At 62.5% G+C, this 922,746-nt stretch carries 788 protein-coding genes, 4 tRNA genes, 17 pseudogenes and 2 riboswitches (2 of these 811 cut by a window edge); of the genes and pseudogenes, 415 read left to right on the forward strand and 394 right to left on the reverse strand.

The annotated features are described in order from the left end of the window. The 6 genes from PVV54_RS13160 to PVV54_RS13185 all read left to right on the forward strand — a co-directional run. A protein-coding gene (locus tag PVV54_RS13160; protein ID WP_274905660.1) for an Ig-like domain-containing protein crosses the window boundary here: on the forward strand, positions 1-2,546 show its 3' portion. The gene continues 850 nt to the left of window position 1, outside the view; the window shows 2,546 of its 3,396 coding nt (coding positions 851-3,396); its start codon lies beyond the left edge, outside the window; its stop codon occupies positions 2,544-2,546. 134 nt (positions 2,547-2,680) lie between these two features. Continuing rightward, positions 2,681-3,658 carry an SCO family protein gene (locus PVV54_RS13165; RefSeq protein ID WP_274905661.1) on the forward strand — a complete coding sequence of 326 codons (978 nt, stop codon included), beginning with the start codon at positions 2,681-2,683 and terminating at the stop codon, positions 3,656-3,658. An 82-nt stretch (positions 3,659-3,740) separates the two neighbouring features. Then, positions 3,741-6,068 carry a bifunctional diguanylate cyclase/phosphodiesterase gene (locus PVV54_RS13170; RefSeq protein WP_274905662.1) on the forward strand — a complete coding sequence of 776 codons (2,328 nt, stop codon included), beginning with the start codon at positions 3,741-3,743 and terminating at the stop codon, positions 6,066-6,068. Continuing rightward, a complete protein-coding gene (locus PVV54_RS13175) occupies positions 6,056-6,928 on the forward strand; it encodes a phosphate/phosphite/phosphonate ABC transporter substrate-binding protein (RefSeq protein ID WP_274905663.1) in 873 nt (290 codons plus the stop codon). The genes PVV54_RS13170 and PVV54_RS13175 overlap by 13 nt, the downstream gene beginning before the upstream one ends. A 37-nt stretch (positions 6,929-6,965) precedes the next feature. Next, positions 6,966-7,091 carry a hypothetical protein gene (locus PVV54_RS13180; protein ID WP_274905664.1) on the forward strand — a complete coding sequence of 42 codons (126 nt, stop codon included), beginning with the start codon at positions 6,966-6,968 and terminating at the stop codon, positions 7,089-7,091. 55 nt (positions 7,092-7,146) lie between these two features. Further along, on the forward strand, positions 7,147-8,088 hold the full coding sequence (locus PVV54_RS13185; RefSeq protein WP_274905665.1) for a site-specific integrase: 942 nt from the start codon (positions 7,147-7,149) through the stop codon (positions 8,086-8,088). Here PVV54_RS13185 and PVV54_RS13190 read toward each other — a convergent pair. Together PVV54_RS13190 and PVV54_RS13195 are read right to left on the reverse strand one after the other, a co-directional pair. Next, the gene (locus PVV54_RS13190) at positions 8,078-9,187 is read right to left on the reverse strand and encodes an SMP-30/gluconolactonase/LRE family protein (RefSeq protein ID WP_446731464.1); all 1,110 of its coding nucleotides are present in this window, start codon (positions 9,185-9,187) and stop codon (positions 8,078-8,080) included. The genes PVV54_RS13185 and PVV54_RS13190 overlap by 11 nt on opposite strands. Then, a pseudogene (locus PVV54_RS13195) lies at positions 9,182-9,802 on the reverse strand (SDR family NAD(P)-dependent oxidoreductase); the annotation flags it as partial. The gene PVV54_RS13190 and the pseudogene PVV54_RS13195, both read right to left, overlap by 6 nt. Before the next feature lie 269 nt (positions 9,803-10,071). Here PVV54_RS13195 and PVV54_RS13200 point away from each other — a divergent pair. Next, on the forward strand, positions 10,072-11,043 hold the full coding sequence (locus PVV54_RS13200; RefSeq protein ID WP_274905666.1) for a LysR family transcriptional regulator: 972 nt from the start codon (positions 10,072-10,074) through the stop codon (positions 11,041-11,043). Here PVV54_RS13200 and asnB read toward each other — a convergent pair. The 7 genes from asnB to PVV54_RS13235 are packed head-to-tail and all read right to left on the reverse strand — an operon-like array spanning position 11,032 to position 18,968. Further along, entirely contained in the window at positions 11,032-12,867 is a 1,836-nt protein-coding gene (gene asnB, locus PVV54_RS13205; protein ID WP_274905667.1) for an asparagine synthase (glutamine-hydrolyzing), read from the reverse strand. The genes PVV54_RS13200 and asnB overlap by 12 nt on opposite strands. Before the next feature lie 10 nt (positions 12,868-12,877). After that, entirely contained in the window at positions 12,878-14,263 is a 1,386-nt protein-coding gene (locus PVV54_RS13210) for an amidase (protein ID WP_274905668.1), read from the reverse strand. Further along, positions 14,250-15,245, reverse strand: a complete 996-nt coding sequence (locus PVV54_RS13215; RefSeq protein ID WP_274905669.1) for an acyl-CoA synthetase — start codon at positions 15,243-15,245, stop codon at positions 14,250-14,252. Before PVV54_RS13215 ends, PVV54_RS13210 begins: the two co-directional genes overlap by 14 nt. Beyond that, positions 15,242-15,526: an acyl carrier protein gene (locus PVV54_RS13220; protein WP_274905670.1), complete on the reverse strand. Its 285-nt coding sequence runs from the start codon at positions 15,524-15,526 to the stop codon at positions 15,242-15,244. The genes PVV54_RS13215 and PVV54_RS13220 overlap by 4 nt, the downstream gene beginning before the upstream one ends. Further along, a complete protein-coding gene (locus PVV54_RS13225; protein WP_274905671.1) occupies positions 15,523-15,930 on the reverse strand; it encodes a hypothetical protein in 408 nt (135 codons plus the stop codon). Before PVV54_RS13225 ends, PVV54_RS13220 begins: the two co-directional genes overlap by 4 nt. 9 nt (positions 15,931-15,939) lie before the next feature. After that, positions 15,940-17,655, reverse strand: coding sequence for a prenyltransferase/squalene oxidase repeat-containing protein (locus PVV54_RS13230; RefSeq protein ID WP_274905672.1), 1,716 nt, complete (start codon positions 17,653-17,655; stop codon positions 15,940-15,942). Then, positions 17,652-18,968, reverse strand: coding sequence for an AMP-binding protein (locus PVV54_RS13235; RefSeq protein ID WP_274905673.1), 1,317 nt, complete (start codon positions 18,966-18,968; stop codon positions 17,652-17,654). The genes PVV54_RS13230 and PVV54_RS13235 overlap by 4 nt, the downstream gene beginning before the upstream one ends. Before the next feature lie 296 nt (positions 18,969-19,264). Between PVV54_RS13235 and PVV54_RS13240 the strand changes: the two genes are divergently transcribed. Both PVV54_RS13240 and PVV54_RS13245 read left to right on the forward strand, forming a co-directional pair. Further along, on the forward strand, positions 19,265-20,644 hold the full coding sequence (locus tag PVV54_RS13240) for a 3-deoxy-7-phosphoheptulonate synthase class II (RefSeq protein ID WP_274905674.1): 1,380 nt from the start codon (positions 19,265-19,267) through the stop codon (positions 20,642-20,644). Between the two features lie 23 nt (positions 20,645-20,667). Beyond that, entirely contained in the window at positions 20,668-21,855 is a 1,188-nt protein-coding gene (locus PVV54_RS13245; RefSeq protein ID WP_274905675.1) for an MFS transporter, read from the forward strand. Between the two features lie 58 nt (positions 21,856-21,913). Here the strand turns inward: PVV54_RS13245 and PVV54_RS26605 are convergent. From PVV54_RS26605 to PVV54_RS13270, 6 genes and pseudogenes are all read right to left on the reverse strand, one after another. Further along, positions 21,914-22,054 (reverse strand): annotated as a pseudogene (locus PVV54_RS26605) (DUF3304 domain-containing protein); the annotation flags it as partial. 41 nt (positions 22,055-22,095) lie between these two features. Continuing rightward, complete coding sequence (locus tag PVV54_RS13250) at positions 22,096-22,422, reverse strand: hypothetical protein (protein WP_342456597.1); 327 nt, start codon at positions 22,420-22,422, stop codon at positions 22,096-22,098. A 49-nt stretch (positions 22,423-22,471) separates the two neighbouring features. Next, positions 22,472-22,690, reverse strand: a complete 219-nt coding sequence (locus tag PVV54_RS13255; RefSeq protein ID WP_274905677.1) for a hypothetical protein — start codon at positions 22,688-22,690, stop codon at positions 22,472-22,474. After that, positions 22,687-22,911, reverse strand: coding sequence for a hypothetical protein (locus PVV54_RS13260; RefSeq protein ID WP_274905678.1), 225 nt, complete (start codon positions 22,909-22,911; stop codon positions 22,687-22,689). The genes PVV54_RS13255 and PVV54_RS13260 overlap by 4 nt, the downstream gene beginning before the upstream one ends. Positions 22,912-23,164: 253 nt before the next feature. Continuing rightward, the gene (locus PVV54_RS13265) at positions 23,165-24,304 is read right to left on the reverse strand and encodes a glycerate kinase (RefSeq protein WP_274905679.1); all 1,140 of its coding nucleotides are present in this window, start codon (positions 24,302-24,304) and stop codon (positions 23,165-23,167) included. A 110-nt stretch (positions 24,305-24,414) separates the two neighbouring features. Next, a complete protein-coding gene (locus tag PVV54_RS13270) occupies positions 24,415-25,512 on the reverse strand; it encodes a sugar diacid recognition domain-containing protein (protein WP_274905680.1) in 1,098 nt (365 codons plus the stop codon). A 163-nt stretch (positions 25,513-25,675) separates the two neighbouring features. Here PVV54_RS13270 and PVV54_RS13275 point away from each other — a divergent pair, with 163 nt between their 5' ends. Next, complete coding sequence (locus PVV54_RS13275) at positions 25,676-27,004, forward strand: MFS transporter (RefSeq protein ID WP_274905681.1); 1,329 nt, start codon at positions 25,676-25,678, stop codon at positions 27,002-27,004. 114 nt (positions 27,005-27,118) lie between these two features. Continuing rightward, positions 27,119-29,029 (forward strand): sigma-54-dependent Fis family transcriptional regulator, encoded by a 1,911-nt coding sequence (locus tag PVV54_RS13280; protein ID WP_274905682.1) that lies wholly within the window; start codon positions 27,119-27,121, stop codon positions 29,027-29,029. Positions 29,030-29,161: 132 nt separating this feature from the next. Here PVV54_RS13280 and aldA read toward each other — a convergent pair whose 3' ends face one another. The 6 genes from aldA to PVV54_RS13310 all read right to left on the reverse strand — a co-directional run bounded on the left by aldA (position 29,162) and on the right by PVV54_RS13310 (position 38,230). Next, on the reverse strand, positions 29,162-30,595 hold the full coding sequence (gene aldA, locus PVV54_RS13285) for an aldehyde dehydrogenase (protein ID WP_274905683.1): 1,434 nt from the start codon (positions 30,593-30,595) through the stop codon (positions 29,162-29,164). Between the two features lie 6 nt (positions 30,596-30,601). After that, positions 30,602-32,752 (reverse strand): PQQ-dependent dehydrogenase, methanol/ethanol family, encoded by a 2,151-nt coding sequence (locus tag PVV54_RS13290; protein WP_274905684.1) that lies wholly within the window; start codon positions 32,750-32,752, stop codon positions 30,602-30,604. A 207-nt stretch (positions 32,753-32,959) separates the two neighbouring features. Next, positions 32,960-34,384, reverse strand: coding sequence for a sigma-54-dependent transcriptional regulator (locus PVV54_RS13295; protein WP_274905685.1), 1,425 nt, complete (start codon positions 34,382-34,384; stop codon positions 32,960-32,962). Further along, positions 34,353-35,849: a sensor histidine kinase gene (locus tag PVV54_RS13300; RefSeq protein ID WP_274905686.1), complete on the reverse strand. Its 1,497-nt coding sequence runs from the start codon at positions 35,847-35,849 to the stop codon at positions 34,353-34,355. Before PVV54_RS13300 ends, PVV54_RS13295 begins: the two co-directional genes overlap by 32 nt. Positions 35,850-36,129: 280 nt before the next feature. Continuing rightward, positions 36,130-37,575 (reverse strand): ATP-binding protein, encoded by a 1,446-nt coding sequence (locus PVV54_RS13305; RefSeq protein ID WP_274905687.1) that lies wholly within the window; start codon positions 37,573-37,575, stop codon positions 36,130-36,132. A 70-nt stretch (positions 37,576-37,645) separates the two neighbouring features. After that, positions 37,646-38,230 (reverse strand): lytic transglycosylase domain-containing protein, encoded by a 585-nt coding sequence (locus PVV54_RS13310; protein WP_274905688.1) that lies wholly within the window; start codon positions 38,228-38,230, stop codon positions 37,646-37,648. A gap of 185 nt (positions 38,231-38,415) precedes the next feature. Between PVV54_RS13310 and gspG the strand changes: the two genes are divergently transcribed. Continuing rightward, positions 38,416-38,841, forward strand: coding sequence for a type II secretion system major pseudopilin GspG (gene gspG / locus PVV54_RS13315; RefSeq protein ID WP_274905689.1), 426 nt, complete (start codon positions 38,416-38,418; stop codon positions 38,839-38,841). An 11-nt stretch (positions 38,842-38,852) separates the two neighbouring features. Further along, complete coding sequence (locus PVV54_RS13320; RefSeq protein WP_274905690.1) at positions 38,853-40,043, forward strand: type II secretion system F family protein; 1,191 nt, start codon at positions 38,853-38,855, stop codon at positions 40,041-40,043. Positions 40,044-40,056: 13 nt separating this feature from the next. Here the strand turns inward: PVV54_RS13320 and PVV54_RS13325 are convergent, their stop codons facing one another. After that, positions 40,057-40,971 carry a site-specific integrase gene (locus tag PVV54_RS13325; protein ID WP_274905691.1) on the reverse strand — a complete coding sequence of 305 codons (915 nt, stop codon included), beginning with the start codon at positions 40,969-40,971 and terminating at the stop codon, positions 40,057-40,059. Positions 40,972-41,131: 160 nt separating this feature from the next. Between PVV54_RS13325 and PVV54_RS13330 the strand changes: the two genes are divergently transcribed. Further along, complete coding sequence (locus PVV54_RS13330; protein WP_274905692.1) at positions 41,132-41,782, forward strand: DUF1345 domain-containing protein; 651 nt, start codon at positions 41,132-41,134, stop codon at positions 41,780-41,782. Here the strand turns inward: PVV54_RS13330 and PVV54_RS13335 are convergent. After that, positions 41,705-42,934, reverse strand: a complete 1,230-nt coding sequence (locus tag PVV54_RS13335; protein WP_274905693.1) for a pyridoxal phosphate-dependent aminotransferase — start codon at positions 42,932-42,934, stop codon at positions 41,705-41,707. The genes PVV54_RS13330 and PVV54_RS13335 overlap by 78 nt on opposite strands. Positions 42,935-43,225: 291 nt before the next feature. Between PVV54_RS13335 and PVV54_RS13340 the strand changes: the two genes are divergently transcribed. After that, complete coding sequence (locus PVV54_RS13340) at positions 43,226-43,486, forward strand: DUF1652 domain-containing protein (protein WP_274905694.1); 261 nt, start codon at positions 43,226-43,228, stop codon at positions 43,484-43,486. Here PVV54_RS13340 and PVV54_RS13345 read toward each other — a convergent pair. From PVV54_RS13345 to PVV54_RS13395, 11 genes are all read right to left on the reverse strand, one after another. After that, complete coding sequence (locus PVV54_RS13345; RefSeq protein WP_274905695.1) at positions 43,483-45,570, reverse strand: putative bifunctional diguanylate cyclase/phosphodiesterase; 2,088 nt, start codon at positions 45,568-45,570, stop codon at positions 43,483-43,485. The genes PVV54_RS13340 and PVV54_RS13345 overlap by 4 nt on opposite strands. Before the next feature lie 311 nt (positions 45,571-45,881). Beyond that, complete coding sequence (locus PVV54_RS13350) at positions 45,882-47,369, reverse strand: efflux transporter outer membrane subunit (RefSeq protein WP_274905696.1); 1,488 nt, start codon at positions 47,367-47,369, stop codon at positions 45,882-45,884. Then, a complete protein-coding gene (locus PVV54_RS13355; protein WP_274905697.1) occupies positions 47,366-50,473 on the reverse strand; it encodes an efflux RND transporter permease subunit in 3,108 nt (1,035 codons plus the stop codon). Before PVV54_RS13355 ends, PVV54_RS13350 begins: the two co-directional genes overlap by 4 nt. Then, positions 50,470-53,568, reverse strand: coding sequence for an MdtB/MuxB family multidrug efflux RND transporter permease subunit (locus PVV54_RS13360; RefSeq protein WP_274905698.1), 3,099 nt, complete (start codon positions 53,566-53,568; stop codon positions 50,470-50,472). The genes PVV54_RS13355 and PVV54_RS13360 overlap by 4 nt, the downstream gene beginning before the upstream one ends. Further along, entirely contained in the window at positions 53,565-54,851 is a 1,287-nt protein-coding gene (locus PVV54_RS13365) for an MdtA/MuxA family multidrug efflux RND transporter periplasmic adaptor subunit (protein ID WP_274905699.1), read from the reverse strand. The genes PVV54_RS13360 and PVV54_RS13365 overlap by 4 nt, the downstream gene beginning before the upstream one ends. A 215-nt stretch (positions 54,852-55,066) precedes the next feature. Next, on the reverse strand, positions 55,067-55,567 hold the full coding sequence (gene tpx / locus PVV54_RS13370) for a thiol peroxidase (RefSeq protein WP_274905700.1): 501 nt from the start codon (positions 55,565-55,567) through the stop codon (positions 55,067-55,069). Positions 55,568-55,733: 166 nt separating this feature from the next. After that, positions 55,734-57,011: a serine/threonine transporter gene (locus PVV54_RS13375; protein WP_274905701.1), complete on the reverse strand. Its 1,278-nt coding sequence runs from the start codon at positions 57,009-57,011 to the stop codon at positions 55,734-55,736. Between the two features lie 211 nt (positions 57,012-57,222). Further along, positions 57,223-58,953 carry a hypothetical protein gene (locus tag PVV54_RS13380; RefSeq protein WP_274905702.1) on the reverse strand — a complete coding sequence of 577 codons (1,731 nt, stop codon included), beginning with the start codon at positions 58,951-58,953 and terminating at the stop codon, positions 57,223-57,225. 14 nt (positions 58,954-58,967) lie between these two features. After that, complete coding sequence (locus tag PVV54_RS13385) at positions 58,968-59,516, reverse strand: hypothetical protein (RefSeq protein ID WP_274905703.1); 549 nt, start codon at positions 59,514-59,516, stop codon at positions 58,968-58,970. 228 nt (positions 59,517-59,744) lie between these two features. After that, entirely contained in the window at positions 59,745-60,941 is a 1,197-nt protein-coding gene (locus tag PVV54_RS13390; protein WP_274905704.1) for an amino acid aminotransferase, read from the reverse strand. Positions 60,942-61,061: 120 nt separating this feature from the next. Continuing rightward, on the reverse strand, positions 61,062-62,087 hold the full coding sequence (locus PVV54_RS13395; RefSeq protein ID WP_274905705.1) for an Ldh family oxidoreductase: 1,026 nt from the start codon (positions 62,085-62,087) through the stop codon (positions 61,062-61,064). 126 nt (positions 62,088-62,213) lie between these two features. Here PVV54_RS13395 and PVV54_RS13400 point away from each other — a divergent pair, with 126 nt between their 5' ends. From PVV54_RS13400 to PVV54_RS13425, 6 genes are all read left to right on the forward strand, one after another. Continuing rightward, the gene (locus PVV54_RS13400) at positions 62,214-63,458 is read left to right on the forward strand and encodes an NAD(P)/FAD-dependent oxidoreductase (protein WP_274905706.1); all 1,245 of its coding nucleotides are present in this window, start codon (positions 62,214-62,216) and stop codon (positions 63,456-63,458) included. A 295-nt stretch (positions 63,459-63,753) separates the two neighbouring features. Beyond that, positions 63,754-64,560 (forward strand): gamma-glutamyl-gamma-aminobutyrate hydrolase family protein, encoded by an 807-nt coding sequence (locus tag PVV54_RS13405; protein WP_274905707.1) that lies wholly within the window; start codon positions 63,754-63,756, stop codon positions 64,558-64,560. Between the two features lie 452 nt (positions 64,561-65,012). Continuing rightward, positions 65,013-65,924, forward strand: coding sequence for a 5-dehydro-4-deoxyglucarate dehydratase (gene kdgD, locus PVV54_RS13410; RefSeq protein ID WP_274905708.1), 912 nt, complete (start codon positions 65,013-65,015; stop codon positions 65,922-65,924). Positions 65,925-66,027: 103 nt separating this feature from the next. Continuing rightward, on the forward strand, positions 66,028-67,389 hold the full coding sequence (locus PVV54_RS13415) for an MFS transporter (RefSeq protein ID WP_274905709.1): 1,362 nt from the start codon (positions 66,028-66,030) through the stop codon (positions 67,387-67,389). Between the two features lie 77 nt (positions 67,390-67,466). After that, positions 67,467-69,020 carry a galactarate dehydratase gene (gene garD / locus PVV54_RS13420; protein ID WP_274905710.1) on the forward strand — a complete coding sequence of 518 codons (1,554 nt, stop codon included), beginning with the start codon at positions 67,467-67,469 and terminating at the stop codon, positions 69,018-69,020. 148 nt (positions 69,021-69,168) lie between these two features. Then, positions 69,169-70,749: an aldehyde dehydrogenase (NADP(+)) gene (locus PVV54_RS13425; RefSeq protein WP_274905711.1), complete on the forward strand. Its 1,581-nt coding sequence runs from the start codon at positions 69,169-69,171 to the stop codon at positions 70,747-70,749. A gap of 151 nt (positions 70,750-70,900) precedes the next feature. Here PVV54_RS13425 and PVV54_RS13430 read toward each other — a convergent pair whose 3' ends face one another. From PVV54_RS13430 to PVV54_RS13440, 3 genes are all read right to left on the reverse strand, one after another. Next, positions 70,901-71,650 (reverse strand): FadR/GntR family transcriptional regulator, encoded by a 750-nt coding sequence (locus PVV54_RS13430; protein ID WP_274905712.1) that lies wholly within the window; start codon positions 71,648-71,650, stop codon positions 70,901-70,903. An 80-nt stretch (positions 71,651-71,730) separates the two neighbouring features. Further along, entirely contained in the window at positions 71,731-73,032 is a 1,302-nt protein-coding gene (locus tag PVV54_RS13435) for a cation:dicarboxylate symporter family transporter (protein WP_274905713.1), read from the reverse strand. A 62-nt stretch (positions 73,033-73,094) separates the two neighbouring features. Continuing rightward, positions 73,095-74,450, reverse strand: a complete 1,356-nt coding sequence (locus PVV54_RS13440) for a class-II fumarase/aspartase family protein (protein WP_274905714.1) — start codon at positions 74,448-74,450, stop codon at positions 73,095-73,097. Positions 74,451-74,567: 117 nt separating this feature from the next. Here PVV54_RS13440 and PVV54_RS13445 point away from each other — a divergent pair, with 117 nt between their 5' ends. Together PVV54_RS13445 and PVV54_RS13450 are read left to right on the forward strand one after the other, a co-directional pair. Then, positions 74,568-75,305 carry a GntR family transcriptional regulator gene (locus PVV54_RS13445; protein ID WP_274905715.1) on the forward strand — a complete coding sequence of 246 codons (738 nt, stop codon included), beginning with the start codon at positions 74,568-74,570 and terminating at the stop codon, positions 75,303-75,305. An 80-nt stretch (positions 75,306-75,385) separates the two neighbouring features. Beyond that, on the forward strand, positions 75,386-75,715 hold the full coding sequence (locus PVV54_RS13450) for a hypothetical protein (protein ID WP_274905716.1): 330 nt from the start codon (positions 75,386-75,388) through the stop codon (positions 75,713-75,715). Positions 75,716-75,759: 44 nt separating this feature from the next. On the opposite strand, the gene PVV54_RS13455 is transcribed toward PVV54_RS13450, so the two are convergent. Together PVV54_RS13455 and PVV54_RS13460 are read right to left on the reverse strand one after the other, a co-directional pair. Next, on the reverse strand, positions 75,760-76,974 hold the full coding sequence (locus tag PVV54_RS13455; RefSeq protein WP_274905717.1) for a YeeE/YedE family protein: 1,215 nt from the start codon (positions 76,972-76,974) through the stop codon (positions 75,760-75,762). 70 nt (positions 76,975-77,044) lie between these two features. Then, complete coding sequence (locus PVV54_RS13460; RefSeq protein WP_274905718.1) at positions 77,045-79,234, reverse strand: OsmC domain/YcaO domain-containing protein; 2,190 nt, start codon at positions 79,232-79,234, stop codon at positions 77,045-77,047. A 242-nt stretch (positions 79,235-79,476) separates the two neighbouring features. Here PVV54_RS13460 and PVV54_RS13465 point away from each other — a divergent pair, with 242 nt between their 5' ends. Then, positions 79,477-81,477, forward strand: coding sequence for a peptidase U32 family protein (locus PVV54_RS13465; RefSeq protein ID WP_274905719.1), 2,001 nt, complete (start codon positions 79,477-79,479; stop codon positions 81,475-81,477). A 124-nt stretch (positions 81,478-81,601) separates the two neighbouring features. Here the strand turns inward: PVV54_RS13465 and PVV54_RS13470 are convergent, their stop codons facing one another. From PVV54_RS13470 to PVV54_RS13480, 3 genes are all read right to left on the reverse strand, one after another. Beyond that, positions 81,602-82,984 (reverse strand): aspartate aminotransferase family protein, encoded by a 1,383-nt coding sequence (locus PVV54_RS13470; protein ID WP_274905720.1) that lies wholly within the window; start codon positions 82,982-82,984, stop codon positions 81,602-81,604. A gap of 16 nt (positions 82,985-83,000) precedes the next feature. After that, complete coding sequence (locus PVV54_RS13475) at positions 83,001-84,491, reverse strand: aldehyde dehydrogenase (protein WP_274905721.1); 1,491 nt, start codon at positions 84,489-84,491, stop codon at positions 83,001-83,003. Between the two features lie 65 nt (positions 84,492-84,556). Further along, entirely contained in the window at positions 84,557-85,405 is an 849-nt protein-coding gene (locus PVV54_RS13480) for a helix-turn-helix transcriptional regulator (RefSeq protein WP_274905722.1), read from the reverse strand. 232 nt (positions 85,406-85,637) lie between these two features. On the opposite strand from PVV54_RS13480, the gene PVV54_RS13485 reads away from it, so the two are divergent. Next, positions 85,638-86,549, forward strand: a complete 912-nt coding sequence (locus tag PVV54_RS13485) for a LysR family transcriptional regulator (protein WP_274905723.1) — start codon at positions 85,638-85,640, stop codon at positions 86,547-86,549. 6 nt (positions 86,550-86,555) lie between these two features. Here PVV54_RS13485 and madM read toward each other — a convergent pair whose 3' ends face one another. Genes madM through mdcA form a run of 9 tightly spaced genes read right to left on the reverse strand, consistent with a single transcriptional unit; the run spans position 86,556 to position 93,814 of the window. Next, positions 86,556-87,320, reverse strand: a complete 765-nt coding sequence (madM, locus tag PVV54_RS13490; RefSeq protein WP_274905724.1) for a malonate transporter subunit MadM — start codon at positions 87,318-87,320, stop codon at positions 86,556-86,558. A 2-nt stretch (positions 87,321-87,322) separates the two neighbouring features. Then, a complete protein-coding gene (madL, locus tag PVV54_RS13495; protein ID WP_274905725.1) occupies positions 87,323-87,745 on the reverse strand; it encodes a malonate transporter subunit MadL in 423 nt (140 codons plus the stop codon). A gap of 60 nt (positions 87,746-87,805) precedes the next feature. Next, the gene (mdcH, locus tag PVV54_RS13500) at positions 87,806-88,726 is read right to left on the reverse strand and encodes a malonate decarboxylase subunit epsilon (protein WP_274905726.1); all 921 of its coding nucleotides are present in this window, start codon (positions 88,724-88,726) and stop codon (positions 87,806-87,808) included. Continuing rightward, the gene (locus tag PVV54_RS13505; RefSeq protein WP_274905727.1) at positions 88,723-89,337 is read right to left on the reverse strand and encodes a malonate decarboxylase holo-ACP synthase; all 615 of its coding nucleotides are present in this window, start codon (positions 89,335-89,337) and stop codon (positions 88,723-88,725) included. The genes mdcH and PVV54_RS13505 overlap by 4 nt, the downstream gene beginning before the upstream one ends. 1 nt (position 89,338) lies before the next feature. Next, the gene (mdcE, locus tag PVV54_RS13510; protein WP_274905728.1) at positions 89,339-90,130 is read right to left on the reverse strand and encodes a biotin-independent malonate decarboxylase subunit gamma; all 792 of its coding nucleotides are present in this window, start codon (positions 90,128-90,130) and stop codon (positions 89,339-89,341) included. Beyond that, a complete protein-coding gene (locus PVV54_RS13515) occupies positions 90,127-90,975 on the reverse strand; it encodes a biotin-independent malonate decarboxylase subunit beta (protein WP_274905729.1) in 849 nt (282 codons plus the stop codon). The genes mdcE and PVV54_RS13515 overlap by 4 nt, the downstream gene beginning before the upstream one ends. After that, positions 90,968-91,267 carry a malonate decarboxylase subunit delta gene (locus PVV54_RS13520; protein ID WP_274905730.1) on the reverse strand — a complete coding sequence of 100 codons (300 nt, stop codon included), beginning with the start codon at positions 91,265-91,267 and terminating at the stop codon, positions 90,968-90,970. Before PVV54_RS13520 ends, PVV54_RS13515 begins: the two co-directional genes overlap by 8 nt. 1 nt (position 91,268) lies before the next feature. Next, on the reverse strand, positions 91,269-92,111 hold the full coding sequence (locus PVV54_RS13525; protein WP_274905731.1) for a triphosphoribosyl-dephospho-CoA synthase: 843 nt from the start codon (positions 92,109-92,111) through the stop codon (positions 91,269-91,271). 41 nt (positions 92,112-92,152) lie between these two features. Further along, the gene (mdcA, locus tag PVV54_RS13530; RefSeq protein WP_274905732.1) at positions 92,153-93,814 is read right to left on the reverse strand and encodes a malonate decarboxylase subunit alpha; all 1,662 of its coding nucleotides are present in this window, start codon (positions 93,812-93,814) and stop codon (positions 92,153-92,155) included. 288 nt (positions 93,815-94,102) lie between these two features. Between mdcA and PVV54_RS13535 the strand changes: the two genes are divergently transcribed. Beyond that, the gene (locus PVV54_RS13535; protein WP_274905733.1) at positions 94,103-95,173 is read left to right on the forward strand and encodes an enoyl-CoA hydratase/isomerase family protein; all 1,071 of its coding nucleotides are present in this window, start codon (positions 94,103-94,105) and stop codon (positions 95,171-95,173) included. A gap of 16 nt (positions 95,174-95,189) precedes the next feature. Continuing rightward, on the forward strand, positions 95,190-96,341 hold the full coding sequence (locus PVV54_RS13540; RefSeq protein WP_274905734.1) for an acyl-CoA dehydrogenase family protein: 1,152 nt from the start codon (positions 95,190-95,192) through the stop codon (positions 96,339-96,341). Positions 96,342-96,391: 50 nt separating this feature from the next. On the opposite strand, the gene cysS is transcribed toward PVV54_RS13540, so the two are convergent. Together cysS and PVV54_RS13550 are read right to left on the reverse strand one after the other, a co-directional pair. Then, the gene (cysS, locus tag PVV54_RS13545; RefSeq protein ID WP_274905735.1) at positions 96,392-97,774 is read right to left on the reverse strand and encodes a cysteine--tRNA ligase; all 1,383 of its coding nucleotides are present in this window, start codon (positions 97,772-97,774) and stop codon (positions 96,392-96,394) included. A gap of 9 nt (positions 97,775-97,783) precedes the next feature. Continuing rightward, positions 97,784-99,487: a glutamine--tRNA ligase/YqeY domain fusion protein gene (locus tag PVV54_RS13550; RefSeq protein WP_274905736.1), complete on the reverse strand. Its 1,704-nt coding sequence runs from the start codon at positions 99,485-99,487 to the stop codon at positions 97,784-97,786. Positions 99,488-99,722: 235 nt separating this feature from the next. On the opposite strand from PVV54_RS13550, the gene PVV54_RS13555 reads away from it, so the two are divergent. From PVV54_RS13555 to PVV54_RS13575, 5 genes and pseudogenes are all read left to right on the forward strand, one after another. Further along, complete coding sequence (locus PVV54_RS13555) at positions 99,723-100,223, forward strand: peptidylprolyl isomerase (protein ID WP_274905737.1); 501 nt, start codon at positions 99,723-99,725, stop codon at positions 100,221-100,223. Then, positions 100,220-100,942 (forward strand): UDP-2,3-diacylglucosamine diphosphatase, encoded by a 723-nt coding sequence (locus PVV54_RS13560; RefSeq protein ID WP_274905738.1) that lies wholly within the window; start codon positions 100,220-100,222, stop codon positions 100,940-100,942. The genes PVV54_RS13555 and PVV54_RS13560 overlap by 4 nt, the downstream gene beginning before the upstream one ends. Positions 100,943-101,169: 227 nt before the next feature. Next, a pseudogene (locus tag PVV54_RS13565) lies at positions 101,170-102,818 on the forward strand (MFS transporter). After that, complete coding sequence (locus PVV54_RS13570; RefSeq protein ID WP_274905739.1) at positions 102,815-103,948, forward strand: HlyD family secretion protein; 1,134 nt, start codon at positions 102,815-102,817, stop codon at positions 103,946-103,948. Before PVV54_RS13565 ends, PVV54_RS13570 begins: the two are co-directional and overlap by 4 nt. Before the next feature lie 122 nt (positions 103,949-104,070). Next, positions 104,071-104,703, forward strand: a complete 633-nt coding sequence (locus PVV54_RS13575) for a hypothetical protein (RefSeq protein ID WP_274905740.1) — start codon at positions 104,071-104,073, stop codon at positions 104,701-104,703. 96 nt (positions 104,704-104,799) lie between these two features. On the opposite strand, the gene PVV54_RS13580 is transcribed toward PVV54_RS13575, so the two are convergent. Then, positions 104,800-105,675, reverse strand: coding sequence for an AEC family transporter (locus PVV54_RS13580; protein WP_274905741.1), 876 nt, complete (start codon positions 105,673-105,675; stop codon positions 104,800-104,802). Between the two features lie 139 nt (positions 105,676-105,814). Between PVV54_RS13580 and PVV54_RS13585 the strand changes: the two genes are divergently transcribed. The 3 genes from PVV54_RS13585 to PVV54_RS13595 all read left to right on the forward strand — a co-directional run bounded on the left by PVV54_RS13585 (position 105,815) and on the right by PVV54_RS13595 (position 108,080). Then, positions 105,815-107,113, forward strand: coding sequence for an MFS transporter (locus tag PVV54_RS13585; RefSeq protein ID WP_274905742.1), 1,299 nt, complete (start codon positions 105,815-105,817; stop codon positions 107,111-107,113). A 63-nt stretch (positions 107,114-107,176) separates the two neighbouring features. After that, positions 107,177-107,479, forward strand: coding sequence for a hypothetical protein (locus tag PVV54_RS13590; RefSeq protein ID WP_274905743.1), 303 nt, complete (start codon positions 107,177-107,179; stop codon positions 107,477-107,479). Positions 107,480-107,528: 49 nt separating this feature from the next. Next, complete coding sequence (locus PVV54_RS13595; RefSeq protein ID WP_274905744.1) at positions 107,529-108,080, forward strand: YbhB/YbcL family Raf kinase inhibitor-like protein; 552 nt, start codon at positions 107,529-107,531, stop codon at positions 108,078-108,080. Between the two features lie 69 nt (positions 108,081-108,149). On the opposite strand, the gene PVV54_RS13600 is transcribed toward PVV54_RS13595, so the two are convergent. Next, positions 108,150-109,082: a LysR family transcriptional regulator gene (locus PVV54_RS13600; protein ID WP_274905745.1), complete on the reverse strand. Its 933-nt coding sequence runs from the start codon at positions 109,080-109,082 to the stop codon at positions 108,150-108,152. A gap of 123 nt (positions 109,083-109,205) precedes the next feature. Between PVV54_RS13600 and PVV54_RS13605 the strand changes: the two genes are divergently transcribed. Beyond that, complete coding sequence (locus PVV54_RS13605) at positions 109,206-109,475, forward strand: DUF2790 domain-containing protein (RefSeq protein ID WP_274910433.1); 270 nt, start codon at positions 109,206-109,208, stop codon at positions 109,473-109,475. 1 nt (position 109,476) lies between these two features. Here PVV54_RS13605 and PVV54_RS13610 read toward each other — a convergent pair whose 3' ends face one another. Beyond that, the gene (locus tag PVV54_RS13610; protein ID WP_274905746.1) at positions 109,477-110,172 is read right to left on the reverse strand and encodes a tRNA (adenine(22)-N(1))-methyltransferase; all 696 of its coding nucleotides are present in this window, start codon (positions 110,170-110,172) and stop codon (positions 109,477-109,479) included. Positions 110,173-110,316: 144 nt separating this feature from the next. On the opposite strand from PVV54_RS13610, the gene PVV54_RS13615 reads away from it, so the two are divergent. The 6 genes from PVV54_RS13615 to PVV54_RS13640 all read left to right on the forward strand — a co-directional run bounded on the left by PVV54_RS13615 (position 110,317) and on the right by PVV54_RS13640 (position 118,173). Further along, the gene (locus PVV54_RS13615) at positions 110,317-110,682 is read left to right on the forward strand and encodes a RidA family protein (RefSeq protein WP_274910434.1); all 366 of its coding nucleotides are present in this window, start codon (positions 110,317-110,319) and stop codon (positions 110,680-110,682) included. 54 nt (positions 110,683-110,736) lie between these two features. Next, a complete protein-coding gene (locus tag PVV54_RS13620) occupies positions 110,737-112,833 on the forward strand; it encodes a TonB-dependent receptor family protein (protein WP_274905747.1) in 2,097 nt (698 codons plus the stop codon). 185 nt (positions 112,834-113,018) lie between these two features. Continuing rightward, complete coding sequence (locus PVV54_RS13625; RefSeq protein ID WP_274905748.1) at positions 113,019-113,474, forward strand: (2Fe-2S)-binding protein; 456 nt, start codon at positions 113,019-113,021, stop codon at positions 113,472-113,474. Then, the gene (locus tag PVV54_RS13630) at positions 113,474-115,717 is read left to right on the forward strand and encodes a xanthine dehydrogenase family protein molybdopterin-binding subunit (protein ID WP_274905749.1); all 2,244 of its coding nucleotides are present in this window, start codon (positions 113,474-113,476) and stop codon (positions 115,715-115,717) included. Before PVV54_RS13625 ends, PVV54_RS13630 begins: the two co-directional genes overlap by 1 nt. A gap of 18 nt (positions 115,718-115,735) precedes the next feature. Next, complete coding sequence (locus PVV54_RS13635; protein WP_274905750.1) at positions 115,736-117,073, forward strand: c-type cytochrome; 1,338 nt, start codon at positions 115,736-115,738, stop codon at positions 117,071-117,073. A gap of 80 nt (positions 117,074-117,153) precedes the next feature. Then, complete coding sequence (locus tag PVV54_RS13640) at positions 117,154-118,173, forward strand: XdhC family protein (RefSeq protein ID WP_274905751.1); 1,020 nt, start codon at positions 117,154-117,156, stop codon at positions 118,171-118,173. Here the strand turns inward: PVV54_RS13640 and PVV54_RS13645 are convergent. The 6 genes from PVV54_RS13645 to PVV54_RS13670 form a co-directional block, all read right to left on the reverse strand. After that, positions 118,162-118,962, reverse strand: a complete 801-nt coding sequence (locus PVV54_RS13645) for a substrate-binding periplasmic protein (protein WP_274905752.1) — start codon at positions 118,960-118,962, stop codon at positions 118,162-118,164. The two genes, PVV54_RS13640 and PVV54_RS13645, sit on opposite strands and share 12 nt — an antisense overlap. Before the next feature lie 92 nt (positions 118,963-119,054). After that, complete coding sequence (locus PVV54_RS13650) at positions 119,055-119,591, reverse strand: PqiC family protein (RefSeq protein WP_274905753.1); 537 nt, start codon at positions 119,589-119,591, stop codon at positions 119,055-119,057. 27 nt (positions 119,592-119,618) lie between these two features. Continuing rightward, positions 119,619-121,250 carry a PqiB family protein gene (locus PVV54_RS13655; RefSeq protein WP_274905754.1) on the reverse strand — a complete coding sequence of 544 codons (1,632 nt, stop codon included), beginning with the start codon at positions 121,248-121,250 and terminating at the stop codon, positions 119,619-119,621. Next, positions 121,234-121,863, reverse strand: a complete 630-nt coding sequence (locus tag PVV54_RS13660; RefSeq protein WP_274905755.1) for a paraquat-inducible protein A — start codon at positions 121,861-121,863, stop codon at positions 121,234-121,236. Before PVV54_RS13660 ends, PVV54_RS13655 begins: the two co-directional genes overlap by 17 nt. A 2-nt stretch (positions 121,864-121,865) precedes the next feature. After that, entirely contained in the window at positions 121,866-122,450 is a 585-nt protein-coding gene (locus tag PVV54_RS13665; RefSeq protein WP_274905756.1) for a paraquat-inducible protein A, read from the reverse strand. Positions 122,451-122,647: 197 nt separating this feature from the next. Further along, on the reverse strand, positions 122,648-122,974 hold the full coding sequence (locus PVV54_RS13670) for a hypothetical protein (RefSeq protein ID WP_274905757.1): 327 nt from the start codon (positions 122,972-122,974) through the stop codon (positions 122,648-122,650). A 260-nt stretch (positions 122,975-123,234) separates the two neighbouring features. On the opposite strand from PVV54_RS13670, the gene PVV54_RS13675 reads away from it, so the two are divergent. Continuing rightward, a complete protein-coding gene (locus PVV54_RS13675; RefSeq protein ID WP_274905758.1) occupies positions 123,235-123,897 on the forward strand; it encodes a TetR/AcrR family transcriptional regulator in 663 nt (220 codons plus the stop codon). A 2-nt stretch (positions 123,898-123,899) separates the two neighbouring features. After that, complete coding sequence (locus PVV54_RS13680; protein ID WP_274905759.1) at positions 123,900-125,396, forward strand: MDR family MFS transporter; 1,497 nt, start codon at positions 123,900-123,902, stop codon at positions 125,394-125,396. Positions 125,397-125,401: 5 nt separating this feature from the next. On the opposite strand, the gene PVV54_RS13685 is transcribed toward PVV54_RS13680, so the two are convergent. Next, positions 125,402-126,229 (reverse strand): amidohydrolase family protein, encoded by an 828-nt coding sequence (locus PVV54_RS13685; RefSeq protein WP_274905760.1) that lies wholly within the window; start codon positions 126,227-126,229, stop codon positions 125,402-125,404. A gap of 124 nt (positions 126,230-126,353) precedes the next feature. Here PVV54_RS13685 and PVV54_RS13690 point away from each other — a divergent pair, with 124 nt between their 5' ends. Next, complete coding sequence (locus PVV54_RS13690) at positions 126,354-127,022, forward strand: class I SAM-dependent methyltransferase (RefSeq protein ID WP_274905761.1); 669 nt, start codon at positions 126,354-126,356, stop codon at positions 127,020-127,022. Positions 127,023-127,139: 117 nt separating this feature from the next. Here PVV54_RS13690 and PVV54_RS13695 read toward each other — a convergent pair whose 3' ends face one another. After that, positions 127,140-127,994 carry a hypothetical protein gene (locus tag PVV54_RS13695; RefSeq protein WP_274905762.1) on the reverse strand — a complete coding sequence of 285 codons (855 nt, stop codon included), beginning with the start codon at positions 127,992-127,994 and terminating at the stop codon, positions 127,140-127,142. Positions 127,995-128,184: 190 nt separating this feature from the next. Here PVV54_RS13695 and PVV54_RS13700 point away from each other — a divergent pair, with 190 nt between their 5' ends. The 7 genes from PVV54_RS13700 to PVV54_RS13730 all read left to right on the forward strand — a co-directional run bounded on the left by PVV54_RS13700 (position 128,185) and on the right by PVV54_RS13730 (position 134,942). Beyond that, entirely contained in the window at positions 128,185-129,165 is a 981-nt protein-coding gene (locus PVV54_RS13700) for an aliphatic sulfonate ABC transporter substrate-binding protein (protein ID WP_274905763.1), read from the forward strand. A gap of 16 nt (positions 129,166-129,181) precedes the next feature. Beyond that, on the forward strand, positions 129,182-130,546 hold the full coding sequence (locus PVV54_RS13705; RefSeq protein WP_274905764.1) for an LLM class flavin-dependent oxidoreductase: 1,365 nt from the start codon (positions 129,182-129,184) through the stop codon (positions 130,544-130,546). 132 nt (positions 130,547-130,678) lie between these two features. Then, the gene (locus PVV54_RS13710; RefSeq protein ID WP_274905765.1) at positions 130,679-131,515 is read left to right on the forward strand and encodes a bifunctional allantoicase/(S)-ureidoglycine aminohydrolase; all 837 of its coding nucleotides are present in this window, start codon (positions 130,679-130,681) and stop codon (positions 131,513-131,515) included. A 123-nt stretch (positions 131,516-131,638) separates the two neighbouring features. Then, the gene (locus PVV54_RS13715; RefSeq protein WP_274905766.1) at positions 131,639-132,238 is read left to right on the forward strand and encodes an START domain-containing protein; all 600 of its coding nucleotides are present in this window, start codon (positions 131,639-131,641) and stop codon (positions 132,236-132,238) included. Positions 132,239-132,340: 102 nt separating this feature from the next. After that, on the forward strand, positions 132,341-133,342 hold the full coding sequence (locus PVV54_RS13720) for an ABC transporter substrate-binding protein (RefSeq protein WP_274905767.1): 1,002 nt from the start codon (positions 132,341-132,343) through the stop codon (positions 133,340-133,342). Beyond that, positions 133,339-134,127, forward strand: a complete 789-nt coding sequence (locus tag PVV54_RS13725) for an ABC transporter ATP-binding protein (protein ID WP_274905768.1) — start codon at positions 133,339-133,341, stop codon at positions 134,125-134,127. The genes PVV54_RS13720 and PVV54_RS13725 overlap by 4 nt, the downstream gene beginning before the upstream one ends. Continuing rightward, positions 134,124-134,942: an ABC transporter permease gene (locus tag PVV54_RS13730; protein WP_274905769.1), complete on the forward strand. Its 819-nt coding sequence runs from the start codon at positions 134,124-134,126 to the stop codon at positions 134,940-134,942. Before PVV54_RS13725 ends, PVV54_RS13730 begins: the two co-directional genes overlap by 4 nt. Before the next feature lie 24 nt (positions 134,943-134,966). On the opposite strand, the gene PVV54_RS13735 is transcribed toward PVV54_RS13730, so the two are convergent. The 5 genes from PVV54_RS13735 to PVV54_RS13755 all read right to left on the reverse strand — a co-directional run bounded on the left by PVV54_RS13735 (position 134,967) and on the right by PVV54_RS13755 (position 140,287). Continuing rightward, the gene (locus tag PVV54_RS13735) at positions 134,967-135,920 is read right to left on the reverse strand and encodes an AraC family transcriptional regulator (protein WP_274905770.1); all 954 of its coding nucleotides are present in this window, start codon (positions 135,918-135,920) and stop codon (positions 134,967-134,969) included. 243 nt (positions 135,921-136,163) lie between these two features. After that, positions 136,164-137,207, reverse strand: coding sequence for a GlxA family transcriptional regulator (locus tag PVV54_RS13740; protein ID WP_274905771.1), 1,044 nt, complete (start codon positions 137,205-137,207; stop codon positions 136,164-136,166). Positions 137,208-137,337: 130 nt separating this feature from the next. Continuing rightward, entirely contained in the window at positions 137,338-138,366 is a 1,029-nt protein-coding gene (proX, locus tag PVV54_RS13745) for a glycine betaine/L-proline ABC transporter substrate-binding protein ProX (protein ID WP_274905772.1), read from the reverse strand. A 57-nt stretch (positions 138,367-138,423) separates the two neighbouring features. Further along, a complete protein-coding gene (proW, locus tag PVV54_RS13750; RefSeq protein ID WP_274905773.1) occupies positions 138,424-139,374 on the reverse strand; it encodes a glycine betaine/L-proline ABC transporter permease ProW in 951 nt (316 codons plus the stop codon). Between the two features lie 22 nt (positions 139,375-139,396). Further along, positions 139,397-140,287, reverse strand: coding sequence for a quaternary amine ABC transporter ATP-binding protein (locus PVV54_RS13755; RefSeq protein WP_274905774.1), 891 nt, complete (start codon positions 140,285-140,287; stop codon positions 139,397-139,399). Positions 140,288-140,610: 323 nt separating this feature from the next. Between PVV54_RS13755 and PVV54_RS13760 the strand changes: the two genes are divergently transcribed. Both PVV54_RS13760 and PVV54_RS13765 read left to right on the forward strand, forming a co-directional pair. Continuing rightward, positions 140,611-141,585 carry a LysR substrate-binding domain-containing protein gene (locus tag PVV54_RS13760; RefSeq protein ID WP_274905775.1) on the forward strand — a complete coding sequence of 325 codons (975 nt, stop codon included), beginning with the start codon at positions 140,611-140,613 and terminating at the stop codon, positions 141,583-141,585. A gap of 78 nt (positions 141,586-141,663) precedes the next feature. Beyond that, positions 141,664-142,548 carry an alpha/beta hydrolase gene (locus tag PVV54_RS13765; protein ID WP_274905776.1) on the forward strand — a complete coding sequence of 295 codons (885 nt, stop codon included), beginning with the start codon at positions 141,664-141,666 and terminating at the stop codon, positions 142,546-142,548. 4 nt (positions 142,549-142,552) lie between these two features. On the opposite strand, the gene PVV54_RS13770 is transcribed toward PVV54_RS13765, so the two are convergent. Beyond that, positions 142,553-143,284 carry a hypothetical protein gene (locus PVV54_RS13770; RefSeq protein ID WP_274905777.1) on the reverse strand — a complete coding sequence of 244 codons (732 nt, stop codon included), beginning with the start codon at positions 143,282-143,284 and terminating at the stop codon, positions 142,553-142,555. 96 nt (positions 143,285-143,380) lie between these two features. Further along, on the reverse strand, positions 143,381-144,172 hold the full coding sequence (gene hisN / locus PVV54_RS13775; protein ID WP_274905778.1) for a histidinol-phosphatase: 792 nt from the start codon (positions 144,170-144,172) through the stop codon (positions 143,381-143,383). Between the two features lie 142 nt (positions 144,173-144,314). Here hisN and PVV54_RS13780 point away from each other — a divergent pair, with 142 nt between their 5' ends. Continuing rightward, positions 144,315-145,205, forward strand: a complete 891-nt coding sequence (locus tag PVV54_RS13780) for a universal stress protein (protein WP_274905779.1) — start codon at positions 144,315-144,317, stop codon at positions 145,203-145,205. A gap of 82 nt (positions 145,206-145,287) precedes the next feature. On the opposite strand, the gene PVV54_RS13785 is transcribed toward PVV54_RS13780, so the two are convergent. From PVV54_RS13785 to ptrR, 3 genes are all read right to left on the reverse strand, one after another. After that, entirely contained in the window at positions 145,288-145,809 is a 522-nt protein-coding gene (locus tag PVV54_RS13785) for an acyloxyacyl hydrolase (RefSeq protein WP_274905780.1), read from the reverse strand. Positions 145,810-146,079: 270 nt separating this feature from the next. Beyond that, positions 146,080-146,523 carry a carboxypeptidase regulatory-like domain-containing protein gene (locus PVV54_RS13790; protein ID WP_274905781.1) on the reverse strand — a complete coding sequence of 148 codons (444 nt, stop codon included), beginning with the start codon at positions 146,521-146,523 and terminating at the stop codon, positions 146,080-146,082. 68 nt (positions 146,524-146,591) lie between these two features. Next, positions 146,592-147,458 (reverse strand): putrescine utilization regulator PtrR, encoded by an 867-nt coding sequence (gene ptrR / locus PVV54_RS13795; protein ID WP_274910435.1) that lies wholly within the window; start codon positions 147,456-147,458, stop codon positions 146,592-146,594. A gap of 105 nt (positions 147,459-147,563) precedes the next feature. Between ptrR and PVV54_RS13800 the strand changes: the two genes are divergently transcribed. Further along, positions 147,564-148,949, forward strand: coding sequence for an aldehyde dehydrogenase family protein (locus PVV54_RS13800; protein ID WP_274905782.1), 1,386 nt, complete (start codon positions 147,564-147,566; stop codon positions 148,947-148,949). Positions 148,950-149,085: 136 nt separating this feature from the next. On the opposite strand, the gene PVV54_RS13805 is transcribed toward PVV54_RS13800, so the two are convergent. Next, the gene (locus PVV54_RS13805; protein ID WP_274905783.1) at positions 149,086-150,090 is read right to left on the reverse strand and encodes an AraC family transcriptional regulator; all 1,005 of its coding nucleotides are present in this window, start codon (positions 150,088-150,090) and stop codon (positions 149,086-149,088) included. A gap of 171 nt (positions 150,091-150,261) precedes the next feature. Here PVV54_RS13805 and PVV54_RS13810 point away from each other — a divergent pair, with 171 nt between their 5' ends. Genes PVV54_RS13810 through PVV54_RS13820 form a run of 3 tightly spaced genes read left to right on the forward strand, consistent with a single transcriptional unit; the run spans position 150,262 to position 152,901 of the window. Beyond that, positions 150,262-151,446 carry an acetyl-CoA C-acyltransferase family protein gene (locus PVV54_RS13810; RefSeq protein ID WP_274905784.1) on the forward strand — a complete coding sequence of 395 codons (1,185 nt, stop codon included), beginning with the start codon at positions 150,262-150,264 and terminating at the stop codon, positions 151,444-151,446. Positions 151,447-151,458: 12 nt separating this feature from the next. Next, complete coding sequence (locus tag PVV54_RS13815; RefSeq protein ID WP_274905785.1) at positions 151,459-152,307, forward strand: 3-hydroxybutyryl-CoA dehydrogenase; 849 nt, start codon at positions 151,459-151,461, stop codon at positions 152,305-152,307. A 12-nt stretch (positions 152,308-152,319) separates the two neighbouring features. After that, complete coding sequence (locus PVV54_RS13820; RefSeq protein WP_274905786.1) at positions 152,320-152,901, forward strand: TetR/AcrR family transcriptional regulator; 582 nt, start codon at positions 152,320-152,322, stop codon at positions 152,899-152,901. Between the two features lie 174 nt (positions 152,902-153,075). Here PVV54_RS13820 and PVV54_RS13825 read toward each other — a convergent pair whose 3' ends face one another. Genes PVV54_RS13825 through PVV54_RS13845 form a run of 5 tightly spaced genes read right to left on the reverse strand, consistent with a single transcriptional unit; the run spans position 153,076 to position 159,557 of the window. Further along, positions 153,076-153,453, reverse strand: a complete 378-nt coding sequence (locus tag PVV54_RS13825; RefSeq protein WP_274905787.1) for a response regulator — start codon at positions 153,451-153,453, stop codon at positions 153,076-153,078. Between the two features lie 44 nt (positions 153,454-153,497). After that, positions 153,498-154,703 (reverse strand): hybrid sensor histidine kinase/response regulator, encoded by a 1,206-nt coding sequence (locus tag PVV54_RS13830; RefSeq protein ID WP_274905788.1) that lies wholly within the window; start codon positions 154,701-154,703, stop codon positions 153,498-153,500. Continuing rightward, positions 154,673-155,272 (reverse strand): chemotaxis protein CheB, encoded by a 600-nt coding sequence (locus PVV54_RS13835; RefSeq protein ID WP_274905789.1) that lies wholly within the window; start codon positions 155,270-155,272, stop codon positions 154,673-154,675. Before PVV54_RS13835 ends, PVV54_RS13830 begins: the two co-directional genes overlap by 31 nt. Beyond that, the gene (locus PVV54_RS13840; RefSeq protein ID WP_274905790.1) at positions 155,269-156,090 is read right to left on the reverse strand and encodes a CheR family methyltransferase; all 822 of its coding nucleotides are present in this window, start codon (positions 156,088-156,090) and stop codon (positions 155,269-155,271) included. The genes PVV54_RS13835 and PVV54_RS13840 overlap by 4 nt, the downstream gene beginning before the upstream one ends. Next, a complete protein-coding gene (locus PVV54_RS13845) occupies positions 156,087-159,557 on the reverse strand; it encodes a response regulator (protein ID WP_274905791.1) in 3,471 nt (1,156 codons plus the stop codon). Before PVV54_RS13845 ends, PVV54_RS13840 begins: the two co-directional genes overlap by 4 nt. Positions 159,558-159,808: 251 nt before the next feature. Between PVV54_RS13845 and PVV54_RS13850 the strand changes: the two genes are divergently transcribed. Together PVV54_RS13850 and PVV54_RS13855 are read left to right on the forward strand one after the other, a co-directional pair. Next, a complete protein-coding gene (locus PVV54_RS13850; protein WP_274905792.1) occupies positions 159,809-160,162 on the forward strand; it encodes a response regulator in 354 nt (117 codons plus the stop codon). 391 nt (positions 160,163-160,553) lie between these two features. Further along, on the forward strand, positions 160,554-161,966 hold the full coding sequence (locus tag PVV54_RS13855; protein ID WP_274905793.1) for a purine-cytosine permease family protein: 1,413 nt from the start codon (positions 160,554-160,556) through the stop codon (positions 161,964-161,966). 86 nt (positions 161,967-162,052) lie between these two features. Here PVV54_RS13855 and PVV54_RS13860 read toward each other — a convergent pair whose 3' ends face one another. From PVV54_RS13860 to glnT, 5 genes are all read right to left on the reverse strand, one after another. Next, positions 162,053-163,357, reverse strand: a complete 1,305-nt coding sequence (locus PVV54_RS13860) for an ammonium transporter (RefSeq protein ID WP_274905794.1) — start codon at positions 163,355-163,357, stop codon at positions 162,053-162,055. 53 nt (positions 163,358-163,410) lie between these two features. Further along, the gene (locus tag PVV54_RS13865; protein WP_274905795.1) at positions 163,411-164,736 is read right to left on the reverse strand and encodes an FMN-binding glutamate synthase family protein; all 1,326 of its coding nucleotides are present in this window, start codon (positions 164,734-164,736) and stop codon (positions 163,411-163,413) included. Between the two features lie 15 nt (positions 164,737-164,751). Further along, positions 164,752-165,426, reverse strand: coding sequence for a GltB/FmdC/FwdC-like GXGXG domain-containing protein (locus tag PVV54_RS13870; protein WP_274905796.1), 675 nt, complete (start codon positions 165,424-165,426; stop codon positions 164,752-164,754). A 27-nt stretch (positions 165,427-165,453) separates the two neighbouring features. Then, entirely contained in the window at positions 165,454-166,359 is a 906-nt protein-coding gene (locus PVV54_RS13875; RefSeq protein ID WP_274905797.1) for a class II glutamine amidotransferase, read from the reverse strand. Positions 166,360-166,425: 66 nt separating this feature from the next. Next, on the reverse strand, positions 166,426-167,760 hold the full coding sequence (glnT, locus tag PVV54_RS13880) for a type III glutamate--ammonia ligase (protein WP_274905798.1): 1,335 nt from the start codon (positions 167,758-167,760) through the stop codon (positions 166,426-166,428). 317 nt (positions 167,761-168,077) lie between these two features. Between glnT and PVV54_RS13885 the strand changes: the two genes are divergently transcribed. The 3 genes from PVV54_RS13885 (at position 168,078) to PVV54_RS13895 (ending at position 170,584) form a co-directional block, all read left to right on the forward strand. Further along, positions 168,078-168,671: a helix-turn-helix domain-containing protein gene (locus tag PVV54_RS13885; protein ID WP_258652312.1), complete on the forward strand. Its 594-nt coding sequence runs from the start codon at positions 168,078-168,080 to the stop codon at positions 168,669-168,671. 292 nt (positions 168,672-168,963) lie between these two features. Further along, positions 168,964-169,893: a DMT family transporter gene (locus tag PVV54_RS13890; RefSeq protein ID WP_274905799.1), complete on the forward strand. Its 930-nt coding sequence runs from the start codon at positions 168,964-168,966 to the stop codon at positions 169,891-169,893. 46 nt (positions 169,894-169,939) lie between these two features. Continuing rightward, positions 169,940-170,584: an isochorismatase family protein gene (locus tag PVV54_RS13895; RefSeq protein ID WP_274905800.1), complete on the forward strand. Its 645-nt coding sequence runs from the start codon at positions 169,940-169,942 to the stop codon at positions 170,582-170,584. A gap of 15 nt (positions 170,585-170,599) precedes the next feature. On the opposite strand, the gene PVV54_RS13900 is transcribed toward PVV54_RS13895, so the two are convergent. The 3 genes from PVV54_RS13900 to PVV54_RS13910 form a co-directional block, all read right to left on the reverse strand. Beyond that, positions 170,600-171,571, reverse strand: a complete 972-nt coding sequence (locus PVV54_RS13900; protein WP_274905801.1) for a 5-oxoprolinase subunit C family protein — start codon at positions 171,569-171,571, stop codon at positions 170,600-170,602. After that, entirely contained in the window at positions 171,568-172,455 is an 888-nt protein-coding gene (locus PVV54_RS13905) for a 5-oxoprolinase subunit B family protein (protein ID WP_274905802.1), read from the reverse strand. Before PVV54_RS13905 ends, PVV54_RS13900 begins: the two co-directional genes overlap by 4 nt. A gap of 89 nt (positions 172,456-172,544) precedes the next feature. After that, positions 172,545-173,303 carry a 5-oxoprolinase subunit PxpA gene (locus PVV54_RS13910; protein WP_274905803.1) on the reverse strand — a complete coding sequence of 253 codons (759 nt, stop codon included), beginning with the start codon at positions 173,301-173,303 and terminating at the stop codon, positions 172,545-172,547. Between the two features lie 119 nt (positions 173,304-173,422). Between PVV54_RS13910 and PVV54_RS13915 the strand changes: the two genes are divergently transcribed. After that, a complete protein-coding gene (locus tag PVV54_RS13915; RefSeq protein WP_274905804.1) occupies positions 173,423-174,340 on the forward strand; it encodes a LysR family transcriptional regulator in 918 nt (305 codons plus the stop codon). Positions 174,341-174,462: 122 nt separating this feature from the next. Here PVV54_RS13915 and PVV54_RS13920 read toward each other — a convergent pair whose 3' ends face one another. The 5 genes from PVV54_RS13920 to gtdA all read right to left on the reverse strand — a co-directional run bounded on the left by PVV54_RS13920 (position 174,463) and on the right by gtdA (position 179,528). Continuing rightward, positions 174,463-175,656 carry a 3-hydroxybenzoate 6-monooxygenase gene (locus PVV54_RS13920; RefSeq protein ID WP_274905805.1) on the reverse strand — a complete coding sequence of 398 codons (1,194 nt, stop codon included), beginning with the start codon at positions 175,654-175,656 and terminating at the stop codon, positions 174,463-174,465. A 25-nt stretch (positions 175,657-175,681) separates the two neighbouring features. Further along, positions 175,682-176,323, reverse strand: coding sequence for a maleylacetoacetate isomerase (maiA, locus tag PVV54_RS13925; protein ID WP_274905806.1), 642 nt, complete (start codon positions 176,321-176,323; stop codon positions 175,682-175,684). An 18-nt stretch (positions 176,324-176,341) separates the two neighbouring features. After that, positions 176,342-177,694 carry an MFS transporter gene (locus PVV54_RS13930; protein ID WP_274905807.1) on the reverse strand — a complete coding sequence of 451 codons (1,353 nt, stop codon included), beginning with the start codon at positions 177,692-177,694 and terminating at the stop codon, positions 176,342-176,344. Between the two features lie 61 nt (positions 177,695-177,755). Continuing rightward, positions 177,756-178,454, reverse strand: a complete 699-nt coding sequence (locus tag PVV54_RS13935; protein ID WP_274905808.1) for a fumarylacetoacetate hydrolase family protein — start codon at positions 178,452-178,454, stop codon at positions 177,756-177,758. An 18-nt stretch (positions 178,455-178,472) separates the two neighbouring features. Further along, positions 178,473-179,528: a gentisate 1,2-dioxygenase gene (gene gtdA, locus PVV54_RS13940; protein WP_274905809.1), complete on the reverse strand. Its 1,056-nt coding sequence runs from the start codon at positions 179,526-179,528 to the stop codon at positions 178,473-178,475. Positions 179,529-179,668: 140 nt separating this feature from the next. Here gtdA and PVV54_RS13945 point away from each other — a divergent pair, with 140 nt between their 5' ends. From PVV54_RS13945 to PVV54_RS13955, 3 genes are all read left to right on the forward strand, one after another. Then, complete coding sequence (locus PVV54_RS13945; RefSeq protein ID WP_274905810.1) at positions 179,669-180,598, forward strand: LysR substrate-binding domain-containing protein; 930 nt, start codon at positions 179,669-179,671, stop codon at positions 180,596-180,598. A 93-nt stretch (positions 180,599-180,691) separates the two neighbouring features. Beyond that, on the forward strand, positions 180,692-181,153 hold the full coding sequence (locus PVV54_RS13950) for a hypothetical protein (RefSeq protein ID WP_274905811.1): 462 nt from the start codon (positions 180,692-180,694) through the stop codon (positions 181,151-181,153). Positions 181,154-181,221: 68 nt separating this feature from the next. Next, entirely contained in the window at positions 181,222-181,680 is a 459-nt protein-coding gene (locus PVV54_RS13955; protein ID WP_274905812.1) for a hypothetical protein, read from the forward strand. Positions 181,681-181,902: 222 nt separating this feature from the next. On the opposite strand, the gene PVV54_RS13960 is transcribed toward PVV54_RS13955, so the two are convergent. The 5 genes and pseudogenes from PVV54_RS13960 to tssI form a co-directional block, all read right to left on the reverse strand. Beyond that, on the reverse strand, positions 181,903-182,325 hold the full coding sequence (locus tag PVV54_RS13960; RefSeq protein ID WP_274905813.1) for a hypothetical protein: 423 nt from the start codon (positions 182,323-182,325) through the stop codon (positions 181,903-181,905). A 242-nt stretch (positions 182,326-182,567) separates the two neighbouring features. After that, on the reverse strand, positions 182,568-183,035 hold the full coding sequence (locus PVV54_RS13965) for a YrhA family protein (RefSeq protein WP_274905814.1): 468 nt from the start codon (positions 183,033-183,035) through the stop codon (positions 182,568-182,570). 2 nt (positions 183,036-183,037) lie between these two features. Continuing rightward, positions 183,038-184,259 (reverse strand): annotated as a pseudogene (locus PVV54_RS13970) (PAAR domain-containing protein). Next, positions 184,256-184,846 (reverse strand): DcrB-related protein, encoded by a 591-nt coding sequence (locus PVV54_RS13975; RefSeq protein ID WP_274905815.1) that lies wholly within the window; start codon positions 184,844-184,846, stop codon positions 184,256-184,258. The pseudogene PVV54_RS13970 and the gene PVV54_RS13975 overlap by 4 nt, the downstream one beginning before the upstream one ends. Positions 184,847-184,868: 22 nt before the next feature. Continuing rightward, positions 184,869-186,707: a type VI secretion system tip protein TssI/VgrG gene (gene tssI, locus PVV54_RS13980; RefSeq protein ID WP_274905816.1), complete on the reverse strand. Its 1,839-nt coding sequence runs from the start codon at positions 186,705-186,707 to the stop codon at positions 184,869-184,871. A 371-nt stretch (positions 186,708-187,078) separates the two neighbouring features. Between tssI and treS (PVV54_RS13985) the strand changes: the two genes are divergently transcribed. From treS (PVV54_RS13985) to PVV54_RS14005, 5 genes are all read left to right on the forward strand, one after another. Further along, complete coding sequence (treS, locus tag PVV54_RS13985; protein WP_274905817.1) at positions 187,079-189,145, forward strand: maltose alpha-D-glucosyltransferase; 2,067 nt, start codon at positions 187,079-187,081, stop codon at positions 189,143-189,145. A 75-nt stretch (positions 189,146-189,220) separates the two neighbouring features. Next, on the forward strand, positions 189,221-192,205 hold the full coding sequence (locus PVV54_RS13990) for an autotransporter family protein (protein ID WP_274905818.1): 2,985 nt from the start codon (positions 189,221-189,223) through the stop codon (positions 192,203-192,205). A gap of 249 nt (positions 192,206-192,454) precedes the next feature. After that, entirely contained in the window at positions 192,455-194,872 is a 2,418-nt protein-coding gene (locus PVV54_RS13995) for a glucose/quinate/shikimate family membrane-bound PQQ-dependent dehydrogenase (protein ID WP_274905819.1), read from the forward strand. Positions 194,873-194,999: 127 nt separating this feature from the next. Then, positions 195,000-196,265, forward strand: a complete 1,266-nt coding sequence (locus PVV54_RS14000) for a carbohydrate porin (RefSeq protein WP_274905820.1) — start codon at positions 195,000-195,002, stop codon at positions 196,263-196,265. A 106-nt stretch (positions 196,266-196,371) separates the two neighbouring features. Further along, positions 196,372-197,874: an amino acid permease gene (locus PVV54_RS14005; protein ID WP_274905821.1), complete on the forward strand. Its 1,503-nt coding sequence runs from the start codon at positions 196,372-196,374 to the stop codon at positions 197,872-197,874. Positions 197,875-197,922: 48 nt separating this feature from the next. Here the strand turns inward: PVV54_RS14005 and argE are convergent, their stop codons facing one another. After that, entirely contained in the window at positions 197,923-199,083 is a 1,161-nt protein-coding gene (gene argE, locus PVV54_RS14010; RefSeq protein WP_274905822.1) for an acetylornithine deacetylase, read from the reverse strand. Beyond that, a complete protein-coding gene (locus tag PVV54_RS14015) occupies positions 199,076-199,753 on the reverse strand; it encodes a DUF1028 domain-containing protein (RefSeq protein ID WP_274905823.1) in 678 nt (225 codons plus the stop codon). The genes argE and PVV54_RS14015 overlap by 8 nt, the downstream gene beginning before the upstream one ends. Positions 199,754-199,946: 193 nt before the next feature. On the opposite strand from PVV54_RS14015, the gene PVV54_RS14020 reads away from it, so the two are divergent. Both PVV54_RS14020 and PVV54_RS14025 read left to right on the forward strand, forming a co-directional pair. Continuing rightward, positions 199,947-201,266, forward strand: coding sequence for a flavin-containing monooxygenase (locus PVV54_RS14020; protein WP_274905824.1), 1,320 nt, complete (start codon positions 199,947-199,949; stop codon positions 201,264-201,266). Continuing rightward, positions 201,266-201,682 carry a RidA family protein gene (locus tag PVV54_RS14025; protein WP_274905825.1) on the forward strand — a complete coding sequence of 139 codons (417 nt, stop codon included), beginning with the start codon at positions 201,266-201,268 and terminating at the stop codon, positions 201,680-201,682. Before PVV54_RS14020 ends, PVV54_RS14025 begins: the two co-directional genes overlap by 1 nt. 93 nt (positions 201,683-201,775) lie before the next feature. On the opposite strand, the gene PVV54_RS14030 is transcribed toward PVV54_RS14025, so the two are convergent. From PVV54_RS14030 to phnD, 5 genes are all read right to left on the reverse strand, one after another. Then, positions 201,776-202,681: a LysR family transcriptional regulator gene (locus PVV54_RS14030; RefSeq protein WP_274905826.1), complete on the reverse strand. Its 906-nt coding sequence runs from the start codon at positions 202,679-202,681 to the stop codon at positions 201,776-201,778. A gap of 117 nt (positions 202,682-202,798) precedes the next feature. Beyond that, the gene (gene psrA, locus PVV54_RS14035; protein WP_274905827.1) at positions 202,799-203,896 is read right to left on the reverse strand and encodes an iron-containing alcohol dehydrogenase PsrA; all 1,098 of its coding nucleotides are present in this window, start codon (positions 203,894-203,896) and stop codon (positions 202,799-202,801) included. A 27-nt stretch (positions 203,897-203,923) separates the two neighbouring features. Further along, a complete protein-coding gene (phnE, locus tag PVV54_RS14040; RefSeq protein ID WP_274905828.1) occupies positions 203,924-204,742 on the reverse strand; it encodes a phosphonate ABC transporter, permease protein PhnE in 819 nt (272 codons plus the stop codon). Between the two features lie 3 nt (positions 204,743-204,745). Then, positions 204,746-205,540 (reverse strand): phosphonate ABC transporter ATP-binding protein, encoded by a 795-nt coding sequence (gene phnC / locus PVV54_RS14045; RefSeq protein ID WP_274905829.1) that lies wholly within the window; start codon positions 205,538-205,540, stop codon positions 204,746-204,748. After that, on the reverse strand, positions 205,537-206,397 hold the full coding sequence (gene phnD, locus PVV54_RS14050; protein WP_274905830.1) for a phosphonate ABC transporter substrate-binding protein: 861 nt from the start codon (positions 206,395-206,397) through the stop codon (positions 205,537-205,539). Before phnD ends, phnC begins: the two co-directional genes overlap by 4 nt. A 111-nt stretch (positions 206,398-206,508) precedes the next feature. Between phnD and PVV54_RS14055 the strand changes: the two genes are divergently transcribed. From PVV54_RS14055 to PVV54_RS14065, 3 genes are all read left to right on the forward strand, one after another. After that, positions 206,509-207,363 (forward strand): LysR substrate-binding domain-containing protein, encoded by an 855-nt coding sequence (locus tag PVV54_RS14055; protein WP_274905831.1) that lies wholly within the window; start codon positions 206,509-206,511, stop codon positions 207,361-207,363. Positions 207,364-207,544: 181 nt separating this feature from the next. Next, positions 207,545-208,897, forward strand: a complete 1,353-nt coding sequence (locus PVV54_RS14060; protein WP_274905832.1) for a hypothetical protein — start codon at positions 207,545-207,547, stop codon at positions 208,895-208,897. A gap of 11 nt (positions 208,898-208,908) precedes the next feature. Next, on the forward strand, positions 208,909-209,661 hold the full coding sequence (locus PVV54_RS14065) for a DUF6708 domain-containing protein (RefSeq protein ID WP_274905833.1): 753 nt from the start codon (positions 208,909-208,911) through the stop codon (positions 209,659-209,661). Positions 209,662-209,755: 94 nt separating this feature from the next. Here the strand turns inward: PVV54_RS14065 and PVV54_RS14070 are convergent, their stop codons facing one another. After that, positions 209,756-210,667 (reverse strand): LysR substrate-binding domain-containing protein, encoded by a 912-nt coding sequence (locus PVV54_RS14070; RefSeq protein WP_274905834.1) that lies wholly within the window; start codon positions 210,665-210,667, stop codon positions 209,756-209,758. Between the two features lie 140 nt (positions 210,668-210,807). Between PVV54_RS14070 and PVV54_RS14075 the strand changes: the two genes are divergently transcribed. From PVV54_RS14075 to PVV54_RS14100, 6 genes are all read left to right on the forward strand, one after another. Further along, positions 210,808-211,557, forward strand: coding sequence for an SDR family NAD(P)-dependent oxidoreductase (locus tag PVV54_RS14075; RefSeq protein WP_274905835.1), 750 nt, complete (start codon positions 210,808-210,810; stop codon positions 211,555-211,557). Between the two features lie 75 nt (positions 211,558-211,632). Beyond that, a complete protein-coding gene (locus PVV54_RS14080; protein ID WP_274905836.1) occupies positions 211,633-212,931 on the forward strand; it encodes an MFS transporter in 1,299 nt (432 codons plus the stop codon). Between the two features lie 22 nt (positions 212,932-212,953). Then, the gene (locus PVV54_RS14085; protein ID WP_274905837.1) at positions 212,954-213,802 is read left to right on the forward strand and encodes a transketolase; all 849 of its coding nucleotides are present in this window, start codon (positions 212,954-212,956) and stop codon (positions 213,800-213,802) included. Next, positions 213,799-214,797 carry a transketolase family protein gene (locus PVV54_RS14090; protein WP_274905838.1) on the forward strand — a complete coding sequence of 333 codons (999 nt, stop codon included), beginning with the start codon at positions 213,799-213,801 and terminating at the stop codon, positions 214,795-214,797. The genes PVV54_RS14085 and PVV54_RS14090 overlap by 4 nt, the downstream gene beginning before the upstream one ends. A 223-nt stretch (positions 214,798-215,020) precedes the next feature. Next, entirely contained in the window at positions 215,021-215,407 is a 387-nt protein-coding gene (locus PVV54_RS14095) for a VOC family protein (RefSeq protein ID WP_274905839.1), read from the forward strand. A 37-nt stretch (positions 215,408-215,444) separates the two neighbouring features. Continuing rightward, positions 215,445-216,014 carry a hypothetical protein gene (locus PVV54_RS14100; RefSeq protein WP_274905840.1) on the forward strand — a complete coding sequence of 190 codons (570 nt, stop codon included), beginning with the start codon at positions 215,445-215,447 and terminating at the stop codon, positions 216,012-216,014. Between the two features lie 107 nt (positions 216,015-216,121). Here PVV54_RS14100 and PVV54_RS14105 read toward each other — a convergent pair whose 3' ends face one another. The 3 genes from PVV54_RS14105 to PVV54_RS14115 all read right to left on the reverse strand — a co-directional run bounded on the left by PVV54_RS14105 (position 216,122) and on the right by PVV54_RS14115 (position 219,417). Continuing rightward, positions 216,122-217,801: an MFS transporter gene (locus PVV54_RS14105; RefSeq protein WP_274905841.1), complete on the reverse strand. Its 1,680-nt coding sequence runs from the start codon at positions 217,799-217,801 to the stop codon at positions 216,122-216,124. A 212-nt stretch (positions 217,802-218,013) separates the two neighbouring features. Further along, positions 218,014-218,430, reverse strand: coding sequence for a VOC family protein (locus PVV54_RS14110; RefSeq protein ID WP_274905842.1), 417 nt, complete (start codon positions 218,428-218,430; stop codon positions 218,014-218,016). A gap of 60 nt (positions 218,431-218,490) precedes the next feature. After that, positions 218,491-219,417 (reverse strand): alpha/beta fold hydrolase, encoded by a 927-nt coding sequence (locus tag PVV54_RS14115; RefSeq protein WP_274905843.1) that lies wholly within the window; start codon positions 219,415-219,417, stop codon positions 218,491-218,493. Between the two features lie 191 nt (positions 219,418-219,608). Between PVV54_RS14115 and PVV54_RS14120 the strand changes: the two genes are divergently transcribed. Beyond that, complete coding sequence (locus PVV54_RS14120; RefSeq protein ID WP_274905844.1) at positions 219,609-224,450, forward strand: dermonecrotic toxin domain-containing protein; 4,842 nt, start codon at positions 219,609-219,611, stop codon at positions 224,448-224,450. A gap of 6 nt (positions 224,451-224,456) precedes the next feature. Here the strand turns inward: PVV54_RS14120 and PVV54_RS14125 are convergent, their stop codons facing one another. Then, positions 224,457-226,961 (reverse strand): UvrD-helicase domain-containing protein, encoded by a 2,505-nt coding sequence (locus PVV54_RS14125; RefSeq protein WP_274905845.1) that lies wholly within the window; start codon positions 226,959-226,961, stop codon positions 224,457-224,459. A 186-nt stretch (positions 226,962-227,147) separates the two neighbouring features. On the opposite strand from PVV54_RS14125, the gene PVV54_RS14130 reads away from it, so the two are divergent. Next, a complete protein-coding gene (locus tag PVV54_RS14130) occupies positions 227,148-227,846 on the forward strand; it encodes a pirin family protein (RefSeq protein ID WP_274910436.1) in 699 nt (232 codons plus the stop codon). A gap of 60 nt (positions 227,847-227,906) precedes the next feature. Here PVV54_RS14130 and pgm read toward each other — a convergent pair whose 3' ends face one another. From pgm to PVV54_RS14165, 7 genes are all read right to left on the reverse strand, one after another. Continuing rightward, positions 227,907-229,544: a phosphoglucomutase (alpha-D-glucose-1,6-bisphosphate-dependent) gene (pgm, locus tag PVV54_RS14135; protein ID WP_274905846.1), complete on the reverse strand. Its 1,638-nt coding sequence runs from the start codon at positions 229,542-229,544 to the stop codon at positions 227,907-227,909. Between the two features lie 84 nt (positions 229,545-229,628). Beyond that, complete coding sequence (locus PVV54_RS14140) at positions 229,629-231,890, reverse strand: ATP-dependent DNA helicase (RefSeq protein WP_274905847.1); 2,262 nt, start codon at positions 231,888-231,890, stop codon at positions 229,629-229,631. Beyond that, positions 231,887-233,539, reverse strand: coding sequence for a VRR-NUC domain-containing protein (locus PVV54_RS14145; protein WP_274905848.1), 1,653 nt, complete (start codon positions 233,537-233,539; stop codon positions 231,887-231,889). The genes PVV54_RS14140 and PVV54_RS14145 overlap by 4 nt, the downstream gene beginning before the upstream one ends. 106 nt (positions 233,540-233,645) lie before the next feature. Continuing rightward, positions 233,646-234,131, reverse strand: a complete 486-nt coding sequence (locus PVV54_RS14150; protein WP_274905849.1) for a GNAT family N-acetyltransferase — start codon at positions 234,129-234,131, stop codon at positions 233,646-233,648. A 67-nt stretch (positions 234,132-234,198) separates the two neighbouring features. After that, complete coding sequence (locus PVV54_RS14155) at positions 234,199-235,545, reverse strand: aminotransferase-like domain-containing protein (protein ID WP_274905850.1); 1,347 nt, start codon at positions 235,543-235,545, stop codon at positions 234,199-234,201. Then, on the reverse strand, positions 235,545-236,924 hold the full coding sequence (locus tag PVV54_RS14160) for a hypothetical protein (RefSeq protein WP_274905851.1): 1,380 nt from the start codon (positions 236,922-236,924) through the stop codon (positions 235,545-235,547). Before PVV54_RS14160 ends, PVV54_RS14155 begins: the two co-directional genes overlap by 1 nt. A 476-nt stretch (positions 236,925-237,400) precedes the next feature. Continuing rightward, positions 237,401-238,423, reverse strand: coding sequence for a zinc-dependent alcohol dehydrogenase family protein (locus tag PVV54_RS14165; RefSeq protein ID WP_274905852.1), 1,023 nt, complete (start codon positions 238,421-238,423; stop codon positions 237,401-237,403). 206 nt (positions 238,424-238,629) lie between these two features. Between PVV54_RS14165 and PVV54_RS14170 the strand changes: the two genes are divergently transcribed. The 3 genes and pseudogenes from PVV54_RS14170 (at position 238,630) to PVV54_RS14180 (ending at position 242,587) form a co-directional block, all read left to right on the forward strand. After that, a complete protein-coding gene (locus tag PVV54_RS14170; RefSeq protein ID WP_274905853.1) occupies positions 238,630-239,544 on the forward strand; it encodes a LysR family transcriptional regulator in 915 nt (304 codons plus the stop codon). A gap of 148 nt (positions 239,545-239,692) precedes the next feature. Next, positions 239,693-240,958 carry a tyrosine-type recombinase/integrase gene (locus PVV54_RS14175; RefSeq protein ID WP_274905854.1) on the forward strand — a complete coding sequence of 422 codons (1,266 nt, stop codon included), beginning with the start codon at positions 239,693-239,695 and terminating at the stop codon, positions 240,956-240,958. Positions 240,959-241,603: 645 nt separating this feature from the next. Beyond that, positions 241,604-242,587 (forward strand): annotated as a pseudogene (locus tag PVV54_RS14180) (IS5 family transposase). Positions 242,588-242,796: 209 nt separating this feature from the next. Here the strand turns inward: PVV54_RS14180 and mhpT are convergent. The 5 genes and pseudogenes from mhpT to PVV54_RS14205 form a co-directional block, all read right to left on the reverse strand. Continuing rightward, positions 242,797-243,990 (reverse strand): 3-(3-hydroxy-phenyl)propionate transporter MhpT, encoded by a 1,194-nt coding sequence (mhpT, locus tag PVV54_RS14185; RefSeq protein WP_274905855.1) that lies wholly within the window; start codon positions 243,988-243,990, stop codon positions 242,797-242,799. A gap of 107 nt (positions 243,991-244,097) precedes the next feature. Beyond that, positions 244,098-244,580: pseudogene (locus PVV54_RS14190) on the reverse strand (thiolase family protein); the annotation flags it as partial. A 32-nt stretch (positions 244,581-244,612) separates the two neighbouring features. Next, on the reverse strand, positions 244,613-246,490 hold the full coding sequence (locus tag PVV54_RS14195) for a feruloyl-CoA synthase (RefSeq protein WP_274905856.1): 1,878 nt from the start codon (positions 246,488-246,490) through the stop codon (positions 244,613-244,615). 121 nt (positions 246,491-246,611) lie between these two features. Further along, positions 246,612-248,060: an aldehyde dehydrogenase gene (locus PVV54_RS14200; protein WP_274905857.1), complete on the reverse strand. Its 1,449-nt coding sequence runs from the start codon at positions 248,058-248,060 to the stop codon at positions 246,612-246,614. A gap of 36 nt (positions 248,061-248,096) precedes the next feature. Then, positions 248,097-248,927 (reverse strand): p-hydroxycinnamoyl CoA hydratase/lyase, encoded by an 831-nt coding sequence (locus PVV54_RS14205; protein ID WP_274905858.1) that lies wholly within the window; start codon positions 248,925-248,927, stop codon positions 248,097-248,099. 216 nt (positions 248,928-249,143) lie between these two features. Between PVV54_RS14205 and PVV54_RS14210 the strand changes: the two genes are divergently transcribed. Beyond that, complete coding sequence (locus PVV54_RS14210; RefSeq protein WP_274905859.1) at positions 249,144-249,611, forward strand: MarR family winged helix-turn-helix transcriptional regulator; 468 nt, start codon at positions 249,144-249,146, stop codon at positions 249,609-249,611. A 10-nt stretch (positions 249,612-249,621) separates the two neighbouring features. Here the strand turns inward: PVV54_RS14210 and PVV54_RS14215 are convergent, their stop codons facing one another. Further along, positions 249,622-250,224 (reverse strand): TetR/AcrR family transcriptional regulator, encoded by a 603-nt coding sequence (locus PVV54_RS14215; protein WP_274905860.1) that lies wholly within the window; start codon positions 250,222-250,224, stop codon positions 249,622-249,624. Positions 250,225-250,351: 127 nt separating this feature from the next. Here PVV54_RS14215 and PVV54_RS14220 point away from each other — a divergent pair, with 127 nt between their 5' ends. The 9 genes and pseudogenes from PVV54_RS14220 to PVV54_RS14255 all read left to right on the forward strand — a co-directional run bounded on the left by PVV54_RS14220 (position 250,352) and on the right by PVV54_RS14255 (position 260,340). Next, complete coding sequence (locus PVV54_RS14220) at positions 250,352-251,584, forward strand: serine hydrolase domain-containing protein (protein ID WP_274905861.1); 1,233 nt, start codon at positions 250,352-250,354, stop codon at positions 251,582-251,584. A gap of 25 nt (positions 251,585-251,609) precedes the next feature. After that, positions 251,610-252,713 carry a polyamine ABC transporter substrate-binding protein gene (locus tag PVV54_RS14225; RefSeq protein ID WP_274905862.1) on the forward strand — a complete coding sequence of 368 codons (1,104 nt, stop codon included), beginning with the start codon at positions 251,610-251,612 and terminating at the stop codon, positions 252,711-252,713. After that, complete coding sequence (locus PVV54_RS14230) at positions 252,706-253,167, forward strand: DUF3237 domain-containing protein (protein WP_274905863.1); 462 nt, start codon at positions 252,706-252,708, stop codon at positions 253,165-253,167. Before PVV54_RS14225 ends, PVV54_RS14230 begins: the two co-directional genes overlap by 8 nt. A 178-nt stretch (positions 253,168-253,345) precedes the next feature. Continuing rightward, positions 253,346-254,188, forward strand: a complete 843-nt coding sequence (locus tag PVV54_RS14235) for a TorF family putative porin (RefSeq protein ID WP_274905864.1) — start codon at positions 253,346-253,348, stop codon at positions 254,186-254,188. An 80-nt stretch (positions 254,189-254,268) separates the two neighbouring features. Further along, the gene (locus PVV54_RS14240) at positions 254,269-256,140 is read left to right on the forward strand and encodes a CocE/NonD family hydrolase (protein WP_274905865.1); all 1,872 of its coding nucleotides are present in this window, start codon (positions 254,269-254,271) and stop codon (positions 256,138-256,140) included. 66 nt (positions 256,141-256,206) lie between these two features. Further along, a complete protein-coding gene (locus tag PVV54_RS14245; RefSeq protein ID WP_274905866.1) occupies positions 256,207-256,797 on the forward strand; it encodes a DUF3237 domain-containing protein in 591 nt (196 codons plus the stop codon). Positions 256,798-256,976: 179 nt separating this feature from the next. Continuing rightward, positions 256,977-257,669 (forward strand): annotated as a pseudogene (locus PVV54_RS26610) (cache domain-containing protein); the annotation flags it as partial. A 9-nt stretch (positions 257,670-257,678) separates the two neighbouring features. Beyond that, positions 257,679-258,530, forward strand: a complete 852-nt coding sequence (locus PVV54_RS26615; RefSeq protein WP_446731465.1) for a methyl-accepting chemotaxis protein — start codon at positions 257,679-257,681, stop codon at positions 258,528-258,530. Positions 258,531-258,594: 64 nt separating this feature from the next. Then, a pseudogene (locus PVV54_RS14255) lies at positions 258,595-260,340 on the forward strand (amidohydrolase). A gap of 343 nt (positions 260,341-260,683) precedes the next feature. Here PVV54_RS14255 and PVV54_RS14260 read toward each other — a convergent pair. From PVV54_RS14260 to PVV54_RS14315, 12 genes are all read right to left on the reverse strand, one after another. Further along, positions 260,684-261,463, reverse strand: a complete 780-nt coding sequence (locus PVV54_RS14260) for a LamB/YcsF family protein (protein WP_274905868.1) — start codon at positions 261,461-261,463, stop codon at positions 260,684-260,686. Then, on the reverse strand, positions 261,460-261,894 hold the full coding sequence (locus PVV54_RS14265; protein ID WP_274905869.1) for an acetyl-CoA carboxylase biotin carboxyl carrier protein: 435 nt from the start codon (positions 261,892-261,894) through the stop codon (positions 261,460-261,462). The genes PVV54_RS14260 and PVV54_RS14265 overlap by 4 nt, the downstream gene beginning before the upstream one ends. Continuing rightward, complete coding sequence (locus PVV54_RS14270) at positions 261,885-262,829, reverse strand: 5-oxoprolinase subunit C family protein (protein ID WP_274905870.1); 945 nt, start codon at positions 262,827-262,829, stop codon at positions 261,885-261,887. Before PVV54_RS14270 ends, PVV54_RS14265 begins: the two co-directional genes overlap by 10 nt. Beyond that, complete coding sequence (gene pxpB / locus PVV54_RS14275) at positions 262,826-263,485, reverse strand: 5-oxoprolinase subunit PxpB (RefSeq protein WP_274905871.1); 660 nt, start codon at positions 263,483-263,485, stop codon at positions 262,826-262,828. Before pxpB ends, PVV54_RS14270 begins: the two co-directional genes overlap by 4 nt. 113 nt (positions 263,486-263,598) lie before the next feature. Then, positions 263,599-264,843: an OprD family porin gene (locus PVV54_RS14280; protein WP_274905872.1), complete on the reverse strand. Its 1,245-nt coding sequence runs from the start codon at positions 264,841-264,843 to the stop codon at positions 263,599-263,601. A gap of 105 nt (positions 264,844-264,948) precedes the next feature. After that, complete coding sequence (locus tag PVV54_RS14285) at positions 264,949-266,316, reverse strand: MFS transporter (protein WP_274905873.1); 1,368 nt, start codon at positions 266,314-266,316, stop codon at positions 264,949-264,951. 320 nt (positions 266,317-266,636) lie between these two features. Continuing rightward, positions 266,637-267,983: an acetyl-CoA carboxylase biotin carboxylase subunit gene (gene accC, locus PVV54_RS14290; RefSeq protein ID WP_274905874.1), complete on the reverse strand. Its 1,347-nt coding sequence runs from the start codon at positions 267,981-267,983 to the stop codon at positions 266,637-266,639. A 16-nt stretch (positions 267,984-267,999) separates the two neighbouring features. Continuing rightward, positions 268,000-268,461 carry an acetyl-CoA carboxylase biotin carboxyl carrier protein gene (accB, locus tag PVV54_RS14295; protein ID WP_274905875.1) on the reverse strand — a complete coding sequence of 154 codons (462 nt, stop codon included), beginning with the start codon at positions 268,459-268,461 and terminating at the stop codon, positions 268,000-268,002. Between the two features lie 191 nt (positions 268,462-268,652). Further along, positions 268,653-269,564, reverse strand: a complete 912-nt coding sequence (locus PVV54_RS14300; RefSeq protein ID WP_274905876.1) for a LysR family transcriptional regulator — start codon at positions 269,562-269,564, stop codon at positions 268,653-268,655. Positions 269,565-269,789: 225 nt separating this feature from the next. Next, entirely contained in the window at positions 269,790-271,064 is a 1,275-nt protein-coding gene (locus PVV54_RS14305; RefSeq protein ID WP_274905877.1) for a cation:dicarboxylate symporter family transporter, read from the reverse strand. Positions 271,065-271,153: 89 nt separating this feature from the next. Continuing rightward, positions 271,154-272,353, reverse strand: a complete 1,200-nt coding sequence (locus PVV54_RS14310) for a pyridoxal phosphate-dependent aminotransferase (protein WP_274905878.1) — start codon at positions 272,351-272,353, stop codon at positions 271,154-271,156. A 30-nt stretch (positions 272,354-272,383) separates the two neighbouring features. Next, complete coding sequence (locus tag PVV54_RS14315) at positions 272,384-273,028, reverse strand: RraA family protein (protein ID WP_274905879.1); 645 nt, start codon at positions 273,026-273,028, stop codon at positions 272,384-272,386. Positions 273,029-273,238: 210 nt separating this feature from the next. On the opposite strand from PVV54_RS14315, the pseudogene PVV54_RS14320 reads away from it, so the two are divergent. Then, positions 273,239-273,475: pseudogene (locus tag PVV54_RS14320) on the forward strand (aldehyde dehydrogenase family protein); the annotation flags it as partial. A 1,253-nt stretch (positions 273,476-274,728) separates the two neighbouring features. Further along, a complete protein-coding gene (gene mobH / locus PVV54_RS14325; RefSeq protein WP_274905880.1) occupies positions 274,729-276,399 on the forward strand; it encodes a MobH family relaxase in 1,671 nt (556 codons plus the stop codon). 60 nt (positions 276,400-276,459) lie between these two features. Here the strand turns inward: mobH and PVV54_RS14330 are convergent, their stop codons facing one another. Next, the gene (locus PVV54_RS14330) at positions 276,460-277,617 is read right to left on the reverse strand and encodes a DUF3320 domain-containing protein (protein ID WP_274905881.1); all 1,158 of its coding nucleotides are present in this window, start codon (positions 277,615-277,617) and stop codon (positions 276,460-276,462) included. A 266-nt stretch (positions 277,618-277,883) separates the two neighbouring features. On the opposite strand from PVV54_RS14330, the gene PVV54_RS26620 reads away from it, so the two are divergent. Continuing rightward, positions 277,884-278,282, forward strand: coding sequence for a phage integrase central domain-containing protein (locus PVV54_RS26620; RefSeq protein WP_446731466.1), 399 nt, complete (start codon positions 277,884-277,886; stop codon positions 278,280-278,282). Further along, complete coding sequence (locus PVV54_RS14335) at positions 278,225-278,620, forward strand: tyrosine-type recombinase/integrase (protein WP_274905882.1); 396 nt, start codon at positions 278,225-278,227, stop codon at positions 278,618-278,620. Before PVV54_RS26620 ends, PVV54_RS14335 begins: the two co-directional genes overlap by 58 nt. Positions 278,621-278,961: 341 nt before the next feature. On the opposite strand, the gene PVV54_RS14340 is transcribed toward PVV54_RS14335, so the two are convergent. From PVV54_RS14340 to PVV54_RS14350, 3 genes are all read right to left on the reverse strand, one after another. After that, a complete protein-coding gene (locus tag PVV54_RS14340) occupies positions 278,962-281,133 on the reverse strand; it encodes a malate synthase G (RefSeq protein ID WP_274905883.1) in 2,172 nt (723 codons plus the stop codon). Between the two features lie 89 nt (positions 281,134-281,222). Beyond that, positions 281,223-282,455, reverse strand: coding sequence for a glycine hydroxymethyltransferase (locus tag PVV54_RS14345; RefSeq protein WP_274905884.1), 1,233 nt, complete (start codon positions 282,453-282,455; stop codon positions 281,223-281,225). Between the two features lie 2 nt (positions 282,456-282,457). Continuing rightward, positions 282,458-283,192: a GntR family transcriptional regulator gene (locus PVV54_RS14350; RefSeq protein ID WP_274905885.1), complete on the reverse strand. Its 735-nt coding sequence runs from the start codon at positions 283,190-283,192 to the stop codon at positions 282,458-282,460. Between the two features lie 153 nt (positions 283,193-283,345). Between PVV54_RS14350 and PVV54_RS14355 the strand changes: the two genes are divergently transcribed. From PVV54_RS14355 to PVV54_RS14365, 3 genes are all read left to right on the forward strand, one after another. Beyond that, positions 283,346-284,557 (forward strand): pyridoxal-phosphate-dependent aminotransferase family protein, encoded by a 1,212-nt coding sequence (locus PVV54_RS14355; RefSeq protein ID WP_274905886.1) that lies wholly within the window; start codon positions 283,346-283,348, stop codon positions 284,555-284,557. Positions 284,558-284,670: 113 nt separating this feature from the next. Next, entirely contained in the window at positions 284,671-285,969 is a 1,299-nt protein-coding gene (locus PVV54_RS14360; RefSeq protein WP_274905887.1) for an MFS transporter, read from the forward strand. Positions 285,970-286,018: 49 nt separating this feature from the next. Then, positions 286,019-286,783, forward strand: a complete 765-nt coding sequence (locus PVV54_RS14365; RefSeq protein WP_274905888.1) for a 2-keto-4-pentenoate hydratase — start codon at positions 286,019-286,021, stop codon at positions 286,781-286,783. A gap of 129 nt (positions 286,784-286,912) precedes the next feature. Here the strand turns inward: PVV54_RS14365 and PVV54_RS14370 are convergent, their stop codons facing one another. Together PVV54_RS14370 and PVV54_RS14375 are read right to left on the reverse strand one after the other, a co-directional pair. Continuing rightward, positions 286,913-288,580: an NAD-dependent malic enzyme gene (locus PVV54_RS14370; protein WP_274905889.1), complete on the reverse strand. Its 1,668-nt coding sequence runs from the start codon at positions 288,578-288,580 to the stop codon at positions 286,913-286,915. Between the two features lie 64 nt (positions 288,581-288,644). Continuing rightward, entirely contained in the window at positions 288,645-289,562 is a 918-nt protein-coding gene (locus PVV54_RS14375) for a LysR family transcriptional regulator (protein WP_274905890.1), read from the reverse strand. Between the two features lie 113 nt (positions 289,563-289,675). Here PVV54_RS14375 and gcl point away from each other — a divergent pair, with 113 nt between their 5' ends. The 7 genes from gcl (at position 289,676) to PVV54_RS14410 (ending at position 298,046) form a co-directional block, all read left to right on the forward strand. Then, the gene (gcl, locus tag PVV54_RS14380) at positions 289,676-291,457 is read left to right on the forward strand and encodes a glyoxylate carboligase (RefSeq protein ID WP_274905891.1); all 1,782 of its coding nucleotides are present in this window, start codon (positions 289,676-289,678) and stop codon (positions 291,455-291,457) included. Positions 291,458-291,467: 10 nt separating this feature from the next. Beyond that, positions 291,468-292,250 carry a hydroxypyruvate isomerase gene (gene hyi / locus PVV54_RS14385; protein ID WP_274905892.1) on the forward strand — a complete coding sequence of 261 codons (783 nt, stop codon included), beginning with the start codon at positions 291,468-291,470 and terminating at the stop codon, positions 292,248-292,250. Between the two features lie 39 nt (positions 292,251-292,289). Next, a complete protein-coding gene (locus PVV54_RS14390) occupies positions 292,290-293,183 on the forward strand; it encodes a 2-hydroxy-3-oxopropionate reductase (RefSeq protein WP_274905893.1) in 894 nt (297 codons plus the stop codon). A gap of 164 nt (positions 293,184-293,347) precedes the next feature. Continuing rightward, positions 293,348-293,995, forward strand: coding sequence for a GntR family transcriptional regulator (locus PVV54_RS14395; RefSeq protein ID WP_274905894.1), 648 nt, complete (start codon positions 293,348-293,350; stop codon positions 293,993-293,995). A 186-nt stretch (positions 293,996-294,181) separates the two neighbouring features. Continuing rightward, positions 294,182-294,928, forward strand: a complete 747-nt coding sequence (locus PVV54_RS14400; protein WP_274905895.1) for a gluconate 2-dehydrogenase subunit 3 family protein — start codon at positions 294,182-294,184, stop codon at positions 294,926-294,928. Beyond that, on the forward strand, positions 294,928-296,703 hold the full coding sequence (locus tag PVV54_RS14405) for a GMC family oxidoreductase (protein WP_446731467.1): 1,776 nt from the start codon (positions 294,928-294,930) through the stop codon (positions 296,701-296,703). Before PVV54_RS14400 ends, PVV54_RS14405 begins: the two co-directional genes overlap by 1 nt. An 11-nt stretch (positions 296,704-296,714) precedes the next feature. Further along, a complete protein-coding gene (locus PVV54_RS14410; protein WP_274905897.1) occupies positions 296,715-298,046 on the forward strand; it encodes a c-type cytochrome in 1,332 nt (443 codons plus the stop codon). A 65-nt stretch (positions 298,047-298,111) separates the two neighbouring features. Here the strand turns inward: PVV54_RS14410 and PVV54_RS14415 are convergent, their stop codons facing one another. Both PVV54_RS14415 and PVV54_RS14420 read right to left on the reverse strand, forming a co-directional pair. Beyond that, positions 298,112-299,755 carry an acetolactate synthase large subunit gene (locus PVV54_RS14415; protein ID WP_274905898.1) on the reverse strand — a complete coding sequence of 548 codons (1,644 nt, stop codon included), beginning with the start codon at positions 299,753-299,755 and terminating at the stop codon, positions 298,112-298,114. A 39-nt stretch (positions 299,756-299,794) separates the two neighbouring features. Then, positions 299,795-300,382 (reverse strand): annotated as a pseudogene (locus PVV54_RS14420) (transporter substrate-binding domain-containing protein); the annotation flags it as partial. A gap of 195 nt (positions 300,383-300,577) precedes the next feature. On the opposite strand from PVV54_RS14420, the gene PVV54_RS14425 reads away from it, so the two are divergent. Beyond that, positions 300,578-301,495, forward strand: coding sequence for a bifunctional helix-turn-helix transcriptional regulator/GNAT family N-acetyltransferase (locus tag PVV54_RS14425; RefSeq protein WP_274905899.1), 918 nt, complete (start codon positions 300,578-300,580; stop codon positions 301,493-301,495). 238 nt (positions 301,496-301,733) lie between these two features. Here PVV54_RS14425 and PVV54_RS14430 read toward each other — a convergent pair. Next, a pseudogene (locus tag PVV54_RS14430) lies at positions 301,734-303,168 on the reverse strand (IS1182 family transposase). Positions 303,169-303,632: 464 nt separating this feature from the next. Between PVV54_RS14430 and ligD the strand changes: the two are divergent. From ligD to PVV54_RS14455, 5 genes are read left to right on the forward strand one after another with little or no spacing between them, the layout of a single operon-like run. After that, positions 303,633-306,110: a DNA ligase D gene (gene ligD / locus PVV54_RS14435; RefSeq protein WP_274905900.1), complete on the forward strand. Its 2,478-nt coding sequence runs from the start codon at positions 303,633-303,635 to the stop codon at positions 306,108-306,110. Beyond that, positions 306,101-307,123 carry an acyl-CoA dehydrogenase gene (locus tag PVV54_RS14440; RefSeq protein ID WP_274905901.1) on the forward strand — a complete coding sequence of 341 codons (1,023 nt, stop codon included), beginning with the start codon at positions 306,101-306,103 and terminating at the stop codon, positions 307,121-307,123. Before ligD ends, PVV54_RS14440 begins: the two co-directional genes overlap by 10 nt. Further along, a complete protein-coding gene (locus PVV54_RS14445; RefSeq protein ID WP_274905902.1) occupies positions 307,120-307,890 on the forward strand; it encodes a PIG-L deacetylase family protein in 771 nt (256 codons plus the stop codon). Before PVV54_RS14440 ends, PVV54_RS14445 begins: the two co-directional genes overlap by 4 nt. Beyond that, positions 307,887-308,486 carry a class I SAM-dependent methyltransferase gene (locus PVV54_RS14450; RefSeq protein ID WP_274905903.1) on the forward strand — a complete coding sequence of 200 codons (600 nt, stop codon included), beginning with the start codon at positions 307,887-307,889 and terminating at the stop codon, positions 308,484-308,486. The genes PVV54_RS14445 and PVV54_RS14450 overlap by 4 nt, the downstream gene beginning before the upstream one ends. Next, complete coding sequence (locus PVV54_RS14455; protein ID WP_274905904.1) at positions 308,483-309,145, forward strand: glycosyltransferase; 663 nt, start codon at positions 308,483-308,485, stop codon at positions 309,143-309,145. Before PVV54_RS14450 ends, PVV54_RS14455 begins: the two co-directional genes overlap by 4 nt. Before the next feature lies 1 nt (position 309,146). Here the strand turns inward: PVV54_RS14455 and ku are convergent, their stop codons facing one another. From ku to PVV54_RS14470, 3 genes are all read right to left on the reverse strand, one after another. Then, positions 309,147-309,983: a non-homologous end joining protein Ku gene (ku, locus tag PVV54_RS14460; RefSeq protein WP_274905905.1), complete on the reverse strand. Its 837-nt coding sequence runs from the start codon at positions 309,981-309,983 to the stop codon at positions 309,147-309,149. Between the two features lie 9 nt (positions 309,984-309,992). After that, positions 309,993-310,130: a PSPA7_2676 family Cys-rich small protein gene (locus tag PVV54_RS14465; RefSeq protein ID WP_274905906.1), complete on the reverse strand. Its 138-nt coding sequence runs from the start codon at positions 310,128-310,130 to the stop codon at positions 309,993-309,995. Positions 310,131-310,256: 126 nt separating this feature from the next. Further along, positions 310,257-310,715, reverse strand: a complete 459-nt coding sequence (locus PVV54_RS14470; protein WP_274905907.1) for a carboxymuconolactone decarboxylase family protein — start codon at positions 310,713-310,715, stop codon at positions 310,257-310,259. A 223-nt stretch (positions 310,716-310,938) separates the two neighbouring features. Here PVV54_RS14470 and pdxR point away from each other — a divergent pair, with 223 nt between their 5' ends. Together pdxR and PVV54_RS14480 are read left to right on the forward strand one after the other, a co-directional pair. Next, positions 310,939-312,357, forward strand: a complete 1,419-nt coding sequence (gene pdxR, locus PVV54_RS14475) for a MocR-like pyridoxine biosynthesis transcription factor PdxR (RefSeq protein WP_274905908.1) — start codon at positions 310,939-310,941, stop codon at positions 312,355-312,357. Positions 312,358-312,458: 101 nt separating this feature from the next. After that, positions 312,459-313,079 (forward strand): LOG family protein, encoded by a 621-nt coding sequence (locus PVV54_RS14480; protein WP_274905909.1) that lies wholly within the window; start codon positions 312,459-312,461, stop codon positions 313,077-313,079. 16 nt (positions 313,080-313,095) lie between these two features. Here the strand turns inward: PVV54_RS14480 and PVV54_RS14485 are convergent, their stop codons facing one another. Further along, positions 313,096-313,809 (reverse strand): hypothetical protein, encoded by a 714-nt coding sequence (locus tag PVV54_RS14485; protein ID WP_274905910.1) that lies wholly within the window; start codon positions 313,807-313,809, stop codon positions 313,096-313,098. Between the two features lie 343 nt (positions 313,810-314,152). Here PVV54_RS14485 and PVV54_RS14490 point away from each other — a divergent pair, with 343 nt between their 5' ends. Then, positions 314,153-314,416, forward strand: a complete 264-nt coding sequence (locus PVV54_RS14490; protein ID WP_274905911.1) for a stress-induced protein — start codon at positions 314,153-314,155, stop codon at positions 314,414-314,416. 58 nt (positions 314,417-314,474) lie between these two features. On the opposite strand, the gene PVV54_RS14495 is transcribed toward PVV54_RS14490, so the two are convergent. The 6 genes from PVV54_RS14495 to pstS form a co-directional block, all read right to left on the reverse strand. Next, positions 314,475-315,065, reverse strand: coding sequence for a hypothetical protein (locus tag PVV54_RS14495; protein WP_274905912.1), 591 nt, complete (start codon positions 315,063-315,065; stop codon positions 314,475-314,477). Continuing rightward, the gene (locus PVV54_RS14500) at positions 315,065-315,763 is read right to left on the reverse strand and encodes a hypothetical protein (protein ID WP_274905913.1); all 699 of its coding nucleotides are present in this window, start codon (positions 315,761-315,763) and stop codon (positions 315,065-315,067) included. The genes PVV54_RS14495 and PVV54_RS14500 overlap by 1 nt, the downstream gene beginning before the upstream one ends. A 39-nt stretch (positions 315,764-315,802) precedes the next feature. Then, positions 315,803-316,564: a phosphate ABC transporter ATP-binding protein PstB gene (gene pstB, locus PVV54_RS14505; protein ID WP_446731468.1), complete on the reverse strand. Its 762-nt coding sequence runs from the start codon at positions 316,562-316,564 to the stop codon at positions 315,803-315,805. Between the two features lie 75 nt (positions 316,565-316,639). Then, positions 316,640-317,533, reverse strand: a complete 894-nt coding sequence (gene pstA, locus PVV54_RS14510) for a phosphate ABC transporter permease PstA (protein WP_274905914.1) — start codon at positions 317,531-317,533, stop codon at positions 316,640-316,642. After that, a complete protein-coding gene (pstC, locus tag PVV54_RS14515) occupies positions 317,533-318,498 on the reverse strand; it encodes a phosphate ABC transporter permease subunit PstC (RefSeq protein WP_274905915.1) in 966 nt (321 codons plus the stop codon). The genes pstA and pstC overlap by 1 nt, the downstream gene beginning before the upstream one ends. A gap of 75 nt (positions 318,499-318,573) precedes the next feature. Continuing rightward, the gene (pstS, locus tag PVV54_RS14520; RefSeq protein WP_274905916.1) at positions 318,574-319,602 is read right to left on the reverse strand and encodes a phosphate ABC transporter substrate-binding protein PstS; all 1,029 of its coding nucleotides are present in this window, start codon (positions 319,600-319,602) and stop codon (positions 318,574-318,576) included. A gap of 535 nt (positions 319,603-320,137) precedes the next feature. Here pstS and PVV54_RS14525 point away from each other — a divergent pair. From PVV54_RS14525 to cysC, 5 genes and pseudogenes are all read left to right on the forward strand, one after another. Further along, on the forward strand, positions 320,138-321,460 hold the full coding sequence (locus tag PVV54_RS14525; RefSeq protein WP_274910438.1) for an NAD(P)/FAD-dependent oxidoreductase: 1,323 nt from the start codon (positions 320,138-320,140) through the stop codon (positions 321,458-321,460). 54 nt (positions 321,461-321,514) lie between these two features. After that, a pseudogene (locus PVV54_RS14530) lies at positions 321,515-321,676 on the forward strand (twin-arginine translocase TatA/TatE family subunit); the annotation flags it as partial. Positions 321,677-321,694: 18 nt separating this feature from the next. Then, positions 321,695-321,896: pseudogene (gene tatB / locus PVV54_RS14535) on the forward strand (Sec-independent protein translocase protein TatB); the annotation flags it as partial. A gap of 70 nt (positions 321,897-321,966) precedes the next feature. Next, complete coding sequence (tatC, locus tag PVV54_RS14540) at positions 321,967-322,701, forward strand: twin-arginine translocase subunit TatC (protein WP_274905917.1); 735 nt, start codon at positions 321,967-321,969, stop codon at positions 322,699-322,701. Positions 322,702-322,780: 79 nt separating this feature from the next. Then, on the forward strand, positions 322,781-323,347 hold the full coding sequence (gene cysC, locus PVV54_RS14545; RefSeq protein ID WP_342456598.1) for an adenylyl-sulfate kinase: 567 nt from the start codon (positions 322,781-322,783) through the stop codon (positions 323,345-323,347). Here the strand turns inward: cysC and PVV54_RS14550 are convergent. The 11 genes from PVV54_RS14550 to PVV54_RS14600 form a co-directional block, all read right to left on the reverse strand. Next, on the reverse strand, positions 323,331-324,827 hold the full coding sequence (locus PVV54_RS14550) for a TolC family protein (RefSeq protein WP_274905918.1): 1,497 nt from the start codon (positions 324,825-324,827) through the stop codon (positions 323,331-323,333). The genes cysC and PVV54_RS14550 overlap by 17 nt on opposite strands. 61 nt (positions 324,828-324,888) lie before the next feature. Next, positions 324,889-334,119 carry an Ig-like domain-containing protein gene (locus PVV54_RS14555; protein WP_274905919.1) on the reverse strand — a complete coding sequence of 3,077 codons (9,231 nt, stop codon included), beginning with the start codon at positions 334,117-334,119 and terminating at the stop codon, positions 324,889-324,891. A 127-nt stretch (positions 334,120-334,246) separates the two neighbouring features. Next, positions 334,247-334,834, reverse strand: coding sequence for a phage tail protein (locus tag PVV54_RS14560; RefSeq protein WP_274905920.1), 588 nt, complete (start codon positions 334,832-334,834; stop codon positions 334,247-334,249). 56 nt (positions 334,835-334,890) lie between these two features. Continuing rightward, positions 334,891-335,361, reverse strand: a complete 471-nt coding sequence (locus PVV54_RS14565; RefSeq protein WP_274905921.1) for a GNAT family N-acetyltransferase — start codon at positions 335,359-335,361, stop codon at positions 334,891-334,893. A gap of 171 nt (positions 335,362-335,532) precedes the next feature. Continuing rightward, positions 335,533-336,507, reverse strand: coding sequence for a sulfotransferase family protein (locus PVV54_RS14570; protein ID WP_274905922.1), 975 nt, complete (start codon positions 336,505-336,507; stop codon positions 335,533-335,535). Further along, on the reverse strand, positions 336,495-337,295 hold the full coding sequence (locus tag PVV54_RS14575; protein WP_274905923.1) for an aspartyl/asparaginyl beta-hydroxylase domain-containing protein: 801 nt from the start codon (positions 337,293-337,295) through the stop codon (positions 336,495-336,497). The genes PVV54_RS14570 and PVV54_RS14575 overlap by 13 nt, the downstream gene beginning before the upstream one ends. Before the next feature lie 18 nt (positions 337,296-337,313). Continuing rightward, a complete protein-coding gene (locus PVV54_RS14580) occupies positions 337,314-339,410 on the reverse strand; it encodes an HlyD family efflux transporter periplasmic adaptor subunit (RefSeq protein ID WP_274905924.1) in 2,097 nt (698 codons plus the stop codon). Next, a complete protein-coding gene (locus tag PVV54_RS14585; RefSeq protein WP_274905925.1) occupies positions 339,407-340,723 on the reverse strand; it encodes an efflux RND transporter periplasmic adaptor subunit in 1,317 nt (438 codons plus the stop codon). Before PVV54_RS14585 ends, PVV54_RS14580 begins: the two co-directional genes overlap by 4 nt. Further along, positions 340,720-341,469 (reverse strand): efflux RND transporter periplasmic adaptor subunit, encoded by a 750-nt coding sequence (locus PVV54_RS14590; protein ID WP_274910440.1) that lies wholly within the window; start codon positions 341,467-341,469, stop codon positions 340,720-340,722. Before PVV54_RS14590 ends, PVV54_RS14585 begins: the two co-directional genes overlap by 4 nt. 267 nt (positions 341,470-341,736) lie before the next feature. Further along, the gene (locus PVV54_RS14595) at positions 341,737-343,011 is read right to left on the reverse strand and encodes a glucarate dehydratase family protein (RefSeq protein ID WP_274905926.1); all 1,275 of its coding nucleotides are present in this window, start codon (positions 343,009-343,011) and stop codon (positions 341,737-341,739) included. Then, positions 343,008-344,393 (reverse strand): MFS transporter, encoded by a 1,386-nt coding sequence (locus PVV54_RS14600; protein WP_274905927.1) that lies wholly within the window; start codon positions 344,391-344,393, stop codon positions 343,008-343,010. Before PVV54_RS14600 ends, PVV54_RS14595 begins: the two co-directional genes overlap by 4 nt. Before the next feature lie 106 nt (positions 344,394-344,499). Between PVV54_RS14600 and PVV54_RS14605 the strand changes: the two genes are divergently transcribed. From PVV54_RS14605 to PVV54_RS14645, 9 genes are all read left to right on the forward strand, one after another. Continuing rightward, positions 344,500-345,417 carry a LysR family transcriptional regulator gene (locus tag PVV54_RS14605; protein ID WP_274905928.1) on the forward strand — a complete coding sequence of 306 codons (918 nt, stop codon included), beginning with the start codon at positions 344,500-344,502 and terminating at the stop codon, positions 345,415-345,417. Between the two features lie 134 nt (positions 345,418-345,551). Continuing rightward, positions 345,552-346,496 carry a D-isomer specific 2-hydroxyacid dehydrogenase family protein gene (locus PVV54_RS14610; protein WP_274905929.1) on the forward strand — a complete coding sequence of 315 codons (945 nt, stop codon included), beginning with the start codon at positions 345,552-345,554 and terminating at the stop codon, positions 346,494-346,496. A gap of 253 nt (positions 346,497-346,749) precedes the next feature. Further along, positions 346,750-348,312, forward strand: coding sequence for an NAD(P)/FAD-dependent oxidoreductase (locus PVV54_RS14615; RefSeq protein WP_274905930.1), 1,563 nt, complete (start codon positions 346,750-346,752; stop codon positions 348,310-348,312). A gap of 17 nt (positions 348,313-348,329) precedes the next feature. Beyond that, complete coding sequence (locus PVV54_RS14620; protein WP_274905931.1) at positions 348,330-348,824, forward strand: RidA family protein; 495 nt, start codon at positions 348,330-348,332, stop codon at positions 348,822-348,824. A 33-nt stretch (positions 348,825-348,857) separates the two neighbouring features. Beyond that, positions 348,858-351,269, forward strand: coding sequence for a TonB-dependent receptor plug domain-containing protein (locus tag PVV54_RS14625; protein ID WP_274905932.1), 2,412 nt, complete (start codon positions 348,858-348,860; stop codon positions 351,267-351,269). A gap of 109 nt (positions 351,270-351,378) precedes the next feature. Next, positions 351,379-351,912 carry a DUF3455 domain-containing protein gene (locus tag PVV54_RS14630; protein WP_274905933.1) on the forward strand — a complete coding sequence of 178 codons (534 nt, stop codon included), beginning with the start codon at positions 351,379-351,381 and terminating at the stop codon, positions 351,910-351,912. 94 nt (positions 351,913-352,006) lie between these two features. Then, positions 352,007-352,555 (forward strand): sigma-70 family RNA polymerase sigma factor, encoded by a 549-nt coding sequence (locus PVV54_RS14635; RefSeq protein ID WP_274905934.1) that lies wholly within the window; start codon positions 352,007-352,009, stop codon positions 352,553-352,555. Next, the gene (locus tag PVV54_RS14640; protein WP_274905935.1) at positions 352,552-353,247 is read left to right on the forward strand and encodes an anti-sigma factor; all 696 of its coding nucleotides are present in this window, start codon (positions 352,552-352,554) and stop codon (positions 353,245-353,247) included. Before PVV54_RS14635 ends, PVV54_RS14640 begins: the two co-directional genes overlap by 4 nt. Positions 353,248-353,354: 107 nt before the next feature. Continuing rightward, a complete protein-coding gene (locus PVV54_RS14645) occupies positions 353,355-353,771 on the forward strand; it encodes a GNAT family N-acetyltransferase (RefSeq protein ID WP_274905936.1) in 417 nt (138 codons plus the stop codon). A 108-nt stretch (positions 353,772-353,879) separates the two neighbouring features. Here the strand turns inward: PVV54_RS14645 and PVV54_RS14650 are convergent, their stop codons facing one another. Then, the gene (locus tag PVV54_RS14650) at positions 353,880-354,032 is read right to left on the reverse strand and encodes a DUF2986 domain-containing protein (protein ID WP_274905937.1); all 153 of its coding nucleotides are present in this window, start codon (positions 354,030-354,032) and stop codon (positions 353,880-353,882) included. A 259-nt stretch (positions 354,033-354,291) separates the two neighbouring features. Here PVV54_RS14650 and PVV54_RS14655 point away from each other — a divergent pair. Together PVV54_RS14655 and PVV54_RS14660 are read left to right on the forward strand one after the other, a co-directional pair. Further along, a pseudogene (locus tag PVV54_RS14655) lies at positions 354,292-354,672 on the forward strand (GFA family protein); the annotation flags it as partial. Positions 354,673-354,806: 134 nt separating this feature from the next. Then, positions 354,807-355,076 (forward strand): DUF3630 family protein, encoded by a 270-nt coding sequence (locus tag PVV54_RS14660; RefSeq protein WP_274905938.1) that lies wholly within the window; start codon positions 354,807-354,809, stop codon positions 355,074-355,076. Between the two features lie 63 nt (positions 355,077-355,139). Here PVV54_RS14660 and PVV54_RS14665 read toward each other — a convergent pair whose 3' ends face one another. Together PVV54_RS14665 and PVV54_RS14670 are read right to left on the reverse strand one after the other, a co-directional pair. Beyond that, positions 355,140-355,328, reverse strand: coding sequence for a DUF1737 domain-containing protein (locus PVV54_RS14665; RefSeq protein ID WP_274905939.1), 189 nt, complete (start codon positions 355,326-355,328; stop codon positions 355,140-355,142). A 163-nt stretch (positions 355,329-355,491) separates the two neighbouring features. Beyond that, positions 355,492-356,118 (reverse strand): VOC family protein, encoded by a 627-nt coding sequence (locus PVV54_RS14670; RefSeq protein WP_274905940.1) that lies wholly within the window; start codon positions 356,116-356,118, stop codon positions 355,492-355,494. Between the two features lie 164 nt (positions 356,119-356,282). On the opposite strand from PVV54_RS14670, the gene PVV54_RS14675 reads away from it, so the two are divergent. After that, a complete protein-coding gene (locus tag PVV54_RS14675; RefSeq protein ID WP_274905941.1) occupies positions 356,283-357,182 on the forward strand; it encodes a LysR family transcriptional regulator in 900 nt (299 codons plus the stop codon). Here PVV54_RS14675 and PVV54_RS14680 read toward each other — a convergent pair. Beyond that, a complete protein-coding gene (locus PVV54_RS14680) occupies positions 357,179-358,312 on the reverse strand; it encodes a porin (RefSeq protein ID WP_446731416.1) in 1,134 nt (377 codons plus the stop codon). The genes PVV54_RS14675 and PVV54_RS14680 overlap by 4 nt on opposite strands. Before the next feature lie 380 nt (positions 358,313-358,692). Here PVV54_RS14680 and PVV54_RS14685 point away from each other — a divergent pair, with 380 nt between their 5' ends. The 3 genes from PVV54_RS14685 to PVV54_RS14695 all read left to right on the forward strand — a co-directional run bounded on the left by PVV54_RS14685 (position 358,693) and on the right by PVV54_RS14695 (position 362,417). Continuing rightward, entirely contained in the window at positions 358,693-360,012 is a 1,320-nt protein-coding gene (locus tag PVV54_RS14685) for an MFS transporter (RefSeq protein WP_274905942.1), read from the forward strand. 3 nt (positions 360,013-360,015) lie between these two features. Next, positions 360,016-361,191: a M20 aminoacylase family protein gene (locus PVV54_RS14690; protein WP_274905943.1), complete on the forward strand. Its 1,176-nt coding sequence runs from the start codon at positions 360,016-360,018 to the stop codon at positions 361,189-361,191. A gap of 92 nt (positions 361,192-361,283) precedes the next feature. Then, complete coding sequence (locus PVV54_RS14695) at positions 361,284-362,417, forward strand: aminotransferase class V-fold PLP-dependent enzyme (RefSeq protein ID WP_274905944.1); 1,134 nt, start codon at positions 361,284-361,286, stop codon at positions 362,415-362,417. Positions 362,418-362,653: 236 nt separating this feature from the next. Here PVV54_RS14695 and PVV54_RS14700 read toward each other — a convergent pair whose 3' ends face one another. From PVV54_RS14700 to PVV54_RS14715, 4 genes are all read right to left on the reverse strand, one after another. Next, positions 362,654-363,424: an IclR family transcriptional regulator gene (locus PVV54_RS14700; protein ID WP_274905945.1), complete on the reverse strand. Its 771-nt coding sequence runs from the start codon at positions 363,422-363,424 to the stop codon at positions 362,654-362,656. Between the two features lie 129 nt (positions 363,425-363,553). Next, positions 363,554-364,873, reverse strand: a complete 1,320-nt coding sequence (locus PVV54_RS14705) for an MFS transporter (protein ID WP_274905946.1) — start codon at positions 364,871-364,873, stop codon at positions 363,554-363,556. A 179-nt stretch (positions 364,874-365,052) separates the two neighbouring features. Next, positions 365,053-366,255: a CaiB/BaiF CoA transferase family protein gene (locus PVV54_RS14710; RefSeq protein WP_274905947.1), complete on the reverse strand. Its 1,203-nt coding sequence runs from the start codon at positions 366,253-366,255 to the stop codon at positions 365,053-365,055. Beyond that, a complete protein-coding gene (locus PVV54_RS14715; RefSeq protein WP_274905948.1) occupies positions 366,252-367,193 on the reverse strand; it encodes a hydroxymethylglutaryl-CoA lyase in 942 nt (313 codons plus the stop codon). The genes PVV54_RS14710 and PVV54_RS14715 overlap by 4 nt, the downstream gene beginning before the upstream one ends. Positions 367,194-367,584: 391 nt before the next feature. On the opposite strand from PVV54_RS14715, the gene PVV54_RS14720 reads away from it, so the two are divergent. From PVV54_RS14720 to PVV54_RS14735, 4 genes are all read left to right on the forward strand, one after another. Beyond that, positions 367,585-368,517, forward strand: a complete 933-nt coding sequence (locus PVV54_RS14720; RefSeq protein ID WP_274905949.1) for an SMP-30/gluconolactonase/LRE family protein — start codon at positions 367,585-367,587, stop codon at positions 368,515-368,517. Positions 368,518-368,623: 106 nt separating this feature from the next. Continuing rightward, positions 368,624-369,910 (forward strand): CitMHS family transporter, encoded by a 1,287-nt coding sequence (locus PVV54_RS14725; protein ID WP_274905950.1) that lies wholly within the window; start codon positions 368,624-368,626, stop codon positions 369,908-369,910. Between the two features lie 228 nt (positions 369,911-370,138). Continuing rightward, positions 370,139-370,840: a TerC family protein gene (locus PVV54_RS14730; RefSeq protein ID WP_274905951.1), complete on the forward strand. Its 702-nt coding sequence runs from the start codon at positions 370,139-370,141 to the stop codon at positions 370,838-370,840. Between the two features lie 88 nt (positions 370,841-370,928). Then, positions 370,929-372,176: an OprD family porin gene (locus PVV54_RS14735; RefSeq protein ID WP_274905952.1), complete on the forward strand. Its 1,248-nt coding sequence runs from the start codon at positions 370,929-370,931 to the stop codon at positions 372,174-372,176. Between the two features lie 156 nt (positions 372,177-372,332). Here the strand turns inward: PVV54_RS14735 and PVV54_RS14740 are convergent, their stop codons facing one another. Further along, on the reverse strand, positions 372,333-372,503 hold the full coding sequence (locus PVV54_RS14740; protein WP_274905953.1) for a DUF1289 domain-containing protein: 171 nt from the start codon (positions 372,501-372,503) through the stop codon (positions 372,333-372,335). A 2-nt stretch (positions 372,504-372,505) separates the two neighbouring features. Further along, positions 372,506-372,862 (reverse strand): hypothetical protein, encoded by a 357-nt coding sequence (locus PVV54_RS14745; protein WP_274905954.1) that lies wholly within the window; start codon positions 372,860-372,862, stop codon positions 372,506-372,508. 229 nt (positions 372,863-373,091) lie between these two features. Here PVV54_RS14745 and PVV54_RS14750 point away from each other — a divergent pair, with 229 nt between their 5' ends. From PVV54_RS14750 to PVV54_RS14765, 4 genes are all read left to right on the forward strand, one after another. Then, positions 373,092-373,505: a RidA family protein gene (locus tag PVV54_RS14750; RefSeq protein ID WP_274910442.1), complete on the forward strand. Its 414-nt coding sequence runs from the start codon at positions 373,092-373,094 to the stop codon at positions 373,503-373,505. Between the two features lie 93 nt (positions 373,506-373,598). After that, positions 373,599-374,108, forward strand: a complete 510-nt coding sequence (locus tag PVV54_RS14755) for an RNA polymerase sigma factor (RefSeq protein ID WP_274905955.1) — start codon at positions 373,599-373,601, stop codon at positions 374,106-374,108. A gap of 3 nt (positions 374,109-374,111) precedes the next feature. Further along, complete coding sequence (locus tag PVV54_RS14760) at positions 374,112-374,945, forward strand: FecR family protein (protein WP_274905956.1); 834 nt, start codon at positions 374,112-374,114, stop codon at positions 374,943-374,945. Between the two features lie 89 nt (positions 374,946-375,034). Further along, on the forward strand, positions 375,035-377,458 hold the full coding sequence (locus PVV54_RS14765) for a TonB-dependent siderophore receptor (protein ID WP_274905957.1): 2,424 nt from the start codon (positions 375,035-375,037) through the stop codon (positions 377,456-377,458). A gap of 624 nt (positions 377,459-378,082) precedes the next feature. Here the strand turns inward: PVV54_RS14765 and PVV54_RS14770 are convergent. Both PVV54_RS14770 and PVV54_RS14775 read right to left on the reverse strand, forming a co-directional pair. Then, entirely contained in the window at positions 378,083-378,943 is an 861-nt protein-coding gene (locus PVV54_RS14770; RefSeq protein ID WP_274905958.1) for a DMT family transporter, read from the reverse strand. A 57-nt stretch (positions 378,944-379,000) separates the two neighbouring features. Then, positions 379,001-379,510, reverse strand: a complete 510-nt coding sequence (locus PVV54_RS14775) for a GNAT family N-acetyltransferase (RefSeq protein WP_274905959.1) — start codon at positions 379,508-379,510, stop codon at positions 379,001-379,003. 247 nt (positions 379,511-379,757) lie between these two features. Here PVV54_RS14775 and PVV54_RS14780 point away from each other — a divergent pair, with 247 nt between their 5' ends. Beyond that, a complete protein-coding gene (locus tag PVV54_RS14780; protein WP_274905960.1) occupies positions 379,758-380,318 on the forward strand; it encodes a helix-turn-helix domain-containing protein in 561 nt (186 codons plus the stop codon). A gap of 120 nt (positions 380,319-380,438) precedes the next feature. Here PVV54_RS14780 and PVV54_RS14785 read toward each other — a convergent pair whose 3' ends face one another. Further along, entirely contained in the window at positions 380,439-381,359 is a 921-nt protein-coding gene (locus PVV54_RS14785; protein ID WP_274905961.1) for a LysR family transcriptional regulator, read from the reverse strand. A 116-nt stretch (positions 381,360-381,475) separates the two neighbouring features. Here PVV54_RS14785 and PVV54_RS14790 point away from each other — a divergent pair, with 116 nt between their 5' ends. Then, positions 381,476-382,390, forward strand: coding sequence for an alpha/beta hydrolase (locus PVV54_RS14790; RefSeq protein WP_274905962.1), 915 nt, complete (start codon positions 381,476-381,478; stop codon positions 382,388-382,390). 157 nt (positions 382,391-382,547) lie between these two features. On the opposite strand, the gene PVV54_RS14795 is transcribed toward PVV54_RS14790, so the two are convergent. Beyond that, positions 382,548-383,462 (reverse strand): LysR substrate-binding domain-containing protein, encoded by a 915-nt coding sequence (locus tag PVV54_RS14795; protein WP_274905963.1) that lies wholly within the window; start codon positions 383,460-383,462, stop codon positions 382,548-382,550. A gap of 143 nt (positions 383,463-383,605) precedes the next feature. On the opposite strand from PVV54_RS14795, the gene PVV54_RS14800 reads away from it, so the two are divergent. Then, the gene (locus tag PVV54_RS14800) at positions 383,606-384,001 is read left to right on the forward strand and encodes a RidA family protein (RefSeq protein WP_274905964.1); all 396 of its coding nucleotides are present in this window, start codon (positions 383,606-383,608) and stop codon (positions 383,999-384,001) included. Between the two features lie 93 nt (positions 384,002-384,094). Here PVV54_RS14800 and PVV54_RS14805 read toward each other — a convergent pair whose 3' ends face one another. Continuing rightward, positions 384,095-385,738 (reverse strand): GGDEF domain-containing protein, encoded by a 1,644-nt coding sequence (locus tag PVV54_RS14805; RefSeq protein WP_274905965.1) that lies wholly within the window; start codon positions 385,736-385,738, stop codon positions 384,095-384,097. Between the two features lie 220 nt (positions 385,739-385,958). On the opposite strand from PVV54_RS14805, the gene PVV54_RS14810 reads away from it, so the two are divergent. Beyond that, positions 385,959-386,222, forward strand: a complete 264-nt coding sequence (locus tag PVV54_RS14810) for a hypothetical protein (protein ID WP_274905966.1) — start codon at positions 385,959-385,961, stop codon at positions 386,220-386,222. A 66-nt stretch (positions 386,223-386,288) separates the two neighbouring features. Here PVV54_RS14810 and PVV54_RS14815 read toward each other — a convergent pair whose 3' ends face one another. Then, positions 386,289-386,720, reverse strand: a complete 432-nt coding sequence (locus PVV54_RS14815; RefSeq protein WP_274905967.1) for a GFA family protein — start codon at positions 386,718-386,720, stop codon at positions 386,289-386,291. A 105-nt stretch (positions 386,721-386,825) separates the two neighbouring features. On the opposite strand from PVV54_RS14815, the gene PVV54_RS14820 reads away from it, so the two are divergent. Further along, positions 386,826-387,728, forward strand: coding sequence for a LysR family transcriptional regulator (locus PVV54_RS14820; protein ID WP_274905968.1), 903 nt, complete (start codon positions 386,826-386,828; stop codon positions 387,726-387,728). 167 nt (positions 387,729-387,895) lie between these two features. On the opposite strand, the gene PVV54_RS14825 is transcribed toward PVV54_RS14820, so the two are convergent. After that, positions 387,896-388,681 (reverse strand): transporter, encoded by a 786-nt coding sequence (locus PVV54_RS14825; protein ID WP_446731469.1) that lies wholly within the window; start codon positions 388,679-388,681, stop codon positions 387,896-387,898. Between the two features lie 304 nt (positions 388,682-388,985). Here PVV54_RS14825 and PVV54_RS14830 point away from each other — a divergent pair, with 304 nt between their 5' ends. Next, on the forward strand, positions 388,986-390,476 hold the full coding sequence (locus PVV54_RS14830) for a DUF1254 domain-containing protein (protein ID WP_274905970.1): 1,491 nt from the start codon (positions 388,986-388,988) through the stop codon (positions 390,474-390,476). Between the two features lie 63 nt (positions 390,477-390,539). Continuing rightward, positions 390,540-391,835: a DUF1254 domain-containing protein gene (locus tag PVV54_RS14835; protein WP_274905971.1), complete on the forward strand. Its 1,296-nt coding sequence runs from the start codon at positions 390,540-390,542 to the stop codon at positions 391,833-391,835. A 38-nt stretch (positions 391,836-391,873) separates the two neighbouring features. Here PVV54_RS14835 and PVV54_RS14840 read toward each other — a convergent pair whose 3' ends face one another. From PVV54_RS14840 to PVV54_RS14855, 4 genes are all read right to left on the reverse strand, one after another. Beyond that, entirely contained in the window at positions 391,874-393,493 is a 1,620-nt protein-coding gene (locus tag PVV54_RS14840) for a sulfatase-like hydrolase/transferase (protein ID WP_274905972.1), read from the reverse strand. 51 nt (positions 393,494-393,544) lie between these two features. Then, a complete protein-coding gene (locus tag PVV54_RS14845) occupies positions 393,545-394,312 on the reverse strand; it encodes a DUF3313 domain-containing protein (protein ID WP_274905973.1) in 768 nt (255 codons plus the stop codon). 507 nt (positions 394,313-394,819) lie between these two features. Then, the gene (gstA, locus tag PVV54_RS14850; RefSeq protein ID WP_274905974.1) at positions 394,820-395,425 is read right to left on the reverse strand and encodes a glutathione transferase GstA; all 606 of its coding nucleotides are present in this window, start codon (positions 395,423-395,425) and stop codon (positions 394,820-394,822) included. 45 nt (positions 395,426-395,470) lie between these two features. Then, the gene (locus PVV54_RS14855) at positions 395,471-395,875 is read right to left on the reverse strand and encodes a DUF6632 domain-containing protein (protein ID WP_274905975.1); all 405 of its coding nucleotides are present in this window, start codon (positions 395,873-395,875) and stop codon (positions 395,471-395,473) included. 431 nt (positions 395,876-396,306) lie between these two features. Between PVV54_RS14855 and PVV54_RS14860 the strand changes: the two genes are divergently transcribed. Continuing rightward, entirely contained in the window at positions 396,307-396,813 is a 507-nt protein-coding gene (locus PVV54_RS14860; RefSeq protein ID WP_274905976.1) for a hypothetical protein, read from the forward strand. Between the two features lie 226 nt (positions 396,814-397,039). Here PVV54_RS14860 and PVV54_RS14865 read toward each other — a convergent pair whose 3' ends face one another. Then, complete coding sequence (locus PVV54_RS14865) at positions 397,040-397,777, reverse strand: hypothetical protein (protein WP_274905977.1); 738 nt, start codon at positions 397,775-397,777, stop codon at positions 397,040-397,042. Between the two features lie 286 nt (positions 397,778-398,063). On the opposite strand from PVV54_RS14865, the gene PVV54_RS14870 reads away from it, so the two are divergent. The 5 genes from PVV54_RS14870 to PVV54_RS14890 all read left to right on the forward strand — a co-directional run bounded on the left by PVV54_RS14870 (position 398,064) and on the right by PVV54_RS14890 (position 403,008). After that, positions 398,064-399,053 carry an aldo/keto reductase gene (locus PVV54_RS14870; protein WP_274905978.1) on the forward strand — a complete coding sequence of 330 codons (990 nt, stop codon included), beginning with the start codon at positions 398,064-398,066 and terminating at the stop codon, positions 399,051-399,053. Positions 399,054-399,068: 15 nt separating this feature from the next. Then, positions 399,069-399,560 (forward strand): (R)-mandelonitrile lyase, encoded by a 492-nt coding sequence (locus tag PVV54_RS14875; RefSeq protein ID WP_274905979.1) that lies wholly within the window; start codon positions 399,069-399,071, stop codon positions 399,558-399,560. Positions 399,561-399,602: 42 nt separating this feature from the next. Further along, complete coding sequence (locus PVV54_RS14880; protein WP_274905980.1) at positions 399,603-400,658, forward strand: alpha/beta hydrolase; 1,056 nt, start codon at positions 399,603-399,605, stop codon at positions 400,656-400,658. A gap of 68 nt (positions 400,659-400,726) precedes the next feature. Beyond that, on the forward strand, positions 400,727-401,620 hold the full coding sequence (locus tag PVV54_RS14885) for a LysR family transcriptional regulator (protein WP_274905981.1): 894 nt from the start codon (positions 400,727-400,729) through the stop codon (positions 401,618-401,620). A 158-nt stretch (positions 401,621-401,778) separates the two neighbouring features. Further along, on the forward strand, positions 401,779-403,008 hold the full coding sequence (locus PVV54_RS14890) for an MFS transporter (RefSeq protein WP_274905982.1): 1,230 nt from the start codon (positions 401,779-401,781) through the stop codon (positions 403,006-403,008). A gap of 6 nt (positions 403,009-403,014) precedes the next feature. On the opposite strand, the gene PVV54_RS14895 is transcribed toward PVV54_RS14890, so the two are convergent. From PVV54_RS14895 to PVV54_RS14915, 5 genes are all read right to left on the reverse strand, one after another. Further along, positions 403,015-403,989 carry a LysR family transcriptional regulator gene (locus PVV54_RS14895; protein ID WP_274905983.1) on the reverse strand — a complete coding sequence of 325 codons (975 nt, stop codon included), beginning with the start codon at positions 403,987-403,989 and terminating at the stop codon, positions 403,015-403,017. Positions 403,990-404,006: 17 nt separating this feature from the next. Continuing rightward, on the reverse strand, positions 404,007-404,516 hold the full coding sequence (locus tag PVV54_RS14900) for a flavin reductase family protein (protein WP_274905984.1): 510 nt from the start codon (positions 404,514-404,516) through the stop codon (positions 404,007-404,009). A gap of 25 nt (positions 404,517-404,541) precedes the next feature. Then, positions 404,542-405,573, reverse strand: coding sequence for a methionine synthase (locus PVV54_RS14905; RefSeq protein WP_274905985.1), 1,032 nt, complete (start codon positions 405,571-405,573; stop codon positions 404,542-404,544). A gap of 19 nt (positions 405,574-405,592) precedes the next feature. Continuing rightward, on the reverse strand, positions 405,593-406,579 hold the full coding sequence (locus PVV54_RS14910) for a DUF1852 domain-containing protein (RefSeq protein ID WP_274905986.1): 987 nt from the start codon (positions 406,577-406,579) through the stop codon (positions 405,593-405,595). A gap of 163 nt (positions 406,580-406,742) precedes the next feature. Then, a complete protein-coding gene (locus tag PVV54_RS14915; protein ID WP_274905987.1) occupies positions 406,743-408,881 on the reverse strand; it encodes a TonB-dependent receptor in 2,139 nt (712 codons plus the stop codon). 107 nt (positions 408,882-408,988) lie between these two features. Then, positions 408,989-409,195, reverse strand: a riboswitch (cobalamin riboswitch). Positions 409,196-409,345: 150 nt separating this feature from the next. Between PVV54_RS14915 and PVV54_RS14920 the strand changes: the two genes are divergently transcribed. Further along, positions 409,346-410,050 (forward strand): SDR family oxidoreductase, encoded by a 705-nt coding sequence (locus PVV54_RS14920; RefSeq protein ID WP_274905988.1) that lies wholly within the window; start codon positions 409,346-409,348, stop codon positions 410,048-410,050. Here the strand turns inward: PVV54_RS14920 and PVV54_RS14925 are convergent, their stop codons facing one another. Then, on the reverse strand, positions 410,051-410,938 hold the full coding sequence (locus PVV54_RS14925) for a LysR substrate-binding domain-containing protein (protein WP_274905989.1): 888 nt from the start codon (positions 410,936-410,938) through the stop codon (positions 410,051-410,053). A gap of 141 nt (positions 410,939-411,079) precedes the next feature. Here PVV54_RS14925 and glsB point away from each other — a divergent pair, with 141 nt between their 5' ends. From glsB to PVV54_RS14960, 7 genes are all read left to right on the forward strand, one after another. Next, positions 411,080-412,000: a glutaminase B gene (gene glsB, locus PVV54_RS14930; protein ID WP_274905990.1), complete on the forward strand. Its 921-nt coding sequence runs from the start codon at positions 411,080-411,082 to the stop codon at positions 411,998-412,000. A gap of 191 nt (positions 412,001-412,191) precedes the next feature. Then, a complete protein-coding gene (locus PVV54_RS14935; protein ID WP_274905991.1) occupies positions 412,192-413,745 on the forward strand; it encodes an ABC transporter ATP-binding protein in 1,554 nt (517 codons plus the stop codon). 12 nt (positions 413,746-413,757) lie between these two features. Next, the gene (locus PVV54_RS14940) at positions 413,758-414,858 is read left to right on the forward strand and encodes an ABC transporter permease (RefSeq protein WP_274905992.1); all 1,101 of its coding nucleotides are present in this window, start codon (positions 413,758-413,760) and stop codon (positions 414,856-414,858) included. Between the two features lie 57 nt (positions 414,859-414,915). Next, positions 414,916-415,842 (forward strand): ABC transporter permease, encoded by a 927-nt coding sequence (locus PVV54_RS14945; RefSeq protein ID WP_274905993.1) that lies wholly within the window; start codon positions 414,916-414,918, stop codon positions 415,840-415,842. Between the two features lie 55 nt (positions 415,843-415,897). Then, entirely contained in the window at positions 415,898-416,980 is a 1,083-nt protein-coding gene (locus tag PVV54_RS14950) for a BMP family ABC transporter substrate-binding protein (protein WP_274905994.1), read from the forward strand. A 71-nt stretch (positions 416,981-417,051) separates the two neighbouring features. Then, positions 417,052-418,008 carry an isopenicillin N synthase family dioxygenase gene (locus PVV54_RS14955; protein WP_274905995.1) on the forward strand — a complete coding sequence of 319 codons (957 nt, stop codon included), beginning with the start codon at positions 417,052-417,054 and terminating at the stop codon, positions 418,006-418,008. A gap of 193 nt (positions 418,009-418,201) precedes the next feature. Then, positions 418,202-420,055 (forward strand): ABC transporter ATP-binding protein, encoded by a 1,854-nt coding sequence (locus PVV54_RS14960; RefSeq protein WP_274905996.1) that lies wholly within the window; start codon positions 418,202-418,204, stop codon positions 420,053-420,055. 11 nt (positions 420,056-420,066) lie between these two features. On the opposite strand, the gene PVV54_RS14965 is transcribed toward PVV54_RS14960, so the two are convergent. Genes PVV54_RS14965 through PVV54_RS14975 form a run of 3 tightly spaced genes read right to left on the reverse strand, consistent with a single transcriptional unit; the run spans position 420,067 to position 422,638 of the window. Further along, positions 420,067-420,222, reverse strand: a complete 156-nt coding sequence (locus PVV54_RS14965; RefSeq protein ID WP_274905997.1) for a DUF2256 domain-containing protein — start codon at positions 420,220-420,222, stop codon at positions 420,067-420,069. Next, on the reverse strand, positions 420,219-420,761 hold the full coding sequence (locus PVV54_RS14970) for a chalcone isomerase family protein (RefSeq protein ID WP_274905998.1): 543 nt from the start codon (positions 420,759-420,761) through the stop codon (positions 420,219-420,221). Before PVV54_RS14970 ends, PVV54_RS14965 begins: the two co-directional genes overlap by 4 nt. A 2-nt stretch (positions 420,762-420,763) precedes the next feature. Further along, on the reverse strand, positions 420,764-422,638 hold the full coding sequence (locus PVV54_RS14975; protein ID WP_274905999.1) for a sigma 54-interacting transcriptional regulator: 1,875 nt from the start codon (positions 422,636-422,638) through the stop codon (positions 420,764-420,766). Positions 422,639-422,838: 200 nt separating this feature from the next. Between PVV54_RS14975 and cynS the strand changes: the two genes are divergently transcribed. Together cynS and PVV54_RS14985 are read left to right on the forward strand one after the other, a co-directional pair. Beyond that, the gene (cynS, locus tag PVV54_RS14980; RefSeq protein ID WP_274906000.1) at positions 422,839-423,279 is read left to right on the forward strand and encodes a cyanase; all 441 of its coding nucleotides are present in this window, start codon (positions 422,839-422,841) and stop codon (positions 423,277-423,279) included. Between the two features lie 66 nt (positions 423,280-423,345). Beyond that, on the forward strand, positions 423,346-424,164 hold the full coding sequence (locus PVV54_RS14985) for a formate/nitrite transporter family protein (protein WP_274906001.1): 819 nt from the start codon (positions 423,346-423,348) through the stop codon (positions 424,162-424,164). 32 nt (positions 424,165-424,196) lie between these two features. Here the strand turns inward: PVV54_RS14985 and PVV54_RS14990 are convergent, their stop codons facing one another. Continuing rightward, positions 424,197-425,117, reverse strand: coding sequence for a LysR substrate-binding domain-containing protein (locus PVV54_RS14990; RefSeq protein WP_274906002.1), 921 nt, complete (start codon positions 425,115-425,117; stop codon positions 424,197-424,199). Positions 425,118-425,242: 125 nt separating this feature from the next. On the opposite strand from PVV54_RS14990, the gene PVV54_RS14995 reads away from it, so the two are divergent. The 9 genes from PVV54_RS14995 (at position 425,243) to PVV54_RS15035 (ending at position 436,059) form a co-directional block, all read left to right on the forward strand. After that, on the forward strand, positions 425,243-426,121 hold the full coding sequence (locus PVV54_RS14995) for a sugar phosphate isomerase/epimerase family protein (protein WP_274906003.1): 879 nt from the start codon (positions 425,243-425,245) through the stop codon (positions 426,119-426,121). Further along, the gene (locus PVV54_RS15000; protein ID WP_274906004.1) at positions 426,118-426,897 is read left to right on the forward strand and encodes an SDR family NAD(P)-dependent oxidoreductase; all 780 of its coding nucleotides are present in this window, start codon (positions 426,118-426,120) and stop codon (positions 426,895-426,897) included. The genes PVV54_RS14995 and PVV54_RS15000 overlap by 4 nt, the downstream gene beginning before the upstream one ends. A 45-nt stretch (positions 426,898-426,942) precedes the next feature. Then, the gene (locus PVV54_RS15005; protein ID WP_274906005.1) at positions 426,943-428,241 is read left to right on the forward strand and encodes an MFS transporter; all 1,299 of its coding nucleotides are present in this window, start codon (positions 426,943-426,945) and stop codon (positions 428,239-428,241) included. Between the two features lie 446 nt (positions 428,242-428,687). After that, a complete protein-coding gene (mtlD, locus tag PVV54_RS15010; RefSeq protein ID WP_274906006.1) occupies positions 428,688-430,859 on the forward strand; it encodes a bifunctional mannitol-1-phosphate dehydrogenase/phosphatase in 2,172 nt (723 codons plus the stop codon). A gap of 309 nt (positions 430,860-431,168) precedes the next feature. Next, positions 431,169-432,188: a branched-chain amino acid aminotransferase gene (locus tag PVV54_RS15015; protein WP_274906007.1), complete on the forward strand. Its 1,020-nt coding sequence runs from the start codon at positions 431,169-431,171 to the stop codon at positions 432,186-432,188. 138 nt (positions 432,189-432,326) lie between these two features. Beyond that, positions 432,327-433,007, forward strand: coding sequence for a response regulator transcription factor (locus tag PVV54_RS15020; protein ID WP_274906008.1), 681 nt, complete (start codon positions 432,327-432,329; stop codon positions 433,005-433,007). Next, positions 432,985-434,376: a sensor histidine kinase gene (locus tag PVV54_RS15025; protein ID WP_274906009.1), complete on the forward strand. Its 1,392-nt coding sequence runs from the start codon at positions 432,985-432,987 to the stop codon at positions 434,374-434,376. Before PVV54_RS15020 ends, PVV54_RS15025 begins: the two co-directional genes overlap by 23 nt. Before the next feature lie 105 nt (positions 434,377-434,481). Then, positions 434,482-435,399, forward strand: coding sequence for an AEC family transporter (locus PVV54_RS15030; RefSeq protein ID WP_274906010.1), 918 nt, complete (start codon positions 434,482-434,484; stop codon positions 435,397-435,399). A 48-nt stretch (positions 435,400-435,447) separates the two neighbouring features. Beyond that, positions 435,448-436,059, forward strand: a complete 612-nt coding sequence (locus PVV54_RS15035) for a cell wall hydrolase (RefSeq protein WP_274906011.1) — start codon at positions 435,448-435,450, stop codon at positions 436,057-436,059. On the opposite strand, the gene PVV54_RS15040 is transcribed toward PVV54_RS15035, so the two are convergent. Then, the gene (locus PVV54_RS15040) at positions 436,056-438,221 is read right to left on the reverse strand and encodes a TonB-dependent receptor (RefSeq protein WP_274906012.1); all 2,166 of its coding nucleotides are present in this window, start codon (positions 438,219-438,221) and stop codon (positions 436,056-436,058) included. The genes PVV54_RS15035 and PVV54_RS15040 overlap by 4 nt on opposite strands. Positions 438,222-438,482: 261 nt before the next feature. Between PVV54_RS15040 and PVV54_RS15045 the strand changes: the two genes are divergently transcribed. After that, positions 438,483-439,334, forward strand: a complete 852-nt coding sequence (locus PVV54_RS15045) for a CAP domain-containing protein (RefSeq protein WP_274906013.1) — start codon at positions 438,483-438,485, stop codon at positions 439,332-439,334. Between the two features lie 151 nt (positions 439,335-439,485). Here PVV54_RS15045 and PVV54_RS15050 read toward each other — a convergent pair whose 3' ends face one another. Next, positions 439,486-440,448, reverse strand: a complete 963-nt coding sequence (locus PVV54_RS15050; protein ID WP_274906014.1) for a GlxA family transcriptional regulator — start codon at positions 440,446-440,448, stop codon at positions 439,486-439,488. A 99-nt stretch (positions 440,449-440,547) separates the two neighbouring features. Here PVV54_RS15050 and PVV54_RS15055 point away from each other — a divergent pair, with 99 nt between their 5' ends. After that, a complete protein-coding gene (locus tag PVV54_RS15055) occupies positions 440,548-441,159 on the forward strand; it encodes a LysE family translocator (protein ID WP_274906015.1) in 612 nt (203 codons plus the stop codon). Here the strand turns inward: PVV54_RS15055 and PVV54_RS15060 are convergent. Then, a complete protein-coding gene (locus tag PVV54_RS15060; RefSeq protein ID WP_274906016.1) occupies positions 441,142-442,344 on the reverse strand; it encodes an MFS transporter in 1,203 nt (400 codons plus the stop codon). The genes PVV54_RS15055 and PVV54_RS15060 overlap by 18 nt on opposite strands. 113 nt (positions 442,345-442,457) lie before the next feature. Next, positions 442,458-443,354: a LysR family transcriptional regulator gene (locus tag PVV54_RS15065; RefSeq protein WP_274906017.1), complete on the reverse strand. Its 897-nt coding sequence runs from the start codon at positions 443,352-443,354 to the stop codon at positions 442,458-442,460. Between the two features lie 117 nt (positions 443,355-443,471). Here PVV54_RS15065 and PVV54_RS15070 point away from each other — a divergent pair, with 117 nt between their 5' ends. Beyond that, positions 443,472-443,828, forward strand: coding sequence for a cupin domain-containing protein (locus tag PVV54_RS15070; protein WP_274906018.1), 357 nt, complete (start codon positions 443,472-443,474; stop codon positions 443,826-443,828). Between the two features lie 79 nt (positions 443,829-443,907). Then, on the forward strand, positions 443,908-444,528 hold the full coding sequence (locus PVV54_RS15075) for a riboflavin synthase subunit alpha (RefSeq protein ID WP_274906019.1): 621 nt from the start codon (positions 443,908-443,910) through the stop codon (positions 444,526-444,528). A gap of 7 nt (positions 444,529-444,535) precedes the next feature. Here PVV54_RS15075 and proP read toward each other — a convergent pair whose 3' ends face one another. The 6 genes from proP to PVV54_RS15105 form a co-directional block, all read right to left on the reverse strand. Next, positions 444,536-446,038 carry a glycine betaine/L-proline transporter ProP gene (gene proP / locus PVV54_RS15080; RefSeq protein WP_274906020.1) on the reverse strand — a complete coding sequence of 501 codons (1,503 nt, stop codon included), beginning with the start codon at positions 446,036-446,038 and terminating at the stop codon, positions 444,536-444,538. Positions 446,039-446,240: 202 nt separating this feature from the next. Further along, a complete protein-coding gene (gene hemB / locus PVV54_RS15085) occupies positions 446,241-447,215 on the reverse strand; it encodes a porphobilinogen synthase (protein WP_274906021.1) in 975 nt (324 codons plus the stop codon). A 186-nt stretch (positions 447,216-447,401) separates the two neighbouring features. Continuing rightward, the gene (locus PVV54_RS15090) at positions 447,402-448,295 is read right to left on the reverse strand and encodes a PA4780 family RIO1-like protein kinase (protein WP_274906022.1); all 894 of its coding nucleotides are present in this window, start codon (positions 448,293-448,295) and stop codon (positions 447,402-447,404) included. 42 nt (positions 448,296-448,337) lie between these two features. Beyond that, complete coding sequence (locus tag PVV54_RS15095) at positions 448,338-449,909, reverse strand: aldehyde dehydrogenase (NADP(+)) (protein ID WP_274906023.1); 1,572 nt, start codon at positions 449,907-449,909, stop codon at positions 448,338-448,340. Positions 449,910-450,061: 152 nt separating this feature from the next. Beyond that, positions 450,062-451,051 (reverse strand): AraD1 family protein, encoded by a 990-nt coding sequence (gene araD1 / locus PVV54_RS15100; protein WP_274906024.1) that lies wholly within the window; start codon positions 451,049-451,051, stop codon positions 450,062-450,064. A gap of 28 nt (positions 451,052-451,079) precedes the next feature. Then, positions 451,080-452,387, reverse strand: coding sequence for an MFS transporter (locus tag PVV54_RS15105; RefSeq protein WP_274906025.1), 1,308 nt, complete (start codon positions 452,385-452,387; stop codon positions 451,080-451,082). A 186-nt stretch (positions 452,388-452,573) separates the two neighbouring features. On the opposite strand from PVV54_RS15105, the gene PVV54_RS15110 reads away from it, so the two are divergent. Next, complete coding sequence (locus tag PVV54_RS15110) at positions 452,574-454,307, forward strand: IlvD/Edd family dehydratase (RefSeq protein WP_274906026.1); 1,734 nt, start codon at positions 452,574-452,576, stop codon at positions 454,305-454,307. Positions 454,308-454,472: 165 nt separating this feature from the next. Beyond that, entirely contained in the window at positions 454,473-455,195 is a 723-nt protein-coding gene (locus tag PVV54_RS15115) for a FadR/GntR family transcriptional regulator (protein WP_274906027.1), read from the forward strand. Position 455,196: 1 nt separating this feature from the next. Here PVV54_RS15115 and PVV54_RS15120 read toward each other — a convergent pair whose 3' ends face one another. Both PVV54_RS15120 and PVV54_RS15125 read right to left on the reverse strand, forming a co-directional pair. After that, positions 455,197-456,081, reverse strand: a complete 885-nt coding sequence (locus PVV54_RS15120; RefSeq protein ID WP_274906028.1) for a DUF2950 domain-containing protein — start codon at positions 456,079-456,081, stop codon at positions 455,197-455,199. Beyond that, positions 456,078-457,421 carry a DUF3300 domain-containing protein gene (locus PVV54_RS15125; RefSeq protein WP_274906029.1) on the reverse strand — a complete coding sequence of 448 codons (1,344 nt, stop codon included), beginning with the start codon at positions 457,419-457,421 and terminating at the stop codon, positions 456,078-456,080. Before PVV54_RS15125 ends, PVV54_RS15120 begins: the two co-directional genes overlap by 4 nt. Positions 457,422-457,572: 151 nt before the next feature. On the opposite strand from PVV54_RS15125, the gene PVV54_RS15130 reads away from it, so the two are divergent. Both PVV54_RS15130 and PVV54_RS15135 read left to right on the forward strand, forming a co-directional pair. Next, positions 457,573-457,830 carry a hypothetical protein gene (locus PVV54_RS15130; protein WP_274906030.1) on the forward strand — a complete coding sequence of 86 codons (258 nt, stop codon included), beginning with the start codon at positions 457,573-457,575 and terminating at the stop codon, positions 457,828-457,830. Positions 457,831-457,899: 69 nt separating this feature from the next. After that, positions 457,900-458,619, forward strand: a complete 720-nt coding sequence (locus tag PVV54_RS15135) for a TorF family putative porin (protein ID WP_274906031.1) — start codon at positions 457,900-457,902, stop codon at positions 458,617-458,619. 168 nt (positions 458,620-458,787) lie between these two features. Here PVV54_RS15135 and PVV54_RS15140 read toward each other — a convergent pair whose 3' ends face one another. The 4 genes from PVV54_RS15140 to PVV54_RS15155 all read right to left on the reverse strand — a co-directional run bounded on the left by PVV54_RS15140 (position 458,788) and on the right by PVV54_RS15155 (position 462,847). Beyond that, on the reverse strand, positions 458,788-459,669 hold the full coding sequence (locus tag PVV54_RS15140) for a LysR substrate-binding domain-containing protein (RefSeq protein WP_274906032.1): 882 nt from the start codon (positions 459,667-459,669) through the stop codon (positions 458,788-458,790). Positions 459,670-459,732: 63 nt separating this feature from the next. After that, positions 459,733-461,514, reverse strand: coding sequence for a gamma-glutamyltransferase (gene ggt, locus PVV54_RS15145; RefSeq protein ID WP_274906033.1), 1,782 nt, complete (start codon positions 461,512-461,514; stop codon positions 459,733-459,735). A 62-nt stretch (positions 461,515-461,576) separates the two neighbouring features. Next, positions 461,577-462,329 carry an anti-sigma factor family protein gene (locus tag PVV54_RS15150; RefSeq protein WP_274906034.1) on the reverse strand — a complete coding sequence of 251 codons (753 nt, stop codon included), beginning with the start codon at positions 462,327-462,329 and terminating at the stop codon, positions 461,577-461,579. Next, a complete protein-coding gene (locus PVV54_RS15155; RefSeq protein WP_274906035.1) occupies positions 462,326-462,847 on the reverse strand; it encodes a sigma-70 family RNA polymerase sigma factor in 522 nt (173 codons plus the stop codon). The genes PVV54_RS15150 and PVV54_RS15155 overlap by 4 nt, the downstream gene beginning before the upstream one ends. A 129-nt stretch (positions 462,848-462,976) precedes the next feature. Between PVV54_RS15155 and PVV54_RS15160 the strand changes: the two genes are divergently transcribed. The 4 genes from PVV54_RS15160 (at position 462,977) to PVV54_RS15175 (ending at position 466,465) form a co-directional block, all read left to right on the forward strand. Then, complete coding sequence (locus PVV54_RS15160; protein ID WP_274906036.1) at positions 462,977-464,023, forward strand: catalase family peroxidase; 1,047 nt, start codon at positions 462,977-462,979, stop codon at positions 464,021-464,023. Continuing rightward, positions 464,020-464,553 (forward strand): cytochrome b, encoded by a 534-nt coding sequence (locus PVV54_RS15165; protein WP_274906037.1) that lies wholly within the window; start codon positions 464,020-464,022, stop codon positions 464,551-464,553. Before PVV54_RS15160 ends, PVV54_RS15165 begins: the two co-directional genes overlap by 4 nt. 87 nt (positions 464,554-464,640) lie before the next feature. Next, entirely contained in the window at positions 464,641-465,840 is a 1,200-nt protein-coding gene (locus PVV54_RS15170; RefSeq protein ID WP_274906038.1) for an MFS transporter, read from the forward strand. A 79-nt stretch (positions 465,841-465,919) separates the two neighbouring features. Further along, the gene (locus PVV54_RS15175; protein ID WP_060507436.1) at positions 465,920-466,465 is read left to right on the forward strand and encodes a cupin domain-containing protein; all 546 of its coding nucleotides are present in this window, start codon (positions 465,920-465,922) and stop codon (positions 466,463-466,465) included. Between the two features lie 118 nt (positions 466,466-466,583). Here the strand turns inward: PVV54_RS15175 and PVV54_RS15180 are convergent, their stop codons facing one another. Together PVV54_RS15180 and PVV54_RS15185 are read right to left on the reverse strand one after the other, a co-directional pair. After that, a complete protein-coding gene (locus tag PVV54_RS15180; RefSeq protein WP_274906039.1) occupies positions 466,584-467,177 on the reverse strand; it encodes a 2-hydroxychromene-2-carboxylate isomerase in 594 nt (197 codons plus the stop codon). Between the two features lie 20 nt (positions 467,178-467,197). After that, positions 467,198-467,929, reverse strand: a complete 732-nt coding sequence (locus PVV54_RS15185) for an SDR family oxidoreductase (RefSeq protein WP_274906040.1) — start codon at positions 467,927-467,929, stop codon at positions 467,198-467,200. Between the two features lie 88 nt (positions 467,930-468,017). On the opposite strand from PVV54_RS15185, the gene PVV54_RS15190 reads away from it, so the two are divergent. Both PVV54_RS15190 and PVV54_RS15195 read left to right on the forward strand, forming a co-directional pair. Further along, positions 468,018-468,581, forward strand: coding sequence for a TetR/AcrR family transcriptional regulator (locus PVV54_RS15190; protein WP_274906041.1), 564 nt, complete (start codon positions 468,018-468,020; stop codon positions 468,579-468,581). After that, positions 468,568-469,161 (forward strand): eCIS core domain-containing protein, encoded by a 594-nt coding sequence (locus PVV54_RS15195; protein ID WP_274906042.1) that lies wholly within the window; start codon positions 468,568-468,570, stop codon positions 469,159-469,161. Before PVV54_RS15190 ends, PVV54_RS15195 begins: the two co-directional genes overlap by 14 nt. Positions 469,162-469,176: 15 nt before the next feature. Here the strand turns inward: PVV54_RS15195 and PVV54_RS15200 are convergent, their stop codons facing one another. Continuing rightward, a complete protein-coding gene (locus PVV54_RS15200; RefSeq protein ID WP_274906043.1) occupies positions 469,177-470,169 on the reverse strand; it encodes a bile acid:sodium symporter family protein in 993 nt (330 codons plus the stop codon). A 119-nt stretch (positions 470,170-470,288) separates the two neighbouring features. Here PVV54_RS15200 and ampC point away from each other — a divergent pair, with 119 nt between their 5' ends. Together ampC and PVV54_RS15210 are read left to right on the forward strand one after the other, a co-directional pair. Further along, complete coding sequence (gene ampC, locus PVV54_RS15205; protein WP_446731417.1) at positions 470,289-471,467, forward strand: class C beta-lactamase; 1,179 nt, start codon at positions 470,289-470,291, stop codon at positions 471,465-471,467. 262 nt (positions 471,468-471,729) lie between these two features. Further along, a complete protein-coding gene (locus PVV54_RS15210) occupies positions 471,730-472,062 on the forward strand; it encodes a hypothetical protein (RefSeq protein ID WP_261940294.1) in 333 nt (110 codons plus the stop codon). Between the two features lie 303 nt (positions 472,063-472,365). Here PVV54_RS15210 and PVV54_RS15215 read toward each other — a convergent pair whose 3' ends face one another. From PVV54_RS15215 to PVV54_RS15225, 3 genes are all read right to left on the reverse strand, one after another. Further along, positions 472,366-472,554, reverse strand: a complete 189-nt coding sequence (locus tag PVV54_RS15215; protein ID WP_274906044.1) for a hypothetical protein — start codon at positions 472,552-472,554, stop codon at positions 472,366-472,368. Between the two features lie 139 nt (positions 472,555-472,693). Then, positions 472,694-473,014: a YbjQ family protein gene (locus tag PVV54_RS15220; RefSeq protein ID WP_003258990.1), complete on the reverse strand. Its 321-nt coding sequence runs from the start codon at positions 473,012-473,014 to the stop codon at positions 472,694-472,696. 49 nt (positions 473,015-473,063) lie between these two features. Next, positions 473,064-473,948 carry an EamA family transporter gene (locus tag PVV54_RS15225; RefSeq protein WP_274906045.1) on the reverse strand — a complete coding sequence of 295 codons (885 nt, stop codon included), beginning with the start codon at positions 473,946-473,948 and terminating at the stop codon, positions 473,064-473,066. Positions 473,949-474,183: 235 nt separating this feature from the next. Between PVV54_RS15225 and PVV54_RS15230 the strand changes: the two genes are divergently transcribed. The 7 genes from PVV54_RS15230 (at position 474,184) to PVV54_RS15260 (ending at position 482,544) form a co-directional block, all read left to right on the forward strand. Further along, the gene (locus tag PVV54_RS15230; protein WP_274906046.1) at positions 474,184-475,581 is read left to right on the forward strand and encodes a purine-cytosine permease family protein; all 1,398 of its coding nucleotides are present in this window, start codon (positions 474,184-474,186) and stop codon (positions 475,579-475,581) included. Between the two features lie 74 nt (positions 475,582-475,655). Further along, positions 475,656-476,495, forward strand: coding sequence for a glutathione-dependent disulfide-bond oxidoreductase (yghU, locus tag PVV54_RS15235; RefSeq protein WP_274906047.1), 840 nt, complete (start codon positions 475,656-475,658; stop codon positions 476,493-476,495). A 128-nt stretch (positions 476,496-476,623) separates the two neighbouring features. Further along, positions 476,624-478,327 carry an amidase gene (locus PVV54_RS15240; RefSeq protein ID WP_274906048.1) on the forward strand — a complete coding sequence of 568 codons (1,704 nt, stop codon included), beginning with the start codon at positions 476,624-476,626 and terminating at the stop codon, positions 478,325-478,327. 164 nt (positions 478,328-478,491) lie between these two features. Next, complete coding sequence (locus tag PVV54_RS15245) at positions 478,492-479,589, forward strand: carboxynorspermidine decarboxylase (RefSeq protein ID WP_274906049.1); 1,098 nt, start codon at positions 478,492-478,494, stop codon at positions 479,587-479,589. A gap of 32 nt (positions 479,590-479,621) precedes the next feature. Further along, the gene (locus tag PVV54_RS15250) at positions 479,622-480,866 is read left to right on the forward strand and encodes a saccharopine dehydrogenase family protein (protein WP_274906050.1); all 1,245 of its coding nucleotides are present in this window, start codon (positions 479,622-479,624) and stop codon (positions 480,864-480,866) included. A 221-nt stretch (positions 480,867-481,087) separates the two neighbouring features. Then, positions 481,088-482,002 (forward strand): endonuclease/exonuclease/phosphatase family protein, encoded by a 915-nt coding sequence (locus PVV54_RS15255; protein WP_274906051.1) that lies wholly within the window; start codon positions 481,088-481,090, stop codon positions 482,000-482,002. After that, on the forward strand, positions 481,999-482,544 hold the full coding sequence (locus PVV54_RS15260) for a hypothetical protein (protein WP_274906052.1): 546 nt from the start codon (positions 481,999-482,001) through the stop codon (positions 482,542-482,544). Before PVV54_RS15255 ends, PVV54_RS15260 begins: the two co-directional genes overlap by 4 nt. 72 nt (positions 482,545-482,616) lie before the next feature. Here the strand turns inward: PVV54_RS15260 and PVV54_RS15265 are convergent, their stop codons facing one another. Beyond that, entirely contained in the window at positions 482,617-483,663 is a 1,047-nt protein-coding gene (locus tag PVV54_RS15265; protein WP_274906053.1) for a class I SAM-dependent methyltransferase, read from the reverse strand. A 250-nt stretch (positions 483,664-483,913) separates the two neighbouring features. Here PVV54_RS15265 and PVV54_RS15270 point away from each other — a divergent pair, with 250 nt between their 5' ends. Further along, the gene (locus PVV54_RS15270) at positions 483,914-484,654 is read left to right on the forward strand and encodes a hypothetical protein (RefSeq protein ID WP_274906054.1); all 741 of its coding nucleotides are present in this window, start codon (positions 483,914-483,916) and stop codon (positions 484,652-484,654) included. A 102-nt stretch (positions 484,655-484,756) separates the two neighbouring features. Here the strand turns inward: PVV54_RS15270 and mqo are convergent, their stop codons facing one another. Further along, complete coding sequence (gene mqo, locus PVV54_RS15275; protein WP_274906055.1) at positions 484,757-486,334, reverse strand: malate dehydrogenase (quinone); 1,578 nt, start codon at positions 486,332-486,334, stop codon at positions 484,757-484,759. Positions 486,335-486,475: 141 nt separating this feature from the next. Here mqo and PVV54_RS15280 point away from each other — a divergent pair, with 141 nt between their 5' ends. The 4 genes from PVV54_RS15280 (at position 486,476) to PVV54_RS15295 (ending at position 491,440) form a co-directional block, all read left to right on the forward strand. After that, positions 486,476-487,696, forward strand: coding sequence for a putative DNA modification/repair radical SAM protein (locus PVV54_RS15280; protein ID WP_274906056.1), 1,221 nt, complete (start codon positions 486,476-486,478; stop codon positions 487,694-487,696). Next, positions 487,687-488,529 carry a TIGR03915 family putative DNA repair protein gene (locus tag PVV54_RS15285; protein ID WP_274906057.1) on the forward strand — a complete coding sequence of 281 codons (843 nt, stop codon included), beginning with the start codon at positions 487,687-487,689 and terminating at the stop codon, positions 488,527-488,529. The genes PVV54_RS15280 and PVV54_RS15285 overlap by 10 nt, the downstream gene beginning before the upstream one ends. Positions 488,530-488,671: 142 nt before the next feature. Beyond that, positions 488,672-490,846 carry a TonB-dependent siderophore receptor gene (locus PVV54_RS15290; RefSeq protein WP_274906058.1) on the forward strand — a complete coding sequence of 725 codons (2,175 nt, stop codon included), beginning with the start codon at positions 488,672-488,674 and terminating at the stop codon, positions 490,844-490,846. A 90-nt stretch (positions 490,847-490,936) separates the two neighbouring features. Further along, a complete protein-coding gene (locus tag PVV54_RS15295; RefSeq protein ID WP_274906059.1) occupies positions 490,937-491,440 on the forward strand; it encodes a GNAT family N-acetyltransferase in 504 nt (167 codons plus the stop codon). On the opposite strand, the gene PVV54_RS15300 is transcribed toward PVV54_RS15295, so the two are convergent. Further along, on the reverse strand, positions 491,433-492,311 hold the full coding sequence (locus PVV54_RS15300; RefSeq protein WP_274906060.1) for a LysR family transcriptional regulator: 879 nt from the start codon (positions 492,309-492,311) through the stop codon (positions 491,433-491,435). The two genes, PVV54_RS15295 and PVV54_RS15300, sit on opposite strands and share 8 nt — an antisense overlap. Before the next feature lie 110 nt (positions 492,312-492,421). Here PVV54_RS15300 and PVV54_RS15305 point away from each other — a divergent pair, with 110 nt between their 5' ends. Then, positions 492,422-493,483 carry a YeiH family protein gene (locus PVV54_RS15305; RefSeq protein WP_274906061.1) on the forward strand — a complete coding sequence of 354 codons (1,062 nt, stop codon included), beginning with the start codon at positions 492,422-492,424 and terminating at the stop codon, positions 493,481-493,483. 50 nt (positions 493,484-493,533) lie between these two features. Then, a complete protein-coding gene (gene ppnN / locus PVV54_RS15310; RefSeq protein ID WP_274906062.1) occupies positions 493,534-494,907 on the forward strand; it encodes a nucleotide 5'-monophosphate nucleosidase PpnN in 1,374 nt (457 codons plus the stop codon). 166 nt (positions 494,908-495,073) lie between these two features. On the opposite strand, the gene PVV54_RS15315 is transcribed toward ppnN, so the two are convergent. Both PVV54_RS15315 and pssA read right to left on the reverse strand, forming a co-directional pair. Continuing rightward, positions 495,074-496,228: a GGDEF domain-containing protein gene (locus PVV54_RS15315; protein WP_274906063.1), complete on the reverse strand. Its 1,155-nt coding sequence runs from the start codon at positions 496,226-496,228 to the stop codon at positions 495,074-495,076. Between the two features lie 104 nt (positions 496,229-496,332). Continuing rightward, a complete protein-coding gene (gene pssA / locus PVV54_RS15320) occupies positions 496,333-497,646 on the reverse strand; it encodes a CDP-diacylglycerol--serine O-phosphatidyltransferase (RefSeq protein WP_274910444.1) in 1,314 nt (437 codons plus the stop codon). Positions 497,647-497,806: 160 nt separating this feature from the next. Here pssA and PVV54_RS15325 point away from each other — a divergent pair, with 160 nt between their 5' ends. Further along, complete coding sequence (locus PVV54_RS15325; protein WP_274906064.1) at positions 497,807-498,799, forward strand: GlxA family transcriptional regulator; 993 nt, start codon at positions 497,807-497,809, stop codon at positions 498,797-498,799. A gap of 24 nt (positions 498,800-498,823) precedes the next feature. Here the strand turns inward: PVV54_RS15325 and PVV54_RS15330 are convergent, their stop codons facing one another. From PVV54_RS15330 to PVV54_RS15340, 3 genes are read right to left on the reverse strand one after another with little or no spacing between them, the layout of a single operon-like run. Beyond that, positions 498,824-500,152 carry a c-type cytochrome gene (locus tag PVV54_RS15330; RefSeq protein WP_274906065.1) on the reverse strand — a complete coding sequence of 443 codons (1,329 nt, stop codon included), beginning with the start codon at positions 500,150-500,152 and terminating at the stop codon, positions 498,824-498,826. A gap of 12 nt (positions 500,153-500,164) precedes the next feature. Next, positions 500,165-501,934 carry a GMC family oxidoreductase gene (locus PVV54_RS15335; RefSeq protein ID WP_274906066.1) on the reverse strand — a complete coding sequence of 590 codons (1,770 nt, stop codon included), beginning with the start codon at positions 501,932-501,934 and terminating at the stop codon, positions 500,165-500,167. A 36-nt stretch (positions 501,935-501,970) separates the two neighbouring features. Continuing rightward, positions 501,971-502,690: a gluconate 2-dehydrogenase subunit 3 family protein gene (locus tag PVV54_RS15340; protein WP_274906067.1), complete on the reverse strand. Its 720-nt coding sequence runs from the start codon at positions 502,688-502,690 to the stop codon at positions 501,971-501,973. Positions 502,691-503,186: 496 nt separating this feature from the next. Between PVV54_RS15340 and PVV54_RS15345 the strand changes: the two genes are divergently transcribed. Then, positions 503,187-504,017 carry an alpha/beta fold hydrolase gene (locus tag PVV54_RS15345; protein WP_274906068.1) on the forward strand — a complete coding sequence of 277 codons (831 nt, stop codon included), beginning with the start codon at positions 503,187-503,189 and terminating at the stop codon, positions 504,015-504,017. A gap of 3 nt (positions 504,018-504,020) precedes the next feature. On the opposite strand, the gene PVV54_RS15350 is transcribed toward PVV54_RS15345, so the two are convergent. Beyond that, positions 504,021-506,897 carry an HD domain-containing phosphohydrolase gene (locus PVV54_RS15350; protein WP_274906069.1) on the reverse strand — a complete coding sequence of 959 codons (2,877 nt, stop codon included), beginning with the start codon at positions 506,895-506,897 and terminating at the stop codon, positions 504,021-504,023. 217 nt (positions 506,898-507,114) lie between these two features. Between PVV54_RS15350 and PVV54_RS15355 the strand changes: the two genes are divergently transcribed. The 6 genes from PVV54_RS15355 to PVV54_RS15380 are packed head-to-tail and all read left to right on the forward strand — an operon-like array spanning position 507,115 to position 512,055. Beyond that, positions 507,115-507,537 carry a nuclear transport factor 2 family protein gene (locus tag PVV54_RS15355; RefSeq protein ID WP_274906070.1) on the forward strand — a complete coding sequence of 141 codons (423 nt, stop codon included), beginning with the start codon at positions 507,115-507,117 and terminating at the stop codon, positions 507,535-507,537. After that, positions 507,534-508,286, forward strand: a complete 753-nt coding sequence (locus PVV54_RS15360) for an SDR family NAD(P)-dependent oxidoreductase (protein WP_274906071.1) — start codon at positions 507,534-507,536, stop codon at positions 508,284-508,286. The genes PVV54_RS15355 and PVV54_RS15360 overlap by 4 nt, the downstream gene beginning before the upstream one ends. 2 nt (positions 508,287-508,288) lie before the next feature. After that, positions 508,289-509,536, forward strand: a complete 1,248-nt coding sequence (locus tag PVV54_RS15365; protein ID WP_274906072.1) for an NAD(P)/FAD-dependent oxidoreductase — start codon at positions 508,289-508,291, stop codon at positions 509,534-509,536. Continuing rightward, a complete protein-coding gene (locus tag PVV54_RS15370) occupies positions 509,533-510,330 on the forward strand; it encodes a DUF1365 domain-containing protein (RefSeq protein WP_274906073.1) in 798 nt (265 codons plus the stop codon). Before PVV54_RS15365 ends, PVV54_RS15370 begins: the two co-directional genes overlap by 4 nt. Then, on the forward strand, positions 510,305-511,564 hold the full coding sequence (locus PVV54_RS15375; RefSeq protein ID WP_274906074.1) for an SAM-dependent methyltransferase: 1,260 nt from the start codon (positions 510,305-510,307) through the stop codon (positions 511,562-511,564). The genes PVV54_RS15370 and PVV54_RS15375 overlap by 26 nt, the downstream gene beginning before the upstream one ends. Before the next feature lie 2 nt (positions 511,565-511,566). Further along, complete coding sequence (locus PVV54_RS15380) at positions 511,567-512,055, forward strand: DUF2878 family protein (RefSeq protein ID WP_274906075.1); 489 nt, start codon at positions 511,567-511,569, stop codon at positions 512,053-512,055. 11 nt (positions 512,056-512,066) lie between these two features. Here the strand turns inward: PVV54_RS15380 and PVV54_RS15385 are convergent, their stop codons facing one another. Then, positions 512,067-513,968, reverse strand: a complete 1,902-nt coding sequence (locus tag PVV54_RS15385; RefSeq protein WP_274906076.1) for a potassium transporter Kup — start codon at positions 513,966-513,968, stop codon at positions 512,067-512,069. Positions 513,969-514,287: 319 nt separating this feature from the next. Here PVV54_RS15385 and PVV54_RS15390 point away from each other — a divergent pair, with 319 nt between their 5' ends. Beyond that, on the forward strand, positions 514,288-514,731 hold the full coding sequence (locus PVV54_RS15390) for a DcrB-related protein (protein WP_274906077.1): 444 nt from the start codon (positions 514,288-514,290) through the stop codon (positions 514,729-514,731). 71 nt (positions 514,732-514,802) lie between these two features. Here the strand turns inward: PVV54_RS15390 and ttdB are convergent, their stop codons facing one another. The 3 genes from ttdB to PVV54_RS15405 are packed head-to-tail and all read right to left on the reverse strand — an operon-like array spanning position 514,803 to position 517,669. Continuing rightward, positions 514,803-515,411, reverse strand: coding sequence for a L(+)-tartrate dehydratase subunit beta (gene ttdB / locus PVV54_RS15395; RefSeq protein WP_274906078.1), 609 nt, complete (start codon positions 515,409-515,411; stop codon positions 514,803-514,805). Further along, positions 515,408-516,307, reverse strand: a complete 900-nt coding sequence (gene ttdA / locus PVV54_RS15400) for a L(+)-tartrate dehydratase subunit alpha (protein ID WP_274906079.1) — start codon at positions 516,305-516,307, stop codon at positions 515,408-515,410. Before ttdA ends, ttdB begins: the two co-directional genes overlap by 4 nt. 42 nt (positions 516,308-516,349) lie before the next feature. Further along, positions 516,350-517,669, reverse strand: coding sequence for a dicarboxylate/amino acid:cation symporter (locus PVV54_RS15405; protein ID WP_274906080.1), 1,320 nt, complete (start codon positions 517,667-517,669; stop codon positions 516,350-516,352). A 161-nt stretch (positions 517,670-517,830) separates the two neighbouring features. On the opposite strand from PVV54_RS15405, the gene PVV54_RS15410 reads away from it, so the two are divergent. From PVV54_RS15410 to PVV54_RS15445, 8 genes and pseudogenes are all read left to right on the forward strand, one after another. Continuing rightward, positions 517,831-518,730 (forward strand): LysR family transcriptional regulator, encoded by a 900-nt coding sequence (locus tag PVV54_RS15410; RefSeq protein WP_274906081.1) that lies wholly within the window; start codon positions 517,831-517,833, stop codon positions 518,728-518,730. A gap of 175 nt (positions 518,731-518,905) precedes the next feature. Continuing rightward, positions 518,906-521,131 carry a TonB-dependent receptor gene (locus tag PVV54_RS15415; RefSeq protein WP_274906082.1) on the forward strand — a complete coding sequence of 742 codons (2,226 nt, stop codon included), beginning with the start codon at positions 518,906-518,908 and terminating at the stop codon, positions 521,129-521,131. A gap of 301 nt (positions 521,132-521,432) precedes the next feature. Continuing rightward, positions 521,433-523,514, forward strand: a pseudogene (locus PVV54_RS15420) (TonB-dependent siderophore receptor); the annotation flags it as partial. A gap of 141 nt (positions 523,515-523,655) precedes the next feature. Continuing rightward, the gene (locus tag PVV54_RS15425; protein WP_274906083.1) at positions 523,656-524,474 is read left to right on the forward strand and encodes an HDOD domain-containing protein; all 819 of its coding nucleotides are present in this window, start codon (positions 523,656-523,658) and stop codon (positions 524,472-524,474) included. A 64-nt stretch (positions 524,475-524,538) separates the two neighbouring features. Beyond that, entirely contained in the window at positions 524,539-524,922 is a 384-nt protein-coding gene (locus tag PVV54_RS15430; RefSeq protein WP_274906084.1) for a tautomerase family protein, read from the forward strand. Positions 524,923-524,968: 46 nt separating this feature from the next. Continuing rightward, the gene (locus tag PVV54_RS15435; protein ID WP_274910445.1) at positions 524,969-525,532 is read left to right on the forward strand and encodes a nucleotidyltransferase family protein; all 564 of its coding nucleotides are present in this window, start codon (positions 524,969-524,971) and stop codon (positions 525,530-525,532) included. A 53-nt stretch (positions 525,533-525,585) separates the two neighbouring features. After that, complete coding sequence (locus PVV54_RS15440) at positions 525,586-526,209, forward strand: glutathione S-transferase family protein (protein ID WP_274906085.1); 624 nt, start codon at positions 525,586-525,588, stop codon at positions 526,207-526,209. 142 nt (positions 526,210-526,351) lie between these two features. After that, positions 526,352-528,241, forward strand: a complete 1,890-nt coding sequence (locus PVV54_RS15445; protein WP_274906086.1) for a restriction endonuclease — start codon at positions 526,352-526,354, stop codon at positions 528,239-528,241. A gap of 69 nt (positions 528,242-528,310) precedes the next feature. Here the strand turns inward: PVV54_RS15445 and PVV54_RS15450 are convergent, their stop codons facing one another. After that, positions 528,311-528,598 carry a DUF1330 domain-containing protein gene (locus PVV54_RS15450; RefSeq protein ID WP_274906087.1) on the reverse strand — a complete coding sequence of 96 codons (288 nt, stop codon included), beginning with the start codon at positions 528,596-528,598 and terminating at the stop codon, positions 528,311-528,313. 78 nt (positions 528,599-528,676) lie between these two features. On the opposite strand from PVV54_RS15450, the gene ribBA reads away from it, so the two are divergent. From ribBA to PVV54_RS15505, 11 genes are all read left to right on the forward strand, one after another. Then, entirely contained in the window at positions 528,677-529,798 is a 1,122-nt protein-coding gene (ribBA, locus tag PVV54_RS15455) for a bifunctional 3,4-dihydroxy-2-butanone-4-phosphate synthase/GTP cyclohydrolase II (RefSeq protein ID WP_274906088.1), read from the forward strand. 284 nt (positions 529,799-530,082) lie between these two features. Next, positions 530,083-531,108 carry an ABC transporter substrate-binding protein gene (locus PVV54_RS15460; RefSeq protein WP_274906089.1) on the forward strand — a complete coding sequence of 342 codons (1,026 nt, stop codon included), beginning with the start codon at positions 530,083-530,085 and terminating at the stop codon, positions 531,106-531,108. After that, positions 531,105-532,013: an ABC transporter permease gene (locus tag PVV54_RS15465; RefSeq protein ID WP_274906090.1), complete on the forward strand. Its 909-nt coding sequence runs from the start codon at positions 531,105-531,107 to the stop codon at positions 532,011-532,013. Before PVV54_RS15460 ends, PVV54_RS15465 begins: the two co-directional genes overlap by 4 nt. Before the next feature lie 6 nt (positions 532,014-532,019). After that, positions 532,020-532,829, forward strand: a complete 810-nt coding sequence (locus PVV54_RS15470) for an ABC transporter permease (protein WP_274906091.1) — start codon at positions 532,020-532,022, stop codon at positions 532,827-532,829. A 19-nt stretch (positions 532,830-532,848) separates the two neighbouring features. Beyond that, the gene (locus PVV54_RS15475; protein ID WP_274906092.1) at positions 532,849-533,997 is read left to right on the forward strand and encodes an ABC transporter ATP-binding protein; all 1,149 of its coding nucleotides are present in this window, start codon (positions 532,849-532,851) and stop codon (positions 533,995-533,997) included. Between the two features lie 222 nt (positions 533,998-534,219). Then, complete coding sequence (locus tag PVV54_RS15480) at positions 534,220-535,386, forward strand: DUF1624 domain-containing protein (RefSeq protein ID WP_274906093.1); 1,167 nt, start codon at positions 534,220-534,222, stop codon at positions 535,384-535,386. Positions 535,387-535,415: 29 nt separating this feature from the next. Next, a riboswitch (cobalamin riboswitch) is annotated at positions 535,416-535,614 on the forward strand. 109 nt (positions 535,615-535,723) lie between these two features. Then, positions 535,724-536,731 (forward strand): ABC transporter substrate-binding protein, encoded by a 1,008-nt coding sequence (locus tag PVV54_RS15485; RefSeq protein ID WP_274906094.1) that lies wholly within the window; start codon positions 535,724-535,726, stop codon positions 536,729-536,731. Next, positions 536,731-537,747: a FecCD family ABC transporter permease gene (locus PVV54_RS15490; RefSeq protein ID WP_274906095.1), complete on the forward strand. Its 1,017-nt coding sequence runs from the start codon at positions 536,731-536,733 to the stop codon at positions 537,745-537,747. Before PVV54_RS15485 ends, PVV54_RS15490 begins: the two co-directional genes overlap by 1 nt. After that, positions 537,744-538,532 (forward strand): ABC transporter ATP-binding protein, encoded by a 789-nt coding sequence (locus PVV54_RS15495; RefSeq protein ID WP_274906096.1) that lies wholly within the window; start codon positions 537,744-537,746, stop codon positions 538,530-538,532. Before PVV54_RS15490 ends, PVV54_RS15495 begins: the two co-directional genes overlap by 4 nt. 15 nt (positions 538,533-538,547) lie before the next feature. Then, positions 538,548-538,982 carry a pseudoazurin gene (locus tag PVV54_RS15500; RefSeq protein WP_274906097.1) on the forward strand — a complete coding sequence of 145 codons (435 nt, stop codon included), beginning with the start codon at positions 538,548-538,550 and terminating at the stop codon, positions 538,980-538,982. Continuing rightward, on the forward strand, positions 538,979-540,310 hold the full coding sequence (locus PVV54_RS15505; protein WP_274906098.1) for an OprD family porin: 1,332 nt from the start codon (positions 538,979-538,981) through the stop codon (positions 540,308-540,310). The genes PVV54_RS15500 and PVV54_RS15505 overlap by 4 nt, the downstream gene beginning before the upstream one ends. 46 nt (positions 540,311-540,356) lie before the next feature. Here PVV54_RS15505 and PVV54_RS15510 read toward each other — a convergent pair whose 3' ends face one another. Then, a complete protein-coding gene (locus tag PVV54_RS15510) occupies positions 540,357-541,184 on the reverse strand; it encodes a hypothetical protein (protein ID WP_274906099.1) in 828 nt (275 codons plus the stop codon). Then, entirely contained in the window at positions 541,185-542,021 is an 837-nt protein-coding gene (locus PVV54_RS15515; protein ID WP_274906100.1) for an ion channel, read from the reverse strand. It lies immediately after the preceding gene. A 446-nt stretch (positions 542,022-542,467) separates the two neighbouring features. On the opposite strand from PVV54_RS15515, the gene PVV54_RS15520 reads away from it, so the two are divergent. Then, on the forward strand, positions 542,468-542,824 hold the full coding sequence (locus tag PVV54_RS15520) for a hypothetical protein (RefSeq protein WP_274906101.1): 357 nt from the start codon (positions 542,468-542,470) through the stop codon (positions 542,822-542,824). A 65-nt stretch (positions 542,825-542,889) separates the two neighbouring features. On the opposite strand, the gene PVV54_RS15525 is transcribed toward PVV54_RS15520, so the two are convergent. Beyond that, positions 542,890-543,396, reverse strand: a complete 507-nt coding sequence (locus tag PVV54_RS15525) for a GNAT family N-acetyltransferase (protein ID WP_274906102.1) — start codon at positions 543,394-543,396, stop codon at positions 542,890-542,892. Positions 543,397-543,725: 329 nt separating this feature from the next. On the opposite strand from PVV54_RS15525, the gene PVV54_RS15530 reads away from it, so the two are divergent. The 5 genes from PVV54_RS15530 to PVV54_RS15550 all read left to right on the forward strand — a co-directional run bounded on the left by PVV54_RS15530 (position 543,726) and on the right by PVV54_RS15550 (position 549,419). Next, complete coding sequence (locus tag PVV54_RS15530; protein WP_274906103.1) at positions 543,726-544,205, forward strand: hypothetical protein; 480 nt, start codon at positions 543,726-543,728, stop codon at positions 544,203-544,205. A 75-nt stretch (positions 544,206-544,280) separates the two neighbouring features. After that, positions 544,281-545,855, forward strand: coding sequence for a sensor domain-containing diguanylate cyclase (locus PVV54_RS15535; protein WP_274906104.1), 1,575 nt, complete (start codon positions 544,281-544,283; stop codon positions 545,853-545,855). A 95-nt stretch (positions 545,856-545,950) separates the two neighbouring features. After that, positions 545,951-546,727: a ParA family protein gene (locus PVV54_RS15540; RefSeq protein ID WP_274906105.1), complete on the forward strand. Its 777-nt coding sequence runs from the start codon at positions 545,951-545,953 to the stop codon at positions 546,725-546,727. A 77-nt stretch (positions 546,728-546,804) separates the two neighbouring features. Next, positions 546,805-547,215 (forward strand): DUF2946 domain-containing protein, encoded by a 411-nt coding sequence (locus PVV54_RS15545; RefSeq protein ID WP_274906106.1) that lies wholly within the window; start codon positions 546,805-546,807, stop codon positions 547,213-547,215. 53 nt (positions 547,216-547,268) lie between these two features. Continuing rightward, positions 547,269-549,419: a TonB-dependent receptor gene (locus tag PVV54_RS15550; RefSeq protein WP_274906107.1), complete on the forward strand. Its 2,151-nt coding sequence runs from the start codon at positions 547,269-547,271 to the stop codon at positions 549,417-549,419. 123 nt (positions 549,420-549,542) lie between these two features. On the opposite strand, the gene PVV54_RS15555 is transcribed toward PVV54_RS15550, so the two are convergent. From PVV54_RS15555 to PVV54_RS15575, 5 genes are all read right to left on the reverse strand, one after another. After that, positions 549,543-550,271, reverse strand: a complete 729-nt coding sequence (locus PVV54_RS15555; protein ID WP_274906108.1) for an amino acid ABC transporter ATP-binding protein — start codon at positions 550,269-550,271, stop codon at positions 549,543-549,545. After that, positions 550,258-550,908 carry an amino acid ABC transporter permease gene (locus tag PVV54_RS15560; RefSeq protein WP_274910446.1) on the reverse strand — a complete coding sequence of 217 codons (651 nt, stop codon included), beginning with the start codon at positions 550,906-550,908 and terminating at the stop codon, positions 550,258-550,260. The genes PVV54_RS15555 and PVV54_RS15560 overlap by 14 nt, the downstream gene beginning before the upstream one ends. Continuing rightward, positions 550,905-551,570 carry an amino acid ABC transporter permease gene (locus tag PVV54_RS15565; protein ID WP_274906109.1) on the reverse strand — a complete coding sequence of 222 codons (666 nt, stop codon included), beginning with the start codon at positions 551,568-551,570 and terminating at the stop codon, positions 550,905-550,907. Before PVV54_RS15565 ends, PVV54_RS15560 begins: the two co-directional genes overlap by 4 nt. A 22-nt stretch (positions 551,571-551,592) precedes the next feature. After that, a complete protein-coding gene (locus PVV54_RS15570; RefSeq protein WP_274906110.1) occupies positions 551,593-552,378 on the reverse strand; it encodes a transporter substrate-binding domain-containing protein in 786 nt (261 codons plus the stop codon). A 68-nt stretch (positions 552,379-552,446) separates the two neighbouring features. Continuing rightward, positions 552,447-552,581 (reverse strand): hypothetical protein, encoded by a 135-nt coding sequence (locus PVV54_RS15575; RefSeq protein WP_274906111.1) that lies wholly within the window; start codon positions 552,579-552,581, stop codon positions 552,447-552,449. 74 nt (positions 552,582-552,655) lie between these two features. On the opposite strand from PVV54_RS15575, the gene PVV54_RS15580 reads away from it, so the two are divergent. The 3 genes from PVV54_RS15580 (at position 552,656) to PVV54_RS15590 (ending at position 555,789) form a co-directional block, all read left to right on the forward strand. Beyond that, the gene (locus tag PVV54_RS15580; RefSeq protein WP_274906112.1) at positions 552,656-553,339 is read left to right on the forward strand and encodes a FadR/GntR family transcriptional regulator; all 684 of its coding nucleotides are present in this window, start codon (positions 552,656-552,658) and stop codon (positions 553,337-553,339) included. A gap of 42 nt (positions 553,340-553,381) precedes the next feature. Then, a complete protein-coding gene (locus PVV54_RS15585; RefSeq protein WP_274906113.1) occupies positions 553,382-554,125 on the forward strand; it encodes a hypothetical protein in 744 nt (247 codons plus the stop codon). A gap of 308 nt (positions 554,126-554,433) precedes the next feature. Continuing rightward, entirely contained in the window at positions 554,434-555,789 is a 1,356-nt protein-coding gene (locus PVV54_RS15590; protein ID WP_274906114.1) for an MFS transporter, read from the forward strand. On the opposite strand, the gene PVV54_RS15595 is transcribed toward PVV54_RS15590, so the two are convergent. Together PVV54_RS15595 and PVV54_RS15600 are read right to left on the reverse strand one after the other, a co-directional pair. Beyond that, the gene (locus PVV54_RS15595; protein WP_274906115.1) at positions 555,736-556,353 is read right to left on the reverse strand and encodes a LysE family transporter; all 618 of its coding nucleotides are present in this window, start codon (positions 556,351-556,353) and stop codon (positions 555,736-555,738) included. The genes PVV54_RS15590 and PVV54_RS15595 overlap by 54 nt on opposite strands. 74 nt (positions 556,354-556,427) lie before the next feature. Continuing rightward, a complete protein-coding gene (locus PVV54_RS15600; RefSeq protein WP_274906116.1) occupies positions 556,428-557,231 on the reverse strand; it encodes a helix-turn-helix transcriptional regulator in 804 nt (267 codons plus the stop codon). A gap of 125 nt (positions 557,232-557,356) precedes the next feature. Between PVV54_RS15600 and PVV54_RS15605 the strand changes: the two genes are divergently transcribed. From PVV54_RS15605 to PVV54_RS15635, 7 genes are all read left to right on the forward strand, one after another. Further along, positions 557,357-557,884 (forward strand): sigma-70 family RNA polymerase sigma factor, encoded by a 528-nt coding sequence (locus tag PVV54_RS15605; protein WP_274906117.1) that lies wholly within the window; start codon positions 557,357-557,359, stop codon positions 557,882-557,884. Next, the gene (locus tag PVV54_RS15610) at positions 557,881-558,843 is read left to right on the forward strand and encodes a FecR domain-containing protein (RefSeq protein ID WP_274906118.1); all 963 of its coding nucleotides are present in this window, start codon (positions 557,881-557,883) and stop codon (positions 558,841-558,843) included. Before PVV54_RS15605 ends, PVV54_RS15610 begins: the two co-directional genes overlap by 4 nt. Before the next feature lie 102 nt (positions 558,844-558,945). Then, on the forward strand, positions 558,946-561,351 hold the full coding sequence (locus tag PVV54_RS15615) for a TonB-dependent siderophore receptor (RefSeq protein ID WP_274906119.1): 2,406 nt from the start codon (positions 558,946-558,948) through the stop codon (positions 561,349-561,351). A gap of 264 nt (positions 561,352-561,615) precedes the next feature. Beyond that, complete coding sequence (gene mrdA / locus PVV54_RS15620; RefSeq protein ID WP_274906120.1) at positions 561,616-563,508, forward strand: penicillin-binding protein 2; 1,893 nt, start codon at positions 561,616-561,618, stop codon at positions 563,506-563,508. A gap of 86 nt (positions 563,509-563,594) precedes the next feature. Then, the gene (locus PVV54_RS15625; RefSeq protein WP_274906121.1) at positions 563,595-564,902 is read left to right on the forward strand and encodes a phosphate ABC transporter substrate-binding/OmpA family protein; all 1,308 of its coding nucleotides are present in this window, start codon (positions 563,595-563,597) and stop codon (positions 564,900-564,902) included. A 158-nt stretch (positions 564,903-565,060) separates the two neighbouring features. Beyond that, positions 565,061-566,116 (forward strand): TerC family protein, encoded by a 1,056-nt coding sequence (locus tag PVV54_RS15630; RefSeq protein ID WP_274906122.1) that lies wholly within the window; start codon positions 565,061-565,063, stop codon positions 566,114-566,116. A gap of 111 nt (positions 566,117-566,227) precedes the next feature. Beyond that, complete coding sequence (locus PVV54_RS15635; RefSeq protein ID WP_274906123.1) at positions 566,228-567,580, forward strand: SPFH domain-containing protein; 1,353 nt, start codon at positions 566,228-566,230, stop codon at positions 567,578-567,580. A gap of 27 nt (positions 567,581-567,607) precedes the next feature. Here the strand turns inward: PVV54_RS15635 and PVV54_RS15640 are convergent, their stop codons facing one another. After that, complete coding sequence (locus PVV54_RS15640; RefSeq protein ID WP_274906124.1) at positions 567,608-568,837, reverse strand: acyl-CoA dehydrogenase; 1,230 nt, start codon at positions 568,835-568,837, stop codon at positions 567,608-567,610. A 138-nt stretch (positions 568,838-568,975) separates the two neighbouring features. Here PVV54_RS15640 and PVV54_RS15645 point away from each other — a divergent pair, with 138 nt between their 5' ends. After that, positions 568,976-569,902: a LysR family transcriptional regulator gene (locus PVV54_RS15645; RefSeq protein WP_274906125.1), complete on the forward strand. Its 927-nt coding sequence runs from the start codon at positions 568,976-568,978 to the stop codon at positions 569,900-569,902. Positions 569,903-570,053: 151 nt separating this feature from the next. After that, positions 570,054-571,208, forward strand: a complete 1,155-nt coding sequence (locus PVV54_RS15650) for an aminotransferase class V-fold PLP-dependent enzyme (protein ID WP_274906126.1) — start codon at positions 570,054-570,056, stop codon at positions 571,206-571,208. A gap of 65 nt (positions 571,209-571,273) precedes the next feature. On the opposite strand, the gene nfsB is transcribed toward PVV54_RS15650, so the two are convergent. Beyond that, entirely contained in the window at positions 571,274-571,927 is a 654-nt protein-coding gene (gene nfsB, locus PVV54_RS15655) for an oxygen-insensitive NAD(P)H nitroreductase (RefSeq protein ID WP_274906127.1), read from the reverse strand. Positions 571,928-572,031: 104 nt separating this feature from the next. Between nfsB and PVV54_RS15660 the strand changes: the two genes are divergently transcribed. The 5 genes from PVV54_RS15660 (at position 572,032) to PVV54_RS15680 (ending at position 578,362) form a co-directional block, all read left to right on the forward strand. Then, positions 572,032-572,934 carry a LysR family transcriptional regulator gene (locus PVV54_RS15660; RefSeq protein WP_274906128.1) on the forward strand — a complete coding sequence of 301 codons (903 nt, stop codon included), beginning with the start codon at positions 572,032-572,034 and terminating at the stop codon, positions 572,932-572,934. A gap of 57 nt (positions 572,935-572,991) precedes the next feature. Then, positions 572,992-573,822 (forward strand): AraC family transcriptional regulator, encoded by an 831-nt coding sequence (locus tag PVV54_RS15665; RefSeq protein WP_274906129.1) that lies wholly within the window; start codon positions 572,992-572,994, stop codon positions 573,820-573,822. A gap of 49 nt (positions 573,823-573,871) precedes the next feature. Beyond that, positions 573,872-574,456 (forward strand): LysE family translocator, encoded by a 585-nt coding sequence (locus PVV54_RS15670; RefSeq protein ID WP_274906130.1) that lies wholly within the window; start codon positions 573,872-573,874, stop codon positions 574,454-574,456. Between the two features lie 133 nt (positions 574,457-574,589). Beyond that, the gene (locus PVV54_RS15675) at positions 574,590-577,430 is read left to right on the forward strand and encodes a toxin VasX (RefSeq protein WP_274906131.1); all 2,841 of its coding nucleotides are present in this window, start codon (positions 574,590-574,592) and stop codon (positions 577,428-577,430) included. Further along, entirely contained in the window at positions 577,427-578,362 is a 936-nt protein-coding gene (locus PVV54_RS15680; RefSeq protein WP_274906132.1) for a DUF6708 domain-containing protein, read from the forward strand. Before PVV54_RS15675 ends, PVV54_RS15680 begins: the two co-directional genes overlap by 4 nt. 107 nt (positions 578,363-578,469) lie before the next feature. Here PVV54_RS15680 and PVV54_RS15685 read toward each other — a convergent pair whose 3' ends face one another. Next, a complete protein-coding gene (locus PVV54_RS15685; RefSeq protein WP_274906133.1) occupies positions 578,470-579,675 on the reverse strand; it encodes a sugar transporter in 1,206 nt (401 codons plus the stop codon). Between the two features lie 271 nt (positions 579,676-579,946). Further along, positions 579,947-580,999 (reverse strand): vanillin reductase, encoded by a 1,053-nt coding sequence (calA, locus tag PVV54_RS15690; protein ID WP_274906134.1) that lies wholly within the window; start codon positions 580,997-580,999, stop codon positions 579,947-579,949. A gap of 180 nt (positions 581,000-581,179) precedes the next feature. Here calA and PVV54_RS15695 point away from each other — a divergent pair, with 180 nt between their 5' ends. Continuing rightward, positions 581,180-582,085 (forward strand): AraC family transcriptional regulator, encoded by a 906-nt coding sequence (locus PVV54_RS15695; RefSeq protein ID WP_274906135.1) that lies wholly within the window; start codon positions 581,180-581,182, stop codon positions 582,083-582,085. Between the two features lie 16 nt (positions 582,086-582,101). Here PVV54_RS15695 and PVV54_RS15700 read toward each other — a convergent pair whose 3' ends face one another. Then, complete coding sequence (locus tag PVV54_RS15700; protein ID WP_274906136.1) at positions 582,102-582,698, reverse strand: TetR/AcrR family transcriptional regulator; 597 nt, start codon at positions 582,696-582,698, stop codon at positions 582,102-582,104. Between the two features lie 77 nt (positions 582,699-582,775). Between PVV54_RS15700 and PVV54_RS15705 the strand changes: the two genes are divergently transcribed. Then, positions 582,776-583,375 (forward strand): NAD(P)H-dependent oxidoreductase, encoded by a 600-nt coding sequence (locus PVV54_RS15705; protein ID WP_274906137.1) that lies wholly within the window; start codon positions 582,776-582,778, stop codon positions 583,373-583,375. A gap of 5 nt (positions 583,376-583,380) precedes the next feature. Here the strand turns inward: PVV54_RS15705 and thpR are convergent, their stop codons facing one another. Continuing rightward, positions 583,381-583,926, reverse strand: coding sequence for an RNA 2',3'-cyclic phosphodiesterase (gene thpR, locus PVV54_RS15710; protein WP_274906138.1), 546 nt, complete (start codon positions 583,924-583,926; stop codon positions 583,381-583,383). Positions 583,927-584,083: 157 nt separating this feature from the next. On the opposite strand from thpR, the gene lpxO reads away from it, so the two are divergent. The 3 genes from lpxO (at position 584,084) to PVV54_RS15725 (ending at position 586,066) form a co-directional block, all read left to right on the forward strand. Beyond that, entirely contained in the window at positions 584,084-584,983 is a 900-nt protein-coding gene (lpxO, locus tag PVV54_RS15715) for a lipid A hydroxylase LpxO (RefSeq protein ID WP_274906139.1), read from the forward strand. 90 nt (positions 584,984-585,073) lie between these two features. Continuing rightward, positions 585,074-585,418 carry a carboxymuconolactone decarboxylase family protein gene (locus PVV54_RS15720; protein ID WP_274906140.1) on the forward strand — a complete coding sequence of 115 codons (345 nt, stop codon included), beginning with the start codon at positions 585,074-585,076 and terminating at the stop codon, positions 585,416-585,418. Positions 585,419-585,496: 78 nt separating this feature from the next. Further along, positions 585,497-586,066, forward strand: coding sequence for a GNAT family N-acetyltransferase (locus tag PVV54_RS15725; RefSeq protein ID WP_274906141.1), 570 nt, complete (start codon positions 585,497-585,499; stop codon positions 586,064-586,066). Here PVV54_RS15725 and PVV54_RS15730 read toward each other — a convergent pair whose 3' ends face one another. Beyond that, positions 586,067-586,969 carry a LysR family transcriptional regulator gene (locus PVV54_RS15730; protein WP_274906142.1) on the reverse strand — a complete coding sequence of 301 codons (903 nt, stop codon included), beginning with the start codon at positions 586,967-586,969 and terminating at the stop codon, positions 586,067-586,069. A gap of 116 nt (positions 586,970-587,085) precedes the next feature. On the opposite strand from PVV54_RS15730, the gene PVV54_RS15735 reads away from it, so the two are divergent. Beyond that, entirely contained in the window at positions 587,086-588,156 is a 1,071-nt protein-coding gene (locus PVV54_RS15735) for an AbrB family transcriptional regulator (RefSeq protein WP_274906143.1), read from the forward strand. Here the strand turns inward: PVV54_RS15735 and PVV54_RS15740 are convergent. Continuing rightward, positions 588,153-588,632, reverse strand: a complete 480-nt coding sequence (locus tag PVV54_RS15740; protein WP_274906144.1) for a VOC family protein — start codon at positions 588,630-588,632, stop codon at positions 588,153-588,155. The two genes, PVV54_RS15735 and PVV54_RS15740, sit on opposite strands and share 4 nt — an antisense overlap. Positions 588,633-588,851: 219 nt before the next feature. Between PVV54_RS15740 and PVV54_RS15745 the strand changes: the two genes are divergently transcribed. Then, positions 588,852-590,081: a hypothetical protein gene (locus PVV54_RS15745; protein WP_274906145.1), complete on the forward strand. Its 1,230-nt coding sequence runs from the start codon at positions 588,852-588,854 to the stop codon at positions 590,079-590,081. Between the two features lie 36 nt (positions 590,082-590,117). Here the strand turns inward: PVV54_RS15745 and PVV54_RS15750 are convergent, their stop codons facing one another. The 5 genes from PVV54_RS15750 to PVV54_RS15770 all read right to left on the reverse strand — a co-directional run bounded on the left by PVV54_RS15750 (position 590,118) and on the right by PVV54_RS15770 (position 595,567). Continuing rightward, the gene (locus tag PVV54_RS15750; RefSeq protein ID WP_274906146.1) at positions 590,118-590,600 is read right to left on the reverse strand and encodes a copper chaperone PCu(A)C; all 483 of its coding nucleotides are present in this window, start codon (positions 590,598-590,600) and stop codon (positions 590,118-590,120) included. Continuing rightward, positions 590,601-591,209 carry an SCO family protein gene (locus PVV54_RS15755; RefSeq protein WP_274906147.1) on the reverse strand — a complete coding sequence of 203 codons (609 nt, stop codon included), beginning with the start codon at positions 591,207-591,209 and terminating at the stop codon, positions 590,601-590,603. A 186-nt stretch (positions 591,210-591,395) separates the two neighbouring features. Next, positions 591,396-591,980, reverse strand: coding sequence for a Fe-S biogenesis protein NfuA (gene nfuA, locus PVV54_RS15760; RefSeq protein ID WP_138217419.1), 585 nt, complete (start codon positions 591,978-591,980; stop codon positions 591,396-591,398). A 58-nt stretch (positions 591,981-592,038) separates the two neighbouring features. After that, positions 592,039-593,073, reverse strand: a complete 1,035-nt coding sequence (locus PVV54_RS15765; protein ID WP_274910447.1) for an acyltransferase family protein — start codon at positions 593,071-593,073, stop codon at positions 592,039-592,041. Positions 593,074-593,266: 193 nt separating this feature from the next. Next, entirely contained in the window at positions 593,267-595,567 is a 2,301-nt protein-coding gene (locus PVV54_RS15770) for a fatty acid cis/trans isomerase (RefSeq protein ID WP_274906148.1), read from the reverse strand. A 168-nt stretch (positions 595,568-595,735) separates the two neighbouring features. On the opposite strand from PVV54_RS15770, the gene metH reads away from it, so the two are divergent. Both metH and PVV54_RS15780 read left to right on the forward strand, forming a co-directional pair. Beyond that, a complete protein-coding gene (metH, locus tag PVV54_RS15775) occupies positions 595,736-599,443 on the forward strand; it encodes a methionine synthase (protein ID WP_274906149.1) in 3,708 nt (1,235 codons plus the stop codon). 166 nt (positions 599,444-599,609) lie between these two features. Next, complete coding sequence (locus PVV54_RS15780; protein WP_274906150.1) at positions 599,610-599,816, forward strand: DUF2970 domain-containing protein; 207 nt, start codon at positions 599,610-599,612, stop codon at positions 599,814-599,816. A 265-nt stretch (positions 599,817-600,081) separates the two neighbouring features. On the opposite strand, the gene PVV54_RS15785 is transcribed toward PVV54_RS15780, so the two are convergent. Continuing rightward, positions 600,082-601,158: an ABC transporter substrate-binding protein gene (locus PVV54_RS15785; RefSeq protein ID WP_274906151.1), complete on the reverse strand. Its 1,077-nt coding sequence runs from the start codon at positions 601,156-601,158 to the stop codon at positions 600,082-600,084. A gap of 215 nt (positions 601,159-601,373) precedes the next feature. Here PVV54_RS15785 and PVV54_RS15790 point away from each other — a divergent pair, with 215 nt between their 5' ends. The 5 genes from PVV54_RS15790 to PVV54_RS15810 all read left to right on the forward strand — a co-directional run bounded on the left by PVV54_RS15790 (position 601,374) and on the right by PVV54_RS15810 (position 607,379). Further along, positions 601,374-603,026: a nitrite/sulfite reductase gene (locus PVV54_RS15790; RefSeq protein ID WP_274906152.1), complete on the forward strand. Its 1,653-nt coding sequence runs from the start codon at positions 601,374-601,376 to the stop codon at positions 603,024-603,026. Continuing rightward, positions 603,010-603,504 (forward strand): DUF934 domain-containing protein, encoded by a 495-nt coding sequence (locus tag PVV54_RS15795; RefSeq protein WP_274906153.1) that lies wholly within the window; start codon positions 603,010-603,012, stop codon positions 603,502-603,504. Before PVV54_RS15790 ends, PVV54_RS15795 begins: the two co-directional genes overlap by 17 nt. 134 nt (positions 603,505-603,638) lie before the next feature. Next, positions 603,639-605,129 (forward strand): methyl-accepting chemotaxis protein, encoded by a 1,491-nt coding sequence (locus tag PVV54_RS15800; protein WP_274906154.1) that lies wholly within the window; start codon positions 603,639-603,641, stop codon positions 605,127-605,129. 167 nt (positions 605,130-605,296) lie between these two features. Further along, positions 605,297-606,037 (forward strand): response regulator, encoded by a 741-nt coding sequence (locus tag PVV54_RS15805; protein ID WP_274906155.1) that lies wholly within the window; start codon positions 605,297-605,299, stop codon positions 606,035-606,037. Then, complete coding sequence (locus tag PVV54_RS15810; protein WP_274906156.1) at positions 606,030-607,379, forward strand: ATP-binding protein; 1,350 nt, start codon at positions 606,030-606,032, stop codon at positions 607,377-607,379. The genes PVV54_RS15805 and PVV54_RS15810 overlap by 8 nt, the downstream gene beginning before the upstream one ends. Positions 607,380-607,459: 80 nt before the next feature. On the opposite strand, the gene PVV54_RS15815 is transcribed toward PVV54_RS15810, so the two are convergent. From PVV54_RS15815 to PVV54_RS15830, 4 genes are all read right to left on the reverse strand, one after another. Further along, a complete protein-coding gene (locus PVV54_RS15815; RefSeq protein ID WP_446731418.1) occupies positions 607,460-609,415 on the reverse strand; it encodes a TonB-dependent receptor domain-containing protein in 1,956 nt (651 codons plus the stop codon). A 77-nt stretch (positions 609,416-609,492) separates the two neighbouring features. After that, positions 609,493-610,515 carry a histone deacetylase family protein gene (locus PVV54_RS15820; protein ID WP_274906157.1) on the reverse strand — a complete coding sequence of 341 codons (1,023 nt, stop codon included), beginning with the start codon at positions 610,513-610,515 and terminating at the stop codon, positions 609,493-609,495. Then, entirely contained in the window at positions 610,515-611,756 is a 1,242-nt protein-coding gene (locus tag PVV54_RS15825) for a Zn-dependent hydrolase (protein ID WP_274906158.1), read from the reverse strand. The genes PVV54_RS15820 and PVV54_RS15825 overlap by 1 nt, the downstream gene beginning before the upstream one ends. A 15-nt stretch (positions 611,757-611,771) precedes the next feature. Beyond that, complete coding sequence (locus tag PVV54_RS15830) at positions 611,772-613,076, reverse strand: MFS transporter (protein WP_274906159.1); 1,305 nt, start codon at positions 613,074-613,076, stop codon at positions 611,772-611,774. 155 nt (positions 613,077-613,231) lie between these two features. On the opposite strand from PVV54_RS15830, the gene PVV54_RS15835 reads away from it, so the two are divergent. After that, complete coding sequence (locus PVV54_RS15835; RefSeq protein ID WP_274906160.1) at positions 613,232-614,152, forward strand: LysR family transcriptional regulator; 921 nt, start codon at positions 613,232-613,234, stop codon at positions 614,150-614,152. Positions 614,153-614,438: 286 nt separating this feature from the next. Next, positions 614,439-614,981 (forward strand): WYL domain-containing protein, encoded by a 543-nt coding sequence (locus PVV54_RS15840; protein WP_274906161.1) that lies wholly within the window; start codon positions 614,439-614,441, stop codon positions 614,979-614,981. Between the two features lie 6 nt (positions 614,982-614,987). Here the strand turns inward: PVV54_RS15840 and PVV54_RS15845 are convergent, their stop codons facing one another. Further along, the gene (locus PVV54_RS15845) at positions 614,988-615,722 is read right to left on the reverse strand and encodes a hypothetical protein (RefSeq protein ID WP_274906162.1); all 735 of its coding nucleotides are present in this window, start codon (positions 615,720-615,722) and stop codon (positions 614,988-614,990) included. An 80-nt stretch (positions 615,723-615,802) separates the two neighbouring features. Further along, positions 615,803-616,546 carry a sulfite exporter TauE/SafE family protein gene (locus tag PVV54_RS15850; RefSeq protein WP_274906163.1) on the reverse strand — a complete coding sequence of 248 codons (744 nt, stop codon included), beginning with the start codon at positions 616,544-616,546 and terminating at the stop codon, positions 615,803-615,805. Positions 616,547-616,720: 174 nt separating this feature from the next. On the opposite strand from PVV54_RS15850, the gene PVV54_RS15855 reads away from it, so the two are divergent. Together PVV54_RS15855 and PVV54_RS15860 are read left to right on the forward strand one after the other, a co-directional pair. Further along, the gene (locus tag PVV54_RS15855) at positions 616,721-619,000 is read left to right on the forward strand and encodes an AAA family ATPase (protein ID WP_274906164.1); all 2,280 of its coding nucleotides are present in this window, start codon (positions 616,721-616,723) and stop codon (positions 618,998-619,000) included. Beyond that, on the forward strand, positions 618,993-619,802 hold the full coding sequence (locus PVV54_RS15860; RefSeq protein WP_274906165.1) for an HNH endonuclease: 810 nt from the start codon (positions 618,993-618,995) through the stop codon (positions 619,800-619,802). The genes PVV54_RS15855 and PVV54_RS15860 overlap by 8 nt, the downstream gene beginning before the upstream one ends. Positions 619,803-619,854: 52 nt before the next feature. On the opposite strand, the gene codA is transcribed toward PVV54_RS15860, so the two are convergent. From codA to PVV54_RS15895, 7 genes are all read right to left on the reverse strand, one after another. Continuing rightward, positions 619,855-621,093, reverse strand: a complete 1,239-nt coding sequence (gene codA / locus PVV54_RS15865) for a cytosine deaminase (RefSeq protein ID WP_274906166.1) — start codon at positions 621,091-621,093, stop codon at positions 619,855-619,857. Between the two features lie 6 nt (positions 621,094-621,099). Beyond that, positions 621,100-622,317 carry a PucR family transcriptional regulator gene (locus tag PVV54_RS15870; RefSeq protein WP_274906167.1) on the reverse strand — a complete coding sequence of 406 codons (1,218 nt, stop codon included), beginning with the start codon at positions 622,315-622,317 and terminating at the stop codon, positions 621,100-621,102. Continuing rightward, complete coding sequence (gene codB, locus PVV54_RS15875; protein ID WP_274906168.1) at positions 622,314-623,579, reverse strand: cytosine permease; 1,266 nt, start codon at positions 623,577-623,579, stop codon at positions 622,314-622,316. Before codB ends, PVV54_RS15870 begins: the two co-directional genes overlap by 4 nt. Before the next feature lie 381 nt (positions 623,580-623,960). Next, complete coding sequence (locus PVV54_RS15880) at positions 623,961-626,357, reverse strand: TonB-dependent receptor (protein ID WP_274906169.1); 2,397 nt, start codon at positions 626,355-626,357, stop codon at positions 623,961-623,963. Between the two features lie 66 nt (positions 626,358-626,423). Further along, positions 626,424-627,368, reverse strand: a complete 945-nt coding sequence (locus PVV54_RS15885; RefSeq protein ID WP_274906170.1) for a FecR domain-containing protein — start codon at positions 627,366-627,368, stop codon at positions 626,424-626,426. Beyond that, positions 627,368-627,874: a sigma-70 family RNA polymerase sigma factor gene (locus PVV54_RS15890; RefSeq protein WP_274906171.1), complete on the reverse strand. Its 507-nt coding sequence runs from the start codon at positions 627,872-627,874 to the stop codon at positions 627,368-627,370. The genes PVV54_RS15885 and PVV54_RS15890 overlap by 1 nt, the downstream gene beginning before the upstream one ends. An 86-nt stretch (positions 627,875-627,960) precedes the next feature. After that, positions 627,961-628,845, reverse strand: coding sequence for a LysR family transcriptional regulator (locus PVV54_RS15895; protein ID WP_274906172.1), 885 nt, complete (start codon positions 628,843-628,845; stop codon positions 627,961-627,963). A 146-nt stretch (positions 628,846-628,991) separates the two neighbouring features. Here PVV54_RS15895 and PVV54_RS15900 point away from each other — a divergent pair, with 146 nt between their 5' ends. After that, positions 628,992-630,011 carry an alpha/beta hydrolase gene (locus PVV54_RS15900; protein WP_274906173.1) on the forward strand — a complete coding sequence of 340 codons (1,020 nt, stop codon included), beginning with the start codon at positions 628,992-628,994 and terminating at the stop codon, positions 630,009-630,011. Between the two features lie 130 nt (positions 630,012-630,141). Here the strand turns inward: PVV54_RS15900 and PVV54_RS15905 are convergent, their stop codons facing one another. Both PVV54_RS15905 and PVV54_RS15910 read right to left on the reverse strand, forming a co-directional pair. Then, the gene (locus PVV54_RS15905) at positions 630,142-630,543 is read right to left on the reverse strand and encodes a hypothetical protein (protein WP_274906174.1); all 402 of its coding nucleotides are present in this window, start codon (positions 630,541-630,543) and stop codon (positions 630,142-630,144) included. Next, complete coding sequence (locus PVV54_RS15910; RefSeq protein WP_274906175.1) at positions 630,515-631,579, reverse strand: polymorphic toxin type 44 domain-containing protein; 1,065 nt, start codon at positions 631,577-631,579, stop codon at positions 630,515-630,517. The genes PVV54_RS15905 and PVV54_RS15910 overlap by 29 nt, the downstream gene beginning before the upstream one ends. A gap of 244 nt (positions 631,580-631,823) precedes the next feature. Here PVV54_RS15910 and PVV54_RS15915 point away from each other — a divergent pair, with 244 nt between their 5' ends. From PVV54_RS15915 to PVV54_RS15925, 3 genes are all read left to right on the forward strand, one after another. After that, positions 631,824-632,546 (forward strand): pirin family protein, encoded by a 723-nt coding sequence (locus tag PVV54_RS15915; RefSeq protein WP_274906176.1) that lies wholly within the window; start codon positions 631,824-631,826, stop codon positions 632,544-632,546. A 348-nt stretch (positions 632,547-632,894) separates the two neighbouring features. Beyond that, a complete protein-coding gene (locus tag PVV54_RS15920) occupies positions 632,895-634,253 on the forward strand; it encodes an 8-oxoguanine deaminase (RefSeq protein WP_274906177.1) in 1,359 nt (452 codons plus the stop codon). Between the two features lie 100 nt (positions 634,254-634,353). Next, positions 634,354-635,862 carry a nucleobase:cation symporter-2 family protein gene (locus PVV54_RS15925; protein ID WP_274906178.1) on the forward strand — a complete coding sequence of 503 codons (1,509 nt, stop codon included), beginning with the start codon at positions 634,354-634,356 and terminating at the stop codon, positions 635,860-635,862. 34 nt (positions 635,863-635,896) lie between these two features. Here PVV54_RS15925 and nhaA read toward each other — a convergent pair whose 3' ends face one another. After that, complete coding sequence (gene nhaA / locus PVV54_RS15930; protein WP_274906179.1) at positions 635,897-637,243, reverse strand: Na+/H+ antiporter NhaA; 1,347 nt, start codon at positions 637,241-637,243, stop codon at positions 635,897-635,899. Between the two features lie 284 nt (positions 637,244-637,527). On the opposite strand from nhaA, the gene PVV54_RS15935 reads away from it, so the two are divergent. After that, positions 637,528-638,826, forward strand: coding sequence for an MFS transporter (locus PVV54_RS15935; protein ID WP_274906180.1), 1,299 nt, complete (start codon positions 637,528-637,530; stop codon positions 638,824-638,826). Positions 638,827-638,902: 76 nt separating this feature from the next. On the opposite strand, the gene PVV54_RS15940 is transcribed toward PVV54_RS15935, so the two are convergent. The 3 genes from PVV54_RS15940 to PVV54_RS15950 all read right to left on the reverse strand — a co-directional run bounded on the left by PVV54_RS15940 (position 638,903) and on the right by PVV54_RS15950 (position 641,710). Continuing rightward, positions 638,903-639,733, reverse strand: coding sequence for a sugar phosphate isomerase/epimerase family protein (locus PVV54_RS15940; protein ID WP_274906181.1), 831 nt, complete (start codon positions 639,731-639,733; stop codon positions 638,903-638,905). A gap of 10 nt (positions 639,734-639,743) precedes the next feature. After that, the gene (locus tag PVV54_RS15945) at positions 639,744-640,796 is read right to left on the reverse strand and encodes a Gfo/Idh/MocA family protein (RefSeq protein WP_274906182.1); all 1,053 of its coding nucleotides are present in this window, start codon (positions 640,794-640,796) and stop codon (positions 639,744-639,746) included. 137 nt (positions 640,797-640,933) lie between these two features. Further along, positions 640,934-641,710 (reverse strand): IclR family transcriptional regulator, encoded by a 777-nt coding sequence (locus tag PVV54_RS15950; RefSeq protein ID WP_274906183.1) that lies wholly within the window; start codon positions 641,708-641,710, stop codon positions 640,934-640,936. Positions 641,711-641,878: 168 nt separating this feature from the next. Between PVV54_RS15950 and PVV54_RS15955 the strand changes: the two genes are divergently transcribed. Continuing rightward, positions 641,879-643,585, forward strand: a complete 1,707-nt coding sequence (locus PVV54_RS15955; RefSeq protein ID WP_274906184.1) for an FAD-dependent oxidoreductase — start codon at positions 641,879-641,881, stop codon at positions 643,583-643,585. Positions 643,586-643,807: 222 nt separating this feature from the next. On the opposite strand, the gene PVV54_RS15960 is transcribed toward PVV54_RS15955, so the two are convergent. The 5 genes from PVV54_RS15960 to PVV54_RS15980 all read right to left on the reverse strand — a co-directional run bounded on the left by PVV54_RS15960 (position 643,808) and on the right by PVV54_RS15980 (position 647,802). Beyond that, on the reverse strand, positions 643,808-644,419 hold the full coding sequence (locus PVV54_RS15960; protein ID WP_274906185.1) for a GAD-like domain-containing protein: 612 nt from the start codon (positions 644,417-644,419) through the stop codon (positions 643,808-643,810). After that, complete coding sequence (locus PVV54_RS15965) at positions 644,412-645,041, reverse strand: GAD-like domain-containing protein (RefSeq protein WP_274906186.1); 630 nt, start codon at positions 645,039-645,041, stop codon at positions 644,412-644,414. The genes PVV54_RS15960 and PVV54_RS15965 overlap by 8 nt, the downstream gene beginning before the upstream one ends. Before the next feature lie 74 nt (positions 645,042-645,115). Then, positions 645,116-645,781 (reverse strand): GAD-like domain-containing protein, encoded by a 666-nt coding sequence (locus PVV54_RS15970; RefSeq protein ID WP_274906187.1) that lies wholly within the window; start codon positions 645,779-645,781, stop codon positions 645,116-645,118. A gap of 50 nt (positions 645,782-645,831) precedes the next feature. Next, positions 645,832-646,452, reverse strand: coding sequence for a GAD-like domain-containing protein (locus tag PVV54_RS15975; protein ID WP_274906188.1), 621 nt, complete (start codon positions 646,450-646,452; stop codon positions 645,832-645,834). 12 nt (positions 646,453-646,464) lie between these two features. Further along, positions 646,465-647,802, reverse strand: coding sequence for a DUF6861 domain-containing protein (locus PVV54_RS15980; RefSeq protein ID WP_274906189.1), 1,338 nt, complete (start codon positions 647,800-647,802; stop codon positions 646,465-646,467). A 231-nt stretch (positions 647,803-648,033) separates the two neighbouring features. Here PVV54_RS15980 and PVV54_RS15985 point away from each other — a divergent pair, with 231 nt between their 5' ends. From PVV54_RS15985 to PVV54_RS16000, 4 genes are all read left to right on the forward strand, one after another. Then, positions 648,034-648,609: a biliverdin-producing heme oxygenase gene (locus tag PVV54_RS15985; protein WP_274906190.1), complete on the forward strand. Its 576-nt coding sequence runs from the start codon at positions 648,034-648,036 to the stop codon at positions 648,607-648,609. 286 nt (positions 648,610-648,895) lie between these two features. After that, complete coding sequence (locus PVV54_RS15990; protein ID WP_274906191.1) at positions 648,896-650,188, forward strand: OmpP1/FadL family transporter; 1,293 nt, start codon at positions 648,896-648,898, stop codon at positions 650,186-650,188. Positions 650,189-650,239: 51 nt separating this feature from the next. Further along, complete coding sequence (locus tag PVV54_RS15995) at positions 650,240-650,908, forward strand: DUF3313 domain-containing protein (RefSeq protein WP_274906192.1); 669 nt, start codon at positions 650,240-650,242, stop codon at positions 650,906-650,908. Between the two features lie 79 nt (positions 650,909-650,987). Continuing rightward, on the forward strand, positions 650,988-652,001 hold the full coding sequence (locus PVV54_RS16000; protein ID WP_274906193.1) for an AraC family transcriptional regulator: 1,014 nt from the start codon (positions 650,988-650,990) through the stop codon (positions 651,999-652,001). 128 nt (positions 652,002-652,129) lie between these two features. On the opposite strand, the gene PVV54_RS16005 is transcribed toward PVV54_RS16000, so the two are convergent. From PVV54_RS16005 to PVV54_RS16055, 11 genes are all read right to left on the reverse strand, one after another. After that, on the reverse strand, positions 652,130-653,749 hold the full coding sequence (locus tag PVV54_RS16005; protein WP_274906194.1) for a mechanosensitive ion channel family protein: 1,620 nt from the start codon (positions 653,747-653,749) through the stop codon (positions 652,130-652,132). Positions 653,750-653,804: 55 nt separating this feature from the next. After that, entirely contained in the window at positions 653,805-656,345 is a 2,541-nt protein-coding gene (locus tag PVV54_RS16010) for a fused MFS/spermidine synthase (protein ID WP_274906195.1), read from the reverse strand. 151 nt (positions 656,346-656,496) lie between these two features. After that, the gene (locus tag PVV54_RS16015) at positions 656,497-658,065 is read right to left on the reverse strand and encodes an arylsulfatase (RefSeq protein ID WP_274906196.1); all 1,569 of its coding nucleotides are present in this window, start codon (positions 658,063-658,065) and stop codon (positions 656,497-656,499) included. A gap of 84 nt (positions 658,066-658,149) precedes the next feature. Further along, entirely contained in the window at positions 658,150-659,160 is a 1,011-nt protein-coding gene (locus tag PVV54_RS16020) for an HAD family hydrolase (protein ID WP_274906197.1), read from the reverse strand. Positions 659,161-659,187: 27 nt separating this feature from the next. Further along, entirely contained in the window at positions 659,188-660,495 is a 1,308-nt protein-coding gene (locus tag PVV54_RS16025) for a hypothetical protein (protein WP_274906198.1), read from the reverse strand. Next, a complete protein-coding gene (locus PVV54_RS16030) occupies positions 660,492-662,081 on the reverse strand; it encodes a VWA domain-containing protein (protein ID WP_274906199.1) in 1,590 nt (529 codons plus the stop codon). Before PVV54_RS16030 ends, PVV54_RS16025 begins: the two co-directional genes overlap by 4 nt. Continuing rightward, positions 662,078-663,058: a vWA domain-containing protein gene (locus tag PVV54_RS16035; RefSeq protein ID WP_274906200.1), complete on the reverse strand. Its 981-nt coding sequence runs from the start codon at positions 663,056-663,058 to the stop codon at positions 662,078-662,080. The genes PVV54_RS16030 and PVV54_RS16035 overlap by 4 nt, the downstream gene beginning before the upstream one ends. Next, entirely contained in the window at positions 663,045-663,542 is a 498-nt protein-coding gene (locus PVV54_RS16040; RefSeq protein WP_274906201.1) for a DUF4381 domain-containing protein, read from the reverse strand. Before PVV54_RS16040 ends, PVV54_RS16035 begins: the two co-directional genes overlap by 14 nt. Further along, the gene (locus PVV54_RS16045) at positions 663,539-664,489 is read right to left on the reverse strand and encodes a DUF58 domain-containing protein (protein WP_274906202.1); all 951 of its coding nucleotides are present in this window, start codon (positions 664,487-664,489) and stop codon (positions 663,539-663,541) included. Before PVV54_RS16045 ends, PVV54_RS16040 begins: the two co-directional genes overlap by 4 nt. A gap of 11 nt (positions 664,490-664,500) precedes the next feature. Beyond that, on the reverse strand, positions 664,501-665,475 hold the full coding sequence (locus PVV54_RS16050) for an AAA family ATPase (RefSeq protein WP_274906203.1): 975 nt from the start codon (positions 665,473-665,475) through the stop codon (positions 664,501-664,503). A 231-nt stretch (positions 665,476-665,706) separates the two neighbouring features. Continuing rightward, entirely contained in the window at positions 665,707-667,986 is a 2,280-nt protein-coding gene (locus PVV54_RS16055) for a tetratricopeptide repeat protein (protein ID WP_274906204.1), read from the reverse strand. A 137-nt stretch (positions 667,987-668,123) separates the two neighbouring features. Between PVV54_RS16055 and PVV54_RS16060 the strand changes: the two genes are divergently transcribed. The 7 genes from PVV54_RS16060 (at position 668,124) to PVV54_RS16090 (ending at position 688,102) form a co-directional block, all read left to right on the forward strand. After that, positions 668,124-668,867, forward strand: a complete 744-nt coding sequence (locus PVV54_RS16060) for an efflux RND transporter periplasmic adaptor subunit (RefSeq protein WP_274906205.1) — start codon at positions 668,124-668,126, stop codon at positions 668,865-668,867. Further along, complete coding sequence (locus tag PVV54_RS16065; protein ID WP_274906206.1) at positions 668,864-670,210, forward strand: efflux RND transporter periplasmic adaptor subunit; 1,347 nt, start codon at positions 668,864-668,866, stop codon at positions 670,208-670,210. The genes PVV54_RS16060 and PVV54_RS16065 overlap by 4 nt, the downstream gene beginning before the upstream one ends. Then, positions 670,210-672,330: an HlyD family efflux transporter periplasmic adaptor subunit gene (locus PVV54_RS16070; protein WP_274906207.1), complete on the forward strand. Its 2,121-nt coding sequence runs from the start codon at positions 670,210-670,212 to the stop codon at positions 672,328-672,330. The genes PVV54_RS16065 and PVV54_RS16070 overlap by 1 nt, the downstream gene beginning before the upstream one ends. Before the next feature lie 21 nt (positions 672,331-672,351). After that, positions 672,352-682,881: a VCBS domain-containing protein gene (locus PVV54_RS16075; RefSeq protein WP_274906208.1), complete on the forward strand. Its 10,530-nt coding sequence runs from the start codon at positions 672,352-672,354 to the stop codon at positions 682,879-682,881. 37 nt (positions 682,882-682,918) lie between these two features. Next, complete coding sequence (locus PVV54_RS16080) at positions 682,919-684,427, forward strand: TolC family protein (protein ID WP_274906209.1); 1,509 nt, start codon at positions 682,919-682,921, stop codon at positions 684,425-684,427. A 196-nt stretch (positions 684,428-684,623) separates the two neighbouring features. Next, positions 684,624-685,487, forward strand: a complete 864-nt coding sequence (locus PVV54_RS16085; RefSeq protein WP_274906210.1) for a sensor domain-containing diguanylate cyclase — start codon at positions 684,624-684,626, stop codon at positions 685,485-685,487. A gap of 80 nt (positions 685,488-685,567) precedes the next feature. Next, positions 685,568-688,102 (forward strand): HWE histidine kinase domain-containing protein, encoded by a 2,535-nt coding sequence (locus tag PVV54_RS16090; protein ID WP_274906211.1) that lies wholly within the window; start codon positions 685,568-685,570, stop codon positions 688,100-688,102. Positions 688,103-688,105: 3 nt separating this feature from the next. Here the strand turns inward: PVV54_RS16090 and PVV54_RS16095 are convergent, their stop codons facing one another. From PVV54_RS16095 to PVV54_RS26515, 3 genes and pseudogenes are all read right to left on the reverse strand, one after another. Then, positions 688,106-688,447: a hypothetical protein gene (locus PVV54_RS16095; protein ID WP_274906212.1), complete on the reverse strand. Its 342-nt coding sequence runs from the start codon at positions 688,445-688,447 to the stop codon at positions 688,106-688,108. A gap of 81 nt (positions 688,448-688,528) precedes the next feature. Next, positions 688,529-688,804, reverse strand: a pseudogene (locus PVV54_RS16100) (transporter); the annotation flags it as partial. Further along, a complete protein-coding gene (locus tag PVV54_RS26515) occupies positions 688,786-689,355 on the reverse strand; it encodes a DUF1254 domain-containing protein (protein WP_342456618.1) in 570 nt (189 codons plus the stop codon). The gene PVV54_RS26515 and the pseudogene PVV54_RS16100, both read right to left, overlap by 19 nt. Before the next feature lie 177 nt (positions 689,356-689,532). On the opposite strand from PVV54_RS26515, the gene PVV54_RS16110 reads away from it, so the two are divergent. Further along, positions 689,533-690,969, forward strand: coding sequence for a PucR family transcriptional regulator (locus PVV54_RS16110; RefSeq protein WP_274906213.1), 1,437 nt, complete (start codon positions 689,533-689,535; stop codon positions 690,967-690,969). 124 nt (positions 690,970-691,093) lie between these two features. On the opposite strand, the gene PVV54_RS16115 is transcribed toward PVV54_RS16110, so the two are convergent. The 10 genes from PVV54_RS16115 to PVV54_RS16160 all read right to left on the reverse strand — a co-directional run bounded on the left by PVV54_RS16115 (position 691,094) and on the right by PVV54_RS16160 (position 705,971). Then, complete coding sequence (locus PVV54_RS16115; protein WP_274906214.1) at positions 691,094-692,605, reverse strand: CoA-acylating methylmalonate-semialdehyde dehydrogenase; 1,512 nt, start codon at positions 692,603-692,605, stop codon at positions 691,094-691,096. Positions 692,606-692,632: 27 nt separating this feature from the next. After that, a complete protein-coding gene (locus tag PVV54_RS16120; protein WP_274906215.1) occupies positions 692,633-692,983 on the reverse strand; it encodes a cupin domain-containing protein in 351 nt (116 codons plus the stop codon). 11 nt (positions 692,984-692,994) lie between these two features. Beyond that, entirely contained in the window at positions 692,995-694,377 is a 1,383-nt protein-coding gene (locus PVV54_RS16125; protein WP_274906216.1) for an NAD(P)/FAD-dependent oxidoreductase, read from the reverse strand. A 25-nt stretch (positions 694,378-694,402) separates the two neighbouring features. Continuing rightward, positions 694,403-695,800: an amino acid permease gene (locus PVV54_RS16130; RefSeq protein WP_274906217.1), complete on the reverse strand. Its 1,398-nt coding sequence runs from the start codon at positions 695,798-695,800 to the stop codon at positions 694,403-694,405. A 325-nt stretch (positions 695,801-696,125) separates the two neighbouring features. Continuing rightward, a complete protein-coding gene (locus PVV54_RS16135; protein ID WP_446731419.1) occupies positions 696,126-698,663 on the reverse strand; it encodes a TonB-dependent siderophore receptor in 2,538 nt (845 codons plus the stop codon). Between the two features lie 92 nt (positions 698,664-698,755). Next, positions 698,756-699,727: a FecR domain-containing protein gene (locus tag PVV54_RS16140; RefSeq protein WP_274906218.1), complete on the reverse strand. Its 972-nt coding sequence runs from the start codon at positions 699,725-699,727 to the stop codon at positions 698,756-698,758. Further along, on the reverse strand, positions 699,724-700,257 hold the full coding sequence (locus tag PVV54_RS16145; protein ID WP_274906219.1) for a sigma-70 family RNA polymerase sigma factor: 534 nt from the start codon (positions 700,255-700,257) through the stop codon (positions 699,724-699,726). The genes PVV54_RS16140 and PVV54_RS16145 overlap by 4 nt, the downstream gene beginning before the upstream one ends. Positions 700,258-700,346: 89 nt before the next feature. After that, the gene (locus PVV54_RS16150; RefSeq protein ID WP_274906220.1) at positions 700,347-703,484 is read right to left on the reverse strand and encodes an efflux RND transporter permease subunit; all 3,138 of its coding nucleotides are present in this window, start codon (positions 703,482-703,484) and stop codon (positions 700,347-700,349) included. A 16-nt stretch (positions 703,485-703,500) separates the two neighbouring features. Then, on the reverse strand, positions 703,501-704,721 hold the full coding sequence (locus PVV54_RS16155; RefSeq protein WP_274906221.1) for an efflux RND transporter periplasmic adaptor subunit: 1,221 nt from the start codon (positions 704,719-704,721) through the stop codon (positions 703,501-703,503). Positions 704,722-704,762: 41 nt separating this feature from the next. After that, complete coding sequence (locus tag PVV54_RS16160) at positions 704,763-705,971, reverse strand: TolC family protein (RefSeq protein ID WP_274906222.1); 1,209 nt, start codon at positions 705,969-705,971, stop codon at positions 704,763-704,765. 196 nt (positions 705,972-706,167) lie between these two features. On the opposite strand from PVV54_RS16160, the gene aroQ reads away from it, so the two are divergent. Continuing rightward, positions 706,168-706,617: a type II 3-dehydroquinate dehydratase gene (aroQ, locus tag PVV54_RS16165; protein WP_274906223.1), complete on the forward strand. Its 450-nt coding sequence runs from the start codon at positions 706,168-706,170 to the stop codon at positions 706,615-706,617. Further along, positions 706,614-707,462: a shikimate dehydrogenase gene (locus PVV54_RS16170; protein WP_274906224.1), complete on the forward strand. Its 849-nt coding sequence runs from the start codon at positions 706,614-706,616 to the stop codon at positions 707,460-707,462. The genes aroQ and PVV54_RS16170 overlap by 4 nt, the downstream gene beginning before the upstream one ends. Before the next feature lie 83 nt (positions 707,463-707,545). Here the strand turns inward: PVV54_RS16170 and PVV54_RS16175 are convergent, their stop codons facing one another. Continuing rightward, positions 707,546-708,079, reverse strand: coding sequence for a thioredoxin family protein (locus tag PVV54_RS16175; protein ID WP_274906225.1), 534 nt, complete (start codon positions 708,077-708,079; stop codon positions 707,546-707,548). After that, positions 708,069-708,344, reverse strand: a complete 276-nt coding sequence (locus PVV54_RS16180; protein ID WP_274906226.1) for a DUF2790 domain-containing protein — start codon at positions 708,342-708,344, stop codon at positions 708,069-708,071. Before PVV54_RS16180 ends, PVV54_RS16175 begins: the two co-directional genes overlap by 11 nt. Positions 708,345-708,562: 218 nt before the next feature. Between PVV54_RS16180 and PVV54_RS16185 the strand changes: the two genes are divergently transcribed. Beyond that, positions 708,563-709,303, forward strand: a complete 741-nt coding sequence (locus PVV54_RS16185; RefSeq protein WP_274906227.1) for a response regulator — start codon at positions 708,563-708,565, stop codon at positions 709,301-709,303. After that, complete coding sequence (locus PVV54_RS16190; protein ID WP_274906228.1) at positions 709,300-710,583, forward strand: sensor histidine kinase; 1,284 nt, start codon at positions 709,300-709,302, stop codon at positions 710,581-710,583. Before PVV54_RS16185 ends, PVV54_RS16190 begins: the two co-directional genes overlap by 4 nt. Positions 710,584-710,670: 87 nt before the next feature. Here the strand turns inward: PVV54_RS16190 and PVV54_RS16195 are convergent. Beyond that, positions 710,671-711,120 (reverse strand): annotated as a pseudogene (locus tag PVV54_RS16195) (OmpA family protein); the annotation flags it as partial. A gap of 347 nt (positions 711,121-711,467) precedes the next feature. On the opposite strand from PVV54_RS16195, the gene PVV54_RS16200 reads away from it, so the two are divergent. Next, positions 711,468-712,088, forward strand: a complete 621-nt coding sequence (locus tag PVV54_RS16200) for a ferric reductase-like transmembrane domain-containing protein (RefSeq protein WP_274906229.1) — start codon at positions 711,468-711,470, stop codon at positions 712,086-712,088. 15 nt (positions 712,089-712,103) lie between these two features. Further along, positions 712,104-712,595, forward strand: a complete 492-nt coding sequence (locus PVV54_RS16205; protein WP_274906230.1) for an HvfX family Cu-binding RiPP maturation protein — start codon at positions 712,104-712,106, stop codon at positions 712,593-712,595. A 10-nt stretch (positions 712,596-712,605) separates the two neighbouring features. Here the strand turns inward: PVV54_RS16205 and PVV54_RS16210 are convergent, their stop codons facing one another. From PVV54_RS16210 to PVV54_RS16225, 4 genes are all read right to left on the reverse strand, one after another. Further along, the gene (locus PVV54_RS16210; protein WP_274906231.1) at positions 712,606-713,157 is read right to left on the reverse strand and encodes a DUF4174 domain-containing protein; all 552 of its coding nucleotides are present in this window, start codon (positions 713,155-713,157) and stop codon (positions 712,606-712,608) included. Between the two features lie 186 nt (positions 713,158-713,343). Continuing rightward, positions 713,344-717,786 (reverse strand): NEL-type E3 ubiquitin ligase domain-containing protein, encoded by a 4,443-nt coding sequence (locus tag PVV54_RS16215; protein ID WP_274906232.1) that lies wholly within the window; start codon positions 717,784-717,786, stop codon positions 713,344-713,346. A gap of 77 nt (positions 717,787-717,863) precedes the next feature. Continuing rightward, positions 717,864-720,224 (reverse strand): DNA polymerase II, encoded by a 2,361-nt coding sequence (locus PVV54_RS16220; RefSeq protein ID WP_274906233.1) that lies wholly within the window; start codon positions 720,222-720,224, stop codon positions 717,864-717,866. Positions 720,225-720,266: 42 nt separating this feature from the next. After that, the gene (locus tag PVV54_RS16225; protein ID WP_274906234.1) at positions 720,267-721,187 is read right to left on the reverse strand and encodes a LysR substrate-binding domain-containing protein; all 921 of its coding nucleotides are present in this window, start codon (positions 721,185-721,187) and stop codon (positions 720,267-720,269) included. A 160-nt stretch (positions 721,188-721,347) separates the two neighbouring features. Here PVV54_RS16225 and PVV54_RS16230 point away from each other — a divergent pair, with 160 nt between their 5' ends. From PVV54_RS16230 to PVV54_RS16270, 9 genes are all read left to right on the forward strand, one after another. Further along, positions 721,348-722,130 (forward strand): YqcI/YcgG family protein, encoded by a 783-nt coding sequence (locus PVV54_RS16230; protein ID WP_274906235.1) that lies wholly within the window; start codon positions 721,348-721,350, stop codon positions 722,128-722,130. Positions 722,131-722,132: 2 nt separating this feature from the next. Then, a complete protein-coding gene (locus tag PVV54_RS16235) occupies positions 722,133-722,759 on the forward strand; it encodes a LysE family translocator (protein WP_274906236.1) in 627 nt (208 codons plus the stop codon). A gap of 24 nt (positions 722,760-722,783) precedes the next feature. Beyond that, positions 722,784-723,872 (forward strand): hypothetical protein, encoded by a 1,089-nt coding sequence (locus PVV54_RS16240; RefSeq protein ID WP_274906237.1) that lies wholly within the window; start codon positions 722,784-722,786, stop codon positions 723,870-723,872. A 144-nt stretch (positions 723,873-724,016) separates the two neighbouring features. Beyond that, the gene (locus PVV54_RS16245) at positions 724,017-724,706 is read left to right on the forward strand and encodes a sel1 repeat family protein (protein ID WP_274906238.1); all 690 of its coding nucleotides are present in this window, start codon (positions 724,017-724,019) and stop codon (positions 724,704-724,706) included. A 92-nt stretch (positions 724,707-724,798) separates the two neighbouring features. Further along, a complete protein-coding gene (locus tag PVV54_RS16250; protein ID WP_274906239.1) occupies positions 724,799-725,500 on the forward strand; it encodes an AzlC family ABC transporter permease in 702 nt (233 codons plus the stop codon). Then, positions 725,497-725,811 carry an AzlD domain-containing protein gene (locus PVV54_RS16255; protein ID WP_274906240.1) on the forward strand — a complete coding sequence of 105 codons (315 nt, stop codon included), beginning with the start codon at positions 725,497-725,499 and terminating at the stop codon, positions 725,809-725,811. Before PVV54_RS16250 ends, PVV54_RS16255 begins: the two co-directional genes overlap by 4 nt. Then, positions 725,808-726,641: an AraC family transcriptional regulator gene (locus tag PVV54_RS16260; RefSeq protein ID WP_274906241.1), complete on the forward strand. Its 834-nt coding sequence runs from the start codon at positions 725,808-725,810 to the stop codon at positions 726,639-726,641. The genes PVV54_RS16255 and PVV54_RS16260 overlap by 4 nt, the downstream gene beginning before the upstream one ends. A gap of 39 nt (positions 726,642-726,680) precedes the next feature. Continuing rightward, positions 726,681-726,908 (forward strand): hypothetical protein, encoded by a 228-nt coding sequence (locus PVV54_RS16265; protein WP_274906242.1) that lies wholly within the window; start codon positions 726,681-726,683, stop codon positions 726,906-726,908. 335 nt (positions 726,909-727,243) lie between these two features. Further along, on the forward strand, positions 727,244-727,894 hold the full coding sequence (locus PVV54_RS16270; protein WP_274906243.1) for a TIGR04211 family SH3 domain-containing protein: 651 nt from the start codon (positions 727,244-727,246) through the stop codon (positions 727,892-727,894). Between the two features lies 1 nt (position 727,895). Here the strand turns inward: PVV54_RS16270 and PVV54_RS16275 are convergent, their stop codons facing one another. The 3 genes from PVV54_RS16275 to PVV54_RS16285 form a co-directional block, all read right to left on the reverse strand. After that, on the reverse strand, positions 727,896-728,588 hold the full coding sequence (locus PVV54_RS16275) for an MOSC domain-containing protein (RefSeq protein ID WP_274906244.1): 693 nt from the start codon (positions 728,586-728,588) through the stop codon (positions 727,896-727,898). 141 nt (positions 728,589-728,729) lie between these two features. Then, the gene (locus PVV54_RS16280) at positions 728,730-728,993 is read right to left on the reverse strand and encodes a hypothetical protein (protein ID WP_274906245.1); all 264 of its coding nucleotides are present in this window, start codon (positions 728,991-728,993) and stop codon (positions 728,730-728,732) included. An 82-nt stretch (positions 728,994-729,075) separates the two neighbouring features. After that, positions 729,076-729,996, reverse strand: coding sequence for a LysR family transcriptional regulator (locus PVV54_RS16285; RefSeq protein ID WP_274906246.1), 921 nt, complete (start codon positions 729,994-729,996; stop codon positions 729,076-729,078). Positions 729,997-730,119: 123 nt separating this feature from the next. On the opposite strand from PVV54_RS16285, the gene PVV54_RS16290 reads away from it, so the two are divergent. Together PVV54_RS16290 and PVV54_RS16295 are read left to right on the forward strand one after the other, a co-directional pair. After that, the gene (locus PVV54_RS16290; RefSeq protein WP_274906247.1) at positions 730,120-730,854 is read left to right on the forward strand and encodes an SDR family NAD(P)-dependent oxidoreductase; all 735 of its coding nucleotides are present in this window, start codon (positions 730,120-730,122) and stop codon (positions 730,852-730,854) included. Positions 730,855-730,872: 18 nt separating this feature from the next. Then, positions 730,873-731,079 (forward strand): tautomerase family protein, encoded by a 207-nt coding sequence (locus PVV54_RS16295; RefSeq protein WP_274906248.1) that lies wholly within the window; start codon positions 730,873-730,875, stop codon positions 731,077-731,079. Here the strand turns inward: PVV54_RS16295 and PVV54_RS16300 are convergent, their stop codons facing one another. Continuing rightward, positions 731,080-731,961 (reverse strand): LysR family transcriptional regulator, encoded by an 882-nt coding sequence (locus PVV54_RS16300; protein ID WP_274906249.1) that lies wholly within the window; start codon positions 731,959-731,961, stop codon positions 731,080-731,082. It lies immediately after the preceding gene. A 121-nt stretch (positions 731,962-732,082) separates the two neighbouring features. On the opposite strand from PVV54_RS16300, the gene argC reads away from it, so the two are divergent. Both argC and PVV54_RS16310 read left to right on the forward strand, forming a co-directional pair. After that, on the forward strand, positions 732,083-733,024 hold the full coding sequence (gene argC, locus PVV54_RS16305; protein ID WP_274906250.1) for an N-acetyl-gamma-glutamyl-phosphate reductase: 942 nt from the start codon (positions 732,083-732,085) through the stop codon (positions 733,022-733,024). A 65-nt stretch (positions 733,025-733,089) separates the two neighbouring features. Next, positions 733,090-733,776 carry a GNAT family N-acetyltransferase gene (locus tag PVV54_RS16310; RefSeq protein ID WP_274906251.1) on the forward strand — a complete coding sequence of 229 codons (687 nt, stop codon included), beginning with the start codon at positions 733,090-733,092 and terminating at the stop codon, positions 733,774-733,776. 54 nt (positions 733,777-733,830) lie between these two features. Here PVV54_RS16310 and PVV54_RS16315 read toward each other — a convergent pair whose 3' ends face one another. Then, a complete protein-coding gene (locus PVV54_RS16315) occupies positions 733,831-734,373 on the reverse strand; it encodes an RrF2 family transcriptional regulator (protein ID WP_274906252.1) in 543 nt (180 codons plus the stop codon). Positions 734,374-734,568: 195 nt separating this feature from the next. Here PVV54_RS16315 and PVV54_RS16320 point away from each other — a divergent pair, with 195 nt between their 5' ends. Beyond that, positions 734,569-735,765, forward strand: coding sequence for an NAD(P)/FAD-dependent oxidoreductase (locus PVV54_RS16320; RefSeq protein WP_274906253.1), 1,197 nt, complete (start codon positions 734,569-734,571; stop codon positions 735,763-735,765). Positions 735,766-736,010: 245 nt separating this feature from the next. After that, on the forward strand, positions 736,011-737,621 hold the full coding sequence (locus PVV54_RS16325) for a methyl-accepting chemotaxis protein (RefSeq protein WP_446731470.1): 1,611 nt from the start codon (positions 736,011-736,013) through the stop codon (positions 737,619-737,621). A 106-nt stretch (positions 737,622-737,727) separates the two neighbouring features. Here the strand turns inward: PVV54_RS16325 and PVV54_RS16330 are convergent, their stop codons facing one another. Beyond that, on the reverse strand, positions 737,728-739,131 hold the full coding sequence (locus tag PVV54_RS16330) for a purine-cytosine permease family protein (protein ID WP_274906255.1): 1,404 nt from the start codon (positions 739,129-739,131) through the stop codon (positions 737,728-737,730). A gap of 318 nt (positions 739,132-739,449) precedes the next feature. On the opposite strand from PVV54_RS16330, the gene PVV54_RS16335 reads away from it, so the two are divergent. The 10 genes from PVV54_RS16335 (at position 739,450) to PVV54_RS16380 (ending at position 749,034) form a co-directional block, all read left to right on the forward strand. Beyond that, positions 739,450-739,935: a flavin reductase family protein gene (locus PVV54_RS16335; RefSeq protein WP_274906256.1), complete on the forward strand. Its 486-nt coding sequence runs from the start codon at positions 739,450-739,452 to the stop codon at positions 739,933-739,935. 66 nt (positions 739,936-740,001) lie between these two features. After that, on the forward strand, positions 740,002-741,045 hold the full coding sequence (locus PVV54_RS16340) for an LLM class flavin-dependent oxidoreductase (RefSeq protein WP_274906257.1): 1,044 nt from the start codon (positions 740,002-740,004) through the stop codon (positions 741,043-741,045). A gap of 331 nt (positions 741,046-741,376) precedes the next feature. Further along, on the forward strand, positions 741,377-741,973 hold the full coding sequence (locus tag PVV54_RS16345) for an amino acid synthesis family protein (protein WP_060478410.1): 597 nt from the start codon (positions 741,377-741,379) through the stop codon (positions 741,971-741,973). Positions 741,974-742,038: 65 nt separating this feature from the next. Continuing rightward, complete coding sequence (locus PVV54_RS16350; RefSeq protein WP_274906258.1) at positions 742,039-742,872, forward strand: alpha/beta fold hydrolase; 834 nt, start codon at positions 742,039-742,041, stop codon at positions 742,870-742,872. Continuing rightward, positions 742,869-744,350, forward strand: coding sequence for an aldehyde dehydrogenase (locus PVV54_RS16355; RefSeq protein ID WP_274906259.1), 1,482 nt, complete (start codon positions 742,869-742,871; stop codon positions 744,348-744,350). Before PVV54_RS16350 ends, PVV54_RS16355 begins: the two co-directional genes overlap by 4 nt. Before the next feature lie 13 nt (positions 744,351-744,363). Continuing rightward, positions 744,364-744,849 (forward strand): flavin reductase family protein, encoded by a 486-nt coding sequence (locus tag PVV54_RS16360; protein ID WP_274906260.1) that lies wholly within the window; start codon positions 744,364-744,366, stop codon positions 744,847-744,849. Between the two features lie 106 nt (positions 744,850-744,955). Continuing rightward, positions 744,956-745,345, forward strand: a complete 390-nt coding sequence (locus tag PVV54_RS16365; protein WP_274906261.1) for a carboxymuconolactone decarboxylase family protein — start codon at positions 744,956-744,958, stop codon at positions 745,343-745,345. 88 nt (positions 745,346-745,433) lie between these two features. After that, positions 745,434-746,186 carry a GntR family transcriptional regulator gene (locus PVV54_RS16370; protein WP_274906262.1) on the forward strand — a complete coding sequence of 251 codons (753 nt, stop codon included), beginning with the start codon at positions 745,434-745,436 and terminating at the stop codon, positions 746,184-746,186. 2 nt (positions 746,187-746,188) lie between these two features. Further along, complete coding sequence (locus PVV54_RS16375; protein ID WP_274906263.1) at positions 746,189-746,752, forward strand: NUDIX hydrolase; 564 nt, start codon at positions 746,189-746,191, stop codon at positions 746,750-746,752. A 101-nt stretch (positions 746,753-746,853) separates the two neighbouring features. After that, positions 746,854-749,034: an ATP-binding protein gene (locus PVV54_RS16380; protein ID WP_274906264.1), complete on the forward strand. Its 2,181-nt coding sequence runs from the start codon at positions 746,854-746,856 to the stop codon at positions 749,032-749,034. Positions 749,035-749,042: 8 nt separating this feature from the next. On the opposite strand, the gene cobF is transcribed toward PVV54_RS16380, so the two are convergent. Both cobF and PVV54_RS16390 read right to left on the reverse strand, forming a co-directional pair. Further along, the gene (cobF, locus tag PVV54_RS16385) at positions 749,043-749,792 is read right to left on the reverse strand and encodes a precorrin-6A synthase (deacetylating) (RefSeq protein ID WP_274906265.1); all 750 of its coding nucleotides are present in this window, start codon (positions 749,790-749,792) and stop codon (positions 749,043-749,045) included. Between the two features lie 66 nt (positions 749,793-749,858). Beyond that, complete coding sequence (locus PVV54_RS16390; RefSeq protein WP_274906266.1) at positions 749,859-751,148, reverse strand: OprD family porin; 1,290 nt, start codon at positions 751,146-751,148, stop codon at positions 749,859-749,861. Between the two features lie 335 nt (positions 751,149-751,483). On the opposite strand from PVV54_RS16390, the gene PVV54_RS16395 reads away from it, so the two are divergent. The 3 genes from PVV54_RS16395 to PVV54_RS16405 all read left to right on the forward strand — a co-directional run bounded on the left by PVV54_RS16395 (position 751,484) and on the right by PVV54_RS16405 (position 752,915). Then, the gene (locus tag PVV54_RS16395) at positions 751,484-751,843 is read left to right on the forward strand and encodes a histone-like nucleoid-structuring protein, MvaT/MvaU family (RefSeq protein ID WP_274906267.1); all 360 of its coding nucleotides are present in this window, start codon (positions 751,484-751,486) and stop codon (positions 751,841-751,843) included. A 222-nt stretch (positions 751,844-752,065) separates the two neighbouring features. Next, on the forward strand, positions 752,066-752,593 hold the full coding sequence (gene gloA, locus PVV54_RS16400; RefSeq protein ID WP_274906268.1) for a lactoylglutathione lyase: 528 nt from the start codon (positions 752,066-752,068) through the stop codon (positions 752,591-752,593). Positions 752,594-752,675: 82 nt separating this feature from the next. Then, the gene (locus PVV54_RS16405; RefSeq protein WP_274906269.1) at positions 752,676-752,915 is read left to right on the forward strand and encodes a hypothetical protein; all 240 of its coding nucleotides are present in this window, start codon (positions 752,676-752,678) and stop codon (positions 752,913-752,915) included. 119 nt (positions 752,916-753,034) lie between these two features. On the opposite strand, the gene PVV54_RS16410 is transcribed toward PVV54_RS16405, so the two are convergent. After that, positions 753,035-753,856, reverse strand: a complete 822-nt coding sequence (locus PVV54_RS16410) for a shikimate 5-dehydrogenase (protein WP_274906270.1) — start codon at positions 753,854-753,856, stop codon at positions 753,035-753,037. 161 nt (positions 753,857-754,017) lie between these two features. Between PVV54_RS16410 and PVV54_RS16415 the strand changes: the two genes are divergently transcribed. The 3 genes from PVV54_RS16415 (at position 754,018) to pbpG (ending at position 755,802) form a co-directional block, all read left to right on the forward strand. Next, positions 754,018-754,356 carry a hypothetical protein gene (locus PVV54_RS16415; protein WP_274906271.1) on the forward strand — a complete coding sequence of 113 codons (339 nt, stop codon included), beginning with the start codon at positions 754,018-754,020 and terminating at the stop codon, positions 754,354-754,356. A gap of 94 nt (positions 754,357-754,450) precedes the next feature. Beyond that, on the forward strand, positions 754,451-754,633 hold the full coding sequence (locus PVV54_RS16420) for a hypothetical protein (RefSeq protein WP_274906272.1): 183 nt from the start codon (positions 754,451-754,453) through the stop codon (positions 754,631-754,633). A gap of 242 nt (positions 754,634-754,875) precedes the next feature. Further along, positions 754,876-755,802 carry a D-alanyl-D-alanine endopeptidase gene (gene pbpG / locus PVV54_RS16425; protein ID WP_274906273.1) on the forward strand — a complete coding sequence of 309 codons (927 nt, stop codon included), beginning with the start codon at positions 754,876-754,878 and terminating at the stop codon, positions 755,800-755,802. A 41-nt stretch (positions 755,803-755,843) separates the two neighbouring features. On the opposite strand, the gene PVV54_RS16430 is transcribed toward pbpG, so the two are convergent. Continuing rightward, positions 755,844-756,275: a hypothetical protein gene (locus PVV54_RS16430; protein ID WP_274906274.1), complete on the reverse strand. Its 432-nt coding sequence runs from the start codon at positions 756,273-756,275 to the stop codon at positions 755,844-755,846. 199 nt (positions 756,276-756,474) lie between these two features. Between PVV54_RS16430 and PVV54_RS16435 the strand changes: the two genes are divergently transcribed. From PVV54_RS16435 to PVV54_RS16475, 9 genes are all read left to right on the forward strand, one after another. Further along, positions 756,475-757,809 carry a lysine N(6)-hydroxylase/L-ornithine N(5)-oxygenase family protein gene (locus tag PVV54_RS16435; protein WP_274906275.1) on the forward strand — a complete coding sequence of 445 codons (1,335 nt, stop codon included), beginning with the start codon at positions 756,475-756,477 and terminating at the stop codon, positions 757,807-757,809. 176 nt (positions 757,810-757,985) lie between these two features. Further along, positions 757,986-759,179 carry a PepSY-associated TM helix domain-containing protein gene (locus tag PVV54_RS16440; protein WP_274906276.1) on the forward strand — a complete coding sequence of 398 codons (1,194 nt, stop codon included), beginning with the start codon at positions 757,986-757,988 and terminating at the stop codon, positions 759,177-759,179. Beyond that, a complete protein-coding gene (locus PVV54_RS16445) occupies positions 759,176-759,715 on the forward strand; it encodes a thiamine pyrophosphate-binding protein (protein ID WP_274906277.1) in 540 nt (179 codons plus the stop codon). The genes PVV54_RS16440 and PVV54_RS16445 overlap by 4 nt, the downstream gene beginning before the upstream one ends. Next, positions 759,712-760,029, forward strand: coding sequence for a hypothetical protein (locus tag PVV54_RS16450; protein WP_274906278.1), 318 nt, complete (start codon positions 759,712-759,714; stop codon positions 760,027-760,029). The genes PVV54_RS16445 and PVV54_RS16450 overlap by 4 nt, the downstream gene beginning before the upstream one ends. Beyond that, positions 760,026-760,595 (forward strand): DUF6162 family protein, encoded by a 570-nt coding sequence (locus PVV54_RS16455; RefSeq protein WP_274906279.1) that lies wholly within the window; start codon positions 760,026-760,028, stop codon positions 760,593-760,595. Before PVV54_RS16450 ends, PVV54_RS16455 begins: the two co-directional genes overlap by 4 nt. A gap of 17 nt (positions 760,596-760,612) precedes the next feature. Continuing rightward, entirely contained in the window at positions 760,613-761,515 is a 903-nt protein-coding gene (locus PVV54_RS16460) for a metal ABC transporter substrate-binding protein (RefSeq protein ID WP_274906280.1), read from the forward strand. Continuing rightward, on the forward strand, positions 761,512-762,258 hold the full coding sequence (locus tag PVV54_RS16465) for a metal ABC transporter ATP-binding protein (protein WP_274906281.1): 747 nt from the start codon (positions 761,512-761,514) through the stop codon (positions 762,256-762,258). Before PVV54_RS16460 ends, PVV54_RS16465 begins: the two co-directional genes overlap by 4 nt. Next, positions 762,258-763,157, forward strand: a complete 900-nt coding sequence (locus PVV54_RS16470) for a metal ABC transporter permease (protein ID WP_274906282.1) — start codon at positions 762,258-762,260, stop codon at positions 763,155-763,157. Before PVV54_RS16465 ends, PVV54_RS16470 begins: the two co-directional genes overlap by 1 nt. Further along, positions 763,154-764,023, forward strand: a complete 870-nt coding sequence (locus PVV54_RS16475; protein ID WP_274906283.1) for a metal ABC transporter substrate-binding protein — start codon at positions 763,154-763,156, stop codon at positions 764,021-764,023. The genes PVV54_RS16470 and PVV54_RS16475 overlap by 4 nt, the downstream gene beginning before the upstream one ends. A 105-nt stretch (positions 764,024-764,128) precedes the next feature. Here PVV54_RS16475 and PVV54_RS16480 read toward each other — a convergent pair whose 3' ends face one another. The 6 genes from PVV54_RS16480 to PVV54_RS16505 form a co-directional block, all read right to left on the reverse strand. Next, the gene (locus PVV54_RS16480; RefSeq protein WP_274906284.1) at positions 764,129-765,181 is read right to left on the reverse strand and encodes a DUF1615 domain-containing protein; all 1,053 of its coding nucleotides are present in this window, start codon (positions 765,179-765,181) and stop codon (positions 764,129-764,131) included. Positions 765,182-765,326: 145 nt separating this feature from the next. Continuing rightward, on the reverse strand, positions 765,327-766,478 hold the full coding sequence (locus PVV54_RS16485) for an endonuclease/exonuclease/phosphatase family protein (RefSeq protein ID WP_274906285.1): 1,152 nt from the start codon (positions 766,476-766,478) through the stop codon (positions 765,327-765,329). Between the two features lie 210 nt (positions 766,479-766,688). Then, entirely contained in the window at positions 766,689-767,519 is an 831-nt protein-coding gene (locus PVV54_RS16490) for a hypothetical protein (RefSeq protein ID WP_274906286.1), read from the reverse strand. A gap of 179 nt (positions 767,520-767,698) precedes the next feature. Beyond that, the gene (locus PVV54_RS16495) at positions 767,699-768,436 is read right to left on the reverse strand and encodes a thioesterase II family protein (protein ID WP_274906287.1); all 738 of its coding nucleotides are present in this window, start codon (positions 768,434-768,436) and stop codon (positions 767,699-767,701) included. Beyond that, positions 768,433-768,654 carry an MbtH family protein gene (locus PVV54_RS16500; RefSeq protein ID WP_003256222.1) on the reverse strand — a complete coding sequence of 74 codons (222 nt, stop codon included), beginning with the start codon at positions 768,652-768,654 and terminating at the stop codon, positions 768,433-768,435. Before PVV54_RS16500 ends, PVV54_RS16495 begins: the two co-directional genes overlap by 4 nt. Positions 768,655-768,744: 90 nt before the next feature. Next, entirely contained in the window at positions 768,745-769,146 is a 402-nt protein-coding gene (locus PVV54_RS16505) for a hypothetical protein (protein ID WP_274906288.1), read from the reverse strand. Positions 769,147-769,374: 228 nt separating this feature from the next. Between PVV54_RS16505 and purU the strand changes: the two genes are divergently transcribed. The 6 genes from purU to PVV54_RS16535 are packed head-to-tail and all read left to right on the forward strand — an operon-like array spanning position 769,375 to position 776,130. After that, complete coding sequence (purU, locus tag PVV54_RS16510) at positions 769,375-770,241, forward strand: formyltetrahydrofolate deformylase (protein WP_274906289.1); 867 nt, start codon at positions 769,375-769,377, stop codon at positions 770,239-770,241. Next, complete coding sequence (gene folD, locus PVV54_RS16515) at positions 770,238-771,149, forward strand: bifunctional methylenetetrahydrofolate dehydrogenase/methenyltetrahydrofolate cyclohydrolase FolD (protein WP_274906290.1); 912 nt, start codon at positions 770,238-770,240, stop codon at positions 771,147-771,149. The genes purU and folD overlap by 4 nt, the downstream gene beginning before the upstream one ends. Further along, positions 771,131-772,372 (forward strand): FAD-dependent oxidoreductase, encoded by a 1,242-nt coding sequence (locus PVV54_RS16520; RefSeq protein ID WP_274906291.1) that lies wholly within the window; start codon positions 771,131-771,133, stop codon positions 772,370-772,372. Before folD ends, PVV54_RS16520 begins: the two co-directional genes overlap by 19 nt. Positions 772,373-772,384: 12 nt before the next feature. Beyond that, on the forward strand, positions 772,385-772,690 hold the full coding sequence (locus tag PVV54_RS16525; protein ID WP_274906292.1) for a sarcosine oxidase subunit delta: 306 nt from the start codon (positions 772,385-772,387) through the stop codon (positions 772,688-772,690). Further along, entirely contained in the window at positions 772,687-775,590 is a 2,904-nt protein-coding gene (locus PVV54_RS16530) for a 2Fe-2S iron-sulfur cluster-binding protein (protein WP_274906293.1), read from the forward strand. The genes PVV54_RS16525 and PVV54_RS16530 overlap by 4 nt, the downstream gene beginning before the upstream one ends. Before the next feature lie 3 nt (positions 775,591-775,593). After that, a complete protein-coding gene (locus PVV54_RS16535) occupies positions 775,594-776,130 on the forward strand; it encodes a sarcosine oxidase (RefSeq protein WP_274906294.1) in 537 nt (178 codons plus the stop codon). A gap of 124 nt (positions 776,131-776,254) precedes the next feature. Here PVV54_RS16535 and PVV54_RS16540 read toward each other — a convergent pair whose 3' ends face one another. Further along, a complete protein-coding gene (locus PVV54_RS16540; protein WP_274906295.1) occupies positions 776,255-777,430 on the reverse strand; it encodes an MFS transporter in 1,176 nt (391 codons plus the stop codon). Between the two features lie 95 nt (positions 777,431-777,525). Between PVV54_RS16540 and PVV54_RS16545 the strand changes: the two genes are divergently transcribed. Beyond that, positions 777,526-778,428 carry a LysR family transcriptional regulator gene (locus tag PVV54_RS16545; RefSeq protein WP_274906296.1) on the forward strand — a complete coding sequence of 301 codons (903 nt, stop codon included), beginning with the start codon at positions 777,526-777,528 and terminating at the stop codon, positions 778,426-778,428. Between the two features lie 145 nt (positions 778,429-778,573). Here PVV54_RS16545 and adhP read toward each other — a convergent pair whose 3' ends face one another. Further along, positions 778,574-779,581, reverse strand: coding sequence for an alcohol dehydrogenase AdhP (gene adhP / locus PVV54_RS16550; protein WP_274906297.1), 1,008 nt, complete (start codon positions 779,579-779,581; stop codon positions 778,574-778,576). A gap of 211 nt (positions 779,582-779,792) precedes the next feature. On the opposite strand from adhP, the gene PVV54_RS16555 reads away from it, so the two are divergent. From PVV54_RS16555 to PVV54_RS16565, 3 genes are read left to right on the forward strand one after another with little or no spacing between them, the layout of a single operon-like run. Beyond that, positions 779,793-780,779, forward strand: coding sequence for a 5'-nucleotidase (locus tag PVV54_RS16555; RefSeq protein ID WP_274906298.1), 987 nt, complete (start codon positions 779,793-779,795; stop codon positions 780,777-780,779). 53 nt (positions 780,780-780,832) lie between these two features. Further along, the gene (locus PVV54_RS16560; protein WP_274906299.1) at positions 780,833-781,375 is read left to right on the forward strand and encodes an AAA family ATPase; all 543 of its coding nucleotides are present in this window, start codon (positions 780,833-780,835) and stop codon (positions 781,373-781,375) included. Positions 781,376-781,424: 49 nt separating this feature from the next. Beyond that, positions 781,425-782,195, forward strand: a complete 771-nt coding sequence (locus PVV54_RS16565; protein ID WP_274906300.1) for an SDR family NAD(P)-dependent oxidoreductase — start codon at positions 781,425-781,427, stop codon at positions 782,193-782,195. A 92-nt stretch (positions 782,196-782,287) separates the two neighbouring features. On the opposite strand, the gene PVV54_RS16570 is transcribed toward PVV54_RS16565, so the two are convergent. Beyond that, positions 782,288-782,974 (reverse strand): FadR/GntR family transcriptional regulator, encoded by a 687-nt coding sequence (locus tag PVV54_RS16570; RefSeq protein WP_274906301.1) that lies wholly within the window; start codon positions 782,972-782,974, stop codon positions 782,288-782,290. Positions 782,975-783,071: 97 nt separating this feature from the next. On the opposite strand from PVV54_RS16570, the gene PVV54_RS16575 reads away from it, so the two are divergent. Further along, positions 783,072-783,815, forward strand: a complete 744-nt coding sequence (locus PVV54_RS16575) for a FadR/GntR family transcriptional regulator (protein ID WP_274910451.1) — start codon at positions 783,072-783,074, stop codon at positions 783,813-783,815. Between the two features lie 6 nt (positions 783,816-783,821). Here PVV54_RS16575 and PVV54_RS16580 read toward each other — a convergent pair whose 3' ends face one another. From PVV54_RS16580 to PVV54_RS16615, 8 genes are all read right to left on the reverse strand, one after another. Next, positions 783,822-785,600 (reverse strand): glycoside hydrolase family 28 protein, encoded by a 1,779-nt coding sequence (locus PVV54_RS16580; RefSeq protein ID WP_274906302.1) that lies wholly within the window; start codon positions 785,598-785,600, stop codon positions 783,822-783,824. A 133-nt stretch (positions 785,601-785,733) separates the two neighbouring features. Next, on the reverse strand, positions 785,734-786,495 hold the full coding sequence (locus tag PVV54_RS16585; protein WP_274906303.1) for an ABC transporter ATP-binding protein: 762 nt from the start codon (positions 786,493-786,495) through the stop codon (positions 785,734-785,736). Positions 786,496-786,505: 10 nt separating this feature from the next. Beyond that, positions 786,506-787,345, reverse strand: a complete 840-nt coding sequence (locus PVV54_RS16590) for an ABC transporter ATP-binding protein (protein WP_274906304.1) — start codon at positions 787,343-787,345, stop codon at positions 786,506-786,508. Positions 787,346-787,356: 11 nt separating this feature from the next. Beyond that, positions 787,357-788,274, reverse strand: a complete 918-nt coding sequence (locus PVV54_RS16595; RefSeq protein WP_274906305.1) for an ABC transporter permease — start codon at positions 788,272-788,274, stop codon at positions 787,357-787,359. A 24-nt stretch (positions 788,275-788,298) separates the two neighbouring features. Continuing rightward, a complete protein-coding gene (locus tag PVV54_RS16600) occupies positions 788,299-789,909 on the reverse strand; it encodes an ABC transporter substrate-binding protein (protein ID WP_274906306.1) in 1,611 nt (536 codons plus the stop codon). Positions 789,910-789,963: 54 nt separating this feature from the next. After that, positions 789,964-791,001: an ABC transporter permease gene (locus tag PVV54_RS16605; protein WP_274906307.1), complete on the reverse strand. Its 1,038-nt coding sequence runs from the start codon at positions 790,999-791,001 to the stop codon at positions 789,964-789,966. 28 nt (positions 791,002-791,029) lie between these two features. Beyond that, positions 791,030-792,640 carry an ABC transporter substrate-binding protein gene (locus PVV54_RS16610; RefSeq protein WP_274906308.1) on the reverse strand — a complete coding sequence of 537 codons (1,611 nt, stop codon included), beginning with the start codon at positions 792,638-792,640 and terminating at the stop codon, positions 791,030-791,032. A gap of 70 nt (positions 792,641-792,710) precedes the next feature. After that, positions 792,711-793,865 carry a mandelate racemase family protein gene (locus PVV54_RS16615; protein WP_274906309.1) on the reverse strand — a complete coding sequence of 385 codons (1,155 nt, stop codon included), beginning with the start codon at positions 793,863-793,865 and terminating at the stop codon, positions 792,711-792,713. A gap of 353 nt (positions 793,866-794,218) precedes the next feature. Here PVV54_RS16615 and PVV54_RS16620 point away from each other — a divergent pair, with 353 nt between their 5' ends. Genes PVV54_RS16620 through PVV54_RS16630 form a run of 3 tightly spaced genes read left to right on the forward strand, consistent with a single transcriptional unit; the run spans position 794,219 to position 796,699 of the window. Next, entirely contained in the window at positions 794,219-794,944 is a 726-nt protein-coding gene (locus PVV54_RS16620) for an oligogalacturonate-specific porin KdgM family protein (RefSeq protein WP_274906310.1), read from the forward strand. 27 nt (positions 794,945-794,971) lie between these two features. Beyond that, positions 794,972-795,802: an NAD-dependent epimerase/dehydratase family protein gene (locus PVV54_RS16625; RefSeq protein ID WP_274906311.1), complete on the forward strand. Its 831-nt coding sequence runs from the start codon at positions 794,972-794,974 to the stop codon at positions 795,800-795,802. Between the two features lie 15 nt (positions 795,803-795,817). After that, entirely contained in the window at positions 795,818-796,699 is an 882-nt protein-coding gene (locus PVV54_RS16630) for an SMP-30/gluconolactonase/LRE family protein (RefSeq protein WP_274906312.1), read from the forward strand. Between the two features lie 98 nt (positions 796,700-796,797). Here the strand turns inward: PVV54_RS16630 and PVV54_RS16635 are convergent, their stop codons facing one another. Next, a complete protein-coding gene (locus tag PVV54_RS16635; protein WP_274906313.1) occupies positions 796,798-797,031 on the reverse strand; it encodes a helix-turn-helix transcriptional regulator in 234 nt (77 codons plus the stop codon). Positions 797,032-797,627: 596 nt separating this feature from the next. Here PVV54_RS16635 and PVV54_RS16640 point away from each other — a divergent pair. From PVV54_RS16640 to PVV54_RS16650, 3 genes are all read left to right on the forward strand, one after another. Next, entirely contained in the window at positions 797,628-798,791 is a 1,164-nt protein-coding gene (locus PVV54_RS16640; RefSeq protein WP_274906314.1) for an AAA family ATPase, read from the forward strand. Positions 798,792-799,072: 281 nt separating this feature from the next. After that, entirely contained in the window at positions 799,073-799,315 is a 243-nt protein-coding gene (locus PVV54_RS16645; RefSeq protein WP_274906315.1) for a hypothetical protein, read from the forward strand. Between the two features lie 67 nt (positions 799,316-799,382). Further along, positions 799,383-799,637 carry a DUF3077 domain-containing protein gene (locus tag PVV54_RS16650; RefSeq protein ID WP_274906316.1) on the forward strand — a complete coding sequence of 85 codons (255 nt, stop codon included), beginning with the start codon at positions 799,383-799,385 and terminating at the stop codon, positions 799,635-799,637. 336 nt (positions 799,638-799,973) lie between these two features. On the opposite strand, the gene PVV54_RS16655 is transcribed toward PVV54_RS16650, so the two are convergent. Continuing rightward, positions 799,974-800,201, reverse strand: a complete 228-nt coding sequence (locus tag PVV54_RS16655; RefSeq protein WP_274906317.1) for a GNAT family N-acetyltransferase — start codon at positions 800,199-800,201, stop codon at positions 799,974-799,976. 435 nt (positions 800,202-800,636) lie between these two features. Here PVV54_RS16655 and PVV54_RS16660 point away from each other — a divergent pair, with 435 nt between their 5' ends. Then, positions 800,637-801,725: an HNH endonuclease gene (locus PVV54_RS16660; protein ID WP_274906318.1), complete on the forward strand. Its 1,089-nt coding sequence runs from the start codon at positions 800,637-800,639 to the stop codon at positions 801,723-801,725. A 231-nt stretch (positions 801,726-801,956) separates the two neighbouring features. Here PVV54_RS16660 and PVV54_RS16665 read toward each other — a convergent pair whose 3' ends face one another. The 13 genes from PVV54_RS16665 to thrS form a co-directional block, all read right to left on the reverse strand. Continuing rightward, entirely contained in the window at positions 801,957-802,619 is a 663-nt protein-coding gene (locus PVV54_RS16665; RefSeq protein WP_274906319.1) for a uracil-DNA glycosylase, read from the reverse strand. A gap of 3 nt (positions 802,620-802,622) precedes the next feature. Then, the gene (locus tag PVV54_RS16670; protein WP_274906320.1) at positions 802,623-803,729 is read right to left on the reverse strand and encodes a pyrophosphatase; all 1,107 of its coding nucleotides are present in this window, start codon (positions 803,727-803,729) and stop codon (positions 802,623-802,625) included. Continuing rightward, positions 803,726-804,322 carry an Nmad2 family putative nucleotide modification protein gene (locus tag PVV54_RS16675; protein ID WP_274906321.1) on the reverse strand — a complete coding sequence of 199 codons (597 nt, stop codon included), beginning with the start codon at positions 804,320-804,322 and terminating at the stop codon, positions 803,726-803,728. Before PVV54_RS16675 ends, PVV54_RS16670 begins: the two co-directional genes overlap by 4 nt. Next, complete coding sequence (locus PVV54_RS16680) at positions 804,319-804,759, reverse strand: hypothetical protein (protein WP_274906322.1); 441 nt, start codon at positions 804,757-804,759, stop codon at positions 804,319-804,321. The genes PVV54_RS16675 and PVV54_RS16680 overlap by 4 nt, the downstream gene beginning before the upstream one ends. Positions 804,760-804,914: 155 nt before the next feature. Next, positions 804,915-804,991, reverse strand: a tRNA-Pro gene (locus tag PVV54_RS16685). Between the two features lie 115 nt (positions 804,992-805,106). Next, entirely contained in the window at positions 805,107-805,463 is a 357-nt protein-coding gene (locus tag PVV54_RS16690) for a MerR family transcriptional regulator (RefSeq protein WP_008100384.1), read from the reverse strand. Beyond that, positions 805,444-805,746 (reverse strand): integration host factor subunit alpha, encoded by a 303-nt coding sequence (ihfA, locus tag PVV54_RS16695; RefSeq protein WP_003250679.1) that lies wholly within the window; start codon positions 805,744-805,746, stop codon positions 805,444-805,446. Before ihfA ends, PVV54_RS16690 begins: the two co-directional genes overlap by 20 nt. Positions 805,747-805,750: 4 nt before the next feature. Beyond that, positions 805,751-808,132 carry a phenylalanine--tRNA ligase subunit beta gene (pheT, locus tag PVV54_RS16700; protein WP_274906323.1) on the reverse strand — a complete coding sequence of 794 codons (2,382 nt, stop codon included), beginning with the start codon at positions 808,130-808,132 and terminating at the stop codon, positions 805,751-805,753. A 31-nt stretch (positions 808,133-808,163) separates the two neighbouring features. Next, a complete protein-coding gene (pheS, locus tag PVV54_RS16705; protein WP_274906324.1) occupies positions 808,164-809,180 on the reverse strand; it encodes a phenylalanine--tRNA ligase subunit alpha in 1,017 nt (338 codons plus the stop codon). A 110-nt stretch (positions 809,181-809,290) separates the two neighbouring features. Beyond that, positions 809,291-809,647, reverse strand: coding sequence for a 50S ribosomal protein L20 (rplT, locus tag PVV54_RS16710; RefSeq protein WP_003250671.1), 357 nt, complete (start codon positions 809,645-809,647; stop codon positions 809,291-809,293). Between the two features lie 27 nt (positions 809,648-809,674). Further along, entirely contained in the window at positions 809,675-809,869 is a 195-nt protein-coding gene (rpmI, locus tag PVV54_RS16715; protein ID WP_003250667.1) for a 50S ribosomal protein L35, read from the reverse strand. A gap of 63 nt (positions 809,870-809,932) precedes the next feature. After that, the gene (gene infC, locus PVV54_RS16720) at positions 809,933-810,484 is read right to left on the reverse strand and encodes a translation initiation factor IF-3 (RefSeq protein WP_274906325.1); all 552 of its coding nucleotides are present in this window, start codon (positions 810,482-810,484) and stop codon (positions 809,933-809,935) included. Next, positions 810,484-812,406 (reverse strand): threonine--tRNA ligase, encoded by a 1,923-nt coding sequence (thrS, locus tag PVV54_RS16725; RefSeq protein ID WP_274906326.1) that lies wholly within the window; start codon positions 812,404-812,406, stop codon positions 810,484-810,486. Before thrS ends, infC begins: the two co-directional genes overlap by 1 nt. Positions 812,407-812,727: 321 nt before the next feature. Here thrS and PVV54_RS16730 point away from each other — a divergent pair, with 321 nt between their 5' ends. Together PVV54_RS16730 and PVV54_RS16735 are read left to right on the forward strand one after the other, a co-directional pair. Beyond that, a complete protein-coding gene (locus tag PVV54_RS16730) occupies positions 812,728-813,030 on the forward strand; it encodes a hypothetical protein (RefSeq protein ID WP_274906327.1) in 303 nt (100 codons plus the stop codon). A 162-nt stretch (positions 813,031-813,192) separates the two neighbouring features. Continuing rightward, positions 813,193-813,405, forward strand: a complete 213-nt coding sequence (locus PVV54_RS16735) for a cold-shock protein (RefSeq protein ID WP_274906328.1) — start codon at positions 813,193-813,195, stop codon at positions 813,403-813,405. 54 nt (positions 813,406-813,459) lie between these two features. On the opposite strand, the gene PVV54_RS16740 is transcribed toward PVV54_RS16735, so the two are convergent. After that, positions 813,460-813,777: an I78 family peptidase inhibitor gene (locus PVV54_RS16740; protein WP_274906329.1), complete on the reverse strand. Its 318-nt coding sequence runs from the start codon at positions 813,775-813,777 to the stop codon at positions 813,460-813,462. A gap of 296 nt (positions 813,778-814,073) precedes the next feature. Between PVV54_RS16740 and PVV54_RS16745 the strand changes: the two genes are divergently transcribed. Next, entirely contained in the window at positions 814,074-814,286 is a 213-nt protein-coding gene (locus PVV54_RS16745) for a hypothetical protein (protein WP_274906330.1), read from the forward strand. Here the strand turns inward: PVV54_RS16745 and PVV54_RS16750 are convergent. The 7 genes from PVV54_RS16750 to PVV54_RS16780 form a co-directional block, all read right to left on the reverse strand. Further along, entirely contained in the window at positions 814,258-815,265 is a 1,008-nt protein-coding gene (locus PVV54_RS16750; RefSeq protein ID WP_274906331.1) for a nucleoside hydrolase, read from the reverse strand. The genes PVV54_RS16745 and PVV54_RS16750 overlap by 29 nt on opposite strands. A 181-nt stretch (positions 815,266-815,446) precedes the next feature. Continuing rightward, a complete protein-coding gene (rbsD, locus tag PVV54_RS16755; protein WP_274906332.1) occupies positions 815,447-815,845 on the reverse strand; it encodes a D-ribose pyranase in 399 nt (132 codons plus the stop codon). Beyond that, the gene (gene rbsK / locus PVV54_RS16760; protein ID WP_274906333.1) at positions 815,842-816,750 is read right to left on the reverse strand and encodes a ribokinase; all 909 of its coding nucleotides are present in this window, start codon (positions 816,748-816,750) and stop codon (positions 815,842-815,844) included. Before rbsK ends, rbsD begins: the two co-directional genes overlap by 4 nt. Before the next feature lie 9 nt (positions 816,751-816,759). Continuing rightward, positions 816,760-817,782: a LacI family DNA-binding transcriptional regulator gene (locus PVV54_RS16765; protein WP_274906334.1), complete on the reverse strand. Its 1,023-nt coding sequence runs from the start codon at positions 817,780-817,782 to the stop codon at positions 816,760-816,762. A 4-nt stretch (positions 817,783-817,786) separates the two neighbouring features. Further along, complete coding sequence (locus PVV54_RS16770) at positions 817,787-818,782, reverse strand: ABC transporter permease (RefSeq protein ID WP_274906335.1); 996 nt, start codon at positions 818,780-818,782, stop codon at positions 817,787-817,789. Further along, positions 818,779-820,332, reverse strand: a complete 1,554-nt coding sequence (locus tag PVV54_RS16775; RefSeq protein WP_274906336.1) for a sugar ABC transporter ATP-binding protein — start codon at positions 820,330-820,332, stop codon at positions 818,779-818,781. Before PVV54_RS16775 ends, PVV54_RS16770 begins: the two co-directional genes overlap by 4 nt. 184 nt (positions 820,333-820,516) lie before the next feature. Beyond that, positions 820,517-821,470, reverse strand: coding sequence for a sugar ABC transporter substrate-binding protein (locus tag PVV54_RS16780; RefSeq protein ID WP_274906337.1), 954 nt, complete (start codon positions 821,468-821,470; stop codon positions 820,517-820,519). A 321-nt stretch (positions 821,471-821,791) separates the two neighbouring features. Here PVV54_RS16780 and PVV54_RS16785 point away from each other — a divergent pair, with 321 nt between their 5' ends. Continuing rightward, on the forward strand, positions 821,792-822,880 hold the full coding sequence (locus tag PVV54_RS16785) for an asparaginase (protein WP_274906338.1): 1,089 nt from the start codon (positions 821,792-821,794) through the stop codon (positions 822,878-822,880). Between the two features lie 122 nt (positions 822,881-823,002). Here the strand turns inward: PVV54_RS16785 and PVV54_RS16790 are convergent, their stop codons facing one another. Beyond that, a complete protein-coding gene (locus PVV54_RS16790) occupies positions 823,003-823,440 on the reverse strand; it encodes a hypothetical protein (protein WP_274906339.1) in 438 nt (145 codons plus the stop codon). Between the two features lie 280 nt (positions 823,441-823,720). Here PVV54_RS16790 and PVV54_RS16795 point away from each other — a divergent pair, with 280 nt between their 5' ends. The 3 genes from PVV54_RS16795 to PVV54_RS16805 all read left to right on the forward strand — a co-directional run bounded on the left by PVV54_RS16795 (position 823,721) and on the right by PVV54_RS16805 (position 827,711). Further along, positions 823,721-825,070, forward strand: coding sequence for an MFS transporter (locus PVV54_RS16795; RefSeq protein WP_274906340.1), 1,350 nt, complete (start codon positions 823,721-823,723; stop codon positions 825,068-825,070). Positions 825,071-825,091: 21 nt separating this feature from the next. After that, positions 825,092-826,354 (forward strand): gallate dioxygenase, encoded by a 1,263-nt coding sequence (locus PVV54_RS16800; RefSeq protein ID WP_274906341.1) that lies wholly within the window; start codon positions 825,092-825,094, stop codon positions 826,352-826,354. 109 nt (positions 826,355-826,463) lie between these two features. Beyond that, positions 826,464-827,711 carry an OprD family porin gene (locus PVV54_RS16805; protein ID WP_274906342.1) on the forward strand — a complete coding sequence of 416 codons (1,248 nt, stop codon included), beginning with the start codon at positions 826,464-826,466 and terminating at the stop codon, positions 827,709-827,711. On the opposite strand, the gene PVV54_RS16810 is transcribed toward PVV54_RS16805, so the two are convergent. Next, positions 827,708-828,910, reverse strand: a complete 1,203-nt coding sequence (locus PVV54_RS16810) for a LysR family transcriptional regulator (protein ID WP_274906343.1) — start codon at positions 828,908-828,910, stop codon at positions 827,708-827,710. The two genes, PVV54_RS16805 and PVV54_RS16810, sit on opposite strands and share 4 nt — an antisense overlap. Before the next feature lie 154 nt (positions 828,911-829,064). Between PVV54_RS16810 and galB the strand changes: the two genes are divergently transcribed. The 4 genes from galB (at position 829,065) to PVV54_RS16830 (ending at position 831,903) form a co-directional block, all read left to right on the forward strand. Further along, positions 829,065-829,799 (forward strand): 4-oxalmesaconate hydratase, encoded by a 735-nt coding sequence (gene galB, locus PVV54_RS16815; protein ID WP_274906344.1) that lies wholly within the window; start codon positions 829,065-829,067, stop codon positions 829,797-829,799. Continuing rightward, positions 829,796-830,509 carry a 4-carboxy-4-hydroxy-2-oxoadipate aldolase/oxaloacetate decarboxylase gene (locus tag PVV54_RS16820; RefSeq protein ID WP_274906345.1) on the forward strand — a complete coding sequence of 238 codons (714 nt, stop codon included), beginning with the start codon at positions 829,796-829,798 and terminating at the stop codon, positions 830,507-830,509. The genes galB and PVV54_RS16820 overlap by 4 nt, the downstream gene beginning before the upstream one ends. A 1-nt stretch (position 830,510) precedes the next feature. Next, complete coding sequence (locus PVV54_RS16825) at positions 830,511-831,584, forward strand: 4-oxalomesaconate tautomerase (RefSeq protein WP_274906346.1); 1,074 nt, start codon at positions 830,511-830,513, stop codon at positions 831,582-831,584. A 76-nt stretch (positions 831,585-831,660) separates the two neighbouring features. Then, positions 831,661-831,903: a DUF1654 domain-containing protein gene (locus PVV54_RS16830; protein ID WP_274906347.1), complete on the forward strand. Its 243-nt coding sequence runs from the start codon at positions 831,661-831,663 to the stop codon at positions 831,901-831,903. 2 nt (positions 831,904-831,905) lie between these two features. On the opposite strand, the gene PVV54_RS16835 is transcribed toward PVV54_RS16830, so the two are convergent. The 4 genes from PVV54_RS16835 to PVV54_RS16850 form a co-directional block, all read right to left on the reverse strand. Then, positions 831,906-832,331: a GTP pyrophosphokinase gene (locus PVV54_RS16835; RefSeq protein ID WP_274906348.1), complete on the reverse strand. Its 426-nt coding sequence runs from the start codon at positions 832,329-832,331 to the stop codon at positions 831,906-831,908. 62 nt (positions 832,332-832,393) lie between these two features. Continuing rightward, the gene (locus PVV54_RS16840) at positions 832,394-832,966 is read right to left on the reverse strand and encodes an SPOR domain-containing protein (RefSeq protein ID WP_274906349.1); all 573 of its coding nucleotides are present in this window, start codon (positions 832,964-832,966) and stop codon (positions 832,394-832,396) included. 192 nt (positions 832,967-833,158) lie between these two features. Next, positions 833,159-833,235 (reverse strand) — tRNA-Val (locus PVV54_RS16845). Between the two features lie 149 nt (positions 833,236-833,384). Further along, positions 833,385-833,461: transfer RNA gene (locus PVV54_RS16850), tRNA-Val, on the reverse strand. Between the two features lie 199 nt (positions 833,462-833,660). On the opposite strand from PVV54_RS16850, the gene PVV54_RS16855 reads away from it, so the two are divergent. Then, the gene (locus PVV54_RS16855) at positions 833,661-834,944 is read left to right on the forward strand and encodes an NAD(P)/FAD-dependent oxidoreductase (protein WP_274906350.1); all 1,284 of its coding nucleotides are present in this window, start codon (positions 833,661-833,663) and stop codon (positions 834,942-834,944) included. A gap of 53 nt (positions 834,945-834,997) precedes the next feature. Here PVV54_RS16855 and PVV54_RS16860 read toward each other — a convergent pair whose 3' ends face one another. Together PVV54_RS16860 and PVV54_RS16865 are read right to left on the reverse strand one after the other, a co-directional pair. Next, positions 834,998-836,272, reverse strand: a complete 1,275-nt coding sequence (locus PVV54_RS16860; protein ID WP_274906351.1) for a Zn-dependent hydrolase — start codon at positions 836,270-836,272, stop codon at positions 834,998-835,000. A gap of 159 nt (positions 836,273-836,431) precedes the next feature. Next, positions 836,432-837,922 carry an NCS1 family nucleobase:cation symporter-1 gene (locus tag PVV54_RS16865; protein ID WP_274906352.1) on the reverse strand — a complete coding sequence of 497 codons (1,491 nt, stop codon included), beginning with the start codon at positions 837,920-837,922 and terminating at the stop codon, positions 836,432-836,434. A 604-nt stretch (positions 837,923-838,526) separates the two neighbouring features. Between PVV54_RS16865 and hydA the strand changes: the two genes are divergently transcribed. From hydA to preA, 3 genes are all read left to right on the forward strand, one after another. Then, positions 838,527-839,966: a dihydropyrimidinase gene (hydA, locus tag PVV54_RS16870; RefSeq protein WP_274906353.1), complete on the forward strand. Its 1,440-nt coding sequence runs from the start codon at positions 838,527-838,529 to the stop codon at positions 839,964-839,966. Between the two features lie 115 nt (positions 839,967-840,081). Next, the gene (locus PVV54_RS16875; RefSeq protein WP_274906354.1) at positions 840,082-841,449 is read left to right on the forward strand and encodes an NAD(P)-dependent oxidoreductase; all 1,368 of its coding nucleotides are present in this window, start codon (positions 840,082-840,084) and stop codon (positions 841,447-841,449) included. Further along, positions 841,450-842,724: an NAD-dependent dihydropyrimidine dehydrogenase subunit PreA gene (gene preA / locus PVV54_RS16880; RefSeq protein ID WP_274906355.1), complete on the forward strand. Its 1,275-nt coding sequence runs from the start codon at positions 841,450-841,452 to the stop codon at positions 842,722-842,724. It begins immediately after the preceding gene. Between the two features lie 115 nt (positions 842,725-842,839). Here preA and PVV54_RS16885 read toward each other — a convergent pair whose 3' ends face one another. The 6 genes from PVV54_RS16885 to gnd all read right to left on the reverse strand — a co-directional run bounded on the left by PVV54_RS16885 (position 842,840) and on the right by gnd (position 848,481). Next, positions 842,840-843,460 carry a TetR/AcrR family transcriptional regulator gene (locus tag PVV54_RS16885; RefSeq protein WP_274906356.1) on the reverse strand — a complete coding sequence of 207 codons (621 nt, stop codon included), beginning with the start codon at positions 843,458-843,460 and terminating at the stop codon, positions 842,840-842,842. Between the two features lie 36 nt (positions 843,461-843,496). Next, positions 843,497-843,784, reverse strand: coding sequence for a HigA family addiction module antitoxin (locus tag PVV54_RS16890; protein WP_274906357.1), 288 nt, complete (start codon positions 843,782-843,784; stop codon positions 843,497-843,499). A 15-nt stretch (positions 843,785-843,799) separates the two neighbouring features. After that, complete coding sequence (locus tag PVV54_RS16895) at positions 843,800-844,078, reverse strand: type II toxin-antitoxin system RelE/ParE family toxin (protein WP_274906358.1); 279 nt, start codon at positions 844,076-844,078, stop codon at positions 843,800-843,802. Between the two features lie 117 nt (positions 844,079-844,195). Continuing rightward, positions 844,196-845,992, reverse strand: coding sequence for a glycoside hydrolase family 15 protein (locus tag PVV54_RS16900; RefSeq protein WP_274906359.1), 1,797 nt, complete (start codon positions 845,990-845,992; stop codon positions 844,196-844,198). Between the two features lie 18 nt (positions 845,993-846,010). Next, positions 846,011-847,501, reverse strand: coding sequence for a glucose-6-phosphate dehydrogenase (zwf, locus tag PVV54_RS16905; RefSeq protein ID WP_274906360.1), 1,491 nt, complete (start codon positions 847,499-847,501; stop codon positions 846,011-846,013). After that, complete coding sequence (gene gnd / locus PVV54_RS16910) at positions 847,498-848,481, reverse strand: phosphogluconate dehydrogenase (NAD(+)-dependent, decarboxylating) (RefSeq protein ID WP_274906361.1); 984 nt, start codon at positions 848,479-848,481, stop codon at positions 847,498-847,500. The genes zwf and gnd overlap by 4 nt, the downstream gene beginning before the upstream one ends. 203 nt (positions 848,482-848,684) lie before the next feature. Between gnd and PVV54_RS16915 the strand changes: the two genes are divergently transcribed. The 12 genes from PVV54_RS16915 (at position 848,685) to PVV54_RS16970 (ending at position 866,371) form a co-directional block, all read left to right on the forward strand. Beyond that, the gene (locus PVV54_RS16915; RefSeq protein WP_274906362.1) at positions 848,685-848,852 is read left to right on the forward strand and encodes a DUF6026 family protein; all 168 of its coding nucleotides are present in this window, start codon (positions 848,685-848,687) and stop codon (positions 848,850-848,852) included. Between the two features lie 137 nt (positions 848,853-848,989). Continuing rightward, positions 848,990-849,493 carry a sigma-70 family RNA polymerase sigma factor gene (locus PVV54_RS16920; RefSeq protein ID WP_274906363.1) on the forward strand — a complete coding sequence of 168 codons (504 nt, stop codon included), beginning with the start codon at positions 848,990-848,992 and terminating at the stop codon, positions 849,491-849,493. After that, positions 849,490-850,419 carry a DUF4880 domain-containing protein gene (locus PVV54_RS16925; RefSeq protein WP_274906364.1) on the forward strand — a complete coding sequence of 310 codons (930 nt, stop codon included), beginning with the start codon at positions 849,490-849,492 and terminating at the stop codon, positions 850,417-850,419. The genes PVV54_RS16920 and PVV54_RS16925 overlap by 4 nt, the downstream gene beginning before the upstream one ends. Positions 850,420-850,519: 100 nt before the next feature. Further along, positions 850,520-852,820, forward strand: a complete 2,301-nt coding sequence (locus PVV54_RS16930; RefSeq protein ID WP_274906365.1) for a TonB-dependent siderophore receptor — start codon at positions 850,520-850,522, stop codon at positions 852,818-852,820. 14 nt (positions 852,821-852,834) lie between these two features. After that, positions 852,835-853,665, forward strand: coding sequence for an alpha/beta hydrolase (locus PVV54_RS16935; protein ID WP_274906366.1), 831 nt, complete (start codon positions 852,835-852,837; stop codon positions 853,663-853,665). 616 nt (positions 853,666-854,281) lie between these two features. Continuing rightward, complete coding sequence (gene glgA, locus PVV54_RS16940; RefSeq protein WP_274906367.1) at positions 854,282-855,841, forward strand: glycogen synthase GlgA; 1,560 nt, start codon at positions 854,282-854,284, stop codon at positions 855,839-855,841. 12 nt (positions 855,842-855,853) lie between these two features. Next, positions 855,854-857,596 carry a malto-oligosyltrehalose trehalohydrolase gene (gene treZ / locus PVV54_RS16945; protein WP_274906368.1) on the forward strand — a complete coding sequence of 581 codons (1,743 nt, stop codon included), beginning with the start codon at positions 855,854-855,856 and terminating at the stop codon, positions 857,594-857,596. Then, positions 857,593-859,662 carry a 4-alpha-glucanotransferase gene (malQ, locus tag PVV54_RS16950; RefSeq protein ID WP_274906369.1) on the forward strand — a complete coding sequence of 690 codons (2,070 nt, stop codon included), beginning with the start codon at positions 857,593-857,595 and terminating at the stop codon, positions 859,660-859,662. Before treZ ends, malQ begins: the two co-directional genes overlap by 4 nt. After that, the gene (locus PVV54_RS16955; RefSeq protein ID WP_274906370.1) at positions 859,659-862,427 is read left to right on the forward strand and encodes a malto-oligosyltrehalose synthase; all 2,769 of its coding nucleotides are present in this window, start codon (positions 859,659-859,661) and stop codon (positions 862,425-862,427) included. Before malQ ends, PVV54_RS16955 begins: the two co-directional genes overlap by 4 nt. A gap of 14 nt (positions 862,428-862,441) precedes the next feature. Next, positions 862,442-862,684 (forward strand): DUF2934 domain-containing protein, encoded by a 243-nt coding sequence (locus PVV54_RS16960; RefSeq protein ID WP_274906371.1) that lies wholly within the window; start codon positions 862,442-862,444, stop codon positions 862,682-862,684. 129 nt (positions 862,685-862,813) lie between these two features. Beyond that, on the forward strand, positions 862,814-864,967 hold the full coding sequence (glgX, locus tag PVV54_RS16965) for a glycogen debranching protein GlgX (protein WP_274906372.1): 2,154 nt from the start codon (positions 862,814-862,816) through the stop codon (positions 864,965-864,967). Positions 864,968-865,294: 327 nt separating this feature from the next. Beyond that, entirely contained in the window at positions 865,295-866,371 is a 1,077-nt protein-coding gene (locus tag PVV54_RS16970) for an autotransporter domain-containing protein (RefSeq protein WP_274906373.1), read from the forward strand. Positions 866,372-866,511: 140 nt separating this feature from the next. On the opposite strand, the gene glgB is transcribed toward PVV54_RS16970, so the two are convergent. From glgB to PVV54_RS16985, 3 genes are all read right to left on the reverse strand, one after another. Beyond that, positions 866,512-868,722: a 1,4-alpha-glucan branching protein GlgB gene (gene glgB, locus PVV54_RS16975; RefSeq protein WP_274906374.1), complete on the reverse strand. Its 2,211-nt coding sequence runs from the start codon at positions 868,720-868,722 to the stop codon at positions 866,512-866,514. Continuing rightward, positions 868,723-872,040 carry a maltose alpha-D-glucosyltransferase gene (treS, locus tag PVV54_RS16980; RefSeq protein ID WP_274906375.1) on the reverse strand — a complete coding sequence of 1,106 codons (3,318 nt, stop codon included), beginning with the start codon at positions 872,038-872,040 and terminating at the stop codon, positions 868,723-868,725. Positions 872,041-872,148: 108 nt separating this feature from the next. Continuing rightward, positions 872,149-874,164 carry an alpha-1,4-glucan--maltose-1-phosphate maltosyltransferase gene (locus PVV54_RS16985; protein ID WP_274906376.1) on the reverse strand — a complete coding sequence of 672 codons (2,016 nt, stop codon included), beginning with the start codon at positions 874,162-874,164 and terminating at the stop codon, positions 872,149-872,151. Positions 874,165-874,304: 140 nt separating this feature from the next. Here PVV54_RS16985 and PVV54_RS16990 point away from each other — a divergent pair, with 140 nt between their 5' ends. After that, the gene (locus PVV54_RS16990) at positions 874,305-874,466 is read left to right on the forward strand and encodes a hypothetical protein (RefSeq protein WP_274906377.1); all 162 of its coding nucleotides are present in this window, start codon (positions 874,305-874,307) and stop codon (positions 874,464-874,466) included. A gap of 59 nt (positions 874,467-874,525) precedes the next feature. On the opposite strand, the gene PVV54_RS16995 is transcribed toward PVV54_RS16990, so the two are convergent. Beyond that, positions 874,526-876,196 (reverse strand): AMP-binding protein, encoded by a 1,671-nt coding sequence (locus PVV54_RS16995; protein WP_274906378.1) that lies wholly within the window; start codon positions 876,194-876,196, stop codon positions 874,526-874,528. A 196-nt stretch (positions 876,197-876,392) separates the two neighbouring features. On the opposite strand from PVV54_RS16995, the gene PVV54_RS17000 reads away from it, so the two are divergent. The 4 genes from PVV54_RS17000 to PVV54_RS17015 are packed head-to-tail and all read left to right on the forward strand — an operon-like array spanning position 876,393 to position 881,960. Continuing rightward, positions 876,393-877,556 carry an isovaleryl-CoA dehydrogenase gene (locus PVV54_RS17000; RefSeq protein ID WP_274906379.1) on the forward strand — a complete coding sequence of 388 codons (1,164 nt, stop codon included), beginning with the start codon at positions 876,393-876,395 and terminating at the stop codon, positions 877,554-877,556. Between the two features lie 19 nt (positions 877,557-877,575). Next, entirely contained in the window at positions 877,576-879,183 is a 1,608-nt protein-coding gene (locus PVV54_RS17005; protein ID WP_274906380.1) for a carboxyl transferase domain-containing protein, read from the forward strand. A gap of 3 nt (positions 879,184-879,186) precedes the next feature. After that, positions 879,187-880,002, forward strand: coding sequence for a gamma-carboxygeranoyl-CoA hydratase (locus PVV54_RS17010; RefSeq protein WP_274906381.1), 816 nt, complete (start codon positions 879,187-879,189; stop codon positions 880,000-880,002). Continuing rightward, entirely contained in the window at positions 879,999-881,960 is a 1,962-nt protein-coding gene (locus PVV54_RS17015; protein ID WP_274906382.1) for an acetyl/propionyl/methylcrotonyl-CoA carboxylase subunit alpha, read from the forward strand. Before PVV54_RS17010 ends, PVV54_RS17015 begins: the two co-directional genes overlap by 4 nt. Positions 881,961-882,003: 43 nt before the next feature. Here the strand turns inward: PVV54_RS17015 and PVV54_RS17020 are convergent, their stop codons facing one another. Next, positions 882,004-882,711 carry a LexA family protein gene (locus PVV54_RS17020; protein ID WP_274906383.1) on the reverse strand — a complete coding sequence of 236 codons (708 nt, stop codon included), beginning with the start codon at positions 882,709-882,711 and terminating at the stop codon, positions 882,004-882,006. Between the two features lie 87 nt (positions 882,712-882,798). On the opposite strand from PVV54_RS17020, the gene PVV54_RS17025 reads away from it, so the two are divergent. Both PVV54_RS17025 and PVV54_RS17030 read left to right on the forward strand, forming a co-directional pair. After that, positions 882,799-883,110 (forward strand): DUF6124 family protein, encoded by a 312-nt coding sequence (locus PVV54_RS17025; protein ID WP_274906384.1) that lies wholly within the window; start codon positions 882,799-882,801, stop codon positions 883,108-883,110. A 428-nt stretch (positions 883,111-883,538) separates the two neighbouring features. Further along, positions 883,539-884,054, forward strand: coding sequence for a DUF4880 domain-containing protein (locus PVV54_RS17030; RefSeq protein WP_274906385.1), 516 nt, complete (start codon positions 883,539-883,541; stop codon positions 884,052-884,054). Here the strand turns inward: PVV54_RS17030 and tssM are convergent, their stop codons facing one another. Then, positions 884,055-887,519, reverse strand: a complete 3,465-nt coding sequence (tssM, locus tag PVV54_RS17035) for a type VI secretion system membrane subunit TssM (protein ID WP_342456599.1) — start codon at positions 887,517-887,519, stop codon at positions 884,055-884,057. Positions 887,520-887,863: 344 nt separating this feature from the next. Here tssM and PVV54_RS17040 point away from each other — a divergent pair, with 344 nt between their 5' ends. From PVV54_RS17040 to PVV54_RS17070, 7 genes are all read left to right on the forward strand, one after another. Beyond that, positions 887,864-889,957, forward strand: a complete 2,094-nt coding sequence (locus tag PVV54_RS17040) for a type VI secretion system Vgr family protein (RefSeq protein WP_274906386.1) — start codon at positions 887,864-887,866, stop codon at positions 889,955-889,957. Next, the gene (locus tag PVV54_RS17045; RefSeq protein ID WP_274906387.1) at positions 889,954-890,856 is read left to right on the forward strand and encodes a hypothetical protein; all 903 of its coding nucleotides are present in this window, start codon (positions 889,954-889,956) and stop codon (positions 890,854-890,856) included. The genes PVV54_RS17040 and PVV54_RS17045 overlap by 4 nt, the downstream gene beginning before the upstream one ends. After that, positions 890,853-894,047, forward strand: a complete 3,195-nt coding sequence (locus PVV54_RS17050) for a T6SS effector BTH_I2691 family protein (protein ID WP_274906388.1) — start codon at positions 890,853-890,855, stop codon at positions 894,045-894,047. The genes PVV54_RS17045 and PVV54_RS17050 overlap by 4 nt, the downstream gene beginning before the upstream one ends. A gap of 88 nt (positions 894,048-894,135) precedes the next feature. After that, positions 894,136-894,939 (forward strand): DUF6708 domain-containing protein, encoded by an 804-nt coding sequence (locus tag PVV54_RS17055; protein ID WP_274906389.1) that lies wholly within the window; start codon positions 894,136-894,138, stop codon positions 894,937-894,939. Then, on the forward strand, positions 894,936-895,193 hold the full coding sequence (locus tag PVV54_RS17060) for a PAAR domain-containing protein (RefSeq protein WP_274906390.1): 258 nt from the start codon (positions 894,936-894,938) through the stop codon (positions 895,191-895,193). Before PVV54_RS17055 ends, PVV54_RS17060 begins: the two co-directional genes overlap by 4 nt. Positions 895,194-895,219: 26 nt before the next feature. Beyond that, complete coding sequence (gene icmH, locus PVV54_RS17065; protein ID WP_274906391.1) at positions 895,220-896,080, forward strand: type IVB secretion system protein IcmH/DotU; 861 nt, start codon at positions 895,220-895,222, stop codon at positions 896,078-896,080. A gap of 95 nt (positions 896,081-896,175) precedes the next feature. Continuing rightward, entirely contained in the window at positions 896,176-897,324 is a 1,149-nt protein-coding gene (locus PVV54_RS17070; RefSeq protein WP_274906392.1) for a M14 family metallopeptidase, read from the forward strand. Between the two features lie 216 nt (positions 897,325-897,540). Here PVV54_RS17070 and PVV54_RS17075 read toward each other — a convergent pair whose 3' ends face one another. The 7 genes from PVV54_RS17075 to PVV54_RS17105 are packed head-to-tail and all read right to left on the reverse strand — an operon-like array spanning position 897,541 to position 903,869. After that, positions 897,541-898,503 (reverse strand): Csu type fimbrial protein, encoded by a 963-nt coding sequence (locus PVV54_RS17075; protein WP_274906393.1) that lies wholly within the window; start codon positions 898,501-898,503, stop codon positions 897,541-897,543. Continuing rightward, positions 898,500-900,893 carry a fimbria/pilus outer membrane usher protein gene (locus tag PVV54_RS17080; protein WP_274906394.1) on the reverse strand — a complete coding sequence of 798 codons (2,394 nt, stop codon included), beginning with the start codon at positions 900,891-900,893 and terminating at the stop codon, positions 898,500-898,502. Before PVV54_RS17080 ends, PVV54_RS17075 begins: the two co-directional genes overlap by 4 nt. 12 nt (positions 900,894-900,905) lie before the next feature. After that, positions 900,906-901,670 (reverse strand): fimbrial biogenesis chaperone, encoded by a 765-nt coding sequence (locus tag PVV54_RS17085; protein WP_274906395.1) that lies wholly within the window; start codon positions 901,668-901,670, stop codon positions 900,906-900,908. Between the two features lie 39 nt (positions 901,671-901,709). Then, positions 901,710-902,213 carry a Csu type fimbrial protein gene (locus tag PVV54_RS17090; protein WP_274906396.1) on the reverse strand — a complete coding sequence of 168 codons (504 nt, stop codon included), beginning with the start codon at positions 902,211-902,213 and terminating at the stop codon, positions 901,710-901,712. Between the two features lie 9 nt (positions 902,214-902,222). After that, positions 902,223-902,756, reverse strand: coding sequence for a Csu type fimbrial protein (locus PVV54_RS17095; protein ID WP_274906397.1), 534 nt, complete (start codon positions 902,754-902,756; stop codon positions 902,223-902,225). A gap of 18 nt (positions 902,757-902,774) precedes the next feature. Continuing rightward, positions 902,775-903,311 carry a Csu type fimbrial protein gene (locus PVV54_RS17100; protein WP_274906398.1) on the reverse strand — a complete coding sequence of 179 codons (537 nt, stop codon included), beginning with the start codon at positions 903,309-903,311 and terminating at the stop codon, positions 902,775-902,777. A 30-nt stretch (positions 903,312-903,341) separates the two neighbouring features. After that, complete coding sequence (locus PVV54_RS17105; RefSeq protein WP_274906399.1) at positions 903,342-903,869, reverse strand: Csu type fimbrial protein; 528 nt, start codon at positions 903,867-903,869, stop codon at positions 903,342-903,344. 239 nt (positions 903,870-904,108) lie between these two features. Here PVV54_RS17105 and PVV54_RS17110 point away from each other — a divergent pair, with 239 nt between their 5' ends. From PVV54_RS17110 to PVV54_RS17120, 3 genes are read left to right on the forward strand one after another with little or no spacing between them, the layout of a single operon-like run. Further along, entirely contained in the window at positions 904,109-906,358 is a 2,250-nt protein-coding gene (locus tag PVV54_RS17110; protein WP_274906400.1) for an ATP-binding protein, read from the forward strand. Positions 906,359-906,372: 14 nt separating this feature from the next. Next, positions 906,373-906,834, forward strand: coding sequence for a response regulator (locus tag PVV54_RS17115; protein ID WP_274906401.1), 462 nt, complete (start codon positions 906,373-906,375; stop codon positions 906,832-906,834). Positions 906,835-906,846: 12 nt separating this feature from the next. Beyond that, positions 906,847-909,234 carry a hybrid sensor histidine kinase/response regulator gene (locus tag PVV54_RS17120; protein ID WP_274906402.1) on the forward strand — a complete coding sequence of 796 codons (2,388 nt, stop codon included), beginning with the start codon at positions 906,847-906,849 and terminating at the stop codon, positions 909,232-909,234. 143 nt (positions 909,235-909,377) lie between these two features. Here PVV54_RS17120 and PVV54_RS17125 read toward each other — a convergent pair. Next, positions 909,378-909,452, reverse strand: a tRNA-Gln gene (locus PVV54_RS17125). 299 nt (positions 909,453-909,751) lie between these two features. Between PVV54_RS17125 and PVV54_RS17130 the strand changes: the two genes are divergently transcribed. Next, positions 909,752-909,964, forward strand: a complete 213-nt coding sequence (locus PVV54_RS17130; protein WP_274910453.1) for a hypothetical protein — start codon at positions 909,752-909,754, stop codon at positions 909,962-909,964. Between the two features lie 104 nt (positions 909,965-910,068). Further along, positions 910,069-911,139 (forward strand): cell division protein ZapE, encoded by a 1,071-nt coding sequence (gene zapE, locus PVV54_RS17135; RefSeq protein WP_274906403.1) that lies wholly within the window; start codon positions 910,069-910,071, stop codon positions 911,137-911,139. Here zapE and dnaQ read toward each other — a convergent pair. The 3 genes from dnaQ to PVV54_RS17150 are packed head-to-tail and all read right to left on the reverse strand — an operon-like array spanning position 911,136 to position 913,173. Next, entirely contained in the window at positions 911,136-911,888 is a 753-nt protein-coding gene (gene dnaQ / locus PVV54_RS17140; protein WP_274906404.1) for a DNA polymerase III subunit epsilon, read from the reverse strand. The genes zapE and dnaQ overlap by 4 nt on opposite strands. Before the next feature lie 51 nt (positions 911,889-911,939). Then, positions 911,940-912,386 carry a ribonuclease HI gene (gene rnhA / locus PVV54_RS17145; protein WP_274906405.1) on the reverse strand — a complete coding sequence of 149 codons (447 nt, stop codon included), beginning with the start codon at positions 912,384-912,386 and terminating at the stop codon, positions 911,940-911,942. Positions 912,387-912,399: 13 nt separating this feature from the next. Further along, complete coding sequence (locus PVV54_RS17150) at positions 912,400-913,173, reverse strand: methyltransferase domain-containing protein (protein ID WP_274906406.1); 774 nt, start codon at positions 913,171-913,173, stop codon at positions 912,400-912,402. Positions 913,174-913,258: 85 nt separating this feature from the next. Here PVV54_RS17150 and gloB point away from each other — a divergent pair, with 85 nt between their 5' ends. Together gloB and PVV54_RS17160 are read left to right on the forward strand one after the other, a co-directional pair. Beyond that, positions 913,259-914,038 (forward strand): hydroxyacylglutathione hydrolase, encoded by a 780-nt coding sequence (gloB, locus tag PVV54_RS17155; protein ID WP_274906407.1) that lies wholly within the window; start codon positions 913,259-913,261, stop codon positions 914,036-914,038. Between the two features lie 100 nt (positions 914,039-914,138). Further along, positions 914,139-915,557, forward strand: a complete 1,419-nt coding sequence (locus tag PVV54_RS17160) for a lytic transglycosylase domain-containing protein (protein ID WP_274906408.1) — start codon at positions 914,139-914,141, stop codon at positions 915,555-915,557. A 368-nt stretch (positions 915,558-915,925) separates the two neighbouring features. Here PVV54_RS17160 and PVV54_RS17165 read toward each other — a convergent pair whose 3' ends face one another. After that, positions 915,926-916,984, reverse strand: coding sequence for an IS110 family transposase (locus PVV54_RS17165; RefSeq protein WP_274910394.1), 1,059 nt, complete (start codon positions 916,982-916,984; stop codon positions 915,926-915,928). Positions 916,985-917,206: 222 nt separating this feature from the next. Between PVV54_RS17165 and PVV54_RS17170 the strand changes: the two genes are divergently transcribed. The 4 genes in view from PVV54_RS17170 to PVV54_RS17185 are tightly spaced (at most 1 nt apart) and all read left to right on the forward strand, a layout consistent with a single transcriptional unit that may run on beyond the window. After that, on the forward strand, positions 917,207-919,036 hold the full coding sequence (locus PVV54_RS17170; protein WP_274906409.1) for an extracellular solute-binding protein: 1,830 nt from the start codon (positions 917,207-917,209) through the stop codon (positions 919,034-919,036). Then, on the forward strand, positions 919,033-920,868 hold the full coding sequence (locus PVV54_RS17175; protein ID WP_274906410.1) for an extracellular solute-binding protein: 1,836 nt from the start codon (positions 919,033-919,035) through the stop codon (positions 920,866-920,868). The genes PVV54_RS17170 and PVV54_RS17175 overlap by 4 nt, the downstream gene beginning before the upstream one ends. A gap of 1 nt (position 920,869) precedes the next feature. Continuing rightward, complete coding sequence (locus PVV54_RS17180) at positions 920,870-921,943, forward strand: microcin C ABC transporter permease YejB (protein WP_274906411.1); 1,074 nt, start codon at positions 920,870-920,872, stop codon at positions 921,941-921,943. A gap of 1 nt (position 921,944) precedes the next feature. Beyond that, positions 921,945-922,746 carry the 5' portion of an ABC transporter permease gene (locus PVV54_RS17185; protein ID WP_274906412.1) on the forward strand. The gene runs 218 nt beyond the window's last position, so the window shows 802 of its 1,020 coding nt (coding positions 1-802); its start codon is at positions 921,945-921,947; its stop codon lies off the right edge, out of view.

Genomic DNA, 922,746 nt, shown 5'->3' on the forward strand with positions numbered 1-922,746 from the left:
GCATCGACACCCGCTTTCACCCGAACATGCCCCTGCAAAACCACAAGTCATTGTGGACCTTCGATGGCACCTTCCCGGTCAAGCTGCTGATGGTGCGCTATGGCCAGCCGGTGCTGATGCGCCACTACAACGCCCTGCCTATCGACCCGGCCGCCAACGCGGGCTTTGGCTTGCACACCATTTCCACCCACGAGCACAACGGCCACTCCCCGGCCGAAAGCGATGGCTTTGCCAACGCCTATTTCTTCCCTGGCCAGTATTACGACTACCGCTGGCCCATCCAGCTGGCCGGCTACGACACCATCAACACCCGTGCCGAAGACCCCCGCGCCGCATTCCCCTGCTCGCCCGGCGAAACCCTGTTCGTCAACGATGCCTCCCCCGGCCTCAAAACCTGCCAGAACGGCAGCATCAAGATCCGCGGTGACTGGCGCGAAACCATGAGCACCCACTGGTTCCACGACCACATGATGGATTTCACGGCGCAGAACGTCTACAAAGGCAACGCCGTGATGATGAACTACTACAGCGCGCTGGACCGCGGCAACGAAGCCCTGCAGGACGGCGTCAACCTGCGCTTCCCCAGCGGCGCGGGCATGCCGTGGGGCAACCGCGACTACGACGTCAACCTGGTGATCGCCGACAAGGCCTGGGATCAGAACGGCCAGCTGTGGTTCAACCCGTTCAACACCGACGGTTTCCTGGGCGACCAGATCCTGGTCAACTGGCAATACCAGCCCAAGCTCAAGGTACGGGCACGCAGCTACCGCTTCCGTATCCTCAACGGCTCGGTGTCGCGCTACTTCAAGTTTGCCGTGGTGCGGGAAATCGCGGGTAACAGCGGTGAGTTCAAAGGCCCGTCCGGCTCCAACCTGTCTTACGCCCGGGTGCCGTTCCACATGATCGCCAACGACGGCAACATCATGGAACACGCCGTGCCGTTCGACGGCACGCTGGACCTCAACGGTGACGGCAACCTGCAGGACAACAACGGCATCCTGCCACTGCAAGGCATCGCCGAGCGTTACGACATCATCATCAATTTCGGCAAAAACGGCATCAAGGCGGGCGACAAGCTGTACTTCGTCAACCTGATGGAGCACGACACCGGCAAAGGCCCGAAACAGGCCATCTCGCTGGCTGACGTGCTGTCCGAGAAGTACAAGGCGGTGATCAAGCAAACCAGCAAAGGCCCGGAGTGGGACAACGGCGACCCGGTGGTCGGCAAGTTCATGCAACTGCTGGTGCAGCCCTACAGCGGCCAGGACCAGAGCATGGACCCGACCGCCTATGAACCTGCCAAACCCGGCAAAGCCGAAGGCCTGCGCATGATCCCGCTGACGATCGACCGCACGGCCCAGGCCGACAAGGACCGCATCAAGGCCGCCCGCCACCGCGAGTTCATCTTCGGCCGCTCCGACGGCACCGACACCGCGCCCTGGACCATCAAGACCGACGGCGGCTTCGGCTACAGCATGGACCCGCGGCGCATCACGGCAGCCGCGCAACTGGCCAACGAAGCGACGCAAGGTGGCTTCAGCGGCGATGGCACGCTGGAAGTGTGGAAGATCAAGAACGGCGGCAACGGCTGGAGCCACCCCGTGCACGTGCACTTCGAAGAAGGCGTGGTGCTCAGCCGCGACGGCAAGGCGCCACCGGAATGGGAAAAATGGGCACGCAAGGACGTGTACCGCATCGGCCCGGACGCCGACTCATCCGAAGAAGTGGAAATGGCCATTCGCTTCCGTGAGTTCGCCGGCACCTACATGGAGCACTGCCACAACACCCAGCACGAAGACACCTCGATGCTGCTGCGCTGGGACATCGAGCACCCGGGGCAATTCCAGGTGATGCCAACCCCGCTGCCTGGCTGGGACGGTGTGCAATACGTGGCCTCGGTGGGCCTGCCAACCTTCCGCACCGTCAGCGATGACGGCGGCGAGGACGACAGTAACAAGCCCCCGGTGGCGGTGAATGACAGCGGCGCCACCACCGCCGGCAAACCCATCGTGCTGAACGTGCTGGCCAACGACACCGACCCGGACCGCAACCTGCCCCTGACGGTGAGCGGCCTTACCCAGCCGGACTCCGGCAAAGGCACGGTCAGCACCGACGGCACTTCGGTGACCTATACCCCACCGGCCACGGTCCCCACCGCCTTCACCGCCAGCTTCAACTACTCGGCGCGTGACGCCAAGGGCGCCGAATCGGTGGCACCGGCCACGGTCAGCATCGCGGTCAGCCCGGCCGTGGCGATGGACGAGATCCAGGTCAGCAGCGCCACGGTGCAGTTGCGCAGCAACAACCGCTACACCTGGGACATCTCGGGCACCACCTCGGTCGCGACCGGCAACAGCATCACGGTCACAGCGGCAACCACCGGTGGCCCGCTGAACCTGGGCACGGCAACGTTGACCGCGGCAACCACCGGGGCGCGCTGGCGGTTGTCGGTGACCACCACCGGCAATGGGCCGGCCACACCGGCGACGGTGACCGTGAAGTCGACGCTGGGGCAGAGCGTGACTGCGCCCGTCAGCATCCGCTGAAACCGCTGGGCCCTGTAGGAGCGGCTTCAGCCGCGAAGCAAGCGACGCGGTGCCTGGCACCGTTCGCGGGTGAACCCGCTTCCACAAAGGCCTACGAGCGAACGCTTTAACCCGACTCAAAGGAGGGTTCATTCATGACCGGCTCATGGCGCATCCTGCTGGCACTGGCCGTGTTCGCCGCCAGCACCCCCTATTGGCCCATCCACGCGCCGGCTAAGGCCGAGGCCTCCACCCCGTGGGGCGCCGACTACTTTCCCAACACCCCTCTGCTCACGCAGGACGGCCAGCAGGTGCACTTCTTCGACGACCTGATCAAGGACAAGGTGGTTGCCATCAACTTCATCTTCACCGGCTGCTCCGACTCCTGCCCGGTGGAAACCGCCCGCCTGCGCCAGGTGCAGAAAATCCTCGGTGACCGGGTGGGTAAAGACGTGTTCCTCTATTCAATCAGCATCGACCCCTACAACGACACGCCCGCCACCCTCAAACGCTATGCCGAAAAATTCGGCATCGGCCCCGGCTGGACTTTGCTCACCGGCGAGCCCGCCGACATCGAACAACTGCGCCGCCGCCTGGGCTTGTATATAGAAGGCCTGGAAAACGGCCGCTCCAAGGACCACAACCTGAGCCTGATCATCGGCAACCAGGCCACCGGCCGCTGGATGAAGGCCTCGCCGTTTGAAAGCCCCTACATCCTGGCCGATCGCCTGGGCAACAGCCTGCACAACTGGAAGCAGGCCACCGCCACCAGCAACGACTACGCCAGTGCACCAGACATTCGCCCGCCCAGCAGCGGTGAGCAGATCTTCCGTACCCGCTGCTCGTCGTGCCATACCGTGGGCAATGTCGAACCCGGCCAGCCCGGCATCGGCCCCGACCTGCTCGGCGTTACCCGCCAGCGTGATGCGCGCTGGCTGGTGCGCTGGCTGAAGGAGCCGGACCAGATGCTGGCCGAAAAAGACCCGCTGGCCACCTTGCTGTTCGAGCAGTACAACCGCCTGGCCATGCCCAACATGCGCCTGGGCGAAGCCGAGGTGCATGCCCTGCTCAGCTACCTGGAAGAAGAAACCACGCGGTTGCAGGCCCCGTTGGCAGATCGGGGGAAACCTTAAAGGCACATAGCCATCAACGTCACGAGGCTGTCACGTTATTGTCGTATTTTCGGGGGATCACCCAGGGTAGGGAATACCAGCAGTGATCCGCCGCTCTCTCTCGTCCACAAACCTGCTGCGCCTGCTCATCCTGATGCTCTGCGCTGCCACCCTGACGTTCCTCTGGGGGCTGCACATCACGCAAAAGGCCGCCTCGCGCCAGGATGCGCTGTCGGCCAAGGCCGCTGAACACCTCAACCTGGCCAGCATCGTCGGCGAAAGCCTGCGCCAGCTGGTCGACCGCGCGCAGGCGATTGGCCGGGTTACCCAGGACGACATGAAAACCCTGCGCCAGGGCAGCCTCAGCCTGGCCCGGTTGCTGGCCGAAGACCCGGTGTTCAAACGCATGAGCCTGTATGACCGCCAAGGCCGGCTGGTTTCAGCCAGCCACCCGGACGAAGCGGCGCAGTTGCCAAACGATTGGCTGCAACAGCTCAAGGCCCACGTTGCCCGCTACGGTTTCAAGCCCTTTCTGCCGAACGTGGGCGCTGGCAAAGCCCCTGCCACCCTGCCCGACTGGCGCCTGCCCTTTGTGCTGCCATTGACTGACCTACCAGGGCGGCAGATCGACAATATTCTCGTGGTGCACCTCGACATTGGCTACCTGGCTGTACTGTTCCAGCATATCGACCTGGGCCGTACCGGCATGATGCGCCTGCTGCAGGACGACGGCCAGGAGCGGCTGCGCATCGACACCAGCGGCGTGGTGGTGGCCGGCGAAAGCTTTGAACCAGAGTTGCCCGACAACGCCAACAGCACCGGCCAGACCACACAATATGCGGCCGGCGAAGCGTACCAAAGCCTGTATCGCGACGTGCCCGAGCGCGGTTTCAGCGTGGTGGTCAGCCAACGCTACGAGGAAATCCTGGCCCCGACCAGCCTCGCGTACTCACGGCAGTTCTGGCTGAACCTGAGCATGACGCTGATGATCCTCGCCAGCCTGGCCTGGACCTTGCGCCTGCTGCGCAAACGCCAGGAAGCCTTCAACGCGCTGGAGCATGCCCAGCAAGTCAACCAGCAACTGATCGGCCGCCTGGAGGACGAGCACCGGCGCAGCAGCCACGCGGCCGCCACCGACCACCTCAGCGGCCTGCACAACCGCCGCCAGTTCGTCGAAGTGGCCGAGCAGGCCCTGGCCCGCCAGCGCGGCAAGCGCCGCCTGATGGCCATCCTGTTCATCGATATGGACCGCTTCAAGTCCATCAACGACTCCCTCGGCCACAAGGTCGGTGACCTGCTGTTGCAGGCGGTGGCCGGGCGTATCCAGCGCCTGTTGGAGCCCGGGGACGAGGCGTCGCGCTTTGGCGGTGACGAATTCGTCGTGCTGCTGGCCGGGCAACGCAGCGAAGCGCAAATCGACAGTTGGGTGCGCAGCCTGGTGCAAAAGCTCTCGGCCACCTACGCCCTCGATGGCCAGGAGGTCAACACCAGCCCCAGCGTGGGTGTGAGCATCTGCCCGCGCGACGGCCAGGACATCGACAGCCTGATCCGCAGCGCCGACGCGGCCATGTACTCGGCCAAACAGGCCGGGCGCGCCCAATACCGTTTCTTCGACCCGTCGCTGAACCTGGCCGACATTCAGGCATTCACCCTCGAACAGGCCTTTGGCGCGGCCTTGGCCGAGCGCCAGTTCGTGCTGCACTACCAACCGCAAATCCGCCTGGACAGCCATCAGGTGACCGGTTACGAGGCCCTGGTGCGCTGGGACCACCCGGAATTCGGCCTGCTTTACCCCGACCGCTTCATCACCCTGGCCGAGCGCAGTGGCTTCATCATCGGGCTGGGCTGGGAAGTGCTGCGCCTGGCGTGTGAAGAACTGGCCCGTTGGGACGCTCAAGGCCGCGATACCCGCCTGGCGGTGAACGTCTCGGCCATGCAACTGCGTCAGGCGGATTTCAGCACCCGCCTGCTGGCCAAGTTGCAGCATTACGGCATTCCCCCCCAGCGCCTTGAACTTGAAATTACCGAAACCACGGTGCTCGACCCCGAAGGCACGGCGCTGGAGCATTTGCACCGGCTGCGCGCGGCCGGGCTGGGCATCAGCCTGGATGACTTTGGCCGTGGCTATGCCGGTTTCGCGCACTTGCAATCGTTGCCGCTGAGCAAGCTGAAAATCGATCGCACGTTGATTGCCCCGCTGTGCAACAGCTACGACGACAGCCCGATCGTCTCGTCCACCATCATCCTGGCCAAGCGCCTGGGCCTGGAGGTGGTGGCTGAAGGCGTTGAAACCCGTGAACAGGTGGTGTGCCTGAAACTCGCCGGTTGCGACATCGCCCAGGGTTACCACTTCAGCCGCCCCTTGTCGCCTGCACAGTTGCTGGCGTACCCGCCCTTCAATGGCCTGGAGGAAAAGCCATGCGTACTCTGAATGCGCTGGCCGCCCTGCTGGCCGCACAGATACTGGCCACCGCCGCGTGGGCCGACTGCACGCCCCGCAGCCTGCGCCTGGCCGTGATCCCGATCAAAAGTGCCGACGACATGACCCGCGAACACCAGCCTTTGTTGCAGCGCCTGAGCCAGGCGACCGGGGTGCCAGTGGAGCTGGTGATTGCCGCCTCCTACGAAAGCGTGGTCGATGCCATCGTGTCTGGCGGTGCCGACATCGCCCGCCTGGGGCCAGCTTCGTATGTGCTGGCCAAACAGCGTGATCCCAAGGTGGAGCCTTTCGCCACGTTCACACTCAGCGCCGGCCCGTATACCCCGGCGGGCAGCCACTATCAGGCCTTGTTGCTGACCCGTCGCGACAGCCCCGACGGCATCGACGCCCTGCATGGCAGGCGCGTGGCCTTGAGTGACCCGGCCAGCACCTCGGGCAGCCTGATACCAAATGCAGAGTTCCCCAAGCAAGCCGGTGCGCCGTTGGCGCAGTTTTTTGGCGCACTGGTATACGCAGGCAACCATGACAAAGCCCTGGAAGCGCTGCTGGACGCGCGAGTGGACGCGGCTTTCGTGGCCAGCGAGCGCGCGGATGCCTACCTGGCCCGGCACGCGCTGGCGGCAGACACCTTCAAGGTGCAATGGCGCTCGGCACCGATCCATTACGACCCTTACGTATTCAGCGCCAGCCTGTGCCCGGCGCTGAAAGTGCGGATACGCAAAGCGATGCTTGAAGACGCCGGGGCGTTGGCCGGGTTTGTAGCCTCCCAGGATGCCAGCGGACTGGTGCCGGTCAGTGCGCAGGAATACGCGCCGCTGCAGCGGTTGATGGAAGCTGCGATGGCGCGTTAGCCTGTGCCCGGCGCTGAAAGTGCGGATACGCAAAGCGATGCTTGAAGACGCCGGGGCGTTGGCCGGGTTTGTAGCCTCCCAGGATGCCAGCGGACTGGTGCCGGTCAGTGCGCAGGAATACGCGCCGCTGCAGCGGTTGATGGAAGCTGCGATGGCGCGTTAGCCTGTACAGGCCCTTACACGGGGCACGCACAGACCAACCTGAAAGCCCTGCAACCATGACCGACATCGATCGCTACGTCCGCGCCGCCACCCGCGACAACACGCGACGCAGCTACCAGGCCGCCATCGAGCATTTCGAGGCGCACTGGGGTGGCTTCCTGCCGGCCACCGCCGACAGTGTTGCCCGCTACCTGGCCGACCACGCCGAACAGCACGCCGTCAGCACCTTGCGCCAACGCCTGGCGGCCCTCAGCCAGTGGCACATCAGCCAGGGCTTCCCCGACCCTACCAAGGCGCCTTTGGTACGCCAGGTGCTGCGCGGCATCCGTACCCTGCACCCGGCACCGCCCAAACAGGCCGCGCCGCTGCTGTTGCAGCACCTGCAAACCGCCATCGCGCATTTCGAGGCAGAAGCCAGCCAGGCCCGGGCGCAGCATGACCTGCACGCCTTGCGGCGGGCGCGGCGCGATGCAGCATTACTGTTGCTGGGCTTCTGGCGAGGGTTTCGTGGCGACGAACTGGCGCGCTTGCGGGTGGAGCACATCCAGGCCCAGTCAGGCGTCGGCATCTCCTTGTTCCTGCCGCGTACCAAGGGTGATCGCGAAGCGCTGGGGGTGCAGCATCGCACGCCCGCCCTGAAGACCCTGTGCCCGGTCACCGCCTACCTGCAATGGCTCGAAGTCGCCGGCATCGCCCATGGGCCGGTGTTTCGCAAGATCGACCGCTGGGGCAACCTGAGCGACACGCCGCTCAACAGCAACAGTTTGGTCAAGCTGCTGCGCCGCATGCTGGAACGCGGCGGCGTACCGGCTGCCCTGTACACCGGCCACTCCCTGCGCCGCGGGTTTGCCACCTGGGCCACGGCCAACGGCTGGGAACTGAAGTCGCTGATGAGCTACGTGGGCTGGAAGGACGCCAAATCGGCGTTGCGCTACATCGACGCGGCGCAACGCTTCGGTGATCTGGCCGTGCTGCCGGCCCAGCCGCTCATTCCGTGAAGGTGTAGCGGGCAATGCCACCCACTTCCGGGCGAATGGCGTACAGGTCGCCGGCATCCGGGTAGTGGCGCAATTCGGCCGGCGACATGCCCACGCGGGCCGTGGTGATGTACAGCGTGCCCAGCCCGTCACCGCCAAAGCAGCAACTGGTGGGGCGCGGCACCGGCATCACCACCTGGTCGGTCAGGTGCCCGTCACGGTCGTAGCGCAGCACGCAACTGCCGTTGAACTGGCACACCCACACCCCGCCTTCGCGGTCCAGCGCAATGCCGTCGGGGCGCCCCAGTTCGGCCGGGGTTTCGGCAAACAGCGTGACATGCTCCAGGCGCCCCTCTTCCAGGTACTCGGCACGGTAGATGGCGCGGGCCACGGAGTCGACAAAGAACACCGTCTTGCCGTCCTCGGACCAGGCCAGCCCGTTTGGCAGTGACAGGCCATCGTGGATCACTTCGTCGTGCAGTTCGTGGTCGAAGCGGAACAGTGCGCCGGTCTTGCCGCTTGGCCCTTCATCCATCAGCCCGGTAACGAAACGCCCCTGCGGGTCGCAGGCGCCGTCGTTGAAGCGGTAGCTGGAGCGGTGATGCACCGAGGCCGAATACTGGCGCACCTTGCCCGGTTCAACGTCCAGGATGGCAACACTGGCGTCTTCGGTGAAGATCAGGTTGCCCTGATTGGTCAGTGCCAGGGCGCCGATGCGGGCAGCGGATTCGTACAGGGTTTCCACCTCGCCATCGGCCGGCAGCCGGTGGATGCGCCCACCGGTGATGTCGACGAAGTACAGGGCATTGCCGCGCGCATCCCACACCGGGCTCTCGCCCAGGTCGGCGCGCACATTGGCAACCTTGACCGGCAGGTAGTGGCATTCCTTGATGCGGCTCCAGCGCTCGGCCACCTCGGCCAGGCTCGACGCTTCCACCCGCGCCAGGTCGCGCGGGTAGCTGACCCCGCTGTTTTCGCTGAAGCGCGTGGCGGTGAACTGGCCGTTACTGGCGCGCAGGATGTACCCGGTGTCGCGGCACAGGCCACTGGCCAGGTACAGCACGCCCGGCGTCACCCACTCGGGCTTGAGCTCTTCCGGCGGTTGGGTCACGCCCCACATGCGGGTCTTGGCCACCGGCGAAATGGCGTTGACCAGGATGCCGTGCTCCAGGCCTTCCATGCTCAAGGCGTTCATGATGCCCACCTGGGCCATCTTGCCGGCCGAATAGGCCACCAGGCCCGGCTGCGCGTAACGCTGGTACATCGCGCGGTCCGAGGTGGTCAGCACGATGCGCGGCGCCTCGGAGCGCTTGAGGTGCTTCCAGGCATGCTTGGCCAGCCACACCGGGGCATGCACGCTGATGCCCAACGCACGCTCCAGAAAGGCCTGCTCCTGGGTTTCAATGCCCTGATAGTCAACCCAGCCAGCGTTGTGGATGAGGATATCCAGGGCGCCATACTGCTCGATGGCCAGCTCCACCAGCTGCCGACATTCGTCTTCGTTTTCCAGCTGGCCAACGTGGGCGATTACGTCGAAGCCTTTGCTTTGCAAGGTTTGCAGGGCCACACTGACGGCTGCTGGGTCGTGGCCCTCGCCAGCCCGATCGGTGCCCAAGTCGCTGATGACTACCCGCGCGCCGCGAGCGGCCAGCGCGGTGGCGTAGTCCAGGCCAAGGCCTTGGGCGGCGCCGGTGACGATGGCGACTTTGTTGCGGAATGGCTCTGTGGTTGGCATTGTCCGGCCCTTTCGATTCTCCTTTTTTACGATAACAATAAAAAAATCAATGACTTAATATTAAAAGCATGCAACTTTGATATCTCCCGGATATCACATCCGACCCCTCTCCCGCCGATGTGCCTGCACCCGCAGCGCGATGCCCTACAAACGCTGTGTGCAGCAGGCACTTTGTTGCCGCGATGCCACGCTCTATGATGGCCGCCTTGCAGGGTCGGCCGCCGGGTAACGCCTTGCTGGCACTGGTTCGACTCGACGAAGGAACGAACATGATCGAGACACGTTTGCTCAGGCAGTTCATCGCCGTGGCCGAGGAGTTGCACTTTCACAAGGCAGCCATTCGCCTGCACATGGCGCAGCCGCCCCTGAGCCAGGCGATCAGCCGCCTTGAGGAAAAACTCGGCTTCAGCCTGTTCCTGCGCAACAAGCGCGGCGTCAAGCTGACCGCTGCCGGCATGGCGTTCCTCGAAACGGCCTACCGCACGCTCAAGGAGCTGGAACAAGGCATCGAGTACGCCCGCAACGTGTCCGAAGGCATTTGTGGCAAGCTGACCATCACCGCCATTTCCATCGCCTACTACGAGTCGTTGCTGATCACCCTGAAGAAATTCCGCGAAACCTACCCCAACGTGCGCCTGACCATCCGCGAAATGCCCTCGGCCTCCCAGGCCAAGGCGTTGATGGCCGGCGAGGCGGACATCGGCTTCATGCGCAAGTTGCCCATGCCACCCGACATGATCGAATCGCGCCTGCTGCTCAACGAGCAGATCGTCATGGCGTTGCCGTCCGCGCACCCCAGGGCCCACCAGCCGGTGGTCGACCTGCGCGAGTTCGCCGAAGAAGACTTCGTGTTCACCCCGCAAGCATTGGGCAGCGGTTACCACAGCCAGTTGATCGCGCTGTGCGAATCAGCCGGCTTCTACCCCAAGGTGGTGCAGGAAGCGGCGCAGATCCACACCCTGATCGGCCTGGTTGCCTGCGGTTTCGGTGTGGCGCTGGTGCCAGAGTCGATTGCCTACTCCACCTTGCGCGAGCGCGTGCAGTTTCGCCCAATCCGGCCGATCAAGGACCAGCCTACGCCAACCATGGGCCTGTACATGAACTGGAACATCCAGAATGCCTCCCCGGCGCTGGGCAGCTTCATTTCCATGCTCGACCTGGGCGCGCCACGGCGCTTCGCCGATACCATCCAGAACCCGGTGATTCTGGATGGCAGCGCCTTCCACGACCTACACCGCTAAGCGGTACTCACGTAGCCAGGCATCCAGCGCCAGGGCGGTTTCCAGGTTGTTGCGCCGCAGTTGCGAATTGAAGTAGCCCTGGGGCTGCTGCAACTGCGTGGCGAGCCGGACACGGTCGATCACCTGGAACGCCGGGCTGTCGGCGTCCTGCAACAGCTGCCCGACACGTTCGCGCAAGAAGCGCTCATACGCCAGGTTGGCCGAGGTCGGATACGGGCTTTTACGACGCTGCAGTACCGCGTTTGGCAGCAGGTCGGCGCAGGCCTGCTTGAGCAGCCACTTTTCCTCACCGCCCCGGCCCTTGATCGCCCACGGCACGTTGTACACGTACTCCACCAGCCTGTGGTCGGTGAATGGCACCCGCACCTCAAGGCTTGCGGCCATGCTCAGGCGGTCCTTGCGGTCGAGCAGAATCGGCAGCCAGTGGTGCAGGTGCAGGTGGCAGATCTCGCGCATGCGCCGTTCTGTCGGGTCGTCGCCCGGCAGGTGCTCGACGCCTTCAAGGGCCCGGTGGTAGCAGCTGTTCTGGTAATCCGAGAAGTCGCACAGTGGGTTGAACTCGGGGTTGATCAGTTCAGGTTCCAGCAACTGCATGCGCGATAACCACGGGAAACGCTGCCCGGCAATTGCCTCGGGGTCACGGAACCAGCCGTAACCACCAAACACCTCGTCAGCTGCCTCACCGGAAATGGCCACCGTGGAATGCCCGCGGATGGCCTTGAACAGCAGGTACAGCGAGGTGTCCACGTCACCGAAGGTGGCGGCCGAGTCATTGGCCCGGTACACCGCCCGGCGCGCCGGGTCGGCAACCAATTCACGGTTGTCGATGAGGATGGTCTGGTGGTGGCTGCCTATGTGTTCAGCGGCCGCCAGGGCGTAAGGCTGATCACGCTCCGGGCGAAATGCGTCGCTTTGAAACTGCTCGGCCTGGCCGACGAAGTCCACCGAAAACGAATTGACCTTGCCGCCCTGCCCGGCCCGCAGGTGCTGCTGCGCCATGGCCGTAAGAATGGTCGAGTCCAGCCCGCCCGACAGCAGCGAACACACCGGCACATCGGCATACAACTGCTCGCCCAAGGCCTGGCCAAGCAGTTCGCGGGTGCGTTGTACCGTGCTGTCCAGATCGTCGCGGTGCTCGCGGCGTTGCAGTTGCCAGTAACGGCTGATAATCGGCTTGCCGTTGGGGCGCCACGACAACCGGTGCCCGGGCGCCAGCTCGCTGACCCCGCGCAACGCCGTGCGCGCAGTGCCCCGTGACAGGCTCAGTGCATCGACCAGGCCGACCACATCCAGTGCACGGGTGAATTCGGGGTGCGCCAGTATCGCCTTCACCTCCGAGCCGAACAGCAGGCCCTGACCATGCCGGGCGTAGTACAGCGGCTTGACCCCGAGGCGATCGCGCACCAGCAAAAAGTGGCCGTCACGCTCATCGAACACCGCGAACGCGAACATGCCACTGAGGTGCTCGCAGCAGTGCTCGCCCCACTCCAGGTAGGCATGCAGCACCACTTCGGTGTCACTGCGGGTGTGAAACTGGTGCCCGGCCTGGCGCAATTGCTCACGCAGGGCATTGTGGTTGTACACCTCGCCGGTATAGACCAGCGTGACCTGCTGGCCATCGCCACAGCGGAACGTCATCGGCTGCACGCCGCCGCTGAGGTCGATGATCGCCAGGCGGCGATGCCCCAGCAAGGCGTGGCGATGCTGCCAACTGCCGCTGGCGTCCGGCCCGCGCAGGGCCAGGGTGTCGGTCATGGCCGCGAGGGCCGGGCCGGTTTGCAGGAGGTCGCGGGTGTAGTCCACCCAACCTGTGATGCCACACATGTTGCGCTCCTTACACCTGAAGACGGCGGGTTTGCAGCAGGCCGACCGTGGCCTGTACGCGTTTGGCGATGTCCAGCAACTGCTGCTCGCTGTCGCGCCGGCCCATGATCTGGATCGCCAGCGGCGCCTGGCCGTCGGCACTCAGGCAAATCGGCACGGTGATGGCCGGCAGGCCGCTGAAACTGGCCAGCGGGGTGAAGCTGATTTTCTGGTCGTAGCCAGGCTCGGCTGGCGACGGGATGGTCGAGTCGCCGGGCTGTGGGTTGCGGCGGTCGAATGGCCGGTTCGGGTCCATGGGGAACACCACCACGTCAACCTGGGCCTGTTCGAACCAGGCGTCGATGCCGCCCCGCACGCGGTCCATGCGCTGTTGAATGCGTTGGTAATCGCTGTCGCTCACGCCTTCGCCCACCTTCAGCGCACTTTGGGTGGACCAGTGCAGCTCGCAATCAAAACGGCGCATCCAGGCGGCCGAGGCCAGCCAGGCATCACGGGCACACAGCTGCCAGGCATCGCCACGGCAGGCCCACAGGTCGGGCATGGCCACTTCGGCCGGGGCCATGCCCAGATCGGTGAAAGCACCGCGCGCCTGGGCCAGCATCTGGAGCATGGCCGGGCTGGTCAGGGCCGGGTCCAGCGCGTGTTCGAGCAGGCCGACCCGGTAGCGGTCCTTGAGCGGTTGCTGTTCGCCCAGCAACGGTTCCAGCCCAAGCAGCGGGAACAGCAGGTCCAGGTCGTCAGCACTGCGGGTTACCCAGCCCAGCGCATCCATGCGCGGCGACAGCGGAAACACACCGGCCAGGCTTTCGGCCTTCTGGGTCATGCGCAGGCCCACCATGCCGCAGTGGGACGCCGGCCAGCGCACCGAGCCCAGCACGTCAGTGCCCAAGGAGATGTCGCACAAGCCGGCCGCAACCGACACCGCGGAGCCGGTACTGGAGCCGGACGGGTCGATGGTGGGGAAATGCGGGTTGCGGCACCCGGCACCGAAGGCGATGTTCAGCTCGGTGGTGGCTACTTTGCAGGTCAGGGCGATGCGCGGGTCGAGGAACGTCAGCGCCTCGGCGCTGCGTTGCGGGTAGTGGCGATAGCTGCGCAACCCCAGCCGCGTCGGCATGCCGGCCACATCGACCGTGTCCTTCACGCCCAGGCGATACCACGGTGCCTCGGCTTCACGGGTACTGGTCAGGCAACGGTAGTGGCTGTCGGCATGCACGCTCCAGTGCGCGTACTGCTGCGCCCATTCCGCCGCCAGGGCGGGGTTGCCCTGCAACAGCTGGTGGCGCTTGCGCAGGCCGAGGCCGAGGTATTCCGGCTGCTCGCGGCCCTGGCTGGCATCCGCGCCACAGTGGGCGAGGTAATGGTTGATGGTGGCCTGGGTATCAGCGTGGCTCATGGGTGTATTCCTTGACAGAGGTTGAGGCAGCCCACGGTTGGGGCTTACCCGTGGCGGACAACGGCAAATCGGCAACGCGGCGAATCGCCACCGGCCGGGGGTGGCCCGGTGGCAGGTGATCGAACGCTTGACGCACGGCGCGCTCGCTCAGGGTGCTGGAGCTGTAGAGCACTTCGAACGCCTCGGCGCGCAAGGCATCGCGCACCGCCACACAGGCCAGCGCCGGGCACTCAAGGCGCTGGCTCAGGTCGCTGGCCAGGCGCGCCAGGTCCAGGCGCAGGCCGTTGACCTTGATCAGGCTGCTGGCCCGGCCCAACCACTGGAACCGGCGCGTATCCAGCACCTGAATCTGGTCCTCGCAGCAGTGCCGGGCAGCGGCGCTGGCGTGGCCCTCTTCCCGGGCGATACGTGGGCTGGCCACTTCCAGCGCACAGGGTTGGCCCGGCGCACTCAGCAGCGTGACATCGTCAAGCAAGGTCCAGGGTTGGTCTGCGGTACTGTTGGCGCCCAGTTCGCGATAGGCAATGGCGCCGGTTTCGGTCGAACCCAGCAGTTCGAGGAAACGCACTTGCGGCCCGGCATGCTGGCGCACGACGGCCAAGGCATCCGGCGGCAGCAACGATGCACTGTGAATCACCAGCACGGGGCGTTGGTTTGCCAGGCGGGCCAGCAAGGCAGGCAGTAACCGCCAGGTGCTGGCGATGGCCAGGATCGCGCAGGGCCCGTCGCCGTCCAGGGTCGGCAGGCAATGCTGCTCCAGAGAACACGCCTGCAGCCGTGCGTTCATCACTTGTGCGCCAACTTCACCCAGGATCATCCCGTAGCTGTGGCTGGCCGGGGCAAAGGCCAGAATCTCGCGTACACCGGGCGCCCAGCGGCCAAGGATCAGCGAGGCCTCGCACGCCATTTGCGCCCTGCTGCGCAACCAGCGGCGCGGTGCACCGGTGGAGCCGGAGGTGCTGAAGGCGGTTTCGTCGTTCACAGGCTGGCCTGCAAGGTCAGTTGGTCTTCGCGCTTCTGGTCGACGAACTGCTCCATCTTCTCCAGGGTTTCGAACCAGAAGCGCACGTCGTCGCTCAGGTAGTCCACTTCGATGTCGAACGCGCCTTCGATGGCGGTGATCACTTCAACCGCCATGAGGCTGTCGAAGCGTTCGCCCAGAAAGTCCCGGAAGCTGTCACCGGGGGCGATGGCATTGATGTCGTCGCCCAGTAGCTGGCCGAGGGTCTGGCGGATGCGTTGTGCGGTGCTGAGGTTGCTCATGAGCCTGTCTTACCTTGTGGTTGGGCGGCGTTCACCAACACTGGGCCGGCGCTGAAAAACACCTGCTCGGGCTGGATCGGGTCGAAATGCAGATAAATGAATGCGCTTGGGTACTGGCTGCGCAGGCACTGGTGCAGGCCTTCGGCCAACGCCTGTTTCGCCTTGGCGTCGCGGGCGGCATCCAGCGTGACGCGCAGGTAGAACTGCGCGGGCACTCCGCTGCGGTCGAGGGTGGGCAGCGGCATGCCTGCACTGAACACGCAGGCCTCGGGCAACGGGCTGAAGAACACCATGCAATGGGCGGCTTCGGCGCCCAGTTGCTTGAGCTGGCGGGTCAGCGCCAGGGCCAGGCGTTTGCGCGCCAGGACTTCAAGGGGCGCACAGGCTACGGTGATGGTTGGCATGGCATGTCCTTATGAAAGCTGCAGCATCGGCAAGTGCTGACGCTGGCCTATGGCCAAGGCGTCGAGCAGTCGGCCCAGGCAGGTGGAAAGTGCGTCCACCCCTTGCAGGAACAACGGCGACCAGGCGAGGCCTGCGTCACTGCGCACCTTGTCGAGGAAAAAACGCAGGTGTGGCATATCCACCGGCAAGCCGAGGTGTGCCGCCAGGGCCACGGCCTGGTAGGTACTGAGCAAATCGGGAATGCGCTGGCCCTGATTGGCGAAACCGCCCTGGCGCACCTTGTGTGCCGCCATCAGTTGCGTTGCGCTTTCGCGCACATCGTGGCCAAGGTAAGCAAGGCAGCCCAGCGCTTGCAGCCCGGCGCGCAGCGAGGTTTCGCCGCGCGGATACCCGGCATATCCCTCTGCGTGCCGGCAACTGGCCACAAAGCCTTCAAGTGCCTTGAGATCGACGCCCACGGGCGTTTCGAGGTGGCGCAGGATCGCCACCGCCGACGCCGTGGACACCATGTCCGAGCCGCGCCCCTCCCAGAACCCGAAGCCGCCGTCGGGGTTTTGCAGGGTGGCCAGCCAATGGCCGATTGCCTGGCGGGCCGTGGGTTGCCCAGCGAATGCGCCCGCCGCCAGGCCCCAATTGGTGCAGCGCACCTCAGCGCCACGGCCGGGCATGTACATGATCCCCGGCTCATTGGGCATCTGGCAGCCTTCAATCCAGCGTCGCGCAGCTTCGGCCTGTTGCAGCGTGAGGTTACCGCCCAGCACTGCCGCTGCCGTGGTCAGCACATCGGCGGCCGAACTGGCCTGCCGGTAGGTATAACCGCCCTGGGGCATCGCCAATGTCGCGATGAACGCTGCCACGCCGTCGGCCAGGTGCGTGACCGGTTCACCCAGCGCCTTGAGCGAGCCTACGGCGCAGAATGCCGCCCACACATCTTCGCCGTCATAGCCGGCCCAGCGCACGAAAGCCCCGGTCGGCCCACGCAGTGATTCGATCCAGCCGGCGCACTGCTGCCGCGCCAAGGGTTGTGCCTGCAAGGCGGCAAGGCTGGCCGTGGCGCGGTAGGTTGCCCACAGGCATGGCACCTGCGCAGCTTCGCTGAAACGGAAGCCGCCGCAATCCATCTGCTGCGCCTGCAGCCAGCCCACCAGCCGCGCCATGTCCCACTTCGGCGCTGGCAAGCCCTGGCGCGCCAGGGCGCGTGCCGCCATTACGCCATAGAAGCAGGCGCGGGTGTCCGCGACGTTGCGCCGGGCGAAATCGGCAGACCAGCTGAGCCCGCCGTTGGCGCATTGCAACCCATCCAGCCAGGTGTACAAGGCCTCGGTATCCCGTGGTGTGCTGTCACATACCTCGACCAGCGTGCGCAGCGCGTAGTGGCTGGCCCACACATCGGCGGTCTGGCCCGGGCACATGGCGTAGGCGTCACCATCGAACAGTGTATGAACCCAATGGGCAGTCTGCTCGGGCTGCTCCGCCGCCTGCCCCAGGTCGTTCAGCGTCTCGGTGCAATAGAACGTCGCCCAGGCATCGGACGGCATGCCCTTGCTCCAGGCAAAGCCGCCATCGCGATTGCGCCGGGACTGGATGTAGCTGCGCAGCGCCGGCACGTCGGCGCCATCGAGGCGCTCGACCCAGGCCAGGCTACGAATGGCGGCGTAGGTGCACCACAAGTCCGGCTGGCCGTTGGCCAGGCCCTGCCCGGCGGGGAAACGGGGCGGCGTCATGGCTGGCCCCCGACAAAGCGCAGGTTGGTTTTCTTCCAGCTTTTTTGCGAGGCGCCGCTTTTGTTGATGGCCGACAGGTTGTTGACGAACAGGATGCGGCTCCAGCGCAGGCCGATGTGCTGCTCGGAGCGCGCGTGCAAACGCGCCTGCAACTGGGGCTCCTGGCTTTGGTCCCAGCCCACATCCCGTTCAAGGATCAACGAAGCCGTGTCGTGATCACGGTCCACTTCGATCACATAGCCGGTGGCATCGCAGGTGCCGTACACCACTTCTTCAACGGCGCGAATTTCCAGGCTGGCCCCGCCTACGGTGATGCTGTCGCTGTCCCGGCCGTTTATCAGCAGGCTCGGGCTGGCAAGCCCCGGCGCCCAGGGCGCGGTGATGGTCACGCTGTCGCCGGTGTCCAGCCGCAGCAGCGGCCGTGCGTAAAGGTTCAACGGGGTGACGACAAGGCGGCCTGTCAAACCTTCGGCAGGTGGGACAACCCTGCCGTCCGGCAGCAGCAGCTCGAAGTAGTTGGTGGCGGTGGCCAGGCGCATCTGCCGGTCCTCGCCCACCGCGGCCAGCGTGCCCGTTTCGGTGCTGCCATAACTGGCATCCAGCACTTCGCATTGCCATTCACGCGCCAGGCGCTGGCGGAATGGCCGGGTGTTGACCTCGCCCAGCAGCATGATGGCCTGTACAGAACCGGCAAAGCCCTGTAGCAACTCACGCTGCTTCAAGTAGCGGGTCAGCTGCACCAGCACGCCCGGAGCAATGAACAGCACGGTCGGGCGGTAGGTGTCGAACGTTTTGCATACCCGTTCCCAATCGGTAATACCGGTGGTGAAGGGGTACAGCCGCACGTGGGAAACGTCCAGGTACTCGCACACGTTGGCGATCAGGTCGCCCACGGGCACGATGTCCGATGGCATCAGGTTGGCTACCCGCGCGCCTGGCCGCAGTACCGAGCGCCAGTGGCTGGCGACACTGACGGCGTTCCAGATGATGTCGCCCTTCACACGGGGTGTTGGCGTGGGTTCGCCCGTGGTGCCGGTGGTGGCGTAGTACTTGGCCGCATCACCGAGTGCCACCGTGCAGAACTCAAGTGGCTGGCTTTTAAGCAGCGCCTTGGGTGTGAGTGGCAACTGGTTGAACGTGGTGAAACTGTAAGTACCCACACCGGCGTACTGTGCGCTGCCAAGTGCCCGGCCCCATACCGCCTGCAACTTGCGTTCATAAAACGTGGCGTCGGGGATTTGCCCCCCCTGCTGCTGAAGCTCGCGCTCCGCGCCCTTCAGTACGCCGTATTCCTGGTCGCTGTGAACCAACATCGACTCGCCCCTCTCCATTGAACTGAGCAGAGGATTGGCGAGGGGGTGGGGCTTCGTAAAATACTTAATTTAAGCCGCTAGTAATAGTTACAAAGTATTATTCGGGGGCTTTTGATCCAAGTTCTGAATGCCCGGCAGTCCTTTTCTTGCGAATATTGTGGATTCCCGCCCTGTTTCCGGGGGGATATCAGACAAAGATACAAACAGTATTTCCCTCCTGATCCGCGCCCTGCGCACTATCGCCTCAACCTGCCGCACCGGCAGGCCGAGCGACGACACTCTCAGGAGAGACACCCATGTACCCCCCTTCTGCCACTGCGGCGAATGCCCTCACGCACTGGGCACCTGATTCATGGCGCAGTTGGCCAGCTCTGCAACAACCGGCTTATCAAAACCCGCAAGCGCTGGCCCTGGTGCTGGATGCCTTGGCCCTGCAACCGGCATTGGTCACCGCCGAGCGCACACTGCACCTGAAGGCCATGCTCGCCGAGGCCCAGCAAGGCAAGCGTTTTGTGCTGCAGTTGGGTGACTGTGCCGAGCGCTTCGACCACAACGACCTGCCCCAGACCCGGCGCCAGATTGCCCTGCTGCAGCAGATGAGCCAGGTGTTGATGCATGGCCTGCAACTGCCCGTGGTGCAGGTGGCCAGGCTTGCCGGGCAATATGCAAAACCCCGTTCCAGTGATATGGAAACCCATGACGGTGTGGCATTGCCGGTGTATCGCGGCGACAGTGTCAACAGCCCCGCCTTTACCGCCGAAGCGCGCCGGGCCGACCCACAGCGTTTGCTGGATGCCCATGCCCATTCGGCGCTGACACTGAAACACCTGCATGCGCTGCAAATGGCCGGTGTCGACCAGCTGCTGCATGGCGAACACTGGTCGCTGCGCTGGCTTGACCTGGCCCAAGGCCGCGATCGGCTGCAGGCGCTGCTAACCGAGGTGCAAGGCACCCTGCGCTTCATGCGCACCCTCGCCGGCTCACAGCCGGGCGCTTTCCTGCATCGGGAGGTATACATTTCCCACGAAGCGCTGCTGTTGGGGTATGAGCAGGCGCTGACCCGCCAAGACGAAGATGGCCGCTGGTTCAACCTCGCCACCCACCTGCCCTGGATCGGCCTGCGCACGGCCCAGCCGGAGGGTGCACATGTCGAGTACCTGCGTGGCCTGGCCAACCCGGTGGCGGTCAAAGTGGGCGCCGACGCCACCCCGTCGCAGCTGAACGCATTGGTCGAACGGCTTAATCCCGATAATGAACCGGGCCGCCTCACCCTGATCCACCGCATGGGTGCGCACCTGCTGCACGAGCGCCTTGGGCCGTTGATTGAAGCGTTACAGGCGCAAGGTGCGCAGGTGCTGTGGTTGTGCGACCCCATGCACGGCAACACCCGCACCCTGCCCTGTGGCACCAAGACCCGCCTGTTCAACGACATCCTCGGCGAAATTGCCGACGCCTTCACCGTGCATGCCCGCCACGGCTCCTGGCTGGGCGGCCTGCACCTGGAGGCCAGCGGCGATGATGTTACCGAATGCCTTGGCGGCGCGGCGGGGCTGCAACCGGCGGACCTGGGCAAGCATTACCTCAGCCAGGTGGACCCGCGCCTTAACCGTGACCAGGCGCTGGAACTGGCGCTGCGCATCAGCCTTGATGTCGATGCATGGCGGCACTGCGCATGACCATGAAGCCAAGGCCTGTGTCCATGCCAATCGTCATCTATGTGTTTTCGTTGTGTACCTTCACCTTCGGGCTGTCGGAATTTGTGGTGGCCGGGTTGGTGTCGGCGATGGCCGAAGACCTCGGCACCAGTGCGGCGGTAGCGGGCTCGGCGGTGGCGGCCTATGCCCTGGGGGCCGCGATCGGTGCGCCGCTGCTGACCGCATGGCTGCTCGGCCAGCGCGAGCGTACATCGTTGGCGTTGGCGTTAGTGGTGCTGGCAACGGGCAGCTTCGCTTTCGCTTGTGCTGAACAGTGGGTTTCGATGAACCTGATTCGCTTGGGTATCGGCCTGGTACACGGCATGTTCATGGCCGTGGCCGCAGATGTGGCCGTGAAGCTTGTCGACCCTGCGCGCGCCGGGCGTGCCCTGTCACTGGTGTGGCTGGGGCTTACTCTGGCACTGGCGTTGGGTGTGCCGCTGGGCACGTTGCTGGGTAGCCTGTGGTCATGGCGAGCGATCTTCGTGGGGTTGGGACTGCTGGGTCTGTGCAGCTTGTTCGGTTTGCTGAAGTTAATGCCTCGCCATCCGCCACCCATGCTGGTCGACGGCAGCCGGATGGCCGGGCTGGCGACGCTGTGGCAGTGGCCACTGCTGGCGGCGGCGTGCCTTGCCATGCTGGTGAGCATGGCGACCTTTTCCTTCCTGACGTATGTGTCGCCGTTCGTGCTGCGGGTGACGCATGGCGATGTCCCGCTGTTAAGCCTGGCCATGCTGATGTTCGGCTTGGCCACATTGGTCGGCAACCTGCTGGCTGGTCATTTGGCTGATCGGTACGAGGTAGTGCGTTGCCTTAAGGTCGCCTTGGTGCTGCTGGTACTTAACTTGGTCCTTCTGTACCTCGCGCGGGCGCAGACTTGGGCCGTTGTATCGCTAGTGGGGGCCTTGGGCGGGCTTTTCTTTGCCATCGTGACCTTGTCGACACTGCGCCTGCTCGGCCTGGCGAAACAACTGGCGCCCGAGGCGACAGGGATTGCGTCGGGGGTGAGCATTGCCGCCTTCAATCTGGGCACGGCGCTGGGTGGAGCCATGGGGGGTTGGTGCATTCATCAGGTAGGGTTGGCCTACCTGCCCCTGACCGGTGCAGCCTGCGCCTTGCTGGCACTGGGTGTGTTGCAGGCCCAAGCCAGCGAAGGCCGTGCCTCAATGCTGAGGTCTGGCCTGCAGCGCTAGGATGCTCGGCCTGCCCCGGCCCGCTTTCATCTCGATACCTCGCAGTGCAGCGGGTGGGTTAATGCGGGCATGAGGTTGGCTCCGGCAGGTGCAGAGGCGTCTTGATCGGGTATTCGGGGGTGCCGTAGGCGTAGCAGGAGGTGGTGGCCTGTACTTCGTCACAGGGCAGGAAATGCAGGGTGATCCCGCAGACCTTTTCGTATTCATGACACGACTCTCTGTAATCACCACATCGACCGGTCACACATCGCGCACCTGCTCCGAGACAAACGCCTCGCGCTCTACATCGACCAGCAACCCCTCGCGGCACGCCTCGAGCATGCCCCGGTAACAGGCCTGAAACCGTTGCTCAGCCCCCCATTGCAGGGGGAAGGCAATCGCCTGTTGCGCAATTGCCCGAGTGGCATCGGCGGCACAACCAAGGATGTCCACCTGCGCATCACTCAACGCGACAGGCCCAACTCCCTCGCACTGCTCGGGTTGCAGCACATGGCTGAACAGCACGGGGAACAACCGTGGGTCGTAGAAACGCAGCAACCCCAGCCGGCCACCGTTGAGCGCCTGCATGCAGTGCCCAAGCCGAGCGGCCAGTGCCGCTGCAGCGGCTGCGTCAGGTCTACCCGCACCAGCAAGGGGCCAGCGCGATTGCGCTTTCCTCCGGCAGGCCATCGAACAACGACCGCCAAGGCATTGCCGGTGCCATGCCTTGCACACCAGCGAGGAACGGCTGCTTGCCGGCCGCTTGGTCGATGATCAGGTCCAAGTGTGCAATACCTGCTACGGAGCACGTGCCTTCAAGCAGGTGAAGCCAGTCGGCAAGGTGTTGAGCCATCATCCGCGTGCCTCCTGCTGTAGGAACCCGACAGCCATCGCTTGCGCGCGCTTCAAGCACCCGTCACACACCGCACCCGACAGCGGGAAGTTTTCACCATAGGTGAAGGGGTGGCTGAGCCATACCTCGCCGCTGAAGCCCAGCAGGCCGAGGTTGGCCTCATCGCCCTGGATGGCGAGTTTGTGTTGGCTATGGTCGAAAAAGGGGAAAGCGCCATGGGACATTTTCTGAACTCCACTCCTGTGAAGTCCGAAACCTTGGCGCATGATTCCCGGTCACACCACCCTTGCGGTAGAAAATAGATCTTTCCTACAAATGGTGTAAATAAAGCCAACGAAAGATGCAAATTTCAGCGACTGGCAGTAAGTGAATTACCTGCTACGGCCGTCACGCAATTTGTTCAAAAGGTTGCAGCCGCAAACACCGGCAAAGCCGGTGCCATAAACCGCGTCGGTTGCTTCGCGGATAAATCCGCTCCTACAGGGCGCCAGCGCAGTGCCACAACCGGCCAATGTCGCTGGCCCGCGCCTGCAGCAATTCGGCGGCATTGGCGCACGCCTGCTCCAGGCTCATCGGCCCACTGGCCAAGGCAAAGGCGGCGTCGATGCCGTGGGCATACAACTGCTGGTAGCCTTCGCCCAAGGTCCCGGCCAGCACCACCACCGGCACCCCGTGGCGCTTGGCAACCCGAGCCACGCCCATGGGGGTCTTGCCGCGCAGAGTCTGGGCATCGAACCGCCCTTCCCCGGTAATCACCAGGTCCGCGCCTTGTACCAACGCATCCAGCCCGGCCAGTTCCGCCACCACCTCAACGCCCGGGCGGAACCGCGCGCCCATGAACGCCTTGGCCGCAAAGCCCATCCCACCCGCCGCACCGCAGCCGGGGAATTCGCGCACATCTTCACCCAGCAACCGCGCGCAATGGTCGGCAAAATGGCCCAGCGCCTGGTCCAGCGCCTGCACCTGGTCGGGGTTCGCGCCTTTTTGCGGGCCGAAGATCGCCGATGCACCGTTCGGCCCACACAACGGGTTGTCGACATCGGCGGCCACTTCAACCTGCACCTCGGCCAAACGTGGGTCCAGGTCGCTGGCATCGATATGTGCCAGGCGTGCCAGGGCCAAACCGCCTTCTTCCAGCGGCTGGCCGTCGGCATCCAGCAAGCGCAGGCCCAGTGCCCGCAACATGCCACTGCCGCCGTCGTTGGTGGCGCTGCCCCCAATGGCCAGCACGATGCGCCGTGCACCGGCGGCCAACGCGGCTGCAATCAACTCGCCAGTGCCCCAGGTGCTGCTGCGGCAGGCATCACGTTGTTCACTGGGCACCAACTGAATGCCGCTGGCCTGGGCCATTTCAATGATGGCGGTGCGGCTGTCGGCCAGCCAGCCCCAGCCGGCCTCCACATGCTCGCCCAAGGGGCCGCGCACCTTGAGGCGGCGCAGTTCGCCCTGGCTGGCAGCCAGAATCGCCTCCATGGTGCCTTCTCCGCCATCGGCCATGGGGCATTCGACCAGCTCAGCCTGCGGCAACGCTTCGGCCAGGCCTGCGGCGATGGCGCGGGCGACACCGGCGGCGTCGAGGCTGTCCTTGAACGAGTCGGGGGCGATGACGATTTTCATGGGGGTTCTCCTGTCCTGATGGCGGCATGCTGACAGTTGTCAGGCGTCGCAGCCTCGGTCGGATGCACAAAAGCACGTTGTCTGGTTTGGGCAAATGCCTGCTGGCGGGTTCAGTCGGCGCGAAGCAGTTGCAAACCCAGGTACAACGTGAGCATGCCTTCGAGCCGCAGCGGGTCGACTTCCCCCAACTCCGCAATACGCTCCAGCCGGTACCGCAAGCTGTTGCGGTGGATGCCCAACGCATCGGCACAGGCCTGGCTCTGCCCGTCATGGGCACACCAGGCGCGCAGGGTCGCCAGCAGTTGCCCACTGGCATCCTTGGCACGAATACGTTGCAACGGCTCCAGCAGCTCATCCAGCGCATCTTCATTGCGATGGCGCCAGAGCAATGCCGGCAGGCGGTAGCGGGCAAGGCTGAGCAATGGCTGGTGAGGCAACACTTCGCGCCCATAGGCAAGCAAGTCGCGCACGCGGCGGTAGCCCCGGCGTAACTGGTCCAGGCTTTGCGCCGGGCTGCCCAGCGCCAAGCGCTCCACCTCCCAGCCGTGGCGCTGCAGGCGTTCAATCAGGCGCTCTTCGTCCAGGGCTTGCGCCACGGGGCGGCACCAGAGCAAAGAATCACGCGCCGGGCTGACGCACCAACTGTCCGGGTATCGGCTCATCAGCCAGGCGGCCAACGCCTCCGCCGGTGGCCCGGCACGCAGTTCGAACAGGCATGGGGCCCTGGGTAACTGGGGTTTCAAACCCAATTGCTGTGCTTCGTCCAGCAGCCGTGGTGAATCGCCTGAGCCTCCCAGCAACAAGGCCAGCAGGTCATCACAGCGCTGGCGCCGCCACTGCTGCTCCACCTGCAAGTGGCGCTGGGCCAGCAGCATTTCGGCGGTCATGCGCACCAGTTCGCCATAGGTGCGCAACTGTTGCGGGTCGCCGGTCAGGCCCAACACGCCCATCAACCTGCCATCAAGCAGCAAGGGTAAGTTGACACCCGGTTGCACGCCTTTCAGACATTTCGCGGCCTCCGCGTCCAATTCAACGATTCGGCCATTGGCCAGCACCAATTGAGCCCCTTCGTGGCGAGTGTTGATGCGCTCCGGCTCACCGCTGCCGAGGATCAAGCCCTGACTGTCCATGACGTTGACGTTGCACGGTAGGATGGCCATCGCGCGATCGACGATCTCTTGCGCCAGATCATGGTCCAGTTCGAACATTCAGCGATCCTTGAAAGCGTTAGGTTTTGTACTTGGGCACAGCGCCCTGCACCATACGCTGTGCAAAAGCACAAAGACAGGCGCGTCGCACTCCCCGAGACTCCTCAGGGCGAGCGCCGGCACAGGCGACGCGGCGACAACCATAACAACAGAGATCACGATCATGGCACACAGCCCTGCCCCTGACCAAGGCAACGACATCACCCGCAACGCGCTGTACCGGCGCATAACCCTGCGGCTGATCCCGTTCATTTTCATCTGCTACCTGTTCAACTACCTGGACCGCGTCAACGTCGGCTTCGCCAAGCTGCAGATGCTCGATGCGCTCAAGTTCAGCGAAACCGTGTACGGCCTCGGTGCCGGCATTTTCTTCATCGGCTACGTGCTCTGCGGCTTGCCGAGCAACCTGGCGCTCAACCGCTTTGGCCCGCGGCGCTGGATTGCGGCGATGATGATCGCCTGGGGCAGCCTCTCCACCTGCTTGCTGTTTGTCACCACACCCACCGAGTTCTACACCCTGCGCCTGCTCACCGGTGCGGCCGAAGCCGGCTTTTTCCCGGGTGTGGTGCTGTACCTCTCGCGCTGGTTCCCGGCCGACCGCCGTGGCCGCATCATGGCGCTGTTCATGTCGGCCATCCCGGTGTCGGGCCTGCTCGGCGGGCCGTTCTCAGGCTGGATTCTGGAGCACTTCGCGGCGGGCCAGCATGGCCTGGCCGGCTGGCAATGGATGTTCCTGATCCAGGGCCTGCCAACCGTACTGCTGGGGGTGCTGGCCATCGGCCTGCTGAGCGATGGCTACCAAAAAGCGGCCTGGCTGAGCCCGGCTGAACGCCAGCTGATCGAAGCCGACCTGCAGGCCGATGCCGCCAGCAAGCCAGCCACAACGGGCGACGGTATCCTGGCCGTGCTGACCAACCCGCTGATCTGGACGTTTGGCTTCGTCTATTTCTGCATCCAGAGCGGCGTGTACGCGATCAACTTCTGGCTGCCGTCGATCATCAAGAACATGGGCTTCGACAACCCATTGTTGATCGGTTGGCTCAGCGCCATCCCGTACTTGCTGGCGGGTGTGTTCATGATCCTGTGCGGCCGTTCCGCCGACCTGCGCAACGAACGCCGCTGGCACCTGGTGGTGCCGATGCTGATGGGCGCCGTCGGCTTGTTGATCGCGGTGAACTTTGCCGGCAACCCGACCATCGCCATTCTGGGCCTGTCGATTGCCACCATGGGCGCCCTCACCGGCCTGCCGATGTTCTGGCCGATGCCGACCGCGCTGCTGAGCGCCAGCGCCGCCGTGGCGGGCCTGGCGATCATCAACTCGGTGGGCCAGATGGCCGGTTTCCTCAGCCCGTACCTGGTTGGTTTCATCAAGGACCAGACCGGTTCGACCGACGCCGCGTTGTATTCGCTGGCAGCGTTGATCGTATTGGGTAGCCTGGTGGCCCTGCGGGTGACCCGTGCGGGTGCACTGAGCACCGCACGCGCCAACTGACCTGCCTGCGGGCAAGCCTCTGCCAAGGGGCTTGCGCGCGCACTGGCGATGCCTGTCGCCAGAAAAACCAGCTAAGGTTTCTCCACACCCATAACAAGAAACCGTGGAGCGCCCATGACCGCGCACACCGCCGCATCCCGCGCCCGGGAGCTGGCCGCCTTCGTTGACTGCCATTTCGCTGGCCGTGGCCTCAAGCCCGAGCCCGTCATCGCCGAATCCTGGTACCGCAGCATCAACCAGCACCGCCTGGACCCTGACCTGTGCCCTGTCGACAACATTCTCAGCGCTGGCGAAATCCGCCTGCATCAAGAGCAGCACGAAGCCTACCTGGCCATTGCCAGCCAGGGCGTCAGCGGCTTGGCCCGTCGCGTGGTGGACGCCGGTTTTGCCGTGTTGTTGAGCGACGCCGACGGCATTACCCTGGATGCACGCCTGCCCAGTGACCAGCAGCGCTACACGCGCTCCGGGCTGATCGTGGGGGCGCGCTGGGATGAATCGATCGCCGGCACCAACGGCATCGGCACCGCGTTGGCGTCCCAGCAGGCGCTGACCATTCACCGGCAGGAACACTTCCTGTCCGCCAACGCCCAGCTCAGCTGTTCGGTTGCACCCATCTTCGACGCGCACAACCAGTTGTTGGGCTGCCTGAACGCTACCTGCCTGCACAACGAGGGGCCAAAGCAGGCCCAGCACCTTACCTTGCAGCTGGTCACGCTGTATGCCCGGCTGATCGAAAATGCCCATTTTCGCCAGCGCTTCCGTGGCCACCTGACCTTGGCCCTGAAGCCACGTGACGACCTGGCCGACCTGGCCGCCGAGCAATTGCTTGCACTGGACGAGGCAGGCCGCGTGATCGGGGCCAATCGTGCGGCGTTCCTGGCCCACCCACCCCTTTTGCCGGGCATGGCGATTGATCAGTTGCTGCCCGCCGATGTCGACCGCTTGCTGGCCCTGACCCGGGGCGGCGCATGCGGCACCCGGTTGCACAACCTCAACGGGCAAATGCTGGATGTGGGCCTGCGCGTGCCTGCGGGTTATCGCCCTACGCCACCCAAACCTTTGCAGGCCGTTGCCACACGGCACCCCTCCCTTGAACAGCTGGCAGGCCAGGATGCCCGCTTGCAAGACGGTGTGCGCCGCCTGCGCAAGGTACTGGACAAAGACATCGCCATCCTGCTGACCGGTGAAACCGGCACCGGCAAGGAAGCCTTTGCCCGTGCCCTGCACCAGGCCAGCCAGCGCCATGCCAAGCCTTTTGTGGCGCTCAACTGCGCGGCCATTCCCGAATCGCTGATCGAGAGCGAGCTGTTCGGCTACCGCGCCGGGAGCTTCACCGGCGCCAACCGCAAGGGCATGAAGGGCAAGCTGGAAATGGCCAATGGCGGCACCTTGTTCCTGGACGAAATCGGCGACATGCCGGCGCACCTGCAAACGCGCTTGCTGCGGGTGCTGGCTGAACGGGAGCTGGTGCCCCTGGGCGGTGAGGTGCCGGTGTTGCTGGACATTCAGGTGATTTCAGCCACCCACCAGGACTTGCCGGTGATGATTGCCAACAAGGGTTTTCGCGAAGACCTGTATTACCGGCTTTGCGGCATGCAGCAGCACTTGCCGGCGTTACGTGAACGCAGCGACCGTTGCCAGTTGATCGAGGGCCTGCTGGCTGGGTTGCCCGGCGCTGATGGCCTACGCCTGAGCGCAGAGGCCCGCCAGTGCCTGATGGCGCATGAATGGCCGGGCAATGTGCGGCAGTTGCTCAATGCGTTGCGTCAGGCGGTTGCACTGGCTGAAGGCGGGGTGATCGAGAAGGAAGACCTGCCGCAGGAGTTGAAGGCTGTTCCGGTGGCTACACCGCCTGTGCTGTTGGGGCAACAGTGCGCTGACAGCGAGGCGCAGCACCTGGTGGCACTGCTGACCCGTGAGCGCTGGAACATGAGTGCAGCCGCAGAGGCCGCGGGGGTGTCGCGTTCGACGCTGTACCGAAAGATGAAACGCCTGGGGGTTGTGCAGCCTAACTTGAGGCGGTAACGGGCCTTGGCTGTGCTGTCGCGTTTCCTGTAGGAGCGGCTTCAGCCGCGATGAATCCAACGCGGTGAATGGCACCGGCTTTGCCGGTGTTCGCGGCTGAAGCCGCTCCTACAATGAACGTGCCGCCTGCACTTACCCCTGTATGTAAACCACCTGCGTACGCGTGTATTCATACAACCCATGCTTGCCATCCGCCCCGCCTACCCCGGACTTGCGCGCGCCGGCATGGAACCCTTGCATGGCCTCGAAGTTTTCGCGGTTGATGTAGGTTTCGCCAAAGTCGATTTCGCGGCACGCCTTCAACGCAGCATTCAGGTCGCGGGTGTAAATCGACGACGTCAGCCCGTATTCGCTGTCGTTGGCCAGGGCGATGGCTTCATCCAGGCCATCGACCACCTGCACCGGCAGCACCGGGCCGAAAATTTCCTTGCGCATGACTTCCATGTCCGCCTTGCACCCGGCCAGCACGGTCGGCTGGTAATGGAACCCCGCCCCCAGGTCGGCAACCTGCCCGCCGGTGACCACCTGAGCGCCCTGCCCGACCGCCGTGCGCACCATCTGCGCCACCTTGTCCAGCCCGGCTTGGTTGATCAAGGGGCCCATGTCCAGCTCCGCGCTTTGCGACGGGTCACCGTAGCGGGTGGCGGCCATGGCCTGGGAGACCTTGTCGAGGAAGGCGTCTGCCACCTTGCGCTCCACATACACCCGCTCAGCGCAGTTGCACACCTGGCCGGTGTTGATCACCCGTGAGGCCACAATCGCCTTCACGGCAAGGTCCATGTCCGCGTCGCCCAGCACGATCGCCGGTGCCTTGCCGCCGAGTTCCAGGTTGAGCTTGGTGATGTTCGGCGCGGCCGCCGCCATGATCCGCGCGCCAGTGGCCACGCTGCCGGTGAAGCTCACCAGGTCGACCCCGGCGTGGCTCGACAGCCCGTGGCCCACGCTGGCCCCCTTGCCGCCCACCACGTTGAACACGCCGGCGGGCAGGTCGGTTTCGGCCACCAGCCGGGCGAACTCGAAGCAGTTGATGGGGGTTTCTTCGCTGGGCTTGATCACGATGGTGTTGCCGGTCAGCAAGGCCGGCGCCATCTTGCGGGCGATCAGGAAGAACGGGAAATTCCACGGCAAAATGCCCGCCACCACGCCCAACGGCTTGCGCATCAGGAAGATATGCTCGTTGGCACGGTCGCTGGTCAGCACTTCACCTTCCAGGCGCCGCGCCCATTCGGCCATGTAGTCGAGGTAATCGGCGGTGAAGCTGACTTCCACCTGTGCCAATGCCGGCACCTTGCCGCCTTCCAGGGTAATGAGGTGCGCCAGCCGCTCGGCGTTGGCGCGCACCTTGGCCGCAATCTGGCGCAGGTAGCCTGCGCGCTCGATGGCTGTTTTTGCCGCCCAACCCTTGTGCGCCTTGCGCGCCACGCTGATGGCCCGCTCAACCTGCTCGGCCGGTGACTCGGGCACCCGGCCCAGCAACTGGCCATTGGCCGGGTTGTACACCTCCAGCAACGTTTCGCTGGCCACGAAGGCATTGTCGATGAAGTTCTGGTAGATCGCATCGGTCATGGCGGGTTACTCCTGCGGGTGGTTGTCGGCCAATGGCGTGTGGGCGGCCGGTTTGGCGCTGAACTGCTGCCAGGCGTTGCCCTCGGCTTTCAGGTCGTGGGCGCGCTTGATCAGGTACTGGTGCACTTGCTCGACCTGCTCGGGCTTGAGGTGGTCGGCGAACGACGGCATGCCATCGGGTACCCGGCCGCCGTAGAGGATGCCGAGGAACATCTGGTGTTTTTCCGGGGTGAGCTTGCGCAGGTCGGGCAGCACGCCACCGCTGACCGCGTGGATGCCGTGGCATTGCGAGCAGCTGCCGTCGTACAGTGCGGCGCCCGCCGCGACAGTTTGCGCATCGGCGGTCAACGGCGGCGGTTGTGGCGCGTCGGCGGGCGGCGCGGGTTCACGCAACTGGGCCGTGCCACCGATTTTATAGGTCAGCACCTGGGAGAACGGCTGCACACCGGCACGCAGTGACAACGCCCCGGCAAACGTGGAAAACGCACCGCCCCAGCCGGCCATGAAGGTCACGTACTGCTCACCGTCCACCGAATAAGTGATCGGCGCGGCCATCACGCCGCTGGCCGCCGGCGATTCCCACAGTTTCTTGCCCGAATCGGCCGCGTAGGCAATCACCCGGCCATCGGCGCTCCCTTCAAACACCAGGTTGCCGGCGGTGCTCAAGGTGCCACCGTTGAAGATGGTGATGTACGGCACCTCCCAGGCCGGCGCCTGTTTCACCGGGTCCCAGGCAATCAGCTTGCCGGACCAGGTTTTGGCCATGTCCAGCAGGCCGTCGGCGCCTTCAGGCATCATGCCGGTGCGCAGGCCCAGCTGGTAAATGCTCTTGAACGGGTTGCGCTTGGGCGCTTCGGGGATGTGTTCGTAATACGCCGACATGATGTGCGCGGGGATGTACACCAGGCCAGTGTTCGGGTTGTAGGACATCGGGTGCCAGTCATGGGCACCCCAGAAGGCCGGGGTCACCAGCTTGCGCTTGCCGTCCTTCCAGTACGCGGCCGCCTCGTCGTCCAGAATCGGCCGGCCGGTTTTCATGTCGATGCCCTTGGCCCAGTTCACCGGCACGATGTTTTTCGCCGAAAGCAACTCGCCGGTGGCGCGGTCGAGCACGTAGAAGAAGCCATTCTTGGGGGCTTGCATCAGCACTTTGCGCGGTTTGCCGTCGATGGGCAGCTCGGCCAGGATCATGTGCTGGGTGGCAGTGAAGTCCCAGGCGTCGCCCGGGGTGGTCTGGTAATGCCAGGCATATTCGCCGGTGTCGGCATTCACCGCCACGATCGACGACAGGAACAGGTTGTCACCCTTGGCCTGGCTGCGCCATTTCGGGTCCCACATCGAACCGTTGCCCACGCCGATGTACAGCAGGTTGAGGTCCGGGTCGTAGGCGAACGAGTCCCACGCCGTACCACCCCCGCCCCACTCGACGAAGGCATCGCCATGCCAGGTTTTGGCGGCTATTTCCATGGCTTTGTCTTCCGGTGGCAGCTTGGGGTCGCCAGGTACGGTGAAGAAGCGCCAGGCCTGCTTGCCGGTTTCGGCGTCATAGGCGGTGACATATCCGCGTACCCCAAACTCGGCGCCGCCGTTGCCGATGATGACCTTGCCGTTGACCACCCGTGGCGCGCCGGTGATGGTGTAGCTGCGTTTGTGATCGTCGCGGGTGTCCACCGACCAGACCCGTTTGCCGGTCTTGGCATCGATGGCTTCGAGGCGGCCGTCCAGCACGCCGACGTAGACCTTGCCCTGCCACACCGCAACACCCCGGTTGACCGCATCGCAACAGGCTTCGCCAGCGCGGTTGCGGTCCGATTGCGGGTCGTATTTCCACAGCAGCTTGCCGTTGCGGGCGTCCAGGGCATACACCACCGAGAACGGCCCGGTGGTGTACATCACCCCGTCCACCACGATGGGCGTGGCTTCGACGCCGCGGTCGAGGTCCAGCTTGTAGCTCCAGGCCAGGCCGAGCTGGTTGACGTTGGCTTCGTTGATGGTTTTGAGTGGGCTGTAGCGTTGCTCATCGTAGGTGCGGCCATGGCTCATCCAGTTACCGGGTTCGTTGTCGGCATGGATGATGCGCTGGCCGTCAACCTCGGCGGCAAAGGCAGGGGCGCTGCAGGCCAGGGCCAAGGCCAGGCAGCTCAGGGTTCGGGTCATGGTGGCTTCTCCGTTCTTGTTATGGCGACACCGTGGCGGGTGTCGAGAACGGAGGGAGCAACGGTTGTGCCAATGGCCGAAATTCAGCCTGCAGGCCTTGTTTTAGAGCGGTTGGTGTCGTTCATGCAGGCCAAGGCAGCGCGGCATGCCTGGAGCAAGCCTGCAACAGGTGGCGCAGGCCTGGCACAACTGTGTCAGGCCTGTTGCTCACCACTGGCGCTTGTCGGGCCGGGTCAACCCCAGCTTCTCGATCCGGTAGCGCAGCATGTCCCGCGACAGCCCCAGCATCCGCGCCGACTTGGTCACGTTCCAGTCGGTGCGGTCCAGCGTCTTGCACACCAGGTCCCGCTCCATGTCGGGCAGGCTGGTGCCCGGTTCCGGCTCATGCCGGGGCACTTCGTAAAGCACGGGGGCCGGCTGTGCAAGCGGCTCGTCCACCAGTGTCATGCACAGGTTCAGCTGGTGCGCCTGCACCACTTCGTTGGGTGCCAGCAGCACCGTTTGCTCCAGCATGTTGCGCAACTCGCGCACATTGCCCGGCCAGCTGTAGTTGAGCATCAAACCCTCGGCCTCGGCGCTGAAGCGCAGGTTCGGCTTGCCGTACCGGCGCCCGTGGTGGGCCAGAAAATGCCGGGCCAGCAGCAGGATGTCCTGGCCCCGGGCATACAGCCTTGGCACTTTGATGGCAATGATACGCAGGCGGAAGAACAGGTCGCGGCGGAATTTGCCCTGTTGCACCATCTGCTCCAGGTTGCAGTTGGTGGCACTGATCACCCGCAGGTCGACCTTGCGCTCCTTGACCGCGCCGATGCGGCGGATGCTGCGGTCTTCCAGCAGCTTCAGCAGTTTGGCCTGCAGCACCAGGTCCATCTCGCCGATTTCATCCAGGAACAGCGTACCGCCGTCGGCGGCCTCGACCAGGCCCACCCGGCGTTCCTTGGCGTCGGTGAAGGCGCCCTTTTCATGGCCGAACAGTTCCGCCTCCAGCAGGTTGGCCGGTATCGACGCGCAGTTGAACTCGATGAACGGGCCTTTGCTGCGCGAGCCGTCAAAATGCAGGGCCCGGGCCACCAGTTCCTTGCCGGTGCCGGTTTCACCCTCAACCAGTACCGGTGGCAGGTCGTCACTGGCCATGCGCCGCTCGGCATCCAGCACCTGGCGCAAGGTGTGCTTGAGGCTGAGCATGGTCGGCGATTCGCCGATCAGCGCCTGCAAGCCAGACTTTTGCGCCTCGCGTTCCTGATAGAACGACAAGGTGCGTTCCATGCGTTCAGTAGCCAAGGCCTTGTCCAGGGTCAGTTTGAGCTCGGCAAGCACCACAGGCTTGGTCAGGTAGTGGAATGCGCCCTCCTTCATCGCCTGCACGGCATCCTCCACGTTGCCATAGCCCGTCATCATGATCACTTTGAGCTCAGGCGCCTGCGTCACCAACGTGCGCAGCAGGTCGTGCCCGCTCATGCCGGGCAGCGAGTTGTCGGTCAGCACCGCGTCGGGCTGGCTGCGCTTGATCTGCTCCAGCGCAAGCTCCGCGCTGTCACACACCGTGACCTCGAAACCTTTGAGGTTCAAGTAGGTGCGAATGTTGTCGGCAAGGATTTCATCATCCTCGACCACCAGGATGCTGTGCTCCATGGTCCCCTCCCGCTGCAATATTGAAAGTTAGGCTGACGCGGGTTCCTTCCTCTTCCCGGCTGGCCAGGCTGACCGTGCCGCCAAAGCGTTCCATGATCCGCTTGACCAGGGCCAGGCCCACACCGAGCCCGCCCTGTTTGGTGGTGAAAAACGGTTTGAACACCATCCGTTCCTGCTGCTGGGTCATGCCCTTGCCGGTGTCACTGAGTACCAATTGCACCCGCTGGCCCTCCAGCAGGGTGACTTGCGCACGCAACTCCCCGCCTTTGGGCATGGCTTCCAGGGCATTGGCAAACAAGCTGTTGAGGATTTGCGTAAGTTGCAAGGACTGGCTGGCCACCCACTGTTCGCGCGGCCCCTCGAAGCAAAAGCGCACGCCATTGCGCTCGATTTGCTGGGTAAAGGCCAGGTGGGTGTCCTCGATGCTGGCAACCAGGTCCACCGCTTCAGCCAGGTCACTGGTGGGGCGCAGGGACACCAGCAGCTCACGCACCCAGCGCGACATGCGGTCTACCTGACTGATGATGTCGACGATGTTCTTTTGCGCCTGCGCATTGGCAATGCCTTGGGCCAGTTCGGCACTGGAGCGGATGTTGGCCAGTGGGTTGCGCAGGCTGTGCGCCACGGCCGACGACATTTCGCCCAGGGCAACGTAGGTTTCGCTGGCCACCAGGCGGTCCTGCTGCTGGTGCAACATCAGCGCGGCGCGGCGCACGATCCAGAACAGGCCAAAGTAGATCAGCGCCCCGCCCAGCAGGGTCGAAGCCCAGATCAGCACATAACCGCGCTGGATACGCCGCACCAGGTCTTGCGGCTCCTTGTAGATCTCGACCATGGCCATCACTTGTTCGCCCTGGCTGTCGAACAAAGGGATGTAGTTTTCGATGAACAGGTACTTCGGCTCACGCTGAAATTTCTGCTCCTCCCTGTCCTCTTCGGCCTGATGGTAGCTGGCCGACACTGCTTTGCGCGAACGGAATGCCCGGTCCAGGTCGTCATCGGCCTCGATGCGTTTGCCGATCAGCGCCTTGTTGGTGGACCAGACGATGGTGCGGTCGCGGGCGTAAACGTTACTGAGCAACGTGTCGGGCAGGTGCTCTACATGGTCGAGGAACTCCACCCGGGTAGATTCGGCCAGCTCCGGGCCAAACTGCAGGTGCTGCTGGTCCAGGCGCGGGTCAAGCAGTTCACCCATGGTGGTGCCTGGCGGCAACTGCGAATGGCGTACCTCGGCCTGGGCCATGGCCTGAATGAATTGTGCGGTGAGCATGGCGTCGCGCTCGACGCTGTCACGTACGACGAAGCGCGTCGACACATACCCCAGGCTGCCGGCCACCGAGGCAATGATCATCAAGCTGATGACCGAAAACCAGCGCAGCAGGTTGAACTCGCGCAGCGGCGCCGTCAGGCCGGTGACGGGCGGGTGAACGGGCTTGCCGGGAACATCGTTTTCCAGGGTCTGCATCACTTCGTTCCCGCACAGGGAGTCCGTTCAAAACGCTATCAGGGCACTGCTACCAGCGGTAGCACATTGATAGCACCTTACTGTGGCGGCCGCAGCCGCCATTGGTGGTCACATGCAGGTAGCAAAAAGTCAGCCACAACCTATATGTTTTTATTTATCAATAGGTTATCGATTACATTTAATCTTCAGTAGCGTTTCTTCCCCCACTGTTGGGTGTTTTACACCCAATTAACTTGATTGCCAGTTATATCAATGGCTTACCAAGTAATTCAAACCTGACTTATAAAGAGTCTATAAGCTTGAAATTGAGCGAAACCCGCGTACCGTACCCTTCGCTGCTGCTCAGCCGAACAGACCCACCAAAGCGCTCCATAATGCGCCTGACCAGCACCAGCCCTACCCCCAGCCCGCCTTGTTTGGTACTGAAAAACGGCCTGAAGGCCAGGCGCTGTTGCTGCTCGTTCATGCCCTTACCCGTGTCGGACAGGCGCAATGTCAGGCTGCGCCTGTCATGCTTGACCACTTCCACGCGCAGCCGGCCACCTTGCTCCATCGACTCCAGGGCATTGGCAATCAGGCTGGTGAAAATCTGCCCCAGCAGCACCGGCTGGCCCAGCACCTGTACAGCCGGCAGCGGTTGCAGGTCCAGCACTACGCCGCTGCGGGCCAGGGGGACGGCAAAGGTCTGCAGGCTTTCCTGCAGGGCCTGGTGCAAGTCCACCGCAACGGCCTCATCATTGAGTGGGCGCAGCGACTGCAGGAGCTGGCGGATCCACAACGACATGCGGTCGACCTGGTTGATGATGTCATTGATATTGCGTTGGGCCGGCCCTTCGTCAAAGGCCTGGGCCAGCTCTGCGCTGGAACGGATGCTGGCCAGCGGGTTGCGCAGGCTGTGGGCCACCGCCGAGGACACCTCGCCCAAGGCTACATAGGTTTCGTTGTTGATCAGGCGCTTTTGCTGCACCGCCATGACCCGGGCGGCGCGGCGCATGATGCCGTAAAGGCCGACGTACACCAGCCCGGCACCCACGGCAATGGCCGCCCAGATCAGCAGCAGGCCGTGTTCGATGCGCACGATCAGGTCATGGGGTTCCTTGTAGATTTCCACCATGGCGGTGACGTGCTCGCCGTCGGCGTCGAACAAGGGGATGTAGTTTTCGATGAACAACTGCTCGGGGGGCGTGACGAACTTCTGCTCGGCGCGCGCCTGCTCGAAGTTGTGGTAGCTGGCAGACACCCGCATCTTGTACTCGAAGGCCCGATCCAGGTCGTCATCGCCTTCGATCAGCTTGCCGACCAGCGCCGGGTTGCTCGACCAGATCACCGTACGGTCGGGTGCATAGATGTTGGCCAGCAGCATGTCCGGCAGGTGCGCGATATGGTCCAGGAATTCGCCCCGCGCCTTGCGCCGGGCTTCAGGGTCCACGCCCGGCAGGCTGATGCGGTCTACACGCGGGTCGAGCAACTCCCCCATGGTGCGAACATTGGGGATGTCCACGTGGCGCACCTCGGCGTCGGCGATCGAGGTGATGAACTGGGCGGTGAGCAACGCATCGCGCTCGACGCTTTCGTCGATGATGAAGCGGCTGGAGATCAGCCCCAGGCCCGTGGCCACCGACAGGATGATAGCCAGGCTGACCCAGCCATACCAACGCAGCAGGTTGAAGGGTTTACGCGAGGCTGTGGTTGAATCAGCGACGTCTGCGTTTGGGACGATGTCCATGGCGGGCTCCACTGCCGGGCACCTGTTATTAAGGTTATAGCCCAGAGTTGGGGAAACGGTCGCCCGCGCCCTAGTTCTCGGCCAGCCCCTGCAACTTACGGTATTCGCGCAGCACACTGGGCACGTAACGCTGGGTTTCGGCGTATGGCGGCACGGCGCCCCGTCGCATTACCGCATCGGGGCCTGCGTTGTAGGCGGCCACGGCCAGGGTGATGTCATTGTCGAACAGCTTGAGCATGCGTTTGAGGTAGCGTGCGCCGCCCTGCACGTTGTCTTGCGGGTCGAGCCGGTCCTGCACGCCCATTTCCCTCGCCGTATCGGGCATCAGTTGCATCAGCCCCACCGCCCCGGCCGGTGAACGGGCCTTTGGGTTGTAGCCAGACTCGGCTTTGATCAGCGCATGCAAAAGCGCCTGCGGTACGTTGTGTGCCAGGGCAGCCGCCGCCACCACATCGGCGTAGGGGCGGCCGGTGATCAGTTGTGCGTTGGCAGCACCCGCCTGGGCCACCGGTTCGCTGATCACCCGCTCATAGTGGCGCCCGGGCCGATGGACGTTGCTCAGTACATAGCCGCCTTTGGCATCGATGGAAATGTACACATCGGCTGTGGCATCAGCCGCCGCCAGCCAGATCAGGCTCAAGATGATTGCACGCATGTCGGTCGCCTCCCCGCCGTACCCCCGATGTGGGGGAAATGCCCCGGAAAACCCGGGTTCCACAGCTACGACGCAAGCACTGTGCCGCTTGCCATGCCGCATGGCGCAAGGCCCCGAGGCAGACGTGCACGGCAGTTGCATAAAGCACGAAAACGCGATGTCCCCATCCTGCGGAGGGCTTCACCATGCAGTGCAGACGCAACTCCCAACGTGGCTTCACCCTGCTTGAACTTCTGGTGGTGCTGGTGGTGCTCGGCTTGCTGGCCGGCATCGTCGCGCCCAAGTATTTCAGCCAGCTCGGCCGCTCCGAAGCCAAAGTGGCCCGGGCGCAAATCGAGGGCCTGGGCAAGGCGCTGGACCTGTACCGGCTGGAAGTGGGCCATTACCCCAACAGCGAGCAGGGCTTGCAGGCGCTGGTGGCGGCGCCAAGCGGCGAGCCGCGTTGGTCTGGCCCGTACCTGCAAAAAGCCGTGCCGCAAGACCCGTGGGGGCGCCCGTACATCTACCGCCAGCCTGGCGAGAACGGCGGTGAATACGACTTGCTGTCGATGGGCAAGGACGGGCAACCCGGCGGCGACGGCGAAAACGCCGAAGTCACCAGCTGGCAGTGAGGGCCACGACCATGCGCTACAGCCTCAAGGCCCTGGGCAGACAGGGCGTGGTGCAATTGCAGATCGATGCCGAAGACGCCGAGCAGGCGCGCCGGCAAGCGGAAAACCAGGGGTTGCGGGTGGTCAGCGTGCGTGGCCAGGGCAGCGCGCTGCTGGCACTGGCGCGCCGCCGCACCGCAGCCTTCGACCTGGTGCTGTTCAGCCAGGAGCTGACTACCCTGCTACACGCGGGCCTGCCGCTGATCGATGCACTCGAAAGCCTGGCCGAGAAGGCCCCTGCCGCGGCCACCCGCAAGGTGCTGGTGGAGCTGGTGCGCCAGCTGTACGAAGGGCGCTCGTTGTCCCAGGCACTGGCGCAACAGCCGCGGGTGTTTCCGCCGCTGTACGTGGCGCTGGTGCAATCGAGCGAGCGCACCGGGGCGTTGGGCGATGCCCTGGCCCGCTACATCGGTTACCGCCAGCGCCTGGACCTGGTTCGGCAAAAGCTGGTGGGGGCGTCGGTGTACCCGTTGCTTCTGCTGTTGGTGGGGGGCGGCGTGGTGCTGTTTTTGCTGGGGTATGTGGTGCCGCGTTTCAGCCTGGTGTTCGAAGGCATGGGCAGCGAATTGCCGTGGATGTCACGGGTGCTGATGGAAATTGGCCTGTTCCTGCATGCTCACCAATTGCCTTTGGCAGTGGGCACCGTGGGCGGCATCGTTACCCTGGTGCTGATGCGCCGCCACCCGTGGGTGAAGCGCTGGGGGGCACGTCAACTTCGGCGTTGGCCGGCGTTGCACCAACGGCTGTTGATGTATGAGCTGGCCCGGTTCTACCGTTCTTTGGGTATTCTGCTGCAGGGCGGCATACCGATCCTCACCGCCATGGGCATGGCCCGGGGCCTGCTGGGCAGCACCGCCGCGCAAGGGCTGGAACAGGCCAGCCGGCATGTGGGTGAAGGCTTGCCGCTGTCGGATGCGCTGGAGGCCGGGCAATTGGTGACGCCAGTGTCGTTGCGGTTGCTGCGGGCGGGGGAACAATCGGGCAATCTGGGGGAAATGCTTGAGCGCTGCGCCGACTTCCATGATCAGGAAATCGGCCGCTGGGTGGAGTGGTTCGTGAAACTGTTCGAACCCCTGCTGATGACCTTCATCGGGTTGCTGATCGGGGTGATCGTGATCCTGATGTACATGCCGATCTTCGAGCTGGCATCGAGTATTCACTAACGCACGAGCCGATTCAGTAGTCGAACCGGTCCACCGCCCTGCGCCGCTCGTTGTCGTCGCGCCGGTCGTAACTGGCGGTTGTCTGGATGTTGGCGTGGTGCGCCAGCTTCTGGGCAATCGACAGGTCATGCTCTTCGATCACCCGGGTAATGAACGCCCGGCGAAAATCGTGGGGCATGATCTTCACCCCCACCTGCGCCCCGCGCTGGCGGGCAATGTAATAGATTGCATGCTTGGTGATGCGCGCGCGGGTAATGTGGTTGCCGCGGCGAATGCGGTTGAACAGGAACGGGTCATCCGAAGCGCCTGCGGGCAACTCGGCCCTGCGCAGTTCCAGCCAGGCTTGCAGCTTCTCGAATGCCCACACCGGTGCATACTTGATCAGCTGCCGATTGCCCTTGCCCAGCACCTGCAGGCTGCGCGCTTCGAAATCCACCTGATCCAGATCGATGTCCACCGATTCCGACTTGCGCATGCCAGTGCCGTAGAGCAACGCAATGATCGCAGCATCGCGCACACCCTGTGGGCGCGGGTCGGCGGCGCACACGTCCATCAATTCACGGATCAGGCTGCGCCGCAAGTTGCGCCCCGGCGGCAGACGGCTACCGGTGGCAGGCTTGACCTCGCGGATGCGCTGCAAGTGTTCGTGCTCGATGAGGCCCTGGCGCCAGGCTTCGTTCATCACCCCGCGCACGGCATTGACGTACAGTGACGAACTGTTGGGGGCGTAGCCGTCTGCCCGCAAGGCCGCCACCAGGCCGATGACATGGCCGGGTTCAAGCCGGTGCCAGGGCACCTCGGCCAGGTTGCAGTCGATAAAGCCCAGCCGGTCGGCGGCGTCTTGCAGGATGTAGCGCATGGTCTGCTGGCTGGACGGCGCCAAGCGGGCCAGGTACTGCAGCAGCGGGTTCTGTGAAAGGTCGGACACAACGTGAATCCTGTAGCAAAGCCTGGGGGCAAACCACGCCGCCAAGCGTGAAGCGGGCAATGCCATCACCTTGATATTCAAGGCTTTTGGCACTGACTTGGCCCGCAATGGTAGCCCATAGGCTATCGTGGTAGCCACGACTCTGCATCGATGAGGCCCCATGGCTTTTCACCGCCTTACCCGCAGCCACCCCCGTTTGAGCATCGCCGTGCTGGTGGGGCTGGCTGGCGTCTGGTGCGTGCCGGCCGCCGACGCCGTGCAACGCTTTTTGGCCGGTTGGAACCTCGGTGTGTGGCTGTACTTGCTGCTGGTGCTGTGGCTGACCTGCCGGGCCAACCCCGACAAAGTCCGCAAGGTGGCCCAGGTGGAGGATGAAAATGCCGGGCTGGTGCTGTTCACGGTGTGCATCGCGGCGATCGCAAGCCTGGCGGCCGTGACGCTGCAACTGGTCTCCAGCCGCGGGCTGCACGGCAGCGCGCTGGCCCTGCACTACCTGTACACCGGCATGACCGTGGCGGGGTCATGGTTGTTGATCGGCTGCATCTTCAGCCTGCATTACGCGCGGCTGTTCTATACCGGTGACCGCCACGAACCCCCGCTGCGCTTTGCCGATGGCGAACGCAACCCGGACTATTGGGACTTCCACTACTTCTCGTTCACCATTGGCGTCGCCGTGCAAACCTCCGACGTCGGGGTGGGTGGGCGCAGCATGCGCCGGGTGGTGCTGGCCCATTCACTGGTAGGCTTCGTGTTCAACACGGCAATCCTGGGTTTCACCATCAACATTGCGGCCGGCCTGCTCGGCCAGTAACCGGCCGGCACAGACGCGAATCCGCCGGCATGCCTCTTCCAGCCGGTCTGCCGCCAGCACCAGGCCCATGCGCACATGCCCTGCCGCACTGGGCCCGAACGCATCACCTGGCAGCAGCGACACGCCCTCCTCAATCAGCAAGCGTTGGGCAAAGGCTTGCGCGCTGACACCGGTGGCACGGATGTCGAGCATCACGAACATGCCGCCCGCCGGGCGATGGGCCTGCACACCCGGGCAATCGGCCAGGGCGGCGCACACCCGGTCGCGTCGTTGCCGGTAGGCTTCGCGCATGTGGCCAATGGCGGGCAAGTCTTCTTGCAGCGCTACGCAGGCGGCCTTCATCACGAATTCAGGCAGCCCGAACAGCATGACCATCGCCAGGTTGGCCAGGTGGGTGATCAATGCCGCCGGGGCCACCACCCAGCCTACCCGCCAGCCGCTCATGGCGTGGGACTTGGACAGGCTGTCGATCACCACGCAGCGTTCGGCCATGCCCGGCAGGCTGGCGGGGGCCACGGCTTCACCCTCGAACAGCAGGCCGCTGTAAACCTGATCGCATATCAGCCACAGGTCATGCTCCCGGCACAACTGGGCAAGCCGCGCCATGTCGTGGGCTGATATCGCCGTGCCAGTCGGGTTATGCGGGGTGTTGAGCAGCAAGCCCCGGGTACGTGGAGTAATGGCCTGCGCCACCGCACGCGGGTCGAGGCGAAAGCCCTGCTCCGGGCTCACCGGCACTTGCAGCGGGCGGGCGCCACAGGCGCCGAGCACGCCGTGGTAGGTGACGTACATCGGCTCGGCCACGATCACCTCGTCGCCGGCTTCGAACAGGCATTGGCAGGTGGCATACAGGGCGCACTGGGCACCGGCCAGGACCATTACCTGGTCGATGGTCACCCCCAGGCCGCTACGCCGAGCAATCGCCTGGCGCAGCGCCGGGCTGCCGCGCACATCGCTGTAGTGGGTGTCGCCCTGGCGCAAGCTGCTGACTGCCGCGTCAACGATGGCGGTGGGGGTGTCGAAGTCAGGGTCTCCAACCGACAGCAGCAGAACGTCTCGCCCTGCACGCCTGAGTGCCTGGGCTTGATAGTGAATGTCCCAGGCAGCGGCGGCATCACCGGCAATGCGTTGGGTGAGCGTGGAATAACGCATGACTGTCTCCCTGTCTGACCAGCCCGCACCGTCTGTCCGAAAACGCCGTGCGCCGAATGTGTTTAAAAATAGCAGAACCCGGCGGCAACCCGGTTGCCAACAGGCAAGGAAAACGTTTGCCAAGGCATGCGTTGGCAGAACGTGTGGATGACAATGATGTGACGGGCGTCATGCATCAGCGAATGTTTCGCATTTTGCCCGGCCGGGCACACGGCCAAGTGCTATGGTTAGGTTCCCGGGGCAGAACCCTGGGCACTGATCACCGCGTCCAGGACGGACAAGGAGGCTGGCATGAACAAGATGACGTTCCCCAACGCCTGCCAGGTGATGCGCTGGCATTTTCACCCATTGGGCTTCGAAGCCAGCATGGACGCACCGCGCAGCATGATTGCCCGGCTGTTTGACCGGGCCACCGGTGAAACCCTGTTGGCCATTGCCGGTATCCCGTGCGCGGCGATCATGGCGGCGGCGGATGTAGAGCGCATCATCGAAGCCGTGGAAGCCGAGCTGGAAGCATTCATCCCGGCCTTTACTCTGCGTAACGCCATTTAGGCGGTTTCTACCGAGCCCTTTTCCAATTGCTGCAATTTATCGATGAACTGATCGGCTGGTACCGGCTGGCCCAGCAAATACCCCTGCAACGAATCACAGCCCAGGCGCGTCAGGAAGTCCTGTTGCCCGCCGGTTTCCACACCTTCTGCAACGATGCGCAGCCCCAGCGCCTGCCCCAGTGCGACGATTGCCGAGACAATCGCCGCATCATCACTGTCCTGCTCCAGGTCACGCACGAACCCTCGGTCGATTTTCAGCTCGTTGGCCGGCAGGCGTTTGAGGTACATCAGGCTTGAGTAGCCGGTGCCGAAGTCGTCGATTGACAGGTCCACGCCCATGTCGGACAGGCGCTGCAGCACTGTCAGGCTGGCGTCGGCATCGTGCATGGCGGTGGTTTCGGTGATTTCCAGCGTCAACCGGTTGGCTGGCAAGCCATGGGTGTTCAGGGCGCGGGCCACACTGTCGACCAGGCCTGCGTGGCAGAACTGAATCGCCGACAGGTTGACGGCCATGCGCCAGTCCGCGTGGCCCTGGTCTAGCCAGGCGCGCATCTGACGGCAAGCCTCGTCCAGCACCCATTCGCCAATCGGGATGATCAGGCCGGTCTTCTCCGCCAGGCTGATGAAGCGGTCGGGGAACAACAACCCATGCTGCGGATGCTCCCAGCGCAGCAGGGCTTCGGCACCAATCGGCTGGCAGGCCTGGGCGTCGAACTTGGGTTGGTAATGCAGGCGGAACTGGCGCTGCTCCACGGCCTGGCGCAGGTCCTGCAGCAATTGCAATTGTTGGCGGGCGTTGCTGTTCATCGACACGTCGAAGAAGCTGTAGCCATTTTTGCCGGCGCTCTTGGCGTGGTACATGGCGGCATCGGCGTTGCGCAGCAATTCGTGCTGGTCCTGGCCATTGCCTGGATAAAGCACGATGCCAAGGCTGGCGGACAACTGCAGCTCGTGATCGGCCACCGGGAACATTTTGGAGACCAGGTTGACTTGCTTCACGGCAACGCCCATGGCGTCATCCGGCTCCTGCAGCTCCACCAGCAACACGAATTCGTCGCCACCGATGCGCGCCAGCGTGTCCTGGCTGTGCAAGTGGCCGCGCAAGCGTGCGGCCACGGCCTTGAGCAGCAGGTCGCCAACATGGTGGCCATAGGCATCGTTGACCGGCTTGAAGCCGTCCAGGTCGATGAACATCAGCGCAAAACAACCACCCTGCTCCGCCACCTTGGCAATTGCCTGCTCGATGCGGTCGGCCAGCAGCGTGCGGTTGGGCAAGCCGGTCAGGATGTCGTGCAGGGCCAGTTGGGTCAGTTCCTGGTTGGCCAGGGTCAGCGAACGCGCCAGTTCGGCGGTGCGCGACTCAAGCCGCGCATCCAGCACCGAGGTCAGCAACGCCACCGCCAGCACCGCCAGGGTGGTAATCAGCACCAGGTAAACCAGGCTGTCACCCTGCAGCCCACCGGCCAGCGCGCCACAAAAGCTGCCCTCGGGGAAGTTGGCGGCCGCCATGCCGGTGTAATGCATGCCGACGATGGCCACGCCCATGATCATGGCCGCCAGGCCACGCACCTGCCTTACATACGGGGTGTGCTGGCGCAGGCGGAAGGCGATCCACAGGGCGGCGGCCGACGCGCCTACCGCAATGGCCAACGAGGCGCCGAACAGCGTTGGGTCGTAGTCGATGCCGGGCAGCATGCGCATGGCCGCCATACCGGTGTAATGCATGCAACTGATGCCTGCACCCATGATCAATGCGCCAAAGCCCAGTTGCAGCCATGGCAGGCTCGGCTGGCTGACCAGCCACAGGGCAAAACCCGAAGACAGGATTGCGATGAGCAAGGACAACGCGGTAAGGCCGATGTCGTAGCCCAGGTCGATCGGCAGGCTGAAGGCAAGCATGCCAATGAAGTGCATCGACCACACGCCGATGCCCATGGCCACCGCCCCACCGAGCATCCACAGGTGCACGGCTCGGCCTTTGGCCGTGGTGATGCGGCCGGTCAGATCAAGGGCGGTATAGGAAGCAAGAATGGCCACGCACAGCGAAATCAACACCAGCGAAGAGGAGTAACTACCGGTCAGCATTGGGAAATCCAGGGGCGGGATGGGTGGCCCGGCAAAAACTGAGGATTGTACTCAGGCGTTGGCGAAACGCACGGGGTTTTTGCGAATGGGAATGGATCCAATCGCTTTGAAAACATGGTGCAAGACCCGAGATAGAGCAGTTTCACCGACAAGTAGCGGCACATTGCCACTTGTCGGCTTTGGTGTAGGAGGCCCCGAGCGCGACGGGTACCCTGTAGGAGCGGCTTTAGCCGCGAAGCAAGCGACGCGGTGCCTGGCACCGGCTGCGCCGGTGATCGCGGCTGAAGCCGCTCCTACAGGGTCGGCGTGCTTCAGTCCTGGGCTGCGAACGCCTGCTCGGCTTCCCAGCCACCGCCCAGGGCGGCGATCAGTTGCACGCTGGCCACCAGGCGGCCTTGTAGCAGGTTCAGCACGCTGCGTTCGTTGCTGAGCGCAGTGGTTTGCACGTTCACCACGTCCAGGTAGCCAATCAAACCGGCCCGGTACTGGTTCTCGGTCAGGCGCAGCGATTCTCGGGCGGCGTCCAGCGCCTCCTGGCGCACCACGGCCTCGTCGGCGTACACCTTCAGTTGCACCAGGTAGTTTTCCACTTCCTTGAAGCCGTCCAGCACGGTCTGGCGGTATTGCGCCACGGTCTGGTCGTAGGCGGCGACGGTGCGGTCCACTTCGGCGCTGCGCTTGCCGGCATCGAACAGCGTGAGGGCCAGTTGCGGGCCTACCGACCAGTAGCGGTTGGGTAACTGAATCCAGTCGTTGAACGTGCTGCTGGAATAGCCGCCGCTCATGCTCAGGCTCAGGTCCGGGAAGTAGGCGGCGCGGGCCACGCCGATGTTGGCGTTGGCAGCCATCACGTTGCGTTCGGCCGAGGCGATGTCCGGGCGGCGTTCAAGCAACTGCGAAGGCAGGCTGACGGGTATCTGCGGCAAGGCAGGAATGGCCTTGCTGTCGGCCAACGCGAAGTCGGCGGGGGCCTTGCCCATGAGTACCGCGATGGCATTTTCGAACTGCGCACGCTGCCAGATCAGGTCGATCAGGTCGGCCTGGGTACTTTTGAGCTGGGTGCGCGCCTGCGCAACGGCGTCAGGGCCGGCGACACCCGCGCGGTACTGGTTTTCGTTCATGCGCAACGAGCGTTCGTAAGCGGCGACGGTGGCTTCGAGCAGGCGCTTCTGCTCGTCGAGTACACGCAGCTGCAGGTAGTTTTGCACCAGCTCCGACTGCTGGCTGAGGCGAATCGCCGCCAGGTCGGCAAGGCTGGCCTCGGCGCTCGCCTCGTTGGCGTTCATGGTTTCGCGCAACTTGCCCCACAGGTCGATTTCCCAGCTCACGCCGAGCTGGGCGTTGTAGGTGTTGCGGATGCCGCTGCTGTTGTTGGACAGGCTTGAACTGGAGCTGCCCGTGCCTTGCGCCGAGCGGTTCTTGCTGGTGGTCAGGTCCAGTGACGGGAACAGCGATGCCCGGCTGCTGCGCACCAGCGCCTGGGCCTGGCGGTACTGGGCTTCGGACTGGGCCACGGTCTGGTTGCTGCGGTTCAGCTCCTCGACCAGGGCATTCAGGCCGGCATCGCCGTACAGTTCCCACCAGGCGCCGCGGGCAATGGCGTCGGAGGGGTTGGCCTGGGTCCAGCCCTCTGCCTGCTTGAATTGCGCCGGGGTGCTCAGCTCGGGGCGGTGATAGTCGGGGCTCAGGGTACAGGCACTGAGCAGCGCCACGCACAGCCCGGCGCCGACCAGGCGCGAGCCGCGCCCACGGGTCAGCAACTGCAGGGCTCGGTGAAGCGGAGTGTGGGCAAAGGTCATAGCGGCGTGTCCAGGGCGGCGTCGGTGCGCACACCGCGCCAATGGTTGAATCGGTGGCGCAGGCGGTCCAGGTACAGGTACACCACCGGCGTCGTATAAAGGGTCAGCACCTGGCTGAATACCAGACCACCAATGATGGTCAGGCCCAGCGGCTGGCGCATCTCGGCACCTTCGGCGCGGCTGAGCAGCAGCGGCAAGGCGCCGAGGATGGCTGCCAGCGTGGTCATCAGGATCGGCCGCAGGCGCAGCAGGCAGGCGCGGCGGATCGACTCTTCCGGGCTCAGGCCCTGGTGGCGCTCCAGTTGCAGCGCCAGGTCGATCATCAGGATGGCGTTTTTCTTCACCACGCCGATCAACAGGAACAGGCCCAGCAGCGAGATCAGGCTGAACTGCCCGCCTGTGGCATAGAGCGCGAGCAGGGCCCCTACCCCGGCCGACGGCAAGGTGGACAGGATCGTCAGCGGGTGAATGTAGCTTTCGTAAAGAATGCCCAGCACCAGGTACACCAGCAGCAAGGCGCCAAGGATCATCAGCGGCTGCCCTTCCTGAGTCTTGGCAAAGGCGTCTGCGGTGCCGCCGAGCTTGGCAATCACCTCTTCGGGCAGGCCCAGTTTGGCCACTGCCCGCTCCACGGCAGCCAAGGCCTGGTCTGGGCTGTAGCCTTCGGCCACGTCAAAGGCGATGTCTTCGGAGGCAAACTGCCCTTCGTGGCTGACACGGTCGTTGGCCAGGCTGTTTTCATAGCGGGCGATGGTGGACAACGGCACCCGAGCACCCTCGCTGGTGATCACCTGCACCTGTTCGAGGGTGCTTGGGTCCCAGGCGTACTTGGGGTTGATCTCCAGCACTACCTGGTACTGGTTGAGGCTGTCGTAGATGGTTGAAATCTGCCGCTGGCTGTAGGCGTTGTTCAACACGGCGGTGACCATATCCATGTCGATACCCAAGCGCTTGGCCTGGTCACGGTCGACCACCAGGGTCACCTGCTGGGTGCCGGAGCCGTCGCGCGCATCGATGGCGGTCAGCTCGGGCAGCGCGCGCAACGCCGCGACTACTTTCGGGAACCACTGGCGCAACGCGGCCAGGTCGCCGCTTTGCAGTGTGTACAGGTATTGGGACGAGGTCTGGTCGCGCCCGCCGCCGCCCAGTTGCAGGTCCTGGTCGGCCATCAGGAACAGCCGCCCGCCCGGCACCTTGGGCAAGTCCTTGCGCAGGCGCTCGATCACCTTCTGCGCATCGACTTTGCGTTCACTTATCGGTTTGAGCCGCACCAGCACCATGGCGTTGTTGGTGCCGCTGTTGCCGCCAATGAAACCGGCCACGCTTTCCACCGCAGGGTCGGCCAGCAGGGCGCGGCGGTAAATTTCCATCTTCGGTTGCATCACGGTGAACGACAGGCCGTCGTCACCGCGGATAAAGCCCATCAGCTGGCCGGTGTCCTGCTGCGGCATCAAGGTTTTGGGCACGATCACGTACAGGGCGATGTTCAGGCCAATGGTCGCCAGCAGGCTGAGCAAGGTGATGCGCTTGTGGCGCAGGGCCCAACCCAGGCTGCGGTCATAGGCGCCGACCATGCGCTGGTGCACGGCATCGCTCCAGCGTTGCAGGCGCGACGGCTCGGCCCTGTGCGGCTTAAGCCAGCGCGCGCAGAGCATGGGCGTGAGGGTAAGCGACACCACCAGCGACACGATGATGGCCGCAGCCAGCGTGACCGAAAACTCCATGAACAGGTTGCGCACGATGCCGCCCATGAACAGGATCGAGACGAACACCGCCACCAGCGATACGTTCATCGACAGCAAGGTGAAGCCCACTTCCTTGGCGCCGAGAAGCGCCGCACGCATGGGCGGCTGGCCGTCCTCGATGTGCCGCGAGATGTTCTCCAGCACCACGATGGCATCGTCCACCACAAGGCCCGTGGCCAGGATCAGGGCCATCAGCGACAGGTTGTTGAGCGAGAAACCGCACAAGTACATGACCGCAAAAGTGCCCACCAGCGACACCGGCACCGCCAGGCTGGGAATCAGCGACGCTCGCAGGCTGCCCAGGAACAGGTACACCACCAGAATCACCAGTACCACGGCAATCAGCAGCGTGTGCTCGGCCTCTGCCAGGGTGGCCTTGATCACCGGCGAACGGTCCATGGCCACCGCCAGCTGCACGTTGGCAGGCAGCAACGACTGCAAGGCGGGCAACTGGGCCTTGATCTGGTCGACGGTTTCAATGATGTTGGCGCCGGTCTGGCGGTTGACCACCAGCAGCACCGCCGCCTGATCGTTGAAAAAGCCGCTGTTGTAGCGGTTCTCCACGCCATCGGTGATGGTGGCCACATCGCTCAGGCGCAGGATCGTGCCGTTCTCCTGGCGGATCACGATGGGCTCGTATTCCTTGGCCCGTTCAAGCTGGTCGTTGGCGCGCACCTGCCAGTTGCGCTCGCCGTCTTCGACAAAGCCCATGGGGCGGCGCTGGTTGGCGTTGGCGACGGCCGTGCGCACTTCATCCAGCGACAGGCTGTACTGGTTGAGCAGTTGCGGCTCCACGGCAATGCGCACCGCCGGCAGCGAGCTGCCGCCGATCTGCACTTCCCCTACCCCGCTTACCTGGGCCAGGCTCTGGGACAGGATGGTGTCGGCCAAATCGTAGAGCTGGCCTTTCTGCAACACGTCCGAGGTCAGCGACAGCACCATGATCGGCGCCTGGGACGGGTTGATCTTCTTGTAGGTGGGCATGCTGCGCATGCCGCTGGGCAGCAGGTTGCGGGTGGCGTTGATCGCCGCCTGCACCTCGCGCGCGGCACCGTCGATGTCGCGCCCCTGCTCAAAGCCGATGATCACCCGGGTCGAGCCCTGGTTCGAGCTGCTGGTCAGGGTGGTGACCCCGGCAATGCTGCCCAGCTTGCGCTCCAGCGGCGTGGCCACCGTGGAGGCCATCACCTCGGGGCTGGCACCGGACAGGTTGGCTGACACTACGATGACCGGGAAGTCCATCTGCGGCAATGGCGCCACCGGCAACAGCCCGAAGCTGACACCGCCCAGCAACATGATCGCCAGGCTCAGCAGCATGGTCGCTACCGGCCGGCGAATGAATGGCCCGGACAGGTTCATGCCTCGGCCTGCCGTGCATCAGTGGCCGGGCGCCAGCGGCGCGCAAGGCGGTCGAAGTACAGGTAGATGACCGGGGTAGTGAACAGCGTCAGCACCTGGCTGACCAGCAAGCCACCCACCATCACCAGGCCCAGGGGCTGGCGCAGTTCCGCGCCGGACCCTGTGGCCAGCATCAGCGGCACCGCACCGAACAGCGCGGCCAGGGTGGTCATCAGGATCGGCCGGAAGCGCAGCAGCGCTGCCTGGTAAATGGCATCACGCGGGCTCATGCCCTGGTGGCGCTCAGCCTCCAGGGCGAAGTCGATCATCATGATGGCGTTTTTCTTGACGATGCCGATCAGCAGGATGATGCCGATGATGGCAATCATGCCCAGGTCGTTGCCGCTGAGCAGCAACGCCAGCAAGGCACCCACCGCCGCCGACGGCAGCGTCGAGAGGATGGTGATCGGGTGGATGTAACTTTCGTACAGCACGCCCAGCACGATGTACATGGTGACTACCGCTGCCAGAATCAGCAGCAAGGTGCTCGACAGCGACGCCTGGAAGGCTTCCGCCGCACCCTGGAAGCGGGTTTGCACACCAATCGGCATGCCGATGTCCTGCTGCACCTGCTCGATCACCTTCACGGCCTCACCCAGCGATGCACCATGGGCCAGGTTGAACGACATCATCACCGCCGGGAACTGGCCGATGTGCGAGATGGCCAGTTGCGCCTGGCGCTGCTCGATGCGCGCCAGCGCCGACAGCCGCACCTGGCCGCCGTCGGTCGCTTTGACATGGATCGACTCAAGGGCTTGCGGGCCAATCACGGACGCGTCCCGCGACTGCAGCACCACGCGGTACTGGCTGGCCTGGGTGTAAATGGTCGAGATTTGCCGCTGACCGAAGGCGTCATACAGGGCATTGGTGATTTGTGACACCGTGATACCCAGGCGGCTGGCCATGTCGCGGTCGATGACCAGGTACACCTGCAAGCCTTTGTCCTGCAGGTCGCTTGCCACGTCTTGAAGCTCTGGCCGTTGTTGCAGGGCCTGAACCAGCGTGCTGCTCCACTGTGCCAGCAAGTCGGCGTCGGGCGATGACAGGCTGAACTGGTACTGGGTGCGGCTGACACGGTCCTCGATGCTCAAATCCTGCACCGGCTGCATGAACAGGCGGATGCCCACCAGCTTGTCGACTTGCGGCTGCAAGCGGCTGATGACCTCGCTGGCCGTCACGTCACGCTCGCCGTGGGGTTTGAGGTTGATCAGCAGGCGGCCGCTGTTGAGCGTGGCGTTGTCGCCGTCCACGCCAATGTACGACGACAGGCTCTGCACGGCCGGGTCTTGCAGGATCACCTTGCTCAGCGCCTGTTGGCGTTCGCTCATGGCGGCAAACGAGGTGGACTGCGGCGCTTCGGAAATGCCCTGGATCACCCCGGTGTCCTGCACCGGGAAGAAGCCCTTGGGCACCGCCATGTACAGCACCACGGTCAGCGCCAGGCTGGCCACGGCCACCAGCAAGGTCAAGGGCTGGTGACGCAGCACCCATTGCAGCCCACGGCCGTAGTGTTCGATCAGCCAGTCGATCCAGGCACCGCTGGCACGGTAAAAGCGGCCCTGCTCTTCTTCCTTGGGTTCACGCTTGAGCAGCCGTGCACACATCATCGGCGTCAGGGTGAGCGAAACCACCAGCGAAATCAGGATGGCCACGGCCAGGGTGATGGCGAACTCACGGAACAGCCGCCCGACCACATCGGCCATGAACAGCAGCGGGATCAACACCGCGATCAGCGAGAAGGTCAGCGAAATCAGGGTGAAGCCAATTTGCCGTGCGCCCTTGAGCGCCGCCTGCATCGGCGTCTCGCCTTCTTCGATGTGCCGGGAGATGTTTTCCAGCATGACGATGGCATCGTCCACCACAAAGCCGGTGGCGATGGTCAGGGCCATCAGGGTGAGGTTGTTGATCGAAAAACCAGCCAGGTACATCACGCCGAAGGTGCCGATCAACGAAAGCGGCACGGCGATGGACGGGATAATGGTGGCGCTGACGCGGCGCAGGAACACGAAGGTGACCATCACCACCAGCACGATGGCGATCAGCAGCTCGTGCTGCACGTCTTTGACGGCGGCGCGAATGGTTTGGGTGCGGTCGGTCAGCACCGACACTTCAAGGCCCGCCGGCAGGTTGTCGGTGATCGACGGCAGCATCTGCTTGATCCGGTCGACCACCTCGATGACGTTTGCACCCGGCTGGCGCTGGATGTTCAGCAGCACCGCCTGGTTCTGGTTGGCCCAGGCCGCGAGGCGTTCGTTTTCGGCGCCGTCGACGATTTCGGCGACATCCTTCAGGCGCAGCGGCGCGCCGTTGTTGTAGGCCAGGATGAGGTTGGCGTATTCCTCGGGGGAACGCAGCTGGTCATTGGCATCGAGCATCGATACCCGGGTGGGGCCGTCGAAGTTGCCCTTGGGCTGGTTGACGTTGGACGCGCCGATCAGGGTACGCACGTCGTCCAGGTTGAGGCCGTTGGCGGCCAGGGCATCGACGTTGACCTTGATGCGCACCGCCTGGCGTTGGCCGCCGGCGATGCTGACCATGCCCACGCCGCTGATCTGCGCGAGTTTTTGTGCAACGCGGGTGTCGACCAGGTCGTTGAGCTTGGGCAGCGGCATGGTCTTGCTGGCAATGGCCAGGGTCAGTACCGGGGTGTCCGCCGGGTTGACCTTGTTGTACACCGGTGGTGCTGGCAGGTCGGTGGGCAGCAGGTTGCTGGCGGCGTTGATCGCGGCCTGCACCTGCTGCTCGGCCACGTCCATATTCATGTCCAGGCTGAAGCGCAGGGTCAGTACCGAGGCACCACCGGAACTGGTCGAGGCCATCTGGGTGAGGCCAGGCATCTGCCCGAACTGGCGCTCCAGCGGCGCGGTGACAGCACTGGTCATTACCTGCGGGCTGGCGCCGGGGTACAGGGTCATGACCCGGATGGTCGGGTAATCCACCTGCGGCAATGCCGACACGGGCAGCAGCTTGTAGGCGATCAGGCCGGCCAGCACGATGGCCAGCATGCTCAGCGTGGTGGCGACCGGGCGAAGGATGAACAGGCGCGACAGGTTCATGCGCCCGCCTTGCCTGCCGCTTCACCCGCCTTGGCCGAGCCTTTGGCTTCCTGGCCCTGCAGGTGCTGGCCAGGGGTGGTCGGCACTTGCGAGCTGTCTTGCACCACTTCCACCTTGGTGCCTTCGCGCAGGCGGTCGGTGCCTTCAAGCACCAGGCGGTCACCGGCTTTCAGGCCGTCGAGAATCACGCTGTTTTCTCCGTCGCTGGCACCGACCTTGAGCTTGCGCACATTGACCGTGTTTTCAGCGTTCACCACGTAGGCAAAGGTGCCGTCGTTACCGAACTGGATTGCCGCCGCCGGTGCCATGGTCACCTGCTTGAGGGTGTCGGCCAGCAGGCGCACGTTGACGAACTGGTTGGGGAACAGGGCCAGGTCCTTGTTCTCGAAACGGCCCTTGAACTTCAGGGTGCCGGTGGTGGTGTCGATCTGGTTGTCGATGCTGCCCAGCACGCCGGTGGATTGCAGCTTGCTGTCGCTGCGGTCCCAGGCTTCGACCGGCAGGCTGGCGCCGCTGCGGTAGCGTTCGAGCACGGTGGTGAGCTCGGTTTCCGGCAGGGTGAAGGCGACACTGATTGGCTCGGTCTGGGTGATCACCACCAGCGCGGTGGTGTCATTGGCTGCCACCAGGTTGCCGAGGTCCAGCTGACGCAGGCCTACGCGGCCGCTGATCGGGGCGCGAATCTGGGTGAAGTCGAGATTCAGGCGGGCGTCGTTTACCTGAGCCTGGTTGGTCTTGACCAGCCCAAGGAACTGCGCAACCTGTGCTTCGGCCGTGTCCAGCGTCTGCTTGGCAATGCTGTCTTCGGCATACAGGCCTTTGTAACGTGCCAGGTCCACCTGGGCGTTTTTCAATTGCGCCTGGTTTTGCGCCAACGTGCCTTCGGCCTGCTGCAAGGCGATGCGGTAGGAACGCGGGTCGATTTCGGCAAGCAAGTCGCCAGCCTTCACTTGTTGGCCTTCCTTGAAGTGGATTTTCACCAACTCCCCTGCCACCCGGCTGCGTACATTGACCGTGTTGGTTGCGGTTACCGTGCCCAAGGCTTTGTAGTACAGCGGGAAGTCGCCGACACGGGCCGGCTCGACGCGCACCGGCACCGGGTCGGTGGAGCCACCGAAGCCCGGGCGCCCGCCCATGCCCATGCCTTTGCCCGGGCGCCCGCCGGTAGCCTCTTTATGGGCAGGCGTTGCGGGCCACAGCCACCAGGCCAGCAAGGCTACCAGCAGCAGGATCAGCAGGCCGACGAGCCAGCGACGAGGGGAACGGGAGACAGAAGCTTGCATGGATTGAACGAGCCTTGTTCGGAAAAGGGCGACTTGGGGAGGGTGAACGATAATCACTGGTACTGTTTTAGCAAAGGGCCTTTACCAGAGGTTTACCTTTGTCTGACGGTGCCAAGAGGTTGAACTTTAAATGAAAACGGCCCGGAAAGCGTTCCGGGCCGTTACAGGGTGTTGCTTGGAGGGGGCACAGGACAGGGAGTTCCCCCTCCAGCCCCTTACTTCAATACAGCCAGGGCTGCTTCGTAGTTCGGCTCGTCGGCAATCTCGCCAACCAGTTCGCTGTGCAGCACTTTGTCGTTCTCGTCCAGCACCACCACGGCACGGGCAGCCAGGCCGGCCAACGGGCCGTCTGCAATGGCAACGCCGTAAGCTTCGAGGAATTCACGGCCGCGCAGGGTCGACAGGTTCTTCACGTTCTCCAGGCCTTCAGCACCGCAGAAGCGCGCCTGGGCGAACGGCAGGTCGGCGGAGATGCACAGCACCACGGTGTTGGCCACATCGTTGGCCTGGGCGTTGAATTTGCGCACGGAGGTGGCGCAGGTTGGGGTGTCAACGCTTGGGAAGATGTTCAGTACCTTGCGCTTGCCGGCGAAGTCTTTCAGCGAGGTGTCAGCCAGGTTGCCAGCGACCAGGGAGAAGGCTGGCGCCTGGGCGCCGACCTTCGGCAGTTCACCGTTGACCTGTACCGGGCCGCCTTTGAGAGTCACTTGAGCCATGAACGTGTTCCTTATACGGGTTTGAAAAGGACACTGAGTTAATCACGAAGAACGGCGGGTGCCTATGGGGGGCTGTAAATTGTTGTATTGCCGGACAATTTTTGTGGACAAAAAAATGCCCGAATGGCTACAAGCCATCCGGGCATTTCTTACAGCGGATGCACGATCAACCCAGCAGGCCGTACACCACCGAGGTCAGCGCGACCAGCCCCACCACCACCACGAACACGTTCGACAACGCGCCGCTGTACTTGCGCATCGACGGCACGCGACGGATGGCGTACATCGGCATCAGGAACAGCAGCACCGCGATGATCGGGCCGCCCAGCGATTCGATCATGCCCAGAATGCTCGGGTTCAGCGTGGCGACAACCCAGCACACCACCAGCATCAGCGCGGCAACCATACGGTCCAGCGCCTTGGCGCCCGGGCGCAGGCCGGTTTTGCCGATGATGCCCTTCAGGCCTTCACTGGCGCCGATATAGTGGCCCAGGAACGACTTGGCAATGGCGATGAAAGCAATAAGCGGCGCTGCAAAGGCGATCGTCGGGTTGCTGAAGTGGTTGGCCAGGTACGACAGGATCGACAGGTTCTGCGCCTTGGCTTCAGCCAGCTGGGCGCTGTCCAGGGTCAGCACGCAACTGAACACGAAGAACAGCACCATGGCCACCATGAGCAGGTGGGCACGCGCCAGGATCTGGCCACTGCGCTGGTCTGCGTGTTCACCGTAACGGCGCTTCTGGTCAACCGCGAAGGCCGAGATGATCGGCGAATGGTTGAACGAGAACACCATCACCGGGATCGCCAACCACACCGTGTGCAGGAAGGCCGAACCGCTTGGCAACTGGTTGGCGCTGTCGAGAATGCCGCCGGTCCAGTGCGGCACCAGGTACAGGCCCAGCAACGCCAGCGCAACGATGAACGGGTAAACCAGCAGGCTCATGACCTTGACCGTGGCCTGTTCACCGCAACGCACGATGGCCAGCAGGCCCAGGATAAGCACGAACGACAGGAGCGCACGGGGTGGCGGCACCATGTGCAACTGGTGCTCCATGAAGCTGCTGACGGTATTGGTCAGCGCCACGCTATAGATAAGCAGAATGGGGAAGATCGCGAAGAAGTACAGCACCGTGATCAGTGCACCGGCCTTGATGCCGAAATGCTCTTCGACCACTTCGGTGATGTCTCCGCCGCGCCCGGACAGCACAAAGCGGGTCAGGCCGCGGTGGGCGTAATAGGTCATCGGGAAGGCCAGCGCGGCCAGGATCAGCAACGGCCAGAAACCGCCAAGGCCGGCGTTGATCGGCAAGAACAGCGTGCCGGCGCCAATGGCGGTGCCGAACAGGCCCAGCATCCAGGTGGTGTCATGACGCGACCAGCTGCCCAGGGCTGCCGGGGTCGATTCTTCGAAGCGCCGTTCGACGCTTGGGGCCTGCTCATTCATTCCGGGTGTAGCTCCACTCGCAAGACTGCAACAGGGCTGGGAGTGGCGAAACAGAAGCCTCGCGCCCCCAACCAGAAAGAGGGGCGCGATTGTGCGCTGAAAGGTTGCACTTTGGAAAGCCCCGCCCGAGGGACGGTTGCACTTGTCATGACATCAAGGTGTTACCTGCCGCCCTCCCGGTGACGAGCACGCCGCCATCACCTCCCTGGACTCACGCCTGTTTTTTCAATTCGTTCTCGTAGTGGTCCATCGATACGAGTTGCTGGTGCGTGAACGCCTCGCGTTCTTCGGCGATGGCCTCCAGCTTTATCGAAGCGTCCGCCAGGAACTGATCAATTCTAAGGCGGGTAATATGGTCGCCGGTCAATTCACACAGTTTGGTCCAGCTGCCGTTGAGCACCCTTTCGCACTTGTCCGCCACCAGGCCCACTGCAAGCCATTCAGCGGTTTGCGTGATGAAAAAGCGATCATTGCTTTCTTTCAGGTGCTCAAGGTACTGCTTGCGTAATTGTGACTTTGCCTCTACCTGATCAAACTCTTCCAGCCGCAACTGAGCCTCATCAACAATGAGCTGCATGAACTCGGCGAACGACTGGAACAGGGCCGCGACCGACAGCAGCACTTCCTTGCAGCGCTTGAGCGCGGAAACGCTGATGTTGAGGCAGCGCAGGACCAACTCCACATCACGCTTCTCGTCCTGTTTCTTCGTCAACAGGTTCTTGACCTTGCGCAGCTCCAGCACCTGCTCAGACTCAATGCGCCTGTAGGCCCTGACCTTGTTCATCATGGCGTACTGGGCCTGTCGCAAGCTTTGTTCTTTGGGCTTGTCACTGCTGGTCGCCTTGTCAATCTTACGTAACAGCTCAGCCAGCTGGCTTTCCAGTTTGACAAGCTTGGTCTGTTCTGAAGCCAGCTTGGTTCGCTCGGCGGCCAGTCGCTTGGTCTGCTGGTTTTTTTCCAGTTCGGTTTTGCCCGCCGCCACCGCAGCCTCAAGCTGCGCGACGTCGCCCTGCGTGCTTTTCACAACCGCTTGTTGCGCTTTGATTTGCGCTTGCAAGTCATTTTTTTTGACCACGTCCTCTGCGCCTATCTGCACTTCATCAAGTGCCGCTTGAGTGCCAACCCCACCGGCCCCTATCGCCTTGCCAGCAACCAGTGGAACAATGGGAACGAACACATGAACCACGACGTTGACGAGCTTTTGCCAAAACGCTCTCTTTTCCTGGCTGTCGGCTTGCTTGCGATAACTCTGCGCCAACGCCCTGAAGCGATCGATTTCCTTGCGCAAATCCGCAACCGACGAGTCAAGGCGATCACGGTCAGCCTTGGCTTTGTTAATGTCATCCAACACGCTGCGTTCAAGCTTGATCGCATTTCCCAAGTCTTTTTCGCTGCGGGCAGTACAGTTTTCTGCCGCCTTGATGATGGCGTCATATTGCCTGACTATCCCGCTCAGCCCCGCCTCAACGGCGGTTGCCACCTCGATGATGTAGCTGGCCAGCGGTCGCAACTCGGTAAGTACACACTGTTTGATCTGGTCGGCATCGTTGCTGCGCCTGATGGGCAACCACTTCTTCATGGCGGCATCCAGCTTCTTGCGAATTGCAGCGGCCTCACGGATCGAATCCTGAATGGCAAACTCGGCTGCCTGCTGCACATCCACAAAGTTATCCATCACATGGCTGATTGCAATCCGCTGCTGCGAGTAACGTAACGGCGTAGCGTTGTAGGCGATGAACAACAGGTCGACGGCATGCTCGACATCTCGCTCAATCGTCTCGAAACTGAAGTTACCCTCAACTTTACTCACAAAGCACTTCACCAAGGGGGACGCGCTGTTTGGGGCTTTTAAAGTCGTCGCACCAATCAGTGCTTCCACGTGCGAAGAAATTTCATACTCCAGTAATAGATTGCGACTGGTAGGTGACAAGTAATTTGTCATTTCTGAACCCCTGCTCACATATTCACGACATGGCAAGCTTGCCTGTGCGACATCAGGAACTCTGGCCGGTCGAGTTTATTCAGCTGGTTTTCGAATAACTGGCTTGCCGCCAGCATGCCTGACTTGAATGCGTCGCCAGTTTCGGTGCGACAGGACTTGACGCTCCCGCCTTCCCTGAAACACAACTTCCAGTCAAAGGCGAAGTCGTTGAATTTTTTGTACGCGGACGCCTTGTCAACACTGAATGTTGCCTGGTTTTCTTTTACCGCGGCCATGCTGGCGTCCTTCGCCAGAAGCGCAGCAATCAGGGGGCCCAGCTCTTTGTAATTAGCCGCCTGTTTCGGTGGGATACCGAGGGAAACTTCAAGTGCGGCTATCTGCCAGTTGATCACTTTTTCAACCTGATCAATTGCCTGGCGGCACTGCCCGACTGCGCTTTGGAGATCTTTATTTTCAGGCACCAGGACAAAAACAGAATCCCGTGGCTCGGCCACCACTGCCGGCGCCGCAATCAGGCAGCACACCACACTTAGCGCCCTACACCATGCATTGACTTTCGCCATCTCTTCATCCCTCGCAAAGTAGTAATTTTTAAACAGTACTTGGTTGCGAGATGGTGTATGAAACAACATGGTCAAACAAAGCTGAACGTGTTTCCATCGTAGATCGTCTCAGCCTTGATAACTAAAAAAGGCAATTGGCCCCGGGGGCCAATTGCCTTTTGTCTTCCTGTTGGCAACCCACTACTGACGGGTGCCGATAGCGCGCCGTATCGCGCCCGGGCGGTCACATCATTTCTGAACGGCCGCAAACGCCTCGGCAACCTGTTGCAGGTTGGCCGGGCGCAGGCCCGACATGCACACCCGGCCGCTGTCGATCAGATACACACCGAACTCGTCACGCAGGCGACGCACCTGCTCGACGCTGAACCCGGTGTAGCTGAACATGCCACGCTGGCGCAGGAAGAACTGGAAGTCCTGGCCCGGCAGCAACACCGCCAATGCATCGACCAGCGCCTGGCGCATGTCGAGGATACGCTTGCGCATCACTTCGACTTCAGCTGCCCACTGGGCATTCAGGGCTGCATCACCGAGCACGCCAGCAACCAGCTGGGCACCGAAGTTGGGCGGGCTGGAGTAGTTGCGGCGTACGGTCGCCTTGAGCTGGCCCAGTACGCTCTGGGTGGTGGCTTCATCGTCACACACCACCGACAGCCCCCCTACCCGCTCGCCGTACAGCGAGAAGATCTTGGAGAACGAGTTGCTGACCAGGCACGGCACGCCGGCGCGCGCCATTTCGCGAATGGCGAAGGCGTCTTCGACCAGGCCTTCGCCGAAGCCTTGGTAAGCGATATCGAGGAACGGGATGAGCTGACGCGCCTTGACCACTTCAACCACTTGCTGCCACTGGTGTTGTTCCAGGTCGGCACCGGTAGGGTTGTGGCAGCACGGGTGCAACAGCACCACACTGTTTTGCGGCAACGTTTGCAGGGTGGCCAGCATGCCGTCGAAGTCCACGCCACGGGTGGCCTGGTCGAAGTACGGGTAGCTATTCACCTTGAAACCGGCACCTTCGAAGATGGCGCGGTGGTTGTCCCAGGTCGGGTTGCTCACCCACACTTCGGATTGCGGGAAGTAGCGCTTGAGGAAGTCGGCACCCACTTTCAGTGCGCCGGAACCGCCAACGGTCTGCACTGTGGCCACCCGCTTGCCGGTAACGGCCGGGTGATCAGCGCCGAACAGCAGTGCCTGGATGGCCTGGCGGTAGCTGGCCAGGCCTTCCATCGGCAGGTACAGCGAGGCTTCGTGAGCCTGGCCAGCCATGCGCGTTTCCACCGCATCGACCGCCGCCAGCTGCGGCACCACGCCGGCCTCATCGTAGTACAGGCCGATACTCAGGTTGACCTTGTCGGCGCGCGGGTCGGCCTTGAAGGTTTCCATCAACGAGAGGATCGGGTCGCCGGCATAGGCATCGACATGTTTGAACACAGCGTGCAGCTCCTTGGATCAGGACAGTTCGGAATGACTGCCCTGAGGATACCCGGCTTCGGGACCAAGGAACATCACATAAGTGCAAGGTTGTCTATGCAACATTGCACAAGGGCCGAATCAACCCAGCAACGCTTTCAGTTCAGCCAGTTCCTGTACGCCCACTGCCACCCCGTCCTGCTCGGACACTTCACGCTCCCGATAGCGCCGCTCCCCCGGCATGCGCGTCAGCCCCACGCCCTGCATCTGTTCAACCAGGTCACGGCTGCGCTGGGCAAACCGCTCACCTTCGGCCTTGCTCGGGTCAATCACGATGATCAACTGCCCGGTCCACGGCGTTTTGGCCCCCGGGTGCTCTGACCAGTCGAACTCCCACGAAAAATGCCCGCCGGTCAACGCCGCCGCCAGCAGCTCCACCATCATCGACAGCGCTGAACCCTTGTGCCCGCCAAAGGGTAACAGTGCACCGCCTTCGAGGATGGCCTTCGGGTCCGTGGTGGGCTGCCCCGCCGCATCCACACCCATGCCTTCGGGCAAGGTTTGGCCGGCCCGCGCGGCGATTTGCACGTCACCATGGGCCATGGCACTGGTGGCCATGTCGAACACGATCGGGTCAAACTCCGCGCAAGGGGCGGCAAAGGCAATGGGGTTGGTGCCAAACAGGGGCTTGCGTGCGCCGTGGGGCACCACGCAGGTCATGCTGTTGACCACGCTCAAGGCCACCAGCCCCTCTTCAGCGAATGGCTCGACATCCGGCCAAAGCGCGGCGAAATGGTGCGAGTTGTGGATCGCCAGCACGGCAATCCCGGCGTTGCGGGCCTTTTCGACCAGCAAAGGCCGCGCAGCCGCCAGGGCCGGTTGGGCGAAGCCGCCAGCGGCATCCACACTGATATAGCCCGGCGCCACGTCGCTGATCTCAGGCGTGGCACGCCCATCGACCCAGCCGCTGGCCAGCGTCGAGACATACCCCGGAATGCGGAACACGCCATGGCTGTGGGCGCCGTCACGCTGGGCGCTGGCGCAGTTTTGGGCAAGCACGCCCGCCACCGCCTCGCTACAACCATGACGCTGGAAAATCGCCTGCAGCAGTGCCTGCAGTTCGGTAAACGGCACCCGCACGATCGGGTGGGTGGAGGGTGCAGACATCTGTAGCTCCTTTATTGGTTTTGGCATGGCAACAGCGCAAGCAACGGGAAAGCCTTTCCCAACGATCGATTGCTATCTAACCTCAAGGGCCGCCAGGCAAACAACACCAAGCCAGAGGAAATCCACATGCATTGCCAAACCCTTGTGCTGGGCGCAGGCATCGTCGGCGTCAGTACTGCCCTGCAGTTGCAGGCACGCGGGCGCCAGGTCACGTTGATTGACCGCAATGACCCGGGCAGTGGCACCAGCCATGGCAATGCCGGCCTGATCGAGCGCTCCAGCGTGATCCCTTACGCCTTCCCGCGCCAGCTTGGCGCGCTGGTTCGCTATGGCCTGAACCGCCAGCCGGATGTGCGCTACAGCCTGGCGCACCTGCCTAAGGCGGCCCCCTGGCTGCTGAAGTATTGGCGCCAGTCGGCACCCGCGCGGCTGGCAGGGGCCGCGGCCGACATGTTGCCGCTGGTGCAGCGCTGCGTCGAAGAGCATGACCCGCTGATCAGCGCTGCCGGCCTGGAGGCATTGGTGGAGGCCAAGGGCTGGATCGAGCTGTACCGTGATCAAAGCGCGTTCGAGCAGGCCAAGGCCGAACTCAAAGGGCTTGCGCATTACGGCTTGCAATACGAAATACTCGAACAGGCGCAACTGCAGGCGCGTGAACCCCAACTTGCCATGGGAGCAGTGGGCGGCATCCATTGGCTGGACCCGAAGACCGTGCGCGACCCGGGCGCCCTCACCCGCGGCTACGCAGCCCTGTTCGTGCAACGTGGCGGGCAGTTTTTGCACGGTGACGCGCGCAGCCTGAAACAGGTGGGCGATAGCTGGCAGGTAAGCAGCCAGCGCGGGGCCATCAGCGCCGATGAAGTGGTGGCTTGCCTGGGGCCGCAGTCCGCCGAGCTGTACGAACAGCTGGGTTACAAGATCCCGCTGGGCATCAAACGTGGCTACCACATGCATTACGGCACCCGCGATGGCGCCCGGCTGCAACACGCCATTTGCGATACCCAGGGCGGTTACGTGTTGGCGCCGATGGCCCGGGGCGTGCGCCTGACCACCGGCATCGAGTTTGCTGCCAGTTCAGCGCCCGGCAATCAGATCCAGCTCAACCGCTGCGAAACGCTGGCTCGCGCGCTGTTCCCGGCCTTGGGCGAGCGCCTGGACGATACCCCTTGGCTGGGCCGCCGCCCCTGCCTGCCAGACATGCGCCCGGTGATCGGCCCCGCACCCTTGCACAAAGGCCTGTGGTTCAACTTTGGCCATGCGCACCATGGGCTGACGCTGGGCCCGGTCAGCGGGCGATTGATGGCGGAGCTGGTGACAGGCGCAAAACCCTTCACCGACCCGCAGCCCTATAGCGCGGCGCGGTTCTTGTAGGTGGCGAACATTGCACGGCTGCAATCATCCAACTGCGCCGTTAAATATAATTGACCCAACCGTCTGCCAAACCCTTGCCGGCTGAGGGTTTGAGGCATCCCCAGCCCCAAAATACGGGGGTTAACCCCCTACACGCTCGTTTGACATATCGAACGGCTCTGGCAAGCTATCTACAAGCCCCGACCGGCATCGTCCCTCGATGAGCCGGCAGTGCTCGGGGCTTCAGGTAGCACACCAGGCCCCGCGCCGTGCACCTGCACAACAACGGCAGGTTGAACCTGCCATAAGGTGACATATGTCCAACAGCAACATTGGCAACAAGCAACCTTCCCTGCGCAAACCCGTCGTCCTGATGACCATGGGCAGCCAAGAGCGCAAAGGCCATGACTACCAGGTCATGACCCACAAATACATCACCCCGCTGGTCGAGTTCTCCGATTGCGTGCCGGTGCTGGTGCCCACCTGCTGCGGCATCGATGACCTGGAAACCTATCTGGACATGGCCGACGGCGTTTACCTGACCGGGGCCGGCAGCAACATCGACCCGACCTTGTACGGCCAGGAAAACGAAACCCCCGGCAAAGGCCAGGACCAGAACCGCGACCTGTTCGACATTCCGCTGGTAAAAGCGGCGCTCAAGCGCGGCCTGCCAATCTTCGGCATCTGCCGTGGCATGCAGGAAATCAACGTTGCACTGGGTGGTGACATTTACCAGAAGGTGTACGCCGAGCCTGGTTTCAACGACCACCGGGAAAACCCGGAAGACCCGGTCGAGGTGCAATACGCACAGGTTCACGGCGTGAAGATCAAGCCGGGCAGCTGGCTGCGCGATACCTTGGGCACTGACGAGATTCGCGTCAACTCGCTGCATGGCCAGGGCCTGCGCAAGCTTGGCGCGGGCATCGAGCCAATCGCCCATGCAGAAGACGGCCTGGTCGAAGCGATTCACGCCCCGAGCATTTCGCCGTTCCTGTTTGCGGTGCAGTGGCACCCGGAATGGCAAGCGGCCAAGAACCCGGACTCGATCAAGATCTTCCAGGCCTTTGGTGATGCCTGCCGTGCCCAGGTGCGCAAATCCCTCAAGCGCCAACAGGCCGCCTGACATTCAGCTTCGTTAGCTTTGATCGCGGGGCGGCGCAAGGTCGCCCCCGCTTCCCCGGTCACCCTCTGCTGGTCCCAGAACACCTCCCGTGGAAGCGGGCGGCGGGCGTGTGCCTGTCTCCGCGATCGTTTTTTTCTTCCCATTATTAAGAGATACGATGACCCGATATGGTCGTCGCAGGATGTTCTGCGCCTGTTAGATCGAGCGCCGCTTTGCGGCGCATCGCGGATGAATCCGCTCCTACAGGGCAGGCTGCAGCAATTGTAGGAGCGGATTTATCCGCGATGCGGCGCAAAGCCGCGCTGGATATCCGCCCCACCACAAAATTAGAGCCTTTCACCTCGCCAAAAAAATTTCCCACGGGGACTAGTCATCGCCCTAGTTGTACGATAACTTACCTCCAACGCAGCAACACACCCTTCACCCCAAAGCGCCACAGGATGCCAACAACAATGACTCCACAAGAACTGAAATCCATCCTCTCCCACGGCCTGCTGTCTTTCCCGGTCACCGACTTCAATGCCCAGGGCAACTTCAACCAGGCGGGCTACATCAAGCGCCTGGAATGGCTTGCCCCGTACGGTGCCAGCGCCCTGTTCGCCGCCGGCGGCACCGGTGAGTTCTTCTCGCTGGCCGCCAGCGAATACAGCCAGGTGATCAAGACTGCCGTCGACACCTGCGCCAAGTCGGTACCCATCCTCGCCGGCGTCGGTGGTTCCACCCGCCAGGCCATCGAATACGCGCAAGAAGCCGAGCGCCTGGGCGCCAAGGGCCTGCTGCTGCTGCCGCACTACCTGACCGAAGCCAGCCAGGACGGCGTTGCCGCCCACGTTGAAGCGGTGTGCAAATCGGTCAACATCGGCGTGGTCGTCTACAACCGCAACGTCTGCCGCCTGAACGCCGACCTGCTGGAAAAACTCGCCGAACGCTGCCCTAACCTGATCGGCTACAAAGACGGCCTGGGCGACATCGAACTGATGGTGTCGATCCGTCGCCGCATGGGTGACCGCTTCAGCTACCTGGGTGGCCTGCCGACCGCCGAGGTGTATGCTGCTGCTTATAAAGCGCTGGGCGTACCGGTTTACTCGTCGGCCGTGTTCAACTTCGTGCCGAAAACCGCGATGGACTTCTACCACGCCATCGCCAAGGACGATCACGCCACCGTCAACAAGCTGATCGACGATTTCTTCCTGCCGTACCTGAGCATCCGTAACCGCAAGGCCGGCTACGCCGTCAGCATCGTCAAGGCGGGCGCCAAAATCGCCGGTTACGACGCAGGCCCGGTGCGCACCCCGCTGACCGACCTGACCAACGAAGAATATGAAATGCTCGCAGCTCTGATGGACAAGATGGGTCCGCAATAAGCGAACCCCCGCGGCCTGCCATTGCCGCATCCGGAGTGGGTAACCCCACTCCGGCTACAACTCGTGAGCCCGCACAAAAATAACTAGTGGGAGATTTACCAGCATGCAAGCGAGTAAAAAGACGCATGTGCGCTACCTGATCCTGTTCATGCTGTTTCTGGTGACCACGATCAACTATGCCGACAGAGCCACCATCGCCATTGCAGGTTCCAGCCTGCAGAAAGACCTCGGCATTGACGCCGTAACCCTCGGTTATATCTTCTCCGCCTTCGGATGGGCTTACGTTGCCGGGCAAATCCCCGGCGGCTGGTTGCTGGACCGCTTCGGCTCCAAAAACGTCTACGCCTTCAGTATCTTCACCTGGTCGCTGTTCACCCTGTTGCAGGGGTTTGTCGGTGGCCTGCCAGTGGCGTGGGCGGTTGTAACCCTGTTCACCCTGCGCTTTCTCGTCGGTTTTGCCGAAGCCCCGTCGTTCCCCGGTAACGCGCGTATCGTCGCGGCCTGGTTCCCGACTCAGGAACGTGGCACCGCATCGGCGATCTTCAACTCGGCGCAGTACTTCGCCACCGCGCTGTTCGCCCCGATCATGGGCTGGATCGTGTTCAGCTTCGGCTGGGAGCACGTGTTCGTGGTCATGGGTGCCCTGGGCATCGTGTTCTCCGGCGTGTGGCTGAAGACCATCTACAACCCCCGTCAACATCCGCGCATCAGCACCGAAGAGCTTGAGCACATCGAGCAGAACGGCGGCCTGGTGGACATGGACCAGAAACGCGGCAACGACGGCCCGAAATGGGGCTACATCAAGCAATTGCTGACCAGCCGCATGCTGTTGGGCGTGTACCTGGGCCAGTACTGCATCAACGCCATCACCTACTTCTTCCTCACCTGGTTCCCGGTGTACCTGGTACAGGAACGCGGCATGACCATCCTCAAGGCGGGCTTCATCGCTTCGCTGCCTGCGGTATGCGGCTTCATTGGAGGTGTACTGGGTGGCGTAATCTCTGACTGGCTGCTGCGCCGTGGCAACTCGTTGACCTTCTCGCGCAAGCTGCCGATCGTCTGCGGCCTGATGCTGTCGACCACCATGGTCTTCTGCAACTACGTTGACGCCGAATGGATGGTGGTCGGCTTCATGACCTTGGCCTTCTTCGGCAAAGGCATTGGTGCGCTGGGCTGGGCTGTGGTTGCCGATACGTCGCCCAAGCAGATCGCCGGCTTGTCGGGCGGCCTGTTCAACACCTTCGGCAACATTGCCTCGATCACCACCCCGATCGTCATCGGCTACATCATCAGCGCCACTGGCTCGTTCAAGTGGGCACTGGTGTATGTAGGTGCCAACGCCCTGGTAGCGGTCTTCAGCTACCTGGTGATCGTCGGCCCGATCAAGCGTATCGAACTCAAGGATGATGCCACGCCAAAGCCGGAACCTGCCGGCAGCGGTGAACTGGCCGGCTCGCGCCACTGAGTGAACACGCCCGCCCCGGGTAACACCGGGTGCGGGCGGATGTACAAAGCCTGAGAACAAACAGACAGGGCCTGAACATGCAGTTGATCGAACATTCCGAATCGCCCCGCTACGTGCGCCTGCACGAAGACGACAACGTGGTGGTGGTGGTCAATGACGGCGGCCTGGGCGAAGGCGCCCGCTTCGCCGACGGCCTGACCCTGGTTGAAGGGGTGCCGCAAAGCCACAAGGTTGCCACCGTGCTCATCGCCAAGGGCGAGCCGGTGCGCCGTTACGGGCAGATCATCGGTTACGCACTGGAAGACCTGCGCCAGGGCAGCTGGGTGCAGGAAAGCCAGCTGGCCATGCCGTCCGCCCCGGAACTGGACAGCCTGCCGCGTTGCGATGCAGTGCCCGACGCCCTGCCGCCACTGGAAGGCTTCACCTTCGAAGGCTACCGCAACGCCGACGGCACCGTCGGTACCCGCAACATCCTCGGCATCACCACCACTGTGCAGTGCGTGACCGGCGTGCTGGACTTTGCCGTAAAACGCATCCGCGCCGAACTGCTGCCCAAATACCCCAACGTCGATGACGTGGTGGCCATTACCCACAGCTACGGCTGCGGCGTAGCCATCAACGCCCGCGACGCGTACATCCCCATCCGTACCGTGCGCAACCTGGCACGCAACCCCAACCTGGGTGGCGAAGCGCTGGTCATCAGCCTGGGCTGCGAAAAGCTGCAGGCCGGCCAGGTGATGCACGACAACGACCCCTCGGTGGACCTCAGCGAACCTTGGCTGTACCGCCTGCAGGACGCCAGCCTTGGCTTTGTGGAAATGATCGAGCAGATCATGGAGCTGGCAGAAACCCGCCTGAAAAAACTCGACCAGCGCCGCCGTGAAACCGTGCCGGCCAGCGAGCTGATTCTGGGCATGCAGTGCGGTGGCAGCGACGCCTTCTCGGGCATCACCGCCAACCCGGCACTGGGCTACGCGGCCGACCTGCTGGTGCGTGCCGGTGCCACCGTGCTGTTCTCGGAAGTGACCGAAGTGCGCGACGCCATCTACATGCTCACTTCCCGGGCCGAAAACCAGGATGTTGCCGAAGCCCTGGTGCGCGAGATGGACTGGTACGACCGCTACCTGCAACAGGGCGCGGCCGACCGCAGTGCCAACACCACGCCGGGCAACAAGAAAGGCGGCCTGTCGAACATTGTCGAGAAGTCGCTGGGTTCGATCGTCAAGTCGGGCAGCGGCGCCATCCAGGGCGTACTTGGCCCTGGCGAGCGGGTGACCCGCAAAGGCCTGATTTTCTGCGCCACCCCGGCCAGTGACTTTGTCTGCGGCACGCTGCAGCTGGCTGCCGGCATGAACCTGCATGTGTTCACCACTGGCCGCGGCACGCCATACGGCCTGGCCATGGCGCCGGTGGTGAAAGTGTGCACCCGTACCGAACTGGCCCAGCGCTGGCCCGACCTGATCGACATCGACGCCGGGCGCATCGCCAGCGGCCGCTCCAGCATCGAAGAGCTAGGCTGGGAGCTGTTCCACTATTACCTGGACGTGGCCAGTGGCCGCAAGCAGACCTGGGCCGAGCAGCACAAGCTGCACAATGACATCACCCTGTTCAACCCGGCGCCCATTACCTGATGGCCCGCATCCCCTGTAGGAGCGGATTCATCCGCGATCACCGGCAAAGCCGGTGCCACGTACCGCGTTGCCTGCATCGCGGATAAATCCGCTCCTACAAGGGCCGGGCAAAGCATTCATTACTTCACTCTCTTTACAGGAGCACCCCATGCCAGAGATCCTCGGCCACAACTTCATCGCAGGCGCACGCAGCGCCGCCGGCCCGCAACGCCTGCAGAGCCTGGACGCCACCACCGGTGAGGCCCTGCCCTACAGCTTCGCCCAGGCCACCGAGGCCGAAGTGGACCAGGCTGCCTTGGCCGCCAAAGCTGCGTTCGCCGAATTCCGCCAACTGAGCCCGGCTCGCCGCGCCGAGTTCCTCGACGCCATCGCCGCCGAGCTGGATGAACTGGACGACGCCTTCGTTGCCGTGGTCTGCCGCGAAACCGCCCTGCCCGCCGCACGCATTCAAGGCGAGCGCGGCCGCACCAGCGGCCAGATGCGCCTGTTCGCCCAAGTGCTGCGCCGTGGTGACTTCCTGGGCGCGCGCATCGACCTCGCCCTGCCTGACCGCCAACCGCTGCCCCGCGTCGACCTGCGTCAGATGCGCATCGGCGTTGGCCCGGTGGCCGTGTTCGGTGCCAGCAACTTCCCGCTGGCCTTCTCCACCGCCGGTGGTGATACCGCCGCCGCCTTCGCCGCCGGTTGCCCGGTGGTGTTCAAGGCCCACAGCGGCCACATGGCTACCGCCGACCTGGTGGGCACCGCCATCATCCGCGCCGCCGAGCGCACCGGCATGCCCAAGGGCGTGTTCAACATGATTTTCGGCAGCCGCGTGGGCGAGGCGCTGGTCAAGCACCCGGCCATCCAGGCCGTTGGCTTCACCGGTTCGCTCAACGGCGGCGACGCCCTGTGCCGCCTGGCCGCCGAGCGCCCGCAGCCGATCCCGGTGTTCGCCGAGATGTCCAGCATCAACCCGGTGATCATCCTGCCGGGCGCCCTGGCCAAGCGCGGCGAAGCCATTGCCCGCGAGCTGGCAGGCTCCGTGTGCATGGGTGCGGGCCAGTTCTGCACCAACCCGGGCATGGTCATCGGCCTGCAATCGCCACAGTTCAGCCAACTGCTGGCTGACCTTGGCCAACACCTGGACGCCCAGGCTGGCCAGACCATGCTCAACGCCGGCGGCCTGCGCAGCTACGTCGGCGGCCTGGAGCACCTGCAGGCCCACGCTGGCATCCAGCACCTGGCCGGCCAGGCACAGGAAGGCAGCCAGGCCCGCGCCCAGCTGTTCAAAGCCGATGCCAGCCTGCTGGTGAACGCCGACCCGCTGCTGCAGGAAGAAGTGTTTGGCCCGACCACCGTTGCCGTCGAAGTGCAGGACAACGACCAGCTGCGTGCCGCCCTGCTCGGCCTGCGTGGCCAGCTGACCGCCACCTTGATCGGTGAAGCGGAGGACTTCGAAGCTTACGCCTGGCTGGTGCCGCTGTTGGAAGAAAAAGTCGGCCGTATCCTGATCAATGGCTACCCGACCGGCGTTGAAGTGTGTGACGCCATGGTCCACGGTGGGCCGTACCCGGCCACCTCCGACGCCCGGGGCACTTCGGTCGGCACCTTGGCCATCGACCGCTTCCTGCGCCCGGTTTGCTACCAGAACTACCCGCAGGCGTTGCTGCCTGAGGCGCTGCGTGACGGCAACCCGCTGGGGCTGCGTCGCCTGGTCAACGGGCAGTGGAGTGATGGGGCGATCTGATTGCCTCAGGTATGAAAAAGCCCCGCACATGCGGGGGTTTTTCATTTTCGGTACAGGCAGAACGCGTACCCTGTGGGAGCGGCTTCAGCCGCGAAGCAGGCGACGCGGTGCCTGGCACCGGCCATGCCGGTGTTTGCGGCTAAAGCCGCTCCTACACAGATTGCGCTTCGGCTTCTTCATGCGCCTGGCGCAAGCGCTCGCGGCTGTTGCTCAGATGCATGCGCATGGCCATCTTCGCCCCTTCGCTGTCGCGCCGGGCAATGGCCTCGTAAATAGCCTCGTGCTCATGCATCAACCGGCCCATGTAATGTGCCTGGTCATCATGCGCCAGGCGCGCCGAATTCAACCGGGTGCGCGGGATGATGCTGGTGCCCAGGTGGTTGATGATGTCGGCGAAGTAGTGGTTGCCGCTGGCCTGGGCAATGCGCAGGTGGAACTGGAAGTCTGCCGACACGGCGTCGGTGGCATGGGCCGCGCCTTCGTTCAGTTCGTCCAGTGCCGAGCGCATGCCGGCCAGCTCATCATCGCTGCGACGCTGCGCCGCAAGGCCCGCCGACTCGATCTCCAGGGCAATGCGCAACTCCAGCACCGCCAGCACTTCACGCAGTGTCACCACCGTGGCCGGGTCGATGCGGAAGCCGCCGGTGGTCTGCACGTCCAGCACGAACGTTCCGATGCCATGGCGGGTCTCGACCTGCCCCGCCGCCTGCAGGCGCGAGATGGCCTCACGCACCACGGTGCGGCTCACGCCCTCCTCGGCCATGATCTGCGATTCGGTCGGCAGCTTGTCGCCACGCTTGAGCTGGCCGCTGCGGATGCGTTCGGTCAGTACCGTGACCAGTTCCTGGGCCAGACTGCGTGGTTTGCGCCGGGTCTTTGCCTGTACCTGCTGCTCTGTCATGCCCTGAATTTCACCTAGAAAGCCAGCGGTCATGATAGCGCAAGCGGTTGTACGATCACATCCACCCGGCGCGGTATTTATTACAGGGCAGCGCCCGGTGCCCGCCCCAACACGCGGGCGTATTCCTCACGCGCGGCCTGTTCGGTGAATTCACCGGCCCACTTAGCCACCACCACGGTTGCCACGCTGTTACCAATGGTGTTGCAGGTGGCGATGGCCATGGACATGAAGCGGTATACCCCGAACAGCAGCGCCAGGCCTTCCACGGGCAGCACACCAATGGCCGTGACGGTGGCGGCGAACACCACAAAGCTGCCGCCCGATACCGCTGCCGCGCCCTTGGAGGTCACCAGCATGATCGCCAGAATACCCAACTGCTGCTCCCACCCCAACGGCACGCCATAGGCGTTGGCAATGAACAGCACGCACAGCGACATGTAGATTGACGTGCCGTCCAGGTTGAACGCATAACCGGTGGGCAGCACCAGGCCGACGCTTTGCTTGGAACAGCCGAACTTCTCAAGCTTCTGCAGCAGGCGTGGCAAGGCACTTTCGGACGACGCAGTGCCCAGCACAATGAAGATCTCGTCCTTGATGTACAGCAAAAAGCGCCACAGGCTGAAGCCCGAAAGTCGGCACACAGCGCCCAGCACCACAAACAGGAAGAACGCCACGGCCAGGTAGAACATCAGCACCAGGTTGGCCAGCGACATCAGCACCGCCGTGCCATTGCTGCCCACGGCATACGCAACCGAGCCGAATGCCCCCAACGGCGCGAATTTCATGATCAGGTTGATGAACTCGAAGAAGCACTCCGAGACGCGGTTCAAGCCGTCTTCAATCACCGCGCGCCGTTCATGCTTGAGGGCCAGCAGCGCGAAGCCGAACAGCACGGCGATCACCAGCACTTGCAGCAGTTGGCCACCGGCGAAGGCACCGACGAAGTTGTCGGGGAAGATGGCGTAGATGAAGTCCATGGTCGACGTCGGCGCATGGCCCTTGGCAACCGCCGCGGTAGCCGCCGCCGATGTAGCGCTGCTGGGGTGGGCATCGTGCATGCCCGAGCCGATGCCGATCAGGTTGCCCCACAGCAAGCCAATGGCCAGGGCCAGGGTCGACAACAGTTCGAAGTACACCAGCGCACGCCAGCCGACCTTGCCGACGCGCTTGATGTCGCCGGCTGAGGCGATGCCGTGGACCACGGTGAAGAAGACCAGCGGGGCCACGGCAGTCTTGATCAGTTTAAGGAAAATGTCCCCGAGGATCTTGAACTTGGCAGCCAGCTCGGGGGCGATGAAACCAAAGGCGATGCCCAGCAGCATCGCCGCGACAACCTGGAAGGTCAGGTCCTTGTACAGCGGCTTTTTCGAAGTGGAAGACATGGTTGTGTTCTCATTGTTCTTGTAATCGAGGGGGCCTGGCGCACGGCCAGGCCCGAGCAACATCAGCGTGCAACGGCCCCCGGGCGCGCCAGCGCCAGGTCGACCATTTGTGGCGCCAGGCCCAGGTAGTTGGCCGGGTCGCACAGGCGCTGCAGGGTTGCCAGGTCCAGTTGCGCGGTGGCCTCACCCTGGGCCTGCAGTGCTTCCAGCAGGCTGATGCCCTGATCGTTGGCCATGCGGCAGGCGGCATATACCACGTCGTGCGCCACCTGGCGGCCCAGCGCCGGTGCCAGGCCCATCATCACGGCTTCGGCAACGATCAGGCCCTGGGTCATGTCGAGGTTCTTGCGCATGCGCTCGGTGCGCACATCCAGCCCGGCCAGCATGAAGCGCGCCTGGCCCAGCGATGCGCCGGTCAGGGCGAAGGCTTCAGGGATGGCGATCCACTCGGCCTGCCATGGGCCGGTGGAGCGCTCGAAGTCCTGGATCATGGCGTCGAGCATCAGCCCGGCCTGCTGGCGTACGCCCTTGGCGGCGGCGTACATCAACTCGCAGGAAATCGGGTTGCGCTTTTGCGGCATGGTGCTGCTGGCGCCCCGGCCTTTGACGAACGGCTCGTAGGCTTCGCCCAGCTCGCTGGTCATCATCATCATGATGTCCAGGGCCACCTTGCCCAGTGAAGCCGTTACCAGGCCAAGGAAGTTCAGCGTCTCAGCCAGGCCGTCGCGGGCCACGTGCCAGGTAGCCTGCGGCACGCCCAAGCCCAGTTCGGCCATCAACGCCGCCTGCACGTCCAGGCCTTTGTCACCCAGCGAGGCCAGCGTGCCGGCAGCACCGGCGAATTGCCCAACCTCCACCCGCGGGCGCAACTCGACCAGGCGTTCGGCGTGGCGGTCGAACATGCTCAGCCATACCGCGCACTTGTAGCCGAAGGTGATCGGCAGCGCGTGTTGCAGGTGCGTGCGGCCTGCCATCGGTGTGTCGCGGTAACGTTGCGCCAGTTCCGCCAGCAGGCCACGCACGGCCTGCACGTCGCGTTCGACGATGGCCAGCGCGGCGCGCACCTGCAGGACCACGGCCGTGTCCATGATGTCCTGCGTGGTAGCGCCCCAGTGCACGAAGCGACCGGCGTCACCGCACAATTTCGACAGTTGCTCCACCAGCGGCAGGATCGGGTAGCCGACGATTTCGGTTTCGTGCTGCATCAGCTTCAGGTCGAGGGCGTCGTAACGCGACAGCTCGGCGATCTGTGCCGCGGCTTCTACAGGAATGACCCCGCAGCGCGCCTCGGCCTTGGCCAGCGCCACTTCGACTTCGATGTAGCGTTCAATCAATGCGCGGTCAGAAAACACCTCACGCATTTCGGCAGTGCCGAACATGTCGCGGAACAGGGTGGAGTCAAAAACGGTAGTGGACATGGGCAGGCATCCTGAAATGTTGTTATTGAGCGTACATATTATTTATGTCCGTACATAATTCTTGCCCTGCCGCTGTTACACTGTCAACCGGTGAAATTGACGGGACAGACCGAAGGTATGAACGAAACGCGTTATGCCGTGGTGGCCAAGGACTTGATGGAAGGCATTGCCAGCGGCCGCTACCCCGTGGGCAGCCTGCTGCCCACCGAGTTCGAGCTGTGTGACTTGTATGAAGTGAGCCGGCACACGGTGCGTGCAGCCATCAACCAGTTGCTGAACCAGGGGTTAGTGTCCCGGCGCAAGCGCGTGGGTACACGGGTCGAGGCCAGCAGCCCACGGGGCGGCTACTCGCAGTCGTTGGCCACCGTGTCGGACCTGGCGCACCTGGCCGAAACCCAGCAACGGGAAATCCAGAACGTGCGCCACTTCGTCGCCGACCTGAGCGAGGCTGCGCGGCTGGGGTTGGTGCCGGGGGAACATTACTTTTGCGTGTCGAGCATTCGCGTCGACCGCCAGCACAATGCCGCGCCACTGTGCTGGACCGACGTCTATGCCCAGCGCGATTACGCCGACGTCATCGACCTGGCCCGGGAGCACCCCGACCAACTCATCGCCAGCCTGATCGAGCAGCATTTCGGGCGGGCCATCGCCGTGGTCGACCAGCAGGTGCGCGCAGTGCTGCTGCCGGCCGAGCTGGCCCGCGTACTCAAGGCCGAGGCCGGGTCGCCAGGGCTGAAGATCCTGCGCCAGTACCGGGATGATGCCGGGGGACTGATGGCGGTGTCCGAGACGGTGCACCCGGACGACCGCTTCACCCTGGTCACGCAAATGCGCAGAGACAAGGCCCAAAGCTGAGACGGGCGGCAAAATAATGGCCCCCAGCGTTGCCGATGAAAGGCAAACTCCTTTCATCTTCAGATGCTTAGGACAGCAACATGCGAGTATTTCTAGCAACGATGGCCGGCTGCCTGCTGGCCACGACCGCCTTCGCAGCCCAGGCCAGGGCGCTGAGCCAAAATGATCGCCACGTATGCGGCTGGGGCGCCCAAATTGCCGCCGAAGCCCAGCAGGCCAAGCTTTCCGGGGTAACGTTGTACGCCACACGCAAGAAGCTGCAGGCGCGCAAGTTCCCCAAGCCGTGGATGCGCATGACCGCCTTCGGCATCACCGAGCAAACCTACAACAGCCGCTCACGCCTCAAGCCCGCTGCGATCAAGCAAACCTATTACGAGCAATGCGCGCAGCACGCGTTAGCCAAAAAATAAGGCCTTTAAATCATAGACTTAAAGGCCTTATTTAAACTACTGGATTAACAACCGGACAACGCGACGGGGCGGCGCTCACCGGCAAAGAACAACGGCCGCAGGCGCACGCCAATCAGGTTGCCTGTGTAGGCCGCCACCAGCCACAGCCAGCCATGTACGCTGCCCGAGGCAATGCCGCTGAAGTAAGCACCGATGTTGCAGCCATAGGCCAGGCGCGAACCGTAACCCAGCAACAAGCCGCCAATCACGGCCGCAATCAGCGAGGGCAGCGGGATCTTCAGGCTTGGAGCGAAGCGGCCAGCAAGGCCGGCAGCCAGCAACGCCCCGAGCACGATACCGATGTCCATGACCGTGGTGATGTCCTGCCACACCGGCGAAGCGAGCGCTTTGGCATTGGCCGGCATTTGCCAGAATGCCCAGCTGCCAACGTCCACACCCAAGCCATTCAGGGTTTTGGCGCCCCACAGTGCAAAGGCCGAGGTGATGCCCCACGGGCGCCCGGCAAGGGCCAGCGTGGCATAGTTCAGCAGCGCCAGGGCAATTGCACCCCACAGCAGTGGCCAAGGGCCGCGCAGTAAACGGCGCAGGCCTTGATGTTCACTGCTCACCGGGGCTTCCAGAGCGCCGTGGCGGCGCTTTTCCAGTACCACGGTTGCCCACGCGATCAGCGCGAACACCACCACACTCACCAGCAGCGCAGGCGCTACGCCCCACACCTTGACGATTGAAGTGGCCGGGAACGACGGCAGAGCAAACCACCAGTCAGCATGGTGGGTGGCGGCAACCGAGCCGATGATGAAGAACAGCAGCGTCACCAGCATCCGCGCGTTGCCACCGCCCACGGTGAACAACGTGCCCGAGGCGCAGCCGCCGCCCAGTTGCATGCCGATGCCAAAGATGAAGGCACCGAACACCACCGACACGCCAGCAGGCGCGACCAGCCCCGTGACCGGGTTGCCGAACAGCGTGCCTGCCGACAGCGCCGGGAAAAACAGCAGCACAGCCAGGGTCAGCATGACCATCTGCGCGCGCAGGCCGGCACCACGGCGTTCATTGATGAACACCCGCCAGGCAGAGGTGAAGCCGAACGCGGCATGGTAAAGGGTCAAGCCCAGCGCCGCGCCGACCAGCAGCAACAGCACCTGCTTGAAGCCGGCATTGAGATTGAGAAACCAGGCACCGGCCAACAGCAGGCCCAGCGCAATGAGAGGCGCGCCGAAACGGCGCGGTTCGGGTGTGGCGGTTGCAGAAAGCCCCATGGGAATACTCGGATTACAGTAAAACGGGCGGCGAGTATAACCCCATGGGCAAAATGATGTTGCGCAGCGGTCAGGAAGCGGCTTTGGCCCGCGCCGCGTGCAGCTTCTTGTAGCTCTCGATCAAGCGCAGGTGGCGGTCCAGCCCTTCGAGCTTCAGGCTGGTCGGGGTCAGGCCATGGAAGCGCACGCTGCCGTCGACCGAACCCAGCACTGCATCCATGCGCGGGTTGCCAAACATGCGGCGGAAGTTGGCCTCGTAGTCGGCCATGTCCAGCTCATCGTCCAGCTGCACCTCCAGCACCACGTTCAGCGCCTGGTAGAACAGGCCACGGTCCACGGTGTTGTCGTTGAACTGCAGGAATGCTTCAACCAGCTCCTTGGCATCCTCGAAGCGCTTCAGCGCCAGGCATATCAGCAGTTTCAGCTCAAGAATGGTCAGTTGGCCCCACACCGTGTTGTCATCGAACTCCACACCGATCAACGTGGTGATGGTGGTGTAATCGTCCACCTCGCAGTTGTCCAGGCGCTTGAGCAATGCGCGCAGGCCACGGTTTTCCAGGCTGTGCAGGTTGAGGATGTCGGCGCGGAAGGCCAGTGCGCGGTTGGTGTTGTCCCAAATCAGGTCTTCGACCGGGTAGATCTCGGAATACCCTGGCACCAGGATGCGGCACGCGGTGGCGCCCAGGTCGTCGTACACGGCCATGTACACTTCCTTGCCCATCGCCTCGAGGATGCCGAACAAGGTGGCGGCCTCCTGGGCGTTGGAGTCTTCGCCGTGGCCGGAGAAGTCCCATTCGACAAACTCGAAGTCGGCCTTGGCACTGAAGAAGCGCCACGACACCACGCCGCTGGAGTCGATGAAGTGCTCCACGAAGTTGTTCGGCTCGGTCAGCGCGTGGCTTTCGAAGGTGGGCTGCGGCAGGTCGTTGAGGCCTTCGAAACTGCGGCCCTGCAGCAGTTCGGTAAGGCTGCGCTCCAGCGCCACTTCAAAGCTCGGGTGCGCGCCGAACGAGGCAAACACGCCGCCGGTGCGCGGGTTCATCAGGGTCACGCACATCACCGGGAACTCGCCGCCCAGCGACGCGTCCTTGACCAGCACCGGGAAGCCCTGCTCCTCCAGGCCCTGAATACCGGCAACAATGCCTGGGTACTTGGCCAGCACCTCTTGCGGCACATCCGGCAGGCACAGCTCGCCTTCCAGGATTTCACGCTTGACCGCCCGCTCGAAGATTTCCGACAGGCACTGCACCTGGGCCTCGGCCAAGGTGTTGCCGGCGCTCATGCCGTTGCTCAGGAACAGGTTTTCGATCAGGTTGGACGGGAAGTACACCACCTGCTCGTCCGACTGGCGCACGAACGGCAGCGAAACGATACCCCGCTCGGTGTTGCCCGAGTTGGTGTCGTACAGGTGCGAGCCGCGCAGCTCGCCGTCGGGGTTGTAGATTTCCAGGCAGTAGGCGTCGAGTATTTCCTGTGGGAGTGCGTCTTTCACGCCCGGCTTGAACCATTGCTCGTTCGGGTAGTGCACGAACGGCGCGTTGGCGATGTCTTCGCCCCAGAACTGGTCGTTGTAGAAGAAGTTGCAGTTAAGGCGCTCGATGAACTCGCCCAGCGCCGAGGCCAGCGCGGCTTCCTTGGTGGAACCCTTGCCGTTGGTAAAGCACATCGGCGACTGGGCATCGCGCACGTGCAGCGACCACACGTTCGGCACGATGTTGCGCCACGAGGCGATCTCGATCTTCATGCCAAGGCCGGCCAGGATGGCGGACATGTTGGCGATGGTCTGCTCCAGCGGCAGGTCCTTGCCGGGGATGTAGGTGGTGGTTTCGGCCACCGGCATCAACAGGCCCAGGGCATCGGCGTCGAGGTTGTCGACTTCTTCGATGATGAACTCCGGGCCGGTCTGTACCACCTTCTTGACCGTGCAGCGGTCGATGGAACGCAGGATGCCCTGGCGGTCCTTCTCGGAAATGTCCTCGGGCAGCTCGACCTGGATCTTGAAGATCTGGTTGTAGCGGTTTTCCGGGTCGACGATGTTGTTCTGCGACAGGCGGATGTTTTCCGTAGGGATGTCGCGCGTCTGGCAGTACAGTTTGACGAAATAAGCCGCGCACAGGGCCGACGAGGCCAGGAAATAGTCGAACGGCCCTGGCGCCGAGCCATCGCCCTTGTAGCGGATCGGCTGGTCGGCGATCACCGTGAAGTCGTCGAACTTGGCTTCAAGGCGCAGGTTGTCGAGGAAGTTGACTTTGATTTCCATGCGGGATTTACCGTGATTTAAGCGTGCGAAACGAGAATGGGCGGCATTATCCGGGTTTTCACCCCGGAAGTCCTGTTTACCTGTGCGGGGGCGCCGCTCGCGCGGCGCATCGCGGCGGTCCGACGTCTCGGTAAATCCGCTCCTACAGGGTGGGAGCAACTGTCTGATAGTGCCCATTGGCGAGACAGGCCATTTCACCGTTACAATGCCGCCCTACCGTGACAGCCCGAACCTATAACGACATGTCCCTTCCAAAGAACCACCTGGAACTGCTCAGCCCTGCCCGTGACGTGAGCATCGCCCGTGAGGCGATCCTGCACGGCGCTGACGCCATCTACATTGGCGGCCCGAGCTTCGGCGCGCGCCACAACGCCTGCAACGAGGTCGGCGAAATCGCCGAACTGGTCGAATTCGCCCGCCGCTACCACGCGCGCGTGTTCACCACCATCAACACCATCCTGCACGACAACGAGCTGGAGCCAGCGCGCAAGCTGATCCACCAGCTCTACGACGCCGGTGTGGACGCGCTGATCGTGCAGGACCTGGGGGTGATGGAGCTGGACATCCCGCCCATCGAGCTGCACGCAAGCACCCAGACCGACATCCGTACCCTGGAGCGGGCCAAGTTCCTCGACCAGGCCGGCTTCTCGCAGCTGGTGCTGGCCCGTGAGCTGAACCTGCAGCAAATCCGCGCCATCGCCGCCGAAACCGACGCCGCCATCGAATTTTTCATCCATGGCGCGCTGTGCGTGGCATTCTCTGGCCAGTGCAACATTTCCCATGCCCAGACCGGGCGCAGCGCCAACCGTGGCGACTGCTCCCAGGCCTGCCGGCTGCCGTACACGCTCAAGGACGACCAGGGCCGTGTGGTGGCGTTCGAGAAGCACTTGTTGTCGATGAAAGACAACAACCAGACCGCCAACCTGGCCGACCTCGTCGATGCCGGCGTGCGCTCGTTCAAGATCGAGGGCCGCTACAAGGATGTGGGCTATGTGAAAAACATTACCGCCCACTACCGCAAAGAGCTGGATGCCATCCTGGAAGGCCGCCCGGAGCTGGCCCGTGCCTCCAGCGGCCGCACCGAGCACTTCTTCGTGCCCGACCCGGACAAAACCTTCCACCGAGGCAGCACCGACTACTTCGTCACCGACCGCAAGGTGGACATCGGCGCCTTCGACTCGCCTACCTTCACCGGTTTGCCGGTGGGCGTAGTGGAAAAGGTCGGCAAGCGCGACATGCAGGTGGTTACCGAGGTACCGCTGACCAACGGTGACGGCCTGAACGTGCTGGTCAAGCGTGAGGTGGTGGGCTTCCGTGCCAACATTGCAGAACCGCGTGGCGAGTTCGAGGAAGACGGCCAGAAGCGCTACCGTTACCGGGTCGAGCCCAACGAGATGCCTGAAGGCCTGCACAAGCTGCGCCCGAACCACCCGCTGTCGCGCAACCTGGACCACAACTGGCAGCAGGCCCTGCAACGCACCTCGGCCGAGCGCCGGGTGGGCGTTGAATGGCACGCCGTGCTGCGTGAGCAGCGCCTGATGCTGACGGCCAGCAGTGAAGAAGGCGTGAGCGTCCAAGTGGCGCTGGACGGCCCGTTCGGCCCGGCCAACAAGCCACAGCAGGCGCTGGACCAGTTGCACGACCTGCTCGGCCAGCTGGGTACCACGATGTACCACGCCAATGCCATCGAGCTGGATGCACCGCAGGCGTTCTTCATCCCCAACTCGCAGCTCAAGGCCCTGCGCCGCGAAGCCATCGAGGCGCTGACCGCCGCACGCATCAAGGCCCACCCGCGTGGCGCGCGCAAGGCAGAGACCACGCCGCCGCCGGTGTACCCCGAGTCGCACCTGTCGTTTTTGGCCAACGTGTACAACCAGAAGGCCCGTGACTTCTACCACCGCCATGGTGTGCAGTTGATCGACGCGGCCTACGAGGCCCACGAAGAGCACGGCGAAGTGCCGGTGATGATCACCAAGCACTGCCTGCGGTTCTCGTTCAACCTGTGCCCGAAACAGGCCAAGGGAGTGACCGGCGTGCGTACCAAGGTGGCGCCGATGCAGCTGATTCAGGGCGATGAAGTGCTGACCCTGAAGTTCGACTGCAAGCCGTGCGAGATGCATGTGGTGGGCAAGATGAAGAGCCACATCATTGACTTGCCGACGCCGGGGAGTGCGGTGGCACAGGTGGTGGGGCATATCAGCCCTGAGGATTTGCTGAAGACCATTCCTCGCGCGCCGCATTGAGGGCCGGGGGCTGCTGCGCAGCCCTTTCGCGACACAAGGCCGCTCCCACAGAGTAATGCGATCTCCTGTGGGAGCGGCCTTGTGTCGCGAAAGGGCCGCAACGCGGCCCCGGCAATCTCAACCCTTACAACAACCCCAACCCACGTGCGGTACGATCCACCGCAATGCGCGTCTTCTCCACCAGCTCATCCAGCTCCGCATGCCCGGCCACCAGCGCCGGCGCCATGATCATCCGCCCCAGCGTCGAGCGAATGATCACCCCCTCTTCGAACCCATAAGTACGGCACTGCCACGCCAGGTCGTTCTCGTTGGCATAACGCTTGCGGCTGCCCTTGTCCTCCACGAACTGCAACGCCGCCACCAACCCCGCGCCTTGCACCTGGCCAATCAACGGGTGGTTGGCAAACACCTCGCGCAGTATGCGCTGCAGGTACGGCCCGGTGTCGTCTTTGACCCGGCTCACAATGCCCTCGTCACGCAGCGCCTTGAGGTTGGCAATGGCCACCGCCGCCGCCACCGGGTGGCCGGAATAGGTCAGGCCGTGGGCAAACACGCCGCCCCGCTCCACCAGCGCTTCGGCGATGCGCTTGCTCAGCACCAGGCCGCCCATGGGCACGTAGCCCGAGGTCAGGCCCTTGGCGATGGACAGGGTGTCGGGCTCGAAGCCGAAGTATTCGTGGGCAAACCATTCACCGGTACGGCCAAAGCCGCCAATCACCTCGTCGGCGCACAGCAGCACGTCGTACTGGCGGCAGATGCGCTGGATTTCCGGCCAGTAGCTTTCCGGCGGGAAGATCATGCCGCCCGCGCCCTGGAACGGTTCGGCGATGAAACCGGCGACGTTTTCGGCACCCAGTTCGAGAATTTTCTCTTCCAGTTGCAGGGCGCAGCGGCGGCCGAATTCAGCCGGGGTCAAGTCGCCGCCTTCGGCGAACCAGTACGGCTCGTCAATGTGCGCCACGTCCGGGATCATGCCGCCCATTTCGTGCATGAACTTCATGCCGCCCAGCGCCGTGGCCGCCAGGGTCGAGCCGTGGTAACCGTTCCAGCGGCCGATCATGACCTTTTTGCTCGGCTGGCCGACCACCTGCCAGTACTTGCGCACCGTGCGAATCAGCACCTCGTTGGCCTCGGACCCGGAGTTGGTGTAGATCGCGTGGCTGTAGTGGCCCGGCAGCAGGCTGAACAGCAGCTCGGACAGCTCGATCACCGCCGGGTGGGTGGTGTGGAAGAACATGTTGTAGTAGGCCAGCTGGTCCATCTGCGCGGCGGCGGCGGCGGTCAGGTCTTTGCGGCCGTAACCGAGCTGGGTGCACCACAGGCCAGACATGCCGTCCAGGTAGCGGTTGCCGTCGTTGTCCCACAGGTACAGGCCTTCGCCACGGGTGATCACGCGCGGGCCTTCGGCGTTCAGGGCCTTTTGGTCAAGGAAGGCATGGATGTGGTAGGCCGCGTCGCTGGCCTGGTAGTCGCGGGTGTCGCGTTGCGGCTTGAAGGGTGCGTTCATGGGTGTTCTCCTCAGGTCAGCGCAGCTGGAACCAGGTGGTTTTGAGTTGGGTGTACTTGTCGAACGAATGCAGCGACAGGTCGCGGCCAAAGCCGGACTGGCGGCCACCGCCAAACGGTACGGCCACGTCCAGGGCATCGACGGTGTTGACCGACACAGTGCCAGCCTTCAGGCCACGGGCCACCCGGTGGGCACGGTTGAGGTCGTCACTCCACACCGAGGCGGCCAGGCCGTAGACGCTGTCGTTGGCCAGGCGCAGGGCCTGCTCTTCATCGTCGAAGGCGGTGATGGCCAGCACCGGGCCGAAGATTTCCTCGCGGGCCACGGCCATGCCCGGGTGCACGTCGGCGAACACGGTGGGCGCGATGAAGTTGTTCGAGCCGTTGAAGCTCAGGCGCTGGCCGCCGCACAGCAATCGGGCGCCCTCCCCCTGCGCCTGCTCGATGGCGGCCATGACGCGTGCGCTCTGGGCACTGTCGACGATGGCGCCGGCGCGGCTGGCCGGGTCCAGCGGGTCGCCGGGCAGCCACTCGCGCGCTTTGGCCAGCAGCCGCTCGACGAACTCATCGTGGATCGAGCGCTGTACATAAAGGCGCGAGTTGGCCGAGCAGACTTCGCCCTGGTTGAAGAAGATGCCAAAGGCGGCTTTCTCGGCGGCCAGGTCCAGGTCGTGGCAGTCGTCGAACACCAGGTTCGGGCTTTTGCCACCGCATTCCAGCCACACCTGCTTGAGGTTGGACTGGGCCGAGTACTGCATGAAGTACTTGCCCACCTGGGTGGAGCCGGTGAACACCAGGCAGTCCACATCCGGGTGCAGGCCCAGCGCGCGGCCGGCGCTTTCGCCCAGCCCCGGCACCACGTTCAGCACACCTTCGGGCACGCCGGCCTCAAGCGCCAGTTCTGCCAGGCGCAGAGCCGAGAATGGCGATTGCTCGGCGGGCTTGAGCACCACGCTGTTGCCGGCAGCCAGTGCCGGGGCGACTTTCCAGGCGGCCATGTCCAGCGGGAAGTTCCACGGCACCACGGCGCCGACCACGCCCAGTGCTTCGCGGGTGACCGTGGCCAAGGCGTTGGCGGCCGTGGGCGCCACCTCACCGTAGACCTTGTCGAGCGCTTCGCCATACCAGGCAAACACGTTGGCGGCGCCGGGCACATCAATGGTGTAGGCGTCCATGACCGGCTTGCCCATGTTCAGCGAGTCGAGCAGTGCCAGTTCTTCACGGTTGGCCAGAATCAGCTCGGCCAGGCGCAGCAGCACACGCTTGCGGGCAGACGGCGCCATGCGCGCCCACGGCCCTTGTTCGAACGCACGGCGGGCCGAGCGCACGGCCTGGCCGACTTCCAGGTCACCGCAGGCCGCGACCTTGGCCAGCAATTGCTGGGTGGCCGGGTTGATGGCGTCGAACGTGACGCCGCCCTGCGCCGCCAGCGGGCGGCCGTCGATCAATGCCGTGGTGATGAAGCTTTGCCGTGCAGCACGCTGCTGCCAGTCCTGTTTTGTATGCACGCAGGTCTCCCTTGCGGCCACGCCGGTGGCCGCTTGTTGTTCGTATTGAGGTGGTGCGCCGGGGGTCAGCGCCTTCGCAGGTAGCTTTCCAGCGGGTCTTTGCTCAGGCCTTCCTGGGCTTGGGCCAGGGAATCGATGAACAGTGAAAACAGCTCGGACTGCTTGGCGATGTCGAGCTTGGTGTAAAGGTTTTTACGGTGGGTCTTGACCGTGTCCTCGCTGATGCCCAGGCGCTCGGCCAGCGAGCGCGTGGAATGGCCGCGCAGCAGGTACTGGGCGATGCGGCACTCACGTTCGGTCAGCAAGGATGAGCCAAAGTTGTTCAGGGCGGCGTTGATCTGCCGGCCCAGGGCGCTTTCGAAACGCCCGCCCAGGGCGTCGATGTCCAGGTGGCTCCATTGCCGCCGTACCATCGCCACCACCCACGGCGCCACACACTTCAGGTCGCTTACGTGCTGGCGGTCCAGGCGGCGGGTACTGGCCAGGGCAACGGCAATGGTCAGGTGCTCGTCCAGCGGCACGATGAAGTTGAGTTCGTCCTCCAGGTGCGCGTGCTGGTAAAACGCCAGGTAGTATTCGCTGCGCTTGAAGTGGTCGGGGGCCACGTCGCTCAGGCGGTAGCAACCGGGTGCCACGCCGTCCATGCAGGCACGGTAGAACGGGCACAGCAGGTAGTAGCCTTCGAGGTAGCGCTGCACGTTGCCTTCCGGCAGCCATGGGCCTTCTTCGTCTTTGACGAACAGCGCCGAGGGCAGCCCCTTGCGCGGGTACAGGAACACGGTGATGGCTTGGCACGGGGCCAGCAGGCGCAGCGCGGCGAACAGCGCTTCGACAAAGCCCGGCGTACCCTGGGCGTCGATGACGCGGGCCATCTGCGCGTACCAGTCGGGCGATTTCAGCCGGTCTTTGCTCATTGTGGTGGTCCCGTGTCGGGGTTGTTGTGCGGTGGATTGTTGCATGGGGCCAGCGGGGGAACCATCACCCTTCGGGGTGATGGGTGGGGGCGCCGCTGGCGCGACGCATCGCGGATAAATCCGCTCCTACAGTGGCCCGTGTAGGAGCGGATTTATCCGCGATGCGTTGCGCAGCGACGCCCGCTCCAGCCTATGGCATGATCGCTACCACCCTTATGGATGGCCCCACCGCATGCTGATCGACGAAGAACTGACCCTGAAAAAGCTCGAAACCTTCCTCGCCTTCATGCGCAGCGGCAACCTGGGCCGCGCCGCCGCCGAGCTGTCCACCAGTGCGGTGAGCGTGCACCGGGCCATCCATTCGCTGGAAAGCGCCCTGCGCTGCCCGCTGTTCAAACATGAAGGCCGCCAACTGATCCCGCTGGAAAGCGCCTATGTGCTGGAAAAAAAGGCCCGCCAACTGATCCAGGACGCCGAGCAGATGGTGCGCCAAACCCGCGAGGCCGCGGGCTTCTATGCCGAGCGCTTTCGCCTGGGGGCCTTGTACTCGCTGACCGTGAAGACCGTGCCCAAACTGGTGATGGGCCTGAAGCTGCGGCGCAGCGAGCTGAACATCGACCTCACCCTGGGCTCGAACGTCGACCTGCTGCAGCGCCTGAAAAACCACGAGCTGGAGGCCATTCTGGTGTCGCTGGACGAGAGCGTGGCTGATCCGGCCTGCGAGCAACTACCGCTGTTCTCGGACGATATCTTCCTCGCCGTGCCCACCGATTCGCCGTTCGCTGAGCAGCAAGAGGTAGACCTGGCCGACCTCGCGGCCTCCACCTTCATCACCCTGACGCAAGGCTTTGCCACCCACCGCGACGGCGCCCGGGTGTTCGAGCAGGCCGGGTTCGAACCCAAGGTGGCGATGCAGGTGAACGATATCTTCACCCTGCTGAGCATGGTCAGCTCAGGGGTGGGCTTTGCCCTGCTGCCGGGGCGGATCGCGGCGGTGTACGAAAACCGCGTGCGGTTGATCCCGCTGCAGGCGCGCTACCGCCTGCAGCAGCACATCGGGGTGGTGTTTCTCAAGGCCCGCGAGCGCGAGCCTAACCTGTTGGCACTGCTGGCCGAGTGCCGGATGTACAGCCGGGAGCAGTAGGCGCGTTCAGCCAACCAGGCCTCTGACACAGAAATACAGAATCGAAGGCCCCATCAAGCAGCCCAGCCCGGTATGGAAGGTCGCCGTCAGGGCGCCATAGGGCACCAGCCGCCGATCGGTTGCTGCCAGCCCGGCGGTCACCCCCGAAACGGTACCGGCCAACCCGCCAAAGACCATCGCCGAGCGTGGGTTGTCCAACGCCAGCAAACGCGCCGACACCGGGGTGAAGACCATCACCAGGATCGCCTTGATCAGCCCGGTGGCAATCGACAGTGCCATCACATCGGAACTCGCCCCCAGCGCCGCCCCCGTCACCGGGCCGACGATGTATGTCACTGCGCCAGCGCCAATGGTGGTCATGCTCACCGCGTCGCGGTAGCCGAAGGCATAGGCCACGGCGGCACCGACAATGAAAGGCAGCACCGTACCCAGCAGCAACGCCACCGCGCCGATCATCCCGGCCTTGCGCGCCTCGGTGGCCTGCACCTCGAACGCCGTGGCGACGATGGCGAAATCGCGCAGCATGGCACCGCCCATAAGGCCGATGCCAGAGAACAACGCCATGTCGGCAAGGCCCTTCTGGCCACCGGTCACGGTGCCGCCCACCCAGGCCAGTACCAGGCCGATGACGATGGCAATCGCCGAGCCGTGAACCCGGCCAAACGTCAGGTACTTCGACAGCAGCACCGACAACCACATGATCGCACCGACCACCGCGAAGGCCGTGATCAGGCCGTTGTGTTCCAGCGCATTGTCAATGATTGGCCACATGATCAACGCCCTCCTGCAGGGGCAAGCTGCGTGCTATTGGCCGGGGGGGCCTCCAGCGGAGGCAACGGTTCGCCGCGATGGCTGCGGCTGATCAGGGCAATGGTCACCCCACACACCAGCACCGCACCAATGGCCGCCAGCAGCGCGACTGGCCCGCCGTGCAACGCGGTGACCACATTTTGCTGGGCCGCCATGGCCACCACTACGGGGATGTACATGGCACCCCAGAACCCTACGCCAAACTCGCACTCTTTGCTCATGCCGCCATTGCGGTGCATGTAGAGCCGTGCGCAGATCAGCAGGATCATGGCGATCCCGACCCCACCCACATTGGATTTGACGCCCAGCAGCACGCCCAGGAAATCGCCGACGATAACGCCGGCCAGCGTGCACACCGCCAGCAGAGCCACACCATAAATGATCATTGTTGTTGTCCTCAGCTTGTGTCGAAGTTGTTTGTTGTTGTTCTTCGAAATGCCGCGCGGTCATCGGTTCTGGGCCACCTCCTGGCGCAGCAGCGCGTCAAGGGTGTCCCAGCGGGTGGCCTCGATGGCCGTCACCCTGCCCTGTTCGAACACCTGCCGTGCCAGGCCGCTGAGCACGCCGCCCGGAGGCACTTCCAGGTGCAGGCGTACGCCCCGTTCATAGGCTGTGCGCAACGTACCTCGCCAGTCGACCACCCGGGCCATGTTGTTGGCCAGGTCGTCACGCAGGCGTTGCGGGTCGAAGATTGGCCGGGCACTGCTGCCGCTGAGGTAAGTGATACACGGGCGGTGCAGCGTGACCTCGGCAAAGGCATGGGTCAGCTCGGCGGCCGGGCCGTCGAGCAATGGGCAATGGGACGGCACGCTCACGGCCAGGCGCTTGGCCACTCCTTGGCCACGGCTGCGCGCACGGGCGGCGACCTCGGCCATGGCGGTGTCGCTACCGGCGATGACAATCTGGTTGTCGCTGTTGAGGTTGGCGATGTACACCTCGCCGCCCACCTCGGCCAGCAAGTGCTCGACCGTGGCCAGGCCCACACCACTCAGGGCGGTCATGCCATAACCGCTGGGGTAGGCCCGTTGCATCAATGCCCCGCGCAGCGCCACCAGGCGCACGGCATCGGCCAGTTCCAGCGCCCCGGCCACCACGGCGGCGGGATAGGCGCCGATCGACAGGCCCGCGACGTAGTCCGGCGCCGGGCTGCGCTGCACCAGCCAGCGTGCCCAGGCAACCCCGGCCAGCAGCAGGCAAAGCTGCACAGCGCGGGTGGATTGCAGGGCTTGAGCAGTGTCCAGTGCCAGCGCCTGCTCGTTGAGGGTGTCGCAGGCTTCCTCCAGCAAGGCCGCCGAACCTTCCGGCAGGCGATGCAGCATGCCCGGCTGCTGCGCGCCCTGCCCCGGGAACGCGAACAGGCTGCTCACGCTGCACACTCCAGGGCGTTCCAGGGGTCCAGCACCAAGCGCGCGCCCAGCGCCGATTTGAGCAGCACCCGACGCGCCACGCAGGCCCATTCACGCAAGGCGATGGCGCCTGTTGGGGTTTCCAGTTGCACATCGATGCGGCAAGGGCCGCAGTCAAGGATATCCAGCAGCTCCCGCGCCTTGGCCCGCGTCAGGGGCAACGGGGTGCGCAGGGTCAGGTCGAGGTCGCTGGCGGCATGCAGCACATTCACGCCCGTGGCCAGTTGGTAACCGACGCCCCCGGTGGGCCCCCAGGCCAGCCCGCTGGCATCGAGCACCGGAGCCACCGAGGCCAACGCCTGCAACGCCGGGCATGGGCTTTGGCCTTGCCAGCGCAGCGCCTCGGGGCTGACCAGGCGCTGAACATCGGCCAGGTGCATTTCAAGCCCCAGACGCTGCGCTCGCCCTTCGCCTCGCAGGCCCACCGCCACTTGCCCCGGTGCGCAGGCTGCCCGACGCACCACCACCGGTTGCCCTGCACCCACCACACGCACGGCCCACGCCGGGGCGTCGGCTGGCAAGGCGCTCAAGGGCAGCCCCCAGAGCAGGTCGTGCGGTTGTGGCCGGTGCATTTCAGGCCTCCTGCCACTGGCGGCGCAGTGCGGCACGAACCTCGCGGGAGGCCCGGCGGTTTTCGCCTGAAAGGCGGGTCGAAAGGTCGGTCTGCTGGCCGATGTCGCGCACGGCTTCAGCCAGGCATGCCCGCACTTGTGCGAGGTCGGCTGCGCTCGGGGCCTCTGCGTTTTGAACCGCCAGGCGCCGCCACAACAGGCCGAGGGAGGCATAGCTGTCGAGGTCATAGGCCATGGGTGGCACCTGCGCCGCCAGCGCCTCCAGTTCGTCGACACTGCGCAAGGTAATGCGCGCTGCCGCCGCCTTGCCCATGGCGTGCACCATCACGCCGCTGTCGTCCAGCGCGATCAAGCGTTGGGCCTGGTAGCCATGGGCCAGAAACGCGCCGGACATGGCTTTGCCAACCAACAAACCCACCACCGGGTGCCCGGCTAGCCGCGCCTGCGCATAAGCCTGCACGGCACCGGCCAGCGCCTGGTGGATGCCCAACGCCTCTTCGCGGCGCCCGTAGGCCTGGCTAGGCACGTCGATGACCGCAATGACGGCGCGCTTTTCGCCATCCCGGTCCAGCGCCACCGCCTCGTTCACCGCCTTGGCCAGGCCCCAGCCTTCCAGCAGGCCGACTTCGCCATCGCGGGCACGGGGGAATGGGTTGTTGGCGTCCGGCACCACGGCGATGAAGCGCGTCAGGCGGTTGTCCAGCTCGGCGTCGATTACCCGTATCGATGCGGGGTAACCTGGCAACGCTTCACCACCGGCAAGGCCCGGCAGCCAGTTCAGGGCACGGTTCATGGGGTATCTCCTTGGTAAAGGGCACGCACGGCGGCGGCGTCGAGTTGCGGGCAGTCAGCCCCCAAGCGTTCAAGCCGCGCAAGGTAACCGGCGTAGTCCGCCGCGCGGTCGGCGGCGGGTGTGTCCAGCAACTGCAGCACCTGTTCGCGCAGGCTCGCCACGTCGTCGTTTACATAGGCGTCCACCAGGCCACTGGCATAACGCTGCTCACCGCCTGTGAGGCTCCAGATGAAGGGGCGGTCCTTGGCGTCGTACTCGGCAATGCCGGCTTCCTGCTCGATCACCTGCGGGCCATTGAGGCCCAGCCGCGCTTCGCGGGTGACCAACAGGTGGCTGCACAGGCCGGCGGCGATGGACATGCCACCGAAACAGCCCACCGACCCGGCAATCAGGCCGATGACGGGCTGGTGGGTACGCAGCTCAACGATGGCGGCCTGGATTTCGGCAATGGCCGCCAGCCCCAGGTTGGCTTCCTGCAGGCGCACGCCACCGGTCTCCAGCAGCAACACAGCGCAGGTCGGGGTGCCCTTGCGGTTGTCCTCGATGGCAAGCTCAAGGGCGCCGGCAATCTTGGCGCCGCCCACCTCGCCCATGCTGCCCCCCTGGAAGGCGCCTTCGATGGCGGCGACCACGGTGTTGCGCCCGGCAAGCAGGCCTTTGGCGATGACCACGCCGTCGTCAGCCTGGGGCACGATGCCCTGGCGTGGCAGCCACGGTGACATCAGCCGGTCGAATGGGCCGAGCAGTTCGCGGAAGGTGCCCGCGTCCAGCAAGGCCTGGGCACGCTGGCGGGCGCCCAGTTCGACGAAGCTGCGGCTTTGCAGCAGGCGTGCGGTGTCAGTCATGGGCGATCTCCTCGAAGCCTTGTTCAAGGCGCAGGCGCACTACACCGGGGGTGGCGCCGAAGTCATGGATGTCGATGTTAACGGCGGGCCAGTCGCGGCCTTCGAACAAACGCTGGAACAGCTGCTGCCAGCGGGCGCCGCTGCCGTTGACCGAGGTCACCACCTGGATCTGCAACTGGCCGGCGTTACCAGGTTCGATCAGCACTTCGAGGTCGCCGGAGCTGACGCAGCCAACCAGGGTGCGGCCTCGGCCAGGCGCGCTGGCGGGGAATTGAAAGTTGAGGGTTTCCATGTCACAGGCTCCCGGCTTTGTCGAGGAACAGGCAGGCGGCCAGCAAGTCGGCGGCGCCGCCTGGTGAGGCGTTCAGGTGCAGCAGGTGGGCGTCAAGCTGGCGCAATTGACGGCGCCCGGCCAGCGACGCACTGCCGCCGGTTTCCAGCACGGCGCGAGCGCCCTGCTGCACGGCATGCAGGCCTTGCGGGCCAGCGCGCCAGAGCACGCAGGTGTCGGTCAGTGCGGCCATGATGGCGAGCAAGGCATCGAGCCGGGCGTGGCTTTCGCTGACGCCTGCGGCGCGGCTGCGGCGCAGTTGCGGCAGGCCATGGTCAATCACGGCAGGAAAGCCTTGCTGGGCCTGCTCGCGGGCACCGCTGATGCCGTAACGGCGGCGCACCTGGGCACCGTGGCTGTCTTGTGCGGCGGCTGCAGGGTCGTCGATCAAGGCAATGCGGCCGGCTTTGGCGGCCACGGTTTCAGGGGCGGCCTTGGGGGCCAGCGCCTGGGCTGCAACCAGCAGGCCGAGCGCCCAGATCGCGCCACGGTGGGTGTTGACGCCGCCGGTGGTGGCCAGCATGGCGGCCTCACCTTCGCGGCCGATCTGCCCCAAGGCTGCACGCAGGGGTTGAGTGATCTGGCCGTGGGTTTGGCCGGCTTCGGCCATTTGCCGCAGGCAGGGCCACAGGGCCAGGGCCGAGGCATGCATCAGGGCCAGGGTCATGTCGGAATGGGCGCCGCTGCTGCGGCGGTCGACCAGGCCGGGTTTGGGGGACAGGTCGGCTTCGTCGATCAGGGCTTCTATGGCCAGGTCGGCGAGGTGGTCTGGCAGGGAGACCGTTTCAAACCGTGCTGGCCTCATCGCGGCGGTCCGACGTTTCGGTAAATCCGCTCCTACAGGCATCACCAGCTCCTGAAGCGTGCGGGGGGGTTGTAGAGGCCGCCGGACCAGTCCACCAGGTCGGCGATGCTGCGTGCGGCCAGCAGTTCGCGGCTGGCGTCGGTGCGGCGGATGCCGAGGTCTTCGGGCAAGGCCACCAGGCCTTGCTGGCGCAGGCGCAGGGTGTCTTTGGGGTTGTGGCGCAGGCCTATGGCCGTGACTCCGGCCACGGCGGCGATCATTTGCTGGCGTTCTTCCAGGCTGCGGGCCTTGTAGAGGTAGGCAATGCCCTCTTCGGTCAGCAGGTGGGTCACGTCGTCACCGTAGATCATCACCGGCGCCAGCGGCATGCCGGCTTTTTTCGCCACTTCCACCGCATCGAGGGTTTCCACGAAGGTGGGCTTGCCGCCCTCCTGGAAGGTTTCGACCATCTGCACCACCAGCTTGCGGCCGCGCTCAAGCAGGGTTTCGGGTACGGTCATGTCGAGCCAGGCCGGGGTGGCGTGGCGCCGCCCGCGCGGGTCGTGGCCCATGTTCGGGGCACCGCCAAAGCCTGCCAGGCGGCCACGGGTCACCGTCGAAGAATGGCCATCGCCATCCACCTGCAAGGTGGCCCCGATGAACAGGTCCACGGCGTATTGCCCGGCCAGCTGGCACATCATGCGGTTGGAGCGCAGCGAGCCGTCGCGGCCGGTGAAGAACACGTCCGGGCGCTGGGCGATGTAGTCTTCCATGCCCAGTTCGGTGCCAAAGCAATGCACGCTTTCGACCCAGCCGGTTTCGATGGCCGGGATCAGCGTCGGGTGCGGGTTGAGGGTCCAGTTGCGGCAGATCTTGCCTTTGAGGCCCAACGATTCGCCATAGGTGGGCAGAATCAGTTCGATGGCGGCGGTGTTGAAGCCGATGCCATGGTTCAGCGACTGTACGTTGTGTTTTTCATAGATGCCGCGGATGGCCATCATGGCCATCAACACGTGCACCGGCTTGATGTGGCGCGGGTCGCGGGTGAAAAGCGGTTCGATGTAGAACGGCTTGTCGGCCACCACTACGAAGTCGACCCAGGAGGCGGGAATGTCCACCCGTGGCAGGTCGTCGGTGTGCTCCACCAACTGGTTGACCTGGGCGATCACCAAACCGTCACTGAACGCGGCGGGTTCTACCAGTGCCGGGGTGTCTTCAGTGCTGGGGCCTGTGTACAGGTTGCCCTCGCGGTCGGCCATGAACCCTGCGACCAGGGTCACGTTGGGGATCAGGTCCACCACCAGCCGGGAGTAGAGTTCGATGTAGGTGTGGATGGCGCCGACTTCCAGCAGCCCGTCTTCGAGCAACTGGCCGATGCGCAGGCTCTGCGGGCCGGCGAAGGAGAAGTCGAGCTTGCGGGCGATGCCGCGTTCGAACAGGTCCAGGTGCTCGGCACGGCTGACACTGGGCATGATCATGTGCAGGTCGTGCAGGCGCTGGGGGTCGGCTTTTGCCAGCGAACGGGAGAGAAAATCGGCCTGCTTCTGGTTGTTGCCCTCCAGCACCACCCGGTCACCCGGGGCAATCAGCAGTTCCAGCGCTTCAACGATGCGCTCGGTGGGCAGCACCACGCCCTCGGCGAGGTGGCGGACGCGGTCGAGGCGGCGTTGTTTTTCGGCGCGCCGCCGCGACCATTGCGGCGGTGGATTCTGCGTTATGGTCATTGTGTGACTCCACGGGTTCGCTGTCGTGGAGGTACAGTAGGGGGATAGTTGTAGGGTGATCAATCAAGGTGGGGGGTTGATCGTTACGGTTACCGTAATGGACAGTGAAGGGCGGCGCGTTGCGCCGCATCGCGGCGGTCCGACGTCTCGGTAAATCCGCTCCTACAGCGCAAAAACGCACGCCTCCCCTGCACTTTTGCCAATTGTGCACGGCAAATTTGCATGACAGGATCCAGCCATCCCCCAAGGCTTCACTCGGAAAATCAATAACAAAGCAGGGAGAACGCGATGACCGCGCATGCTCACACCTCGGCAACGGCGCACGTACTGGCCGAGGTCCGTAATCAGATTGGCCACCTCACCCTCAACCGCCCCGCCGGCCTCAATGCCCTGACCCTGGACATGGTGCGCAGCCTGCGCCAGCAGTTCGACCGCTGGGCCGAAGACCCGCAGGTGCAGGCGGTGGTGCTGCGTGGTGAAGGCCCCAAGGGCTTCTGCGCCGGTGGTGACATCCGCTCGCTGCACGACAGCTACAAGGCCGGTGACACCCTGTATGAAGACTTTTTCGTCGAAGAATACGCGCTGGACCTGTGCATCCACCGCTACCGCAAGCCAGTGCTGGTGTTGATGGACGGTTTCACCCTCGGCGGCGGCATGGGCCTGGCCCAAGGCTGCGACCTGCGGGTGGTCACCGAACGCAGCCGCCTGGGCATGCCGGAAGTCGCCATCGGCTACTTCCCGGACGTGGGCGGCAGCTATTTCCTGTCACGCATCCCCGGCGAACTGGGCACCTACCTGGGCGTCAGCGGTGTACAGATCCAGGCCGCCGACGCGCTGTACTGCGGGCTGGCCGACTGGTACCTGCCCAGCGACAGCATTGCCGTGCTCGATCAGGGCCTGGACCAGATCCGCTTTGGCGAATACCCGCTCAAGGACTTGCAGAACCTGCTGGCCAAACTCGGCACCCAGACCCTGGACGACGCCCCGCTGGAACGCCTGCGCCCGGTCATCGACCACTTCTTTGCCCTGCCCGGCCCGGCGGCCATCATCGAACAATTGCGTGCCGTCAGCCTCGGCGACAGCCATCAATGGGCGCTGGCCACCGCCGACCAGCTGGAAAGCCGCTCGCCCCTGGCCATGGCAGTTACGCAGGAAATGCTGCGCCGGGGCCGCCACCTGGCCCTGGAGGACTGCTTCGCCATGGAGCTGCACATTGACCGCCAGTGGTTCCAGTACGGCGACATCATCGAAGGCGTGCGCGCCCTGATCATCGACAAGGACAAGCAGCCTCGCTGGAACCCGCCAACCCTGAGCGGGCTGGCACGCGAGCGGGTGGACCAATTCTTCGAAGGCCTGTGAGCCCGGGAGTACACAGATGCAAGACCTGGAACTGAGCGAAGAGCAGATCATGATCCGCGACATGGCCCGGGACTTTGCCCGGGGCGAGATCGCGCCCCAGGCCCAGGCATGGGAAAAGGCCGGCTGGATCGACGATGCCGTGGTGCGCAAGATGGGCGAGCTGGGGTTGCTGGGCATGGTCGTGCCCGAGGACTTCGGCGGCAGCTACACCGACTACGTGGCCTACGCCCTGGCCGTAGAAGAAATCGCCGCCGGCTGCGGTGCCACCGGGGCGATGATGAGCATCCACAACTCGGTGGGCTGCGGCCCCTTGCTGGCCTATGGCACGCCCGAGCAGCAGCAACACTGGTTGCCGCGCCTGGCCAGCGGCGAGGTGATCGGCTGTTTCTGCCTGACCGAGCCACAAGCCGGCTCCGAAGCGCACAACCTGCGCACCCGTGCCGAACTCATTGGCGGCGAATGGGTGATCAACGGGGCCAAGCAGTTTGTCAGCAATGCCCGGCGTGCCGGCCTTGCCATCGTGTTTGCCGTTACCGACCCCGAGCTGGGCAAGAAAGGCCTGTCGGCATTCCTGGTGCCCACCGACAACCCTGGCTTCAATGTGGACCGTAGCGAGCACAAGATGGGCATCCGCGCCTCCGACACCTGCGCGGTCACCTTCGACAACTGCCGCATCCCGGCCGCCAACCTGCTGGGCGAGCGTGGCAAGGGCCTGGCGATTGCCCTGGCCAACCTCGAAGGCGGGCGCATCGGCATCGCCGCCCAGGCACTGGGCATTGCACGCGCCGCGTTCGAGGCCGCGCTGGCCTACTCGCGGGACCGGGTGCAGTTCGGCAAGCCGATCAATGAGCACCAGAGCATCGCCAACCTGCTGGCCGACATGCAGGTGCAAACCAACGCCGCACGCTTGCTGATCCTGCATGCCGCGCGTTTACGCAGCGCAGGCAAGCCCTGCCTGTCGGAGGCTTCACAGGCCAAACTGTTTGCGTCGGAAATGGCTGAGCGGGTGTGCTCGATGGCGATACAGGTGCATGGGGGCTACGGGTACCTGGAAGATTACCCGGTGGAACGCTATTACAGGGATGCGCGCATCACGCAGATTTACGAAGGCTCGAGCGAGATCCAGCGCATGCTGATTGCCCGGGAGCTGAAGCACTACACACTGTAGAACCGGGGCCGTGCAGCCCTTTGAACAACGGCTGCACGGCCTCGCGGTGATCAGTCAGCCAGGCGCCAGGTCGTCGCGCCCTTGCTGTCTTCCAGCACCACGCCCATGGCGGTCAGCTGGTCGCGGATGCGGTCGGACTCGGCCCAGTTCTTGTCGGCACGGGCCTGCAAGCGCGCCTGGATCAGTGCTTCCACTTCAGCTGCGTCAACCTTGCCTTCGGCACCGGCACGCAGGAAGTCATCGGCGTCCAGCTGCAACACGCCCAGCACATCACCCAGTTCGCGCAGGCGGCCAGCCAGGCCGGCGGCGGCGTCAACGTCGCTGTCGCGCAGGCGGTTGATTTCGCGCACCAGGTCGAACAGCACGGCGCAGGCCTCGGGCGTACCGAAGTCATCGTTCATCGCCACGCTGAAGCGTTCGACGAACGCCTCGCCACCCTGGGCGGCAACACGCGGCAGGCCGCGCAGGGCGTGGTAGAAGCGCTCCAGCGCGCCTTTGGCGTCGCGCAGGCTGTCTTCGGAGTAGTTGATGGCGCTGCGGTAGTGGCTGCCCACCAGCAGGTAACGCACCACCTCCGGGTGATACTTCTCGAGCACGTCGCGGATGGTGAAGAAGTTGTTCAACGACTTGGACATCTTCTCGCCATTGATGCGGATCATGCCGCAGTGCATCCAGGCATTGGCGTACTGCTTGCCGGTGGCGGCCTCGCTCTGGGCGATCTCGTTCTCGTGGTGCGGGAACTCCAGGTCGCTGCCACCGCCGTGGATGTCGAAGCTCTCGCCCAGGCAGCAGGTGGACATCACCGAGCACTCGATGTGCCAGCCCGGGCGGCCCGGGCCCCACGGCGAATCCCAGTAAGGTTCGCCCGGTTTGACACCCTTCCACAGCACGAAGTCGAGCGGGTCCTGCTTGGCTTCGTCGACTTCGATGCGGGCACCGATGCGCAGGTCTTCGATCTTCTTGCGCGACAGCTTGCCGTAGCCGACGAACTTGCCAACGCGGTAGTACACGTCACCGTTGCCCGGCGCGTAGGCATAGCCCTTGTCGATCAAGGTCTGGATCATGGCGTGCATGCCGGCGATGTGGTCGGTGGCACGCGGCTCCAGGTCCGGCTTGAGGATGTTCAGGCGGCGCTCGTCCTCGTGCATCGCGTCGATCATACGCGCGGTCAGGGCGTCGAACGACTCGCCGTTCTCGTTGGCCCGGTTGATGATCTTGTCGTCGATGTCGGTGATGTTGCGCACGTAAGTCAGGTCGTAGCCGCTTTTACGCAGCCAGCGCGTCACCAGGTCGAAGGCCACCATGCTGCGGCCGTGGCCAAGGTGGCAGTAGTCGTACACGGTCATGCCGCACACGTACATGCGCACCTTGTTGCCATCGAGCGGCTTGAAGGCTTCTTTGGTTTTGCTCAGCGTGTTGTATATGGTAAGCACGGCGGTTCCTTAGCTGCCCCAGGAGTCACGCAGGGTGACGGTGCGGTTGAACACCGGGCGGCCCGGCTGGCTGTCCTTGAGGTCGGCGCAGAAGTAGCCTTCGCGCTCGAACTGGAAGCGGTCTTCCGGTTGTGCCTGGCCCAGCGACGGCTCGGCGCGGCAACCGGTGAGCACTTGCAGCGATTCCGGGTTGATGTTGTCGAGGAAGCTGCCGCCTTCTTCGGTTTTTTCCGGGTTTGGCGAGCGGAACAGGCGGTCGTACAGGCGCACTTCGCACTCGACGCTGGTGTCGGCCGGTACCCAGTGGATCACGCCCTTGACCTTGCGGCCCTCGGGGTTCTTGCCCAGGGTGTCCGGGTCGTACGAGCAGCGCAGCTCGACGATGTTGCCGTCGGCGTCCTTGATGGCTTCGTCGGCGCGGATCACGTAGCTGCCGCGCAGGCGCACTTCACCGGCCGGTTCCAGGCGCTTGTAGCCTTTTGGCGGCTCTTCCATGAAGTCGTCGCGGTCGATGTACAGTTCACGGGCAAACGGCAGCACGCGCACGCCCATGTCTTCTTTCGGGTGGCGCGGCAGTTCGAGCTGCTCTACCTGGCCCTCGGGGTAGTTGGTGATGACCACTTTCAGCGGGCGCAGCACGCACATGGCGCGCGGTGCGGTACGGTCGAGGTCGTCGCGGATGCTGAACTCGAGCATCGACATGTCGACCACGCCATCGGAGCGGTTGGTGCCGATCATGTCGCAGAAGTTGCGGATCGAGGCCGGGGTATAGCCCCGGCGGCGGAAGCCCGACAGGGTCGACATACGCGGGTCATCCCAGGCGCTGACGTGCTTTTCGTCCACCAGCTGCTTGAGCTTGCGTTTCGAGGTGATGGTGTAGTTCAGGTTCAGGCGGCTGAATTCGTACTGGCGCGGGTGGGCCGGTACCGGCAGCTTCTCGAGGAACCAGTCGTACAGCGGGCGGTGGCTTTCGAACTCCAGGGTGCAGATCGAGTGGGTGATGCCTTCGATGGCGTCCGACTGCCCGTGGGTGAAGTCATAGTTGGGGTAGATGCACCACTTGTCACCGGTCTGGTGGTGGTGGGCATGGCGAATGCGATACAGGATCGGGTCGCGCAGGTTCATGTTCGGCGAGGCCATGTCGATTTTGGCGCGCAGCACGCGCTCGCCGTCCTTGAACTCACCGGCCTTCATGCGGGCAAACAGGTCGAGGTTCTCTTCAACGCTGCGCTCGCGGAACGGGCTGTTCTTGCCTGCCTGGGTCAGGCTGCCACGGTATTCCTTGGCCTGCTCGGGGGTGAGGTCGCACACATAGGCATTGCCCGACTTGATCAGGTCGACGGCCCAGTCGTGCAACTGGTCGAAGTAGTCCGAGGCGTAGCGCACCTCGCCGGCCCAATCGAAGCCCAGCCACTTGACGTCGCTCTGGATGGCGTCGATGTATTCCTGGTCTTCCTTGGCCGGGTTGGTGTCGTCGAAACGCAGGTGGCAGACACCGCCGAATTCCTTGGCCAGGCCGAAGTTGACGCAGATCGACTTGGCGTGGCCGATGTGCAGGTAGCCGTTGGGCTCCGGCGGGAAACGGGTGACGATGCTGCTGTGCTTGCCCGAGTCCAGGTCGGCCTGGATGATCGGCCGCAGGAAGTTCGCAGGGACAGCGGGGGCGCCTTTGGCAGCGGCGTTGGGCGCGTTGTCGGCAGTGGGCTTGCTCATAGGATCCTTGAATGCACGTGTCCGGCCTGGGTAGGCCGATTGAATCAAAGGGCCTATCATAGCCGAAGCAGTCAAGCTGCTGACAGCCGAACACCGACAAACTGGCGCGATTTATCGCGTTGCGTGCAAAATGGCCGCTGCGCGCCATGTGTCGCGGTGGCCCGATGCTGCGTCAGGTAACCACCAGCGCCCTGCGCACCCTATTCCCGTATGCCTTGAAAGAGCGAATTTCAGCATGTCCAAAGTCAAACTGACCACCAACCACGGCGACATCGTCCTGCAGCTGAATGCAGAAAAAGCGCCGCTGACCACCGAAAACTTCGTTCAGTACGTCAAGGACGGCCACTACAACGGCACCGTGTTCCACCGTGTGATCAAAGGTTTCATGATCCAGGGCGGCGGTTTCGAAGCCAGCATGAGCCAGAAGAAAACCCGCGCCAGCATCCAGAACGAAGCCGACAACGGCCTGAAGAACACCAAGTACAGCATCGCCATGGCCCGCACCATGGAGCCGCACTCGGCTTCGGCCCAGTTCTTCATCAACGCTTCCGACAACGACTTCCTCAACCACAGCGGCAAGAACGTGCAGGGCTGGGGCTACGCGGTGTTTGGTGAAGTGACCGAAGGCCGTGAAGTGGTCGATGCCATCGAGAAGGTCGCCACCGGTTCCAAGGCTGGCCACCAGGACGTACCTAAAGACGACGTGATCATCGAGAAAGCCGAGATCATTGAGTGATTCTGCTGATCTCTGATCTGCACCTGCAAGAAGAACGCCCGGACATTACCCGGGCGTTTCTTGATCTGCTCGACGGCCGCGCCCGCCACGCCAAGGCGCTGTACATACTGGGCGACTTCTTTGAAGCCTGGGTGGGCGACGATGCCATGACGCCGTACCAGCAGTCGATCTGCCAGGCCCTGCGCCAGTTGAGCGACAGTGGCACGGCGGTGTACCTGATGCACGGCAACCGTGACTTCATGATCGGCCAGGATTTCTGCAAGGCAGCCGGCTGCACGTTGCTGGCCGACCCAAGCGTGATCACCCTGGGCGGTGAACAGGTGCTGCTGATGCATGGCGATACGCTGTGCACCCGCGATGTCGGCTACATGAAGATGCGCCGTTACCTGCGCAACCCGCTCACCTTGTGGGTATTGCGGCATTTGCCGCTGGGCACGCGGCTGAAACTGGCGCGCAAGCTGCGCAATGAAAGCCGCACACAGGTACGCATGAAGGCTACCGAAATCGTTGACGTTACCCCGGAAGAAGTGCCGAAGGTAATGGCAGCGCATGGGGTGCGTACGCTGGTGCATGGCCACACCCACCGGCCGGCGATTCACAAGCTGGTGGTGGATGGCGAGCCGGCACGGCGGATTGTGCTGGGGGATTGGGACCGGCGCGGCTGGACCTTGCAGGTGGATGGGCAAGGGTTTGTGCTGGAGCCGTTCGAGTTTTCCTGACGCAAAGGTTGTGGCTGTACCGGCCTCTTCGCGGCTAAAGCCGCTCCAACAGGGGCAGTGCTTACCTCAAGGCAAGCGCAATCCCTGTGGGAGCGGCATTAGCCGCGAAGCAAGCAACGCGGTGGCTGGCACCGGCTTCGCCGGTGTTCGCGGCTGAAGCCGCTCCCACACCCGGCAACCGCATCCCCTGCTATCATCGCTGTACCTTACGCAGTACAGTCGGCCGCATGGACAAATACGCCCCCCGCCAGTGGCTACCCCACGAAAAGCCCAGCCTGCCCGGCTCCCCCTCCACACCCCTGCACAGCCCGGCCAAACGCCTGGCCTATGGCGTGGTCGGGCTGTTGGTGGCCATCACTGGCGGCCTGGGCAACGCGCTGGTCACCGCCAACCTGGTGTTCCTGCAGGGCGCGCTGGGGGCGACCACGGCGGAAATGGCCTGGCTGCCAGCGGCCTACGTGATGACCAACGTCTCGATCAACCTGCTGCTGGTGAAGTTTCGCCAGCAGTACGGCCTGCGCGCGTTCACCGAAGTGTTCCTCGTGCTCTATGCGCTGGTCACCTTCGCCCACCTGTTCGTCAACGACCTGAACTCGGCCATCGCCGTGCGCGCGGCCCATGGCATGGTCGGCGCGGCGCTCAGCTCCCTGGGCCTTTATTACATGATCCAGGCCTTCCCGGCGCAGTGGCGGCTCAAGGCCATGGTGTTGGGCCTGGGCGCCTCGCAACTGGCCCTGCCACTGGCGCGCATCTTTTCCGAAGACCTGCTGCAGATCGCCGAATGGCGCGGCCTGTACCTGTTCGAGTTGGGCCTGGCATTGGCGGCGCTGGGCTGTGTGCTGATGCTCAAGTTGCCGCCGGGTGACCGCTTCAAAGTGTTCGAGCCACTGGACTTTCTCACCTTTACTCTGATGGCCAGCGGCACTGCCCTGCTCTGCGCCGTGCTGTCGCTGGGGCGCATCGACTGGTGGCTGGACGCACCCTGGATCGGGGTGGCGCTGGCCGCCTCCATTGCCCTTGTTTTCAGCGGCCTGGCCATTGAGCACAACCGTCAGAACCCGCTGCTGATGACCCGCTGGCTGGGCAGCGCGGCGATCATCCGGCTGGGCTTGTGCGTGATTCTCATCCGCATGGTCACCTCCGAGCAGTCCACCGGCGCGGTGGGTTTCATGCAAGTGCTGAACATGGGCAGCGAACAGCTGCGCACCCTGTACGCGATCATGCTGCTGGGTGCAGTGGCAGGCCTGGCCACCAGCGCGCTGACCATCAACCCCAACCACCTGGTAATTCCGCTGTTTGTTTCGTTGCTGGCCATGGCCACCGGGGCGTTCATGGACAGTAGCTCCAGCAACCTCACCCGTCCGGCACAGATGTACCTGAGCCAGTTCCTGCTGGCCTTCGGCAGCACGTTCTTTCTGGGCCCGTCCATGGCGCTGGGCATCGCCATGTGCGCGCCAACCCGCGCAACCTGGTGAGCTTCTCGGTGCTGTTCGGCATCTGCAACAACCTTGGCGGGCTGATCGGCGCCGCGCTGCTGGGCACGTTCCAGACCTGGCGCGAGAAATACCATTCCAGCCATCTGATGGACCGCCTCAGCTACCTGGAACCCTTGGTAAACGCACGGGTACAGAGCGGCGGCGCCGGTTACGGCGGCCTGCTGGCCGACCCGGCACTGCGCAGCGAGGCCGGCATGCGCCTGCTGGCCAACGCTGCCACCCGCGAGGCCAATGTGATGGCCTACAACGATGTGTTCATGCTGATCGGCAGCATTGCCGTGCTGACCATGGTCTGGATCACCCTGCGCGGCTCCTGGCTTTGGTACAGCGCGCGTCAGCCGGCCGACTCCGATTCTTCCCGTGGTACTGCCAGACAATGACCGAAGAAACCCGCACAACCACCACCACCGCCCTCGCCGAAACCCCGGAAGGCGTCACACCGCCCAGCGAACCGACCAGCCCGGTGCGCTCGCGGCGTGTGCGTATCCTGTCCGCCATCAGTTTTGCCAGCGTGGCGCTGGCCGGCATTTTGCTGGTGCTGTATGCCTGGCGCCTGCCGCCGTTCAGCAGCGCCATCGAGAGCACCGAGAACGCGCTGGTGCGTGGCCAGGTCACCATCATCGGCCCACAGCTGAGCGGCTACATCGTCGATGTGCCCGTGCACGATTTCCAGTTCGTGAAAGCCGGCGACCTGCTGGTGCAGCTGGACGACCGCATTTACAAGCAGCGCCTCGCCCAAGCCATCGCCCAATTGCAACAGCAGCAGGCGGCGCTGGCCAACAACCAACAGCAACGCAACAGTGCCGATGCCACCATCGCCCAGCGCCAGGCGGCCATCGGCGACGCCCAGGCACAGGCCGACAAGGCCCGCGCCGACCACGGCCGCAACCAGGCACTGGTCAACGACGGCTCGGTGTCGCGCCGCGACCTGGACCTGAGCCGCGCCAGCCAGGCAGCCGCTGTTGCCAGCCTGGCCCAGGCCAAGGCTGCGCTGGCCATTGCCCGGCAAGACCGCGAAACCGTCATCGTCAACCGCGCCGCGCTGGAAGCGGCCGTGGAAAACGCCAAGGCAGCGGTCGAGCTGGCCCGCATCGACCTGGACAACACCCGCGTCACCGCGCCGCGTGATGGCCAGCTGGGGCAAATCAGCACCCGCCTGGGGGCTTACGTGAATTCGGGTGCGCAACTGATGGCGCTGGTGCCCGACACGCTGTGGGTGATCGCCAACCTGAAGGAAACACAGATGGCCAACGTGCGCATCGGCCAGCCAGCGACGTTTACCGTCGATGCGCTGAACCACCTGAAACTGCACGGCCATGTGCAGCAGATTTCACCGGCCACCGGCTCCGAATTCGCCTTGCTGCAGGCCGACAATGCCACGGGCAACTTCGTCAAGATCGCCCAGCGCATACCGGTGCGCATCACCGTCGACCCCGACCAACCCGAGGCCAAACGCTTGCGCCCAGGCATGTCGGTGGTGGTGAGCATTGACACTCGCGCCACGCAGTGAAGCGCATTCCACAAAGTGAGAACCCTGTCGAGATGCCGCCTTGCCATGATTGCGCCGCTCTAGCCCGTGGGTTCTAATTCCGACCCACCGGTTTTATCTTCGCCATTCAAGGACGCTTCATTATGTACAGGAAGATCGTACCGCTGGCCGTGCTGGCCACCCTGGCAGGCTGTTCGGACACCAAAGACGTCAGCGAAGCCAACTTCCACAAAGCCGCCCAGGCTTACCTCGATACCCAGTACCCCCACTGTTTCGTGGTCACTTCCTTCCCCACCAAAACCCAGGACTTCGACATCGCCGGCACCAACAAGGCATTGCATGCCCTGGCCAAGGTCGGCGTGGTCAGCGAGAAGGAAATTTCCCGTACCGAAGTGCCCGAGCGCCTGTGGCAGCCAGCGCGCACCGACATCTATTACGCCTACGACCTCACCGACGAAGGCCGCAAGTACTACAAAGCCGATGCCCAGAAGATGCTCAACGGCACCACCCGTGGCGGGCTGTGTTTCGGCAAGGCGCAAGTGACCGGTATCGAGCAGTACAGCGAACCTGGCGAAATGATGGGGCAGACCATTTCCGAGGTGACCTATGCCTACAAGATCACGGATTTGCCAGCGTGGGCGGCGGACGCAGAGGTCAAGGCCAATGTGCGTGATCTGGGCAAGGCGCTGGCCAGTAATGACGCACCGGTGAAGGAAACACGGGCGATGGTGCTGACCAACAAGGGGTGGGTGCACGAGCGCCAGTTCAGGGACTGAGTTTTGCTGTGCCGGCCCTATCGCGGCTGAAGCCGCTCCTACAGGGATATCACAATGCCTGTAGGAGCGGCTTTAGCCGCGATAGGGCCATTGGCCTTACATCCAGGCCGCCAGCACCACCGGCAACCAGGCAAACGACAACACCGTCGAGCACATCACCAGGTTGGCCACCTGCTCGGGTGACCGGTTGGCCCGCACCGCCATCAGGTAGTTGAACACCGCCACAGGCATGGCCGACTGCACCATCAGCACGGCCCGCTCCATCGCCTCCATGCCCAGCGCCGCCCCCACCGCCCAACCGACAGCAGCGCCCAGCACGATGCGCACACCCCCAAGCAGCATGCCGCTGCCGATGTGCTGCGGGCGGATGCTCGCCAGCGACACACCCAGCGTCAGCAGCATCAACGGGATGCTCATGCCACCCAGCAAATCGGCAGTGTTCGCCAGCCAGCGCGGCAGTTCAAAGTCCAGGAAGATGATCGGCATGGCACCGGCCAGGCTGATGACGATGGGGTTGCGTATCAACGCCTTGAACGACGCTGCCGTGCCGGAGATGGCCATGCCCACGGTGAACTGCACGATCGACAAGGTCAGGAAAAACGCCACAGCCAACGCCAGGCCATGTTCGCCAAAGGCATACAGGCTGATCGGCAAGCCCATGTTGCCGGTGTTGGGGAACATGAACGCTGGCGTCAGCACCCGCCAGTGCAAGCCCGAAACGCGGGCGGCCAGTAGCCCGGCCAGTGCCATGCCTGCGGTGCACAGTACACAGGCCAGCGCCATGCTGGTGAACACCGTTGCGTCCAGCTCGGTGCGGCTGAGGGTAGACAGCACCAGCGAAGGCGTGCCCACGGTCATGACCATGCGGGCAATGAATTCGGTGGGGTAATCCAGGCCCTTGCGGGCCCAGGCATAGCCAATGCCGGCCACGATGAACACCGGTGCCAGCACGGCAAACAACGAAGCGAACATAACCCGGGCCTTTGCGGAAAAAGCGTCATTATGCCGCAGGGCAAAGCCACTTGGGGAAATCGCTGCGGAGCATTAGAATCGCGCCTCCTTTCCCCCCTGCCTTGCCGGTGGCCAATGTGCCACTCCCCTTGAGGTTATTATGTCTCCGCGTTTGCTGGCCATGGCGCTGGCGCCCCTGCTCGGGCTGTTCATCATTGCCCTGGGCAACGGTTTCATGTCGTCCCTGACCACCTTGCGCCTCGGCGCTGCTGGCGAAACCGCCACCACCATCGGCATCGTGTCGTCGAGCTATTTCCTGGGCCTGACCCTGGGCGCCATCTTCAACGACCGGCTGATCCTGCGCATCGGCCACATCCGGGCCTACACCAGCTTCGCCTCGCTGATCGCCGCGACCATCCTGCTGCAGGGCCTGTTCTACGACACCACCTGGTGGTCGGTGCTGCGCCTGATCAATGGCTGGGCCGCTGTTGGCGTGTTTCTGGTGATCGAAAGCTGGCTGCTGCTGGCGGGCGACGCGAAAATCCGTGGGCGCCTGCTGGCGCTGTACATGATCGCCTTTTACGGTGCGGGCGTGATTGCCCAGGCCGGCCTGGGCGAAATTGCCCATTTGAGCGACAGCGCGCCGTTCATGCTGGCCGGCATGCTCGCAGCCCTGTCGGTGCTGCCTATCGTGATCCTGCCGCGGGTTTCGCCGCTGCTGGAACAGGTCGAACCTCTCAAACCACGCCAATTGCTGGGTGTGGCACCGTCCGGGCTGGTGGGCTGCTTCGGCTCCGGGGTGGCCATTGCGGGCATTTACGCCCTGCTGCCGCTGTACCTGCAGCGCATCGGCCTGGACGTGGCCGAAGTGGGCCATATGATGGCCTGGGTGATTCTTGGCGCCATGATGCTGCAGTACCCGGTGGGGCGCTGGTCCGACCGCAAGGACCGTCAGGATGTGCTGATCGCCCTGGCGGCGCTGTGCGTGGTGCTGTCGGTGGTCATCGTGTTCCTGCCATCGCACTCGGCGGTATTGCCGGCCCTGCTGTTCCTGCTGGGCGGCGGCGTGTTCGCGCTGTACCCGGTGGCGGTCAGCCATGCGGCCGACCGTGCGCCGTCCGACGCGTTGGTGCCGATGATTCAGGGGCTGCTGCTGATCAACTCGCTGGGCTCTGCCATGGCGCCACTGGCCATCTCGCCTGCCATGACCGAGTTCGGCGAGGCCGGGTTGTTCTGGGCCTTTGCCGTGGTCAACCTGGGCATGGTGAGCTTCTTCCTGTGGCGCCGTGGCAAGCGCCCGGCGGCCGAGCACCCGGCGCCGTTCACCGCGTCCACCACCTTCTCGCCCACCGGCGCCGAGCTGCGCGTAACGGAAGACCTGATACAGGCGGCGCAGGAGCATCCGCCGCTGGAGCCAGTCAAGGAAGCCACACCCAAGGAAGCACCGCTGGTCGGCTGAGCGGCACCCTGCGGGCCTGGGGCAACCCAATGAATGACAGATCATCCGCTCAGGAGATTCGCCATGATCCGCATTCGCCCGCTCCCGCTTCTGCTCGCCGTGCTGCTGGGTATCGGCTCGGCCACCAGCTTTGCCGCCACCGACACCAACACCGACAGCCGCCCGCAAACCGACCAGCAAGGCGGCAAGACGGCCGGGGAAGGCAGCAGCATCAACAGCCCCGGCAGTGGCCAGGACAATGACAGCAGCAACACCGGCACCGATGCCGACGACGGCGCTGCCGGTGGTTCCAACAGCACAGGCGAGGCGACCGGGTCGGGTGCCGGCCACAGCGGCGGCACCGCCGAGGACCAGGACAGCCATTGATGGCCACAGGGTCTAGAGTGCAGCCATCGCCCAACGCTCGGAAACCCTCATGACGTTCAAGCCCTGGCTGTTTGCCGCCCTGCTGCCCTTTACGGCCCTGGCGGCCGGTACTGGCTCCGGTGCCCTGTCGATCAGTTCGTCATCATTCACTGACGGTGGCGTGATTGCCCTGCAGCAGGTCGGGCCTGACCCGGCCTGCGGTGCGGGCGAAGAGCAAACCCCGCAGTTGAGTTGGGATAACCTGCCTGCCGGCACGCGCTCGCTGGCCTTGGTGATGTTTGACCCGGACGGAGGCAAAGGGCTTGGTGTGGTGCACTGGGTGGCCTACAACATCGACCCGGCGCTCGATGGCCTCAAGGAAGGCACCGGCGGCGTCACGTCCTCAACCATCACGGTTGGCCGCAACTCTCGCGGTACATCGGCCTATCGAGGCCCCTGCCCGCCTGCAGGCGACAACCCGCACCACTATGCCTTGACGCTGATTGCCACTGATATCCCGGTGGGCACCTTACCTGCAGAGCTCGACCGCAATGGGCTGCTGACGCTGCTTCAAGGGCATGCCTTGGGCGCCCAAAGCCTGGTAGGCCGTTACGGCCATTAAGTACATGCACGATCTGTGTAGGAGCGGATTTATCCGCGATCACCGGCACAGCCGGTGCCATACGCCGCATCAACGCCAATAGCGCGCATCATCGACAATTGCCGCATGCCCGGCAAACAACGCGGGCAACTGCTCCTTCAGATAATCGATCCAGGTCCGCACCTTGGCGTCCAGGTAATGCCGTGACGGGTAAATTGCATACAGCGCGTTCTCCCTCAAACGGTAAGGCGCCAGCACCCGCCGCAACCGGCCCTGTTCGATGGCCTGGCTGGCGGTATAGAACGGCAACAGGCCAATACCCATGCCCAGCTCGGTGGCCACCAGCATGGCATCGGCAACATTGGTCAGGAAGCTGTCGCGTGGGGCTATCACACAATGGTCAAGCCCCTCCGGGAACACCCAATCGCCTTCGTACATCGGGTAGGCCATGCGCAGGCAGCGGTGCTCGTGCAGGTCTTCGGGGCGTTCGGGCACGCCGTGGGCCTCGAGGTAGCTGGGGGCTGCGCAGGGGATGCTGAAAATATTGCCCAGCGGCACGCCGATCATCTGCGAATCGGGCAACACTTCGTCCACGGTAATGACCACATCATGCCCCTCTGCCAGGGGGTCGGGGTTGCGCTGGGACAGCGTCAACTCGATCACCACTTCCGGGCACACGGCGTTGTAACCGGCCACCAACGGCATCAGCAGCATGCCGACGCCATGCGGGCAATGCAGGCGCAGCCGACCCCGGGGCGTCAGGTGGGCGCCGCGCGCTTCGTCCATGGCTTCTTCGGTCAGCGCCATGATCTGCCGCGCCCGCTCCAGAAAACGCTCGCCAGCCTCGCTCATGCGCAGGCGGCGCGTGGTGCGGTGCAGCAGCCGGGTTTGCAGCTGGTTTTCCAGCTCGGCGACGATGCGCGACACCTGGGCAGCGGAAATGTCGAGGGCATTGGCAGCAGCGGCAAAGCTGCCACATTCCACCACCCGGGCGAAGGTTCGCATGGCGTGCAGCATGTCCATGAAGCGGCTCCTGAGACTATTCTTGCGTTCCAGGCAGGAATCTATCACGGGTTGGGCCATTTATTGTGCACTACCAATGAATACATCATTGGTAAAACATTGATAAAGGAGCCTGCCATGAACATCAAACGCTCGATCAGCCTGCTTGCCCTTACTGCCGTTTTCGCCTCCTTCACTGCCCTTGCCGACACCGCTGGCAATCAGCCGGTATCCAGCCAGCAGGAAAATTACGAGTACGGCATGCCGCTTGATGTGGCCAAGGTCATTTCCATCACCCCGGCCAGCAACGCCGCCGACTGCCAGATCGGTACCGCGCACATGGTGTACGTCGACCATCAAGGCCAGAAGCGCGAAGTCAACTACCGCGAAATGGGCAATTGCTCGCAGATGTGATTCACGCCAAAACCTGATTGATCCAACCGACCTGCCGGGCAAAACGCTGCTGTTTTTCCAGCGGGACCGCGCCTTGGGCGCGCTCGAAGTTGGCGATGGTCTGTAGCTGTTGGCGCAGCACGCGCTGCCACTTGGCGATGAACGCCGGGCTCTTCTCGCGCATCAACACGGGCCCAAAATACAGTTCTTCCGGGCTATAGACTGAGGCTGCATCAGGTTCGGCCACGATGATTTCGTAATCGAAACGGTTTTCCCGCAGCAGCTCTTCGCTGACGATGCGGTAGCCGTTGTGCATCAACCAGGTGCGCAGCTCATGTTCACCGCCGTTGGGCTGCAAAATCATTCGCTCGCGCCCATTGAGCCGTGCCTTGCCACGCGTCAGGATTTCGCACATGGTTTCGCCACCCATGCCGCACAGGCTGATGGCCGTAATGCAGTCCTCAGGCTCCAGCGCCTCCAGCCCATCGGCCAGGCGCACGGTGATGTGCGCCTGCAGGCCATTGCGGCGCACATTGCGCAAGGCCGACTCATAAGGCGTTTGTGCCACTTCCCCGGCCACGCCCGCCGCGATCACGCCACGCAGCGCCAGGGCCACCGGCAGGTAGCCGTGGTCCGAGCCGATATCGGCCAGCCGCGCGCCCTGCGGCACGTGCGCCGCCACGCGCTCAAGGCGCAGCGACAATGTCTGTTCGTTCAATGCAAACCCCTTGCTCAGCAATCGGGCGCGATTCTGACGGCCAAGGCGTGGCATTTCAATGCAAGCAAGCCAAACGGTGTGCGGCGGCTCGACCCATCCGCCCGGCTCGCGTAGGCTTGCGCCTTTCCTTCCGTTGCAAGGCAAATTCCCATGGCAGACCTGATCTACACGCCGGATTCCGACGCCGAGTCCATTTCTTCCGACGTTGCCGAGTTCAACGGCATCCTCGTCACCACGCAGATTCCCGCCGATTACGACGTCGGTATCGTCGAGCAGAGCGAAAGCATGCTGCAGGCGCTGAAGGAAGCGCTGGAAAAGGCCGGCAGCAGCATGGACCGGGTCATGCACCTGACCATTTACCTCACCGACATGGCTGACCGCGCCGCGTTCAACGAGGTGTACCAGCGCTTCTTCAAGAAGCCTTGGCCTGTACGTGCTGCCGTGGGGGTTGCCGCGCTGGCCTTCCCGGGCATGCGCGTGGAAGTGACCGCCATGGCCGCCAAGGCCTGATTTTTCGATTCCCCCGCGCTTGTGGGCGCGGGTTTCCAAGCAGGACGCTGCTGCATGCATTGCCCCCCTTTTCGCCGCAAAGCGCTGATCGCTTTGCTGCCCGGCCTGGGCCTGGCTCCGCTGGCCCACGCTGACAACACCCCCTTGAACCTCGAACCCGTGGTGGTCACCGGCGCCTACGCCCCTACCGCCAGTTTCGACCTGCCCTACTCCATCGACACCGTCGACCGCGCGCAGATTGCCGACGGCCAGTTGGGCGTCAACCTGTCCGAAGCCCTTAATCGGGTGCCAGGGCTGGTGGTGCAAAACCGCCAGAACTACGCCCAGGACTTGCAGATTTCCTCGCGTGGCTACGGCGCCCGCTCGGCCTTCGGCATCCGCGGCATCAAGCTGCTCAGCGACGGCATCCCGGCAAGTACGCCGGATGGCCAGGGCCAGGCGGCCTCGCTGAACCTCGACGTGGCCGACCGCATCGAGGTGTTGCGTGGCCCGGCATCGGCCATTTATGGCAGCAATGCCGGCGGCGTGATCCAGGTGTTCTCCCGCGACGGCAACGGCCCGCCCAAGGTGGGGGCCGAAACCACCTTCGGCAGCGACGGCTTCAACAAGAACCACCTGTACAGCGAAGGCGGCAGCGAGCGGGCCGGTTTCCTGGTGGATGCCTCGCGCATGGACACCGACGGCTACCGCGACCACAGTGCCGCCCGCCGTGACCAGACGTTTGCCAAGGTGCATGTCAAACCCGACGACGACAGCCGCCTGGCGCTGATTTTCAGCACGCTGGAGCAAAACGGCACCGAAGATCCGCTGGGCCAGACGTGGGATGCGTACAAGCACGACCCACGCTCGGTAGCAGACCGCGCCGAGGAGTACAACACCCGCAAGAGCATCCACCACCAGCAGGTGGGCATGAACTACGAGCGCTATGTCGGCGACGCAACGCTGCAGTTCAACCTTTACGCTGGCAAGCGCAGCGTGATCCAGTACCTGTCGATCCCCAAAGGCACCCCCGCCAACACCCGCGGCGGTGGTGTGGTCGACTTCGACCGCGAGTTCCACGGCGGCACCCTGCGCTGGATCCAGCCCGTCAGTGCCGCACCCGGCGCCCTCACGCTGACCTTTGGCGCCGATTACGACCGCAGCCGCGACGACCGCCGTGGTTTCCAGAACTTCAGCGGCGATACCCTGGGCGTTAAAGGCGAACTGCGCCGTGACGAGCAGGACACCGCCACCAGCCTGGACCCCTACGTGCAGGCTCACTGGGAGCTTGGCCGCTGGACCATCGACGGCGGCCTGCGCCGCAGCACCATGGAAATGGACGTGGATGACCGCTTCCTGGCCAATGGCGATGCCAGCGGGTCGAAAACGTACCAGCGCACTACCCCGACCTTGTCGGTGATGTATGCCTTCACGCCCGAACTGCATGGTTACGTGAGTGCCGGCAAAGCCTTCGAAACCCCGACCCAGGCAGAAATGGCCTACGCCCCGGGCGCACTGGAGGGCTTCAACTTTGGCCTGGAACCGGCCACCAGCACCCAGTACGAGCTGGGCCTGAAGGCGCGGCTCGACGAACGGACACGCATCAACGCGGCGATCTTCGAGATCCGCACCGAGGACGAAATCGTCGTTGCCGCCTCTGAAGGTGGCCGCACCAGTTACCGCAATGCCGGCAAGACGCTACGCCGGGGCTTCGAGCTGAGCGTGCAGCGCGAATTGAACGCGCAATGGCAGGCAAACCTTGCCTATACCCTGCTCGATGCCACGTACGATGAAGCCTTCAGCCAAGGCACCACCACCATCGACAAGGGCAACCAGTTGCCCGGCGTACCACGCAGCAACCTGTTCGGCGAACTGGTGTGGCAGCCGCGTTCAGGTATCAGCATGGGGCTTGAGGGCCAGTACCGCAGCAAGGTGTACGTCGAAGACAGCAACGACCAGCATGCTGCACCCAGCTATGCCGTGTTCAACTGGCGTACGCGATTCGAGCAGCACCTCGGGCCGTGGACCCTCCATCAGTTGGTGCGGCTGGACAACCTGCTGGACCGGCAGTATGTGGGGTCGGTGATCGTGGGTGATGGCAATGGCCGTTATTACGAAGCGGCGCCGGGGCGGTCGTGGTACGCCGGGGCCGGTGTCGAATACCAGTTCTGATCAGCGGTGGATGGCACCGGCGATGCCGGTGTTGCGCATTCCAACGGAATACTTGCCTGATCCTCTGGAGATACCGTGCTCGGCAGACCAGCGGTCATCCCCCTGTGCTAGCGTTTGTGGATTGGGGAACAACGTATTCCCCACCCGACAGCAAACAACAGCAACCGTTGATCAGCAGGTGCCCCATGGAACTTCGCATTAACCAGAAGACCTATCAGGTCGAGGCCGACGCCGACACGCCCCTGCTGTGGGTGATCCGTGACGACCTGGGCCTGACCGGGACCAAGTACGGCTGCGGCCTTGCCCAGTGTGGCGCCTGTTCGGTGCTGGTGGACGGCAATGTGGTGCGCGCCTGCGTCACCCCGGTGGCCGGGGTGGTCGGCCGCGAGGTGACCACCATCGAAGCCATCGAAGCCGACGAGGTGGGCAAGCGCGTGGTCGCGGCCTGGGTCGAGCATCAAGTGGCTCAGTGCGGTTACTGCCAGTCCGGGCAGGTAATGGCCGCCACGGCCCTGCTCAAGCACACCCCCAAACCCAGCGATGCGCAAATCGACGCCGCGATGGTCAACCTGTGCCGTTGCGGCACCTACAACGCCATCCACACAGCGGTGCATGAGCTTGCCCAAGGGGAGAAAGCCTGATGAGCGCACCGTTCGATACCCCCGCGCAAACACTCAACCTGGCCGCTGGCGAAACCGTCAACCTGTCGCGCCGCCGCTTTCTCGCAGGCACGGCCATTGGCGCGCTGGTACTGGGCTTCGGCTTGCCGGTAGGCACCGGCCGTGCGATGGCCGCCGCCACAGCCGAACGCGGCACCCAGGTGCCCGCCTTCCTGGAAATCCGCCCCGACAGCACTGTGCGGCTGCTGTGCCCGTTCATGGAAGGTGGCCAGGGCACCTACACCGCCATGGCGCAAATCGTTGGTGAAGAACTGGACGTCGACCCGGCCAGCTTCCTGGTGGACAGTGCCCCGCCCGGCGAAGCCTACGTGGTGATGGACAACGGCCTGCGCATTACCGGCGGCAGCATGTCGGTGCGCATGAGCTACACCACCATGCGCCGCCTGGGCGCGCTGGCCCGCACCATGCTGCTGCAGGCGGCTGCCGAGCAGCTGGGCGTGCCGCTGAGCGAACTCAGCACCGAACCGGGCAAGGTGGTGCACGCCGCCTCGGGCCGCACGCTGGCCTATGGCGAACTGGCCGGGCGCGCGATGGACCTGCCCGTACCGGACCCGGCCAGCGTGCAATTGCGCGACCCTGCCCAGTTCCGCTGGATCGGCAAGCCGGTGCGCCGGGTCGATGCCTACGACAAGTCCACCGGCAAGGCGCAGTACTGCATCGACATCAAGGTCGAAGGCATGCTCCACGCCGCGGTGCAGCACGCGCCGCGCCTGGGCATGACCGTGGGCAGCCTGCGTAACGAAGCCCAGGTCAAGGCCATGAAGGGCGTGCACTCGGTGCATCAGTTGCCGGGGGCCGTGGCCGTGGTCGCCGAGCGCTGGTGGCATGCCAAACGCGCGGTGGAAGCCATCCAGGTGGAATGGCAGGAAGCCGGCGCCGACTCGAAGGTGCGCGCCATGCCTGCCGATTTTTCCAGCGATGGCTGGCGCGAGCACCTGGCCGCGCAAACCGGCCCGGCCCGCGACGAAGAAAACGAAGGCGACGTGGCAGGTGCGCTGAGTGGCGCCAAGACTCAGGTCGAAGCCACCTACCACAACCAGTACCTGAACCACGCCCAACTAGAGCCGCCGTCTGCCATCGCCCGTTTCAACCCGGACGGTACGCTGGACGTCTGGCTGCCCAACCAGGCACCAGACATGTTCCGCGATGACATCGCCAAACGCACAGGCCTGAACGCGGGCCAGGTCACCCTGCACTCCCCGCTGCTGGGCGGGTTCTTTGGCCGCCACTTTCTGTACGACTCGGCCAACCCTTACCCTCAGGCCATTGCCCTGGCCAAGGCCGTGGGGCGCCCGGTGAAACTGATCTGGAGCCGAGAGGAAGAGTTTCTGCGCGATGTGCTGCGGCCGGTGGCCGTGGTCAAGTTCCGTGCCGGGCTGGATGCCGACGGCCTGCCAGTAGCCATCGAAGCGATCAGCGCCACCGAAGGCCCCACCGAGGCCCTTGCCGGCAAGCAAGGGGACAAGATCGACCCTACCGCGGTAGAAGGGCTGTCGGGCAAGGCTTACGCCATCGCCAACAAGCGCGTGGCGCAAATTTACGTCAAAGGCCCGGCCATGCTTGGCTATTGGCGGTCGGTGGGCAATTCGCTCAATGACTTCTTCTATGAGGCATTTCTTGACGAACTGGCCGACAAAGGCGGCAAAGACCCGTATGAACTGCGCCTGCACCTGCTGCGCGACAACCCGCGCCTGACCACGTTGCTGCAGGCGGTGGGCGAATTGTCCGGCGGCTGGAAGCGCGGGCCGTTCACGGCAGAGGATGGCAGCAAACGGGCGCGCGGCGTGGCCATGGCCTCGCCGTTTGGCTCGGAAGCGGCGGTGATTGCCGAAGTGTCGATCGAAAATGGCCAGGTCAAGGTGCATGACATCTGGCAAGCCATCGACCCGGGCAGCGTCGTCAACCCGGCGATTGTCGAGGCGCAGGTCAACAGTGCTGTGGCACTGGGCCTGTCCCAGACGCTGGTGGAAGAAGCGGTGTTCCTCGAAGGCAAGCCCAAGGCACGCAACTACGACCTGTACCCGATCCTGCCGCCGTCACGCATGGCCCGGGTGCATGTGCGCATCGTTGAAAGCGGCGCGAAGATGGGGGGTATCGGCGAGCCACCATTGCCCGCCGTCGCCCCGGCGGTGGCCAACGCGGTTGCACGGCTGACCGGCCAGCGCATCCGCAGCCTGCCCCTGAGCCGCTACACCTTCAGCTGATCGCACAAGGAACGCCTCATGACCCAGAGTCGATTCGCAAGAACCGCCGCCTGGCTCGCGCTGCCGTGCCTGGTCGCGGCAGGCCTTTTGGCCTGGTACGTCACCCGCGAGCCCGCCTCACCCTTTGATCAGCAGCCGGCCGACCCGGCGCTGGTCGCACGCGGTGAATATGTGGCGCGGCTTAGCGATTGCGTGGCCTGCCACAGCGTGCCGGATGGCAAGCCCTTTGCCGGCGGGCTGGCCATGGCCACGCCGCTGGGCACGATCCACGCCACCAACGTCACGCCAGACCCGGCAACCGGCATCGGCCGCTACAGCCTGGCCGACTTCGACCGCGCCGTGCGCCATGGCGTGGCGCCCGGTGGCCGCCGGCTCTACCCGGCCATGCCCTACCCCTCTTACGCCAAGCTCAGCGATGACGACGTGCAGGCGCTGTATGCCTTCTTCATGAAAGGCGTGCAGCCGGTGCAGCAGGCAAACCTTGCCAGCGATATCCCTTGGCCACTGAACATGCGCTGGCCCATCGCGATGTGGAACGGCCTGTTCGCTGCCGATACCCCCTACGTGGCCAAGCCAGCGCAGGACACACAGTGGAACCGTGGCGCCTACATCGTCCAGGGCCCGGGCCACTGCGGGAGCTGCCACACGCCACGGGGCCTTGCGTTCAACGAAAAAGCACTGGACGACAACGGCAAACCCTTCCTGGCTGGCGCGCTGCTTGATGGCTGGTACGCGCCGAGCCTGCGCGGTGACCACAACACCGGGCTGGGCCGCTGGAGCGAGGCCGACATCGTGCAGTTCCTGAAAACCGGGCGCAACCGGCATGCGGTGGTGTACGGCTCGATGACCGAGGCATTCAACAACTCCACGCAGTTCATGACCGACGATGACCTGGCCGCCATTGCCCATTACCTGAAGTCGTTGCCCGGCGACCCGCAGCGTGACGGCACACCATGGGCGTATCAGGCAGCCTCGGCCGATGCCGGCCTTGACCGCCCCGGTGCCCATACCTACGTGACCCGCTGCGCGTCGTGCCACGGCCTTGATGGCAAGGGCCAGGCCGAGTGGATGCCGCCGCTGGCCGGTGCAACCTCGTCGCTGGCCAAGGAAAACGCCTCGGCAATCAACATCACCCTCAACGGCTCGCAACGCATCGTGGCGGCGGGCCTGCCGGATGCGTATCGCATGCCCGCGTTCCGTGAGCAGCTTTCGGACCAGGAGATAGCTCAAGTGTTGAGTTTTGTGCGGGGCAGTTGGGGCAATCATGGGGGTGCGGTGGATGCTGCGGCGGTAGGCAAGCTGCGCGGGCATACCGACCCGGCCAGCAGCAGCCCGATCATTTTGCACATGCGTTGAATCAGGTTGCCTGTACGGGCCTCTTCGCGGGTAAAGCCGCGAAGAGGCCCGTACAGACAAACACAAGAGGAACCCCCACCATGGAAAGCATCGACCTGCTGGTACTGCGCACCGCCCGCGACTGGCTCCAGGCTGGCGAGCGCGTTTTGCTGGCCACTGTCGCCCGCACCTGGGGCTCATCGCCGCGCCCGGTCGGCTCGATGATGGCCCTGCGCGGTGATGGCCGGGTGATCGGCAGCGTTTCCGGTGGCTGCATCGAAGATGACCTGATCCACCGCTACACCACCGCCTACCAGGGCGACGGCATGCCCAACGGCCTGCCCCGGGTGGTGCGCTACGGCGTCAGCGCGGATGAGGCGCACCGTTTCGGCCTGCCCTGTGGCGGCACGCTGGAACTGATCCTCGAATTCGAGCCACCACTATCAAGCTTCGATCACCTGCTGCCGCAACTGGACGCCGGCCAGCTGGTGCGCCGTGAACTGGACCTGGGCAGCGGCCGGGTGCAACTGGCCACCACCCTCACCCCGGACGCTTTCAGCTTCGACGGCCAGCGCATGCTCAACACCCTCGGCCCCGGCTACCGCATGCTGCTGATTGGCGCCGGGGCGCTGGCCGAGTACCTCGCCACCATGGCCCTGTTCAACGGCTTCAAGGTGGCGGTGTGCGACCCGCGCCCCGAGTACATGGACGGCTGGAACGTGGCGGGCGTGGAAAAGATCGTCGGCATGCCCGACGACGTGGTCCGCGCTTTCGCTCCGGACCTGCGCAGCTGCATCATCGGCCTGAGCCACGACCCCAAGCTGGACGACCTGGCCCTACTCGAAGCCCTGCATAGCCCGGCGTTTTATATTGGCGTGATTGGCTCGCGGCGTAACAGCCAACTGCGAAGGGCGCGGCTGATCGAGCATTTTGGGGAAAGCGAGGCGTCGCTGCAGCGGTTGAATGGGCCTATCGGGATTTACATCGGCAGCAAGACCCCAGCCGAAATTGCCGTGAGCGTGATGGCGCAAGTGTTGGCGACCAAAAACGGCGTGGCGCTACCGGCGGAAGTCGACGTGACTCGCGCCAAAACCAGCCTCGCGACAGCATCAATGCTGTAATTTCCAGCGTTCCAGGTTCCGCTTCACCAACGCTTCAGGCAACGGACCGTCCACGATCGCTTTCATCGCCGTTGCCAGGCGCGCCTGAAAAGCCGCTGTGTTGCACGGCGACGCCCGAGACATCGCCAGGTACAACCCTTCGCTGGAAACTGGCGGGGCCAGTACCTTCAACTCCCCGTCCACCCCCAAAGTCCGCACCAGCGCCATGCCGGGGTACTGTTCGTAGATCAGGAAATCATTGCGCTTGTGCAGCAACTTCTCGAACGCCTGCCTGGCACTGGGCACGGCTTCCAGCGTGAGGTTGGTCTTGGCGTAGTCATCAAACTGCTGCCCATGGCTGTTGCTGACCAGCGTGCCGCCATTATGGCCCTTCAAGTCTGCCCAGCCGCTGTAGGTAAACGCTGCTTCCTGACGCACCCAGACCACACTGGGCGTGTGCAGGAACGCCGGGGTGATGAAGTCCACCACCTGCTGGCGTGCCTGGGTCATGAAGTAACCGGCCATCAGGTCGATCTGGCCGGTGCGCACTTCTTCCTGCGCCCGGGACCAGGGCCCGCCATAGATCACGTTTATCTGTACCCCCAGCTGCTCGCCCAGGTGCTTGAGCAGGTCGGCATTGGCGCCGATCAACTGCTGGGGGTTTTGCGGGTCGCGCCACAGGTACGGGGGGTATTCCGGGTTGCCGGTGGCGGTCAGGTGCAGGCAAGCCTCCTGCGCCACCGCGAGGGGGGCAAGCAACATCAGCGAGAGCGACAGCAGCATGGACCGGCAAAAACAGCGCGCGATCATCACAACCCTCAACAACAATGGCCACTTCCTGTGGACGACCGCAACCGCGGAGCCCGGCTTACCCTACAGTCTGGACCAGGATTGCACGGCCGTCAGCTCGAAGGGCACCCCACCCTGCCCGGCACCGCCGTCGAGCGCACGGTTTCGGCCAGCTTGCGCAGGTTGGCCTGGTGGGCGTTGACCAGCCCGCTGATGCTGTTGTCGGCCGGGGTTTTCAGGGCGGTTCGGCACGTCACTTCAGCCTCGCCCGGCCGCTTCAGGCGCCACAGGGCGTCGAGTGCCGAGTACTGGCCCGGGACGCTGTCAAAGCGCTGAACGTCCACCCGCAACAAGGTTTTCGCCCCTGGGGCCGGGCCGCCCAACAGGTCCTGCAAGGCACTGCGAAACTCATCCACCAGGTTGGCACCCCACCATTCGGTTTCGAGGATGACCAGCCCGCTGCTACCCTGGCGCACCACCAACTGCGGGCGGTCCACCTGTGGCGGCAAGCTCACCCGCCCTACCAGCACCTGCGGGCCACCGCTCTGCAGTGGCTGGGCCGGCACCAGGGTATGGTAATTGTTGGGTGTGCTGCAGCCGGCCAGCCAGATCAGCAAGCCTACCCCGCACAGAATGCGCAGTCGATGCATCAGATGTCACTCCTCAGGCAAGCGGCCTCAAGGTTTCAGGTTTTCCGCCCCGGCGGCTTTGGGGCGGCCGCGAATCAACGACTCGGGGTGCCGGCCCAGGTAGTCGGCAAGGTCGCGCAACGAGCGGGACATGCGCTCCAGCTCGTCCAGCGATTCACTCAGCCGCTCGCGTTGCGGCGAGTCCTCGGCGATGGCCGAATTGGCGGTTTGCAGGGTTTTGTTCATCTGGTCGAGCGTGACTTTTACGTCGGGCAGCGTTTTGCCGTTGAACTGTTTAAGGCTGGCGCGCAGCTCGCGCAGGCTGCCGTCGAGGTTGCCGGCGATGCTTTCCAGCGGCAGCTTGCCGACCCGTTCGATAAAGTGCTGCAGTTGCTCCTGAAGTTTTTCCAGGCTGCCGGGCATGGTGGGGATGACAATCGGCTCAGCGGCCATGTCGAAGGCCACCTTGGGCGCTTCGGGGTAGAAGTCCAGTGAGATGAACATCTGCCCGGTGATCAGGTTGCCGCTGCGCGCCTGGGCGCGCAGGCCGTGCTCCACAAAGGTCGCGATCAAGCGCCGGGCGCCGGCCAGGTCGCCTGGGGTCTGCTTGAAGGCCACGAGCATTTTCTGGTGCACCGGCCCCAGCCGCTCGGGGTAAATCACGGCGTCTACCACCACCGGGAAACTCTGCCTGGCCTGGTCATAATCCAACTGGATCGAGGTGACCTTGCCGAACTCCACGCCCTTGAATTCCACGGGTGCCCCTACCGAAAGGCCACGCATGGCCTGGTCGAAGCGCAGGCGCAAATACTGCGCCTGACCATTGGGCGGAGCCAGGGCCGTTTCTCGGTCAGCAAACAGGCGGAATTTTGCCTGGTCAGCAACAGGCTCTGCGTCCGGCGCAAAGTCAGGGGAACCGAATGCCAGCCCACCGACCAGAATGGACGACAACGACTCAGTGTCGACCTTCAGGCCGTTGGCGCCGATCTGCATGTCTACGCCACTGGCATTCCAGAAGCGCGTGTCGGCCGTGACGAAACTGTCATAGGGCGACTGCACGAACACCCCGATTTCCACGCCTTTGCCGTCGTCCTGCAGCGCGTAGGACACCACTTCCCCCACCGGTATCTTGCGGTAATAGATCGACGAGCCGACATCCAGCGAGCCCAGGTCACTGGCGGTCAGGATGAAACGCTTGCCCTTTTCGCCGTAGGTGATCGGCGGCGGCAGCTCCAGGCCTGTGAAGGTTTTTTCCGGGGTTTTTGCCTCCCCTGCATCGGCACCGATGAAGCTCCCGGACAACAGCGTGTCCACCCCGGATATCCCGCCCGCGCCAATGCGCGGGCGCACCACCCAGAAACGCGCACCCTGGGTGGCGAACGAACGCGCATCGTTGGACAGTTGCACCTTCACGTCCACACTGTTGCGATCACTCGCCAGGTCAACGTCGGTTACCTCGCCAATCACCACGCTGCGGTACTTGACCTGGGTCTTGTGCGCCACCAGCCCTTCGCCTGAACGAAACGAAATCGAGATCACCGGGCCTTCCTGCATCCAGCTGCGCACCACCAGCGATGCCCCCACCAGAATCGCCAGGATCGGCACGATCCACACCAGCGACACGTTCCAGCGTCGGGTGCGGATTTGCGGGCCTTCGTGCTTGTCACTCGCCTGCGCCATCGCGGCCTCCATCAGGTTGATCCCAGATCGAGCGTGGGTCGAAGCTCATGGCTGCGAACATGGTCAGCACCACAACCATGCCAAAGAAGAGGATGCCGGCCCTTGGCTCGATGGTGCCAAGGCCGCGCAGTTGCACCAATGCCGCCACCAGTGCCACCACGATGACATCCAGCATTGACCAGTAGCCGATCAGCTCCACCGCGCGGTACAGCTGCGAGCGCTGCGGTTGCGCCCAGCTTGAGTGACGCTGGGCGGTGTACAGCAGCAGAGCAAGTGACAGGAACTTGATGGCCGGCACGCCGATGCTGGCGGTGAAGATGATCAATGCGATATCCCACGCGCCCGCCTCCCAAAATTCCAGCACGCCGCCACCGATGGTGCTGTCGGTGCCGCTGCCCAGCATTTCGGTGTGCATGACCGGTAGCAGGTTGGCCGGCACATAAAAGATCAGCGCCGCCAGCAAAAACGCCCAGCCGCGGGCAATTGCGTTGGTTTTTCGCCGGTGCAATGGCGCACCACATCGGTCGCAGGCATGGGCGCCGGCATTGACTTCGCACGCCTTGCCGCAGCCATGGCACAGGCACAGCCCCAGTGCATCGGCTTGGGCAGGCATGCTTACACCTGCTCCCACAGGTCGCGAATGTCGCGCCCGGCAATGTAGATGATGAGCATGCTCAGCATTGCCAGGGCTACCAGGCCTATGCCCGGGATCACGTCCAGCAACCCCGCCAGCTTGATGACGGCCACCAGTGCGCCCAACAGGCACACCTCCAGCATGCTCCAGGGGCGCAGCGCTTCCAGGCTGCGCATGCACAGTGCAAAACCCGGCGCGCGGCGGCCGGCCAAAGCAAAGCCCAACACCCAGCACAACAGGCCGATTTGCAAGGCCGGGGCAAAAATGATGGCCAACGCCATGACCAAGGCAATGAAGGTGATGCTGCCGCTGCTCAGGATCAGCACCGAATCCCAAAGCGTGGCCGAATTGGAAAGGCCCTGCATGCCGATGGTCATCACCGGGTACAGGTTGGCGAACAGCAAGAGCACCGCGCCCGTAACGCTCAGTGCCAGGCGCTGCTGCACCGACAGGCTGTTGTGCCGATACAGCACCCCACCGCAGCGTGGGCACAGCGCCCGCTGGTGGTGCTTTACAGGCGTGCGCTGATACACCGCATCGCAGTATTCACAGATGATCAGCCCCATGGTGGTCCCCGATGCACGGTTTGCCAGCGGCCAGCCAAAGCTTAGTCGCAAAGCGCCATGTGCCGCGACAAATACGATGTGCATTTGACGACAAACAGTGCGGGGAATAATGCGCCAGAGGTGGCTTGGATGCTCGGTCGTCACGCCTTGATCAGGCGCAACGTGAGGGCGCGGGCTTGCCCCGCGCCTTCAGCGGCTTATTTGGCCAGGCGCTGGCGGGTACGCTCCGCCGCCGCCTGGAATACCCGGCGCAGGGCTTCGACCTTGTCCTTGTCATCCGGGAAGGCCTTGGCGCTGATCAGGCCTTGCAGAAAGCCCACACCCCAACCTTTGGTTTCTGACAACTCCTGGCGGGTCTCGGAATCGGCAATGTCCCCCAGGTGCAGTGCCGCCGGGTGTTCGTAACGGTCTTCGAGGGCCAGTTTGCGCAACTCCTGTAAAGCAACCTGGAACTCAGCAGCGGCAGCATCGTCCAGGCCCAGGTGCTCGTACTGCAGCAGGCTCAGACGGTCAGTGGCGGTCATCAGCGAATCTCCGTTTCTCATTCAATGCAGCAGTTCAGAAAAGTCACCCATCAGCCCGTGGCACGACCGGGTGCCCGCTGCTGGTGAAGTCGGCAGGTGGCTTGTATACCACAGGTAGCACCTCGCGCCCTAGCGCAGCCCGCCATCCGGTCACGGGCTTGGATGGATTCACTCTTCATCGGTTAGTTTAAATTTAATTTGAATTTAGCATTGATTCATTTCAGGATGATTTCAATCATCTACCCATGCGAGCCCGCACCATGTCAGCCACCCCCCGCGAACCACGCAAGGACGGCGAGGCCACTCGCCAACGCATCCTTCAGGCCGCCGGCGAACTGTTTGCCGCCGTTGGCTACGCCGAAGCCAGCAACAAAGCCGTGGCTGCCAAGGCCGACGTCGACCTTGCTTCGATCAACTACCACTTTGGCAGCCGCAACGGGCTTTACCTGGCGGTGCTCGACGAAGCGCGCCGGCGCTTTCTGGACATTGCCGACCTGCAGCGGATCGTGCTTGGCGAGCAGCCAGCTACCGAAAAACTGCGCGCGCTGGTCGAGCTGGTTGTGCACAAAGCGGCTCAATCCAGGGACAACTGGCACCTGCGGGTGCTGGCGGCGGAAATCCTCGCCCCCAGCCCCCATGGCCAGGCGCATTTGCAGGCCGAAAGGCCCATGAAGTTGTCGCTGCTCAAGACACTGTTCAGCGAAATCACTGCCATCCCGGTGGACGACCCGGCGCTGACGCGCTGCATTCTCTGCGTCACCGCACCATGGGCCATGCTGCTGATCGGGCCGCGGGGTGCCTCGGGGGCGCTGCACGAGATTCTGGATATGCCCGCCGATGCGGTGTGCACCCACCTCTACCACTTCGCGCTGGCCGGTTTGCAAGCCACCGGCCAGCACCATGCCCGTCAGCAAGGCCTATGACCATGAATGCCCCCGAACCCCAAGCGCAGCACCAGACCTCCCTGCCCTTGTTGCTCGGCGCCCTGATGCTGGTGATGTTCCTTGCCGCGCTGGACCAGACCATCGTCTCTACCGCGCTGCCAACCATCGTCAGCGACCTGGGCGGCCTGCGTTGGCTGTCCTGGGTCGTCACGGCCTATCTGTTGGCATCCACCGTGGTGGTGCCGCTGTATGGCAAATTTGGCGACCTGTATGGCCGCAAGCGCGTGCTACAGATTGCCATTGCCCTGTTTCTGCTGGGTTCGGCCTTGTGCGGCCTGGCCCAGGACATGACCCAGCTCATCCTGTTCCGCGCGTTGCAGGGCCTGGGCGGTGGTGGCCTGATGGTGGTGGCGATGGCGGCCATCGGCGACGTCATTCCACCCGCCGAGCGTGGGCGCTACCAGGGCCTGTTCGGCGGCGTGTTTGGGCTGGCGACCGTGGTCGGGCCGTTGATTGGCGGCTTTCTGGTCGAGCACCTGTCCTGGCACTGGATTTTCTTCATCAACCTGCCCTTGGGCCTGCTGGCCGTGGTGGTGATCGGCAGCGTGTTCCGGCCGCACGTGGCGCCGGTCAAGCATCAAGTGGACTACATCGGCGCGGTGTTCCTGACCATCACGCTGGGCGCATTGGTGCTGATCACCAGCCTGGGTGGCAGCTTGCTGCCCTGGGTATCGCTGGACATGCTGTGCCTGGGGCTGTTCCTGGTGATCGGCCTGGCGGGTTTCGTCTACGAACAGGGCCGCGCTGCCGAGCCGATCATGCCGTTGCACCTGTTCCGCCACCGCACCTTCGTGCTGGCAGGGCTGATCGGGCTGATCGTCGGTGTGTCACTGTTCGGTTCGGTGACCTTTCTGCCGCTGTACATGCAGGTGGTGAAGAACGCCTCGCCAACCAGCGCCGGCCTGCAAATGCTGCCATTGATGGGCGGCCTGCTGGTGACCTCGGCCATCACCGGCCGGCTGATCAGCCACTGGGGGCGCTACCGCGTGTTCCCGATCCTCGGGACCCTGCTGCAGGTGATTGCCCTGGGTTTGCTCAGCCAGCTGCAGCTGGACACGCCCACGGCGCTGATGAACCTGTACATGGGCCTGCTCGGCGCTGGGCTGGGCATGGTGATGCAGGTGCTGATCCTGGCGGTGCAAAACAGCGTCGAGCGCCGCCACATGGGGGTGGCGACATCCGGGGCCACGCTGTTTCGTTCGATTGGCGGCTCGGTCGGCGTGTCGGTGTTCGGCGCGTTGTTTTCCCACTCATTGCTGAACCAGCTCACCAGTGAATTCGCCGCCAGCGCCGGCGGGCCTGCCGCGCTGTCACCCGAAGCCGTGCATCAGTTGGCTGCGCCACAGCAGCTTCTGTACCTTGAAGCGTTCTCGGGGGCGATGCACGGGGTGTTCGTGGTGGCCGGGCTGGTGACCTGCGTGGGGTTCGGCCTGGCCTGGCTGCTGCGCGAGGTGCCCTTGCGCAGCAGCCAGGCCTGAGCAACTCAGGCAAAGCCGAACAGTCTGCGTGGCGTGTCCCACATGATGGCGCGGCGCACCTCGGGGTCTGGCATCAGGCGTTCGGCCAGTTTCAGCAACGGGCCGTAGTCCACGCGCGAGGGCTGGCGAATGAACGGCCAGTCCGAGCCCCACACGCAGGCCTGCGGGCCGAATGCGTTGATCAACGCGCTCACGAAGGCGTGGCTTTGTTCGTGCAGGGCATCGGCGGCGGCAAACTTTTGCATGCCCGACAGCTTGACGCACACGCGCCCGTGCCGGGCCAGCCCGAGCAGTGCCTGGAACCCGGCCTGCTGCACGCCGGCCGCGGCATCCGGGCGCCCGCAATGGTCGATGAGTACCTGCGCGGGGCAGCGTTCCACCAACGGCAGCACGTCGACGAGCTGGCCTTCACGCACCTGAATCTGGGCGAACATGGCCAGTTCGGCGAGCTTGCCGAACAGTGGTTTGGCGCCGTCAAGGCTGCCCACGCCATACAGCGCCGGGTTGAAGGTGACGCCCACCACGCCCTGCTCGCGCAGCGCTGCCAGTTGATCAAGGCTGATGCCGTGTTCGACCACCGCCACGCCCTTGAAACGCCCTTGCCCGCTGGCCAAGGCATGCAGCAGGCAGCGGTTGTCGGTGTGGTAGCCACTGTTCGGGCCAACCAGCAGCGCATGCTGCACGCCATAGGCGTCCATCACTGCATTGAACTGCTCCAGGGTACCCACCTCCTGCCCGGCGGGCGCATACGGCGCGTCGGGGTGGTAAGGGAAGCGGACGGGGTCGAACAGGTGGTTGTGGCAGTCGATCTTCGGTTCGTCAAAAATGCTCAAAGCGTGTTCCCTCGCGCTTGCTTGCAGTGGGTGTTGATATTCACGGGTTTGAAGATACTGCAGCCAAGCGGCGGGTGAAATACGCAGTATGCTGAACAGCATGCCCACAACGACCGGTTGCCCCATGCCTACGCTTGAACAGTCGCTGCAAGACAGCTGGCACCGCAACGCCCACGCCTGGATTGATGCAGTGCGCGGCGGCGCCATCGAAAGCCGCCAGCAGGTAACGGACCAGGCCATCCTGCTTGCGATACTCGGCCGCCAGCCAGCGCGGGTGCTCGACCTGGGTTGCGGTGAGGGCTGGCTGTTACGTGCGCTGGCAGGCCGTGGCGTCGAAGCCGTCGGTGTGGATGGCGATGCCACGCTGGTCGCCGCTGCCCGCACCGCCGGGTCCACTGCCGTGCACCACGCCGGTTACGAGCAATTGGCCGAGGGTGAAGCCGATGTGGGCACAGGCTACGACCTGGTGTGCGCCAATTTTGCCTTGCTGCAGCAAGACATCATCCCGTTGCTGGCAGCCATGAATGGGCTTTTGCTGCCGGGTGGCGCTGTGGTGATCCAGACGCTGCACCCCTGGGCCGTGGCGAACGGCGATTACCAGGACGGCTGGCGGGAAGAGACGTTTGCCGGGCTGGCCGGTAACTGGCAGCCGATGCCCTGGTACTTTCGCACCCTGGCCAGTTGGCTGAATGCGCTGGACATGGCGGGCTTCAGGTTGGCAAGCGTGCAAGAGCCGCAGCACCCGCAAAGCGCGGTGCCGCAGTCTTTGCTGATGATCGCCGAGCGCGCCTGAATGCATGTGGGAGTGGCTTTGAGGTAAGCACTGAACCTGTAGGAGCGGATTTATCCGCGAACACCGGCAAAGCCGGTGCCATCCACCGCGTCGCCTGCTTCGCGGCTAAAGCCGCTCCTACAAAGGCGACAACCGCAGCACACGGTTACGGCCGCCTTCTGCCAACAGGTACCCACCCTTGCCGTCCGGCACGATGGACTGCGGTGCCTTGAGGAAGGTCAGCACCGTATGTTGCGTGCCGTCGGCATCCACACGCAGCAGGCGTGAACGGTGCGTGTTGTCTTCACTGATCCACAAGCCCCGCGCGTCGCACATCAGGAACGTCGGGTTACGCAACCCCTGCACCACCACCGGGTCCTGGCCATCGTCACTCAGTGCGCGGATTTTGCCGCTCGCCTTTTCCGTATACAGCAACCGCCCATCCGCGCAGCGGGTAAGCCCTTCGGTTTCGCTCAGGCCCGAGCGCAACACTTCCAGCTGGCCGCTGGCCCACTGGTAACGCATGAGCCGCCCGTTGCCCTTGCGGTCTTCGATGGCATACAGGTAAGCGCCATCGTCCCAAAGGCCCTGCACGCTCTCGCCCATGAACAGCGCGGTGACCTTGCCATCACGGGCCAGGCTGACCGGCGCCTGGCCACCTTCCTGGCTGAACACCCACCCGCCTTGGGCCGCGACCATGCCATCGGGCTTGGAGAGCTTGTCCACCAGCACTTCCCGCGCGCCTTGGGCCGTAATGCGCAGGATACTGCCACGGCCATCGTCCAGCTCACGGCTGACCAGCAAGCTGCCATCTGCCTGCGGCAACAGCGATGCGGCCTTGGCCACGTCACGGTGCACCACCTCGACACTCCAGCCTTTGGCGGCTTGTACCGGAAAGAAGCTTTGCCAGGCGAAGAAACCCAAGGTGGCAGTGAGCACGGCGGCGGTGGTTTGCAAGGCAATACGGGTGCTGCGTAGACGCAGGATGGGCATTAATCGGGCTCCTCGGGGCAGCCTGCGATGCTAGCAAGGTGATGTGAAAAAAACGTCAAATAAGTAAAATCATTTTTGGATATAAAAAGAACAAAACATTCTAACTAAATGGAATTAAAAAATTGAAAGCTGCGCACCGCGTCTCGTAGGCTGAAGGCACCTCTTTCACCCCGTTCAAGGATGCCTTCCCATGCCCGCCCGCACGTTCTCACCCCTGCGCCGTCTGCTCGTCGGCGGCCTGCTGGCCACCTTCGCCAGTGCCCTGCTGCCCTGGGCCAACGCGGTGGCCGATGACAGCAAGACCCTGCGCATCGGCTACCAGAAATTCAACAGCATCAATATTCTCAAAGGCAGTGGAGCGCTGGAAAAAGCCCTGGCACCGCAAGGGGTGAAGGTCAGCTGGCACGAGTTCGCCGCTGGCCCGCAGTTGCTCGAAGCCTTGAGCACCGGCGCGATCGACCTGGGCCACGCTGCCGATGCGCCCTCGGTGTTCGCCCAGGCTGCCGGTAAACCGGTGGTCTACCTGGCCGCCGAACAACCCTACCCGCGTGGCATCGGCCTGGTCGTGCGCGAGCAGGACCACCTTGCCAGCGTGCAAGACCTCAAAGGCAAGCGCGTGGCCACCGGCCGTGGCTGGAATGCCCAATACCTGCTGGCCGTCGCGCTGGAACAGGCCGGCTTGAGCTACCAGGACATCACCCCGGCTTACGTCAACAACGCCGCCGATGCCGTGGCCGCCCTGCAGTCGGGCAGCGTGCAGGCAGTTACCCTGTGGGACCCGTTCCTGGCCGCCGCCGAAAGCCAGCCCGGCCTGAAAAACCTGCGCGATGGCAGCGGCCTGTCCAACAACCGCACCTTCTACCTGTCCACCGCTGCTTTTGCCGACCAGCACCGCGACCAGCTCAAGACATTCTTCAGCGAGTTGGCCAAGGTCAGCCAGTGGGCCAACGCCAAGCCCGCCGAAGTGGCTGCGCTGCTGTCGCCGCAACTGGGCATAAACGCCAGTGTGTTGCAGGTGGCCAGCGAACGGCGCAACTACAACGCGGTGGCCATTACCCCGCAGATCGTCGCCGAGCAGCAGAAGCTGGCCGACACCTTCCAGGGCTTGGGCCTGATCCCGCACAAGCTGCAGGTGGCCGATGCGGTCTACCCGGCTTCCGTGCTGCCTTGACCGGGGACTGACCATCATGCCCCGCCTCATTCGCTTCAACGCCTTCAGCATGAACGCCGCCAGCCACCAGTCGCCCGGCTTGTGGCGCCACCCGCGCAACACCAGTACGGCCTTCAACCGCCTGGATTACTGGACCGACCTGGCCCGCTTGCTGGAGCGTGGCCTGTTCGACGCGCTGTTCATTGCCGATGTGCTGGGCATCTATGACGTTTACCAGGGCGGCCCCGGCGCCGCCCTGCGAGGCGGCGTGCAGGTGCCGGTCAACGACCCGCTACTGCTGGTGCCGGCCATGGCCGGGGTCACCCGGCACCTGGGCTTTGGCGTGACCTTCTCGCTGACCTACGAACACCCCTACCCCTTCGCCCGGCGCATGTCCACACTCGACCACCTGAGCAATGGCCGGGTCGGCTGGAACATCGTTACCGGCTACCTGGACAGCGCCGCACGCAACCTGGGCCTGGCCCGCCAACTGGGCCACGACCAGCGTTACGACCTGGCCGAGGAATACCTGCAAGTGCTGTACAAACTCTGGGAAAAAAGCTGGGACGCGGACGCCGTGGTGCTGGAGCGCGAAACCGGGCGCTACATCGAGCCGTCCAAGGTGCACGCCATCGGCCATGCCGGCGAGCACTACCAGGTGCCCGGCATGCACCTGTGCCAACCTTCACCGCAGCGCACACCGGTGCTGTTCCAGGCGGGTGCTTCCGCGCGCGGCCAGCAATTTGCCGCCACGCACGCCGAATGCGTGTTCATCAGCGGGCCGACGCCTACGGTGCTGCGCCGCTACGCCGATGGCATCCGCCACGCCAGCGAAGCCGCCGGGCGTGGCCGTGACGAAGTGCTGATCTACGCGCAGGCGTTGATCATCGTTGCGCCCACCGCAGAAGAGGCCCGGGCGCGCTTCGCCGAATACCGCCGTTATGTCGACCTGGATGCCGCTCTCGCCCTGCTTTCAGGCTGGACCGGTATCGATTTCGCCGGCCTTGCCCCGGACACGTACATCGAATACGTCGAGAACGACGCCGGCCGAGCAGCGCTGGCAGCCTTCACCGCTGCCGACCCCAACCGCCGCTGGACCGTGCGTGAAGCTGCAGAGTTCATCGGCCTGGGCGGCCGTGGCCCGGTGCTGGTCGGCGCCCCGGGCGAGATCGCCGACCAACTGGAGCACTGGCTCGACCAGACGGGCATCGACGGTTTCAACCTGACCTACGCCGTGCAGCCCGACGACCTGCACAACGTGGTCGATCTGTTGGTGCCCGAGCTGCAACGGCGTGGCCGCTACCCGCATGCCTATACCGACGGCACGCTGCGCCACAAGCTGTTCGGCAAGGGCGACCATCTGCCTGAACATCATGCAGGCCAGCAGGTGCGCATTCAGTAAATAGATACCGGGTATTTCAACATTTAATTTGTGGATGCGTTGGGCCCGCCCCTATGCTGTCCGTGCATCCCCTGCACGCACCGGCCGGTGTGGTTCAAGGCACGGGGAGAGAACAACAAGTCGAGACCGTTCATGTCGAATCATTCCTACTTCGCCCCCCACGGTGGGCACCCGGCTCAAACCGAGCTGCTGACTGACCGTGCCATGTTCACCGAAGCCTACGCCGTCATCCCCAAAGGCGTGATGCGTGACATCGTCACCAGCCACTTGCCGTTCTGGGACAAGATGCGCATGTGGGTCATCGCCCGCCCGCTGACCGGCTTTGCCGAAACCTTCTCGCAATACATCGTCGAAGTGGCGCCGGAAGGCGGCAGCGAGCGCCCGGAAATGGACGTTAACGCCGAAGCCGTGGTGTTCATCGTCGAAGGCGAAATCGACATCACCGTAGAAGGCAAGCACCACACCCTGGGCCAGGGCGGCTATGCCTTCCTCGCACCGGGCGCCGAATGGAGCCTGCGCAACAACAGCAAGGCCAATTGCACCTTCCACTGGCTGCGCAAGCACTACCAGAAGGTCGAAGGCCTGGACATCCCCGAGTCGTTCGTCACCCACCGCGACAATGCCACCGTCATCGAAATGCCGGGCACCGAAGGCCGCTGGGTCACCACCCGCTTCGTCGACATGGCCGACATGCGCCACGACATGCATGTGAACATCGTTACCTTCCAGCCAGGCGGCGTGATTCCGTTTGCCGAAACCCACGTGATGGAGCACGGCCTGTACGTGCTGGAAGGCAAGGCCGTTTACCGCCTGAACCAGGACTGGGTTGAAGTGGAAGCCGGTGACTTCATGTGGCTGCGCGCGTTCTGCCCGCAGGCGTGCTACGCCGGTGGCCCAGGCAAGTTCAGCTACCTGCTGTACAAGGACGTGAACCGTCATGTGCACTTGACGCTGAATCCGCAGCGCTGAGTTCACTGCCAGCAAGGGCTGCCTGGCAGCCCTTCGCGGGTGCATCGACGCCCGCAAAGCTTTGCTGGCACACCCTCGATTTGCCGCACATACTGAGCACCTATCGTCTGCGCGGGGTTCACCATGAACCGCTGCCTCCTGCTCACCGCCCTGCTGCTCCTCAGCCCCGCATTTTCGGATAGCGCCTGGCACCTGGCCTACGACCGCGAAGGCATCCGCGTCTACCTCAGCAGCGCCCCCGACTCCCCCTACCAGCAGTTCCGTGGTGTCAGCACCATGAAAGCCAGCGTGCGCACCCTCACCGACTTGCAGGAAAACCTGCGGGTGGCGTGCAAGTGGCTGTATGCCTGCGAACAGATGCGCCTGCTGGAAGTGGACGGTGATAGCACCTGGGTGTACCTCACCACCAACCTGCCATGGCCCACCTTGCCACGGGACATGGTCTTGAAGGTGACTACCGAGCGGCTGGAAGACGGCACTCTGGTGCGCCACCTGAGCGCCGAGCCGGGGAAGTTACCGGAAACACCCGGGCTGATCCGCGTGCAACGGCTCAGTGGTGAGTGGGTGATGAAACCGCTGGGCGAGCGGGAAACCGAGGTGACTTACCAGTTGCAGGCCGACCCGGCCGGGGATGTGCCCGGGTGGCTGGCCAACCGGTTCGTGGTGGATGCGCCAGTGGTCACGCTGAGGACGCTGCGTGCGGTGGCCGAGCGACAACGTTGAAAGAACGAGTTTAGGAGCCTTCCTACAACAAGCAGCTCCAGCTGCCGACTATTCAGGCGTTGCCCTTTCCACCACCCTTCACGCCTTCGATCCGGAGGCGCCATGAACCGCAATCTTTCGTTTTTTCTAGCCGTGCTCACCCTGACACTTACCCTGCCCGCCTGGGCGGAACCGGCCCAACGGATGCGCATTGGCGTGGGGGGGCAGGCATCGATCTATCACCTGCCACTGGCTGTCGCGCTGCACAAAGGGTATTTCAAGGAGCAGCAGCTCGACGTGGAGGTGGTCGACTTCGCTGGCGGCGGCAAAGCCATGCAGGCGCTGCTGGCCGATGCCGTGGATGTGATTTCCGGCGCCTATGAGCACACCGTCCGCGCAAACGCCCGCGGTATGGCTACGCAAGCCTTCGTGCTGGCCAGCGAAACCCCGCAAATTGCCATGGCCGTCTCGGCACGCCACTTCCCCGAGTACCGCTCACTGGCCGACCTGCGCGGCAAAACAATCGGCATCAGCGCACCCGGCTCCAGTACCCAGATGGTCGCCAGCCGGGTGTTGAATCAGGCCGGTGTCAGCCCTGACGACGTATCGTTCATCGGGCTGGGAACGGGTATGGCCGCCATCGAAGCGCTGGTTTCGGGCAAGGTTCACGCCCTCGTCCACAGTGAACCGCTGATCAGCCAGTTACAGCAGCGGCCCGAAGTCACGATCGTAGCCGACACCCGCACGCCTGCGGATAGCGCACAACTGTTCGGGGGGCCGGTCCCGGCCAATGTGCTGCTTGCGCGCATGCACTACATCGAGGCTCACCCGCAGCGCATACAGCGCCTGACCAACGCGATGCTCAAGGCACTGCGCTGGTTGAACCAGGCCAGCCCCGAGGACATCGCAGCGCTGGTTCCGCAAAGCTGGCAACTGAACGACGCCCTGGTCTATCAACAGGCCTTGCGCAATGTTCTACCCGCATTGAGTGCGGACGGACGTTTCTCAGAGGAAGGCATTGATAACCTGCTCAAAGCACTGGAAAGCTTTGATCCGACATTGACAAACCTTGCAGAGGACAACGCGAGCACCTGGACCAACCGCTTTGTCGACAATGCACCATGAGCCCGATTCCTGCGTTGAGCATGTGCCAGGTACAGGTCAAGCGCGGTGCCATTACCGTGCTTGAGGCTATCGATCTGCAGGTGGGCGCCGGCGAGTTCGTCTGCCTGCTTGGCCCCAGCGGCTGTGGCAAGAGCACATTGCTGGACCTCGCCGCCGGGCTCACACTTCCCACGACGGGCAAGGTCAGTTGCCTCGGGCAACCGCTAACAGGCATCAACTTGCAAAGCGGGTATCTGTTTCAACAAGATGCGCTGTTGCCCTGGTGCACAGCACTGGAAAACGTCACCCTCTCCTTGCGCCTGCAGCGGGTTGAGCAGCGCGAGGCCAACGCAACAGGCATGCGTTGGCTTGAACAGGTAGGGCTTGCCGATTTTGCGCACTATTATCCCGCGCAATTGTCTGGCGGCATGCGTAAACGGGTAGCGCTCGCCCAGGTGCTGGTGCATGACGCGCCTGTGCTTTTGATGGATGAACCCTTCGCCGCACTGGATGCACAAACACGCCAGAGTGCGCAGGTGTTGCTGCTGAACCTGTGGGAACAACGCCGCCGGGCCGTGCTGTTCGTTACCCATGACCTTGATGAAGCGCTAACCCTTGCCGACCGTATCGTCATGCTGGGCGCTGCACCCAATGCCCGTTGCCTGGCGTCTTTGCCAATCGACCTGCCTCGCCCACGCTGCTTGTCGAGCGTGCGCACCCACCCGCGCTATCAGCGCTTATACCGCCGCCTGTGGCAAATGCTGCATCCGCCTTCCTCCACCTCGACTTGCGCAGCCTTGCCATGAAACCTTTACCGCTATACGGCTTGCGTTTGCTACTGCTTGGCACGTTCCTGGGCACTTGGGGGCTGCTGGCACGTAATGCCGAACTGGCATTTTTCATCGGCCACCCCTGGCAAGTGCTCGAGCGGCTGTGGAACTGGCTGGCAACGGGCAGCGGTGTGCTGGAGGTGCAATGGCAAGGGCAAAACCTCGTGGTCATGCACTTCCCAGGGACGCTTTACCCTCACCTGTTGGTAACCTTGGCTGAAACCCTCATCGCCTTGCTGATTGGCGTCGTCACGGGGCTGTTGGCGGGCTTTTGCCTAGGGCTGATGCCCGCTGTAGCGCACCTGTTATCACCATTCATCAAAGCGGCTAACGCTATACCGCGGGTCGTCCTGGCCCCCCTGTTTCTGATGTGGTTCGGGCTGGGCATGCCATCGAAAATTGCCCTGGCGGTATCGCTGGTGTTCTTTGCCGTCTTCTTCAACGTTTATCAAGGTGTGCGTGAAGTCAGCCCGGCCCTGCTGGCGAACGTCAGGCTTTTAGGTGCCAGCCGCTGGCAACTGGTGCGCCTGGTCTATCTGCCATCAGCGGCCGGGTGGGTATTTTCAAGCCTGAACATGGTCACCGGCCTGGCGCTGGCCGGCGTGGTGGTAGGCGAGTACTTGGGGGCATCGCGCGGTATCGGCTATCTGATCCTGCAGGCCGAAGCCACGTTCGATGTCAATGCGGTCATGGCAGGCATCGTCGTGCTGACGTTTTGCGCATTGTGCCTGGATGCCGTGTTCGCGCGCATTGAACGGCGGCTGCAAGCCTGGCGAAACCTCGACCCTTGACGAAGCAACCCCAGCACCGGCAAGTCAGCGCTTCTTGAGGGTTTCGGAGGGCAGTTCACCAAAGCGTTGCCGGTAGATCTCCGAAAAACGCCCCAAATGCAGAAAGCCGTAATCCATTGCCAGCTCGGTGACACTGCGCACCGCGCAACTGGTATCGGCCAGGCAGGCATGTACGCGCTCCAGCTTGCGCTGGCGCACATACTGCTTGGGCGTGGTGCCCAACTGGCGGTCGAACAAGGCATAGAGCGATCGCACGCTCATGCAGGCTTGCTCTGCCAACGCCTCGGCGGCCAGTTCAAGCTTCAGATTGTGGTCTATGTAATCCAGAATCCGCTCAAGGCTGGCCCCCTGCGTGCCCAGGCTTTCGCGGCGGATGTTGGTGTTCATCAGGGTCAACAGCTTGCTGGCGACAATCTGGCTGTAGTGGCCCTGCACGCGCGGCAGCGAGTCACCCACTTCGGCCTCGTGGCACACCATCGCCAACAGGTTGACGAAGCCGTCCAGTTCTTCCAGCCGGTAATGGTTGCGCAAAAACCGGATGCCGCCGTCGGGCCGCTGCCAGCGTTGCTCTTCGCAGATGCCGTCAAGCAGCCGGGTCGGCACTTTGAGGATGAACTTTTCGCAGTCTTCCGAGTAGGTGAGGTCAACCGGGTCGTCCGGGTTGATCAGCAGCAATTCGCCCGGCACCAGGTGGTGCTCACGCTGATGCCCGCGCCACAGGCAGCTGCCGTTGAGCAGCACCTGCAGGTGGTAGATGGTTTCCAGCGCCGGGGATGTAACGCGCACGCTGCCGCCATAGCTGATGCGGCACAGGTCGAGTTCGGCAAACTTGCGGTGGCTGAGGCTGGCTTGAGGGTGGGTGGTGCGCGACAGGCCGATGCAATGCTGGCCCACGTGCCGGTTGACGTAATCGGACACGGCATAGGGGTCGGCGTGATGGAACACGCTACTGCGCTCGCTCAGCAGGCGGCTTTCCATAGGCAAGGCACTCGGTATCGTTATTGTTCTGGTCGCCGCTTCCTACAAGCCGTAGGGCCTGTGGTCGCGGTCGTTCACGGTCAGTGTATCGAGCCGGGGTCGGGGTTCAGCAGGCAACTGACCACCGGCGCGTGTGTGACACATTAGGCAAAAAGGCAGCGTTTGGGCAATGAGATCTTTGGATTGGGTGGGCGGATAGCGGACAGGGCTTTGGTCAACCCGGGCGATTACCGAACAGTTTGATTACTGGACGGTTGCCACCCAGCCCTGGCTGCGTGCACGAAACTGGCGCGGCGCGATGGCATACAGCTCGCGAAAGCGCCGGTAAAAGTGCGGGAAGCTGACAAACCCGCTGGCCACCGCCACTTCGGTCAGCGATTTGCTGGTGTGCTGCAGTAATTGCCGGGCATGGGTCAGGCGCAGTTCCAGATAATAGCGCGGCGGTGTCGCCTGGACATGGCGCCGGAAAAGGCGCTCCAGGTGGCGGCGCGACAGCCCGGCATGTTCGGCAATTTCGTCGATGCTGATCGGGTCTTCGATATTGGCATGCATCAGCTCCAGCGCCAGGCGTACACCGCGCGGCAGGCTGGGGTCGATTTCCGGCGTGCTGCCCGGCACATCGCTGGGCACGCGTGCCCGGTCGCAGGCCAGCATCTGCTCAACCGCCCGGCGCAGGCCTTCACCGCCTTGCTGCTCCAGCAGCGCCAGCATCATGTCCAGTGCGCTGCTGGCACCCGCGCAGGTAATGCGGCGGCCGTCCAGCACATGGGCCTGGCGGCTCAGGCGCACTTTGGGGAACAGTTCGTTGAGCATGGCGCGGCCATCGGGGTGGAACGCGCAATCGTGGTCGTTGAGCAGGCCTGCTTCGGCGAGAAAGTAGGCGCCGTTCCACAAGCCGCCGAGCTGGCAGCCAAGCTGGTCGGCGTGGCGCAACTTGCCGCGTAGCAGCGGCGCCGCTTCCAGGCGCACGCGAAAACCGCCGCACACCAGCAGGGTGTCCAGGCCCTGCACGTCCAACTCATCCAGCGCTGTGGTGACCGGCAGTGCAATGCCCAGGTCGCTCATCACCTGCGCGCCCTCGCCTACTACGTGAATCTGGTACAGCGGGGTAGCGCTCATCAAGTTGGCGGTGACCAGGGTGTCCATGGCGGCGGTGAAGGCCATCATCGAAAAGTGCTCGCGCAACACGAAGGCCACGCGGCGGCAGGGCAACGACAACGGCGTACGGCTGGCTGGAGCGAGGTGGGCCAGGTTGGTGTTTTTGAGGATGCTTTCGAAGTGGCTCATGGGTTGGCTCTACAGCTTGAGATTGTGCTGGCTGCATCGCGAATAAATTCGCTCCTACAGGTTCAGTGCCAGCGCGCTGTTCTTGTAGGAGCGGATTCATCCGCGATGCTGCGAACACAAATGAAACAGGTTAATTGCTGGCCTGGGTGGCAGCCGCACGCGAAGCCTGCAGCCACAGGTCAAACTGCTGACGGTGCGCCGCGACCCATTCCTTGGCATGTCGGGTGATGTCGGCAGGCTTCTTTTCGCCCTGCTGCATCTTCAGGTTCTGCGCGCTCTCGTCGGCCGTGGTGATCTGCATCAGCGACAGGAACTTGGCTGCAGCGGGGTTTTCCTGGGCAAAGTCCTTGTTCAATACGGCTTCGATCTTGTCCACGGCAAAGCCCAGGTTTTTGCCTTTGTACATCGTATCGACGGTGTTGTTGCCGTCTGGCAGGTCGGTTTTCGGCACTTCCAGCCACACCACATCCTTGTCCTCGACCAGCACGGTGGAAATCCACTGGGGCACCCAGGTGAAGTACAGGATCGGCTTGCCCTCCTTGTAGCGGGTGATGGTGTCGGCCATCAGCGCGAAGTAAGAGCCCTGGTCGACGTGCACGGCCTTGTCCAGGTCATAGGCCTTCATGTGGTGCGAGATCACCAGTTCACAACCCCAGCCGGGGTTGCAGCCGGTGAGGTTGGCCTTGCCGTCACCATCGGTGTCGAACAACTTGGCGATTTCGGGTTTTTTAAGGTCGGTGATGTACTTGATGTGGTACTGCTCGGCGGTTTTCTTGTCGATCAGGTAACCCTGCAGTACACCCGGCATGATGTCGCCGGCCTTGACCATCACGTCGTCACCGCCGGCCTGCTGGTAGAACTTGTCGTGCAGCTTGTCCCACAGGTGCACGGTGAAGTCGGCGTCGCCGTTGGCCAGCGCGACCATCATCACCCCGTATTCGGTTTCTTTCGGCTCCTGCACCTTGTAACCCAGCTCACGCAGGCCTTCCATGGCCACTTCGCCACGGAAGCGCTCTTCAGCGATCGACGGGAAGATCGGCGTCACCTTCACGCCTTCGCCGGGCTTGTCGGCCGAGGCGTTGGCGCACAGTGAGGCGATGACCAACGCCAGGGCACTGGCGCCTTGCAGGATGCTGCGGGAGAACGTGGATTCCAACATCGTCGCGTACCTTTTTCTGGTTGTTATGCTGTGTGCGGCAGTTCGAATGTGTGTGTCTCAGGCAGTCTTGCGCCGCCCTGCTTGCCCGGCGCCGAACAGGCGCAACACGCCGCCTACGGGGCCGGTGTGGTACCAGCGCAGGCTGGGGTCGGCGCTGGAGCGTGCGCCCATGGCCTGGGTCAGGCGGTCAAGGAAGATCGCCAGCAGCACCAGCCCCACGCCGCCCACGGTGGCCAGGCCCATGTCCAGCCGGCCAATGCCGCGCAGCACCATCTGGCCCAGCCCGCCCACCGAAATCATCGACGCGATCACCACCATCGACAGCGACAGCATCAGGGTTTGGTTGAGGCCGGCCATGATCGTGGTGGTGGCCAGCGGCAACTGCACGCGGGTCAGCATTTGCCACGGGGTGCAGCCAAAGGCCCGGGCGGCTTCGATCTTGTCGTCCGGCACCTGGCGAATGCCCAGGTTGGTCAGGCGTACCAGCGGTGGCAGGGCAAACACGATGGTGACCAGCACGCCCGGCACGTTGCCAATGCCGAACAGCATCACCACCGGCACCAGGTAAACAAACGCCGGTAGCGTTTGCATGGCGTCGAGTATCGGCCGAATGATGCGCTCCAGGCGGTCGCTGCGGGCACAGACGATCCCCAACGGGATGCCGATCACGGCGCAGAAGAACACGGATGTAAGCACCAGTGCCAAAGTGGTCATCGACTCCGACCACACCCCGATCAACCCCAGCAAGGTCAGGGTGACGAAGCACAGCAAGGCCATGCGTTTGCCTGCCAACTGCCAGCCCAGCAACGACGACAGCAGAATGCCGATGGTGGGCGGGATGCTCTGCAGGATGAACTCGATGCCGTTGAGCACCTGGTCGATCGGCCAACGGATGGCGCGAAATACCTCACGGAAGTTGTGCACCAGGAAATTGAGAGTGGCGGTTACCCAGTCACCCAAAGGGATGGTGGCCGCCTGGAACGGGTCGAGAAGGCTGAATTCGGACATCAGGGCATTCCTCGTGTTGGGCTCAGTGGCGGCTCTGGGTTTGCAGCGGCACCACGGCCGCCTTGCGGGCTTCCTGGCACGCCAGCAGGCGGGCACTGTCGAAGTGCTTGAAGAAGGCACGCACGTAGTCGTTGGCCGGCTGGTGGATCAGTTCTTGTGGTGTGCCGATCTGCACCACCCTGCCCCCTTCCATGATTGCGATGCGGTGGCCGATGCGCACGGCCTCCTCGATGTCGTGGGAGATGAAAATGATGGTGCGCTGCTGCTCGGCCTGCAGGCGCATCAGCTCGCCCTGCATTTCGCTGCGAATCATCGGGTCGAGTGCCGAGAAGGCTTCGTCCATCAGCAAGATGGTCGGGTCATTGGCCAGCGCGCGGGCCAGGCCCACCCGTTGCTGCATGCCGCCGGACAACTGGTGCGGGTAGCTGTGTTCGTGGCCGGCCAGGCCGACCTGGCTCAGCGCCTCACGAGCACGTCGGTTGCGAACCTCTTGCGCAACGCCGGCCACTTCCAGCCCGAAGGCCGCGTTCTGCAGCACGCTCATGTGCGGCATCAGGGCGAAGGACTGGAACACCATGCCCATGTCCTTGCGGCGCACATCGATAAGGTCTTTGTCGGACAGCCCGGTGATTTCGCGGCCGTTGAGGTGGATGCTGCCGCTGGTGGGCTCGATCAGGCGGTTGAACAACCGCACCATGGTCGACTTGCCCGAGCCGGACAGCCCCATGATGACGAAGATCTCGCCGCGTTTAACGGAAAAGCTTGCATCGAACACGCCGACGACGTGGCCGGTCTTGCTGAAAATTTCGTTCTTGTCGGCACCCTTGCGCAACATCTCCATGGCCATGTCCGGGTTGGGCCCAAACACTTTGAAGATGTGGTTTACCGAAAGAATCTCATCGGCATGGCTCATACGACCCTCGTTATTATGCTTATAACCAATTCATCCACTCGCACCTTCAACAAGGCGGCTGGTGATCAGTGCGAGTACGCTTGGCAGTCCGTTCAAATTCGAACGTGAGTCAAAACCGGCACGCAGAATGTCCTGCTTCAAATTATTCGACATCGATGTCTCAATGCCGCGCCGTGGTTTTACGGTATGCCCAGGCCCGCCAGGGGTCCAACGACATTTGCAGGGCGCAAATCATTACCTGAAGTTATCAATCGGCCGCGCGCATTTACCGTTGCGCGGCGAACAGGCTAGAGTGCCAGCACCTGGCTCGCCGAAGGACCACCATGGTCAGACACTCCGAACCCGATCAAACCCTGATCAAGATGCCGTCGCTGCGCGCCGTGAAGGTGTTCATCGCCGCCGCCAAGTACCAGAACTTCACCCGCGCGGCAGAATCGCTGTGCGTCACCCAGGCTGCGGTCAGCCGGCAGATCCGTGAACTGGAAACCTACCTGGGCGCCGAACTGTTCACCCGTGTGGGCCGCGCGGTAGAGCTGACCGTGGCCGGTTCGATCTTTTTCGATGCGGTGCAGTTATCGTTCGTCAACATTTCCCAGGCTGCCGAGCGCATCCGCAGCAACACCAACAGCAAACAGGTGGTGACCCTGTGCTGCTCGCCGGCATTCGCGGCCTTGTGGATGGGCCCGCGCATGCCGCGATTCTTCGAACAAAACCCTGACATCGACATCAACCTGGTGACCACCCAGAACTTCCTGACCATGGAGCCGGGGGTGCGCCCGGACATCTACATCACCAAACTGGGCAAGGTGCAGGCCGGCTACAGCAGCCACCCGCTCAACCACGACGTGATCTACCCGGTGTGCAGCCCGCAATACCTGGCGCAACACCCGGAACTGGGCACGTTGCAGGGTCTGCGCGACGGCACCTTGCTCAACCTCAGCCCCTATGGGCGCTCACAGGTAGCCGAGCATGTGGACTGGAGCGTGTGGCTGGCCTTTCACAATGTCGACCTGAAAGCCCGCGCCAGCACAGCGCCGCACTTTTTCAATGCCAACGATTACAACCTGCTGGTGCAACTGGCGCTCAGCCACCAAGGTGTGGCGCTGGGCTGGCATCATCTGGTGGAGCCGCTGCTGGCACAGGGGCTGCTGGTGCGGCCGGTGGAGCAGCAACTGGTACTCAAAGACTCCTTCCACTCCCTGGCCTTCAATGAAGACAAAGAGCATGACCCCAGCTGCCACCGGCTGCGCGAGTGGCTGTTGACTGAGTTTCAGCCGTTGCTCGACAGCCTGGCCTGAAACAGCTTGCAACCAACCCTGATTGCCATTCGGTCATTTTTCCACCCCCTGGCCGGGTTGATCTGTTAAAAAGCCACCATGCCCACCCTCCTCCTCACCCACCTGCGCCGCCGCTGGCTGACCTGGCTGTTCGCCTCGTTGCTAGTCATTGGCCTGCCCACCGGTTGCGCCGTGCTGCAGCACAAGGAGCGCGAACTGGTGTTTCGCATCGAACCGGGCCAGGCCAGCTGGTTCCGGGGCCTGCCCAAGGGTGTGCAAGAGCTGGAACTGCGCCCGCGCAGCTTCGACAAGAACCAGAGCCTGCACGCCTGGTGGTGGCCCGCCCAGCGTGCAGACGCGCCGGCCATCCTGTACCTGCACGGCGTGCGATGGAACCTGACCGGGCAGTTGTTCCGCATCGAGCAGTTGCATGCCATGGGTTACTCGGTGTTGGCCGTGGACTACCGCGGTTTCGGCCAGAGCCGTGGGGGCCTGCCTTCCGAGGCCACCGTTTACGAAGATGCGCAGGTGGCCTGGGAACGTTTTGCGCAACTGCAACCGGACGCGGGCAAACGGCTGATCTTCGGGCATTCGCTTGGCGGCGCGGTGGCGGTTGAACTGGCCACGGAACTGGCGCAGCAGGCACAGCAATCGGGCGGTGCCACGGCGGCACGGGGGCTGATTCTGGAGTCGACTTTCACCTCATTGGGCGATGTGGCAGCAGCGGTGGCCAACACCAGCCTGCCCGTGCGCTGGCTGTTGTCCCAGAAGTTCGATTCGCTGGACAAGATCAAGAACGTGGGCATGCCGCTGTTGCTGGTGCACGGGCTGGACGACCGCTTCGTACCGCCGCGCTTCAGCCAGCAGTTGTTCGATGCCGCGCAAGAGCCCAAGACCTTGTTGCTGGTGCCCGGTGCCACCCACAACAACAGCATGAGCCTGGCAGGGCAGCGTTATCGTCAGGCCATCAAGGCCTTGCTTTGATGGCCTATTGCACGGGCAGGAAGTTCATCAGCAGCAGGCTCTGCGCATAGTTAAGGCCAATCCGCCGATAGCGCTCGTCCAGCAGTTCGGCCAACAAGTCCAGGCGCGCCACGATCTTTCCGAACTCCACCGCAAAACTCAGGTTGCTGCCTTCCTCCGAAATTTCGTTGGAGAACAGCAACAGCACGCCGTTGGCATCCTGACGCTGGCTGAGCATCCACGTAGCCTTCTCGATGTTGCGTGCGGCATTGTTGACGAACAACGGGTCAATGGTGTCAGTCATGTAGAACTCGGTGCGCCCGCCATGGGCGGTGATCAGCATGCTGCCGATGGCGTAGATGAAGGCACCTACGCGGTCACCCCTGAACTCGGGGCTGAGGGCATAACTCAGTGCCGCCAGGTCGCGACGATTACCCAACTGTGGCAACGGCTGACGCTGTTCGATAGCCAACCGAATTTGCCGCTCGGCGGTGGCGGCGTCGACGTAGCCCGACAACTTCCACTGGTTGGGGTTGCGCAGGTACAGCTTGTTCATCAGCAGGTACAGGCTCTGCAGGTTGTCACGCATGGACAGCGTGGCCAGGCGGTCGACACTGGTCTGGAACAGCTCGCTGGGCTTGCCGTCGCTGAACTGGGTGACGATGTCCCGGCCTTGCTGTTGGGTGCAGGCGGCCAGGCAGGTCAAAGTGCCAGCCAGCAGCAGGCACGGGAGGAATCGGGAGGTGTTTGCAACCATCGGCACCGGGTCGTATTCGGCGGCCGCGCCGGGAATCGGGGCGGCCTGGCCAAGGATAGAACCCGGAATTGGAAAAAAGTGCGACGCTTGGCGCAATCACATGGCGTGGCGCAGCATCTCCACCACCTGCGCATGCAGCGCCGGGTCACCACACGCCACCACACAGCCACCATTTTGCGCAGAACTGCCGTCCCAAGCAGTAATTACACCCCCTGCCCCTTCGATGATCGGCATCAACGCCTGCACGTCATACGGCTGCAGGCTGGCTTCGACAATCACATCCACAAACCCCGACGCCAGCATGCAGTAGGCGTAGCAATCGCCGCCGTAACGCATCAGCCGCGCCTTGCTGGCGACGGATTCGAAGGCTGCTTTGCGTTCGGGAGTGTCGAACATGTCTGGCGTTGTGCACATCAGCGTCGCCGAGGCCAGGTCGGCACAGGCCCGGGTCTTGAGTGGGGTGCCGCTGCGCCAGGCGCCTTCCGGGGTGCCGACGAAGCGTTCACCGGTAAAAGGCTGGTTCATCACACCAACCACAGGCCGCGAGCCGTCGTTCAGCGCAATCAGCGTGCCCCACAGTGGCAGGCCGGTGATGAACGCGCGGGTGCCGTCGATGGGGTCGAGTACCCAGGTCAGCGGGCTGGTGCCGACCTCAACGCCCGCTTCTTCACCCAGGATGCCGTGCGCCGGGTAACGTGCCTGAATCAGCTCGCGCATGGCGTCTTCCGCCGCTTTGTCGGCCACGGTTACCGGGTCGTACAGGCGCCCGCCCTTGTCTTCCACATCCAGGCTGGCGCGAAAATACGGCTTGATCGCGGTTGCGGCGGCGTCGGCCAACTGCTCGGCGAAGGCGCGGAATTCGCTGATCTGTTCAGCATTCAGGGACATGGGGCAAGCCTCGGAATAATGGGTGGGGCCGCATCATACCCGACATTGCACGGCGCAGTGGGCAAAGCACCGCTTGGGGCTAGACTGAACAGACCAGGACACCATGCATGAACCGGGGGGCTGCCGCACGTGGAGGTGTGAGATGAGCCAGTTCAAGCGTTTGTTCGTCATGCTGGGCCCGCAAATGCGCCATACGCCCGCGCTACAGCGCGCCGCAGCGTTGGCCGATTCCAGTGGCGCCTTGCTGGATATCAACGTGTTCGTCGACGATGTCGACACCTTCGGCTTGATGAGCGATGGCCATGAGCGTGAACGCCTCCTGGCTGACAACCGCCAGTGGCTGGCCGATCAGGCTGAACAGCTTGGCAATGCCGGGCTGGATGTGTCCACCGAACTGCTGCTGACCCGCGACCCGCTGGGCAGCGCACTGGAACGCATCGAACAGTTGGGCTGCGACCTGCTGGTGAAGGACGTACAGCACGAGCCAGTGCTCAAGCGCCTGCTGGTCACGCCGCTGGACTGGCAATTGCTCAAGGAAAGCCCCGTGGCGGTCCATCTGGTCAGTGACATCCGCCTGCCATTACCCCGGCAGATTGCAGCGGCCGTGGACCTGAACAGCCATGGCGCGGGCGAACATCTGGACGAACAGGTGATCCACTGCGCCCATGCGTTGGCGCTGCAGTGCAATGCCGAACTGCACCTGCTGCATGTGTGCGATGCCACCAAAACCCACATTGCCGACTTTGGCGCGGGCACGGTGACCATGCCAGGCTTCGACAGCAGCGTGCGCACGGCCCAGCGCACGGCGTTCAACCGCTTGGGCGACCACCACCAGATCGAACTGGAGCGGCGGCATTTTCTTGAGGGCCCCGCCATCAAGGCGATTGCCCAGTTTGTCAGCCACAGCCGGGTGGATGTGATCGTGATGGGCAGCCATCGGCATGACGCCATGCAGACCTTTTTGGGTGGCACCACGGCGCACGTAGTGGAGCACCCGCTGTGCAATGTACTGGCGATCAAGGCGGTACGGTAACTGTAGGAGCGGATTCATCCGCGATGCAGGCAATGCGGTGCATGGCCAGCAATCGCGGACGAAACCGCTCCCGCGGCGACCATCAGAACCCTTTGCTGTAGAACAGCGAGTACGACTCGATACCATCGTTCGGCTGCTTGAGGCCGGCGTTGGAATAGTGCATCGCCCGCAGGCCCACCTTCTGCTCACCCGGCAACTTCAGGCCAAAGCCGATACGGTCTTCGAAGTTGACCGCCGAGCCCAGGCGCTGGTCACCCACATCGGTCTTGGAAAACGCCGCCAGACCAATGCCCACCTCAATGTATGGGGTATAGGTAAAACCAGTGAATTCGTAAGTGAACACCGGGCTCAACGACAGCGAATGAGCACCACTGGCTTCACCCCCTTCCCAGTAGGTGTAGGCCGCATCCCAATAGCCACTGAGAAAACCGGTACTGCTTTGCAGCCACTTCGTGTCCCAGTCGAAGGACATGCCGAGCCGGTAGGTCATGTCGCCTTGGCCAGTGGCCCCCACAGCACCGGAGATCTGCGCAGCCTGAGCCACGCTGGTGCCGGCAAAAGCCAACACAGCAGCGGCCAACGACGCGGCGAGACGGGTTTTCATCAATGACTTCTCCTGATGGTCACACGGATTGACGGGGGCTTTTGCCCCTCGATTTTTTTTGGTGCCCGGTGCATCCAACCGGTCACACGGAGTAATACTTTTCTGATTATTGTCCAGATAATCAGAAAGTTGAAAGTGAATTGCCACTATTGTCTATCAGTCGTATTCCGCTACGGCATGTTCACCCAGCAAGCGACGCTGCCTGGGGGTTGCGGGTATGTGCGCCTCTACGTATGGAGTACGGATGTACTCCTTGCGTCTATCCGCTACTCATCGCCAGTTCAGGTTCACCGTTGCTGGCGATTTCCCATCCACCGCGACTTGCTGCTGTACCGTCGCCCCCTCAGCCTGACCGATGACTTTGTAATGCCCCGGCGGCAACTGCACATACAGCAATGGCCCGACATCCTGCAGGGTCAACAGTGAGTTGCCCTGTGCATTCTGGATATCCACGGATGCACCGCTCTGGAACTTGCCTTCAGGGCCAATGGAAAGTTCCACATGCAGGTTGTAGCCTTTGGTCTGGCGCAGCGCATTGGCTTCATCCTGGCCAATGCCACCCTGCACATAGCGGATGCCGTTCTGCTCCTGGGGCTGCAGTTGCACGGCCTGCATGTCGATGGGGGCACTGAGGTCGGCGGCGGCCGCAAGGGTCCAGGGCAGCGCCAAGGTGATCAGCAGCGCGGCGCCCAACGCATAGTGATGGTTACGCATGGTTCACCCCTCCTGTGAGGGAATGGCTTACCCAATATCAGACGCCCGGCAATCCAAGTCGTTCGTGCTCAGGCCGCGCGCCGCTCTTCCAGCAACTTGATGAACATGCTCAGGCTGCGCGACACGGTGCCCCGGCGCCACACCAGCCAGGTTTTCAGGTAGCGGAAGGCTTCCGACATCGGCCATACGCTGACCGTGCTGCAACCGGGCATGTTCTCGAGCATGCTGCGCGGCAACATGGCCAGCCCCGCCCCGGCACTGACGCAGGCCAGCATGCCGTGGTACGACTCCATTTCGTGGATCTTGCCCGGCACGGCCTGATCCTGGACGAACCAGCTCTCGAAATGGTGGCGGTACGAGCAGTTGGCGCGAAAGGCATAAATACTGGCGCCGTTGACGTCCTGGGCACGGGTTACCGGGGCATGGTTGAGCGGCGAGATGATGACCATTTCTTCCTCGAATACCGGCATGCCTTCCAGCGTGGGGTGAAGCAGCGGGCCATCGACGAAGGCCGCCACCAGGCGGCCGGCCAGTACGCCTTCAAGCATGGTGCCGGACGGCCCGGTGGAAAGGTCGAGGTCGACCTTGGGGTAGCGCTGGTTGTAGGCCGCCAGCAGCGCCGGGATGCGCACCGCAGCCGTGCTCTCCAGCGAGCCGAGGGCGAAGGTGCCTTGCGGGTCTTCCCCCGCCACGGTCAACCGCGCCTCGTGCACCAGGTCGAGGATGCGCCGGGTGTATTCGAGGAAGTTCCAGCCCGCCGGCGACAGGCGCAGGCGGCTTTTTTCGCGGATGAACAGTTCCACCCCCAGGTCTTCTTCCAGTTGTTTGATGCGGGTGGTGAGGTTGGACGGCACCCGGTGGATATGCTGCGCCGCCGCACTGATGCTGCCCTGTTCGGCCACGGCCTTGAAAATCTCCAGTTGCACCAGGTCCACGGTCATTCTCCAAACGTGAATGTTTCGCTCATTATTATTCAGTTTTCATTAAAGCCATAGCCCACTAGTCTGGCGTCACGAATCAACAACAACGAGTGCCCAGCCATGAGCGAGATCAGCAGCCTGACCCACGCCATCTCCGTCGACCCTTTCAGCGGCGAGCAGATCGGCAGCTACCCCTTCGACACCGACGCCGCACTGGAAGCGGCGCTGCAACGCGCCAAGGCCGGTTACAGCCAGTGGCGCAAGGTGTCGCTGGGTCAGCGCAGCGAATACCTGCTTGCCTTGGCCAGCACGCTGGAAGCCAAGGCCGAAGCGTTCGCACAAATGATCAGCCGGGAAATCGGCAAGCCGATTGCCCAGGCACGGGGTGAAGTGAGCAAGTGCGTGGGCCTGTGCCGGTGGTACGCCGAACACGGGCCGGCCATGCTCGCCGCCGAGCCAACCCAGGTGGAAAAAGCCCGCATCGAGTACCGCCCGCTGGGGCCGATCCTGGCCGTGATGCCGTGGAACTTCCCGATCTGGCAGGTGCTGCGCGGCGCAGTGCCGGCCATCCTGGCGGGCAACACCTACGTGCTCAAGCATGCCCCGAACGTGATGGGCAGCGCCTACCTGCTGGGCGAGTTGTTCCAGGACGCTGGCGTGCCACAAGGCGTGTTCGAAGTGCTGAACGTGACCCCGGACGGTGTCACCCGCGCCATCAACGACCCACGCATTGCCGCCGTGACCCTGACCGGCAGCGTGCGCGCCGGCATGGCGATTGGTGCCCAGGCGGGTGCGGCACTGAAGAAGTGCGTGCTGGAGCTGGGCGGTTCCGACCCGTTCATCGTGCTGGCCGACGCCGACCTGGACGCCGCCGTGAAAGCCGCGGTCATCGGCCGCTACCAGAACACCGGCCAGGTGTGCGCGGCGGCCAAGCGCCTGATCGTCGAGGCGGGCATTGCCGAGGAATTCACCCGCAAGTTCGTGGAAGCGACCCAGGCACTGAAGGTTGGCAACCCGTTGCAGGATGACACCTACATCGGCCCGATGGCCCGCTACGACCTGCGCGACGAGCTGGATGGGCAGGTGCAGGCCACCCTCGCCGAGGGCGCTACCCTGCTGCTGGGTGGCCACAAGGTCGAGGGCGTGGGCAACTTTTACGCGCCGACCGTGTTCGCCAACGTGACCCCGGCCATGACTGCCTTCAAGCAGGAACTGTTCGGGCCGGTGGCGGCGATCATTACCGCCCGCGATGCTGACCATGCCGTGGAGCTGGCCAACGACAGCGAGTTTGGCTTGGCCTCGACCATCTATACCGCCGATTATGCGCTGGCTGAGCGTATGACCGAAGCGCTGGACACCGGTGGTGTGTTCATCAACGGTTACTGCGCATCCGACCCCCGCGTGGCATTTGGCGGGGTGAAGAAGAGTGGCTTTGGGCGTGAATTGTCGCATTTTGGGGTGCGGGAATTTACCAATGCGCAGACGGTTTGGCTGGATCGGAATTAAGCCGCAAGCGGGGGCTGCTTTGCAGCCCATCGCGACACAAGGCCGCTCCCACACGGACCGCGATGGCGGACTATGTGCGAGCGGCCTTGCCGGGGCGCAGGACCGGTCGGAAAGGGCCGCAAAGCGGCCCCCAAAGTCAAGCCAACTTCGCCCTATACCGCCCCGGGCTCTGCCCCGTCCATTTCTTGAACGCCCGGTGAAACGCGCTGGGCTCCTGAAACCCCGTGTGCTCGGCAATTTCGGCAATGCTGAGCACCCCCTCGCGCAAGCGCTCGAACGCCATCGCCCGGCGCACCTCGTCCTTGATCTGCTGATACGAGCGCCCTTCGCGCTCCAGTTGGCGACGAAACGTACTGGCACTGATGCCCTGCTGCCTGGCCAACGCCTCCAGCGTCGGCCACTGCCCATACCGCCGCGCACGCAAGTGCCGGTACACCTCGGCCACCAGGCCGTTCTGATTGCGAAAACGGATCACCAGCCCTTGGGGTGCGCTGCGCAGGAAGGTTTTAAGCCCGGCAAGGTCTTGCACCACCGGCAGGCGCAGGTAGGCACTGTCGAATTCGACCTCGGTACGCCCACTGCCCAGGCGCAAGTCCGGCCCCCAGAGCAACAGGTCGTCTTCTTGTGCTGGGCGTGCAAGCGCAAGCTCGGTACGGTCTATGGCAATTCGCCGCCCGGCCAGCCAGCACAGCAGGCCAATCACCAACACCAGATAGGTTTCTTCGGCATACACGCGGGTCAAAGGGTCGGTAATGCCCGACTGCACACTGATCACCGCACGCCCCGAGCGCACCGCCAGGCTGCCACGCACATCCCGCAGAAACAGGCCAAAATTGCCCATGCACTGGCGCAGGGCCTTTTCCAGCGTGGGCTCCTGAATCAGCCCACGGCAGATCAAGGCAAAGCTGCCCAGCGGCATGCCGTGGCTGTCGAGGTGGAAAAATTCGTCATCCAGCAGCTCAATCAGCTCCAGCCACAACCGAGCAAATGCCTTGGCCGGCACACGGGCATGGGCCTGCCCAAGCAAGGCCGGGTCAATGCCCACCGCACGCAACCGGGCCTCACGTACATCGGGCTGATCACGCAAGGCGTGCAACATGGCATTGAGGAAGTACACCGCGACCGAATCGCTCTCGCGCATGGCAAAAATTCGCTGTCTATGCTGAGTGGCAAAAAATGCCAGGTTGACTGAACACATCCGACATAGGCTCAAGCACGGCCTTTGCCTAGACTCAGACCCATCGCGGGGCCGCCGGCCATTCTCGCAGAGCCTGGCCCGCGCCCGCCACGCCCTTCGCAAACGGAGCTTCATATGAGCAGCGCAGAAATCTACGTCGTCAGTGCCGTACGGTCCGCCATCGGCAGTTTTGGGGGTGCCCTGAAGGACTTGCCGCTGGCCGACCTCGCCACCGCCGTGACCCGCGCCGCCATCGAGCGCTCGGGCGTGGCCACCGACCAGATTGGCCATATGGTGATGGGCACCGTTATCCCCACCGAACCCCGCGACGCTTACCTGGCGCGGGTGGCGGCCATGAACGCCGGCATCCCCAAGGAAACCCCGGCGTTCAACGTCAACCGCCTGTGCGGCTCGGGGCTGCAGGCCATCGTGTCGGCCACCCAGTGCCTGCTGCTCGGTGATGCCGAGGTGGCCGTGGCGGCGGGCGCCGAATCCATGAGCCGAGGCCCATACCTGCTGCCGCAAGCCCGTTGGGGCGCGCGCATGGGTGACCTGCAGGGCATCGACTACACCGTGGGCGTGCTGCAGGACCCGTTCGAGCACTTCCACATGGGCATCACTGCCGAGAATGTGGCCGCCAAACACGGCATCACCCGTGAGATGCAGGACGAACTGGCACTGACCAGCCAGCGCCGCGCGGCCCGTGCTTTGGCCGAAGGCCGCTTCGCCAGCCAGATCGTGCCGCTGGAGCTCAAAACCCGTAAAGGCAGCGTGCAGTTCAGCGTCGATGAGCACGTGCGCGGCGATGTCACCGCCGAACAACTGGCAGGCATGAAAACCGTGTTCAAAAAAGACGGCACGGTGACTGCTGGCAACGCCAGCGGCATCAACGACGGTGCCGCCGGCCTGGTGCTGGCCACCGGCGATGCTGTGCGCCGCCTGGGCCTGAAGCCCCTTGCGCGGCTGGTAGCCTACACCCACGCTGGGGTCGAGCCGGAGCTGATGGGCCTGGGCCCGATCCCGGCCACCCAGAAAGTGTTGGCAAAGGCCGGTTTGAAGGTGAGCGATCTGGACGTTATCGAGTCCAACGAAGCCTTCGCTGCCCAGGCCTGCGCCGTGGCCCGTGCGCTGGATTTCGACCCGGAAAAGGTCAACCCCAACGGTTCGGGCATCTCCCTGGGCCACCCGGTGGGCGCCACCGGCGCGATCATCGCCACCAAGGCCATCCACGAACTGCAGCGCACCCAGGGCCGCTACGCGCTGGCCACCATGTGCATTGGCGGTGGCCAGGGCATTGCCGTGGTCTTCGAGCGCGTTTAAGGGAGTTTTGCCATGACGATTGAACAGATTGCCGTGATCGGCGCGGGCACCATGGGCAATGGTATCGCCCAGGTGTGTGCCGTTGCTGGTTATCAGGTGCTGCTGGTGGATGTGTCCGACGCCGCGCTGGAGCGCGGTGTGGCCACCTTGGGCAAGAACCTTGAACGCCAGGTCTCCAAGGGCACCCTCGACGCCGAACGCGCCTCGGCAGCCAGAACACGCATTCGTACCAGCACCGACTACGCGCAACTCGGTGGCGCGCAGCTGGTGATCGAGGCGGCCACCGAGAACCTGCAGCTCAAGCAGCGCATCCTGCAGCAAGTGGCCGCCAACGTGGCCGCCGACTGCCTGATCGCCACCAACACCTCGTCACTGTCGGTTACCCAGCTGGCCGCCAGCATCGAACACCCCGACCGGTTCATTGGCGTGCACTTCTTCAACCCGGTGCCGATGATGGCGCTGGTGGAGATCATCCGTGGCCTGCAGACCAGCGACAGCACGTATGCCCAGGCCCTGGTGGTGACCGAAAAGCTCGGCAAGACGCCCATCACCGCCGGCAACCGCCCGGGCTTCGTGGTCAACCGCATTCTGGTGCCCATGATCAACGAGGCAATTTTCGTGCGCCAGGAAGGCCTGGCCAGTGCCGAGGACATCGACACCGGCATGCGCCTGGGCTGCAACCAGCCAATCGGCCCGCTTGCCCTGGCCGACCTGATTGGCCTGGATACGCTGCTGGCAATCATGGAAGCCTTCCATGACGGCTTCAATGACAGCAAGTACCGCCCTGCCCCGCTGCTCAAGGAAATGGTCGCGGCCGGCTGGCTGGGGCGCAAGAGTGGCCGTGGTTTCTTCACCTATTAAGGACCAGGTGCCATGCCCCCGATCAATGCCGCGATGCGTTGTGCCAATTTCGAAGAGCGACGTGACCGGGCCATGGCGCTGTTCGCCGAAAAGGGCTTTGGCCAGGTAAGCATGCGCGAGCTGGCGGCGCATGTGGGGTTGACGGCCGGGTCGCTGTATCACCATTTCCCCAGCAAGCAGGACTTGTTGTACGACCTGATCGAGGAATTGTACGAAGAGTTGCAGGCAACACTGGAGCAAGGGCGCCGGGCCATGGCGCGCGGCGGCTCGGCGTTGAAGTGCCTGATTGCCGCGCATTGGCAGTTGCATGCCGAGCGGCCTCTGCAGTTTCGCCTGGCGGAGCGGGATTTCTGCTGTTTGAACGCTGATCAACAGGCACGGCTGGTGATGCTGCGATCGGGTTACGAGGCCGGGTTGCTGCGGCTGATTGCGCCGAAGGCGCGGCTGCAGGGTGACGTGTTGGTGGCCACGGCGCATGTACTGGCAACGCTGATGAACCAGTTGCCGGGGATGCTCGGCGGGCTACCTGAGGATCAGGGGCTGGGGTTGATGGAAGGTTTGCTGGTAGGCGGGATAGAGCGGACGCTGGGGTAGCCCGCGCGCCCTGTAGGAGCGGCTTCAGCCGCGATGGGGCGCGAAGCGGCCCAAGGGTTTTCAGGTTCGCAACCAAGCTTCGCAACCAAGCTAGTTGGGGCCGCTCTGCGGCCCATCGCGGTTAAAACCGCTCCTACACCGGGAGCGTGGTCAAACAGAATGTACAACCCGCCCCTAACGCAACAGGATCTGGATCTGCTCGTGCAGGGTATCCAGATCAAACGGCTTGGCCAGAATCGGCGCCTTGCGCGCGATCGGGCTGCCGGACTCCAGAATCTCCGCCGGGTAGCCGCTGATGAAAATCACCTTCAAATCCGGCCGCAGTTTCACCGCTGGCTCGGCAATCTCAACCCCGGAGATACCGCCGGGCAAGCGAAAATCAGTCACCATCAGGTCCAGGTGCGGCTTGCTGGCCAAAATGGCGAACGCCTGCTCGCCATCTTCGGCTACCAGCACGTGATACCCCTCACCCGCCAGGTAATCGCGCAGGATCATGCGAATCGCCGGTTCATCCTCGACGACCAAAACCACATCTTGTGCATCTTCACTCATGACAACGCCTTGAAATTCATACAGTTGGCCATCTGACCCCAGGCTTACGCAGAGGTTGCCCGCGCCTGGTCGTTTTGTTCTGTCGCACCCGCCAGCGGCAATTGCAGGCTGAAGGTGGCGCCTTTGCCTTCTTCACTGTCAACCACGATTCGCCCGCCGTGTGCGTGCACGATCTGCTCGGAAATGTACAACCCCAGCCCCAGCCCGCCGCTGGCCTGTTGCGTGGCCACGCGCTCGAACTGCTGGAAAATCCGTTGCTGATTGGCCGCGTTGATGCCAATGCCATGGTCCTGCACCTGCACCCACGCCATACCGGCCTGTTCGAACACGCGCACCAGCACCGGCTTGCGCTCGCCATAGCGCAACGCGTTAGACAACAGGTTGGCCACCACTTGTTCAATCCGAAACTCATCCCACTCACCCGCCAGCACCTCGCAACGCTGCAAGTCGATGTGGGTTTCCAGCGCCGCGGCCTGGGCGGCGAAATTTTCCACCAGGCCGCGTACCAGCTGGCCCAGGTCGAACTGCCGAGGCCGCAACGACAGTTTGCCGGTGCGAATGCGCGACACGTCGAGCATGTCCTCGATCAAGCGGATCAGGCTGTTGATCTGCCGTTCGTCACGCTCGACCATGGCCTGCAGCTTCTCGGCGCTGAAAGCGTCGAAGTTGCCACGCGCCAGGTGCATCTTGCGCAGCTGGGTTTCCAGAATCAGGCCATTGAGCGGCGTGCGCACCTCGTGGGAAACGATCGACATGAAATCGTCCCGCATGCGCACCGCTCGCTCCAGTTCCCCCCGCGCCACCTGCAGCTGTGCGACCAGGGCTTCCTGTTCCTGACGGCTGCGTTCAAGCACCTTGCGCTGGCGGTACAGGTCAACGAACACCGACACCTTGCTTTTCACCGCCAAGGTGTCGAGCGGCTTGTGCAGAAAGTCCACCGCACCGCTTTCGTAGCCCTTGAAGGCATAGTTCATTTCGCGCCCGGCAGCGGTCACGAAAACAATGGGAATGTTGCGGGTCTTTTCCGTGCCGCGCATCATTTCGGCCAGCTCGAAGCCGTTCATGCCGGGCATCTGTACATCGAGGATGGCCAGGGCGAACTCGTGCTCAAGCAACAGCGACAGGGCCGCTTCGGCAGACTGCGCCTGATGCACCTCGCGGTCATCGCCTTTGATCAGCGCGTCGAGGGCCAGCAGGTTTTCCGGCAGGTCGTCGACGATCAGCAGTTTGGCGGTGGTGTGGCTAAGCATGCGCTGGGTTCCAGGTTGGCGAGCAATTGCTCGATACCACTCAGAGAAAGTATATGGTCGGGCTGATGCAGGGCCAGTGCGGCCTCCGGCATCAGCGCCACCTGTGCGTCGCGGGGGTCCTGGACCACGGTCCGGCCGCCGCTGCTCTTGATGTAGGCAAGGCCCTGGGCACCATCTTCGTTGGCGCCGGTGAGCAAAATGCCGAGCAGGCCGGCGCCATAGGCGTCGGCTGCCGAGGTAAACAGAAAGTCGATGGCCGGCCGGGAAAAATGCACGGGCGGTTCCTGGCTCAGCGACAGGCACAAATCACGCTCCACCGACAGGTGGTAGCCCGGCCCGGCCACGTAGATCTGCCCCGGGGCGATGGCTTCCTTGTCGCGCGCCTCGCGCACCGGCCGGTGCAGCCTGCGCTGCAGCACTTCGGCCAGCTGGCTGTGGCGGTCGTCGGGCAGGTGCAGCACACACAGCACCGGCGTGGTAAAACCCGGCCGCAGGCCGCCCAGCACCTGAAACAGCGCCTGCACGCCGCCTGCCGAGGCGCCGATCACCACTGCCTGCACGCCGTTCATGACTTGCGGTAGATCCGTTCGGGCTTCACCAGCGGCTCGAAACGTTCGCTGTAGGCCGAGAAATCAACGGATTCCTTGCTCCCCAGCACCAGGAAGCCGCGATGGCACAGCGACTCATGGAACAGCCCCAGGGCACGGTCCTGCAAATCCTTGTTGAAGTAGATCAGTACATTGCGGCACGACACCAGCTGGGTTTCGGAGAACACGCTGTCGGTGGCCAGGCTGTGGTCGGCGAAGGTCACGTTGTCACGCAGGCTGCTGTCCATGATGGCGTTGCCGTAGGCCGCGGTGTAGTACTCGGCAAAATCCCGGCGCCCGCCGGCCTTGCGGTAGTTTTCTTCATACTCGCGCATGCTCTGCATCGAATAGATGCCCTGCTTGGCCTTGTCCAGCGAATGGGGGTTGATGTCGGTGGCGTAGATGATGGTGCGTTCCAGCAAACCCTCCTCGCGCAACAGGATGGCCATCGAGTACACCTCTTCCCCGGTACTGCACCCGGCGATCCAGATCTTGATCGAAGGCCAGGTGCGCAGTAACGGCACCACCTCCTGGCGCAAGGCCAGGAAGTGGCTGGGGTCGCGGAACATCTCGCTGACCGGAATCGTCAGAAACTGCAACAACTGCATGAACATGCCCGGGTCGTGCAGCACCCGCTCCTGCAGGGCAGACACGGTCAGGCAATCGAACTGGCGCAGCGCATGCAGGATCCGGCGCTTGATCGAAGCGCCGGAATAATTGCGAAAATCATAACTGTACTTGAGGTAGATCGCCTCGATCAGCAGCCGGATCTCGATGTCGGTGTTGCGTTCGCTAGTCAAATTCGCTCCAGTTGCGGCAGCCACACACGGATCAACGAGAACAGGCGGTCCAGGTCGATCGGTTTGGCCAGGTAATCATTGGCGCCGGCCTGCAGGCAACGCTGCTGGTCGTCTTTCATGGCCTTGGCGGTCACGGCGATGATCGGCAGCTTGCGCCAGCGTGCCTGTTGGCGGATCAGCCGCGTGGCTTCGAAGCCGTCCATCTCGGGCATCATCACGTCCATCAGCACCAGGTCGATGTCGTCGTTCTGCTCAAGGCGCTCGATGGCTTCGCGCCCGTTACGGCCGATTTCGACGATGGCGCCCTTGTGCTCCAGCGCACTGGTCAGGGCAAAGATGTTACGCACATCGTCATCCACCAGCAGCACTTTGCGGCCTTCGAACACTTTGTCGCGGCTGCGGGCGGTCTTGAGCATGCGCTGACGTTCATGGGACAACTGCGATTCGACTTTGTGCAGGAACAATGTCACTTCATCGAGCAAGCGTTCCGGCGAGCGTGCGCCTTTGATGATGATCGAGCGCGAATACTTGAGCAGGTCGGTCTCTTCTTCGCGGGTCAGGTTGCGCCCGGTGTACACGATCACCGGCGGGAACGAACGGATGTCCTCGGCCGTCATGCGCTTGAGCAATTCATTGCCGAGCATGTCGGGCAGCTTGAGGTCGATGATCATGCAGTCGTAGATGTTCTCGCGCAACAGTGCCAGCGCATCCTGAGCCATGGCAACGGCGGTGATTTCGACATCATCGTCGCCGATCAGGCGGGCAATGCTGTCGCGCTGCAGGTCGTCGTCCTCCACCAGCAGGATATGCTTGAGCTTCTGGGTGAGCTTGGCTTCCAGGCGGGCAAACACTTCCTTGAGTTCTTCGCGGCTGGTGGGCTTGACGGCATACCCCACCGCGCCCATGTGCATGGCGGCCTCGACACGGTCTTCCACCGAAATGATGTGCACCGGGATATGGCGGGTGGAAGCCTGTTCCTTCAGGCGCTGCAGCACGGTAAGGCCGGAATGGTCGGGCAGGCGCATGTCCAGCAGGATGGCGTCGGGTACATAGTCGATGGCCAGCTCGAAGCCTTCGTCCGCGCCTTGGGCCACCAGGCAGCTGTAACCCAACTCGTGGGCCAGGTCGAACAGGATACGGGCGAAGTTCGGCTCGTCTTCGATCACCAGAATGCAGCGGTTGCCGAACGGTGCGCGGTCGCGGTCGTCCGCAAACGAAGGTGCCGGGCGTTTCGGCGCTGCCGGTGCTGCCACCTGCGGCGCGGGCGGCAGGCTGTCAACTGCCGGGCGCAGGCTCAGGGCCTCGACTTCCTGGCCCTCGGCTTCATAGCGCTCCGGCAAGGTCAGGCTGAACACGCTGCCCTTGCCTGGGCTGCTGTCGACGCTGATCTGCCCGCCCAGCAGGTGCGCCAGGTCGCGGGAAATCGACAGGCCCAGCCCGGTGCCACCGTAGCGGCGGTTGCTGGTGCCATCCACCTGGTGGAAGGCGCCGAAGATGGCTTGTTGCTGGTCGGCGGCGATGCCGATGCCGCTGTCGCGTACCGAGAAGATCAGGCCGCTGCCGGGCTGGTGGCCGATGCTCAGGCTGACCTCGCCGCGCTCGGTGAACTTGATGGCGTTGGACAACAGGTTCTTGAGGATCTGTTCCAGGCGCTGGCGGTCGGTGAACAGGGTCGCGGGCACCTGCGGCTCGACGCTGACGTTGAACACCAGGCCCTTGTGCTCGGCCAGCGGCAGGAACATGCCGCGCAGGCCTTCTACCAGGCGCTCCAGCTGGGTCGTTTCGGGGCGCACTTCCAGCTTGCCGGCCTCGACCTTGGCGATGTCGAGGATGTCGTTGATCAGGTTGAGCAGGTCGTTGCCGGCCGAATAGATCGACTCGGCGAACTTGACCTGCTCGCCACTGAGGTTGCCCTCGCCGTTCTCGGCCAGCAGCTTGGCCAGAATCAGCGAGCTGTTGAGCGGCGTGCGCAACTCGTGGGACATGTTGGCGAGGAACTCGGACTTGTATTTGCTCGAACGCTGCAGGTCGTCGGCGCGGGCCTGGAGTTCTTCCTGGGCCTGGCTGAGTTCGTCGTTCTTGCGGTCCAGGGCCTCGGTGCGCTCGGAAAGCTGTTCGTTGGTCTGCTCGAGTTCGGCCTGCTGGGTTTCCAGGTGGGCCTGGGATTCCTTGAGCACGCGTGACTGTTCTTCGAGCTCTTCGTTGGCGGTCTTGAGCTCTTCCTGCTGCACCTGTAGCTCTTCGTTGAGCTGCTGGGTTTCGGCCAGCACCTCCTGCAGGCGTTGGCGGTAACGGGCGCTTTCGATGGAAATGCCCAGGTTGCCGCCCACCCGCTCCATCAATTCATCGTCACGCACCTGCAGCGGGCGCAAAAAGCCCAGTTCGATGACGCCGTTGACCTGGCCGTCATCATTGATGGCCGGCATCAGCAAGGCGCTGTGCGGCAGGCCGCTGCCTATACCGGAGCTGAGGTGATAGTAATCCTGCGGCAAGTCTTCAAGGCGCAACAGGCGACGTTCACGCACGGCCTGGGCCAACAGGCCGTCGTGGCTGGCAAGCACCTGCTCACGCGCCTGTTCTTCGGCGTCCAGCCCGTAGGTGGCAACGCGCACCAGGCGGCCATGGTCATCGCGCACATACAGGGCACCGACCACGCTGCCCAGGTACCCGGCAAAGAAACGCAGAATATTGTCACCCAGCATCGGCAAGGTCAGCTGGCCCAGCACCTGCTCAGCCAGTTGAGTCTGCCCGTTGCGCAGCCAGGCCTGGTGCTCCAGCCGTTCGGCCGAGCGCTGCTGGGCCTTGAGGTTGTCATCGTAGTTGCCCGACAACGTAAGCAGATCACGGCGGCCCAGGTAGGCCAACAAGGCACTCAGGCTGACAATAAACAGCACGAACGCCGTGATGGCCGTGACCGTCACGGTGCTGACCTTCTCGTTGCGGGCCATGCGCAACTGCTGTTCGGTACCGATCAGCCCGTCGAATTCCTTGCGGATTTCATCGGTAATGCGTTTACCGCGGCCATTGCCGATCGAGGCCTTGTAATCACCGTTCTGGCGGCGCTGGGTAATCATCTCGCTGCCGAAATCATTCCAGGCCTTCTGCAGGGCAATCAGCCGGTCAATGCGGTCGACCTGCTGCGGGTTATCCTCGACCATGCCGCGCAGGCTTTGCAGGCTGCTGAAGATTTTCGGCTTGGCCACCTCGTAGGGGTCAAGGAAGCGCTCGTCGCCGGTAATCAGGAAGCCGCGCATGCCGGTTTCCATGTCGATCGACAGCTTGACCGTTTCGTTGGCATTGCCGATGACCCTGTCGGTGTGCTCGACCCACTGCATGGCCGACAACAGGTAATTGATCACCGCTACAAAGGCCACGGCACCCAGCAAGCCCACGCCCAAGGGCAGGCCGACGTTGCGGCTCAACAGCTTGCGAAAGCTTTGCTGGTCCATCGAGGCTGCTTGAATCATCTGAAAACGCCCGCGCGTAAAAGTCCATTGAATAGTGTGGCGGCATGCGCCTGTACCCGCCTGCCGCTGCGCTCACCGGTTACTCAGCGAGTCTAACCAGCTTTTGCGGCTTCGGCAGGGCATTTAGCCAGTATTTGAAGGTTGTGTGTAGGAATCGTTCCCTCGATGTACCAACGCCGGTATCCTCGGGAACTTCTGTCCTTGCCGCGCGCACAGAGTAAGGACATGCCATTTTCAACAGGAAACCAACCATGCACCTTCTGGTAGTCGAAGACGACGACATTGTCCGTATGCTGATCGTCGAGGTGCTCGAGGAGCTGGGGTATGCGGTCATCGAAGCGGCGGACGCGCGGGCGGCCTTGCAGGTGCTGGAAGACCCGTCACAACCGCTGAACCTGCTGATGACCGACGTGGGCCTGCCGGACATGCGCGGCGAGGAACTGGCCGCCAAGGCCCGTGGGCTGCGGCCGCTGTTGCCGGTGCTGTTTGCCAGTGGCTATGCGGAAAGTCTTCAGGTGCCTGAGGGCATGCACATGATCGGCAAGCCGTTCAGTATCGACAAGCTGCGGGAGAAGGTGGTGAAGATTCTGGAAGGGCAGGCCTGAGAAAGCCTGTGCGGGCCTCTCGCGGATAAATCCGCTCCTACAGGGGGCGGTGTCGCTTTTGTAGGAGCGGATTCATCCGCGAGAGGCCGGCACAGGCAACCCAATCATCCGCACCACAACCTTGCATCACGCACCACATCAGGGCCTGCCCAGGGCCCGCAGTATCGCCAAACGCTTCTAACCCGGCCCCTCCAGCCCGCTGGCCCGCCTCTTGCTACCACTCGCCCCTTAACCTTTTGTCAGCCTTAGGTTTTTTAAGGTTTATGGGCACATATTTACTAATTTCTCCTATCCCCCTCTCCCCGCATCATCGCTCCAACAAGAACGCGTCGCCCTTCGCCGGCACGTACCCGGGCAGCACACGATGCCCAACCTTGCCTTGGAGTCAGTCATGACCAGTGCAGCCAACTCGGCACCCCTGATAGAAAAACACACGATCGGCTATGTGCCCCCGCAAGACCGCCATGGAAAGGTAAGGGATCTTTTTACACTGTGGTTCGGCGGCAACATCGCGCCGTTACCCATCGTCACCGGCGCCCTGGGCGTGCAGTTGTTTCACCTGAACCTGGTGTGGGGCATCGTAGCCATTCTGGTTGGCCATCTGGTTGGTGGGGTGCTGATGGCGCTGCACTCGGCCCAGGGCCCGCAAATGGGCATTCCGCAGATGATCCAGAGCCGGGCGCAGTTCGGCTCGCTAGGGGCGTTGCTGGTGGTGGTGATTGCCGGGGTGATGTACATCGGCTTCTTTGCCTCCAACATCGTGCTGGCCGGCAAGTCATTGCATGGCGTGGTCGATAGCGTGCCGGTACCGGTAGGCATCGTCATCGGTGCACTGGGCTCGGGCATCATCGGCATCATCGGCTACCGCTTCATCCATGTGCTCAACCGCATCGGCACCTGGGTGCTGGGCATCGGCATCGTGGTCGGCTTTGGTTACATCTTCACCCACGTGCAAAGTGACGACTTCCTGACCCGCGGCGGCTTCAACCTGGCCGGCTGGTTGGCCACCGTGTCGCTGGCGGCGCTGTGGCAGATCGCTTTCGCCCCGTATGTATCGGATTATTCGCGTTACCTGCCGGCGGATGTGAAGGTGTCTTCAACCTTCTGGACCACCTACCTGGGTTCGGCTCTGGGTTCGAGCCTGTCGTTCATTTTCGGCGCCGTGGCGGTGCTGGCGATCCCGGCCGGCATGGACACCATGGACGCAGTCAAACTGGCCACCGGCACCCTCGGCCCGCTCATGCTGGTGCTGTTCCTGCTCAGCGTGATCAGCCACAACGCCCTCAACCTGTATGGCGCGGTGCTGTCGATCATCACCTTGATTCAAACCTTCGCCTACCGCTGGATCCCGACCGCCAAGAGCCGCGCCGTGCTGTCGCTGATCGTGCTGGCCGCCTGCTGCGTGGTGGCGGTGTTTGCCTCGGCGGACTTCATCGGCCACTTCGTCGACATGGTGCTGGTGCTGCTGGTGGTGCTGGTGCCGTGGACGGCGATCAACCTGATCGACTTCTACGTCATCCACAAGGGTGACTACGACATCCAGTCGATTTTCAAGGTTGATGGCGGTATCTACGGGCGTTACAACCCGCAGGCGTTGATTGCCTATGCCGTGGGCATCGTGGTGCAGATTCCGTTCATGAATACGCCGCTGTACGTGGGGCCGATTTCCGAGCATATCAATGGCGCCGACCTGTCGTGGCTGGTGGGGCTGGTGATTACTTCGCCGCTGTATTGGTGGCTGGCTTCGCGTGACAGTGCTTATCGTCGTCGGCAGGTGAGTGCCAAGCTGGCGGCAGCAGCTTAAGCAGGGCCGGCCTCTCGCGGATGAATCCGCTCCTACACGCATTCCCCTGTAGGAGCGGATTTATCCGCGATGGGGCACCCCATATCTTAAAGGTTGTAAGCCCGCTCGTTATGCTCCGCCAGATCCAGCCCCTGCTCTTCTTCTTCGCGGCTGGCCCTTAAGCCGATCCCCAGCTTGATCGCCCCCAAAATTGCCCAACTCACCACAAAGCAGTAGACGAAGGTAAACGCCACCCCCTTCAACTGCACCAACGCCTGCCCCAACGGCGACACCCCTTCCACATACCCGCCCAGTGCAGGCGCGGCAAACACCCCGGTCAGCACCGCACCGACCATCCCGCCCACACCATGCAAGCCAAACACATCCAGGCTGTCGTCATACCCCAGCGCCTGCTTCATCCGGGTAACGGCAAAGAAGCAGATGGCGCCAGTCACCAAACCGATCACCAGTGCACCCAAAGGCCCGACGTAGGCGCATGCGGGCGTGATGCCCACCAACCCTGCCAAGGCACCTGAAGCGGCCCCCAGCGCAGTGGGCCGGCCATGCATGACCTTTTCAGTCAGCAACCAGCCAACGATCCCGGCGCAAGCAGCCACCATGGTCGCCAGCATCACCACCCCTGCCCCTTCGTTGGCGGCAAGGCCGGACCCTACGTTGAAACCAAACCAGCCCACCCACAGCAACCCGGCCCCCACCAGGGTGAAGCCCAGGTTGTGCGGTGGCATGGCCACCTGCGGGTAGCCCTTGCGCCGGCCCAGCATCAACGCCGCTGCCAACGCCGCCACGCCGGAGTTGATGTGCACCGCCGTGCCACCGGCAAAGTCCAGCACACCCCAATTGACCATCAATGCGCCCGGCCCGCCCCACACCATATGGGCAATCGGCGCATACACCAGCACGAACCAGGCCGCCATGAACAGTAAAGAGGCGCTGAATTTCATGCGTTCGGCAAAGCCACCGGCAATCAGTGCCGGGGTGATGATGGCAAAGGTCAGCTGGAACACCGCAAACACCCCCTCCGGGATGGTGCCCACCAGGCTGTCATGGCCGATGTTCAGCATCAGCGCCTTGTCCAGCCCGCCGATGAAGCTGTTCAACGTAACTTGCCCTTCGACCATGCCGGAGGTATCGACCACCAGGCTGTAGCCGAACAGCACCCAGAGAATACCGATCACCCCGGCCACGGCGAACAGTTGGGTGAACACCGACAGGAAATTCTTGACCCGCACCATGCCGCCATAAAACAGCGCCAGGCCCGGGATGCACATCATCAGCACGAACATCGCGGCGCAGATCATCCAGGCGGTGTTGCCGGTGTCCAGTACGGGTTCGGCGGCGTGGGCCTGGGTGGCCAGGGTCAACATCATTACAGCGAGGGTGAGGTGCTTCATGGGGTCACTCCTGTGCAAATGAAGGGGGCCGCAATGCGGCCCCGGTTGGTGAATCAGTACTGCGCCTGCCCCGGCACCCACGCCGTGCCCGCCAACGGCACGCGGGCCATGGCCGCAGCCTCGACGGTCAAGGCCACCAAGTCCTCCGGGTCGAGGTTATGCAGGTGCGATTTGCCACACGCCCGCGCCATGGTCTGTGCCTCCAGCACCAGTACGCGCAGGTAGTTGGCCAACCGGCGCCCCGCCTCTTCCGGGTTCAGGCGTTTGGCCAGCTCCGGGTCTTGCGTGGTGATGCCCGCCGGATCGCGGCCGTTCTGCCAGTCGTCATAAAAGCCCGCCGCCGAACCGATCTTCTTCAGCTCGCTGTCCAAACGCGGGTGGTTGTCGCCCAGCGCGATCAACGCTGCCGTGCCGATGGCCACCGCGTCAGCGCCCAAGGCCATGGCCTTGGCCACGTCAGCGCCGTTGCGGATGCCGCCCGAGACGATCAACTGCACCTTGCGGTGCATGCCCATCTCCTGCAGCGCCTGCACCGCCTGGGGGATGGCCGGCAGGATGGGGATGCCCACGTGCTCGATGAACACTTCCTGGGTGGCGGCGGTACCGCCTTGCATGCCGTCGAGCACGATGACATCGGCGCCGGCCTTCACCGCCAGCTTGACGTCGTAGTACGGGCGGCTGGCGCCGATTTTCACGTAGATGGGTTTTTCCCAGTCGGTGATCTCGCGCAATTCGGCAATCTTGATGGCCAGGTCGTCCGGGCCGGTCCAGTCGGGGTGGCGACAGGCTGAGCGCTGGTCCACGCCAATCGGCAAGGTACGCATGCCAGCCACCCGCTCGGTGACCTTCATGCCCAGCAACATGCCGCCGCCACCCGGTTTGGCGCCCTGCCCCAGCACGATCTCGATGGCGTCGGCCTTGCGCAGGTCATCGGGGTTCATGCCGTAGCGCGACGGCAGGTACTGGTACACCAGGTGTTGCGACTGGCCGCGCTCTTCCGGGGTCATGCCGCCATCACCGGTGGTGGTGCTGGTGCCAGCAATGGTCGCACCACGGCCCAAGGCCTCCTTGGCGTTGGCCGACAGCGCGCCAAAGCTCATGCCGGCGATGGTCACGGGGATTTTCAGGTGGATCGGCTTCTTGGCGAAGCGTGTGCCCAGCACTACATCGGTACCGCACTTTTCGCGGTAGCCTTCCAGCGGGTAGCGCGACACGCTGGCGCCCAGCAACAGCAGGTCGTCGAAGTGCGGCACGCGGCGTTTGGTGCCGCCGCCGCGGATGTCGTAGATGCCGGTTTCGGCGGCACGCTGGATTTCCTGGATGGTCAGGCGATCGAAGGTGGCCGACTCACGCAGTACCGGGGTGTTTTGCTCGCTCATGGGTGTGCTCCTGAATCAGTACGCGCTGGCGTTGTCGACTTTGAAGTTGTACAGCTGGCGGGCCGAGCCGTAGCGTTTGAAATCGGCGGCCTTGTGGTCCAGGCCGGCTTTGTTCAGCAGCTCCTGCAGCTCTTGCAGGTGCTCGGCGCGCATTTCTTTTTCGATGCAGTCCGAACCCAGCGACTGCACCGCGCCTTTGACGTAAATGCGCACCTCGTACAGCGAATCGCCCAGCGCATCACCGGCATCGCCACACACCACCAGGCGCCCGGCCTGGCCCATGAAGCAGCTCATGTGGCCGATGCTGCCGCCCACCACGATGTCCACGCCTTTCATGGAAATACCGCAACGGGCACCGGCGTCGCCTTCGATCACCAGCAAGCCGCCATGGGCGGTGGCGCCGGCAGCCTGGGAAGCGCTGCCCTTGACCCGTACAGTGCCGGACATCATGTTCTCGGCCACGCCCACGCCGACGTTGCCGTGCACGGTGATGGTGGCCTGCTGGTTCATGCCGGCGCAGTAGTAGCCAGCGTGGCCGTCGATATCCACCGACACGGCCTGGTTGATGCCCACGGCCAGGTTGTGTTTTCCGCCCGGGTGGCTGACCTGCCATTCGCGGTCCTGCAGGTCGCCGTGCAGGGCCTGGTTGAGTTCGCGCACCGAGGCGCTGGAAAGGTCGATCGTTTTCATGAAGGTCTCCCGTGGTTCGGTGGCAGGTCAGGCGCTTTCGCGCTCCCAGACGTACAAGGTGGCCGGCGCCGGTTCCCAGACCTTGGCCTTGTCGATGCCCGGCAGGCTGGCCAGGGCCTGGTACTCGGAGGCCATGGCCACGTAGTCATCGGTTTCGGCCAGCACGGCCGGTTTGCAGGCAATCGGGTCGCGGATCACGGCAAAGCCGTTGCGGGTGCCGATGGCGAAGGTGAAGAAGCCGTCCAGGTCTTCCAGCGCACCGTCCAGGGCCTGAGCCAGGCTGTCGCCCTGCTGCAAGCGCCAGGTCAGGTAGCCGGCGGCCACTTCGGTGTCGTTATCGGTTTCGAACGTGATGCCTTCGCGCTTGAGTTCCTGGCGCAGGCGGAAGTGGTTGGACAACGAACCGTTGTGTACCAGGCACAGGTCGGCGCCGGTGGAAAACGGGTGGCTGCCTTCCATGGTCACGGCGCTTTCGGTGGCCATGCGGGTGTGGCCGATGATGTGGCTGCCCTTCATGCCAGCCAGGCCGAAACGGCTGGAGATTTCTTCGGGCAAGCCCATGCCCTTGAGGATTTCGATGCTTTGCCCGGCGCTCATGATGCGCACTTGCGGCGCCAGTTCAGCCAGCGCCGCACGGGCCTGCGCTTCAGTGGTATGCACTTTGAGCACGGCGGCGCTGGCGTTCTGGAACCAGTCCAGCGAGCAGCCCAGGCGGCCTTCAAGTTGGCCCATCAAATCGGCCCAGGGGAAGTCGACGTTGCTGGCCTGCAGGGTCAGCTTGACCCAGCCATCGGCCACTTCATCGCCATAGATGGCGAAGCCCGCGCTGTCGGGGCCGCGGTCGGTCATGGCCTGCAGCATGGGTTCGAAGAGCTTGCCCAATTGGGCCTCCAGCTCCGGTTTTTTCAGGTACAGACCTACGATTCCACACATGGTTGTGCTCCTTACGAGGCAGTGGGCAGCCGCATGGGTGATGGCCGCCCAGGGGATTGGGGGCAATCAGAAAAATTCGGTGTAGCGCTGGATTTCCCAGTCGGAGACGTGGCGGCAGTACTCCACCCATTCCATGCGCTTGAGCTTGATGAACTCATCGACGATCTCGGCGCCGAGCACCTCGCGGAACAGCGGGTCGGCCTCCAGGGCGTCGGCGGCTTCCTTGAGCGATTGCGGCAAGGTCTTGATGCCGCGGGCGGCGATCTCTTCCAGGCTCAGGTTGTAGAGGTTTTCGTTGCACATCTCGCCCGGCTCCAGCTGCCGGTCGATGCCGTCGAGGCCGGCAGCAATGATCGCGGCCGTTACCAGGTACGGGTTGCAGCCGGCGTCGGGCAGGCGGAACTCCAGGCGGCCATACGGGATACGCACCATCGCCGAACGGTTGTTGGCGCCGTAGGCCACGAAGGCCGGGGCCCAGGTGGCGCCAGACAACGAGCGGCCCACTACCAGCCGCTTGTAGGAGTTGACCGTAGGCGCCGCGAACGCACACAGCGCCGGGCCGTGGGCCAACAGGCCAGCGGCAAAGTGATAGGCCAGTTTCGACAGGCCCATGCCGCTGCTGTCGGCGGGGTCGTGGAACAGGTTCTTGTTGGTGCTGCTGGCCAGCGACAGGTGGAAGTGCATGCCGTTGCCGGCACGCTTGGGGTCGGGCTTGGGCATGAACGAGCAGATCATGCCCAGGTCATTGGCGATTTCACCGGCGGCCATGCGGAAGAATGTGAAGCGGTCGGCCGACTCCATGGCGTCGCTGTAGGTGTAGTTGATCTCGAACTGGCCGTTGGCGTCTTCGTGGTCGATCTGGTAGATGTCAAAGCCCACCGGCTGCAACGCTTCGGTGAGGCGCTCCAGGAACAGCCGCGAGCGTGACAGGCCCTTGTAGTCGTAGCACGGCTTGTCGAGGTTGTCGGAGGCGTCCACCAGTTGCAGCTTCCCGCCTTCGTCGCGGCGGAACAGGCTGAACTCGGGTTCCAGCCCGGTATTGAGCGTCCAGCCTTTGTCGGCCAGGCGCTGCACCTGCTGCTGCAACACGTAGCGGCTGTCATACGGCCAGGGCTGACCGTTGACATGGCCCACGCACACTACCCGGCCATAGCCCGGTTGCCACGGCACCGGTATCAGCGTGGACAAGTCACCACGGGCCATGAAATCCGGGCCGTGCGGCTCCATGCCCATGCCGCAGATGGCAAACCCGGCAAAGCCGGCGCCCTCTTCGGCCACCATCTTCAGGCCCGAGACCGGCACCGACTTGGTTTTCGCCGAGCCATGGATATCGACGAACTGCGCCAGCACATACTTGATACCGTGCTGGTCGAGGGTGCGCTGGGTTTCTGCTGGCAACATGGGTTGGACACTCCTGGGTAAGGGGCAATGATTCCGCATGAGAAACTTACTTTCCTATCAGGAATGCAATGGGCTTGCCAACTTTGGAATGTTGTTTGCCTCATCGCGGATAAATCCGCTCCTACAGGGCCCGTAGGAGCGGATTTACCGAGACGTCGGACCGCCGCGATGAGGCCATCCGCCATGACGCAGGCATTTCTTCTATAGATATGGGAAACTTGTTTTCACCTGAGGAAAACAGCGGCCCATGCAGCCGCTGATTGCACTTTCCCAGTGCGAAATCTTTATTCTTGAACTGAAACCGTGCAGGATCCTGGATGTCGACCGAAACCGAACCACGCCTTCGCCTGGAGCAGTACCTGGGCTTGCAGATCAAACGCCAACGGCAGGCCCAGTCGCTGAAACTGGCCGATGTGGCACGCATTGCCGGCATCAGCCAAGGCATGCTCAGCAAAATCGAAAACGCGCAGGTATCCACCAGCCTCGACACCCTCAGCCGCCTGTGCGACGTGCTGGGCATGCCCATGGCCAAACTGTTCAGCCAATACGACCAGCCTGATGGCAATGCGCTGCTGGTGAAGGCCGGCGAAGGCCTGGAGGTAGTGCGCCGCGGCACCGAGAAAGGCCACACCTACCATTTGCTCAATCACGCCAGGGGGCCGAAGAAGAACTTCGAGGCGTACATGGTGAGCATGGATGACGCCAGCGAGGAATTCCCCACCTTCGCCCACCCGGGCACGGAGTTTCTGCATTTGCTCGAAGGTGAACTGGTGTACCGCCACGGCAACCAGCTGTACCACATGCATGCCGGCGACAGCCTGACCTTCGACGGCGAAACGCCCCATGGGCCAGAGCAACTGGTGCAGGTGCCGATTCGCCTGCTGTCGATCATGAACTACGGCGACGAATGACGCGGCGCTGGCAGGCAGCCCTGATGTCGCGATCTGACAAGCACACGTCGCCCGCAATCGGCTTCGTATCTCTGTATACAAAAATAATACTCACACCTGCCAGCCCCGCGCCGTGGGCTGGCAGGCGCCGTACTTGCGAGTAAGCAGCCTCGCTTCACAATTCCAACGCTGTGGCGCCTTTTTGCACCGGGCAGTTCGCCCGGGCTCATAACGATAAAACTCCCAGAATTGAAGACCCGCGTTGCGCAGCCGGGAGTGCATGCGCGCGCCTATTGTGAAGACTTTAACTGCCATGATCGCTACCTCACTGCCCGTAGCCGGTGCTGCCACCGGCCACCGTAACGCCCTGCTCGTCGCCCACCTGGCCGCTGTGCTGTTCGGCCTGACGGGCATTCTTGGCCACCTGATCGATGCCGACGCCAGCATCATCACCTTTGGCCGCGCCACCTTCGCCTTTATTGCACTGGGCTTTGTTGCCGGGCTCAAGGGCACGCGCCTGCTTGACGCCCTGACCCTGCGCAACCTGCCCATCCTTGGCCTGACCGGCGCTCTGCTGGCGGCGCACTGGGTGACCTTTTTCATTGCGGTGAAGGTGGGCGGTGTGGCGGTGGCAACGCTAGGTTTCGCCAGCTTCCCCGCCTTCATCGCGCTGATCGAGCGTAGCGTGTTCGGCCAGCGCATCGGCGCCACCCAGGCGCTGTTGCTGATGATGGTCACCACCGGCCTGGTGTTGGTGGTGCCGACCTTCGACTTGCTCGACAAGGGCACCATCGGCCTGCTCTGGGGCCTGGCATCCGGCCTGGCCTTCGCGCTGCTGACCGTGGCCAACCGCCGCCGCGCTTCAAGCATGAACGCGATGCAGGTGGCTTTCTGGCAGAACGTGGTGGTGGCCATGCTGGTGGGGCCGTTTGCCTTTACCCAGCTGGGCAGCACCAGCCTGGCGGGCAGCGACTGGGTCAACCTGGCGTTGCTGGGTGTGTTCTGCACCGGGCTGTCGCAGTTCCTGTTCGTCAAGAGCCTGGAAGGCCTTGAGGCGCGCACGGCGGGCATGATCATCGCGCTGGAGCCGGTGTACGCCATCCTTGGCGCCTGGTGGCTGTTTGGCGAGCAGCCGAGCGTGCGCATGGCCGCCGGCGCGGCGTTGATCGTGCTGGCAACGGTCCTGGCGGCCTGGCGGGCAGCACCTGCAGCGCAAGGTGATACCAGCCGCTGCGCACATTGAGTGCAGTTCGGTACACTGTGCCGAATTGTCAGCGAGGACGTGCCCCATGAAGATCGCCAGCTTCGATGTCGACGCGCAAAACGGCTTTACCGCCAACGCCCCACACGAACTGCCGGTGCCTGAGGGCAACGAGATTGCTGAAGACCTCAACGCCATGGCCCAACGTGCCGACCTGCGCCTGGGCAGCAAGGACGCCCACCCGGCCAATGCCGTGTGGGTGGTGGCTGATCGGGCCAAGATGCTGCAACCGCTGCAACTGGCCAATGCCGACCTGACCTGGGTCAGCCATTGTGTGCCGGGCACAGCGGGTTTCGAACTGCTGCCCGGCCTGCCCGCACCGATCGATTACGATTATTTTGTATGGAAAGGCGTCGAGCCTGACTTGCACCCTTACGGCGCCTGCTACCACGACCTGGCCGAGCGCCGCACTACCGGGGTAATCGAGTACCTCAAGGTCAACCAGGTGGGCGCGGTGATCGTCGGCGGGTTGGCCCTCGATTATTGCGTGCGCACCACCGCCTTGCAGTTGCGCAAGGCGGGGTTTGCGGTGTTGCTGTACTTACCGGCTTGCCGCGCGCTGACGCACGAGGGTGCTATCAGCGCCTGCGGTGAACTGGCCGCCGAAGGCGTCATTCTGTGCGGGGACGAAGCAGCGCTTGATCACCAGCTGGCGGTGATCAAGGCGCCATGAGGCCTGCTTATCCGGTCAACCAAACAGCCGGCCCAGGCAAGCAAGCTTTTTCTTGTATGACCGCCGCGCCTGCAAAGCCTCGTCCAGGCTCACCGCCAAAAACCGCGCTTGCTGATTGGGCTGCATCTGCCCGATCAAATCCAGGTCTGCACTGATCACCGTGCCAATCATGGCGTAGCCGCCACCCGATACCGCATCGCGATGCAAAATGATTGGCTCCAGCCCGGCCGGCACCTGGATCGAGCCGATCGGGTAGCAGCTGTCGACAATGTTGGAAGGGTCCGACCCCGCGCCAAACGGCTGTTCACGCGGCTGGAAGCTCAGTGCAGTGCCGCCCTTGTAGCGGTAGCCGATGCGGTCCGCTTCGGAGCCGACCGTCCACGCCTCGGTGAAGAAGCTTTGCGCAGCAGTTTGCGTCAAACGGTGGAAATACAGCCCCGGCACCACGCGCAGCACCACCTCCCCGCCCAATGACTGGCGCAAGGCCATGGGCAGGCTGGCACCCGCTCGGCCCTTGCCGCTGGCCACGCCGACTGGCAGTACGTCACCGGCCATCAACTTGCGCCCCTGCAACCCACCCAGCGCCCCAAGGGCATAGGTCGAACGGCTACCCAACACCTCGGGCACATCAATGCCACCGGCTACCGCCAGGTAAGCCCGGGCACCGGCCGTGGGGAAGCCAAAGCGCAGCACTTGCCCTGCCCTGACCGCGAAGGCGGTGTCCGGGTACTGCTCGCGGCCATCGAGCAGCGCCGGCATCTGCGCGCCGCACACTGCCACCAGGGCATCGTGCTGAAACTCCAGTTCCGGGCCGACCAACGCACATTCGAGGCCAGCAGCGCCTGCCGGGTTACCGACCAGGTGGTTGGCCGCACGCAAGGCGTATTGGTCCAGCGCCCCGGACGGCGGGATGCCCAGGTGGTAATAGCCTTCGCGGCCCAGGTCCTGCACCGAGGTGGCCAGGCCAGGTTTGAGTACCTTGATCATGCCAGCACCTCCTGCAGCGTTCTGGGGTAACCGACCGGGTCGGCGAGGAAGGCGTCCAGGGAAAACTCCACAGGGCGAATGCGCAGGTCGAAACGGCCATCCTCCACATCCGCTACTGCCTGGTCGTAGGTGCGGCGGTCGATGGGCTTGAACTGCACGATGTCGCCGGGGCGGAAGAACACCATGTGCTCTTTCAGGTAAGGCAAGCTTTGCTGCGGGTCGTAGATCGGCGCCGGTGTCACGCCGAACATCTGATAGCCACCCGCGCCGCGCACCGAATAAATGCAGCCGAAGCAACCGCCATGGCCCAAGGTGAGTTTCGGCGTGTCGGTGCGCGGGCGCAGGTACTTGGGCACCTGCAACTGGCGCTCGCGCTCGACCATCTGGAACATGAACGGCAGGCCGGCAACAAACCCGACCATCGACACGAACCAGGGTGCGCCGCTGTGAGCTGCAATGAACGCCTCGACATCAGCCAGGCCGTTGATGCGCGCGGCGTATTCCAGGTCGGTACTGGCCGGGTCCTGGTGGCGGTCGCGAAAACGCATCAGGGTTTCGTGGGTCCAGGGGTCGTTGTACAGCACCGGGATTTCGATGATTCGTGTACTCAGCGAGCGTTCCGCCACCGCTTCGGCTTCAGCGCCCTGCACCGCTTCCAGCAGAGCCTGCGGGGCAATGCGGTCAGGGTCGAAGCGGATCTGGAACGACGCGTTGGCCAGGCAGATGTCGAGCACGCCGTCCAACGCCAGGCGCTCCACGGCGCGGGTAACGGCCATGCCTTTGAAAAACGCTTCCAGCGACATGCTGTCACTGACTTCGGCAAACAAGTGTTCATCCGCACCGAAGCTGTAGCGGATCGGGGTAGTGGCAAGCGGCTCGGCCATGTCTGCTCCTTTTTTGGAATCTTTATCGTAAGGCAGGCAATAACAATGCGGTGCGGCAACGGCGTCTGTGCGCCGTGTGCCTTGTTGTCTCAACGCGGCGCGCGAACCTGGATGCCCGCGCCGTCCAGCGCCGCACGCGTGGCTTCGACCAGGCACAGGGCGCCCGGGGTGTCGCTGTGCAGGCAGATGGAATCGAACTCGATGGCCAGGTCCTGCCCTTCCACCGTGCGTACCATGCCTTGCTGACAGGCACGCAGCACACGGTCGGCGACATGTTGCGGCTCATAACCCCGTACGTTGCGGGTGAACACGATCGAGCCGCTCAGGTCATACTCACGGTCGGCGTAGAACTCGCGCACCACCGGCTGGCCTAGCGACTGGGCGATACGGCAAATCACCGAGCCGGGCATGCAATACAGCAACAGCTCGGGCTCAATAACGCGCAGGTTTTCCACCAGCAACCGCGCGGCTTCTTCGTCGCGGGCCAGGTGCATGTAAAGCGCGCCGTGGGGCTTGATGTGCTGCAGGCTCACGCCCTGGGCACGGGCGATTTCGCGCAGTGCCCCCAACTGATACAGCATGTCGTCGACCAGTTCCTGGGCAGGCGCGTTGATGTGCCGGCGGCCAAAGCCAACCAGGTCGCGAAACCCTGGGTGGGCACCCACCGCCACCCCCAACGCCTTGGCGCGCTCGACGGTGCGGCGCATGGTGCCGGGGTCGCCGGCATGGAAGCCGGTGGCGATATTGGCTGAACTGATAAAGGCCATCAGTTCATTGTCGACACCGTCGCCGATGGTCCATGGGCCAAAGCCTTCACCCATGTCCGAATTGAAATCCACTGCCTGCATGCCTGATCTCCTGGCGCTTGTGACTGCGTGCAGGCCACGTTAAATTCTGCGCACCCCCTTGGGAAGATTTATAAACAGAGGGGGCACCTTCTGAAAATCAGATACCAGGGAGCCACACCGTGTCGTTGACCTTGCGCCAGGTCCGCTACTTTGTCGCCACCGCCGAGATCGGCCAGATTTCCCAGGCGGCGCATCACCTGAACATCTCCCAATCGGCGGTGACCACCGCGATCAAGGAACTGGAAGCCATCCTGGGCGTGCTGTTGTTCCAGCGCTCGGCACAGGGCATGAGCCTGACCGATGCGGGCCGGCATTTTCTGAACCGTGCCTATGTGATTTTGCGCAGCGTTGACGATGCGTTGAACAGCCCGCTGCCGGATGTGCGCGCCAGTGGCCTGTTGCGCCTGGCAGCGAGCTACACGGTGCTGGGTTACTTTTTACCCCACCATTTGCAGCGCCTGGAACACTGGCACCCGGATGTGACGCTGCAGGTGCATGAACAAGAGCGCAGCGCCATCGAGCACGGGTTGCTGGAGGGGCGTTTCGACATGGCCGTGGTACTGACGGCCAACCTCACCCACCCGGATATCGTGTCAGAAACCCTCTTCAACTCCGAACGGCGGCTGTGGCTGCCCAGCCATCATCCGTTGTGTGAGCGCTCGGCTGTCAGCCTGGCCGATGTGGCGCGCGAGCCTTTCATTCTGCTGACGGTGGACGAGGCCGAACAAAGTGCCATGCGCTATTGGGAGCACGCCGGCCAGCGGCCCACCGTGCGGGTGCGCACCAGCTCGGTCGAAGCGGTGCGCAGCATGGTGGCCAATGGCAGTGGCGTGGCCATTTTGTCGGACCTGGTGCACAGGCCGTGGTCGCTGGAGGGCAAGCGCATCGAAACGGTCACCATCAGCGACCCGGTTACGCCGATGAGCGTAGGCCTGGCCTGGCACCGGGAGCGGGCGTTCAGCCCGGCGATGCAGGCGGTGCGTAACTACTTCCATGATGCGTTTCTGGCGCCGCAGCAGCTTTCAGCCCGGCGCTGAAACGCTGGCTTGCAGGAGCGGATTTATCCGCGATGCAGACGACGCGGTGGATGGCACCGGCTTCGCCGGTGTTCGCGGCTCAAGCCGCTCCTACAAACATGCGCAAACGCCCCAAAGGTGCCTCAGCGTTTCATGCAGCTATCGATCCCCCAGCCATAAAGCCACTGCACCGCATCGTAAAACTGCGCCTGGCTACGGCCTTCCCACAACTGGTTGCGCACCAAACGCTCAACCCCCTTGGCGTGATACAGCCGCCCCATCTCCCGCGCCGACCACAACACCCGGGCAGTACGTGGGATACGTATCGATTCGTACAAACGGAACGCTGCCGGCAAATCGTGCTCACAGGCTTTCACTGCCTGCCCCAGCACCACCGCGTCCTCCAGCGCCATGCACGCGCCTTGCGCCAGGTACTGGGTCATCGGGTGGGCGGCATCGCCCAGCAAGGTGGCGCGGCCCTCGCCCCAGCGCTCCACCGGGTCGCGGTCGGCGGTGGCCCAGCGGCGCCACGACGTTGGCCGGTCGAGCATCTGCCGCGGGCGTTCGTGAATGCCGTCGAAGTACGACAGCACCTCGTCCTTGCTGCCGTCGGTCACGCCCCACTGCTCTTCGTTGCGGCTGTGGAAGGTCACCACCAGGTTGTACTGCTGGCCGCCGCGCAGCGGGTAATGCACCAGATGGCAATGCGGGCCGGCCCACAGCATCGGGGCGTTGACGCGCAGGTCTTCGGGCATGTTCTGCACATCCACCACGGCGCGGTACACCACGTGGCCGGTGACCCGGGCCTGGTCGCCGACCATGCGCTCGCGCACCACCGACTTGACGCCGTCGCAGCCAATCACCGCGTCAGCCTGGTAACGGTTGCCGTGGCTGTCGATCAGCGTCACGCCGCGGTCGTCCATCTCCATGCCGGCAATGTGGGTGGAGGTCTGGAAGCGGATCAGCGGGTTCTGGCGTACGGCTTCCAGAATCGACAGGTGGATGTCGGCCCGATGGATCACGCCGTAGGGGTTGCCGAAACGCTGGCGGAAGGCTTCGCCCACTTCAATGCGGCCCACTTCGTGGGCGTCGATGGCGTCCATCATGATCAAATGGTCGGTGAACACCGAACGGTTGCGCGCCGCCTCACCCACGCCCAGGGCATCCAGCGCCGCGTAGGCGTTTGGGCCAAGCTGGATGCCGGCGCCGATTTCACCGATATGGTCGGCCTGTTCCAGCAGCAACACGGCGATACCTTGGGCGGTCAGGGCCTGGGCCGCGGCCAGGCCGCCGATGCCGCCACCCACGATGATGACTTTTTGTTGTTGGGCAGTCATGGTTCGGATCTCCTTCAATACGTTCTTATTGGATGAAGTCAGGCTGGCGGCCCGGTGCGGCAAGCTGGAAAGCCGGCTGGGCCAGGCAGTGCTGGTACACCGCCATCACTTGCGGGTAGGCCTGCAGGTCGCAGCCCAGGCGTTCGGCATTGGCCACCTGGGGCACCAGGCAGCAGTCGGCCACGGTCGGCTTGTCACCGAAGCAGTACGGGCCCTGGCCATGACGCTGCAGCAGCACTTCCAGCGCCGTCAGGCCTTCAGCCACCCAGTGGGCGTACCAACGGTCCTTCTCTTCGGGGGCGACTTCGAGCACCTGTTGCAGGTAACCCAGCACGCGCACGTTGTTCAGCGGGTGGATGTCGCAGGCAATGAGCTGGGCGGCTTCCAGCACCCGTGCCCGTGCCAGCGGCTCGGCGGGCAGCAATGGCGCCTGGGGGTACAGGGCGTCGAGGTAATCGATGATCGCCAGGGACTGGGTCAGGCTGAGGCCATCGTCACGCACCAGTACCGGCACGCCACCAATCGGGCTGAGTTCACGGTGCTGTGGCTGGCGCTGTTCACCGGCGCGCAGGTTGACGCCGTGGTAGTCCACTTCCAGGCCTTTGAGGGCCAGGGCGATGCGCACCCGGTAAGAGGTGGAGCTGTTGAAAAAGCTGTAAAGCTGCATGGCAGTAGTCCTGCTCGATCAGAGCGTGGCGTGGGTGTTGGGGCACGCAGCCGTGGCCGGCCGAGCCCCCTTGAAGAAAATGGCCGCTGCGCCGATCACGGCAGGCAGCATCAGCACACCGAACAGCAGCTCGAAGGTGAGCCCGGCGTCCAGCAACAGCGCGCCGCCAAAGGTGCCGCACACCGAACCGATGCGCCCTACCCCATGGGCCCAGCTGACGCCTGTGGCACGGCTGCTGGTGGGGTAGAAGGCGGCCGCCAGGGCATTGGCGCCCACCTGCGAACCGCTGATGCAAAAGCCCATGCCGGCCACGCTCAACCCCAGCAGCGCGTAGTCACCGTGGCTTTGGCCGATGGCGAACAGGCAACCGGCGCCGCCGAGCAACGCCAGCGCCAGCACATGGTGCGGGTCGAAACGGTCCATGGCTGCGCCCAGGCACAGCGCCCCAAGCGTGCCGCCAATCTGGAACAGCGCGCTGACCAACGCGGCCTGGCTGAGGGTGAGGCCGGTGTCCTTGACCAGCAGCGGCAGCCAGTTGGTCATGCCGTAGATGATCAAAAGGCTCATGAAAAAGGTCAGCCACAATGCCAGCGTGCCGCGACGCAGGGGTGTCGCAAGGATCTGCCGCACGGGGGAATGCCCCTCGTCCTCCGCCTCGATGTGCAGTTGCTGGCAGCCCGCTGGCAGTGGGGCGATCTGCCCCAAAGTGGCCAGCGCCCTCACATCACGCGGGTTGCGCCGCGCCAGAAAGCGCACCGACTCGGGCAACGCCAGCACCAGCACCGGCAACAGCGCCAAGGGCAGCACGCCGCCCAGCAACAGCACGCTGCGCCAGCCAAACACCGGCAGCATCTGCGCCGCCACCACGCCGCCCAAGGCCGAGCCCAGGGTAAACCCGCAGAACATGCCAGTGACCATCAGCGAACGGCGCCGCTGAGGGCAGTACTCCGACGTCAGGGTGATGGCATTGGGCATCGCACCGCCCAACCCCAACCCGGTCAAAAACCGCAGCAGGGCCAGGCTGTGCAGGTCCTGGGCAAACGCGGCGGCCAGGCTGAACGTGCCGAAGCAGGCCACCGACAGCAACAGCACGCGCTTGCGGCCAAAGCGGTCAGCCAGCGGCCCGGCCATGAACGCGCCGAGCATCAGGCCGACCAGCGCCGCCCCCAGCACCGGGCCGAGTTCGGCGGCGCCAAGCTGCCAGTGCTCGCGCAAGGCCGGGGCAATAAAGCCGATGGCAGCGGTGTCCAGGCCATCGATGGCCGTCACCAGAAAACACAACAACAGCACGCGCCACTGAAAGGCAGTCACGGGTTGGCTGTCGATGAAGCGTTGTACATCCACGGTATTGTTGTTGTCGGTGGAAGACATGAGCGAAACCTCCGGGCCTGCGCATTGGCGCAGGCCTCATCTGAAGCGTGGGCAAGGCGTGTCAGATGACGCGGACGCTGATTTCGCCCAATCCATCGACACCGCCGACCATCAGTTCGCCCGCCACCACCGGGCCAACGCCTTCCGGCGTGCCGGTCATGATCAGGTCACCTGGCTGCAGTTCGAAAAAGCGCGACAGGTAGGCGATGGTTTCCGGTACCGACCAGATCAGCTTGTCGATATCGCTGCGTTGGCGGTCCTGGCCTTCGACCTGCAGCCAGAGCGCAGCTTGGGTGGGGTGGCCCACCTGGCTGGCCGGGTACAGTGGGGCAATCGGCGCCGACGCATCGAACGCCTTGCCGATTTCCCACGGGCGGCCCATTTCGCGCATCTTCATCTGCAGGTCGCGGCGGGTCATGTCCAGGCCCACGGCGTAGCCGAACACGTGTTCGTTGGCCTGCTCCAGCGGGATGTTGCGCCCGCCTTTGCCGATGGCCGCGACCAGCTCGATTTCGTAGTGGTAGTTGGTGGTTTCGGCCGGGTATGGCAGCTCCAGCGTCTGGCCGTTGGCCACCGGGACCACGGCGTCGGCCGGTTTGCAGAAGAAGAACGGCGGCTCGCGGTCGGGGTCAAAACCCATCTCGCGGGCGTGGGCGGCGTAGTTGCGGCCCACGCAGTACACGCGGCGCACGGGGAATTGTTGCTCGCTGTCGGCAATGGGCAGGCTGGTGACGGCGGCAGGCTCAAACAGGTAAGTCATGGCAGGGGCTCTCTGGGATCAATGGTTTTCGCGGGCTTCGCGCAGCAGCCCAAGGGCCTCCTGCACGGGGCGGTCGGAGTAGCTGAACAGCACGCATTCGTCGTCGGCCTGCAGGCTCAGCGGCGCCCAGCTCGGCACCACGAAGGTGTCTTTGGGTTCGAAGTGGAAGGTTTGCCCGCCGATGATTGCCCGGCCCCGCCCTTCGACCACGGAGTAAACCGTGGCGTCGGTGCAGCGCGCGGTCTTGCCGGCAAAGCCACGTGGCAGCAGTTGCATGCAGGTACCGATGGTCGGCATCGCCCAACCGCCAGTCACAGGGTTGACATAGCGCAGCTTCACGCCGTCCCACGCATCCACCTCGCCCTGGCGCTCTAGGGTGGCCAGCGCTTCACGGGTGCGGGCATAGGGGTAGCTGAAGATCGGCGAGGTGGCGCCCCGCACGTCATGGCGCAGCGGCAGCATGTTGGCGCCATAGCGGGCCAGGCTGTTGCCCTCCGGGCGGCTGACCGGTTGCACCGCTTCGGGGTAGTTCTCGGCAAAACCGGCGCCAAAGAAGCGCACGGTGGGGATGTCCAGCCCGTCGAGCCAGATCACCGGCTCACCGCCATCCGCTTCGCTGGGGTTGCCATGGTCGTGCCAGGTCATCGACGGGGTGATGATGAAATCGCCCGGGTGCATGGTGGTGCGCTCGCCGTTCACCGCGGTGTAGGCGCCCTGGCCTTCCACCACAAAGCGCAAGGCCGACTGGCTGTGGCGGTGGCTGGGCGCGATCTCGCCCGGCAAAATCAACTGCAGGCCGGCATACAGGCTCGGGGTGATCGACGCCTGGCCACGGATGCCCGGGTTCTCCAGCACCAGCACCCGGCGCACCGCCTCTTCGGCGCTGATCAGTTGGCCGGCTTCCATCAGGTACGGGCGCACCTCGCTGAATCGCCAGAGGGCAGGTACACAGGGGGTGGTTGGCTGGGGCGGCACCAGGTTGTGCAATTGCTCCCATAGCGGGAACAGTGCCTGGGTGTCGATGCGTTGATAGAAGTCGGCGCGGGCCGAACCGATGTTGTCGTTGTTATTCATCGCGTCACCTGTGGTGGGCTGTGATGGGGCTGATGGCGTGGCAGCGCCCCGTTGTGGGTTTGATTAAACGCCCACCTGCCATACATAAAAAATGATATTTTCGTATGCAGTCATACGATAAAAAGAATGGGATTACCGCCATGCACTGGACCCGCCGCCTGCGTCCACGCCACCTTCAGCTGCTCGTGACCCTGGCCGAAACCGGCAACCTCAGCGACACCGCGCGCCAGGCCTACACCACCCAGCCCGGGCTGTCGAAGTTCCTCAAGGAGCTGGAAGAAGACGCCGGCGCCCTGCTGTTCGAACGCCACGCCCGCGGCCTGCGCCCAACCGCCGAAGGCACGTTGCTGGTCAACCATGCCCGGCGCATTCTCAGCGAGATGTCGCGTGCGCAAAGCAACCTTGACGCCCTGCGCGAAGGCAACACGCCCAACGTGACCATCGGCACCTCCCCCGCCTCGGCGCCAAGCCTGGTGCCCGATGCGATCCTGTATTTCCTTGAAAAGCACCCGAAAGCGCATGTGTCGCTGCAGGAAAGCACCATGAACGTGCTGCTCGAACGCCTGCAACTGGGGCAACTGGACGTGGTGGTCGGCCGCGTCGACAACTACCAGCCCAGCCAGGCGCTGCACAGCGAAATGCTGTTTCGCGAACCGATGCAGGTGGTGGCCCGGCCCGACCACCCCTTGGCCCAGCGCCAAGGTTTGAGCTGGGACGACCTGTACCAGTACGACTGGCTGCTGTGGCCCCCGGCCACGCCGATCCGCAACCGGCTGGACACCGCCTTGAGCAACGCCGGGCGCAAACCCCTGCCCTGCAGGATCGAATCATCCTCGCTGATGGCCAACCTATGGCTGATGCAGAACAGCGACATGCTGTCGGTGGCGTCCGGGCGGGTGGCGGAGCATTTTCATGGGCGCGGGTTGTTGAAACGGCTGGATTTTGAGCTGGAGGCTGAAGGGTCGATTGGCATGTGCTGGCGGGATGAGCCACATATCGAGGGGGCGGTGCTCGATTTGCTGGAGAGCTTGCGCGAAGCGGCTCGGGTGCCGATACGGCGGGTGGCGTAACCCTCGGCGGAAGTGCCTCTCTGCGCCCTGCTCCCTGCCGGCCGCGTAATGTCTTTGCGGTGCACCACCACACCGTTAACCGAGGCATTGACCATGGCGAATGAACTGCCCTATTGGGCTGAAGGGACCTTCATCGGCAACTTTCACATTGTCCTGGCGGAGAAGAAGCTGCCTGTGCGGAACATCCGCCTATCCACCCACGACACGGGGCGGATCCTTGCCCACTACGTTGGCAGTGACGGCGTGCCAATCGTGTTCAGACACGCTGGCAAGCAAGGCAAGCGTCTGCGATTCAACATTCTCACTGCCGGGTTCAACTTCCACGGCGGTATCAACTCAAGCAATGTCCTTTGGCTCGAGACCGATCACCTGTCCCCGTTCCAATTTGAAGTGCTTGTTGCCACGCCAACCTCGCTGCGTGGCCACCTTTATGCCGCGGATGGCAGGCGCATCGGTACGGAAAAGCTTGTGCTCGGCGCCCATCACAAAAGGTCGGAATTCCACTTGATGAAGATTGGGGCAACCCCCTGTGAATTCGTCATTGACCGCCGTTGACCGACACATATGGCCGGCACCTGCACAACCAAACGCCCCCATTCATGCTCGCACCGCAAGGACATCTCATGACAACGTCTGAAACCGTAAGAGACTGGATCGAGAACTATTCCTTCATCGGGAAAATCTATCAATCCGTCGAACACCAAAAAATTCCAGTGTCCCTTGATGCACAAAACCGCCTGCGTGCCAGCCCCGACACGGACGCGCTGGAGCTGATCTTTCTTTACCATTCCAGCACGCCCGGTCGGCTAAACTTCTTGCTACGACGGCTGCACCAACGCCATGAGACGATTGATATCAGCCCGAACAACGTACTGACGGCTTACCCCGACAGAGCGCACACCGGCTTCTTCAAGCTTCAACCACTGGCGTGGCGAGCACGCTCGTTGCGATGTCTCTGGCGGGACCAACATGGCAACCCTATCAAGCGTGCGCTGCAAACGGCCGCGGACCTTGCAAAGCCGTCACTCCTCACAATAGGTCAAGGCCAGGAATGCGAGTACCTGGTCGAACAAATCAACTGAGGCGGTCTTTCGTGTTGTCGGGCACGTGGTGGCACGCCGGCCGAATGTTCCAACGGCACTGCTGTCACAAGTCGAGCCACTGCCACCCGTAGCGACGACGCGACATGACCCGGCCAGTTCCGCCTGTGGCAGAACCCGCATGCTGTCGGTGGTGCTGGATTTGCTGGAGAGCTTGCGCGGCAGTGCGGGTGCCGATTCGGCGGGGATGAGGGGGGCGTGATTTCAGTTAGGGAAAGGGTCAATCTCGGCGTGATTCAGGGCGAATTGTTCAAGAACTTTCAGTGCGCGTGCCGACACGACTAGGCGGCCATCGGCTGCCGTACCGAAGTCTGAGTGGCCGGCGATACCGTGGACGTTCAGCCGGACAAAAGCGGGAAGTGCATGCGCTGGATAGAACTGCTTAAATTGCTCTGAAGCTGTAATAGTGACCGTACCCACTTCGAAACCTGTGAAGTTACAGCTAAGCAACGTTGCGGCCAGTTCGTCCGTTATTACGAAGCAGGGAAAGGACTCCAGCAATGCGTCGCCTAGCCAACCGTAAAACTCATACTCGAGAATGTTTACGATTGGCGGGTGGCACGAGGTATCAATGAGCGTACCTTTGCCCAAGGCCCCCGCCACTTCTGATTCTACGTAATAGAACATTCTCCATCTCCACATAAGCCTGCATAATGACCCAAACTGAGCGAGCACCCAGGGCTAAAAATCTTTTTCTTTAAATACTCAATTTTGTCATCGCCGGGGGGCAAATTTTCTATCTGGATTGTGCTTCGATAAAATTAATCGCCCCCGACAACCTGCATAGCGAGATGAGCGTCTTGCTAGAGTTTGCATGCCTTTGTATTTAAGATTGATTTACCCCCCCCATTGAAATATCGAAACTGCACTCACCAAGACTGCGATTCAATATGCTCAACTATAAAGCCAAGCAGTTCATCAAAGGTATCAAACTGCTCATAGACATTAAAAAAAGCCTGTTTATCCCTTACTTGATACTTACCCTCAACCAAATCCAAAACATACTCATCCTGATCACTATCCCCAAATACCAAAAAGTCCTTCATGAAGTCTACGTCGCGACTCAGCTGATTTTCCTCTAAAAAACCATAACTTGAACCACCACCCGCCCTCTTCACTGTACGACTAGAGTAGATAAACGCACCGCACGCAGACACCCCATCAAAGGTACGTAAAAAATCCAAATACTCACCTGGAAGCTCTTCCGACAACTCGCTGCGCACGGATTCAGTCAATGATAGAATCTCAAACGGCGAAGCTGGCACCCCCAAATACATTTCTGTTGCACTCAACCTACCGCGCAAACTCATTAATCTCGACACGATCTCGTCGTTCATAGTTACATTCCAATTTCCGGATAAATTTTCGTATTTATCATCGGCCAATCAACCATAATTTTTTCACCCACCTTCAAATGCCCGACTAACGTTCGTTGCGCATTCGTAATGCACTTTATGATACGGCTCTTGCCTGATAAGGACTAAATTACCAAAGTCATTTAACCCACCATCATCCAAGGGCTTATTGTGATGCACTTGCCAATCAGTATTCGGCAACCTGCCTTTTTGCACAACTGCAATGTCAGCATCACTTAGACCTGCGCGCTTTAGACTAGCTACCCCTTCCGGGGTACTGGATAGGAATTTCAAAAATTTTGACTTTTCTTTATTGTTGAACACTCTCCTTAACAACCCCACCTCCGCACGTGACCTTTTCTTGTATTGGAACCGCTCCGTCCCAACGCCCGGCAGTTCACGCAACTCACCTCTCAACTTACCCACGTATCCACTTGGCTGCCTTACACCTACCTTGGTATTACCAAAATTCGTCCCTAACCCACCATTCGCCTGCACCCGATAACGAGCCGTCAGCCCCCCAACAACCAAACTCCCACCAAACGCCAAGAGCTTCTGCCCATCCGAACCCTCGCCATACCGCTGACCTCCCAGCTGATAACCCGCCCCACCACCCAGCGCACCGCCAAACAGCCCCCAAAGGGCCATTGCTGGCCCAACCAGGGCAATTGCGCTGGCGAGCCCAACCGCCAGCACTGCACCTTCGAGCGAGCCAGGTACTTCAGGGCTGATTTCATCGGTTGTTTCAGCCTCCCCACCGATGCAGACATTCGGCGACCCCTGCGCGATCCTGGCATCGCAAACCGTGCGATCGCCCACCCTGGCTGCAGGCTGACCATTGATGTGAACGGCCCGGCTGCCTTGGGCCAATGGCTTTGATGTACCGGAGTGATCGCTGCACTCGGCATAGTCGATGTGGGCCCTGGCAGCTGGCCGTCCATTGATGTGTACGTTCCCGGACCCGGACCTGATCTGCCCTGTTTGCCGATCGGCAAATGACAAGCTGCCGATAAGTTGACCAATACCGGCGCCCGTTGCAGCACCCGCCCCGACCATTGCGACCAGCGCCACAGCCCCGACACCACCTGTGCCAATAACCGCGATACCCACCAAAACAGCGCCCGCGCCGATTGCCAAGCCAGCCAACAAACCGCCCAAGGCACTTGAGTGTTCTATCGGGTCGCCCACTCGAGCTGCGCTGCTCATGCCGGGGTAACCTTGCCTGTTTCCGTTGTGCTATCAGGTGGGCTGCGCAGCTGCAGGCTGTTCAAAACTTCATCAAATGCGACGCGCTCAACTTCCGTCATGCCTTTAACGCTGTTACTTGTGGCCGTTAACTGCATGAACAGGCGTTGACCGTGTTCGTCACGGTGCAAGAACATTACCTGTATCTGATGAACCAACTGGCCTTGCTGCCGCCAACGAAACGCTGCTCGGCGAGCTTCAATGCCTCCCACTTCGATGGGCGCAAGTGGCTCTTGCCATTGCAAATGAGGGAGCGTCTTTTCCATTTCACCGAGCAACTTTTTTGCAAGGTGTTCGAGCGATGCGTCCTGCCCGGCCAGGGTTCGGCCCAGCACCAAAGAAAAGGGGCTTGGCGTGTGTTCAGTGAGCGTAAACACATGAAACGTCTTATCCCTCAACCCCTCCGGCCGCACAAAGCTCAACTCATTCGTCAAATACCGCTCCGGCGGTGGCGGCTTTCTGGCTTCTTCCTCAAGCCGCTCACGCTCCAACTTCTCCTGCGCCTCGCGCCGTTGGGAAATACGGTCATAGATACTTCCTTGGTACATCAGACTTCTCCCTGCCCTGCTTTCAATTCGATTTGTTCAAGTTGATGATCGTGCTGCCATCCACATCCACCACCACACCGCTCAACGTGATGGTCCCGTCCTGGTTCATCACCAACTTGCTCTTGCCCACTTCCAGCGTGAGGGTTTGCGCGGCCTTCAAGTTGAGGTGGCCTTGATCCACGGTGACGAAGTACGAGCCTTCTTCCACGGCGATGCTGGTTTCCAGGCGGATGGTTTGCGCATGGCGGCCGGCGACTTTGATGGTGCGGTTGCCGCCGACGGTCAGCAGGTCGTCGGCCTCGACTTCGGTGTCCATGTTGCGTTCGGCATGCAGGCTGACCTGTTCGGCACCGGCCTTGTCTTCAAAGCGCAGGAAGTTGGCCGTACGGCCCGTGCCCTTGATCGAGCGGGTGAGCACGCCGCTTTGGGTCTTGTTTGCCGGGAGTGACCAGGGCGGCGTGTTGCGGCTGTTGTAGACGCTGCCGATGATCAGCGGGCGGTCGGGGTTGCCGTCCAGAAACAGCACCACCACTTCGTCATCCACCCGGGGCAGCTGGATGCTGCCAAAGCCGCCACTGGCGCCGGTTTGGGCCACGCGCACCCAGCAGGAGCTACCTTCGTTGAAGCCCCCCAGGCGGTCCCAGTGGAACTGCACCTTCACCCGCCCCAGTTCGTCGGTGAAGATTTCTTCGCCGGGTGGGCCGACCACGATGGCCGTCTGCGGGCCATTGATGGTGGGCCGTGGGGTGGTCGCCTGGGGGCGGAAGGGGATTTTCTTGCGCACGCAGGTGAAGGTGTTGGCGTAGCTGGCGTGCTGGCCGCTGAGGTGGTTGTTGTGGCCCTCGCTGTGCACGCTCATCAACAGAAACTCGCGGTCTTCCAGCGGGGCCTGGTCGTGGCCCGGGTGCTGCTGCAGCTCGAAGCTGTAGCCAGGGCGCATGGCGCGGCAGTTGCTGGCGCCTTCGAACACCTTGGCGCGCAGTTCCAGCGCCTCGATGCGGGTGCGCAGTACGTCCTCGCCTTCATCGTTGGTGCCATGGGTGTACTGGCCGGGGTCGTACACTTCCAGGCGCTGCACGTCCCCTTGCTCGATCACGCTGCGCATGGCCACCGGCATGCGGTTGCCGGGCTGGCGGTAGTCGAAGGTCTGGATGGCCATACTGCCGGCCTGCACCTGGCGGCTGGCGCTCCAGCGGGTGATGGCATCGGCGGTTTCAGTGATGGCATTGCTGTGGAAACGGATGTTCGGCTGTTCGGGCAGCGGGTCGAAAAATGGCGGGTAGTCGCTGATGACCAGGGTGTGGGCTGTGGCACTGTGCTCGAAGAGGTAGAACAGCCCGGCCTGCTCCAGCAGGCGCTGGACAAAGTTGAAGTCGGTTTCGCGGTATTGGGTGAGGTAGCTGTGGCGCTTTTGCTCGCGGTACAGGCGGAACTCGTACTGCGCGTAGCCGGGGTAACTGGCGAAGACCTCGCGTACCACCTCTTCCACGGTGCAGTTCTGAAAGATGCGCGTGTCGACACGGTGGCGGAGCAGCGTCAGCCACGGGCTGAAGGTGGCGCTGTAGCGGTCCACGGCACCGTCGCTGCCGAGGCTGGCGAAGGCCGTGAGGTAGCCGTTGATGAAACGCGGCACTGCGTCGGCCAGTTCGATCTCGAGGCTGGCTTGCTGGCCGAGCATCGACTTGAGGGGGATTTGCGGGGTGTTGCAGAGCAGTTGCAACTGGTACTCGAAAGGCTGCGACAGGCTGTCGGTGCCTTTGAAGCTGTCCAGTAGCAGTTGGGTTTCAGCCAGGTCTGAGTGGTTGAATTTGAACAGCCGACGGTGCTGCGCCGTCAGCTGTTCGACCAGGTCCATGATCATTGTGCGCTCCTTGTTGGCACGCTCGTGCTCGAATTGGGCGCAGGTTAGGAGAATGAAAATGGGCTGACAATGAACGGGGTGTTTAGGGGAATGCGAGGTTGTAGGAGACGTCCTACAGGTGGTTTCGCGACGTCTTACTTTGGCTGAAAATCGCGTGCTAGAGGGGTTGAGTGTGGATTTGAAGGCAGGGCGTCAAGGGCGCGGGTTTGGGAATGAATGAGCTAGGGCAAGGGCCTTGCCCTTGATCGCGGATGAATCCGCTCCTACAGGGAAGTGTGTGAATTGGGTTGTTACAAAAAGATGGGCAAACGAACGTTCCGGCAGCGGTGTCGTCTTAACTGGAGCCAATCGACCCGCAGCGAGGACGCGACATGACCCGCCCAGACCCGTCATATGTCAAATGGCTCGAAGACCACGCCATGCTCAAGGCTTCCCAGGCCCGGGCCACGCTGTACTCCGGCCAGTCACGCCTGTGGCAGAACCCGTATGCCGAAGCCCAGCCACGCCGTGCCACCGAGATCGCGTCGGTTTGGCTCACCGTCTACCCCGACGCAATCATCGCCCCCGAAGGCAGCACGGTGCTTGAAGCGCTGGGCCACGAAACACTCTGGAAGCACTTGTCGAGCCTTGGCGTGCAGGGCATTCACACCGGCCCCATCAAGCAGTCCGGTGGCGTGCAGGGGCGTGACTTCACCCCCAGCGTGGACGGCAATTTCGACCGCATCAGCTTCGACATCGACCCGCTCTACGGCAACGAACAGCAACTGGTGCAGATGAGCCGCATGGCCGCGGCGCACAATGCCGTGACCATCGATGACCTGATCCCCTCGCACACCGGCAAAGGTGCGGACTTTCGCCTGGCGGAACTGGCCCACGGCCCCTACCCCGGCCTTTACCACATGGTCGAAATCCGCGAGGACGACTGGCCGCTGCTGCCGGATGTGCCCGACGGCCGCGATGCGGTGAACCTGGCGCCGGCGCTGTGCGACGAACTCAAGCTGCGCCACTACATTGTCGGCCAGTTGCAGCGGGTGATCTTTTTCGAACCGGGGGTGAAGGAAACCGACTGGAGCGTGACGGCGCCCATCACCGGGGTCGACGGCAAGACTCGGCGCTGGGTGTACCTGCATTACTTCAAGGAGGGCCAGCCTTCGCTGAACTGGCTTGACCCAAGCTTTGCCGCCCAGCAGATGATCATCGGCGATGCCCTGCACGCGCTGGACTGCCTGGGCGCGCGCGGCCTGCGCCTGGATGCCAACGGTTTTCTCGGTGTGGAGACGCGCGCCAGCGGTACCGCCTGGTCCGAGAGCCACCCGCTGTCGATTGTCGGCAACCAGCTGATTGGCGGCATGATCCGCAAGGCCGGCGGGTTCAGCTTTCAGGAGCTGAACCTGACGCTGGACGACATCGCACAGATGTCCAGAGGCGGCGCCGACCTGTCCTACGACTTCATCACCCGCCCCGCCTGCCAGCATGCGCTGCTGACCGGCGATACCGAGTTCCTGCGGTTGATGCTCAAAGAGATGCACGCCTTCGGCATCGACCCGGCGTCGTTGATTCACGCCCTGCAAAACCACGATGAGCTGACGGTGGAGCTGGTGCACTTCTGGACGCTGCACGCCCACGACATGTTCCTGTACAAGGGCCAGACGCTGCCGGGCAGCATCTTGCGTGAGCACATCCGCGAAGAGGTTTACGAGCGGTTGTCGGGCGAACATGCACCCTACAACCTGCGCTTCGTCACCAACGGGATTTCCTGCACCACGGCGAGCCTGATCACCGCGGCGCTCGGTATCCGCGACCTTGAGCAGATCGGGCCGGCGCAGATCGAGCACATACAAAAACTGCACTTGCTGCTGGTGATGTACAACGCCATGCAGCCCGGTGTGGTGGCGCTGTCGGGCTGGGACCTGGTGGGTGCCCTGCCACTGCCTGCCGAAGCGGTGGCCGAACGGATGCTGGACGGCGACACCCGCTGGATTCACCGGGGCGGCTATGACCTTGCCGGGCTTGCACCGCATGAGGCGCAATCGCTGCGCGGCATGCCCCGCGCGCGTTCGCTGTACGGCAGCCTGGAGCAGCAACTGGAAAACCCCGACTCGTTTGCCAGCCAGGTGAAAAAACTGCTCGCCGTGCGCCAGGCCTACGGCATCGCTACCAGCCGCCAGGTGCTGGTGCCGGAGGTGAGCAGCCCCGGTTTGCTGGTGATGGTGCACGAGCTGCCAGCCGGGCGTGGCACCCAGGTGACTGCACTGAATTTTGGCCAGGACGTGATCGCAGAAGAGCTGCAGCTGACTGGCTTCACGCCGGGGCCGGTGGTGGACATGATCAACGAGCGGGTGGAAGGCGACCTGACCGAAGAGGGCCGCCTGCTGATCAACCTGGACCCATACGAAGCGCTGTGCCTGCGGATCGTCAACAGCAGCGGGCATGTGTAAGGCGCTGAAGAGCCATAAAAACGTAATATCGAATGGCCATATTGGGCGCCCCTGAATATTCACCATGGTCGCCCAATGCCCTTCACGCCCAACCGCCTGGCCCTGTGCATCGCCCTGGCCTGTGCCGCTTTTGCCCCCACCGCGTTCGCCAAGGATTACCTGATCGACAGCGCCAGCACCGACACGCTGGAGCTGAAGAAAACCGACACCCTGAAGGTCACCGCCAACGGCAGCATCGTGGCCAGTGACGACGATGGCGTGATCCTGCCCAAGCACACCAGCGCAGCCACCGTGAGCGTGGACAACGCCGGCATCATCCGCTCGACCGACGGGCGCGGCATCGACAGCAAGGATGACGGCGAAGACCTGAGCCACTATGTGATCACCAACCAGGCCGGGGCGCTGATTCAGGGCACCAACGACGGCCTGCGGCTGCAAACCAACCCCACGGCGGGCGGCAGCCTGAGCATCGTCAATGCCGGCACCATCGAATCGACGGTAGAAGGCCAGGCCATCGACCTGGAGGCGCTGAACAGCCCGGGTTTCACCACCACCCTGGTCAACCAGGCCAGCGGGGTGATCCATGCCGTGGGCAATGATGCGATCAAGACCGGCTCCAACGCCACCGTCACCAACTACGGCCTGATCTACACCGACACGGCGCCGCAGGACGAAGACGGCCTGGACCAGAAGTACGACGGCATAAAAATCGACGAGTCCACCGGTGTGACCGTGTACAACTACGGCACCATCAGCGCCGACCGCCATGGTGTCGACCTGAAGACGGATGCCACCCTCTACAACTATGAAGGCGCCAGCGTCACCGGGCGCAATGGTTCGGGTTTTGGCTCTGATGGCAGTGGCACGGTGTACAACTTCGGCACCATTACCGGTGCAATTGCCGACAGCAAGGTCAATGGCGACGGCGACGGCGTGGACATCGACCTGGTCGGCCACATCTACAACGCCGGCACCATTCAGGGCCTGGGTGCCAAAGGCGTGGACAGCGGCGGCCGGGCCAATGGCAGCGAAGGCATTGCCATGGGGGGCGGTACCATCACCAATACCGCCAGCGGGGTGATCCGCAGCGTCGACAATGGCATTTTGGTGGACGACGGCGCTGAAGGCGCTGGCGTGGCGGCTACGGCCATCAACAACGCCGGCCTTATCGTCGGGGAGAACGGTTTTGGCATCAAGCTGATCGGCAACTTCGACGACACCGTGATCAACAGCGGCAGCATCCGCGGCGGCAACGGCCTGGCCCTGAGCATGGGCGCCGGCAATGACACGCTGGTGGTACAAACCGGCGGTGTGTTCGAGGGTTTGGTGGACGGCGGGGACGGCTACGACAGCGTAACGCTCGACGGTACCGGCAGTTTTGGCAACAGCAGCGGTTTTGAAACGTTGCAGGTCAGCGGCGGCACCTGGACATTGAGCAGTATCGACGACTTCAGCGAGGGTGGCGTGGTCAACGCGGGTGCCACCTTGGTAAACCAGGGCAGCATACTGGGGCAGATGCAGGTTGTGCAGGGTGCGACCTACGCCGGAGGCGGCTCGGTCGGTGGCCTGAAAATTGACGGTACCTTGCTGACCAACAGTGCGCTCGGCGTGGCGAAGGTGAACGGCGACCTGACTTTCGGCCAGGGATCGACGCTGGCCTATGGCGTGAACGCAGACGGCACCAGTGCGCCGATCAGTGTCAGCGGCACCGCCAACTTGAGTGGCGCCACGCTGCGCGTTCAACCCACCCCCGGCCAGTACCCCTGGCAGAGCCAGTACACCGTGCTGAACGCCAGCGCCATTAACGGCACCTTTGCCGGTGTCACCAGTGATTACGCGTTCCTAACCCCGAGCCTGAGCTACACCAGCACCTCGGTGGGCCTGGCCTACACCCGTAACGACGTGGCGTTCGCCGACTATGCCCGCAGTGGCAACGGTGCAGCCGTCGCCCACAGCCTCGACAGCCTCGACCACAGCACCACGCTGTACAACGCGGTGCTTGGCAGCAGCGCTGCCAACGCAGGCAACGCCATCGAGCAACTGGCCGGGGCCAACACCGCCAACCTTGCGGCCGCTACACTGGCCGGCACGGCTCAAGTGGGCAGCAGCATGCTGGGGGCCATGCAGGCCATGGGCAGTAACGCCGGCCTGCTGGTGGGCATGAGCGACGATGACACCCCCGCACTGGCCGCCACCGGCGTGCCACGCGAAGCCCGCAACCTGAATGACCCGAATGCCCAAGGGCGGGTCTGGGCGCAGGCGCTGAGCAGCTACGGCAAAGTGGACGGCAGCCAGGGTGCCAGCACCCTGGAGCAGCGCACCGGTGGTGGTGTGCTGGGCATCGACTGGGCGTTGGCGGGCGATTGGCGTGTGGGTGTGCTCGGGGGCTACTCGCGCACTCGCCTGGACAGCACCGGGCTGGAAAGCACCGTACGCAGCTGGCACGCGGGCATCTACGCTCAGCACCAAAGCGGCCCGCTGGCCGTTCGGATGGGTGCGGCCTACAGCAGCCACGACGGCGACAGCAAGCGTGATGTCACCTTCAGTGGCCTGAACGAGCGCCTGAAAGCCGACTATGACGCCGACAGCCAACAGGCATTCGTCGAGCTGGGCTACGCCATGGGCAGCGGCCGCCTCAGCGCCGAACCCTTCGCCAACCTTGGGTATCAGCGCTACCACCGCGACAGCTATCGCGAAAACGGCGGCAACGCCGCACTGGCCGTGGATGCCGATACCCAGGACAACGTCAGCAGCACCTTGGGCGTGCGCATTGCACACCTGGGCCAGCTGGCCAACGGCATGAGCCTGACACCCCGCGCCACCCTGGGCTGGCGCCACACCTACGGCAGCATCGACACCCGTACCCGCCAGGCCTTCCTGGCCGGGGGCGATGCGTTCAGCGTCGAAGGCAGCGCCATCGACCGCGACAGCCTGGTGCTGGAGGCCGGCCTGGACCTGGGCGTGAGTGCACGTCAAACGGTAGGCCTTGGCTACAGCGGTGAGCTGGGCAACAACAGCCGCAACCAGGCGATCGTAGGCCAGTGGCAGTTGACGTTCTAACCGGTATGTCCCGTGCCGCACGTGTCTGACACCCCGTGCGGCACTGACTAATACAAAAGTCTAAAAACTTTTTATAAGTCGCAGTAACCGGGATTTTCCAGCAACTTTGCCAACTCGATCTAGACTTTTAGCCACACCTTGGCAAGTTCATCCCTGCGACAATCAGCCTCATTAAATTTTGTACTAACTTGTTAATTAGCTTGCTAAGGGCTTAAACTCCGCGCCATTCCACCTGCTGAGATCCCTGGCATGAACGAAACACCGCGCGCCTCTGGCGCCACAAAATTCATCCTGGTCGGCTTGGGCGTGATCATCGCCCTGCTCGGCCTCCTCCTGGCTGCTGGCGGCATCAAGCTCGCTGGCCTGGGCGGTTCCTGGTACTTCCTGATCGGCGGCCTGGCCATGGCCATCGCCGGCGTACTCATTGCCCGGCGCAAAAAAGCCGGTGCCTGGGTGTACGCAGCCTTCTTCGTCGGCACCGCCCTGTGGGCGTTGGTCGATAGCGGCCTGGTGTTCTGGCCACTGTTCTCGCGCCTGTTCATGTTCGGTGCCATCGGCATGGTCGTGGCGCTGGTATACCCGCTGCTGGCCCGTGCCAATGGCGGCACGGCAGGCCGCGGTGCGTATGGCCTGGCGGGCGTCATGGCCGTGGTGCTGGTAATTGCCGTAGGCAACATGTTCGTGGCTCACCCAAGCGTTGCACCTACCGGCAAAGGCCCGGGCATGACGCCGGTGGAAGCTGGCAAGGAACAAAAAGACTGGGCCCACTACGGCAACACCGAAGGCGGCAGCCGCTTCGCGGCGCTGGACCAGATCAACCGCGACAACGTCAACAAGCTGAAAGTGGCCTGGACCTACCACACCGGTGACGTGGCCATCAGCGATGGCAACGGCGCCGAAGACCAGCTCACCCCGCTGCAGGTTGGCAACAAGGTGTTCATCTGCACCCCGCACAACAACCTGATCGCGCTGGACGCCGACACCGGCAAAGAGCTGTGGAAAAATGCAATCAACGCCCAGTCGAAAGTCTGGCAGCGTTGCCGTGGCATGGCCTATTTCGACGCTACCGCGCCGCTCGCCCAGCCGACCTTGCCGAACAGCTCGCCCGTCACCGCCGGCAGCGTACCGGCCGGTGCCAACTGCCAGCGTCGCCTGCTGACCAACACCATCGACGGCCGCCTGATTGCCGTTGACGCCGACACCGGCGAGTTCTGCCAGGGCTTCGGCAACAACGGCCAGGTCAATCTGATGGCGGGCCTGGGCAACGTGCCAGACTCGTACTACCAACTGTCGTCCGCGCCGCTGATGGCCGGTACCACCGTGGTAGTCGGCGGCCGTATTGCCGACAACGTCCAGACCGACATGCCAGGCGGCGTGATCCGTGGTTTCGACGTGTTCACCGGTGCCATGCGCTGGGCATTCGACCCGGGCAACCCGCAAGACCGCAACGCGCCTGCCGAAGGCAGCACCTACGTGCGCAGCACCCCGAACAGCTGGGCACCAATGTCCTACGACCCGGCGATGAACACCGTGTTCCTGCCAATGGGCTCGTCGTCCACCGACATCTATGGTGTAGAGCGCAGCAAGCTGGACCACACCTACGGCGCTTCGGTGCTGGCCCTGGACGCCACCACCGGTAACGAGAAGTGGGTGTACCAGACCGTTCACAACGACCTGTGGGACTTCGACCTGCCGATGCAGCCGAGCCTGATCGACTTCACCAAGGACGACGGCCAGTCGGTACCTGCGGTGGTGATCGGCACCAAGGCCGGGCAGATCTACGTGCTCGACCGCGCCACCGGCAAGCCGCTGACCAAGGTCGAAGAAGTGGCCGTCAAGCCGGGCAACATCCCCAACGAGCCGTACTCGCCAACCCAGCCGAAATCCGTTGGCATGCCGCAGATCGGCGCGCAAACCCTGACTGAATCGGACATGTGGGGCGCCACCCCGTATGACCAGCTGCTGTGCCGCATCGACTTCAAGAAAATGCGCTACGACGGCCTGTACACCGCACCGGGCACCGACATGTCGCTGAGCTTCCCCGGCTCGCTGGGTGGCATGAACTGGGGCAGCATTTCCACCGACCCGGTGCACGGTTTCATCTTCGTCAATGACATGCGCCTGGGCCTGTGGATCCAGATGATCCCGTCGCAGAACAAGGGCTCGGCCGCCTCCGGTGGCGAAGCGCTGAACACTGGCATGGGCGCCGTACCGCTCAAGGGCACGCCGTACGCGGTCAACAAAAACCGCTTCCTGTCGGTGGCCGGCATCCCGTGCCAGGCACCGCCGTTCGGCACCCTGACCGCCATCGACATGAAAACCCGCCAGGTGGCATGGCAGGTACCGGTCGGTACGGTTGAAGACACCGGCCCCCTGGGCATCCGCATGCACCTGCCGATCAAGATCGGCCTGCCAACCCTCGGCGGCACCCTGTCGACCCAGGGCGGCCTGATCTTCATCGCCGGCACCCAGGACTTCTACCTGCGCGCCTTTGACAGCAGCAACGGCAACGAAGTATGGAAAGCTCGCCTGCCAGTCGGCAGCCAGGGTGGCCCGATGACTTACGTTTCGCCGAAAACCGGCAAGCAGTACGTGGTGGTTACCGCCGGCGGCGCGCGTCAGTCGACGGACCGTGGTGACTATGTGATTTCTTACGCTCTGCCGTAAGACCGCGTCGCACTCTTCGCGGGTAAACCCGCTCCCACAGGTTCTTCACTGCCCATGCAATCGGTGCAGTCCTGGTGGGAGCGGGTTTACCCGCGAATGGGCCCAGAAAACAAACCGAGATACAGCAATGCCATCCGCAATTCGCATCACCCCCACCCTGCTGTTGGCCCTGGCCAGCACCACCGCCCTGGCCGAGGGCGACCTGATGAACCGCAGCACCATGACCGGCGACTGGGGCGGCCTGCGCCATCAACTGGAAGACGACGGCATCAAGTTCACTGGCGACTACAGCGGCGAAACCGCCTACAACGCGCACGGCGGCCTGCACCGCTCGGCACGCTATTCGCAAAACCTGAAGCTGGGCGTGCAGTTCGACCTGTCGAAACTCTACGGCCTGGACAACGGCGGCAAGGTGCAACTGACCATCAACGACCGCCGCGGCAACAGCGCCTCCGAAGACCTGGTGGGCAACCGCCTGCCGATCCAGGAAAACTACGGCGGCCTGTACACCCGCCTGACCGAGCTGAGCTACGAGCGCCAGTTCACCCCGGCGCTCAACGTCAAGCTTGGCTACATGGCCATGGGCAACGACATCGGCGTGCTGGACACCGGCATCCTGTGCAACTTCATGAACGCCGGCTTCTGCGGCCACCCGCTGAACATGTCCGGCGGCAGCGGCTGGACCAACTACCCCAACGCCCACCTGGGCATGCGCGTGAAGTACGACTTCACACCGTCCTGGCAGCTGCGTGTGGCCGCGTTCAACGTCGACCCCGAAAGCAACGGCAACTCCAGCCGCGCCTGGCACCTTGGCCCCAAGCACACCACCGGTACCGTGGTGCCTGTGGAGCTGGTGTACAAGCTGCAGGGTGAATTGCCGGGCGAGTACAAGCTGGGCTACTACTACGACAGCTCCGACGTTAAACGCATCGGCAGCGATGACGAAGTGTCCGGCCGTGGCGGCCATTACCTGGTCCTCGACCAGGCGGTGTGGAACGACCCGGGCATGCCGGGGCGCAGCCTGCATGCCTTTGGCCAGTACTCGGCATCGAGCAAGGCCGCTTCGCCGTTCACCAAGTGGTACGGCACTGGCGTGGTGCTGTACAAGCCGTTCGAAGGCCGCCCGCGCGACACCCTGGCCCTGGGCTATGGCCGCGCCGTGCCTAACCCCCGCAGCCGCGATGTGCTGGAAGATGCCGCCTTCAATGCCGGCGAGCAGTTCCCGAACATCGACAGTGCCGAGCAACTGATCGAGCTGAGCTACGGCTACCAGGCCACGCCGTGGCTGAACCTGCGCCCGGATGTGCAATACATCATCGAGCCGGGTGCGTTCTCGGGGCAGGACATCGACAACGCATTGGTGGTTGGTCTGCAGGTCAAGGCCAGCTTCTGATGGTTCAGGGCCGGCGTTTTTGCCGGCCCTGAAATCCGGGTTTCTACTGGCACCCCCTCGCCCGGCGGTCTTTACTCTTCCACTTGTCCTGTGGAGAGCACGCCCCATGACCACCGCAACGGAAGGCAAACTCAACGTCTGGGCGCTTACCGCCCTGGTTGTCGGCTCGATGGTTGGCGCCGGCATCTTCTCCCTCCCCGCCACCTTCGGCCGCGCCACCGGTGGCCTGGGCGCGATCATCGCCTGGTGCATCGCAGGTGCGGGCATGCTCATGCTGGCCTTCGTTTTCCAGACACTCGCCCGCCGCCGCCCCGACCTGGATTCCGGCATCTACGCCTACGCCAGCGCAGGCTTTGGCAGTTACCTGGGCTTCGCTTCGGCCTTTGGCTTCTGGGCCGGCACCTGCATCGGCAACGTGTCGTATTTCATCCTTATCAAATCCACCCTCGGTGCGTTCTTCCCGGTGTTTGGCGACGGCAATACCGTGGCCGCCATTGCCGCGTCGTCGGTATTGCTGTGGGCTTTCCACTTCCTGGTGATGCGCGGGGTGCAGCAAGCAGCCGTGATCAACACCATCGCCACCGTGGCGAAGATGATCCCGATCCTGGTGTTCATCGTGGTGATCATCGCGGCCTTTGACAGCGACCTGTTCTCGCTCAACTTCTGGGGCACCGCTGCCGCAGGGCCGGCAGCGGACCTTGCGCACCTGGACGACTATGGCCGCGTCGGCCATGCCGCCGCCGAGATGGTGCCGCCGGACGAGTTGCTGTTCGAGCAGGTGCGCAGCACCATGCTGGTGACCGTGTTCGTGTTTTTGGGCATCGAAGGGGCCAGCGTCTACTCGCGCTATGCCCGCAACCGCCGCGATGTGGGCATTGCCACGGTGCTGGGTTTCGTCGGCGTGCTGTGCCTGCTGGTGCTGATCACCCTGCTCAGCTACGGGGTGATGCTGCGCCCGGAGCTGGCGGGCCTGCGCCAACCGTCGATGGCGGGCGTGCTGGAGGCCATCGTGGGCCGCTGGGGGGCAATCTTCATCAGCATCGGTTTGATCATTTCGGTGCTGGGCGCGTACCTGTCGTGGACGCTCCTGGCGGCCGAAGTCTTGTATTCGGCAGCCCATGACCAGGCCATGCCGGCCTTCCTTACCCACGAAAACCCGCATCAGGTGCCGTCTGCCGCGTTGTGGCTGACCACCTTGTTCGTGCAGCTGTTCCTGCTGCTGACGTGGTTCACCGAGTATGCCTTTACCCTGGCATTGGAACTGACCAGTTCATTGACGCTGATCCCGTACCTGCTGGTGGCAGCCTATGCGCTGAAGCTGGCGGTTACCCGGGAAACCTATCAAAACGCAGCAGCCGAGCGTGGCAAGGATTTGCTCGTCGCCCTGCTGGCCACGGCTTACGCGGTGTTGATGGTATGGGCTGGCGGGCTGAAATATTTGCTGTTGTCGGCGGTGATCTACGGGCCGGGGACGGTGCTGTTCATCATGGCTCGCCGGGAGCGTGGCCAACAGGTGTTCACCGGTTTTGAGCGGGCGGTGTTCGGGGTGGTGGTGCTCGGGGCCGTGGTAGCGGTCTATGGATTGGTCAGTGGCGGGATCGAGATTTGAGGCTGAGGGCCTTTTCGCCGTGCAAGCACGCGAAAAGGCCCGCACTGCTCACCCTTGCCGCAGGTAGTCCGCCAGCCGCAGCAGCATCGCATCGCACCCCTGCAACTGCTCGACACTGACAAACTCGTCCGGCTTGTGGCCCTGGTCCATGCTGCCTGGGCCACACACCACAGTCGGGATGCCGGCTTGCTCGAACAACCCGCCCTCGGTGCCGAACGCCACTGTGCCGAAATCTTCCGACCCGCTCAGCATCGCAACCAGCCGCGCGGCTTCGCTGTCGGCCGGGGTGGCCAAACCGGGGTAGGCACTCAAGGGCTCCAGGCGAATCGCACTGGCCGCGTTGACCTTGCGCATGCGTGGCAGCAACTCGGCTTCGGCGTAGGTCTGCAGCTGGTCGGCCACGGTCCGGGCCTCGAACCCCGGCAACGCACGCACCTCAAAGTCAAAGGCGCATTCTTCCGGCACGATGTTCAGCGCCCGGCCGCCTTTGATCACCCCGGTTTGCACGGTGGAGAACGGCGGGTCGAAACGGTCGTCGTGTTGCTCGGGCCGTGCCAGTTGATCGCCAATCTCGCCCAGCTTGCCAATCAGCCGGGCGGCATACTCGATGGCATTGACCCCATACGGCGCATACGCGGAGTGGCAGGCGGCGCCATGCACCTGGCAGCGCATGGCCAGCTTGCCTTTGTGGCCGAGCACGGGCTTGAGTTCGGTCGGCTCGCCGATCAGGCACAGGCGCGGTTTGTTCGGCCGGTGCTCAAGGGCGGCCAGCATCGACCGCACGCCCAGGCAACCGACTTCCTCATCAAAGGAAAATGCCAGGTGCACAGGCATGCGCAACGGCTGGGCGAGAAACGCCGGCACCGTAGCCAGTACCGAGGCAATGAACCCTTTCATGTCGGCCGTGCCACGGCCATACAGCCGGCCATCGCGCTCACTCAACGCAAACGGCTCGACCGTCCAGGCTTGGCCGTCCACCGGCACCACGTCGGTGTGCCCGGACAGCACCACGCCGCCCACATCCTTGGGGCCAATGGTGGCAAAGAGGTTGGCCTTGGTGCCTTCCGGGTTATGGAACAGCTCGCATTCCACGCCAAGGTCGGCCAGGTAATCGCGGATAAAACCGATCAGTTGCAGGTTGGAATCGCGGCTGACCGTGGCAAAGCCGATCAACCGCGCCAGCAACGCGCGGCTGCTGTGCTCACTCATCCCCAGGCACCCCATAGCTCGGCGCTGCTGTCGGGTTCAGGGCGCGGGTGACGTAATCCTGCATCTGTGGGCGGTAGGCTTGCCACAGGCCATCGAGCACGCCGATCGGGTCTTCGTTGGCCCAGTCCACGCGCAGGTCTACCAGCGGCCAGGTGAGTTCGCCGGCAATTTTCAGCGCGGCCGAGTGCACCGGGCCTGCTTCGCCACCAGCGGCCATCGCCGCGTGCATGGCCGCCAGCAGGCGGTCAGCCAGGTGCCCGCCGGCCTGCTCGAACGCTTGGACCATGGCCTCGATCACCTCGATCGACGACAGCAGGTTACCGGCCGCCGCGCACTGTTCGCCCGCCACCGCGTTGTGTACACCCAGCGCCTCTTTGCCGGTGAACACGGCTACCTGGCCCTGATTGTCGATCACCGTGACCTGGCGGTATTCGCTCCAGCCGTTGGCACTGAGCACCCGGTCCAGCGCCGCGGCGGGGGGCAGTTGGCCGTGCTCCAGCGCGTCGAGAACCTGCGGGCCAAGGGCCGGCAAGGTGATGTTCTGCGTGGACACCGCGCCAACGCCTGCGCGTACCCAGGGGCAGCGTGCACCCACGGCGATGCTCGACGAGCTGATGGCGATGCCGACCTGGCCGGTTTCCTGGCAGCGGCCGATGATGGAAAACGTCATGTGAAGCTCCTGTTGTGGTGTCCGATGCCGGGCATTCTGTGCGCAACCTTATGCACCACGAAACCAACATTTTCCTGTGGGTTGAGCAGCTAAATACTAATTTCGCGATGCCCCCGGCATCCCTAGTCTGGCTCCAGGCAACGGCGGTCCTCCAAACCGACCTGACAAAAACCGCCTGAACAAGGGCTCGGACATGACACTGAACAACATCGAAATCGACACCCTCGTGGTCGGCGCCGGCCAGGCCGGCGTGGCCATGAGCGAACACTTGAGCAAGCTCGGCGTACCGCATCTGGTGCTGGAGCGCAAGCGCATCGCCGAGGCCTGGCGCACCGGCCGCTGGGACTCGCTGGTGGCCAACGGCCCGGTCTGGCACGACCGCTTCCCGGGCCTGGAATTCAACCTCGACGCCGACGCCTTTGCCGGCAAGGACCAGGTTGCGGATTACTTCGAACAGTACGTACGTAAATACAACCTGCCAGTGCGCACCGGCATCGAAGTGAAAAAGGTGGTACGCAACGCAGACCGCCCGGGTTTCACCATCGAAACCAATGAAGGCGTGATTCGCGCCAACCGCGTGGTCGCCGCCACCGGCCCGTTCCAGCGCCCGGTCATCCCGGCCATTGCGCCCAAGGATGCCGGCCTGCACCAGATCCACTCCGCCGCCTACTTCAACCCCGAGCAATTGCCCGAAGGTGCTGTGCTGGTGGTGGGTGCCGGGTCTTCCGGCGTGCAGATCGCTGAAGAACTGATGCGCGCCGGGCGCCAGGTGTACCTGTCGGTCGGCGCCCACGACCGCCCGCCACGGGCCTACCGCAACCGCGACTTCTGCTGGTGGCTGGGCGTGCTGGGCGAATGGGACGCGGAAATCGCCAAGCCCGGCCGTGAACACGTGACCATTGCCGTGAGTGGCGCCCGTGGCGGCCACACCGTGGACTTCCGCGCCCTCGCCCACCAAGGCATGACCCTGGTCGGCCTGACCCAGTCGTTCGTAAACGGCGTGGCCCGCTTCCAGGACAACCTGGCCGAAAACATCCAGCGTGGCGATGAAAACTACCTGGCGCTGCTCGACGCCGCCGACGCCTACGTCGAGCGCAACGGCCTCGACCTGCCAGAAGAGCCCGAAGCCCGCAAACGCCTGCCAGACCCGGCCTGCATCACCCAGCCGCTGCAGCAGCTGGACCTGGCCCAGGCCGGCGTCACCAGCATCATCTGGGCCACCGGTTATGGCGTGGATTTCAGCTGGCTGCAGGTCGACACCTTCGACGCCAACGGCAAGCCCCAGCACCAGCGCGGCGTGGCCCGCGAGCCGGGTGTGTACTTCCTCGGCCTGCCGTGGCTGTCGCGCCGAGGCTCGTCGTTCATCTGGGGCGTGTGGCACGACGCCAAGCACGTGGCCGGCCACATCGCCACCCAACGCACCTACCTGGCTTACCGCGACCGCGAGCAGCGCGAAGCGGATGAGCAGCAACCTTCCCCGATCAGCAACGTCAGCACCCTCGGAGCCCACTGATGCCTACCCATACTCGCATCCGCATGTTCAACACCAAGGTAACCTACCCCAACCAGACCCTGGACAACGACCTGTGCCAGGCAGTGCGGGCCGGTAACACGATTTACGTACGTGGCCAGGTTGGCACCGACTTCGAAGGCCGCCTGGTGGGCCTGGGCGACCCGCGCGCGCAGGCCGAGCAGGCCATGAAGAACGTCAAGCAACTGCTGGAAGAAGCCGGCTCGGACCTGTCGCACATCGTCAAGACCACCACCTACATCACCGACCCACGCTTCCGTGAGCCGGTGTACAAGGAAGTGGGCAAATGGCTCAAGGGCGTGTTCCCGATTTCCACCGGGCTGGTGGTGGCGGGGTTGGCCCAGGCTGAGTGGTTGATGGAGATTGACGTGATTGCGGTGGTGCCGGATCTAGAGTGATGCCATCGGGGGCGCTTTGCGCCCCATCGCGACTGAAGCCGCTCCTACAGGCCTGCGCAGTACCTGTAGGAGCGGCTTTAGCCGCGAAGCTTTTTACATCCTCGCCAGTTCCTCTCGGCAAAACTCCACGAACAACTGCGCCGGCTTGGTCAACTGCACCCGTTTCAACCACGCCGCCGCCAGCCCCGACAAGGCCACCGGTTCGGCAATGTCCACGGTCACCAGCTTCTGCCCGTCGTAGGTGCATTCCGAATGCGGCCGGGTCACCAGCAGCGAAAACCCGAACCCCTGCCCCACCATCCCGCGCACCATCTCGATCGACGGCGAGCTGAACACGATGTTCGGCGTCAGGCCCAGTTCGTTGAACAGGCTGACGAAGTAGGTGCGGCTGGGCGCTACATCCAGCAGGATCATCGGCTCGGGGCACAGGTCGCGCAGCGACACTTGCGCCTGGCCAGCAAACCGGTGCTTCTCCGGCAACAGCACGTACGGCTTTTGCGGCGGCATCAAAGGTTCGGCCTCGATGGTGCCGTCCAGGTCGTGGTCGTAGAGAAACGCCAGGTCAAACGTACCCGCCGTCAGCCCCTGAATCAGGTCCTGCTGCTCGCCATCGCGCAGGCGGATGTCCACGCCCGGGTAGCGCAAGCGAAAACCGGCGATCAGGCGGGGCAAATACAACGGCGCCACGGTCTCGAAGCAACCGATGTCGATCTGCCCCGCCACGGTGTCGTTGTCGGCCAGGGCGTTCTGCTCGAACTCGTGGGCCATCTGCAGCAGCGACTTGGTCTTGGCATAGAAGCGCTTGCCGCTGGGGGTCAGCGACACGCCTTGGGCGTGGTGACGGATGAACAGCTGCACGCCAAAGCTTTCTTCCAGGCTTTTGATGGCGGTGGAGATCGACGGCTGGGCGATGTACAGCTGCCGCGAGGCTTCGGCAACACTGCCAGCCTCCACAGTGGTGACGAAATACTTGAGTTGACGCAAGGTGTAGGCAGCCACGGGCACCTCTGTGGCGCCGGCCTGCGGCGCCGTGGAAATTGTCCTGCCACTTTACCTTGGCGCCAGGAGGTGCGGGCGAATGGGTGATGAAGGATTTGCCTATGGCTTGAGGATAAATTACCTGCTGCCAGCGTTAGCGCCGATAAAATTGACCCCACGGGCACCTGCCAGCGCCTCGTTGACCAGCAAAGCAGCATCGGCCTGCCCTATGCCATAGTCGGCAAACTCCGTGCGTACCCCCAACCCCTGCAAGAAAGCCTGCAAACGCGCCTGAGCCGCCTGCAAGTCGTCACCGAACACTCGCCGCAGCACCCGATCACGCCCGGCATCCTTGCCCCAGGCCAGGCCCAGCACAAACGGCAGGCTGAACGAGCAGGCAATGCCATGGGGCACGCCGTGGCGCAACGTCATCGGGTAAGAAATCGAGTGTGCCAGCGCCGTGCGCGTGTTGGAAAACGCCAGCCCGGCCTTTAGCGCCGCCAAGGCCATGCGCTCACGTAGCGACAGGTTGCCGAGGTCGCTGTACAGCATTGGCAGGCAATCGAGAATCTCGGCAATGGCTGACTCGGCAAAGGTGTCCGAGATGGGGTTGGCGTTGTGGTTCCAGATCGCTTCAAGGGCATGGGACAGCGCATCCAGGCCGCTGGCCAGTGTCACCCCGGCGGGTGCACTGAGCATCAAGTGCGGGTCGACCAACGCCAGCGACGGCCAGGTGCAGTCCAGGTGCAGCGAGTATTTGCGCTGGTTAGCCGCATCCCACAGGGTCGCCCACGGCGTGACTTCACTGCCCGTGCCGGCGGTTGTGGGCACGGCGATCAGGCGCTTGCGGCGGGCCGGGGTGAATGGTTTGCCGCTGGCAAGCAGGGCCAGCAGTTCATCGAAGCGGCCACTGGCAGTACCGACCACCAGCGCCTTGGCCGTATCGATGGCACTGCCGCCACCCAACGCCAGCACCGTGTCGCAACCGCCTGGCGCGGCCCAGAACCGTTCGTGAACTGCTGCCAGCCAGGCGACATCCGGGTTGGGCTGCACATCCTCGATGATGCCGACCAGGCGCTCGCCGAGCATGGCCTGAACCCGCTCGACCAGCCCCAGGGCGCGTGCCTCGGGGAAGGTGACCAGCGCCACGCGCTGGCCAGTGGTAAGTTCTGCCAGGCGGTCGAAGCTACCGGAGCCAGCGTGGACGGCCACCGGGTTATGAAAGTGTGTAGGCATGATTAGTCCTTGGAAGGGGCCGCCGGCTCAGTGCCGGCCATTGTCCTGAATGGCCTTGCGCAAACGGCTCGAGACCAGGTCGGCCGCCACCACCATGAGGGTGATGACAATGATGCACGTGGCGGTTTCGGGGTACTTGAACAGCTTCAGGCTGCTGACCAGTTCAAAGCCCAGCCCGCCCGCGCCTACCATGCCCAGCACGGTGGCCGAGCGCAGGTTCACTTCGAAACGGTAGAGGATCACGGCAATCCACGCGGTAATCACCTGTGGCACCACACCGAACACAATGACTTGCAGCGGGCGCGCACCGGTCGCGCGCAGGGCTTCGATTGGGCCCTGGTCGATTTCCTCGATGCTCTCGGCGAAGAATTTGCCCAGCATGCCCACGCCATGCACCGCCAGCGCCAGCACGCCAGGGAATGGCCCAAGGCCGACCGCCGACACGAACACCAACGCCAGGATCAGCTCATTGATGCTGCGTGTGACGTTAAGCACCTGACGAGTGCCTTGATAGACCCAGCGGTTGCCGTGCAGGTTGCGGGCGGCCAGCAGCGCCAGCGGAATGGCGAAGACAATGCCCAGCAAGGTGCCCCAGATCGCGATCTGAACGGTTTCGAGCGCGGGCGCCAGCAGTTTGGGCAGGATGCTCAGGTCGGGTGGCAGCGAGCGGCTGACGAAGTCGCCAATCTGCGGCAAGCCACCGGCCAGCTCGCCCAGGCTCAGTTGCGCGCCTGTAGCGCTCCAGTGCAGCACCACGATAATTGCCAACAGCGTCACGGCCCCCACCGCCCAACCACGCAGGCTTTGCGGGGTGTTCACCATCCAGCGGTAATCTTGATTGCGCATGGTTCAGGCTCCCATCCGATTGGCGGCGCTCATTGGCAGCGGCGACGGGGCGCCCCCGGGCGCCGGGGCATCGAGCTGCGGGTAGATGCGCTGCAACGCGGCGTCATCCAACCCGGCGGCATCACCGTCGTAGACCAGCCGACCATGGGCCAGGCCGACAATACGGTCGCCAAACTCACGGGCAAAATCCACCTGGTGCAGGTTGCACACCACCGTGATGCCCAGCTCGCGGCTGGCGTCACGCAAATACTGCATCACCAAGCGGGCGGTTTTCGGGTCAAGGCTGGCCACCGGCTCGTCCGCCAATATCACCTGGGGTTGTTGAGCCAGGGCACGGGCAATGCCAACCCGCTGCATCTGCCCGCCCGACAACGCATCGGTGCGCGCATCGGCCTTGTGCGACAGCTCCACCCGGCGCAGGCACTGCAGGGCGAGTTCCACGTCGCTGCGCTGGAACAGTTGCAGGACCGATGCCAGCGTCGGCATGGCGCCCAGCCGGCCGGTGAGCACGTTCTTGAGCACCGACAGGCGTGGCACCACATTGTGGTGCTGGAAGATCATCGCCACCCGGCGCCGCAATGCCCGCTCGTCACGTGCCAGCATGGCGTCGATACCCGCCACCTGCAGATCGCCGCTGTCGGCGTGGGCCAGGCGGTTCATGCAGCGCAACAAGGTTGACTTGCCAGCACCGGACTGGCCCAGCACCACCACGAACTCGCCGGGTGCGATCGACAGGTCGATGCCACGCAGCACCGGGTTGTCAGCAAAGTGTTTGGTGAGTTGGCGTACGCGAATCATTTCATGCCTCCCAGGTCCAGATCGAGCACCTGGGCAGTTTCGCGCACCACATCGTAGGCCGCGTCATTGGTGGGCTGAAAGCCATTGAGCATGCCCTGGTCGGTCCAGGCCACGTTCTTTACCTGGGCCATGGCGGCGGCGAGCTTGTGCTTCAACGCCGGGTCCAGGTTCTTGCGAAAAGCCATGGGCGACTCCGGAATTTCGGCCGAACTCCAGACCACGCGCAGGTCGTCCTTGCCCACCTCGCCCGCAGCGATGGCCGATGCCAGGATGCGGTCAGCCACCGCGGCGCCGTCGACCTTGCCGTTGGCCACGGCAAGGATGCTGGCATCGTGCGAACCAGAGAAAATCACCCGTTTGAACAGCTGCTCGGGCTGATACCCGGCCTTTTCCACCCCTGCCTTGGGGAACAGGTGCCCCGACGCCGAACTGGGGTCCACGAAGGCAAAGGTATGGCCCTTGAAGTCAGCCAGCGACTGGATTGGGCTGTCGCTGCGCACCACGATCACACTGCGGTAGGCGCTTTTGCCGGTCTTTTGGGTTTCGGCCACGGCAAACGCCTCGGCACCCGCCACCTGGCTGGCCAGCACGTAGGAAAACGGCCCGAGGTAGGCCACGTCCAGCTTGCCGGCGCGCAAGGCCTCGATCACCCCGTTGTAGTCCGTGGCCACAAAAGGCTCCACCGGCATGCCCAAGTGCTGCTGCAACTGGTCGAGTACCTGCTTGCTGCCCTCGATCATGGCCTGGGAATCCTCCGACGGGATCAGGCCGATACGCACTGCGTCAGCAGCCTGCGCGCTGTGGCTGGCCAGCAGCGCCACGCTGGCGGCAAGCATCAGTTTTCTTATCAGGTTCATGGCATTTCCGGCATGTGGTTGGGGATGCGTCCTACCCTAGGCCGGTAATGTGAACGTCATGCCATCGATTCAATATGCGTTTACTGGCTAAAGCATTGAAAGGATCTATGGATGTCCAACAGCAAGCTGCGCGCCTTCCTCGCCGTGGCCCGGCATGGCAGTTTCAGTGCAGGCGCCCGTGCGCTGGGCCTGAGTCAACCGACCCTCACTACCCAGGTGCAAGCCCTGGAGCGCCAGCACAACCTTGAACTGTTCCACCGCCGCGGCCGGCGCATCGAGCTGACAACTGTTGGCCGCCAGTTACTGCCGCTCGCCCAGCAATTGCTGGCCCTTGAGGCCGAAGCCAGCGGCCTGCTGCGCGACGCTGGCACCTTAAGCCGAGGGCAATTGCAACTGGGCGCCGTGGGGCCGTTTCATGTGATCGAGATGGTCGATGCCTACCGCCGTGCCTACCCGCAGATCGACCTGTCCATCCGCATCGGAAACTCCGCCTCAGTGCTGGCAGACCTTGAAAACTACGTGATCGATGTGGGGGTGCTGGCCGGGCTGCATCCCGACCCCGCGTTCCATTCCGTGCTGTACGCCCGCCATCCGGTGATCCTGTTTGCCCACATCGACCACCCGCTGGCCAAACACCACAGCGTGCGCCTGGAGGCGCTGCAGGGCCAGGCCATGCTGCGCCGTGAGCAGGGCTCGACTACCCGGGCAGCCTTCGAGCGGGTGTTGCACGAGCGTGACGTCTCCCCACGCATGCTCATGGATATCGGCAGCCGCGAGGCGCTGCGTGAAGCGGTTGCGCGAGGTATTGGGCTGGGCGTGGTATCGGAGGCCGAATTCGTGCCAGGGCCACGGCTCAAGGCGATACGCATTGAGGGGGATCCGGTGTTTACCGAGACGTATGTGTATTGTTTGACCGAGCGGTTGGGGAGCCAGGTGATTGATAGTTTTCTGGGGATGGCGTGCTGAATCATGGGTGCTCCCCACCCTTGAAGAAACGGGCTTAGTCAGCGAAAAGGCAGAGTCCGAGGGCAACCAAGCACACAAGTCGAATTTTCCTACAGCATTTTGGGAAGCCCGAAGCTCCTCGGTGAATGCATTCCTCGTTAGGGTTTGGCACATGGTTTTCAACCCCGGCAAGGAGCTACCCATGAACTTCAGCAAACTGGTCGACATCCTCATCCGCGAGGAACTGCCCAACCCCGACTTCGGCTGCATGGCCTGCGAGCGTTCCGGCCTGCCCATCCTGCTGTTGCGCACCGCGGATACCTTGCAGCGCGGGGCGTTACGGGCCACCGAAGGCGTGATGATCAGTGCCGAGGCAGCGCGCACCCTGGCCAGTGACGGGATGCGCAGCTTGCGCGGGGCGGCGACCAATACCAACAGCGCGGGGTTGATGATGGCGCTGGGGATTCTCTGGTTTCATCAGGACGGGTTGCGCAGGAACTATGAGGCGCTGCAGCAAGGGGCGCAGGACAATCCCGAGGCCCTGGCGGCGATCTGGTCATCGTCGATTGGTTTGATCGGGGCCAGTGTTGAGACGACGGGTTTTGCAATCAAGCTGTTACAGCCAAAGCTGAAGTGGCCCGGCGTTGGAGTAACGGTGTCGTTGGGGGAAAGTCTGGTGCGGTTCGGGGCGGCAGTTGCCGCGACGGCGGGTTTTATGGATGCAGTGTTATTCAGATTCGCCGCCATGCGGACTGAAAAGCAAGGCGACACAATATCGAAAAGACTTTACAACGTAGGCGTGGGGTTATCGACCCTCTCTGCAATTGCAGCAATTTTTGCTGCAGCAACCGGATTCGCTTTAGCACCTATTGTTATCGCCGTTACGCTTAGCCTCGCCGCATACGGTCTTGCTTCTACTGCGAAAAAGACGGAATCATCCTTGACGGAGCTTTGGGCTCGACGAACCAAGTGGGGTTTACCGACTGAACATCGCCGCTGGCTTAACCCATCGGATCTGGATTCAGCCATTGGCGAGTTAAACGCTGCATCACTCGGAGTCAGCGCTGAGGCTTCGATCAATATTCAGTTCATGCAGGATTCAAGTACCCATAGCCCCGGGGCACTGGGCATTGCTCTTGGCGACCACACTGCCGTGCCGGCAGCATTCATGCTCGTCCTCAACATCACCGCCCCCCATTTCACGCGTGAAGACTCACGATACGAATGGCAACTGACCCTTTATCAAGGCGGCTCGTATGGAGGCCCTATCGTCATTGATGGCAGTAGCGACAGCCCTGAACAACTCACACTTACCGCCACGCGTATTTCTGACACTTTCTCCACATCACCAGCAGAAATAACACCACGAATCAATGTTCACCCCGAAAGCAAGACGCTTAATATCCAAGTGGCGCTACCCCTCACACACGACCATACGATTAATGCAATCGACCTTTCCTTCACCTATTGGCCAGACAGTCACGACCAATCGGGATATGCAAAAATCACCAATAAACACGACGAGATCAACAACATGAGAAGGGTGGTACTATGAGGCGACCTAAATTGACTCCGCCTTGCCCTGCCTGGAAGGAAGACCTCAATGCGCCTTGGGAAATAACTCAAACTCCCGGATTCCTTGGCAGAAAAACACCAAACAACCAGACCGACGCCTACTTGGAAATACCTAGGAAAACACTTGCCTACAGAGGACTTTTGTTGTTCATAAGCGTGATATCCGGCTTCTTATTACTTCCCATGCCGAAATCAATCTATGAAAGTTTTTTTATTCCTGATTACTCACACATACCGACAGGAACTTTTGCATTAGCCGTGGGCGTTTGGGGAGTGGCCGTCGCACTAAAGATGGGCACTTCCCCCCCACGCGACGAACCCATCCGCTTCAATCGCGCCCGCCAAAAAATCTACGCCTACAACTTTCACTACCGATGGTGGAACCCCTTCGAAAAATGGGAAGTGCGCCCCGTAAGCTACGACTGGTCCCAAGTCCGCGCGGAACGCTGGTCACGCGCCGGTGCAATGAACGGTGGCGCTTACTTCAGCTGGGGCGTAGTCCTCTCCATCGTTGAACCGGGTACCAACAACGTTATTGACCGCTTCCAACTCAGCACAATGGATGCCGACCCTGAGACGTGGGCCTACATCTGCACCTACATGCAGGAAGGCCCTTCAGCGCTGCCGCCACCAGGCCCACCCAAGGATCACAATGATGTCCTGTGGTGCGAATTTGCCTTGCGCCTGGCGCCGAAGGTGGGGTGGCCAGCTGAAATGGATCTGGAGTCCAGGACCGCTCCTTGATCAGTAGCCCGGCATAAGCTGTGGGTGGTGGTGTGAGATAACGGGCGCAGCGTACGAAAGCAGAGGCTGCGCCCGCTCAACAGTTGCCCCCACCTCAATCATGCCCCAACTCCCCCTGCACCCACTCCAGAAACCGCCGCACCCGTGGCAACTCCGCATGCCCGCGCGGAAACACCAGGTGATGGGCACTCACCGGGCTGGCCTGGTCCTCACCAAACACCGGTACCAACTGCCCTCGGGCCACATAGTCCTGGGACAGCAACGAACTCTCCAACGCAAACCCATACCCATGGCTGGCGGCCTCGAGGCTCATGTACGACCGGTCAAAACTCAAGGCGAACGGCGCCTGCGGCAATGACACCCCCTGCTGGGCAAACCACTGCGGCCACTGCACCAGCGCCGACTCCGACAGGATCAGGTTCTGCCCCAGCAAATCGCCCGCCCCCCGAATCGGCTGGCGTGCCAGCAGGCTGGGGGCCGCCAGCACCGTGGCGCGCTCGTGGCGGATGGTGCGCACTTCCAGGCTGGGCCAGTTGGGGTAGCCGTGGCGGATGTCCAGATCGATCTGGTGGCGGCCAAAGTGCAAGGCCTCGTAGGAGCAGGACAGGTTGATCTGGATGTCCGGGTGGCTGGCGCGGAACTGTTCCAGCCGCGGCAGCAGCCAGAGCAGGCCAAAGCTTGGCGCCGAGTGCAGGCGCAGGCAGTCAAAGCCCACGGCGCTGCCGGCACGTTCGGTGGCCACGGCCAGGCTCTGCAGAATGCCGGACACCTCACGCAGGTACTGCTCGCCCGCGGCCGTGAGGTTGACGCCCTTGGCCGTGCGCAAGAACAACGGCCGCCCAATCAATGCCTCCAGGTTGGCGATCTGGTGGCTCACCGCCGATGGCGTGAGGTTCAACTGTTCGGCGGCACGGGCCACGTTGCCAAAGCGTGCAGCCTGCTCAAAGGCCTGAATCGCTTTCAGCGGCGGTAACTGCAAGGGCTTCTTGCCCGGTTCGTGTTTCATGGTTTTCCTAGCCAGTGCTGAATTTTTTTCAGCATAGGCTGAAAGGCACTGCGTTGCCCAGTGCCCGCCCGAGTACCAAGCTGTGCCCATCGGTTCTGCCTGAACCCCTGCTCACAACAACAATCAATGGAGCACTGCCCATGCTACTCGAAGGCAAGATTGCAATCGTCACCGGCGCCGCCTCTGCCCGCGGAATCGGCCGCGCCACTGCCCAGGCCTTTGCCGCCCACGGCGCCAAGGTGGCCATCCTCGACCTCGACCGCGATGCCGCCGCCCAGGCCGCCGCCGACCTTGGCACTGGCCACCTGGGCCTGGCCGCCAACGTGGCAGATGAAGCCCAGGTGCGTGATGCCGTGGCACAGGTGCTGGCTCACTTTGGCCGCATCGATGTGCTGGTGAACAATGCCGGCATCACGCAGCCGGTAAAAACCCTGGAGATCACGGGCAAGGACTACGACCGCATCCTTGACGTCAACCTGCGCGGCACCTTGCTGATGTCCCAGGCGGTGATCCCAGGCATGCGTGCCCAGCGCTCGGGCAGCATCATCTGCATGTCGTCGGTGTCGGCCCAGCGCGGCGGCGGCATTTTCGGTGGCCCGCACTACAGCGCCGCCAAGGCTGGCGTGCTCGGCCTGGGCAAAGCCATGGCGCGTGAGCTGGGGCCGGACAATGTGCGCGTCAACGCCATCACCCCGGGGCTGATCCACACCGACATCACCGGCGGCCTCATGCAGGATGAGCGTCGCCATGCCATCATCGAGGGCATCCCCCTGGGCCGCCTGGGCGAGGCCCGCGATGTGGCCAATGCGGCGCTGTTCCTGGCCAGCGACTTGTCCAGCTACCTGACCGGCATCACGCTGGACGTCAACGGGGGCATGCTGATCCACTGACCGCTGCACCCCGATGTTTCGCATCTGAGCCCCGCCCCGGCGGGGCAATCGATAACAACAAGAGATCAGATCGACATGACCACCCTAGCCCTCGACGCGGCCACGGCCGCGCGCAGCAATGCCTATCGCAAGACGGCCTGGCGGCTGATGCCGTTTCTCATGTTGTGTTACCTGTGCGCCTACCTCGACCGGGTCAACGTCGGCTTCGCCAAACTGCAGATGATGGACGACCTGGCGCTGTCAGAAGCCGTGTATGGCCTGGGCGCCGGCATGTTTTTCATTGGCTACTTCCTGTGCGAGGTGCCGAGCAACATCATCTTGCACAAGGTAGGCGCGCGGCGCTGGATCGCCCGCATCATGATCACCTGGGGCATCATTTCGGCACTGTTCGCCTTTGTCGAAACGGCCTGGCAGTTCTATGTGCTGCGGTTTTTCCTCGGTGTGGCCGAAGCGGGGCTTGCGCCGGGCCTGCTGCTGTACCTGACGTACTGGTTCCCGTCCTACCGGCGGGCGAAGATGACCGCCTTGTGGTTCATCGCCATCCCGCTGTCGGGCATGGTCGGCGGGCCGTTGTCGGGCTGGATCATGGAGCGTTTTGCCGGGGTGCATGGCTGGGCCGGCTGGCAGTGGATGTTCGTGCTGGAAGCAGTGCCCACGGTGCTGGTCGGCATTTTGGTGCTCAGCTACCTCAAGGACGGCGTCGACCAGGCCCATTGGCTCAATGATGACGAAAAGGCGCTGGTGCGCAAGGAGCTGGCCGAAGACGAACAACACAAGGTGCAGCACGGTTCGGTGGCCGATTTCATCCGCGACCGGCGCCTGTGGCTGTTGGCGGGCATCTACTTCTGCGTGGTCATGGGCCAGTACGCGATCACCTTCTGGCTGCCGACCCTGGTGCGCAATGCCGGCGTCAGCGAGCCGTTGCACATCGGCCTGCTCACCAGCCTGCCCTACCTGTGTGCCATCGGCGCCATGCTGTTGGCCGGGCGCAGCGGCGACCGCCACCGCGAACGGCGCTGGCATCTGGCGGTGCCGATGCTGGCCGGCGCCCTGGGCTTGAGCCTGGCGGCGGTGTTCGCCAGCCACCTTAGCCTGTCGATTCTCAGCTTGTGCCTGGCGGCATCCGGCATTTTGTCGGCTTCGTCGCTGTTCTGGATGCTGCCCACCACGCTACTGGGTGGTGTTTCTGCGGCCGCCGGGATCGCAGCGGTAAACAGCTTCGCCAACCTGGCCGGGTTTTGCTCGCCCTTTCTCATCGGCTGGCTCACCAGCACCTTGGGCAACAACGCCATCGGCATGTACCTGATCACCGGCGTGCTGGTGTTTGGCGCAACCCTGGTGTTCCGCGTACCGGCCAGCCTGGTCAACCGTTAATTCCTCACAAGGAGTCACCCCCATGAATGCCGTACCCGCTACCCCGGGTGCGCGGCCTCTGGCTGCGCGCGCCCACAACATCCGTCGCCATGCCTTGCGCATGGGCCAGGTTCAGGGCCAGGGCTACATTGGCCAGGCACTTGGCGCCGCCGACCTGCTGGCCGTGGCCTACTTCCATGCCCTGCGCCTGGACCCGGCCAACCCCGATTGGGAGCAGCGTGACCGCTTCTACCTGTCCATCGGCCATTACGCCATTGCCCTGTACGCCGCGCTGATCGAAGCCGGGGTCATTCCCGAAGCAGAACTGGAAACCTACGGCAGCGACGACAGCCGCCTGCCCATGTCGGGCATGGCCGCCTACACCCCCGGCATGGAAATCACCGGGGGCTCGCTGGGCCACGGCCTGGGAATTGCCGTAGGTGCCTGCCTGGGCCTGAAGCGCAAGCAATCGGGCAGTTGGGTGTACAACCTGTTATCAGACGGCGAGCTGAACGAAGGCTCCACCTGGGAAGCGGCGATGTCCGCCAGCCACTGGAAGCTCGACAACCTGATCGCCCTCATCGACGTCAACAACCAGCAGGCGGACGGCCATTCCAGCGAGATACTGGCCTTCGAGCCGATCGTCGAGCGCTGGCAGGCCTTTGGCTGGTATGTGCAGCGGGTAGACGGCAATGACCTCGAAGCGCTGGTAAAGGCCTTCGACCAGGCCCGGGCACACACGGCACCGCAACCCCGGGTGATCATCTGCGACACGCGCATGGGCAAGGGGGTGCCCTTTCTCGAGAACCGCGACAAAACCCACTTCATCCGTGTGGACGAACACGAATGGGCACTTGCCCTGCAAGCACTGGACGCCGGGAGCCACGCATGAACAGCCAGACCGCACCCACCAAACGCCTGACCACCTCGGCGATGATCGCCTCGATTGCCGCCGAAGGCCAACCCACCCGGCCCGCACCGTTTGGCCATGCGCTGGCCGCGCTGGCCGAGCAGCGCCAGGACATCGTGGGCCTGAGCGCCGACCTGTCCAAGTACACCGACCTGCACATTTTCGCCAAGGCCCACCCCGAGCGCTTCTACCAGATGGGCATGGCCGAACAACTGTTGATGAGTGCCGCCGCCGGCATGGCCCGCGAAGGCATGACGCCGTTTGCCACCACGTACGCGGTGTTTGCTTCACGGCGCGCCTACGACTTCATCTGCATGGCCATTGCCGAGGAAAACCTCAACGTCAAGATCGTCTGTGCCCTGCCCGGCCTGACCACCGGGTACGGCCCCAGCCACCAGGCCACTGACGACCTGGCGATCATGCGCGCCATGCCCAACCTGATGGTGGTCGACCCCTGCGATGCCCTGGAAATCGAGCAGGCGGTACCGGCCATCGCGGCCCACCAGGGCCCGGTGTACATGCGCCTGCTGCGCGGTAATGTACCGTTGGTGCTGGACCGCTATGACTATCGCTTCCAGCTGGGCAAGGCGCAGGTGGTGCGCGGCGGGCGCGATGTGCTGGTGATCGCCAGCGGCCTGATGACCATGCGTGCACTGGAGGCCGCTGAGCAGTTGCACAGGGACGGTGTGGATGTGTCGGTGCTGCATGTACCTACCATCAAGCCATTGGATGAAGCCACGATCCTCGCTGAAGCCCGCAAGCCCGGGCGGTTGGTGGTGACTGCCGAGAACCATTCGATCATCGGCGGGCTGGGGGAAGCCGTTGCCGGGGTATTGCTGCGCAACGGAGTAACGCCGACCTTCCGCCAGATCGCCCTGCCGGATGCATTCCTCGATGCCGGTGCGTTACCGACCTTGCATGAGCGGTACGGGATTTCCACCGAGGCGGTGGCGCGGCAGATCAAAGGCTGGTTGTAGGCTAGTTACCACAGTACCAACCGGGCCTTTGTAGGAGCGGCCTCGTCTCGCGAAAGGGCTGCGCAGCAGCCCCAGACTTCAGCTTCGCAGCCGATATTGCCGGGGCCGCTTTGCGGCCCTTTCGCGACACAAGGCCGCTCCCACATGGCCGCGTTACTGCCTGGTCAAACCGCTCAAACCGGCTTTACTCATGGATAAACAACAGCAATAACGGTGTGCATCCATGAAGATCGTTGTCACCAGCATTCTCGTTGACGACCAGGCCAAGGCATTGGCCTTCTACCATTACGTGCTTGGCTTTGAGCCCAAGGACGACATCCCGCTGGGCCAGCACCGCTGGCTCACGCTGACCTCTCCGCATGAACCAAACGGCGTGCAACTGGTGCTGGAGCCTGACATCCACCCCGCCGCCAAAACCTACAAGGCAGCCTTGCGCCAGGACGGCATCCCGGCCACCTCCTTTGGCGTGCGCGATATCCAGGCGGAGTACACGCGCCTGTGCAAGGCGGGCGTCAAGTTTACCCAGGAGCCAACCAACCGTGGCCCGGTCACTGTCGCGGTATTCGACGACACATGCGGAAACCTGATACAAATCGCCCAGAAACACTGAACCGAACCGCCCCTGTGCGCGATAACAAGGAAAACAAATGCGCCACGAATTCAGCGAAGTCCTCAACGACCTGGTCGACTATTTTTTGCTGGGCGATATCCAGCTGCTTGAAACGTTCAAACACGAAAATGACCTGCCAGACGACCTGGCTTATGAATTCACCCACAACGACAGCGGTGACAAAGCCGTGCGCGAGGGGGTGGTGCTGCCATTGGCCGGGGTCGATAACCTGCCCTACCGCATCCTGTTCACCCTCGACGACTACACACCCGCGCTACTGGAAGCGGGAAGCCGCCTCAAGCATCGGCGCAATGGTTACGTGCTGCATGTCGAGAACCGCGCCGTGATGCTGTACACCTGGCGCATCCTGCAGCATTTCACCAACAAGACACTGGGCGACTTGATGGCCCGTTATCAAGTACCGGGGCGGCCGATCATCGAGCTTGAAAATGGCTGGTATGACGTTGAGGTGCTGGGTGGGGCGGTGGTTCGGGATGGGCTGTACGAGCCGGCGTTCGAGTTTGTGATGAAGAAGCGCTGGAGCCGGGGTGAGGCCAAGGGAGTGGATACCGGGTATGCCTTTAGCCTGCGGGGCTATTTCGGTTGAGTTTTCCTGTGCCGCCCTCTTCGCGGCTAGAGCCGCTCCTACAGGGCCTGCGCTTTACCTGTAGGAGCGGCTTTAGCCGCGAAGAGGCCTGACCTGCTTACGCCAGGTCAGGCATGGTTAATATCCCGGTCCTTGGTTTCCGGCAGGAAGAAAATCCCCAGCACCGCCGTCATCACCGCAATCACGATCGGGTACCACAACCCGTAATAGATGTCCCCGGTAGCCGCCACCATGGCAAACGCCACCGTCGGCAGGAAGCCGCCGAACCAGCCGTTACCGATGTGGTACGGCAGTGACATCGAGGTGTAGCGGATGCGCGCCGGAAACAGCTCCACCAGCCACGCGGCGATCGGCCCGTAAACCATGGTCACGTAGATCACCAGAATGGTCAGCAGCAACAGCACCATCGGGTAGTGGATCTTCGCCGGGTCGGCTTTTTCCGGGTAGCCCGCTTCTTTCAGCGCACCGCCCAGGGTGGCCGTGAAGGCATCGCTCTGGGCCTTGAAGTCCGCCCCCGCGAGGGCGCTGCCCTCGAAGCTCGGGATCACCCGTTCGCCGATGCGGATCTGCGCCACACTGCCCGGCTCGGCCGCCTGGTTCTCGTAGGGGATGGCACGCTTGGCCAGCAGGCTCTTGGCGATGTCGCAGGAACTGGTGAATTTGGCCTTGCCCACCGGGTCGAACTGGAACGCACATTGGGCAGGGTCGGCCACCACCACGACCGGGTTTTGCTCCTGGGCAACGAACACGTCCGGGTTGCCGTACTCGGTCAGCGCCTTGAAGATCGGGAAGTAAGTGAGCGCCGCGATGATGCAGCCGGCCATGATGATCTTCTTGCGGCCGATGCGGTCTGACAGGCTGCCAAAGAAGATGAAGAACGGCGTGCCGATCAACAGCGACCCGGCAATCAACAGGTTGGCGGTTTGCGGGTCGATCTTGAGCATCTGCAGCAGGAAGAACAACGCATAGAACTGCCCGGTGTACCACACCACCGCCTGCCCGGCCGTGCCGCCCAGCAGCGCCATGATCACCACTTTCAGGTTGTCCCAACGGCCAAACGACTCGGTCAGCGGCGCCTTCGACGCCTTGCCCTCGGCCTTCATTTTCATGAACACCGGCGACTCGTTGAGCTGCAGGCGGATGTACACCGAAATCGCCAGCAGGATGATCGACAGCAGGAACGGAATGCGCCAGCCCCAGGCTTCGAACGCCTCGGTGCCCAGCGCCGTGCGGCACGCCAGGATCACCAGCAGCGACAGGAACAGCCCCAATGTGGCGGTGGTCTGGATCCACGCGGTGAAAAACCCGCGCCGCCCTTTGGGTGCATGTTCGGCCACATAGGTGGCCGCACCGCCATACTCACCGCCCAGCGCCAGGCCCTGCAGCAGGCGCAGGGTGATCAGGATGACCGGTGCCGCGACCCCGATCGTCGCGTAACTGGGCAGCAACCCCACCACCGCGGTGGAAATACCCATGATCACGATGGTGATCAGGAAGGTGTGCTTGCGCCCGATCATGTCGCCCAGGCGGCCGAACACGATGGCACCGAATGGCCGCACGGCAAAGCCCGCCGCAAACGCCAGCAAGGCAAAGATGAACGAGGTGGTTTCGTTGACACCGGCAAAAAAGTGCTTGGCGATGATGGCCGCCAACGAGCCATACAGGTAGAAGTCGTACCATTCGAACACGGTGCCCAGGGAGGACGCGAAGATGACCTTGCGCTCCTCCTTGGTGATGCCCCGTTGGGGCGCGCTACTGCCCGTGGATGCGCTGTCGGTTATCGCCATGGGTTGTCTCCGTCTTGTTTTTATCGCAGGCCGGAGTACCTCACACCCACACGTACCGTCGCACCCCAGGCCCTAGGGCTTGCATTGGTTGCGCGAAGCACGACGAGGCAGGCCGCCTCGGATCGCAGCAAGGTCAACTGAAGCATAATCGGCTTTGGCAAGATATCCACTTGCCAGCATCGCCGAATGCCATCACCCCAAACGGCAGTGCATCACGCGGTCGGCACCGGCCCTTTGAGCTCGACCTGATTGCCGTCGGGGTCGAAGCAATACAGCGACAGGCCCTCCCCCTCGGCACCATAGCGCCTCTCGGCAGGCTCCACCTTGATCCCGGCCGCTTGCAGGTAGGTCGTCAGCGCCGGTTCGTCGAACGGTTCGACGCGCAGGCAGAAGTGGTGCAGGTTGCGCCCTTCGCTGCCCGGCGCGGCACCACCCGCACTGCCCAAGGGGCCATCAAGGGTAACCAGGTCAATCATGGCAGTGCCGGTGGCCAGGTGGACCATGCCCAGGTCTTCACGTACCCGGCTGACGGTGCACCCCAGTAGGTCACGGTAGAAAGCCACGCTGCGCTCCAGGTTGCTGACGCGCAATACCAGGTGGTCGATGTGCTTGATGTGGAAAGGTCGCATGCCGGGTCTCCTTGTGTGGGCAGTGGCGCGGTACGCTCACCACCATAGCCCACTCGCCACCTATTCGTTGACCTGGCGCTGCAGCAGCCCGCCTTCGTGCCGGGCAAGGGTTCGCAACAACTGATCGACCAGCGCGCGGTCCGGCGCCTCAAGGTGGAAATGGTGCCCGCCGGGGTGCCACGAAACCTTGGCCTGGGCCGGCAATGACGCCTCACGCAGGGCGAAGACATCGCCACTGAACGCGCCCTGCCGGCCCAGCATGAGGTACAGGGGGCAGCGGATTTCCCTCAGCAGTTCGCACGCCTCGCGTTCGGTCAGTGGCATGGGTTCGGGCAGGACCAGGCGCGGGTCATGGCGCCAGCAGTAACCATCACCCACCTGCAGCAAGTCGCGCAGGGCCAGCAGCCGCGCGGCATCCTCCGACAACTCGCCATCCAGGCGTCTGCGCCGTTGTTCCAGGGCTGTCTGCACGGTGTCGAAGCGGCTGCCATCGGGTTCGCTGAACCCTTGCAACTGGCTGCGCTGCACCATGCGTTTGAGCCGGTAGGCACGTGCCAGGTGATGCACGCGGTCATCCTCGGCAACGGTGAACGGTGCGCCCATGCCGTCGAGGAAGGTCATGCTGACGATGCCACTGGTCATGGCGGCGAGCAACGAGGCAACGCCGGTCCCCATGCCATGTGCCAACACATGAAACTGCCCGAGGCCCAGGCTTTCGGTTACCGCCAGCATGTCCTCGGCGTGCTCCCACAGGTAATAGCCACTGTCGTGCCGCCGGTGGTCGGAGCGGCCGTGCCCGACCAGGTCGGGGGCGATCACGAAACAGCCGTCGAGCTGAGGGGCCAGGCGTTCGAACGATGCGGCGTTGTCCAGCCAACCATGCAAGGCCAACACCGGGATCCCCTCCTCCGGCCCCCAGCAGCGCACGGCGATTTCAATGCCGTCGAGGTCCAGCAAATGATCCTTGGGACTGAATGGCAAACCCATGCTTTCTCTCCCTGACTGGGCCTGGCGCGTGCTCGTCAGGCCTGCAAGTTACCTTGGCGCACCTCAACGGCTGCTGCTGGTCCGTCGCCGACAGTTACGTACACCAGACCGACCCATGCGGGCATCTATCTACCGCACCCTTGGCACCCCAACGGTATTCCATAACGCCTCCCTCTCACCGGAGCGCGCACATGAGCCGTCCCCCATTCCACCTGCAACAAATCACCCGCACCCTGCCCGCCTGGAGCAAGGCACTGCATCGCGACCACGCCACACGCATCATGCAAAGCCTGAAAAAGGACTACCTTGACGCCGATGGCGTTGCCTACGAGTGGTACAGCTCCGCTGAAGACTTGACCCGCCAGGCGTTGCTCGGCGCCATTGCCGTGCGTGATGCCAGCCGCAAGGCACTGCATGACGCGCTGGCGCCGTTGCAAGGCATGACCGAATTCTGCACACCGCTGCTGCAGAAACGGCTGGCGCTGGATGTGTCTGTTGACCAAGCGCAGTACGTTTATCAGCGCGTAAAGGTCAAACACGGTGTGACGGTCCCCAACACCCCGCCGCCGCTGTTCCAGCCAGGCGATATCGAGCCTGACGGTGATCCACAGCTGCGCAGCCTGCTGGAAGCGGCATTGCACAATTTCGAAGGTACCACGGACACCACAACCCTCAGCCGGCTGCAAACTAGCGCACAAAACACCCAGCCACTCGAAGGCCTGACCCTGGCCGACTTCATCGACCACTGCCGTGAGCTTGACCTGGGAAAACGCTACCAGGTGCACCTGGCCGAGGTGTTCGAGGGCGAAAACAAAAGCGCGCTACGCGCCTTGGCCATCAAAGCCAGGCAGGATGAATTTCGCGTGCAGGCGCGTATCGCCAGTTGCAAGAACAACCTCAGCCCGATGGCATCGATGGCCTTGCACGACCTGTGTTCCGACACAGCCACGGTGGCCTACAACGGCCGCCCCCTGGAGTGCAGCCAGGTCCAGTTGCTCAACGTCCCGATCCATGAAGTGTTGTTCATCGCGCCCGCTGTGAATGGCGAGCACGATCCAGTCTTTCTCTACAACCCGATCGATGATGACCCCATCCAAGAGTTCGCGTCGCTGGGCCTGGCCCGTAAGTACTTGCGCGAAAAGCTGGTGGCCACCGACTACCGCAACCGCTTCGTCGCCCTTGCCCCGCAACAGCAGCAGGCGGAACTGAAGCTGCGCTTGCGTCGGGCACTGTTCAGCAATGCCGACCAGGCGGACGCGCTGCTGGAGCCGCGCAGCTCTATTCACCTGGAATCCATTTTCACGCCGTTGCCAGGCAAGCCGTGGGCGAAGCTTGAGGCGAATCATCTGGTCAGGCTCAAATCGGACGCCCGCTGGATTGCAGTGCCAACCGCGGACGTCGATGCCAATGTGCGACTGAAAAACCTCGAGTACTGGTTCGACATGGGTATGACCGTGTTCAACATCGCCGCCATGTTCGTACCGGGGCTGAACACCCTCATGCTGACGCTGGGGGCTGCGCAGATCATGGGCAGCGTGTTCCACGGCATCGAGGCCTGGGAGGCCGGCGACAACGCAGAAGCGCTGGCCCAGTTGCAATCGATCCTGGTGAATGTTGCCGTGGTGGGTGCGATCGGTGTGGGTGCGTCGGTACTGAGATCTTCCGGCTTTGTCGATGGCATGCGCAGCATTCTCAAGGACGGGCGCGAGTATCTGTGGAGCCCTACCCTGAAGGGTTATGACACATTGCAATCGATACCCGAGCACCTGGAAGCCGACAGCCAAGGCCGCTACACGGTGGAGAACCAGAAATTCATCAGGATGGACAGCAAACTCTACGAACAGGTAGAGGATACAAACCACTGGCGGCTCGCCCACCCGCAAGACCCGCAAGCATACCGCCCCGAGATGCTGGACAACGGTGAAGGCGCCTGGCGAGCAGTACACGAACAACCACTACTTTGGGAAGAACCGCAATTGCTCAAGCGCCTGGGGCCGATCAGCAACGGGCTGGCAGACGCAGACCTGGACGCGGCATTGCAGTGTTCCGGGGTGCAGGGCGACGTGCTGCGCTATACCCAAAGCGCCGCGCTGCAACCTCCGGCACTGCTTGCCGACATCCTGGACCGCCTCAGGTGCGACCAGCAAGCAGACGACATCATCGACCGCGTGCGCAATGGCAAGCCTCTCGCTGCCTACAAGAACTTCGCCCTGCCCAGCGTGACTGAACTGGAGGGCTGGCCCGAGGACCATGTCATCAAGGCCTACCATGGGCCGGAAAGCTGGGGAGATTACGCAATCTACGGCCCTTCGGAGGCTGAATACACAGTCGAGATCGAGGTAAACCGCGGTGAGCTGGAGCAAGGCCAGCTCAGTGACCGCATTGTCGAACAACTGGAGGAGGACGCCATGAACGGATTGCTGCCGGAGGGTACTCCAGCAGCAGAACGTGCCAAAACCTTGAGCAACAAACTCGCGCAACATCTGGAGAACAACCGCCAGGCCCTGTTCGAACGCCTGTATACCTACCGGCCCCCGAAGCTGAGTGCCGAAGCCCAGACCCTGGCCAACCAGTTCAAAGGCTTGCCCCCGCGCGCAGTCGAGCAAATCATGGCGCGCGCCAGTGCCAGTGAGCGTCAGCGCCTGGCCAGCGGCCGCGTGCCGCTTCGCATTGCTGAAGAAGCGCGCGTGCTCCAGGCACAGGCTCGGTTGGGCAAGGCGCTGCTGGGGCTGTATCGCCCTGGGCTGGCCAATGCTGACAGCGCACTGCTGGATGCCAGGCTCACAACCGAACATCCGCTCAGCACGGCCAACCAGCGCTTTCAGCTTGCCGTAGCCGACCGTGCAAAGGCCGCCACGCTGATCGGCCAACAACCGATCCGGCCGGGCTATCGCTCGCCAATGCACCTGGCGGGCGGGCGCCTGGGCTATCCACTGAGCGGCAGACTTAACTGGATCAGCACCGCCGGCAGCCGACTGCGGGAGCTCTACCCCAACCTCAGCAGGGAACAACGTAACGCCCTGCTTGGGCAACTGCGCCTGAGAGGCGATGTGGCCCCCCAGCTCAGAGCCCTGGAACTTGAACGCAACACCCTCGACAGGGCCCTGCAAGATTGGGAAAAGCAAGCACCGGTGGACCAGCAAGCGGCACGCAGGCACGCCCGTGAGCTGATCAACGGGGCATGGCGCCGTGACCAGCCAGACACCCTGACAATAGATGCACTACAAGTTGACACGTTGCCATCGCTGCCCGCGCGTTTCGACCACATCACCAGCATGCAACTGCGCAACCTGGGCCTTACGCAACTGCCTGAATCGTTCTTCCAAAGCTTCCCGCAGCTCCAAACCCTGCGTCTGGCGCAAAACCCCGAGATGGACTTCGATAGCCTGTTCAGGGCCTTGCGGTTCACTCCTGAATTGCAAACGCTGGAGCTGGGCAACAACCGCATCGGTATCTTCAGCGACGTGATGCGCGAGCACCTGGCCGGGCTTGGCAGGCTGCGTCGTTTGAGTTTACGGCGCAACGACTTGCGACTCACCGAAGCCGACCTGAACACCCTCAAACAGCTCCCACTCGAGGCGCTGGACCTGGAAAACAATCGCATCCATCTGAATGCCGACCTGGCCAGCCACTTCAATGGCCTGATTAAACTGCAAGACCTGCGTCTGACCAACAACCCGCTGCAGCACGGCCCCGACCTGACCGGCCTGACCCAACTGCGCAACCTGCAATTGCGAAATTGCTACCTGCAAGACTGGCCACAGGGGCTTACACAACGGATGTCACAGCCGGACCTGAAGCTCAACAATCTGGACCTGAGCGCCAACCCGATCCGCGAAGTACCGGACCTGGATCAAGTGCTGGCCAGCCCCTTTGCCAACGCCCTGCGCCGCACTTCCAACCGGGCATACTGGGAATTCAACGAAAACGATCTGGAGGCAGCAACCAATCAGCGCTTGCGCGCAGTGGGCGCCAGGATAGCCAGACGAGAAATGGACATCGAAGGCAACCGCTGGTTGCAGGACGCCAGCGAAGCCCGGTTGCAGTTGTGGGAAGACATGTTTGAAACGCACGAGTACCCGCATCTGGAGTGGGCCATCAGGCGCTCGGGCGACACACTACAAGCAACCGCCAACCCCCGAGGAATGGCGCAGCAGGTGTGGCAACTGCTGACTCAGGCATCGCAAGACCAGGCATTGCGCGAGCACCTGGAAAGCGTGGCAGCAGAGTTCCCGGCAACCTGCGAGGACGCAGGCGCCGACGCGCTCAGCACCCTTGAAGTGGAAGCGCTTTCCTACCGCGAGCTGGCCGAGGACTCGAACATCACCCCTTACCTGTTCAATTTCATGCGCAAGCTCTACCGTAGGGACCGGGTCAATTACCTTGCCGAGCGCATCCAACTCAACCGTCTGGAGCGCCAGAGCCAGCTACAGGCTCCAGGCGAAACAGCGGATGCCACCAACCTCCCGGCACTGGATACACTCGATGACATCACTGACGAAGCCTTGTTGGCAGGTGGCGTTGACCTGATCGAAATGCGTCTGGCGCTTCGCCAGGCACTGGCAGAAGTGCTCGACTTCCCGGAGCCGAGCCAGGGCATGATGTACCGGGAGACCGCGCAAATTTCCACGACGGTCGAATTCAACGTGGAGCAGGCAGTCACCGCACTTGACCGTGCCCCCATCAAGCGCAGGGGCTGGATCGCCCTGCAGCCCGCTTGGCAGCGGCTGTTGAAACAGCGCTTCACCAGCCGCTTCAGCACGCTGGAGGAACGCTGGCTTGCTGGGTACGACTACCTGCAGTACTGCCTGGATGCAGGCAGCGATAGCGTTACAGCGCTGGATGAGGTTGTGGTGACCGCGCTCACCGAGCACCTGCCGGAATCACCGCTGGATGCCGGTGGCCAATTGCGCAGGGTAAGCCTGAACAGTCATCAATACAACGAAGCGGCCAAAAGCCTCAAGTCAGGGCTTGAACAGCAGCAAAACGCTTTGTACAAAACCCTGACCGACGAGCAGGACTCCAACAGCTGACACCTGCTACTGGCCGCGCAGGTCTTCGAAGAAGGCTTGCCGGCCGTCCACCTGGCTCGACGCACGCGATACAACCGGCGCGTCGCCGTTAGCCGCTTCAACATGCCAGTAACAGTGGCTGACCGCGCGCGTTACCGCCACATACGCCAAGCGCTGCACTTCCTCCTTCTGCGCCGTGTCAAACGGCTGGGCATCACCACCACGGCCCAGGCCCGCCTGGCGGTATACCTGGTTCTTGTAGGGCGAACTGGTGAGGTACTGGCAGTCACCGAGCATGAACACGGCATCCGCCTGCAGCCCCTTGGCACTGTGGTAAGTCAGCTGGCGCAAGCGCCGTTGCTCGGCGGGCAATGCCGCTTCGGCCTGCAGCACGCTGTGCAGGTGATCGTTCATTACCGCTTTGTCGCTGCCTTTGCGGTACAGCATCATCACCGACTCACCGCGCTCATAGTGCTCCAGCAGGGTCTGGCCGAGCGCCGCTTCGTCACGGTCGAACACTTTCACCGGCGTGCCCGGCAGTTGCGCCGCCGGCCCAGCAGCCCGTGCCTTCTTGCCGACGATGGCGGGTGCCCCTTTGACCAGGTGCTCGGCCGCGTCGATCACCTGTTGCTGGCACCTGTAATTGTCGACCAGCATGACGCGGGTATTGGCCGGTGACGGGAAGGCCTTGGTGAACTCCATGAAGTACTTGGGCGAACTGCCCCGCCAGCCGTAAATGGACTGCCAGTCATCCCCTACACACAACAACGAGGCGTGGCCAGCATTGCGCCCTATGTGCATGGCTGGGCCTCGGCGGCGGATTTCGCGCAGGCTGGCACGCAGCCAGCTAACGATTTGCGGCGACACATCCTGGAACTCATCGATCATCAGGTGGGCCAGTGGCCGCAGCAGCGGGTCGGGGAGCAGGTGCAGGTTTTCCGGATTGTTCTCACCAAACAGGGCGAACATGCGGTTGTAGCTCATCACAGGCGGCGACTGCTTGAGCAAGTGCGCTTCCAGTGCCTTCCAGTACAGGGCCAACGCCTCAAAAAACAGCGCGTCGCTGTCACCTGCCGGGAAGCTCATGGCGGCCACGGCTGTGTTGACCTCCAGCCCGAGGTTCTCGATGAAGTTGGCCGCACCGACAAATGCATCGAGCAATGGCGCCGGGGCCAGTTCACCCTTGACCTTGTATTCGAAGCCGGGGCCGGCCACCGCGTCGCCCGCCAGCGAAGCGGCCAGGCGCCGCGCCATGGCATAGTTGTCGAGCCAGATCAGCGGCTTGTCGCAGAACGCCTGCAGCAGGGTACGCTTCACGGCCCATTCGGCGCGCACCGCAAGCTTGGCCCCCGGGCGTTGGTACTGGGCACTCTCCGACGGGTCAAAGCCTAACACCACCCAGGCGCCAAGGCCCTCCAGGCGGCCATGCACATGGAAGCGCTGGCCACGGATCTCGACGGTTTCGCGGCATGGCTCTATGCCTTTGATCGGCCAGGCGCCTGCTCCAAACCACAAATCTTCGATCACGTCACACAACTCTTCATCGCGCTGGGCCGCGAGTTGCGTTACCTGCACGCGCTTTTGCACGTCGGGGTGGTCCGGGTCCAGCGGTTTGAGTTGCAGGGCCTCGCGGCGCAGTGTGGCCACGATGTCGGCAAACCTAGCGCTGGCATGGTGCAGATCGCTGTAGCACTGGTTCAGCTGCTGGCGCTGGGCATCGTTCAGGCGCAGGTCGAACGGGTTGCTGTCGGCGTCCGCTTCGCGGCCGCCTGGCAGCTCATTGCCCAGGGTTTCAAAGGCGCGTACCTGGTTGAAGCCCGGCAAACTGCGCACCAGCGGCAGGATGCGAGAGTGAAAGGTGCGTACCAGCTCGCGGGCGCTGGCCGGCGGCAGGTCGAGCTGCCAAAGGGCGAACACCTGCAACAGGCGCTTGATGAAGTCTTTGCGCGACTCGCGGGTGAAGGTCACCACGGTCATCGCATCCAGCTCGTAACCCAGGTAGTGGCGCAACAGCAGAATACGCAGCACCAGGGACGTGGACTTGCCCGCCCCGGCACCTGCCACCACGCAGGTAGATGGCGTGTCACTGAAAATCAGCTTCCACTGCGCGGCACTGGGCTGCGCGTCGGCGGGCAGGCGCTGCGCCACATCGGCCTTGAAGCGTTTTTTCAGTTCGGCCGTCAACGGCAGGCGCCAGTCGTCAAACAAGTTGTCATCCTGCCCTGGCACTGCAGCGCCATCAGGGCGCATGTCGCGGATCACCAGAACGTGGCGGCCCGCTTCATACCCCTCGGCTCGCCCGTGTTCGAAGCCTTCACGCAGCCCGTCGGCATGACCGCTGCGCTGGCCGGTGGCATGGCCCAGGAACCAGGAATCGCGGTGTTGCGCCTGCAGCCGGGTCAGGCCACGGCCAAGCAGGCGCGCGGCCAGCCGGCGGAACCAGGGCAACTGGGCGGGCGGGGTCAGTTCGGCGGGGGCCTGGGGTTGCTCGTGGGCCACGGTCACTCCGTTGAAAGTCGAAACAGCGGCCATGTTGGCCGCATCCGCCAAAAATCGCCAGCGAATGCTTGCAGATCAGTGGATTAGGCGATGAATCGCAGGTTGGATGGCATATTAATACATCTATGTTATCGATTTTTATTAGCCGATATTTACGCTTATTTTCGATCTTTCTTTGCCGCATCATGGCCCCATTCCACCGATTCAAGGAGCACGATGATGCTGCAACTGCGACCCTTTAAAAGCCTCGGCCATGCCAACCACGGCTGGCTGGACGCCCACCACCACTTTTCGTTCGCCGAATACTACGACCCGGCGCGCATGCACTGGGGCAACCTGAGGGTCTGGAACGATGACCTGATTGCCGCCGGCAGTGGCTTCCCACCACACCCGCACCGGGACATGGAAATCATCACCTATGTACGCGAAGGTGCCATCACCCACCAGGACAGCCTGGGTAACAAAGGCCGCACCGAAGCGGGCGATGTTCAGGTGATGAGTGCCGGTACCGGCATCGTGCACAGCGAGTACAACCTGGAAGACGTCGACACCCGCATCTTCCAGATCTGGATCGTGCCGGAGCGCGTTGGCGATGCGCCGTCGTGGGGTTCACGGCCCTTCCCCAAAGGGGAGCGCGGCGAAGGCTTCGTCACCTTGGCCAGCGGCCGCGCCGGTGATGAGGACAGCCTGCAGATTCGTACCGATGCGCGCCTGGTGGCCGCTACCTTGCGCGCCGGCGAAACCGCCGAATACCGCTTCGATGCAGGCCGCAGGGGTTACCTGGTGCCAGCCAAAGGCCTGATTGAAGTCAATGGATTGCGGGTCGAGGGGCGCGATGGTGTTGCCATCGAACAGGAAGAGGTGCTGCGGGTGACAGCGATCGATGACAGCGAGATCGTACTGGTCGATGTGGCTTGAATGAAGGTGATGAACCTGTAGGCGCGGGCCTGCCCACGCCTACAGGGTTTCACTCAACCCTTAGGCCAGCGCAGCATCCACAAGCACTTGCGCCTCAGCCACCAGCCGCTGCAGGTGTGCTTCGTCGATGAAGCTCTCGGCGTAAATCTTGTAGATGTCTTCGGTACCCGAAGGGCGCGCGGCAAACCAGCCGTTGGCAGTCATCACCTTCAAACCGCCGATGGCCTGGCCATTGCCTGGGGCATGGCTGAGAATCTGCGTGATCGGCTCGCCGGCCAGCTCGGTCGACTTGACCTGCTCGGGCGCCAGCTTGCTCAGCAATGCCTTCTGGCGGGCATCGGCCTTGGCCTCGACACGGGTGGCGTACGGCTTGCCCAGTGCTTCGGTGAGGTCGGCATAGGCCTGGCTCGGGTTACGCCCGGTGCGGGCGGTCATTTCGGCCGCGAGGAGCGCCGGGATCAGCCCGTCTTTGTCCGTGGCCCACACCGAACCGTCCTTGCGCAGGAACGAGGCGCCTGCGCTCTCCTCCCCGCCAAAGCCCAGCGAACCTTCGAACAAACCTTGGGCGAAGAATTTGAAGCCAACCGGCACTTCATGCAGCTTGCGGCCCAGGCGTTCGGTGACGCGATCGATCAGGCCGCTGGACACCACGGTCTTGCCCACGGCGGCGTCGGCACGCCATTGCGGGCGATTGCGGTACAGGTAGTCGATGGCCACGGCCAGGTAGTTGTTTGGCTGCAGCAAGCCGTCCGGTGTGACGATGCCGTGGCGGTCATGGTCGGGGTCGCAGGCAAAGGCAACGTCGAAACGCTCGCGCAGGCCGATGAGGCCTTGCATGGCATACGGGGAGGATGGGTCCATGCGAATCTGGCCGTCCCAGTCGACGGTCATGAAGCGGAAGGTTGGGTCGACCTCGGTGTTCACCACTTCGAGGTTCAACTGGTAGCGCTCGGCGATGGCCGACCAGTAGCGCACCCCTGCCCCGCCCAGCGGGTCGACGCCCAGGCGCAGGTTGGCGCCACGGATGACGTCGAAATCGATGACGTTCTCAAGGTCGGCCACATAATTGGCCACATAGTCGTGACGCTGGGTAGTCGCGGCCACCAGCGCCTGGCTGTGGTCCATGCGTTTGACACCCACCAGCCCGGCAGCCAGCAGTTCGTTGGCCTTGGCTTCGACCCATTTGGTCACATCGCTGTCGGCCGGGCCGCCATTGGGCGGGTTGTACTTGAAACCACCGCTTTGCGGCGGGTTATGCGACGGGGTGATGACGATACCGTCGGCCAGGCCCTGCTCACGGCCGCGGTTGTAACAGAGGATGGCGTGGGATACAGCCGGGGTTGGCGTGTACTCGTCGTCTTTGGACAAGCGCACCTGCACACCATTGGCAGCCAGTACTTCCAGTGCGCTGGCAGCGGCCGGGGCGGACAACGCGTGGGTGTCAGCACCAATGAACAGCGGGCCGTCAATGCCCTTTTCCTGGCGATACAGGCAAATGGCCTGGGTAATCGCCAGCACATGGTCTTCGTTGAAACTCAGGTCGAATGAGCTGCCCCGGTGCCCCGAGGTGCCGAAGGCCACACGCTGGGCCGCCACGGAGGCGTCAGGGCGACCGGTGTAGTAGGCGGTGAGCAGGCGGGGGATATCGACCAGCACGCTGGCCGGAGCCGGCTTGCCTGCCAAAGGACTGAGCGTCATGCAAAAACCTCGAGTTCAACGAATGTTGGGGTTGGAACACGCAGTGTACTGGGAGTTGCAGCACCTTGCGACGGTCCGTCGGGATTATTCGCTGGCCGTGCGCCACCATCCCGGGAACATCTGCTGCACCCGCGGTTCGGCAAAACGCTCGTCAATCAGCACCAGCACACCACGGTCCTGATCACCGCGGATGACGCGGCCTGCCGCCTGGATTACCTTGCGCACACCCGGGTATAGATAGGCGTAGTCGAACCCGGCCCCGAACTGCTGGCCCAGGCGCTGTTTGAACTGTTCGTTGACCGGGTTTACCTGCGGCAGGCCCAGCGTGGCGACGAACGCCCCGATCAACCGTGTGCCGGGCAGGTCGACCCCTTCCCCGAAAGCGCCCCCCAGTACCGCAAAGCCAACCCCGCAGCCATCGGCCACGAAGCGCTCAAGAAAGCCCTGACGTGCCGCCTCGTCCATCCCCGGCGCCTGGGCCCAGTACGGAATGCCCGGGTGCTGCGCCGCAAGCTGGGTGGCAACCTGCTGCAGGTATTCGAAGCTGCTGAAAAACGCCAGGTAGTTGCCTGGCTGGCGTTGATACTGCCCGGCAATGAGCTCAACGATAGGCGCCAGCGATACCTGGCGCTGGTGATAGCGGGTAGACACATGGCTGGCGATGCGCACTTGAAGTTGTTCGGCCCGAAATGGCGCCGCCACTTCCAGCCAGGCCGTGTCGGCCGGCATGCCCAGCAGGTCGGTGTAGAAGTGCCGCGGGCTGAGCGTGGCGGAAAACAGCGTCACGTTGCGTGCGGCCTGCATGCGCGGGCCAAGCAGGCGAGCCGGGTTGATGTTGCGCAGGCACAGGTTTGCCAGGCGTCGCTTGCGTGGGCCGTCGCGTACGCTGATATCAAACAGGAAATGCGCGTCGAACAGTTCGGCAACGCGGTTGAACTGCAAGGCCTGGTAAAAAAACTGCAAGACCTGGGTGTCCATGGCGGCGGGCGCTACGTTCAATTGCTCCTGAATCAACCCGATACACTGTTGCAACGCCCCCAGAAAGGCGCTCGGCAATTGGTCGCACGCGTGGTAAGGGGCACGTTGCGCCTTGTAAAGCGCATTCCACTGGCGGTTGAGCCGGTCCAGCGCACTGACCAGCCCGTGGGGTTTACTTTGACGCAAAGCCAGCAGTTGGCCTTGGTCCAGGCTGGCGCTGTACATGGCGCGCCCGCGCTCCACCAGATTGTGTGCTTCGTCCACCAATACCGCCACACGCCACTGATTGGCCTGGGTTAGCCCATGCAGCAGGGCATGGGCGTCGAAGTAGTAGTTGTAGTCGGCTACCAGCACATCAACCCAGCGGGCCATCTCCTGCCCCAGGTAGTACGGGCACACCTGATGCGCCAACGCCACCTCGCGCAGGCCAGCCCGGTCCAGCAGAGGCAGCCTGCCAGCGGCCTCTCGGGCAGCGGGTAGCCGGTCGTAGAAACCTTGGGCCAATGGGCATGACTCGCCATGGCAGGCCTTGTCCGGATGCTCGCACGCCTTGTCCCGGGCAATCAGCTCCAGCGTACGCAGGGCTGGCTGTGGGGTGGCCTGGGTGATCTGGCGCAAGGCATCGAGCGCAAGCGCCCTGCCCGGGGTCTTGGCCGTCAGGAAAAACACCTTGTCGAGCTGCTGTGGCACCATGGCCTTGAGCAAGGGGAACAACGTGCCCAAGGTTTTGCCGATACCCGTGCTGGCCTGGGCCATCAGGCAGCGGCCCGTGCTGACCGCCTTGTACAGGGTTTCGGCCAGTTGCCGCTGACCCTGGCGAAACTGTGGGTAGGGAAAACCCAGCGCCTGCAGCCCCTGATCGCGCTCGGCCAGGCGTTGCGCCTGGGTGTGGGCCCAGGTCAGAAAGCGCTCGCACTGGGTTTCGAAAAAGGTTTGCAGGGCTGCGGCGCTGTGGTGCTCGCTGATCAGCGTCTGGCGGTCGTTGTCCACATCCAGGTACACGAGGGCCAGATTGATGCCCGGCAATTGCCTGGCCTGGCACATCAACCAGCCATACACCTTGGCCTGAGCCCAATGCAGTTGCCGGTGATTGGCCGGTTGTTTTGCCAGGTCACCCCGGTAGGTCTTGATCTCTTCGAGACGGTTGTGGGCAGGGTCATAACCGTCGGCCCTGCCGCGCACACGCAAGCCTTTGTACTCGCCCTCAAGCTGGACTTCCGCTTCATAGCTTGCCGCACGACGGGCCACCACGCGGCGGTGGCCTTCGATGCCTTCCTGGGCCGTGGGGGACGGCGTGAAGCGCAGGTCCAGGTCGCCAACCTTGGCACTGAACTCGCACAAGGCACGTACTGCCACGCGGTAACTCACGCCGCGTCGCTCCACTGCACATGGCACACCGCAACCGGCAAGCCATGTTCGGCGCAGAAGGCCAGCCAGCGCAGTTGGTTGTCCTGCAGGCGATCGCCCGGCCCTTTGACCTCGATCATGCGGTACCGCCCTTGCTCAGGCCAGAACTGAATCAGGTCCGGCATGCCGGCGCGGTTGCTGCGAATGTCTTGCAACAAGCGCAGAAAACACTGTTTCAGGTGCTGGGCGGGCAGGCACGCCAGCGCTTGGTCGAGCAGCGTCTCGTCCAGCATCGACCAGAACACGAAGGGCGACTGCAAGCCGTGTTTGGCTACGTAACAACCCTCAATGGCCTGACGATGGGTCCCTTCATCAAGGTGGCCCAGGCAGGCATCGAACAGCGCAGCGCGGCGCTGATAAAAGTCACTGTCGTGCAAGTCCTGGGGGGCCGCCTGAAACGGGTTGAAAAACGCACCGGGCACCGGGGCGAAAATCGCGTCCCAGCACAGCAGGCCGAACAGGCTGTTGAACAGTGTGTTTTCCACAAAATGAACGTGGCCACCGGCGTGCACCTGCAGGTGTTGGCGCACCGCTTCCTCGACCCCCAGTGCCGCACATTCACGGGGTAGAACCAGTTCGATGACCTCCGGCGAGGTGGCGCGCTTGCGCCGCCCGGGCGGCCCGCCGAGCTTGCGTGCCAGGCGTGGCAGCATCCGCTCCAGTGCCTGGGTTTCCAGGGCATTGGCGGGGGCGCTGGCCATTGCCTGGGCCAGTTCATGGGCCTGCAGCCAACGCTCGCTGCGCTCAAGCACCCGTACCTGACGGATGCGCGCCTGAGCATGGCTGCTGCGGGCATATACTGCCAGCGCCTGCTCCCAATCGCCCAAACGCTCACATTGCTGGCCCAGGGCGAATAACAAGCGCGCATGGCGCCGGGCAAGCCACGGGTTGTCGCTGGCAAAGCCCGCCAGAGCCGCCGCAATCGTTGCCGGCGCTTCACCCTGCTCCAAGCGCTGGGCACAATCGTGCAGGGCCATGGCCTGGTCGACCTCGCTGCGCCGCTGCAAGGCACGAGAGCCGGCACTGAATGGCACGGTTTCGAAGCGCAATAGCCCCATATCGGCCAGCACGAACTCCGACCAGTCCTGATACAGGTTGCCGAAAAAAAGCAATCGCATGCGGTCGCACAGCGGCTGCAGACACCATTGCAGAATCTGCACGGGGGCGTCTGCAAACCAGTCGCCCAAGGGCCTTGGCGGCAGGGACAAGGCCTGCAATTGCAACATCAAGTCTGCTTTGGAGGCGCGCGGGCGGCTGAGCTGCCCGGCAAAGCACTGTGCCAGCTCGTCCTTGCGCAGCAATGCGAACAGTTGCTCCAGGCTCAGCGTTTGCGGCTCGCGCACCCACCCCAATGCCTGCAGGGGCTGCAAGGCCTGCCGGGGATCGCCGACTTCGTCGTAGTCGAGCCTGTCACTGCGAAACAGCTCGCCCTTGCGCATGACCATACGCACCATCAACGCCTGAGCCGGTTGATCAAGCCTGACAAACGCCTGCATGAATGCCTGCTCCTGCTCATCGAGCAGGTCGGCATAACGTTGTTCCACCCACGACAGCACCTGGCGGAAGTTGTGCAGGTAATACAGGGGGTCGTCAACGGAGTGGGCAATCACGAGGCAGGGTCAGGTAGCGGATATCGACACTGTTTATACATACAGATAAACGTGATTGGCAAGCATCCGGCTACCGGCTGTCGCTCTGCCGACGAACGGCGAGAAGTTACAGGGGCATAACCATCTCATGCCACGCCATGCCGCCATGGTCCGACGGCGAGGGCTGCACGTATTGGTAACCCATCTTCTGGTACAGCTCCACATGTTGCTGCTTGCACATCAGGTGAATGGCTTGCTTGCTCTCAGCCACCATCTGCTCGATGAACGCGTTCATCAGAAGCTTCGCGTAGCCCTTGCCCTGATGGGCCGGGTCCACCACCACCGACATGATCACCACATTGGGGGCCAGCGGGTCATGGCCTATCAGCTCCTTGAACGACTCATCGGACATTACCACTTCATGGGCACAACCACTGTTGATGAAACCGACAATGTCGCCGTCCACTTCAAGAATGAGGAAACCTTCCGGATACTGGGCAATGCGCGTGGCGATCTTTTCGAGGGTTGCCGCCTCATCGCCTTCATACGCAGCGGTCTCGATCTGAAAGCAGCGTTCGGCGTCCCGCGGGCTGGGGTGGCGCAAGGTGCTCATGCAGGGCTCCTGAGAAATGAAAGGCCGCCATGATAAAACAACCCTGCCCCGCAAACGCCAATAATTGCTACCCTTCGACCGCAAGCTGCCGACCGCGGCGCCCGCCCAGCGCCTGCGCCAACCTCTCGATGGCTTCACGCAGGCTGTGGGGATCATCACTCACCCACGTCAACGCCAGGTACTGCCGGTAGTGCCTTTGTAGGCTGAAGCGGGTACCCGCCACCGCCTGCAGTGCCGACCCCGCCATCAAGGTTGCCAGGCGATCACAATCCACCGGTTGCAACAGCCGCACCCACACGCTATTCCCGCCTTCGGGCATCACCAACACCACTTGTTTACCAAGGTGGCGCGCCAGCATGGTGCAGAGCTGGGCCATTCTCCCGCGCCGCTCCCACCGTGCGCGCACCAGGTGTTCGTCGATTTCACCTTTGGCGAGCATCTGTGCCAAGGCCTGCTGGCGCAACGGTGCAATCTGGAATGCACGCTGCGTGAACGCGTCGACCAGCGTTTCCTGCGTGCCCAGCACGTAGGCGTATGGCGCCTCGGCACCCAAGGCCACCTCCAGCGAGCCCATCACCAACAACCATTGAGGGTCGACCCAGTCGCGTAACCTGGTCCCAGGCGGTGCCACATGGCAGTGCTCGCTGTCCAGGTCATTTTCCACCAGCCAGACTGCGTATCTGCCGAGCAGTTGGGCAACCTGCTGCTGCGCATGCCTGGGCATCAGCCGCCCGGCCGGCATGCTCAGGCACGAAGGCATCACCACAATGCGCACAGGCTCGCGTGCAAGCAAGCGAGCCAGGCTGGCAATGTCAGGGCTGCCGTCGTGATCAAAGGGTATTTCAAATACACGCATGCCATGGCTCTGCAGCGCCCGCAACACGCGCCAACAACATGGGGAAGCCACAAGTGCCGCCCCCCCTTGCAACCCCAGCGCTGTCACCAGCAATTCAAGCAGCGCCTGTACATCAGGGGCCACATGCACATCTTCAGGCCGCCAACAGTAACGGGAAGATTGGGTGTAACGTTCTGCCAGCACCGTACGCAGTCGTGCCCCGCTTGCGCATTCCTGCCTTGAAGCGGTGCGCGAACGATGCCGCGCCAGGCGCCGCTCGTGGGCCAACAGGCTTTGCTGCAGGGCAGACTGTGCGGTTGGTGCGTGGCTCAGGGCCGTTTGATCACCTCCCACAGGCCTGCCCTGTATCTGGGCGAAATAGCCGGATTTGGGCACTGACCGCACCCTCCCTTCGTGCTCAAGCAGGCCATAAGCCGTTTGCACCGTGGCCAATGACACGCGAAGCGATTTGGCCAGTGCGCGCAACGATGGCAAACGCACTTCGCCCCCGTACTGGGCGCCCTCGATCAGCCCTTCCAGATAATGGTAGACCGCCTGATAGGCGAACTGGCGCCCCATCAGGATGCAGCCTCACAGCTCGGTACACGTGGCCCGGGCTGGCGCCTGAGCAGTTCCAGGTGAACGTCGCGGCGCGCCAGGTTTGCCAGCAAGCGCCGAGCACCACGCTGCACCCGCCCGTCATAAATGGCGCGCAAATGCGAGATTCCCAGGCCGCTGGTGTTCACCAGCCAGTCCCTGACCGCATCCGGGCATGCTTTGCCCTGCAAGGCGCGATGGAGGTAAGGCAACGCGACCAGCATGTCGGCATGCCGGCATTGCAAAAAGCGTTCAAGCCCCCGCCCTTGATCAGCAAATGGGCTGTAGAGCATGCAGACCAATTGCGTCTGCTCGATCCCGTACGCTTTGGCGAAGCGCAGGGGCTGAGCCACAGGGCGATTTTTAGTGCCCTTCTGGCACGCCAGCCGCAGGGTTTCCTTACGTGCGGCGGGGGCGATACATTGAACCCGCATTTCATGCAGTTGTGCTGCCGCCAGTGGGTCGAGAAACACGGCCAAGGGCAGTGTTTCCTGTGCGGGCTCGAAACGACATCCCAGCATGTGGTCCAGCCCACCTTCGCTGAGCATGTGGGGAAACAGGTCGTCAATGGCGATAAGCTGCACCGGGGCATGCTCGCAAGGCGTGGCAACTGTGAGGTCTGCCTGCTCGACGGGCAATACCGCCGTGGCGTGAAGCCGGCCCAAACGCCCGAACAGAGTGGCCATGCACTGGTGGACGTTGGCGGTATTGGGTTCACCGGCCAGGCGCATGCTCCTGCGCGCCCAGGCCAGAAAGTGCCGCCGCTGCCGCGCTGGCAACGCGGTCACAAGCCCCCCCACGCTTTGTTCCTCGAGCGCGCCATGCAAGGCATCCGCCAGCTCCAGATGCATGCGGCTGCCCAGCAGGGCTTCTGGCCTTGAATCGACCAGGTGACCAAACAGCAACAACGCCTCGCGAGCCAATGGCCACTGCCTGCCGGCTCCGCTCGGCCGGCTGCAGAAGCGCCGCGTTCTGCCACCCTCGATCATGTCCATTTGTACACGTGGATCATCGTGCATGAACAAGGCGTTGAAACAACGCTCATGGTGTTCCAGCAGCGCCCCGCTGATGGCTGGCAGGCTGGTAACCAGCACCCGCAAGTGAAAGGTTGCGGGTGCACGCAAGGCGATGCTGAGCTGCGCAGCACGCAGAATGGCCAACATCCGGGCACTGCGGCGATCCCCACTGTGCACCACCAGCAATCGGAAACTGCCAATGCCGTTCGGGCCACCCGCCATGACCAGAAAGCGCTGAATAAGCAACTGCAAAGAAGCACGCTGGGCAAGTGTCATATGGCCCAACAAACGCTCCAGTACTTGTTGGTGAATGTAGTGCATCGCCTGGTCGTGGATATTACTCACTTGCCACCTCATCACTTCATTCGCTGCATATCCCCCTGAAAGGTGATAAGCAGTGAATTTATTTTGAAGAAATTTCCCACACATTATTGGGAAACAATGAAGTGACCAAGGCCTGTCGCCAAGCCATTGAGACGAAAGATCCAGCGCGCAGACTTACCACCCCCTCAAACAGCACATCACCGGCCTTACCACTTTGCATTCCGCGCTCCTTGCGCCAACCTTCACCGCGCCATTATCGAGAGTAGCCGAGCGATTAAAAGATACAGATAAGAGTAAAAAAACCATTCAGCAAAGTGCACGAGCACACTGAACGGCACGGTGAAATGCTTCAATCAAAAAGACTTTTCAGGATGTGATTAAACATTTGCTTACATCAACAGGCAGGGAGGCCTTATTTTCATTAGTTTATGTACGACACCCCTATAAACGCAAAACCCGGGTTCACACCCGGGTTTGCATCTTGCATTCGGCCTGCTTCAGCCCTTGCCCATGTCCAGCACCACTCGCCCGCCGCAGGGGCACTCGTCCATATAGCGATGGGCCTCGACCACTTCGCTGAACGGATACTCCTTGATGATCAACGGGGTCACCAGCTGATCGGCCGTAAACTGGTTGATGTCCCGAAGGGCCCGATGCAAGGCGACCTGATCCTGGCTGATGCCAAGCTCCGGTTTGCCCGTGAAGTTGCCGATGCAGTGCACATGAAACTGAATGTTCTTCTGGAAGGCGGCGCAGGCAGGAAATGGCGTCTGGTTGCCACCTTGCAGGCCGTAAAGCACCAGGTTGCCACGCGGCGCCAGCACATCCCCGAGCAGCGACATCTGCGGCCCCCCCATGCCATCGAGGACCATGTCCACACCCCGGCCATCGGTGTACTTGCCAACCTGCATGACCAAGTCCTGCTCTTCGGTGACAATCACCTTGTCAGCACCAAGCCCAAGCAGATAGTCGCGTTGCTCCGGGTCTTTGGTGGCAGCAAACACTTTCAACCCCAACGCCTTGCCCAACTGCACGAATGCAGGCCCCGCACAATGGCTGGCATCGGTCACCAACGCTGTTTGCCCAGCCTTGGCTCGCGCCAGGTCAACGTAGGCAAAGTAAGCGATGAGCAACGGCGTGTAATGCACGCTGGCCTCAATCGGCGTGAGAATGTCGGGGTAAACGGTAATGGCCGTGCGTGGCAGCACGATCACATCGCCATACACGGGGTGCTCATTGGCACTGGTGGCCGGGAAGCTCGCGACACGGTCGCCCACGGCAATGTCGTCCACGCCCTCGCCGACCGCAGTCACCACACCTGCCATCTCGTGGCCGATCCCCGCGGGCAGACGTGCCTGTGAAGGCGCCAGGTTCTGCCGCCAAAGCACGTCATACCAGCTAACACCGATCGCCTCGACGCGGATCTGCACCTCGCCTACGGCAGGTGTCGGTTCGGCCTGCTCCTCGCAACGGAGCACATCGGCAGGGCCGAACTTGTGGAAACGGATCATGCGGGACATCGCATACCTCGCCTGTGTGAATCTCGTATTACCACGGACTTTATCCGGGCTTTTGCCGTTAGACCATCAGTGGCTATTAATAGTCGACATGCCTGTCATCGATTGGGCACCCCACATTCCTGTGCATTGGCCCCCGGAAAACGATGCAGGGTAACAGCCTTTAGCCTTAAGATTCACCCCTGCCCCACTTTAGGCGAAGCGCACCGATGAATCGAAACGACCTGCGTCGTGTAGACCTCAACCTGCTGATCGTGTTTGAAACGCTGATGCACGAACGCAGCGTGACCCGGGCTGCCGAGAAACTGTTCCTCGGCCAGCCTGCGATCAGCGCGGCCCTCTCACGCTTGCGCGGCCTGTTCGATGACCCGCTGTTCGTGCGCACCGGCCGCAGCATGGAGCCGTCGGCACGGGCCCATGAGATTTTCGCGCTGCTGTCGCCGGCACTGGACTCAATCTCCACCGCCGTGAGCCGCGCTGCCGAATTCGACCCGGCCACCAGCAACGCCGTGTTCCGCATCGGCCTGTCGGACGATGCCGAATTCGCCCTGCTGCCGCTGTTGCTAAAACGCATTCGCGCCGAAGCGCCCGGGATTGTGCTGGTGGTGCGCCGGGTCAACTACCTGTTGATGCCCACGCTGTTGGCCTCGGGTGAGATTTCCGTGGGCGTGAGCTACACCAGCGAGCTGCCCGCCAACGCCAAACGCAAGGTGCTGCGCCGCAGTAAACCTAAGCTGCTGCGAGCCGACAGCGTGCCTGGCAGCATCACCCTCGACGACTTCTGCGCCAGGCCCCATGCGCTAGTGTCGTTTGCCGGTGACCTGTCCGGTTTTATCGACGAGTCCCTGGAAGAAATCGGCCGCAAGCGCCATGTGGTGCTGGCGGTGCCGCAGTTCAACGGGCTGGGGAGTTTGTTGGCTGGGACCGATATCGTGGCCACCGTGCCGGATTACACCGCGGATGCCCTGACGGCAGCGGGTGGCTTGCGGGCTGAAGACCTGCCGCTGGAGGTGCGCACGTTTGAGCTGCACATGGCGTGGCGTGGGGCGCAGGATAATGACCCGGCGGAGAAGTGGTTGCGGTCGCGGATTCAGATGTTCTTCGGGGATCCCGATAGCTTGTGACTTACTTCCATCAAGATCCATAAATACCAATAAAATCAGTATTTTTGCCTGACTCTACGTCCAAGTCCGTCCGTCGTTTTCCCATTTCCAATACGCTTGCGGGTATATTTTTGGGTACTTTTTCCATTTCGAAAAAAAGTACCCGCACATGACGACTTCCCTCCCCACGCCTGCATTGCGGCGTAAACTCAGCGATGCCTTCTTGCGTGCCATTGCTGAACCCGGCAAGTACGCCGACGGCGAGGTTCCCGGTCTTTACCTGCATGTTCAGGCCTCGCAGAAGTCGAACAAGCCTGCCGCGAAATACTGGCGGATGAGGTATCGCCTGAACGGCAAGGAAAACGTGTACGCGATCGGCCGTTATCCCGACATTGGCTTGAAAGATGCCCGCGACCTGGCCCGAGCCGCGCGCCAGAACGTAGCTCATCACATCGCCCCGCTGAAGGCCAAACGCAAGAAAATCGCCGATCAGCTACTGAATGAGGAACGCACATTCAGTTACGTCGCCGAACAGTGGCTGGCCTTCAAGTCGCACGACCTCGTGAACAAATCCCTCGCGGGCTTTCGCGGCGCTTTGAACAATCACATCCTGCCCACGATCGGCAACATTCCCGTCAGCGAGATCAAACTGGACCACATCATCGAAATCATCGCTAACCTGCGCCGAGCACGCACACTGGCCATGGCCAAGCGCGTGCGTACCATCATCCGTGCCGTGCTCGGTTTCGCTGAGGGCCGTGGCTGGGTGGAGCGTAACGTTGCCCTGAGCAACACCGAGGAGCTCAAGGTTCGCCATGTGGTGACCAGTAATCCAGCGATCGAACGACCAGCCGATTTGGGTCACCTCCTGCTTCGTCTGGATGAGCTCAGCCCGAGCAGCGTGAGCACTGCGATGCGCTTGCTGGTCATGCTGCCGGTTCGCCCCGGCGAGCTGGTGAAAATGCGTTGGGAAGACATCGATCTGGTCAGCGCCGACTGGCGCTATGTAGTAGGGAAAACCCGCCATCTGGATAAGAGCAAACACATCGTGCCACTGCCGGAGCAAGCCCTTGTGCTGTTGCGTGAACTACATGAACGGCGGGTGGTGGATGAAGCGGGCAATGGCTGGGTCTTTGTATCGCCGGTCTACCCAGGCTATCCAGTTGACGCCACATCCCTGGCCAAGGGCTACCAGCGGATCTGGCCGGAATACCGCATCACTGCGCACGGCTTCCGCGCCACCTACCGCACTATCGCTCACGAGCATTTAGGTATCGATCCGATTGTACTGGAGTTGTCGTTATCGCACCGCATGCCAGGTGCACTGGGTGCCGTGTATGCCCGCGCGCAATTGCTGCCGCAGCGTCGGGAGGCAGCACAGCAATGGACGGATTACTTAGATCGGTTACGCAAGAGTGCTGCACTGGCTGAGTAAGTTCAGGTGCGCATGCGGGGGTTGAATCACTGTGAGAACGATGAATGCGAAGCGGGAAACGAGACTCGCATCGGGCCTGCGAGCCGTTGAAAGCAAAGGGTTTCAGCCGTTCCCAAAATGGGAATAGCCTTGATTCTGGACTCAATTTTCCTCGATGACAACCATAAGGCGTCACTGCCCTCGTGCCTCACGCGAGCGTGCTCACAAAAACACCTCGCCATGTGACCAACGCCGCTTCCTGCCTACCGTTGCCACTCGCGATCAAAGCACTGCGTCTTTCGCAGTCAAATCAGCAATCTGCTCGGAATCTGCGCCGAGATGCGATGAGGCGAACGAGATACGACCTGGAGTACAGCTGAACGTGGCTCGAGTAAATCTTCTTTGGCGTCCTATGACCGGGTGCTCAACCTAAGCGATGGGCTCCTCGGACTGGCAGTGTGGATCATCGAACATCCCATCCACTCGACATGAAGCCGCACAAAGTCGAGGACAGATCACTAAAGCCATATAAAACAACAACTTATGTCAATCTATCTCTATAGATATATAGACACGCTAAGGATTCTCCGGTCAAGTCAACACAGGCCATCTGACCTGTGCTGAAATAGCCCTCCGTCCAACTGCCCTCTACAAGCCCGCCATCCCATGAGTCAGATGAGCTTTTCCGATTTCGAGTACGCCGGTAAGCGCAAGCAAACCCGGCGTAAGCGTTTCCTGGCCGAGATGGAGCAGGTGGTTCCGTGGAGCGGGTTGGTAGCGTTGATCGAGCCTCACTACCCAAAGGCTGTTGGTGGCCGCAAGCCGTATCCACTGGAAACCATGCTGCGCATTCACCTGCTGTAGAACTGGTTCTCGTTGAGCGATCCAGCCATGGAAGAGGCGCTATACGAGATTACTTCGATGCGCCAGTTTGCTCGTCTGACGCTCAGCGCTCCGATCCCCGAAGACACGACGATCATGAATTTCCGGCACCTGCTGGAGAAGCATCAGTTGGCGGCGGGCATTCTGGAAACCATCAACAATTACCTGCGAGACAAGGGCCTGTCGTTGCACCAGGGCACCACTGTCGACGCCACCATCATCCACGCGCCCAGTTCGACCAAGAACAAGGAAGGCAAGCGCGCCCCTGAAATGCATCAAACGAAGAGGGGCAACCAGTACTTCTTTGGCATGAAGGCCCACATCGGCGCGGATGCTGAATCGGGTCTGGTGCATCACGTTCATGGCACCGCCGCAAACGTGGCCGACGTAACGGAAGTTGCACAACTGCTGCATGGCGCAGAGAACGTTGTCTGCGCCGACGCGGGCTACACCGGCGTTGAGAAAAGGCCAGAGCATGAAGGGCGGCCAGTGATTTAGCAGATTGCGGCTCGTCGTAGCACCTACAAGCACTTGAGCAAACGCAGCGTGCTCTACAAAGCCAAGCGCAAGATCGAAAAGGCCAAGGCGCAAGTGCGTGCGAAAGTGGAGCACCCGTTCCGGGTGATCAAACGCCAGTTCGGCTATGTAAAAACTCGTTTTCGCGGCTTGGCCAAGAACACAGCGCAACTGACTACGCTGTTTGCCCTGTCGAATCTGTGGATGGTGCGCCGGCAATTATTGCCTGCTGCGGGAGAGGTGCGCCCGTGAGTGCAGATAACCAAGGCTTTGCCTTAGTTATTCAATAATCAGCGGCTGAAAATCGGGCTTTTCGGCATCCCCAAGCCGTCCATTTCCGGCTGAGGAGCAACTTGTTCGGAGTTTCCCTAGCGAACATGCTCGACGCTACCAAACTCCCTATGGGTGCACCTTGCCTGTCGCGAAGAAGCAAAAAGCTCGCTCCGCTGGCTAGCGAGAGATCAGCATGGTTCGCCCTCGTTAACCCTCGAATCCTGGCGCAGCACCATTGCCACACTCGCCGCCGCCAGCACCAGCAGCGTCGATGTCGCGAGCAGCAAACCACCCACACCGGCACCGGCGGCCAATATCTGCCCTGCCAGTAGCGGCCCGCTCATCGATCCCAGGCGGCCAACCGCAACTGCCACGCCGACTCCAGTAGCGCGCACATCGTCCGGGTACAAGCGTGGTGCCAACGCATAGAGAATCAACTGCCCGCCTACGGCACAGGCGCCGGCTAGCGCCCCGGCCACATAGAGCAGATGCAGTTGTTTGAGATAACCCAGCGCTGCAAGCGCGAGCAACATGCCGGGGTAGACCATCGCCACCGCCAGCAGTGAACGCTGGCGATCCATCAAGCGGCCGGCCACCAACACGCCAGCAACGCCGCCGAGGTTGAACAGTACCTGGACAAAGGAGCTATCGAGTCGGCTGAGCTCGCGCCCGGCCAGCAGTGTGGGCAGCCAGTTGAGCAGCATGTAGAGGATCATCAGTGTGCAGAAGCAACTGCACCAGAGCAGCAAAGTGCTGCGGCTTTGCTGGCGACCAAGCACTACATTGGTACTTTGCGACAAGGTCAGCGGTCGGCTAACCAGAGGCCGGGACTCAGGCAGCCACAGCATCAGCAGCCCGGCGATCAGCAGCGGCGCAATGCCGCCGACATAGAACACCAGCCGCCATTCACCGACCGGCGCGAACATGCCAATCAGTGCCGCGCAGGCACCGCCCAGCGGTACGCCGCAGTAGGTCAGGCTGACCGCCATATTGCGCGAATCGCGACTGGCGACTTCCGAGGACAAGGCAATCAGGATCGGCAGTGCCGCGCCCATACCCAGACCGGTGACCAGGCGCGCAATCAGCAACTGCGTGTAGCTGGCGCTGTTGGCGGTCAGGAGTGAGAACAGGCCGAACAGGCTCACGGCAGCAATCAGCACACGCCTGCGTCCCAGCCGGTCGGCCAGCCAGCCACCAGCCAGGGCGCCGGGCAGCAAACCCACCAGGCCGGCGGTGAAGGCCCAGCCGAGGGCCGCTGGCGACAGATTGAACTCACGAATCAGGTGGGGAGCTGCAATACCTGTGGCCTGTAGATCCAGGCCTTCGAGCAAGGCCACGACAAAACAGAGCGCAATGGTGCGCACGGTGGATGGAGTAGACATAGGAACCTCGGTTTTATTGTTGTAGGAGGGGTGGCATCAGGGCGTAATTACGCTCAGGTGCCGGCAGGGTTTTCCAGCAGTACCTCTTCACGCTGCAGGCCCTAACGCCGCGCCAGGTTATGCGCCATGTCGATCATGGTCTGCCCAATGGCCGGATCGAGTAGCGCCTCCCAGAGGAAATCTTTGAAGCCCACCGGCGTACCGAGAAGAAAACCGCCGCGGTGCTCATAGCTGGCAATTGGGTTACGCGACATCGATTCGACCGCAACACAAAGCGCCAGCCGGAATGTGCACTTCTCCACCTGGTTGCCTGCCTGGCGTAACAGCTCCAGGCCGATACCACAGATTCGCTGTACGGCCAGCGCCGGCACCTGCAGAGGCACGTCAGCGTAAAAGCCGATATGCTGCGGCAACATGTAGGCATCGGAACTGGCCTGGGCCAGGCTGCCGGCCAGCAAGCTGTCGACCTGCTCCGCGCCGATGCCGGCACGTGCAAGCACACTTCGCGCAGCGTGAATACCTAGATCAATAGGCGAGACCTGGGCCAGCGCCCCGCCGTAGTCGATCCAAGGCGTGCACGCTGCTAGCAACGCGACCTGCTCGAAGAACTCGAACTACCCGCTCATGCATCCTCCTCGACCACTGCGCCGTTAGCGCCGGGGTCTGTATACAGGGCATCGACCAGGGCAACGCGGCGGCTCAATACTACGCGCTGGTTAAGCGACCCCTTGTCGGTGACCTCGCCAGCATCCAGGCTCGGTGCCTCGGTCATCGGGCAGAGCCAGGCGATGCGCGAGGCCAACCCGGTAGCGTCGCGGTTCAGCTCGGCCAGCAGACTAGATAGCCAGTGCCGTACGGGAACTGCCGACAGCACCTCGCCGACATCGGCGTCATCCGCCAGCCCGGCCAATTCGCGGCAGGCCGGCAGGTACGGGAACAACAGCAGACCGAGGCGCTGGCGATCCGGGCCGGTTACCACCACATCCTGCACATAAGGTGCGCCTTGTAGCACAACCCGAGTACGCAGCGGGCCGACGCTGACGAATACGCCGGTGGACAGCTTGAAGTCCTCGGCAATACGCCCGTCGAACATCAATCCCAGCTGCGGTTGCTCGGGATCGGCAAACTTCAGTGCATCGCCAGAGCGATAGAAGCCTTCCTCGTCGAAGGCATCGAGAGTCTGCTGCCACGAACGCCAGTAGCCCGACATGATGTGCGGGCCGCGGAAGCGCCCCTCCAGCTTGCCCTCGACCGGGACAAGTTTCACCTCACAACCAGGCGCCGGCAGGCCGATATAACCGGCCATGGACAGGGGGCCGGTGGTGAAGGTGCAGGACGGCGAGGCCTCAGTCATTCCCAGGCCGGCCATCATGCGAATACGCTCGCCGCAGTGTTGCTCGGCCGCACGATCAAGACGATCCCAGACGCTCTGCGACAACCCGGCGGCCGCGAAGAACAGTAGCTTGATACGCGAGAAGAAGCTGTCGCGCAGCTCGGAGTCGCACTCCAGCGCCCCGACCAGCTCTTCCCAACCTTTAGGCACGGTGAGGTAGGCCGTAGGTGCAATCTCTTTGAGGTTGCGCAAAGTTTCCGCCATGCCCTGCGGCGTTGGCTTGCCACCATCGATATACAGACTGCCGCCGTTGTACAGCACGATGCCTACGTTGTGGCTGCCTCCGAACGTGTGGTTCCACGGCAGCCAGTCGACCAGCACCGGCGGCTCGACGGCGAACTCGGGAAAGGTCTGTAGCAGCATTTGCTGATTGGCGCAGAGCATACGTTGGGTGGTCGGTACGGCCTTGGGCAACTTGGTTGAACCGGAGGTGAAAAGAAACTTGGCGATGCTGTCGGCATCCGTACCGGCGAACGCCAGGTCAGCCAGGGTGCAGTCACTCTGCTGCAATAGGCTGGCGAAGCGCTCGCAGACCCGACCGGGTAGTTCGCCACGGGTGAATACGAGCGGGGTCTCCACAGGGCTCAGCGCCTCGATGGCACGCTGGAATGGCGTGGCATCGGCGGCAAAGATCAGCCCTGGCTGTAGCAGCTCGAAGATATGCCGCAGCTTGGCCAGATCCTGCGAAAGCAGGGCGTAGGCCGGCGATACCGGGCAATAGGGAATGCCCGCATACATGGCGGCGAAGGCCAGCTGCAGGTGTTCCAGATCATTGCCGGAGAGGATCACCAGCGGCCGTTCGGCGGACAGGCCATAGCGGAGCAACGACTGCGCCAGGGCACGCACATTGACCAGCATCTGCCGATAGCTGATGCGCTGCCATTGGCCTTCACTATCGCGCTGGGCCACCAGGGTCGTATCCGGTTTCAATTCGGCCCAATGCAGCAGGCGGTCGAGCAGGTGTCCGGGATAGGGTTGCAAGGGCTCGTCGGCAAGCAGGTAGAACTCGCCACCAGTGCCGGGGGTGATGGTCACCGAAGGTTGGCCGATGGCGACCTGGCGATAGCGTGGCGCCTCAGAGCGCTGCGCTGTTGCTTCAACATTCACTTCGCCTTTCCTCTGATACAGCGCCTGCGGCGGGCCTCTGGAGCCACGCCGGACGCAAGGATTGTTTTTATTCTCTTACGCGGAGCGGCACCGACCGGCGCGCCCCTTAACAACAGCAAGCTCAGATCGGGTAGTGACGCGACCCGTTCTGCACCGTCACCCAGCGCAACTGGGTGAAGTAATCGATCGACGCGCGGCTACCGAAGCTGCCGTAGCCGCTGGACTTCACCCCGCCGAAAGGCATCTGCGCCTCGTCGTGCACGGTCGGCCCATTGATATGGCAGATACCCGATTCAAGCCGCTGCGCCAGCGTCAACGCACGCGACACATCGCGGCTGAAGATCGCTGCCGACAGACCGAACTCGGAGTCATTGGCCAAACGCAGCAGTTCCTCGTCGCCCGCACCGCGCAGCACCACCGCGACCGGGCCGAAAGACTCCTCGTGATACAGACGCATGTCCGCCGTCACCTCATCCAACAACACCGGCTGCATGATGCTGCCCTGCACGCCACCACCGGCGACCAGGCAGGCGCCCTTGGCAAGCGCATCATCGACCAGCGCCTGGATACGCTGGCCGGCTGCCGCGTCGATCAGTGAACCGAGCACGGACTTGCCGTCCTGCGGGTCGCCTGCACGCAGCTTGGAAACCCGGAATGCCAGCTTGATCACGAAGGCATCGGCCACTCTGGCGTCGACGATCAAGCGCTCGGTGGACATGCAGATCTGCCCCTGGTTGAAGTAGGCACCGAACACCGCAGCATCGACCGCCGCATCCAGATCGGCATCGTCCAGAACGAGCAACGGCGCCTTGCCGCCCAGCTCCAGCAGTGCCGGCTTCAGGTGCCGCGCCGACAGCTCTCCGACGATTCGCCCGACATGGGTGGAACCGGTGAAATTGACCCGACGCACCAGCGGATTGGCGATCAGCCGCTCCACAATGGCCGGTGCATCTTCCGGTGCGTTGCTGATGATGTTGACCACGCCATCGCCCAGCCCGGCCTCGTACAGCACCTGGCCGATCAATCGGTGGGTGGTGGGACTCAGCTCGGAAGCCTTGAGCACCACCGTGTTGCCGCAGGCCAGCGGCATGGCCAAGGCGCGCACGCCGAGAATCACCGGGGCGTTCCACGGCGCGATGCCGAGCACCACGCCGCATGGCTGGCGCAGCCCCATAGCGAAACTGCCGGGCACATTGGAGGGGATGACCTCGCCGAGAATCTGCGTGGTCATCGCCGCCGCCTCGCGCAGCATCCCGGCGGCCAACTGTACGTTGAAGCCATACCAGTTGGCTGCCGCGCCGGTTTCACTGGCTGCCGCCATGAACTCGGGCGAACGGGCCTCCATCAGCTCCGCCGCCTTGAGCAGGCGCAAGCGGCGCTCGCCTGGCGGCAGAGCGGCCCAGGCTGTGAATGCCGCCTGCGCGGCGGCCACGGCCGCATCGGCATCTTCCAAGGTAGCGGCGGCGACCCGCGCCACCACTTCCCCGGTCAGCGGGCTACGGCGTTCGAAAGTACGACCATTGGCGGCTGGGCGCGCCTGGCCGGCGATCAGCAGGGACACATCGTTCATGGAGCAACCTCTCGTTCGGCAGACGTTGGGGCAGACTCAGCGCTTGTAGGCTTCGAGGCCCGGCTTGATGCTCTTGTCGTCGAGGAACTGCTTCATACCCTGCTCACGGCCGCCTTCCGGATCGAGCAGACGGGACTGATCGAGCTTGGCGTACAGGTAGTCCTCGTTCTGCTCCCAGGTCAGCTCGCGGCAACGCTTGAAGCCGATCTTGGCCGCGCGCAGTACCACCGGATTCTTGTCCAGCAGATTCTCTGCCAGCTCACTGGTCACCTCGCGCAGTTGCGCCAGCGGCACGCTCTGGTTGACCAGGCCCATGGCCGCAGCCTTTTGCCCGTCGAAGGTCTTGCCAGTCATGATGTAGTACAGCGCCTCGCGGTGGCCGCAGGTGTCGGCCATCGCCTTGCTGACAAGGTTGCCCGGCGGAATGCCCCAGTTGATTTCCGACAGGCCGAAGGTCGCCTCGTCGGCACAGATGGCCAAATCGCAGGCCACCAGCGGGCTGAAGCCACCGCCGAAGCACCAGCCATTGACCATGGCGATGGTCGGCTTGGTGTACATACGCAGCAGTTTCCACTGCCATTGCGAGGCCTCGCGGCGGATCTTCTCCTGGAGGATTTCCGGGCCTGCATCGATCTCGCGGAAGTACTCCTTAAGGTCCATGCCTGCGGTCCAGGATTCACCAGCCCCGGTCAGCACCAGTACACGCGCTTCGGCGTCCTGCTCCAGGGTCTCCAGCACCTCGACCATCTCGCGGTTGAGCGTCGGGCTCATGGCATTGCGCTTCTCCGGGCGGTTGAGGGTTACCCAGGCGATGCCCGCGTCCAGTTCAACCTTCACGGTCTGCCAACGGCCTTCATAGCTGCTCATGTGACTCACCTCTTGTTTTGTTTGGGTGAGGCAAAGCTATGCCGACAAATTAGTTATGTCAATTAACTATTCTTCAAAAAAAACACTCGCCATGATCCGTTTACAACAGAAACCCCATAAAAAAACGGATAAATGGCAGCTTTAGCAAATGCAAAGCTGGGCATTCACCGACACAATGATTAAAATTAGTAACTAATTCAGCCAACGAGGCCATCCATGCCCCGCAAGCCCAAGGAATCAGTCGCCCAACCCATGCAGGAGCCGCTGGACAGCTTACTCAACAACCTGGTCGGCTACGTGATGCGCCGCGCGCAAATGAAGATCACCCAGCACCTGACCAATCGCCTGGAAGAACACGACATCCGTCCTGCCCAGTTCACCGCGCTGAGCATCATCGAACAGTCACCAGGACTAATGCAGGCAGATCTGGCCAAGGCCTTGGCGATCGAGCCGCCGCAAACAGTGCTGATGATCAATAAGCTGGAGAGTCGCGGCCTGGCCATGCGCGTGCGCAGCAATCCGGACAAGCGCTCATATGGCCTATTCCTGAGCAAGGCCGGCGAACAATTGCTGGCGCAACTCAAGGACCTGGCCGCGCAGAGTGACCTGGAAAGCACCGCAGCACTGAGCGATTCAGAGCGCGAACAGCTGCTGACCCTGCTGCACAAGCTCTATCGTGACTGAGTCATAGACCTCAGGGTGCCAGCCCGTCGAACAGGGTTTGGGTCAGTTGGCGGATGCGCCTCTCATGCGCGAACAGATCCGGCACCTGGTCCTGGACCAGGCGCATGAACAGCACCGAGCTGTAGTCGTTGAGGAAGTCGGCCACGAAGTCGACATCCAAATCCTTTCTGAGCAGGCCGCGCGCCTGCAACTCGCGCAACAGGTCGCCGACCTGCTGGACCAGGCGTGAATTTAGCTGAGCCGCTGCTTCGGGGCGCTGGGTGAGCAGCCCCAGCGGCAATAGCTCACGCCAGATGGCCACTGGCAGCGCCTCCAGCTCCTGGCGGATGATCTGCGATTCCAGGTGACACATGGCATCGACCGCATTGTCGAAAGCCGGCATCTGCAACCGCGCGTCCGACACCGCGCGCTGATCTGCCTTTTCCAGCAGCGCCAGCAGGATGTCCTGCTTGCTACCGAAGTAGTTAAACACCGTGGGCGTGGACACCCCCGCCTGCACCGCGATCTGTTCGACCGTGGTCGAGGAAAAGCCCTGCCCCTCGAACAACGCCAATGCTGCCCCAACGATTGCCTCCCGACGCTGCTCCTTCTGCCGCTGCCGCAATCCGCTCATACCGTCCCTCCTAAAGGCTCTTCTAAGGCCTTGATTCTAGTAAATTTTCAATTTCGATCAAATATTTTATTTGACTATAAATTTTTATGATTATAAAAAAAAGGCACTAACAGCGGAGAGAGTTTCCATGAGTACCGATTTCGCCCTAGCGCTTCGCGGCGCGTATCACGCCAGCGCCACCCCGATGCAGCCGTTGATGCAAGGCTTCCCGCCGCCCGCGGAGCAGCGCGTGACCTGGCACAACTTCATGACGCCGCCCCACAACCGCTGGGCTTTCCACAACCTGGGGCGCATCCGCCCGAACATCAGCGTCGAGCGCGGTGCCGGCCAGGTTCGCTCACTGCCCGTCGCCCCTTACGACATCGATGGTTTTTCCTTCCAAAGCGCGGCCGGGCACGAAGTGCATCTGTCGGAGCATCTCAGCGCTACGCATACCGATGGCTGGCTGGTGCTGAAGGACGGACAGATCGTCCACGAGCTCTACGCCAACGGTCATCAGGAACATAAGCGCCACATCATGTTCTCCGTGACCAAGTCGCTGATCGGCATGAAAGCGCAGGAGCTGGTACAGAGCGGTCAGCTGGACGACCAGGCCCTTGCCTCCCACTACGTTCCCGAATTTGCCGGCAGCGCCTTTGGCGATGCCAGCGTGCGTCAGCTGATGGACATGGCCGTGGGCATCGACTATGACGAGGTCTACGACGATCCGAATTCCGGTAGTTCGCAGTTCGGCTACGCCTGTGGCCTCACCCCGCCGCCGCCCGGCATCAAAGCCTGCCAGTCGCTCTACGAATACCTGCCAGCCACGCGCAAACTTGGTGAGCATGGCGGTTTCTTCCACTATGTCACCGCCACCACCGAAGCCCTAGGCTGGGTCATGGAGCGCGCCAGCGGGCGTAGCTGCGCCGCGATGCTTGGCGATATCTGGTCAGAGCTGGGCTGCGAGCGCGATGGCTTCTTCGTCGCCGACCCCTGGGGGCGCAATGTCACTGGCTGCGGCTTCAACGCGACCCTGCGAGACATGGCCCGCTATGGCGAATTGCTGCTGAGCAAGGGCAACTGCAGGGGCGATCAGCTTATCTCGGCCGATGCCATCGGTGCCGTTCTGGCCGGCGGAGACCCGGCAATCTACGCCGCCAATGAAAGCTTCGCCCAATGGAGCCCAGGCGCTAGCTACAAGAGTCAGTGGTACGTCTATCCAAATGAAGCCCTGCTCGCGGTCGGCATCCACGGCCAGTACCTGTACGTGGACTTCAAGCATGGGGTAGTGATCGTCAAGCAATCGTCCATGCCGGTAGCCGAAAGCATTCTGGATATCGACACGGTGCGCCTGATACGCGCGCTGGCCCGTACTCTCTAGTCGTCGATCAGCAAGGAGACGTTCCATGAAAAAACCATTCAGCACATGCACGGCAGCACTGCTGCTGAGCGCTACCTGCCTCTGGGCGAACGCAGCGCCAGCCGGAGGCGAGCTGCGCATCTACAACTGGATCGAGTACCTGCCCAAGGACGTCTTGCAGGACTTCCAGAAAGAGTCGGGCATCAAGGTCATCTACGATGTTTTCGACAGTCCGCAAACGCTCGAAGCACGTTTGCTGACCGGCACTGCCGGCTACGACGTGGCCTTTCCCAGTAGCAGCCAGGTGCCTAACCTGATCGGGGCTGGTGCACTCCAGCCGCTGCAGCGCCAGCAGCTACCGCATTGGCAGCAACTCGACGCACAGTTCATGCACCAGCGCGAGAACATCGACCCCGGCAACCGTTACTCGGTACCCTATCTCTGGGGCAGTACCCTGCTCGGCTACAACCAGGCCAAGGTCGAAGCCGTGCTGGGTAAGGGTGTCGACATGCGCGACTACGACCTGATATTCAAGCCCGAGAACATCGCCAAGCTCAGCCAGTGTGGCGTGGCAATCCTCGATAGCCCGACCGAGATTGTACCGATCACCCTGCGCTACCTGGGCCTCAACCCCAACAGTACCGACCCGGACGACTTCGCCAAGGCAGAGGCCGCGCTCAAAGCCATTCGCCCGTACGTACGCTACTTCAACTCGGCAAAGTACCCGCAGGATTTGGCCAACGGCGACATCTGCGTGGCTCTGGGCTGGTCCGGCGGCATGCTGGCGGCTCGCAACATGGCGCTGGCCGCAAACAACGGTAACGACATTCGTATGGCACTACCGCGTCAGGGCACGCTGATGTGGTCGGATGACATGGTCATCCCCAAGGATGCACAGAACCTCAAGCAGGCCCACGCCTTCATCGACTACCTGCTGCGTCCAGAAGTGATTGCCCGGGTGACCAACCAGATCGGCTACCCCAACCCCAACACGGCCAGCACGGCGCTGGTCGCCCCGGAGTTGCTCAATGAGAAGAACCTGTTCGTTCCGGAAGAAGATCGCCACCAGCTGTTCCAGGTCGAGCCGCCACACCGCAAAGTTCTGCGCCTGATGACCCGTCTGTGGAACCGGGTGCGCTCCGATGTCTGAACCCAAGCTGCACCTGGCCATGTGCCTGAACGTGTGGATCGGCCCTGGCATCGACCGAGGCCTCAGCGAGCACGGCTTGCGCATCGATTACCCGATTCTCGGCGGGCGCTTTGCCGGACCTGGCCTCACCGGGGAGATACCTTTGGAAGGCGCCGACTACTACTTGGAGCGCGCCGATGGCAATGGTGTGCTGAATGCCCAATACGGCCTGCGCTGCGATGACGGCGCCCTGATCAAAGTGCACAACCGCGGCTTGCTAATTCTGTCGGACAAGGGGCATGAACTGGCGCGCGATACCTGGCCAATACCGGACAGCGAGTACCGCTGCCGCTGCACACCGCAGTTCACTACCGACAGCCCACGCTACCGCTGGCTGACGCAGCACCTGTTCCTCGGCGTCATCACCTACCCCACCGAACACGGGGTATGGATCGAATGCTACCGGGTCGACTAACCCAGCATCTAGGCAACCACCTCACCAGCACTGACAACACCAAGCCTTAGCCACTTTCGGTTCGACTCAGCACGAGCCACATGCATCCTCATGCCCGAAAAAGTGAGCAGGCAGATAACAAGAAATGCAGATCCACTTCATCTCTGCCAGATAAATCAGAACAATGGAGCAGAAGTACATGAACAAGATTGCAACCTGGGGGTTGGCCAGCAGCCTACTCGCCCTTTCCATCTCCGCTCAGGCCGTCGACCTGACCCCGGAAACCATGCTGGACATCAACCTCGGCATCGCCAGTGACTGGCGCGTAGGTGGCCTCTCGCTGAACATGGGCGGCGCGCCCGTCTACCAGGGCAACGCGACCCTGGTGCACAAGCTGAGCGGCCTTTACTTGGGTGCCTATGCTGTATCCGTCGACATGGATACCGAGGCCAACCGCGAGATGGGCTACTACGTCGGCATCGCCCGCCCGATCACCGAGGACGCTCGTTTCTCGCTGACCTACATTCGCTACGAATACCCCGGCGACAGCTGGATCAACTTCGACGAACTCATCGGCACCCTCAGCTACCGCCAGGCCACTATCGGCGTGAAGTACGCCTGGGACCTGCAGACACCCAAGCCGATTGAGGAGGCCAACGAGCAAATCGCCGCAGCCCACGCGGCACAGGCCGCTGGACACATTCCAGCGTCAGTACAGCTGCCAGGGCTCATTCCGGAGCGCGACCCACACCGCACCATCGGTTGGGCCGAATACGACTTCTACCTGCCCTATGCGACCAAACTTAACGTGCGTTATGGCCACACCTGGACCCCGGACGAGAATGCCTGGACCTCGGCCAGCGGCAAAACCCGCAGCGGCTACAGCGACTGGGGGGTATCGCTGACCAAGCGCATGTGGGACATCGAGTGGAAGGCCGCCTATATCGACACCGATCTGTCGAAGGCTGAGTGCCAGAACAACTTCGGCGAGGGCGGCGACTGCCAGGCCACCGTGGTGTTCTCAGCGATGAAGAATTTCTGACTAGCCACCGAGCGAAGCGCCAAACCAGCGCTGTCGCCCGATGCATTTAAAGACAATCCATTCAAGACTGAGGCTCAGTTATGCAGATCACCCCTATCAAGCAAGCACTCGGCCTGAGCGCCCTCTGCGTAGCGCTGCTGATGGCCGGCTGTAACACCCAACCGCCGATGGACGGCCCACCTCCTTCCGATCGCAGCTTCCAGGCCTTCTGGGGCAAGCGCATCACCGGCTATATCACCGCAGCCGACGGCACCGAGTTGCGCTACTCGGTACTGCTTCCCAAGGGCGAAGGCAAGTTTCCGGTGCTGATCCGCTACAGCGGCTATGACTCCGGCAGCATCGGTGGCTCGGCCTACCTGGCCGACAACGAAACCTTCTCGGTGGCCATGGACAAGGATCTGGTTGAACGCGGCTACGCCGTGATGGGCGTGCAGGCCCGAGGCACCGGTTGCTCCCAGGGCACCTTCGACTTCCTCGGCCCGCAGTACGGCACCGACGGTCGCAGCGCCGTGGAGTTCGCCGCCCAGCAGAGCTGGTCCAACGGCAGTGTAGGCATGTTCGGCTGGTCCTGGGCCGGGATGTCGCAGTTAATGACCGCCAGCGAACGCCCCAAGGGGCTCAAAGCCATCGCCCCCGGCATGATCCTCGGCGACCCGCGTGGCGACAGCTGGGCCCCAGGCGGCGTCCCCAACCAAGAGTTCACCACCACCTGGCACTGGTTCGTCGACATGCGCTGGGACGCTGTCAAGGCCAGCGCCCAGACAGAGAAGGACGAACGCTGCCTGGCTCAGGTAGAAGAGAATAAGGCCAAGGTGGTCAGTTCCTCGCTGATGTACAACCTGATCCGCCACCCGCTGCGCGATGATTGGACCAAACAGCGCGAGCCGCGCAATCGCGCCAACGAGGTACAGGTGCCGGTGCTGTCCATGCAGAGCTGGCAGGACGAAGCGGTACTGGCCCGCGAAGGCTTCTACCAGGAACGCCTCGACCCGAAACTGCTGTGGATGGTGCAAACCAGCGGTGGCCACAATCTCTACGAGTCGGAGCGCTTCCGGAAGGAGAAGCTGTACCCCTTCCTCGACCATTTCGTGAAGGGTGAGCACAACGGTTTCGAGAGCGCCAAACAACTGGAAATCTGGCAGGAAACCGTGGCAGACGTCCGCGAGGGACGCCATCAACCGAACGAGACGGCTCACCCGAGCTGGACCATCGAGCGCGACCACTACCCACTTGCGGTCAAGCCTGTGAGCTTCGCCCTGAGCGAGGACGGTGAGCTGATCGAGGGGGGTCAGGGCAGCGGCGAGCCGGACGCCTACCTCTATCCGATCCCCGGCCCGGACGTGAACACCTACCTCAAGGACAACGCCTGGGGCTGGCAACACCCGCTGTGGAAACAGGGTAGCCTGGCCTACACCAGCGCGCCGTTCGAGCGTGACTTCCTCAGCTACGGCACCGCCAGCGCAGACATCTGGCTGTCCACCTTCCTGGCGCCTGATGCGGACGTGCAGGTCACCATCACCGAAGTGCGCCCGGACGACAAAGAAGTCTTCGTCCAGCGTGGCTGGTTGCGCATGTCCAACCGCATGCTGGATAAGAGCAAGTCCACTGAGCTGCGCCCCTGGCTGGTCGACGAGCCGGACGCTATCCAGCCGATGCTACCGAATGTGCCAGCCCTAGGCCGCGTGGAAATTCCGCCGTTCTCCCACCCGTTCCGCAAGGGTTCCAAGCTACGCATCTGGATCGACGCGCCCTCGCGCACGGGTGGCTACGGTTTCGCCTACTACTCGCTGCAGAGTCGCAACAGCGTGTACCACGACGCGCAGCACCCGTCGCGCCTGGTACTGGGTGAGCTGACCGACGTATCCGTACCGGAAGCGCTGCCAGCATGCGACACCCTGCTCAAGCAGCCCTGTCGCCACAACCCGCTGTCGGCCTTCAGCCGCCCGCTCTGATGCTGTGACGCAACGCCACCCGTGTCGCAACGGGTGGCTCTTCAACCAAGATTCGGGAGCGAACAGATGAATGCATTAAACACCCGCCGCAACACACTGCGCCTGATCGGCGCCCTCTGTCTGACCCTGGCCACAGCCTGGTTGCCGCAGGCCCAGGCCAGCGAGCTGAAAGAGAAGATCCCCAACCGCCTGACCGAGGAGTTGGTCATGCAAATCAACGTCAAGCTCGGCCCGCGCGAAGAGATGGGCAAGGGCCCGGACGGCACGCGTATCAACTACCCGATCATCGGCGGCACATTTGTCGGCAAGGGCATGAAGGGCACAGTGATACCTGGTGGTGCCGACATGTCGGTAATCCGCGAGGACGGCGTCTCCATGATCAACGCGCTGTACCGCCTGAAGACCGATGACGGGCAGATCATCATCATCGACAACGCCGGCATCTGGCGCCTCAACGAGTCCGGCCTGGCCAAGAAAGCTAAGGGACTGGAGCTGCGCGACATGAAGGAAAGCGACTTCTACTGCCGCACCACGCCCAAGTTCAAAACCCAGCCGGGCAAGCATGCTTGGCTCAACGACTACATCTTCACCGGCACCATCGATGGCGTCAGCGAGCATGAAGTGCTGATCAGCGTGTACCAAATCGGCGGCGAATGATGACGCCAGGGCGCAGACGTTTAGCTCCTTGGTCTGCGCCCGACTTCCTCTCCTCGTTTTAGCCACCCACCGAGCCAAGCAGTACAGAGAGACTCGTCATGTCCATCCTGAGAAAGGTCGCCATTGAGCGACGCCTGTGGCTGATTCTGCTCGTGGCCTTGCTGACAAACGCTCTGCTGATGGCCCTGGCCCTGCGCCAGATCCACGAGGGGCTGTATGGCACCAAGGTCTACCAGATCCAGACTGCCGTAGAAAATACCAATGGCATCCTCCAGCGCTTCTATCAGTTGGAAAAGAAAGGACTGTTGAGCCGGGATGATGCCCAGTCCCAGGCTCGCGAGATGATCCGAAGCCTGCGTTACGGCGGCAACGAATACTTCTTCATCCAGAACCTGCAGCAACGCATGCTGCTCCATCCCATGAAGCCCGAGATCGAAGGCCGCGACGTCGGCGATCTGAAAGACGCCAAAGGCGTATCGATCAACCGAGAGATGGTCAGAGTTGCCCAGGCCTCAGGGCACGGTATTGTCGAGTACAGCTGGCCAAAGCCAGGCTCGGTTCAGCCGGCGGACAAGATTTCCTATATCAGCCTGTTCGAACCCTGGGGCTGGATTCTCGGCACTGGCGCCTACATCGACGATATCCAGGCGATATTCTTTGGGGAAGTTATCAGGCTGGGCGGCATCGGTTTGGGCATCACTCTGCTGCTGACCCTGGTCACCGCGCTGATCTCACGCAGCATTACCCGGCCACTGTGCAATACCGTGCAGGCAATGGCCGAGATTTCCCGAGGCAATGGTGACTTGACCCGCCAATTAGCAACTGACGGCCGTGACGAACTTTCCGGTCTGGCCAAGGACTTCAACCGCTTCACCAAAACCGTGCGCGGTCTGATCGGCGAAATACTGGAATCCGCCAGCGCCACCGACGAGGCCGCCCGAACCATTCAGCACAACGCCACCTCGGCCAGGGCTCAGAGCGACCTGCAGGCGCGGCAGGTCACCCTGATCGCCACTGCACTCAACGAAGTGACCTACAGCATCCAGGACGTTGCCGGTAATGCCGAAGCTTCGGCCAGGGAAGTGGCCAATGCCGAGCTACAGGCACTTGACGGTCTGCATAACGTAGAACTCACCCTCAATGAAATCGCCTCGCTTTCGTCGCTCATCAGCCAGGGCGTGGAAACTATTCATTCGCTGGCCGAGCAAAACGAACGCATCAGTTCGGTACTGGCCTTCGTCCGCTCGATTGCCGAACAGACCAACCTGCTCGCGCTTAACGCTGCCATCGAGGCCGCCCGGGCTGGCGAGCAGGGCCGCGGGTTCGCTGTGGTCGCCGACGAGGTACGGTTACTGGCGCAAAAGACCCAGGATGCCACCGCTGAAATTCAGACGATGATCGGCGAACTGCGCGTCAGCAGCAGCTCTGCGGTCAACATGATCGGCGACACCCACAGACTGTCCGAGCGCACCGTGACCCAGGCCAACTTGGCCGGGCAATGCCTGCAGGCCATCGTCGACTCGCTGCGCGCGATTACCACGCAGGGTCACAGCGTTGCCGAGGCTACACGCCAGCAATCCCTGGCCGTTGAAGACATCAATCAGAACCTGGCCACCGCCTCCGTACAAGCGCAGGAGGCCGCCCAGTTCGCCAAGCTCACACGCGGACTGAGCGACAGCTTGCAAGCGACCTCCAGCGACCTCCAGCACGCGCTCAAGCGCTTCACGTTCTAACCCCGAACCCTGTTTCACCGACGCTACACGCGTCGGCGTGCTTTGCCATGAGCCTATAAAAACTATGAAAAGACTCGCCACCACACTTACCGCCCACTCCCTTTTGCAGGCCTCACTCTCAGCACACGCAGCGGCTGACCTGGTTCTGGTTAATGGCCGCATATTCACCACCGAGCAAACCCAGCCACAGGTTCAGGCTATGGCGATCCAGGGCGAGACCATCCTGGCCATCGGAAGCAATAATGAGGTTATGGCTCTGGCTGATAACAACACAGAGATACTCGATGTCGCCAGCAAACGGGTCATGCCCGGACTGATCGACACCCACTCGCATGCCATCTACGGCGGCCTGTCGCTGTCTTCCGCAAGCATGAAAGATACAGTCGTCGATCTGCCTGAACTGGAATAGCGCCTGCGCCAGTGGTGCCACGACGGCAGTGCCCGACTGGGCCCGGAGATTCTCCAGGTGCAGGGCATCAACTCCAAATACTGGGCGCGCGTGGAGGAATTGGGTCAGCGCTTCAATCACGGTGAGTGGGCCGACACGCCGCTAACCCTGATGGGCAGCGACCATCACACCGCGTGGGTCAATGCCCGCATGATGCAGATGGCGGGTGTCGGTCAACCTCTGCTGGCCAGTCTCCCGGAAGCCGAGCGCGGAACCATCGGCGTGCTCGCCAATGGTCAGCCCAGCGGCTTTCTGGTCGATGCCGGTTGGGATCGAGTCTCTGCCATATTGCCACCGATAGATACAGCAACCTTGATGAAGGGCGCCCAGGCGGCAGTGCGCTACTACACCAGCGTCGGCGTCACCGGCTGGATGGATCCGGCAGCCAATGCCTCTCCAGGTCAGGCAGTGTTCAATATCAAACCGACCGAACACAGTACCGGTGTACTCCCTGGCTACAAAGCACTGGCGGAAAAAGGTCGCCTTTACGCCCACGTGGCCGCACTACTGGTAACTAACCCCAAGAGTCGCCCAGCAGACCTGGAGGTGTTGGAGAAAGTCCGCCAACAGTTCGCAGGCGTGCCCAACCTGACGCTGCCCGGGGTGAAGATCTTCGCTGATGGAGTTCTAGAGTTCCCCGCACAAAGCGCCGCGCTGATCGATCCGTACAACAACAGCCACAAACAGGGCGAACTGCTGATCGACCCGCAACACTTCGGCGAACTGGTCACCGCAGTCGACCAGCGTGGCTGGTTGATGCACATCCATGCCGTGGGTGATCGCGCCGTGCGCGAGTCCTTAAATGGCTTCGAACAGGTGCGCGAGGCTGACAACAGCGGCGTTGCCCACTCGATCACCCACTTGCAGCTGGTTCATCCGTGCGAGATCGCCCGCTTCAAGAAACTCAACTTGATTGCCTCAATGCAGCTTCTGTGGGCCACGGCGGACGAGTACGCCATCGACATGGTCAAGCCGTACGTCAGCGCTTTCGCCTACCACTATCAGTACCCGGCCCGCTCGTTGCTGAAGGCCGGAGCCACCATCGCCGGCGCCAGTGATTGGCTGGTATCCCCTGCCAACCCCTGGCTGGCCATCGCCCGGGCCACCACACGCCAGGGCAACAAGGGCGTACTCAACGACAGCGAAACCATTACCCGCGACGTGATGTTCTACGCCTACACCCTAAACGCCGCCAAGACCCTACGTCTTGACGACCGCATCGGCTCACTGGTCAAAGGCAAGTCGGCAGACTTCGCCATTCTCGATCGGGATGTGTTCAGCGTGAACGAACAGGCACTAAGCGAAACGCAGGTGCTGGCAACCTATTTTGCGGGCCGGAAGGCGTATCAACGGCAAAGGTGAGGCTGCGCAGAGCGACGTGTAAACCGCAGTGGTTAACAGATCAAAAAACTGGTTTTCGCGTACGGATTGCCCGGCTGAGGCAGAGTAGAAGAATCGGTGAAGGGCTTGCCATAACGAGGATATAAAGAGGAATGATTGCATGTGTCGGTGCTCGTCGAGATGATGAGGTGTATGAGGCTGCGGCTTGACATATTGATCAAAAAGCCTCGTATTAACGGGGCTTTTTTTATTTCGATGTATTTTCTATCGTCGTTAAGCTCTGCTTGCTGATCTACGCTACTGCCTCAATAGCAGCAACCGTTCAGACTACACGCCGACACGGCTCAAACTGCCCCTGGAGCCGCTAGCTGAATTTTGGATTTTGACTCAATGGCCGCAGCAGCCAACCGTGCTCAACTAAAACAGCTTTCACTTTCGATGCCATCTCAACCGACTCAGGGGAATCGCCGTGAACGCAGATGCTGTCGATTTGCACTGGCATCCGCTTTCCGCTGACGGTAGTAATGCTCTGGGTTTCTATCATTTCCAAAACACGTTGGGCAGCTAGCTCCGCATCATGGATTACCGCTCCCTCCAGTTTCCTTGACAGTAGATAACCACTGTCATCGTAAGCGCGATCTGCGAAGACTTCCCTCGCAATCTTCAAGCCGGCTCGCTCAGCTACTTGCTCGGTCAAACTATAAGGCGGGATGACGAAGGTAAGGCTTTCATCTACCCGAAGCACGGCATTCACAATGGCTTGAGATAAGCCCTCGTCAATGGCCGCCATGTTCCCGAGCGCCCCGTGAGCCTTGAAGTGAGTGACCTTACCCCCATGCATCTTGGCCACTGCTTGGAGTGCGCCTATCTGGTAAGCGATGATCTGCTCTACATCCTCCGGCTTCTGTCCAGGTATCTGCCGACGACCAAAACCCCATAAATCCATGAACCCTGGGTGAGCACCGATATCCACCCCTTCTGCGATTGCCTTCGTAACCGTGTCTCGCATGACAAGTGGATCACCCGCGTGGAAGCCACAAGCGACGTTCGCAGAAGTCACGATCTTCAGAAGTGCGGCGTCATCGCCCATGGTGTAAGGACCAAAGCTTTCGCCCATATCCGAGTTGAGATCGATGATTTTCATGAGTGGTTCCTTTCGGTGAAAACGCTGACTAATGGAGCGGCGTAGCCCACAGTCGCCAAGGGCTTGGCGATTACTTCAGCTACGACGCCGCCCACATCACAGGTGACGGGGAACAGCAGCTCGCCGACCTTAAGGAAAGCAATTACTTTTCCGGCTTCGAAATGATCACCAGCCTTTAGCGATTCGCTAGGGGCGGATGGGTGAAATGGTAGGAATAAACCGAACCCCGGGCTTGTGATTGTCTGCACCGATTCCTCTACAGCGTTGGCCGTTGAGCTCAGCACTGGCGCAATCGCAACGGCGGGCAGAGAAGGCCCTGCCGCCTTTTCCACCCGTATTGAGAAACCGGGACCTTCCACCTCTAACTCGTTCATACCGCTCTTAGCGAAATGACGGCAGAGCTCTTCAATATCCGTTAGATTCATCGGCATATCACCTCCCTCATACGCTTCACCGCCGTGAGATAATTTGCATCAGCGGACTCAGCAGCAGCGGCTTCCTCCACGCTACATTCGACCAGGCGGACCTGCGTGCCAGCCGCAGAATGGGCGAGCAATCGCAGGTCGGATTCAATAACAGTTCCAAGGCGTGGGTACCCGCCAGAGGTTTGAGCATCCGCGAGCATCACAATAGGCTGCCCGTTCGGAGGTAGCTGCATTAAGCCAGGCAAGAATGCGTACGACAGCAGTTCTACGTTCTTACCAAGGTCCAACACGGGACCAACAAGCCCGTAACCGATTCGATTGCTCTGTCGAGACACTGTCCACTCGGTACTCCAAAACTCTCGACGAGCATTTGACGTCAGCTGCTCGAACTCGAAGCCAGGCATAAATCTTAAGCTCTTCAGAAGCTCTCGCTCAGGTGGGCAGGCGCCGAAGCTGCTGGTTGTTGGTACACCTCTGGCTTGTCCAAAGTGAAGTACATCACCAGTCTTGAGCATTCGGCCCTCATATCCTCCGAAGGCACCCTTCAGATCGGTGCTGGACGAGTGCAGGACTTGATGAACCGACACTCCTCCCTGGAGGCAAAGATATGCAATGCCGCCTGTTGGGCTTCCCGACAGGCGCAACACTTGGCCCTTGCGGGCCTGGGTGCACCACCAAGGCGGCAACACTAAGCCGTCCAAGGAAGCCTTTGCTGCTGCGCCGGTTACGGAAAATCTGCAATCGGCCCCGAACCGGATCTCGAACGGACAGATCAAAATCTCTATGGCGGGCGCGCTTTGATCGTTGCCCAACAGAACGTTACCTACCGACAAAGCCAGCTGATCCAATGCGCCAGCCGTCCCTACACCTATACGCCGATATCCTGAGCGCCCGTTATCCTGGACAGTGGTGCCCGGCATGCATTTCACAACTTCGATCATGCTGACACCTCCAAAATTTCAAACTGGACCCTATCACCGGGCGCGAGCAGAGCTGGCGGATCCAAACGATGATCAAAAAAGACTTGTTCGGTGGACCCGATCAAGTTCCAACCACTGGGCATGGTTGCAGCTATAACACCGGTTTGACTCCCACCAATAGCGACACTTCCAGCCTCGACTCGTTGGCGGGGAGCGCTACGCCGTGGAGCATGAAGCGCTGATTCCAGCCCTCCCAAGTAAGCAAAGCCTGGGTGGGCGCCCAAACAAAACACCGTGTACTGGGAACGCGCGTGGCGCTCAACGAATTGGTTGATAGACAACCCGGCGTGGCGGGCAAGTTCACTCAGATCTGCACCGCGGTCTCCCCCATAATGAACACCGATCTTGATGCACCGACTCTCGCGTTGCTGGTTTTGATCGCTCGCCAAGTGCCATAGCTCAGGCAGCCGAGGGAAAGCATTTTCGCGAGCCTGTAGCGAATCGAAGATGAGTAAAAGGTTATTCATTCCCGGCACGCTTTCAGTGAGGCCGGCCAATTCCTGGCTGAGGAGATCTAGGCCCCAGCAGATCTGCTGCACCTCCACAGAAGCCTGTGCCTGCTGACACTCAATAAGGACGGCACGGGTACCCATTCGGTGAAACTGCAGATTTTTCATAGCATTTTCCCATCAGCTCGCATCAAGCATCAGCTTAATCGAGGCGTTTCACTCGCATCCGCCCCGTTAAGCTCAACTCATTTAGACCGTTGCCTCAATCGAAATTTCGGAGATCAACGCAACGGTATGGTGTATTGAACGATTAACCGGTTCTCATCCAAATCGTTTCCAAACGAAGACCGCACAGTCGCATTTCGCCAGCGAAGCGATAGATTTTTGAGCGGACCGCTTTGGAACGCGTATGTGATGTCTGTATCACGCTCCCACTCCTTACCGGTTGCCCCGCTCGAAAGAGCGACGTCATCACCCGTGACATATCGCGTCATGAACACGAGTCCAGGTACTCCATAGGCTGCCAGGTTGAGGTCATACCGGGCCTGCCAGGAGCGCTCATTCACATTTGCAAAATCGTTGATTTGTATGAAGTTAATCAAATAGGGATCAGAATTGGCTACGTAAGGATATGGATCGTCCCCCCGCATTTTTTGGTAACCCACTCCAAAGGAGTGCGCTGATTTTCGCAGCGTGACCATGGCGCCAAAAGCTTTGTTATCAATGGCCCGAAAACTGCCATCCTCACTGCTCTTGGCGAAGCGTGCCTCGGTCTTGATGGAGGTGTCTTCGGAAAGATTGAAGGTGTAGCCGGCATTGGCTACGTACTGTTGGTAAACCTCATCCAGCTTGCCATAATGCAGGCCAATGGTAGATTGGGAACTGGGCGCATAATCGCCCCCGTAGAAGGCGTAATAGTCACCTTCTCCACCAATGCGGTTGCCAACCATCTTTGCCCAATGACCTGATTGCGCCGGCAGTGCGTCGGTGATTTTGGCCGCCTGCACAGTCAATCCATCAATTTCACTGGATTCGATCATAGCGCCCCGGAACATCTGGGGAAGCAAGCGTCCATCTGGAGAAAGCAACATCTGGTTTCGGAATATGAGTGTTCCGACCTTCGCCGTTGTCTTTGATAGCTTTGCTTTTCCAGTAATGCCTAATTTTGAGTATTCGTCCTGAGAATCGCCATCAGACCCTGTGGGAAACAATGCAGTTCCGGCACGATCATGGCTGGAGTCAAGCTTGAATCCGACCATGCCAATGGCATCCACACCTAAACCAAGCACGCCGGAAGTGTATCCAGACTCCCCTCTGAATATGAATCCTTGTCCCCATTCTGCAGCTTTGCTTTGACCACTAGCAGCGCTGCCTCCCGGTTGACGAAAGTCTCGGTTAAAATACAGATTACGAAGTTCTAAAGTGGCTTTACTGTCTTCGAAAAACTCCGCGCTAGCATTCGATGGCAACAAGCAAGCGCTGGTTAGCAATGCCAAAGGCATCGCCTGGATAGTCAAAAGGCGCATGATAACCATACCTCAGGAAAAATTATTATTAGGCAGGTACGCAGAATAATTGGACGAAAGCTTCTAGCTTAGAGTCGATAGCTCTCGTCCGACTGACTGGATAAATTAGTTATTTATACTTTCCAGCGATTGCTTACGGGTTTCTTGACCCAAGCAGATAATAATCACAGCAAACACGAGCAAGACGCAGCCGACAATACCAATCACAAGCTTGATACCGCCGCTCGCGAAGATTGCTGGAATTGCAAAGGGAATGGTCGTCGCAACCAGTCGGGCGATTGCGCTACAGGTACCTGTTCCACGCATACGCAACCGGGTCGGGAATAGCTCAGACATGTAAATTGCCTGCCCGACAACTACGAGTGTGTAAATGGAGGTAATCAGCAGGAACCCTGCGGCGATCAAGGCTGTTTCATCTGTCAGAGAGACGTAAACCCCGGCAATCACTGCAGCACAGAATGCAGCTGCCACAAGCATTGGCTTACGACCCACTTTATCCACCAGTAGCAGTGCGATTAATCCTCCAACCGGCCCGCCAAAGCTCATGATCGTGTTCCACTGGAGGGATTTAACGATCCCCAAGCCCTGCTGTACAAAAAATGATGGAAGCCAGCTGACCAACCCATAGAGGCAAATCTGGATTGTGACCATGATCGCGATACCTACGATCATTTTGGCGCGATGGGGCTTCTTGAACAGATCGCCGATGGTGGCCTGAATAGGTTCTTTACCTACCGCACTCTGAACCTTTGTATCAGGCGGAGTCGTGATGTTCATGGACCTTTCAACCGATGCAACGATGGCGTCAGCTTCCTCAAATCGGCCTTTCGATGCCAACCAGCGCGGAGATTCCGGCATCGATTTACGCATTGCCCAGATCAGTACCGCCGCGATGCCGGCGATGGCGAACATCCAACGCCAGCCCAGGTTCGGAATTACCCACAAAGCACAGACACCTGCGACAAAGAGAGCGGACTGAGCGATAAATGACAGCAAAGCAACCAGGCGTCCGCGCTTGTTCGGCGGCACGAACTCACTAAGTGTTGCAAAACCAAGTACCAACTCGCCACCTAGGCCGATACCCATGATGAAGCGCAACCCAATCAAAACATACATGTTAGGTGCGAATGCTGCCGCGATAGAAGCCAGCCCAAATATAGCCAAATTTATTTGATAGCAATATCTTCGACCAATCCGATCACCCAAGACGCCAGAGGCCCAAGCTCCAATAATGAAGCCCATGAAGGTTGCGGAGATAAACCACGCATTGAGCTGAGAAGTGCTCCACTGTTCTGCCAACAGCGCACCAAGCACGCTGCCCGCCAAGGCCAGTTCGAAGGAGTCAAGGAAGAGGCCGGCTCCGATCATGAATATCAGACGGTAGTGAAAACGACCCACAGGAAGTCGGTCTAAGCGATTAGCTATGCTTAGTTCCGAGTGACGATCGTTAATTGTCAGCTCTGAGTGTGTCATGCTCTTTCTCTATATTGTTGTTTAAAAGAGCTCTACTAAAAGCTCCGTTTTCGGCAGAGAGTTCACAAGATTGGTCCCATTTGCACGACACAGCCGCTGACCATAAAATATTATAGCCAGGTATAATCAGCATTTGGGGGCGGTAGCTCGGCGCTCCAGCTTTTTGCTCTTGTAGCACCGAGTTTACCGCTGGAGAAAAAGCATTTTTAGCGATATTTATTTATTTCATCGCATCTCTTTTCGTCATCTATCGAGGTGTATTTTTCCGCTTTTTGACCGGTGAGCGCCCACTCCTATCAGGGGGAGGGCGCCTGACTCTCTTAGGCTTTCTCGGAAAGCTTATGCTCTAGGTAGTGTATGTTCACACCTCCCTTCGCAAAGCCTTCATCCCGTGTGAGCTGACGGTGCAGTGGGAGGTTTGTCTTAATTCCATCGATCACGATCTCGTCCAGAGCATTTCGCATACGTGCCATCGCCTCCTCACGTGTACTGCCGTGGGTAATCAGTTTGCCGATCAACGAATCGTAATTCGGCGGCACCGTATAGCCGCTGAACAGATGGGAGTCCACCCGCACACCGTTTCCACCCGGGGCATGGAAGAAACTCACCGTTCCTGGGCATGGCATAAAAGTCTCAGGATCTTCGGCATTGATCCGGCACTCCACGGAATGCCCTCGGATGACGACCTGGTCTTGGCGGATCGAGAGGGGATTGCCGTCAGCAATGCTCAGCATCTCTTTCATGATGTCGACGCCCGTCACCATCTCGGTCACAGGATGCTCAACCTGAATACGCGTGTTCATTTCGATGAAGTAAAAACGTCCGTTCTCATATAAGAACTCGAAGGTTCCTGCCCCTCGATAACCGATATCGATGCAAGCTTGGACGCACCGAGCGAGCACGTCGGCCCGTGCTGCTTCGTCAATATGTGGCGCCGGCGCCTCCTCCAGGACTTTTTGATGTCGCCGTTGAAGCGAACAATCACGGTCCCCTAAGTGAATGGCGTTACCTTGGCCATCGGACAAAACCTGCACTTCAACATGGCGCGGATTGGTCAGGAATTTTTCGAGATAGACCTCTGGATTGCCGAAGGCTGCAGCCGCCTCAGTACGAGTAAGCTTTGCGGCTTTGATGAGCTCAGCCTCCTCATAAACAACGCGCATGCCTCGACCGCCGCCGCCTCCGGCGGCTTTAATAATGACGGGGTAGCCTACATCACGAGCGATGGCTAACGCTGTCTCTTCTTCCTCAGGCAATGCACCGGCTGAGCCTGGCACTGTAGGCACTCCGGTTGCTTCCATGGCCTGCTTGGCTGACACCTTGTCGCCCATCAAACGAATAGTGCTGGCCGTTGGGCCGATGAAGATAAAACCAGCGTTTTCAGCCTGCTCAGCGAAATCGGCGTTCTCTGCAAGGAAACCATAGCCGGGGTGGATGGCAGTGGCGCCGGTAAGCTCAGCCGCACTGAGGAGCAGAGGTATGCTCAGGTAGGATTTGTTAGCTGGAGCCGGCCCGATACATATCGCTTCATCGGCCAGCGATATGTGCGCAAGGTCTTTATCTGCCAACGAATACGCCGCAACAGTTCTGATGCCCAACTCTTTACAAGCCCTCAAGATACGGAGGGCAATTTCGCCACGATTGGCGATCAGTACTTTATCAAGCATAGGGAGTAATCCTGCCTCAGACGAAGGTAAACAACGGTTGGCCGTGTTCGACTGGATCTCCGTCCGCGACCAGGATCGACGCGATGACACCCGAAGCATCGGCTTCGATGTGATTCATCATTTTCATCGCCTCTACGATGCACAGAACATCGCCTTTATTGACGCTCTGCCCAACCTCCACAAATGCAGGACTAGTAGGAGAAGCGGAACGATAAAAGGTGCCCACCATCGGAGAGCGATGCGCATTGGTTTCTTCTGTTTGATTCTGTGGGGACGGCCTTGCCTTGGCCGGTAATACGGGCACTGCAGCCGTTGCCTGAGTGGAGGTTGCTTGAGAGGTGGCTCCCATGGCTGGGGTGGTGACTAGATGGCGATGCCGGCGGATCCTTACGGACTCCTCACCCTCTGAGATCTCCAATTCATCAATGCCAGATTGTTCCAGCAGATCGATCAGACTTTTGACTTTACGTATGTCCAACACCAGGGCTCCTTTGAAAGTGATTGCTGGTGGACGTGACCGGGCCCGAGGACTAGGGCTACTTTGTTGGCTTACGTCCCGGCGAATCATTCTAGGGAGACAGGATCAGATTTTTAGCGATATTTTTAGGTCTTGTGCCATCGCTTTTATTCAGCAATCCGCGATGTGAAATGAAAACACTTGGCGCCCCATCAGCTGGCTCGTCCCTGCAAAAGCATCCGGCTGAAGTCGCAACATGCGGCTGCCAATTTCGATATCTCCAAAGTCAGCCCCAGTACGCGATCCGCCCGGTGTAAGGCTGCGTAACGCACGTGAGGCAATCCCGGCTTCGTCTCCACCACGCGGAGCAAGCCCTGATCCAGCAACGGCGTCATACAATCTTTAGGCAAATAGCTAACGCCCAGGCCCGACAACGTGAACCCAAGCTGCGCCACCAGCGAGTTACTGATCAGCGTGCGGGTGATAGTGAGGTTGTGCTGAGCAAACCACCGTTCATAGATGAGGCCGGTACCAGAACTGCCACCTTGCGTCAGCACGGTAAAGTTCGAGATGCTCGATAAGCTGATTGGGCTCGTGTCCCGGTGTAAATGTGGTGCGCACATCCACGCATTTTCTACAGTTTTGAGCGGAGTGCAGACATAGCGCGCATCGTCGAAGACATCAGGAACAATGATCAAATCCAGCTGGTCAGCTTCCAGCTTCCGGAACAGCTCGGTGCTCAGTTCGACCGAGGGTTCGAGTACCAACCGCGGATAAGCTTCGCGGATGCTCTCAGCTAGCGCAGGTAGCCAGGTCAACGCAGTCAACTCAGTAACCCCTAAACGAAAGCGGCGCACAAGGACGTGCTGGGAGCTGATGCGTTCAAGCAGATATTCCCGCTGCCGCAGGAGGTCCGTGGCGTACTCCAGCAATTCGGTACCTTTTTCGGTCAGCCGGGCGGTGCGCTTGGTGCGGTCAAAAATCTGAATATCAAACGCCTCCTCCAACTCATGGATACGTTTCGATATCGCGGACTGTGACATGTTGAGCTTCACTGAGGCGGCTTCAAAGCCCCCCAGCTCTACAATCCAGTACACCGCCTCAAGTTGCTTGAAAGTAATCATTCAAAAATTCCTTTCATGAAAAAAAGAAAAGCAATGAGATGACCGTAGCGTGGGTGACGAATGGGATCAAGCAGTATCAGGAGCTGTCGCCGAAATTGGTCATTTCAGGGCGGCTGAAGAAAAAAAGGAGTAGCTGCATCGATGCCGCTACCCCTGAAGGAAACCGCCCAGTGAATGAGCGCAAGGAGTTAGGACGCTCTTCACTGCTCGGTTTAGGGAACGCAATTACCGAACCTGTGTAGCAGGCTCTGCAGAGACGTGGTTCTGCTGCTTGGACTGCTCCCAGCGTGCAATCACCAATGGAGCAAGCGCGTTGCCCAGCACATTGAGTGCCGTGGTTGGCATGTCCATAAGGCGATAGACGCCTGCGATGAAAGCAATGCCCTCAACCGGCAACCCGGCGCTGGCCAGCGTTGCGGAGAGGATCACGAACATGAACCCAGGAACGCCCGCCGCACCTTTTGACGTGAGCACCATGGTCACCACCAGCATGGCTTGATCTGCCAGGCTGAGGTCGATGCCATAAAGCTGGGCAATGAATAGGGTCCCGATGCCGAGGAACAACGACGCGCCATCAAGGTTGAACGAGTATCCAACCGGCACTACAAAGCTAACCAGATGGCGTGGTGCGCCAAACGTCTCCAGTTTTTGCATCAGTTGGGGTAACACCGCGGCCGAACTGGCACTAGAAAACGCCAACACGAGTTCGTCCTTGATGTGCTTAATCAAGCTGAACAAGTTGACCCCTACACAGCGAGCAATGGCACCGAGCATCAGAAGTGCAAATAGGAAGATCGTGACATACGTCACCAGGATGAGCTTGGCCAGAGGGAGCAAGGAGGTGAAGCCAAAATTGGCCACCGTTACCGCGATCATGCCGAAGACGCCAATGGGCGAGTACGCCATGATCATGCCGGTAACCTTGAACATGGTTTCTGAGACACCGCGCAGGGCAGCCACTACTGGAGCTTTGACAGCATCATCCAGCCGGGCCAGTGCCAATCCAAACATGACGGCAAAGAACAGTACTGACAGCAATTTCCCTTGGGCCATTGCCTCAATCACGTTGTCCGGGATGATGCCAAGGATGATTGCGCCCAAGCCGTGTGACGTGCCAGCCTGAGGTGCGATGGATACTGGTGCAGCATGCATAGCAGTTAGATCAGCACCTGCACCCGGGGTGAAAAGATTCCCGGCCAACAAGCCAAACAAAATGGCAGAGGTGGTAACAGCGAAAAAATAGATGAGGGTCTTGCCCCCGATCCGGCCGAGACCGTGACCTTTGCCATGCCCGGCAATGCCGACAACCATGCAGGCGAAAACCAGAGGGATAACGATCATTTTCATCAGTTTGATGAAAATATCGCCTGCAGGCTGCAACACTGCGCTGATCAACCAAGCTTTGTGTTCAGGAAAACTATTAAGGATCGCCCCTATAGTAATGCCGGCTACGAGGCCGATCATAATTTGCCAAACAAGGGGGATGCGTGCAGCTTTCATTTGGAAGCCCTTTTGTGATTTTTTGAACTAGGCAGTTATGAAAGGTTGCCATCCATGGCTGTTCGTCAGAACAAGGTGTTGCCCATTATTTATCGAAGGCGTTCAATTGCGTCCTTAATTCGACGAAGACCTTCGCTGATCTGATCTGAGTTCGTGGCGAATGACAGGCGGATATACGGCGACATGCCATAAGCGGTACCACTCACAGTCGCCACGCCTACCTCGTTAAGTAGGTAGTTCACGACATCATCGTCCGACTGAATTTTCTCGCCGTCCGGTTTGCGCTTACCGAACAACCCAGAAACGTTCGGGAAGACATAGAACGCTCCCTTCGGCGCCGCACAGGAGAGCTCTGGGATTTCCCCGAGCAGATCCATCATCAATTGACGGCGGGCAGCGTAGATGTCACGCATTTTCTCAACCGGGGCCTGGTCACCTGCAAACGCCGCTACCGCTGCCGCCTGGCTGATCGACGTAGGGCAGGTAGTAGTCTGGGAGATCAATTTAACGATTCCGGCAATCAGTGCCTTCGGACCAGCACCAAAGCCCAGACGCCATCCGGTCATGGCGTAGCCTTTCGATACGCCGTTGAGCACCAGCGTTTGATCTTTCAGATCAGGTGCGACGTTGAGCAGTGACAAGTGACGGCGTTTGCCAAACACGAAGTGCTCATAAATTTCGTCGGAAAGGATCAGCACGTGAGGGTGCAGGCGCAGAACCTCAGCAAGCCCGCTCAGCTCCTGTTCGGTATATACCGCACCGGTAGGGTTGTTTGGCGTATTGAGAACCACCCATTTGGTCTTGGGGGTGATCGCTCGGGCGAGGTCTTCCGGACGCAGTTTGAAACCGTTCGACTCGTCACCGTCAATTATGACTGGAGTAGCCTCGTTCAATGTCGCGATGTCTGGGTAGGAAACCCAGTAGGGCGAATGAACGACTACCTCATCGCCGGCATTCAGCGTGGCCGCAAAGGCGTGGTAGATGATGTGTTTTCCGCCGACACCGACGACAATTTCATCGATGCCGTAAGACAGCTGGTTATCGCGCTGCAATTTCTCGGCGATCGCGCGACGCACCTCTACGGTACCGGCTGCAGCTGTGTAGTGAGTGTCACCATTCTGCATCGCCTCTACTGCGGCCTGGACGATATGGTCCGGTGTCGCGAGATCGGGTTCACCGATGGTGAAGTTGACGATGTCGCGCCCTTGTTTACGCAGTTCAACGACCAATGCGTTGGCGGCGATGCTTGGTGACGGCTTAATGCTGTTCAGGCGATTGGAAAGGAGCATGTTTAAATTCCGATAACGAAGAGAAGACGATTAGAGGTATTTATCCAACCAGCTTTGGGATGGGTTCCCGCTGGCGATTTCCGCTTTCACTTCTTCTTCGATCGCCGCATGGCGAGCAGCCAAGCGCAGCAATTCATCGGCGTGACACTGAGGGAAGTTCACAATTCCGTCTTCATCGCCAACGATGATGTCGCCTGGCTCGATGATCTGGCCGCCAATGCTGACCGGAACATTGATCTCACCTGGTCCCGATTTGTAGGGACCGCAGTGGGTAACATCGCGTGCGTAGCACGGCACGTCCTGGAAGCTGGATACGTCGCGGATCGCGCCGTCGACAATGAATCCCACGCAGCCGCGTGCTTGGGCATAAAGCTTAATCAACTCACCGATGACCGCGTTGTTGGTGTCACCCTGAGCGTCGATGACCAGCACGTGACCAGGCTTGATCAGCGGCAGAGCCTTGTAGATGAAGAGGTTGTCACCTGGACGGGTTTTAACCGTCAGCGCTGTACCTACCAGCTTTCCAGTCGTGTTGTAGCGCTTCAGACCTTTGATGCCGATATGGCGCGACATGTTGTCACTCAAATGCGGAGTCACAACATTGTGGAAGGCTTCTATAACACCGGTCGGTGCTGGCTGAGCAGCGGGTTGGATTCGTTGGCCTGGCAGGAGCATAGCAGTACCTTTTTGATGAGTTTTAGTGGAACCCGGGCTCATCATAGGCACGTAAAAAAATCTTTTTTAGCGATATTAATTTAAGTTATTAGATCTCTTTTAGTAATGAATTATTGCCGCCCCGGCAAACAGCATTCATCTCCTATCGTTTTGTACTCCATCAAACCGTCGATAAGAAATCAGCTGCTACATCCCAATCCTGCGAGACCATATTCCGATCACCTGCACGCTGGGCTCTTCACAAAGAATCTTTCAAAAGCGCTGAAGCTGGCAAATCAGATTGAAGCTGGCGGCGTCATGATCAACGACTCCTCTGACTATCGATTTGATGCGATGCCATTCGGCGGATTAAAATACGGTAGTCTAGGCCGCGAAGGTGTTCGCTTCGCCTACGAAGACATAACTCAGCCAAAAGTTGTGTGCATTAATTATGCTTGGCGAGCGTAGCATCTAAGACATACTGTCGATTTTACATCGAGCAAAAGGTGTCGCCACACTCACTTCCGATGTTTTTTATTCGTCATTCCCTCGTTAAGCCACAAAGAATTACTGAAAATATTCAGAAGCAAGGAAATGAACCATTTTGGAGCATGCTGGCAAGAATCTTGAGGAGCGGCTCTGTTAGAATCTTGTGATTTGGTCACCCTTGGTACATGCTCCCTATTCGCTTTCGGCTAAATCCGAAAACGATCTTTTTTTTGCGTAGGGACTAAAACAGCCCCTAGCTATATATAAGCGCCCATCGCTATTCTCCTGATAGAGAATTAGATTTGAATTTTGGCGTTTGACTGCTAAAACCAGCTATTAACCGGATCGCTGCGCAGTGGCAAACGGGCGGAAACAATCATAAGCTTGGTCCAATCAGCGCCCATGGATTGGCACGTTTTGTATCCCTTAACCAAGGATGTACTGACACGGATTACTCCGCTGTAGGCTAGTGAAATCGGACCACAGCTTCCGGATAAGTGCAAACCGGACTGACTTACGCAAGGTAAGTTGGATGTACGCTGACCAACCGTCACCAGTCCCCAGTCACGACATCTGCTGACAACTTATCCTATCGCCAAAAGGTGCCGCAGGATTGATGAAACACGCAGTCGACTGCACATCGCGTCAACCGATGTAGGTCATCAACTGCTCAAGACTCTATTGGATACGAGTGCGCTGAATAACCTTCGACCTCTACACCACTGCGGGATAAGGCCTGACGCATGATACGCGACACGCTGTTGACATTGAGTTGATGGGCACTGATATGCCGCCAGCGATCGATACCGCGGATCAATGGGCCCTGCTCGATACCACTGAGCTATAAGTACTGTTCTGTAGCCTTGTATCGCACGCCGGCGTTTAAGAGCCGGAATGGTCAGATTACGCCCCCGATTGCCGCGGTCGGTCTTGCTGCTCGGCAGAAACAACTGCTTTCCTTCGCCCACCTCGATCTGCACGTGCTCGGCCTCTTTCTGGTAGGAAAATAGAACGAAAAGCCTGTCGGTCAAAGTGCGCTTGGGGGGGGCGAAATGATGGCAATTATCAGTCGCGTCAAAATCTGTCGTGATCAGTTCTCTTCAGCCGAACCAAACGTCTATTTCACAGTCACTATTTTCGGATCCCAAAAGCCCCTTGGATGCCGGCTCGCTCGACAGAGGCTACAGCCACCGCCTGCGAAATCAGGACAATTTCAGCAGGAGGCTGATGCCATGGACTCGATCAAGAGCTGCTATCACCCCATCGATGCCGCAATTCTCTGGTGCAACCTCGCCGACCACCGGAGAAAGCTGCTGGAGCGCATCTGGCAATACACGGCGCTCTCCGAGCCTCAGTTCGATCAGCTCTACCTCGAGCCGATACGTCGTTACGCCAGCTATGTTCAGCAACTCCCCGCCAGCGAAAGCCACCACCATGCCTATCCCGGCGGCATGCTGGACCATGGACTAGAGCTGATGGCCTGCAGCCTGAAGTTGCGCCAGTTGTACCTGCTACCCAGCGGCGCCGCACCGGAAGATCAGGCCGCGCAAGCGGACGCCTGGAGCGCGGTGATTGCCTACGGCGCCTTGCTCCACGACATTGGTAAGATTGCCGTCGACCTGCAGGTCGAGTATCAGAATGGCGAGGTATGGCACCCCTGGCACGGCCTTTTAAATCAGCCCTATCGCTTTCGCTACGGCGCCGGCCGCGACTATAAGCTACACGGCGCCGCTGCGGGGCTGCTTTACACCCAGATCTTGATGCCCCGCCAGCTCGACTGGTTGAGCAGCTATCCGATCTTGTGGAGCCAGCTGCTCTTCCTGCTGGCCAACCACTACGAGCATGCCGGTACCCTCGGGGAACTGGTGCTACAAGCGGACCGCATATCCACCGCGCAGAACATCGGTGCCAATCCCACCAAGGCCTTGCAGGCGCCCAAACACTCGCTGCAGCATCATCTGCTCATGGGCCTGCAACACCTGGTCAAGAACGAGTTCAAGCTCAACCAGCCCGGCGCAGCCGGTTGGCTCACCGAGGATTATCTCTGGCTGGTCAGCAAGGTCGCCACCGACAAACTACGCGCTTACCTGCTCGCTCAAGCGGTTGACGGCATCCCCACCTCCAACATCGCCTTGTTCGATGAGCTGCAATCACATGGATTGGTGGACGCGACACCTGAAGGTAAAGCGGTATGGAATGCCAACGTAATAGACGATGACTGGCAACATCGCTTTACTTTTCTCCGCCTGCAACCGAGCCTGATATGGGCCGATGCCCCTCGGCCAGACTGCTTTAAAGGAACGGTTGAGCCAATGATGGAACATCCTCTGCCGGCCGGTGAGACCTGCGAGTCGGCTTTGGATCGACCGAAACCAACGCCGGAAAAAAAACAGCCCGTATCCGAGCACCAGAACCAGAATTTTGACTATCTCGACGATTTGATGGTCATGCTGCAAGAGCCGAGCGAGCTCGAAACTGGACCAAGCGCGGGAAACCTGCAATCCACCATTGAGCCACCCAAAGATGCGGAGGGGCTGGCCTTCCTCGAATGGCTCCGCGAAGGAGTTCTCAAACATCGCTTGGTGGTCAACGACAGCAAGGCCAAGGTTCATACCGTAGACGGCACTTTTTTCCTAGTCACCCCGGGCATTTTCCAACGCTACGCTGCCGAACACCCCGAGTTAGCCGAAGCAGACCTTCAAAGCGACGCCTGGCGACGAATCCAACGTCACTTTGAAAAGCTGGATGCTCATCTGAAAAAGCCCAATAGGCAGAATATTTGGACTTGCAAGGTTAGAGGTCCTCGCAAAACAAGCTTATTAAATGGCTACCTCCTGCGAGAGAAAGCAGCCATATCTCGAGAGCCACCAGCGGACAACCCATTCCTCACATTGATCAAATAAAGCACCGGTGGAACCTCAAGTGCCCAGGGTTTGAACAATTCATACCCTGAACACATCAACCTAATCTTCCCCGCGATGACGAATAGCCTTCTCGATCCGCAAGCGGCCAGCGTGTGCGAGCTTCATAACACCGGCCTCTCTAGCAACAGCGTGGATCAAGGCCTCAGCCTCGTGCCCCTTGGTCTCCATTTCACCCACAAGTGCGGCCAATTCCTGCAAGCAGATTTCTACAAGGCTGCGTACAGAGTCATCGTCACCAGGACGACGGAATACGACCGCCGAATCTGATTGGAGGCTGGCAGGCCAGAAGAACGTGCCCAGTTGTTCCTCCTCATGTGCCCTGAAATGAGCATGCGCAAGCTGATCGACACGATCTCGTATCCGCGCTCCTGTACGCACCCAGCCATGCGCTCGGGCGATGCGCCGAGCCAAGACACTGTCCAATACGGGGCCTTCTTCATTCACGACATGAGCGATCATGCTCTGTAGAACCGGTGTGTAGGCGGCCTCAAAGAACTGCTCGGGGTTTACGCCCTGTACTGCTTGAGCAGGATCTGTCTCTCGATAAATTGGATAGTCCATCGGTTCGTAGGCTACGTACTCCGGAACGGCGTCAACAGTGGCCACCTTCGCGTACTTCTGCTCTTGGAAGGCACCTGCCGGATCATTGGCGACAGGCATGCCCTCCTCGCCTGTTACCACTTGGGTGACCTGCTCGACCACCTCGATCACCTCCGCGACTGCGACGTCAGCTTTGAGCCGATACACCTCCTCAGCAGCATCGATTTCAGCCTGTCTCGCTCGTGATGTTGTGAGCAACGCTGAGAGCTTCTGATGAACCTTCTCGGCTGTGTTGGCAGCATCAATCCACCAATCAGTCGACCAGATTCTGACGATCTCCCAGCCCAGACCGCGCAGTACAAACTCACGAAGCTTGTCGCGGTCGCGTGCAGTGGCGCTACGATGGTAGGTTGCACCGTCGCACTCCACGCCGGCGAGGAATCGACCAGGGGCATCGGGATGCACGATGCCTAGATCAATGCGGAACGACGATACGCCGATTTGGGTAACGACGTGCCAGCCTTTCTTGGAGAGCTCAGCCGCCAAGCCAACCGCGTACGCCTCATCTCGGACTTTACGCCAGGCGCACCAAGCTCTCAGGCGAGGCTCGGATGTGACCATCAGCTCACAGTTCTGCTTGAGCTGTTCGAGCGACAATTCGGAATTCGCCGCTATTACCCTTCGCGACAAACTGAAACAAGTTGAAGTGCGATCAGCTCACTTGACGGCCGTGGGCCAGTTTACTGAGAAAACCGTACCCTCACTATGGGTTGAACGAGGCGCGCGCCCGCGCCGACACTCACAGAGCATTAATTCGTGAGGGTATCGACCCTCTGACACACAAGGCTGATGCACTCCAGCAGCCTGAGGCTGCGCGGGTTGCTCGGGAAATGAATCTTGAAAACACCTTCCGCGCTTGTGCAATGGACTACATCGAAGCCCATAGAGCTGGCTGGAAAAACGCAAAACACGCGCAACAGTGGGTCAACACACTCACTACTTATGCATTCCCCTTTATCGGAGAAAAGCCAGTCGACGAAGTTGGAACAGACGATATCTTGAAGATTCTGAATCCAATATGGACCGCTAAGCCTGAGACAGCGGCCAGGGTCAGAAACCGGCTAGAGCTTGTTCTCGATGCAGCCAAAGCACGCCGGCTGCGCACGGGTGAAAACTCCGCTCGTTGGCGAGGTCACTTGGACAAGCTTCTACCTAGAAGAAGGCTGGCAGACCGTGGTAATCATCCCGCTCTACCCTGGGAGCAATGCCAGCCTTTAAGGCAGAACTTGAGCATTCCACGGACCTTAGTTCAATTGCGGTGAAGTTAACCGTGCTAAGTGCTCTGCGCACAAGCGAGGTGATAGGTGGGTGCTGGGAAGAGATTGATCTGGACGAAGAGATTTGGACTATACCGGCTGTTCGAATGAAAGCCGGGCGCCAGCATAGAGTATCACTATCCAAAGCCGCCCTTCACACGCTCAGGTGTCTAAAGGCAGAACGCAAAAGCGGATTGATTTTCCCAGGTAGGAGCATTGGTCGACCGCTCTCGAACATGGCAATGCTACAAAAAATACGCGGTATGGATGAGAAGTCCTTAGCCAACAACGGATCCGGCTGGCGCAATGAAGTTGGTGAAGTCATCACCATGCATGGCTTTTGATCAAGCTTCAGAGACTGGGCCGCCGAGACGACTAACTTCGCCAACATCGTCCCTGAGATGGCATTGGCGCATAAAATCAGCAATGCGACTGAAGCAGCATATCGAAGAGGTGACCTGCTGGAAAAGCGGAAACAACTAATGGAGGAATGGGCTTGTTATGCACTGTCAGGTGCAAAACAACCTGACAGTGCATAGGTGCTGATTCATATGAATTTTAGTAGGGAAACGAGGCTCGCATCGGTCCTACAAGCTGCTGAAAAAAGGGTTTTCAGCTACCCCTGAAACAGGGATAGACTTATTTGCTGTGGGTAGTCTTTCAAAGATGCCCGTCCGGATAAAATTCAAGCCTTATACAACTGTCTGAAATGGTGCAGCAGTGGTTCGGTATAACCGTTCGGTTGGCGCGTCCCCTCGAACACAAGCGAGCGGGCGGCAGCGAATGCCAGAGAGGCGTCGTAGTCCGCCGACATTGACCGATACAGCGGATCGCTGGCGTTCTGTTCATCCACAACGACAGCCATGCGTTTCAACGCCGACATCACCTGCGCCTGGTCGACCACGCCATGGTGCAGCCAGTTGGCCATGTGCTGGCTGGAAATCCGCAACGTGGCGCGGTCCTCCATCAAGCCGATGTCATGGATATCCGGCACTTTGGAGCACCCGATGCCCTGGTCAACCCAGCGCACCACATAGCCCAGCAAGCCCTGTGCGTTGTTGTCCAGTTCCTCGGCAATCGCCTCTGGCGACCAGACACTGGCGTCACCCAGAGGGATTTCCAGCAGTTCGTCCTGCAGCCGCAATGATTCCGTGGCATCTGCCTGCTCCAAAATCCCGGCTTGCACCGCAGCAACGTCCACCTGGTGATAGTGCATGGCATGCAGGGTGGCCGCCGTCGGTGAAGGCACCCAGGCGGTGGTTGCGCCAGCTTGCGGGTGGACGACCTTCTGTTCAACCATCGCGTGCATCAGATCGGGCATTGCCCACATGCCTTTGCCGATCTGGGCACGGCCCTGCAGTTGGCACTCAAGGCCGACCAGCACGTTGTTGCGCTCATAGGCTTTGAGCCAACGGCTGGCCTTCATGTCGCCCTTGCGCAGCATCGGGCCGGCTTCCATCAGCGTATGCATTTCATCGCCAGTGCGGTCGAGGAAGCCGGTATTGATGAACACCAGACGCTCAGTGGCCTGGGCAATGCAGGCCTTGAGGTTGAGCGTGGTGCGCCGCTCTTCGTCCATGATGCCCATTTTCAGGGTGTTGACCGGCATACCCAGCATCGCTTCGACGCGGCCGAACAACTGGGTGGTGAAGGCCACTTCCTCAGGGCCGTGCATCTTCGGCTTGACGATATAGACGCTGCCAAGGCGGGAATTGCGACGGTGCTCCAGGTCATGCATCGCCGCCAAACTGGTGATGACGGCGTCGACAATGCCTTCAGGCACTTCCTGGCCATCGCTGTCGAGCAGCGCAGGCGTCGTCATCAGGTGGCCGACATTGCGCACCAGCATCAATGCGCAACCGGGCAACGACAAGGTGCTGCCGTCGGCACGCAACCAGTGGCGCGCCGGGTTCAACCGGCGAATGACGGTGCGGCCGTCTTTTTCCAGGGTTTCACTCAGGTCCCCTCTCATCAACCCCAGCCAGTTGCGGTAAACCGAGACCTTGTCGGTGGCGTCCACGGCGGCAACGGAATCTTCACAGTCCATGATGGTGGTCAGGGCGGCCTCCAGCACCACATCCTTGATGTACGCGGCATCCTGGCGGCCGATGGCGGTGGTGCCGTCGATGTGAATCTCAATGTGCAGGCCATGGTTGACCAGCAAAACCGCGCTCGGCGCGCTGGCCTCGCCTTGCAGGCCCACCCACTGCTGAGGGTTTGCAAGGCCCGTGGTCACGCCGCTAGCCAGGGTAACGCGCAACTGACCGTCTGCGACACGATAGCACGTGGCATCGGCATGGCTGCCCGAGGCCAGCGGCACGCTGCTGTCAAGAAACGCGCGGGCAAACGCCACGACTTGTTGGGCGCGAGCCGGGTTGAAGCCCGATTGCCTGGCCGCCGGGCCTTCATCGGGGATTACGTCCGTGCCGTACAGCGCGTCATACAACGAGCCCCATCGGGCGTTCGCGGCGTTCAGCGCATAGCGGGCATTCATCACCGGCACGACCAGTTGCGGGCCAGCCAGGGTCGCGATTTCACGGTCGACATTGGCAGTGCGTACCGCAACCGCTGCGCGCACCGGCTGCAGGTAGCCGATGGATTGCAGGAAGGTTCTGTACGCCGCCTTGTCGCGCAATGGGCCCGGGTGGGCACGGTGCCAGGCATCCACCTTGGCCTGCAGCAGTTCGCGCTTGTCCAGCAGGCCGCGATTGAGCGGTGCGAGGTCGTGCACCAGGTGGTCGAATGCGCTCCAGAAGTGGCTGCTCTGTACACCGGTGCCCGGCAGCAGGTCGTCCTCGATGAACTGCAGCAACTGTGGGGCGACGGTCAAACGGCCTTTACGCATAAAATCGCTCATGACGCTCCTCGCTTCCGCCCTTTCAAAGGCGAATCTCTTATTGTTGGTGAGGCGTCAGTGTCACTCATTATGCATTTTGAATTCAATATTCAAATTTTCATCAACCGTTGGATGCTGGCCTGCACCTGCGCTTTTGCGAGGCCGTGCTGTACCCGCAAGCGACCCTGGCCGTCGGCCTGCAACACCTGGGCAAGCAACCGGGCCACTTCCGTCATCTGGGCACAGCCCAGGCCTTGCCGGGTAATGAACTGGGTGCCCAGGCGCAAGGCGTGGTGGCCGGCTTGGGTGGGATCAACGCAGGTGCCGATCAATACGCCGCTGGCTTGCACCGCCTGCATCCCGGACCGGGGATCGTCACCGCCGGACAATGGCAGCAGCAGTTGGTGAGTGTGTACTTGCTGCCCTTCGGCAGCGATCACCGGTAACCCGGTTGCCAGTAGGGCGCGATGAAGGGCCTCGCTGTTGCTGACGATGCTGCGGGCGTACGCGCCGTCATCCTCCAAGGCTTCGCTGAGGGTAACAGCCAGGGATGGCAGGCGGCCCGCGTCGTAGTTGGCGAGCATCCGTGAATCCAGCAAGGTGCGCAGCGCCTTGGCGTCTTGCGGGTTGCGGCCCAGTACCAGCCCTTGGGGCCGGCCGGGCAGCGTCTTGTAGGTGGAACTGCTGATCAGGTCGACACCGGCGTCGAACGGGTTGGGATAGGCACCACCGGCAATCAGGCCCAGCACATGGGACGCGTCGAACAGCGTCCTGGCCCCGACTGCACGTGCCGCCGCCACGACCGGGGCAATGTCGTCGGCCTTGACCATGATGCTGCGGCCCAGCACCACCAACTTTGGCCGCACACGCGCCACCTGCTCGACCGCGCGCGCCGTATCCAGTTGGCAGGTGGCACGGTCAAACGGCAGATCCTCGATCACGAGCCCCGCCAGCGCGGCCGTGCCGCCACGACGTTGGCTCAGATGGCCACCGTGTTCGGCTGCCGGCGCCAGCACCCGGTCACCCGGCTGGCAGTACGCATGAAACACCGCGAGGTTGGCCAGGGTGCAACTGGGCAGGCGCACCTCTGCCCAGGCGGCCTTGAACAAGCGCATCGCAGCCTGGCTTGTGTAGTCTTCCAGCTCACTGACCAGTTCGGTCTCCGGCTGTTCCTTTTCGTATGCCGGCCCCATCGCCGGGTAGGCACTCAGCGCCGGGTTATAGGCGGCCATTGCCCGGGCACTGGGCAGGTTGGCCCCGGCGTACAACATCAGCCGCTTCGATGTGAGTTGAGGCAATCGCGCTGCGCAGGCGCCCAGCAATTCATCGATACTGCGTGCCATGCTCACGCCTCCTGCCGAAGATTCGACGGCAGTTGCTCGGCATCCTCGCGTACCAGAAGCAAGACCGCATCGCGCTTTTCCAGCAGGTGATGGCGCAGGATATGACTGAGCCGTTTGCCGTCCCGCGCGTGCAACGCCACGATCATTTCTTCGTGATCGCGCAACGCTCGATCCCATTTGGGCGCTTGCTGGTTGGAGCGGAAGCGCAAGGCATGAATACGCCGGTTCAACGACAGGTACATCTGGCGCAGGGCCGAATTGCGCGCGGCCAGGTTGATCAAGTCATGGATCGAGCGGTTGCGGTGGTAATAGCCCGGCAAATCGTTCTGGTTCTTGCTGACCACCATGGCGTTGTGCAGCGCCTTGATTTCGTCCAGTTCCCGCTCGGTGATGCGCTCGCAAGCCAGCTCGCCAGCAAAGGCTTCGATCCCGCTCATCAGCTCGAAGGTCTCGCGGATTTCCTGCTCCGACAGCCGCGCGACGCTGGCGCCACGGTTCGGGTTGATCTCGATCAGCCCTTCCATCGCCAGCACCTTCAACGCTTCGCGCAAGGGCGTGCGGGAAATGCCGAGGGTGTCGCACAACTCGCGCTCATTGAGTTTCTGGCCAGCCTTCAGCACACCTTCGGTAATGAAGCTGCGCAAGTGCTCTATCACCGTCTCGTGCAGCCGCTGACGTTCAAGCCTGGGCATCAGGAGAGGTTTGGCTGACGCGTTCAGCTCAGTATTATTTTGCATTCAAAATCCTCATCGTAAGCGCTTGAAAGCACACTCTTATTCGAAAACCACCGCAGATACTGGAGACTCTAGCCCATTTTCGAGGCTTGACACAGGCAACGGTCGCGCTATCGTATTTTGCATTCAAAATACAAAAACAAAAAGGAGTCACCCATGTTGAAGCTCGATTTCCACCCGGCCGGCCGTCACTTCCTGCAGATCCCTGGTCCCAGCCCTGTCCCGGACCGCATCCTGCGGGCCATGAGCTACCCCACCATCGACCATCGCGGCCCCGAGTTCGGTGAGCTGGGCCTGAAGGTGCTCGACGGCATCAAGAAGATCTTCAAAACCGTTCATCCCGTGGTCATCTACCCGGCGTCCGGTACCGGTGCCTGGGAAGCGGCGCTGTGCAACACCCTGAGTGCAGGCGACGAAGTGCTGATGTTCGAAACCGGCCACTTCGCCACCTTGTGGCAGAAGATGGCCTTGAGCCTTGGCCTCAAGCCACAGTTCCTCGGGCGCCCGGGCATCGAAGGCTGGCGTGGCGGTGTCGATGCCGCCATGATCGAGGCTCACCTGCGGGCAGACAGCGCGCAGCGCATCAAGGCGGTGTGCGTGGTGCACAACGAAACCAGCACCGGCGTCACCTCGGACATCGCCTCGGTGCGCAAGGCCATCGATGCCGCCGGCCACCCGGCGCTGTTGCTGGTCGACACCATTTCCGGCCTGGCTTCGGCCGATTACCGGCATGACGAATGGGGCGTGGATGTCACCGTCTCCGGCTCGCAGAAAGGCCTGATGCTGCCGCCGGGCATCAGCTTCAACGCCCTGTCCCCCAAAGCCATCGAAGCCAGCAAGCGCGCCACCCTGCCGCGCAGCTTCTGGGGCTGGGATGAAATCGTGGAAATGAACAAGACCGGCTACTGGCCCTACACGCCGAACACCAACCTGCTGTACGGCCTGAACGAAGCACTGGAGATGATCCTTGGCGAAGGGCTGGAGAATGTCTTCGAGCGCCACAACCGCCTGGCGCAGGCCTGCCGCACGGCGGTCAATGCCTGGGGCCTGGACATCCAGTGCGCCGACCCAAGCGTGTACAGCCCGGTACTGACCGGCGTGATGACGCCAGAAGGCATCGATGCCGACGCCGTGCGCAAGGTGATCTACGAGCGCTTCGACATGTCGCTGGGCACGGGCCTGGGCAAGATGAAAGGCCGTATGTTCCGCATTGGCCACCTGGGCGACTGCAACGACCTGACCCTGATGGCCACCCTCACCGGCTGCGAAATGGGCCTGCAACTGGCCGGCGTGAAACTGCAGTCCAGCGGCGTGCTGGCGGCCATGGACTACCTGGGAGGGCAATCGGTCCCGCTGCGTCGCGAGTGATGTGAAAAACGCTTGATTGGGCGCTACGGTCCCTGCCGCAGCGCCTTGAGTGACGAGAACTATCCCGAATCCCCGCATCGTCCGCGGGAACAATAAGAAATTGGAGATAGAACATGAGGTTTTTCCGTCTGCGACCCACCACGGTGGTGTTGTTCATGCTGTGCGCCATGTATTTCATCACCTACCTCGACCGGGTCAACGTCAGCACTGCCGCTGTCGGCTTCGGTCCCGAGTTCGGGCTGAGCAAGACCGAAATCGGCATCGTCTTTTCGGCTTTTGCCTACCCCTACCTGGTGTTTCAGATCATCGGAGGCTGGGTCAGCGACCGCTTCGGCGCCAAGCGCACGCTGGTGGTATGCGGCATCATCTGGGCCGCGGCCACCGTGATGACGGGCCTGGCCGGTGGCTTCGTCTCGCTGATCATCGCCCGGATCCTGTTGGGCCTGGGTGAAGGCGCCACCTTCCCTGCCGCCACTGCGGCAATGTCGCGCTGGGTACCCAAGGAGAAACGCGGTTTTGCGCAAGGCATCACCCATGCGTTCGCACGGCTGGGCAATGCCCTGGCACCTGCCGCGATGATCGCGATCATGGCCACCTACGGCTGGCGCGAGTCGTTCTACGTGTGTGCGGTCATCAGTTTCATCTGGGTTGCGCTATGGGCGCTGGTGTTCACCGAACTGCCGAAGAACCATCCGCGCATATCCCAGCAGGAACTGGATTCGCTGCCGGCCCCCAAGGTCAAGAACAAGGACCCGCTGCCCTGGGGGCGCCTGTTCAAGCGCATGGCGCCGGTGACCATCGTCTACTTCTGCTACGGCTGGACCCTGTGGCTACTGCTGAGCTGGGTACCGATGTACTTCATGAACCTGGGCCTGGACCTGAAAGGCACCGCCATCTTCGCCTCCGCCGTGTTCTTCGGCGGTGTGGTCGGCGATACCCTCGGCGGTATCGTCAGCGACCGCATCTACGCGCGGACCAAGAACCTGAACAAGGCGCGCAGCCTGATGGTTTCGATCTGCCTCAGCTTGACGCTGCTGTCGCTGGTGCCGCTGATGTTCACCACCGACATCCACATTTCCCTGGCCTGCCTGGCCATCGGCTTCTTCTTCTCGGAAATGACCATCGGCCCGATGTGGGCCATCCCCATGGATATCGCCCCGGATCATTCCGGCACCGCCTCCGGCATGATGAATACCGGTTCGGCGATGGCGGCCATCATCAGCCCGGTGGCGGCCGGCATGCTGATCGACAAGTTCCACAACTGGCAGCTACCGTTCCTGGTCAGTATTGCGTTGCTCGCCATTGGCGTGGCGCTGTCGTTCCGCATGAAGCCGCAAAACAAGTTCGAGTATGCAAAGGCACCCGTGGCATCGGCTGAAGACCCGCAGCCGGCACCAGCCATCAGCAAGTGACAACCTGTCGCCGCGCCTTCGGGCGCGGCCTTGATTAAGGAGCGACACCTTGAATACCGCAGCCCCTTCTGCGCATCTGGCGCAACTGCTCGTCAACGCCCAACGTGAGCGCAGCCCGTTGGGCGAACTCGATCACGGCCTGTATCCGAAGGACTTCGCCGACGCCTATCAAACCCAGCAGGCGATTTTCAGTTTGCGAGGCATCGAGGCCGGCGGTTGGAAGATCGGCTCGAAATCCCCGACTGGCCCGGTGCAGGGCTCGCCCTTGCCTGCGCAATGCCTGCATGCGCCTGGTAGCGCATTTGCCCGTGCCGACTACGCGCCTGTGGGCCTTGAGCTTGAAATCGCGTTCCGCTTCAAGCATGACTTCACGCCGCGTGACGAGGATTACAGCGAAGCGGAAGTCCACGCCGGAATTGGCGAAATGGCCGCGACCATCGAGATCGTCTCCAGCCGGTTCGCGGCCTTCCCGAAAGTCGAGCCACTGACGCAACTGGCCGACTTGCTCAACCATGGCGCCTTGGTGGTGGGTGAATTCGTGCCTTACCGGGACGATTTTCCGTTTGCCCAACCAACGCTCGCACTGACGTTCAATGACGAAAGCATCGTGCCAGGGCCCGCGGCCAATCCGGCAGGCGATCCTCGCCGGTTGCTGACGTGGCTGGTCAACCATCACACCCGCAATGGCAAGACATTGCCCAAGGACTTTGTCATTACCACCGGGTCGTTCACCGGGATGTATTTCGCCAAGGCGGCGGGTGAGCTCAAAGGCGAGATCAGCGGCATGCCACCGGTGTCGCTGTCTCTGACCTGACAGCGCGCGGCACCCTCGAAAGCCAGGTGCTCGACCTGGCTTTTTTACACCTGGACGATTCCCCACGGGCATGAGGCGAAAAGAAAGGCCCCGAAAAATCGGGGCCGGGGGTGAACCATTCAACAACCCTCAGGCTGTTTGATAGGACCGGTAGCGCGGCTCCCAGAACATCTCGTCAATCGCTTCACGCAGCGCATCCTCTGACTGCTCCGACGCAACGCCATCTTCCTGCGCCGCCAGCGCGACAGCCAGTGCGATCGCCTTGCTCACGGCCTGCACATCGCCCATCGGCGGCAACATCTCGCCTGCTTGTGCACTCTGCGCCAGCGCCCTGGCCGAGGCCATCAACATGCGCTCGGTCACCCGGGAGGCTTGGCTGACGATCACCCCCAGGCCGATACCCGGGAAGATGTAAGAGTTGTTGCATTGGGCAATCTTGTAGGACCGCCCCGCCCACTCCACGGGCTGGAACGGGCTGCCGGTGGCGATCAATGCGTGACCTTCGGTCCACTGGAGCAGGTCGGCCGGTTGCGCTTCAATCTGCGAAGTCGGGTTGGACAGCGGCATGATGATGGGCTGGCGGCACCCTTGGTACAGCGTCTGAATAATCGATTGGGTGAACAACCCCGCTTTGCCCGAAACCCCGATCAATACCGTGGGACGCGCATTGCTCACCACTTCCTGCAAGTCCGGCCAGTCCGATGCGAATTGCCATTGCGACAGCGAGGCCGTGGCATGGGCAAGTCGGGTCTGGAACGGATACAGGCCCTGCTGGCGGTCGGTCAACAAGCCTTTGCTGTTGAGCAGGAACACCTGGCTGCGCGCCTGGGCATCGCTGAGCCCCTCCTCGACCATCGCCTGGATGATCTGCTCGGCGATACCACACCCGGCGGAACCCGCCCCGACAAAGGCGATGGTTTGCTGCGACAGCGTTTCACCCTTGATCCGGCAGGCCGCCAGCAAGGTGCCGACCGTGACCGCTGCGGTGCCCTGAATGTCGTCGTTGAAGCAGCAAAGCTGGTCGCGGTAACGCTCCAGTAGCGGCATCGCGTTCGCCAAGGCAAAGTCCTCGAACTGCAGCAGCACACCCGGCCAGCGCCGCTGCACGGCCGCCACGAAAGCTTCAAGGAAATCATCGTATTGCTGGCCACGCACCCTTGGCTGCTTCAGCCCAAGGTACTCGGGGTCTTCAAGCAAGGCCGGGTTCTCGGTGCCGACATCCAGCACGATCGGCAAGGTGTAGGCCGGGCTGATCCCGCCACAGGCGGTGTACAGCGACAGCTTGCCGATCGGAATACCCATGCCGCCAACACCTTGGTCACCCAGGCCGAGGATACGTTCGCAATCGCTGACCACAATGACTTTGACGTTGTCCTTGGTGACGTTGGCCAACATCGCGTCGATCTGATCGCGCTCCTCATAGGAAATGAACACACCCCGATGACTGCGGTAGATCCTGGAGAACTCCTGGCACGCCTTGCCCACGGTCGGTGTGTAGATGATCGGCAGCATCTCTTCGAGGTGCGACTCCACCAGCTTGTAGAACAGCGTTTCGTTGCGGTCCTGCACCGAGCGCAGGTAAACGTGCTTTTCCAGCGGGCCGGGCGCTTCGCTGAACTGGCGATAGGCTCGTGCAACCTGTTGCTCCAGCGTTTCCACTTGTGCGGGCAGCAGCCCCTGCAAACCAAATGCCTCGCGTTCGTGCTGGGTAAATGCCGTGCCTTTGTTCAGCAGCGGCGTTTCCAGCAGCGCAGGGCCACGGAATTTGACGGGCAGTGGACGACGTTCTGACGGCATGACGGAGACCTCGTTGGTTGTTGTATTTTGAATTCAATATACCGGCAACGAGATGAAATGCAATTCAGGGGATGTTTGTGCCTTCCCAATAACCGGGCACGTTGTAGACCTCTTTCAGGTAGTCGACAAAGAACCGGACCTTGGCCGGCAAATGACGCTGTTGTGGCCAGACCGCCTGGATGTCGTAATCAGGCAGTGCGAATTCATCGAGTACCGTGACCAACGTGCCAGCGTCCAGCTCCGCCTGGATCTCCCACGTCGACCGCCAACCGATGCCAACCCCTTGCTGCATCCACGCCGCCAGCAGTTCCCCGTCATTGCAGGCCAGGTTGCCACTGACCTTCATCGCCACCGGCCGACCGTCGCGCATGAACGTCCAACCACGCTGCTGGCCACCTTGCAGGGTGAAGGCCAGGCAATTGTGGTCCGCGAGGTCTTCCAAGGTCTGCGGCCGGCCATGCCGGGCAAAATACGCCGGTGTGCCACACACCACCCGCTTGTTGGGGAAGAGTTTGACCGCGACGTAGTTGGGGTCGCGCACTTCACCAATACGGATGCTCAGGTCGTACCCCTCACTGACCAGATCCACGACGCTGTCGGTAAGGTTGAACGCCAGCTTCACGTTGGGAAAGCGACGCTGGAACTCCAGCGCATGCGGGGCCACATGCACACGCCCGAAGGCTGCCGGTGCGGAGATCTGCAGGCTGCCTTTGACCAGGGACGCGCTGCTGCAGATCGCCGCCTCCAGATCATCGAAATCCAGCAGCAGCCGGGTCGCCCGCTCCAGCAACTGCTCACCCAACGCCGTCAGTTTCAGCCCCCGGGTAGACCGGTGCATGAGCTTCACACCCAGGCGTTTTTCAAGGCTGTCCAGGCGCCGCCCGAGGATTGCCGGCGTCACCCCTTCAATCAACGCCGCCGCCGCAAAACTGCCTTTTTGCGCGACCTGCACAAAACTCTGTAACTCGACATAGCGGCCCATTCCATACCTCAGGTATCGACAGAATCTAATTTTCTGGCCTTCAACAAGCCCATTCGCTGCTCCATGCTGCCACTCAATAAGAAAAATATCGACCTAGTGTCAGGAGAGCATTCATGGCGAAAATCAGAGCGATCGAAGCGGCCGTGCAGGTATTGCGCCGCGAGGGTGTGGACGTTGCATTCGGGATTCCGGGCGCAGCGATCAACCCCTTCTATGCAGCAATGAAGTCGGTGGGAGGCATCGATCACGTCCTCGCTCGCCACGTCGAAGGTGCCTCGCACATGGCCGAGGGCTACACCCGCGCCAACCCGGGCAACATCGGCGTGTGCATCGGCACCTCCGGCCCGGCCGGCACCGACATGGTCACCGGCCTGTACAGCGCCTCGGCCGACTCCATCCCGATTCTGTGCATCACCGGCCAGGCGCCACGCGCCCGCCTGCACAAGGAAGACTTCCAGGCGGTCGACATCACCAGCATCGTCAAGCCGGTCACCAAGTGGGCAACCACGGTTCTGGAACCGGGCCAGGTGCCTTACGCCTTCCAGAAGGCCTTCTATGAAATGCGCAGCGGCCGCCCAGGCCCGGTGCTGATCGACCTGCCGTTCGACGTGCAGATGGCCGAGATCGAATTCGACATCGACGCCTACGAGCCGCTGGCTATCAACAAGCCGTCCGCTACCCGCATCCAGGCCGAAAAAGCCCTGGCCCTGCTCAATGACGCCGAGCGCCCACTGCTGGTGGCCGGTGGCGGCATCATCAACGCCGACGCCAGCGACAAGCTGGTCGAGTTCGCCGAACTGACCGGCGTGCCGGTGGTGCCAACCCTGATGGGCTGGGGTACCATCCCGGATGACCACGAACTGATGGTCGGCATGGTCGGCCTGCAGACCTCGCACCGCTACGGCAACGCCACGATGCTCAAATCCGACCTGGTGTTCGGTATCGGCAACCGTTGGGCCAACCGCCACACAGGCTCCGTTGACGTCTACACCGAAGGCCGCAAGTTCGTGCACGTCGACATCGAACCGACCCAGATCGGCCGCGTGTTCACCCCGGACCTGGGTATCGTTTCCGATGCCGGCAAGGCGCTGGATGTGTTCCTGGAAGTCGCCCGCGAGTGGAAAGCCGCTGGCAAACTCAAGTGCCGCAAGGCCTGGCTGGCTGACTGCCAGGAGCGCAAGGCGACCCTGCAGCGCAAGACCCACTTCGACAACGTGCCGGTCAAGCCGCAGCGCGTGTACGAAGAGATGAACCAGGTGTTCGGCAAAGACACCTGCTACGTCAGCACCATCGGCCTGTCGCAGATCGCCGGTGCGCAGTTCCTGCACGTGTACAAGCCACGCCACTGGATCAACTGCGGCCAGGCCGGCCCGCTGGGCTGGACCATCCCTGCCGCCCTCGGTGTGGTCAAGGCTGATCCAAAGCGCAAGGTCGTCGCGCTGTCCGGTGACTACGACTTCCAGTTCATGATCGAAGAGCTGGCAGTAGGCGCGCAGTTCAACCTGCCGTACGTCCACGTGCTGGTGAACAACGCCTACCTCGGCCTGATCCGCCAGGCTCAGCGTGGCTTCGACATGGATTACTGCGTTCAACTCGCGTTTGAGAACATCAACGCCACCGACGCCGCCACCTACGGTGTCGATCACGTCGCCGTGGTCGAAGGCCTGGGCTGCAAAGCCATCCGTGTGTTCGAGCCCTTCGAAATCGCGCCGGCACTGCGTGAAGCACAACGAATGGCAGAAACCTTCCGGGTGCCCGTGGTCGTGGAGGTGATTCTCGAGCGGGTCACCAATATTTCGATGGGTACGGAGATCAACGCGGTCAACGAATTCGAGCCGCTCGCCACAACGGCTGAAGATGCCCCCACTTCTATTCTGCCTGTCCAAGGACTGTGAGGAGAAACCTATGCCGCGCTTCGCTGCCAACCTGTCCATGCTGTTCACCGAACAGGACTTCCTGGCCCGCTTCAAGGCTGCCGCCGACGCCGGTTTCAGCGGTGTCGAATACCTCTTCCCGTACGATTTCAGCGCCACTGAAATCAAACAGCAGCTCGACGCCAACGGCCTGACCCAGGTGCTGTTCAACCTGCCGGCCGGCGACTGGGCCAAAGGTGAGCGCGGCATCACCTGCCACCCTGACCGCATCGAAGAATTCCGCGCCGGGGTCGACAAGGCCATCGAGTACGCCAAGGTGCTGGGCAACACTCAGGTCAATGCCCTGGCCGGCATCCGCCCGCAAGGCCCGGACTGCGCCACCGTGCGCAAGACCTTCGTCGAGAACCTGCGCTACGCCGCCGACAAGCTCAAGGCCGCCGGTATTCGCCTGGTCATGGAAATGATCAACACCCGCGACATTCCGGGTTTCTACCTGAACACCACTCAACAGGCGCTGGAAATCCAGGCCGAGGTGGGCAGCGACAACCTGTTCCTGCAGTACGACATCTATCACATGCAGATCATGGAAGGTGACCTGGCGCGCAGCCTGGAAACCAACCTGGCGCTGATCAACCACGTGCAGCTGGCCGACAACCCGGGCCGCCACGAGCCGGGCACCGGCGAGATCAACTATCGCTTCCTGTTCGAGCACCTGGACCGTATCGGCTACCAGGGCTGGGTGGGCGCGGAGTACAAGCCCAAGACCACCACCGAGGCAGGCCTAGGCTGGCTGAAGACCCACAATGCAATTTGATTGCTGAACACCGAACAATTACAAAGAGGCAAAAATCTCATGGCTAAAATCGGCTTCCTCGGCACCGGCATCATGGGCAAACCCATGGCCCAAAACCTGCAAAAAGCAGGTCACAGCATCTTCGTCTCCACCCACCACGACGCCGCCCCGGCCGACCTGATCGACGGCGGCGCCGTGGCCCTGGCCAACCCGAAGGAAGTGGCCCAGGAAGCGGAATTCATCATCGTCATGGTGCCCGACACCCCGCAGGTGGAAAGCGTGCTGTTCGGTGAAAACGGCGTCGCCGAAGGCGTGGGCCCGAACAAGATCGTGATCGACATGAGCTCGATCTCCCCTACCGCCACCAAAGCGTTTGCCGAGAAGATCAAGGCCACCGGCGCCGCCTATCTGGACGCCCCGGTGTCCGGTGGCGAAGTTGGTGCCAAGGCCGCGACCCTGAGCATCATGGTCGGTGGCTGCCCGAAAGCCTTCGAGCGCACCCTGCCGCTGTTCGAAGCCATGGGCAAGAACATCACCCGCGTGGGTGGCAATGGCGACGGCCAGACCGCCAAGGTCGCCAACCAGATTATCGTTGCGCTGAACATCCAGGCCGTTGCCGAAGCCCTGCTGTTCGCCGCCAAGAACGGCGCCGATCCGGCCAAGGTACGTGAAGCGCTGATGGGCGGCTTCGCTTCGTCGAAGATCCTCGAAGTGCATGCCGAGCGCATGATCAAGGGCACCTTCGACCCAGGCTTCCGCATCAACCTGCACCAGAAGGACCTCAACCTGGCCCTGCAGGGCGCCAAGGAACTGGGCATCAACCTGCCGAACACCTCCAACGCCCAGCAAGTGTTCAACACCTGCCAGGCCCTGGGCGGCGGCAACTGGGACCACTCGGCGCTGATCAAAGGCCTGGAGCACATGGCAAACTTCTCGATTCGCGACGACAAGTAAACCTGTACCGGCCCATCGCGGATTAATCCGCGATGGGCGAACACCGATGAACAATATGTAACTTGCGACCTGCGGCCTGACTCCTGCTAAAATTGACGCCCGCCTGGCGTGCCGGCGTGGATCAATCTTGGCTGAGGTAGGTTATGTCTTCAGGTGTTTCACACTTGGGTGAACTGGCAAAAATCGAGCGGATGCATTTGCATGACACCGTACTCGATCATTTGCGCCGGTTTGTCATCGAAGGCACGTTAAAACCCGGGATCAAAATCAACGAGCGCGAACTCTGCGAAGTGCTTGGCATTTCCCGCACCCCGTTGCGCGAGGCATTGAAAGTCCTCGCCATGGAGGGCCTCATCGAACTCAGGCCGAATCGCGGTGCACGCGTTGCTCAAATGAGCGACGTCGAGACCCGCGAAATGTTCGAGCTCATGAGCGGCATCGAAGCCTTCAGCGGCCTGCTGGCCTGCGAGCGGATCACCGATAGCGAAATCCAGGCGATCCGATCACTGCACTACCAGATGCTCCAGGCCAAGGCCAGCAATGACCTGTCGTTGTACTTCGAAAAGAACGCCGCTATCCACGACGCCATAAGCCAGGCCGCGCGCAACGAAACCCTGCGCAAGACCTACCTCACGCTCAACCAGAGGATCCAGGCCGTCCGCTACCGCTCCAACCGCACCGATGTGAAGTGGGAGCGCGCCATTCACGATCATGAAGACATGATTGAAGCACTTGAACAGCGCGATGGCGAACGGCTCAGTGCCATCCTGCGCAGTCATATCCTCGATGCCGGTGGCCTTCAGCGCAACTGAAGGCTAACCCCGGGCTGACGCTCCGTCAGCCCTGCCCTTACGCCCCTCCTCCTTCGCACAGGCCTGATCGACCTCCGTGCGCAGGATTCGGCTGCCCTCAGGTCTAGACGCATTTTATATTTTGAATGCAAAATACCGAAGTGACCTAGCGGTCGCCCACTCCTATCACTGCCTGAGAGGCCATCCGTGAGCCAACAAGACCAAGAAAAACCCTACGAATCGAGGCGAACGTTCTTCAAAAAGACCTTGACCTTGATCCCTCTCACCGTGGTTGCCACGCAACTGCCCGGGCTGGTCGATGCAGCACCCGCCGAGCAAGCTCAGCGGCCAGCAGCCAATCCTGACAGCAGCACCGCCTACTCACCGGTATTTTTCAACGAACTCGAATGGGCATTCATCCTCGCGGCCTGCGCGCGGCTGATCCCGCAAGACGAACTCGGCGCAGGCGCGGTCGAGGCCGGTGTCCCCGAATTCATCGATCGACACATGCAGAGCAGCTACGCCGCCGGTGACATCTGGTACCTGCAAGGCCCCTACTACGAAGCCAGCCCGGAGTTCGGCTACCAAGGCAAACTCCCACCGCGTGACATCCTGCGTGTCGGTATCTCGGCACTGGACGCTTGGTGCAAAAAAGAACGTGCTGGAAAACCCTTCGCAGCACTCGCGACCAACGATCAGGACGACATCCTGAAAAAACTCGAAGCTGGCGAGATCAAGACCGAAGGTGTTCCGGGCAAGGTGTTTTTCACCCACCTGCTGAACGAAACCTTGTACGGCTTCTTCTCTGATCCTCAGTACGGCGGCAACAAGGACATGGTGGGCTGGAAGCTGGTGGGTTACCCCGGCGTGCGCGCCGATTACATGGACTGGGTCGATCAAACATCGAAGCCCTATCCGTTGCCCCCTGTCAGCATGTCCGGTCGTCGAGGTTAATCATGGCAATTCAAGAAAAAGTCGATGCCGTCATCGTGGGCATGGGGTGGACTGGCGCGATCCTGGCGAAGGAACTGACCGATGCCGGCCTCAAGGTGGTTGCCCTCGAGCGAGGCGCCGATCGGGATACCTACCCGGATTTCGTCTACCCGAAGGTCAATGACGAACTCGCGGGGTCGGTACACCGCAAATACCTGCAGAGCCTGAGCAAAGAGACCCTGACCATTCGCCACAACATGGCCCAGCGCGCGGTGCCCTACCGGCAGATGGGTTCCTTCAAGCCCGGCGATGGCGTGGGCGGTGCGGGCACCCACTGGTCAGGCTGCCACTTCCGCGCACTGCCGGAAGATTTGAACCTGCGCTCGAACTACGAGAGCCGCTATGGTAAGGCGTTCATCCCCAAGGAAATGACCATCCAGGACTTCCCGGTCACCTATGAAGACCTGGAGCCACACTTCAATCACTTCGAGCAGGTGTGCGGCACCGCAGGGCAAGCCGGCATCATCAATGGCCTCCCCGTTGCGGGCGGCAACCCTTTCGAAGGCTCGCGCAGCCGGCACTTTCCATTGGCCGCCAACCCGGATTACCTGGGCGGCAAAATGTTCGCCAAGGCCGCCAACAATTTTGGCTACCACCCCTACCCGATTCCCGCATCGAATGCTTCGGGGCCGTACAAGAACCCCTACGGATGCCAGCTGGGCCCATGCAACTTCTGCGGTTTCTGCAGCGATTACGGCTGCCTGAACTACTCCAAGGCCAGTCCCAACGCGTGCATCCTGCCGGTGCTGCGCCAGCGCAAGAACTTCGAACTGCGGCCCAACTCGCAAGTGCTCCAGGTCAACCTGGACAGCGACAAGAAAAAGGCTACCGGCGTGACCTACCTGGACGCGTCAGGCCATGAGCAAACCCAGCCTGCTGATTTGGTAATCCTTGCCGCTTTCTCTTACCTGAACGTGCATCTGATGCTGCTTTCCGGCATCGGCAAACCCTACGATCCGGTCACCGGTGAGGGCGTCGTGGGGAAAAACTACACCTACCAGAACCTCACGCGCATGACGCTGTTCTTCGACAAGAGCATCCAGGGCAACCCATTCATCGGCATCGGCGGAGCCGGCCAGGTCATCGACGACTTCAACGGCAACCAGATCGACAACGCCAAGCTCGGCTACCTGGGCGGCAGTGTGTTGTGGGCACGCCAGCCCGGTGGCGGGCCGGTGCGCGGGATCAGCCTACCGCCCGGCAGTCCGAAATGGGGCAGTGGCTGGAAAAAAGCGGCACAGGACAACTTCCGCCACCAGTTCTACTGGGAAGTGCAAGGGGCCAACATGGCCTATCAAGACTGCTACCTCGACCTCGACCCGACCTACAAGGATGCATTCGGCCGTCCGATGCTGCGCATGACCTTCGACTGGAAGGAGAACGAGATCAAAGCCAACCAGTACATGGTCGGCAAACTCGAGGAAATGGCCCGCAGCCTCAACCCGCTGGCGATCTCAGCCGACGCGAAGAAACCTGGCGAGCACTACAACACCACCCGCTACCAGAGCACCCACACCTGCGGTGGCGCCATCATGGGCGACAGCCCCAAGACCAGTGCGGTGAACCGCTACCTGCAGTCCTGGGATGTCTCGAATGTCTTCGTCATGGGCGCATGCGCATTCCCCCAGAACAATGGCTACAACCCGACTGGCATGGTCGGTGCCCTGGCGTACTGGTCGGCGAAGGCCATCCGCGAAAAGTACCTGGGCGCCCCGGGCCCTCTGGTGCAGGCATGAGGAGCCAACCGATGAAGACGCTTCACGCATCCGTGGCGGTTGCACTGCTGGCGACGGCGCCAGCGCTGTGGGCCGACGACTACACCAATCCGGCGCTGATCAAGCAAGGCGAATACCTCGCCCGGGCAGGAGACTGCGTCGCCTGCCACACCGCCAAAGATGGCAAACCGTATGCGGGTGGCCTCCCCATGGCCACGCCCATAGGCACGATCTTCGCGACCAACATCACCCCGGACCCGACAACCGGCATCGGCCAGTACACCCTCGAAGACTTCGACAAAGCGGTACGCCACGGTGTGACGAAGGCGGGTTACACGCTCTACCCCGCCATGCCCTACCCGTCTTATGCCAAGGTCACGGATGTCGACCTCAAGGCGTTGTATGCGTACTTCATGCATGGCGTCGAACCGGTCAACCAGGCAAACCGTGAAAGCGAAATTCCGTGGCCGCTGTCGATGAGATGGCCCCTGGGCATCTGGCGCAACCTCTTTGCCCCTGCGGTCGAACCGATGGCAGCGACCGGGCCGCTGAAGTATGACGACGCCCAGATCGCCCGCGGCGCCTACCTAGTTCAGGGGCTGGGCCACTGTGGCAGCTGCCACACGCCCCGAGCGTTGACCCTTCAGGAGAAGTCGCTGGATGAGCGTGCCCCCACCTACCTCGCCGGTGGCCAGGTGATCGACGGCTGGGTTGCCATTAGCCTGCGCGCCAATGCACCGGATGGCCTGGGAGGATGGCGAGAGCAAGATATCGTGCAGACACTGCGCGACGGCCGCAATGCTCACTTCTCGTCCATTGGCGCCATGAACGATGTGATCCAGCACAGCGGCCAATACCTGACGGACCAGGACCTGCTGGCCATCGCCCGCTACTTGAAGTCGCTGCCCGATGTACCCGGCTCGGACAAGGTGGCGTTCAAGGCGGACGACACGACGGCCAAAGCGCTGTGGTCTGGAGAGTCGCCTAGCCGGGGTGCTGAACTCTATGTGGACAATTGCGCCGCCTGCCACCGGACCGATGGCCTGGGCTATCAGGAAGTGTTCCCCCGACTGGCTGGCAACCCTTCGGTGCTGTCCGAGGACCCAAGCTCGATGATCCGGGTGATTCTGGGGGGCAGCCGGCTACCATCGACTCAACAGGCGCCCTCCGACCTGGTCATGCCGGACTTCAGCTGGCGGCTCAATGACCAGGAAGCCGCTCAACTAGTTTCGTTCATTCGCAACAGCTGGGGGAACAAGGCGCCGCACGTGACAGCTGAGCAGGTGCAAGCCGTTCGACGGTCGTTGGCAGAAGAGCATCCGGGGATCGCGGCCAGCGATACCCAGAAGGCTTTACAGCACTGACATCCAACGTAATGCCGGGGCCACGTAATGGCTCCGGCATCGTGTTGGAAACTTGAAGCGAGCGCTTAAACCGCCAATGCCCGTTGGCGCAGCTCGGTGTTGAGGATGCGGTCGTTCTCGCTGTAATCGACTGGGCAGTCGATCACGTGCACGCCAGGGTTGGAAATGCAGTGGTGGAGCAGCGGCAGCAAGCCTTCGGCGCTTTCCACGCGGTGGCCATTGGCACCGTAGGCTTCGGCATATTTGACGAAGTCCGGGTTGCCGTAATCCAGGCCGAAATCGGTGAAGCCCATGTTGGCCTGCTTCCAGCGGATCATGCCGTAGCCGTCGTCACGCAGGATCACCACGGTAATGTGCATGCCCAGACGCACAGCGGTTTCCAGCTCCTGGCTGTTCATCATGAAGCCGCCGTCGCCGCAGACTGAAATCACTGGGCGGTCCGGGTACACCAGGTGGGCCGCCATGGCCGATGGCAGGCCAGCCCCCATGGTTGCCAGGGCGTTGTCCAGCAGCACGGTGTTCGGCTTGTGCGCCTTGTAGTTGCGAGCGAACCAGATCTTGTAGATACCGTTGTCCAGGGCAACGATCCCTTCGGACGGCAGCACGCGACGGATGTCGGCAACCATGCGCTGCGGGTAGACCGGGAAGCGGTTATCGTCGGCGCCTTCGGCCATCTGTGCTTCGTTCGCTTCACGGATGGCCATGAGGCGGGTGAAGTCCCAGTGCGCGGTATCGGTCAGCGCTTCGCTGATCTGCCACACGGCGTTGGCGATGTCGCCAATCACTTCGACCTGCGGGAAGTACACGGCATCGACTTCGGCGGAGCGGAAGCTGATGTGGATGACTTCGGTGCCGCCACGGACCATGAAGAATGGCGGCTTCTCGATCACGTCGTGGCCGATGTTGATGATCAGGTCGGCCGCTTCGATCGCGCGGTGGACGAAATCACCGGACGACAGCGCGGCGTTGCCCAGGAAGCGCGGGCTGCGCTCGTCGACCACACCCTTGCCCAGCTGGGTGGTGACGAATGGGATGCCGGTCTGGTCGATCAGCTGCTTGAGGACCTTGGCGGTCATCTTGCGGTTGGCACCGGCACCGATCACCAGGATCGGGCTGCGGGCCTTTTGCAGTGTCTCGACGGCGGCTTCGATGGCCACGTGCTCGGCCAGCGGGCGGCGGTGCAGGCTGCGTGGGATCGGCAGGGCGTCGGTCTGCTCGGCGGCGATGTCCTCCGGCAGCTCCAGGTGCACGGCGCCCGGCTTTTCTTCTTCAGCCAGGCGGAACGCTTCGCGCATGCGGGCCGGGATGTTGTCGGCCGAGGCGAACTGGTGGGTGTACTTGGTGATGGGGTCCATCATGCCGCACACGTCAATGATCTGGAAGCGACCCTGCTTGGACTTCTTGATCGGCTTCTGGCCGGTGATCATCATCATCGGCATGCCGCCCAGGTAGGCGTACGCACTGGCGGTCACCAGGTTGGTCGCGCCAGGGCCCAGGGTCGACAGGCTGACGCCGGTCTTGCCGGTCAGGCGGCCATAGGTGGCAGCCATGAAGCCCGCGGACTGCTCGTGGCGGGTCAGTACCAGCTTGATCTTCGACTTGCGCAGGGATTCCAGCAGGTCGAGATTTTCCTCACCAGGAATGCCGAACACATACTCGACACCTTCGTTTTCCAGGCATTGCACAACGACATCGGCGGCCTTGGCCATTGGGGTTACTACCTCAGGTCTTCGTTTGAATACAGGTTTTCAGCGCGGGGCGCTGACATCGGTCTGCCCGGTGGCCAGCAAGGCACCCTGGACAAAACCACTGCGCAGCTGGCGCTCGACAAAGTCGCGCACGTAGGCTGCCGCATGGTCCCGGCCACGGGGTACAGCCATGGCCTGACGGATTGCGGTAAAGGCACCGTCCAGCACGCGATAACGCGCATCGGCATCGGCGACATTCTGCAGCGGCTGGCGAACCCCGGCGGCGGCCTCCAGTCCTTGCTCGATGAACAGGTCGACGGCACCGGCGGAGGTGTCAGCGCGCACCAGCTCGGCGTGTTCCAGGGTGCGGCTCAGGTACAGGTCATAGGCGGCGCCTTTGCCGACCGCCAATCGCAGGCCGGTCTGGTCGAGCTCCTCGACGTGCTGGTACGGGGCATCGCGGCTGACCAGGTAGGTGCCCTCGATCAGCACATAGGGCTCGCTGAAGGCGATTTGCGCCTCGCGTACCGGTTCGATGGCCAGGAATGCCAGGTTCCAGACGCCCTCCTCCAAATCGGCGAAGACCTTGCCGGCGGCGTCGTAGGTGCGCATCTGCAGGGGTACGCCAAGCTCTTCGGCCAAGGCCTGGCGTGTTTTGATGTGGAGAAGCTAACGAACCCCTGAATTAGCCCTGAGCCTTGAATGTCAGCTATGGGTCGAAACCTGCCGGTTGCGAGAGGCGACTATCGCCCCATCGCTGCCCATGCATCTGCACATGAGAGGATTGACATAGTTGCCTAAGGCAATAATATAGCTGCTAAAAGCAACTATATGAGCATTTTCATGACTACAACCCTCCTGGAGCGCGCTGACATCGTCCGCCGTTTCAACCGCTTCTACACACGGCAGATTGGCGCGCTGCAAGAGCACCTGCTCGAAGCCGAATTCTCCTTGACTGAGGCACGCATCCTCTTTGAATTGGGCGCCAGTGCTGGCCTGAAGAGTTCAGACCTCTGCCATTTGCTCGACCTGGACGCCGGCTACCTCAGCCGAGTCATCGGTGGCTTCGAGAAAAAAGGGCTGATCAGCAAATCTCGTTCGGCAATCGACGCCCGAGCCTCTCAAATCCAGCTCACCGAGCCAGGTCGTCAGGTGCTGGCCTCGCTGGAGCAAGCCGCTCGTGAAGAAGTCGTGTTGATGTTGCAAGGCTTGTCTGAGCCCCAGCAAGAGCAATTGATCCAAGCCATGAAAAAGATCCAAATCCAATTGGGCGACGGTGATCGTTCCTACATCCTGCGCGATCCACAAGCAGGCGACATGGGCATTGTTGTTCAGCAACAAGCGCAACTCTATGCCCGCGAATACGGTTGGAATATGGAGTTCGAAGCGCTGGTGGCGGAAATCGTCGCCAATTACCTTCGTGAGTTCGACCCGTCCTGCGAGCGATGCTGGATCGCGGAAAAAGAGGGCACAGTCATCGGTTCGGTGTTTGTCGTCAAACATGACCAGACGACCGCCAAGCTGCGGATGCTCTACGTTGACGCGAGCGCCAGGGGCATGGGAATCGGCAATCGGTTGCTGGAAGAGAGTATTCGGTTTGCGCGGCTCGCGGGCTACAAGCACATGATCCTCTGGACAACAAGTGTGCTTGTCGATGCCCGAAAGCTCTATCAGAAAGCAGGTTTCCAATTGGTCGAAGAAGAACAGGTACACAGCTTCGGAAAAGACCTCGTCAGCCAGACTTGGGCTCGGGAACTGTAAGTGTCGGGAGCACTGGCTGAGAGGGATCGAATTCTGCCAGTGCTGAACGGCTGCAATGGGTCCAGGCTGTGTGAAAACGCAAGTAAATACGTCGAGTAGCGAAAGAGGCTGGGGCACCCTGTCAATTCAACAGATCTAAGTGCTGATCTACCTCAGTCGGGCACCGGACGCGGCCCGCGCTATTTGGGCCGCGGCAGCGGCCCGAATAGCCGTATACGGACGCAAAAAATGCTTGGCCTCAAGTCCTGATCGCTTCAATCAGCCCAGCGATGCCAAAGATGCTCATCATTCGTTTGAGATTGTAGGCAAGCACGTGAAGGCTCATTTCGGTGCTTACCCTCGGTAGGGTTTTGGTCAGGAAGTGAGTGCTTCCCATCCAGTATTTGAGTGTTCCGAAGGGGTGCTCCACCGTCTGCCGGCGAACCTTCATCTTTCCTGGGTCATGCTCCAATCGGATCTGCACGGCTTCGACTACCGTTTCATGCTCCCAGCGCTTCAACCGGCGTTCCTTACCCGTCGTACACTGCTTCTGCATGGAGCAACTTTGGCAGCCAGAAAACCAGTAGGAGTGCAGCAACATGCCGTCTTCCACCGAAGAATGCCTGCGGGTCAGTAGTTGATCCGCAGGGCATCGGTATTCATCCGATGCAGCGATGTAGATGAAATCCTGCTTGCCGAATCGGCCTTCCGCTTTGCTGCTTGATGTCAGCGGCTTCGGGACAAAAGTGGTGATCCCTGCCTGCTCGCAAGCAAGGATCTCCGGACCTTTGTAATAGCCTCGGTCGGCGACCACTGTCAGCGACTCAGCGCCGATCTCTTCGCGTGCCTAGTTCGCCATATTTCAGCTGCGTTCGGTCATTGCCAACATTAGTGACTTCATGAGCAATGATCAGATGGTGTTTGTCATCGACTGCTGTTTGTACGTTGTAGCCAACCGTGCCAGTACCTCGGCCACTTGTGGCCATTGAGCGTGCATCAGGATCGGTAAGAGAGATTTGCTGATCTGGGCTGGCGTGAAGCTGCGCTTCAATGTCCTTGAGCTTCGTCATCTGCTGTTTCAGCTTTTCTATTTTTTCGCTCAGCCGTTCAGCCTTGGCCTCGGCGACCTCGGGCGCTGCCCGATCCGCCGAATCCATCGCCGCAAGATAGCGGTCAATGCTCTGCTCGATCTGCTGCATGCGCGCCTTGATCTTGCCTTGGGTAAAGTTGCGGTCGCGGTTATTTACGGCTTTGAATTTGCTGCCGTCGATGGCAATGATCGACTGGGAGAAAAGATTGAGGTTGCGGCAAAGCACTACGAATTGCCGGCAGGCGCTGCGAATGGCTTTGCCGTTGTCTCGGCGAAAGTCGGCAATCGTTTTGAAGTCAGGAGCCAACCGGCCCGTTAACCACATCAGCTCGACATTGCGCTCTGCCTCGCGCTCAAGCCGGCGGCTGGACTGAATCCGGTTGAGGTAGCCATAGATGTAGATTTTCAGCAGGACTGCTGGATGGTAGGCCGGACGACCCGTTGCAGCCGGATCGACACCCTCGAACCCGAGCGCTCCTAGGTCGAGTTCATCGACGAAAACGTCAACCACCCGAACAGGGTTTTCTTCGGTGATGTAATCATCCAGGCACTCCGGCAGCAGCGTGACTTGCGTCCGGGCCTCACCCTCAATGAACCGCTTCATGATCGTCCCCGCCACGATCTCGACGATCAGAAGGTTAGACAATCGCAGGTGTTTTCACACAGCCTGGGTCGAATGCTGCCGCTCGTGGTAGACGCCCCAATCCTAAGCAGGCCCGCCGTGATTCCACACATACGGCCATGGCGATACACTACAGTCCAGTGTGCGCCACCTCGAAAGCTGTCAGAAATCGCCATTCTCGATCGTGCATCCTGCTGGGGGTATCGCGGGTATTTTTGCGGGTACATTTCTGCTTTTTGAGGCCATAAATGCCGCTCCAGAGGCCTATCCAAATGTTCTTCGGGGATCCTGAGAGTCTTTGACTTTGACGACTTTACGTGGCCAGGCAAGCGTCAGTGGCAAATGATTCAGAGTTACTGCCTGCCCCCGTCCCTCGCTTTTTTTGAACTCCTCACGCCAACGCCGCCTCCCAATCCTGAGACCCGCGTACCCGTCCGGAGCCCGTCATGGCCAACTCCCTGCAGGACTACCAGCGCAAGCGCAACTTCGATGCAACGCCCGAACCCGCAGGCAAACGCCCACGCCTGCGCTCGGCCCACGCACTGCAGTACTGCATCCAGAAACACGACGCCAGCCACCTGCATTACGATTTCCGCCTTGAACTCGACGGCACACTCAAAAGCTGGGCGATCCCCAAGGGGCCCTCCCTTGACCCCAAGGTCCGGCGACTGGCGGTGCATGTGGAGGACCATCCGCTGGACTATGCCCAATTCGAGGGGCACATCCCCGAAGGCCACTACGGCGCCGGCGATGTCATTGTCTGGGATCGGGGGGTGTGGGAGCCCGAAGGCGACCCGCGCGAAGCCTATGCAAAGGGCAAACTGCGCTTTCGCCTGCAGGGCGAGAAGCTGTCAGGGGTCTGGAACCTGTTCCGCACCCAGCTGGCCGGCAAGAAAGAGCAGTGGATGCTGGTCAAATCCCACGACGGGCAGGCGCGCAGCGAAACCGACTACAGCATCGTCGAAGCCCTGCCGGGCAGCGTACTGAGTGAGCGCACCCTGCCCCCACGCCGCCCGGCCAGGGCGACCGCTGCCGCACGCAATCGCAAGGCCGGACGCAAACCGCTGCCCGACAGGCTTGCGCCGCAACTGGCTACATTGGTCGAGGCCCCGCCAAGCGGCGATTGGCGCTACGAAATCAAGTTCGACGGCTACCGCATCCTGGCGCGTATCGACGGTGACGACGTACGCCTGTTCACCCGCAATGGCCACGACTGGAGAGCGAAGATGCCCCGCCAGGTCAAGGCGCTCAGGGCTCTGGGCCTGGACTCGGCGTGGCTGGACGGCGAGATGGTGGTGGTCGACAACAACGGCGTGGCCGATTTCCAGGCCTTGCAGAACGCCTTCGACACTGAGCATGACGAGCGCATTACCTACTACGTGTTCGACCTGCCCTGGTTGGGTGGCGAGGACTTGCGCGAACTGCCGGTGCAACAGCGTCGTGCCACCCTGGCCCGGTTGCTGGAGGGCAACGCAACCCAAGTGCTCAGGTACTCCGCCGACTTTGAGGCGCCCGTCGAGTCACTGCTCGACAGTGCCTGCCGGCTGCAACTCGAAGGCCTGATCGGCAAGCGTGCCGACAGCCCCTACATTGGCCGGCGCAGCAGTGACTGGGTCAAACTCAAGTGCAAGCAGCGTCAGGAATTCGTGATTGTCGGCTACACCGACCCCAAAGGTAGCCGCAACGGCTTTGGCGCCCTGCTGCTGGCCCTGCACGACCACGACAGCGGCCAGTTGCGCTACGCCGGCAAAGTCGGCACCGGTTTCAGCGCGGCCACGCTGCACAGCATTCACGCCCGCCTGAAACCGCTGCAGACCACCAAGCCCGCCTTGCCCAGCCCACCCACCGGCGCCGAAGCCCGCGGCGTGCATTGGCTCAAGCCAAAGCTGCTGGCAGAAGTCGCGTATGCGCAAATGACCCGCGAGGGCATCGTGCGCCACTCGGTGTTCCACGGCCTGCGCGACGACAAACCCGCCACCGCCATCGGCCTGGAGCGAGCAATGCCCGTCAAACGCTCAGCACAGACAAAACCCGAGGCATTGGGCACCTTGCATCTGACTCACCCCGACCGCGAGGTTGACGCCATCAGTGGTGCCAGCAAACTTCAGGTCGCACAATACTATGCTCAGGTCGCCGACTGGCTGCTGCCACAGCTCAAGGATCGGCCTGTAGCGCTGGTGCGGGCACCGGACGGCCTCGGCGGTGAACTGTTCTTCCAGAAAAACGCCGGCCAGTTGCATATCCCCAAGCTGCTCAGCTACAGCAAGGCGCAGGCCGGCCAGGCGGCCATGGTGCTCAACCGCGCCGACAGCCTGCTGGGCGCGGTGCAGATGAACACGCTTGAGTTGCACACCTGGAATGCCACCACCAAGGACTTCGACAAGCCCGACCGGTTTGTCCTCGACCTGGACCCTGACCCGGCGTTGCCCTGGAAAGCCATGTTAGAGGCCACCCAGCTGACTCTTACCCTGCTCGACGAACTGGGCCTGAAGGTGTTTCTCAAGACCAGTGGCGGCAAGGGCATGCACCTCGTCGTGCCGCTGACCCGGCGTGCTGGCTGGGACGAGGTGAAGGGCTTCAGCCATGCCTTGGTCGAGCACATGGCCGGGCTGTTCCCCGACCGCCTCAGCGCAGTGTCCGGGCCGAAGAACCGGGTCGGGCGGATCTTCATCGACTACCTGCGTAACGGCAGGGGCGCCACCACCGTTGCTGCCTACTCGCTGCGGGCTCGCGAGGGCCTGCCGGTATCGGTACCGATCTGGCGCGAAGAGTTGAGCCAGCTCAAGGGGGCCAACCAGTGGAACATTGGCAACCTTCACGCGCGCCTTGCACAGGTCGACGACCCGTGGGCCGAGATGGGCAAGACCCGCCAGTCAATCACGCTGCGCATGCGCAAGCAGTTGGGAATTGCAAGATGGAACTGACCCGCTTAGATTCATTGCTACAGCGATTTGCTCACCGCTCGCAGGCCATCGACCGCGCCCCTTCCCTGATGGAACTGATGCACGCCTTGCAGGGCGAACAACTCGACCTGCTCCCCTTGCCCGGCCAGGGCTGCACCCTCGAACGCTGGCGCGTACTGGCGCGGGTCGCCGGTTACGACCTCAGCCTGGCCAAACTCTATGAAGGCCACACCGACGCCCTGGCGATCCTGGCCGAATGCGGTGCGGCCCAGCATGCCTGCAACGGCATCTGGGGCGTGTGGGCCGCCGAGCCGCCGGATGCCCGGACCTACATCGTCAAGCGGGAGCGTGAACATGTATGCCTGCAAGGCCGCAAGGCTTGGTGCTCAGGTGCGTTGCATATCGACCGTGCGCTGCTGACCGCCTGGGAAGACGACCAGCCTCAGTTGGTGGCCATCGAACTTCCCCATCCCAGCCAGCGCATTGAAGACAACCATTGGCAGGCCGTTGGCATGGCTGCCAGTGCGAGTGTCGCCATTGAGTTCACCCACTCCCCGGGGCTGGCCATCGGTGCCCACGGCCAGTACCTGTCACGCCCCGGGTTCTGGCAGGGTGGCGCCGGCATCGCTGCTTGTTGGTACGGCGCCGCCGAGGCCCTGGCAGACTACCTGCGAGAACACTGCCGCAAGCCCCGGCGCGACCCGCATGCCGATGCGCACCTGGGTGCAGTCGATGCCGCCTTGTACGGTGCCCGCGCTGCCCTTCGCGAATGCGCCACGTGGATCGACCAGCATCCTCAAGATAACGCCAGCTTCGAGGTGCGGCGCACCCGAGCGCAGGTCGAGCAGGCGGTCGAACAGGTCATACAGCATGTCGGCCGGGCGCTGGGCGCCACACCGTTCTGTCGCAGCAGCCATTTCGCCCGGCTCAATGCCGACCTGCCGGTGTACCTGCGCCAGAGCCACGCCGAACGTGACCTGGCCGAGTTGGGCCGACAACTGGCCAATGTGGGGTCGGGAGCATGGCAACTATGAGCCACAACCTGATACAGGCTGCTCAAGGGACGCCGTGGAGCACTTGGCAGCATTCGGCTCATCTGGCCCGCGCGCCCTGGCTGCGGCCCGAGCAGTTGTGCCCAGCCGGGAGGCGTTTGGTCATACTGGCGCCGCACCCTGACGACGAAATTCTCATGGCGGGCGGCCTGCTGGCCAGTCTGAAGGGGCGTGAGCAGGAGGTTCTTTTGATTTCTGCTACCAATGGTGAAGGCAGCCATCCCCATTCCTCGCAATGGACAGAACGTCGCCTGCGTCATCAGCGCCCGCTGGAAAGCCGCCATGCCTTGCAACTGCTGGGTCTGGATCTCAACCTTCTCGACTGGCGTCGCCTAAACCTCAAGGATGGCAACCTGCCCCATGATGAAGCCTTTCTGGTCAACCACCTCGCCCAGTTGCTCAAGCCCGGTGACCTGCTGCTGACGACATGGCGCGGTGACGGCCATTGCGACCACGAGGCAGCGGGCCGGGCCTGTGCCCAGGCAGCACAGGCCTGCCGGGTGCAACTGGCTGAAATACCGGTTTGGGCCTGGCACTGGGCAAGCTGTGACGACGCGCGCCTGCCCTGGCCCCGGGCGCGCCGCCTGCAGCTCTGCGATGCGTTTCTGGCGCTTAAACGCCAAGCCCTGGCCGCCCATGCCAGCCAGTTGCAGCCTGATGGCGAGCATCCACCGGTGGTGCCAGAACAACTGCAGGCCTGCCTGCTGCAACCCTTCGAGCTGGTCTTTCTGTCAACGGAGCCATCATGAGCCTGGGTGCACAGTATTTCGCCGATTTGTATGCCGGCAACGATGACCCCTGGGCCTTTCGTACCCGCTGGTACGAACGCCGCAAGCGCGAACTGGCCTTGGCCAGCCTGCCACGTCAATGCTATGAGCGTGTATTCGAACCCGCCTGCGCCAACGGCGAGATGAGCGCCCTGCTGGCCGAGCGCTGCGTCAGCCTGTTGTGCCAGGACATCGACGCAACGGCCGTGGCCTTAGCCCGCCAGCGGCTAGCGGGGATGGGCCATGCCCGCGTCGAACAGGGCCACTTGCCGGGCGACTGGCCGGGCGGGCAGTTCGACCTGATCGTGCTCAGCGAGATCGGCTACTACCTGGCCCCCACCGACTGGCTACGGGTGATCGAGCAGTCGGTGGCCAGCCTGGCTTATGACGGTGGTCTGCTGGCCTGCCACTGGCGCCACCCCATCGCCGGTTGCCCGCAGGATGGCCGCGAGGTCCATGCCCTGCTGGCCAGGCATTTGCCGCTGTATCCGGTGCTGCGCCACGAAGAGCCGGACTTCCTGCTCGAATACTGGTCGTGCCAGCCCAGTGTCGTGGACCTCGACGAGGCCTGCACATGATCGCCGTCATCATCCCCGCCCACAACGAAGCCCGTCATCTTGGGCACTGCCTGGGCGCCGTAAAGCTCGCGGTGGCACAGGCCGAAATGGCGGGCCTGACGGTCGAGGTGCTGGTGGTGCTCGACCGTTGCGTCGACGCCAGCGCGCGCATCGCCCGCCGCCATGGCGTGCATACCGTGGAGCTGGAGGCCGGCAACGTCGGCATTGCCCGGCGCCTGGGCGCGGCGTGGATGATCGAGCGCGGCGCCCAGTGGCTGGCGTTCACCGACGCAGACAGTCGCGTGCCGGGGCACTGGCTGGTGTCACAGCAGCAATGGCACGCCGACGCGGTCTGCGGCACCGTGCACATCGAGCGCTGGCAACCTTGGCAACGTGCCGCCCTGCGCCAGTTGTACCGCAACCATTACCAGGCTTGGGACGGGCATCGGCATATCCATGGCGCCAACCTAGGCGTATGCACCAAGGCCTATGAACGCGTTGGCGGATTCCAGCCGTTGCCGGCGCATGAAGATGTGCAACTGGTGATGGCCCTTGAAGCCAGCGGCGCGCAGATCGTATGGACCGCGGCGCACAGCGTGGCCACCAGCAGCCGGTCGGACAGCCGCGCACGACAAGGCTTTGGCGACTACCTCAAGGGTCTGGAGCGCCAGCTACCGTAGATCAGGAGGCCTTGCGCGGTCGCTTGGCCGCCGGTTTCTTCGCCTTGGTCTTGCCGCCAAGGCTACGCTTGAGCAACTCGGTGAGGTCGATGATGTCGGCGCCCTTCTCTGCCGTCGCGCCTTCGCCTTTGGCCACGGTCTCGATCTTGCCTTTGCTGGCCTTCTCTTCCACCAGGTCGAGGATGGTCTGGCGAAACGCATCATGGTAATCATCAGGCGCCCATTGCCCGCTCATGTCCTCCACCAGGCGCCGGGCCATGTCCAGTTCACGCTTGTCGAGCTTGCTCTGGGTCACACTCTTGTCCAGTTCCAGCGTATCCAGCCCGCGCACTTCTTCGGGCCAGCGCAGGGTGATCAGCACCAGCGCATCTTCCAGCGGGCGCAGCAGTGCCAGGTGCTGGCGGGTGTGCAGCACCACGGTGGCCAGGGCCACCTTGCCAGTGCCGTGCAGGGTTTCGCGCAACAAGGCATAGACCTTGCCGCCACGACGGTCAGGGCTCAGGTAATAAGGGGTGTCAAACTGTTGAAGCGGAATGTCGCCAGCGTCGACGAACGAGAAGATATCAATGGTCTGGGTCGCTTCGGGCCTGGCCTTGCGGATTTCCTCCTCGCTGATCACTACGTAACGGCCCTTCTCGTATTCCACGCCTTTGACAATGTTTTCCTTGTCGATCTCCTTGCCGGTAACCTTGTTCACCCGCTTATAGCCCACCGGCTCCATGCTGCGTTTGTCGAGCCAGTCGAAATCCACGCGCTCACTGCGCACGGCAGTGTTCAGCGAGACGGGGATGTGCACCAAGCCAAAACTGATCGCGCCTTTCCAGATTGCCCGGGCCATGGTCGGCTCCTACGCATCGAAGGGTTGGCCGGGCTGGCTGTAGCGCAGCGCGCCACAGCGTTCACAGCTCTGGCAGTGAAGCCCGGCGACTTCACACACCAACAGGCTGCGCCATTGGCAGCCACGCAGCAGGCAGACGAGCTTCATCAGCCACCTCCCTGGCCCAGTCATGCGGGCCCTTACTGAAAGTGACTGCGCGGCGCTGCGAAGGTTTAGCCGCATTTGCCTGCTCCGCTGCATTCACGCCCAGGCACTTGATTGCATAACAGCCGGTCAAGCGGCTCGATTAACGCCCACCGGAGAGGTGCGGAAGGCCACACCGAATCGATTGAACGCGTTCATCAAGCCGATGGCGTAGGTCAACTCAGCCAACTCCTTGTCGTTGAATGCTGCCGCGGCCTGAATGTAATCGTCGTCGGGGATGCCTGTTTCGCAAACCCGGGTGACGGACTCCGCCCAGGCCAGCGCTGCGCGTTCACGAGGCGTGAACACATCGCCGGCATCACGCCATACCGGCACCATCACCAGTTTTTCAACTGCGACCCCAAGTTTGAGCAGATCACGTGAGTGCATGTCGATGCAGAACGCGCAGCCATTGATTTGCGATACCCGCAAATAAACCAGGTCGATCAGCTCGGCCGAAAAGTCGGACTTGAGCAGGTAGCCATAAACGTTGCCAAAAGCCTTGTAACCTTCCGGTGCGGCGCTGGCGTAGTCGATACGTTGAGTCATGAACAATCCTCGGTAGTGCTGTTTGGAGGGCAGCATCCTGGGCCTGACTGGCCTGGGGCTGAAGTGCCATGTTCATGCTTTTGGACTGGGCCATACTAAGACCGAAGCAACGTGATCGTGGCCCACTCGCCAAGGCCAATCATGGCCCTTGGGATGAGGCCGTGAGGGCTTGTAGGCTGTATGGTTCCTGCCTGCTGCAAGGGCATTGCCCCTGAGTACATCCATGACCAGCCCCATCAACAACCGGTCACCCATCGACCCCACTTCAACAGAGCCGATCTACCGGCAAATCTACTGGCGTTTTCGCAGGGCCATCACCGATGGCGTGCTCGCGCCAGGCGAACGTATTCCGGCGGCCCGGTCGCTGGCCAGGGAACTGGGGCTGGCCCGGGGCACCGTTGACACCGCTTATTCGCTGCTTGCAGCGGAGGGCTATATCCAGCCTCGCGGGCAAGCTGGCACCGTGGTGGCCGCGGGCTTGAATGTGCGGCCGACACAGGCGCACGCCGATCACACGTGGCCAGCAACGGCTGGCGTGCCGGTGCGGCACAAGGCACCCGTACTACCGTTGCAGATGGCCTTGCCTGCGCTGGATGAATTTCCGCGAAAGATCTGGGCGCAGATCGGTGCCCGTTGCGTACGTGCCACGGGGGTCGCGGACATGGCCAGCCCGTCGGCCCAAGGGCTGGAATCCCTGCGCAATGCGATTGCCAGTTACCTTCACGTGGCGCGGGGCATCAGTTGCCAGCCTGCCCAGGTGTTCGTGACCTCGGGCTACCGCAACACCCTGACGCTGGTCGCTCGTGCCCTGCTGCAACCGGGCGATCGGGTCATCGTGGAGAACCCCGGTTACCCCCCTACCCGGCAGTTGCTGGAGGCCTTGCGGATTGCAGTTCAACCCGTAGGGGTGGATCAGGATGGGCTGCAAGTCAGCCGCGGCATCAAGCAGTTTCCCGACACCCGCGCAGCAGTGGTGACACCGGCACACCAAAGCCCGCTGTGCATGTCGCTGTCTTTGCCGCGCCGCCTGGAACTGCTGGCCTGGGCGGCCCGTGAGCAGGCCTGGGTCATCGAAGATGACTACGACGGCGAATACCGTTACGTCAGCCGCCCGCTGCCGGCGCTCAAGAGCCTTGATCGTGACAGCCGCGTACTTTACGCAGGTACTTTCAGTAAGGTGCTGTTTCCCGGTATCCGGATCGCCTATCTGGTGGTGCCCCCTTCCTTGGTCAACCGTTTTCACACGGTCGCCGAAACGTTCTTTGGCGGCGTCCCTGAACTGACCCAGGCCATCGTCAGCACGTTCATCACCGAGGGGCATTTTGCCCGGCATATCCAGCACATGCGCAAGCTCTATGGCGAACGCCGGGTAGCGGCGATCAAAGGCTTGAGCAGGGTCTTGGGCGAACACGCGCGCATTGATGTGCAGCCGGGCGGTATGCACCTGATCCTGCGCCTGGCTGGCGCGCAGTGCGACCGCGAACTGGTCGAACGGCTGCTGAATGCGGGCATCTACGCCGAAGCCTTGAGCGCTTGCTATATCGGCCCCGAAAGCCAGTGCGGCCTCATGCTGGGCTTTGCCAACATTGATTCGCAAGCCAGTGCCGAGCGGTTGGGCAAGCGCATCCTGGCGCTGCTCTGACGCACGTGCATGGTCCACTCCTGCAGGCAATTTTTGGCGCTTTGCCACTGGCCCAGGTGGCTACATCATGCCCTGCCAGCCCCTCTTGCAGGAACAATTCGATGAGCAACAACCAACCCTTGCGCAGCATTGCCGTGTTCTGCGGCTCCAACCATGGTTTCAACCCCAGCTATGTCGAAGACGCTCGGGCCCTGGGCCGGGAAATTGCCCGGCGAGGTCTGCAACTGGTATATGGCGGTACCGACAAGGGTTTGATGGGTGTCATGGCCGACACGGTGCTTGCCGAGGGTGGCGAAGTGGTCGGGGTCATTACCAAGTTGCTGTTCAACCTCGGGCACATGCACAAGCAGCTGACCCGCTACGAGGTGGCCCATGACATGCGTGGTCGCAAGGCACGCATGAGCGAATGCGCCGATGCATTCATTGCCTTGCCCGGTGGCCTGGGAACCTTCGAGGAGCTGTTCGAGGTGGCCACGCTGACCCAATTGGGCGAGCATCAAAAAGGCGTGGCTTGCCTGAACACCAATGTCTTTTTCGAGCCGGTACGCCGCGTGTTCAGGCATGCTGTGGCTGAAGGGTTCATGAAAGCCGAGCATAGCGAAATGTTGATTTGTCACACCGACCCATCGGTGCTGATTGACAGGCTGGAACAGTGGCAAGCCCCGACAGTCGACAAATGGATCGCACCTGCGCACGTGCATGCTTGCGGTCTCAGGCAGTAGTGCGCATCGTACCGCCTCAAGCGACTACCGCTTCAACCTCGCTTTCATCGGCAGGCGCCGCGTCATCAGACAGATGCTCCAGGTCCCACGCAGCCATGTCCAGATACCGCTTTATCCAGGCCCTCTGATAAGCCCCACTGTTGATGCCATCCAGAATCAGCCCATAGAAAAACACGGCGACAACACCCAGCATCAACACGGCCATCCCCTGGCTGGTGAACACATCCGCATTCTTGATGAGCTCGGTACTGATGGCGATCATGAAGGCGACGAGCGACGCAAAGCCCAGGTTCTGCGACAAGGGTGGCCTGGCCGGCTTGCCCACCAGGTCCGAATACGCCGACAGTTCGCGGGCCTTGGCCGCGGTGTAGCCCTCAGTGCGCAGGCGCTGCAGGAAAAAGGTATAACACAGGGTATTTTCCCGGTGGTGGAATGATTGCCTGTCGATCACATGGTCATCGAACGCTTGCGCATGCGTGGCGCGCAGCCCCTTCACCCGCGTGACATAAAGCGCAAGCCCCCAAGGCACCAGTGCCATGTAAGCGTACGGCAACAACGCCGGGTGGGCCATGGCCACCAGCGCAAAGGCTACCAGCAATACCGTCGACGCCAGGGCAGCCCACATCGGCCACAACCTGCGTGCGTTCGTCCACTTGAACAGGCGCTTGTTCGGTTGCCGACGGCTGCGTTTGTAGATGTCCTGGACCTGCGCCCACTCTGCCAGTTTCATGCTGGTTCATTCCCTCGCGGTTGATGGTGAATCTTCCAGCCGCGAGCCTGAGCCACGGGTCGAAGCCTCGTCAACGCAGAACCTTGGTGCAACTGTCTCCAGTTGCTTCGTGCAGCCACAGGATGAAAGACACACCGGCCGATTACCGCGCCCCCGCATAAACAGGCGGGCAATACCTGATGCGCCACAGGCTGGGTGCAAGCTGTTACGACACGAGTGATTGACCGCTCGGTATTCTCGCGCACCCCGTCTGTTAATTCGAAAGTAGGGTGAGCAACCAAGTGCTGCAAGATCTCACACGTAAACACAGCCTTTTCTGTGTGAACACACAAAGGTGACGATCATGGCTAACGAACAAGACAAACATGGGCAGCAAGGCGGCCAGATGTCTGGCGGCAGGCCCGAAGAGCAGCCACAAGGTGGTCAGGGCTCATGGCAGGACCGGCAAGGCAACGACCCTGAACGTGCACGCGGTGCCAATGAGCAAGGCGCAAAAGGTGGCCACTCAACCGGCCAGAAATCCGACACTGACCGCCAGAATCAGGTGGAAGACGATTCTGAAAACATCCAGGACGATGACAGTGACATGACCGACAACAATCGTTGACCGCCACCCGCCAGGGCGAAGGATTGCCCTGGCACACCCAAGTCCAGATTTGATCGCCTCAGGTCATGGGCGTAATGGCTTGTGACCGCTGCCGGCCTGGCGCTTGTTGTTTGAAGGACTGCTCCCAATCCAGTTGCGCCTGCACCTTGGCTGCGGATTCAAGCACCTTCCGGGCCCAGTCTTCATCCTTCGGGCAAACGGTCAGCACGCGGAAACCATGGTCGATTCCCTCCATCCGCACACCTTCGGAGTCATCGATATGCAGATCGATGCCGAAAGCCGAAGGCAGTTTCGAAGGTGCATTGGTAAACCCGCGTGCTGTCAGGGCGTGCTGGTGCCGGTCGCTGTTGACCACACCGTCGACGTGAATCCCGTACAGCAACAACCAACGCCTGATGTAGGACGGCGTGCGGCCCGACGAAGTGTAGATCCAGATGCTGCAACCACGGCGCCGCAAATCCCGGATCAACTCACGGGTGCCGATACGCAAGGGTTCACCCAGCCAGCGATGAACACACGCAGGCAATTTGCCAGGCTCAACGGCACTGTGCTCAGCCTGGCAGGCGAGCGTGTCGTCGATGTCGAACGAAATGCGTACCCGTGGGCGACGGCTCGTGCGCCACTGCGCGACCATTGGCAACTTGCCCATCACAGGCCACCCCGGCCACTGGCCACAGGTGCATTACCCAGCAAAAACGTTTCGGGATCAGGCGCGTTTGCCTCCAGAAAAGCCGCGTATTTTTTCTTGATCTTGGGCAATTCGTACAACGCCTTGACTCCATGCTTGGCTGAGTTGCGGATCACCGAAGAGGGATTGAAGTAACCTTCGGCGTTGTTCAGTGTGAGGACGAAAGGCGGCAACCCGGCACGCATCAGCAAGTAGCTGACAATGAGCGAACCCGTGCGGTTGTTGCCTTCGATGAACAGCTGCGGCTTGCTCAGGATTCGCACGTAAACACCGGCCGCGCGCTTCCAGATCGAGTCGCTGCGGTAGGCACAGTACCAGTTGTACAAATCCTTGATACCGCCTTCCACGTTATTGAAAAAGTGCGCTTCGGTAGCCACCAGGTGTTGGTTGAATTCCTGACGTTGCGCCGGGTCACGGCCACACAGGACGGTGGCGTTGATTTCCAGCATCAGGTTCACCTGCTGCAGGTCGAACAGGTCCACGCCGCGAGCGACATAATGGTCAATCAACGCATAACCTTCGAGCACATTTTGCAGCACTTCATCGGTGAACGGGTCGCGCGGCTCGGTGAAGTGCCGGCTGAGTTCGGCAAAACGGCCCTGGACCTCGCGCAGTGCGCGCTCTACGGCTGACAGATCAAGGCGACGCACTGCACGCATGGGTATCCTCAGGGCACTCGGTAATGTTGTAACAGTGGGTTACGAGAACTTGCCGCTGATGTAATCAGCGGTCAGTTGTTCACGCGGGTTCTGGAAAATCTGCGCGGTCTGGCCCATTTCGACCAGGTAGCCGGTGCGCGTACCCTGGGAGATATCGACCGAGAAGAAGGCCGTGTTGTCGGCCACGCGCACCGCTTGCTGCATGTTGTGGGTCACCAGCGCGATGGTGTAATCCTTCTTCAACTCGACCATCAGCTCTTCCACCCGGCGGGTGGCGATCGGGTCCAGTGCAGAGCACGGCTCGTCGAGCAGCAGCACTTCCGGCTCGGTCGCAATGGCGCGGGCAATGCACAGACGCTGCTGCTGGCCACCCGACAGCGACAATCCGCTGACCTTGAGCTTGTCCTTCACCTCATCCCACAACGCCGCGCCTTGCAGCGCGTGCTTCACACGGTCGCCCAGGTCGCCCTTGTAGCGGTTAAGACGCAAGCCAAAGGCAACGTTGTCGAAAATGCTCATCGAGAACGGGTTTGGCTGCTGGAACACCATGCCGATGTAACGGCGCACCACCACCGGGTCGACGCCCTTGCCGTACACGTCCTGCCCGAGGAAGTGCACATGCCCTTCGAAGCGGAAGCCCTTGACCATGTCGTTCATGCGGTTGAGGCTGCGCAGCACGGTACTCTTGCCGCAGCCGGACGGCCCGATGAAGCCGGTGATCTTGTTCTTTTCGATGGGCACATGGCTGTCACGTACGGCCATGAAGTTGCCGTAGAAAATCTTGTCCAGCTTGCAGTCCATGACCACAGGTGTCTGCTCGACCATGGGAGCGGCGCGTTGTGCAGTGGAATGGTTCACGTGTTGATGCTCCCTGACTCAGTACTTGGGTTTGCCGAAAATACGGCTCAAAATGTTGACTACCAGCACGATCATCACCAGCACCAGCGAGGCCGCCCAGGCCAGTTCAAGCTGGTTGTCGAACGGCATGCCGGAGAAGTTGTAAATCAGCACGGCCAGCGATGCCGTCGGGTTCATTACCGCCAGGCTGCCGTCGTGGTAAATCCAGTAGTTGCTGAACAGCGCGGTGAACAACAGCGGTGCCGTTTCACCCGCGGCGCGCGCCACCGCCAGCATGACGCCGGTCAAAATCGCCGGCATGCCGGTGGGCAGGATGATTTTCCAGATCACCTGGGCGCGGGTGCAGCCCATGCCGTAGGCTGCGTCCTTCATCATCTTGGGCACCATCTTCATCGCCTCTTCAGCGGTGAGCACCACGATCGGCAGCATCAGCACCGCCAGCGCCACGCCGCCTGCCGGCGCCGAATAGGTGCCAGTGGTCATCACCACCAGCGCATAGGCAAACACACCGGCCAGGATCGATGGCAACCCGGTGAGCATCTTGGCGGCGAAGCGTGCAGCGTTGGCCAGCTTGCTGTCCGGCCCAAGTTCGGCGAGGAAGACCGCCGCCAGGATGCCCACCGGCACCGCGATGGCAGCGGCAATGCCCACCATGACGAAGGTGCCCGCCATGGCGTTACCAAAACCACCGCCCATTTCGAAGCCCGTGGGTGGCAGCTCGGTGAACACCTCCAGGCTCAGGCGCGCGCCGCCACGGGTGATCAACATGTACAGCACGGAAATCAGCGGTACGGCAGCCAGCAGCGCCGTGCACCACACCAGGGTGGTCAGCACGATGCTGCGCAGGGCGCGGCCTTCGAAGCGGCGTTGCAGGCTGGGCAGCGCGGTTTTGGGAGTAGAGAGATCAGTCATTACTTGTTACCCCGCTGTGCGTAGAGCATGAGCATCGAGCCGAGCACGTTCACCAGCAGGGTGATGAACATCAGCACCAGCGCGGCATACATCAGCACTTCGATTTCGGTCGGCCCGGCTTCCGGGAAGTTCAGTGCCAGCAGGGCCGCCAGCGTGTTGGCCGGGGCAAACAGGGACACCGAAATGGTGTTGGCATTGCCCACGAGCATCGCCAGGGCCATGGTTTCACCCAGTGCGCGGCCAAGGCCGAGCACCAGCGAGCCGAAGATGCCGGTGGCGGCGGACGGCACCATCACCTTGAGGATCGCCTCCCAATGGGTGGTGCCCATGCCGTAGGCCGCCTGTTTGGTTTTCATCGGCACGCTGGCCAACGCATCCTGGGACACAGCGGCGATGGTCGGCAGAATCATGATGGCCAGTACCAGCGCTGCGGGCAGCAGGCCGGGGCCACTCAACGAGGTGCCGAAGAACGGGATCCAGCCCAGCTCGCTGTTCAGCCAGGTGGTCAGCGGGCGGATCGCCGGGATCACCACATAGATGCCCCACAGGCCGTAAACCACGCTGGGGATGGCGGCGAGCAACTCGACGATGGTGCGAAACACGGCGGCAAGCTTCGCGGGGAGAAAGTCCTGAGTCAGGAAAATGGCCATGCTGACGCCGAAGAAGCCGGCGATCACCAAGGCAATGAAAGCACTGTAGAGGGTCCCCCAGATGGCCGGCAAAATGCCGTACTTGCCCTGGTTGACGTCCCATACACTGCCGAACAGTACGTCAAAACCGTACTTTTCCATACCGGGCAGGGCCTTGTGCCCTACTTCGTAAACCAGCGCGAAAACCAGCGCCAGTATCAGCACCACGCCGATGCGCGCGAGGGCGCGGAAGGTGCGATCGACCAGGTAGTCCTTCGTTGAAGGTGGCTGGCAGGCCGAATCGGGGTTATCCGGTATGGAGAAGGGTGTGTTCATGGGTTGGTTCCGGGAACAGGGTGCGAGCACGCCCGACGTGGCTGTGGAGCCAGGTCGGGCGCGGCCTGGCAGGTCTTACTGGATGTTGGCGGACGCTTTGCGCACTTGGTCGACAACCGACGGTGGCAGCGGGATGTAGCCCATCGAATCGGCGATTTCCTGGCCCTTGGTCAGGCTGTACTCGACCATCTCACGCATGGCCTTGGCTTTGGCCGGGTTGCCGTTGTCCTTGCGGAAGATCATCCAGGTGTAGGAAGTGATCGGGTAGGACTTGGCGCCTTCCGGGTCCGGCAGCCAGGCCACCAGGTTTTCCGGCATGGTCACCGCGGCCAGTGCCTCGGCACCGCTTTCGGCGTTCGGCACTACGTATTGGCCGGCCTTGTTCTGCAGTGCGGCGAAGTCGACCTTGGCCAGCTTGGCGAAGCCGTATTCGATGTAGCCGATGGCGCCCGGGGTCTGGCGCACGGTGGCGGTTACACCATCGTTCTTCGGCGACTTGATGAACTTGTCGGTGGCAGGCCAGTTGACAGTGTTGCCCTCGCCCAGCGCTTCCTTGAAGCCAGCGTTAATGGCCGACAGGTGCTTGGTGAAGACGGCGGTGGTACCGCTGGAGTCGGCACGCACGACCACGGTGATCGGGGTGGCCGGCAGTTTCAGCTCAGGGTTGGCCGCGGCAATCTTCGGGTCGTTCCACTGGGTGATCTTGCCCAGGAAGATGTCGGAATACACATCACGCGGCAGCTTCAGGCCTTTCGGGTTACCTGGCAGGTTGTACGCCAGGACGATTTCACCGGCGGTCATTGGCAGCAATTGCACGCCTTCGGCAACCTTGGCGATTTCCTCGGGCTTCATCGCCGAGTCACTGGCGGCGAAATCGACCGTCTTGTTCAGGAAGTCCTGTACACCCGCCCCGCTCCCCTTGGACTGGTAGTCAACAGTGACGCCAGCGGTGTTCTTGCTGAAGTCCTTGAACCAGGTCAGGTAGATCGGTGCAGGGAAGCTGGCACCCGAACCGGTCAGGCGAACGTTGTCCGCAGCAAAGGCCGAGGTGGCGCCGAGGGAAACGGCGACGGCAAGTGCAGCAGATTTCATCAGGCTAATCATCAAAAAACGCTCCGTGTGATGGCGAGCACAGTTTGAAGCCGCTTCGTTACAGTTTTGTGAATTTTGAATTTCAGAACGGTGGGGAGTGCGTCAATCGAGGGGGTTACAAGGGGGAAGGCTGTCACTTTGTGGTTACCAGATGTGACTAACCCATTAGGCGTCTTCCCCTCGCAGATGCCACAGGCTTACCTTGCAAAGAGACAAATTCAGGCCAGGCAAAGCGTCATTTTCCTACCCGGAAGTGGCGGATTGACGCACCCGCATCAAAATAATACCATTTGTATACAAATTGTATTTTACCGGTCATGTTGATGCTGTACGTTGATTTGCCATACGCGGTCCCGCCGTTCCAGGTCATCTCAGAAATGCGTCCTCATCCTTGGCCATTTCCCTGGTTGTTCTACTGAAGAGATGAATTGCAATGGCGGTTTCACGAAGAAATGTCCTGATCGGTGTTGGCGTGGGTGCGGGCGCCATCGCCGCTGGCAGCGCCGCGTCCCTGCTCAGCGATGGCCTGCCGAAAGACCCTGATTCCCTGGTGCGCGTGGGCTCGTTGCCGTCTGACGATTCGTCCCCGGGCTGGTTCCACACCAGCCGCGTTCGTCAACCCAAGGCCCCGCTGATCGGTGACGACCAGGCGCCATGGGTGGTGATCGGTGGTGGCTTCACCGGCCTGGCAGCCGCTCGCCAGCTGGCCCTGAACTTCCCGCAGGACCGGGTGATCCTGGTCGAGGCGCAGCAGGTTGGCTTCGGTACTTCGGGCCGTAATGCCGGCTTCCTGATCGACGTGCCGCACGACATCGGCGCACCGGACTACATTGGCGACCACGCAAACGCCAAAAACGTCCTGGCGCTGAACCAGCGTGGCCAAGGCATCCTTCGCGACCTGGTGGCCGAGCACAACATCGTCGACGCGCACCTGCGCCACTCCGGCAAGTACCAGGCTGCGATCGAAGACAAGGGCATGGCCGTACTGGAAGCCTACCGCGGCGGCCTGGAGGGGCTGGGCGAAAAGGTTGAAATGATCGAAGGCAGTGAACTGAAGGACCACATTGGTACCTCGTTCTACCGCAAGGCACTGTTCACGCCGGGCACCATGCTGGTTCAGCCGTCTGCGCTGGTCAAAGGCCTGGCCGACAGCCTGCCGGAAAACGTCGTGCTATACGAAGACACCCCCATCACTGCTGTCGACTACGGCCAGAAAACCGTGCTGCATCACCCGACCGGTCGCATCACTGCCGACAAGCTGATCCTGGGTAACAACCACTTCGGCCAGCACTTCGGCTTCCTACAAGGGCGCATGCTGCCGATCTTTACTTACGGCAGCCTGACCCGCCCACTGACAGCCGCCGAACAGGCCAGCATCGGTGGCCACGAATTCTGGGGCGTGATCCCGGCCGACCCGTTCGGCACCACCCTGCGCCGCACACACGACAACCGCATCCTGGTGCGCAACAGCTTCAGCTTCAACCCGGATGGCCGCCATAAGCCGGGCTACACCGACAAGGTGCGCGTGGCCCACCGCCAGTCGTTCGAGCGCCGCTTCCCGACGCTGGCCAACGTGCCGTTCGAGCACACCTGGGGCGGCGGCCTGGCGATGACCCGCAACGGCGCCGGCTTCTTCGGCGAACTGCGGCCAAACGTCTACGGTGCACTGGCCTGCAATGGCCTGGGCACGGTGCGCGGCACGGCCACTGGCACCCTGCTGGCCAACATGCTGGCGGGCAAGAACGAGAAACTCACCGAGTTCCTGCTGGCTGCACCGAAGCCGAACTGGAACCCGCCACAACCTGCGCTTTCGATGGGTGTGAACTTCACCCTGCGCACCGGCCAGGCGAGCGCCGGCCTCGAAGCCTGACGGCACCCGGGCTGGCGCCAGTGCGCCAGCCTTTCCTTAACAAGTGAGAGCACCATGGGTATTTTTGACTGGAAACACTGGATCGTCCTGTTGGGCGTCGTGGTCCTGGTCTTTGGCACCAAGAAGCTGAAGAACCTTGGCAGCGACCTGGGCGAATCGATCAAAGGCTTTCGCAAGGCCATGAACGACGAACCCAACCTACCGGCCCAAGCGCCGCAGCGTGAAGACTGAACCATGTTCGGCATCAGCTTCAGCGAGTTACTGCTTGTGGGTTTGGTCGCCTTGCTGGTGCTCGGCCCCGAGCGCCTGCCTGGCGCCGCGCGTACCGCCGGCCTGTGGGTCGGGCGGCTCAAACGCAGCTTCAATGCGATCAAGCAGGAAGTCGAGCGTGAAATCGGCGCTGACGACATCCGCAAACAGTTACACACCGAGCACCTCCAGCAGGTCACAGAAGACGCCAAACGCATCCTCGACCCGCACACACCGCCTACCCCGCCCCGAGCCCCATGATCGTAACCCCCAAACTCGACCAGCCCATGCCGCTGGTCTCGCACCTCACCGAGCTGCGCACCCGCCTGCTGCGTTGCGTGGCTGCCATCTTCCTGATTTTTGCCGGGTTGTTCTCATTCGCCCAACAGATCTACACCCTGGTTTCGGCACCCTTGCGCGAGCATCTGCCAGCCAACGCAACGATGATCGCCACAGACGTGGCCTCACCCTTTCTGACGCCGTTCAAGCTGACCATGATCGTGTCGCTGTTCCTGGCGATGCCGGTGATCCTTCAGCAAATCTGGGGGTTTGTTGCCCCGGGGCTGTATCGCCATGAAAAGCGCATCGCCATTGCGCTGCTGGTTTCGAGCATCCTGCTGTTCTACGCCGGTATGGCGTTCGCCTACTTCCTGGTATTTCCGCTGATGTTCAGCTTCTTCGCCGCCGCCACGCCCGAAGGCGTGTCGATGATGACGGACATTGCCAGCTACCTCGACTTCGTCATGACCCTGTTCTTCGCCTTCGGCGCTGCCTTCGAAATCCCGGTGGCGGTCGTGCTGCTGGTATGGCTCGGCGTGGTCGATGTGCATTACCTGAAGAAGATCCGGCCGTACGTGATCATTGGCTGTTTCGTAGCCGGCATGGTCCTCACCCCGCCGGACATCTTCTCGCAGACGCTGCTCGCCGTGCCCATGTGGTTGCTGTTCGAGCTCGGCGTGCTGAGCTGCGGCCTGGTTCGCTCACGCCAATAGCAGAGAGATCCTTTGCCCAATAATTCGAAAGCCTGCGCCAACCCCACTACACTCGGCCTTTCACCCCGGAGCGACGAATGTGCACAACGCAGGAAGCGAACGGCAACCCCGCGGCGCCGTCATCTGGCTCACCGGCCTCTCCGGCGCCGGTAAATCTTCACTGGCCCAGGCATTGGCCACGCGCCTGCGCCAAAGGGGCCACCGCTGCTACGTCCTTGATGGCGACACCCTGCGCACCGGCCTGAACGCCGACCTGGGCTTCTCCCCTGCCGCCCGCCACGAAAACATCCGCCGCACCGGCGAAGTGGCTGCGCTGTTCGCCGATGCCGGGCTGCTCTGCATCGCGGCACTGATCTCCCCCTACCGCGCCGACCGCGCCGCCGCGCGCCGGGCCTGCAAGGGCAGCTTCCACGAAATCCATGTAAACGCCGACCTGGCCACCTGCGAAACACGCGACCCCAAGGGCCTGTACCGACGGGCACGGGCTGGCGAGCTGAAGGCATTCACCGGCATTGATGCGCCCTACGAGGCACCGGAGCACCCCGAGCTGGTGCTGAACACCGCCACCCACTCACTGCCGGCGTCGCTGGACCTGCTGCTGGAATACGTCCTGCAGCAGGTCCTGCCTGTCAACTCCCCGGCGTAATCTCCCCACGCTGCCAGCGCGCCTCGCTGTTGCTCAGCGCCTGGGCAATATCACCCAGCTCACCGGACGGCAATGTAGCCGGCAGCGGATCGAGCCCGGCACTGGCAAACACCTGCCCGTAGCTGTTGCGCAGCTCAGCGTAGGCCAGGTCGCGGCGCAGGTCGGCCTGCAAGGCGTTGAGCTCGCCCTGGATCAGCTCCAGCTCCCCGATGCCCTGGGCCTGGTGGCGGTTGCGCAGCTGTTCGACGATCTGCTGGTCCAGCGCCACCAGCTGCTGGCTGGTGGCGAACTGGCGGCGGGCTTCGCTGTAGTTGGCGTTGGCCACGTACAGCTGGGCCAGGATTGCCATCGACATGGCCTGGCGGCGGGCCTCGACCACTTGTTCACCGGCCTTGGCCACATCGATCGACGCCGGGCCCGAGAGCACGTTGAACAGGTTCCAGGTCACTTTCACGCCGTAGTCGGCCCAGCTCTGGTTGGTCAGGAAGCTGTTGCTGTCGTAATGGCCGCCAGCGGAAAACTCCAGGCCCGGCAGCATGCGCAGCATCGACTTGCGTACCTCGGCGGCGCTGATGCGCGCTTGATAGTCCTGCTCACGCAGCTCCGGGCGCGAGGCCAGGGCTTGCTGCTCCAGGCTTTCCAGGCCGACCTTGAGCTCGGGCACGCTGTAGTCTTCGTTGCTGGCCAAGGTCAGCTCAGTGCCCGGCGGCAGGTTGATCAGGGCGCCCAGTTCGGTCTTGGCCAACGACAAGGCGCGCCGTTGTTCCTCCAGTTGGCGGGTGGCCTCGATCAGCGCGCGCTGGTAGTTCAGCGCGTCGATCTGGTCGCCGATGCGTTGCTCGCCCATGCGCTGGCTGCTGTCCCGGGCCTGCTCGACGCGCGACATCAAGGTGTCGATACGCTTGAGCAGGCGTTCGGCGGCCACCGCGCGCCAGTAGGCAGAGCGCACGTCCTGGATGATGGTCTGCACCACCTTGCGCCGGCGTTCCTGCACGATCAGGCGCTGGTCGCCCTGCTGCTTGGCGCTGACGTAGCTGACACCGAAGTCCAGCACGTTCCACACCATTGTCAGGTCGGCCACGTCGCGGTCGCGGTCCTGGGAGGTCGACGGTTCCAGCGACTGGGTGTTGGTCAGCACGCTGCGGCTGCTGGCGGCGCTGACGTTGCTGCGTCCGGCGTAGCCAGCGGACATGGCCATGCGCGGCAGCATGTCGAAGGTGGCCAGGTCGACCTGGCGCTGTGCCAGGGCTTCCTCCATCACCTTCAAGCGCGCCTCCAGGTTGTACTTGACCGCCCGGGCCATGGCCTGGTGCAAGGTCAATGGGCCGTGCAGCGCCTCCTGGCCCTTGAACATGTTGGCCAGGTCGGCCCGCGCACGCTGTTCGCTGACGCTGCGGTCGATCGGCTGGGTCTTGACCGCGCAGCCTGTCACCGCCAGTGCCAACATGCTGATCGCAAAAATCCTTGATGCTCTGCTCATCCCACCGCCCCTTGGTACGACCTTGTAATGTGCGTTGTGTTGTTATTGCGCCCGCCGGGGCTCATGCCCCGGGCACGGCTGCTTCGATCTGCCCCAAGGCCAGTGCCAGGTCACGGACCTGACGCTGCTCGCCCTCCCTGGCGGCTTGCAATTGTTGGCCGAGGGTCGGCGCACTGGAGAGTTTCTCGCCGCCCTCACGCAGTGGCTTGCCACCGCTCAGTTCGTACTGGCCGCCGTCCCCCGGCATCGTCTTGCCGAAAATGGTGGCCATGCTGCTGGCACCGAACACGTTGGCATCGCCGCCGCCGAAACCGAGGAAGCCGGCACCGCTGCCATTGCCGGTGCCGAAACCGCCCTGCTGCCCGGCGAACACCTGGGCCAGGTAGCTCGGCGCCAGGGCACCGTCGCGAATGAAGATGCTGCCCAACGCCGGCAGGCCGCCGCCAGCGCTCGGTACTTCGAACAGCGGCGGTGGCAGCAGTGGCGACTGGTAGGCCGAAGGTGGTGGAGCGGGCGCCACCAAAACCGGCACCGGCTGGCTGGCCAGCCCCGCTGGCGTGGCCGGATAGGCACGGAACTGCGGGTCGCCATCGCTGGACTGCAGCGCCAGGCCCTGGCCAGCAAAGCCGCCTTCCATCGCGTTGCCCGCAGCGTCGCTGATGCCGGTGCCGCTGGCGTTCAACGCCAACGCCAGGCTACCGCTACCGGCAATGCCGGCGACGTTCACCTGCCAGGTACGGCTGTCGAGTTGCACCAGCGACTGCAAGGTGCCGACGACGTTGCCGGTGCTCACCAGCTGGAAATCACCCAAGTCGACGCCGCCCACGGCTTCGCTGAAGGTCACGGTGAAGGTTTGGCTGCCGGTGCCGGTGACCAGGCCCGGGGTGATCGACTCGACGCTCGGCGCGCTGGTATCAACGGTCACCCCACGGCTGTCACCCACGCCATTGAGCCCCGGCGTCAGGGCATTGCCGGCGGCATCGTGCAGGCTCGCGCCATTGGCCGACAGGCCCAGCACCTGGATGCCGTCGCCGTCGTTGTCGCCCGCCTGGATGCGGTACTGGAACACCAGCGTCGGCGTGCCCGAGCCGGCGACGAAATCGGCAAACACGGTACGCCCGCCCATATCCAGGGCCAGTTTCGGCACGCCATCGACGATCACTGCTTCGCTAGTGTTGACCACGAAGGTCAGGGTGTCGCCCGCGTTGTAGGGCACTGCGACCGGCACGCTGACGCTGCTGACCGTGGGCGCGTCGTGGTCGAGGGTGTAGACCGCGCCGGTCAGGCCACCGACCAGCAGGTTGCCAGCCACGTCACCGATCCCCGTGCCGCTGGCGTTGAGGTTCAGCCCCAAAGTGCCGTTGCCGGTTACGCCGCTGACGGTCACCTCGTACACGCCCTCGCTGACCAGGCGCAGGCCACTGAGGTTGCCGCTGGCCGTGCCGCTGGCAACCAGGCTGAAGTCGTTCAGGTCCACGCCATTGACGCGCTCGCTGAAGGTGACGGTGAAGCGTACGCTCTGGGCGTTGCTGGGCGACGGGTCGACGGTGACGATGCCCAATGCCGTCGGTGCCTGGGTGTCGACCAGCACCTGTTGGGTGTTGGCGATGCCGTTCAGGGCCAGGTTCATGGCATTGCCCTGGGCATCGCGCAGGGTCGCGCCGTTGGCATCCAGGCCGGTCACGCGGATACCGTCGCTGTCGTTGTCACCGGCCTGGACGATGTACTGAAACACCAGAGTCGGCGTCCCCGCCCCGGCCATCAGCTCGGCGAACACCGTGCGCCCGCCGATGTCCAGCGCCAGTCGCGGCGCACCATTGACCTGCACTGCCTCGCTGGCGGTGACCACGAATACCAGTGCATCGCCTTCGTTGTAGGTCACGCCACCGACCGGCACGCCGACGCTGGTAATGCTGGGTGCCAGGGTGTCGATGCTGTAGTTGTTGGAATCCGTGCTGCCCACGCCAGCGTTGCCCGATACCACGCCGACTACCCCCGTGTTGTTCAGGGTGATGACGTTGCTGGTGTCCTCAATATTGCTGCCGGGGGTAAGCGTGGCGGTCCAGGTGATGCCGCCATCGGCACTCGACAGGCCACCGAGGCTACCGTTGGCGATGGTCAGGTCGCTCAGGTCGAAGCCGCTTACCGCTTCGCTGAAGGTGATGGTCACCAGGCTGTTTTCACCCATGGCAAGGCTGCTGTCGGCCACCACGATGGTTGCAGTGGGAATCAGGGTGCTGACCACGTAGTTGGCCGACAGCGTGGTACCGGCACCGCTGTTGCCGGCCAGGTCGGCGACACCGGTATTGGTAAGGGTGATGACGTTGGTGCTGTCCAGCACTGCGGCGCCGGGGGTGAAGGTGGCGGTCCAGGTGATGCCGCCGTCACTGCTGGCCAGGTTGCTCAGCGTGCCGTTTTCGGCCGTCACATCGGCCAGGGTGAAGCCGGTAACGGCCTCGCTGAAGGTGAAGGTCACCTGGGTGGTCTGCCCGGCGCGCACCACGCTGTCGGCGATGGCGATGGTCGCGGTCGGGCGCTGGGTATCGATGGCGTAGTTGTTGGAGGCCGTGGTACCGCTGCCGGTGTTGCCGGCAAGGTCGCTGACCCCTGTGTTGTCCAGGGTGATCAAGTTGCTGGTGTGGGTGATATTGCTGTTGGGCGTGAACGTGGCGGTCCAGGTAATGCCACCGTCGCTGCTGCTCACCGCGCTCAAGGTGCCGTTGGCCACGGTCAGGTCGGCATTGCTGAAGCCGGTCACCGCCTCGCTGAAGGTGATGGTCACCAGGCTGGTTTCGCCGACCACCAGGCTGCTGTCGCCGACCACGACAGTGGCGGTCGGGCGCAGGGTATCGATGGCGTAGTTGTTGGACGAGGTGGTGCCGACACCGGCGTTGCCACTGGAGGCCGCCGTCACGCCGGTGTTGTCCAGGGTGATGATGTTGCTGGTGTCCTCGACACTGGCACTCGGGGTGAACGTCGCCGTCCAGGTGATGCCGCCGTCACTGCTGCTCACCGCACTCAGGCTGCCGTTTGCCAGCGTCAGGTCGGCATTGGTGAAGCCGGTCACCGCCTCGCTGAAGGTGATGGTCACCAGGCTGGTTTCGCCCAGGCGCAAGGCGCTGTCGGCCACCACGATGGTCGCCGTCGGGGCCACCGTGTCGACCGTGTAGTTGACCGAACTGGTCGTGCCTGTGCCCGCGTTGCCGGCCAGGTCGGCAACGCCGGTGTTGTTCAGGATGATGAGGTTGGTGCTGTCGCGCACACCCGCATTCGGCGTGAAGGTGGCCGTCCAGGTGATGCCGCCGTCACTGCTGGTTATCGTGCTCAAGGTGCCATTGGCCACCGCCAGGTCGGCGTTGGTGAAACCGCTCACCGCTTCGCTGAATGTGATCGTCACCAGGCTGGTTTCACCGACAGTCAGGTTGCTGTCGGCCACCACGATGGTGGCGGTTGGGCGCACGGTATCGATGGCGTAATTGTTGGAGTCGGTGGTGCCACTGCCGGCATTACCCGCCTGGTCGAAGACTCCGGTGGTGTCCAGGGTGATCACGTTGCTGGTATCGCTGATGCCGGCCGCCGGCGTCAGGGTGGCGGTCCAGGTGATGCCGCCGTCACTGCTGCTGACCGCGCTCAAGGTGCCGTTGGCGATGGTCAGGTCGGCATTGGTGAAACCGCTCACCGCTTCGCTGAAGGTGATGGTTACCAGGCTGGTTTCACCGATGGCCAGGCTGCTGTCGGCGACCACGATGGTGGCGGTCGGGCGTACCGTATCAATGGCGTAGTTGTTGGACACGGTGGTGCCGACACCGGCGTTGCCACTGGAGGCCGCCGTCACACCGGTGTTGTCCAGGGTGATGAGGTTGGTGCCATCGGTGATGTTGCCGGTGGGCGTGAAGGTGGCGGTCCAGGTGATGCCGCCGTCGCTGCTGCTCACGGCACTCAGGGTGCCGTTGGCCACCGTCAGGTCGGCATTGGTGAAGCCGGTCACCGCCTCGCTGAAGGTGATGGTCACCAGGCTGGTTTCGCCAATGCGCAATGCAGGGTCGACCACCACGATGGTCGCCGTCGGGGCCACCGTGTCGACCGTGTAGTTGGCCGAACTGGTCGTGCCCGTGCCCGCGTTGCCGGCCAGGTCGGCAACGCCGGTGTTGTTCAGGATGATGAGGTTGGTGCTGTCCCTCACACCCGCATTCGGCGTGAAGGTGGCCGTCCAGGTGATGCCGCCGTCACTGCTGGTTACCGTGCTCAAGGTGCCATTGGCCACCGTCAGGTCGGCGTTGGTGAAACCGCTCACCGCTTCGCTGAATGTGATCGTCACCAGGCTGGTTTCACCGACAGTCAGGTTGCTGTCGGCCACCACGATGGTGGCGGTCGGGCGCACTGTATCGATGGCGTAGTTGTTGGAGTCGGTGGTGCCACTGCCGGCGTTACCGGCCAGGTCGACCACCCCGGTGTTGTCCAGAGTGATGACGTTGGTGGTATCGGTAATGCTGCTGGCGGGCGTGAACGTGGCGGTCCAGCTGATGCCGCCGTCGCTGCTGCTGACCGCGCTCAAGGTGCCGTTGGTGATGATCAGGTCGGCATTGGTGAAGCCGCTCACCGCTTCACTGAAGGTGATGGTCACCAGGCTGGTTTCGCCGATGGCCAGGCTGCTGTCAGCGACCACGATGGTGGCGGTCGGGCGCACCGTGTCGATGGCGTAATTGTTGGACGAGGTGGTGCCGAAGCCGACGTTGCCGCTGTTGAGCCCGATCACCCCGGCGTTGTCCAGGACGATGAGGTTGGTCGAGTTCTGGACGCTGCTGCTCGGGGTGAAAGTGGCCGTCCAGGTGATGCCGCCGTCGCTGCTGCTCACCGCGCTCAAGGTGCCGTTGGCCACCGTCAGATCGGCATTGGTGAAGCCGGTCACGGCCTCGCTGAAGGTAATGGTCACCTGGCTGGTTTCGCCGATGCGCAAGGCGGTGTCGGCCACCACGACAGTCGCTGTCGGGGCCAGCGTGTTGACCGTGTAGTTGGCCGAGCTGGTGGTGCCCGCGCCCGTGTTGCCGACCCAGTCGGCCACGCCGGTGTTGGCCAGGGTGATGACGTTGGTAGCGTCTTGCACGCCCGTATTCGGGGTGAAGGTAGCCGTCCAGGTGAGGCCGCCGTCGCTGCTGGACAAGTTGCTCAGGGCACCATTGGCGGCGGTCAGGTCGGCCAGGGTAAAGCCGGTTACCGCTTCGCTGAAGGTGATGGTCACAGTGGCAGTTTCGCCGGTGCTCAAGGCGTTGTCGCTGAGGACGATGGTCGCCGTCGGGCGCTGTGTATCGACGGTGTAGCTGTTGGAGACCGTGGTGCCGGTCCCCGCGTTGCCGGCACCGTCACTGACCCCGGTGTTGTCCAGGGTGATCACGTTGCTGGTACTGGTGATATTGCTGGCGGGGGTGAAGGTGGCCGTCCAGGTGACGCCGCCATCGCTGCTGCTCACCGCGCTCAAAGTGCCGTTGGCAATTGTCAGGTCTGCGTTGTTGAAGCCGGTCACCGCTTCGCTGAAGGTGATGGTCACCAGGCTGGTTTCGCCGATGGCCAGGCTGTTGTCGACGACGACGATGGTCGCCGTCGGCCGCCTGGTGTCGATGGCATAGTTGTTCGACGTGGTCGTGCCGCTGCCGCTGTTGCCGGTGATGTCCGACACGCCGGTGTTGTCCAGGGTAATGAAATTGACCGTGCTGGTCAGGTTGCTGGTGGGCGTGAACGTGGCCGTCCAGGTGATGCCGCCGTCGCTGCTGCTCACCGCGCTCAGGGTGCCATTGGCCACCGTCAGGTCGGCGTTGCTGAAGCCGGTCACCGCTTCGCTGAAGGTGATGGTCACCTGGCTGGTCTCGCCGATGCTCAAGGCGGTGTCGGCCACCACGATGGTCGCCGTCGGCCGCACGGTATCGATGGCGTAATTGTTGGAGTTGGTGGTGCCGCTGCCGGCATTGCCGGCCAGGTCGCTCAACCCGGTGTTGTCCAGGGTGATCAGGTTGGTGGCATCGGTGATGTTGCTGGTGGGCGTGAACGTGGCGGTCCAGGTGATGCCGCCGTCGCTGCTGCTCACTGCACTCAAGGTGCCATTGACAATGCTCACGTCGGCATTGCTGAAGCCGGTCACCGCCTCGCTGAAGGTAAAGGTCACCAGGCTGGTTTCGCCGATGCGCAAGGCCGTGTCGGACATCACGATGGTCGCCGTCGGGCGCTGGGTATCGATGGCGTAGTTGCCGGAGTTGGTGGTGCCGCTGCCGGCGTTGCCGGCCAGGTCGGCCACCCCGGCGTTGTTCAGGGTAATGACGTTGCTGGCTTGGGTGATGTTGCTGGTGGGCGTGAAGGTGGCGGTCCAGGTAATGCCACCGTCGCTGCTGCTCACCGCACTCAAGGTGCCGTTGGATACCGTCAGGTCGGCGTTGGTGAAGCCGACCACCGCCTCGCTGAAGGTGATGGTCACGGTCGATGTCTCGCCGATTATCAGCGCGCTGTCGCTGAGGCTGATGGTGGCCGTCGGCGGCACCGTCTCGTGGATCGCCACCTGCACGGTGGCCGCGCTGGAGGTGCCACCGTCACCGTCGTTGACGGTGACCGAAATCGAGCGGCTGGCCTGGCCGATGCCATTACCGGCATTGCTGTTGTCGTAACTGAGGTTGCGCACCAGCGCCTGCACCGCCGCTGCGGTGGCATTGGCATTGAAGGTCACCACCAGGTTGGCACCCCCGCTACCGCCGGCCACGGTACCGATGGCCACGCCACCGTAGCTTACCGTGTTGCCGCTGAGGCTGATCTGCCCGGCACCGGTGCCCTGATTGCGGATACTGAGAATATCTTCGCCGGCCACGCCATTGGCACTGATTGCAGCGGTCAGGTTGCCACCGGCGAAATCGGCCGAGTCACTGTCGCTGACGGTGGCATTGCCACCCACGTCGATCAGCACCGCGCCACCACCCTGGGTGTACGTCAGGCTGTCGCCATTGAGGTTGCCGACCACCGGGGCGATGTTCTGCGGCAGCACCACCACCGACGCCGTGTGGCTGGTGCTGCCCATGTCGTCGTTGACGCTGACGGTCACGCTGCGGGTGCCGCTGGTGTAGGTTGCCGTCGCGTTGGCATAGGTGACCGAGGCCATGATCGCCCGGTACTGGGCCAGGGTGGCGACACCGCTGAGGGTCAGCAGCGTGCTGCCCGAACCGCTTACGGTGATGCCATAGCTCGCCGCCAGGGCAAGCTGCGCGCTGCTCAGTGACAGCGTCTCGTTGCCAGCGTCGACCACGCCGCTCAGGGTCAGGGTTGCGCCGCTGACTTGGGTGTCGCCGTCGGTCTGGGTGATGAGAAGGTTCGGCACGATCGCCACCGCCGAGCCGCTGAAGTTGACGCTGCTGTCGTTGCCACCGGTATTGGTGTCCAGGTCAACCACCGGCGGCGCCACGTACAGCACTTCGTACGCGCCGATGTCGACGCCGCCACCGCGCGGCCGGTCGAAACCGCGCAGGTCGGTGGTGGTGGCGCCACTGGTGGTGCCTTGATCGATGGCGTTGGTGGCGGTGGCAGCCAGGCGGTAGTCGCCGCCGGCAGCGTTGACGAAGTTGACCGTGGTGCCGATCAGGTTGGTGATGCTGGTGAAGCCCCCGCCGGCACCTCCGTTGGTGGCGGCATCCAGGTTGGTGCCGTTGACGGTGTTGCCGGTCAGGATACTGTTCTGCACCGTCACCGTACCGGCCTGGCCACTGGCCCAGCCGAGGCCGGCCGAGGTGATGCTGCCGGTGCTGGTGTTGAGAAACACGTTGTTGGCCACGGTGCTGTTGGTGATGCGCACCGTGCCGCCGCTGTTGCTGAGCACGATGATCGAACCGGCCGCCACCGTACCGGTGGCTCCGTAGGTGCCGGTGTTGTTATAGATGGCGACGTTTTCCAGCACATGGTTGTTGGCGCCGCCCAGACGCACCAGTGACGACATGCCGGTGGCCCCGACGATACTGGCGTCGTTGTCGTGGATCGTGGTGTTGCGCACGATCACGGTGGAACCGCCGGTCGTCGCCGAGTTGATCACCGTACCGGCGTTGTTCTGGAAGTTCGAATCCTCGATGGTGATCGAGCCGTTGAAGGCACGGATCGCGCCACCGGTAATGTTGCCGGAAAAGTTGCGGAAATCGAGGTTCTTCACGGTCAGCACGCCGCCAGCGTTGCTTTGCAGGCCTGAGGACTCAGTGGCATCGCGCAGGCCGTTACCGTTGACGTCACCACTGAGAATGATGTCGCCCACGCCATCGCCATCCACATCGCCATTGATGGTGATATTGCTGGTGACCAGCAGCGCGGCGGAGGTGGACCAGGTGATGGTCTTGCCCTTGAGCGACTCGTGGAAGACGATGATGTCGTTGCCGCTGCCGGCGGCCGAACCGTCCACCGAGATGTCGTTGTTGGCGGCCTGGATTGCCTCGGCCAGCGACACCAGGCCGTTGCCGGCCACGGTCGAAGACGCATCCAGGTCGGTGACGGTGATGGTCGCCAGCGAAGTGCTGAACCCCGACAGGTCGCCCCGCTGCACGCCCACGCCGCTGGCCACCACGCCGGAGACGGTCTCCAGGTCCCAGTCCTCGCCGGCACGGTTGCCGGTGGCATCCGAGGAGGCGCCTACGTCGGCGCCGCTGAGCCGCGCCACCTCGTCGACAAACAGCTGGCCGTCGCTGCCGGCACCGGTGCTGCAGGCGAAGAAGCGAATGTCGCCACCCTCCACCAGGCTGGCGCCGATGCGCGCCAGGTCGGCGGCATGGCTGGCCAGCTGGTCGGCCCAGATGGCGTTGCCGGCCAGGTACACGTAGCCGCTGTCACCGTGGCTGATGATGTCGATGGCGGTGACATCGGTGCGGCCCTGCAGGTAGTCGGCGATCTGCTTGAAACCGTCCTTGCCGTTTTCCAGCACCACCACCTCGACGCCGGCAGGCAGGCCGGCAATCAGCTTCTGGTAATCGCTGACGGCGGAGTCGATGAACACCACTTCGTGGCTGCCCGATGCCGTGGTCGCCGGCGCCGTGGCGGGTGCGGCGTCCTGGGCGGTGTCGTGGCTGGCGCTTTCCTGGGTGCTGGCCGCGTCGCTGGCAGTGGCCGTGTCCTTGCTGGTAGCGGTGGCGGCAGCGGCCGCCTCCGCAGCCTGGGCCGCCTGATCAGCGACCACGGCCACCGAGGCGTCGAACATCATGCGCGGTTCCAGGGCCTGGATCAGGCTCGGCCGGTTCACGGACACGCTGGGTTTGTCGTGCTTCTTGTCTCGTTTCCAGAATGCCATGTCGACCTCGTTCAGCCCTGGGCTGGTTGATCCTGCAACTGCGCCAAGTGGGGCGCGTCCTTGTGGTGAGTCCTGAACGCACCGCGGGGAGCCGGCATGCCCCCCGCGGTGGACTGCAACGCCAGCCTCAGTTACGGCTCGGGTAGATACCTTCCAGGGCAATGATGAAGTTGATGCCCAGGTAGGGGTTCTGCACGGAAAACGGCTGCGGGTTGCCGCCCACGAGGACGGTATGCTGCGGCACGGTGACGTCGAAAGGTTTCAGGTTGGTGTTGGCTGCGGCACTGGAGTAGATATCCGCGGCCGCCCCCGAGCCGCTGGTGTCATAAGGCTTGGCCAGCACGTTGGCCGGCGACGGTGCAGGCGCATTGGCATCACCTTCCACTGCCGGAATGGACACCGAGATGGTCTGGACCGGGATTGTCACTTGCTGACCCGGCGCGTTCGTCGACAGCAGCGTGACGGTGTTGGCACCCGCTGCCTGGCCCTGCACGATGTTGGGCAGCCCAGGCCCGGTACCGAAACCGATCGGCGCACGGCCGCGCAGGTCTGGCAGGGCGAAGGTAGTCTGGCCATCGCCGCCATACTGGGTCCCGAGCAGCGCAAACAGCGCGTTGTTCGAGGCAATGCTCATTATCTGGCCTTGGCAGAACGCCCAGCCTCGTGGCGGAAAGTTGCCTGCGAACATCTTGATCTCACCGAGGAACGGATCCATTTACTGCTCTCCTATAACTACCTGCAAGGCAGGCCGAATGGCCCGCGAAAGTGGGTTCAGGGGCGATGCATCTTCAGGTACAAACCGTTGTCGTCCACGACGTCAAAGCCGTTGCGCCGGTACAGCCGCAACGCCGGGTTTTGCGGTGTTACATGCAAACCCGCGCTCAGGCCCTGGCGGTCGGCCTGCGCCAGCCACTGCGCAAGCAGCCGGGTGCCGATGCCCTGGCCTTGCCAGGCGGGCAGCAAGGCCATGTCGATGATGTGCAGGTGCCGCTCGGCCCAGTGCAGGTAGGCACGGCCGATGCGTTCACGGGGGGTTTCGATGATGGAAAAGCAGGCGTCAGGGTACTGCGCCTGGTAATGGGCGTGCTGGGCGTGGTGCTGCTGATCGAGAAAGTGCCCGATCACTGCCGAGTCCCACCCCAGCGCGGCCATTTCGGCAGCCCGAGTGGTGCCGTACAAGGCACGCAGGAACGCCTGGTCGGCGTCCGCCATGGGACGCAGAAGCACCTCGGAAGTCGACATCGCTCACGCTTCCCTGCTCAAGTTACCCCGGGGTGAGGGGCGCACATCCTAGTGAATTGTCCTACGAGATGGCGTGGAGCGTAGCTGAATAAAAAGGCACATTGCCACCACCGCTTAGGCAAATGGCAATCTTTTCTCAAACGGCCGTTCTAACCCTTTTGACACCCTTTTTCAAGCCTTTTGCAAGCGTATGATTTCCAAGCCGTTATAGGCTTCGAGCGCCCATTGGCGCACACTGGCGCGCAACGCCTCACCGGCTTCCTGGCGCTTGCGCTCACTATCGGCAGTAAAGCTCACGGACGGTTGCTTGGCGTCGAACCCGGCCACTTCACGCAACCTTGGCACTGCGTCCGGGGTCACCCCGAACGCCGGGGCCAAGCGCCCCCACAGCGCGTCCGGCAGCTCGCTGTAGTTGACCGCAATGCCACCGTGGTCGCGGCACAGCACCAGGCCAGCCTTGAGGGTTTCACCGACCATCCGGCAGGTGTACTGCAGCGTGTCCATGCCCTGGCCGCCCGCGAGCAAGGTATCCAGGGCCGAGGCGCCGAGCAGCCCTGGCACGCGCTGCATGCCGGCCTGGCGCAATTGCGAGACGACAATCTCCAGCGGGTCGCGGTAGAGGAAAATCCGCGGCACCTGGGGATAGAGTCCGGCCAGCAGCGGCGCCTCGAAGACGTTCCAGGCATCCAGCTTGATCACCAGCTGGCGTTCCTCGCCGTGGCGGCGCTGGCCATAGGCCGATAACAGCGCGCGCACGGCCTCGGCCTGCCAGCCCTGCGCGCCTGGGTCCTGCAAGGGCGCACGCAGCAGGTTGTCCAGCGGCGGCGGCTCGGACAGCACGATGTTGTGCGCCTGGCTGGCCAGTAGCTGGGCGATCAGCGTCGAGCCACAGCGCGAGGCATGGAACACCAGTGCCGACGGCGCCAGGCCCGGGCTGCGGGCGTGCCAGTCAAACAGGGCCTGAAGGTCGGTTTCGCGGCGCATGGCCTGGTTGAACGGCAGACGCAGGGCCTGGTCGACATCATCCCGGAAAAAGGGCCGGGTCAGGCGCTGCTGGCCGAACCAGCACCAGTCCAGGCGCCATTCGCCCTCGCGGCGCCACAGCCGGATAGGCAGCCAGCCGTGAAAGTCACTCACACTCGCCATTGGTCGCTCCATGCCTGCTTGCCCTGGCGCATGGCGCTGTGCACTTCGGCGTCAGAAAAGTCCAGGCCGATGCGCGCGCCCAGGGCGACGGCCTCGGCCACGAAGTCGCGCGGGTCGCTCAGTGCCTGCAGGCGGGCCGCCAGCTCAGGCGACTGCGCCACGCACTGGCGGAAAGCGTCAAATGCCTGCCCTGCCCGGCCCGGTTGCAAGGCCGGCGTCTGCGCCCGCCCTTGCTCGATCAACGCCAGCAGCCAGCCGTCAGGCAGGCAATCGAGCACCAGGTGAATGCGCTCGCCAGGGCCCGGGTTGCTTACCCGGTGCGGGCGCGACAGGTCGATGAACCAGCACTCGCCCGGGCGCATGGGCACCTGCAAGCCGTCAACCAGGAACTCGACCCCTCGCGGGCTCAGCAGCGGCACATGCAGGCGCAGCGGGCCGCCGGGGCGGCCCAGGTCCGGGTCGCGGTGCTCGTGGATCCGTGCACCCGGGCCCAGACGCAGCAGGCGTGCCGCCCGCAGGGTTGCGCGAAACGGCGCCAGCACGGCCTGCCAGGCCGCCTCGTCCAGCCACCAGCCCAGGCACAGTGCCTTGCCTTGGCCAGGTGCCAGCGGCACCGGCGCATCCTCGGTGCTGACCAGCGCCACCCCGCTCCACTCGCCCTCGTAGTAGCCGGTGTTGAAATGGCTTTGCCAGGCTTGGGCGGGCACCTTCTGCAAGGCCTGTAGCAGGGCCGCCAGGTCGATGGCCAGGGGTAGCCGGGCACAGCGCGGCAGGGTTGCGTCGGTCATTGGTGCTCCCTCCATGGCTTAGAAACCACTTTCACGCACACCCAGCGCCGCCAGTCGACGCCAGGCCGCACCCAGCAGCGACTCGCGGCCGCCATCGAGCACCACCATGCCGCGAAGTGGCTGCGCCACATCGGCGGTGTCGCCCAATGCCGACAGCTGCACACCGTACTGCGCCTGCAACGGCTCGGCGCGTTGCTGGCCATCGCGGCGCACGGCAATCGGGCCGTGGCGGTCGGACGCCAGCGCCTGCTGGTCGAGGTAGGCCACACCGGTGGCATCCACTTGCTGCAGGCGCACCGCCAGCGCAGCGCGGGACGGGTCATCGGCAATGAATCGCCCCTCACTGCCCGCCGCCACCCGCCACAGGTCGGCCTCGGCCAGGTAACCGCGCAGGCGCACGCCCGGCTCGACCACCCGCCCCAGCGTCAGCGCGGTGTTCACCCACTGCCCCGGCGCCAGGTCGGCCGGCAGGTCGCGCAGCACGCCCGTGCGCGGTGCGCGCAACAGCAGGCGCTCGCGCTGGGCGGCCAGGCCACGGTATTGGGCCACCGCCTCGGCCAGTTGCTGCTCGATCACCCCGGCATCGCTGGCCGTGGCGCTGCGCCCGGACTGGCGACGCAACAGCAGCTGCAGGCTATCGATTTCACGGCGCACGATGGCCTGGCGCGAATCCAGGTCCGGCGACTCCAGTTCCAGCAACAGCTGGCCCTGGGTAACCGCCTGGCCATCGCGTACCGGCAGGCTTTTCAGCCGCGCCGCCACTGGCGCATGCAGGGCGCTGACCCGCGATGCTTCAAGCATCGCCGGCACTTCCACGCCACCGCGCCACGGCACCACCAACAGCGCCAACAGCAACGCCAGGCCGGCGCCGATGCGTAAAGCCTTGCCAGGCTGGGCCTGGGCGCGCTGTTGCCACCAGTGCTGCAGTTCCTTCCACACCGGCAAGCCAATGAACCAAACCAGTTCCACCAGCATCAGGAAGATCCCCAGCACCTTGAAGAACAGGTGGTACACCGCCAGGGCGATACCGAAGAACAGCACTGCACGCCAGATCCACGCTCCATAGCCCCACACCAGCAGGCGCCGTCGCAATGCCGGCGGCCAGGGTTCGGGCATCGGCTGGCCATAGCCGAACAGCGCCTCACGCAGGCGCCAGCGGCACAGGGCAAAGGCCCGCTGCTGCAGGTTCTCGACACCCCACAGGTCGCTGACCAGAAAGTAACCGTCAAACCGCATGAACGGGTTGAGGTTGACCAGCAAGGTGGTGATCCAGGTGGCGCTGGCCAGCATGAACGCCGCCGTGCGCAGCGGCCCGTCGGGCAACAGCGACCAGGCCAGCAGCGCCAGCACCGCCAGCACCAGTTCGGCGAACACCCCGCCAGCATCGATCAGCAGCCGCGAGCGCCGATCACTGACGCGCCAGGCATCACTGACGTCGGTGTAGAACATCGGCAGCATCACCATGAACGCCAGGCCCATGCTCTGCACCCGGCAGCCGGCGCGCTTGGCCATGTAGGCATGGCCAAACTCGTGGCACAGCTTGGCGAAGCCCAGGGCGAGGCCAAAGGCAAGCAGGCCGCCGAGGCTGAACAGGTGCGGGAAGGTGGCGACGAAGCGCGACCAGTCGCGCATCACCAGGAACAGGCCGAGCACCAGCAGCAATGGCAGGCCAGCCCTGAGCAGCCAGCCACCGTGGCGTTCGAGCACAGGCCAGGTGCGATTGAGAAAGGCGTCCGGGCGCCACAGGGGGATGCGGAAGAACAGGTACTGGTGCAGGGCCTTTTTCCACAGCCCCTGGTGGATTGCGGCGGCCTTGCCGGCATAGCTCTGGCGCTGGCGCGGATCCTGCGCGGTGAGCAGGTCGTGATGGCCGAGAAAGGTCAGCAGGTCTTGCAGTGCTTCACCATCCAGCGGCGCACCGGGCTCGCCATTGGCGGCGTCGAGCACCTGCTGCGGCTCCCCCAGCGGCCAGTGGCGCAGCAGGCGTACCGCCGCCGCACCCAGCTTGAAGTAACGACCCCGCAGCGGGTCGGCCAAGGTCCATTGCGGCGCGCCGTCCAGTGCCGGGGCGGCCGGCGACAGCTGCAAGTCCGCCCGCAGCGCTGGAAGCATCACAGCCCCAGCCCTTGGCGCACTGCTGCCAGCGGGCGGCGCAGCAGGTAGTAGGCCAGTGGTGCGCGTTCGCCGTAGAGCTTGGCCGTGCCGCGCAAGCCGATACGTGGTGGTGTGTCGGTGAAGGTTGCATCCAATCGGTAGGCCAACTGCCCCGCTGCAGTCGCCTGGGCTTCGTAGGCAGCCCGTTCGAGTGTGGCCTGGTGCCGATGCAGCGGGTCGCTGTCGAGGAACAACGCCACCTGCGCATCCGGCTGCAGGGCGATGGCATCCCCCACCGGCAACTCCAGGCGCAACTCGGCCTGGGCAGGGTCGGCCAGTTGCATCAGCCGCTCGCCGGTCTGCACCGGTTTGCCGGTCCAGCGCTCGGCGTCGGCAAACACCGCGATACCTGCTCGCTCGGCGCGGATCTCGCTGCGCGCCAGCAACTGCCGGGCATAGTCGAGCTCGGCGCGCTTCTGCTCCATCCGCGCGGCCAGCAGGTCCAGGCGCGCGCTGGAGTCGGCATCGGTGAAGGCTCGCTGGGTGCTGGCCTTGAGTTCCGCTTCGGCAACGCCCAGGGCACGCTCGGCCACATCGGCCTGGGCCTTGAGCGTGGTGGCGTCGAAGCGTACCAGCAGGTCGCCGGCCGCCACGGTCTGGTTGGGCTTGACCAGGAATTCGGCGATCACGCCGTCCAGCGGCGCCGCCACCACCCAGCCGCCGCGCGGCACCACTTCGGCTGGCGCCAGCACCGACTGGCGCACCGGCACCATCAGCACCAGCAGCGCCGCCCCCAGCACCGCCAGCACGCGCCGCCGAGGCCAGCGCAGGCGCCATGGGCGAACCGGGTCGAGGGCCTGCCAGGCGTGTGCATAGGCGTGGGCCAGCTGCACCAGCAGCGAGTGCTCGGAAACGTTGAAGGGGTGTTCACGGGCCAGCCACAGGCCACCGAACGGGCGGCCCTGGCGGTCGAGCAACGGCAGCCAGTACGCCTGCCCGGCCGACAGGTCCTGCCAGTCGGCCAGGGCCTGGGCATCGAGCATCGAGGGCTCGACGGCCCCGGCCTGGCCAGCCACACCCGCCGCCTGCAGCCTGCCAGCGGCACACTCGACAAAGGCCACGAACGGCGCATTGGCCTCGACTACGCTGATCCCGGTCAGCGCCCGCACCTTGCCGGCAATCAGCAGGGCGGCGTGGCGAAAGCCGAACAGTGCCTGGCCGTCGTTGACCATGGCGAATGCCAGCTCTTCAGTGGTCGCCGCCTCCCGGGCTTGGCGCTCCAGGCCGAGAAACAGGGCGAACGCGCGCTCGGCCGCACCACTGGCGACGTTCATGGTTTGTCCGCAAAGCTGGCGGTGCCGCTCATGCCGGCCAGCAGGCCGTGGGCATCGGTGGGCAGCTCGCCGATCAGCAGCAGCGTCTGGCTGCCTTCATCGATGCGCGCGCCCACCCGCTTGACCTTGGCCGCCAAGGGCTGGCCGGTTTCATCGGGGGTGAACTGGAACACCTGGCCAGGCTTGACCCGGGCCAGCCAGCGCGAAGGCACCAGCAACTGGATCTCCAGCGAGCGGTTATCCACCACTTCCAGCAACGGCGCGCCATTGGCGACGCTTTCGTGAGGTTGCGCGCGGCGCTGCACCACCCGGCCGTCGAACGGCGCGGTGACCACGCAGCGCTTGACCTGCACCTGATACACCTGGGCTTCGGCCTGGGCCTGGGCCTGCTTGACGTCGGCCAGCGACACTTCGAACTGGCCCACGGATTTCAACGCGGCCAGTTGGCGGTTGTGGTTGAGCTCTTCGCGAGCGGCGCGCACGGCGGCCTGGGCAGCGTTGAGCTGGGCCTGGTAGGCCGAGCAGTCGAAACGGGCCAGGGTGCTGCCCTTCTTGAAGTCTTCGCCGTCGGCGTAGGGCATCTCGACGATGCGCCCGGCCAGTTCACTGGCCAGCACGGCCTGGTCGCGGGCACGCAGCACGCCACGGGCATTGTGCCCATTGCCCGCCTCGGCGGTGGCGTGCGGGGTATCCAGCAAGGGGTCGCCAGGGGCCTCGCTGGCCCAGGCCAGCGGCAGGTGCAACATACTCAGAACCAGAGCCAGCCGAATCCCACGACACATGTTGCACACTCCCTTGCGAACACAGTGGCCGGAGTGTACGAGAAAACTGATGGCACGGATACATCACGCAGATGAAGTTCACACGGGTGCAATTTGCAGGCCGTCAGCGCTCGACTGTCACGTTCCGTTGCAGCATCCAAGGCATGGAATTGCAGTGGTCAACTCATCCGGTGTCCGGGGTTGGTAGACCACTACATAGAAAGCCTGGCAGCAGGCGAGACGACACGGGCTTCAAAACCGGGGCTTGACGGCTTTCCAGTCCGGCCGATAACGCTGCATCTGCTTCACGTCATCGCGCTGACGAATGCCACAGCTCAGGTACTGGTCGTGCAGCTTGCCCAGCTGGTCATGGTCAAGCTCCACACCCAGGCCCGGTGCACGGGTAATGCGCACGCAACCATCGATGATCGGCAACTTGCCGCCTTTGATCACCTCTTCGTCCGGCTCCTGCCATGGATAATGGGTGTCGCAGGCGTAGTCCAGGTTCGGCACCGCCGCCGCCACGTGGGCCATGGCCATCAGGCTGATGCCCAGGTGCGAGTTGGAATGCATGGACACGCCCAGGCCAAAGGTTTCGCACATTTTTGCCAGCGCTTGGGTGTCGCGCAGGCCGCCCCAGTAATGGTGGTCGGCCAGCACGATCTGCACGCTGTTCTGGGCAATGCTACGGCGTAGCTCGTCAAAGTCGGTGACTACCATGTTGGTCGCCAGCGGCAGGCCGGTGCGTTTGTGCAGCTCGGCCATGCCGCCCAGGCCCGGGGTGGGGTCTTCGTAGTACTGCAGGTCGTCACCCAGCAACTCAGCCATGCGCACGGCGGTTTCCAGTGACCAGTTGCCGTTCGGGTCGATGCGCAGCGGCATCCCGGGGAACGCTTTCTTCAGCGCCTTGATGCACGACACCTCGTGCTCAGGCTCCAGGGCACCGGCCTTGAGCTTGATGCTCTGGAACCCATAGGCCTCGATCATGCGCCGCGCCTGGGCGACGATCTGCTCTTCGCTGATGGCCTCGCCCCAGTTGTCCGCTTTGTACGGCGAGTCGATGTGCTGGGCATACTTGAAGAACAGGTAGGCACTGAACGGGATCTGCTCGCGGATTGCGCCACCAAGCAGGTCCACCAGCGGCACGTTCAGCGCATGCGCCTGCAGGTCCAGAAACGCCACTTCAAAGGCCGAGTAGGCATTGCTCACCGCTTTGCTGGCATGGGAACCGGGCGCCAGTTCGGCACCGGCCAGGGTCGCGGGGCGGTGTGCGGCCACCGTGGCCTGCACAATGGCACGCAATTGGTTGAGGTTGAACGGGTCAAGCCCTATCAGCTGTTGCTGCACCGCTTGCTGGATGGCCAGCGCGGGCGCATCGCCGTAGCTCTCCCCCAGGCCAATATAGCCGGTATCACTTTCGATCTCGATGATCGAGCGCAGGGCGTAGGGTTCATGGATGCCGCTGGCATTGAGCAGCGGTGGGTCACGAAACGCAATGGGGGTGACGGTGACGCGGACAATTTTCAAGAGGCAGCTCCCTGTGGGCCGTTACGCATGGCGTGATGATGGGTTTCGGTGTTTGGGGCAACCTTGGCAATCGCCCGCCCCGGGGCGCCGCTGCGTGGCGTGGTGCGGGCCAGGAACACTGCCGCCGCCGCCAGCAGCGACGTTGCCGCCAGGCCGTACAACCCGCCCTCGATGGAACCGGTGGTTTGCTCAAGGAAGCCGAACGCAGTGGGTGCAACGAAGCCGCCGAGGTTGCCGATGGAGTTGATCAAGGCAATGACCGCCGCCGCGATCCGCGCATCCAGGTAGCCTTGGGGGATCGGCCAGAACAACGCCGAGGCGGCCTTGAAACCGATAGCGGCAAAGCAGATGGCAACGAAGGCAAACACTGGCCCCCCGGTGGTCGACATGAACATGCCAAACGCCGCAATCACCAGCATCAGCGCTACCCAGGCTTGCTGGTGCTTCCACTTGCTGGCCATGGCGGCGAACACGTACATCGCCACGATAGAGATCAACCACGGGATCGAGTTGAACAGGCCGACCTCGAAGTCGCTGAGGCTGCCCATTTTCTTGATCATGCTCGGCAACCAGAAGGTCGCGCCGTAGATGGTCAGGGCAATGGAGAAGTAAATGAAGCAGAACAGGGCAATCTGCTTGTCGGCCAGCAACCTGAACATCGACGGCCGGCTGACCTGGTTCGCTTCGCGGGCTTTCTGCTCCAGCGCGATGGCCTCGATCAACGCATCCTGTTCGGCTTTGCTCAGCCACTTCGCCTCACGCGGGTGCGACTGCAACCAGAACCACACAAACCCGCACAGCACCACCGAGGCAAAGCCTTCGATCAGGAACATCCACTGCCAGCCATGCAGGCTCAGGCCCTCGATGTGCAGCAACCCACCCGACACTGGGCCCGAGATGACCGACGCTATGGCCGAGCCGCTGAGGAAGATGGCCATCGCCTTGCCGCGCTCGGCGGCCGGCAGCCACTGGGTGAAGTAATAGATGATGCCCGGGAAGAACCCGGCTTCGGCAGCACCCAAAATAAAGCGCAGCACATAGAAGCTGGTTTCGCCGCGCACGAACGCCATGGCCATCGCCGCCGCGCCCCAGGTGAACATGATGCGCGTCAGCCAGGCGCGGGCGCCATAGCGCTGCAACAGCATGTTCGAGGGCACTTCGAAGATCGCGTAGCCGATGAAGAACAGGCCGGCACCCAGCCCGTAGGCGGCCGCTCCAATACCCAGGTCGGTTTCCAGGTGGCTGCGCACGAAGCCGATGTTGACCCGGTCGATGTAGTTGACGATGAACATGATGACAAACAGCGGCAGCACATGGCGTTTGACCTTGGCGGCCGCCTGGGCGAGCACGGCAGGGTCTGACGCGGCGTTTGAGGTGTTCAAGGTGGACTCCCGTTCTTTGTTTTTTTGGGGACGCACCGATCATGGACGCCAGGCATTGTTACTGTCTAATCTAACCTGGCATCGGATTGATATACGGATTGGATCAATGTTCGAACTCTCGCAACTTCGCTGCTTCACTACCGTGGCCACGGAGCTGAACTTTCGCCGGGCGGCGGAGCGGCTCAACATGACCCAGCCGCCGCTCAGCCGGCAGATCCAGCTGCTGGAGCATGCGCTGGGGGTGGAACTGTTCACCCGCACCACGCGTACGGTTGCCCTGACCGCGGCAGGCCGGGCGTTCTTTATCGAGGCGCAGAACCTGCTGGAACGCGCTCAGCAGGCTGCCGTCAGCGCCAGGCGTTTTGCCCAGGGTGATATCGGCACGGTGAATGTCAGCTTTGTCGGCAGCGCCGTGTACGAGTTTTTGCCCAAGGTGATTGCCGAAGCCCGCCTGAAGCAGCCACAGGTGAAGATCGAACTGTCGGAGATGAACACCTACCAGCAGCATGAAGCGCTGCGTGCCCGCCGTGTCGACCTGGGCATCGTGCGGGCGCAGTTGCTGGAAACTGGCTACGCCAATGAATGCCTGGTGCGCGAGCCGTTCGTGCTTGCCGTGCACCGTAGCCACCCGCTGGCCCACGCAGGGGAGGTGTCCATCCAGGACCTGGATGCGCAGCCGTTTCTGATGTACGCCCACTCGGCCTACCCACCGTTCAACGAACTGCTCACCGGCAGGTTGCGCTCGGCACGGGTGGCGCCGCAGTTCGTGCAGTGGCTGGGGTCATCCCTGACCATTCTGGCGCTGGTCAATGCGGGGATGGGGCTGGCGTTGGTACCCCGCTGCGCCAGCAGCGTGGTGTTCAGGAATGTGGTGTTTCGCGAGATCGACCTGGGCGAAGGCGTGCTGAGCGAACTGCACCTGGTGTGGCACCAGGACAACGACAACCCGGCCTTCGCCATGTTGCTGGAGGGCATTCGCACGGCCGCCCGTGAAGGGTGGCCTGCCACAGGGTCATCACACTAAATGCAATACACGCATAATACTTAACAATGTAAATCAGCAATACAAATAATTAACATAGAACCAAAAAGACTTTTACAGCGCTCATTCATGCGATTACGGTCTTAGCTTTCTGCCGTCATTCAGGGAAGAACCCCATGAGCCATTCGATCATCGCCAGCCAGCTCGACTCCCAGGCCAACCAGACCCTGCGCGATCGGTTGGCGGACCACGAGGTCATCGACATCGCCCCCGGCCAGCTGACACTGGACGTGCCCGCCGACGTGTTCATCGTGCGCCCGATCAACGTGCGTGGCCAGCGCGTGGACACGCCGCCGCCCGGTTGGCCCTGGGGGCTTAAATGGGTGCAACTGGTGTCCTCGGGTATCGACTTCTACCCCGACTGGGTGTTTCGCGGCGCACCGGTCACCAGCGGCAAAGGTGCCAACGCCGAGTACGTGGCCGAGTTCGCGCTGGCCCTGGTGTTCGCGGCCGCCAAGCAGCTGCCGGGCCTTTGGGTCAATAACGCCGACTGGCGCCTGACGGCGCTTGCGCCGGTGCATGGCCGCACCTTGGGCATCCTTGGTTTTGGCAGCATCGGCCAACACCTTGCGCGCAAGGCCGTGGCACTGGGCATGCGGGTGCTGGCCCTAAGCCGCCCCGGCCAGCCCATCGCCGAGGTGCCAGGGGTTGAACAGGCCGACGACTTGAGCGAGTTATTCGCCGGCAGCCACCACCTGGTACTGGCAGCGCCGCTCACCCCCGCCACCCGCGGGCTGATCAACCGCCAGGTGCTGGCTCATGCGCGCCCCGGGCTGCACCTGATCAACATCGCGCGTGGCGGCCTGCTTGACCAGCAGGCCTTGCTCGAAGCGCTCGACAGTGGCCTGGTCGGCCGGGCCAGCCTGGATGTGACCGACCCCGAACCACTGCCCGCCGGGCACCCCTTGTACCACCACCCGCAGGTGTTCCTGTCGCCCCACACGTCGGCCATTTCCGAAGACGGCTACCCGGCGTTTCTCGACGCCTTCATCACCAACTTCCACTGTTACCGCGAGCAGTTGCCCCTGGCCAATCTGGTCGATACTGACCGCGGCTACTGATCAGCGGAGTGCGTTTAACTGCCCTGATTAAAATGCGCATATTGCATTTTGTGAATCAAACTACATTAGCTGCTTACATACTTAACTTATAAGAAAACAGACTTTCACTACTCACTGAAAGACCATTAAGTTATGTAGACCGACCCCGACCTGGCGGAGGCAAATGGATTTGTGCCAACCGCCGCCGGGCCTCGCCATGCGTCCGCCCGCCCTGTTGCACACATCCGAACCCACTATCCTCGGAGACTGCAACATGGGATTGTCCCGTAGAGACCTGATCGCCCGACTCGCTGCCATCGGCGGCTACTCGGCGGCACTCGGTGCGTTGGGGCAGAACGCCCTGGCCGCCACGTTCGAACCCCTGCAACTGGCCGCCAATGGCGGCAACGGCAAACGCGTGGTGATAGTCGGCGCTGGCATCTCAGGCCTGGTTTCGGCCTATGAACTGCGCAAAGCCGGCTTTTCGGTCACGGTGCTTGAAGCCCGCGAGCGCGTTGGCGGGCGGGTCTGGACCCTGCGTCAGGGCGACCGCATCGAACACAACGACGGCTCCACGCAAAGCGTCAAATTCGACCAGGGCCAGTTCTTCAATGCCGGCGCCGCGCGCCTGCCCAGCCACCACCTGACCATCCTCGGCTACTGCCGCGAGCTGGGCGTCGAACTGCAGGTGCTGGTCAACAGCAGCCGCAACGCCCTCGCCCAGCCAAACCTGGCCCGCCCGCCGCTGCTGCTGCGCCAGGCCGTGAACGACACCCGCGGGCACTTCAGCGAACTGCTGGCACGCAGCGTCAACAGCAACAGCCTGGACGCAGAGCTTGATGCCGGGCAGCGCAAGGCCTTGCTGGATTTCCTCAAAGTGTATGGCGACCTCGACAGCCAACAGCAGTACCGCGGCTCGGTACGCGCCGGCTACACGCGCTTCGCCGGCGCCGGCGACCAAACGCCGATCCAGCGCCAGCCGGTGCCCCTGGACCAGTTGCTGGACAGCAACTTGCTGCTGCCATTGGTATTCGACGAAATCCCCGAGTTCTCCTCGACCATGTTCCAGCCGGTGGGCGGCATGGACCAGATCCCCAAGGCGTTCTACCGCCAGGTCAAGGACAGCGTGCGTCTAGGTGCAGAAGTACTGGGGGTGGAAACCAGCGAGCACGGCAGCAAGGTGGTGTGGCGTGACCGCAAGAGCGGCAAGCAACATGTCGAACATGCCGACTATGCCATCGTCACCCTGCCCTTGCCGCTTTTGGCGAAACTGCCTAACAACTTCAGCACAACGTTCAAACAGGCGATCGCCAGCGCTGAGGGCGACAAAGCCAACAAGGTGGCCTGGCAGGCGCCGCGGTTCTGGGAAACCGACTTTCAGATTTACGGCGGCCTCAGCTACATCAACCACGAGGCACGCACCCTCTGGTACCCCAGTGACCGCCTGAACAGCGCCCAAGGCGTACTGGTGGCCACCTACAACACCGGCGCTGTGGCCCAGCAGTTCGCCGCCAAACCGTTGGAAGCGCAGATTGACTCATCGCGCCAGGCCGTGGAGTCACTGCACCCGGGCCACAGCCACAAGCTGGCCCGGCCGGTGGTGGTGAACTGGTCGAAGATCCCGTTCAGCGAAGCACCGTGGATTGTCCACGACGAAGTCGCCCAGCCCGGTTACGACCTGCTCAACCAGCCCCAAGGCCGCACATGGCTCGCCAGCGATGCCCTGGCCCATGGTGGGGTCGGTATCTGGCAGAACAGCGCCGCCGAATCCGCCCGCCGTGTGGTCGGCCTGATCGCTCGCCATGCCAGCCAGACCACCCGCGGCGCTGCCGCCTGACCACAAGGATCATCTTCATGCCTCGTCTTCTTCTGCTTGCCGGAGTGCTCATGTCCCTCACCCTCAATGCCCATGCCGACAGCATCAAGCGGGTGGCCCCGCCCGGCTCCAACTTCCCCATTTCGCAACTGGTCACGGTGCCGGCCGGCAGCCAGCTGACATTCATCAGCGGCACCCTGCCGGATGTGGCCGACCCCAAGGCCCCCAAAGGCAGCATCGCCGCCCTGGGCAATACCGAGACACAAACCCGCTCGGTACTCAACAAGCTGCGCACCGCACTGCGCAGCCAGGGCCTGGACCTGGGCGACATCGTCCAGCTGCGGGTGTTCCTGGTGGGTGACCCGGCCAACGGCGGCAACCTCGACTTCGCCGGGCTGCAAGCGGCCTACACGGAGTTTTTCGCCACTGCCGACCAACCCCGCACGCCCACCCGCACCGCCTTGCAGGTGGTAGCGCTGCCGCTGCAGGGCGCGCTGGTGGAAATCGATGCCATCGCGGCCAAGGCGCCCTGAGCGCGCCACACCGCCCAACAAGGAACTGCGTGCATGAAGCAAGCCTTTACCACTGCCTCGCTGCTCCCCGTGGCCTTCGCCGCGGGGTTGCAGACTGCCCCGACACTGGCCGACGAACCGGCCGGCCAGGCCCTGGGCACGGTGATCGTCACCGGCAACCGGGGCGCCGAAAAGCGCACCGTCACCACCAGCCCCGTACCAATCGACGTGATCAGCGCCAAACAATTGCAGGAAACCGGCAAACCCGGCCTGATGGAGGCGCTGAGTGCCAGCGTGCCATCGCTCACACTGCCGGAAAAAACCGGCTGGGATGCCAGCGGCATGGCCCGGGCCCCCAACCTGCGCGGGCTCAACGCCGCCCAGGTGCTGGTGCTGGTCAACGGCAAACGCCGCCACACCAGTGCCACGCTGAACATCAGCGGCATCAACGCCGGCGCCGCGCCCAGCGACCTGGACCTGATCCCCATCAGCGCCATCGACCACGTCGAAGTGCTGCGTGACGGTGCCGCCGCGCAGTACGGCTCCGACGCCATCGCCGGGGTGATCAACGTGATCCTCAAGGCCGACACCAGTGGCACCGCCGTGACCACGGCCGGGCAAGGCTATGACGGCAAGAAACAGACGGTGCAGCAAAGCCTGAACAAAGGCTTCGAACTTGGCCGCGACGGTATCCTGCAACTGGCGCTCGATGCCCGCAGCCAGAACGACGACAACAAGGCCAGCGCCAATGGTTACAGCCAGGCCGAGGCGCTGGACCGGGCCGGCAAGGTCACCTACGGCGGTTACGGCACACCGAAAATCAACCTGCTGACCTTGGGCTACAACGCCGAGCTGCCACTGGCTGACGACCTGAGCCTGTATTCGTTCAGCACCTGGTCGTACCGCAAGGCTGAGCAAGGCCAGAACTTCCGCCTGCCAACCATCGTCAATACCATCACCACCGGGCCCAACGGGCGCCCGGCCGGCTACACGCCCACCTGGTACATCGAGGAGCATGACTACCAGGCGGCATTCGGCGCCAAGGGCCTGGCTGGTGAATGGGACTGGGGCCTGTCCAGTACCTACGGGCGCAACACTGCCGAACAGGGCACCTGGAACAACCAGAACCCGTCGCTGGGCGAGGCCACGCCCAGCCACTTCGAATCCGGTACCTGGGTCAGCTCGCAACTGACCAGCAACCTCGACCTGCGCCGCAGCTTCGAGGTCGGCCTGAGCAAGCCACTGGACTTCTCCTGGGGCCTGGAGCAGCGCCGCGACACCTACCAGGTGCAGGACGGCGACTGGGCCAGCTGGGCCGATGGCGGTTACTGCACCGCGCCTGGCAACTGCGCCTCATCCGGCGCCCAGGTCACCAATGGCATCTCGCCGAACGAGGCCACCAGCGCCAGCCGCAACAGCTACGCAGGCTACCTCGACGTCGGCTTCAACCCGCTGCCGCAGTGGTACTGGGGCGCGGCCGTGCGCTACGAGCACTATGACCGCGGTATTGGCGCAACCCGCAGCGGCAAGCTGACCACCCGTTACGAATTCACCCCGGAACTGGCCTTGCGGGCTACCGTCAGCAATGGCTTTCGCGCACCGTCGCTGGCCAACAGCCTGTTCAGCGCACGCTCCACCACCTATGGCGTGGTCAATGGCGTGTACCAGTCGATCAACTACGGCGTGCTGCCGGTGGACTCGGCGGCGGCCAAGGCTTTGGGGGCCGAAGCGCTGAAGCCGGAAAAGTCCACCAACTACAGCCTCGGCCTCACCTGGCAGCCCAGCGAGCGCCTGGCCTTCACCGCCGACGCCTACCTGATCAACCTGCGCGACCGCATCACCCTCACCGGCACGCTGCTCGGCCCGGAGGTCACCCAGACGCTGCTGGCCAATGGCATCGACTCCACCTCCGGCGGGCAGTACTTCACCAACGGCGCCGACACCCGCACCAAGGGCCTGGACCTGGTGGGCAGCTACGACCACGACCTGGGCCGCGCCGGCACGGTGAAGTGGACCGCGGCGTTCAACTGGAATGACACTGAAATCCTCAGCTACAAGGAAAGCGTGAACATCCTCGGCACCTCCTATGCGCTTATGGACCGCCAGGCGCGCAACCTGCTCACCGAGGTGCAGCCGCACACCAAGCTGATCCTGGGCGGCAACTGGCGGCTGGACCGCTACCGGGTCAACCTGGGGCTCACCCGGTATGGTTCCTGGCGCGAAGTGAACGCTGCCAACGACCGCTCACTGGACCGCGAGTACAAAGCGCGCTGGATCACCGACCTGGATGTGGGCTACCAATTGACCAAGGACCTGGAGTTGGCCGTGGGGGCACGCAACCTGTTCGATGTGTACCCCGAGCGCCAGTCGCCCAGCAGCAAGACCATGGTCAAGGGGTACGGGGTTTATTCGCCGTACGGGTTTACCGGAGGGTATTACTTCGGGCGGGTGACCTACAACTTCTGAAAAGGGACAACTTTAATTCAATACCGCTGCATCCAAACTGCCTCCTGGCGGGTATTAGCTACAGGGCAACACCTGTGTGCCCTGCCGATACCCACCAGGAGAACGCTCGATGAACATCACACACGTCTCGTTCCTGCTCGCTTCAAGCCTGGCACTGGCCATGCTGCTGCCAACCGCCCACGCCCAGACCGGCGTCCCCGACGCCGTCAAAGTGCCCGATGGCCACAAAGTGGCGCTGGAAACCGTCGGTGTCGGCGAAATCACCTACGAGTGCCGGGACAAAGCCAACGCACCAGGCCAGACCGAATGGACGTTCGTGGGCCCCAAAGCCGTGCTCAATGACCGCAACGGCAAGCCTGTAGGCGAGTACTTCGGCCCGCCCGCCACCTGGCAGGCAAAGGATGGTTCGAAGATAACCGGCACTCAGCTGGCAATCGCTCCAGCGGGCAAAGGTGACATCCCCTATCAACTGGTCAAGGCCAACCCCGCCGAGGGCAAGGGCGCAATGACCGGCATCAGCTTCGTTCAGCGCCTGGCCACGCAGGGTGGCGTCGCCCCGCAGAGCGCCTGCACGGCACAGAACAAAGGCGAGAAACAGATCGTGAAGTACCAGGCTGACTACATCTTCTGGGCCGCCAACTAAACGGCACGTGTACCGCTGACCTTCAGCTACGCTCATGGGCACTCCCCTGGCCAGTCGGCCGGGGGCTACCTGGCCCGAAAGGATTGCCCCAACCTTGAACCTGCCCACAACACCATTCGATTTTCAGCGCTGCCTCGAAGCCTGTGCCATGGGCGAGCGCAGTGCCTTGCAGGCACTGTACGACCATGAAGGCGCCCGACTGCTTGGGGTAGCGCGGCGCATTGCCCGCGACGATGCCACAGCCGAGGACATTGTCCACGATGCGTTCATCCGCATCTGGACCCGAGCCAACACCTTCGACCCGGCGCGCGGTTCGGCACGGGGTTGGATTTACAGCCTGACGCGCCACCTGGCGTTGAACTTCATACGTGATACCCGCCGTGAATCGGCGCTCGACGAAGCCGCGCTTGCTGACATTGCAGCGCTGGCCCCGTACCACGATGACATGGTGCTGCTGACCGACTCGGCGAAGGTGCACCGCTGCCTCGACAAACTGGAGCCAGCGCCGCGCACGTGCATCGTGCATGCCTACGTCGACGGCTGCAGCCACGCTGAAATCGCCCGCCTGCTCGGTCGCCCGCTGGGCACGGTCAAGGCCTGGATCAAACGAAGCCTCAACGCCTTGCGGGAGTGCATGGGATGACCACCGAGCCTGGCGACGACAACAGCCCTGACCTGGACCAACTGGCGGGTGAGTATGTACTGGGCACTTTGCCTGCCGAGCAACACGCTGCCGTACTCAAGCGCCTGGGCAGTGACCGGGCTTTGCGCGATGCCGTGGATGCCTGGGAACACCGCTTGCTGGGCCTGAACGCACTGGCCGCGCCCCAGCCCCCCAGTGGCCGGTTGTGGCAGCGAATCAGCCGGTCACTTGAAGACCGCCCTGCCCCACTGGCCTGGTGGCAGCGCCTCAAGCTGTGGCAGGGGCTGGCAGGGGCCGGTCTGGCAGCCAGCCTGGTGATGGGCCTGGCCCTATTGACTGCACAACCTGCGCCCACCACCTTCATGGTGGTACTGGTGGCACCCTCGACCCAATCACCAGGTTGGGTGGTGCAAGCCCGTGATTCGCAGCAGGTGCAGTTGATTCCCCTGGGCAAATCCGAAGTTCCGGCAGACAAAGTGCTGCAGTTCTGGACCAAGGGCGATCAATGGCAGGCCCCTGTGTCCCTTGGCCTGGTCAAGCCTGGTGAGCAGGTAACCGTGCCACTGGAGCGCCTGCCTGCGCTCGAAGCCAACCAACTGTTCGAACTGACGCTGGAAAAAGCAGGAGGTTCCACAACCGGGCGCCCGACCGGGCCGGTGCAGTTCATTGGCCGGGCGGTGAAAGTGATCTGAAGCAAAGCCAACGCAAACTGCTTCCCTTGATCGTGTGAAGGGTTCTACCCTGCCTCCATCGTGTGATCAGAGACCATGGAATGGAACTTCGACTGAGGAAGGCGTGCGTGACCGACCTTCCGGCCATCTACCAAGGCGAAGCGCATTATATTCGCACCTGGGAACCCGACCATGAGGCCGCGTGGCGTTGTCAGCTGGAACGGCACCTGACGCGCTGGGTGGAGCATTTCGATCGCTTTACCATTGCGGTCATCGGCGAGCGCTTTGCGGGTTACGCGTTGTGGGCGCCCGAGCATGATCACGCAGAACTGTGCACACTCGGCGTCAGCCAGGATAAGCGGCGCAGGGGTGTTGGCACCGCGCTGCTGAACGCGTATCTGATGGAGACGGCGCAGCAGGGGTTTACCCGCTTGCGGTTGAGTGTAAGGCCAGATAACCCCGCCAGGTTCATGTACCTGAAAGCGGGGTTCTCTTGTGTCGGTACAGCTGCAAACAACTACCTCATTTACGAGCGGCTGCGTTGATCAAACCCCCGGCCCGCGTCGCTTTTAGCGCGCTGCCTTGGATTCAGCCCGGATAGTTAAAGACAGCCTTGCAACTGCTCGGAAGGGCCGCCAAGTGCCGCTTGGCAGTCAATCACTCGCTTCACTCACCGCCTCCGCCGCCAGCTTCTCCCGCTCAGCCTTGCTGATGTATCTGGGCTTGTTACTACGCGGCGCCAGCTTGGCGCTGGCTTTCTTGGCATGGGCCTTGAGCAGTTGCTTGATCTTTTTCTGACGGTTCATGGTTGACTCGGGCAGGTTCGCGGTACGCATAGCATACCGTGCCGTAGCACTGATCACTGAATCTGAATGACGATCGTCTTGCGGCAACGATGCTGCCCTCCCTGAAGGGCAGCTATGCCTCGATTGTGGTCACTTGCCTGTGGCAACTATCGACTCAAAGCTGCACTTCCCGAAGGAGAGCTATCAGCCGATAGCAGTCAGTCGACTGATGGGATGCGGAAGATTAAGCTGGCGTTCTTTTGCGTGCACGGACGGGCGTATGGCTGAGATCTATCAGGGGAGTTGCTTATGTGCGAAGGTCAGATTCGAGCTAATCGGTCCACCTAAAGCAGTAAGTCATTGTCATTGCAGCCATTGCCGAAAAGGGCACGGAGCGTTGTTCGCTTCGTACGGCAGCGTTCCTCGCAGCGCGCTTCGAGTATTAGAAGGTTTTAGCCAGATCAAAGCCTATGCCTCTTCACAGAAGGTCGTGCGTGAGTTCTGTATGGAGTGTGGTTCGACCTTGTTCTGGTCACGATCGCACGGGGAGTTTGCCGGCTGGGTTTCGATAGCCTTGGGCACGCTCGACACACCCTTCATTCCCCATAAGCAAAAACATGTACATGCTGATGCCGCAGCCCATTGGTACACGCCAGCAAGCGACTGGGGCCGGATGCAGCCAAAGGTGAATGTCCGCTGCGGGTCGACTGCAGCCAGTCGCGACTGGCCGCTGTCGAGCTATTGCAGTCGTTCGCGCAAGCCTGGAAGATCTGTGCCTGCTGGATGAGATGACGTATGGCGACGATCGAGATATCAGAGAACGCTGACTGGAAGCTATTCGAAGACGTGGCCCAAGTCCTCGCTCAAGGGCTCGGCGGTTGCTGGGCTGAAAAAATTGATGGATTGGACCAGCGCTACTGGGATCTGTTGGTAGACGAACAGGTGCTTACCCTGCACCTTGAACACTATTTGGGCATTTCAGTGGTTGTTCCTGATGGCGCAGATGTGATCGCCCAACGAGTACGTGCGTTGCTCAGGCTGGATCAGCAGCGTTTTCAAGGATGATTCCATTCCAGCAAAGACCACTTCGGATCTTGACGACAGCTTCGTGTCGATACCGGCCTGTGATTATCCGTCGATTCCAGGCCAAACGACGGCCTGCGCCACGATCACATCCTTGCCGTTGAAGGTGAGTGCGGGCGAACCATGCAACCGGTATCCCAGTTCCAAGGCCTCACTGACCCGCCGGCAAAAGGCGGCGTCATCGGGGCCGGTCAGCACCCGATAAATTGGCAGTCCGTTTGGTGGTTGGCTCATCTCTACATTCCTTGCTTCAGGCGGCTTGCTTTGTGACGGATGATCTTGCAGGTGACGTTACTTTACTTCAAGTTCGCCAACATGGTTTGCCTACTACAGGCGTTGCAGCAATCGGCCATGGCACACGTCCGCGTCACGCCCTGAGAAAGTCAGTCGCGAAGCGTTACAGAATGACAAGGCCGCCCGGTGTACTGATGCTGGCCCTCAATACGTATCGCTCACCGCGCAATACACTGACAGGGCCGGTGAAGCCGATAGCCTCCAGTTGGCGCTCCACCAGGCCCGGATCAGGGTATGAAATCTCCAGGTGTTGCAACTGGCAGCCTTTATCATCGAGCCTTTGCGCAGGATGCTCCGCATCGCCCCAATCGATCAGGCTGGGAATCGCTCCCTCCAGTGGAAGGTGCCCGTCAGGCTGAATCGAAATTTTCCACGACAGCACTCCCCTGCTCATCGGCTCGACCTCTCCAAAAACCTTGCGCAGCCCCTCATCCGCGGTATCCAGCTGCTCCGTTCGAGCGACCCAATGGGCCAGCCGTGGTGATGCTTGCGCACTGAGCTCATCCAGCCCGAACCACCTCGGCCTCGTGGGCAAGGGGGCCATGCTGTTTGGCGCGATGACCTCCAGATAAAAAGAGTCGCCTAACCGCAGCAACAGGTTGTGAGTCCCCATGCGCACATGCTCACCACCCGGTTGCAACTGCACGCCAAGTTGACGTTCGACGAACCTGGCCCCCAGCGGCAGGATCGGTGAAACAACCACCAGGTGATCCAGGGTGCAACGCCTCATAGCCTTCTCTCTCCTTGTTCAGGTATGGTCCTGCCCCGAAACCGCCTGGCATTCATGGAGGAATCAATGCGGTTTTACATCTCTCATCCTGGCGTTGCCGCAATTGCAGGATGTTGGCTGAAGTTTTGCAATCCCTCGTCAATCAACAACAAGAGTCGGGTAGCGTGAAATTCCACCAAATCAAAGCACTGGTCGCGGTCGACCAATGTGGCAGCATCAATGAAGCATCGCAACGGTTGCATGTGACTCAACCGGCGTTAAGCCGCTCCATCAAGGAACTTGAGCGTGAACTGGGGCTGACCTTGATGCAGCGCACCTACAAGGGCATGTCGCTGACCGAAGAAGGCCGGCGCATCCTTCGCCACGCTCAGATGGCGGTGGAGAGCATGCGCCGGCTGCAGATCGAGGCTGATAACATCCACGACGCCGCCGTCGGCGAAGTGACTGTCGGCGTAACGTCCCTGACAGCGGTATTGCCAGAGTTCGGGCCGTGCATCAGTGATTTCCAGGCGAAAAACCCACGTGTACGGCTCAAGCTCAGCGAGCAGCGCCCAAGCCACATCGTCCAGCGGCTGCGCGACGGCTCCCTGGACTTTGCCCTCACGTCACAGCAAAACACGCAACGGCTGAACCTGGACTGGGAGGCCGTGCAACGCATCCAGGGCAATGTGTTCTGCAGCCCCGCCAACCCGCTGCGCCATGCGCGCTCGCTGCGTCAGCTGCAATACGCCAACTGGATAAGCCTGGATGCGGTTGACGATCGTTCCTCGCAGTTTTACCAGATGTTCGAGGTGAACGATGTCAACCCGCCGCAGAACGTCATCGAATGCTCTTCCCTACTGCTGGCATTGAGCTTGGTGGAGACCGCGAATGCGTTCATGACGCTCAGCGACTTTGCTGCAGCCAATACCCTCACAACCGGGCCGGCAGCAAGGCTGACTCGGGTCGAGGTGGAGGAAATCATTCCTGAATACCCTATCTACCTGGTCAGTGTCGATCGACACGCACTGACGTCGCCGGCCAGGGAGCTGTTCCATAGCCTGCGCGTCAGGCTGCAGCGCTAAAAGTGGTAATACATGCCGATGGCCACATTTTGCGGGTCATCGCCGCTTTGTTCGAGCGGTATGCCTGCATAGCTTACAGCTGAGTTGCGGTGGTTGGTAATCATTGCCAGGCGCCCATAAATCGCCCACTGCGGCCGCAGGAAGTGGTCATAGCCGAGCATCACCCCATAGGCATCCTTGTCGCCGAACTCGATGTCGCGCTTGACCAGCGCCAGGCGTGCGACATCGGCCTTGCCAACCGGTGCACTGAGGCCCGCGGTCCACGCCTGCATGCTGGGCGTGCCGTGATTGTCCACATCCTGGCGTTGCCAGGTCAGGCTGCCGGCCACCGGCCCGAAATCGCGGAACACCGACGCACTCTTGAAGTAGTTGTGGGTTTGCCGATTGTCATCCCCCCAAGGGTCACTCAGGTAATCGTTGTAAGACCCCAGCACAATCCACCGCGCGTTGCTGTACTGCACGCTCACGCCCTTGCCGCGCAGGGTCTTGCCTGAGCTGGCGGTGTCGTTCCAGCCAAAGCTCAGCGCGCTGCCCACGCTGATGCCCGCGAATTTGGGGGTGGTGTAGGCCAGGGTATGCTTGGGCCGCATGTCGAGGTAGTAGGCGCCGTTGCCCGCGGGCGGGCTGGTCAGGTAGGTGTAGGGTGACCCGTAGGTGGCCAGGAACGGGTCGGCGTAGGTGGGTGTGCCCATGCCGTAGGTCTTGCCGAACTCCAGCTTGCCGTAATCGCGCGAGCGCAGTGCTACCAGTGCCAGGCGCAAGCCGCCAATCTGCTTCCAGTGCTGCGAAAATGCCTGGCCGTTGACGTTGAAGCCTTCCTCCACGTCCATTTCGAGCACAGTGTCCGGGCCGAGTGCCTTGCGCATGTACAGCCCCAGCTTGTTGGTCCAGGCACCGCCCCCAGCAATTTTGTAGCCAGAATAGTGGCCTGAGTCCTGGTAGTTCACGAAGGCATCGACCGTGCCGTACACCTTGAGCTTGTCGTCGTAACCCTTGTCTACGTTGTAATAACCAAAGCCCGACGCTACCCGTCCTATTGAGGGAAACCCCTCAGCCTCGCCTGCCAATGGCAGCCCGAGCCCAACGAACATGACGGCCAGCGACCCGGTACGTGTAGCGAACGCCCCCATTGCAGCCTCTCCGTGCAAGTGTGTACGGGTTCGCAGCCTCCACGAAAATAAAAATGCCCGGAAATCGCCAATTTGATAAGGCTATGCCTTTTTGTTAATTGGCCGTGCGCAAAACGGGATAACACCGTTGCGTCAGCCGCCGCATGAGGCCGCCGATAACGTTAAACGGGGATTTTCTAGTCAATATCACTCACCGGCCGGGCAAGTAATTTGTGCAAAACCTGGCTGAAAACGGCACCTGCGCATCTGATTGGTGCACTTCTAACCCGCAACCGACCACCTTCTTAACCATTGGTAATGTGTTTGCAAAAAGCGCAAGTGATTCAGCGCCCGGGTTACTCGATAGTTCGTCCACAACACGAATGACTCGGAGAGAGCCCATGACTACCCTGCACCCGGATACCCGCCTGGCGAGCGACACACGACCTGTCGAGAAACCTGCCGTCGGCTCCAAACGCGCCACCGTGGCGTGTGCACTAGGCAACGCCCTCGAGATGTACGATTTCACCATCTACAGTTTTTTCGCCGTGATCATCGCGAAAAATTTCTTCCCGGCGCAGTCACCGGTCGCATCGTTGCTGATGTCACTGACCGCCTTCGGCGTGGGCTTCCTGATGCGCCCCGTGGGCGCCATGGTGATCGGCCGCCTGGCAGATCGAAGAGGCCGCAAGGCGGCACTGACGTTGACCATCGGCCTGATGTGCATGGGCACCGCACTCATCGCCTTCGCCCCCACCTACCAGCAAGCCGGCGTGTTCGGCACGGTGATGCTGGTGATCGGGCGCCTGACCCAAGGGTTTTCCGCAGGGGGTGAAATCGGTACGGCATCGGTACTGTTGATGGAGTCCACCACCACCCGCAGCCGTTGTGCGAACGTCAGCTGGCAAGCCGCCAGCCAAGGTTATGCGGCATTGGTAGGGGCTGGCATCGGCCTCTTGCTGAGCAGCGTCATGAGTGCGCCGGACCTTGAAAGCTGGGGCTGGCGCATCCCCTTCCTGATCGGCCTGCTGATTGGCCCGGTCGGTTGGTACATCCGTCGCTGCATGCCCGAAACGCTTGAGGAGCAGGCGCCACGCACACCACATCCAGCCCCCGCCAAAGCTGACTGGCGCAGCGTGATCGACCTGCGTCACACCGTGCTGGCAACCGGGCTGATGGCGAGCGCTACTATCGGCATGTACCTGTTCATCTTCTACATGCCCTCCTACCTCGTCACCACGCTGCACTATCCGCAGCGCAGCGCCATGGCAATTGCCTGTGTCGCCGCCGCGTGCCTGGCGATCATCAGCCCGATTGCCGGGCGCTACGCCGACCGCCATCGCCTGCGCAAAAAACTGCTGGCGTGGACGGTTGCCCTCCCCGTTATCGGCGCATGGCCGGCGTTCTGGCTGTTGTCGCACACCACGGACCTGTATATCGCCATGCTGATCGTGGCGCTGCTGGTGCTGCCAGGGTGCGTCGGCTCGGGGGCGTTCGTTGCCTTGATCATGGAGGGCTTCGCCAAGCCGCAACGCGCATTGGGGACGTCCGTCAGCTACAGCTTCGGCGTCACCTTGTTTGGTGGCTTCTCGCCGCTGATCGCCACCTGGCTGACGTCGACCCTCAACGACCCGTTGGCACCCGCCTTTTATCTGCTGGCCGGTGGGGCAATCAGCCTTGTCTGCCTGAAACTGTTCCCTGAAAACATCGGAAGGGCTTGAACCATGGATGCTCAACAAACCTGCACCGCCTTGAACGATGCTGAATTGCACGCTTTCACGGCCCTGCGCCGCCAGATTCATGCGGCGCCCGAACTAGGCGGCGATACCCCGCACACCGCCGAGCTGGTCGCTGCCAAGTTGCAGCAATGGGGCTATCAAGTGCATCGAGGGGTCGGCGGTCATGGGCTGGTCGGTGTGCTGCGCAAGGGCCAGGGCAGCCGCCGTATTGGCCTGCGCGCCGACATGGACGCACTGCCCATGCAAGAGAAAAACGCCTTTGCCCATGCCAGCCAGATCCCCGGGCGCATGCACGCCTGTGGCCACGACGGCCACACGGCAATCCTGCTCGCGGCCGCCTACCGCCTGGCGAACTGCCCATTCAACGGCACCCTGAACCTGATCTTCCAACCCGACGAAGAAGGCCTGTGCGGCGCCAAGGCGATGATTGACGACGGCCTGTTCGAGCGCTTCCCGTGCGACGCCATTTTTGCCTTGCACAACATGCCTGGCGCCCCCGTGGGCAGCGCGGTCGTGCAGGCAGGGCCCACCATGGCCTCTTCGGAACGGGTTGAAGTGCACATCACCGGCAAAGGTGGCCACGGCGCCATGCCGGAGCTGGCCGTGGACCCTCTGCCCGTGGTGGCCAGCCTGATCAACGCCATCCAGACCATCAAGTCGCGCAACCTTGCACCAGAGGAATACGCCGTGGTCAGTATCGGCATGCTGCAGGCCGGGAGCGTGTACAACATCATCCCGGATGAGGCCAGCATGCTGATCAGTGTGCGCACCGACACCCCGCAGACTCAGCAGAAAATTAACCAGCGTTTGTCAGAAATCGTCCGTGGCCATGAGCAGGCGTTCGGTGTCGGCATCGCGTTGACCTTCACCCAACTGGCCCCTGCCCTGATCAACCACACGGCCGAGACAGAACAGGTTCGGCAAAGCCTGGCGCCGCTGTTTGCGCCAGGGCAGTTGCACAGCCGGGGGCCGAAGGTGATGGGCACTGAGGACTTTGCCTGGATGCTGGAGCAGGTGCCGGGCTGTTACTTCATGCTGGGCAACGGCGAAGGTGAGTTTCACGGCTGCTCGGTGCACAACCCGCACTACGATTTCAATGACGAACTGATCCGCTTGGGCGCGGACTGCTGGTACAAGCTGGTCAGTGATTATCTGATTTAGGCGGGCGTGGCAATCAGAATCGCACGGTGCATGACGGTTTGAATCTGCTAGCTTGAACGCCATGCCCGCATTGCAGACAAAGGAGTCACCGCATGTCAAAGCTGTATCCCGGTAATGATCCTGAGGGGCTGATCGAGTACTCGGTGGTCTACACCGACCGCTCGCTCAATCACATGTCGCAGACCTTTCAGGGCGTGATGAGGAACATTTCCACGACCCTGAAGCAGGTCTATAACGCCCAGGCTGTTGCGGTGGTGCCGGGCAGCGGTACATTCGGCATGGAATCGGTGGCGCGGCAGTTTGCCACCGGCCAGCAATGCCTGGTGATCCGCAACGGCTGGTTCAGTTATCGCTGGAGCCAGATCCTTGAGATGGGCAATATCCCGGCGGCCACCACGGTGCTCAAAGCCCGCCCCGTCGAAGCGGGTCGCCAGGCCGCCTACGCTCCCCCGCCACTGGACGAAGTGCTGGCGGCCATCGAAGCGCACAAACCACAGATTGTTTTCGCCCCCCACGTTGAAACCTCATCAGGGATAATCCTGCCCGACGATTACCTGCGCGCCGTCGGCGAAGCCGTGCATGCAGTCGGGGGCCTGTTCGTGCTGGACTGCATTGCTTCAGGCACGCTTTGGGTCGATATGCACGAGTGCGCAGTCGACCTGCTGATCAGTGCACCGCAAAAAGGCTGGAGCGCCTCCCCTTGCTGCGCGCTGGTGATGCTTGGTGCTGCGGCCCTCGCACGCATCGAACAGACGCAGAGCAGTAGCTTTGCCTGCGACCTGAAAAAGTGGCTGCAGATCATGCAGGCCTACGAGCAAGGCGGGCATGCGTACCATGCGACCATGCCCAGTGATGCGCTGGCGCGGTTCAACGACGTGATGAACGAGATGCAAGCCCACGGTTTCGACAAGCTGCGCGAAGAACAACAGGCGCTGGGCACTCAAGTGCGGGCCATGTTGACCGGCAAAGGCATCAAGAGCGTGGCTGCAGCCGGGTTTCAGGCACCGGGGGTAGTGGTGAGCTACACCGATGATGCCGACATCAAGAACGGTAGGAAATTTGCCGGGCACGGCCTGCAAATTGCTGCCGGAGTACCGTTGCAATGTGACGAACCGGCCGACTTCCAGACCTTTCGCATCGGCCTGTTCGGGCTCGAAAAACTGCATAATATCGAGCGCACGGTCCGCACCCTTGAGCAGGTTGTGGACGAAGTGATGGTGAACTGAGTCCCGTTCCGGGCTGTAGCACGGCGGCGGCTTTCCGGCATTCGGTGCGCAGCTCACTTTGGGGGGAAATGCATTGTGGCGCGTGTCGAGTGTGGAGCAGGTATCGAGATCTAACGGCATGCAGGGCCCTGTGTGCCCGCTATTGCTCGTGAGCGGCTACTCGAGACTGACCGCTATCGACCCATAGCTGTCATCGGAGAGTGCTAGCAACCAACTTAATGCAGAAAGTTGGAAGCCTATTTTTCAGCAATCTTTTGTAAAGCGGCGAGTAACTCTTGGCTGCTTCCCCCGAGCAGACTTGTCGCCTGGGCAGCACGCTTCAACAGCATCAATCGAGCAGCTTGCAGCTGATCCTTGTTGAAACGCTCGGATGGGCCTGACAGCGTGAGAGCACCTTTGAACTCGTAAGCGACGCCAAACACAGGTGCCGAGATCGAAGATGTATCTGGGTCACGCTCACCGAACGAAGTTGCCCAAAACTGCTCCCGCACCTCAGCTAAAGCGCGATCAGCTGGTGGGCCAAATGCCCTAAGGATCTTCCCGGAGGCTCCGGCATGCAAAGGAAATCGATCACCCTCATGAATGCTGAAGCGCACTGCCCGCTTGGGTTCCACCCGGAAAAGTACCACTCGGATATCGTTCTCGATCACGTAGAACGAGGAGGTCTCCCCGCTCTCTTCAGTGAGTGCCTCAAGCACCGGATAGATCGTATCGCGTAGACGGAAGGAAGATTGGTAAATCTGAGCCAATCGCAGGGGCTCATGGCCCACAGCGTAGTGCCCGTCAGCCAGGCGCCTGATAAATCCAGCCCTTTCCAGAGAGCTCATGAGTCGAAGAATGGTGCTTTTGTACAAACCGGTGCGACGAGCGATTTCAGCTAACGAGAGCGTGCTTCGATCAGGCTCGAAAGCACCGAGAATCGCAAACGCTCGATCAACCGCTGCCACCCCTCCGTCAGCATTGTTCTTGGAAGCTTCGGCTACCACAGGTTCATTTTTTGGCGACATCAGACTTCTTCTCGGCACAATCGTGAAAAAGCGGCCCCTGAAAGGGGCCGTTCAGATGGCTCATACCTTACCTGTGAGTACGGTTAGCAGCTAGTCCATTGTCCAGAACGCCGTTCTACTTGACCAGCGTCAAGCATCACGCATGAACAGTCGCAGGGACAATGCCATCACAGCGGCAAAGAACAGGATGCAACCCATAACCATCAGGCCCGCCGTGAAGGACTGGGTGTAGTCCTTCAGGAAGCCCATCAGATAAGGCCCTACAAACCCGCCGAATGCACCAATGGAGTTGATGAGAGCAATACCGCCAGCAGCAGCTTGGCCACTCAGGAACTTCGCCGGCAACGTGTAGAAGATCGTTTTCGCCGAGATCGTACCTACCAGGGCCAGGGTAATGCCTGCCAGCGCCGGAATCAGGGCGTTCATGTTCACTGCGAAAATCAATGCCAAACCGGCCAAGACAAGCGCAACGATCAGGTTAAGAATGCCTCGTCCAGTACGGTCTACATATTTGGCCCAGAACAGCAGACCAATGGTGGAGAAGAAATAAGGTACTGCAGCGACCCATCCAATCAGGCTGATTTCAACGCCCTGCGCTTTCAGCATCTGAGGCAGCCAGATACCGATACCGTAAGTGCCAATAGTGAAGCTGAAGGTGATGGAGCTGAGAATCCAGACTCGTGGATCTTTGAGCGCTGCAGCGAAGCCGTGGCTTTTTTGGGTGCTCGACTTTTCCTTGTCCAACATGCCGGTAAGAGCGTCTTTCTCTTCTTGGGTGAGCCACTTGGCCTCGCTAGGACGATTGGCAAGCACCTTCAGGGTAATGAGTCCCAGGACGCAAGCTGGCAAGCCTTCAATGATGAACATCCACTGCCAACCTGCGAGCCCCCAAGCACCATGCATTTGCAACAGGTAGATAGAAAGCGGGCCACCAACAAGGAATGAGATCGGCGTTGCAACCGTGAACCAAGCCAGCACCCGAGTACGGTATTGGGCAGGGAACCACAGCGTGAGGAAGAAAATTACGCCTGGGAAGAAGCCAGCCTCGGCAACCCCCAGAAGGAAGCGAACAACATAGAAACTATAGGGGCCGATTACCAATGCTGTGGCTGCTGCTGCTAGCCCCCAGGTGATCATGATACGGGCCATCCAGAGCCGAGCGCCGTAGCGATACATGGCCAGGTTGCTCGGAACTTCGCAAAGACAGTAGCCTACGAACATGATCCCCGCGCCTAGGCCAAACTGAGCGGCGGTAAGCCCCAACTGGTCAGTCATCTGCAGGGCTGCGTAACCCACACTGGTGCGATCCAGGTAATTGAAGAAGTAGGCCAGCGCAAGCAACGGAATTAGCCGCCAGGCCGCTTTCTTCATCGCACGCTGCTGCAGTTGGGTTGTGGCATCAGGTTGCGGCATAGACAAGTGGGTATCCGGGGTCGTGACATTAGCCATGACTGTATCCTCGGTTTTGTTGTTATGAATACCGTGGCTGGATGGGCCATCGGTGAGCGCAGGCCCTCCGGTACGTCCCGTACCTGTAGCGCTGCTGATTTCGCCCGAAAGTCATTTCGAACTGGATGTAGGGACATCTTCGAAAGCGAGCCTCTCAGAGAGACTCGCCACACTTGTAATCAGGCAGATCTGACCGTGCCACTGGCCTCAAGCTGGGCAATCTCGTCATTGCCATACCCAAGTTCAGCTAGGAGCTCTTTCGAGTGACTGCCAAGATCAGGGACGTTTAGCCGGGTGCCGAAACGCTGGCCATCCATTTCAAATGGCAGCTTCGGAACCTTGACCTGCTCACCACTCGGAAGCGTCAACTCTGCCATGCCACCAGACTTATTAAGGTGCTCGTCCTCAAACATATCTTCAGGGCGTTGGATAGGAGAGAACGGCAGCCCGGCTTTCTCACAGAGATCCATCACAGTCTGCTTATCCATCCCAGACAAACGCTCCCGCACCATAGGGATGATTCGGTCGCGAGCCTGAACACGTTGATTGTTCCGACTCAACTCGGCGTCACCACCAAGCTCGGGGAAGTCAAATGCCTCGCAAAACGATACCCACTGAGAGTCGCTGACGACTCCCATAAAGACCTGCTCACCTTCCTGAGCAGTCTCGAACACGTCGTAGATGGCCCACGCCGAAATTCGGCTAGGCATCGGCGCCGCCGCTTTGCCAGTGACGACCTTTTGCATCATGTGCTGAGCGACCAAGAAGGCTGAGTTCTCAAAGAGACCGGTCTGCACAAATTGGCCCCGCCCAGTCTCTTTGCGTTGCAGCAGAGCAGCGAGAATAGATACGGTGCTGAACATCCCACCCATCACGTCGTTGACAGAAGCTCCAGCGCGCAGCGGACGTCCGACAGGCCCCGTCATGTAGGCCAACCCCGTCATCATCTGCACCACCTCATCCAGCGCTGTGCGCTTCTCATAGGGGCCTGGCAGGAAACCCTTCATCGAGCTGTAGATGATGTCGGGTTTAATGGCTTTCACCTGGTCATAGCCCAGGCCCAACTTTTCCATCGCGCCTGGGCGGAAGTTCTCGGTGACGACATCTGCGGTTGCGAGCAGCTTCTTCACTGCCGCCATACCCTCTTTGGATTTGATGTCAACCGCAAAGCTCTTTTTGTTGCGGTTGTAGGTCATCCAGTAACCAGCACCGGAGCCCATCAGTCGGCGAGTGTTATCCCCTTCTGGCACCGGCTCCACCTTGATGACTTCAGCGCCAAGATCAGCGAGAAGAAGACCAGAGGTCGGGCCCATCACCATATGGACAAACTCGACGACTCGGATACCAGCCAGTGGCAGAGACTTTTCTTCGTGCTGGCTCATACGGCCTCCTTCGCATAGGTGAAATTCTTACCAACGCCGGCATCAGGGATGAAGCCATATACAGGCTCTCCAGGAAGCCCACGGAGAAGCACTTCACGAGCGGCAACCAAACGATCAATGTCGACGCCGGTCTTCAGCCCCATGGACTCCAGGAGATACACCAGGTCTTCTGTAACGATGTTGCCCGATGCACCTGGGGCGTATGGGCAGCCGCCCAGACCACCTTGAGAACCATCGAACGTCTTCACACCCGCTTCTAGCGCAGCGACTACGTTGGCCAGGCCTTGGCCACGGGTGTTATGGAAGTGAGCACTTCCAGCGAGAGCGCCGAGTTCCTGGAACAGTCGAGTGAAGAGTCGACGTACCTGAGTTGGATTGGCGTAACCAACGGTGTCGGACAGACCGACCTCATCGACCCCCAGCTCCGCCATTTTCAGGGCAATGGCGATTGTTTCGTCATCAGTAACGACACCTTGGAGCGTGCAACCGAACGCAGTCGACAAGCCCGCCTCGATCTGCACATGCGGGAATCGCTCATTGCGCAGAGCTACGACTGCTTGAACTTCATCGAAGACCTGAGCATGAGTCTTACGGATGTTCGAGATGGAGTGCTGCTCGCTCACGGAGATGGGCAGAGTGATCTTATGGATACCAGCGTTGAAAGCTGCTTCCGCGCCCTTCAAGTTCGGCACTAGCGCAGTGACGAAAAGATTCGGCAGGGTCAGGGCATGGGCAACGACTTGTGCAGTATCGGCCATCTGCGGAAGCAGCTTCGGGGATACAAACGAGCCTACTTCGATTTCTTTCAAGCCAGCGTTTGCCAGAGCCGAAATCCACTCCAGTTTCAGCTCAGTGGGCATGGTGGCCTTGACGCTCTGCAAGCCATCCCTAGGCCCGACCTCGCTGACGAGGATGTCGATTTCTGTCGGTTCTTTCACGGAGGTTCTCCTGTTGCTGGGGAGAGCCTGCCCGAACATTCATGCATTGCAGCTGCAGGGTGAAGCGCTGTTTTTATGATTGTTCTGTCAGGCAGAATTACGTTCTGTTTTAGTATCTACCCACAATTTCATACCTGTCAACGGCACAGTCGATGAACGGATCACGCTCCCGAGCGGTAAGAATACGGTGAAGGAGTTAGCGACTGATGAGACTTGACAGAGCGGAGAATAGCTTGGAAAGTGTTCTACCAAGAGTAATGACGTTCTACCTAGCAGAACAAGAAGCTCGAAACAACAAGATATCCCAGGCAACGTACACTGATGAAGCTGGCACAGACCTCTGCCGTTTGAGCCTCAGCGTCGCATGCCTGTTTTCACATGGAGATTTGCCATGAGCCTGTACGCCCCTCCCGAGGAACGCCCAACAGAAGTATTCAGCAGACTGCCGAAAGAGTTTTGGCGTGATGGTGATTCCGACTGGGTCAGAGCCAACAAGCCAGGACAGCAAGTCGCGAGCTTCTTGGAAGGGCCCTCCTTCGACCAGGCTGGCAATCTCTATGTCACTGATATCCCTTATGGCCGAATCTTCCGGATTTCCCCACAAGGCGACTGGGAGCTGGTTGTTGAATACGACGGCTGGCCTAACGGCTTGAAAATCCATCGTGACGGTCGGATCTTCATTGCCGACTACAAGAACGGGATCCTCGTTCTCGATCCGATCAGCAAACGCATCGAGCCATTCCTGACGCATCGCCGGAGTGAAAGCTTCAAGGGTGTAAATGATCTGTTCTTTGACGGGCAAGGGCACCTCTTCTTCACCGATCAAGGTCAGACGGGCATGCACGATCCAACGGGTCGAGTTTTCCGCTACGACCTGGAGCAACAACGCCTGGATTGTCTGCTGGATAACGGCCCTAGCCCTAATGGCCTGGTGATGGATCTTCAAGAGAAAGCGCTATTGGTTGCGATGACTCGCGGGAACGCAGTCTGGCGTCTTCCGCTACAACCCGACGGCACTACTACCAAGGTGGGTATCTTCACGGCCATGGCAGGGGGCGTGAGTGGCGCTGACGGTATGGCGCTCGATGAGTCAGGCAATCTGTATGTCTGCGATGCGGGCAATGGTTGCGTGTGGGCATTCGACTCGCACGCCATGCCCCTCTATCGATTCAAGTCATGTACCGAGGGTCGCACTCTCACCAACTTGGCCTTTGGTGGGGAAGGTAATCGCGGCCTGTTCATCACTGACTCATCAACAGGGCACATCTTGAGGGCTGATCCTGGCCACTCAGGAAAGCGGATGTTCTCGCACGCGTCAGCTTAAGGATTAGTGCTGTAGCCCTGTGCAAATGGCGCACGGACTTCGCTCGCCCCCCAAAAGAGCCCGGCGAGCCTTTCGACTCATACAAAACAGATAATAAGAGGGCAACATGCTCACACTCTTGAGCTACACAATGATCGTCTGCTTCATGTACCTCGTCATGAGCAAACGACTGTCACCACTGGTTGCCCTCATCCTGGTGCCAGTTGCATTCGCCAGCCTGGGTGGGTTTGCAACCCAGCTTGGCCCGATGATGTTCGATGGCGTGAAGATGCTGGCCCCAACCGGGATCATGCTGACCTTCGCGATCCTCTACTTCTGCATGATGACCGATGCGGGCCTGTTCAACCCTCTGATCAAGCTGATCCTCAAGTGTGTGAAAGGCGATCCCCTGAAGATTGTCATCGGCACTGCTGTTCTCGGAATCTGCGTGGGCCTGGATGGCGATGGTGCCACAACTTATATCATCACCACCGCAGCACTTCTTCCGCTATATCGACGCACAGGGATGAGCCTTCAGGTTCTGGCCACCGTTCTGTTGCTTACCAACGGCGTGATGAACATCCTCCCTTGGGCGGGGCCCTTCTCGCGTGCGGCAAGCGCCATGCACGTAGACATCACTGAACTGTTCATCGAGATGCTGCCGCTCATGATCGCTGGAGCGGGCTGGGTGATTTTCGCGGCCTTCTATCTCGGTGGCCGGGAACGCCGTCGTCTGGGTGTCGTACAACTCGATCATGATGAGGTCATGAGCCACTTCACCGAGTTCAAACTGACCGACTGGCGCTTCCTTTTCAACGCTGTACTCACCATCACGCTGATCACCATGATGATGCTCAGCCTCATGCCCCTCCCGATCCTCTTTATGCTCGCCTTCGGCCTGGGCGTCTTGGTGAATTTCCCCAGCGTCAAAGACCAAAAGGAAGTCATCGGAAAATACGCCGACAACGTCATGGCGGTAACCCTGCTGATCTTCGCCGCTGGCATCTTCGTCGGAATCATGTCCGGCACAGGGATGATCAAGGCGATCTCGGAAAGCCTGAACCATGTGATCCCTGAATCCGCAGGCCATTTCATGTCGGTCATCACGGCCTTCCTCAGCATGCCTTTCACCTACGTACTGACGAACGACGCTTTCTACTTCGGGATTCTCCCCATCCTGGCCGAGACTGCGAGCCATTACGGCATCGGCGCTAAAGAAATGGCCATCGCCGGTTTGATCGGGCAGCCAGTACATCTGCTCAGCCCACTGGTTGCCTCAACCTACCTGCTCTGTGGACTGCTCGACCTGGATTACGGTGACAACCAGCGAGCGTCCATCGGCTGGAGCATCGGTACGTGCCTCGTGATGTTCGTAGCGGCTATCGCGATTGGCACCATCGACGTTTTCAACTGAGGATTTTCCTCAACCGAGCAATACGCAGGTGGGGAAGCTCACCTGCGCTTGAAGTGATCGGCTTCATCAAGGAAGCCAGATTGCGACCCAGGCCTTTCACAAGAAGGTCGGATGTTTTGACGGTCGTTTGACCATTTTGGTGAGCTGCTCGGAGCCACGAACGCCGAGCGTAGGTGAACCTTGGTGACGGGGGGCAACCCCCGACACCTCAATATTCTGGAGAGAGATGTGCAGTGGCTTTTTGAATCGATCACATGGTCAGCTTTAGTGCAGATCGTCGCAATTGACATTCTCCTCGGAGGTGACAACGCGGTCATCATTGCTTTGGCGTGTCGAAACCTACCGCTGCAGTTGCGTAACAAAGCCATTCTGGCAGGTGTTGCCGGTGCCATCCTCTTGAGGATTGTCCTGCTGTTCTTCGCGATTCAACTGCTGTCCCTGCCTGGGCTAAAGATCATCGGCGCAGCTTTGCTGCTTTGGATTGGCATCAAGTTGCTCAAGCCAGAGGACGATAATCATGACGCGATTAATGGAGGTGTCAGCTTGGTCGCCGCCATCAAGACCATCATCATTGCAGACGCGGTGATGTCGCTGGATAACGTCCTCGCTCTAGCAGGAGCAGCTGGTGGTGATCTAATGCTCGTGTCCCTGGGCGTCCTTATAAGCATTCCCATCATCGTTTGGGGCAGCCGGCTGGTTCTTGCCCTGATGGATAAATTTCCTCAAGTCATCATCTTGGGCGCAGGGCTACTCGGCTGGATATCAGGCGGAATGCTGGTGAGTGACATCTGGCTCCAGCCACGAATCCCGTTCCCAGCAGACGTAACTCACTTCGTCGCAAGTGCTGTAGGAGCACTGCTGGTGGTGGCTGTCGGCATCCTGCTCAAAAGACAGAAATCCGCATCAAGCGATACCCGCACCACCCAGTAGTAATACCGCGTAACTCCAACCAACAAAAACAATTTGGCTGCTTCTGCGTGCTCATCTCCTGTGCGCGCAGACTACGCCTGGAGTAAACATGAAGGCACATAACGCAATCCCGGTCTGCACCTTTCTCGGCCTTGGCAATATTGCCTCCCCCGCACTGGCGGAGGGCTTCATAGAGTATTCCAAGGTCTCTCTGCAAACGAAGAATTTCTATTTGAATCGAGACTTTCGAGATGGAGCAGGCCAGAACAAGCGCGATGAATGGGCCCAAGGTTTCATTCTCGATGCCAAGTCAGGTTTCACGCCTGGCCCTTTAGGCTTCGGTGTTGACGCCATTGGGATGCTCGGCCTGAAGCTGGACTCCAGCCCCGGCCGGACAGGCACCGGGCTTCTGCCAGTGCATGATGATGGCAGAGCTCCAGACGAATACTCCAAGCTCGGATTGACAGCGAAAGCACGGCTCTCAGAAAGCCTGCTTGAGGTAGGGACGCTGATCCCGGACATGCCTACCGTTAAGGCTAATAACGGACGCATCTTTCCGCAGACTTTTAGAGGTGGATTGCTGAGCATTGGAGAAATCGAGTCCCTTGATGTCGTGGCGGGCCGCCTCACGAAAGTCACTGACCGCGACCAGACTGCCGCTCAAGACCTTGTGCTGAACAACAAGAACCGTCGCTTCCAGGCCGGCGTTGCTGCTGACCATTTCGACGTAGCAGGCTTTGATTACACCTTCTCCAAAAACCTTGTCGGCTCATATCAGTACGGTTCACTTGAGGATGTGTACACCCAGCATTTCTTCGGGCTTGTTGGATCTGTCCCCTTGCCTGCAGGCCAGTTGAAGGCAGATCTTCGACTTGCCATCAGTAGAGACAGCGGCAGTTCAGCAGCAGGGAAAATCGACAACAGATCAGCCAACGGCATGGTCACGTACAATCTCGAGGGCCACGGCTTTGGCGTCGGCTATCAGCAGATGTCAGGAGACACCGCCTTCCCTTACATCGACGGCACCGACCCCTACTTGATTAACTTCGTCCAGATCAACGACTTCGCCGGCGCCAAAGAGAAGTCTTGGCAGCTTCGGTACGACTTCAATTTTGCCACTGTGGGAATACCCGGCCTGACCTTCATGTCTCGCTACGTCAAAGGCCAAGATGTCGAGCTCGCTGGTACTGCCACCGGTAATGAGTGGGAGCGAAATACTGAACTGCAGTACGTGTTCCAGAGCGGCACGCTGAAGAACCTGGGGATCCGCTGGCGGAACGCAAGCTATCGCTCGGACTTCGCTCGAGGCGCGGACGAAAACCGCCTCATCATCAGCTACAGCATTTCGTTGCAATAACACCCTGCGCAAATCAGCAGCCGAAGCTATAGCTGAATGGCTGCTTTTGGCCAGATACTGACTAAATCAATGGCAGCTTTGGGTCGGAAGCGGTCGCTCACGACTGACTGCTTTCGACCCAATGCGGTCATCCTGGGTAAGCGATTTTTAATGCTCCTACTTCAGCCCTTTCAAGCGCACATTCGCTCTTTGCACCGCAGCCATCTTTTCAGGCCGCTTCATGCGTTTCCACTTTCTGATTTCTTCCTTGATTCGCCCACAGCTCACACACAGATCCCCCTTCAGTTGGCACACTGAGATGCAGGGGTTCTCGATTTCTTTAGCCATCGTCAATAACCTTTAGCCAGGCGCCTGCGCCAGTCTCCACCCTGAATGCGTTGGCATTCTTCCTCGGAGTCGAGTCGGACATTGCGATCTGAGAGCTTCAGGTCGATGGCGGCGTCTTTCAGTGCGTTGGCCGTCAACTCAAAGATGCGATCTTTCGCGTCAACCTGGGCGAGCATTTTGTCCGCCTGCGTTTCAAACACCCAGATAACCTTCAGGGTTTCAGGCCACGCCTTCATGTCGGCAGTGTGGGTGAGCCAGGTAAAGCCTTTGATTTCACTTTTCGCGGTTTCACACGCTTCGGTGAGGTAAGTGATCAGCCGGTGTTCGCTTCGGGCCGTTTCACGTATGCCAGGGCGCATTGCGGGTTCCTCTGGAAATAGGGGTGGAGCAGGTGCTGAATCAGGCCAATCGCCCTCCCCTTGAAAGGCGCTGAAATCAAGCCTTGTTGCAGACCGTGCAGAGTAAACCAACGATTGCCGATATGCATCGTCGTGTGCGAGCGACTCAAGAATACCGGAGCGCTTTGCTTGACCTCTACTTAACCTCAGGTACCAGACTGCCCGCACCTTGATCTGGAGCAGTCTCATGATTCAACCATCAAATCCTGCATTCACCCTGTCGAACCCGGACGGCTTGTACGACCCGCGCAGTAATGGCTATTCCCACGTCGCAGAAGTGACGCCGGGCACAAGGCTGCTGTTCATTGCAGGCCAAGGCGGTGAGGATGCCAACGGAAACCTGCCCCCGAACTTTGCGCAGCAAGCCAGGCAGGCGCTGACCAACCTGGCGACGGCATTGGCGTCCAAAGGGGCAAGCCTGGCACAGGTATTCAAGCTGACGCTGCTGATCGTTGACCATGACGAGGAGCGTCTACGCACCTGGGTCATGGAAGCGAACCGCATCTGGGCGCAAGGGCGGCAACCTGTCTGCACGTTGATCCCTGTGCCGCGCCTGGCACTTCAGGGCATGTTGATTGAAATTGATGCGGTGGCTGCTGGCTGACACCCCGCGCGCTGAATGGCCGGATTCAGATCAGTTTGCCGGATCCGGAAATTGCATGGTATAAATGATATTCACTATCAATTGGATGCCGTCATGGCCTCGACTGACAACGATCTCTTGCAAGCCCTGGCCTTGCACTATGACGATCTGGTCGAGCACATCCGCCAACGCTTTTCCAACCAGCATTTCGCCCGTGACGTGGTGCATGACGTCTGCGTGCAGATTTTGGAGAAACCACCGCTCAAGGCCATCAGCGTACCCATCGCTTTTCTTCGTCGCGCCACGCTCAACCGCGCCATTGATCGGCGCCGCGCCGAAAGCACTCGCTCGTTATACGTACAGAGCCAGATGGCCGTGGTCGAGCAGCATCGCGACGACCTCGACGGCGCGATGGCGCTGGAGTTCGAACAGCGCCTGAGAGCGTTGCTGGCGGTGATCGAGTCGTTGCCAGCGCGCCAGCGTCACGTGTTTCTTCTGCACCGCATCCACGGCATGCCACAACATGAAATCGCCAACGAGCTAGGCATTTCCGTCAACATGGTCGCCCAGCACTTCATGCGGGCCATGCGCACCCTCGCGCAGCGCTGGCAGCCGGAGACCTGACCGATGCAACGCCAAATCCCACCCGTCGTTCCCGATGCCCTGGAGCCTTACGCTGAGTCGCTGCGCACCTTGGTGCCCAGTCGCGAAGCCCTGCTGGCCGAAGCCAGGGCGCAGAGCGCACGCATTGCCAGCCGTCGGCGCAAGGCTGCCGGAACAGCCCTGCTGCTGGCCCTGGCCGGCTGGGCCTGGTTGGCCGACCCGGCGCTCGGCTACCGCCAGGTCGAAGTCGCCAGCAGCGCGCGCGAAGTGCTGCACCTGGCTGACGGCAGCACAATTGAACTGGACGCGGGTAGCGTGCTGCGCATCGAGTACCGCCTGCGCAGCCGGCAGTTCGAACTGCTCGACGGCGAAGGTCTGTTCAGCGTGGCACACCAGCCCAAGCCCTTTATCGTGCGTAGCCAGGGTGTGGCAGTGCGAGACATCGGCACGGTGTTCGATGTGCGCAGCGACCTGCGCGGCGTGCGGGTGGCGGTTCTGGAGGGCGCGGTGGAAGTGGACAACGGCAAGGCCCGCAGACAGCTCACCGCCAACCAGCAGTTGCTCGCCAGCGCGCAGGCGCTTGGCCCGATCGAGGCGACGAGAGCTGGCGAACTGGAGGCCTGGCGGCATGACCTGTTCCACTTCGACGGCACGCCGTTGGACACGGTTGTCGCGCAACTGCAGCGCCATCGCGCCGCGCCAATTCGCTTGGAAGGCCCACCCGCTGGTGCGTATCGACTAAGCGGCGAGTTCCTTACCCGCAACGTCGAACAGCTGATCGACACGCTACCCCGGCTGGCTCCGGTGACCGTGCACCGTGAAGATGGCGGTTTCGTGAAGGTAGTTGTGCGTCACTGAAAATTATTTTCAGTCACACATCAAAGTTCGCCATTGCACAAACGCCAATCCCTATGAAACTCATTATCATTACCTTCGATAGGGATTCCATGACGCTCTTTGTCCACCCGCTGCGCCAGGCGATGCTCCTGGCGACTTTTGGCTTTCTGGCAGCCGGCCCCTTGCAGGCTGAACAGGCACAATACCGCATCGACCTGCCTGCGCAGCCGCTGGACCAATCGATCAGCACCCTCGCCCGACAGACCGGCACCCGTATCCTTTTCAACACAGACGCCGCCCACGCCGTGCAGGCGCCGGCATTGCATCAGCAGCTGAGCGTCGAGCAGGCACTGCGCCAGCTGATCGCCGGCAGCAATCTGACCCTCGGCAAGACCGCCGACGGCCAGTACCTGATCGCCCTGCCAAGCGAGCCCGGCAACGGCGCCCTGGAGCTGGAGACCTCCAGCGTCATAGGCCGCCCGCCGCTGACTACTACCGAGGGCAGCCGTTCCTACACCTCCGGCGCCGTAACCCTGGGCAAAGGCGTGCAGAGCCTCAAGGATATCCCGCAGTCGGTCACCGTCATGACCCGCCAGCAGATGGATGACCAGAACACCCAGACCATCACCGATCTGGTCAGCCGCACGCCTGGTCTGACCGCTACCAAGTCACCGGGCTCGGGGTTGTTCATCTACTCCCGCGGCTTCAGCATCGACACACTGCAGTACGACGGCGTGCCAATACCGCGCAACACCTACTCGCTGGGCAGCTATCTGACCGAAGACCTGAGCTTCTATGACCGCGTCGAAGTGCTGCGGGGCCCGGCCGCGCTGCTGCAAGGTGGCGACAGCCCGGGCGGCGCGATGAACCTGGTGCGCAAGCGTGGTCAGGACAAAGCCACCGTGAGCCTCACCGGCAAGGCCGGGTCGTGGGACCGTTACGGCCTGCAACTGGACGCCGGAGGCCCACTGAACGCCGAAGGCACCCTGCGTGCCCGCACCGTGATCAGCCAGAACGACAACGGATCGTTCATCGACTACGTGCGTGGCTGGAACCAGACCGTCTATGGCGCAGTCGACTACGACTTCACACCCGACCTCACCGTTGGCCTGGGCGTGGCCAACCAGAAGGGTCACTCACGCCCGGCCATGCTTGGCTTGCCGCGTTACGCCGATGGAGGCAACCCGGACTGGTCACGCTCGACTTATGTTGGCGCCGATTGGAACCGTGCCGACAATGACCAGACCAGCGTGTTTCTGGATGCCACTTATCGGCTGAATAACGATTGGCGGCTCAAGGCTGCCGGCGTGTATATGAGCGAACACAATGGTGCCACCTACCAGGCGCTATGGGATGCCCTGCCAGCCAACGGCTCCACCGATAACACCTACATCGACTGGAGCACCGATTTCACCACCCACAGCAAGGGCCTGGACCTTTACCTGGATGGCAGCTTCACCGGTTTCGGCTTCGAGCAGACTTTCCTGCTAGGCGCCAACTACTCCCGCATCAACACCGATGACCGCTGGGCGCGGGCACCCACCTTCGGCGCGGACTCGTCCAATGTCGATCACCATCGACCGATGCCGACCATCTACGATCTGGCCAGTCGCGGCCGTGGCCAACTGACCGAATACGAGGTGGAGCAGAAGGGCTTCTATACGCGCTGGTCGATCAACCTGACCGACCCGTTGAAGCTGATTCTCGGCGCTCGCACCAGCTGGTACGACTACAGCTACGCTGCCGAATTCTTTGACCACAGCGGTTACGGCGAGTCCACCACCAGCAGCAACGGCAAGGTGTCGCCCTATGCAGGGCTGGTGTATGCGCTGGACAAGCAGTGGTCGGTCTACGCCAGCTACACCGACGTATTCCAGCCACAGACCGCGCGCACGACGTCGGGCTCGGTGGTCGAGCCGATCATCGGCAGCAACTACGAGCTGGGCGTGAAAGGCGAGCTGTTCGACGGAGCGCTGAACACATCGGTCGCGCTGTTCCGCTATGACCAGGAGCACCATGCCGTGCTCGACCGCAGCGGCCCGATGGACTGCGATGGCTGGTATTGCTCCAAGGCCTCGGGCAAGGTGCGCAGCCAGGGCCTGGAGGCGCAGGTCAGCGGCGAGGTCATGCGTGGCCTGCAGGTGATGGCCGGCTACGTCTACAACACCACGCGTTATTTGGAAGACGGGGACTACAAGGACAAGGTGTACAGCACCTGGACGCCAAAGCATCAGTTCAAACTGTGGGCCGACTACACCTTGCCGGGTGACTTGAGCCGCACCTCGGTGGGCCTGGGGACCACGGCGGTCACCGGCACTACTTCCTATGACCACGTGTTCGACCTGCCGGGCTATGCGGTGTGGGATGCGCGGGTGGCGTACAAGGTCAGCGACGAAATCACCGTGGCGGCGAACCTGAACAACCTGCTGGACAAGAAGTATTACGTGCCGGCTTACAACACCATTGACTACAACAACTATTATGGGGACCCGCGCAACGTGATGTTCAGTGTGAAATACACGCCTGAGTTCTAGTTTGGTTGCAGTGTGGAAAGATCCGCTGTGAATGGCTCAGCGAGCGTGGCGCAAGCTGACGTTGGTTATAGGCCGGAAACGGTCACTCATGTGTGACCGTTTTCGAGCCTGCCTACAGGCAGGTAGTGAATGGCCGCTTTCGACCCATTGCAATCGTTCAGCTGCATCGCGTTTGTGTAATGCCTGGAATGTTCACTGTGACATCGCCTGCGCCTGTCAGATCGAGCGCCGCCCGCGCGGCGCATCGCGGATTAATCCGCTCCTACAGTTGTTGCAACGTGCCAAACCTGTCAGGCCATGGCTGCTTGCCTTCGTGCACCCCGTGAGTCATACGGGGCGCCGGGAGTGCCCGCCGTGAGTTTGCGCCATGCACACCAAGCTGATAACCGTGGCCTATCAGGTATGGCCACGTTGCAACAACTGTAGGAGCGGATTCATCCGCGATGCGCCGCGCGGGCGGCGCTCGATCTAATAGACAATGCTAATGCCGAGACGAACACCTGCACGCCTCAACACTGACCTCAGCTGAACACCAGAACGTCCGCTATGGGTCGAAAACGATCAGTTGCAAACGGCCCCTAACGCCCCCCCATAGCGGACACTGACAATGGGCTCTCACTCAGCTCATCGTTTCGCGCCAACCAAAGCCAATGCAATTCCTCCCAGCACTATCAGGGATGCGGTCACCATGCGTGCCGAAAGCGGCTCGTTAAGCAATATCACCCCCGTAGCGGATGCAAGCACTGGAACGCTTAACTGAAGGGTTGCGGCTGTTTGAGCGCGAAGTCGTTTCACGACCGCGTACCACACGACGTAGCCTGCCCCGGACGCAAGCGCTCCTGATGCGGCAGCATAAATTACCCCCGTCGGAGTGATTTGTAGATTTGCCCGCGAAAGACTTATGACCGCGACGATCCCCATCAGTGGGAGGCTGCGCAAGAAGTTTCCTGCTGTGTCGCGAGCCGGGCTTTCTGAACGTTTTCCAAGCACGCAATAGCATCCCCAGGCTATGCCCGCGGCTGCCATGAATAGCGCGCTTGTGAGGGGCGGCGCACTGCCACCTGGAGCCAGCAGAACGATCAGACCAGAGAACGCCACTAGCATTCCCATTACTACCCGCAGTTGAAGCTTCTCCCCACTCTTCATGCCCAGGGCGAACATAGTGATTTGCACGGCGCCAAACAAAATCAATGCACCAACGCCGGCAGCTAATTGCACATAGGCCAGCGAGAAGAGGTACGCGTAGACAAAGAGATGGAAGCCACCTCGCCAGGTGCCACTGGGCGATCTTGACTTCAGTGGTTTCAGGCAGAGTGGTAGTAGAGCGAGTGCACCTGCGAGCAAGCGAATTGTGGTGAAGGAATCAGGGTCGATATCGCCACTCCGTAGCGCCAGGCGGCACAAGACAGAGTTTGCTGCGAAAGCGATCAAGCTGAAGATCGTTGCAGCTAACCACAGCCATGTCTGCTCCCCGGTTTGCAGCACGCTATCTCTGCTTCTCAACACGACGTGGCCCTCAGGTTTGTTGCTTTGAGTCGGAGGTTACTCAGCAGAACGAGCGTCAAGCTTCAACTGGAGGAAAGTCAGATCCAACCACGTCCCAAACTTCACTCCGACCTCTCTCAATTTACCCGCATGCTCGAACCCAAGCCGCTCATGCAGACGAATCGAAGCGAGGTTTTCCGCCTCGATGCCTGCCACCATTACGTGCTTACCGATGCTGCGCGCCCGGTCTACAAGCGCCGAAAGCAGGTGCTTGCCTATGCCATTGCCCCGCTGATCCGCACGAACATAGATGGAATGCTCCACGGTGTGCCGGTAGCCATCCCACGCTCTCCAATCGCCAAAGGAGGCGTATCCCAGGACATTGTTCCCGGTATCAATAGCGACCAGTACCGGGTAGCCCGCTCGCGCCCTATCAGCAAGCCAGGCTCGGCGGTTGTTGGTATCGACCTTCGCGTCATTCCAGATGGCGGTAGAGTTCTCAACAGCATCGTTGTAAATGGCTGTGATCCCTGCGATGTGGTCGCCTGTGGCATTAATAATTTTCATGGGAACCTCTTCGCGGCCTCGTCACTATAGTGGATTGAATATCCATCATAGTGAACGATAAGGCAATATGTTATCGCTCGCTGCGTCAGAAAGGATCGAGATTTTTGCCTAAACCCTCTAGATATAGGCATTAGATGGGGGGTTAGAAACCATTTCGAGGCTGGAAGCGCCAAAAGTGACGTATTACTATAGTAGTACGAAAACCTCCTCCACTGATGAGGCCACGACACCCAAGCGATAATCACTGATGAATAACGAAATTGACCTGCAAATTGGCGCTCGGATCAGGATCGAGCGAGAAAGCCGAGGTTGGTCTTTGACAGACTTGGCCGCTAAAGCCGGAGTTTCACGGGCAATGATCTACAAGATCGAGCGTGGAGAGAGCAGCCCCACCGCTAACCTTTTGGGCAAGCTATCTGGCGCCTTCGGTTTGAGCATGTCTACCCTTGTTGCCCGTGCTGAGCTGCGCCAGGGGAGGCTGCTCCGAGTAGCAGATCAACCGCTCTGGATTGACCCCGATACCGGATATGAGCGCAGGCATGTATCTCCCCGCTCCGACATGCCGCTGGATCTCGTTCAAGTTACGCTACCGGCTGGCAAGCAAGTGCCGATGCCGGCTTCAGCCTATGCATTTTCACGGCAACTGATATGGGTGATTAAGGGCGAGCTGGTTTTTGCAGAAGGCAATGTGCAGCACAGAATGAGCGAAGGTGACTGCCTGGAACTGGGCCCGCCCATGGACTGTCGTTTCATCAATGACAGCGATGAACCCTGTGTGTACGGCGTAGTCGTCCTTAGCGCTTCCTGATTGTTTACCGCTGCGTGGGCGTCGATAGAAGTATCCGTTTATCGCCGGTTTCTGTTCTGCGTGACGGGCCGCAATCGGCCAGAAGCAGTCACTCGTTCCTTCATTTCTGCGACCACAATGTCAGCCCAGCAGAGATCGCTTCTCTAACAGAAAGTCGATCAGTGCCCGCACCTTGGCCGGCATTTGCGCACGTGTAGGGGCGTAGAGATAGAAGCCGGGGAAAGACGGGCACCAAGGCTGTAGCACCCGCACCAGCTCACCGGACGCCAGTTGCTCGCGCACACAGATATCCAAGTATTTAACCAGGCCAACGCCCTGGATGGCCGCCTTGAGCATGCTCTCGTCATCGTTGAATACCACGCTGCCCCGAGGCTCGAACACCTGGGTATGGCCATCCCCGTCCGGTGCCGTGAATGACCAGCGGTCCAGTGTGCCGCTGCTGGTGAAGCGATACGCCAGGCAGTCGTGCTGGTTCAGCTCGGCCGGGCTCTGCGGAATGCCGTGGCGCTTGAAATAGGCGGGTGAACCGACTATCGCCATCTCGATGCGCGGGGTGATCGGGACCGCCACCATATGCTCGTCCAGACTGTCACCCAGGCGAATCCCCACATCGGCACCGTCGGCGATGATGTTGGCGAAGCCGTCGTTAAGCACCATCTCCAGGCGCAATCCCGGAAAGCGGGCGAGAAATTCGCCGAGGTGCGGTTCCAGCAAGTTTCGCGCAGCGATGCGAGAGGCATTCACCCGGATCAGCCCGGTCGGCGAGGACTGCGCCTCACCCAGTTCAGTTACCGCCAGGTCGATTATCTTCAGCGCCGGGGCCAAGGCGTCATAGAGGCGCTGGCCTTCTTCGGTCAGCGACATGTCACGGGTGGTGCGATGCAGCAGGCGCACGCTGAGCTGTTGCTCCAAGCCCTTGAGGTGCTGCGACAGCGCTGCACGGGACATCTCCATCTCGATCGCAGCCTTGGTAAAGCTGCGGTGGCGAGCGATGTGGACGAACCAGGCCAGGGCCGGAAGCAGTGACGGATTGATCGACATATTGTTCAGTTTTGCTGACGACTGATGTCGAGTATTGCATATTTTTCAATGACAAGCCTTGGCCTACCATGAATTCATCGAGCAACAAACAGACGCTCAACTTCGGAGCCAGGACCATGCATAACGTCACCATCCACACCCTCAACGGCCACGGCATCACGCTCGCCGCCGTCATTCATCAACCGGCTGGCTTTGATGCCGGCAAACAGTACCCGGCCATCGTCGTCGCCCATCCGGGCGGTGGTGTGAAGGAGCAGGCTGCTGGCCTCTATGCGCAGAAGCTGGCTGAACAGGGGCTGCTGGCCATCGCTTTCGATGCCTCCTACCAAGGCGAGAGTACCGGCCTGCCGCGCCAGCTGGAAAACCCCCATGTGCGTACCGAAGACATCAGCGCAGTGGTCGACTACCTGACCACGCTTCCCTACGTCAACCCGGCCCGTATCGGTGCTATGGGCATCTGCGCCGGCGCGGGCTATACCGCCAATGCCGCAATCAACGACCGACGCATCAAGGCCGTTGGCACGGTGAGCGCCGTTAACATCGGCCAAATGTTCCGCAATGGCTGGGAGAACACCGTCAAGGATGCTGATGCCCTGCCGTACATCGAGCATGGCTCACAGGCGCGTAGCAGCGACGCCAAGGGCGCTGGGCTGGCGACCCTGCCTTTGGCGCCGATGCGCGAAGAAGATGCACCGAACGAAGAACTGCGCGAAGCTTGGGAGTATTACCACACCCCTCGCGCCCAACACCCCAATGCACCAGGCTTCATGACCGCGCGCAGCCTGTCGCAGATCATCACCTACGACGCCTACAACAAAGCCGAGGCCTTCCTGACTCAGCCCTTGCAGATCGTGGCGGGCACCCAGGCAGGTAGCAAATGGATGAGTGATGATCTCCTGGTCCGAGCGGCCAGCAGCGACAAACACATGCACCTCATCGAGGGGGCGAACCACATGTCGCTCTACGACAAGCAGCCCTACGTAAATGAAGCCGCCACTGTGCTGGCTGATTTCTTTCAGAGCCGCCTGTAACCCTTCCTTTGCCAAACACCCGGCGTCCCAGCGCCGGGTTCGGGAATAGGCAATGCGGTAAACCGCGGAACGTGATGCTGAGCACCCGGCGGGAGTTCCAGAGGGTTGGCCTCGAAGGGCTACTCCCCCATAACGCACCCGCGATGGGCGTACACCGCTACCCAGCCAGCGGCGCATGCTCACCCATCAATTCGATAATCCAGTCGATAAACACCCGCACCTTCGCGCTGACATGGCGATTCGGCGGGAATGCCAGGTACATCGGCATGGGCGACATGTGCCAGTCTTCAAACAACGGCACCAGCTCGCCACTGGCCAGGTGCGGTTTGGCCATGTACTGCGGTAGCCACAGCACGCCCAGGCCAGCCAGGCCGGCAGCAAGGTACGCATTGCCGTCATCGACCGTCAGTTGCGGGCGGCTCTGCAGCTCGATGCGCTCCTCACCCCGCTGCATCGCATAGGGCAAGGTTTTGCCTGTGCGAAACCAGAGGAAGCCGACGGTGTGGTGTCGGCTCTGCTCCAGTTCATGCGGATGCACCGGCGTACCGAAGCGCTGCAAATAGCCGGGCGTGGCATAAATGCCGAGCTTCAGATCGCCCACATGCCTTGCCACCAGGGACTGATCGGTGATTTCGCCGCCGCGCACCACGCAGTCGATGTTTTCGCCAATGATGTCAACGATGCGATCACTCACGCCCAAGGTCAGCTGAATTTCTGGGTATCGCGCAAAAAACCTCGGCAAGGCCGGTATCAGCAGCATTCGCGCCAGCGGGCTGGGCACATCCACCCGCAGCCGCCCGCGCGGTGTCAGCGACGCGCTCGACAAGCTGGTCTCGGCATCATCCATGTCGCCCAGCAGCCGGACCACACGCTCGTAGTAAGCCGCACCGTCAGCGGTGACGTTGACCTTGCGTGTGGTGCGGTTGAGCAGGCGCACGCGCAGCCTCGCTTCCAGCTGCTGAACGAGCTGTGTCACGGTGGTCTTGCTCATGTGCAAGGTGGTTGCAGCCTTGGTGAAGCTGCCGGTTTCCACCACGCGGGCAAAGGCCTGCATTGCATCGAAGCGGTCCATTTCACGCCCCTCTCGTGCCCGGATTGTTTGGATTATACAAACAGTCATGACCAGTACTGCCCGTTTATTCAAGCCGGTGGCCGTTCTTATAGTGGCCTCACCGTAAACACACCGGGCCGCGAAGGCCCCGCATGAGGTATGCAATGTCCAGCAAACGTGATGTCGTTTTCCCATCTGACCGCCATGCGTTGTACGAACTGCACCGCTACTCGCCGGCCATTCGCTCCAACGGTTTTCTGTTTGTATCCGGCCAGGTAGGCAGCCGCAAGGATGGCACGGCCGAGCCGGACCTTTCGGCACAGGTGCGCTTGGCCTTCGCCAACCTCAACGCGATCCTGGCCGGGGCCGGCAGTAGTTTCGAGGATGTGGTTGATACGACCATCTTCATGGTCGACCCCGACGCAAAATTCGAGACCATTTGGGAGGTGGCAGCCGAGTACTGGGGCCAAGCGCCCTACCCCACGGTAACTGCCATCGGCGTGACCTGGCTGTCCGGCTTCGACTTTGAGATCAAGGTGATCGCGAAACTGCCGCACTAGCGCCGGCCAAACCTCACCTGGGCCAAGGACAGCCGCAGAGCACACGCTCTTCGCCGTCATCAGCGTCTTTTCCGGAGAACAGCGCGTAAAAGCTCAGGCCTGCGCGGCGTTACTGGCTTTGCTTTGGAACATGGCGCTATCGGCCTTGAACATCAGTTCGTCGAGGAGTTCGCCATCTTCCGGGTACCACGCCACACCAAGGCTGGCACTGACCGTGATCTGGTTGTCTTTCCACGGCATGGGCAGCTCGACAGCCTTGCAAATCGCCTGGGTGATGCGCTCAATATCGTGTTTGTGATGCGCGCCGTCGAGCAGCAGGACAAATTCATCGCCGCCCATGCGCGCGGCGATTTCGAAGTCGCGAATATGGGCTTTGATGGCCGAGGCTACATGGACCAGGACCGCATCGCCCGCCTGGTGCCCAAAACAATCATTGATCTGCTTGAAGTTATTCAAGTCGATGTAGCACAGGGCCAAATGCTCGCCCCGACGCTTGGCGCCGAGCAGCTTCTGACTGACGAAGGGAATAAAACTATTGCGATTGGGCAAGCCACTGAGGCTGTCATAGAAGGCCAGCTTGCGCACTTCCTCTTCCGCGAGTTTGCGTAACTTGATCTCGTTGCGCAGGTGGCGCTGGGTATTCAACAGCACCAGCGTGAACATCAGCACCAGCACACCGCCAATACTGATCAACACTATCGTCTTGCGCAGCCGCTCGACGAGTTGTGGCGGGTTGGGGTCGTAAATGAAGTTTTCCAGGCCATCGATGCTGTTGACCATGCCCAGTTCGAGGAAGGTTTCAGCCATACGTTGCCAGCGCCCCGGGTTCATATGACCGATCTCGATCAAGTCCGATTGCACCAGTGGACGCATGGCTTGAGCTTCGAACTCCAGGTGTGCGCGGGTTTTCTCCACCGAATACTGATCGAGCAGCAGGTCGATGATTTTATCGGGGTTATCCATCGCGTAGCGCCAGCCACGCAGCGTGGCACGGCGCAAAGCCTCGACACGTTGAGGATGCTCATCAATCTCGGCTTGCGTGGTGAACAGGATGTCGCTGTAGAAGTCGATGCCGTAAGTGACAGGCGAGATAACGTTGTACTCTACACCGCGCTGTTGCAGATAGAAGGGCTCGTTGGTCGAGTACGAGTTGAAGGCCGTCACTTTGCCGTTGGCCAAGTCCTCAACCTGATAACTGCTGGGCAGCAGTTGCAGTTTTTCGAGGGGTATACCTTCGCTGCGGAACATCGCCAGAAAATCGGCATCGGTTTGTGCATCCATCAACATTACTGGCTTGTCGATCAGATCGTGCGCGGTACGAACCTGTTGGTCACTGCGAGCCAGAAGCACAGACGGAGAATGCTGAAAAATCACCGCAAGCGCGACCAGAGGCTTTCCATTCAACCGTGCATGAAGCAGTTCGCTGTTGGCCTCGCCATACTGGGCGCGCCCGGACAGCACTTCTTCGACCGGCGTAATATTAGGGCCGCCTTCGTGTAACCGCACCTCCAACCCTTCTTCGCGGTAGTAGCCCTGTGCGATGGCAGCGTAATAGCCCGCGAACTGAAACTGATGTTTCCAGCGCAGCTGTACATCTATCACCTGTAGCGCGCCATTCTGTTGGGTGACCGGGGTCGCCCACGCAGCGGGAACCGAGAACAGCACGAAACACAGCAGTCGACGCAACCGACCCGACAGACGTCTTGGCGTGTTGGAGCAGCTACGGAGGCTGGGCATAGTGGGTGGTCCGTGTATCGCGCTTATCGTTTGGCGTGCAAGGCGTGGCGCGGCATTGTGGCATCACTGATGCGCTGCCAGCAATCGGGAGCCATGGCGTTGGTCAGCAGCTTTCAGCCTGGAACTGCGTTAGCTGCAGCCAACCGCTATCAATGCCGCTGGAAAAAAGTACTGTTTACACGTCTAGCCCATCCAAGCCATACAACGCGGATGAAGAAAATTGAACCTCTCCCCTGGCGCTGCAAAAGCCCTTCTCGATGGTGGCATCGATGCCACCGCGGCGCTTAACGACGCACTGAAACGAGCGCTGCTGCACTCACCAGCAGCCAGTCACGCCGAACTCAAGAGGGCTGTGGGTCATGCAATGGCAGGCGTACTGGAGGCGACTGTTGATGTGGCCGTTCAAACGTATCCGGATCTAAAGCCCGACAAAGAGACATGGGCAGCGATCGCCAGAGAGTGCGCGATAAGAAGAGCCAATTGATCGCCTGTACCCTGACAATTTACCGTTCGACGAGCCACACTTTCACTGATGAAGGTGCAGGCACTTTTACCCTAGTGCGGCGGCGAATGCTTCGGGCGTCGGGCTCTCCTGCCACTGTGCGATAGTCCCCGGCAGCACCAGCCAAGGCTGCTTGCGCCGTGTCCAGATATGCGCAATCGGCTCGAAACGCTCAGCACCTTCCAGGATGCCGGCTCGTACCACCCGCATGCCGGGCGCTGCCGTGGTCTCGTTGAACAGGCGGGTATGACATATACCACAGGCATGTTGGGTAGACGTTTGCCCCTGGTGTTCATGCCTGAAGATCGCCGTTTCGCCAGACACCTGAACAGCCGACGCCGCGCTCAGCATATGCAGACCAAACGCACTGCCGCTCCAGCGCTGGCAGTTCAAACAGTGGCAGGCATACAGTGGCGGCAATCGCGGCGCCGCGATCTCAATGGTAACTTGCCCACATCGGCACTGACCGGTGATTCTCATGCGTTGGTTCCTTACAATGATGACCGAAAAAATGAGGGCGTATGATCCCTTTTTCACAGGTTCGGGCAGAAGAGCAAATCAGGAGCAACAGTTGGTCAAGAATGTATGAGTGGCATTGAATGGGAAAGCCAGCGTGTATTTCTGGCCGTGCTGCGCTCTGGCAGCCTGAGCGGGGCAGCGAACTTACTTGGTATCGCCCAGGCCACTGCGCGCCGGCGCCTCGACCATCTTGAACATACTCTCGGTGTGAAGCTGTTCACCCGCACATCTTCAGGCCTTACGCCAACGGGTGGAGCGCAGCGCCTGATCGAACATGTGGAGGCCATGGATCTGGCCGCGCAAACCTTCAATCGCATGGCCAGCGCTGAAACGTCAATGGATCACGGTACGATTCGGCTGACCTGTGGCGAGTTGCTTGGCGTCGAGGTACTTCCCGATCTGCTGCGCGCTTTCCATTACGAACATCCGGGGCTCAAACTTGAGTTGAGCATAAGCGATGCCCTTGAGGACATCGCCAGGCTGCAATCGGATATTGCGGTGCGGCTGATACGGCCCACTGAAGCTGATATTACAGTGCGGCGTGTCGGCAGTTTGCAAATTGGCATCCATGCCAGTGCTGGGTGCCTGCAGCGCTACGGTAATGCAACCTCCCTGCTTTCGCTACGCCAACGGCCGCTGATCGGGCCGGACAGGCGCTCAGCAGATTTGCGTCGGTTGGTCGACGCCGGTCTGTGCGGTGCCGACCAGCATTTCGCCATCGCCTCTGATCATCACCTTGCTCAACTGGCCGCTCTGAAAGCGGGCTTAGGCTTTGGACTCTGCCCGACACAAGTAGCAAAATCGCACGGCCTGGTACATGTGCTGCCACACGACTTTGGCTTTGAGGTAGACGTATGGATCGCAATGCACAATGACCTGCGCAAAGTTAACAGGATCGCTCAGGTGTTCGAGGTTCTTGGAGAGCAGTTGCATCAATACCTATGCTTGGCCGATCAGCGAATAGCGTAGAGGATGACATTCACTGCCTGGCCTGAATGGCAGCAATGGGTCGATAGCAGCTAGTCGCGAATGACCGCTTTCGACCCATAGCAGACGTTCGCTGATAGGGGCAGACGAAGTCTGGGGCTTCACATTCCTCACGAAGGGCTGATATGCGTCGGTTGAATGGAAGCCTGTCAGCGAGGGAACAGCAACGTCACTGCCGCGCGGAATCCCCAGCCTTGGGGGCCATCGCCTGATCTGTCCAGCCAGTACCTCGGGCCCGCTTGGATGGTCAGGGGTTGGCCATTTATCTTGAGCAGTTGGGTGATGGTCAGGTTGATGGGGACCGACCACTCGCGCGCTTGCCAGTCATAGGTCGATTCCGTGTTGATGCCGTAGGTGGTGAGCGACTTGGTGGTGTACGACAGGAAGGGTTGCAGGAATGTCTGATTGACCTTTTCCTTGCCATCCGGCGGGCTGCCATCCAAGCCCCAGATATGGTTGGCGAGCACCCCTCGGGTCCAACCATTTGACTGCTTGAGCGCTACCGCAGTCGGGCCCAAACCCCATTGTTTATTACCGAGTAGTTCGTCACTGGCGGTCGGAATCAACAAGGCTGGACCTGCTCCGAGGATCCATCCGCTGTCGGTGGGTTTGCTGGGGGAAAAGAAAAAGCTTTGTGTGATATCCCCTGCACCTGACTTGTCCGCAGCGCCGTCGGGGGCCAGCCCGTGCTGGTCGATGACAGGCAAGATAGTACGTGAAATCAGGTTCCAGTCTTCGTTCAATGTGAACGGCAGCACCGGCTGGATGTTGGTGACGCTGTGCATGCCGTCACCCGTCGCCCCCATCTTCTGATCCCAGTTGTACTGCACGGGAAGGCTGTACATGGCCGCCACGGGGTTTAGTGCAGCCTTGGCCAGTTCGGCGGAGTCTTCTGCCTGGGCACCTCCCACACCAGATGAGATGACTATGAACATCCAGTGTGAGTAACGCACCTGTCGCATAGGCTTACCTGTCAGCTGGTGAATTTGCAGGTTCCTGATCCTGCGCCAGTGTAGACAATGATTGCTTGCCAAACGAATGCTGAGTGCAACGCTCGGCGTTCACCCATGCACTTCGATGCAACCCGTGCCACCGCCGTGGAATTAAAGAATGGGCGCAAAATGTAAGCATTTACCCGGTTGTCCAGAAAACCTCACCTACACTGCTTCAAGTTCGATGAGGGCAGCCATGCTGCAAAGCAGCGGGCTACCGACAGTCTCTTGCACAAAGGAGGTTTTCATGGCAGCCATTGTGGGATTGATGACTCGGATGGCCACCTGTCTGAAGCCTTGCCTGCTAGCCACAGCGATTGCCGCTTGTACTGTCTTAACCGCGCAGGCAGCTACCGAACCCTTGGGCGGGCAACCCCCAGCGGGGACCAGCCCTTCGGTTAAGGACTTCGACTACCAGATCAAGTACCAGCGTGCGTTCGAAGCCATCCTGTGGAACATGCCAGCGATTGCCATCTACTCCTTCCGCCGTGCTGCCGAAAAGGATCTTGGCTACAAAGACAATGACATCATTGCCTATTCGTCAACGGCTACTCCACAACTTGAAGCCATTACTGCCAATAGCACCACGCCTTACATCGCGGCTTACACGGATCTGCGCAAAGGTCCTGTGGTGCTGGAAATCCCAGCAGCTTCTGCGGACGGCAGCCTGTATGGCCAGGTGGTGGATGCCTGGCAACTGACGATCGCCGACGTAGGCCCGGCAGGGCTCGACAAAGGCAAAGGTGGCAAGTACTTGTTCACTGCACCTGATTACAAAGGTAACGTTCCCAAGGGCTATATCCACGTGGCCTCGCCCAATTACCGTATCGCCCTGGCGTTTCGCTCGGTGCCGTCCGCAGGCAAGACAGCCAAGGACGCCTACGAATACGCCAAGCGCCTGCGCATGTACTACCTGGCTGAAGCCAAGTCGCCACCGCAGCAAAAGTTCATCGACCCTGCCCATGAGCGCTATCCGACGCTGCCGTTTTATGATGAACGCCACTTCGAAGACATGCACGCGATCATGAGCGTGGAGCCAGTGCGCGAATACGACAAGGTCATGATGGGCATGCTGTCGTCGCTAGGCATCGTCAAAGGCAAACCTTTCGCACCGGACGAAACCGCCAAGAAGGCCATGCACCAGGCCGCGATCGATGCCTGGTTCTTCCTCCAGCAATGGTTCGACACCGAGATGTCCAAGCGCGTGTACTGGCCGGATCGGCACTACGTCTCGCTGTTGCAGCCTGATGCCAACCACACGTTCACGTTCATCTACGAAGATCGCATCGACTTGCTCGAACGAGCAGCGGAGTACTTCTGGTGTACCTATATGCCTAAGGTTCTCAGTGCCTCGCCGGCGACGTCGTACCAGATGGCGATGGCTGATAAGGACGGCAAACCGCTGGAAGCCGGCCAGCTCTACAAGCTCGACGTGCCCAAGGACATGCCGGTCAAGCAATTCTGGGCGCTGACGGTATATGACCGCGCCACTTTCTCGTTCATTTACAGCAACAACAACCGCACCACGCTGTCGTCGTTCGATGTCGACAAGATGAAGAAGAATACCGATGGCGGCGTGACGATCTATGTCGGGCCAATGGCCCCGCAAGGCGAGGAAACCAACTGGATTCCCACCTCCGGCAAGCGCCCGTTGCCAGCCATGCGCTTCTATGGTCCCACCGAAGCGCTCAACAACAAGACCTTCAAGTTGCCCGACTTCGAACGGGTAAATCTCTGAATACTGCTTGCATCCTTCAAAAACCAAACGACAGGGGTTGGCCCGCCGGCCCAAGGAGACTTGATGAAACCCATTGTGCTTGGAGCAGCCCTGTTTTCGCTTGCCGTGCCGGCCTTCGCACAGATCCCCGACAAGCTGGCGGAAGACGCCTACATCTATGGCTATTCCATCGATGAAGCCTACAAATTCTTCTACGAAACAGCGGTCAAGACCGACACGCCGCTCAACCGCTTCCAGAATATCCGCCACCTGGCTGACGATACCTACACCGATCATCCCACCATCAACAACGACACCCTGCACCTGATGGGTTGGCTCGACGTCGCCGCCGAACCGGTTATCGTTAGTGTGCCGGACATGGACAAAGGCCGTTACTGGATCCTGCACACCATGGACATGGGCCACTACACCACCTCGATGATCGGTTCACGGGGTCGTGGCGGCAAAGGCGGCCACTTCATGTTCGCCTCGCAGGACTGGAAAGGCGAAGTGCCAGGTAGTGTCACCGAGGTGATTCGCGTCGATTCCAACCTGGTCAAGCTGATGGGCCGGATTATGGCCACTGGCCCAGAGGACGAAAAGAAAGCCCTGAACTACATGGACGACTGGAACGTACGCACGCTTTCCGCCTACCTTGGTGTGGCCGGCCCCAAAGCCAAGCAACGCACTTACCTGGACCCAACCAAAACCAACTGGTTGCAGCGTGTGAACTTCGTGCTGTGTGACGGCAGCATGGGCAAGGCCGACAAGAAATGGCTGGACCAGTACAAGACAGTCGGCATCGAACCGTGCAAGGAAGACTTCACCAAAGATCAACTCGCGGCTGCCAGTAAGGGTGAAGAACTCGGCATGAAGCACATCAAGGAACTGGCACCCACACTAACCAGTGGCGACAAGTCCCTCGGAACCCGCAAACAACTGGGCGACGGTCCACGTGATCTGTTTGCTTCGGGCACCTACCTGGGCCAGTGGGGCCTGCCGCCGGATGAAACAATCTATCTGCAAACGGCAAAGGCCGCTGATGGCAAGCCGATCAATGGCTCGAACGGCAAGACCTATCGCTTGCACTTCAAGGCACCGCAGGTCAGCGAGTTTTGGTCGTTCACCGTTTATGGCAGCGACAACCGCTTCATGGCGCACAACGACCTCAATCGTCACAGTCGTGGTGATCGGACCTTGAAGCCGGATGCCGATGGCAACTACACCATCGAACTCGCCGCCAAGGGTGATGCTTCCAACCCAAACTTCCTGCCGATTCCCGAAAAGGATGCCTACATCGTCCTGCGCATGTATGGCCCAAGCGAAGCCGTACGGGGGGGCGGCTACAAGTTCCCGCCGATTGAGGTCGTCAACCCCTGAGCAGAGTGCGCCCCTTCCTAGGAAGGGGCGCCTCTTGTCTACAAGCCGATCTTCTTCGGTGGGTACTTCTTGAAGGTGGCCAGATGGGCCTGAGCCTCCGACAGCAAGGACGCCAGCCACGGATTGAGCCGATGCCCCATCGGCATCGACTCCTTCGGGTCGACGTAAAGGTTGAACAACCAGGGCGAAAGTCCGATCTGCTCGGTGGTGCTATAGTCGATGGTCATGTGCTCCGCCTGCTCCATCGTCATCTTCAGGTGGATCTTGTATTCGCGCATCCGTACTGCCGCCAGGTTTGCACCTGTCCAGATGTATTCGGCCTCACGCTTGCTCTGACCGTCATCGGCGACCAGGAAGGACGCCTGATCGATGCCGTCGTAATAGCGGTCCTTGAGCAGTTTGTCACCGGCACCGGCGAAGCGCAGACTGGTGTTGAATAGGTCCATCAGGTCGAACAGCTCGGCACTTTCCCGGGGCTCGATCATGTTCTTCCAATAGGCGATCCCCGGCACCCGGACCCCACCCTCCCAGGCCGAGCCCTTGGCGCCCCGGAACGGTGTAAAGCCGGAGTCGGGCCAGCTGTCCATCTGCGGGCCGTTGTCGGAGGTGAGGAAGATGAAGGTGTTCTCCAGCACTCCCGCCTTGTCCAACGCCTCGACGATGCGGCCGACGAGCGCGTCGACTTCGACGACATTGTCCTTGAACGGATACTTGCTGGCGCTGCTGCCAACAAACGCCTTGCTCGGGTGGTTGTCGGCGTGTACGCGCATGAAGTTATGGGCGATGAAGAACGGTTTATCGCCCTTGGCCAAGGCATTGATACGTTCGATGGTGAAAGCAGCCAGGGTCTGATCCGCTTCGGCAAACTGTTCGATGCTAGTGGTTTTCTCCACTACCTTTTCACCTTGGCCTTTGGCTCCGTAGTACATATCGATCTTGCCCCCTACCTTCTTGAAGCGCTCTAGCTTTTCAGTGTCGTACACCAGATCCGGATAGCGCCTGCCGTCAAACTGCTGGGTCAGCTCCTTTTGCGAGGCGTAATAGCCCTTGAATTCGTCAAAACCCACCTCCCATGGACGCATGCCCTCCAGTTCACCGGTGTGCCATTTACCCGTCAGAATTGTGTGATAGCCAGCGCCGGACAATAGCTCGGCAATGCTGTGTTCATCCTCCCAAGGGTTCTTCATCACCTTGTCGCCAGCCAGGATCGGTCGGATCAGGCCGGTTCGGGCCGGTAGACGGCCAGTCATCATCGCCGATCGTGTCGGCGTACACGTGGGCTGGGAGTAGGTCGAGGTGATGGCTAGCCCACTAACGGCTAGGGTATCGATGTGAGGGGTGGCCGCGCCGATATGTGCGCCGCCACCCCAAGGGCCGCCAACATCGCCGAAGCCCAAATCATCCACCACCAGCCAGACGATGTTCGGCCGCTTGCCGGTTTTCTTCAGTAACGCGTCTAGTTTCGCATCAGCGGCCTTGTCCTGGGCTTCACGAGGAATGGCGGGCTGTTGATTATCCTGCTGGACCACCGCCCGGCTCAGCTCCGACGCGGGGTAGGCCCCGTTTGCGGAGACCAGTGAGTCCTCGGCATGTGTGGCGAAGGCCGTTATATAGCCAAGCGAGGCAAGCAGCACTGCAACTCCAGAGCGTTTGAGCATGTGAGGCTCCTTTGCATTTGGCTTCGCTAAAATGTCTAGAGGGCCGGCTCGCTATTCGCTAGCCTGAGTGCAATTGCTCTGTCCGCGACGCACACAGAAGCGATAACGCACCTGCTCGGCCCAATAACGCTCGGCTTCGGTGACGTCGCTCCAGGAGTCGTACGTGCCACTTTCGAACAGACCGATGATTGGCTTGCGCGCCCCTACCCGGCGATCGATCATCGCGGCGACTAATTTACCGGTGCTGGCGTCAGTCACCTTACCTTCGACCGTGACCTGCCCGGCGAAAGGCGGTTTACCCGCGGTATGCTGCATAGTCTGCATGGCTGCAATCTTGGCACCTGGCAGCCCCAGCGGAATGGGCACATAGGAGGCTGCCTTCGCCGACGTGTCGGCTTCCTGCGCGTCGATGATCGCTACAGATACTTGTAGGGTGTCGGGGCCGGCCTGGGTGACCATCTGGTAGTCGTGCCCCAATTGCTCACGCAACTGATCGTATAACCCTTGGGCGATGGCGGCGTTCTGTACCTGCGGAGCGTCGTGCAGCTTGGAATCTGGTCCGGCATAAAGCTTGACGGGGTCCAGGTAAATTTTCTTGAAGCGGGAAAACACAGCCGGGGAGGCAAACTCAGGATTTCGGTAGACCAACAACGACTCGCCTTTGTCTCCCTCCTTCATCAAAGGGTAAACCTCAGGCATGAAGCCGGAACCCTTCACGTTTTCGGCTAGTGGGGTGCTCCTGTCGGGTTGAGAAGTTGAGGCGCAAGCGGTCAGCAGCACCAGTACACTTCCTAGAACGATGTTGAGGTTCGTCGCCATTCAGAAAAAGCTCCTGTGCTTGCACCATGTCAAAAGGGAACTCGAAATGACGAGTCACCGGCTCCATAAGCAGTGAGGAGTGTAGACGTGGAAATGCTAATAGGATTGGCGCATGGACAGCGACGATTCCAGTCAAATGCGAAGGTCCGCTATGGGTCGAAAGCAGACGGTCATGACTGACCGCAATCGACCCGTTGCTGACGTTGCCAAAGCAATGCTCTTGCTCACTTTCCAAGGCTGACGCGAACACTGTGGGAGCGGGTTTATCGAGGCGTCGAACCGCCGCGAAGCAGGCAACGCGGAGGATGGCACGGGCTTGTTACAAGGACGTCCATGCCCGTGCCCTATGGCATGCAGAGCCTGGATCATGCTGATTTCGACCGCACGCCAGGTCACATCATGGGCATGCCTGTGCGTCGTCTGAAACTGTCGCAGGGCCACGGTTTCGCGACGGTCGAGACCCTGTCGGCCCATGACCTGACAGGATGGAAATGTGAGCCTGGGGAGTCAGATCAATCCTTCGGCTTTCAGGGTTTTCTGCACTGCAGGACGGCCGGCGACGCGTTTCTGGAAGTCAGCCACCGTTGGCCAGGGCGAGAGGTCAATACCCAACATGGGCGCCCAGTTCACGATGGTAAACAGGTAGGCATCAGCCACGCTGAACTGCTTGCCGGTCAGATAGTCCTTGCCATGCAGTGCCTTGTCCACCAAGCCCAGGCGTTTGCCGAACGTGTCGATGGTTTTGCTCTTGGCTTCTGGGCTGATGCTTGGGTTGAACAAAGCGCCGAGGGTTTTGTGCAGCTCGGTGCCAATGAAGTTCAGCCATTCCTGCACCCGCGAACGCTCAAGCGAACCCGCAGGGGGCAGCAGGTTGGCCTGGGGTTTCTGGTCGGCGAGGTACTGTACAATGGCCGGCCCCTCTGTGAGCACTTCACCATTATCCAGTTGCAGGGCGGGCACACAGCCCTTGGCGTTGACCGTATAGAAATCCACGCCGCTGGCTGTCTTGTGGTGTTTGAGGTCGACTTTCTCGACCGTGTAGGCCAGGTCCAACTCGTTGAGTACGATGTGCGGCGAGAGTGAACAGGCGCCTGGCGAGTAAAAGAGCTTCATTGTTTTCTCCCATTGCGTGGGGCAGCCGTGAGAAGGCTGTCGAGGTCAGGTTCCGTTATCTGTCTTGGGCCGGGCGGCCGATTTGGCGCGGGGGGTAAAGATGGCCAGGGCAACCGCCACGATGAAAAGCGCCGGCACGTCACCTGCCAAGTGCCCCATTCGCCCGGGCTGATTGACGGCCTGAACGGCCATGATTGCTCCATGTACGGCGCTGGACCACACCACGAACCAGATCAGGCTCAAATTGGCCAATGGATCACGTGCTGCCAGGATCAGGAACACGCCAAGTGTCGCGTAGATGCCAACGATCATCATCGAGTAGTCCGAGTGATCGACGTGCCACGCCCAGCCGGAAGGCCATGACACCATGAGTGGGTAGAGCGCAAGGCACGCGAGGCCAGCCAAAACCAGAATAACGCGCAAGTATCTGAGGCGATCGACTAAGGTCATAGCGGATTCCCAATGGGGCGGCCTGACTTCAGATCCCCTGTGGCTTGATAACGATTTCGCGGGTCTGGTGGATAGCAGGCCTCCTACTCCATCAGTTCCGGCAGCAGGTCAAGCATAGCTGCTGATTGGCTATGGCTCCTTTCGCAAGTTGTTTATGGCCGTAACACATGGCTGTCTTGTGTCTGCGACAAGCTGTAAGTTACCAATCGCGAGTGGCCGCTTTCGACCCGTAGCCGACCTTGTAGAATCTCCCCAAGGCAACCAAAACAAAATCCGCAGGAGCGTCGCCTAGCAATACCTACCGGATGCCTGAAAAAATGAAAGAATTGATCGTCTATCAGTGAGTACGCATTCAAACCATCGGACGGCAAGCAATGTTAACCACAGAGTTCAGCTGGAACAGATACCTACTCTCAGTGCTCATCACGTGCATGCCCATCTCGACAACGGTCTACGCTCAGGGCGGATGGGTGGACGGCAACGGGCGGTTATTACCCGACACTGATTACGCGAAGTCCAGGCAAGGCTTCAGCGCTTCACTTTTCATCACCTCTGACAGCGACTGGAATGAAAAGTGGAACACCTCGCCAGGTACGACCCCGCGTTTCAAAACGGCCAGCGAGGTATCAAAAAATGGCGAGCTGTTTATCCTGACGTTTTTGGCCAACCCTAAGCTCGACAGCACCGGCATGACGGATGTGAGCTGCGATTTCACGGTGACCAGGCCCGATGGTTCCAGATCGCTGTATGAGCAGGGTCTCCCCTGCTTCAAAACAAGGCTGACCACAGCCCCCACACTTGTCTATCTAACGTCGGCTGCGATGAAATTCGTGGCGGACATTGACGATCCGTCGGGAAGCTGGAGCGTGGATGTCATTGTCAGGGACCACCTGCGTGGTCTCAGTATTCCCCTGCACACCTCATTTATCGTCCGCTGAGGTAGTTGCGCGAGCGACGGATGCCGTACCACAGCTCGCGGTGAAGCGCGCACATCAAGAATTGGAACAAACGCGAAAATGGCCAGACAAACAGTGAGCATTGGGTCAGTGGTGGAAATACAGCTGGGAGAAAACCTGTTCGGGTAAGGCAGGAGGGCGGGATTGAAGTAACTGACCGCTTCGGGTCGAAAGCTACCATTCAGCTCCCGCTTAATACACCGTAGTTTCAAGGAGCAACTGCTGCCCGACCAGCGCCAGCCTCCTCGCTGGCCAAGCCTTCGCGCAGCATGGGCCGCTTGTACTGATCCTCGCGGACCCAGCCAGTGAAGGAACGGCCATCATCATTGATGAACTCCACCCGCGCCCATCCCGCCTGGTACGCCAGCACACCCAACACATCGCCCTTGACGATGTACGGGCCCTTGGCCACTTTGTCGCCCGGGTGTTTTTGCAGGTACGCCTTGTCAGCGGTGATGCTGACAAGCCCGATCCAAGGTTTGTTGGCATAGCGGCTCAACGCCAGGCCAGTGGTAATTTCCGGCATCAACACGCTGACGCAGCCCGCATGCTCACGCCCTCTCTCCACCGTCAGCTCCACGCCGTCCGCCGTCGCGGTCACGCTGCCGGGGTAAGCTTCACTGCTCCAGGTCGTAACCGGCACCGGCGCCTCACCCTGGATCCGGCCTTGCAGGTAGAACGCGCAGTGTCGGGTCACCCCGCCACCCAGCGTTTCAGAGTAATAACCCTGTAATTGCCGGTCAGGCGTGATCGCCAGCATCAGCGCGTCGTATTGACCGGCTTGCAGTGCGGCGTCAGCGGCGAACACCTGCACCGTCACGCCCGCCCACAACACCCCCGTGAGCAGCAAACGGGTGGAGAACTTGAATGCTTTCCGGGCGCTGGCCACCGCCTGCTTATGCACCAGGCTTTCGCCTTCAACGTTGTAGATCAGTTGTTGCGTCATGCAGGGTTCGTCCTTGTGCGGTTGAAGGTTCCAGAGCAGCCTCGATCTGCTGGCGCGGTGCGCTGCCAGGGGGCACGCCGCAGGGCGGTATCCTACCACCGGCGTGCAGCGTGTACCCACTATCACTCATGAGCTGTACTCATCACTGCTTGCCGATTTAGCCGTCTAGTGCATCTCCCCTTCCTCCCTTAGTGTTTTCACACCAGAACGGCCTCCTGCGGATAGCCGTTCGATCCCCTTTTTCCTCACAAGCGGATGCGCTTCGCTCACAGGCAGGAGACGTGAAATGCAAACACGAACACTCGGCAACAGCTCGCTGCACGTATCAGCACTTGGGCTGGGCTGCATGGGCCTGAGCCATGGCTATGGCCCTGCAACGGATACCAAACAGGCCATTTCGCTGATCCGCGCGGCAGTGGACCGCGGTGTCACCTTCTTTGACACTGCCGAGGTCTATGGGCCTTATCTGAACGAGCAGGTGGTGGGCCAAGCCTTGGCCCCTGTTCGTGACAAAGTGGTGATCGCCACCAAATTCGGTTTCACCTTCGGTGCCGACAACAAGCAGCAGATCCTCAACAGCCGCCCGGAGCACATTCGCCAGGCAGTGGAGGGGTCATTGCGCCGCCTTCAGACAGACGTCATCGACTTGCTCTACCAGCACAGGGTCGACCCGGATGTGCCCATTGAAGATGTCGCCGGCACGGTGAAGGAGCTTGTCTGGGAAGGCAAGGTCAAGCACTTCGGCCTCAGCGAGGCAGGCGTGCAAACCATCCGCCGTGCCCATGCGGTACAGCCCGTCACGGCCGTGCAGAGTGAGTATTCACTGTGGTGGCGGGAGCCTGAACAGGCGCTGCTGCCAACCCTGAAGGAACTGGGCATAGGCTTCGTGCCGTTCAGTCCGCTGGGCAAAGGCTTCCTGACCGGTGCCGTAGCAGCAGATGCTTCATTTGGCAGCGATGATTTTCGCAGCATCGTGCCGCGCTTCAATCAGCAAGCACTGCAGGCCAATCAGGGCCTGGTGGTGCTGATCCGTGAAATCGCCGAACAGAAAGCGGCCACACCAGCACAGATCGCCCTCGCCTGGTTGCTCGCCCAAGCCCCCTGGATAGTGCCGATTCCGGGGACCACCAAGCTGCACCGCCTGGACGAAAACCTTGGGGGTGCGAGCATTACCCTCAGTGCAGCCGACCTGCAGGCCATCGATGCGGCGCTGTCGAACATCCGCATCGAGGGCGACCGTTACCCCGAGGCCCTTCAGGCTCGCGTCGGGCGCTAGCAAGGAGTCATTGAGATGAAAAACCTGATCGCCCCACTCACGGCCTTGTCGTTGATGGCCACCGAGGCCTGCGCGCAACCTGACCAGCAGATCCGCGTCAGCAACGTCGGTACTCAGCGTGCCATCCAGGGGGCTGCCGAAAACTTCACCGGCGCGGTGCGCGTTGAGGGCCTGTTCAAAGGGGACGCCCCCGCCCGCATTGGCGGTGGCACGGTGACCTTCGAACCCGGGGCACGCACAGCCTGGCACACCCATCCGCTTGGCCAGACGCTGATCGTCACCGCTGGCGTCGGGTACGTGCAGCAAGCAGGTGGTGTTCGCCAGGAAATCCGCCCGGGCGACACCGTATGGATCCCTGCCCACGTGCGTCACTGGCATGGGGCAACCGCCACCCACGGCATGACTCACATTGCCATCGCCGAAGCCGAAGATGGCAAAGCCGTCACGTGGGCAGAACACGTCACGGACGCTGAATATGCAGGCGCGTCGACGCCGGCCGGCCAATAAACCCCATTGCGCCATGGCACCTCATGCCACAGGAAACCTCACATGCGTAACACCTTTCTGAAAGCCTCATTCATGGCCGCCATGGCCAGCATCGGCGCTGGCGAGGCCGGCGCCGCGGACTACCGGAAAAACCCGTTCACCCTGGCCTACGACGGTGCGATCACGCAAAATGAACCCGGCAAGGTCAACATCCACCCGGTCACCTACAAACTGAATGGCCTGGACATTGCGGCCAACGTCTACATCCCCGCCAACTACGACCCCAAACAGGCCTACCCGACGGTTGTGGTGGCACACCCGAATGGTGGCGTGAAAGAACAGGTCGCAGGCCTCTACGCCCAGCGCCTGGCTGAGCAAGGCTACATCACCATTACCGCCGATGCGGCCTATCAGGGCGCCAGTGCCGGCCAACCGCGCAGCACCGACAAACCTGCGTACCGCATTGAAGACATCCACGGCATGGCAGACTTCATCAGCCAGTATGCCGGGGTCGACCGCAAGCGCCTGGGCCTGCTCGGTATTTGCGGCGGCGGTGGCTACTCGCTGGCGGCGGCGCAAACCGACAAGCGCTTCAAGTCGGTGGCGACGATAAGCATGTTCAACTCCGGCCGGGTACGCCGCAATGGCTACAACGACTCGCAACTGAACAGCGTTCAACAACGCCTGCAGCAGGCCTCCGAGGCAAGGGCGCAGGAAGCGGCCGGCGCAGCGGTGCTCTACTCAGGTGACGCCAACCTCAGCGACGAGCAGATCGCCAAGCTGCCGTTTGAACTGTACCGCCAAGGGTATGAGTACTACTGGAAAACCCACGCGCACCCCAACTCGACGTTCAAGTACACCACCAGCAGCCTGCTGGACCTGATGCGTTTCGACGCCACCGACCAGATCGCCCTGATTGGCCAGCCATTGCTCATGATCGCGGGCAGCGAGGCCGATAGCCTCTACATGACAGAAGACGCATTCGCCAAAGCCTCGGGCGCCCACGACAAGGAATTGTTCATCATCGAGGGTGCAACCCACATCGAGACTTACTGGGTTCCCAAATATGTGGATGCCGCCATTGGCAAACTCTCGGCGTTCTATGGCAAGACCCTGTGATTACACAACGCCCAGGCGGGGCATGCCTGAATCGGATAATCTCAAGTGTCTGATGAGAGGCTTTACCCATGTCCCGCCCTAACCTCAACGACCTGCAGGCATTCGTGGTCATTGCCCGCGAGGGCAGCTTCACCCGCGCGGCCGCGCAGCTCGGCGTCTCGCAGTCTGCCCTGAGCCACACGATGCGGGCCTTGGAAGCCAGGCTTGGGGTGAGGTTGCTCACGCGGACCACACGCAGTGTTTCCACCACCGAAGCCGGCCAGCGGTTGTACCTGGCCATGGCCCCTCGCTTCGAAGAAATCGACCACGAGTTGGCGGCTGTCAGCGAATTTCGTGATACCCCGGCAGGCACGGTGCGCATCTCTGCCTCGGAACATGCCGCGAACAATATCCTTTGGCCCAAGCTGCTGAAGGTGCTTCCCGCCTACCCGGACATCCACATCGAAATCACGGTGGACTACGCCCTGACGGACATCGTTGCCCAACGTTTCGATGCTGGGGTTCGCCTGGGAGAACAGGTGGGCAAGAACATGATCGCGGTTCCGATCGGCCCGCCATTACGCATGGCCGTGGTGGGCGCCCCTGAGTACTTCAGCCAGCACGCTGCACCGCGGGTGCCTGGCGACCTCGCCGCCCATAACTGCATCAACTTGCGTTTGCCCACACACGGGAGCCTGCTGCAATGGGACTTCGAAAAAGCAGGGCGCGAGCTCAAAGCGCGGGTGGAGGGGCAATGGACATTCAACAGCAGCCTGCCGATCCTGCGGGCTGCAATCGCGGGGTGCGGGCTGGCATTTCTGCCTGAAGACATGGTCGCGCAAGGGCTGGCAACCGGGGCGCTTGAGCGTGTGCTCGATGACTGGTGCCAACCTTTTGCGGGCTACCATCTCTACTACCCCAACCGCCGCGAACATTCGTCGGCATTCAAGATCGTGGTCGAGGCGCTGCGCTACAGGGACTGACGCAAGCGCTCTGTTCAGCCCCTTTCATCGATCACACTGATGATTACTATCAAGCCGCCCGCATGTCGGGCAAGCTGAACCGGCCCGTATAATTCCCGCCACTTTCCCCCCATCCCCTCGCCTGCCCAAGGCGCCATTCCCTTTTTGGAACCCGACCCATGCCCAGCGCAAACCCGGCCTCCCGTGGCCATCCCGAACATGATCAACAAAGCGTGCTGCAGCAGTGGCTGGCCATTCTCTCGGTCGCCGTGGGCGCCTTCGCCCTTGTCACCAGCGAGTTTCTTCCGGTGGGCGTACTGAATGATGTCGCCAGCGACCTCGGCATCAGTGCCGGCCACGCCGGCCTGATGGTGACCCTGCCCGGCATCATGGCCGCCCTCGCCGCGCCGTTGCTGTCGGTGGGCATCGGCACGCTGGACCGTCGCTACCTGCTGGTCAGCCTGACCCTGGTCATGATCATCGCCAACACGGTGGTGGCGTTCGCCAGTGACTTCAACCTGCTGTTGTTCGGCCGCGTATTGTTGGGCATCAGCATCGGCGGGTTCTGGGCCACGGCCATTGCCCTGAGCGGGCGCCTGGCGCCCAAAGGCGTTGGCGTCGCCCAGGCCACCTCGATCATCATGGTGGGCGTGACGCTGGCCACGGTGCTGGGCGTGCCGGTAGGCACCTGGCTGAGCGGCCTGATGGGCTGGCGCATGACCTTCTTGGCCACCGCGCTACTGGGCGTGCCGGTGCTGCTGGCGCAGGTCTTTTTGCTGCCACGGCTGAACCCGGACAAAGCCATTCGCGTCAGCGACCTGCCGGCCCTGTTCATCAACCCGCAAGCGCGGGTTGGCCTGATTGCCGTGTTGCTGATTGGCCTGGCGCACTTTGCCGCCTACACCTATGTCGCCCCCTTCTTCAAACAAAGCGCCGGCTTCGACGGGCCGACCATTGGCTCGCTGCTGCTCCTTTACGGCATCGCCGGGGTGGCAGGCAATATCTTCGCAGGCTTCGCCGCCAACCGCAGCGTGCGCCATACCCTGATGCTGGTGGCCTTGATGATTGCGGCCAGCACCGCCTTGTTCCCCTACTTCGCCACGGGCATGACCGGCGCTGCCATGCTGATCGCACTGTGGGGCTTTGCGTTCGGTGCGTTCCCGGCCTGCGCCAGTATCTGGATGTTCGTGGTGGCACCCAAGGATGTGGAACGCGGCATGCCGCTGTTCGTCGCCATGTTCCAGGTGATCATTGCCCTGGGCTCGTTCTTCGGCGGGCAGATCGTCGACCAGTTCGGCACGTTGATGCTGCTGAGCCTGGCCACGGCCCTGGTGGGTTGCGGCTTTGTGACGGTGTTGGTGCTGGGGCGCAATGTCAGCAACAGCCTGGCTGCCCAGGTCGCAAACTGAAACAGGTCAGTTGTCGGTGCTGCCCTGGTAGCCTGCGCCATGCGACAGTGCTGCCAGGGCAGGCCCCTGCACAGTGCTGACACCCTCCAACTGTGCCTGGGAAATGTCTTTTGCCGTGAGCAAAAAGTCGCTCATGTAAGGCACTTCAAGCATGTCGCTGCGAACGGCTGCGAACAGCGTTGCCTGCAACCCTTGCTCGCCCAGCCGTTTGGCAATCACGTAACCGCGCGAGGTGTACTCGTGCACGGCCCAGTTCGGCAGGCAGCATACCCCTCGGCCACTGGCTACCAGTTGCATCATCATGACGGTCATCTCGGCGGTGCGAACCTGCGCCGGTTCGATGTCGGCAGGGTCCAGGAAGCGGGTGAAAATGTCCAGGCGGTTGCGCTCGATCGGGTACGTGATCAGGGTTTGGCTGGCAATGTCGGCCGGGGTCAGATACGGCCTGTCGCGCAGCACATGATGCTTGTCGATGGCCAGTAGTGCCTCGTAGCCGAACAGTGGCACGTAAGTGATCCCGGGCAGCTCGGCCGGGTCGGAGGTTACCACCAGGTCGAGATCCCCGCGCTCCAGCGCCGGCAGCGGCGCGAATGAGAGCCCCGATGCCAGGTCCAGTTCCACCTCCGGCCAGGCTTCGCGAAACTCGTCCAGCGAAGGCATCAGCCACTGGTAACAGCTGTGGCACTCAATGGCGATATTCAGCCGGTCAGCAGCTCCACCCGCCAGCCGGGTCAGGTTGCGCTCGGTCGTGCGAATCAGCGGCAGCACCTGGTCGGCCAGTTGCAGCAGCTTGAGCCCCGCAGAGGTGAAGCGCACGGGCTTGGATTTGCGCACGAATACCGTCAAGCCAAGGCGGCTTTCAAGTTCCTTGAACTGGTGCGACAAGGCCGACTGTGTCAGGTTCAGGCGCTCGGCGGCATCGGGCAGACTGTCCGTTTCGCGCAAGGCATGAAGCGTGCGCAAGTGTCTCAAGTCGATCATGAGCAGAAGGCAAACGCTCAGCCCGCGACAAGCGCGCTGAGGTTGCAATATTGTCCTTTGAAGTACAACAGTGGTTGCGAAGCCGTCGGTTCTTGCAGGCTCAACGCTTTCACTTCACCAATCACGATCACGTGATCACCGGCCTCATGTTCAGCGTGAATTTCGCAATCAAGCCAATGCAGGCTGCCGGCAATCACCGGGTTGCCAAGTGGCGACAACTGCCATTGCACGCCATGCCACTTGTCCGCACCCTTGCGGGCAAAACGGTTGGAAACCCCAACCTGTTCACCCGCCAGGATGTTGACCGCGAACCGGCCCGCCTGCCGCATGCCTGGGTAACTGGCGGAGGTGGCCATTACACTGAATGACACCAGTGGCGGGCTCATCGACACGCTGTAGAACGACTGACAAGTGAAGCCGATCGGCACGCCATCGATCAGTGACGTAATCACCGTGATGCCGGACGCGTAGTGCCCGAGCGCTTCACGAAAACTCAAAGGTTCGATGGCGTTACCAGAAGGAGGCATGGGAAATCCTACGTTATCAGGGCCTTTAATTGGCCAACAGCTCTCTACGGACAATGTCTGCCCCTGCGCTCAATGCTTTCAACTTGCCGTTGGCGACATGCCGAGGTAAGGGGGCCATGCCGCAGTTGGTGCACGGGTAGAGTTTATCGGCATCAACAAATTGCAGTGCCTTGCGCAAGGTAGTGGCGACTTCCTCGGGCGTTTCAACGGCATGGTTCGCCACGTCAATGGCACCGACCATCACTTTTTTGCCACGCACAAGTTCCAACAACTCCATGGGCACGTGGGAGTTGTGGCACTCCAGCGAAATGATATCGATGCTGGATTGCTGCAGTTTGGGGAATGCCTGCTCGTACTGGCGCCACTCTGACCCCAACGACTTTTTCCAGTCAGTGTTGGCTTTGATGCCATAGCCATAGCAAATATGCACGGCGGTCTCACACTTCAGGCCTTCGATGGCCCTTTCCAGGGTTGCGACGCCCCAGTCATTCACCTCGTCGAAAAACACATTGAAGGCGGGTTCATCAAACTGGATGATGTCCACACCCGCGGCCTCCAGTTCCCTGGCTTCCTCGTTGAGAATTCTGGCAAATTCCCAAGCCAGTTTTTCACGGCTTTTATAGTGATTGTCATGCAACGTGTCGATCATGGTCATCGGGCCGGGTAACGCCCATTTGATCGGTTGCCCGGTTTGCTGACGCAAGAATTTTGCATCGTCTACAAATACCGGCTTCTGACGTGCAACAGCACCCACTACTGTCGGTACGCTTGCATCGTAGCGATTACGGATCCTGACTGTTTCACGCTGCTCGAAATCAACACCACTGAGGTGCTCGATGAACGTGGTTACAAAGTGTTGGCGTGTTTGCTCGCCATCGCTGACGATATCAATGCCGGCCTGCTGCTGCTCCTGCAATGCCAGACGCAGTGCATCCTGCTTGCCTTCGAGCAATGCCTGATCGTGCAACTTCCAGGGTGACCAGAGTGTTTCAGGCTGCGCCAGCCAGGACGGCTTCGGCAAACTACCAGCGGTTGAGGTAGGCAACAATTTTTTCACGGGATAAAAACCTATCGATTCAGGAAACGACGTTGCCAGCCCACTGCTCAAGCAGCGCGCGATATGGCGTGATGAAGTGCTGTTGGGCAAACTGCCCTTGCTCGATCGCCAGGCGGCTGCGCTCTTCGCGGTCATACACAATGCGCGTGAGCGAATAATCCTGATGTTTCAAGCTGGGCTGATAGCAGGCACCTGCAGCCGAATTGGCGTTGTATATTTCGGGGCGGTAAATTTTCTGGAAAGTATCCATCGTACTGATGGTGCTGATCAGTTCCAGGGGCGTGTAGTCACCGAGCAAATCGCCGGAGAAATAGAACGCCAATGGCGCGACGCTGTGAGGCGGCATGAAGTAACGCACCTTCAAGCCCATTTTCGCGAAGTACTCATCGGTCAGGGAATACGACTCTTGCCTGTATTCATGACCCAGCACGGGGTGATGATTTTCAGTGCGACGGTACGTTTTGCTGCTTGAAACACTCAGGCAAATCACCGGCGGTTTGTTGAACGCTGCCTTGTAAGTACTTGAGTTCACGAAATGCTTGAAGAGCTTTCCATGCAGCGTGCCAAAGTGCTCAGGCGTGCTGAACGCTGGCCGGTTTTCATTGTGCGCTGGCAACAATACGCTGAAGTCATAATCACGCACATAGGAAGAAAAGTTGTTCCCAACCATACCGGCAATACGTTCGCCGGTATGCTGGTCGAGGACGTGAGTACTCAACAATTCAATCAAGGGCAGCGTGTGCTCGTTGCTTTCGTCAGCAACATGCATTCTGACAGAAACAATATCAAGCCCGACGCGATAACGGTCGCCGGCTGGATTATCCCAGCTTGCCAAGGCATTGAAGCGGTTATCAATCATGCGCAAGGTATTGCGCAAATTTTCCTGACGGCTCGCACCCCGCGCCAAATTTGCGAAATTTGTAGTGGTGCGCGTGTTTTCGCAGGGCTGATAATGTTCATCAAAGCCAATGCTGCTGATGAAAAAACTAAAATCTTCGTTTGCCATGATGGGGGCCACTCAAATCTTTAAAGTCTCGACAATTGAGGCCTATTTTAAGTTGAGGCACTGTTCGAGCGGAACTGAATTGATTTCACAAACCCTTTAGTCGTGTTCATGACGCACTTACCCTGCAAACACCGGCAACGCCGGTGCCACAGCCACGGCAATATCAGAAGCGGTAGTCAGCCGTAACAAAGAATGACCGCGGCTCGCCCAAGTACCACTGCAACCCATTGTTGCTGGTGGTGGTAGCGTATTGGCGATCAAACAGGTTGTTCAGTTGCAGGCCCAACGTCAGGTCCGGTTGCACACGCCAGTCAATATTGGCATCCACCACCGTGTAACTCGGCACCTCGACGGTATTGGCGTTATCGGCATAACGGCTGTCGACATAGCGGGCGCCAGCACCGGCACTGAAGCGCTGGCCAAAGTCCTTGCTCAACCACAGGTTGGCCGACCGACGCGGCACGTCGGTTGGCCGGTTACCGGCATAATCGTCGCCACCGCTGGCAAACTCGTCGTAACGCGCCCTCACCCAGGCGGCATTGGCCGACAGCTGCACGTCGTACGGCAGGTTCAGCTCCAGGGTTGCCTCGATGCCGTCCGAAGACTGCTGGCCAACCTGCTGCTGCAACGTCGGGTTGAGCGGGTCGGTGCTGAGCAGCTTTTTCTTGACGATGTGATATGCCGCCAGGGTCCACTCCCCTCGCCCATCCGGTAGCACCTGCTTGATACCCACCTCGGTTTGTTTGGCGGTACTGAGGTCCCATTGCTGCTGGGCGGCGTTGAGGGTCAACAGGTTGCTGATCCCTTCGGTGCTGGTGGCGTACTGGCCGTACACCGACAAGTCTGGCGTCAAGGCGAACACCAGGCCGGCGCGCCAGTTATCGCCCGAAAGGCTGCGGTCGGTACGGGTATCGGCCAGCAGATCATCGCGGTTCAAGTGCACCTGGTCACGGCGTACCCCCGTGATCAACGACAAACGCTCGGTGAGTTGGGTGCGGTTTTCGGCAAACAGCGAGAATTGCCGGGCCTGGTTGGCCTCGCGTGAGCGGTATGGGTCGTTGCTGATGTACTCGCCACCGCCCGAGCCCGCCAATGGCACCGTATCGGTCAGGGTATTGCCGAAGTCGTGCTTGCGTACGAAGCGGATCGAGTTGTAGTCGGCGCCAACCACCGTCTGGCTGGCCAGGCCGAACAGCGAATGCTGCAGGGTGAAGGACTGGCGGTCGCCAATCTGGTCCTGGGTCTGCTTGATGCTGATGAAGTTGCTGCGCTGCACCTGGTCGCCCGGCAGCCAGGTGTAGGTTTCGGCATTGCGCCAACGGCGCTGGGCCTTGAGGAAGTACAGCTGGTTGCTGGCGGTGAGGGTGTCGTTGATCACCCAGTCTGTGACCAGGCGCGTGGACTGGTCGTTGTAATGCACCTCGGCGTTATCGACGTTGTAGTTGTGGTCACGCAGCGACTCACGAAAATGCCCGTTCACCAGCGGCGTGCCGAAGTACTGCTGCGGGTCCTGGTCCCCGTAGTCGTGGCTGAGGGTGACACTCAGGTCGTCGTTCGGCTGCCAGCGCAGGGAGCCGCTGATGGCGAGGCTTTGCGAGTCGCCACGGTCGACCCAGCCGTGGCTGGCCAGCTTGTTCAGGTTCAGGCGGTAGCTCAAGGTGTCGCTGAGCGAGCCACCGCTGTCCAGTGCCATCTGCCGGCGGTCATCGGAACCATACCCCAGGCGCACGTGGTTGCGGATTTCCCCCTCGAACGGTTTTTTCGGGACCACATTGATAACCGCCCCGGTTGCGCCCTCCCCGTACAGCACAGATGCCGGGCCACGCAGCACATCGATGCGCTCGACCGACCAAGTGTCCACCGGAAAGGTAACCGTACCAGCGCCCACGTACAGCCGCGTGCCGTCGTACAACTGCATGGTCGAACCGTGGCCGGTAAAGCCGCGCGCCGAAAGCGCCGTGCCACCGTTGCCCGGGTCGCCGATGAAGGTGATGCCCGGGGAGCGGGTAACCGCTTGCTGCACGGTGGCATTGTTGCGTGTGTCGATTTGCTCGGCGCTGATGCTGGTAACGCTTGCCGGGGTTTCCAGCGGCGTCAGGTTCAGCCGCGAACCGCTGGCATTGGGGGTATGCAGGTCGGGCGGCATATCTTGCCCGGCGATACCGGTGATGTCTGTTGCGGGCAGCGCGAGGGCCTTGTCGGCCTCGGCGGCCAACGCCGGCAGGGTGAAGAACACGCAGGGCACCAGGCTTGCACGCAGCAATGGGCCAGGCAGTGAACTGAACAGCGAATTACGGGACATGTCGTTCCACTTGAAGCAGGAATGGAAGAAGCCCGGAGGGAAAAACGCACAGGGAAACGCAGGCGCACGCGCCCACGCAAACCGGCCTGCGCCCGCCCACCGCGGGTTGCCTATCGATGCTTCAGGCCGGTCTCCGGGCTCACGAGGGTCATGAAGCATTCACCTTCCCATGCCAGAGCACAGTGGCCTTTCGAATGCTTCGCTCGCATACCGTTGCGGGGGCAGCGCCGGACTGATCATCACGCGATGACGAACCGGCTTCCCGTTTCACCCCAAGCTCGGCGGCAGGGGGCACCTGAAACAGGCGCGCAGATGACCATCAAATTGCCATAAGGTCAACCGGCAATCGTTAAAGCAGTAGTTTTTCTATCGCCAAGTGACAAGTAGTGTGGCTCTCTGCCTTGGCCGGCAGGTGCTAGCCTGACGACTCACACTTCATCATTAAATGTGTCTCAGGAGGCCGCATGTCAAAAGAAAAAGTCGCCATCATTATCGCCGGTGGCAGCGGTATGGGTGCAGCAGCTGCCAAACGCCTGGCTGCCGATGGTTTCAAGGTTGGCATCCTGTCCTCCTCGGGCAAGGGCGAGGCACTGGCCAAGGAACTGGGGGGTATCGGCATTACTGGCAGCAACCTGAGCACGCCAGACCTGCAGAGGCTCGTGGAAGCCGTGCACGAAAAGTGGGGCCGCATCGATGTGCTGGTGAACAGCGCAGGCCACGGGCCGCGCGCGCCAATCCTGGAAATCAGCGACGAAGACTGGCACAAGGGCATGGAAACCTACCTGCTCAACGTCATTCGCCCCACCCGCCTGGTTGCCCCGATCATGCAGCAGCAAAAAGGCGGCGTGATCATCAACATTTCCACCGCCTGGGCGTTCGAGCCCAGTGAACTGTTCCCCACCTCGGCTGTGTTCCGCTCTGGCCTTGCCGCTTTCACCAAGATCTTTGCGGACAACTACGCCGGCGACAACATCCGCATGAACAACATCCTGCCCGGCTGGATCGACAGCTTGCCGAGCACCGATCAACGTCGCGACAGCGTGCCGCTCAAGCGCTACGGCACGAGTGAAGAAATTGCCGCCACCGTTGCGTTCCTTGCCAGTGACGGAGCGGGTTACATCACGGGCCAGAACATCAAGGTCGATGGTGGCGTAACGCGCAGCGTTTGATCAACCTGCCATCGCCATCAGCCAGTTCCTGACGGTCGCCAAGGCTTGCGGCGGCCGCGCCTTGCGCGGCCATACCAGATAGAACGCCTTGTCCAACCGAAGTTGTTGGGCAAACACCTGAACCAGCCGCCCGGCGGCCACATCCGCTTTCACGAACTCAAGGTTTGCCAGGGCGATGCCTTGGCCATTGATGGCGGCTTCAATGGCCAACGAAGTCTGGTTGAAACGGATGTTCTTGGCGCTGCCCTGTGGATGCCCGGGAAACACCGCAGCAGCATATTCGGGCCAGAAGTTGTGCGCATCATGGAGCATCAAAAAGCCCTGCAGTGCCGCAAAATCATGCGGTAAGCCCTTCTCTGCGAGCAAGCCCGGGCTGGCCACCGCGACGATGCGCTGCTCCATCAACAACTCGGCATTCAGGCCCGGCCCGAACGGCGGCTGGCCGTAGCGCACGGCGATGTCGACGCCATCGTTGTGAAAATGCGAAAGCCGGTCGGTGGCCAGCACCCGCAGGTCGATGTCAGGGTGCGCATCGGCGAAAGCACCCAACTTGGGGATCAGCCACTTCGAGGCAAAGGTGGGCGTGACGCTGACCGTCAGGTGGGAAGGCGCCGGTTTGAGCAGACGCGTGGCTTCATCAAGCATCACAAAGGCACTGCGCACACTGGTGCTGTACGCATGGCCGGCATCCGTCAGGGCCAGGCCACGTGGCAGGCGCTTGAACAGTTTGAGGCTCAGGCTGGCCTCCAGGCCGCGTATCTGCTGTGCGACGGCGGCCTGTGTGACACCCAGCTCCTCTGCCGCCAAACGGAAGTTCAGATGGCGCGCTACGACCTCGAAGATGCGCAGGGCGTTGAGGGATGGCAAGGATGGAAAACCCGCTGGCATGGCCGCTGAAACTCTGTGGTCAGATTCAAACCTGAAGGCTAGCGGTCGAGGACGACAAAAGGAACCTTTGAATACTGGGATTGTGCTCCGCCGCCCGCACGCGTCGTCTGCTGAAACCTCCGGTACACGATGGCGCCCCCGATGCACGCACTCCTACAAGAAATCCTCGACCAGGTCCGCCCTTTGCTCAGCCAGGGCCAGGTTGCCCAGTACATTCCCGCCCTCGCCGAGATAGAGCCGCAACAACTGGGCATTGCCGTGCAAAGCCTGGACGGCCAGTTGCACTGTGCCGGCGATGCCACCACGCCGTTCTCGATCCAGAGCATCTCCAAGGTATTCAGCCTGGTGCAGGCCATCAGCCACAGCGGCGAGGGTATCTGGTCGCGGCTGGGTTACGAGCCGTCCGGCCAGGCCTTCAACTCGCTGGTGCAACTGGAGGTGGAAAAAGGCCGCCCGCGCAACCCCTTCATCAACGCCGGGGCGCTGGTGATCTGTGACATCAACCAGTCGCGCTACGCCACCCCTACCCTGTCGATGCGCGACTTCGTTCGCCGCCTGGCCGGCAATCCGCGAATCGTCAGCGACGCGGTAGTGGCCGAGTCCGAGTACCAGCACCGTGCCCGCAACGCGGCAATGGCCTACCTGATGCAGGCTTTTGGCAACTTCCACAACGACGTCGACGCTGTGCTGCGTAGTTACTTCCACCACTGCGCCCTGTCGATGAGCTGCGTGGACGTGGCCCGGGGCTTTGCCTTCCTGGCCAACCGCGGGCTCTGCCCCAATAGCCATGAGCAGGTGATCAGCCCACGCCAGGCCCAGCAAGTGAACGCGATCATGGCTACCAGCGGGCTGTATGACGAGGCGGGCAACTTTGCCTACCGGGTCGGCCTGCCGGGCAAGAGCGGGGTGGGCGGTGGCATCGTGGCGGTGGTGCCGGGGCGCTACAGCATCTGCGTGTGGTCACCAGCGCTGAACGCCTCGGGTAACTCGCTGGCAGGCTTGCGGGCGCTGGAGCTGTTGAGTGAACGCCTGACCGGCTCGGTATTCTCGCCGGTGCTCTGAAACACGCCGCGTTTTGGCACGGGCGCCCCAAGTTGGCGCCCCACGCGCCCCAAAAGCACACACCCCGCCCTGAAGGTGCTCGCCCAGTGGCACCCGTTCCCGACGTAAACCCCGCTGCCACGGCCCGTTGCTCGATAATCTGACCAATTGGCCATGTTTTTGCTTTGCACCCTGCTCATCACCCAAAACCTTTGAGCAGCCCCATGTCCGAACGCCCCCCACACCAGCGCCTCGAACTGCGCGCCATCACCAAGCGCTACCCGGGCACGCTGGCCAACGACCGCATCGACCTGCGCATCGCGCCCGGTGAAATTCATGCCTTGCTGGGCGAAAACGGCGCCGGCAAAAGCACCCTGATGAAAATCATCTACGGCGTCACCGCGCCGGATGCCGGCCAGGTGATCTGGGAAGGTCAACCCGTGCAAGTACGTGACCCGGCCCAGGCCCGGGGGCTTGGCATTGGCATGGTGTTCCAGCATTTCTCGCTGTTCGAGACCCTCACCGTGGCGGAAAACATCGCCCTGGCCATGGGCCGCGAGGCCGGCACACCCAAGCAGCTGGCACCGCGCATTCGCGAAGTGTCGCAGCGCTATGGCATGGCGCTGGAGCCCGAGCGCCTGGTACACAGCCTGTCGATTGGCGAACGCCAGCGGGTGGAGATCGTTCGCTGCCTGATGCAGCAGATCAAGCTGCTGATCCTTGACGAGCCCACCTCGGTGCTGACGCCCCAGGAGGTCGAAGAGCTGTTCGTGACCCTGCGCGCCCTGGCCGCCGAAGGTTGCAGCATCCTGTTCATCAGCCACAAGCTCAACGAAGTGCGGGCGCTGTGCCACAGCGCCACGGTGCTGCGCGGCGGGCGTGTGTCGGGTGACTGCGTACCCGCCGAATGCAGCGACCTGCAACTGGCGCGGTTGATGGTCGGCGACGCCGAAGGCCTGGAAGCCAGCTACCCGAAGCGCGACGGCGGCCTGCCGCGCCTGCGGGTGGACGACTTGAGCTGGCGCAACAAAGACCCGTTCGGCACCTCATTCGAGCGCCTTCGCCTGGAAGTACGCAGCGGCGAAATCGTTGGCATCGCCGGCGTTGCCGGCAATGGCCAGGACGAACTGCTGGCCCTGCTCAGCGGCGAAACCCGCCTGCCCGCCAGCGAGCGCGAACGCATCACCCTCGACACCCAGCCCATGGCCCACCTCTACCCGGATGCCCGCCGCGCCTTGGGCCTGGCATTCGTACCCGCCGAACGCCTGGGCCATGGCGCCGTGCCGGACATGAGCCTGGCCGACAATGCTCTGCTCACCGCCTTCCAGCAAGGCCTGGTCAGCCGCGGGCTGGTGCGCTCGGGCAAGGTCCAGGCCCTGGCCGAACAAATCATCCAGCGCTTCGCGGTGAAGACGCCCGGCACCCAGGCCCCGGCGCACAGCCTGTCTGGCGGCAACCTGCAGAAATTCATCCTCGGCCGCGAGGTGCTGCAAAACCCCAAACTGCTGATCGCAGCCCACCCGACCTGGGGCGTGGATGTAGGCGCGGCAGCCGCCATCCACCGCGCGCTCATCGCCCTGCGCGATGCGGGGGCAGCGATTTTGGTGATTTCCGAAGACCTCGACGAGCTGTTCCAGATCAGCGACCGCATCGGCGCCCTGTGCAGCGGGCGCCTGTCGCCGCTCAAGGCCACCGCAAGCACCCACACCGTAGAAGTCGGCGGCTGGATGGCCGGCCAGTTCGACACCCCACAAGACGCCGCCTGACGAGAGCCTGCCATGTTGCTATCCCTCGAACCCCGTACCCAGCAGTCGCGCGCCATGCTGCTGCTTTCGCCCCTGCTGGCCGGCCTGCTGACGCTGCTGAGCGGCGCGCTGCTGTTCAGCGCGTTGGGGCATGACCCGCTGAACACCTTCCACACCCTGCTGATCGAGCCGGTCAGCGACCTTTACGGCGTCAGCGAGTTGCTGCTCAAGGCGCTACCGATTCTGCTCTGCGCGTTCGGCCTGGCCGTGGCCTACCAGGCGCGTATCTGGAACATCGGCGCCGAAGGCCAGCTGTTGATCGGCGCCCTGGCCGGCAGTGCCGTGGCCCTGCAGCTGATCGATTGGGAAAGCCGCTGGGCGCTGCTGTGGGTGCTCGCCGCCGGCACCCTGGCAGGCGCTTTGTGGGGCGCGCTCGCCGCGTGGCTGCGCACGCACTTCAATGCCAACGAAATCCTGACCACCATCATGCTCAACTACATCGCCCTGAACCTGCTGCTGTACTTCGTGCACGGCCCGCTGAAGGACCCGGACGGCTTCAGCTTCCCGCAGTCGGCCATGTTTGGCGATGCCAGTCGGCTGCCGGCGTTGTTCGAAGATGGCCGGCTGCATGTGGGCATTTACTTCGTGCTGCTGGCCCTGGTGGCGGTGTGGGTGCTGCTGCACAAGAGCTTTCTGGGCTTTCAGATCAAGGTGCTCGGGCTGGATCAGCGCGCCGCCGGCTTTGTTGGCTTTCGTGAAAAGCGCCTGGTGTGGCTGGCGCTGCTGATCAGCGGTGGCCTGGCGGGCCTGGTTGGGGTCAGTGAGGTCAGCGGCCCGATCGGCCAACTGGTGCCGCAGGTGTCGCCCGGCTATGGCTACGCCGCGATCACCGTGGCATTTCTCGGCCGACTCAACCCGTTCGGCATCCTCGCCGCCGGCCTGCTGATGGCCCTGTTGTACCTGGGCGGTGAAAACGCACAGATGAGCCTCAACCTGCCGCCTTCGCTGACCGGGTTGTTCCAGGGAATGATGCTGTTTTACCTGCTGGCCTGCGACGTGCTGATTCTTTACCGGCCACGCCTGAACCTGCACTGGCGTCGCCGTGCGCCGCTGGCTGAAGCGGCCCGTGCCTGACCTCCCCTGACCTTTTTGTTGCCTGCCGCCGCTTGCGCGCAGGCTGAGGCTTCAACGATGGATCTTGATCTGCTCGGCAACATCCTTTACGCCATGGTGCGCTGCGGCACGCCATTGCTGCTGGTCGCCCTGGGTGAACTGGTGTGCGAGAAAAGCGGCGTCCTCAACCTCGGCCAGGAGGGCATGATGCTGTTCGGCGCCGTGGTGGGCTTCATCGCCGCGTACGCCACCGGCAACCTGTGGCTGGGCGTGCTGATGGCGTGCCTGGCCGGCATGCTGCTGTCGGCACTGTTTGCCCTGGTGGCCCTGGGCTGCCAGGCCAACCAGGTGGCCACGGGCCTTGCCCTGACCATCTTTGGCGTGGGGCTTTCCTCGTTCGTGGGCGCCGCCTGGGTGGGCAAGCCATTGACCGGTTTCGAGCCGGTGGCGATCCCGCTGCTGTCGGACCTGCCGATCATCGGCCACATGCTGTTTAACCAGGATGTGCTGGTTTACCTGTCGTTCGCCCTGTTCGGGTTGATTACCTGGGTACTGCTGAAAAGCCGCACCGGCCTGATCCTCCAGGCCGTGGGTGAAAACCCTGACGCTGCCAGCGCCATGGGCCTGCCGGTGCTGCGCGTACGCACCCTGGCGGTGCTGTTTGGCGGCGCCATGGCCGGGCTGGCCGGCGGCTACCTGTCGCTGGCCTACACCCCGATGTGGGCAGAAAACATGACCGCCGGGCGCGGCTGGATTGCCCTGGCGCTGGTGGTGTTCGCCAGCTGGCGGGTACTGCGGGTGCTGCTCGGCGCCTACCTGTTCGGCCTGGCCAGCATTCTTCACCTGGTCGCCCAGGGCATTGGCGTGAGCTTCCCGGCCAACCTGCTGGCGATGCTGCCATACGTGGCAACGATCCTGGTGCTGGTGGTGCTGTCACGCGATGCCATCAAGACCCGCCTGTACGCCCCGGTCTCCCTTGGCCAGCCCTGGAAAGGTGGCCATTGAAGCACCCTGCTGCCACGCACTGCCAATACACACAATAAACAGGAGTAAAACCCCGATGCATCCGAAGAAAACCAAGCACCTGCTGCGCGCCCTCGCCACCGCCATCGGCCTGACCACCGCCCTGTCCGCCAGCGCCGCCGACCCGCTGAAAGTCGGCTTCGTCTACATCGGCCCCATCGGCGACCACGGCTGGACCTACCAGCACGAGCAGGGCCGCCAGGCGCTGATCAAACAGTTCGGCGACAAGGTCGACACCACCTTCGTCGAAAACGTACCGGAAGGCGCCGACGCCGAGCGGGTCATTCGCAATATGGCCAAGGGCGGCTACGACCTGGTGTTCGCCACCTCCTTCGGCTACATGAACCCCACCGCCAAGGTAGCCAAGCAGTTCCCCAAGGTCACCTTCGAGCACGCCACCGGCTACAAGCAGGACAAGAACCTCGGCACCTATCTGGCCACCTCCTATGAAGGCCGTTATGTGGGCGGCTACCTGGCCGCCAAAATGACCAAGAGCAAAAAGGTGGGCTACGTTGCCTCCTTCCCGATCCCGGAAGTGCTGCGCGACATCAACGCCATCCAGTTGGCCCTGGACAAGTACAACCCCGGCACCGAAATCAAGGTGGTGTGGGTCAACTCCTGGTTCGACCCCGGCAAGGAAGCCGATGCCGCCAACGCCCTGATCGACCAAGGTGTGGACGTACTGTTCCAGCACACCGACAGCCCGGCCCCGATCCAGACCGCCGAGCGCCGCGGCATCTACGCCGTGGGCTATGCCTCCGACATGGCCCACTTCGGGCCCAAGGCCGTGCTGACCTCCATCGTCAACAACTGGGGCCCGCACTACATCAAGAGCACCCAGGCGGTGATCGATGGCACCTGGAAGCCCAACGACTACTGGGGCGGCCTGGCCGAAGGCACCGTCGAGCTGCCGATCAGCAACCTGGTGCCCGCCGATGTGAAAAGCGGTGCCGAGCAGATCATCGCCAGCATCAAGGACGGCTCGTTCCACCCGTTCACCGGCCCGATCCTGGACCAGAGCGGCGCGGTCAGAATCCCTGAAGGCGCGGTGGCCAGCAACGCGGAACTGGCGGGCATGAACTACTACGTCAAAGGCATCACCGCCCAGCTGCCGAAATAACAACTGACTGCCCGGGCTGGCCCTTTCGCGGGCCAAGCCCGTGCTTGCGGCCACACTCCATTGGTGCCTGAATGAATACCCTGCCCATCATCGACATCACCCCGCTGTACCAGCAAGACCCCGAAGCCCGCCACGCCGTGGCCCGGCAAATTGACGCGGCCTGCCGCCAGTGGGGCTTCTACTACATCAAGGGCCACCCCATTCCGGCCTCGCGCATTGCCGAACTGCAAGCTGCCGCCGAGCGCTTCTTCGCGTTGCCGGCCGAAGAAAAGCTGCGCATCGACATCACCCAAAGCGCGCACCATCGCGGCTACGGCGCCATCGCCACCGAGCAGCTCGACCCGACCCGGCCGAGTGACCTGAAAGAAACCTTCGACATGGGCTTTCACATGCCCGCCGACCACCCCGACGTGGTCGCCGCAAAACCCCTGCGCGGCCCCAATCGCCACCCCGACGTGGCTGGCTGGGAAGCACTGCTGCAGCAGCACTACGAAGACATGCACGCGTTGTCGCTGACGTTGCTGCGGGCCATGGCCAATGCCCTGGAGATCGAAGATGACTTTTTCGACCAACGCTTTGCCGACCCCATCAGCGTGTTCCGCATGATCCACTACCCGCCACGTCAGGCCGCCAGCAGCGCAGAGCAACAGGGCGCCGGCGCGCACACCGACTACGGCTGCGTGACCCTGCTGTACCAGGACAACGCCGGCGGCTTGCAGGTGCAAAGCCGGGACGGCCACTGGATTGACGCCCCGCCCATCGCGGGCACCTACGTGGTCAACATTGGCGACATGATGGCGCGCTGGAGCAATGACCGCTACACGTCCACCCCGCACCGGGTGATCAGCCCGCTGGGCGTGGATCGCTACTCCATGCCGTTTTTTGCCGAGCCGCACCCGGACACAGAGATCAGCTGCCTGCCTAATTGCTCCGGGCCGCAGAACCCGGCGCGATACCCGGCGGTTTCGTGCAGCGATTACATGCTGTCGCGGTTTGCCGAGACGTACGCTTACCGGCGCGAGGCCTGACAGACCGTGTGAGATGGCACGGGCGTTGCCCGTGTTCGCGGCTGAAGCCGCTCCTACAGGTCATGTGCCAATTCTGAAATCGGCAGTATTCCTGTAGGAGCGGCTTTAGCCGCGATCACCGGCTAAGCCGGTGCCAGGCTACCCGGTGGTGTCTGCTATCTTCGTAACCACTACGTTGATAGCAGAGATGTCCATGTTTCGTGTGTTTGAACGCTGGCTCGACCCCTTCCCACCCGATGAGACACCCCCGCCCCCCGTCGGCTTGCTGCGTTTCTTGTGGGCCTGCACCCGTGGCGCCCGGGGCTACATACTCGCCCTGGCGCTGCTGGGTGCTGGCGTGTCGACCCTGGAGGCATGGCTATTCGCCTTCCTGGGCCAGGTGGTCGACCTGCTGGCCACCTGGCAAGTCGGCGAGCCGGTCAGTGCATCGGAGCGCCATGTGCTGTGGGGTGTCGGTTTCGTGCTGGTAGCCAGCGTCAGCCTGGTCACACTACGCACCCTGATGCAGCATCAGGTGCTGGCAATCAACCTGCCCTTGCGCCTGCGGTGGGACTTCCATCGCCTGATGCTGCGCCAAAGCCTGTCGTTCTTCGCCGACGAATTCTCCGGCCGGGTCACCACCAAAGTGATGCAAACTGCCCTGGCGGTGCGCGAGGTGCTGTTCACCTTGATCGACCTGATCCCCGGGATCGGCGTGTACTTCGTAGCGATCATTGCCCTGGCCGGCGGTTTCTCCCTCAACCTGATGCTGCCCTTCATTGCCTGGCTGACCCTGTTCGGGCTGACCATGCTGTATTTCGTGCCACGGCTGGGCCGTGTCGGCCAGGAACAGGCCGATGCGCGCTCGTCGATGACCGGGCGCGTTTCCGATGCGTACACCAATATCACCACCGTCAAGCTGTTTTCCCACTCCCGGCGCGAAGCGCAGTTCGCCCGTGCGGCCATGGAAGACTTCAAGCAAACCGGCTTTCGTCAGATGCGCCTGGTGAGCCAGTTCGAGATCGTCAACCAGGCTTTGGTGGCCAGCCTGATCTTCAGCGCAGGCGGCTATGCACTTTGGCTGTGGCACCAAGGCGACGTCGGTACGGGTGCAGTGGCGGCAGTGACCGCGATGGCACTGCGTATCGATGGCCTGTCGCACTGGATCATGTGGCAGATGACCTCGCTGTTCGAAAGCATCGGCACCGTGCAGGACGGCATGGCCACCCTGACCCGTAGCCCGAAGGTGCACGACGCCCCGGATGCCACCGTGCTGAAAACCCACGGTGGCGCGGTGAGCTTCGACAAGGTGAATTTCAGCTACAACCCGGAGCGCCAAGTGCTCGACAGCCTGACCCTGCACATTCGCCCGGGCGAAAAAGTCGGCCTGGTGGGCCGCTCCGGCGCAGGCAAGTCCACACTGATCAACCTGCTGCTGCGCTTTTACGACGTCGACAGCGGCACCATCCGCATCGACGGGCAAGACATCGCCCACGTCACCCAGGACAGCCTGCGCAGCGCCATTGGCATGGTCACCCAGGACACCTCGCTGCTGCACCGCACAATCCGCGAAAACATTGCCTATGGCCGCCCCGACGCAACCGAAGCGCACATCCACCGTGCCGCCGCCAATGCCCAGGCCGACGGGTTCATCCGCCAGTTGAGTGACCGACATGGCCACAGCGGCTACGACACCCTGGTGGGCGAGCGCGGCATCAAGCTGTCCGGCGGCCAGCGCCAGCGCATCGCCATCGCGCGGGTGATGCTCAAGAACGCACCGATCCTGCTGCTGGACGAGGCCACCAGCGCCCTGGATTCGGAAGTCGAGGTGGCCATCCAGGAAAGCCTCGACGAAATGATGCACGGCAAAACCGTCATCGCCATCGCCCACAGGCTGTCTACCATCGCCGCCATGGACCGGCTGATCGTCATGGACGACGGGCGCATCATCGAGCAAGGCACCCACGCTGAACTGCTGGCAAAGAACGGCGTTTATGCGCGGTTGTGGGCGCATCAAAGTGGTGGTTTTCTCGGTGAGGACCAGGACGTGGCACAAGCGATGCAGTGACAGCGCGGGCCTCAGCTTGATGTGAGGGGCTGGCGCACGCGCTTCCCACGGCGGCACCGCGCCGAGCAGTAACGCACCTGTTCCCAGCAGCGGGCCCAGCGTTTGCGCCACGTGAAGGGCCGCCCGCACGCCGCGCAGATTTTGCTGGGCAACGGGTGATTGCTCATCGCTCGGCCCCAGCCTGGCCCAACAATTGTTGGCGCAATTGCGGGTCTCGGGTGCGGGGATCCAGCCAGATGGCAAAAAAAGCACGGGCGAAAGCCGGGTCGGCTATTTCACCACTAGGTTGGCCATCCACGTAGAACCGGCCCCCCTGCCCTGGAAGGTACACACCGGTAATACGCATGCCCGGGCGCACATCGACAAAGGCCTCGGCCATCGCTTGCGCCCAGCGCGCGGCGGTGTCAGGCGGCAGTGGCTGATCGGCCATGCGCTGGATTTCTTTCATGCTGGCTTGCACCAAGGCATCCCGGGACAGCGCCCGGTGATAGATCAACTCCAGCGCAAAGGGGCGTTGCCATCCCTGCACCGGCCCTGCACTCCACAAGCGCGCGGTGTACAGGCGCAGGCCGAACCAGGTGTATTCGCCACTGCCGGTCAGGCGAGCATCGGGCAGTGCAGAGCGCCAATCTGCCCAAGCAGGCTGCGAGCACAGCATGACCACGCCCAAACCGATCAAGCGTAGCCCAGCCCATGTGTTAGCCATGATCACCCCGCTTTGTACAGCTTCGGGTCGATGCCCCATTTCTTCAGACGCGAAGCCAGCGTGGTTGGTTTCACGCCCAGCAACTGCGCCGCACCGCCATCACCGGAAACCTTACCCGCCGTGCGTTTGAGCACCTGAATGGCATTGAGCTTCATCTGCTGCTGCCACTGCTCATCCGCCGTGGCTTCAAGCACGGCCGGGGATGGCGACGTGGCCGGCCGCGCAACCTGGCCAGCAGTCGCCAGCAGCCCGTCAAAACTGACCCGGCCATCGCGGCAGACGATGGTCTGGCGTTCGATCACGTTCTGCAGTTCGCGGATGTTGCCCGGCCAGGCGTACTGCTTGAGCACCTCCACCTGGGCCAGCGGCATGCGGATGCCCGGTTTGTTGAACGCCTGGCAGGCCCGCTCGAGAAAATGGCTGGCCAGCAGCGGTATATCATCCAGCCGCTCGCGCAGGGGCACGGAGCGAATCGGAAAGACGTTCAGGCGAAAATACAGGTCTTCACGGAATGTGCCCTGGGCAACCATTTCACGCAGGTCGCGGTTAGTGGCGGCAATCACCCGCACATCGACCGCACGGGTGCGGTTGTCGCCCACCGGCTCGAACTGGCGGTCCTGCAGCACGCGCAGCAGTTTGCTTTGCAGTTCCAGCGGAATCTCGCCCACTTCATCGAGGAACAACGTCCCCCCGTCAGCAAGCTCGAAGCGGCCGACGCGGTTGCTGACGGCGCCAGTGAACGCACCCTTGAGGTGGCCAAAAAACTCGCTTTCGAACAACTCACGGGGCACTGCCGCACAGTTGACGCGAATCAGCGGGCGGTCACGCCGTGGGCTGCTGGCATGAATCGCACGGGCAACCAGCTCCTTGCCAGTCCCAGACTCCCCGCTGACCAGCACGTTGGCATTGGTTGCGGCCACCAGTTCGATCTGCTGCAACAGGTGCAACACCGCCGGGCTTTTGCCGACGATTTCATGAGGGTTGGCGTGGGCGTTGATTTCTTCCTGCAGGTACTGGTTCTCCATTTCCAGGCGCGTCTTCAACTGCTCCACCTCGCTCAGCGCGTCGCGCAGGCGCGCTTCGGTCTGCTGCCGTTGGCGAATATCGCGAAACAACACCACGGCGCCGACCAGCCGGCCCATTTCGAAGATCGGTGTGCTGGTGTATTCGACGGCGATCGGCTCACCATTCTTGTGCCAGAACACCTCATGCTCCACGCGGTGCACCTGGCCGTCGCTGAAGGACGCGTGGATGGGGCACTGGTGCACGGCAAACGCACTGCCGTCGCGGTGGCTGTGGTGAAACAGCTGGTGGGCATCCTGGCCGATCATGTCGGCGGCGCTCCAGCCAAGAATCCGCTCGGCGGCGGGGTTGATGAACGTGGTCTGGCCGCGGGTGTCGAGCCCGTAGATGCCCTCGCCCACAGCGCCCAGGATCAGGCGGTTTTGCTGCTGAATGCGCTCGAACACCTGGCTGATCCGCTCCCAGCCAACATGCCCCAGCCGATGCTGGCGGCGGGCCTCGGCACGGTTGCGGCGTTGCTCCAGCAGGTCGCGGCGCTGGATCGCCAGCACCATGCGCTGCCCGCCCAGCGCCCGGGCGGTGATCTCCACCGGGTGTTGGCGCAGTTGCCGGTCGACCAGCAGCAGGTCGTCCGACCAGGCCTCGCCCTGGGTCAGCACCTCGTCGGTGAAGCTCACCCACAGTGAGATGCCCCCACGCAGGAACTGGCTGAAGGCAGCCATCGACCCGGTTTGGCAGCCGAGCAGCTCGAGCGCGGCTTGGTTGGCTTCCAGTACACGGTCCTCGACGGGGTCAACCACCAACATGGCGACGGGCGATTGTTCGGCGATTGCGAGCGCAAGCAAGCCTGGCATCAGATTGGTCCCCTGCAATCAAGAAATACGAAATATCGTCAGTAGCGACACGATATTTCGTCATTCACGAAATATCGTCAATCCTGAACGCCAAGTGAATCCTGAATACTCTTTTAAATCAGTGACTTACACCAACTTGAAAACTGGCACAACTCTCGCAAAGAGCCTTTCGACCTCAACAAAACTCAAGGGAATACCCCATGACCAAAATCGAAATGCATCATCTGATCATGGCCGCCAAGGCTCGCAAAGGCATGAGCTGGGATGACCTCAGCACGGCCGTCGGCAAGGCGCCGGTGTGGCTGGCGTCCGTCTGCTACGGCATGAACAGCGCGCCGCAGGAGGTGGCCTCGCACCTGTGCGAAGTGCTGGAGCTGGATGAGGAAGTAGCCGCCGCGCTGACCACCTTCCCGGTCAAAGGCTGGGACAAGACCATCCCCCAGGACCCGCTGATCTACCGGCTCTACGAAGTGGTTGGCGTTTATGGCCCCACCCTCAAGGACGTGATCCAGGAAAAGTTCGGCGACGGCATCATGAGCGCGATCGATTTCTCCATGCACGTCGACAAAATCGAAGACCCCAAAGGTGACCGCGTGCTGCTCACCCTCAACGGCAAGTTCCTGCCCTACCGCTCCTGGTAACCGCCCCTGGCCAGCGGCGCTTCGCTTCGGGGCGTCGCCACCGAACTTCATGCAGAGGGAAACCCCATGTCCTACCTGTTACCTGCCGACTTCGTCACCAAGATGCTCGATGCCGGCGCCTCCAAGGTGCATATGTCCACCCGCGACACGCTGATCCGCAGCTACATGGCCGGCGCGATCCTGGCACTGGCGGCGGTATTCGCGGTGACCATTGCAGTGCAGACCGGCTCGGCGCTGCTGGGCGCCGTGTTGTTCCCGGTCGGTTTCTCGATGCTCTACCTGATGGGCTTCGACCTGCTGACCGGGGTGTTCATGCTCACCCCGCTGGCCCTGCTGGACAAGCGCCCCGGCGTCACGGTCAAAGGTATCCTGCGCAACTGGGGCCTGGTGTTCGTCGGCAACTTCGCCGGCGCCCTGACCGTGGCCTGCATGATGGCCTTCGTCTTCACTTACGGCTTTCACGCCTCACCCGGCGAGGTGGGTGAAAAGATCGCGCACATCGGCGAGGCCCGCACCTTGGGCTACGAGCAGTACGGCCTGGCCGGCTGGCTGACCATTTTCCTGCGCGGCGTGCTGTGCAACTGGATGGTGTCGATGGGCGTGGTCGGGGCGATGATTTCCACCTCGGTGAGCGGTAAGGTGATCGCCATGTGGATGCCGATCATGCTGTTCTTCTACATGGGCTTCGAGCACTCGGTGGTGAACATGTTCCTGTTCCCGTCGGCGATGATCATGGGCGGCGGCTTTTCGGTCATGGATTACCTGGTGTGGAATGAGATACCCACGGTGCTGGGTAACCTGGTGGGTGGGCTGGCCTTCACCGGGCTGACCCTGTACGGCACACATATCCGCACAGCGGCGAAAAAAGCCGGGGCTACGGCCTGATGGCAATCAGTTGAGCTAAATGGGGCCGCTGCCTACTGAAACACCGCCTGCGCGCTACACCACTGGCGCAACAACCCGGCAAACTGCACAGCCACCTCGGCCATCGGCCGGTCGGTTGGCGACGTCAGGCCGATGGGCGCGCGCAACAAGGGGCTTGTGAATGGCAACTGCTTCACAAGCCCCAGGCGCAGGTCCAGGTCCACCACCCCGCGTTGCACGAACCACACCCCGTCGTAATCGTGCACGTACACCCGCGAAAAGGTCTCGCTGAGTGATTCCTGAATCTGAAACGGCTCGGTATTGCCCTGGGCCAGCAGGAAGTTGTCGACACTGATGCGCACCAGGCTGCCCTGGGGTGACACCAGCAGCACGTAGGGGCGCAGGTCTTCGAGGGTGAGGCGCTCACGTTGGGCCAGGGGATGCCCGTGGCGCACCACCAGCAGCAGGTCTTCTTCGTACAGGGCCTCAAAGCTGACCCCCACCATGTCCCGGCCAATCAGCCGCCCGACAATCAGGTCGAGTTCGCGGGTGCGCAGCTTGCCCACCAGGTAGTCGTACAAGCCGGATACCACCTGCACCTGCACATGCGGGTAGCGCTCACGCATCTGCGCCACCACCGGTGCCAGCATGTACCCGGCGGCGGCAGGCAGTGCGCCCACTTTCAACACCTGCGGCGCCTGGGGCACAGCCTGCACGTCGTCCATGGCCAGGCGGAAGCTGGCCATGGTCTGCGCGGCGTGCTTGTTGAACGCTTCCCCCGCCTGGGTCAACTGCACGCCCTTGCGCCCGCGCACCAGCAATTGCACGCCCAGTTCCTGTTCGAGCTCCTTGAGGCTTTTGGACACCGCCGACAAGGTGATGTGCAGCAATTTAGAGGCCGTAGCCAGGCTGCCGGAGCTCACCACCGCCAGGAACACGCGGAAATGGCGAAGGTTGATGGTGGACAGGTTCATCGGCACCCCTCTTCAAGATCAACCTGTAAGTTAACCAAGCGAGGATTTTATATCAATTTAATCAACCAAAAGTTTGCTCTACGATCGCTACCACCTCCACTGGCATTGATCACAAGGCCCCGCCCATGACTTCAACCCCCTTGCCACGGCTCGGCGCCTCCAGCGCTTCCTTGCCCAGCCTTGCGCCTGAAGCACTGGCCGAGCACTTGGCACAGCAGGGCTACCAAGGCGTCGAATGGCGCGTGGCCGACACCGCTGGCCTGGATGCCCACCAGCCGTGGAACGCCCGCAGCAACAACCGCTGCACGGTTGCCCCAAACCTTCACGCTGTTGAGCGTATCCATCGCCACTGCCAGGCGCTGGGCCTGGAGATTTTCTGCCTCAGCCCGTACCTGAACGTCGGCGACCTCGAACACGCCCGCCTGCTCATCGACCTGGCCAGTAGCGCAGGCCAGGCCCGCCTGCGCCTCTGGGCGCCAAGCTACGAGCAGGAGCGCTACGCCGACGCCTATGGCCGCATGCGTCGCTTCCTGGACCAGCTCATGCCACTGGCCGAGGCCGCCGGCATCCGCCTGGCCCTGGAAGTGCACCAACGCACCATCTGCTCCAGCCCGTCGCTGGCCATGCGCGTGGCTGAGCATTACCCGGCTCGCCAGCTGGGCATCATCTATGACCTGGGCAACCTCGCCATCGAGGGCCGTGAAGACGTGCAGATGTCCCTCGACCTGATGGGTCAGCACCTGGCCCACGTGCAGGTGAAGAATGTCGCCTATGCCCCGCAAGGCCCGGGCCAGGGCTGGGAATGGCAATGGTGCCCGCCCGACGAAGGCGTGCTGCCCTTGCCAGCGATGCTCGCGACCTTGCGCGCCAATGGTTTTGCCGACTGGGTTTCGATCGAGGATTTCGACACACGCTACAGCGACGAACACAAGTTGCAGCGTAACCACGGCCTGATCAGCCGCTACCTGAACCTGACTGCCCGCCACGAGGTACTCTGCCCATGACCCCAATCCCCAATGCCCGCCGTGTTGCGCTGGTAACCGGCGCCGCCGGCGAACTGGGCCGCGCCATCTGCGCCCGCCTGTGGCAGGACGGCCTGCACATCGTCGCCGTGGACCTGAACCTGGATGCCGCGCAAACCCTGGTCGCTCAACTACCCCTGCAACACGAGCAACGCGCACTGGCGATTCAGGCCGACCTAGGCGATGCCACATCGATCAGTGCCATGGTCGAACAGGCTGGCAGCGCCTTCGGCCGCATCGACGTGGTGGTCAACAATGCCGCGGTCAATCACCGTGGCTCGATCTACGACTTCGACCCCGCCCAGTGGGACCACATGATGGCCGTGAACCTGCGCGGCCCCGCCCTGCTCTGCCAGCAGGTGGCGCCGTACTGGCAGCGCCAGGGCAGCGGGCGCGTCATCAACATGGTCTCACGCTGCTGGGTGGCCGGCGGCCCGCCTGCCTATGTGGCCTGCAAGGCCGGCCTGGTCGGCCTGACCCGCTCCATGGCGCGGGAGCTGGCCGAGCACAACGTTACCGTCAACGCCATTGCCCCGGGCCTGTTGCCCTCGGCCTTCACCCTGGACGGCCGCGACGCGGAAAGCTTCGAGCGCATGGCCCAAGGCTCGATCAGCAATACCCCGATCAAACGCCTGACCACCCCCGAGGACATTGCCGGTACCACCTCATTCCTGGCCTCGGCCGACGCTGCCTTCATCACCGCCGAAGTCATCCACGTGTGCGGCGGCAGCCAGCTGGCACCGTTCGGCAGCCGCTGAACACCCGTTACCCGATCACTACAATTACAACAAAGGTGACCCACCATGCACACCCAAGCCCCGGACAACCGGCGCATGGCCCGCAGAGCTGCCTTCGGCAGCTTCCTGGGCAGCGTCGTCGAGTACTACGATTTCTTCATTTACGGTTCTGCCGCCGCGCTGGTGTTCAGCACGCTGTTCTTCCCCTCCTCCGACCCCATGGCCGGTACCCTGGCGGCCCTGGCCACCTTCGGCGTGGGCTACATCGCCCGGCCCATCGGCGCACTGGTGTGTGGCCACCTGGGTGACCGCCTGGGGCGCAAGCAGGTGCTGATGATGACCCTGCTGCTGATGGGCATCGCCACCTTCACCATCGGCCTGCTGCCCACCTACGCCAGCATCGGGCCCTGGGCACCGGCACTGCTGGTTTTTTGCCGGCTGCTGCAAGGCTTCTCCGCCGGCGGTGAACAGGTCGGCGCCAGCCTGCTGACCATGGAGCACGCACCGGGCAAGCACAAGGCGTTCTACACCAGTTGGTTGATCAATGGCGCCTCGATGGGTTCGATCCTCGCCACCTCGGTGTTCATCCCGCTGTCGATGCTCAGCGAAGAACAGTTGCTCAGCTGGGGCTGGCGCATCCCGTTTCTGCTTAGCGCAGTGATGGTGATCGTGACCTGGATGATCCGCCGCGGCGTGGATGAAAGCCCCGAATTCAAGGCCAGCAAACCCGCCACCCAACACTTGCCGGTGGCCCAAATGCTGCGCCACGAGCGTCGGGCGTTCATCACCGTGTTCTGCTGCGCGCTGATCTGCTCGGTGTCGTCGCTGGTGATGATCTTCGGCCTGTCCTGGGCTACCAACAATCAAGGCATCGACCGCCCCTCGATGCTCGCCGCCATCGCCGCCAGCCAGGTCGCCGCGCTGGTGTGCCAGCCGATGTTCGGGCTACTGGCCGACCGCATCGGGCGCAAGCGCATCTTCACATTGGGCGCGTTTACCTGCTGCGCCGGGGTGTTTCTGTTCCTCTGGTCGATCAGCACCGGCAGCATCGGGCTGATCATGTTCGCCACTGTGCTGCTCAAGGGCGTGATCTACAGCGCACCGAATGCCCTGTGGCCGTCGTTCTACGCCGAGATGTTCAGCATCCGCGTGCGTTACACCGGGGTTGGCCTGGCCACGCAGCTGAGCTTCATCATCTCCGGCTTCTCGCCCAGCCTGTGCTACGCACTGATGGGTAACGAACACAACTGGCTGCCAGTGGCGTGCTTCATTGGCGGGCTGGCGCTGGTGGCGGGCATGGCGGCGATGGTGTCGCGGCCAGCAGCCGAGACCACCCCGGCCTTGAAACCTGTGCAATCCCTGTAGGAGCGGCTTCAGCCGCGAACACCGGTGAAACCGGTGCCATCCAACGCGCCGACTGCATCGCGGATAAATCCGCTCCTACCTACGCCTTGCATGTCACCCCCATACATGCAAGGCTGAAAAAGGAACGTCAGTCACCGGAAAAGGAAGAACAGCACCTTATGCTTGGAATCACACGTATCCATCGCTACGTGCGCCCATTGTCTGCAAACCGCACTGCAGCCAGTGGGCGTGACCTCAAAGCCAAACCGGGCACCCGCCTGGCATCACTTCTCGTTACCCTTCTCTGCACTCCCCGCGCCGTACCGCCCTACCTCTGGGTCAACCCCGAGCGCCCCCCTGTAAATCGCGTGCCCCCTACCTGACTGCCCACACTGCAGTTAACGCACCTGCCTGGCCATTGAGCTGCCGACGGCGGGATATTTCACGCAACCCAGGGGCAACACCCAATGATCATTTTTCAGGGCAAGAAAATTCTCAGCGCCATCTTCGACATGGATGGCACGATGTTCGACACCGAGCGCCTGCGTTTCAAAACCTTGAAACAGGCCTCGCTGGAAATCTTCGGCAAGGCCTTGAGCGAGCACACGCTCATCGGCTCGCTCGGCCTGAGCGCGAAAAAGGCCGAAGCCCTCGCCAAGGCCCACAACGGCGACGCTTTCCCTTACGCGCAAATCCGCCAGCGCGCCGATGAGCTTGAGCTGGAGTACGTGCGCAACCACGGCGTACCGATCAAGCCCGGCCTCCTGGAAGTGCTGGAACGGCTGCGCAAGTCCGGCCTGACCCTCGCGGTGGCCACGTCCAGCCGCCGCGCCATCGCCGAGGAATACCTGATCAACGCCAACGTGCTCAAGTACTTCGACATCACCGTTTGCGGCGACGAAGTCAGCCAGGGCAAACCCCACCCGGAAATCTTCCTGCGGGCCGCCCGTGCGCTCAATTGCGAGCCCGGCCAGTGCTTCATGGTCGAGGATTCGGAAAACGGCCTGCTGTCGGCCATTCGCGCCGAAGGCCAGGCCATTCTGATCGAAGACATCAAGCCCCCCGCGCCCGAGGTCAAGGCCGGCGCCCTCATGGCTTACCGCGGCATGCATGCGTTTCTCGCCGACCTGAGCGAGTGCGTGCCCGACCTGGGCATGCCGGCACTCGGTGAACCCTTTCCCGCCTCGCTTAACCAGTTTCGCGTGGGCATCCACGGGTTCGGCGCGATTGGCGGCGGTTACCTGACCCAGGTGCTCTCCCATTGGGATGGCTATACCCGCCCCTGTGAAATCATCGCCGCCACCCGTTCACGCATGCTCAGGGAGTCGGTCGCCGCGTTCGGCCGGTATAGCGTGCGCTACGGCGCCACCTCGTTCGACCAGACGATCGAGAATGTGTGCATGATCGACATGGACGACGCGCAAGCGGTCATCGACATGTACAACACGGCCGAAATCGTCGGGCTGAGCCTGCCCGAGCAGGCGATCCAGCACCAGGCCAAAGTCATTGCCCAGGGCCTGCTGCAACGGTTCGAGCGGCGCGGGCGCGAGTTGACCCTTCTGATTGTGCTGAACAAGATCGGCGGCGCCGCGTTCGTGCGGCGCCAGGTGCAGGCGCAGCTGGCGTTGCTTTGTACAGCGGACATCTGCAAGCAGGTGCTGGAAAAGACCCATTTTGCCGAAACCGTGGTCAGCCGCATTGTTTCCAAGATCAGCAATGATGCGCTGGTGCGCCAGTTGCGCATCAAGTCGCAGATCTTCCAGAACAGCCTGGACGACGCGCCGACGGCCAACCGCCAGCCCTCGGCACCAACGCCTGAATACGAACGCCTGATCCGCCACTTCAGGCCTTTTGCCCAATCCAGCACTGCCCTGAGCCAGTTGCACCTGATCCTGTTCAACAGCGAGCCCGACATGCCGCTTTACGTCGAGCGCGGCAGCGACCTGCTGGAGCGCTTGCGCCAGGTGAAAACGGTGACGGACATCACCCAGATCCAGATCATCAAGAACCGCTTGTGGAACGGCCCGCATGCCATCATTGCCTGGTACGCGAGCTTGCTGGGGCACACCTGGGTTGGCCAGGGCATGGGCGATGCACGCGTGAGTGCGCTGGCCGAGCGCTTGATTCACCAGGAAGTGGCCCCGGCTTTGATGGCTGAGTACCCGCAAATGGCAGAGGTCGTCAGCGAGTTTGCCAATGCGTTTCTCGAACGCTGTAAATCCTCGTTCAAAGACCCGTGCGCACGCGTTGGCCGCGACCCGATGCGCAAGCTGCAGCGTAACGAACGCATCCTCAGCAGCATCGACCTGGCGCGCAAACATGGCCTTGAAACGCCAGCACTGGCGTTTGGTGCCGCCCTGGCCATTCACTATGCGCTGCGCTGCAGTGCCGGCAAAGACCGTGAGGCGCAGTTGATGCAGGCGCTGTACAAAGAGAATGATGAACGCGTCGAGGCGGTACTGACGCATGATGGGGATTACCACGGCAAACCTTACCCGGGGCTGGACCCGGTTGGTGATGCGGCGTTGATCGCCAGCATTTCGGCACACTTCCGGCGTTTGCAGGAACAGGACGGGGCTGACTGGGGCTGGTCACAGCCGGTAATAGCTGATGTGGCGACTGCATCCAGCAGGATTTGACCGTTTGCCTTCAAGTGTTTTTCGCCTGTGAGAGCGAGCGCCGCTGGTGCGGCGCATCGCGGCGGTCCGACGCCTCGGTAAATCCGCTCCTACAACAGCGGGCAACGGTTCGGCACCTGTAGGAGCGGATTTATCCGCGATGCGCCGCGAAGGCGGCGCTCGATCTCACAGGCGCCAAACTTCCACCGCCCTCCCCCCGCCCAATTCACGACTGGCCGTTCCCGATCCGCCCCGGATGTATTATCGTGGCGTGGTGCGCATGCAACAGCAGCCCGAGTGAGCGGGCGCTGCAAGACAATCGAGGGTGTCATGAGTAACGAAAGCATTAATTGGGACAAGCTGGGCTTCGACTACATCAAGACCGACAAGCGCTACCTGTCCGTATGGCGCAATGGTGAGTGGGACAACGGCACCCTGACCGAAGACAACGTGCTGCACATCAGTGAAGGCTCCACCGCCCTGCACTATGGCCAGCAGTGCTTCGAAGGCCTCAAGGCCTACCGCTGCAAAGACGGCTCGATCAACCTGTTCCGCCCCGACCAGAACGCCGCCCGCATGCAGCGCAGCTGCGCACGCCTGCTGATGCCGCAGGTGCCGACCGATGTATTCATCGAAGCCTGCAAGCAAGTGGTCAAGGCCAACGAGAAGTTCGTGCCGCCGCACGGCAAAGGCGCCCTGTACCTGCGCCCGTTCGTGATCGGCACTGGCGACAACATCGGCGTGCGCGCCGCCCCCGAGTTCATTTTCTCGGTGTTCGCCATCCCGGTTGGCTCGTACTTCAAAGGCGGCATGAAGCCGCACAACTTCCAGATTTCCAGCTTTGACCGCGCAGCCCCACAAGGCACTGGCGCAGCCAAGGTCGGTGGCAACTACGCCGCCAGCCTGCAACCAGGTGCCGAAGCGAAGAAAGCCAACTTCGCCGATGCCATCTACCTGGACCCGCTGACCCATACCAAAATTGAAGAAGTGGGCTCGGCCAACTTCTTCGGTATCACCGCCAACAACGAGTTCGTCACCCCGAAATCGGCTTCGGTGCTGCCGGGCATCACCCGCCTGTCGCTGATGGAACTGGCGCAATCGCGCCTGGGCCTGACCGTGGTCGAAGGCGACGTCGAAATCAACAAGCTCGACCGCTTCCTCGAAGCCGGCGCCTGCGGCACTGCCGCGGTCATTACCCCGATCGGCGGCATCGAATACAACGGCAAGCTGCACGTGTTCCACGACCTGGAAAAGGTCGGCCCGGTTACCCAGAAGCTCTACAACGAGCTGACCGGCATCCAGAGCGGTGACGTTGAAGCGCCAGCCGGCTGGATCGTCAAGGTCGCCTGAGGCGCCTGAGTGCATCAAGAACGGGGCGTCAGCCCCGTTTTTTATTGCACGCTGACACAGCCAGATGAATTTTTCTTAAATCGCCGGTTGTCTATTCTTTGGCACAATCAAGTCTCCCCTAGACGCCCAGGAACCAGCATGCCACGCGTACTGACCATCGAAGACGACGCCGTCACCGGCCAGGAAATCGTTGCCGAACTCACCAGCCACGGGCTGGACGTGGAGTGGGCCGACAACGGCCGCGAAGGCCTGGCCAAGGCCATAGCCGGTGGCTACGACCTGATCACCCTCGACCGCATGCTGCCCGAGGTCGATGGCCTGACCATCGTTACCACCCTGCGCAACCTCAAGATCACCACGCCCATCCTGATGATCAGCGCTCTCTCCGATGTCGACGAACGCGTACGTGGCCTGCGCGCTGGCGGTGACGACTACCTGACCAAGCCGTTTGCTTCCGACGAAATGGCCGCACGGGTAGAGGTGCTGCTGCGCCGCAACAGCGTGCCCATGACCCAGACCCGCCTGCAGGTCGCCGACCTCGAACTGGACCTGATCAGCCACGAAGCTCGCCGTGGCGAACAGGCGCTGAGCCTGCTGCCCACCGAGTACAAACTGCTGGAGTACCTGATGCGCCACAGCGGCCAGGTGATCACGCGGATGATGATCTTCGAGGAAGTCTGGGGCTACCACTTCGACCCCGGCACCAACCTGATCGACGTGCACATCGGCCGCCTGCGCAAAAAAATCGACTCCCCCGGCCAGTCGCCGCTGATCCGTACCGTACGGGGCTCGGGCTATGCCATTGCTGAACCCGTCTAAGGGCTGGAGTTCGTCAACCAGCCGCCTGCTGGCGCTGTACAGTTTTCTGTTCGTGGCCTGGAGCAGCATCCTCATGGGGGTGCTGTACTTTGAGGTGTCCAGCTACCTGAACAAACTCACCCGCCACTCCATGCTGCAGCGTCAGCACCTGTTCGCGCACATGACCGGCAAGCAGCTGGACGACGCCCTGATCGCCAGCCAGGCGTTCGAAGAGCGCGCCTTCGATGCCTACGGCCTGTTCGACCCCCAGCTCAACCCGATTGGCGGGCGCATCCGCGCCATCCCCCAGGAACTTGGCCTGGACGGCAAGGTACACGAGCTCAAACGTTGCCTGGACGCAGACGACCCCCACCTGCCGCGCGACAGCTGCGACGCGGTCGCAATCAAGATCCAGGACGGTCGCTGGCTGGTACTGGTGCGTGACAACGGCTCGTTGTTCGTGGTCACCCGCATTATCCTGGACGCCCTGCTGTGGGGCATATCCCTGACCTTGATCCCCGGTTTTGCCGGCTGGTACCTGCTGCGCCGTCGGCCGCTAAAGCGCATCCGCGCCATTCAGGCCCAGGCCGAGCTGATCGTGGCCGGCGACCTCACCCACCGCCTGCCGCTGTCGGCACGTCGCGACGAACTGGACATGCTGGCGGCCATCGTCAACGCCATGCTCGATCGCATCGAACGGCTGATGCACGAGGTCAAAGGCGTGTGCGACAACATCGCCCATGACCTGCGCACCCCGCTCACCCGCCTGCGCGCCCAGTTGTACCGCATTCGCCAGCAAAGCGACGTCGACTCGGCCCAGTCCGAGGCACTGGACCAGGCAATAGGCGAAACCGACACGCTGATGGCCCGTTTTCGCGGCCTGCTGCGCATCAGTGAGCTGGAAGACCGCCAGCGCCGGGCCGGCTTCGTGCAACTGGACCCGCATGAGCTGTTGACCGAATTGCACGATTTCTACCTGCCCTTGGCCGAAGACGGTGCCATTCGCTTGCAGCTGGAGCAACCCGCGCAGTTGCCGGCCCTGCATGGCGACCGGGAATTGTTGTTCGAAGCACTGGCCAACCTGGTGGGCAACGCCATCAAGTTCACCCCCGAGGGTGGGCAAGTGGCAATCAACGCAACGCAAGACGAACAAGGCGTGCACATCGCCATCGAAGACAGTGGGCCGGGGATTCCCGAGCAGGAACGGGCAGCCGTGTTGAAGCGTTTTTACCGCAGTGACGAAGGCCATCGCCACCCGGGGTTCGGGCTGGGGTTGTCGATTGTAGCGGCGATTGTCGACCTGCATGGTTTCGGGCTTGAGGTAGGGGCCAGCGCGCTGGGTGGCGCGAAGCTGGTGTTGCATTGCCCGCTCGCGGGGCACGCGAAGTAAGCCAAGGGGGCCGCGTGGCGGCCCTGTTTTCAACAATCAGCATTTGCCAGAAGCATTGGCCGCGCTACCCTGTGCCGCGTACCCGACCACGGAACGCCACCCCCCATGCTCCATCTGCTGCTCACCACCCTTGTACCCATCATCCTGCTGATCGCCCTGGGCACCTTGTTGCGCGTGCGCGGCTTCCTTGCCGAAAGCTTCTGGCCCGGCGCCGAGCGCCTGAGTTACTACGTACTGTTGCCTGCCCTGTTCCTGCATGGCCTGGCCACCGCCAACCTGGACGGCGTGCCGGTGCTGGGCATGGTCGGCGTGCTGATGCTTTCGACCCTGCTCGGCGCGGTGCTGCTGGTGGTTTACCAAAGTGCGGTCAACCATGACGGCGCCGACTTCACGTCGGTGTTCCAAGGCGGCGTGCGCTTCAACAACTACATCGGTGCCACCCTGGCCGCCGGCATTTATGGCACCGCCGGCATTGCCCTAGCGGCAGTGGCCAACGCTGCCATCGTGCCGATGGTGAACCTGCTGTGCGTGCTGGTGTTTGCCCGCTTCAGCGCTCGGCACAGCTCGCCGGCGACCGTGCTGCGCGCAATCTTTGCCAACCCGCTGATCATCGGCTGTGCCGGCGGCTTGTTGCTGCGCGTGACCGGCCTGGGGCTGCCCGAAGGCCTGGAACCCACCGTCAAGGCACTGGGCCAGGCCGCCCTTCCCCTTGGCCTTTTGTGCGTGGGCGCGGCGCTGGGCGGCGCCAGCCTCGGCCAGCAAGTGCGGCCGCTGCTGGCGGCCTCGCTGTTCAAGTTTCTGGTCATGCCCCTGACCACCTGGGCGCTGTGCCGCCTGCTCGGCCTGAGTGGGCAGGCGGCCGTGGTAGCGGTGCTGTTCCAGGCCTTGCCCACCGCCTCCTCTTCCTACGTGATGGCCCGCCAGATGGGCGGCAACGCGCCATTGATGGCCACCATCATCGCCCTGCAAACGGTGGCGGCCGCCGTGACCTTGCCGGTGATGCTGACCTTGACGCTGACTTGATCGCCATTGGCTAGACTGTGACCCAACACACACTCTGGAAGCTCGACCATGCGCCTTATGTGGATGGTGATCGGTTTGACCTCGGCCCTGCTCGCAGGCCCCGTGAACGCTGCCGACACCGCCAAGGCGGCGGTGGCCGAAGACAAAGCCGAGGTGCTTGAGGAAAAGGTGGTCGAGGATGCCCCGCCTCCCAAAAAGGCCGAAACCCTGACCCCCAGCGAGGTCAAGGCCGTCGACCCCGCTGGCCAGTCGCCCATGGACGACAGCATCACCTGCCTGGCCCGCACCATTTACTGGGAGGCCAAGGGTGCCGACGCGGCCGACATGAGCGCGGTGGCCAGCGTGGTGCTCAACCGCCTGGGCCACGAAGGCTTCCCCGACACTATCTGCGGCGTGGTCAAGCAAGGCGTGGAAACCAAGTCCTGCCAGTTTTCCTGGTGGTGCGACGGGCGCTCCGACCAGGTCGAAGAGCCCGAACGCTACGACATCGCCAAGGAAATCGCACGCAAGGCGCTGAACCAGCAGCTCAAAGACACCACTGGCGGCGCCTTGTACTTCCATGATCGCAACGTGCACCCGTCATGGGCAAAGGCCTACCGCAGGACGGCGCAGACCAAGGAGTTTCTGTTCTACAAGCCGAATCAGGCGCTAGCGCGTTAGAAGTCCAGGGTGCCGGAAAACTTCACCAACCGCGGATCACCCTGGGTGAGATACCCACCATTGGCCGACGCCCAGTAATTCTTGTCGGTCAGGTTTTCCACGTTCATGCGCAGGGTCACCTCCTTCTCCTGCACCTTGAAGCGGTAACGTGCGCCAACGTCAAAGCGGTTCCAGGTCGGCAGGCTGAGGGTATTGGCCGGGTTGGCGTATTGCCCGCCGGTGCGCAGCATGCGGGCATTCAGTGCAACCCCTTCGAGGCCCGGCACGTCCCAATCAACGCTGGCGTTGAGCTGGAACGTCGGCACGCCCACCGCATGGTTGCCATCATCAGCGCCGTTGAGGGTTTTCTTCAGTTCAGTGCTCATGCGCGTGCCGCCCGCCATCAGCCGCAGGCCCTGCACGGGCTCGCCGAACACGCTCAGTTCCACACCTTTGTTGACCTGTTCGCCATCCTGCACGAACACGTTGCCCTGCACGAAGCCGTCGGTGGGCCGCTCGATGCGGAACACCGCCAGGTTGGCACCGAAGCTTTGATAATCCAGCTTGATGCCCGCCTCCACCTGTTTGGTCTTGGCCGGCGGGAACACCTCGCCGACATTGACCACCTGCCCGGACGCCGTGGCGCCCTGGGCAAGGCCTTCAATGCGGTTGGCATACAGCGAAATCGACGGGTTGACCTTGTAGACGATGCCATACACCGGCGTGGTGACCGCCTCGTCGTAAAAGGCATTGCGGCCAAGGTCCGGCCCTTCGCCGTCGTAAGCATAACCTTCCACCCGCAACTGCTGGCGGCGCACGCCCACGGTGAGCAGCAAGGTGTCGTCAAACACGCCCAGGGTGTCGGACACAGCGATGCTGCGGTTGCGCGTTTTGCCGGTCACGCCGGGGTCGTCGAGCTTGCCGCCGGTGAAGGTGGGTGTGGTGGGTTTGGGCAGTGGGTCGGTGTGGTAGATGTTGGTGTCTTGCGAGTTGTAGAAGACGAAGGCGTTTTCCTGCTGGGTCCAGATGGTGGCGGCACCAATGTTCAACTGATGGCTGACCGGGCCGGTCTGGAAGCGCCCGTTGATGCCGCCCATGAACGTGGTGTTGTCTTCGTTGTGGGGGATCTTCGAGCCACCGATGGTGGCGTCGCCGGTGGCCGCGTCGGTGAGGATCGGGGTGCCGTAAAAGCCGTTTTCGTGGGTGTGCTTGACGCCGCCGGCCAGGTAGGCGCTCCAGTTGTCGTTGAAATCGTAGTCGCCACGCACCATGCCGAAGGTGTCTTCGGTTTCGGTCCAGGCCCAGTCCTGGCCATAGTTGTGGTCGGTGTCCGGCGCCCGGGGGATATCGGTGAGGCCTGCGCCCAGGCGCACCGAGTTGCGCATGTGGTTGACCCGTTGCTTCTGGTAGCCGATGTCGGTGGACACGCGGAAGTTGTCGCCCCGGTAATCGAGGCCGACGATGAACAGCTTGCTGCGCTGGTCCTGGTCGTCTACCGCCGTCTCGCCTTCACGTTGGGACAGGTTCAAGCGTACACCGAAGCGGTTGTCTTCGCCGAAGCGCTGGCCCAGGTCCAGGTGGCTGCCGATGCGCCCGTCGCTGCTGATGTCCTGGGTATAGCGGCGGGTCGGCACGTCGCCGGCACGCTTGGGTTGCAAGTTGACGTTGCCGCCCAGGCCCGTGCCGGTGGGGCTGGCACCGTTGAGGAAGGCATTGGGGCCCTTTAGCACCTCCACCCGCTCCACCGCGTCGGTGGAGATCATCTGCCTGGGCAGCACCCCGTACAGGCCGTTGAACGCCACATCATCGCCATTCAGCGGCAAACCGCGGATGACGAAGACCTGGGACTGGTTGCCAAAACCGAAGGACTGGCGCACCGATGGGTCGTTGAGCAGCACGTCACCGATGTCCTCGGCTTGTTGGTCCTGGATCAGCTTCGAGGTGTAGCTGGTCATGGTGAAGGGCACGTCCATCATGTCCTGATTGCCCAGTATGCCCATCTGCCCGCCCCGGGCCACCTGGCCACCGGCAAACGGCTCGGGCGGCTCGCCCTTGGGCCGGGCCGCTTCGGCGTTGATGGCGGTGGCCTCAAGCTCCACAGGGCCATCGGCGGCCAGGGCATTGACGCCGAAGGAACAGCAGACAGCGACGAAGGTCGATTGATACGGGCGCAGTCGGGCCATGAATGGCTCCCAATACGTTGAGGGTGAGGCCGTCCTGGCAGACGATTAATCATTGGCGATTGAGTATTGTTTCTAGCCGACATTACGAATGATTACCAAACCATCGCACTTTTTCGGCGACCAGTGGTCTACCCCCTCTTTTGCCGCCCGCAAGCCATTGCCGGCATTTTCATTGCTTTGCACGAGACCGGGCCAAAAGCCGCGGGCTTGTGTAGGATGAGCAGCGCACACCCAGACGCTGCCAGCCACAGGGAGATCCACATGCGCGTCCTGTCATCCGTTGCTGCTTTGTCGCTGGGCCTGGCCGTTTCCACTGCAGCCATGGCCGTTACCGGCGAAGAGGGGCAACTGATCGATTCGATCAATGCTTACCGCAGCCAGGCCCAGCGCTGTGGCGGTGAGGCATCGCTGGAGCTGCCGCCGCTCAACAGCGACACCCGCCTGGCGTTGTCACCAGAAGGCACCCGCGACCTGCAGCAGGCAATGACCCGCGCCGCCTACCCCATGGTCAATGTCCAGGCCATCAGCCTGTCGGGGCCGCGCAACGCGCAGGCGGCCATGAAGGCCATCGAGGAAAGCTTTTGCCAGGTGGTGCTCGACCCCCAGTTTGTCGACATCGGTGTGAGCCAGGAAAACCGCGATTGGCGCGTGGTGCTGGCGCGCCCGCTGCTGAGCGGGCGGCTGGGTGACTGGCAGGCCGAGGGGCAAAAGGTGCTGCAAGCCATCAATGCCGCGCGCAAGGCGCCGCGCCAATGCGGTGGCCAGCCCTTTGCCGCCGCCCCGGCGCTGAGCTGGAGCACGGCACTGGCCGGCGTGGCGGCGGGCCATACACGCAACATGGCCAACCAGAACTTCTTCGACCATATCGACCGCGATGGCCGTACCCCGGGTGACCGGGCAGAGCTGGCGGGCTACCTGTACCAGCAAATCGGCGAGAACATCGCAGCCGGGCGTGATACCGCACAGAAGGTGGTGGACGGCTGGCTGGCCAGCCCCGGGCACTGCGCGACGCTGATGAACCCGGATTTTCGTGAATTGGGCGCGGCGTATGCGGTGGACCCGAAGAGCGATGCGGGGATTTACTGGACGGGGTTGTTCGGCACGCCTCAATAACTCAAGAAACCACCACGGCCCCTGTAGGAGCGGATTCACCGAGACGTCGGACCGCCGCGATGCGGCCTTACTACCACCAGTGATTGAGCAGGAATGTTGAACGGCTGAGTTGTGGGGGCTGCGTTGCAGCCCATCGCGGATGAATCCGCTCCTACAGGGGCCGCAGTTCACTTGCCGTACAGCCAAACCGCCGCCGCACACACTTGCCCAGGTAACTCGCATCCCCCAACCCGACCTCATCGGCAATCTGCGCCAGGCTGTGACTTGAGTTAAGCAACCGCCAGCGCACCTGCTGCAGGCGCATCTCCAGCCACCAGGCTTTGGCACTCATGCCATGGCTGGCGTTGAATTGGCGGTCCAGCTGGCGTCGGCTGATCCCCAGTTGCGATGCCAGCTGCTCCACCGACAGGCTCGCGCCCATGTGGTCGCGCATCAACGCCAGCGCCCGTTGCACCGGCCGTGGCTGCCCTGCTCCCGTCTCGAGCGAACGCAAGGCATGGCAGCTGTCGCGGGTTTCGTCCACCAGCATATCGGCAAGGCCCTTCAGGGCACGCGCCCGGCCACAGGCCTGTGACAGCAAGGCCACCGCCAGGTCAATCGCGGCCGTGCCGCCAGCACAGGTAGCCCGCGTACCGTCGATGCAATACAGCTGATCAGGCACCACCTGCAACTGCGGATAGCTGGCACGGAATTCCGCTGCATGACGCCAGTGCACCACCACCTTGTGCCCATTCAGCAAACCACACGCGGCCAGCAGGAACGCCGCGTTGTCGATGCCCACCAGTTTCACGCCCTCGCGCGCCGCGCGCTGGAGCAGGCGCCTGTAGGCCGGGGCCAGCGCCGCGCTGGCTTGTGCGTTGCGACTGCCAAACAGCACCAGATAGTCAAAATCGGCCAACCGCAGCTGATCATCAATGGCTGAAACCTGCACCGCCGCGCCACTGCTCGACACCACCGGTTCGCCGGTCAGCCCTGCCAGCGTCCAGCTGCAATGGCGCTGCTGGCTGTAGTCCTCGTCATCGGCACTGAACCGTAGCTTGTCGAGAAAGGCGCCAAAGGGCAGCAAGGCAAAATCCGGCAGGGGCACGATCAGCAAGCGGATATCCGGGGTCATCAGAGGCTGTCCAGCATTCACCATGAAATGTCCAGATCATACCGCTGCCAATGGCCGCCGTCCTCTTAGACTGGCACCTTCTCACAGAGGGACTTCACCATGGCGCTGGATACCTGGCTCATCTACCTGCTGGCAAGCATCGGCCTGTCACTGACACCGGGGCCGAACAGCTTGCTGGCCCTGACCCACGGCGCGTTGTACGGCGCGCGGCGCACGCTGTTTACCATCATTGGCGGGGTATTCGGCTTCAGTGCGCTGATTGCCCTGGCCATGTTCGGGCTCAGCGCCCTGCTGCAAACGTCGGCTTCAGTGTTGACGGTGCTCAAATGGGTGGGTGGGGCCTACCTGATCTGGTTGGGTATTCAGCTGTGGCGCAGCCCCGCGCTGCACCTGGAACTCACCGCACAGGCCGCCCGCCTGGGCAATGGCGGGCTGTTCCGCCAAGGGCTGCTGTCCGCGATGGCCAACCCCAAGGTGTTGCTGTTCTATGGCGCATTCCTGCCTCAATTCATCGACCCACAGCGTGGGCTGCTGATGCAGTTCGTGATCATGGCCGCCACCTTCGCCAGCGTGGAGTTCCTGGTGGAATACCTGCTGGCGCGGCTGGCGTACCGGATCAGGCCCTGGCTGGCCAAGGGCGGCAAGGGTTTCAACCGCTGCTGCGGGGGCCTGTTCGCGCTCATCGGGGTGGCACTACCGCTTGGCCGTTGAGGGCATCAGGAAGACCACCAGTGCCAGTGCCGGCAGCGCTGCACCCGCCAGCGCCACACCCTGCCAGCCGTACTGGCCGAAGACACTGCTGGCCACTGCCGACCCGGCGGCGCCGCCCAGGAAGATGCTGGTCATGTACAGCGCATTCAGGCGGCCACGGCTGGCCGGGTCCAGTGCGTACACCTCGCGCTGGCCGATGACCATGTTCATCTGCACGGCAAAGTCCAGCAGTACCCCGGTGACGCCAAGGCCGATGACGCTGTAGCCGGGCGTGGTCAGGCCCAGCAGCAAAGCCACGGGGGCCAGCACCAGGGCCAGCAACGACCCCGTGCGGGCATGGCCGGCATCCGCCAGGCGCCCGGCCAGCGGCGCAGCCACTGCCCCGACCGCGCCCACCAGGGCAAACAGGGCAATCTGGCTTTGCGACAGCCCATGCTCCCCCGCCAACGCCAAGGGCACTGCTGTCCAGTACAGGCTGAACGCGGCGAACATCAGTGCCTGATACAGCGAGCGCTGGCGCAACACCGGATAGCGGCGCAGCAAGGCCACCAGCGACAGCATCAGGCTGGCGTAGCTGGCCTTGTGCTCGGGAACACGGCGCGGCAAGGTCAGGGCCAGTAGCAGCACAATCGCCAGCATCAGCACGGCCGCACCGATGAACACCGTGCGCCAGCCGAAGTGGTCCGCCACCAGGCTCGACAGTGGCCGAGCCAGCAGGATGCCCAGCAACAGGCCGCCCATGATGTTGCCCACCACCCGGCCGCGCTGCTGCTCCGGTGCCAGGTGCGCCGCCAGCGGGATAAGCATCTGCACGGCAACCGAACTGAAGCCGATCAGCAAGGCATAGCCCAGAAACAGCAGGCCCTGGCCGCTGCTGCTGGTGCCCGCCAATAGCAGGCCGACGCACGCCAGCACGGCAGTGGCGATCATCAGGCGGCGGTTTTCCAGCAAGTCGGCCAAGGGCACCAGCAACAGCAGGCCGAGGGCGTAACCCAGCTGGGTCAACGACACGATCAGGCTGGCGTGGTCGGCGGACAGGCCAAGGTCCGGGGCAATCAGCCCGACAATGGGTTGGGCGTAATAAATGTTGGCGACGATCGCACCACAGCAGAACGCCAGCAAGGCCACCAGGGCCCGGCTAAGGCCGGTGGCGCCTGGCTGCGTAACAGCAACGGAAGGATTCATGGGAGGGTTCTCGGTGTGTGGTAGGAAGATGCTGCCACCTTACCGACTGCCCCCCGGCCAGAGAATCCGGCGCCGGCGCAATGGGGTGTTGCGCCAGGCGCAACGCCAGCGGGTCAGCTCAGCAGTTCTTCGCAAAAGCCAATGAACGCCTGCACCCGGCGTGAACCGCGGTGGTTGGGCAGGTACAAGGCATTGATACTGTCATTGGCGGCGCCCGGGCTGGCCTGCCAGTCGCTGAACACACGTTGCAGGCGCCCGGCCGCCACGTCTTCACGTACCAGCCAGTCGGCCAGCAGCGCGATCCCGGTATCGGCCAGCGCGGCTTCGCGCAGCAAATCCGCATTGGCACTGCGCAACGGCCCGTTTACGTCCAGCTCCAGCCCCTCGGGCCCCCGTTTCAGGCGCCAAGGCCGTGCTTTCTGGCCATAGCGAAAGCGCAGGCAGGCGTGATCCAGCAACTGGCTCGGGTGCTGCAGGTTGCCGCGCCCAGCAAGGTAACCCGGGCCCGCCACCAGCCAACGCTCGAAACGGCCCAGCGGGCGGCATACCAGTTCATCGTTGGGCGAAGGGTCGCCCAGCCGGATCGACAAGTCATAACGGCCGTCGAGCAAGTCATCGAGCCGGTCGCTCATGTCGATGTCCAGCTCCAGCGCCGGATAACGCGCCAAAAAATGCCCAAGATGCGGCGCAATCACCCGCCGCCCGAACTCCACCGGCATACACAGGCGCAGTACACCCACCGGCTCTTCGCCACGGTCCGCCACGCTGGCATCGGCCTCGTCCAACGCTTCGAAAATGTCCCGCGCCCGGCTGTAATAGCGGGCACCGGCCTCGGTCAGCGTTACCTGGCGCGTGGAGCGGTTGAGCAAGGTGGTGCCCAATTCAGCCTCCAGCCCATCCACCAGCCGAGTCACCGACGAAGTTGCCACCCCCAGCTTGCGCGCCGCAGCGGAAAAGCCCTGCGCATCGACGGTCGCGGTGAACATTTTCATCGCCAGGAGCTTGTCCATACCTACCCCGATCAGCAAATTTCGGAACGGTCCTACATACCGCGGCGCCGGTCAAGCAGCGCATTGGCGGGCGATACGGTGCATAGTGGAAGCACCTCCCGCAGAGCGAGATTTTGCATGCCCCTTGCCAACGTGCTTCACGCCCTCCCCCCTTGCGACCCGGCCACCGCCGAGCGCGTCGACGACCTGCTGCAACGCCCTGGCCTGCGCATCGAGCGCATCGTGTCCAGCGGCCAGGCCAGCCCGCCCGGTTTCTGGTACGACCAGGACGAAGGTGAATGGATCGTACTGCTCAGTGGCAGCGCCGGCCTGCGCCTGGAACATGAAAGCCACACCCGGATACTGGCGCCGGGCGACTGCCTCGACATACCCGCGCACTGCCGGCACCGGGTGGAATGGACCGCAGAGGGGGTGTCGACCGTGTGGCTGGCGGTGTTCTACAAAACCGAGATGCCCTGGCCTGCCATCGACTGACTACCTGGCCAAACTTGCATTTAGCGCCCCACGGGCATAGTTTGCGGAGCATTCATTTTCAGCGCCCAGGAGCAATTCCATGTACACCGGCATCGTCCAGGCCGTCCGCCCACTGCTTGATGTGGCCATTTACCCGGGCCACCGGCAGTTCACCATCGACCTCACCCCGGAGCTGCTCGACGAACTCAAGATCGGCGCCAGCGTCAGTGTCGAGGGCACGTGCCTGTCGGTCACCGAAATCCACGGCACGCAGGTGCGCTTCGATGCCATGAATGCCACGCTGGAGCGTACCAACCTGCGTTGCCTGCAAGCCGGCCAGGGAGTGAACATCGAGCGCTCGGCAAAGATGAACGCCGAGGTCGGTGGCCACCTGATGGCTGGCCACATTGCCACCACGGCTGAAGTCGTCGAGCTGTCGATCAAGGACACCGGGGCGTTCATTACCTTCCGCGTGCCACCGGAATGGGCCAAGTACGTATTCCCGCGCGGCTTTCTCGGGGTCAACGGTTGCAGCCTGACCGTGGCGGACGTGGACGATGGCGTGGTCACCATCAACCTGATCCCGGAAACCCTGCGCCAGACCACCTTCCCCCGCTACAAGGCTGGCGAGTTGCTAAACATCGAGGTCGACCACCAGACCATGGTGCTGGTGGATGTGGTGGAGCGCACCCTCAAAGGCACGCTGGCACGCCAGCCGTAAGGCATGTTCAATCGATGCGCGGGTGTTGCTGTGCCAGTTGCTGGCGTTTGGCTTCCAGCTCGGCAATCTGCGCGTCGATGTCTTCGATCTTTTGCTCGATGGTGTCGTGGTGCTCCTGCAGCAACTCACGCGCTTCTTGCATGTCTGACGCCGCCGGCGCCGCACCGCGCAGGGGCTTGTTGGCGGTTTCCTTCATGGTCAGGCCGGTGGCCAGGCCGATCAAGGCGATCACCATCAAGTAGTAGGCCGGCATGTACAGGTCGCCCGTGCTTTCCACCAGCCAGGCTGCGAGGGTCGGCGTAAGGCCGGCGATCAACACCGAAATGTTGAACGCACTGGCCAGTGCGCTGTAGCGGATGTGCGTGGGGAACATGGCCGGCAAGGTCGACGCCATTACGCCGATGAAAAAGTTAAGCAACACGGCAATGATCAGCAGCCCGGCAAAAATCACCCCAAGGATGCCGCTGTTGATCAGCATGAACGCCGGAATGGCCAGCACCAGCAGGCCAACGCTACCGACGATGATGAAGGGCCGGCGCCCCCACTTGTCGCTGAGCAGGCCGATCATCGGCTGCACGAACAGCATGCCAACCATGATCGCAATGATGATCAGCACGCCGTGGTCTTCGCTGTAATGCAGGTTGTGCGAAAGGTAACTGGGCATGTAGGTGAGCAGCATGTAGTAGGTGACGTTGGTGGCGATCACCACGCCGATGCAGGTCACCAGGCTGCGCCAGTGCTGGGTGGCGACTTCCTTGAACGACACTTTGGGGCCTGTGGCCAGGCCTTCGCGGTCGCCTTGCTCCAGCTTGTCGACATGCTGCTGGAACGCCGGCGTTTCCTCCAACGCGTGGCGCAGGTAGAGGCCAATGATGCCCAATGGCAAGGCCAGGAAGAACGGCAGGCGCCAGCCCCATTCGAGGAACTTTTCTTCGCCCAGCACGGTGGATATCAGCACCACCACGCCCGCGCCGAGCACAAAGCCGGCAATCGAGCCAAAGTCCAGCCAGCTTCCCAGGAAGCCGCGCTTGCGGTCCGGTGCGTATTCAGCCACGAAGATCGACGCGCCTGTGTATTCCCCACCGACCGAGAAACCCTGGGCCATTTTCGCCAACAGCAGCAGGATCGGCGCCCAGATACCGATGGATGCGTAGGACGGTATCAGGCCGATGGCGAACGTGCTGATCGACATGATCACGATGGTGGCGGCCAGCACCTTCTGGCGCCCGAAGCGGTCGCCCAGGGCGCCGAAGAACAGCCCACCCAGCGGGCGGATCAGGAACGGCACCGAGAAGGTGGCCAGGGCCGCGATCATCTGCACGCTGGGGTCGGCGTTGGGGAAGAACACCTTGCCCAAGGCATAGGCAACAAAGCCGTAAACGCCGAAATCGAACCATTCCATGGCATTGCCAAGCGCGGCGGCCGTAATTGCCTTACGCATCTTGGCATCGTCGACGATGGTGATGTCCTTCAGGCCGATTGGCTTAAGGTCTTTCTTGCGCGATGGCATACCTGATTCCCTGTCGATGTAGGCTCTAAGGGTTCAGATACACCGTGACACTAAATAATTCAGCGCTTACTGAATTTTTGTGCGCATTGAATGAGACGCCGCTTGCGCGGCTTATCGCGGATGAATCCGCTCCTACAGAGTGTGGTGTTGCCTTTGTAGGAGCGGATTCATCCGCGATGCGGCGCGCAAGCGGCGCTCAATCTCAAATACCTTCGCGCGCCAGGTCCATGGCGAAGTAGGTCAGGATCAGGTCAGCACCGGCGCGCTTGATGGCGCCCAGGCTTTCTCGCACCACGCGCCCTTCGTCGATAGCACCGGCAAGCCCGCCAAACTTGATCATCGCGTATTCGCCACTGACCTGGTAAGCCGCCAGCGGCAGGCGCGAGGCAGCGCGGATGTCGGCGATCACGTCCAGGTAAGCGCCTGCGGGCTTGACCATCAGCACGTCAGCGCCTTCCTGCTCATCGAGCAGCGACTCACGCACGGCTTCACGGCGGTTCATCGGGTTCATCTGGTAGCTCTTGCGGTCGCCCTTGAGCGTGGTACCGCCGGCTTCACGGAACGGGCCATAGAGCGACGAGGCGAACTTGGTCGAATAGGCCATGATCGCCGTGTCGTGGAAACCGGCGGCATCCAGCGCACCACGAATGGCCTGGACCTGGCCGTCCATCGCCGCCGACGGCGCGATGAAATCGGCACCTGCTGCTGCAGCCACCACCGCCTGCTTGCCCAGGTTGGCCAGGGTGGCATCGTTGTCCACGCCATGGTCATGCAGCACGCCACAGTGGCCGTGGCTGGTGTATTCGCAGAAGCACGTGTCGGACATCACCACCATTTCCGGCACGGTGTCCTTGCAGATGCGGGCCATGCGCGCCACCAGGCCGTTTTCGTTCCAGGTGTCGCTACCGGTGGCGTCCAGGTTGTGGGACACACCAAAGGTCATCACCGACTTGATGCCGGCACGGGCATAGCGCTCGATTTCCTGGGCCAGCAGCTTCTCGGGGATGCGGTTGACGCCCGGCATGCTGCTGATCGGCACGAAGTCATCGATGCCTTCCTCGACGAAAATCGGCAGGATCAGGTCTTCAAGGCGGAACTCCGTCTCCTGGAAGATCGTGCGCAACGATTCGTTCTGGCGCAGGCGGCGGGGGCGGACGGAGGGGAAACGGTTGGACATGACAGCTCCAGGGAATATGGACGGCGTACACCATATGCCTGTTAGGCGTGTGTGAAAAGGTTCAGTGGCGAGATTGTGTGTTGCGGTGGGGGTAACAGCGGTGTTTGCCCGTGACGGCCTCTTCGCGGCTGAAGCCGCTCCTACAAGAGCGGCTTTAGCCGCGATGAGGCCCGCACAGCCAACACATTACTGCATCCAGGGCGGCGTCGGCTCCTCGGCTTTGGCCGGCCCATGCTCAGCCTCATGACGAGCCTCGCGGCGCCGGGCATCATCGCGCTTGGCCGCATCGATCTCGCGCATCACCCCCATCACATCCGCCTCATGCTCATCCTCCACGAACAACCCGCTCAACGGGCTGTCCGGGCGCAGCTCACCCGCCTCAAACAAGGCCCACATCTCCTGGGCATACCGGGTACCCTTCAACTCCGGGGCAAAGCGCCCGAAGTAATGGGCCATGTTCGCCACATCGCGCTGCAACATGCTGAAGGCGTGGTTGTTGCCCGCCGCATCCACGGCTTGGGGCAGGTCGATGATGACCGGGCCATCGGGGCCCAGCAGCACGTTGAATTCGGACAGGTCACCATGCACCAGCCCTGCACACAGCATCAGCACGATCTGGCGAATGACGAAGGCGTGATGCTCACGGGCTTCATCGGCCTCCAGGTGCACATCGTTCAACCGTGGGGCGGCATCGCCATCGGCGTCGGTGACCAGTTCCATCAGCAACACGCCGTCCTGGAAATCGAACGGTTTAGGCACCCGCACACCGGCGTTGGCCAGGCGGAACAGCGCTGCGACCTCCGCATTCTGCCAGGCGTCCTCGGCCTCTTTGCGGCCATATTTGCTGCCCTTGGCCATGGCCCGGGCCTGGCGGCTATTGCGCACCTTGCGGCCTTCCTGATACTCCGCCGCCTGGCGGAAGCTGCGCTTGTTGGCCTCTTTGTAGACCTTGGCGCAGCGTACCTGGCCGCCACACCGCACCACATAAACGGCAGCTTCCTTGCCGCTCATCAGCGGCCGTAGCACTTCGTCGACCAGGCCGTCTTCGATGAGCGGTTCGATTCGTTTTGGCGTCTTCATCAGGCTGTGTTCAGGGTCCTTACCATGTTGGCGGACATCCTCTCACAGGTGGCCCCGGTCATACACCCCATCAACCAGGCGCAACAGCCCCAACGGGTTGGCATCGCGCAAGGCCTGTGGCAACAGCGCATCCGGGCAGTTCTGGTAACACACCGGCCGCAAGAAGCGGTCGATGGCCAGGCTACCCACCGACGTACCGCGCGCATCGGACGTGGCCGGGTACGGGCCACCGTGCACCATCGCGTCGCTCACTTCGACGCCAGTCGGGTAACCGTTCACCAGCAGCCGCCCCACCTTGCGCTCCAGCATCGGCACCAGGGTGGCGAATTGCTCAAGGTCAGCAGGCTCGGCAATCAGGGTGGCGGTCAACTGGCCATGCAGCCCGGCCAATGCCTGGCGCAGTTGCGCCTCGTCGGCCACCTCCACCACCACCGTGGTCGGGCCAAACACTTCGTCCTGCAGCACGGCGTCGCCGTCGATGAGCAGGCTGGCATCGGCCTTGAACAGTTGCGCATAGGCCAGGTTGCCTGCCTGAGCCGGCCCGGCGAGGTGCTGCACCTGCGGGTGCTCAAGCAAGCGCTGCACGCCCTGCCCATAACTGCGCAATGTGCCCGCATTGAGCATGCTCTGGCCCGGCTGGTCGGCCAGCCGCGCGCCCAGTGCGGTGACGAAGGCGGTAAAAACAGGCCCGGCAATGCCAATGACCAGCCCAGGGTTGGTGCAAAACTGGCCACATCCCAGTACCACAGAGGCTGCCAATTCCGCGGCCACCTGCTCGCCCCTGGCCTGCAACGCACCCGGCAATACCAGCACCGGGTTGATGCTGCTCATTTCCGCAAATACCGGAATAGGCTGCGGGCGCGCGGCGGCCAGGTCGCACAATGCCCGGCCCCCCTTGAGCGAGCCGGTAAAGCCCACGGCCTGGATGGCCGGGTGTTTGACCAATTGCTCCCCTACTCCCGCGCCATAAATCATGTTGAATACCCCGGCCGGCATGCCGGTAGCCCGGGCCGCGCGCTCGATGGCCTCGCCCACGTACTCGGCGGTGGCCATATGGCCACTGTGAGCTTTCATCACCACCGGGCAGCCGGCTGCCAGTGCGGCGGCGGTGTCGCCACCGGCGGTGGAAAACGCCAGCGGGAAATTGCTCGCACCGAACACGGCCACCGGGCCAACGCCGGTGCGGTACTGGCGCAGGTCCGGGCGCGGCAGCGGTTGGCGCTGCGGCTGGGCGCGGTCGATGCGGGCACCCAGAAAATCGCCACGGCGCAGCACCTGGGCAAACAGGCGCAACTGGTTGCTGGTGCGGCTGCGTTCGCCCTGAATGCGGGTGGCGGGCAGTGCAGTTTCGCGGCAGGCGGTGGCGATGAACGGCTCGCCAAGGTTGTCCAGTTGCTCGGCGATGGCGTCCAGAAACTGTGCCCGGCGCTCTGGGGCCAGGCGGTTAAAGGCAGGGAACGCCTGTTCGGCGGCATCGGCGGCGGCATCCACCTCCTCGACGGTGGCTTGGGTGAAGATGACCGGCAAGGCCTCGCCGGTGCGGGCATCGAAACTGTGCAGGCGTACGCTGCCAGCGGCGCTGCGGGCGCCGCCGATGAAATTGCTTCCAGACATAGGGAGTTCCTTGTTCGCGGCTGAAGCCGCTGCGTCAGATTGATGCGGCCTTTGTAGGAGCGGCTTCAGCCGCGATCACCGGCGCAGCCGGTGCCAGGCATCGCGTTGCCTGCATCGCGGATGAATCCGCTCCTACAGAGGCCCGGTGTGGGTCAGAGGCTTTTCACTACGCCCGGGCGGATTTGCCGGGGCGCAGCGGCGATACCATTGCGCAGGGGCTGGCCGAATGCCTCCAGGCTGACCTCGAAGGTGTCACCTGGCCTTGCCTGGATGCCATCGGCAAACGACAAGGTGGCCGTGCCGAAGTAATGCACGTGCACATCCCCAGGGCGCAGGAACTGGCTGTACTTGAAGTGGTGGAATTCCAGGTTCTCGAAGCTGTGGCACATGTTCTGCTCACCCGAGAGGAACGGTTTGCTCCACAATTCCTGCCCGTCCCGCAGGATGCGGCTGCGGCCCTCCAGATGGGCAGGCAATTCGCCGACGCGCAGTTCGGGCCCGAAGCTGCAGGCGCGCAACTTGGAATGGGCCAGGTACAGATAGTTGCGCCGTTCCATTACATGGTCGGAAAACTCGTTGCCCAGCGCATAGCCCAAACGGAACGGCGTGCCATCGGTGCCGATCAGATACAGCCCGACCAGCTCCGGCTCTTCGCCGGCATCCTCGGCAAAGGCCGGCAGTGGCAAATCGGCGCCGGGGCGCACAACGATGCCGCCATCGCCCTTGTAAAACCACTCGGGCTGCGCGCCCTCCTCGCCCGCTGGCGGTCGCCCACCTTCAAGGCCCCACTGGAACATGCGCATGCTGTCGGTAACAGCACCTTCAGCCTGCTGCTGGTGCATCTTGTCGCGGGTAGCCGCGCTGCCCAGGTGGGTCAGCCCGGTGCCGGTGACCAGGCAGTGCGCCGGGTCTTCGTGGTCCAGCGGCGGCAATACCCGGCCTTCGGCCAGCAGCGCCCGGTAATCATGGCGCTCGCCCAGGCCGGCCTGCGTGACCTCGCCGGCCAGGTCTCGGCCAGCAGCTATGGCGTGCAGGGCCAGTTCACGGGTGCTGGTGACGCCGAGGATTTCCAGGGCGCTGTCGCCCTCCACCACGCCCACCCGGCGTTGGCCGGCGGCGGTTTCGAATTGGATCAGTCGCATGCTTGTGCTCGCTTGTGGGTTGCGGGAATCAGTGGGAGGCGTCTGCCACCCGCGTGGCGCCCTGGCGCTGGCGGCGCTCCAGGCGGTTGTAGACGACGCCGGTGAGTACCAGCCCGAACAGCATCACCACGGCCAGGAAGTACAACCCGGAAGACAGCTGGCCGGTGTGCTCCTTGAGTGCGCCGATGCCGAATGGGCCGAGGTAGCCGCCCAGGTTGCCGATCGAGTTGATCAAGGCAATGCCGGCGGCGGCGCTGGCGCCCGAGAAAAACCGGCCCGGCAAGGTCCAGAAGATGGCGGTGCAGGAGAACAGTGCGAACGCCACCAGGCACAACGCCGCCAGTTGCAGCGCCGGCGCGCTGAGCCAGGCGCTGAGGAACAGCCCCAGCGCACCCAAGGCATACAGCAAGCCCAGGTGGCCATAACGATCGTTGAGGCGGTCGGAACTGCGCGGAATGATCAACAGCCCAATGATGCCGAACAGGTATGGCACTGCCGAGATGAACCCCGTCATCAGGTCGCTACCGCCAAACTGGTGAATCAGCGTGGGCAGCCACAGCCCCAGGCCATAAATGCTCAGGGTCACCGGCAGGTAGAACAGCGCCAGCAGCAGCACCCGGCCGTCCTTCAGCGCATGCAGCGGGTTGCCATGGCGGGTCTGGCCGAACTCGCGCAGGTCGTTGGCCAGTTGCTCTTTCAGCCAGGTGCGTTGTTCATCACTCAGCCAGCGCACCTTGTCGGGCCCATCGGGCAGCAGGCGCAGGGTTGGCCAGGCCAACAGCACGGCCGGAGTGCCGATGCAGATGAACAGCCATTGCCAACCGTGCAGGCCAAGGTTGCCGTCCAGCCCCAGCAGCGCCCCGGACAGCGGCCCGGTGACCAGCATTGCCAAGGGCTGCGAAAGAATGAAGAAGCCCAGGATCTTGCCGCGATGGCGCACCGGGTACCACTGGGTGATGTAGTACAGCACGCCGGGGAAGAAGCCGGCCTCTGCCGCCCCCAGCAAAAAACGCATCACATAAAAGCCATTGGGCCCGGTGACAAACGCCATGCCGACCGTGATCGCACCCCAGGTCAGCAGGATGCGGGCAAACCAGCGGCGTGCCCCGAAGCGGTCAAGCATCAGGTTGCTGGGCACTTCGAACAGGAAATAACCGATGAAGAACAGCCCGGCACCCAGGCCGTAGGCGGCGTCGCCCAGGCCAATGTCGGCGCCCATGTGCAGCTTGGCAAAGCCCACCGCCGAGCGGTCGACGTAAGCCACCAGGTACAACAGCACCAGAAAGGGGATGAGTTTAAGCGTGATCAGGCGGACGAGCCGCTGCTCCTGAATCATGGCGAGGTCTCCGATTGTTTTTGTAATGGGGACAGCACATGGCCGGGGTGTTTTGGGCAGACCTCCGGCGCGGTGAAGCCAGAATATAGTATTACTATTTAAATCGACAAGCCTTCACAAATAGGATTTTTGCCGATAGAGTCATTCGCATAACGACAAATAGTAATACTAATAAGGTGTTCACCGATGTCTGATAAAAAACCTGCTCTGCGCTCCGCCCACTGGTTCGGCACGGCTGACAAGAACGGCTTCATGTACCGCAGCTGGATGAAGAACCAAGGCATCCCGGACCACGAATTCCAGGGCAAGCCGATCATCGGCATCTGTAACACCTGGTCCGAGCTCACCCCCTGCAACGCCCACTTCCGCAAAATTGCCGAACACGTGAAAAAAGGCGTGCTGGAGGCCGGCGGGTTCCCGGTGGAGTTCCCGGTGTTCTCCAACGGCGAATCCAACCTGCGCCCCACCGCCATGCTCACCCGCAACCTGGCGAGCATGGACGTGGAAGAAGCCATTCGCGGCAACCCGGTGGACGCGGTGGTGCTGCTCACCGGCTGCGACAAAACCACCCCGGCCCTGCTGATGGGCGCCGCCAGCTGCGACGTGCCGGCCATCGTGGTGACCGGCGGGCCGATGCTCAACGGCAAGCACAAGGGGCGCGACATCGGTGCCGGCACCATCGTGTGGCAAATGCACGAGGCCTTCAAAGCCGGGCAGATCGACCTTAACGAGTTCCTCTCGGCCGAAGCCGGCATGTCGCGCTCGGCGGGCACCTGCAACACCATGGGCACTGCGTCGACCATGGCCTGCATGGCCGAAGCCCTGGGCACCTCGCTGCCCCACAACGCCGCCATCCCGGCGGTGGACGCCCGCCGCTACGTGCTGGCACACCTGTCAGGCATGCGCATTGTCGAGATGGTTCACGAAGACCTGCGCCTGTCGAAAATCCTGACCCGTGAGGCGTTCGAAAATGCCATTCGGGTAAACGCTGCCATTGGCGGCTCGACCAATGCGGTCATCCACCTCAAGGCCATCGCCGGGCGCATCGGCGTCGACCTGCAACTGGAGGACTGGACCCGCATCGGCCGCGGCACGCCAACCGTGGTCGACCTGCAGCCTTCTGGCCGTTTCCTGATGGAAGAGTTCTACTACGCGGGCGGCCTGCCCGCCGTGATCCGCCGCCTGGGCGAACACGGCCTGCTGCCCAACCCGACGGCACTCACCGCCAACGGCAAAAGCCTGTGGGACAACTGCCAGGCCGCGCCGCTGTACGATGACGAGGTGATCCGCCCCATCGACCGCCCGTTGGTGGCTGACGGTGGCATCTGCATCCTGCGCGGCAACCTGGCGCCCAAAGGTGCGGTGCTCAAACCCTCTGCCGCCACCCCGGCCCTGATGAAGCATCGCGGCCGCGCCGTGGTGTTCGAAAACTTCGAGGACTACAAGGCGCGCATCAACGACCCGGAGCTGGACGTGGATGCAAGCTCGATACTGGTGATGAAACACTGCGGGCCGAAGGGTTACCCGGGCATGGCCGAAGTGGGCAACATGGGCCTGCCGGCCAAGCTGCTGGCCCAGGGTGTGACCGACATGGTGCGGATTTCCGACGCACGCATGAGTGGTACTGCGTATGGCACGGTGGTACTGCATGTGGCGCCGGAAGCGGCGGCCGGCGGGCCGTTGGCCGCGGTGCGCGAAGGCGACTGGATTGAGCTGGACTGCTACGAAGGCCGCCTGCACCTGGACATCGGTGATGAGGAGCTGGCCGGGCGGCTGGCGGACCTTCAGGCACCGGCGCAGCTGATCAGCGGCGGGTATGCGCGGCTGTACATCGACCATGTGATGCAGGCGGATGAAGGGTGTGATTTTGACTTCCTGGTCGGGTGCCGGGGGGCTGCGGTGCCCAAGCATTCGCATTGATGGCGGCTGCGCATCGCGGATAAATCCGCTCCTACAGGCAACCATGGACTGTAGGAGCGGATTTATCCGCGATGCGCCGTGCCAACGGCGCTCAATCTGCGCACCAACACAAAACCAACGCAATGCTATGATGCCCCCCCGCCCGAAGGATCGCCGCTGCCCCACATGAACTACCGCCAGCCCACCACGCGCAAGAGCATGCATGCCACCCTGGTCCAGGACCTTGGCCTGCAGATCGTTTCAGGCCAGCTCCAACCCGGGCAAAAATTGCCCGCCGAGACCAGCCTGTGCGAAGCCTATGCCATCAGCCGGCCGGTATTTCGTGAAGCCATGCGCGCCCTCACCGCCAAGGGCTTGATCGAAGCCCGCCCCCGGGTGGGCACGCTGGTGCGCCCGCGCCACGATTGGCACATGCTCGACCCCGATGTGCTGCACTGGCTGATGCAGGCCACGCCGCAGCAGGAATTTTTCAATACCTTGTCCAGCGTGCGCTGGGTGATCGAACCCGCCGCGGCGGCGCTGGCAGCCACCAATGCCACGCCCGCCGACGTCGAATCGATCAGCGACGCCTACCGGCGCATGGAGGCTGCACGCACCCATGAAGAACGCCTGCAGCCCGACCTGGACTTCCACGCCCGCATCGCCGACGCCACCCACAACGACCTGCTGGCCTACCTGTGCAACATGCTGTCGCTGGCCCTGCGCGAATCGGTGAGCTATTCCAACCAGCGGCCCAACTTCGACGAACTGGCGCTGCCACGGCACAAGGCGATCCTCACCGCCATCCAGAACGGCGATGCCCTGGGCGCGCGGCACGCCTCGCTGGTGCAACTGGAAGATGCACGGGTGGCGTTGAGCAAGGTGCTGGGGCAAGACCCGATCGGCTGAGTCAGGCGCCGTCGTCGTCCAGCACCGTCCAGCTGCTGTCGGGGTCGAAGCGTTTCATGCCCTTGGCCACCTGCTCGCCTTTTGGTCCCAGGTCTTTCTCGAACACCTGGCCATCGTGGCTGATCATGAAGCTCATCACCCCGCTGTCGTTGTACTGCGCGGGCCAGGCGACCATGGCAAAGCCGCGGCTCATGTGGTTGCCGATCAAATAGCTGTAGGCACCTCCCGGTGCTGACGGGCCCTGTGCATCAAGAATGCGGAAGTGATAGCCGTACCAGTCATCGCCCACCTTGTCCTGGCCGAACAGCGGGCCCAAGGGGCTGATGTCACCGCCCGCTTCGTCTGCCCAGTACAGCCCGTCATGGGTGCCCGGGGTGCTGAAAATACGCTGCGCGTACTCAAGGGCACCGTTGCCGTTGCGGTCCTGCGCGGCGTACTCCATTTGCGCGTCGTGGTAGGCACGCAGCGACTGCAACGCCGCCAACTCGTCACGGCCAATGCGCCGTGCTCGGATTTCGGCGGCGCCGGCCTTTAGGTCGAAATGCCAACCGTTGCTGCCGCGCACCACGGGGATGGGCAACGTCCACTGGGCAGCGCCCACGGCCAGGTGGGCTTTGCGATCGCCGTCTCTTTCCAGGGTGTGCTGTTCACGGTAATGCTGCAGGAAGGCGTCCACGTCGCTGCGTTGCACACCCGCACGCGGTATGTACGTGCGCCAGTCATCACCCAGCAGCTGCGCCAACCGGGTTTCGTCGGCGTGATCGGTGCCCAAGGCCTCAATGAAGGCATTGACGGCTTTGTCGGGTGTAGGGAAAGCCTGAGGCTGCGCCATGGCCAGGCACGGCAGGGCCAACAGGCAAACGTTGAGCATTGGCATGCGTTTCATCGACGGCCCCCTCCACCACGGCGCATGGGTGCACTGGGCCGGGATATTTGATGCCCCACGGCGCGTGAGGTGTTGGGCCGTTGCGCCAGCGCCTGGCTGGTACGGCCGCGATTGGCCTGGGTGATGCTGCGCTGAGGCGAGCGCACGCCTTCGAAGGCATTGTTGCGCGCCCTGCCTTGTGCACTGGCTGCACGGTTCTGCAGGGCCTGGCGCTGTTGGCCGGCCTGCGGGTTGCGGGGTTCCTGGCGCCGTTCGGCCAGCCGGGGGTTGTTGGCCTGGTCCTCGCGCACCCGTTCCCGTGCCTCACGGTTGCTGGTGGCTGGCCGTTCGATGCCGGCACGGTCAAGCGATGCCCGCGCCTTGTCCCGGGCTTGCGCGCGCTGGGCATCGTCGCCCCGGAATGCCACGCGCTGGTTGGCGCCCTGCAATTGCCGGCCAAACTGCTCGCGGCTGCGGCTGTCGCGGTACGGCACGCCGTCGCGGTGCACGGCATTGTGCTGCCAGCGGTTCTGGTTGTTGGTAATACGGTTGTTGACGTTGATGTTGTTGTAGCGGTTCACGTCGATGTCGATGTCATTACGCCCCCAGTCACAGTCGCCCCACAGCGAGTTGACAATGGCCACGCCGGTACCGAATGCCAAACCTGCCATCAGCGCGGAGCCCGCGTAGTACAAGGGAGAAGGCGGGTAATAAACCGGCGGCGAGGATGGGTAGGCCCAGGTGCCGTAGGCGGTGGTCGGGTTGTAGGTGGGCACGTACACCACTTGCGGGTCGACAGGCTGAATGATGATGGTGCTGCTTGATGAACTGCTGGCGGGTGTGCTTTGGCTGGCGGCAGGTGCCGCCTGCACGGTGACGTTCTGGTACTGGTTGCTCTGCAGGTTGCCCGCCGCTTTTGCCTGTTGCCGCAAACGCTGCACGGCGCCCATTACATCGTCGGGCTGGGCCAGGAAGGCATCGCCCAGCCGCTGTACCCACACCGGGTCTTGCCCCAGCACCACCAGCACCTGGGGAAACGCCACCAGCGCCTGCACGCTTGGGTCCCAACTCTGGCCCGCCACCTGCTTGACCGCATCATCACCCTGGGCCTTGGGGTTGGCCTTGGACCAGGCCACCGCTTCGGCCACCTCACCGGGGTAGGTGCTGGCCATCAGTATTTGAGCCAACAGCGAGTCCGGGTACAAGGCAATGGGCGCCAGCATCTGGTCCAGTTGCTCCCGGGTGAACACTGCCTGCCCGGCCTCGGTGCTTGCCGGGGGAGGGTCTTGGGCCAGTACGGGCACTGCCGTCGTGCCCAGGCACACCATTACCGACACGACGCATAACCATGGCATTCGCATCACAGTTCCCCCAAGGCTCCGGGCGGGTGGGAACTTAAGGGTAGCAAAGGCTGGCGGCATCAATAGTCACTATCGAAGATGACAATTTCTACCAGAACGGCGCCTTCAATAACCTAGCTCCATCGCCACACACCACCTTTGGAGCAACCCGATGAACACCGCCGCCCGCCTGCTGCTCGCTACCCTGACCGCTGCCGGCATCGCCGTGCTCACCGGTTGCGCCAGTGCCAACCACCCCGAACTGCGCCCCTACACCGCTGAAGAAACCCGCCAGCTGCAGCTTGAAGCCATTCAACGCCAAGGGCTGTCTCTGGACGAGTACGAGTTGCGCAAACGCGTCATCCTGCGGGCCGATACACCGCAGGCAGTGACTGAAACCCGCGACATTGAGCCGGGCATCAAAGGCTGAAAGGTTTCCCCTGCCCTTTGACGAGGGTATGCTCTGCCCCTTCAGAGCAAGCCATCCAGGACGATGCCCATGACCAGGCCCCTGCTGCTGTTGAGCGCGGCCCTTCTGTTCAGCCCGGCGCTGCTGGCCCAGCAGATCCAGCGCCAGTTGGGCGACTTCGACTTCAAGCTTGGCACCACACCCTCGCGCAGCATGGCCCAGGGCCTGATTTCGCCCAGTGCGGTCGGCGCCTTTCATGGTGGCCTGGACCTCAGCCACCCCAGCGGCTGGTACGTCGGCCAATACGCCCCGAGCATGGGCGTAACGCCCGAGTCCACCCTGCGCCTGGACAGCTACCTGGGTTACAAACACCACTTCGACAACAGCCTGGGTTACGAAGTGGGCTTGATTCACTACAGCCAGCCGAACCTGGCCGGGGCCGACAGTTATGCCCTGTACGGTGGCCTTTCAGTGTTCGGCAGCCGCTTTGGCGGCGCCTTGCGAGACAACCCCGACAACCGCACCGGCACCCTGTTCGCCGACTTTGGCCATTTGCCGCTGTTCGATGTCGACCTCACCGTGAAGCTGGCCCATCACCGCCTGGGAACGCCCTTCACCATTGGCGACGGTAGCCAGATAAGCGCGTTTTCCGACTGGTCACTGGAGTTGTCCCGCCCGTGGCTGGGCATCGACCTGAACCTGATCTACAGCAATTCCGACCTCAGCGGCGGCGGCTGCGATGCCTATGCCGGCATCAATGCCTATTGCGAAAGCATGGTAACCCTCAAGGCGCAGCGCAGTTTCTTCTAGACCTTCGCATTCCTTGTAGGAGCGGCTTTAGCCGCGAACACCGGCGAAGCCGGTGCCAGGCACCGCGTCGCCTGCTTCGCGGCTAAAGCCGCTCCTACAGGATACGCGTCGCGCTTGCGGCCTCAGTTCCCAGTGCGACAGCTCAGCCCGAATGGGCTGGGTAATCTCCTATAGGTCACCGCCTGCCAACAACCGGGTCATCACTGCGGCCAATGCCTTGACCATCACGTCGGCAGTAGGCCGGTGGACAATGACAATCTCGTAGCTGTCCACCTCCGGCAACCCCTGCGCAGCCCCCAGCACCCGATGCTCGCCAGTCGCGGCCCGCGGCGGCAGCAAGCTGATGCCCATACCATCGGCCACCGCCGCCTGGATGCCGCTGAGGCTGGAACTGGTAAAACTGATACGCCAACGCCGGCCCATGGCTTCGATAGCGGTAATCATGTCATCGCGGTACAGCCCGCGCGGCGGGAAGGTCACCAGCGGGATCGGGTCCAGGTCGAAAGCCGGCAGGCGCGCGCTGTCGATCCATTGCAGCCGCTCAGGCCAGCACGCCACCCCTTCGCGGCTGTTGCGCCGCTGCTTGAGCAACACCAAGTCAAGCTCGCCGTTGTCGTAGCCCTGGCTGAGGTCGCGGCAAAAACCGCTGGTGACTTCCAGCTTCACCTGCGGATGCTCGCGGCTGAACGCCGACAGCGCATTGGTGGTGCGCCCACCCACGAAGTCCTCTGGCACGCCCAACCGCACGGTTACGCCGACCATGGCACCAGCCAGGGCTTCGAGCATCTGGTCGTTCAGCGCCAGCATGTGCCGGGCATAGCCGAGCAGTGTTTGCCCGGCATCGGTGGGCAACACATCGCGGTTACCCCGCACCAGCAGGCGATGGCCCACCATGTCTTCGAGGCGGCGCACTTTCTGGCTGATGGTCGACTGGGTGGAATGCAGGCGCGTGGCGGCCGTGGTGAAGCTGCCGCAATCGGCCACCACGACGATGGCGCGAAGCAGGTCGAGGTCGAACAGGGCCCTATTCGATTTCACGCTGATGGACATCTGGGTATTCAACTTATGAATGGCAGAACTGCGTTCTATCACGCGCCATCCTGCCCTGCAACGCTAGTCACCCAGCGCAACCCCTTCACGCCTCGGATCAGCACCGCCACTCCAACCATCGCCCTTACGCTGGATAATCTGCATGCCGCTGGTCATGGTCATCGGCGTCACCTCGTGCCCCCAAGCGGCCAGTTGCCGGATCAGCGCCGGGCTGGCCAGCTCCGCCTCTACTTCAGTGCCCAGGTTGCGGCTGCCAAAATTGGGCAGGTTGGCCGCTTGCTGCGGGTCCAATTGCCAATCCAGCAGGCCGATGAGGGCTTTGTTCACGTAACCAATGATCTGCGAACCGCCAGGCGAGCCAAGGCTGGCCACCAGCTCACCGGTGCTGCGCGAAAACACCAGCGTCGGCGCCATGGCCGACAGCGGCCGCTTGCCCGGCTGTACGCGGTTGGCCACTGGCTTGCCGCCTTCTTGCGGGATGAACGAAAAGTCGGTGAGGTGGTTGTTCAGCAGAAAGCCGTTGACCATCAGGTGCGAGCCAAATGCCGACTCCACCGAGGTGGTCATGGCCAGTGCCTGGCCATTGTCGTCCACAGCCGACAAGTGCGAGGTAGCGATGCGCAGGGGGGAACGATCCGGCGCCAGGGCCAGGTCCGCGCCTGCCGGCGTGCCAGGCAAAGCGCGGTTCATGCTGTATTTGCCCAGGTGTGTGGCGCGTTCGGCCAGATACGCCGGTGCGGTCAGCGCTTTGACCGGCACAGGCACGTAGTCGCTGTCGGCCAGGTACTGGGCGCGGTCGGCGAACGCCAGCCGTTCGGCTTCGGCGATCAGGTGCACGGCCAGAGGCGCAGGCTCAAGCCCTGCCGGGGAATCGCTCACCCGGGGACGCAGCGCTGCCAGGTTGCGTTGCGAGGCCTGCAGGATGCCCAAGGTCTGCAACACCGCCACCCCGCCCGACGACGGCGGCGGCATGCCGCAGATTTGCCAGGCTTTGTAGGGGCCGCAGACCGGAGCGCGCTCCTTGGCCTGATACGCGCGCAAATCCTGTAGCGACAACTGCCCGGCGTTGGCATGCCCACGCACCTGGGCCACCATCGCCTCGGCTACCTCGCCGGTGTAGAACGCATCGGCGCCCTGCTCGGCAATGCGCTGGAAGGTTTGCGCCAGTTCAGGATTGCGCAGGCGCGTGCCTACCGCCAGCGGTTTGCCTTGGCCATCCAGAAAGTAACGGGCCATGGTGGGCGACCGGGCAATGAACGGGTCGCCCGCGATCAGGGCATGCAGGCGTTCAGACACCGGGAAGCCTTCCCGCGCCAGGGCAATGGCCGGCGCGAACAGCGCATGCCACGGCAACTTGCCATGTTGTGCGTGGGCCAGCTGCAACGCACGCAAAACCCCCGGCACGCCCACCGAACGCCCACCGATCTGCGCCGCGCGGAACGGCATCGGCGTGCCGTCAGGTTGCAGGAACAGGTTTTCAGTCACCGTTGCCGGGGCGGTTTCCCGGCCATCGAACGCCTGCACTCGCTGGCCATCCCAGTACAGGATGAAACCACCGCCACCAATGCCACTGGACTGCGGCTCCACCAGCGTCAGCACCATCTGCATGGCGATGGCGGCATCGATGGCACTGCCACCGGCCCGCAGCATCGCCCGCCCCGCTTCACTGGCCAGCGGGTTGGCAGCCGCCACCATATGCCGGCTGGCCGTGGCCGGTTGCAGGCCGCTGCGGTAGCCAGAGGCGCGTTCGGGTGGTGTGGGCAGCGCCTGGTCGGCCACGGCCCAGCCACAACTGACGGCCAGGCTCAGGGCGGTGAGCAGGGGTGCGAACGGGTGTGCCTTCATCAGTTACATGCCTGTAATCGTTATCGTCATCCGGATTGACCGACGATCTTACAGGCCCCGCACTACAACCCCAACCGCAACGCCTCCCCCACGCCGGCCCCGCGCACATCATCTGCCGCGCTGACCAGGGCAAAGTTGTAGGCCCCATGGGACCAGTAGCGCGCCTCCAATTGCCCATCCACTCGCTGCCCCTGGGGCATGCGCTGGTAATGGTCACCGGGCGAGCGCAGGAACAGGCTGATGCGCTGGCCTTTGTGGTCTTCGAACACCAGCAAGGCTGCCGGGCCGGTTTCGTTGCTCAACAGCCGTGCGCCCACCGGTTCGAAGCCGTAACCGGTCAGGTCTGGCAACTGCCCCACCCGACTGAAGTGCTTACCCAGCCAATCGCGCAGTCGCGTCGGGTCGCTGGCCTGTATGTCCAGCGTGTCACTGCCGGCAAACAGGCGATGGGCCTGCACGGCATCGGCCATGGGCAATTCGTTGCCGGCCAACGTGACTTGACGCGCCTGCCAGCCGCCAACGCCGCCGATGCCCAGCGCCAGCAGCAAAACGGCAGCAGAGGCCAGGCGACGCTGTCGGCGCTGGCGCAAACCGGCCTGGAGCTGGCGCAGGTCAAGCTGCGGGGCGCCGGCAGGTTCACCCAACCCTGCCAGTGCCGCGCGCAACCTTCGGGCATCACTGCGCCAGGCTTCAACCTTCATGGCCTCCTCGGGGTTGGCGCTAAGCCACGCCTGCACCTCGGCCCGGCGCGCCGGCTCGAGCCGGTCGTCAACGTAGGCATGCAACTCGTGTTCGGTGGGGATCAGGCGTGTCATTTCAGTCTCCGCACGGCCGGGGGCTGGGGCTGGCCCTCGGTCAGTTCACGCAGGGCGCCGCGCGCGCGTGACAGGCGCGACATCACCGTACCGATGGGAATCCCCAGGGCCTGGGCGGCCTCCTTGTAACTGAGGCCTTCGACGCTGACCAGCAGCAACAAGGCCCGCTGTTCGGTCGACAGCCGGGCAAATGCCTGAAGGTCGGCCTGCGCCAGCACGATATCCTCGACGGCGTCGCCCACCGCTTCACTTTCCCGCTCACCACGGCCAAACCAGGACAACCAACGCGCATGCAGGCGATCGCGCCGTTTGCCATCCAGAAACAGGCGATAGAGGATGGTGAACAGCCATGCCCGCAACGCTTCGGCATCGCGCTGCTGGCTGCGGCGGCTCAAGGCGCGCTCGACGGTGGCCTGCACCAGGTCGTCGGCACTGCCCGCTTCACGGGTGAGCCAGATGGCGAAGCGGCGCAAACGCTGCAGCAGTTCACGCCACTGATGTTCGTCCAGGTCGTGCATGGCGGTTTACCGGCCCTTGGGGTTGTCAGTGTAGGGGCAGACGCACGGCAACAAAACTTATTCCCGCCCAGGGAATAAGTTTTGCCCTGCCCCGTCGTACTGGCACTTTCACTGAACCGGACGACTACCATGACCTCACCCCTGCAAGGCCCGGCCAAGGCCCTGCGCCTGGCTGGCATCGGTGCCGTGATGCTGGGCCTGGGCGCAGGCTTTGCCTATGCCGCTGGCTGGCTCGGCGGGCCGCAACTGACGCCGCAACGCATCATCGACACCTTCGAGGCCCAGGCCGGCCACTACCCCGGCTACCGGAAAAACCACGCCAAGGGTTTGTGCGTGAGTGGCTACTTCCAGCCCAGCGGCCAGGCCGGCGCACTGTCCACGGCACGCGCCTTCAGCCAGCAACGCGTGCCCGTGATCGGCCGTTTCGCCATCGGCGGAGCCAACCCGTTCGCCCCGGACACGGGCATCCCCGTGCGCAGCCTGGCGATCCAGCTGAGCACCGACGATGGCCAAGTGTGGCGCACCGGCATGAACAACCCACCCGTACTGGCGGTGAGCACGCCACAGGGGTTTTACGACCAGGTGCTGGCCGGGGCGCCCGCCCCTGCCACCGGCAAGCCGGACCCGGCCAAGCTGCAGGCCTTCTTCGCCGCCCACCCGGAAAGCGCGGCCTTTCGCCAGTGGGCGGCGGGCTACAAGCCCAGCGACAGCTTTGCCAGCACCGCCTATCACAGTATCAACGCCTTCCGCCTGATCGACGCCCAAGGCCAGGCCCACCCGGCACGCTGGCAACTGGAACCGCAAACCCCATTCGCCCCGCTGCCTGGCCAGGTCGACGACAAACAGTTCTTGCAACATGACCTGCAGCAACGCCTGGCCCAGGCCCCTTTGCGCTGGTCCTTGCGCCTGGTGCTGGCCGAAGCCGGCGATGCCGTGGACGACCCCGCCCGCCCATGGCCGGCCGAGCGCCGCAAGGTCGACGCCGGCACCCTGGTCATCGAGCAGGTGGACGCGCCGGAGCAAGGCGCCTGCCGCGACCTGAACTTCGACCCGTTGATCCTGCCCAGCGGCATCGAACCCTCTGCCGACCCGATCCTCGCCGCCCGTTCGGCCGCCTATTCGGAGTCATTCAACCGCCGCAGCCGTGAAACCCTCGGCACAGGAGCCAAACCATGACGCCCCATGCTTTCCACCCACTGGCCCGCCTGCTGCACTGGCTGATGGCCGTGTTGATCCTGGCCATGCTGTTCATCGGCGTGAGCATGGTCGGCGACTTGTCACCGCGCCATCCTTTGCTGATCGAGCTGCACAAGGCCACGGGCCTGGCATTGCTGGCCCTGGTGCTGCTGCGCATCGTGCTGCGCCTGACGCTGCCGCACCCACCGCTGCCGCGCGATCTGCCTTACCTCCAGCGCCTGGCAGCCGGGGCCTCACATGTGCTGCTATATGGCCTGATGCTGGCCATGCCTCTGCTGGGCTGGGCCATGCTGTCGGCGGGGGGCTACCCGCGCCCGCTGCAGTTGCCCGCTATCGCCCCGCACGACCTGCAATTGTATGCCGTACTGCGCCAGGCCCATGGCTGGGCAGGCTACCTGCTGTTCGCCACCGTGGTGGTGCACCTGGGTGCAGCGCTGATGCACGCGCTGGTGCGCCGCGATGGCGTGCTGCGCAGCATGTGGCCCGGCCCTCTGCGTCGCAACCCATGATGGCACCGCGCCCTGGCAGGCTCGACAAGCGATAACGGCGCTCATTAAGCTGCGTGACTTTCCTGCCGAACTGCCCTGGACTGCCCGATGAACCTCGCAAAGGACCCTGCAACCCCGTCCAGCACTCTGGACTTGCGCCCGTTATTGCTGGCCAACACGGCCTGCACCATGTCGATGATGGCCTTCGTCGCACTGATCGGGCCAATCGCCCGCCTGCTGGGCATGGCCACCTGGCAAGCCGGTGCGGCGGTCACCGTGGCGGGCGTGGTGTGGGTGCTGCTGGCGCGCCCCTGGGGCCGCGCCGCCGACCGCCTGGGCCGGCGCCGCATCCTGCTGCTGGGCAGCGCCGGCTTCACCCTGGCGTACTGGCTGCTGTGCCTGTTCGTCGAAGGTGCGCTGCGCTGGCTGCCCGGCGCGACCGTGGCGTTCGTCGGCCTGATGCTGGCGCGCGGTTGCATCGGCGCCTTTTACGCGGCCATCCCGGTGGGCGGCAATGCGCTGATCGCCGACCACGTCGAACCGCAACGCCGGGCCCGGGCCATGGCCTCGCTGGGGGCGGCAAACGCCGTGGGGCTGGTGCTGGGGCCCGCGTTGGCGGCGCTGCTGGCGCGGCACAGTTTGAGTTTGCCCTTCCATGTGATGTCGCTGCTGCCTGCCGCCGCTTTTGTGGTGTTGCTGTTCAGGCTCAAGCCACAGCCGTTGGCCCATCGCCATGCTCCCAGCCCGGTGCGCTTGAGCGACCCGCGCCTGCGCCGGCCGCTGCTGGTGGCGTTCAGCGCCATGCTCAGCGTGACCGTGTCGCAGATCGTGGTGGGCTTTTTTGCCCTTGACCGCTTGCAACTGCCCCCCGCCGAAGCGGCCCAGGCCGCCGGCATTGCGCTGACCACGGTGGGCGTGGCGCTGATCCTGTCGCAAGTGCTGCTGCGCCAGCTGGAATGGCCGCCGTTGAAGATGATCCGCGTGGGTGCCAGCGTTTCGGGCGTCGGCTTTGCCTGTGGCGCCCTGGCCAGCAGCGCACCGCAGTTGTGGGGTTGCTACTTCATCGCGGCCACCGGCATGGGCTTCGTGTTCCCGGCGTTTTCGGCGCTGGCAGCCAACGCAATGCAGGCATCCGAACAAGGTGCCACCGCAGGCTCCGTAGGGGCTGCGCAAGGCATGGGCGCCGTGATCGGGCCGCTGGCAGGGACGCTGATCTACGCCGTCGACCCGCGCTTGCCCTTCGTGGCGGTGGCAGTGCTGTTGCTGCTGGTCGGGCTGTGGCCGACACCGCGTGAACATCAGCCCTGACAAGCACTGCGCGCAACCGATCAGAGTGTGTTTTAATGCGCTGCCCATTATTTTTGACACCTCTGATTACAAGGCGGCTATGGACACGGGGACACGACTCAAACTGGTGCGTGAGCGCAACAACCTCTCCCAGCGGGAACTGGCTCGCCGCAGCGGGCTGACCAACTCGACGATCTCGCAGATCGAGCAAAACCGTGTGAGCCCTTCGGTCAGTTCCCTGAAAAAGCTGCTCGAAGGCATCCCGATGTCGCTGGCGGAGTTTTTCAGTTTCGACGAGCCGGTGCGCGAGGAGCGCTTCGTGTTCCGCGCCAGCGAGCAACCGGACCTCGGCCGCAACGGCCTGCGCATGTTGCTGGTGGGTGCCAGTGTCGAGGCCCGGCAGATGCGCATGTTGCGCGAGCTGTATGCACCGGGCGCCGACTCGGGCGAGCCGATCGTACATGCCGAGGGCGAAGAATGCGGCCTGGTCACCCGGGGCACCGTGGAGTTGTGGGTCGATGGCCAGGTGAGCATCCTCAATTCGGGCGATGGTTACTACATCCCCACCACCCTGCCGCACAGCTTCAAGAACATCGGCCAGGACGAAGCGGAAATCATCAGCGCCAATACCCCGGCCAATTTCTGATCAAAGTCTTGCACTGCCTGGGCTGGCCCTTTCGCGGCTAAAGCCGCTCCTACACGCACTGCATCCCCTTGTAGGAGCGGCTTCAGCCGCGAACACCGGCAAAGCCGGTGCCATACCGTTACTGGCCTAGCGCCGCCTCCACAAAATCCAACCGATCCTGCCCAAAATACATCTGCCCCTCTACAAAACAGGTCGGTGCCCCAAACACACCCCGCGCCACCGCCGCTTCCGTCGCCTGTTTCAACGCTGCCTTCACCTCAACATCCGCCGCCAAGGCATGAAACGCCGCCGGGTCGAACCCCGCCTGGCCAAGCGTGTCGTCCAGCACCGCCACATCACCCAAATTGCGCCCCTGCGCCCACAGGCCGTTGAACAGTGCCTCGAGCAGCGGCGCCAGCCGTTCAGGTGAGCGCATTTGCACCCCGAACACCCCACGCATCAACGTCAAGGTATTGATCGGAAACCCTGGCGGCAGGGTAAACGGCACGCCGTACCGCGCGGCATATCGCCCAAGGTCGATGAACATGTAACGCCCCTTGGCCGGCACCATGGCCGGTGAGGCATTGCCCGTGGCCTGGAACACCCCGCCCAACAGAATCGGCCGGTACTCCAGGGTGGCGCCATGGCGGGCGCACAGGGCGGGGAGCTGGGTCCAGGCCAGGTAGCTGGCCGGGCTGCCCAGATCAAAATAGAACGCTACGGTTTTGCTCATGGCAACTCACTCCTTGGGGGTTACCAGCGCTCCATCCACGGGCGCAGGTCGAGTTCGAAGGTCCAGGCATCGCGGGGCTGTGCGTGCAAGAACCAGTAGCTGTCGGCGATATGGGCCGGGGCCAGAATGCCGTCCTGTTCTTTGAGGGCGTAGCGCTCCGGGAAACTGTCGCGGATAAAGGCCGTGTCGATGGCGCCGTCTACCACCACATGGGCAACATGAATATTCCGCGGCCCCAACTCACGGGCCATGCTCTGGGCCAGCGCGCGCAGCGCATGCTTGGCGCCCGCGAAGGCGGCAAAACCGGCGGAGCCACGGGTTCCAGCGGTAGCTCCGGTGAACAGGATGGTGCCGCGCTCGCGCACGACCATACGCCGCGCGACGGCCTGGGCCGTGAGAAACCCTGCGAAGCACGCCATTTCCCAGATCTTGAAGTACTTGCGCGGCGTCTCATCGAGGATGCTGCAAGGCACATTGGCGCCGATATTGAACACAAAGGCTTCGATCGGGCCGATATCGCGCTCGATGGTTTCGACCAGCTCAGTCACCTCTTCTTCCTTGCGCGCATCCGAGCCAAAGCCATGGGCCTGGCCACCGGCGGCGCGAATTTCATCCACCAGCGGTTGCAGCTTTTCGGCCTGGCGGCGTGTTACGCATGCAACGTAACCCTCGCGGGCAAAGCGCTTGGCAATCTCGCCCCCGGTGGCGTCACCCGCGCCAATCACCAGCACCACTTTTTGTTGTTCTGCCATGCGTGCCTCCTTTGATGAATGATCGTTTAGTAAACGAACGCTATGTTAAGATCGCCCCCAACGTCAAGCCAGCGCGAAGAGGTTGTGCATGCGCTACTCCACCGAACACAAACAGCAGACCCGCGACAAACTGCTGGCCAGCAGCGGCGCGCTGGCCAAGCGCGGCGGCTTTGCCAGCACTGGCGTTGCCGGCCTGATGAAAGCCATCGGCCTGACCGGCGGGGCCTTCTACAACCACTTCCCGTCCAAGGACGACCTGTTCACCGAAGTGGTGCGCCAGGAGCTGTGCAACAGCCCGCTGGCGCGCCTGGCCGAGCAAGGTGCCGACCGCGAACGTCTGCAACGCTGCCTGCAGCAGTACCTGAGCCTGGCCCACCTGCACAATGCCGAGGGTGGCTGCCCGTTGCCGCCGCTGGGTGTGGAAATTGCCCGCGCGCAACAACCTGTGCGCGAAGAGGCCGAGCACTGGCTGGTGCAACTGCATGCGGCCTGGAGCCAGACCTTGAACGACGAAGCCTTGGCCTGGGTTTTGATCAGCCAGTGTGTCGGCGCCTTGGTGGTCGGGCGCATGCTGGCCAGCGAGCAGGTGCAGGGCGAGTTGCTGCACGCCAGCCAACAGTTTGTTTGCAGGGCCTTGAATGAAGCGGATTGAATGGTTGCTGGCGCTGCTGCTCGCCGCACCGGCACTGGCCGAACAAACCTGCCCGCCCGGGCAGTATCAGGTGTGCCTGATGGGCTGCTTCTGCGCACCGATCGACCCCGGGCAGGCAGGGCAGATTCTGAAAGATGTGGAAACCATGGCCTCCGGCAGCCTGGCCTTCGCGTTACGCCAGGCCCGGGACGAGGCAACCGCTAACGGCACACAGCCCATTCCCTTGCACATTCGCGCCCAGCTGGAGCCGTGGTACGACTTTGCGGTGCTGGACGCGGCGCGCTACCGGGTGGGCAACGAGCAGCAGGTCAGCGCCGCCAACGCGCTGTTGCAAAACCCGGATGTGAATGCGGTGACCTTGATCGACACGATCATTTTCCGCCACACCGGCGATGCCGAGGACAACGTGGCGCTCTGGGCCCATGAACTGAAACATGTGCAGCAGTATCAGGAGCTGGGAGTGGAGGAATTCGCCCGGCGCTATACCCGTAACTACGAGGACCTGGAGGGGCCGGCCTATGCGATCGAGGCCGAGGTGAGCAAGGCGTTGCGCCAGCGCAGTTCGGGGCAGGCGCGCTAGCCTGCCCCGTGTCGATCAGGACGAAACCGCAGCCCCCTGCTCCGCTTGCTCACGACTGGCGTAGCGCTGCGCCAATACCGCGCACACCATCAGCTGGATTTGATGGAACAGCATCAGCGGCAGGATCATCGCCCCGATCCCGCTGCCAACGAACAACACCTGGGCCATCGGCACGCCGGTGGCCAGGCTTTTCTTGGAGCCGGCAAACAGGATGGTGATGCGGTCTTCAAGGCTGAAGCCCAGCACCTTGCCCAGCAGCCGCGTGGCCAGCAGCACCACCGCCAGCAGAATGCCGCACACCGCAAACAAACCGGCCAGGTGCTGCGGCGAAACGGTGTGCCACAACCCGGTCACCACGGCCTCGCTGAAGGCGGTGTAGACCACCAGCAGAATCGACCCTTGGTCCACCAGCTTGAGCCAGCGCGCATTGCGCTTGACCCAGGCACCGATCCAGCGCCGCGCGATCTGCCCGGCAACGAACGGCACCAGCAGTTGCATCGTGATCTTCAGTACCGCATCAAGGCCGGAACCTGTGTCACCACTGGCGCCCAGCAGCATCATCACCAGCAGTGGTGTGAGGAAGATGCCCAGCAGGCTTGAGGCCGCAGCACTGCAGATGGCGGCCGGCACGTTACCCCGAGCCAGCGAGGTGAAGGCAATGGCCGACTGCACCGTGGCCGGCAATGCGCACAAGTACAGCACACCCAAATACAGGTCGTTGCCCACCAGCGGCACGAACAAAGGCTTGAACGCCATCCCCAGCACCGGGAACAGCACGAAGGTGCAGGAGAACACCAACAAGTGCAGGCGCCAGTGCCCGGCACCGGCGATGATCGCCTCGCGGGACAGTTTGGCGCCGTGCAGGAAGAACAGCAGGCCGATGGCCAGGTTGGTCAGCCAGCCAAAATACACCGCGCCGTCGCCCGAGCAGGGCAGCACGGTGGCGATGAACACCACACTGAGCAAGGCCAGGGTGAAGTTGTCGAACAACATGCGCAAATACTTCATAACAGTTTCCGTCTTGTCGTTGTGCAGGTGGCGAGGATAAGGTTCTGGGTTTTTTCCTGCTAACGCCGGAACCCCCATCGGTGTCGCTTAACGGACACCTTATGAAAAAGGATCTTTGCATGCCCGCCGTTCGCATCATCCCACTACTCACCGCCATGGCCCTTGCGGCAAGTGGCATGGCCGCGCACGCAACCGTGCTGCCGCAGGCCTCCATGGATCAGGTGATTGCACCGCTCATGAAGGCGCACGGCATCACCGGCTTGGCAGTTGGCGTTTATGCCAATGGTCAGTCGCACGTATTCAGTTACGGCGTTGCCAGCAAGGCCGACGCTACCCCGGTCACAGCCGATACGCTGTTCGAAATCGGCTCGCTCAGCAAGACCTACACCGCCACCCTCGCCGCATTGGCCGCTGCCGAAGGCAAGCTGGACCTCAGTGCCCCGGCAAGCCGCTACCAAACGGCCCTGGCCGGCGCGCCGCTGGGCAAAGCCAGCGTTCTCGAACTGGGCGCCTATAGCGCTGACTGCCTACCGCTGCAGTTCCCGGACGCCGTGCAAACGCCAGAACAGGTGCTGGCGTTTTTCCGCAACTGGAAGCCTGTCTCCCCGCACGGCACGCAGCGCTGCTATTCCAACCCGAGCCTGGGGCTGTTCGGCGACCTGGCTGCACGCTCCCAGCAACAACCCTTTGCCACGTTGATGACCGGCAAACTGTTACCGCTGATGGGCCTCGAACATACCTACTTGCAGGTGCCGCGCAGCGCGCAACACCTTTACGCCCAAGGTTATGACGCCAACAACCAGCCGGTGCGGGTAAACCCCGGCCCGTTTGCCGATGAGGCCTACGGCATCAAGACCAGCGCCAGCGACCTGCTGCGCTACACCCGCCTGCACATGCACCCTGGCGAGGTGTCCCCTGTATTCGCGAAAACCGCCGCCATCGCGCAGGCCGGGTACTTCCAGGTGGGTGCAATGACTCAGGGGTTGGGCTGGGAACGCTACCCTCTCCCCGTTTCGCTGAATACCCTGCTGGCCGGCAACGGCGCAGGGATGGTACTTCAGCCTCAACCCACCACCGCCCTGCGCCCCGCCCTGCCTGCGCAGCGCGATGCCTGGTACAACAAGACAGGCTCCACCAACGGCTTTGGTGCCTACGCGATGTTCATCCCGTCCGAGGACGTTGCCGTGGTGTTGCTGGCCAATCGTAACTACCCGAACGAGGCGCGCGTGCAGGCCGCCTGGCAGATCCTCTCCCTGTTGCAAAAGCACCCCGCTGAAGGATTGTCCGACAAGATGTAGTGACAAAAAATATTCACTACAAAACCATTGACGCCGTTCATCACCCTTGTGCATGATGAAGCCGTCTCCCCGATCGGGAGCGGTGGCAAGGGTATTCCAGACGGCTTGCGCGGTAACGCAGGCCGTTCGTGGAGCGGGAAACTGTCCAAAAGGCAGCGTGAGAAAGCCCCTGTTGCGATGCTGCTGTAGCAGCCGTGGTAGCGCGCTACATCCTGTGGCGCCAACTGTGAAAATCAACAACAAATGGGTAATGGGGGCTTTTATGATGAACTTGAACAACAATCCGACCATCGACCAACTGGCCCAGCTGTTCGCCGTGCGCAAAGACAGCCTCGACGACCACCTGCTGTGGGTAAGCCAAACCGGCGAAGTGCGGCTCGACCGCCTGCCGCCGAACACGGTCGAAGATGAATTTGAAGCGCACCTGCCGAGCATGCGCGCCCGCTTCAAGGTCTACCGCCGTGGCCAAGGCTACGTCGGCAAGAAGGCCGCCGCCGACACCGAGTTCGTCGGCCGCGTGCTGCAGACCCTGCAACAAGAATGGCCCGCCGCCCGTGAGCGGCAGGCAGTCAAGGTGATTGAACCGCTCAATTGAGGGTTCGCACCACTTACAGAGCCCGGCCCTTTTAGGCCGGGCTTTTTCGTTTGGGGTCTTCGGCTTCAGGTGGTGGTTGCCAGGGAGATCAAGCGCCGCTCGCGCGGCGCATCGCGGATGAATCCGCTCCTACACGTGCCGAACCTGTTACGCCATGGTTGCCTGCCTTGGCGCGCCCCTGTAGGAGCGAATTTATTCGCGATGCGCCGCGCGAGCGGCGCTCGATCTCCCAGAAGACAAATACCTCAAGGCAAACACCCCCGAACAAAAACCCCGCCATCCGGCGGGGTTCTATGAGCAAACTCACTTTTTCGTTGGAACCCTGGGCGTGAAGCGGCCCTTCTTACTGCGCTGCAAATGCGCAGGCTGCAGCCGTTCCGAATCATCCAGGGTCATGTGCGCGAAGCCCAGGCGAAAATCCGCCTGCCCGCAACGCACCTGGCTGTTGATGGGGAATGCATCGTTCATGTCTTCGAAAAAGGACTCGCTCATGCCCTGTCTCCCTTCAGTGGCGACCGCGCCGGCAAGCAGAAGGCTTGCCTGATCAAACGCGACCTGTGCCAGTGAGACTAGCCGGTCATTCGTGGACCGCTCGGCCGCGGCCCGCAGAACCGACCAGTGGCAGCGCGCCTTACTTCAAACGCACTGCTGTACCGGTAGCGAAGACCACGACCATGCCACCTTGCACCGAGGGCATGCTGATTTCGAAGTCCACGCCTACCACTGCATCGGCTTGCAACTGCCGTGCCCGGGCTTTGAGTTCTTCGGTGGCCTGCTCGCGGGCCTCGCGTAGCGCGCTCTCCAGGGTTTGCGAACGCCCCCCGAAGAAGTCACGAAACCGTGCAAAGAAATCGCGCACGAAGTTGATGCCCTGCACCGATTCGGAGCTGACCACGCCCAAATACTCGGCAATCGGGCGGCCTTCGAGCTGGCTGGTGGTGGAAATGATCATGGGCAAAGGCTCCGTCGCTCAGGCAAAGGAGCCCAGTCTAACAAACGCTTCAGGCACTGGCCGCCCGTAGCCGCTGCCCAAGCTTGGGCCCGAACACATTCACCAACAGCCCCAGCATCACCAGCATCGCGCCCCAGCCCTGCACCGCCGTCAGCCGTTCGCCCAGCAACCAGGCCGACGAACTCAGGCCAATCACCGGCACCAGCAAGGAGAACGGCGCCACCTTGCCCGCCGGGTGGCGTGACAGCAGCTTGCTCCACAGGCTGTAGCCCACCATCGTGGCGACAAACGCCAGGTAAGCCAACGCCAGCACCGAGCTCCAGCCGATGTTGGCCAAGGCATGGCCGATCCGCTCTGGCCCTTCGAGCCACCACGACAGCGCCAGAAACGGCAGCGGCGGAATCAAACCACCCCAGATCACCAGGGCCACCAGGTCCACCGAGCCGAAGCGGCGCGTGATGATGTTGCCCAAGCCCCACATGGCGCCGCCACACAAGGTCAGCAACAGGGCAATCACCGGCACATGGCTGCTGTTTTCACTGCCGATCAGCGCCAGGCCGCTAGCCGCCACCAACAGCCCCAGCACACTGGCAAGGCGCATGCGCTCCCCCAGGAACAGTGCGGCGAAGCCCAAGGTGAAGAAGGCCTGGGACTGCAGCACCAGCGACGCCAGGCCCGGTGGCATGCCGCTGTACATGGCCTGGAACAGGAACGCGAACTGGCCAAGGGAAATGGTCATGCCGTAGGCAATCAGCCAGCGCCACGGCAGCTTGGGCCGCTTCACCAGCAAAACCGCCGGGAACGCCACCAGTAGAAAGCGCAGCGCCCCCAGCAGCATCGGCGGCAAGCCATCGAGGCCAACCTTGATGACCACGAAATTGACTCCCCAGGCGACGATCACCACCAGGGCGATCAGCAGGTCCTTGAGCGGCATTGCAGCATCCTTCTTCAGGCGTTCTAGACATATTTCGTAACAGCATAAGGCGAATTCTTTGCAGGGGACCAGCACAGTTGCGGCAAACCCTTGCGCAACAGTCGGGCTGTTATGCCGGCAATACTTCACTTGACCTTACTTGTATAGACATGCTCATATCTGGAGCAAGTCAGCGCCACGATGCCGTGCCGGTGACCCACCTCCCTTACACAAAAACAATGAAGTGGAGCCCTCGATGTCCAGCAAATCCGTGCTCGAACGGCGTTCGATCGATTACATTCCCGAGGCTGAGCGCCATGGCAAGGTGTACAGCCAGTTCACCCTCTGGCTGGGTGCCAACCTGCAGATTACCGCCATCGTCACCGGCGCCCTCGCCGTGGTGCTGGGCGGTGATGTGTTCTGGTCATTGGTCGGCCTGCTGCTGGGGCAGTTGATCGGTGGTGCGGTCATGGCCCTGCACGCGGCCCAAGGGCCAAGGCTGGGTTTGCCGCAGATGATTTCCAGCCGCGTGCAGTTTGGCGTGTATGGTGCGGCCATTCCGATGGTGCTTGTGTGCCTGATGTACCTGGGCTTCACGGCGACCGGCACGGTGTTGTCCGGGCAGGCGATCGGGCAGTTGCTGAGCGTGAGCGACAGCACCGGCATCCTGATTTTCGCATCCGTGATCGTGCTCGCGACCCTCGCCGGCTACCGCGTCATTCACTGGATCGGCCGCATCGCCAGTGTGCTGGGCATCATTGCCTTCATCTATTTGTTCAGCCGTATCCTGATGATCGCCGACATCGGCGACTTGCTGAACAACCGCCACTTCACCTGGGCCTCGTTCCTGCTGGCGGTTTCGCTGGCCGCATCCTGGCAAATCGCATTCGGCCCTTACGTGGCCGACTATTCGCGCTACTTGCCAAGCACTACCTCGCCGGTCAAGACCTTCCTCGCCGCTGGGCTCGGCTCGGTGCTCGGCGCCCAGGCCTCGATGATCCTCGGCGTGTTTGCCGCCGCCATCGCCGGTGGCCAGTTCTCCGGGCGTGAAGTGGCCTACATCGTCGGCCTCGGCGGCGCGGGCACCACTGCAGCATTGCTGTACTTCAGCATTGCTTTCGGCAAGGTGACGATCTCGACGCTGAACTCCTACGGCAGCTTCATGTGCATCGCCACCATCATCAGCGGCTTTCGCGGGCACCTGGCAATCAGCCGCGTGCAACGCCTGGTGTTCGTGCTGGCCATCGTCGGCGCGGCCACGCTGGTAGCCCTGCTCGGCCAGCACTCGTTCCTCAGTGCCTTCAAGTCGTTCATCCTGTTCCTGCTGACCTTCTTCGTGCCCTGGAGCGCGGTCAACCTGGTGGACTACTACTTCATCACCAAGGAACGTTACGATATCCCGGCACTGGCCGACCCCGACGGCCGCTACGGGCGATGGAACTGGCCGGGCATCAGCGTGTACACCGTGGGTGTGCTGATCCAGATGCCGTTCATCGACACCAAGCTTTATACCGGGCCGATGGTTGCCCACCTGGGCGGCGTGGATGTGTCCTGGTTGATCGGCCTGGTAGTGCCAAGCGTGTTGTACTACGTGGTGGCACGCCGACGCGCCGCCGAAGCACCGGCCAGCATGATCGTGCCGCAGGTGCGCTGACCGGGCTTCATTTGCACTGTGCCACCGCCCCGTGGCATAGATACATGCTTTGCGCCTTTCATGGAGTGCCGAGCATGAGCAAAACCCCTTATATACCGCCCAAGGTCTGGCGAAACGAGGCTGCCTCTGGCGGCCAGTTCGCCAGCATCAATCGCCCGGTGGCCGGCCCGACGCATGACAAGGAACTGCCAATAGGCAAGCACCCCTTGCAGCTTTACTCCCTGGCCACGCCCAATGGCGTGAAGGTCACCATTCTGCTGGAAGAATTGCTCGCGCTGGGGCACGCCGGTGCCGAGTACGACGCCTGGCTGATCCGCATTGGCGAAGGTGACCAGTTCTCCAGTGGCTTCGTGCAAGTCAACCCCAACTCCAAGATCCCTGCCCTGCTCGACAACAGCGTGGAGCCGCCAGTGCGGGTGTTCGAGTCGGGTTCGATTCTGCTCTATCTGGCTGAGAAGTTCGGCGCCTTGTTGCCAAAGGACGCGGCAAAACGTACCGAGAGCCTGAACTGGCTGTTCTGGCAGATGGGTTCTGCACCGTACCTGGGCGGTGGTTTTGGTCACTTCTATGTGTATGCCCCAGAGAAGTTCGAATACGCCATCAACCGCTTCACCATGGAAGCCAAGCGGCAACTGGACGTGCTTGATCGCCGCCTGGCCGAAAGCCGCTACCTGGGCGGTGATGACTACAGCATCGCCGATATCGCCGTGTGGCCCTGGTATGGCCAGCTGGTGCGCGGCAACCTGTATGGCGCCGCGGAGTTTCTGGCGGTCGAGGAATACCCTAACGTGCAGCGCTGGGCAGAAGAGATAGCCCAACGCCCTGCCGTGCAGCGCGGCACGCGGGTGAACCGCACTTGGGGGGATGAGGCCAGCCAGGTGGCCGAGCGGCATTCGGCTGCCGACCTGGGCTGAACCGATGGCGCGGGGAGCATCCGATTGCTCCCCTGCAACAACCCATTTCTGCGGCGCAAACCTCCCTCCCCACAGACCTTCTAGTACACTCCTCGCACTAGCCCCCACCTGAACATTTTGGTGAAAGCATGATCGAGGTAACCGAGGTTTCCATTGCCGAGCTGCGTGACGCGCTCGAGTCTGGCCGCACGACGGCGGTCGAGCTGGTCAAGGCCTACCTGGCGCGCATCGACGCCTACGATGGAGCCGACACCGCCACCGCGCTGAACGCCGTGGTCGTGCGTAACCCAGAGGCCCTTAAAGAGGCCGAAGCGTCCGATGCCCGCCGCGCCAAGGGCCAAACCCTGAGCCCGTTGGACGGCATCCCCTACACCGCCAAGGACAGCTACCTGGTCAAAGGCCTGACCGCCGCCTCCGGCAGCCCGGCCTTCAAAGACCTGGTGGCCCAACGCGACGCCTTCACCATCGAGCGCCTGCGCGCCGCCGGTGCCGTGTGCCTGGGCAAAACCAACATGCCGCCCATGGCCAACGGCGGCATGCAGCGCGGCGTGTACGGCCGCGCCGAAAGCCCCTACAACGCCAGCTACCTGACCGCGCCCTTCGCATCCGGCTCGTCCAACGGTGCCGGCACCGCCACGGCGGCCAGCTTCAGCGCCTTCGGCCTGGCCGAAGAAACCTGGTCCAGTGGCCGTGGCCCCGCGTCCAACAACGGCCTGTGCGCCTACACCCCGTCGCGCGGCGTGATTTCGGTACGCGGCAACTGGCCGCTGACGCCGACCATGGACGTGGTGGTGCCGTACGCCCGCACCATGGCCGACCTGCTGGAAATCCTCGATGTGGTAGTGGCCGACGACGCCGACACCCGTGGCGACCTGTGGCGCCTGCAGCCCTGGGTGCCGATCCCGGCAGCATCCAGCGTACGCCCGGCGTCCTACCTGGACCTTGCCGTGAACGCCAGCGCCCTGAAAGGCAAGCGCTTTGGCGTGCCTCGCATGTACATCAATGCCGACCTCGAAGCCGGCACCTCGGAGAAACCAGGCATCGGCGGCCCGACCGGCCAGCGCATCAACACCCGCGCCAGCGTCATCGACTTGTGGAAGCAGGCGCGCCAGGCCCTGGAAGCGGCCGGTGCCGAAGTCGTCGAAGTCGACTTCCCGCTGGTGTCCAACTGCGAGGGCGACCGCCCGGGCGCCCCGACCGTGTACAACCGTGGCATCGTCAGCAAGGCATTCCTGCACGACGAGCTGTGGGAACTCTCGGGCTGGGCCTTCGACGACTACCTGCGCGCCAACAACGACCCCAAGCTCAACCGCCTGGCCGACGTTGACGGCCCGCAAATCTTCCCCCACGACCCGGGCACCCTCCCCAACCGTGAAGACGACCTGGCCGCTGGCATGGACGAGTACGTCAACATGGCCAAGCGCGGCCTGAAAACCTGGGACCAGATCGAAACCCTGCCCGACGGCCTGCGGGGCCTGGAGCAAACCCGCAAGCTGGACCTGGAAGACTGGATGGACACACTGGGCCTGGACGCGGTGCTGTTCCCGACCGTGGCCGACGTGGGCCCGGCCGATGCCGACGTCAACCCGGCCTCGGCAGACATCGCCTGGAGCAACGGCATCTGGGTGGCCAACGGCAACCTGGCCATCCGTCACCTGGGCGTGCCGACCGTCACCGTGCCAATGGGCGTGATGGCCGATATCGGCATGCCGGTGGGCCTGACCTTCGCCGGTAAGGCCTACAGCGACAATGCCTTGCTCAGCTATGCCGCAGCGTTCGAATCGACCGGTGAGCGGCGCATGATCCCGCCGCGTACGCCTGCCCTGGGTTGATCCATTGCGGGCCGCCTCGCGGCCCGCTTTGCCCGCCATCAGAACAGTCACACAAACCTGTTCCAATCCCCCCTGACGAAATACGCATCTCGCCCTTTCGATCTGCAGCAAGTGAAGGCACAATGCGTGTCCTTTTTTTGGCCGGCCTGGCCGGGGGCCTTTAAATGATCAAGACGCCGTACTACCTCATCGATAAAACCAAGCTGCTGGGCAACATGGAGAAGATCGCCTACGTGCGCGAACACTCCGGTGCCAAGGCGCTGCTCGCCCTCAAGTGCTTCGCGACCTGGTCGGTATTCGACCTGATGCAGCAGTACATGGACGGCACCACCTCTTCGTCGCTGTTCGAGCTCAAGCTCGGCCGCCAGAAATTCGCCGGCGAAACCCACGCCTACAGCGTGGCGTGGGCCGATGACGAAGTCGAGGAAATGCTCGAGAACTGCGACAAGATCATCTTCAACTCGATCGGCCAGCTGCAGCGCTTTGCCGAGCAGTCCGAAGGCAAGGTCCGTGGCCTGCGCGTCAACCCGCAGGTCAGCAGCTCCGACTACCTGCTGGCCGACCCGGCGCGCCCGTTCAGCCGCCTGGGCGAATGGGACCCGGCGAAGATCGAGCAGGTGATCGAACAGATCTCCGGCTTCATGTTCCACAACAACTGCGAGAACGGCGACTTCGGCCTGTTCGACAAGATGCTCTCGCACATCGAAGAGCGCTTCGGCCACCTGCTGCACAAGGTCGAGTGGGTGAGCCTGGGTGGCGGCATTCACTTCACTGGTGAAGGCTACGCAATCGATGCCTTCTGCGCGCGCCTTAAAGCGTTCTCCGAGAAGTACGGTGTGCAGGTTTACCTGGAGCCGGGCGAAGCGGCCATCACCAACAGCGCCTCGCTCGAAGTGACCGTGCTGGACACCCTGTACAACGGCAAGCACCTGGCCGTGGTCGACAGCTCGATCGAAGCACACCTGCTCGACCTGCTCATCTACCGCCTCAACGCCAAGATGGCCCCCAACGACGGTGAGCACACCTACATGGTCTGCGGCAAATCGTGCCTGGCCGGTGACATCTTCGGCGAGTACCAATTCGACCGCCCGCTGGCCATCGGCGATCGCCTGTCGTTCATCGACACGGCAGGTTACACAATGGTCAAGAAAAACTGGTTCAACGGTCTCAAGATGCCGGCCATCGCGGTCAAGCAGCTCGACGGCAGCGTCGAAGTTGTGCGCGAGTTCGGTTTCGAAGACTACGTTTCCAGCCTGTCGTAAGGCAGGCCCTCAAGTAAGGAGCAACAGGTAAATTGAAGAAGAACGTTCTTATCATTGGTGCAGGAGGTGTCGCCAAGGTGGTGGCCCACAAGTGCGCGCAGCATAACGACGAACTGGGTCGTATCGCTATCGCGTCACGGAACATCTCCAAATGCCAGGCCATCATCGACAGCGTCAAGGCCAAGGGTAGCCTCAAGGTACCCGCCGACATCCAGGCCTTTGCGCTCAATGCCCTCGATGTCGAGGCAACCAAGGCACTGATCCGCGAAACCGAATCGCAGATCGTGATCAACGTGGGCTCCGCGTTCCTGAACATGTCGGTGCTGCGTGCCTGCATCGATACCGGTGTCGCCTACCTGGACACCGCCATTCACGAAGAACCGGGCAAAATCTGCGAAACCCCGCCCTGGTATGGCAACTACGAGTGGAAGCACCTCGAAGAATGCCAGCAGAAGAACATTACCGCCATTCTCGGCGTCGGCTTCGACCCGGGTGTGGTGAACAGCTACGCGAAACTCGCGCAGCAACAGTATTTCGACAGCATTGATTCGATCGACATCCTCGACGTCAATGCCGGTTCGCATGGCAAGTACTTCGCCACCAACTTCGACCCGGAAATCAACTTCCGCGAGTTCACCGGGCAAGTATGGAGCTGGCAGAACAGCCAGTGGACCAGCAACACCATGTTCGAAGTCAAGCGTACCGACGACCTGCCCGTGGTAGGTTCGCAAAACCTGTACCTGACCGGCCACGACGAGGTTCATTCGATTTCGAAGAACCTGAACGTGCCGAACGTGCGTTTCTGGATGAGCTTCGGCGAGCACTACATCAACGTGTTCACCGTGCTGAAAAACCTGGGCCTGCTCTCGGAGCAACCGGTGAAAACCGCCGAAGGCCTGGAAGTGGTACCGCTGAAAGTGGTCAAGGCCGTGCTGCCGGACCCAGCCTCGCTGGCCCCGGGCTACACCGGCAAAACCTGCATTGGTGACCTGGTCAAGGGCACCAAGGACGGCCAGCCGCGTGAAGTGTTCATCTACAACGTAGCTGACCACGAAGAAGCCTATGCCGAGACCGACAGCCAGGGCATTTCCTACACTGCCGGTGTACCGCCAGTGGCAGCGGCCCTGCTGGTCGCCCGTGGCGAATGGGATGCCAAGCGCATGGTCAACGTCGAGGAACTGCCGGCCGAGCCGTTCCTGAAGGCGCTGGACGTGATGGGCCTGCCAACCCGCGTGAAGGATGAAAACGGTGATCGTCCTTGGGACGCTGAAGCCTAAGCATGTAACTAGCAAGGCGCCGACTGGCGCCTTGCTAGTTACAATCAAAAACTTTTGACACACTCTGCCCTACAAACTTTATTGCAAAATACTTCGGTACCGTCTTCTCCATAGTGCTTGCAATTCAATGGCACTTGCCCTGATAATTTTTGACGTCCCTCCGAGAGAACACAAACGGGCACGCCTTTGAACTCTCACCTCCTTACGAGCAAATACATCATATGGACTTGAAGATAGCATGGTGGAACTGCCACCTATCTCCACCAAGCACCCAAGCAAAGCCAAAAGGCGCTTCAACAGAATTTTTACTGATCATACAGGGGCTACTAAATCTCAAAATTGATATTTTGTGCCTGTGCGAAGTTAATGATAATGACTGCGAGGCCATCAAGGAATATCTGGCATTCGCCAGCATCGAAAAGCCCGAACTCTCCAAATTTTCAGTCAAATCCTTGTTTAGCAAGCGCGGAAACTCAATCGATGATTTCGCACTATTATATAATCGCGAAAAAATCACTATTGAGGGCGAAGCTGTCGCGCTCAACAAAAAAACCGATATTACCGAAAAGTATTTAAAGGTTGGCAACCGACTCCAACTCACACTACCAGGCAAGCTGACGCTCTGGCTCTTCATGTGTCACTGGCAAAGTCGTGGAACTTATCATGAGGACGCGCAAATACGATCAGAGCTTGCCGCAGCCCTGCGCAGCAGCGTGAACGAGATATTGGATAATTCGCCAGATGCCTTAATAGCCGTCTGTGGCGACTTCAATGATGAGCCCTTCAACCGATCGGTACAAATGGACCTGAAAGCTAGCCGTGACATTCATTATGTCAGAAGAAGAAAAAAGTCACTTTTCAACCCCTTCTGGCGGCTCATGGGGGTTACCGATCTTGTTGAGACACCTCATCACCCCGTGGGAACGTGCTACACTTCGGACAGCATCCACCTGACTCACTGGAAAACTTTCGATCAGATCATTCTGTCCTCAGGTTTTCTTCTTGATGATTGGAAGTTTTCTGGTGAAGGGGCTGAGATCATACATTATATTCGCCCTGAGAACCCAACCTCAACGTGGCATGAAATCTCTGATCATTATCCTATTCTCTGCAGCCTAAAAAGGGTATCACAATGAATTTTTTAGACCTCATAGGAAAAGGCATAGAAAAGTCCAACACTTCCAAAGCCGCCTCTCGAGAAGTTGAACTTGTCTTCAAAGAGCTGAACACTCAACTCCAAGAGTTTCGACCTTTCCCCCTTAAGCTGTACAGATCCACTTCCACGATGCAAAACTTAGCGCTTACTCTCGGAAAATTGCATAACGCTGAGCATGAGTACCTTCCGGAGGACCAACTCCACCTGTCAGCAGAGCTTTACGAAAATACTTTTGCAATAGAAACCGTTGCAGGTTGGAGACAGCACATAGATGGCTATCCGTGCACGCTCAAATTTAGCGGGCAAGAAATATCATGTTTCAATAAAAAAGAATTACTCTCTGCCATTTCAGAGCTTTTGACATCCATCTCATTTGGAAATGCAGTTAACAATCTCATAGAACGATCAAAAAACAAAAAATCAGAAACACCGCCCCCGCATGATTCGGCACCCACCCCCAATAAAAAAACCGCCAAGAAGCCTACTCGTAAAAAGCCGGAGGACCACAGTCCATCAATGTAAATGACTGTCAATTTCGAAAGGCTGCTGCACCTGTCAGCGTAGACGCGGCAGCAGCCCTTCAGTGTTTTCTTTTTACTTTCGTACCTCCAGAATCAGATTAAACGGCGTCTGCTTCGCACGCCGGAACTGCGTGAACCCTGCCTCCTCGAACACCGCCCGCAACCGCGCCTCCCCTGCCTGTGCGCCCAGCCCCAATCCCACTTCCTGCGACAACGAATTCGGCGTGCAGATAAACGTCGACGCCGCATAGAACAACCGCCCTACCGGCGTCAGGTTGCCATCCAGCGAATCCTCGGCATAGGGTTCCACCAACATCACCGTGCCATCTGCCTTCAGCGCACGATACGCATGCCGGGCTGCCCCCACCGGGTCACCCATGTCATGCAGGCAATCGAAGAAACACACCAGGTCATGGTCATGGCCCGGGTAATCCTTGGCCGATGCTTTCTGGAAACTCACCCGCCCCTCAAGCCCGGCTTCGCGCGCGCGCTCGCTGGCCGTGGTGATCGACGGCCCATGGTAGTCATACCCCATGAATTTCGACGCTGGAAACGCCTGGGCCATGACCAGCGTCGAGGCACCGTGCCCGCAACCCACGTCCGCCACTTTGGCACCGGCGTTGAGCTTACCCACCACACCCTCCAGCGCTGGTAGCCAATCAGCCACCAGAAATGTCCGGTAGCCGGGGCGGAAGAATCGCTCGGTGCCACTGAACATGCACGGGTGATGATCGCCCCAGGCCAGCCCGCCATCGCCGCGCATGGCGGCCACCAGCTTGTCCTTGTCGTGGAACAGCGCCGCCACCACCGCAGCGCCACCGGCCATGTAGGCCGGTGAATCTTCCAGCGCCAGCGCCATGGCCTGCTCTGGCGGCAGCACGAACTGCCCCTTTTCGTGGACCATGTAGCCCGATGCCGCCTGGGCATTGAGCCACTCGCGCACCAGGCGCGGGTGGCAACCGGTTTTGGCCGCCAACGCCTCCGGTGTGGTCGGCAGGCTGTCGGCCATGGCCCGGTACAGGCCCAGTTCGTCACCCAGGATCACATTGGCCAAGGTCGCCGCCGCGCCCATGTCATTGACCAGCTTGCCCATGAAATCGTGAAGCTTTGCCTCGTCCATGACCTGCCCTCCTCTGCAAGAAGGCCACCGTCAGCGAGGGAGTCCGGCCCGAGGGGGCGGTGGTCGGGTAAAGTTGGACTTGCAGCCAGCACTCCGTCTGCAAGTTGAATGTAAGTTTAGATGTCTGAATCAAGCTGAAGCGGGATTTGGACTACAACATGCCTTGGGATTCTTACCCTGCTTCTCGGCCCATTCTGATACTGAATCGCAATAACATCATCAGCCTGTCACCAAGGCGATGAAGCACTCAATGCACCACGAATATCTGGCCGAACTCATCGGCTTCAAGCATGCCGCCCGAGATCAGGCAGCAAGCGAAACCTTGCTCCTGAATGATCACCTCGGGCGAGCACTGAAAGTTGAGGAGATTGATCTGCAAGCGATTGAGGCTCATGAGTACTGGCACCCCAACCCGCATGATTTCGCCTGGCACCGCATCCCATTGTGGAAGGCCCGCAACGCTCACGCTGGTGCACTCGATATCGCCATCTGGTTCGAAGACCGACTGGCGGGGCTTTGCTGGGCATCACCGCAAGGCAGCAAGGAGAAAATCATGGTGCTGTATCTGCAGCGCAACCCGGATAATACGCTGCCCACGCGCGGATACATCACCCCTTTATGCATGAGCGCTGTCCGCTACTACGCACTGCTGCTGGGTTTAAGGTGGGTGGTTGTGAAGACCCCCTCCCCGAGGCTCGTGTCGCTTATCATCTCGACGGCTTCCGGCAGGTCAAAGGCTTGGGCCTTGCCTATGATCTGTCAGGTATTTATGCTGCATCCAATCAAGAGGGTTGACGTTATGACAAACCAATCAGCCGATTTCAGCGAAAATGTTGCTCATTACAAGGCGATCGCTGAAAAGAAAATCGCTTTGCTACGTGAGTCTGCCCGGTTCAAGGGTTTTATCACCCAAGCAACCGTGGACGAATTCGCCAAGATAGAAGATTTCACCTATGCAGGCCTGTCGCTGAAGGTCAGCAAAGCAACTTGATACCGTTGACGCTGGCACGAAGCAGTACCAGCGTCGTTGTCACGAAAGATCAGGTTCGATTCCTGTCGTCGCACCCTTTCCAACAGTGCGCGATCTGCCTGACTATGGAGTTACTCCACCTGTCGGCGGATTCAGCTGCAACACCTCATTGGTATACGCCCACTCCTTCAACACCTCATCCGGGTGGTCATTCAGGCGCATGCCATACGACGGCACGATCTGCTTGATCTTTGCCTGCCACTCGGGCGTTGCCACCTTGTCCTTGAACACCTTGTTCAGCAAATCGAGCATGATCGGCGGGGCCGTCGAGGCGCCCGGCGATGCGCCGAGCAGGCCAGCGATGCTGCCGTCTTTGGACGTGACGATCTCGGTCCCCAGCTTGAGCACGCCGCCCTGGCTGTCGTCCTTTTTGATGATCTGCACCCGCTGCCCCGCCTGCCACAAGCGCCAGTCCTCTTTCTTCGCCTCCGGGAAGTAGGTTTGCAGCGCTTCGAAACGGTCGTCGTCCGACTGCAGCACCTGGCCGATCAGGTACTGCACCAGGTCGAACTCGCGCACGCCCACACGCACCATCGGCCAGGTATTGTGGATACTGGCGCTGGCGAACAGGTCCAGCAGCGAGCCCTGTTTCAGGAACTTGGTCGAGAACGTGGCAAATGGCCCGAACAGGATCATCCGTTTGCCATCGAGCACGCGGGTGTCCAGGTGCGGCACCGACATGGGCGGGGCACCGGTGGCGGCAATGCCGTAGGCCTTGGCCATGTGGCGCTGGGCGATGGCCGGGTTGTCGGTAACCAGGAACGAACCACCCACCGGGAAGCCGGCGTAATCCTTGGCTTCGTCGATGCCGGACTTTTGCAGCAAAGGCAGCGCCGCACCGCCAGCGCCAATGAACAGGAACTTGGCATCGGTGGTGGCCTTGGTGCCGTCCTTGAGGTTTTTGTACTCGACGTGCCACGAACCGTCATCGTTGCGGGTGATGCCCTCTACCTCGCTGGACAATTTCAGGTCAAAATTCGGCCGGGTTTGCAGGTAGCCCACATATTGGCGGGTGATTTCGCCGAAGTTCACGTCCGTGCCAATGGGCGTCCAGGTAACCGCCAGTTTCTGGTTGGGGTCACGGCCTTCCATCATCAGCGGCACCCACTTGGCGATCTGCGCGTGGTCCTCGGAATACTGCATGGGCTTGAACAGCGGGCTGGCCTGCAGGGCCTCGTAGCGCTTTTTCAGGAAGCGAATGTTGTCATCACCCCACACAAAGCTCATGTGCGGCGTGGTGTTGATGAACGAATGGGGGTTCTTGAGTACGCCCTGGCGCACTTGCCAGGCAAGGAACTGGCGGGTTATCTGGAACGACTCGTTGATCTCCACGGCCTTGCTGATGTCGATCTTGCCGTCCTTTTCAGGGGTGTAGTTCAGCTCAGCGAGGGCCGAGTGGCCGGTACCGGCGTTGTTCCAGCCGTTGGAGCTTTCCTCAGCCACCTTGTCCAGGCGCTCGACCATCTGTATCGACCAGCCCGGCTCCAGCTCGTTGAGCCACACGGCCAGGGTGGAACTCATGATGCCGCCGCCCACCACCAGAACATCGACTTTCCTGCTCTCGGCGGCCTGGGCGCCAAACATGCTCCAGGCCAGCGTGAAACCGGCCAGCGCCAGCTTCGATCTGAGCGTGATCCTCATGTTACCTCCTACGCCTGATGTAATCCGTGAAGTTCTGATCAAGCGTAGCTGACGGATTTGCTCAGGTATTTACGAGAGACGGCTTGCATTCGGCAATGACTCAAAATACTGTATGAATATTCAGTACCTCGAGACAGCCCCATGCAACTTATCGCCAAACTCGGTATTTTGGCTGACGCCGCCAAGTACGACGCCTCCTGCGCCAGCAGCGGCGCGCCCAAACGCAGCTCGCGTGGCGGCGATGGGCTGGGCGCCACCGATGGCATGGGCATTTGCCACAGCTACACCCCCGACGGGCGCTGCGTGTCGCTGCTCAAGGTGCTGCTGACCAACTTCTGCCTGTATGACTGCCAATACTGCGTCAACCGCCGCTCCAGCAATGTGCCACGGGCACGCTTCACCCCTGAAGATGTGGTACGCCTCACCCTGGACTTCTACCGTCGCAACTGCATCAGTGGCCTGTTCCTGAGCTCGGGCATCATCCGCTCGGCCGACTACACCATGGAGCAATTGATCCGCGTGGCACGGCTGCTGCGCGAAGAGCACAACTTCCGCGGCTACATCCACCTCAAGACCATCCCCGATGCCGACCCGCTGCTGATCGAGGAAGCCGGCCGGCTGGCCGACCGGTTGAGCGTCAATATCGAACTGCCCACCGACGCCAGCCTCAAGCGCCTGGCCCCGGAAAAGCACGCGCACACCATTCGCCAGGCCATGGGGGTTATCCACCGGGGCCAGCAAGCCGTGGCCAACGAGCCGAAGGCGCCGCGCTTCACGCCAGCCGGGCAAAGCACCCAGGTCATCGTGGGGGCCGACGCCACTGACGACAGTACCTTGCTGCGCAACGCCGAATCGCTGTACCAGGGTTACGGCCTCAAGCGCGTGTACTACTCAGCTTTCAGCCCGATCCCCGACAGCCCTGGCAGCGTGCCGCTGGCCGCCCCACCGCTGCTGCGCGAACACCGCTTGTACCAGGCCGACTTCCTGCTGCGTGGCTACGGCTACAAGGCCGGCGAACTGCTGGGGCAAACCGGCAATCTTGCGCTGGACATCGACCCCAAGCTGGCCTGGGCGCTGGCCAACCGCGACGTGTTCCCACTGGACGTCAACCGCGCAGAACCGGCGTTGCTGGCCCGCATCCCCGGCATCGGCCTGCGCAGCGTGCAGCGGCTGGTGGCACTGCGCCGCGAACGGCGCGTGCGCTATGACGACCTGATCCAGTTACGCTGCGTGCTGGACAAGGCGCGGCCGTTCATCATCACCAGCGATTACCGCCCGGCCGAGGCCGAACTGCGCAGCGGCCTGTTGCGCGATCGCCTGCGAGAGCCGCAAGCACCGGTGCAAATGGGGCTGTGGGGATGATCGCACTCAATTGCGATGACCTGTTCGGCACTTGGCGCGACCAGGCGCGGACATTGCTGGGGCATGGTATAGACCCCGCCGAGGTGAGCTGGGCGCAAGGCCCGATGGACGACCTGCTGGCTGTGCCGGCCCCATTGCCTGATGGGCCGGCCCCCTTCCGCGCCAAAGTACCCGCGGCCCTGCTGACCCTGCTGGAGCAAGCCGCCCGCTACCGCGGTGAACAACGCTGGAACCTGCTGTACGAAGTGCTTTGGCGGGTGGCCCATGGCGACCGTACGGCCATGCTGGCAGGTGATCGCCTTGGCAGCGAACTGCACCGGCGTATCAAGCAGGTCAGCCGCGAGGCCCACCATTTGCACGCCTTCGTGCGGTTTGTGCCGTTACCGGAACCTGTGGCTGCACAGTTACAACTGGACATGGTTGCCTACCACGAGCCCGCCCACGACATTCTGCACAGCGCCAGCGCGCACTTTGCCGATCGCCTGGGGCGCCTGCGCTGGCTGATTGCCACGCCGCAGGATGGCATCCGCTTCGATGGCGAGCGCTTCGACTATCAACGCCACTGCCCTGAGCCCTGGCGGCAATGGGCACGTAACGCCGACGACCCCGGCGCCGAACTGTGGCGTACTTATTACCGCCACACGTTCAACCCCGCCCGCTTGAACCCCGACGCCTTGCGCCTGCACATGCCGGGGCGATTCTGGCGGCACTTGCCTGAAGGCATGCTGATTCCACAACTCGAAGGCTTGGCCCGGCAAGGCAAGCAACGAGACGGCCAGGCGCTGGAAGTGGGCATGCAGCGCGGGAAGCAGATTAATCATTCCGAGCGTTAAACCCGCTGGTTTCCACGAATGTGAAAATTTTGTAAAAAAATTTGGCATACCACCTTCCAACGTGCGACGCATCCTGACACACTGATTGCGAATTGTTCTCATGCGCTCTTCCATTAACAATCAGTAACAGGATTTGCCAATCATGTCGTTGCCGCTCGCGCCCACGCGCTCGCTCCCTGCCCGCAATCTCCTCGCCCTTGCCGTGTGCATGGCCATCACCGCCCCGGCCTTGGCCGAAGAACCCGGTAAACAGCCCGAGACGCTGGAATTGGGCGCAACCGAGATCAGTTCCGATGCATTGGGCAGTACCACCGAAAACACGGGGTCCTACACCACAGGCAGCATGTCGACGGCCACCAAGCTGCCGCTGAGCCTGCGTGAAACCCCACAGGCAGTGACCGTGATCACCCGCCAGCGCATGGACGACCAGGCCATGACCAGCATCAACGACGTGGTCGCCGCCACCCCTGGCCTGTTCCTCGACTATTCCAGCGGCCCGGGCCGGCAAACCTATACCGCACGCGGCTTCGACATCGACAACCTGATGTATGACGGCATTCCCAGCGGCTACCAAGGCTGGACCGTCGGCGCGCAGCCGAACCTGGCAATGTTCGACCGGGTCGAGATCGTGCGCGGCGCTACAGGCCTGGTAACCGGCTCCGGCAACCCTTCGGCGGCGATCAACCTGGTGCGCAAGCGCCCGCTGGCCGAGCAGAAGGTCACCCTCACCGGCGCTGCCGGCAGCTGGGACAACTACCGCGGCGAAGTGGACGCCTCCAGCCCGCTCAACGACAGCGGCACGCTGCGTGGCCGGGTGGTGGCCTCGTACCGCGACGCCAACAGCTTCATCGATGACGTGGAAGAAGACCACGGCCTGTTCTACGCCGTGACCGAGGCCGACCTCTCCGAAGACACCCTGCTGACTGTCGGCTTCTCCCACCAGAAGGACAAGACCAACTACTTCTGGGGCGCCATGCCCACTGCCTTGAACGGCCACCACCTGGACTTCTCGCGCTCCTACAACCCAGGCACCGACTGGGAGAACAAGGACCAGGAGATCAACACCGTGTTCGCCGAGGTGCGCCAGCGCCTGGCCAACGACTGGAAGCTGCAGGTCAACGCCAACTATTCCGAGCAGAACGCAACCTTCACCGGCTCCTACCAATCGCGCTGGGCAGGCCTGCAAGCGCCGCTGTCGCGCACCGTCTACCAGTCCAGACACCAGGAAAACCAGGCCGGTGTTGATGGCTTCCTCAGCGGCCCGTTCGAGGCCTTCGGCCGCACCCACGAGTTGGTGGTGGGCGCCAGCAAGCGCATCTACGACATGGACACCCGCAACTACAGCCCCTACGACACCAACTACCCGCTCGACGGCGGCAAGCCGGACTTCGTGCACACCGGCAACAGCCGCGCGGTGACTACCCAGGACGGTGTGTACATGACCACCCGCCTGAGCCTGGCCGACCCGCTGAAGCTGATCCTGGGTGGCCGCCTGGACTGGTACGACTACGACGACAAGGAAAGCTCCACCGCCGACTACAAGGTCACCCGCAACGTCACCCGCTACGCTGGCCTGATCTACGACCTGGACGACCACCACTCGGTGTACGTGAGCTACAGCGACATCTTCAACCCGCAGAGCTACAAGGATGCTTCCGGTAGCCCGATCAAACCGATCGAAGGCAAAAACTACGAAATCGGCTTGAAAGGCGAGTACTTCGATGGCGCCCTGAACGCCAGCATCGCACTGTTCCGCATCGATCAGGAAAACCGCGCCGTCTCGCAGACCGACCTGAGCGGCTGCAGCGACCCGACCAACTGCTACGTCGCCTCCGGTGAAGTGCGCAGCCAGGGCGTCGACCTGGAACTGCAAGGCGCGCTGACGCCGAATTGGCAGGTGGGTGCCGGTTACACTTATGCCCGCGTGCACACCCTCAAGGATGCCGCCAACCCGACCAACGAGAACCAGCGCTTCGACACCGACACCCCGGAACACCAGTTCAAACTGTCGACCACCTACCGCCTGCAAGGCCCGCTGGAAAAGGCCCGCATCGGTGGCAACATCACCTGGCAAAGCCGCATCTACAACGACTTCACCGTGGCTGACGGCAGTGAATACCGCCTGATCCAGGGATCCTACGCCATCACCAACCTGATGGCCGGGTACCAGGTGAACGAGCACCTGGACTTGCAGGTAAACGCCAACAACGTGTTCGACCGCCATTACTACTCGGCCATCGCAGGCTCGGTGGATTACGCCGGCGACACCTGGGGCACGCCTCGCAACCTGATGCTGACCGCCAAGTACAGCTTCTGAGTTGACCCGGCGCAGGGACGCGCCGCATCCGCATGGCATACTGAGCGCAGGCCACGGCCACTCAGTCACAATCCTGCAACAGGAACCGCCATGCTCATCCGCCCTGAAACACCCGCCGACTACCCGGCCATCCGCGCCCTCACCCTGCAAGCCTTTACCAATCACCCCCATCATGCACCCGGCCAGGCGCCAACCGAGCACCTGATCATCGAGCGCCTGCGCGAGCATGGCGCCTTGAGCCTGTCGTTGGTGGCCGAGGACGACACTGGCATTGTCGGGCAGGTGAGCTTTTCGCCCGTGCGCATCGACGGTAACGACTGCGGCTGGTATGGGCTTGGGCCGATTGCCGTGGCGCCCGATCAGCAGCGGCAAGGTATCGGCGCAACGTTGATGAACGAGGGGCTGGCGAACATGCGCAAGCGCGGGGCCAAGGGCGTTGTGTTGCTGGGCGACCCCGCTTACTACCAACGCTTCGGTTTCAAGGCTTATCCGCAGTTGTGCTACCCGGGCGTGCCGCCCGAGTACTTCATGGCCGTGGCATTTGAAGGCGATGTGCCCAGCGGAACAGTCACCTACGACGCCGCCTTCATGTAACGGCCAGGCACAACTCCATGAACCGCGCCGCCGCCCGTGAAGGGGTGGCGGCGTGGGGCAGCAAAATGGAAAAGCGCCTCACCAGCGGCTCAGGTGTGATGCACAACCGCTTCAATGCCCCGTCCTCGTGGCGGATGGACATGGCCGAAACAAAGCCGATGCCCATGCCCGCGCGCACCGCTTCCTTCACCCCTTCCACACCGGCGATTTCCAGCGCCACCCGCATGGCCACACCACTGCGCGCAAACGCCCGCTCGACAATCTGCCGCACGCCGGAACCGCTTTCACGCAGCACCAGCGGATAATCACCAAGCGCCTGCAGGGTCACCTGCTCACCCTCTGCCAAAGCATGGCCTGCCGGCACGATGGCAACGATTTCATCTTCCTGCCAAGGCGTAACGCCCGTGCCCAACGGTAACTCCTGACCAGGCGGGCCCTCGATGAGGGCAATGTCGACATCACCCAGCGCGGCCACGATTTCCGCCGTATTGCCATGGGAGGTGCTGACCTGCACGTCCGGGTAGCGGCCATGGAAATCGGCAATCAGGTACGGCAGCAGGTAACTGGCTGGCGTGGTACTGGCGCCGATGCGCAAGGTTCCGCGTTCAAGGCCGCGCAAAGCATCACGCAGCGCCTGGGCCTGATGGAAGGTTTCACGCAGGCGCTGGGCATGGGCCAGCAGTTGCTCACCCGCCGCCGTCAGGCGCACACCCCGGCCTGCGCGTTGGTAAAGCGGTTCGCCAAAGGCCTCTTGCAGCACTTTGAGCTGGCCGGATACCGCCGGCTGCGACAAGTGCAAGGCCTGCGCGGCATGGCTGATGTTGCCGTGCTCGGCAACGGTGGCGAATGTTATCAGCTGTTCTGGAGTCATTTTTGTAAAGTATCAGCTAAACGGATATTTGCCATTCCAAATGACGATTTTTTATAAGCTTATAACCGAATTAAAGTAGGCCATGTCATCACACATTCCGGAGGACTCACATGGCCACGGTCCCATCCCACCCTGCCCTTGCCCCTACCCTCTCCACCCGAGGGCGGCTCAACGGCATATTGTTCGTCGCGCTGTTCGCGCTTGCCGTCACCCAATTGGCCGCGCTGCCAGCCATCGCCAACCTGGGCATCAGCCCGCTGATCGTCGGTATCGTTGCCGGCGCACTGTATGGCAATGCCCTGCGTGACGGCGTGCCCGCCAGCTGGGCAGCCGGCATCAATTTCTCGGCCCGTGGGCTGCTGCGCATCGCGGTTGCCTTCTTTGGCCTGCGGGTAAGCCTGCAGGAAATCGCCGAAGTCGGTTGGTCGGGGCTTCTCGTGTCGCTGCTGGTGGTGGCCAGTACCCTGCTGATCGGCCTGTGGTGCGGCATGAAATTGCTCAAGCTGGACCGCGACACCGCGTTGTTGACCGCCGCTGGCAGCGCCATCTGCGGTGCCGCCGCCGTGTTGGCATTCGAGTCGGCCCTGCGCAGCGCGCCGCACAAAAGTGCCATGGCCGTTGGCAGCGTCGTGCTGTTCGGCACGCTGTCGATGTTCCTCTACCCGCTGGCGATCAACGCCGGCTGGCTGCCCCTCGAGACCCTGGGCAGCGGCCTGTTCCTGGGCGGGACGATCCATGAAGTCGCCCAGGTGGTCGGCGCGGCCAGCAACGTCAGCCCCGAGGCCACGCACATCGCCACCATCGTCAAGATGACCCGCGTGATGCTGCTGGTGCCCGTGCTGCTGGTGGTGGGCCTGTGGGTCAGCCGTTCGCGCCAGCCGGGCCAGGCGCAGGGCAATGGCCGCATTGCGATGCCGTGGTTTGCCTTCGGTTTTCTGGCACTGGTGCTGGTCAATTCGCTGCAGGTGCTGCCCGGCAGCGTGACGCAGGCCATCAACAGCCTGGACACCTTCGCCCTGACCATGGCCATGACCGCCCTGGGCATGGAAACGCGCTTCAGCCAGATCCGCCAGGCCGGCCCGCGGGCACTGGCCACCGGTGCCATCCTCAACCTGTGGCTGCTGGGAGGGGGGGTGGCAATCACACTGGGTGTGCAAAAGCTGTTTGCATGACATATGGTGTTGTCAGAGAAGGATGTTTTACCTGCACAGGAAAGACTTAGATGCCCCAACGCCATGTCATCAATGCATCCGTCAGCCCCAAAGGCAGCCTGGAGACGCTGTCGCAACGTGAAGTCCAACAACTGAGTGAAGTGGGTACCGGAAGCCTCTACACCCTGTTCCGCCAGTGCGCCCTGGCCATCCTCAACACCGGCGCCCATGTTGATAATGCCAAGACCATCCTCGAAGCCTACAAGGACTTCGAGGTGCGTATCCACCAGCAAGACCGTGGCGTGCGCCTGGAGCTGCTGAATGCACCGGGCGACGCCTTCGTCGATGGCGAAATGATCGCCAGCACCCGCGAGATGCTGTTCAGCGCGCTGCGCGACATCGTTTACACCGAAAGCGAACTGGCCAGCCAGCGCATCGACCTGGAAAGCTCCCAGGGCATTACCGATTACGTGTTCCACCTGCTGCGCAACGCCCGCACCCTGCGCCCGGGTGTGGAGCCGAAGATGGTGGTGTGCTGGGGCGGGCACTCGATCAGCAGCGAGGAATACCAGTACACCAAAAAAGTTGGCCACGAACTGGGCCTTCGCAAGCTGGACGTGTGCACCGGTTGCGGCCCGGGCGTGATGAAGGGGCCGATGAAAGGCGCCACCATCGCCCACGCCAAGCAGCGCATGCACGGCAGCCGCTACCTGGGCCTGACCGAACCGGGCATCATTGCCGCCGAAGCGCCCAACCCGATCGTCAACGAACTGGTGATTTTGCCGGACATCGAAAAGCGTCTTGAGGCTTTCGTGCGCGTCGGCCACGGCATCATCATCTTCCCGGGGGGTGCCGGCACCGCCGAGGAATTCCTCTACCTGCTCGGCATCCTCATGCACCCCGACAACCAGGCCTTGCCCTTCCCGGTAATCCTCACCGGGCCACGCAGCGCCGAGCCGTTCCTGCAGCAGTTGCACGCCTTCGTGGGGGCCACCCTGGGCGAGCAAGCCCAGCGCCACTACCAGATCATCATCGACGACCCGGCCGAAGTGGCACGGCACATGGTCGAAGGGCTCAAGGAGGTGAAGCAGTTCCGCCGCGAGCGCAACGATGCCTTCCACTTCAACTGGCTGCTGAAGATCGACGAGGGCTTCCAGCACCCGTTCGACCCGACCCACGCCAACATGGCCGAACTGGCCCTGCGCCGCGACCTGCCGGCCCATGAACTGGCCGCCAACCTGCGCCGGGCGTTTTCCGGGATCGTGGCCGGTAACGTGAAGGACAAGGGCATCCGCCTGATCGAGGAGCACGGGCCGTACCAGATCCGTGGTGACAGTGCGGTGCTGGAGCCGTTGGGGCGCCTGTTGCAGGCGTTTGTTGACCAGCACCGGATGAAGTTGCCGGGTGGGGCGGCGTATGTGCCGTGCTATCAGGTTGTGACCTGAAAGAACGTGGGGCCGCTTTGCGGCCCTTTCGCTTTCGCAGAGGGTACTGCAATTGCAAGCGTGCGCGGATCCTGTAGGAGCGGCTTTAGCCGCGAAGCAGGCGACGCGGTGCCTGGCACCGGCCTTGCCGGTGTTCGCGGCTAAAGCCGCTCCTACAGGCCCCCTGTTACCTCACAGGGCTAACCACCAACCGGATACTGTCCCGCCCCCCGCGCTTGGATTGGTAAAGCGCCACATCCCCCTGCTCGATCAACGCCGCCAGGCTCGCTGGCGGCTGGTCGAACAAGTTGGCGCCGATGCTCAAGGTAACCGGCTGCGGCGTTGGCATGGCCTGCTCGGCAAACTGCTGGAACTGGCCCCGCAGCACCCCACCCAACTCCACCACCCGCTCGCTGCTGGCATCGCTGAGCAGGATCACGAATTCATCCCCGCCCAACCGCGCCGCCAGCGAGCGCTCCGGCAGCACCGCGCGGATCATCTCGCTGAGCGCCACCAGCAAACGGTCGCCGGCCGCATGGCCGTGCAGGTCGTTGACCAGTTTGAAGTTGTCGATATCGATCAACAGAAGCGCGCCTGGGTGCGCCGGGCTGACTGCTTTGAACAAATGGGTCGCCCGCACTTCCAGGGCACGGCGGTTGTACAGCGCAGTCAGTGGGTCGCGAGCGGCCAGGCGGGCGATACGCTCCTCACGGCGATAGCGCACGGTGCCGGTCATCGACAAGGCAATCAGCATGATCGCCATCGCACCCTCGACCAGGGAAATCTGGATGATCAGGCCGCCGAAGGTCGCCAGGTCAATCAGCGTGCCGGGGGTGATCGCGATGATCGCTTTGGCCACGTAGAACAGCCCATGGATCAGCAGCACATAGCGCAACTGCACCGCGCCAACGCTCAGCGATTTGCCATGCGGGCGCAGCAGCATGCTGCCTTTGAGGGTGAGCAATGCCACCAGCAGCGAGTTGACCATCAACATGACCTTCGACCACTGCGGCCCGGCCGGTAACGCCAACAAGGCAAACCAGACCAGCACCAGCAGCAACCAGGCCCGCGACAGCCGTGTCTGGGTGAAGCGCACCACCCCAAGCAAGAAGCACGTGTGGGCCACCACCAGCAGGCCGTTGGCAAACCAGATGCCGATGAACAGCAGGCCGATCCCGCGCAGCAGGGCAAGGGTCGAGCCAATGGTGATGGTGGCAAACCCTGCGCTCCAGAACAGCAGCGAAGGTTCGCGGACACTGCGCCATTCAATCGCAAGGTACAAGGCAGCGGCGGCTGCCAGGGCGATGGTAATGGTCAGCATCGTGGGTGGATCGAGCGCCATGGGTGGATTGGCCTATCTGGTTAACAAATAAAAGCGCGATTGTATTCGCTTGTCATGACTTTTCAGAGAGGTGCCGATGAATATAGCCCGCCCACGGCTGCGTTTCAGAGCACCCGCTTGATCAGTGGCTCCAGGCGGCTGTAGCGCAAGCGCCGAAGGAAGGTGCGCACCTCCTTGGGGTGCTCGGCCTTGACGCCCAGGTCGTCGGGCGAAACGATACGTGGCGCGTGCCTGCGGATGCCCTCCAGCTCCACGGCACGTGGTACCAGCCATTGGCCTTGCGGGTCGTCGATCAGCAGGCCGTTTTCCAGGTCAAGGTTGAAGCCGCGCGGGTTGAGGTTATTGCCGGTCAACAGCGAATAGCGCTGGTCCACCCAGATGCCCTTGGCATGGAAGGTGTGGCCAGGGTCATTCCACACCCGCACCACCAACTGGCTGCAGGCCAGCGCAACTTGCCGACGGCGCACGAACGCCCGCAGGTTGTCTTCATACAGGTAGGGCAACGCACCGCTGGCGCTGAAGGGCTCGCCCGGTGCGATGTAAAAGTCGTTGGCGGTGCGGTGGCCGACGATCAGTTCGATGCGCACCCCACGGCTGAGGGCTTGGTCGAGCTCGCGCATCACCACGCGCGGCGGGTTGAAATACGGCGTGCTGATAACGATCTGTTCCCGCGCCGCCGCCAACAGCGCGCACAACGCGCGGTTCAGCGGGTTGCCACGGCCCACCCCTAGCAGCGGCACCACCCGCAGCCCCTGTCCGGTTGCGCTCGCTGGCGCCTCATAGGCCATGCGCCGCAGCCTGGCGCGCAGGCGGCGGATGTCACCGCGCAGGCTGCGGTTGGCAGGCGGCGCCGGCAAATCCAGGCGTGGCGTTGCGGTGTGGTGCAGCAGGCGGCGCACCAGGTCGACCATCGAGTCGGCCAGTGCAGCGCACTGGAACAGGTGATAGCGGTCCAGCCGGTAGCGGTCGAACCGGTGCAGGTAAACGTTATTCAGGCTGGCGCCGGTATAGATCACGCAATCATCAATCACACTGCCCTTGAGGTGCAGCACGCCAAACAGCTCGCGGGTTTGTACCGGCACACCATGGATGACCACATCCAGCCCGCGCAACTGGCGCTGGGCCTGATACCAGGCGGCGTTACCCGGTTGCCGCCCGGCCCCCAGCAAACCACGACGGGCACGGAACCAGTCGACCACAATGACGATTTCCAGCGCCGGCCGGGCAGCCTTGGCCCGGTACAGGGCATCGAGCACTTCCTGGCCGGCCTCGTCCTCCTGCAGGTACAGGGCAACGATGACGATGCGCCGGGTGGCCGCGCCAATGCGCTCGAGCAGGCAGGCGCGGTAAGTTGCCGCGTCGGGCAATACCTGGATCGCCTCGGCGGGCATGGCAAAGCCTGGCAACGCCGCCAGCATGGTTTCGGGGTTCACGTACGTTCACCTTCTGTCTGCATTCGGGTCCATTCCTGGCCGCAGCCCCTGGGTGTACTATCCACCGGGCAACGACCCATAACAACAAGAAACCTGCGAGGCCTTTTCCCACTGCCCCCGCCTCAGCTTGCACAGGATGACCCCGATGGTCCACCCCACTCTTGCAAACGTATCGGCCAATGCCGCCAAGACCTTCGGGTTTCTGATCTTGCCCAGCTTCACCACCATTGGCCTGGCCTCGGCGGTGGAGACGTTACGCATGGCCAACCTGGCGGCACGCCGTACGTTGTACCGTACAGTGCTGATTGCCGCCAGCGCTGAACCGGTCATGGCCAGCAACGGCATGCGTGTGCTGCCGGACCATGCCCTGGCCGACGCACCCGCGCTGGACGCCCTGTTCGTGGTCGGCGCCAACCCCATCGACCGCAGCCGCTCCACCCGGCCCTTGATCGACTGGCTGCGCCAGCTGGCGCGCCAGCGCCTGCCGTTGGGTGGCATTTGCACCGGGAGCTACCTGCTGGCCAAGGCCGAGTTGCTCAAAGGTTATCGCTGCACCATTCACTGGGAAGACATTCAGGCCTTGCAGGACCATTTCCCCGGCATCGTCATCTCCAACCAGCTGTTCGAGCTGGACCGCGACCGTTTCACCTGCTCCGGTGGCGTGGCAGCCATGGACATGATGCTGCAACTGATCGCCCGCGAACCCGGTGGCCAGGACATTGCCGCCAAGGCAGCCGAGCTGCTGCTGTGCGACCGCATGCGCGGCGAGCGTGAGCGCCAACGGGTGCCGCTGCGTACCTTGCTGGGGGCGGCCCAGCCCAAACTGAGCCAGGTGGTGGCGATCATGGAAGCCAACCTGGAGGAGCCGCTGGGGCTGGAAGAGCTGGCCAGCCTCAACGAAGTGACCGTGCGCCAGCTGGAGCGGTTGTTCCACAAGTACCTGCAGCGCACACCCAGCCAGTATTACCTTGAGTTGCGGCTGGCACGGGCGCGGGAACTGCTGTTGCGCAGTGATGTACAGGTGCGGGAGGTCGCGCTGGCATGCGGGTTCAGCTCGCCAGCGCATTTTTCCAAGAGTTACAGCCGGTTCTTCGGCTTGTCGCCGCTGGGGGAGCGGCGACAGGCATCGTTGCATTGATGGGCCGGGCCCGGCAACGACAGGTCAGTGGCCGTGTTGCAGCTCGGCCCGCACGTCACTCACCTGCGCGGCGGTGACCGCCGCGGCGTGGTTGGACCACCCTTGACGCAGGAAGGTGGCCAGTTCCGCCACTTCGGCATCGTCCATGCGCTCGGCAAAGCCAGGCATCGGCAGCACTGACGGTGCGCGCTCGGTCGATGGCGTCTGCGCGCCGGCCAGGATCACGTGGATCAACGCCGCCGGGTTGTCGGCATTCACCACCGAGGCACCATCCAGGCGCGGGAACACCTCTGGCGCACCTTCACCCGACACGAAGTGACAGGCACCGCAGTTGTCCACGTAAAGGCGCTCGCCCAGGTTCAGGCCCTTGGCCGCAGTCAGTTTGGCGGTCGTGCCTTCGCTACGCTGGGGCTGGTGCTGATAGGCCGGCGCCTTGCCGCCTTCGAGCGACTTGAGGTACACCGCCATCGCTTGCAGGTCTGCATCGCTCATGTGCGAGGTGCTGTTGGCGATCACGTCCTTCATCTCACCGGCCACCGAAGCCACGCTGTTACGCCCGCTGCCCAGGTAGTCGACGATCTGCTGCTGGCTCCAGTGCGGCATGCCGCGCAGTGCCGGCACCGCCCAGCCATTGAGCTCGGCACCGGTCAGGTAGCCACCGGCGCTTTCGTCCAGGCCCTTTTCCTGCATGGTCAGTGCCCGCGGGGTGTGGCACGAACCACAATGGCCCAGGCCTTGTACCAGGTAGGCACCGCGTTGCAGCTCGGACTGCGCCGCCGCTTCGGCAACGCCCTCATCCGCGGGCAGCGGCGAGAACAGCGTGCGCCAGTACGCCAGCGGCCAGCGGATCGACAATGGCCACGGGATGTCGTTGGCCTTGTTGGCCTGCGCCACCGGTGCCACGCCCTTCATGAAGTAGGCGTACAGCGCTTCCAGGTCCTGGTCGCTGACCTTGGCATAGGACGGATACGGCATCGCCGGGTACAGCGCGCTGCCGTCGTGGCCGATGCCACGACGCATGGCGCGCTCGAAGTCGCCGTAGGTCCAGTTGCCGATGCCAGTGCTGGCATCCGGGGTGATGTTGGTGGAATAGATGGTGCCGATCGGCGAGGCAATGCCCAACCCACCGGCGAACGGTTTGCCGCCGTCATGGCTGGTGTGGCAGGCAACGCAGTCACCGGCCCGCGCCAGGTAGGCGCCCTTTTCGATCAATTGCGGGCTCATGGCCTGCTTCATCTGTGCCTGCGGGTCACCGGAGCGGTTGAGCACCACGCTCAGCGCCCAGGCCAGCAACGCGGCCACGGCCGCCAGCACGACCAGTACGGCCAGGCGGGAACGAACTTTGGATGTCATCGTGTGCGCTCCTTACGCTTGCACCAGCGGGCCGGGGTTTTTCAGGTACTGATCCTTGATGGCCTGGGCCGAGAACAGCGTGAGTGCACCAATCAGCGAGGTCGGGTTGGCCTGGAAGTTTTGCGGGAAGGCGTTGCCGCCCGGCACGAACACGTTGTGCACATCCCAGCTCTGCAGGTAGCGGTTAAGCGCGCTGGTTTCCGGCGAATCGCCCATGATCGCGCCGCCCACGTTGTGGGTGGACACGTACTTGGTGATGTCCCAGTGCGAGTCCATGCCCAGGAAGCTCTCGGAGTAGCTGTCCGGGTCAAGCTCCTTGGTGATGTCCAGCACGATTTTGCGCAGGTGCTGCTGCAGCTTCAGTTCGTTCTGCTTCCAGTCGAAGGTGATGCGCAGCAGGGGCAGGCCCCACGGGTCTTTGTAGGTGGGGTCGAGGTCGACATAGTGGTCGCGGTACGACATGCAGCCGGTGGAGATGCTGATCTTCATCGAGTGGCCGTACCAGTCCTGCATGCCCTCTTTCCAGCCCTGGCCCCACTCCGGGGTGCCGCCTGGCAACGCGGTGCCGATCGGCGTGCCGGTGGCCTGGGAGCTGTGGATCTTGGCGCCGCCGATAAAGCCCAGCGACGGGCCGTCATAGTTGCCCGGGGACACGTCGTTGAACATCTGCCCGGTGGCGCCGGCGGTGGCGAACGGGTTGAAGTGCTTGTCCTTGAAGAACAGCGTGGCGCCGCCGTTGCTCAGGAACGCATAGTTGCGCCCGACCGTGCCTTTGCCGGTGACCGGGTTGTACGGCTGGCCGATGCCCGACAGCAGCATCAGGCGCACGTTGACGAACTGGAACGCCGCCAGCACCACGATTTTGGCCGGCTGGAACACGGTGTTGCCATCGGCATCGGCGTAGGTGATGCCCTTGGCGGTCTTGCCGTCGGGGTGCAGTTCAACCTTCAGGACGTTGGCATTGACCCGGTAGTCGAAGTTGGGCATGCGCTTGAGCGCGTCCATCACGGCAGTTTGCGGCGAGGCCTTGGAGAAGTTCAGGCACGGGTACTTGCTGCAGTAGCCGCAGTAGTTGCACGGGGCGATCTGGTTGCCGTAGGGGTTCTTCCAGGCCCGCGACACGTTGGCCGACGGGTTGGGGAACGGGTGGTAACCCAGCTTGCGCGCGGCGTCGGCGAACATTTTGTTGTTCAGCGTGTCTTCCAGCGCGGGCAGCGGGTACGGGTTGGAGCGCGGGCCTTCGAACGGGTCGCCGCCTACCAGGATCTGGCCGTTGAGGTTGCCGGTGTTGCCCGACAGGCCGCAGATCTTGTCGAACTTGTCCAGGTACGGTTCGATTTCGTCCCAGGTGAACGGGTAGTCGCCGATGGTCATGTCGCTTTGCAGGATACCGGGCTTGTAGGCCTGGTCTGCGTAGGTCTTGAGCTTGATGTCGGTGGGCGTCGGGCGGATCAGCACGCCCGTCCAGTGCAGGCCGGAGCCACCCACGCCGGTACCCGGCACGAAAGCGCCCCACTGGCGGGTGGGCAGCGCGGTGCTGTTGAGGTTGTGACGCACGGTCAGCGCGCCATCCTTTGGGGTGACCATGATCTTGTTGCGCACGCCGTAGGCGTATTGGTCAGCCGGCTTGGGGTAGGCGAAATCGGCGTTGGAGCGGTCTTCACCGCGCTCGAAGGCACGTACTTTCAAGCCTGCCTGGGCCAGCTCGATGCTCATCAACGAGCCAGCCCAACCCAGGCCGACGACCGCTACGTCGACTTCGTCATTGGTAATGTTTGCCATAAAAAACCTTGAATGCTGTGGTGCAGGGCGAAGGGATCAACCGCGCTGGCCGGTCAGGCTGACCGGGCCGAGGGGGTACGGGACGTTGTGCTGGGCCACCCATTCCAGGTAGCTGGCACGGGCGCCGGGGAAGCCGATGGCGATCCACGCCTTCATGCCCTTGTTGCCGCCGTAGATGGGGTCGGCCAGCCAGCCCTGACGGGTGTGGTTGAGCAGTTCGCCGAAGAACAGCTTGCCTTTGAGCACGTCTTCGCCATGGGCGGTGAAGTCGACCTGCCCGGCCTGCAACTTTTTCAGCACCGCATCGCGCTGCTCCAAAGGCAGTAAGGCGAAGTGCTGGCCATGGTTGGCCTGGCACCAGCTTTCCAGCGCGGCAATGCCTTTGCGGTAGATCTGCTGCGGGGTGAACGGCAGCTGGTAGCCCAGGGTTGCCGGCGCGTTCAGGTCGAACGGCCCTTCCAGGTAGATCTCGCTGCCCAGGTCACCGGCCAGTTGCTGGTCAATGAAGATCGGCACGTTGGTTTCCAGCGCGCCCGGCCCACGGCCGTCGGCGGGGATCAGGCGGTCGCACGCCGCCAGGATCAGCGTCCACTCGGCAGGCGTGAAGAAGATCGGGGTGTAGCTGTCGAGGTTGGGCGCCGCCATTTCCGCGGCCATCGCCGCACTCAGGCCCTTTACGGTGATGCCCATGGCGGGCAAGGCAATCAGCGAAGAAAGCAGAAACTTCCTACGCGAGGTTTCCTTTGCTAACAACATTCAGGTCTACCTAATGACTAATCACAAAGACCCGTGACGGCGCAGGCCTGTGCAGGCTGCTGTCTGTTTATCTGGTCATCCATATGAATGACGTCGTACATCACGGCTCGGAAAGGATAGCAGCCTATCGAAAGTGCTACAAAACATTTCTCACGGGAATGTCAATGACGCGAATGTCGCAGGTTGGGTGGAGGGGTGTAGTGGTCGTATGACTGGTGTGGCGATTTTGAGATCGAGCGCCGCCGCGCGGCGCATCGCGGATGAATCCGCTCCTACAGGCCTGTGATAGCGTTGTAGGAGCGGATTCATCCGCGATGCGCCGCACGGCGGCGCTCGATCTCAAAACCAACAACCATCCTGAGGCGTACTCCCCTGGCCAGCTCCCCGCTCACGGATCTTCCCGATAACAGGTCACCGCTGAGACTTGTTTCACTCCTACAGTTGATGAGCGGCCCGCACGCCGCACCCGGCACTCATTCATCACAGGAGGCGCAAGATGGGATACGTCACAACCAACGATGGCGTTGAGATCTTCTACAAAGACTGGGGCCCGAGCGATGCCCCGGTGGTGTGGTTCCATCACGGCTGGCCCCTGAGCGCCGACGACTGGGACGCGCAAATGCTGTTCTTCCTGGCACAGGGCTACCGGGTGATCGCCCACGACCGCCGTGGGCACGGGCGCTCCAGCCAGGTGTGGAACGGGCACGACATGGACCATTACGCCGATGACGTGGCTGCGGTAGTCAAGCACCTGGGCATCAAGCAGGCGGTGCATGTGGGGCACTCCACCGGCGGCGGTGAAGTGATCCACTACTGCGCCCGCTACAGCAACGAACGTGTCGCCAAGGCCGTCATCATCGCTGCGGTGCCGCCGCTGATGGTGCAAACCGCCAGCAACCCGGGCGGGCTGCCGAAGTCGGTGTTCGACGACCTGCAGGCCCAGCTCAAGGCCAACCGGGCGCAGTTTTTCCTCGACATCCCGACCGGGCCGTTCTATGGCTACAACCGCCCGGGCGCCAAGGCCGATCAAGGGGTGATCCACAACTGGTGGCGCCAAGGCATGACAGGCTGCGCCATCGCCCATCACGATGGCATCGTCGCGTTCTCACAAACCGACTTCACCGAAAGCCTGAAGAAGGTCACGGTGCCCGTGCTGGTGATGCACGGCGACGACGACCAGATCGTGCCGTACGAAAATTCCGGGCCGCTGTCGGCCAAGCTGCTGCCCAACGGCACGCTGAAGACCTACGCAGGCTACCCGCACGGCATGCCCACCACCCATGCCGATGTGATCAACGCGGACTTGCTGGCGTTCATACGCAGTTGAGCGTCAGGAGGCGGGGGCCGACGCCCCCTCCTCCAGTTGCCGCAACCAATAGGCCACATCCACTTCGTCCATCTGCTCGGCGCGCAAGAAGCGCTCGCCATACGCGCGGTGCACGCCACTGCTGAGGAACAACCGCAGCAGCTGCCCGTCGACATGCTGGTCACGTGCCATGGCCACCAGGATCTTCACCGACTCGGACAGCGTCTTGGGCGGTTTGTATGGCCGGTCGGCGGCAGTCAGGGCCTCGAAAATGTCGGCAATCGCCATCACCCGTTCGGCAACGCTCAGGTCGTCCCTGTTCAACCGGCGTGGGTAGCCGGCGCCGTCCATGCGTTCGTGGTGGTTGCCGGCGATGTCGGGCACGCGCCGCAGTTGCCGGGGGAATGGCAGCGCCTTGAGCATGATGATGGTCTGCACGATGTGTTCGTTGATCTTGAAACGCTCTTCATCGTTGAGCGTGCCACGGCGGATCGACAGGTTGTACAGCTCGCCCTGGTCGTTGGCATGGGCCGGCAGACGCATATCGAAGCCCCAGCTGTTGCGTGGGTCGCCCTTGGCCACCGGCGGCTTGCGTGCGCCCCAGGCGGTACGGTGTTCCTCGCGGTCGACGAGCAGCCGCTCTTCAACCGGCAAGGCTGGCTTCGCCAGGCCTGCATAACGGCCCTCCTCATCGCGAGACAGGCCCAGGCGGTTGTCGAAATGCCGCCACCAGCGCCGCTGGCTGATGTGTTGCAAGCGCTCCACGTCTGCCTCCTGCATGAACTCGCCGCCGATGTTGGCCTTGGCCACGAAGGCAAAATCGTCCTGCAACTGCGCGTGGCATTGCTCCAGCTGCACCTGCAACGTTTGGCGATCTTCACCCTTGGCCACGCCTTGCCAATAGGCAAGCTCCGCGTCGCGCCAGAGCACTTCGAACCGGGTGCGGATCTCGTGTATGCGGTTGTAAAGCGTCTCCAGCTTGGTGGCCTTGTCCACCACATGCTCGGGGCTGGTGATCTTGCCGCAATCGTGCAACCAGGCCGCAACATGAAACTCGTAGCGTTCGGCCTCGGTCATGGTGAAATCGGCATAGGGGCCGCTGTTGGCCTGCACGGCCTGGTCCAGCAGCATCTGGGCCAGCTGCGGCACCCGTTCGCAATGGCCGCCGGTATAAGGGCTTTTGGCGTCGATGGCATCGGCCAGCAGCTTGATCATGGCATCGAGCAGGCGTTGCTGCGCCTCCACCAGCTGACGCGTTTCGATGGCCACGGCGGCGGCACCGGACAACTCCTCCACAAAACGCCGGAACGGCTGGCCGACTTCATCACGCAACTGCTCGTTTTCCAGTTGCAGCACGAGCACGCCAAGCAACGCGTGGCTGCGGTCACGCAGCACCACGGGAAGACCACGCTCGTGCAGGCCCAGCGCCTGGGCAACCAGCGCCTGAGGGGCTTGTTGCTGGTCGGGCGGCAGGTTCAACCGCGCCGGGTAACCCTCGCCCCGGCAGGCAGCGGCCAGTTGCAGCACGTCGTGGTCGCTGTCGAACAGGTACACGGCGCCTGCCTGCAAGCCCGCAGCGTCGACCAGGTGCTTGAGCACGCCGTCGAGCATGCGCTCCAGCTGGGTCTCGCGGCTGAGGGTCAAGGTGATGGCCTGGAAGTTGCGGATGGTGCCGGTCATGCGGCTGAGCACGCGGCTGAGTTCGCGCACTTCGTGAACCCGCGACGTCACCCCCACTTCGCGGCTGAAATCAAACCCGGCCAAGGCACGCACCTGCTCGGCCAGCAGGCGCAGTGGCCGGCCGATGCGCTGGCCGATCAACCCGCCCAGCAGCAGCAATACCGCCATCAGCCCCGCCGTCCACAACAGTTGATCGAACAGCACGTTGCGCGCGCTGGCCAGCAGTTCGTGCCCTGGTACGGCAATCAGAACCTGCAATTGCTGGCCGGCCAGGGTGGTCAGCGGCACGCGCATGCCATACCAAGTGCTGCCCTGCACCTGATAGGCCTGGGGTTCGCTGCCGTGGGGCGGGTTGGCATGCACCTGCTGCAGGCTGGCGATGCCCAGCTCTGGCAGTTGGGCCAGGCGTACACGCTGCCCCTCGTGCACGATGATACGTTGCAGGTCCGGGTAGGCGACGACGCTGCCCGCGTCGTCGAGCACGGCAATTTCGGTACCGGCGGTCATGCGCAGGTCACGGCTTTCCAGGGCCAGGTCATTCACCGAAACGTCCATGCCGATGACCGCCCCGCCATCGACGCTGCGTTGGGCCATGGTCATGCCGATTTCGCCGGTGGTGAAGAACACGTAGGGGTGGGTGAGCGCCGTGGTGGGTCGGGCGAAGGCGTCGACGAACCAGGGGCGGCTGCGTGGGTCGTAGCGGTAGCCCGGTTTTGCCTCGGCGTGCAGGAGGGCCAGTTGCCGGTCATAAAAACGCCATTCGCCCTGCATTGTGCCATCGCTGGCCTGGGTGATGCTCTGCACCAGAAACTGCGTGCCTGCCGGGGCAACGAAGCGTTGCAGCAACTGGGGGTCGCGCAGGCGGCGCACCAACAGGAACTCGCCGTTGGGGTAGCCGATGTAGGCGGCACTGACCATCGGGTTGGCGTTCAGGCTTTCAACCAGCTGTGGCAGGCGCTGCAGGCGTGCGTCGAGGCTGGCGTCTGCCGGGTTGAAGGCCAACAGGCGGATGCTGCTTTGCACCGGGTCGATCAAGCGCCGGGCACGCTCATCGATGGTTTTGCCAAATTGCTGCGCAGCATCGCCGGCGGCGGCCACCAGTGTCTGCTGAATGCCCCTGTAGCCTTGCCAGGCCAGCCCGGCCCCAAGCAGCAACATGCCCAGCATGATCGCCAGCGCAACCAGCCATTGCAGCGAAATGCCGCGTCCGTGCTCGCCCATGGCAGGCACTCCCTAATTGGCGTTATCACTAGAGTGTAATCAGCCAGCCCGAACGCGCTGGAAAGTTGCAGGATACTGGCACAGTGCAATTAGCCGTACCAGCACGTTGTAGCGCGAAAAACCTGTACAAACTTTTTGACTTGTACAAATTCATACCTAGGCTTCAGGTATACCTGTACAACATACTGAGCCTGTACAGGATTTACCGGAGCCGCGCATGTCTGCCTACCTGCAAACCTTCGCCGAACGCTTTGCCGCACTGGATGCAGGCAACCTTGCTAATTTGGGGCAGTTGTACAGCGATGACGTGACGTTCCGCGATCCGCTGCACCACGTAGTCGGCCTGGAGCAACTGCAAGCGTACTTCGCCGAGCTGTTCGGCAACGCACAGGAAATCCGCTACGGGTTCGAAGGCGCGGACGAGGTGCGGCCCGGCCAAGGCTACCTGCGCTGGACCCTGGAGTTTCGCCACCCACGCCTGGCCAGCGGGCGTTTGATCAGCCTGCAAGGCTGCAGCCATGTTTGCTGGCACGACCGGGTGTATTTTCATCAGGATTATTTCGATGCCGGTGCCCTGCTCTATGAGCACGTACCTGTAATGGGTGGCGCAATCCGCTGGCTCAAGGGCCGGCTGGCATGAGCCGCTGCTGGCTGACCGGTGCCAGTAGCGGCATCGGCGCGGCACTCGCGCTGCGCCTGCTGGAACAAGGCCACCAGGTGGCATTGGGTGGCCGGCACGCCGCGCGCCTTGAACCGTTGGCCGAGCGCTTTCCGGGCCAGGTGCTGCTGGCCATCGGTGACCTCGACGCGCCGCAGCAAGTTGCCGCCATATGTAGCCAGATCGAGCAAGCCTGGGGCGCACTGGATTTGGTCATCCTCAACGCCGGCACCTGCGAATACCTGGAACCCGGCCGCTTCGACCCCGTGTTGGTTGAGCGCGTGGTCCGCACCAACCTGTTCGCCGTCAGCCATTGCATTCAGCAGGCTCTGCCACTGCTGCACCGCGGCCAACGTCCGCACCTGGTGGTGATGGGCAGTTCGGTCAGCTGGCTGGCATTGCAACGCGCCGGGGCCTACGGTGCCTCCAAAGCCGCTGTACGCTACCTGGTCGAATCCCTGCGCATCGACCTGGCTGCCGAGGGCATCGACACCACGCTGGTCAGCCCCGGCTTCGTCGACACCCCCCTGACCCGGCGTAACGACTTCCCCATGCCACAGTTGTGGAGCGCCGAACGTGCTGCCGGGCACATTATCAATCGCCTGCCCCAGCGCCCGCTGGAAATCGCTTTCCCCGGCCTGTTCACCTGGGTGCTGCGCCTGCTTGGCGCCCTGCCTGCCGGTTTGCGGATGCGCCTGGGCCAGCGCCTGGCGCGCAAGGCAGAGGGCTGACCATGCGCATCGCCATCATTGGCAGCGGTATCGCCGGGCTGACCTGCGCCCACCTGCTGTGCCGCCAGCATGAGATCACCGTGTTCGAGGCAGCCAGCTGGGTCGGCGGGCATACTCACACCGTTGACGTGCAATGGCGCGGTCAAGCGTACGCGGTGGACACGGGTTTCATCGTATTCAACGACTGGACCTACCCACACTTCATCCGCTTGCTCACGCACCTGAAGGTGCCCTCACGCCCCACCGAAATGAGCTTCTCGGTGCACGACCCGCGCACGGGCTTCGAGTACAACGGCCATGACCTGAACACCCTGTTCGCCCAACGCCGCAACCTGCTGTCGCCGGGGTTCTGGGGCATGCTGCGCGACATTCTGCGTTTTAACCGCCAGGCCATCGCCGACCTCGACGCCCAACGCATCGATGCCGGCACCACGCTGGGCAGCTACCTGCACGAACACGGCTACGGCAACCGCTTCATCGAGCACTACATCGTGCCCATGGGCTCGGCGATCTGGTCGATGCCGTGCGCTGAAATGCTCGCCTTCCCCCTGCAGTTTTTCGTGCGCTTTTGCCGCAACCATGGGCTGTTGTCGGTCAGCAACCGGCCGCAATGGCGGGTGATCGAAGGCGGTTCGCGCAGCTACCTTGCGCCGCTGTGCCGGCCCTTTGCCGAGCGCATTCGCCTCAACTGCCCGGTCAGCCGGGTGGCCCGGGACGAGGCCGGCGTGACGCTGCACAGCCCGGCCGGGCCGGAGCGTTTCGACAAGGTGGTGTTCGCTTGCCACAGCGACCAGGCCCTGGCGCTGCTCGAAGCGCCCAGCACAGACGAACGTGCAGTGTTGGCGGCCATTACCTACGCCAGCAATGACGTGGTGCTGCACACCGACACCCGGCTGCTGCCCCGCCGTCGTCGGGCCTGGGCCAGCTGGAACTACCGGCTGGGCGGCCCCGGGCATGCCCCCGCAGCGCTCACCTATGACATGAACATCCTGCAAGGTTTGCAGGCACCGGTCACGTTCTGCGTAAGCCTGAACCAGACAGCGCTGGTGGACCCTGCGCAAATCCTCGCCCGTTTCGACTACGCACACCCGCAGTACAGCCTGGCCGCCGTGGCCGCCCAGGCACGCCAGGACGAGCTGCAAGGCCAGCAGCACAGCTATTACTGCGGCGCCTACTGGGCCAACGGTTTCCACGAGGACGGCGTGCTAAGCGCACTGAACGTGGCCGAACATTTCGGAGAACGCCTGTGACCAGCAGCCTGTGCCATGGCTGGGTCAGCCATCGACGCTCCAGCCCCAGGCCCCATGCGTTCCGCTACCGCATCGGCATGTTCTACCTGGACCTGGCTGAAGACCCTGCCCTGCTGCTCGGCCGCAAGCGGTTTGCCCCGCTGTGCTGGCGCGAAACCGACTACCTGCCCTCGCTCACCCGTACAGGCACACCGCTGGCCGACGCTGCCCGCCAGCTGGTCGGCCAGGCCACCGGGCAACCGCCCCGGGGAGCCGTACATCTGCTCACCCAGCCCCGTTGCTGGGGGTTGTCGTTCAACCCGGTGAGCGTTTACTTCTGCCATGACCTCGACGGGGTGCTGGCGGCCCTGCTGCTGGAAGTGCGCAACACACCATGGCGGGAGCGCTTCCATTACGTATTGCCCGTGCACGGCAACCTGGCCCAGCCGTTCGCCATGGCCAAGGCGTTTCATGTTTCGCCCTTTCTGCCGCTGGACATGGATTACCGCTTGCGCTTCGCCCTTGATGCCCGGCACGTTCGTGTACACATGGAAAACTGGCACGACGGGCAGAAGGTGTTCGCAGCCGACCTGGCCCTGCAACGCCAGCCCCTGGATCGCGCTGCCGTGCGCAGGCACATCTTCACCTTCCCCTGGATGAGCCTGCGCACGGTCTCGGCCATTTACTGGCAAGCCCTGCGCCTGCTGTTCAAACGCACCCCTGTTCACGATCACGCAGCCAGCCGGGGCCACCTCGCGCTGGGCCACCCCGTTTGCGAGGAACCCGACCATGCCCAATCCCACCCTGAGCGTTAGCAAAACGGCAGGCCTCACGCCCTGGCTCGGCGGCGTGGCCCGCAGCGCCGTGCTGGCTCAGTTGCAACGCCTGAGCCACGGCCACTTGCGGGTTATCAGCCATGACCGGCAGTGGACCTTTGGCGATGTGGGCAGCCCGCTGTACGCCGAAATCGAAGTGCTCGATGAGGCCGCGTGGAGCCTGGTGGCGGGCAATGGCTCGATCGGCGCGGGCGAAGGCTACATCCACGGTTACTGGCGCAGCCCGGACCTCGCCGCCGTGACCCGGGTGTTCGTGGCCAACCTCGACGTGCTCGACGCCATGGAAACCGGCCTGGCACGCTTCGGCCGGCCGGCATTGCGCCTGCTGCACAGGTTCAACCGCAACAACCGGCGCGGCGCGCGGCGCAACATCCTGGCCCACTACGACCTGGGCAATGCGTTGTTCGAGCAGTTGCTCGACCCTACCCTGATGTACTCGGCCGCCCAGTTCGACAGCCCCGAACAAACACTTGAACAGGCCCAGCTCAACAAGCTGGAGCGGATTTGCGAAAAGCTCGAACTCAAACCCCACGAACACCTGCTGGAAATCGGCAGCGGCTGGGGCAGCCTGGCCATTTATGCCGCCACCCGCCACGGTTGCCGTGTCACCACCACGACGCTGTCCGAAGCGCAGTACACGTATACCCTGGGCCGCGTGAAAGCGCTGGGCCTGGAACAGCGCATCACGGTGCTGCGCGAGGACTACCGCGACCTGCGCGGTCAGTTCGACAAACTGGTGTCGATCGAGATGATCGAAGCCGTCGGCCACCGCTATTTGCCCACCTACTTTCGCCAATGCGCCAGGCTGCTCAAGGAGGACGGGCTGTTGCTGTTGCAGGCCATCACCATCCGCGACCAGCGCTATGCCCAGGCGCAACGCTCGGTGGATTTCATCCAGCGCTACATCTTCCCCGGCGGCGCCCTGCCCTCGCTGAGCGTGCTGCTCGATACCGCCAGCCGCCAGACCGAACTGAACCTGGTGCACATGGAGGACTTCGGCGCCGGTTACGCCCGGACCTTGCGCCATTGGCGCGACAACCTGCGCCAGAGCCGCGCAACGCTGCTGGAGCTGGGTTATGACGACACCTTCCAGCGCCTGTGGGAGTTTTACCTGTGTTATTGCCAGGGCGGTTTCGAAGAGCGGACCATCGGCGTGGCGCAACTGCTGTGGGCTGCGCCAAAGGCCCGGCGGGCGCCTTTGCCGATCGGTTGAGCATGGGCCGCGCCTGGCTGGTGGGCAATGCGGTGTGGCTGCAGCTGGGGTGGTGGGCATGTGTGCTGGGCGCTCAACGGCCCTGGCTGCTGATGGCGGCGCCGATTGGCCTGGGGGTCCACTTGTGGTTGTGCCGCCAGCGCGCTGCGGAAATACGCACGCTGCTGAGTGTGGCGCTCGCGGGTTGCCTGCTCGATAGCATGCTGGGCCTGGCCGGGGTGTTCCGCTTTGATCAGTGGCCCTTGCCATTGTGGCTGGCCCTGTTGTGGCTGGTGCTGGCCAGCGGCTTGCGCCACAGCCTGGCATGGGCCGGGCAACGGTTGTGGCTGGGCGCCCTGCTGGGGTTGCTGGGCGGCCCGCCAGCGTACTTGGCAGGTGCGGCGCTGGCGGGGGTCGAATTGCCGCTGGGGCGGCTGAATACCGCCCTGGTGCTGGCGCCGGTCTGGGCCATGGCCTTCCCGCTTTTACTGCGCCTGGCCGCCGTGCGCTGATTGCCTGCGGGCTACATCTCGACCTGAGTGCCCAGTTCAATCACCCGGTTCACTGGCAGTTTGAAATACTTCAGGTTGCTGTTGGCATTCTTCAGCAAGAACGCAAACAGGTGCTCGCGCCAACGTGCCATGCCGATGCGCTGGGTGGCGATGACGGTTTCGCGGCTGAGGAAGTACGTGGTGCGCATGGGGCTGAAATCCAGGCCTTGCTCGTGGCAGCGGCTCAGCGCCAGCGGCACGTCCGGTTCCTCCATGAAGCCGAAATGCAGGCTGACACGGTAAAAACCGGCGTCGAACGCCTCGACCCGGATGCGCTGCGCCGCATTGACCCGTGGCGCATCCTCGGCAACCACCGTCAGCAGTACCACCTGTTCATGCAGCACCTGGTTATGCAGCAAGTTGTGCAGCAGCGCATGGGGCACAGCATCGGTGCGGGCGGTCAGGAACACCGCCGTGCCGCTCACCCGATGCGGCGGTTGCGACTGCACGCTGGCGATGAACAGCTCCAGCGGCAAGCCCGCCTCATCCAGCCGGTCGAACAGGATGGTACGGCCGCGTTTCCAGGTGGTCATCAGCACGAACAACGCCAGCCCCGCGATGACCGGGAACGCGCCGCCTTGCAGTACCTTCGGCGCATTGGCCGCAAAGTACAGGCTGTCGACCAGCAAAAAGCCCAACAGCATCGGGATGGCCAGCCAGCGCGGCGTCTTCCACAACAGCAGCACCACCGCCGCAGCCAGCAAGGTGGTAATCAGCATGGTCCCGGTCACGGCCACACCGTAGGCCGCCGCCAGCGCACTGGACGATTCAAAACCGATCACCAGCAGCACCACACCCACCATCAGCGCCCAGTTGACCATGCCGATATAGATTTGCCCTTGTTCCTCGCTGGAAGTGTGCTGGATGAACATGCGCGGCACATAGCCCAGCTGAATGGCCTGGCGCGTGAGCGAGAAGGCACCGGAAATCACTGCCTGTGAAGCGATCACCGTCGCCAGGGTAGCCAAGCCCACCATCGGCAGCAGCGCCCACTGCGGCGCCAGCAGGTAGAACGGGTTACGCACGGCCTCCGGGTTGTTCAAAATCAACGCGCCCTGACCAAAGTAGTTCAGCACCAGGCCCGGCAATACCAGCATGAACCACGCACGCGAAATGGGTTTGCGGCCAAAATGCCCCATGTCGGCATACAGTGCCTCCGCACCGGTCAGGGCCAGCACCACGGCCCCCAGAATCGCCACGCCCACACCCGGGTGGGCTGCAAAAAAATGCACCGCCCACACCGGGTTGACGGCCTGCAGCACTTCGGGCCGCTGCACGATGCCGTGCACGCCCAGCGCCCCCAGCACCACGAACCACAACACCATCACCGGCCCGAACAAAATGCCGATGCGCGCCGTACCATGCTTCTGGATCATGAACAGCCCGACCAGCACCACCACCGACAACGGCACCACCCAGTGGTCAATGCCATCAATGCCCAGTTGCAGGCCTTCTACCGCCGACAACACGGAAATGGCCGGGGTGATCATGCTGTCGCCATAAAACAGCGCCGCACCGAACAGCCCCAGCAACACCAGCACCCGGCTCAGCCGTGGATAGGGCAGCGCGGCCCGACGTGCCAACGCCGTCAGCGCCATGATGCCGCCTTCGCCCTGGTTGCTGGCGCGCAGGATGAACAGCACGTACTTCACCGATACCACCCAGACCAGCGACCAGAATACCAGCGACAGGATGCCCAGCACCCCTTCAGTGTTGGCCTGCACGCCGAAATGGCCGTTGAAGACTTCCTTGAGGGTGTACAGCGGGCTGGTGCCGATGTCGCCATACACCACCCCCACGGCAGCGACCAACAGGCCGATACCGGTGCTCTTGCCGGGGTGGGATGGGTGTGCTGCGGTTGCGGTCTGGGTCACGGGTAACGTCTCTGCAGCATTGCGCGAATGCTGGGCTCAGGCAGGGGGCGGAAGGCGTGGAACAACCGCGCCAGTATCGGGGCTGGGCGTAAAGCCGGGCATAAAGAATGCGTAAAGAATGCGTTGACCGAGGGCGGGAGAACCCTGGGTTGTTTATGGACGCGAGCAATAAACCTGCACGCAAAAGGCCCTGCATTCAAAGCGCCACCAGCTTTCAACGCGGGTTGAACCACATACCCACTCACATCTTGCGCCTCGACCCGACGCGAGGTTGCGAGGCATTGTTTTCTGCCGCTCCTCTCCAGAGGCACACCCGACCATGGCTGACTACGTAACTCACGATGCAATCCTCGACCTTGGCAACGACACCCCCGAAGACCAGAGCATGAACATGCTGCGCTTCAAGCCACGCGGCACCACCCTTGTGATCGTCCGCAGTCCGGTGCTGCCGGGCCAGTCGCTGCAAGACGCTGTGAGGGATCAGATGGAGCTGCTACGACGCAAAACCCATTCCCTGAACATCAGCGGCCTGCAGGCCACCCGCTTTGGCCCCGACCAGCAGATGGAAGGCTGGGAAATGGCGCTTGATTTCACGGTTGGCAAGCAGCCAAACGTCCAGCTGCAGGCAGCCTGCCTGATCCCGGGGCAGCAGCGCATGCTGGTGCTCAATTACAGCAAGCACGGGCTGATGAACAACCAGGACTTGCAGCATTGGCGAGCGCTCAAGCGGGGCCTGCGTTTGACCGACAACGGTGCAGTTTGAACGCAGGTCAACGTCCTTGGTCACAGCCGCCACGGGGTACCCAGGCAACCGCGCCCCGGCACCCCGCCTGCTCACTTGATAAACCGCACCTGGCTGTTGATCTTCTCGATCACCGCCCCTTTGCGTTCATTGAAACGTGCCTTGTTCTGCTCGAACAGGTTGTTGCCCTTGGTGTCGATGGAGATGATCAGCGGCCCGAACTCGCGCACGCGGTTCACCCACAGGGTTTCGGGCATGCCCAGGTCCTGCCATTCGGCGCGTTCGATCTCTTCCACCTGGGTAGCCGCCAACACAGCGCAGCCGCCGGGGAACACGGCGTGCACGGCTTTGTTTTCCAGGCACCCGGTAGTGGTTTCCGGGCCCATGCCGCCTTTGCCCACGATCAGCTTCACGCCGGTTTCTTCAATGAACTGCTTCTCGAATTTTTCCATGCGCATGCTGGTGGTCGGGCCGATGGAGACCATTTCGAAACTGCCGTCGTCTTTTTTGCGCACGATGGGGCCGGCGTGGAAGATGGCGCCGCCGCGCAGGTCGACGGGCAGTTCGCGCTTGAGCTCGATCAGGCGCCGGTGGGCAACGTCACGGCAGGTGACCAACTGGCCGGTCAGGTAGACCACGTCACCAACGTTGAGGCTGGCCAGGTCTTCGTCCTTGATCGGGGTGCTGAGGATTTTCTTCACAGTACTACACCTTCGTGGGAAAGGATGTCATAGGAAAGGTCGGCATTGATGCGGATCTTGCCGCGCCGGTGCGCCCAGCAACCGGTGGACACGGCCACGCCGATGGTCGAGGGGTGGCGGGCGGAGGATTCGATGTTCACGCCCATCACGCTGCTGTTACCGGTCAGGCCCTGGGGGCCGATACCGATTTCGTTGAGGCCGTCTTCGAGCAGCTTTTCCATCATTGCCGCGCTTTCGTTGGGGTGGCTGGAGTCCACCTCGCGCAGGATGGCCTTCTTCGACAGGCGTGCGGCTGTTTCTACCGAGGTCGAAACCCCGACCCCCACCAACAACGGCGGGCAGGCATTGACGCCGCGCGAGGTGATGACATCAAAGACGAACTCAGTCACCCCCTCATAACCTTGCCCTGGCATCAGCACCTTGGCCGAACCCGGCAAGGTGCAGCCGCCACCGGCCATGTACACATCGACGATGGCGTAATCGGCATCGGGGATGATTTCCCAGTCCAGCCACGGGATTTTCGAGCCGGTGTTGGTCCCGGTGTTCTTCTCGATGAAGGTTTCCACCGCGTTGTGCCGCAGCGGCCCCTGGATGGTGGCTTCCTTGGTGGCATTTTCGAGGATGCTTTCCATCTCACCCAACAGCGGAAAGCGTGCGCCTGCCGCGACAAAATACTGGATGACGCCGGTGTCCTGGCAGCTGGGGCGGTTGAGCTTGTCGGCGTATGCCTGGTTGTCAGCCATCGAGTCGTACACGGCGATGGCCAACGGGTTGGTTTCGGCGGCACGCAACTTGGCGGTCTTTTCTTTAACGTCACGCGGCAGGCGCTTGCCAATGTAGGCGGTGAACTTGGCCATCACGTCGGTGAGCGATGACACGGCTGCTTCTTTATCCACGGTTTTCTCCTCACTGCTTCACAAGGCAGTTGGCTGGGTTGATCAGGCTTGGGTGGCGCGGGGCTGCAGGGCGGCTGGCTCTTGCGCGGTACTGGCGGGCGGCAACTGGCCGCCGAGCACCTGGCCCAGGCGTTGCTGGTCGAGCGCACCGACCCAGCGGGCAATGGCCAGGGTGCCGACGGCATTGCCGATGGTGTTGGTGATGGCGCGGGCCTCGGACATGAAGCGGTCCACGCCCAACAGCAGGACCATGCCGGCCACGGGAATGTTGTCCATGGTGGCCAGGGTGGCGGCCAGGGTGATGAAGCCGGAGCCGGTGACGCCGGCCGAACCCTTGGAGGTGAGCAGCAGCACGCCGAGTACCAGCAATTGGTCCATCAGGGTAAGTGGGGTGTTGGTGGCCTGGGCGATGAAAATGGCCGCCATGGTGTAGTAGATGCACTGGCCGTCGGGGTTGAAGGTAAGGCCCGAGGGGATGACCAGGCCGACCACCGGTTTGGACACGCCAGCGTGTTCCAGCTTGGTCATCAGTTGCGGTACCACCGATTCGGACGAGCTGGTGCCGAGCACGGTGAACAGCTCTTCCTTGAGGTACTTGAGGAACTTCCACAGGCTGAAGCCCGAAAGCCGTGCTATGGCGCCAAGTACCACCACCACGAACAGGAAGCAGGTCAGGTACATGGTGGCCATCAGCTTGCCCAGCGACACGATCGACCCCAGGCCGTACTTGCCCACGGTAAAAGCCATTGCCCCGCAGGCCGCCAGCGGGGCCAGGCGCATGACCATGCCGACGATATGGAACATGCCGTGGGAAAAGCTCTCCAGCACATCGACCACCGGTTTGCCACGGACGCCCAGGTGCGCCAGGGCAATGCCGAACAGGCTGGAGAACAGCAATATCTGCAGGATCTCGTTTTTGGCGAAGGCGTCGGTGACGCTGGCCGGGATCACATGCAGCAGGAAGTCGGTAAAGCTGCCCGAACCGCTGGCCGCTGCCGAGGTGTAGGTGGCGATGCTTTTGGTGTCGAGGGTGGCCGGGTCGATATTCATGCCCTGCCCCGGCTGCACCAGGTTGACCACCACCAGGCCCAGCACCAGAGCGAAGGTGGACAGCACCTCGAAGTAGATCAGCGCGCGCATGCCAACCCGGCCGAGCTCCTTCATGTTCTCCATGCGGGCGATGCCCAGTACCACGGTGGCGAAGATGACCGGTGCGAAGACCATCTTGATCAGTTTGATGAAGGCATCGCCCAAGGGCTTGAGGTCTGCACCCACCTGGGGCCAGAACACGCCCAGCAGGATGCCGAGCGTCACGCCCATCAGCACTTGTACGTAGAGTTTTCCAAGGTATCGCTTGGCCATTGCCGTCTCCGAATTATTGTTGTGAGTCGGATGAAAGTGGCGGCTGGGCTCATCGGTCAGGCCCAGATTTGTTGTGGTTAATCACGCCTGATTACGGTAATGGCTTTTTCCAAATCGAGTAATACAATGCAATTCAACTCATTATTTCCCTGGAGTTACCAATGAACCCGGTGTCGGAACTGGCCTTCTTCGCCCAGCTGGTGCGCCTGGGCAGCCTGGCGGCCACGGCCCGCGAGCTGAACCTGACCCCGCCTGCCGTTTCCAAGCGGTTGATGCAGCTGGAGCAGCGCCTGGGCGTGCGCCTGCTCAACCGCACCACGCGCAGCATCAGCCTGACCGCCGAGGGCGAGACGTACCTGCTCAATGCCCGGCGCATTCTTGAAGAGATCGAGGAAATGGAGCGGCAGGTGTCCAGCAGCCGCGCCGAGCCCAAAGGGCTGCTACGGGTGAATGCTCCGCTGGGGTTTGGCAGGACGCATGTGGCACCGGCCATTTCTTCGTTCGCCAGGCGCCATCCGGACGTGGAGGTGCAACTGCACCTGACTGACCGCCCGATCAACTTGCCGGACGACGCCATCGATGTGGCCATCCGCTTTGGCGAAATCCCCGATTCGCGCCTGATCGCCCGCAAGATTGCCGTCAACCGCCGCCGCTTGTGTGCCACACCGGCGTATCTTGAGGCGTTCGGCACGCCACTCACGCCAAAGGACCTGGCGCAGCACAACTGCATCGTGCTGCGCCAGAACGACGCGGCTTTCGGCCTCTGGCGGTTCAGCCGGGGCAAGCAGAGCGAGTCGGTCAAGGTGCATGGCCGCCTGAGCACCAATGATGGCGAGGTGGCGTTGAACTGGGCGCTGGATGGCCAAGGCATATTGATGCGCGCCGAGTGGAACCTGGCCGACCACCTGCGCCAGGGGCGGCTGGTGGAGGTGCTGGCGGATTACCAAACGCCGCCGGCAGACATCTATGCGGTGTATCTGGAGCGGCTGAACCTGTCGGCGAAGGTATCGTTCTTTGTGGAGCACATGCGGGACTTTTTCGGTGAGACGGCCTGGCCTTGAGGGCTCGCCCCGCAAGAGACCGGGCCAAGGCAAGCCACCACAACAGTAATAATTACGAAATTTTCACAAATAGTAATCAAAACCATACAGAGAAGGATTCTTATTCGCTATAGTGCTGTCGTTTGGCCATGCCTGCTCCCTCAGGCACACACCCACCCGATCGACAGGTCCGCCCATGCCCCTCCCGAACTTCCCCCGCAAAAACGCATTGAACGCCGTCTGGTTGCCCCTCGGCCTGATGGCAAGCTTTGCTTCGCCATTGGCATTGGCCCAAGAGGCAGAGCCCGCCGCCACCCCAGGCACGGTACTTGAGCTGGAAGAAACCGCGATCTCGGCCAGCGCCGACGCCTCGCGCGAGGGCCTGGTGCCCGAGTACGAGGGTGGCCAGGTGGCTCGTGGCGGGCGCGTGGGCATTTTGGGCAACAAGGACTACATGGAGACGCCCTTCACCTCCACGTCCTATACCAACCAGCTCATCCAGGACCAGCAGGCGCACAGCGTCGCCGACATTCTGCAGAACGACCCGTCGGTGCGCATTGCGCGTGGCTTCGGCAATTTCCAGGAGCTGTACATGATGCGGGGCTTCCCGCTGTACTCCGACGACATCGCCTACAACGGCCTGTACGGGCTGCTGCCACGCCAGTACGTGGCGGCCGAGTTCATCGAGCGTGTCGAAGTGTTCCGCGGTGCCAGTGCCTTCCTTAATGGCGCGGCGCCGGGCGGTACCGGCATTGGCGGTGCGATCAACATCCTGCCCAAGCGTGCCCCGAACGAGCCGCTGACCCGGGTCACCGTCGGCGCCGAAAACAACGGCTTCGGCACCGTCGCCGCCGACGTGGCGCGCCGCTTTGGTGAGGAAGACCGCTTCGGCGTGCGTGTGAACGTGGCCAAGCGCGGTGGCGAAACGGCGGTGGAAGACCAGGACCGCACTCTGGACATGTTCGCCCTGGGCCTGGACTACCAGGGGGACCGCCTGCGCCTGTCCGCTGACGTGGGCCACCAGTACCACTTCATCGATAACCCGCTGCCGAGCGTGACGCCAACTGGCGAAGTGCCAAGCCCGCCCGATGCAGACAAGAACTACGGCCAGTCGTGGACCTACTCGAAAGAGAAGCAAACGTTCGGCACCTTCCGCGCGGAATATGACCTGAGCGATGCCGTCACCACCTGGGCCGCCATCGGCATGCGCAAAGGTGAAGAAAAGAACGTGCTGGCCAACCCCTCTTCCAATGCGGCGGGCGTGACGTCGTCGAGCCGTTTCGACAACTACCGCGAAGAAACCGTGACCACCGGCGAAGCCGGCGTGCGCTGGAGCCTGCAGACCGGGCCGGTTTCCCACCAGTGGGTGCTGTCCGGTGCGATGTACGACACCAAGGACCGCAACGCCTGGGCGGGCAACTTCAGCGGGTTTGCCGGCGACCTGTATGACCCGGTCGATGTGGCCAAACCGGATAACGTAAGCTTCAGCGGCTCGATGTCCGACCCGCACATCACGGCCCGTACCCACACGCAAAGCCTGGCAATCGCTGACACGCTTGGTTTCTTCGATGACCAGTTGCAGGTCACCCTGGGCGCACGTCGCCAGGGCATGGACGTGACTGGCTACGACTACAACACCGGCGACAAGACCTCCAAGTACAACCGCTACGAAACCACGCCGGTTGCGGGCGTGGTGTACCAGCTGAATGAGCAGTTCTCGGTATATGCCAACTACATCGAAGGCCTGACCAAGGGCGACACGGCCGGCGCCACCACCACCCTGCCGGATGGCTCCACAGCACCGGTACTGAACGCAGGTGCATCGCTGGCACCCTACGTTGCCAAGCAAACCGAAATCGGCGTGAAGTATGACGGTGGCGGCCTGGGCGGCAGCCTTGCCGTGTTCGAAACCCGCAAGCCGGTGGGCATTGTTGAAGACCAGGTGTTCAAGGATGGCGGCGAGCAACGTAACCGCGGCATCGAGTTGTCGCTGTTTGGCGAGCCGACCCAGGGCGTGCGCCTGCTGGGTGGCGTGACCCTGCTTGATGCCGAACTGACCAAGACGCAGAACGGCGAAAACGATGGCAATGAGCCAATTGGCGTGCCGAAAACCCAGGCCAACATTGGTGGCGAGTGGGATGTACCGGGCATCAATGGCCTGACCCTGACCAGCCGCGTGGTGTACACCAGCCGTCAGTATGTGAACAACGCCAACAACCTGGAAATCCCGTCCTGGACGCGGCTGGACCTGGGTGCGCGGTACGGCTTCAAGGTGGAGGACAAGGACGTGACCTTGCGGGCTCGTCTGGACAACGTGGCCGGGCGCGATTACTGGGCGTCCACCGGTGGTTACCCGGGGTCGAACTACCTGGTGCTGGGTGCGCCGCGTACGCTTTCGGTCAGTGCTTCGGTTGATTTCTGATAGATTGCCGGGGGCCGCGTTGCGGCCCATCGCGACACAAGGCCGCTCCCACAGGAGATCGCGTTTCCTGTGGGAGCGGCCTTGTGTCGCGATGGGCTGCAACGCAGCCCCAGCAATCTACACAAAATATCCGCATTCCCAATCCGTCTCCTGTTGAGCTGTTCGCTTTTCCATCAACAGGAGTCAATGGATGTCCCCTCGTTTCACGCCCACAACCCCCACCTTTCGCCACGCCGCTTTGGCCGTAATGCTGGCCAGCGCCAACGCCTGGGCCGAACCTGAGCCACAGGCCCAACCCACGGAAGACGGCTCGATGGAGCTGGCCGCAACCACCGTCTCCAGCACCGGGCTGGGCGCCACCACAGAAGGCACCGGCAGTTACACCACAGGTTCGGCCAACACCGCGACCGGCCTGCGCCTCTCCACTCGCGAAACGCCGCAGTCGATCAGCGTGGTTACCCGCCAGCAGATCGAAGACCAGAACCTGACCGATGTGGCCCAGGTGCTGGAGCAAACGCCCGGTGTGGTCGTCGACAGCATGGGGCCGGCCGGCAGCGACTCCAACCACATCTACGTGCGCGGCTTTGAAGTGGGCAGCATTCAGGTCGACGGCCTCAACCGGCCGGACACTTTCGGCTTTGGCGACGACCTTGCCGACATGGTGAGCTACGACCGGGTCGAGGTGGTGCGCGGTGCCACCGGGCTGATGTCGGGCACCGGCGACCCCGGCGCCACCGTCAACCTGATTCGCAAAAAACCAACGCTCGAAACACAGCGCACGCTGACGCTGAAGGCGGGTTCATGGGACACGTATCGCACCGAGCTGGACGTGGGCGGCAAACTGTCGGAAAGCGGCCATGTTCGCGGGCGCTTCGTGGCCTCGAATACCAACAGTCAAAGCCATGTCGACCGCCAGTCGCTGGACAAGCAGGTGGCTTACGGTGTGATGGAATGGGACATCACTGACGACACCATGCTGATCGTAGGCGCGGAGTACCAGGAAATGGACAACGACGGCGCCGGCAACCACGGTTTCCCGATGTACAAGACCGATGGCAGCCACTTCAGCCCTTCCCGCTCGTTCAACTCCGCCGCCGACTGGAGCTACCACAAGCGCCGCACGAAAACGCTGTTCACCACCCTCGACCATCAACTGGACAACGGCTGGCAGCTGAAACTGAATGCCGAACACAGCCGCCGCAGCTATGACGACGCCTTTGCCACCGCCGCCAGCGGCACCGTCAACCCCGACGGCAGCGGCATCAGCACCTGGACCGGCCGCTGGGCCGGGGAGCCGCGCCAGACGTCGTTTGACCTGTCGGCGGCCGGCCCGTTCGAGCTGTTTACCCGCGAGCACCAGATGTACCTGGGCGCCAGCCACTACCGGGCCTACTACCGCAACAACGGCTACCCGCTGTGGTCGTTCCAGACCATCGACAACATCTACACCTGGGACGGCTCACTGGGTATCCCGGACGCCATCCACACCAAATCCACGGAAGACGCGCTGGATGAAACCCAGGACGGCCTGGTGGCGTCGGTGCGCTGGAGCCTGACCGATGACCTGTCGCTGATTACCGGCGCACGGGTGATCGACTGGCACCGCGACGAAACCTCCACCACCCTGTCCACCGGCGACACCAGCCGCACCTCGCGCAGCGAAACCGGGGTTGTCACGCCCTACTTCGGGCTGGTGTACGACCTCAACGAAAACTGGTCGGCCTACGCCAGCTACACCACCATCTTCAACCCGCAAAGCAACAAGGATGTCAGTGGTGCCTATCTGGACCCGGAAGAAGGCGTCAACTACGAACTCGGCCTGAAAAGTGAATTCTGGGACAAGCGCCTGACCGCGGCACTGAGCGTATTCGAGGTGCGCCAGGACAACCTCGCCGTGGCCGATGGCAGCAACCTGGCGCCGGACGGCAACCAGGCCTACCGTGCCGAATCCGGCACCAAAACCCGTGGTTTCGAGATGGAGATGGCCGGGGAAATCCTGCCGGACTGGCAAGTGTCTGCCAGCTACACCTACGCCGTGATCGAGGACTCCGATGGCGACCGCCTGAAGACCGAAGTACCGCGCGACACCTTCAAGCTGTTCACCACCTACCGCCTGCAGGCGCTGCCGCAGCTGAAGGTGGGCGGTGGCGTACGCTGGCAGGGCACCGAGTATTACAAAGGTGCCGGGCCGAACGACGAAACCTTCACCCAGGGTGCCTACAGCGTGGTGGATGCCATGGCGCAGTACGCGTTTACGCCGCAGACCAGCGTTTCGCTTAACCTCAACAACGTGTTCGACAAGCAGTACTACACCGCCATCGGCTCGCGGGGCTGGTACGGCACGCCGCGCAGTGCCACGGCGACGCTGGTGTACGCGTTCTAAGTCCACCGCAAGGCATTACTACTTTCGGTGTACCCGCCCGGCGCTCTACGCCGGGCTTTTGCGTCCCTTGCGAACACACCGTGCAGACCCTCAAAAATTGCCTATCTTAAAAAGTCTCCACCGGACGAAGAGGGCTTTGCCATGGATATCGACACGCTGTTTGCGCAGTTGCACAGTCTCCCCAGCATTCCCCAGGTCGCCCTGGAACTGGTGCAGCAATTCGACAACCCCAACGAAAGCGTGGAAAAAGTGGCGCGCAACATCGAGCGCGACCCGGTCATCTCCGCCAAAGTACTGCGGCTGGCGAACTCGGCCCGCTTCAAGGGTGGGCGGGAATCGGCCAGCATCGAAGACGCGGCCATGCGCCTGGGCTTCAACACCTTGCGCACCCTGGTGCTGGCGTCGGCCGTAACCGGGGCGTTCAAGTCGGCGCCGGGCTTCGACCTCAAAAAATTCTGGGGGCGCAGCTTCCAGGTGGCCAGCATCAGCCGCCTGCTGGCCCGTCAGGCTGGGCTGGATGCTGAAGTAGCGTTTACCTGCGGGGTGATGCACAACATCGGCGAATTGTTGATCCAGACCGGCGCACCGGAATTTGCCGCACGCATCAAGGGCGCCAGCGGCACCACCAGCCGCGCGGCCAGCGAAACCCAGCAACTGGGCTTTGGCTACCCGGAGGTGGGCGCAGAACTGGGCAAGCGCTGGAACCTGCCCCTGACCCTGCAATCCGCCATCCGCTACCAGGCACAACCGCACTTGGCGCCCAATGGCCAGCCCTATGCACGGCTGATAGCCCAGGCCATGGAAATTTGCGATGCGCTGGAGCAGCATGGTGGGGCGACTACAGAAGCGTGCGACTCGCTGGGTGGCCCGTTGTTTGAAGGCGTGGACCTCAACGCGCTGTTCGACAAGCTGGCGCAGGTGCTGGAGCAGGACAAGGCCTTCGCCGATTTCCTGGCCTGAACTGACCACAAGCCTGGCGCCAAATGGCGCCACACTTGTTTTTCACACCACTGGGAGCATCCGAATGCCTCTGGTCCGCATCGACATTGTCAAGCACCCCGACCCTGCCCACATTCATGCAATCGGCCAAGTCGTGTACGCCAGCCTCAGGGCCACCATCAACGTCCCCGAGCACGACAACTTTCAGGTACTGACGGAGCACGAGCGCGACCACTTGGTGAACGACCCTCAATACCTCGGCATCCAGCGCACCGAGGGCCAGGTGTTCATCCAGATCACCCTGAGCGAGGGGCGAACGGTGGAGCAGAAAAAAGCGCTGTACCTGGCCATCGCACAGGGGCTTGAGCGTGACGCGGGGGTGCGGCCGGAGGATGTGTTCATCAACTTGGTCGAGGTGCGCAAGGAGAACTGGTCGTTCGGTAACGGGATTGCACAGTACGCCTTGTAGAATGCTGCCAGTTGTTCCGATGCGGCTTAACACAGGCAGGCAAATGATGCAGACACTGAACGATGACTGCGTGCTGGCAATGGCGCTGGAAAACAGCATCAACCGGGCGCTGTTCACCCTCCTTCCCAAACTCTCCATCCCCCAGTGCATGCTGACTGCAGGCTGCCTGTTCCAGACCGTGTGGAACCTTCGCGCAGGTTTGGCGCCCGAGTGGGGCATAAAGGACTACGACGTTGCCTATTTCGATCAAGATCTTTCGTGGGAAGCCGAGGACGAAATCATTACTCGCGTGAACCACGCCTGCGCCCACTTGAGCGTCAATGTAGAGGTCCGCAACCAGGCGCGGATCTACCTCTGGTACGAAGCAAAATTCGGCGCGGCCTACCCTAGGTTGCAACGCGTGACCGACGGCATTGACCGCTACCTGATCAGCTCAACTTGCCTGGGCGTGGACGTCTACACGCAAGCGCTGTACGCCACCCATGGTCTGGATGACCTGCAGCACGACCAGCTCAGAATGAATGCACTGAATCCCCAGCCTGAATTGTTCAGGGCCAAGGCAGCGAGCTACCGCGAACGCTGGCCTTGGCTGACTTTGGTGGATGCTTGACCGCCGTACCAGCGTCGTGGAGGATCCCCCCATGCAAACACAAGGATGAACGCATGATTCGGATTCTGGGCAGGGCTTCTTCGATCAATGTGCGCAAGGTGCTGTGGGCTTGCACTGAGTTCAACATCGAATTTGAACGTGAAGACTGGGGTTCGGGTTTTCGGCCAACGGGCGAACCTGAATTCCTGGCCATGAACCCCAACGCGATGGTGCCGGTCATTCAGGACGGGGACTTCGTGCTGTGGGAGTCGAACACCATCATTCGCTACCTTGCCACGCGCTATGGCGACCCTGCCCTCTACCCCGGGCAGGCGCGCGCGAGGGCACGGGTGGACCAGTGGATCGACTGGCAAGCCACTGACCTGAACGGGTCATGGAGCTACGCCTTCATGTCGCTGGTCAGGCAATCGCCCAACCATCAGGACGCGCAAGCGCTTGCGGCGGGCTGTGCGAACTGGGCGCGGCACATGAGTATTCTCGATCAGCAACTTGCCGCCACCGGCGCCTACGTCGCAGGCGACCAATTCTCGCTGGCCGACATCCCCATCGGCCTGTCGGTCAACCGATGGTTCGAAACGCCGTTCGAACACCCGCACCTGCCTGCCGTGCGCGACTATTACGAGCGCTTAAGCAGCCGAGTGGGGTTTGTCGAGTTTGGTCGCAATGGCATGCCTTAAGGACTCTACAAACACTTTCAACGTCGACACGTGCCTTTAATACCTTGGCCACGCCTCGCAAATCAGTGATCTGTATTTGTGGAATTCTTAAAGTTTGCAGGCAGGTCCGAGCGAAATTCCCACACCCCACCCCGTGAGCCGCATGGAATACATTGACATCAATTCGAGCAATTTACTGGCACCGCCTGCACCATTGGCATACGACCCGATAGAGCCAAAAATCGGCGCTTTGCCTCTCGATAAATTGCCTTGGGAAGATTTCGAAAAGTTATGCGCTCATTTAATCCAGCACGCGTACAAGGGCAATCGTCTACAGGTTTTCAGATACGGGCGGGCGGGGCAAAATCAAAAAGGCATCGACATCATTTGGCAAGCATCGCTTGAAGAAAAGTGTGCGGTAGCGCAAGTAAAGCGCTGGAAAAAAGTAAAACCGCGAGATATTGAAAACTGGGTCGATACCTTTCTCAATGCCGGCCTAGCTGATCAAGCAAACACTTGGATCCTTTGCCTATCTATTGATATCCAGGAGGACACCCAGCTGATCGAGGCTTGGCGTTTGGCAATGACTAAGCTAAGAGTCCATGGGATTTCGGCTGAAATTTGGCACAAAGGTTGGATTGAAAGCCTCTTGCGAAATGTACCCGCGCTGGTCGAGGTATTTTTTTCAAGACAGATCCGCGAGCGCTTCTGTCATACGCTTAGCATGCCCGACAAGGAGCCTCAGCATTTTCGTGACAAGGTAGCACACGTTCATGATTCACGGCTGACGCTTGAAAACCAGAGCGTCAGGATGGAGGTGCAACTGCCGACCTCGGTGTCGCAAAGCGTTTCGGCCATTCTTTCATTTGCCAGAACCAACTTGGCTGGTGTCTCCCTGGCTATTGACGGTAAAGACTTGGTGCAATGGCTGCAGTGGGCCGGGCACCCCCATCATCCGGAGAAAGGCCCCTACACCCTGGCACTGGATGCGCCCGATCGCTTCCTGCTCACGACGCAAAAATTCCAATTAAGCCTGAGCAGCGTAGAACTCAAAAACCTGGACTGGTGCCTGCAGCAAGCCTGGACTCATTACCTGAATAAAGTCGAAGGGTTGGAAGCGAACTGGCGCTGCATACGGTTTGCGCAGATGACGGGTTCATCCGGGCGCCCCCACAAGCTCTATAGCGTTTCGCGCGAGCTTTGGCGTCTAATCATGCAGTACGTCCGTGAGCATGATTACGGCAAAGGCGAGTCAGAAGATCATGTGTTCGATGCATCGGGGAACGGCGTACTCAAGGTATTTTCACACAAGCCAAAAGCCTCACTGGACGCCGGATACCACTTGATCCTTTACACCTATCAAGAAGGTGGTATCTGCAGCGCCAACGGAACCAGCCTTATTCTGGGATGGCGGCCCGATCACCTATGTGACGAAGCCCTGCCTTGGGGGCCGCGTGGATTATGGGACGCTGAACTTACTCATGACTGGCTGGGTACAACACTCCTCCCCAAAGTCTTGCACTGGTTCCGCGAAAAACGCAGAAGCGAACTGTCCTTGATCAAGAATCCCGTACAGAAACTCACTGGCAACCTTCCAGCCATCGACCCTGACGAACATTTACTGTCTTATGCTCGATTTAGCGTCCAGCACATCATGGAAGCTGGCTCGCCGGAAGCCTTGTCAACGTGCCTGCATACCATGCAGTTACATTTCAACATGTATTGCTCGCCAGCTACGATCGAAAAAGACTTGGTGCTGCCAGTATTACGTTGCGTGAAGCACTTGGCCTACCGACTGCCCGAAGAGCATCACGCGTACATCAGAGGCAATCTTCAACTGGCAACTGCGCCTTTGGTGGAAGGGCTTGAGGCCTTGATGGGTCGGTTAACTGATCACTCATGCAGCACTTCGCTAGACATGGCGCTTCGCTCACTGATCTGTTGCAGCGAGACCATTACAAATATCAGTGATGATCTCAAATGGATCAAAGCAAAGCTGGAGCCTGTCTGGGCACGAATGCGCGAAGATTTGCTGTGTGAAATGTTCTGCTGATGCATCCAGTCTCGTGCAGGACACCTGCGATCCCCGACCTTCGCAAAAGCGCAGGTCAGGGAACAGCCGTCAAATTCCCTCCACAATGATCACCTCAGCCTTGGCCACGCCCTGCCGGTGGCTGCACGCCTCCTGATACGAGGCAGACCGATAGCACGCCACCGCCTGCTCGTACGAATCGAATTCGATCACCACGCTACGCTGAGGTGTAGGCCGCCCTTCCATCGCTTCGCTACGCCCGCCGCGGGCGAGGAAGCGGCCGCCGAATGCCTGGAAGGCGGCAGGTGCACGCTGGGTGTATTGCTGGTATTGCTCAGGGTTGGTCACATCTACGTGGGCAATCCAATAGGCCTTCATCCGTCGCGCTCCTGTTTCAGGGATATTTGTGTATGATGGTATACCATAAAAATCACCCGACGACAGCGAGCATGCAGCATGGCTTTCAACAGCATCGAAGAACTTCTCGAAGACTACCGGCAAGGCAAGATGGTGCTGCTGGTGGACGACGAGGACCGTGAAAACGAGGGCGACCTGCTGATCGCCGCCGAGCGCTGTGACGCCCAGGCCATCAATTTCATGGCCCGTGAGGCGCGCGGCCTGATTTGCCTGACCTTGACCGACGATCACTGCCAACGCCTGGGCCTTGAGCAGATGGTGCCGGCCAACGGCAGCGTATTCAGCACCGCGTTTACCGTGTCCATCGAGGCCGCCACCGGCGTCACCACCGGTATTTCCGCCGCCGACCGGGCGCGCACCGTGGCCGCCGCCATGGCGCCGAATGCTCGCCCCGAAGACCTTGTGCAACCCGGCCACATCTTCCCCCTGCGCGCCCGTGAAGGTGGGGTGCTGACCCGCGCCGGGCACACCGAAGCGGGCTGCGACCTGGCGCGCCTGGCCGGTTTTACGCCGGCGTCGGTGATCGTCGAAGTGCTAAACGACGACGGCACCATGGCCCGCCGCCCGGACCTGGAAGTGTTCGCCGCGCGCCATGGCATCAAGATCGGCACCATCGCCGACCTCATTCACTACCGCCTGAGCACCGAGCAAACCATCAAGCGCATCGGTGAGCGCGAACTGCCAACCGTGCACGGCACCTTCCGCCTGGTGACCTACGAGGACCGTATCGAAGGCGGCGTGCACATGGCCATGGTGATGGGCGACATCCGCCGCGAGCAGCCGACGCTGGTGCGCGTGCATGTGATCGACCCGCTGCGCGACCTGGTGGGCGCGGAGTACGCCGGGCCGGCCAACTGGACGCTGTGGGCGGCGCTGCAGAAGGTGGCCGAGGAAGGCGCGGGCGTGGTGGTGATTTTGGCCAACCACGAGTCTTCACAGGCATTGCTGGAGCGTGTGCCGCAACTGACCCAGCCCGTACGGCCGTATCAGCGTGGCCAGTCGAAGGTGTATTCCGAAGTGGGCACCGGCGCGCAGATCTTGCAGGACCTGGGCGTGGGCAAGCTGCGCCACCTGGGCCCGCCGCTCAAATACGCCGGGCTGGCGGGGTATGAGCTGGAGGTGGTGCAGAGCATCCCCTTCGACCCGACGATGCAGAACTGACCTGTAGGAGCGGATTCATCCGCGATTGCGATGCCACGGCAGACACCGCAATCGCGGATAAATCCGCTCCTACAGCGGCATGGCATGACGTGGAGTGATGGCCGGTAGCCTCATAGCTCTTGCCAAAAGTTTGGAATACCATAATATGATATCCCGTAGACCTTGAAACTGCAGGCCGGCACCTACAATCACAACGGCCACCGACATCTTTGCAAAAGCTGCTCCCCGAACACATGGCGGGTGACAGGCCCGCCTCGAATAACAAAAGCAACGAGGGCGTAACCATGCTGTTGAGCAAACGTGTAACCGCAGTGCTGTCCGCCAGCCTGCTGACCCTGGCATGTCAGGCCGTTCAGGCCGCCGACAGCCTCAACTTCGTCAGTTGGGGCGGCACCACCCAGGACGCCCAGAAAGAAGCATGGGCAGTTCCCTTCACCAAAAGCACCAACATCAAAGTCGTCCAGGACGGCCCCACCGACTACGGCAAACTCAAGGCCATGGTCGAAAGCGGCAACGTGCAGTGGGACGTGGTGGACGTCGAAGCCGACTTCGCCCTGCGCGCCGCCAGCGAAGGCCTGCTTGAACCCCTGGATTTCAACCAGATCAAGCGTGACAAGATCGACCCGCGCTTTGTGTCCGACCACGGCGTCGGTTCGTTCTTCTTCTCGTTCGTGCTCGGCTACAACGAAGGCAAGCTCGGTGCCAACAAGCCGGTGGACTGGACCGCGCTGTTCGACACCAAGACCTACCCCGGCAAACGCGCCCTGTACAAATGGCCAAGCCCCGGCGTGCTGGAACTGGCCCTGCTGGCCGACGGCGTAGCACCCGACAAGCTCTACCCGCTGGACCTGGACCGCGCCTTCAAGAAACTCGACACCATCAAGAAAGACATCGTCTGGTGGGGCGGTGGCGCCCAGTCGCAGCAGTTGCTGGCCTCGGGTGAAGCCTCGCTCGGCCAGTTCTGGAACGGCCGCGTTTACGCCCTGCAGCAAGACGGCGCGCCAGTGGGCGTAAGCTGGAAGCAGAACCTGGTGATGGCCGATTTCCTGGTCATCCCCAAAGGCGCCAAGAACAAGGACGCGGCCATGAAGTTTCTGGCCAACGCCAGCAGCGCCGAAGGCCAGGCCGAGTTCGCCAACAAAACCGCCTATGCACCGGTGAACATCGACAGCGTGGGCAAGCTGGACGGTGACCTGGCCAAGAACCTGCCGACCGCCTACGCCCAGGACCAGGTGACGCTGGACTTCGCCTACTGGGCCAAGAACGGTCAAACCATCGCGGCCCGCTGGAATGAGTGGTTGGTCAAATGAAAGTCGCCATCAACGCCCTGCACAACGCGCAAGGTGCCCCCTCGGGCACCGGCGCCGCCAGCCGCCGCGTAAGCCTTGGCCAACGCTGGAAAGGCAGCCGTAACCTGCTGCCGGCCCTGTTGTTTCTTGGCCTGTTCTTCTTCGCCCCGTTGATCGGCCTGTTGTTGCGCGGGGTGCTGGAGCCGGTACCGGGGCTGGGCAACTACGAACAGCTGTTCGCCAACTCGGCCTACGCACGGGTGCTGTTCAACACCTTCTCGGTGGCCGGCGTGGTCACCCTGATCAGCGTGCTGTTGGGCTTCCCGCTGGCCTGGGCGATTACCCTGGTGCCCCGGGGTTGGGGCCGCTGGCTGCTGAACATCGTGCTGCTGTCGATGTGGACCAGCCTGCTGGCGCGTACCTACTCGTGGCTGGTGTTGCTGCAGAGCTCGGGGGTGATCAACAAGGCGTTGATGGCAATGGGCATCATCGATGCCCCGCTGGAAATGGTGCACAACCTCACCGGGGTGGTGATCGGCATGACCTACATCATGATCCCGTTCATCGTGCTGCCGCTGCAGGCGACCATGCAGGCCATCGACCCGATGGTGCTGCAGGCCGGCTCGATCTGCGGTGCCAGCCCCTGGGCCAACTTCTGGAAGGTGTTCCTGCCGCTGTGCCGTTCGGGGCTGTTCTCGGGGGCGTTGATGGTGTTCGTGATGTCGCTCGGTTACTACGTCACCCCGGCGCTGCTGGGCGGGGCGCAGAACATGATGCTGCCCGAATTCATCATCCAGCAGGTGCAGTCGTTCCTCAACTGGGGCCTGGCCAGCGCCGCCGCCGCACTGCTGGTGGTGATCACCCTGGTGCTCTTCTACCTGTACCTGAAGCTGCAGCCGGAATCCCCGGTCGGCAACGCGAGGTAATCCGCCATGCTTCTGTCACCCAATGCCATGGGCCGCCCGCTGCGCACCGGCCTGTACCTGACCACCGGGGTCATCGCGGCCTTCCTGCTGCTGCCGGTGGTGTTCATCGTGCTGCTGTCGTTCGGCTCGTCCCAGTGGCTGGTGTTCCCGCCACCGGGCTGGACCGTCAAATGGTACGCCCAGTTCTTCGCCAACCCCGAGTGGATGGACGCGGCGCTGGCCAGCCTGAAGGTGGCAGTGCTGACCACCGTGTTTGCCGTGCTGCTGGGCCTGCCCACCGCGTTTGCGCTGGTGCGTGGCCGCTTCCCGGGCCGCGAGATGCTGTACGGCCTGTTCACCATGCCGATGATCGTGCCGCTGGTGATCATCGCCGTGGCGGTGTACGCGCTGTTTCTCAAGCTGGGCTACACCGGCACGCTGTTCGCGTTCGTGGTCAGCCATGTGATCGTCGCCCTGCCCTTCACCATCATCTCGATCATCAACTCGCTGAAACTGTTTGACCAGTCGATCGAGGACGCCGCCGTTATCTGCGGGGCCTCGCGCCTGCAGGCGATCTTCAAGGTGACCTTCCCGGCGATTCGCCCGGGGATGATCGCCGGCGGCCTGTTCGCCTTCCTGGTGTCGTGGGACGAAGTGGTGCTGAGCGTGATGATGGCCAGCCCCGACCTGCAGACCCTGCCGGTAAAAATGTGGACCACCCTGCGCCAGGACCTGAGCCCGGTGATCGCCGTCGCCTCGACGCTGCTGATCGGCCTGTCGCTGCTGGTCATGGTCATTGCCGCCGCCCTGCGCCGGCGTACTGAAGTCAACGCCTGAGCGCCCGGAGAACACAACAATGAGTGCAGTCATCAAAGACCACGCGCAGCACAAGACCCTGGTCAGCCTGCGTGGCCTGAACAAGCATTACGGCGATTTCACCGCCGTGGACAACCTCGACCTGGACATCCAGGACGGCGAATTCCTGACCTTCCTGGGCTCCAGCGGCTCGGGCAAATCCACCACGCTGTCGATGCTGGCCGGGTTTGAAACGCCCAGCAGCGGCGAGATCCTGGTCGAAGGCCAGTCGCTGGTGAACGTGCCGCCGCACAAGCGCGACATTGGCATGGTGTTCCAGCGTTACTCGCTGTTCCCGCACCTGAACGTGCGCGACAACATTGCGTTCCCGCTGGCCATTCGCAAGCTCGGCGCCGCCGAAACCAAAAAGCGCGTGGACGCCATGCTCAAGCTGGTCCAGCTTGAGCAATTCGCCCACCGCAAGCCGTCGCAGATGTCCGGTGGCCAGCAACAGCGCGTGGCCATTGCCCGCGCCCTGGTATACGAGCCACGCATCCTGCTGATGGACGAGCCCCTCGGCGCGCTGGACAAAAAGCTACGTGAAGACCTGCAGGACGAACTGCGCCAGTTGCACCGTCGGCTGGGCATCACCATCGTCTACGTCACCCACGACCAGGAAGAAGCCATGCGCCTGTCCCAACGCATTGCCATCTTCAGCCACGGCAAGATCGTTGGCCTGGGCACTGGCTACGACCTGTACCAGAACCCGCCGAATGCGTTTGTTGCGTCGTTCCTGGGCAACTCCAACTTCCTGCGCATCAAGGCCAGCAGCAATGGCGCAGGCAGTTTCGAAGGACAGCCGGTCGCAATCCGCCTGACGCCGGGACTGGCAGCCGGGCAGGATGCGCTGATCATGGTTCGGCCGGAAAAGGCCCTGGCGTTGAGCGCCGAGCAGGCTGCGCGTGAACCGCTGCCAGCCGGGTGGAATGAGGTCAGTGCCAAGGTGGGTGAAGTGCTGTTCCTGGGGGAAAGCCAGACCTGCCATGTGGTGACGGCCGGGGGTACCGAACTGACCGTGAAAGCGTTGTCTGCAGCGGGGATGCCGATGCAGCCGGGCGATACCGTTAAGGTGCGTTGGGCGGTGGCGGATGCCTGCATCTACACCGAGTGGGCCGAGAGCGATTTGAGCAAGTCGGCTGGTGCGCACTGATTGATCATTCTATGTGGAGGATGGCACCGGCTCCGCCGGTGATCGCGGCTAAAGCCGCTCCTACAGGTACTGCGCATGCCGAAATGGCGGCGCGCCCCCTGTAGGAGCGGATTTATCCGCGATAAGGCCAAACCTGCCCACCACAAAAATCCCTACCACCTCCAACTCAATAGGTTATAAGATAACGTTCCACTTGATATCCATTCTTGCCTGCGACCCTCCATGACAAGCGCCTGCGCCAACCCCACCCAGCTCACCCAGCGCCTGCAGAGCATCGACGCCCTGCGCGGCCTGGTAATCCTCTTCATGCTGCTCGACCACGTGCGCGAAACCTTTTTCCTGCACCGCCAGGTCGGCGACCCGATGGCCATCGACGCCACCGACCCGTCGCTGTTCGCCAGCCGCACCCTGGCCCACCTGTGTGCCCCGGTGTTCGTGCTGCTGACCGGCCTGTCGGCCTGGCTGTACGGCGAGAAATACCAGGGCCGCAGTGATGTGTCGGCATTCCTGTTCAAACGCGGCCTGTTCCTGGTGGTGCTGGAGTTCACCCTGGTCAACTTCGCCTGGACCTTCCAGTTCCCACCCAGCGTGATCTACATGCAAGTCATCTGGGCCATTGGCGTCAGCATGATCGCGCTGTCCGTGCTGGTGTGGCTGCCACGCCCTGCCCTGCTGGCGTTGGGCCTGGCCATCGTCGCCGGCCACAACCTGCTGGATGGCCTGCACTTCGGCCCGGAGTCGGCGATGCACGTGCCGTGGGCAATCCTGCATGACCGTGGCTGGCTGGAAGTGTCCGAAAACCTGCGCCTGCGTACGTCCTATCCGGTATTGCCGTGGATTGGCGTAATCGCCCTGGGTTATTGCCTGGGCCCATGGTTCGCCCGCGGCAGCGATGCCGCCGAACGCCAGCACCGCCTGCTGCTGTTGGGCGCCATCACGCTGGTCATCTTCGTTGCGCTGCGCATGCAGAACGGCTATGGCGAAGCGCCGTGGAGCGGCTACCCCACCGCAACCCAAACACTGATGAGCTTCTTCAACATCACCAAGTACCCGCCTTCGCTGCTGTTCCTGGCACTGACGCTGGGCTTCGGCCTGCTGTTGCTGCGCGGTTTCGAACGCGCCGGGCAAGCGCGCTGGATCGGGGTACTGGCCGTGTTCGGCGCCGCGCCAATGTTCTTCTACCTGCTGCACCTGTACGTGCTCAAGGTGCTGTACCTGGCCAGCGTTGCCCTGTTCGGCCTCAATCACGGCGCCTACTTTGGCTTCGACGGCATCGGCGCGGTGTGGCTCAGTGCCGTGTTGCTGGCCGCAGCGCTGTACCTGCCGGTGCGCGCATTCGCCCGCCTCAAGGCGCGCCGCCGTGACATAACCTGGCTCAAATACTTCTGAACAAAGCGTTTCACCCGGCGGCCCGATGGTCTACCATGCGGCCCGCCGGTTTCCACCACGGAATTAATAGGGAATCCCAGGCACGCTCACGCGCGCCAAACGGAACTGCCCCCGCAACTGTAGGTGCCGAGCCTGCTCCATCAATGCCACTGAGCCCCCGGGTTCGGGAAGGCCGGAGCCGGGCGACGACGCACCAGTCAGGAGACCTGCCGGCCAACATTCACCAACCGGCGGGGTGTCCGGGATTGGCTATCTGTGCTGCCCTGCCCTTGCAGAGGCTGGCGATGCCTGTCCGTGCGTTCCTCACCAGAACCGTTCGATAGGAGATCGCCCCAGCATGCTGCCCCGTCTCGCCACCCTGCTCGCAGGCCTGAGCCTTACCGGCCTGGCCCAGGCCGCCACCCACTACCCGCTCACCGTCGACAACTGTGGCAAACCGCAAACGTTCGCCCAGGCACCCGAGCGCGCCGTGACCATCGGCCAAGCCGGCACCGAGATGCTTTACGCGCTGGGCCTGGGCGACAAGCTGGCCGGCACTTCGCTGTGGTTCAACAACGTGCTGCCCGAGTTTAAGGCCACCAATGACAAGGTGCAGCGCCTGGCCGACAACGACCCAAGCTTCGAAGCCGTAGTCGGCAAGCGCCCACAACTGGTGGCGGTGCAGTTCGAGTGGATGGTCGGCGCCCAGGGCGTGGTCGGCACCCGCGAGCAGTTCAGCGAACTGAACATCCCTACCTACCTGCTGCCCTCGGACTGCGAAGGGAAAGACAACCTGGTTGGCGCCGATGGCACCCGCCTGCAAGCCTTCCAGGTCGACAGCATCTACAAGAGCGTCAGCCAGCTGGCGGAAATCTTCGACGTACAAGACCGCGGTGCGGCGCTGAACGCTGACCTCAAGGCACGCCTGGACAGCGCTAAACAGCAACTGGCCGGCAAGGACCTGAGCAACACATCGGCGCTGTTCTGGTTCTCCAGCGCCGACCTCGACATCGACCCGTACGTGGCCGGTCGCCAGGGTGTGGCCGACTTCATGCTGCGTACCCTGGGCGTGCGCAACGTGGTCGAGTCCACCGAAGAGTGGCCAACCGTGGGCTGGGAAACCCTGGCCAAGGCCAACCCGACCTGGCTGATCATCGCGCGCATGGACCGCCGCCGCTTCCCGGCCGACGACTACCAGAAGAAACTCGAATTCCTGCACACCGACCCGGTAACCAAGAACATGGACGCAGTGAAAAACAACCGCATCATCATCCTCGATGCCGACGCCATGCAGGCCGGCATTCGCCTGTTCCGCGGCCTGCAGACGCTGTCGGCGGCGTTCGCCAGCGGTAAAGCCACACCGTGATGAGTCGCTTGCTACCCTACAGCGCCCTGGCGTTGCTCGCCCTGCTGCTGGCCTTGCTGGCCGGCACCGCCATTGGCGAAACCAATCTGTCGCCGAGCGTCGTGTTCCAGGTACTGGCCAACCACCTGTGGCAGGCCGGCTACCCGGTCGACCCCATCGACAGCGGCATCGTCTGGAACTACCGCCTGACCCGCACCCTGGTGGCCGCCGCCTGCGGCGCCGGGCTGGCCACCTGCGGCGTGATCCTGCAGGCGCTGCTGCGTAACCCCCTGGCCGAGCCGTACCTGCTGGGCCTGTCGGCCGGTGCCTCGACCGGCGCCGTGCTGGTCGGGCTGCTGGGCTTCGGCGGCATGGCGCTGAGCATGTCCGCCGGCGCCTTCATTGGCGCTGCGGCGGCCTTCGCGCTGGTGCTGGTGCTGGCCCGCGCGGCCGGCCCCAGCAGCAACAATGCCCAAGTCATCCTGGCCGGTATTGCCGGCTCCCAGTTGTTCAACGCCCTCACGGCCTTCCTGATCACCAAGTCGGCCACTGCCGAGCAGGCGCGCGGCATCCTGTTCTGGCTGTTGGGCAACCTCAGCGGCGTGCGCTGGCCATCGGTGTGGCTGGCACTGCCGGTTGCGGTGGTTGGCCTGCTGGTGTGCCTGTGGCACCGCCGCGCACTTGATGCCTTCACGTTTGGCACGGACTCAGCCGCCTCGCTCGGTATTCCGGTACGCCGCACCCAGTTGCTGCTGATCAGTTGCGCGGCACTGGTGACTGCCGTGATGGTGTCCATCGTGGGCGCCATCGGCTTTGTAGGGCTGGTCATTCCGCATGCCTTGCGGTTGATACTTGGCCCCGGCCACAGCCGCCTGCTGCCGGCCAGTGCGCTGGGCGGTGCACTGTTTCTGATCGCGGCCGACATCCTTTCACGCACCTTGATCACCGGCCAGGTGATTCCGGTCGGCGTGGTTACCGCGCTGATCGGCGCGCCGGTGTTCGCGCTGATCCTGGTCAGCAGACGGGGGCGCGCATGACAGCCCTGCAAACCATGAGCGTTGCCCCGCTTGCCTGCCAGGGCCTCGGATTGAAGCTGTCAGGTTGCCCAGTACTGAGCGGCATCGACCTGAGCGTGATTGCCGGTGAAACCCTCGGCATCGTTGGCCCTAACGGCTCTGGCAAATCATCGCTGCTCAAACTGCTGGCCGGGCTGCGCACACCGAACAGCGGCAGCGTGCAGCTGCTTGGCGAACCCTTGGCGCGCCTGCCGCGTCGCCGCATTGCCCAGGCCCTGGCACTGGTTGAACAACAGGCCGACACCCTCGACGCCATTAGCGTGTTCGATGCCGTGGCTCTGGGCCGTACACCCTGGTTGTCCGCTTTGGCCCCCTTTGGCACACAGGACCATGACATCGTTGAGCAGGCCCTGACCGACCTGGACGCCGCGCACCTGCGCACACGCCTCTGGGGGTCGCTGTCGGGCGGCGAGCGCCAGCGCGTGCACATTGCCCGCGCATTGGCCCAGCGCCCGCAAGTGCTGCTGCTGGATGAGCCCACCAACCACCTCGACATCCAGCACCAGCTGAGCCTGCTGCAACAAGTACAGGCATTGCCGGTAACCACCCTGGTGGCCTTGCACGACCTGAACCAGGCGCTGACCTGCGACCGGGTTGCAGTGCTCGACAAAGGCCGCCTGGTCGCCCTCGGCACACCGCTGGACGTGCTCACCCCCGACCGCCTGCTGAGCACCTTCGGCGTGCACGCCCACTACCTCACCGACCCCTTCGACGGCGCACGCATCCTGCGTTTTCGCGCCCCCTGAAACAGGAAGTTCCGCATGTTGTCGCGCCCTGCCGCCCTGCTGCTTGCCAGCGCCCTTCTGGCCATGCCCGCCATGGCTGAGGTGCATGAAGTGAAGATGCTCAACCGCGGCACGGACGGCGCGATGGTGTACGAGCCGGACCACCTGCGCGTTGCCCCGGGCGATACCGTGCGCTTTCTGCCCACCCAAAGCGGCCACAACGCCGCCAGCCTGCCCGCGTTGCTGCCCACCGGCGCCGAAGCCTTCAAGAGCAAGCTCAACCAGCCGTTCGAGCACACCTTCACGGTGCCTGGCACCTATGGCATCCAGTGCATCCCGCACCTGGCCATGGGCATGGTGATGTTGATTCAGGTGGGTGATCAACCCACCGCTCAAGTACCGCCCGGCCTGCCGGCCCGCGCACAAGCCCGCTTTGCCGCACAAGCCAAGCAGCTGGAGGCCCGCCCATGAGCCGCCTGCTGCTGGCCTTGCCGCTGATGACCCTCACCCCGCTGGCACTGGCCGAGTCCGCACAGTCGCAAAGCAAGGGCCTTATTGAAGACAGCAGCTGGAGTGTGCTCAACCGCACCGTCTACGACCAGCGCGACTACAAGCACGGCGGGCGCAACAGCGGCGCGCGCAATGCCTACAAACCCCGCAGCGAGCGCAACGGCCTGGCCGAGGAATGGGCCTACGGCCTGATGGGCACCTTCCAGTCCGGGTTTACCCAAGGCCTGATCGGTGTGGGCGTCGACGCCCATGCCTACCTGGGCGTGCAACTGGACAGCGGCGGCGGCCGCGCCGGCAAGGCCCGGCTGCTGGGCGTTGACAACGACGGCCATCCGAAAAATGAATACAGCCGCGGTGGCGCCGCATTGAAGCTGCGCCGGTCCAACACCGTGCTGTCGTACGGCGAGCAGCGCGTGAAAACGCCGGTATTCAGCTCCTCCGACAGCCGCCTGCTGCCAGAAACCGCCACCGGTTTCTTCCTCACCAGCAACGAGATCGACAAGGTCAAACTGGTGGCCGGGCACTTCAACGAGAGCACCGACCGCAACGCCTCCAGCCACGACCAGGGCTTTGTGGTCAACTACTCCAACGGCCGCCAGGGCAACACCTTCGACCTTGCCGGCGTGGTGTGGAACCCAGGCCCGGCCTTCAGCGGCAGCCTGTACACCTCCCGCTACGAAGACAACTGGAACCAGCACTACCTGGGCAGCACCCTCACCCACGCCCTGGACGACCGCCGCAGCCTCAGCCTGGACCTCAACCTCTACCGCACCACCGACACCGGCAAGGCCTACTCCGGGCGCATCGACAACACCACCTGGAGCCTGATCTCGCGCTACAGCCAAGGCCCGCACACCTTCAGCCTCGGCTGGCAGCAAGTGGATGGCAACACCCCGTTCGACTACGTCACACGCGGCGCAATCTTCATTGCCAACGCCGTGCAGATGTCCGACTTCAACGCCCCCAATGAAAAGTCCTGGCAGGCGCGTTACGACCTGAACATGGGTGCCTATGGCGTACCGGGGTTGAACCTGACGGCGCTGTATGTGCGCGGGTTCGACATCGACGGCACGCATGTCGACCCTAACGGCGGGTATGCGTACCTGGGTTATGGCAAGGATGGCCAGCACTGGGAGCGCGACCTGGAGGCGCGGTATGTGGTGCAGAGCGGCAAGGCCAAGGGCATGGCGTTTTCGCTGAGGCATAACGTGCATCGAGGGGATACGGCGCAGGCGGAGCTGGATGGGGATCAGGTGCGGTTGGCGGTGGAGTGGCCGTTGAAGCTTTGATCAAAGATTTTGCGACTGCACAAACGTTAACATTGATATTGAAGTGCTAATTTTTAACATGGGGCGCCCCTCCGCCCCTACATTTCTCAACTATGCGTTTAACCGCACCTTTCAAGCTACGCTTAGAGTAGTTATGAGATTTCATCATCACCAAAAATCCATCATCCCTATATTCAGAGTTCAAAATAGCTCGCTCAATTTTTCGCTCACCCCAATAATACGAACTAAAACTGTCAAACCAATTTGTCATCCCGCCAAACTGAAACCTAACGCTCACCCCTAAAATCTTAGATACCGCAACCTCAAGTTGCTCCATATCCAAGCCCACCTCGCCAAACGATCCGCCCTCCCGATATAAATATTTTCCTTCTCGCACTCTCAGCATAACACCCATCACCTCATGATCGACACCAAAACCCTTTAACGCCTCGACGTAGCCGAAACTATAAACACCTTCAAGTGCATTAGAACAAAAAATGTAATTCCTGAGAGCCACATAAAGCACATCAAGAAACCAGAACCAACCCACATCACTACCAGGACACCAGACAATATTTTTTATAAATTCTCTTGACTCTGCTGCAGCTCTTCGCAATTGCGAGGGTTTCGGCCTAAATCCTGCAAATATCTCTAACAGACTCGAGTCACCCTCAACATACAAACCCTCCACATCCAAATGCACTAAAAACAAGGCCCCTTTTCGCCTCATTCTCTTAACAGTATCATCCGAGTAGAACATTAATCCGTCGTATTTGTTTGCCAATACAGTGTAGTCAGGCGCTACACCCTGCCAGATGCAAACCCAGTCAACATCACTGTTCGGATTTGTATCTCCGCGTGCAGTAGATCCACATTGCAATATGACGTAAGTCATTTACCTGACAATCCTCTTGACTACGATAGCTGTAACGATCGCACCCCAGATTACTGACAACAGAAGAAAAATCATAGTAACGCTTAACGCAATTTGATCCTTGATCGGTAAATAATCCCCATAGCCAACGGTGGTAAATGACACAACCGAATAATAAATTACCTCCAAAACACCATTTACCCCCGATCCTCCAGACTCCTTCACTCTCTCAAACATAAAAAAAGAAAACAACGAGAGGATCAACAACGTGACAACAATAGAATTTACGATTCCATAGCCACTTCCAAGCCCCCAATCATATACCAAGCCTTTAAAAAATCTCAAATAATCAGGCTTACGCCCATACAAATACTCATAACGCTTGGACAGCCTGAATTTCCTATCCGCTAGCATCGCAAATTTTTCTTGATGCATGGTTTTTGAATTTTTATACAAACCCCAGTATAACCAAGCATTCACGTTTGCATAATTTTTCAACCAAACACGATCTCTAAAAACAAAAGACCTAGGATCAATGTAGCACATCTCAAAAACAGTCTTAAAAAAGACAGACTCAACAATTGCACAGTCGTGAAACTCACACTCCAAAAAAATCGAACCGTTGAATACACAGTTATAAAAATTACAATTCTGAAAAACCAAGCCCTTGAATACCTGCTGAGCAAAAGAGCAATTTGCAAAAGTAGTATTTTTTATTTTGACTACATCCCTGACCCCTAACGACCTTACACCGCCAACCTTGACGTACCTAACCATCCTTTCATCGCTAAAGTTACGCACCGATCTCAAGTCAAAGCTTTCAGTAAGGCGCCTTTCAATCCTCGGCAATCTTGCCATCTGAACAATCCCTTTTAATTAACTCTGCCGCCACTCAAAACAGCACGGATAGACTGCATTTGCTCATGCCAAGCCTTTCCTCGATGCAGTTCCCGAGTTGGTGATTACCAATCATCAACCTATCATAGCTCTTTGATGAGGATCCGTCAGCGTGATTCCAACTACTTGATTGGTTGAGTTCCAAACAAAGAAGAGCTATCCTTCGCCGTCGCTGTCAATCCAGCGACCGGGTTTAGCAGCCTGCCCAAAGATCAAGGTGCACACAGCACTCCTTACTCGTATGAATCGTGTCCACAGACGCGGCTTAGAACGTGTTATGGCGGTTGTGCGCGGGGCGCCTTCGTGCGCGCCGGGTTCCTTGATCCCTGGTCTGCTAACCCGCGTACAGCTGCCTCCCTTTCGTTTAGCAGCGACGGCTGGCGGCTCCACTGATCAAGGAGTTCATCATGACCAAAGGAATACCCGACCCACCCCATCACGCCTGCTGCGACCTCTACGCCTTCGGCACCTGCAACAATCATCACGCCCCTATCTTCAGCGTCCGCCCCGGCATCTTCGCCGAGGAAGCGTTGGTGCATGCCATTCAGCTTGTTCAACAGGCCTACCAATCGACCACCCTCGCCCGTGAGGATGCCGCTGCTCCGGCTCGGCGTTTACTTGGGGGTACGCAATTGTCGCTCGAGATGATTGAGGCATTGCTGAACAAAGTGCTCGATGGGCTTGTGCTTCTGCCAGTAAACCCGGCTGCACCGCAGCGGCCGCCTCGATTGAAGCAGCCCATTCGCGGGGAAGATTTCAGATGAGGGATGTAGCTTGTAACTGAAGTCGTTGTCTGGCTGACAGGTCTGTCGCCAGGCAATTTGAAGATTCAGGTGAGACCGGGGTGCAACAACTCCATATGCGTAGTCCGCCAAACCGGGTCTGCTTCCACATCCACCACCACAAACCCCTGCTTCTCCCAAAACCGGATCGCGCCCGGCAAGAACGGGTGGGTGTGCAAGTACAAGCATTCCACCCCTACCGCCTTGGCATGTTCACGCAACGCCGCAAACAACGCCGCCGCCAACCCGTGCCGCCGGTACTCGGGCAGCACGAACAGGCGCACTACTTCAACCACGTGCTTGCCACGGTAATCGAGTTGGGGGAAGCGGTGGTCGTAGGGCAGGTAGCCGATGACGGCAATCAACCGGCCCTGATCCCGGGCTTCGAGGAAATGGCCCTCGCCGTCCAGATAAGCTTCTGTGAAGTGCGCCAGGTCTTTTGGCAACGGCGAGTTGGCGAGCATCGGGAAGATGTCGCGGCGGGCGTTGTCGACGAAGGCGACGACTTCAGCGACTGCCGTGGGATGAGGTGCTTTGATGATCCAGTTTTGCATACCGCTCCATGAGTAGTTTGCGCCGTCACTGTAGGAGCGGATTTATCCGCGATGCGGCGCGCAGCGGCGCCACATAACGACAGCCCACAGATTATTCGGCACGTAGCGAGGGTGTACGCCTTGAAAGTTGGGTATGGCGCAGATCGAGCGCCGCTGCGCGCCGCATCGCGGATAAATCCGCTCCTACAGGGATCGCGCCAGCTTTTGAGTTTTGTGTATGACCGTTTTTCCCACCCAAACCCGTTGCGCGCAGAGTATATACACGCTGTACGCGGCTTCGGCCGACACCGCTATAATCGCCCATCTGCAACGCGCGCCCAAGGCCTTCCATGCCCCGCATTTCAAAATACCTGCTGCCACTGCTGTTCAGCGCTGCCCTCACCGCCTGTGACCAGAAGCCCACCCGTGAGCAACAGATCCTGGCCAACCTGCCCCTGCAGGAAGCCTACGACCACAACATCAACCGCATGGCCTCGCTGCTCACACGCACCCATCCGCAGCTTGAAGAAGCCACCATCCGCGATGTGCTGCGCAAACACCTTACGGTCGAGGACCAGCGCCAGGACCTGTTCAAGCTTTACAGCGAGAAGAACTTCACCGACGCCGAGTTCGCCACCATCGTCGCCGCCACGCAAGACCCGGCCAAGGCCAAGGCACTGGAAGAGACCGAAGAAGGCCAGCGTTTAAGCGAAAAACTCACCGGCCTGATGCGCGAAACGGCGCGGGACAAGCAGGTTCAGGCGCTGGCTGAGCAACGCATGCAACAGGTAGAGGACGAGCTGAAAACCCTGGAAAAACCTGGCGCCTGATATCTCGCCATCCCCCTGTAGCCGGGCAACCCCATAAAGAGTAAGTTATTTTCTTTTGCGCCAGTGAGGTCAGGATTGCCACACGCCAAGCTTGGGTTGCGCATGGACTTGCGCACGCTGATCCTGACCCTGTGCGCACTCACCGCCGTGGTGATGCTGTGCACCAGCTACTTCGCCAGCTACCGGGTGCAACGGCAACTGTTGATCGACCATTCGCTGGAAGCCAACCGGGTGTACGCCACCAAGCTGGCAGCCATCACCGAAACAGTGATCAACAACGCCTTGCAGCAACTGGCCTTCAGTGCTGGCGTACAAGACCAGCAACTCGGCGATGCCAAGGCCCTGGCGGAAGAAACCGACCGCGTCCTGCTGCAGAGCATGGCCTTCAACTCCACGTACGTGGTTGCGGCCGACGGCACCTTGCTGGCCATTTCGCCCGCCTCCATGCGCAACTACCTGGGTACCAAGGTGCAAACGCCGGGGGCGCAAGCGTCGCTGCGCGAGCGGCGCACCCTGGTGTCGACGCCTTTCCTGTCGGCAGCCAACAACCTGGTGGTATCGCTGTCGCAGCCGATTTTCGCTGACGACGGCCGCTACCTGGGCTATGTCGGCGGCAGCCTGTACCTGCGCGAGCACAACATTCTCAAAGACCTGTTGGGCGAGCACTTCTACAAGGACGGCTCCTACCTCTATGTGGTGGACCGCAACCGCCGCCTGCTCTATCACCCGGACAGTGAGCGCGTGGGCACCGTGCTGGACGGCAACCCGCTGGTCGACAACCTGCATGGCCTGGACAGCGGCACCCGCCGGCTGGTCAACACCCAAGGCATCGAGATGCTGGCCGGGTTCGCCACCGTGCCCAGTGCCGGCTGGGGCATCATCGCGCAGCAACCTTTGGCCAAGGCCGTGGAGCCCGTGAACCATCTGGTGCTCAACGTGGTAGGCACCTCGGCGCCGCTGGCCCTGGTGGGCTGCCTGGCACTATGGTGGCTGGCCCTGATCATCGCCCGGCCCCTCTGGCAACTGGCGGCCGGCGCACGGGCGATGGACCGCGCGGGGACGGCCGAACAGCTGCATCAGGTACGCGCCTGGTACTTCGAGGCGGCCGAACTCAAACGCGCCTTGCTGTTTGGCCTCAACCTGCTGCAGGAACGTATCGGCCGCCTCAACCAGGACGCCCAGACCGACCCGCTGACCGGGCTGGTCAACCGCCGGGGCCTGGAGTTCAACCTGGCACTGCTGGAGGCCGAAGGCCGAAGCTTTGCGGCAATCGTGCTGGACGTCGACCATTTCAAGCGCATCAACGATGGCCACGGGCACGATGTGGGTGACCAGGTGCTACGCCAGCTGGCAGAGCTGATGCGCCGTTGTTGCCGGGAAGGCGACCTGCTGTGCCGCACCGGCGGCGAGGAATTCCTGATGCTGCTGCCGGGCGCGAGCCTGCCCGTGGCAATGGGCGTAGCCGAGCGGCTGCGACTGACGGTGCAGGCAACCGCGATCGAGCCAGTAGGCGGCATCACGATCTCATTGGGCGTGGCGCACTGGGTTGCTGGGCCCGAGCGTGAACCGAGCCAAGCCCTCAACCAGGCCGACCGTGCCCTGTATCGTGCCAAACAGAGCGGTCGCAACCGCGTGTGCGAAGCCCAGTGAGCAGAAAAGTATTACAAGCCTTGTCATAAAACTGTCGTGTATTGGTCATAGGATTGACCTCGATCTGACATTTCACCTTCAAGGATGAGCGTCCCATGCGTCGAGTGGTATTCAATCAAAAAGGCGGCGTCGGCAAGTCCAGCATCGCCTGCAACCTCGCTGCGGCCAGCGCCGCCGAGGGCTATCGCACCCTGCTCGTCGACCTCGACCCCCAGGCCAATGCCACCTACTACCTCACCGGGCTGTGCAATGACGCCATCCCGGCCGGCATCGCCGACTTCTTCCGCCAGACCTTGTCGCCGGCCACCGCCGCCGGCAAGAAGCACCGCGTGGCGATCACCGACACCCGCTACGACAACCTGCACCTGATCACCGCCAGCCCCGACCTCAGCGACCTGCAAAGCAAGCTGGAAAGCAAGTTCAAGATCAACAAGCTGCGCAAGCTGCTGGTAGAGCTGGGCGAAGACTACGAGCGCATCTACATCGACACACCGCCCGCGCTTAACTTTTACACCTTCAGCGCGCTGGTGGCCGCCGAGCGACTGTTGATACCGTTCGACTGCGACAGCTTCTCGCGCCAGGCGCTGCACAGCGTCATGGCCGAGGTCGAGGAACTGCGCCAGGACCACAACCCGGCGCTGCAGGTGGAAGGTGTAGTGGTCAATCAGTTCGCCGGGCGCACCGCGCTGCACCAGACGCTGGTCGACCAACTGCGCAATGAAGGCCTGCCCGTGCTGCCGGTGTACCTGAGCAGTTCCATCAAGATGCGCGAGTCCCACGAGGCCGCCGTGCCGCTGGTGCACCTGGCCCCCCGGCACAAGCTGTCGATGGAGTTTGTGAACTTGCTGGATGCGCTTGAGCGCGCCGCCTGACCTGCGACAACCTGCCACGTCACGCGGCAAGTGAGAAGCACTACCCGTCCATTCGTCCGGGTGATAGATTCGCCGCCATGAACATCACCCGGCACACCCGCACGCTGACCGCCTGGACGCTCTACGCCAGCGTCCTGTTCAGCCTGTTGCTGTGCGGTTTGCACCATGGCCAGATGGGTGGCCTGCGCCTGGCCGGGCTGCAAGGCGGGTTCTGCTCGATCAACAGCGAGCACGGCGTGGCCATCGACCTCGAAGGCGCCGGCGGCGACCAGCACATGGCCCAGCTCGACTGCCCGGTGTGTTCTTCGTTTGGCATGGCGGTGCCGCTGAGCAGTGGCGGTTGGTCGTTCAACCCCGCGCATGCCACCGCCACTTCGCCCGTCGTGGTGCGCAGTTGGGCACAGCCGCCTCCCCGTTATCAACGCCCCGCGCTCAACCCCCGCGCCTCCCCCACCCGCTTCCCCGCAGCTGCCATTCATTTCGCCTGACCCCGCCGTGCGCGGCCGGTCAGCCATGACCTTTGCGTGGAAGACACAACAACATGCTCCGCAACACTTCCCTGGTGCTCCTGATGGGCACCTGCACCCATGCCTGGGCGAACGACGCCCCTGTCGAACTCACTGCCACCACCATTGACGGCGAACGCGAGGCGCCCTCCGGCGTGCAGCTGGACGAGCCGATCCGCACCGGCTCCCGGCTTGGCCTCACTGCCCGCGAAACGCCTGCCTCGGTCAGCGTGTCGGACCGCCGCGTGATCGAAGCACGCGATGCCAAGGACAGCCAGGACGTGATCAACGCCATGACCGGCGTCAACGCCTCGGCCAACCCGGGCTTTGGTGGCTTCGTCAGCTACCGGGGCTTCACCCAGAACCAGGTGACCCAGCTCTACAACGGCATCAACCTCGGCTACAGCAGCGCCACCCGCCCGGTGGACGCCTGGGTGCTGGACCGGGTCGAGCTGATTGGCGGGCCGTCTTCATTCCTGCATGGCGCAGGGTCGGTGGGCGGCTCGATCAACTACATCACCAAGCTTGCCAGCCGCGACCAGCAAACCGTCGACGGGCGCGTGCGTTACGGCAGCTACGACGACTCGGAAGTGGCCTTCGGCATCAACCAGGCACTGGCCAGCAACCCCGCCGACGCTCGCCACTTCGTGCGCCTGGATTTCAGCCGCGGCCATGGCAACGGCTACATCGACCGCAACGAACGGCAAACCGACAGCCTGGCGTTTTCACTGCTCAGCGACCTCACGCCAGACCTCACCCACACCTTGGCCCTGGAGTACCAGCAAGACAGCGAAGACAGCCCCTACTGGGGCTCGCCCATCCTGCCCGGGCGCAGCACCATGAAGATCGACAAAAGCCGCCGTTTCGAGAACTACAACGTCGCCGACGGCCGTTACGAGCAACGAGTGCGATGGCTGCGCTCGATCCTCGATTACCGGGTCAGCGACAGCACCAGCCTGCAAAACACCCTGTACCACTACAATGCCCAGCGCGATTACCGCAACCTCGAACGCTACAGCTACACAAGCGATGGCAACGTGCTGCGCGCCAGCCCCTACCTGCAGCGGCATGACCAGAACGTGCTGGGTGACCGCATCGAACTGCGTCACGACAATACGCTGTTCGGCCTGGCCAGCCGGTGGTCGCTGGGGCTGGACTACTCGCGCATGCGCCAGACGCTCTACCCCTCTTCCGGTAGCTGGACCGATGTGGTCGACCCGGACCACTTTGACCCCGGCAGCTTCTACGACATCCCGGGCGTGAACAGCGGCCTTACCAAACAACGCCGCCACGAAGTCATCAACCGCGCGGTATTCGCCGAAAACCGCCTGCAGCTCACCGAACGCCTGGCGCTGCTGACCGCCCTGCGTTACGACTACCTGGACATGCAGGTCACCAACTACGGCGCCGTTACACCCACCTCCCCGGCGTATTTCGAACGGCGCTGGGAGCCGCTGTCCGGGCGCATCGGCCTGACCTACGCCTTGACGCCATCGGCCAGCGTGTACGCGCAATACAGCACCTCCGCCGACCTACCCGCCGGTTCGCTGGCTGCGGCGACGTACTCCAACGTCGGCCTGTTCGACCTGTCCAAGGGCGAGCAGTGGGAGGTGGGCAGCAAGTTCGACTTCCTCGAAGGGCGCGGCGCGGCGACCGTGGCGCTGTACCAGATCGTGCGCAAGGACTTTGCCGTGCGCGACTCGGCCAACCCCAACCTCACCGTGCAGGCCGGGCAGCAGACCTCTCGCGGCATCGAATTGTCCGGGCGCTTGCAGGTAACGCCCAAGCTGCTGGCCGAGGGCAACTATGCCTACGTGGATGCGCAATATGATGCGTTCAACGAGGCCGTCAACGGCGTGTCGGTGTCACGCAAGGGCAATGCGCCGGTGAACGTGCCGGCCAATGTGGCCAACCTGTGGCTGACGTACAGCTTCACACCGGCGTGGTCGGCGGGGGTGGACTCGCGGTATGTGGGTTCGGTGTATGCGGACAATGCCAATACGCTGAAGGCACCGGCCTATACCCTGTTCGGGGCCTTTGCGCGTTACCGGGTCGATGAGCACACCACCGTGACCGGGCGCGTGCGCAACCTGACGGATGAGGTGTATGCCAAGCAAGCGTACGGATTGCAGTACTACATGGGGGCGCCACGGACGTTCGAGGTGGCGGTGGATATGCGGTTCTGATGGATCGGGCGCCGCTGTCGCGGCGCATCGCGGATAAATCCGCTCCTACAAGGGCAACACAACCCCTGTAGGAGCGGATTCATCCGCGATGCGGCGCGACAGCGGCGCCCTGGCGGCCCGAACCTACCCCACCGCCCCGATAAAGTTCGCCAGCTCCGTCGTCTGCGGTGCCGCGAACACCTCGCGCGGGTGCCCCACTTCATGCACCTTGCCCTGGTGCATGAACACCAGCTTGTCGCCCACCTCACGCGCAAAGCGCATTTCGTGGGTCACCATGATCAGCGTCATGCCTTCGCTGGCCAGCTGGCGCACCACCCCCAACACTTCATTGACCAGCTCCGGGTCCAGCGCCGAGGTGATCTCGTCACACAGCAACACCTTGGGCGACATCGCCAGCGCCCGGGCAATCGCCACCCGCTGCTGCTGGCCACCAGACAGCTGATCCGGGTAAGCGTTGAACTTGTCCGCAAGCCCCACCCGCGCCAGCATCTGCTCAGCCAATTGCTGCGCCTCGGCCTTGCCGGCCTTCTTCACCACCTGCGGCGCCAGCATCACGTTCTCGCCCACGGTCAGATGCGGGAACAGGTTGAACTGCTGGAACACCATGCCCACCTTCTGGCGCAGGCTGCGCAGGTCGGCACGGCTGGCGTCCAGGTACTCGCCGTCCACTTCGATCACACCGTCGCTGATCGATTCCAGGCCATTGAGGGTGCGCAGTAAGGTGCTCTTGCCGGAGCCGCTGCGGCCGATGATGGCCACCACTTCGCCTTCCTCGATGCTCAGGTCGACGCCCTTGAGCACATGGTTGTCGCCGTAATACTTGTGCAACGCGGACACTCTAAGCAGGGGCATGCAGCCTCCTTTCCAGGTAACGGGCGCTCAGCGAGAGCGGGTAACAAAGGACGAAGTAACCGAGCGCAACCAGGCCATACACCATGAACGGCTCGAAGGTGGCGTTGGCCAGCATGCCGCCGGTCTTGGTCAGTTCGGTAAAACCGATGATCGAGGTCACCGCCGTGCCCTTGACCACCTGCACGGAAAAGCCCACGGTCGGTGCCACGGCAATGCGCAGCGCCTGGGGCAGGATGACGTAGCGCAATTGCTCCAGGCGGTTGAACGCCAGGCTACCGGAAGCCTCCCACTGGCCACGCGGGATCGACTCTACGCAGCCGCGCCAGATTTCGGCCAGGAATGCACTGGTAAACAGCGTCAGGGCGATGGCCGCAGCCATCCACGCCGACACATCGATGCCGAACAGTGCGATGCCGAAAAACACCATGAACAGCTGCATCAACAACGGCGTGCCCTGGAACAGCTCGATGTAACCCCGCGCCAGGCCGCGCAGTAGAGGGCTTTCGGAAATCCGCGCCACCAGCAGCAACAACCCGGCCAAGCCGCCGCAGACAAACGCCACCAACGACAGCAGCAGCGTCCACTGCAGGCCGATCAACAGGTTGCGCAGGATGTCCCAGAAGGTAAAGTCCATCAGCGTCTCCCCATCAGCAAACGTTGCCCCACCCACGCCAGCAACTGGCGCAGCAGGATTGCCATCACCAGGTACAGCACGGTGGTCAGCAGGTAGGTTTCAAAGGCGCGGAAGTTACGCGACTGGATGAAGTTGGCGGCAAACGACAATTCCTCGGTGGCAATCTGCGAACACACCGCCGAGCCGAGCATCACGATCACGATCTGACTGGACAGCGCCGGCCACACCTTGGCCAGCGCCGGTTGCAGCACCACGTGGCGGAAGGCCTCGAAGCGGCTCATGGCCAGCGCCGCAGCGGCTTCCAGCTGGCCCTTGGGGATGGCCTGGATACCGGCGCGGATGATCTCGGTGGAATAGGCCCCCAGGTTGATCACCATCGCCAGCACCGCCGCCTGCCACTCGGTCAGGCGGATGCCCAGCGCCGGCAGGCCGAAGAAGATGAAGAACAGCTGGACGATGAACGGCGTGTTGCGGATCAGCTCCACGTACAGGCCGAACAGCGCATCGAACGGCCGCACGCGCCAGGCGCGCACACCGGCGCCGATCACGCCGATGGCCACGCCCAGCAGCGTGCCGACGGCGGTCAGCTGCAGGGTGAACCAGGCGCCTTTGACCAACAGGTCGGCCTGGGCCAGCACCGGGGCGAAGTCGAATTCATAGGCCATCGTGGCAAACTCCAGGCGCGGCTCAGAGGTCAGCCGGCAGCGGCTGCTTCAGCCATTTTTCGGCGTTGCGGTTGAGGCTGCCGTCGGCCTTGGCGGCTTCCAGGGTGGCGTTGACCTTGTCCAGCAACGCTGGCTCGTTCTTGGCCAGGCCCACGTACACCGGCGAGTCCTTGAGTTTGACCTTGACCACCGGCACCTTGGCCGGGTTTTTCTCGGCGATGGCGGCCATCACCACGCTGCCGCTGGCAATCAGTTCGACCTGGCCGGACAGGTAGGCGGCGATGGTCGAGTTGTTGTCTTCAAAGCGTTTGATCACAGCACCCTTGGGGGCGACGGCGCTCAGCTCCATGTCTTCGATCGAGCCGCGGGTCACGCTGATGGTCTTGCCGGCCACCGCGTCGATGTTGGCGATGTCGGTTTCGGCGGGGCCGAACACGGCCAGGTAGAACGGTGCATAAGGGCGCGAGAAGTCGATGACGGCGGCGCGTTCGGGGTTTTTGCCCAGGCTGGAGATCACCAGGTCAACCTTGCCGGTGGTGAGGAACGGGATGCGGTTGGTGCTGTTGACCGGGGTCAGCGCCAGCTTCACGCCGAGTTTGTCGGCCAGCAGTTGCGCGGTGTCGATGTCCAGGCCGCGCGGCTTGAGGTCGGGGCCGACCGAGCCGAACGGCGGGAAGTCCTGCGGCACGGCCACTTTCAGCACGCCGCGGGCGCTGATGTCGGCCAGAGCGTCGGCCTGGGCGGTTTGCAGGGCCAGCGCGCCGCCGCAGAACAGGGTGGCCAGGAACAGGGTGCGGAAAGTCTTCATCGAACGGCCTCGCGAAAATCCAGGGTAGGTGTTGCCTGGGGTATTGCACGGGGCATGCCAGAATCGATTCAGGTGCTGCCAAAAACGCTCGAACGCGGCTGGCGCAAGGTCTTACTGGTCTGAACAGTTGCCGTACGCACGCGGCAACGAATCACCCGTTGCGCCCCGCTTTCGTGCACCAGGCCCAGGGCCTGCGCCAGCACGGAGCAACACTTGCCAGCACGGCGCAATCACCGTAAAAAGCCAAGGTCATAGCCCTCCGACCGGTCTGAACAGCATGCTCGACACACTCCCCCGCGCCGTCCCCGAACAGGCCTTGCACAGCATCCGCAAGCTGATCGAAGAAGGTGGTTACCAACCCGGCGACGCCCTGCCCTCGCAGCGCGACCTGGCCGAACAATTGGGGGTGAGCCGCGCGTCGCTGCGCGAAGCACTGTCGTCGCTCAGTGCGTTGGGGCTGGTCAGCGTGCAGCCGGGCAAAGGCGTGTTCGTGCAGGCACCCGCCCCCACCGGGTTTGCCTGGCCCTATGCCGAACAGGTGTCGGCCAGCGACACGTTCCAGCTGCGCTACGCCCTGGAAGGCTTTGCCGCCGGGCAGGCGGCGCTGGCGTTGACGGCAGATGACCTCGACCGCCTGGAAGCCAACGTCGGGGCCATGCGCCGCGAGTTGCAGGCCGGCAACTTCGAGGCCGCGGCACGGCTGGACTTCGCCTTTCACCAGCAGTTGCTGCAAGCGTGCGGCAACCACGCGATGCTGCAGGTGATCACCACCAGCCAGGAGATATTCCTGGAGAGCCAGAAGCTACCGTTCATTCGGCCAGAGCGGGCCATGGAAACGTGGCAGGAACACCGCAAGATCCTGCGTGCACTGGCCCAGCGCTCCCAAACCGGTGCACAAAAGGCCATGCAGTTACATATTCGCAACGCGGCGTCGCGTACAGGGGTGGTGTTTTCGGTGTAGATTGCTGCGCTGTCTCAAGCCCCACCGTACAAGGATGTTGTCGTGCCCCGTCTGTTGCCCTTTACCCTGCTCGCCACCCTGGCTGCCTTGGCCGGTTGCCAGCAGCGCAGCCAACCCGCCGTCGATGAGCAAGCCTTCAAAACCTTCACCAACGACATGCAGCGGGCGCTGTACCACAGCATCACCACCGCCGATACCGATGAACACCTGGGCGTGGTGCTGCTCACCCTCAAGCTCGACCGCACATTCGCGCCCGTCGCCTGCAAGGCCCGGCGCGCGCCGCTGAAATACGAGCAGCAGTTGCCTGCCGGGTTCGTTGCGTCCAACTACGAAGCGCTCAACCAGTTCGTCGAAACCCAGTGCTGGAAAACCGTCTACCCCGAGGCACCGGCGCAGCTGTTCGATGAAGACGGTACGCTCACGGTCGTTGCGCCGATTTACCTGATGCTGCCGGGTGAAACCCAAAGTCTGCAAACAGAACGCGGGCAGTACAACGCACGCAAACAGTTCCTCTGGCAGCACCTGTTGCGCGACCAGCCGGTTAATAGCATCGGCATGGCCATGGTCAACTATCAGGCCAATGCCCAAGGCAAGGTGGACGGCTGCCTGGTGCAGTTGTATCCGCACCCGCTGCGCAAAGATGCCTTCCGCCTGGAGGGCGAGTTGCAGGCGCGGCTGACCCAGCGCTGCATGGCGCTGGACCTGAGCCAGATGCCGGGGTTTGCCACGGGCGGCCAGGGCGATAGCGTGCTGGATTACGCGCCCTGGCGGGTCGGGCGGCCTTAGGGCCTCTTCGCAGGGCAGGTAACTGTTTTGCCTGTAGGAGCGGCTTTAGCCGCGATCACCGGCGAAGCCGGTGCCATCTGCCGCGTCGCCTGCATCGCGGATGAATCCGCTCCTACAAAGGTTGCGTAAGCGTCGGGGTTGCTTGCCCCACGAAAGGGCCGGCGCAGGTTGGTAACAGATATCCCGAGGTCGCCCACGAGGATGCACGCCTGCGCCTCACCGGCTCTACTGGCAGCCATAACAACGATGACGCGGCAGGACCGCCTCACGTCCAACCAGGCTGCCTATGGAAACCGGAGAGCTTCCGTATGTCCGCATCTCATGAGGTATCACCCGCTACCCTGCGCCGGGTCATCGCCGCTTCGGCCATCGGCAACTTTGTCGAATGGTTTGACTTTGCCGTGTACGGCTTTCTGGCAACGCTGATCGCCACGCAGTTCTTTGCCAGCGAAGACCCCAGCGTGGGCCTGCTCAAGACCTTTGCCGTGTTTGCCGTGGCCTTCGCCTTGCGGCCCTTGGGCGGCATCGTGTTCGGGGCCTTGGGCGACCGCCTCGGGCGCAAGCGCGTGCTGTCGATGACCATCCTGCTGATGGCTGGCTCCACCACCCTGATCGGCTTGCTGCCGACCTACGCCAGCATCGGCATTGCCGCACCGGTACTGCTTACCCTGGCGCGCTGCCTGCAGGGCTTCTCCGCCGGTGGCGAATACGCCGGTGCCTGCGCATACCTGATGGAACACGCCCCAAAGGGCAAGCGCGCGTTCTATGGCAGTTTCGTCCCCGTCTCGACGTTCTCGGCATTCGCCTGCGCGGCAGTGATTGCCTATGGCCTTGAAGCCAGCCTGTCGGCCGACGCCATGGCCGCGTGGGGCTGGCGTGTGCCGTTTCTGGTAGCTGCGCCGCTCGGGCTGGTCGGTTTGTACCTGCGCTGGCGCATGGAAGAAACCCCGGCCTTTCGCGAGGCCATCGCCCAGGGCAAGGAACATGAACATTCGCCGCTCAAGGACACCCTGCGCCACCACGGCCGCACCATCCGCAACCTGGGCGCGTTCATCTCGCTCACGGCGTTGTCGTTTTACATGTTCACCACCTACTTCGCCACCTACCTGCAGCTGGTCGGCAACCTCACGCGCGCCCAGTCGCTGCTGGTAACCACCGTGGCGCTGCTATTCGCTGCAGTGGGTTGCCCACTGGCCGGGGCATTCTCGGACCGCGTCGGGCGGCGCAAGACCATCGGCTTTACCTGCCTGTGGGTGATGGTCTGCGTGTTCCCCGCTTACTGGCTGGCCAGTTCCGGTTCGATGTCCGGCGCGCTGCTGGGGGTAATCCTGCTGGCCGTGGGCGCGCTGTGCAGCGGCGTGGTCACCGCCGCACTGCTGTCGGAAAGTTTCCCTACCCGCACCCGCTACACCGCCTCGGCTATCACCTACAACGTGGCCTACACGCTGTTCGGTGGCACCGCGCCACTGGTGGCCACCTGGTTGATCGGGCAAACCGGCAGCAGCCTCGCGCCAGCGTTCTACCTGGTGGTGATTGCACTGGTTGCGCTGGTGGGCGGCTTGGCACTGCCGGAAACTTCACGCATTTCCCTACATGATGACGAGCGCGCTTCAGCGGCTGACCGCCAGGTGCACGCCCAGGCCCACGAGGGCGGCGCCCAGTAACGCATCAATCGGCCTGCGCAGGCCAGCATAGGCCGCGCGCACCCGGTTGGTGGAGAACATCAGCGCCAGCGCCGAGAACCAGGCCAGCGCCACCGCGGCCACCACCACCACTGCCGCGCCCAGCACCCAGACGGGTGCATGGGGTGGCAGCACGGTGATGAAGAAGCTGCCGAAGAACGCTGCCGCCTTGGGGTTGGTCATGCTGACCAGAAAGCCCACGCGCGGTGCCGAGGTGGAGGTGTTGGCCGCCGTGTCGATGGCCAGGGCCTGGCTCGGCTTGCGCGCCCCCAGCAGCATCTTGATGCCGAGGTACAGCAGGTAGCACACGCCGGCCACGCGAATGACGTCGTACAGCCAGGCCAGCTTGGTCAGCAACACGCCAAGGCCTACCATCGCCAGCAGCGCCCACACCACGATGCCCGCAGCGGTGCCCAGCGCGACACCCAGCCCGCGTTTGCGGCTGGCCAGTGCATTGGAGGTCACGGCAATGAAATCAGGCCCTGGGCTGATGCAGGCCAGCAGCATCACGGCAGCAATGGTCAACAATTGAGGCACATAGTCCACGGTCAATCTCCGGTTGGTTCGATAAACGAGAGGTTAAGCCGTGGCCTTGCCGTGCACTTGTAAAAAATTGACGATCAATAACGCGACGGCGCAACGCCAAACGCCTGCTTGAATGCGCGGTTGAAGTGGCTCTGGTCGTAGAACCCGACCTCCTGCGCCACGCGGGTCAACTCCCAACGGGTGCGGCTCAACAGCACGCACGCCCGCTCCAGGCGCAGGCGCACCAGCCAGGCGTGGGGCGTCATGCCCACCGTGCGTTTGAACAGTTTCAGAAACTGGAAGCGCTCCAGCCCGCACAGGGCGGCCAGTGCTTCCAGGGTAATCTTGTCGCACAGGTGCGCGTTGCAGTAATCACGTACCCGCTGCCATTGCACGCTCGTCAGCGTCCCCGGGACGAACTGCGGCTTGAGCATGCGGGCCTGGCTGAACAGCCGGGCCAGCAGCACGAGCCACTGCGATTCGATCATCAGTGGGTCGCCGCCCTCCCCCAATGCGCGGTGCAACAGGGCCAACTGCGCCGACAGCTGCGCATCCTGCAGCACGGCCCCACCCATCGCCGCGAAGCGGTCCTGCCCGACCAAGGCTTCGGTCACTCCGCTCAGCAGTTCGGCCGACACCCGAAAGGTCTTCAAGGTGTAGGAGGCATCACCTGCACTGAACCCATCGTGCATCTCGCCAGGCGGCATCAGCTGGATGGTGCCCGGCGTCAGCAGCACCGACTCGCCATGGATGCCCTGGCGCTGCACGCCATCGGTGATCAGCCCGATGTGGTAGTCCAGGTGAAAGTGCCGATCAAAGCGAAAACTGGAAAACCGCCCCTCGCTCAGGACAAGCCCGGGGATTTCGCTGTTGCGCCTGTAATCAACCTGATCTGCCATCGAGCCCTCCTGTCGCCGAGCTGCTTTGCACCGCTGGCAGGCCCACCATCTTAACACTCGGACCGTTGCCGAATGTTTCCGATTCACATACATTGCGACTGATTCTCATTAGTGCGCATTTAGCCATGCCTCGCCCAACCTCCTCCTCTTGCGGCATCGCCCACCTCTACGGCAACCACCACGGCTGGCTGGTGAACTGGCTGCGTGCACGCCTGCGGTGCTCGCAGCAGGCCGCCGACCTCGCCCAGGACACGTTCATCCGTGTGCTGCTGGCCGACCGCAGCCAGCCCTTGATCAGCGAGCTGCGCGAGCCTCGGCACTTTCTGGTGACCATGGCGCGTCGGGTGATGATCGACAGTTTCCGCCGGCGGGCACTGGAGCAGGCATACCTGGACTTGCTGGCCGAGCAGCCCGAGCAGTATGCGATTTCCCCGGAGGAACGCTGGGTGCTGGTGGAAACGCTGCAGGCACTCGACGCCATGCTCGATGGCCTGGGCAGCAAGGTGAAGCAGGCCTTTTTGCTGTCGCAACTGCGCGGCCTGGGCTACAAGGCCATCGCCGAACAGATGGGTGTGTCGGTCAGCTCGGTAACCAAGTACATCGCCCGTGCCACCGAGCATTGCCTGCTGTTCGCGCTGGAGCATGGCCAGTGAACACCTCGCCACAGCGCCAGGCGCTGAGCGCTGCCGCCCATTGGTTCGCGCGCCTGGGCGAGGCCCCGCAAGACCCGCGCCTGCAACAGCAATGGCAGGCCTGGCACAACGCCGACCCGCACCACCAGTGGGCCTGGCAACAGGTCGCAATGCTTCAGGCACGCATGGGCAAAGCCCAGGGCGCGCTGGGCTATGGCGTGCTCGAACGCGCAGGCCTTCAGGGCATGGCGCACCAGCGGCGGATGCTGCTCAAAGGGTTGGTGCTGGGCGTCGGCCTCGGTGCACTGGGCTGGCGCGGTTACCGCGACGCGCCTGTGTGGCTGGCCGATCAACGCACGGCCGTAGGGGAACAACGGCGCCTGACCCTGAACGACGGCAGCCAGCTGATCCTCAACACGGCCAGTGCGGTCGACATCGCGTTCACCGCCAATGCCCGCATGCTGCATCTGCAGGCGGGCGAGATTTATGTCGAAACCGCCCACGACCCACGCCCCTTCCTGGTCAGCAGCGCCCAAGGTGTTACAAGAGCCCTGGGCACCCGCTTCAGCGTTCGCCAGTACGAAGGCGTCACGCGCACCAGCGTGTTCCAGGATGCCGTTGCCATCCGGCCACGAGGCAGCCAGGGCGACGAGCAGGCCATCAACAGCGGCCACAGCGTGACGTTCGACAGCCAGCGGGTACTGCAACACGCTCCCTTGGCAACGACCGACGATGCCTGGACCGAAGGCCGGCTGGTAGTCGACGACTGGCGGCTAGACCGTCTGATCGACGAGTTGCAGCGCTACCGCAGCGGTTACCTGGGCTGCGCGGCCAATGTGGGGCAGCTTCGCGTATCCGGTGCCTATTCACTCACCGACATCGACCTGACGCTGGCCACCATCGCCCGCTCGCTGCCGGTGCGGCTGTCGCGGCATACCCGCTTCTGGACGCGCCTGGAGGCCGTCGAATCGCCCGTTTAAGCCCGCCGCAAAAAATTTGCATCACCGTTGTCGATTTCGCCGCGCTCATCCGCCTCCCTGGCAACAACATCGATAATGCCAACGCCAGGCTCAGGAGCCCGCATGCCTTCCACCTTCAAATTCGCCCTGCTGGGCGCCTCGCTCACCCTGCTCGAACCCTTGCTACCCGGCACCGCGCTGGTGCAGGCCGCCAGCCAGCAGCAGGCTTACGCCATCGACGCCGGGGCGCTGAGTGCCGTGCTGGGCCGTTTCGCCAATCAGGCCGGGGTCGTACTGTCTTTCGACGCGGGGCTGACCGCCGGCAAGCAAAGCCCAGGCCTCAAAGGCACCTACAGCGTCGAACAGGGCTTCGCCACCCTGCTGGCAGGCACCGGCCTAACGGCAGCCGCCACGCAAGCCGGCGCCTATGTGCTGATGGAGTCGGCTACCGGCAACGCCGTGCAACTGGGCGCCACCAGCGTGGTCGGCAGCAGCCTGGGCGAAACCACCGAACACACGGGGGCCTACACCACCGGCCAGGCCCGCACCGCCACCAAGCTGGGCCTGTCGCTGCGCGAAACGCCGCAATCGGTGAGTGTGGTGACCCGCCAGGTCATGGACGACCACCACCTGGCCTCGATCGACGACGTGGTCAAGTTCACCCCGGGCCTGTCCAGCAACCACCGCGACAGCGAGCGCTACACCTTCTACGCCCGCGGCTTCCAGATCCAGAACTTCCAGTACGATGGCATTCCGGCGCAAATCGCCAACGAATCCCAGCAATTCACCAGCACCCTGGCCGACATGGCCATCTATGACCGTGTCGAAGTGGTGCGAGGCGCCACCGGCTTGCTCAGTGGTGCAGGCACACCCTCGGCCACCCTGAACCTGGTGCGCAAACGGCCGACGGAGGCCTTCCAGGCGAGCGTGGCCGGTGAAGTCGGCGCGTGGGACCGGTACCGGACCGAGGCCGATGTGTCCGGGCCGTTGACCGAGGCCGGCACCATCCGTGGCCGGCTGGTGAGCGTGTATGAGACGGCCAATTCCTACGTCGACTGGTACAAGACCGACAAGCGCGTGATGTACGGCGCACTGGACATCGACCTCAGCGAAAGCACCCTGCTGCGCCTGAGCCTGGACTACCAGAACAACAACGCAGACGGCGTCAGCTTCGGGCACATTCCACTGTTCAACAACGATGGCAGCAGCACGAACTTCTCCCGCTCGTTCAACCCTGCGGCGCGCTGGAGCTACCTGAACAACAGCCAATACAACCTCACCGCCCAGCTGGAACACACCCTGGCCAACGACTGGAGCCTGAAAGCCGCCTACAGCCACCAGTACGCCTACCGCCGCGGCGTCACCGGTTCGGCCAGCGCCGGCACGCCCGACCCGGCAACCGGCAGCGGCGTGTCGATGTACATCAACCGCCTCGACAGCTATCAGACCCAGGACAACCTCGACCTGTATGCCACCGGCCCTTTCCAGCTCGGCGGCCGGGAACACGAACTGGTGGTCGGCAGCAACCTGGCCTACACCCACCTCAACTACCCCACCTACGAACGCGGTTTCCCGGCGGTGGACAATATCTACCAATGGGACGGCGACCCCCACGGCAAACCGCACCTGGCCAAGACCGAAGAAAGCCTGTCGCGTCTGAGCCAGTCCGGTGTCTACGCCGCCGTGCGGCTCAAGCCCTACGACCCGCTGTCGATCATCCTCGGCAGCCGCGTCAGCTGGTGGAACCAGAAGGACGACAGCAGCGACGACCTGACCGGTGAAGTTACCGCCCGCGACCGTACCAAAAAGTCCGGCGTGGTCACCCCCTATGCCGGCGTGGTGCTGGACCTGAACGACACTTATTCGGTGTACGCCAGCTGGACGCAGATCTTCCTGCCGCAGACCTACTACAAGACCGCCAGCAACACCTCCCTCGACCCGCTGGAAGGTGACAACTACGAGATCGGCATCAAGGGCGAATTCTACGACGGCGCCCTGAATGCCAGCGCGGCACTGTTCGAGGTCAAGCAGAAGAACACCCCGCAACTGGTCGACGACAGTGGCCCACAGGAAATCTACCGGGCAATTGCCGGCACCACCACGCGCGGCATCGAAACCGAGATTTCGGGCGAAGTGCTGCCAGGCTGGAAGGTATTCGGCGGCTACACCTACCGCGAATCCCACGACAAGGACGGCAACCGTGTGGAAACCAACCAGCCGATGAACCTGTTCAAACTGGCCACCACCTACCGGTTGCCGGGCAACTGGAGCCAGCTGACGGTCGGCGGCAACATGACCTGGCAGAGCGACATCTATGCCTATAACGAAGACTTCGGGACCAAGGCGCATCAGCGTGACTTTGGCGTGGTGGGGCTGCTGGCCAACTACGCGGTCAACCAACACCTGAACGTCGGCCTGAACCTGAACAACCTGTTCGACAAGAAGTACTACGACGGATTGGGCACGTTCAGCTCCGGGTCCTACGGCGAGCCGCGCAATTTGGTGGCCAGTGCCCGCTGGCAATTCTGAAGGTGCATGAACAAATCTTCATATTCGCTGTAAGCGTACTGACGGCGGGGGCAACCGGCCCCTGCTGGCTTGCGCCAGTCGCGGCTTGCCTTGAGCCCTGCAGCGGGGTTGCGTAGCATCGCCGGCCCCTGGGGCCGCTGCGCGGCCCTTTCGCGACACAAGGCCGCTCCCACAGGGATCGCGTGATTCCAGTGGGAGCGGCCTTGTGTCGCGAAACGAGGGCGAAGCCCTCGCCCAGCCCTACCGCGACCGCCCAGAGCCCCCATGCCCCAACCCATCCCCCTCAAGGACCACGAAAAGGAAAAACACCTGGTCAACCGCCGGCTGCTGGCCTGCGCCGCTTTGGTGTTCAGCCTGGTTGCCGTGCTCATCGGCCGCCTCTATGTGCTTCAGGTGCTGCAGCACGACCAGCAAACCGCCGTGTCGGAAAACAACCGCGTGCACGTGCTGCCCATCGCGCCCGAGCGTGGGCTGATCTACGACCGCAATGGCGTGGTGCTGGCCGACAACAAGCCCAGCTTCGACCTGACCATGACCCGCGAGCGCGCTGGCGACTCGGCCAAGGTGCTCGATACCCTCACCCGAATTCTTGGCTTGGGCGAGGACGACCGCACACAATTCGACAAAGACCTGCGCCGTGGCCGCAAACCGTTCGAGCCGGTTACCTTGATGGTGGGTTTGACCGAAGAGCAGATCGCCCTGATTGCCGTGAACCAGTTCCGCCTGCCAGGGCTGGACGTAGAGCCTCAGTTCATCCGCGAGTACCCGTTGGCCGAGCACTTTGCCCACTCGGTGGGCTACGTGGGGCGCATCAACGAAAAAGAAGCCAAGACCCTCGACAACACCGAATACCGTGGCACCCAGTCGATCGGCAAGACCGGCATCGAACACTTCTACGAAAGCCAGCTGCACGGCCATGTGGGCTACGAGGAAGTCGAAACCAACGCCCAGGGCCGGGTGATGCGCGTGCTCAATCACAAGGCCCCCACCCCGGGCCAGGACATCGTCCTGAGCCTGGATGCCCACCTGCAGGTGGCCGCCGAAAAAGCCCTGGGCGACCGCCGTGGCGCCGTGGTGGTGCTGGACCCGACCAATGGCGACGTGCTGGCCATGGTCAGCAACCCCAGCTTCGACCCCAACCTGTTCGTCAAAGGCATCAGCTTCAAGCAATATGCCGCCCTGCGCGATTCCATCGACCGTCCGCTGTTCAACCGCGTGCTGCGCGGCCTGTACGCGCCCGGCTCGACGGTCAAGCCGGAAGTGGCCATCGCCGGCCTCGACAGCGGTGTGATCACCCCCGGCAGCCGCGTGTTCGACCCCGGCTACTACGAGCTGCCCAACTACGACCACAAATACCGCAACTGGAACCGCAGCGGCGACGGCTGGGTGGACATGTACACCGCCATCATGCGCTCCAACGACACCTACTTCTACGACCTGGCGCACAAGCTGGGCATCGAGCGCCTGCATGACTACATGGCCGAATTCGGCCTGGGCCAACGGGTGTCGCTGGACATGTTCGAAGAGGCTCCGGGCCTGATGCCATCGGCACAATGGAAGCGCGCTACCCGGCGCCAGGCCTGGTTCCCCGGCGAAACGCTGATTCTGGGTATCGGCCAGGGCTACATGCAGGTCACCCCGCTGCAACTGGCCCAGGCCACCAGCCTGCTGGCGAGCAAAGGGGTGTGGCACCGCCCACACCTGGCCATGACCGTGGGCGGCCAGGCCCCGGTCGACCCCAACCCGATGCCCGACATCGTGCTGCATGACCGCCATGCCTGGGACCAGGTCAGCCAAGGCATGCAGATGGTCATGCACGACCCGCGCGGCATCGCCCGTGCTGCCGCCGCTGGCGCGCAGTACCGCATTGCCGGCAAGAGCGGCACGGCGCAGGTGGTGGCAATCAAGCAAGGCGAGCGCTACAACCGCAACAAAACCCTCGAACGGCACCGCGACAACGCCCTGTTCGTCGGTTTTGCTCCCGCCGACCACCCGAGCGTGGTGGTGGCGGTGATGATCGAGAACGGTGAGGCCGGTGGCCGGGTGGCGGGGCCGGTGGTGCGTGAGGTGATGGATGCCTATCTGCTGGATGACCAGGGGCACTTGAAGCCGGAGTTTGCCAACGGTGCCGCCCCTCGGCAGGCGCCCCATTCATGAAGGCCCGGTACGGAGCAGGCCTTTAACATTTATGTCACGCAACCGTCGTAATCTGCCGGGCAACTTTGTGCCAAAGGTTACCCGGCATGCGCCGCCTGCTCCCCGTACTCATGTTGCTGCTGCCGATGGCCGCACTGGCCGACGCCGTTCACCTGCGCATCCAGGGTTCCAATACCATTGGTGCCGCCTTGCTGCCCGCCTTGGTCCAGGGGCAACTCTGGGCGCAACAGGCCACCGCCATCGAACAGAGCCCGGGCGCGCAGGCCAACGAGACGGTGATCAATGCCCGCGACAGCCAGGGCCAGCCGCTGCGCATCGACATTGCCGCGCATGGGTCGAGCACCGGCTTTTCCGCTTTAGGCAGTGGTGAGGCTGACCTGGCGGCGGCCTCACGCCCCATCAGCGACGCCGAGGCCCGCCAACTGAAGGCCCTTGGCGACCTGCGGGCGGCCAGCGCCGAGCAGGTCATCGGGCTGGACGGCGTGGCTGTCATCGTCCACCCGGACAACCCCCTGCCACAGCTGACCACCCGGCAACTGGCGCAGGTGTTCTCCGGGCAGGTGCAGCGCTGGGAACAACTCGGTGTCGCCGGTGGTGCCATTCACCTGTATGCCCGCGACGACCGTTCCGGTACTTTCGAAACGTTCAAGGCATTGGTGCTGGAGCCGCACCATGGCGAACTGGCCAGCAACGCGCAACGCTTCGAGGCCAGCGACGAACTGGCCGAACGCGTCAGCGCCGATAGACAGGGGATCGGCTTCAGTAGCCTGGCAGCCGTGCACGGGGCCAAGGTGCTGGCCGTGGCCGAAGGGGATGCGCCCGCCATGCTGCCGGAACGCGCGCTGGTGGCCAGCGAGGATTACCCACTGTCGCGGCGCCTGTACTTCTACCTGCCGGCCAATGCAAAGCCCCAGGCCAAGGCACTTGCCGAGTTTGCCCAGAGCCCGGCCGGCCAGTCTATCGTCGCTGCGCAAGGGTTCGTTTCACAGCAAGTGAACGCACTGGCGGTTGCCCCGCAAAGCGACATGCCGCCCCGCTACCGCAACCTTGCCCAACAGGCCCAGCGCCTGAGCGTGAACTTCCGTTTTCAGGAAGGCAGCGCCAACCTCGACAACAAGGCCTTGCGTGACGTGCAACGGGTGGCCGACTACCTGCGCCAGGCCGGCAAGCTGCAAAGCAAGGCAGTGCTGGTGGGGTTCGGCGACCCCAAGGAAACCCCGGGGCGCGCGGCACTGCTCTCGCGCCTGCGGGCTCAGGCGGTGCGCCGGGAACTGGCGCGTAACGGCGTGGAAGTGCTTGAAGTGACGGGCATGGGGGATGAGCTGCCCGTGGCCGGTAACGATCTGGAGCAGGGGCGCTTGCGTAACCGGCGGGTCGAAGTCTGGGTTTACTGAGGGGGGTCTGTGCAAAGAAATGTAACAGCTCTGCATTCGGCGTCACCGGGAAACGGGTCTAGGCTCAAACACATGTGATACCGGGCCCCTCTGACGGCTGCCAGGCCGCCATGTCGGATCACTGTTGCCTTGCAACGTCGACATCAAAGGAGGGGCTCATGACAGCTCTGCACGCATTTTTAACTTCCCCATTCCTCGGCACCAGCACTTGGTTGTGGCTGGTGTTCATGGCCATCGTCATCGGTTTGCTGGTACTCGACCTGGGCGTGCTGCACCGCGAAGACCGCGAAATCGAAATGCGCGAAAGCCTGCTGCTGTACTCGGGCTATTTCAGCGTGGGCGTGCTGTTTGGCGTTTGGGTGTGGTACGAACTGGGCGCGCAGTCGGCGCTGGAGTTCTATACAGGCTTCCTGGTCGAACAGTCGTTGTCGATGGACAACGTCTTCGTCATGGCGATGATCTTCGGCTTCTTCGCCATCCCCCGCCGCTACCAGCACCGGGTGCTGTTCTGGGGCATCCTCGGCGTGGTGTTCCTGCGCGCCATCATGATTGGCGTGGGCGCGGCGCTGGTGCAGAACTTTGCCTGGGTGTTGTACCTGTTCGGCGCCTTCCTGCTGTTTACCGGGGTGAAGATGGCGCTGTCGAAAGAAGACAGCCACCCGGACCTGGCCAACAACCCGATACTCAAGTTCGTCCGCCGACACATGCGGGTGACCGACCAGATCCACGGTTCACACTTCTTCGTGCGCCTGACCCCGCCTGGCGAAAGCAAAGCTCTGCGCTACGCCACGCCACTGTTTTTGGCGCTGGTACTGATCGAGCTGGCCGACCTGGTGTTCGCCGTCGACAGCGTGCCGGCGATCTTCGCCATCACCCAGGACCCGTTCATCGTCTACACGTCAAACATCTTCGCCATCCTAGGCCTGCGCTCGCTGTACTTCGCCCTGTCGGCCTTGATGCACCGCTTCGTGTACCTCAAATATGCGCTGGCATTGGTGCTGATCTTCATCGGCTGCAAGATTTTCTACCACGGCATGGTGGGCAAGGTGCCTGCATTGCTGTCGCTGGGGGTGACGTTCGGGCTGTTGCTGGGCGGCGTGCTGGTTTCGTTGATCAAGACACGGAATGAAAAACCGGCCGTTGATGCAGTGCCTCTGCCCAGCGATGGCACGGCAAAACTGGCCAAGGAAACAGACCCCGAGTTGCGCGCCTGAATCACCGCGGCGTGGCAATCGAACTTTCCTACAAAGCCAAACGGATTTGGCTGATTGTAGTACTACTTCCCTATTAGCCAGCATGCGCGCTCCCTGCACACGGAGTGCCTCATGCAAAACCTTACCGTTCCAGACCTCACCCAACTGCGCGTCAACCGCAAGCTCATTGCCGCCATTGCCCTTCCATTGCTCGCTGTGGGAGCGTTGGTCGTGCTTTTCAACGGCGTCTATTTCTACAACGAAGCAGGCCAGATGACCCACGTCCGTACTCTCTTTGGTGAAGAGAAAGTGGTCGATGATGTCGGTTACGCCACCCGGTGGTTTGGCCGCAGCACGGTTTGGCGCCGTACCATCGGCGTGCAATCGGAACTGCAAGACGACAACCCGGACGACCGCGGCGGCCATCCTTCGGTGACCCTGGACAAACTGCCTGTCGTGTTTCTGGGCAACGTCGATGCCAAAGCCGAGTTCAGCACCCAGTTCCGCCTACCCACGGGCGATGCCTTTCTGAAGATCGCCCAGGAGTACCGTACGCCTGACAATTTCCTGCAACGCGCGTTAGTGCCGGCCATCAAGGAAACCCTGCAGGCCACTGCCTCGCTGATGAGCGCCGATGACTACTACGCCGGCAACCGCAGCCATTTCGGCGCGGAGTTCGAGAACCAGCTGGGCAACGGCCTGTACCTGACCAGCCGCAAGGAAATCCGTATACAACGCGAAAGCCACCCCGCACAAACAGCCATCCTCCAGGCCGGTACCGAGCAAGGCAGCTATGGCGACAACAGCGCTACCCGCTTCGTCATCGAAAAGAGGCTCGACAAGGACGGCCAGGAGGTGCGCAAACTGCAACAGTTCCGCCTGTTTGGTGTTGAAGTCGTGGACGCACGGGTTATGAACATCGACCCCAACCCCCAGTACCGGGAACGGATGAGGCGGGTGCAGGAGGCATTGGCCGAACTTGTCGTGGCGCGCCAGAATCGGCTCAAGGAAGAAGAAGAAAAACAGTTGGTGTCCGCTCGCGGTGCCAAAGACGTCGAGGCCAAGCGCCAGGAAAGCCTTCGCCAGCAAATAGAACGTACCACTCAGGCCGAAACAGAGAAGCAACTGACGTTGATCAACGCCGAGCGAGAGAAGCGCCGGGCAGAAATCGACAACCAGACCGCCGAGCTGCTGCGTGACAAGGCCCGCGTAAACGCCGAGGCCACCAAGATCACCGCCGATGCCGAAGCCTATGCCCGCGAGGCCTCGATCAAGGCAGACGGAGCGCTACAAACAAAACTCGACGCACTGGTGCAGATCAACCGCGCCTGGGCCGAGGCTGCGGCGAAGGCCCCGGTGCCGACGGTGATGATGGGGAGCGGCACCGAAGCAGGCGTTGGCCGACAGGATGAAATGAGCAAGCTCATGAGCGTGTTGGCGACCAAGGCCGCCAAGGACCTGGTGGTCGACCTGAAAACACAGTGACCTGCGCAGGCGCGGCGGTGAATGCACTCACCGCCCGCTGTGCAACATCTGTGCTGGCACGTACTTGCCGATTTCGTACTTGCCGATCGCCGCGCGGTGCACCTCATCCGGCCCGTCCGCCAGGCGCAGGGTACGCTGCATCGCATACATGTACGCCAGCGGGAAGTCTCCGCTCACCCCTGCCCCTCCATGCATCTGAATGGCCCGGTCGATCACCTTCAAGGCCACGTTGGGCGCCACCACCTTGATTTGTGCGATTTCGCTGCGGGCCACCTTGTTGCCCACGGTGTCCATCATGTAGGCGGCTTTGAGGGTCAACAGGCGGGCCATGTCGATTTCCATGCGCGAGTCGGCGATCTTGTCGACGTTGCCGCCCAGCCGTGCCAGCGGTTTACCAAAGGCCGTGCGCGCTACCGAGCGTTTACACATCAGCTCCAACGCCCGCTCAGCCATGCCAATGGAGCGCATGCAATGGTGAATGCGCCCTGGGCCCAGGCGCCCCTGGGCAATTTCAAAACCACGGCCTTCGCCGAGCAGGACGTTTTCGTACGGCACCCGCACGTTCTCGAACAGCACTTCAGCGTGGCCATGGGGGGCGTCGTCGTAGCCGAACACCGGCAGCGGGCGCACGATTTTCACCCCCGGGGTGTCGGTGGGTACCAGCACCATCGAATGCTGCTGGTGGCGCGGCCCGTCGGGGTTGGACAAGCCCATGAAGATCATCACCTTGCAGCGCGGGTCGCAGGCACCGGACGTCCACCATTTACGGCCGTTGATCACCCACTCGTCACCGTCGCGCACAGCGGTGGCGGCCATGTTGGTAGCGTCCGACGACGCCACATCGGGTTCAGTCATGGCAAAGGCGGATCGAATCTCGCCGTGCAGCAGCGGCTCCAGCCACTGGCGCTTCTGCGCTTCGCTGCCGTAGCGCACCAGCACTTCCATGTTTCCGGTGTCTGGCGCGGAACAGTTGAACGGCTCGGGCCCCAGCAGCGAACGGCCCATGGTTTCGGCCAACGGCGCGTATTCCAGGTTGCTCAGGCCTGCACCATATTCCGACTCGGGCAGGAACAGGTTCCAGAGGCCCTCGGCACGGGCCTTGGCCTTGAGCTCTTCCATGATCGCGGTGGGCTGCCAGCGGTCGCCCTCGGCGACTTGGCGCTCGAACACCGGCTCAGCAGGGTAGACGTAGGCATCCATGAACGCAGTGACGCGCTCACGCAGTGCCTGGACCTTGGGCGAATAGGCGAAATCCATCAGGGCTACCTTCATGGTTCAAAGGACATGGGCAGAGCCTAGAGCAGCAAGCCTCAATCTACCTAGTCTATTTTCCGCGTGTATAAACATTCATAACCGATATATGATCGGCCAATAATTCCAACAAAGAGCGGCGCCATGAACCTCAGCAAGGTCGACCTCAACCTGTTCATCGTCTTCGACGCGATCTACACCGAAGCCAACCTGACCCGCGCCGGGCAAATCGTCGGCATCACCCAGCCGGCCGTGTCCAATGCCCTGTCGCGGCTGCGTGAAACCTTCAACGACCCGCTGTTCGTGCGCACGGCCCAAGGCATGGTGCCCACGCCCATGGCGCAGAACATCATCGGCCCGGTGCGCAACGCGCTGGCGCTGTTGCGCACATCGGTGCAGGAAAGCCGCATTTTCAACCCGCTGCAGGCCAACAAAACCTTCCGCATCAGCATGACCGACCTCACCGAAGCGGTCATCCTGCCGCCGCTGTTCCAGCGCCTGCGGCGCCTGGCGCCTGGGGTGCTGATCGAAAGCTTCCTGTGCAAACGCCGGGAAACCACCAAGGAACTGGCCGCCGGGCGCCTGGACTTCGCCGTCGATGCCCCCCTGAACACCGACCCGCAGGTGCGCCACGTCAAGCTGATGCAGGACCGCTATGTCTGCGCCCTGCGCCAAGGCCACCCGCTGGCGGACAGCAAGCTGACCCTGGACGCTTACCTGGGCATGACCCACATCCATATTTCCAGCCGGCGCAACGGCCTCGGTTACGTTGACCTGGCGTTGGGCAAGATGGGCGTGCAACGCAAGGTGGCGCTGCGCTCGCAGCATTACCTGATGGCCTCGCAAGTGCTGCAGCAAACCGACATGGCCATGACCGTGCCCGAGCGGTTTGCCCGTCGGCACCAGTTGCGCTACCAGCCCTTGCCGGTGGAAGTACCGCCGCTGGAAACGCACTTGTACTGGCACGAAAGCACCGACCAGGACCCTGCCAACCGCTGGATGCGAGAGCAGATCATCGAGCTTTGCGAGCGTGTGGTGATGCAAGAAGAGCGTGAACTGGCACCAGCTTGAAATAATTTTCTATAACCAGTGCCAAACAGAGAATATTTTTACTCGCGGAGCGCTCTACCTCACACCATTAGGCAATAAACACCTGGCATTGGCGGATTAAGCTGATTGCAACGATCGCCGATTTGACGGCGACACATCACGGACCCGCCCCATGCCCAGCGCCCCACTCTACTTCGACTACGCCGCCACCACCCCGGTTGATGACCGGGTCATCGAAACCATGCTCACCTGCCTCGGCCGCCAGGTGAACTTTGGCAACCCCGCCTCCAGTGGCCATGCGTACGGCCAAGCCGCCTGCGAGGTGGTGGAGCAGGCACGTCGCCAGGTCGCCGAACGCGTTGGCGCCAATGCCGAAGAACTGGTCTGGACCTCGGGCGCCACCGAATCCAACAACCTGGCCATCAAGGGGATTGCACAGGGCCTCGGCCAACCGGGCCACCTGATCACCAGCCGGTTGGAACACAAGGCAGTACTCGACACTGTCAGCGAGCTTGAGCGCCAGGGCTGGGCGGTAACCCGCCTGGCCCCGGATGCGGCAGGCCTGATCCAGCCCTATGCCGTGCAAGCGGCGCTGCGGGCCGATACTCGCCTGGTGTCGCTGATGGCCGTCAACAACGAACTGGGCACCGTCACCGACTTTGCGGCCATTGGCGAACGGGTGCGTGCCCATGGTGCGCTCTTGCATGTGGATGCGGCCCAGGCCGTGGGCAAACTGTTGATCAACCTGCGGGAAATGGCCGTGGACCTGATGTCGTTTTCAGCGCACAAAGTGTATGGGCCCAAGGGCATTGGCGCTTTGTACGTCGGGGCACGTGCACGCGAGCTGATGCGCGCGCAGATTCACGGCGGTGGCCATGAACGCGGGCTGCGCTCCGGCACACTGCCCACCCACCAGATCGTCGGCATGGGCAGTGCCTTTGCATTGGCCGGCCAGCCGGGCGACAGCGAGCACCAGCGGCTCGAAGCGCTGGCGCAGCGCCTGCGTGAAGGCCTGTTGGCGCTGCCTGGGGTCCGCCTCAATGGCTGCGCAACCCAACGTATACCCCATACCTTGAACCTGAACATCGAGTCGGCAGGTTTCAACAGCCTGGCGCTGGCCAGCGAACTGGCGCTGTCGAGCACGTCGGCGTGCAACTCGGCAAGCAATGCCGCCTCACATGTGCTGCTGGCGTTGGGGCTGAACGAGCAACAGGCGCGCAAGAGCGTGCGGGTGAGCATCGGGCGGTTTACCACGCAAGCCGAGGTGGACACAGCGATTGCGGTGTTCGGGCGGGTGGTGGGTGCAGCGTCGGTGGCACTCTGGTAAGGCAGGGCGAGCGATACGGTTTAAACCCGTGCCTACAGGGCCCCGCGAAGGGGCCCGTCAGCCCGTCAGAGGAAGGTGAAGACCTGCGAAGCCGGCAACCGCGACTTGTTCAGCCCGGCATTGAAGTCTGCCTCGCTGCGGTAGCCCAGGCTCAACACCACCACACTGGTAAAGCCCTGCTCGCGCAGGCCCAGTTCGGCATCCAGCACCTTGCTGTCGAAACCTTCGATCGGCGTGGCATCCAGGCCATGCGCCGCGGCGCCCAGCAATGCAGTGCCCAGCGCCAGGTAGGTTTGCTTCTCCATCCAGTGCTGCACATCCTTGAGGTCGTGGCGGTGCAGGTTCACGTAGTGGCGACGTGCCTGGTTCTGCCCGGCACGGGCCTGTTCGTCACGAAAACGGCCATCGGCCGCCTCTTGATCAAGCACTGTATTGAGGTGCGCTTCGGTCATCTCGGTGCGGGTGCAAAACACGATCACGTGCGAGGCGTCGAGAATTTTCGGTGTGTTGTAGGCAAACCCTTCAACCGTACTCTTGGCCAGGCGCGCCTTGCCTTCATCGCTGTCGGCAACCACGAAATGCCACGGCTGCGAATTGACCGAGGACGGGCTGTGGCGCAGTTGCTCCAGCAGCGCGTCGATCGTGGCCTGAGGGATCTTGCGGCCCGCGTCGTAAGCCTTGGTGGTGTAACGGCGCTTGGCCAGAGAAACGGTATCCATGCTGCAACTCCATTAACGGGTACGGGATTTGTGCCGCATAGTATCTTTCCTGCAAATAAGAAAAACCGGCACAATGCAGGAACACTTTCACCCCTGGAGTGAAAATGCTCCGTATCACCGACCTCGAACTATTCGTACGCAGCAGCGCACTGGGCAGTTTCACGGCAGCCGCCCTTGAAGCCGACCTGCTGCCCGGCCAGGTGGCAGCTGCCATCAAACGCCTGGAGCGCGAACTCGACGTGCGCCTGTTCGCCCGCACCACCCGCAGCCTGCGCCTGACCGCCGAAGGTGAGCTGTACCTGCCCACCGCGCTCAATGTGCTGGAAAGCCTGCGTCAGGGCCGCGACAACCTGCACGGCGCCCACAGCACCTTGCGTGGCGTGCTGCAGGTGTCGGCCCCTTCGGACATGGGGCGCAACATCCTGCTGCCGTGGCTCAGCGAATTTCGCCGGGGCCACCCCGACCTCAGCTTGCGCTTCTTCCTGTCCGACGAAATTGCCGACCTGTTCCGCGACCCGGTGGATGTGGCCATCCGCTACGGCCTGAACGAAGACGCCAATTACATCGCCCTGCCCCTGGCGCCGTGGAACCGCCGGGTACTGGTGGCCTCCCCCGCGTACCTGGCCCGCCATGGCCGCCCGCAGAGCGTGGATGAACTGCAACAGCACGCGTGTTTGTTGTACCTGCAGCTGGGGCGTGTGTACGACAAGTGGCGGCTCGGCAACCGTGTGGTGCAGGTGAGCGGCCCACTGTTCAGCGACGACGCTGATGTGGTGCGGCGCTGGGCGCTACTGGGTGAAGGGATTGCCTACAAGTCGTGGCTGGATGTGAGTGCCAATGTGGCAGCCGGCGAACTTGAAGTGTTGCTCCCGGCGCAACCGGGCGAGCCAACGCCGGTGACACTGGTGTGCCCGCATCGCAAACAGCTGTCCCCAGCGGTGTCGCAACTGCACTTGTGGTTACGTGACCGGTTTGCAGCGTTGCAGCCGCCTGCACAATTGTTCTAAACGCCCGCCCGCGGCTGGGTTAAGGTGGAGTGCCTTACACCCGGCAGCGCAAAGACCATGGCCAACTGGATCGACCTCAAGCAAGACGCCGAGTCGGGCATCGAGTCGGTCCGCGCGCATTTCGTTGGGCACGCCTACGACCCCCATTGGCACGACAGCTTTCTGGTGGGCTACACCGAACAGGGCGTGCAGCAGTTCGATTGCCGCAAGGTGCGCCACAACAGCACGCCGGGGCATGTGTTTTTGCTCGAACCTGGCGACATCCACAATGGCCAGGCCCCAACGGCCGAGGGCTTCACCTACTCAACCCTGTACCTGGAACCGCGCTGGCTGGAAGCCGAACTGCGCGCCCTGTTCGAGCAGGCGCCCAGCGACAGCCAGCCCAGCTTCGCCGCCCTGCTGCACCATGACCCACGGCTGGCCGGGGCTACCGCGCGCGCCTTCCAGGCGGTACATGGCAAAGAACTGCGTATCGTGCGCCAAACCGCCACCGACGACTTGCTTGGCTGCCTGACCCGCCACCTGCACTGGCGCAAACGCCTGAACCCTGACCCACGCCTGCCGCTTACCGCGCAACGGGCCCGGGACTACCTGCATGCCCATATGCACCTCGACCTCAGCCTGGACGAAGTGGCGCAGGCCTGCGGCGTCGACCGCTTCCGCCTGACCCGCGCGTTCAAGGCAGCGTTCGGCCTGGCGCCCCACGCGTACCTGATCCAGCTGCGCCTGGCCCGCGCCCGGCGCTTGCTGGCCCAGGGGCAAACACCTGCCGAGGTGGCAATGGCCCTGGGCTTTGCCGACCAAAGCCACCTGGGCCGCTGGTTCCGCCGGGCGTATCAGCTGACCCCGGCCGATTACCGCCGCCGCTGCTCAAACCTTCCAGACTGACGCCGCGCGGCAGGCGAGGATGGGGCTCAGATTCATTGGAGCCTTTACCATGTCGCAATCGTTGTCCGCCTTCCTGCTTTTTGCCCTGGTCGCCAGCATCAGCCCCGGCCCTACCAACCTGTTGATCCTCGCCCACGGCGCCCGAAAGGGCCTACGTGCCAGCGTCGCGCCAATCCTGGCCGGCTGTTGCGCAGCTGCGGGGGTGGTGCTGCTGGTCGGGCTGGGGCTGGGGGAATTGCTGATGCGCCATCCGCAAGCCCAACACGTGATGACCTGGGCGGGCGTGCTGTGGCTGAGCTGGCTGGCGTGGCGCATGCTGCGCAGCGCCGGGGAGCCACTGGACGTCGGCGCGGGCAAGGTGTTCAGCGCGACCAGCGCCGCCTCGTTGCAGGTGGTCAACCCCAAGGTGTGGATGATGGCGGTGGCGGTGATTGGCGTGTTTGCCGCCCCGACGCTGCCGGTGTGGCAACTGGCGCTGGCCTTCTTGCTGATTGCCCTGCCCTGCATGACCGCCTGGGCACTGCTTGGGGTGGGCAGTACCCGCTGGCTCCGGGCGCCGGGGCGGTTGCTGTGGTTCAACCGGGGGTTGGCAGGGTTGCTGCTGGTTTCGGCGTGGGCGGCGGTGTTGGGATGAGGGGGAAGTAGCACAAGTCGAATTTTCCTACAGCACTTTGGGAAGCCCGAAGCTCCTCGGTGAATGCATTCCTCGTTAGGGTTCAGTGGTTGGTTTTTATCGCTGAGTCCTGGATTGCCTGCGAGGAGTTTTCATGACGAAATACACAAAGAATGACACGGTGCGCCGCCCCTACAAACGCGCCCTGCAACCCAACCACCCTAGCGCCCCACGCGTCGGCCAGGCCATTGCACCCCCGCCATGCGAACGCGGCATCCCGCTGTACCCCGTGCGCTACGGCATCGCCGATGAGCCGCTGGATCGCGCAACCTTCCAGACCCTCAGCGTCGACCAGTACCCACCACTGCACACCGCCAAGACCTACGGCCTGCGGCTGTTGCGCCCCGGCAGCTATGTCTACCTGTTCTACTTCCAGCATGGGCGAATGAAAACCCGCCATTACCAGGTCACCGAAGACATCCGCTTCGCGCACCTGTGGTGGACCGATCAGTGCTACACCAGCGATGCCCCGGGCAGCCACGCCGTCCCCGACATCCTGCGGGCCGCTCACCACGTGCTCGCACCCGAAACCCACATTGCCGATACCGTCTACCTGCTGATCAGCGAAGCCCTGCTCAGCCACGCCACCCTGTGGCGCATCGAACAGGACGAAGGCGGCATCCGCAGCCAGCTCGCCACCGCCGTGCAGCCCGCCGAACTGCCCTTGCAGCCGCACGTCTTCGATGCCGCCTACGTGGGCAATGCCGTGGCTGAACTCAAGACCAGTGGCACGACGGGAATCTTCCCGGCCTTTCCAGACGCAACCCAGCGCCTCAGTCTCATGGCCCGCTACGGCCAGGCGCTGCACAACCTGGTCTGCAATCTGGGCCCGCAACCCGGTGTAAGCCCCCTGGCGGTAGCGCTGCATGACCCCATCGGCATCCTCAGCGAACTGCACCACCTGGCTACCCTCACCGTCGAGAGTGCCACCCGCTACACCGGCCAGCACGCGCACCGCCTGCAAAGTGCCAAGTTCATCACCGGCTACTTCAAGAACGTCGAGAAAGCCGCCGGGACCAACACCGAAACCGCCGACACCCTCACCCGCCAACGCAAGTTGGTGGATTACGACGGGGTGATGGCATTTGAAAAGCAGTACACCCGGGAATTATCCAAGCGCACCCTGGCCATCGATGCCCAAGTCAAGGACATCGCGGCCTGGGTGATGCATCACGAACCTGAGCACATGCTGGGCATGGCCCTCAGTACCTTCGACCTGCAGGTAAAAGCGTTCGCCGACGCCTTTGAGGCCGTGGTGTTCGATTGCCTGGGCGGGCTGGTGCATTCGGCCGAAGGCCGGCAGTGCCTGCAGCAGGTGGTGATGGAACAACCGGAAAGGAGCCCGTTCTGGCTGGCCCTCAGCAATGGCAGTGAGCTGTTGGCCACGCGCTTTGCCGAAAAGGCCGGCGATATCACTAAGGGCGTGCTGGCGGTGGTGGACAACTACCTGCAGGAGTACGCCGCGACCCCCGCCACCAACGCTCTGCTCGGGCTACTGCAGGCACTGCCGGCGGGGCATCGGGCGGATGTGCTGGTGCCGCGGTTGAAGCACGTGCTGGAGATCCGCTTCGCGGCCACGATTGTGCTGCATGAAATAACAGTGGCGGACTTGATGCGTCAGGCGCGGGAGTTTCAGCGGGGTAATGCGCCGGGGAAAGAATATTTGAAAACGTGGAAGCTGCCGGCGCCGAAAATGGCGCAATTTGCGTTCACGGCGCGGGTGCATGTTTATGAGTTGGTAAAGGTTGGGGAGACGACCTATCAGAGCGTCGAGGGGGCTGAGTTCGGTAATGCAAGCGGTCAGGCGCGTAAGAGCGTAGGGAATGTATTTGCAGGTATGCATAGCATGATCACCGCTGGTTTGGGTCCATCGCTGGCTGGTATCGGCGGATACCTAGCGATTACCAGCTTCTCCAGTGCAATCAAGAGAGCCCGCCAAGAGAGCAGCACTTTCTTGGAGATCGGGGATTTAGCAGGCGCCACCGCGGCTCTGATCGGTGCTGGCATTGAGGCGACAGCGACAGCAATTGCCATCGGCGCACAGGCATCTGGAAGAGGCGCTTTAACAATTGCTGCCAAGTATATTTCCGCCAAATATGGTGTTTCGATATTTGGTGCAGGCGGCGCCGGAATAATATCAATAGTGGATAGCATCAGAGGCTTAAGTGCTATTCGAGACAACAATCCCGAACAAGCCAGAATCTATTTTGGCTCCGCTGTGGCAGGAGGTGTGATGGCCCTGGCTACATGGGCAGGCGGCACTGCGACGGCGGCAGGAGCGCTTAGTGGATCTGCGGTTGCGGTGCTCGGCCTGACCCCACTGGGGTGGGCGGTGGTCGCGATTATAGCGCTAGGCATTGGCATTGCCTTCATGTACGGCGTAGACATGACCAAGCATGGCCCGGTCGATATCTGGCTTAAGCACAGCGCATGGGGCCAGCACTACAAGCACTACACCCATCAACAGGAGCTGGATGCAATACACAGCTTGTATTACCGCCCTCGCATTGCCGTCGACTGGCAGCAAACATCGGGGTTCAGGGTCGGCGCGCTGCATATCAACTACCAGCTCCCCTTTACAGATACTCCTTCAAAGGCGACGTTCCACACGCGAATGTCTTTCAATCGAGACCACCGAACGCTCACACAAGTGAACGGACCTCTGGTTCATGATGCGAGCGCCAGAGCATTCGACCCTGACCATGAATGCCTGGTGACACCGACGTATCACGCCGGGAAGCCTAGCGGCTGGACAATCCAAATGCATCAATCTGTAAAAGTACATTTCGAGTTCATATTCATCCCGAATGCGGACCAACCAGAACTTCACTTCCTTCAGCCAGGGGCGCCCACCCCACTGGAGTTTAAATCTGCAAACCTGTTTTCAGAACCTGTCGACCCCGCCCAGCTTGAGCCCATTCAGGGGCAAAAATGAAAATAAAACGATTACCCAAAAGGCTCAGATTCGCAGGTACAAAGCTGCATCATGGCCTCCACCAGCGTATTGCACCACAGCCAGACGGCGTACGTCGCGTCAATGAAACATGCGTTGAACTGGAGACGTATGCGAACCTGGTTCAAAGCGCAAGTGCAGGCTTCATTGGTGTCTCAGTCTTGGCCTCTCTGATTACCGCAATCATCATCGCGGCTTTAGTGGGCACGGACGCCAAGACATTGATGGGCATTTTTATCTGGAGTCCAGCCTTACCCTGTTTCGCCGTACTCTTCTACTTCGCCAGTGGTGCCCATCGTTGCCGCGGTGCGTTCATTCGCATCAACCGCAATACACGCAAGCTCTACTTTATCAACCCCAAAAAACCTGAACGGATGCATGTAATGGACTGGGATCATGTTGAAGGCATTGCCGGATTCATTCCCATTGTTACATCGCACGGTTACACCTCACGCCACCCGCTCTATCTGCTGAGCGTTGATCATGCGATGGCCCCCCCTACTGAGATTTGCATTGCCTGCGGTAACCTGGGGGTCATTGATGGAGATCGTTCAGCGCGCATGCTTTGGACTTACCTGCAATGGTTCATGGCAAAGGGGCTCGAAGGCCTACCTGAGCCTCCTCCATTGAAGACGAAACCAAGTCGACGTGAAGCGTCTATCCAACCTTATCGGGAGTGGGTTACAGGGTTAAGAAAGGAACTTGGAAAACCTTACGGCTGGCTATGGTCTCCCATTTCAGTCCCAGTTTGGTTGTTTTTGTTATTCTTCAATGCATATCCCGACAGCGTTGAAGCATGGATTCAGTACAATGTTCCTTACGCTGCTTTCCCTCGGGAAAATGATGTCCTCTGTGGCTTTGCTGAAAACCGCAGATCCGTCACATGCGGAAAAGGCGTCAAGCTGGAACAATAGTGCATCTCGCACTGCCCGACGCCCCAGTACCCGGAGATAGGGAGGATGCATCAATTGCCACTTCGCGGGCTGGCTTCACCCCCCGCGAAGAACGCATCAATCAACAATCAGGCATGCGCCCCCAACGCCTCCCGAAACCGCCGGGTACTCACCACCGCCAGCAGTAACCCCACCACCGCCACACTCCCCCCAACCATGCCGATATCCGCCACGCCTATCTGGCTGCTGACAATGCTCCCCAGCAACGCACCACCGCCGATGCCGATGTTGTAGATACCGGAGAACAACGCCATGGCCACATCGGTCGCGTCGGACGCCAGCTTCAGCGTCTTGGACTGCAGCGACAGGCTGAAGCTGAGAATCGCCACGCCCCACAGCATGCTCAGCCCGGCAAACGCATAGAAGTTGCCCGACAGCGGCAACAGCAGCAGCAGGCAAGCCGCCAGCAGGCCGATGGAGCCCACCAGGAAGCCATGCGGGAAGCGGTCGCTGTAGCGGCTGAACAGCACCGAGCCAAACACCCCCGCCCCGCCAAACAGCAACAGCAGCAACGTGGTGCGCTCACCGCCGACCTGCGCCACGTGCAGGGCGAAGGGTTCGATGTAGCTGTAGGCGGTGAACTGGGCGGTGATCACCAACGTCACCAGCACGTAGGTAATCACCAGCGCCGGGCGTTTGAACAGGATCGGCAGGCTGCGCAGCGAGCCGGAGTTCTGACTGGGCAGCAGCGGCAGCGACTTCATCAGGCACAGCATGGTCACCAGGGCCACGCCGGCAATGCTCAGGAAGGTAATGCGCCAGCCCAGCGCCTCACCCACCACACGCCCCAGCGGAATACCCAGCACCATCGCCAGCGTGGTGCCGGTGGCCAGCAACCCCAAGGCCTTGGCCTGCTGCCCCGGCGGCGCCACGCGCACGGCCAGGGAGGCAGTGATGGCCCAGAACACGGCATGGGACAAGGCAATACCGATGCGGCTGACCAAGAGCATGGCAAAGCTCTGCGACAGCCACGACAGCAAGTGGCTCACGATGAACACCAGGAACACGAACAGCAACAAACGCCGCCGCTCGACGTTGCGGGTCAGCAGCATCATCGGCAGCGAAGCCAGCGCCACCACCCAGGCGTAGATGGTCAGCATCAGGCCGACCTGGGCGGTGGTCATGTCGAAACTGCGGCCAATATCGCTGAGCAACGCCACCGGCACGAACTCGGTGGTGTTGAAGATGAAGGCTGCCAGGGCCAGGGCGATCACGCTCAGCCAGCTACCGCTCCCGGCGGTGGTTGGCAGGTGGGTGGGGATGGGTCCGTTCATGGGTGGGAAGCTGTTCTCCGCAGGCAAGGCGCAAGGACGCGCATCAGGGGCCAAGTGTCGGCCGCGCTGAAGCACGGGTTTGTTATTGGAAGGAATGCCGGCATGGTACGCGCCAACACCGGCCCTCACAACCCGCTGTGCATTCGGATGCCATGCGGTTCTTTTGTAGGAGCGGCTTCAGCCGCGAACACCGGCAAAGCCGGTGCCAGGCACCGCGTCGCCTGCTTCGCGGCTGAAGCCGCGCCTACAAGTTTTGCGCAACCTTTGGGATTCAGCCCTGCAGCGTGGCCATGTCGATCACGAACCGGTACTTCACATCACCCGCGATCATGCGCTCATACGCCTGGTTGATATTACGGATGTCCAGCAGTTCGATGTCGCAACGAATGTCATGCGCGGCACAGAAGTCCAGCACTTCCTGGGTTTCGGCAATGCCCCCGATCAACGAGCCGGCCAATACCCGGCGTTTCATCACCAGGTTGGCGGCGTGCACGGCCGGGTCGATCGGCTCGATCAGGCCTACCAGAATGTGCACACCATCAAACTTGAGGGTTTCCAGGTACGGGTTGAGGTCGTGCTGCACCGGGATGGTGTCGAGCAGGAAGTCAAAGCGGCCGGCGGCGGCGCGCATCTGCTCGGCATCGGTGGACACGATCACATGGTCCGCACCCTGGCGGCGCGCCTCGTCGGCCTTGGCCTGGGAGCGGGTGAACAGGGTCACTTCGGCGCCCAGCGCCTTGGCCAGCTTGATGCCCATGTGGCCCAGGCCGCCCATGCCGAGAATGCCGACCTTGTGGCCAGGGCCAACGCCATGGTGCTTGAGCGGCGAGTAGGTGGTGATGCCCGCGCACAGAATAGGCGCTGCGCTGGCCAGGTCCATGCCTGCCGGGATGCGCACCACGAAATGCTCGCTGACCACGATGCTGTTGGAATAACCGCCCATGGTGTTGCTGCCATCAACCCGGTCAGGGGTGGCGTAGGTCATGGTCGGGCCTTCCAGGCAGTATTGCTCCAGGTCCTTGGCGCAGGCTTCGCAGTGGCGGCACGAGTCGACCATGCAGCCCACGCCGACCAGGTCGCCGACCTTGTGCGTGGTCACTTTGTCGCCCACCGCCGTGACGCGGCCGATGATCTCGTGGCCTGGCATCAGCGGGTAAACGGCGATGCCCCATTCGTTGCGGGCCTGGTGGATGTCGGAATGGCACACGCCACAGTAGAGGATCTCGATGGCCACGTCGTCCGGGCGCGGGCTGCGACGCTCGAAGGTCATGGGGGCCAGCGGGCTGGACGGGGTTTGAGCGGCATAACCAATGGCGGTGTACATGCAGGGCCTCATGAAGAAGTGAAACGATTCAGGCGGCGCATTCTGCGCGCCATCACCTACGCTGCCCACGGCAGATTCTCCGGCATGCATGCCTGATCCTCCGAACCTTGCCCTGGCCATCTGGCGTTACACCTTCAATCTGCGATGATGCAACTGTCTGATTCTCTGCCCTGGTTCATCATGCAGCTCACCCGCCACGTCGACGCCAATGCCACGCTGTGCACGCTCATCCGCAGCCTCGCCACCCGCCCGGGGTTCGTGCCCACGCACCTGCCCCAAGTGCAGGTACTCAGCTGGGACCATTACGTGGCCAGTAGCCCGCAAATTTATGAGCCAAGCCTGATGATCCTGGCCCAGGGCAGCAAACTGGCGCGCCTTGGGCCGCGCACGCTGGAGTACGGCGCCGGTCACTACCTGGTGCAGGCACTGTCCGTGCCGTTCATGTGCGAAACTTTTGCCACTGCCGATGCACCGCTGCTGGGTGTGGCGGTAGACATCGACCGCGCGGTGCTGGGCGAACTGGTCCAGAGCATGGAGCTGGCACCCGACCCTGGCGTGCAGGCGCAAACGCCCCAATCCATGACCTCGGCAGCGCTGGACGCGGCGATGCGCGACAGTGTGGAACGCCTGTTGCGCTGCCTGCAAAACCCGGTGGACGCCAAGGTGCTCGGGCCGGCACGTGTGCGTGAAGTGCTGTATACCGCCCTGCGCGGCCCGCAAGCCGGGGTATTGCGCGCACTGGTCGAACAGCAAGGCCATTTCGCCCGCATCGGCGCCGCCCTCGCCTACTTGCGCGAGCACTACACCGAACCCTTGAGCGTCGAGGCCTTGGCGGCCTGCGCCAACATGAGCGTGTCGACCTTCCACGAACACTTCAAACGCTGCACCGACATGGCGCCGATGCAGTACCTCAAGCGCCTGCGCCTGCTTAAAGCACAACAGATGCTGATCGGTGAAGGGCTGGGCGTGGCGCAAACGGCGCACCGTGTGGGCTACCAGAGCACGTCGCAGTTCAGCCGCGAGTACAAACGCCAATTCGCGCGCAGCCCGGGGGACGAGCTGCCGTATCAGAGTTTGCCTGTCTAACCCTGGCCTGCCGGGGCTACTGGCGCTCAACCATCGCGACGATGGCTGCGCTCAACTCTTGCTTTGCCTGCTCTGGTGGCAGCTCTCCCACCGCAGCCGCCTGTGACAGCGCCTCTGCAGCCCCCACCAACAGGCGCATGCCCGCCTTGCCGATCGTGCCGCTGGGGGCAAACGCTGCAAGCGCGTGGTGGCAGCGGTCCAGAAACGGCTGCTCATAATCGCGCTTGAGGGCCTCCAGCTCCGGCGAACCTGCCAGCGCGGCCGATACCCCCGGCATTTCCCGCCCCTGGCTCATCACACAATCCACATAGGCCTGGGCAATCACCCCGGCACGGCTGGCCAGGCTCGCCTCGCAACACTTGAGCGCCTCATCGAGCATCAGCGACTGGCGCGCGTCGTAATCCTGGTACAACGCCGCGAGCAACCCGGTGCGCGTTTCAAAATGGTCGTACACCACGGGTTTGGTGACCCCGGCCTGTTCCGCCAGATACCCCAGGCTGAGGGCATCAGTGCCCTCTTCGCGCACCAGCCCCCACGCCACATCGAGTAATTGTCGGCGCCTTAGATCACGGGAAAGACGCTTGCGCGGCACAACCTTTTCATCACTTGACATGTATTACCTACCATAAGTAACTTACCAGGTGTAACTTACCTTGAGTATATAAGCGCACACGCTTAGGAGAAACCCTCATGCAAGCCTTGATCGTCATCGGCCACCATGACCCCCGCTCCCTGACTCACGCCATCGCCCATTCGCTGGCCGAAGGCCTGGCCAGTGCTGGCCACGCCGCAGAGCTGGCAGACCTTGCCAGCGAAGGCTTCGACCCCCGTTTCAGCCTGGCCGATCACGCCGTGCACCGTCGCCTGGCCGCTCCGCCCGCCGACGTGCTGCTGGAGCAGGCGCGCATCGACCGCGCAGACGCCTTGGTATTGGTGTACCCCATCTACTGGTGGTCGATGCCAGCCCTGCTCAAAGGCTGGGTCGAGAGGGTGTTCAGCAATGGCTGGGCATTCGACTTCGATGGCCAGCACACCGTCAAGAAACTGCGCGGCATGAAGGTGCACCTGGTGGGTATCGCCGGGGCCGATACCGGTACGTTCGAGCGCCACGGGTATGCAGAGGCCATGCGCGTGCAGATCGAGCACGGCATCTTTGACTACTGCGGCGCCGACGTTTTGAGTTCGACGCTGCTGCCCGACAGCGAGGGGCCTGACGCCGCACAGTGGCTGGCAACCGCCCGGCAACTGGGGCGCGACCTGTTTTTAACCGCACGCAGCCAGATCGCCTGACCGTCTCAGCCTGCCAGGGGCCACTCGGCCAGCGGCCAGTAGCGGCCCTTGCGCGACTCGAACAAGGTGAAATGCCGGGCAACGAGGTAGAACTCCGGCGCCACCGCCGCTTCGGGCACCTGGCCACTGAAGTCTCGCGACAAGGTCAGGTGCGGCCGGTATTCCCGAGCAGGCTCTTTGATGCCCAAGGGCAGCAGCGCCTGTTGCAGGCCGTAGACCAACTGGCGCAGTGCCACGGGCGTTTCCTGTGGTTCGAGCACCAAGGCACCGGCACGCGGCCAGGCATTGAGCCTGTTCAGCGACAGGCGCAGTGGCGTGCCCGGTCGGGCCAGGTTGTCCACCGCTGCGCTGATCGTCGGCACCTGAGCGGCATCCACATCGCCCAGAAACAACAAGGTGAGGTGGAAGTTTTCGCTTGGCACCGGCTTGCCGCTGCGCAGGCTCAACCCGCGCCGCCACTGGGCGATCGCCTGCCGCTGCGCCTCGCTGACAGTGAGTGCAAAAAACAGCCGTTTGAAGGGGGCGCCACTCGGGCGGATATCCTGAGGCATAACGGCTCCTTAACTTAAAACGTTTGCGCAGTCTGCCGGGCATTACACCTAAGTCGCCCGGTTTTCACGTAACAATATGTACAAACCCGCCCCATGATTGTTTATGCTGGCGGGCTTATGCCATGGCGCATGGCCATTTTTCGACAAGTAATCGTCCATGAAAATTGCACTCGTACTGATCTTCGCCCTCTCGATCGCCTATGTTCACCTGCGCGGTCGGGTGCGTCACAAGCTGACCCGCCAGCTGGGTGACCACTCCAGTTTCCTGGCCCCGGTCAACAGCTTCCTGTACCTGTTTTCCAAACACCCGGCCAAGCCTTACCTACCGGTGGAAGCCTTCCCCGAGCTGCAGCCGCTCAAGGACCACTGGCAGGAAATCCGCGAAGAAGCCCAGCAACTGTTGCATGTGGGCGAGATCAAGAAGTCCGATAATTACGACGACGTCGGCTTCAACTCATTCTTCAAAACCGGCTGGAAGCGCTTTTACCTGAAGTGGTACGGCGAAAGCCACCCCTCGGCAATGAGCCTGTGCCCACGCACCACCGAACTGCTGCAGGGCATCGGCTCAGTCAAGGCGGCGATGTTCGCCACCCTGCCGCCGGGCGCCAAGCTTGTGCGCCACCGCGACCCGTATGCCGGCTCCTACCGCTACCACCTGGGCCTGGACACGCCCAACGACGATGGTTGCTACATCGACGTGGACGGCGAAAAGTACTCCTGGCGTGATGGCGAGGCGGTGATGTTCGACGAAACATACATTCACTACGCCGCCAACACCACCGAGCACAACCGCATCATCCTGTTCTGCGACATCGAGCGACCGCTGAAGTACCGCTGGGCCAGTGCGTTCAACCGCTGGTTCAGCCGCAATGTCATGGCCGCTGCCGCCGCGCCGAACAACGCGGGCGACAAGACCGGCGGCATCAACCGCCTGTTCACCCGCATCTACAAGATTCGCGAACGTGGCAAGGCCATGAAGAAGCGCAACCGCATGCGCTATTACCTGGAAAAATGGGCGGTGGTCGCAGCGTTGGTGCTGGTGTTCATCTATATCTGAATGCCTGCAGCAGCACCAAAATCCAAGACATGCGCCCACCATCGGCTAGCCTGAAAGCTCACCCCCCTAAACCTTCCCAAGGTGAAGACGATGAGCATGATGGACTGGGACGCCTACCGTAAGCAGTTGATGGCCGGCATCGGCGATCTCAAACAATTGTCACCCGACACCGTTGCCGGCTACATGACCGCCAGCGGTGCCGGGGCCAAGACCAACCACCTGGACGCCAAGACCCGCGAACTGATCTCCCTGGCCGTGGCCGTCACCACCCGCTGTGACGGCTGCATCGCCGTGCATTCGCAACAAGCCGTCAAACACGGGGCCACCCGCGAGGAAATCGCCGAGGCGCTGGGCGTGGCAGTGGCCATGAACGCCGGCGCCGCGCTGGTGTATTCAGCCCGCGCGCTGGATGCCGTAGGCAAAGCCACCAGCTGACAGCAAACGGCGTCGCCGCCCTTGCGCGGTGGCGCCGCAACCACCAGACTTGGCGCCCTAGCCACAGCAGGAACCGCCATGATCCACATCCGCCCCATGACGCCCGACGATTTCGAGCGCTTCTGGCCTACCTTCCAGGCCGTTGCCCAGGCCCGCCAAACCTATGCCTACGACCCTGCCCTGAGCTACGAGCAGGCCCGTCACGTATGGCTGGAATTGCCGCTGCACACCCTCGTGGCCGAAGCGGATGGCGAATTGCTGGGCAGTTATTACCTCAAAGCCAATGCGGCCGGCCCTGGGGCACACGTGGGCAACTGCGGTTACATGGTGTGTGAAGCCGCCCGCGGGCAGGGCGTGGCCCGCTTGATGTGCGAGCACTCGCAAAAACTGGCGCGCCAGGAGGGCTTTCTGGCATTGCAGTTCAATTCGGTGGTCGCCAGCAACGAAGTGGCCGTGGCCCTGTGGCAAAAGCTTGGCTTTGAAACCGTCGGCCGTTTGCCCAAGGCCTATCGCCACGCCACCCTTGGCTTGGTGGACTGCCTGGTGATGTACAAATGGCTGGCGGACGAGCCCGTAGTGGAAAAACCACCCCTGCTGATCGGGCGCAAGAATATTGAGGCGCGCGTGTCGCGTCGACGCGGGCGTTAACTAGCTCCGGTCGAAAAAGCGGCTGCCCTTTTCCTTGAGCAAATCCACCAGCGCGCCCGCAGCAGGCGACAAATAGGCATCGGTACGCACCGACACCGCCACGGTGCGGCGCATGGTGGTGGCCTCGAGCGGGACCTCGCGCAGCCAGAATATTCCTGAGCCATGCTCAAGCGTTTCCCGCGCCACGAAACTCAGCAGTTGGGTACGGGCGATCAGCCGGGGCAGCAACGAGATGGCGTTGGTTTCGATCTGCACCTGTGGCGGCGGCAAGTGGTGGGCGATGAATACATTGTCGATCCAGCGCCGGGCCGTCACAGTCGGCCCCGCCAACACCCAGCGATACTGGCAAAGGTCTTCCAGGGCAACGGGAGCCGCGAACACCGGGTGATCGGCACTGGCCACCACCACCGCCTCATCATCAAGGATCGGGTAGGTGGTGAACTCCGGTTCGGCGGCAATCTGCGGCGAAATGATCACATCCAGCTGCCCTGCGCGCAGCGACTCCTTAAGCACGTCGTCCTGCGCAATGGACAACTTCAGGGTCAGCTCGGGCGCCCGCTCCAGTAAGGCGGCAGTCAGGTGTGGCAGCAAGTGTTCGGCCATGCTCGCCGCACACCCCAAGCGGATATTACCCACCAACCCGCTGGCGAAATCGCGCACCTCGCGCTCGGTTTCGGCGATGGTCAACTGCAACTGCTTGCCCCGCGCCAACAGCAGCTTGCCGACGTCAGTGAGCTTGATACGGCGCCCATCACGCTGGAACAGCCGCGTGCCCAAGGATTCTTCCAGCCGTTGAATGCTCTTGGTCAGTGCCGGCTGGCTGCGGTTGAGCTTTTCCGCGGCGCGGCCCAAGTGGCCAAGTTCGGCGATGGTTTCGAAGTAGGTGAGATCACGCAGGTCCATGATTGATGAATTTCAGTTATGGATTGATCAAAAGTAGAAAATAGACTTGATCGATTGCGCCGTCGATAATTTTCTTCGCTGCCTCCCGCGTTAACGCTGCACAAGGAGTACCGTCTTTGCAGACCGCCCTTCCCGATTCCGTCAAACCCCTCTTGCGCTGGCCCGCCCTGCTCATCTGCGCTGGCGCAGTTGGCCAGTTGCTGCATTACCTTGCCGTACCGGCAGGTTTGTTCCTCGGCCCCATGCTGGTGGCCATCCTGTTTGGCGTGTGCGGCACCGGCTTGAGCTTGCACCGGCAAGTGTTCCGTTTCGGCCAGGGGTGTGTGGGCCTGCTGGTTGCCCACTCGGTGACCTGGGGCGTGTTGGTGTCGATGGCGCAATCCTGGCACCTGATGCTGGTGGCCACCCTCATCACCGTGCTGCTGAGCGCCCTGGTCGGGCTGGGCACGGTACGCTTCGGCGGCATACCGGGCAGCACTGCCGCCTGGGGCACCGCACCCGGTGCGGCCTCGGCCATGGTGTCGATGGCCGAGGAAAACGGCGCCGACGGGCGCGTGGTGGCGACCATGCAGTATGTACGGGTGGTGTGTGTGGTGATGATTGGCTCGCTGGTCAGCCATTGGCTTGGGGCGACATCCGCTAGCGGGGCTGGCGCCAGTGCAGCAGTGATCACGCAAGGTATCCATGTGCTGAACAGCCTGCTCAGCATCGTCGTGGTGCTGGTCGGTATCACCCTCGGCAACCGCCTGCCCGCGGGCGCCTTGCTCACGCCGCTGCTGCTCGGTGGCGCCCTGCAGTTGAGTGGCCTGTTGACCATCAACCTGCCCGAACCGTTGCTGGCACTGGCTTACGGTGCCATCGGCTGCTACATCGGCCTGCGTTTCGACCAGCAAACCGTGCGCTACGTATGGAAGCGCTTGCCCACCATGATCAGCGGCGCCGTGGTGCTCATCGTGCTGTGCGCCGCTTGCGCCTGGGTATTGGCCAAGGCGATGGGCACCGACTTTCTGTCGATGTACCTGGCCACCAGCCCTGGCGGGCTGGATGCCATGGCGATCATTGCCGTGGAAACCCATGCGGATGTCGGCCTGGTGCTGGCCATGCAGACGCTGCGGTTGTTCGGCGTGATTCTTACCGGGGCATTCTGCGCACGGCAGATCATTCGGTTGACCCAGGCGCAGCCTTAACCGCGCAAGGCTGCCTCGATGGCGGCCACATCGATCTTGCCCATGTTCAGCATGGCATCGAACGCGCGTTTGGCAGCGGCCTTGTCTGGGTGCGTAAAGGCCTCGATAAGCACGCGCGGGGTGATTTGCCATGAAATACCCCAGCGGTCCTTGCACCAGCCGCAGACATTGGCCTCTCCGCCATTGTCGACGATGGCGTTCCATAGCCGGTCCGTTTCAGCCTGATCTTCGGTACTGACCTGGAACGAGAATGCCTCGTTGTGCTTGAAGGTCGGGCCACCGTTAAGCCCCACACAGGGGATGCCCATCACCTGGAACTCGACAGTGATCACATCGCCCGCCTTGCCAGACGGGTAGTCACCGGGCGCCTGGTGTACGGCAATCAACTTGCTGTCCGGGAAGGTTGCAGCGTAGAACCGGGCGGCCTCTTCGGCATTCTGGTCGAACCATAGGCAAATCGTATTCTTGGCAGTCATGGCGAAGCTCCACGTACAAGCTGGGACACTGAAGTTTAGCTTCGCAATACCCAGGCTCAGGCTGCTGCAGCGCTTCATTGCATACCATTGGTCATCATCAGAATAAGACTACTTAACGTGGCGAAACGCCCTACAGCCCAACCCCTTCACACCTGAACCACCCAACCACCATCATTCCAGACCGACCTCACCAGCGACCTTTCACAAGGAGAATCAGGTTTGTCTGACTTGGAAGCAAAGCTGCAGCACCTCACTGCCGATCAGATCGAGACGCTGTACAACGAATATACAAAGGGTGAACGGGTTGCCGTGCTGCTGGAGCGCTACGGCGTAGACCTGACACCCGCCAGCCTGATCAAGGCCTTGCCGCCCGTGCCCTGCACAGAATTGTCATGCCCCTACTGCAAAAAGTGCATGTACCAGAAACGCAAGAGCAGAACCTCCCCCAGCTGGCAGGACAGCATGGTCTTCTGCAAAACCTGCACGCATCGCCATTACCACCCTGGGCGTTCCCGCTGGCGGCGTGACTGCACCTGCCCGCCGTGCGCGGCGGAGCGCGAGCGCTCGCAGCAAGAGCAGGCAATGGATCACCGCCGACGCGTCGTGCAGCACTGGTCGCTGGCAAAAAGGGCGATGGTGCCGTTCCATGAACTGACCATCACCCACAAACTGCACCTGATGGCCATGCTTGAAGTGCGCAAGGATGTGCAACACAACGTCCTGCATGCCGCCGAGCATGCAACCGGTGACGCCTGGGTCAGTCCCTCAACAGCCATGGATACGCAAATCCTGCAGGCGTTACATGAGGATGGGATCCTGCTGGTCGACCCGAATTCGCCGCTCGATGCGTTCAGTAATGACCTGGCACCCAAAGCCTGGCGCGACAAAGTCCGCTGGGTGGGCAACGTGACCCTGGATGGGGAGCACCGGGCGGGCCTGACGCCGCTGTACCGCGTGTTGCACAAAGAGCTGTCCGCCGGCGCACGGCCTCAATGGCGGGCACAGCTCATCGAAGCGATCCGGGCGCTGCTGATCGAAGAAGTGTGTGTTTACATTGCCGCACGCTGTGCCGAACACGGCCTGCCGTTCGAGGCCCGCAAAAAGGCCGAACAAGTGGCCGCGCAGCTGCTGGAAACGCACCCCGTGCGCCATGTGTGGTCACTGGCCAACACCGCCATTCGCGGTGCCTTGTCGTTCATCGCCCGCAGCCATGTGACCAAACTGCATGCCGCCAACACCATTCCTGCCAGCATGCTGGCCATGGGTGAACGCGCACTCAGGGAACATTGGCAGTTCAGCCAGGCAACCTATGGGATCAACGCACCCCGGTCGGCACTGAGCCGGGTGCTGTTCGACGTGTTGTTGAAACAGGAGGACCACGGGTTGGAACACCCGCTTGCGGGCTACATCAATGGCCTGCCACTGGCCGGGCGCAATGGCCCGCAGTAGCGAATGACGGGGCTGCCAGGCAGCCCCGCCCACCACTTAGTGTTTCATGTGCATGTGGTCGTGGCCTGCGCCGGCCTCGGCATTGAGCGCACGAACCGGCGCTTGTACTTGCACGGTTTCCTTCGCGCCCTTGGCATCTTCGATGGTCAGGGTCAGCGGCACTTGCTCGCCTTCTTTCACTTGCTGGTTCAGGCCCATCAGCATGACGTGCAGGCCGTTCGGGTCCAGGGTCACGGCCTTGCCTGCCGGCAGTTCCACTGCCTTGACTTCACGCATGCCCATCACGTCGCCGTTCATGGTCATTTCGTGTACCTGCACGGTTTTGGCCACAGGGGACGCCACGCCCACCAGCTTGCTGTCGCTGCTGGCGGTGAGGGTCATGAAGGCGCCGGTGGCCTGCTGATGCGGCACGCTGGCACGCACCCATGCATCGCTTACAGCGGTTTCGGCCATGGCCGGAAGGGCCAGGCCCAGCAATACGAGGGCGGCCAGGCCGCGCTTGATCGGTTGCATCGACATTCAGCAGATCTCCATCAGGGTGGCCAGGTCTTCAGCGCATTCCTTGGCGTTCAGGGAATGGCCCAGGCTCAGGCGCAGGGTGCCACGGGTATCGTAGACGTAGCTGGTGGACGAGTGAGAGATGGTGTAGGTGTCGCCCGCCGGAACTTTTTCGTAGAACACCTTGAACTCCTTGGCCACCTCGGCGATTTCTTCCGGGGTGCCGGTCAGGGCGGTGAACGACGGGTCGAAGGCCTTGATGTAGGCGTCGAGCACTTCCGGGGTGTCACGCTCCGGGTCCAGGGTGATGAACACCACCTGGAAAATCTCGCGGTCACGGCCCCTGAGCATGTTCTTGATTTGCACCGCGCGCGCCAGCGTGGTCGGGCAGACCGCCGGGCACTGGGTGAAACCGAAGAAGATCATCGGCATGCTGCCGTAGAAGCTCGACAGGGTGACGTCGTTGCCGCGGGTATCCTTGAGGCGGAACTTGCGCCCCAGGATTTCGTTGCTCATGTTCTTGCCGTACTTGAACTCAAGCCCCCGGGCCGGGTTGCAGCCTGCGAGCAGGCCGAGCCCGAGAACGCCCATCCCGGCGACAACTGCGCGCCGGGTAAACAGATCATTCATGGAACCATCCTTTACAGGGAAGGTGCCGGCCCTCGGGACGGGCCGGCCAGAAAACCGCGGCATTCTGGCATGACACCTTCGGTGGTTCTACCCGACGAAGGCGGTGATGGCCCGCAGCCCTTTAAACATGGGCTGCGGCCTGTTGTCGCAGGGGTTGAAACCGTAACGATTTGTTGCTAAAGCGGATCAGTAATACGCGTTTTCTTTCTGGGTGTGGTCAGTCACATCACGCACGCCCTTGAGCTCGGGAATACGCTCGAGCAGCGTACGCTCGATACCGTCCTTCAGGGTGACGTCCGCTTGGCCGCAGCCTTGGCAACCGCCGCCAAACTGCAACACCGCAATGCCGTCGTCGACCACGTCCACCAGGCTCACCTGGCCGCCGTGGCTGGCCAGGCCCGGGTTGATCTCGGTTTGCAGGTAGTAGTTGATGCGCTCGTTGATCGGGCTGTCTTCGTTGACCATCGGCACCTTGGCGTTCGGCGCCTTGATGGTCAGCTGGCCGCCCATGCGGTCGGTGGCGTAATCCACCAGCGCATCTTCCAGGAACGGCACGCTGACCGCGTCCAGGTAGGCCGTGAAGCTCTTCAGGCCGACCGGCTCGTCGTCTGGCTTTTCTTCGCCCGGCTTGCAGTAGGCGATGCAGGTTTCAGCGTACTGGGTGCCCGGCTGGGTGATGAAAATACGAATGCCAATGCCAGGCGTGTTCTGCTTGGACAGCAGATCGGCCAGGTAGTCATGGGCGGCGTCAGTAATGGTTATAGCGCTCATGGAAGTTCCTCACAGACTTGCGGCCAAGTGTACGCCAACCTGGCCTTTGTACAAAGTCCTAGTATTTAACTCGGGATAGCGCAAATGCAGGCGCCTGCTCCCGTGGCGCCGCCAGCCAGCCCTGCATTCGCCGGTACAGGCCGCGCTCCAGCCACTGGTAACTGAACCACGACATTAGTCCAATGGACGGCACGCACAGGGCAAATACCAGGTACGGGTTCAGGTGCAGGCGCTGGCTGGCGAACCAGCCAGCATACAGCACCAGCACGTGAATCAGGTACACCGAATAGGAGCAGTCGCCCAACGCCTTGAGCACCCGGTTGCCCTTGAAGCAAGGCTCCAGCGCAATGAAGGCCAGCACCACCAGCGCGCTTGGCAATCCCCAGTGCAACAAGCGCTGGGAGGCATCCAGGTGATAGATGGCGTAGCCTGCCGCAACCAGCAGCGCCAACGGCAACCACACCCCCTCGCGGATCAACCCGCGGCGGTACAGCACCCCTAGGCCAATACCGAGCAAAAACTCGTAAATGATGCCGTTGTTGTAGAACCGGCTAAGCACGCCCATACGGCCTAGCACCTCGCTGACCAGCAGCAGCGCGGCGGTCACCAGCAGCAGGTGATGGCGCTGGCGCACCAGAAACGCCAGGCCGAACAGCAGGTAAAAGAACATTTCGAAGTTCAGCGTCCAGCCCACGTTCAGGGTCGGGTACAGGCCGTAACCGCCGGGGTTTTCCGCCGGTATGAACAACAGCGACAGCAGCAGGTGGTGCCACGCGAAGGCCTGGTGTGGCATCCATTGGCTGAAGGCCAGTAACAGCGCGGCCATCAGCGCGGTGTAGAACCAGTAGGCCGGGACGATGCGCAGTGCGCGGTTGAGCAAGAACTGCCGGGGTTCGATGGTTTTGTCGCGGGTCGACAGGTAAATGACCAGCCCGCTGATGACAAAGAAGATGTCGACGCCCACGGCGCCTCGGTCGGTGAGCAGTTGGCCGATGGGGCCGGTGGCTTGGAAGTCGAAGAAGATCTGCATGAAATGGTGGCAAACCACCACCCAGGCGGCGAACGCCCGCAGTGCCTGAAGCGAATACAGCATGAAATACCCTGCGATTGCCGGTGCATTGAGGCCCATGATCAATTGCAGAGCGAGCACTGCGTGCTCGATCGCGGATAAATCCGCTCCTACAACGACCCCCGTGTAGGAGCGGATTTATCCGCGATGGGCTGCAACTGATCAGACCACCCGCCAAGTCCGACCGCAGTCATCTCGAAAAGGTCAGCCCACCCGATCAGAGGTTTTCATACCGGTTCATGTCCAGAACCCCCGCCTCCACCGGCTGGGTCTCCTTGATGAACGTGTTCAGATCATGGAAATACCGCCAGAACTCCGGATGGCTGCGCCTCACGCCCCAGCGCATCACGATACGCTCGAACTTGCCGACATCATCGCGCGCGTACTCCATGTCCTCGACAAACTCCGGCACATCCCTGGCCGGGATGTTGAAGATGAAGTTCGGGTAACTGCTGAGCACGCCTGGGACCAACGTCAGGGTATCCAGCCCAGGCTGATAGCGCGCCGCCTCGCCCAACAAGAAAGCGACGTTGCTATGAGCCCGGTTGCGCAGCAGGCTGTAGACCTGCCGCTGCCCACCCTGCCCTTCGATACGCAGCATCGTAGCCTCGGGCAACTGGTTGATCACCTTCAGGCCAGCAGCCGGGCGCGACACCAGCCGACTGAGCGTCTGTTCCACGTTACGGAACTCTTCACTCATCTGCGGCCGTGAGCAATAGGCGCCAGTACAGCGGTTGATCGGGTCTGGCGCGGCGTTCAGGCTGCCGGTGCGTTGCACCAGCTTCAGGCCGAAATCGCGTTTGGGGTCGCGCGGGTCCAGTTTGATACCACTGGGCGTGTCGGTGTCGATGTCCTCATAGTCCAGCCACATCTTCACCTTGCCGCTGTTCTGGTACCAACTGCTGAGAATCGCCCCACGCTGGTCGGCTGGCATCAGGCGCAGGAAGTTCACCTCGGCACCGTTGCGGATCAGGTCGAAGTACAACCGCGTTTGCAACTGATGCGAGACGTTGCCGAACACATCGAAGTTGACCGCCAACTGGTAGTAAGTACGCTCCAGCAGCGGGTAGTCGAACAGCCATACGGTCAATGGCACATCGCCCACCAGGCCTTTGGTCACAGAGGCACTGTCGAAGTGGCGGAAGATGCTCAACAGCGCATTGTCGTTGCCGGCCCACAGGGTCGACCAACCCGGCGCCGGCATTTCGGCATAGGCCTCACGCCGAAGCTTTTCGTATTCGTTGCGCTTGTCGCGGTAGGCATGCCACAGGCTCAGCACGCTGCCCACGTCATCGATCTGCCCGGGCATGGCCAGCAGCGGCGTGGCCTCACCCCGGTATTGGGCATCGGTGATGTAACGGTCGTGGGCCGGTTCCTGGAACAACGCCCAGAAGTTGTCGCGGATCACATCCGTGGCGATCTGCCCACGGCACACCGGGCCACGGATGAAGGTGCGCACAAAGTACTCGGCGTTATCCAGCATGAACTGGTAGCGCGCCACCGCCGGGATCGCCTCGAACGTCTCGAACGGGTTGGCCCGGTGGCGCGGGCCGTAACCCGGTAATGCCTTGGCGTGCCAGTCGCCGGCATAAAACAGCTGCTTCACGCGCTTGAGCTTCTGCGGCCCCATCGGGTAGGTGATGTGGGTTTTATGCACGATCACGCCCTGCACCGGGATCAGGCGGTAATAGAAGTCGGTGCCGGGAGGGTCGTTGGGGCGGCGTGTGGCAATGATGTCCGCCGGCTGGCCGCTGGGCGTGCGTGAACGCACCCACTGGAAGAAATGCCCCTGCTCACCGCCAACGAAGTAAATGTGCGCCAGGAACAGATGCTCGTAGAGCCAGCGCCCGACCAGCGCCTCGGTCGAGCCCGGCCGGTTGAGCAACGCTTCCCATTCGGCGATCTGCTTGGCCTCGACGGCGCTCGGGGTGATCGGCTGGTACTCAACCGGCGCGCCGGCAGCCAACCAGCGGCGCATCGTGTCGTATTCCTTGTCGGTCAGGCCGGTCACCGCCAGCGGCATGCCCTCCTTGGGGTGGGCGCCGGCATAGGCGTCGAATTCATGGGGTAACGGGCACATGTTGTTGCGGTTAAGGCCCAGCACGATTTCGTCGGGCAGCTTGGCGTTGGGGGTGAGCGGCGTCTTGTGCCCCAGTTCCAGCATGCGCGCCATCAGGGCCGCCTGGCTGCCCTGGTTGTCCAGCACCGAATAGAAGCCCTTCTTGCGCCAGTCTTCTTCACTGTGGGCGTCATAGAACAAACGTGTGGTCGGCACTGCCTTGCTGCGCTCGCCCTGGTACACAGGCACCTTGGAGGCCCCCCGCACCGCACCTTCGGGGCTCTCCAGCTTCAACTGGCAGGCCGCGTCGTTGCAGGCATGGCAGGCCACGCATTTTTCGGTGAAGATCGGCTGGATGTCCCGGGTGTAGGAAATGGCCGGGCTCGACTGGGGGGCCTGCGCAAACGCCGCGCCACTGACAAGCAGGGCGAAAACGCTGGCAAGAATACGATGCACCATGTGCGAAAGGTCCTGGTTGCTTAAAGCCATCACGATTATCTGGTCGTCCCTGGGTGCTCTGGCTGGCCAACATGAACAGATTTCATGCAAATGGCCAGTGCGCCTAAAATCCGCGCAGCTTTGTTATGATTCGGCACCTTCTGATATTTGCCCGACCAGGTAGTTCCTATGTCCGACCGCAGCGCTCGTCTCCAAGCACTCCAGAAAGCACTCAAAGAGCGCATCCTGATCCTCGACGGCGGCATGGGTACTATGATCCAAAGCTACCGCCTGGAGGAACACGACTATCGTGGCACGCGCTTCGCCGATTGGCCAAGCGATGTCAAAGGCAACAACGACCTGCTGCTGCTCAGCCGCCCGGACGTGATCGCTGCCATCGAGAAAGCTTACCTGGATGCAGGCGCCGACATTCTCGAAACCAACACCTTCAACGCCACGCAGATTTCCCAGGCCGACTACGGCATGGAATCGCTGGTGTACGAACTGAACGTCGAGGGCGCCCGCGTTGCCCGCCAGGTGGCCGACGCCAAGACCCTGGAAACCCCGGACAAACCGCGCTTCGTCGCCGGCGTGCTCGGCCCGACCAGCCGTACCTGCTCGATCTCCCCGGACGTCAACGACCCCGGCTACCGCAACGTCACCTTCGATGAACTGGTGGTGAACTACATCGAGGCCACCCGTGGCCTGATCGAAGGTGGCGCTGACCTCATCCTGATCGAGACCATCTTCGACACCCTCAACGCCAAGGCGGCGATCTTTGCCGTGCAGCAGGTGTTCGAGGACGACGGCATCGAACTGCCGATCATGATTTCCGGCACCATCACCGATGCCTCGGGCCGAACCCTGTCGGGGCAGACCACCGAAGCGTTCTGGAACTCGGTAAGCCACGCCAAGCCGATCTCCGTCGGCCTGAACTGCGCCCTGGGCGCGAAAGACCTGCGCCCGTACCTGGAAGAGCTGTCCACCAAGGCCGGCACCCACGTCTCCGCCCACCCCAACGCCGGCCTGCCCAATGCCTTTGGCGAGTACGACGAAACCCCGGCCGAGATGGCGGCGGTGGTCGAGGAATTCGCCGCCAGTGGCTTCCTCAACATCATCGGCGGCTGCTGCGGCACTACCCCGGGGCACATCCAGGCCATCGCCGAAGCCGTGGCCAAGTACAAACCACGCGAAATCCCGGACATCCCCAAGGCCTGCCGCCTGTCGGGCCTGGAGCCGTTCACCATCGACCGTCAGTCGCTGTTCGTGAACGTGGGCGAGCGCACCAACATTACCGGTTCGGCCAAATTCGCCCGGCTGATTCGCGAAGAGAACTACACCGAAGCGCTGGAAGTGGCCCTGCAGCAGGTCGAGGCCGGTGCCCAGGTGATCGACATCAACATGGACGAAGGGATGCTCGACTCCCAGGCGGCCATGGTTCGCTTCCTCAACCTGATCGCCGGTGAGCCTGACATCTCCCGCGTGCCGATCATGATCGACTCCTCCAAATGGGAAGTGATCGAGGCCGGCCTGAAGTGCATCCAGGGCAAGGGCATCGTCAACTCCATTTCCATGAAGGAAGGCGTCGAGCAGTTCAAGCACCATGCCCGCCTGTGCAAGCGCTATGGCGCCGCCGTGGTGGTGATGGCCTTCGACGAGGTCGGCCAGGCCGATACCGCCGCGCGCAAGAAGGAAATCTGCCAGCGCAGCTACGACATCCTGGTCAACGAGGTGGGCTTCCCGCCGGAAGACATCATCTTCGACCCGAACATCTTTGCCGTGGCCACCGGTATCGAAGAGCACAACAACTACGCCGTCGATTTCATCGAGGCATGCGCCTATATCCGTGACCACCTGCCCCACGCCCTGAGTTCGGGCGGTGTGTCCAACGTGTCGTTCTCGTTCCGCGGCAACAACCCGGTGCGCGAGGCGATCCACTCGGTGTTCCTGTATCACGCGATCCAGAATGGCCTGACCATGGGTATCGTCAACGCCGGCCAGCTGGAAATCTACGACGAGATCCCTGCCCTGCTGCGCGAGAAAGTCGAAGATGTGGTGCTCAACCGCACGCCGGAAGGCACCGACGCCCTGCTGGCCATCGCCGACGACTTCAAAGGTGGCGGCGCCACCAAGGAAGTCGAGAACGAGGCCTGGCGTTCGCTGCCGGTCGACAAACGCCTGGAGCACGCCCTGGTCAAGGGCATCACCGCGCACATCGTCGAAGACACCGAAGAGTGCCGCCAGCAGTGCGCGCGCCCCATTGAAGTCATCGAAGGCCCGCTGATGAGCGGCATGAACGTGGTCGGCGACCTGTTCGGCGCCGGCAAAATGTTCCTGCCCCAAGTGGTTAAATCGGCCCGCGTGATGAAGCAGGCCGTGGCGCACCTGATCCCGTTCATCGAAGCGGAAAAAGGCGACAAGCCCGAGGCCAAGGGCAAGATCCTGATGGCCACGGTCAAAGGCGACGTGCACGACATCGGCAAGAACATCGTGGGTGTAGTGCTCGGCTGCAACGGTTACGACATCGTCGACCTTGGCGTGATGGTGCCAGCGGAAAAGATCCTGCAAACCGCCCGTGACGAGAAGTGCGACATCATCGGCCTGTCCGGCCTGATTACCCCGTCGCTGGACGAAATGGTGCACGTTGCCCGCGAGATGCAGCGCCAGGGCTTCGAACTGCCGCTGATGATCGGTGGCGCCACCACCTCCAAAGCGCACACGGCGGTGAAGATCGAGCCCAAGTACAGCAACGATGCGGTCGTTTACGTCACCGACGCCTCGCGCGCCGTGGGCGTGGCCACGCAATTGCTGTCCAAAGAGCTCAAGCCAGGCTTCGTGGCGAAAACCCGCGAAGAGTACGTTGAAGTTCGCGAGCGCACCGCCAACCGCAGTGCCCGTACCGAACGCCTGAGCCATGCCCAGGCCGTGGCAGCCAAGCCCAAGTACGAGTGGGCTGGCTATCAGCCTGCGGTGCCGTCCTTCACTGGCGTCAAGGTGCTGGAGAACATCGACTTGCGCACCCTGGCCGAGTACATCGACTGGACTCCGTTCTTCATTTCGTGGGACCTGGCCGGCAAGTTCCCGCGCATCCTCACTGACGAAGTGGTTGGCGAAGCCGCCACCGCGCTGTACAAGGATGCCCGCGAAATGCTCGACAAACTGATCGACGAAAAACTGATCAGTGCCCGCGCGGTATTCGGCTTCTGGCCGGCCAACCAGGTGGCGGACGACGACATCGAGGTGTACGGCGAAAACGGCCAGACGCTGGCGACCCTGCACCACCTGCGCCAGCAAACCATCAAGCCGGATGGCAAGCCGAACTTCTCCCTGGCCGACTTCGTCGCACCCAAGGCCAGCGGCGTCACTGACTACGTGGGCGGCTTCATCACCACAGCAGGCATCGGCGCCGAGGAAGTGGCCAAGGCGTATCAAGACAAAGGTGACGACTACAGCTCGATCATGGTCAAGGCCCTGGCCGACCGCCTGGCCGAGGCCTGCGCCGAGTGGCTGCACGAGCAGGTGCGTAAAGAGCACTGGGGTTATGCCAAGGACGAGCACCTGGATAACGACGCGCTGATCAAGGAGCAGTACAGCGGCATCCGCCCTGCCCCGGGCTACCCGGCCTGCCCGGACCACACCGAGAAGGAAACCCTGTTCCGCCTGCTCGATGGCACCGCCATTGGCGAGACCGGGCCGAGCGGCGTGTTCCTCACCGAGCACTTCGCCATGTTCCCGGCGGCGGCGGTCAGCGGTTGGTACTTTGCCCACCCGCAGGCGCAGTACTTTGCCGTCGGCAAGGTGGACAAGGACCAGATCGAAAGCTACAGCGCGCGCAAAGGGCAGGATGTGAGCGTTAGCGAGCGGTGGTTGGCGCCTAACCTTGGGTACGACAACTGAGTGAATTTGCGGGCCTCATCGCGGCGGTCCGACGTCTCGGTAAATCCGTTCCTACAGCGGTATGCGTGCCTTGTAGGAGCGGATTTACCGAGACGTCGGACCGCCGCGATAGGGCCCGCAAGGCCTACACTGTCCCTGATTGCCTCTGATCCCGTCAGGAGCCCCCATGGACGACAAGCCCCCCACCTTCTGGCAAATGCTGCACAGCATCCTCGCCGCCGCCTTCGGCGTGCAAAGCGGCAAAAACCGCGCACGCGACTTCAACCACGGCAAGGCCAGCCATTTCATCGTGCTGGGCACCCTGTTCACCCTCGTATTCATTGCCGTACTGATCGGCCTGGTGCAACTGGCCCTGCACCTCACCGCCCACTGAAAACGAAAACGCCTGCAGGATTCCCTCCTGCAGGCGTCGTGGCAGTTTCACGGTCTTGAAGCAAGTCTACTGGTGGCTGACCCAATACACGGCAGTGACCACCACCAGCACGATCAAACAGAGGATCGCCCAGGCATCGACACTGCTGTCAGCTTTGCGGACTTTGGTTGAGTTTCCCATTGCATTGCCTCTTGTAGTGGTTATGGGAATGCACTTCACAACCAGCAGTTAAGACGAGCAATGCCCTTTGCTCAAGCAAGGTCTTTCAATAGTCGACAGGTGACGTGAGAAAAGGGTACTGGTAATCCTTCGGCCGCCCTTCGGCGCTGAAACGCCGGAAATCGACGCCGTAGTCCGCTTGTTCCACCAGCTTGAGCCAGCGCTTGGCCTTGGCCTCATCAATCGGCTGCAACACCGGTAAAATGTGGTTGCGCACACCGTCCCGATTGATCGGCAGCCCTTCGGCATCGTCATGCAGCATGACCATGGCCCAGCCGCCCACGCTGAAATGCCCGCCCAAAAGCACGCCAAGGCGCCCGTCGATGCGGGCGCGCAGGGCCTCGGGCGAGCTGTTGATTGCACCAAACACCACGTCCCGCCCCGGTTTGCGCCCTGCTGCCTCAAACGCCTGCATGGCACCAAACGCCATCTCGTCATTGGCCGACCACACCAGTTTGGTGTTTGGGTAGCGCTGCAACAGCTGCTGCGCCTGCTCGAACGCCCGCTGGCGGTTCCAGCCGCCGTACACCACCTGGCGCAACCGCACCTGGGGGTAGTCGGCCAAGGCCTGGCGCATCCCGCGCTCACGCAACTGGGAGGCTGGCGTGGTGTTGACCCCGGCGAAAGCGATCAGGTCCACCGGCTCGTTGCTGCGCGGCAGCAGGGCAACCATCTGTTGCAGCATCTGAAACCCCGCCTGCTCGTCATTGCCGGTGAGGGTGCCGAGCAGTTGCGAGTACTTGCCCGGTTGCGCCTGGATGCTGCGCTGCTGGCTGTCGGTAAGGCCATTGTTGACCATGAACAGCTTCACCCCGGTGCCCTGTGCCAGCCGGATAATTTCCGGCGCCACGTACTGTTCGTTCACCAGCACCAGATAATCCGGCCGCTGCGGCCCTTTGAGAATGGCCCTTGCCTGGTCCAGTGCGCGCTCGGCGCTGCGCTCGCTGTACTCCACGCGCAGGGTCATACCCAAATCATCAGCGGCCGCCTGCATGAAGCGTGAATAGCCGGTCCAGAACGATTCGCTGGTCTGGCCCGGGTTGAGAAAAACCACGGAAGCGGCCTGTGCGCTGGCCACCAGCGGCAGGCTCAGGCACATACTTTGGCACAGCGCCTTGAGCATGCAGAATTACCCCTTGAACAAACCGGGGAATTATAAACAGGCAATGGCCGGTCACGAACAAATGCCAGTCAGTCTCACTTAGTTCTTTTGGTTCTTTTCATATGCAAAAACATCACTTTAGCGCATAACCCCAACCTGATATCGTTCCCCGGCTCCGAACCGGAGTGCGCGGCCGTGCGCGCGAATAGCTGCATGCAGCCTGAGACAGGACTTTTATGTACGTATACGACGAGTACGATCAGCGGATCATCGAGGACCGCGTCAAGCAGTTCCGTGATCAGACCCGCCGCTACCTGGCCGGTGAGCTGAGCGAAGAAGAATTCCGCCCTCTGCGCCTGCAGAACGGCCTTTATATCCAACGTTTCGCCCCGATGCTGCGCGTTGCCGTGCCCTATGGCCAGCTGAACGCCCGCCAGGTCCGCACACTGGCCAAGATCGCTCGCGACTACGACAAGGGCTATGCCCACATTTCCACCCGCCAGAACGTGCAGTACAACTGGCCGGCACTGGAAGACATCCCGGACATCCTTGCCGAGCTGGCCACCGTGCAGATGCACGCCATCCAGACCAGCGGCAACTGCCTGCGCAACACCACCACCGACCAGTTTGCCGGTGTGGCCGCGGACGAGATCATCGACCCACGCCCATGGTGCGAGATCGTGCGCCAGTGGACCACCTTCCACCCGGAATTCGCCTACCTGCCGCGCAAGTTCAAGATTGCGGTCAACGGCTCGAAAGAAGACCGCGCCGCCATCGAAGTGCACGACATCGGCCTTGAGCCTGTGCGCAACGAAGCCGGCGAGCTGGGCTTCCGCGTGTTGGTCGGTGGTGGCCTGGGCCGTACCCCGGTGGTCGGTTCGTTCATCAACGAGTTCCTGCCATGGCAGGACCTGATCAGCTACCTGGACGCCATCCTGCGCGTGTACAACCGTTACGGTCGCCGTGACAACAAGTACAAGGCGCGCATCAAGATCCTGGTCAAGGCCCTGACCCCGGAAGTGTTCGCCGAAAAGGTCGAGGCCGAAATGGCTCACCTGCGTGGCGGCAGCACCACCCTGACCGAAGACGAAGTGCAGCGCGTGTCGCGCCACTTCGTCGACCCGGCCTACCTGGCCCTCGACAACGTCGACTACAGCGCCCAGGACGCCGAGTACCCAGGCTTCGCCCGCTGGCGTTCGCGCAACACCCGCGCCCACAAAAAGCCCGGCTATGTTGCCGTGACCCTGTCGCTCAAGCCCACCGGCGTTGCCCCGGGCGACCTGACCGACAAGCAACTGGACGCCGTGGCCGACCTGGCCGAGCGCTACAGCTTCGGCTACCTGCGTACCTCCCACGAGCAGAACATCATCCTCGCCGACGTCGAGCAGCGCCAGCTGCACGCCCTGTGGCTGGAACTGCGCGAAGGCGGTTTCGCCACGCCGAACATCGGCCTGCTGACCGACATCATCTGCTGCCCGGGCGGTGACTACTGCTCGCTGGCCAACGCCAAGTCGATCCCGATCGCCGAGTCCATCCAGCGCCGCTTCGACGACCTGGACTACCTGTTCGACATCGGTGAAATCGACCTGAACATTTCCGGTTGCATGAACGCCTGCGGCCACCACCACGTCGGCCACATCGGCATCCTCGGGGTGGACAAGAAGGGTGAAGAGTTCTACCAGGTTTCGCTGGGCGGCAATGCCGCGCGCGACGCCAGCCTGGGCAAGATCCTCGGCCCTTCGTTCGCCCAGGACGCCATGGCCGATGTGATCGAGAAGCTGATCGCCGTGTACGTCGAGCAGCGCACTGAAGAAGAGCGCTTCATCGACACCTACCAGCGTATTGGCATCGACCCCTTCAAGGAACGCGTCTATGCAGCGAATCATTAAGAACAACCAGATCGTCGACGAAACCTGGCACCTGCTGCCCAAGGACACGCCCCTCGACGAGCTGACCAACTGCGACGACTACATCGTCCCGCTGCAGCTGTGGCGTGACCATGCCCACGTGCTCAAGGCCCGCGACGGCGGCTTGGGCGTGTGGCTGGACAGCGACGAGGAAGCCGAAGAAATCGGCGAAGACGTGGAACACTTCCAGGTCATCGCGTTGAACTTCCCGGCCTTCACCGACGGGCGCAACTACTCCAACGCGCGCCTGCTGCGTGACCGCTACAAGTTCAAAGGCGAGCTGCGCGCCATTGGCGACGTGCTGCGTGACCAGCTGTTCTTCATGCACCGCTGCGGCTTTGACGCCTTTGCCATCCGTGCCGACAAGGACCCGGAAGACGCACTGCAAAGCCTGAAGGACTTCTCGGTCAGCTACCAGGCCGCCACAGACGAACCGCTGCCGCTGTTCCGCCGCCGCTAACCGTCACGCAAGCCGGTGCAGGGCTGCTTTGCCGCCCTGCACCGCGCAAGCCCCCCAACCACCCAATTGCATGCCTGCTCTGGCAGAATGATGGCAAACGGCTACGCTCTCCATGACCGCAAGGAGCGCCCGGCATGCCCCATTCCCCTCGTTTTTTCGACCACTACCGTAAAGCCGACCGCATCATGCTGGGCCTGACCTGGCTCTTGTGCATGTTCTCGCTGGCACTGGCCTTCTGGCACGACACGTTCATCCAGGCCATCGCCATAGGCGGCGGCACATGCTTGCTGCTGACCGCCCTGTATCGGGCCATAGGCGGCACCCGCCCGATGCGCTGCGCCCTGGCCATTGGCCTGATGGTGATGGCCGCCTTGCACATCAACCAGGCCCAGGGCGTGATCGAATCGCACTTCGGCATCTTCGCCTTGCTCGCGGTGCTGACGTTTTACCGCGACTGGCTGCCGATCCTGGTGGCAGCCGTCACCATTGCCGCGCACCATGTGATCTTCCATGCGCTGCAGCATCAGGGTTACCCGGTATTCGTCATGGCCCACCACGGTGGCTGGGCAATGATATTCGTGCATGCCTTCTACGTGCTCATGGAAACCGTCGCCCTGCTCTACCTCGCCGTGCACAGCCGCCGGGACGCCGACGAAAGCCAGGATATGCTGGACAAAATGCTGCTCACTACCTCGCAGTTCACCACCGACTCCGGCCAGGACAACACGCAGCACGTTTCGCTGGCTCAACGCTTTGATCGCTTCTTCACCCAGATCACCGACCTGGTAGACGGCGTGGTGCGCGATTCTCAAGGCCTGGGCGAACTGGGCCAGGAATTGGCCAACACCAGCTCCACCCTGGAAAAAGGCGCCCGCCATCAGCTTACCGAGATCGCTCAGGTCACCGGCTGCATGCAGCAGATGGGCGACGCCATGGGCCACATCGCCGCCCACGTCGAAGACGCCGCCGAGCATGCCGGGCAGGCCAGCACGCAGGTCAGCCGGGGCCAGGCAAGCGTCAACCGCGCCCGGGAAGAAATCGTGCAACTGGCCCAGCGGCTGCAAGGCACCAACGACACCGTGGAAGCGCTGGCCGGGCAGGCGCAGCAGATCGGCACCGTGCTGGAGGTAATCAGCAGCATCGCCGAACAGACCAACCTTTTGGCACTCAACGCGGCCATCGAGGCCGCCCGCGCGGGCGAACAAGGCCGCGGCTTTGCCGTGGTGGCCGATGAAGTGCGTAACCTGGCCAAACGTACCGCCGTTTCTACCCAGGAAATCCGCACCATCATCGAAACCCTGCAGCAAGGCAGCCGCCAGGCGGTGGAGGCTATGCACCACAGCCGCGATGGCGTGGCCCGGTGCGTGGAGGACAGTGAGCTGGCGGCGGCGGTGCTGCAGGCGGTAAGCAGCGACATTGCGCACATCGACCAGCTCAACGGGCAGATCGTCAGCACCACCCGCGAGCAATCGGCAGTGAGCCTGGAGATCGTCGAACGGCTACAGTCAGTGCAGGGGATTGCCCAGGGCACTGCGCAGGATGTGCAGGCGTTGGCGTCTAACAGCCGCAGGTTGCCGCCGATTGCAACTCGGCTGGATGCATTGGGGCGCACGTTTCATCCCTGACAGGATGGTTGCCTCGCAGGCCCTTTCGCGGGTAAACCCGCTCCCACAGGGTGGACTGCTCCTGTGGGAGCGGGTTTACCCGCGAAAGGGCCATGACAGGCAATGGGTACAAATGATAATGACTCGTAGTAATATCCGCGCACCGTTCACCCGCACCCGATTCGCCCATGAACCTACACCCCCCCGCCCCGCGCGTGCTGGTGGTCGACGACCACCGTAAAATCCGCGACCCGCTGGCCACCTACCTGCGCCGCCATAGCTTCGATGTGCGCAGCGCCGGCGATGCTGCCGGCATGTGGCAACTGCTTAAACAGCAGGATTTCGACGTGGTGGTGCTGGACGTCATGCTCCCCGACGGCGACGGCTTCGAGCTGTGCCAGCAGTTGCACCGGCGCTGCAAGCTGCCGGTGATTCTGCTGACCGCGCGCGACACCACCGCCGACCGCATCCGTGGCCTGGACCTGGGCGCCGACGACTACCTGACCAAACCCTTCGAGCCGCGCGAGCTGGTGGCGCGTTTGAACAGTGTGCTGCGCCGTCATCAGGCCACCCAGGCCCGGCTCGAGGCCAGCACGGCGGCAGAAACGCCGCGTCGGTTTCGCTTCGCGGGCTGGCAGTTCTGTGCGAGCAGCGCCACCCTGCGTCGCGAAAACCATGCGCAGGTGCAGTTGAGCACCGCCGAGAGCCGTTTGTTGCAGGTGCTGCTGCAACACCCGCACCTCGCCTTGACGCGCCAGCGCCTGGTAGACCTGACCGCCGCCCATGACAGCGAAATCAGCGAACGCGCCATCGACCGCCAGGTCAGCCGCCTGCGCCGCAAGCTGGCGCATGACCCACAAGCCCCTGAACTGCTGCGCACCCTGTGGGGCAGTGGATACGTGCTGGCCGCCGATGTCAGCCATGACTAGGCCGGGCCGCCTGTGGCCAACGCGCCTTCTGCACCAACTGAGCCTGCTGCTGTGCCTGGCGTTGTTGGCTTCGCACCTGATCCGCATCTTGCTGCTGCACCAGCATGGCAGCCTGTTGCACCCGTTGTCGCGCAATGCCAGCCTGGAGCGGCTGGCCAGCGCATTCCACGCCGCCAACGACCTGGCGCCTGCGCAGAGCACCCGGTTGCTGGCGCACATGGGTAATCGCGAAACCCGGTTCTGGCTGGCTTCACAGCCAGAGGTCACGCCGTTTGCCGCCCGCGCTGAAGAGCAACGGCTGGCCCGCGACCTGCGCGCCCGGCTGCAACTGGATGCAGGCCAAAGCCTTACCTTGCAGTTGGAGCGGGTCAACGGCGCAGACGCCCGCAGCCACCCGCTCAGCCCGGCCGGTTGGGCTCCCTTGCGCTTGCGCAGCAGCCTTGCCCTGGGTAACGGGCTGTACCTGAATGCCATCCAGCACCCCAGCGGCGCCTACCAATGGGGTAGCGTGCTGGCCTACAGCTTGCCGGTCACCACCTTGCCCGTGCTGCTGGTGGTGATTTTTTGCATGAGCCGGGTCATCCGCCCAGTGAAGTCGCTGGCCTTGGCCACCGAACGCGTCAGCCGGGGCGAGTGGATCGCCCCGCTGCCCTTGGCCGGCCCTGCCGAAGCCCGTGAACTGACCCATGCCTTCAACACCATGCAGGCCAGCCTGGCGCGCCATGTGGAAGGCCGCACGCGCCTGCTGGCGGGTATCAGCCACGACCTGAATACGCCGCTGACCGAACTGCGCCTGCAGGTGGAGTTGCTGGACGACGGGCCTGCGCGTGACGACATGCTGGAGAGCCTTGATGAGTTGTCGGCGATGGTGCGTGAAACCCTCTCGTTCGTGCGCGACGACGCCGTGCAGGAGGCTACCTGCGAGTTGGCCCTGGATGACGTACTGGCAGACCTGGCGCGCCGATATGAGCTGATGGGCCAACCGGTCACCTGGCCGGCCCGCATTGACGTACGCCTGCACGGCCGGCCGCTTGCACTGAAGCGCGCGCTGACCAACCTGATCGACAATGCCCTGAAGCATGGCAAGGCAGCGCAAGTAACCACACACCTGCAACAGGGCGCTGCAGTGGTGGAAGTTCTCGACGCCGGCCCCGGGTTGCCTGAAGACTGGCTGGAAAAGGTGTTTGAACCGTTCGTTCAACTGGCGCCCACTGGCGGCGGGCTGGGCCTTGGGCTGGCGATTGCGCGGTCGTGCATCCAGGCCCATGGCGGTGAATTGGTACTGGAAAACCGCCAGCCCGCGGGGCTGTGTGCAGTGGTTAGGTTGCCTGTGGCGGGTTGAGAGCATGGCGCCGGCATTGCCGGCACCGCCCCTGTAGGAGCGGATTCATCCGCGATGAGGCCCGCCCAGACAACCCACAATCAGAAGTTGTACGTAGCCCCCATCCACAACGTCCGCCCGTAGTTCACCGTGCCATAGGTCTCATCATCCAGCCGCTTGTCCGCGATGTTGTTGAGCGACGCATTCAACGTCAGCGCATCTGTCACATCAAACGACCCGCCCACATCCGCCGTGGTGTACCCCGGCGCACTTTCCGCGGTAATGGTGTTGCCGTATTCCTCGCCGTAATAGCTCACCGACGCCCACGCCTGGGCACGGTCGCTCACGCGCCACTCACCCCGCAGGTTGGCCTTCTGCTTGGGCGTCAGCGCCAATGGCGCACCCGCATTGGCCCCGCTCTTCTGCTCCGAGTCGGTGTAGGTGTAGTTGGCCTTCACCAGCACATCGCGGTTGATGTCCCACTGCCCGGTCAACTCCACACCGCGGATTACCGCCTTGTCGACGTTCACCCGGTCCATGACGATGTAACCGTTCCACAGGCGGTCGGTGGTCACGGTCGACAGCTTGTCCTGGAAGTCGTTGTAGAACAGCGTGGCGCCGGCCTGCAGGTTGTCGCGGTTCGACCACAACGCCGAGACCTCGTAGTTGGTACTGGTTTCGGGCTTCAGGTCAGGGTTGCCCAGCATCACGAAGCGGTTGCGGCGCAGGTAGGCGTAGCCCTCCACCACCGCGCGCAGTTCCGGCGCCTTGAAGCCACGGGCAACACCGCCCTTGAACGTCCATTGGTCGGTCGCACGCCACACCCCGTAGACGCGCGGGCTGAAGTGGTTGCCGTATTCCTCGTGGTCGTCCAGGCGCAGGCCGGTGGTCAGCGCAAAGCTGTCGGTCACCGACCATTCGTTTTCGGCAAACAGTGCCTTCTGGGTCACCTTGAACTCATAGTTCACCCGGTCGCCCAGGCCCTGGTTCCAGTCGGTGACCTGGTTTTCCTGCCATTGCGTGCCCACGGTTGTGACGTTGTGCGCAGTCGGCATCACCAGCTTGGCATCCAGCACCCGGTTGCGGATTTCAGGCTTGCGCCCGTAGATGTCGGTTTGGTCCGGCGTGGCCTTGCCCTCACGGCTGGTGGTTTCCTGATAGAGCGCGATATCGGAAGTGGCCCAGCCCCAGCGGCCCTGATGCGACAGCGACCAGTGATCGCGGTTGTTCTCCTGCTCGCGGGTGGCCCAGTTGGCGCTCAGGCCATCGCCGTTTTTCAGGCGCGTGGCACCCACTTCCAGCAGGATGTCGTGGTCGATGGTCGGGGTGAACGACAGGCGTGTGGTCAAGTCCTTGTGGTCGGCCTTGCTGTGGCCATTGGTCAGTTCCAGGTCGTCGTCGGCCTGACGGTTCAGGGCGCGGCCCCACACCTGCAACCCCAGCAGATCCTCCTTCAACGGCCCGCCAAGGTAGAACGTGGTCTGCCCGGCATTGCCCTCGTCGCTGTGCTGACGCAGCGAATAGTCGTAGCCAATCGACCCGCCCCACTCCGGCGCCACCTTGCGGGTAATGACGTTGATCACACCACCGATGGCATCGGAGCCATACAACGACGACATCGGCCCGCGCACCACCTCGATGCGCTCGATGGCGGCGGCCGGCGGCACAAAGCTCTGCTCGTAACCGGCGTTGCCATTGACCCGCGACTCCCGCGCGCTCTGGCGCTTGCCGTCGACCAGAATCAGCGTGTAGTCGCCCGGCATGCCACGGATGGAAATGTCGGTTTCGTTTGCCCCACCATTGACCGTCACCCCCTCCACGTCCCGCACCGCATCACCCAGGTCGCGGTACGACTTGCGGCGCAGGTCCTCGCCTTCGATCACGGTGATCGACGCGGGGGCGTCCTCCACTTCCTGCTCGAAGCCCGAGGCGGTGACCACCACTTCTTCAAGGGTCAGCGGGATCGGTTGAACCGGCGCGGTTTCGGCCTGTAAAGGCCCGGCGAGCATGGCGGTGAGGGTGGAGGAATAGCAAAGAAGGCGGCGTGTTGCGGACATGCAGGTGATCCTGTGGATTCGTTGTGAATGCGAATCCTAATCACCTGCATGGGTGAGACTGGGACAAAGTGTGACAGCTAGCGCCAATCCGCCTTATCAGCAAAGAACGCCCGCGCATTCACCTCCAGGCTCTCCAGGTGATACCCCCCCTCCTGCACGATCAGACACGGCAAGCGCAACGCCCGAATCCGCTCACCCAGCGCCGCAAAACCTTCCGTGGTCACCGCCACCTTGCTCTGCGGGTCCAGCTCGTAGATATCGAACCCCAACGACAGCACCAGCACCTCGGCACCAAAGTCTTTCACCGCATCCAGCGCAATATCGAGCTGGGCCATGAAATCGCCTTCGCTGGCACCGTGGGCCATTGGCAGGTTGAGGTTGTACCCCTCCCCCGCACCGCTGCCGCGCTCGTCCTCGAACCCTGCCACGCCGGGGTAGAAGTTGGTCGGGTCGCCATGGGTCGACACGTACAGCACATCGTTGCGGTCGTAGAAAATCTCCTGAATCCCCTGCCCGTGGTGCATGTCGGTATCGAGGATCGCCACGCGGCTGTAGCGGCTGCGCAGGGCCTGGGCGGCGACGGCGGCGTTGTTCAGGTAGCAGAAGCCACCGGCGGCGTCGAAGCGCGCATGGTGCCCCGGCGGGCGGCACAGGGCGTAGGCCGCCGGCTCGCCGTCGAGGATGGCCTGGGCACCGGCCACCGCGCTTTGCGCCGACCAGTAGGCCGAGCGCCAGGTGTTTTCGCCCACCGGGCAGCTGCCGTCGGCCAGGTAGCGCCCGGCCTGGGCAAGGATGCCGCGCAGGGCATTGGGCTCACGCACGAAGATGTTGGACATGACCTCGTCGCCCCAATCCTCGGGCACTTCCTTCCAGCGCGCATGGGCTTCTTCAAGGAACGCCAGGTAGGCTTCGCCATGCACGGCCTTGAGCGGTGCCAGGCCGGCGTCGCCGGGTTGGCGGATGTCGAAGCCAAGGCTTTTGGCGGCCTGCAACAGACGCTGGGCGCGCTCGGGGACTTCCTGCGGCGTGCGCATGGCGCCCCGCGAGTAGTAGCTGCGCGGGTGGTGCAGCAGTTGTTCGGGGTGGAAGTAGCAACGCATCAGGCTTCTCCTTGGTCCACGCGCCCAGCGCGGGTGAGCACGGCATTGAGCAATACATCGGCACCCTGGCGGGCATCCTCGGGCAGCACGTCTTCGGCTTCGTTGTGGCTCAGGCCGCCAACGCAAGGGATGAACACCATGGCTGTCGGGCAGTAGCGCGCCAGCAGGATGGCATCGTGGCCAGCACCACTGACGATGCGTTGCTGGCTGTAACCCAGGCCGTCCACGGCGTGCTGCACGGCGGCCACGCAGTCGGCGTCGAACGGGGTGGCCGGGCTGACCCAGTGGCGGTCGATACGCACTTGCAGGCCACGCGAAGTGGCGATGGTGTTGAGCGTTTGCGACAGGTCACGCTCCATCGCTTCGATGGCTTCGTCGCGGTGGTGGCGCAGGTCGACGGTAAAGCGCAGCACGCCGGGGATGGTGTTGCGTGACGACTTGGCAATCGACAGCTCGCCCACGGTGGTCAGGCCTTCGGGGGCAAAGTCGGCGGCCAGTTGCTCCACGGCCTGGATCATCTGCGCGGCGCCGTACAGGGCGTCTTTGCGCAGCGGCATGGGGGTAGTGCCGGCATGGGCGGCCATGCCCTCGACGGTCACGTCCAGCCAGCGAATGGCCTGGCCGCCGGTGACCACGCCGATAGCCTTGGCATTGTCTTCGAGGATCGGGCCCTGCTCGATGTGCGCCTCGAAGTAGGCATCCACCTCGCCGCCCAACGGGCGCTGCCCGGCGTAACCGGTGCGCTTCAGTTCATCGGCCACGCTGATGCCGTCGGCATCGCGGATGGCCAGGGCCTGCTCAAGGCCCAGGGTGCCGGTGAACACCGCCGAACCGAACATGGCCGGGGTGAAGCGGGCGCCTTCCTCGTTGGTCCAGACGGCGATTTCCAGCGGTTTGCGGGTCTGGATACCCAGGTCGTTGAGGCGGCGGACCACTTCAAGCCCGGCCAGTACGCCATAGACGCCGTCGAAACGGCCGCCTTCGGGCTGGGTGTCGAGGTGGCTGCCCATCATCACCGGCGCGGCGCCCGGCTCGCTGCCGGCGCGGCGGGCGAACAGGTTGCCGATGGCATCCACCGTCAGCGTCAGCCCGGCCTCGCGGCACCAGTGGCTGAACAGTTCACGGCCGGCCTTGTCTTCGTCACTCAGGGCCAGGCGGCAGCTGCCGCCCCGGGCGGTGGCGCCGACTTCGGCCATGGCCATCAGGCTCGCCCACAGGCGTTCGCCATTGCTTTTCAACATCACGGGTTCTCCAGATCAGGCGAGTTCAAGGTGTTGGCTGCGGGCGTACTGACGCGCCAGCGCCAATACACACACCAGCGAAATGCTGGCAATCAGGGTGTAGAACACCGCCATCGGCCACCATTGGCCGGTGAAGGTGTGGGCCAGCCAGGTGCCGATCAGCGGGGTCAGGCCACCGGCAATCGCGCCGCACACCTGGTAGGCCATGGAAATCGCGGTGTAGCGCACGCGGGTTTCGAACATGCCGCTGACGTAGCCGGCAATCACCGCGTAGAACGAGGCCATGCACGCTGCCGCCAGGGCGATGCCAAGCACGATCAGCGGGCCTTCGCCGGAGCTGACCAGCACGAACATCGGATACGGCGAAGCCATGGCCAGCAACGCAACCAGCGCAAGGAAGCGGGTGGCGCCGAGTTTTTCCGACAACCAGGCCGCCAAGGGCTGCACACAGAACTGGATAACGGCCACAAAGAACAGGCATTCCAGAATCAACGAACGCTCAAGGTGCAGCTGCTGGGTGGTGTAGCTGATCATGAAGGTGTTGGTGAAATAGACCCCGGCAATGCCCAGCGTGTTGGCACCGATGCACAGCAGCAGCGGGCGCCAGGCGGTGCGCAGCACTTCCAGCACCGGCGCTTGCTCCTTGCGCTTGGCCTTGGCGGCTGCTTCGCGGCTGGCGATGAATTCCGGCGACTCGTTGACCCCCAGGCGAATGGCCAGGCCCACCACCAGCAACAGTGCACTGGCCAGGAACGGCAAGCGCCAGCCCCAGCTCATCAGGTCTTCTTCGGGCAGGCGGGTGACGGCGCCAAAGGCCAGCAGCGACAGGATCAGGCCCGCCGGGCTGCCCAACTGCGCGAATGAGGCAAAGAAGTTGCGACGGCCCTTGGGTGCATGCTCCCCGGCCATCAGCACGGCCCCGCCCCACTCGCCGCCCACGGCAATGCCCTGGACCACACGCAGGATGATCAGCAGCACCGGCGCGGCGGCGCCGATTTGTGCGTAGGTCGGCAGCAGGCCGATGCACACCGTGACCACGCCCATCATCAACAGCGTGATGACCAGCGATTTCTTGCGGCCGATGCGGTCGCCCACATGGCCAAAGACGATGCCACCCAGCGGGCGGGCAAAGAAGCCGACCGCAAAGGTGCCGAAGGCGGCCATGGTGCTGAACAGGCTGTCATCAGAGGGGAAGAACAAGGCGCCGAACACCAGCGCCGCAGCGGTGGCGTAGATGTAGAAGTCGTACCATTCAATCATGGTGCCGATGAATGCGGCGGCGGCAGCACGCTGCGGCTGGGGTGAAGCGGTGGGCTTCATGGGGGGCTCCTTTGCTTGTTTTTCTGGCAGGAGTGAAAGGGTCACGGTGGCGCTCTGTCGGCGCTCTGAGTGCGATTTATCGTCTCAGGGCTATGATTAGTCAATTTTCTATTTATTATTCGAACTATTAACCACGCTTATCATCGAGATTTGCCATGTCTGACCGCCTGCTCAACGACCGCCTGGACTGGAACCTGTTGCGCACCTTCCGGGTAATCGGCCAGGAATTGTCCATCAGCCGCGCCGCTGCGCGCCTGCACCTGACGCAACCGGCGGTGAGCCAGGCGCTCAAGCGCCTGGAGGAACAACTCGGGCGCCAGCTCATTGCCCGGCGCGGGCCGCGCTTTGTGCTGACCGACATGGGCGAGCAGCTGTTCCAGCTGGCCGGCGAGGTGTATGGGCAGATGTCACAGATCGGCGGCCTGCTGGAGCAACCAGCGGATGAGGTGGTGGGCAAGGTGCGCCTGTTGATGATCAGCCGCATCGTCAACCCGCGCTTCGATGACTTCCTCGCCCACTTTCACCGCCAGCACCCGCGCGTGGATGTGGAAATCGACGTCATGCGCAGCTCCGACATTGTCGCTGCCCTGCAGGAAAAAACCGCCACCGCCGGCCTGAGCCTCAACCGCCGCGCCCAGCCACGCCTGGAACAGCGCCTGTTCATGCGCCAGCGCTATGCGTTTTTTTGCGGCAGGCACCACGGGCTGTTCGGGCAATCGGAGGGCGACTTGCAGCGGGAGAACTTCGTCAGTTTCACCAGCGACCAGATCGGCGGCATGCTCTCGCCGCTGACCATCTTCCGCGACCAGCAAGGCTTTGCCGGGCGCATCGTGGCGTCGTCACCCAGCCTTGAAGAAGTGCGCCGGCTGGTGATTGCCGGGTTTGGAATCGGCTGCCTGCCGGAACATGTGGTGGCCGACGATGTGGCGGCGGGGTTGCTGTGGAAGCTGCCGCCGCTGGAGGGGATTGCGGATGTGGATATTCATTTACTGTGGAACAAAGAGCAGCGGATGAGCCGGGCGGAGGGGATGTTTATTGATGCGTTGCAATCATGCCTCCCGCAGAACACCCAATAGGTGCCAACAAGATCAGGCTGAAAACTGTCAGGTGGCACATTACCTGTAGGAGCGGCCTTGTGTCGCGAAAGGGCTGCGGCGCAGCCCCCGCAATGTGAGCTGCGAAGCTGAAATCCTGGGGCCGCTGCGCAGCCCTTTCGCGACACAAGGCCGCTCCTACCCCGCACAGCAGATCCCCTGCAAGAGCGCGAAGCCAGGACGGTACGCGCATGGAGGTTGGATCCCATCGGATGAAGGCGTATGCTTTGCAGTAGCCATGTGCCATCATCTTCAAGGACGATTTCCTTTGCCCAGCCACCCCACCCGCCATACCATCGCCCGCCAGTGGCAACTGCTCAAGTTGTTGCCCGACCGCCATCCCGGCAAAACCTCCCAGCAACTGCAGGCCGCACTGGCCAAGGTTGGCCACAAGACCAGCAAGCGCACGGTCGAGCGGGACCTGAACGAGTTGGCCAGCCTGTTTGCGCTGCAATGCAACAACAAGGGCATGCCCTATGGCTGGTACTGGCAACCGGGCCTGAGCCTGGGCGAAGCGCAGCAACTGCAGCCGGATGTGCTCACGCCATCCGAGCACATCGAACTGCGCGCTTGGGTGGACGATGCCTTGGCCCGACGCCTGGAAGACCAGCCCTTGTCCGATGACATGCGCCTGGACCCGCAAGCCGAAGGCGGCGCAACGCTTGATGCCACGGTCGAGGACAGCCGGGCGCTGATGGGCTGGCTGCTGTCCCAGGCCGGTTCCATTCAGGTACAAGCGCCGGAGGCGCTGCGGGTGGCGGTAGTGCAGCAGTTGCGCCAGAGCCTGGCGCTGCATGACGAACCCTGCTGAGCAGCGTCAGGACGGCAACACCGGCGAACGGCGCCGCGCCAGGCAAGCATACGCCAGCCCAAGCACGCTGAACGTCAGTACGCCTATCAGCACAACCAACTCACGGCTGTAACGGGCCATTAGCGCCGAAAAGCCGGTGTATTCGCGGTAAACCTGCACATCCGCGACCCCGTCGGCATGGCTGATGCTGGTGCCACCCTGACGGATTTGCGAGTAATCCGCATCGAAATACACCCACACTTTGCAGGCCCCGCCCTGCTCGATGGCCGGTATTTCCACCAAGGCGGTGGGCGCCTCGATGATACGGTCGTTGCCCTGGGCATCGCGCACCTGCACCAGGCCTTTGGCCGGCAGGCGGATTTTCACCTCGCGCACCTCGCGCTCACCCGTGTTGCGCAGGTCGATGACCAACCCTGTACGATGGTCCACCAGCCCCGCTTCGAACGGTTTGGCGAACAACTGGGCATACGGCGCCTGAGCCAGTTCGATCAGCCGATCCACCTGGTCCTGGGTCAGTTCCCCGCGACCAATGCTGTTGATGCGCGGCTGAAGTTGCTCGTACTTGAGCTGCTCGTTGGTTTTGCTGATGCGCTCGCTGAACTGGCTTGGGTAGGTGAGGTAGGCGTAGGTCAGGGAAGCTTCAAGGCGCGCGTCATCCTTGAGCAGCGCATACGCCACCAGCAAGACCATCAGGCCAAGCAGCAGGGCGACGAGAAGTTTGCCGACTTTGTCCCAACTCAACGGTGTAATTCCTTCTGCCACGACAAGGAAACATGCAAGCGGCCCAAAGGGTGCCAAGTTCGCAGCCGCCAGGCAAGCACTCAGCGGTTGAGCAGCACGGGTAACGATGCCATCAGCATGGCGATACCCGACAACGTCAGCAAACCCAGCACCACACGGCGGAAGGTCAGGTCGCTGATGCCCAGATACACTCGCGTGCCGAGCATCGCGGGCAGCGCCATGGCCAGCAAAACCACGCCGAACGACGGCAGCATGTCCGTGGTAACCACACCGGTGCCCAGGTAGGTGAGCATGGTAACGGCCAGCATCGACAGGTTGAAGTTCTGGATCACCGCGCGCTGGGTGTCGCGCTCAAAGCCGCGCAACGTGCACCAAAGCGTAGGCACCGTCCCGGTGAACCCGCCGATACCGCCCAGCGCCCCTCCCACCATGCCCACCGCGCCATCGGCCAGGCGATTGCCCCGCAGCCTGGGCAGGCGCGGGGCCAACAGCATCAAGGGGCACCACAGCACCAGCAAGGTGCCGAACACGGCCTTGAACCACAGCATGTCGAGGTAAGGCAGCACCCACACGCCCAAAGGGATGCCGGCCAGGCCGCCCAGCACGAACGGCCACAGCAGCGGCCAACTGAAGCCCCGGCGCACGCTGAACACGGCGATCAGCTGGCCGGTGAGGCTGCCGAACACCGTGAGCGAAGCCGCCAGGCGCGGCTCCAGGCCCCAGGCCCAGAACGACATGGCGACCATGCCGAAGGCAAAACCGGAAAGGCCTTGGACGAAGCCTGCGACGATGGCGCCGAGGGCGATCAGGGTCAGCGATTCCATGATCAAACGTCACACATTCATTGAAGATGGCTGGAGCATGACGGCTTCGATTTGCCTCGTCCACCGCCTGAATGGTATCAATACGCCACCTCTACCAGCATTCATAATTTCCGGGCCTTCCTGGCTCGGCGGAATTGATACTGCCGTTTTTTTCAGCGCAGCCGGACGCCACATATGTATTACGACACTCGCGATATACGCTCAAACACGCTTCTGAAGAAGGCCAGGAAAGACAATGCCTATTTAATAGCTGCAGAAACAGCGGACTACTGGTTGGCGTGCCTATACATCGGGTCATATCTGGCAAAAACCAATCAAACTATTGCTCAAGGCTTCGAAGATAGCGCAGAGCAAGTCCGAGAAATTCATAGCACCCTTAAAGAATTGCTACCCCCTGTCGACCTTGACCTTGTCTCCCGAACACACCAGGCATTACGCCACCACTTATCAAACGCAAGTAACGCTGAATTGATAAATCTTATCAACTTCATCGCCGACCAGTTGATAAGCACTCGCATTGGCATTGACTACCGACACTGCAAAATTGTTTCAGGGTTTGCCGGCCCACTCTTTAACAACACACCTTTCGACATCATCGATTACTTCCCAAACACTGCCGACCTTTCCGTAGGTGTACGTTCACAAGGCATTAAATATTCTTTCTTGATGTCGGGACACATCGACAGAATTCATAAACTTCTAATCACACTAAAATTGCACTGCCACGATATTACCGCTCGTTTTACCCACCCCCTTGACAGTCTGCCGACACCCACTAGCAACACAGCATACCTATTAAACTCCCCATCACAGCAGGTTCACTACAACAGTTCACCCAACAAAACCAACAGCCTCTCATCAGTAGAAGCTTATTTAGCACTGTCAGACCGTACCAAAACTAGGGGATTCTATATCCTCGCGCTCACCAGCATGAGTGCAAATTCAAAAACCACCCAGCGCCTATGGAATCCTTACAGTGAAAACATAGAGGCCATCATTGCGTTCGACAGCTACCACCAAAACAGCATAAAGAAATTCCTAATCCTCATCATAAACAATAACGCCCCCGACAACAAAAAACGATTATACATCAACGTCTCCAACAGCCCCGCGCTCCGTTCGCTGGACGCCATTGAACGAAGCATGCTGGCTGCTTCCATTTATTTAACATGGAAGTCCGGGCGCGTTGACATCGGCGGGATGACTCCAAGAGTTGCCAGCGCTTTCAACAGCCAATTCAAAAATGGATATCGTGACATCAATGGATTATGTCGCGCCACCCACAGAACCACGGACTACAACAAGCACCTGTTCAAGCCCAGTCACTACGTCAATTTTTCGACACAAAACGGAATGGGCAATGACATCAACAGCGCCACGATAATGGAACAGTTGAGACGTGACGCCGCGCAATGCATTTACGTGATCGGCAACAACGGCGCGGGTAAAAGCTTGCTGCTAGGCGCAGTTGCCGATCAGCTCATCGCCGCCAAGAAATCATCCACAGGAATCACCTTCTCTCAATCCCATCGTTTCCCCAAACCCAAGACTGACGAATATTTTACATCCATCAGCTCACTGCATAACTCCCGCCCTTCACGCCAACACGACATTCCTGGCTTATTTGCCAAATTATTCTGCACTGTCGATAAGCTTAAAACCTTACTAGCGTGCCTCACCCACCTCGACTTTACGGAACAACTTTATCTTGGGCCCAAGTCCTACTCGAACGCTCACGCCACCATCGACCTCGATGCGCTCATCGCGCTGACCGCTGATGTAGAGGAGAATATTAATAACCTGACAGACTTACACCATGAAGCCTTCACGCTGATTTTGGTGAAAAAGAATGATCCGGATCGATACACATTTTTCTCAGAGCTCAGCTCGGGCGAGCGGAACATCATTACATTGCTCACACTATCCCTTGAGTACGCTCAACGCGGATCAACGCTGCTGCTTGACGAGCCCGAAATCAGCCTGCATGTCAGCTGGCAACAGAAGTTGCCTAAAATACTCGGCCTCATCGCCCAGTCGCAAGGCACCTCAATTGTCTGCGCAACCCACTCCCCACTACTCATTTCGAGTGCACCGACGCTCGACACCCATTGCTATTCACTAAATATCGGAGAACTGAACTACATCCCTCCTGAAAGAAGACGCTCTGTGGAAACATCACTTTTATCTATTTTTGACACTTATACACCACTCAACAAAGAAGTGTATGAACGTTGCGCCAGATTGATCGCGAAGACCATTCAAAATAAAAACAGCGAGTCATCAAGCGGCAAGATCGAACTGATTGATGCTATCAACGAATTGACTGAGCTGGAAACAACGGTATCGGAAACTTCGAGCGTCGAGCACGATGAGCGCTTCCATAGTGATCTTGAACTCATCAGAAAAGCACGCACCGCAATCACCGCCGTTTATGATGAAATACGCCATGTCTAGATATAGAACGCTGGACAAAGCGGGAATTCGAGCACTTTTGGAAAAATACAAATCCAGCTTCAGCTCTGGCCCTCTTGACTACCCATCAACAAAAGCGTGCCTTGATGAAATGACAGCGCTTGCACTGGAAGAGTTCAAGAGTCGTCAATCAGGCGGCGGCATTCAAACGGACTCTTTATGGAGCGACTTCTACAACTATATACACGCTGATAACGCCTCGATCACGGGACAAGCCATTCGTAATCATATTCGAAAAATCATTGAAGAAGAACAAAACAACCAGTGCTGTTACTGCCGGCGGCCGCTGTTCAACAACGCACATGCCAAGCCTATCGAACACATTCTTCCTCACAGCAAATTCGTACAACACACCTTCAACATTCTTAACCTCATCATTGCGTGCGTGGATTGCAATGCAAAGAAAAGTGACCACGTCTGGAGTCAACACGAAGCGACCTTTAGGCGCTTCCGGCACTACCCGCCGGCTCGATTGTTCGAGGACCTCTTTCACCCTCGCTTTCACCGGTACGATGAGCACGTAAAGTTTATTCGCGTCCAGTCAAATTACCACTGCATCTCCATCTACACAGGTCTCACTGAACAAGGCAGAAACCTGTGCAAAAACTTACTTACTCACATCTCAAAGCTTGAAGTTTTTGTGAGCGCAAATTCTGACCTGAAGACGCATATTCAAACCATCTACAACCATGAGGCGCATGACAATTCTGCCGCCGAAGCTGCCATCAAAGAATTCCAGATCGCATTCCAGAACGCGACTGAGTCCATTCTGGAAAACATTTGAGCGAGAGCGCTTGTACTGAGCCCCTGCAACAGGCGGCTCAGTATCTTTGCAGTTAGATCAAGCGCTCAACCACCGCCTGCGTACGCCGCATCAGCACCTTGCCCGCACGAATGGACACCAACGCATACCCCTGGCTGCGGATCATCTCGTAATCATCCGGCGCCGACAGCACCAGCAGGTTGGCCGGCCGCCCCACTTCGATACCGTAACGCTCGCCCAGGTTCAGCGTGCGCGCGCTGTTGTCGGTGATCAGGTCCAGCGAACGCTGGATGTCTTCGTAACCCAGCATATGGCAGATGTGCAACCCGGCTTCCAGCACGCGCAGGATGTTGCCGTTGCCCAGCGGGTACCACGGGTCGACAATCGAGTCCTGGCCGAAGCACACATTGATCCCGGCCCGGTCCAGTTCGCCCACGCGGGTCACGCCACGACGCTTTGGCCAGGTGTCGAAACGGCCCTGCAAGTGAATGCTCTCGGTCGGGCACGAAATGAAGTTGATGCCCGAGCGTTTGAGCAGGCGGAACAGCTTGGAGCAATAGGCGTTGTCATAGGAGCCCATGGCCGTGGTGTGGCTGGCAGTCACCATGGCGCCCATGCCGCGCACCCGCGCCTCTTCGGCCAGCACCTCCAGGAAGCGCGACTGCGGGTCGTCGGTTTCGTCGCAGTGCACGTCCACCAGGCAGCCGGTGCGCTCGGCCAGGTCCATCAGGAACTTGATCGACGACACGCCCTGGTCACGGGTGTTTTCAAAATGCGGAATGCCGCCAACCACATCGGCACCCAGGGCCACCGCTTCGGTCATCAGGGCGCGGCCGTTGTCATAGCTTTCGATGCCTTCCTGCGGGAAGGCGACGATTTGCAGGTCGATCAGGTGGCGTACTTCTTCACGCACCTCGACCATCGCCTTGAGCGCGGTCAGAGTCGGGTCGGTGACGTCAACGTGGGTACGCACGTGCTGGATGCCGTGGTCCACCAGCATGCCGATAGTCTTGGTGGCGCGGGTCTTGATGTCGTCATGGGTGGTCATGGCCTTGCGCTCGGCCCAGCGCTCGATGCCCTCGAACAGCGTGCCGCTCATGTTCCAGTTCGGCTCGCCGGCGGTCAGGGTGGCATCCAGATGGATGTGCGGTTCGACGAAGGGTGCCACCACGAGGTTCTGTTTGGCGTCGATGTCTTCAGCGGTGGCTGCCACGACCTCGGCCTGTGGATGGATGGCGGCAATGCGCTCGCCGGTCAGTTCGATGCGGTACAGCCCGGGTTTGCCACGCAGGCGGGCGTTGAGGATGTTCATCAGGCGTTACTCCTTGTTATTGGTTTCGCTCATGCGCCAGATCAGCAGTGCGACGGCGGCATTCATGCGAAACAGAGGGTCTTCGAGCGAGAGGCCGCTCAGTTGTTCGATACGCTGCATGCGCTGGTTGACGGTGTTGCGGTGCAGGCCCAGGCGCTGGGCGGCGCGCTGGCCGTTGCCGTTCTCGACCAGCAGTGCGTCAAGGGTGTGCAACAGTGCATGCGGGTGTTTGCGGCCGGTTTCGATCAGCGGGCCGAGGGTCTGGGCCACGAACGCGTCGATCACCGTGCGGTCGCCAATGCCCTGCAGCAGGCGCAACACGCCCAGCTCACTGAAGTCGCACAGGCCAGTGGCCGGGCGCAGGTTGTGCGCCACGTCCAGCGCCTGGCGGGCTTCGTTCAGGGCCTGGCGGTAATGCGCACAATCATGGGCTGTGCTCGACAGGCCCATGAACAGCTGCATTTCACCGGCAGGCCCGGCCAACTGCCGGTGCAGCCGTGCCAATGCCTCGCGCAGGTCGGGCTGCTCGGGCAGCAGCAGGATGAACAGGTCGCCTGGCAACAAGGCGCTCATGGCGCCCGGCTGCCGTCGGCACCAGGCATCGAGGTGGTCTTCCACGGCTTGGCGGGCCTGTTGCCACAGGCGCTCGCCCTGCTCCGGCCCATGCCGCTGGAACATCGCCTCGACTGCCGACAGGCGCAGGGCCACCACCCGCTGCGGCTGGTCCAGCGGCAACTGCAGGTGCGCCGCGCGCTGGCGGGCGATGGCCAGGCTTGGGTAGTCGCCGGTCAGCAACTGCCCAAGGATGTCATGCCGCGAACGCCGGGCCTGGCCCATCTGTACCAGCGCGGTGCCGATCAGGTGGGTCACCACCACCATTTTCAACGCGTAGGGCTGCTCAATCAGCGGCAGGCCCAGTTGCTCGGCGCGGTCGATGACCCGTTGCGGGATGCGCTGGATGTAGCTGTCGCCGGTGAGGATCACCAACCCGGCAATGCCCACTGCGTCGCCGTCCTCGACCAGGCTGAGCAGGTTGGCCTCGCCGCGCGGGTGGTTGATGCCGGTGACAAACACCAGTTCACCGCCCATCACCCACTCGGCGATGCCCTCGTTCTCGGCCACGTACGACCACCGCACCGTGCGCTGCAGGTTACGTGCGCCAGCGCGCACGGCCATCACCTCCAGCCCCGGCAGGCTCAGCAGCTCCTCCAGTGCCAGGCTCACGATTCAGCCGGCTCCCGCAGGGCGAGCTGGCGGCGCCCGCCAAGCTCCAGCAGCACGATGTAGCACAGCGCCGAAGCACCGATACCCACCAGCGGCGCAACCCACGGCGAGGCATACGCCAGCACCGCGCCCACGGCGTAGGCCACCAGCCCGATGACGTTGTAACGTGGCAGGCTTACGGCGGCCAATGCCGGGTACTTGCCACGATGGCGGTACCAGAAGTCGGCCATGATCACCCCGCCCACCGGCGGGATGATCGAGCCCAGCAGCACCAGGAACGGGATCAGCATTTCATACATGCCACCCACCGCCAGCACGATACCCGCAGCGGCGGCCACCAGCGTCATGGTACGGCGGCGTTCGCTGCGTATCAGATGGCAGGCGGCGGCCGATACGTTGTAGATGGTCGGGCCCTGAATGGTCCACAGGTTCAGGCACAGCATCACCACGGCCGCGAACGAAAGGCCTTGCAGCATCATGACTTCGACGATATCCGCCTGTTGGTAGACCATCGCGCACCACGCCCCGGCCACCACCATCAGGCCATTGCCGAGCAAGAAGGCCACCACGCTGGCCGTCACTGCCACGCGGCCGCTGCGCGACAAGCGCGTCCAGTTGGTGGCCTGGGTGGCGCCGCTGGCAAAGGTGCCGAAGACCATGGTCACCGCGGCCGAGAAGGTCATGGTTTCATTGGGCACCAGTGCTGCCAGTTGCTGCAGGCCGCCCACGTGGCGGGTGGCAATGATCATGGAGATCACCAGCAGCACGAACATCAACGGCACCGACACCCGCGACAGCAGGTCCAGCCCCTTGAAGCCAATGATCGCCGTCAGGCTGAAGCCCAGGCCGAACAGCACCATCAACGGCACCGTGTAGCCTTCGGCCAGGCCGAGCATTTTCACCAGCACGATGGCCACAGTGGCGGTGCCCCAGGCGTACCAGCCCAGTTCGGCAAAGCCCAGCAAGAAGTCCGAAAGGCGGCTACCGGCTTCGCCAAAGCAGAAGCGCCCCATGAGTACGGTGTTCAGGCCGCTGCGTGAGGCGATGAACGCCAGCGCTGCGGCATACAGGGCCAGCAAGGTGTTGCCGATGGCGGCAATCCACAGCATGTCGACGAAATTGAAGGCCATGCCGAGCTTGCCGCCGGCGAACATGGTGCCGGTGAAGAAGGTAAAGCTGAACAGCACCATCGCAATGGGCAGCAGGCCTTTGCGTGAGGATTGAGGGGCTTCGGACAGCGGGAATTCGCTGGGGGCGGTCATCTGATTGGGCTCCGTGGTGGAAGGTGGAGCTCAGTGAGCAAGATGCGGGCCGCTTCTGCCGGGGTGTGAAAACGTGAAAAAAGCAGAAGTGCGGCACATCGAAATATGTGCATCCTGCACTGCAATTCGATAAAACCAGGCAACTATGTGTGCTGAGCGACTTATTCTAAGGCACTTGTGCACCAAAGCGGGACGGAGATGGGGATTTTTTTGAATGGGAGACCGGGCGCCGCTCTCGCGGCGCATCGCGGATGAATCCGCTCCTACAAGGCCATGGTTGCCCGCATGGCGCTCGCCAGTAGGAGCGGATTCATCCGCGATGCGCCGCGAGAGCGGCGCTCGATCTCACAGGCGCCCAAGATCTCCGCCAAACCCCTACACCTAAAACCCGACGGTCGCAGACACCAACCACGTACGCGGCGTCGACAGCGTCAACCCCGGCTCGCTGTCATCCGAAGCCCCCGCAGAGGCCCAATAGCGATCATCCAGCACGTTCTCGACACTGGCCCGCAAGGTCACCTGCGTGGCATCGACCTTGAAGGTATACCGCGCGCCAAGGTCAAACCGCTCCCAGCCGTCGATCTTTTTGCTGTTGTCCTGGTCCAGGTACTGCGAGCTGGAATGGATGCCCCGCGCAGTCAGGGTCAAACCATTCACACCGGGTATATCCCACTCGGCCCCAAGGTTGACGTTGTACTCAGGCGTCGCTGGCGCACGGTTACCATCGTAGGCACCGCCAACGGTGTCGGTCAGCTCGCTGTCGATGTACATCACGCCACCCAACAGCCGCACCCCGTCCAGCGGTTCACCAAACACGCTGAGTTCGATACCGCGGTTGTCACGCTTGCCGTTGGGGCCAAAAACGCGTGAGGCGGGGTTGGTCTCATAAGCAGGCTGGCGGATACGGAAGGCGCTGGCGGTAAAGGCGACCCGGCCCAGGTCGTACTTGGCCCCGACCTCGACCTGACGGCTGATGAACGGCGGGAAAATCTGGTCCTCGTTGATCGAGGTCGACGGCGCGATCTTGCCCTGGCTCAACCCTTCCATGTAGTTGGCGTACAGCGACAGCTGGTCGGTCACCTTGAGCAGCACGCCGCCCGACGGCGAGACCTTTTCTTCGTCGTAGGCCGTGTCGCCTTTGATGTCGTTGGTCCAGTCATCCACCTGCACCCGCTGCCAACGGGCACCGAGGGTAAGCAGCAGGCGGTCGTCGAAGAACCCCAGCGTGTCGGCCAGCGCCACACCGGAAAAGCGGTTTTCGGTGTAGACCTTGGCGTCGATACGGGTGGGCGTGCCGGGGGTTGGCGTGGCTACCGGGTTGTACAAGTTGCTGGGCGCCGAAGCATAGCGCGCGCCGCCATTTTCGAAATCCATGTAGAAATAGGTCGCTGCCAGGTTCACCTCATGGCTCACCGGGCCGGTATGAAACCAGTTGCGCAGCCCGGCCATGGCGGTACGCACGGTTTCATCACGGGTGAAGTCCCGTGGCTGAACGGTGAAATCGCCGGCATCGTTGATGATCGAGACATTGTGCCGCAGGAAGTCGTGGTTGCTCTTGCGCGCACCCACGGCGCCATAGGCCAGCAGCGAATCGCTGATGTCGTACTCGGCGTTGACGGCACCAAACGTGTCATTGGTACGCGCCTTGCTCCAGGCTTGGGCGTAGTTGTGGCGCACATCATTGGCGCTCGGCACCCTGGCGTTAGCCCCTACCAGCACCCGCTCCTGGGGCGCGTCGGTATCACGCTCGGTGTGGCCGATGTCGGTCGACAGCCTCAGCCGTTCACCGCGAAAGTCCAGCCCCAGCACGGCCATTTCCCGATCGACCGACTGGTGATCCCACTCGGTATCGCCCGATTGCTTCACTCCATTGAAGCGCAGGCCGAACTGCTTGCCCTCGCCAAACCGGCGCCCCACATCCACCGCCCCACCTACCTGGCTACCCGATGCATAGCTGCCGGTGAACTCGGTGAGTGGCGTGTCGCTCGCGCGCTTGGGCACCACATTGATGCCACCGCCCACGCTGCCCCGTGGCGAGATGCCATTAATGAGCTGGCTCGGGCCTTTGATGATGTCGACCCGGTCTGCCATTTCCATGTCGATGGAATAGGTGGGCAGGATACCGTACAAGCCGTTGTAGGCCACGTCCGTGTTGAACAGGCTGAAACCACGGATGGTGAACTGTTCGAAACGCCCGCCGGCCGGGTTGGTGGCACGCACCGACGGGTCGCTGGCCACCAGGTCGCCCAGGGTGCGGGCTTGCTGGTTTTTCACCAGCTCGCTGGTGTAGGTGGTCGTGCTGAAGGGCGTTTCCATGAAGTCTCGCGAACCCAGCAGGCCTTGCGAGCCTTTGCGAGCTACCTGGCCACCGGCATAAGGTTCGCCGTCATTTCCGAACAACTGGCCGCCCACGATGCTCGTCGGGGCGATTTCCAGCACATCGCTGCTGTAGGGCGCAGGCACAAGGGTGAAAGCGCCCTCACCCACCGCTTTGAGTTGCAAGCCGCTGCCCTGCAGCAACTGAATGAAGCCTTCGCCCACGCTGTAGTTGCCGGACAACCCGCCGCTCTGGCGGCCGCTGACCAGCGCAGGGTCCAGCGACAGGCTGACACCTGCCTGGTCGGCGAAACGGGTCAGCGCGGCACCCAGGCTACCGGCCGGGACTTGATAGGCACGCCGTGCGGCGTCATCGGCCCAGGCCGGTGAGCTGAACAGCAAGTGGGCACCGAGGCTCAAAACACACCCAAGGCGCAAGCGGCAAGGCATTACTGCAGGCATCGAAGAAGGCTCCCCTTTATTGGCTTCTACCGGTAATGACCAGCGAGCAAAAAAAAGGGGACAGGCTCAGGCACGATTTTCTCGCGCGGCCAGCGTCACCCAGTAACGGGTGCGCGTGTGCACCGCCACTGGCAGGCTGGCTGCCAGCAACTGCAACGCCCGGTCGGTATCGTCCAGGCGGAAGGTGCCGGTGACGCGTAACGCTTCCAGCTCGGGCGCCCAACGCAGCACGCCAGGGCGGTAACGGCGCAGTTCTCGCAGCAGGTCGCCCAAGGGGCGGTCGTCCAGCCTGAGCACGCCGTCACGCCAGCCGAGCAACATATCGTCCAGTGGGCTGACACCTGCGAAGCCACCTGCGTGCAGGGTAGCCTGCCTCCCGGCCTGCAACGCAATTGCGGGCCCCTGCAGTGGCTGGAAGCTCGCCACGCCGTTGATCACCACAAGCTGGCAGGCAGCGTCGAGCAGGCGCACACACACCTGGGCGCCTGTCACGTTCACCCGCCCGACCGGTAGCTGCACGGCCAGGCTCACGCCAACAGGCACGGTGAGCGAAACCTCACCGGCCACCAGTTTCAATTGCCGCGCCGGCAGGTCGAGGTTGACGGCAGTGTCGGTGTTCAACTGCAAGGCAATGCCGTCGCTCAAGGTAAGTTGCCTGCGCTCACCGACTGCCGTGTGCATGTCGGCCGTCCAGGCATCGAGCGGTAGCTGGCGCCCAAGTATCCAGGCAGTCGGCAGCAATGCCGCCACGCCCAGTGCCTGTTTCAACAGGGCGCGCCGGCCTTGGTCCGGGCGGTCCAGGGTGGCCATCGCCAATTCGCCGGGGAGTTGCGCAAAGCGCTGGCGCAGCGATTGGGCCTGTTGCCAGGCGCTCTCGTGCAGGCTGCTGCTGGCGCGCCACTGCTCCAGCCGTTGGTGGTCAGCCGCACACGCCTTGCCAGACTCCAGCAGCGCCAGCCACTGAGCAGCCGCACGCACCGCCACCCGGGCGTCGTTGGATGGGGTTGCCATTACAATTGCGCCAGCAGGCAATGTTCGTACGCCTGCGCCATATAGCGTTTGACAGTGCGTTCAGACACCTGCAAGCGCTCGGCAATCTCGACGTAACCCAAGCCTTCGAGCTGGCTCCACAAAAACGCCTTGCGCACCGGTGCCTTGAGGCCATCAAGCAGTTCGTCCAGGGCCTGCAGGGTTTCCAGCAGTATCCAGCGCTGCTCCGGCGAAGGCAGGCTGGCTTCGGGTAACTGCGCCAAGGCATCGAGGTAGGCCTGTTCCAGGCTGCGCCGCTTGTGGAAGTTGCTCAGCAGGCGTTTTCCCACAGTCAGCAGGTAAGCCCGGGGTTCGCGGATATCGGCCAGCGGCTGGGCGCTGGCAAGCACCCGCAGGAAGGTGTCCTGGCTCAGGTCGGCCGCATCCCAGGCATTGCCCAGGCGCCGACGCAACCAACCTTCCAGCCAGCCCCGATGGTCACGGTACAGGGCAGGCAGGCTGTGCTCCGGTGGCGCGGCATCGATCATGGGCGTGGCTCGGCAATGGCGTAAATAGGAGTGATTCTAATTTACGAGACCTTGCGGATCCAAGCGGTTTATACGGCGACAAGTGACTAGAGCTGCATCAGCCGCGTTTTAAGGAAGTCGACGAAGCCCTGCACCGGCCTGGCAACCTGGCGATGCTGCGGATACACCGCCGACAACTGCAACGCCGGTGGTGTCCAGCCTTCCAGCACACTCATCAAGCGACCATCCGCCAGTGCCTGCCCGACGATGAATGTCGGCAGGTAGGTCACCCCCATGCCAGCAATGGCTGCATCCCTCAGCAGCTCGCCATTGTTCGCCCGCATACGGCCGGTAACCGCGATGCTCTGTACTTTGCCAGCCTGATTGAATTGCCATTGCACCTGCCGTGAATGCCCATAAGGCAGGCAATCGTGATTGGCCAAGGCGTCGGGCCGGTTGGGCACGCCGCGCGCCTCAAGATAACCGGGGCTGGCACAGTACACCCGTTCGACACTGGCAATGCGCCGTGCAATCAGGCTGGAGTCCTCCAGAGCCCCGATGCGCAAGGCCAGGTCATAGCCTTCGCCGATCAGGTCCACGGCGCGGTCGCTGAGGTCCACTTCCACATCCACTTGTGGGTGCAACTGCAGGAACTCGGTCAGCAGGCAACCCAGGTGGGCCATGGCGAACGACAGGGGTGCGCTCAGCCTCAATGTGCCGCGCAAGGCCTGAGCCTGGCCGCTGATGTCGTGCTCCACCTGCTGCATTTCGCCCAGCAGGCGTAGCGCCGACTGGTAGTACTGCTGGCCCAGCGGCGTGGCGTCCAGGCGCCGGGTGGAGCGGTTGAGCAAACGCACACCCAAACGCGCCTCCAACTGCATCAGGCGACGGCTGACCGACTGCTTGGACATGCCCAGGCGGTCGGCTGCAGCGGTAAAGCTTCCCGACTCAATCACCTGGGAAAAAATACTCATATCTTCGTACGGATTCATTGTCTTGCTCAGCGTGACAGTTAAACGCTTTATACCGGCTTTTTCCCGTAAACACATCTCCTTAATCTACACACAGGTCGCAGCGATGGCCCAGCAGGCCAGGCAAGACGCCCACTCCAAACACTTGCACAGAAAAGGATTCGCACATGAACATTGTCCACAAAACCCTCGCCGCCAGCCTGCTTGCGCTGTCCGTTTCCAACGCTTTTGCGGCCGGTAGCCCAGGCGTGGAGCAGCACACCCAAGCCTTCCTTGAAGCGCTGGAGAAAGGCGGTGGCAAGCCGCTTGAGCAACTCAACCCGAAAGATGCCCGCGCCGTACTGACCGGTGCCCAGGCTTCGGTGAAGGTCGACTTGTCGGGTATCGAGGTCAAGGAACGCACCATTCAGGCCAATGGCGAGGCGATCAAATTGCAGATCGTGCGCCCGGCCAATGTCAAAGGTGAGTTGCCGGTGTTCATGTTCTTCCACGGTGGCGGTTGGGTGCTGGGCGACTTCCCGACCCACCAGCGGTTGATCCGCGACCTGGTGGTCGGCTCTGGCGCCGTCGCGGTGTACGTGGACTACACGCCGTCCCCCGAGGCGCACTACCCCACCGCCATCAACCAGGCATACGCCGCCACCCAGTGGGTGGCCGAGCATGGCAAGGACATCGGTGTGGACGGCAAGCGCCTGGCGGTAGCCGGCAACAGCGTCGGCGGCAACATGGCGGCGGTGGTTGCACTCAAGGCCAAAGAAGCCGGCACCCCGGCGCTGCGTTTCCAGTTGCTGTTGTGGCCGGTGACCGATGCCAGCTTCGAAACCGGCTCGTACAAGCAGTTTGCCGAAGGGCACTTCCTGACCACCGGGATGATGAAATGGTTCTGGGACAACTACACCACCGACGCCAAAGCCCGCGAGCAGATCTACGCCTCGCCACTGCGGGCCAGCAGCGAGCAGCTCAAAGGCTTGCCGCCAGCGCTGGTGCAAACGGCCGAGTTCGATGTGCTGCGTGACGAGGGCGAGGCGTATGCCCGCAAGCTGAATGCGGCGGGGGTAACGGTGACCTCGGTGCGGTACAACGGGATGATTCATGACTACGGGCTGCTGAACCCGTTGAACCAGGTGCCGGCGGTGAAGGCCGCGATGCGGCAGGCGGCTGGGGAGTTGAAGGTGCATTTGCAGTAAGTTGGGAGTTACAAGGTCCGCCAAGGCGTAATGCTGTTCATTTAAGCTGTACATCGCCTGCATTGGGGCCGCTTTGCGGCCCCGGCATTCTTAAGTTAACAGCATTACCGCCAAGGCGGGTCTTTTGCTTTTATTGCGGCAAAGGCCCACAGGCTTCGATAAGTCTGCCATCAGTGCGGCTATCTACAGCTCCGTCTGCCCCTATGTAGATATCGGTAGTTGGCCACTTGGGTTTGACCCGAATGCAGTGCGACATCCCACGGTTGTTCCAATCAAACTCCATGAAAAATTGGTCGCTCGGGAAAATATGCCCGGCACCGCCCGTGGCTTCACCTGGGTAAATCTCACCTTTTGATATGTCGTGCTGAACATTCAGGATGTAACCGAGGCGCCCTTGGCCCTGGTCCGAATAGTGGAAACTCACCTGGGGGGTGGCGAAATACCAAAATACAATGGGTGTGAGCATTAGCACTGCTACCCAACGCCAGATCGGCCGTTTCGGTTTACTTGCAAATGTGATCACGTATGCCATCTCCCCAACTTGAACGTGGCAATGCTAGTACTTCTGCCATGAGTAACCTTGCCGTAATCCCGCCGGTTGGGTGATGCTTGTACAGATTGACACCAATACTGATTGCGACACGATCGCCTATGTCATCCCAAGCCCGTACCCCGTCGATATCTGCAGAGCGGTGAGGCCCTTTACGTTCATCCCACTTTTGAATTTTCCGAATGGAGTCTGAAGCAATCTGCTCAAGCCCCGCTCCATCCAGAAGAACGCTTTCCGACAGGCCACCAGCCCGCCCGACATAGCCATAATGGATGTTCGACCAAATGTCATAGAAGTAGTCAACTTCGCCTTGCTTCTGCCAAGCCCCTCCAAATTGTTGTCCGATGGCCGCCTTGTGATCCCATGGCCGGTTTTGACCAACCCTCTCAACCCAAAGCGCCATAGCAGCAGCGATATTTCCCTTCTCCATTGCCTGGAAATTAGGGGGTAAAAGGCGTGCGTACCAAGGGAGCTTTTGAAACGTTGCTTTTTCATCTTGCCCGTCAAAACTGGTCAGCTTCTTCATCTTTAGCACGGAAGGATGTGTGATATTGCGGTTCATTTCCCCAGCAATAAAGTTTGCCACCGCCTCCATCATGTCGAAATGATCGCAAGCACCAACCTTTGAAGTCTTTTCCGATGGCTCATATTTGGTGGGGGTAATGAAGCTTGTGCGGTTTGATATTTCCGCCGGACTCGCCTGCTCAGTGGGCGTAGGGCTAGCCGATTGTGCAAGACCTCCGATGGCCATGACCCGGTTACTGCCACTGGGGCAGCCGCAGGCGACCAACGCCCCATCTACAACGGTCGCACGCCCTTCGATCATGAACGACTGCACACCCTCGATCAGCGTGCCAACCTCACCGCACCGCGGACATGGCGTGGTCTTGTCCCCCTGGCGAAGCACTTGGCAGCCTTTGACCCGGTAATGCGGGCCGCTGGCCTGACAGGTGGCGCCCGTGGTGGTCAGGTCACCATCAACGGCTTGCTGCTTCCCTTCAATCAACATGAATCGCATGGTCTGTCTCCTTTGGCAAAGCCTGGAAACTAGCACCCAGAAAACCTTGAAAATCAAGCAAATATGGAATCAGACCAGCCCTACAACCCATGCAGAAACGTCCTACAAACCACACCCACTATAGTCACCTGTAGCGGGACAGTGATTCACTAAACAACCTATTTTTACCACCCTGAATTGACAGTAACCTTCTCCCATCACCAGCCCGGCGCCCCCTCAGCCCCGGCCTCAAAGGAGAACCCCCATGCTCACCATCCGCAACGCCCAAGACCGCGGCCTGGCCTTCCACGGCTGGCTGAAATCCTTCCACACCTTCTCGTTCGGCCACTATCGCAACCCCGACGAGCAGGGCTTTTCCGACTTGCTGGTGATCAACGATGACCGCGTCATCGCCGGTAAAGGCTTTGGCGAACACCCGCACCGCGACATGGAGATTTTCTCCTACGTGCTCGAAGGCGCCCTGGAGCACAAGGACTCCCTCGGCACCGGCTCGGTCATCCGCCCTGGCGATGTGCAATTGATGAGCGCTGGCCATGGCGTGGCGCACAGCGAGTTCAACCACAGCCGGGCGCAACCGGTGCACTTTCTGCAAATCTGGATCGTGCCGAATGTCAAAGGCGCGGCTCCGCGCTACCAGCAGCAACACTTCAGCGCCGAAGACAAGCGCGGCAAGCTGCGGTTGATCATCTCCCCCGACGGGGCAGAAGGTTCGTTGCAGGTACGGCAGAACGCCCGGGTCTACGCCGGGTTGTTCGACGGCGGTGAACAGGCAACCCTGACCCTCCCGGAAAACCGCCATGCCTATGTGCATGTGGCCCGCGGCAGCATTGAGCTGAACGGGCAGCGCCTGGTGGAAGGCGATGGCGTGCGGATACGCCAGGAGCAAGTGCTGCAACTGGCCAATGGCGAAGACGCCGAAGTGCTGGTGTTCGACCTGCGGCCACATGAGCTGCCCGGCATGCCATGAGGCCCTGGCAGACGGCGCGGGGTTTGCGTACAGATTTTCTGTATACAAACCCCGCCTCATCTGTTTACATTAGCTCCACGCCTACGACATCGGTCATCGCCGCTGCGTATTGCGACAGGCTCAAGCCATGCCCGCTACACACCTGCTCGACCCGCTCGGGTCTCTTCTGCAAACCCCGTTTGCCATCTACACCCTGAACGTGCCCCCCGGCCAGCCGCTCCCCAGGCCGGCGCCCTCGTACACGCTCGTTCACTGATCGCCCACCGTCGCCGCCCTTTGCCTTATTCCTCTATCGGCAAGGCACCCGCGCGCGTCGAGAAAACCATCCCACCAAGGGAGAACAACCCCATGCCCAAGACTCTACTGGTTAAAAACGCCGAACTGCTGGTAACCATGGACGGCGAGCGCCGTGAAATAAAACGTGGCGGCCTGTTCATCGAAGACAACATCATCAAGCAAGTCGGCCCCAGCGACGAACTGCCGCAAACCGCCGACGAAGTCCTCGACATGGCCGGCAAGGTGGTCATCCCCGGCCTGGTCAACACCCACCACCACATGTACCAGAGCCTCACCCGCGTGGTGCCGGCCGCCCAGGACGGCGAACTGTTCAACTGGCTCACCAACCTGTACCCGATCTGGGCGCGGCTGACGCCTGAAATGATCTCGGTGTCCACCCAGACCGCCATGGCCGAGCTGATTTTGTCGGGCTGCACCACCTCAAGCGACCACCTGTACATCTACCCCAACGGCTGCAAGCTCGACGACAGCATCCACGCAGCCGGCGAAATCGGCATGCGCTTCCACGCCGCGCGCGGCAGCATGAGCGTGGGCCGCAGCCAGGGTGGCCTGCCGCCCGACTCGGTGGTGGAAAAGGAAAGCGACATCCTCAAGGAATCCCAACGCCTGATCGAGGACTACCACGACGCCAGCCACGGCTCGATGCTGCGTGTGGTGGTGGCACCCTGCTCGCCGTTCTCGGTCAGCCGCGACCTGATGCGCGACGCCGCCGTGCTGGCCCGTGAGTACGGCGTGTCGCTGCACACCCACCTGGCCGAAAACGTCAACGACATCGCCTACAGCCGGGAAAAATTCGGCATGACCCCCGCCGAATACGCCGAAGACCTGGGCTGGGTCGGCCATGATGTGTGGCATGCCCACTGCGTGCAGCTGGACCAGCACGGCATCGAGCTGTTCGCCCGCACCGGCACCGGCGTGGCCCACTGCCCATGCTCGAACATGCGCCTGGCCTCGGGCATCGCGCCCATCCGCAAGATGCGCGACCACGGCGTGCCGGTAGGCCTGGGCGTGGACGGTTCGGCCTCCAACGACGGCGCCAGCATGATCGGCGAAGTGCGCCAGGCCCTGCTGCTGCAGCGCGTCGGCTTTGGCCCCGATGCCATGACGGCCCGTGAAGCGCTGGAAATCGCCACTCTGGGCGGTGCCAAGGTGCTCAACCGCAACGACATTGGCGCCCTCGCCCCAGGCATGGCCGCCGACTTCGTGGCCTTCAACCTCAACCATGTAGCCTATGCCGGTGCCCTGCACGACCCGCTGGCGGCGCTGGTGTTCTGTACCCCCACCCACGTTGACACCAGCGTGATCAACGGCCGCGTGGTGGTGAAGGATGGCCGTATCACCACGGTCGACCTGCCCCGCGTGCTGGAGCGCCACAACCAGCTGGCTTACCAGCTGGTCAGCGGCGAGTAACCTTGCCCGGGCCGCTGCGCGCGGCGGCCCGGGCCTTTCCCGATTGCGACTGAGACCGTGCTGTTAGACGCATCACAATAAAAAGAGCGAGCTACTCACCATGATTTCTCCCGCTTCACCTCGTCCCGAAGACGAAAACCTCGGCGTCGGCGCCAACGTGGCCTATGGGCTGCAACATGTGCTGACGATGTATGGCGGCATCGTCGCCGTGCCGCTGATCATCGGCCAGGCGGCAGGCCTGGCCCCGGCTGACGTCGGCCTGCTGATCGCCGCGTCCCTGTTTGCCGGTGGCCTGGCCACGCTGCTGCAAACCCTCGGCATCCCCTTCTTTGGTTGCCAGTTGCCCTTGGTGCAAGGCGTGTCCTTCGCCGGCGTGGCCACCATGATCGCCATCATCGGCGGCAATGGTGAAGGTGGCCTGCCCGTAGTGTTCGGCGCGGTGATCGCCGCCTCCCTGATCGGCCTGGTGATCACGCCACTGTTCTCACGCATCACGAAGTTTTTCCCGCCGCTGGTAACGGGCATTGTCATCACCACCATCGGCCTCACATTGATGCCCGTCACCGCGCGCTGGGCGATGGGTGGCAACAGCCAGGCGCCGGACTTTGGCAGTACCGCCAACATTGCATTGGCAGCCTTCACCCTGGCCACCGTGCTGCTGTTGAGCAAGCTCGGCAACGCCAGCATTTCACGCCTGTCGATTCTGCTGGCAATGGTCATCGGTACCCTGGTGGCCGTGGCCTTCGGCATGGCCGATTTCTCCCAGGTGTTCGAAGGGCCACTGGTGGCGATGCCCGCCGTGCTGCACTTTGGCATGCCGCAGTTCCAGGTAGCCGCGATCCTGTCGATGCTGATCGTGATCGTGGTGACCATGGTCGAGACGTCTGCCGACATTCTGGCCGTGGGTGAGATCATCGGCACCAAGGTGTGCTCCAAACGCCTGGGCAACGGCCTGCGGGCCGACATGATCTCCAGCGCCCTGGCGCCGGTGTTCGGCTCCTTTACCCAAAGCGCCTTTGCCCAGAACGTTGGCCTGGTGGCCGTCACCGGGGTGAAAAGCCGTTATGTGGTGGCCACCACCGGCCTGATTCTGGTGACACTTGGCCTGCTGCCGGTCATGGGCCGCCTGATTGCCGCCGTGCCCACCGCCGTGCTGGGCGGCGCTGGCGTGGTGCTGTTCGGCACCGTTGCCGCCAGTGGCATCCGCACCCTGGCTCAGGTGGACTACCGCAACAACATGAACCTGATCATCGTCGCCACTTCGATCGGCTTCGGCATGATCCCGATTGCCGCGCCGGGCTTCTATCACCACTTCCCGGCTTGGTTCGAAACCATTTTCCACTCGGGCATCAGCTCGGCGGCGATCATGGCGATCTTGCTCAACCTGTTGTTCAACCACCTGCGCGCTGGCAACTCCGACCAGCAGTCGGTGTTCGTCGCGGCCAGCGAGCGCACCCTGCGTTACCGGGACATTGCCGGGCTAAACGACGGGGATGTGTTCCGTGATGGCAAGCTGTTCGATTGCGACGGCAACGAGGTGCCGATTCTGGAGGGCGATGCGGAGCATGGAGCGCCGCGTCGCAGCCAAGAGGTTGAACACGCCCACTAAAAAAAAGGGCCGCATCGCGGCCCTTTCTTTTTACTCAAGCCTCAGCCCGCACCGCCGGGCTGTTGCGACGCATGCACCACACGCCCCAGGACACCCCGAGCACCGCCGCACACACCGAACCGGTCAGCACACCCAGCTTCGCCGCTCCCAGCACGCCCACATCCGTGAACGCCAGGTTGGCGATGAAGATCGACATGGTAAAGCCGATACCGGCCAGCAAACCGATCAGCATGATGCCCCGCCACGTGACGCCCGCCGGCAGCGCACACCAGCCCAACTTCACCATCAGCCAGCTGACCGTGACGATACCCAACGGTTTGCCGACCACCAAAGCCGCCACAACCGCCATCATCACCCAGTGCGGGCCCGCAGCACTCAAGTCAACACCCGACAACCCCACACCGGCATTGGCCAGCGCGAACAGCGGCATGATCCCGTAGGCCACCCACGGGTGCAGCGTACCCTGCACCCGCACCACCGGTGGCAGCAGTTCACGCTGGGCCAGGCGCAATTGCTTCAGCTGGCCGGTCACCTTGTTACCGGAGGCATCCACATCGCCAAGCAGCTCGTTGGTAAACCGCGAAATGGCGTCTACCGGGCGGTCGCGCATCGGCATCGACATGACCGGGGTCATCAGGCCAAGCACCACACCGGCCAGTGTCGGGTGAGCACCGGTCATCAGCATGCCGACCCAGGTAATGGCGCCCGGGATCACATACGCCCACGCCGAACCCACACCAATCTTCTGCAGGCCAACCACCATCAGCAGGCCGATGGCAGCCACGCCCAGGCCGCTGTAGTCCAGGCCGCCGGAATAGAAGAAGGCAATGATCAGCACGGCGATGATGTCATCGATGATCGCCAGGGCCAGCAGGAACACCCGCACATTGGAAGGGATGGACTTGCCCAGCAGCGCCAGCACGCCCACCGCAAAGGCGATGTCGGTGGCTGTTGGCACGGCCCAGCCCTGTTGCTCGGGCGGGGAGTGGTTGAATGCCAGGTAAATCAGGGCCGGCACGGCCACGCCGCCCAGTGCCGCGGCCATCGGCAAGGTAGCCTGGCGCAGGCTGGACAACGCGCCATCATGGATTTCCCGGCGGATTTCCATGCCCACCACCAGGAAGAAGATGGTCATCAGGCCATCGTTGATCCAGAAGTGCAGCGATTGGGAGAACACGAATGAGCCAACACCCAGCGTCACCGGTGTATGCCACAGGGCATCGTAACTGGCGGCAGCAGGCGAGTTGGCCCAGATCAGGGCAGCGATGGCGGCGATCAGCAGCACGATGCCACTGACGGCTTCGATGTGCAGAAAACGTTCGATATTGGCGAATGCACGCTGGGCGATTCGCTGGGCACGAGGCAGTTCTTTGTGTTGCATAGGCGCAAGGACTCCCGCAAGGCGGCCCGACCTGCGTAGTTTTTTAACCTGCTTCACTGCGTCATGCAGCTAGCACCCGGGGGCAATTCTACCGGATAAAACGCCTGCATTGCACCCACTGCCGGCAAACGTTCGGTTATCGAACAGTAGCCAAAATCGAACATTGACGCTCACGGCTCTACTGCGCACCATGCTGCGGCTTTGCGAACTCCCCTGCCTTGGGACAGATACGATCCAGAAACACCCGCCGTCCATTACAATTTCAAGAAACAGGTACCACCGCCATGCCCCGTTTTCCCCATGCCTCGATCGGCGACAAAGTCCGCGGCGCCTTCGCCGTCGGTAAAACCCGATGGGGCATGCTTGCCCTGGTGTTCTTCGCCACCACGATCAACTACATCGACCGCGCCGCCCTTGGCATCATGCAGCCCGTCCTCGCCGAGGAACTGGGCTGGACAGCGATGGACTACGCCAACATCAACTTCTGGTTCCAGGTGGGTTATGCCATCGGTTTCCTGGTGCAGGGCCGGTTGATCGACAGCGTTGGCGTCAAGCGCGCCTTCTTCGTTGCCGTGTTGCTGTGGAGCCTGGCCACCGGCGCCCACGGCCTGGCCACCTCGGCGGCCGGGTTCATGGTTTGCCGGTTCATCCTCGGCCTGACCGAAGCGGCCAACTACCCCGCCTGCGTGAAAACCACCCGGTTGTGGTTCCCGGCCGGCGAACGCGCCATTGCCACCGGCCTGTTCAATGCCGGCACCAACGTGGGAGCCATGGTCACCCCTGCGCTGTTGCCGCTGATTCTGACTGTATGGGGCTGGCAAGCGGCCTTCATCGCCATGGGTTGCCTGGGCCTGGTGTGGGTGGTGCTGTGGGGGTTGAAGTACTTCAACCCGGAAGACCACCCGAGCGTGCGCCAAAGCGAACTGGCCTACATCCAGCAGGATGCCGAACCGGAAAGCGGCCGCCTGCCGTTCAGCCACATCCTGCGCCGGCGTGGCACCTGGGCCTTTGCCGTGGCCTTCGCGATCACCGCGCCGGTGTTCTGGTTCTACCTGTACTGGCTGCCGCCGTTCCTGAACCAGCAGTACAACCTGGGCATCAGCGTTACCCAGATGGGCATCCCGCTGATGCTCATCTGGCTGACGGCGGATTTCGGCAGCATCGGCGGTGGCATCCTGTCCTCCTGGCTGATCGGTCGGGGCATGCCGGCCATTCGTGCGCGTCTGGTGTCGATGCTGCTGTTTGCCTGCACCATCATCAGCGTGGTGTTTGCCGCCCACGCCAGCGGCCTGTGGATGGCGGTGCTGGCCATCGCCGTGGCGGTGGGGGCACACCAGGCCTGGACCGCGAACATCTGGAGCCTGGTGATGGACTACACGCCCAAGCACCTGATCAGCACGGTGTTCGGCTTCGGCAGCATGTGCGCGGCCATTGGCGGGATGTTCATGACCCAGATCGTCGGGGCCGTTCTCACCGCCACGCAAAACAACTATGCGGTGCTGTTCACCCTGATCCCGACGATGTATTTCATTGCGCTGGTGTGGCTGTACTTCATGGCGCCGCGCAAGCTGGAAGCTTCCTGATGATGGCACCGGCTGCGCCGGTGATCGCGGCTGAAGCCGCTCCTGCAGGGATTGCGGAACGCCTGTAGGAGCGGATTCATCCGCGATCACCGGCGCAGCCGGTGCCATTGCGCACAACTGTTCTGGCCGCCTCCAGCGCCATCCGCGCCCGCTGCTCGGCACTCACCCCTTGCTCCAGCAACTGGCGCGTAGGGATTTCCAGGCTCAGCGGCAGGTTGGCGGGCAACCTTCTTAACAAACCAACCAGGTCGGCATCACCCTCCCCCGGGAAGCGCCGCTCGTTGCGGGCCTGGCGCAGGATCTCCTGCATGTCATCCGGCACCGGGCCTGCCACGTCGCACAATTGGGCATAGCGCATAGGCGGTGAAGCCAGATCCTCCAGCGAGGAGCGCGAGCGGTTGAAGTGGAAGGCGTCCACCAAAACGCAACCGTTGGCTTGCCCCGCGTTGGCCACGATACGCTTGGCCTGCTTCAGGTCACGAACGTCGGTCCAGGGCATGAACTCCAGGTGTGGGTAGATACCAAAACCGGCGGCCAGCTCGCACAGTTCGGCAAAGCGGGCGGTCAGGCGGGCTTCATCCGGATCGTTGCCTGCAACCAGCAGCTCCGTGCCACCCAGCTCGGCCCCTGCCTCCAGCAGGGGTGAAAAGTCATTTACCAGTGTTTCTGGCTTCAGGCGCAGGATTTCCAGGTCCAGCACCTTGATGCCGGTGTCGCGAAGGCGCGCGAGTGTCTGGCGGCGCAGGCCCGCATCCGCCACCAGTGGAAAATGCTGCTCCTCAAGGGTAGCGGGCGCCAGGCGCAGGCCTACATGGCTGTACCCCGCGCGAGCAGCAACCTCGACCATGTCGGGCGGAGAAAGCTCAAGCACGGTCAAGGCAGCCAAAGAGAAAATTCGGTCGGTCATGGTTGTGCCCCTAGGCGATGGATTCGGGTTGGCAGGTACGGCCGCTTTCAGCCGCCTGGCGAATGGCGTCGATCAGTGCCAGGGTGCGCCCGGCGTCGGCCGCGTCGATCAACGGCGCCTCCTGCCCTCGGGCAACCCGCACAAAGTGTTCGAGTTGCAACGTCAACGCCTCACCCGCCGGCACCGCTTCTTCCCGTTGCAGCAAAGGTGCATGCCAACCTGCACCCGCCTCGGCGTAGTGCCAGCGCTTGAGTTGCGGAATGCTCAACGCCCCGCGCGTACCGGCGAGCATGTAGCACGGCTGGCCGTCCTGGCGGGGGTATACCGGGTTTTCGCCCGAGTCCAGTTCCCAGCTCCAGGGCGCGGCCACCGCATCCGAGCCCGTCAGGCTGCCCAGCGCGCCATTGGCAAACTGCAGCAGCACCGCGGCATTGTCTTCATTGGTAAAACCGCGCACATCGTTGCGGGTGAAGGCCTGCACCTGCATCACTTCGCCGCACAGGTGGCGCAGCAAATCCAGGTCGTGAATCAGGTTGGTCAGCAAAAAGCCAGCCCCCGGCTCGCGGCGCCAGGCAGTTTCGAAGTAGCTGTCGGGCTTTTGCAGTTGCCACAGGGCCGTGACGTTGACCAGGCGCCCCAGCGCACCTTCATTGATCAATCGATGCGCCCTTACGATCAGCGGGTTGTGCCGCCGATGGTGGCCAACCAGCACCGGCACACCGTGGCGGCGTGAGGCTTCAACCAGCACGCGCACTTCATCAAGCTCCACACCGACCGGCTTTTCCACCAGCACCGGCACCCCGGCCTCGACGCAATCGAGCGCGGTGGCCACATGCAGGTTGTTCGGGTTGGCCACGATCACCGCATCGGGCCGGGCGCGTTCCAGCATCTGGCGGTGGTCGGTAAACCAGGCCACGCCCCACTGCGCGGCCAGCGCCCCGGCTTGTGGGCCGGGGTCGGCCACCGCGCACAACTGGGCCTGGTCCACATTGCGCAGGTGGTGAAGGTGCTGGAGCCCCATGTTGCCGGCACCGATCAGGGCGATACGAAGGGGTGAGTTCAACGGGCGGTCCTCTTGTCGTTATTGTTTTTCGATTTCTGGAACGATCTTCCAGAATCGCTTATCGACAATGTAGAACCTTGTTCAGCTTTTCAGAACCACCCTTGTGGCTGAGTGTGCGGTTACCGCCCAAAATCAGCTCAGGCGAACAGGTCGCTGGCCTGGCTGGCCGCTGACAGTTCGTCCACCGCCGCCAGCAGCAGTGGCGCCAATTGCTGCAACCGCTCGGGCGCCAAACGCGCGGTGGGGCCAGCAATGCTGAGCACACCAATGACAGGCCCGGCGTGCGGGCGGCGCACCACGGCAGCCAACGCCGAGGTGCCCAACGCCGAGGTTTGCTCGACCCAGGCGTAGCCCCGCTCCCGCGCCCGCTGCAGGTAACCCAGCAGCTCAGTGGTGGAACGCGGGGCGTTGGGGCCGAAGTGCTCTGGGTCGGCAATGCCTTGGCGCAGCACCATCTGCAGCGCTTCATCATCGCTCAGGCTGGCCAGCCAGGCATGCCCCGATGCGGTATAGAACAGCGGCGCATCACGGCCCATGTCCGGATCGTAACGCAAGCCAGAGCGCGCACCCTGGGACTTGGCGATCCACGTCTGCCGGGTGCCGTCGATCACGCCAAGGCGCACCAGTTCACCACTGTCCTGGGCAAGGCGGTCAAGAATCGGCTGAATGACGTCAGCGCCGCTGCTGGACAGGTAACGAAAGCCCAGCGCCACCAGCTTGGCAGATAATTGATACCGGCTGTTGTCCCGATTTTGTCGCACGTAACCCAGGCGCATGAGGTCGGCGAGCATGCGGTGCGCCGCGCTTTTGGGGATTTCCAGGCGTTCGGCCAAAGTTTGAAGGGCGAGGCCCTGAGGCTCCCCGGCCAGGGTTTCCACAACACTGAACGCGCGTTCGATCTGACTACCAGCCATGACGTGAATCCTGAAAAGAGTGTGCGGATTCTAGAAGATGATTCCGCGAAAACGGAATGCAAAGTGTCCGTTTATCGACCACTACCCTTGCCACAGGCTTGAAGCAGGCCAGAACTTGACAGCAGAATATGGAACATGATTCCAATAATAATCACTGGAGATGCCCCGATGCCGTCCACCCCCCTCCAAGCCGACGTACTGATCATCGGCTCCGGCGCTGCCGGCCTGGCTGCCGCGGTGACCGCCGCGTGGCACGGTCAAAAGGTCATCCTGGTGGAGAAGGCCCCCGAGTTTGGCGGCGCCACGGCCTGGTCCGGCGGTTGGGCATGGGTACCGCGCAACCCGCTGGCCCAACGCGCCGGTATCGTCGAAGACATCGAACAACCGCGCACCTACCTGCGTAACGAACTGGGCGCCCATTACGATGCAGAGCGGGTCGATGCCTTCCTCGAAGCCTGCCCGCACATGGTCGCGTTCTTCGAAATACACACCGCGCTGCAATTTGCCGACGGCAACGGCATCCCCGACATGCATGGCGATACGCCGGGCGCCGCCACCGGCGGGCATCAAGTGATCGCCGCGCCGTACGATGCCCGCGAAGTTGCCAGCCTGCTGCCACGCCTGCGCAAGACGCTGCGCGAAACTTCATTCATGGGCATGCCGATCATGGCCGGCGCCGATCTGGCCGCGTTCCTCAACATGACCCGCTCGCCGCGCGCGTTCTGGCATGTGTGCAAGCGCTTTGGCCGGCACCTCTACCACCTGGCCCGTTACGGTCGGGCCATGCACCTGGTCAACGGCGTGGCACTGGTGGCGCGGCTGGCGAAGTCGGCGCAGGATTTGGGCGTAACCCTGATGGCAAGCGCCCCCGCCAAGCGATTGCTGCTGGAAAACGGCCAGGTGCGCGGGGCCGTCATCGGCAGCGAGCAAGGCGACATCACGGTCCACGCTCGCGCCGTGGTACTGGCCGCGGGCGGCTTCCCCAACGACCCGCAACGCCGCCGCGAGCTGTTCCCGCACGATGCCAGCGGCCACGACAACCTTGCCTTGCCGCCGCCATCATGCGACGGCGACGGCCTGCGCCTGGGCGAGTCGGCAGGCGGCCGTGTGGCCACCCACCTGAAGTCACCGGTGGCCTGGGCACCGGTTTCCAAAGTCACCCACCGCGACGGCAGCGTCGGCCACTTCCCGCACATCATCGAACGCGGCAAGCCTGGCATCATCGGCGTGCTGGCCAATGGCAAGCGCTTTGTCAACGAAGCGCATGGTTACTACGACTACGTGTCGGCCATGGTAGCGGCTACGCCCCCTGGCGAGCAGCCTTGCTCATGGCTGATCTGTGATCGCCGCTTCCTGCGCCGTTATGGCCTGGGCCATGCCCGGCCCGCCCCGCTGCCCAGCTGGCCGCACGTGCGCAGCGGTTACCTCAAGCAAGGCGCCAGCATCGAGCAGTTGGCCCAGGCCTGTGGCATCGACCCCGCTGCGCTCAACGCCACGGTCAATGCCTACAACACCCACGCTCGCAAAGGTGAAGACCCTGCATTTGGCAGAGGCTCCACACCCTTCAACCGTAAGCAGGGCGACCCCGCCCATGGTGGCCCTAACCCCTGTGTGGCGCCCATCGAGCAGGGCCCGTTCTACGCGGTGAAAGTGCAGCCCGGCTGCTTCGGCACATTCGCCGGGCTGCGTACCGACGGCCATGCCCGCGTACTGGATGAACACGACCGCCCCATCGCCGGCCTTTATGCGGCAGGCACTGACATGGCCAGCGTGTTCGGCGGCTGGTACCCCTCTGGCGGCATCAACCTTGGCCCGGCGCTGACCTTTGGCTACGTGGCGGGCAGGCATATCGCCGGAGCTACGGCCTACGAATGACCCTGCGCCCGGAAAAGGGCGCTGTACCGCGTCGACTTCGCGATAGCCGACGCCCCTGCCTCTATCCAGGTGCTGCGTGACAGTGTGGTGCTCGAAGGCTCGCGGCAAGGCGTGTTGATGGAGGGATGGCGCAAGCTGGTGGCGGTGCTGATTGGGGATTGAGCTTTTTACAGGTTGTTTCAGAATCACTGCTGAAAAAACTGCGTTCAAGCGGCTTTACGATTAGAAATCCGAGAAGCTGTAAGGCTTTAGAGCGGAAATTTGAGACAGCAAAACCAAATGTTCCATAGCCTTGACCTTCTCAGCGCTCTCAAGCCCCCCGCTCCCTCCCAAAGTCATTGCAGGAACAAAAGCGTACACTTCATCGTACCTCAACCCACCGAGCTTTTTCTTGACGGGTTCAAACAAGTCGTCAAAGTCATCAGCTTCTCGATCCCGCATCACGAAAAAATTCTGTACATGCCTGTCCATGTTTACCACTTTTCTGTTGCTACCTACATAACACCCCAGATACCCGACTATCTTCAGCGAAAAACCTGTCTGCTCTCCAAAAAGATAGAGGTCACCAAATGCACTTCGAGCGATCAAATGGTATGTATCCCTCGACCCAAGAGGCGTACCGCCAATCCATGCTTCAACGACGCCCTCGTATTCCTGAGGATTAACCGTCCAAAACAATCCATCCGCATAGCCACACCAGCCGTGCTCTTGCCAATACGCTAGCAACTGAGCAGGCAATTTACCCTTGTAGCGTTCAATACTTGAAGGCGGCACTTCCTGTCGACACAGAGGACCATCCATTGTTTCGAGAAATAGCGCAAAAGCCTCATCCATCATAAGCGCCCGAACTAAAATCATAGGGCTCAAGCTTTTGAATTTGGGAAAGCAAGGTCAGATGCTCTATCACACTTACTTTTTCCAAGTTTTTAATGGAGTCATGACCGCCCAGCAGGAGTGCCGGCCTGAAACCATACACCTCATTACTCTTTAAAGGACCCAGCTTCTTCAAGGCTGGCGCGAAAAGCTCGCCATAGTCGCTCTGCTCCGCATCATTGTTTATAAAAAAACATTGAAAATTCTTTTCCAGTTGGTCCGAACCATACAAAGAGTCTCGCAATATGTAACGGCTCAAAGGTGCGGTGATCTCAAGCGACGCACCCGTTTTTTCGCCCCAAAAATAGAGGTCTCCGAAGGCACCTCTAGCAATCAAGTGGTATGTATCGATGGGCTCCAACGTTGTGCCCTCAAGCCATGAGGTGACTACCCCTTCGTAATCTTGAGGATTGACCAGCCAAAAAATCCCGTTGCCGTAAGCACACCAGCCATGCTCGACCCAATATTTCAGCAGCAGGTCGGGTAGCTTCCCCTCATAGCGTTCGATGCTTGACGGGGGGACTTCCTGGCGCCCAGTGGCTTTTCCAACTTTCTCCAGGAAGCGAGCGTAAAGCCTATCCATACATATGCTTCTCAGATGCGGTAACAAAATTGGGTTCAGGAGGCTTGATTCGGCATTTGGTGCCACATAACTGCCTAAATATCTTCCTGACTAAACGGCCTAAAATCGGCAAGTTGCGAGAGAAACACCAAATGCTCCACGCACTTGACTTTCTCAATAGACTCCACCTCTGTGCGCCCACCCAACCCCAGCGCAGGAACAAACCCATACATCTCATCAGCGCTCGGCGCACCCAGCTTTTTTTTAGCCGACTTGAAAAGCCCGTCAAAGTCGTTGTACTCCTCATCCATCAAGAGGAGGAAATTCTGAGTATTCAAATCCCTATCCTCAAAGACAACAGCGTCATCTATCAAGGAGTATCTTGAAACCGGAGCATCAATAGACAGTGAAAAACCAGTCCTCTCCCCGTACAGATACAAATCTCCAAAAGCGCTTCTAGCGACTAAGTGATAGGTATCACGCCCCTCCAAGGCTGTGCCTGAAAGCCAGGCTGCAACTACCCCTTCGTACTCCTGAGGATTAACAACCCAGAATAACCCCTCACCACAACCAAACCAGCCATGCTCTAACCAATAGCCCAGCAACAGATCAGGCAGTTTTCCTTTGTACCTTTCGACACTTGATGGCGGCACCTCTTGCCTGCTCGTAATCTTGCCGTTTTTCTGTAGAAACCTAGCAAAAATCTCGTCCTTCACTTGAAGCCATAGCCTCCTACCGGATTTTTCAACATTCTCAAACATCCCTCGGCAAGGGTGGTGACTTCTACGTTGGCGGGCCTGTGATAATTATTTTAATTCAGGTCGGAAATCGTATATTTGCGCAGCCCATCAAGTTGCGACAAGAATATCATGTGCTCAAAAGCTTTCACTTTTTCAATGCATTTAAGCGTCGCCGAGCCACCAAGTTGTAAAGCGGGTGTAAAACCGTAAATCTCATCCTGACTGACAACCCCTAATTTACGCCTCGCCAAATCAAAAAGATCATCGAAATCCAGATACTCTCTATTGAGTGACAGTAAAAACGCCTGAAGTGCTCTATTCATGGCCTGCGGCAATCGGTTAATGGGATTGTGCATATATCGGGAAACGTTGCAATAAATGCGCAACGAAGGCCCGGTTTTTTCGCCCCACAGATACAAATCACCAAAGGCGTTACGTGCAATAACATGGTATGTATCGTCTGGATTGAAACTCGATGATATCAACCAACTCGCAAGCACACCCTCATACTCCTGGGGATTGACTAACCAAAAAATACCATCTCCATATCCACACCACCCATGCTCCTTCCAATAATCGAGCAAGAGATCGGGCAGCAGCCCTTGATAGCGCTCCACGCTCGTGGGCGGAACTTCTTGCCGATGACAAACGCCCCCAACAGTTTCCAGAAATATCGAATACACCTCATCCATTGCGACTCTCCTTCAACACTTATGCAACTTTACATTCATCAGCGTAGGCACGCCATTCGATTTTGGAGCACGTTCAGCTGCGCGCTTCAAACTTTCAATTTTCGACCTCCACTGTGGGCCAATCGAGGCGTTGACTCGTCTGTCACCAAAGTCAGCAATTACGTCCTTACCCCCTGCAAACAGGTCCGGATTGTGGAGTGCGGCCAGCGTGCTCATTGTTTGCCTGGCTCTTGCTTCAGCAATTAACCTGGCCTTACTCGGAGTCATTGTTTCAAGTAATTCCTCATAAGCTCTGTTCACTAGATCATGCTGCAACTGCTTACGCGCACGTTTGGCTTCCTGTGGATCTCGTTTGATTGGATTCGCAACATTCTCCAAAAACTCCTCAACCGTCAGCCGATTCAACCCCTCCTGCTGCCCCTTCAACTGCCGCTCGAACTCGGCATGCTTGGACACCGGCAAATTGTCCGCCTTGAAACACGCCACCGTATGCAACGGCATGCTACCGGGCTTAGCCGTGGAAGGCTCTTTGTCTTTCCCCGCAGGCCGATTGGGCTGCGGCTCATCCATCGCCCCCGTGCGCCGCTCCGGCCGTTGTAAATCCGGCCGCTGCTTCAACCCTTCTTCATGCTTGAGCATCCACTGCCCCAGCCGCGCCCCTTTGCTGCTGGCCGCCATTTCCTGCGCCAGCACCCGCGCATCGCCACGCCCGCGGGTGAGGTACGCCACAATCCCGCCAAGCAACAACACCACCATTTCCACATGGCCCTGGGCAATGTGGTGGGTCGCTTTGGAAATCGCGAACGGGTCGTCGCGGCACAGCGGGCCGGCGCTTTCATGGCCGCAGGTGCCTTCCCAGGCTGCATGGATGCCGTTCAGGTAGTACTCGCCGATACGCGGCAGGTCGTCGATGAAGAACTCGGCAACCGACGCCAGCCCGAGCACGCCGAGGATCCAGCCGCTGACGGTAAGGCCCATGGCCGCGCCCGCGCCCGCAAAGGGGATAACACCGGCACCGCCGGTAAACACCCCGGCCCCGGCACCGATCAGGCCGCCGGTGATGGTGCTGCCGGCGACGATCATCGCCATCTGCGCCACCACCTTCAGCAACTCGTCGACGATGCTGTTGATGTCCAGTTCGGCAAAGCGCTGGCGCAGCAGGTGCGCGGCCTGCCATTCGGCCCGGTTGAACGCGGTGCGCACCGCGCCGATGCGGCGCAGGTTCAGGCCGAGGGTGGCGACTTCTTCATTGTTGGGGCTGCGAAAGTGGCCACCGGTCTGGTAGCCCATCTTGTCGATGACACGTGATTCGATCTCGAGCCACGAGGGCACGAGGTAGTCCAGATACATGAGGTGTCTCCCTGACAGCGTGTGCAGGGGAAATCACATCATGGAATCGTCTGGGAAATTTCCCGGCCATTTGTAGGAAAGTTAGACTTCTTAAAGGGTATTTGTTACCTCCCTGTATGAGGCCCTGCTGGCAACCCATAAAAAGTTAAGCGATCTTAATACCGTGCCCATGGTCATAGCCCTTAGCGATGGTCATCATTGCGCTTACTTTCTCCAGCCTTGGAACCTCACATGGACGCTCTGCCAGAACCCAGCCGCTGCAAACGCCTCAAAGCCTCCAGCAGCCGTGACCACGACAGTGTCGATGAACTGGTGATGGCCGCGCGCCCCTTCGAAGACCGCGAACGCTACGCGCGTTTTTTGCAGGTGCAGCATCGCTTCCATGGCAGCCTGCAAGCACTTTACCTTGATGAACAGCTCAACCAGCGCCTGCCCGGCCTGGCCCAGCTGTCACGCTTCGACGCCGTCGAAACCGACCTGCGCGACCTGGGCATGCCCCTGCCCGCAGCGCCCCAGCCGGTCATCGCCACCCCGGCGCAAGCCCTGGGCTGGCTTTACTGCAGCGAAGGTTCCAACCTGGGCGCGGCATTTCTGTTCAAGCAAACACAACGCCTGGGCCTTGATGGTGACGCCGGCGCCCGTCACCTGGCGCCGCACCCGGATGGCCGCGCCCTGCACTGGCGCGAGTTCGTGGCCAAGCTCGATGGCCTGACGCTGACTGCCGAAGAAGAAGCCGAAGCCGTGGCCGGTGCCATTGCCGCGTTCGACAGCTACCGCCACCACCTGCGTGCGGTGTTTACCCACTGAGCCGGGTGCACATTTGACGACAGTTTCAACGTGCTGCTGGCGGTTTGCGGCCCCAGCATCATTGACTTCGCGTAAAGGTGCACTTGCACGTCAGATTGTGTCGTCTAAAGTTTTAACGCTTGCCTACAGGTATTAGCGTCTCGCTCAAAAGTTCCCGATGTCGTGAAAAGAGAGCTTCAGCATCGGGCCAGTCATCTGCATCCTGTCTACCCTGCTTCTACTACGCATCAACCTTCGCTGGTAGTTGCCCTAAACGGTACAGCGCTTCAGTAAAAAGGAGCGTGTGATGGAACCGGTGTACTGTCTTCGACGCTCGGCTGCCGTGCTGTTGTGCATCGCCGGGCTGGCCGGCCAAAGCGCATGGGCCGGCGGCATCCTCATTTACGAGGCAGGCCAGGAAGGCAATGGCCTGGCCAACGCAGGCGCGGCCGCACTGGCCACCGACCCCAGCGTGCTGATGAGCAACCCGGCCGGCATTACCCGCCTCAAGGGCACCCAGGTCAGCGCCAATGCGCAAGTCATTCTGGGCGACCTGCGTTTTTCCCGTGACAGCAGCAACCAGTTCGATGGCAACGAAGGCGGCAACGCGCTGCAGTACCTGCCCGGCGCCAGCCTGTTCATCACCCACCAGCTCGACGACCGCTCGGCCATCGGCTTTGGCATGTATGGCAACTTCGGGCTGGCGCTGGACTATGACGATGATTGGGCGGGCCGCTACTTCACCCAGGAAGCGGCGGTGATCGGCATGTCGCTGCAACCCACCTGGGCCTATAAGTTCACCGACGACCTGTCGATAGGCGTGGGCCCGCGCATCATGCTCGGCTACTACCGCACCGAGATGGCCATCAACAACAACCTGCTGGGGCTGGCCGACCGGCCGGACGGCCAGCTGGAGTACAAGGACACCGACGTGGGCGTGGGGGTCAACCTTGGCCTGCTCTACCAGGTCGATGCCCGCACCCGCGTGGGCTTGGCCTACACCAGCAAGGTCAAGCTGGAGTTCGAGGACAAACCGCACCTGAGCGACATCAGCAACCCGCTGATCAACGTTGCCCTGCGCCGGCTCGAAGTGGACTCGCTGGAACTCGACCTCAATGTGCCGCAAACCGTCACTTTCAGCATCGCCCACGAACTGGACGAACAGTGGACCCTGCTCGGTACGCTCAACTGGCAGGACTGGAGCGAGTTCGGCGATGTCGGCGTGGAAGTCGACAGCAACGCTGGCGGCACCAGCCGCACGGTCGACCGCAAGTACAAGGACACCTGGCACGCCTCGGTCGGCGCCCAGTACCAGGCCACGCCGAAGTGGCGCTGGAGCATGGGCCTGGGCTACGACAGCTCGGCGGTGGACGACGAGGACCGCACCGTCGACAACCCCATGGGCGAGGCCTGGCGGCTGGCAGCCGGGGTCAACTACCAGGTCGACGAAGGCCTGGACGTGCACCTTGCGTACACCCTGGTGTGGCTCGGCGACATGGACGTCGAGCAAACCAAGGCACGCTCCGGCACCACCCTGTCGGGCAGTTACGACAACAGCGCACTGCACATCATCGGTGGCGGCGCCACCTGGCGGTTCTGAGCCGCTCCGCATGGCTGCGGGGCTTTGATCATCGTGAGAAGGAGACGCTGCATGAACACCAAGACGTTGGCTGCATCGCTATGCCTTGCAACCCTCATGCTGCAGGGTTGCGCCAGCAAGTACGTGGAGAAGGACCAGTATTCGGGTTTTCTGAAGGATTACAGCGTACTCAAGGAAGATACATCGCCATCGGGCGCACCGGTGATGCGCTGGATCAAGCCCGGTGTCGATGCCAAGCGCTATCGCAGCGTGTACATCGAGCCGAGCCAGCTTTACCCCAAGCCGCAACCCACCGAAAACGTACCGCAATCGACTTTGCAAGGCATCACCCAATACTACGACCAGACCCTGAAAAACCACTTCTCGCAAGTGCTGCCGCTGGCCACCAGCCCAGGCCCGAACGTGCTGGTGGTGCGCCCGGCCATCACCGCCGTGACGGCCAAGACCAAGAGCCTGCGCCCGTATGAAGTGATTCCGATTGCCCTGGTGGCCGCTGGCATCAGCACCGCTACCGGCATTCGCGACCAGGACACCAGCATTGCCACCGAAGCCGCATTCCTGGACGGCGACACCAACCAGGTGGTGGCCGAAGTGGTGCGCAAAGGTGCCGGTACCGAGCTGGACAATTCGTCGCAGAAAATGCAGGCGAAAGACGCAAAAGCCGTACTCGATGGCTGGGCCAAGGACATGGTCAGCTCCTTCCAGGCCTTAAGGAAGTAAGGCGCCCCGCTCCGCTGCAGCGGCCGGGCCTGCAGCGGGGTGCGCTGGCCAACTCCCGGTACCCGAGAGGCGCGATTCCATGGACAGCATTCGCGGCAGCGCCCTGCTGCATTTTGATCAGCTGCTGGCCCAGCACGGCGCCGTGCAGCAAGACTACCTGGCCCCTCTGCACATCGACCCGAACGTGGTCGGCCACTACGGCAGAACCTTGCCTTACCTGAGCCTGGTGCAATTGCTCGAAGGCAGCGCACATGCCCTGAGCCTGCCGCGCTTCGGCCTGGAACTGGCACTGCGCCAGGGCGCCACACTGGTCGGCCCGCTTCGCCATCTGGCCACCTCCGCCCCCACCGTGGGGCATGCCCTGATTGCGGTGATCCGCTACATGCGCCACTACAGCCCGGCGATCCACTTCAGGCTGGAACACCGTGCCGGGTTGGCGATGCTGTACTTCGACAATGGCTTGCCCGGCTCCGAGCAAACCCCACAGGTTGTCGAAAAGTCAGTAATGGGTGCACGCCTGTTGATAGGCGAGTTGCGCGGCACGCCACTGCGCGCCCGTGCGGTGACGTTGCGCCATGATGCCGTGGGTGAAGCCGAAGGTTACACCCGCTACTTCGACTGCCCGGTGCTGTTTGGCCAGGCCCACAACTGCCTGATCCTGGCGGCAGAGGTGCTGCAGGAAACGTGCGTGCAGCATGACGCCGATCTGCACGCCATCGTCCGGCACTTTCTGGAGAACCAGTCGGTGCCCAGTGACGCCTTGCAGGCCCAACTGGAGCGCAAGATCCAGATGCTGCTGCCCGCCCAGCGCTGCACACTGGAACAGGTGGCGCTGGCCATGAACATGAACCCGCGCACCTTACAGCGCCACCTGGCCAGCGACGGCATCGAGTTCGAGGCGTACCTGGACGACATCCGTCGCCGCCAGGCCGAGCACATGCTGCGCAAGACTACGCTGACGGTCGGGCAAATTGCCAACGAGCTGGGTTACCGGCGCACCACGTCGTTTTGCCGGGCGCACTTGCGCTGGTTCGACATGACGCCGCTGGAGCATCGGCGCTTGCAGGGTGACCCGGTGATTGCTGCCCTCTGAACATGGCATCGCACCCCAAACTGTAGGAGCGGATTCATCCGCGATGCGGCGCAAAGCGGCGCCTGATATCTCCAAGTCTGCGGTAGGGTTGAGCGCCGCTGCACGCCGCATCGCGGATAAATCCGCTCCTACACAGAGTCACCTGGATCCTGGGCCGGCGCGGCGTACCACTTGTCCCGTGGCACCCACTTCTCCTGCGCCGGGTCGCCCAGGTAATGGGGCGACATGATCTGCACCCCGTATTCGTTGAACACATCCTGAATGTTGGCATGCAGCATGCTCAACAACTCCGCCCGGGGCCGGGGCGCGCTGGGCACCGCCTGGGCCACCAGGCGGTATTCGGGGTAGAAGTCCGACAGCCCGGTCTGGAACACCTGCGGCCGGGGCTTTTCCAGAATGCCGTCGGTGCGCTGCGCCGCCTCCACCAGCATCGCCTCCACTTGCCGCCAGGGCGTGTCGTAGCCGATGGTGACCACCGTATCGACGATGTACCCCTGGCCCTGCACCACCCGCGAATAGTTGCGCGTCACGGAGCCGGTGATCATCGAATTGGGCAGCGTCAATACCTCGCCAAGGCCGGTGCGGATGGTGGTGTTGAACATGCCCACCTCGGTCACCGTGCCTTCGTTGTCGCCCACCCGCACGTACTCGCCGGCCTTGAGCGTGCGCGAGTAGGTCAGGATCAGCCCCGCTGCCGCCTGCCCGACCACGCTGGAGGCACCCAGCGAAATCATCAGGCCCAGCAGCACCGACAGGCCTTTGAACGCGTCGGTGCCGGAACCTGGCAAATACGGGTATGCCATCACCAGGGCAAACAGCCAGATCGCCAGCGAGGTCAGCCGCGTGGTGGGTTGCAGGGTTTCCTCGGTCAGCCACTTGAGCGTGCCGGGCCGGGCCATGCGCTCCAGCAGCCGACGGCTGAAGCCACTGATGCTGCGGGCAATGAAAAAGATCATCACCGCCACGGCAATGCCGGGGATCGCATGCAGAATACCGTCAAGCAGGTAGCGCAGCAGGTCGAGCAGGTGCACGTTGAGGCTTTCGCCCCAGGGCCGGGTATAGGGGAACTGCGACAGCACGAAGCTCAGCCACTGGTAGCTGAGCAGCAGCACGATCACCCAGTACAGCAGGCGCAGCAAGCGGTCGATCAGGAAGTACACGTACTGCATGTCGAACAACGGCATCTGGCCGACCTTGATCTGCCGGGCACGTTCGCGCATCAGTTGCGGCAGGCGCCCACGCAACTTGGCCCGGCCCAGATTGGCGCCCTTGATCAGCACCACGAACAACAGCGTGGCGATGGCCGAATAGCCCAGCGCCTTGAGCAGAAAGCGCAGGCTGCGCGCCTCGCCGGTTTCATCGACCACCTGGCGCAGGGTGGCGGCGGCCTGTTCGGCGGCTTCGCGGGTGTCGCCGCCCTCCACGCCCAGGTCCTGAGGGGCGACGATGAATGCCCGACGCCCGCCCAGCAATACCAGGTGGCTGTTGACGATCGGGTCGACGGTGACATGCAGCTCGTCCGTGCCGCGTAGGGTTTCCTCGATCACCGCCGTGGCCCGCTGCACCCGCGCAGCCGGGGTTTCGCCCAGCAGCGTGGCGTGGAAGGTGAAGATGCTGCGGTTGGCGATGCGCAGTTCCGCCGGCTCCCCAGGCACGCCATCCGTGGCACTGCCGATGGCCTCCTTGCCCTGCCCGGCCATTGGCAACAGGGCGCACAGCACAAGCAGCACAATCACGAGGCGGTTCATTGCTCACTCCCTGGCGTGGAGGACGGACGGTCCTGCTGTAGTGATAGCACAGCCCTCACTGGCCAGCGCCCCGCCCCAGAAACCAACGGTAGTAAGGGTTGTTGCCATCACTGCGGGCCAGCTCGCGGGCCTCTCGGGCCCACGCCTGGCGGTTGCCGTTATAGGCATGCAGGCTGAGGCTGTAGAAGCGCGCCAGGCTGCGCCATTGGTCGCCCACCGCACTGACAAAGGCCGGCTCGGCCCCCTGCAACGGCGGTGGGGTGCGCAATGCCAGCAACGCGGGCAACACGCGCGTGATTTCCCGCGGGCGCACCCACGGGGCGTACTCGATGCGCGGGTGGTCGTCGGTCACCGGCAACGCATCGGCGGCGTAACGCTCAAGCCCTGCGCGGTCGGTAACCCAGGTGGCCAGCAAGGCTTGCGGCGAATCGATGCCCACCTCGGCCAGCGCATCGGCCACCGGCGGCTGGGCCAGGCGCTCGCGTATGCGCGGCACGTCCAGCGCCAGCGGTTGCAGCGAACCGATCAGCAGCATTTCGTGAAACTCGGTGGTCCACAGCGTCGCGTGGGGGAAGACATCGATAAAGCTGCGCACCAGAGCGCGGCTGTCTTCGTCGTTCTGGGTCGGCAGTGGCAGCCACTGGGCCATCAATCCGCCGGGCTGCAAGCGGGTAGCGGCCAACTGGTAAAAATCGCGGGAGTACAGGTTGACCACCCCGGCGGCAGAGGGCGGAGGTGGCTCCAGGGTTATCAGGTCGTAACGCGCTTCGCTGCGCAACAGCTCGCGGCGGCCATCACGCAGGCGGATATCCAGCCGTGGGTCGACCACCGCCGCATAGTTACCGTTGAAACGTGGCGCCGCCTGCAGCACTTCGGGCAACAGTTCGGCCACCACCGGGCGCTCAAGGCCCGGGTAGCGCAACATGGCCCCGGCGGTGATGCCGGTGCCGAAGCCGATCACCAGGGCCGAGCGCGGCTCGCCGCCGTGAATCAGCAGGGGCAGCAGTGCCTGCAGGCGCATGTAGCGTAACGAGGGCATGGCATCGCCGGTGTTGGACACGCCCTGAATGTACAACCGGCTGAAGGTCTGGCCTTGCCGCCCCTGGGTGACCACGGCCACGGTGCCCCCCTTGCCTTCGTGGTAGTAAACGAGCTGCCCGTTGCGCGCCCCTGGCAGCAACTCGGCCAACCGCTGGGAGGGCGTGAGCACGGCAACCAGCAGCGTTGCCAGCGCCACCAGGCCAACGGCAACCACCGCCCGGCGGCCTACCCTCTGGCCACGCCAGACGGCTATCAGGCCAACCAGCGCCGCCAGCCCGGCCAGCACGCCCAAGGCGCGTACCAGGCCCAACTGCGGCACCAGCACGAACCCGGTGAGCAGCACGCCGACGATGCCGCCCAAGGTGTTGAGTGCCACCACCGTGCCCACATCCCGGCCCACGTGGCCGCTGTCCACCACCAGCCGTAGCGCCAGCGGGAACGCGGCGCCGAGCAAGGTGGTGGGCAAAAACACCATGCACAGGGCCGCCACGGCAAACCGGGCGCACATGCCGGCCAGTTCGCTGCCAGTCAGGTGCAGTGCGAACGCTTCGGCCTGGGTCTGCGCCAGCACCAGCCAGCGCCCCAGCCCGGCGAGTTGCAGCAGTGCGAGCAGGCCGGCGATGGCGATCAACAGGCCGAACAGCCCCCACGGGTCGCGGATGCGGTCGGCACGCCGGGCATACAGCGCACTGCCGACCAGCAGGCCGCCGAGGTAGGTGGCCAGCACCACGGCAAAGGCAAACGCGCGGGTGCTCATGAAAGGCACGATCGACTGGCTCCACACCACCTCGTAGCCCAGCGCCACGCCGCCGGCCACGCAGTACAGGCCGATGGCCAGGCGGGCTTGTGCCGAGCGCGGCATCGAGGTTGCCTGGGCAGGTGGCGGCAACGCGGTGTCGCGCCGGCGGGCCAGCCAGGCACCCAGTGCCGCCAACAAGTTCAGGCTGGCTGCGGCGCAGGCGCTGCCGCACACGCCCAGGCGTGGCAACAGCACGAAGGCGGCCAGCAGGGTGCCGGCGATGGCGCCTGCAGTGTTGGCCGCGTACAAACGCCCCCCCGCCTCCGCCAGTTGCCCGCTGGCAGGCGCCAACGCCCGCACCAGCACGGGCAAGGTGCCGCCCATGAGCAACGCGGGTATCCCCACCAGCGCAAAGGGCAATACCCAGGCCAGCAGGCCGGTGCTGGCCTCCAACCGGGCGAACGGCCCGGCGGCATGGGCCAGGCCGAGCGTGGCGCCCAACCCCAGCAGCGCCACGGCCAGTTCAAGGAAGACGTACAAGCGCACCGGGCGCTGCACGCGGTCGGCCCAGTGCCCGAACAACAGCCCACCGAAGGCGAGCCCGGCGAAGAATGCACTGATGCCAGTGGCCACGGCGTGCACTTCCACGCCCACCACCAGCGACAGTTGTTTGATCCACAGCACTTGGTAGACGAGGCCGGCAGCGCCGGAGAGGAACAACAGCGAGGCAGGCAGGGCCAGCAGCAGGCGGGATTGGGCATCAAGCACCTGCGCGGGCGCCTCGGCGGCTGTCTTGCTCAAACTTTTAGCAGGCATGTAATTCCTGTAGGAGCGGCCTTGTGTCGCGAAAGGGCCGCACAGCGGCCCCACGGTTTTTGCGGCGCTGCTGCTCTGGCCGGGGCTGCTTTGCAGCCCTATCCGACCGGTCCGGCGCCCCGGCGAGGCCGCTCCTACAAGGGCCGCAGCACTACTGTTTCTTCATCTTCTCTTCGATCTTCTTGTCCACGTCAGCACGGATCTGGTCGATGCTGAAGCTGGCCGGGCGCTGGCTCGGCGGGTAGTCGACAAAGGTCTGCAAGAACGCTGCAGCCTTGCGCGTACCTTCAAAGATCAGGTAGTCGTTCTTGGTCAACCAATCATAGTACTGGTCAGACACCACGTCGGCCCGCTCGTACGGGTCCATGCGCAGGTTGAACAGCTTCGGTACGCGCAGGCATACGAACGGTTCGCTCCACACCTTCAGGCCGCCCGGTGCGCGCTGTTCACAGAACACCAGCTTCCAGTCACCAAAGCGCATGGATACCAGGTCACCGTCATCGCTGAAGTAGTAAAACTCGCTGCGCGCGCTCTTGTCGGTCTTGCCTGTGAGGTAGTCCAGCTGGTTGTAACCATCGAGGTGCACCTTGAAATTCTTGCCACCCACATCGGCGCCCTTGAGCAAGCGGTCCTTGATGTCGGTGTCACCCACGGCGGCCATCAATGTCGGGAACCAGTCCAGGCCCGAGAACATCTGGGTGCTGATGGTGTCGGCCTTGATCTTGCCCGGCCAGCGCACGATGGCAGGCACGCGGAATGCACCTTCCCAGTTGGAGTTCTTCTCGTTGCGGAACGGCGTGGTGGCCGCATCCGGCCAGGACCACTGGTTGGGACCGTTGTCGGTGGTGTAGACGACAATGGTGTTGTCGGTCACCTTCAGGTCATCCAGGGTCTTGAGCAGTTTGCCGACGTCACCGTCATGTTCGAGCATGCCGTCGGCGTACTCGTTGCCGACCATGCCGCTCTGCCCTTTCATGGACTCGCGCACGTGGGTGAATGCGTGCATGCGCGTGGTGTTCATCCACACGAAGAACGGCTTGTTGGCCTTCACCTGCTTGTCGATGAAGTTGATGGCCGCCTGGGTGGTTTCGTCGTCGATGGTTTCCATGCGTTTGGAGTTCAACGCACCGGTGTCCTCGATCTTGCCATCGGCACTGGATTTGATCACCCCGCGTGGCGAAGCGGCCTTGACGAACTCCTGGTCATCCTTGGGCCAATACGGGCGTTCGGGTTCTTCCTCGGCATTGAGGTGGTAAAGGTTGCCGAAGAACTCGTCGAAGCCGTGGTTGGTCGGCAAATACTCGTCCTTGTCGCCCAGGTGGTTTTTACCGAACTGCCCGGTGGCGTAGCCCTGGGCCTTGAGTGCCTGGGCGATGGTCACGTCACGCGCCTGCAGGCCCACCGGCACGCCGGGCATGCCGACCTTGGACAACCCGGTGCGCAACGCCGACTGGCCGGTGATGAACGTGGAACGGCCGGCGGTGCAGCTGTTTTCCGCGTAATAGTCAGTGAACATCATGCCTTCCTTGGCGATGCGGTCGATGTTCGGCGTCTGGTAGCCGACCACGCCCTTGCCATAGGCGCTGATGTTGGTCTGGCCAATGTCGTCACCGAAAATGACCAGGATGTTGGGCTTGTCTGCCGCGCTGGCCAACCCCGCCCCGAACGTTGCCGTGGCCGCAAGGGCGGCCGCCGACAACCAAGCTCTACTGGACTTCATAGCTACGCTCTCCGTTTCACGTCACTGCTGTCGTCCACGACTACTGGCACGGTATCCACCGTGCTGCTGCGGCTGGTTGATGGATCATTGCGGTGTTTCAAAGGGGTAGACCCGGCGCCATTCACGGGCCATGTCAACCACGGTCCAGCCCTTGGCCTGCGCCTGGTCCAGGGCCTTGTCGAGGTGCCCGACCGAGCTTTTGCGGTCATAGGCCCATTCGCGGTGGGCATCGGTATGGTGCACCAGCCCGGCAAAGCGCTTGCCCTTGCCGGCCATGGTCCACTGCAACATCTGCAGGTCGCCGTCGGAATTGCCAAAGGCCAGCAAGGGCCGGCGGCCGATGATCGAATCAATGCTTACCGGCTTGCCGGGGCCGTCGTCGTTGTGTGCGACCTTGGGCAGGCGCTGGATGCTCAGCTTGCCCTGCTGGTCCTGGAACGAAGCGCCCAGCGTGGTGCCGATCACCTGCTCCGGCGGGATGCCGTACACCTCCTCGGCAAAGGCGCGCATGAACACCACTTCACCCCCGGACACGATGTAGGTTTTGAAGCCGTTGTCACGCAGGTAGGCCAGCAACTCCAGCATCGGCTGAAACACCATTTCGGTGTAAGGCTTGCCGGTGCGCGGGTGGCGGGCACTGGCCAGCCAGCTGCGGCTGCGGGCAATGAAGTCGTCGTTGCTCATGCCCGAGTGGGTGGCCGCGACGATCTGGAGCAGGCCGTCCATGCCCTGGGCAGCCAACGTCTGGTGATCGTTTTCCAGCACCGCCTTGAACGGCTGCTGGGTGCGCCATTGCGGGTGCTGCGGCGCCAGCCGCTTGACCTCGTCCATGGCGAACAGCACTTCAAAATACAGGGGCTGCTCGCTCCAGAGCGTGCCGTCATTGTCGAACACCGCGATGCGCTCGGCCGGTTCGACGTAATCAGGGCCACCGGCTTTAGTGACAGCGGTTACAAAGGCCTCGATGGCTGCGCGCGATTGCCCTTCGCGCCACGATGCCAAAGGTTGCGCCGCCAGCGCCTGCGCGGTCGGCAGCAGCAAAAGCACACACAACAGTGTGTGAACGAGCACCTTGCCAGCAACGGGTTGACGCATGGTCGTTCATCCTTGCCATGAGCGGTGTCAGGGGTTCAGGGGCTTGAGCGCATGCTTGCCGACAGGCTCTCCCCGGCCCGCCTCAGCCTGCTGCCGCAGGTTCTGCAGCACAAGCCGACGGGCCTCGGCCGAAGGCGGTTGCGCCCGCCCGGCAGCGTAAAAAGCCTGCAAAAAGGCTAGCAAAGCGCCCTCGCTTTGCCCGCCTTGGGGATACTCACTTGACGACAACGTGTGCTGGCCAGTGGCCCGTCGCCGCCACAGGTACAGGGCGTCCAGCCGTGCCGGTTCGCCGGCACACTGGCGCCGTGCCAGGCGCCAGGCGTAGCCGAGCGAGTCGAGCCAGGCCTGATGCCGGCTGGCTCGCCAGCGCAGAAGCCACTGCCAACCCGCCACTCCCCAGGCACGCCCGGCCCAGGCCAGGCTGCCCAACAACACCAGCAGCACCAGCAGCAGGCCATGGCTGGCGATGCTGACCTGCGCGCCCTGGCCCAACGCGCGCAAGTCTTCGCTCAGGGAAAACGGCGCCTGATAGGTGCCCTTCCCAGCTTCAATATCGATGGCCGGGACCGAAGTGCTACGGGACTGGCCTGTGGCCGCGTCCCACCACTGCACCTCGATGGCAGGCAGTTGATAGCGCCCTGCCGCGCTGGCCACATAGGTGACGCTGTCCTCGCGCTGCCCACCCAGCGTGCCGCCGCGCCCGTCGCTGAGCGGGGTCACGCTGGGGGTCAGGACGTAGCGCTTGAGGCCTTTCACCTCGGCGAAAGTTGGCGGCGGGATGAGCATGGCCTGGCCACCCCGTGCCACGATGTGCAGCCGCCGGGTGATGCTGTCGCCCGCGCGCAAGGGCGTGTGCGAGTGTTCCAGCGCCTGTGTGACCTCCACCGCCTGGGCCACCAGCCGTTGCTCGCCGCCTGCACCGGCCTGCCCGGTAACACTGAACGACAAGGGCGTGCTTTGTACCGTCTGTGCGGCGGTGGCCTGGCCGGGGAACACGCGGAACGTGAGCGCCGGGATGCTGAACGCCTGCGCCGCGCTCGGCGTGATCTGGTAGGTGAAACGCAAGCCAAAAAACGCCTTGCCATCGAGGCGCTGGTTCAGGTGCTGGGCCTCGCCACCGGGCGGGCTGACCACGGCACCGGGCAGTTGCAGCACCGGCAGCTCGGGCGGTGCGGTGAACCAGGTGTCGACCAGCAAGTCCACCTCAAGGTTTACGGTGGCGCCGGCCATGATGGCGGTGTCCGGCACCAGGCGCGCCTGCACCCGTACCTCGGGCTCGGCGGCATGGGCAAGGCTCGCCAGGCAACACAGCAAAAAACAGGCGAAACGGCTCATGGCGCCTCCTGGCGTGCGGCATCCTGTAGCGCGAACTTGCGCTTGAGAAACTGTGCGGGCGAAGTCGTGAGGTTGTTCAACCACAGCTGGTCGGACGCAGCCTGGGGCGTCTTCTGCTGTTGTTGCTTGCCGCCCGCTGCCGGGGTTTGGTCTTCCACCACCTTGTCGGCTTTTTCATCAGGCGTGCCTTGGTCTTGCTGGTCCTGGTAGTCCTTGAGCAGCGCCTGGGCCAGGGCCAGGTTGGCCTTGGCTTCGGCAAAGTCAGGCTGCAACCGCAGCGCCTGTTGATAGGCCGCGATGGCCTGGGGGAATTTGAACAGACGTACGTAGCTGTTGCCCTGATAAAACCAGGCGGGCGCGGTGTTCAGCTTGCCCAGGCTGGCCAGGGCGGCCTCAAAATCCGCCGCCTGGTACGCCGCGACACCCTTCCAGTAAGGGTCGTGAAACCGCGCAGCGGCCTGCGGGTAGCGGCCATGCTCGAACGCCCAGCGCCCTTGCTGGTCGGCGGTGAAAAAGGCGTCGGCCAGGGCGCCAGCGCGGGCAGGCTCGGCGCCAGTACCGAGCAGCAGCGCCAGCAACACGCCCGGCAGCCAGTTCACCCGCCAGCCGCGGCGCACACTCAGCAGCACCATCACCAGTACGGGCCAGCACAGCCAGTAACCGGCATCTTTCCATTGCACCGGGTTGGCGTCGGCACTGGCCGCCTTGAAGTGGCGCTGGGCGTGCAGTTCGACCCAGTCCAGGTCGTCGTCATCCAGGGTCAGGCTGCCCAAGGGCGCGTTGGCAGCTTTGGCCAGCCCCTTCAGGGCCTGTTGATCGAAATCGCCCTGCACCGGGCGCCCCTGAGCATCGAGCCGGGGCATTCCCTTGGCATCTTTCAGCGGGCCGGTGGCCTGGCTACCGACTGCCAGCACCAGCACCTGCAGCGGCGTACCCGCCAGGCGCTTGCCGATGGCCTCGAACTGACTGGTGTCGGCACCATCGGTCAGCAGCACCAGCGTACCTGGGGCCTGTTCCGCGTCCAGCAACTTGAGCGCCAGTTCGATCACACCCAGCACATCCTTGCCGGGTTTGCTCATCAGGTCGGTGGCCAGGGCCTGGATGAAGGTGTCGAGCAGGTCGGGGTCTTCGGTGGCGGGCAGTACCAGGTGGACACTGCCGGCGTAGGCGATCAGGCCGCTGCGGGCGCCGCCACGGCGCATCACCAGGTCATGCAGGGTGTGCCGGGCCGCCGCCAGCCGGCTGGGCGGTACATCGTCGGCGTCCATGGACGCCGACAAGTCCAGGGCAACGATCAGCGGCGCGCGGTCATCGAGAAAATCCGGGATGTCCTGCTGCCAGGTCGGCCCGGCAGCGGCCAGGCCGCCGAGCACCAGCACCGCGCCCAGCCCGTGCACCGGGCGCAGGCCGCGGCGGGCTTGCGGGGCGATCATCAGGTGTTCGACCAGATGGAGGGCGATGATGCCCCGCATCTGGCGCCGCACGTCATGCCGGCGTGACCACAGCAGCGGCAGCAAAACGCCGGGCAGTATCAAGAGCAGCCACACAGGGCGCAGGAAGTGAAATGCCGCAAAGTCGATGCTCATGCGGGCGCCCCCGCGAACCGTGCCCGCAGCATGGCCAGCAGTTGCCCGGCCAGCAGCAACGCCACTGCCGCACCCAGTGGCCACACAAACAAGTCACGCTTGGGCTGGTGGCTGAAGGTCTTGACCTTGTGCGGGGTCAGGCGGTCGAGGGTGGCATACACCTGCTGCAACGCCTGGCGGTCGTCGGCGCGGAAAAACTGCCCGCCGGTGGTGCGGGCAATCGCCTGCAGGGTGGCCAGGTCGACCTTGGCATCGCCGGTGGCCTGCGGGTCGCCGATGCCAATGGTATGTACCACGATGCCGCTGGCCTGAGCCAGGTGTGCGGCAAGGTCGGGGGTGATGGCGCTGCTGGTGTCGTTGCCATCGGTCAGCAGAATCAGCACCTTTTCCTGTTCGTGGGTGTTTTCCAGGGCTTTGATGGTCAGCCCGATGGCATCACCCAGGGCCGTGTTGGGCCCGGCCATGCCGATGCCGACTTCATCGAGCAGCAGCAACAGGCTGGCGTGGTCGAGGGTCAATGGCGCCTGCGGGTAGGCACCGGTGCCGAACACGATCAGGCCGATGCGGTCGCCCTTGCGCTGGGCGATAAAGTTGCGCACCACCGATTTCACGGCGCTCAGGCGGTCGGTTTTTTCGCCGTTGGCGCTGGTGTAGTCGGTGGCTTCCATGGATTGGGAAATGTCGACGGCCAGCATCAGGTCGCGGATCGGTTGTTCACGCTGGATCGGTTTTTCCACCAGCACAGGCCGGGCGCAGGCAGCCACCAGCAAGCACCAGGCCAGTATGTTCAACGCCAGTTGCGCGCGCCCGCCGCTGGCACTGGCGTGCCCCGGTTGCTTGCCGATGGCCCGGCTCATGGCCGAAAAGAATGGCACCCGCAACGCACTGCGGCCTTCGTGGTATTCGCTTGAAAAGCGATAGGCTAGCCACGCCAGGGGCAACAGCAAGAACACCCAGGGGTAGTCAAACTGCCACATGGTGCCCCTCGATCCAGCCACGGCTGGTCATGAACAGCGTGCTCACCTGCTGTGCATCCAACGTGCGCAAAGCGGTGTCGGGGGCGTAAGCCAGCAGGTGCAAGGTGTCGGTAAAGCCAGCGGGCAACGGCTGGGGTGCCCGCTGCTCAAGAAAGGTTTGCCACTGCGCGCCGCCCAGGCTGGCGACGGGCGGCGCGCCAGGCATCGACAGCGCCACACGCTTGAGCAGCTCGGGCAGCCCGCGCAGCGCAATAAGGCGTTGATCACCTTCGCTGCTGGCCATGGCATCCAACCGGGCCAATGCCTCACGGCGGTATCGATTACGCTGCCAATGGCGCCAACGTAGCGCGGCCCACAGGCCGAGCAGCATCAGCACCAGCACGGCAAGTACCAGCCAGGCCCAGGTGTGTGGCAGGTAGCTGAACGGCGGCATGCCCGGTGCCAGCTCGCGCAACTGGTCGATTGCCGGGGCTGCGGCGCTCATCGCGGCACCTGAGCCAGGCGCCCCAGCTCGCGGCGCAGTTGGTCGAGGCTGTCATCGCCTGTGCTTACCCGCATCAACGGCACCTGGCTGCGGCGCAGCAGGTCGGCAACGTCGCGCAGGCGCCCGGCAAGGAATTCGCCCAAGGGTTTGTTGATGCGCCGCTGGCCAACTTCCAGTTCCACCTGCGCCGAGCCCTGGGTCACGTTCAGCCGCCCCTTGTCCGGCAACTGCAGGGCAATCGGGTCGTACACCTGGATGGCGATCACATCGTTGTGCTGGCTCAACTGGCGCAGCAACGCCAAGGTGTTGGCCGTGGTGCCGGCAAAGTCGCTGATGATGCAGATCAGGTGGTCGTGGCCAGCACTGGCAACACAACTGCGCAGCACCTTGTCCAGCTGGGCATCGTTGTCTTGGTCGGCGGCATAGGCCGACAGCCGGTGGTTGGCTTTGACCACCGCACTGCACAGCGCTTCGACGCGCGCCCGGCTGCGCAGCGGCCCTACGTAACTCACCAGCTGGCCGTCGAACACCATCCCCCCCACCCGGTCGCCGGCATGGAAGGCCATCCAGGCACAGATCGCAGCCACCTGCGCCGCGCTGACCGACTTGAAGTAGCGTTGCGAGCCGAAGTACATGCTCATGCGCTGGTCCACCAGCACCAGGGTGGGCCGGTCGCGCTCTTCGGTGAATGTGCGCACGAACGGTTTGCCATACCGCAACGACGCACGCCAGTCGAGGTGGCGCAGGTCATCGCCGGGCAGGTAATGGCGCAATTCGTCAAAGCTCAGCCCGCGCCCGCGCAACCGCGAAGCGTGGTTGCCGGAGAGAATGCTCGAGAGCGGCTGGCGCGCCACGAAGCTCAGGCCCCGGGCACGCGCCTCCAGCGCCATCAGCTCGGCGAGTGAGGCATACACGAAGCCGTCGGGCACCACCGCGTTCACATCCATGGGCCTGTCCGTCAGGTGGGAATGGCAACCTTGTCCAGCAACCGGTCGATGACCTGGTCGGCCGCCACGCCATCGGTGATCGCATCGTAGGAGAGCTGCAGGCGATGGCGCAGCACGGGGTGCACCACGGCGCGCACATTGTCGGGTGACACGAAATCCTGGCCTTGCAGCCAGGCGTGGGCGCGTGACACCCGGTCCAGGCTGATGCCGCCGCGCGGGCTGGCACCGATGCGGATCCAGCGCGCCAAATCAGGGTCATGCTCGCCGGGGTGGCGGGTGGCGTTGATCAGGTCGATCAGGTAGCGGTCAATGGCTTGGGACACATGCACCTGCGCCACTTCGCGGCGGGCGTCGAAAATCACCTGCTGGGCCAGGCGCGCCGGTTGTGCGGCCACCTCGTGGCTGGCCTGGTCCTCTTCACGTACCAGGCGTAGCACCTGGGTTTCGTCTTCAGGCCTTGGGTAATCGAGTTGCAGCTTCATCAGGAAACGGTCCATCTGCGCTTCGGGCAGTGGGTAGGTGCCTTCCTGTTCGATCGGGTTCTGGGTGGCCAGCACCATGAACAGCTTGTCCATGGGGTAGCTTTGCCCGGCCACGGTAATCTGGCGCTCTTCCATGGCTTCGAGCAAGGCCGCCTGGACCTTGGCCGGGGCGCGGTTGATTTCGTCGGCGAGGATAACATTGCCGAACAGCGGGCCGGGTTGAAAGCTGATTTTGTTGCCTTCGGCCGTCTGCTGCAGGATCTCGCCGCCGGTGATGTCCGAGGGCAGCAAGTCCGGGGTGAACTGGATGCGCCGCATTTGCGCCTCCAGGTGCGTGGCCAAGGCCTTGACCGTGCGGGTTTTGGCCAGGCCTGGCAGGCTTTCGAGCAGCACATGGCCATTGGCGAGCAGGCCCAGCAGGACATGGCGGATGGTTTCGGCCTGGCCCAGGACTTTTTCGGCGACCGAGGCTTCCAGGGCCTGGACGTGTTCGCGGGTGGTCACGGGTGCGGTCCTTGGAGTGGGTTGGCGGTCTGGTAAATCTAGCCGGGTGGGGGGTGGGTGCAATGGGGTGTCGTGAAGAGAGAATGGTGGGTGTTCGCGTTGAGGTGTTTGTCGCCTATTAGATCGAGCGCCGCCTTGCGGCGCATCGCGGATAAATCCGCTCCTACAGGGATTGCAGAACGCCTGTAGGAGCGAATTTATTCGCGATGCGCCGCAGGGCGGCGCTCGATCTCACCGCCAATACGGCTCGATCGCCTGTAGCCGCGGATCATCCGGCGCCACCTCACGCATCCGCTGCACATAAGGCAACGCCTGGTCCCGCTCCCCCTCCAGGGCATGCAGGTAGATCAGCGTGTACAGCAAATCGGCATTCTCCGGCGCTTGCTCCAGCCCACTGCGCAAAGCCGCGAGCGCTTCATCCCGGCGGTTCATGCGTGACAGCAGCAACCCTTGGTTGTAGCGAATCCGCGAATTGCCGGGCAACGCCACGGCGGCCTGCTCCATCCAGCCCACCGCCTCGTCCGGCTTGCTGCGTTCCACCAGCAGCAACGCCAGCATGTAGGCCAGGTTGCCATGGTCGGCTTCGGGCATCTTCTCCAGTGCCACGCCGTCACGCAGCAAGCGTTCGGCATCGTCAAAGTGCTGGGCGCTGCTGGCCAGCGTCACCAGGTTGACCCGGGCGGGCACAAAATACGGGTCCATCTTCAAAGCCTGGCGATACTCCGCCATCGCCTGCTCGTCGCGCCCCTGGCGTTGCAGCAGCACGGCCAGGTTGAGCCGCCCGCCGGGCAGGTCGGCATTGCTGCGCAGGCGCTGTTCGTACTCGGCAAGCAGCGGCGCAAACGTGGTCGGCAACTGCGCTGGCGGTACATCGGCCAACGCCCGCACAGCCTCGTCACGCACTGCCCGGGTGGGGTCTTCAAGCAACGGCAGCAGCGGTTGCAGGCGCTGCTCGGCCGGCAGGCTGGTAAAGCCGCCTACCGCATAGGCGCGCACCACGGCGTCCTTGTCCTGCAAGGCCCAGCGCAGGTTGCTGGTGGCAGCGGGGCCGATGTCCGCCAACTGGTCGGCGGCCGTGGCGCGGACAATCGCCGGGTTGCTCTTGTCGGCCAGCACATAGCCCAAACGGCTCAAGGTGGTGGACGGGTCTTCGCGCACGGCATGGAAGGCCTGCCCGTAATGGGCCGGGCGCTTGGGGTTGGCAAACCAGCTGTCGATGGCACTGGCGGCCCAGGCCGGCTTCTGGCCCTGGTGGCAGGTGGTGCAGGCGTCGGGGCCGGTGTCGGCAAGGTCGGGCCGCGGGATGCGGATGCTGTGGTCGCGCCGGGGGTCGACCACCATGTAGTTCTTGGTTGGCATGTGGCAGTTCACGCACTGTGCACCGGGCGAGCCGGCCGTGTGGTGATGATGCGCCGGGCTGTCGTAGTCCTTGGCTTGCAGGCCGGCGAAGCGAGCGGTGTTGGGCTGGGTGTTGTGGCATTGCACACACAGGCCGTTGCCTTCGATGCGAACCTTGGTGGTGTGCGGGTTGTGGCAGTCGGTGCAGGCAACCCCGGCCGCGTACATCTTGCTTTGGCTGAACGAGCCGAACTCGTATACCTCACCGTCGATCTGGCCGGCGTCATGGTACAGGCCGGTACGCAGCGTGGCCGGCAAGCTCTGGTCCAGCTGAGGGTGGCCCGGCAGCTGGCCGGTGCCCAGGCCTTGGCGGCGGCTGTGGCAATAGGCGCACTGCTCGACCTGGCCCTTGCTGCCCAACGCTTTGAAGTCCACGGCCAAACCTTGCGCCGGCGAGGCGCCAGGGTGCTCCTTGGCCCAGTCGACGTGGGCCTGGCCTGGCCCGTGGCAGCCTTGGCAACCGACATTCTGCTCCTGCCAGGTGCTGGCGAAGCTGTCTTTTTTGTCGTCATAGTTTTTGGCCAGCGCGGTGGAATGGCAGTCGGCGCACATGGCGTTCCAGTTCTGATAGCGGCCGGTCCAGTGCAAGGCGTCGCCAGGGGCGAAGCGCTGCCCCGGGTACAGCGAGAACCAGCGCTGCCCGCCTTGTGCGGCCGGGCGGCTGTCCCAGGCCACGGTCAGCGCCTGCAGGCGCCCGCGCGACAACGCCACCAGGTACTGCTGCAACGGCTCGAAGCCGAAGGTGTAGAGCACGCGAAAGTCGGCAGGCTTGCCATCTTCACCCTCGATGTTGACGTAATAGCCGTCGCCCTTGCGAAAGAAACGGGCCTTGACCCCGGCCTCGTCGAATTGCGCATTGTCGAAATTGCCAAGCACGTTGGCTGCCGTGGGCTCACGCAGTGCCCAGGCATGATCGGAATGCTGCCATTGGCTGGCCTGCTGGGCATGGCAACCCAGGCAACTGCCGGCATCGGCATAACCCTCGCGTTCGCTGGCCTGACGTGGCAGTTGGCCCTCGGCAATTGCCAGCGCTGGGCTAACCAGCACCAAGCCCAGCAGGCAGGTGCGCATCAGTGCCAATACCCACACCCTTGCCCGCGCAACCTGCACCATCGCATCGCTCCAGCGTCGGCCCCCGGTGCAGCGTAGTACACGCCGCGCGGGCTGCACGCAGTTGGGCAAAGCCGCGAAATCCTTCCTAACATGAATGCGTTGCAGCGTTTATGAAGCCTCTCAACAAGGAACCGAGAATGCCCATGCCCGTTGTTGGACACCGTTGCCTGACCGTGCTGCTGGCGCTGGCCAGCCTGACTGCACAGGCCGCCGAGCAGGACGCCCCGCAACCGATCCGCGTGCTGCTTGCCGCCGAGCTGGAAACCACCCTGTCCAGCCAAATGAATGGCACGCTGGGCGAACTGAAGACCAACTTCGGCGAGCACGTGGCCAAAGGTGCCACGCTCGCGCGCTTCAACTGCAACGAGGCCCAGGCCCGCAACAAGGTGGCCGGGGCCGAGCTGGCCATGGCCCGGCAGAACCTGCAGGCCAAGCAGCAACTGCGCAAGCTGGACGCGGTGGGCGACATCGAAGTGGCCGCCGCCAATACCGAAGTGCAAAAAGCCGATGGCGCCCGCGCCATGGGCGAGGCGCAGATGAGCTACTGCCAGGTGCTGGCGCCGTTTTCGGGGCATGTGGCCAAGGTGTACGTCAAACCGTATCAAACGGTCAGCGCGGGCACGCCGCTGTTCGATCTGGTCAGTGACGGCGCCCTGAAGGTGCGCCTGAACGTGCCGTCCAGCCAGTTGAAAAACCTCAGCCCCGGCCAGCCGTTGGAGGTGGACGTGCACGAGACGGGCAAAACCTACCCGGCCAAAGTCAGCGTGATCAACGCCCGGGTTGATGCCGTGGCGCAAACCGTGGAGTTGGAAGCGCGCTTCGACCAGCGTTTCCCTGAGTTGATGGCAGGCATGAGCGGCACCGCACGGTTTGCGCCATGACCATGAACCAGCCGCTGCCGCACCCGCAACTGCTGCTGCAACTGGACGCCCTGCGCGACAAGGCGATGGCGGCCGAGTCGCTGAACGCACTGGCCTTCAGCATGGCCAACGACCTGTATCCGCTGCTGCCGTTTCATCAGGCGCTGGTGTTCAGGCAGGCCAAGGGGGCGTTCGAGCTGCTGTGCGTGTCCGGGCTGGCACGCCCCACCGAGGACTCGCCCTACCTGGTGTGGCTGAAACGCGCCAGCCGCTGGCTGGGCGAACAGGTAAAAAACCCGCAACCGGCCTGGCTCACCCTGGCCAACGCCACGCCTCCCGCCGACATTGCCGAAGGCTGGGCCGAGTGGTGGCCTGCCGGCCTGTGGTGCATCCCGCTGCATGGGCCAACCGGCGAACGCCTGGGCCTGCTGATGGTGCTGCTCGAAGAACCGCCGCCCGCGATCCTGCCCAAGCACCTGGATGGCCTGACCCGCACCTGGGCGTATTGCTGGAACACCCTCACCCGCCGCCAACGCCTGAGCCGCTGGCGCCCCAGCCGACGCCAGGTGCTGCTGGCCGTGCTGCTGCTCGGCGGCTTGCTGCTGGTGCCGGTGCGCCAGACCGCCCTGGCACCTGCGCAAATCGTGTCGCGCCAGGCGCAGATCGTCACCTCCCCCATCGACGGCGTGATCGCCCAGGTGCTGGTGCGCCCCAATCAGCCGGTCGAGGCCGGCACGCCGCTGTTCACGCTGGATGAAACGACCCTGCGCAGCCGTGCCGACGTGCTGGGCAAAGAGGTGGCCGTGGCCGATGCCGAACTGCTCGCCGCCAGCCAGCGAGCCTTCGACAACCCGCAAAGCAAGGGCGAGCTGACCTTGCTGCAAGGCCGCGTGCAGCAGCGCCGTGCCGAACTGGCCGCCGTGCAGGCGCAGCTCAAGCGTACCCAGGTATTGGCGCCGCGGGCCGGGGTGGCGGTGTTCAGCGACCCCAACGACTGGCTGGGCAAACCGGTGTCCACCGGCGAGCGCATCATGCACGTGGCCGACCCGGCGCAACCGGCCATGCAGATCCAGCTCGCCGTGGCCGATGCCATCGCCCTGGAGCCGGGTGCCGAGGTCACGCTGTTTCTCACCGCCTACCCGCTGAGCCCGCTCAAGGGCAGCATCCTGGAAACCAGCTACCAGGCCAAGCCGACCGACGACGGCGTGGTGGCCTACCGCCTGCTGGCCAGCATCGACGAGCAGCCCGAACATGCCCGCCTCGGCCTGCACGGCACCGCCAAACTGTACGGCGGCCGGGTGATGCTCGGGTATTACCTGCTGCGCCGGCCGCTGGCCACGTTGCGCGCCTGGAGTGGCTGGTAATGCTCGACCCGGCCGACCTGCCGCTGCCGCCGCTGCGCGAGGACCTGCGCCTGTGCGATGCCGCCGACAACCGCGACGGTGAACCGGGGTGGATGATCCACGACACCGTGGTCAACCGTTTCTACCGCATCGGCTGGCTGGAGTTCGAGTGCCTGTTGCGCTGGGGCCAGTCGCCCCGGCAGATCAGCGAACAGGTGGCGCGCGACAGCGCCTTGAAACCGGATGTGGAACAGGTGCTGGAGCTGCGCGCCTTCCTCGAACACCACCACCTGCTACGCGCCGGGCCCGAACAACTGGGCAAGCTGCAGGCGCAGAGCGAAGCGCGCACCTGGTCGAGTTGGCGCTGGTGGTTGCACCATTACCTGTTCTTTCGCGTGCCGCTGCTACGCCCCCAAGCGGGCTTGCAACGTTTGGCCGGGGCGCTTGGCTGGCTGTTCCACCCATTGACCGGTTGGCTGGTGATCGGCTTGAGCCTGCTGGGCATCCTGCTGGTAATCCAGCAGTGGGACACCTTCACCCATGCCGTGGTCGAGTCGTTTTCCACTGAAGGCCTGTTCAGCTTCGCCCTGGCCCTGATCGTGGCCAAGACCTTGCACGAGCTGGGCCATGCGCTGGTCGCCACGCGCCTGGGTTTGCGGGTGGGGCACATGGGGGTGGCTTTTCTGGTGTTGTGGCCGATGCTGTACACCGACACCGGCGAAAGCTGGAAGCTCAAGCATTCGCGCCAGCGCCTGGCGATCGCTTCGGCGGGCATCGCCACCGAGCTGTCGCTGGCGGGCCTGGCGACGCTGGGCTGGGCGCTGTGCGACGACGGCGCGCTGCGCAATGCCTTGTTGTACCTGGCCACCACCAGTTGGGTGCTGTCGCTGGCGCTCAACGCCAGCCCGTTCATGCGCTTTGATGGCTACTTCATCCTCAGCGACCTGCTGGACTTCCCCAATCTGCACGAACGGGCCTCGGCGCTGGCCCGGGTGGCCCTGCGACGCAACCTGCTGGGGCTGCACGAGCCGTGGCCGGAGCCGTTCCCCAGCCACCAGCGGCGTTTGCTGGTGGCCTTTGCCTTCGCTACCTGGCTGTACCGTTTGGTGCTGTTTCTGGGCATCGCCGTGGCGGTGTACCTGTTCTTCTTCAAGCTGTTGGGGATCGTACTGTTCATGGTCGAAATCGCCTGGTTCATCGCCCTGCCGGTCAAACGCGAACTGAGCCACTGGTGGCAGCAACGGTCGCGCATTCCAGGGCAACGCAAGCGGCTGTTCTACCTGTGCCTGGCGCTGGGTGTGCTGGCCTTGGCGGTGCCATGGCACAGCCAGGTGGATGCCGTGGGTGTGGCCCGGGCCGAGCATCAGTTGCGCGTGTACACGCCCTACCCTGCACGCTTGCAGAGCCTGCGCGAGCAGGGTGAGGTAAAAGCTGGCGAAGTGCTGGCGACGCTGAACGAGCCGGACCTGGACTCACGCCTGCGCAGCAGCGAGGCCACCGCACGCAGCTACCAGGCACGGCTGTCGGGCCTGCTGGCCGACCCGGCCGGGCTGAGCGTGGACGCCGCCACCCAGCAACGCCTGAACGTGCAGAACGAAGAGGCCCGCTCGGCGCGGGTGGAAATGGCCCGCCTGAATTTGCAGGCGCCGTTTGCCGGCATCTGGCTGGACCGCGACCCCGACTGGCGTCCGGGGCAGTGGGTCAACCGCCAGGAGCCGCTGGGCATTCTCATCGACCCTGGCCGCTGGCAAGTGGATGCCTATGTAGCCCAGGACCAGGTGCACCACCTTGCCGTAGGCAACAGCGTGCGCTTTTACCCCGACGGCCAGCCCACCGCGCTGCAGGGCAAAGTGCTGGCCATCGGCAGTACACGCGCCAATCAACTGGCCCACCGCATGCTGTCGTCGCACTTTGGCGGGCCGGTGGCAACGGGCAACCAACCGCTGGTGCCGACCCATGCGGTGTTTCAGGTGCTGATTGCGCTGGATGAACCGCTGGTTGGCCTGCACGAAACGCGGGGCAGGCTGAAGATCGACGGGGAGCGGCGCTCAATCTCACCGGCGACAAACACCTCACGGCCCCCTCATCAACCCACGCACCAAAATGGTAATTCCGGTCTACGCTTGCGAATCTGGCGTTGAACTTCCGAACAGGTAGTCATCATGGACATGAAGAGCAGAGCCGGTCTAGCCGCTGCATTGCGCCCACGGTCACAAACCCTGGCCCTTGAGCAGCGCATCCTGTTCGACGGTGCCGCCGCCGCGGCCGTCGACCAGCAGCACAGCGCCCCCAGCCACGCCGAGGCCAAGGACACGGCCCACCCAGCCCCCACCGCCAGCGAGGCGCAAACCACCGCTGCACCGGCCGCCCAACCACGCAACCTGGTGGTAATCGATGCCCGCGTGGAAAACCGCGACCAACTGGCCGCCAACCTGCCTGCAGGCACAACGGCGCTGGTGGTCGACGCCGGCCAGGACGCCATCGCGGCCATCAGTACTGCCCTGGCGCAACTGGGCAAAGTCGATTCCATCCAGGTGTTCTCCCACGGCGCCGCCGGGCAGTTCACCCTGGGCAACCAGGTGTTCACCCAGCAAACCGTCGAGCAATTGGGCGACCGCCTGAGCAGTTGGCGCAGCGAGCTCAACGCTGGCGCCGACATCCAGCTGTACGGCTGCGACGTGGGCGCCGGCAGCAGTGGCCAGGCCCTGGTCAACGAACTGGCGCGCTGGACTGGCGCCGACGTGGGCGCCTCCAGCAATGCCACCGGCAGCCAGCTGGCAGGCGGTGACTGGCAGTTGGAAGTCAGCAACGGCGACGTGGACAAGTCCATCGCCCTGGCCGCCTCGACCCTGGCCAGCTTCCAGGGGCTGCTGGCCGATGCCAGCCCCACCGCCAACCTGAGCAGCGGCGGCGCCGAGGTGCAACTGGGCGAGCAGTTCACCTTTACCGTCAGCTTCACCAACCCCTCCACCCAGGAAGGCTACGCGCCGTACATCGACCTGTTCATGCCCGCCACCGGGCGCGACGGCGACGATGGCGCCACGTTCGTTTCCGCCACGTACCTGGGCCAGGCGGTGAACAGCTTCGTCATCACCTTTGACGCCAACGGCAACGCCACTCACCCCTTGGCCAAGGACGCCAGCGGCAATGCCCTGGTGATCAACGCCGCCAGCGTCGGCATGAAGCCGGGCGACCAGATGGTGGTGCTGCAACTGCCCTATGCCAGCGTCACCAGTGGCCAGCCGAGCATCGACATCCAGATCACCGGCCTGCTCAGCAACCTGGCCGACACCACCTACTCGGACGGCGCACCCAACCTCACCATCAATGCCCGCGCCGGCTTCGAGTACGGCAACGATTCGCTGAACAACCCCGTGCAGGACCCGAGCCTGGTGGAAGCCTCGCTGCACAGCTTCATCGTCACCCCGACCCTGCTGAAGGTGACGCAAACGGTCAACATGCCCGAAGGCGAAACCGTCACCGGGCCCAACTACACCCGCACCCAGACCGTCACCGTCACCCCCGCCCCGGGGCAGACCCTGACCAACGTCACCGTCACCCAGACCGTGCCCGACCAGGTGCACGTCAGTGCCATCACGCCGGGCGCGGGTGGCACCCTGACATCCGTCACCCTGCACGACGGCCGGGTGCTGACCAACCCCGCCGCCATCGCCGCGGCGCTGGCCGACCCCAACGTGTTCGTCGAGAGTTACAGCATCCACTACGACACCCTCAGCGCCGCCAGCGAAACCCAGGTGAGCTTCTACGTGCCGGAGATCGACGCCAATGGCTCGCCCGTGCTCGACCCGGCCACCGGCAACCCGGTGACCATCAACTTCGGCACCGCCAGCGTCACCGGCGACTGGAACCCGCTCGACCCCCGCGACCGCCCCACCGACCCCGACGGCTACCCGTTCAGTGAAACCGGCAACGGCCAGGGCGTGACCTTCGTGGCCAAGTCCATCACCCTGCTCAAGGCGGTAGACCTGCAAAACGACGTCGGCACCCCCGGCCTGACCCCTGGCGACACCCTGCGCTACACCATGGACGTTGCCATTTCCGACTTCTTTGCCTTTGGCGAGAACATCCTCGAACAAGGCCAGTTCACCGTCACCGACCTGCTCAGCGATGGCCAGACGTTCAGCACAGCCAACCCGCCCACCCTGTTGCTGCAGGGCAATGGCGCCACGTTGAGCATTGCCCTGATCTACACCCAGACGGTGAATGCCGATGGCAGCACCACCCTGGTGTTCGACATTGCCGAATCGATACGCCAGGCGGTGGCCGGCCCGGGCGTGGCCGCGCTGTTTGGCGACCTGTACGACGACACCGAACAGAACGGCGCTACCGGCCTGCGCATCGTCTACGACGCCACGGTCGACACCACCTACACCAGCGACCACCCGCCCCACGACCAGCTCAACGAAGGCGACAGCGTGGGCAACAACGCCACCGTGGCGGCCACGGTGCTACGCGATGCGCTGAACATCGGCAGCACGCAGACCGACGGCTCCAGCACCACCAGCACCATCCAGACCTCCACCGTGGACATCGAACTGACCCAGGTGAACAACGGCACCCCGCCCGCCAATGGCGAACTGCGCCCGGGCGATGTGGTGACCTTCACCATCACCTACGACCTGCTGATCGCCGACTACGAAAACTTCAAGCTCACCGCCTACCTGCCGCTGCCGCTGCTCAACGCCACCGGCATTACCTGGAGCTTCGGTAACGGCGTGGGCCAGTGGAGCTTCGGCAGCGGCAACAACATCCCCGATGTGCCCGACAGCGTCACCACCGGCCCGGGCAACTCCATCGTTTTCGACTTCGGCAACTTCGTATCGGGCGGCCTGAATGGCGGCACCGTGCAAGTGCAGTTCACCATGGTGGTGGGCGACCAGCCATTTGCCGACCAGCGTGAACTGGACGTACTGGCGCAGTCGAGCCAGACCACCACGGTGGACAAGGATGTGCTGGTGTCCTCCGACGTAGCGGTGATCGAATCGGTGGCCGAGCCAGTGCTGGACATCAAGCACGGCGTGGTCAGCAGCAGCAATGGCACGGTTACCGGCACCACCGGCAGCTGGAATGCCCCGGGCACCGGCGGCGTGCCGTTCAGCGGCAGCGTCACCAGCCTGGCGGCGGTGGACGGCAACGTCAGCGGCATCGACGGCGCCGACACCCTGCGCCTGGCCACGGCCATCAAGAACACCGGCGGTGGCGGCGCCTTTGACGTGAGCACCAGCGTCACCCTGCCCAGCGGCCTGGCCTTTGTTGGCGGTAGCCTGAGTGCCGCCAACCTGCAGATTTTCCGGGGTGACGGCACGCAACTGGTGCTGGGCACCGACTACAGCGTCAGCGGCAACACCATCACCTTCCTCGACGCCAACGGCCAGGCCACCCTGCTGGCCGGGCGCGCAGGCACGGCCAGCGACCTGTCCGGCGCCAACGTGGTGGTGATTACCTACGACGTCACGGTAAACGCCGCGATCCTGGCCTCCAGCACCCTGCAAAGCAGCGCCGCGCTGACCAACTACGCCAGCGTCAACGGCGGCCAGGACTTCACCCCTACCGACCTGGTAGAGGTTGCCGACCAGCAAGTGGCCGCGCCGAGCATCACCAAAACCTACCAGAACGGCAGCCTCAGCGACGACGACTCCAGCGCTTCGCACACCACCGGCAGCAACCTGGTGATTGGCGAGAGCATGACCTACGACATCGTGGTCAACCTGCCCGAAGGCTTTACCGGCAGCCTGCGCATCAACGACCTGATTCCGCCCGGGCTGCGCCTGGACCCGCGCTTCAACGGCAACCTGGGCTTCCAGATCATCACCACCGTGGCCGGCAGCGCGGCGCTCGGCGCCGACTTCAACGGCACGCTCAACGTCAACCCGGTCACCCTGGACGGCAGTGACGGCGCCGACCTGATGCTGGTGTTCAGCAGCGCAGGCGCAACCGCCGACAACGATACCGGCAACAACAGCTTCGTCATCCGCCTGGTGCTGGTGGCCAGCAACGTGCCCGGCAACCAGCAAGGCACCACGCTGAACAACGGCGCGCAGTTGGTGTACAGCGATCCCGACGGCGATACCCCCAATGGCACCGCGCCAGCCGAGCGCAGCGTGATCAGTGCCCAACAGCCCAGCGTGACCATTGTCGAACCCACACTCACGGTCACCCAGCAGATCACCTCGACGCCGGTGTTCGGCGGGTATGAAGACGGCGATGTGGTGGACTTCGAAATCGTCATCAGCAACACCTCCGGGGTCAATGCGTTCGACATCAGCCTGCTTGACGGGCTGCCGACCGAACTGAGCGGCATCACCCTGACCGGTGTGGTGTACAGCGGCGGCGCCAGCAACAACGGCGGCGCCGACTTCATCATCCAGAACGGCCAGCTGATCAGTGTCAGCGGTGCGAACATCGACATCACCAACGGCGGCAGCATCACCCTGCGCCTGACCGGCACCGTGAATGCAACCGCTGCCGGCCAGGCGGCCTTCCCCAACGCGGTGGAGGTACGCTGGACCAGCCTGGACGGCACCAACAACACGGTCGACATCACCAGCGGCGAGCGCAGCGGTGAAGACGGTGTACTCAATGGCGGCACCCTGAACGATTACCGGCTCAATTCGCTGCTGCTGTTCCCGGTCAGCAACGGCATCCGTATCAGCCGGGTGGGCGGCGTGGCCGACACGGCCCCGGCCACCAACAGCAGTGGCGCCACCGACACCAGCGGCCTCAGCGAAAACGTGGTGGTTGGCGAAATCGTGCGCTACCGCGTGGCGGTGCTTGTGCCCACGGGCGACAACCCGGATTACCAGATCCGGATCGAGCTGGCAGCAGGCCTTGAGTTTATCCCGGCCAGCCTCAACGACATCCTGATCGCGTTCGTCTCCAACACCCCCGCCGGGCTCACCAGCGATGCGCTCAACCTGATCAGCAGCGGCACCCTGAGCATGCAGGGCAACGAGCTGAGCGACGTGACCCAGGGCATTCAGCCCGACCTGTCCGGCGCCGTACCCACCGGGGTATTCGACATCAACAACGGCCGGCTGGTGATCGTGACCAACGCCGATGGCAGCCAGACGGTAACCTTCAACCTGGGCAACCTGACCAACACCGAAATCAACGACCCCGACGTCGAAGGCGTGGTGCTGGAGTTCAACGTGCGGGTCAGCAACGTGGCCAGCAACCAGTCGGGGGCCAACCTTGGGGTTACGGCCCACGAACACGTCGGCCTCAACGGCGGCGTGGACCGCGGCGTGAGCGACACGGTGTTCGAACGCGTGGTCGAACCCAGCTTCACCGGCCTGGACAAGACCGTGATCGACGTGGCGCCGGGCAGTGGCACCACCACCGCCACGGTGTCGGTCAGCTTCACCCAGAACGGCGAAGTGCCCGCCTACAACACCCACCTGGCCGACCAGTTCCCCAACGGCAGCAACTACCAGGTGCAGAGCATCCTGCTCAACGGCGTGGCCATTGACCTGGACAACCCGCCGGCGGGTGTAAGCTTCAGCCAAGGTACCGGCATCACCCTGGACTTCGAGCGCCTGGCGCCGAACGACAGCGTGCAGGTGATCTACACGGTTGTCCTGCCCAACGTCACCATCGCCGACAACGCCGCCAGCGCCGCCGTGCTGACCTGGACCAGCCTGCCCACCGACTTCGAAACCGACGGTTGGAGCGGCTCGCTGCCCGACACCGCAGGGGGTGCCGCTGGCGAGCGCACCGGCCAGGACGGTGCCAGCGGGTTGAACAACTACATCCTCAGCGACGGCGCCGGCATGGGCGTGATTCAAGGCACCCTGTGGGACGACACGCGCAGCGCCACCGACAGCGTCACCCCCGATGGCACGGGCCTGGACGGCATTGCCGTGACCCTGACCTGGGCCGGCGACGACGGCCAGTTCGGCAATGCCGACGACCGCACGTTCACCACCGTCACCGCCAATGGCGGCCTGTACCAGTTCGCCCTGCTGCCCTCGGGGAGTTACCTGGTGGTGGTGGCCCAGGACCATCAGGCCAGCGCCAACAACAATTACCGGGTGCGCATCGACACCGACACTGCTGCCGCCATCGCCGGGCTTGGCAGCATCAACCTCAACCTGGGCGAAGGCAGCACCGGCACCGCCGATGCCGGTTACGTGCACCTGAACGAAGCGCCGGTCAACACCGTCGCCGACCAGCACGGGGCCGAAGACACCGTGCTGCACCTGACCGGGCTGGCCATCAGCGATGTGGATGTTAACGCCGGCAATGCCGACGGAGTGATGACCATAACCCTGAGCGTGCTGCACGGCGTGCTCTGGCAAAGCGCCACGCCCCCCGCCGCCAACGCCACCCCGCCGACAGGCGCGGGGCGCAGCCTGGTGCTCACCGGCACGCTGGCCGAGCTGAACGCAGCCTTGGGCCAGCTCTATTACAAGGGCGATCAGGACTTCAACACCTTCCGCGAGGTGGAAACCCTGACCATGGTCACCAATGACCAGGGCAACTTCGGTGACCATCCCACCAGTGGCGACGGCATCCCGGGGCAGAACCCGGCCGATGCGCTGACCGACACCGACGTGTTCAATATCGTGCTCGACCCGGTCAACGATGCGCCCATTGCCCACAACGACCAGTACATCGCCGTGGAAGCCGGCGGCCTGAACAACGCCGACCCCGGCACCAACCCCACGGGCAACGTGCTGGACAACGACACCGACGTGGACATCCAGACCAACGACGATTTTCTCACCGTCACGCAGATCGCCGGCCCCAACAACCCGGGAGGCATCGCCGTGGGTGGCAGCGCGGTCACCACGATTCAGGGCCTTTACGGCACCCTGTTCATCACCGAGACGGGCGCCTTCCAGTACATCGTCAACAATGACGACCCCGCCGTGCAGGCGCTGCGTACATCGGGCGACTTCCTCAGCGAAGTGTTCGTCTACGACATCATCGACAGCGGCGGCCTGGGCAGCCGGGCGCAGTTGCTGATCAACATCCACGGGGCCAACGACACCCCCATTGCCAGCGGCGATGTCGGCATCGCCATTGAGGCCGGCGGTACCAACAACGGCACCCCCGGGCAAGACGCCACGGGCAACGTGCTGGACAACGACACCGACGTGGACTCGGTGGCCCTGGGCGAAACCAAAGCTGTTAACGCCGTGCGCTACGACGGCCCCGGTGGCGGCCGGATCATCCCGATCAGCAGTGGCTCGGCGACCAACATACTGGCGGCGTTCGGTACGCTCACCGTCAACGCCGACGGCAGCTACCGCTACGTCATCGACAACAGCAATGCCGCGATCCAGGCCCTGTCCCCCGGCGACACGCTGGTGGAGCAGTTCACCTACCAGATGGTCGATGCCGGTGGCTTGAGTTCGGTGAGCGTGCTGGTGATCACCATTCAGGGGGCCAACGACGCACCCGTGGCCGTGGACGACCGTGGCAGCGCCACGGCAGGCGCCAGCGATGGCAGCCCGGCCCCGGTCAACGCCAACGGCAACGTGATCACCGGCAACAATGGCGTGGGTACCGATACCGACGTCGACAACGGCGACCAGCCCACCGCCACCCAGCTGAAGGTGGACGGTGTGCGCAGCGGCCTGGAAAGCACAGGCGGCACACTCAGCCCTGTTGCTAGCGGTGCCCCGGCGTCGATTGCCGGCACCGTGGCGCGGCTGGCCGACAACAGCCTGATCAGCGGCAACTTCGGCCAATTGGTGCTCAACGAAGACGGCACCTACAGCTTCACCGTGAACAGCGCCGACCCGGCCATTCTTGCGCTGAGTGCCGGGCAAAGCCTGGAAGTGATCTTCACTTACCAGATACACGACAGCGGCGGGCTGACCGACCAGGCGCAACTGGTGATCACCGTTACCGGCGTCAACGACCCACCCGTGGTCAACCCGGTCACGGTAGATGCCGTCGAAGCCGGCGGCCTGAACAACGCCACTCCAGGCCTGGACCCCAGCGGCAGCATCCGCGGCGCCTACAGCGACCCCGATGGCGACACCCTGACCATCACCGGTGTGATCAACCCCAGCGGCACCAATGGCACGGTGGGCCAGAGCCTGGCCGGCAACTACGGCAGCCTGGTGCTCGATGCCCAGGGCAACTACCGCTACGTGGTGGACAACGCCAACAGCGCCGTGCAGGCCCTGCGCACCGATGCCGACCGGCTGACCGAGGTGTTCCAGTACAGCGTCAGCGATGGCAATGGCAAAACCGTCACTGCCACCTTCACCGTGGTCATCCACGGCCGCAACGACACCCCCGTCGCCGCCAATGACAGCGCCATCGCCATCGAGGCCGGCGGCACCAACAACGGCACCCCGGGCCAGGCCGGCAGCGGCAATGCCCTGGCCAACGACCAGGACGTGGACGCCGGCGACAGCAAGGCCGTGGACGGCATCTACCTGGGCACCCTGGCGGCGGGCGGCACCTTCGTGCAAGTCAACGCCGGCGCCACGACCCTTGCTGGCAACTACGGCACCCTGAGCATCGATGCCAACGGCAACTACGTGTACACCGTCAACGACAGCCTGGCCGCCGTGCAGGCACTGAAGGCGGGCGAAAGCCTGAGCGAAACCTTCAGCTACCGCATGCACGACACCGCGGGCGCCAGCTCGCAGGCGCAAATCAACATCACCATTGAGGGCCGCTACGATGCGCCGGTGGCGCACGACGACATCGGCTACGCCGTGGCCACCGACGACGACGGCAACGGCGGGCGCAGCCCCAGCGGCAATGTGCTGAACAACGATACCGACGTGGATGCCAACGACACCAAGACAGTCACCGCCGTGGGCGTGGGCGCCGAGAGCAGCAACCCGACCCTGGACCCGCTCACCGGCACCGCCACGGTCACCACCAACTACGGCACGCTCACCCTCAACGCCAACGGCACCTACCAGTTCGTGGTCAATTCCAGCGACCCCGACATCATCGCGCTGGGGCCATTGGGCTTCGTCATCCAGCGTTACACCTACCAGGTCACCGACGGCGGCGGCCTGAGCGACACGGCCACCCTGTATATCCTGATCCGCGGCGAAAACCAGCCACCGGTGGCCAACCCGGATCAAGGCCTTGCCATCGAAGCCGGCGGCCTGGGCAACAACATCCCCGGCAGCAACCCGGCCGGTAACGTGATGGACAACGACACCGACCCCGACAGCATCAACATCCTGGTGCCGGAAACCCTTGAAGTGCTGGCCTTCTGGAGCGGCGACGGCCCGTTGCCCAACAACGCAGCCCTGACCGGGCAAACCCTGCGCGGCCAGTACGGCGACCTCACGCTGAACGCCGACGGCACCTGGAGCTACACACTGGACAACAGCCTGGCGGCAGTGCAGGCCCTGCGCGTCAGCGGCCAAACCCTGACCGACAACTTCAGCTACCTGCTGACCGACCTGTGGGGCGGCACCGCCAACGGTTTGCTGACCATCACCATCGACGGGCGCAATGACTTCCCCGTGGCCAACGACGACACGGCAGCCGCGGTGGAAGCCGGTGGCGTGAACAACGGCACCGCTGGCGTGGACCCACGCGGCAACGTGCTGGATAACGACACCGACGTGGATGGCGTGCAGTACGGCGAAACCAAAACCGTGGTGCAGTACACCGGCGAAAACGGCCAGGTCGCCACTGCCGGCCAGGTGCTGCAAGGCCTGTACGGTACGCTGCTGATCAACGCCGACGGCAGCTACCAGTACGTGGTCGACAACAGCAACCCGACCGTGCAGGCCATGCGCACCGCGGGCGAAGCGCTGCGCGAGGTGTTCACTTACCGCATGCGCGACACCGCTGGCGTGACCTCGGACGCCCGCCTGACGGTCACCCTCCAGGGCGCCAACGACAACCCCGTGGCCCGCGACGACAGCAACTTCGCCAGCGACCAGGTGCCCGCCCCACAGACCAGCGGCAACGTGCTGCCCAACGACAGCGACGTGGACGGCGGTGACAGCCTGACCGTGACCGGCATCCGCACTGGCCAGGAAGGTGCCGGCGGCACAGCGGGCGTGGTCGGCCAACCGATCGCCGGCCGCTACGGCACGTTGGTGCTCAATGCCGATGGCAGTTACACCTACACCCTCGACCTCAGCAACCCAGATGTGCTGGCGGCGGCTGGCCTTGGCCAAGTACTGCAGGATTACTTCACCTATACGATCAGCGATTTGGCGGGCGCTACCGACCAGGCGCAATTGACCATCACGCTGGACATATCCAGCCCGTACATTCCGCCAGGCCCGTACCTGGACCGCGACAGCCGCAACGGTCAAGGCGGCCTGCCGCTGCCGAGCGTAACGCCGGCGATCTTCGTGGCGCCGGTGGTTGAACGGGTGAACCAGGCCTTGACCCTGTCGGCGTGGGACGCCGACGGCAGCAACGTGCAGTTGTTTGCCACCCCTGAAATCGAGAGCCAGTCGCTGGGCGCCCAACTGGGCCAGGTCAACGGCCAGTTCGTGGCCCAGGCCGTGGCCAACAGCCGCCAGGCCAGCAGTGAAGACAAGAACTGGGTGGATGGGCGCCAGGGGGTCATCAGCCTGACCGCCGATGGCCTGCTGCCCGACCCGTCCCTGTGGGCACCACTCCCCCGCGACATGGTGCCCGAACAACAGCGTGCACAGCCTGCCAATGGCTTCCGCGCGCAATTGCGCGAGGCCGCCGAGCGGCGCGGCAGCAATGCGCCCTGACGCCGACGCCTCATCACGGATTGAACAAGGACAGCCTATGCCAGTATCGACATTGAGAAGCCTGAGCACCGTCACCGCCCTTGGCCTGCTGCTCGGTGCCTGCTCGGCCTTCGAGCCCAAACCCTACACCGAAGACGAAATGCGCCAGCGTGTGATCGAAGACCAGGCGCGCATGTACAAGGAGCAAGAGCCGGTCAACGGCCCGATCACCTTCTACGAAGCCTCGGCGCGGGCCTTGAAGTACAACCTCGACTACCGCCTGAAACTGCTGGAAAGCGCGCTGGCCTCGGACCTGCGCGATGTGTCCAGCCACGAAATGCTGCCACGGCTGGTGGCCTCGGCGGGCTATGCCGGGCGCAACAACGACTCTGGCGGTACCTCCATCGGCATTGAAGACCGCCAGGTCAGCTTGCGCCCGTCCACCTCCGAAGAGCGCTACCGCACGTTGTACAGCCTTGGCCTGTCGTGGAGCCTGCTGGACTTTGGCGTGGCTTACTTTCGCACCCAGCAAAAAAACGACCAGATGCTGATGGCCGAAGAGCGCCGCGAAAAAGTGGCGCAGAACGTGCTGCAGGATGTGCGCAATGCCTACTGGCGCGCCCTCGGCGCCCAGCGCCTGCTGCCGGAAGTAGACGGCCTGCTGATGCGCACCCACCGCGCCCTGACCTCGGCGCGTGAGGCCGAAGGCAAAGGCCTGCTGCCGCGCCAGGACATCCTGGCCTATCAGCGCGCCCTGCTCGACTCGGTGTACATGCTCACCGTGCGCCGCCAGGACCTTGAGTTTGCCCGCGCCGAGCTGGCCGCACTGATGTCGCTGCCGCCGAACACCCGCATGGTGCTGGCCGACGGCAGCGAGCAGCCATTGCCGCTGCTAAATGGCAACCTGGAAAAGCTTGAACGCCTGTCACTGGAGCACCGCCCGGAAATCATGGAAGAGTGGTACCGCAAGCGCGTGAGCATGAACGACCTGAAAATCGCCAAAGCCCAGCTTTGGCCGAACGTGAGTTTCAACTACGGCTACGAGTACGACTCCAACAAGTACCTGTACAACAGCGACTGGAACCAGACCGGCATCAACGTTTCGATGAACCTGCTGCGCCTGCTGCAGTACCCGGACATCAATCGGGCCGAAGAGAGCCAGGCCAAGGCCGACGACATGCGCCGCACGGCGTTGTCGATGGCGATTTTGACCCAGGTGCGCGTGGGCCTTTTGCGTTACCAGCTGGCCCGCCAGGAAGTGGACTTTGCCGATGAAAGCCTTCGTGTGGACCAGAGCCTGCTCGATTACGCGCGTTCCTCGCGCAGTGCGGCGCTGGGCAGCGAACTGGAGCTGATCCGCGCCGAAGGCCGGCTGCTGCTGTCACGGTATCAGCGCGAGGCGGCGTACTCCGATGCCCAGGCGGCGTGGGGGCGGTTGTACAACTCGGTGGGGTTTGAGGTGATGCCCAAGGAAATCGAGCAGCATGATGTGAAGACCTTGGCGCGGGAGATTCAGCGCACGGTGGAGCAGCAGACGCAACAGAACCTGCTGGCCACCGGGCCTTAGGGATGGCACGGGCTTTGCCCTTGATCGCGGCTGAAGCCGCTCCTACAGGGGAACGCAACCTCCTTTAGCAGCGGATTTATCCGCGATAGGCGGTGTTCTGAACCGCACCAGCGGTAGTTGCATACCGCTGGCGGAAATCTGCAAGATTAGCCGCCAGCGCCTTTCGCGATCGGGCAACTACCGGACGCCCCACCTCATGCCCGTCGACCTGCACGCGCTGTACCCCAACCTGATCCACCTGATGCTGGACACCGTGTTCGTGGTCGACCGCGACAACTGCATCGTGTTTGTCAGCGATGCCTGCGAAACCTTGCTTGGCTACCGCGCCGACGAGCTGATCGGCACCCTGATCACCGGCTACATGCACCCGGACGATGTGCCCGCCACCCGCGCCTCGATCGTGCGGGTAATGAACGGCCAGCCGCACCTGGACTTTCGCAACCGTTACATCCGCAAGGACGGCGGCATCGTGCACATCTTGTGGTCGGCGTGCTGGTCCGACGAGGTGGGCGCGCGCATCGGCGTGGCCCGCGACGTGACCGCCCAGGCCCAGGCCGAAGACGAACTGCGCTTCCTGGCCCACCACGACCCACTGACCCACCTGAGCAACCGCGCGCGCTTCAACGAGCGCCTGGACGCCGCCCTGCACGCGGCCCGTCGGCACAGCCACAACGTGGCGCTGCTGTTTCTGGACGTGGACGGCTTCAAGGGCATCAACGATGCCCATGGCCACGCGGCCGGTGACCAGGTGCTGCGCTCGATTGCCCGGCGCCTGGAGCGTTGCGTACAGGCCCACGACACCCTGGCGCGCATGGGCGGTGACGAGTTCACCGTGCTGCTGCCTGAGGTGGCGTGTAGCACCGCCGTGGCCGAAAAGGTGGTGGAGATCCTGTCGGTGATGGCCGAGCCGCTGGAGGCCGGGCTGCCGGGGCTGGCGATGCCGGCCTGCAGCATTGGTGTGGCGATGTACCCGGAGCACGGCACCGATGCCGATGCGCTGCTCAGCCACGCGGACAACGAGATGTACCGGATGAAACGGCAACGGGTTGCGGCGGGGTAAACGATCGCCACACAGAATGCGCTTGAAGGGCCGCCCCCTGCTAGACTCACGCCATTCCCATGACTCCCTCGGCGGGGCCGATGACGCCTGTAAACCTCACCAACTGCGACCGCGAGCCCATCCAGATCCCCGGCAGCATCCAGCCCCACGGCTGCCTGATTGCCTGTGATGCATCGGCCAACCTGATACTGCGCCATTCGGCCAACATTGCCGACATGCTGGGCGTTGCGCCCGGTATCAATGGCCAGACACTGCAGGCCGTGCTGGGCCACGAAGTGGCGCATACCGTGCGCAATGCCCTGGCCCGCACCAAGGAAGCCTCGCGGCCAGCACTGGTGTTCAATGTGCCACTGCCCTCAGGCCAGTTGGTCGACATTTCGGCACATGTGTTCAAGGGCAACGCGATCATCGAGTTCGAATCGGCTGGCGCCAGCGTTGCCGAGCCGATTGAGCTCACCCGTGCGTTGATCGCACAGCTGCGCGAAATTGACCAGCCTGCCAGGCTGATCCGCGACTCGGCCCGCTTCGTGCGCGCCGTGCTCGGCTATGACCGGGTAATGATCTACCAGCTGGGTGCCGATGGCGCCGGCAAGGTGGTGGCCGAAGCCAAACGCAGTGGCCTGGAGAGTTTCATGGGCCAGTACTTCCCGGCATCCGACATCCCCCAGCAAGCCCGTGCGCTGTATTTGCGCAATCCGATAAGGATCATTTCGGATGCCAAGTTCAAGAGCGTCCCCATCGACCCGGTGCTGGACCTGTCCGGTGAGCCCCTGGATTTGTCCTACGCCCACCTGCGCAGCGTCTCGCCCATCCACTGCGAATACCTGTGCAACATGGGCGTGGGCGCCTCGATGTCGATTTCGATCATCGTCAACGGTGTGCTGTGGGGGCTGATTGCCTGCCACCATTACGCGCCACGCACCCTGACCATGGGGCAGCGGGTGGCGGCGGAGATGTTTGGCGAGTTCTTTTCGCTGCATGTCGAAACCCTGCGCAGCCGGCAAAGCCTTGAAGCCGCCGTGCAGGTGCACAAGGCGCTGGACGCCCTGCTGCGCAATGCCAACCATGCCCCGGACATCGGCGAGTTCTTCCATGCCCGGCTGAGTGATTTCAAAGCGCTGATCCCCTCCGATGGTATTGGCATCTACCTGCAGGGCCGTTGGTCGGCCGAAGGCCTGACACCGCCCAAAGCGGTAATACCGGAGTTGCTGAGCCTGGCCGAAGCGGTTGCCGAAGGCAGGGTATGGGCCTCCAACCGGCTGTCGGCCGCGCACCCGCCCGCCTTGGCGTATGCCTCGGAGGTTGCGGGGGTGTTGATCATTCCGATGTCGCAGAGCCCACGCGACTACCTGATGCTGTTTCGCAAAGAAGTGCTGGAAACCCTCGACTGGGCCGGCGACCCGAACAAGACCTACGAAACCGGAACCCATGGCGAGCGCCTGACACCGCGCAAGAGCTTTGCCATCTGGAAAGAAACCGTGCACCAGCAGTCGCTGCCCTGGTCGGAACAGGACCGCCAGTTCGGCGAAGCCATCCGCACGGCCATTGTCGAAGTGGCGTTGCGCAACAGCGAACTGCTGGCCGATGAACGCTCCAAGGCGCAGGTGCGCCAGCGCATGCTCAATGAGGAACTCAACCACCGGGTGAAGAACATCCTCTCGCTGATCGGTGCACTGGTGGCCCACCCGACCTCGCAAAGCCAGTCACTCACAGACTATGTAGCCACCCTCAAAGGGCGCATCCAGGCACTGTCGCTTGCCCACGACCAGGTGGTGCGCGGGGATGGTGGCGGGCGCCTGGCTGCGTTGCTGGAAGCCGAACTGCTGCCCTATCGCTCCACCGCCGATGCCATCAAACTGTCAGGGCCGAATGTGGTGCTGGATGCGCGCGCGTTTTCGGTCATGGCACTGGTGCTGCATGAGCTGGCCACCAACGCCGCCAAATACGGTGCGCTGTCCCGCGCCGGGGGCCAGCTTGTGGTGAACTGGGCGCTGGATGCTGCCAGTGCATGCAATATCACCTGGCAGGAGAGCGGTGGCCCGGCAGTGCGCACGCCAACCCGGTCCGGCTTCGGCTCGGTGTTGATCGACCGCAGCATCCCCTTCGACCTGGGCGGTACCAGCAACATCGAATACCACCCTGAGGGGCTGCAGGGCCATTTCCGCATTCCCGGCCGCCACATTGCCGTGGCAGAGGCCGCCGAAACCAGCGGTGAGGCAACGGGCAATACGCAGGTAGCCACCCCGTACGCGGACCTCAGCCAGCTGCGCGTGATGATTCTTGAGGACCAACTGGTCATTGCCGTGGGGCTGGAACAGATCCTGGCAGATGCCCACATCGAGCAGGTGCACACCGCCTGTTCCGAAGACGAGGCCATCCGCCTGCTCAATACCCAGCCACTGGATGTGGCGGTGCTGGACGTAAACCTGGGCACAGGCAATTCGCTGGGCGTGGCAGACGAGCTGGCCCGGCGCAACATCCCCTTCGTGTTTGCCACGGGTTACGGAGACAGCCTTTGCATACCCGCGCATCTGCAGCATGTGCAAGTGGTGCGCAAGCCCTACGATGCCGGCTGTATCCTGGTGAGCCTGCAGCGTTTGACGCAACCGGGCTGAGGCTCAGCTCAACTGCGCGATCAACACCGCATTGGTGTAGATCAGGCTGCCATCACTGGCACGGTGCCCGACCAGGTGAAACTGCCCGCGTTGCTCCTCCTGGCTGAGGTAGACCCGCAGTTGGCAATCGGACAACGGGCCGTAGCCTTCCGGCAGCACCAGGTTCATCAGCGCCATGTCGACATCGACCATGGTTTCACGGGCGTGGGTCTGTTGCAGTTGTTCCTCTGCCTGTTCCAGCTTGGTATGGGTCGGGCCCTGGATATCAAAATGCACTTCGCCAATCGGCGTCGACTTGCGGTCACCGTCGCCCTTGCACCAGCCTTCGATTGTCAGCGTACTCATGGCAAACCCTCATGGTGGGGAGAATTCCGAGGACTACTGACAATCTGGACCGCAGCGCGCACGCAGATGTTCCAGTGGCGTTCAGCGCGGGAACAACAGCGTTACCGCCACCCGAAAGCCCCAGCCCTGCGGGCCGTCTCGCGGGGTGTCCAGCCAATAGCGTGGCCCGGCCTGCAGGGTGAGCGGCTGGCCACCGATCTTCAGCAGTTGGGTAACGGTCAGGTTGACGGGCACCGCCCACTCCCTGGACTGCCAGTTGTAGGTTGACTCGCTGTTGATACCAAAGGTGGTGAACGTGCTGGTGGTGTACGAAAGGAAGGGCTGCAGGAAGGTCTGATTTACCTTTTCCTTGTCGTCGGCAGCAGCAGGTAAAGGCCACCGCGCCCACGGTCCGGGCCGATGGCACCGACATCGGTGAGCGTACGCTGGAAGAAGTCGGTGAACATGCCGATGACATTGGCCGGTGCCTTGACCACCAGCGGCCCGGTCTGTTTCAGGTCCAGGTAGCTCATGGAGTAGATCACGTCGGCGTTGGGCGTCGGCACCATAGTGCGCGAGTCCATGCGCTGCTTCCAGATCGGTAGTACGTTGTAACCGGCACCAAAGGCCTTTTCCGAACCCTCCTTCATGCCGATCACGTTCAGCGCCGGCAGCATGGTCATGTAAGCGAAGATGGCACGCTGGTAGTACATCTCGTCACGCAGGCTTTGTGCTTCCTTCGGGTCCAGCCAGTTACCGTTATTGATCTGCTTGATCAGCGGCGAGGCCGGGGCCTGATCTGCGGCGTTTGCCCAAGGTGAGACAGCCAGCACAGACAGGACGAGCAGTCGTTGCATCGCGTGCATGGGGGCATGCTCCATAAGTTGCCAGACAGCCGGGATGTGACTGGCGAACTGCGGCAAGCACATGGCAGGTGATTGCACTCGACAGGGCGTACTCCATGAGAAAACCAGTCTAGATGGCAACAACCAGACAGCAAGGTAAGCACATCACAAATCAACATGACGGTGCACTCGGCCCCCAAACCCCTTGCCAATCTGCGATCATGACAGTGCCCGCCCCACGTCATTTTTGAGAGCCCGTTCATGCTCACGGTCCAGGACCTGGTTGCCATCGATCCACTCAAGCTCGAAGTCGTCGCAGGCCTTGCCGGCACCGGCCGGCTCATCAGCTGGGCGCACACCGTTGACCTGCCCGACCCGTGGCGCTGGGTGTCGCCGGGCGACCTGGTGATGACCACCGGCGTCGGCCTGCCGGCGGATGCTGCCGGGCAGGTGTGGTGGCTTGAGCAACTGGTGCAGAGCAACGCCTGTGCGCTGGTCGTCGCGCCGCGCACCGACGCGCCAGCTTTGTCTCAAGCGCTGCTGGATACCGCCGACCGGGCGTTGTTCCCGGTGCTGCGGGCCAGCTTCGAACTGGAGTTCGTCAAGCTCTCGCACCTGGTGATCGAAAGCATGTTGCAGGCACAGCGCGAACGGTTCAATGCCAGCGAAAGGTTGTTCCAGACCTATGCCGACGCCCTGCGCAAAGCCCCTGACATGGCGGGCCGGCTGTCGATCCTGGCGGCGTCGCTGGATCTGGGCCTTGGGATCGAGGACGCCATCAGTGGTGCCAGCATCCTTGATACAGCGCAATACCAGGCACAGGCAGCGCTTGAGCGGATACCGATTGGCGGGCGTACGCGTGCCAACCTGGTGCTGGCCCGCCGGGATGTGCGCTCGGCCCATGACCCGATCCTGATCCGTTCGCTGGTCGGCCTGCTGGGCGTTGAGCTGGAGCGGCTGATGATTCACCGCGACCAGCAGCGTGAGGAAGGTGCCGCGATGCTGCGCAGCCTGCTCGACAGCGAGACGGATTTTGCACTGGTGCGCCCCATGCTCGAACGCCGAGGGCTGACCGGCACGCTGGTGAGCCTGGCAATCGAGCCCGGCAACGGCGGGCCGTGGAGCGTCGACGAGGTGCACCAGGCCCCTACCCTGCACATGGCAAGCCCGTTGTTGCTGAACCATCAGGGCGGATTGCTTGGGATTGGCACCGAGGCAACGGCGCAGGCGCTGTGCAGCCTGCTGGGGGCCGGCACCGCCGTCGGGCTCAGCGGGCCGATCGCGGCGGCCACGGGCTTTCGCGAAAGCGCCCGGCAAGCGCGCCTGGCACTGGCCCAGGCGCGGGAAACCGGCGCGCCTGTCTTGCGTTACGGTGAAGCGGAAACCGGGCTGATCATGGCGCCGAAGTCGCTGGCAGAGGCGCGTGCGCTGGTGGCGCGTTACCTTGGGCCACTGATCGAGCACGACCGCATCCAGGGAGCGACCTTGCTGGCCACGTTGATTACGTTTCTCGGCAATGATGGTAACTGGAAGGCGACGGCGTTTGACCTGGGGGTTCACCGTCAGACGTTGGTGTACCGGTTGAAGCTGGTGGAGCAGCTGACCGGGATAAAACCCACCAGTACCAGCGGTATTGCGCGGTTGTGGATTGCGATTGAAGCCGGAAGGAATACCGAGTTGTTTGAGGGTCTTGTTTGACCTGTGCCGGCCCTTCGCGGCGGTCCGACGTCTCGGTAAATCCGCTCCTACAGGGGTTCACGTGTAGGAGCGGATTTACCGAGACGTCGGACCGCCGCGAAGGGCCGGCACAGGTCACACACTGTCAATGACTGGTCGGCATCGCAAACTCCGCACCTTTGGCGATGGCCTGCGGCCAGCGCTGCATGATGCTCTTCTGCTTCGTGTAAAAGCGCACACCCTCTTCACCATAGGCATGCATGTCGCCGAACAGGCTCTTCTTCCAGCCACCAAAGCCGTGCCAGGCCATGGGCACCGGAATCGGCACGTTGATGCCGACCATGCCCACCTGAATGCGCCGGCCAAACTCACGGGCGATGTGGCCGTCACGCGTGTACAGGCTCACGCCGTTGCCAAATTCGTGGGCGTTGATCAGGTCCACGGCCTCGGCGAAGTCTTTCACCCGCAGGCAGGCCAGCACCGGGCCGAAAATCTCTTCCTTGTAAATGCGCATGTCCGGGGTGACGTTGTCGAACAGCGTGCCGCCCAGCCAGAAACCATCGCCGCAACCTTCGCCAGCGGCTTCACCGTTAAAGGTGCGTCCATCGACCAGCATGGTCGCGCCCTCTTTTACACCTTGCTCGATGTATCCGGTAATGCGCTCCAGCGCAGCACGGGTAACGATCGGACCCATTTCGGCTTCGAGGTTGGTGCCATTGAGCACTTTCAGTTCACGGGTGCGGGCAATGAGCTTGGGCATGACTTTCTCGGCCGTGTCGTCACCGACGAACACCGCCACGCTGATGGCCATGCAGCGCTCGCCAGCCGAACCATAGGCCGCACCGATCAGGGCATCGACGACCTGGTCGATATCGGCATCGGGCATCACCACAAGGTGGTTCTTCGCCCCGCCCAAGGCCTGTACGCGCTTGCCATGACGGGCGCCGGTTTCATAAATGTGGTTGGCAATCGGGGTGGAACCTACGAACGAAACCGCCTGCACATCCGGGTGCTCGATCAGCGCGTTGACCGCATCCTTATCGCCCTGCACCACGTTGAACACGCCGTCCGGCAGGCCGGCCTGCTTCAGCAGCTCGGCGATGAACAGCGATGGCGAAGGGTCTAGCGGGCTGGGTTTGAGCACGAACGTGTTGCCGGTGGCCAAGGCGACCGGGAACATCCACATGGGCACCATCACCGGGAAGTTGAACGGGGTGATGCCGGTGACCACACCCAGGGGCTGGCGCAAGGTCCAGTTGTCGATGTTGGTACTGACCTGGTCGGTAAAATCGGTCTTGAGCAGCTGCGGTGCGCCGCAGGCGAACTCGACAATTTCGATGCCGCGCATCACCTCGCCCTGGGCGTCGGTGAACACCTTGCCGTGCTCGGCGGTGATCATGCGGGCCAGGTCGTCGCGGTGCTCGTTGAGCAGCGCCAAAAACCTGTTGAGGATGCGTGACCGGCGCAGCGGCGACAGGTTGCTCCACGCCGGGAAGGCAGCCTTGGCCGAGGCCACGGCGGCGTCCACATCGCGTTGCGCCGACAGTTGCACCTGGCCGGTAACGGCGCCGGTAGCAGGGTTGTAAACCGGCAGTTGCTGGCCGCTGGTGGCTTCGGCCTGTGCGCCGCTAATCCAGTTCATGATCGTGTGGGTCATGGTCGTTCTCGCCTTGAAAAATTGAAATCAGTAAATCGCGTAAACCTTGCGCACGGTTTCCAGTACGTCCCAGCGCCCGGTCCAGCCCGGCGGCAGGATGATCAGGTCACCACCGGTCACCTCCACCACATCACCGGTGCTGCTATCGGTAAGCAGGGCCTTGCCAGAGAGGATGTAGGTGAACTCGGTGTCGGGGCGCTCGATCACCGGCCAGCCGCCCGGCTGGCATTCCCACACGCCAAGGTTGCCGACCGCTTCGGGGGCAAGCGTGTAGACGGCAATCTGCGGGTCGCCCTTGTCGGCGCCGGCGCGCTGGCCGGCGGGCTTCAGGGGCAACGCCTGGAGGGCGGCCTGCTTGAGGATGGTGAACGTGGTCATGGGGGCTCCTGTCAATGCGCACCGGTGAGTTTTTCGAGCAGTTGGGCGGTGCGTGAGGGTTTGTGGGTGTAGCGCTCTTCGATATCGCTCAGCGAGGCGGCGGCCAAGCCGCTGTTGATACCGAGCCAGCGCAGCGGTTCGTGCTCCCAGGACGGCGAGCGGTGGTTGACCAAGGGCAGCGTGTTGATGGCCTCGTCACGCTGCAGGATGAAATTGCGCAGCAGGCGCCCGGCCAGGTTGCTGGTGGCCACGCCGTCGCCCACGTAGTTGCCGGCCCAGGCCATGCGCTGGTCGCGGTCGATGCTCACGGTAGGGCACCAGTCGCGGGCAACGCCCAGTGCACCGCCCCAGCGGTGGGTGATGCGGGCGTCGCGCAACGCGGGGAAAAACTCCACCAGGGTGTCGTGGATCTTGCCGTGGATGCTGTCCACCAGGTCGGCTTCGTCCGACATGCGCGAGCCCCAGTTGTAGGGCGCACCACGGCCGCCGAACACCAGCCGGCCTTCGGCCGTCACCTGGCCGTAGACACGCAGGTGGCGCATGTCGTTGAAGGCCATGCGGTGGTCGAGGTTGAGGCTGGCCAGCAGGTCGCGCGGCAGCGGTTCGGTGGCCAGCACCAGCGAGTAAAGTGGGATCACGAAGCGCGACTGGCCCGGCTGCTGCGACGTGAATGCTTCGGTAGCGCGCACAGTCATCCCGGCGTGCACCGAGCCGTGAGCGGTGTGCACCACGCCGGGGGCCATCTGGTTGACGGCGGACTGCTCAAATATTTTCGCACCCATCCGCTCCACCAGTGCCGCCAGCCCACGGACCAGTTTGCCGGGGTGGATGAGTGCGCAATGCTCGGTGTACAGCCCGCCCAGCGTGCCGTGCGCGCCGACGTGACCGGCCGCTTCAGCGGCGTCCAGTACGCGCCATTGGTCCGGCAGGCCGAAGCGCGTGGAGGCTTGCACCGCTGCCCGCGCCCGCTCCATTTGCGGCTTGCTGCGCGCCAGTGAAAGGAAGCCCTGCTTGGCGTAGTCGGCCTCTACCCCTTCCTGCGCCAGCACGCGGCCGATTTCGTCCACGGTCTCGTTCATCGCGGCCTGCAGATGCAGGGCCGCAGCGTGTGAGTAGAGCTGCGCGACCCGCTGCAGCGAGATCGGGAAAATGGCCGAGGCCCAGCCGCCGTTGCGGCCGGAGGCACCGAAGCCGACTTCGCGTTTTTCCAGCAGCACCACCCGCAGCGAAGGGTCGCTCTTGAGCAGGTAGTAAGCGGTCCACAACCCGGTGTAGCCGGCGCCGACGATCACCACGTCGGCCTGCACCTGGCCTTGCAGCGGCTCGCGCGGCTGGCCGGGGGCGAACCACAGCGGCTGGTTGGGTAGCTGGGACAAATCGAATTTCGCTGACATGCGGTTGGCTTCCATTGAAGATTGACTACGCCCCTTGCACCGGTGCCTTGGCCGCAAGGCCACGCTGCCGGGCACGGGACAAACGCAGGAGCACGTAGGAGGCGCCGATCGCGGCCATGGCGATCAGGCATTGCGCCAGGCTGAGCTGCATGCTCGGGTCGAAGGCCATGCTCACCAGCACCGCTACGATTGAGGCGGTGACGAGCAGCGGCAGCCAAGGGTGGCCCCACATGGCGAATTTCAGGCTGCCCTCTTGCACCCAGCGGCGGCGCAGGCGCAGTTGCGACAGGCAGATCATCAGGTACACGAACAGGAACACCGTGCCCGACGAGTTGATCAGGAACTGGAATACCGTGTCGGGCCACAGCGCCGCGATGACCACACAGCCATAACCCACCAGGGTCGAGGCCAGTACACCGCGCACCGGCACGCCTTTGCGGCTGAGGTGTGCGACCCAGCGCGGTGCCTCGTCATTGGAGGCCAGCACGTGCAACAGGCGCGAAGAGGTGTAGAGCCCGGCATTGAGCACCGACAGCACGGCCACCAGAATCACCAGGGTCAGCATGTCGCCGGCCCCGGGGATGCCGATGTGCTCGAGCGTGGTCACGAAAGGCGACTTGCCGGGGGTGATGCTGGTCCACGGCTGTGCCACGACGATGAAGAAGGTGGCCAGCACGAAGAACACCAGGATGCGCACCATCACCGTGTTGACGGCCTTGCGGATGTTGCGCGACGGGTCTTCGGATTCGGCTGCCGCCAGGGTGGCCACCTCAACGCCAGTCATGGAAAAGATCACCACGACCACGCCGGTGAACAACGACGCCACACCGTGGGGCAGAAAGCCGCCATGCTGCGTGAGGTTGGCGAAGCTGGCCGTGGAGCCTGGCCACAGGTTGAACACATAAGCGCCGGCCACCACCAGGAACACGATGATGGCCGCCACCTTGATGCCGGCGAACCAGTACTCGGCCTCGCCGAACGAATGCACCGACATCAGGTTGAGCAACGTCATGCCTACCATCAGCCCCAGCGCGATCACCCACACGGGCAGGTCGGGGAACCAGCCGTTGATGATCTGCCCGCCGACGACCGCCTCGAAGCCCACGACAATGACCCAGAAGTACCAGTACAGCCAGCCGGTCATGTACCCGGCCGGGGGGCCGAAGGCCATGCGCGCGTAGTCGACGAAGGAACCTTGTGTGGGGTGCGCGGCGGCCATTTCGCCGAGCATGCGCATCACCAGGGCGACGATGAGGCCCGTCAGGGCGTAGGTAAGAAAAGCACCGGGGCCGGTGGAAGCGATGACGGCGCTGGAGCCGACGAACAACCCGGCGCCGATGACACCGCCCAGGGCCAGCATACTGATGTGTCGGGTTTTGAGTGCACGCTTGAGCCGGGGGTCATGCTCGGTCTGAATAGGCATTGGTTGTCTCCTTGTTGTTATTGGTAATCAACGCCGCCTGATCAGGAGGTTATGCAGGCGCGGGTGGGCTGAACATCGTGAAAGTGTCGATGCTCGGGGGCGTGGTTGTACAAATGTATGAGGATGGCGCCGGCTGCGTCGGTGTCCGCGGGGCGAGTCGGATTGATGAGAATGCGGTCGAGGCAGGAGAACTGACGTGCTCGAAGCTTGCACAGCGCCTGTAGGAGCGGCTTTAGCCGCGATCACCGGCAAAGCCGGTGCCATTTACCGCGGCGCCCGCCTCGCGGATGAATCCGCTCCTACAGGTATTGAGCTGAAAGCCCCGTCAGTACGTGGCGCGCACGGTGACCATGAAGTTGCGCGGGTCGCCGTAGGTGTTGCCGTAGGTGGAGGTGCCTACGGTCTGGTAGTACTTCTTGTCGAACAGGTTGTTGCCGTTGAGCGCGACGTTCCAGTGTTCGTCGATGCGGTAGTCGACCATCGCGTTCCAGATGGCATAACCGCTCTGCTGGTACTCGAACGGCACGCTCGCCTGCACCACGTTGCCCTGGCTGTCAAAGGTCGCTGCGGTACCGCTGACCTTGGTCGCATTCTGGATGTCCACGCCGCCACCCACCCGGAAGTCATTGAAAGCACCCGGCAGGCGGTAGGTGGTAAACAACTTGGCCATGTGTTTGGGCGTGACGGTGCTCAGTGCCGTGCCGGTGTCACGGTTCTTGTTGAGGTTGAGGGTGTAGCTGGCCATCAGCATCCAGTCCGGCAGCACTTCACCGGAGATTTCCATGTCGATGCCCTTGCTGATCGTCTCGCCGCCGTTGACGTAGCAGCAACTGCCACCGAACAGCACCGAGCTGGACGGGTAGCTCGGGTCGAGCACCGCCTGGTCTTCACGCTTGGTGTAGTAAAGCGCGATGCTGGTGTTGACCGCACCGCCGAACAGCTCGCCCTTGATGCCGGTTTCGTAAGTCTTGCCGGTCATAGGGTCCAGGGTGGAGCCCGATGACGCTGGCCCGGCCAGCAGGTTTTGCTGCGGCTTGAAGATTTCGGCGTAGCTGGCGTAGGCCGCCCACTCGTCGGTAAGGTCGTAGACGATGCCGCCGAAGGGGGTGACCTTGGTCGGCTCACGCATGTCGACCCGCGACTGCTGGGTCCAGACGGTGCCGGCAGCGTTGGCGGTCTGGTAGGTCTGGTCGAACTTGTAGCGCTGTACACGCGCCCCGAGGATCACGTGAAGCGGCTCGGCCACCTGCAGGCGCAGGCTTGAGTACAGGCCGTACTGGGTCTGGCTGTTGGGCTTGTAATCGCGGCTGACGATGGGCCGGGTACCCGGGTCGTCCCACGGCGTGGCGTTGGGGTCGAAGACATTGACCGTGCCGCCGGCCGTGGTGAAACGGCCAGTGCCCTGCCAGCGGCTGTCGATTTCCTGGTAGTCGCCACCCACCACCAGCCGGTGGTTCAGGCCGAACAGGCTGAAGTCACCCGACACGTTGGCGTCCCACAGGTTTTGCTCGCTCCACTGGGTGATCCAGGTGCCGTAGCGGGTCACGCCGGTTCCGGTGACCGGGTTCACCGAGCCCAGGGTGGTGGCGTTGTTGGTTTCGATGGTGTCGTAGATGTTGGTGTAGCTGAAGTTCAGCTTCCAGTCGTCGTTCAGGCGGTGGTCGACCTTGGCGAAGTACTCGCGCGAAAACCCGTCGGCATACGCCCAGGTGGTGGACAGCCCGGTGTGGCGTGGCAGCCCCAGGTCGGCACCGTTGCTGTAGCGTGGCAGGGCCGAGGCAGTGCCGGTTTCGTGCACTCTGTTGAAGCGCATGCCGGCGGTGAGCATGGTGTCGTCGGTGACATCGGCCTCCAGCACACCGTAGAACACCGGTTTGTCGGTGCCACGGTTGTCAACGAAGTATTGGCGGTCCTGGTAGGCCACGACCATGCGGCCACGCAGCTTGCCATCGAAACCCAGCGGGCCGGTTACGTCGACTTCGCTGCGGTAGTTGTCCCAGCTGCCTGCCGACGCGGTGAACTTGAGTTGATAGAAGTCCAGCGGGCGTTTGCGCACCAGGTTGATGATGCCGCCAGGGTCGCCGGTGCCGCCGAACAGCGCACTCGAACCGCGCAGTACTTCAACATGGTCAAACTCGGCCATGTCGTAGATGTTGGAGGAATAGAAGCTGCCAGCAGTGGTGCCCAACGCCATCGGCGCGGCACCGTCGAGCTGGATGTTCTGGATCGGGAAGCCGCGCGAATAGAAGTCCTGAATGCGGAATGTGGCGCTTTGCACGGTCACACCCGGCACCGCTTTCATCGCATCGTTGATGTCGGTGATCTGGCGGTCTTCGATCAGCTGGCGGGTGACGACCGATACCGACTGCGGGGTTTCCTTCAACGAAGTCGGGCTTTTGGAGCCGACGCTGGTCAGGCCCGGGGTGTAGGAGCCGGTGTTTTCGGTGGCCTGACCCATGCCTTGGCCCATGATCGTGGTGGCGCCAAGCTCAAGCGCTGCGCCGGCATTGTCTTGGGGTGCCAGCACCAGCTGGTAGCGGTCACCCGAGCGCTGGGCCGCAAGGCCGCTGCCTGTCAGCATCAGGTCCAATGCCTCTTGTGCGCTGAACTGGCCCTGCACCGCGTGGCTGTGGCGGTCACGGGTAAGGTTGGCATCGGCGGCCAGCAGCAGGCCGGTTTGCGCGGCCAGTGCATTGAGCTGGCGGGCCAGCGGGCCGGCGGGTATGTCGAACGCCTGGCGTTGGGCTTCGCTGGCAACCGCGACACTGGGGGCCATCAGTGGCGCAGCGGTGCCCAGGCTCAGGGCAATGGCGAGCAACAGCGGGATCGGCTGGCTTGGAACGTGTTTGTGTTGGCTGGGCATTCCGGCTCCTTGGCGTCCGGTGATCAGGGGTGTTTCCTGTTAATCCGAAGCAGGACAAAAAACCGGAACACCTCGCCGAACTTTTTTTGCCGCTAACGCGGCACCACGCTCACCCACCAGTCAAAACGCCGTTGCACGCGCACCGGCAGCACCTCTTCCAGTTGCGCCAGCGCCAGGTCCGTATCGGCCAACGGGAAGCTGCCCATCACCCGCAACCCGGCCACGCGCGGATCAACGCCCAGGTGGCCAGGGCGATAGGCACCCAGTGCTTCGATGAACTGCGCCAGCGGCATGTCCTCGGCCAGCAGCAGGCCGCGGCTCCAGGCTTCGCGGCTGGCATCGGCCCGCGTTTGCGGGCCCGCGGCCTGGCTGTCGAAGGTAACCTGGTTGCCAGCCGGCACCGTAACGGTTTGCCCACTGGCCTGGCAGGTGATGCGCACAGCCCCCTCATACACATTGAGCTGCGTGGCCGGGCCGCGCTCACGCACGCTGAAGCGTGTGCCCAGCGGCTGCAGCAGCCCTGCGCGGGTGTGCACCTGCAGTGGCCGTTGGTCGAGGTGGCCGGTTTCGATCAGCACTTCACCGGTGTACAGCACCAGCTCGCGGTGTGTGCCCTGCTCGTCCACATCCAGCGCGGTGGCGGTGTTGAGCCACAACCGGGTGCCGTCGCTCAGCAGCTCCTGTCGGCGCTCACCCACTGCGGTGCGGTAACGCGCATGCCATGCGTAGAGGCTGCCCAGGCTGTCGTTGCGCCAACCCAGCCAACCCAACACACCAGCGCCGGCCAACAGGCCGAACTGGCTGAGCAGGCGACGGCGCGTTTGCTTGCCCGCCCGCAATCCGGCCAGGGCCTGATGGGCAGCAGGGCCTTGCTCGCGCAACCCGCCGAAGCGCTGGCTCACGCGCTCGACATAACCCCAGGCCTGGCACTGTGCGTCGCCTTGCGCCAGCCATTGCTGCCATTGAGCGTGCAATTTGGCATCAGTGGGTGCGGCCTGCAGGCGGGCAAACCACTGTGCCGCGCATTCCAGTGTGGCGTGGTCGAAACCCGCCTGTTGGCTCACACCAGCACCCCGTCCAGCTCGGCTTCAAGCAGGGCGCATTTGAACATCGCCTGGGCGATGTACTTGGTCACCGTACGCACCGAAACGCCCATCACCTCGCCGATTTCGCGGTAGCCCATGCCGTGCAGTTGCGACAGGCTGAAGGCCTGGGCCACTTTGGGCGGCAGGCGCTCGAGCATGTCCTGCAACTGGCCGAGGGTTTCGAGGATGATGGCCTGGTGCTCGGCAGATGGCCAATGGCTCTCGGGCACCAGAGCCAAGGCTTCGGCCCAGGCCGTGTGCAATTGCCTGCGGCGCCAGAAGTCGACGCACAGGTGCAGGGACGTACGGCTCAGGTACGCCCTGGCGTGTTCATCGCTGTCGAACTCGCGTGGCTTGGCCAGCAGCCGCACGAAAACGTCCTGGGCCAGTTCCGCCGCGTCGCTGGCGTTACCCAGGCGGCGGGCGATCCATTGCTGGACCCAGCTGTGGTTGTCCACGTAGAGGCTTGCCACTTTGGCACGATAGGCACAGGCGATGGATTGGGTCATGGGAGGCCGGGCTAAAGTGATTGGTTCGCAAATGCGAATTTTTATCACGATAATTCATCCGGCCTCGCCTGGGCAACCATGGGTGCAATCTAGGCCATGGGGTCTTCGCGCCTGTACGCCCACTGGTACAGCGCTGGCAGCACCAGCAACGTCAACGCCGTGGACGACAGGATCCCCCCGATCACCACCGTCGCCAGTGGCCGCTGCACCTCGGCGCCAGTGCCCGTAGCCAGCGCCATCGGGATAAACCCAAGCGACGCCACCAAGGCGGTCATCAGCACCGGCCGCAGGCGCGTCAATGCCCCCTCCTCCACGGCCACACGCAGGCTGCGCCCTTCTTCGCGCAAGTTGCGGATGAACGCGATCATCACCAGGCCGTTGAGCACCGCCACGCCGGACAGTGCAATAAAGCCTACCCCGGCGGAAATCGACAGCGGAATGTCACGCAACCACAGTGCCAGCACGCCCCCGGTAAGGGCAAAGGGGATGCCGGTGAACACCAGCAAACCATCCCTGAGGTTATTAAACATCATCAGCAGCAAGGCCATCACCAGCAGCAGGGCCACCGGCACCACCACTTGCAGGCGCTCGGCCGCCGACTGCAACTGCTCGAACTGGCCGCCCCAACGGGTCCAGTAGCCCGGCGGGATCGGCACCTGTTGCTGCAGGGCCTGCTCTGCCTCGCTGACAAACGACCCCAGGTCGCGCCCGCGCACGTTGGCGCTGACCACCACCACCCGCTTGCCATCTTCGCGGCTGACCTGGTTGGGGCCCAACTGCAAGCTCAGGGTCGCCACCTGGGCCAACGGGATGAAGCCGATCTGCCCGGTGCCCGCGCTGGCAGGCACCGGAATCAGCAGGCTGGCCAGGCCATCCACGTCGGTGCGCAGCGTTTCGGACAAGCGCACCACCATGTCAAAGCGCCGGTCACCTTCGTACAGCGTGCCTGCCGTGCGGCCGCCCACGGCGATGGCAATGGCGTCCTGCACGTCACCGACGTTCAGCCCATGGCGGGCGGCCTTGTCGCGGTCGATGTCGATGGTCAGCACCGGCAGGCCGGTGGTTTGTTCGACCTTCACCTCCGACGCCCCCGGCACTTGCTGCAAACTGCCGGCAATCTGCGCGGCTGTGCGGTTGAGCACGTCCATGTCGTCACCGAACACCTTCACCGCCACGTCGCTGCGCACGCCAGAGATCAGTTCGTTGAAGCGTAACTGGATCGGTTGTGACATCTCGTAGTTGCTGCCCGGCACGCTGGCGGCGGCCCGTTGTACCTCAGCAATCAGGGCTTCACGCGGCTTGCCCGGGTCGGGCCACTGGGCCGTCGGACGCAGCATCACGTAGGCATCGGAAATGTTCGGCGGCATCGGGTCGGAAGCGATCTCGGCGGTGCCGGTGCGGGCAAATACACGCTCCACTTCGGGCACCTGGGCGATGATGGTTTGCTCCAGGCGTTTTTGCATGTCCACCGACTGGGTCAGGCTGGTGCCCGGCACGCGTAAAGCCTGCAGGGCAAAGTCGCCCTCGCTGAGGCTGGGGATGAACTCGCTGCCCATGCGGCTGGCCATCACACCTGACAGCAGCACCAGCGCCGCCGCCCCGGCAAAGGCCAGCTTGCGCCGCTTGAGTACCCAGGCGAGTACCGGTGCGTAACGCTGGCGGGCGGTACGCATGACCACGCCCTCTTCTTCCTTGACCTTGCCGGTGACGAACAACGCGATGGCCGCCGGTACGAAGGTCACCGACAGGATCATCGCCCCCAGCAGGGCAATCACCACGGTGAAGGCCATGGGGTGGAACATCTTGCCCTCGACACCGGTCAGGGCAAAAATCGGCAGGTACACCACCATGATGATCAACTGCCCGTAAATCAGTGGCCGGCGCGCCTCGCGGGCGGCGGCAAACACTTCATGGAAGCGTTCGGCACGGGTCAGCATGCGGCCATGGCGCTGCTGGGCGTGTGCCAGGCGGCGGATGGCGTTTTCCACGATTACCACGGCGCCGTCGACGATGATGCCGAAGTCCAGTGCCCCCAGGCTCATCAGGTTGGCGCTGACTTTGTTGCTGAACATGCCGGTAAACGTGAACAGCATCGACAACGGGATGACCATGGCGGTAATCAACGCGGCGCGGATGTTGCCCAGAAACAGGAACAGCACGGCGATCACCAGGATCGCGCCTTCAACCAGGTTTTTCTTGACCGTGGCGATGGCTTTTTCGACCAGGTTGGTACGGTCATACACGGTGACTGCGGCCACGCCCTTGGGCAGGTTGCGGTTGATCTCGACCAGTTTCGCGGCCACGGCCTGGGACACGGTCCGGCTGTTTTCGCCGATCAGCATGAACACCGTGCCCAGCACCACCTCACGGCCATTTTCAGTGGCGGCGCCGGAGCGCAGCTCCTGGCCCAGGCCCACCTGGGCCACATGGCTGACGCGGATCGGCGTGCCGTCGACGCTGGAGATAACGATGTTGGCGATGTCCTCGGCCGAGGCCACCTGGCCGGGCGCGCGGATCAGCAGTTGCTCGCCATTGCGCTCGATGTAGCCTGCTCCGACGTTGCCGTTGTTGCGTTCCAGCGCTGCGATGAGGTCGTTGAGGGTGAGCTTGTAGGCCGCCAGGCGCTTGGGCTCCGGGGCAATCAGGTACTGCTTGGCATGGCCGCCAATGCTGTTGACTTCGGCCACCCCGGGTACGTTGCGCAGCTGCGGCTTGATGATCCAGTCCTGGATCACCCGCAGGTCGGTGGCGGTGTACGGCGTGCCGTCGTCCTTGAGCGCGCCCTCTTCGGCTTCAACCGTCCACAGGAAAATCTCGCCCAGGCCTGTGGAGATCGGCCCCATGCCGGCCTCGATGCCGGCGGGCAACTGCTCGCGGGCCACCTGCAGGCGCTCGTTGACCAGCTGGCGGGCGAAGAACAGGTCGGTGCCGTCCTCGAAGATGACCGTCACCTGCGACAACCCGGAGCGCGACAGTGAGCGGGTCTGCTTGAGGCCGGGCAGGCCGGCCATGGCCGTTTCGATGGCGAAGGTGATGCGTTGCTCGGTTTCCAGTGGCGAATAGCCGGGCGCGGCGGTGTTGATCTGCACCTGGACGTTGGTGATGTCCGGTACGGCGTCGATGGGCAGCTTCTGGTAGCTATGGATGCCCACGGCGGCCATTAGCACCACGGCAAGCATCACCACCAGGCGTTGCTCGATGGCAAATTGGATCAGGCGTTCGAACATGCAGGTGCCCCCGGGGTCAATGGCTGTGCGCGGCAGAGCCCTTGCCGAGCTCCGACTTGAGGACAAAACTGCCGGCGGCAGCCACCTGGGTGCCAGCGGCCAGGCCGGCGGTAATTTCCACCTGGCCGGTATCGCGTCGGCCGGTGCTCACCGGGCGTGCCTCGAAGCCTTCTTCGGTGCGGGCGAAGACCACGGTTTGTTCTTCCCAGGTTTGCAGCGCGCTCTCGGGCACCACGACGCCAGCCTCGAAGCGCTCGACGCTGACCGCGATGCTTACGAACAGCCCCGGGCGCCAGGCGCCGTTGGGGTTGGCCAGGGTGGCGCGCACGGTGGCGGCGCGGTTCTGCTCGCCGAGCAGGTTGCCGACGTAGTTGACCTGGCCCTGGACCTGCGCCCCGAGGTCTGGCGCGCTGACCGTGACGCTACGCCCGGTGGTGACCTTTGCCAGATCGCGCGGGGCAACGGCGAAGGTGGCCCAGACCCGACTCAGGTCTGAAAGGGTGAAGGCGTTGCTGGTTTCGTCGACGACCTCGCCCACGGTCAGGTGCTTCTCGACCACCACGGCATCGAACGGGGCGCGCAGTTCGAAACGGTTGCCGGCCCCCGCCGGGCCTACCGCCGAGACTTTTTGCCGGGCGTTGGCCTGGGCGATTTCGGCCTCTTGCAACGCCTGACGGGCCTGCAGGTAGTCCTGCTCGGCGCTGATGCGTTCCTGCCACAGTTGCTGCTCGCGCTGGAAGGTCAGGCGTGCCAGTTCCAAACGGCGTTGGGCGGCCTGCTGCTCGCTGCGCAGGTCGGAGATCTGCTGGCTGGCAATGACCGCCAGCACCTGGCCGCGCTTGACCGGCTGGCCGAGGTCGGCGTGCACCGACTCGACCACGCCGGGCACGCGGGGGACCACGTGGGCGGTGCGGTCTTCATCGAAACGGATTTCGCCCGGGAAACTGATGGCGGTACCCAGTTGCCGTGGGCCGGCTACGGCCAGCTGGATGCCGGCGGCATCGATCTGGGCGGCAGACAGGTGCAGTGCGCCTTCTTCGTCGGCATGTTCAGCGCCAGGCGCTTCTTCGCCATGGCTGTCGTGGTCTTCGCCGTGGCCGTGGCTGTCTTCGCCATGGTCGTCGTGCTTGGCGGTGGTGCTGCCGGGCTGGCCGAGGTTGCCGGTCCAGGCCAGGGTGCCGAGGCCGAGGACGGCAATGGCGGCGGCCAGCAGGGCCAGTTTGCGTGGAGGGGTCATGGGGGTTCCTGTGTGTTTAGGGTTGTTGCCGGGGCCAACGCCTATTGCTCGCCGTACATCCGCTCGACCTGCGCGCGGGCATCGGTCGCCGAGGCCAGCGCCTCGAGGTACAACCCGCGCGCCTCGATCAAGGTGCGCTGGGCATCGAGCACGTCGAGGAAGGCAAACTTGCCCATCTCGAAGCCACGGGTAGCGGTGTCCACAGCCTGCTGCGCCGCGGGCAGTATCGTGCGGTCATAGGCGTCCACTTCCTGCATGGCGGTGTGCCATTGGCTGACGGCGCTGCGGGTTTCGCTGCGCAGGCGCAGCTCCACCGCGTTACGCAGGTCGCGGGCCTGGTCAGCGCGGCGGGCGGCAGCCAGCACGTTGCCCTGGTTGCGGTCGAACAGCGGCAGGGGCATGGACAACCCGACCACGTTGACCCGCTCGCGGTCTTCGCGGCTGTACTGGCTGCCAACGCTGACCGTCAGGTTGGGGATGCGTTGGGACTTCTCCGAGCCCAAGGCGGCGTCACCCTGTTCGATCCGGGCGGCGGCCAGGCGCCATTCGACGGTCTGCTCGACCTTGGCCAGCAAGGCTTCGGCGCTGGGTGCGGTACCGGGCGACAGGTCAGTGGCCTGCAACTGGTCAAAGCTCGCCAGCGGGCTGCCGGTCAGCCGGGCCAACGCCTGATAGGCGACCGTGCGCTGGGTGTTGGCACGGCGCACTTCGGCTTGGGCCTGAGCCAACTGCACTTGGGCGCGCGTGGCCTCAACCGGCGAAGACTGACCTGCCGTCACGCGGCCTTGCACCACCTGCAGGCCACGTTCGGTCAACGCCTGGGATTGCCGGGCCAGCTCCAGTGCGGTCTGCGCCCGCAAGGCCGCGTGGAAGGCCTGCACCACCTCGGCGCGCAGGCCGTTGCGTTGGCGCTCCAGCTCCAATTGCGCGATGGCCTGGCCGCGCTCGGCCAGGTCAATGCGGGCGCCGCGCTTGCCACCCAGCTCCAGCGGCTGGCTGAGGGTGACCGTGGTGGTGCTGGTATCGCGGCGGGTGTCCTCCACTTCCCAGGACAATTCCGGGTTGGGTATCAGCCCAGCCTGGCGCCGGTCGCCCTCGGCGATGCCGATTTCGCGCCCGGCGGCGGCCAGTTCAGGGTTGTTGGCCAACGCAGCGCTGAGCGCCTCGGGCAGGCTCAGGCCCTGCCCGGCCGTGGCGCTGGTAGCCGTCAGCAGCAGGCAGAGCAAGGCAAACTTGCGGGGGGTGGGCACTTCGGAAATCCTCGTCGACGAGCGTTCGCGAGGGACTGTAGGCAGGCGTGCTTATCGCCTCGGTGGCACCCACATTACAATTTTGTAATGTCCGGTAATCGCCCACTATTGCCCGTGCGACAACCCGTTCAATTGACGAAACTAACCGGTTGGTACAAACATAGGCGCATCCAACAACAACAAAGCGATTATCGCCATGAAGCCCCTTGTTCTCGTGCTCAACGGCCCAAACCTGAACCTGCTCGGCACCCGCGAACCGGCGCAGTACGGCCACGAAACCCTCGCCGACCTCGCCCAGGGCTGCGCTGACGCTGCCCATGCGCAGGGCCTGGAAATCGAATTTCGCCAGACCAACCATGAAGGCGAGCTGATCGACTGGATCCACGGCGCCCGCAACCGCTGCGCCGGCATCGTGATCAACCCCGGCGCCTGGACCCACACTTCGGTGGCCATCCGCGACGCCCTGGTGGCCAGCGAGTTGCCCGTCATCGAAGTGCACCTGTCCAACGTGCACAAACGCGAACCCTTCCGCCACCTGTCGTTCGTCTCGTCCATTGCCGTGGGCGTGATCTGCGGCCTGGGCAGCCATGGCTACCGCATGGCCCTGGCCCACTTCGCCGACCTGTTCCGGGAGCACGCCGCATGAGCCAGCCTGCCATCCTCGCCGGCCTGATCGGCCGTGGTATCCAGCTGTCCCGCACCCCGGCACTGCATGAGCATGAGGGCGATGCCCAAGCCATGCGCTACCTGTACCGGCTGATCGATGCCGACCAACTGCAACTGGACGACAGTGCCCTGCCCCAGCTGCTGGATGCCGCGCAGCACACCGGCTTTACCGGTTTGAACATCACCTATCCGTTCAAGCAGGCAATCCTGCCGCTGCTTGATGAGCTGTCGGACGAAGCGCGCGGTATTGGCGCGGTGAACACCGTGGTGCTCAAGGACGGCAAGCGGGTGGGCCACAACACCGACTGCCTGGGCTTTGCCGAAGGCCTGCGCCGGGGCCTGCCGGACGTGGCACGGCGCAAGGTGGTGCAGATGGGCGCCGGTGGTGCCGGTTCGGCAGTCGCGCATGCCTTGTTGAGCGAAGGCGTGGAGCAACTGGTGCTATTCGAAGTGGATGCCGCGCGAGCCCAGGCCTTGATGGACAACCTCAATGGACATTTCGGCGCAGGCCGGGCGGTGGTGGGTTCGGACCTGGCCAGCGAAGTGGCGGCGGCAGATGGCTTGGTGAACACCACGCCGGTCGGCATGGCCAAGCTGCCCGGCACACCGCTGCCGGTGGCGCTGCTGCACACGGGTCTGTGGGTGGCGGAAATCATCTACTTCCCGCTGGAAACCGAGCTGCTGCGCGCGGCACGGGCGCTGGGTTGCCGTACGCTGGATGGCAGCAACATGGCGGTGTTCCAGGCGGTGAAGGCGTTTGAGTTGTTCAGCGGGTACAAGGCGGATGCGGGGCGGATGCAGGCGCATTTTGCCAGTTTTGCCTGATAGACCGAGTGGGCTTCATCGCGGATAAATCCGCTCCTACAACCGCTGTAGGAGCGGATTTATCCGCGAGAAGGCGGCACAGGTCACCCCTTCTCACCCAGCAACTCCTGAATCACCTTCTCCTGCCCCGCATAATCCCCCTCGCCAAAGTGCACATGCCGCACCTGCCCCTGCCGGTCGACAAAATAATGCGCCGGCCAGAACTGGTTGCCCCAGGCATTCCACACCGCGTAGTCGTTATCCACCGCAACCGGGTAGCCAATGCCCAGGCTGGCCACCTTGTGTTTCAACTGCCCCACATCATGCTCGTAGTCGTACTCCGGGGTATGCACCCCCACCACCACCAGCCCCTGGTCGGCGTAGCGCCGGGCCCACTCATTCACATGCGGCAGGCTGCGTTTGCAGTTGATGCAGTCCCACGTCCAGAAGTCCACCAACACCACCTTGCCCTTGAGCTCCGGTGCATCCAGCGGCGGTGAATTGATCCACTCACTGGCGCCCGACAGCGCAGGCATGGGGCCGTAGCTGTCGCGGGCCATCAAGTGGCCGGCCAGGCCCAGGCCTACCAGCGCCAGGGCCACGCCGCCTGCTTTGAGCAGCCGCCGATCAATTGTCATGGCAACCGCCGGTGGCGTAGGTACGGTACTGCACCGATTCGGTCTGGCCGCTGGAGTCCAGGTAAGTCATGCGGGTGTTGACCACCCCGCAGGCGTTGCTTTGGTCGTCTTTCACCGACAGCACCTTTTTGACGTCCAGGTGGTCACCGTAGCGGTACTGCATCGCGCTGCCGTCCTGCATGGGCATGGTGCTGGCCTGTGCGGCGATGGTGCCGAAGCTCAGCATGGCAAACAGGCTGGCGGTGGCGAGGGTTTTGACGTTCATGGCATCTCTCCTGTGCATCTTCAGTGGGTGGGAAGGTTTGCTTCCCGGTCGAGAGCCATTTCACGCCTGGCAGGTATCGCGCATGTGTCGCCCAAACCTGTGATCTGCTTCCTCCTGTATCTGTATCCACGCCAGATACACTGCAATACAAACCCCGGCAGGCAAGCCACCTTGCGCTCTGTACACTGCGCCCATTCCCCTTGCACAGGACCCCAGCAATGGAACATGTCGATCACATCCTGATCGTCGACGACGACCGCGAAATCCGCGAGCTGGTCGGCAACTACCTGAAGAAGAACGGCCTGCGCACCAGCATCGTTGCCGATGGCCGGCAAATGCGCGCGTTCCTTGAAGGCAACAGCGTCGACTTGATCGTGCTCGACATCATGATGCCCGGCGACGATGGCCTGCTGCTGTGCCGCGAACTGCGTGCCGGCAAGCACCGCAACACGCCGGTGCTGATGCTGACCGCGCGCAACGACGAAACCGACCGCATCATCGGCCTGGAAATGGGCGCCGACGATTACCTCACCAAGCCTTTTTCGGCCCGCGAACTGCTGGCCCGCATCAACGCCGTGCTGCGCCGCACACGCATGCTGCCACCCAACCTGACCATCAGCGAAAGCAGCCGCCTGCTTGGCTTTGGCCAGTGGCGCCTGGACACCACCGCACGCCACCTGCTCGACAGCGAAGGCACACTGGTAGCCCTGAGCGGGGCCGAATACCGCCTGCTGCGGGTGTTTCTCGACCACCCCCAGCGGGTGCTCAGCCGTGAGCAACTGCTCAACCTCACCCAAGGCCGCGAAGCCGACATTTTCGACCGTTCCATCGACCTGCTGGTCAGCCGCCTGCGCCAGCGCCTGGGCGACGATGCCCGCGAGCCCAGCTGCATCAAGACCGTGCGCAGCGAAGGCTACGTGTTCTCGTTGGCCGTGCAACTGCTCGAGTCACCGTCATGAAGTGGCCACGCACCCTGGCCTCACGCCTGGCGCTGATCTTTTTCACCGGGCTGGTGCTGGCCTACGGGTTGTCGTTCAGCCTGCAGGCCTACGAGCGATACATCAGCAGCCGCTCGATGATGCTCAGCAACCTGGAGCTGGACGTGGCCACCTCCGTGGCCATCCTCGACCGCCTGCCTGCCGCCGAGCGCGCCGCCTGGCTGCCGCGCCTGGAGCGGCGTACCTACCGCTACCGGCTGGACGGCGGCCTGTCGGGCCAAGCCATGCCATCCAGCGACCCGCCCATGGCCGCCGAATCGATCGTCAAGGCCATCGGCAGCCAGTACCGCCTGACGTTCCAGGACATCCCCGGCCCCAACGCCCACTTCCAGGCCCATTTGCGCCTGGCCGATGGCGCGCCGCTGACCATCGATGTGACCCCGGCACCGGTGCCGGTGGCGCGCTGGCTGCCACTGGTGCTGCTGATCCAGCTGGGCGTGCTGCTGATCTGCACCTGGCTGGCGGTACGCCTGGCCATCGGCCCGCTGACCCGCCTGGCCCAGGCGGTCGATACCCTCGACCCGGACAAACCCGGCGTGCTGCTGGATGAAAGCGGCCCGCGCGAAGTCAAATATGCCGCGGTCGCCTTCAATGCCCTGCAGGCACGCATTGCCGCCTACCTGAAAGAGCGCATGCAGCTGCTGGCGGCGATTTCCCACGACCTGCAAACCCCCATCACCCGCATGAAACTGCGCGTCGAGGTAATGGACGAAGGCTTGGAGAAAGACAAACTCTGGCACGACCTGGACGCCATGGAGCACCTGGTGCGCGAAGGCGTGGCCTATGCCCGCAGCATGGACATCAACACCGAGGCCCCCTGCCGTATCAACCTGGACGCCTTCCTCGACAGCCTGGTGTTCGACTACCAGGACAGCGGCGCCCAGGTCGAACGCCACGGCACCTCCGGCAGCTTGCTGGAAACCCGCCCCCACGCTCTGCGCCGGGTGTTGGTGAACCTGGTGGACAACGCCCTGAAGTTTGCTGGCAAGGCGCAGCTTGAAGTCAGCCGCGAACAAGGCCGCACGTTGATCCGCATACTCGACGACGGGCCGGGCATACCGGCAGAAGAGCTCAATGAAGTGCTCAAGCCGTTCTACCGTGTGGAAAGCTCACGCAACCGCAGCACCGGTGGCACCGGTTTGGGGCTGGCGATTGCGCAGCAGCTGACCCAGGCCATGGGGGGGCAATTGACCTTGAGCAACCGCCAGGGTGGCGGGTTGTGCGCGCAGATCGAGCTGTAATAACCCGGTTGTGAGCGGGCCTTGCTCGCTCACTGAACAGGCACCGAAGTCAGGCACCAGGCGGATTTGCACCCGGCGGTTGGCAGCCCTGCCGGCTGGGGTGTCGTTGCTCGAAAGCGGCAGCGTGGCGGCGAAGGCCTGTATGGCGAAACAACTGTCCGGAACCTCCCCCACTTGCTTGATCCAGTCTCGCACGGCGTTCGCGCGGGCGCGGGACAGTTCGAGGTTACGCAGGGCATCACCACTGGCGTCGGCGTGGCCGGCGATCACGATCAACCAGCCGGGTTTGGTTTTGATATGCGCAAGGACGTTGACCAAGCGGTTTTCAGAGCCGGGCCTGAGCTGGGCGCTGCCTGTGTCGAACAGGTCAAAGCTGTCCAATTCGACTGCCTGCGATGTCTGCAGATCGTGGCCAAGCTCTGGCCAGTCGGGTTGGCGGGTGAACCAAACCATCAACATGAGTACGGCGGCGGCCGCTGGGAAGCAAAGCCAAATCGCGCCATCACGTAACGCTTCAGACCACTTTTTCTCGGCCATTTCGCGAACTTCCTTTTGCAGGATTAGGAGAGTTGTTACCTTCTTGTAAATGCGAGAGGTTATCGGGTATCCCGGCACACTCGGAGATAACGTGGTCCAAGTTATCCCTGGACTCCAGTGCAGCAGCCAAATTTAGAATTGCCCTACATTAGTTGGTAAAAAAATCCTACATACAACCCACCAATTCCTGCGCGCATGGTGCTTATTCTGATTGCAATTGAAATACTCGAACCCAGCACTCAAAGCCTCTCTACACACTGATACACAACCCCCACCCCTCGACACACTGCAGATACCCTACCCCCGCACACTCCCGGTCACACCAAGACCTACCGGGAGACCCACCGATGAAGCCCCTCACCCTGCCCTCCGGCTGGAAGCTGTTCGCCGCCCTCGCCGCCCTGACGCTACTGATGACAGCCCTGATACTGGCCGCGTACCCACCCGGCTCCGGCGGCCTGCGCAGTGCCATCCGCGCCACGGCGCGCAGTTCGCTGGTGTTGTTCCTGATGGCCTTTCTGGCCTCTTCGTTGGTGACCTTGCTGCCCGGCCCGGGCACCCGGCGCCTGCTACGAGAGCGGCGCTTTCTGGGCCTGGCCTTCGCCTTTTCCCACACCGTGCATGGCGTGCTGATCTACCGCTACGCCCAACAATTCCCTGAGCTGTTCTGGGCCGGGCGCACGGTTACCTCAAGCCTGCCGGGCAGCATCGGCTACCTGTTCCTGCTGCTGCTTACCCTCACATCGTTCAAGGCCCCCATGCGCTTGATGGGCGGCCGTGCCTGGAAGCTGCTGCACAGCACCGGCATGTGGGTGCTGGCCGGGGTGTTCTGCCTGTCGTTCTACAAGCGCATCCCCATGGGCGGCTGGTATCCGCTGGCCTTCGCCCTGGTGTTCAGCGCCATCGCCTTCAAGCTCACCGCCAAGCTGGCGCAGCGCCAACGCCGCGCCGTCACCGCCCTTTCCTGAACCGAGATGACGACCATGACAACCCTGACCCGCACCTTGAGCCACATCGATCGCCTCGGCAACTGGAGTGCCGACCTGCCACTGCGGCTGTTTCTGGCCTGGGAGTTTTTCGAATCCGGGCTGGAGAAATTCAACGGCGCCAACTGGTTTGCCGACCTGCAGTCGAGCTTCCCCTTCCCCTTCAGCGCGTTGCCGGCGGAGCTGAACTGGCAATTGTCGATGTGGGCGGAGCTGATCCTGCCCTTGCTGCTCTTGCTGGGTTTAGGTACCCGGCTGGCATCCGCCGGGCTGATGGTGGTGACCGTGGTGGCCATCGCAGCGGTGCACTGGCCCGCTCACTGGTCGAGCCTTGCAGAGCTGGCGCAGGGCTACGCCATCACCAACCAGGGTTACGGCAACTTCAAGCTGCCGCTGATTTACCTGGTGGCACTGCTACCGCTGCTGTTGAAGGGATCGGGGCGCCTGAGCCTGGACCACTGGCTCAAGGCGCGCCTGCTGCAACATTGACCGCAGGTGGTCAATCTTCGAGGGGCTTGGGTGGCGCGGAAGGTTTTGCCGGCTTGGCGGGCTTGGTGTCCTTGACCTTGGGCTCGGGCACTGCCGCCACCGGCTCTGGCGCAGCCACGTTTTTTTCGGTTGCTGGCAAGTCGTCAACGGCCTTGAAGATGGCCTGCGGGTCGATCTTCTCGCCGGTGTCATCGTCCTTGAGCATATGCCGCTCGCCATCCTTGCCGATCAGGATCACCTTGGTGCCCTTGCTGGCACCGAGCTTGAGTTCACGGATCAGGGCCATGGTGGTCTGCTGCTCAAGGTTCTTGTCTTCGCGCTTGCCCATCATGTTGGCCACGCTGTACAGCACCAGGCCACGCTCCTTGAAGGCGGCCTGGGTAGCCGGGTCTTTCAGGGCGTCGTTCAGGCCGCGCAAGGTGGGGTCGGCACTGCTCGGTGCGATGACCACCAAAGGCCTGGCCTTGCCCAGCTCCTTGGCCAGCGGTGCATCACTGTCGGCGGCATACAGCGGGCCCGTCAGGGCGAGCAAGGTGGCGAGGGTCAGTGACCGGACGAGCATGCGTATCTCCTTATTCTCTCGATAAACCAAAGACTACAGATCATGGAGAAAGATCCGACGCGGGAGCCTAAACCACTTGCTTGAAGCCTGCTCGGCACAAAGGTAACTTCCGATTACCATGACCGGGCTGCGACATCTCCGGAAACATCACAGCCCAGTTAGAGCATAGTTCAAAGCGGCCAGGGGTCAGGATATGTAGCCAGGTATGAAACCTGCCCTGCCCATGGCCTCACGGGTCAATTGCAGCAGCACCTCATGTTCGCGTTGCTGATTGTCGATGTGCAAAAGCGCGATTTCATGCTCATGATCACCCAACGCCATCAGCCGTTCCAGTTCATCGTGGTAAGACTCCGGCACCTGCAAACGGCTATCGGAGCTGCTTTTAAGGTAGTCCTGCCAGAACGGTTGCCTGGCCATGTACTGGGCAAGGTTTTCCACCGTTTGCGCTGCCAGCACCATGCGCCTGGCCTGGTTGATGTCCCAGGCGTTCAGGTTTGGAATGCCGAAATACAACATGTCATCCTGCTCGATTGGCAGGTCGAGCACAGCACGCAGTTGAATCCGGTAGGCCAGCGCGAACTCGATCGATTCGCTGCCCGCGCCCACCCTGATGGCATGCTCTGCAGCAACCTGGTCCAGCACGTTCATGCGCCACAACTGCCCCCCCAGATGCAGCAGCGCGCGCTCGGGATGTTGCGCGAGCTCGCCATGACGTGCACGCCACACCAGCACACGCAACTCCAGGTCCGAGAAGCGAATGGTTGCATTATCCTGGCAGTTGGCAACGGCGGCATTTTCGAACAGCTCTCGCTTCAGCACATCATCCCTCTCCATGTACTCGAACATCTTCAACAGACGGGTACTGAAGTTTCTGGCCAACGGTGCAGATTTGAAATTGCCTGATGACGTGAGCGCCGCCATGGTGGAGAAGAAATCTGCAGCGCCATGTTCAGCTTCCAGCTGAACCCACAGCGCAGCCATGTCATCGCGCCTGCTGATCGGTAGCACGTCCAGCCAACGCAGCCGATAGGGTACCCGGCTCTCCTCCAGCCAATGCCAGATACTCAGTGATGCAGACGGTGCGTCCAGCAAGTTACCGTGCAGGTTGACCCGGCCTGTGCGCCACAGGCCCGATTCATGCAAACCATCTGGCAATTCATACAAACCGTTGTCGCGCAAGTCGAGCGTGTGCAGTTCGGGGCTGTCCAGCACGCCATAAGGGAAGGTGTCCAGCTGACTGCGGTTGAGCAACAGCGCATTCAGGCGAGGCATGCCAAAAATCGAGAAGCTACGGCCGAGCGGGTTGTTCGACAAGTTCAGGTACACCAGTGAACTGCAACTGGCCAGCACCAGCGCTTGCCCTTCATCCAGCACGATCTGGTTACCGGACAGGTCGAGCACTTCCAGGTTTTCGGTAATGGCTTGGGGTAATGGCAAGCGCGTCAGCCGGCAGTTGGTAATTTCCAGGCTTCGCAGGTTGGGGAACGCCCGCAGAAATTCATCCGGCACAATCTCCATGCGCATCGCGCGAATGGCGAGGATGGAGATATGCGGAAAACTCACCTCCTGCGGAATACTTGGTAACTGCTGCAGCCGGCTGCGGGTCTGGCTGAGAATGAAACGCCGCTCTGCCAGCATGCCGCCTTCCATCTCCGGCACGAGCCAGCGCCAGCAGTCGACCAGCCCTCGCCTGAAATCACGCCGGGCAAACAGTTCCAGTGTCGGGAAAGCGTTTCGCACCCATTGGTTCAGATGACGGGTCAGCAGGTCGTATTGGCGCTCCAGGGCCTCCAGGCGCTGCGGTGCCTCCTGCGCCTGCAGCCAACGCCCGATCTGCTCGTCGCTGAACGCCGGGAACAGGTCTCGCAGCCTGGCCTGAAGCGCTCGCGGGCTTCGCGCGCCCAGGGTTGCCCAGAACCTGCCGCCGCTCAGCGGATACCCGACCCTGGCTTCGTCGAGCCGCAGGGGCGCAAGGAACATGGCCCTTGGCTGCTGAATGCCGAGCCATCCCGCGATGTGCTGATGCTGGCGTTCAGCCTCCGTGGCCAGGTGCGCGCGCAACGCCGATCCGGCGGGTTCTGTGAGGCCCAACAGGGCACGCTCTGGCGCGGAGTAGGCCATCGCCATGCTTGCGAACAGTTCGCCACCTTCTGCCTGGGCCTCCCCTTGGGCCGCCAGCAGGGTAAACCGCCCTTCATGGTGAACCAGGTCGCGCAAGGTGCCTGCACCTTCAATGGTCAGCAATGGCTGGCTGGAGTCGCCATCGAACAGGCGCCAGCCTGGCAGGCTGGCCGCCTGCGGCAAACGTGCCAGCAGCTTCAGTGAAACCCGCGCAAGGTCGAGGGTCTGGGGGGTATCGATGATCAGCGCCTCACGCACCCGTGCGACGCGGGTGGCCTGAACCTGCGACCTGGCCATCTGGGCCATTTGCAGCGGTACCCTTTGCGTATCGAGCAGGGTCTGACGGTCTTGCGCGCTGGCCATGCGCAGCACCTCATCCGCCGCCAGCCGGTGCAGGCTTGCGAAATCCCGGCGCAGGATTTCACTGCCTTCGGCATCGGTGTACATCTCCTCATACAACGACTGCAACACGTCGCGACGCTGGCTCCACAGCACATCGGCCAGTGCGCGGCCTTCTTTCCCGGCGGCACCGGCCAGCGCCTGGGCACGCGCCAGCAACACCGTGTCGGTAATGTGCTGGCCGCCCTGAAGCTGATCGATCAATGTGCGGATTCGGCCGGCCAGCAGCAGGCGGGTAACGGTGTCTGCCATGCCGGCTTCTGCACGCCGTTGGTAGACATGCAGCGCCCGCAAGTGGTCAATGTCAAGACCATGGATGGCCATGACCTGATCAACCTGCAGGTCGTCCAGCCCACTGTAAGGCCGGCCCAGGCGCCGGAACATCATGCGGGCATCGGTCCATTCAGCTGGCTGCTCATGCCACAGCCGCCAGGCGCCTGCACCGTTGTGACGCAATTGGGGGCTGTGGCCCCGGTAGGGCATCAATCGCCACGGCGCATCCGGATTATCCTGGATAATGCGGTACCAATGGTTCTGTATCTCGATCCAGTGATTGCTCCCTTGTCGATAGATGCCCTGCTCATCCATCACCGCCGCAGCCGGCGGGCTTTCACTGTGGTACGGCTGCAGGTCGCCGTTCCAAAGCTTCTCGCTGCCGCCCTCCAGGCGTGCCGAAATCAAGGTATCCACCTGGCTCCATGCGCGACGCACCACGGCTACCGATGCGGCCGTAGCGCCAACCAGTACGACCTGCTTACCCACGGTCAACAGGTGCTCCAGCGCAGCATCATGCTCGTCGTCCTGCCAGTCGGTGATTGCCTGGTAAGCCTCTTCCAACAGCTCATAGACCATTACCGCCGCCATCACTGCGCCAATCGCAGGCATGTACAGCCCGGCAATGGCCAGCAAGGTCCAGCCTTCAGCCATCAGGCGCCGGTCATGCTCGGCCTGGGCCTGGCGGTCCAGTTGTGCCACGGGTGGGGCGATAATCGCCGCGTCGTCCTTGATCTGTGCAACCCAGGCGTCAGCCAGGTGCTCGAACAGTGGCAGCGGGTAGCCTGTGGTTTGCTCATCAAGGTCACGCGTTGCCCAGTCGGCGACGTCATTCAGCCGCTCGTTGACCGCGGCAAAGAGCTTGTGGCTTTCGCGACGGCGCACAAACCGGCTGAAAAACTGCCTGTAGGACTTTTGGCGCAGGCGCATGCCAAGCACCCTGCGCGCATAGTCCTCCAAATCATCACATGCGCTCCACGCGCCTTCAGGGTCGGCAGGGACGTATACCAGCACCCGTTTGGTCGAGTTGTAGACCACTCCGACGTCGATGACGTCCAGCACCACGACATGCTGCAAGGGGCAACCGAAAATCTTCAGTTGCCTGGCGTGAACTGGCGCGCCGGCAAGCGTGCCGGGCTTGCCGTCGCGGCACAGGCCGATTATCAGTTGCAGTTCCTGGCCACTCAATACGCCCTGCGCCTTTGCCTGCACGGCGTCGGCCAGCATGCTGCTGCGCTGAAACTGTGCGAGGGTCGCCCGTACGTCATGCTTGTCCTGGCCTGTAACCAGCACCTCGCTCAAGTGTTCCTGATAACGCTGCCCCACATCCAGGTCACGGCATACCTTTGCGAACGCCACGGCAGAAAGCCCTGCCTGCCTGACGCCTTTGGTGTCGACCAAGCCGTTATGCCGAGGCTGTTCGCTTTGCTCCTGCGCGGTGAAGTTGTAGAGCGCCGCCTCAATCAGTGGCAAGTCGTAGTAATCGCTGTCAGGGACCGGAACGCGGCCAGCGAAGTAACTGCTCGTGTAGGCCTCGTAGACGTACCATTTACGAAAGTAGAGCGCATCCACATCCAGGTGCCCGTACCCGTCAAGCGCCTGATTGAGCAACGGCCTGGCGAAATCGTCGATATTACGCACTTGGGCAAACACCACCGAAAGCTGCTGGTTACACCTCAGCAATTGGCGCAGCGCTTCGCTGAGCGCTGTGAATTCAGATTCGTTCAATTGGCTCACCCAGTCGGGCAAGCGCTTCGCAATCAACTGATCCTGGTACGCTTGCGCGACGGCGAGCGTGTCTACTTCGGGCTGTGATTTTTCGGCAACTTCTGGCATGACGGCCTCCAACGAGCAGGAGGTCACGAGCCTAGGCAGTACAAGGCATCACCTGGAGATAGCTATCTAGCACCCATTCAGAACAGCAGTAACTGTTGATCGGTCAGGCGGGTGAAATCGTCGTGGACGAAAGGCAGAATGGCATCGGCCACCGGTTGCAACTGACGGCTCAGGTAGTGCTGGTAATCCACCTGTGCCTGCAGGTTCTCCAACGGTTGAGGGCCGGCCGTGGTGATGACGTAGCTGATCCAGCCTCCACGCTGGTATTGCAACGGGCGGCCCAGGTGGCGGTTGAACTCATCGGCCAGACGCGCGGCGCGCACATGGGGCGGCACGTTGCGCTGATAGTCGGCCAGTGGGCGACGCAGGCGCTTGCGGTACACCAGCAACTCATCCTGCTCACCCGCCAGGGTGCGCCGCACATACTCGCGTACATAGTCCTGATACGGTTCGCCACGAAACACCCGGCCGTACAATTCCTGCTGAAACTGCCGGGCTAGCGGTGACCAGTCGGTGCGCACCGATTCGAGGCCTTTGAAAACCATGTCCTGCGTGCCGTCGGCGCGTTCTACCAGGCCGGCGTAGCGTTTCTTGCTGCCTTCGTCGGTGCCGCGGATGGTCGGCATCAGGAAGCGCTGGTAATGCACCTCGTACTGCAACTCCAACGCGCATTCCAGGCCCAGGGTGTCGCGCAGGTGCTCGCGCCACCAATGGTTCACTTCGGCCACCAGCGTACGGCCGATGCGGGCGGCAGTTTCTTCATCATGGGCGCCTTTGAGCCAAACGAACGTGGAGTCGGTATCGCCGTAGATCACGTCATAGCCACGCGCTTCGATCAGCGCGCGGGTCTGGCGCATGATCTGGTGCCCGCGCATGGTGATCGACGAGGCCAGACGCGGGTCGAAGAAGCGGCAACCGCTGGAGCCCAGTACCCCATAGAACGCGTTCATGATGATTTTCAACGCCTGTGACAACGCGCTGTTGCCGTCACGTTTGGCGGCTTCCCTGCCCTGCCACACGCGCTCGACGATGGCGGGCAGGCAATGCTGGCTGCGCGAGAAGCGCCCGCCACGAAAGCCTTCTACCGAATGGGCATCGTCAGGCTGTCGCAAACCCTCGACCAAGCCTACCGGGTCAATCAGAAATGTGCGGATGATCGACGGGTACAGGCTTTTGTAATCCAGAACCAGTACCGAGTCATACAGCCCTGGGCGCGAGTCCATCACGAAACCACCGGGGCTGGCCTCGTCCGGCCGGCTACCGAGGTTGGGTGCGACAAAGCCCAGGCGATGCATGTGCGGCATGTACAGGTGGCAGAACGCTGCCACCGAACCACCACTGCGGTCTACCGCCAAGCCGGTGACCGAGGCGCGCTCCAGCAGAAACTCCAGCAGCCGCGTGTGGGCAAAGATGCGCGTGACCAGTTCGCAGTCTTTGAGGTTGTAGCGCGCAAGCGAGGGTTTGTCCTCGGCGAACATGCGGTTGATCTCGTCCATGCGCTGGTACGGTGTGTCGATGGCCTTGCCTTCACCCAGCAGGGTTTGGGCAACACTCTCAAGGCTGAAGGACGGAAAGCTCCAGGTGGCGGAGCGCAACGCCTCGATGCCGTCAATCAGCAGGCGGCCCGGCGCATCGGCGAACACGTGGCCGCCGTTGGCGTGGGCGCGCAGAGTCATGGGCTCGCCGTTGCGGCCCAGGTTCAGTGGCACCTGCAGCCGCTTGGCATGCTCATGCAGCAGGCGCAGGTCGAATTGCACGAGGTTCCAGCCAATGATGGCATCCGGGTCGTGGCGGGCCATCCACTGGTTGAGGCAGACCAGCAAGGCCGCACGGTCATCGCAGTACTGCAGGTCAAAATCCACCTCGGCGGCGGCGCCATTGGCCGGCCCCAGCATGTACACCTGCCGCTGGCCACAGCCCTCCAGGGCAATGCTGTACAGCTCGCCCCGCTCAGTGGTTTCGATGTCCAGCGATACCAGCCGCAAGGGGGGACGGTAGCCCGGCGCAGGCTTGAGTTGGGCATCACAGTACACACCCTGGGCATCCGGGGTGCCGGTGAATTGTACCGGGGCGGTGATGAAGCGCTCCATCAGGTAACGCTCGGGCGGGCGAATGTCCGCTTCGAACACGTCAATGCCCGCGTTGCGCAAACGTTGCTCAAGCTGCATCAACTGGCGGTGCTGGCGGGTGTACAGGCCGAGCACCGGGCGGTGCTCGAAGTCGCGCAGGCGAAGTGGCTTGAGGTGAACGCCGGTTTCACCGGCCAACAGCTGGCGCGCCTTTTCGCCGTGAGCCTGTGGCAGGAACGCCACCGACTCCTGAGGCGCCAGACGCACGCGTTGCGGGCCATGGTCGGTGGCCAGCCAGAACTCCACGCAGGTGCCTTGCGGCGTGTCATGCCAATGCCGGGTCAGGACAAAGCCCTGCTGCAACTCCACTGCGTTGTCCTCGATACATCGAATAGGGTCAATAGTGCCACATCAGCCGTACAGGTAGTCGATGTCCTTGTGCCCCAGCGGTGGCACCTGGCTCAGCAAAAAATCACGCAGTTTGTGCATTTGCCGCGCCTTCGGGCTGGCTTTGAGCCAAGTCATGTAGTACCCGTCTCCAGTGGACACGGCGTACTTGAACGGTGTGCTCAGGCGCCCGGCAGCCAGGTCGGCACTGGCCAGTACCAGGTCGACCACCGAAATGCCAAGGCCCTGCTGAGCAGCCGAAATACCTTGGTCCAGCGTGTCGAAGACCTGGCCCTGGTCGATGCTGATGTCCAGCGCGTCCATGCGTGCCAGCCAGCGGCGCCAGTCGCGGCGGTCCGGCGACGGGTGCAGGATTTCGCACTGGCGCAAGTCGGCGAGCTCCGGTTGAGGCCGTGCAATATAGCCAGGCGCACACACCGGGATCAGCCACTCGTCAAACAGCTTGAAGCTCTCCACATCGGCCGGAAAACGGCCATTCGCCAGCAGGATGGCGCAGTCATAGGGCTCGGAATAGAAGTCCACGGTGTCGATGTCCATCCACACACTGGACAGTTGCACGCTGCAGTTGTCGTCGACTTTCTTGAACCCGTCCAGCGCCCGCAGCAGCCAGCGTACGGTCAGCGTCGACGGTGCTTTCAGGCGTAAGCCATAACGGTCCTGGCGCAACAGTGCGCAGGCGTTCTCGATGATCTTGAAGCCGACTTTGAGTTCCTGGGCCAGCAACCGGCCGTGTTCGGTAAGGCTCAGCTTGGGGCCGCGGCGCTCGAACAGGTCGCAACCGAACATGGTCTCGAGGGTCTTGATGTGATGGCTGACCGCGCCTTGGGTCAGGGCCAGCTCTTCGGCCGCCCGGGTGAATGACCCGTAGCGCGAGGCAACCTCGAAGGCACGCAACGCGTGCAAAGCCTGAATCCGTTCCGACATGGTGCCCCCAAAGCATGAGTGAGACTAATAGTAGGTCATAGTTCCACGCGTTTTACAACGTGAAGTTCGTCTCGGAAAATGCGGTTAATAACAAAGATATATCAATAACCTGCCTGCATGTTTCGCGAAACTTTTGTGACTTACAACGCCTGGGGAAATCATGTTTACGGGTTATGGAAATTGCTATCGCCTGGACGCGCTAGAGCTGGCCACTGAACATGTCCGGAATACACACCACTGGACGTACAAAACCGTTCAGCACTTTCGCAGCATCCTTGCCAACCCCGAGTTCCCATGCCTGTTCGGGCGCAAGGCGGTTGCCGGTGAAACCTGCCATATTCTGTTTGCGCGGGCTGAACAACTGGCAGATGACATCGCCCAGGGCCTGGCCGAATATGTGCGCCACATTGCCCCCATTCCGGTTAAACAGCGCATCGGCAGCCCGTTGGTGGTGTTTTTGCAAACACCACCCGACGCCACGCTTGCCGAACAGCAGGCCTTGGCCTGGAAGGTACTGCGCGGCGTGCATGCCCGGGACCCGCACCCCTGGCCACAGGCCATCCCCACCAACCCGGACGACAGCGGCTGGTCGTTCTGCTACGCCGGCATGCCGCTGTTCATCAATATGAACTTCCCCGGCCACCAGCAGATGAAAAGCCGCAACCTGGGCCCGCACATCACCTTCGTCATCAACCCGCGGGAAAACTTCGACGAAGTGGCAAATGCCAATACCGAAAGTGGCCAGCGTATTCGCGCACGTATCCGCGAACGGGTGCACCACTATAACGACGGCGTCATGCCAGACAGCCTGGGCTTTTTTGGCCAGGACGACAATTTTGAATGGAAGCAATACCAACTGCAGGAAGCAGGCTCGCTCAACCCCTCGCGCTGCCCCTTTCATGCCCATGCCCACGCATCACCGGACAAACAGATCGAGAACTGACCGTGAATACCGCACTGACTGCAACCTATGCCCTAACCGTCCTGCTGCTGATTGCCACGCCCGGCCCGGTAGTGGCACTGATCGTCAACACCGCCGCCGCCTCTGGCTCGCGCAAGGCCATGTTCACCGCCGTCGGCACCAACTGGGCGTCACTGGTGCTGATCGGTGCGGCAGCCTGGGTGATCCTCACCAGCGCAGCCATCGACAAGATGTGGCTCAGCACCATGAGCCTGCTGGGCTGCCTGTTCATCGGCTACATCGCCGTGGGCACCCTGAGGGACTGCCTGCAGGCACCTGCCGCCGACGCTGATGAGCAAGCGCCAAAAGCTGCGCGCGGCGGCCTGTGGCAAGGTTTCATGGTCGGCATTTCCAACCCGAAGGACATCATCTTCTTCATTGCCTTCTTCCCGCAGTTCATCCAGATCACCGAGTCGTTCGGCAAGAGCATGGTGGTGTTGTCGCTGCTGTGGGTGCTGATCGACTTCGCCGTGCTCAGCCTGTACATCTTCGCCATCGGCAAAATTGCTTCGCAACGCAGCAACCGCCTGATTTCGCTCGCCTCCGGCATTGCCTTGCTGTTGATTGCAGTGGGCGGCCTGGCCTACAACATCAAGGAACTGGCGGGCTGAAGCCCTGCTACCGGAGAAGCGCCCATGACCGCGTTCGACGCCGCCGTACACGCCCCAGGACTCTCCTTGCCGCAGGATTACCAACGCTTTCTGCAACTGGGCAGCCGGCGCGCGCCGCACACTCTGCATGTGCACGAATGCGGCTACCGTTCCGGCACCATCAACACCGATGCACTCGGCCTGCGCTACAGCCACTGTGCCGGCAAACGCTTTTCGGCAGCCGAGCGAGGCGGCTCGGCGCGGGTCAACTTGCTGGTCGGCGGTTCAACCGCACTGGGCATCGGCGCCAGCAGCGATGAGCACACCGTTGCGTCGCACCTGTCGATGCTGACCGGCGAAGTGTGGTTGAGCCTGGCCGGCTGCGGGCTTAATGCCAGCCAGGAACTGCTGTTGTTTCTCACCCATCAGCATCGGCTTGGCGAAGTCGGCCACGTGGTGTTGCTGAGCGGCCTGAATACCTTGGCCCACGAGGCCCTGGGCGAAGTGCTGCTTGGCCCGCAAGCCGCGCAGCTGGCCAGCGCCCATCAACAGTATCTCAACAGTTTCAATGAAGGCATGCCGCCTGGCGGGCCGGTACGCCGGGCGTCGCTATGGCAGCGCGTGGGGCAGGCACTGGCGCCACGCCGCCCGGCCCCTGAGCCTGACTGGTGCCTGTCGGCGCCGGACAAACGCCTGGCACGCGCCGCCGACAGCATCGGCCGTACGCTGTGCCAGTGGGACCGCATGCTGGCTGGCAGCCACGCCACCCTGACCTTCATCCTGCAACCGCTGTTGCCTTGGTGCCGCGAAACGCTGCCCAGTGGCGAACAGACGATGCTCAATGCACTGGCGCAACAACCCAGCAACTTCGACCGGCTGCTGCAAGGTGCCTTCGATGCCGAATTGCATCCAGCCTTCTTCAGGCGCATCAAAAGCAAGGCCGACCCGGTACCCTGCTATGACATGAACAGCATGCTCAGCAGCTCGCCGGTGTTCGGTGCCGACCTGTTCATCGACCGCCTGCATTTGAACGACCTGGGCAATAATGCCCTCGCCAAGGTGATCACCGCCAAACTGGGCCTGGCCCAGGAAAAACACGCCCAGCGCAAGGTCACGCCCATCAAGCTCGTCTGACAGTTGCGCATTGGCCTTTCGGTAAACCACCCTGCTTGGCTAGAATACGGCGTCGTTCTGATTCGCCCGAGGCGTACACGCACCTGCCATGATCACCCCAGCCGTTCACCCGTACCTGGTGCGCCCTGATTGCAAGGTGCGTTCGTGAGCCGTGTCGTGCCTGCACTGCTGATTGCCTGGGTGCCCGTTGCCGCGCATGCGCTCGACGTGCGTATCGACCCCCATGCCGACTTGCTGTACCGCCAGGCACTGCCCTTGCTGGAACAAGCCGACAGCCAGGACGACACAATGAGCACGCTGCGCACTTCAGCGGGCGATGACCCGGAACTGACCCGCCAGGGGCAAGCCATGGCCCGCACGTTGCCGACCGCCGTGGCCTTGTTGAAAAAGTCCGTGGAGCTGGGCCACCCGGTCGCCCAGTACCGGCTGGCGTTGTACTACACCACCTACCTGCCCGCCGCGCAGATTTCCGAAGCGGCCTGCCCCTTGCTGGAAGCCAGCCTCAAGCAAGGGTTCGCCCCGCCAGCCACGGCCATCGCCACCTGGTGTGCCCCGTTCAACGCCAGCCCAGCCTACCGCGAAGCGCTTGAGGCAATCCCGAGCATGGCCACCCTCTACGCCGCGTATTACCCGCAACCGGCCACACGGCTGGCCTGCAGCCGCAGCCAGCCACAGGGCCTGGAAATGCAGTGGGGCCGCCAGCGTGACTATCAGGCCGAGGTCTACCAGTTGCTGGGTAATCTCGACCCTCAACACCGGCAGGTTTTGCTGCAAAAGGCCGTGGAAATCAACGGTTGCGTTGCCGCCCAGCAGCGGCTGACCAGCCAACGCTGAACACCACGGGGTCGCAAACCAGCAAGATCGTTCAAGCCAGTCATACTCCCCTCTGGCATGCTGCTCAACCGTACAGACACGACGCAGCCATCATGCACAGCAACCCTCCCGTTGCCCGCCAAGCCTTCCTTCACGGCGCCATCGCCATCCTCCCGCTTTCCCTGGCGGTCGCCCCATGGGGCCTGCTGGCCGGGTCCATGGCCATAGAAGCCAACCTCAGCCCTTGGGAGGGCCAGGGGCTGTCGGCGATCGTTTTTGCCGGCGCCGCGCAGCTGGTGGCGATCGGCATGCTCAAGGGTGGCGCCAACCTGGTGTCGATCCTGCTTACCACGCTGCTGTTGACCTCTCAGCACCTGCTGTACGGCCTGTCCATGCGCCCGGTGCTGTCCAACCAGCCCGTGCGCTGGCGCCTTGGCCTGGGCTTTCTGCTGACCGATGAATTCTTTGCCTTGACCAGCCACTACGACCAGCAGCAATTCAACCGCTGGTACGCCTTGGGTGTGGGCCTGACGTTCTATGTGGCATGGAACCTGTTCACCCTGGCCGGCATCGTCCTGGGCCAGAATATTCCGCACCTGGACCAGTTGGGCCTGGACTTTTCCATCGTTGCCACCTTCGTTGCGCTGATTGCGCCGCTGGTGCGCAACCTGGCCACGGTGGTGTGCGTGGCAGTGTCGCTGTTCTGCTCGGTGCTGTTCAGTTACTGGCACTGGGAAACCGCATTGGTAGCCGCCGGCCTGCTGGGGATGGCCGCCGGTTTTGTCTGTCAGAAATTTTCCGGAGGCCGCGCATGACCTGGGTCCTGATTTTCGCCATGGGCGCCGTGGTGTTCCTCAATCGATATGCTTTTCTCGAACCTCGCCTGCCCCTGCGCCTGAGTTCCAACGCGCGACAGTTCCTGGGCTTTGCCGTGCCCGGCATGCTCACCGCGATTTGCGGGCCGATCATCTTTCTGCCCGGCCACCAGCTTGACCTGAGCCCGCTCAACCCCTACCTGCTGGGCGCGCTGGTGGCCGTTGGCCTGGTGCTGTTGACCCGCAGCGTATTGCTGAGCATGCTGGCGAGCATGTTGATCTTCTTTATCTTGCGCAGCTGGCTGCCATGAGCACGCCCCTGCGCGAACAGACCCACCTCTGGCAGGCGCCCGCCCTGGGCGATGTGGAGATGCTGCACGCGCAGTATGTGCAACAGCGTTTTGCCCCTCACGTGCATGAAGGCTATGTGTTCACGGTGATCGAATCAGGCGCGCAGCGTTTTTGGCACCGTGGCAGTGAGCATCTGGCGCCGGTGGGCAGCATGGTCTTGATCAACCCGGACGAACTGCACACGGGTGCGACCGCCCATGAGGCGGGTTGGCGCTATCGTGGCTTCTACCCGGAGCATGCGCGCGTCACCGGGGTGCTGGACGAGCTGGAGCTGGGGCGCCATGGCATGCCGCACTTTCGTGACAGCGTCATCCACGACCCGACACTTTCCGTGGCATTCAGCCAGTTGCATCAGTTGTCCGAATCGGGCGCGAGCGCGCTGGAGCAGCAGACGGCCTGGCGCCACGCCGTGCTGGCACTGGTGCAGCGCCATGGCCATTGCCCAACACCCGCCTCGCCCGGCAATGAACCGCTGGCAGTGGCCCGCGCCCGCGAATTGCTGGAGTGCCAGCTGGCAGACCCACCGTCGCTTGAGGCACTTGCGGCGGCAGTCAACTTGTCGCCCTTTCACTTTGCCCGGGTGTTCCGCCAGGCCACTGGCTTGCCGCCGCACGCCTGGCTCAAGCAGCGCCGGCTGGCGCGAGCACGTGAATTTCTCAAGCGCGGCATGGCGGCTTCGGAAGTGGCGTTTGCGCTGGGGTTTGCCGACCAGAGCCATTTGAGCCGCCAGTTCAAGCAGGCGTACGGGGTAACGCCGGGGACGTATCGCAACGCCTGCTTGCCCCTGTAACCGCTGCTACACTGACAGAGCTAACCGGAGGAACCTGCCATGTCCGAACGAGAGCTCACCACCCTCCTGTCGCTGATGAGCCAGCGTCAGGCCTGCCTGAGCAGTGCCTGCAAGGAGATCGCCGACTGGATTGACCGCCAGGGCGATGTGCCCGCCGCCGGTAAGATCCGCGCCAGCCTCAAGGCCCTGGAGGCCGACGAAGCTCAGGTACGCAAGACGTTGACCTCGCTGACGCTGGACAGGCCTTTGCCGAAGTTTCGTAGCTGAGGGGTTCGCCTTGGATTTTTCAGCGCCTGTGAGATCGAGCGCCGCCCGCGCGGCGCATCGCGGCTAAAGCCGCTCCCACATTTGTTGCAACGTGGCCATGCCTGCCAGGCCATGGTTGCCCGCTTCGCGCCAGCTTGCAGGAGCGGATTGATCCACGACAAAGCCGGAATGCCGAGCCTCAGCTTCCACTCTTTTGCAACATTCTGCAGACAATTCCGATATCAGGTAGTGAACCTGCTTACAAAAATGCGGTCTTTGGCTGACGGTCAGTTTACCGACCGGTTCGCCGGCCCCAGTCACCGGGCCTACTTTTACTGTTGCAGCGAAGACCCAACATGCCCGAATCCCGCCCAGCCTCCCTCGCCCTGTCTGCCCTGCGCGGCAGCCTGATCGCCGCCCTGGTGGCCCTCGCCGCCCCCGTGCATGCCGAAGAGCCGGCCAGTGATGCGCGGTGGGTCAGTGACAGCCTGAGTACGTATGTGCGCAGTGGCCCGACCGATGGTCACCGTATCGTCGGCACACTCAAATCCGGGCAGAAACTGACCCTGCTCGGCACCCAGGGCAATTACAGCCAGGTACGCGGGCAGAGCGGCGACGTGGTGTGGATCCTGTCCAACGACTTGCAGTCGGTTCCCGGCCAGACCGAGCGCCTGCCGCAACTGGACGCCCAAGTGGCTGAATTGTCCGGGCAACTCAAGACCATTGACGACAGCTGGAAGACTCGCGTGCAAGGCATGCAGGAAACGCTGGATTCGCGTAAAAAACTGATCGACGAACTGGAAGCACGTAACACGGCCCTGAACGAACAGCTTGACCAGAGCCAGTCAACCCTGCGAGACACCCAGGCACGCCTGGGCGATGAGAACAAACAGGTGATGATGCGCTACATGGTGTATGGCGGCAGCATCGCCGGCGCGGGCCTGCTGGCGGGCTTGATCCTGCCGTCGCTGACCCGCGGGCGTAAAAAGAACGACCGCTGGTTCTGATTCATGGCTCGCCCTGCAGGCGTTTGTTCCAGTCTTCGACCTGGCGCTGCTCCAGGCGGCGCTCCAGGGTTTTGCGCCACGACGGGACCAGCGGCAGGGCCAGGCACTCACTGAGTAATTCTGGCTCCAGACGCTTGTCGAACAGCACGGACGACAAGCGCGCGACCGACCAGGCCGCAAACTGGCGCTCGACCACCTGTAGGGTATCACCCGCCTGCGCCACGCCTGGCTCCAGCACCCGGTAGTACCAGCCCGTGCGGCCGCTTTGCTGAACCCGCAGCGACATGTTCGCCACGTTGAAGCGGTCGTTGAGCTTCCAGCAGGGCATGCGGCCCTGGGACACTTCAAGCAACGCCGTGCCCACGCGGATGCGGTCGCCCAGGCAGATATCCTGCTCACACCAACCCAAGGTACTGAAGTTTTCGCCAAAAGCGCCCGGCTGGCTTAGCAACGCGTGTTCGCCCAGCTCTTCAGCCCACGCCTTGTAATGTTCACGGGGGTAATGGTGGATGGCCTTTTCGATGCCACCGTGCACACGCAGGTCGCCCTGTTCGTCGCCTTCGATACCCAAAACGGTGACTTGGCGGGGGCCGGGCTGCGGGTGTTTGGCAATGGCGCTACGCGAGCCTGGGCGGGTGAAGGGTTGGGCGGTGCCTGTGAGCAAGTGGTCGAGAATGGGGTTGGCCTGGGGCATGGTAAAGGACCTCGTGGCGACTTGAAGGGGCAGACTACACGAGGTTGTGGGAATGTGCCGGAGTGTCATGCCAGCAGGAGCGGCGACGCGTGGCACCGGCTTTGCCGGTGATCGCGGCTGAAGCCGCTCCTGCAGGGGCGGTTACTTGCCGCGGGCTTTGTTGTAGATGGTCTTGGCCCGATCAGCCGAAGCCTGGCACTTGACCATGTCGCCCGACGCTTGCCCTTCCTTGGCCTGCTTGAGCAGCTCATGGTAGTCATGAGCCATGCCGCCATGAATTGCCTGGCCGTCGGTTTTCTGGATGTCTTCCAGCTCCTTGATCTTGGCCGCACAGTTACTTTCTGGGTCCGCATGCGCTGCAAAACTCAACACGGAAGCAATCACCAGCAGTGTCATGGATTTCATGAATCGTTCTCCTGGGAAATCGGAATGTTCATCGAGAAGCTTTCGGCTCGACGCAACAAAAAAGCATAGTTGGCCGCAGCCTTCAGCGCGAAAGGCGTGCACGCTCGGTGAACAGGTAATCGATGAAAACCCGCACCCGCAACGGCATGTGCCGGGCTTGCGGGTAGATGAGCATGAACGGGCGCGACGTACCGCCGTAGTCGCCCAGCACCTCGACCAGTTCGCCAGTAGCCAGCGCATCCGCCACGGTGAAGCGGTAGGCCTGCATCACACCGCCGCCATGGCGCACCAGCGTCGCCGTGGCCAGGAAGTCGCCCAGGCACGTCACACTGCCCTGGGTTTGCACTTCGAACTCGCGGCCATCCCGGCAAAAGCTCCAGCGCGGCCGCCGGCCACTGCTGGCCAGTTCGAACTGGATACACTCGTGCCGGGTGAGGTCTTCCGGCGCCTGGGGTGTACCCATGCGTGCCAGGTAGCCTGGCGTGGCTACCACGACCAGTTCGGCATCTTCCAGCCGACGGGCAACCAGGCGCGAATCATCCGGCTCGCGGCCACGAATGGCGAGGTCAAAATGTTCCTCTGCGAAATCGACATTGCGATTGCTCACATGAACGTCCACCTGCACCTGCGGGTAACGCTGACGAAAGCCCGGCAGCAGCGGCAACAGCCGATGGTGGGCGTAGGGTGTGGGTGCACTGATGCGCAACCGGCCGCTGGGTAGCGCTTGCCCGCCCGTAACCTGACGCTCCGCTTCGACCAGTTGGCCCAGTGCCTGCCGACACTGCTGGTAATACGCCACACCGGCATCGGACAGGCGCATCTGCCGCGTGGTGCGCACGAACAACCTTACGCCCAGGCGCTCTTCCAGGCGCGCCACGCTACGGCTGACCGCCGCTGGGGTAACCCCCGCCTCGCTGGCGGCAGCCGTAAAACTGCCATGGTCTGCCGCCAGGCAAAACAATTCCAGGCTGCCGAGTTGAAGGTCATCGAAGTGGCGGGTCATGGTGGCTCTATTGATTACACGATGTATCGATTGAAATGCCATGCGCCTCATTTTTCAAGCACAGGTTGCATTTTACAGTGGCCCCACATCGAGCCGACGGCTCATCCACTGGAGCATGCGACCATGAACAAACCAAGAACAGTCATCATCACCGGGGCCTCCAGCGGCCTGGGCTTCGCACTCGCCGAGGCCTTCCTTGGGCGCGGCGACAATGTAGTCGGCAACGCCCGCAGCCAGGACCGCCTGGACGAGGCTGGCGTGCGCCTGGGCCAAACCCGGCGCTTTATCGGTGTGGCGGGTGACATTGCCGAGGCGGCGACCGCGCACCGGCTGCTTGCCGCTGCCCGCGAGGCATTTGGTGGCGTGGATATCCTGATCAACAACGCCGGAATCTTCATCCCCAAACCGGTTGGCGAATACACCGAAGCCGACGTCGATGCGCTGGTCGGCACCAACCTCAAGGGCTTCTTCTACCCCTCCCAGGCAGCAGCACGGATCATGGCCGCGCAAGGGCACGGCCAGATCATCGCCATTACTGCGTCAATCGCCCTGCAGCCAGACACCCGCGTGCCCGCCTTGCTGCCGGTACTGGTCAAAGGTGGCCTGAACCAGGCGGTGAAAGCGTTGGCCCTGGAACTGGCGGCCAGCGGTGTGCAGGTGAACGCTGTGGCGCCCGGGATCATCGACACCCCGCTGCACAGCGGCGCTGTCGAAGGCATGGGCGCACTGTCCCCCAGCGGCCGCACCGGCTCGCCCAAGGATGTGGTCGACGCGGTGCTGTACCTTGCCGATGCCCGCTTTGTCAGCGGCACCATACTGCCGGTGGACGGTGGCAGCACTGCCGGCACCTGGCATTGATCACGAGGAGTACCGGACATGCCGTACGTTCATATTCGCGTCACCAATGAGGGCGTTACTGCCGAACACAAGCGCATGCTGATCGAGGGCACCACACGCATGCTCGAACAGGTGCTGGGCAAGCCGCCGGCAAGCACCTTCGTGGTTATAGAGGAAGTGCCCACCGACAATTGGGGAGTCGGCGGGGAAACGGTGACGAGGTTGAGGCAGCGCGAGCAGGGCTGACTATTGCCGCAGTTGCTCCAGTGCAGCAAGCACATGGCTGGTGGCACGCTCCACCGCGCCCTCACGGCAGGCAATACCCAATTGCCGCCACAACCCGGGCAGCAATGGCCGGCGGGCGATACGCCGATCCAGTGGCTCGGCTTCGCCCTCCTGCGGTAGCAGCGTCGCGCCATAGCCCGCGCCAACCAGGCTCTTGATCGCGTCGTTATAGTTCAGCTCGATTCGCGGCTCCGGGAACAGGCCCGCGGCCGCGAACCAGTCGCCGGTCACCCGCGACAATTGCGTGCTGCTGTCGTTGAGAATCAACGCCCTCTGCCCCAGCCATTGCGGGGTGACACTGGCCGGAGGCTGCCAGTCGGCCGGCACATAGGCAAGGATCGGGTCGCGCCGCCAAGGTGTGACCTTGACGCCCTTGCCAGCCAGCGTCGGCAACGCCACCAGGCCAATGTCCAGGCTGCCCTCGCGTAACCGCGCCAGTGAAGCCTGGGAGGTCAGCACCTGCACCTGCACATCGATGCCCGGGTGCGCCAGGCGCAACTGCTCCAGCGCCTTGGGCAGCAGGTGGGCGATGGCACCGGTCGAAGCGCCCAGGCGAACGCGGCCGGTCAACCCTTCGACTTGCCGTCGCACCTCGTCCAGCGCCAGGTCCGCATCGGCTAACAGGCGGCGGGCCCGGGCCAGCAAGGTTTCGCCGATGGCCGTGGGGCGGATCTGATTGCGGTTGCGAGTCAGCAGTGGCGCTCCGACCCGGGCCTCAAGCTCCGCCACGTGGAGGCTGATGGTGGGCGGCGCGAGGTTGAGTTGCCGGGCGGCTTCGGCGAAGGAGCCGTGGTCAGCGATGAGGACAAGCGTGCGCAGGCGGTCGAGGCTGATTTCCCGCATGAAGTGGAGCCGTGCGTTGATTCAAGTTCATGAAATATGAACATGCCGATCATGAAATTCAAATTTTCTTTATCTCGCTTGCGACGGACCATAGGTTATCCCCCACGACCGGACCCTGCCCATGCACACCCCTGTTGTATTCATCGATGGCGACCAAGGCACTACTGGCCTGCAAATCCACGCCCGCCTGCAAGGGCGTGACGATCTGCGTCTGCTGACGCTGCCAGAACACGAACGCAAAAACCCGCAGCGCCGGCGCGAGGCGATCAACAGCGCCGACATCGCCCTGCTCTGCCTGCCCGACGATGCTGCCCGTGAGGCGGTGGCCGCCATCCACAACCCGGCTGTGCGGGTCATTGATGCCAGTTCGGCACACCGCACGGCACCGGGCTGGGTATACGGCCTGCCAGAACTCGACGAACATCAGGCCGAACACATCGCCCGGGCCAAGCGTGTGAGCAACCCCGGTTGCTACCCAACCGGTGCCATCGCCCTGCTGCGTCCGCTGGTCAAGGCCGGCCTTGTCCCTGCCGACTATCCGCTGAGCATCCATGCCATTTCGGGCTATTCCGGCGGTGGCCGTGCCGCTGTCGAACGGCATGAGTCGCCAGGCATGGTACAAGCGCCCACCCTGCAACTGTATGGCCTGGAACTGGCGCACAAGCACGTACCCGAGATCCAGCAACATGCCGGTTTGTCGGCTCGGCCGATGTTCCTGCCCGGTTATGCCGCCTATCGGCAGGGTATCGTCCTGAGCATCCCGCTGCAGCTGTGCCTGTTGCCTGGCCGCGTCAGTGCGGAGCAGTTGCAGGCCTGCCTTGAGCAGCACTATCAAGGTGCACGGCACGTGCAGGTGATGCCACTGCATCACCAAGGCCCGGCCACGCCCTTGAACCCGGAAGTGCTGAACGACAGCAACGACCTGCGCCTGGCGCTGTATGCCAACGCTGAACATGGTCAGGTGCTGTTGACGGCCATTTTCGACAACCTGGGTAAAGGTGCATCTGGCGCGGCAGTGCAGAACCTCGACCTGATGCTCGCGGCACTGCAGGCACAAGGCTGATAAACTGTGCACCCCGCGCCAACCCGGCACGGGGTGCATTTATAGCAGCCGGAGCCCGTCCACTGATGTTCATCCTGAGCCGCCTCGACAGCGTGCCGCCCGAGTCCTTCCAGAACCAGATCCGTGAACTGGTGATTCATCACGTCAGCACGCTGAGCAGTGTCGCCATCCGCGCAGACAACCCCTTGTACCCGCTGTATCAATACGGGGTGGGCATGGAGGTTCATCAGTACCTGCAAGCCCTGGACGGCACCCGCGGGTTGGCGGTGGAACTTACGCTCGCACTGGATGCGCACGCGCCCGACCAGTTGCTGGGTTTTGCCCTGACGCTTCCTGCGCAGGACAACCCCCTGGCCTGCGCCGTGGCATTTCTGGCCGTGCTGCCCAGCCATCGGCGCCAGGGCATTGCCCGCGCGCTACTGGCCGATGCGCAGACGCGTTACAGCAGCGTCGAACTGAGCGCCTTTGCCAGCCAGGTGCCGTGGTTTGAGGCCATGGGTATGCAGGCAGTGGCAACCAGTGGGCCGCAAGTGCTGATGAGCAGCACCGGGCAGGCCAGCGGGGCGCTGATAGGGCGCGTGGACATTGCGCCCATTTATCAAACCACCGAAATCCATCAAATTCACACCTACCTGCTCAATCAGCAGGGGGAAGAAGCGATGGTTGAAGCTGAATCGCAGCGCGATGAGTGGCTGGATGAATTGGCGGTACAGGCAAAGGACTGTGTGAAGCAGCGCAAGACAGTCCATTGAGCGAATGGCCCGTGGCGGGGCAAGCCTGCCTTTGCCCGCCTTAGGGCCACAGCTTCATTCCAGCTGACTGACCGCGATCTCCCCACCCCCCTTCCCATCCCGTCGCTCACACATCCAGTCATTGACCTTCTGCCCGAATTCGGAGGGAGCCTTGCGCCCGAAGCGTCGCGCCAGGTCCAGAATGGTTTGCTGCGCCAAGGCTTCTTCCATGCGCTTCTGCGCCCCCAGCATCACGGCGTGAATCGCACAGGTGCCCTCGGTCGCCCAACCCGGCGGTGAGCCTTCGAACAATGTGCAGCGGCCACGAATTTCGCGGCAATCGAAGATCTTCTTCGGGCCGTCGATGGCGTTGACGATGTCCAGCACGGTGATTTCATCCGACGGCCGCGCCAGGCGGAAACCACCCCGCACGCCTTCGGTCGCCACCACCAGTTTGGCCCGCGCCAGCTTGGTGAAGACCTTGGCCAGGTACTCCTGTGGCACGCCCTGCAGCTCTGCAAGGTCGCGCACGCTGGAGTCACGGGTATCACCCCGTTCATCCACCAGATACAGCAGGCAATGGATGCCGTATTCGACACCGGCACTGTAGAGCGACATAAATATCTCCGACTAGCTTTGTCGCAAATAGTACGCCTAATCCAGTCGACTGACAAAACGCAATTCAGCATTTCGTCGGGGAGAAACGCTAAACGGAGAAAAAGCTTGCAAGGAATAACTACGATCAATACAGTCGTAGTTATTCGAGAGGCACACACAATCCCTCGAAGCCCCTTTTCCCTGCGGAGCATCCTCATGAAATCGAACATTCTGATCATCGGTGCCGGCTTTGCCGGTGTCTGGAGCGCCTTGAGCGCCGCACGCCTGCTGGACCAGGCGCAACGTGACGACCTGAGCATCAGCGTGCTGGCCCCGCAGGCTGAACTGCGCATCCGCCCACGCTTCTACGAAGCTGACGCGCATACCTTGAAAGCTCCCGTTGGTGAACTGTTCGAAGCCGTTGGCGTGCATTTCATCAGTGGTAATGTCGAGGCGATCGACGCCAGCGCCCGCAGCGTCGGCTACACCGACAGCAACGGCCAGCAGCAACAGATCGGTTATGACCGCCTGATCCTCGCCGCCGGCAGCCAGGTAGCACGCCCTGCCGTGCCAGGCCTTGCCGAACACACTTTCGATGTCGACCAGATGGAGTCGGCAGTACGCCTGGAGCAACACTTGGTCGGCCTGGCCGCCCTGCCCGCCTCCCCTGCCCGCAATACCGTGGTGGTATGCGGTGGCGGCTTCACCGGCATCGAAACCGCCACCGAAATGCCCGTAAGGCTGCGCGCCATCCTGGGTAACGATGTGCGGGTGCTGCTGGTCGACCGTGGCGCCAGCATTGGTGCGGCGCTGGGCGCGGGCATTACACCGTCGATAGTCGCCGCTTCCGAACAGGCGGGCGTCGAGTGGTTGACCAGCACCTGCGTGGTGGCAGTCGATGCCGGGGGCGTTACCCTCGACAATGGCGAGTACATCGCCAGCAAGACGGTTATCTGGACCGTGGGCGTCAAGGCCAGCCCGCTGACTGCACAGATTGCCGGTGAGCGCGACAACTTCGGCCGCCTGAAGGTCGACGACCACCTCAAGGTAGTGGGCCAGGAGCACATTTATGCCACCGGTGACACCGCTTGGGCCGCAGTCGACGAAATCGGCAACCATGCCCTGATGACCTGCCAGCACGCCATCCCGATGGGCCGCCACAGCGGCAACAACGCAATGGCAGACCTGCTGGGCATAGCGCCTGTGGTGTACCGCCAGCCCAAGTACGTCACCTGCCTGGACTTGGGTGAATGGGGTGCCGCCTATAGCGAAGGCTGGGAGCGCGAATTGAAACTGCACGGCCAGGAGGGCAAAAACCTGAAGCGCCAGATCAACTCGGTGTGGATCTACCCGCCAGCAGCTGATCGCGCCTTGGCACTGGCCGCTGCCGACCCGCAGATCGCGATCGTTTAACGGCTAAATCCTGACAAATCCGTCAACAAATGACGGATTTGTTGGGTTTTGTCTTTTCATTGAATGACTGGTCAATATTGATGGCCATATGGCATCATTCAAATCAAAAAACATTCAAAAGGGTGAGGAACACACTAAAACCGCAGCGCATCGAGGGCCTGGCACAAATCCGTGACCCGGCCTCCCGTCCATGCTCTTGACGCCTGCACGCCACCGTCAAGGAGCATTCCATGCAGTTACGGAATATGAAGATCGGCATTCGCGCTGCCAGCGTATTCGCCCTGTTAGGCACCCTGGTCCTGTTCATGGGCCTGATCGCACTGTACGAAACCCGCCAAATGGACGAAGCCACCGATGAAATCCGGGTCACCTGGATGCCAGCCGTGGTCGCCCTGAGCGAGGTCAGCACCAACCTGGGCCGCGCCCGCGCTGTCACCCTGCGGGCAGCACTGGACGACGACCCCGCTGAACGCCTCCGTAATATCGAGTTGCTCAAAGGCATCAACGAACAACTCAAAAGCGGCCTCAAGGATTACGAAGCAACCATCATTGCTGCGGATGACCGCGCGCTGTTCACCGCCTTCAACGCCGCCCACCAGCAATACCTCAACCTGCAAGTGGATGTGCTGCAGAACATAGCCGCGGGGCGAATGGCCGAGGCCAAACAGCAGATCAGCGGCCCGCTGACCCTGTACGCCGACACCATGATGAAAGCCATGGCGGCATTGATCACTTACAACAGCAACGGCGCCGAGCAGGCCTCGCAGCGCAGCAGCGATGTGGCCGATGAGGCATTCACGGCCGTCATTGCCTCGTTGCTGGTCATCATGCTGGCGCTGGTGGCGATTGCCACGGTGCTCACCCGCAGCATCGTGGTACCGCTGGCCGATGCAGTGACCGTGGCCGAGCGCGTTGCCACCGGCGACCTGACTCAGGACATTCAGGTGGCCGGGCGCGACGAGCCTGCCCTGCTACTGCGTGCCTTGGGCCGTATGCAGGCCAGCCTGCGCGACACGATCCGCAAGATTGCAGCTTCGTCCGACCAATTGGCCTCGGCCTCCGAAGAACTGCATACAGTCACCGAAGACACCAGCCGCGGCCTGCACCAGCAGAGCGCGGAAATCGACCAGGCCGCCACCGCCGTCAACCAGATGACTGCCGCCGTGGAAGAAGTCGCCAACAACGCGGTGAGCACCGCCGATGCCTCCAAGGGCGCGGACCGTACCACGCGCGATGGACGTGACCAGGTTAACCAGGCACTGGCGTCGATCCAGCACCTGGTCGAAGACGTTACCGGCACGTCGGCCGAAATCGAGCAGTTGGCCAGCAACGCCAACGAGATCAGCCGCGTGCTCGATGTGATCGGCGCAATTGCCGGGCAGACCAACCTGTTGGCGCTTAACGCCGCCATTGAAGCGGCACGGGCCGGCGAGGCAGGCCGCGGGTTTGCCGTGGTGGCGGACGAGGTACGCGCCCTCGCCCACCGTACCCAGCAGTCGACGGCAGAAATCGAACAGATGATTGCCGGTATCCAGGGCGGCACCGAACGTGCGGTAACCGCCATGCACAGCAGCCAAGGGCGTGCGACCGGAACGCTGGAAGTCGCGCAGGGCGCCGGGCAGGCACTGGAAGTGATTGCCGAGGCCATTGCCTCGATCAACCAGCGCAACCTGGTGATTGCCAGCGCATCGGAACAGCAGGCGCAGGTGGCGCGGGAGGTGGACCGCAACCTGGTGAACATTCGCGACCTGGCGATGCAGACATCGGCGGGGGCCAACCAGACCAGTGCGGCGGCGCAGGATTTGTCGCGGTTGGCGGTGGATCTGAACGGGATGGTGGCACAATTTAAAGTCTGAAGTGGAACGGGGCCGCTTTGCGGCCCATCGCGGATGACTCCGCTCCTACTCGGCCTTTGTAGGAGCGGACTCATCCGCGATGGGCTGCAAAGCAGCCCCGGCTACCTCAATCATTAACCCCCAAACCCCGCACCACCTCCTGCGCCTTGCCGCGGGTAGCCAGGCAATAATAAAGCGGCACGGTCACGATCAACCCGAACAACCACGACAAGTCTGCCCCTTCGACAATGTTCGAATACGGCCCCACATATAGCGACGTATTGGCAAACGGCAACTGCACCAGAATCCCGCACGCATAGGCAATGATCGCGTGGTGGTTGAAGCGCCCGTAAATGCCGCCATCCGCGCGGAAGATCGAGGCGATGTCGTACTGCCCCTTCTTGATCAGGTAGAAGTCGATCAGGTTGATCGACGCCCACGGCACCAGCACCAGCAACAACGCCAGGATCAGGCCGATGAAGTGGCCGATGAAGTCCGCCGAGGCATTCAGCGCTACCATCCCGCATCCCAGCAAAATCACTGACGCCAGCATGACCCGCACCTTGATGCTCGGGGTCCACTGGGCAACGAAGGTCTGGATGGCGGTCACGATAGACAGCACCGCACCATACAGGTTGAGCGCGTTGTGGCTGATGATGTTGAGCAGGAACAGCACCATCAGGATCGGGCCCAGCCAGCCGGTGGCCTGCTTGACCGCATCCATCGCGTCAGTACCGGCCGGCACGCACAGCACCGCCACCGCACCAAAGCTGAAGCACAGGATGGTGCCCAGCGTGGCGCCGAAATACGTGGCCCAGAACGGCTTGGCAATGCCGACTTCCTTGGGCAGGTAGCGCGAATAGTCGGAAGTGTACGGCGAGAAGCTGATCTGCCAGATGGTGCCCAGCGACACGGTGGCGATGAAGCCCGAAAGGTTGAATGCGCCTCGGCTGAAGAAGTCGGCCGGCAGGTCCTGGGCGAACATCATGATGAACCCCGCCAGCAAGGCCGAACCCATGACCCAAGTACCGATGCGGTTCAGGGTATGAATGAAGCGGTAGCCGATAACGCCGATGGCCGTGGCGCTCAGAGCGCCGATGATGATCGCCGTGGGCATTGGCACGCTCGGGGCGATGCCATGGATCGACTTGCCCGCCAGCACGATGTTGGAAATGAAGAAGCCGACGTAGATCAGCGCGGTGAAGAACACGATCAGCAAGGCGCCATAGCGGCCGAACTGGCCACGACTTTGCACCATTTGTGGAATGCCCAACTGCGGGCCCTGCGCAGAGGCCAGGGCGATGACCACGCCCCCCAGCAGATGCCCCAGAACGATGGCAATCAACCCCCACAACAGGTTCAGGTTGAACACCTGGACCACCATGGCGCCGGTGACGATGGGCAGTGGCGCGATGTTGGTGCTGAACCAGAGGGTGAACAGGTCGCGCGCCTTCCCATGGCGCTCGGCAGGCGGAACGTAATCGACCGTGTGGTTCTCGACAAACTGGTGTTGCGACGACGGTTGGGACATAGGATTTCAGCTCGAAAGGTCGTTTTTATCTTTGTAAGGAAACCGCATCAAGGCGGCCTCTCAGCTGCGGACCATATTATGGTATTCCAAACTTTTGACAACACTGATGCGCCCTGAAAATTCGTAACTGATCCGGTTCAGCAACCCACGTCTGCTCGCCGGACTTTGCTCTAAGCCAATGATCACGCGGCTTTTAGCCATTCATCGTGAATTTGGGGCTTTGCAAAATTCCACTTGCAAATCGAGTATTACGGTATACCATCAGACACATCAACGATAAAAACCGCGGCCCACCGCAGCCCCTTCGAGGTACACGCCATGATCGACGCAACCGTCTACAAGAACGTCCTGGGCTCCTTCCCGTCCGGCGTCACGGTCATCACTACCCTGGACGACGACGGCTCGATCGTCGGCCTCACTGCCAGTGCTTTCTCTTCTTTGTCGATGGACCCGCCGCTGGTGCTGTTCTGCCCCAACTACAGCTCCGACTCCTATCCTGTATTGATCAAGAACAAACGCTTTGCCATTCACCTGCTCTCGGGTGAACAACAAGCCGAAGCCTACGCCTTTGCCAAAAAAGGCAAGGACAAGGCCGCTGGCATCGAGTGGACGCTGAGCGAACTGGGTAATCCGATCCTGGCCGGTGCCACCGCCGTGATCGAATGCGAACTGTGGCGCGAGTATGAAGGTGGCGACCACGCCATCATGGTCGGCAAGGTGCACAACCTGATCGTGCCGCAAGAAGCGCCCCGCCCGATGGTTTATTGCCGCGGCAAGATGGCCAGCCTGCCCGCCTTCGCCTGACGCGCCCCGCCTAATTACTGACGCCTGGCGCACCAGGCGAGACTTTCAAGCTCCGAGGAAAGCCCCATGAAATTTTCGTTGTTCGTGCACATGGAACGTTGGGATGAACAGGTCAGCCACCGCCAGCTGTTCGAAGACCTGACCGAACTGACCCTGATGGCCGAAAACGGCGGTTTCAGCACCGTGTGGATCGGCGAACACCACGCCATGGAATACACCATTTCGCCCAGCCCGATGCCGCTGCTGGCCTACCTGGCTGCCCGCACCGACAAAATCCGCCTGGGTGCCGGGACCATCATCGCGCCGTTCTGGAACCCGATCCGCGTGGCCGGCGAATGCGCCCTGCTGGATGTGATCAGCAACGGGCGCATGGAGGTAGGCCTGGCCCGTGGCGCCTACCAGTTCGAATTCGACCGCATGGCCAACGGCATGCCGGCCACCGACGGTGGCAAGGCGCTGCGGGAAATGGTCCCGGCGGTGCGCAAGCTGTGGGAAGGCGACTACGCCCATGAAGGTGAAGTCTACAAATTCCCGACTTCCACCAGCGTGCCCAAGCCGGTACAGCAAGGCATGCCTCCAATGTGGATCGCTGCCCGTGACCCCGACTCGCACAATTTTGCGGTCAAGAACGGCTGCAACGTGATGGTCACCCCATTGATGAAGGGTGATGAGGAAGTGCTGGACCTGAAGAACAAATTCCAGGCGGCGCTAGACAACAACCCGGACGTGCCGCGCCCGCAACTGATGGTGCTGCGCCACACCCACGTGCACAGCCCGGCCGAGCCGGAAGGCTGGAAGGTAGGCGCCGAAGCCATCTCGCGCTTCTACCGCACCTTTGATGCCTGGTTCGGCAACAAGACCACGCCGGTCAACGGCTTCCTGGCGCCAAGCCCCGAGTCGAAGTTTGCCGAGGTGCCGGCATTTGCCCTGGACAACATCCGCAAGAACACCATGATCGGCACGCCTGAAGAAATCATCGCGCGCATCAAGTACTACCAGGAACTGGGCGTCGACGAGTTCAGCTTCTGGTGTGACAACAGCTTGCCGCATGCCGAGAAGAAGAAGTCGCTTGAGCTGTTTATCAAGGAAGTGGTACCGGCGTTTACCTGAATTCCCATTGCCTGAAATCGTTGCGGGATGAGCCCGCTCCCGGGGGGCCTGCATTCCCCCCGTGAGCGGGCGTTTTTTTGGCGCGTCGGAAGATTTGCGGCGCCGATGAAATCGAGCGCCGCGTTGCGCCGCATCGCGGCTGAAGCCGCTCCTACATTTTTTGCAACGTGCCATGCCTGTAGGAGCGGCTTCAGCCGCGATGTGCCGCAACGCGGCGCCCTATCAACCTTTCGTCCCCCCGCAAGAGAATTTTCCACCCCCCTCTTGCACAACAAATATTATGGTATACCATCAGACAACAAGAGCTGATAACCCTCACCAGGAGCCACCCATGAGTTTCGAAATCCGCAAGATCGTCACCTACTCCGAAGAGACCCGCATCGAAGGCGGCAAGGCCACCGACAAGCCGGTGACCATGGTCGGCCTGGCCGTGGTGATCAAGAACCCGTGGGCCGGTCGCGGTTTCGTTGAAGATCTGAAGCCGGAAATCCGCGCCAACTGCTCCGAGCTGGGCGCACTGATGGTCGAGCGCCTGACCGCCGCCATCGGCGGTGCCGACAAGATCGAAGCCTATGGCAAGGCGGCCGTGGTCGGCGCCGACGGTGAAATCGAACACGCCTCCGCCGTGATCCACACCCTGCGCTTCGGTAACCACTACCGCGAAGCAGTCAAGGCCAAGAGCTACCTGAGCTTCACCAACAAGCGCGGTGGCCCGGGCACTTCGATCCAGATCCCGATGATGCAGAAGGACGACGAAGGCCTGCGCTCGCACTACATCACCCTGGAAATGCAGATCGAAGACGCCCCGCGTGCCGACGAAATCGTGGTAGTGCTGGGCGCCGCAGACGGTGGCCGCCTGCACCCACGCATCGGTAACCGCTACATCGACCTGGAAGAACTGGCTGCCGAAAAAGCCAACGCTCAATAACAACAACCAGACGGGCCGGGGCGTTGCGTGCAAGCGCCACGCCCGACCTTCAAGGAGCGCCCTCCATGATTCAGCCTGTCGCTGAACGTACACCGGCCGGTACCAGCTACCTGGACCAAGGCCAGGGCCAACCTGTGGTACTGATCCACGGCGTGGGCCTGAACAAGGAAATGTGGGGCGGGCAGTTCGTGGGCCTGGCCAACGACTACCGCGTCATCGCCTACGACATGCTCGGCCACGGCCAGAGCGCCCTGCCCGCTGCCGACATCGGCCTGGAAGGCTACGCCGCCCAGCTCGCCGAACTGCTCGACCACCTGCAAATCCCGCAAGCCACCGTGATCGGCTTCTCCATGGGTGGCCTTGTGGCACGCGCGTTTGCCCTGCATTACCCGCAGCGCCTTGCCGCACTGGTGGTGCTCAACAGCGTGTTCAACCGCACACCGGAGCAAAGCGCAGGCGTGATTGCCCGTGCCGCCCAGGCAGCCCAGCTCGGCCCCGACGCCAACGTCGACGCCGCGCTCGATCGCTGGTTCAGCCGTGAATACAAAGCTGCCAACCCGGCGCAGGTCGCCGCGATTCGCCAAGTGCTGGCCGGTAACGACCCGCAGGGCTACCACACCACGTATGCCCTGTTCGCCACCCAGGACATGTACCGCGCCGGTGACCTGGGCAGCATCCAGGTGCCGACGCTGATCGCCACTGGCGAACTCGACGCCGGATCCACCCCGGCCATGACCCGCCAACTCGCTGCCAGCATCCCTGGCGCGCAATGCGTGGTGCTGGCCGAGCAACGGCATATGATGCCGGTAGAAGCACCGCGCGAAGTCAACAAAATGCTGCTGGACTTTCTCGCGCACGCCCGCACCCTCACCGAATCCGCCAAGGGGATTGTTGCATGACCCTCGTTCGTTTCCAGATGTGCATCGACGGCCAATGGCGCGATGCCCAGAGCGGCAAGACCTTCGACAGCCTCGACCCGGCCACCGCCAAGGCCTGGGCGCAACTGCCCGACGCCGATGAGGCCGATGTCGAACTGGCCGTACAGGCGGCCCAGCGCGCCTTCGACAGCAAGGCATGGCGCGGCCTGACCGCCACTGCCCGGGGCAAGCTGCTGCGCCGCCTCGGTGACCTGATCGCCGACAACAAGGAACACCTGGCCCAGCTCGAAAGCCGCGACAACGGCAAGCTGATCCGCGAGACCCGTGGCCAGGTGGGCTACTTGCCAGAATTCTTCCACTACACCGCGGGCCTGGCCGACAAGCTCGAAGGCGGCACCCTGCCGCTGGACAAGCCCGACCTGTTCGCCTACACCGTGCACGAGCCCATCGGCGTGGTGGCCGGGATCATCCCGTGGAACAGCCCGCTGTACCTCACCGCCATCAAGCTGGCACCTGCACTGGCGGCTGGCAACACCATCGTGCTCAAGCCGTCCGAGCATGCCTCGGCAACCATTCTTGAGCTGGCCCGCCTGGCCCTGGAAGCTGGCTTCCCGGCCGGTGTGGTCAACGTGGTCACAGGCTTTGGCCCGAGCACCGGCGCGGCGCTGACCCGCCACCCGCTGGTGCGCAAGATCGCCTTCACCGGCGGCGCCGCCACTGCCCGCCATGTGGTGCGCAGCAGCGCCGAGAACTTCGCCAAGCTGTCGCTGGAGCTGGGTGGCAAGTCGCCGAACATCATCTTCGCCGACGCCGATCTGGACAGCGCCATCAACGGCGCCGTGGCCGGCATTTATGCCGCCTCCGGGCAAAGCTGCGTGGCCGGCTCGCGCCTGCTGGTCCAGGACGAGATCTTCGACGAATTCGTCGAACGCCTGATTGCCCGTGCCAAGCGCATCCGCATCGGTAACCCGCAAGATGACGCCAGCGAAATGGGCCCGATGGCCACCGCGCAGCAACTGGCCGTGGTCGAAGGCCTGGTGGCTGCTGCCAAGGCTGAAGGTGCCAAGCTGCACATGGGCGGCAAGCGTGCCGAGGTTGAAGGTGAAGGCTGGTTCTACGAGCCGACGCTGTTCGAATGCGACAGCAACTCGATGACCATCATGCAGGAAGAAGTGTTTGGCCCGGTCGCCGCGGTGATCCGCTTCAAGACCGAAGACGAAGCCCTGGCCATCGCCAACGACTCGCAGTTCGGCCTGGCTGCCGGCATCTGGACCCGCGACCTGGGCCGTGCCCACCGCCTGGCCCGCGACGTGCGCTCCGGCATCATCTGGGTCAACACCTACCGCGCCGTGTCGGCCATGGCGCCGATCGGTGGCTTCAAGAACAGCGGCTATGGCCGCGAGAGCGGCATCGATTCGGTGCTGGCCTATACCGAGCTGAAGACCGTGTGGATCAACCTGTCCACCGCGCCGATGCCCGACCCGTTCGTGATGCGCTGAGAGGTAACACGAGATGATCGAACCTGGCATCTACAAAGACGTGATGGGCTCGTTCCCATCCGGCGTCACCGTGGTCACCACCCTGGACGCCGACGGCGGCATCGTCGGCATCACCGCCAGCGCGTTCAGCGCGCTGTCGATCGACCCGGCGCTGGTGCTGTTCTGCCCCAACTACGCCTCCGATACCTACCCGATCCTGCGCGACAGCAAGCAGTTCGCCATCCACTTGCTGTCCGCCGACCAGACCGCCGAGGCCTATGCCTTTGCCGGCAAGGGTAAAGACAAGGCCAAAGGCATCGACTGGCACTTGAGCGAGCTGGGCAACCCGTTGCTGGCCAAGGCCACGGCGATCATCGAGTGCGAACTGTGGCGCGAGTATGACGGTGGTGATCATGCGATCATCGTCGGGGCGGTGAAGAACCTGGTGCTGCCCGAGCAGCCGGTGACGCCTATGGTGTATCACAAGGGCAAGCTGGGGGCGTTGCCGCCTTTGGGTTGATGATTGAGATTTTGGGGCCGCTGCGCGACCCCAGATTCCTGTTTTAGGGGGCCGCGCCACCCCTCACCCTCGGTTGCGGCCCCTGTTTTAATTTGGAGTACTGCCCATGAGCAACGAAAAGTACGAAAAAGGCCTGCAAATCCGCACCCAGGTGCTGGGCGAGGACTACGTCAACCGCTCCATCCAGAACGCCGACGAGTTCACCAAGCCCCTGCAGGAGCTGGTCACCGAGTATTGCTGGGGCCACGTGTGGGGCCGCGATGGCTTATCGCTCAAAGAGCGCAGCATGATAAACTTGGCCATGATTTCCGCGCTCAACCGCCCTCACGAACTCAAGCTGCATATCCGTGGTGCCTTGCGTAATGGCCTGAGCCGTGAGCAAATTCGCGAGATCCTGCTCCAGGTCGGCATTTATTGCGGCGTGCCTGCGGCGGTGGACAGCTTCCGCATTGCCCGCGAAGCGTTCGCCGAAGCCGATGCGGAGCCAACCCGTTAACAACGGGCTGTTCGAACCACTGCAAGGAGTGCCCGGTTCAAGGCACTCCGCGATGTTGGCGCAACAGCCTCATAAAAGAGCGCACCTGATGAAACGCCAGCCACTCGACGACAGCTTCAAGGTCAACCGCAACCCCGTCACCCTGCGCGAAATCGTACTCGACAAGCTGCGTGGCGCAATCATGAACTTCCACCTGCTGCCCGGCGACCGCCTGGTCGAACGCGACCTCTGCGACCGCCTGGGGGTCAGCCGCACCTCGGTGCGTGAAGCACTGCGCCACCTGGAGTCCGAAGGCCTGGTGGAATTCGCCGACGCCAAAGGCCCGCGCGTGGCGATCATTACCCTGGAAGACGCCCGCGACATCTACGAGTTGCGCTGCGTGCTCGAAGGCCTGATCGTGCAACTGTTCACGCTCAATGCCAAAGCCAAGGACATCCGCGCCCTGGAGCGCGCCCTGGAAGTGAACCGCGAGGCGCTGGAAGACGGCGAACTGCAGCAAGTCCTTGATTCGGTGCAAGGCTTCTACGACGTGCTGCTCGAAGGCTCCGGCAACCAGGTCGCTGCCCAACAGCTACGCCAGTTGCAGGCACGCATCAGCTACCTGCGCGCCACCTCGGTGTCGCAAGAAAACCGCCGTGGCGCCAGCAACCGTGAAATGGAAAAGATCGTCGAGGCCATCAAAGGCGGCGACCCGCTGGTGGCCCACCAGGCCTCGGTCGACCACGTGCGCGCCGCCGCCAAGGTCGCCCTGGACTACCTGCGCCAGAAGCAGGACGACAACACCAAGGTGCGCGACATCGTCGAGCCCCTGGCCCTGAAGGAACCTCGCATAGGCCGCTGACCATGCCCAACGCCCCGCGCTACTGCCCGCACTGCACCACGGAACTGGCCCGGGGCGTTCCCACAGGCGACACCCACGAACGCCTGCACTGCCCTGGCTGCGGCTACATCCATTACATCAACCCGAAGATCATCGCCGGCTGCATCATCGAGCGCGACGGCAAGTACCTGCTGTGCCAGCGCGCCATCCCGCCTCGCCCGGGCACCTGGACCTTGCCTGCCGGGTTCATGGAAGCGGGTGAAACCACCGAGCAGGCAGCGCTGCGCGAGGTGTGGGAAGAAACCGGCGTGCGGGGCGAAATCGTTTCGCCCTACTCCATCTTCAGCGTGCCGAAGATCAGCGAGGTGTACATCATCTTCCGCGCCATCGCCACCGAAGAGACCGGGCAGTATGGGCCCGAAACGCTCGCCTACAAGTTCTTCGAACCCGATGACATTCCGTGGGACGAGATCTATTACCCGGCCATCCGGCAGATTCTGGAGCGCTACATCCTGGAACGTCAGGCCGGGGTCTACGGCATCTACATGGGCAATGACGACACAGGCAAAGTGCACTTCATTCGGTAGGCCCGTGTCAGCCTCTTCGCGGTGCCATCACAAACCCCTCGCCAAGCTACCCTTCTCAGTGCACCCTTATGATCCCGGCAACCAATGGATCGGCAGCGCACATGGCAAAATGGCTGGACAGCGGCGGGTTGATGGCCGAACGCATCCGCAATCACGACTGGGCCAACAGCCCGCTTGGCCCCCTGGAACACTGGCCGGAAACGTTACGGGCCAGTGTTGCCCTGTGCCTGGCTTCCCGCTTCCCACAGGCCGTGCTTTGGGGCCCTGAGCTGATCACGCTGCACAACGACGCTTTTCTGCCCATCCTCGGCCAGAAGCCCTCGGCCGTGGGCCGCCCATTCAGCCACGTGTGGCAAGAGGCCTGGAGCGCGATCAGTGCCTTCGCCGACCAGGCCATGGCGGGCGAGGCGGTATTCATCGAAGACTTTCCGCTGGTGATTGAACGCAACGGCAACCCCGAACGCGCCTACTTCACCTTCTGCTACAGCCCGATCCGCAGTGTGGATGGCAGCGTAGTGGGCATGCTCGACACGGTCACGGAAACCACCACCAACGTGGTCACCAATCAACGCCTGGCATTTCTCGACGACCTGGGCCGCGCCGTGGCCGAGGCCACCGACCCCGACCAGATTCTGGGGATTACCACGCGCATGCTGGTCGAACACCTGGGCCTGTCCAGTTGCGCCTACGCCGTGATGGACGCCGACGAGGACGGCTTTACCATCTGCGGCGATGCCGTGGCGCAGGGCTCGCCGCACCTGGTCGGCCAATACCGCCTTGCCGATTTTGGCCGACTGGCGGTCAGCCGGCTGCGAAGTGGCCTGCCGCTGGTAGTCAACGACAACCTGCAGGAACTGGCCCCCGAAGAGGCCGCCACGTTCCAGGCCATCGGCATCACGGCCACCATTTGCATGCCGCTGATCAAAAATGGTCGGCTCACCGCGCTGATGGCCATCCACGACAAGGTGCCGCGGCTGTGGACCACTTATGACCAGGCCCTGATCAGCGAGGTGACGGAGCGTTCGTGGGCCCACATCCAACGCGTGCAGGCCTATGCCGAGGTGCGTGAGGCCATGGCGGCGCTGGAGGCGCTCAATGCCACACTTGAACACCGCGTCGAAGAGCGCACCACCCAGCTGCTGCACACCGAGGCCGTGCTGCGGCAAACCCAGAAGCTGGAAGCCATTGGCCAGCTAACCGGCGGCGTGGCCCACGACTTCAACAACCTGCTGACCATCATTCGCTCGTCGCTGCACTTTCTGCAGCGCCCCAACCTGGATGAAACCCGCCGCGAGCGCTACATCAAGGCCATGACCGACACCGTCGACCGCGGCGCCAAGCTCACCGGCCAGCTGCTGGCATTCGCCCGCCGCCAGGCCCTGAGCCCACAAGTATTCGAAGCCGGCCCCAGGCTGCAGGGCATGGCCGACATGCTCGACACCGCCACCGGCGCGCGCATCGAAGTGCAACTGACGCTACCCGAACAGCCCTGCCACATCCGCGCCGACTTGAGCCAACTGGAAACGGCAGTGATCAATTTGATGCTCAATGGCCGCGATGCCATGGCCGGTGCCGGCACCTTGCGCTTGCGACTGATGGCCAACCAGCGCCTGCCTGCCCTGCGTGGCCAGCCGGAGCAAGACGGGCCGTTCGCCGCCATTTCGGTGACAGACGACGGCATGGGCATTGCGCCCGGTTTGCTGGACCGTATCTTCGACCCCTTTTTCACCACCAAGGCACCCGGCGAAGGCACCGGGCTGGGCTTGTCGCAGGTATTCGGCTTTGCCAAGCAATCCGGTGGCGATGTGCAGGTAACCAGTGTCGAAGGCCAGGGCACCACGTTCACCCTTTATCTGCCGCAAGAGGCCGCACCCATGGCGCAGGCCTTGGCTGATGACGTGATTGAGCCGCTACAGCGCGGCAGTAAACGGCGCATCCTGGTGGTGGAAGACAACCCGGACCTGGGCACCTTCACCAGCCAGATTCTCGAAGACCATGGCTACCGCATCAGCTGGGCCAACTCTGCCGAAGCCGCACTGACACAACTGGCCAGCCCCGACGGGCAGTTCGATGCGGTGTTTTCCGATGTGGTGATGCCCGGCATGGGTGGGTTGGCGCTGGCCCGGCAATTGCGTCTGGAGCGCCCGCAATTACCAGTGATTCTGACGTCGGGCTACAGCGACGCCATTGCTGAAGGCGGGCACCAGGGCTTTGCGTTTCTGGCCAAGCCGTATTCGGCCGAACAGGTTTGCCAATTGCTCGGCAAGGTGCTGGGCCCCTGATCGGTTACTCAAGGGGTGCGCCGCAGCAGGTACGTGTCCATGATCCAGCCTTTTCGCAGCCGGCACTGTTCGCGGGTTTCGAGAATCTGCGCCTTCACGGCCTGCAACGGGCCGGCGATCAGCACTTCGTCCGCCGTGCCCAGGTAAGCCCCCCAGTAAATCACCAGGCCGGGGTCATCCAGGCTGGCGAAAGCGCACTGCCCGTCCAGCATCACCACAGCATTGTCGATGCGATGCTGCTGCGCCAAGCGCCGTCCTGGCAGCACCGTCAACGGCTCGCCAATGCGGTTGAGCGGTATCTGGTGGCGGGCCGCCAATGCCTGCACACTGCTGATGCCTGGAATCACCTCCAGCCGCAACGCCAAACCCTGCTCACGCACACGCTCAAGAATACGCAGGGTGCTGTCGTAGAGCCCCGGCTCACCCCACAACAGAAACGCTCCCGTATCCGCCGAGGTCATTTCTTCATTGATCAGGCTGCCGTACAGCGCTGCACGTTGGCGATGCCAGTCGTCCACCGCCGCCACGTAATCATCTGACCCACTGTCGCGCTGAGGGTCCGCCACCTGTACCAGGCGATAGCCACCTTCAGGCCGGTAGCGTTCGAGGATCGCCTTGCGCAACCTTACCAATTCGCGGGTCGCCGGCCCTTTGTCGAGCACGAAAAACACCGTGGCCCGGCGCAGCGCCTCAACGGCCTCGAAGGTGACCTGCCGCGGGTCACCCGGGCCGATGCCAATCAGCAAAAGGTCTTTCATTGCCCTGCCCCTGAAGGGAACCAGCAGCCATTGTGAAAGGGCCGCTGGTGTTTGGCAAAAAAGGCTTCAGAAGAGCGAGAAGTTGTAGCTGACGATGATCCGGCTCTCGTCCATATCCCGCGCCCACTTCTCGTAGTTGCTGCGGTAAGTGGAGTTGCGCAGGCGTATGCTGACGTCTTTGAACGTGCCGCTTTGCACCTGGTACTTCAATTCAGTATCACGCTCCCACTCTTTGCCTTCGGCAAGGCTGCCCGGCACTTTAATATGGTCGCCGTTGATGTAGCGGGTAAAGAAGGTAAGCCCCGGCACACCGAGGGCCTTGAAGTCATAGTCGTAACGCAGTTGCCAGGACCGCTCCTGCGCCGCGGCAAAGTCGTTCACCTGCGCATAGTTGACCAGGTATGGGTTACTGCCATCGAGGTACGGCATGGCACTTTTGCCATACATGCGCTGCCAACCCGCACTGATCTTGTGGCCGCCCAAACTGTAGCCCAGCATGCCGCTGAAGGCTTGGTGATCAATCTTGCCAGCGCGTGCATTACCAATGTCGTCACTTTTGATCAGACGCAGGTCGGCCGACAGGCTGCCTGCCGACAGTGGTTGATTTGCCATCAAGCCCAGGAAGTGCTGACGGTAGATGTTCTCCAGTTTGGCCACTTGATACTGGGCGCTGAACCGGTCGTTGAAACGGTAATCCACGCCCGCCAGGTCGAAGTGATCAGCCTCGATATCGCAGGCGTAACGCTTGTTCTTGCAGTGCACGCGAATGTCCTGGCGGTCGGTGGAATCACGCGCCGTGTACTGGTTCATCCGCGCCAGCGTGAACTTCAGGCCGCGCAGTTCTTCAGACGTCAGCAGCGCGCCATGGAACATCGTGGGCAGCAAGCGGCCATCGTTGTATTTGAGCAGCGGTACATCGGGCATCATCGAGCCGTACTTGAGCACGGTGTTCGACACCTTCGCCTTGGCTGCCAGGCCCATCTTTGCGTACTGGTCGGCAGAACCGCGCGGGTCATGCCCGGAAGACGGCAACAATCCACTATTACTGTCGGCGGGGCTGGAATCCAGCTTGAAGCCGAACATGCCCAGTGCATCCACGCCAAAGCCCACCGGGCCTTGGGTGTAGCCCGACTGCACATTCAGAATAAAACCTTGTGCCGCTTCCTCACGTTTGGAGGCGCCTTGGCTTGAAGAGCTATGGCCGTCACGAAAATCCCGGTTGAAGTAAACAGTGCGAGCTTCAACCTTGGCGCTACTGTCTTCAAGAAAGCCGGCAGCCTGGGCATGCGCGCCAGCGCACAGCAGAAAGAGGCAGGCAACACGACGCCCGTGGGCATGGGAAAGGGAGGAAAACATGCGAAGAAACATCCAGGAAACAAACAGAAAAACTCACGGCGGCAAAGCGTCGCCAACAACCGCCCAATATCTGAAATGATCGCGCACAGGCTCTGGCGCAAGCCATTGGACCATGGTCTAGGCGCGGGACAACCTGCAAACAGAAACGTTCGAAAATACCGCTGGGAAAACTTTTAAAGTTCCGGCCTTACTTATAAAAAGTTTGCGGTTTACCAAAAAGCTACAACTGACTACACTCGATACCAGCGAACAGTAAGACCCACCCGCGTGGCCGGCGTTTGTTCTCGTCTATGTTCGTCACGCCCCGCCACGGAAGACGTACAGGAGTGATTACAGTGTCCAGACTTGCAGAGTTTCGTGCTGCCGAAAAAGCGCTCCAGGAGCAAATGGCACAACTGGAAGCGCTGAAAAAGGATGCCGGCCTCAAACGCGAAATCGAATTCGAGCAGAAACTAGTCGGCCTGATGAAAAGCTATGACAAAAGTCTGCGCGATATCGTCGCCATCCTCGATCCAAAAGCGGTTAGCCGTGGTGCCGTGAGTGCCCCCAAACAGCAGCGCCGGCCACGGGTGGTCAAGGTGTACGAAAACCCGCATACCGGTGAATTGATCGAGACCAAAGGCGGCAACCACCGCGGCTTGAAGGCATGGAAAGAACAGTACGGGGCCGGCACGGTGGAAAGCTGGGTACGCTGATGAAACATCAACGCCAGCTTCACACTTTTTTCACACCCACTGGCCCAGTATCGAGACAGCTAAAGGACTAGCGACCCCATCACGCGCCCGCACATGCGGGCCTCTCTTCCAGCGCCCTGCCTTGTGCAGGGCGCTTTCATTTGCGCAATCGCTTCACTGCCGTATCATGGCCGCCTGTCTGTTTCGCTGGCCGCAGTTGCCAGCCCCGTCTCTGGAGAACCCATGAGCCTGCATGATTTGCACACCCTGCCGGGCGTCACCGCCAAACCGGACGCCGCCACCGCCCAGTTCGTTTTCAACCACACCATGTTGCGTGTGAAGAACATCGAACAGTCGCTGGACTTCTACACCCGCGTGCTGGGCTTCAGCCTTGTCGACAAGCGTGACTTCCCGGAAGCCGCCTTCAGCCTGTACTTCCTGGCCCTGGTCGACCCGGCGCAAATCCCGGCCGATGACGCCGCACGCCACCAGTGGATGAAATCGATCCCGGGCGTGCTGGAACTGACCCACAACCACGGCACCGAAGATGACGTGGATTTCGCCTACCACAACGGCAACGCCGACCCGCGCGGCTTTGGCCACATCTGCATTTCGGTGCCGGACGTACGCGAAGCCTGCGCACGCTTCGAGGCCCTTAACGTGCCGTTCCAGAAGCGCCTGCAGGATGGCCGCATGAACCACCTGGCCTTCGTGAAAGACCCGGATGGCTACTGGGTTGAAGTGATCCAGCCGACCGAACTCAAAGGCTGACGTTCATCGGGCCGGGAACTCCTGGCCCCTCGCTGTGGTATATGGAAGTAACAGCTCCCAGAGCCACAGCGAGGTAAGGACGATGCAATCTCTTCACTGTGAATACCGCGACCACACCATCACCGCCAGCGTGATGCCCCACCCCGACTCCCCCCTGCCCTATGCCGCCGGGTGCCTGATCACCGACCCTGAAGGGCATACCAGCAAGCGGTTTTCGATGCCGATGAAGTTTTTCGCCGACCTGGAGAATGCCCAGCATGTGTCGCTGGCCCATGGGCGGGCGTTGGTGGATGAGCAGTTGGATAAACGGCACAAGTTGTAATGAAACTGTGCCGGCCTCTTCGCGGGTAAAACCCGCTCCCACAGGGATTGCGCATGCCTTGAGGTAAGCACTGAACCTGTGGGAGCGGCTTTAGCCGCGAAGGGGCCGGCACAACCAACCTAGCCTTCCCGGGCAAACGCGACAGCCAAGTCCACCTGTTCCCGCGTGGGCCGCACCCCGGTGTACAGCACAAACTGCTCCAGCGCCTGCAAGGCAATCACTTCCAACCCGGTAATCACCGGTTTGCCCAACGCCTGCGCGCGCCGAATCAGCGGCGTCTGCGCCGGCATCGCCACCACATCGAACACCCGCTCGGCTGCCGCGATGGCCTGCTCATTGAATGCCAGCTGTTCGGCCTCCGGCCCGCCGGCCATCCCGATCGGGGTCACATTCACCAACATCGGCGGGCACACATCGCCCAGCTCGCGTACCCAGCGATAGCCGCAACTGTCCGCCAACTGCTGCCCGGCCTGCTCATTGCGGGCCACGATGATGCCTTCGGCAAAGCCGGCATCGCGCAAGGCGCCGGCCACTGCCTTGGCCATGCCACCACTGCCACGCAGGGCAAAGGCGGTGCTCGGGGCCACCTGATGCTGCTCCAGCAATTGGCGCACCGCCAGATAATCAGTGTTGTAGGCCTTCAGGTGGCCGGCCGTGTTCACCAGCGTGTTCACCGACTCGATGGCCGCCGCGGACGGGTCGATTTCATCCACCAGCGCCATGCACGCCTCTTTGTACGGCATCGATACGCCACAGCCGCGAATGCCCAGGGCACGGATACCGCCCACAGCGGCTGGCAGGTCATCGGTGGTCATGGCCTTGTAGTAATAGTCCAGCCCCAACTGCTGGTACAGGTGGTTATGAAAGCGAACACCAAAGGTACCGGGCCGGCCGGCCAGGGAAATGCACAGCACGGTGTCTCTGCTGGGAGTTGTCGGCATAACCTGCATCATCCTCATGACTGAATCGTTTGTGCAGCCTACCAGACCACACCGCTGGTCGTCCCTTACACAACCTTTACCCTTTCCCTGTGCTCACCTTACAGAGCCCGCAGTCATAGTAGTAAGGCCCCAAGCGTGGGGCTGCCTTGCGAGGACTTCACATGAACCGTTTTCTCCCCGGAATCGCCCTGCTGGTCGGTGCGCTGGCCATCAGCGGGCAAGCTGCTGCCCATGGCGGTGGCGGGCATGGCTGGTATGGCCCAGGCCCCTTGGTCGGCGCGGCCGTGGTCGGTGCGGTGGTCGGGGCCACGGTTTATGGCGGCCGCGACCGCACCGTGTACGTTGAACGCCAGCCGGTGTACTACCCGCCCGCCCCGGTCTACGTGCAAACGCCGCCGCCACCGGTTTACTACCAGCCTTACTACGTACCCGCGCCGCCCCCGCCCGGCTACCGCCCTTACGGGCCACCGCCGGCGTATTACGGCCCGCCGCGCTGGTAACCGTTGAAAAAGTTAATGAGCACTATTGAGCACGTTGATTTCAAAGCGACCTGGCGACTGCGTAAGGTAGGGCCATGTTTCACAGGAGGTCCACATGGCCACTATCCAGATCATGTCCGTTGTCGGCAGTGCCGTCCCCACTACCCTGCGTGAAAAGGGCCTGCTGGCGTGCTGGTACCTGGTGCTCAACGGCGAAGCGGTAAGCGGCCCGATGGCCTCCCGCGCCTCGGCCCAGGCCCTGGCTGAGCGGATGCAGGCCGATTGCCTGGTCGCCTGATCGAATTTGTTGTGCGTTGCTCCCTACGCCTCTTCCGACCCGCCTCGTTGCGGGTCTTTTTTTGCCCGCACAACCCGACGAACGGAGCTGGGATAACCGTTACAGCATGAAGCTTTCTTCATTTCGACAGGTCGACTAAACGAGCAATCGACAGCGCTTGAGCCATACTCCAGAATGCGAGCGTTTTTAGGGGGAAAACCCTTGCACAGCCAACGACATACCAACTTTTAGTGAGCCTCAACGTGAAAACTTCCCTGTCCATCCTCAGCCTGCTGCTGTTGCTCACAGGTACTGCGACCCTCCCGTCGACCGCTGCTGCACAACCCCCGGCCCAGGTTCAACGCGACCCGTCCAAGCTGCATCTGGCCTCCGGCAGCGCTCTGCTGATCGACCTGAACACCAATCAGGAACTGTATTCGAGCCACCCTGACCGGGTGGTGCCCATCGCCTCGGTAACCAAGCTGATGACAGCGATGGTAGTGCTGGATGCCAAGCTGCCGATGGATGAGATGCTCACCATGACCATCGCCAACAACCCGGACATGAAAGGCGTCTACTCGCGGGTACGCCTGGGCAGCGAGCTCAACCGCCGCGAAACGTTGCTGATCACGTTGATGTCGTCTGAAAACCGCGCCGCCACCACCCTGGCCAACCACTACCCCGGCGGCTACCCAGCCTTCATCAAGGCGATGAACGCCAAGGCCCGCAGCCTGGGCATGGCGCACACCCGCTACGTGGAGCCGACCGGCCTTTCGACCCAGAACGTGTCCACCGCCCGCGACCTGGCCAAGCTGCTGATGGCTTCGCGCAAGTACCCGATGCTGAGCGAGCTGTCGACCACCCGCGAAAAAACCGTGGCCTTCCGCAAGCCCAACTACACGCTGGGCTTCCGGAACACCGACCACCTGGTGAACAAGAGCAATTGGGATATCAAACTGACCAAGACCGGCTTCACCAACGAGGCTGGTCACTGCCTGGTGCTGCTCACCCGCATGGACAACCGCCCGGTGGCCATGGTGATCCTCGATGCGTTCGGCAAGTACACCCACTTCGCCGATGCCAGCCGCATGCGCCAGTGGCTGGAAACCGGCGCGGCCAAGCCAGCACCGGCGGTAGCGATGCAGTACAAGTCGGACCGGCAGAACAAGAGCCGGCTGGCGGCGGAGTAAAGCCTTCGGATTCAGGCGCGGATCAACCGCGCCTGATTACCTCAAACCTGCGTATCGACCATCGTCCCGGCACTGCTGCCACCGGTTTCCTGCAGCGCTTCGAGCAACTGCGCGGTGGCCTGCAGGATCTGGCCATTGATCGTCGCAATACTGGCCTGTTTGGCACTTACCGCCGCGACTTTGGCGGTCTCTTCCATGTTCTGCGCCGAAATGTCGGCCAGTTGCTTCTGCTCTTCAGCCAGCTGCTTCTGCAGCTTCTTGATCATTTCCCGCAATTGCTTGATATGCGCCGCTTCGGTGCTGTCGTCGCTCTGCGCAGCCCCACCGCCGCCCTGCGGCTTCGAAGTACCCGACGCCTCTGTGGTGGCCTGGGTGCCTTCAGTCTTTTCGGCCTCGGTGCTGTCGGCCGTCTGAGCGGTGCTTGCAGCCTGTACTGACGGGGTGTTGATGGTGACTGCCGTGATACCTGCCATGCCCTTCTCCCTGACCTCGAATGGGTCTTTTCGTTGGCCTGCGTATCGGCGGCCTGGCGCACATCTTTAGGCCCACTCGGCCAACGGTGCACGATCCACCAGTAAATTCCCCGCCCCGTGGCTCGTTCCAACCCATGTACCTACGCAGGAGCCGGACACCCGGCGGGCGTCCCCAATCGACTTTTATGGAATCGCAGCCATGAGCCAGTCTTCAAACCCGGAAACCATCAAGGACTTGATCGGGGTGGGCTTCGGCCCGTCCAACCTGGCCTTGGCCATCGCCCTGGAAGAGCTTGCCCAGACCCAAGGCCATGCCCTCGACGCACTGTTCATCGACAAGCAGCAGGACTACCGCTGGCACGGTGAAACCCTGGCCACCCAGAGTGAGTTGCAGATTTCGTTCCTCAAGGATCTGGTATCGCTGCGCAACCCCACCAGCCCTTACAGTTTTGTGAACTACCTGCACCAAAAGCGGCGCCTGGCCGATTTCATCAACCTGGGCACGTTCTACCCCTGCCGCCTGGAGTACAACGACTACCTGCGCTGGGCAGCCGAGCATTTCGCCAGCCAGGCCGTGTACGGTGAGCAAGTGCTGCGCATCGAGCCGGAAGTAAAGGCAGGCCGGGTGCAGCACCTGCGCCTGGTATCGCGCGACCCGCAAGGCCGCGAAACAAGCCGCCGCACCCGCTCGGTGGTGGTCGGCACCGGCGGCACGCCGAAAATCCCGGAAAAGTTCGGCGCGTTCAAGGACGACCCCCGCGTTTTCCACCACTCCCAGTACCTCAGCAGCCTTAACAAGCTGGCGTGCTCGGCGGGCAAGCCGATGCGCATTGCAGTCATCGGCTCGGGCCAGAGCGCTGCCGAAGCCTTCATTGACCTCAACGACAGCTACCCGTCGGTCAAGGTAGACATGGTACTGCGCGGCTCGGCCCTCAAGCCGGCCGACGACAGCCCGTTTGTCAACGAGATCTTCTCGCCCGACTACACCGACCTGGTCTTCAACGAGCCGGCCGACCAACGGGCCAAGCTGGTGGGCGAATACCACAACACCAACTACTCGGTGGTCGACCTTGACCTGATCGAGCGCATTTACGGCATCCTCTATCGCCAGAAAGTGTCACACCAGTTCCGCCACAACGTGCTGTGCCGCCGTCACATAGAAGCGGTGGTGGCCACCCGCGACAGCATTGAACTGACCCTGCGCGACCTGGCCACCGGCCAGCACCAGACCCACCGTTACGATGCCGTGATCCTCGCCACCGGTTACGAACGCCGCTCCCATCGCGACCTGTTGGCCCCACTGGCCGGCTACCTCGAAGACTTCACCGTCGACCGCCACTACCGCATGCTGGCCAGCCCGGACCTGCACGCGTCGGTGTACCTGCAAGGCTTCTGCGAGAACAGCCACGGCCTGAGCGATACGCTATTGTCGGTGCTGCCCGCACGTGCAGCCGAAATCGGCCAGGCGCTCTACCAGGACTTGGCGCGCCTGCATGGCAAGGCCCAACCGGCGGTAGCGCTGACAAGCGCCTGATACGCCCCGCGCAATACCCCAAGCCGACCTCACGCCACGCGCGTCAGGTCGGCTTGTCATTTCTGAAACATTTGCTTGCATTTAATTTGGCAGGATTTTCATTCTCATTCGTCCTTAATAGTGCAGCCCTCATTGGTTGGGCGTGTGTTCGACCCTCATTTTCAGAAGACCGTCCGATGGCCAAATCACCGAAAAAATCCAAGTCCAAGCTGTGGTTCCTCATCCACAGCTGGCTCGCCTTGCCGATCTGGTTCTTCGTGCTGATCGTGTGTTTTACCGGCATGCTCGCCGTGGTCAGCCAAGAGATCGTCTGGCTGGCCAACCCTGATGTGCGCGCCAACAAGCCAGATGACGCCAACGAACGGCTCAGTTTTCAGCAGTTGGCCAACGCCTTGCACAAGGCCGAGCCAGACATGGTGATACGCTCCCTGCGGCAACCGGACGGCTCGCACTTTGCCATCACGGCCGGCGTGACCTACCCAGACGGCACCAGCCCGACGCTTTATGTCAACCCGTATACCGGCGCCATTCAGGGCAAAGTGCCCGACTTCAACTTCGAAGCCTTCACCCGCGCCTTGCACGGCTGGTGGCTGGTGCCGTTCACCAACGGCTTCAGCTGGGGTTGGTACCTGGTGTCATTGCTGGGCCTGCCGATGCTGGCATCGCTGGTAACCGGCCTGGTGGTGTACAAGAAGTTCTGGAAGGGTTTCTTCAAACCCATCCGTACAGGCCATGGCCCACGTATTTTCTGGGGCGACCTGCACCGCCTGGCCGGCGTCTGGTCGATCTGGTTCATTGCCGTCATTTCCATCACCGGCACCTGGTTCCTGATCCAGGCCATTCTGTTCGACAACCACATCACCATTTCCACCCGGCCGGTGGTGCCGGTCATCGCCCGCGAAGACGTGCCACAAACGCCCGATGGCAGCCCGGCGCCACGCATCGATCTGGACGAGGCCGCACGCATTGCCGGCCTGGCGGTACCGGGCCTGGAAATCAACGCCGTCATGCTGCCCGCCACCGCCTACAGCCACATCAACCTGTCTGGCCCTGGCTGGTACCCGCTGATGAACCAGAGCGCCACCGTCAACCCATACACCCGTAACGTCGACAGCCAGTTCCTGATCAGCGACCGCAGCGGCCTGGAGTTCGTCACCGAATCGATGCGGCCGCTGCACACCGGCGACTTCGGTGGTTTGCCGATCAAGCTGATCTGGTTCTTCTTCGGCCTGGTCCTGACCCTGATGGTGTTCAGCGGCCTGCTGATCTGGACCAAACGCACCGCCCAGGCCACTGCCGCCGCCCTCAAGCGCAGTGAACGCGCCCCGCGCGCGGCCAATGCCGACACCCCCGTGGAGATCCGCCCATGAGCCAGGCCCAACCCCTGCCCGCCCAGCCCCTGAAAACGTGGTGGCTGAAGTGGCGTTTCCACCTGAACATTCTGCTGATCCTCATCCCCTTGGGTTTCATGCCCAAGTACTTCGCCGACGCCGCGTTGTTCCGCGGCGATGCGGGATTGGGCGCCACCCCGATTCGCGACATCCAGGTCGGCCCCTACAGCCTGGACCTGGCCGAGCTGCGCAGTGAAGCCCCGCGGGCCGATGGCCCGGCCGGTTACTTCAAGCAGTTCAACGCTTCGCTGTGCAAAACCTGCATCAACGGCGTTAAAGCGGTGTACCTGCGCATCGGCAAACCGCGCAGCCTGCGCGCCGCCGGCACGATCTTCTTCGGCGCGCCATACCGCATGGGCACCAACCTGCCGATCCCGCCGCGCACCCGCACCGATGCGCAAATCTGGATCAGCATCGAAGGCTGGGATGGCAGCATGCACCAGGCATCCGTCCCCCTGGCAAAAGCTTCGCCGGCCACCGTGGCCTGGCTCGAGAAACAAGGAGGCAAACCATGAAGCACGTTATCCGCAGGCTCGCCCTGCCCTTGCTGGCCTTGGCGGCTGGGCCGGCCCTGGCCCACAACCCGATGTGCGATTGCGAGCCCATCGATGGCGGCCAGGTGAAATGCACCGGTGGTTTCTCGGACGGCAGTGGCGCACCGGGCGTGACCCTGGACGTGATCGGCTACGACGAACAGATGCTGGTCAAAGGCAAGCTGGGTGAGGACTCCACCCTCACATTCAAGCGCCCGGACGGTGAGTTCTACGTGCTGTTCGACGCCGGCCCCGGCCACGTCGTGGAAGTCGACCACGCCGATATCGCCCCATGAGCCGCGCCCAACTTGTACGCCCTGCCGGTGCCGGGCACGAAACCCTCTATGTGCTGCTGACCAGCCTGCTGATCGTGGTGCTGGCCGCCACCGTGGTGCTGCTGCGCGGCGAACGCGAGGACGAGCAGGCCATCGCCAGCCACCAGATCGACGCCCGCCGCGACCTCACCGCCGCCGAGCAAGGCATCTACACCGACCTGCGGGTGGCCTTCGATGAAATCCGATTGCTGCGCGAAGAAAGCGCCAGCGTGCCAAGTGTGGACGTGCTGGCCGAAGAAGGGCTGCCGCCGTTCGTGGTGGATGCCGGCAGCCAAAGCCGTGGTGCCCATCAGTGGGCCTGGCTGGGCACCGGCGCGTACCTGGGCCGCAGCCAGGCCCCCGAAGTGGCTGGCAGCTTCCTGATGATCGTGCCCACCGACGACCACGCCCAGGTCGACGTGTGGCTGCGCCGCGACAGCGCTGCCGTCACCCCTGACGATTTAGGCCAGGCCGCGCTGATTGCCGCCGGCTGGCAGCAAGTGGTCAGCCATTACGACGCCGGGGTCACCCGCGAACACCGTCACTGAACCCAAGGAATTCCTTCATGTTGCGTTCCGCCCTCGCCCTGCTGATGGCCTGCGCCTTCCCGCTGCTGGCCCTGGCCGACACCGGTAAGCCCCTGCGCATCGGCATCACCCTGCACCCTTACTACAGCTATGTGACCAACATCGTCGGCGACAAAGCCGAGGTGGTGCCACTGATTCCCGCAGGCTTCAACCCGCATGCCTACGAGCCGCGCGCCGAAGACATCAAGCGCATCGGCACCCTCGACGTGATCGTGCTCAATGGCGTGGGCCATGACGACTTCGCCGACCGCATGATTGCGGCCAGCGAAAAACCCGGCATCGCCACCATTGAAGCCAACCAGAACGTGCCGCTGCTGGCCGCCACCGGCATCGCAGCACGCGGCGCCGGCAAGGTGGTGAACCCGCACACCTTCCTGTCAATCAGCACCACCATCGCCCAGGTCAACAACATTGCCCGCGAACTGGGCAAGCTCGACCCGGACAACGCCAAGCTCTACACCCAGAATGCCCGCGCCTACGCCAAGAAACTGCGCGCCCTGCGTGCCGAAGCCCTGGCAAAGGTCACCGAAGCCCCGAGCGCAACGTTCCGCGTGGCCACCATCCATGCCGCCTACGACTACCTGGTGCGCGACTTTGGCCTGGAAGTGACGGCAGTGGTAGAGCCGGCCCACGGCATCGAGCCAAGCCCGGCACAGCTGAAAAAGACCATCGACCAGCTCAAGGCGCTGGACGTGAAAGTGATTTTCTCGGAGATGGACTTCCCTTCCGCCTATGTCGAGACCATCCAGCGTGAGTCGGGTGTACGCCTGTACCCGCTGACGCACATTTCCTACGGCGAATACACCAAGGAAAAGTACGAAGTGGAGATGAAGCGCAACCTCGACACCGTGGTGCGCGCCATCCAGGAGAACCGCGCATGACCGCTGCCGCCAACCTGACCGGCGCCAGTGGGCCACGCATCGACTTTGTCGGCATCGACCTGACCTTGGGGCGCACGCGCATCCTCGAACAGGTCAGCTTCAACGTCGCCGCCGGCAGCGTGCATGCCATCGTCGGCCCCAATGGCGGCGGCAAGAGCTCGCTGATCAAGACCCTGCTCGGGCAAATGCCGCACCAGGGCCAGTTGACCCTGCACTGGCCCGGCGAGCGCGAAGTGATCGGCTACGTGCCCCAGGCGCTGGAATTCGACCGCGGCCTGCCGATGACCGTGGACGACTTCATGGCCGCCATGTGCCAGCGGCGCCCGGCCTTCCTGGGCCTGTCGCGCAGGGTGCAACCGGCCATCGACGCGGCACTGGCCCGGGTCGGCATGCTCGACAAGCGCAAACGGCGCATGGGCGCGCTGTCCGGCGGTGAGCGCCAGCGGGTGTTGCTGGCCCAGGGGCTGATCCCCGAGCCGCAATTGCTGGTGCTCGATGAGCCGATGTCGGCCCTCGACGAAGCAGGCATACAGGTGTTCGAGCAACTGCTGCACAGCTGGCGCCAGGCCGGCACCACCGTGCTGTGGATTGAGCACGACCTGCAAGCCGTGCTGCGCCTGGCCGACCGCGTAACCGGCCTGAGCCGCCAGGTGCTGTTCGACGCCCCGCCCGCCCAGGCCCTGACGCCCGAGCGGCTGCTCAGCCTGTTCTCTGTCCACCCGCGCAGCGAGAGCCTCGCCTGATGAGTTATGAAGCATTCCGCCAACTGGTCCAGGAATGGGCCAGCGCTGGCTACCTGCCGGAGGCGCTGGCCTACGGTTTCGTAATCAACGCCCTGCTGGCTGGCCTGATGATCGGCCCCGTACTCGGTGGCCTGGGCACCCTGGTGGTGGTCAAGCGTTTTGCCTTCTTCTCTGAAGCGGTCGGCCATGCCGCGCTCACCGGCGTGGCCATCGGCATCCTGCTTGGCGAACCCTATACCGGCCCTTACGGCAGCCTGTTCGGCTATTGCCTGCTGTTCGGCATCCTGCTGAACTTTTTGCGTAACCGCACCGGGCTGTCGCCAGACACGCTGATCGGCGTGTTCCTGTCGGTGTCGCTGGCACTGGGCGCGAGCCTGCTGCTGATGCTGGCCGGCAAGATCAACGTGCACATCCTCGAAAACGTGCTGTTCGGCTCGGTACTGACCGTCAGCGCGCAGGACCTGGTGGTGCTGGGCATCGTCGCCATCCTGGTACTGGCCCTGGCCTTGCCGCTGTACAACCGCATCATGCTGGCCAGTTTCAACCCGCAACTGGCCGCCGTACGCGGGGTGGCGGTGAAGACTCTGGACTACCTGTTCGTGGTGCTGGTGACCCTGGTTACCGTGGCATCGGTAAAAGTGATCGGTGCCATTCTGGTGGGGGCGCTGCTGGTGATCCCGGCCGCAGCCGCACGGCTGGTCAGCCAGTCGCTGAAGGGCTTTTTCTTCATCTCGGTGCTGATTGCCACGGTGAGCACGTTGCTGGGCATCCTGCTGCCAATCGTGTTCGACCTGCCGGTGCCGTCCGGCGCCGCGATCATTCTGGTGGCCGGCCTGTGCTTCGCCCTTGCCGCACTGGCCCGCGCCCTCGTTCCCCGCCTGCAAGGAAACCCGGCATGAACCTGAAACAGCTAACCATGGCCTTGACGCTGGCCGGCCTGCCCTCGCTCACCTTGGCCACCGAGGTGCTCACCACCCTGCCGGTGACCCACAGCCTGGCCAGCGCGCTGCTCAACGGCACCGCCGTGCAACTCAAGCGTGCCGCCCCGGCCAACCTGCCGGCCAGCCGCCAGCCGTCGTACTTCAGCAGCCGTGGCGGTGCCAGCCTGGCCAAGGCCGCACAAAACGCCGACGCGGTGATCGGCGTGCGCTCGATCTGGCGTGACGACCCGCTGTACCCGATGGCGCGGCGCAGCAACATCCGCATCGTCGAAATTGATGCCGCCCGGCCGGTGGACGGTGCGTTGCCGGGCATTGCCGTGACCGGGGACGACGCGTACGGCGCCTACCCCTGGCTCAACCCGACCAACCTGGGACGCATGGCCGATGTGGTGGCCAATGACCTGGAGCGGTTGGCGCCGACAGACAAGGCGAAGATCCAGGGCAACCTGGCGGGGCTCAAGCGCCAGTTGCTGGAGTTGACGGCCAACAGCCAGACGCGTTTGGCCGAGGTGGACAACCTGAGCGTGGTGAGCCTGTCCGACCGCTTGGGGTACCTGGCCAGCGGGCTGAACCTGGATGTGGTGGAGCAGCCGCTGCCGGTGGATGGCGCCTGGGATGCGGCAGCGCTGAAGGCGCTGGGCGAAAACCTCAAGGCCCAGGATGTGGCGCTGGTGCTGGACCACCGCCAGCCGGATGCGGCGGTGGCCGAGGTGATCAAGGCCTCAGGGGCCAAGCTGCTGGTGGTAGAGAGTGATCCAGAGGATGCAGTGGCAGGGTTGAAGGCCAGTGTTGATCAGGTTGTTGGGGCACTGAGCGAAGGGTGATCTTTGCCTGTGCGGGCCTCATCGCGGATGAATCCGCTCCTACAGGTTGTGCTTCCCCTGTAGGAGCGGATTCATCCGCGATGAGGCCCGCACAGGCAAAAACCCCTACCGCTTCATGCACCGCTGATACCGCTCATCCACCCGCCCCGCAAACCACGCGGTTGTAAGCTTGCGGGTAATCTTCGGGCTCTTCAGTTCGATCCCCGGCAACACCGCCCGCGGCACCGGTTTGCCCGCCGCCGCGTCGGCAAGGGCAAACACCCCGCTATACAGTTTGCTGTCCTCGAACGCCAGGCGGTCCCCCAGCTCCAGCTGATTGCGAATCTGGTTGTTGCGCAACCCCAGCTTCACCCCCAGCTTGCGCGCCGCCTGCTCGGTGTTGCCGGGCATGATCGCCCCAGGGGCGATCAAGTCCCCGTCCAGCGCCAGCGACACCCCGGTGACCTTGTTCAGCGCCGCCTGAAAGGCCGCGTTGCGGCTGGCGTACCACCCCGCATTGAAGTCGGCAAACCGGTACAGCGGGCGCTCGTAACTGGCCGGGTAGCCCAGCAAATGGGCAATCCCGAAATACATGCCCCCGCGTCGGCTGAACACCTCCTGACGGATCGTGCCTTCATAGGTGTAGGGGTAATCCCTGGCATGCAGCTCGGCAAAATCGATGCTGACCTGCATCGGCCCGCCCGTGTGCACGGGGTTGAGGCCATCGAGCAAGGTTTTGCCCAGCGGCAGGCGCGCAATGAACTCGTCGTACAGGGCGCTGAGCTGCTTTTCGCTACGCACGGCAAGCAGCCGTTGCTGGTACGTCTTGCCGTTACCCGAAGTGGTATTCAACGCGCCATCGACCAACAAGCGCGGGATGTGCAGGCGTGCCGCGCGGCGGTCGATTTCGGCGCGGGCAATGCGGCCCAGGTTGGGTACCTGCGGGTCGGCGTTGAAGGTCGATTCCTGCTCGGTCACCGCCAGCACCGCGCACAGGTTGCTCTTGCTCGGCGTGATGCGCTGGGCCTCGAAGGCCTGCTGGATATCCCTGGCCCAACCTTCACGGTCTTTGGCCTGGGCAGGCAGCAGGTGCACAAGCTGCGCACGCACCTTGGCCGGGTCGGCCTCAGGCGCCTCTTCGCGGCGCCCGGCGCAGCCCTGCAGCAGCGCCAGGGCCATCAGCCCTGCCGCCAACGGCCGCGCGTTCAGGGCTGCTCACCGACCATGCCACTCGAGCAGGATATGGTGTTGAGAGCGTCAATCAACATTGTGTGTGCCTTACCTGAAAAACCGTTAGCCTCGCCCAGGCATGCCGCCACGTCAATCAGTCGCAGAAGGTGAATGTAAACGACACCATGCGATGGTCCGAATCCATCAAGGCCAGCACTTGACCAGGTGCTGCCGGCACGGCCATGCCATAGGCCAGCGAATAGTTGAGCATGTATGTCGGCCGGTTACTGGGATGCGTGGGCCCCGCTGCAGGCACCAGCTCGGCGATCCCCTGCGGAGAAACCCAGTTGCGGCTGTTCGGATGGGCAGGCGCCGGGGCGCGCGGGTCGCGATTGAAGTCGCCCAGCAACATGAACGGTGTGTCGGTGTGCCAGGCCACTTCGCGCAAGACCCTCGGGCTGTTAGGGCCGCCCCCCGAAATCGCGTGGAAGCTGTACACCGTCATCTCGGCGTTCAGCCCTGGCAGCGTTATCCGTAACCCCAATACGGGCCTCGGGGACTGCAACCCGGCAAGCGACCGGGCGCCGTCGGCAATAACCGTCACACCGGTTACAGTCACATCGCTGCCCACCATCAACGCCAGGCGTACACGCTGCCGATCAACTTCCAGGTAATACAGCATGTAGTTTTCCATACGGCCAGCAGTGCCGGCCTCCCACCGCCAACGGTTAACTTCGTGGGCAACGCCAAACTGATCGTTGATCGATAATTGGGCCTCGTGCCGTGCGGAAATGGGTGGCACCCCTGCTTCCTGCAGCGCGATCACGTGGTGCTGGCGGATGTGCTGCAGCAGATGAGCCCGGAACTTGTCGGTCTGAAACGCCGAAACCCCCTGCATGTTGAACGTTGCCACACGCACCGGCACGTTAGGGCCAGAGCCGCGCTGCCAGCCAATCACGGCCTGAACACCGGTGCCCGAGTTGTACAACCTTGCCCGGTGATAGCTGGTGATGCCCCCCCTGAGCGCGATGCTTGCACGCCATGGGCCCCAAGCTGCGGTGACCGCGATGCGCAGCATGCGCAAGGCGTCATGGGCGTCCAGAACCTGAGGGCCATTGTCGAACTGCAGCCCTGCCATGATGAGCGCGTGATGGATGTTGTACACCCGCAGCAGTACTGCAAGGCTCTGCTCACGTGAAGCGGCCTGCAGGCTGGTAATAATCACCGGGTCGTTGTACAGGCTTTGCAGCAGCTCAGTGTGGTCCTGTGCGGCCTGTAACTGTTGCAGCTGGTTACTGCTGCGCATGAACTCGGCTGAAATGTGATAGCTGACAAACGCTGCCGAGTGAGCTGCATCGGCCGGCGCGGAATTGAGTAATTGAAAGAGTTCGCGAAAAAGACGCTCAAGTTCAAGATAGAACTGGGCACGACTGAGTGTTTGGGTCAAACGCCCAGCCCTTGCGCGGATACTGCTGTCGACAGGCATGGTCTCCCCCTGCTTGAAAGTCTGCTTGGCTTACTCAGAGGGGAAAACCACATACAGGTCACCTGCCAGCACGGCAGCAGAAGGTGCCCCCTTGACCAGTACTCCGATACTCCGGTCAACCAACCCGAGTGCATTGCCGTCGTAGCGAACGAGATCAAGCGTACCCTGCACGTCAGATTCATGGATGTTACCCATCGTCTGTTCATCGGGTGGCGTGGTCACTGATACGGTTGCGTCCGGGCTGGACAGGTTGGCGAATGCCAAGGTGAGCAAGCCGTCGTGCACGAATACGGCTGGCATGTAGTGATAGGTTTTGTCGATCAGAAGCTGACCACGGCTCCAGCCCGTTTCGCCGTCAAACCTGATCAGCGCCAGCCCTTGCTTAGTCTGGTAGAACACATGCAAAAGACGCTGGTACAGACAAACAACAGGGTCCCAGGCTGAACGCGCAAGCGACTGGCCCATGCCTTGCGGCCGGATATAACCGGCGTTGTGCCACTCATCGCCTAATGAAGAGGTAGCCCAACGCAACTCGCCAAAACCAGAATTGCGCCAGAACAGATAAAGCTTGCCATTGCGCTCTGCAACAGACGGAGCCCCATACACGTTCAAGGTCATCTCATCGAGCCGGATCTCTTCGCCAGGCGTCCAACTCAGTAACCTGGAGCGATTTCCCCCGGTGGGCAGCAAGCCGATTTCTGCACTGGAGTAGACGTAAATCCTGCCCTTGAAGGTATACACGGCAGGCAAGCCGGAGAAACTCTGGATCCCAAGCTCGACGGGAACGCTCCAGGAACCCAGCGCGTGCCTGGACGTCATCATTACCTGGCAGTCGTCGCCCAGATAGAAGCAGTAGAGCATGTCACCCTGAACCAGCAGTCGACAGCCTTTGGGGGAACAGATCGGCATTGGCTGGGAGGTATTTACCAAGCCAAGGCGCGATACCGCGCAATGCAATGTCATGTTGGCACCACGTAAGGAATGAACGAGGCGCCAGTTGAACCGGCCTGGCAGGGCAGCGTCTGTCAGCCCAGTCCTGCTCAGTTGACAGACAGTGACGCAACAGGCTGACGGGCACCTTGCAAATGCTCGGTCAGCGTCGCAAGGAACGCCTCTTCATGCTCATGCAGGAAGAAGTGGCCACCGGGAAACATGTGCAACGAAAAATGGCTGTGGCCTTCTTTGCGCCAGGCTAACAGTTGCTCCTCGCTCGCCCGGTCCGCGTCACCGCCCATTACGTGCAGCGGGCACGGCAGGGTGGGCCGCTGGCGATACGCATAACGGCCACACATCATGAAATCGGCGCGCAGGATTGGCAGGGTCAGCCCCATGAGTTCAGCGTTGGCCAGTACCTCTTCCGGGGTGCCGTTGAGCTCGCGCAACTCGCTTTTCAGCTCATCGTCGCTTTTGGGCTCGCGCCAGTTCTTGCCGTCGTAATCTTCACGCCGGGTGGGTGCCGCCGTGCCGCAGGCAAACAGCGCCAGCGGTGGCGGGCAGCCCAGCGCGCGCAATTCATGGGCCAGCTCGAATGCCAGCAGCGCACCCAGGCTGTGACCCAGCAGCGCATACGGCGCGGCGGTGGCCAGGCGTTGCTCGGCGGCCAGTTGCCGGGCCAGGGCCTGCATGTCAGTTTGCAACGGCTCGCCCATACGCGCGCCACGCCCGGGCAACTCCACCGGCCGCACCTGCAACCAGGCCGGCAGCTTGCGCCGCCAGCGGCTGTAGACCATGGCGCTGGCGCCCGAATAAGGCAGGCACAGCAGGTTGAGCGTGGTCACTGGGCGGCAGCTTCAGCCATTTTCTGGCGCAGGCTCAGCGGACGCATGTCGGTCCAGACCTCGTCGATGTAGGCCAGGCAGTCTTTCTTCAGGCCGCTCTTGCCCACGGCGCGCCAGCCGTTGGGGATGGCCTTGTAGTCGGGCCAGATGGAATATTGCTCTTCGTGGTTGACCACTACCTGAAACTGGATATCGTCGCGGTCGAATACGGAAGTCATTGCCTGTCTCCTTGAGTGATAGGTCCCGTTACGCGCCTTGGCGTAGGAGGGCTCTCAGGTAGACGTAGGAAACTTCGGAAAAATTAGGCTTCAACCATCGCGCAACAAGTCATGGGCATCCAGCAACCGGAATGCCACCTGCGGATTGCGCTCCAACCCCCGTCGAATTGCGGCCGGGATCGACTGACGGGTCTTGCGGCAAAGCCCGGGCTGGGCGTCCAGTTCGATGACGATGCCACGCATGGTGCGTACCTCGTTGAAGCCGGGGGCGATGTGCACGCGGATGCCGAGGTTTTCGTACATCCGTTGTTGTAGCCGTTGCAGGTCTTCCAGGTCCTTGAGGTTTTCCAGCCGTTCGAGCAGGCGTTTCTCTTCCTGGCGGGTGAGCAGGAGGATGCGCTGGGCCACGGGCGGCTGGCCGGTAAGCTGTTCGCGGCCGCAGTCACAGGCGCCAGGGGGGCACGGTTGGCGTACAGGAGGCGGGGTGGTCATGGGGCAAGCATAGCCTGTGGTTGCCGTTTCGCGGGTAGGTCCGCCTTCAAAGGTACTGCGAACTGCCCGGTTGAAATTTCCTGACAGGATAAAAAATTTCCTGAATGCACTAGACCTCCCCCACCCACTTCGCCTATAAATTGCCCAAGGGAAATTTATATTCCCATCAAGAAACATTATTCCGCCCTTGTGCCGACCTGCCCCACTCCATCACGAGGCCCACCCGACATGCATCCCGCTCCCGATCATTTCATCCTGCGCGTCAGCTGCCCGGCCGTGTCCGGCATCGTCGCCGCGGTGACCACCTACCTGGCCGAGCATGGTTGCTACATCAGCGAAATGGCGCAGTTCGACGACGAGGACAACGGCCGCTTCTTCATGCGCGCCGTGTTCCGCTACAACACCGGCGTCAGCGGTGACACGCCGCAACTGGAAGCGGGCTTTGCCGACGTGGCGCAACGTTTTGACATGGACTGGAGCCTGCACAGCAGCGCCCGGCCCATGCGTGTGCTGCTGATGGTCAGCAAGTTCGACCACTGCCTGGCCGACCTGCTGTACCGCCACGCCAAGGGCGAGCTGGAGATGCAGATTACCGCCGTAGTGTCCAACCACCTGGACCTGCGCCCCATGGCCGAACGCCAAGGCATCCGCTTCGTCTACCTGCCGGTGAGCAAAGACACCAAGGCCGAACAGGAAGCCGCCTTGATGCGCATCGTCGAAGACTCCGGCACCGAGCTGGTGGTGCTGGCGCGCTACATGCAGATCCTCTCCGACGACCTGTGCCGCCAGCTGTCGGGCCGGGCGATCAACATCCACCACTCCTTCCTGCCCGGCTTCAAGGGCGCCAAACCCTACCACCAGGCCTACCAACGCGGGGTCAAGCTGATCGGCGCCACCGCCCACTACGTCACCAGCGACCTCGACGAGGGGCCGATCATCGAGCAGGAAGTGCAGCGCGTGGACCACGCCTACGCCCCCGAGGACCTGGTGGCCATCGGCCGGGACACCGAGACCATCGCCCTGTCCCGCGCCGTGAAATACCACCTGGAACACCGGGTGTTCCTCAACCACGACCGCACGGTGATCTTCAAATGAACGCCATCCCCAGCGTCAAGCTGATCGACGGCAAGGCTACCGCCGCGCGGGTGCTGGCCGAGGTACGCGAGCAGGTGCACACCCTGCGCCAGGGCGGCGTGCAGCCGGGCCTGGCGGTGGTGCTGGTGGGCGCCGACGCTGCCAGCCAGGTGTATGTGCGCAACAAGGTGCTGCGTGCCGAGGAAGTGGGCATCCGCTCGCTGGAACACCGCCTGCCGGCCGACACCACCCAAGCCCAGTTGCTGACCCTGATCGACCGCCTCAACCGCGACGATGCGGTCAACGGCATCCTCGTGCAACTGCCATTGCCGGCGCACATCGACGAACACGCCGTATTGCAAGCCATCCGCCCACTCAAGGACGTGGACGGCTTTCACAGTGAAAACGTCGGCGGCCTGGCCCAAGGCCGTGACGTGCTCACCCCTTGCACCCCAAGCGGCTGCATGCGCCTGTTGCGCGATGCCTGCGGCGAGCTGCGTGGCAAGCACGCGGTGGTGGTGGGCCGCTCCAGCATCGTCGGCAAACCCATGGCCGCCCTGCTGCTGCAGGCCGACTGCACGGTCACCGTGGTGCACTCGCGCAGCCGCGACCTGCCGGCACTGTGCCGCCAGGCCGACATCCTGGTGGCGGCGGTCGGCAAGCCGCGGTTGATCGGCGCCAACTGGCTCAAGCCCGGCGCCGTGGTGATCGACGTCGGCATCAACCGCATCGAGGAAGACGGCCGCAGCCGCCTGGTTGGCGATGTCGACTTCGCAGCCGCCCTGCCCCAAGTGGCCGGTATCACCCCGGTGCCCGGCGGCGTCGGGCCGATGACCATCGCCTACCTGATGAAAAACACCCTGCTCGCCCTCGACCTGCAGCAACAGGCCGCCCACCAGGAGCGCACCTCATGCCTTTCGCCCTGCTGAAATACGGCCTGAGCGCCGACTACCCGGTGGAGGTCGACCTGCCGCCACCCTGTGAACTCAAGCCACACTATGACGTGGTGATCATCGGCGGCGGCGGCCACGGCGTGGCCATCGCCTACTACCTGGCCAAGTACCACGGCGTGACCAACGTCGCCGTACTGGAAAAGGCCTACCTGGGCGGCGGCAATACCGCACGCAACACGGCGGTGATCCGCTCCAACTACCTGACCTCCGAGGGTGTACGTTTTTACGCGGAATCGGTGCGGATGTTCCAAGGGCTGTCGAACGAGTTCGACTTCAACATCATGTATTCCGAGCGCGGCCAGCTCACCCTGGCGCATACGGACGCCACCGTGCGGGCCTTCCGCCAGCGCGCCGAGGTCAACAAGCACTTTGGCGGGCGCACCGAAATGATCGACCGCCAGCAGATCCGCGAACTGGTACCGAGCCTGAACCTCGACCCCGGCCACCTCCCGGTGCTCGCCGGCCTGTGGCACATCGATGGCGCTACCGCCCGCCACGACGCCGTGGCCTGGGGCTACGCCAAGCAGGCCGCCAAGCGCGGGGTGGAAATCCACCAACTGACCGAAGTGCAAGACCTGGTCATCCGCAATGGCCGCATCGAGGCCGTCAAAACCAACCGCGGCACCGTGCAGTGCGGCTGTGTGGTGCAGGCGGTGGCTGGCGCAAGCTCGCTGCTGATGGCCAAGGCCGGCATCCGTGCGCCGATCCACACCTACCCGCTGCAGGCGATGGTCACCCAGCCATTCAAACCGTTCCTCGACCCATTGGTGAGCTCGTCAGCACTGCATTGCTACGTGCAGCAGACCAGCCGCGGCGAGATCGTTTTTGGCGGTGGCTCCGACCCCTACCCGCTGTACAACACCCGCTCCACCCTCGACCTCAAGGAGAGCCTGCTTGCCCACGCCATCGAGATGTTCCCGTTCATGGCCAACGCCAAGCTGATGCGCCAATGGGCCGGCAGCACCGACATGACCCCGGACTACAGCCCGATCATGGGCCTGTCACCCGTTGAAAATTACTACCTCGACGCCGGCTGGGGCACTTGGGGCTTCAAGGCCACGCCCATTTGCGGCAAGACCATGGCGGAGCTGGTGGCCAGCGGCGGCAAGGTGCCGGAACTGATTGCCCCGTTCGCCCTGGAGCGCTTCAGCCGCTTCCAGCAGGTCAACGAAATGGGCGCCACCGCGGCCAGCCACTAGGAGCACACGAAGATGAAGATCCTGACCTGCCCCTTGAACGGCCCACGCAATATCAGCGAGTTCACCTACGGCGGCGAGTTCAAGCCCATGCCCGACCCGGCCACCTGCACTGACGCCGCGTGGGCCGACTACGTGTTCAACAGCGACAACCTGGCCGGCGTGGTCACCGAGTGGTGGCTGCACAATGCCTCCAGCTACTGGTTTCTGGCTGAGCGCCACACCGTGACCGACCAGGTGCTGCGCACCTTCGACCCTAAAGAACGGTTCGACCGCCGCGTCGACTTCACCCCCGCCGCCACCCCGGAGATCGCCGGATGAACAGCCTCAATCGCCTCCCCGCGCCCATGGGCCAGCTGATCGACCGCGAGCGGCCCGTGCGCTTTATCTTCGACGGCCAGGCCTGTGAGGGTTTTGCCGGTGACAGCATCGCCAGCGCCCTGCTCGGCAACGGCCGCTGGCTGCTGTCGCGCTCGTTCAAGTACCACCGCCCGCGTGGCCCGCTGAGCCTGGCCGGGCAGGACGCCAACACCCTGGTGCAACTGCGCGACGAACCCAACGTGCTGGCCGACATGCAAGCCGCCAGTGACGGCCTGGTGGTCGAGGGGCAAAACTTCAACGGCAGCCTGGAGCACGACCGCGATGCCTACCTGGGCAAGTTTTCGCGCTTCATGCCGGTGGGCTTCTACTACCGCTCGTTCTACAAACCCAAAGGCATGTGGAAGGTGTGGGAGCCGTTGATTCGCAAAAAGGCCGGCCTGGGCGTGCTCGACCTGAACTTCACGCCACAGTACCACGACAAGGCCTACCTGTTTGTGGACGTGGCCGTGATCGGCGCAGGGCCCGCCGGTTTGCGCGCCGCGCTGGACGCTGCCAATGCCGGGGCCAAGGTGCTGCTGATCGAGCAACAGCCCGTGCTCGGGGGCTCACTCACCTACGCCCGCTTTGACATTGCCGGCACCCGCGCCGCCCGCCTGCGCGAAGAACTGCTCAGCGCCGTCGAAGGCCACCCGAACATTCAGGTACTGCTGCAGGCCACCTGCAACGGCTGGTTCACCGACAACTACCTGCCGGTGATTCAGCACAAACGCATGTACAAAGTGCGCGCCTCCCGTTGCCTGGTGGCGGCCGGTTCGTTCGACCAGCCCGTGGTGTTTCGCAACAACGACCTGCCAGGGGTGATGCTGACCAGCGCCGCCCAACGCCTGATGAGGCTGTACGCGGTTAAACCCGGCCAGCGCGCGGTGATCCTCACCGGCAACGACGACGGCTACCTGGCCGCCCTCGACCTGCAGGAACAAGGCGTGGCCATCGCCGCCCTGGTGGACATGCGCGCCGCCCCCGCCGATGCAGCGCTCGCCGCCGAACTCAAGCGCCGCGACATCCCCCTGCACCTGGGCAGCACGGTGTACGAAGCCCTGCACGAAAGCGGCATGCGCCATGTGAGTGGCGCCGAGATCCGCCCGATCACCGGGCAAGGTAAAGTCGGCGAGCACGGCCTGCGTGTGGCGTGCGACCTGCTGTGCATGTCGGCAGGCTACATGCCGGTGTATCAGCTGCTGTGCCAGGCTGGCGGCAAGCTGGCGTACGACGTGAACCGCGACGAGTTCGCCATCAGCAACCTGCCGGCCGGGCTGGACATCGCCGGCTCGGTCAACGGCCGGCACCAGTTGGACAACGTGCTGGCCGACGCCGCCCGTGGCGCCGCCGAAGCGTTGGCGGCACTAGGCCTGCAAGCGCCAACGCCGGGCACCTTCAGTGCCGAAGCCAAGGTCAACTTCCCTTGGCCAATTTTCCCCCACCCCAAAGGCAAGGATTTCGTCGATTTCGATGAAGACCTGCAAGTGCGCGACATCGTCAACGCTACCCGTAGCGGCTACCGCGACGTGCAGCTGGTCAAGCGCTTTTCCACCGTCGGCATGGGCCCGTCCCAAGGCCGCCACTCAGCGCTGCCCACCGCACGGCTGGTGGCCCAGGCCACCGGGCGCAGCATCAGCGAAACCGGCGTGACCACCGCCCGCCCACCGTTCCAGGCCGAGAAACTGGCCCATGTGGCCGGCCGCGCCTTCGACCCGTACCGGCAAACCCCGATGCACCGCCGCCACTTGCAGGCCGGCGCCAAAATGATGCCCGCCGGCATCTGGCAGCGCCCGGCCTATTACGGCAAGCCCGAGGAACGCGAGCGCTGCATGCAGGAAGAAGCCCGCCATGTGCGCGAGAAGGTTGGCCTGATCGACGTGTCGACTTTGGGCGGCCTGGACGTGCGCGGCCCCGACGCGGCTGAATTGCTCGAACGCCTGTACACCTTCGGTTTCGCCAAACTGCCCGTGGGCCGCACCCGCTACGCACTGATGACCAACGAGCATGGCGTGGTGATTGACGATGGCGTGTGCGCGCGCCTGGCAGAACAGCATTTCTATGTAACGGCCACCACCAGTGGCGTGGACCGTATCTACCAGCAAATGCTGAAATGGAACGCCCAATGGCGCCTGGACGTGGACATCACCAACGTCACCGCCGCGCTGGCGGCCGTCAACCTCGCCGGGCCACTGTCACGCCAGGTGCTGGCCAAAGTGTGCACGGACATCGACCTGGGCGCCGAAGCCTTCCCGTACCTGGGGGTGCGGCTGGGTACCGTGGCGGGCATCCCGGCGCGCATCCTGCGGGTGGGCTTCGTCGGCGAGCTGGGCTATGAAGTGCACGTACCGGCACGCCATGCCGAACGCCTGTGGGACGCCTTGATGCAAGCCGGTGCCGGCCTGGGCATTCGCCCGTTCGGTGTCGAGACACAACGCCTGCTGCGCCTGGAAAAAGGCCACGTCATCATCAGCCAGGACACCGACGGCATGACCCACCCGGCCGAGATCGACATGCAGTGGGCGATCGGCCGCAAGAAGCCGTTCTTCGTCGGCAAGCGCTCCATCGAAATCCTCGAAGCGCAGCCCCTCAAGCGCAAGCTGGTCGGCTTTACCCTGCCCAAAGGCAGCCCTCAACCGCTGGAGGGCCATTTGGTGCTCAGCGGCCCGGACATCAGCGGCAACGTTACCTCTTGCGAGTATTCGCAAACCTTGGGGCAGATCATCGGCCTGGCCTACGCCGGCGCCCACCAGGCCACACCTGGCATGCACATCCCGATCCGCGTGGAAGGCGGTGTGATGGTCAATGCCAAGGTGGTGCAACTGCCCTTCCACGACCCCGACAACCTGCGCCAGGAGCTGTAAGCCATGACCAGCCTGAAAGCCTTGAACCCCGTCGCCCTTGCGCTGGACGACCTGACCGACCTGGCCCGGGTCGGGTTCCGTGGCACAGACAGTGCCGCGTACCTGCAAGAGCGCGGGTACCAATTGCCACCGCAACCCAACCAGGCACTGCGCCAGGGTGACGGCAGCTGGGTGGCGCGCCTGTCGGCCAGCGAGTACTTGCTACTGGGCAGTTTCACCGACCTGGGCGCAAAAGTTGCCATTGAAGAAGCGCAGTGGACACAGGACAGCCGCCGCAACTACCTGCTGCCGCGCCAGGACAGCCATGCCTGGCTGCAACTGGCGGGGCCGCAGGGCAGCGCGGTGATGGCCAAATTGTGCGGAGTGGACCTGCGCGCCGAAGCCTTCCCGCTGGGGGCGGTGGCGCAAACGTCGGCGGCGCGGATCAACGTGATTGTGGTGAATGCCGGAGGGGATGGGTTGTACATCCTGTTTGACCGGGCTTCGCTTCAGTACTTCCGCGCTGCGGTGCTGGATGCCATGGAAGAGTTCCAGCCCTGACACGCCCGGTGTGTGTGTAGGAGCGGTTTTAACCGCGATGGGCCGCAAAGCGGCCCCAACAGTCTCCGTTGCGAAGCTGAAATCTTTGGGGCCGCTTCGCGCCCCATCGCGGCTAAAGCCGCTCCTACACCGGGCTGCGTTGGGCCTGGAGAGCGGGCTGGCTGCGGGTGCGCCACGCCAGCGTCATCACCAACCCCAACCCCGCCATCACCGCACCGGCCAGCGACACCGCAGGATATCCCAACCCCGCATTGATCACCGCCCCACCCAGCGCCGCACCAATCGCATTGCCCAGGTTGAACGCACCAATGTTTACCGCCGACGCCAGGTTGGGCGCGTCCTTGGCCGCTTCCATCACCCGCATTTGCAGCGGCGGCACCAGGGCAAAACTGGCCGCACCCCACACCAGCACCGCCAACGCCGTCGGCACTGGCCAGCCCAGCAGCAGCGGGAACACCAGCAGCACGGCAATCAACACCACCAGCGACACGATCAGGGTGCGGTCAACCGAACGGTCCGCCGCCTTGCCACCCCACACGTTACCCAAGGTCAGGCCTACCCCGAACAGCACCAGCATGGCGGTGATGAAGGTGGTAGAAGCGTGCGCCTCACTGTGCAGGATGGGCGCGATGTAGGTAAACACCGTGAACATCGCACTGGAGCCCACGACCGTCAGCGCCAGGGCAGACAACACCGGCCCACGGGCCAACACGCGGATTTCAGCCATCGCCCCGCCGGTTTTCGGCAGCGGCAGGTTGGGCAGGGCAAACCACAGCGCCAGCATCGTCACCAGGCCCAGGCCGGCAATGCCCCAGAACGCCGTGCGCCAGCCCATCAACTCACCGAACCAGGTGGCCAGCGGCACGCCACCGATCGTGGCCAGGGTCAGCCCCATGAACATCGCCGCCACCGCGCCAGCGCGTTTATCAGGGGCCACCACGCTGGCCGCCACCACCGAGCCGACGCCAAAGAACGCGCCATGGTTGAGCGAGGTAACCACTCGCGCAATCATCAGGCTCTGGTAATCAGTGGCCAACGCCGACATCAGGTTGCCGAGGGTAAAAATGGCCATCAGGCCGATCAACAGGTAGCGCCGTGGCACCCGGCCAGTGGCCAGGGTCATCAGCGGCGCGCCGATCAGCACGCCGATGGCGTAGGCGCTGACCAACAGCCCGGCAGCGGGGATCGACACGCCGAGGTCGGCGGCAATGCCGGGCAACATGCCCATGGGGGCGAACTCGGTGACGCCGATGCCGAAGGCACCGACCGCGAGCGCGATGAGGGGGGGATTGATACGCATGGAAACTCTCCTGATCTATGCCGCGAATGCTACGATCAGTCCCGTAGCGGCACTAGACTGCATTTCTGGCAATCACCTTTGCTTGTGAGGCACAAATGGATTACAACGGGCGCTCGGGAGAGATGGAGGTTTTCGCCAGGGTGGTGGACGAAGGCAGCCTGTCTGCGGCCTCCCGCGCACTCGGCCTGACCCCTTCGGCAGTAAGCCGGATCATTGCCCGCACCGAACAACGCCTGGGCACGCGCCTGCTGCTGCGCACTACCCGGGCGATTACCCTGACGGCCGAGGGTGATGCCTACCTGCGGGGCGCCCGGCGCATTCTGGCGGACATGGTCGAGGTCGAAGAGGCCATTACCGACCAGGGCGCACCCCGTGGCCGCCTGCGGGTGAGCGCGGCGCTAGGGCATGGCCGGCTGACGGTAGTGCCCTTGGTGGCCGAGTTTTGCGCGCGTTACCCGCAGGTGCTGGTAGACCTGTCGTTGAGCGATGAGATCGTCGACATCCACGGTGGCCAGGCCGACGTGGCGCTGCGCTTTGGCGATTTGCCGGACAGCTCGCTGAGCGCCCGGCAGATTGGCGATACCGGCCAGGTGATCGTTGCCTCGCCCGAGTACCTGGAGCGCTGTGGTACTCCACGGGTGCCGGAAGACCTTGCCAGGCACAATTGCCTGCGCTTCAACTTCCGCCGCGCCAACGCTGACTGGCCGTTTCGCCGCGACGGGCGGGACTTTGCCCTGAAGATGGCGGGCAACATCGAGTGCAGCAGCGGCGAGGCGCTGGCGCAATTGGCCAGGCTAGGGGCAGGGATTGCGCGGATCGGCACGTTCACCGTGGTGGACGAGCTGGCAAGCGGGCAATTGATGCCGCTGCTGGAGGATTACAACCCCGGCGACCGCGAACCCATCAACGCCGTGTTCGTCGGCGGCCCGGCGATGCCGGCGCGGGTGCGGGTGTTTGTGGATTTTCTGGTGCAGCATCAGCAGCGAAGCCGAGCGTGATTGCGGCGCAGATCACAGCCCGTAACCGCTGCGCGTCCCTTGTAGGAGCGGCTTCAGCCGCGATCACCGGCACAGCCGGTGCCAGCCACCGCGTCGCCTGCATCGCGGCTAAAGCCGCTCCTACACGAACTGTGCAAGCTGTTGGCTAGGGGAACTGAATCACCATTCGCCCGGTGATTTTGCCCTGCTCCATCTCTTCGAATATCGCGTTGATGTCCTCGATCGGCCGCAGCTGCACCTTCGGCACCACCTTGCCCTGTGCGGCAAACTCAAAGGCTTCCTGCAGGTCTTGCCGGGTACCGACGAGCGAGCCGACCACCTCGATGCCATCGAGCACCAGCCGCGGGATGTTGAGGTCCATGTTTTCGGTCGGCAACCCTACCGCCACCAACCGGCCACCGGCACGCAGCGCATCGACCGCCGAGTTGAAGGCCCCCTTGGCCACCGCCGTGACCACTGCCGCATGGGCACCGCCGGTTTTCTCCTGGATGAACTTGGCCGCATCGTCAGTGCGCGAATTCACCACCAGATCAGCCCCGGACTGGCGTGCGAACTCCAGTTGCTCGTCATTGATGTCCACCGCAATGACCCGCGCATTGAACACGTTTTTCGCATACTGCAGCGCCAAGTTGCCCAGCCCGCCAAGGCCATAGATGGCAATCCACTGCCCGGGGCGGATGTTGGAAGATTTCACCGCCTTGTAGGTGGTCACGCCAGCGCAGGTAATGCTGCTGGCCTCGGCCGAGCCCAGGCCGTCCGGCACCTTGACGGCATAATCGGCCACCACGATACACTGCTCGGCCATGCCGCCGTCCACCGTGTAGCCCGAGTTCTTCACCTCGCGGCACAGGGTTTCGTTGCCGCTGTTGCAGTACTCGCAGTGGCCACAGCCTTGATAGAACCACGCCACACTGGCCCGGTCCCCCGGCTTGAGCGAGGTCACGCCCGGCCCAACTTCCTGCACCACGCCAATCCCTTCGTGGCCCAGCACGACCCCGGTCTTGTCACCGAAATCGCCGTTTTTCACATGCAGGTCGGTGTGGCACACGCCACAGCACTGCATCTTCAGTAGCGCTTCACCGTGCGCCAACGGCCGCAGTGCTTTTTCCACCACGTCCACGCGACGCCCTTTGGCAACGACAGCAGCTTTCATGAATGCCTCCTTGTCTACCTGAGTGAGCTTTGGGGAAAGGTCAGCATAGACAATCAACAATCGCGGACCTTGCGCTAGATCAGCATTCTCTGAATGGCCCCGATCCTGTAGGAGCGGCTTCAGCCGCGATCACCGGCAAAGCCGGTGCCACAAAGCACTGCTTAACTTGATAAGGTAAGGCACGCCCAGAGATCGTCCAGGACCGCCAGCCATGCCCTACCCCATCGACCAGAAACTCGTCGTCGGCGTCGCCTCAAGCGCCCTGTTCGACCTGACCGACTCCGACGCCATCTACCAGACCGACGGCATCGAAGCCTACCGGCTGCACCAGGAAGCCAACCTCGATACCCCCTTCCCCAAAGGGGTCGCCTTCCCATTCATCCGCCGCTTCCTGAACATCAACAATGCCTTCCCCGAGCAATTGCCGGTGGAGGTGGTGCTGCTGTCGCGCAACTCCCCGGAAACCGGCCTGCGGGTGTTCCGCTCAATCGACCACTACGGCCTGAACATCACCCGCGCCGCGTTCATGTCCGGCCGCTCCCCTTACGAATACATCCCTGCCTTCAACGCTTCGCTGTTCCTCAGCGCCCACGAAGGCGACGTACAGCGTGCCATCGACGCCAATTACCCGGCCGGGCTGGTGTTGCCCACGCGCATCTACGACGACGAGATCGACACCGAACTGCGGGTGGCCTTCGACTTCGACGGGGTGATTGCCGATGACGAAGCGGAAAGCGTGTACAAGCAACACCTCGACCTGGGTGAATTCCAGGCCCATGAGCAGGCCCGCAAGGCCGTACCCCACCAGCCGGGGCCGTTGGCGGATTTGTACCGCAAGCTATCGCTGATCCGCGCGCTGGAGGACCAGAAGCTGGCCCAAGACCCGGCCTATCAGCGGATCTTGCGCATCGCCATTGTCACGGCAAGGAACGCGCCTTCCCATGAACGGGTGGTGACCACGCTGAAAAACTGGGGCGTGTCGCCGGACGAGTCGTTCTTCCTCGGCGGGATGGAAAAGGAACGGGTGCTGTCGATACTCAAGCCGCACATGTTCTTTGACGACCAGCGCAGCCACCTGATGTCGGCAGCGGGCGACCTGCCGATGGTGCATGTGCCGTTTGGCGTGGCGAACAAAGCCCGCCCAGCGACCGAGTCGGCAAACGAAATGGCCGACGACAAGGTGGTGAAAAGCGCTTGAGCGGACCGCCAGAAGCACTAGAATCGCGCGTTTGCCTGTGACAGGAAGTCCCCATGCAACGCATCGTCATCCTCGGTAACGGCGGCAGCGGCAAATCCACCCTTGCCCGCGCCCTCGGCGAACGCCTGAACCTGCCGGTGGTCCATCTGGACCGGCTATTCTGGGAGCCTGGCTGGGCCGAACCCGACGCCGAACAGTTCCGTGACCGGGTGCGCCAAGCCGTGGCCGGTGAGGCCTGGGTGTGCGAAGGTAATTACGCGCGGCGCACCTTCGACCTGCGCTTGCCACGTGCAGACCTGGTGATCTGGCTGGACACACCAAGGCTGACCTGCTTTACCCGTGTGCTGCTGCGCTTGGTGCGCAACCAGCCTCGCCCCGACCGCGCCGAGGGGTGTGATGAGCGTTTCGAGCGGGCTTTCCTCAAGTTTGTGTGGACCTTCGACCACGATTATCGGCCAGGCATCGAGGCCGTACGCCAGAAAGTGGGGCCGCAGGTGCCTACCCTGCATTTACGGGGCAAGCGTGAAGTCCGGGCGTTTCTGCAAGGTTTGCCCCGTGCCAGCGGCGGCCCCACGTCGATGCTGAACCGCATTTGACGGGCGCAGGTCTACCTGTTGTGTTGCTTGCCCTTGATCGAGGTGCTGCATGAGCCTGATCCCTGACTTGAATGGTAATGCCAAGGTGCTGGTGTGCGGCGCAAGCCGAGGCATCGGCCTCGCCCTGTGTGCGACGTTGCTGGCCCGCGATGACGTTGACCGGGTGTGGGCCGTGGCCCGCCATGCCCGGGGCACGGAGGCACTCGCAGCGCTGGTTGCTGCCCACGGCGAACGGATCGTGCTGGTCGATTGCGATGCGCGCGATGAGGTGGCAATCGCTGCGCTCGCCATTGAAGTCGGGCGTGCTTGTGCCCATCTGCATCTGGTCGTCTGTACCTTGGGTATTCTTCACCTGGACGGCGCCAAAGCCGAGAAGTCGTTGGCACAATTGGACCTGGCCGGTTTGCAGGCAACCTTCGCCACCAATGCCTTCGCGCCGATCTTGCTGCTCAAGCATCTGCTGCCACTGTTGCGCAAAGGCCCGGCAACCTTCGCCGCGCTGTCGGCCCGGGTAGGGTCAATTGGCGATAACCGGCTGGGCGGGTGGTACAGCTATCGCGCGAGCAAGGCGGCGCTCAACCAGTTGCTGCATACGGCCAGCATCGAACTCAAACGCCTGAACCCGGCGGCCACGGTTTTGGCGCTGCATCCCGGGACGACCGACACCGAATTGTCGCGGCCGTTTCAGGGGAATGTGCCGGAGGGAAAACTGTTTGAGCCGGCGTTTGTGGCGCAGTGTGTGATTGGGTTGGTGGGGCGGTTTGGGCCGGGGGACAGTGGCGGGTTCTGGGGGTGGGATGGTCAGAAGATTGAGTGGTAGCTGACGCGGTGTATGGCACCGGCTGCGCCGGTGATCGCGGCTGAAGCCGCTCCTACAGGGGTTACGTTGGTTTCAGCATCAGGCCTTGGGCTTCACCCTTGGCGACAATGCGTCAACTTGTTAGTCAGATGCAGACGCATCGCCGCCCTCGCCGCCTCTGGCTCGCGGTGCACAAGCGCCGAATGGATCTGCTCGCGCTCGCGCACCTGCTGCGCACGCTGGTGCTCGTCAACCTCCGCGCCGGGCATGCGCGCCAAGGTCTTGCCCAGATGCGTCATGGCATCGATGAAAAAGCTGTTGCCGGTGCAATGGGCTATCTGCAGGTGGAACGCAAACTCGGCAGCGGCCGCATCGGCATGCAACGGGCCAAGCGCATGGGCCTGCTCCAGCGCTGCGCCGATAGCGCGCAGCTGCTCGGGCGTGGCGCGCTGGGCGGCGATGGCGGCGGCTTCCACCTCAAGGCTCAAGCGCAATTCGATGATGGCCACACTGTCAAACGCCTCATCGTTGTGCGGCGGGCTGGCCTCGGTATCCACGGGCGGGGGCGTGTCGAGCACAAAGGTGCCGATGCCGCGCCGCGTTTCCACCAGGCCTTCGGCCTGCAATTTGGACATCGCCTCGCGCACCACCGTGCGGCTGACGCCATGGGCTTCGGTCAGCGCCTGTTCGGTCGGCAGTTTGCTGCCTGCCGGCAACTCGCCAGCAAGAATTTGCCGGGACAACTCGAGCATCAGTTGCTGAGCCAGGCTCAGGCGTTTTGGAGGGGCCGTAGGCTCCATGGGGCGTTATCCGTCAAAGCCAGTCAGCCGCAGATTGTACCCGCAGCGTCACGGCAAAACCCACTATAATGGCCGCTCATTTCCCGTGAGCACGATGATGGCGGCCTCCCTGTCTTCCCCACACATCAAACCTCGCCGCCTGGCCGAAACCCTGGTGGAACGCTTTGCCCAGCGCATGCGTGAAGGCACGCTCAAACGGGGTGAAAAGCTGCCCACTGAATCGCAGATCATGCTCAGCGAGAACGTGAGCCGCGCGGTGGTGCGCGATGCGATGTCGCGCATGCAGGCCGCCGGGCTGGTCGAAACCCGTCACGGCGTTGGCACCTTCGTACTCGACATGCCGGCACCGGAAGGCTTCAACGTCGGCCCCCCCACCATCGTGCAACTGTCGGATGTGCTCGACCTGCTGGAGTTTCGCCTGAGTGTTGAGGTGCAAGCCGCCGGCATGGCCGCCGAGCGCGCCACGCCGCAGGCACTGGAAGAACTGAAGCAGGCCCTGGATGCGCTGCTGCAAGGGCCGGACAAGCCCGGCAGCACCACCAATGCCGACTTCCAGTTCCACCTGAAAATCGCCAAGGCCGCGGGCAACCACTACCTGATCGACATCATGAAACACCTGGGCACCAAGCTGATCCCGCGCACGCGCATGAACTCGGCCTACACCGGGCAGAGCAACCGCACCACATACCTCGCGGGCATCAACAGCGAGCACCAGCAGATCTTCGATGCCATCGCCAGCAAGCAAGTGGATGCCGCACGTGCCGCGATGTTCCTGCACCTGAGCAACAGCCGCAGGCGCTTGCGCGAGGCGCAGAAACTGCAAGCGTTCTACAACGAGTAAGCCCGGTTACGGCGCGGGCTCGACATCGTGGAACGTCAGCCCGTCGCTGAGTGCCACCTGCCAAGGGTTGGCGCCGCCGGTTTCGACAAAGTGCACACCGTCGAAGCGTGAATCGCGCAGGCCGTCGATCTTCGCCTTGGCCGGCCCACTGAAGCGCACCCGCTCGAAGGCCAGCCCCTGGTGATAGGCGCCGTGCTGGCTGTCGCCCTTCACCTCGATGGCTGCCAACCCGGCGTTTTCCACGGTCACATCACTGACCCGCACATCGCGGAACTGCCCCGCCAGCGTTGACTTCTGATAGTCCAGCTTGGCGTTGGGATCGTTGTAATCCAGGGTAAAAATGAACGCCTGCTTGGCCGTGTTGCGCATGGCCGAGTCACGGAACACCACATTGCGGGCACCGCCGCCCATGAAGTTGGTGCTTTTCATGCGCAGCCCGGCATCGGTGCCATCGGACACGTTGTCTTCGGCCAGGATGTTCTGGATCCACGCCCCGGTGTGGCTGCCGGCCACCACCATGCCGTGGCCCTTGCGGAAGTAGTTGTTGAAGATCCAGGCATCTTCCTGGGGCTTCTGCTCGACAGCCTGCGCGCCCGTGCCCGCCGCGAAGTTGACGCAGTCGTCGCCGGTGTCGAAGAAGTTGTTGAACACCATCGCGCCCCGGCTGTTGGCGAATTCGATGCCATCGCCGTTGTTGGCGTCGAAGGTTTTGTGGGTGGTGTTGGCCAGCACCACGTTTTCGGTTTCGAGGTTCATGATGCCGTGGTAGGCCGGGTTGAGCACGGTGAAGCCGCCGTAGAACACGTTCTTCACGTTGCGCAGGGTGATCAACGATGAACGCATCTGGCCGTAGGCGTCCTTCACGTTCATGCCCTCGGCCACCGCCCGCTCGACCTGGGCCTTGGCCAGCACGCCATCCTGCATGTAGCGGGTGTTGTCGCTGGCCAGATACACCGGCAACGGCTGGCCGCGCTCATCAAGCACGTCGGCGCTGCGCTTCCAGCCATTGCCGTCGATGATGCCCTTGCCGACGATGCGGATGTTCTCGAAATGCTGATGCTGGTGTGGGTCGCGGGGCAAGGCGTTGATCAGCGAGGCCGGCCGCACGGTGGTGGAATACGGGTACTGGATGTAGCCGTCGCGCGGGTAATCCTCGGGGCGGTCGGAGCCGAGCAGCGTGGCGCCTTCGGCGATTTCCAGGGTCATGTTGCTTTTCAGGTACAGGGCACCGCTTTTGTAGGTGCCGGGTGGCAGCAGCACCTTGCAACCGGTGGTGCAGGCGTCGATGGCGTGCTGGATGGCGGCGGTGTCGAGGGTTTGACCGTCGCCTTTGGCGCCGTAGCGTTTTACATCGAACAGCGCTGGCACCTTGGTGGTACGTTGCACCACCACGGCGCTGTCGGCGGACTCCTGGCCATTACGGCCAACCGAGCGCACGGTGAAGCGGTACTCGGTGTTTGGCTTCAGGCCTTGGGCGGTGAAGCTGTGGATGGCGATGCGGTGGTGGAACTGGCGGGTGTCCTGGCGGTAGAACTGGTCGATGTAGGGCTTGGCTGGGGAGACCTGGGTGTTGTTGGTGTTGCTGCTGCCGAGCAGTTTGCCGTTGGCGTAGATGTGGTAATCGGTGATGTTGGTGTGGTTGGCGGGTTTTTGCCAGACCAGAATGATGTGCTGGTCGTCGTAGGCCAGGGTGGGGATTTGGGGTTTTACCGGGGCGTCGAGGGCCCAGAGTGGCAGGCTGACGGCCATGGCCAGGGTGCCTGCCAGGAGGTTTGTACATTGCATGGATGGCTTCCTTGTAATCAGGCTATTGCGCAACCTCTGTAGGAGCGGCTTCAGCCGCGATGAAGCCGACGCGGTGGATGGCACCGGCGTTGCCGGTGATCGCGGCTGAAGCCGCTCCTACAAGGGAGGGTCGTCAGGTCAATTCAGCACTGAAGTCGCGGCTGGCCTGCACCAGCATGCGGGTGTAGTCGTGGCAGGCCAGGTCCTGGCTCAGGGCCTGGCTGTCCAGCCGCTCGACGATCCGCCCGTGCTGCATCACCGCCACCTTGTCGCACAGGTGGCTGACCACGCCCAAATCGTGCGTGACCATCAGGTAGGTGAGTTTCTCGCGCTCACGCAAATCTGCCAGCAGGTTAAGGATCTCGGCCTGCACCGACACATCCAGCGCCGAGGTCGGTTCGTCCAGCAGCAACACCCGCGGCTGCAGGATCAACGCCCGGGCAATCGCCACCCGCTGGCGCTGCCCGCCGGACAACTGGTGCGGGTAGCGATAGCGGAAGCTCTCGTTCAAACCGACCTTGGCCAGGATGTCGTTGATGCGGTCGTCACGCTCGTCCATGGCATGGATGATCAACGGCTCGCGCAGGGCCGTGTCGATGGTGTGGCGCGGGTGCAATGAGCCGTACGGGTCCTGAAACACCATCTGCACCTTGCGAAAATGTTCCTTTGGGATTTTGTGCTGCAGCGGCACGCCGGCAATGCTCAGCGCCCCGCTCCAGTGCCGGTACTGGCCGGCCAGGCAACGCAGCACGGTGGTTTTGCCGGAGCCCGACTCACCCACCAAACCGAACGACTCGCCGTCCTCGACGCTGAGGTTCACATCATGCAGCACCTGGTTGAGCGTGGAGCCTGCGCCAAAACTCAGGTTCAGCGCGTGTGCTTGGATCATCGACATAACAAGTCCCTCAGCAGGTGAGCCACAGCGGGTCGCGTTGCAACACCGGCAGGCGTGGGCGGCGGTTGTCCATGCTGGGCAAGGCCGCCAGCAGGCCACGGGTATAGGGGTGTTCGGCGTAATGCAGGTCGCAGGCGGCCAGCGACTCGACCACCCGCCCGGCGTACATCACCAACACCCGGTCGCAGTAGTTGCGCACCAGGTTGAGGTCGTGGCTGACGAACACCAGCCCCATCTGCTGCTCCACCACCAACTCTTCCAGCACGTTCAGCACTTGCTGGCGCACCGACACATCCAGCGCCGAGGTGGGCTCGTCGGCAATGATCACCTCCGGGTTGGTGATTACCATCATGGCGATCATGATGCGTTGGCCCATGCCGCCGCTGACTTCGTGCGGGTACAGGTTGTACACCCGCTGCGGGTCGCGGATGTGCACCTTTTCCAGCATCAGCAACACCCGCTCGCGGGCTTCGCTGCGGCTGGCCTTGTGGTGCGCCAGGTACGCCTCGGCGATCTGGTCGCCCACCTTGACCACCGGGTTGAGCGAGTATTTCGGGTCTTGCATGATCATCGAGATGCGGTTGCCACGGATTTTCTGCATGGCCTTTTCACTGGCGCCGAGCAGGTCCACGTCGCCAAAGTTCAGGGCCTTGGCAGTGATCTGTGCGCTGGCCGGGTGCAGCTTGAGCAAGCTGCGCCCGACCGTGGACTTGCCCGAGCCGGATTCGCCCACAATGGCCAGCTTTTCCCGCCCCAGGGTGAACGACACATCGCGCACCGCGTGCATCACTTTCTTGCCATTGACGAAGCGCACGTTAAGCGAATCGACATTGAGTTTGTGTGCCGACATAAAGCCTCCGGTTATTCGCTACGTGGGTCGAGAATGTCCCGCAGGCCATCGCCCAGCAGGTTGAACGCCAGGCTCACCAGCATGATCGCTGCACCCGGTACCGCCACCAGCCACCAGCATTCGAGCATGTAGCGCCGCCCGGTGGAGATCATCGCCCCCCACTCCGGCAACGGCGCCTGGGCGCCCAGGCCGAGAAAGCCCAATGCGGCGGCGGTGAGGATGATGCCGGCCATGTTCATGGTCAGGCGGATGATCACCGACGACAGGCACATGGGCACGATGTGGCGAAGGATGATGCGCGCAGGCGACGCCCCTTGCAGTTGCACCGCCACCACAAAGTCGGCCTTGCGCAGCGATAACGTTTCGGCTCGCGCCAGGCGGGCGATCGGCGGCCAGGAGGTGAGCGCGATGGCCACCACGGCATGCTCCAGGCCAGGGCCGAGCGCGGCGATGAAGGCCAGCGCCAGCACCAGGCTGGGGAACGAGATGAAGATGTCGGTGATGCGCATGAACACGGTATCGACGATACCGCCGAAGTAACCCGACACGGTGCCGATGAACAGCCCGATGGGGCCGACGATCACCGTGACCAGGGTGATGATGTACAGCGTGATGCGCGAGCCGTACACCAGCCGGCTGAAGATGTCGCGGCCGTACTCGTCGGTGCCGAACCAGTGCGCGGCGCCGGGCGCCTGCAAGGCGTTGGCAAGGTTTTGCGCCACCGGGTCGTGGGTGGCGATCCACGGCGCGAACGCCGCCACCACCACCAGCATCGTGGCCACCAGCAACCCCACCAGGGTCAGCGGGTTGCGCAGCAGGTGGCGCAGCACCTTGAGGCTGCTTTGGCACAACGCGTCGAGGCTGGAGGCTGGCATAGGGGCCGCCTGCGCCTTGGCGCCGGTATCGGATGAAGACATGTTGGCAATCATTGGCATGCTCCGGAGCTAAACGTATCAGCGTTGCTTGTAGACGCCCAGGTAACGGGTGGCTTCGGCGTCATCGCCGCTGAAGCCCCGGATATCGGCCGCACTAACGGCGGTGTCGGTCATTTGCGAAATCATCATGATCGGGCCCACTTGCTGGTCGTAGCGCTGCTGCGCCTGGTGGTACAGGCCCAGGCGCTTGCCCGCATCGCGCTCGACCCCGGCCTGGTCGATCAGCTGGTTAAGCTGCTGGTCGAAGAACGAAGCGCGCCAGCCCTGGAAGTTCGGCAGGCCCGCCGCGTCGCTGTTGTCGGGGTTGTAGGCAAAGGTGCGCAGGCTGAAGTACGGGTGCGGGTAACGCTCGGCGCCCCGCGCCACGATCATGTCGAAGTTGCGTGCGCGCATGGCGCCGTACACCTGGTTGCCGGTGCCGGTGACGATGCTGGCCTTGATCCCGCCTTCGGCCAGGGTGGCCTGCATGCGGGCGGCGATGTCGATGAAAGGCGGTTCGGACAGCGTGCGGATGGTGGTGGTGAAGCCTTGCGGGTAGCCCGCTTCGGCCAGCAGCGCCTTGGCCTTGGCGACGTCGAGGTGGTAGCCCGGGTCGGGCAGGCGCGCCTGCAAGCCCAGCTGCATGGGCTGCTGGTTGAGCACGCCGTAATGCGGCATCACCTGTTGGTCGATGCCCTGGTAGTCGATCAGGTTGCGCACCGCTTCGCGCACTTTCTGGTTGGCGAACTGCGGCTGCTTCATGCTCATGGCCACGTAGTACATGGTGCCGCGTTGCAGGGGCTGCACCTGCAACGTGGCCGCGTGCTCGATGGCCTTGATGTCGGGCGCGGCCATGCCAAAGGCCAGGTCCAGGTCGCCGCGCTCCAGCATCAGGCGCAGCGATTGCGACTCGGTCATGTGCCGCACCAGCACCCGCTTCATCTTGGCCGGGCCTGCCCAGTAGCCGTCGAAGCGGGTCATGATCAAGGCGTCGTTGGCGCTCCATTTGCTCAGGGTGTACGGCCCGCTGCCCGCCTCGTTGGTGACCAGCCAGGCAGCGCCCAGGTCGCCGTTCTTTTCGTGCTTCAACGCTTGCAGCCGGTCGACCACCACCGCGCTGGGTGAGGTCGCCAGCGAGTCGATCAGCAGCAAGGGATCGGTGGGCTGCGGCAGGTCGATCACCAGGGTGTGGGCATCGGTGGCGCGGATCAGCCCCTGAATGTTGTCGACGGTGTAGCCGTAGGCCTTCCAGGTGGTGGCCAGGCCAAAGTTGAGCTTCATCACCCGGTACAGCGACCAGGCCACGTCTTCAGCGGTGAGCGGGTTGCCGGAATGGAACTTCACATCGCTGCGCAGGTGGAAGGTAACTTGCTTGCCGTCGTCGCTCACCTGCCAGCGCTCGGCCAGTTGTGGCAGGTGCTGTTCCGGGTTGCCGTTGTCGCGCTTGACCAGCGTGTCGTACAGGTTGGCATTGATGCCGGAGGCATCCAGGCCGGGGGCGTTGGCAGGGTCGATGGAAAACAGGTTGACCATGCTCATGCCGACCACCAGTTGGTCGGCCGGCGTCTTCGCCAGGGCCGGCGCCATTGGGCCTAAAGCCAGCAATGCGCCCAGCAGGCTCAGGCGCAAGGTGGGGAATGCAATGTTCATGTGGGCGTCCTTCTTTTTATTGTTGTTCACTGTGTTCGCGTGGCTGAGGCGGGCTCAGCGGGTCCTTGGGTCGAACACTTTGTACAGCGCGTCGCTGACCAGGTTGAGGGCAACGAAGATCAGGCCGATGATCAGCACGCAACCCATCACCGCGTTCATGTCACCAAGCATCAGGCTGCTGGTGAGGTACTGGCCAAAGCCCGGCCAGGCAAACACCGTTTCGATCAGCACCGCGCCTTCGAGCAGCGAGCCATAGGCCAGCGCCACCACGGTGAGCAGTTGCACGAGGATGTTGCGAAACGCATGGCCCCACACCACCTGGCGGCGCGACAGGCCTTTTACCCGGGCGGTGATGATGTATTCCTGCGACAGCTGTTCAAGCATGAAGCTGCGGGTCATGCGGCTGATGTAGGCCACCGAGTTCAAGCCCAGGATCAACGCCGGCAACACGATATGGCGCAAGGCACTGGCAAAGGCTTCCCAGTCACGGGCCAGCGCGGTGTCGATCAGCAGCAGGCCGGTAACCTCATCGACCATGCCGTCGTAGGCCAGGTCGATGCGCCCTGCCCCGCCCGCCCAACCCAGCCAGGCGTAGAACACCAGCAGGCCCATCATGCCCACCCAGAAAATCGGCGTGGAGTAACCGAACAGCGTGATCACCCGCGCCACATGGTCGCCCACCCGCCCCTGATTGCTGGCCGCGACCACGCCCAGCGGCAGGCCGATGACGATGCCAAACAGGATCGCCAGAGTGGCCAGCTCGATGGTGGCCGGGAACACGCGCTTGATGTCTTCCAGCACCGGGTGGCCGGTAAGCAGCGCGTTGCCGAAGTCGCCGTGCAGCAGGTCGCTGAGGTACAGGCCGAACTGCGCCCACAGCGGTTTGTCCAGGCCCATGGCCCGGTACACCTGTTCGTAGGTGGAGCTGTCGGCATCAGGGCCGACCACGGCCAGCACCGGGTCCAGCGGCATCACCCGGCCAATGAAAAACGTCATCGCCAGCAGGCCCAGCAGGGTGACCAGCACCGTGCTGGCCCGGCGGGCAGTGCCGGACACCCGGGTGCCGAACACAGAGGCAGTTGAAAGCAACATAACAGGCTCCTGAAAAAGGCAGTTCGGCTCAGCGCGCTTTGTACACGTCTTTGTAGCGGGTGGTGGCGGCGCTGTGGGCCTGATAATCCTGAACGTCGTGGTACAGCACCACGGTGTCGGTCATCTGCGACACGGGTAAAATCGCCCCCACTTGCTGGTCCAGGGTGTTCTGGATCTGCTGGTACTGCGCCAGTTGCCGCGCCTTGTCGGGCTCTACTTCGGCTTGCTCGATCAGCTGGTTCAGCTCCGGGCTGTAGAACGAAGTGCGCCAGCCCTGGAAGTTGCTGAGCTTGGCGGCGTCGCGGTTGTCCGGGTTGTACACCAGCGTGCGCAGGCTGGAATGCGGGTGGCGTTCGGCACCACCGCCGCCACGGCCGACCAGCATGTCGAAGGTGCGGTCACGCATGGCGCCATACACCTGGTTGCCGGTGCCGGTGACGATGGTGGCCTTGATGCCGGCCTGGGCCAGGGTGGCCTGCAGGCTGGAGGCGATGTTGATGAAGGGCGGCTCGGTCAGCACGCGGATGGTGGTGTTGAAACCGTTGGGGTAACCCGCTTCGGCCAGCAGCTTTTTGGCTTCGGCCACGTTCAGGGTGTAGCCCGGGTCGTCCAGCCGCGCGGGCAGGCCCAGGGGCAGTGGGCGCTGGTTAAGCTGGCCATAATGGGGCATCACGGTCTGGTTGATACCCTGGTAGTCGATCAACGAACGCACGGCCCGGCGCACGCGGGCGTCGTCGAAGGGCTTGTTTTTCACGCTCAGGGCCACGTAATAGAGCGTGCCACGCTGTACGGTCTGGGTGCGTACCTGGTCGGACTTTTCCAGGGCTTCGATGTCGGGCGCGGACATGCCTTTGGCCAGGTCCAGGTCACCGCGTTCGACCATCAGCCGCAGCGACTGCGACTCGGTCATGTTGCGCATGACCACGCGCTTGAGCTTGGCCGGGCCGCCCCAGTAGCCGTCGAAGCGGTTCATCAGGATCACGTCGTTGGCGCGCCAGTCCTTGAGAATGAACGGCCCGCTGCCGGCCGCGTGGGTGGTGAGCCAGGCCCCGCCCAGGTCGTTGCCCTGCTGGTGTTGCAGCACCACCTTGCGATCGAGGATGAAGGCACTGGGCGACGTGGCCAGGGTGTTGAGCACCAGCATCGGGTCGGTGGGGCGCGGCAGGTCGAGCACGAAGGTGTGCTCATCCGTGGCGCGCATGTGTTGCTCGACGTTGTCGGCCGTAAAGCCATAGGCCTTCCAGGTTGAAGCCAGGGCCAGGTTCAGCTTGAGCACACGCTGCAGCGACCAGGCGACATCCTCGGCCGTGAGCGCATTGCCAGACTGGAACTGCACCCCTTGGCGCAGGTTGAAGGTGAGGGTCTTGCGGTCGTCGCTGACCTGCCAGCGTTCGGCCAGCGCCGGCACCAACTGGTCGGGCTGTTTGGCATCCTGCACCAGCAGCATGTCGTACAGGTTGGCGTTGACCTCCGACACATCCAGCCCGGTAGCCGCGGCCGGGTCCAGCGACAGCAGGTTGATCATGCTCATGCCGACAATCAACTGGTCGGCCGGCGTTTTGGCTAGCGCGGCAGGCACCTGCGCCAGGGTGAGTGATGCCGCAAGCACCCCCGCCCAGAATCTTGGGAAACCCTTCATGTGAGAAAGCCTTTTTTGTAGTTATTGGACTCTCGGGCGGCGCGCCTTCAGCACGCCGCCATGCCACGAATCAGAAGCTGCGCAGCGTGTTGGTCTCGACGTAATCGAAGTCGATGTCCTCCCCCAGGCCCGGCAGGTTCGACAGGTGCACGAAGCCGTCGGCGTCCATCGGGTCGACCAGGCGCTTGAGATACGCCGGCACCTCGTCGTAGTCCAGAAACGGGTGCAACAGGCCACGCTCGTACCAGGTGCAGTTTTTGATCGCACCGACCACCGACAGGTTGGCCGCGCCGTTGCCGTGGATTTCGCAGTCCATGCCGAACGACTCGGCCATGTGCGCCACCTTCAGGCACGGTGCGATACCGCCCACACCGGCCACGCCGGCACGCAAGATATCGCACACGTCGTTCTTTACCCAACTGGCGCGGCTCAAGTGTTTGCCGCCGAGGCTCTCCGGGCCGAGCACGGGGATGTCCAGCTGGCTGGACAACCAGGCATAGGACTCGGCGGAATCCTCCATCATCGGCTCTTCGAACCAGGCGAAATCGAGTTTTTCCAGCGCGCGGCCGATGGTCAGCGCGTCGGTGCGGCTGTACCAGTGGTAGCCGTCGATCATCAGCGCGATGTCCGGCCCCACCGCCTCACGCACGGCGGCGCAGGCCTTGATGTCCATGGCCACGCTGGGCGCGAACGACACCGGCGGCATCCAGGTGTGCAGCTTGATGGCCTTGTAGCCGCGTGCCACCAGCTTTTCGGCGAAGCGGCCGTACTCCTCCGGCGTCGACAACCCGCCCGGCAGCTCGTCGCCGCACATGGTCGAGCCGTAGGCCGGCACCTTGTCGCGGTAGCCACCAATCAGTTTGTACACCGGCACATTCAGCTTGCGCCCGGCCCAGTCCCACAACGCCTGCTCCACCAGCGCCAGGGCACGGTCGGTGAGCTGGCTGGCGCTGCCACGCTGCCAGTGCGCAAGGTCGTGCCAGATTTTTTCCCGGTCGAAGGCATTGGCCCCCACCAGCACCTTGCGCACAAAGCCATCCAGCACATAGGGGCGGATCAGCTCGGGTGCGCCCAGTGCGTAGCCCTCGTTGCCGCACTCGGTGCGGATGCGCAGCAGCGCCATCTGCGCCTGGGTTACATCGCCCGGGTGTGCATGGCCTGCACTGTCGACGGCACGGCGTGTGGGGTAGGAAAAAATCTGGACGTTTACAGCGGTAATGATCATGGACGTCTGAACCTTCTTATTGGATTTATGGCGGGTGAGTCACGCTCTGAGCAGGACTCTACGTCATCAGACATCTTTTGGAAAGCACCTCTTTTGAAGTTTATTTTGTGCCATTTCCATGCTCAACCATCTGCCACACCGGGTGAGATGCACGTCACACAAAGCCAACAAATACAGCAATAACAACAACTTAAACGTAAGTTGCGGCGTTATATGACAACTTTGCAAGAAAAAATAGACAACCCTCAGGTTGTACGATAACTTTTCTGCCACCTGAGCCGGTGGCCGCACCTCGCCCAAGCCAGGCAACCCGTTCCAGAACGACCTCGACAAAAACAAAAAAAGAAGATCGCATGAACACCACACTCCGCAATCTGCTTGCAGTTGGCTGCCTTGGCTTGTCTTTTCATGCGTGCGCCGACTCGGCCAGCATCAACTACCGCCACGGCTACACCGAAGACGACAGCATCCATTCCGACCGCATCAAGCTCAATTACCGCAAGGACAGCGGCCTGGGCTTTGCCGCCGAGATGAAGTACCGCACCGGCGGCGACCGCGAAGACGTCGCGTACGACAACATGGTCAACAACGGCCATGAATTCACCGTGGACTACAACTACAAGCTGAGCCCACAGTCGACGCTGACCCCGGCCTTCCAGATGGAGAGCGTGAAAGACGCCACCACCTACAAGTTCGGCCTCAAGTACAGCTACAAGATCAACGACACCTGGTACGTCGCCGCCCGCCTGCGCCAGGACGCGCGCAGCCTGGACCGCGACCAGGTCGACCACAGCAAATCCGACCGCGCCAAAGACGACCAGAACACCACCCGCTACGAAGGCTGGCTGGGCTACACCCCCAAAGGCCCGTGGGCCTTCGAGTACCAGTACATCCACTTCCAGACCGACTACATCCGCTACGACAACAAGAAGAGCGACTACGAGCAGAACCTGATCATCAAATACAAGCTCAACAAGGAATGGTCGCCCTTCATGGAAGTGGGCGACATCAAGGTCAACGCCTACACCGACGACCGCCAGGCCCGCTGGCGCGTGGGCGTGCAGTACAACTTCCTGTAATTCCTCCTTCAAACTACGGCGACCGTCATGAGTAACTTCAACCACCGCGACACCCCAAAACCGTTCAACCGCCTGCTGCTGACCGGCGCCGCTGGCGGCCTTGGCCAGGTCATGCGCGAACGCTTGCAGGCCCATGCCAATGTGGTGCGGGTTTCGGACATCAGCGCCATGGCCCCGGCGGCGGGCGACCATGAAGAAGTGGTGAGCTGCAACCTGGCGGACAAGGCGGCGGTACTGGCGCTGGCCCAGGATGTGGATGCCATCGTGCACCTGGGCGGCATCAGCACCGAGCGCGACTTTGAGTCGATACTGGATGCCAACATTCGTGGCACCTTTCATATCTATGAAGCGGCGCGCAAGCACGGCATCAAGCGCGTGGTGTTTGCCAGCTCCAACCATGTAACCGGCTTTTACCCGCAGGACGAACAGGTGGACGCCCACTCCCCTCGCCGGCCTGACTGTTATTACGGGTTGTCCAAGGCCTATGGCGAGGACCTGGCCACGTTTTACTTTCACCGGTATGGCATTGAGACGGTCAGCTTGCGCATAGGGTCATCATTCCCCGAGCCGCGTAACGTGCGCATGCTCAGCACCTGGTTGAGCTATGACGACCTCGATCATCTGGTGGAGCGTGCGCTGGTGTGCGAGGGCGTTGGGCATACCGTGGTGTATGGCATGTCGGATAACCGCGATGTGTGGTGGAGCAACCGGTTTGCGGCGCACCTGGGGTTTGCGCCGAAAGACAGCTCCGAGCGTTTTCGTGCGCAGATGGAAGCGCTGCCCAAGCCCGCAGCTGATGACCGCTCCGCGCTATTGCAAGGTGGTGCGTTTACCACTGCCGGCCCCTTTGACGACTGAACCCGGAGCTGCCCGATGACGGCCGAATTGTTGGTTGATGCACGTAACGCCACGGGTGAAAGCCCGGTGTGGCACCCCGAGGAAAATGCCTTGTACTGGGTCGACATTCCCGCTGGCCGGCTGCACCGCTGGCAGGCGGACGGGCAGACGCGGACCTGGCAAGGGGAAGAGATGCTGGGGTGCATTGCCCTCGCTGGCGATGGCAAATGGTTGGGCGCGCGGGAGCATGGGATTTGCCTGCTGACGCCCGGGGATGATGGCCGGCTGCATGCCGAGCCTGCCGCAGCTGTGGAACATGCGCGGGAACAGATGCGCTTCAACGATGGGCGTTGTGACCGGCAAGGGCGGTTTTGGGCGGGCACGTTGCAGACGAACCTGGGTGGTGAGCCGACTGGGGCGCTCTACCGGTTTGAGCCGCATCTTGAGGTGCTGCCGGCGCGGCTGGATGGGTTCAAGGTGCCCAACGGGATGGCGTTCAGCCCCGATGGCCGCACGATGTACCTGTCGGACTCGCACCCGAGCGTGCAGACGATCTGGGCGTATGACTATGACATTGACACTGGCACGCCGCATAACCGCAGGGTGTTTGTTGATATGAACCAGCATCCCGGGCGGCCGGATGGGGCGGCGGTGGACGTTGAAGGGTGTTACTGGATTTGTGCGATTGATGCCGGGCTGGTGTTGCGATTCACGCCGGATGGGCGGCTGGACCGGGCGCTGGAGGTGCCGGTGAAGAAGCCGACCATGTGTGCGTTTGGCGGGGCGCGGATGGATACGTTATTTGTGACGTCCATTCGGCCGCAGGGGGTGGATTTGAGCGATCAGCCGTTGGCGGGTGGGGTGTTTGCGCTGGATCCGGGGGTGACGGGGATTGCTGAGGTGGTGGCGCGGGTTTGAGGCTGAAACCGCTCACCTGAATCACCTTTTGCCGAGCAGTGCAGACTGATATGGCCTGGCCACAAGCCTTGAGCGCACATGGACATCAAGCATCATGATCAAACGCCTCCAGTGCGCTGCTCGTTGAGAATGTCCTCTACTGTTCGCTCATTACCAGCCTTGACCACTTTCAGATCGTAACCGGCGGGTTCCAGCAGTCGAACAAGCGCTAAAACGCTCATATCACCTTTGGCCAGTGTTTCCATCCGAGCCACGGTAGAGCGTGATACGCCTGCGCGGCTAGCTAGCAGCTCTTGGCTGAGCTTTGCATTTCGCCGGGCTTGCTTCAGCATTTCGGCAACATCGTATAGAGAGGACGTTTGTAGCCCCTGAGCATCAAAAATAAGCGTTTTGGTCAGTTATGTAGCCCTTGAGCCACACGCAAGCAACTAATCTCTTATCTCGCCCTGTAGCACCAGGGCTACAAAAATGCTCAGAACTGACTATTTTGTAGCCTTAAGGCCACAGAAAGCGATGAACATTGACTACCGAGGGGCATTGCGACCCAACTGCCTTACTCAAAAACAAAATCCTGTACAGCTCTTGTAGGAGCGGATTCATCCGCGATGGGGCGCAAAGCGCCCCCAATCACCCACTTGAGCCTCGTGATGGCCTGAATATCGAGTGCCGCCCGCGAAAGCAATCTAGGCCCGTACCGTTCACCTGAGTGGGAACTGAAGAAAAAATCGGCGTAATCGCAAAATCTGAAGATTTTGTTAACCCACTCAAAAAAATCACAACGCTAACGACCAAACTGAAAGAAAGTGCATGCACCGCAGATAATCGCTTCGACGTCCGCGGCCGTACCCTCGCCAACCTGGCCATGATGTAGCAACCCACCCCCACTTCATCCACAATCAGCCACCCCGCCCAAGCCCGCAGGCACCCAATGCTCACCACCCTCGCCATCGGCAACTACCGCTCGATCAACCACCTCGTGCTGCCGCTGGGCCAACTCAACCTGGTGACCGGCGCCAACGGCAGCGGCAAGTCCAACCTGTACAAAGCCCTGCGCCTGCTCGCCGAAACCGCCCAAGGCGGCGTGATTGAAGCCCTCGCCCGCGAAGGCGGCCTTGACTCAACCTGGTGGGCCGGCCCGGAAATGAGTGCCCGCATGAAGCGCGGCGAAGTCCCCATCCAGGGCCAGCACCCCTCAGAAGCCAAACGCCTGCGCCTGGGTTTTGCCACCGAGGATTTCGGCTTTGCCATATCACTCGGCCTACCGATGCCACTCCCGTACCCAACCGCATTCATGCTCGACCCCGAGATAAAATGCGAAGCCATCTGGGGCGCCGGTGCCTACCGCCCCTCTTCCCTGCTGGTAGAACGCAAAAACGCCATGGTCCGCGCCAGAGCAGAAAACGGCTGGGAAATACTCGACCAGCATGCCGACAGCTGCGAAAGCTTCTTCAACATCGTCGGCCGCCCCCGCCAAGCCCCGGAGATCGGCGAGCTGCGGGCGTTCATCAATAGCTGGCGCTTCTACGACCACTTCCGCATCGACCGCGACGCCCCCTGCCGCCAGCCCCAGTTGGGCACCCGCACGCCAGTGCTGCATCACGACGGCCGCAATCTCGCTTCGGCGCTGCAAACCATTATCGAGATTGGCGAGGTGGAAGACCTAGAGGCAGCCCTGGAGGACGCGTTTCCCGGCAGCCGCCTGGACATTGATGCGCCACCCGGAGGAATGTTCAGCGTGCGCCTGCACCAGCACGGGCTGTTACGGCCATTGGGCGGCGCTGAATTGTCGGACGGCACGTTGCGTTACCTGCTGCTGATGGCCGCCCTGCTGACACCCCGCCCGCCCTCGCTGATGGTGCTGAACGAACCGGAAACCAGCCTGCATGCCGACCTGCTGCCTGCACTGGCACGGCTGATTATTCGCGCTTCGCAGCGGAGCCAGGTTTGGGTGGTTTCGCACAGTGCGCCGTTGATTGAGGCGCTGTCGGCGTGTGAGGGGTGCCAGGTGTTGGAGCTGGAGAAGGTGCAGGGGCAAACGCAGCTGCGCGGGGTTGGGTTGCTGGATGAGCCGTTGTGGCGGTGGGTGGATTGAGCGGGAAAATCAGATTTAGGCCCTTTTTTGTAGGACGTTTCCCAAAGATACTGCCCTCCGTTGCGGTCGTATTTTTAGCGTTTTAGTCTCGGCGCGTTGCTGCTTATCAGTGACTAGCTTTGACAGGCTAATGATGACCAAACATGCAGCTTTGCCTATGGCGGCTGTGTGTGGGGCACCCCCGTGTGCGCCGGTTTGGTCTTCACCGGTCTGTCAACCCATACACAGCTGCCACCACTTGTTTGACAGCAAGCGCTGGTCGCTCCATTGAGGACCAAAAAATGCTGAAGATCGTCCCCGATCCACCCCACTATCTCCATGCCCTGGAAGATACATTGATGATGGCTGCGGATTACGCGCTATGTGCTGAGGCTGTTGCCCAACAGGCGATATTGATGCAGCCCAAGTCGCCGGTGTCCGTATTGATCATGGCATCGATGCACGAGCTTGAGTCGCTCCGCAAATTGCTCGAGTCCGCGCTGGTTCAAGTGCAAAAGCCAGCGGACCCGCAGGCACTTAACTAAAACGCATCATGTTGAGCCCGGGGCGGCCAACCACCCCGGGCGGCTACGCTTTCAGGGAGATCAGCCAATGCCCACCCATTTCACCGTCGGCAAAACCACCTTCTACCAAGGTGAAAACCAAACCCACCCCCTCTTCCGCATCGAACCCGGCATCCCCTGCCAACACGCCCGCGAACAAGCCTCCGAACTGATGGGCTACGCCCGCGACCTCAGCATCGACGGCCTGATGGAAGACAAACCCCACCTACTCTGGGCCTCCCACTACCTCTGCGCCCTGGCCAAAGCCCTGCTGGATGACGCCGAGCTCGGCATGACCCACTAACCCCAACGTGGGCAACTGCATCACTCACAATCAAAAACCTGCACAACTCGTGTAGGAGCGGATTCATCCGCGATGGGGCGCAACGCGCCCCCATTCCGCTAGCTGACCTTTGCGGCGGGCAGTAGGACAAGCCCCACCCGCGAACGCGAGTGAAGCCCGTGCCCCGGATTACGGCCCAGACCTCGCAGCAGCTCAACGCCTCAAGAACAAATCAGCCCATACCCGAAAACTGAAGATTTTCACATCCCAGTAAAAGAAATGTCGGCGACATGGCCAGAACTGAAGAAAATGTCTGTGCCTAGCCACCTTTCAACGACGACCTCAAACCTTCCCCCTTTAGATCTCAAGCTCCATCACCTGCGATTCCAAAGACGACGCCTCGCGCAAAGGCCCCGGCTCACCAACTGGCCGAATTCCGCATGCGCGGTACAGATGCATCGCCGGACTGTCCGTGATCGTCACACCCAAACGAATACGCTGCGCACCGCAGCCTTCGGACCAAGCAATAGCACTCTCAAGCAAAGCACGCCCAATACCAACGCCGCGTGCACTAGGGTCTACCACATCTGGAAAACCTCGACCAAACCTGGCTCAGCATCCGATGATTTGCACCAGACCAAACCACAAGCCTCTCCCTGCTTGAAAGCAAGAAATGCCCGAGCGTAGGTGGAAGTAGCCATCCCAGCAACCCGAGACTCCCAGTCCCCATTGCTGCGAACCAGCTCACCCTCAAAAGTACTTGCGAAAGCGTCCGGCGACTCACTCAGAGCGCTTAAACGCAGATCGCGATAAAGCTTCCATTCATTTGCTTCGATTGGACGGACGAAAACCATGGTAGCCCCTGTCTGCCTTGTGGAGACTGCCCTAAAAAGAGAGCCCTTCCCCCGCCGATTCCACCCGCCGAATAGTGGCTCATTGCCCATTTATCGTTGAATTCCCTAGCCACTTTGGCCACGATAGGACATTTCCTACAGCGTTCAGCGAATAAGGACAGTACTCGTGGCGATCAAATCTGTATCGAAGGAACGAATTGACACAGCTTTGCATCATTTCGACCAGGAGCTCAGAGGCAAACGAGAGTGGCTAGGCTGGGAAAGCAACCTAGCCCACCGATACGCCATCCAGGTTGCTGGAAAGCACTATCCAGCGAAGAAAATTGTTTCCCTGGCAACCGGCGTACCTGTCAGTGATTTCTCCGGCGGACACCCTACCAACAGCTACCTGCAAAAGCGGGGCTTCACCGTTATTGAGTTACCACGAGAGGATGCTGAACCAGTCCTGCAGTTCACTCCGGGCGCTGTCTACGACCGAAAAACCGAGATCAATGGCCCGTTTGGTGGCAGCAGACAAAGCGGCATTGCACCCTCGCGGATCTACCCCGCCATTTTCTTGTTCACGGGTGACACTGGCGAACAGTACGGCTATACGGACCGTTGGGAAAACGGCGCATTTCTGTACACCGGCGAGGGCCAAATCGGGCCTATGACGCTGACTCGTGGTAACCGAGCAATCGCTGAGCATGCAGAAGATGGCCGCGCGCTTCATCTGTTCGAATCGCTAGGAAAAGGCAAAGGTAATCGCTATGTCGGTGAGTTTGCTTGTGCCGATGTAATTCAGCGGACTCAGCCGGATCTGGAAGACAACGAACGTCTGGCGCTGGTTTTCCGATTGGTGCCGGTGGGGAGACAGGAAGCTGTTGAGCCGGAAACTGAGGACGACACAGATCTCGCAGACTCACTGGAAGCTGCTCGACTGGCTGCATTTGCAGCATGCAAGCCTGTAACAAATGAGAGCGGCCAATCCGCACCGCGAAAAATTTACCAACGCAGCAGGAAAGTCGCGCATTACGTCATGTTACGGGCTCGGGGCGAGTGTGAAAGCTGCAGCAAGCCGGCTCCATTTAGGAAAAAGGACGGTACGTCATATCTGGAGCCGCACCACGTGAATAGACTTTCAGATGGTGGTCTAGACCATCCACGGTACGTCGGCGCCATCTGCCCATCGTGCCACCGAGAAATTCACTCAGGCACAAATGGATATGAGCGAAACAAGAAACTCAAGAAGCACTTAGAAATGCTAGAACCCTGAATTAAGCTTCAATCAATTAAGCACACATTATGGAGATATCGGGATCTGCATCGCATGCTTGCCTCAGATCTCATGACTCATAAAAATCACACAACCGCCCGAATATCACTGGCACTACCTGAAGCTTAGCTCTCAAGAAATCACGTAAGTAATCATTAGGACTTTACATAAGCACTAAAACTCATACCTTAAGATGTCCATGCGAGCACGAATCCGAAGAAAGTCAAGCCTCTAAAACAAAGCACCTTGTTTGTCATGCATGTCAAGTCCATACAGTGACGAAATCTGCTCAACAAATTCATTATGCCCACCATAGCTTGGATGGCGAACCTTACAACAGCTAGCTTTACCACTTATTTTTAAACCCGATTTCAGTGCATCATTACCAATCGCGACAATTCTGCGCGGCTTCAATATATCGAACAAATCAGACAGAATTTCCTCACCTATTTTTCTTTCTCGAGCGTTATGCGCTCTATTGCTAAAAAAATCCCCTGCAATGTAGGGATGAAGAGGAAATACATTCCATAAAAAGATTGGCGCATCTATGGTTTGAAGAACCCCCCATATAATCGTTGCCGTTCGCTCTTTGCACATAGCGCCGACCGTGAACTGTTCTGCCTTAATACCCCAGCGCTCAGCATGCGCGATTGCATTTACCTCATCCGTTAGTGCCAATCCAGTACGCCGCCCACCTTTGTAACCCAAGTCTCGCCCCATCCATATTGCATCAACTTCTGACTTAGATGCGACATACAACAGCTGCTCAAATAGCAATCGCCTCAAAAGGCAAGCATTCTGCTTATCATAAACAGGGCAAATATCGGAATAAGGATTAAAGCAATTATCAAGCCTCAAATCAGCTAGATTCTTCACAAACGATTTTGGCGTCATAACTCAAATACTCGGCCTAAATTGAATAGTTCGTTGCGCACGACTCCCCACTATCACTCCGCTTTCAAATTTGTTCAACTCCCTAAATACTTTGTACCCTTCAAGAATCGCTTTCTCGAACAACCCATAAGGACACACCTCAACCTCATAGCCTCGAACAAACTGCTTCACCGTTTTTAAAACATCAAATGAAAGCTTTTCCTGCCCTTCAAAAAAATTATTCTCTTTTGCAATTGAGAACAACCAAGCACTGACGCCTTCCTCGATGACAATCGCGCGCCCGCCATCCTCCGCCTCATCCTTTAGAGGATTACCTTTCCTTTTGTTTTTCAACAACGCCCGAAACACTGGTGACCAGTGTAAGATTGCGGCATATGACATATGAAATACATCATGAAACCTGTATCCGTCTCCGATTGCGATATTATCTGTCAGTGGATCACCAATAAATACTCCTCCTTTCTTCATATAAGATCGTCCATTGTACCGCTGCACAATTTCGATTTCAAAATCACGAGGAAGCTGCTCATCAGCGTGCTCACCGACATCGAAATCAACCATGCTCTCAACGTCAATTTCGCTATAACGCCCTAGTGTTTTCTTTAAGTTAAAATCTATAATTGCTTGGAAGCTCAAGCCCGAGACGGAAACGAAGTCTAAATAACTTGAGAAAAAATCAACGAGCTGTTCTTTCTTGACATCCTTAATGGAAAGACTCAACAAACCTGCTGCACCTGCCGCTAACCTTCTACTGGCCTCCACATTGGACAACTCTGACTTAGATGGAACTAAAGCGACCGGATGAAACCCAATGGCAGTCGGTGCAACTTGAAAAGGTCGACTGCTCACACAGGCTCCAACGACGTTACAAACGGACCAACCACGTCTCTTGCACAACCTCGAAAAGTACCAGAGAGCATCTCCTAGTTCTTCAACCAGAGAATATTGGAGATCAAATCCAGCGCCATCACGTTCCGCCTTTTTTGATACAGCCAATATACTTCCAATCTCCCCAAACAAGCCGAAAGTTACGAGGTGCTCAGATGCCCCAAGCATATCGGTAGACTCTATCTTAGTTTCGTAGTCCGCTAGAAAACTCACCAAACTCATTTGAAGGTACTCTTCGAATTCCATCTCTCCGGTTTAGCCAACACGCCCATCTGCTGCCTAAAGAACCAAGCTTTGAAACCATTCACAAAATCTATTGAAAAGTTATTTTTATGCCCTCTCGTAACAATAAGCCCCCTAAACTCCTGCGGAATAACGACACCGTCACATCCCCAGTAGCAGAACCTATCACCAATTAGCACAAATTCAGTATGACCCGTATCCCTATTAATATTTTCTATTATTGGATCGCCATTTTCATGAGTATGGTGCGAGTCTTGTTGATGCCATGAACCATCAGCTTTTTTGTAGTAAATATTATCACCAACCGCATACTTATATGTGCGATCGAATCTTGGTTTTTTTTCCTGAAACTCCGCCCCGTTCCAATACTGATCAAAGGTGATCTTTTTTGAAACCTCCATAACATAACATAACTTATTTCCTGAGTTACGAGGTGTTATCCCTACAACTAAATCTCCTACAGCAGCATGCTTTCGAATTAGCGGCTTACAGGCTGCTAAACTACACACCCCGTGAAACGGGTTAGGAGCAAAGCCGTAGTCGCGGGCAACAACGTATGAGTGAATTTTCATTCTTTGTTACCGCATTTAAATCGCTTAATCTGGATTGTTTTTCTAGCCCCCTCTGCTAATCCGTCCCCGTTACTCTCAATAATTACAGATGGGAGATCGGCCAGCACTGGCACTATACAATCACCAAAGCCACTAAAACCATCGCCTAGTTGCTCTTCATCTTCGCTTCCGATACATACAATTTTTACGTTTAGGCGAGCCGCTTCTCGAATAGCCAACGCCAAGCAACTATTTTGATTATTTCCAGCAGACGAAAAGTAAGCAAGAACGTCAGAATTTGCCAACTGGGCGAATATTTCAGATTGCTGACTACAAATACCTTGATAGGGTAGCTGATATCTAACTACTTGCAGGTCAATAGATTGCTCCTGCAGCGCATCGTAAACATCACCGATCAAATACTCTTCACTACCGTGAATTAATAGCAGTACATTCATAGCCATTCCATTGCCTCTCGAATATATGAGATCAGCACTCAATATAGCCCTGTGCCACTATCGACGCTACCGGAATTTCATCTCCTCGTAAAGGTACACACGACAAAAACGAAAAAGCCCAGTCGTTACCGACTGGGCTTTTTCGTTTTCAATAATGGTCGGGACGGAGTGATTCGAACACTCGACCCCTTGCACCCCATGCAAGTGCGCTACCGGGCTGCGCTACGCCCCGACTGGGCTTTGAAGCATGTTCTCAATGCTGCCGAGAACGTTGAAGAATGTACCCTAACCTCATGATTAATGGAAGCTTTTTCTCAAAAAATTTTCCACCAACCCAAAACCCAAGCTCACTTCTTCAACACCACCAACACATCCTCCAACTCAACAATCATCTGCCGAATCAGCTGCTTGTACTGGCTTGACTCATCCTTCACCTCATCACTGGAGAGCCGCAACCGCGCCCCACCAATGGTAAACCCCTGGTCATACAGCAGCGCCCGAATCTGGCGGATCATCAGCACGTCTTGCCGCTGGTAATACCGCCGATTCCCCCGCCGCTTCACCGGGTTGAGCTGAGGAAACTCCTGCTCCCAATACCGCAGCACGTGCGGCTTCACCGCACATAACTCGCTCACTTCACCAATAGTGAAGTAGCGTTTGCCCGGTATGGGGGGCAGTTCGTCGTTATGGCTTGGTTCCAGCATAGGCCTCTACCCGGGCTTTCAGCTTTTGCCCTGGACGAAAGGTGACGACGCGCCGTGCGGTAATCGGGATTTCTTCCCCTGTTTTGGGGTTGCGGCCCGGCCGCTGGCGTTTGTCGCGAAGGTCGAAGTTGCCGAAACCGGACAACTTCACCTGCTCGTTCTCTTCTAGCGCGTGCCGAATTTCTTCGAAAAACAGCTCGACCAGCTCTTTGGCCTCGCGCTTGTTGAGCCCCAGCTCCTCGTATAGCCTCTCGGCCATCTCAGCTTTCGTCAGAGCACCCATGCCGTTATTTCCTTAACGTGGTGTTCAACCTTTGTTCAAGCGAGGTGAGGATGTTTTGCAGGGTAGTGTTCACCTCATCGTCGTTAAGAGTGCGCGATGGATGCTGCCAGGTCAAGCCGACGGCAAGGCTTTTTCTATCAGGATCAATGCCTTTACCTTGGTAGACGTCAAACAGCCTGAGGTCTGTAAGCCATTCGCCTGCATTGTCACGAATTACTTCAAGCACCGCCTCGGCTGCAACGTCACGCCCGGCAATCAGGGCCAGGTCGCGGCGGGTCTCGGGGAACTTGGAGAGTTCGCTGAATTTCGGCAGGCGGCCTTCAACCACATCAGCCAGCACCAGCTCGAAGACGAACACCGGGCGGTCCAGATCCAGGGCTTTGGCCAGCTCTGGGTGGAGGGCGCCGAGGTAGCCTACGTCCTTGCCGTCGCGCTGGATCACAGCGGTCTGGCCGGGGTGCAGGGCCGGGTGTTTGCCAGCGGCGAAGGTGAAGTCGCTGAGGGCACCGGAGTAACCCAGCAGGGCTTCAACATCGGCCTTCACGTCGAAGAAGTCGATGCTGTCACGGCCGTTGGCCCAGCCTTCCGGCAGGCGGCTGCCGGTGACGACGCCGGCGATCATTGGCTCTTGCTTCAGGTCGCCGAGTTGGCCGACGAAGCGCAGGCCGCTTTCGAACAGGCGCACGCGGTCTTGCTGGCGGTTGAGGTTGTGCTGCATGGCTTTGACCAGGCCCGGCCACAGGGACGCACGCATGGCGGCCATGTCGTTGGAAATGGGGTTGGCCAGCTGCAGGGGCTCGACGCCTGGGCTGAACAGCTCGAACAGTTTCGGGTCGATGAAGCTGTAGGTGATGGCTTCCTGGTAGCCACGGGCAACCAGCAGGCGGCGCAGGTTTGGCAGTTCGCCGCGGGTTTCCGGGCGGGCTTGCGGGGCCAGGCGGGCTTGCGGGTAGCGAACCGGCAGGTTGTTGTAGCCATAGAGGCGGGCCAACTCTTCGATCAGGTCCACTTCCAGGCTGATGTCAAAGCGGTGGCTCGGGACGTTGACGGTCCACTGGCCTTCTGCGCTGCGGGTGGTGGTCAGCTCCAGGGCGTTGAGCAGTTGCTCGACCTGGGCGGGGGCCATTTCCATGCCGAGCATCTGGGTGATGCGGTCGGCGCGCAGGGTGATCGGGGCGATGTTCGGCAGGTGTTGTTCGCTCACGGCTTCAACGACCGGGCCGGCTTCGCCGCCGACGATTTCCAGCACCAGCGCGGTGGCGCGCTCGATGGCTTCGCGGGCCAGCTGCGAGTCGACGCCGCGCTCGTAGCGGTGCGAGGCGTCGGTGTGCAGGCCGTAGGAGCGGGCTTTACCGGCGACGGAGATCGGCTCGAAGAAGGCGCTTTCGAGGAACAGGTCGCGGGTTTTTTCGGTGTTGACACCGCTGTGCTCGCCACCCATGACGCCGGCAATGGCCAGGGCGCGGGTGTGGTCGGCGATCACCAGGGTGTCGGCACGCAGGGCCACTTCCTGGCCGTCCAGCAGGACGAGCTTCTCGCCCTCCTCTGCCATGCGCACGCGGATGCCGCCGTTGATTTCGGCGAGGTCGAAGGCGTGCATCGGCTGGCCGAGCTCGAGCATCACGTAGTTGGTGATGTCGACGGCGGCGTCGATGCTGCGCACGTCGCTGCGGCGCAGGCGTTCAACCATCCACAGCGGGGTTGGCTTGCTCAGGTCGACGTTGCGGATGACGCGGCCCAGATAACGCGGGCAGGCGGCCGGGGCCGACACTTCAACCGAACGCACTTCGTCGTGGGCAGCCGGTACAGCCGGCACCACCGGGCGGGTGACCGGGGTGTCGTACAGGGCGCTGACGTCGCGGGCCAGGCCGGCCAGGGACAGGCAGTCGCCACGGTTCGGGGTCAGGCCGATTTCGATGCTGGCGTCGTCCAGGTTCAGGTACTGGCGAATGTCTTCGCCAACCGGGGCGTCAGCGGCCAGTTCCAGCAGGCCGTCGTTTTCTTCGCTGATCTGCAGCTCGGCGGCCGAGCACAGCATGCCGAAGGACTCGACGCCGCGCAGCTTGGCCTTCTTGATCTTGAAGTCGCCGGGCAGTTCGGCGCCGATCATGGCGAACGGGATTTTGATGCCTGGGCGGGCGTTTGGCGCGCCGCACACGACCTGGAAGGTTTCCTGGCCGTTGCTCACCTGGCAAACGCGAAGCTTGTCGGCGTCCGGGTGTTGTTCGGTGGCGAGGATTTCGCCCACGACGATGCCGCTGAACTGGCCGGCAGCGGGGGTTACGCTGTCGACTTCAAGGCCGGCCATGGACAGGCGGGCGACCAGTTCGTCACGGGAGACTTGCGGGTTAACCCAACCGCGCAGCCACTGTTCACTGAATTTCATGCTGTTCTCCTAGAAGTTGCGTCGATTAGGCCTAGCGGAATTGGGCGAGGAACCGCAGGTCGTTGTCGAAGAACAGACGCAAATCGTTGACGCCATAACGCAGCATGGCCAGGCGCTCGGCGCCCATGCCGAAGGCAAAGCCCTGGAACTCTTCCGGGTCGATGCCAGACATGCGCAGCACGTTCGGGTGCACCATGCCGCAGCCCATCACTTCGAGCCAGCCGGTTTGCTTGCACACGCGGCAGCCCTTGCCGGAACACATCACGCACTGGATGTCGACTTCGGCGGACGGCTCGGTGAACGGGAAGAACGACGGGCGGAAGCGCACGGCCAGTTCTTTTTCGAAGAACACGCGCAGGAATTCTTCGATGGTGCCCTTGAGGTCGGCGAAGTTGATGCCGCGGTCGATGAGCAGGCCTTCGACCTGGTGGAACATCGGCGAGTGGGTGATATCCGAGTCGCAGCGGTAAACGCGGCCCGGGCACACAATGCGGATCGGCGGCTGGGTCGATTCCATGGTGCGGACCTGTACCGGCGAGGTATGGGTGCGCAGCAGCATGTTGGCATTGAAGTAGAAGGTGTCGTGCATCGCCCGGGCCGGGTGGTGGCCGGGGATGTTGAGCGCTTCGAAGTTGTGGTAGTCGTCTTCAACCTCGGGGCCTTCGGCGATGCCGTAGCCGATGTGGGTGAAGAACTGCTCGATGCGTTCGAGGGTACGGGTGATCGGGTGCAGGCCACCGGTGGCCTGGCCACGGCCTGGCAGGGTTACATCAATGCATTCGGCGGCCAGGCGAGCGCTGAGCTCGGCCTCTTCAAAGGCGGCCTTGCGTGCGTTGAGCACTTCGGTGACGCGCTCTTTGGCGTCGTTGATCAGCGCGCCGACTTTCGGCCGCTCTTCGGCTGGCAGGTTGCCCAGGGTCTTCATCACCTGGGTCAGCTCGCCCTTCTTGCCGAGATACTGAACCCGGATCTGTTCCAGGGCATTGATGTCTTCAGCGCGCTCCACAGCTTCCAGGGCTTGGGAGACCAGCGCATCCAGGTTTTCCATGTACAGACTCCAGATACGAAAATAGGGGAAGAGCTTTAAAGGCTCTTCCCCTATCGATGACGTTTTACACCCGGCAACGCTGCGCGCTGCCGAGTGATTGTCGTGGGTACTTAGGCCAGAACGGCTTTAGCTTTCTCGACAATTGCAGCAAACGCCGCTTTTTCGTTCACTGCCAGGTCAGCCAGAACCTTACGGTCGATTTCGATCGACGCCTTTTTCAGGCCAGCAATCAGACGGCTGTAGGACAGGCCGTTGGTGCGGGCACCGGCGTTGATACGAGCGATCCACAGGGCGCGGAACTGACGCTTCTTCTGGCGACGGTCACGGTAGGCGTATTGACCAGCCTTGATGACAGCCTGCTTGGCAACGCGGAACACGCGCGAGCGTGCACCGTAGTAACCTTTAGCCAGTTTCAGAATTTTTTTGTGACGCTTACGAGCGATAACGCCGCGCTTAACACGAGCCATGAGTAACTTCCTCTATCTTAACCAGAATTAACGAACGCGCAGCATGCGCTCGACTTTTGCCACGTCAGACGGGTGCAGCAAGCTGGCACCGCGCAGTTGACGCTTACGCTTGGTCGACATTTTGGTCAGGATGTGGCTCTTGAAAGCGTGCTTGTGCTTGAAGCCGGAAGCGGTCTTCAGGAAGCGCTTAGCAGCACCGCTCTTGGTTTTCATTTTTGGCATGTTGGAACTCCGCATTCGAAAAAATATTACACAATAATCATCAGGCCTGCCGTGCCCGGGAGATTACTTCTTCTTTTTGGGGGCGATGACCATCATAAGCTGGCGTCCTTCCATCTTCGGATGCTGCTCAACGGTGCCGTATTCCACGAGGTCGGTTTCGACCCGCTTCAACAGCTCCATGCCCAGCTCCTGGTGGGCCATCTCACGGCCGCGGAATCTCAGAGAGATCTTGGCCTTGTCCCCATCGGTAAGGAAACGTACCAGGTTGCGTAGTTTTACCTGGTAATCCCCTTCTTCCGTCCCTGGACGAAACTTGATTTCTTTAATCTGGATCTGCTTCTGGTTTTTCTTGGCTTCGTTGGCCTGCTTCTTCTTCTCGAAGAGATGCTTGCCGTAGTCCATCACCTTGCAGACGGGCGGTTGCGCGTCTGCAGAGATTTCCACCAGATCCAGCTTCGCCTCATCAGCGATACGAAGCGCTTCATCAATCGAGACGATGCCAACCTGCTCGCCGTCTGCGCCAATTAACCGAACCTCGCGTGCCGAGATATTCTCGTTGATCGGGGCCTTCGGGGCAGCTCGTTTATCGTTTCTCATATCACGCTTAATAGTCATTACTCCGATTCTAGGCGACCGCGCTGGGCAACAGCGCTGTTGAGAAGCTGCGTGAATTCAGCCACCGGCATGGAGCCGAGGTCTTTGCCTTCACGGGTGCGTACGGCGACGGTCTGCGTTTCGACTTCGCGATCCCCTATAACCAAAAGGTACGGGACCTTGAGCAAAGTATGCTCGCGGATTTTAAAGCCAATCTTCTCGTTTCTCAAGTCCGACTTGGCACGGAAACCGCTACCGTTCAGTTCCTTTTCTACCTGCAGGGCGAAATCGGCCTGCTTGTCGGTGATGTTCATGATCACCGCCTGGGTAGGCGCCAGCCACGCCGGGAACACGCCAGCGTAGTGCTCGATCAGCATGCCGATGAAGCGCTCGAACGAACCGAGGATGGCGCGATGCAGCATAACCGGGCGTACTCGGCTGTTATCTTCGGCGATATAGCTGGCATCCAGGCGTTCTGGCAGGTTCGGGTCGTACTGCAGGGTACCGCACTGCCAATTACGGCCGAGGCAGTCTCGCAGGGTGAACTCGATTTTCGGGCCGTAGAACGCACCTTCGCCTGGCTGGTATTCCCACTCCAGGCCCGACTCGTTCAGGGCGTCGGCCAGTGCGCCTTCGGCACGGTCCCACAGCTCTTCAGAGCCCACACGCTTGGCCGGGCGGGTCGACAGCTTCATGGCGACGTCGGTGAAACCGAAGTCTTTGTACACGTCCAGGGTGAGCTTGATGAAGTCGGCGGCTTCTTTCTTCACCTGGTCTTCGGTGCAGAAGATGTGCGCGTCGTCCTGCACGAAGCCACGCACGCGCATGATGCCGTGCAGGGCGCCGGACGGCTCGTTACGGTGGCAGGCACCGAATTCGGCCAGGCGCAGCGGTAGGTCACGGTACGATTTCAGGCCCTGGTTGAACACCTGCACGTGGCACGGGCAGTTCATCGGTTTTACCGCGAAATCGCGGCTTTCCGACGACGTGGTGAACATGTTTTCGGCGTAGTTGGACCAGTGGCCGGAGCGCTCCCACAGGATGCGGTCGACAACTTGCGGGGTCTTGATTTCCTGGTAGCCGTTTTCGCGCTGGATTTTACGCATGTACTGCTCGAGTACCTGGTAAACGGTCCAGCCGTTGGCGTGCCAGAACACCATGCCCGGGGCTTCTTCCTGCAGGTGGAACAGGTCGAGCTGCTTGCCGATTTTGCGGTGGTCGCGTTTTTCGGCTTCTTCGATGCGCTGGATGTAGGCAGCCAGCTGCTTCTTGTCAGCCCAGGCGGTGCCGTACACGCGCTGCAGCTGCTCGTTCTTGGCATCACCGCGCCAGTAGGCGCCTGACAGCTTGGTCAGCTTGAATGCCTTGAGGAAGCGGGTGTTCGGCACGTGCGGGCCACGGCACATGTCGACGTATTCTTCGTGGTAGTACAGGCCCATGGCCTGCTCGTCCGGCATGTCTTCGACCAGGCGCAGCTTGTAGTCTTCGCCACGGGTGGTGAACACATCGATGACTTCGGCGCGCGGGGTCATCTTCTTGACGACGTCGTAGTCCTTCTCGATCAGCTGCTGCATGCGCTTTTCGATGGCGGCCAGGTCGTCAGGCGTGAAGGGGCGCTCGTAGGCGATGTCGTAATAGAAGCCTTCGTCGATGACCGGGCCGATGACCATTTTGGCGGTCGGGTACAGCTGCTTCACCGCGTGGCCGATGAGGTGGGCGCACGAGTGACGGATAATCTCCAGCCCCTCTTCATCTTTAGGGGTGATGATCTGCAGTTTGGCGTCGTGGGTAATCAGGTCGCAGGCGTCGACCAGCTTGCCGTCGACCTTACCGGCCAGGGTGGCTTTAGCCAGGCCTGCGCCAATAGAGGCGGCAACGTCGGCTACGGATACGGCGTGATCAAACGAACGTTGACTGCCATCGGGAAGAGTAATAACGGGCATGGCGCCTCCTCTCCTAGTGGTGACCCCTACCAAAGGTCACGTGGGTTGGGATGAGCCAGTACAAGATCCGACCTGCCTTCCACGGGGGAAGCCTGCCTCACAGTGGCAGAAGCCTTTCGGCTTGCAAGGGGCGGACCAGAGTGACTGGAAAGAAAAAAGCTGCGGTAAGCCGCAAGCCGAGCATGCTAGCACGCGGGTTGCACCGCTCGCAGAAATATTTGGAAATTACGTTTGCAAGGTGAACTTACACGGAAAATTTCCTATCAGACCTTGGGAAGCAACCTACTCTTGATGAGACCTTAACCCAAGGAGTAACTGGTTATGCGACTTCAGTCTCTTCTGGCCCTGGCGGCCACCGGCGCCCTGCTGCTGCCTGTGGCTGCGCATGCTGGCAACTTCCCACCCGGGAAGGAGGCTGGCTACATGGCCCAGTGTACCGAGGTGGCCGGCGCACAGGGTGTGGACGCGGCAACCGCGAAAAAACACTGTGGTTGCGGCGCAGAAGCCATCAAAAAGAATTTTACCGATAAGGAGATCGAAGACCTGGACAGTAAGGACGGCGTTGACGCCAAGCTGATGCAGAGAGCACAGGCCACTGTGCAGGCTGCCTGCAAGCCGAAATGACCAGGCCGCAGGGGTTGCCCACGCATTCTTTGATGCTGATCAATATCCTGCGAAGGTAAAAAGCGCTACAAACGCAGAATTAGACTATGATGTTGTCCGTGCTGCGTAGCCCACGGCCGCATTGCACCACTGAAAAAATCAAAAGTACTGGAGATTCACCCCATGTCCAATCGCCAAAACGGCACCGTCAAATGGTTCAATGATGAGAAAGGCTACGGCTTCATCACCCCAGCAGGCGGCGGCGACGACCTGTTCGTACACTTCAAGGCCATCGAATCCGACGGCTTCAAGAGCCTGAAAGAAGGCCAGAATGTTTCCTTCGTCGCCGAGCGCGGCCAGAAGGGCATGCAGGCTGCACAGGTTCGTCCGGAGTAATTCGGATAGCTGTAAAAAAACCCGCCCTTGTGGCGGGTTTTTTTATGGCGGGTTTCAGCCGCAGTTAACGCGCGTCACCACACCCTGCTGGTCCACATTCAGGTTCAGGCGCAGCGAGTTGTACTCCAGCGTCACGGCATCGTTGGGCTTGAGAATGCGCGCCACCTGCGAACCACTGCCCTTGCGCGCCTGCTCCAGCAGCGCCGCACTGGCCTGCTTGCCAATGGCAAAATCGGCGCCACTGGCCTCGCAACGGCCATCGTTGCTGGCCGGGGCCGGTGCCGCGCCGCCGCCTGAACTGCCACCAGTGCTGCAACCCGCCAGGACAGCTGCCACAGCCAGGGTTGCCAGGTAAGCACGGGTACGGAACATGAAGCCTCCTAAAAAGATCTGGGTATTGCGTGATCCGACAATAGCGCCGGGGATTCGTTGCAAAACCGCACAAGTCTGCCTGAATGCGCCGCCCGGGGCGAAAGGCAACTGTCACCGGATTTTGCGGCATACGTCACAATGCACTTGGTTTGCACGATGAAGCTTTTTATTCTTAAGTCGCAGGGCCATTGACGCAAAGTCATGATTTACTTTAAGAAGTGAAGGCACAATGCCTGCTTCGAGCACCAGGGTCAGGTGCTCGCCCCTCCGCCCCGGGCCCCCAACGAGAGCCTTTCATGAGCAACCACAGCATAGACGCCGATATCAAGGTGAAATGGGCCGAAGGCCAAAGCGCCTACAGCCCCGGCACCCCCGAAGAGTTGCTTTTGATCGCCATCGACCTGCTGGTGCGCGATCGCGGCAGTGAAGCGGCGCGCAGCTTCATCGACCAGGTCTTCGAGCGCTTTGCGCCGCACACGGCTATTGCAATCGAGCCAGGCGCGCGCTGAGCAGGTCGAAAAAGCCCTGGGCGTCACCCTCGTTTACCCATAACACGTTGGCGGGCTGCTTGAGCACGCCGTAAAAGTCGGCGACGGTCTGGCCAAAGCTCGTGCCTTCGCGGCTGTCGACCGCCATGTGAATGCGCCGGCCGCTGAACAGCTCGGGCTTGAGCAGGAAGGCGATGACGCTGGCGTCGTGCACCGGGCCGCCGGGCAAGCCGTACACCTGCATGTCGTGCTGGATGTAGGCCTTGAGGATGTCGACCACCTGCTTGCTGGCACGGTTGTTCACGTCGGCCAGCTGTTTGAGGCGGGCGTCGCTGGTGAGCAGTTTGTGGGTGACGTCCAGCGGCAGGTAGGTCAACGGCACACCACTGGCCAGCACCACTTCGGCGGCGTGGGGGTCGGCGTACAGGTTGAACTCGGCCGCCGGGGTGATGTTGCCACCGTTGAAATGGGCGCCGCCCATGACCACCACTTCCTTGATGCCTTTGGCGATGTCCGGGCGCTGGATCAGTGCCAGCGCCAGGTTGGTTTGCGGGCCGAGCATGGCAATGGTGATGCTTTGCGGCTTGGCGGCGCCGAGGGTGTCGACCAGGTATTGCACGGCATTGCCTTGGGCCAGGGGCTGTTTGGGCTCGTGCACGGGCACGCCGGTAAGGCCTTCTTCGCCGTGGACGTCGGCGGCGTAGATGGGTGCGCGCACCAGTGGCCGCCCTGCCCCGGCGTATACCGGGATGTCTTCGCGGCCCGCCCATTCGCGGGCCAGGCGGGCGTTGCGCGAGGTTTTGTCGAGGCGCACGTTACCGGCGACGGTGGTGATGGCGCGGATGTTGAGTTCGTCCGGGGAGGCCATGGCCAGAAACAGCGCGACCACGTCGTCGGCGCCGGGGTCGGTGTCGATGATCAGGTCACGCGGGGCGGCCTGCAGGGTGGCGGTGGTGGCGGCGGCCATGAGGGTGAGTCCTTGTAGCAGGGGTTTTAGCATGGGGGGCACTCCTGTTGCCTTGCTTGCTCATTTTTCGCGCCCCCCCCTGTGGGAGCGGCCTTGTGTCGCGAAAGGGCTGCAAAGCAGCCCCTCGATAGCAGCTTCGCAGCCGATATTGCCGGGGCCGCTTTGCGGCCCTTTCGCGACACAAGGCCGCTCCCACAGGGGGATTGCGTACTGGTCAGAAGGTAACGCCCGCTATCAGGGCAATGTTGCTGTAGGGCTGGCACTCGCCGGTGCGCACCACGGCCCGGGCATTGCGCGACAGGAGCTTGAAGGCGTCGTGGCTGAGCCACTCGCGCTTGCCAAGCTTGCCTTTGAGGCGTTCGATTTCGACCAGGCCCGGCGGCACCACCCGCTGCATTTCTTCGGCCAGCACGTGGCGCTCCACCTGCATCTCGCTCAGCACCGCGCGCAGTACGCTGGCAAAGTCCGGGATGCCTGGGGTCAGCGCCAGGTCTATCAGTTCGACGCCCGGCGGCACCGGTAGCCCGGCATCGCCAATCACCAAAATGTCGCCATGCCCCAGGCTGGCAATGGTGCGCGACAGGGCAATGTTCAGCAGCGCGGTTTTCTTCATGGGGCAAGCTCCGCCAGATACGGGATTGAGGGCTGGGCGCCGGCGCGGGTCACGGACAATGCCGCCGCACGCTGGCCAAAGGCAATGGCATCACCCTCCTCCAGCCCGCGCACCAGGGCCGCCGCGAAGCCACCCACGAAGGTGTCGCCTGCCGCGGTGGTATCCAGCGGTTTGACCTTGGGCGCCGGGAAGTGTCGGTCGCCATCTTTAGTGATCAGCAGCGCGCCCTGCGCCCCGAGGGTGATGATCACCTTGCCCGCCCCCAGCGCCAACAAGCGCTCACCGGCGCGGCGGGCACTGTCCAGGTCGCTGACGGGTTCGCCAGTCAGGGCCTCGGCTTCACTTTCGTTGGGGATGAGGTAGTCGATGCTGGCGAACCATTCAGCTGGCAACGGGCCAGTGGCCGGCGCCGGGTTGAGGATTACCCGCTTGCCCAGCTCACGCCCGCGGGCCAGCGCCCAGGCCACGGTTTCGGCGGGCACTTCCAGTTGGCAGATAATCACCTCGCAGGCCTGCAGCAACGCGTCGAAGCGCTGCACCGACGCAGGCGTCAGCAAGCCATTGCCGCCGGGAATGATGACGATGCAGTTCTGGCTGGCGGCATCCACCGTGATCAAGGCCACACCGCTGGAAACGCCCGGGCAAACCCCCACGGGCTGGCAATCGATGCCCTCCACTTCCAGCGCCTGGCGCAGTTGCTGGCCGTAGGCGTCATCGCCCACGTTGCCGACCATCGCCACGCTGCCGCCCAGGCGCGCCACCGCCACGGCCTGGTTGGCGCCCTTGCCGCCGGGCACGGTGAAAAAGCTTTCGCCGGCCAGCGTTTCACCGGGGCGCGGCAGCCGCTCGGCGCGGGCCACCAGGTCCATGTTGAGGCTGCCGACCACCACTACCTTGGCACTCATGATGTTTCCTTAGCGGTAATCGTTGAACAGGTCCGGGCGCGGCCCGGTGGATTCGCGCAGCACGATGCGCGGCGCGACGATGCGTTGTTCGGCGGCGTCGCTGCGGGGCTTGGCAATACGCGACAGCAGCAAGGCCGCAGCGCTTTCGCCCAGCTCGCGAATCGACTGGCCCACCGTGGTCAGCGGCGGGTACACGTAACGGCTCAGTTCAATATCGTCAAAACCGATCACCGACAGCTCGCCGGGCACGCTGATGTTGCGCTCGGCAGCGGCGCGCAGCACGCCAAAACCGATCATGTCGTTGCCGGCAAAAATGGCCGTGGGGCGCTTGCCTTCGAGCAAAACGGCCGCTGCGGCATGGCCGCCAGGGCTGGTGAAGTCGCAGTGCAGCACGCGGCCGTCAGCGACGCTTGCCTGTGCCTCGGCCATGGCGCGCCGGAAACCGGCCAGGCGCAGTTGGCTGACGCCGGTTTCGGCCGGGCCGCCGATGTAGGCGATGTCGCGGTGGCCAAGTTCCAGCAGGTGGCTGGTGGCCAGGTAGGCGCCCTGCTCATGGTCGATGCGCACCAGGTCGGCGTCGACGCCTTCCAGTTCGCGGTCGACGATAACCATGGGCGTGCGCACACAGGCCAGGCTCTTCAGCAGGTCGCTGTCGGCCCCTACCGAGGCCACCACCAGGCCATCAATGCGCTTTTCCAGCAGCACGCGCAGGTAGCTGCGCTGTTTTTGCGGATCGTCGTCGGAGTTGCACAGGATCACGCAGTAACCGTTGCGCTCGCAGGCATCCTCGATGCCCCGCGCCAGCTCGGCGAAGTACGGGTTGACGCTGTTAGGCACCAGCAGGCCGATGGTGGCGGTGCTGCGCGCCTTCAGCGAGCGGGCCACGGCGCTGGGCACGTAGTCGAGCTCGGCGATGGCCGCCTCAACCTTCAGCCGCACCTGTTCGCTCACCGGGCGGGTTTTGTTCAGTACATGGGACACGGTGGTGTAGGAGATACCTGCCAGTGCCGCGACGTCTTTGATGGTTGCCATGTTTTCAGTTCCGCCGGGCTGCACGCCGGCTGCGGTAGGTGTCGAGCACCACGGCGATGACGATCACCGCCCCGGTGATGATGCGTTTGGTGGGTTCGGAGGCGCCGATTTGCGCAAGGCCGGCGGCCAGCACCGAGATGATCAGCACGCCAAAGAAGGTGCTGATGACCGAGCCACGCCCGCCCATCAAGCTGGTGCCGCCGATCACCACGGCGGCAATCACCTGCAGCTCAAGGCCGGAGCCGGCATTGGGGTCGGCGGCCTCCAGGCGCGAAATCTGGAACAGCGCAGCCAACCCCGCCAACAGGCCCATCAGCGCGAACACCAGCACTTTGTAGGGGCGCGGGTCGATGCCAGCCAGGCGCACGGCTTCTTCGTTGGTGCCGATACCGATCAGGTAGCGGCCGAACACCGTGCGGGTCAGCACGAACTGGGCAAGGATGATCACCAGCAAGGCAATGATGAAGGCCGGCGAAATGCCGAAGGCGACCGGGTTGGAGAACCAGGCGTAAGCGTCGCCGATGTACGCGGTGCGCGAGTCAGTGAACTGGTACGCAAGGCCCCGGGCCATTTCCAGCACGCCCAGCGACACGATGAACGACGGGATGCGCCAGGCCACGGTAACGCCGCCGGTGATGCTGCCCGCCAGGGCGGCGATGGCCATGCCCAGCAGCGCTGCGGGCAGCACGCCCCAGCCCCAGCCAAGAATGGCCACGCTGACCGTGGACGCCGCCAGTGCCAGCACCGAGCCTACCGACAGGTCGATGCCGCCGATGATCAGCACGAAGGTCATGCCCACCGCCAGCACCATCAGGTCGGGGATTTGGTTGGCCAGGGTGCTGAAGGTGGCGTACGACCAGAAGTGGCTGCTCAGGAACGAGAACAGCACGATCATCGCCAGCAAGGCGCCGGCCAGGCCCAGGTAGGTGCCCAGGCCGTAGTAGGTGCCGGTGCGGCGCACGGGTGCGCTATTGGAGGTGTCGAGGGGTGTGGTTTTCATGGGTTCATCCCGGGGGCTGCGTCGTGCAGCATGGCGTCACGTTTCTGGTAGCCGGCAAAGGCGGCGGCAAGCAGCTGGTCCTGGCTCCAATGGTCGCGGTCGAAGGTGTCGATCAGGCGGCCAGCGGAAAGCACGGCGATGCGGTCGCAGATGAGCATCAGCTCGCGCAGGTCGCTGGACACCACCACCAGCGCCTTGCCCTGGCGCGCCTGCTCGGCCAGCAGGCCATAGATGTCGAATTTGGCGCCCACGTCGATACCGCGAGTGGGTTCGTCGAACAGCAGCACCTGGCAGTCGCGCTCCAGCCAGCGGCCGATCACCACTTTTTGCTGGTTGCCGCCCGACAATTCGCCCACGGCCTGCTCGGCGCCCGCGCTGCGGATGCGCATGGCGCTGATCTGGCGGTTGGCCAGCGTTTTTTCGGCCTCACTATCGAGCACGCCGGCGCGGGATACCGCGCCAAGGTTGCCCAGGGCAATATTGGCGCTGATCGATTGAGTCAGCAGCAAGCCTTCACCTTTGCGGTCTTCGGTGATGAGGGCAATGCCGGCCTTGACGGCGGCCTTGGGCGAGTCGATGGCCACCGGCTGCGGCGGCTGACCCAGCGCAATGCTGCCGCTGTCGGCGCGGTCGGCACCGAAAATCAGCCGCAACAGCTCGGTACGCCCGGCGCCGATCAGGCCGGAGATACCGAAGATCTCCCCTGCACTGACCTGGAACGACACATCACGCACTTTGTCGCCACGGGTCAGGCCGTCAACCTTGAGCAGTGGCGCGCCGATCTGGCGGCGGCCCAGGTCGATGTGCTCGCCCAGTTCGCGGCCGACCATCAGGTTGACCAGTTCGGCGCTGCTGTAGCGCTGGATGGGTTCGTCGCACACCAGCTTGCCATCGCGCAGCACGACGATGCGCTGGGCGACGCGTTGCAGCTCTTCAAGGCGGTGCGAGATATAGACGATCGCCACGCCGCGCTGGCGCAGGCCTTCGATCTGGGTGAACAGCAATTCCACCTCACGTGCCGTGAGCATGGCTGTGGGTTCGTCGAAAATCAGCACGCGGCAGTCGCCGATCAGGTTGCGGGCGATTTCCACCATTTGTTGGTGGCCAATGCCCAACTCGCCCACCGGGGTGTCCGGGTCGATGGCGTCGAGGCCGACCTGGGCCATGGCAGCGGTGGCCAGTTGGCGCAGGCGTTTGCGGCTGATCCAGCCGAAACGGCTGGGCAGGTTGTCGAGGAACAGGTTTTCGGCCACGGTCAGGGTGGGCAGCAGGTTGAGTTCCTGCATGACCATGCGCACGCCGAGGCGCTCGGCGTCGCTGCGGCTGGCCGGGTTGTAGGGTTGCTCTTTATAGAGCATGTGACCGGTGGTGGGGGTTTCCAGGCCGCTGATCAGTTTGGACAGCGTGGATTTGCCCGCGCCGTTTTCGCCGGTCAGGGCCAGCACCTCGCCGCCCCGTAGTTCAAGGGTGATGTCGCCCAGCACAGGCTGGGCGTAGGTTTTGCCCAGGCCGGTGACGGCGAGTACGGGTTGATTGGCCGATGAGGACAATGGCCACCTCTCTCAATAGAACAACTAACGGCCTTACGCAGCCCCCTGTAGGAGCGGTTTTAACCGCGATGGGGTGCGAAGCGGCCCTAACGATTCATGTGCGAAGCTGAAACTTTGGGGCCGCTTCGCGCCCCATCGCGGTTAAAACCGCTCCTACAGGGGGGGCAGCGTTGCATTGGATAGGTTACTGGGTGATGAGCTCAACCGGCGTCTGAATCACATTGTCGGCATCCACATCCGGCTTCTCGCCCTTGATCATCTTCAGCGCTGCCTGAATGCCATACACCGCCTGCTGGCTGGCCGCCTGGTCGAGGGTGGCCAGCACGCGGCCGTCCTTGAGCATGGGTTTGATGGCGTTGATATTGTCATACCCCACCACTTGCACCTGGCCGGTCTTGCCGGCGGCGCGCACGGCAGAAACAGCGCCCAACGCCATGCTGTCGTTGCCTGCCAGCAGGGCTTTGAGGTTGGGGTATTCGTTGAGCATGGAGGCGGCGACGGCGTTGCCTTTGTCGATTTCCCAGTTGCCGGACTGCACCGAAACGATCTTCATCTGCGCCGTGTCCATGGCGTCCTTGAAGCCAGCGGTGCGTTGCTGGGCGTTGGTGGTGGTCGGCACGCCTTCGATGATGCCTACCTCGTCACCGGCCTTGAGCTTCTGCTGGGCCAGGTAATCGCCCACCAGGCGCGCGCCCTTGCGGTTGTCCGGGCCTACGAAGGGCACGCTTATGCCTTTGCTCTTGAGCACCTCAGGGTCCAGGCGGTTGTCAATGTTGACCACGGTGATGCCGGCATCCATGGCCTTTTTCACCACGGGCACCAGGGCTTTGGAGTCTGCCGGGGCGATTACCAGCGCCTTGGCGCCGGTGGCGATCATTTGCTCAACAATGCGGATCTGGTTGCCGGTGTCGGTTTCGTCCTTGATGCCGTTGGCCACCAGGTCGAAATCGTTGGGGTGCTCTTTCTGGTAGGCCTTGGCGCCGTCTTCCATGGTGCGGAAGAACTCGTTGGCCAGCGACTTCATGACCAGTGCGACTTTGGGCTTGTCCTCTGCGTGGGCGGCAGAAAACGGCATGGCGAGCGACAGCGAGGAAAGTACGGCGAGCGCCAGCAGGCGACCGGGGAACGGCAGCTTCATAAGAAATGACTCCGAATCTTGTGTTTTTTATCGGATCGCAAACGTTTGCGGTGCCTAACTATGGAAACACGACCGGGTTTTGTCAAATCCGTTTTGCGCTTGGGGTCAGCGTCGCGGTTGCCACGGATTATCGTGGAAATTTCCGGAAAACCGAACCCCTTTTCCTATTCTTGTTCGGCGCATCGAATGAACGGCGTGAGGTGGCACGGCCTGCGCCCGTGTTCGCGGGGTGAACCCGCGCCACCGCGCCTGGTACGGAAAGTGCGTTGCACGCCATGCAACACAGCAAAGTCATCTCATTAGGAAGAGAGCACAATAATCATGAATGCTGCCCTGAAGTCTTTCGCCCCCTGCGCCCTTGCCCTGCTGCTGACCCTGCCCGCCACGGCATCGGCAAAAGAAGCTGAAACCCAACAGAAGCTGGCCAACGTGGTCATCCTCGCCACCGGCGGCACCATTGCCGGCGCCGGTGCCAGCGCCGCCAACAGCGCCACTTACCAGGCTGCCAAGCTCGGCGTCGACAAGCTGATCGCCGGTGTGCCGGAGCTGGCCAGCCTGGCCAATGTGCGCGGTGAACAAGTGATGCAGATTGCCTCCGAAAGCATCAGCAACGACGACCTGCTGACACTGGGCAAACGCGTCGCCGAGCTGGCCGACAGCCCGGATGTCGACGGCATCGTCATCACCCACGGCACCGACACTCTGGAAGAAACCGCCTACTTCCTCAACCTGGTGGAAAAGACCGAAAAGCCCATTGTGGTGGTCGGGTCGATGCGCCCCGGCACCGCCATGTCGGCCGACGGCATGCTCAACCTGTATAACGCCGTGGCCGTGGCCAGTGACAAACAATCCCGAGGCAAGGGTGTGCTGGTGACCATGAACGACGAGATCCAGTCCGGCCGTGACGTGAGCAAGTCGGTCAACATCAAGACCGAAGCGTTCAAAAGCGCCTGGGGCCCGATGGGCATGGTGGTCGAAGGCAAGTCGTACTGGTTCCGCCTGCCGGCCAAGCGCCATACCGTCAACTCCGAGTTCGACATCAAGCAGATCAGCGCCCTGCCCCAAGTGGACATCGCCTACGGCTATGGCAACGTGACGGACACGGCCTACAAGGCACTGGCACAAAACGGCGCCAAAGCGCTGATTCACGCAGGCACCGGCAATGGCTCGGTAGCTTCCCGCGTGGTGCCGGCCTTGCAGGAGCTACGCAAGAGCGGCGTGCAGATCATCCGCTCGTCCCACGTCAACCAGGGTGGTTTCGTGCTGCGCAATGCCGAACAGCCAGATGACAAGAACGATTGGGTGGTGGCCCACGACCTGAACCCGCAGAAGGCGCGGGTGCTGGCGATGGTGGCGATGACGAAGACTCAGGACAGCAAGGAGTTGCAACGCATCTTCTGGGAGTACTGAGTAACAAGCCCGAAAAGCACAGGCGTTGCCACGCGGCAACGCCACTCAATGCTTTGGCTTGCCACCAATAGCCCGCCGACAGAATGCCTCAAGGCAGCGCAGGCCAAGCGGTCACCCTCGCTTCAATGCTGCATTCGCGCCAGCAACCCAAACAGAAAACCCAACCAGGTAAGCATCACGATCAACCAGGTTGCCGAGATGGGTGGCGACGAATTGGTCAAACGCTTCACCTGGCTGCTCACGGCGATGATCGGTGTCACCGCCAACAGGCAAAAACCCTGCAACAGCACCAGCAACTGCAGCGGCAGGTCCAGCGTTACCACTTGGTACAGCATGACCGCGCCCGCACAGGCGATGGTCAGCCAGCCCCAACCCAGCAGCCGTATCAGCGCCAGCAGCAACAACTGAAGGTGGGCATCCAGCGCATGCCACGGCCGGTTTAGCGCCTCTGCGTGGTAGGGCATGAATTGGGAGCGAGTTGCATAGGTGATGGCGAACGCCAGCATGATCAACAGCGCAGCGCCGTAACTCCCTATGTGTAACCAGAGAAGCCAGTCCATCGGCAGATGCCTCGTCAATTGCCTGAGGCGATGGTGGGCTGCTTCACGCACAGGGTCTACTGGCAGAAATGACAGGTGGCAAAGACCTTCGCTCGCCCTGCTGATTGAGGCTCATAAGCAAAACCGATATCCCGTTAGACATTTCCAACACGCCAACCCCCGCCAGCAGGCTTTAAAGTCGCCGCTAACGCCGAATCCCGGCGAGGTGATTCCTGCCAGGCATCAAAAAATTGCAAGGCCCCGGAATTCTCACCATTACAAGAACAACAGGTGAACCCGCATGCTCAAACCCAATGCCGCTGCACCCATTGACGTGAAGGACTGGATCGACAGCCAGGCCATCAAGCCCTACCAGTGGCTGATACTGGCGCTGTGTTTTCTGATCGTGTTGTTCGACGGTTTCGACGTTGCCGTGATGGGCTTCATCGCCCCCTCGCTGATGCAGGACTGGGGGCTTTCCCGCGCCGTCTTTGGCCCGGTGATGAGTGCCGGCATGGTTGGCCTGGCGTTAGGCGCACTGACCGCCGGCCCCTACGCCGACCGCCTGGGCCGCAAGAAAATCCTGATGCTGGCGGTGAGCGGTTTCAGCGTGCTGAGCCTGGCCTGTGCGTTTGCCCGCACGCCCTACGAGCTGGCTGCACTGCGCCTGCTCACCGGCGTCGCGCTGGGGGCCGCCATGCCCAACTGCACCACGCTGCTGGCCGAGTTTCTGCCTGAGCGCAGCCGCGCCTTGCTGATCACATTGATGTTTACCGGTTTCAACATGGGCTCCGGCCTGGGCGGTTTCCTGGCCGCCTGGCTGATCCCGCAGCATGGCTGGCAAGCGGTACTGCTGGTGGGTGGCGTGCTGCCGCTGGCGCTGCTGCCTGCGCTGCTGTGGCTGCTGCCCGAGTCGCCGCGTTTTCTGGCTGCTCGCCAGGCGCCCGCCGCCCAGGTGGCCGCCGTGCTGGGCAAACTGGGTGGCCATTTCGCCGAAGGCACCCGCTTCACCGTCAATGAACCGCCCGTGCAGCACAAGGCACCCGCCAGGCAGTTGTTCAGCGCGCAGTACCGCCTGGGCACGCTGGCGTTGTGGGCGACCTACTTCATGGGCCTGCTGGTGATCTACCTGACCATGGGCTGGCTGCCCACGCTGCTGCGCGACGGCGGCCTGTCGATAGAGCGGGCCGCCACCATCACCGGCCTGTTCCAGATCGGCGGTACGCTGGGCGCGATCGTGGTCGGCTGGGTCATGGACCGCAGCAACCCCAACCGGGTCATCGCCGTGGCCTATGCGCTGGGCGGGTTGTGCATCGTTGCGCTGGGCGCCTTCAGCCTGGAGTCGAGCCTGCTGGTAATCGGCGTGACCGCAGCGGGCTTTTGCATGAGCGGTGCGCAAACCGGCCTGAATGCGTTTGCCCCCGGCTACTACCCCACGGAGTTCCGCGCCACGGGTGTAAGCTGGATGCTCGGTATCGGCCGCTTTGGCGCCATCTTCGGCTCACTGATCGGCGGTGCGGTGCTCAGCCTGGGCCTGGGCTTGCCACTGCTGTTCACCCTCCTTGGCCTGCCGGCATTCGTCGCAGCCGTGGCGATTTTGGCCAACGGCCACGCCCGGCTTCGCACTCGCCGCGCGCTGGCCGCGCAGTAACCTGAAACAGAGGACTTTCACATGGCTCGCATCATTGGTGGCCTGGCCGTCTCCCACACCCCGACCATCGGCTTCGCCGTTGACCACGACAAACAGCAGGAAGCCGCCTGGGCACCGATCTTCGAAAGCTTCGAACCGATCCGCGAATGGCTGCAGGCGCGTAAACCGGACGTGCTGTTCTACATCTTCAACGACCATGTCACGTCGTTTTTCTTTGATCACTACAGCGCCTTCACTCTGGGCGTGGATGACCAGTACGGCGTGGCCGATGAAGGCGGCAACCCCCGCGACCTGCCGCCGGTGGGTGGCCATGCGGCCTTGTCGCGGCACATTGGCGAAAGCCTGATGGCCGACGAGTTCGACATGAGCTTTTTCCGCGACAAACCGCTGGACCATGGCTTTTTCTCGCCCATGTCGGCGCTGCTGCCCCATGAAGCAGGCTGGCCCGTGCAAATCGTGCCGCTGCAGGTTGGCGTGCTGCAACTGCCAATCCCCACGGCGCGGCGCTGCTACAAACTCGGCCAAGCCCTGCGCCGTGCGATCGAGAGCTACCCGCAAGACCTGAAGGTGGCCATTGTTGCCACCGGAGGCGTGTCACACCAGGTGCACGGCGAACGCTGCGGCTTCAACAACCCGCAATGGGACGCCCAGTTCATGGAGCTGCTGGTGAACGACCCGCAGCGCCTGACCGAGATGACCCTGGCCGAGTACGCCACCCTGGGCGGCATGGAAGGCGCCGAAGTGATCACCTGGCTGATCATGCGGGGCGCCCTGTCTGCCAGCGTGGAGCGCCTGCACCAGGGCTACTACCTGCCCTCGATGACCGGCATCGCCACCCTGCTGCTGGAAAACCGCGATACAGCCGTGCCCGCGCCGGTCAACGAGCGCCACCGCCAGCACATGCGCCATCAGCTGGCGGGGGCCGAAACGCTGGAGGGCACCTACCCCTATACCCTGGAGCGCAGCGCCAAAGGCTACCGGCTGAACAAGTTCTTGCACCGGCTGATCGAGCCGCAGTGGCGCCAGCGCTTCCTGAGCGAACCCGAGGCGCTGTTCCAGCACGCCGAGCTGAGCGAACAGGAGCGGGACTTGCTGCGCCGCCGCGACTGGCGCGGGCTGATCCACTACGGGGTGATTTTCTTTGTGCTGGAAAAACTCGGCGCCGTACTGGGCGTGTCAAACCTGGACATCTATGCCGCCATGCGCGGCCAAAGCCTGGACGACTTCATGAAAACGCGTAACCAGCAGGTGCGCTACTCGGTGGCCGGCAAGGCCAGCCAATGATTCGCCGCGGCGCCTGAGCCAGGCGCCGCCCCTCACCCGACACCCTCATCCGTACCAGCGCCTCGGGGCCGCTGGCCGGCAGCGCTTTGCCCATTGGAGAACAATAATAATGAGCCACACCCGCCACTACCCGCTGTTCACCACTCTCGCCTTGGCCGCCGTTTTGCCGCCAGCCGCCATGGCCGAAGGCTTTGTCGACGACGCCAAAGCCAGCCTGACCCTGCGCAATTTCTACATGAACCGCGATTACACGGGGAATGCCAGCCAGGGCAAGGCCGAAGAGTGGACACAAAGCTTCATCCTGGATGCCCGCTCCGGCTTCACCACTGGCGTGGTCGGTTTTGGCCTCGACGTGCTCGGCCTGTACAGCGTCAAACTCGACGGCGGCAAAGGCACTGCGGGTACTCAGTTGCTACCGGTGCATGACGACGGCCGCCCGGCCGATGATTTCGGGCGCACGGCGGTGGCAGGCAAAATGCGCATTTCCAGAACCGAACTGAAAGTCGGCGAGTGGTCACCAACCTTGCCGATCCTGCGCGCCGACGACGGCCGCTCGCTGCCACAAACCTTTCAGGGCGCTCAGCTCACGTCCAATGAGCTGGCCGGCCTGACCCTGTATGGCGGCCAGTTCCGTCAAAACAGCCCGCGCAACGATGCCAGCATGCAGGACATGAGCCTGTTCACCCGCACCGCCTACACCTCTGACCGTTTCAACTTCGCCGGGGGTGAATACCGTTTCAATCAGGACCGCACCCTGCTCGGCGTGTGGCAAGCCCAGTTGCAGGACATCTACCAGCAACGCTACCTGCAACTGCAGCACCAGCAACCGCTGGGTGAATGGGTGCTGGGCGCCAACATCGGCTATTTCTGGGGCAAGGAAGATGGCAGCGCCCGGGCAGGCGACCTGGATAACCGCACGGCATCAGGGCTGTTTTCTGCGAGGTTCGGCGGCAACACCTTTTACCTTGGCCTGCAAAAGGTCATGGGCGAAGACGAATGGTTCCGGGTCAACGGCGCCAGCGGTGGCACGCTGGCCAACGATGCTTTTGGCTCCAGCTACGAAAGCGCCCGGGAGCGCTCCTGGCAAGTGCGCCACGACTTCAACTTCGTGGTGCTCGGCGTGCCTGGCCTGACCCTGATGAACCGCTACATCCACGGCGACAACGTGCACAACAGCAGCACCGATAACGGCACCGAGTGGGGCCGCGAAAGCGAACTGGCGTACGTGATCCAGTCGGGCCCGCTGAAGGCGCTGAACGTCAAGTGGCGCAACTCCAGCCAGCGGCGCAACTGGGGCAGCACCAACAGCTTCGATGAGAACCGCTTGATCGTGAGCTACCCGCTGAGCCTGCTCTAACCCGGTGCAGCCTGTTCCGCCACCACCTGGCGAATACAGGCCATCAGCGCGGCGGCTGCCGGCGCATGCAGGCAGCCGCTGCGATAGGTCAGGCCGATGGCCCGGCGCGTGCCGGGCAACACAAGCGGCACCGGGCACAGCTCACCGGTGGCGATCTCGTGGGCCAGTTGGTGCGCGGACACCGCTGCCACCATGTCCGAGTGCAGCAACAGGCCGCGAATGATTGCCAGGTCTGCGCTTTCCACCACCGGCCACGGGGCGGCCAGGCCCGCTTCGGTGAAGCAGGTTTCGAGCATGTGCCGGGCTGGCGAACCTGCACGGGGCAGTATCCATTTGGCCTGCCCCAGTTCCGCCAGGCTCACCGGCCGCTGAAGCAGGGGGTGGCCCTGCCTGACCAGCAGTGCAAGGTCTTCGCTGACCAGCGCTTCACCCGTCAGGTCGCTGGCATACTCCAACGGGCGCAGCGCACCCAGCACAAAATCCACATCCCCAACCCGAAGGTCGGTGGCCAACAAGTCGAACGGGCTTTCGTTGGTGATGATGCGCACCTGCGGATGGGCAGCGGTAAAGCGCAGGATCGCGGCCGGCAGAATGCGCGAGCGGCCCAGCGGCAGCGCCCCCACATGCACGCTGCCGCTCAGCTGGCCGCGCATGGCGCTGAGATCACTGTCGATGCGACGCAGCTCGTTCAAGGCGCGGCGAATGGGGAACACGATGTCTTCGCTGACCCGGGTGGGCTGCAAGCCACGCGGGGTGCGCTCGAACAGCGGCTGGCCACACCCGCCCTCAAGCACCTTCAATGCCGAGCTGACGGCGGGCTGGCTGAGGCCGAAGTGGCGGGCCACCGTCTGCATGTGGCGGGTTTCGCACAGTTTCACGAAAATCTCCAGCCTGCGCGCCTGGAACAGGTACAGCGGCTCCACTGCAGCAGTGCCCAGCAAACGGGGCACGCTGCCCAGTTCAGCCAGCACCCGCTCGACCCGAGGCAGCACACAGTTGCCAAAATCCGTAAGCCGCATGCCATTGGTGTGGCGCTCGAACAACGGCACGGCAAGCCGCTGCTCCAATTCCGCAATGGCCCGGGTGACCACCGACTGCGCCCGGTACAGCTGCTCGGAGGCGCGCGATACGCTGCCCACCTGCGCCACGCGCAAAAAGGCACGCACTTGCATGAGGTTGGGGAGTTCGATGTCGCTCACGGAGCCTCCTGAATAGACGCGCACCCAACGCGACTATGCCGCGCGCCTTTACTGCATGCAATAAGCAAAAGGCATACCCGCACTACTTGAACGCATTAGAGATCACGGCATGCCGGTGCCATCCTGCGCTCAGTCCCAAGCAGGAGCCTAAAACATGAATGCATCCCAAAAAACCGCCCTGGTGGTCAGCGCCCATTCCGCCGATTTTGTCTGGCGAGCGGGCGGCGCCATTGCACTGCATGCCGAGCAAAGCTATGCCGTGCATGTGGTCTGCCTGTCGTTCGGCGAGCGCGGCGAGTCGGCCAAGCTGTGGCGCAAGGGCGATATGACTGAAGCCAAGGTTAAAGCTGCCCGCCGCGATGAGGCGCTGGCTGCTGCAGAAATCCTGGGCGCCAGCGTGGAGTTTTTCGACATCGGCGACTACCCGATGCGCGCCGACCAGGACACGTTGCTGCGCCTGGCCGATGTGTTCCGCCGGGTGCAGCCCGAATTCGTGCTCAGCCACTCCCTCAAAGACCCTTACAACTACGACCACCCCCTGGCCATGAACCTGGCCCAGGAGGCGCGCATCATTGCCCAGGCCGAGGGCTACAAACCAGGCGAGACAATCGTTGGCGCGCCACCGGTGTATGCCTTCGAGCCCCATCAGCCCGAGCAGTGCGAATGGCGGCCGGACACCTTCCTCGACATCACTCCGGTGTGGGACAAAAAGTACGCCGCCATCCAGTGCATGGCCGGCCAGGAACACCTGTGGGAGTACTACACCCGGGTGGCCCTGCAACGGGGCGTGCAGGCCAAGCGCAACGTGGGCATTACCAGCGCGCGCAACATTGTTTACGCCGAAGGGTTGCAGAGCGTGTTCCCGCGGGTTACGGAGTGCCTGGCATGAGCCGCCTGATCGGCAGGACCGGCGTGGTGGTGCGCAACATCCCCCGGGCTGATGCACACGTGATCGACGCTTTGGGGCGCCTTGGCGTGGCGACCGTGCACGAGGCACAGGGCCGCAAAGGCTTGCTTGCCAGCGGCATACGCCCCATCCAGCAAGGCGTGGCGGTTGCCGGCACGGCAGTGACCGTGCTGGTCGCACCGGGCGACAACTGGATGTTCCACGTTGCCGTGGAGCAGTGCCGCCCGGGTGACCTGTTGGTGGTAGCCCCCAGCTCGCCCTGCAGCGATGGCTACTTTGGCGACCTGCTCGCCACTTCGCTGCAAAGCCGTGGCGTGCAAGGCCTGGTGATCGATGCCGGGGTTCGCGACAGCCAGGTTTTACGCGACATGGGCTTTGCCGTGTGGTCCCGGGCAGTCAATGCCCAAGGCACCGTGAAAGAGGTGCTGGGCGCCGTGAACCTGCCCTTGATCTGCGCGGGCCAGTTGGTGAATGCCGGTGACATCGTGGTCGCCGATGACGACGGCGTGGTCGTCGTGCGCCACGAAGAAGCGGGCGCCGTACTGGAAGCCGCCAGCCAGCGCGCAGCACTGGAAGAACAAAAGCGCCAGCGCCTGGCGGCCGGCGAACTGGGCCTGGACATTTACCAGATGCGCCCACGCCTGGCGGCAAAGGGCCTGCGGTATGTCGACCACCTGAGCGAGCTCGACTGACATGAGCCAGACTCGCATCCCCTGCATGCTCATGCGCGGCGGCACCTCCAAAGGCGCCTACTTCCTGCACGAACACCTGCCCGCAGACCCGGCCCTGCGCGACCGCGTGCTGCTGGCGGTGATGGGCTCGCCCGATCAGCGCCAGATCGACGGCATTGGCGGCGGCGACTCACTGACCAGCAAAGTGGCCATCATCCGCCCCTCACTCCACGAAGGCGCCGACGTCGACTACCTGTTCGGCCAGGTGGTGGTGAATGAGGCCATCGTTGATTACGGCCAGAACTGCGGCAATATCCTGGCGGGCGTTGGGCCGTTTGCCATTGAACGCGGCCTGGTGGCAGCAACCGGGCCGGTTACTCCGGTAAGGATTTTCATGGAAAACACCGGGCAGATCGCGGTGGCCAACGTGCCGACACCCGATGGCGTGGTGCAATACGAAGGCGCCACCCGGATCGACGGTGTGCCCGGTGCTGCCGCGCCGGTTGTGGTCACCTTTTCCGACATTGCTGGCGCCAGCTGCGGCAGCCTGCTGCCCACGGGTAGCAGCCGGGATCGGTTCGACGGGGTCGATGTGACCTGCATCGACAACGGGATGCCGGTGGTGTTGCTGCGTGCAGTGGATTTGGGGCTCACCGGCGATGAAAGCCCGGCAGTGCTGGAAGCTGATAGCGCCCTGAAGGCGCGCCTTGAATCAATCCGCCTTCAGGCCGGCCCCAGAATGAACCTGGGTGACGTGAGCCAGCGCAGCGTGCCGAAAATGTGCCTGGTTTCAGCGCCCCGGCGCGGCGGCGCAATCAACACGCGCTCGTTCATCCCCCATCGCTGCCATGCCGCCATTGGCGTGTTCGGTGCCGTAAGCGTGGCGACGGCTTGCCGGGTGGCGGGGGCGGTGACCGAGGGGCTTGCGCAAGGCTGCGAGGGTACACACGCGCGGCTCTCGGTGGAGCACCCCAGTGGCGAGTTCACAGTCGAACTCAGCCAGCAAGACGACGTGTCGGCCAGCTGCGGGCTGGTGCGCACGGCCCGCCTGCTGTTCGACGGCCAGGTGTGCATCCCTCATACAGTGTGGCGGTGACCTTCAGGCGCGCTATTGCGAAAAACCCCACAGTGAAATACTGTATGCGCATACAGCAAAAACAAGGAATTACCCTGTGGCCAACACCGCCCCCGCAACGCCGAGCAGCTACGAACAACTGGGCATGCGCATCCAGAAGATCATCAACAGCCCGATTGCCCAGCGCAGCCGCGCCGCGCTGATCTTCCGCCTGGAGCAAGAGTCGCCGGACGACTGGGAAACGCTGCTTGAGGAAATCGCGGAAAACGACAACGTCACCCTCGCCCACCGGGATGATGGCGGCGTGCAGATTTTCTGGACGGTACCTAAGGAAGACTAAAGTCAGGGCAACGCCTGCAAGTACGCGCTGGCTTGCTGGTAGCGGGCCAGCCGCGCCAGGTCGGCAGGGCCCGGGCACGCGATGCGTGACAGGTCGCTGTTGTCGGCAAGGTCCGCCAGCTTCACCGTGCGCGCCAATGGGTCGACACCCAGGCGCACGACAAAGTCCTCGTAGCTTTCGCCGTTACGCCGGCTCAAGGCCAGCAACGCAGCAAGGATTTTCAGCGCAAAGCCCTCGCGGGCCAGGTCAGAAAGCGTCAGCGGGGTGTCTTCAATCACATCATGAAGCACGGCGACGATGCGCTGCTCGGGTGTGGACACCCGCATCATCACCCGCAACGGGTGGAGGATATAGGCCGCCCCACCCTTGTCGTATTGCCCTTCATGCGCCCTGGCGGCCACGGCAATGGCCCGCTCCAGTGTAGACATGAGGCCCTCCCCGTTCGGCAGTCACAGGGGAAGCATAGCCCGGCCATGCTACAACTGTCAGGTCAGCGCTGTGCACCGTGCTGAATCACCACCGAATCGGTGCCCAGCTTGGCCATCACTTCAGCCTTTCGCGCTTCGGCTTCTTCACGGGTTGGGAACGGCCCCATCAGCACCACGGGCTTGCCTTCGCGGTACTCGACCGAGGACGGGATGCCCTTTTCAATCAGGCGGGCGGTCATGTCGCTCAAGGCGCCCATGTTCGCGCCCTGGATCACTTCGACATCCCAGCCTTCTGGTGCAGGCTGGCCAGCCAGGGCCTCGGCACGACGCTGCAGCTCGGCACCGCCGCACAGCTCGCGGATGCGCAGGTTGTTGCCGTTGTCGTCGACAATGATTTCGTACTGGCCGTTGTCACCCTTGATGGCCACGTAGCTGCGATACGCTTCGTACTGGCCGACATCGTCCTTGCCGCGCACCTGGCCGCAGATGGTGCCTTTGGTGTCGATCCGCACGTTGCCGAACTTGGCGGTCTTGGGGTTGTGCAGGTGCTCGGCCACTTGGTTGTGCACACCTTCCACTTCATTTTCACAGCCCGCCAGGGCCAGCACTGCCATTACCACTGCCAGTTTGCGCACGCGTGTACCTCCAGATTCGAAGGGGCGGATTCTAGCATGGCGGGCGGTGCGGGATTACGGGAGGTTCGGGTAGAGCGTGTCTGGAGATGTCTGGATCGCGGAGGATGGCACGGGCGTTGCCCGTGTTCGCGGGGCGAGCCCGCTCCCACAATGCAAAAAGGGCGATCCTTTCGGATCGCCCTTCTCGATGTTTGGTAGGCACAATTGGACTCGAACCAACGACCCCCACCATGTCAAGGTGGTGCTCTAACCAACTGAGCTATGTGCCTGTCGTGTGGTGCGCATATTAGTGACCGAATGCGTACCTGTAAAGCGCTTTTTTCAAAAAAATCAAAAACTTTCAGCAGCCGGCCAAAGAAGCCGAGACTTGGCCAAAATGCAAAAAGGGCGACCCTTGCGGATCGCCCCTTCTGATGTTTGGTAGGCACAATTGGACTCGAACCAACGACCCCCACCATGTCAAGGTGGTGCTCTAACCAACTGAGCTATGTGCCTGTCGTGGGGCGCATTCTACGCATTCCAAAATCGCTGTCAACACTTTTTTTGGCGCTAACCCTCTGATACTTAAACGCTTTATAGAGAAGCACCGTTCAGCAGCCAGTAAAGGATTTTCAACAGACGACTAGCGGGTGTTTATTATTATTGATAGCATCGGTACATTCGTTAAAAATATAAAACACGAGGTTTCTCGAGCATGGCCAACACCCCCTACCCCCAGTCCTACTACGCCGCCTCGGCCAACCCGGTGCCGCCACGTCCGGCGCTGCAGGGTGAGGTGGAAACCGATGTGTGCATCATCGGCGCCGGCTACACCGGCCTGTCCAGCGCGCTGTTCCTGCTGGAAAACGGCTTCAAGGTGAGCATCGTCGAGGCCGCCAAGGTCGGCTTCGGCGCTTCGGGCCGCAACGGTGGCCAGATCGTCAACAGCTACAGCCGCGACATCGACGTGATCGAGCGCACCGTGGGCCCCAAGCAGGCACAACTGCTGGGCCACATGGCGTTCGAAGGCGGCCGCATCATTCGTGAGCGCGTGGCCAAGTACAACATCCAGTGCGACCTGAAGGACGGTGGCGTGTTCGCCGCCCTGACGTCCAAGCAGATGGGCCACCTGGAATCGCAAAAGCGCCTGTGGGAACGCTTTGGCCACACCCAGCTTGAGCTGATGGACCAGAAGCGCATCCGTGAAGTGGTGGCCTGCGACAGCTACATCGGCGGCATGCTGGACATGAGCGGTGGCCACATCCACCCGCTGAACCTGGCCTTGGGCGAAGCGGCCGCGGTCGAGTCGCTGGGCGGCATCATCTATGAGCAAACCCCGGCCGTGCGCATCGAGCGCGGCGCCAACCCGGTGGTGCACACCCCGCAAGGTAAAGTGCGCGCCAAGTTCATCATCGTGGCCGGCAACGCCTACCTGGGCAACCTGGTACCAGAGCTGGCCGCCAAGTCGATGCCCTGCGGCACTCAGGTCATCACCACCGAGCCGTTGGGCGATGAACTGGCCCGCACCCTGCTGCCGCAAGACTACTGCGTGGAAGACTGCAACTACCTGCTCGACTACTACCGCCTGACCAGCGACAAGCGCCTGATCTTCGGCGGTGGCGTGGTATACGGCGCGCGCGACCCGGCCAACATCGAAGCGATCATTCGCCCGAAAATGCTCAAGGCCTTCCCGCAACTGAAGAACGTCAAGATCGACTACGCCTGGACCGGCAACTTCCTGCTGACCCTGTCGCGCCTGCCACAAGTCGGCCGCATCGGCGACAACATCTACTACTCCCAGGGTTGCTCGGGCCACGGCGTAACCTACACCCACCTGGCAGGCAAGGTGCTGGCCGAGGCCCTGCGTGGCCAGGCTGAGCGGTTTGATGCCTTTGCCGGCTTGCCTCACTACCCGTTCCCGGGTGGGCAGATGCTGCGTGTGCCGTTCAGCGCCATTGGTGCGTGGTACTACAGCCTGCGGGACCGCTTGGGGTTCTGATGCAGTAATGCGCGGCCCGCTCCCACCCTGAGAGAGCGGGCCTGCACAAAGCGTTACGCCGCCTTGCGCCCCTGCGCAATGGCCTGTGAAGCCGCCAGCATGGCGCGCAACAACACCGCACACCCCGCCGCCAGATCCTGCTCGGTGGCGTTCTCGATCTCGTTATGGCTGATGCCGTTCTCGCACGGCACGAAGATCATCCCGGCCGGCCCCAACTCGGCCAGGAAGATGGCGTCATGCCCTGCCCCGCTGACGATGTCCATGTGGTCCAGCCCCAACGTACCCGCCGCCTCGCGCACCGCGTCAACGCAGCCCTGGTCGAAGTACAGCGCCGGGAAATCGGCCGTGGGGATCAGTTCATGGCTTAAGCCATGTTTGGCGCAGGTGGCCTCGATCACCGCGCGCACCTCGGCAATCATCGAATCGAGCCGGTCGGCTTCCAGGTGCCGGAAGTCCAGCGTCATGCGCACCTCCCCCGGGATCACGTTGCGCGACCCCGGGTAGGCTTGCAGGCAACCCACCGTGCCGCAGGCATGGGGTTGGTGGCCGAGTGCGGCGCGGTTCACCGCTTCGACCACGGCCGCAGCCCCCACCAGGGCATCCTTGCGCAGGTGCATGGGCGTTGGCCCGGCGTGTGCCTCGACGCCGCGCAGGGTCAGGTCGAACCACTTCTGCCCCAGGGCACCGAGCACCACGCCGATGGTTTTGGCCTGGTCTTCCAGGATGGGCCCCTGCTCGATGTGCGCCTCGAAGTAGGCGCCTACCGGGTGGCCGAGCACAGCGCGCGGGCCCGCGTAGCCGATGGCGTTCAGCGCTTCGCCCACCGAAACGCCCTGGGCGTCACGTTTGGCCAGGGTTTCTTCGAGGGTGAATTTACCGGCGAATACCCCGGAGCCCATCATGCAAGGGGCAAAGCGTGAGCCTTCTTCGTTGGTCCATACCACCACTTCCATTGGGGCTTCGGTTTCGATGCCCAGGTCATTGAGGGTGCGGATCACTTCAAGCCCCGCCATCACGCCAAAGCAGCCGTCGAACTTGCCGCCGGTAGGCTGGGTGTCGATGTGGCTGCCGGTCATTACCGGGGGAAGCGCGGGGTTGCGGCCGGGGCGACGCGCGAAAATGTTGCCGACGGCGTCGATGCTGACACTGCAACCGGCATCCTCGCACCACTGCACGAACAGGTCGCGGGCCTGGCGGTCGAGGTCGGTGAGTGCCAGGCGGCAGACGCCGCCCTTGGGCGTGGCGCCGAGTTGGGCAAGGTCCATCAGGGACTGCCACAGGCGGGCGCTGTTGATGTGGCCGTCGGTGGATTTGAGGGTTTTTTCCATGGAGTACTCCTCAGGCTTTGTTGTTGTCAGGTCGGGCCTCATCGCGGATAAATCCGCTCCTACAGGGTTTCACCCCCCTGTAGGAGCGGATTTATCCGCGAAGAAGCCCACGCGATCCCTTGTAGGAGCGGATTCATCCGCGAAGAAGCCAACGCGATCTCACGGCAAAGGCTTGGCCAACCGCGCCGCCCCACGCACCACCACACCGCCCAGCACGTAGTACAACGCACCACCGAGCAACGACCCGGTGAACCAGCCAAAGTCATAGAACCAGCTGAAACTGCTGTTGCCGATGGCCATCACGGTCAGCGCCACCGGCACCGCGAACGCGACAAACCCGGCCCAGTTCCATGCCGGGTACACGTCATCCCGGTACAGCCCGGCCAAGTCCAGTTGCTGGCGGCGGATGAGGAAGTAGTCCACCACCATGATCCCGGCAATCGGCCCCAGCAGGCTGGAGTAGCCCAGCAACCAGTTGGAATAGACACTCTCCAGGCTCAGGTCGGAGACGATCCAGCCGAGTTTTTTGAGCAGCTCATGGCCCATCAGCGCCAGGCCGATGAAACCCGTCAGCCACACCGCGCGGCTACGCCCGATCAGGCGGGGGGCGATGTTCTGGAAGTCGTTGGTGGGCGAGACGATGTTGGCCGCGGTGTTGGTCGACAAGGTGGCGATCACGATCAGTGCCATGGCCAGCGCCACCCAACCCGGGCTCTGAATCTTGCCGATCAGGCTGACCGGGTCAGACACCGTTTCCCCCACCAGCGACGCCGAGGCCGCCGTCATCACCACGCCCAGCGCGGCAAACAGGAACATGGTCAGCGGCAGGCCGAAAATCTGCCCCAGAATCTGGTCCTTCTGGCTTTTCGCGTAGCGGCTGAAGTCCGGGATGTTCAGCGACAGCGTGGCCCAAAAACCGACCATCGCCGTCAGCCCGGCAAAGAAGTACCCGTACACACTCGCCCCTTCCGGGCGCTTGGCCGGCTGGGCCAGCAGCTCGGTCATCGACATGTGCGGCAGCGCCCAGAACAGCAGGCCGAAGCCCACCGCCACCAGCAGCGGTGCAGAGAGTGTTTCCAGCCATTTGATCGACTCCGCGCCGCGCAGCACCACCCACAGGTTGAGCGCCCAGAAGATCATGAAGCCAATCACTTCGCCGGTGCCGCCCAAGGCTTTCCAACCCTCGAATACCGACCCCAGGAACAGGTGGATGGCCAGCCCGCCGAACATCGTCTGGATACCGAACCAGCCACAGGCCACCACCGCGCGGATCAGGCACGGCACGTTGGACCCCAGAATGCCGAACGACGAACGCAGCAGCACCGGGAACGGGATGCCGTACTTGGTGCCGGGGAAGGCATTGAGCGTAAGCGGAATCAGCACAATCACGTTGGCCAGCAGAATGGCCAGCAGCGCCTCGCCGACGCTGAGGCCGAAATACGCGGTGAGCACACCGCCGAGGGTGTACGTGGGCACGCAGATGGACATGCCCACCCACAGCGCGGTGATGTGCCATTTGTTCCAGGTGCGCTGGTGCACTTTGGTGGGCGCGATGTCGTGGTTGTAACGCGGGCTGTCGAGAACATCGCTGCCTGCGGACAGCTCGTACAGGCCATCCTGCTCGATCACTTCCGATCTGCTCTGTTGCATGGGGCCTTCTCCAGATTTTTCTAGTTGTTCGCTCATCGGGCTAACGCGATGGCCGGAGTACACACACCACCAGCACTGCTCCTCCGGTCCGGCCTGGCGGTGGTGGCCGTACTCAAGATGCGTGCCGAGTTGGCAAACACTTGGGCGGCCGGACACTGCCGACGGGAGGTAATGCACTGATCTGCAAGGTATTGCTTCGGCAAGTGCGCGGGTACGGTCATCCCCTCGCCTTGCGCTGTTGCCACCCTTGGCCCCTGATCAGGGGTTCAAAGTGGTGCAGCCTGTTTTTTGTGTTCGCCGCCTGTGCCGGAAAGCTGGATTTCAAGCAGCTGATTTTGCATGGAAAATCTTGACCAATTTGGCTTCTTGTCAAGTGCGTCAAAATGGTGAAAGGCCTCACCATTTTGGTGATTTTTGAAATTTATCGTTAATTTTCAATTAATTAAGATAGTTATAAGCTCATAAAATATTTTCTTGAACAATCCTTGATCAGCATCTAGATTCCAATCTTGTCAGGCCTGACAGGATTAACGATTTCCTCCAGTCACTGGCATATAACAACTCAAGAACCGGCAAAGACCGGTCAGCCTGCGAGGAAGACGGCATGTCCCTGTTGATCCGTGGCGCCACCGTGGTTACCCATGAAGAGAGTTACCCCGCCGATGTCCTGTGTGTCGACGGCGTGATCCGCGCCATCGGCAAAGACCTCGAACCCCCTACCGACTGCGAAATCCTCGACGGCAGCGGCCAATACCTGATGCCCGGCGGCATCGACCCGCACACTCACATGCAGTTGCCCTTCATGGGCACCGTGGCCAGCGAGGACTTCTTCAGCGGCACCGCCGCAGGCCTTGCAGGCGGCACCACCTCCATCATCGATTTCGTCATCCCCAACCCGCAGCAGTCGTTGCTGGAGGCGTTTCACACCTGGCGCGGCTGGGCGCAAAAAAGCGCGTCCGACTATGGCTTTCACGTGGCCATCACCTGGTGGAGCGAACAAGTAGCCGAAGAGATGGGCGAGCTGGTCAACCAGCACGGGGTGAACAGCTTCAAGCACTTCATGGCGTACAAGAACGCCATCATGGCCGCCGACGACACCCTGGTAGCCAGCTTCGAACGCTGCCTGCAACTGGGCGCCGTGCCCACCGTGCATGCCGAGAACGGCGAGCTGGTGTACCACCTGCAACAGAAGCTGCTGGCCCAAGGCCTGACCGGGCCAGAGGCACACCCGCTGTCGCGGCCTTCGCAAGTGGAAGGCGAGGCCGCCAGCCGCGCCATTCGCATTGCCGAAACCATTGGCACGCCGCTGTACGTGGTGCACATTTCCAGCCGTGAAGCGCTGGACGAAATCACCTACGCCCGGGCCAAGGGCCAGCCGGTGTACGGTGAAGTGCTGCCCGGCCATCTGCTGATCGACGACAGCGTGTACCGCCACCCGGACTGGTCCACTGCCGCCGGTTACGTGATGAGCCCGCCCTTCCGCCCGCGTGAGCACCAGGAAGCACTGTGGCGCGGCCTGCAGTCGGGCAACCTGCACACCACCGCCACCGACCACTGCTGCTTCTGCGCCGAACAAAAGGCCATGGGCCGCAACGACTTCAGCCGCATCCCCAACGGCACCGCCGGCATTGAAGACCGCATGGCCGTGCTGTGGGATGCCGGGGTAAACAGTGGGCGCCTGTCGATGCACGAGTTCGTGGCGCTGACTTCAACCAACACCGCCAAGATCTTCAACCTGTTCCCGCGCAAGGGGGCGATCCGGGTTGGCGCCGATGCCGACCTGGTGCTGTGGGACCCTGAAGGCACCCGCACAATATCCGCGCAAACCCACCACCAGCGCGTCGATTTCAACATTTTCGAAGGCCGCACCGTGCGCGGCATCCCCAGCCACACCATCAGCCAGGGCAAGGTGCTCTGGGCCGATGGCGACCTGCGTGCCGAACCGGGCGCGGGGCGGTACGTGGAACGGCCGGCCTACCCCTCGGTGTATGAGGTGCTGGGGCGGCGGGCCGAGCAGCAGCGGCCTACGCCTGTGCAGCGCTGAGGCCATCGCGGATAAATCCGCTCCTACAGGTCCCTTGTAGGAGCGGATTCATCCGCGATGGGCTGCGCAGCAGCCCCAAAATCTGCGCCTATAAAACCAGAAAGAGGCATCAACCGTGATCGACGCCCTGAACCACTTGCCGCGCCCGCGCGCCGGCAACGACGAGCTGGCCGAACACTTCGGCGACCTCGCTCCACCGCTCACCGCACGCCAGGCCGCCGTGGAAAGCGCACGCTGCCTGTACTGCTACGACGCCCCGTGCGTCAACGCCTGCCCGAGCGAAATCGACATCCCTTCGTTCATCCACCGCATCAGCGACGAGAACCTGCAAGGCGCCGCCGAGCGCATTCTTTCGGCGAATATTCTGGGTGGCAGCTGTGCCCGCGTGTGCCCCACCGAAATCCTCTGCCAGCAGGCCTGCGTGCGTAACAACGCACAGGAATGTGCCCCGGTGCTGATTGGCCAACTGCAACGCTATGCGCTGGACAATGCAGGGTTCACCGAACACCCCTTCAAGCGCTCCCCTGCCACCGGCAAGCGCATTGCCGTGGTCGGCGCCGGGCCGGCGGGGTTGGCCTGCGCCCATCGCCTGGCCATGCATGGCCATGACGTGGTGATTTTCGAGGCGAGCGAAAAGGCTGGTGGCCTGAACGAGTACGGCATCGCCCGCTACAAACTGGTGGATGACTTCGCCCAGCGCGAAGTGGAATTCCTGCTGGGCATCGGCGGCATCGAGATCCGCCATGGCCAACGACTGGGGGGCAACCTGACCCTCACCGAACTCCACGGCCAGTACCACGCCGTGTTCCTCGGCCTGGGCCTGAACGCCGTGCGCCAGCTTGGCCTGCCCGACGAAGAAGCCCCGGGCCTGCTGGCCGCCACTGCGTACATCCGCGAGCTGCGCCAGGCGGATGACCTCGCCCAGCTCCCGTTGGCCGACCGCTGCCTGGTGATCGGCGCCGGCAACACCGCCATCGACATGGCCGTGCAGATGAGCCGCCTGGGCGCCCGCGACGTCAACCTGGTGTACCGCCGCGGCCCCGATGACATGGGCGCCACCGGCCATGAGCAGGACATTGCCAAGGCCAACCAGGTCCGCTTGCACACCTGGGCCCGCCCCGACACCGTACTGCTGGGCGACGACGGCCGCGTACGCGGCATGCGCTTCGCCCGCACCACGCTGGTCGACGGCCGCCTGTGCGACACCGGTGAAAGCTTCGAGCTGGCTGCCGATGCCATCTTCAAAGCCATCGGCCAACGCTTCGACGAGGCCAGCCTCAGCGACCCGCTGGCCGCGCAACTGGCCCGCGACGGCGAGCGCATTCGCGTGGACGAGCACATGCACACCAGCCTGCCGGGCATCTACGCGGGCGGCGACTGCACCGCCCTGGGCCAGGACCTTACCGTTCAGGCCGTGCAACACGGCAAGCTGGCAGCCGAAGCCATCCATGCCCAACTCATGCTCAACGTGGAGGCAGCGTAAATGGCCGACCTGTCCATCGAATTTGCCGGCATCAAGGCACCCAACCCCTTCTGGCTGGCGTCCGCGCCGCCCACCGACAAGGCCTACAATGTGGTCCGCGCCTTCGAGGCGGGCTGGGGCGGCGTGGTCTGGAAAACCCTTGGTGAGGACCCGGCCGCGGTCAACGTTTCGTCACGCTACTCGGCCCACTATGGCCCCAACCGCCAGGTGCAGGGCATCAACAACATCGAGCTGATCACCGACCGCTCGCTGGACATCAACCTGCGCGAAATCACTCAGGTGAAAAAGGACTGGCCCGACCGTGCGCTGATCGTGTCGTTGATGGTGCCGTGCGTGGAGGAATCGTGGAAATTCATCCTGCCGCTGGTGGAAGCCACTGGCGCCGACGGCATCGAGCTGAACTTCGGCTGCCCCCACGGCATGCCGGAACGCGGTATGGGCGCGGCGGTCGGCCAGGTGCCCGAGTACGTGGAAATGGTCACCCGCTGGTGCAAGACACACTGCAGCTTGCCCGTGATCGTCAAGCTCACGCCGAACATCACCGACATTCGCCAGTCGGCCCGGGCGGCGCACCGGGGCGGCGCCGATGCGGTGTCGCTGATCAACACCATCAACTCGATCACCAGCGTCGACCTGGACCGCATGGTGGCCCACCCCATCGTTGGCGACCAGAGCACCCACGGCGGTTACTGCGGCTCGGCGGTGAAGCCGATCGCCCTGAACATGGTCGCCGAAATCGCCCGTGACCCCGAGACACGCGGCCTGCCGATTTGCGGTATCGGCGGCATTGGCAACTGGCGTGATGCTGCCGAGTTCGTGGCACTGGGCAGCGGCGCGGTGCAGGTGTGCACGGCGGCGATGCTGCACGGTTTTCGGATTGTGGAGGATATAAAGGACGGCCTGGCGCGCTGGATGGACCAGCACGGGCACAGCAACCTCAAGGCGTTCCAGGGACAGGCCGTGGGGCATACCACCGACTGGAAGTACCTGGACATCAACTACAAGTCGGTGGCGCATATCAATGACGAGGCATGCATTGGCTGCGGGCGTTGCCATATTGCCTGCGAGGACACGTCGCACCAGGCGATTGCCAGTACGCTGAAGGCTGATGGGACACACGCTTACAGCGTGATCGAGGAGGAATGCGTGGGCTGCAACCTGTGCCAGATCACTTGCCCGGTAGAGAGCTGCATCGAGATGCAGGCGCAGGAGACGGGCAAGCCTTATTTGAACTGGACGCAGGATCCGCGTAATCCGTACCGCGAGGCGGGTTGAGAAACTGGGGCTGCTTTGCAGCCCATCGCGGCGGTCCGACGTCTCGGTGAATCCGCTCCTACACAGCTCTTGTAGGAGCGGATTCATCCGCGATGGGCCGCAACGCGGCCCCCTTTTACGGTTCCAACCCAATCCCCCGCAAAATCACGCACGTCACCGTTTGCACCGCACTCTCAAACGCCAGATCCGACAACGGCTCCCCCTCGTTCAACACCGCCACCTGATACCCGAAATCGGCATAGTGCTGGGTCGACGCCCAGATCATGTACAGCAATGCCGAAGGCTCTACCGGCAAAATCCGCCCCTCTTCCACCCAGCGGCGAATCTTGTCTTCCTTGAGCTTGGCCCACGGCACCAGGCTTTCATCCAGGCTCGCGCCCAGCAGCGGCGCCCCGTGCAGCATCTCTTCGGCCCAGATCTTCGACCCCAGCGGCCGCGTGCGCGAATGGCCCATCTTGGCGCGGATGTAGCTGGTCAGCACCACGCGGGGGTCGTCGAAATTCTCGAAACACAGCGCGTCCTGCTTCCACACCTCAAGCAGGTCCTGCAGCACCGCGCGGAACAGGTCGTCCTTGGTGCTGAAGTAGTAATGCAGGTTGGAACGCGGCAGCTCGGCCTGCTCGGCAATGTCCCCCATGGACGTGGCGCCAAAGCCTTTGTCGGCGAATACCTTTTCCGCGGCCTGCAGGATCTTTTCAACGTTGCGCTTGCGGATTTCGATCTTGTGGTTAGCCATGCGCTTTCCGATAGTTGACTGCTGAGCCGGCCCGGATCAGGCGGCCTGAAACAGGCGAGCGATCTCAGGCTGCCAACGGTGCCGTGCCTGCCAGATATCGTAGTCCGCCTGAATGGCCAACCACAGGCGTGCGGTACTGATGCCCGCCATCTCCAGGCGCAAAGCCAGGTCAGGCGACATGGCTGCCCGGCCATGCAGTACCCGGGAAAGCGCCTCACGCGAGAACCCCAAGTGGCTCGCGAAGGCCTTGACCGTAAGGCCAAGCGCCGGCAATACGTCCTCGCGAAGGGTTTCGCCGGGGTGCGGCGGATGGTGCAAAGGCATGATCAGCCCTCCTCTTCAGTGATAATCAAGGTAATCGACCAGTTCGACATCCGACCCCACGAAACGAAAAATCAGCCGCCAGTTGCCGGAGACGCTCAACGACCAGAAGCCCGCCAATTCGCCTTTGAGCGCATGCAACTGCCAGCCCGGCACACTCAGGTCCTGCGCCACGATTGCCCGGTCAAGAAACTGCAATTGACGTTTCAACCGCTTGGCATGAGCGGGCTGAATACCCCGGGAATTTCCAGTTTGATGGAATATTCGCAGTCCCTTGTGCCTAAAACTGATGATCATGGGTAGCTCGCCGAGTCCATTGGGAGACCGGCAAAGTGTGACCCCACGCATCACACGAAGCAAAATATCATATGTGACTCGATGCGTCACACAGTAAAGCGGGTAGCGGGGACAAACTTATCCGCAACTCGCCCGATCACGCACCGGGCACTGCGCCCGGTGCAGATTCAGCGCCGTGTTGATGATGCCGATATGGCTGAAGGCCTGGGGGAAGTTACCGAGCATGCGTTTACCCGCCGGGTCGTACTGTTCGGCCAGCAGGCCCAAGTCGTTGCACAGCCCGGTGAGCGTTTCATACAGCGCCTGGGCTTCTGCCTGCCGCCCCTGCAGCACATACACGTCGGCCAGCCAGAACGAGCACACCAGGAACGTGCCCTCGCCGGGCGTGAGGCCATCGCTGCAGCTGTCGCTGTCATACCGCAGCAGCAGGCCGTTGCGCAGCAAGCGTTGCTCTATCTGTTGCAGCGTGCGCATGAAGCGCGGATCGTCCGCCGGCAAAAACCCGGTCAGCGCGATGTGCAACAGGCTGGCGTCCAGCTCGCTGGAGCCGTAGGCCTGCACAAAATAATTGCCTTCAGGGTCCAGGCCTTTTTCGCACACCTCGCGGTGAATCTGGTCGGCCACTTGCCGGTAATGCCGGGCCCGCTCGCGGTCTTCTTCGGTAGTGTCCGCCAGGCTGGCGGCGCGGTCGAAGGCCACCCAGGCCATGACCTTGGAATGCACGAAATGCTGCGGCCCGCCGCGCACCTCCCAAATGCCTTCGTCCGCCTCGCGCCAGATGCGCTCCACGTAGGGCATGATCAGCCGCGCTATGGCCGCGCTGCGTGGCAAGCGCGGCAGGCCGCCCTTGATGGCCTGGGTCATGGCATCGGCCACTTCGCCATAGATATCCAGCTGGCGCTGCTGCGAAGCAGCGTTGCCCACGCGCACCGGTTGCGACTGCTCGTAACCGGCCAGCCAAGGCAAGGTGTATTCCTGCAGGTCGCGCTCCCCGGCAAGGCCGTACATGATCTGCATCTGTTCGGGGTTGCCGGCCACCGAGCGCAGCAGCCATTCGCGCCAGGCTTGGGCTTCATCGAAGTAGCCCAGGTTCATGAAGGCCAGCAAGGTCATGGTGGCATCGCGCAGCCAGCAGTAGCGGTAGTCCCAGTTGCGCTCCCCGGCCACACGTTCGGGCAGCGAGGTGGTGACGGCGGCGACGATGCCGCCGGTGGGCGCGTAGGTCATGGCCTTGAGGGTAAGCAGCGAGCGGCGTACCAGCGCCGTGTACGGCCCTACATCCGGGCAGCGGTCGGCGAAGGCTTGCCACTGTTCGGCCGTTCGCGACAGGGCCTGGTCAATGTCGCAATCGGGCTGCACCGGCAGGTGCGAGGGCTGGTGGCGCAGGCTGAACGTATGGCGCTCACCGGGGCGCACGCGAAAGCGGGCTGCGGTGTGGTGGTCGCGGGCGTGGGTGGCTACCGTGCTTTCCAGAATCAGGCGGTCGGGGCCGGCGACGGCGCTCAGGATGAGGGGGTCGAGCTTCTCTACCCACGGTACGCTGCGGCCGTAGTCAAAGCGCAGTACCAGGTCCATTTCGAAGTGGGTTTCGCCTGCCAGCCCTTCGACGATCCGCACCACGGAGTTGGCGTCGCCCAAGGGCATGAAGTCAAGCACCCGGGCGCGGCCGCTGGCGGTGACCCAGGTGGTTTCCAGCACCAGCGTATCGCCCCGGTACGCCCGGCTGACGTGTTCGACGGGGTCGCTGGGCGCCAGGCGCCAACGGCCGTTTTCGTCATTGCCCAAGAGTGCTGCGAACACGGCAGGGGCGTCGAAGCGTGGCAGGCACAGCCAGTCGATGGCGCCATCACGGCTGACCAGGGCGGCGCTGCGGCAGTTGCCGAGCAGGGCGTAGTCTTCGATGTGGGCCGGCATCTGGCCTCCTCTTTTTGTTCACCCCAAGCGGTGCCACTCACGCTTGTCCCGCGTCAGCAGCTCATCACCCGCCTCGGGGCCGTCTTCACCGGCCGGGTACTCATGCACCTCGCCCTCCTGAGCCCAGGCATCCAGAAACGGCTGCACCGCCCGCCAGCCGTTTTCAATGTTGTCGGCCCGCTGGAACAAGGTCTGGTCGCCGGTCAGGCAGTCGTAGATCAACGTTTCGTACCCCGTTGCCGGGGTCATCTTGAAGAAGTCCTTGTAGGCAAAGCCCAGCTCGACGTTCTCCATCACCAGCTCCGGCCCTGGCCGCTTGGCCTGCAGGTCGAACCACATGCCTTCGTTGGGCTGGATCTGGATTTTCAGGTAATTGGGCTTGGGCCGTTCCAGCTCCGACTCGCGGAACTGTGCGTAAGGCGCTGGCTTGAAGCAGATGGCGATTTCCGTGTCACGCACGCTCATGCGCTTACCGGTACGCAGGTAGAACGGCACCCCCGCCCAGCGCCAGTTGTCGATCATCACTTTGAGGGCTACGTAGGTCTCGGTCTTGCTGTCAGCCGCTACCTTGTCTTCTTCGCGGTAGCCCGGTAGCCGCTTGCGGCCCTGCTTGCCGGCAACGTACTGGCCACGCACGGAATTTTTCAGCGCCATTTTTGCCGACCACGGGCGTATCGCGCCGATCACCTTGGCCTTCTCGCCCCGCACTGCATCGGCGCCGAACGCTGCGGGCGGTTCCATGGCAACCATCGCCAACAACTGGAACAGGTGGTTGGGCACCATGTCACGCAGGGCGCCGGTGTTGTCGTAAAAGGCGCCGCGGGTTTCGACGCCAACCGTTTCGGCAGCGGTGATCTGCACGTGGTCGATGTAGTGGTTGTTCCAGAACGACTCGAACAGGCCGTTGGAGAAGCGGCTCACCAGAATGTTCTGCACCGTTTCTTTGCCCAGGTAATGATCGATGCGGTAGATCTGCCGCTCGCTCATCACCTTCAACAGGCAGGCATTGAGCTGCTCGGCGCTGGCCAGGTCGGTGCCGAACGGCTTCTCCACCACCACCCGGCGAAAGCCGCCGGCCGACTCGTCGAGCAGGCCGGCTTCGCCCAGGCGCTGGGCCACTTCGGGGAAAAAGCGCGGCGAGGTGGCCAGGTAGAAGATGGCATTGCCGTGGCGGGTGGCATCAATGCGCTTGCCCAGGGCGGCGTAGGTGGCCGGGTCGAGAAAGTCACCGGTCTGGTAATCCAGGCATTTGGCCAGGCGTGCCCACAGCTTTTCGTCCAGGCTCTTGGCCGTGTCACGCTCGCGCATGAACGCATGCAGGCGCTCGGCAAAATCCTGCGCCGTGGCCGGGTTGTGGTCGACGCCGACAATGCGCAGGTTGCGGTCCAGCAACCCGTCGCGGCTCAAGTTGTACAGCGCCGGCATCAGCAGGCGCTTGACCAGGTCACCGTTGGCGCCGAACAGGAACAGGGTGCAAGGCGGAGCAGCTGGAATGGTCTGTTTGGTCATGCGTCTTTCTTCTCGACGTGGCCACCGAAGCCCAGGCGCATGGCCGAGAGCACTTTGTCACCGTAGGTGCCCTGCTGCTGGCGCGAGCGGAAGCGGGCGAACAGCGCGCTGGACAGCACCGGCACCGGCACGGCCTGCTCCACGGCAGCATCGATGGTCCAGCGGCCCTCGCCACTGTCAGACACCGAACCGCTGAACTGCGCCAGCTGAGGGTCTGTGACCAATGCATCGGCGGTCAGGTCGAGCAGCCACGAAGTGACCACGCTGCCACGGCGCCACACTTCGGCAATCTCGGCCACGTTGAGGTCAAAGCGCTGGTCTTCAGGCAGCTCGTTGCCGCCCTTGCTGCGCAACAGGTCAAAGCCTTCGGCGTAAGCCTGCATCAGGCCGTACTCGATACCGTTGTGGATCATCTTCACGTAGTGCCCGGCGCCAGGCGGGCCGGCATGAATGTAGCCATGCTCGGCGCGCTGGTGCTCGCCTTCGCGGCCCTGGGTACGCGGGATATCGCCCACACCGGGGGCGAGTGCCTTGAACAGCGGCTCCAGGCGCTCGAACACGTCTTTTTCGCCGCCGATCATCATGCAGTAGCCCCGTTCCAGGCCCCACACGCCACCCGAGGTGCCCACGTCCAGGTAATGCAGGCCGCGCTTGGCCAGGTCGGCGGCACGGCGCATATCATCTTTATAGAAGGTGTTGCCGCCGTCGATGATCGCATCACCCGGCTCCAGCAGGTCGGCCAGTTGAACGATGGTCTGCTCGGTGGGCTCACCGGCGGGCAGCATGACCCACACTGCGCGCGGCGCCTTGAGTTTTTGCACCAGCGCGCCCAGGTCGTGCGCACCTTGTGCGCCCTCGCCTTCCAGCGCGGCAATGGCCTCACGGTTGCGGTCGTTGACCACGGTACGGTGTCCGGCGCGCATCAGGCGCCTTGCGATATTGCCGCCCATGCGGCCCAGCCCGACGATTCCCAGTTGCATGAGCCGATGCTCCCCTTTTGAAATGGATGACTACAGAGTTCAGCTGTTCAGATTAGTCCAGCACGCCGCCCGAGGGTTCAGCGACGAACGGCAAGACAACGTTAAACAAAAAAGTTCCCACCGGCGGCAAAAGAATTCAGAATGCGCGCCGCGTGAAGCGACTACGCTTTAACTGTCACCAGCCAAAACCGCGAGGTGTGCTCATGGGTAGCTTGATGCCTGCCACTCCAACCCAGACGCTGTATGTGTCCGTACGCCGTGATGAGCTGCGTCAATTGAAGGACGAACGCGACCAATTGCGCCAACAGGTCGCCCAGTTGCACCTGCTGCTGCAACAAGCGCGCACTGACGAAAAAGCCGTACGCCCCTGATTCACCCCCCTCCGCCTGTGGGAGCCTTGTTGCTCCCACCTCGCTGAAACCCTCGGCAAAAAACGCTTGAACTGGGAACGATTCGCATCTAAGGTGCGCGCTTTCTCCCGTCAACCTTGCCCGGGGCATTGTTTGCGATGCATGAAACCGATGCGACCATTGCGCTTGAGGAGCTCTACGACACCCAGCGCGGCTGGCTTCACAACTGGCTGAGGCGCTCGCTCGGTTGCTCGCAACAGGCCGCCGACCTGGCCCAGGACACGTTCGTACGCCTGCTGGTGCGCAACCAGCCGATCAGCGCCCAGGCGCCCCGTGCCCTGCTGGCGCGCATTGCCCGCGGCCTGGTGGTGGACCATTGGCGCCGCGACGCCCTGCAACGGGCCTACCTGCAAACCTTGGCGCAACTGCCCGAGGCCAGCTACCCGTCGCCCGAGGTGCGCCATGAAGCACTGCAATGCCTGGAGCAGGTTGCGCAACTGCTGGATGGTTTGAAACCGTCGGTGCGCGAAGCTTTTCTGCTGTATCAACTGAGCGGCCTGACGTACGCAGAAATTGCCGAACAGCTCGGCGTGTCCAGCCGCACCGTCGAACGGCATGTGGCCAGCGCCTTGCTGCATTGCTACCGGGCCTGCTTCGAGTGAGCGCCACGGCCGAGCGCCTGCCCGACAGCATCGTGCGCATGGCCATCGAGTGGCAGATGCGCCTGCGCGCCAACCCGGCCAATGTCGAGCTGTTCAGCCAGTGCCAGGCCTGGCGCCTGCGCGATGCCCGGCATGAATTGGCCTGGCAGCGCATGCAGCAGGTCAGTGGGCATTTCCATAACGGGCACCTGCCCGACGCCGCACGTACCGCTTCGGTGCTGCGCCAGGCCGATGTCGACCTGAGTCGCCGGCGCACCCTCAAACTGCTCGGCATCGGCCTGGCCGCCGGCGGCACCACGTTGCTGATCGGCCACGCGCCACCGGCCTGGCGCAGCGACCTGGCCACCGCCGTGGGCGAACGCCGCCAGCTGCGGCTGGACGGTAACCTGGATGTGCAACTGAACACCGACAGCGCCATTGACGTGCAAGGCCGCGACATTGTGCTGCGCTCGGGCGAAGTGCTGGTGGACGGCGACGCTTGGCAAGTGCAGTGCCGCTATGGCCTGTGCAGTGCCCAGCACGCCCGCGCGGTGTTGCGCGAGCGCGAAGGCTACAGCGAATTGCATGTGCAACAGGGTGAGGTGCAGGTGAATTCGCCTGCGGGTGTCGAGCGCGTGCAGGCGGGAAGCGGGCTGGCCATATACCCCGGCCAGCTGATGCCACTGAACGGCGGCGCACTCGACCCCTTCGCCTGGAGCCGGGGTTTGCTGGTGGTCGACGACATGCGCCTGGCCGACTTCCTCGCCGAAGCGGCGCGGTACCGGCAGGGTTGGGTACGGTGTGACGCGCAGGTGGCGGATTTGCGCTTGTCGGGGGTGTTTCAGCTGGATGAGCCGGGGGCGTTGTTGGAGAACATTACCCATTTGCTGCCTGTGCAGATAGAACAACGCACGCGTTGGTGGGTGCGGGTTGTAGCAGCAGTTTGAGATTCGACCTAGCGACGCTCCCACAAAAAATTCGCAGGTTGATGTCGGACTTTTTCATTTCATCCGGTAAGGGATGATCACTCCCTGTATGGACCGCATCATGCCCACCCTGCCACGCGCCCTTTGCCTGACACTGACCCTGCTCGCCACCAGCGTCCATGCCGCCACGCAAACGGCCCCCAGCATCCCGCCTGGCCCAATGGCCCAGGCACTGAGCACCTTCGCCGAGCGCGCCGGCATCACCCTGTCGTTCTCCCCCGACGCAGTGCGTGGCCTGAGCAGCCCGGGCCTGGCCGGTGGCGGTTCGCTGGAAGACGGCCTCACCCGCCTGCTCAGCGGCAGCGGGCTTGAGCTGCACAAGACCAGCTCCGGCTACGTGGTGCTGCCCGGCCAGAGCGGCAGCGGCCTGCAACTGGACCCGACCAGCATCGACGCCAACGCCAACCAGAGCGCCTTCGCCCCGGTAGAGGGCTACTTCGCCAGCAACGCCAGCAGCGCCACCAAGACTGACCGGCCCATCCTGGAAACCGCGCAAAGCATCAGCGTGGTCACCGCCGACCAGATCGCCGACCGCAAGGTCGATACCGTCGAAGACGCCGTGGCCTACACCGCCGGCGTACGCGTGGGCGCCTCAGGCCTGGACCCGCGCTTCGACCAGATCAGCGTGCGCGGCTTTGAAACCACCATCGGCGCCGACTTCCTCGACGGCCTGCGCCAGCCCGGCAGCGGCTGGCTGTCGCTGTACCAGACCGAAGCCTACAACCTGGAACGCATCGAGGTGCTCAAAGGGCCTTCGTCGATCATGTACGGGCAAATCAGCCCGGGCGGCATGGTCAACCGGGTCAGCAAGCGCCCCAGCCTGCTGGCCAAGAATGAAGTGCAGGTGCAGGCCGGCAACTACGACCACCGCCAGGCGCAGTTCGACCTGGGCGGCAAGCTGGACGAAGACGGCGATGTGTTGTTCCGTACCGTGGGCGTTTACCGCGATGCCGACCACTACATCGAACAGATGAACAACGACGTGCGCCTGCTGGCCCCGTCGCTGACCTGGCAGATCGACCCGGCCACCCGCCTGACCGTGCTGGCGCAGTACCAGGAGCGCGAAACCGCCGCCTCGCCGATGCTGTACCAGGAAGGCGATCACCTGACCAACCTGTGGCAGGGCGACGAGTACTTCGACAAGCTCCACCAGCGCCAATGGACGCTTGGCTACGAGTTCGAGCACGCCTTCAACGACACGTTCACCTTCCAGCAAAACCTGCGCTACGGCCAGGTCGACACCACCAACCAGTACCTGCAGCCCTACCAGCAGCGCGAAGGCCACATCCTCGACCGCTATGCCGTGGGCGTGTATGAAGACATGTCCACCTTGTCGGCGGACACCCGCCTGATCAGCCGCTTCGACACCGGTAACCTGCACCACACCCTGCTCACCGGCGTGGACTACGGCTGGATCGACACTTCGCTGCTGTACGCCAGCGGCCCTGCGCCGTCGCTGGACCGCTACGCCCCGGACTACCACCAGCCGGTGGCCAAGCCCGGCACACCGCTGGCGGACGAAGACGGCCTGGAGCAACGCACCGGCCTGTACCTGCAGGACCAGATCGACCTCGACCGCTGGCGCCTGTCAGCCGGCCTGCGCCGCGACTTCGTGCATGTGCGCCGCAGCGACAACCTCAGCGGCATCAACCGCCGCGCCAACGACTCGGCCACCACCGGCTCGGTGGGCGTTTTGTACCTGTTCGACAATGGCCTGGCGCCCTATGCCAGCTACGCCACGTCGTTCCAGCCGCAAAGCGGGGTTGGCGCCTATAAGCCCACCGAAGGCGAACAGTACGAAGTGGGCCTGAAGTACCAGCCACCAGGCTCCGCCACGATGCTGACCGCCTCGCTGTACCACCTGACCCAGCAGAACGTACTCACCCGTGACTTGGTCAACCCGCTCAACAGCATTGCCACCGGCGAGCAGGTGTCCAAAGGCCTGGAGCTTGAGGCCGTGTCCAACGTCACCGACCGCCTGAAGATGACCGCCAGCTACAGCTACAACGACCCGGAAGTGACCAAGAGCAACGATGGCAACAAAGGCAAAGACCCGGTCGACGTGCCACGCCACCTCGCCTCGCTGTGGCTCGACTACCGCCTGCCGATGGGCCTGGGCGTTTCGGGCGGTGCACGCTACACCGGCAGCAACTATGGCGATGCGCAAAACACCGTGAAGAACGAGGGCTACACCCTGGTCGATGCCGGTGTGCATTACGACTTCGGCGGCGGCCTGGACGGCGTGCGCCTGGCGCTCAATGCCCGCAACCTGTTCGACAAGCGTTACATCAATTGCCAGCTGGGTTACTGCTACCGCGGCGAAGCCCGCAGCGTGGTCACCAGCCTGAGCTACCGCTGGTAAGGGGGGCAACGACCATGCGCACGCTGATTGCCTGGCTGGCTGCCCTGCTGTTGGCCAACATCGCCCAGGCCACACCGGTAACGCTCGACGGCACCGAGCAATGGACGATGAAAAGCGCCGAGGGCCGCGAGTACCGGATCATGGTCAGCCTGCCGGAGGGCGATGTGCCCTGGACCGGCGGCTACCCGGTGATCTACCTGCTCGACGGCAACGCCTACTTCGCGGCCTTCCACGCCGCCAAGCGCGCCCAGGACCGCTTGCGCGGCTCAATCCTGGTCGCCATCGGCTACCCCAGCGACACGCCGCTGGACTTCGAACGCCGCGCCTTCGATTTGTCGCCGCCCCAGCCCCCTGAGCGCAACACCCCGCCGCAGGGTGGGCAGGACCTGTTTCTGGACTTCATCGAAAAAAGCCTGATGCCCAAGGTCAATGCACGCTTCAAGGTCGACCAGGACCAGCGCAGCCTGGTGGGGCACTCGTTTGGCGGCATGTTCGGGGTGTATACACTGTTCACCCGGCCGCAGCTGTTTCAGCACGTGATTGCCATCAGCCCGAGCCTGTGGTGGCAGGACCGCTACCTGATGGCGCACGAGCGGGCGTTCACTGCCCAGGCCAATGCCGGGAAGCTGGACCTGACCCACAGCAGCCTCACGCTGTTGATCGGCGACCGCGAGATGCCCCAGGAAGTCCAGGATGCGCGGGCTTTGCAACTGCGGTTACAGGCGTTGTCGCAGTATGGGTTGCGCAGTGATTTTCAGGTCGAGCCGGGTGAAGATCACATGTCGGTGCCCTTCCGGGTGCCAACGCGGGTGCTGGATGAGTTGATCAGTACCCGCCGGTTCTAGTGTGGGGGCAACTGTCTTGTATAAAACCTAAGAGCTCACGCGGCCACTGTGGGAGCGGCCTCGTGTCGCGAAAGGGCTGCGAAGCGGCCCCAGGTTTTCAGCTTCGCAACATAGATTGCTGGGGCCGCTTTGCGGCCCAATCGCGACACAAGGCCGCTCCCACACAGTGCTGCCACCTCTGCATTGGCACCAAAATGGTGCACACCAAAAACCACCTCAAACACCCCTTTAACATCCCGTCACACACGCCAACGTTTGCGTCTATTCCGCGTCATAACAAAAATGACCAGTGGGTCACCCTTTTATCTCCACCTCTCCTACACTCAGGTTTCGGCCCGCCATTTGCTCAGGGAAAGAGCGACGTAAAAAAGTCGAACTTTTGCAAACGGCGGCGGGTCAGGAATTAAGTAGGCCAAACGCAAAGGGACTTCCCCCGCAACGGCCCACCCACCCAAACCCGTGCAATCGCCTTCGGCCGGAATGCTGATCGCGTCGTGCCTGTGCGCACGACTTCGGGGCAAGGACTGCTGTACGCAACTCCAGAATCAGAGAGAACCAACACGAGACATTGCTACGGGTGCCAGTACCCGACCATGCCATAGGGACGGAGAGAAGTATGATCAGTGCCGCTGTCGAACCTCACGTAGATGCATTCAACCCGGAACGCCGCGAACCGCTCACCCCGGACTTCGCAACGACAGCCAAGGCACCCGGCGCCCTGCGCCAGCACAACCCCAACAAACGCAAAATCCTGTTCGTCACCTCGGAAATCGCCGACCTGGTCAAGACCGGCGGCCTGGGCGATGTGTCGGCGGCACTGCCCCGCGCCCTGGCGCACCTGCACGATGTGCGCGTGCTGATCCCGGGTTACCGCCAGGTGATGGAAAGCGACAACCCCATCCACATCGTTGGCCAGCTGGGCGGTCACGCGGCACTACCGCCGTGCAAGATCGGGCGCATGGACCTGGCCGACGGCCTGGTGATCTACGTGCTGATTTGCCCCGAACTGTACCAGCGTGATGGCAGCCCCTATGGCGCCAACAACGGCCGCGACTGGCCCGACAACCACATCCGCTTCGCCCGCCTGGGCCTGGCCGCCGCTGAAATCGCCGCTGGCGAAGGCATGATCCACTGGACGCCCGAAGTGGTGCACGCCCATGACTGGCCTGCCGGCCTGGCACCGGCCTACATGCACTGGCGCGGGCTGAACACGCCTACCCTGTTCACCATCCACAACCTGGCCTACCAAGGCGTTTACAGCCGTGGCTGCAGCCCGGAGCTGGCGATCCCCGACCACGCCATGCAGCAGGAGGGCATGGAGTTTTACGGCAAGCTGTCGTTCCTCAAGGCCGGCCTTGCCTACTCCAGCCACATCACCACGGTCAGCGCCACCTATGCCCGTGAAATCACCACCCCGGAATTTGGCTGCGGCCTAGATGGCTTCCTTGCCAGCAAGGCCCAGCAAGGCTTGCTGGGTGGCATCCCCAACGGCATCGACGAAAGCTGGGACTCGGCCACCGACAAGCACCTGGAGCACAACTTCAGCATCAACGACTGGGACGGCAAGGCGCGCAACGCCGAGGCCGTGCGCCGGCTGTTCGAGCTGGAGCCTTCCACCGGGCCGCTGTTCGCCGTGGTCTCGCGGCTGGTGTACCAGAAGGGCCTGGACCTGACCTTGGGCGTGGCCGATTACATCGTCGAGCAAGGCGGGCAGATCGCGATCATCGGCCGTGGCGAGCCCGAAGAAGAACAGGCCATGCGCGAACTGGCCCTGCGCCACCCTGGCCGCATCGGCGTGCGCATCGGCTTCAATGAAACCGACGCGCGGCGCATGTTCGCCGGCAGCGACTTCCTGCTGATGCCCTCGCGCTACGAGCCGTGCGGCCTGAGCCAGATGTACGCGCAGCGCTTCGGCTCGTTGCCGGTGGCGCGCAACACCGGCGGGCTTGCCGACACCATCGAGAACGGCGTCACCGGCTTTTTGTTCGACGAGTCCACCGTGGCCAGCTACCGCGAAGCCCTGAGCCGGGCTTTCTATGTGTACGACAAGAAAAACCTGCTCAACGCCATGCGCTGCCTTTCCATGACCCAGCCGTTCAACTGGTGCCAGGCGGTCGAACCTTATGCCCGCCTGTATGAGGACCTGGTCAAGCAGGCGCAAGTCAGCCACTACTGAGCGAGGTCGAAGATGCACAGGCATGGCGCACACTTGCTGGACGCCACGTCGGCGCGCTTCGCCCTGTGGGCGCCGGATGCGCGCAGCGTGAGCTTGGAGTTGGAGCAGCAGCCGCCCGTTACGCTGCTGCCAGAAGACAATGGCTGGTACACCGGGGTTGCCCCGTGCCAGGCGGGTGACCGCTACCGTTTTCGCATTGACGGTGAGCTGCAGGTGGCCGACCCGGCGTCGCGCTATCAACCTGAAGGCGTACAAGGGCCGAGCCAGGTGGTGGATGTACGGGCCTATGCCTGGCAACACCCCTGGCACGGCCGCCCGTGGCATGAAGCGGTAATCCAGGAGCTGCACGTCGGCGTGCTCGACGGCTACGACGGCGTTGCCCGGCACCTGCCACGCCTGGCCGAAGTGGGCATCAGCGCCATTGAACTGATGCCCCTCGGGCAGTTCCCCGGCGAGCGCAACTGGGGCTATGACGGCGTGTTGCCGTTTGCGCCGCAGCACAGTTATGGCAGCCCCGAGGCACTGTGCGCATTGGTCGACCACGCCCATGGCCAGGGTTTGAACGTGCTGGTCGATGTGGTCTACAACCACTTCGGCCCGGACGGCAACTACCTGCACCAGTACGCCAGCTCGTTCTTTCGCGAAGACCGCCAGACCCCTTGGGGCGCGGCCATCGATTTTCGCCGCGCCGAAGTGCGCGAGTTCTTCATCCAGAACGCCCTGATGTGGCTGTGCGACTACCGCTGCGACGGCCTGCGTCTGGATGCCGTGCACGCCATTGACCAGCCCGACTTCCTCGTTGAACTGGCGCAACGGGTGCGGGCGACCGTCGAGCCTGGCCGCCAGGTGTGGCTGGTGCTGGAAAACGAACACAACCAGGCCTTCCTGCTGCAACAAGGCTTTAATGCCCAGTGGAACGACGACGGCCACAACGCCCTGCACGTGCTGCTGACGGGTGAAACCGAAGGCTACTACGCCGATTACAAGGCTCAACCCATCGAGCAGCTGGCGCGCTGCCTGGCCGAAGGGTTCGTGTTTCAGGGCCAGGCCAACCGCCACGGCACGCCACGCGGCGAACCCAGCGGGCACCTTGAGCCCAGCGCTTTCGTGCTTTTTTTGCAAAACCATGACCAGGTTGGCAACCGCGCGCTGGGCGAGCGCCTCACCCGCCTGTGCCCGCCCCCGGCGCTGCGCGCGGCCACCGGGCTGTTGCTGCTGTCGCCGATGATCCCGCTGCTGTTCATGGGCGACGACGACGGCAGTTGCCGGCCATTCCTGTTTTTCACCGACTTCCATGACGAACTGGCCGACGCCGTGCGCGAAGGCCGACGCGGCGAATTCGCCCACTTCGCGGCATTTGCCGACCCCGAGCAGCGCGAACACATCCCCGACCCCAATGCCGCACAAACCTTCGAGGCTTCACGGCCACAACGCCAAGAGGTGATTGCGGGCTGGCACGGCCTGTACCAACAGCTGCTGGCCCTGCGCAAACACCACGTCATCCCGCACCTGCCCGGCAGCCGCGCACTCGGCGCCCAGGTGCTGGGCGACAAGGCATTGACCGCCCGCTGGCGGCTGGGCAACGGCCAGACCTTGCGCATCGACCTGAACCTGGCCGCCACGCCACAACCCGTCGAACTGCCCGCGGCTACTCACCGCCTGTTCGACAGCAGTGACCGCACCCACCCCGACACCGCGCTCAACCCTTACAGCTGCGTGGTCAGCCTGCTTGCACCCGGCCAGGAGAGCCCATGAGCGAAACCGCCCTGCATCGTTTGGCCGCCCGCGTGGGGCTGGCCCGCGACTGGATCGATGCCAACAACCGGCCACAACGGGTCGAAGACGACGTGTTGCGCAAAGTCCTGGAAGGCCTGGGCCACCCGGCCGGCGACGACAGTGCCATCCGCGACAGCCTGCAGGCTGTAGAGGCTGCCGAAGACCGCCAGCACCTGCCGCCATTGCTCACCGCAGACCTCGGGCAGCCATTGCCACTGGCCCACTATTTCAAGCCACTGAGCCCGGTTGGCTGCACGCTGGAAGATGGCAGCACGCTGTCAACTGGCCTGGATGCCAACGGGCAGTTGCCCGGTGACCTGCCCATCGGTTACCACCAACTGGAAATCGAAAGCCGCACCTTTACCCTCGCCGTGGCCCCGCCACGCTGCTACAGCCTGCAAGACAGCGTCGAGCAACCGCCCCCGCGCTGCTGGGGCCTGGCCGTGCAGCTTTACAGCCTGCGCCGGCCCGGCGACGGCGGCTACGGTGACTGCCTAGCCCTGGAGCAGCTGGCACGGCGGGCCGCCGAACGCGGCGCCGATGCGCTGGCCATCAGCCCGATTCACGCCCTGTCAGCCGCCGACCAGCAGCACTACAGCCCCTATTCACCCTCCAGCCGGCTGCTGCTCAACACCTTGTACGCCAGCCCCACCGCCCTGCTCGGCGAGCGCGAAGTACGGGTGGCCATCGAAGCCCTGGGCCTTGAGCAAATGCTCGAAGACCTGGAACAGCAACCCTTGGTGGATTGGCCCCGGGCCGCCGACGCCCGGCTGCGCCTGCTCGAGGCGCTTTACCAGGGTTTCAGCAAGGCCGACCACCCGCTGCGCAAAGACTTCGACAGCTTCCGCGCGGCCGGTGGCCAAGGGCTTGAACACCATTGCCGCTTCGAGGTGCTGCAGGCCCAGGCCATGGACCACGGCCTGGGCGCCGACTGGCGCAATTGGCCCAGCGCCTGGCACGACCCGTACCACCCTGAAGTCGAGGCCGTGGCCAACGCCTACCCGGCCAAGGTCGAGTTCCATGCCTTTTGCCAGTGGCTCACCGAACGTGGGCTGCAACGTGCCCAGCAAGCGGCCCGCAGCAATGGCATGGCCATCGGCCTGATCGCCGACCTGGCCGTGGGCGCCGACGGTGCCGGCAGCCAGGCCTGGAGCCGCCAGGACGAACTGCTGGCCAACCTCAAGGTGGGCGCCCCGCCTGACATCCTCAACCGCAGCGGGCAGGACTGGGGCATCTGCGCGTTCTCCCCCGAGGGCCTCAAGCGCAACGGCTACCGCGCCTTCATCGAAATGTTGCGCGCCAACCTGGCCCATGCCGGCGGCCTGCGCATCGACCATGTGATGGGCCTGCGCCGGCTGTGGCTGATCCCGCGGGGCTGCAAGGCCAGCGAAGGCGCCTACCTCAATTACCCGGTGGACGACCTGCTGCGCCTGCTGGCATTGGAGTCGGTACGGCACAACGCAATCATCCTTGGCGAAGACCTTGGCACGGTGCCCGATGGCCTGCGCGAGCAGCTGGCGGCCAAAGCCGTGCTCGGCATGCGCGTGCTGCCGTTCGAACAAACGGCCCCCGGGCACTTCAAACCGATCCTCGACTGGCCCGACAACGCCTTGGCAACCACCGGCACCCACGACCTGGCGCCGCTGGCCGGCTGGCTGCAAAGCCGTGATATCGACTGGAGCCACCGCCTGCAATTGATCGACGCCGCCACCGAATTGCACTGGCGCCATGACCGGCAAAAAGAACGTGAAGGCCTGCGCCATACCCTGCAGGCCAATTACGGGGCACTGCCCGACAATGATGCCGTGATCGACGCGGCCATCCGCTACGTCGGCCATACCCGCGCCCCCCTGGTGCTGGTCCCGCTGGAAGACCTGCTTGGCTGCGACGAACAGCCCAACCTGCCGGGCACCACCAGCGGCCACCCCAACTGGCGCAGGCGCTTTGCCAAGCCCGCCCGCGAACTGCTGGATGACGAACACGCCGCCCGCCGCCTGGAGCTGCTGGCCCAGGCCCGTGAACAAGCCTGGGAGCGCGACCGATGAAGCCGTTGACCGCCACCCTGCGCCTGCAGTTTCACAGCGACTTCACCCTCGACCATGCCGTGGCGCTGGTGCCCTACTTTGCTCAACTGGGCATCAGCCATGTGTACGCCTCGCCCATCCTCAAGGCCCGTGCCGGGTCACGCCATGGCTACGATGTGGTCGACCCGACGCAGGTCAACCCCGAACTGGGTGGCGAAGCAGCGCTGGAGCGCCTGGTGGCTGCGTTGCGCCAGCATGGCATGGGGCTGATCCTGGACACGGTGTCCAACCACATGGCCGTGGGCGGGGCCGACAACCCGTGGTGGCAAAGCTTGCTGGCCTGGGGCCGGCGCAGCCCGTATGCCGAGTTTTTCGACATCCAGTGGCATTCCAGCGACCCGCTGCTGGCGGGCCAGTTGTTGCTGCCGTTTCTGGGCAGTGACTATGGCGCGGCGCTAAAAAGCGGAGAAATACCCCTCACGTTCGACCAAGGCCTGCTGCAAGTCGCCCACTACGACCACCGCTTCCCCATTTGCCCGCAGGACTACGGCTGGATCCTCGCGCAAAGCCCCGAGCCGGCCCTGCAGGCGCTGGCGGTACACTTCACAGCGTTGAGCGACACCCCGGACCCGCTGGCTGCCGCCCAACCCCTGCAGGCCGAGCTGCGCCGCCTGGCCAACGAAGGCGCCGACCTGCAAACCGCCTTGCTGGCCTTCGACAGCCGCAGCGAAAGCGGCTTCAAGCGCCTGCACCTGCTGCTCGAACGCCAAACCTACCGGCTGGCCAGCTGGCGCACCGCCGCCGACGACATCAACTGGCGGCGCTTCTTCGACATCAACGAACTGGGTGGGCTGCGCGTCGAGCGCCCGGCCGTGTTCGAAGCCACCCATGCCAAGCTGTTCGAGCTGATTGAACGCGGCCTGGTGGACGGCCTGCGCATCGACCATATCGACGGCCTGGCCGACCCGCGCGCTTACCTGCGCAAACTGCGCCGGCGGGTGGACGGGCTGCTGGCGAGCCGCCCTGTGCAGGCGGCGCTGGAACATTTCCCGATCTACGTGGAGAAAATTCTCGGCGCCGACGAGCACCTGCACCGCGACTGGCTCACCGACGGCACCACCGGCTACGAATTCATGAACGAAGTGTCGCTGCTGCAACATGACCCGGCCGGCGAAGCGCCGTTGACCGAGCTGTGGGCCAACGTCAGCGAACGCCCCGACTTTGCCGAAGAAATCCGACAGGCCCGCCATTTGGTGCTCAACGCCAGCCTGGCGGGCGATTGCGAATCCGTCGCCCAGGCGTTGCTGCAAGTGGCCCGCGACGACCTGATGACCCGCGACCTGACCTTGGGCGCCATCCGCCGCGCCGTGCAGGCGCTGGTGGCCCATTACCCGGTTTACCGTACCTATTTCAACGCCTGCGGGCGCCCGGCCGAGGATGAGAAGTGCTTCCAGCAGGCCTTGGCCAACGCCCGCCAGGACCTCGCCGAAGCCGACTGGCCGTTGCTTGGGCAACTGGAACAGTGGCTCGGCGGCCAACCCTGGCGCGCGCTGCCGCCGGGCCGCCCGCGCAAGCACCTGCGCCACGCCTGCGTGCGCTTCCAGCAACTCACCGCGCCCAGTGCCGCCAAAGCCGTGGAAGACACGGCCTTCTACCGCAGCGCCCGCCTGCTCTCGCGCAACGATGTAGGCTTTGAGGCCGAGCGCTTCAGCGCAGGCCCCCAGCATTTCCATAACGAGGCCCAGCGCCGCCTGCGCGACTTCCCCGACAACCTGTTGGCCACCGCCACCCACGACCACAAGCGCGGCGAAGACACCCGCGCACGCCTGGCTGTGTTAAGCGAACTCGGCCCATGGTTCGCCAGCCGCGTCGAACACTGGCGCGAGCTGGCCGCCCCCTTGCGCGAGGCGCTGGACGATGGCCCCGCGCCCAGCCCAGGTGATGAGTTGCTGTTGCTGCAAACGCTGTTGGGCAGCTGGCCCCTGAACCTCGACCTGCACGACGACAACGCCCTGCAGCAGTACGCCGGCCGGCTGTGCCAATGGCAGCAAAAAGCCCTGCGCGAAGCCAAGCTGCGCAGCAGCTGGAGTGCGCCGAACGATGCCTACGAAAACGCCTGCGCGTGTTACATCGACGGCCTGCTGCTGGGCCGCGAAAACCAGCAGTTGCGCCAGTCGCTGGCCGATGCCGCGCAACGCATTGCCTGCCCCGGCGCCCTCAACGGCCTGGTGCAGGCGCTGCTGCGCATGACCGTGCCTGGTGTGCCCGACCTGTATCAGGGCAACGAGTACTGGGACTTGAGCCTGGTCGACCCGGACAACCGCCGCGCCGTCGACTACGCTTGCAGGCGTCGCACTCTGGACGCTGCCACGCAGCCTGCCGAACTGCTCACGCACTGGCGCGACGGGCGCATCAAGCAGGCCCTGATCGCCCGGGTGCTGGATTGCCGCCAGGCCCATGCCGAGCTGTTTCGCCGGGGTGAATACCTGCCGCTGAACGTGCAGGGCCGCCACGCTGAAAAGGTGCTGGCCTTTGCCCGCCTGGGTGAAGGTGAACGCGCCATTGTCATTGCACCACGCCTGGCCAGCAGCCTGCTGGCAGGTGCCGCTACACCGTTGATCCCGGCGCAGAACTGGGACGATACCCGGGTGATCTTGCCGTTTGCCTTGTCGCCTGCCAACCCGACGGGACTTTTCCCCAGTGCTGCGGTCAGCCCTTCTAGGGAGCTGATGGTGAGCGCCGTGCTGGCGGAGTTTCCGGTCAATGTGTTGATACAACAATCTTGAGCATCAGGAGCGTCATGATGAGTGTCGATGAAAAACGTATCCGCGAATTCGCCTACCAGATCTGGGAATCGGAGGGTAAGCCCACCGGTGAGGAAGAGCGGCACTGGGACATGGCACGCAAGCTGGCCGAGGCGGAGGCCCTGGCCCCTAAAGCTGCGCCGCGCAAGAAGGCGGCGGCCAAGCCTAAGGCGGCACCGGCTGAGAAACCGGTAGCGGCGAAGAAGCCCCGGGCGGTGAAGAAGCCGGCTGCGGGGTAAGCCTGTACGGGCCTAGCGCGGCTAAAGCCGCTCCTACAGGGGATTGCGAAACCCTGTAGGAACGGCTTTGGCCGCGATAGGGCCAGCCCTGAAAACATCCCTTCCCACGGCCAGTCGAGGACCGCCGCCATGAGCCCGCGCACCCCAAAGAAAACCCGCTCCGTCGCCCCGTCGCGCATCCGCGAAGGCCTGCCCTTCCCGCTCGGCGCCACCTGGGATGGCCTGGGGGTCAACTTCGCGATCTTCTCGGCCAACGCTACCAAGGTTGAACTGTGCCTGTTCGACTCCACCGGCGAGCAGGAAATCGAACGCATCGAGCTGCCCGAGTACACCGACGAGATCTACCACGGCTACCTGCCCGACGCGCATCCGGGGCTGGTTTACGGTTACCGGGTACACGGCCCGTACGAGCCGGAAAACGGCCACCGCTTCAACCCCAACAAATTGCTGATCGACCCCTATGCCAAGCAGCTGGTCGGCAGCCTGAAATGGTCCGAGTCATTGTTTGGCTACACCATTGGCCACCCCGACGGTGACCTGTCGTTCGACGAGCGCGACAGCGCCCCCTTCGTACCCAAGTGCAAGGTCATCGACCCGGCGTTCACCTGGGGCCGCGACCAGCGCGTGCTCATCCCGTGGGAACGCACGATCATCTACGAGGCCCACACCCGCGGCATCAGCATGCGCCACCCGGCCGTGCCGGAGAAACTGCGCGGCACCTTCGCGGGGCTGGCCAACGATGAACTGCTCAAGCACATCAAGGACCTTGGCGTGTCCAGCATCGAGCTGCTGCCGATCCATGCCTTCGTCAACGACCAGCACTTGCTGGACAAAGGCCTGAACAACTACTGGGGCTACAACAGCATCGCCTTCTTCGCCCCCCACCCGCGTTACCTGGCCAGCGGCAAGATCGCCGAGTTCAAGGAGATGGTCGCGCACCTGCACGACGCGGGGCTGGAGGTGATCCTGGACGTGGTCTACAACCACACCGCCGAGGGCAACGAACGCGGCCCGACCCTGTCGATGCGCGGCATCGACAATGCCTCGTACTACCGCCTGATGCCCGACGACAAGCGCTATTACATCAACGATTCCGGCACCGGCAACACCCTGGACCTCAGCCACCCCTGCGTGCTGCAACTGGTCACCGATTCGCTGCGCTACTGGGCGGGCGAAATGCACGTGGATGGCTTCCGTTTCGACCTGGCCACCATTCTGGGCCGTTACCGCGAAGGCTACAGCGAACGCCACGGCTTCCTCGTTGCCTGCCGCCAGGACCCGATGCTCAGCCAGGTCAAGCTCATCGCCGAGCCGTGGGACTGCGGCCCCGGGGGCTACCAGGTGGGCAACTTCGCCCCCGGCTGGGCGGAATGGAACGATCGCTTTCGCGACACCGTGCGTGCCTTCTGGAAAGGCGACGAAGGCCAGCTGGCCGACTTCGCCTCACGCATGACCGCCTCCGGCGACATGTTCAACAACCGGGGCCGCCGGCCCTATGCCTCGGTCAACTTCGTCACCGCCCATGACGGGTTCACCCTGCGTGACCTGGTGTCGTACAACAGCAAGCACAACGAAGAAAACGACGAAAACAACCAGGACGGCACCGACAACAACCTGTCGTGGAACTGCGGCGTCGAAGGCCCCACCGACGACCCGCAGATCAATGCCCTGCGTACCCGGCAAATGCGCAACTTCTTTGCCACGTTGCTGCTGGCCCAAGGCACGCCGATGATCGTTGCCGGGGATGAGTTCAGCCGTACCCAGCATGGCAACAACAATGCCTATTGCCAGGACAGCGAGATCGGCTGGGTGAACTGGGACCTGGACGAGGAAGGTGAAGAACTGCTGGCGTTCGTCAAACGCCTCACCCGCCTGCGGCTGGCCTACCCGGTACTGCGCCGCTCGCGCTTTCTGGTCGGCGACTACAACGAGGCGATCGGGGTCAAGGACGTGACCTGGCTGGCACCGGATGGCAGCGAGATGAGCGTCGAGCAATGGGAAGACCCGCACGGGCGCTGCCTTGGCATGCTGATCGATGGCCGTGCCCAAGTCAGCGGCATTGCACGGCCGGGGGCCGAGGCAACGATGCTGATCATCGTCAATGCGCACCATGATGTGGTGCCGTTTCTGTTGCCGGCGGTGCCGGAGGGTGAGTACTGGAGTTGCCTGGTGGATACGGACCGGCCGGAGATGCGCAAGCCTCAGCACTTGCAGTTCGACAGCACCTTCGAGGTCAAGGGGCGCTCGTTCCTGTTACTGGCCTTGCAACACGAAGAAGAGTAAACGCTCTAGCAATGTTTCGGCATAGCCAGGTGGCGGCAAATAGCGAACCCCGCTATGCGCCTGGCTTTTCCGATAAAAATCAATGCACTGACGCCTGCCACGCCCCTTGCACGGTTTTTTAACGCATTCTTGACGCCGCGCCTTCCCTCTCCTTAGCTGAACATTATCTAGTCGTAAAAAACTCGCGCCGGGCCTCTAGCTCGCGCCTTCGTGCGTGCCTGCAAAAGCTGGCGTGCTGGTTTGGGTCGCCCTCTGTTTTGCCGTACAGCTCGTGACAACAGGCCAGGTATTTGGGCTGTGCAACACCAAAACAACAGGAGATCCGTCATGAAAAGCACCTCGAATCCCTTGCGTTTCGATCGCATTTTCTACGCGGTTTCCACGTCGATGCTTCTGGCAACCCCGGTGGAAACCTTTGCTTTCGAACTGCAGGATGATCCGACATCTAGCCACTTTCTGCAGCAACCGGCGGTGCCGCAGCTATCGCTCGACCCGGTCACTGCCAGCGGGCTTAGCCTGGGCACACTGAACGCGTTCAGCGAGCAGATGAGCGAGCGCCATGGGCGCGCGGCACCGGACCTGGTCGCCAGCCAATGGTCGCAGTTCTTCCCCAGCATGCCCCGCCAGGGCGCGCAACCACCCGAGCAACTGGAGGCGCCCAGCCAGCAACTGATGATCGGCCCGGACCTGTTCGTGCGCGAAACCAGCGCCGGCAATGTGCACCGTGCCGGGATTTTCGTGGGGCACAACAACCTGCAAAGCAGCTTCAACGGCATGCGCCCGCTGCTGGGTGACAAGCAGCGCAATGCTGTGAACCTGAGCGGCGAAAGCCTGGGCGTTTACTGGAGCATGACCCACGACCAGGGCTGGCACCTGGACGCCGTGGCCATGGGTTCGCGCATCGATGTGCTAGGGCGTGGCGAAACCGGCCAGCGCCTGAACGACAGCGGCCATGCGATGACCTTCTCGCTGGAAGGCGGCTACCCGATCGGCCTGGGTGGCGGCTGGGTGATCGAGCCACAGGCGCAGTTGATCAACCAGCAGTTCTTCCCGGGTAATCAGGTGCAGGAGGAAACCTTGCAGGCCTTTGACAGCCAGCCGAGCTGGAGTGGCCGGGTGGGTGCGAAATTGTCTGGGCGCTATGAAGTGCGTGGCATGCCGATCGAGCCCTATGTGCGGACCAACGTGTGGTATGACTTTACCGATACCAATGAGGTGCAGCTGGACCAGGTGGACAAGATTTCCAGCTCGCGCTACTCGACCACCGTTGAACTGGGGTTGGGGCTGGTGGCGCGGGTGACGCCTTCGGTGGCGCTGTTCGTGAGTGCCGATTACAGCAGTGATGTGGATGGCAATGATTTGAATGGGTTGATTGGTAGCCTTGGGGTCAGGATGCGCTGGTAGCCAGCTCGGGGCCCCTGTAGGAGCGGCTTCAGCCGCGATCACCGGCAAAGCCGGTGCCATTTATCGCGGTGGCTGCATCGCGGCGGTCCGACGTCTCGGTAAATCCGCTCCTACAGGCGCCCTGAGAAAGGGCCAGCTCATCAGGCCGGCTTCATTACCAGTACCCCCAGCGGCGGCAGGTTCAACGCCAGCGACAACGGCTGCCCATGGCTGGCAATTTCCTCACTGCCCACCGCCCCCATGTTGCCCACATTCGACCCGGCATACAGCCCGGCATCACTGTTGAGCAACTCTTCCCAACGCTCCCCGAACGGCACCCCGATCCGGTACCCCTCGCGCGGCACCGGGGTGAAGTTGGCCACCACCAGCAGCGGCTCGCCCTGGCTGCTCCAACGCAACCAGGCATACACGCTGTTGTGCGCATCGTCACCGATCAGCCACTGGAACCCCTGCGGCTGGCAATCCTGCTCGTGCAACGCCGGCAGTTCGCGGTACAGGCGGTTGAGGTCCGACACCAACTGCTGCACCCCCTTGTGCTCGGGGTACTGCAACAGGTACCAGTCCAGCTGGTGGTCATGGTTCCACTCGCGCCACTGGCCGAACTCGCAGCCCATGAACAGCAGCTTCTTGCCCGGGTGCGTCCACATGAAGGTCAGGTAGGCGCGCAGGTTGGCGAACTTCTGCCAGCGGTCGCCGGGCATCTTGTCGATCAGCGAGTGCTTGCCATGCACCACCTCGTCGTGGGAGATGGGCAGGATGAAGTGCTCGGAGTAGGCGTAGATCAGGCCGAAGCTCATTTCGTTGTGGTGATGGGTGCGATGAATGGGGTCGTTCTGGATGTAGTGCAGCGTGTCGTGCATCCAGCCCATGTTCCACTTGTAGGCAAAGCCCAACCCGCCCTGCTGGGTGGGTTGGCTGACGCCCGGCCAGGCGGTGGACTCTTCGGCGATGATCAACGCCCCCGGCGCCTCGTGGGCGGCCACGCCGTTGAGGTGGCGGATGAAGTCGATGGCTTCGAGGTTTTCGCGCCCGCCATGGCGGTTGGGCACCCACTCGCCGGCCTTGCGTGAGTAGTCGCGGTAGAGCATCGACGCCACCGCATCCACCCGCAGCCCGTCGATATGGAAATGCTTCAGCCAGTGCAAGGCCGAGGCCAGCATGAAGCCGCGCACTTCGTTGCGGCCGAGGTTGTAGATGAGTGTATTCCAGTCCTGGTGGTAGCCTTCCAGGGGGTTGTCGTACTCGTACAAAGCCGTGCCGTCGAAACGTGCCAGGCCATGTTCATCAGTGGGGAAATGCGCCGGCACCCAATCGAGGATCACACCAATGCCGCCCTGGTGGCAGGCATCAATGAAGGCAGCGAAGTCCTCCGGCGTGCCATAACGTGAGGTGGGCGCGAACATCGACAGGGGCTGGTAGCCCCATGAGCCGCCAAACGGGTGCTCCATGATCGGCAACAGCTCGATATGGGTGAAATTGAGCTGCTGCACATAAGGCACAAGGCGCTCGGCCAGTTCGCGCCAGTTGTAGAAGCGCGACACTTCGCCCAGGTCGTCCAGCTCGCACTGCCAGGAGCCGGGGTGCAGCTCATAGATCGACAGCGGTGCACTGTAGGCATGGCGCTGCGCACGGTGCGCCATCCAGTCGTCGTCGCGCCATTGATGGCTCAACGCACCGGCCACCTTCGACGCCGTGCTGGGCGGCAGCTCGGTGGCACGCGCCAGCGGGTCGGCCTTCAGCGGCAGAATACCCTGCTTGCCCAGCACTTCGAACTTGTAGGTTTCGCCCACGCCCAGGCGCGGCACGAACAGCTCCCATACCCCGGCGCTGTGGCGCAGACGCATGGGGTGGCGGCGGCCGTCCCAGTTGTTGAAGTCGCCCACCACCGACACGCGCCGGGCGTTGGGTGCCCACACCGAAAAGCACACGCCCGCCACGCCATCCACGTCGATCAGCTGGGCGCCGAAACGGCCGGACAAGTCGCGATGGTTACCTTCGGCAAACAGGTGGAGGTCCATGTCGCCCAGTTGCGGTCCAAAGCTGTAAGGGTCTTCGGTGACCTGCTCGCCACCGGCCCAACCGATTTGCAGCAGGTACGGCTGTGCATCCTCAAGGTGCGCGGTGAACAAACCGGGCACACTGCCCTGCCCCATTTCGGCCAGTACATGCCCGCCATGGCGCGCCAGCACCCGGGCACTCAACGCGCCGGGCAGGAAGGCGCGCACGAACGCCCCCCTCGCCCCGTCGCCATGAGGGCCCAGCACGGCAAAGGGGTCGGCGTGCTCGGCGCGGGCCAGGGCATCCAGGTCCCGTTGCCGAAGGCCGCCGTTTTCACGCGTGGTTGCATTCATCTATGACTCTCCCCAGGTACTGATCAATCCATGCAAGCCATGCAAGGGCACGGCCAGCCAGCTCGGCCGGTTTTCGGCTTCATACGTGATCTCGTAGGCGGCTTTTTCCAGGCAGAACAGTTCCAGTGCGGCGCGCTCGCCCTCGGCCTGTTGCCAGGCATGGGGCATGGCGGCGGTGGCCAGGCCGTAGGCTTCGACAAAGGCGTGGCGCGACTGATGCAGGTACTGCCGGGCAACCCGCTGACGAGCCTGGCGCGCCGGGCCGGAAAGGTCGACCGCAGAGGCGCTGCGCAGGATCATCGCAGCAGCATAGTCGAAGGATCGCAACACGCCGCTGACATCTTTGTAGGGGCTGTGTTTGGCCCGGCGCTCGTCCAGCGGGCGCGAGGGTTCGCCTTCGAAATCGATGAGGTAGGCGTCGCCCTGCACCACCAGGATCTGCCCCAGGTGCAGGTCGCCGTGCACGCGCATCAACAGGCCGCCCTGCGCTTGCCGGGCCAGCTTGTCGATGTGCTGGGCCAGGCCGTCGCGCTGTTGCTGCAGGTCGTCGACCAGGGCCTGGCTGTCGCTGTCGAGGTGGTCACGGTGCTGGGCCAGCAGGTCGAGGGCGTGGCGCAGTTCGGCGCTGATCTGCGCGCCCCAGCGTTGGCTGTCGTCGGCATCGCTGGGCCGCGGCTGGAAGGCCGCATCCTGAGTGGGCGCTGCCAGCAGCAGGTGCATTTCACCCAGGCGCTGGCCAAGCAAGGCGGCAAAACCGTTGAGTTCGGCCAGCGCATCGGTGCGCGCCTCGCCGTCCTGGTGGGCAAGTTCCATTTCGTCACGGATGGCCCGCTCGAGGGTGTTCTGGGTCCAGGCCCAGGCGTCGCCCTGGTTGCTCAGGTAGCCTTGGGCGATCATCAACAGGTGGTCATTGCCCTGCCCGTCCTGGCGGTTGACCCAGGCCAGCAGGGGCGAGATGTTGGCGAAGCCGGCGGCGGTCAGGTAGGCACTCATTTCCAGTTCCGGGTGAGTGCCCGGGTTGACCCGGCGGATCAGCTTGAGCACCACCTTGTCCGCCACCACCACCGAGCTGTTGGATTGCTCGGCACTCAAGTAGCGCACCGCGCTGTCGTCATTCAGGCCCAGCGGCGCCAGCAGCTCGGTACAGGCAAACTGCAGTTCACCCTCGGGGTTGGCGCATGGCAGCTTCAGATTGTCCTGGCAGGCCTTGAGCACGGCGCGGATGAACGGCTCAAGTACGAACCCATCGGTAATCAGCCCCACCTGGCGGCCACGGCGCACACGCGACAGGGCCAATTGCTGGGGCAAAGCGCTGTTGATCTGCTCTTCCGGCAACAGGCCGAACGGCAATTGGTAGCGGGTGGCAACGCCGTCGCTGAGCACTTCGATTTCGCTGAGCAACACCGGCGTGGTGGCGGTGCCGAAGCGCACGCCATAGCACAGGCGTACCTGATCGATCGGGCCTTCCTTGCCGGCGAACCACCGGCGCTTGGGCAAGTACTGCGGCAGCACGGCGCCTTGCAGGGTGTCACTGGCGGGCGCCTCCAGCAATTCTTCCATGCGCTTGCGCAGCACCAGGGTGGTCAGCTCCGGCAGGCCTTCGGTGGCCTGCACATGCCAGCTGGGCATGCGGTCGTGGGCGGCCAGCAGGAACCAATAGAACGCGTAAGGCGGCAACGTCAGCAAAAACGGCAACTGGCCAATCGGCGGGAAGGCGCTGCCGCCGAGCATCTCGACCGGCACCTTGTCGGCGTACTGCGACAGCTCCAGTTCCGCGGCCTGGGCTGCGCGGGACACGTTGGCGACACAGAGGATGGTTTCGCTGTTGCCCTCGGCGTCGGTGTACTCGCGGATGTAGGCCAGAATGCGGCGGTTGCTGGGGGTGAGCATGCGGATGGTGCCACGGCCAAAGGCCTTCTGCTGGTTGCGCACGGCCAGCAGGCGACGGTTCCAGTTGAGCAGCGAATGGGGGTCGTGGGCCTGGGCTTCGACGTTTACGGTCTGGTAGCCGTATAGCGGGTCCATGACCGGTGGCAGCACCAGGCGCTGGGGGTCGGCACGGGAGAACCCGCCATTGCGGTCGGGCGACCATTGCATCGGTGTGCGCACGCCATCGCGGTCGCCCAGGTAAATGTTGTCGCCCATGCCCAGTTCGTCGCCGTAGTAAAGGGTGGGCGTGCCGGGCATCGACAGCAGCAGGCTGGTGAGCAGCTCGATACGCCGCCGGTCACGTTGCAGCAGCGGCGCCAGGCGGCGGCGAATGCCCAGGTTGATGCGGGCGCGGCGGTCTTCGGCGTAGTAGTTCCACAGGTAGTCGCGCTCGCGGTCGGTGACCATTTCCAGGGTCAGCTCATCGTGGTTGCGCAGGAAGATCGCCCACTGGCAGTTGGCCGGGATTTCCGGGGTCTGGCGCAGGATGTCGGTGATCGGAAAACGGTCCTCCATGGCCAAGGCCATGTACATGCGCGGCATCAGCGGGAAGTGGAAGGCCATGTGGCACTCGTCGCCAGCGCCTTCGCCAAAGTACGGGCGGGTGTCTTCGGGCCATTGATTGGCTTCGGCCAGCAGCATGCGGTCGGGGTAATTGGCGTCGATTTCGGCGCGGATGGCCTTGAGCACGGTATGGGTTTCGGGGAGGTTTTCGTTGTTGGTGCCGTCGCGTTCGATCAGGTAGGGGATCGCGTCCAGGCGCAGGCCGTCAACGCCCAGGTCGAGCCAGAAGCGCATCACGTCGATCACCGCCTTGAGCACTTGCGGGTTGTCGAAGTTCAGGTCTGGCTGGTGCGAATAGAAGCGGTGCCAGAAGTACTGGCCGGCGACCGGGTCCCAGGTCCAGTTGGACTTTTCGGTGTCGAGGAAGATGATGCGCGTGCCGTCGTACTTCTGGTCGTCATCCGACCACACGTAAAAGTCCCGCGCCTTGCTGCCGCGCTTGGCATGCCGCGCGCGCTGGAACCACGGGTGCTGGTCGCTGGTGTGGTTGATGACCAGCTCGGTGATCACCCGCAGGCCTCGCTTGTGGGCTTCGGCGATGAAACGTTTGGCGTCGGCCATGCTGCCGTAGTCGGAGTGTACGGCCTTGTATTCGGCGATGTCGTAGCCGTCGTCACGCCGTGGCGAGGGGTAAAACGGGAGCAGCCAGAGGGTGTTCACGCCCAGGTCGGCGATGTAGTCGAGTTTGCCGATCAGGCCGGCGAAATCGCCGATGCCGTCGTTGTTCGAATCGAAGAACGACTTCACGTGCAGCTGGTAGATCACGGCGTCCTTGTACCACAGCGGGTCGTCGATGAAGGCTGCCGGGCGGGAACGCTTGGCCATGGGTGACTCCTTTCAATTCCTGATTCGGGACAGCCTCTGTGTGTGTTTGTGGGAGCGGCCTTGCCGGGACGCCGGACCGGCAAGGCCGCTCCCACATACACACAGCGGTCATGCCTTATGGATGCGCCAGATGCCGAACGGCAAATGCCAGGGCTCGATGCGCATGAACTGGGTTTTGCCGTACCACGACCAGCGGTGGCCGGTCATCAGGTCTTCGCCGTGGGTTTCGGCGTTGTCGTCCAGGCCCAGCTCCCACAACGGCAGCTCGAAATGCGCCTCCTGGGCGTTGTGCGGGTCAAGGCTCACCGCAATCAGGATGTAGTTGTCGCGCTCGGGCGTGCGCTTGGCGAAGTACAGGATGTTGTCGTTCCAGCAGTTGAAGAACGCCACGCCCAGATGCGTTTGCAACGCGCGGTTCTGCCGGCGAATGCGGTTTAGCTGGGCAATCTCGGCAATGATGTTGCCGGGCTGGGTGAAGTCGCGCGGGCGGATTTCGTACTTCTCCGAATCCAGGTACTCCTCCTTGCCGGGCAATGGCGTGCCCTCGCACAACTCAAAACCCGAGTACATGCCCCACAGGCCCGAGCCCATGGTGGCCAGGGCGGCGCGAATCAGAAAGCCTGCACGGCCACTGGTTTGCAGGAAATACGGGTTGATGTCGGGCGTGTTGACGAAGAAATTGGGCCGGTAGCACAGGCTCCACGGCGGCTGGTTGAGCTGCTCGAAATACTCGCGCAGCTCTTGCTTGCTGTTGCGCCAGGTGAAATAGGTATAGCTCTGGGCATACCCCACCTTACCCAGCCGGGCCATCATCGCTGGCCGGGTAAACGCTTCGGCCAGGAAGATCACGTCAGGGTGCTGGCTGCGCACATCGGCAATCAGCCATTGCCAGAACGGCAACGGCTTGGTGTGAGGGTTGTCGACGCGGAAGGTTTTTACGCCCTCTTCAACCCAACTCAACACCACATCACGCAGGGCCAGCCACAGTGAAGGCACGGCGTCGGCGGCATAGAAGTCGACGTTGACGATGTCCTGGTATTTTTTGGGCGGGTTTTCCGCATAGCGGATGGTGCCATCGGGGCGCCAGCTGAACCAGCCGGGGTGCTCCTTGAGCCAGGGGTGGTCCTGGGAGCACTGGATGGCGAAGTCGAGGGCGATTTCCAGGCCATGTTCGGCCGCGGCGGCGACCAGGCGCCGGAAGTCATCGCGCGTGCCCAACTGCGGGTGAATGGCGTCATGGCCACCCTCCGGGCTGCCGATGGCGTATGGGCTGCCGGGGTCGCCGGGCTCGGCGCGCAGGGCGTTGTTACGGCCCTTGCGGTGCTGGGTGCCGATCGGGTGGATGGGCGGGAAGTACAGCACGTCGAAGCCCATGTCGCGGATCATCGGCAGGCGTTGGTGCACGTCGTTGAAGGTGCCGTGGCGCTCAGGGCTGTCGGTGATCGACCGCGGGAACAGCTCGTACCAACTGGCGAACAGAGCCGCCGGGCGGTCGACATCGATGGGGAATTCACGGCTGCGGGTGAGGTAGCTGCGGTGCTCGGCTTCGGTCATCAGCCTTGCCGTGTCGGGGTGCAGCAACAGGGCAACCTGGTCGTTGGCGGTGAGGCCCTGAAGTTGCTGCTGCAGAGCGGCGATTTCTTCGCTGAGTGCGCCATCGCTCAAACCCACGCCCTGGCCAAGCATCAACCGGCCCTCTTCCAGCTCCAACTTTACATCGACGCCAGCGTGAAACTTTTTCTCCAAGTCATGGCAATAGGTGGCGAAAGGGTCAATCCACGCCTCGATGCTGAACAGATGGGCGCCCAATTCGGCAGGCGTGAACTCGGCCTGCCACAGGTCATTGCCCAGCGCCTGCATCGGCACGCAATGTACGCGCCGGCTAGTGGCCTCGTGCCAATTGAGCATGACTGCCAGGCGGTCGTGGCCGTCACTGTAAACCTTGCAGCTGACCGCAACTGGCTGGCCGCTGATGGCCTTGGCGGCGAACGCGCCGCCTTCGAGCACGGGCTGGGTGTCTTCGATCACGATGCGCGGCGCCAACAGCGCCTGGGACAGGCCTATGGCCTGGTGCGGGTGATCGCTCGCCGTGGGCACACTTTCGAAGGGCTCGTTACGTGACATCGGACCTTGCTCCCTTAGGCTTGGCGGTAAGGGTTCAGAGCCGGTCACCCGCGCGGGGTTCAAAAAAATTGAGCGAATGGCAACTGCGTGAAGTCGAAGCCTGCAGTACCTCTTCAAACCACCACACGCGAGGTCAGGCCATGAACATTCCCATTCCACCGGAAACACCAGACCCCAACATCGACGACCCCAGCCTGCCGCCACCCGTGCCGGAAGTGGACCCGGACGAGCTGCCGATCAAGCCAACGGTACCGCCAACGGTGGGGGACCCACCGAGTGAGGAACCACCGGTGAAGGTGTAAGGATAGACAAGGTTTTCGGGCTGGCAGGTTAGGCCCTTTTGCAAAAGGGCCGAACCTGGTCAGCGCGTGATCTCTGCCACACTGATCTCGCGCATGCGGAATTTCTGTACCTTCCCCGTGACTGTCATCGGGAACTCGTCAACAAAGCGGAAATGCCGTGGCACCTTGAAGTGCGCAATGCGTGCCTTGCACCATTCCTGTAATTCTTCGGCGGTGGCGCTGTGCCCGGGGTGCAGTTTGACCCAGGCGACGATTTCCTCACCATACCGGCTGCACGGAATGCCGATTACCTGTGCATCGGCCACGGCCGGGTGGGTGTAGAAAAACTCTTCCAGCTCACGCGGGTAGATGTTTTCACCACCGCGAATGATCATGTCCTTGTTGCGCCCGACAATGCACACATAGCCTTGCTCATCCATCACCGCCAGGTCGCCGGTGTGCATCCACCGCGCGGGGTCGATGGCATCGACCGTAGCCTGCGGGTTGTCCCAATAGCCGAGCATCACGCTGTAACCACGGGTGCACAACTCGCCAATCTCGCCTCGGGCGACGATGCAGCCGTCGGCATCCACCAGCTTGGTTTCCAGCTGGGGCTGGGTACGGCCGACGGTGGTCACGCGCAGTTCCAGCTCGTCGTCCGGGCCGGTTTGCAGTGACACCGGGCTGGTTTCGGTCATGCCGTAGGCGATCTGCACTTCGGCCATGTGCATCTGGTCGATGACCCGGCGCATGACCTCGATCGGGCAGGTGGCGCCGGCCATGATGCCGCTGCGCAGGGTCGACAGGTCCAGGCCTTGCCGGGACGGGTGGTCGAGCATGGCGATGAACATGGTGGGTACGCCGTACAAAATGCTGGCGCGCTCCTCGGCCACAGCCTTGAGCGTGAGCTCAGGGTCGAACGCATCGTTGGGGTAAATCATGGTACTGCCGTGGGTGATGCAGCCCAGGTTGGCCATGACCATGCCAAAACAGTGGTACAGCGGCACCGGGATCACCATGCGGTCAGCGCAGGTCAGCCCCAGGCTGTTGCCGACCATCAGGCCGTTGTTGAGGATGTTGTAGTGGCTGAGCGTGGCGCCCTTGGGCGCGCCGGTGGTGCCTGAGGTGTACTGGATGTTCACCGGCTGGTCGAACTGCAGACTTTGCTGGCGGATGTTGAAAGCCTCGCTGTCCGCCTGCCCTGCCCGCCCGGCCAGCGCCTGCCAGGGCAGAAAGCCTGCGGGTGGGTTGGCCGCCAGGCTGATGACGCCACGCAGGTCGGGCAAGCGCTGGCAGGCGAGCTCACCAGCCGTTGCCGTTGCCAGTTCGGGCGCCAGCTCCTGAACCATGGCGTGGTAATCGGAGGTCTTGAAGGCATCGGCGCACACCAGCCAGCGGCAGCCAGACTGGCGCAGCACGTATTCCAGCTCAGCCACGCGGTAGGCCGGGTTGATATTGACCAGCACCGCGCCGACCTTGGCGCTGGCCACCTGCAATATGCACCACTGGGCGCAGTTGGGCGCCCAGATGCCGACCCGATCGCCGGTGTTCACGCCCAGGGCCATCAATGCGCGGGCGTGCAGGTCGACCTGTTCGGCCAGTTGCAGCCAGGTGTAGCGCAGGCCCTGGTGGCGCACCACCAGTGCTTCGCCATCGCCGTGGCGGGCTACGGTGGCGTCAAAGGCCTGGCCGATGGTCAGGGTGAGCAAGGGTTGGTCCTGGCGACCGCGGGTATAGCTGGGTTGACTCATGGGTGTCCCTTCTTGTGGTTGTTCTGGGCACGGCTGAAGCAAGCGCAGATACTCTGGCTGAGATTTACGTTTACGTAAAGGTGATTGACAGTAGTCGAGCGCAGCCTTACGTTAACGTAAAGGTGAAAACGACGCCCGATGGCGTTTACTTAGCTACGGTGTTACCCACATTTCAAGAACAACAAGGTGCCCCCACATGCATTACCCCTCCCTGAACTTCGCCCTGGGCGAAACCATCGACATGCTCCGTGACCAGGTTCGCACCTTTGTCGCTGCCGAACTGGCCCCCCGCGCCGCACAGATCGACCATGACAACCTGTTCCCCGCCGACATGTGGCGCAAGTTCGGTGACATGGGCCTGCTGGGCATTACCGTACCAGAGGAATACGGCGGTGCCGGCCTGGGCTACCTGGCCCATGTGGTGGCGATGGAAGAAATCAGCCGCGGCTCGGCCTCGGTGGCGTTGTCCTACGGCGCGCATTCGAACCTGTGCGTGAACCAGATCAACCGCAACGGTACTCATGAACAAAAGCAGAAGTACCTGCCCAAACTGATCAGTGGCGAGCACATCGGTGCGCTGGCCATGAGCGAACCCAACGCCGGCTCCGACGTGGTATCGATGAAACTGCGTGCCGAGAAGCGCGGCGACCATTACGTACTCAATGGCAGCAAGACCTGGATCACCAACGGCCCCGACGCCAACACCTACGTGATCTACGCCAAAACCGACCTGGACAAGGGCGCCCACGGCATCACCGCGTTCATCGTCGAACGTGACTGGAAAGGCTTCAGCCGCAGCAACAAGTTCGACAAGCTGGGCATGCGTGGTTCCAACACCTGCGAGCTGTTCTTCGACGATGTGCACGTGCCCCAGGAGAACATCCTCGGCCAGCTCAACGGTGGCGTGCGCGTGCTGATGAGCGGCCTGGACTACGAGCGCGTGGTGCTCTCCGGCGGCCCGACCGGCATCATGCAAAGCTGCATGGACCTGGTGGTGCCTTACATCCACGACCGCAAGCAGTTTGGCCAGAGCATCGGCGAATTCCAGCTGATCCAGGGCAAGATCGCCGACATGTACACCCAGCTCAACGCCAGCCGCGCCTACTTGTACGCCGTGGCCCAGGCCTGTGACCGTGGCGAGACCACCCGCAAGGATGCCGCCGGGGTGATCCTGTACACCGCCGAACGCGCCACGCAAATGGCCCTGGAGGCCATCCAGATTCTCGGCGGCAACGGCTACATCAACGAGTTCCCGGCCGGCCGCCTGCTGCGCGACGCCAAACTCTACGAGATCGGCGCGGGCACCAGCGAAATCCGCCGGATGCTGATCGGCCGCGAACTGTTCAACGAAACCCGCTGAGCACAAGGGACGGGCGCACATGGCTACCTTGCACACCCAGATCAACCCGCGTTCGGCAGAGTTCGCCGGCAACAGCGCGGCCATGCTCGAACAGGTCCAGGCCCTGCGCGGCCTGCTTGCCCAGGTGGCACAGGGCGGCGGGCCCAAGGCCCAGGAGCGGCATACCTCGCGCGGCAAACTGCTGCCACGCGAGCGCATAGACCGGTTGCTAGATGCCGGTTCGCCCTTTCTCGAAATCGGCCAGCTGGCCGCCCATGAGGTGTACGGCGAAGACGTCCCCGCTGCCGGCGTGATTGCCGGCATCGGCCGCGTGGAAGGCGTGGAATGCATGATCGTGGCCAACGACGCCACGGTCAAAGGCGGCTCGTACTACCCGCTTACCGTCAAAAAGCACCTGCGCGCGCAAACCATCGCCCTGCAAAACCGCCTGCCGTGCATCTACCTGGTGGATTCGGGCGGCGCCAACCTGCCGCGCCAGGACGAGGTGTTCCCCGACCGCGAGCACTTCGGGCGCATCTTCTTCAACCAGGCCAACATGAGCGCCCTGGGCATCCCGCAGATCGCCGTGGTGATGGGCTCGTGCACCGCCGGTGGTGCCTATGTGCCGGCCATGGCCGACGAAGCGATCATGGTACGCCAGCAGGCCACCATCTTCCTTGCCGGCCCGCCGCTGGTAAAGGCTGCCACCGGCGAGGTGGTGAGCGCCGAGGACCTGGGCGGCGCCGATGTGCACTGCCGCACCAGCGGCGTGGCCGACCATTACGCCGACAACGACGAACATGCCCTGGCGCTGGCTCGGCGCAGCGTGGCCAACCTCAACTGGCACAAGCTTGGCAAGCTGCAGCGCCTGGCACCAGTGGCCCCGCTGTACGCCGCCGACGAACTGTATGGTGTGGTGCCAGCCGATGCCAAGCAACCGTTCGATGTGCGCGAGGTGATCGCCCGCCTGGTCGACGGCTCGGTGTTCGACGAGTTCAAGGCCTTGTTCGGAACCACGCTGGTATGTGGCTTTGCCCACTTGCACGGCTACCCGGTGGCGATCCTGGCCAACAACGGCATCCTCTTCGCCGAAGCCGCGCAAAAAGGCGCGCACTTCATCGAACTGGCCTGCCAGCGCGGTATTCCGCTGCTGTTCCTGCAGAACATCACCGGCTTCATGGTTGGTAAAAAGTACGAAGAAGGCGGCATCGCCAAGCACGGCGCCAAACTGGTTACCGCCGTGGCCTGCGCCCAAGTGCCAAAGTTCACGGTGATCATCGGCGGCAGCTTTGGTGCGGGTAACTATGGCATGTGCGGCCGCGCCTACGACCCACGCTTTTTGTGGATGTGGCCTAACGCACGTATTGGCGTAATGGGCGCCGAACAGGCTGCCGGGGTGTTGGCTCAGGTCAAGCGCGAGCAGAGCGAACGCAGCGGCCAGGCCTTCAGCGCCGAAGACGAGGCAAAGCTCAAGCAGCCTATCCTCGACCAGTACGAACACCAGGGCCACCCTTATTACTCCAGCGCCCGGCTGTGGGACGACGGCGTCATCGACCCGGCGCAAACCCGCGATGTGCTTGGCCTGGCGTTGTCCGCCGCACTGAACGCGCCCATCGAACAGAGCCGCTTCGGCATTTTCCGGATGTGACCCATGAGCGATTTCAGCACCCTTGAAGTAGTCCGCGACACACGTGGCTTCGCTACCCTGTGGCTGAGCCGCGAGGACAAGAACAACGCCTTCAATGCGCAGATGATCCGCGAGTTGATCGTCGCCCTCGACCAACTGGCCGAAGACACCAGCCTGCGGTTTTTGCTGCTGCGTGGCCGTGGCCGGCATTTCAGCGCCGGCGCCGACCTGGCGTGGATGCAGCAGTCCGCGCAGCTGGACTTCAACACCAACCTGGATGATGCCCGCGAACTGGGCGAACTGATGTACGCCCTGCACCGCCTGAAGGCGCCGACACTGGCCGTGGTGCAAGGTGCGGCCTTTGGTGGCGCACTGGGGTTGATCAGCTGCTGCGACATGGCCATCGGCGCCGAAGACGCGCAACTGTGCTTGTCCGAAGTGCGCATTGGCCTGGCCCCGGCGGTGATCAGCCCGTTCGTGGTCAAGGCCATCGGTGAACGCGCGGCGCGCCGCTACGCCCTTACCGCCGAACGCTTCAGCGGCGTTCGCGCCCGCGAACTGGGGCTGCTGGCCGAGGTGTACCCGGCGGGTGAGCTGGATGCCCAGGTCGAGGCCTGGGTTGACAACCTGCTGCAGAACAGCCCGCAGGCCCTGCGCGCCACCAAAGACCTGCTGCGCGAAGTCGACGACGGCGAGCTGAGCCCGGCGTTGCGCCGTTACTGCGAAAACACCATTGCCCGCATCCGCGTCAGCGCAGAGGGCCAGGAGGGCCTGCGCGCCTTCCTCGAAAAACGCCGCCCCGCCTGGCAAACCGAGCACAAGAAGGAGCCGCGCCCATGAGCCGCCCCACCCTCACTACCCTGCTGGTCGCTAACCGCGGCGAAATTGCTTGCCGGGTGATGCGTACCGCCAAGGCCATGGGCCTGACCACGGTTGCCGTGCACAGCGCCACCGACCGAGACGCCCGCCACAGCCGCGAGGCGGACATTCGCGTTGACCTGGGCGGCACCAAGGCTGCCGAGAGCTACCTGATGATCGACAAGCTGCTGGCCGCCGCCAAGGCCAGCGGCGCCCAGGCGATCCACCCGGGCTACGGCTTTTTGTCCGAAAACGCAGGCTTCGCCCGCGCCATCGAAGACGCCGGGCTGATCTTCCTCGGCCCACCGGCCAGCGCCATCGACGCCATGGGCAGCAAGTCCGCCGCCAAGGCGTTGATGGAGGCCGCGGGTGTGCCGCTGGTGCCGGGCTATCACGGCGAAGCACAAGACCTGGAAACCTTCCGCGCAGCGGCCGAACGCATCGGCTACCCCGTGCTGCTCAAGGCCAGTGCCGGCGGTGGCGGCAAGGGCATGAAGGTGGTGGAAGACGAAAGCCAGCTGGCCGACGCCTTGGCCTCGGCCCAGCGTGAAGCCCAGTCGTCATTCGGCGATGCGCGGATGCTGGTGGAAAAGTACGTGCTCAAGCCGCGCCACGTGGAAATCCAGGTATTCGCCGACCAGCACGGCAATTGCCTGTACCTCAATGAACGTGACTGCTCGATCCAGCGCCGCCACCAGAAAGTGGTGGAAGAAGCACCTGCGCCCGGGCTATCCGCCGAACTGCGTCAAGCCATGGGTGAAGCCGCCGTGCGGGCCGCGCAGGCCATTGGCTATGTGGGCGCCGGCACGGTCGAGTTTCTGCTCGACGCACGGGGTGAGTTCTTCTTCATGGAGATGAACACCCGCCTGCAAGTGGAGCACCCGGTAACCGAAGCCATCACCGGGCTGGACCTGGTGGCCTGGCAGATTCGCGTGGCCTGTGGCGAGCCGCTGCCGATCACCCAGGCGCAAGTGCCCCTGATGGGCCACGCCATTGAAGTGCGCCTGTACGCTGAAGACCCGGGCAACGAATTTCTGCCGGCCACCGGCACGCTGGCGCTTTACCGCGAGTCGGCGCCAGGCGAAGGCCGCCGGGTGGACAGCGGGGTCAGCGAAGGTGACGTGGTATCGCCGTTCTACGACCCGATGCTGGGCAAGCTGATCGCCTGGGGCCAGGACCGGGAACAGGCCCGCTTGCGTTTGCTGGCGATGCTTGACGAGTTTGCCATTGGCGGGGTGAAAACCAACATTGCCTTTTTGCGCCGCATCCTCGCCCACCCGGCGTTTGCGGCGGCCGAACTGGACACGGGTTTTATTCCACGCCATCAACAAGCACTGCTGCCCGCCCCGCAGGCATTGCCCGTGCGGTTCTGGGAGGCCGCGGCCGAAGCCTGGTTACAGGGCCAGGCGCCGCACCAGCGGGCCGACGATGCCTATTCGCCGTGGGCCGAGCGCAACGGCCTGCGCCTGGGCCTGCCAACGCGTAGCAGCCTGCACCTGCGCTGCGCGGGCGAGACCCAGGCCGTGGCGCTGGAGCGCAGCACAGCCTCCTCGTGGCAGCTGGACGGTGAGCAGCTCGGGCACGATGATGGCGGTGTGCGCCGTCGGTATCTTGCGGTGCGCCGTGGCGACACCTTGTACCTGCGCTGGGACGGTGAAATGCAAGCGATACAGGCCTTTGACCCGATTGCCGAGGCTGAGGCCAGCCACAGCCATCAAGGTGGGCTGGGGGCACCCATGAATGGCAGTATCGTGCGGGTGCTGGTCGAGCCGGGCCAGCCGGTGGAAACGGGTACCCCGTTGGTGGTGCTGGAGGCAATGAAGATGGAGCACAGCATTCGTGCGCCCCATGCCGGGACGGTAAAGGCACTGTTCTGCCAGGAAGGCGATATGGTCAGTGAAGGGACGGTACTGGTCGAACTGTCAGCAATCGAAGCGTAACGTTTAACGCCGTGCAGGCGCGGCATACTGCCGCGCCTGCTATCTAGAACGCCCCGTGCGCCCGCACGACTACGCCCAGATATTCGCAACCGTCCTCGCACAGCAGCGCCGGGTAGGTGCTGTTCAGTGCCCTCAGGTAGCGCTGGCCGCCTTCCTCCGCCAACTCACGGAAGATGGCAGATTTGCCCGGTAGCCGGGCAATCACCAATCGCCCGGGCTCTGCTTCAAGCCCAGGGTCCACCAGAATGCGCATGCCCTGGGGCACACTGCGGCCTGTCGCAGTGCTCATGGCGTCATTTTCCACGGTCAGCCAGTAGGCCTTGCCCTGCGCCAGGTAATCAGTCTGCTCGAACAACGCGGCCTGCTCATCCCCGGCAGCGGCCAACGCATCCCACCCCCGCACGGGGTAACGGAAACTGACCATGTACTGCATGAGGTCTACGGCTTCATCTTCGTCGACCACGGTGTAGCGGCCAGTGTCCTCGCCCACCTGGCCCAGCATGCGCAACTGCATGCTGACCTGGTAATGCGGCATGCCCAACTCGACGAATACCCGGTTCATCGAGTCCAGCCTGGGCTGGCGCCGTTTACACAACCAGTGGCCCACGCTGCCCTGGGACACCCCAACGCGTTCGGCCAGCTGCTCCTGGGAGATATCGAGCTCCTCCATCCGGTCACGGATGAGGGCAATCCATTTATCCATATTCATCGCTGGCACGATACGGACTGCTTTAGAGCGCTCAATAAACATTCTGTATTATTTATCAGAAAGCCTTCGAATACCTCAAGTATTATTATTGGGCAGCCCCTTTCTCTATTGGTCTGCACAGGTATCAGGATGAAACCACCGAAAAACCACGAAACAGAACTCGACAGCGAAGCCGCCCGCCGCGCGCTGGATTACTACCTCAACCCGAGCCCGACACGCCCCGGCGAGCGTAGCCCCATCTGGTCCCTGCACAAAGGTGTCACCCCTCAACAAGCGCATGACCATGCCATTGCGCTGCTGCGGTGTGCGGCAACCACAGCCCACGAAACAGCCCTTCATCAGGAAGGCAGTGCACGGGAACTGACTTTTGCGTTGATGCACATGATGGACATGGCCAGGGCCTTGCTGGAGCACACGCTCACTGTGCAGGACGCACCATAAAGGGCAATAAAACAGGGGAATTTAGGGCGAGAAAACGCCAAATTGCCGATACGACGACACTATCCGGTAAAAGTTTTTTACCGGATAGGTGAAAAATCATTTGACTGACAAATGATAACGATTATTATTGCACTCAGCTGGTCGCGAGATCAGCTGGATAACCTGGAGCTTAGGTCGCTCTCAGATTATCTCCTCATCAGGCTAATCACGGTTTTTGACCCGGCATTTTTGCCGGGTCTTTTTTTTGGCTCTTCAGGCTAATGAAGATCGTTGATGGCCGGCATGATAGCAAAAATGTTTCAGGGCGAGAATGCTCATTACAAAACTTTGCGGAATCAGCACTTGAGAATCAATCTCGTTTCGCCTACCCTGATTCCGCATCAAGGACGATGCCCCCACCCCTTTCCCCCTTGAGCAAGGAGCTGTCCATGAGCCGCCTGCTGCTGCCGCTTGAGCACCCAACGCCCGGAACCAGCCACGAGGCTGAAGATGCCATGTTGCACAGCCTCAAGCGCTTGCCACGGCGCGTGCAGCAAGTGTTTTTGCTCAACCGCCTTGATCAACTGGATTTTGCCAGCATCGCCTCTCGGCTCGACTTGCCGGTACGCAGTATCGAACGGCATATGAACCAGGTACTGCAAACCACACGACCGCGGGCTGATGCGGTGGCCGGTGTGGCCGGGCAATGGTACGTACGGCTGCAAAGCCCGGATGTGACGTCATGCGAACGGATTGACTTCCGCCGCTGGCTGGATGCACAACCGACCCATTTGCAGGCGTTTCATGACACCGAGTTGCGCTGGCGAGGTTTGTTGGCCCCAGCCCGGGAGCTGGGCCAGGATGGCTGGTATCGGCAAGGCCGAGCGGCCATTTCGCTGGGTGGGTGCTCTGTTGCGGTGGGCCTGGGCATGGCTGCCTTGATCATTCTGGGGTACTGCACCTGATCAGTTGGTTCTGCCAGGTAGCCCTGCCTGCAGCTCTTCGACCGAAGTTTGCTCAAACAACCGGTTCGGCACTGTAAAACCGTTGAAGAGCGCTTGGGTAATCGGGTTGAACGACTTTGCCGAGCGCAAGCGATAACGAATGATCCCGCTCCCTGCCCTGAAGCCCAGGTCCACACTGGTTTGGGTACGGCCATACAAGGCGCCACGGGTCAGCAGCCGAAACATCGACCATGGGCCCAGGTAGTCCATGTTGCTGCTGCCTCCGTTGTACCGCTGTAACGTGAGCGTGCTGCGCATTTCAGGGTGGGCCGGGTTGGGCCACTGCACACGCGTGATGATTCGAGGGCCGTGGGCGTAGGGAATTTGCTGACCGTCCAGGTCCATAAGGCTGCTGCTTTGGGTGGCGGTCAACCCCAACGGCTCAATGCTGAACTGCACGCTCAGATTACCGCGGGGGTCAAAAAACCCTTCCCGAATGCGGTCGGCTGTCGCCAGGCTGCGACGGCCCTCCACGCTCAGCCCCTCCAGGTCCTCGCCAAACAGAATGTTCAGGTAGCGTTCCTGAAATTGCTGCACCCTGCCCTTCGGCCCGATGAAGGCCTTGAAATCATCCAGGTCAGCATCAGGCCCCCTGCCCGCAAACGGGTAGCGGCCTGCCAGCCGCGCTTGAAAAAAGCCGTAGACGTCGGTTTGCCAGCGTTGTTCGACTTCCGTAAGGGCTTCGGCAAACAAGGCCCTGTTGGTCTCGCCGGCGATTTTGTTGATCTGAGTACGGAGCGGTTCAGGCAGGTCACTGGCCAATTGCTGCAATGCGGCGACGGGATCACCACCCTTTGCTGTCAGCCGTTGCACGGCAGCATCGAGTGCGGCCTTGCCTCGGTCCTGACTACGGTGCACAGCCCTGGCATGGTCGTGCACCGCACTGATGGCACGTATCAGGTCTTCATATTGGCTGGGCTGATCGCGTTTTTCTTCAAGCAGGCGGTTCAGGCCCGCAAAGGCGCGGTGAATGGTTTCAGATGAAGAGATGTGCCTTGCGCTATCAACCACTTTTTCAGGCGTCGGCTTTTGAGTATTGGCCTGCACGGTTTCCAGCAGCCGTCGCAGGGGTGCTACAGGGCCGACCAGATGCCCAAGCACCGAGACACAGTCCCGCAGGTTGTCGCAGTCAGTCATGGTCAACTCAGCCAATGCCCGCTGCCAACGGTCGATATAGCCAGCGGCATACAAGGCTTGGAACTGATTGGCCAAGGCTGCGACGTCAGGCTCGTCGAGGCGCGGATGAGCACGCTCAGCTATTGCCCACTGGTCCATCAGTGCCTCTTCGGCAAGCGGCCTGAAGTTCTCGGTGAGGTTTTCCGCTGTTGGTAATGCCTCCGGGCGCAAGAGTGCCGTTGAAAGGTCATCCGCCTGGGCTGGCCGGTAGATCAGATCAAAGACTTGCCCGATCTGCTGGCGCAGGTCCAGCTCCCCTTGCCTTTCAAGTTGCGCCGGGCGGTTGAGGTAGGCTTCCAGGCGCTGGCGCAACGGGATCTCGCGCACAGCCCGCTGAACCTCGGACACGCGCGAGTCAAACAGCGACAAGTCCGCGTCGGCATGTGCCAGCGCGTAATCCAGGTGCTGCATCAGTTCGCGCTGCACTTGGCCCTGGCCGGGGTAAAGCGTTTGCCAGTGTTTCGCCATCCAGGATTTTACCCAGCGCGCCTCGCGCTTTGGCCGATCTTCCAGCATCCGGTAAACCCGCAGCGCAGCGAGCTGTTGTTCACTGCCTGCGGCTGCCTCATCCATAGCCTGCACCGTCATGCCCGCGAGCATGGGCAGCAGGCGCTGCGACAACACCATGAGGTAGGCATCATCGATGACCGGCCCGATCACCCGGCCTTCATACAGCCCGAAGCTTGCAACCAGCGACCAGGCGCTGCGGTAATTACCGAACACTGATACGGCCGCCTGCATCTGCTTGAGGTGCACAAGCAGGTTCTGCACTGCCGCTTTGTCGTTGTTGGCCACCTCGACCTGCCGGAATATTTCTCGCTTGGCCAACACGCTTTCTGCACGGTTGCGGTTGAGGTCGAAGTAATGGTGCAAGGTTACGCCAGCCGCTGCGGCGGCCAACAGACTCAGCCCGGAGCCAAGCCACAGGTTGCGGCGTTTACTGGCCTTCACGTCATGGGAATCGTCAGCAAGTGCGGCTTCGGGATAGATGACGCGCTGGAAGAGGTGCTGGGCGAAGTAGTTGTGTTGTGTGCCCTGGGGCTCGGCGATGTTTAAAGGGTTTACCTGGAGAACAGAGGTGAGGTGGAGGCTTCGAACCGATAACGGAGCTGCATGTAGTTCGTTTGACAATGCCCCCTGAAGATAGCTACTCAGTGCCGGACAAAGCATTTTCAAACATGCCTGAAGCATTAATAGACGATGGCGTTGCTCAGCGGTAACTGATCGATGAACCCTGAGCACTGTATGCGCTTGCACTGCGCAAACAAGCGCATTGAAATACTGATCAAGTTCAATTTGCCAACAACCAGAGGCGCCGTCACCACCCGATGAAAATGTTATACCCAACAGGCTTTCTTTGCGCTGCGCATTGAAACCCTCAAGCAACTCACCAAACCCTTCAAGCACATCAACTTTTGTCAACACTATATAAAGAGGCAACCGAAGCCCCGTGCGAACATTCAATTCGCGTAGCCTTGCGCGTACTTGTTTCGCATGCGCCATTCGCACCTCATCACTCGCATGCAACAGCAATGTAACATCAACCACGAGCACCAAGCCATTTAACGGCTGTTTACTTCGATTGCCGACCAACCACCCAACCAAGTGGTTCCATAGCCTGGTTTCAGTGCCTGGTGGCAGCGTGGGCTTCTGCTCGTCACCTTCACCCTGGATCGTGAAGGCACCCGGAGGGTCAATGATCACGGCATCGCTGCCAAACCAGCAGTTCACGTCATGCGGGGCTTGCTGGGCATACCCCTGAACCTTGGCCATTCGCGTCAGGGAAAACTGCTGATTCGAACGGTCAATCAACGTGGTTTTACCCGCGCCAGGCGCACCGATTACCAAATACCACGGCAACCGGTAAAGCACACGCCGGCTTCCTGCATGGTCGAAAAATGCCGCAAGCTGCCTGTTCAAATGGCGCTCCTGCGCTTGCTCACAGGCCAGGGCAGGGTCCGCCTGTAGCGCCAGTTTCTGATCATGTTCGGCGACGAGCCGCTGGTACTTCACCCGCAACATCATTAACCAGCCAACCATTGGCAACATTACCATCACCACGCTGATTAACGTGCGTGCCGATACACTTTCCAACGGCTGCTGCCCCCTTACCACCCACTGCGGCCCAAGCCACCAGATTGCGGCAATCAACAAAGCAGCGCAGCAAGCCACCAATAATGGGATCAAATAATGTTTGCGCCCAACCAAAAACAAGAAATGGCGCCTGAAATAAATAATAAACTTCACCACCAAAGCTTCCTTTCTTGCCCATCGACTCAATCAGTTTGATTTCGAACCAGCACAAACCTCTCGCCACCAACACCGCACCCCTTTGCCGAAAAGGTTAGAGTAACGAGACCCGAGAAACAAATAAATATTCACTTACACTTTACCGCTCGACCACCCTCTTTTGCCCGCGCATGGTTTTAAAAGACACCCAACCAAGGAAAGAGGCGAGACAGAGACTTACCCAATTCACAGGAAACTTCCTACAGAAATATCAGCAGAATTGAGTCTTGCAGAGAAATTTCCTACAAAACTATTTCGCACTTCCTTCAAATATAAGCCAGCACCTTAAGCGACAAGGTGGAAACATGCCCAACCAATCCGACCTGCGTTACAGCTTCACGCCCTTGGTGGGCGGTGATTACTTTGAAGTAGTCTCGTTCAGCCTCACCGAGGCGTTAAGCAAGCCGTTCAGGCTTGAGTTGGAGCTGATCAGCTTCGAGAACGACATCAACTTCGGCCACCTGCTCGACAAGCCCGTGCTGTTTACCGTGTGGCGCGATGAACGGCCGGTGCGTTATGTCCACGGCCTGGTCAGCAGTTTCAGCCTGGGCGAGAGCGGCTTTTGCCGCACCCGTTACAAGGCTGTAGTCGAACCCCAACTGGCCCGCGCCGCACTGCGCTCTAACTGGCGCATCTTCCAGCACAAGACCGTGCCGCAAATCCTCGAACTGATGCTCAAGCGCCAGGCCATCACCCAGTACGAATTCGGCATCAGCTTCACCGCCCAGCACCCGGCCCGGGAATTCTGTGTGCAGGCCGGTGAAACCGACCTGGACTTCATTGCCCGCCTCGCCGCCGAAGAAGGCTTCGTCTACCGCTTCGAGCACACCCCCAAGCACCACAAACTGCTGATCACCGACCGCCTGCTGGCGATGGGCTTGCTTACTCGCGGCGCCATCAAGGCCGAGGATGAGGACGAAGGTTTCTACGATGACGATGGCGCACCTGTCGACCCCGACAGCGTGCTTTATCACTCAAACAGCGGTGGCCAGCAGCCCCGCCCCTGCCTGCAGCGCCTGCGCTACAGCGAACAGGTGCGCACCGCCCGCCAGGTGCAGCGCGACTACACCTTCCGCCACCCGCGCTACCGCCAGGAGCACGTGGCGGCCGGGCCGTTTCTTGAGCATCAGTCCAGCGATTACGAACGCTTCGACTACCCCGGCCGCTACAAGCGCGATGCGGTGGGCAAGGTCTTCACCGAAAACCGCGCCATCGCCCTGCGCCATGACGCCCGCATCGCCGAGGTCGAGGGTGACGACATCCGCCTGCAGCCAGGCTTGGCCTTCACCCTGCAAGGCCATCCGCGCGACGACCTCAACATGCTGTGGCGGGTCACCCGCATCACCCACGAAGGCGCGCAGTTCACCAGCCTGCAGGAAGAAGCCGCCAACGCCGTACGCGGCACGCACTACACGCAAACTGCCACACTGGTGCCCGGCATGGCCGAATGGCGGCCCGAGCCATTGCCCAAACCGCGCATCGACGGCCCGCACATGGCCACCGTGGTCGGCCCGCCCAACGAAGAAATCTTTTGCGACGAGTGGGGCCGGGTCAAGGTCAGTTTCCCCTGGGACCGGGAAAGCCGCGACAACCAGTTCAGCTCCTGCTGGGTGCGTGTTTCCCAGGGTTGGGCCGGTGGTAGTTGGGGCGCGATGGCCATCCCGCGCATCGGCCAGGACGTGATCATCCAGTACGTCAACGCCGACCCCGACCAGCCGATCATCACCGGGCGCACCTATTGCGGCAATCAGCTACCGCCCTACGAACTGCCCAAGCATAAAACGCGCATGACCATCAAAAGCCAGACCCACCTGGGGAAAGGGTTCAACGAATTGCGGTTTGAGGATGAGCTGGGGCAGGAAGAGGTGTACATCCATGCCCAGAAAGATCAGAACAACGAGGTGGGCAACGATGAAACCACGCAAATTGGTCGTAACCGCGTCGAGCAAGTCGGCAACGACGAACAGTTAAGAGTCGGCAATGACCTGCAGCAAGAAAACGGGCGTGATCGCATTCATTCAATAGGCCGTGACCATCAGGTGAGCGTCGGTAACGACTTGGTCGAGCACGTTGTTAACAACCGCTCTGAGTCAACCCAGGTCGATCATCACGTGTCAGTCGGCGGCAATAGTGAGCTGATTATCAAAGGGCAGCAGCAGGTCACTGTCGGCCAGGGCATGAGCCAACAGACAACCGTTTTTCGGCTGCAGGCTAGCGAGCGCATCGAGTTCTTGAGCCCCGGCGGCAGCATTGTCCTGGATGCCGAAGGCATCACGCTCAATGGCCTGACCCTCACCCTGCTTGGGAAAACAGAAGCAACGAAAGCAGGTTCCGGAAACACCGGGGAGCTTGATTTCAAGCCTGAAGAATCCCACCAGTGCGAGGAAACCAGCCGATGAACAGTGATGCCCTTATCGAACTGGTCGCGACTCATCTTTCTCTTGAACTGTACTGCCATGTCTTGGTTGACCCTATCGCGGTCCCCGATAACAGTGAGGACTCGCTGATCACACATCTGGCTCCATTGGGAGAAAGTGCTCTGATACGGGTGTACCGGGACGACTTGCCCCACGCCCCTCAATTGCACCCGTTACTGGCCACTCTCGCCTCTCCAGGCACGTCGCCGAGCCACTCACTTCTGGCCCTGAGCGCGCGCGCAGCACAACGTGACATTCACCGTCACAACCGCCATGTATGTGGCTGGATATTGAGTAAAGAACCCGCACCTGTAATCGCCAAGCATCTTGCCGCACTTTGCAGGTTGCCCACTAACACCAGTAATACGGTGTTCCAGCCAATCTACCAACCCATTCGCCTTGAACTACTCGCTGCAACGTTCGAACGGGTTGAGTCAGGCCCCTGGTGGCCGATCAAGCACTGGATATTTCAAACCAGCGGCGCAAAGCTGGCTGCCGTCAAGGGAGAGCCAGGGGCACGCACCGCCTTGCCGGCGCCCGCACTTCGCCTTCAGAGCGACGTTGCGCTCATCCAGAGATTCCTCTCATTGTGGCAAGCACTACGGATTGCGCCCTCACTCCCACCTTTCGCCGCCGTGCGGGCCTCCAACCTGATTGACGACGCGCGCAAGGTCGGCCTGAGCGCACCGCAAGACGTTCTTGTGCTGGCAGTTCATTACCTGTGCATACACCCGCGTCTGCACACCCTCCCCGCCATACGCAGGCACATCGAAGACGCCATCAACCAACACATAACCCTCGCAGCTTCATTTGCACGCTACAGCGAGGCGGACTGGCGGCACATGGTCACCAAACTGCCCCGACCCGAGGAGCACGCATGAGCATCAGCCAACTGATCGCCACCACCGTGGCCGAAGTCGCCCTGCCCCTCGACCAGTGCAATGCCTGTGAACGCCAGGGCTTGCCGATTCTGCCGCTGCGCAAGGCCCTGGTACCGTTCGCCAACCCGGCCGACAACGCCCGCGTCGACACCCGCCTGGGCCTGCGCACCCTGCGCATGGGCTACCTCTACGTGTTGCTCGACCAAAGCATCTGGCAGGCCTACGAAGTCACCGAACACGGCCACCTGCGCCGCTTCAACCCCTACCAACCGCCGCCCGGCCCGCCACCCGCCCTGCCCGAACGGTGCGTGAATCAGGACCATGACGTACCGTCCTGCTTCCTCAACATCGACACCGCCACCTACGGCTCGGCCTGGGTCGCCTTCTCCAGCGATGCCTGGCCCGTCAGCGTGCTGGACGCCTACAAGAACGGCGCAGCCCCCGCTCACCGCTTCGAAGGGCTGGACCTGATTCAGGCCCGTAACAACCCTGAACTGCTGGGCATGGCCATGACCCCGGACAACCTGCAGGTTGACCGGCAGGTGTTCGAATACGCCCAGCAATTACCCGGCCCGTTCGACAGCGCGCACGGCTTCCACAGCCGGCTGCTGCGCAAGACCGCCTTGCGTGGTTTCGTGGTCAACGCCATGGCCGCGCACCAACTGGAGAACGGTGTGCTGGCCATCGTGCTCGACGACACCGTGGGCCTGGCACAGGAATACAACCATCAGCGCCTGCACGAGGTGGTCCAACGCCAGACCTGGCGCGAAGACCCCATGCGCGCCTACCAACTGCAAACGTCGCAGATCCTGCAGATCATCCGTGCAACCCACCGCGAGTGGGCGGCGCAGAAAATTATTCCCAGGCACGAGCCGCACACCGGCGATGGCCCACCCATGTTCAAAGGCGCGAGCGAAGAGTACCAACGCATGGTCGATGCCGCCCAGCAGGACAGCGACGACAGGCTGGAAGAGCGCTATGACGAACCCCGCCGCGCTGCCTTTCAGGCCGAGTACGAGCAGCAGGAGGCGGTATTCCAACAACGTATCGATCAGCAGGCACGGGCCTATGTGGCCCTCTGCGAAAGCCCCGCCTTCAGGCTGATCGAACAATACGACTATGACGGTACGAACCGTGATTCAGGCATCGCCTACAGCAAGACTATGGCCACCTGCCTGGCGGGGGGTGTCACTGAAGCACCGAGCGCGGAGCCCCGCCCGCCTGCACCGGGCACCACCGAAGCGCTCTGGCTGAAGTGGTTGCAGGATCCGGACAGCCCAGCCTACCGCGCCGTACTGATGCGCGATCGCCCCCTGCTGGAGGCGTTCCTGCCCAGCTTCTCCAGCACCGAACCCGTCAACTGGAATGACAGCGAAAAACTGTACACGGCGGTGAGCAAAATCATCACCAGTGATGACGTCGGCGTGCAGTTTCGCAACCAGCTCAGGCAGGCAGTCGCCGAAACCCTGGGGGCACTCAACGGTGCCAGTCAACGCCTGCAAGCCCAACTTGCCCCCGGCATTCAACAGGCCGTACGGCGCCTGAACAGTGCCACCCAGTTGCTCTACAACGGCGTGCACCTGGTAGAGCTGCAGGTGCAGATGAAAGTCAGCGAATACTACGCCCTGCAAAGCGCGCACCTACGCAAGATGCAGAACCAGGCCAGCCAGGCCATGGCCAAGGCCCGGGAACGGCTGATGCCCAGCCTGGATGACCTGAATGACGACCTGCTGCGTAGCGCGCGCAAGGTGACCCCGATCATTCAGACCGGGTTACTGAGCCTGGCCGTGCTCGATCCAAAGGTGGCGCACACCGTGATCAATGTCAGCGTCTGGGTCGAGGGCAAGGCCGTGGACCTGCATGAGCGGCTGGCCAGGGAAGTGAAGCTCAACGTCAATCAGATGAGCCATGCGGCGCAATTGACTCTTGTCGATCTGAGTGTGGCTGCCGGTACATTGGAACCCGGCGCACGGCGGATGCTGGAGGGCATGAAGATCAGCGCTCAGCAGGCCTCACAATTGGTGCAGGAGAGTTTCACCGGGTTGCGCGGGGCGGCGGGGAGTTGGCAGTTCTTGCTGACGTTGGGAGGGATGTACCTGCTCAGTGACAGTCTTGGGAAAAATGTGAAAAAGGCTGAGCAGGAGATTGGGCAGAAGTCGATGGAAGCGAGAATGGCGCTTTACAGCTCTAGCCTGGGGATATTGGGCGGAGGTACGGAACTTTCCGGATTATTGATAAAAAAAACCAGCCCAAGCCTTTTCGCACGCGGGGAGCGGATAGTGAGGCTCGGCGCTGCAATTAGCGCTGCCGCGGGTTTATTCGATACGATTCAGGGCATGATCTCGGCACACCGGACGTCTACAACAGGTGATATAACCGCGCACAAACTTTATATGCGCTCCACGTTTTTCGCCGGACTAGGAGTGATCGCAGCAGGATTTGCTGTAGTTTTTTCTACAAAAATCATAGGACTTCTAGGTGCCTCTATCTCCCTGACATTAATTGCGTCATACCTTAACAAAGCCGCAGAAGAGAATGAATCCAAACTCCTTGAGCGTTGGGTAATGCGATGTTTTTTTGGAAAAGCTACGGAAATCCCCCGCATTCACTGGCCATCCCCTGAATATGCTGACATTGCTATTGCTGAACTGAATGCCGCAGCGCTTGGCCTCTCTGGCGACCTTAGTTTCAAAACGACTATTTCTACTTCCCCAGACCAGTCAAAGATCGGCGGCCGTGTTAGCTTAACGACCAAACAGTGGATGGAGTTCAGATTCACCCTTCCTCGCTTTAGCGAATCGACCGCAGGCTACCACTGGACACTCGTCATTCACCGGCAAGGAGACGGCAACGCGCCGACATATGCGGGCGGAGAAGTTGTCATAAATCAAAATTTTCACACCCCTCACGTTGCAACAAGGACATCTGACTCGACAAGTCTTAAACCCATCAAAACCGTACAAACCCATGACCTCAAATCGGAAACACTGATCCTGAATAGCAGCACTCAAACGGCAAAAGATGCAAGCGACGGCAACCATAGCCACAAAACCGTAACCGGCACCCTTGAGCTTGCCCCAGACCCGAACAAACACAACATTTTAGCTGCATCATTACTCATCTCATACTGGCCAGACAAATCACTACCAGAAAGCTATGGGGAAATTCTTATACAGACAAGCAAGCAATGAAAACACATATATCCTGCCACCAAAACAACGACAAGCCAACAACAAACCAAACTGACATCACTCAGTACAACTGACCGCGAGGCAAGTCATGAACCACTCTGGAAAAGCGCTACCGAAACACGAGCTCGGCTGGAAGTACGACCTACCAACTCTCAATGAAATACCCAAACTCCCGCCTGAGACAGAGAAAATTACGCCGCCACCTAATCATTGCGACGACATATATCTCGAATTCGCAAGATCAACATTTTCCACTAGAGGAATCATATTAATAATCAGCCTTACCGGTTTGATCTTCTTAGGAGTAATGATATTTTTTATGCTGAGCACCACAGTCAAACTAGGCGTATCTGACAGCTGGGACATATTACTAACTGCCCTATTAGCGACCCCGGTAGCTTTGGCCTTCATGCTCTACTTCGCAAGATTAGACCTAGCGCTTCCTCGGGACGAACCCGTGCGATTCAACAGAGCGCGAAAAAGAGTCTATTTCTACCACTACACCTCAGATGCAATACGCGTCCTTAGCCGGAAACACTGGAAGGTCGAGCCTATTGCGCACAATTGGGAGGACATCACAGCCGAGGTATACAGTGGGTACGGCGGCGCCATCGAGCATGTCATGCTGTCAGTCCGAGCCCCCCAGTCCGACAACGTGATAGACCGCTTCATCTTCGCGCACAGTCTTACTCAAGGAAAGCAATATTGGGCCCTTGCCTGCCTCTTCATGCAACAAGGACCTGAAGCCCTTCCTGACTTCTCATACGCCCCTTATGACTGGAACGATGAGCAATATTTGAACCCGATTCATCGCCTCGCCCCAAAGGTCCAATGGCCCATCGAAATGGACCTCGAATCCCGCACCGCCCCCTCCCCCGGAGAACACCCATGAGACCCGTCATCCTCGTAGGCCACACCCACGATTGCCCGATCCATGGTCAAAACTTCGTAGAAACCGGCAGCCCCCATTACACATTCAATGGCAAAGCCGTCGCCAGAGTCGGCGACCGCACCAGTTGCGGTGCAGTCATTACCAGTGGATCCCCTACGTTTCAAATTGAGGGGAAAGCGGTCGCCAGGCAAGGCGACTGCACTGACCACGGTGGCACATTGAACGGAGGGGACGAGAGTTGGCTGCTGGAATGACCCCAGGTAACCGAGAGGATTTGTTAGTGTCGAGTCCCGATGTTCCACTCAACAACAGTTACGACGTAACCGAGCGCAGTGCCCATGGGTTGCTCGAAAACTCGGCGTGGGGCGCCCCAGAACCTGAGGGAAGCGTGAATGCGCCGAGCAAAGGGTCGGAAGGTGAAATCTACGAAGGCGACATTTCCTTCCACGCCCCCAAAACTGGCTTCATGAATCCCATGTGTTCAGAGGCCTTGCCCTTTGTAAGCCTGGCCTTCCGGCTGCGCTCACACAGCTGGCACACAAATGTCGAGCGACTCCACGCCTTCGTAGCATCCCAGGTCGCTTGCACCTTGGAGGACATACAGCAATATGACTACGAACCAGAACAGCTGACGGCCTTTTCCTACAGTCTGTGCCTGTTACTCGACGAAGCCGTGATGAGCACCCCGTGGGGCAAGCGCTCACACTGGAGCCACAACCCGCTGCTTAGCGAGTTCCATCAGGATACACAGGGCGGTGAAAAGATCTTCAAACTGCTAGCGCGGCTCAAGCAAGAGCCAAAACGCTTTCAGGATTCGTTGGAGTTCATCTACATCTGCCTATGCATGGGGCTGAGGGGCAAATATGCACTGGAAGCCAAAGGTGACGAACATCTTCAAAGACTGACTGAGGAATTGAACGTCATCATCAGCGAGCTACGCGGCCCTCCCCCCGATCTGTTCCCCGACACCCTGCACAATGTAATGTCTGGCAAACCCCGCTCACGCCGCATCTGGCCATGGTGGAGCCCGCTCCTGATCTCGGCTGGCCTCATCGCTGGCCTGTACGGTTACTACAGCTACCAACTGCACCTCATCACCATCGAGGTGCTGCACGCCTTCAACGCACTTTCATTTCAATAAGCCAACCAGCGCTGCACCCGGAACCCCAAATACCCATTACCCCCAAGAAGCGGTGTACAGTACCCCCACAAAAACCGCATAAAAGGAGCCCGCCAATGACCGTGACGCTGTCCCCCCTGCACATCGACTGCGCCTTCGACGCCGGCAACATCCTGGTCCTGGACGAAACCAACCCATCCCACACCCAGCTGGCCATCCGCCCCGACACTCACAGCGGCCACTTCCAGTGGTTCCACTTCAAAGTCAGCGGCCTCACCCCGGGCCAAACCCACCGCTTCAGCCTTAACAACGCCAGCGAGTCTTCCTACAAAAACGCCTGGGACGGCTACAACGCTGTGGCGTCCTACGACCAGAAAACCTGGTTCCGCGTGCCCAGCCAATTCGACGGCAAGGCCCTGTCGTTCGAGATCAAGGCCGAGCAAGAACACATCTGGTTCGCCTACTTCGAGCCTTACCCCCGTGCCCGCCACAACCAGCTGATCGAGCGTGCCCAACAAATCGAGGGCGTCGAGCTGCTGGCCCACGGCCGCAGCGTAGAGGGCCGGGACATTCCGCTACTGCGCGCGGGTAACGGTGCAGAAGGCAAGCGCAAGCTGTGGCTGATTGCCCAGCAGCACCCAGGCGAGCACATGGCCGAGTGGTTCATGGAAGGGGTGATCGACCGCCTGCAAGCTAACGATGCCACCGTCCAGCAACTGCTGGCCAAGGCCGATCTGTACCTGATCCCGAACATGAACCCTGATGGCGCCTTCCACGGCCACCTGCGCACCAACTTCAAAGGCAAGGACCTCAACCGTGCCTGGCAGGACGCCAGTGTCGAACTGAGCCCGGAGGTGTTCTTCGCCCAGGCGCAGATGAAGCAGTACGGCGTGGATGCGTTCATCGATGTGCACGGGGATGAGGAAATCCCGCATGTGTTCACGGCGGCCTGCGAGGGCAACCCGGGGTACACCCAGCGCATAGCCAAACTTGAAGAGCAATTTCGTAGCACGCTGTGCAGCGTGACCCCGGACTTCCAGACAACGTATGGCTACACCCGTGATGAACCGGGGCAAGCCAACATGACCTTGGCGTGCAATGCCGTGGGGCAGGCGTATGACTGCCTGTCGCTGACGCTGGAGATGCCGTTCAAGGACCATGATGATGCGCCCAACAAGCTCACCGGCTGGTCGGGGGAGCGCTCGAAGGCTTTGGCGGGGGCGGTGTTGGAGACATTGCTGACAATGGTCGATGATTTGCGGTGAGCAGGCTCGGCCTGTGATTTCACAGCTGCCTGTAGGAGCGGCCTTTTGTGGGAGCGGCCTTGTGTCGCGAAAAGGCTGCGTAGCGGCCCCGGCAATATCGGCTGCGAAGCTGCAATTGATGGGGGCGCTACGCCCCCCATTCGCGACACAAGGCCGCTCCCACAGTAATCGCGTCAGCTTTTAGGTTTTATACAAGACAGTTGCTCCTACAGATCATCAAAACTGCACATCCAGTATCACGCTGTCGGTGTAACTCGCCGCCGGCGGTGTGGCCTGGTCGGTGTACACCTTGGCGTTGTAGTTGAACACCTGGCTCCCGGTTCCGGTGCCTGCTCCGGGGTTTACATCGGCATCGCTGCTCGAGCGCCGGGCCGTGGTCAGCGAACCCCAGCGCACGGCGCCAGCGCTCTTGAAAATGTCATAGGCCAGGTAATTGTTGGCACTGGACTTCATCCGCCGCCGCCCACCCGACACGTTCTGCCCGTCATCCAGCCCCACCGTGTAGCTGCTCCCCTTGGTGCACGACAGGCTCACACTCTGGCTTACCGTACCGAACCCGGCCACCACCGGCGCGCTGCCGAAGTTGATGCTGGGTGTGGTGATCTGGCAGTCGTTGCTGACCGTCAAAGTCACCGTAATTGTCTGGCTGCCGCTGCCGATATCCCGGCCCAGGCAAATGCTGCCAACACCAATGCCCGAGCAATAATTCCAGGCCCAGGCAATGTTCAAGGTCTCGGTGTACACGCCCGCCGCCACATTGGCGCCCACCACGGTCTTCAAGTACAGCGGCACGGTTTTGGGCGTGGTTCCACTGAGCAGGCCCAAGGCATCGATGATGCCGTTGCGGGCGAAGTCGAACTGGGTGCCGCGGGTGATGGGGTAACTGGTGCTGTTGTTGCCGTAGATCGTGTAAGGGATCACGTCCCCCGTCGGCCCCACCAACCCGCTGGTGCTGGAGGTGATGGTGGCATACACATGGTCGGTGCTTACCAGCAACGACAGCAAAGACCCCGTGCATTGCAGCCCGGCATTGGTGGTTGAAGCGCTCTGAATCGTGGTGCGCACCAGCGTCGAGTTCACAGTCCCGAAGGCCGCCGGCGATGTTGCCACCACCGAGCACGCCGCCATTACCGGGCCGGGCATGCCCAAGGCCAGCAATGCCCAGGCCCACACTCTCATCGGCACACCAACGGGCCGATGAAGGGAATCGCGCCATCGGCAGGCGGCAAGTCAAACTCAACCTGGCACTGCCCTCCCCCTTCCAGCGTTACCAGCAGGCGATTACGCGGCGCTAGGTTCTCGAGGTACACCAACCCGTCCCACCCCACCACGGCCTGCCCGCCACTTTGCTCATGAATCACTTTGCTGCCGAGCGTCAAAGGCTGCTGGTTACCATCGACCAGCTCGATGCTCGCGGCCAGTACCCGCTTGAGCGGAAACTGAAGCAAGTAGCCGCTGCCGCGGCGCACCGCCACCCGCTGCTCCACCTCCGGCGCCAACACGTCGGGCGGCAGGTCCATGGGGTCGATTTCGTACTTCCCGCGGTAATACCCGCTGCTGTAGGGCACCAGCAGGTGGCCGTTCTTGTCGGTACGCCCGATTTCCTGATTCTCATAGCGCACGGGCACATCGGCATAGCCGTCGGTGCTCACCACCACGAACGCATCGTCAATACGGTTGGCGGCAAACAGGCCGGCATCCATCCACACCAGTGAGCCGCTGGCGTCGGCCCAGCGGGTCATTTCGCCGCTGCTGCCATACACGCCTGCCTGCAGCTGCACCGACTGCAGGCGCCAGGTGACGTCGGCCTGGCGGTAGGCGTCGCGGTCACTGCCGCTGGCGTAGCCCAGGTTGTAACCCACCCCGCCACCCACCGGCACTGCGCGGCTGTAGTTGACCCGCTGCAGGTTTTCGCCTTCCTTGCTGCGCTCGGTGCCCAATGCCAGAGTGCCGTTCAGGTCGAACGGGATCACCAGTTGCGCCTGCACCGCCCACTGGCTGTCGCCGATTTCACGGTTGGCCGACAGGTAGACGCTGCTGTTGCCCCACAGTGGCCTGCTCCAGCTCAGGTTGACCAGCCGGGTGCGGGTGCCGTCACCGGCGCGCACATCGAAGTAGCCCGCGCCCAGGCTGCCGTAGCGGTCGAGGTTGACGCTCAACGTCACTTGCTCGCTGCGCTGGCTCAGTTGCATGTCGGGGGTATCGACGCGGCTCAGGTCGGCGTATTCGCCATGGCGCTGCAGGCGCTGATAGTTGAAGCCAAAGCGTTGGCTGTTGTACTGGTAGCCAAGGGCGACCTGATGGCCTTTCTCGCCCTCGAACTGGCTCTGCGCAACGGCGGCGTTAAGCACACCAAAGTTGCCCAGCCGCATGTTGCCGCCCAACCCGCCAAGCACCAAAGACTCCGCCGTTTCGGCATGGGTTTCCAGGGTAAAACTGTCGCTGATGCCGTGGCGCAGGCTGGCCGAGGCAACGCCCGGGCCGTAGCTGAAATCCTTCAAGGCATAATCGCGGCGCAAGCTGCCTGCAGCCAACGAAAAGTCCGACAGGCCTTTTTGCAGCAGGCTGCTGGTCACGTAGAACGGCAAGGTGGTGGACACCTGGCGGCCCAAGGCATCGGTGGTCACCACCACGGCCTCACCGGCACCGTTGATGAACGGCACATTGGTCAGCGTGTAAGGGCCGGGCTGCAACTCGGTGGTGCTGGACTTGTAGCCGTTGATGAACAGGTCCAGTGACGTGGGTACTGCCGCTTCACCTGCAAAGGCCGGCAGCGGATAGGTGACCAAGTCTGGCCGGGCGGCGAAGTCGCGGGCCAACTGCAGCCCACCAACGCGCACCGAGCTGGTCCAGGGCAAGGCGCCCGTGACGAAATCCCCTGCCTCGTAAGTCAGCAGGCGCTGTTCATCGGTGAAGCGCCAGGTGGTGTCGTAGCGTAAAAAGCCCTGCCGCGTGGTATCGGCCTGGGCGCCGTTAAAGGATTGGCGCCACTGCCCGGTAGTGGCGAAGGTGCCCCAGCTGTCGAACAGGCGCAGCTCGTTCCAGGCGGCAAGGTAGGTGCCGCCGTCGTCAGTGTCATTCAGGTACAGGTCATAGTTGAACAACGCCCCAAAACTGCTGCGCGCTTCACTGGCCGGGTACAGGCTGCGATCGCCGACTTGCTGATCCGGCAGCCAGGCGGGCGGCACCTGCAGCAGCAGGCGCTGGTTCTGGCTGTCGTAATCGGTGTGCAGGCCAGGCACGGCCTCAAGCGCCAGTTCACCTTGCGGGTTGCCGGGCAGCGCAACGCCGGCGGCGCGCAGCACCTCGCTGTCCAGGTACAACTGCCCGGCGCGCTGCTGCACCGGCACCAGTTCAGCGCGGGGCACCTGGTTCACCAGCAAGTCGAGGTACAGCGTGGCGTCGGCGATGGCGGCCGCTTCGGTGGGCGGTGGCGGCAGGTCGTCGGCCACCGCCAGGCCGGCGCCGAGCACGACCAGCCCCAGGCACCAGCGGCGCACTGCCCGCAACAGCGGTTTCACACACGGTTTCCAACCATTGCCGGGTCCTCCCTGGCCCCAGACCGACATTCATTGGCGGGCTCATTGGCCTTGCCGGATGGCCTCGGCCACTTCCTGGCCATTCACCCGCCCTTTCAGCACGCTGCCAGCGCCGGATGCGGCCGGTGCTGGCCAGCGCATGGTGGCACCGGGCAGCACGTAACCCAGCAGGCCCTCGGCAAGCGGCTTGCCCTGCACCACCACGTCGGTCAGGCGCGCGTGCACCGGGCCGGTGTTGCGCAGTTCTACATAGGGTTTGCCCTGCACCGTCACCGGGCGCCAGCTTAATTGCGGTTTGCCAACGCCACCGGCGCTGCGGTTGCCGTCCGGGTCCGGTTTACCCCACAACCCCTCGCCATAGACGAACAGCGGTACCGAATACCGCATCTGCAGGCGAATGGCTGCCGAGGTGCCTTGGGTGTTGGTATCGGCGGGCAGTGGCGACGGGATTTCATCGATGATGATGCGGTAAGCCTGCTCCTGGCCGGCGGGCGAACTGCCCGTGCGCGTCAGGCGGATGAGCTGCTTCTGGCCGGGCGCGATGTTGGCCACCGGCGGGCTGCCGATGATGTCGCGCTGGGCCTGGAACTGTTCCTGATAATCCCCCTGGCGCCAGGCAAACACCCGCACCTGCAGGCTGGCGGGGGCCGAACCACGGTTTTCCAGCCACAGTGCGCCGGCTTTCTGGTCAGCCTCCAGCACCGGGTCGATCGGCCAGATCAGCACCGACGTGGCCGCGCCTGCCGGCAGGCTCGCCAGCAGCAACAGCCCGATCACACCTTGCGCCCACTTCGCGCCTGCCACCATCCCGCTCTCCTTGCTTGATTGTTCTTGTTGGCGACGCCGTTACCAGGCCACCGTCACTTGCACCACGTCGGTGTAGGTCCCGGCAGGCACCAGGCCGGTCAGCGTCGCCCGGCCATACACCGGCAACTTGATCGCCGTGGGGTCGCTGTAGCTGACCGCCACGCTCTGGCCGATAACCAACGCCTGGGTGTAGGCCGCGTCCCGGTAGAGCTGATAGGCCAGCAGCTGGGTGCCTCCGCTGCGCTTGAGGTAACGCGTGCCGCTGGCGCTGTTCTGGCCGCCGTCCAGGCTCATGCTCACCGCCACGCCGGGGGTGCACTGGAAGGTCACCGTGCTGCCCCCCAGTGACGTGCTGAGCGCGCCAGTGGCCAAGGCCGACTGGGTGCCGTAGTCGAGCGTGCCGTAGCTGGTGACCCCGCCGACCACCAGGCAACCGGCAACGATCTGCGCCGACACCTGGAAGGTGCTGCTGGTTGCCGCATGCAACGGCGCGGCCAGCACGGCACCGAGGCCCGCCAGGCAACCGCCGACCCAGTTGCGCATGGCGCCGGCTCAGAACGACAGCTCGACGGCCACCGTGTCGGTGTACGTGCCTGCCGGCAGCCCCGCCTTGCCGCGTGCCTGGCCATACAGGTTGACGGTTTGCGCAACGCCAGTGCTGGTCGGCAGGGTAATGGTGCCGTCGATGGCCAGCAGCTGGGTGTGCCCGGCATCCGTGTAGAAGTCGTAAGGCACGAAGTTGCCGCTACCATCAGCCAATGCCCGTGTACCGCCGGCGGACTGGCCGTCATGGGAACCCGCACGCACGCGGATCGCTGGCACCGTGCCTGCCGAGCAAAGAATGCTCATGGCCCCGCCGCCGCCACCCAGCACCTGGCCATTGGCGGTGGTGAACAAGGCTTCCTGGGTACCGAAGTTCAGCGCGCCGAAATTCAAGCCTGTACTGCCGGTGCTGCCATTGACCTGGCAGGCTGCAGTCAGCGTGAGGGTCGAGCTGATGGTGCCGGTCACGGTGGCGGCCTGGGCCTGGGCGGCCAAGGCCAGCCCGAGGCCGGCGAGGATGCAGTGGCTGAGGGTCGTTCGCATCGTAGTCTCCTTGCGGGGTTACCAGTCCAGGGTCACTCTGAGGGTGTCGCGGTAAAGCCCGGCAGGCAGCGCGCGCGGCTGCGCCACCACTACACCGTAAATAGGGATCGGCACCTGATCGGTGCTGCTGATGGTAAAAGCACGCGCCTGGCCGATGCCGTAGCGGCTGTTGCCGCCAGGGTCCACCGCCAGTTGGTAGGGGATCATTTCACGGCCATTGCTCAACCGGCGCACGCCGTCGTTGCCATTGAGGCCAGCATTGATGCGCACGTTGAAGGCCCTGACTTCGGGGGTGCAGCTGATCTGCAAACTGCCCTCGCCACCCGCCTGGTCAACGCGGGTGCGCAGCGCCTGGTCCCAGTTCGGGCCGCGCTCACCGAAGTCCATCAATCCTGGGTTGCCCAGCGTGGCGGGAGGCTGGTCACCGCTGCTAATCTGGCAGGCAGTGCTGATCACCAGCCGTGCCTGGATGAAACCGGTGGTGGTGCCATGGGCGACACCGCCGGGAACCAGCAATGGGCCGAGGGTGAGCAGCAGGATCGATGTGCGCTTCATGGCCAGACGTCCTTGTGCATGTCGCCCTCCCTACCAGGTGACCGTGACTTTGAGCAGGTCGGCGTACTGCCCGGCACGGGGCACCCACGCCAGTTTGTCGATGCGGGCATACAGCGGCAGCTCCACCGAACCGCTGTCCGGCACACGCGCCGCATGGGGCTCACCCACCGCCACCGGCTCACGCCAAGCGGCATCGCGGTAAAGCCGGTAGGGAATGGGGCGCGCCTTGGCGTCCTCGCTGGCCAAAAAGCGCAACTCACCTGCGCCGCCATGCTGGCCACCATCGATCCGCACTTGATAGGGCGTGTCGGGGTTGCATTCCAGCCGGGGTGGCCGCTGGCTGATCAGAACGCCACTGAGCGGAGCGCCCGGGCCATCCAGGCGCGCGGCATCACCCAGGTCGATTTGACCCAGAGCCTGAGCACCTGCATCACGCTGCTGGTTGACCAGCATGCAGCCACGCTGCACCTGGAACCGAACCTCCACCAGGAAGTCCGAGGCTACGGCACTGCCGCTCAACATCAGGCCCAACAGCCCGGCCAGAAGGCGTTCCGTCACTTCACGTTCCTTGTTCCTCTATGCTCATTTGAGCGTAGCAGTCAGCCAGCAAGGCGTGATGGCAACAGGCCACACTTTAGTGATAACCCCAAAGATTTAAACGCGGCAGCGAACCCTCGCAACGCAAGTGCCTCAAATGGCCATAGGCCGGCAAAACGGCCCACATTCTGTTACGGTGCCTGGCGGCCGCACTGCCTGCACCGCAAGCCAGTAAGGACACGACAGGAGCGTTATCATTGATGACCGCAGACAATGCACTCGCCGAGGCCGTCGAACGCTGCGCCCAGGAGCCGATCCAGGTGCCGGGCAGCATCCAGCCGCATGGTTTTCTGCTGGTGCTGGACGAACACGACCTGCGCATCCTTCAGGCCAGTGAAAATGCTGAACGCTGGCTCGGGGTACCGGCCCGGGAGTTGCTCGGCTGTGGCTTTGCCGACGTCATCAGTGGCCAGTTCGACTTGCGCAGCCGGCTGGAACAGCTGCCGGCTGACGAAGCGTTCCCGTTCCATATCGGCGACCTGCGCCTGCGCGAAGAGGCGCCGTTCACCCAACCGCTGCGGCTGTTGGCCCACCGCCACGACCAGGTGCTGATCGCCGAATTCGAACCCTTGCGCCAGCCCACCGACCTGGCTGGCCAGGGCGACTATTACCCGCTGGTACGCAGTTTCGTCAGCACCCTGCACAAGGCCGGCAGCATCGAAGAACTGCTGCAGCAGACGGTGGTGCAAATCAAGCGCATAACGGGCTTTGGCCGGGTCAAGGCGTATCGTTTTGATGCCGAAGGCAATGGCGAAGTGCTCGCCGAAGCCGCAGACGAAGGCTACCCACGCTACCTTGGCCTGTGCTTTCCGGCCTCGGATATCCCCCGCCAGGCCCGCGAACTCTACCGGGTCAACCGCATCCGGGTAATCGAAGATGCCCATTACCAGGCCTCGCCGCTGCTGCCCAGCCTCAATCCGCGCACCGGCAAGCCACTGGACATGAGTTTTGCCGCCTTGCGCAGCGTTTCGCCGGTACACCTGAACTACATGCGCAACATGGGCACCCTGGCGTCCATGTCGCTGTCGATCGTGGTCGACGGTGAACTGTGGGGGCTGGTGTCGTGCCACCATGCGCAACCCCGCCCGGTGGATTTGCGCACGCGCACGGCCTGTGAACTGCTGGCCAGTGTGCTTTCGCTGCAGGTCGAATCGCGCGAAGCCCACGCCAAGACCCGCTCGCTGCTCGACCTGCGCCAGCACATCGTGCGCATGATCGCTTCGATGGCCGACCATGACAGCGTCAGCGACGGCCTGCGCGAGCTGCCCGATGTACTGCTGGCATTCGCCGGCGCCAGCGGCGCCGCCGTCATTTCTGCCGAGCGCTGCGACCTGTTCGGCCACACACCACCCCCCGCCCAGGTCAATGCCCTGGCGCACTGGCTGGGCCGGCGTGCGGGCGAAACGGTGTTCCACAGCGACAACCTGCGCCGCGACATCGACGAGTTACCCGAACTGGCCGCCCACGCCGGGGGGGTGCTGGCGGTGGCCATCTCGCAAATCCACTCGCACTACTTGCTGTGGTTCCGCCCCGAGCAGGTGCGCACGGTCGAGTGGGCCGGGCGGCCGGACAAACACGTAGGCCCCACCGGCGCACTCAACCCGCGGCACAGCTTTGAGCGCTGGCAAGAGCAGGTGAACGGCTACTGTGAGCCTTGGGACCTGCTGATCATCGAAGGCGTGCTTGAACTGCGCGGCGCAGTGCTCGGCATCGTGCTGCGCAAAGCCGAAGAGCTGGCGCAACTGGCCGGTGAGCTGCGCCGGTCAAACAAGGAACTTGAAGCGTTTTCCTACAGTGTGTCCCACGACCTTCGCGCGCCGCTTCGGCACATTGCCGGCTACACCGAACTGCTCGGCGAAATCGAAGGCCATGGGATGAGCGAGCGCGGCCGCCGTTTTCTGCAACACATTGGCGAAGCGGCGCAGTTTGCCGGCAGCCTGGTGGACAACCTGCTCAACTTTTCACAAATGGGCCGCTCGGCGCTGCGGCTGTCGGACGTCGACCTCAACGCGCTGGTCGAGGCCATCCGCCAGGACCTGGCGCCCGACTACGAAGGCCGCGACATCGTCTGGGAGGTTGCCAGCCTGCCCAAGGTGATTGCCGACCCCGCGTTCATCAACATGGCGCTGCACAACCTGATCGCCAATGCCATCAAATACACCCGAGGGCGCGCACCGGCCCACATCGAGATTCAGGCCCGCCAGCACAAGCAAGAAATTGAAGTCTATATTCGCGATAATGGCGTAGGCTTCGACATGGCCTATGTGAACAAACTGTTCGGCGTCTTCCAGCGCCTGCACCGCATGGAAGACTTCGAAGGCACCGGCATCGGCCTGGCCAGCGTGCGGCGTATCATCGAGCGCCACGATGGGCGGGTCTGGGCTGAAGGCAAGGTCGGCCAGGGCGCCAGTTTTCACTTCACCCTTCCCCGTCACCCGGCAACTTCCTGAGGCACCCGTACACCATGCTCAAGCCCATCCTGCTGGTTGAAGACAACCCCCGCGACCTGGAACTGACCCTTCTGGCCCTGGAACGCAGCCAGCTGGCCAACGAAGTGATCGTGCTGCGCGACGGTGCCGATGCGCTCGACTACCTGCTGCGGCGCAATGCCTACGCCGAACGTGACGACGGCAACCCGGCGGTATTGCTGCTGGACCTGAAACTGCCCAAGGTGGACGGCCTGGAAGTGCTCAAGGAAGTACGCGCCACGCCCGAATTGCGCAGCATCCCGACGGTGATGTTGACCTCTTCGCGCGAAGAGCCAGACCTGCTACGCGCCTACGAACTAGGGGTGAACGCCTATGTGGTCAAGCCAGTCGAATTCAAGGAATTCGTCACGGCCATTTCCGACCTTGGGGTGTTCTGGGCCGTGCTCAACGAACCGCCACCCGGCTCGCTGCGCCTGAATCGGCGCGGCAGCAACTGAGGCCGGCGCACGATGCAGCCAACACCCCTTAAACTGCTGATGGTCGAAGACAGCGCGATGGACGCCGAGCTGTCGCTGGTGCGCCTGGAACGCAGCGGGTTCCACGTACAATCGCAACTGGTGTTCGACCATATCGCCGCCGAACACGCCCTGCGTGACAACCACTACGACCTGATCCTGTGCGACTGCGTGCTGCCGGGCTCCTCCGGTACCGACGTGCTGGCCATTGCCCAGCGCGTGGCCCCGGACACGCCGTTCATCTTCCTGTCCGGCATCTACGGTGAAGAGCACGCCGTGGAAATGATCCGCCTGGGCGCCACCGACTACTTGCTGAAAAAGAACCTGCCACTGTTACCCAAGGCCGTGCGCCGGGCGCTGACCGAAGTGCAGGAGCGCCAGCGCAGGCGGCGTGCCGAAGAAGCGCTGGCTGATGTCGAGGCCCGCGCGCGCATCGCCATCGACGCGGCCGGCATGGGCACCTGGGACTTCCGCCCCGAGGATGGCCTGTTGCTGTGGGACGACCGCTGCAAGACCTTGTTCGGCCTGCCGGTCGACACCGAAATGAGCCTTGAGGTGTTTTACAACGGCATCTACCCGCCCGACCAGCCCCGGGTGCAGGAGGCGGTAGAGCATGCCATGGACCCGCACAGCGACGGTTTGTACCGGGTCGAATTCCGCATTGCCCCAGCCGATGGCCTGGAACCGCGCTGGCTGCTGAGCAGCGGCCAGTGCCAGTTCGTCGAGGGCCGCTGCACCCGGTTTTCTGGCGTGCTGCAGGACATCCACACGCAACGCCAGGCCACCCTGGCCCTCAAACAGCTTAACGAAATGCTGGGCGAACGGGTCGAGCGCCGCACCCGCGAACGTGACCGCGCCTGGGAGCTGTCCCAGGACCTGCTGGCCGTGCTCAACAAAGACCTCACCCCGGTCGCGCTCAACCCGGCCTGGGAAGCCAGCCTTGGTTTCTCGCGCGAGCGCCTGAGCCAGACTTCGCTGCTGCAATTGCTGCCCGAGCCGGACCAGGAATCGCTGCTGACCGAACTGGCCGCCCTCGCCCACGGCCGCACCAGCGCCCGCTTTGTCGGCCGCATTCGCCACGCCGGCGGCCAGTTGCGCTGGCTGTCCTGGGCGGTGGTGCCGGAGGACACGCTGCTTTACGTGGTGGCCCGCGACATCACCAGCGAACGCGAATCCGCCCTGGGGCTGGCCGAAGCCAACACCCGCCTGCGCGAGCAGATTACCGAGCGCGAACGCATCGAAGCCGCCCTGCAGCAGATGCAGCGCCTGGAAGCGGTCGGCCAGCTTACTGCCGGCGTCGCCCACGACTTCAACAACCTGCTCACGGTGATCATCACCGGCGCCAGCTTCCTTGAACGTGACCTGGCCAAAGCCGACCTGGACAAGGCCCGCACACGCCTCACCCACATTCGCGAAGCAGGCGAGCGCGGCGCCAAACTGACCTCACAGCTGCTGGCCTTCTCGCGCCGTCAGCGCCTGGAGCCGGTGCCGCTTAACCTCAACCGTACCTTGAGCGGGCTGGAAGAACTGCTGCGCCGCACCCTGGGCGGCAACATATCGGTACGTCTGGACCTGGACCACAGCCTCTGGCAAGCGCTGACCGACCCCACCCAGACCGAAATGATCATCCTCAACCTGGCCATCAACGCCCGCGATGCCATGCCCGAAGGCGGCCAGCTTACGCTGACCACCCGCAACACCCGTATAAAGGCCCGCCCGCAGCGCCCGGAAGACCCGGAGCCGGGCGAATACGTGATGCTGAGCATCCGCGACACCGGCTGCGGCATGAGCGAAGAAGTGCTGGCCAAAGTGTTCGAGCCGTTCTTCACCACCAAGGACATCGGCAAAGGTTCCGGCCTGGGGCTGGCACAGGTGTTCGGTTTTGCCAAGCAATCCGGCGGTGGCGTGCGCATCGATACCGAGCCGGGCCATGGCACCCAGGTGGCGGTGTACTTGCCGGCGGTCAAGGAGCATGCGGCCAGCGTGCCTGCGGCAGAGCCGGTGGCGCAGCCGATCAACGACAGCGGCCATGACCGCACGGTGCTGCTGGTGGATGACGACCACTTGGTGCGCGACATGGTCGGGGACGTGCTGCGCCAGTATGGCTATCAGGTGCGCCAGGCGCACAGCGGCGAACAGGCGCTGGCGTTGCTGGATGACGGCATCGACCTGCTGCTAACCGACTTTGCCATGCCCGAATTCAATGGTGCGCAATTGGCACTGGCCGTGCGTGAACGCTATGCCCGGTTGCCGGTGGTATTCCTGACCGGGTATGCCGAGCTGGAGGGGTTGGAGCTACCCAACAGCGTGGTGCTGCAGAAGCCGGTGCAGGCTGAAGAGTTGGCGCGCGTGCTGGATGATTTGCTGAGGGTTGGGCGTTAGCCTTTTCGGCCTCTTCGCCGCTGCGATTTACCCGCGAATAGGCTGGACCAGGAATACAGAAATGCAGAAATGCAGAAATGCAGAAACCCAGCGCTGACATTCATCTGCACTGGAAAATAATTCGGATTTTCGAACTGAGAAAATGGCAGGGGCGGCTGGATTCGAACCAACGCATGGCAGGATCAAAACCTGCTGCCTTACCGCTTGGCGACGCCCCTGTATCGGATGCAGCTGATGCTGCCCTGACAATTCCAACTGAGTGACAACTGGGTTGTTGTCTTGGAATGCGCGGCACTTTACCACAGATTTTTCTTTTGGGAAGCCCCAATCGCAAAAAAAATGCTTTAAAACAGCAAGTTAGTGCCAGCTGGCTAAAACGTGAGCAACCTCGACAACCATTCGTCGCTTTTTCGCTACCGCCCCTCAACACAATCGCATTGCGCCCTTCCAATCAGTTAAGCGAACTGCATTGACCAAGGAGGACTCCATGCCCGTCTCTCACGACCTGTAGCAAGACCTGCACTACCCCCGCGAAATCGTCCAGCAACGCAGGCAGGACGATAAAACACTGGACCGCCTGCTGGATGAATACATGGACATAGACAATCAGGTGCTCGCCGCCGAATCGATCTCGGCGGGCAACTTTCAGGATGACGACCTGCGCCTGCTCAAGGAACGCCGGCTGACCGTCAAGTACATGATCGAGCGCCAGCTCGAACGCAAATGCTGACCTATCACAGCGGTTGATAGGAGTACGGCACTTTTTGTATTGGTCAAACGGGGCATCCTCGGGCAAGCTGCACCCTGCCCCAACCACGCCCAAGGAGCTCAGTTGTGTCCGCCTGGATCCCAACCCCGCTGCGCCAGCTCGGCCAGCGCTTGCGTGCCACGCCCGCCCCGCAGAGTGAACTGCTCGCCTGGTTCGAAAACAAGGCCAGCAGCCGTGGCTACCAGCTCAGCGAGGGCCAGCGCCGGGTCATTCACAGCATGGCCGAACAACTGGCCAAACTGGAAAGCGGCCAGCCACGCAGCCTGTACCTGCACGGCTCGGTGGGCCGCGGCAAAAGCTGGCTGCTGGATGGCTTCTTTCAGGCGGTGCCGGTCGAGGCCAAGCAGCGCCTGCACTTCCACGACTTTTTTGCCCGCCTGCATCAGGGCATGCACCGCCACCGCTTGCTCGATGATGCCCTGGGCGCCACCCTGGACGAACTGCTGGGCCACTGCCAGGTGCTGTGCTTTGACGAATTCCATGTGCACGACATCGGCGACGCCATGCTGCTGACGCGGCTGTTCGATGCCTTGTTCGCCCGCGGCATCTTCCTGCTGGTCACCTCCAACTACGCCCCCGAAGGGCTGCTGCCCAACCCGCTGTACCACGAACGCTTCCTGCCCGTGATCCGCCTGATCAATGGCCGTATGGACGTACTGGAGGTAGGCGGTGACACCGATTTTCGCAGCCTGCCGGCCAACCGTGAGCACCAGCGCTTTACCCAGGGGCATTACGTGTGGCCTGGCAATGCCGCCCAGCGCCAGGCGCTAGGTGTGCCCGATGCCCAGCCTGTCACGCTCGACATCAACAAACGCGCATTGAAGGCTTTGGCCTGTGATGAAAACAGCGTGATGTTCGCGTTCGACGACCTGTGCGAACAGCCGACCGCCGTGATCGATTACCTGGTGCTGGCAGGCCGGTTTTCGCAATGGGTCATCGTCGGGCTGGACGACTTGTCGGAATGCTCGCTGGCGGCGCAGCAGCGCTTCGTCAACCTGGTGGACGTGCTGTACGACCAGGACCGGCAGCTGACCGTGATCGGTAAACGCCCGCTGGATGAAAGCCTGGGCGGCTCGATCGCCGACCTCATGCGCACCCGCAGCCGCCTGGGGCAGCTGCACCAACTGGCGGGTTAACCGGCCGGGGTTTCGGTCAGGGCCTGCCACATGGAAGGCCCGCCGGCCGACTTGGCGACCGCTGCCAGCCGCTCGGCATGTGCCTCCAGCTCTTCTGCGCTGGCCATGATGACCCGCCCCGGCGCACGGCCAGTGATGCGGCGAATTTCGCTGCCACCAGTGCCCTGCCCGTCAGCGTCACCGCCATGGCCCGCCAGCGACAGGCTGGTCTGGCCACCGGTCATTGCCAGGTAGACGTCGGCCAGCAATTCCGAGTCGAGCAAGGCGCCGTGCAGTTCACGGCCCGAGTTGTCGATGTCGTAGCGTTTGCACAACGCGTCAAGGCTGTTGCGCTGCCCTGGGTGGCGGGCACGCGCCAGCAGCAGGGTGTCGAGGATGGTGCAGTGCTGGGAAATGTCGGCGCGGTCGCCCTGCTTGATCAGCGCGAATTCGTTGTTGATGAAGCCAACGTCGAACGCCGCGTTGTGGATGACCAGCGTGGCGCCCTGGATGAACTCGAAGAATTCCTCCGCCACATCGGCAAAGCGCGGCTTGCCGACCAGAAACGCATCGGTGATGCCGTGGACGTTGATGGCGCCCTCGTCACTCTCGCGGTCCGGCTGCAGGTACACGTGGAAGTGCCGCCCGGTCAGGCGCCGGCCAATCACCTCGACACAACCGATTTCGATGATCCGGTGGCCTTCGCTGACCGGCATGCCGGTGGTTTCGGTATCGAGAATCACATACCGCTTATCGTGCTGCTGCTCCACGCGGGGCGCTCCAGGTTGCATCAGTTACAAAGGCCGGCATTGTACCGCAGCTCAACGCTGGGCGCGCACTTCGTCCACGCCACGGTTGGCCAGCTGGTCGGCGCGCTCGTTGCCGGGGTGGCCGATGTGGCCGCGCACCCATTTCCAGGTGACTTTGTGGCGGTTGACCTGCTCGTCCAGCTGCTGCCACAGGTCGGCGTTTTTCACCGGCTCCTTGGCCGCGGTTTTCCAGCCGCGCTTCTTCCAGTTGGTCATCCACTCGTTGATGCCCTTCATCACGTACTGCGAGTCGGTGGTCAGCACCACGTCGCATTCACGCTTGAGCGCCATCAACCCCTGGATGGCCGCCATCAGCTCCATGCGGTTGTTGGTGGTTTCGCGCTCGCCGCCCCACAGTTCCTTTTCGACGCCCTTGTAGATCAGCAGGACGCCCCAGCCGCCAATGCCAGGGTTGCCCTTGCAGGCGCCATCGGTATACAGCTCGACGCTTTCGCTCATGTACCACTCGTGTTCAATGCTTGTCGGAATCAGGGTCGACCGCCGTGCGGTTGACCTTGGCCAGCGGCAACGGCAGCAGCTTGCCCATCGGCTCTCGGCGTTGCGGGCGCAGTGGCCGCAGGCCGACCACCATCTTGCGCGCCACCAGCAGGTACACACCGCCCCCGGCGCCCTGCCAGCCACCGGCCATGCGCTCCCAACCCGCCAGGCGTTGCTGCCAGGCCGGGGAGGCAAGCGGCGGACGATAGCACCCGAAGCGGCGTTTCTCCAGCGCGAAGCCCAGCAGGTTGAGCCAGTCGCCCACCCGCGAAGGCGAGATGCAGCGCGCCTTGCGCAGCGCCCCGCGGCCGAAGAAATGGCGCATGCCCCAGCTGCTCCAGGGGTTGATCCCGACAATCAGCAAGTGCCCACCCGGGCGCACCGCCTGGGCCGCCTCGCGCAACAGGCCGTGGGGCGACAGGCTGAAATCCAGGCCATGTTGCAGTACCACCACGTCGGCGGCGTGCTCACCCAACGGCCAGGCCTGCTCTTCGCACACAATTTCCACGCCCGGCAACGGCGCCCCCAAGCGCACGTTGCGCTGTACCTGCGGGGCAATGGGCGGGGCCTCGGCGCCCGGGCCGTAATGCACCAGGTAACCGCCGAAGAAGCGCCCGAGCTCTTCTTCCAGCAGTTTTGCTTCTTCTTTAAGCATCAGCTGGCCAAGTGGGCCGTTGAACCACTCACGGGCCAGGCTGATCAGCTTGACCCATTCCGGGTCGGCCTGGGCAAAGGCTTGGTCGGTCATTGCGCTCTCCCTCGAAGGTTCTCGCACCGCGCCATCGCGGCTAAGATGCCCCCATGTGCCACGCTTGGCGATACGGATCCGCACCATGATACAGATCGATGCACTCCCCGCTTTCTCCGACAACTACATCTGGTTGTTACAGGATACTGCCAAACGCCGTTGCGCGGTGGTCGACCCGGGTGATGCCGGCCCGGTGGAGGCCTGGCTTGCCGCGCACCCGGGCTGGGTGCTGGAAGACATCCTGATTACCCACCACCATAACGATCACGTCGGCGGTGTCGAGCGGCTCAAGCAGCTCACCGATGCACGGGTGTGCGGCCCGGCCAACGAGCGCATCCCCTGCCGCGAACTGGCGCTGGGCGACGGCGATGAAGTCACCGTACTGGGCGTAACCTTCCAGGTGCTGGCCGTGCCAGGCCACACCCTCGGCCACCTGGCCTATTTCAGCGACCAACCGGCCACACCGCTGCTGTTCAGCGGCGATACCCTGTTTGCCGCTGGCTGCGGGCGCATGTTCGAAGGCACGCCACAACAGATGCAACCGGCGCTTGCCCGCCTGGCAGCCCTGCCAGAGGCCACCGAGGTGTATTGCGCCCACGAATACACCCTCAGCAATCTGCGTTTTGCCAAGGCCGTGGAGCCATCAAACCCGCACATTCTGCAACGTTTCGATGACGTTACCCGACTGCGCGCCGACAATCGCATCACATTGCCATCAACTATAGGCCTGGAGCGCCAGACCAACCCCTTCCTGCGCACCGCTGAAACATTAGTTAAACAAAAAGCAGACGAGTGGAAGGGGCATTCAAACGACTCGCAGGTCACTGTTTTTGCTGCCTTGAGGTCTTGGAAGGACACCTTCTGATAACCTCAAGATATATCGCAGCGGGCTGTCAACGGTTGACCCGGCCGGGAGCGGTTTCTAGAATCGCCGAAATTTTTTGCCCGGATACCCGTCCCCGCCGATGTCTTCCCGTAGCCGCAGAACCGCTCATTCAGCCGCCCTGACGCGCCTGGCCCAAGTCAGTGCGCTGGCCCTGGCCGCCACCCTCGTGGGTTGCCAGAGCACCCGTCAGCTCGACGAAGCCGACAGCGTTCGCGCGCACAGCTACCAGGCGCGGATCAAGCACAAACCCGCGCCGCTGGCGGTCAAACCCGCCGAGCAAGCGCCGCAGGACGTGTGGGAGCGCATGCGCCAAGGCTTTGCCCTCCAGGACAGCATCGACGTCAATCCGCGCATCGAGCAACAGCGCCTGTGGTTCGCCAGCAACCCTAGCTTCATCGAAAACGCGGGCGAACGTGGCAGCCTCTACCTGCACTACATCGTCGAGCGCCTCGAAGAGCGGGACATGCCGCTTGAGCTGGCCCTGCTGCCAGCCATCGAAAGCGCCTACAACCCAATGGCCTACTCGCGCGCGCACGCCGCCGGCATGTGGCAATTCATCCCTTCCACCGGCCGCCATTTCAACCTGCGCCAGACCAACTTCTACGATGGCCGCCGCGACGTCACCGCCTCGACCAACGCCGCGCTGGACTATCTCAGCCGCCTGCACGACATGTTCAATGGCGACTGGCTGCTGGCCCTGGCCGCTTACAATGCAGGCGAAGGCACGGTCAGCCGGGCCATCGAGCGCAACGAGCGCCTCGGCCTGCCGACCGACTACTGGAACCTGCCGCTGCCCCAGGAAACCCGCGACTACGTGCCCAAGCTGCTGGCCCTGTCGCAGGTGGTGTCCACGCCCGAAGCCTACGGCATCAACCTCAACCCGATTGCCAACGAACCGTACTTCGAAGCCGTTGCCATCAACGAGCGCCTCGACCTGTCGCGCGTCGCCGCCTTCGCCAACATCGACGAAGACGAGCTGATCCAGCTGAACCCAGCCTTCAAGAAGCGCATGACCGTGGATGGCCCCCAGCAATTGCTGGTGCCCACTGCCAAGGCCCAATTGCTGACGGACCTCAAGCCCGAGCAACTGGTCAGCCTGCAGCCCAACAAGGCCGTGTTCGAACGCGCCGTGGCCGAGGCCAAGGCACCGGCGGCGGCGCGCAGCTACCGGGTCAAGCGCGGCGACAACCTAAGCACCATCGCCAGGGCCAACCGGGTGTCGGTCAAGGACATCCAGCGCTGGAACAAGCTGTCGGGCAACCGGGTAAAGGCCGGCCAGGTGCTGGCCCTGCGCGGCGGCAATGCGCCGAGCGCTGCGGGCAACCGGGTGGCAGCCTCCGGCAAGCGCTCCACCCAGTACAAAGTGCGCAAAGGGGATTCGCTGTATTTGGTAGCCAAACGTTTCAACGTTGAAATGCAGCATCTCAAGCGCTGGAACCCGCGTAGCGGGCACGCGCTGAAGCCGGGGCAGACGTTGACCGTTTACCTGTCGCACTGATCACGCACTGCTGATTTGACTCGCCCCCTGTAGGAGCGGCTTCAGCCGCGAACACCGGCACAGCCGGTGCCAGGCACCGCGTCGCCTGCTTCGCGGCTAAAGCCGCTCCTATGTATGGACTCGCCCACACTGTCTAGCTGCTTTTTGAACATAGGAACCCGGTTGCATCTATGTATCAGGCCTATTCGAGGAAGCTTTTCGCTTCTGGCCAACATCGTGGTGAGCTCGCAGTTTGCCGTTTACATTGAGGCCATAATGTTGCCGGGCCTGTAGGAGCGGAGGCATTTCTCTGCGACGGTCTTACCAAGGGGCAATGTTCACTAGCAGGGGTTGGGGCGCGCAGCGCCCCGGTGGCATTGCTCGGTTGATCAGCTGCTCATGGCAGCCTCCTCATGACCTTTCGGTTTGCGTTGATAAACCTGATCACTTTGCAGCAGTGACCAAATAATGCGCAGATTTCGATTAGCCAGTCTGATCGCCGCCTCCTTGCGCCCAAGGCGGGATAGCCAGCGCAAGAGGCGGCGATCATCTGGCTGATCGGAATCAGGCTTTAGCTGACTCAAGACAGCATGCGCGCCTTGAATCATCAAGCTGCGTATGTAGCCGTCACCTCGCTTGCTCATTCTGCCCAGCCTGATTTTGTTTCCGCTGCTGTGCTGGTCGGGCACGACACCGAAGAAAGCAGAAAACATCCGGCCACTGGCGAAGCGTGCAGGTTCTGTCTCTTTCGCCACGATCGCCGTGGCGATGATGGGGCCGACACCACGAATGGTGATCAACCGTTGTGCGACCTTATCCTCTTGGGCTGTCGCTTCGAGCCGCGCACTTAGCGTCGCAATGCGCTCACTCAGAAAGAGCCAGTCAGCTAGCAGTTCATCGAGCAACTCGCGCAACAAATCAGGCAGGGGCAAGGAGGCATCCTCAAGAGCTCGCGGTACATGTGTACTGATCGCGGTATCACCTTGGGGCATGGATACACCATGCTCAAGCAGCAAGCCACGCATCTGATTACCCAGCGCTGTATGTCGCTTGATGTTGCCGCGCCGGATACGGTGCAGCGCCTGAATAGTCAGTGCTGTGGTGCTCTTGACCGGTATCGAGGCGATGCTGCTGTCGCGACCAGCGCGCAAAATGGCATGAGCGTCGTTACGGTCGTTCTTGGCGCCACTGCGGTGCTCGGCCACGCGTTGCGCAGGCAGAATGCGAACCGGATTACCCTTGGCCTGCAGCAACCTGGCCCAGGCTTGCGCACCCGGACCACACTCCATCAAGACAGTTACCGTCACTGGCACCTTGAGTAGGAAATCATGGAAAGCCTGTCGGGATTTGATGCGATCTTCGTAGATCACCCGACCGGTAGCATCCTCGCCTGCTAACTGGAAGACCTGTTTGGCCAGGTCTACGCAGATGGTTGTGCAAAGCTCCACATCAGTGGAAGACAGGGAATCGTGCTTCGAACTATGCTTTTTCATGGTCTCGCCCTCGCTGCCGTTGGCTTCTTCGAACGCCACCGTGGCACTGTGATGCCTCGGCGGGGGCGAGTCCATCGATTACAGGGGGCGCACACCCAAGCCATCCCCTTTTTCCAACCCCGCCAAGCTGTTACTGTACCCCGACCAAAGCCCAACGCCTCTGGATCGGATGCCGACTTGATACGTCCCCTCCTGCTGTCTCTCAGCCTGGCCTTGAGCTTTCCCGCAGCCGCGATGGTGAGCGAAAGCCACGGATACGCGCAGTTCGGCACGCTCAAGTACCCGGCCACATTCACCCACTTCGACTGGGTCAACCCGCAAGCACGCAAAGGCGGCACCTTGCGGGCCATGGCATTTGGCACCTTCGACACGCTCAACCCCTACACCTTCAAGGGCAGCAGCCCGGTCAGCACGCCAAACTTCCTGCAATACGGTGTCAGCGAGCTGAACGAAACGCTAATGGTCGGCACCGGCCAGTACGACCCGTCCGGTGACGAGGCAACGTCCAGCTACGGCCTGATCGCCCGTTCGGTGGAGTACAGCGAAGACCGCAGCTGGGTGGTGTTCAACCTGCGCCCGGAAGCGCGCTGGCATGACGGCCAGCCAATCACCGCCGCCGACGTAGCGTTCAGCTACCGCACCCTGCTCAAGGAAGGCCACCCGATCTACCGCACCAACCTGCAGGAAGTGCAACGCGTCGACATCCTCGGCCCGCTGCGCATCCGCTTTGTGTTCAAGCGCGCCGGCAACCCGCTGCTGATCCTGCGCCTGGGCGAAATGCCCGTGCTGCCCAAGCACTACTGGCAAGGCCGCGACTTCAAGGCCACCACCTTTGAGCCGCCACTGGGCAGCGGCCCTTACCGCATCACCCAGGTGCAGCCTGGCCGACGCCTGGTGTTCGAGCGGGTGAAGAATTATTGGGGAAAAGACCTGGCCGTTAACCGCGGCAAGTACAACTTCAACCGCGTGGAGTTCGAGTTTTACCGCGATGCCACGGTGGCGTTCGAAGCGTTCAAGGCCGGCGAGTTCGACATCTATATCGAGCACCAGGCCAAGAACTGGGCAAACGGCTACAACTTCCCGGCGGTGCGCCGGGGCGAGGTGATCAAGGCGCAGATCCCGCACCGCATCCCCACGCAAACCCAGGGCCTGTTCATGAACAGCCGCCGGGCCACGTTCAGCGATGCCCGGGTACGCCAGGCTCTGGGCCTGATGCTCGACTTCGAGTGGACCAACCGCGCGCTGTTCAGCAGCGCCTACCGCCGTTCGACCAGCTACTACCCCAACAGCGAGTTCGCCGCCAGCGGCCTGCCCACCGGCAAGGAATGGCTGTTGCTTACGCCCTTCCGTGACCAGTTGCCCGAGAAGCTGTTCACCCAGCCCTACCAGGTGAGCCACACCGACGGCCGTGGCGTCAGCCGGCAGACTTTGCGCCAAGCCCTGGGCCTGCTTGCCGAGGCGGGCTGGAAGCTGAACGGCCAGCGTCTGGTCAACGCCAAGGGCCAACAGCTGCGCATGGAACTGCTGCTGGTGAACCCCAACCTTGAACGCATCCTGCAGCCTTATGTCGAAAACCTGGCCAGCATCGGCATCGACGCGCACCTGCGCACCGTGGACCGCGCCCAGTACAAACAACGCCTGGACCAGTTCGACTTCGACATGATCCTGATGACCCTCAACCAGACGTTGAGCCCGGGCCTTGAGCAGTGGCTGTACTTCCACTCCAGCCAGGCCTCGACCAAAGGCAGCAAGAACTACGCAGGGGTCAAGGACCCGGTGGTCGACCACCTGCTCGACACCCTGCTCGCCGCCCGCACCCGTGACGACCAGGTGGCTGCCGCCCGCGCCCTGGACCGGGTGCTGTCATGGCAGTACTACATGATCCCCAACTGGTATCTCGACAATCACCGCCTGGCCTACCGCAACCGGTTCGCCTTCGTCACCACGCCGCCCTACACCCTTGGGCTGAACAGCTGGTGGATTAAGCCTTCGGAGAAAGCCAAATGATGCCAACGCACCGCCTGCGCCAGGTGGCCGGCAGCCTGTTGCTCGCCTGCCTGAGCGTACCGGCCCTGGCCGCGCCGCAACACGCGCTCACCCTGTATGACGAGCCGCCGAAATACCCGGCCAACTTCAAACACTTCGATTACGTCAACCCCGATGCGCCCAAGGGCGGCACCTTCCGCCAGTCCAGCTTTGGCGGCTTCGACAGCCTCAACCCGTTCATCAACAAGGGCGTGCCTGCCGAAAACGTCAGCGCCATCTACGACACCTTGATGCGCCAGAGCCTGGATGAGCCTTTCACCGAATACGGCCTGGTGGCCGGCAAGATCGAAAAGGCCCCGGACAACAGCTGGGTGCGCTTTTACCTGCGCCCCGAAGCACGCTTTCACGACGGCCACCCGATGCGCGCCGATGATGTGGTGTTCACCTTCAACGCCCTGATCAAGGACGGCGCGCCCCTGTACCGCCAGTACTACGCCGACGTTGCCGACGTGGTTGCCGAAGACCCGCTGCGGGTGCTGTTCAAGTTCAAGCACAAGAACAACCGCGAGCTGCCGCTGATCCTTGGCCAACTGCCGGTGCTGCCCAAGCACTGGTACGAAGGCCGTGACTTCAACCGTGGCAACCTGGAAATCCCGCTGGGCAGCGGCGCCTACAAAATCGCCGAGGTCAAGGCCGGGCGCTCGGTGCGTTACGAGCGCGTCAAGGACTACTGGGCCAAAGACCTGCCGATCAACCGCGGCATGTTCAACTTCGACGCCATGACCTTCGATTCGTACCGCGACAACACCGTCGCCCTCGAAGCGCTCAAAGCCGGGCAGTTCGATTACGGCCTGGAAGTCAGCGCCAAGAACTGGGCCACCGCCTACAACGTGCCCGCCGTGCGCGACGGCCGCCTGATCAAGGAAGAGTTGCCCAACGGCAACCCTACCGGCATGCAAGGCTTCATCTACAACCTGCGCAAACCGGTGTTCCAGGACATCCGCGTGCGCCAGGCCCTGAGCCTGCTGCTGGACTTCGAGTGGACCAACAAGCAGCTGTTCAACGGTGCCTACACCCGCACCGGCAGCTACTTCGAAAACTCCGAGATGGCCGCCAAAGGCCTGCCCTCGCCCGACGAGCTGAAAATCCTCGAACCGATGCGCGGCAAGGTGCCCGAGCAGGTGTTCAACGAGGCCTTCCACAACCCGGTCACCGATGGCAGCGGCATGATCCGCGAGCAGCAGCGCCAGGCCTACAAGCTGCTGCAAGAGGCCGGCTGGAAGATCGTCGACGACAAGATGGTCGACAAGGACGGCAAACCGGTGGTCATCGAGTTTCTGCTGGCGCAAACAGAGTTCGAGCGCATCCTGCTACCGTTCAAACGCAACCTGGCCGACCTTGGCATCGACCTGAACATCCGCCGCGTGGACGTTTCGCAGTACATCACCCGCCTGCGCTCGCGCGACTTCGACATGATCGTCAGCGGCTACCCGCAATCCAACTCGCCCGGCAACGAACAGCGCGAGTTCTGGACCAGCGCCGCCGCCGACAACCCCGGCAGCCGCAACTTCATGGGCCTGCGCGACCCGGCCATCGACCAGCTGGTGGAACAATTGATCAACGCCGATTCGCGGCAAAGCCTGGTCAACCACACCCGGGCGCTGGACCGCGTGCTGCTGTGGGGCTACTACGTGATCCCCAACTGGCACATCAAGACCTGGCGCGTGGCCTACTGGAACCACATCGGCCACCCGAAGGTATCGCCCAAGTACGACGTGGGCATCGACACCTGGTGGATCAAGCCAAACGTCACCCCGGCGGTGACCGAAGCCCCCGCGGACGAGGCCCACTGACATGCTGGCCTATATCCTGCGCCGTTTGCTGCTGATCATCCCGACCTTGTTCGGCATCCTGATCATCAATTTCATCATCGTCCAGGCCGCACCCGGCGGGCCGGTGGAGCAGATGATCGCCAAACTCGAAGGCTTCGAAGGCGCCACCAGCCGCATTGCCGGTGGCGGTGCCGAGGTGTCGGTGGCCGGCTCCAACTACCGTGGCGCCCAAGGCCTGGACCCGGCGCTGATCGCCGAAATCGAGCGCATGTACGGCTTCGACAAGTCGCCGCCCGAACGCTTGTGGATCATGGTCAAGAACTACGCCCAGCTCGACTTTGGCGACAGCTTCTTCCGGGACGCCAAGGTGATCGACCTGATCGCCGAGAAAATGCCCGTGTCGATCTCGCTGGGGCTGTGGAGCACGTTGATCATGTACCTGGTGTCGATCCCGCTGGGTATCGCCAAGGCGGTGCGCCATGGCAGCCACTTCGACGTGTGGACCAGTTCGGCGATCATCGTCGGCTACGCCATCCCCGCATTCCTGTTCGCCATCCTGCTGATCGTGCTGTTTGCCGGCGGCAGCTATTTCGACTGGTTCCCGCTACGAGGGCTCACCTCCAACAACTTCGACGAGCTGAGTACCACTGGCAAAGTGCTGGACTACTTCTGGCACCTGGTGCTGCCGATTACCGCGCTGGTGATCGGCAACTTCGCCACCATGACCCTGCTGACCAAAAACAGCTTCCTCGACGAGATCAACAAGCAGTACGTGATCACCGCCAAGGCCAAAGGCCTGAGCCGCCCGCGGGTGCTGTACGGCCATGTGTTCCGTAACGCCATGCTGCTGGTGATTGCCGGTTTCCCGTCGGCGTTCATCGGCATTTTCTTCACCGGCTCCTTGCTGATCGAGGTGATCTTCAGCCTTGACGGCCTGGGCCTGATGAGTTTTGAAGCGGCCATCAACCGCGATTACCCGGTGGTCTTCGGCACCCTGTTCATCTTCACCCTGCTGGGGCTGGTGGTGAAACTGATCGGCGACCTGACCTACACCCTGGTCGACCCCCGTATCGACTTTGCCAGCCGGGAGCACTGACATGGCCTTGTCCCCCCTCAACCGCCGGCGCTTCGAGCGCTTCAAGGCCAACCGCCGTGGCTGGTGGTCGCTGTGGCTGTTTTTGATCCTGTTCGGCCTGAGCCTGGGCGCCGAGCTGATTGCCAACGACAAACCGATTGCCGTGCGCTACGACGGCGAGTGGTACTTCCCGGCCTTCAAGCGCTACCCCGAGACCACCTTTGGCGGCGAGTTCCCGCTGGAGGCCAACTACAAGAGCCCCTACATCCGCGAACTGCTGGCCAGCAAAGACAGCTTCGTGCTGTGGGCGCCCATCCCGTTCAGCTACCAGAGCATCAACTACGACCTGCGCGTGCCCGCCCCGGCCCCGCCTTCGGCCGACAATTGGCTGGGCACCGACGACCAGGGCCGCGACGTACTGGCGCGGGTGATCTATGGCTTCCGCATTTCGGTGCTGTTTGCCCTTACGCTGACCATCCTCAGCTCCATCGTCGGCGTCATCGCCGGGGCGCTGCAGGGCTTTTATGGCGGCTGGGTGGACCTGGCCGGGCAGCGATTTCTTGAGATTTGGTCCGGGCTGCCGGTGCTGTACCTGCTGATCATCCTGGCCAGCTTCGTGCAGCCCAATTTCTGGTGGCTGCTGGGCATCATGCTGCTGTTCTCGTGGATGAGCCTGGTGGATGTTGTGCGCGCCGAGTTCCTGCGCGGGCGCAACCTCGAGTACGTGCGCGCCGCCCGCGCGCTGGGCATGCGCAACGGTGCGATCATGTACCGGCACATCTTGCCCAACGCCATGATCTCGACCATGACCTTCATGCCGTTCA

The sequence above is a fragment of the Pseudomonas sp. PSKL.D1 genome, assembly GCF_028898945.1.
In the GTDB taxonomy this organism is placed as follows: domain Bacteria; phylum Pseudomonadota; class Gammaproteobacteria; order Pseudomonadales; family Pseudomonadaceae; genus Aquipseudomonas.

Coding starts and splice junctions, on each gene's coding strand:
- PVV54_RS13165 (WP_274905661.1), top strand. CDS start 2,681: ATGACCGGCTCATGGCGCATCCTGCTGGCACTGGCCGTGTTCGCCGCC.
- PVV54_RS13175 (WP_274905663.1), top strand. CDS start 6,056: ATGCGTACTCTGAATGCGCTGGCCGCCCTGCTGGCCGCACAGATACTG.
- PVV54_RS13180 (WP_274905664.1), top strand. CDS start 6,966: ATGCTTGAAGACGCCGGGGCGTTGGCCGGGTTTGTAGCCTCCCAGGAT.
- PVV54_RS13185 (WP_274905665.1), top strand. CDS start 7,147: ATGACCGACATCGATCGCTACGTCCGCGCCGCCACCCGCGACAACACG.
- PVV54_RS13190 (WP_446731464.1), bottom strand. CDS start 9,187: ATGTGGGGCGTGACCCAACCGCCGGAAGAGCTCAAGCCCGAGTGGGTG.
- PVV54_RS13200 (WP_274905666.1), top strand. CDS start 10,072: ATGATCGAGACACGTTTGCTCAGGCAGTTCATCGCCGTGGCCGAGGAG.
- asnB (WP_274905667.1), bottom strand. CDS start 12,867: ATGTGTGGCATCACAGGTTGGGTGGACTACACCCGCGACCTCCTGCAA.
- PVV54_RS13210 (WP_274905668.1), bottom strand. CDS start 14,263: ATGAGCCACGCTGATACCCAGGCCACCATCAACCATTACCTCGCCCAC.
- PVV54_RS13220 (WP_274905670.1), bottom strand. CDS start 15,526: ATGAGCAACCTCAGCACCGCACAACGCATCCGCCAGACCCTCGGCCAG.
- PVV54_RS13225 (WP_274905671.1), bottom strand. CDS start 15,930: ATGCCAACCATCACCGTAGCCTGTGCGCCCCTTGAAGTCCTGGCGCGC.
- PVV54_RS13230 (WP_274905672.1), bottom strand. CDS start 17,655: ATGACGCCGCCCCGTTTCCCCGCCGGGCAGGGCCTGGCCAACGGCCAG.
- PVV54_RS13235 (WP_274905673.1), bottom strand. CDS start 18,968: ATGTTGGTTCACAGCGACCAGGAATACGGCGTACTGAAGGGCGCGGAG.
- PVV54_RS13240 (WP_274905674.1), top strand. CDS start 19,265: ATGTACCCCCCTTCTGCCACTGCGGCGAATGCCCTCACGCACTGGGCA.
- PVV54_RS13245 (WP_274905675.1), top strand. CDS start 20,668: ATGCCAATCGTCATCTATGTGTTTTCGTTGTGTACCTTCACCTTCGGG.
- PVV54_RS13250 (WP_342456597.1), bottom strand. CDS start 22,422: ATGCAGGCGCTCAACGGTGGCCGGCTGGGGTTGCTGCGTTTCTACGAC.
- PVV54_RS13255 (WP_274905677.1), bottom strand. CDS start 22,690: ATGATGGCTCAACACCTTGCCGACTGGCTTCACCTGCTTGAAGGCACG.
- PVV54_RS13260 (WP_274905678.1), bottom strand. CDS start 22,911: ATGTCCCATGGCGCTTTCCCCTTTTTCGACCATAGCCAACACAAACTC.
- PVV54_RS13265 (WP_274905679.1), bottom strand. CDS start 24,304: ATGAAAATCGTCATCGCCCCCGACTCGTTCAAGGACAGCCTCGACGCC.
- PVV54_RS13270 (WP_274905680.1), bottom strand. CDS start 25,512: ATGTTCGAACTGGACCATGATCTGGCGCAAGAGATCGTCGATCGCGCG.
- PVV54_RS13275 (WP_274905681.1), top strand. CDS start 25,676: ATGGCACACAGCCCTGCCCCTGACCAAGGCAACGACATCACCCGCAAC.
- PVV54_RS13280 (WP_274905682.1), top strand. CDS start 27,119: ATGACCGCGCACACCGCCGCATCCCGCGCCCGGGAGCTGGCCGCCTTC.
- aldA (WP_274905683.1), bottom strand. CDS start 30,595: ATGACCGATGCGATCTACCAGAACTTCATCGACAATGCCTTCGTGGCC.
- PVV54_RS13290 (WP_274905684.1), bottom strand. CDS start 32,752: ATGACCCGAACCCTGAGCTGCCTGGCCTTGGCCCTGGCCTGCAGCGCC.
- PVV54_RS13295 (WP_274905685.1), bottom strand. CDS start 34,384: ATGGAGCACAGCATCCTGGTGGTCGAGGATGATGAAATCCTTGCCGAC.
- PVV54_RS13300 (WP_274905686.1), bottom strand. CDS start 35,849: ATGCAGACCCTGGAAAACGATGTTCCCGGCAAGCCCGTTCACCCGCCC.
- PVV54_RS13305 (WP_274905687.1), bottom strand. CDS start 37,575: ATGGACATCGTCCCAAACGCAGACGTCGCTGATTCAACCACAGCCTCG.
- PVV54_RS13310 (WP_274905688.1), bottom strand. CDS start 38,230: ATGCGTGCAATCATCTTGAGCCTGATCTGGCTGGCGGCGGCTGATGCC.
- gspG (WP_274905689.1), top strand. CDS start 38,416: ATGCAGTGCAGACGCAACTCCCAACGTGGCTTCACCCTGCTTGAACTT.
- PVV54_RS13320 (WP_274905690.1), top strand. CDS start 38,853: ATGCGCTACAGCCTCAAGGCCCTGGGCAGACAGGGCGTGGTGCAATTG.
- PVV54_RS13330 (WP_274905692.1), top strand. CDS start 41,132: ATGGCTTTTCACCGCCTTACCCGCAGCCACCCCCGTTTGAGCATCGCC.
- PVV54_RS13335 (WP_274905693.1), bottom strand. CDS start 42,934: ATGCGTTATTCCACGCTCACCCAACGCATTGCCGGTGATGCCGCCGCT.
- PVV54_RS13340 (WP_274905694.1), top strand. CDS start 43,226: ATGAACAAGATGACGTTCCCCAACGCCTGCCAGGTGATGCGCTGGCAT.
- PVV54_RS13345 (WP_274905695.1), bottom strand. CDS start 45,570: ATGCTGACCGGTAGTTACTCCTCTTCGCTGGTGTTGATTTCGCTGTGC.
- PVV54_RS13350 (WP_274905696.1), bottom strand. CDS start 47,369: ATGACCTTTGCCCACACTCCGCTTCACCGAGCCCTGCAGTTGCTGACC.
- PVV54_RS13355 (WP_274905697.1), bottom strand. CDS start 50,473: ATGAACCTGTCCGGGCCATTCATTCGCCGGCCGGTAGCGACCATGCTG.
- PVV54_RS13360 (WP_274905698.1), bottom strand. CDS start 53,568: ATGAACCTGTCGCGCCTGTTCATCCTTCGCCCGGTCGCCACCACGCTG.
- PVV54_RS13365 (WP_274905699.1), bottom strand. CDS start 54,851: ATGCAAGCTTCTGTCTCCCGTTCCCCTCGTCGCTGGCTCGTCGGCCTG.
- tpx (WP_274905700.1), bottom strand. CDS start 55,567: ATGGCTCAAGTGACTCTCAAAGGCGGCCCGGTACAGGTCAACGGTGAA.
- PVV54_RS13375 (WP_274905701.1), bottom strand. CDS start 57,011: ATGAATGAGCAGGCCCCAAGCGTCGAACGGCGCTTCGAAGAATCGACC.
- PVV54_RS13380 (WP_274905702.1), bottom strand. CDS start 58,953: ATGACAAATTACTTGTCACCTACCAGTCGCAATCTATTACTGGAGTAT.
- PVV54_RS13385 (WP_274905703.1), bottom strand. CDS start 59,516: ATGGCGAAAGTCAATGCATGGTGTAGGGCGCTAAGTGTGGTGTGCTGC.
- PVV54_RS13395 (WP_274905705.1), bottom strand. CDS start 62,087: ATGTCTGCACCCTCCACCCACCCGATCGTGCGGGTGCCGTTTACCGAA.
- PVV54_RS13400 (WP_274905706.1), top strand. CDS start 62,214: ATGCATTGCCAAACCCTTGTGCTGGGCGCAGGCATCGTCGGCGTCAGT.
- PVV54_RS13405 (WP_274905707.1), top strand. CDS start 63,754: ATGTCCAACAGCAACATTGGCAACAAGCAACCTTCCCTGCGCAAACCC.
- kdgD (WP_274905708.1), top strand. CDS start 65,013: ATGACTCCACAAGAACTGAAATCCATCCTCTCCCACGGCCTGCTGTCT.
- PVV54_RS13415 (WP_274905709.1), top strand. CDS start 66,028: ATGCAAGCGAGTAAAAAGACGCATGTGCGCTACCTGATCCTGTTCATG.
- garD (WP_274905710.1), top strand. CDS start 67,467: ATGCAGTTGATCGAACATTCCGAATCGCCCCGCTACGTGCGCCTGCAC.
- PVV54_RS13425 (WP_274905711.1), top strand. CDS start 69,169: ATGCCAGAGATCCTCGGCCACAACTTCATCGCAGGCGCACGCAGCGCC.
- PVV54_RS13430 (WP_274905712.1), bottom strand. CDS start 71,650: ATGACAGAGCAGCAGGTACAGGCAAAGACCCGGCGCAAACCACGCAGT.
- PVV54_RS13435 (WP_274905713.1), bottom strand. CDS start 73,032: ATGTCTTCCACTTCGAAAAAGCCGCTGTACAAGGACCTGACCTTCCAG.
- PVV54_RS13440 (WP_274905714.1), bottom strand. CDS start 74,450: ATGTCCACTACCGTTTTTGACTCCACCCTGTTCCGCGACATGTTCGGC.
- PVV54_RS13445 (WP_274905715.1), top strand. CDS start 74,568: ATGAACGAAACGCGTTATGCCGTGGTGGCCAAGGACTTGATGGAAGGC.
- PVV54_RS13450 (WP_274905716.1), top strand. CDS start 75,386: ATGCGAGTATTTCTAGCAACGATGGCCGGCTGCCTGCTGGCCACGACC.
- PVV54_RS13455 (WP_274905717.1), bottom strand. CDS start 76,974: ATGGGGCTTTCTGCAACCGCCACACCCGAACCGCGCCGTTTCGGCGCG.
- PVV54_RS13460 (WP_274905718.1), bottom strand. CDS start 79,234: ATGGAAATCAAAGTCAACTTCCTCGACAACCTGCGCCTTGAAGCCAAG.
- PVV54_RS13465 (WP_274905719.1), top strand. CDS start 79,477: ATGTCCCTTCCAAAGAACCACCTGGAACTGCTCAGCCCTGCCCGTGAC.
- PVV54_RS13470 (WP_274905720.1), bottom strand. CDS start 82,984: ATGAACGCACCCTTCAAGCCGCAACGCGACACCCGCGACTACCAGGCC.
- PVV54_RS13480 (WP_274905722.1), bottom strand. CDS start 85,405: ATGAGCAAAGACCGGCTGAAATCGCCCGACTGGTACGCGCAGATGGCC.
- PVV54_RS13485 (WP_274905723.1), top strand. CDS start 85,638: ATGCTGATCGACGAAGAACTGACCCTGAAAAAGCTCGAAACCTTCCTC.
- madM (WP_274905724.1), bottom strand. CDS start 87,320: ATGTGGCCAATCATTGACAATGCGCTGGAACACAACGGCCTGATCACG.
- madL (WP_274905725.1), bottom strand. CDS start 87,745: ATGATCATTTATGGTGTGGCTCTGCTGGCGGTGTGCACGCTGGCCGGC.
- PVV54_RS13505 (WP_274905727.1), bottom strand. CDS start 89,337: ATGCACCGGCCACAACCGCACGACCTGCTCTGGGGGCTGCCCTTGAGC.
- mdcE (WP_274905728.1), bottom strand. CDS start 90,130: ATGAACCGTGCCCTGAACTGGCTGCCGGGCCTTGCCGGTGGTGAAGCG.
- PVV54_RS13515 (WP_274905729.1), bottom strand. CDS start 90,975: ATGACTGACACCGCACGCCTGCTGCAAAGCCGCAGCTTCGTCGAACTG.
- PVV54_RS13520 (WP_274905730.1), bottom strand. CDS start 91,267: ATGGAAACCCTCAACTTTCAATTCCCCGCCAGCGCGCCTGGCCGAGGC.
- PVV54_RS13525 (WP_274905731.1), bottom strand. CDS start 92,111: ATGAGGCCAGCACGGTTTGAAACGGTCTCCCTGCCAGACCACCTCGCC.
- mdcA (WP_274905732.1), bottom strand. CDS start 93,814: ATGACCATAACGCAGAATCCACCGCCGCAATGGTCGCGGCGGCGCGCC.
- PVV54_RS13535 (WP_274905733.1), top strand. CDS start 94,103: ATGACCGCGCATGCTCACACCTCGGCAACGGCGCACGTACTGGCCGAG.
- PVV54_RS13540 (WP_274905734.1), top strand. CDS start 95,190: ATGCAAGACCTGGAACTGAGCGAAGAGCAGATCATGATCCGCGACATG.
- PVV54_RS13550 (WP_274905736.1), bottom strand. CDS start 99,487: ATGAGCAAGCCCACTGCCGACAACGCGCCCAACGCCGCTGCCAAAGGC.
- PVV54_RS13555 (WP_274905737.1), top strand. CDS start 99,723: ATGTCCAAAGTCAAACTGACCACCAACCACGGCGACATCGTCCTGCAG.
- PVV54_RS13570 (WP_274905739.1), top strand. CDS start 102,815: ATGACCGAAGAAACCCGCACAACCACCACCACCGCCCTCGCCGAAACC.
- PVV54_RS13575 (WP_274905740.1), top strand. CDS start 104,071: ATGTACAGGAAGATCGTACCGCTGGCCGTGCTGGCCACCCTGGCAGGC.
- PVV54_RS13580 (WP_274905741.1), bottom strand. CDS start 105,675: ATGTTCGCTTCGTTGTTTGCCGTGCTGGCACCGGTGTTCATCGTGGCC.
- PVV54_RS13585 (WP_274905742.1), top strand. CDS start 105,815: ATGTCTCCGCGTTTGCTGGCCATGGCGCTGGCGCCCCTGCTCGGGCTG.
- PVV54_RS13590 (WP_274905743.1), top strand. CDS start 107,177: ATGATCCGCATTCGCCCGCTCCCGCTTCTGCTCGCCGTGCTGCTGGGT.
- PVV54_RS13595 (WP_274905744.1), top strand. CDS start 107,529: ATGACGTTCAAGCCCTGGCTGTTTGCCGCCCTGCTGCCCTTTACGGCC.
- PVV54_RS13600 (WP_274905745.1), bottom strand. CDS start 109,082: ATGGACATGCTGCACGCCATGCGAACCTTCGCCCGGGTGGTGGAATGT.
- PVV54_RS13620 (WP_274905747.1), top strand. CDS start 110,737: ATGCATTGCCCCCCTTTTCGCCGCAAAGCGCTGATCGCTTTGCTGCCC.
- PVV54_RS13625 (WP_274905748.1), top strand. CDS start 113,019: ATGGAACTTCGCATTAACCAGAAGACCTATCAGGTCGAGGCCGACGCC.
- PVV54_RS13630 (WP_274905749.1), top strand. CDS start 113,474: ATGAGCGCACCGTTCGATACCCCCGCGCAAACACTCAACCTGGCCGCT.
- PVV54_RS13635 (WP_274905750.1), top strand. CDS start 115,736: ATGACCCAGAGTCGATTCGCAAGAACCGCCGCCTGGCTCGCGCTGCCG.
- PVV54_RS13640 (WP_274905751.1), top strand. CDS start 117,154: ATGGAAAGCATCGACCTGCTGGTACTGCGCACCGCCCGCGACTGGCTC.
- PVV54_RS13645 (WP_274905752.1), bottom strand. CDS start 118,962: ATGATCGCGCGCTGTTTTTGCCGGTCCATGCTGCTGTCGCTCTCGCTG.
- PVV54_RS13650 (WP_274905753.1), bottom strand. CDS start 119,591: ATGCATCGACTGCGCATTCTGTGCGGGGTAGGCTTGCTGATCTGGCTG.
- PVV54_RS13655 (WP_274905754.1), bottom strand. CDS start 121,250: ATGGCGCAGGCGAGTGACAAGCACGAAGGCCCGCAAATCCGCACCCGA.
- PVV54_RS13660 (WP_274905755.1), bottom strand. CDS start 121,863: ATGCCTGCCCAAGCCGATGCACTGGGGCTGTGCCTGTGCCATGGCTGC.
- PVV54_RS13665 (WP_274905756.1), bottom strand. CDS start 122,450: ATGGGGCTGATCATCTGTGAATACTGCGATGCGGTGTATCAGCGCACG.
- PVV54_RS13670 (WP_274905757.1), bottom strand. CDS start 122,974: ATGACCGCCACTGACCGTCTGAGCCTGCTGCAGTACGAGCACCTGGGC.
- PVV54_RS13675 (WP_274905758.1), top strand. CDS start 123,235: ATGTCAGCCACCCCCCGCGAACCACGCAAGGACGGCGAGGCCACTCGC.
- PVV54_RS13680 (WP_274905759.1), top strand. CDS start 123,900: ATGAATGCCCCCGAACCCCAAGCGCAGCACCAGACCTCCCTGCCCTTG.
- PVV54_RS13690 (WP_274905761.1), top strand. CDS start 126,354: ATGCCTACGCTTGAACAGTCGCTGCAAGACAGCTGGCACCGCAACGCC.
- PVV54_RS13695 (WP_274905762.1), bottom strand. CDS start 127,994: ATGCCCATCCTGCGTCTACGCAGCACCCGTATTGCCTTGCAAACCACC.
- PVV54_RS13700 (WP_274905763.1), top strand. CDS start 128,185: ATGCCCGCCCGCACGTTCTCACCCCTGCGCCGTCTGCTCGTCGGCGGC.
- PVV54_RS13705 (WP_274905764.1), top strand. CDS start 129,182: ATGCCCCGCCTCATTCGCTTCAACGCCTTCAGCATGAACGCCGCCAGC.
- PVV54_RS13710 (WP_274905765.1), top strand. CDS start 130,679: ATGTCGAATCATTCCTACTTCGCCCCCCACGGTGGGCACCCGGCTCAA.
- PVV54_RS13715 (WP_274905766.1), top strand. CDS start 131,639: ATGAACCGCTGCCTCCTGCTCACCGCCCTGCTGCTCCTCAGCCCCGCA.
- PVV54_RS13720 (WP_274905767.1), top strand. CDS start 132,341: ATGAACCGCAATCTTTCGTTTTTTCTAGCCGTGCTCACCCTGACACTT.
- PVV54_RS13725 (WP_274905768.1), top strand. CDS start 133,339: ATGAGCCCGATTCCTGCGTTGAGCATGTGCCAGGTACAGGTCAAGCGC.
- PVV54_RS13730 (WP_274905769.1), top strand. CDS start 134,124: ATGAAACCTTTACCGCTATACGGCTTGCGTTTGCTACTGCTTGGCACG.
- PVV54_RS13735 (WP_274905770.1), bottom strand. CDS start 135,920: ATGGAAAGCCGCCTGCTGAGCGAGCGCAGTAGCGTGTTCCATCACGCC.
- PVV54_RS13740 (WP_274905771.1), bottom strand. CDS start 137,207: ATGAGCCACTTCGAAAGCATCCTCAAAAACACCAACCTGGCCCACCTC.
- proX (WP_274905772.1), bottom strand. CDS start 138,366: ATGTTGGAATCCACGTTCTCCCGCAGCATCCTGCAAGGCGCCAGTGCC.
- proW (WP_274905773.1), bottom strand. CDS start 139,374: ATGTCCGAATTCAGCCTTCTCGACCCGTTCCAGGCGGCCACCATCCCT.
- PVV54_RS13755 (WP_274905774.1), bottom strand. CDS start 140,287: ATGAGCCATGCCGATGAGATTCTTTCGGTAAACCACATCTTCAAAGTG.
- PVV54_RS13760 (WP_274905775.1), top strand. CDS start 140,611: ATGGTCAGACACTCCGAACCCGATCAAACCCTGATCAAGATGCCGTCG.
- PVV54_RS13765 (WP_274905776.1), top strand. CDS start 141,664: ATGCCCACCCTCCTCCTCACCCACCTGCGCCGCCGCTGGCTGACCTGG.
- PVV54_RS13770 (WP_274905777.1), bottom strand. CDS start 143,284: ATGGTTGCAAACACCTCCCGATTCCTCCCGTGCCTGCTGCTGGCTGGC.
- hisN (WP_274905778.1), bottom strand. CDS start 144,172: ATGTCCCTGAATGCTGAACAGATCAGCGAATTCCGCGCCTTCGCCGAG.
- PVV54_RS13780 (WP_274905779.1), top strand. CDS start 144,315: ATGAGCCAGTTCAAGCGTTTGTTCGTCATGCTGGGCCCGCAAATGCGC.
- PVV54_RS13785 (WP_274905780.1), bottom strand. CDS start 145,809: ATGAAAACCCGTCTCGCCGCGTCGTTGGCCGCTGCTGTGTTGGCTTTT.
- PVV54_RS13790 (WP_274905781.1), bottom strand. CDS start 146,523: ATGCGTAACCATCACTATGCGTTGGGCGCCGCGCTGCTGATCACCTTG.
- PVV54_RS13800 (WP_274905782.1), top strand. CDS start 147,564: ATGAGCGAGATCAGCAGCCTGACCCACGCCATCTCCGTCGACCCTTTC.
- PVV54_RS13805 (WP_274905783.1), bottom strand. CDS start 150,090: ATGCGCGAGAGCGATTCGGTCGCGGTGTACTTCCTCAATGCCATGTTG.
- PVV54_RS13810 (WP_274905784.1), top strand. CDS start 150,262: ATGAGCAGCGCAGAAATCTACGTCGTCAGTGCCGTACGGTCCGCCATC.
- PVV54_RS13815 (WP_274905785.1), top strand. CDS start 151,459: ATGACGATTGAACAGATTGCCGTGATCGGCGCGGGCACCATGGGCAAT.
- PVV54_RS13820 (WP_274905786.1), top strand. CDS start 152,320: ATGCCCCCGATCAATGCCGCGATGCGTTGTGCCAATTTCGAAGAGCGA.
- PVV54_RS13825 (WP_274905787.1), bottom strand. CDS start 153,453: ATGAGTGAAGATGCACAAGATGTGGTTTTGGTCGTCGAGGATGAACCG.
- PVV54_RS13830 (WP_274905788.1), bottom strand. CDS start 154,703: ATGCTTAGCCACACCACCGCCAAACTGCTGATCGTCGACGACCTGCCG.
- PVV54_RS13835 (WP_274905789.1), bottom strand. CDS start 155,272: ATGAACGGCGTGCAGGCAGTGGTGATCGGCGCCTCGGCAGGCGGCGTG.
- PVV54_RS13845 (WP_274905791.1), bottom strand. CDS start 159,557: ATGATTCAAGCAGCCTCGATGGACCAGCAAAGCTTTCGCAAGCTGTTG.
- PVV54_RS13850 (WP_274905792.1), top strand. CDS start 159,809: ATGCACCTTCTGGTAGTCGAAGACGACGACATTGTCCGTATGCTGATC.
- PVV54_RS13855 (WP_274905793.1), top strand. CDS start 160,554: ATGACCAGTGCAGCCAACTCGGCACCCCTGATAGAAAAACACACGATC.
- PVV54_RS13860 (WP_274905794.1), bottom strand. CDS start 163,357: ATGAAGCACCTCACCCTCGCTGTAATGATGTTGACCCTGGCCACCCAG.
- PVV54_RS13865 (WP_274905795.1), bottom strand. CDS start 164,736: ATGAGCGAGCAAAACACCCCGGTACTGCGTGAGTCGGCCACCTTCGAT.
- PVV54_RS13870 (WP_274905796.1), bottom strand. CDS start 165,426: ATGAAAACGATCGACCTTTCCAGCGCCTCGGTGCGCGAACTCAACCAG.
- PVV54_RS13875 (WP_274905797.1), bottom strand. CDS start 166,359: ATGTGTGGAATCGTAGGTCTGTACCTGAAAAAACCGGAGCTGGAGGCC.
- glnT (WP_274905798.1), bottom strand. CDS start 167,760: ATGTTGCCAGCAGAAACCCAGCGCACCCTCGACCAGCACGGTATCAAG.
- PVV54_RS13885 (WP_258652312.1), top strand. CDS start 168,078: ATGTCGACCGAAACCGAACCACGCCTTCGCCTGGAGCAGTACCTGGGC.
- PVV54_RS13890 (WP_274905799.1), top strand. CDS start 168,964: ATGATCGCTACCTCACTGCCCGTAGCCGGTGCTGCCACCGGCCACCGT.
- PVV54_RS13895 (WP_274905800.1), top strand. CDS start 169,940: ATGAAGATCGCCAGCTTCGATGTCGACGCGCAAAACGGCTTTACCGCC.
- PVV54_RS13900 (WP_274905801.1), bottom strand. CDS start 171,571: ATGATCAAGGTACTCAAACCTGGCCTGGCCACCTCGGTGCAGGACCTG.
- PVV54_RS13905 (WP_274905802.1), bottom strand. CDS start 172,455: ATGGCCGAGCCGCTTGCCACTACCCCGATCCGCTACAGCTTCGGTGCG.
- PVV54_RS13910 (WP_274905803.1), bottom strand. CDS start 173,303: ATGCAGGCAGTGGATTTCAATTCGGACATGGGTGAAGGCTTTGGCCCA.
- PVV54_RS13920 (WP_274905805.1), bottom strand. CDS start 175,656: ATGACTGCCCAACAACAAAAAGTCATCATCGTGGGTGGCGGCATCGGC.
- maiA (WP_274905806.1), bottom strand. CDS start 176,323: ATGCAGCTTTACAGCTTTTTCAACAGCTCCACCTCTTACCGGGTGCGC.
- PVV54_RS13930 (WP_274905807.1), bottom strand. CDS start 177,694: ATGTCTTCCACCGACAACAACAATACCGTGGATGTACAACGCTTCATC.
- PVV54_RS13935 (WP_274905808.1), bottom strand. CDS start 178,454: ATGACTTACCTGTTTGAGCCTGCCGCCGTCACCAGCCTGCCCATTGCC.
- gtdA (WP_274905809.1), bottom strand. CDS start 179,528: ATGAATAACAACGACAACATCGGTTCGGCCCGCGCCGACTTCTATCAA.
- PVV54_RS13945 (WP_274905810.1), top strand. CDS start 179,669: ATGCACTGGACCCGCCGCCTGCGTCCACGCCACCTTCAGCTGCTCGTG.
- PVV54_RS13950 (WP_274905811.1), top strand. CDS start 180,692: ATGGCGAATGAACTGCCCTATTGGGCTGAAGGGACCTTCATCGGCAAC.
- PVV54_RS13955 (WP_274905812.1), top strand. CDS start 181,222: ATGACAACGTCTGAAACCGTAAGAGACTGGATCGAGAACTATTCCTTC.
- PVV54_RS13960 (WP_274905813.1), bottom strand. CDS start 182,325: ATGTTCTATTACGTAGAATCAGAAGTGGCGGGGGCCTTGGGCAAAGGT.
- PVV54_RS13965 (WP_274905814.1), bottom strand. CDS start 183,035: ATGAACGACGAGATCGTGTCGAGATTAATGAGTTTGCGCGGTAGGTTG.
- PVV54_RS13975 (WP_274905815.1), bottom strand. CDS start 184,846: ATGTACCAAGGAAGTATCTATGACCGTATTTCCCAACGGCGCGAGGCG.
- tssI (WP_274905816.1), bottom strand. CDS start 186,707: ATGATCATGGACCTGGTCGAACAGCTGACGGCGCAGCACCGTCGGCTG.
- treS (WP_274905817.1), top strand. CDS start 187,079: ATGACCCGCCCAGACCCGTCATATGTCAAATGGCTCGAAGACCACGCC.
- PVV54_RS13990 (WP_274905818.1), top strand. CDS start 189,221: ATGCCCTTCACGCCCAACCGCCTGGCCCTGTGCATCGCCCTGGCCTGT.
- PVV54_RS13995 (WP_274905819.1), top strand. CDS start 192,455: ATGAACGAAACACCGCGCGCCTCTGGCGCCACAAAATTCATCCTGGTC.
- PVV54_RS14000 (WP_274905820.1), top strand. CDS start 195,000: ATGCCATCCGCAATTCGCATCACCCCCACCCTGCTGTTGGCCCTGGCC.
- PVV54_RS14005 (WP_274905821.1), top strand. CDS start 196,372: ATGACCACCGCAACGGAAGGCAAACTCAACGTCTGGGCGCTTACCGCC.
- argE (WP_274905822.1), bottom strand. CDS start 199,083: ATGAGTGAGCACAGCAGCCGCGCGTTGCTGGCGCGGTTGATCGGCTTT.
- PVV54_RS14015 (WP_274905823.1), bottom strand. CDS start 199,753: ATGACGTTTTCCATCATCGGCCGCTGCCAGGAAACCGGCCAGGTCGGC.
- PVV54_RS14020 (WP_274905824.1), top strand. CDS start 199,947: ATGACACTGAACAACATCGAAATCGACACCCTCGTGGTCGGCGCCGGC.
- PVV54_RS14025 (WP_274905825.1), top strand. CDS start 201,266: ATGCCTACCCATACTCGCATCCGCATGTTCAACACCAAGGTAACCTAC.
- psrA (WP_274905827.1), bottom strand. CDS start 203,896: ATGCCTACACACTTTCATAACCCGGTGGCCGTCCACGCTGGCTCCGGT.
- phnE (WP_274905828.1), bottom strand. CDS start 204,742: ATGCGCAATCAAGATTACCGCTGGATGGTGAACACCCCGCAAAGCCTG.
- phnC (WP_274905829.1), bottom strand. CDS start 205,540: ATGATTCGCGTACGCCAACTCACCAAACACTTTGCTGACAACCCGGTG.
- phnD (WP_274905830.1), bottom strand. CDS start 206,397: ATGAACCTGATAAGAAAACTGATGCTTGCCGCCAGCGTGGCGCTGCTG.
- PVV54_RS14055 (WP_274905831.1), top strand. CDS start 206,509: ATGTCCAACAGCAAGCTGCGCGCCTTCCTCGCCGTGGCCCGGCATGGC.
- PVV54_RS14060 (WP_274905832.1), top strand. CDS start 207,545: ATGAACTTCAGCAAACTGGTCGACATCCTCATCCGCGAGGAACTGCCC.
- PVV54_RS14070 (WP_274905834.1), bottom strand. CDS start 210,667: ATGAAACACGAACCGGGCAAGAAGCCCTTGCAGTTACCGCCGCTGAAA.
- PVV54_RS14075 (WP_274905835.1), top strand. CDS start 210,808: ATGCTACTCGAAGGCAAGATTGCAATCGTCACCGGCGCCGCCTCTGCC.
- PVV54_RS14080 (WP_274905836.1), top strand. CDS start 211,633: ATGACCACCCTAGCCCTCGACGCGGCCACGGCCGCGCGCAGCAATGCC.
- PVV54_RS14085 (WP_274905837.1), top strand. CDS start 212,954: ATGAATGCCGTACCCGCTACCCCGGGTGCGCGGCCTCTGGCTGCGCGC.
- PVV54_RS14090 (WP_274905838.1), top strand. CDS start 213,799: ATGAACAGCCAGACCGCACCCACCAAACGCCTGACCACCTCGGCGATG.
- PVV54_RS14095 (WP_274905839.1), top strand. CDS start 215,021: ATGAAGATCGTTGTCACCAGCATTCTCGTTGACGACCAGGCCAAGGCA.
- PVV54_RS14100 (WP_274905840.1), top strand. CDS start 215,445: ATGCGCCACGAATTCAGCGAAGTCCTCAACGACCTGGTCGACTATTTT.
- PVV54_RS14105 (WP_274905841.1), bottom strand. CDS start 217,801: ATGGCGATAACCGACAGCGCATCCACGGGCAGTAGCGCGCCCCAACGG.
- PVV54_RS14110 (WP_274905842.1), bottom strand. CDS start 218,430: ATGCGACCTTTCCACATCAAGCACATCGACCACCTGGTATTGCGCGTC.
- PVV54_RS14115 (WP_274905843.1), bottom strand. CDS start 219,417: ATGGGTTTGCCATTCAGTCCCAAGGATCATTTGCTGGACCTCGACGGC.
- PVV54_RS14120 (WP_274905844.1), top strand. CDS start 219,609: ATGAGCCGTCCCCCATTCCACCTGCAACAAATCACCCGCACCCTGCCC.
- PVV54_RS14125 (WP_274905845.1), bottom strand. CDS start 226,961: ATGGCCGCTGTTTCGACTTTCAACGGAGTGACCGTGGCCCACGAGCAA.
- PVV54_RS14130 (WP_274910436.1), top strand. CDS start 227,148: ATGCTGCAACTGCGACCCTTTAAAAGCCTCGGCCATGCCAACCACGGC.
- pgm (WP_274905846.1), bottom strand. CDS start 229,544: ATGACGCTCAGTCCTTTGGCAGGCAAGCCGGCTCCGGCCAGCGTGCTG.
- PVV54_RS14150 (WP_274905849.1), bottom strand. CDS start 234,131: ATGAGCACCTTGCGCCACCCCAGCCCGCGGGACGCCGAACGCTGCTTT.
- PVV54_RS14155 (WP_274905850.1), bottom strand. CDS start 235,545: ATGGGGCGCCAGTTCGCCTATCAGGCGGTCTACCATTATCTGGAAGGG.
- PVV54_RS14165 (WP_274905852.1), bottom strand. CDS start 238,423: ATGTCCCGCATGATCCGTTTCCACAAGTTCGGCCCTGCCGATGTGCTC.
- PVV54_RS14170 (WP_274905853.1), top strand. CDS start 238,630: ATGAATCGAAACGACCTGCGTCGTGTAGACCTCAACCTGCTGATCGTG.
- PVV54_RS14175 (WP_274905854.1), top strand. CDS start 239,693: ATGACGACTTCCCTCCCCACGCCTGCATTGCGGCGTAAACTCAGCGAT.
- mhpT (WP_274905855.1), bottom strand. CDS start 243,990: ATGTCTACTCCATCCACCGTGCGCACCATTGCGCTCTGTTTTGTCGTG.
- PVV54_RS14200 (WP_274905857.1), bottom strand. CDS start 248,060: ATGAACGATGTGTCCCTGCTGATCGCCGGCCAGGCGCGCCCAGCCGCC.
- PVV54_RS14205 (WP_274905858.1), bottom strand. CDS start 248,927: ATGAGCAGCTATGAAGGCCGTTGGCAGACCGTGAAGGTTGAACTGGAC.
- PVV54_RS14210 (WP_274905859.1), top strand. CDS start 249,144: ATGCCCCGCAAGCCCAAGGAATCAGTCGCCCAACCCATGCAGGAGCCG.
- PVV54_RS14215 (WP_274905860.1), bottom strand. CDS start 250,224: ATGAGCGGATTGCGGCAGCGGCAGAAGGAGCAGCGTCGGGAGGCAATC.
- PVV54_RS14220 (WP_274905861.1), top strand. CDS start 250,352: ATGAGTACCGATTTCGCCCTAGCGCTTCGCGGCGCGTATCACGCCAGC.
- PVV54_RS14225 (WP_274905862.1), top strand. CDS start 251,610: ATGAAAAAACCATTCAGCACATGCACGGCAGCACTGCTGCTGAGCGCT.
- PVV54_RS14230 (WP_274905863.1), top strand. CDS start 252,706: ATGTCTGAACCCAAGCTGCACCTGGCCATGTGCCTGAACGTGTGGATC.
- PVV54_RS14235 (WP_274905864.1), top strand. CDS start 253,346: ATGAACAAGATTGCAACCTGGGGGTTGGCCAGCAGCCTACTCGCCCTT.
- PVV54_RS14240 (WP_274905865.1), top strand. CDS start 254,269: ATGCAGATCACCCCTATCAAGCAAGCACTCGGCCTGAGCGCCCTCTGC.
- PVV54_RS14245 (WP_274905866.1), top strand. CDS start 256,207: ATGAATGCATTAAACACCCGCCGCAACACACTGCGCCTGATCGGCGCC.
- PVV54_RS14260 (WP_274905868.1), bottom strand. CDS start 261,463: ATGAAAATCATCGATCTCAACTCGGATATGGGCGAAAGCTTTGGTCCT.
- PVV54_RS14265 (WP_274905869.1), bottom strand. CDS start 261,894: ATGCCGATGAATCTAACGGATATTGAAGAGCTCTGCCGTCATTTCGCT.
- PVV54_RS14270 (WP_274905870.1), bottom strand. CDS start 262,829: ATGATCGAAGTTGTGAAATGCATGCCGGGCACCACTGTCCAGGATAAC.
- pxpB (WP_274905871.1), bottom strand. CDS start 263,485: ATGAAAAATCTGCAGTTTCACCGAATGGGTACCCGTGCCGTCCTTATT.
- PVV54_RS14280 (WP_274905872.1), bottom strand. CDS start 264,843: ATGCGCCTTTTGACTATCCAGGCGATGCCTTTGGCATTGCTAACCAGC.
- PVV54_RS14285 (WP_274905873.1), bottom strand. CDS start 266,316: ATGACACACTCAGAGCTGACAATTAACGATCGTCACTCGGAACTAAGC.
- accC (WP_274905874.1), bottom strand. CDS start 267,983: ATGCTTGATAAAGTACTGATCGCCAATCGTGGCGAAATTGCCCTCCGT.
- PVV54_RS14300 (WP_274905876.1), bottom strand. CDS start 269,564: ATGATTACTTTCAAGCAACTTGAGGCGGTGTACTGGATTGTAGAGCTG.
- PVV54_RS14305 (WP_274905877.1), bottom strand. CDS start 271,064: ATGAAAGCTGCACGCATCCCCCTTGTTTGGCAAATTATGATCGGCCTC.
- PVV54_RS14310 (WP_274905878.1), bottom strand. CDS start 272,353: ATGCTCCTTTCCAATCGCCTGAACAGCATTAAGCCGTCACCAAGCATC.
- PVV54_RS14315 (WP_274905879.1), bottom strand. CDS start 273,028: ATGCTCCTGCCAGGCCAACGAATCCAACCCGCTGCTCAGCCAGCACCG.
- mobH (WP_274905880.1), top strand. CDS start 274,729: ATGGACTCGATCAAGAGCTGCTATCACCCCATCGATGCCGCAATTCTC.
- PVV54_RS26620 (WP_446731466.1), top strand. CDS start 277,884: ATGGACTACATCGAAGCCCATAGAGCTGGCTGGAAAAACGCAAAACAC.
- PVV54_RS14335 (WP_274905882.1), top strand. CDS start 278,225: ATGCCAGCCTTTAAGGCAGAACTTGAGCATTCCACGGACCTTAGTTCA.
- PVV54_RS14340 (WP_274905883.1), bottom strand. CDS start 281,133: ATGAGCGATTTTATGCGTAAAGGCCGTTTGACCGTCGCCCCACAGTTG.
- PVV54_RS14345 (WP_274905884.1), bottom strand. CDS start 282,455: ATGGCACGCAGTATCGATGAATTGCTGGGCGCCTGCGCAGCGCGATTG.
- PVV54_RS14350 (WP_274905885.1), bottom strand. CDS start 283,192: ATGCAAAATAATACTGAGCTGAACGCGTCAGCCAAACCTCTCCTGATG.
- PVV54_RS14355 (WP_274905886.1), top strand. CDS start 283,346: ATGTTGAAGCTCGATTTCCACCCGGCCGGCCGTCACTTCCTGCAGATC.
- PVV54_RS14360 (WP_274905887.1), top strand. CDS start 284,671: ATGAGGTTTTTCCGTCTGCGACCCACCACGGTGGTGTTGTTCATGCTG.
- PVV54_RS14370 (WP_274905889.1), bottom strand. CDS start 288,580: ATGCCGTCAGAACGTCGTCCACTGCCCGTCAAATTCCGTGGCCCTGCG.
- PVV54_RS14375 (WP_274905890.1), bottom strand. CDS start 289,562: ATGGGCCGCTATGTCGAGTTACAGAGTTTTGTGCAGGTCGCGCAAAAA.
- gcl (WP_274905891.1), top strand. CDS start 289,676: ATGGCGAAAATCAGAGCGATCGAAGCGGCCGTGCAGGTATTGCGCCGC.
- hyi (WP_274905892.1), top strand. CDS start 291,468: ATGCCGCGCTTCGCTGCCAACCTGTCCATGCTGTTCACCGAACAGGAC.
- PVV54_RS14390 (WP_274905893.1), top strand. CDS start 292,290: ATGGCTAAAATCGGCTTCCTCGGCACCGGCATCATGGGCAAACCCATG.
- PVV54_RS14410 (WP_274905897.1), top strand. CDS start 296,715: ATGAAGACGCTTCACGCATCCGTGGCGGTTGCACTGCTGGCGACGGCG.
- PVV54_RS14415 (WP_274905898.1), bottom strand. CDS start 299,755: ATGGCCAAGGCCGCCGATGTCGTTGTGCAATGCCTGGAAAACGAAGGT.
- PVV54_RS14425 (WP_274905899.1), top strand. CDS start 300,578: ATGACTACAACCCTCCTGGAGCGCGCTGACATCGTCCGCCGTTTCAAC.
- ligD (WP_274905900.1), top strand. CDS start 303,633: ATGGCCAACTCCCTGCAGGACTACCAGCGCAAGCGCAACTTCGATGCA.
- PVV54_RS14440 (WP_274905901.1), top strand. CDS start 306,101: ATGGAACTGACCCGCTTAGATTCATTGCTACAGCGATTTGCTCACCGC.
- PVV54_RS14445 (WP_274905902.1), top strand. CDS start 307,120: ATGAGCCACAACCTGATACAGGCTGCTCAAGGGACGCCGTGGAGCACT.
- PVV54_RS14450 (WP_274905903.1), top strand. CDS start 307,887: ATGAGCCTGGGTGCACAGTATTTCGCCGATTTGTATGCCGGCAACGAT.
- PVV54_RS14455 (WP_274905904.1), top strand. CDS start 308,483: ATGATCGCCGTCATCATCCCCGCCCACAACGAAGCCCGTCATCTTGGG.
- ku (WP_274905905.1), bottom strand. CDS start 309,983: ATGGCCCGGGCAATCTGGAAAGGCGCGATCAGTTTTGGCTTGGTGCAC.
- PVV54_RS14465 (WP_274905906.1), bottom strand. CDS start 310,130: ATGAAGCTCGTCTGCCTGCTGCGTGGCTGCCAATGGCGCAGCCTGTTG.
- PVV54_RS14470 (WP_274905907.1), bottom strand. CDS start 310,715: ATGACTCAACGTATCGACTACGCCAGCGCCGCACCGGAAGGTTACAAG.
- pdxR (WP_274905908.1), top strand. CDS start 310,939: ATGACCAGCCCCATCAACAACCGGTCACCCATCGACCCCACTTCAACA.
- PVV54_RS14480 (WP_274905909.1), top strand. CDS start 312,459: ATGAGCAACAACCAACCCTTGCGCAGCATTGCCGTGTTCTGCGGCTCC.
- PVV54_RS14485 (WP_274905910.1), bottom strand. CDS start 313,809: ATGAAACTGGCAGAGTGGGCGCAGGTCCAGGACATCTACAAACGCAGC.
- PVV54_RS14490 (WP_274905911.1), top strand. CDS start 314,153: ATGGCTAACGAACAAGACAAACATGGGCAGCAAGGCGGCCAGATGTCT.
- PVV54_RS14495 (WP_274905912.1), bottom strand. CDS start 315,065: ATGGGCAAGTTGCCAATGGTCGCGCAGTGGCGCACGAGCCGTCGCCCA.
- PVV54_RS14500 (WP_274905913.1), bottom strand. CDS start 315,763: ATGCGTGCAGTGCGTCGCCTTGATCTGTCAGCCGTAGAGCGCGCACTG.
- pstB (WP_446731468.1), bottom strand. CDS start 316,564: ATGGACTGCAAGCTGGACAAGATTTTCTACGGCAACTTCATGGCCGTA.
- pstA (WP_274905914.1), bottom strand. CDS start 317,533: ATGACTGATCTCTCTACTCCCAAAACCGCGCTGCCCAGCCTGCAACGC.
- pstC (WP_274905915.1), bottom strand. CDS start 318,498: ATGAACACACCCTTCTCCATACCGGATAACCCCGATTCGGCCTGCCAG.
- pstS (WP_274905916.1), bottom strand. CDS start 319,602: ATGATTAGCCTGATGAAATCTGCTGCACTTGCCGTCGCCGTTTCCCTC.
- tatC (WP_274905917.1), top strand. CDS start 321,967: ATGATCGTAACCCCCAAACTCGACCAGCCCATGCCGCTGGTCTCGCAC.
- PVV54_RS14550 (WP_274905918.1), bottom strand. CDS start 324,827: ATGAGCAGAGCATCAAGGATTTTTGCGATCAGCATGTTGGCACTGGCG.
- PVV54_RS14555 (WP_274905919.1), bottom strand. CDS start 334,119: ATGGCATTCTGGAAACGAGACAAGAAGCACGACAAACCCAGCGTGTCC.
- PVV54_RS14560 (WP_274905920.1), bottom strand. CDS start 334,834: ATGGATCCGTTCCTCGGTGAGATCAAGATGTTCGCAGGCAACTTTCCG.
- PVV54_RS14565 (WP_274905921.1), bottom strand. CDS start 335,361: ATGTCGACTTCCGAGGTGCTTCTGCGTCCCATGGCGGACGCCGACCAG.
- PVV54_RS14570 (WP_274905922.1), bottom strand. CDS start 336,507: ATGGCGAGTGTGAGTGACTTTCACGGCTGGCTGCCTATCCGGCTGTGG.
- PVV54_RS14575 (WP_274905923.1), bottom strand. CDS start 337,295: ATGACCGACGCAACCCTGCCGCGCTGTGCCCGGCTACCCCTGGCCATC.
- PVV54_RS14585 (WP_274905925.1), bottom strand. CDS start 340,723: ATGAACGTCGCCAGTGGTGCGGCCGAGCGCGCGTTCGCCCTGTTTCTC.
- PVV54_RS14590 (WP_274910440.1), bottom strand. CDS start 341,469: ATGTTGCACCTGCCGCTGGCCTGGGCCAGCGAGGCCCCTGGCGACCCC.
- PVV54_RS14605 (WP_274905928.1), top strand. CDS start 344,500: ATGTTCGAACTCTCGCAACTTCGCTGCTTCACTACCGTGGCCACGGAG.
- PVV54_RS14610 (WP_274905929.1), top strand. CDS start 345,552: ATGAGCCATTCGATCATCGCCAGCCAGCTCGACTCCCAGGCCAACCAG.
- PVV54_RS14615 (WP_274905930.1), top strand. CDS start 346,750: ATGGGATTGTCCCGTAGAGACCTGATCGCCCGACTCGCTGCCATCGGC.
- PVV54_RS14620 (WP_274905931.1), top strand. CDS start 348,330: ATGCCTCGTCTTCTTCTGCTTGCCGGAGTGCTCATGTCCCTCACCCTC.
- PVV54_RS14625 (WP_274905932.1), top strand. CDS start 348,858: ATGAAGCAAGCCTTTACCACTGCCTCGCTGCTCCCCGTGGCCTTCGCC.
- PVV54_RS14630 (WP_274905933.1), top strand. CDS start 351,379: ATGAACATCACACACGTCTCGTTCCTGCTCGCTTCAAGCCTGGCACTG.
- PVV54_RS14640 (WP_274905935.1), top strand. CDS start 352,552: ATGACCACCGAGCCTGGCGACGACAACAGCCCTGACCTGGACCAACTG.
- PVV54_RS14650 (WP_274905937.1), bottom strand. CDS start 354,032: ATGAACCGTCAGAAAAAGATCAAGCAACTGCTCAAGGCCCATGCCAAG.
- PVV54_RS14660 (WP_274905938.1), top strand. CDS start 354,807: ATGGCGACGATCGAGATATCAGAGAACGCTGACTGGAAGCTATTCGAA.
- PVV54_RS14665 (WP_274905939.1), bottom strand. CDS start 355,328: ATGAGCCAACCACCAAACGGACTGCCAATTTATCGGGTGCTGACCGGC.
- PVV54_RS14670 (WP_274905940.1), bottom strand. CDS start 356,118: ATGAGGCGTTGCACCCTGGATCACCTGGTGGTTGTTTCACCGATCCTG.
- PVV54_RS14680 (WP_446731416.1), bottom strand. CDS start 358,312: ATGGGGGCGTTCGCTACACGTACCGGGTCGCTGGCCGTCATGTTCGTT.
- PVV54_RS14685 (WP_274905942.1), top strand. CDS start 358,693: ATGACTACCCTGCACCCGGATACCCGCCTGGCGAGCGACACACGACCT.
- PVV54_RS14690 (WP_274905943.1), top strand. CDS start 360,016: ATGGATGCTCAACAAACCTGCACCGCCTTGAACGATGCTGAATTGCAC.
- PVV54_RS14695 (WP_274905944.1), top strand. CDS start 361,284: ATGTCAAAGCTGTATCCCGGTAATGATCCTGAGGGGCTGATCGAGTAC.
- PVV54_RS14700 (WP_274905945.1), bottom strand. CDS start 363,424: ATGTCGCCAAAAAATGAACCTGTGGTAGCCGAAGCTTCCAAGAACAAT.
- PVV54_RS14705 (WP_274905946.1), bottom strand. CDS start 364,873: ATGGCTAATGTCACGACCCCGGATACCCACTTGTCTATGCCGCAACCT.
- PVV54_RS14710 (WP_274905947.1), bottom strand. CDS start 366,255: ATGAGCCAGCACGAAGAAAAGTCTCTGCCACTGGCTGGTATCCGAGTC.
- PVV54_RS14720 (WP_274905949.1), top strand. CDS start 367,585: ATGAGCCTGTACGCCCCTCCCGAGGAACGCCCAACAGAAGTATTCAGC.
- PVV54_RS14725 (WP_274905950.1), top strand. CDS start 368,624: ATGCTCACACTCTTGAGCTACACAATGATCGTCTGCTTCATGTACCTC.
- PVV54_RS14735 (WP_274905952.1), top strand. CDS start 370,929: ATGAAGGCACATAACGCAATCCCGGTCTGCACCTTTCTCGGCCTTGGC.
- PVV54_RS14740 (WP_274905953.1), bottom strand. CDS start 372,503: ATGGCTAAAGAAATCGAGAACCCCTGCATCTCAGTGTGCCAACTGAAG.
- PVV54_RS14745 (WP_274905954.1), bottom strand. CDS start 372,862: ATGCGCCCTGGCATACGTGAAACGGCCCGAAGCGAACACCGGCTGATC.
- PVV54_RS14755 (WP_274905955.1), top strand. CDS start 373,599: ATGGCCTCGACTGACAACGATCTCTTGCAAGCCCTGGCCTTGCACTAT.
- PVV54_RS14760 (WP_274905956.1), top strand. CDS start 374,112: ATGCAACGCCAAATCCCACCCGTCGTTCCCGATGCCCTGGAGCCTTAC.
- PVV54_RS14765 (WP_274905957.1), top strand. CDS start 375,035: ATGACGCTCTTTGTCCACCCGCTGCGCCAGGCGATGCTCCTGGCGACT.
- PVV54_RS14775 (WP_274905959.1), bottom strand. CDS start 379,510: ATGAAAATTATTAATGCCACAGGCGACCACATCGCAGGGATCACAGCC.
- PVV54_RS14780 (WP_274905960.1), top strand. CDS start 379,758: ATGAATAACGAAATTGACCTGCAAATTGGCGCTCGGATCAGGATCGAG.
- PVV54_RS14785 (WP_274905961.1), bottom strand. CDS start 381,359: ATGTCGATCAATCCGTCACTGCTTCCGGCCCTGGCCTGGTTCGTCCAC.
- PVV54_RS14790 (WP_274905962.1), top strand. CDS start 381,476: ATGCATAACGTCACCATCCACACCCTCAACGGCCACGGCATCACGCTC.
- PVV54_RS14795 (WP_274905963.1), bottom strand. CDS start 383,462: ATGGACCGCTTCGATGCAATGCAGGCCTTTGCCCGCGTGGTGGAAACC.
- PVV54_RS14800 (WP_274905964.1), top strand. CDS start 383,606: ATGTCCAGCAAACGTGATGTCGTTTTCCCATCTGACCGCCATGCGTTG.
- PVV54_RS14805 (WP_274905965.1), bottom strand. CDS start 385,738: ATGCCCAGCCTCCGTAGCTGCTCCAACACGCCAAGACGTCTGTCGGGT.
- PVV54_RS14815 (WP_274905967.1), bottom strand. CDS start 386,720: ATGAGAATCACCGGTCAGTGCCGATGTGGGCAAGTTACCATTGAGATC.
- PVV54_RS14820 (WP_274905968.1), top strand. CDS start 386,826: ATGAGTGGCATTGAATGGGAAAGCCAGCGTGTATTTCTGGCCGTGCTG.
- PVV54_RS14825 (WP_446731469.1), bottom strand. CDS start 388,681: ATGTTCATAGTCATCTCATCTGGTGTGGGAGGTGCCCAGGCAGAAGAC.
- PVV54_RS14830 (WP_274905970.1), top strand. CDS start 388,986: ATGGCAGCCATTGTGGGATTGATGACTCGGATGGCCACCTGTCTGAAG.
- PVV54_RS14835 (WP_274905971.1), top strand. CDS start 390,540: ATGAAACCCATTGTGCTTGGAGCAGCCCTGTTTTCGCTTGCCGTGCCG.
- PVV54_RS14840 (WP_274905972.1), bottom strand. CDS start 393,493: ATGCTCAAACGCTCTGGAGTTGCAGTGCTGCTTGCCTCGCTTGGCTAT.
- PVV54_RS14845 (WP_274905973.1), bottom strand. CDS start 394,312: ATGGCGACGAACCTCAACATCGTTCTAGGAAGTGTACTGGTGCTGCTG.
- gstA (WP_274905974.1), bottom strand. CDS start 395,425: ATGAAGCTCTTTTACTCGCCAGGCGCCTGTTCACTCTCGCCGCACATC.
- PVV54_RS14855 (WP_274905975.1), bottom strand. CDS start 395,875: ATGACCTTAGTCGATCGCCTCAGATACTTGCGCGTTATTCTGGTTTTG.
- PVV54_RS14860 (WP_274905976.1), top strand. CDS start 396,307: ATGCCCATCTCGACAACGGTCTACGCTCAGGGCGGATGGGTGGACGGC.
- PVV54_RS14865 (WP_274905977.1), bottom strand. CDS start 397,777: ATGACGCAACAACTGATCTACAACGTTGAAGGCGAAAGCCTGGTGCAT.
- PVV54_RS14870 (WP_274905978.1), top strand. CDS start 398,064: ATGCAAACACGAACACTCGGCAACAGCTCGCTGCACGTATCAGCACTT.
- PVV54_RS14875 (WP_274905979.1), top strand. CDS start 399,069: ATGAAAAACCTGATCGCCCCACTCACGGCCTTGTCGTTGATGGCCACC.
- PVV54_RS14880 (WP_274905980.1), top strand. CDS start 399,603: ATGCGTAACACCTTTCTGAAAGCCTCATTCATGGCCGCCATGGCCAGC.
- PVV54_RS14885 (WP_274905981.1), top strand. CDS start 400,727: ATGTCCCGCCCTAACCTCAACGACCTGCAGGCATTCGTGGTCATTGCC.
- PVV54_RS14890 (WP_274905982.1), top strand. CDS start 401,779: ATGCCCAGCGCAAACCCGGCCTCCCGTGGCCATCCCGAACATGATCAA.
- PVV54_RS14895 (WP_274905983.1), bottom strand. CDS start 403,989: ATGATCGACTTGAGACACTTGCGCACGCTTCATGCCTTGCGCGAAACG.
- PVV54_RS14900 (WP_274905984.1), bottom strand. CDS start 404,516: ATGCCTCCTTCTGGTAACGCCATCGAACCTTTGAGTTTTCGTGAAGCG.
- PVV54_RS14910 (WP_274905986.1), bottom strand. CDS start 406,579: ATGGCAAACGAAGATTTTAGTTTTTTCATCAGCAGCATTGGCTTTGAT.
- PVV54_RS14915 (WP_274905987.1), bottom strand. CDS start 408,881: ATGTCCCGTAATTCGCTGTTCAGTTCACTGCCTGGCCCATTGCTGCGT.
- PVV54_RS14920 (WP_274905988.1), top strand. CDS start 409,346: ATGTCAAAAGAAAAAGTCGCCATCATTATCGCCGGTGGCAGCGGTATG.
- PVV54_RS14925 (WP_274905989.1), bottom strand. CDS start 410,938: ATGCCAGCGGGTTTTCCATCCTTGCCATCCCTCAACGCCCTGCGCATC.
- glsB (WP_274905990.1), top strand. CDS start 411,080: ATGCACGCACTCCTACAAGAAATCCTCGACCAGGTCCGCCCTTTGCTC.
- PVV54_RS14940 (WP_274905992.1), top strand. CDS start 413,758: ATGTTGCTATCCCTCGAACCCCGTACCCAGCAGTCGCGCGCCATGCTG.
- PVV54_RS14945 (WP_274905993.1), top strand. CDS start 414,916: ATGGATCTTGATCTGCTCGGCAACATCCTTTACGCCATGGTGCGCTGC.
- PVV54_RS14950 (WP_274905994.1), top strand. CDS start 415,898: ATGCATCCGAAGAAAACCAAGCACCTGCTGCGCGCCCTCGCCACCGCC.
- PVV54_RS14955 (WP_274905995.1), top strand. CDS start 417,052: ATGAATACCCTGCCCATCATCGACATCACCCCGCTGTACCAGCAAGAC.
- PVV54_RS14960 (WP_274905996.1), top strand. CDS start 418,202: ATGTTTCGTGTGTTTGAACGCTGGCTCGACCCCTTCCCACCCGATGAG.
- PVV54_RS14965 (WP_274905997.1), bottom strand. CDS start 420,222: ATGAGCAATCACCCGTTGCCCAGCAAAATCTGCGCGGCGTGCGGGCGG.
- PVV54_RS14970 (WP_274905998.1), bottom strand. CDS start 420,761: ATGGCTAACACATGGGCTGGGCTACGCTTGATCGGTTTGGGCGTGGTC.
- PVV54_RS14975 (WP_274905999.1), bottom strand. CDS start 422,638: ATGCCAGGCTTGCTTGCGCTCGCAATCGCCGAACAATCGCCCGTCGCC.
- cynS (WP_274906000.1), top strand. CDS start 422,839: ATGACCAAAATCGAAATGCATCATCTGATCATGGCCGCCAAGGCTCGC.
- PVV54_RS14985 (WP_274906001.1), top strand. CDS start 423,346: ATGTCCTACCTGTTACCTGCCGACTTCGTCACCAAGATGCTCGATGCC.
- PVV54_RS14990 (WP_274906002.1), bottom strand. CDS start 425,117: ATGAACCTGTCCACCATCAACCTTCGCCATTTCCGCGTGTTCCTGGCG.
- PVV54_RS14995 (WP_274906003.1), top strand. CDS start 425,243: ATGACTTCAACCCCCTTGCCACGGCTCGGCGCCTCCAGCGCTTCCTTG.
- PVV54_RS15000 (WP_274906004.1), top strand. CDS start 426,118: ATGACCCCAATCCCCAATGCCCGCCGTGTTGCGCTGGTAACCGGCGCC.
- PVV54_RS15005 (WP_274906005.1), top strand. CDS start 426,943: ATGCACACCCAAGCCCCGGACAACCGGCGCATGGCCCGCAGAGCTGCC.
- mtlD (WP_274906006.1), top strand. CDS start 428,688: ATGATCATTTTTCAGGGCAAGAAAATTCTCAGCGCCATCTTCGACATG.
- PVV54_RS15015 (WP_274906007.1), top strand. CDS start 431,169: ATGAGTAACGAAAGCATTAATTGGGACAAGCTGGGCTTCGACTACATC.
- PVV54_RS15020 (WP_274906008.1), top strand. CDS start 432,327: ATGCCACGCGTACTGACCATCGAAGACGACGCCGTCACCGGCCAGGAA.
- PVV54_RS15025 (WP_274906009.1), top strand. CDS start 432,985: ATGCCATTGCTGAACCCGTCTAAGGGCTGGAGTTCGTCAACCAGCCGC.
- PVV54_RS15030 (WP_274906010.1), top strand. CDS start 434,482: ATGCTCCATCTGCTGCTCACCACCCTTGTACCCATCATCCTGCTGATC.
- PVV54_RS15035 (WP_274906011.1), top strand. CDS start 435,448: ATGCGCCTTATGTGGATGGTGATCGGTTTGACCTCGGCCCTGCTCGCA.
- PVV54_RS15040 (WP_274906012.1), bottom strand. CDS start 438,221: ATGGCCCGACTGCGCCCGTATCAATCGACCTTCGTCGCTGTCTGCTGT.
- PVV54_RS15045 (WP_274906013.1), top strand. CDS start 438,483: ATGCGCGTCCTGTCATCCGTTGCTGCTTTGTCGCTGGGCCTGGCCGTT.
- PVV54_RS15050 (WP_274906014.1), bottom strand. CDS start 440,448: ATGACCCCGGATATCCGCTTGCTGATCGTGCCCCTGCCGGATTTTGCC.
- PVV54_RS15055 (WP_274906015.1), top strand. CDS start 440,548: ATGGCGCTGGATACCTGGCTCATCTACCTGCTGGCAAGCATCGGCCTG.
- PVV54_RS15060 (WP_274906016.1), bottom strand. CDS start 442,344: ATGAATCCTTCCGTTGCTGTTACGCAGCCAGGCGCCACCGGCCTTAGC.
- PVV54_RS15065 (WP_274906017.1), bottom strand. CDS start 443,354: ATGGACAAGCTCCTGGCGATGAAAATGTTCACCGCGACCGTCGATGCG.
- PVV54_RS15070 (WP_274906018.1), top strand. CDS start 443,472: ATGCCCCTTGCCAACGTGCTTCACGCCCTCCCCCCTTGCGACCCGGCC.
- PVV54_RS15075 (WP_274906019.1), top strand. CDS start 443,908: ATGTACACCGGCATCGTCCAGGCCGTCCGCCCACTGCTTGATGTGGCC.
- proP (WP_274906020.1), bottom strand. CDS start 446,038: ATGCCATCGCGCAAGAAAGACCTTAAGCCAATCGGCCTGAAGGACATC.
- hemB (WP_274906021.1), bottom strand. CDS start 447,215: ATGTCCAACCGTTTCCCCTCCGTCCGCCCCCGCCGCCTGCGCCAGAAC.
- PVV54_RS15090 (WP_274906022.1), bottom strand. CDS start 448,295: ATGAAGACGCCAAAACGAATCGAACCGCTCATCGAAGACGGCCTGGTC.
- PVV54_RS15095 (WP_274906023.1), bottom strand. CDS start 449,909: ATGTCTGGAAGCAATTTCATCGGCGGCGCCCGCAGCGCCGCTGGCAGC.
- araD1 (WP_274906024.1), bottom strand. CDS start 451,051: ATGCGACTGATCCAATTCGAAACCGCCGCCGGCCAACGCCGGGTGGGC.
- PVV54_RS15105 (WP_274906025.1), bottom strand. CDS start 452,387: ATGATTCAGGAGCAGCGGCTCGTCCGCCTGATCACGCTTAAACTCATC.
- PVV54_RS15110 (WP_274906026.1), top strand. CDS start 452,574: ATGTCTGATAAAAAACCTGCTCTGCGCTCCGCCCACTGGTTCGGCACG.
- PVV54_RS15115 (WP_274906027.1), top strand. CDS start 454,473: ATGAACTACCGCCAGCCCACCACGCGCAAGAGCATGCATGCCACCCTG.
- PVV54_RS15120 (WP_274906028.1), bottom strand. CDS start 456,081: ATGAAACGCATGCCAATGCTCAACGTTTGCCTGTTGGCCCTGCCGTGC.
- PVV54_RS15125 (WP_274906029.1), bottom strand. CDS start 457,421: ATGCGAATGCCATGGTTATGCGTCGTGTCGGTAATGGTGTGCCTGGGC.
- PVV54_RS15130 (WP_274906030.1), top strand. CDS start 457,573: ATGAACACCGCCGCCCGCCTGCTGCTCGCTACCCTGACCGCTGCCGGC.
- PVV54_RS15135 (WP_274906031.1), top strand. CDS start 457,900: ATGACCAGGCCCCTGCTGCTGTTGAGCGCGGCCCTTCTGTTCAGCCCG.
- PVV54_RS15140 (WP_274906032.1), bottom strand. CDS start 459,669: ATGTCCATCAGCGTGAAATCGAATAGGGCCCTGTTCGACCTCGACCTG.
- ggt (WP_274906033.1), bottom strand. CDS start 461,514: ATGAAGGCACACCCGTTCGCACCCCTGCTCACCGCCCTGAGCCTGGCC.
- PVV54_RS15150 (WP_274906034.1), bottom strand. CDS start 462,329: ATGACACGCCTGATCCCCACCGAACACGAGTTGCATGCCTACGTTGAC.
- PVV54_RS15155 (WP_274906035.1), bottom strand. CDS start 462,847: ATGCACGACCTGGACGAACATCAGTGGCGTGAACTGCTGCAGCGTTTG.
- PVV54_RS15160 (WP_274906036.1), top strand. CDS start 462,977: ATGACCTCACCCCTGCAAGGCCCGGCCAAGGCCCTGCGCCTGGCTGGC.
- PVV54_RS15165 (WP_274906037.1), top strand. CDS start 464,020: ATGACGCCCCATGCTTTCCACCCACTGGCCCGCCTGCTGCACTGGCTG.
- PVV54_RS15170 (WP_274906038.1), top strand. CDS start 464,641: ATGAACCTCGCAAAGGACCCTGCAACCCCGTCCAGCACTCTGGACTTG.
- PVV54_RS15175 (WP_060507436.1), top strand. CDS start 465,920: ATGGACACGGGGACACGACTCAAACTGGTGCGTGAGCGCAACAACCTC.
- PVV54_RS15180 (WP_274906039.1), bottom strand. CDS start 467,177: ATGAGCAAAACCGTAGCGTTCTATTTTGATCTGGGCAGCCCGGCCAGC.
- PVV54_RS15185 (WP_274906040.1), bottom strand. CDS start 467,929: ATGGCAGAACAACAAAAAGTGGTGCTGGTGATTGGCGCGGGTGACGCC.
- PVV54_RS15190 (WP_274906041.1), top strand. CDS start 468,018: ATGCGCTACTCCACCGAACACAAACAGCAGACCCGCGACAAACTGCTG.
- PVV54_RS15195 (WP_274906042.1), top strand. CDS start 468,568: ATGAAGCGGATTGAATGGTTGCTGGCGCTGCTGCTCGCCGCACCGGCA.
- PVV54_RS15200 (WP_274906043.1), bottom strand. CDS start 470,169: ATGAAGTATTTGCGCATGTTGTTCGACAACTTCACCCTGGCCTTGCTC.
- ampC (WP_446731417.1), top strand. CDS start 470,289: ATGCCCGCCGTTCGCATCATCCCACTACTCACCGCCATGGCCCTTGCG.
- PVV54_RS15210 (WP_261940294.1), top strand. CDS start 471,730: ATGATGAACTTGAACAACAATCCGACCATCGACCAACTGGCCCAGCTG.
- PVV54_RS15215 (WP_274906044.1), bottom strand. CDS start 472,554: ATGAGCGAGTCCTTTTTCGAAGACATGAACGATGCATTCCCCATCAAC.
- PVV54_RS15220 (WP_003258990.1), bottom strand. CDS start 473,014: ATGATCATTTCCACCACCAGCCAGCTCGAAGGCCGCCCGATTGCCGAG.
- PVV54_RS15225 (WP_274906045.1), bottom strand. CDS start 473,948: ATGCCGCTCAAGGACCTGCTGATCGCCCTGGTGGTGATCGTCGCCTGG.
- PVV54_RS15230 (WP_274906046.1), top strand. CDS start 474,184: ATGTCCAGCAAATCCGTGCTCGAACGGCGTTCGATCGATTACATTCCC.
- yghU (WP_274906047.1), top strand. CDS start 475,656: ATGAGCAAAACCCCTTATATACCGCCCAAGGTCTGGCGAAACGAGGCT.
- PVV54_RS15240 (WP_274906048.1), top strand. CDS start 476,624: ATGATCGAGGTAACCGAGGTTTCCATTGCCGAGCTGCGTGACGCGCTC.
- PVV54_RS15245 (WP_274906049.1), top strand. CDS start 478,492: ATGATCAAGACGCCGTACTACCTCATCGATAAAACCAAGCTGCTGGGC.
- PVV54_RS15255 (WP_274906051.1), top strand. CDS start 481,088: ATGGACTTGAAGATAGCATGGTGGAACTGCCACCTATCTCCACCAAGC.
- PVV54_RS15260 (WP_274906052.1), top strand. CDS start 481,999: ATGAATTTTTTAGACCTCATAGGAAAAGGCATAGAAAAGTCCAACACT.
- PVV54_RS15265 (WP_274906053.1), bottom strand. CDS start 483,663: ATGGACGAGGCAAAGCTTCACGATTTCATGGGCAAGCTGGTCAATGAC.
- PVV54_RS15270 (WP_274906054.1), top strand. CDS start 483,914: ATGCACCACGAATATCTGGCCGAACTCATCGGCTTCAAGCATGCCGCC.
- mqo (WP_274906055.1), bottom strand. CDS start 486,334: ATGAGGATCACGCTCAGATCGAAGCTGGCGCTGGCCGGTTTCACGCTG.
- PVV54_RS15280 (WP_274906056.1), top strand. CDS start 486,476: ATGCAACTTATCGCCAAACTCGGTATTTTGGCTGACGCCGCCAAGTAC.
- PVV54_RS15290 (WP_274906058.1), top strand. CDS start 488,672: ATGTCGTTGCCGCTCGCGCCCACGCGCTCGCTCCCTGCCCGCAATCTC.
- PVV54_RS15295 (WP_274906059.1), top strand. CDS start 490,937: ATGCTCATCCGCCCTGAAACACCCGCCGACTACCCGGCCATCCGCGCC.
- PVV54_RS15300 (WP_274906060.1), bottom strand. CDS start 492,311: ATGACTCCAGAACAGCTGATAACATTCGCCACCGTTGCCGAGCACGGC.
- PVV54_RS15305 (WP_274906061.1), top strand. CDS start 492,422: ATGGCCACGGTCCCATCCCACCCTGCCCTTGCCCCTACCCTCTCCACC.
- ppnN (WP_274906062.1), top strand. CDS start 493,534: ATGCCCCAACGCCATGTCATCAATGCATCCGTCAGCCCCAAAGGCAGC.
- PVV54_RS15315 (WP_274906063.1), bottom strand. CDS start 496,228: ATGGCGCTCGATCCACCCACGATGCTGACCATTACCATCGCCCTGGCA.
- pssA (WP_274910444.1), bottom strand. CDS start 497,646: ATGCTGGCGGCGTTGCCAGGCTTTGCCATGCCCGCCGAGGCGATCCAG.
- PVV54_RS15325 (WP_274906064.1), top strand. CDS start 497,807: ATGGTCCACCCCACTCTTGCAAACGTATCGGCCAATGCCGCCAAGACC.
- PVV54_RS15330 (WP_274906065.1), bottom strand. CDS start 500,152: ATGACATCCAAAGTTCGTTCCCGCCTGGCCGTACTGGTCGTGCTGGCG.
- PVV54_RS15335 (WP_274906066.1), bottom strand. CDS start 501,934: ATGGCAAACATTACCAATGACGAAGTCGACGTAGCGGTCGTCGGCCTG.
- PVV54_RS15340 (WP_274906067.1), bottom strand. CDS start 502,690: ATGTTGTTAGCAAAGGAAACCTCGCGTAGGAAGTTTCTGCTTTCTTCG.
- PVV54_RS15345 (WP_274906068.1), top strand. CDS start 503,187: ATGGGATACGTCACAACCAACGATGGCGTTGAGATCTTCTACAAAGAC.
- PVV54_RS15350 (WP_274906069.1), bottom strand. CDS start 506,897: ATGGGCGAGCACGGACGCGGCATTTCGCTGCAATGGCTGGTTGCGCTG.
- PVV54_RS15355 (WP_274906070.1), top strand. CDS start 507,115: ATGTCTGCCTACCTGCAAACCTTCGCCGAACGCTTTGCCGCACTGGAT.
- PVV54_RS15360 (WP_274906071.1), top strand. CDS start 507,534: ATGAGCCGCTGCTGGCTGACCGGTGCCAGTAGCGGCATCGGCGCGGCA.
- PVV54_RS15365 (WP_274906072.1), top strand. CDS start 508,289: ATGCGCATCGCCATCATTGGCAGCGGTATCGCCGGGCTGACCTGCGCC.
- PVV54_RS15375 (WP_274906074.1), top strand. CDS start 510,305: ATGCCCAATCCCACCCTGAGCGTTAGCAAAACGGCAGGCCTCACGCCC.
- PVV54_RS15380 (WP_274906075.1), top strand. CDS start 511,567: ATGGGCCGCGCCTGGCTGGTGGGCAATGCGGTGTGGCTGCAGCTGGGG.
- PVV54_RS15390 (WP_274906077.1), top strand. CDS start 514,288: ATGGCTGACTACGTAACTCACGATGCAATCCTCGACCTTGGCAACGAC.
- PVV54_RS15405 (WP_274906080.1), bottom strand. CDS start 517,669: ATGGCCAAGCGATACCTTGGAAAACTCTACGTACAAGTGCTGATGGGC.
- PVV54_RS15410 (WP_274906081.1), top strand. CDS start 517,831: ATGAACCCGGTGTCGGAACTGGCCTTCTTCGCCCAGCTGGTGCGCCTG.
- PVV54_RS15415 (WP_274906082.1), top strand. CDS start 518,906: ATGCCCCTCCCGAACTTCCCCCGCAAAAACGCATTGAACGCCGTCTGG.
- PVV54_RS15425 (WP_274906083.1), top strand. CDS start 523,656: ATGGATATCGACACGCTGTTTGCGCAGTTGCACAGTCTCCCCAGCATT.
- PVV54_RS15430 (WP_274906084.1), top strand. CDS start 524,539: ATGCCTCTGGTCCGCATCGACATTGTCAAGCACCCCGACCCTGCCCAC.
- PVV54_RS15435 (WP_274910445.1), top strand. CDS start 524,969: ATGCAGACACTGAACGATGACTGCGTGCTGGCAATGGCGCTGGAAAAC.
- PVV54_RS15440 (WP_274906085.1), top strand. CDS start 525,586: ATGATTCGGATTCTGGGCAGGGCTTCTTCGATCAATGTGCGCAAGGTG.
- PVV54_RS15445 (WP_274906086.1), top strand. CDS start 526,352: ATGGAATACATTGACATCAATTCGAGCAATTTACTGGCACCGCCTGCA.
- PVV54_RS15450 (WP_274906087.1), bottom strand. CDS start 528,598: ATGAAGGCCTATTGGATTGCCCACGTAGATGTGACCAACCCTGAGCAA.
- ribBA (WP_274906088.1), top strand. CDS start 528,677: ATGGCTTTCAACAGCATCGAAGAACTTCTCGAAGACTACCGGCAAGGC.
- PVV54_RS15460 (WP_274906089.1), top strand. CDS start 530,083: ATGCTGTTGAGCAAACGTGTAACCGCAGTGCTGTCCGCCAGCCTGCTG.
- PVV54_RS15465 (WP_274906090.1), top strand. CDS start 531,105: ATGAAAGTCGCCATCAACGCCCTGCACAACGCGCAAGGTGCCCCCTCG.
- PVV54_RS15470 (WP_274906091.1), top strand. CDS start 532,020: ATGCTTCTGTCACCCAATGCCATGGGCCGCCCGCTGCGCACCGGCCTG.
- PVV54_RS15475 (WP_274906092.1), top strand. CDS start 532,849: ATGAGTGCAGTCATCAAAGACCACGCGCAGCACAAGACCCTGGTCAGC.
- PVV54_RS15480 (WP_274906093.1), top strand. CDS start 534,220: ATGACAAGCGCCTGCGCCAACCCCACCCAGCTCACCCAGCGCCTGCAG.
- PVV54_RS15485 (WP_274906094.1), top strand. CDS start 535,724: ATGCTGCCCCGTCTCGCCACCCTGCTCGCAGGCCTGAGCCTTACCGGC.
- PVV54_RS15490 (WP_274906095.1), top strand. CDS start 536,731: ATGAGTCGCTTGCTACCCTACAGCGCCCTGGCGTTGCTCGCCCTGCTG.
- PVV54_RS15495 (WP_274906096.1), top strand. CDS start 537,744: ATGACAGCCCTGCAAACCATGAGCGTTGCCCCGCTTGCCTGCCAGGGC.
- PVV54_RS15500 (WP_274906097.1), top strand. CDS start 538,548: ATGTTGTCGCGCCCTGCCGCCCTGCTGCTTGCCAGCGCCCTTCTGGCC.
- PVV54_RS15505 (WP_274906098.1), top strand. CDS start 538,979: ATGAGCCGCCTGCTGCTGGCCTTGCCGCTGATGACCCTCACCCCGCTG.
- PVV54_RS15510 (WP_274906099.1), bottom strand. CDS start 541,184: ATGACTTACGTCATATTGCAATGTGGATCTACTGCACGCGGAGATACA.
- PVV54_RS15515 (WP_274906100.1), bottom strand. CDS start 542,021: ATGGCAAGATTGCCGAGGATTGAAAGGCGCCTTACTGAAAGCTTTGAC.
- PVV54_RS15520 (WP_274906101.1), top strand. CDS start 542,468: ATGACCAAAGGAATACCCGACCCACCCCATCACGCCTGCTGCGACCTC.
- PVV54_RS15525 (WP_274906102.1), bottom strand. CDS start 543,396: ATGCAAAACTGGATCATCAAAGCACCTCATCCCACGGCAGTCGCTGAA.
- PVV54_RS15530 (WP_274906103.1), top strand. CDS start 543,726: ATGCCCCGCATTTCAAAATACCTGCTGCCACTGCTGTTCAGCGCTGCC.
- PVV54_RS15540 (WP_274906105.1), top strand. CDS start 545,951: ATGCGTCGAGTGGTATTCAATCAAAAAGGCGGCGTCGGCAAGTCCAGC.
- PVV54_RS15545 (WP_274906106.1), top strand. CDS start 546,805: ATGAACATCACCCGGCACACCCGCACGCTGACCGCCTGGACGCTCTAC.
- PVV54_RS15550 (WP_274906107.1), top strand. CDS start 547,269: ATGCTCCGCAACACTTCCCTGGTGCTCCTGATGGGCACCTGCACCCAT.
- PVV54_RS15555 (WP_274906108.1), bottom strand. CDS start 550,271: ATGCCCCTGCTTAGAGTGTCCGCGTTGCACAAGTATTACGGCGACAAC.
- PVV54_RS15565 (WP_274906109.1), bottom strand. CDS start 551,570: ATGGCCTATGAATTCGACTTCGCCCCGGTGCTGGCCCAGGCCGACCTG.
- PVV54_RS15570 (WP_274906110.1), bottom strand. CDS start 552,378: ATGAAGACTTTCCGCACCCTGTTCCTGGCCACCCTGTTCTGCGGCGGC.
- PVV54_RS15580 (WP_274906112.1), top strand. CDS start 552,656: ATGCTCGACACACTCCCCCGCGCCGTCCCCGAACAGGCCTTGCACAGC.
- PVV54_RS15590 (WP_274906114.1), top strand. CDS start 554,434: ATGTCCGCATCTCATGAGGTATCACCCGCTACCCTGCGCCGGGTCATC.
- PVV54_RS15600 (WP_274906116.1), bottom strand. CDS start 557,231: ATGGCAGATCAGGTTGATTACAGGCGCAACAGCGAAATCCCCGGGCTT.
- PVV54_RS15605 (WP_274906117.1), top strand. CDS start 557,357: ATGCCTCGCCCAACCTCCTCCTCTTGCGGCATCGCCCACCTCTACGGC.
- PVV54_RS15615 (WP_274906119.1), top strand. CDS start 558,946: ATGCCTTCCACCTTCAAATTCGCCCTGCTGGGCGCCTCGCTCACCCTG.
- mrdA (WP_274906120.1), top strand. CDS start 561,616: ATGCCCCAACCCATCCCCCTCAAGGACCACGAAAAGGAAAAACACCTG.
- PVV54_RS15625 (WP_274906121.1), top strand. CDS start 563,595: ATGCGCCGCCTGCTCCCCGTACTCATGTTGCTGCTGCCGATGGCCGCA.
- PVV54_RS15630 (WP_274906122.1), top strand. CDS start 565,061: ATGACAGCTCTGCACGCATTTTTAACTTCCCCATTCCTCGGCACCAGC.
- PVV54_RS15635 (WP_274906123.1), top strand. CDS start 566,228: ATGCAAAACCTTACCGTTCCAGACCTCACCCAACTGCGCGTCAACCGC.
- PVV54_RS15640 (WP_274906124.1), bottom strand. CDS start 568,837: ATGGATTTCGCCTATTCGCCCAAGGTCCAGGCACTGCGTGAGCGCGTC.
- PVV54_RS15645 (WP_274906125.1), top strand. CDS start 568,976: ATGAACCTCAGCAAGGTCGACCTCAACCTGTTCATCGTCTTCGACGCG.
- PVV54_RS15650 (WP_274906126.1), top strand. CDS start 570,054: ATGCCCAGCGCCCCACTCTACTTCGACTACGCCGCCACCACCCCGGTT.
- nfsB (WP_274906127.1), bottom strand. CDS start 571,927: ATGGATACCGTTTCTCTGGCCAAGCGCCGTTACACCACCAAGGCTTAC.
- PVV54_RS15660 (WP_274906128.1), top strand. CDS start 572,032: ATGCTCCGTATCACCGACCTCGAACTATTCGTACGCAGCAGCGCACTG.
- PVV54_RS15665 (WP_274906129.1), top strand. CDS start 572,992: ATGGCCAACTGGATCGACCTCAAGCAAGACGCCGAGTCGGGCATCGAG.
- PVV54_RS15670 (WP_274906130.1), top strand. CDS start 573,872: ATGTCGCAATCGTTGTCCGCCTTCCTGCTTTTTGCCCTGGTCGCCAGC.
- PVV54_RS15675 (WP_274906131.1), top strand. CDS start 574,590: ATGACGAAATACACAAAGAATGACACGGTGCGCCGCCCCTACAAACGC.
- PVV54_RS15680 (WP_274906132.1), top strand. CDS start 577,427: ATGAAAATAAAACGATTACCCAAAAGGCTCAGATTCGCAGGTACAAAG.
- PVV54_RS15685 (WP_274906133.1), bottom strand. CDS start 579,675: ATGAACGGACCCATCCCCACCCACCTGCCAACCACCGCCGGGAGCGGT.
- calA (WP_274906134.1), bottom strand. CDS start 580,999: ATGTACACCGCCATTGGTTATGCCGCTCAAACCCCGTCCAGCCCGCTG.
- PVV54_RS15695 (WP_274906135.1), top strand. CDS start 581,180: ATGCAGCTCACCCGCCACGTCGACGCCAATGCCACGCTGTGCACGCTC.
- PVV54_RS15700 (WP_274906136.1), bottom strand. CDS start 582,698: ATGTCAAGTGATGAAAAGGTTGTGCCGCGCAAGCGTCTTTCCCGTGAT.
- PVV54_RS15705 (WP_274906137.1), top strand. CDS start 582,776: ATGCAAGCCTTGATCGTCATCGGCCACCATGACCCCCGCTCCCTGACT.
- thpR (WP_274906138.1), bottom strand. CDS start 583,926: ATGCCTCAGGATATCCGCCCGAGTGGCGCCCCCTTCAAACGGCTGTTT.
- lpxO (WP_274906139.1), top strand. CDS start 584,084: ATGAAAATTGCACTCGTACTGATCTTCGCCCTCTCGATCGCCTATGTT.
- PVV54_RS15720 (WP_274906140.1), top strand. CDS start 585,074: ATGAGCATGATGGACTGGGACGCCTACCGTAAGCAGTTGATGGCCGGC.
- PVV54_RS15725 (WP_274906141.1), top strand. CDS start 585,497: ATGATCCACATCCGCCCCATGACGCCCGACGATTTCGAGCGCTTCTGG.
- PVV54_RS15730 (WP_274906142.1), bottom strand. CDS start 586,969: ATGGACCTGCGTGATCTCACCTACTTCGAAACCATCGCCGAACTTGGC.
- PVV54_RS15740 (WP_274906144.1), bottom strand. CDS start 588,632: ATGACTGCCAAGAATACGATTTGCCTATGGTTCGACCAGAATGCCGAA.
- PVV54_RS15750 (WP_274906146.1), bottom strand. CDS start 590,600: ATGTCGATGCAACCGATCAAGCGCGGCCTGGCCGCCCTCGTATTGCTG.
- PVV54_RS15755 (WP_274906147.1), bottom strand. CDS start 591,209: ATGAATGATCTGTTTACCCGGCGCGCAGTTGTCGCCGGGATGGGCGTT.
- nfuA (WP_138217419.1), bottom strand. CDS start 591,980: ATGAGCGCTATAACCATTACTGACGCCGCCCATGACTACCTGGCCGAT.
- PVV54_RS15765 (WP_274910447.1), bottom strand. CDS start 593,073: ATGCTGTATTCGCTTCAGGCACTGCGGGCGTTCGCCGCCTGGGTGGTG.
- PVV54_RS15770 (WP_274906148.1), bottom strand. CDS start 595,567: ATGGTGCATCGTATTCTTGCCAGCGTTTTCGCCCTGCTTGTCAGTGGC.
- metH (WP_274906149.1), top strand. CDS start 595,736: ATGTCCGACCGCAGCGCTCGTCTCCAAGCACTCCAGAAAGCACTCAAA.
- PVV54_RS15780 (WP_274906150.1), top strand. CDS start 599,610: ATGGACGACAAGCCCCCCACCTTCTGGCAAATGCTGCACAGCATCCTC.
- PVV54_RS15785 (WP_274906151.1), bottom strand. CDS start 601,158: ATGCTCAAGGCGCTGTGCCAAAGTATGTGCCTGAGCCTGCCGCTGGTG.
- PVV54_RS15790 (WP_274906152.1), top strand. CDS start 601,374: ATGTACGTATACGACGAGTACGATCAGCGGATCATCGAGGACCGCGTC.
- PVV54_RS15795 (WP_274906153.1), top strand. CDS start 603,010: ATGCAGCGAATCATTAAGAACAACCAGATCGTCGACGAAACCTGGCAC.
- PVV54_RS15800 (WP_274906154.1), top strand. CDS start 603,639: ATGCCCCATTCCCCTCGTTTTTTCGACCACTACCGTAAAGCCGACCGC.
- PVV54_RS15805 (WP_274906155.1), top strand. CDS start 605,297: ATGAACCTACACCCCCCCGCCCCGCGCGTGCTGGTGGTCGACGACCAC.
- PVV54_RS15810 (WP_274906156.1), top strand. CDS start 606,030: ATGACTAGGCCGGGCCGCCTGTGGCCAACGCGCCTTCTGCACCAACTG.
- PVV54_RS15815 (WP_446731418.1), bottom strand. CDS start 609,415: ATGTCCGCAACACGCCGCCTTCTTTGCTATTCCTCCACCCTCACCGCC.
- PVV54_RS15820 (WP_274906157.1), bottom strand. CDS start 610,515: ATGCGTTGCTACTTCCACCCCGAACAACTGCTGCACCACCCGCGCAGC.
- PVV54_RS15825 (WP_274906158.1), bottom strand. CDS start 611,756: ATGTTGAAAAGCAATGGCGAACGCCTGTGGGCGAGCCTGATGGCCATG.
- PVV54_RS15830 (WP_274906159.1), bottom strand. CDS start 613,076: ATGAAGCCCACCGCTTCACCCCAGCCGCAGCGTGCTGCCGCCGCCGCA.
- PVV54_RS15835 (WP_274906160.1), top strand. CDS start 613,232: ATGTCTGACCGCCTGCTCAACGACCGCCTGGACTGGAACCTGTTGCGC.
- PVV54_RS15850 (WP_274906163.1), bottom strand. CDS start 616,546: ATGGAATCGCTGACCCTGATCGCCCTCGGCGCCATCGTCGCAGGCTTC.
- PVV54_RS15855 (WP_274906164.1), top strand. CDS start 616,721: ATGTATTACGACACTCGCGATATACGCTCAAACACGCTTCTGAAGAAG.
- PVV54_RS15860 (WP_274906165.1), top strand. CDS start 618,993: ATGTCTAGATATAGAACGCTGGACAAAGCGGGAATTCGAGCACTTTTG.
- codA (WP_274906166.1), bottom strand. CDS start 621,093: ATGAACATCCTCAACGCCCGCCTGCGTGGCAAACCCGGGCTGTACCGC.
- codB (WP_274906168.1), bottom strand. CDS start 623,579: ATGACCGCCCCCAGCGAATTCCCGCTGTCCGAAGCCCCTCAATCCTCA.
- PVV54_RS15880 (WP_274906169.1), bottom strand. CDS start 626,357: ATGCCTGCAGTAATGCCTTGCCGCTTGCGCCTTGGGTGTGTTTTGAGC.
- PVV54_RS15885 (WP_274906170.1), bottom strand. CDS start 627,368: ATGGCAACCCCATCCAACGACGCCCGGGTGGCGGTGCGTGCGGCTGCT.
- PVV54_RS15890 (WP_274906171.1), bottom strand. CDS start 627,874: ATGATCGATGCCGCGCCACCGGAGCACAGCCTGCCTGCCCTGTACCGT.
- PVV54_RS15895 (WP_274906172.1), bottom strand. CDS start 628,845: ATGAATCCGTACGAAGATATGAGTATTTTTTCCCAGGTGATTGAGTCG.
- PVV54_RS15900 (WP_274906173.1), top strand. CDS start 628,992: ATGAACATTGTCCACAAAACCCTCGCCGCCAGCCTGCTTGCGCTGTCC.
- PVV54_RS15905 (WP_274906174.1), bottom strand. CDS start 630,543: ATGGCATACGTGATCACATTTGCAAGTAAACCGAAACGGCCGATCTGG.
- PVV54_RS15910 (WP_274906175.1), bottom strand. CDS start 631,579: ATGCGATTCATGTTGATTGAAGGGAAGCAGCAAGCCGTTGATGGTGAC.
- PVV54_RS15915 (WP_274906176.1), top strand. CDS start 631,824: ATGCTCACCATCCGCAACGCCCAAGACCGCGGCCTGGCCTTCCACGGC.
- PVV54_RS15920 (WP_274906177.1), top strand. CDS start 632,895: ATGCCCAAGACTCTACTGGTTAAAAACGCCGAACTGCTGGTAACCATG.
- PVV54_RS15925 (WP_274906178.1), top strand. CDS start 634,354: ATGATTTCTCCCGCTTCACCTCGTCCCGAAGACGAAAACCTCGGCGTC.
- nhaA (WP_274906179.1), bottom strand. CDS start 637,243: ATGCAACACAAAGAACTGCCTCGTGCCCAGCGAATCGCCCAGCGTGCA.
- PVV54_RS15935 (WP_274906180.1), top strand. CDS start 637,528: ATGCCCCGTTTTCCCCATGCCTCGATCGGCGACAAAGTCCGCGGCGCC.
- PVV54_RS15940 (WP_274906181.1), bottom strand. CDS start 639,733: ATGACCGACCGAATTTTCTCTTTGGCTGCCTTGACCGTGCTTGAGCTT.
- PVV54_RS15950 (WP_274906183.1), bottom strand. CDS start 641,710: ATGGCTGGTAGTCAGATCGAACGCGCGTTCAGTGTTGTGGAAACCCTG.
- PVV54_RS15955 (WP_274906184.1), top strand. CDS start 641,879: ATGCCGTCCACCCCCCTCCAAGCCGACGTACTGATCATCGGCTCCGGC.
- PVV54_RS15960 (WP_274906185.1), bottom strand. CDS start 644,419: ATGGATGAGGCTTTTGCGCTATTTCTCGAAACAATGGATGGTCCTCTG.
- PVV54_RS15965 (WP_274906186.1), bottom strand. CDS start 645,041: ATGGATAGGCTTTACGCTCGCTTCCTGGAGAAAGTTGGAAAAGCCACT.
- PVV54_RS15970 (WP_274906187.1), bottom strand. CDS start 645,781: ATGTTTGAGAATGTTGAAAAATCCGGTAGGAGGCTATGGCTTCAAGTG.
- PVV54_RS15975 (WP_274906188.1), bottom strand. CDS start 646,452: ATGGATGAGGTGTATTCGATATTTCTGGAAACTGTTGGGGGCGTTTGT.
- PVV54_RS15980 (WP_274906189.1), bottom strand. CDS start 647,802: ATGTATCTGGACTACCTCGTGCCCTCGTGGCTCGAGATCGAATCACGT.
- PVV54_RS15985 (WP_274906190.1), top strand. CDS start 648,034: ATGGACGCTCTGCCAGAACCCAGCCGCTGCAAACGCCTCAAAGCCTCC.
- PVV54_RS15990 (WP_274906191.1), top strand. CDS start 648,896: ATGGAACCGGTGTACTGTCTTCGACGCTCGGCTGCCGTGCTGTTGTGC.
- PVV54_RS15995 (WP_274906192.1), top strand. CDS start 650,240: ATGAACACCAAGACGTTGGCTGCATCGCTATGCCTTGCAACCCTCATG.
- PVV54_RS16000 (WP_274906193.1), top strand. CDS start 650,988: ATGGACAGCATTCGCGGCAGCGCCCTGCTGCATTTTGATCAGCTGCTG.
- PVV54_RS16005 (WP_274906194.1), bottom strand. CDS start 653,749: ATGAACCGCCTCGTGATTGTGCTGCTTGTGCTGTGCGCCCTGTTGCCA.
- PVV54_RS16010 (WP_274906195.1), bottom strand. CDS start 656,345: ATGCCTGCTAAAAGTTTGAGCAAGACAGCCGCCGAGGCGCCCGCGCAG.
- PVV54_RS16015 (WP_274906196.1), bottom strand. CDS start 658,065: ATGAAGTCCAGTAGAGCTTGGTTGTCGGCGGCCGCCCTTGCGGCCACG.
- PVV54_RS16020 (WP_274906197.1), bottom strand. CDS start 659,160: ATGCGTCAACCCGTTGCTGGCAAGGTGCTCGTTCACACACTGTTGTGT.
- PVV54_RS16025 (WP_274906198.1), bottom strand. CDS start 660,495: ATGAGCCGTTTCGCCTGTTTTTTGCTGTGTTGCCTGGCGAGCCTTGCC.
- PVV54_RS16030 (WP_274906199.1), bottom strand. CDS start 662,081: ATGAGCATCGACTTTGCGGCATTTCACTTCCTGCGCCCTGTGTGGCTG.
- PVV54_RS16035 (WP_274906200.1), bottom strand. CDS start 663,058: ATGTGGCAGTTTGACTACCCCTGGGTGTTCTTGCTGTTGCCCCTGGCG.
- PVV54_RS16040 (WP_274906201.1), bottom strand. CDS start 663,542: ATGAGCGCCGCAGCCCCGGCAATCGACCAGTTGCGCGAGCTGGCACCG.
- PVV54_RS16045 (WP_274906202.1), bottom strand. CDS start 664,489: ATGGATGTGAACGCGGTGGTGCCCGACGGCTTCGTGTATGCCTCACTC.
- PVV54_RS16055 (WP_274906204.1), bottom strand. CDS start 667,986: ATGGTGCAGGTTGCGCGGGCAAGGGTGTGGGTATTGGCACTGATGCGC.
- PVV54_RS16060 (WP_274906205.1), top strand. CDS start 668,124: ATGCCCATGCCCGTTGTTGGACACCGTTGCCTGACCGTGCTGCTGGCG.
- PVV54_RS16065 (WP_274906206.1), top strand. CDS start 668,864: ATGACCATGAACCAGCCGCTGCCGCACCCGCAACTGCTGCTGCAACTG.
- PVV54_RS16070 (WP_274906207.1), top strand. CDS start 670,210: ATGCTCGACCCGGCCGACCTGCCGCTGCCGCCGCTGCGCGAGGACCTG.
- PVV54_RS16075 (WP_274906208.1), top strand. CDS start 672,352: ATGGACATGAAGAGCAGAGCCGGTCTAGCCGCTGCATTGCGCCCACGG.
- PVV54_RS16080 (WP_274906209.1), top strand. CDS start 682,919: ATGCCAGTATCGACATTGAGAAGCCTGAGCACCGTCACCGCCCTTGGC.
- PVV54_RS16085 (WP_274906210.1), top strand. CDS start 684,624: ATGCCCGTCGACCTGCACGCGCTGTACCCCAACCTGATCCACCTGATG.
- PVV54_RS16090 (WP_274906211.1), top strand. CDS start 685,568: ATGACGCCTGTAAACCTCACCAACTGCGACCGCGAGCCCATCCAGATC.
- PVV54_RS16095 (WP_274906212.1), bottom strand. CDS start 688,447: ATGAGTACGCTGACAATCGAAGGCTGGTGCAAGGGCGACGGTGACCGC.
- PVV54_RS26515 (WP_342456618.1), bottom strand. CDS start 689,355: ATGTGCTTGCCGCAGTTCGCCAGTCACATCCCGGCTGTCTGGCAACTT.
- PVV54_RS16110 (WP_274906213.1), top strand. CDS start 689,533: ATGCTCACGGTCCAGGACCTGGTTGCCATCGATCCACTCAAGCTCGAA.
- PVV54_RS16115 (WP_274906214.1), bottom strand. CDS start 692,605: ATGACCCACACGATCATGAACTGGATTAGCGGCGCACAGGCCGAAGCC.
- PVV54_RS16120 (WP_274906215.1), bottom strand. CDS start 692,983: ATGACCACGTTCACCATCCTCAAGCAGGCCGCCCTCCAGGCGTTGCCC.
- PVV54_RS16125 (WP_274906216.1), bottom strand. CDS start 694,377: ATGTCAGCGAAATTCGATTTGTCCCAGCTACCCAACCAGCCGCTGTGG.
- PVV54_RS16130 (WP_274906217.1), bottom strand. CDS start 695,800: ATGCCTATTCAGACCGAGCATGACCCCCGGCTCAAGCGTGCACTCAAA.
- PVV54_RS16135 (WP_446731419.1), bottom strand. CDS start 698,663: ATGCCCAGCCAACACAAACACGTTCCAAGCCAGCCGATCCCGCTGTTG.
- PVV54_RS16145 (WP_274906219.1), bottom strand. CDS start 700,257: ATGACCCAATCCATCGCCTGTGCCTATCGTGCCAAAGTGGCAAGCCTC.
- PVV54_RS16150 (WP_274906220.1), bottom strand. CDS start 703,484: ATGTTCGAACGCCTGATCCAATTTGCCATCGAGCAACGCCTGGTGGTG.
- PVV54_RS16155 (WP_274906221.1), bottom strand. CDS start 704,721: ATGACCCCTCCACGCAAACTGGCCCTGCTGGCCGCCGCCATTGCCGTC.
- aroQ (WP_274906223.1), top strand. CDS start 706,168: ATGAAGCCCCTTGTTCTCGTGCTCAACGGCCCAAACCTGAACCTGCTC.
- PVV54_RS16170 (WP_274906224.1), top strand. CDS start 706,614: ATGAGCCAGCCTGCCATCCTCGCCGGCCTGATCGGCCGTGGTATCCAG.
- PVV54_RS16175 (WP_274906225.1), bottom strand. CDS start 708,079: ATGACAATTGATCGGCGGCTGCTCAAAGCAGGCGGCGTGGCCCTGGCG.
- PVV54_RS16180 (WP_274906226.1), bottom strand. CDS start 708,344: ATGAACGTCAAAACCCTCGCCACCGCCAGCCTGTTTGCCATGCTGAGC.
- PVV54_RS16185 (WP_274906227.1), top strand. CDS start 708,563: ATGGAACATGTCGATCACATCCTGATCGTCGACGACGACCGCGAAATC.
- PVV54_RS16190 (WP_274906228.1), top strand. CDS start 709,300: ATGAAGTGGCCACGCACCCTGGCCTCACGCCTGGCGCTGATCTTTTTC.
- PVV54_RS16200 (WP_274906229.1), top strand. CDS start 711,468: ATGAAGCCCCTCACCCTGCCCTCCGGCTGGAAGCTGTTCGCCGCCCTC.
- PVV54_RS16205 (WP_274906230.1), top strand. CDS start 712,104: ATGACAACCCTGACCCGCACCTTGAGCCACATCGATCGCCTCGGCAAC.
- PVV54_RS16210 (WP_274906231.1), bottom strand. CDS start 713,157: ATGCTCGTCCGGTCACTGACCCTCGCCACCTTGCTCGCCCTGACGGGC.
- PVV54_RS16215 (WP_274906232.1), bottom strand. CDS start 717,786: ATGCCAGAAGTTGCCGAAAAATCACAGCCCGAAGTAGACACGCTCGCC.
- PVV54_RS16225 (WP_274906234.1), bottom strand. CDS start 721,187: ATGTCGGAACGGATTCAGGCTTTGCACGCGTTGCGTGCCTTCGAGGTT.
- PVV54_RS16230 (WP_274906235.1), top strand. CDS start 721,348: ATGTTTACGGGTTATGGAAATTGCTATCGCCTGGACGCGCTAGAGCTG.
- PVV54_RS16240 (WP_274906237.1), top strand. CDS start 722,784: ATGACCGCGTTCGACGCCGCCGTACACGCCCCAGGACTCTCCTTGCCG.
- PVV54_RS16250 (WP_274906239.1), top strand. CDS start 724,799: ATGCACAGCAACCCTCCCGTTGCCCGCCAAGCCTTCCTTCACGGCGCC.
- PVV54_RS16255 (WP_274906240.1), top strand. CDS start 725,497: ATGACCTGGGTCCTGATTTTCGCCATGGGCGCCGTGGTGTTCCTCAAT.
- PVV54_RS16260 (WP_274906241.1), top strand. CDS start 725,808: ATGAGCACGCCCCTGCGCGAACAGACCCACCTCTGGCAGGCGCCCGCC.
- PVV54_RS16265 (WP_274906242.1), top strand. CDS start 726,681: ATGTCCGAACGAGAGCTCACCACCCTCCTGTCGCTGATGAGCCAGCGT.
- PVV54_RS16270 (WP_274906243.1), top strand. CDS start 727,244: ATGCCCGAATCCCGCCCAGCCTCCCTCGCCCTGTCTGCCCTGCGCGGC.
- PVV54_RS16275 (WP_274906244.1), bottom strand. CDS start 728,588: ATGCCCCAGGCCAACCCCATTCTCGACCACTTGCTCACAGGCACCGCC.
- PVV54_RS16280 (WP_274906245.1), bottom strand. CDS start 728,993: ATGAAATCCATGACACTGCTGGTGATTGCTTCCGTGTTGAGTTTTGCA.
- PVV54_RS16285 (WP_274906246.1), bottom strand. CDS start 729,996: ATGACCCGCCACTTCGATGACCTTCAACTCGGCAGCCTGGAATTGTTT.
- PVV54_RS16290 (WP_274906247.1), top strand. CDS start 730,120: ATGAACAAACCAAGAACAGTCATCATCACCGGGGCCTCCAGCGGCCTG.
- PVV54_RS16295 (WP_274906248.1), top strand. CDS start 730,873: ATGCCGTACGTTCATATTCGCGTCACCAATGAGGGCGTTACTGCCGAA.
- PVV54_RS16300 (WP_274906249.1), bottom strand. CDS start 731,961: ATGCGGGAAATCAGCCTCGACCGCCTGCGCACGCTTGTCCTCATCGCT.
- argC (WP_274906250.1), top strand. CDS start 732,083: ATGCACACCCCTGTTGTATTCATCGATGGCGACCAAGGCACTACTGGC.
- PVV54_RS16310 (WP_274906251.1), top strand. CDS start 733,090: ATGTTCATCCTGAGCCGCCTCGACAGCGTGCCGCCCGAGTCCTTCCAG.
- PVV54_RS16315 (WP_274906252.1), bottom strand. CDS start 734,373: ATGTCGCTCTACAGTGCCGGTGTCGAATACGGCATCCATTGCCTGCTG.
- PVV54_RS16320 (WP_274906253.1), top strand. CDS start 734,569: ATGAAATCGAACATTCTGATCATCGGTGCCGGCTTTGCCGGTGTCTGG.
- PVV54_RS16325 (WP_446731470.1), top strand. CDS start 736,011: ATGAAGATCGGCATTCGCGCTGCCAGCGTATTCGCCCTGTTAGGCACC.
- PVV54_RS16330 (WP_274906255.1), bottom strand. CDS start 739,131: ATGTCCCAACCGTCGTCGCAACACCAGTTTGTCGAGAACCACACGGTC.
- PVV54_RS16335 (WP_274906256.1), top strand. CDS start 739,450: ATGATCGACGCAACCGTCTACAAGAACGTCCTGGGCTCCTTCCCGTCC.
- PVV54_RS16340 (WP_274906257.1), top strand. CDS start 740,002: ATGAAATTTTCGTTGTTCGTGCACATGGAACGTTGGGATGAACAGGTC.
- PVV54_RS16345 (WP_060478410.1), top strand. CDS start 741,377: ATGAGTTTCGAAATCCGCAAGATCGTCACCTACTCCGAAGAGACCCGC.
- PVV54_RS16350 (WP_274906258.1), top strand. CDS start 742,039: ATGATTCAGCCTGTCGCTGAACGTACACCGGCCGGTACCAGCTACCTG.
- PVV54_RS16355 (WP_274906259.1), top strand. CDS start 742,869: ATGACCCTCGTTCGTTTCCAGATGTGCATCGACGGCCAATGGCGCGAT.
- PVV54_RS16360 (WP_274906260.1), top strand. CDS start 744,364: ATGATCGAACCTGGCATCTACAAAGACGTGATGGGCTCGTTCCCATCC.
- PVV54_RS16365 (WP_274906261.1), top strand. CDS start 744,956: ATGAGCAACGAAAAGTACGAAAAAGGCCTGCAAATCCGCACCCAGGTG.
- PVV54_RS16370 (WP_274906262.1), top strand. CDS start 745,434: ATGAAACGCCAGCCACTCGACGACAGCTTCAAGGTCAACCGCAACCCC.
- PVV54_RS16375 (WP_274906263.1), top strand. CDS start 746,189: ATGCCCAACGCCCCGCGCTACTGCCCGCACTGCACCACGGAACTGGCC.
- PVV54_RS16380 (WP_274906264.1), top strand. CDS start 746,854: ATGGCAAAATGGCTGGACAGCGGCGGGTTGATGGCCGAACGCATCCGC.
- cobF (WP_274906265.1), bottom strand. CDS start 749,792: ATGAAAGACCTTTTGCTGATTGGCATCGGCCCGGGTGACCCGCGGCAG.
- PVV54_RS16390 (WP_274906266.1), bottom strand. CDS start 751,148: ATGTTTTCCTCCCTTTCCCATGCCCACGGGCGTCGTGTTGCCTGCCTC.
- gloA (WP_274906268.1), top strand. CDS start 752,066: ATGAGCCTGCATGATTTGCACACCCTGCCGGGCGTCACCGCCAAACCG.
- PVV54_RS16405 (WP_274906269.1), top strand. CDS start 752,676: ATGCAATCTCTTCACTGTGAATACCGCGACCACACCATCACCGCCAGC.
- PVV54_RS16410 (WP_274906270.1), bottom strand. CDS start 753,856: ATGCCGACAACTCCCAGCAGAGACACCGTGCTGTGCATTTCCCTGGCC.
- PVV54_RS16415 (WP_274906271.1), top strand. CDS start 754,018: ATGAACCGTTTTCTCCCCGGAATCGCCCTGCTGGTCGGTGCGCTGGCC.
- PVV54_RS16420 (WP_274906272.1), top strand. CDS start 754,451: ATGGCCACTATCCAGATCATGTCCGTTGTCGGCAGTGCCGTCCCCACT.
- PVV54_RS16430 (WP_274906274.1), bottom strand. CDS start 756,275: ATGGCAGGTATCACGGCAGTCACCATCAACACCCCGTCAGTACAGGCT.
- PVV54_RS16435 (WP_274906275.1), top strand. CDS start 756,475: ATGAGCCAGTCTTCAAACCCGGAAACCATCAAGGACTTGATCGGGGTG.
- PVV54_RS16440 (WP_274906276.1), top strand. CDS start 757,986: ATGGCCAAATCACCGAAAAAATCCAAGTCCAAGCTGTGGTTCCTCATC.
- PVV54_RS16445 (WP_274906277.1), top strand. CDS start 759,176: ATGAGCCAGGCCCAACCCCTGCCCGCCCAGCCCCTGAAAACGTGGTGG.
- PVV54_RS16450 (WP_274906278.1), top strand. CDS start 759,712: ATGAAGCACGTTATCCGCAGGCTCGCCCTGCCCTTGCTGGCCTTGGCG.
- PVV54_RS16455 (WP_274906279.1), top strand. CDS start 760,026: ATGAGCCGCGCCCAACTTGTACGCCCTGCCGGTGCCGGGCACGAAACC.
- PVV54_RS16460 (WP_274906280.1), top strand. CDS start 760,613: ATGTTGCGTTCCGCCCTCGCCCTGCTGATGGCCTGCGCCTTCCCGCTG.
- PVV54_RS16465 (WP_274906281.1), top strand. CDS start 761,512: ATGACCGCTGCCGCCAACCTGACCGGCGCCAGTGGGCCACGCATCGAC.
- PVV54_RS16470 (WP_274906282.1), top strand. CDS start 762,258: ATGAGTTATGAAGCATTCCGCCAACTGGTCCAGGAATGGGCCAGCGCT.
- PVV54_RS16475 (WP_274906283.1), top strand. CDS start 763,154: ATGAACCTGAAACAGCTAACCATGGCCTTGACGCTGGCCGGCCTGCCC.
- PVV54_RS16480 (WP_274906284.1), bottom strand. CDS start 765,181: ATGGCCCTGGCGCTGCTGCAGGGCTGCGCCGGGCGCCGCGAAGAGGCG.
- PVV54_RS16485 (WP_274906285.1), bottom strand. CDS start 766,478: ATGCGCAGCAGTAACCAGCTGCAACAGTTACAGGCCGCACAGGACCAC.
- PVV54_RS16490 (WP_274906286.1), bottom strand. CDS start 767,519: ATGCTCTACTGCTTCTATCTGGGCGACGACTGCCAGGTAATGATGACG.
- PVV54_RS16500 (WP_003256222.1), bottom strand. CDS start 768,654: ATGACTTCCGTATTCGACCGCGACGATATCCAGTTTCAGGTAGTGGTC.
- PVV54_RS16505 (WP_274906288.1), bottom strand. CDS start 769,146: ATGACCACCCCGCCTCCTGTACGCCAACCGTGCCCCCCTGGCGCCTGT.
- purU (WP_274906289.1), top strand. CDS start 769,375: ATGCATCCCGCTCCCGATCATTTCATCCTGCGCGTCAGCTGCCCGGCC.
- folD (WP_274906290.1), top strand. CDS start 770,238: ATGAACGCCATCCCCAGCGTCAAGCTGATCGACGGCAAGGCTACCGCC.
- PVV54_RS16520 (WP_274906291.1), top strand. CDS start 771,131: ATGCCTTTCGCCCTGCTGAAATACGGCCTGAGCGCCGACTACCCGGTG.
- PVV54_RS16525 (WP_274906292.1), top strand. CDS start 772,385: ATGAAGATCCTGACCTGCCCCTTGAACGGCCCACGCAATATCAGCGAG.
- PVV54_RS16530 (WP_274906293.1), top strand. CDS start 772,687: ATGAACAGCCTCAATCGCCTCCCCGCGCCCATGGGCCAGCTGATCGAC.
- PVV54_RS16535 (WP_274906294.1), top strand. CDS start 775,594: ATGACCAGCCTGAAAGCCTTGAACCCCGTCGCCCTTGCGCTGGACGAC.
- PVV54_RS16540 (WP_274906295.1), bottom strand. CDS start 777,430: ATGCGTATCAATCCCCCCCTCATCGCGCTCGCGGTCGGTGCCTTCGGC.
- PVV54_RS16545 (WP_274906296.1), top strand. CDS start 777,526: ATGGATTACAACGGGCGCTCGGGAGAGATGGAGGTTTTCGCCAGGGTG.
- adhP (WP_274906297.1), bottom strand. CDS start 779,581: ATGAAAGCTGCTGTCGTTGCCAAAGGGCGTCGCGTGGACGTGGTGGAA.
- PVV54_RS16555 (WP_274906298.1), top strand. CDS start 779,793: ATGCCCTACCCCATCGACCAGAAACTCGTCGTCGGCGTCGCCTCAAGC.
- PVV54_RS16560 (WP_274906299.1), top strand. CDS start 780,833: ATGCAACGCATCGTCATCCTCGGTAACGGCGGCAGCGGCAAATCCACC.
- PVV54_RS16565 (WP_274906300.1), top strand. CDS start 781,425: ATGAGCCTGATCCCTGACTTGAATGGTAATGCCAAGGTGCTGGTGTGC.
- PVV54_RS16570 (WP_274906301.1), bottom strand. CDS start 782,974: ATGGAGCCTACGGCCCCTCCAAAACGCCTGAGCCTGGCTCAGCAACTG.
- PVV54_RS16575 (WP_274910451.1), top strand. CDS start 783,072: ATGGCGGCCTCCCTGTCTTCCCCACACATCAAACCTCGCCGCCTGGCC.
- PVV54_RS16580 (WP_274906302.1), bottom strand. CDS start 785,600: ATGCAATGTACAAACCTCCTGGCAGGCACCCTGGCCATGGCCGTCAGC.
- PVV54_RS16585 (WP_274906303.1), bottom strand. CDS start 786,495: ATGTCGATGATCCAAGCACACGCGCTGAACCTGAGTTTTGGCGCAGGC.
- PVV54_RS16590 (WP_274906304.1), bottom strand. CDS start 787,345: ATGTCGGCACACAAACTCAATGTCGATTCGCTTAACGTGCGCTTCGTC.
- PVV54_RS16595 (WP_274906305.1), bottom strand. CDS start 788,274: ATGATTGCCAACATGTCTTCATCCGATACCGGCGCCAAGGCGCAGGCG.
- PVV54_RS16600 (WP_274906306.1), bottom strand. CDS start 789,909: ATGAACATTGCATTCCCCACCTTGCGCCTGAGCCTGCTGGGCGCATTG.
- PVV54_RS16605 (WP_274906307.1), bottom strand. CDS start 791,001: ATGTTGCTTTCAACTGCCTCTGTGTTCGGCACCCGGGTGTCCGGCACT.
- PVV54_RS16610 (WP_274906308.1), bottom strand. CDS start 792,640: ATGAAGGGTTTCCCAAGATTCTGGGCGGGGGTGCTTGCGGCATCACTC.
- PVV54_RS16615 (WP_274906309.1), bottom strand. CDS start 793,865: ATGATCATTACCGCTGTAAACGTCCAGATTTTTTCCTACCCCACACGC.
- PVV54_RS16620 (WP_274906310.1), top strand. CDS start 794,219: ATGAACACCACACTCCGCAATCTGCTTGCAGTTGGCTGCCTTGGCTTG.
- PVV54_RS16625 (WP_274906311.1), top strand. CDS start 794,972: ATGAGTAACTTCAACCACCGCGACACCCCAAAACCGTTCAACCGCCTG.
- PVV54_RS16630 (WP_274906312.1), top strand. CDS start 795,818: ATGACGGCCGAATTGTTGGTTGATGCACGTAACGCCACGGGTGAAAGC.
- PVV54_RS16635 (WP_274906313.1), bottom strand. CDS start 797,031: ATGCTGAAGCAAGCCCGGCGAAATGCAAAGCTCAGCCAAGAGCTGCTA.
- PVV54_RS16640 (WP_274906314.1), top strand. CDS start 797,628: ATGCTCACCACCCTCGCCATCGGCAACTACCGCTCGATCAACCACCTC.
- PVV54_RS16645 (WP_274906315.1), top strand. CDS start 799,073: ATGCTGAAGATCGTCCCCGATCCACCCCACTATCTCCATGCCCTGGAA.
- PVV54_RS16650 (WP_274906316.1), top strand. CDS start 799,383: ATGCCCACCCATTTCACCGTCGGCAAAACCACCTTCTACCAAGGTGAA.
- PVV54_RS16665 (WP_274906319.1), bottom strand. CDS start 802,619: ATGACGCCAAAATCGTTTGTGAAGAATCTAGCTGATTTGAGGCTTGAT.
- PVV54_RS16670 (WP_274906320.1), bottom strand. CDS start 803,729: ATGAGTTTGGTGAGTTTTCTAGCGGACTACGAAACTAAGATAGAGTCT.
- PVV54_RS16675 (WP_274906321.1), bottom strand. CDS start 804,322: ATGAAAATTCACTCATACGTTGTTGCCCGCGACTACGGCTTTGCTCCT.
- PVV54_RS16680 (WP_274906322.1), bottom strand. CDS start 804,759: ATGAATGTACTGCTATTAATTCACGGTAGTGAAGAGTATTTGATCGGT.
- PVV54_RS16690 (WP_008100384.1), bottom strand. CDS start 805,463: ATGCTGGAACCAAGCCATAACGACGAACTGCCCCCCATACCGGGCAAA.
- ihfA (WP_003250679.1), bottom strand. CDS start 805,746: ATGGGTGCTCTGACGAAAGCTGAGATGGCCGAGAGGCTATACGAGGAG.
- pheT (WP_274906323.1), bottom strand. CDS start 808,132: ATGAAATTCAGTGAACAGTGGCTGCGCGGTTGGGTTAACCCGCAAGTC.
- pheS (WP_274906324.1), bottom strand. CDS start 809,180: ATGGAAAACCTGGATGCGCTGGTCTCCCAAGCCCTGGAAGCTGTGGAG.
- rplT (WP_003250671.1), bottom strand. CDS start 809,647: ATGGCTCGTGTTAAGCGCGGCGTTATCGCTCGTAAGCGTCACAAAAAA.
- rpmI (WP_003250667.1), bottom strand. CDS start 809,869: ATGCCAAAAATGAAAACCAAGAGCGGTGCTGCTAAGCGCTTCCTGAAG.
- infC (WP_274906325.1), bottom strand. CDS start 810,484: ATGACTATTAAGCGTGATATGAGAAACGATAAACGAGCTGCCCCGAAG.
- thrS (WP_274906326.1), bottom strand. CDS start 812,406: ATGCCCGTTATTACTCTTCCCGATGGCAGTCAACGTTCGTTTGATCAC.
- PVV54_RS16730 (WP_274906327.1), top strand. CDS start 812,728: ATGCGACTTCAGTCTCTTCTGGCCCTGGCGGCCACCGGCGCCCTGCTG.
- PVV54_RS16735 (WP_274906328.1), top strand. CDS start 813,193: ATGTCCAATCGCCAAAACGGCACCGTCAAATGGTTCAATGATGAGAAA.
- PVV54_RS16740 (WP_274906329.1), bottom strand. CDS start 813,777: ATGTTCCGTACCCGTGCTTACCTGGCAACCCTGGCTGTGGCAGCTGTC.
- PVV54_RS16745 (WP_274906330.1), top strand. CDS start 814,074: ATGAGCAACCACAGCATAGACGCCGATATCAAGGTGAAATGGGCCGAA.
- PVV54_RS16750 (WP_274906331.1), bottom strand. CDS start 815,265: ATGCTAAAACCCCTGCTACAAGGACTCACCCTCATGGCCGCCGCCACC.
- rbsD (WP_274906332.1), bottom strand. CDS start 815,845: ATGAAGAAAACCGCGCTGCTGAACATTGCCCTGTCGCGCACCATTGCC.
- rbsK (WP_274906333.1), bottom strand. CDS start 816,750: ATGAGTGCCAAGGTAGTGGTGGTCGGCAGCCTCAACATGGACCTGGTG.
- PVV54_RS16765 (WP_274906334.1), bottom strand. CDS start 817,782: ATGGCAACCATCAAAGACGTCGCGGCACTGGCAGGTATCTCCTACACC.
- PVV54_RS16770 (WP_274906335.1), bottom strand. CDS start 818,782: ATGAAAACCACACCCCTCGACACCTCCAATAGCGCACCCGTGCGCCGC.
- PVV54_RS16780 (WP_274906337.1), bottom strand. CDS start 821,470: ATGAAGCTGCCGTTCCCCGGTCGCCTGCTGGCGCTCGCCGTACTTTCC.
- PVV54_RS16785 (WP_274906338.1), top strand. CDS start 821,792: ATGAATGCTGCCCTGAAGTCTTTCGCCCCCTGCGCCCTTGCCCTGCTG.
- PVV54_RS16790 (WP_274906339.1), bottom strand. CDS start 823,440: ATGGACTGGCTTCTCTGGTTACACATAGGGAGTTACGGCGCTGCGCTG.
- PVV54_RS16795 (WP_274906340.1), top strand. CDS start 823,721: ATGCTCAAACCCAATGCCGCTGCACCCATTGACGTGAAGGACTGGATC.
- PVV54_RS16800 (WP_274906341.1), top strand. CDS start 825,092: ATGGCTCGCATCATTGGTGGCCTGGCCGTCTCCCACACCCCGACCATC.
- PVV54_RS16805 (WP_274906342.1), top strand. CDS start 826,464: ATGAGCCACACCCGCCACTACCCGCTGTTCACCACTCTCGCCTTGGCC.
- galB (WP_274906344.1), top strand. CDS start 829,065: ATGAATGCATCCCAAAAAACCGCCCTGGTGGTCAGCGCCCATTCCGCC.
- PVV54_RS16820 (WP_274906345.1), top strand. CDS start 829,796: ATGAGCCGCCTGATCGGCAGGACCGGCGTGGTGGTGCGCAACATCCCC.
- PVV54_RS16825 (WP_274906346.1), top strand. CDS start 830,511: ATGAGCCAGACTCGCATCCCCTGCATGCTCATGCGCGGCGGCACCTCC.
- PVV54_RS16835 (WP_274906348.1), bottom strand. CDS start 832,331: ATGTCTACACTGGAGCGGGCCATTGCCGTGGCCGCCAGGGCGCATGAA.
- PVV54_RS16855 (WP_274906350.1), top strand. CDS start 833,661: ATGGCCAACACCCCCTACCCCCAGTCCTACTACGCCGCCTCGGCCAAC.
- PVV54_RS16860 (WP_274906351.1), bottom strand. CDS start 836,272: ATGGAAAAAACCCTCAAATCCACCGACGGCCACATCAACAGCGCCCGC.
- PVV54_RS16865 (WP_274906352.1), bottom strand. CDS start 837,922: ATGCAACAGAGCAGATCGGAAGTGATCGAGCAGGATGGCCTGTACGAG.
- hydA (WP_274906353.1), top strand. CDS start 838,527: ATGTCCCTGTTGATCCGTGGCGCCACCGTGGTTACCCATGAAGAGAGT.
- preA (WP_274906355.1), top strand. CDS start 841,450: ATGGCCGACCTGTCCATCGAATTTGCCGGCATCAAGGCACCCAACCCC.
- PVV54_RS16885 (WP_274906356.1), bottom strand. CDS start 843,460: ATGGCTAACCACAAGATCGAAATCCGCAAGCGCAACGTTGAAAAGATC.
- PVV54_RS16890 (WP_274906357.1), bottom strand. CDS start 843,784: ATGCCTTTGCACCATCCGCCGCACCCCGGCGAAACCCTTCGCGAGGAC.
- PVV54_RS16895 (WP_274906358.1), bottom strand. CDS start 844,078: ATGATCATCAGTTTTAGGCACAAGGGACTGCGAATATTCCATCAAACT.
- PVV54_RS16900 (WP_274906359.1), bottom strand. CDS start 845,992: ATGCCGGCCCACATCGAAGACTACGCCCTGCTCGGCAACTGCCGCAGC.
- zwf (WP_274906360.1), bottom strand. CDS start 847,501: ATGACCAAACAGACCATTCCAGCTGCTCCGCCTTGCACCCTGTTCCTG.
- gnd (WP_274906361.1), bottom strand. CDS start 848,481: ATGCAACTGGGAATCGTCGGGCTGGGCCGCATGGGCGGCAATATCGCA.
- PVV54_RS16915 (WP_274906362.1), top strand. CDS start 848,685: ATGGGTAGCTTGATGCCTGCCACTCCAACCCAGACGCTGTATGTGTCC.
- PVV54_RS16920 (WP_274906363.1), top strand. CDS start 848,990: ATGCATGAAACCGATGCGACCATTGCGCTTGAGGAGCTCTACGACACC.
- PVV54_RS16930 (WP_274906365.1), top strand. CDS start 850,520: ATGCCCACCCTGCCACGCGCCCTTTGCCTGACACTGACCCTGCTCGCC.
- PVV54_RS16935 (WP_274906366.1), top strand. CDS start 852,835: ATGCGCACGCTGATTGCCTGGCTGGCTGCCCTGCTGTTGGCCAACATC.
- glgA (WP_274906367.1), top strand. CDS start 854,282: ATGATCAGTGCCGCTGTCGAACCTCACGTAGATGCATTCAACCCGGAA.
- treZ (WP_274906368.1), top strand. CDS start 855,854: ATGCACAGGCATGGCGCACACTTGCTGGACGCCACGTCGGCGCGCTTC.
- malQ (WP_274906369.1), top strand. CDS start 857,593: ATGAGCGAAACCGCCCTGCATCGTTTGGCCGCCCGCGTGGGGCTGGCC.
- PVV54_RS16955 (WP_274906370.1), top strand. CDS start 859,659: ATGAAGCCGTTGACCGCCACCCTGCGCCTGCAGTTTCACAGCGACTTC.
- PVV54_RS16960 (WP_274906371.1), top strand. CDS start 862,442: ATGATGAGTGTCGATGAAAAACGTATCCGCGAATTCGCCTACCAGATC.
- glgX (WP_274906372.1), top strand. CDS start 862,814: ATGAGCCCGCGCACCCCAAAGAAAACCCGCTCCGTCGCCCCGTCGCGC.
- PVV54_RS16970 (WP_274906373.1), top strand. CDS start 865,295: ATGAAAAGCACCTCGAATCCCTTGCGTTTCGATCGCATTTTCTACGCG.
- glgB (WP_274906374.1), bottom strand. CDS start 868,722: ATGAATGCAACCACGCGTGAAAACGGCGGCCTTCGGCAACGGGACCTG.
- treS (WP_274906375.1), bottom strand. CDS start 872,040: ATGGCCAAGCGTTCCCGCCCGGCAGCCTTCATCGACGACCCGCTGTGG.
- PVV54_RS16985 (WP_274906376.1), bottom strand. CDS start 874,164: ATGTCACGTAACGAGCCCTTCGAAAGTGTGCCCACGGCGAGCGATCAC.
- PVV54_RS16990 (WP_274906377.1), top strand. CDS start 874,305: ATGAACATTCCCATTCCACCGGAAACACCAGACCCCAACATCGACGAC.
- PVV54_RS16995 (WP_274906378.1), bottom strand. CDS start 876,196: ATGAGTCAACCCAGCTATACCCGCGGTCGCCAGGACCAACCCTTGCTC.
- PVV54_RS17000 (WP_274906379.1), top strand. CDS start 876,393: ATGCATTACCCCTCCCTGAACTTCGCCCTGGGCGAAACCATCGACATG.
- PVV54_RS17005 (WP_274906380.1), top strand. CDS start 877,576: ATGGCTACCTTGCACACCCAGATCAACCCGCGTTCGGCAGAGTTCGCC.
- PVV54_RS17010 (WP_274906381.1), top strand. CDS start 879,187: ATGAGCGATTTCAGCACCCTTGAAGTAGTCCGCGACACACGTGGCTTC.
- PVV54_RS17015 (WP_274906382.1), top strand. CDS start 879,999: ATGAGCCGCCCCACCCTCACTACCCTGCTGGTCGCTAACCGCGGCGAA.
- PVV54_RS17020 (WP_274906383.1), bottom strand. CDS start 882,711: ATGTTTATTGAGCGCTCTAAAGCAGTCCGTATCGTGCCAGCGATGAAT.
- PVV54_RS17025 (WP_274906384.1), top strand. CDS start 882,799: ATGAAACCACCGAAAAACCACGAAACAGAACTCGACAGCGAAGCCGCC.
- PVV54_RS17030 (WP_274906385.1), top strand. CDS start 883,539: ATGAGCCGCCTGCTGCTGCCGCTTGAGCACCCAACGCCCGGAACCAGC.
- PVV54_RS17040 (WP_274906386.1), top strand. CDS start 887,864: ATGCCCAACCAATCCGACCTGCGTTACAGCTTCACGCCCTTGGTGGGC.
- PVV54_RS17045 (WP_274906387.1), top strand. CDS start 889,954: ATGAACAGTGATGCCCTTATCGAACTGGTCGCGACTCATCTTTCTCTT.
- PVV54_RS17050 (WP_274906388.1), top strand. CDS start 890,853: ATGAGCATCAGCCAACTGATCGCCACCACCGTGGCCGAAGTCGCCCTG.
- PVV54_RS17055 (WP_274906389.1), top strand. CDS start 894,136: ATGAACCACTCTGGAAAAGCGCTACCGAAACACGAGCTCGGCTGGAAG.
- PVV54_RS17060 (WP_274906390.1), top strand. CDS start 894,936: ATGAGACCCGTCATCCTCGTAGGCCACACCCACGATTGCCCGATCCAT.
- PVV54_RS17070 (WP_274906392.1), top strand. CDS start 896,176: ATGACCGTGACGCTGTCCCCCCTGCACATCGACTGCGCCTTCGACGCC.
- PVV54_RS17075 (WP_274906393.1), bottom strand. CDS start 898,503: ATGAGAGTGTGGGCCTGGGCATTGCTGGCCTTGGGCATGCCCGGCCCG.
- PVV54_RS17080 (WP_274906394.1), bottom strand. CDS start 900,893: ATGTCGGTCTGGGGCCAGGGAGGACCCGGCAATGGTTGGAAACCGTGT.
- PVV54_RS17085 (WP_274906395.1), bottom strand. CDS start 901,670: ATGGTGGCAGGCGCGAAGTGGGCGCAAGGTGTGATCGGGCTGTTGCTG.
- PVV54_RS17090 (WP_274906396.1), bottom strand. CDS start 902,213: ATGCGCAACTGGGTCGGCGGTTGCCTGGCGGGCCTCGGTGCCGTGCTG.
- PVV54_RS17095 (WP_274906397.1), bottom strand. CDS start 902,756: ATGCGAACGACCCTCAGCCACTGCATCCTCGCCGGCCTCGGGCTGGCC.
- PVV54_RS17100 (WP_274906398.1), bottom strand. CDS start 903,311: ATGAAGCGCACATCGATCCTGCTGCTCACCCTCGGCCCATTGCTGGTT.
- PVV54_RS17110 (WP_274906400.1), top strand. CDS start 904,109: ATGACCGCAGACAATGCACTCGCCGAGGCCGTCGAACGCTGCGCCCAG.
- PVV54_RS17115 (WP_274906401.1), top strand. CDS start 906,373: ATGCTCAAGCCCATCCTGCTGGTTGAAGACAACCCCCGCGACCTGGAA.
- PVV54_RS17120 (WP_274906402.1), top strand. CDS start 906,847: ATGCAGCCAACACCCCTTAAACTGCTGATGGTCGAAGACAGCGCGATG.
- rnhA (WP_274906405.1), bottom strand. CDS start 912,386: ATGAGCGAAAGCGTCGAGCTGTATACCGATGGCGCCTGCAAGGGCAAC.
- PVV54_RS17150 (WP_274906406.1), bottom strand. CDS start 913,173: ATGACCGACCAAGCCTTTGCCCAGGCCGACCCGGAATGGGTCAAGCTG.
- gloB (WP_274906407.1), top strand. CDS start 913,259: ATGATACAGATCGATGCACTCCCCGCTTTCTCCGACAACTACATCTGG.
- PVV54_RS17160 (WP_274906408.1), top strand. CDS start 914,139: ATGTCTTCCCGTAGCCGCAGAACCGCTCATTCAGCCGCCCTGACGCGC.
- PVV54_RS17175 (WP_274906410.1), top strand. CDS start 919,033: ATGATGCCAACGCACCGCCTGCGCCAGGTGGCCGGCAGCCTGTTGCTC.
- PVV54_RS17180 (WP_274906411.1), top strand. CDS start 920,870: ATGCTGGCCTATATCCTGCGCCGTTTGCTGCTGATCATCCCGACCTTG.